Below are 922,746 nucleotides of genomic sequence, written 5' to 3'. Positions count from 1 at the left end.
AATAGGGATGATTAGTAAAATTAACAGTTGGGATAAAATATTGTACAATATAAATAGATATACTTTTAGTATATCTACCATGGCATTTCAAGACATTTGAAATGTGGATTTACAGAAACTGTGGAGTTAAAGGGGAGAGGGCAAAATGAAGCTGACACCACTTGAAGCATGGATAGTGGATAAAACGGGGATAAAGGAAAAAAGTAGAGAAGCTTTAGAAAATTATCAGTTAAATAAAATAAGAAAAGTTATAGATTACGGAAAAAAATATAGTAAGTTTTATAAGGAATATTTGAAAAATATTGAGGAAGATGATATAAAATCCTTTAAATATTTTGAAAAAATTCCTTTTACATTGCCAGAACATATAAAACAAAACTCAAATAATTTTTTATGCGTACCTCAAAGAGATGTTGCCAGGATAGTAACGTTAAGAACTTCGGGAACAAGTGGAGAAGAAAAAAGAATATATTTTACGGAAAAGGACTTAGATCTTACTGTAGAATTTTTTAAATATGGTATGCAGTGTATTGTAAATAAAAATGACAGGGTATTGGTGCTTTTACCAGGAAATAGTCATGGCAGTATAGGAGATTTGCTAAAAAAAGCGTTAAAGGATATAGATATAACATGTTATGTTCAAGGTGTACTTGTAAATCCTAAGGATACTGCAGAATTTATAAAGGAAAAAGGTATAGATTGTATAGTAGGGATTCCACTTCAGGTATTGTATTTTTCCAGAGTGGAATCTGAAACATTTAAAGCCAGTATAAAAAAAATTCTTCTAAGTGCTGATTATGTGCCAGAAACATTAATAAGAGAAATTACACATAAATTTAACTGTAAAGTTTTCACACACTATGGTATGACGGAAATGGGGTATGGAGGAGGAGTAGAATGTGAGGCTTTAAGTGGTTACCATATGAGAGAAAATGATCTGTATTTTGAAGTAATAAATCCTCGTACAGGAAAGGTAGCAAAAGATGGAGAATATGGAGAGATAGTATTTACAACTCTTACAAGAGAAGGAATGCCTTTAATAAGATATAAAACAGGTGATATAGGGTGTTTTAAAGCAGGTTTGTGTGCTTGTGGTACTTTTTTAAAGACTATGGAAAGAGTTCATGGAAGGATGGAAAATAAAATTGTAATAGGTAAAAATAAATTCCTATCTATGAGAGATTTGGATGAAATAATCTTGTCTTTTGAAGAGGTAATAAATTATAATGTTTATATTGAAAAGAAAAATATTTTGTATATAGATATTGCTGTAAAAGATGAAGAAGACTTTTACAAATTAAAAGGGCGTATTAAAAATAGCATAGAAAAAATTCCATCAGTAAGAGAAGCATTAATTGATGGAACTTTGGAAATTGTATTAAAGTATATGAAAAAAAGTATAGAAGTAAAAAATAGTATGGTAAAGCGAAAAATATATGATTATAGATGGAGGGGATAAATGTGGAAGATATATATGAGATGATAAATAATCTTCTGGATAAAAAAGAAGATTTTGTTTTGGCCACTATTCTAGAAAAATCTGGATCTGCGCCTAGAGAAGAAGGTACCAAGATGATTATAAAAAGGGATTTTTCTATTATAGGAACTATAGGTGGAGGCATATTTGAGGCATTGGCCATAAAATTATCTTCAAGGATATTTGAAAATGAGGCTTATATAATTAAAAATTGTTCACTTACAAATGAAGGTGCAGAGGCTTTAGGTGCTGCCTGCGGTGGAGATCTTAAATTGCTTCTGGAGTATGTAGATTATAAAGACAGTGACATGGTGGAAGTGTATAAAAATGTGCAGAAGCTGAAGAGAAAAGGTGATAATTTTGCTATTATAACTAGAATACCTGAAGAAGGAAAAAGCATAAAAGGCATAGATAAGTGGATTTGCAGTGAAGCATCATTTTATGGAAAAGAAGATGAGAAGGTTCAGTGCATAATTAGAAAGATAAAAGAAAACTTTAAAAATGTTACTATGAAGTATACTGACTTAGAAGAGGAACATTATTTAATAGAGCCTGTTTTAAATACTCAAACTATATATGTAATAGGTGCGGGACATGTAGCACAAAAAATTGCAGAAGTAGCCAAAAGCCTGGATTTTGACATTGTTGTTATAGACGATAGACAGGAATTTGCAAATAAGGAAAGGTTTAAAGATGTAAAAGAAGTAAAAGCAATTCCCTCTTTTGAAAATATTCTTAAATATATAAAGGTAGATAGTAATAGTTATATAGTAATAGTTACAAGAGGCCATGCTTATGACAAGGAAGTATTAGGGCAGATGCTTAAGACTAATGCAAAGTATATAGGGATGATAGGAAGCAAGAGCAAAAGAAAGTTTGTTTATGAGAGTCTTTTGGATGAAGGATATGCAGAGGAAGATTTAAAAAGGGTACATAGTCCTATAGGTGTTTCTATATATGCACAAACTCCTGAAGAAATAGCAATAAGCATTGTGGCAGAACTAATAAAGGTAAAAAGGGAGACTTTTAATGGAAAAAGATAAATTAGGGGCCATTATCATTTCGGCAGGATATTCTTCAAGGATGGGAGACTTTAAACCACTTTTGAAATTTGGAGAATGTACTGCAGTGGAAATGATAATAAATACTTTTAAGGCTTCAAAAATTGATGATATTGTAGTAATAGTAGGCCACAGGCAAAATGAAGTAATAGATGTAATTAAAGATTTAGGAGTCAGGTGGATAAAAAATGAAGATTATTCAAAGGGCATGTTTTCTTCCATAGTAAAGGGTATGCAAGTATTGCAAGAGGATGTAAAAGGATTTTTTATGAATCCTGTAGATATACCTCTCATAAAAACACATACTGTAAATATTTTAAAGAATAAATATATGGAGTGCGGTAAGGGCATTATATACCCTAAGTTTAATGAAAAATCAGGGCATCCTCCCTTTATAGATTGTAAGTATAGATCAGAAATAATGAAAAGTGATGGTGAAGGGGGACTAAAGAGAATACTTCAAAAGTTTGACAGTGATTCTATAAGAATTTCGGTTCCAGACCAAGGTATATTGATGGATATGGATATTAAAGAAGACTATAAAAAATTACTAGAATATTTTTATTTAAAAGCACCTAATTTGGAAGAATGTTATTGCATTTTAGACTTATATGGTGTACCTTGTAATATAAGGAGACATAGTAATAAGGTATCAGAAATAGCTCTAAATGTTTTAAATAAGTTAAATAGTAAAGAATATAATTTTAATAAGAATACAATGTTAGCTGCAGGACTTTTGCATGATTTGGCTAGAAAAGAAAAAAATCATGCTAAAGAAGGGGCTAGAATATTAAGTGACCTGGGTTACCCGAATATAGCGAAAATAATAGCAACTCACATGGATATAGAGGTAAATGAAGAAGATAATATTACAGAAGGAGAGCTACTGTACTTGGCAGATAAAGTTGTTCAGGAAGATGAATTAGTAGGATTAGAAAAAAGATTTTCTGAATATTCTTCAAAATTTTCAAATAATCTTGAAGCATTAAATAAAGTGAGAAAAAGGTTTGGGGAAGCTAGAAAAATCGAAAAAAAGATAGAGAATGTATTGGGGAAAAATTTTAGCTATGAGTAGAAAAATATATTTAATAAGACATGGAAAAATAAATGTAGGTAATGAAAAACGTTACATAGGAATTACAGATATACCTTTAAATGAAGAAGGTACTTTACAAGTGCTAAAACTAAAAAGATTTTTTGAAAAAATAGACATAGAGAAAGTATATTTAAGTCCTCTAAAGAGATGTGTTGAAACAGCACATATAATTTTAGAAGATAGAAATATAGATAAGATTATAGTAAATGAGTTAATGGAAATAAACATGGGAGAATGGGAAGGAAAAACTTTTAGTTTTATTAAAAGCTCTTTACCAGAGCAGTTTAAAAGTAGAGGAGAAGATATAGGAGGTTTTGTACCAACAGGGGGAGAAAGTTTTAAAAATCTTGAGAAAAGAGTTATCCCTGTTTTTAAATCTATTATAAATAGCACTAGTGGCAATATAATTATAATTTCCCATGCAGGAGTTAATAGAGTCATACTAAAGAATATTTTATCAATATCTATGCAGGATATATTTAAAATAAATCAACCCTATGGGTGTATAAATGAACTTTCCTTTAGTAATGGGGAGTGGAATTGGAAGTTGTTATTATAATGGGGGGGATTATAGTGAATACAGTTACTTCTAAATTGGATAATGAAGCTGTATATAAAACGGATATAGAACTTTCACATGAAAGATGTAAAAAGTTTGGTATTGATTCACGCCAGGTTTTTAGTAAAAAAATATTATATGATAATGAATTACAGAAAAAATTTGCAGCTAACAGAAATCTAATATTGACCGCGGCACCTTATATGGAGCAGCTAATTAATTTTGTAAAGGGTTTCAACTTCTTTGTATTACTTACTGATGGAGAAGGATGTATATTAAATGCATTGGGAGATGAAAAAATACTTTCGAAAGCTTTTTCTTTAAAGATGGTACCAGGGGCTTTTATGAATGAAGAAAATATTGGAACTAACTCTATGAGTATGGTTATAAGTACTAAAATGCCAGTTCAAGTTTCTGGAGATGATCATTTTATTAGAGCATATCATAAATGGACGTGTTCTGCAGCACCTATAAAAGATAGTAAAGGAAGACTTATAGGCGTATTGAATCTTACTGGGTATGCCGAATTTGTACATTCTCATACACTTGGGATGGTTATAGCGGCGTCAAATGCTATAGAAGAAATGCTTAAAGTAAAAGAATGCAATAAGATTCAAAATATGAATTACAAGCATATAAAAAATATATTTAATTCTAGTCCTGTTTCTATAATAACTTCTGATATAAATGGTAAAATAAAAATTTGCAATAAAAAAGCACAAGATATGTTTGGTATAAGAGGCAATAAGTTAGAAGCAGATAAAATGGAAGATATTATAGAAAACTGGAATGATATAAAGACGTCCATATATTTAGGCCAAGGTACTTCAAAAGAAACAAACATAGTGGCTGTGAGAAATAAAACTAGATATCAACTAACTACCAGTTCTATATATAACTGTGAAGATGATAACATTGAGGTAGTATATGTTTTTGAAGAAATCAAAATGGCAAAGAAAAGAAATGATGGTCAGGCTTACTATACTTTTGATAAAATAATTGGTCAAGATGAAAGCTTTATGAGAATAATAGAGTATGCCAAAAAGATTTCAGATAGTAAATCAACTATACTTATAATGGGAGAAAGCGGTACGGGAAAAGAGGTATTTGCACAATCTATTCATAATTACAGCAGCAGAGTAGATGGACCTTTTATAGCTTTGAATTGTGGTGCTATACCTAAACAACTTATAGAGTCAGAGCTTTTTGGATATGAAGAAGGAGCTTTTACGGGCGCCAAAAAGGGTGGCAACCTTGGAAAATTTGAATTGGCAGATGGCGGAACTATAATGCTGGATGAAATTGGAGAAATGCCTCTTGATATGCAGACAAAGCTTCTAAGAGTTGTTCAGGAAGGCGTAATAACGAAAATTGGGAGTTCAAAATCTATACCTGTGGATGTTAGGATTGTAGCTGTCACAAACAGAGATTTAAAAAAAGAAGTGGAGCGTGGAAGGTTTAGAAAAGACTTATATTATAGATTAAATGTACTGCCTTTATATTTACCACCACTTAGAGAAAGAAAAAAGGATATACCTCTTCTTATTCAATATTTTATCAAGAGTATATCACAAAAATTAAATAAAAAACAACCAGTTATACCAGGACAATATTTACAAAAAATGATTAACTACAGTTGGCCGGGAAACATAAGGGAATTAGAAAATGTAGTGGAGTTAATTATAAATACTGAATCTGTACCTGCAGGTTATTTTTCAGAAGAAAGTTGTAATAATGATGTATTTGTAAATATTAATGAAGACTGCTTAAAATTGGATTACGTGGAAAGGGAACATTTAGTAAAGGTGTTGAAGAAGTTTAAGGGAAATATAACTCATTCAGCAGCAGCATTGGGAATTAGGAGAAATACTTTGTACAGCAAGATTAAAAAATATAAAATAGAAATGTAAAAGAAATATATGGTTATAGAGATTCTAAACAAAAAATCAACTTATACTCAGGATATTTTTACAACCTTCATCATTGTAAAAATGCGCCTGCATATAAGTTGATTTTTAAGTTAGAAAGCCTATAAATTTTACACTTTTACTTAATTTTATAATATATTATTACAAAATTAATATATATTGACAGAAGTATAATTCAGATTTATAATAAAAATGGACGAACTAGTTAGTATAAGCAAAAACAATACTATACAATCACACATTATATGGTATGCTATATTAAATTGACTTATTTGAGTATAGATTATATCATATTTAACTCTTCAGTATTCTAATTTACAATCATTTTTAATAATAATGTATTAATATCTTATTTCTATTTCTAATCTTTTAATGCAAAATTATAATAACTTAAAAGGGGGCAGCTTAATGGAGGGCATATATATAGTTAAGGGTAATATTATCTTTACTAAAACTTTTGGCAAATTTGAAGTATTTGAAAATGGGTATATTGTAGTTGAAGGTAAGTGCGTTAAAGGTGTATATAAAAATCTTCCTGAAAAGTTTAGTAAGATAAGGGTTATAGACTATGGAGATGCAATTATAATACCAGGATTTGTTGATTTGCATCTACATGCATCACAATATGGAAACTTAGGACTAGGACTTGACAAAGAACTTATGCCGTGGCTTCAAGAGTATACTTTTCCTGAGGAAGCAAAATACGCAGACATTAACTATGCAAAAAAGGTGTACTCAGCTTTAATAAGAGATTTGTGGAGATTTGGTACCACGAGGGCATGTGTTTTTGCAACTATTCATAAAGATTCAACAAAACTTTTAATGGATTTATTTGAGGAGTCAGGATTATCAGCATATGTGGGAAAAGTAAACATGAACAGAAATTCACCAGAATATTTGGTAGAAAGTACAGAAAATTCAGTTTATGATACGGAAGAAATATTGCAGGAATATTCTACAAAATATGAACTTGTAAGGCCTATAATTACACCTAGATTTGTTCCAAGCTGCAGTATGAAGTTATTGAAGGGCTTAGGAAATTTAGCTAAAAAGTACAGTGTTCCAGTACAGTCACATTTATGTGAAAATAATGATGAAGTTAGATTTGTTAAGGAGTTACATCCAGAGTGTAAAAACTATGCAAGGGTATATGATAGTGCTGGATTGTTTGGAGATGTGCCCACTATTATGGCTCATTGTATTTTGGTAGATGAAGATGAGATTGAATTAATGAAAAGAAAAAATATATTTATTGCTCACAATCCTAATTCAAATTGCAATTTGTCAAGTGGCATTGCACCTATTAGAAGGTTCATTACAAGAGGTATCCCCGTAGGGCTTGGAAGTGATATATCTGCAGGACATAGTTTGTCAATGACAAATGTAATTGTGAATAGTGCTCAGGTATCAAATTTGAAATGGCTTGAAAGCAGTAAAGTAGATAAGCCTTTTAGTACTGCAGAATTATTTTATCTGGCAACAAAAGGTGGAGGAAAATTTTTTGGTAAAGTAGGAAGCTTTGAAAATGGGTACGAGTTTGATGCTCTCGTTATTGATGACAGCAGTTTAGCTATATTTAGACAATTGTCAATAGAAGAAAGGCTGCAAAAGTTTATTTATACTGGAGATGACAGAAATATTAAGGACAGATATGTAGCTGGCAAAAAAATAAAAGAACCTAAGTGTTATTAAAAATAAAGTTCTTCAGCTTAATAAGTTTCGAGAACTTTAAATAATTTTATAATGGGGGTTAATTTATGGAAAGTGGAGTTAATGGACAGAAAAATTCGTTTCTAGAATCATTTTTCAAGTTGAAAGACAACAACACAAATGTAAAGACAGAAATTCTTGCTGGATTCACTACTTTTATTACTATGGCCTATATAATATTTGTTAATCCAAGTGTTCTTAGAATAGCAGGTATGAATTCAGCAGGTGTAGTTGGAGATGCAGCTTCAAAGTTTAATGTAGGCTCTGACCCTATTGTATCGGCGGTATTTGTTGCTACTTGTCTAGCTGCTGCTGTTGGAACATTTATAATGGGGTTCTATGCAAATTTACCTTTTGCTCAAGCTCCAGGTATGGGTCTTAACGCATTCTTTACTTACACAGTATGTTTGACATTAGGTTTTAATTGGCACCAAGCTCTTACTGCAGTACTCACTTCAGGTATTTTGTTTATAATTATTACAGTTACATCCATACGAGAAAAAATTGTTGATGCTATACCTCAAAATTTAAAATATGCTATGTCTGGTGGTATAGGACTTTTTATTGCACTTATTGGTTTGAAAAGTGGTGGAATAATAGTTTCAAATAAATCAACACTTGTTGGATTTGGAAATTTTGCACAACCAGGAACATTGCTTACTATAATAGGAGTTTTAATAATTGGCGTACTTATGGCAAGAAACGTTACAGGGTCCATCCTTATAGGCATTGTTTTAACTACACTTATAGGTATACCACTTAAAGTTACTTCTCTTGCAAATTTACACATCTTTAGTGCACCACCTTCTCTTGCACCTACTTTTGCAGCTTTTGATTTTTCCGGCCTTTTTTCAAAAGGAGGTACTTCTATAGCAGGAGCAATTTTGAGTTTTGTTATGGTTGTTATAACAATTTGTTTGGTTGATCTTTTTGATACTATTGGAACGCTTGTTGGAACTGCTACAAAGGCAGGGATGGTAGATGAAAACGGTAAAGTTTTAAGACTTAAGAAAGCCCTTATCTGTGATGCAGTAGCAACAACTGCAGGATCATTTTTCGGAACAAGTACTATTAATACCTATGTTGAATCAACCTCTGGTGTTACGGCAGGAGGAAGAACCGGTCTCACAGCAGTAACTGTAGGTATATTATTTATTCTTTCATTATTCTTCTCAGGACTTGTTGGAGTAGTTCCTTCACAGGCTACAGCACCAGCACTTATTATAGTAGGTGCCTTAATGATGGGAGTAATCAAAAATATAGATTTTGGTGATTTTACAGAAGCATTACCATGTTTCTTCGCTATTTCATTAATGGCTTTTAGTTATAGTATAGCAAATGGTATTGCAGTTGCAATGATCATTTATCCTATAGTAAAAATAGCTACTGGTAGAGGTAAAGAACTTAGTCCAATAGTGTACGTTCTTGCTGTATTATTTGTGCTAAGGTATTTACTACTTCCGTTTGAGTAGAGTAATATATATTATATATTTAACTTTTACGCATATGAGATTTTGACTTAATTTAAATATAATGCGAAGCAACTTTTTAGTTAATAGTTAAGAGTGAAGAATTAATAGTTAATGTGGATTTTTTTCGTTACACTGCAAAAAATCTTTAATTAAATTTTCCTTCACTATTAATTTTTCATTATTCATTCTTAACTTGCGAAGCTTTGCTTCGCAATATTTTTAAACTGTGGGAGTAAGATTATAATAGGGCATTTTAATAGATTGGAGAAGTGAGTAGATGAATGAATTGACAAGTAAAATCGATGTTGCTATGGGCAGGATAAAAGCAGAACTTGTGCTGAAAGATGCTTTTATAATAAATGTATTTACTCAAACTGTTGAAAAAAAGGATATTGCAATAAATGATGGGATAATTGTAGGAATGGGTAAATATGAAGGAAACCATGAAATTAATTGCAATGGTTTTTTTGTAGCACCAGGGTTTATAGATTCTCACGTTCATATAGAATCTTCTATGGTAACTCCAGAAATATTTTCTGATTTAGTTATTAAAAAAGGGGTTACTACAATTATTGCAGATCCCCACGAGATAGCAAATGTTTTAGGAGAAAAGGGTATAGAATTTATGCTCCAAAACAGTAAAAAAGGTGATGCAGATATATTTTTTATGCTTCCGTCTTGTGTTCCAGCAGTAGATTTTGAAGATAATGGTGCAGTGCTTGAAGCGGATAATTTAGAAAGATTTATTGAAGATCCTCAAGTCTTAGGACTTGGAGAAGTAATGGATGTTAATGCAGTTACTTCAGGGAATAAAAAGATGATAAGAAAAATTTTAATGGTAAACAAGTATAGAAAAAGTTTAGATGGACACTGCCCTAAAATTAATGATAAAGAACTTAATGCTTATTTATGTGCTAACATTAGAACAGATCATGAATGTACCAATTATGAAGAAGCTTTAGAAAAAGTGAAAAATGGGATGTATGTAATGCTTAGGGAAGGATCTGCGGCTAGAGATCTGAAAAAATTATTACCTGCAGTAAATGACAAAAATTATAGCAGGTTTTTGTTTTGTACTGATGACAGACATATAGAGGATTTAGTAGATGAGGGCAGTATAGATAATTGTATACGAACTGCTATAGATGAAGGATTAGATGCTATAAAAGCATATACAATAGCATCATTTAATGCAGCTAATTGTTATAATTTATGGGATAGAGGTGCTATTTCAGCTGGTATGAAGGCTGATTTGGTAATATTTGAAGATATTAAAAAATTGAAAATTAAAAATGTGATTAAGAATGGTAAAGTATACAAAAATAATCATATGTTTAAAGATATTTTTGCTAAGCCATCAGTAAATGTAGATCATATAAAAGAAGACTTATTTAAGATTAAGGCTAAAGGTAAATTTGTAAATGTAATAAAAGTTCAGCCAGGAGGACTAGTTACTAAAAAGGAAAAGAGACAAGTTAAAATAAATGAAGGATTAGTTGAATGTGTTGAAAGTAAAGAAGAAGTTGTAAATAAAATAGCTGTGATAGAGAGACACAAAAACAGTGGAAAACATTCTGTTGGGTTCATAGAAGGCCTAGGTCTCAAAAAAGCGGCTATAGCTCAGACAATTGCCCATGATTCTCATAATATAATTGTATTAGGTGACAATGATAAAGATATGGAGATAGCAGTAAATAACATTATATCCAATAATGGAGGTATAGTATTTGTATCTGAAGGTAAATTGTTAGAGCATTTAAAATTACCAATAGGTGGACTTATGACATCTGAGAATCCATCTTTTGTAGTAGATAAAATTATAAAATTAAATTCATTAGCAGTAAAGTTTGGAATTAAAAAAGAAGTTGATCCATTTATAACACTTGGGTTTATGGCACTTCCCGTAATTCCAGAGATAAAAATAACTTCAAGGGGATTATTTGATTACTCTAAATTTAGTTTTATAGATTTATTTACAGATATTTAAGTATAAGATATGAAGCTTCTATACAAATTTTGCGTAAAATTTAAACTTAGAGTATAATTTTATAGTAGATTATAATTGTTACGAGAAAGAGGTTATACTATGCCAAAAGATGCAAAAAAAGAGATATTAAATGCTGCTATGAAAGTAATTGCAAGGGAAAAAATAAGCGGTACCCGTATGCATATGATTGCAAAAGAAACTGAGAGAAGTCAGGCTAATTTGCATTATTACTTTCCAACTAAAAATGATATAATGATAGCCCTTTTAGATGATATACAAAAGCAATTTTCAGAGAACCGTAAGAAATATATAGATTTAGAAAATAAAAGTGTTTTAGAAAATATAAGAGGATTTTTTGAACAAAAGGAAGATGACATTTTAAATAATAAAGAATTAGATTATGTACAACTTGATTATTGGGTTCAAGGTACAGTAAATGAGGAAATAAGAAAAAAGTTTCAAAAAACTTTTAATATATGGCGCAGTGGCATTAGCAAAGTTTTAGATAAAGGGAAGTTTAAAGACAGTGTAGATAATGAATATAAAGATATGCTAACATATATAATGCTATCATTAATGTTAGGAGCATCACTACAGTATCTTATTGATGAAGGCAAGTTTGATTTAAAAAAGTATTTTGATGTATCCGAAGGGCTTATTGAACAGTGTTTAAAAGAAGAAAATTAATTGCTTTACAATGTTTTTAAACTGGGAAAGTTGAAGTATTTATATACTAAGCAAGATTATATAGTCTTAAATTGTACATATATGCAAGTTGCAGCTAGATAAGGAGTATGGATATGGAGAAAGAGAAAAAAACAACAGGAGGTATAATTGCTGCTGCAGGAAAAACGTCAGAGAAAGATGAAACATATCCACTGCGCAAAATTGGTTCTATCACTATAGTAAAAAGAATTGTCTTAACTTTTCAAAAGGCTGGGGTTTCACCAATTGTGGTAATTACGGGGTATAAATCTGAGGAAATTGAACGTAATTTAGCTTATTATGGAGTTATATTTTTGTATAATGGAGAATACGAAAATTCACAAATGCTTGATTCTGCAAAAATAGGATTGGATTTTTTAAAGAATAAATGTGATCAAGTAATATTTAATCCAGTAAGTGCCCCGCTATTTACACCGGAAACTATTCAAAAGATGATAGAATGTAACAAACAATTGCTATCACCAGCTTATCATGGAAAGACTGGACACCCCCTTTTGATATCTTCTAAGTTAATCCCTCAAGTTTTAAAATATGATGGTAATGGAGGGATGGAGGGAGCTATCCAAAACATTGGAGTTGAAAGACAGCTGATGGATGTGGAAGATGAAGGAATTTTAAGTGATACAGGAGACCCTTGCCAGTTAGAAAAACTCCTAAAAAAACATAACCAGCGTATTTTACATCCTTTTGTTAAAGTGAGTATTGAAAAGGAGTCTATGTTTTTTAATTCAAGAACAAAGTTGCTTTTGATTTTAATTCAGAATACACATTCTGTACGAAATGCATGTAAACATATGGCACTTTCCTATAGCAAAGCGTGGAACATGCTGAATCAGTTGGAAGAAGAATTAGGATATGCAGTGGTTAAGAGGAAACATGGTGGGCGAAATGGTGGAAAAACCTATTTAACCGAAGAAGGTATGGAATTTTTAAAAAAATATGAGCAATTTGAACACAATGTCCGTCAGTATGCAAAAGATGAATTTGATAGACTATTTTGATGCAAAAAGCAAGTTCTTTTCACAAAGAATTTGATAAAGATTAGCCTCCGTTTTATAATAATTATAACAATAAATTGTTAAATTTTTATAAAATAGGAGGTTATTTATGTTTACATTAAATATTAATGGTAAGGATGTAGCTTCGAATACTGATAAACCCCTATTGCGTTTTTTAAGAGATGATTTGAAGATCACTTCTGCAAAGGACGGTTGCAGCGAAGGTGCATGTGGAACATGCACTATTTTAGTAGATGGAAAAGCAGTAAAAGCTTGCGTACAAAAAGTATCAAAATTTATAGGAAAAAAAATTTTAACCATTGAGGGATTAAGTGACAGGGAAAAGGAAGTTTATGAATATTGTTTTGGAGAAGCAGGTGCAGTACAGTGTGGCTTTTGTATTCCTGGGATGGTGATTTGTGCAAAAGCTCTATTAGATGTCAATTCTAATCCAACAAAGTTAGATGTAAAAAAGGCGATTAGAGGTAATATCTGTCGCTGTACTGGATATAAGAAGATTGAAGAAGCTATTTTAATGGCAGCAAAATATTTTAGAGATAATCTTCAAATACCAGATCCTGTAGGTAAATTGAAGATGAATCAGAAATTTAAGCGAGTGGATGTAGACGAAAAGGTAAATGGAACAGGTATTTTTGTAGATGATATGGAGCTGCCTGGAATGATTTATGCCAAAACGGTTCGATCTAAATACCCAAGGGCTATTGTAAATAAAATTGATATTACAAAGGCAGAAGCTCACCCGGATTGTGTGAAAATTTTACTGGCAAAGGATGTTCCAAATAATATTATTGGACACATAAAACAGGATTGGGATGTAATGATTCCAGAAGGTGGGACAACCAGATATATAGGAGATTCACTAGCACTTGTGGCAACTTACCATAAGGATAAGCTGGATGAAGTGTGTAAACTAGTTGATGTAGAATACACTGAATTGGAACCGATTACTTCTCCTGAAGATGCCCTAAAAGCAGATGCACCTCTAATACATGCAGATGGAAATATTATGAGTCGTTCTATTCTGCAGCGTGGAAATGCAGATGAAGCAATTAAAAATTCTAAATATGTAGTGACAAGAAAATATAAAACTCCATTTCAGGAACACGGATTTATGGAACCAGAGTGCGCAATTGCAGCACCTGAAGGAGAAGATGGTATTTTACTCTATTCTGGCTCACAATCTGTTTACGATGAGCAGCGTGAAATTTCAAATATGCTTAAAATTCCAAAAGAAAAAGTACACTGCCATTCACAGCTTGTTGGAGGAGGATTTGGCGGCAAGGAAGACATGAGTGTCCAGCATCTTGCAGCATTAATGGCATGGTACACAAAAAAACCGGTAAAGGTAAAGTTTTCAAGACAGGAAAGCTTAGATTATCATGTTAAACGTCATGCAATGGAAATGGAATTTACAACAGCTTGTGATGAAAATGGATATTTGACAGCTATGAAAGGTGTAATTATTGCAGACACAGGTGCCTATGCATCCCTTGGTGGACCTGTATTACAAAGAGCATGTACTCATGCCGCAGGACCATATAATTATCAGAATATTGACATTTTAGGTATGTCAGTTTATACAAATAACGTGGTTGCTGGAGCATTTCGTGGTTTTGGTGTAACACAAAGCTGTTTTGCTACTGAAAACAATATCAATTTATTGGCAGAGATGGTGGGCATTTCACCTTGGGAAATGCGTTACCGTAATGCAATTCGTCCAGGGCAGGAACTTCCAAATGGTCAAATAGCAGATGAAAGTGTTGCTATGGTAGAATGTTTGGAGGCTGTTAAAGATGTATATGAATCAAATCCTTATGCAGGAATTGCCATAGCTTTTAAAAACAGTGGAACTGGAGTGGGAAATAAGGATATTGGCCGCTGCATTTTATCTGTAGAAAATGGGAAAGTTCATATTAAAACTTCTGCAGCCTGTATGGGACAGGGAATTGCAACAATGTGTACTACCATATTATGTGAAACAACAGGCTTAAATCCAGCACTTACTGTTCATGAAAGAGCAGATACCTTTCATACACCTGATTCAGGAACTAGTACCGCATCTAGACAGACTGTGGTAACTGGGGAAGCTGTAAGGCGTGTATCTGAAAAATTAAAAGCAGAATTGGACAAAGGATTGACTCTTTTTGATTTAGAAGGAAGAGAATTTTATGGTGAATATTCTGCAAAGACAGATCCAATGGGATCTCCAAAGAAAAATCCAGTAAGCCATGTAAGCTACAGTTATGGGGCTCAGGTTGTTATCTTAAATGAAGAAGGAAAAGTGGAAAAAGTAGTTGCAGCTTATGACGTTGGAACACCTGTCAATATTCAGGCTGTTGAAGGACAAATTGAAGGTGGCATTGTTATGGGGCTTGGATATGCTCTAACAGAAGAATTTAAAGTTGAAGGCGGCTATCCTAAGACAAAGCTGGGTACACTAGGACTTATGAGATCAACAGATGCTCCAGAGCTCGAAGTTATTCTTGTACAAAGTAAAGGAAAGATTCCTGAGGCTTACGGAGCAAAAGGCTGTGGAGAATTATGTTTGATTCCGACAGCGCCAGCTTGTTCTCATGCATATTATAGATTAGATGGTAAATTCCGTAGTCAACTGCCGTTAAAAGGTACATTTTATAAAAAGTTAAAAAAATAGTATATTACTTTTTTATGAATTGAATATAGGGAGGTATTGTATGAAAAATATTAGTAAGTCTGTAAAGAAAAAAGATCATGAATTAAAAATAAGTGGCCATGCCCTTTATGTAGATGATCATGTGATAGATGATATGCTTTACGGCAAACTATTGCATTCCACAAAGGCAAGGGCAAAAATCACTAATATCAGTATTCCTAAATTACCTGATGGTTACTTTGTTGTTGACAAAAATGATGTAACAGGTGTAAATCGTGTTGCAATTGTGGAAAATGATACACCCGTTTATGCTGAAGATACTGTGGAATATGTAGGTGAACCTATTTTGATGGTTGTGGGACCTAGACTTAAAGAAGTCAATAGAATTTTAAGTGAGATTATTGTAGTATATGAAGAACAGGTTCCCGTTTTGGATATGCAAAAATCTAATACAGTCTTCTTCCATTACAAGTGTGAAAAAGGAGACATTTCTAAGACTTTAAAAGAAGCTGATCAGGTTTTTGTTGAAACATTTCAAACTGGTTATCAGGAACAGGCATATCTTGAAACTCAGGGTATAATTGCTTATCCGCATGATGGGCGAATGACAATACGTGGTTCTATGCAGTGTCCTTACTATGTGTATGGTGCAGTTTCCAAAGCTTTAGGATATGATGAAAAAAATATTCAGATTATTCAGGATGTTACTGGCGGAGGCTTTGGAGGTAAGGAAGACTTTCCTTCTATACTTGCATGTCAAACTGCAGTCGCAGCTAAAAAGGCAAATAAACCAGTGAAAGTAATATTTGATAGACGTGAAGACATGGAGTTTACTTCAAAACGTCACCCATCTATCTGTACCTATAAAGTAGCAGTTAAAGATGGTGAAATTACAGGTATGGATATTGACGTACTGTTCAACAGTGGTGCATATACAACCCTCTCTCCTGTTGTTTTACAGCGTGGAGTAATTTGTGCAAACGGCGTATATAGGGTAGAAAACTTGCGTGTCGTAGGACGTGCAGTTAAGACAAATACAGTACCTTGTGGTGCATATCGTGGCTTTGGTGCTCCACAGACTTTCTTTGCAGTAGAGATGATGATGGATCACATTGCAAAGAAAATGGGTGTTGACTCCCTTGAACTGAAAGAAAAATATATGGTTAAACAGGGTGATTCTACTTCTACAAGTGGAAAGTATCATTTCCATGTATCGCTGCCTGAAATGATCAAGCGAGCTGATGAGCTTGCTGACTATCGTAAAAAGCGCCATATGTATAAAAATCAAAAGGGACGATACCGAAAGGGTATAGGAATGTCATTATTTTTCCATGGATGTGGTTTCACAGGAAGTGGAGAACGTGATCTCATAAAAGCTGTTGTAAAAATTAGAAAAAATGCTGATGATACAGTGGAACTTTTAGTAAGTAACTCGGATATAGGTCAGGGTATTAAAACTACTTTTTCTAAAATTGTTGCAGATACCCTTGGCATTTCTTATGATAAGGTGCTTATAAACAATCCGGATACAGACCATGTACCTGACTCAGGGCCTACTGTAGCAAGCCGTTCTTTAATGGTAGTTGGAGAATTGCTTAGGCGTGCAGCAGAGAAACTGAAAGGACAATGGAAAACTGGGGAAGAACAGATTGTAGAAGAACATTTTGTGGAGCCCGACTTTATAATTCCATTTAGTCTTGAAAAATTCAAAGGAGATGCTTATCCAACCTTTTCCTGGTCTGTTAATGTCATTGAAGTAGAGGTGGATACACTTACTGCTATTACAAAGGTAACTGGAGCATGGGGTATTTTTGATGTGGGTGTTCCTATTGATATGAACATTATACAAGGACAGATGCAGGGAGGTTTCCTTCAAGGCATTGGATATGCTTCAATGGAGCAGATGGAATGCAATGATAAAGGCGTAATCCGTAATAATAGCTATAGTGATTATATCATTCCTACAGCAGTAGATGTTCCGAATCTTGTAACTGAAATAGTAGATAATCCATATAACTGTGGCCCATATGGAGCTAAAGGTGCTGGTGAACTTCCTCTTGTTGGTGCAGCTCCAGCATATGTGGAAGCTATGGAAAATGCACTTGACGTAAATTTGAATAAAGCTCCATTTACTCAAGAGGATACTATGAAGGTTTTGCAGGAGGTGCTTAAGTAATGATAAAATTTATTCTTAACGAAAAAGAAGTTACATCTACTGCCAGGGGAAGCGAGCGTTTGCTTGATGTACTTAGAAATGAATTACACATTACTGGTGTAAAGTGCGGCTGTAAGGAAGGTGAATGTGGTGCCTGTTCTGTTATAGTTGATGGCAAGCTAGTTAATTCCTGTATGGTAGCAGTAGGCAGTATAGAAGGCAGTAGGGTTATGACTATTGAAGGATATCGTGAAACCAAACGTTTTGAAGTCCTTGATAAGGCATATGCTTCTGTTAGTGCTGTACAGTGTGGTTTTTGTATTCCAGGTATGATACTTGCATCTGAATGCATACTTTCTAAAAATCCAGATCCTACAGAAGCAGAGATTAGAGAAGGTATTTCTGGAAATCTATGTAGATGCACTGGCTATAATGCTATTGTTAAGGCTATTGGTATTGCAGCAAAGGAGGGGAAAGGTTTATGGTAAATAGTTATAGACCATCATCTTTAAAGGAAGCATTGGATGTTCTTGCAAAAGAGGAGGTTACTCCTTATGCAGGAGGTACGGATTTAATGATTAAGGCAGATGAAAATGCTAGATATTTGTTCTTAAATAAAATATCTGAGATGAAAAATATATTAGAGGATGAAAAGTATATTCACATCGGTGCGGGGTGTACTTTTACGGATATTATTGAAAATGAATTGACTCCTGCTATTTTAAAAGAAGCAGTATCGCAAATTGCAGCACCTGCAATTCGAAATTTAGGTACTGTTGGCGGTAATATATGTAATGGCTCACCTAAAGCAGATAGTGCACTTATCTTTTTTGTTACGGATTCTAAACTGCGTATTGTAAGTAGTAAAGAGGAGAGGATTATTCCTATTAATGAATTTTATCTTGGTAGAAAAAAGACTTCCCTCAAAAAAGATGAACTGCTTGTTGAAGTTCTTATGAATAAAGAAGGATTTGACAATTATTATTATAAGAAGGTAGGGGCAAGAAATGCCTTAGCAATTTCCAGGGTATCTTTTGCTGGTATCCTTAATGTAGAAAATAATAAAATTTGTAATTGCAGTACAGCCTTTGGCGCAGTTAAAGATGTTATTATAAGACTGCCAGTTATTGATAGAATGCTCATTGGCAAGACTATTGAAGAAGCAAAAACTGTTAAGAAAGAGTACCTTGCAGCATATGATAAGGTTATTATCCCTATAAAAGGAAGGGTTTCAGCAGAATATAGAAAGATTGTATGTATGAATTTACTTCGTGATTTCCTTGAAAGCAATGGGATTTAGCTTCTAAGTAAAAAGTTTACTTATACCAGGCATATACTAACAAATTTCATTACACTAAAAACTTTTTATAAGTCTAAAGTTCAGTATTTAGAAAATCTAAAGAAGATTATATAAACTCGTACCTCAGACATATATAATCTTCTAAGATTTTCTAAAATACCTCACTAAGACTTATGAAAAAAGTTTTTAAGTGTAATTTCAATTTTGTTAGTATATTTTATGTATAAGTTAAAATTTCAATTAGAATCACTATAGAATTTTGCACTTATAGAAAAGGTTTTTAAATATGGTTTCAATTGATAAATACATGACTTAAAATCATTGCAAACTTTATTATTATAAGGATCGCTAACGATTTTGTTACTTGTATTTTTATAATCCAATTTTATTTCCATAATGTCCCTCCCATTAAGTTTCTGTAAGTATAATTGTAGTCATTAACTGCATGTTATATATATTATATCGTGTGGTAATAAAATAAATTTATGGAAAATATAATATTAAATTAAAATATCAGTAACTATTAATTTTTAATCCTTAATTCTTAACTTAATATAATTACGTGTGCCTTATAACTCTACCATAATTACCTTTGCATACAACTCCATTTTTTACAGCAAGTTTTCCGTTTAACAATACATATTTTACACCAATAGGCGATTTAGTTGGATTCTTGTAATCTTCATAACCTATGATTTTGTCAAAATCAAATATAGTGATGTCTGCCATATTGTTAGGAGCTAATTTACCTATATCTTTTAAACCCAATGTAACTGCAGGGAATAGCGTTGATTTGTATATGGCATTTTCAAGGCTAATAGCTTTTTTTTCTCGCACAAATTTACCTATAAAAAGAGGATAATTACCATAGAAACGTGGATGTGGAACACCGGCAGGTATACTATCTGAACATACCATCTGTAGGGGATGTTGTATGAGTTTTATAGTGTCTTCTTCTGAAAATATATTTAAGGTAACTATTCCAACTCCTGCATTTTCTTCAATAAGTAGTTTAGATATAAAGTCTACCGGGTGTATTCCCAAGTCCCTTGAAATATCTCCAACGGTTTTTCCAATGTACTTCAAATTTTTATCTTTCTTAAGTGAAGTGATGAGGATACCATCCCAACCAGCTATTGCACTGTAATTATCCCATGCAGGGTAATGGATTTTTGTATTAGAAAGTTCATTTTTAACTCTATTTAATACTTGAACATCCTTTAATTTTTCTAATAAGGTACCTTCTCCTTCTTTTGTAAGCCAGGGCGGTAAAAGTTGAGTCATTAAGGTACTGCCGGAAAGATAGGGATGTTCATCAAAAGTAATGTCTATACCATCATCAATTGCTTTTTGTACAATTTTAATAAGTGAATCAGCATTCAAGCCTAATTCACTTGAATTATAAGATCTCATATGGGAAATCTGAAGCTTTACCTTAGATTCTCTGGCAATTGATATAATTTCTTCTAAAGCATTATTTATAGTGTTATCGTGATTTCTAACATGAACCATAACAATCCCATTATAACTTTTTACAACTTTACACATAGCAATTAATTCATCTCTACAGCTAAAAATACCAGGCATATATTGAAGACCTAGAGACATTCCAAAAGCACCTTTTCTCATAGCATTATCTACTAACCTGCACATGTGGTCAATTTCACATTGCGTAGGTATTCTAGGGTCAAATCCCATTACATTTGTTCTGACAGCACCCTGGGAAATTAATGAAGCGTAATTGTTTTTTAATCCCATTGAATTGATTTTAGCCATATACTCATTCAGGTCAGAAAAGTGCCATTTTAGATCAGCACCTCCAACTATTCCAACAACATAATTTTTCCATGCATTATCCTGACTTTCTATATAGGGAAAAATCCCTAAGCCACATTGACCCACGAGTTCAGTAGTAACCCCTTGAAGTAACTTTGAATTTCTAAGGTTTTCACAAGTAAAAGGCACTAGATCATTATGGCTGTGCACGTCAATAAAGCCTGGACAAACTATTAATCTAGAGGCATCAATAACGTCATTTGCTTCACTTGATAGATTTTTCTCTATACTTATTATTTTGCCATCCTTGATTCCCATATCTGCATGATAAGGAGTAGTATTTGTACCATCTACAATTAAACCATTTTTTATTAAAATGTCTAACAATTGGATTACCTCTTTTTTAAAATTTTAATTAGAATCAACTCAACTTTTGTAATTTAGTTGAAAGTTGACAATTGATAGTGGACAGTGAAGGCTCGTTTTGTTAAAGCAAAACGTCACTGAAACTGTCAATTGTCTACTATCAACTCAAAAACTTTACATGTGTGAAAGTCGAGTAATTACTATATAAAAATAAACTTATACGTAGAAATATTTTTACAATAAACAAGCACATTTAAACATTTTGTATATAAGTCTTAGTGGAAAATTTATATACAAAACTTAGGACTTTTGAATTGTTTGGGGTACGAGTTTTCAAAAGTCCTTAGATTTGTATAAATTTTCTGCTTAGACTTATCAAAATGTTTAACCGGGCTTGTGGTTGTAAAAACATGCGGAGTATAAGTTTATTTTTCATTTGTCAACCCTATATTAAACTCTGATAGTCACCATCCCAAGTAATGTTTCTATATACCTTTGGATCAGTATTTCCTTCTGTACTAATGAGTAAAACGTTAGAATTTTCATCAAGTTTTAATGTTTCACGTAAGTCCTTATATTTATCCTCTGAAGAAATGGATAGGAGTCCTGCTGTTACAGCTCCTGATTCCCCAGAGATTATTCTATTATCACCTTTAAGAGGATTTCCTAAGACACGCATTCCTCTTGCTGTTACCCAATCAGGAACTGACACAAATGCATCAGCACAGTATTTCAAGATATTCCAACCCATAGGATTCGGTTCACCACAGGCAAGTCCAGCCATTATCGTATTCATTTCTCCTGTGACGGCCTCAATTTTACCTGCTTTGCAGGATTTATAAAAACAATCAGCTTTTTCAGGTTCTACGATAATAATTTTTGGTGGATTTTTTTCAAATGCAGAAACAAATACGCTTGCTATAACTGAAGCAAAGGCTCCTACACCTGCTTGTAAAAATACGTGAGTTGGAACAGTTCCATGTAACTGTTCAATAGCTTCTTGCGCTAAAGTAGAATATCCTTTCATGATCCATGTAGGAATTTCAGTATATCCTTCCCAAGATGTATCTTGAATGACTTCCCACCCATTTTTAGAAGCTTGCTTAGCTGTAAAACGTACTGCATCATCATAATTCCAATCAGTTATACTGACATCTGCACCAAATTCAGCTATGTTATTTAATCTGTTTTGAGTGCTTCCTTTAGGCATGTACACAATACACTTGTATCCCAGTTGTTTTGCCATCCAGGCGACTCCACGTCCATGATTGCCATCTGTAGTGGCAACAAAAGTAAGGTTCCCTAAATCACTTTTTACTTTCTCAGATTTTAGTACTGAAAAAGGAAGTTCTGATATATTCTTGTCTAATTTTTGTGCAAGATGTTTTCCGATGGCATAAGAAGCTCCTAGCACTTTAAATGAATTTAATCCAAAACGAAGAGATTCATCTTTTACAAAAACATTAGATAGTCCTAAAAAGTTTGCCAATCCATCTAACTTAACAAGAGGAGTTTTTTTATATTGTTCAAAACTTTCATGAAAAGTTTTAACTTCACATAAATTTTTTTTACTTAATAAAGGTGTATGTGCCTTAACATCTTTTTTATTATTAACAATCCATTTCAACAACAAGTCGCCTCCAAATCGTAAATTTTTACGAGCAAATTGGTTTTAAATAAATATTACTAACTAGTTAATCCACTTTTATTATAATTCTGAATTATCTTCATGTCAATATATTGACATGAATGGTTTTAAATAGTAGATTACGTGCTTTTAACAAGCGCTACTAATATTTTTGTGGAGTATTTTCAGAGGAGACTTCAATATTAGTAACATTTTTTTCACCGTGATTTAAAAATGCATTGAGAATTATTGCAACTACAGATGCAGAAACTATACCACTACTGAAGATTGACTTGAAAAATTGAGGAGTATGATCAAGTATAGTAGGAACAATAGTAACTCCAAGACCTATGCCAATAGAGCAGGCAACAACCAGCATGTTTGAATTCTTGTCGAAGTCTACACTTGAGAGCATTTGTATACCGGCTACGGCTACCATTGCAAACATTATAGTTGTGGCTCCACCTATAACAGGCTGTGGGATGATTGTAGCTAAAGCTGCAAATTTAGGGATCAATCCAAGACATATGAGAATAATACCGGAAACGATTACAACAAAACGACTTTTTACTTTACTTAAAGCTAGGAGTCCCAAATTTTGGTTGAATGTTGTGTAAGGGAAAGAATTGAAGATACCACCTAGAATTGTTGCAAGTCCTTCAGCTCTAAGACCTCGTACAATGTCATTTTCTGTAATCTTTCTTTCACATATTCTACCTATTCCAAGATATGTGCCTGTTGATTCGATCATTACTGTAAGCATGACAAAGGTCATCATAATGATAGAGGCAAGATTAAATTTTGGTATACCGAAATTTAATGGACGAACAAGGCTTATCCATTTTGCACTCGCAACTACTGAGAAATCTACTTTTCCCATAAATGCAGCAACTATTGTGCCTAAAATAATACCATTTAAAACAGAAATTGCTTGAAAAAATCCTTTAAAGAACTTATTGGAAAATATAACAACTATCATTACAAATGTGCCTAGTAGAAGGTTGGAGATACTTCCAAAATCTTTAGCGCCTGAACCACCACCAATGCTATTAATGCCCACGTTAATTAGAGAAAGACCTATCATAGTGACTACTGTACCTGTTACAACTGTCGGAAAAAATCTTAACACTTTTCCGTATATTGGTGCAATTAATACCACAACAAGTGCTGCTACTATTATGGAACCATAGGCTGTTGGCATCCCATAACTTTTGCCGATAATGATAAGTGGACCAACAGCAGCAAAGGTACATCCTAAAATTGCAGGTAGTTTAATGCCTACATAAGGGCCTATGCCAATTGCTTGAATTAAAGTTGCGATACCACAAGTAAATAAATCTGCAGCTACTAAAAGTTCTAATTGTCTGGGTGTCAAACCTACAGAAGCACCAATGAGTAAAGGTACGGCTACAGCACCTGCATACATTGCAAGTACATGTTGGAGTCCTAAGGTAAAAAGTTTTGGAAGAGGAAGCATTTCGTTTACTTTGTCTACATTTTTTACAGATTGTTCTGACATTTGTAAAACCCCCTATTAAATTTATTTAATAATTCAACTTTTGCACATATGAAAGTTTGACTTAATATTAAAAACTTGCGAAGCAAAGTTTTTGAAAATAACAAAGTTCAAATAGCAAAGAACAGATAAAGATGATTTCCATCGTACCTCAGGAAATCTATAATTTTAATATTTTCTGACATTAGGAAGAAAATTATCCTTATTTGATATTTGAACTTTTTACTTTGTTCTTTAAGAAAACTGCAAAAGTTGAATTAATGACTATCTACTCTAATACTCTACCTTATACCATGAAAGAAATTAATAAAAATGATGAGTTTTGGTTTTGTTTTTTAAGGGAGTAAGAGTTGAACCTGATATCTAAGATGCCTGTACCTGACAAGTAATAGGTAAACACATTATAGCAAAGCATTGTAGTGTATTGTAAATATAAGATGGATTTACCAGTTAGTATAATTTATTCTAATAATATTAATGGCATTTTGTCAACATTATAATTAAGAAGAAATTGTACAATATGCAAACTGTAAGTAATATTAGACATTATTTTACTTTAAAAGAAAAATATTTTAATGTTGACAAAGATATTTTATTATTATAAAATCGAATTATACTAACTAGTTAGTCCAACTTTAAAATATACCATATCTAAGATAAAATATATTTATATTAAAATTTTAAAATATACTAATTCAATCATTGCAATTAGGAGGCATATCTTATGGAAAAATTAAAAGAACTTATTCAAAATTTAAAGAAACTAGATTATAAAAATATGTATAGTAATGATTTCTTTTTAACCTGGGAAAAAACAGACGAAGAACTTAAAGCAGTTTTTACAGTTGCTGATATTTTACGTCAGATGAGGGAGAATAATATATCACCGCGTATATTTGATAGTGGACTAGCAATTTCCCTGTTTCGTGATAATTCTACAAGAACAAGATTTAGTTTTGCAAGTGCATGTAATTTACTTGGCCTGGAGGTTCAAGACCTTGATGAAGGAAAATCGCAGATTGCCCATGGAGAAACTGTTCGTGAAACAGCAAATATGATTTCTTTTATGGCAGATGTTATAGGCATTAGGGACGATATGTTTATAGGCAAAGGAAACAAGTATATGCATAAAGTATCAGAATCAGTTCAAGAGGGATATAAAGCTGGGATACTTGGACAGCGTCCTACTCTTGTAAATCTTCAGTGCGATATAGACCATCCAACTCAATGTATGGCTGATTTACTCCATTTAATTCATCATTTTGGTGGAGCTCAAAATCTTAAAGGTAAAAAACTAGCTATGACCTGGGCATATTCTCCTTCCTATGGCAAACCATTATCCGTGCCTCAAGGAATTATTGGTTTAATGACGAGAATGGGTATGGAAGTTACACTTGCACATCCTGAGGGATACGATATATTGCCAGAAGTAGAGAATGTTGCAAGAAGAAATGCTGAGATAAGTGGAGGTAAATTTATTAAAACTAACTCCATGAAAGAAGCTTTTGAGAATGCAGATATAGTTTATCCAAAGAGTTGGGCTCCATTTGCAGCAATGGAAAAGCGTACTAACTTATATGGAGAAGGTAAATTTGATGAAATAGAGGTACTTGAAAAAGAACTCTTAAATCAAAATGCAAATTATAAGGACTGGGAATGCACAGAAGAAATGATGAAGCTCACTAAAGATTCTAAAGCATTATATATGCACTGTTTACCTGCAGATATTACGGGAGTAAGTTGTAAGCAGGGTGAAGTAGCTGCTTCGGTATTTGATCGTTATCGTGAAGAACTTTATAAACAAGCAGGATATAAACCTTACATTGTTGCTTCAATGATTTTCTTAAGTAAGGTGAAAGATCCTGTAAAAACACTTACAGAGATTATTGATTCAAAGCCACCGAGATTTTTAGCAAAATAAAATGTAAAAGTATATCTTAGGGGGAATATAAATGAGTGATAGAATGCACCCTATTTCTTTTGAAAAAATGATTATTTGGGTTATAAAAGAATTAAAAGAAAAGGGATCTATTTTTGGAATTCATAAAGATAAATTTTATAAAAATGAAAGTGAAAAATCAATTGAAGTGTTTGGTGAAAATCTATCTTCACCCCTTGGACCTGCTGCTGGGCCAAACACTCAATTGACTCAGAACATTGTTTCTGCCTATTTAACTGGGAGCCGATTTATTGAATTAAAAACAGTACAGGTTATTGATGGAGAAGATCTAGCAGTAGCTAAACCTTGTATTTGTGCACAAGATGAATGCTACAATGTGGAATGGTCTACGGAACTAAAAGTATCTGAGGCTTTCTGTGAGTATATAAAAGCTTGGTTCCTGCTTCATATTTTAATGAAGGAACTTAATTTAAGTAAGCAAAGAGATTTCATGTTTAACATGAGTGTAGGATATGATTTAGATGGCATTAAATCTCCTAAAATGAATAACTATATTGAAGGCATGAGAAATGCTTCTAATACAAAAGTATGGAATGAGTGTAAAAAAGTAATTATTTCTCATATGAATTTGTTCTCCAATTTTAATGAAAAAGATTTAGAAGAAATATCCCCAATTGTCTGTTCGTCCATTACAGTATCTACGCTGCATGGATGTCCTCCAGAGGAAATAGAAAAGATATCAAATTATTTACTAAAAGAAAAGAATTTAAATGTTTTTATAAAGATGAATCCAACTCTTTTAGGAGAAAAATTTGTTAGAAATACGCTTAACACAATGGGATATGGTTATATAACCTTAAATGGAGATCATTTTAAAAATGACTTACAGTATGGGGACGCTGTGACAATGCTCCAGCGTTTGAAAGATACTGCAAAGACGTTGAATTTAGAAATAGGAGTTAAACTTACTAATACTTTACCAGTAAAAATTGAAAACAAAGAATTACCTGGAGAAGAAATGTATATGTCAGGACGTTCTCTTTTCCCTCTTACAATATCCTTGGCAAGTAGATTAGCTGAAGAATTTGGTGGAGATTTACAGGTATCCTATTCAGGAGGAGCAGATTTCTTTAATGTGGATAAAATTTTAACTACAGGAATTCAGCCGGTGACATTTGCAACCACTATCTTAAAGCCAGGTGGATATGAGAGAATAACGCAAATGGCTCAGAAGGTAGAGAGAAAGCTTAAAGGTAAATTCTCAGGAATAGATACAGATATGCTATCAAAATTGGCAGAAGAAGCTTTAAAAGATGATCATCATCTTAAAAACTCAAGAACTGTAGGAAGTAGAAAACTTTCTGTAGAACTTCCTACTTATGATTGCATGACAGCACCTTGCAGCATAGGATGTCCTATAAATCAGCAAATTCCTGAATATGTGGCCTTAGTAGGTAAAAAGAAATATGATGAAGCCTTTTCTATAATTGCTAAGGACAATGCGTCACCGGCAATTACAGCAACTATTTGTAATCACAATTGCCAGTTTAAGTGTACTAGATTGGACTACGATTCATCTGTTTTAATTAGAGATATGAAAAAAATTGCTGTCTTAAATGCTGAGAAGAAGTACATTAAAAATATCAAACCTCAGAATATAAGAAGTAATAAAAAAGTAGCAGTTATAGGTGCAGGTCCTGCAGGACTTTCAACAGCTCTTTTCTTGAGAAGAAATGGTATGGATGTAACTGTAATGGATAAAAAAGAAAAACCTTATGGTGTAGTGAGGTATGTTATCCCGGATTTTAGAATTCCATCTGAGATGATTGACCAGGATTTTGAGCTTGTAAAGAAACAAGGAGTGAAATTTGAATTTGGAATTAATGGAAATTTTAATATAGATGAATTGAAAGGAAAATATGATTATATTATCTTAGCAATAGGTGCCTGGAAACCAGGAAAGTTATCTTTAAAAGAAGGTAAGGAAAGAGCAGTGAATGCCATTGCGTTTCTTGAAAGATATAAAGCAGAAAAAGAAAACATTAATTTAGGAAAACATGTTTGCATTATTGGAGGCGGAAATGTAGCAATGGATGCAGCAAGGGCAGCTAAGAGAATAGCTGGAGTGGAGACTGTTTCAATTGTATATAGAAGGACCAAGGAATATATGCCTGCAGATTCTGAAGAATTAAAGTTAGCTATTTCTGATGGCATTGTATTTAAAGAACTTCTTGCACCCATAGCTATTAAAGATAATAAATTGCTTTGTGAAGAGATGATATTAGGAGAAAAAGATACTTCAGGTAGAAGAAGTCCTGTTTCAACTGGCAAAGAGGTTGTATTAGATGCAGATACGGTTATTGCTGCCGTAGGAGAAAAAGTGGATAGTGATTTATTAAAAAGAAATGGAATAGAATTAGATTCTAAGGATTTCCCAAAACTGAATGAAGCTTGTGAAACTAATATTTCCAATGTATATATTCCAGGTGATGCTAAATGCGGACCGGCTACTATTGTCAAGGCAATAGCAGATGGAAAAGCAGTTGCCAAGAATATATTGTCAAAAGAAAAATTGAACAATGATTTTGAGAAAAAAGTTATCCATATAGATGAAAAACAAATATATAGCAGAAAGGGTATACTAAAGGATCCTAAAAGCTGTGAAGAAGAATATAAAAGATGCCTTTCCTGCAGCAATATTTGCGAATTGTGCGTTGATGTTTGTCCAAATAGGGCAAATGTAGCTATTAATGTAGGAGGAGGATTTTCGTCTTCTCGTCAGGTTATACATTTAGATGGTATGTGCAACGAATGTGGAAATTGTGGAGTTTTCTGTCCATATAAGGGAAATCCATATAAAGATAAAGTGACAGTCTTCTGGAATGAAAATGACTTTGAAAATAGTACAAATAAGGGATTTTGTGTTATTGATATTAAAAAAGGCATTTGTAAAGTTAGAGAGGAAAGCGGCAAAATTGCTATGTACACTATTGGTGAAGAAAATATTATCTCAAAAGAAATGGAATGTATAATTAAAAGTTGCATAGATAAGTACAGTTATATGCTGTGACCTAATATTAAAACTTAGGAGGGAAAATATATGCTATTAATAGGAAATGGTAAGCTTATTACTAGAGATGATGCTAGACCAATTATTGATAATGGATGTATTGCTGCTTCCGGAAATAAAATTATTGAAATTGGCTTGACAGAAGAATTGAAGAAAAAATATAAAGATGCAAGATTTATTGATGCAAAGGGTAGGCTTGTTATGCCAGGATTTATTAATACCCATATGCATTATTATAGTACTTTTGCTAGGGGGATGGCTAATGACAGTCCTCCAGCAAAAAATCTTATGGACATACTTACAGGATTGTGGTGGAGACTCGATAAGGTATTAACTCCAGAGGATATTTATTATAGTGCTATTGTACCGATGATTGATGAAGTTAGAAATGGTGTTACAACTGCTTTTGATCACCATGCAAGTGCTTATTCAGTTAAAGGTAGTTTATTTAAAATAGCTGAGGCTGCAGAAAAGGTAGGTATCCGAAGCAGCTTATGTTATGAAACTTCAGATAGAGATGGAGAAAAAATTACTGATGAAGGTATTGCTGAAAATGTGGACTTCATTAAGTATTGTAATGATAAAAAAGATGACATGATTAAAGGTATGTTTGGACTTCATGCTTCTATGACAATTTCAGATAAAACTTTGGAAAAATGTATGGATGCCATAGAAAATTTAAATACAGGTTTTCATGTTCATACAGGAGAGGGCATACAGGATCTAGAGATAACTAAACAAAAATATGGTAAGGGCATTGTACAGAGATGGTATGATGCAGGAGCACTTTCTGATAAGACAATTTTAGTCCACTGTATTCATGTTTCGGATGAAGAACTAGATTTGATTAAAGAAAAAAATGCAATAGTTGTTCACAATCCTGAATCTAATATGGGTAATGCTGTAGGTGTATCTCCTGTACTCAAAATGTATGAAAAAGGAATTCTATTAGGCCTTGGTACAGATGGCTATACTTCAGATATGATGGAATCTTATAAAGTTGGAAATATTATTCATAAACATGCTACTGGAGATTCTACTGTAGCTTGGACTGAAATTCCAGAAATGCTTTTCTATAATAATAGAAAAATTGTTGAAAGATTTATTGATGGAAAAATTGGCATTTTAAAAGAAGGTGCTCTTGCAGATATAATTATTGTAGATTACAATGCACCTACACCAATAAATGAAAACAATATTAATTCACACTTATTATTTGGCATTAATGGACGCTGTGTAGATACAACCATTATAAATGGTAAAGTTATTATGGAAGATAGAAAACTTGTAGGCGTTGACGAGGAAAGGATTATGGCAAGAAGCAGGGAACTTGCACAAGATCTCTGGAAGCGTTTCTAAAGATAGATAAAATAGGGGGAATTTTAAATGGCATTAGATTTGAATAAAGAAAAAATATTGGATATGGCAGAAAAGTATAAACCTGAAATATGTAGATTTTTAAGGGACATGGCTCAAATTCCAAGTGAAAGCTGTGGAGAAGAAAAAGTTATACTTAGAATAAAACAGGAAATGGAAAAAGTAGGTTTTGACAAAGTAGAAATAGATCCCATGGGCAATGTACTTGGATATATAGGACATGGAAAACACCTAATTGCCATGGATGCTCATATAGATACAGTAGGGATAGGTGATAGAAATCTATGGAAATACGATCCTTATGAAGGCTATGAAGATGATGAGGTTATTTTAGGAAGAGGTGTCACAGACCAGGAGGGAGGAATGGCCTCCATGGTTTATGCAGGTAAGATAATTAAAGATCTTGGACTTGAAGGAGATTATACATTAGTAGTAACAGGTACTGTTCAAGAAGAAGATTGTGATGGATTATGCTGGCAGTATATAGTCAATGAAGATAAAGTAAAGCCGGAATTTGTAGTTATAACAGAACCAACTTCATTAAATATATATAGAGGACATAGAGGAAGAATGGAGATAAAAGTTACAACCCATGGAATTAGCTGTCATGGTTCTGCACCGGAAAGAGGAGATAATGCAATTTTTAAAATGGCTCCTATATTAAATGAGCTAAAGGATTTAAATGAAAAATTAATCAATGATGAATTTTTAGGAAAGGGTACATTAACCGTATCTGAAATATTCTTTTCATCACCTTCAAGATGTGCTGTAGCAGATGGATGTAGTATTTCTGTTGACAGAAGGCTTACTGCTGGTGAAACCTGGGAGTATGCAATTGATCAGATTAAGAATTTACCTTCAGTTAAGGCTGCAAAGGCTGAAGTTGAAATGTACACTTATGAAAGACCTTCTTATACAGGATTAAAGTATCCAACGGAATGTTTCTTCCCAACCTGGGTACTGCCTGAAGATCATAAAGTATGTCAAAATGTTGTAACTTGCTATAAGGATTTATTTAAGAGTGAACCAAAGGTAGATAAATGGACATTTTCTACAAATGCAGTTTCCATTATGGGAAGATATAAAATACCATGTATAGGTTTTGGACCAGGCCACGAAGATCAAGCACATGCACCTAATGAAAAGACATGGAAAGATGAATTAGTAAAATGTGCAGCAATGTATGCGCTTATTCCAATATCCTATGTGACTAAATAATTATATGGGGGAATTATAATGGGATTTTGTAAATTGGTTATAGCATTAGGTGGAAATGCACTTCAGGAACCTGGTACGAAAGCTACAGCGGAGGCACAATTAGAAGTAATAAAAAAAACTTGTGAATATATTGCAGATATAAGCTGTAAGGGATATGAACTTGTAATAGTTCATGGAAATGGTCCTCAAGTGGGAAGAATTTTGCTTGCATCAGAAGCAGCTAGTAGTGTTACACCATCCATGCCTTTTGATGTATGCAGTGCCATGAGCCAGGGATATATAGGATATCACATTCAGCAGTCACTAAGAAAGGCTTTAGATAAGAGAAACAAGAAAGTGCCAGTGGTAACACTTATAACTCAGGCAGTAGTTGACAAAAATGATCCTGCATTTAAAAATCCAACTAAACCTATAGGTACTTTTTATAGTAAGGAAGAGGCGGAAAAACTTAAAAAAGAAAAAGGTTACGTGATGAAAGAAGACTCTGGAAGAGGGTGGAGAAGAGTAGTGGCTTCACCAGTTCCAAAGAGAATAGTTGAACTTCCGGCAATTAAAGTGTTGTGGGATTCTACTATTTGCGTAGCAGCTGGAGGTGGAAGCATTCCTGTTGCCCAAAAAGAAGATGGATCATTAGAAGGTGTTGCGGCAGTCATAGACAAAGATCTTGCAGCTGAAAGACTTGCGGAAGATGTAAATGCAGATATTCTTATGATACTTACAGAAGTTGAAAAAGTATCACTTAATTTTAAAAAAGCTAATCAAGTTGACCTTAATCACATTACGGTAGCAGAAGCAGAAAAGTATATTGAAGAAGGTCATTTTGCCCCAGGGTCAATGCTTCCAAAAGTAAAAGCAGCAGTGATGTTTGCAAAGTCAAATTCCCGTCACAGGTCAATAATTACTTCGCTTTATAAAGGTGAAGATGCCTTGGAAGGTAAGACGGGAACAGTTATTACTTTAGATAAATAATGAATACTTGATTTTTGCATATGCAGATTTTGACTCAATACAAAAATTTTACGAAGCAATTTTTTAAATAACAAAGTTCAAAGTTCAAATATCAAATAAGGATAATTTTCTTCCTAACGTCAGGAAATATTAAAATTGTAGATTTCCTGAGGTACGATGGAAATCATCTTTATCTGTTCTTTGTTATTTGGGCTTTATTATTTTTAAAAGCTTTGCTTCGCAAAGTTTTTAAATTGTGGAAGTTAATTATCTTTATGACTTTGTGTTAGAATATATAAAAAAGGAGGCTTTGCTTATGGGCGTAGTACTTGAAGGCGGAAAAATTATAACTGCTGTGGATTCTTATTATTCAGATATAAGAATAGAAGATGAAAGAATTGTTTCAATAGGAAATGATATAAAAAAAAGTGGAGATGAAGTCATATCTGTAAAAGGATGCTATATTTTACCGGGTGGTATAGATACTCATACTCACTTTGATTTGGAAAGTGGCTCTACCGTAACTGCAGATAATTTTGAAACTGGAACAAAAGCTGCTTTAGTTGGAGGTACCACTACAATATTAGATTATGCTACACAAAATAGGGGAGAGACGTTAAAAGAAGCCTTAAGAAAGCAGCATAAAAAATCAGATGGAATGTGCTATTGTGATTATGGATTTCACATGGGTATTACGGATTGGAGTGACAAGACATCTTGTGAAATGGAAGATATGGTTAGAGAAGGGGTAACTTCATTTAAATTATATATGGCCTATAAAAAAACACTTCAGGTAGATGACGGTGTAATATTTGAAGTTTTAAAAAGAAGTAAAGAATTAAAGAGCCTGATAACTTTTCACTGCGAAAATGGCGATATTATAGAAGCACTTATAAATGAAGCTAAATCAAAGGGAAACACATCCCCTTATTATCATCCATTGACAAGACCTGCTTTAGTTGAAAAAGAGGCAATTGCAAGGCTGCTTAATATTGCAGAAATTGCAGATTCACCGGTGTATATTGTACATTTAAGTACTAGAGAAGGCTTATTAAGTATTCTAGATGCTAAAAAGAGAGGAATAAAGGTTTATGCTGAGACTTGTCCTCAGTATCTACTGCTGGACGATTCCTGCTATGGAGATAAGAACAGCCATAATTTTGAGGAAGCAAAATATGTAATGTCACCTCCACTTAGAAAAACATATGATAATGATGCGTTGTGGAAAGGGATAAGCTCCAGAGAGATAATGACCATTGGAACAGATCACTGTTCTTTTAATTATAAAGGTCAAAAAGAAATTGGCATTGATGACTTTAGCAAGATTCCAAATGGGGCTCCAGGTGTAGAACATAGAATTGGGCTTATGTATACTTATGGAGTTCTAAAAAACAGGATAAGTATGAATGAAATGGTTGCGCTTACTTCAACTAATGCTGCTAAATTATTTGGCCTTTTTCCACAAAAAGGAACTATTGCAGTGGGCAGCGATGCCGATATTGTAGTATGGGACCCTGCTTTTTCTAAAGCTATTAGTGTTAAAAATCAAATGCAAAATGTAGATTATACTCCTTATGAAGGTTTTGAACAGAAAGGAAGAGTGCTGCATGCTTTTTTGAGGGGAAACAAGGTTATATCTAGTGGAAAATTCATTGAAGATAAACCTCTTGGAAAGTATTTGTATAGAAAAACGCAGCCAGAGGATATAAGTTATGGCAAAAGTTTCTGATAATGATTTTAGCGGGATTCCCTTATTTGAAAAAATAAATAAATCTACGTTGAAATTGATGCAGACAAAGGCTTTTAAGATAAAACTTACTAAAGGTGAAGAGTTGTTTTGTGAAAAAGACAAAGTAGATAAAATTTATATTGTTTTAAGTGGAAAAGTAACTATGTATAAGATATCAGAAGATGGACAAAAAAGGGTCATATATATTTTAGGCAGAGGAGAATTTATAAATGAAGTCATTTTTGACAATTTACCTGCATCCATAAGTTGTGAAGCTTTTGAAGATAGTTATATATTGTATTTTTTTAGAAATGATTTGTTAAAAATAATGGCAGGGGATTTTGAACTTACGCATATTATAATTAATTCCATGGCTAAAAAAATAAGAAGACTCTACAGGCAATTGAAAAACACCGTACCTATAAAAATGGATAAAAAGCTTGCAGCAAAACTCTGGAAATTGTCCAGAGATTACGGAGTGGAAACAAAAGAAGGTACAGTTATTGACTTGAATATAAGCATAACATATTTAGCTGAGATGCTTGGTAGTACAAGAGAGACTATTTCACGCTGCATGAACAATTTTGAAAAAAAAGGTATGATAAAATTTCATCATAAAAAGATAATAGTTATAGATCCCAAGGTGATGTCGATGTATTTTAGGGGAGTTTAGTGGAAAGCTGTATTTGCAGAAAATAATGCAAATGCAGTTTTTTATTTTTTGACCATAACGTGATTTGTATCACGTTAAATTTTCTACATTTATGATATGTTAAATATATAACAACGATGATTACATGCTGTTAGGTTTACAAGAATTCTAAGGAGGGAATTGACGAATGGGATTTGAAATTAGTAATGTGGAATTTGATAATTTTTTAAAAAAGCTGCAAGAAGAGTACAAAATCTATGCTCCAGTGAAATTAAAAGGTAAGGGAAGATTTTCGGATACAGATGTAGTTAGGTATGCAGAGATAAATACTATTGAAGAAATAATATTTGATGAAAAATCAAACTTTTCACCAAAAGAAGTGATGCTTCCAATAACTAAAACCTTGTTTTATTTTACAGAAGATTCTGTAATGGAACCAAAAGTGGATGACAAAAAGATATTGATATTTTTAAGAAGCTGTGACATCAATGCTGTAAGGAGAGTTGATGAAATTTATTTGAGAAATGGTGTAGAAGATCCTTACTATAAAAAAGTAAGAGATAAAGTAAAATTTGCACTTATGGAATGTGAACACAGCTTTGAAAACTGTTTCTGTGTAAGTATGGGCAGTAATAAGATAGAAAACTATGACTTATTTGTAAAACATAAGGATGGGAAAGTTTCAGTAAAGTGTAAAGATGAAAGCTTTAAAAATTACTTTGATGGAATGACAGAATGTAATGTAGAACCTAACTTTGTAACAAAAAACGATGTAAAGGTTAAAATCCCTGAAAATATGGATGTAAGTGTATTTAGTGCTCCACTGTGGGAAGAGTATTCTTCACGATGTATTTCTTGTGGAAGATGTAACCTTGTTTGTGGAACATGTACATGTTTTAATATGCAGGATATTTTCTATAAAGATAATAAAAATGTAGGAGAGAGAAGAAGAGTGTTGACTTCCTGCCAGATTGATGGATATACGGATATAGCTGGAGGACATAGTTTTAGACAGGATAAAGGACAGAGAATGAGATTTAAAGTTATGCATAAAGTTTATGACTTTAAGAAGAGATTTGGATATAACATGTGTGTTGGATGTGGAAGATGTGATGATGCATGTCCAGAATATATATCTTTTTCAAATTGTGTTAACAAGTTAAATGATGCAGTGGGAGAGGTGAAATAAATGGAAAATGTATATTTGCCAAAGGCTAGTAAAATATTAGATATTACAAAACATACGGATATTGATTATACATTTAAAATGGAGTTTAAAGGAACTGTGAAGCCGGGACAATTTTTTGAGGTTTCCATACCTAAATATGGAGAAGCTCCTATATCTGTATGTGAAATAGGAGATGGATATATAGGTTTAACTATAAGACGTGTGGGAGTAGTTACAGATGTCATTCATACTTTCTTTGTAGGAGATACTCTATTTATGAGGGGACCTTATGGAAACGGTTTTGACTTAGAGACGTACAAGGGAAAAGAACTTATTGTAGCTGCAGGAGGAACTGGACTAGCACCGGTAAAAGGTATTATAGATTACTTTGCTGCTAATAGAAGTGAAGTTACAAATTTTAATGTTTTAATGGGATTTAAGTCACCAGAGGATATATTGTTTAAAAAGAATATAGAAGAATGGAGAAAAAATATTGGTGTTACTTTAACGGTGGACAAGGCTGATGAAGGTTATGGTGGGAATGTAGGTTTAATTACTACTTATATTAAAGATTTAAATGTAAATAATGTGGAAGAAGCACAGGTAGTAGTAGTAGGTCCTCCAATAATGCTTAAATTTACTATAGCAGAATTTTTGAAGAGGGGAATTAAAGAGGAAAATATTTGGGTTTCTTATGAAAGAAAGATGTGCTGTGGTTTAGGAAAATGTGGTCATTGTAAAATGGACGATACATATATTTGCCTTGACGGTCCGGTATTTAATTATGTTAAAGCTAAACTTTTAATGGATTAAAAAAGGAGGACGATTATGGATATTAATACAAAAGTTCTAAAAAAGAATGCATTTAGAGTAACTAAGGAAAGAGGAAAGACGGCCATAAGGATTAGAGTACCAGGTGGACATATAGAAGCAAAATATTTTGAAATAATTCAAAAGGTTGCAGAAGAATACGGAAATGGAACAATTAATATTACTACAAGACAGGGATTTGAAGTACCTGGTATTGATATGAAAAACATTCCTGAGATAAATGAGATGATACAACCTGTTATAGAAGGACTTGAAATAAATCAAACTGATTCTAAAAATGGATATTCAGCATCAGGAACAAGGAATGTTACTGCTTGTATAGGAAATAAAGTTTGTCCTTTTGCAAATTATGACACCACTGCTTTTGCAAAGAGAATAGAAAAGGTTATATTTCCAAATGACTACCATGTAAAAGTAGCATTAACTGGATGTCCAAATGATTGTGCAAAAGTAAGAATGCATGATTTTGGAATTATAGGAATGACAGAACCGCAGTATGAAAGTTATAGATGTGTGGGCTGTAAAGCTTGTGTTAAAAATTGTAAGCTAAGATCTGCAGATGCACTTAAATTTGAAAACTTTAAGGTCCTAAGAGATGATAAAAAGTGTATAGGCTGTGGTGAATGTGTAGACAAATGCCCAATGGGGGCATGGACAAGAAGCAATAAGAAGTATTTTAAATTAACTATCCTGGGTAGAACGGGAAAGAAAAATCCAAGATTAGGTCAGGATTTCATTAAATGGGTAGATGAAGATAGCATTGTGAAGATAATTTTAAATACCTATGAATATATAGATAAGTATATAGACAAAAATGCTCCTGGTGGAAAAGAACATATAGGATATATCGTAGATAGAACTGGGTATCAGGAATTTAAAAAGTGGGCTTTAAAAGATGTACATTTGGACCCTAAAGCTGAAGTTGCTGAAACTATAAATTGGTAAAGCATTTAAATTACAAATAGGAGGGGAAATAATGGATATTGTAAGTGTTAAAGGAAATTCCAAACAAGGATTAACAGGAGCAACCTTAGGTTTTTTTGTAGGATTTGCAGCAGTTGCACTTTATGGTGCTACAGCTGCTGTGTTTAAAAAAAGTTTTATAGATTTGAATCCTATTTTACTAGCACTTCTTATTGCAATACCAAATTTATCAGGATCACTACTTAGAATTCCATTTGCAGCTTGGGTTGACGTAGATGGAGGAAGAAAACCCTTTATTACATTACTTATACTTTCAATAATTGGAATGACAGGACTCTATATAGTTATGGCTTTTTTTAAGCAGGATTTAAGTAACTGCTATTCCTTGCTTTTGATATTCGGGGCACTGTCAGGCTGTGGTATAGCTACCTTTTCTGTAGGAGTTAGCCAATCGTCCTATTGGTTTCCACAAAATAAGCAGGGGGTTGCACTTGGCATATATGGTGGAGTGGGAAATCTAGCACCTGGAATATTTACACTTTTGCTTCCAAATGTAGCACTGCCACTTTTAGGATTATCAAGTTCCTATTTAGCCTGGTTGATATTTTTAATAGTAGGAACTATAGCATATTTTATTATAGGAAAAAATGCGTGGTATTTTCAACTAATTCATGCAGGAGTGGGAAGAGAACAAGCAAAGATAACAGCTTCAAAAAAATATGGTCAGGAACTGTTTCCTAATGACAAAGTTAGTGAAAGTCTCATTATTTCTGCAAAGACATGGAAGACCTGGGCTCTTGTTATAGTGTACTTTACTACATTTGGAGGCTTTTTAGCACTAACTAGCTGGCTTCCAACATATTGGACAACATTTTTCAAGTTGAACTTGAAAACTGCAGGTTTATTAACTGCTATCTATTCAATTACTACATCTATTGTAAGAATTTATGGTGGAAAGATAGCAGATAGAGTTGGAGGAGAATCTACATCCATTACAGCACTTTTTATAATGCTTGCAGGTACAATATGCATGTTTATTGCTTCTTCACTGCCTCTAGCTATTATAGGAATTTTACTTTTAGCTGTAGGAATGGGTGTGACAAATGCTGCTGTATTTAAAATACTTCCTAAAGAAGTTCCACATGCTATTGGAGGTGCTTCTGGATGGGTCGGTGGATTAGGAGCTTTTGGAGGTTTTGTTATACCACCTTTAATGGCGTCCTTTATAGATAAGACAGGCAAAAGCTTAAGTGGTTATTCTAGAGGATTTGTAATATTTATAGCACTTGCTTTGATTTCACTTCTTATTATAGGTTTGTTGAAATCTACTTCAAAGGGTAAATGATTTTGAAATTTAAATCATGTATTTTCAGTAAAAAATATTGAGAAGTGGAGATGAATTACGTGGAAGTAAAACAATCAACTTGTAATTATTGTGCACTTGGATGTAATCTGGACTTTTATGTTGAAGATAATAAAATAAAGAAAATACTTCCCACTAAAGGTTATCCGGTAAATGATGGATTTTGCTGTATAAAGGGATTAAATTTAAATAAGCAGTGCAGAAAATTTAAATCCAGTAAGTTACCTCTTTTGAAAGATGAAAGTGGGAAGATGAAAGTAATTTCTTGGGAGGATGCCTTTGAAACTTTTGCTTTCAAAATGAGATCTATTCAAGAAAAATACGGAACTAAAAGTGCAGCATATTTGAGTACCGGTCAGATAACAACAGAAGAAATGGCTCTCTTGGGTTTTATAGGCAGATGCTGCATGCAAATAAATGGGGATGGAAACACAAGACTTTGTATGGCTACGGCAGCTGTAGCACATAAACAGAGCTTTGGATTTGATGCACCTCCTTATACTCTAAAAGATTTTGAAATTTCTGACACTATTATATTAATTGGAGCAAATCCTGTGGTTGCTCACCCTATAATGTGGAGTCATATAAGAAAAAATGAAAAAGCTAAAGTAATAACAATTGACCCGAGAAAATCTGAAACAGCAATTAATTCAAATTTATGGATAGATATCAAGCCAAAATCTGATATTATACTTTTTTATACCCTTGCAAATGTACTTATAGAAAAGAACTGGATTGATAGAGAGTATATAGAGAAATATTCAGAAGGCTTTGAAGGATTTAAAGAACATGTGAAAAAGTATACTTTAGAAAATGTAGAAAAAAGAACGGGAATTTCGAGTAAAAGGGTAATGGAACTTGCGGAAATAATTCACAACGGGAAAAAAGTTTCATTTTGGTGGACTATAGGAATAAATCAAGGGTATGAGGCAGTTAGAACTGCACAATCAATAATAGACCTTGCAGTTATTACCGGAAACATAGGAAAAGAAGGTACTGGAGCAAATTCAATAACAGGTCAGTGTAATGCTATGGGTTCAAGAATATATAGTAATACTACAGCTTTATATGGAGGCAGAGACTTTGATAATCCAAAGCATAGAGAAGAAATTGCTTCTATTTTAGATGTTCCTTGTGAGATGATACCCAAAAAGCCAACCATACCTTACAATAAAATTATAGATAAAATAAACAGCGGAGAAATTAAGGCATTGTGGGTAATTGGAACAAATCCTAGACATTCCTGGGCAAATAACGAGGAATTTGAAAAAGCAATTCAAAAATTAGAATTCTTGGTTGTTCAGGATATATATGATGATACGGATACTTCTAAATTATCTGATTTATTTTTACCTTCTGTTTCAGCTCTCAAAAAAGAAGGATTTTTTATAAACACGGAAAGGCGTTTGTCAGCTGTAACTCCAATATTAAAAAAAGAAAAAGATGAACTTACAGATTATGACATATTGCTTGGAATAGGAAGAGCACTGAAAGTAGGAAAGCCTTTAGAAAAGTGGAAGACTCCAAGACATGCTTTTGAGCTTATAAAACAATTTAGCAGTAAAATGCCTTGTGATATAACTGGCATTGACTATGAGATGCTGGTTTCATCAAAAGGAATACAATGGCCCTTTAAAAAGGAGGATATATTAACTAGTGATGAGAGAAGATTGTTTGAAGATAATAAATATTTTACAGCAGATAAAAAAGTAAAGCTCATTTATGAAGATGCAGCCAAGAAGCCATTTACCCAAACAGAGAAATTTCCATACATATTTAATTCAGGTAGGGGAACTGTAGGACAATGGCATACCCAGACTAGAACTAGGGAAATTGAATTTGTAAAAAATAGCTGCTTTACAGATCCTTATGTTTTCATAAACTATAAATTAGCTGAAAAGCTGCATATAAAGGAAAATGAAAAAGTTGTGATTTTATCGGCAAATGGACATAAAAATGAATTTAGAGTTGTACTGACAAGAAATGTAAAAGAAGATCAATTATATGCTCCAATTCACTATATAGAAACAAATTCATTAACTCCATCTATATTTGATCCTTACTCAAAAGAACCTTCTTATAAATATGTTCCCGTAAATATTGAAAAAGTTTCGGAAGTTAGGAGCTGATAATTTTGAAGAGAATAAAGATAGATAGAAGTAAGTGTATTGGATGTCTTACTTGTACTACAGCCTGTATTGTTTCGCATGACTGTGTTGATAACAGAAGTAGAATCGCGCTGAGTAGTAAAGGAAAATATGCTCCCATATTTTGCAGGCATTGTGACAAGCCAGAATGTGTATATACGTGTATGACTGGTGCTATGAGAAAAAACCCAGATACCGGTATTGTAGAGTACGATAAAAATCAATGTGCAAGCTGTTTTATGTGTATAATGGCATGTCCTTATGGAGTGCTAAAGGCAGATAGTGAAAACAATAGAGAAATTATGAAATGTGATATGTGCCAGCATACGGAAAGTAAAAATCCGCAGTGTGTAGCTAGATGTCCTATGCACGCTATTACTTTAGAGGAGGTGTAGTGTATATGATTTACGTTGTAATAGGGGCTTCTGCATCTGGTATAAATGGTGCAAGAACTCTTAGAAAACTTGAACCTGATGCAGATATAATATTGATTTCAAAAGATGAATATGTCTATTCCAGATGTATATTACACCATTATATTAGTAATAAAAGAAATATAGATGCACTCAATTTTTCAGAAAAGGATTATTTTAAAAAGTACAATATAAAATGGATGAGGGGAATTGCAGTAGATAAGCTAAAAGATAAAGAGCATGAAATAGAGCTTTCAGATGGAAGCAGATTAAGTTATGACAAGCTTCTTATAGCAAGTGGAGCAAGTTCTTTCATACCTCCTGTAGAAAATCTTAGAGGAGCAAATAATGTAGTAGGACTTAGAAATTTGGAAGATGCACAAAAAATAAAGGATGCAGCTAAAAAAGTAAAAAATGTAGTTGTACTTGGAGCAGGTCTTATAGGAATTGATGCAATTACAGGGCTTTTAGGTTATGGATTGAATATTTCAGTTGTAGAAATGAACGACAGGATTTTAGCAGTTCAGCTTGATAAATATGCAGCAGGCAGATATGAAGATTTATTTAGAGAAAATGGAGTGAATTTAAAGCTGGGAGTTAAAGCAGAGAAGCTTTTAGTTGATGAAGCCAATAATCCTAAAGAATTGCTTCTAAATACAGGTGAAATAATTCCTTGTGAGTTTGTAGTTGTATCAGCAGGAGTTAGAGCAAATACTGCTTTTTTGCAGGGGAGTAGTGTGAAATTCGACAAGTTTGGCCTTATCATTGATGAAAGAGGCAAGACAAATATAGGGGATGTGTATGGTGCAGGTGATGTAACTGGAAGAAATCCAATTTGGCCTACAGCTGTTAAGGAAGGAATTGTAGCAGCTAGTAATATGGCAGGAAAAAAACTTTTAATGACAGATTTTTTTGGAAGTAAAAATACCATGAATTTTTTAGGACTAGCAACTATGTCTCTGGGAAATGTGTCAGTTCCAGATGAAAGCTATAAACAAGAAATAGAAACTAAAGATGGTAATTACAAAAAAGTAATACATAAAGATGGCATAATATATGGCGCCATAATTCAAGGGGATTTATCTTATGCAGGTATATTGACTCAACTTATTAGGAGGAAAATAAATATATCAGCTGTTAAGAAATCCATTTTTGAAATAGATTATTCAGACTTTTTTAATATAAAGGAAAATTTAGAGTATACTTTTTAAAAAGTATACTCTAAATTTATGAAAAAGAATTTTATTAAAAATTTATTTCCTTTGGAGGCTGGCCGGAAAAATCTGATATGGTTGCCTTAGCATGTTCAATATAAAATACTTCAAAAATAGGATTGTCTGCAGTTGTATACATTTTCTTCAATCCTTCATTTTCGTTAAGTATTTTTTCTTTATATCGCATATCTTTTGTGAAAACCACCTTGCCAGATAATCTAACTGTTATCATATCCTTTGAAGTAGTAGTAAATTCAGCAAAAGGAGTTGATTGCAATTGTTTATATACGTCTTTATTATTGGCTGTACAAAAATAAAATTTCTGATTTTCTTCAAATTGAAACATCCAAGGTCTTACACGAGGCTTTCCATCTTCTACAGTTGCGAAAGCACCTGTTCTATTTTCATTCAATAGTTGAACAACAGTTTTCATTATAAACCCTCCTAATATTTCATTATCTAAATAATTTACGTTAATTACAATAATAGTATAAATAAACAATTTATTCAAGATATAAATATAATTCATATTATGTATTTTATAGGAATAGTATGAATAAAAAGGTAAAAATAAATAGAATAGTACAATATGATTTAAAGCCACAAAGGGAGTTTGTTTTCGAATCTAGAGTAAATTAATATTAATTATTTAATAAATATTAGAAAGGAATGTGATGTTATGTACCGCTATGTAGGAATTTCCTTAGAAAAACTATTAGAAATTGATACTCTTAAGGATGCAAGAATTTTAGCGGGAGCAAAAGGAATGACAAATAGGATTACAAAAGTAAATGTAATGGAAGTTCCAGATATTATAGAATGGGTTGGGGAAGGTGAGTTTTTAATCACTGCAGCTTATCCAATAAAAGATAACATTAAAGTTCTCCTTGAACTTATTCCTAAATTAAATGAAAAAGGGGTATCTGGTCTTGGAATTAAGTTAGGTAGATATATAAATATATTACCACAAGATATTATAAAAATAGCAGACGATCTCGGATTCCCCATTATTAAAATACCATTTTCTGTTTCACATACAGATGTAATATCAGCAGTACTAACAGAGGTTGTAAATGATCAGATGAACAGTTTTTTTAAAATAGATCATTTCAACAAAGAAGTTATGAATATGATGGCAAATGGTGGAAGCTTAAAGGAAATTACAAAGAAACTTTATGATAATATAGGAAATTCATTGGCTATATATGAAAGCATGAATGACAGATATGAAATTATGTGTGATCAGGAGCTAGATAAAAAAATACTTGATAAGCTGATAAATGAAAATACAAATCAAAAATATATAGAAAGGGGTAATAATACTGATTGCACATATAAGTCATGTACAGATAACATTAAGGGAAGGAATATTAAACGAGTAACCATTCCAATTATTATAGAAAGAGTTGAATATGGATGTATTTTTATATGGCTTGATAAAAAAGAATTAACCCCAGTAGATAATATGCTTATCGATTCATATGTGCATATTATAGCCTTGGACTTTGTTAAAAAAATTTCTTTATACAAAATGGAAGGTCATTACAAATTGGAGTTTTTTGATGACTTGCTTTGTGATGATGTGGAGAGACAAGAAAGGGCAATTGAAAGATCAAAAACTTTTAATTTTCATAAAGAACTAAAACATACTGTGATTATTATTCGTGTAAAAGGTTTATATACAGAAACAAGCTTAGATAAAGTAAATTATTCACAAGGAATAATAAGAAATTTATTATTTATCACAGCAAGAGTGTCAAAAATTTATAACGAAAAAATAGTATGTGTTGAAAAAAGTGATAGAATAATAATTTTATTTGGTAGTGAAAAAGAGAAAAATATTAAATTGATAAAGAAAGACATAATTGATTTTAGCGAAAAATTATTAAAGGAAGCTTTGAAAAAGTTTAAAATTAACCAAATAACAATTGGTGTAGGTCGTTCTTATGAAGACATTGTGCATCTTTGGGAAAGCTATGAACAAGCTAAACTTATTGTTGAAAACCTAAGTAAAATTAATACTGGAAACATAATTAATTATGATGATTTGGGAATATATAGATTGCTTTCCTTTAACGGACTTAGAGGTGAGCTTAAAAATTTTTGCATGGATACAGTAAAACCTCTTGTTGAATATGACAAAGTAAATAACTCTGAATTAGTAAAAACGCTGGAAGCTTATTTCGAGTGTAATGGCAACATGAAAAAAATATCGCAAAAAATGTACATGCATTATAACACTATTATATATAGGCTGCAAAAAATACAAGATATTACAGGGATTGATTTAGATAATTGTGAAAGCAGACTAAATCTTGAGGTTGGGCTAAAAGCTATGAACTTAATTAAATACAGAGAATAAACTTCAAATACGAAATTTTATTTTAACTAGAGATTAGGATCAATAAAGGGATTAAGAAGTATGTATGTTAAAGGTATACAAATACGTGTTTCAATATTTAGAATATTTACATAAAGACATTATCATACAAATAAAGTAATATATACGTAAGATGGAAATAAGGGATTGGTTATATTGAAAGCATCGTTTATATGTGAAAATCTACTAAAAGCTATAGAAGCGGAAGAAATAGTAGAAGGTCGAGTCCATTCTGTTTTCAAAAATGCTTGTAATATTGAGGCATGTGGTAAGTTTATTACGTTATTAAGTAATAAGAAAAATATGGCACCCATGAGTATTTTTATAGATAGCAGTAGAAAATTTGACTTCAAGAAACTTAATATAACTCAAAATTTATATTTTAATTTTAATGTAAATGGTATCTATTGTAGTGAAAGAAATTTATTTATAAGATTGAATGAAGCCCAAAAGTGGTCTCCTCGTGTATCCATAAGATCTTCAAATATAACTGAAAAGGAACTAGCTAACAATATAAAAATATTGGAGATTGGACTAAATACCCATGGCAAACTTTATGGTATAGGTCCATTGGTAAACATAATAAATGATGAATTACCAAATCTGAAATTATTTTCTTTTAAAATTCATTCTATTGATGAAAGCTTTAAATTTATTAAAAGCAGGTTTTTGAAATTAATTCGAGCATTAGCAATATTAGATATTGATGAGATAGCTCAAATAGGAGGAAGTATTATTGGTTTTGGATCAGGACTTACCCCTGCAGTGGATGATTTCATAAGTGGTCTTATGATTTGCTTTATTTATCTCGGATATTACTACAAGTTGGATATTTCCCCAATATATAAATTTAATAGCAAAATGATAAGTGAAGGCGTAAATAAAACAACAAAGGTAAGCTCTGAAATGTTAAAGCACTCATCTATTGGAGAGACAAATGAGGCTGTAAGAGAACTTATGGAATCAATATTATATTATCATGATGAAGAAAAAATTAATAAAGCTATATTAAACATCATTAGTTATGGCGAAACTTCTGGAACAGATACAGCTTTGGGAATTTATGTAGGTTGCAAATTTCTGACCACTATAAAGTATAGGAGGGTTTACGAAAATGAAGTTCTGTGTAGATATCAGAAAAAACACATATTATGATTCTGTTGCTTTAATGGTAATTACTAAAGAAATTAAGAAGCTGCCCTATGTTAAAGAAATAATTGTGGGTATGGGAACAGATCTTAACAAAGAACTATCTGAGAATTTAAATTTAAGTAATGACGAAATAAGAAATCTTACACCAAATGATTTCTTTATTGCAGCTTATGTGTCAGATGAAGAAGAAAATCCAACTGAAAGTATTGTAAGTAAGGTAAATGAGCTTTTAAATTCAAAGGAAGAAGAATCTGAAAATGAAAACGAATACAAACCCAATACTTTTAATGCTGCACTTAAGCATATGAAAGATGCAAATATGGCGATTATTTCACTACCAGGAAAGTATGCAGCAGATGAAGCAAGAAAAGCTCTTAAAAATGGACTTAATGTTATGTTGTTTAGTGACAATGTAACTGTTGAAGATGAAATAGAACTAAAGAAGATGGGCAGAAGTAAAGGACTTCTTGTAATGGGACCGGATTGTGGGACCGCTATAATTAATCATGTTCCACTATGCTTTGCTAATGTTGTTAGAAAAGGTGATATAGGAATTGTTGGAGCATCAGGGACAGGTACTCAAGAAGTTACAGTTCTTATTGACAAATTAGGTGCTGGAATATCTCAGGCAATTGGCACTGGAGGAAGAGATTTAAAAAGCAGTGTTGGCGGAATTATGATGATTGAAGGATTTAAGGCGCTGATTGAAGATCCAGATACAAAAGTAATAGTTTTAGTTTCAAAACCACCAGCTCCTGAGGTAGCTAAAAATATATTAGATATGGTAGCAAGTACAAATAAACCAATAGTTGTAGACTTTATAGGCGGAGATAGAAAAGCAATTGAAGACAGTGGAGCTTATGCTTGTGTAAGTTTGGAAGATGCGGCATATAAGGCAGTAGCACTTTCTAAGGGCAATTCTGTTTGTGATTATACCTCCTTTTCACAGCCTATAGAGGAAATAGACAAATTAGTTAAGCAAGAAGCTGCTAAATTTGACAGTAAACAAAAATATATAAGGGCATTATATACAGGTGGGACTTTAGCTGATGAGGCTATGAAATTACTTGGCAAAGAGGGATTTGATATATATTCAAATATTCCACTTAAGAAAGAACTTAAACTTAAAAATATATTAAAAAGTCAAAAAAATACTTGCATTGATTTAGGAGACGATGATTTTACTGTTGGCAAACCTCATCCAATGATTGATCCAATGGGAAGAGTCGAAAGATTACCTCAGGAAGCAGAAGATGAAGAAGTAGCAATAATTCTGATGGACTTTGTAATAGGTTATGGCTGTCATGCTGATCCAGCAGGAGAGATGTTACCTGGAATTATTGATGCAAAGAATAATATGGAAAATAAAGGCAAATACCTTTGCGTAGTTGGTTATATTTGTGGAACAGAAAATGATCCACAAAATTACAAAGCTCAAAAAGAAAAACTAGAACAAGCTGGGGTTATACTTATGCCATCCAACGCACAAGCCGTTAGATATTGTGCAAGATTGATGAAAAAAATAAATAGTAAATGAAGGGAAGTGATTGGTTTGACTGCAGTAAATGAATTATTTAACAAAAATATTAAGGTCATTAACTTAGGATTAGAATCTTTCTGTAAAGATTTGAAAGATCAACATGTACCATGTATTCATGTTAATTGGAGACCACCAAGTGAAGCAAGCAAAGGACTTTCTCTTTTAGAAGACGAAGGCATAGCATCTAAAATTGAAAAAGCTAATAAAGAAGCAATAGATAGACTTCTAGCTGCAAAACCAATACTTATTGGAGTAGGTCAAGCTGGGAAAGTAATACCTGGCATGACGAAAAAAACAATTCTTCATGCAGGACCACCAATAACATGGGATAAAATGAGTGAACCAGTTAAGGGAGCTATAATTGGTGGACTAATTTACGAAAAGTTGGCATCAAATGAAGAAGAGGCAATTAAATTGGCATCTTCCGGAGAGATAACATATGATTGCTGTCATCATCATTCAACAGTTGGTCCAATGGCAGGTGTGGTTACGTATTCGATGCCAGTTTGGATTTTAAAAAATAAAACTTTTGGTAATTACGCATATTCCACATTTAATGAGGGATTAGGCAAAGTATTAAGATTCGGAGCATATAGTAGTGAAGTTATAGATAGATTAAATTGGATGCAAAACTCACTTGCACCAGTACTAAAAGCAGCTTTAGAGATAAAAGGAAGTGTAGATTTAAAAACAATAATAGCACAGTTCCTTCAGATGGGTGATGAAGGACATAATAGAAATAAAGCTGCAACGTCACTTTTGTTTAGAGAACTTGCACCAGCAATTGTAAAAACTAAATTTTCAGATGAACATAAGGCATCTGTCTTAACATTTATTGATAAAAATGATCATTTCTTTTTAAATATTTCCATGCCGGCTTGTAAATGTAGTTTAGATCCATTAGAAGATATTGAATATTGCACAATACTTACCGCAATGTCCAGAAATGGAACTGATTTTGGAATTAGAGTGGCTGGCACAGGTAAGAAATGGTTTACAGCTCCTTGTGAAATGGTAAAAGGGTTATATTTCCCAGGTTTTAGTGAAAGCGATGCTAATGCTGATCTTGGTGATAGCTGCATAACTGAAACAGCTGGAATTGGCGGTTTTGCCATGGCAACAGCACCAGCAATTGTTAAATTTGTAGGGGGAACGCCAAAAGATGCAATTAATTATACAACCACTATGTATGAGATAACTTATGCAGAAAATAATGCATACAAGATACCAAATATTAACTTCAGAGGTACACCTACTGGAATAGACATGAGGAAAGTCATAGAAACAAGAATACTGCCTGTAATAAATACTGGAATTGCCTGCAATAGAGCGGGAGTGGGACAGATTGGAGCGGGAGTAGTCAATCCGCCAATGAAGTGCTTTGAAGATGCACTTAAATCGTTTATTAAAAAATATAATTTAAAATAAATGGAGGGTATATTATGAATATTATTGATTCTTTCAAAAATGTACAAATGTATGATTTAACTCAAAAAATTAGCCATTTAACGCCACCATGGCCAACTTATGAACCACTGCAAATCAAGTTTTTCAAAAGACTTTCATCAAATGGTGCAAATGGTCAGGTATTAACTCATTCTAATCATGTAGGTACTCATCTTGATGGTTCGCTGCATTTTTGTACTCATGGAAGAGACATTTCATCTATTCCACTTGAAGAATTAGTAGCACCAGGAGTTGTTGTTGATATTTCTGATATAGCAGAAGACTACGGAATATATACCTCAAAAGATATTATGCAAAGAGCGGATGTTAGAAAAGGTGACATACTAATAATCCATACTGGTTATCACAAATATGCATGGGATGAGCCAGAAGCTGATGAAGAAAGAGTAATGATGAGACATCCAGGTCCAACAAAAGAATTCTCAAAATGGTGCAGGAAAATGGAATTCAAATGGTTGGGAGTTGATTGTGGTTCTGCAGATCACCCGATGAATACAAAAATCCGTGAATGGGCTCCAAAAGAAGCTAAGAAGGCAGAAAAATATTTGAGAGCTAAATATGGTAAGGGAATTACAGATTTTTGGCCTGATGAAGACTATCAGTTAATGCATTATGATTTGTTCCCTTATAATATCGTACATGCTGAAAATTTAGGTGGAGATATTGATAAGGTATTGGGAAAGAGATTAGTAATAGGATGCTTCCCATGGAGATTTGTAGGTGGAGAATCCTGCATATGCCGTATAGTTGCATTTGATGCTAAATAATTAAATTAGAGATGAAAAAATTTAAATCAAATAGAAAGGATGTTAAATATGATAGTAGATAAAATGGAACAAAGTTTAAGACCAGTTGAAACACCATTGGCACAATATCCGCCAAAGGTAATAACTATGGCTAGTGGAGATAAATTAGTAATTCGTCAAATTAGAAGGGATGAGGTTCCTCATATATTAGAAGCAGTTAAACCTTTAATGACAGTAGAAAAAGATTTTTATGATATAGTTGCATCTAGAATATATTCAGAATTATTAGGATATTACAGATATAGAGTTAAGGATGAATATTGCTTAATTGGAACTATAGATGGAGTTATAGTAGGAATTGTTAATGGTCGTACTGTTAATGATAAGGTTGGAATGTCTTATCATACTATGACATTAAGACAAGGACTTAGAATAGGAGCACAGTTATTTGCAGCTAAAATGGAATACCATCTTGATATCTTAAAGCAAGAAGAAGTTTGGATAGTGGCAGAAAGTCCAAATGGATTTAAAAGATGGATGATTGAATATGAATTAGAATCAAGACCAGAAACATGGCACGAATTAGGCGGCGTACCAACGTATGTATTAACTAGGGCATTATGGGAAAAACATAAAGCTGATAAATTAGCTGGACGACGTCCGGTAAGTGCTGAACTATTAAAGACTGCTGAAAACCCAATCCTCCCAGAAACTTATGCTCAGATTCCGGGATATAAAAGATGCGCGAAGTAGGAATTGTTGGTGTTGGTCATACTAATTTTGGTAAATTTTCAGGGGGGACTTTTATCGATATGATCAGTATGGCAGCTGTAGAAGCACTTGATGACGCCGGCATTAAATTAGCTGAGGGACAACATGGAATAGATCAAGTTTTTGTAGCTACAATGGGCGCTGGTATATTAAATAAACAAAGTGGTATTGCATCTGCACTTGTAGACACTTTGAATTTAAGACCAGCAATGGCTGAAACTGTAGAAAATGGTCCTGCATCCGGTGCTTCAGCAATAAAACTAGGTTATATGGCAATTGCCAGTGGAATGTGTGATGCTGTTCTCGTCGTTGGTGGTGAAATGATGAGGGTTGTCAGTGGATGGGAAGGCACAGACTTTGTTGCCACCATGCTTCATCCTGAGGCAGAATACAATTATGGTATAACGCTTCCAACGCTTGCAGGAATGTTTACAAGATTATGTATGGAAAAATACGGAATTACAGAAAAGGATTTAGCAATTGTATCAGTCAAAAATCATGAAAATGCACTGCATAATCCGGTAGCTCATCTTCATATAGTACCAAATCTTTATGCAATTACTGAAGATGAAGACGCTGGCATAGTTAATCCTTATGTGGCTTCTCCACTTAGATTATACTCAGTTTGTCCAGTTTCAGATGGTGCAGCAGCAGTTTTGCTGTGTGCTATGGATAAAGCTGATAGATTTGCAAAGAAACCAGTTAAAATTGCTGGAATTGGTCAAGCTACAGATACACATGCAGTAGCAGAAAGAGAAGTATCTACAGATTTACTTGCAGTAAGATTGGCAGCGCAAAATGCATACGAAATGGCAGGATTAAAACCTGAGGATATTGACGTAGCAGAACTCCATGATGCATTTCAGATACTTGAAATTGTGGAATCTGAAGAAGTTGGTTTCTTTAAGAGGGGTGAAGGCCACATAGCAGCTAGAAATGGTGAAACAAAAATTGGAGGTAAGATTCCAATAAACACATCAGGAGGCTTAAAAGCAAAAGGTCATCCACTTGGTGCAACGGGAGTTTCACAAGTCGTAGAAATCGTAAAACAACTGAGAGGGGAAGCAACTGGTCGTCAGGTAAAAGACGCTAAGGCTGGGCTCGCTGTAAATTTCGGTGGATTTGGCAATAATGTTGTAGCAACAATACTCACAAAGGAGGCGGAGTAACTATGGATGAAAAAATGTACGCTTACAAATGTACAATCTGCGGGCAGCTCCACCATCCAAAGCATTTTGTATGTAAAAAATGCGGTAATAGATCATTTGAAGAAGTTCCACTAGAAGGTGAAGTAACACTTTTAACTTACACAAAAGTGTATAATCTTCCTGAAGGATATATGAAACCATATTTATACTTTGGCATAGTTAAATTTGAAAATGGTCTCACAGTAAGCGGCCAATTAGAAGTAGATAACCCCGTCATAGGAATGAAACTTATATCAACAGTAGGAGTTGTCAAAGAAGGCACAAATAATGATTGCTATGGGTTTATTTTTAAAGATATAAGATAAGTAAAGAACATTAGTGGTTTAATTATTAAAACACCCCTGATAATATAGCATGATTATACGTAAATGCATAATATTTTAGGGGTGTTTTGTGAGTATTATTAATTAGGAGGAATAAAATTGCAAGATTTTCAGTATATAAAGCCTAAAAATTTGAAAGAAGCTTTAGAACTGATAGATAAATTTGGCAAAGAAGCCAAAATGTTAGCTGGTGGCACAGATATAATAGTTGGTCTTAAAGGTAATGTAGTACATTGTAAATATCTTGTTGACATAAAAGGTATAAATGAACTAAGCGGTATAGAATATAATGAGGTTGATGGATTATCTATTGGATCCCCAGTTACCCTAAATGAGATAATTGAATCTGATAAAATTGGAGCAAGTTATAAAATATTAATTGATGCTTCTAAATCTCTTGCTAATGCTTTAATAAGAAATAGAGCTACATTAGTTGGAAATATATGCAATTCATCACCTGGAGGAGATATGCTTCCGACTTCACTTGTGTTAGAAGGAAAAGTTTGCATTTCATCAGTAAACGGTAACAGAGAAATACCCCTTAAAGATTTCTTTACTGGAGTTAAGAGAAATGCATTGAAAACAAATGAAATGGTGACAAAAGTTATTTATCCACCAATAAGAGGAGAAGGAAAGTTTATAAAGAAATCAAGAATAAAAGGACATGACCTTTCACAAATAAGTGTTGCTGGATATTTAAAGGAAAATGGAGACTTGAAAATTTCATTAGGTGCAGTTGCTCCTACACCAATTTTAGTTGAAGATTTTGATAACTATAACAATAAAAACCTTATAGTAGATAAAAATAAAATTGCTGATAAAGTTATGAGTAAAATTAATCCGATTGATGATGTAAGAGCAACGAAAGAGTACCGATTAGCAATGGCTAGGTATTTAACCTGTGAAATTCTAAAACAGCTAGGGGAGGGAAAATAAACATGATGGAAAAAATACATTTGTTTGTTAATGGAGAAGAAATTTTTGAAGAGATACCTTCAAATAGCACCCTGCTTTGGTTTTTAAGAGAGAAACTTGGATTAACAGGAACTAAGGAAGGATGCGGCGCAGGGGAATGTGGCGCTTGCACCGTTATTTTAAATGGTAAAGCTGTTAACTCTTGTTGTGTTATGGCATTAGAAGCTGCAGAGGGAGAAGTACAGACAATTGAAGGTGAAGCAAAGAATGGAAAATTGTCAAAACTTCAAAGAGAATTTATTAAGCATAATGGACTCCAATGTGGTTTCTGTACTCCTGGAATGATAATGTCAGCTAGAGCATTATTAATTAGGAAACCTCATCCTAAAAAAGATGAAATTAAAGAAGCTATGCAGGGAAATCTATGTAGGTGTACAGGTTATGAGGCAATTATAGAATCTATTGAAGCAGCATCAAAGGATGGTGAATAATATGGACTATAATTATGTAGGAAAAGGAATCCCTAGGATTGATGGGGTAGAAAAAGTTACTGGGGAAGCACAGTATGTTCAAGATATAAGCTTTAAAGGTATGCTTTATGCAAAAGTCAAAACAAGCCCCTATGCGCATGCATTAATTAAAAGTATTAATACAAGTAAGGCTAAAGAATTACCTGGAGTAAAAGCAGTTTTGACTGGCCATGAGGCTTATCAGAAGCTTGGTATATATATTGTTGATAAACCAATACTTGCTGTAGATAAAGTAAGGTATTTTGGTGAAGCAGTTGCAGCAGTTGCAGCCGTTAATATTGATATAGCTGAAAGAGCAATAGATCTTATTGAAGTTGAATATGAACCTTTACCAGTTTTACTAGATGTTGAAGAAGCAGTAAAACCTAATGCTATTTTAATTCATCCAGACTTAGGAAATTACAAAACTATTCCAGGCGTATTTTTCCCAGAAGCAAACACAAATGTATCAAATCACTTTAAGTTAAAAAAAGGTGATATTAAAAAAGGGTTTGAAGAATCGGACTTAATAATTGAAAATAAATTTTATGTACCTCAAATACTTCATGTTCCAATGGAAACTCATTCAGTAATTGCAAAATGGGGTACAGGTGATAAGATAAAAATTTGGAGCAGTGCACAGTCACCATTTACACTGCGTAATTTGTTTAGTATTGCTTTAAATATACCAATGGAGAATATTGAAGTTATAGTACCATATATAGGTGGTGGTTTCGGAGGAAAAGCAGGAATTCACCTTGAACCATTAATTGCACTTCTTTCTAAAGCTTCAAACGGAAAGACAGTAAAATTTGTAGCAACAAGAGAAGAAGAAATATCAACGCTACCTTGCAGACAGGGTCTAGTTGCTACAATTAAGACAGGAGTTAAAAAATCAGGAAAAATTGTAGCAGAAGAAATTGAATATCTTTGGGATGCAGGAGCTTATGCAGATTACGGTGTTAATATCACAAGAGCTACCGGTTATTCTGGAGCAGGTCCATATGATATAGAAAATGTTAAACTAGATTCCGAAACTGTTTATACAAATCATCTGTTTGGTACAGCATATAGGGGATTTGGACACGCAGAGATTTTCTGGGCTATTGAAAGACAAATGGAACTAGTTGCTAAAAAATTAGGTATAGACTCACTTGAGTTTAGGCTTAAAAATCTATTAAGACCAGGATCTATTACTATAACAGGTGAACCCATTCATGAACAATCTGGAAACGTTATCAAATGTATAAAGACTGTAGCCGATAGAATAGGATGGGGAAAACCTAAATCAGAAGAAGAAAAAGTATTAGAAAAGAAAACGGGTAAATACAGGGGCAAAGGTATAGCTGTTTTGCATAAGGCACCTGCAATGCCGAGTAATGCAGCTACATCAGCTATTGTTCAAATGAATGAGGATGGATCTATCCGATTTAATGTTGCAGGTATAGATATGGGACAGGGGTCATATACAGCAATGGCTCAGATTATTGCAGAGAGACTTCATTTGCCTATTGAAAAAGTTCATGTAGTATTTGAGACAGATACGGATGAAGCACCATATGATTGGCAGACGGTTGCAAGTCGTATGACAATACTTGCAGGTAATGCCGTAATTGAAGCATGTAATGATTTAAAGGAACAAATTTTTGATATGGCAGCAATTGTATTGCGTGCAGCTAAACATGATCTTGCACTTGGTGATGAATGTGTTTATGTAAAACAGTTTCCAGAAGAAAAAATATACTATAGTGAAATTGCAGTGGGGTATACCTATCCAAATGGAAACGGAATCGGCGGCCCGCTAATTGGTAGAGGCAATAGTATAGCTCAAGGGTTAACAATTTTAGATCAAGAAGCAGGACAGGGAAGACCGGCTTTAGATTGGACTTTTGGTGCTCACGCTATGGAGGTTGAAGTAGACACTAATACAGGAGATACAAAAATTATAAAAATTGTAACAGCTATAGATGTAGGCAAGGTTATTAATGAAATGGCAGTTAAAGGACAAATAGTTGGTGGAGTTGTTCAAGGAGTGGGGACGGCTATTTCAGAAGAACTTAAATATAACAAGGAAGGCAAATTATTAACTAAAAGTTTTGTCGATTACAAAATTCCAACAATGCAGGATTTACCAGGCTCTATTGAGGTCTACTGCATTGAAACTCCACAACTTGATGGGCCATACGGGGCAAGAGGATGTGCTGAACATCCAATGATATCTATAACATCTGCTATGGGAAATGCTATTGCAGATGCTACAGGAGTTGAATTGTTTGAAACTCCATTTACAGCTGAAAAAGTATATAAAGCATTAAATAAATGTAAGCACTAAATTTGATTTATTTCAGTGCAATATTATATATCTAATGATACTGCACTGAATTTAAATAAATAATTTATAGGAGTGTTAATTTATGAGACGTATTGTAGGAATTCATGAAAAGCTGCCAGTACTTGAGACTATACCTCTTAGTTTTCAACATTTGACAGCTATGTTTGGTGCAACTATCTTGGTACCATTACTATTAGGCATAAATCCAGCAATTTGCTTACTTATGAATGGTATCGGTACATTGGTTTATTCCTATTTTACTAAAGGTGGAATTCCAGCATATTTAGGTTCAAGTTTTGCATTTATTGCTCCTACTCTTTTAATTATTGGCTCATTTGGTGGAGTTAGTCATGCTCAATCTGGGTTTATCTTTTTTGGTTTATTCTTTATCGTAATGGCCCTCATTGTAAAAAAATTTGGGATAAAATGGATTGATGTGGTAATGCCTCCGGCTGTAATGGGCGCAGTGGTTGCTGTCATAGGACTGGAACTTGCTCCAACAGCAGCAATTCAGGCAGGACTCGCTCCAGCTGCAACAGCAGTTGGTAAAGTAGTTCAGCCATATGTTGCTGACCCTCGTGTTATTGGAGTTGCTATGTTTACATTGGCTATTGGAATATTTGGTTCAGTTTTATTTAGAGGATTTGCGCAAGTTATACCAATTCTTATTGCTGTTATTTGTGGTTATCTTCTTGCATTTGCAATGGGGATGGTTGATACAAAATTAATTACAGCTGCAAGTTGGTTCCAGATTCCTCATTTTTCAGCACCTGTATTTGATATTAATGCTATATTTATAATTGCTCCGGCGTGTCTTGTCGTGCTTGCTGAGCACATAAGTCATTTAATAGTTACTGGTAGAATAACTGGTTCAAATCTATTAGAGGATCCAGGACTCTGGAGATCACTTCTTGGAGATGGTATCAGCAACGTTATTTCAGGCTTTACAGGATCAACACCAAATACAACCTATGGTGAAAATATAGGAGTTATGGCTATCACTCGTGTTTATTCTGTATGGGTTATTAGGGGAGCTGCTATTCTTGCAATTATTTTCTCATGCTGTGGCAAAATAGCTGCTACTATACAAGCAATTCCTGAACCTGTTATGGGTGGAATTACAATGCTTCTTTATGGATTAATAGCTGTCCAAGGTATTAGAATGTTTGTTGAAGAAAAAGTTGACTTTAGTGTAAACTATAACATGGTTTTAGGTGCAATTACATTTGTTGTTGGTGTAAGCGGAGCTAGTGTTACAATTGGAACAGTACAATTTAAAGGCATGGCATTTGCAGCTATAGTTGGTATTTTATTATCAATTTTTTTCTATATTTTAGGAAAATTAGGGATAATGAATGAAGAATACAAAATAAGATTTGATGACAAAGACAAAAATATTCAAGCATAAACACAATAGGAATTAATACGAAGTTTCGGAGGATATAAATATGTTAAAAATTGTTGTCAGTCTTGGAGGAAATGCACTTCAGAAAAACCCAAAAGATAAATCGGCAGAAGCTCAACTTAAGACATGTAAGGATACTGCCAAATCAATAGTAGATCTTATAGAAGATGGGAATGAAATTATTATTACACATGGAAACGGTCCACAGATAGGACAGATTATTTTTGCATATGAGAAAGCACAAAGAGAAGATGAATTAAATCCCGTTATGCCTTTCCCTGAATGTGGTGCTATGAGCCAGGGATACATTGGATATCACTTGCAGCAAGCATTAAAACAGGAGTTAAAGAGGAGAGGAATAAGTAAACAGGTTGCAACAGTTATTACACAAGTTGTAGTCGACAAAGACGATTCAGGATTCAAGAATCCTACAAAACCAATTGGGTCATTTTTCACGAGAAAGCAAGCTGAAAAGCTTATGAAAGATAACGGATACTCAATGAAAGAGGATGCAGGCAGAGGCTGGAGACGTGTCGTAGCATCACCAATGCCAAAATCTATTGTGGAAGATGAAATTATTAAAACACTAGTTAAATCAGGACATGTAGTAATAACTGTAGGTGGCGGTGGAGTTCCAGTAATTGAAAAAGATGGCGATACAATTGAAGGAGTTGCAGCTGTTATTGATAAAGATTTTGCGTCAGAAAAAATTGCAGAAATAATTGATGCAGATATTTTGTTAATATTAACTGCAGTTGAGAAGGTTGCAATAAACTTTAATAAAGACAATCAAAAAGACCTATTACAAATGGACACAGAAGATGCTCATAAATATATTGACGAAGGACAATTTGCACCAGGTTCAATGTTACCTAAAGTAAGGGCTGCTGTCATGTTTGCTGAATCAAAGAAAGGAAGACGAACTATTATAACTTCTCTTGAAAAAGTTAAAGAAGCACTTCATGGTAAAACGGGAACAGTAATAACTAATAAGTAGTAGAAATTAAAAAATAAACCGGTGATTTCAATGCTAAATGAAATTACTGGTTTTACTTAATGAAATAAAAAGCAATTGGTAAGTATTATGTTAAGGAGAGCGGGAATATGAAAATTAAAACTGTATCTGTATTAGGTACTGGAACGATGGGACATGGAATAGCATTATTGTGTGCCCAAGCAGGATTAGATGTATTATTGTATGGAAGGTCGGATAAAAGTTTAAACAAAGGAATGAAAAATATAGAATCAAGTTTAAAACTTTTTAAGGAAAAAGGTAAATTTCATAACAAACAACCAGAAGAAATTCTATGTAAAATAAAAGTTGTTAAAACAATTATAGAGGCAGCTCAAAGTGCTGATTTAGTAATTGAATGTTTAGCAGAAAATTTAGAGCTTAAACAAGATATTTTTAAAGAGTTAGATGAAATTTGCCCTAACAATATAATTTTATCGAGTTGTACGTCAGGATTATTACCAACAGATATAGCTAAGAATACAAAGCATCCGGAAAGAGTAGTAGTTGCTCATTTTTGGAATCCACCACAATTAATTCCTCTTGTAGAGGTGGTGCCTGGTAAAAGAACATCAGATGAAACAATGAAAATAACTATGGAATGGGTTGAATTTATAGGCAAAAAAGCTATTAGAATGGAGAAAGAATGTCAAGGCTTTATTGGAAATCGACTTCAGCATGCACTTTTAAGAGAGGCTTTATATATAGTAGAACAGGAATGGGCAAAACCAGAAGAGGTTGATAAGGCTATTGAATATGGGCTTGGAAGAAGACTACCTATTACAGGACCAATTTGCACTGCAGATTTAGCAGGGCTTGACACAGTTAATTCAATAGCTTCTTATTTATTAAAAGATCTTTGCAATTCAAATGAGCCTTCCAAATTAATTAAAAGCAAAGTTAAAAATGGAGAATTAGGAAGTAAGAGCGGACAAGGATTCTACAATTGGGCACCAGATACTTTAGAAAAGAAACAGAAAGAACGGGCAGAATTGCTATTTTATTTTCTAGAAAGAGATAAAGAAAAATTTATGTTGACAAACAAATAAATATAGTTTACACTATAGTACAATTAAACAAATAAATTTCTTATCAAGAGAGGCAGAGGGACTGGCCCTATGATGCCCGACAACCTGAATTTATATTCAAGGTGTTAATTCCAGCAGGTAAAACCTGACAGATGAGAAACAAGAGGACATAACTTCCTGAAGTTTCTAACAGGAAGTTTTTTTATTTTTAATAAGACATGTTAAATATTTTAATATGACTCATTACTCTTTGAGCACTCATCCGATTTTAAAATAAGAAGTTTTATTTAAAATAATGTATTAAATGTCTATTGGTTGACTAGACAAACTAGAGGTCAAGTTTCATTTATTTACATAGAAAAGTTTTGAGGGCAAGATTTTTCTATGGTGTGAAACCTGGCCTTTTTTTATCCGATGACTACCTGCTCTAATACTACCCTCTTATCCAAGTGGGAGTAAAGAGCAGCTACGTCTCTGGATAACGAGTTCTAAGCATAAGATGGAGTTAAAACTCCATCTTATGCCAAGAACTTTGTTTATTTAAATAATCAATGGACTAAGATGCAGTTAAGTAAAAATTTATTGGAGGATGATAGAAATGGGAAGATTATTTACATCAGAATCAGTGACAGAAGGTCATCCAGATAAGATTTGTGATCAAATAGTGGAATATGAAGGTGAAAAACCTGTAAGAGTGGATACTGTATTAATTTCTTCTCAACATGATGAGAATATAACTCATGATAAAATTGAAAAAGATTTGATAGAATTCGTTATTAAAAGTGTAATACCACATAAATTTATTGATTCAAATACAAGATATCTTGTAAATCCAACAGGAAGATTTGTAAAAGGAGGCCCTGAAACCGACTCAGGTCTTACAGGTAGAAAGATAATAGTTGATACCTATGGAGGATATGGAAGACATGGTGGTGGTGCATTTTCTGGAAAAGATCCAACGAAAGTTGATAGATCAGGAGCCTATGCTGCAAGATGGGTAGCAAAGAATTTAGTAGCAGCAGGAGCTGCAGATAAAATAGAAGTAGAAATTGCTTATGCCATAGGAGTTGCAAGACCGGTATCAATTAGTGTAGATACTTTTAATACAGAAAAGATTAGCAAAGATAAAATATTAGAAATTATAAATAAACTTTTTGATTTAAGACCTGGGGCAATTATAAGAGATCTGGATTTAAGGAGACCTATATATAAAAAAACAGCTGCTTATGGCCATTTCGGGAGAACTGATATAGATCTTCCTTGGGAAAGACTTGATAAAGTTAATGAAATAAAAAAAGAATTGGATAGTAGTTTATCCTTAAAAATTTAGTTGATCAGAAAACTGAAGGCTAAAGTAATTTAAATATTGCTTTGGCCTTTTTTATCCGATCGCTACCATTGCTAACACTCCCATTTTTTCAAAGCGGGGGATAAGCACTGCTACGCGCCTGGATAAGTTCTTCTAAGGTTCAGATGGAGAAAAGGTATTCCTTATAAGCAAACTCCACCTGAATCTAAGAATCACTTGATGTAGAAAAGGAGATAATAAAATATGAGTAAAGAGCTTGCAACAAAATCTATTAGTGAAAAGACACTTACGCATCCTTGTTATAATTGTATTGCCCATAAATATGCAAGAATGCATATACCTGTGGCTCCAAAGTGTAATGTAAGTTGTAATTTTTGTAACAGAAAATATGATTGTGTAAATGAAACCAGACCTGGAGTAACAAGTGAAGTGCTAACACCTGAAGGAGCTAGAGACAAATTTAAAATAGTGAGGGATAAGGTAAGAAATTTGACAGTAGTAGGTATAGCAGGGCCTGGCGATCCTCTTGCAAATTTTGATGAGACTAAAAAATCCATAGAATTAATAAAGAAAGAATCAAAAGATATTACTTTTTGTCTTTCAACTAATGGTTTAATGCTTCCTTTTTATGCAGACAAATTAATAGAATTAGGAGTTACACATTTAACTGTAACTATAAATGCAGTTGATCCTAAAATAGGTGGAAAAGTATATAAATTTGTAAACTATTTAGGAGATACTTTTGTTGGAGAAGAGGCAGGAAGAGTACTTTTAAATAATCAATTGTCAGGACTTAAATATGCTGCACAAAAAGGAATAGTATGCAAAGTAAATATAGTTATGATAAAGGGAATTAATGATCTGCATATCCCTGAAATAGTAAAGAAAGTTAAGGAATGTGGAGCATATATGACGAATATTATGCATCTTATACCTGTTAAGGAAAGTGTATTTGAGAATAATCCTACAGTAACTGAAGTGGAATTGAATGATATGAGAAGAGATTGTGAGTTAACATTAAAACAGATGTATCACTGCAGGCAGTGCAGGGCAGATGCTATAGGAACCTTGGATAATGATGTATCAGGCGAGTTTAGAGAAAGCACAGAAAGCTCACAAAACAGTGAAAACAACTTAGAGGATAAAAATGTAATTCAATTGAAAAGCCATAAGTATAGGTTTGCTGTTGCAAGCAAATCAGGTGTAAGTATAGATGAACATTTTGGACATGCAACAGAATTTTATATATATGATGTGATAAATGATGAAATCAAATTTAAAGAAAAGAGAAAGGTAAATAGATACTGCAGTGGGGGATATGATTGTGGAGAACATGAAGATAGAATAGAAAATATAATAAAAAGTGTAATTGACTGTAACGCAGTACTTGTGGTTAGAGCAGGATTTGAACCTATAGATAGACTACATGAAAAGGGAATAAGATTATTTCAAATGTACCAGGAAATAAATGAAGGTATAAGAAAAGCTGCAAAATTACTTAAAAAAGATGAGTAAAATAATTATTAGTTGACTGGAAAACCAGAGGCTAAATAGAATTTACATTTTATTTAGCCTCTATTTTTTTATTTTTAAATTGGGAGGAATATATAAATGAGACAAATAGCTATTTATGGAAAAGGTGGAATAGGTAAATCTACAACTACACAAAATTTAACTGCAGGTTTATCTGAAATAGGAAAAAAGATTATGGTAGTTGGATGTGATCCAAAGGCAGATTCTACAAGGCTGCTTTTGGGAGGACTTGCACAGAGGACAGTACTTGATACGTTGAGAGAAGAAGGTGAAGATGTAGATTTAAATTATATATTAAAAGAAGGCTTTAATGGTATAAAATGTGTAGAATCAGGAGGACCTGAACCGGGGGTAGGATGTGCAGGAAGAGGTATCATAACTTCCATAAACATGCTTGAAAGACTTGGAGCATATACAGAAGATCTGGATTATGTTTTTTATGATGTTTTAGGTGATGTTGTATGCGGAGGGTTTGCTATGCCAATTCGTGAAGGAAAAGCAAAAGAAATATATATCGTGGCCAGCGGTGAAATGATGGCACTGTATGCAGCAAATAATATATCAAAGGGAATAAAAAAGTATGCAAATAAAGGAGGAGTTAGACTAGGTGGAATCATATGCAACAGCAGAAAGGTAGACAATGAAAAAGAGCTTTTGGAGGCATTTGCAGAGGAACTAGGTACACAGCTTATTTATTTTGTACCAAGGGATAATGTAGTTCAAAGGGCAGAAATCAATAAACAAACAGTAATACAATTTGATCCTGAATCAAACCAGGCAAGAGAATATAGATCCCTGGCAGAGGCAATAGAAAAGAACAAAAATTTTGTAATTCCAAAGCCAATGTCACAAAAAAAGCTGGAAGAAATATTTTTAGCTCATGGACTGGTAGAGCAGGTAGTGTAAAATATCATCATTAGAAATTCAATGAGGAGGTAAAATTAATGAAATTTAATCTTAAAAGTTCAGTAGTAAAGACACGTGAGCAGCGACTTGGAACTATTATTGGATGGAAAACTGGAAAAGCTTCTGAGCTTTCCAGGGATTCTGCCTATACATGTGCAGGCTGCAAGGGAAATGGAGGAAAAAGATTGTGTGAAGCCTCAGGACCATTTACACAAGGTTCAACCTGCAGTGAACAAATGGTAGAATGTCAGGCTGGAAATGTAAGAGACGCAGTATTAATTCAACATGCACCAATAGGTTGTGGAACAGGACAGGTAGCTTATAATTCTATATATAGAAATGGTCTTGCCATTAGAAAGTTACCTATTGAAAATATACAAATAATAAATACTAATATAAAAGAAACTGATATGGTATTTGGTGCACTTGGCAAATTAGAGCAATCTATAAGAGATGCATGGGATAGACATCACCCTAAAGCAATTTTTGTTGGCACTTCATGTGCTTCTGGAATTATAGGCGAGGATGTAGACAGTGTTGCAGTTAAAATGCAAGAAGAACTTAAAATACCTGTTATACCAATGCCATGTGAAGGCTTTATGTCAAAGCACTGGAGTACAGGTTTTGATGCTACACAACACGGTATTTTAAGACAAATAGTAAAGAAAAATCCTAAAAAACAAGAAAATCTTATAAATGTAATTAATCTCTGGGGAAGTGATGTGTTTACTCCTATACTAAAAGAACTTGGTCTAGAAGTAAATTATGTTATTGATTTAGCTAAAGTAGAAGATTTGGAGAAGCTTTCAGAGGCTGCTGCAACTGTTACATTTTGTGATACGTTGTCTTCTTATATGGCAGCTGTTCTGGAAGAACAGTTTGGAGTACCGGAGGTTAAAGCTCCACAGCCTTATGGAATTGCAGGAACTGATGCCTGGATAAGAGAAATTGCGAAGGTTACCCATAGGGAAGAAAAGGCAGAAGCTTATATAGAGAGAGAACATAAGAGAATAGCATCAAGGCTAAAAGAGCTTAGAGAACTTCTAAAAGGGAAAAAAGGTTATGCAGCTACAGGTTCGGCATATTCACATGGACTTATTGCAGTACTTAAAGAACTAGGAATTCAAGTGGATGGTTCTCTTGTATTTCATCATGATCCTGTATATGACAGCAATGATCCAAATAAAGACTCTCTGAAATTTTTAGTAGATAACTATGATGATGTTCCTAAATTTAGTGTGAGCAACAGACAGCAGTATCAATTTTATGGTCTATTAAAAGAAGTTAATCCAGATTTTATTCTTATAAGACATAATGGATTGGCACCTCTTGCATCTCGTATGGGAATTCCAGCAGCACCGCTTGGCGATGAGCATCATGCTGTAGGTTATCAGGGAATTTTAAATTTAGGGGAAACAATTCTTGAAATATTGGCACATAAAAAATTCCATCAAGATTTGAAAGAACATGTAAAATTGCCTTATACAAAATGGTGGCTTGATCAGAAAGATCCATATATACTTGAAAAACAAAATTATGCAGTGGAATAGGAGTGAAAATAGTGACAAATACAAAAAATGTAGAAAAATCAAATTCAATAGAACAGGTCAGATATGGATGTGCCATTGGGGCAATGCACAGTGCCTTCGCAATTCCAAGGGTTATTCCAATTACTCACTGCGGTCCTGGCTGTGCAGATAAGCAAACTTCCAATATATCTTTTTATAATGGATTTCAAGGAGGAGGCTATGGGGGAGCATCTGTTGTACCAAGCACCAATATACATGAAAAAGAAGTTATATTTGGAGGCGAAGATAGACTGAGGAAATTAATTGAATCATCCTTTAAAGTTCTTGATGCAGATTTATTCGTAGTTATGACAGGATGCATACCAGATACCGTAGGAGATGATGTAGGAGCTGTAGTAAGTGAATTTCAAGATAGAAATCTTCCTGTAGTATATGCTGAAACAGGAGGATTCAAAGGAAATAATTTTATTGGACATGAGCTTGTAACAGAAGCTATTATTAATCAGTATGTAGGGGATTATAAGGGACCTTTGAAAAAAGGACTTGTAAATGTCTGGTCTCTTCTTCCATATCATAATACTTTTTGGAGGGGAGACCTTACAGAAATTAAAAGAATTCTGGAAGGTGTAGGTTTTGAAGTTAATATTTTATTTGGACATGAGAGTAGTGGAGTTTCAGAATGGAAAAATATCAAAAAGGCACAATTTAACCTTGTGCTTTCCCCATGGCTTGGACTTAAAACTGCAGAACATTTAAAAAAGAAGTATGGACAGCCATATCTGCATATTCCTACAATCCCTATAGGAGCAAAGGAAACAAGCAGTTTCTTAAGGAAGGTAGTGGATTTTGCAGGTATAGATAAAAATAAGGCAGAAGAATTTATTGAGAAGGAAGAAAGAAAATATTATGAGTATCTGGAGGACTTTTCTGACTTTTATGCAGAATATTGGTGGGGACTACCTGCTAAATTTGCAGTTGTAGGTGACAGTGCCTATAATTTGGCGGTAACAAAATTTTTAATAAATCAGCTTGGACTTATACCTGCAAAACAAATTATTACTGATAATCCACCAGAAAGATATAGAGATCTTATAAAAGAGCAGTATAAAAATATAGCAGAGGATGTTTCAACAGATGTGGAATTTGAAGAAGATAGCTATGCAATACATGATAAGTTGAGAAAAACTGATTTTGGACACAAGCCTCCTATTATTTTTGGTACTACTTGGGAAAGAGATTTGGCTAAAGAATTAAAGGGATTTATAGTGGAAATAGGATTTCCAGCATCCTATGAGGTGGTTATATCAAAATCATATATAGGTTACAGAGGAGCTCTTACTCTGCTTGAAAAAATATATACTACTATAGTTAGTGCCAGTGCTTAAATTTATATAACTGCCCCAAACGTAGTGATAAAAGTTTTGAATTCTCTGCAGCTTTAAAGCTCATCTGCTTGAAAGGTCCTAGTTCCTGCTTCTGGTTGAAGTAACTTGGAGGAAGATGAGAGAGGAAGTCATGTAACTACAGTAGATATAACCCTTTTTTATCAAATTTATTCTGTAAAAAAGGGTTTTTATTTAACTTTATTAATTTATCTGGGATATGATCAAATGCGGTATACTAAACATTATCACAATTCAATCATAAATAAAATGAGAGAAAAATTAGACGTTGATAAATGGATAATAATATTGTATAATTATAATAATTTAATATTATTCTTATCAAGAGTGGCGGAGGGACTGGCCCTATGATGCCCGGCAACCTGGATATAGTGAAATATATTCAAGGTGCTAATTCCAACAGGAATATATACCTGAAAGATGAGAGCTTAGAGGAAATTAATAACTTCTTGCATTTCATCTGCAGGAAGTTTTTTTATTTAGGAAATTTTATATTGGGGAGGGATAATAGTGGATAAAAAAAGACTCTGCCGGGGTATTTCAGAAAAGGATCTAGATAGATTGTTGGATATGTTAAAAGTAGTTAACTATGGATCAATAACTTTAGTTATTCAAGATGGTAAAGTTGTACAAATAGAAAAAAGTGAAAAAGTTAGGTTGGTATGATATATTTTTACTTCATATATAGATAAAGGAAAGTATGGGCTTTTAAATTTACAGATTAGATGTATAATATGATATAGAAATTATTACTATAATATTTTAGTAAAGGTTATGGAGCTGGTACTTGATGCAAAATTATTTTACAAATGCAGTTAATATAGCTAGGGATATATGTAAAATAAAACTTAATAAAGGTGATATAGTAGTGGATGCTACTATGGGAAATGGAAATGATACGGAACTTCTAGCAGAACTTGTAGGAAGCTCTGGGAAAGTTTATTCTTTTGATATACAGGAAACTGCCCTTCAAAATACAAAGGAAAAGTTAATGAAAAGCAATGTATCTGAATGGGTAAAATTAATACATGATGGTCATGAAAACATGGACAAATATGTAAAAGATAAAATAAATCTCGTTATTTTCAATTTGGGATATTTGCCTAAAGGGGAACATTCTGTTACAACAAAATCAGAAACCACACTAGTGGCACTTAAAAAAGCTTTGAATTTAATATGTAAGAATGGAATAATAATTTTAGTTGTATATTACGGACATAAAGAGGGAACGTTTGAAAAAGAAGAACTGGAGAAATATACAGAAAAATTAAATCAGAAGGAATATAACGTAATTAATTTATGTTTTACAAATCAGGTTAATAATCCGCCTATGATCATTGCAATTGAAAAGAGATAATTGTTTGACGCAAAAGGATATAAATGCTAATATACAATTAGTTTTAGGAGGCGATAGGTAATGGAAAAAATTGCAAGTTTTACAGTTAATCATTTAAAATTACAGCCAGGTGTTTATGTATCGAGAAAAGATAAGTTTAAAGATGTAGTCCTGACTACTTTTGATATAAGAATGACAAGACCAAATTTTGAGCCGGTTATGAATACAGCAGAAGTTCATACTATTGAACATTTAGGCGCAACTTTTTTGAGAAATCATAAAGTGTATGGATCTAAAACTGTGTACTTTGGACCTATGGGGTGTAGGACAGGCTTCTATTTAATACTAGAAGGAGATTATAAATCAGCAGATGTAGTGGATTTACTTAAAGAAATGTATAAGTTTATTGGAGATTTTGAAGGAGATGTACCTGGAGCAGCGGCAAAGGATTGTGGAAATTATTTAGATATGAATCTTTCTATGGCAAAATATCTGGCGAATAAATTTCTAAAGGAAGTTTTAACAAATATCACAGATAAAAACCTGAATTACCCAGACTAATGTTTGAAAATATATTTTAAACAAAAAATCAACTTATACTACGTATAAGTTGATTTTTAAGTTAGAATATATAGATAATTAACTCTACATGATCTATATGTAGAGACCCTAATTGAAATTTGAACTTTGTTCTTTAAAAATATTGCATAAGTTAACTTTCAGATTAGAGACCCCACATATGGGTAGTCTGAAGCTATTCACGCTGCTCAACTTGTAAAGAGGTATAATAAATCGTATAATATGAAATAGAAGTTTTTACAATATAGTAAATTTTAAACCAACATTGTTTTGTATTTAATAGATAAGGCATTTTCAAAAAAATAACTAGTCAGTATGCTAGCCTATTTTCTATCATACTGCGTCGGTAGAACCCTTAGATAGGATTTACTATCTGCGGAACCTGCCTCCTTGTTTGATAAAAAATATTCGTCGCATCTTTGACTTGTTATTTTCTTTCAAATGCCTAAAGACAAATATAATGATATTAATAAAGCATGAAAGGAAATAAATATGGGTAAAATACTGGTATTAGCTGAAAAGCCTTCTGTAGGAAGAGAAATTGCGAGGGTCTTAAAATGTCGTAAAAAGGGCAATGGATGGTTAGAAGGGGAAAAGTATATTGTAACTTGGGCTTTGGGCCATTTAGTTACTTTAGCAGATCCAGAAGCTTATGATGATAAATATAAAACTTGGAAGCTAGAAGATCTACCAATGCTTCCTAAGTATTTAAAGCTTGTAGTTATAAAACAAACTGGAAAACAATTTAATGCAGTAAAAGAACAATTAAATAGAAAAGATGTAACAGAAATTGTTATTGCTACAGATGCTGGAAGAGAAGGGGAACTAGTAGCAAGATGGATAATTGAAAAGGCTAGAGTAAATAAGCCTATAAAAAGACTTTGGATTTCTTCTCAAACAGATAAAGCTATTAACGAAGGCTTCAGAAATTTAAAACCTTCATCACAATATGATAACTTATATAGGGCAGCACAGTGTAGAGCAGAAGCAGATTGGATTGTAGGACTTAATGTTACAAGAGCATTAACTTGTAAGCATAATGCTCAGCTTTCAGCAGGAAGAGTTCAGACTCCAACTCTAGCTATGATTGTTCATAGAGAAGAGGAAATTAAAAACTTTAAACCAAAGGATTATTACAGTATAATTGGAAATGCCAATGGATATACTCTTCAATGGCAAAATGGTAATGGACATTTTAATACTTTTGATGAAAACTTTGCAAATAAAGTAGTATCAAAAGTTAATGGTCAAAATGGCAAAATACTTGATGTAATAAAAAGCGATAAGAAAAAATATGCACCAGCACTTTATGATTTAACAGAGCTTCAAAGAGATGCTAATAGACTTTTTGGTTACTCTGCAAAGCAGACACTTTCTATAATGCAAAGATTGTATGAGAATTATAAATTTTTAACTTATCCAAGAACGGATTCAAGATATATTTCAGCGGATATAGTGCCTACTCTGCCAGAGAGATTAAAAGCAATATCAGTAGGAAATTATAGCAAATTTGCCATGGAAATTATGAGAGGGAAAATAAGAGCACATAAGGGCTTTGTAGATGATAGTAAAGTTTCAGACCATCATGCTATAATTCCAACAGAGGAAAAAGTTATTCTTTCAAAGTTAAGTAATGAAGAAAGAAAAGTATATGATTTAGTAGTTAAGAGATTTTTAAGTGTTATGCTTCCTCCTTTTGAATATGTGCAAACAACTGTAAAGGCAGAAATTAATGGAGAAAACTTTGCAGCTAGTGGAAAGGTAATTAAATCAAAGGGATGGAAAGCTGTATATGATAAGAATGAAGACTTTGATGATAATGATGGGCTGCATGAAAATCAATTAAAGGAACAGGTACTTCCGAACTTAAATAGAGGAGATAGTATAAAGCTTACAGCAGTTAAAATGCATAAGGGACAGACTAAACCACCTGCAAGATTTAATGAAGGAACGTTGTTATCTGCCATGGAAAATCCACAAAAATATATTAACATGAATAAGGAATACGCAAAAACTCTTGGAGAAACAGGTGGACTTGGAACAGTTGCTACAAGAGCTGATATAATTGAAAAATTATTCAATACTTTTTATATAGAGAAAAAAGGTAAGGAAATAATCCCAACTTCTAAAGGAAAGCAGGTTGTGGAATTGGTTCCAGAAGATTTAAAATCACCACTTTTAACTGCAAAATGGGAAACTGACTTGAATCTGATAAGTAAGGGAAAACTAAATGATAAAAGCTTCATAGGTAATATGAGGAATTATTCAGTAAAGCTTGTGGAAGATGTAAAAGGAAGCCATGATAAATTTAGACATGACAATTTATCAGGAGCTAAATGTCCTGAATGTGGTAAATATATGCTTGAGGTAAATGGAAAGCATGGAAGAATGCTTGTGTGCCAAGATAGGGCTTGCGGCCATAGAGAAAATTTAGCAAAATTAACTAATGCAAGATGTCCTGAATGTCATAAAAAATTGGAACTTAGAGGACATGGAGACGGCCAAGTTTATGTTTGCATAAATAATAATTGTAATTTTAGAGAGAAGGCATCATCCTTTAATAAAAGATTTGATAATAAGCAAGGCAAGAACAGTAAAAGAGACGTAGCAAACTATATGAAGAAGATGAAAAAAGAAAGTGAAGTTCCAATGAACTCAGCTTTAGCAGATGCATTAGCCAAATTGAAGTTAAAATGATAAAGATTATTTTATTGTTTAGCATAATCAGAAAAATTAGTAAGTGAGGGATGTTATTATGGAAAACTTTATTTTTAAAAATGCTACAGAAATTATTTTTGGTAAGGATACCGAAAATCTTGTAGGAAGTAAAGTAAAGGAGTATTCAAAGTCAGATAAAATACTCTTTTGCTATGGGGGAGGAAGCATAAAAAGATCTGGTCTATATGATAGAGTTATAAAGTCCTTAAAAGAAAATGGAATTGAATTTATAGAACTTCCAGGAATTAAACCTAATCCAAGATTAGGACCTGTTAAAGAAGGTATAAGACTATGTAGAGAAAATAATATAAAATTTGTACTATCTGTAGGAGGAGGAAGTTCAGCAGATACGGCTAAAGCTATTGCTGTAGGAGTACCTTATAAAGGAGACGTATGGGATTTTTATACGGGCAAAGCTGAAGTGAAAGAGGCTCTTCCTGTAGGAGTTGTAATAACATTACCTGCTACAGGTACAGAATCTAGTAATAGTTCTGTTATTATGAATGAAGATGGTTGGTTTAAAAAAGGATTAAATACAGTACTTATAAGACCTGCTTTTTCAATTATGAATCCTGAACTTACTTTTACACTACCAGAGTATCAAACTGCTTGTGGTGCTTGTGACATTATGGCACATATAATGGAAAGATATTTTACAAATGTGAAACATGTAGATATAACTGATAGGCTTTGCGAAGCTGCACTTAGAAATGTTATAAATAATGCCCCAATAGTTTTAAAAGATCCCAAAAACTATGATGCTAGGGCAGAAATTATGTGGACCGGTACTATAGCTCATAATGATGTGCTTAGTGCGGGTAGAATAGGTGATTGGGCTTCTCACAAAATTGAACATGAATTGAGTGGGGAAACAGACATTGCCCATGGAGCAGGACTTGCAATTGTATTTCCTGCATGGATGAAATATGTATATAAACACGATATCAATAGATTTGTACAATTTGCAGTAAGGGTATGGGATGTAGATTTATCTTATAGTTCCTGCGAAGATATTGTACTTGAAGGCATAAGGAGAATGACAGCATTTTTCAAGAGCATGGGGTTACCTGTAACTTTAAAAGAAGGAAGTATAGGAGAAGATAAAATTGAAGAAATGGCTAATAAGTGCACGGATAATGGAACTAAAACTGTAGGACAATTTGTAAAATTAAATAAAGATGATATTGTAAAAATATTAAATTTAGCTAAATAATATTAAATTAAATTGCATTAAAAATGGTATGGTATATTTTATTAAAATATACCATACCATTTTTGATACACATGTTATATTAATAACTTATTAAGCACAATTAATAGCCTTTTCTATAGCATAGTTATTTTCCTTTTCTATATGACGCATACTGCAAAATATATTGCTGCACCTTGAACAGCAGTGGTCATCTCCATTTACAGATATGCTTGCGTCGGCTCCATAAACGTAAGTTAAGGATTTATGAGGATATACACAATTATTTACCATCTTAACATTGTGAAATTCGGCATCTTTCAGTTTGCTTAAAATATTATTTTGATACTCTAATTCTATTTCTCCATCGCCAGGAGCTACTTTATGAGTAATACCTAAATTTATTTTAGAAGCTTTGCTGCATATAATATGATGTAGTTGAGAACTCATGTTGAATAGGTAATTACTAGACATGGAATCTAGTAGCAAGGCTTCATAAAAGTTGCCGTTTTCAAACATTTCATTTATTTTATTAGTGCATTTTTCTCCTAAAGTTATTAGACAATATATTGTAAACTTGCATTTAGATAACATATTTAAATTAATACTTTCATCTTTTTCTTCCATCTTAAAAATTCCCAGTGGATTTGAATGATCTTTTAGTATAGGTAGTAAATTTTTGTACATCTTATCTAGGTCATTATATTGAGGCATTTTACCATAAGATTGCACCATCTTTATAACCCTATCCTTATTTAATTGAAACTTAAAACTAGAAATTATATTCATTTGCCTCACCTCACATTTATATCTAAATTTCATAACTATATTATATTAAAATGTAAGGCTAATTGCAAGCAAAAATATGAATTTATTCATATTTTTTTTGCCAAAAATATCATCCATCCAATTCACGATAGATAATATCATGTAAAATAACACTTTTGACTGATTTTAATCAATGCTAAAAGTCCAATTATAGTTCCAATAAGGAATATGATGGACTTGGACTTGCATATTTAACTTTTACTCAACTTTAGCACATATAAAATTTTGAATTAATATAAAATATTGCGAAGCAACTTTTCAGAGGACAATTGACAGAGGACAATGAAGGTGAGTTTTCCTCTGTACATCAGAAAACTAATTTATTTTTAAGCTTGTTTTGCTAAAGCAAAATATCGCTTAAGTAGGTATGTAAAATGTATGATTTTCAGATAATTACTTACTAAAAGAGCACCAATTAAAAATAAAAGAACATAAGTTTCTTTCAAATTGAAGATTTTTCGTAGTATAGCGGAGAAAAATCATCCTTAACTGTCCACTGTCAATTGTCCTCTGTCCTATAGTTAAAAGATTTTCATGTATAAGTTGAATTAAAATGAGGAATTATATAATAGATACCAGAGAAATTATTGAATAAAGCAAAAAAATTCAATTCAAAAAAATATAAGCATATTTTCTAATAAAGATAAAATAGCAAGGATTATTTTACAATGTTATAAAAATACCTATTATTTTTTACAACAATTTTATTAAATGATATTGAATTATACAAAAAATGATGATATGATTAATAAAATATTCATTTTAAAAATAATTTATTATTCATTTTATTTATAAGGGGGAGATACTGTATGAAAAATATTTTTAGAACCAAGCCTATTGAAAGTCTTTTAGCAGAGACTAAAGGAAAGGATGGCTTGTCCAAAGTATTAGGCTCTTTTGAACTTACTATGCTAGGCATAGGCGCAATTATAGGTACAGGTATATTTGTATTAACAGGAATAGCAGCAGCAAACTATTCTGGACCAGCACTTGTAATTTCATTTATTATAGCAGGACTTGCTTGTGGATTTGCAGCACTTTGTTATGCAGAGATAGCAGCAATGGTTCCTGTAGCAGGAAGTGCATACACTTATGGTTATGCGGCACTTGGAGAATTTTGGGCCTGGATTATAGGATGGGACTTAATTCTTGAATATGCTTTTGCAATTGGCACAGTTGCAATTGGATGGAGCGGCTACTTTACTAGTATTGTAGCTGATTTGGGACTAAAACTTCCAACAGCTATTACAAAAGCACCTTTTGAAGGCGGACTAATAAACTTACCTGCAGTAGCTATACTTGTAGTAATAACAGGCATATTGGTAGCAGGTGTAAAACAAAGTGCAACTACAAATAATATAATAGTTGCTATAAAGTTAGCAGTAGTACTTTTGTTCATAGTATTAGGCGTTAGCCATGTTAATACTGCAAATTGGCATCCATTTATGCCTTATGGATGGAAGGGAGTTTTCTCAGGAGCATCAGTAATATTCTTTGCTTATATAGGATTTGATGCAGTTTCCACTGCAGCAGAAGAAGTAAGAAATCCACAGAAGGATTTACCTAGAGGAATTATAGCATCTTTAATAATATGTACTGTATTATATATTGTAGTATCAGCCATATTAACAGGAATGGTTCCATATCTGAAATTTAAAGAAACAGCAGCTCCAGTAGCTTTTGCACTTCAGCAGGTAGGAATAAATTGGGGATCAGCTTTAGTTTCAGTTGGTGCAATTTGTGGACTGACTTCAGTTTTAATTGTTATGATGTTTGGTCAAACTCGTATATTATTTGCAATGTCAAGGGATGGACTTTTACCTAGAGTATTTGGACACGTTGATCAAAGGTTCCATACACCTGTAAAAAGTACTTTACTTGTTGGTATTATAACTATGATAGTAGCTGGATTTACACCAATAGGCGTTGTTTCCGAATTGACTAACGTAGGTACGCTAGCAGCATTTATAATAGTATCTGCATCAGTTATAGTTTTAAGGAAAAAGGAACCAGATAGACCTAGAACATTCAAAGTTCCGTTTTCACCGGTTACACCTGTTCTTTCTATGGCAGCTTGTGCTTTCTTAATATTCAATCTGCAAAAGATAACTTTGGTAAGATTTGCAGTGTGGCTTGTTATAGGACTCGTATTATACTTTGTATATGGGTATAAACACAGCACTGTAAGTGGAGATAATTCAATTGACGAAAGTGCTATGTAAAGAGATATATAAAATTTAATATTAGTTTAATATTAGGTGGAGTTTAACTCCACCTAAAAAACTAGGTATAGTAAATTTGCTATACCTAGTTTTTTACTGTTGTTATACAAATGATATATAACCAATAAAGAATATAAAAAATTCACAAACTGTACAGAACAGTATAAAATAAATTTATTTTTTAAATATTCAGATAAATATAATTCATAAATAAATTGTATAATCTATGCATTTTGCATAATTGAATAAACTAAAAGTATGCATTTCAATGTATAAGTGCATATTAAATAATTATAAATATACACCTATTAAAATTATTAAACATTAAAAAAATATATGCAAAAATCATAAAATCATATTGAATTGTATAAAAAATGGTGGTATTATTAATAATAAATTCATTTTTAGAAATAATACTGGCATGACATTATAGAATGACAGTGTTGTTTTTCAGTTAAATTTAGGGGGGCAATTGACGTATGAAAAATATTTTTAGAACAAAACCCATCGAAAGTCTTTTGGCAGAGACTAAGGGAAAAAATTCCTTAGAGAAATCATTAGGAGCTTTCGAACTTACTATGTTAGGTATAGGGGCGATAGTAGGTACAGGGATATTTGTACTGACAGGAATAGCGGCAGCAAAATATTCTGGACCAGCACTTGTAATTTCATTTATTATAGCAGGACTTGCTTGTGGATTTGCAGCACTTTGCTATGCAGAGATAGCAGCAATGGTTCCTGTAGCAGGAAGTGCATACACTTATGGTTATGCGGCACTTGGAGAATTTTGGGCCTGGATCATAGGATGGGATTTAATTCTTGAGTATGCTTTTTCAGTTGGCACAGTTGCAATTGGATGGAGTGGATATTTTGTTAGTATTTTAGGCGATTTAGGTATAAAACTTCCGGATATTATTACAAAAGCACCTTTTGAAGGTGGACTAGTAAATTTACCTGCAGTAGCTATACTTGTAGTAATCACAGGTATATTGGTAGCAGGTGTAAAACAAAGCGCAACTACAAATAATATAATAGTTGCTATAAAATTAGCAGTAGTACTTTTATTTATAGTATTAGGTGTTAGACATGTTCATCCTGCAAACTGGCATCCATTTATGCCTTATGGATGGAAAGGAGTTTTTTCAGGAGCATCAGTAATATTCTTTGCTTATATAGGATTTGATGCGGTTTCCACTGCAGCAGAAGAAGTAAAGGATCCAAAGAAGGATTTACCTAGAGGAATTATAGCATCTTTGATAATTTGTACTGTATTATATATTGCAGTATCAGCTATATTAACAGGAATGGTTCCATATCTTAAATTTAATGATACAGCAGCTCCAGTAGCTTTTGCACTTCAGCAAGTAGGAATAAATTGGGGATCAGCTTTAGTTTCAGTTGGTGCAATTTGTGGACTAACTTCAGTTTTAATTGTTATGTTATTTGGCCAAACTCGTGTATTGTTTGCAATGTCAAGGGATGGACTTTTGCCTAGAGTATTTGGACAGGTTAATCAAAGGTTCCATACACCTGTAAAAAGTACTTTACTTGTTGGTATTATAACTATGATAATAGCTGGATTTACACCAATAAGTGTTGTCTCAGAACTAACTAATATAGGTACACTAGCAGCATTTATAATAGTATCTGCATCAGTTATAGTTTTAAGAAAAAGAGAACCGGATAGACCTAGATCATTTAAAGTTCCATTTTCACCGGTTACACCTATTTTTGCTATGATAGCTTGTGCTTTCTTAATAATCAATCTGCAAAAGGTAACTTTGGTAAGATTTGCAGTATGGCTTGTTGTTGGACTTATAATATACTTTGTATATGGAAATAGTCACAGTGTTATGAACGATGAAGATTTGGCAAGTACACAAGATGCAGCAAAATAATTTCTGCTTATTAGGTCATGTTTATATAGCATGGCCTGATTTTTTAGCAGTTTAGGGATTTATGTATATTTTTGAATTTATTTTCTAAAAAATTAAAAAAGTTATTGACATTTAAAAAATAAGATAGTATTATTAAAACATATACTAAATGTGAAAGTGTAATTAAATTGAAAATTATATAGTAAAAATTAGGATAGGGAAGAGTAATTAGTGAAAGATTTCAAAGAGAATGAGGTTAGGTGAAAGCTCATAAATTATTAGCTAGTGAAAATCACCCTGGAGTTGTTTAACTGAAATATAAGTAAGTTATACCGGCAGAGCCGTTAATTGAATTAAGTAAAAAATTGGGTGGTACCGCGGACCAAACTTCTCGCCCCAGAGGGCAGAAGTTTGGTCTTTTATATTATATAAATATAATATAAAAGGTGTAATTCTAACTTAATTAAGTAAATAAGTGTAAAAAAAGAATAAATAAGTATGTGAAAAAAATAACAAGCAATCTATTTTTTAGTCTAACTAAGTATAAATTATTATATTATTTGATAAAATAATTGATTAATATATAAATAAAAGGGGGACTTAGATATGAAAATAAAGGGAGCTGAAGTACTATTAAAATGTATGATGGAGCAAGGTGTAGATACTGTATTCGGATATCCGGGAGGAGCTGTTTTACCTATTTATGATGCACTATATGCTGCTAAGGGAAAGATAACTCACATATCGACTTCACATGAACAAGGGGCTGCTCATGCTGCAGATGGATATGCAAGATCTACAGGAAAGGTAGGAGTTGTAATTGCAACATCAGGGCCGGGAGCTACTAATACGGTTACAGCAATTGCTACAGCTTATATGGATTCCGTACCTATTGTAGTATTTACAGGACAGGTTGCGAGAAGTCTTCTTGGAAAGGATTCTTTTCAAGAAGTAAATATTAAAGATATTACTGCATCCATAACTAAGAAAAGTTGCATTGTAGAAAAGGTAGAGGATTTAGCTGATACTGTAAGAGAGGCATTTCAAATTGCAGTTAGTGGAAGACCAGGACCTGTAGTAGTAGATATACCTAAAGACGTACAATCAGCTGAAGTAGAATATGAGCCTTTTAGAAGTAAGCTTTCTGAAATTAAAGAAAAGAAATATTTTAATTTAAATGAGTATGGAGACAGTTTAAATAAGGCAATAGATATGATAAATAGGAGTGAGAGACCTGTAATTTATTCAGGTGGAGGAACTGTCACATCAGGAGCTCAAAATGAATTGATGGAACTTGTAGAAAAAATAGATTCACCAATTACCTGTTCACTTATGGGAATAGGAGCTTTCCCGGGAAACAATGAATATTATATGGGTATGGTTGGAATGCATGGAAGCCGTTGCTCAAATTATGCAGTAAGTAATTGTGACTTATTAATAGCTATAGGAGCTAGGTTTAGTGATAGGGTTATAAGCAAGGTAAGTGCCTTTGCTCCAAAAGCAAGAATAATACACATAGACATTGACCCTAAGGAGTTTGGCAAAAACGTGGATATAGATGTAGCAATAAAAGGAGATGTAAAAGAGGTACTTCAAAAGATTAATTGCAAGTTAGAAAAGGCCGACCACAGGGATTGGATGGAGAAAATAAAACAGTGGAAAAGTGAACAGTGTGAACCTTTTAAAGAATGTAAATTAAGTCCTAAGTTTATAATGGATACCTTGTATAATCTTACAGGAGGAGAATGCATAGTTACTACAGAAGTTGGCCAAAATCAAATTTGGACTGCACAATATTTTAAATTCTTAAAGCCAAGAACATTTGTATCTTCAGGCGGACTTGGAACTATGGGCTTCGGACTTGGAGCTTCTATAGGAGCATCTATGGGTAATCCAGGGAAAAAGGTAATAAATGTAGCAGGGGATGGGAGCTTTAAAATGAATTCTACAGAGCTTGCTACTGTTGCCAAATATAAGCTCCCTATTGTACAATTGCTTTTAAATAATCGTGCATTAGGCATGGTATATCAATGGCAGGATATGTTCTATGGAAAGAGGTTTTCAAATACAGAACTTGGACCAGATGTTGATTTCATGAAACTTGGAGAAGCGTATGGTATAAAGACTTTTAAGATAGAAGACAATAGCCAGGTAGAGAAATGCTTAAAGGAAGCTCTTGACTTAAATGAACCTGTAATTATAGAATGTGATATAGATAGGAAAGAAAAGGTATTTCCTATTGTACCTCCGGGAGCGGCTATATCGGATTTAGTAGAAGAGTAAACAGAGAAATAAAAAATGGGGACATTTGTTTGACCCCATTTCTTTTACGTTTTAAGCTTTTTTTACTACCCTACCTTGAAATAAGCTATAACAGTACATAATCATACAGGTTATATAGGAATTTACTATAGTCATAAGAAGAGCCTCAATTATTCTAGGTATCCATAAGAACATAAAGCCTTTGGCAATGAGAGCAGGAGTAAATATAAGCAATATATAAGTATTTATAGTGCATATTAAAATTCCAGATATACCAATTGCAATTATTAATTTAAAATAATTGTTATTTACAAAATCATAGGATTTTACCATACTTTTCTTAATAAATACATTTATTATAAATATAATAACGCCTATAGCACCTATTAACATAAGTCCGGTACTAAGGTATTGAGATTTTTTTCCTAAAGATGATAGTAGTTGTCCTAAAGTAGTATGATATGCAAATTTCATTATGATAAAATTAAAAAAACCTACTACTAAGAGCAATCCAAAGAAAGCAATATAACAATTCCTTACTTTATATTCTTTAGCATTTTTAATATATCTCCATATAAGTGCAGGCAAAATACCAGCTGCTATATTAGTTATAGTAAACAAAGGGATGTATCCACCCATAGGTCTTATTATATAGCCAAGTATATCGATTAATCCACCTGAAATTCCCCCATATAATGGTCCAAATAATATACCAGGCATTATATAACATATGGCGTCAAAACTTATTCTCATAGTGAGTATGCCACCTGCAGCTATTGCTATAGAAAACGATCTCAAAACAACTGCGACGGCAACAAAAACAGCGGTAGTAACAAGAAATTTTGTGTTCATTCTACTTTTCATACTTTTTACCCCCAGTGTTATAATATTAAATTAATTTACACAGAGCAAAAAATCTACATAGAAACACCTCTTTTCTCTTTAATGTAGTCACATTAAAGAGAAAAGAGGTAAGTACAAAATCTCTTTAATGTAACAGCGGAAGCAATATCACATCGTAAGCTTTAAATTATAAAGTAAAATTATTTAAGCTTTTCGTTTAGAGACAACCTCCCATTCTCTAACACTTTACGCGTAATATTTACTCTGCTACCTTTGTCTTAATTATACAAAATAATTCCATTATTGTCCACACATTTTGTATAATTTCTAACTTTTCAAAATATTACTTTTATTCAATTAAATCCAATACATCTCTATAGACTAAAACATTTGATATACCAGCATAATATCTTATTATTCCATCGATTACTGTTATAGGTGGTTCAAATCCTTTTTTTATGGTATCCTCTACTTTTATAGATTCTTCATTTATAGGAGTGTTTTTACCTAATTCTATAAAGTGAATATCTACATTTTCCTCCATATGATTTATAGTTAGAAAATTTATTAGATTGTAGTATAAGTCTAAGGTTCTTACCTGTATTGTTTTGCTGCCATTAGTAGATTTACAGCCTTCACATTTTCCAGAACAAGCACTGTGTTTGTTATTACAGCGATCACCAGTTATTATAGCATCCTTATTTCCATATATATTAATTTTAATTTTTGAACCCATAGTTTAAATTCCTTCCTAATATACTTGATAAAAATTATAATATCATAATTTAAGATTTTTATACAATTAACTATAGTTGACAAAAGCAATATTTAAAAATATGATATAGTATATTATAGTATATCACTATGATTTCTACAGAAAAAGTACACTTTGATAGGAGAGGTAATAATGAAAACAGAAATCTATATGGATTATGCAGCCACAACTTTTGTAAAACCAGAAGTAGTAGCAGAAATGCGTCCATATTTTACCGAGTATTTTGGCAATCCATCCTCTATTTATCACATATCTAGAAAAAATAAAATGGCTATAACTGAAGCTAGAGGAAAGATAGCAGATGCCATAAATGCAAATAGAGATGAAATATTTTTTACAAATGGGGGTTCTGAATCTGACAACTGGGCTATAAAGGGAATTGCATCTGCAAATGAAGGTAAAGGAAATCATATAATAACTACAGGTATAGAACATCATGCAGTTATAAATACCTGTAAGTATTTAGAGGAGCATGGTTTTAAAGTAACTTTTCTTCCTGTAAATGAATATGGAATGGTTAATTTAAATGAAATTGAAAAAAGTATAACAGATAATACTATACTTATATCTGTTATGTTTGCAAATAATGAAATAGGTACAATAGAACCTATAAAAGAAATAGGAAGTCTTTGTAGAAAAAAGGGAATATTGTTTCACACGGATGCAGTTCAAGCAGTGGGAAATGTACCGATTGATGTTAAAGCTATGAATATAGATTTATTGTCTATGGCGTCCCATAAATTTTATGGACCTAAAGGTATGGGAGCTCTTTACATAAAAAAGGGAGTTAAGATAGATAGTTTAATTCACGGTGGAGCACAGGAAAGGGGAAGAAGAGCAGGAACGGAAAATATTGCAGGAATAGTTGGAATGGGAAAAGCTATTGAAGTTGCTGTAAAAAATATGGATAGAGAAAGTAATAGATTGATTTATTTAAGAGATAAGTTAATTGAAGGACTTTTAAAAATACCTGGCACTAAACTGAATGGTGATAAAAACAATAGACTTCCAGGTAACATAAATGTAACTTTTAATTCTATAGAGGGTGAGATTTTGGCTATGGCTTTAGATGGAGCTGGAATATGCGTGTCTACTGGAAGTGCTTGTTCAGCAGGGGCAATAGAACCATCTCATGTACTTACAGCTATAGGATTATCAAGAGATGCAGCAAAGGGTTCATTGAGGCTTACTATAGGAGCAAATACTACAGAAGATGAAGTGGACTTTGTTGTAAATGAAATAGGTAATACGGTTTTAAAATTAAGAGAAAATAATAAAAAATGGCAGCAAATAAAAGATTGATTAAAAATACTTTGATTAGAATAGGTGATAAAATGAATAAGAAAGTAGTAGTAGGTATGAGCGGTGGAGTTGATAGTTCCGTTGCAGCATATCTTTTAAAAGAGCAAGGATATGAAGTTATAGGAGTTACAATGCAGGTATGGCAGGATGATAAATATTATGAAGGAATGGAAGGTGGATGCTGTTCTTTAAGTGCTGTAGATGATGCAAGACTTGTAGCGTATAACCTAGGTATTCCATATTATGTTATGAATTTTAGAAATGAGTTTAAAAAATGTGTAATAGATTATTTTATAGATGAATATACAAAGGGAAGAACTCCAAATCCTTGTGTAGCATGTAATAAATACATAAAATTTGATGAACTTTTAAAAAGAGCTATGGATTTAGGGGCAGATTATGTGGCTACAGGACATTATGCTACAGTGGAAAAAGTAAATGATAGATATGTACTTAAAAAGTCAAAGGATAGTAAAAAAGATCAAACCTATGCATTATATAATTTAACCCAGTTTCAACTAGAACATACTTTAATGCCCTGTGGAATTTATAAAAAGGAACAAATAAGAGAAATAGCAAAGAAGATAGGTCTAGCCGTTCACAACAAAAAGGACAGTGAGGAAATATGTTTTATTCCAGATAATGACCATGGTTCCTATATAAAAAGAGTTGCTCCCAATAAGGTAAAAGAAGGAAACTTTGTAGATAAAAGTGGTAAAGTCCTTGGGAAGCATGGGGGAATTACTTACTATACAATAGGACAGAGAAAAGGACTTGGAATAGCATTTGGAATTCCAATGTATGTCATAGACATAAATCCACTTAAAAATGAAGTTGTTCTTGGTGGAGAAAAAGATATTTTTAAAAACAAATTAATTGCAAAGGACTTAAATTTTATGCCTTTTGAAAAATTGGATAAACCTATGAGGATACAGGCAAAGATAAGATATTCAGCTAAGCCTGCTGATGCACTTATAAGTGCTATAGACGAAGACAGGGTTAAGGTTGAGTTTGATGAAAATCAAAGAGCTATTACAAAAGGACAGTCTGTAGTATTTTATGATGGAGATATCCTTGTTGGTGGAGGAGTTATAGACAGCTTATATTAGAGTTTGCAAGTTAAAAATTACTTTATTCTCCGGATATTTTTTACAACCTTCAGCCCGTTAAATATTTTGATAAGTCTAAGCAAAAAATTCTAAAAAAATCTAAGAAGTTTTGAAAACTCGTACCTCAAACAATTCAAAACTTCTAAGATTTTTTACGAATTTTTAACTAAGACTTATGTACAAAATATTTAAATGTGCTTCATTATTGTAAAAATATCTCTGCGAATAAAGTAATTTTTAAGTTTGAAACTATATAGATAAATTAAGAAATGGCAGCTAGAAGAGGATTAGATATTAAATAAGCCAAGCTTTTTTTAATATCTGAATGCCTTCTTTAATTTGTATTTCAGTCAAACCACCAAAACCAAGTAAAATCATAGGAAATTCATCTGATATACATTGATCATAATGAATTGAAGTTGGATAGACTTTTACTTTCATTTTATGAGCAGATTGAATTAATTCACGTTCTGTCATTCACACTTTTAACTTTTAATAAAATATGGAGTCCTGATTCTGATCCAATGATTTCGACTTTTCCTTTCATATACTTGTCAATTGAAGAAAGAAGCATTTCATGTTTTTTTCGATATAATGTCCTCATCTTATTTATATTCCTTGATAAATATCCTTATTTCATAAATATATAGAGTATATTTTGATGAAGCCTAGAGACTGTTTGTTTGTATATTTTAAAATGTTCTTGATATTTTAGAATTAATTTGGGGGGTAAAACTAAATAACTAATTCTAATTGAGGGAATTAAAGATTTTGAAAATGTCCCCAAATAAATAACATTTTCACTTCTGTCTAGTCCTTGTAAAGACGGAACTGGTTTCCCTTTATATCTAAATTCACTATCATAATCATCTTCAATTATATAACCGTTTTTTTCTTCATGCCATTTCAATAACTCTAATCTTCGAGAAATCGGCATAATCATTTCATAGGGAAATTGATGAGAAGGTGTAACATAAACCACTCTAGCAGAACTTTTCTTTAAATCGTTTATGCAAATACCATCTTTATCTATTGAGATACGATGAATATCTATGCCCTGGTCTTTAAAAACGGTTCTTACCCTATTGTATCCAGGGTTTTCAGTTAAATATGGATAATCTTTGCCTAGCAGCATACATAGCAATATAATTAAATATTGAGTACCTGCTCCAATAATAATTTGTTCTGGAGTGCATCTAACACTTCTTGATTGAAAAAGATATTTAGATATCTCTCTACGAAGAGATTTCTCTCCTTGAGGTTCACCTACTAATAAGAGACTGCTTTGCTCTGAATATAAACATTTGTTTGTCAATTTTATCCATGTGAAATAATGAAAGTGTTGATCCACAACTTGAGGAGTTTGGAAAGATGGGAAAACAATACTACAATGATTCCGATTTTGTAAGTAGAATGTCAGAAGAGTTAGCGTCTATGTCAGAGGAACTTACAGCCACAACTGGATAGGTAGGTGAAGCTGTACAAAGTATGTCTGAAACAATACAAAAATCATCAGAAAGTGCGAAACTAGTGAAAACAAAGATAAGTAAAACTACGAAGTCAATAACATAACAGGTGGTTTTAACTGCAAAATGTCAATCAGAACTTACTCAAAATCTTAATGAAATAGTTAATAAATTTAAGTTATAATCTTTTAATTAAAATCCTGCATAGTATGTTATTCTAGTTCCAAGGGCATAGAATGCTAGTCCAATTAGTGTTGTCATAATTACATATGTATATGCATGTAGTTTATACTTTAGTTGGAAAAGTTTAAAATCCTCGTACATAAAGGAAGAAAAGGTAGTATAGGCTCCCAAAAATCCATCACACAAAAGGATATAGAAGTTTCTAGAAATGTGAGAGCTGCTAAGTATTCCAAGCAGCAAGGCTCCTGTTATATTTATGATAAAAGTTCCTAGGGGAAATAGGGACTTAAATTTTTTATTTACCAAGTTTCCAAGACAAAATCTAGCTAGGCTTCCAATTATGCCGCCAATTCCAACTATTAAAAAGTTCATTTTTACGTCCTCCTGTTATAGTATATTTCAAATGGAATTTCCTTTATTTTTACAATCATTATCCTCTAATTCATTTAAATCAACAGAGTAGTTGAGGTTCAATTTTGAAACTAACTTTATGGAAGTAAATTCTCCAAGATAAGCAAAGGCAAGTCCCAAAATTAAAGAAATACAAATATAGCATACAGCTAACATAAGGTGGCTTGAATTTATAAGTGATACAGTTTCTTTGCATAAGGTAGAAAAAGTAGTATAAGCCCCTGCAAATCCCGTACATATTCCTAACTTTATATTTGAAGATACAACTGAAGTATAAACAGCAGCAGTGGTTACGAAGGCTAGAATAAAGGCTCCTGTTATATTTATAAATAAAGTATTTATAGGAATTAAGCTTAAATAGGTACTTACTTTTACATTTTCCAATGCAAATCTTAAAATTGCACCTAAAAAACCACCTATTCCTATGTAAATATATTTTTTCAATTTAATACCTCCTGTGAATTTGACTACAAAAAATGCTCCTACTTTTTAATTAAAGTAGGGGCTATCAGCCATAAGCAATTAAAGGTGAGCTCCATCACCTATAAAATATATTTCTATAATATATTTTTTATTATACTACCTATAATATATTTTTTGCAAATAGAAAATATATAAAAGCGTAACAACGGTTACAGATAATTTATATAGAGTAATGTATCATATTAATTGGGTAAGTTATATTTGTATCTTTTATATAGGGGGGAAAAAGTTTGAAAATACTTATAGTTTGTTCAAAAAAGAGTGGAAAGTTGCCTGAAAATGAATTTTACACAAAAACTGACAGCAGATTTGCAGGTGCAAAATTTATACCACATATAAAAAATTATAAGGAAGCTTGTACTGTATGCGGTAAGAAATGTGTTTGGTGTAGAGGAAAATATGAGTTGAATTTTAAAGAGAGTGTAAGCGAAGTAATTGAACTTCCAGATATATATGAATTATTTGAAGACAATCCATTAAAGTATCTGCCACAAAAATTTAAGAAACATGATGCAGCTGTAATTATAGGAGTACATGAAGATATAATAATTGAATTGCCAAAAATAATAGCCGAAAGTGGTGGAAAAGCTATGATAGTTCCCTGTGAAAGTGGAAGCTGGGTATCAAAATGGACCAGAGAAAAACTTATTGAGGAATGTGAAAAATATAATCTACAGTATGCTTTTCCTAAACCTTTTTGCACATTGAAATATGGAAAATTTCCTCTCATAAATGAATTTATTGATTTCTTTAAAATAGGAAAGCCCAAATTTAGACTTTATGTAAATGATGAAGATGTGATAGAAAAAGCAGAAGTTATAATATCCGCACCTTGTGGAAATGGGTACAATATTGCAAGACATCTTTTAGGAAAAAAGTTAGGAGAGGAAGCAAAGAAATCTGTGGCAAAATTTTGGCACAGTTATCCATGTCTCGGAGATATGCATGTAGATCCAGAACTTGGTGATACTCCTCTTCATATAAGTGGATATACCCACTATGCGGCTCTTGAAAATGCACAAATAATTAGAAATAGCAAAGTTTAAGTAATTACCTCTGATTTTAGAATTAAAACTAAGATCAGAGGTAATTTTATTTAAAATAATTTACCATATATATGATATAATAATACAAAATAGATATTTTTAGTATGAATATATTATTAAGATGTGGTAAATATATAGTTAGTAATTATTTTTAATGGAAAATAATATTTAATATGTATTTTTGTAGATAAAGTGAAATTGAAAAGGAGGTCAGGATATATGTTATCTTATGCTAATAGAGATACTAAAATTGATGAGGGAATTTTATTAAAAAAAGTTAATATTAATGGAAATTTATGTGCAGGGTATGGTGAGATATTTATAAATCAGATTTATCAGAATTGCAGTAATGAAAATATAGAAGGAGTGTACATTTTCCCGCTTCCAGCTGCAGCTATAATATCTGGTTTTGAAGCAGAAATAGGTGGAAGAGCTTTAAAGGCAGTAGTTGAAGAAAAAGATAAGGCACTTCAGATTTATGAAAATGCAAAATTGCGAGGAGACAGCACTTTTTCCCTAGAAGAATTCAGTCCCCACTTATTTAAAATAAGCATAGGAAAAATAATTTCCGGAGAAACTGTTAAAATAAAACTTTCCTACATAGAGGAACTAGATTATAAAGATAGTACATTTAAACTTACAATACCTGCAATTTCACAACCTAAGATAATAAGAAATAGATCTAAAATCGAAGAGCTAAAGGATAACTTGGTAAATAAATTAGGTATAAGAAAAACTAAGGAAGAGAACTTTGAATTTAAAGTAAACATAATAGTGGAATCATTGAGTAAAGTTGATTTTAGGTGTCCCTACCATAATATAAAGGTGGAGAGGGAAGGTGACACAGTAGCTAAAATAAGCTTAGAAGAAAACTATTATTTAACAGATAAAGATTTCATATTGTTTATAAGGGAAAGAGAAACCTTAGAAGCAGATGGAATGATATATGAGTATAAGGAAAATGATGAGGAAAAAGGGATAGTTTATATGAGAATGATTCCTAAACTTGACCCCTATGAAGAAGATATTACAGAACATTATGTATTTTTAATTGATATTTCAGATACGATGAAAGGTGAAAAGTTAGAACAAGCTAAAAATGCACTTCAACTTTGTATAAGAAATCTATCAAAAGGAGATACTTTTGACATGATAGCCCTGGGGAATAAGCTAATTAGTTTTTCTCAAAATGGACCGATAGAGTTTAATGCAGATTCACTAAGAGAAGCATCTAAGTGGATAGATGGTTTAAAAACGGAAAAAGATGCGGATATATTTGGAGGAATAAAATACAGCCTTGAAAATGAAGGATCTGAAAATACTATACTTCTTTTTACAGATGATTCGGTAGAGGATGAGGAAAAAATACTTTCCTATGTGAATGAAAATATTGGAGATAATAGAATATTTACTTTTGGAATAGATTCTTGTGCAAATAATTATTTTTTGAATAAGTTAGCCCATGAAAGTTATGGAAAAGCAGAATTTATAGATATAGGGCAAAGAATTGAAGACGTGATTTTAAGGCAGTTTAATAGAATACAAAGTCCTCAGGTAGATGGTATAGATATAAATTGGGGAAGGTTACAAGTTAACTCTACTTATCCAAGGACTATTGAATATATGTATGATAGGGAACCTTTTTCTATATTTGCAAGTGTTACCGGGGAAGTAGAGGGACGAATAACTTTAAAAGGGTATGTGGATGGAAAAGAATATTTGAGAAGGATAGATATTGATAATTTTAGTACAGAGGAAAATGCCAGCTTACTTAGGAAGGTTTGGGCTAGAAAAAAGATGAAATCTCTAGAAATGAATATGAAAGCACAGAGGGGACAAGAGAAAGAAGAAATGAAAAGAAAGTTAATAGAACTTTCTAAAAAAAGTGGCTTCATAAGTCCTGAAACTACTTTCATATTGATGGAATTAAGAGAAGAACCAGTACTTGGCATTCAGCTTAAAAATATAATTCCAATAAAAGTAAATGAAAGCACTTTAGGTGAAAAAATAGATGAAAATTTAGAAAGTGGTTTTTTGTATAGAAGTTTTACCGGTGATAAAGAAGAGAAAGAATATGACAGTGACAATTCATATTTGGATAAAAAGTATACTAGAGAAAAACTCATACGAATAATAGCTAAAAATCAATTTGCAGACGGGGCTTTTGTGGATTATGAAGATAGTAATCTAGAGGATAAAATAGAAACCACTTCTATGGTAATGCTGGCATTTATAATTGGAAGGGAAAATATAGACATATATACAAATCAACTAAATAAAGCTGCAAATTTCATATGTGACAGTTATGATCAGGTTGATTTTAATGTGAGAGATGATATTTTAGAAATGTCTATTCTGGCACTAAATAATATAAAGAAGAAAAAAATACTAAAGGACAAATATGTTTTAAAAGTTGATCATATAATAGAGAGATTGTGTGAAAGTTTATATCCTAAAGAGGATACAAAGCACATATTAAAGAATTTAATGGACAATTCCTTTAAAAGAAATGTAGCATCTCTTTTTAAATCAAGCGAAGATGGAAAATATATAGAAGAAGAAATAACTATAGTTGAGGAGAGAAATTCCATATTTAATATGGCAAAATTGGCAGTACTTAAGGCACTAAAGAATTAAAAAGAATCATTAGGTGGTATCATATTGATATAATATGCTTTTCATACATTTAAATTTAAGTTGTAGGAGATGGTGTTATTTTGAAAAAAATAAAGTTATTAAAAAGACAACGTATAAATCATATTTTATCAGTAATTTACCACTATCCACTCACTATTGTCGAAGCTCCAATGGGATTTGGCAAAACTACAGCAGTTAGACATTTTCTTGAATCCAAAAAAAGTCCATATTTTTGGATTACATTTTTAAACTCAAATGAAAACACCTCTTTTCTCTGGAGTGATTTTTCAAATGAAATAAGTAAAATTGATGAAGACGCAGGGCAAAAGCTAAAAAGTCTTGGATTTCCTGTTGATGTTCCGCAAATGTCAAAAGTTTTATCAATATTAAATCACATTGACTATGATGAAAAAACAGTTTTTGTTATAGACGACTATCATCTTTCAAAAAAGACTCAGGTAAATAAGCTCCTGAGACAAATTGTTTTAGAAAGATTGGATAACTTTCATATAGTAATTATTACAAGGGATACAACTGAAATAAATTTTACAGAACTTTTTTCAAAAGGACTCTGTCAAGTTATATCACAGCAGCAATTGAAATTTACCTATGAAGAAATTGAAAACTATTGTTTGATGATGAATAAAAATATATCTAGTAGTGATTTAGAAAAAATAGAGGAATATACAGATGGATGGATATCCCTTACATATATGGTTATCTTAGGACTAGAAAAGGGTATTCCTGTAGGTATGAATAATACTATCGAAGACTTAGTTGAAAATACATTATTTGACGCCTATGATGGTTACATTCAGAATTTTTTACTTGAACTTTCCATAATGGATAGTTTTACAGCAAAGCAAGCTTTTTTTGTTACTCATGAGGAAAGAACAGATAAGATACTAAAAAAACTTCGCCAGGAAAATGCTTTTGTTTTTTATGATGAAGTAAATAAAACCTATAAAATTCACAATGTTCTTCTAGATTTCTTAAGAATAAAACAACATTTTAAACCAGCACATATTAAAGAATTGTACAGGCGTCTTGGTTATTGGTATTTAAGTAAAAAGGATTTTATAATTGGTTATGGTTATTTAAATCGTGCAGGAGATGTGGAAAAGATTCTTTCAGATTTTAACAATCCTCATAATGTTCGTAATGAACTTACAGAATTTGAAGGCTCTTTTGAAATGTTTAATAGCTTGCCAGAAGAATTACTGTATAAATACCCTGTTGCATATTTGCAGCATATTTTCCTTTCTATTTTAAAAGGAAATGATGAAATAGTTGAAGACTGTGCGCAAAGGTTGGACAGGCTTCAACAGTTTTATAGTGAAATAGAAGTTATAAATGATAATTACAGAAATCACATTATAGCAGAAATATTAATTGTAAAAAAATTTACTGTATTTAACCATGCGGAAGAAATGATTGTTAACAACCATAAAATTATAGAACTTTTAAATGGGAAACAATCTTATATAATGCTTAGGGAAAATGAATATACTTTTGGGTCCCCTCATTTGATTTACATTTATTTTAGGGAACAAGGTACATTAAAAGAAATTTTATACACCATCACAAAAAAGTTTTCGTTACATGCAAAGATTGCAAATGGATGCGGAACTGGCTGTGAGTATGTGGGACTTGCAGAGTATGCCCTTGAAACAGGTGATTTTAAGTCTGTTGAACTAAATAGTTTTAAGGCTATCTATAAAGCTAAAACAAAAGAACAAACCAGCCTTATAATATGTGCCAATTTTAATCTTATGAGGCTTTATGCATTTCAAGGAAAAATAGATGAAAGTATCAGAATATTGAATAATCTAGAGGAAGAAGTCAATGAACTGAATAATCCTATATATAATACAACAATGGATTTGTGCAGAGGATACATATATGGGTGTATTGGTTACCCTGAAAAAATTCCTTATTGGCTTCAGGTAGGTGATATGACTGATGGTGATTTTTTTTATCAGGGCATGGCCTTTAATTATATAGTTTATGGAAAAGCTGTGATGCTAACTAAAAACTATGTAAAGCTTGAAATGCTTACTGAAAGTTTTGAAGAATATTTTTCTATATTCAGTAACCAACTAGGGTTTATACATAATTCTATTTTTAAGGCCGTGGCAAAATATAATCTCTATGGTATGGAGAAAGGTGTATCCGAACTTCAAGAAGCACTGTCCAAAGCGCGACAGGATTATATCATAGCACCATTTGTAGAAAATGCCCTATATATCATTAGTATGCTTGAAACGATATTAAATAACAATTCAAGAGATGAATACATAAATAAGACGACTGTTTTAAGCAGGAAATATATTGAAAATTTGCAAAACAGCAGCGAAAATAAGATAAACTTATCACAAAGGGAGTTAGAAGTTCTATCACTTACAGCAAAGGGTCTAAAAAGAACTCAAGTTGCATGTAAATTGGGTATATCTGAAAGTACTGCAAAAACTCATCTACAAAATATATATAAAAAACTTCAAGTTAGTGGAAAATTTGAAGCAGTAAAAATTGCACGAATGTATGGAATAATTTGAATACTTATATATTAAAAAAGTAAAATTTACATAAATAGTAATATTAAAAAATACTTCAGAAAATATATCTGGAGTATTTTTCTTAATATTATATTAAATTTGTTTATAAATTATTGATATTTATAAAATATAAATATATAATTGACATTATGTATTCATGTATTTATGAAATATTTAAAGTTTAAAGTGTTTAAATTTTAAACCTTTCTTATATTATGTAGGGTAGTAAAGGAGAATTTTAATGAACTGTGCAAAAGATAAATTATTACTTATTGAAGATGTAAAAAAAGACTTATATGATTTTGTTATTATAAGTAGATCTATAATGAATGAAATAAATTATGAAGAAAAACTTTCTATTTCGCAGTTGTTTCTTTTATATCTACTTGAAGAAAGTGAATCCTACAAAGTTAGTGAACTTGCTGAAAAACTTGGAATAACTCCCTCAGCTGTTACAAACTTAAGCAATAAGTTAGTTGAAAGCCAATTTATAAATAGATTTAGACCAGAAGACAACAGGCGGGTAGTTATGATATCTTTAACAGATAAAGGAAAGCAATTCTTAAAAAAAATGGGTGAAGTAAAATCTAGATTTTTGGCAGAAGCACTTTCGGAGTTGAATAATGATGATTTAAAAAATATGAATTTAAGCTTTTTAAAATTGAATTATGCTCTCCAAAAGTATAAAAATAGAAAATAATAGATTGCTATATTGTTATAAAGGAGGAAAAAAATGAATTTAACTGAACTATCTGTAAAAAAGCCAGCAGCAATAACAATGGTTATATTATTTTTGCTAGGGCTTGGTATATTTGGATATACACATCTTGGTGCAGACCTTATGCCTTCAATGGATATACCAGTAATTTCTATATCCACTACTTATTCTGGTGCCAGTTCCGAAGACATAAGAAAGGATGTTGTAAAACCTATGGAGGATGCAGTTGCAGGTATAAGCGGCATCGATAGAATTAATTCTACAGCTAGAGAAGGAATGGGACAAACTACTATAATATTTAAGTCCAGCGCAAATATGAATACAGCCTTTCTAGATGTACAAAAAGCTGTAGATAATGCACAAGGTAAACTTCCTAAAAATGCAGATAAACCTATTTTATTTAAGTTAGATACAGGTGCAATGTCTGCGTTAATGCTATCCGTATCTGGAAACCTATCTTATGATGAACTTTACAATGAGGCAAATACTATAACTGAGGCTCTAAAAAAAGTTCAAGGGGTAGGAAATGTATCTCTTGAAGGAATACAAAAAAAGCAGTTGATAATAAAATTAAATAAATCCGCTATAGAATTTTATGGTATAAATTTAAATACTTTAACTTCTAAACTGCAGTCAGATAATATAAATATGCCTGCAGGCCAGATAAAGCAGGACAAATTAAATCAATCTGTGAGGGTTATAAGTAAATTTGAAAGTGTAGATGAAGTAAAAAATTTGCTCATACCTACTTCAGGAAACAGTACTGTCCGTCTAGGAGATATAGCAGATGTAAATTTGGAATATCCTGAACAAGATCAACGTATTAGAATGAATGGAAAAAATACTATAGGAATAAGTATACAAAAGCAAAGTGATGCAAATGTAGTTGAAGTTGTAAACAATGTTAAAAAGGAAATTGCTGGGTTAAAAAAAGATATGCCATCTAATATTAGATTGGATACAGCATATGACAGTACTACGTTTATAAATTCTTCTATTTCTCAAATAAAGCATACTTTAATAGAGGGTGTAATAACAACTGCTCTAGTTTTACTAATATTCTTAAAAAGCTGGAGATCTTCACTTGTAATACTTGTAGCTATACCAACATCTCTTATATCAACTTTCTTTATGATGTATGTTATGAAATTTACTATGAATATAATGTCTCTTATGGGATTATCTCTTTGTGTAGGTACCCTTGTAGATGACTCAATTGTTGTACTAGATAATATACAGCGGCATCTGGCTATGAAAAAGGATCCACAATCTGCAGCTATAGATGGACGTAAAGAAATAGGACTTGCATCTATTGCCATAACCCTTTGTGATGTAGTTGTATATCTTCCTGTTTGCTTTATGACAGGTATGGTAGGAACTTACTTTAGGGAGTTCGGACTTACTATAGTTTTTGCCTCGTTATTTTCCTTATTTGTAGCATTTACTATAACTCCTATGCTGTCATCAAGACTTCTTAAAACAGAAGAAAATAGACAAGCAAAATCAGGCATGTTAAAAAGTAAATTTAAACAAAGCATATTTTATAGAATACTTAATGGAATTTCAAGTTCTATGGATAGCATAACAGCTAACTATAAAAGATTTCTCATATGGTGCTTGGATCATAGAAAAAGGGTACTTGCTCTCGGTGCAGTTGTATTAGTAGCGACTATTGCATTGATACCTATAGGTGCTATAGGAACAGAACTTATGCCAACTACAGATGAAAGTAATTTTAGTATAAGTATGAGTTTTGATTCTGGAACTAGTTTAAATGAAATGGATAAGAAAGTTAAACAAGTAGAAAATTATTTACATAGTGTATCTGAAGTTAGTACATATTATTCCATGGTAGGATCTAGCAGTGACAGTGTAATGATGGATAGTTCTTCGAATTCTGCAAGTATGTATGTAACTCTTTATCCTAAAAATGATAGAAAAAGATCTCAAACTGAAGTGGCAAAACAAGTTAGAAAATGGGGAAATGCAAATCTAGCTGGAACAGATTTTTCTGTGAGTGAATCCGAAGCTGGAGGATCAGGTTCAAGTAAGCCTATATCCATTGAAATATTAGGAGATAATACGGATACTGTAACTGAAATATCAAATAAAGTAGAGCAAATAGTAAAAGGTATTTCTGGAATTACAGATGTAGATAACTCTACAAATGCAAGTCAAAGCGAGCTTAGAGTTAAAATAGACAAGTTAGCAGCAGCACAGTATGGTGTATCCATATCAGATATATCATCTACACTTAGGACAGCAATTCAAGGTTCTTCTGCTGGGACATATAGTACTAGTGATGATGATTATGATATAAAAGTGAAATTTCACGATGGTGACATAAAAACTCCTTCGGATATAAGTGGAATAAAAGTGCTAAATCAATCTGGACAATCTATACCAATAAGTGAAGTTGCATCTATAGTAAGAACTAATAGTCCCCAATCTATATCAAGAAAGGATAGGCAGGATGTAGCTACAATTTCTGCAAATATTGAAGGAAGGTCTCTTGGAACTATAAGTCAGCAGATAAATGAAAAATTGAAGTCACTATCTGTACCAGAAGGTTATAAAATTCAATTTGGTGGGGATCAGAAGAGTATGGGAGACAGTTTTACTTCTCTTGGAGAAGCGCTGGGAGTATCATTAATACTTATTTACATGATACTTGTTGTACTTTACGAATCCTTCTTAACACCATTTATAAGAATGTTATCACTGCCTTGTGCACTCGTTGGAGCTTTTGGAATACTTGCTATTACAGGCAAAACTTTAAATATGATGTCCTTAATAGGACTTATAATGCTTGATGGATTAGCTTCTAAAAATGGTACTCTATTGATTGATTATACTAATACTCTCATAAAACGTGGATATAGTTTAAGGGAAGCATTAATTGAATCTGGTGAAAGAAGATTAAGGCCTATAATGATGACTTCTTTAACTATGATTGTGGGTATGCTGCCAGCAGCTTTATCTATAGGTGAAGGTAGTGAATTGAAATCAAGTATGGCTGTCTTAGTTATTGGAGGAATGATTGCATCAACTATTTTTACTCCTATAATATTACCTATAATTTACTTGATGATGGACAATTTGAAAAATCGTATATTTAAAAAAAGAAAAAAACAGCCAGAAATGCAGGAGGTGTAATTTATGAAATTTAACGTTTTAAAATCCAAAAAAAATATTGTGAAGATAGTAGTTGTTTTATTAGTAGTTTTAATGGTAGCTGCTATAGCCCATAACGTAATTAAAAATAAAAAAGTAGAGTCACAAAATAAAATTCAAAATGTAAATGTTGCTGAAGCAAAACTAGATTCTTTGACAACAACTGTAGATTATTCGGGAAAGTTAAATTCAGATAAAGATGTGTCTATATCTCCTAAAACACCAGGCAAAGTTCAGGCTTTAAACGTAAAGGTAGGTAGTACTGTAAAAGCTGGAGATATACTTTTTACTCTTGATTCAACTTCACTGCAGGCACAGCTTCAGCAGCAGCAGGCAAGTATACAATCTGCAGCGGCAAATTTGGATAAAACCAAAAGTTCTGGAGTTGAACAGCAGATTGTACAGCAGCAGCAGGCATTAAATACAGCACAGATAAATTATAATGATGCCGAAAATAATTATAATAGGGAGCAGAGTTTATATTCTGCTGGAGCTGCACCAAAACAGGATTTAGACAATGCTACTACAAAATTAGAAAATGCAGAAGCTTCGCTTTCTGCGGCACAACAAAACTTAGATTTGACCAGGCAAAAAGTTGGACCTGAATCGGTGGAAGTAGCTCAGGCTCAGGTGAATCAGGCACAAGCTGGACTAAAATCAATTCAAAGTCAAATTGATGATAATGTAATAAAATCACCTATTTCTGGTGTTGTATCTGCTGTAAATATACACCAAGGAGAAATTACTTCAGGTTCTCAGGCATCCGTAACCATAGTAGATTCAAGTTCAATTATGGCTGAAGTAAATGTGCCAGATACTATGCTTTCAAAAATTAAAGTTGGACAGTCTATACCTGTAACAATTCCTTCTCTTTCGGATAAAAAATTGACAGGAACTGTAGATACTATAACACCTAATGCAGACAGCAAAACTCAACAATATCTGATTAAAGTAAGAATACCTAATTCAGATGCAAGCTTAACATCAGGAATGTATTCAAAAGTGTCCTTTCCTGACCAGGTTAAAAATAATGTAATGACGGTACCTAATGAAACTATAAAAGTTGAAAATGGAGTTTCATATTTGTTTGTAGTAAGAAGCAATAAAGTAAAGAAAGTAGCTGTAACTACAGGACTTTCAAATGATAAAGTTACTGAAATAACATCTTCTAACATAGAATCTGGAGATAGGATAATAACTTCAGGACAAACATTCTTAAATGACGGAGATAAAGTTAAAGTACTTAATTAATAAAAAAAGGACTAACATGCTAATTTACTAGTATGTTAGTCCTTTAATTACATCTCTATATTTTTAAACATAGAGATTCCCTTTGAACATATAACTTTATACAGTATAAAATTTGCTGCTATTATTACGAAAAGTCCCAGGACAGCTACTTCATTTAGGTAGCTGTAAAAATTAATCATTGAAAATATTAATATACCTGTGACTATAAAGCTAATTATAGTATTTATAAAGGTATTGAAATTTTGTTTTACAGCTTTTACTTCGTTATCCCAGTGCAGTTTTGGAAATTTCAAATCAATTAAAATTCCAGTCATGGAGGTAAGCAGTATTCCTATAAAACTAACTAAAAGTGAAATAACTGAGAAGTATATAGGCAGTTTTACAAGTAAAGTCAATCCTATTAAGACTAAAAATATGCTTGCAATTCCAACAAGAACACCAGAAATCACTTTTACCATAATCTGAGTACTGTAGGAAACTGGTAAGTATTTTTTTACAAATATGTTTTCTCCCTCCCTTGATATGGCTGTGGAAGTTATGGAATTGGAAGCTCCCAAAATTAATCCTGCAGCTAGAGATACTACGATACAAATCATTGTAGTAGTTGAGGTTACCTTAATATTCACTAGAACATTTAATTTGTGAAAAGAGTCCGGTTGAACTAAAAATGGTATAAAAAGTACAATAGGTATTATAATATTTGCTAAAATGCAATTCATAAAATACACAGGTGTTCTGAAAATAGATTTCATTTCCTGAAGTAGTAGAGCTTTAAATTTAGAATTTTTAGAGGAAGTTTTATTTAATTTTGAATAATCCAGTTCTCTTCTCTTTGCAGAAATTTCACTGCCGCCTTGAGCACCTTTAAAATACAAATATTGACCAAGTACTGAAAATAGTGAAATTACAAGAATATTTAGCACTATAAATAAAATTAAGTTTTCAAATCCCTTAAAGCTTGAACTATATACTAGAGAACTTGCAGACAATGTACTCCCTGGAAAAAACTTATTTGAAAGAGATACTAAAGAATTATTTCCTTCATTTATCATCTTAAATATGTTTTCATAATTTTGGGAGGATACAGTCATTTTTTGAAGTACTATATTTAAACCTATTGCAAATAACATTGCAAAAATTCCACCTAAAATTTTTAAAATATCACGATGCTTACCTATATTTGTAAAACTCATTATTACCATATTCAAAATTGAAGCTGCAGCTATAGGTATAATAGGTACTATTAAAAATAGTACTGCACTGTATATAAAATAAAGCGGATTATAACTTCCTTTATATCCATAGATTAGCAAAATGGGAAGTAGTATAAAAATTTCAGTAAGATATTCATATATGAGTATTACAGTGAACTTGGAAAGTAGAATTTCCCAAGGCTTTAAGGGTAGTGGCAGAAGAAGGTCTATATCTTTTGAAAAATATAGTACATTTATAGAATAAAATATGGCAAAAAAGAATATAAATACACTTGTAAAAGATATACCAAGAGATAAAATTAAGCCTTGCTGACCTATTTTGTAGAGGTAGTCATAAGCTGACGATATAAAAAGAGAAAATAGTTTTATAGTAGGTAAGAGGGCTAGTAAAATAATTATCCAGAGGGCTGCTTTTTTAATATTACTATTTTTTTTCATACTTGCAGAATTACTTCCGTTTTTTAACAATACTTTAGTTAAAACTATATAATTATTCATTGCCAGTCATCTCCAAGAAAATATTTTCTAGGCTTTCATTTTCATTGAACTTATTTTTTAACTCTTGAAAAGTTCCGGAAAATGAGAGGGAGCCTTTATTTATAACTGCAAGTCTATCACATAATTTTTCTGCCACTTCTAAAACATGAGTTGAAAAAAATACGGTGTTTCCTGCACTTGCATGTTCTTTCATCATTTCTTTTAATGTATATGAGGATTTAGGATCAAGTCCTGTCATAGGTTCGTCTAATATCCAAACACTTGGATTGTGGATTAGAGCACCTATAATTATTATTTTTTGCCTCATGCCGTGGGAATAGCTTTGAATTTGGTCTCCTAAAGCATTTGATATCTCAAACCTCTTGGATAAATTTTTAATTTTAGCTGTTCTTTCTTCAGATTTCACTCCATATATATCTGCCATGAAATTTAAGTATTCTATACCTTTAAGTCTTAAGAACATATCTGGGCTGTCAGGTACAAAACCAAATTGATATTTGGCCTCTATTGGTTTTTCATTTATATCTATGTTGTTTATTCTTACACTTCCACTATCTGCTTTTATTATTCCTGTCATCATTTTTATAGTGGTAGTTTTTCCAGCACCATTTGGACCTATAAATCCAAATATTTCTCCATCGGGTATACTTAGATTTAGATTGTTTACTGCTTTTGAAGATGAATTGTAGCTTTTGTTTACCCCTAATAATTCGATCATAATTTCCCTCCAATTATATTTTAAATATAGAGTTTTCAACTGAAATTTAAACTTATACTATATTGTAGAAATATGTTTGCACATAAGCCAACTTTCAAAATAGAAAACCTGTAGTATAGTGGTATATTAGTATTATATTTAATAATTTACTTAAAAGCAATTGGAGGACAATCTATATCTGCTTGAAATCAAATAATAGTTGGCTATACTCCAATAATTGGAATCAAAATATTATTGGGAGAAACAGAATAAAATATGCTCCATTTTATGGTACAATGAACATGAAGTGCAGGAGTATGGCATTAGTAAATTGTGTACATATTTAATTAGTTAGAAAGGAAAATGAAAAATCAGATGGAAATGAGCGATAAAAGAAATAAATATACAGCGTTACTTAATGAAAATAGTTTTAAGTTAGAAAGGATACTTGAAAGTATTATTGTTGGAATGTTAACAGGTCTTATAATATCTTTTTTGAGATTTTTAGTGGATAAATCAGGATATCTTTTAGTGAATACTTATAAAACAATCGGTTTAAAGCATTGGCTAATTCCAGTTTGGATTATATTTTTAATTACAATAGGTTATATAATTGGTTTGATTGCAAAAAAGAATGTTGCAATTAGGGGAAGTGGTATTCCACAAGTTGAAGGTGTATTACTTGAAAAGCTTCATATGACATGGTGGAAAGTAATATTGGGGAAATTTGTAGGGAGTTTTCTTGCTATTGGGACAGGTCTTTCACTTGGCATAGAAGGACCTTCTGTTCAATTAGGTGCAGCAGTTGGGCAAGGCTTTTCAAAAATTTTAAAAAGAATAAAAATAGAAGAAAAATATCTTATTGTAAGTGGTACTAGTGCTGGAATCGCTGCTGCCTTCAATGCTCCACTGGCTGGAACGATGTTCGCACTAGAGGAGATTTCAAAAAAACTGTCGCCTACAATTTTGATTTCAGCATTTTCTGCTGCAGTAGCTTCAAATTTTATTTCCTATCAATTTTTTGGTTTTAAGCCTGTTTTTGATTTTAGAAATGTACCCAGGTTGCCATTAAATTGTTATTTATTTATTATTGTACTTGGGATTATTATAGGTGTTTTAGGAGTTGGTTTTAATAGAGCGTTAGTAAAAGCACAAAATATATTTTCTATGCAAAAATGGATTCCTATACAGTTCAGACCAATGTTTTGTTTAGCAATATCAATCTTTATAGGTTTTTTACTGCCTCAGATTTTAGGAGAAGGAAATATGCTTATAATGTCTCTTGCAAAAGGTAATATTGCAATAAAAATGCTTGTGATTTTACTTGTTTGTAAATTTATGTTTTCAATGATATGTTGTGGTTCAGGAACTCCAGGAGGAATATTTCTACCATTATTTACTGTAGGAGCTTTAATAGGAGCTATATATGGAAGTGCTGCTACTTACTTATTTCATATTAATAGTTCTTACATTGGAATCTTTATAATTCTTGCTATGGCAGGATATTTTTCTTCAGTTATAAGGGCGCCTATGAGTGGCAGTATACTTGTTGTAGAAATGACAGGATCTTTTAGCAATCTTTTACCTATTGCTATTATTTCAGTAATTTCTTATTTGACTGCTTATATATTAAAGTCTAAACCAATATATGAAACTTTACTGGAAAAACTTTTAATTAATTAGGTGATGCTTATGGAAAACTATATAAAATTTATAGCTAAGGCCTGGAAAGATTTTATAGAAGAAGGATATTTAAATAGTGCAGTACGGCCTGAAATCGCTGAATCCTGGCAAAGGTGCAAAAATTACGAGGTAGATCCTTTAAATGGTAGAGGAAATAGTATTCTTACAGGCAGCAGTATTGCTTATCGACTGGAACAAAATGAAGATCTAATTTCTATTGCAAAACCTGTAGTAAAAAGCCTATATGATATTGTAGCAGGGTCTGGATTTGTAATTATGCTAGTGGATAAAGAAGGATATGTCATAGAATCATTGGGGGATAGTAAAATACTGAAAAGGGCAGATAAATTGAAATTTGTAGTAGGTTCTCTCTGGACAGAAAGAGAAGTGGGAACTAATGCTATAGGTACTGCACTGTATTTGGACAAGCCAATACAAACTATTGGAGCAGAACACTATGGTGTAAAACAGCATTCATGGACATGTTCTGCAGCACCTATTCACAATGAAGATGGGGATGTAGTAGGGTGTATTAATATGTCAGGAAATTATTATGATGCACATTTGCATACTTTGGGTATTGTTACAGTAGCAGCTCACGCTATAGAAACTCAGTTTGACCTTACTATTTCAAATAAACTTATGAATACCACTTTTGACTCGGTAACAGAAGGTATGATTGTACTTGATAACAAATTAAATATAAAGAAGATAAATGACAAGGCATTAAATATTCTAAATATGAAAAGTGAAAAAGCAATAAAGTTAAATATTACAAGTATTATACATAATGTGGATTTTAAAAATATACTAAATGGCAGGGCAGATAATTGTAATGATATAGAATGTGATTTTTATGTGGAAGGCAGTAGAATCAAATGCCTTATAAGTGTATTGGCAATGAAAGTGAAAAATAAAATAATGGGAATAGTTATAACTTTTAGAGAATGCAAATATTATCACAAACTTGTTAAAAAAGTTATGGGATATACTGCTTCCTATAATTTTGACCATATAGTTACTGCTAATTCTAAAATGAAAGAAATAATAAAATTTGCTAAAAAAGCAGCAAGAAGTGAATGCAATATTTTAATAGAAGGGGAAAGTGGCACTGGAAAAGAACTCTTAGCTCAATCTATTCACAATTATAGTGAAAGATGTGAAGGCCCTTTTGTAGCTATAAATTGTAGTTCTATACCTAGAGAACTTGTAGAAAGTGAGCTTTTTGGTTATGAAAAAGGAGCTTTTACGGGAGCTTTAAAGCAAGGAAAGCCTGGAAAGTTTGAATTAGCAGATGGAGGAACTATTTTTTTGGATGAAGTAGGAGAGCTTCCTCTTGATATACAGTCAAAGCTTTTAAGGGTTCTTGATAATAATAAAATTACAAGAGTTGGAGGAACTTATGAAAAACAGCTAAATGTAAGGATAATAGGAGCTACAAACAGGGTGCTCAAGGATGAAATTAAAAAGAAAAATTTCAGAAGTGACCTTTATTATAGATTGAGTGTGATGAATATAAAAACTGTCCCACTTAGGGAAAGAAAAGAAGATATAGAGCTTTTAATTAAATATTTTATGGAAGAATTGAATTCTAAAAGTTTGTGTAAGAAGAAAGTAGTGGAAAAAGCATACATAGAAAAGATTAAAGCTTATGATTGGCCTGGAAATGTTAGAGAACTTAGAAATGTAATAGAGAGGGATTACTATTTAAGTGAGGATAAGATGGCCCCTTTGGATTATTTAGAAAAAGAAGTTTATGAAAAAAATGTCTCCTCTGATCCAGTAAATATTAGTGTGCTTCCAATGGATGTTTTAGAAAAAGAAAACATTGAAAATGCACTTAAAAAGTGTAAGGGAAATATATTAAAAGCTGCAAAATCTTTAAATATCAGTAGATCTACCATGTATAGAAAAATGAAAAAGTATGGAATAAAAAGTGTGTCAAAATGACCAGAAAAGAGTAAGATTCTCAAAATAGGACACTAAGTATGTGTCATAATGGCACATAGTGATTTTAAATGTCTTTTTAACAGGTTTCTTGTTTTTGGTATGGCTTTTGCTTATAAAATATAGTGAATATATTAACAGGTATATGTAAATTTTAATATTGCCATACTATTATAAAAAAGGAGAGATAATTATGAAAGCTGTATTGTGGTATGATAAAAAAGATGTAAGAGTAGAGGAAATTGAGGAACCTAAGGTAAAAGAAAATGCTGTAAAAATTAAAGTGAAATGGTGTGGTATATGTGGTTCTGACTTGCATGAGTATTTAGGAGGACCTATATTTATTCCAGTAGGTACGCCACATCCTTTAAGCAAGAGTACTGCACCAGTAGTTTTAGGACATGAGTTTTCAGGAGAAGTAGTAGAAATAGGAAGCAAGGTTACAAAATTTAAAGCAGGAGATAGAGTTATTGTAGAACCTATAGTTGCCTGTGGAAAGTGTCCTGCTTGTCTTGAAGGAAAATATAATTTATGTGAAGCTTTGGGATTTCATGGACTTTGTGGAAGCGGCGGCGGATTTGCTGAATACACAGTATTTCCTGAAGATTTTGTCCATAAGATACCAGATACTATGGACTATGAGCAGGCTGCACTTGTTGAGCCTATGGCAGTTGCCCTTCATTCTCTAAGAGTTGGAAACTTTACTACAGGAAATACTGCTTTGGTTTTAGGTGCAGGACCTATAGGACTTGCAACTATTCAGTGTTTAAAGGCATCAGGGGCAAGAATTGTAATTGTATTTCAGAGAAAATCTGTAAGACAGGAATATGCTAAGAAATTTGGAGCAGATGTAGTTTTAGATCCAAATGAGGTAGATGTAATTGAAGAAATTAAAAAACTTACAGGCGGCGTAGGCGTGGATACATCTTTTGAAACAACAGGTGCAAATGTAGGGATTAATACGGCAATTCAAGCTTTAAAATATGAAGGTACTGCGGTAATAACCAGCGTATGGGAGAAAAATGCAGAAATCAATCCAAATGATCTTGTATTTACAGAAAAGAAGGTAGTTGGTACTCTTGCCTACAGACATGAATTTCCTTCTACAATAGCACTTATGAATGATGGAAGAATAAAGACAGACGGATATATTACAAAGAGAATAGCACTTGAGGACATTGTAAAAGAAGGATTTGAAACACTTACAGGACCTGAAAAGAAAAAACATGTAAAAATAATTGTAACTCCTGACAAATCCTTATTGTAAAAAGTACTCATAGAATTGATTAAAAAATGAATTCAGCAAATTATGTGGTTGAATTCATTTTTTTTGTTGTAAATTAACATTTATATAAAAATAATGGTATACTTAGATGTAATTGAAAGTTTTCAGTTATATTGAGGAGGCCAAAAATGAGCTTTAAGAAAAATGTATACGATACAATGAGGGAACTAATATCTGTGCCAAGCATATCTGGTACAAAAGAAGAGTGTGCGGCAGCAGAAAAAATATATGAAAAAATTTTGGAAATACCTTATTTTAAGGACAATCCTGAAAATCTAGGAATAGAGCAAATTGAAGATGATCCTTTAGGAAGAAGCTTTGTATGGGCAGTAGTAAATGGAAATGAAAATTCACCAAATTCGTTTATACTTTCAGGTCATTTGGATGTAGTTGGAGTAGAAGAATTTGGACATTTAAAATCTATGGCTTTTGATGTAGATGAATGTACTAAAAGAATCTCAGAATTGAATTTAGATGAAGATGCTATGGAGGATTTTAAATCAGGAGATTGGATATTTGGAAGGGGGACTGCAGATATGAAGTTTGGAGTGGCCCTCAATATGGAACTTTTAAGAGAATTCAGTAAAGAGAGAAACTTTAAGGGAAACTTATTACTTTTAGTAGTTCCTGGTGAAGAGAGTAATTCCGAAGGAATGATTGCTGCAGCTCCATTTCTTCTTAAATTAAAGGAAGAGAGGAAGTACAATTACTGTGGTATGATAATATCAGAGCCAAGTATACCTGAAAGAGGAGAAAAAGAAGGCAAGAGATTATATATAGGTAGTGTAGGTAAAATTATGCCTTTATTTTTTTGTGTGGGAAAAGAAACTCATGTAGGGGAATCTTTAAGAGGATTGAATCCAAATTTGCTAGTTTCAGAGATAAACAAATTAATGGAATGTAATCCAGATCTCTCAGATAGCGTTTATGATACTGTGACTCCACCGCCTATGTGTTTAAAGCAAATGGATTTAAAGGAGATGTATTCTGTACAGAGCCCATTGTATTCCACCGCATATTATAATATATTGACTCTTCAGGCATCTTATGATGAAATACTATCTAATTTAAAAGAACTGGCTCAGAATGCCTTTGAGAATGTTTTGAAGGATATTTCAAAAAAGAGAGAAAAATTTGCAAAGAAATCCTCACAAAAATTGAAATTTGATAATATAGAAGCTTGTGTTATTACTTATAAAGAGATGTTATGTGAAGTTAAAAGCATACATAAGGATTTTGAAAAGTACATAGATGAAAAGGTAAAAGAATGGAAAAATGAGAAAATGGATAATCAAACTATAGCTATAAATATAGTAAAGGCAACTTATGAACTATATGAGAATAAAAGACCTATGATTATAATTTCATTTATTCCTCCTTATTATCCGCATAAACATTTAAAAGCTGAAAATAGTGAGGATGGCAAATTTATAAATGCTGTAGATAGTACAATTAAGTATGCAGGAGAAAAATTTCAGGAAAGCATTGTAAAAACTAATTATTTTATGGGTATATCTGATGCAAGTTATACAGGAATTAACCCAGATATACCACTTACTGAATTGATTTCGAATATAGTTGGATATGACATAATATATAAACTTCCAGTAAAAGAACTGTCTAAGTTAAATATTCCTGTAGTGATTTTTGGTGGACAGGGAAAAGACCTGCACAAATATACTGAAAGATTAAATGTGCCTTATTCCTTTGAGGTGATACCTGAACTTTACAGGCATATGATTTATTATATGTTAAGATGATAAATATGTATTTCTCGTAAGGTAGGGGAGAGAAAATCTCCCCAAGTGTTTACCTTTTAGGTAAAATAGCAGCACAATACTACCTGTACATATTAATTAAGTATATATACAGTGACAGATCTTCTGCCCCAGTTTTCTGCTTCTGCCTCCGAATTTACAAATAAATCTATTATATTTCCCTTTATAGCTCCACCAGTGTCACAAGCTACGGCATATCCATATCCTTCTACATAAACTTTTGTTCCCAGTGGAATAACTCGAGGATCAACAGCAATAGTGCTGTACCCATTTGGATTTCTTACAGTTGCAGAACCTGATGCTGTGATAGCATCTCCACAATATGCAGTTGCCTCCATAGTAATTGCTTGTGAGTATGAAAGTGAACCTGATCCACCACGAGATAAGGTAGGTGAAGAAGCTTTTATTTCAGGTATTTGAGGAGCCTTCTGAGCAGTCTGAAGAGCTATTAACTGCTGCTCTTTTGCGGTAGCCTGACTTAATAGTTCTTTTTGTTGTTGTATGTCATTATTTAATTTTGACAAAGTAGATTCATTACTTACTTTTAAAGATTCTAATTTAGCATTTTCAGCACTTAAAGCTTTTTGCTGACTTTGTATAGCTTGTTCATTTCCTTTTAGTTTTGTAATAACTTGATTGTCGAATTTCATTACTCTTGAGATTGAGTCAACTCTGGATATAAAATCACTTAAGTTGTTTGAAGATAAAAGTACCTGGAGATAACCGTTTGTACCGGTTGTGTACATAGCTTTTACTCTTTTTTTAAATAAATCATTTTGCGATTTTGAATCATCTTGTGCTTTTGACAATTTGATCTGTGTATTTTTAATGTTCTTAGCAATAGTATTCATATCTTTTTTATTGCTATCAATTTTTCCGATTACTCCATCAATCTGCTTATTTAAAGTATCAACTTTTACCTGGAGTTCCTTTTTGTTATTTTGAGTTTGTGTTAATTCTTCAGACGTACTGGCTGAAGAAGCGAAAACATTGCTGAAAGTAGAACCTACTAACGCAAACGTTATAATAACAGATAAGGCTTTTTTATTCAATGCATTTTCCCCCTTAAAACATTATTAAGTTTAAAGAAAACTTACTAATGTTTTTTATTATACCATTAATGTATACAAAAACTCAAGTTTATATGAATTTTGTATGCAAATGGAGGATAGCTAAGAGTACACTATAAGCGAGATTGTCTATTATAAAAAAATTTATTTTTAGGCTATTGACAGTAACCAAAACTTATAGTAAACTCATCTTTAAAGATAAAAGCTATGATAGGATTAATTAGATATGTTAATATTTTTTTACAGAGAGTGGGGTAAGGTGAAAACCCATAAATATACATGTTGAAACTCACCCTGGAGCTGTGGACTGAATGTTTAGTAGGTCTAATCGGTTGTTTAACCGTTATGTTAATTAAGTAAAAAAATGGGTGGTACCGCGGCAGACTTTTCGCCCCAGCGAAAAGAGCTGTTTTTTTGTACGTTAAAATATATCAGTAAAGATAAGCTGATATATTTTTTTTATCTATTTTGTTTAATTGGGGCGCTGTAAATGTAAAATATTATAAGATTTAATTAATTGACTAAAAGGCAAGATGAAAGAATTTGTCAAATAAAAAGGGGGAAATAATATTGAAAAGTGAAATAATTGAAAGTTTAAAAAGTATTGTGGGAGAAGATTGGATTACATATGACTTGTCTAAGATGCAGAGATATCTTTATGATGAAACAGAACCTCTGCTTCGTCCTGAAGCATGTAAGGACTGTGTAGTAGTTAAACCTGGTTCTGCAGAAGAGATATCGGAGATATTAAAATATTCAAATAAGACTTTGACACCTGTAGTTGCAAGGGGCGGTGGTACAGGTGTAGTTGGAGGAGTTATTCCTACAGAATCCAGCATAATTTTGTCACTTGAAAGATTAAATAAGATTGTTGAATTTGATGAAAAAAATTTGATGATTACAATTGAAGCAGGAGCTACCCTGGCAGATTTACTAGAAGAACTAAATAAGCAGGACAAGCTATTTTTTCCTATACATCCTGGGGATGAAGGAGCTCAAATTGGAGGTATGGTAGCAACAAATGCTGGCGGTACAAAAGCTGTAAAACACGGAATCATGAGAAATCATGTTAAAGCTTTGGAAGTAGTTTTACCTACAGGTGAAATAGTGAATGTAGGAGGAAAACTTATAAAAAACAATATGGGCTATGATCTCTTACATATGTTGATTGGAAGTGAAGGAACTTTAGGTATAATTACAAAAGTAACATTAAAGCTTTATGCACAAAATAAATATAATGGAACACTGTTGGTTTCTTTTGATACAAGGCGTGAAGCTTGTGATGCAGTACCTTGTATACTTCAAGAGGGAATTACACCACTTGCTGTGGAGTATATGGATAAAATCATTGCACAAAATGCTGCACAGCAGCTTGGAACTAAGTGGCCTGCAAATAAAGGATCTGTAGATTTAATTTTCATGATTGATGAGCCTACAGAAGATGCACTTTATGCCAGTAGCGAAAAAATTGTAGAAATATGTGAAGAACACAATGCAGTGGACAGTATAATAGCGGAAACTACAAAGGAACAGAGAAATATTTTGGCAATAAGGAGCAATGCATATGGTCCTTATAAGGACAATATAGCAGATGCACTTGACATAGCAGTTCCACCTTCAACTGTACCGGATTTTTTTGATGATATAACGGCACTTGGAGAGAAATATGGAAATCATATTTTGTCTTTGGGACATATAGCAGATGGAAATATACACAATTTTATTATGGGTGATAACGGTAAATTGCCTTCATATTATGAGGAATTAAAAGAGGAAATGTATAAAACTGCACTAAAATATGGTGGTACAATAACAGCAGAACATGGTACAGGAAAAACAAGAAAGAAACACATGTCGCTGCAGTTTACAAAACGAGAGCTTGAAATTATGAAGGGTATACGAAAAGTATTTGATCCAAATGAGATTTTAAATCCAGGCACTATAATTGATTGAGCGTAAAAAAGTAAGGAGGGTTACCTCCTTACTTTTTTACACCATTTCATTTATTTCATCTATGGTATCTATATTCATAATTGATCTTTTATCAAGTACTGATGTAAGCATAAAGGTTACAAGACATACAAGCCATTCCATAAATATTACATGAGGAAATATTCTAAAGGAAGGTATTAATTGCCATAAAAATAGGGCTACTACTCCTGCTAGGGTAGTGAAAAAAGCAGAACTTTTTTTGCAAAGTTTAGGAGCAAACATGGTAAATAAAAATATAAGTGTAAATGCAGTAGAAAGACTTAAGCCCATGGATATAGTTTTTAATATACCTGACATGGAAAGAGCAAGTATAAAAGTAAATATACCTAAAAGAACTACAGAGGATTTAGTCATTATTAAAAGCTTTTTGTCATTTACTTTAGGATTTATATATTTTTTGTATATGTCATTTGTAAATAGGGTAGATGCACCTAAAAGCAAATTGCAGGCTGTAGAAACATCTGCTGCCCAGAGTGCCGCTAAAGTTATTCCTGCTGCTACAGGGTTTAATGACAAAATCATTTTAGGAAGTGCCATAGTAGCACTTACGTGGGGAAAAGTAGTTCTTGCAGCCATGCCTATAAGAGCACATAAAAAGCCTATTGGAATCATAAGAAGACCGCCAAGTATAAAGCTCTTTTTTGCAGTCCTTGCATCTTTAGCGGCAAAGGCCAATTGTACAGGACCCTGCATAGACAAGACTTGTGTAGTCATAACAAGTATCCAACCTAAAATTACCCATGTACCAACTCCTTTAATAGGGCTGAAATAAGGTACACTTTGAGGAAGATGAAGTTTTATATTTTGAATTCCTCCGCTTTTTGATACAGCTAATATAGTACATAGTATAATTCCTGTATATTTTAAAGGAACGTTAAATGAATTACATAACCCGGCAGACCACATTCCTCCTATAAAGGTTATGCCAACAAATACACAAGCACTTACTATCATACCTGTTTTTATAGTGAATATACCAGGCAAAAGTGAAGATAAAATAGCTCCACCTGCAATGTATTGAAGAGACACAACTACAATGAGAATAATTATCTGGCATGCTACACATACAGCAACACCTTTTTCATCATAAAATTTTGAAAACAATTCAGGAACAGTAGATACATTGAATTCCCTATATTTACTTGCAGCTGCAAGTCCCATAACTATAGCTGCAATTCCCCAGGCTGTGCAGTACCAACCTGCTGAAAGTCCTACATCGTAAGCTTGTTCAGCCACCCCTATGGTTGAAGCACCGCCAATAGCAAGGCCTATAAGTGAACAGGTTACAAGTGGAGTTGTAAGCTGTCTACTGGCTAAAGTATAGCTTTCGCCACCCCCTTGAGCTTTCTTTTTAGCAATAAAACTTATTACAAATAACATGGATATATAGCAGATGATGATTATTAAAGATACGTTCATTTTAAAACCCCCTATTTATTTAATTCACAGTTCACAATGCACAATTCATATTGAATAATGCACACATTGTGTAGTTTACAAGTTTTAGTAGTAAGTTCCAGTAGTAAGTTCCAGCTTCAGGTTGCAAGTGTTTTCTATACAGCGACAATGTACAGAATTACAGTGTACACTGTAAAAGTATTTAGTGCTAAAGTGCTGCGGCAAATATTAATTGAAATTACTTAAAAATTGTACAAAAAAACGCCCCTACACAAGGGACGAAAAAGTCGCGGTACCACCCTACTTGAGCAAAATAAATTTGAAAAATAAAAAAAGCACCTGCGATTAAGGGACGAAATAATCGTGGTACCACCCTATTTGAACAAATAAATCTATTGCTCATCTCTTACTCTTAACGAGAGTTACTCGGATCAGCTTACTTTAAAAAATTTCAGCCTACAGCTCAGGAATGTATTTCATAAAGCACATCAGACAGTTTACACCAACCACTGACTCTCTTTGCAACGTACTTAATTACTTCTTTCCATCATAACTTGTAAGATGTATTATAGATTGAATTTTATATAAATACAAAATTCAAAATAGCCATTTTTGGATAAATAGATTAAGTTTACTAGTAATATCTAGCTGTAGATATTAATTACGGACTATTTGAAAACAAAAATCATTATGGAGTTTCTATAGGAAAAATCAATATATACTCCTATGCAATAAAAAAGAACATAAGTTTGTATAGAATTGTAATTCATGGCAAAACTAATACTAAATTTTATCCGATGGCTACCAGCCGTAATACCTCCATCGCACACAGCGAAAGCGACTGTCACCTGGGATATCTGCTTTTCTTATAAAGTGGGGGATAACGGCTGCTACGCCCCTGGATAACGATTTCTAAGTTTCAGATGGAGAAAAGAACTCCACCTGAAACCAAGAACTCTGTTTATATTTTAATGGAAAGAGATGATTGCTGTGGATTATAATAAAGTTGAGGACGCAGTACTTAAAAAAGAACTTGGTGTATTCGGGTAGATAAGTGAGCATTAGGAAGAGCATAAAGTTTAAATAACAGAGAACAAATGATGAAAACTTTCAGTTTAGCTGAAAATCAACAATATTTGATATTTGAACTTTATTATTTGTAAATAGTAGGGGGTTAAATGATATGAGTATTAAAGAAGTTAATATGGACATTGACTCTAGGTTAAGCAAGCTTGTTTTCTTGGCAATCACATTAATTGCTACACCAATTCATGAATTTGGACATTTTATAGGTTTTGAGTTAAGTGGAATACCTGCGAAATTCGTTTTTAGTTATACAGAGCCTAAAAATGGTTTGGAAAACTTATGGGGATGTCTTGGAGGACCAGCAATTAATTTAATATTGGCGGTAATTGGATGCATTATTGTCTATATCTTTAGAAATAGGGAAAAAGTGTATATAGGTATGTATTTTGCTATAACTATGTGCCTTACAAGGTTAATTGCATATCTATTATTTATAATTATCAATCCTTACAATATGTTCCCAATTAATGACGAAGGTTTAATTGCAAAATTTTTGAATGTACCAATATGGCAGGTATATGGCTTTTTTATAGCTGTATTTATTTTTTTATTATTAATTTTAAGATCAATAAAAAAGGATTATTTTTATAAGTGTTTTAAATATGCTTTCGCATTTTACTTCTTTATAGATATATTATTTGCAATTAGAATTTATTAAAAAAGAGGTGATATATATGAAAGATTATGATAACTTTTTACTTCCTGTTGACTCCCTTGAAAAGGCAAAAGATTATTATGGAAATGTTCTAGGGCTAGATGTTAAATTTGACTTCTCCAATATGGGTATGACAGCCTATAAAGTTGGACAGCAGGAACCGGCCATAATTTTAAAAGACAAATCAAAATTCCCAGATACAAAACCAACTATATGGTTTGTGGTGGATGATGTAAAGGCAGAATATGAAAAATTAAAAGCCAAAGGAGTAAAATTTCTATCGGAACCTTTTGAAATCAAAACGGGAATTACCGTTGAATTTGAAGATCCCTTTGGAAATAGACTGGGCATTACGGATTATACAAAAGTTGCAGACAATAAATGAGTTTAAATAGCCTGAAGTTATGATAAATAGCTTCAGGTTTATTTTTTCAGCATCAATTAGAGCATTAGAAAATAATGCTCATGCCTTTTTCTTTAAACTCATTTAGAGTATTTATATGTTCAGTTTCATCCACGTATCCGAGGCCATTTGCAAGAATAGTCACGTTGAATCCATTTTTCACGAGATCAAGTATCGTTTCTTTAACACAGTACTCGCTGGCAATTCCACATATTATAATGTTTTTGTCAAGTACCTCGTGGAGTCTTTTATTTTTAATATTTAGTGCATTGTAGGCCGAATACTCTTCAACATCATCGTTCATACCTTTTCTAAAGATAATTTCAGGATTTTGTGGAGATTTACTTCTATCCTTTATTCCAAGAGTGAATTTTTCAGAAAGTAAAGCTCCTTCAGTGCCTTCTACGCAGTGAATGGGCCACATTCCACCATTTTTTTGAAATGACTTATTTGTCATTTCGTGAGAGTCACAGGAATAGAATACATTAAGATCAGGATTTTTACTTATAAAATCTATAATATGCAGTATAGCATTTTCTGAATTTTTACATGCAAGGCTGCCAGTTATAAAATCATTTTGACAATCGATGACTAATAAAGATTTTTTACTCATAATATTTACCTCCAATTAACGTTTAATTATAAGTTCATCAAATTTATTTTGCTCAATTTGAAGTTTATTGATCAAAATAAATATGTAAAATGTACAATTTTCTTCAAATTTCATAGCTTTTAGTTTAAAATTAGGCTGTATTTACTTATAATACATTATTATATTTTGGAATACTGCTTTTTTAGTAGTTGTATTTTTATAGGAGTGGGGCTTATTTCCCATAAATTTAATAGAATTTCCTTTTTGCAGTGTAAAACTATTGTCATTTATGATTAACTCCATTGTACCTTCTGTAACAATAATATATTCTTCAACATCATCATTATGTGGGGTAGATGCGTGGTTACATCCTGGTTCTAATTCTATAGTAAATATCTCAAATCCTTTATTATTATCAAATGGAAATATTGAATATAATTTCATTCTATTATTGTCTTCTAATAAGGGAACAATGTCATCCTGATGTATTACTTTTAGATCGTCTTCTTTTTCATTGATAAAGGATGAAAAAGATACTTTTAATCCAGTTGAGATTTTCCACAAAGTAGATACGGTTGGATTTGATAGGCCTCTTTCTATTTGGCCTAACATTCCTTTGCTTACCCCGGTTAGCTTTGATACATCATCTAAACTCAAGTTTCTCCTAAGGCGTATATTTTTTAACTTAGTGCCTATAATTAAATTCAAATTTTTCATGAGTTTAACTCCTTATATAGCGATTTTTACATTACAACATCTACAATTCTATAATAATTTTTGAATTAAGTAAAATATTATCAATAATATGTTGTACAAAATAACATACATATGTATAATATATTGTATAGAAATTATAGATGGGAAGTAATAGTAGTGAAAAAAGCAATTATACTGGGAATAACAGCTTCATTCTTTTTTGCCTTTACTTTTGTGCTTAATCAACAAATGAATTTTCATGGTGGAAGTTGGATATGGAGTTCTTCATTAAGATACATTTTCACCCTTCCAATTTTATTTGTTATCATGATTGTTAAAAATGAGTTATCTGAAGTGGTAAGTGATATAATAAAAAGACCTATGAAGTGGATTGTCTGGAGTACAGTAGGATTTGGATTATTTTATGCACCTTTAAGTTTTGCTTCAATATATGGTCCTTCATGGTTAGTTGCTGGAACATGGCAAATAACAATAATTGCAGGGGGGCTTCTTTCTCCTTTATTTTTTAAAGCTGTAAAAAGGGATAATAAAGTTTTTAAAGTAAGAAATAAAATTCCTAAAAAAGTGTTATCCATTTCGCTGCTAATTTTATTTGGAATATTTTTAATGCAGTTTCAGCAGATACAGGAAATATCCAGTATAAAACCTTTGATAGGAATTATTCCTGTAATTATAGCAGCTTTTTCATATCCTTTAGGCAATCGAAAGATGATAGAAGTCTGTGAAAACAAATTTACCACATTTCAAAGAGTATTTGGTATGACTTTGTGCAGTATGCCTTTTTGGATAATATTGTCCATATGTGGTCTTATGTCTGTAGGGGTACCAAGTAGGGGACAGGCAGTACAGTCTCTTGTAGTTGCCATTTGCTCCGGAATTATTGCTACGATACTGTTCTTTAAAGCAACGGATATAGTTAGCAGTGATACGCGTAAGTTGGCTGCAGTGGAATGTACCCAATCAGGTGAAGTTATATTTACTCTTTTAGGGGGAGTGTTTGTGTTTCATGATAAAATACCAACGGGAGTTGACTTAATTGGAATACTGCTTATTGTTATTGGTATGATTTTAAATAGCTGTATTGTTGACAAGAGAGAAGAAAAGGAAGAAGCCTATGAAGATATAGTGTAATTTAATTCATTTTTCATGCCTTTGTCATGAAGAATTTGGTGTAATTTCTTGACAGTACCAATTTTAGGTGATAAACTGAATATATAAAAAATTTGGAAAACGTTTGTTTCATATTTTAATTAAAAATTAATATTTTTGTCACTCTGAAGCGAAGGTGTCCTGAGATAAAGAGCGGGCAGTAAAAAATTAATATATTATGTGTTGCTTATCTGAACTTAGTGGGAGAAACAAACTTCACTAAGTAAGATTAATTGATATATTATGACCGCATTTAAGCTCTTCCCAAACTCGGGAGGAGTTTTTTTACATAAGAAGATAAAAATGAAATACCATAGGGGGTTATAAAATGCTGAAAATAGCTGTATACGGAAAAGGCGGTATTGGGAAATCTACAATTACCAGTAATTTGTCAGCAGCCTTTGCCAAGCTCGGAAAAAAAGTTATTCAGATAGGATGTGATCCTAAAGCAGATTCCAATAGCAATTTGCTTGGAGGAAAAACATTAATGCCTGTAATGAATTATATGAGAGAATTTGATGCAGATCCAGAAAAAATTGAAGATATTTCAAAAGTAGGTTTTGGCGGCGTTCTGTGTATAGAGACTGGCGGCCCTACACCAGGACTTGGTTGTGCAGGCAGAGGAATTATTACTACATTTAATTTATTAGAGGATTTAAATCTTTTTGAAGAGTACAAGCCAGATGTTGTACTTTATGATGTTTTAGGAGATGTAGTTTGCGGTGGATTTGCAGCACCTATTCGTGAAGGATATGCTGAAAAAGTACTTATTGTTACTTCTGGTGAAAAAATGGCCCTCTATGCAGCAAATAACATAAATAGTGCAGTTAAAAATTTTGCAGATAGGGGTTATGCAAAGGTGTTTGGTATCGTATTCAATCATAGAAATATTGAAAATGAAGAAAAAAAAGTAAAAGATTTTGCCAGCAAGGAACATCTTCCTATTGTAGGTGATATCCCAAGAGACAATAATATCAATCATTTTGAGGAGATGGGGAAAACAGTTATTGAAGGAGACCCTAATCTTCCAATAAGTAAGTGCTTTTTCAATTTAGCCACATTATTGATTAAAAGTGAGGAAATGAAATGAAAAAAGAGTCATATTATATTACAGCAGAAAACTTAGCCGCAGAAGGTAAAGATAATATTCCTGCAGAACTTATTTCGAATACCCATTTGATTTACAGTTCACCAGCAACTCTTTCTTTTAATTCACCTGGTGCGCAAGGATTTGGAGTTAAGCGTGCAGGACTAGCAATACCAGGGTCAGTTATGCTTTTAGTAGCTCCTGGGTGCTGCGGCAGGAATACGACAACATTAAGTGAGCAGGGTGGATACAGTGAGAGAATGTTCTACTTGGTAATGGATGAAACTGATATTGTTACTGGAGCTCATTTGAAGAATATTCCACAGGCAGTTGAAGAGATTTGTAAGTGTACACCAAGTATGCCGTCAGTGGTTATGATTTGTATTACATGTGTTGATGCACTCCTCGGAACAGACATGGAGCGTGTTTGCAGAAAAGCTATGGATAAGGTAAATATTCCTGTTCTTCCCTGTTATATGTATGCATTAACAAGAGAAGGTCGTAAGCCTCCTATGGTACATGTAAGGCAGTCCATTTATTCACTTCTTAAACCAATGGAAAAAAAGCTGGATACAGTTAATATACTGGGATATTTTGCTCCACTTATGGAAAACTCAGAACTATATGATTTGCTGCACCATATTGGCATGAAGAAAATAAATGAGATCTCCCGCTGTAAAGATTTTGATGAATATATGCATATGGGAGAGGCAAATTTTAATCTTGTATTGAATCCAGAAGCAAGATTTGCAGCAGATGATATTATGAAACGACTGAATATTCCATCAGCAGAGCTTGTACGACTGTATCAGATAGATAAAGTACAAAGTCAATACAAAATTTTCACCAGTGCTCTTGGTACAAGCTTTGATGATCAAAAATATTATGATGAAGCAAAAAAGGCCATAGATGAATTAAAAGCTGCTTATCCTGATATAACCTTTGCAGTAGGTGAAGCAATGAATGCTAATTCTTTTGAACTCTCCTTGGCACTTTTAAGATATGGATTTAAAGTAGCTGAAATATATGCTAGTCTTACGGCTGAAGACTTTGTTTATATCAGAAAAGTTGCAAAATTGAGTCCTAAGACTAAGATTTATTCCAATCTTGAACCTACCATGATTTATTATGACTGCAGTGAAGAAAAGATTGATATAACCATTGGCAAGGATGCAGAGTACTACCACCCTGATTGTGTAAATGTACCTTGGAATGAGGACATTCAGCCCTTTGGGTATGCTGGCGTAAAAAAATTATTTGAGGAATTGAAACATTCGTTGGATTGTTTTGGTAAGGAGGCATAGATGAAAGGATTAAGAAAATACATACCACCTTTTGCACCAGATCAGTCTGGTGCAGCATCTGTTCTTTATAAGCTTGGGGGAATTATAGTTATCTGTGATGCAGGGGGATGTGCTGGTAACGTATGTGGATTCGATGAGCCTAGATGGAATGCAGAAAAAAGCGCCATTTTCAGTGCTGGTCTTCGTGATATGGATGCTATACTGGGGCGTGATGACAGGCTTGTGGCAAAACTTGCAGATGCTGCTAAAAAAGTGGAAGCAAAATTTGCAGCAATTATCGGAACTCCGGTACCTTCAGTTATTGCTACTGATTACAAAGCAATAAAGAAAATGTCAGAAAAAAAACTTGATGTACCGGTCATTACCATAGAAACTACTGGTATGGAATTATATGATATAGGGGCTGAAAAGGCTTATCTTAAAATGTTTGAGACCTTTGCAAAAGATGGCGTCACAGTAGATAAAGAAAGCATTGGTGTAATTGGTACAATCCCACTTGATGTAAGTGATTTAAAGGCAGCAGATAAAATAGAAATGACACTAAAATCTGAGGGTTTCAAAAATGTTTACTGCTATGGTATGGAATCGGATTTGTCAAAGGTAGAGGCTGCAGGGAGTGTATTTAAAAATATAGTAGTATCACCTGCTGGATTAAAGGCTGCACAGTATTTAAAAGAGAGATTTGGAACACCTTATGAAATTTATTATCCGCTGGTAGGAGATATGTTACAGGATGAGATGAAAGGACAGTTTAAAAGTTTTGAGGGTAAAAAAGTTTTAGTAATACATCAGCAGGTTATAGCAAATTCTATCAGAGATAAAATAAATGAAAATGTGAATTCAGACATAACAGTTGCTTCATGGTTTATGTTAAAGGACGAGCTTAAAGAAGCAAAAGATATTTCTCTTACAGAAGAGGACCAGTTTGTAGAACTTATAGAACAAGGAAATTACGATGTAATTGTAGGTGATAATATATTGAAACGTGCAATACCTAACTTCAAGGGAAGGTATGTGGGCACACCACATTTTGCAGTTTCAGGAAAGATGTGTATGATATGAAAGATTATAAAACTTTATCTATTAGAGTCTATGGTATTGTGCAGGGAGTTGGATTTAGACCTACAGTAAGCCGGCATGCAGATAAAAATCATATACGGGGAAGTGTATGCAATAAAGGACCTTATGTGGAAATATGGGCTCAAGGTAGTGAAAGTGAATTAGAGGGTTTTTTGTACGATTTAGAACACAATCCTCCAAAGCGTTCATCAATATTAAAAATTGATGTGCATAAAGAGGAAGAGTCAGAAAAATTTCAGGACTTTGAAATTATTGAAAGTGAACATGTACAAGGTGAGATTTTTGTATCTCCTGATATTGCCATCTGTCCAGAGTGTAAAAGAGAACTTTTTGATAAGAATAACAGACGATATCTTCATCCCTTTATAAACTGTACGTGCTGCGGACCAAGACTTACTATTTTAGATTCCATGCCTTATGATCGTGTACGTACCAGCATGGGTGAATTTCCAATGTGTCCGGAGTGTGAATATGAATATACTCATGCAGAAACTCGAAGATATGATGCGCAGCCGGTATGCTGCAATGAATGCGGCCCGGAGGTTTACTTAATTGGAAGAGGCGAGCGGGGCAGGACTGCAATTACTTATACAAGACAAGTAATCCATGATGGAGGGATTGCAGCTATAAAGGGAATTGGAGGTTTCCATCTTTGCTGTGATGCCACAAATCAGGAAGCTGTAGAGAGGCTTAGAAAATTAAAGACAAGACCTGCAAAGCCCTTTGCAGTTATGATGCGGGACATGGAAACTGTAGAACGTGAATGTGAAGTTACAAAAGTTCAAAAAGAAGTACTGGATGGTCATCAGAAACCAATTATACTTCTGAAAAGAAAGCAAAGCAAAATGGTGTGTGATGCTGTGACACCTGATAATCCAAAGATTGGAGTTATGCTTCCCTATGCTCCTGTTCAACTTTTGATATTTACATATGATGATGATATAGTTATGCCGGATTGCCTGGTTATGACAAGTGGTAATACATCAGGTGCACCAATATGTAGAGATGACAATGATGCAATAACAGAATTATCAAAGATGTGTGATGTTATTTTATCACATAACAGAATGATTCGTATTCGTGCAGATGACTCGGTTATGGATTTCTTTGAAGAAAAACCTTATATGATAAGGCGTTCCAGAGGATATGCGCCGCTTCCGTTTATGGTTTCAAACGGATTTAAAGGGGAAGTACTGGCAGTTGGTGGTGAACTCAAGAATACTTTTTGTATAGGTAAAAATGATTTGTTTTATCAGTCTCCATATGTTGGTGACATGGAAGATTTGAGAACAGTAAAAGCATTGAAAGAGTCTATTACAAGATTGGAAACTTTACTTGAGACAACGCCAACAATTGTGGCATGTGACATGCATCCAAAGTATAATACTACTTACATGGCACAGGAAATTGGAATTCCCGTGCTGCAGGTTCAACATCATTATGCACATATTCTATCTTGTATGGCTGAAAATGATTATTCTGATCCAGTTATAGGCGTTTCATTTGATGGAACGGGATATGGAACAGATGCAACCATTTGGGGTGGAGAGCTATTGCAAGTTACTTATGATGGATTTGAAAGGCTTGGCAGCATAAAACCTTTTGTTCAGATTGGTGGTGACATGTCAGCTAAAGAGGGCTGGAGAATTGCGGTATCCATGATTTACAGTATATATAAAGATAAAGAAAAAGCAGCTGAAGTTGTAAGACAGCTTAAATTATGTGATGAGAAGAACTGCGATGTTCAGTTTATGATGGCTGACAACAAAATAAACAGCATAACATCTACAAGTGCAGGGCGTTTGTTTGATGCTGTAAGTGCTATTTTGAATATCAGAAAACAATCATCTTTTGAAGGGGAAGCTTCTACTACCCTTGAATTTGCAGCAGAGGCTTATGAAGAAAAACATGCAGACCATAATAGTGGCAGCAAAATTACTGATGTGGATAGTATTGAACTTTCAAATCTTGTTTATGAGAATTCAAATGGACAGCTAATTTTGGCAACAGATGTTTTAGTAAAGAAAATCATAGAGGAAACTTTAGCTGGGAAAGATGCAGCGATGCTTGCTTACTTTTTCCATGAAAAATTGTCAGATATGATTGCAGCTGGATGTATACAAGCTTCTAGAAACACTGGAATCAAAACCATAGCATTAAGTGGAGGAGTATATCAAAATCAGTTATTATTAAAAATGAGCCTAGACCGTTTGAGAAAACTTGGATTTAAAATTTTAATTCATAGTTTGCTGCCGCCAAATGATGGTGGAATAGCACTAGGTCAGGCAGTAGCAGCAATGGAACATATAAATAAATTGAAAAAAGGGGAGGAGAATAGCTATGTGTGTAGGTTTACCAGCAAGAGTTGTAAAGATTAAAGAAGGAATGGCTCTAATTGATGCCTCAGGAGCAAAAAGAGAGGTATCTGCAGAATTAATCGATGAATTGGAACCAGGCGATTACGTTATGGTTCATGCAGGAATTGCCATTTCAAAAATTACAAACGATGATCAGAGTGAAACAGATAAAATCATGGAGGAATTATAATGGCTGAGAACGTTAAAAAGACCGCAAAGGAAATTATTGAATCCTATGACGGACCAAAGATCCGTATTATGGAGGTTTGTGGAACTCATACCCATGAGATATTCAGACTTGGAATCAGAAATATAATACCAGAAAATATTGAACTCATATCAGGACCGGGATGTCCGGTTTGTGTTACACCCGTTGGCTTTATTGATGAAGCTATTATGCTGGCCCTTGACCATAATGCCACCATATGTACCTTTGGAGATTTAGTAAGAGTGCCTGGTTCAGAAATGAACCTTGCTGGAGCCAGATCAAAAGGCGCCAAAGTTCAAATAGTATATTCACCTATTGATGCTTATGAGTATGCTAGAGACCACCTTGATGAGCAGGTAGTATTCTTATCAGTAGGATTTGAGACAACCACACCTGCCAGCTGTCTGGCTGTAAAAAAGGCAAAAGGTGCAGAACTTAAAAATTTTGCATTACTTACGGCAAACAAAACCATGCCGGGAGTATACAAAACACTAAAAAATAGCGCAGATGCGTTTTTATATCCTGGCCATGTACATGCTATTACAGGTACGGAGTTATGTGAGTCTTTAGTTAACGAAGGTGTTAGTGGAGTAATAACAGGTTTTACTGCAAATGAAATCATGACAGCACTTGCTGTAGTAATCACAAAATTACAAGAAGGAGAAAGCTTTTTTAAAAACTGTTATCCGAGAGTTGTAACATATGAAGGTAGTAAAGCGGCTCAGACTATTGTATCTGAGGTTATGGAGGACTGCGATTCTGAATGGAGAGGTCTTGGCATTATCAAAAATTCAGGTCTTAAATTGAAAGAAGCTTATAAAGAGTTTGATGCCAGAGACAAATTTCATTTAGGAAAAGTAGAGGGAAGAAGTAATCCGGCTTGCCGATGTGGTGATGTTTTGCAAGGAAAATGCAAGCCGTCGGATTGCAAAGTATTTGGCAAAGGATGCACACCACTACATCCTGTTGGAGCCTGTATGGTATCTAATGAAGGAGCATGTTCAGCATATTATCAGTATGGAGGAAAAATAAATGGATAAAACAGTTACACTAGCTCATGGAGCTGGAGGAAGACAAACATCAGAATTAATAGATCAGGTTTTTAGAGCTCATTTTTTGAATCCTGATCTCACAGCAGATGATGCTGCAGTATTGAATATTAAGGGAGGTAAACTAGCTTTTACAACAGATGGATTTATTGTTTCTCCATCGGAATTTCCGGGTGGAAATATTGGTAAATTAAGCATTTGCGGTACAGTAAATGACTTATCCTGTATGGGAGCGAAACCTCTGTATTTGTCCTGTGCCTTTGTCATTGAAGAGGGCTTTCCAATGGATAAGTTAGAAAAAATTGCAGCAGCTATGGAAAAGACTGCAAAGGAAGCAGGGGTAAAAATAGCCGCAGGAGATACAAAGGTTGCTGGAAAAGGACAAGTTGATGGAGTATTTATAACAACAACAGGTATAGGACAGATTATGGATGATGCTAATACCTCTGGTTTTAATGCAAAACCAGGCGATGCGATTATTGTAACCGGTGATATAGGACGTCATGGATGTACTGTTTTACTGGCACGAGATGAGTTTGGAATTGAAGCAGATGTAACCAGCGATTGTGCACCATTATGGGGTACAGTAAAAGCTATGTTTGATACGTCAAAAGATATTCATGTAATCAGAGACGCTACACGTGGAGGTGTCGGTACGGTATTATATGAAATTGCCGAGCAGAGCAAAGTCGGAATTAGATTAGATTCAAAGAGTATACCGGTAGCAGATGGTGTAAAAGGTGTATGTGGCATGCTGGGGCTAGAACCACTATATCTTGCATGTGAAGGAAGACTTGTGGTTTTTGCTCCAAAAGAAATTGCTCCAAAACTTGTGGATACATTACATAAAGGTAAATATTCCAAAGATGCAGCCATCATTGGTGAGGTCACTTGTGATATGCCAGGACGTGTTATTGTAAAAACAGAAATTGGTGCTGAAACATTGTTGCCACCTCCAGGAGGAGAATTGCTTCCAAGAATATGTTAATTAAACACTAGTAAATTATAGTATGGAGGAAACACATTATGATAAAAATTGCAGTGTATGGAAAAGGTGGCATTGGAAAATCTACAACAGTTTCTAACATATCAGCTGCACTTTCTGATAAAGGAATAAGGGTTATGCAGATAGGATGCGACCCTAAAGCTGATTCTACAGTTTCACTTCATGAAAAAAGAAACGTGAATACGGTGCTTGAACTTGTAAGAGAAAAGAAGAATAATTTTGATTTAGAAGATATGGTCACTGTTGGTTATAATGGTGTCATATGTGTGGAAGCAGGTGGACCTAATCCAGGCCTTGGATGTGCAGGCAGGGGAATTATAGCAGCACTTGAAAAATTGAAAGAAAAGGGTGCTTATGAGATATATAAACCAGATGTGGTAATATATGATGTATTGGGAGATGTAGTATGTGGAGGGTTTTCTATGCCAATGCGTAAGGGCTATGCAGATAAAGTATTTATTATAACCTCAGGTGAAAACATGGCTATTCATGCAGCCGCCAATATTGCAATGGCTATAGAAAATTTTAAAAACAGGGGTTATGCTGGTCTTGGAGGTCTTATTCTTAACAGAAAAGATGTGAAAAATGAATATGAAAAAGTGGACGAATTGGCAGAGGATATTCATTCAGAAATAGTTGGCACTCTGGACAGAAGTGAAGCCGTCCAGGAGGCAGAAACCTTGAACAAGACGGTAATAGAAGCATTTCCTGAAAGTGATATGGCAAAACAGTATAGAAAGCTGGCAGAGATTATCATGAGGATATGTGGAAAGGAGATATCATGCTTATAAATGTATCTGGACACGTTGATGAGGCGGGTACCTGTACTTTAATAAAAGATGCTGCATTTCCTGAGCCATTTGTATCTGGCCTGCAATATAACGCTCCTGCTAGGGGAGTATGGAATATAGTTCATGTTGGAATGCTTATTCCAAAGTCACATCAGATATATGTGTGTGCAGCAAACTGTTTAAGAGGAGTTGTTCTTACGGCAGCAGAAATGGGTACGTTGGACAGATTCTCAACTATAGCTGTGCAGGAAAATAATGTACTTGAAGGTGATATGGAGGAACTTATTATTGAGGGTGTATCAGATATACTCAATAAACTTCCACAAAAACCTCCAGCAGTTCTAATATTTACTGCCTGCATACATTATTTTATGGGATGTGATTTGGAGCTAGTTTACACAGAATTACGAAAAAGATATCCGGATGTGACTTTCATGGATTGTTATATGGATCCAATTATGAGAAAAAGTGGCCTGACTCCGGATGAGAAAATGAAACGTCAATTATACAGCATCCTTCAACCAATGGAAATTAACAAAAAAAGCATTAATATCATTGGTAACAATATTCCTACGGATGAAAGCAGTGAACTTATACGGATCATTCGTGAAAATGGATATGAACTGAAAGATATTACTTTTTGCAAAACCTATGATGAATATCTTAATATGGCTGAAAGCTGTGCAAACATATCCTATCTGCCTGTTGCAATACCAGGTGGAGACTATTTGCAAGACAAATTAGGACAAAAGCATTTGCATTTGCCTTTATGTTATGGATTTGATGAAATAACAAAAAATTTGAATACATTGAGAGAGTATTTAGGATTACCAAAAAAAGAATATGCAGATGAAAAGTCAGCAGCTTTAAATGCTTTGAAAGAAGCAAAAAAAGTCATTGGTGGTTCAAAGATCTCCATAGATTATACATCTGTTCCAAGACCTTGTGGACTTGCACGATTGCTTGTAGAAAATGGATTTAATGTGGACAGGCTATATGCAGATTCATTTACAAAATGGGACAAGACAGATTTTGACTGGCTTGTAAAAAACAAACCTGATATTAAAGTGTATGCTACAGTACATGCAAAGATGGGTGTTCTGGATAGAAAATGTAGTGAAAAGAGCCTTGCAATAGGACAAAAGGCTGCTTATTTTACAGGAAGTGAATACTTTGTAAATATAGTAGAAGGCGGCGGCATGTACGGTTTTGATGGAATTGCGAGACTTGCTGGACTTATGAAAGAAGCTTTTACATGTCCTAAAGATGTACGAAAGCTTATACAAATCAAAGGATGGAGGTGTGGTTGCTGCTTATGAAACAGGCATCAGCATTTATTTCAACATATACGGCAGATGTGTCAGGTGTTTGTTCCGCACTATATGAATTAGGTGGGATGACTGTAATGCATGATGCATCAGGGTGCAATTCAACATATACTACTCATGACGAACCACGTTGGTATGATATGGACAGCATGATCTATATTACAGGACTTTCTGAAATGGAAGCTATCATGGGTGATGATGAGAAATTAATACATGATATTGTGGCAGCTGCAAATGAGTTATATCCTAAGTTTATAGCTATTGCAGGTACACCTATTCCAATGATGATAGGCACAGATTTTCCAGCTATTGCAGAAGTGATTGAAAATGAAACTAAAATTCCTACGTTTGCTATCGAAACAAATGGAATGCATTCTTACATATGTGGAGCAGGACAAGCTCTTGCTGAAATAGTAAAACGATTTACAGTGGAGAGTATATCTAAGATAACAAAAAGTGTAAATGTACTTGGTGCTACTCCTTTAGATTATTCTGTAAATAGCAGTGTGGATAGCATTAGAAGACGATTAACTGAAGCAGGTTTTCAGGTTTTATCTGTATGGGCAATGGGAAGTACACTAGAGCAAATGAAACAAGCTGGTGCTGCAGAAGTAAACTTAGTTGTTTCTTCTACTGGACTTTTAGCAGCAAAAGAATTACAGAAGAAGTTTGGAACACCATATGTTGTAGGCGTTCCAATGGGAGATCAGTTTGCAGATGTAGTAATGAAATCACTGGATAGGGCAATTAGTACAGGAAAATCCCAAATTGCATATGATAAACGAGTTGTGCGTGGTGGTGACACAGTTATTATTGGAGAAAGCATTTATTCGGAATCATTAGCTGCAGCACTTGCACTTGAAAAAAATATGAAAGTTAAAGTCTTATGTCCTTTGGAAACAGAAGTTGATTTGTTATTGTCAGAAGATATCTTGGCAGAAGATGAAGATAGTATAATGATGCATCTGCAAAATGCTGCAGTTGTAATTGCAGACCCTATTTATGAAAGAATTATTCAGCCTGGTACTAAATTTATATCACTTCCACATGAAGCTTTTTCAGGAAGAATTTATAGAAAAAATATTCCAGATTTAGTTGATAATATAGATATAATAAAGTGAATTAAAAGAGAATATTGTAACTGAAACCCACGACAGATGTAGTGGGTTTTTACTGTTCTCAACGGTTAATGAGTTGCTTAACAACCTTTATGGATTAATTAGAAAAGTTATTTCTTTAAAAATTGGATAATGTGGGGTACTATGGAAAATGAGAAATAGTGAACAAGATAAGAGGTATAGAAAAAATATGAAGAGAGAAAGGTTATTGAAGAATATCAGTGTACAAATAGAAAAAGGAAACCATATTATTGGTGTAGCAACAGGTACGGGAATGACGGCAAAATATGTAGAAAAAGGTGGAGCTGATTTTATCTTAGTGTTAAATTCTGGTAGGTTTCGGCAGATGGGGAGAAGTTCATTAGCGGGCTTTCTACCATTCTGTAATAGCAATGATATGGTAATGGATTTTGCTTCAAAAGAAATAATACCATTAGTAAAAGATATGCCTATTATTTTTGGATTTAATGCAACTGATCCTACAAAAGATATGGAAGATTACATAGATAAAATAAAAAGTATGGGCTTTTCTGGTATTAATAATTATCCTACAGTCGGATTGATAGACAATCAATTCAGTGAAGCACTTGAAGAAGATGGATGTAATTATTTAACCGAGGTAGAAGCAATAAGAATAGCTCATAGGAAAAACATGTTTACAGTTGCATTTGTATTTAACGAAATACAAGCAGAGCAAATGATTAATGCTGGAGCTGATGTTATTTGTGTACATTTGGGCTTAACAGGAGGGGGATTATTAGGAGCAAAAAAAGTCTTTTCACTAGAAGCTGCAAAGGTTAAGGCAGCTAAGATATTTAATAAATGCAATGAGTTAAAACCAAGTGTAATTAAATTAATATATGGCGGACCTGTAAAAACACCAATTGATGTTCAATATATGTATAGTAATAATGAAGATTTAATGGGATATGTAGGTGGCTCGGCATTTGAGAGAATTCCATCAGAAAAGTCTATTACAAATATAACAAAGGCTTTTAAATCATCAGCTAAACTTAATGAAGATGATTTAATGGTTAATATGCTAGATGGAATTACTAAGCATTATAATTATGTTGAATTTGTTAAAGAATATGTTGTTCAAAATTACATGAATGATATTTCATTTCTAGATTTGGCTAAAGTAGCCCATGTATCTAGAGGTTACTTAAGCAGTTTGTTTAAAAAAGAAGTAGGTTGTAGTTTCCCAGAATATCTAGTTAAATTTCGTATAAATAAAGCAGCGGAGATTATAATCAAAAAGAATATTCAATTATCCCATCTGGCAGCATTGGTTGGTTATAAGGATTACGCGCAGTTTAGTAAAATGTTTAAAAAATATAAAGGTTGTTCTCCTAAAAAATATAAATTTAAAAAATATGACATAAGCACAAAAACATAGTACATAATAACGTTTACGCAGAGACATAAAAAAAGTATGATTATTTTGTAGTTAATCATACTTTTTTTATGAGAACGTTCTCCAAAATATTTCCCTAATAGTGTACATATTAGGGAAGGATAAAGTTGTAGAGGAGGCTAAGTAATTGAAAACTATTGCTATTGCAGGAACATTTGACACAAAAGGTTCTGAATATTCATACGCAAAAGAATTGATTGAAAATTTGGGATTAGGTACTTTTACTATTCATACAGGTGTATTTGAGCCAACTTTTGAACCAGACGTGTCAAATGATGAGGTAGCCAAGGCAGCAGGTGCAGATTTAAAAGATATAGTTGCTAAAAGAGATAGGGCATGGGCAACAGCAGTATTATCAAAGGGTATGGAAAAATTAGTACCTGAATTATATAAGCAGGGTAAATTTGATGGTATTATTTCCTTTGGGGGTTCTGGAGGAACTTCTTTAGCAACACCAGCTATGAGGGCATTACCTATAGGTGTACCAAAGGTTATGGTTTCAACAGTTGCTTCAGGAAATACGGAGCCTTATGTAGGTACTAGTGATATTGTCATGATGCCTTCTGTAGTAGATGTTGCAGGTCTTAACTCGATTTCAACAAAGATTTTTACAAATGCTGTATTTGCAATTGCAGGTATGGTTAAATTTGAAAATACAAAAGTTGTGGATAAAAAACCATTGGTTGCTGCAACTATGTTTGGTGTAACGACACCATGCATAACAGCTGCAAGAGAGTACCTTGAAAAAAGAGGATATGAAGTTCTTGTATTTCATGCAACAGGCATAGGTGGACGTTCAATGGAAGCTCTCATTGATGGAGGTTTTATTGAAGGCGTATTGGATCTTACAACTACTGAGTGGGCAGATGAAATTATCGGAGGGGTCTTAAATGCAGGACCTGATCGTTTAGAGGCAGCAAGCAGGAAGAGTATACCGCAAGTTGTATCTGTAGGTGCACTTGATATGTGTAACTTTGGCCCATATGATACAGTACCAGAGAAATTTAAGAAACGCAATTTGTATAAACATAACCCTACAGTAACACTTATGAGAACAAATATAGAGAAAAATAAAGCAATTGCTGAAAAATTAGTTGAAAAATTAAATTTAGCTAAAGAAAAAACAGCTTTGTTTATACCTCTAAAAGGAGTATCTGGCATTGATGTAGAAGGTCAACCTTTTTATGGTCCAGAAGAGGATAAGGTTTTATTTGATACATTAATAAATAACGTAAACAAAAATGCTGTAGAAATAATAGAGATGGATTGTGATATTAATGATGTGAAGTTTGCACAAGCTGCAGCTCAAAAGTTAATAGATATGATGGAAAAATAGTAAATTTAAATTATAGGAGGAATTATTTATGAATACAAAGACAAGAAGCGAAATTATTGCAGGTTTCAAGAAACAAGTTAAAAGTGGAAAAATATTAGTAGGAGTAGGAGCAGGAACAGGTATTACAGCTAAGAGCAGTGAGGCCGGTGGTGCTGATATGCTTATTATATATAACTCTGGAAGATATAGAATGGCAGGAAGGGGTTCTCTTGCAGGTTTATTATCCTATGGAGATGCTAATAAAATTGTAGTTGAAATGGGAGCAGAAGTACTTCCAGTTGTAAAAGATACTCCAGTGCTTGCTGGTGTTTGTGGAACTGATCCTTTTAGAGTTATGGATATATATTTAAAACAGTTAAAAGACCAAGGATTTAGTGGAGTTCAAAATTTTCCAACAGTAGGTTTAATTGATGGTGTATTTAGACAAAATCTAGAAGAAACAGGCATGGGATACGGACTTGAAGTTGAAATGATTAAAAAAGCACATGAATTGGATATGCTTACAACGCCATATGTCTTTGATCCAGAACAAGCAAAAGCAATGGCAGAAGCAGGAGCTGATATTTTAGTTGCACATATGGGTCTGACTACAAAAGGTACAATTGGTGCTAAAACAGCACTTACATTAGATGATTGTGTTGAGAAAATCGAGGCTATAATTAAAGCAGGCAGATCGGTCAATCCAGATATTATGGTAATTTGCCATGGTGGACCTATTGCAGAACCAGAAGATGCTGAATATGTAATTCAGAGAACAGAAGGAATAGATGGTTTCTTTGGAGCATCTAGTATTGAAAGACTTGCGGCTGAGAGAAGTATTAAAGAGCAGACAGAATCATTTAAATTAATAAAAAAATAATAATTTAAAGTATGGATTTATTTAAAGGCTAATCTTGTTTTTTATAGACTAGCCTTAATTTTTTCTGAGAATGTTTTTTCTGAAATCTATCTAAATATGTCAATATTATGTATACGTGTTAAAAGGGAGATGCACCAAACTAATTAGTATGCCACTTCTACTGTTATATTTATATATTTAACTCTCTTCTAGGTATCCTAAATTTTATACCTCTTTCTATTTCTTCTAAAGTTCTTTTATCCTTTGGATCTACAAATAGACAAGTACAGCCTTCTTCACCGGCCCTTCCTGTTCTACCGATACGATGTATATATGACTCTACATTTTCTGGAATATCATAATTATATATATGAGTAACTCCACTTATATCTAGTCCTCTAGCGGCCACATCTGTAGCTATCAAATACTGAATATCTGCATTCCTAAAAGATTTCATTATTCTTTCACGCTTTGATTGAGGGATATCACTATGAAGTTTTTTACAATTATATCCACGTTGGTATAGTGCAATTTCAAGGTCATCTACCCTTCTTTTAGTTCTGCAAAATATAATAGCCATAAATGGATTATCTTGATCTATAATATTACACAATGCATCTTGCTTTTTTCTATCAGTAGTTTCTATTACATATTGTTTAATATTATTAAGTGTAACTTTTTCTTTTTTAATGGAAACCACTAAAGGGTCAGTCATGTATCTATAAGCTAATTTTTTAACATCAGAATTCATAGTTGCAGAAAAACATAATGTTTGACGTTTTTTAGAGACTTCTTTTATAATATCTTCTACATCATTTTTAAATCCCATAAGAAGCATTTGATCTGCTTCATCTAATACCAATGTTTTTAATTTGCTAAGATCTATAGTCTTTCTATGGAGATGATCTAAAAGTCTACCTGGAGTTGCAATAATTAGATGAATGTTTCTCTTTAGTTTTTTTAATTGAGAACCTATATCTTTCCCGCCATATGCAGCTAAAATATTTATATCTTTAGCTTTTTTTAGTTTTAGAGCTTCTTCAGTTATTTGAATAGCAAGTTCTCTTGTAGGAGTTACAATCAGTGCTTGAGTTGAATTTATATTAGGTGATATATTTTCAAAAATAGGAAGTAAAAAAGCAAGAGTTTTTCCAGTACCCGTTTGTGCTTCAGCTATAACATCTTTTCCTTCTCTAATAAATTTGATGCTCTCTTGTTGAATTGGTGTTGGTTTAGTAATTCCCATGTGTTTTAACTCATTTATTATATTTTCACTAAGTTCTAGTTCCTTAAAATCCATTTTTTCAGACCTTTCATTATTAATATGTATTTTTATTTAGTTAAGTGAATTAATAATAGCATATTACTGCAATTAATACTAATGTTGCCCTTAAGTTTTTACATTATGATAGTACAATGGTATATTTTTATATGGGAACTTATTATTGATGATTATTATTTGATAAATTTATTACAAATAAAGTCAAAGACATAAACTTTGGAGGTATCAACTAAATTGAAGTCACTTATTATAGCTGAAAAACCAAGCCTGGCAATGAGTATTGTCAAGAGTATTGGTAGTATGGAAAGAAATAATGGATATTTTGAAAATAAAAATTATATAGTTACTTTTGCCTATGGTCACTTACTTCAACTTTACGATGTAGATGATTATTTTGGAAGAGAAAAAACAAAGTGGACTTTGAAAGAATTACCCTTTGTACCAAAAGAATTTAAATTTAGATTACGAAAAGACGAAGGAGTAAAAAAGCAATATGAAATAATAAAATCACTAATAAAAAGAAATGATGTCCAGGAGATAGTGAATTGCGGCGATGCAGATAGAGAAGGGGAAGTAATTGTAAATAATATAATATTTAGAGCTTTTGAAGAAGAACATGTTACTAAACCTGTTAAAAGGTTATGGCTGCCGGAACAAACAAGACAAACAATTATACAAAGTTTAAAAGATTTAAGAGATGATATAGAATACAAAAATCTATATGACGAAGGACTGGCAAGAACATATTTAGACTGGAGTTATGGAATAAATTTAACCAGGTATTTAAGTATAAAATCAGGTTCATTTTTACCTGTAGGGCGTGTCTTAATTCCTATTGTGAAATATGTATATGATAGAGATGAAAAAATTGAAAATTTTAAGCCAGAAACTTATTTTGAGATAGGTGCTGTCATAAATAAAGATAATTTACATATAAAAACTAAATTAAAGGATAGAAAGTTTGCAGCAAATGAAAGAGATAAAGCTGAAAAACTATTGAATAATTTGAAAGATAAAAAGGCTATAGTTGATAAAGTTGAAAAGAAAAAAGTTAAAAAGCAGCCTCCTAAGCTTTTTTCATTGGATACTTTACAAAATAAAATGTTTAAGGAAGAAAAAATGTCTTTGGATGATACTTTAAAAAATTTGCAGAAACTATATGAAGCTGGATATACCACATATCCAAGGACTAATACAGAGTACCTGGCTGAAAATGAAAAAGATAGAATAAAAAGTGTAATTGCAGCAGTAAAAGAAAATTTTAATGCAGATATATCTTTTAAAGATAACAAGAAAATTTTTAATAGTAAAAAAGTAGAAAGTCATAGTGCAATCACTCCAACCATAAAAATTCCACGAAAGGAAAAGCTGTCGGAAGGTGAAAAAAAGGTTTATACCGCAATAAAAAATAGATTTATAAGTAATTTTTTAAATGAAGAAACAATAATAGAAGAAACAAGTGTAGTAATAAAAATAGATGATGAAATTATTCAATTAAAGGGAAATGTTATAAAAAGTCCTGGCTTTTTAAAATATGAAAAATCTAAAAGGGAAAATGAATTGCCTCAATTTGTAGAAGGAGAGGAGTTAGACACTAAATTATCAGTAGATCAGAAAGAAACCCAAAAGCCTGGTAGAGTAACAGAATCAGAACTAAACAATTTCCTTAAAAATCCTTTTAAAAAGCAAGAGGTAGAAGATTTAGAGGGTGAAAATGATGATGAAGAATATAAATTGATACTTGAAGGTTGTGAAATAGGCACTGTTGCAACAAGGGCAGGGATAATTAAAAATGCAAAAAAATATGAATATATAAAAGAGCTGAAAGGTCACTTAGAGTGTGAGAATAAAGGTAAAAAACTTATAGAAGCACTTGAAAAATTAAAGATTGATTTAAATAAAGAAAAAACAGTTGAATTTGGTAAGCAGCTTAAAAAGGTTTATAAAGAGGAAATAGGAATAAATGAAATAATAGATAAAGTAAAAGATGAATTAAATAGCATTGTTCAAAATGGTAACAAAATTAAAATAGAAAAGCTGTATCTATATAACAATAAATCAGACAGTAAAATTAAAATAGAAAGCATTGGGAAGTGCCCTGTATGCCATGAAGGAGAAGTTGTTGAAAATAAATCGGGGTATGGTTGTAATAGATGGAAAGAAGGCTGTAAGTTTTTTGTAGGCAATAAAATAGCAGGAAAAGAGATTTTAAAAACCCATGTAAAAAAACTTATTAAAGATTCCAAAACTAATGTCATAAAAGGATTTAAGGGTAAAAGCGGAAAGAAATTTAATGCCTCCTTAGTAATTGATAAAGAAGGAAAAATTGTATTTAATTTTGAAAATGAAGTTTTAGGAAAATGTCCATGCTGCGGACACGATATTGTAGAAGGTAAAAATGCTTTTGGATGCAGCAATTGGAAAGAGGGTTGTAAGTTTACTATATGGAAGAATGATAAATATTTGGCCTGTATGGGCAAAAAACCTACTAAAACTATGGTTTGTGAACTTCTTAAGAATGGCAAAGTTAAAATTAAAGGTTTAAAAGGCAAAGATGGAAATATTTTTGATGCCTATCTTATGTTAATAAAAAATGAAAATGAAAATAAGGATAAATATCCATATAAGTGGAAAATGCAAATAACAAAATAGTAATTTTATATAACAAAAAGAAGGAAAGCATGGTTATTTATAGAATAATAAAAGTAAAATGATAGATTATGTTCCTATATTATTTGAAAATATAGGAACATAGTGAGAAGCAAAAAGGGTATATGAAGGAGGAAAGGTTATGAATATAGGAAGTTTCCATCTAAAGGGCGACATTAAAAATTATTTAGAAAAAATGAAATACGACCAAGAAGAAATAGCTATGTTTTTATTAGGGTATCTTATGGGAGAAATGAGAAATGCACAATGGAAAGATATTCATAAAAATTCTCGAAAAAATTTAATTAATGTAGAAGATAGGGAATCTATATTTAATAAACTCAATTATACCGGCATAAATGAAATAAAAATAATGGGGCTTGCTAAAGAAATTTTTGAAAAGCTAGAACAAGGAAAAGTGAAGGGATATACTAGGGCAATTTTTAATGAACTAAAGAGAATTTTAGATTCAAATATTAAAAAGTGGAAGATGAACAAGCAGGAAAATTTGTTTTATGTATTGTCCGGTTATGTATACAATACTGCAAACATCATGCTAAGTGACAAAAAGGGGAAGAGGGCAGTTTGACATTTAAGTTTTTTGATCTACAGTTCTACAGGTAATGAAATTATAATTTGTCCACCACCCGTATATGCATCATTTTGTATATGAAGACAGCCGTTGTGTGCCCTAATTACTTTATTTGCAAAAGTTAATCCAATACCATAATGACCTGTTTGACTTCGACTTTTATTATCAGTATAAAATAGTTCTGCGGCTTTTTTGAGTGCTTCAGGTGAAAAGCCATTTCCAGAGTCAGTAAATACAAAAGAAGCTAAATTGTTTTTAAAATGGACCTGTAAGCTTAAGGATGTTTCATCTGGAGTATGCTCAAGTGCATTTATAATGATATTCATAAATGCTCGTTTCATTGAGGAAAAGTCAATGTTCCACATTAGTTTTTTTGGAATACTGATGTCAAGTATAAAATGAATATGACGGTTTCCAATAGAGGATAGTGTATCTTTTTCAATTACATGTAGAAATTTATTTACATTGCTTTTTTCTTTGTGCAGGGCAATGGACTGATCATTTTTAGAAACCTCAATTAAAAGCTCGGTATAATGTTCTATCTCACCTGTTGCTTCTATGATTTCATTTGTATAATCTAATGCATTTTCGTCTTTTTGTGTAAGATTTAATAATTCTGCATTTCCTTTAATGACGGTAATGGGTATTTTAATGTCATGAGCCAATGCGCTAATTTGTTCGCCTTTTCTTTTTTCTTGCTCAAATTGGCAAGTTAAGGATTTCTTAAGGTTACGGCGCAAACTATCTAAGGAATCCATAACTTTTTGATGTTCTATAAAGTAAGAATTTTGCACCTCAAAATCTAAATTTTTAGCTTCAATTTTTTGAGTGATGAAGCTAAATTTGTTTAATTCTCCTTTTATCTTATTTGAAAACTGCAGGGAAAGAAAATATAGTGTAATTAACAAAATAATGGTAAAAAGCAAAGCAATAATTAATCCAGGATAAGGCATCAGATTTCGAAGAGTTGGGTTTGCAAATTGCATGATTAATTTGTAATGAATTACGCAGTATTCTTTTGGGCGCTCGATTATAGCATAAGCATTTCCGAAAAAATCAGCTCCTGTAAATTGGTGGTTTTTAATACGTAATTTTGCTTTTTTAATTTGGGACTTATTCATGGTACTTTTTTTTACATCTAAAGTTTGTTTGTCTAAAATTGTATATTCTAAATTTTCAGGTATTAATTCAGAAGTCACTTCTTTAGCACTTTTTATGCTTGGCGTTACTTTTTCCACTAATTGTTCTGAATAGCTAGCTGGCAGTAGCATTTTATTATTAGAGATATAACTAAAAATAAAAAGTAAAGCAAGTAAAAGTATAATAAAAGAAAATCCCACTTTTAGGATAAATTTAATAATATAGATTTGAAAGGACGTTTTTTTTACTTCCACATGTATCCAACTCCCCACACTGTTTCTATAGGAAAACAATTATATTCTTTAAATTTATTGCGGATTAATCTTATATATTCAGTGATTACCGAAAATTGAGTGTCACTGTCCAAATCATAAATTGCCTCAAAAATTGCCTGCTTTGTAAATACTTTGCCTCGATTAAGTGCTAAAAATTCGCAAATATTATATTCATTTTTAGTAAAAGCAATGACATTATTATTGACCAGTATTTCCTTCTTATCAAAATCAATTGTAATATCACCATATACTAATTTTTTTGTTGATTTGCCGCGATTTTCACGTCTAAGGTATGCTTCAACACGAGCATTTAATTCCATTACTCCAAAAGGTTTTGATATATAATCATCCCCGCCAAAGGCTAACCCTTTTACGATGGATGATTCGTCTGTTTTTGCTGTTAAAAAAATAATTGGAGAATCTACTGTACTGCGTATTTTCTGACAAAGTTCAAAGCCATCTATCTCTGGCATCATTACATCCAGCAAAATCAAATCATATCCACAAAATTCTTCTATAGGAATATTTTCTGGATCTTGCAGTGTAATTACTTCATGATGATTTAATTCCAAAGCATTTTTTATCAATTTTAAAATTCGCTTGTCATCATCTACAGCTAAAATTTTTGCCATGTTCTACCCTCCCACTGTTTACATGATACTTTTATTGATTATTTTTGTCTACCTTCCCAAAAGTGAAAGGAAAGTATATAGAAAATAATACAGCAAATTGTCATTATTATCATAGATGTTAGTCCTGCATTTAGCCCATTTTGGGTATATGAGAAAAAAATTTCTTTTGGGAGGATTTTCCCTTGAAGCTTGTATTGAGATATAACTATAAAGTTTATAAATCGTATGGGCCACACCCAGGGCAAGAACATCCAAACACTATCTCCCTGTCCTGTAGAGGCTACAGCACAAATTATGACCCCGGCAAATCCAGTTATATTACAAACAGCTGTATTAAAATGATAAGCTAAAATTAAGTATAAACTATAGAGGAAAATAACACATAAAAATATTAAAGCCCCTGTTTTAAAATATAAAAGATAGTTTATGCTGTTTATATGTAATATAAGTTTCATGGATATGAAAAATAGTAATATAGCAAAAAATATAGCTCCCAAGCACATTGTAAGTAACATGCACAGTTGACTTATAAAAGAAGTTGTTTTATGGGAAAGTTTGCTGAGCATTATTTGACAATGCCCAGCTTGTTTTTCTTGATCAGCAATTAGTGCACAAAGTACTGCAGCAAGTAATGAAAAGGCAAAACCTATCAGTTTAAAAAAGTTACTAAATATCCCCAAATCACTTGATTTACCAAGCCTTGTAAAAGTCATAAGACAAACTAAGAGGAAAGGCAGCACAATATGTGCCCGGAGAAAAATACTGTGCCTATTTTTAAAAAATTCTGCTTTGTAGCTGTGCCAAAATTCAATCATATTAATGTACCTCACTTTTTTTAAATGAATAAGTGGTAAAAGTTATTAGAATTAAAAATAGAAAAATTCCTATTAAAATACCAACTGGAATAACTGATGGATTTAATAAGCTGCTTTCTGGTTCTAGGGGTAGTCCATTTGGATGATGATGCAATATTGGACACTGCAGTCTAAGAGGAAAGGTCCATGGAGATAGCCACCATAAAGAGGATGGGGCATAAGCTGCACCAAGCTCCATATTAGCTGCACAGGTTCCAAGTAATAAGACAAAGAAATTTATCTTTTTACTTAACCATAGGCATAGAGGAATCTGCCAGAGGGATGTAAGCCAGTCTATGATAGCGGCTATAAGACAATAGTAAAATGGTGCACCATTTAATTGTGTCCTAGTAAAGGTCATATTTAATATAGTAAGAATTACACATAAAAAAATAGAGGATATCAATGTAAATGATGATAAAATTGTAATTTTAGATATCCAGCTCTTCTTTAAATCAATGGGAAAAGAAAAAATCGTCTTATAACCTGTGCTGTTTTCTTCAAGTTTGTGAAACATACTTGTAGTTAAAGCAATTAAAGCTGGCATCCATAATAATGACCAATGATTTATAGAAGTAAAAACGGAGTCAGCAGTGAAATATCCAAAGCCTAAAAAATCAAAAGTAAAGCTAAGAATAGTACATAATATAGGCATAAAAATAAGTATTTTACGAAGCATAGTTCTTTTTGTTTTTAAATTCTCAGCAATTAGATATTTATTCATCTGGCAATCCTTCTTCCTCTAGTAGTTTTTTCTGCAACACTCATAAATAGTTCTTCTAAATCTTCACCTGGGTTAACTTTTCCTTGGTAACCTAATATTCCGTGACTCATAATTCCAACATAATCTACGATCTGCTCTACTTCTGCTAAAATGTGGCTGGATAGTATTACAGTCATCCCTTCCTCTGGAAAGGACTTTATGAGTTTCCGTAAGTCTTGAATACCAATAGGATCCAATCCATTAGTTGGTTCATCTAGTATGAGTAACTTAGGATGATTTAAGATTGCAGTGGCAATCCCTAAACGTTGTTTCATTCCCATAGAGAAATTTTTAGCTTCCTTTTTACCTGTATCTGTTAAGTCTACAATTTTTAATACTTCCTTAATACGTTTGTTAGGTAACCCTAAAAGGGTGGTGTGAACTTTTAGATTTTCCTCTGCAGTTAAATTTCCATAAATAGGAGGCTGTTCAATTAAGGCACCAATATTTCTTAAATCCTTACGGGTCCATGTATGACCATCAAAATTGATTTTACCTGAAGTTGGTTTTAACAGTCCTGTTAACATTTTTAATGTAGTGGATTTCCCTGCACCATTAGCACCAAGAAGTCCGTAAATATGATTCCTTGGAATTGAAATGTCAAGTTCATTTACAGCATAATCCTTTTTAAATACTTTCGCTAATTTTTGAGTTTCCAATAAATAATCTTTTTCCATAATAAATACTCCTTCCTTATGTATACAAAGAGAATATCAAATAAAAATCAAGATTTTAACAAAAAAGCAATGCTTAAAAATAAATTGTATTAATAAGCGAATTTAATATTAAAGTGTAATAAGATATAAAATATGAATACAAATGTAAAATATGAGCTCAATTGTAAAGTGTTCCAGAAAAATATCGAATATTAAACTAGATCATTAAATTGTGAAGGGAGACGAATTTTAATGAAACAATGGTTTAGCAATTTAAAAATGGTTCAAAAAATAATGTCAATATCTATTTTAACATCTCTATTTATAATAATAGTAGGCATAATTGGAGGAATCTATATAGGGCAAATAGGTAAAAATGCAGCTGACATGCATAATGACAATTTAGCTGGCATAAATGCTATTAGAGCTTTAAAGGACAATCAAACGGAAATTAGGGCAGACCTACTTTCTCTTGTATACAAAAGGGATAGAAATGAACTTGATAGTATAAAAAAGGAAATGGCTAATTTAAAAGAAGATAATACTAAAATTATGAACAATTATGAAAGTTCTATTACAAAGGATGAAGATAGAAAGCTATTTGAAGAACTAAAAAAGTCAGTAAATGAATATAGAGACATTCGTGAGCAAGTTATAAAGCTTGTTAGTAAAAATAACTATGATGAAGCACTTAAGGTTTTCCGTACAATTACCCCTGTAAGGAAAAAATTCAATAGTCAAATAGATAATATGATTAATCTCAATGTTAAGTGGGCTGATGAGAAGGATGCGGTTAATGACAAGATGACGGCTAGTGCTTTTACTTTTATTGTAATTGTAACTGTTTTAGGGTTGGTTGTTTCTGTGTTACTAGGAATACTAATAGCTAAAATGATATCGAGGAAAGTAAAAAAGATATTACAATTGGGAGAAGCTATTGGAAGAGGGGACTTAACGCAAAAAATAAATGTTAATAGTAAAGACGAAATTGGTAAACTTGCTGAAGCTTTAAATAAGTCAGTAGAGAATATAAGAAATTTAATTTTGCAAATTAGTAATAGTTCTACAGATATAAGTGCTTCTAGTGAAGAACTGTCTGCAACGACAGAAGAAGTTTATGCTAGTATAGAAACTGTAAATGAGTCCACTGAACAAATAGCAAAGGGTAATGAAAAATTAAGTGCTGTAACGGAAGAAGTAGATGCTGCTGTTCAGGAAATAAATTCAACTACAGCTGAACTTGCAAATAAGGCTGATAATGCGTCGTCTTCAGTAAAAGAAATAAAAGCACGGGCAGCTGAAGTGAAAACTAAGGCTAAAGCAGATATAGAAAATGGAGATAAAATTTATAGTGAAAAGCATGACAACATTGTAAAGGCTATAGAAGCAGGAAAAGTTGTTGATAAGGTAAAAGTAATGGCTGATTCTATAGGAGATATAGCAGAACAGACAAATTTATTGGCTTTAAATGCAGCTATAGAAGCAGCTAGTGCTGGAGAACACGGTAAAGGATTTGCAGTAGTGGCAGAAGAAGTAAGGGGACTGTCAGAGGAATCAGCAAAGGCTGTTACACAAATTCAGAGTATGGTAGTGCAAGTTCAAGATGCTTTTAATAATTTATCTAACAGTGCAAAAGATATACTGGAGTACATAAATAATAATGTAAAACCAAGCCAAAAACTGCTTCTGGAAACAGGTATGGCATATGATAGGGATTCTGAATTTATGAATAACATGGCTGCAGGTATAGCATCAGCTGCAAATAAGATGAGCCAAACTGTAGATCAAGTAACGTCAGCTATTGATAATATATCCTCAACTACGCAGGAATCTGCATCAGGGTCTGAAGAAATATTAGGTAGTGTAAATGAAGTTTCCACTGCAATACAGGATATAGCAAAATCTGCACAAACTCAATCGGAACTTGCACAAAATCTTGATGAAATGATTCATAAATTTACTGTATAGATATTTAAAAGTTTATTTATATAGTTTTAAGTATAATAAAAAACATGCGAATATAATCGCATGTTTTTTTATCTGATAAATCACTTGATTTAGGATACTGCGTTTAATTAAAGCTTACCATTTCGAATGAATTCATTTAACCTTTTATTTTTTATAAGTTTTATAAAAAAATACATAATAATTATAAATCCTACTATTTCAGTTATGTAGTAGGAGGGATCTGTAAGAAGTCTTTGAAGTGTTCCTTCTGCCCAATTTCCTTCTGGTCTTTCAGGAAATTTAAATCCTAAAAATGGCCAAAAAAGTATTCCTTTATATAGCTGCATACTATCAAGTATTAGATGGATTGAAGTTGAAATACCAAGTGTGAAAACACGGTTCCCTTTATTTTTTTTAATACGACCTATACCTATTAATAGAAGCAAAAGGGAAAATAAAAGTGTATGTCCAAATATACGACTATTATGGAAGGTGTTCCTAAATAGAAATGCTCCTATGGGCTTATCTATGAGGTCAGGAAGTATTGACCCAACAAGAACAACTCTATAATCAATTGTTTCTTTTTTGCTGATCTTTTCATAGAATTTGAAAACTGCTGTTGTGGGGCCAAGGTGTCCGAAAAAAACCATATATTTATCTCCTAACCTAATTATTTATTTTAATCATTTGTCTTTTGTGGTTCATCGTATTCTTTGCCAAAAGTATCTACAGTTACATTTTTCATCTTTTGGTCTTCATAAGGCTTATCGTTGTAATCTCTTTCTTGTGCTACGATTTCATCTACTGCCTCAATTCCTTCTACAACTTTTCCAAAAGCAGCATACTGACCATCAAGATGAGGCGCATTATCTGTCATTATAAAAAATTGTGAGCCTGCAGAATTAGGAGCCATAGTTCTAGCCATGGAGATTACACCTTTTTCATGTTTCAAATTATTTTCAAAATTATTTGCTGAAAATTCACCCTTAATCGAGTAACCTGGGCCGCCCATTCCTGTACCTTCAGGATCTCCTCCTTGAATCATGAATCCAGGTATAATCCTGTGAAAAATTGTACCATTATAAAATCCCTTTTTAACTAATGATATAAAATTATTTACTGTATTTGGGGCGGTGTCGGGATAAAGTTCTATTTCTATTAATTTACTGTTTTCCATTTCAATTGTAACTATAGGATTTTTCATTTATGTTCCTTCTTTCATTAAATTTGTATGTATTTATACAATAAGTTTTATTACAGCTTCTGTCAAGTAAGTAATATGGTAAATAAGATGAACAATTAATAAATGAAAAGAGGAACGTGCCTAGATTTAATTTACACTAATCTAGGCACGTTCTTTATATATATATTAATTATTTTTATATCTTAAACGTATTTATATCTGAGCCTAATTTTACAGCCATATTAGATAAATTCTCTGATACTTCTGCTACTTCTTTCATAATAGCCATTTGTTCCTCGGAGGAGGCTGCTATACTTTGTATACTTTCTGATGACTCCTTAGAAATATCTGATATTTTGTTTACTGAATTAACCATATCCTGTATGGAAGTTGTAATTTGGTGTACTCCCTTAGCTACATATTGTATTTGATCAGAAACACTACTTATATCTTTTAATATTTCATCAAAAGAAGATCCTGTATTTTTAACTAAATTAATACCCACTTTAACTGATTTACTGCTTTCTTGCATGGAAGTAACTGCTTTTTGAATTTCATTTTGTATTTCTTTAATAAGTACATTAATTTGAGTAGATGAATTAGATGATTGTTCTGCTAATACCCTTACTTCTTCTGCTACAACGGCAAATCCTTTTCCATGTTCTCCGGCTCTGGCAGCTTCTATAGCTGCATTTAAGGCAAGTAAATTAGTTTGTTCCGATACATCTATAATAATAGAACTTATATTTCCGATTTCTCCTGATTTACTATTTAGTATATTTACAACTTTTGATAATACTGTAGTATTATTATCTATGATTTCCATCTGTTCTACAGCATTATTTACCACACTTGTACCTTCTTCGGCTTTTTTATAAGTCTCAACAGAATGATTTGTAACGTCTTGTACCTTTTCGGATATTTTATCTATATCTCCATAAATATTGGTCATATTATTTACTGTTTTATCTGCATCTGCTACCTGGCTGCTGCTGCCTTCAGCTATATGAGAGACAGATGTTGCTATTTGGCTTGCAGTGGTTTCTGTCTGCTCGGAACTAGCAGCTAATTCTTCTGAAATAGAAACTATCTGCTCTATACTTTCAGAAACCCCTGAAATCATATTTTTTAAGCCTGCAGTCATACTATTCAAATTTTTACTCATAATATTTAACTCATCTTTTGTGCTTATTTCTAATGTTTTTGTTAAATCTCCCTTAGAAACAGCATGTACTAATTCATTAACTTTTGATATGTTTTTCCTAATTTGTCTACTAAACCAAATTGCTACAAGTACGCTTAAAACAATAATTACCAAAAATGTAAGTATTGTTTTAAAAAGGAAAGACTTAAGTGGAGCATATAATTCCGATTGAGAAACAGTTATGGCTATTGTCCAACCTGTTTCTGGGACTGTAGTATAATATACTCTATATTTATCATTATTTTGGTAGAAAGTGTTTTCACCACTTTTCTGTTTTACAATGTCATTTCCAATAGCTGCTAAACTACTATTACTGTCATTTGAAATTTTAACTTTCATAATTTTGCTTTTATCTGGGGCTGATATATATGTCCCATCGCTACTTAAAAGGAAGGCTCTACCACTTGTACCAAACTTCATGTCTTGTATAGCTTTTTGTAGACTAGTTAAATCCATGTCTGCTGTGCAAACACCCATAAACTGCTTGTTTTGATCATAGAAAGGTGATGCTGCAGTAACCATGGTAACTTTACTAGTGTCATCATAGTATGGCAGAGACCAAACTAAGCTCTTATTTGTATTTTTGGCGTTTTTATACCAATCATACTTGAAATAATTATAAGTTTCATTACTATACTCATCTGTATATTCTACATTACCGTTATTTTTATATGCATAGGGTCCATAGTATTTTTGGCTTGCATTATATTTATTTGGTTCATACCAGACTCCTGAACCATATGTTTCCTCATTAGTTTTTACGAAGTTCTCCAATAAGGATTTATAAGCGTCTGGGCTTAAAGTACCCCCTGAAGTTTCGGCTACTTTGGCCAAAGTTTCAGCTACTTTACCATTCTTTAATAGAAGTTTTTGCATGTTTTCTACAGACTCACGTAACTTATAGTCCATTTTTTCATCAATTTGAGCATTGATCATATTTTTAGAATTAGTATATCCAATAAAGGATACTATAGATGTTCCTAATAAAACTAATGGCAAGATACATGCTAAAATTTTTCCTTGCATACTTCTTAATTTCAACTAAATTACCCCTTTTCAAATGTTTTTATATGGATTCTTTAATATTAATGTGGATTGCGTATATTATTTATCTGATGGTTACCTAATGTAATACTCCCACTTCTATCAAAGTGGGAGCTAACAGTAGCTACGCCCCTAGATAATTCATCTAAACTTAGAGGGAGAAACAAAACTCCCACTAAGTAAGATTCATTGATGTTTTGTACATATAAAAGTGCAATTAGTTTAGTATTATAAAACCCCCTTCAACCATATCATAGGGGAAATTTTAACTCAATTAAATTTGAAAAGAAGTATATATTTTCAAATATGTTGTAACAATTATTCTATACTTGTTAACAATTTCTTAAATTTAGTCATGAAAATTGTTTATAATGTGGATTTTTTTCCGTCACTATTAAATTTTCATTATTAATTCTTAACTTGCGAAAGTTGAGGTCTATTAGTTATTGAGGGCTTTTCTAAAATATAGAGATGCTATTAAATGTATAAAGTCAAATATTTAGAGCAAAATAAAATTTGTAGAATATAGGTATCAATTTTAAGGAGGGTTTAGATTATGAATTCAACTTTAATGGCTCCAAATGCTCAGTATCAATCATGTATTGATTCTTGCAATAAATGTATGCAATTATGTGAAGAATGTTTCAGAATGTGCCTGTCAGAACCAGATGTAAAGGCAAGAGAACATTGTATAGTTGATTTAGTTGATTGTGCAGAAATTTGTAGAACAGCTGCAACTACTATGGCTAGAAGAGGATATCATGCAAATGATATTTGTAATTTGTGTGCAATAATTTGTGATGAATGTGCATCTGAATGCAGTAAATTCAACGATGAACACTGTAGAATGTGTGCAGATGCATGTCGTCAATGTGCTGATGAGTGTAGAAGAATGAGGGCTATGTAAAAAAAGTATAGTTACAAAAAAGAAACCTCTTTGTGTTCTCACGAAGAGGTTTCTTTTTTGTAGTGTCTTTATTAAATATTGGAACCTTGTATCTATTAACGAGTATTATATAATAGCAAAATAAAAATTTTAAACAATCAAATATCGTTAAATTTGGGGATGAGAATATGGAACATGATTCAAAAGGAAAAATAAAAACTCACTCACAAAGGGAAGTTAGTTCAGCATCTAAAAAAGAAGGAATTATACTAGATTTAAGTGATTTGCACTATACAACAGACATCGATGAAAAAAATGAAGCATACCTTTTAATAAGTGACTTAAAAAAGGTTTACTTTGACAATCCTGAAAGCAGCATAAAGCTAACTGATATTGATTACGTAGTAATTAGTGGAGATTTTGTTGAACGTGGCGATTCAGAATCATCCTTTGAAAAAGCATTCAAGTTTATAGATATATTGAGTAAAGAACTTAAAGTACCTTACCAAAAAATAATTATAGTACCTGGAAATCATGATTTAAGTTGGAATGTTACTATGAGCAGCTATCATTTAACTATCGGTACTCCTGGACCTAACGATAAAGTAGTTACTAATGTTGGAACTGATTTGTTTTATTTAAAAAGAAATGATGCAGAATGGTATAAAAAATTTACAAACTACAGCAGATATTTGTATGAGATGTTATATAAAGTCCCTTTCCCAGATAATCCTAAAGAACAGCTTAAAGTTATACTGGGGGATTTTATAGATAATGAAAAAGTAGCATTCTTCATGTTAAATACTGCTGCCCAAATTGACCAGTTCAATCGTGAAGTGACCTATTTTGATACGGATGGATTAATAAAGGTTTCAAGACAGTTGCCCCAGAGTAATATAATAAAAATAGCAGTAGGACATCATCCTGTAGATCTTACAAATAGCTATGGAAATGATATTCCATTTGCAAATGCACTGCAAAATGAAAATTTTAAAATTTACTTGCATGGCCATGTTCATAGGAGCATAAGTCTAGATTATCTAAACCCTCAAAATATAAATCCTAACATGGTTATGATTGGAGCTGGAGCCTTAAGCGTTGGAAAAAGCGGATTATGGCCGGGTGTTCCTGAAAGGTACAATGTAATAAAGATATCAAAAACAGATAAACCTAATAAAATACTTGTATCAGTAAATACCCGTCAGCGGGAGTATATAGGAAGTTACTGGCAGCCAGCATATATATACTATATAGATGGTGGAAAAAAGCTGATTAATATATGGAGTAATGTTATATAAATTAATAACGCAACTTTGGCACATGATTTGCGAAAGTTGCGTTATTTTTTCATTAAAAACAAGCAATAATTAATGGATGTAACATATATGTTAAAGTTTTTCAAATAAAATTATACTGGGAAACATCCTGATAAATTGAAATCAAATTTATCAGGATGTTTCCCAGTATAAATAAATGCCATATAAAAATTATTTGAAAAATTGAAATACAAAGGATACTTTTATATGAGCATTATTTTTACAAAGTAAAAGTAATCTAGAGTATTTACCATAGTACCTTGAAATTAGAACATTTGTAGTATGGGGATTAACTAAAACTTTTGTATCAGTGACCCAGTTCACTAAATTACCACTAACTTGTACTGCTGCAGCAACTGGATAATTACTTTCATTGGTAATGAAAAAAGTACCTTCATTGATGTCTTCAGTATTCACTACTTCAGAAACTGTACTTTTATACAAATCAAAAGTCCAATGATACTCTTTTACTCCCATAAAATGTTTGATTGCTTTAGGTTGCTTATCACAGCAGGTAATTAATAATTTAGGACTTAATTTATCATCTTCCGTGGAATTTGAGCCAAATATAAAAAGTGATTTTTCTTTTTCATTAGAACTTAACATAAATAATTTATTTTTTATAGTATCAAAATTATTATCATAAAATAGATCCATTATATTTATATCAATAGATCCATGAGAATCTTTATTTACTGTATAGGATATTTGAGTTTGTGGACTACTACATTCATTTAATTCACAAATATTTTTGTCCACTTCTGATATATACAGATTAGGACTCAGAGAGAATGTCTTTAACTTTTTTAAATATAATCTCAAAATTATAGAATTAATATGAAAATCCTTTAACCAATTAGAAATATCAAAAAAGATATAACCTTTATAATCTTTATCAGACTCAAGTCCAGTAAAAAGTGTGTTTAGTATAATATTTTTAGGGCTTAAGTTAGTAGCGGAGAAACATTTTGAAGCAGGTATTTCTATAGAGGTATTTTCCATAACATATCACTTCCTTTTTATTGTAAGTAACAGGTGCATAACATAATAATTTAATAGAAGTAATATAAGTTACTATAAACAATTTCAATGCCCATAGTATCAGTATAGAAAGTTTAATTGAAAAGTTGACTTATATTCTAGATATTTTTGCTATTATAACTGCTTTAATATAGTATATAATGGAAATGTGTAAAAATAAAAAATCTAGTGAATGTAATTTTGGGGGGATATGATGGATTACAATTTTAATGATATAGATGGTTCAAAAAACTAGGTTATAAAATATTATGTTTTAGGATGGTGTTTAGGGTGAAAAATTTAAAAAATCACAAGGGTATAGGATACTTTCTAGTTGCCTTTGGAATAATCAACATATTATATTTTATTAGTTGCTTTATAGTATTTAGCAGGTTTGTGAATTTTTCAGAATTTTTTGTTATGTTAGGAATTGCTTGCGTGATCTTAGGAATTTATAAAATAAGGTTTCATGAAAATAATTTTAATGAAGTGGTGAAAAAATTTTTGACAGTTTTAAAAGTTTTTATATCCATAATTGTTATTTCATTTATTTTTGTTGAAGGATGTATTTTGGTAAGTGCTAATGAAAGTCATAATAAGAAGCCTGATTATATTACGATTTTAGGTGGGGGAATTAGCGGAAGAAATATGCTTCTAGTTCAACTTCAGAGGACTCAAGAAGCACTTAAATATATAAAACAAAATCCAGGTATAAAAGTTATTGCTTCAGGGGGACAGGGACGTGGAGAAGATATATCGGAAGCAGAAGCTATGAGGATATACCTTGTTCAGCATGGAGTAAAGAATGAAGATATAATAAAGGAAGAAAAATCTAAAAATACTTTGGAAAATATGAAATATACTAGAGAGATTTTGAAGAAAATAGATGGTAGGGAAAATATACAGCTGGCTGTTGTTACAAGTAATTTTCATGTTTTTAGAGCTAAGTTTTTGGCTAAAAGATATGGATTTCAAGTTGAAGGTGTTCCTGCACCTGTAAACTATTTGCTTCTGCCTAATTATTGTGTAAGAGAATATTTTGGGGTTGTTAAATCTTTTATTTTTGATAGGTAGAAGATATTAAACAAATTGATCTGAAAAATCATATAATTCTCTTGACAAATTTTATAAGATGTTTTAGTATTATTACATGATATAAATATTACGAAGTAAGGAAGAAAATACACTATGATAAAAGATGAGGATATTAAAATTGTTGATAAAGCTATACATGAACTCGTATATAAAATGATTAACAGCAAATTTTTAAATGATTATTCAGATAAAACAAAAAAAATGTCTATGCTTGATTTTAGAGTTCTAAGAGTAGTATCAGAAAACCCAGGAAAACAGATAAAGGATTTACTTAATATATTGCAAGTTCCTAATAGTACACTTACAAGCGTTATAAATCGTCTTGAAAAGCGTGGAATTGTAAAGAGAGTTATAAGTCCAGAGGATAGACGCTCATTTAATCTTGAAATTACTGATGAAGGCAAAGTTATTCAAGAAGAACATATGAAGTTTGATTATGAAATTGCTAAAAAATATTTGGAAGCAACAGAAAATGATCAGGAAAAAGAATTTCTTATTAAATTTTTAAGGAGATTAGCAAAGTCTTTATAATATAAATTTGTTTGAATTCAAACAAATTTTTTTTGATAAATTATTACGAACTACAAAATATTTATACTTAAAAATTTTTATTAATCGGAGGTATTGAAATGAAAGTAAAAGTATATCGATTTGAACCAACAGTAGAAGAAGGTGAACATTATGACTGTTTTGATGTTCCAGTAATTTTTGAAGAAAAGTGGACTGTAATGAATGTTCTCGATTATATCCAGGAACATTGTGACAGCAGTTTGAGCTATTACAAACACAGTGCCTGTGGCCATGGAATTTGTGGAAGATGCACTCTTATGGTTGATGGTACTCCTTCTCTTGCATGCACACATGTAATAGAGAAGGGCGATGAAATTGTCCTTGAGCCTTTAAAAGGAAGAAAAAAAGTAAAAGATTTGGTTACTATATCAATGAATCTTACTTAGTGGGAGTTTGCCACTAAGTTTAGATGAATTATCTAGGGGCGTAGCTACTGTTATCTCACGCTTTGATAGAAGTGTGAGTGTTACAGTAGGTAGCCATCAGATAAAAAATATAAGAGGGGGTAAATAAAATGAGTAATTTAAAAAGTAGTGAGGAACCAGCAGTTAAATTTGCAAAGCTTATGGCTGAACTATACTATTTTATGGCACAGGAAATGGTTGAAAGAATGGGAGAAGAAAACGGAAAGGATGCAATTTCATCTGCAGTTAAGAAGTTTGGTAAGGCAAGGGTAGATGCGATGAAAATTGAAGCAAAAGAAAAAGGTTTGGATTTAAGCAATCCCAGAACCTATGCTGCTGTTAGAGACATGCCTTCAAATGGCTGGAAATATTCAGATAATGATCAATCAAAAATTACTTATTGCCCTATGGGAGATGTATGGTCACAATATGGGAAAGCTGGTATGGATCTAGGACATCTATATTGTGAAATAGATCATATTTTATTTGAGGCTTTTGGTATGAAGCTGGAAAGACCCTATTGTATTGCAAAAGGTGATAAAATTTGTAAGTTTAATTTAAAAATGTTATAAAAATAGGAGGCTGTTAAAATGCAAATAGATAAGATAATTGATACTGACATATTAGTTGTTGGAGGTTCTGGAGCAGGATCAATGGCAGCTGTAACAGCTGCGAGAAAAGGAGCAAAAGTACTACTTGCAGTAAAAGGGAAGCTTGGAAAAAGCGGAAATGCCATTATGGCAGGGGCAGGATTTTCTATGGATGGAGAAACAGCATATTATAAATATGGACTCAAGGAAGCAGATCCTAAAAATACAAAGGGAAAATTATTTGAACAAATTGTAAAACAGTCTTTTTATTTAAGTGATCAAAATATGGTTGAGCAGTTTGTAAGTGATTGTGATGAGTGCTGCTGGGAACTTAAACAGTGGATTGAAAAAGCAGGACACAAGGTTGTATTTTTTGGAGAAGAAGGATATATAAGCTCGGGTAAAGCTGTGGGAGTTGGCTGCCGATATGGAGTTTCAAAAGCAGGTGGTATTGATGTTATAGAAGATTTTATAGCAGTGGATATTTTAATGGAAGATAAAAAAGCTGTAGGTGCAGTGGGCATAGAAGTATATACAGGAAAAATTATTGAAATCAGATCAAAGTCAGTTATTTTAGCTACTGGCGGATATCAGCCTTATTCCTTTAAATGTACTGTTTCCGATATGACTGGCGATGGAATGGCTATGGCATACCGTGCAGGAGCCAAGCTTGCAGATATGGAATTTTTATTATATATACCAGCAGTTGCCCTTTCACCATCAGTATATAAAGGTTCAATTTATCCCTTCTTACACTCCAGTATGTTAATGCCTATTGTTAAAAATGGTAAGGGAGAATCAATTTTAGATAATATACCTGAAAATTTACTTAAAATGGCCAAGGAAAGTGAAATGGGAAAGCTTATATTTACGTATTATTATGGAGATCAAATTGCAAGAGGAAAAGGAACTCCAAATGGAGGAGTATATTTTGATTATTCCAATGTACCTTTTGATATTTATGAAAAAGCTTTAAAAAAAGCTGAACCATTAATGAACATATGGTATAGAAAAGGATTCTATCAAGGAAACAACTTGGATACTTTTGTTGAAAATATTAGAAAGGGCATTCCATGGGAAGTAGGTATTGGCAGTGAATACAGCATGGGCGGCATTGAAGTAGACGAAAATATGTACACTGGAGTACCAGGACTTTATGCAGCTGGTGAGACTACAAGTGGTGTATTTGGAGCTATGAGGGTTGCAGATGGACTTATTGAAATGCTTGTACAGGGTTATAGAGCAGCATTGTCCGCTTGCAAATATATACAAAATGTAAATGAGCCAAGTATGAAAAATACCAATATTGATAGTATAATTAAAGATATTTTTTCACCTCTTGAAAGAAAAGAAGGAGTTAGTCCTATAAAAATACACAGAAATATAGAAAAAACGGCTGATGTTGGATTCAACTTTAGAAGAAATGAAGAGGGACTTACAAAAGCTTTAGATGAAATTTTAAAAATACACAAATATGACATAAGCGCAATGAGTACTAAAAGTAAAAATAGAGTTTATAACTATGAATGGATAGAATCAGTACAGGCTCGAAATCTTTTAACTTGTACAGAAGCAGGTGTAAGAGCTGCCCTTATGAGAAAGGAAAGTAGGGGTACACACATACGTGATGATTATGAATTTGTAGATAATGATAACTGGCTTTTAAGGATTATGAGTTCGAAAGGTGAAGACGAAACCATGAAATTATCAACCAGAAAGCCTAAAGTAACAACAATGGAACTTCCAGGTGGTAAAAATAAGAATATTCCTGATTATATGCTTTCAATGTTAAAGTAAGATAAGACATACTTTTGAGTGAATTTTTACTCAAAAAGTATGTCTTATTAAAAATGAGTATAAAAACTATATTAGATATAAGGTTTTCCCGTAGTAGATACAGGGTTTTGGCCCATTGATCTGGCAATAGACAATCCTACCTTTCTAGCAGCAATTACCGATTGTCTTACAGCACCTGGATCTCCTGTGACAGTTATGATAACTTCGTTTGAATGAGCAGTTCCTTGGCTTGGACTTAAATAACTAACAAGTTCAACATTTGCAGTTTTAAGTGCAGTATCTGCCATTACTACACCAATTCCCGCTGGAGCACCTACAATTATTCCAAAAGCTTTTCCAACAGGGGCGCCAAAACCTTTGTTTAAAGCAAGACTTGCCCTTGCAGTATAGTGCAATTCAATATGACCTGCATCAAATCCATAAACATCTCCGAAATTTCTTTCTGTTTTACTAAGGGCGATTTCTACGGCCCTTCTTACATCAGATACATCTTCTGCTGCAAGTATGATCAAACAACCATGTCCTGCTCCACCTTTTGTATCTCTTGGAAGTTCAACACTCGCAACTTCTGTATTAGTAGCCTTTACTGCTTCATCAGCAGCCATGATTTGAGAACCTGCTCCTGTCCTGTTGCTTATAATTCCTATTGAATGATGTCTTTTATCTAATCCCATCTTCTCATGCAAAGAACTATCCACATTTGCTATAACAAGACCTAATGTATCTCCATATTTTACTGTTCCCACAAATTCAGTTATTGATGATGGTACACTCATTACATATGTCTCCTTTTGAGGTCGATACTTTCTTGTGCTTTTTTACCTCTGTTAAATTTTTATATGTCGATTTTATAATTTTACTAATTTATTTCTTCAGAGTCAAATTTTTTTAAAATTACTCTATATAAAGTTTAGCTTGTTAAGATAATTTGTATATGAAGTATATAAATAGTATAATTATATTTATTATTAGATGTAATCTAATACAGGAGGTGATCTAATGAACAATTTAAAGCAGTGTCCATGTAAAGGTAGCAATTTGGATAAAATGATTCAGCCTGCTATACTTGCAGCTCTTGTAAAAGAAGAATTACACGGTTATAAGATTATCCAGAGAATTGCACAAACAGCCATGTTCAATGGAAATAAACCTGACCCCACAGGAGTATATCGTCATTTAAAAACTATGGAAAGTAATGGACTCATTATATCAAGTTGGGATACAAATGATTCTGGTCCAGCTAAAAAAATTTTTAAAATTACTGAAGATGGTTATCAATGCTTATGTACCTGGGTTTCAACATTAGAAGACTATAAAAATACAATTGACACATTTCTTAATGAAGTAAAAAGTGTTATTAGTAATGACAAATCAGCCCAATAGAAATATATCATTTCGTATTATTTATTTTAATGATTTGGAGGTATCTATATGACTATAGATAAAATCCTTAATGATGCTAAAAGTGAAAAATTACTTAATAAAGAAGAGGCAATAGCATTGTTAAATGTAAAAAACAATTCCAGTGACTTTTATAAAATTATATCACTTGCAAACGAAATGACACGTTCTGAATTTAATAACAAGGCTTTTATATTTGCCCAAATAGGATTAAACGCAGAACCGTGTCCTGTAAACTGTAAATTTTGTTCCATGGGTAAAAACCATTATACTATGGAAAGTACATGGAGAAAGGATATAAACTCCATACTATCTGAAACTAAAGCTATTGTTAATGAAGGTATTAATGACTTATTCCTAATGACAACTGCTGACTATCCAATAAATGATTTCTTGAATATAGCAAGAAATGTAAGAAGCATTTTGCCAGATAATATAAGGCTGGTAGCTAATATTGGGGACTTTGACTACGTTACAGCACTTAAATTAAAAGAGGTGGGCTTTACTGGAGCATACCACATTAAACGTTTAAGGGAAGGAATAGATACAACTATTAAACCTGAAACTAGAATTGAAACTCTCAATTCAATAAAAAAAGCAGGATTGGAATTATACTATTGTGTAGAACCTATTGGCCCAGAGCACAGTTATGAGGAAATAGTTGATGAAATGTTGAGAGCTAGAGATTATAATGTAGGAGTTATGGCTGCAATGAGAAGAATACCGGTTAAAGGCACTCCTTTGTATGAAAAGGGTCAAATTTCATCGGTTGAGCTTTCTAAAATTGCGGCAGTTACAAGAATAGTTACACGACCTCATAGGGCTATGAATGCACATGAGACCATTCAGATGAGTTTAATTTGTGGAGTAAATCAGTTGTATGCTGAAGCAGGTGCTAATCCCCGAGATAGTATATCCAATACTGAAAAAAGCCGTGGATTATCGGTAAAAAATATAAAAAAATTATTTGAAGATGCAGAATATGAAATATCAAGAGATTATTAGGTTTAAATGTGGGAGTATCCATAGATTTATGTAAATATGGAATAAGCTTTCTATGATAAAATCATAGAAAGCTTATTCTATTTTGCATACTTTTTCTCATAGGTTCTCACTTGGCAAGATTTTCCAAACCATGGCTTACAATTTAAAATACCCTAGGAATCCTAAAATACGAAAAGAAAGGCTAATATGAAATACGACATTGCTGTCTTTTAAATCAATTTCTAAGACATCCTCAATCTTTTGAAGACGGTATTTTATAGTATTATAGTGTACATTCATAAAATACGATGTTTTTTGTATATCAAAGTTATTTTGAATATAAGTATAAAGACTGAGGGCATAAGATGTCCCATTCTCTTTATCATCATTAATCAATTTTAAAATAGAAGGATCACAAAATTCCTCAAGTTTTTCTTTAAAAGAGCAGGCTTCAAGCAAATGATAGACGGCATAGTCATTATAAAAATATAGGTTATTTTTCTTATTTAATTTGTATCCTAGTTTGGCAGCTTTAATTGACTGTATATGAAATTTAAAAATTTCCATTATATTGTGAAAACATCGGCTTACACCTGCAACAACTTGATTATCTGATAATAATTTTATAAAAGCATTATGTAGGTAACTATCTATTATCGGTTCTTTAGGACTTTTTTTAGTAACTAGTGTAACTATATGATCATTATATATAACTGTGTGGTAGTGGTGAAAAATGCTGTTGATTAATCCTTTCATATGGTATAATTTTAAAGTTAAATCGGAAATATCATTTTTTACATAAAAACTCAAAATGTAGTAAGTAGTATACTGATTAGCTATGAATTGATTTTGTATTTCTTCAATAGAAATTTCTGAAATCATATCTTTTTTTAACAAATGTATCATTAATGTTTCAATAGGAGATTCAGGTATAAAAAAACTGTATTTGCTTTTTTCTACTGCTAGTGCTAGAGTGTTACAAATTGTAGGGATAATCATTATATCACTTTTCGTGATTTTTTTGTTATATTCTAATATTTTCAGATAAGCAATTAAAGTGTTATTTAAACGTATTCTTCCAATAATTTGTTTGTGTTTTAAAGTACTAGTATTCCACATAATGTCTGGAGCTATGCTGTTCTGTACTGTCAAGTTTAAATTTTGCTGATTTATGTATTCTAATGGTATATGTCCAGTTGTAATATAATTCTTCCATACGGGCTCATCTATACTATCATCAAAACCTGAATAATTAATTAAATATAAGAATGAATCTGCTAAAAGCACTGGATTTCCAAGAATTTCTGCACAAATATTCAAAATTTGTTGGACATCTTTTTCCTTGTTTAAAGCATCAAACAGTTTTTCAGCACAATTTGTTTTATATTCATTGTGGAAAAATAAGTCCTGGAGTTCGTTAAAGATTTTTGTTTTGCTTATATCTTGATTAATTGCAATGTAATTTACCATAGGATTATCCTTCAAATAGTTAGGTACATCTTTATTGGTAAGAAGTAGTAAATTAACAATTTTGTTAGAAGAAATGTTTCGGGGCAGATTAGAGATACTTGCTAAATATATATCTTTTGAGTCTAATGGTAAATCATTGTTATTGAGAAACTTACAGCATCTCACATAGGAGTTGTGCTTAACTCTAAAAGCAGGGCTGTATTTCAATAAGTTATTAACAATTTCACTCATCAGAACTGACATAATTATCTCCCTTATGTAAATAATTTAATTTAATTATAGTTGATATGTATGATTTTAACAACATTGTAATTGTAAAAGTTTGCAACAATTTGATTATTTTTTCTCAAATTGTAACATTGTAGAAATATCCGGATTTTGGTAGCATTGATGTGAAAGGAAACTGAAGTGAGTTTTATCGAAGAACTTTCAAGTTTTTTAGTTACTAAGTCTATATTTTTACTAATTTATGTGGGGGTGTTATTAGTATGAAAAGTAATAAGGAATTATATAATGAACATTTGGAAAGGATCAAAAAGAACATTGCAATGCAAAAAACGGACAGAACACCTATTATGCTCCACGCAGGAGCATTTTTACTAAGATATGCAGGTGGAAAGCTGTGCGAATTTGTAACAGACAATGAGGCAGCAGAAGACAAAGTAGTGAATTCATTGAAGTCCATAGGGGATATAGATTGTGTCATTACTCCAGTTCGTTTGCCCACAACAAGCGGACTAGCTTACCTTTCAGCTTCAAGGGTACCTGGGCGTGAGCTTAAAGATGATGCACAGTGGCAAATAGATGAAATTGGTAAAATGACTGAAGAAGATTATGATGTCATTATTGATAAAGGTTGGAATTACTTTTTTAAAGACTTCTGCGAAAAAAACCTGAAAAGTTCATGTGATGATATGAAATATTATGGTACTATTGCCGATAAAATTGCAAAAAAATATACAGATGCAGGTTGTGTCATACTAACAACTGCAGTAGCAGGAGGGCCGTTTACTGTTTTTAGTGGAGCACGTACCATACCTAAATTGATGAGGGATATGCATAGAATGCCTGAGAAAGTTGAAGCGGCATTTGATGCATTTATGGTGGATAAGTTAAATGATTTAAGAAAACAAATACGTGAGAAAAAACCGCTTGCTGTATTTGTAGGCGGAGGCCGTGGAGCAGGAGATTTCTTATCTATGAAAGATTTTGACCGCTATATGTGGAAATACATGAAGCAGAATATAGATGTAATTCTTGAGGAAGGATCTAATATTTATTTTCATTTAGATTTGGATTGGAGCCGTTTTCTGGACTATTTCCTTGATGTTCCTAAGGGCAGGGCAATTTTCCATCCTGACAGTTCAACTGATATATTTAAGGCTAAAGAACTTCTTGGCGGACGTATGGCTTTTATGGGAGATGTTGCACCATCACTTCTATCACTAGGAACACCAGATGAAGTATACGATTACAGCAAAAAACTTGTAGATGAATTTTCATCACAGGGATTCTTTATGGCTGCAGGCTGCTGTGTACCTCCTAATTCAAAACCTGAAAACGTTAAAGCAATGATTGCAGCTGCAATGGGTAAGTAAGAATAGAAAGCATTTTATATAACAGGAGTTTGATAATTTTTAAAATTATTATACAGAAAAGGAGCAAAAGAATATGAGTGAAAAAAAATACGGTTTAACAGTAAAAGTTGCTGTGTTAACTTTGGCAGCCATGTTATATACAACAAGTATGACCACACCGGCACTTGGTGAAATAGCAAAGGCGTTTCCTAATGTAAGTGCCACTGAAGTTAAACAGATTTCGACTATACCGTCTTTGATGATGATTATATTTTCCTTGGTACCTGGACAACTCGAGCGATTTATGTCCAAAAAGGCGGTAATATATTTATCGTTTATTCTAATGTTTATTGGAATCTTGCCTGCTTTCTTTGGAGGTATGACTTTAATATTATTTACCAGGGTTTTATTTGGTGCTGGCCATGGAATGCTATTTCCTTATGCTGCATCTATGATAGCTTATTTATTTGAAGGTGAAGAAAGAGATGCACTAATGGGATATAAGACATCTGTGGGGGCTGTTTCTGGTATAATATTTCAAGTAGTTGGCGGTATTTTAGCTGTGTATAGTTGGAGATATGCTTTTCTTGGATTTTTGCTTATGATACCATCATATTTAATGGTAATGTTTATGCTTCCAGAACCAGAAAAAAAATCCACTCAAGCTGAAACATCTGTTTCGAAAGGAAAGGCGACTGTTAATACTTATATAATCGCGCTATTAAATATGATATTAAATATTATGACATTTTCCTTTATGACAAATGTATCTATAGTTATGGTATCAGATAAGATAGGAAATGCTGCTCAAGCTGGCTTTGTGCTTACGCTATTTACTGTTGGTTCTTTTATTGCATCTATGATGTATGGCAGAATTATAACAAAAATATTTAAGAAATTCACTATTGTTTTCGGAGTTGGATTCCTAGGTTTATCATTTCTTTTACTAGTAAATGTAAACACATATTCACTGTTTTGTGTGGCAGGAGTTATTTATGGACTTGGTTTTGGAACCTTTAATCCGGAAATTGTTCTTAAAGTTATTAAAAGTTCATCAGCACCTGCAGCAATTTCAACAGGTATTCTTTTTGCACTACAGGGCTTTGGACAATTTTTATCTCCCTTTGCGCTAACAGCTGTTACCAGAATGTTAGGAATTACTGGCCCAAAGGCAGCGTGGAATGTTGCTGCAGTAGGTGTTTTAGGGATTGCTATAATTCTTTGTGTGGTATTAGCTTTTACAAAAACGGAGGAAAGACCATTTGCTGAAAAAAGATAATGAATAGAACTATTTTAAAATAAATTTATATTTAAATTTGGGGGTGTAATAAAATGACTCCACAAGAAATGACTGAAATATGTAATAAAAGAATGATGGCTGCTCTGAATATGGAAAAACCAGATAGAATTCCAATATTGTTTTCTGGACACTGTTATTATAATTTTATAGATCCAACAATGGTTATGGCTGATTTCTGGAGAAGACCCAGGTTGGTAGATGAAAATCTTATAAAGGCTGCAAAGCTTCCTATACTGAAAGAAATAGATTCACCACCAATGGTTTCCCTTGGAATGCCAGCGGAAACTAAACATCAAAGTTTTGCAGCTAAGTGGTTTGCAAAAATGAAAGTACCTGGTCGTGAATTGCCCGAAAATGCGCTCTGGCAAATTAGTGAACAGGGACCGATGACTGAAGAAGACTATGATATTATCATAAATAAAGGCTGGAATTATTTGAAACAGGAACTATTAAAAAGAATTGGATTTGATCCTGATGTACTGCCAAAACCAGATATGGATTATGGTAAGGAACTGCAAGTAAAAGTAGCAGCTCTTGGTAAACAAAACATTGGCAGGGCAGGGGGAATGTTACCTTTCCCACCTTTTGAAGTGTTAAGTGGTGCACGTAAATTGCCTAAATTTTTTAGAGATTTGTATCGTATTCCAGATAAAGTAAGAGCTGCTTTAGATATCGTAGAGGATGAATGTGTAGAAGAATCAGCTAAATTGATAGATGCCATACCTGGTGCATATGGTTTCATTGGCGGAACTCGTGCTGGTTGTGATTTTATATCATCAAAAGTTTTTGAAAAATTCTACTTTTCGTATTATAGAAAGTTGGTACCTATGATGCATAAAAAAATGTAAAAGCCTGGCTGCATATGGATGGAAACTGGGAATTGTTTCTACACTATTTTGCAGAATTTCCTAAGGCTTCATGTGTATGGGACCCTGATCATATAACTGACATTCGAAAGATTAAAGAAATACTTGGAGATAAAATGTGCATTACAGGCAACGTACCTCCGGCACTTACATCTGTTGGTACACCTGAAGACTGTTACAATTATGCCAGGGATCTTGTAGAATTATTTAAAGATGATGGTGGTTTTATTATGAATTCAGGTTGCAGTGTTCCACCAAATGCAAAACGCGAGAACGTAGAAGCTGTTGTATTAGCAACATTAGGCAAATAGAGAGGTTATATTATGAAAAAAAAGAAATCTGTTTATACTGTCAAATCTTTACGTTATGGTGTAACCAATGGTTTTACAACAATGATGACGATGGTAACTACTACTTACTGGGCAATATTTTTAACTTCTGCAGTTGGGGTTGAAACAGCAATAATGGCAACAATTTTAACTTTTAGCAGTATTGTTGACATGATTTCAATACCTATATGTGGTATAGTACTGCAAAAGGGCAGGTTAAAAGGCGGAAAATTTCGTCCGTGGTTAATTATTGGCGGTGTACTTGCAGCCTTATTCCGCTGGTTAAGCTTCACAGATTTAGGGCTTACTGCATCAGGTAGGGCAATATGGTTTGCTGGTACTTACATTCTTGGATATGTATTTTTCAATTTAGCTTACTCGGCCTTTATGGGTATACTACCTCTTATGGCTAAAACTCCTGATGAGAGAGTTTCATATTCAGCTTGTCGTGTAATGTGCAATTCAGCTGGAAAATTTTTATTTAGTTTAACCAGTGTTGGATTGATAGCGTTTTTTGGGAGAAATAGTGAGTCCACCGGTTATTCCATGTTTGCATTATTACTAAGTGTCATGGCTTTTTTAGGCTTTTTTCAGCTGTTCTTTGCGGCAAAAGAGTATGATGTTATTACCTCATTAGAAGATAAATCTGGAAAAGTTAAAGATCAATATGATGCATCAATATGGGAAATGATAAAATATACAATTTCAAAGCCTTTTCTTCTTTATCTTCTTGGTGCATCATGTAAAGGTACAATTTACTTCATTATTACAGGACTTGCGGCATATTATTATACGTATGTAACGGGTAGTAAATTAATGCTTACCACATTTTTATCTTTAAGCACATTCTTAATGATTTTTGGTTCCTTCATTACACCTTTTATAAGTAGACTAGCAAAAGGTTCGCGTAATATGTACATTTTGGGTATGGCAGTATATGGATTGTGCCTTGGATCCGCATATTTCTTTGGCAAAACAGCTATATCTTTTACAGTTGTTATGTGCCTTGGATATATAGGCTATTCATTTTCACATGCAAGTGAATCAGCTTTATACTCAAATATTGTAGACTATACTAAGTGGAAAACTGGCAAGGATTTAAAGCCTTTCATGATGACATTGTTTTCACTTGTACCAAAGATAGGTACAACTATAGGGAGTGCTGTTCTTGGGTTTGGACTTGTTGCGGTTGGTTTTCAAAAAAGTAATGTAACACCTTATGCAGTTAATGGAATTAGATTATTAATGAGTGGCATACCTGCTGTCTTGTCAGTTGTATGTATTATAGCACTGCTGTTATTTCCTCTTACAGATAAGAAGGTTATAGAGATGCAGGCTGATATGGTAAAGAAATAAGATTTTTAATAACCAGTGTAGTATTGTATGATATATAATTATCAATGAATCTTACTTAGTGGGAGTTCGGTTTCTCCCACTAAGTTTAGATGAATTATCTAGGGGCGTAGATACTGTTAGCTCCCACTTTGATAGAAGTGGGAGTGTTACAGTAGGTAGCCATCAGATAAAAATACTTCAGCACAGTGGATTAGATGTGCTGAAGTATTTTTAATTAGAAATAACATTTAAGGGTTTAAGTGTTTAAGGGTTATTAAAATGTTTTTTCAAACATATATTCACTATCTTAATTTAAGCATTTTTTGTGCCAATTAAGTATGCTTGAAATGTCAATATATTATTTTAGTTTATTATCATAATGATAAAAATGCGGTATCGTAATGATAATAAGTTGCTATTTTTATCATTACGATACCAGACTATTTGATCTGTTATCAAAATGTGATCTATGTAAATAAATTTAATATTTGCATAGATTTTTTACTATTATTTTTATAAAAGCAGGTCATGTAGTTTTATCGGCAAATGCTCTAATTACAATAAAAAAGCTAGCAAATCTCTTTTGAAATTGAATTATATTCTGGAATATGGATATGACAAACTTTTACTACAAATATGGGTTTATATGGAAATTTAACAATTAAACAAATTTATTGTAAAAGTTGGCATAAAAATTGCTTTGCTTAATAACATTATAACTATTAATGGGGGTTTTAAAATGACAAAGAATAAAGATGTAGTACAATTAGTAAGAGCTGCGGTACTCGTAGCAATAGCATTGATATTACCATATTTTTTTCATGGTATAAATAATGTAGGAAGTATTTTTCTTCCAATGCACATTCCAGTATTAATTGCAGGTTTTTTACTTGAACCTAAATATTCAGTTATGGTAGGTATAGTAGCTCCAGTGTTGAGTTCACTGTTTACAGGTATGCCGCCAATACCGTACTTATATGTGATGATAGTGGAATTGGCTGCATATGCATTTTTAATATCTGTTTTATATAATAAATTTAAATTTAAAATATATACATCCTTAATTTTAGGGATGATAGGTGGTAGAATAGTAAGCATGATTGGAACTTTTTTAATACTTCATATTATTATGACTAGGCCCTTTAATTTTATATCTGTAGTTTCAGGATTGTTTATTACAGGAATTCCGGGCATAATAATACAGCTTATATTTATACCAATTATAGTAACTATACTTGAAAAAAATGTTGGTAAGGTGGGAATAAAAAATGCAAGATAAAGAATTTTTTAATGAAGTAGCTGAAAAATGGGATACGATGTGCTGCCATCCAAGGGAAAAGGTGGATCATGTAATTGAAAGCATAGGTCTCACTGAAGGAGAAAAAGTGTTGGATATAGGAAGCGGAACAGGAATAGTAATACCTTATCTGGAGAAAAAAGTAGGAAAGAGTGGCAGCATAACTGCGCTTGATATTGCAGGAAATATGATACAAGTTTCTAAAAGAAAGAATAAGTACCTTAATTTAAATTTCCAGGTAGCTGATTTTTTGGAATATGAGAGCAGCAAAAGCTATGATTGTATAGTGGCTTATTCCTGCTATCCTCACTTTAAAAATAAGGAAAAGTTCTTTGAAAAATCTTATAGCTTATTAAAATCAGGAGGAAAGCTTGTCATAGCTCATATAGAAAGTAAAGACGTAATAAATTTACGTCACAGTAAAATAGAAGACAAGTTAGATTCCAATACACTTGTAGATATAGAAAAATTAGCTGAGTTTGCACAGAAAAGAGGATTTGTTTCTAGTTATACACAAGATGATAGTGAATTTTATATATATGTGGGCAAGAAGTCTTAATTTTTGTGATAAAATTTTGTAAAAATAATTCAGCACAGTGGATTAAATGTGCTGAATTATTTTTAATTAGAAATAGTGTTTAAAGAGTTTTAGTTTTAGGGCTATTAAAATGGTTTTCAAACATATATTCATTGTTTTATTAAAGCATTTTTTATGCCAGTTAATTATTATTGAGATATCAGTAAACTATTTAAAAACAGTATCATTATGATAAAATATTAGTATCAATATAATAATAATGGGATTTTTATATCATAATAATACTAGTTCTTTTAACTTATTATCAAAATTTTAAATACTGGAAGGGGAGTTCATAAATTGGAAGACACAGACTTCTTAGAAGATGTAAATAACATGTGCAGAATTGATATGGACAGTATACTAGAATACGATATATCATATTTTGTGCTTCAGGCTATATTTGACTGCTGTTATGATGGCCTCATAATTACGGATGAAAATCTTTTAATAAAAAAAGTAAACATAACAACCGTTAAGATATTGGGAGTTAAAGAAGAAATATTATATACAACTTATTTAAATGATATACTAAAGGATGACTTATTGAAAACTGTAGTGCTTACAGGCGAAAGTAAACAAGCCCAGGACTGCAGCTTTTATATAAATAGTAATAAGATAAGATGTGTTATAAATTTGGTTCCTGTAAAATTGAGAGGGAGAATTATAGGACTAGTACTTGCGCTTAGAGATACTAAAGATCTACATAAAATGGTAAACAATGTAGTTGGATATAAAGCTTCTTTTACTTTTGATGACGTTATTACTAAAAATGAAAGAGAACAAACTGTTATAAAACTGGCTAAAAAAGCAGCGAAGACAAACTGCAATATACTTATAGAAGGTGAAAGTGGTACGGGAAAAGAAGTATTTGCTCAATCTATTCATAATTACAGTAATAGAAGCAGAGGACCTTTTGTAGCTGTAAACTGTGCTGCAATACCTAGAGAATTAGTGGAAAGTGAACTATTTGGATATGAAAAGGGTGCCTTTACAGGTGCATCAAAAGGAGGAAATCCGGGGAAATTTGAATTAGCAGAAGGAGGTACAATATTTTTAGATGAAATAGGAGAACTTCCACTGGATATTCAGTCCAAGCTTTTGAGAGTACTGGACAATCTTAAAATAGTTAGAGTAGGTGGTAATTATGAAAAATCTATTGATGTAAGGGTGATTGCAGCAACGAATAGAATGCTTAAAGATGAGGTGAAAAGCAAAAATTTTAGAGGGGATCTTTATTATAGGCTTAATGTTATGAACATTCATCTTATTCCTTTAAGAGATAGAAAGGAAGATATAGAACTTTTAGCACAGTATTTTGTAAGCCAGCTTAATGCTAAAAATCCGTGTGATCCCAAGTATATAAATCCATCCTACATAGAAAAGTTGAAAATGTATAATTTTGAGGGAAATACAAGAGAACTTAGAAATGTGGTGGAAAGGTCGTATTATCTCTGCGAGGAAACTATGATAACTTCAAAGTATCTTATGGGCAAGAGCGTTAAGGTTGAAGCGCCAATAAATAATGATTTACCAAAACAAATATTGCCTTTAGAAGTAGTAGAAGAGAAGTGTATACGAAATGCACTTCAATATTGTAAGGGAAATGCTATGAAGGCGTCTAAATTATTACAAATAGGCAAGGCTACTATATATAGAAAAATAAGCAAATATGGCATAGATTTGAATTTGTACAGCAGTAAAGTTGAAAAACAAAATTAAATACTCAACTTCACAGTTTAAAAAATTGCAACATAATTTTTTTAAAGAATAAAGAACAAAGTTCAAATATCAAATAAGGATAATTTTCTTCCTAACGTCAGAAATATTAAAATTATAGATTTCCTGAGGTACGAGGGAAATCATCTTTATCTGTTCTTTGTTATTTGAACTTTGCTATTTTCAAAAGCTTTGCGACGCAAGTTTTTTATATTAAGTCAAAATTTTATATGTGCAAAAGCTGAACTAAATATAACTTAAGTATACTTTATCAGAATGAAACTATAATATCATTATGGAACAAAATAATATCATAATGATATTATAGTTTATTTTTTGGTATTGTTTTAGGGAATATTTCTTGGTATAAATATGAGTTTTGACTAGAAAAGTGTATTATTTGATAATATTTTCACCTATATCAAAAATATTACTGTGTGGTGTTAATCTGGCATAAATATTGCTGAATAATTTAATGTGACAAATTAACCAGTATTACTATAATTTAGGGGGGATAAGGTTGAAAAAATACTTAGGAATAGTAGTTTGTTTTATAATGCTTATAACTACGGTCTTTACAGGCTGTGGAAATTCAACAGCTACTTCAAATCAATCTAATGAAGGAAAAGGTAAGACACTTGTTTATGGAGCTGAATTTGAAGATGAAAAAATAAATTCAGTATTAACAGCATCACATGCTTTTGCTACAGATTTAGTTTTTAGGGGGCTTATGAAATTTGATGAAAATGATGTCCCAAAACCTGAAATTGCTAAATCTTATACAATATCTAAGGATAAGTTAACTTATGATTTTATACTTAAAAGGGGAATTAAATTTCAAGATGGAACAGAAGTTAAGGCAGATGATGTGGTATTTACTATAAAAACCATATTAAATGACAAAGTAAATTCAGAATTGAAGCCTGAATTTGAAGATGTAAAAGACATTCAGAAAGTTAACGATTATGAAGTTAAGATAACTCTTTCAAAAGTTTTTCCGGCATTTTTGGATAAAATGACAGTAGGATTGGTTCCAAAACATTGCTTGGAAGGAAAAGATGTAAATACTGCAAATTTTAATGTACAACCTATAGGAGCAGGTCCTTTTAAAGTCGAGAAATGGAACAAAGGAAGCAACTTAATTTTAACAAAATCTAAATATTATTATGGAAAAACTGGAAATATAGATAAGATAATATTTAAGTTTTTACCTGATGCTAATGTAAGAGCCATGCAGCTTCAAACAGGAGAAGTTAATATAGCTCCAGTTGCACCTGCTGAAGTTGCGAAACTTGAGAAAAACAGTAAAGTAACAATTTGTAAAGCACCTACAGCAGATTATAGAGGAATAATGTTTAATTTTAGGACAAAACCTATGTTTAAAGATGTAAATGTTAGAAAGGCACTTAATTATGCTACAGATAAACAAAGCATAGTAAAAGGGATACTCCTAGGATATGGTGAAGCAGCTTATTCACCAATTCAATTAAATAAATACAACAATCCTAATGTAGAAAAGTATGAGTATAATTTGGATAAAGCAAATCAACTTTTAGAGCAGTCAGGATGGAAAAAAGGAACAGATGGAATAAGAGAAAAAGATGGTCAGAAGCTTCAATTTACTTTATTTGCCAGAAACAATGATGAAGTTAGAGTTAAAGTTGCAGAGTATGCAGCCTCACAAGCTAAAAAAGCTGGATTTGATATAAAGGTTGATGCAAGAGATCCTAAAGCTGAAGCAATAAAAGATACAGAAGCTTTTGTAGTAGGATGGGGAAGTCCTTTTGATGCAGATGATCATACGTATAAAATATTTAGATCAGATCAATTTGAGAAGGGAAGCGGATTTAATTTTGGAGACTATTCAAATCCTCAAGTAGATGATTTGCTTGAAAAGGCAAGAAGTACTTCTGATGATAATCAGAGAAGAGAATATTATGATGAGTTTCAAAAGGTAGTAGCAGAAGATCCAGCATTTAGTATGGATGCGTATTTAACTGCACTTTATGGCATTGATAAAAATATATCTGGATATACACCTAAAAGAGTTTTAGGACATCATGGAGAAGGATTTTTGTGGAATGTTGAGGAGTGGAATATGAAATGATATCTAGGTTTGTAGTTAGAAGGATAATTCAGGGCTTTTTGGTTATATTCTGCCTTAGTATAATAAGCTTTGCTATTATAAATGTTGCGCCGGGAGATCCGGCAGCAGCTTTATATGGCGACTTGGCTGACAGGTTGACTACAGAAGAGAGAAATAGGATAAATGAAAACTATGGAGCAGATAGACCTGTAACTGAAAGATATATTAAATGGGTTAAGGGGGTAGCCAGAGGAAACCTTGGTGTATCCTATGTTGAAGGAAGAGAAGTAACTGCAATATTAAAAGAGAAAATACCAAATACACTTAAATTAGTTTTGTGGACCATAAGTCTTATACTTGTATGCTCTCTTTTGCTAGGGTTAAAGGCAGGATTTAATGAAAATTCCTTTTGGGACAAATTTGTAAGTGGTATGAGTGTGTTTTTTTACTCAATACCTTCCTTCTGGATTGCTCTTTTATTCATAATTTTATTTTCTGTATGTTTGGGATGGCTGCCCTCTGCAGGAAATAAAAATATAAGTGGTAGTGGAGGGGTATTTTCTAATTTAAAGTATTATATTATGCCTGTATCAGTACTTGTAATTGCTCATGCAGGAGCTTATGCCAGGTTTATACAAGAAAAAGTTAAAGAAGAAGTAAACAGCCATTATGTAATAGCAGCAAAAGCAAATGGAATGGATGACAGAAAAATAATGAAAGGTATTATAAAAAATGCATTGGTACCATTTATGAATTATTTGGGCATAACTATACCAAGCTTCTTTGGCGGATCTGTTGTAATAGAAACCGTGTTTTCCTGGCCGGGACTTGGAATGCTTAATGTTAAAGCAGCTAATTCAAAGGATTACCCGCTTCTCATGGGTGCTATATTTATGACAGGTATACTTGTAGTTATATCTATAATGATCACAGATATACTGCAGCTAGTTGTAAATCCTTCCCTCAGAAAGCAGGTGTAATACATGAAGAAAAATAGAAGGTATCTAATATGGGTTATTCTCCTCTGCATCATAGTATTAGCCTCCGTATTTGCTCCATTTATATCAAAGTACAATCCTGTAGAAGTGAAACTTGGCAATGTACTGCAAAGACCGGGAGCTGGCCATATAATGGGAACTGATGCCATGGGAAGAGATGTGTTCTCAAGGGTACTTTATGGCGGAAGAGTATCGCTCAGTGTAGGTTTTATATCAGTAATTATATCCACTATTATAGGAATTATATATGGAGGAATAAGTGGATATTCAGGTGGTAAAATTGATAATTTTATGATGAGAATTTTAGATATATTTTTAGCTGTACCAACTCTTATCATCATGCTGGCATTACAGACAATAATAAGGGGAGGAATTGTGAGTATTATACTTGTAATTGGGTGTACTGCATGGATTCCCACTGCTAGAATAGTGAGATCACAATTTATAGAACTCAGAGATAAAAACTTTATAAAGTCTGCTATAGTAATGTCTACACCACTTTGGAAAATAATAATAAAGCATATGCTTTTAAATAGTATGCCTGCAATTATAGTAATAGCCACTTTAACTTGTGCACAGTCCATATTTATGGAAGTTTCAATGAGCTTCCTTGGAATAGGAGTGCCTCCAGGAACTCCGTCCTGGGGAAATATGTTAAACAATGCTCAAAATGACATAATGACAGGAGCCTGGTGGGTAGCTGTATTTCCGGGCATTACTATAGTAACTTCAATGCTTTGCATTAATTTTATCGGTGAACATTTAAAAAAGAAAGTTACTTATGCATAGAGGGAGATATAGGAACGTAGAAAAGGAAAATGCGAAATAATCTAACTTCATCAGCTAATTAGCTAATGAACTCTGGAGGTATCAAATGGATAATATTTTAGAAGTTAAAAACTTGAAAGTTGCATTTAAAACTAAAAATAGTATAAAAGAAGTCGTAAAAGGAATTAACTTTCAAGTAAAAAAGGGTAAAGTGACTTGTATTGTAGGTGAGAGTGGAAGCGGAAAAACCATGACAGTAATGTCAATTATAAATGTATTACCTAAAAATGCCTTTATAGAAGACGGCAGCATAATATTTAACAATGGGAATATATCCAAATTAAATAATAGTGAAATGAAAAAAATAAGGGGGAAAAAGATTTTTTCAATATTTCAAAATCCAATAAATTGTTTTAACCAATCCATAACTATGGGAAATCAACTATATGATTTAATATCTAGCAATATGGATATTACAAAAGGAAAATTCAATGAAAAGATTTGTACTATAATTGAAAGCTTAAATTTAAAAAACCCAAAGGTTATACTAAATCAGTATCCTTTTCAGTTAAGTGGGGGTATGCTGCAAAGAATGATGATAGCTGCAGCTATTTTTATGGAACCGGATATTATAATAGCAGATGAGCCTACAACAGCTCTTGATGTTACTACTCAAAAGGAAATATTAAAACAGTTTAAATTAATTCAAAAAAAATTCAATACTACTATACTCATTATTACACATGACTTTGGAGTTGTAGCAGAAATTGCAGATTATGTATTTGTAATGCAAAAAGGTGATTTGGTTGAAAAAGGAAATGTATTTGAAATATTTAATAATCCTAAGCATAAATATACAATATCCCTTATAAAGGCTACCTTTGATAGAAAGGAATCAGAAGTATGTTAATAGAGGCAAGAAATCTATCTAAGATATATAAGACCAAGTTATCACTTGTAAAAAGCAAAAATGAAACTATAAAGGCTGTAAATGATGTTTCCTTTTCAATAGATTCAAATCAAATTGTAGGACTTGTGGGAGAAAGTGGATGCGGCAAGAGTACACTTTCCAGACTTCTTATAAGACTTGAAAAGCCTACAGAAGGTGTTATTAAGTTCAATGGAGAGGACATATGGAAGTACAATAGGGGCAGCTTAAAGGAGTTTAGAAAAAAAAGCCAGATAATATTTCAAGATACTCTTACTTCATTAAATCCCAACATGAAAATTTTAGATTCCCTTATGGAACCTTTAGATAATCATTTTAATATATCACGTAGGGAAAAGTTAATTAAAATAGATGATATAATTTCTTTCGTAAATTTGGAAGAGGAATTGTTATATAAATATCCAGGAGCTTTAAGTGGCGGGGAGAGACAGAGAATTAACATATGCAGGGCACTTCTTTTAAATCCTCAGTTTCTAATATGTGATGAGATAATATCCAGCTTAGATGTGTGCACTCAAGCCTGTATACTCAATTTAATAAAAAAATTGAATGATTTAGAAGGTACTGGAATACTTTTTATTTCCCATGATATAAGTGCAGTAAAATATATATGCAGCAAAATTCTTGTCATGTACAGGGGAAGTATAGTTGAAGTGATGGACAATACAAATGAAAATTACAAAATAAAGCATCCTTATACCAAAAGCTTATTGAATTCAGTTCCTATAGATAATCCAAACAAGAGAAATATAATCTAGGTTACAAGTAAGTGCTAGAATAGTTTCATAATGATAAAAAATCTCAAAGTGATACAAAAAGGTATCGCTTTGAGATTTTTTTTGCTTAAATCACGAAAAATATGGCTAATATGTCTGGCATAAAATTTGCTGTATAACTAAATATATACATAAAAATGAAAATTTTCTACACAAGGAGGTAATTTAATGGGAGAAATTGAAAGCTATTGGAACAATCGGGCAAATACATATAGTGAAATGATAAGTGAGGATATAAACAGTTTTAAAAGAGAAGCCTGGAGTAAAATAATTAAAAATAAGGCGGGAGATAATGTAAAAGCATTAGACATAGGTACAGGACCTGGTTTTTTTGCAATAATCATGTCACAAATGGGATATGATGTAACTGCTGTGGATTGTTCCACAAGTATGCTTGAGGAAGCTAAATCCAATACACAGTTGGCCGGAGTAAAGGTTAAATTTATGAAAGGCGATGTGGAAAATTTGGATTTGCCTGTAGAAAGTTTTGATTTAATAGTGAATAGAAATGTTACATGGACTTTAAAGGAACCTGTAAAGGCTTACAAAAATTGGTTTAGCCTTTTAAAAAAAAGCGGGAAATTACTTATATTTGATGCAAATTGGTATTTAAGGCTGGCAAAACCTGAACTTGAAGAAGAATATACAAAGGATATAAAATTGGCTGTTGATATGGGTTATGATTGTAAAACCAATGAGAAACAGAGATCAAAGTGTAAGGATATTGCAAGGAATCTTCCACTGACGTATGAACTGCGTCCTGAATGGGATAAAAGGGCATTGACTCAATGTGGATTTGAAAAAATAATTATTGAAGAAGATATTTCAAACAAAATATATACAGAAGAAGAAAAAGTAGCTTATAGAACAGCACCCATGTTTAGTATATGTGCTTGTAAGTATTAATCAACAAAAGACTGAAAGGAGGTGAATACCTTTATGATTTTTAATGGAGAACATGAATATAAATACCATCATATTGAGAATCGCAGCGGTGATAAATGTGAACACAACCATGATCATGCTGCTGCAGGTGAAGAATTAAAAGACTGCGTATCAGATTTAGATAAAGAAGAAAAAACTTTAAAGATATTGTTAGATCACTGGGTTGAACATAACAGATCTCATGAAGGTGAATTTAAAAACTGGGCTGAAAAGTCAAAAGCAATGGACAAAGTGAAAACAGCTGAGTTAATACAAAAAGCTGTGGAATTTATGGAAAAGTCTAATGAAATGCTTATAGAGGCTAAAAAAAGTATGTAATATGCTAATGACCTGCAAATAATTATTTTGTAGGTCATTGCTGTGAAGCATTTTAAATTACTCTATAAGTACTTTTACAATTTTCAGGAAAGGGTGAAAAAAATAATTTGCGAAAATACATAATGAAAAGGCTATTACATTTAGTACCTGTTTTATTTGGGATTACTTTTTTAACATTTGCACTTACATATTTTTCCCCAGGTGATCCAGCACTCTTGATGCTTAGTGCAACAGGTGTAACCCCTTCTCCAGAACTTGTACAAAAAGTTAGAGAAGAATTAGGACTAAATAATCCTTTTTTATTTCAATACTTACATTGGTTAGGTGGTGTATTTACAGGAAACTTTGGTACTTCCTATAAATACAGCAGACCTGTGTTAGATTTAATATTAGTAGCTCTGCCAGCTACTTTTAAGCTTGCAGGTGCATCACTTGTTATGATGATGTTTATAGCACTGCCTTTGGGTATTACGTCAGCATTACATAAAAACAAGGCATTAGATTATATAATTAGAATTATATCTTTTTTTGGAATATCTATGCCAGGATTTTGGGTTGGATTATTACTTATGTATATATTTTCAATTAAATTTAAACTTTTACCGGTTGTGGGTGACACAGGATGGAAAAGTATTATATTACCTGCAGTTACTTTGACAATTGCAATGGCATCAAAATATACAAGGCAGCTTAGGGCGGCTATACTAGAAGAAATATCCAAGGATTATGTAATTGGAGCTAAAGCTAGAGGAGTTAAAGATAGCGCAATACTATTTGGGCACGTTTTAAAGAGTTCATTATTATCAATTGTAACTTTATTAGGCTTATCTTTAGGATCCTTACTCGGAGGAACAGCTATAGTTGAGACTATTTTTTCCTGGCCTGGAGTTGGAAAGTTAGCTGTAGAAGCTATATTTAACAGAGATTATCCAGTAATACAAGGATATGTTGTATGGATGACGGTTATATATGTATTAATTAATATGATTGTAGACATTTCATATTATTTTCTAGATCCAAGGATTCGTTTGGAAAAGAGGGCTTAACATGGAAAACTTTACGGTGTTTGTAAAAAAAAATAAATTATTTATATTTCTATGCATATTAGCGGTAATTTTAATTTCAATAAGTTTATCTGCGAACTACATAGCTCCTCATGATCCTCTTAAAACAAATATGACCAATGCACTTCAAGGTAGAAGCAGTAAGTTTCCATTAGGTACAGACAACCTTGGAAGATGTCTACTTTCAAGATTGTTATATGGAGCATCCACTTCTCTAAAAATGACTTTTTGTCTAGTTATAATAATATTTATAGTTGGAACAGCATTGGGAACAATAGCCGCATATTTTGGTGGTATAGTTGACACAATTATAATGAGATTTTCTGATATTTTTCTTGCTTTTCCAGGTATTATTTTTGCTATAGCTATTGCAGGAGTGCTTGGACCTAGTTCGATGAATGTTGTTATAGCTTTAGCTGTAGTGAATTGGGTTAAATATGCAAGAGTAAGTCGAAGCTTAGTAATGTCTGTAAGAAAAAAGGAGTACATTAAAGGAGCTAAAATGGGAGGTGCTAAAGAATATCAAATAATTTTAAAATATATATTACCTAATATAATACCATCGCTTATTGTAATAGCTACTATGGACATAGGAACTATGATGCTTGAAATATCATCTCTTTCATTTTTAGGTCTTGGGGCTCAGCCGCCAACTCCTGAATGGGGATATATGCTTAATGAAGGTAGAAATTACATGCAGACTTCACCAGGACTTATGATATATCCAGGTGCTGCAATATTTATAACTGTGATGATATTTAATTTACTGGGAGACAGTATAAGGGATATATTAGATCCTAATCAATGAATATTAAAAGGAGAGAACACAAATGAAATTTAAATTAAAAAGAAAATTAGCATTAATATTTACAACAGTGTTATTATGTACAAGCTTTTCAGCCTGTACAGGTGGGAATTCTGCTGACAAAGGCAGTAGTAACAATCCCAAAAGTATTACCTTTGGTTTTAATCAGTTTCAAACTAATATGGATCCTGCTCTTGAATATAATGGTTGGTATGTTTCAAGATTTGGTGTAGGAGAGACTTTAGTTAAATTAAGCCCAGAAATGAAAATAGAACCACTTCTTGCTGATTCATGGAAAAGAATCGATGCTTTAACGTGGCAATTTCATATTAGAGAGGGGGTTAAGTTTCATAGTGGTAAAACAGTTACTGCTGAAGCGGTAAAAGCATCTCTTGAAAGAGCATTAAAATTAAATAAAAGAACCAGTGAAATATTGCTTGTTGATAGCATAACTGCAAATGGACAGGAACTTACATTGAAAACTAAAAAACCACATGAAGCACTTTTAGGGAATATTGCAGACCCTCTTACTACAATAGTAGATACTACTGCAGCAAAAGATACCTTTGCTAAAGCTCCAGTGTGTACAGGCCCTTTTAAGGTTAAATCATATACTCCAAATTCAACAGTAGTAGTAGAAAGAAATAAAGATTATTGGGGAGATAAAGCTAAGGTAGATGAAGCAACCTTTAAATATATTAAAGATGATAACACCCGTGCAATGGCATTACAATCTGGTGAAATTGATGCAGCAACTAATATTCCAAGTAACAATTTACCTTTATTTAAAGATAAGTCTAAATATAATATAGACAAAATTTCAAGTTTAAGAATAATTATGTCCTTTGAAAATTTTAATAATGAATTTTTAAAAGATCCAGCAGTGCGCAAAGCTATTGCATTAGGTGTTGATAGAGATACTTATGGTAAAACACTTCTTAAGGGTAGTTCTGTACCTGCAGTTGGACCTTTCCCGGGATCACTACCATTTGGGAATAAGAATCTTACAGGTTATAAATATGATAAGGCAGCAGCAGCTAAGCTTTTAAGCGATGCAGGATATAAAGATACAGATGGGGATGGCATACTAGAAAAAAATGGTAAGAAATTAGAACTGAATTTAGCTTTTTACACAACTCGTTCAGAGCTTCCTATAATTGCACAAGCAATGCAGTCGAACCTTAAAGAAATTGGTATAAGTATTAAATTACAATCCTATGAATCCGTTGATCCAGTTTTAAAAAGCAAGAATTTTGATCTTTGCTTATTAAGTGTAAACACAGCAGTAACAGGAGATCCTCAGTCATTCTTACAGATGTATTTTAAAACTGATGGAAGTGAGAATCATGGCGGATATAGTAATCCAGAAGTTGATGCTCTAATTGATAAATTAACAACAGAGAAAAATATTGAAGCAAGATATGATGTCGCTACAAAGGTACAACAGAAATTAATAGATGACAATGCATATATATTCCTTGTTTCACCAATGCTTAATATAGTCAGCAAAAATACTGTCAGTGGATTAAAAATGTATCCTCTTGACTACTATATTTTAGATAATAAGGTAGGCATAAAATGATGAGCGAAGAGATTTTAAGGATAAATAATTTATCAATAAAATACGGTATGCAAGAACCTGTTGTAAAAAATATAAGCATGTCAATTGCAAGTAAGGAGATAGTAGGAATAGTTGGTGAAAGCGGCAGTGGAAAATCAACACTTATACGTGCCATACTAGGTATATTACCTAAAGGAGCTGCTATTTCTTCAGGAAATATAATTTATAAGGATAAAGATATTCTTAAGCATTCTAAGAAAGAATGGCAAGAAATACGTGGTAATAGAATGGCTATTGTTTTTCAGGATGCAGGAGGATCATTAACTCCTATTAAAAAAGTTGGTAATCAATTCATTGAAAGCATAAGAAGTCATTTTAACATGTCAAAAGCTGATGCATATGACAAAGCAGTTGATATGCTTGGAAAAATGAGACTTCCTGATACAAAGCGTATAATGAATTCTTATCCTTTTGAACTTAGTGGAGGTATGAAGCAAAGAGTAGGTATAGCTATAGCCATGACTATGGAACCAGAAATATTATTGGCAGATGAGCCAACCAGTGCTCTTGATGTAACGGTACAAGCACAGGTGGTAAGACAGATGATGGAGCTTAGAGACAATTTTAATACAAGCATAATAATAGTTACACATAATATGGGAGTAGCATCTTATATGTGCGATAAAATAGGAGTAATGCAAAGTGGTGAATTAGTTGAGTGGGAAAATAAGGATGAGGTGATAAACAATCCAAAGTGTGAGTATACTGAAAAACTTTTATCAGCAATACCTGAATTGGAGGAATGTAATCTTGCTTCAAGAGAAAGAACCAATATTGACAATAAAGAATGTTGTAAAGCAATTTGATTTGCAGGATGGAAAAAAGTTAACTGCAGTTGATAATGTAAGTTTAGAACTATATTCAGGAGAATGCTTGGGGATAGTTGGAGAAAGTGGCTGTGGTAAAAGTACTTTAGCAAATGTAATTACCAATTTGGAAACCTTGACTTCAGGAGAGATTATTTATAATAAGAGAGATATTTCAAAGTTGAAGTGGGAAGAACTTAGACAAAATCGAAGAAAACTCCAGATGATATTTCAAGATCCTTCTGAATCCTTCAATCCCCGTATGAGGATTGGACAAATTATAAGTGAGCCACTTTTAAATTTTAAACTTATGAATAAAGCTGATGCGGAATTGAAGACAAAGAAACTCCTTCAAATGGTGGGGATCAGTGATGAATTTATGAACAAATATCCCCATCAGCTAAGTGGAGGACAAAAGCAAAGAGTTGCAATAGCAAGAGCTCTATCTTTGTCACCCGAAATTATAATATGTGATGAAGCTACTTCTGCTTTAGATGTTTCAGTGCAGGAACAGGTGCTTAAACTTCTTATAAATTTGAAAAAAGAAAAGGGACTATCATACATTTTTATATGTCATGACTTAGCAGTGGTTAGAAATATCAGTGATAGAATTATCGTAATGTATCTTGGACGTATTGTTGAAACGATTGACAGTGATAGGCTTACTACTGCTGCAGTTCATCCATATACAAAGGCACTTTTAGCATCAGTATTTTCTGTTAAAAAAAGAGAAAATACTGAAATAGAAATAATAAAAGGTGAGCCGCCAAGCTCTTCTGATATACAGCCAGGCTGCAGTTTTAATTCCAGATGTACAAAATGTAGAGATATATGCTTTAAGGAAAAACCTGAATTAAAAGAAATAGAAAAAGGTCATTTAGTGGCCTGTCATTTATCTGATGAATAGCAGTGATTTAACTGATTATATGAGAAGGTAATAATTGATGCAAACAATAAAAGTAGGAAATATGTGTGCCAAAACTGGAGAAAAAGTATCAGGTTATGTACAAGTAAAGGGAACGGATATAGAACTTCCAGTTACCATTATTTGCGGAGAAAAGGAAGGAAAAACAGTATTCATTTCTGGAGGAGGGCATAGTGCAGATTATTATATTGATCTTCATTGTGGAGATGGGTATGAAGAGCTAACACCCTATGTATATTGTGTAGGAGTAGCTGCTCCAGAAGTCGTTAAAGCAGCAAGAGGTATGGCTGAACTAGTAAATGTCCCTTATTTGGTGCAGTCTCCTTCTGGCAGTGGAGGTTCTTATAATTATGCTGGTTCCTGTGGAATTCCTAGTATTTTGATTGAGAGAGGTTGTATGGGACGGTGGTCGAAAGAAGAAGTGAAACTAGGAAAAGAGGATGTTAGAAATGTGCTGCGATACTTAAAAGTCTTACAGGGGGAGGTTTCTAAAAGAACTTATCATCCTATGGATGTTGGAAAGGTGATTTGTAAAAAGGCTGAATACACAGGCTGCTGGTATCCAACGAAAAGAGTAGGTGATAATTTTAAAAAAGGAGAAATATTAGGTTACATTAAAGATTATTTTGGCAACGTTTTGGAAACCTACGCTGCTGAGATGGACGGAATATTACTCTATCAGGTTAGTAGTTTGTGTGTTATTAAGGATGGCCCTATGGTGGCTTACGGAGAAAAGATAAATAATTGAAAAAAACAGAACCAAGGGAAGCTATTTAAAAGTACGTGATATTGGATTAGGAGGAGATTGCAGATGAAAATAAGAAAAAAATTAGCAATTATGCTTACAATAGCTTTATTATGTACAAGCTTTGTTGCTTGTACAAGCGGGGGAGCTTCTGATAAAAGTGGGAATGAAAAGCCAAAAAGTATTGTGTTTGGATTAAATACTGTTTCAACCAATTTAGATTCTGCTGTTGGGTTTAATGGTTGGTTGGTTTCCAGATACGGCGTAGGTGAAACTTTGGTTAAATTTAATAAGAATATGAAAATAGAACCTCTCCTTGCTGATTCATGGAAAAGAGTAGATGATTTGACATGGAAGTTTCATATTAGAGAAGGTGTTAAGTTCCATAATGGTACACCTGTTACGGCTAAAGCTGTAAAATCATCTCTTGAAAGAGCATTAAAGGTAAATCCAAGAACAGAAAAGATATTACTTATTAAGTCTATAACTGCAGACGGTCAGAATCTTACTATAACCACTAAAACTTCAAATGAAACATTTTTGGGGAATATTGCAGATCCTCTTACTATAATAATGGATACTAATGCTGCTTCAGACACATTTGCTAAATCTCCTGTGTGCACTGGACCTTTCAAAGTTAAATCATATGTTCCAAACTCAAAGGTGGTAGTAGAAAAAAATAAAGACTATTGGGGAGACAAAGCACAGTTAGATGAGGCAACTTTTAAATATATTAAAGATGATAATACTCGTGCAATGGCACTACAATCAGGAGAAATTGATGTTGCAACAGGCATTTCAGGCAACAGTATGTCATTATTTGCGGATAAATCTAAATATAATATAGATAAAGTTACTAGTCTAAGAATAATAATGTCATATGAAAATATGAATAATGAGTTCTTAAAAGATTCAGCAGTACGTAAGGCTATTGCTTTAAGTGTGGATAGAGAGACTTATGCTAAAAAACTTTTAAAGGGTGCTGCTGTAGCTGCAGTTGGGCCTTTTTCAGAATCTTTACCTTATGGAAATAAGAATCTTACAGGATATAAGTATGATAAAGCAGCAGCAGCTAAGCTTTTAAGCGATGCAGGATATAAAGATACAGATGGTGATGGCATATTAGAGAAAAATGGTAAGAAATTAGAACTGAATTTAGCCTTTTACACAAGTCGTTCAGAGCTTCCTATAATTGCGCAAGCAATGCAGGCAAACCTTAAAGAAATTGGTATAGGCACTAAGCTGCAAGCGTATGAATCAGTTCCTAAAGAAATAAAAAGTGGAATTTTTGATCTTTGTTTATATAGTGTAAATACTGCAGTAACAGGAGATCCACAGACATTCTTGGAGCAGTATTTTAGAAGTGATGGAAGTGAAAATTATGGGAAATATAGTAATCCAGAGGTGGATTCCCTTATTGATAAATTCAAAGGTCAAAAAGATATTCAGGCAAGAAATAATATTGCTATACAAGTACAGCAGAAACTATTGGATGACAATGCAGATATATTTATTGCTACATCAATGCTTAATGTAGTTAGTAAAAATACAGTTACTGGAGTAAGAGTGCATCCTGATGAGTATTATTTATTAAATAGTAAGGTAAGCATAAAATGATAAATAACAAAATTTTAAATATAGGTAATTTATTTATAGAATATAAGATAAAAAAACCTGTTTTAAAAAATGTAAATATATCAGATAGGAGGAAATTAACATGTCATTACAGGAAAACATTGAAATGCACTGGACCCAATCTTCTAATAACTATAGCAATATAATAAAGGATGAACTGAAGAGCTATCGTCCGGATAAATGGAGGTCGCTTATTTTAAGTCAGGCGCCTGATAAGCTAGTTCTGGACATACTTGATGCTGGGACAGGCCCTGGTTTTTTTGCCATTATTTTAAGTCAGGCAGGTCATCGTGTCACTGGAATAGACAGCTCTGTAGGAATGTTGGAAAAAGCCCAGAAAAATTCCGCCAGATCAGGTGTTTGCCCTGTATTCACCCGTATGGATTGTCATAAGCTCAACTTTGAAGACAATTCTTTTGATATGATAGTCAGCAGAAATGTTACATGGACGCTGCATGATCCCATGAATGTATATCGACAGTGGCAGAGAATCTTGCGGCCTGGTGGACGTCTTCTGATTTTTGATGCCGACTGGAATCTTCACTATTATGATGAAGAACTAAAAAAAGAAGTAGAACGAAGGGAGAAGGAGTGCATCAGTATTTACGGCTCTACCTACTCTGGCGATGACAAGGGAAAAATGAAACTGGACTATGATGAACTTCCACTTTGCAAAATCATGCGTCCAGATTGGGATGTAAAGGTTCTAAAGGAATTGGACTTCAAGGACATTTCATTTAACCCTGATATTACAAAAGACCTTTGGGATGATAAGGAAAAGCTATTGTATGGAGCATCGCCCATGTTCATGGTGGCTGCGACAAAAAAGTGAAGCAAATGAATAATTTGAAAAAGAGTACTAATTTAACAGAGGGCATTATATGGAAACAAGTGTTGTTTTTTGCACTGCCACTGATTGCAGCAAGCATTATTCAACAATTATATAATACAGTGGATTTGATTTTTGTTGGGAATTATCTTGGCAAAGAAGCTGCAGCAGCAGTTGGAGCTAGTTCCTTGATTATTACCTGTTTAGTAGGATTTTTTACGGGGATGTCAGTAGGAGCAAGTGTTGTTATTGCTAATATTGTTGGATCGGGGAAAAAAGAGAAATTAAAAGATGCAATACATACGGCAATAGGATTGAGTTTCCTTGGAGGAATAGTGCTTTTCATTATTGGCTATATTGGTGTGCCATATTTCTTAAGGTGGATGAATGTTCCAGGAGAAATATTGGAACCGGCTGTTTCCTATATAAGAATCTATTTTTTAAGTCTCATTTCAATTATTACCTATAACATGGGTTCTGGTATTATACGTGCCATGGGTAATTCCAAAACACCAATGTATATACAACTTTTTGGTGGGATTGTTCATGTATTAATGGATGCATTGTTTATAGTTATTTTTGAAAATGGCGTTAATGGGGTTGCATGGGCAACGCTTTTATCCCAGACTGCAACTGCTGTACTGATATTATATTATTTGACACATTTAGAGGGCGAATATAGATTACAATTTAGAAAAATACGAATACATAAAGAAATACTGTTACTTATTTTTAAAATTGGAATACCGTCCGGGCTTCAAAGTATTGTAATAACATTGTCAAATGTTTTTGCACAATATCATATTAATAGCCTTGGTGTAAATGCAATTGTTGCATTTACTGCATATTTTAAAGTAGAATTACCTATTTATCTTCCAATTGTAGCTTTCGGACAAGCAATTACAACATTTTCTGGGCAAAATATGGGTGCAGGAAATATTGAAAGGGTAAAAAAGGGAGCCAAGGTATGTATACTAATGGAAATAGGTGTAACTATAGTGTCAAGTACGCTTTTGTTGATATTTGGACGCCAAGTTTTTGGAATATTTAATCATGATAGTGTGGTAATTGATTACGGAATAAGAATAATTAACACTTCATTTCCATTTTATTGGATTTATGTTATTTTGGAAGTATTGGGAGATACTATAAGAGGTGCAGGAAAAGCAGCTCCACCAATGGTGATTATATTATCTAATATATGCATACTTAGAATTATATTGCTCTTTACTATAATGCATTTCTATCATGATGTTAGGGGAGTAGCAATTACATATCCCATAACCTGGGCAACAACAGCACTTTGTATGACTTTCTATTATTTAAAAGGTAATTGGACAAAGAAAGTAGTCGCTTTTCCCAATAAGTAAGATTCATTGATATAGATAAATATATTAGTATCAAAATAAAACTAAATTAAAGCGTTTTATCAATATGATATGAGAAAAATATTCAAAATGATAAACAGAGTTCTTGGTTTCAGGTGGAGCTTTTTTCTCCATCTGAAACTTATTAACAGGATTCTTAGTGCTTTAGCACTTAGAAGGCGTTATCCTTTAGGAGAAATTGTTATCCAGGGGCGTAACAGCCGTTATCCCCCACTTTAGTAGAAGATGGGGGGATTACGGCTGGTAGCCATCGGATAAAATTTATAATTTTAAGTAGGAATATTGCAAGCTGAAGAATTGGCATGTAAATTGCTTTATAAAATAGTATAGTTTTGAAATAAATTTAATTATTCAAACCCTAAACTCTAAAATAAAAAATACTTAAGAGCAGTCCCTCCTGCACTTAAGTATTTTTTATTTTATTTTGACAATTTTGTTGTACATTTATTTTATTCCATGACTATATGATCTAATACTACCACGCACTTTGTTTATACAAAGCAAAATAATAGGCATAAAATTTGCGGTATTGATATATACCTTATATATTTGTATAATTAAGGTATATGTACAAAGTATATATAAATAATGTTTAAAGGGGAATGTATTATGAAAAAATTAGTTGTTAAAGATAAGTCTTTATGTATGTCTTGTTTAAGCTGTGAAATGGCTTGTTCCGAGGCATTTTACAAAACTTACGGCAATTCTTGTATTAAGATTGATGAGGGAAAAGATGGATGTGTAGATTTAAAAGTGTGCAATCAATGTGGAGTGTGTGCTAAAAAATGTCCTGAAGAGGCCATTAAACAAAATGCTAAGGGAATATATATGATAGATAAAAAAGCTTGTACTGGCTGCGGTACATGTGTAGAAGCCTGTCCAAAAGGTATTATTGTAAAAGTAGAAGACAAGCCTAATCCAAGTAAGTGTATGGCATGTGGTATTTGTGTTAAAGCTTGTCCTATGGGAGTACTTGAAATTCAAGAAGATTAAAATGTTTAATAATGGATTCGTTAAGAAAATAATATTGACTTTTCAAAATTTTTGCTATGAATTTAACATAAAGGTAATAAAATTTAATATTTTTACTATTAGGTGCTGTCAAATTGATAGTTAAAAGGGAAAGTGTAAAAAACACTGCAGCCCACCGTTACTGTATGGAGGATGAAACCCTAGTTATGTCACTGGATTTTTATATCTGGGAAGACGGGGAAGTAAGATGAATCTGAGCCAGGAAACCTGCCTGATATGTCGGTGATTCTTTCGGAGGGGAAGATAATGCTATGTTTATTCAAAAAGTAAACGGTTATATTAACATAAGAGAACAGAGATGTTTTTTAGTTATTAACCATTATTGTAAGTTATGTTATAAAAAGAGACCTTCGAAGGGAGAAGGTTTCTTTTTATTTATAGGAATTTATCTGATGCCAAGAACTTTGTTTATGAACAATCAAGTAAGTCATCAGATTTGTCCTTATTTTAGAATAACCCCTCCGTCATCAATGAAAGAACTAAATGCAGTGGATTAGACAGGCGAGTACAAAAAGGAAGGTGATTAGATAGAGTGAATCGTAAAAATAAGTTGAATAAAAAATATGAAAGGTAAGAATAAATCCTATGGATGAAAATGTAAAATTAGAAGAAGTTAGTAAAATCAATGTATCATAATTAATTCCTGGTTGTAAATTTGTATTGACTTGAAATCAAAAAAATATAAGGAGAAAATAATATGGGTAACTTTAGTAGCTTATTGAAATTAATACCGTTTTTAAAAAAATATCGCATCATTTTTACTATAGGAATTATTGGCATGATTTTTAGTTCAATTATATCAACTCCTATTCCATACATAATAGGACGTATAATGGACAAGATACTTATAACTAAACAAGGATATAGTGACTTTTATAAATTAATTGCTGTAATAGCACTATTGTATATTTTGAGATATATTCTTGCGGTTATTTCAAAATATATGTTTGTTAAAGTTAGTAATTCAATTGTTAATGAAATGAGATATTTGGTGATGGACAAGGTGATAGATTTGCCAATGGACTATATATCCTCTACACAGAAAGGATATATTCAAGCAAGAATATCAGAATGTAGTTCTGTGGGAGGAATTTTTTCACCTCAATTTATAAGTATTTTTCTAAATTTAATTGATACGGTGATGGCGTTAGGTACTATGTTTGTTATAAATTATAAATTATCTATAATAATTTTGTTTTTAACTCCAGTTTTTTTCATTACTTCTAAAAAATCTGCAAGTGGATTTATGAAAAATACACAAAAGATGATGGAATCTAGTGCAATTTTAAATGGAGATACTTTTGAAATAATCAATGGAATTGAAGATATAAAAGTGCTTAATGGTAAAAACAGCAGTCTTTTAAAGTTTAAAAATAAACTTGATGAACTTACAAAGGATAGTACAAAACAAAGCAAGGCTATATTATTATTTACGGAAAATATAACACTTATTAATGATTTTGGTACACTTCTAATACTATTAATTGCAGGAATAATGATTTTAAAAGGACAATTTACCATAGGATTATATACTTCTTTTTCATTATATATAGCTAAAGTTTTTAGCAGTACTCAAGCTTTAGCAACTATAGGGACTATAATAAAACCAGTATGTTTAAGTATTGAAAGAATATATCAGCTTCTTGATATGCAAGGTGAAAACAGTGGGAAGCATGAATATTTAAATAGGAAAATTGAATCTATAGAGTTAAATAATGTAGATTTTAAATATAATACCTCTGAAGAATATGTTTTAAAAAATTTGAGTTTTAAAATAAGTAAAGGGAAAAAAATTCTTATTAAGGGTGAAAATGGATCTGGAAAATCTACTCTTATAAAACTCTTAATAGGACTATATACTCCTACAAGTGGTAAAATATTTTATAATAGATTAGATCTTGAAAGGATTAATAATAAAAGCTTAAGAAATAGGATAGGAATTGTATCACAAAATATATTTTTATTTAGGGGAACAGTATTGGAGAATATATTATATGGGCAGACAAATAGAAACCGTGAGCATGTAGAAAAACTTATTGATCAATTTATGCTAACTGAATATATTCATAGATTACCTAGAGGATTGGATACCGAAATAAGTCAAAATACAGCAGGCGTTTCAGGGGGACAGGCTCAGGTTATAGCTTTTATAAGAGCAATGCTTTCCAATAAGGATGTAATTATCCTAGATGAACCTATATCTAATGTTGATGCCGAAACAAGAGAAATAATGTTGAGAATTTTGAAAAGTAGAAAAACTAGTTCAATATTAATAATAATTTCTCATATTACTAAAGGAATAGATTTTATAGATAAAATTATTGAAATATAAAAATTAAACTTTATATTCTTTATAAATTTTATTGACTGTGAGTGTTTAAGTTAGGTGGTTATAAAAAGTATGGCAATTGAAGAGATTAATAATAAATATGCAATTCAACTTATAGAAATATTAAATACTGATAATGTATTACAAGAAAAATTAGGTTCCAGAAAGTGTATAATATCAAAGGATGAATTTATCAAACATAATAATGAATGGTCTGAAAACACAAACTCAGAAATATTTGCTATCGTTTTGAATAATAATGCAATTGGTATGATATCGTTAAGTTATCAGAGTGTAGAAGAGAAAAAAGCAAAAATTGGTTATTGGATTGGGAGTAGGTACTGGGGAAAAGGATATGCAAGCAAAGCTTTTTCGCAAATATTAGAATATGCTAAAAGGAAAGAAATAAAATATTTAAGTGCTAAAATTGTAAAAGATAATCTGGCTTCTAGAAAAATTTGGGCAAAGTATGGAGCAAAAATGGAATTAATAAGAGATAAGATGTACGTGTCTATAGTATTATAGAAATTTATACTATTGTTGGTTATAATTTGTATGACAAAGCAGCGGGAAATATAATAAGCAATTATAAAGTCAGAAAAATAGGACTTTTATATTTTACTGAAAATTATGGAGAATGATAACTATTTTTAAAATATATATTAAATATGAAATTATATGTTACTCAAAGGAGACAAAAAAGTTGTGAATTTAGGAAAAGAATTTTTATGCAAAAGAGAGTTATATTTGAAGGACAAGGGTTATAAGATACTTCCTAACCAAATAAAATTCCATAAGAATAATATTGTATTTTATCATTATACCCACAGTAAATTTCTTCATATGATATTTTCTAAAAATAGTGGATTATATGCTCGAAGGCAAGTAAGTTGTCCTAATATACCTGAAGAATTTAATGACTGTTATTTAATTGAGGGATTTCTTGATCCATTGCCTAAATGGTTAACAGAGGATTATTATTTTGGAAATTTAGGATTTGAAATGGTACGGCGGTATATTGGGAATGTTTTGTTAAGAGTAGAATTGCCAATGAATTTTAGTGGCTTATATATAGCAGATTATGCCCATATTCTTGATTGTAAACATACTAATCTTCGAGGAACAAGTCCTTTAGATTTAGGATATGATATATCCAATGGACATGAAGCAACGCAAGCATATGTTAATTCCTATATACCTGTAAAAAAATATGAGGGGAAGCATATGGCACCAGTAATACAAATAATTCGTAAGGAAAAAGGAATTGCTGTACCAAATAAATACTTGTCAGTTTGTAAGTTACAGCCGATATTAAGCGAGATTGATTTATAGAAGTTAATCCGTAAGGTGGTTTTCTAAAAATCTTGATAAACTATATGGTGTAAATATAGAAAATCCTAAAATACATATAGATAAACTAGAGAAGGGCACTCCTAGAGTTTAAACTGCCATACCTGCTATTGTGAGTCTTTCCAGGCTTGAAACATTCGTTCCACACGGCCCTTGACTTTTGGAACGCTGTTGGTTTTAATCTCAATGCCTATGCATATTTAGAATATAATCAACTTTGGTATACTAAGACATTATCATCTTTCGTTCAGAAATATCTTTATATTAATGAAAATAATGTTGACTTTTCAAAATTTTTGCTCTAAACTTAACATAAAGGTAATAAAAATTTAATATTTTTACTATTAGGTGCTGTCAAATTGATAGTTAAAAGGGAAAGTGTAAAAAACACTGCAGCCCACCGTTACTGTATGGAGGATGAAACCCTAGTTATGTCACTGGATTTTTATATCTGGGAAGACAGGGAAGTAAGATGAATCTGAGCCAGGAAACCTGCCTGATATGTGGGTGATTCTTTCGGAGGGGAAGATAATGCTATGTTTATTCAAAAAGTAAACGGTTATATTAACATAAGAGAACAGAGATGTTTTTAGTTATTAACCATTATTGTAAGTTATGTTATATATAGAGACCTTCGAAGGGAGAGGGTCTCTTTTTATTTTTGTAGGAATTTATCTGATTACAAGAACTCTGTTTATGGACAATCAAGTAAGTCATCAGATTTGTTCTTATTTTAGAATAACCCCTTCGTCATCAATGAAAGAACTAAATGTAGGGGATTAGACAGGCGAGTACAAAAGGAAGGTGATTAGATAGGGCGAAGTGTAAAAATAAGTTGAGTAAAAAAATATGAAAGGTAAGGGTGAATTCTATGGATGAAAATGTAAAATTAGAAGAAGAAAAGGAATTATATTCAAATAGATTAGAGCTTTCTGGAAGTGTATATGATTTTCAGTTAGATTTTATGAAGGTGTATAAAAAAGATGTAAAAGATAGTGTGAAGATATTTATGAGCCCGCAGCAGGCAAAAAGTGTTTGTATGATGCTTACGAAATCAGTAGAAAAGTATGAGGATACTTTTGGAGAAATTAATATAAATCCCAAAACTAACGCTGAGTTAAATAAGTAATAGACATTTTAACAGTATTTAGGACAAACTTTAGCATTAAAATTTATCTGATGTCAAGAACTCTGTTTATAGAAAATTGTGTTGTATTATTGAAATTTACAATAATTTAATAAAGTTTTTATAAATTATTGACAAATAAGTGGAGTTGGTGTATTGTAAAGGTAATGACAATTGTAAAATAAATGATAATTTTGAATAGGTTTCTTTTTTAGGAATTAATAGGGAAAGTGGTGAAAAACCACTGCAGCCCCCGCTGCTGTAAGGAAGATGAAATTCACAAAATGCCACTGAAGATATAATCTTTGGGAAGGTGTGAAAAGTAAGATGATGCCAAGCCAGTAGACCTGCCTGTTACAAACATATATGGTTCTTTCGGTGGGAAAGGTAAGTATTCAATGCCAGTAACATCTGTTTACATTAAATATTTATAAATTCATGTCGTATACTGGAGACCTTCGAAAGAAAGAGGGTCTCTTTTTATCTTTTATTTACACAAATATATATTTATTTACGTTAATCTAATCTCACCTGAATTACCACCTGGTTTATTTTTCATAAAGGTTAAAAATATGATTGTCATTATATTTAACTTTCCAGGAGGTGATTGATATAAAAGTGTAAAAGTTTTATCATTGTCTTTTAAATTTGGACAAGCAACAATTAAAAAATTAAAAATTTGGAGGAGTGTATAAAATGATTAGAAGATTAAAAAACAAATTATTTGCGACACTATGCATAACAACATTAACTTTGGGAGCTGTAGCTGCGCCGTCTGCTTTTAATAGTGTAAAAGCTGATGCTGCTCCAACAAAAACTGTCTATGTGGATGTTGAGAAAAATGTTTTAGGACAAGCACCTATTTTACAGCCAAAAGCAGTTACACTCAGTGATACGAATACCATTGCTGATGCTACAAAACAGGCTGTAGGTGATGGAAATGTAAACATAGTTTCGAGCAAATATGGCAAGTATGTAACAGGTTTTAAAGATACTACAGATAATCAAGCTGCATTTGAAGATTATTCATTTACGAGCAAGCTTAAAAATTTAACTAAAGGTATTGTCTTCAGAACAGATATACCAAAGCAGCCTATTGTTACCGATGCAAATTATTTAAGTGAAAAAGAATGTGATGGAATTTCAGGCTGGATGTTTACAGTTAATAATGTAGATCATGTTAACTCAACTTATTATGATGGAAGTACAACATTAGATAATGTACCGGATGGTGCTACAATACGTTGGGAATTTTCAGCAGCAGCAGGATGTGATTTAGGATTAGCAGGATATTTACCAGATGGAACAATTTCTGACAAAGGAACTTACAATTGGAGTTATACACAAACTCCTGCATTCTTTAGTGGAAGAGCAGATAAAACAGATCTTATAGCAAAAATGGCAAATCATGCGAATAAAACAGATACAGCTTATACTAATGCATTAACTCAATTGGAGACATTACAAGCTACACAAGGCGCTGTTAATACTGCAGCTGGTGCTTTATAAAAGCGGATTTTCCCTATTGATTAAGTAAATGTTTTAGATTGATACCGGGCTAAGATGTATTTTTAACCCGGTATTTCTTATATAGTTTTATAAAAATTAGAGAGGAGAACAAAGTGAAAAAATTATGGAAAAAGATTAGCCTTGTTATGATGCTTATGTTTACTTTAATGACATTTGCACCTTATACTGCTAGAGCAGGTGCATCACCAACGGCGTCAACGCCATCTTTAAACCAGGGCTCAGATGGAAATTACACTGTAAGTTCAGTAGATGACCTAAACAAACTCAGGGGAGATATCGATAAGGGCATAGACTATTTAGGCAAAAAAGTTGTTTTGACACAGGATATTGATATAAGTAAATCAAATGTTCCTTTAAAATCTCTTACCTCTCACAATAAAAGTTTTGATGGTACTTTTGATGGAAAGTTTCATACTATAAGTGGTTATACGGATGCAGCTTCAGGCTTGTTTGGAATTGTATGGAAAGATGGAATTGTGGAGAATGTTAAAGTTGATGCTAATGTAGACATAAAAGATAGAAGTAAAATAATTTTAGATGACAACGATGATGTATTTTATGGAGTAATTGCAAATGAATGTTGTGGTACAATTACCCACTGCTGCAGCACAGGAAGTATTGAAGTTGATGCTGGCAGATTTTCAACTTTAGCAGGAATAGTTGGTAATAGTGCATGTTCTGATGATAACTGGAATCTAATAAATGGATATACAGATAACTGCTGTAGTAATGTTACTTTTGATACTAAGTCTTCATTTTTACCAAATATTGCAGGAATTTGTGTTACACCTGGCTCAGAAATCAAAAATTGCTATTTTTATGGTAAATTCCTGGAAAATGAAAAAAAAGTATCTCGTCAACCAATCGATACAAGTAGCGAAACTGATGTAACTACCTGTGCATATGATAGTGATATACTGGGATTTTCAAGTACTTCTTTTATGGGAAAACCTGTGGGATATACCACTGCACAAATGAAAGATAAAGACAGCTACACCAAGCTTGGATTTGATTTTGATAAGACCTGGAAGATAGATTCTTCTGTAAATGATGGCTATCCATATCTAAATCCGGATAGTTCAACTAAGATAGCAGCAAAGGTAGTAGTAGATGTGCAGGCAACAGCTAAAGACAGAATCTTTGTACCTGGAACTGAACCTTTTAAGACTACAGATGACTGCCTTAAAGCAGAAGCAACTTTTAAAGTGATTCCAGAATCTGATAAAGATAAAGATTTAATAAGCAAGTATAATGTTAGTGCTACTTGTGATGGAGGTGTATTTTTTAATGCACCAACTATAGGAAATGTACCCCTAACAATTGATTCAAGCAAGATTAAGATAAACTATGATCAAAATGAAGATTACCAGTTTCTACTTGGTAAAGTACTTCCCTCAACTGCAAAACTTCTTGACAATAGTGCGGCAGCACCTACACAGGATGAAGAAAAGCAGCAGGTTGAAGATGCAAAGGAAGTAGAAAATATAATTTACAGCAAATTTGGTGTTGGACAGGAAAAAGCTGTGCCTGTATTTCAGTGGGAGGGAGATAAAGCTGATGCTCCTGGAAAGGAAGGTACTATTTTACTAAATGATGATGATTGGGATGTATTTTCATCAGCCCGATCTGGATACACAGGTATAAGAAGTGGTTACTATGACGATTGGTTTAAGGGCATACAGGATGAACTCCAGAGGATGAAAAATGCAAAAATTGGAGATCAAGATGTAAAAATGACAGAATGGGAAAAACTGGTTCTGGCAATTACATCTATAGGATATGACCCCAGGGATATAAAAGCTTATAATTTAATAGATATAATTTCAAATAAAAATTATTTAAATTCATCAGTTCAGATGTTTGCAGGAACATATGCAGATTATGCATTAACTTCTTATAATTATATTGATCATGTGCTAAATGATGGAAATCATATTGACAGAAATTATATGGAAGAGAGTACACATGATGGTGCTAAGAATGTTTACAAAGAAACAGGTGCTGATGGGTCTCAAGTAGCAGCAAATGCTTCACCTGATATGTGGACTATGATGTTACAAGAAATTGCAGCGTATTATAATGCAAATGCAAAAGAAGGAGACAAGTATTACGATGTAAAACAGGCCATGGATCATGTATTTGATCAATTTTCAAATTCTCAGGCTTATACTGGTTCTTTCTGGGGTGGTCATACAAGTGATGGCGATATTGATTTAAATAACCCGTGGACCAATGCCCAGGTATATATGACACTTGGAATGGCACATGCCAATGTTTTTGACAAGAAATTTATAAAAGATGGCAATACCATATTTAATGCTATACTTGAAGGATTTGATGGCAAAAATAAAACTACCCAATATGACAATTTAAAATATGATCCAGTGCAGATATGCAGGGGCATAGATTCTCTTGTAAGGGATTATGAAGGTAGAAACTCAATATTTGACTGTACAGATGTGAAGAATTCTACAGTGCCTGTAAATAACGACATAGCAGCACTGGATGTAGATAAGCTTACTTCAGCCGATAAAGACAAGGTTGATGCAGTAGAGAAATTGTATGATGCCTTAAGTGATGCACAAAAATCATCCATGAAGCAGGAAACAGTGGACAAGTTAACTGCAGCAGAGAAAAAGGTATCACCATCACAAACGGTAAATGTAACGGGAGTGACATTAGACAAGACGAGTGCAAGTGTGACAGAAGGAGATGCACTGCAGCTTACAGCAGCTGTAGCACCGGATAATGCAGCGAATAAAAAGGTAGACTGGTCAAGCAGTGATAAAACTATAGCATCAGTAGATGAGAACGGGAAGGTAACAGCAGTAAAGTCAGGAACAGCAGTAATAACGGCAGTGTCTGAAGATAATAAAGATGCAAAGGCACAGTGCATAGTTACAGTAACAAACACATCAAAACCAATACAGATAACTAACCTTACAATGGATAGTTCGTTTAAATTAGGTGAGGATGCAAAAGTATCTGTAAAGGCAGAAAATAATTCCGGTAAAGACCAGGATGAATCACTTATAGTAGCACTATATGATGAGGGCGGTAAATTCATCAACTATGTATGCGGAAAGCAGACAATAAAAAATGGAGATTCATCTATTTTAACAGGTATTATGAAACTTCCAGAAGAGGGAATATATAAATTGAAGGCATTTATATGGGACAGCCTTGAAAATATGAATCCACTTTCAGATATTATAGACATACCTGTCCAGTCAAATAAATAAAAAACTTTTAAGATGGGTTTTGCTGGAGATATTGGCAAAACCCATAAATTAAAGATATGAGTTGTTTGATTTTATTAAATTAATGAGCTATTTACAAATAAATAAAATGCTATTATTGGATATAGGAATTTTCAATATGAAAGGAGGGATAAAATTGAAACGTAGATCCATTAAAATAATATTAATATGTATTATTATCATGGTAGGATATATTGGAGTTGATATTTTTACTCATTCCACAATTGAAAGAGCTATAAGAACAGATTTGTTTTTTAGAGGGTATTTTATTAAAGCATTTGAAACAGATGTTTGTAAAAGACCAATTCCTGACCAACAATATGGGACTTTATATTTTTGTAAAAATCCAAGCATTGGTTTAGATTCATATAGTGTTGCTAAGAAACATAAGTATTCAAAAAAGATTGACTATTGGTATATTTATGCTGGGGGCGGTGGATAAATGAAGAAAATAAACTTTATATTCTGTATAAACTTTATTATAAGTTGTAATAAGGAGGAGAAGAATGAAACTTTCGAGAAAAGGTATTGTAATTTTATCTTCTTTTATAATAATTATTGGGGGATTTATTATAAGTCACATAACCCCTTCGATGTCTATTAGAACATATATTTTTGTGAGCGGATATCCAGCGGGAGCATTTAAAGTAACCGTACATGTCAACAAAGGACAGTATAATATGGATAAGAATATTCTTGATAAAGAAAATGCTATGATTTACACTATTGTTGGTTACGATTTGTATGATAAAGCAACAGGAAATGTAATAAGCAATTATAAAGTCAGAAAAATGGGACTTTTATATTTTACTGAAGACTATGGAGAATGCTAACTATTTTTAAAATATGTATTAAATATGAAAATTCATATTTAGTTCTATATTTGGGACATAATCAAATGCGGTATACTAAGACATTATCATCTTTCGTCCAGAAATATCTTTATATTAATGAAAATAATGTTGACTTTTGAAAAATTATGTACTAACCTTAATATAAAGATAATAAAAATTTAATATTTAGTATTAGGTGCTGTCAAACGTGACAGTTAAAAGGAAAAGTGTAAAAAGCACTGCAGCCCACCGTTACTGTATAGAGGATGAAACCCTAATTATGTCACTGGATTTTTATATCCGGGAAGACAGGGAAGTAAGATGAATCTGAGCCAGGAAGCCTGCCTGATATGATGTTAATTCTTTCGGAGGGAAAGATGTTACTATATTTAAGCTGTTTATAATTAAAAGTAAACGGTTATATTGACATGAGAGAACCCTTGTGGTTCTTTTTATTTGTTTTATGCAGTAAAATAATATGAATTTGTATTGGTAAATGGAGACCTTCGAAAGGGGTCTCTTTTGTTATATTAAGCATTATAAAAAGTAGGCAAGCATATTGTAATTTTACCCTTTCAAGGAGGTGATGTGCAGGGTAAAGTCTAAAAATAAATAGCATCAGATTGCTAAAAATGGAGGATAAAATTAGATGATAAAAAAGAAAAATACTCTTGGGAAATTTTTAAGTATTTTGGCTATAATTTGTTTTATGTTTAGTACCTTTTCTTCTTTACCAGTACTGGCGGAAGAAGCAAGTCCATCACTTACTACTGATGGAAATGGTGAATATGTTATTAATTCAGTAGGTGATATTAATAAATTCAGAACAGATCTAAATAAGGGAATAGATTATGGAAATAAAAAAGTTGTTTTAAATTCTGATATAACAATTACGAATGATACACAATTAACTCCTACTACAGGAACTTTTCAAGGCTATTTTAATGGACAAGGTCACAGTATTAAAAACTATAATGATCCATTAACAGGACTTGTTTGTAAATTAGGTAGTTATGGAATTATAACTAATTTACATATGAATATGAATGTATCCAACGCTAATGGGTTATCAGATAGTCCTGGAGAAACACGTTACTATGGGTCTATTGCAAATGAAAGTACAGGAGTAATAAGTCTATGTAGTGTTGATGGAATTGTAACTACCAGTAGCAATATGCCAGCAGATGGATCAGGTTTTTACATTGGAGGAATTGTAACATGCATAACAAAGAATGAGACTTGTGATAATTGTATTGTGGAAAACTGTTACAGTAGACTTGAAATTGAAGGTCAAACAGATGCAAACCAATTACAATTTGTAGCTGGAATAGCCTATTCAGTAATGTCTCCAAATGACAAAGAAGTAATTAAGAATTGTTATGCAGCTGGCAAAATGGCAGCATGTGGAGTAAGAGGAATTGCAAATAAAAAACAAGCATACTTTCCAAGCAGTTATTATGATAAAGATATTGTTAAAGCTACAAAAGATACTTACGGTGGTAATGCAAAATCTACAGATGAAATGAAACAGCAGGCTACATATGCTGGATGGGATTTTGATAAGGTATGGGATATAAAATCAGATACAAATGATGGTTATCCATACTTGAAGCCGAATCAGACGCCTCCAGAACCAATAACAATTGCTACAGATATGCCTGTAGATGTAAATATCAATATAAAGGATAAAACTGTAAATTCAGATGGGACAGCAGATTTAACAGCAGATTATACAACTTCTCTTACCTGTTCAGATCAAGACAGTATTGCTTCAGATAATGTGAAAGTAACTTTAGATGGGAAAATAAACTTTCCGGGTTTTACAGGAAATAATGTAACAATGAATTATGTCCCTGTTAATGGAAATACAGTGGATTTAACTTCAGATGTATTAAAAAATCATCTTCAGATTACCTATGATGACAATAAGAAATATAAATTTAAAATAGGCAATGTTACATTTAATACTCCAAATTTTAATGGTAATGGAGTTACAACAGTTTCTGAAGATAAACAAAAGGAGCAGGTAGAAAATGCAAAAAAAGCAGAAGATATACTTTATAGTAAGCTAGGAGTTGGACAGAGTGCTGTACCAGAATTTACCTGGAGTGGAGATAAAACAAGTACTGATGGAAAAGATGGTGCCACAGAGGGCTCTGTTGAATTGAATGATTATGTATGGGAAGTATTTTCTTCTGCTCGTTCTGGATATAGTGGTGTAAGAGCAGGATTTTATGATGACTGGTTTAAAAGTGTGCAGGATGGTTTAAAGAAAATGAAGGAAGCAGGAGTGACCCCTAGAGATGTAAAGATGACAGAATGGGATAAGCTGGTTTTAGCTATTACTGCCATAGGGTATGATCCAAGAGATATAGAAGCTTATGATTTAATAGATATTATTTCAAACCAGGATTATCTTTCAACATCGAACCAAACTTTTTCTAGTCAATATGCTCTGCTTGGATTAAATTCCTATAATTATGCTATACCAAGCAGTGGTAATAGAATTGATAAAGAAGCATTAATTCATGAATGGGCAAAAAGTGCGTTAGGCAATAAAGGTGCAGATGGTTCTGAGGTACTTTCTAATGCTGTTCCTGATATGTGGCTTATGACTTTTCAACCAATAGCAAGTTATTATGGAAAAGAAGGATATAGTGATGTAACGAAAGCTATGGATCAAGTATTTGCTCAATTTTCAAATGCACAAACTTACAAGGGATCATTTTGGGGAGGTATGTCAGGTGATTACAATAATCCATGGACCAATGCCCAGGTGTATATGACTCTTGGAATGACGAAAAGTAATATATTTGACAGTAAATATATAAAAAATGGCAATAGTATTTTGGACGGTGCATTAGAGTTTTACAATATTAAAGATGGTACTACAACTTTTGATAAATCATCTTATGAGCCAACACAAATGTGCAGAGGGTTAGATTCTCTTGTAAGGGCATATGAAGGAAGAAACTCAATATTTGATTGTACAGATGTGAAGAATTCCACAGTGCCTGTAAATAGCGCCATAGCAGCACTGCCAGATGCAGACAAGCTTACTTCAGCTGATAAAGACAAAGTTGATGCAGCAGAGAAATTGTATGATGCCTTAAGTGATGCACAAAAATCATCCATGAAGCAGGAAACAGTGGACAAGTTAACTGCAGCAGAGAAAAAGGTATCACCATCACAAACAGTAAGTGTAACAGGCGTGAGCCTTGACAAGACAAGTGCAAGTGTGACAGAAGGAGATGCACTGCAGCTTACAGCAGCTGTAGCACCGGATAATGCAGCGAATAAAAAGGTAGACTGGTCAAGCAGTGATAAAACTATAGCATCAGTAGATGAGAACGGGAAGGTAACAGCAGTAAAGTCAGGAACAGCAGTAATAACGGCAGTGTCTGAAGATAATAAAGATGCAAAGGCACAGTGCATAGTTACAGTAACAAACACATCAAAACCAATACAGATAACTAACCTTACAATGGATAGTTCGTTTAAATTAGGTGAGGATGCAAAAGTATCTGTAAAGGCAGAAAATAATTCCGGTAAAGACCAGGATGAATCACTTATAGTAGCACTATATGATGAGGGCGGTAAATTCATCAACTATGTATGCGGAAAGCAGACAATAAAAAATGGAGATTCATCTATTTTAACAGGTATTATGAAACTTCCAGAAGAGGGAATATATAAATTGAAGGCATTTATATGGGACAGCCTTGAAAATATGAATCCACTTTCAGATATTATAGACATACCTGTCCAGTCAAATAAATAAAAGACTTTTAAGATGGGTTTTGCTGGAGATATTGGCAAAACCCATAAATTAAAGATATGAGTTGTTTGATTTTATTAAATTAATGAGCTATTTACAAATAAATAAAATGCTATTATTGGATATAGGAATTTTCAATATGAAAGGAGGGATAAAATTGAAACGTAGATCCATTAAAATAATATTAATATGTATTATTATCATGGTAGGATATATTGGAGTTGATATTTTTACTCATTCCACAATTGAAAGAGCTATAAGAACAGATTTGTTTTTTAGAGGGTATTTTATTAAAGCATTTGAAACAGAAGTTTGTAAAAGACCAATTCCTGACCAACAGTATGGAACTTTATATTTTTGTAAAAACCCAGGCATTGGTCCAGATTCATATAGTGTTGTTAAAAAATATAAATACTCAAAAAAGATACCATATTGGTATATTAATATTGCCGGTACTGGTGGTGGATAAATGAAGAAAATAAACTATACTGTTATGTAATTAGTTTAGCTTTATCGTGTATTAGACGGGGAACTTCTAAAAGAAGTTCCTATTGTTGTAACAGTTTATTATAAAGTGTAATAAGGAGGAGGAAAATGAAATTTTCGAGAAAAGGTATTGTAATTTTATCTTCTTTCATAATAATTATTGGGGGATTTATTATAAGTCACATAACCCCTTCCATATCTATTAGAACATATATTTTTGTGAGTGGATATTCAGTGGGAGCATTTAAAGGAACTGTACATGTCAACAAAGGACAGTATAATATGGATAAGAACATTCTTGATAAAGAAAATGCTGTGATTTACACTATTGTTGGTTATAATTTGTATGACAAAGCAACAGGAAATTTAATAAGCAATTATAAAGTCAGAAAAATAGGACTTTTATATTTTACTGAAGACTATGGAGAATGCTAACTATTTTTAAAATATGTATTAAATATGAAAATTCATATTTAGTTCTATATTTGGGACATAATCAAATGCGGTATACTAAGACATTATCACAATTCAATCATAAAGATAAAATTAGCAAAAGAAAATTATGTTGACTTTGGAAAATATATGTCTTATACTTAACATAAAGGTAATAAAAATTTAATATTTAGTATTAGGTGCTGTTTTTTAAGCAGTTAAAAGGAAAAGTGTAAAAAGCACTGCAGCCCACCGTTACTGTATGGAGGATGAAACCCTAATTATGTCACTGGAATTTATATCCGGGAAGACAGGGGGAGTAAGATGAATCTGAGCCAGGAAGCCTGCCTGATATGATGTTAATTCTTTCGGAGGGAAAGATGTTACTATTTTAAGCTGTTTATAATTAAAAGTAAACGGTTATATTGACATGAGAGAACCCTATTGGTTCTTTTTTAGCTTATAAGCTTATGCTATATATAAGAGACCTTCGCAAGAAGGCCTTTTTTGTTATATTAGACACTATAAACAGAGTTCTTGGTTTCAGGTGGAGTTTTTCTCCATTTGAAACTTATTAACAGGATTCTTAGTGCTTTAGCACTTAGAAGGCGTTATCCTTTAGGGAAAATCGTTATCCAGGGGCGTAGCAGCCGTTATCCCCCACTTTATAAGAAAAGCAGATATCCCAAATATTTGATTTGGTGATAGTCGCTTTCGCTGTGTGCGATGGGGTATTACGGCTGGTAGCCATCGGATAAAAAATAGACAGATATATTGTAATTTTACCCTTTTGAGGAGGTGATATTTAGATCAAATCCTAAAGATAAACAATATTAAATTATTAATTGTGGAGGTGAGATAAGATAAAGTTTTAAGAAAAAATTGTTTACAACTTTATATGTGATGTAGTATTAGCATTGAGAGTTGCAGCGGTCCCATATTATTTTAACAGCGGCCTGCGGCAGTATTTATTTTATTATATAGCCAGTACCTTTATCCGATACCTTTATTTGGCCTGCCTGATGGTGCTGTAAATCCGTTGAAAATTTTCAGCAGTATGTGGATGTGATTTGGGACTAGCAAGATATCTTCCAGATGAAACACTTAAACATTGATATTATAATTGGAACAGTAAACCAACATAGATATCAAAAATCACAAATCATGCAAATAAAACAAATATAGCTTATAATAATTAAACTCAATTAGAAAAATTGGAAGCTATTCAAACTGATGTTAATAATGCAGCTAATGTTCTGGATATTAAGACAGTTGCGTCTATAAAATAAGAGTAAGTTTCTTTATTGATTAATTAAAAGTTTTAGATGAATACCAGGTTAAGTAGAGTTTTTTAACCTGGTGTTTTACATTTACTGCTAATTTAATTTAAAAATAAGAGAGGTGTAATATGAAAAACATCAGAGAAAAATATATATCTATATTCATAACCTTTATGATGATAGTGAGTATGATAGGAATAAATGTAGGAAGTGTTTTTGCAGATGAAAATAGTAATGATATAAATGTTAATGTAGCAGTATTAGGAATGTATAATGAAAATCTTTTCAGTCCGCAGCAAATTAAAGTAAAAGAAAATGCCACTGCTGAAGATGTATTGAAAGCTACAGGATTAAATGTAGAAATTAAAGACACCGGAATGGTAGATAGCATAGCTGGACAAAAAAATGGCACTGATGATGGTAATTATGGATCTCAAAGTGGATGGATGTATAAAGTTAATTATACAACGCCTCAAAATTATCCTAAATCTCAAAGTGTAAAAGATGGAGATTATCTATTATTTTTTTATGCTAAAAATTATGATGATTTATTGCCTAGTTATGACTCAACTCAAAATGATTTTGTAAATGTGACCGTAAAAAGTATACAAAAGGATAATAATTTTAGTGAACAGGTTACTGCATTGAATAATAATTCTATTAATGCTGCAATCATGGAAGGTTTAAAAAAGCATGGACAAGATTTTGATAAATCTTCTTTGTCACAAGGAGCTTTAATGTCAAAAGATGATACGCAGTTTTGGAGTTACATTTTAAATGGTGACAACAGTACTTATAATCAAAAGGATACACAACTAAAGGATGGAGATACAATAACAACACTTAAAGATGACGGTCAGGGCATAAAAGAAGTAGAGTCTATAGCTTTAGATAAAACGGAAGCTAACTTGACAGAAGGAGATATGCTGCAGCTTACAGCAGCTGTAACGCCAGAGGATGCAACTGATACGAAAGTAGATTGGTCAAGCAGTGATTCTACTGTAGCAGCAGTAGATGAAAATGGAAAGGTAACGGCATTAGAGGCAGGAACTGCAGCAATAACGGCAGCTGCAGAAGATGGAAACAAAGTGGCAACCTGCAATGTGACAGTTTCAAAAAAATCAGCCACCAAGGTGTCAATAACTATTAAAGGATATAAAGGAAATAGTATATTAAGTAAAAATATTGAAATAAGTGATAATTTAAAAATCTTGGATGTAGTAAAGAAAGCCTTAGATGATAACAAGATAGCATATGATTCTAATACTATGTTTGTTCAACAATTCCATAGACCTGTGACGTATATTAAAACTATAGATGGTGAGTCAGAAGGAGATAGGGGAGGAACTAGTGCTTGGAAATATAGTATAAATGATGGAAGTTTCTTTAGTATAGATAGCATGTCACAGGATATTGTGAAGGATAAAGATAAAATAAATATTATATTTGCAGGTGATTCTTCAAATCCAACTCCATTCAGAGATATAGATTCGATTAGTTTAGATAAGGCACAATTGAATCTAAATTTAGGCGATACACAAAATCTTACAGCAACTACAGCACCCAAAGAAGCAACAGAACCATTAAATTGGACGAGTAGTGATGAGAGCGTAGCAGTGGTAGATGGAGATGGAAAAGTAACGGCAGTAAAAGCAGGGACAGTAACTATAACAGCATCAGGTAAATATAATAAAGATATTAAAGCTGAATGTACGGTTAATGTTAGTGAAAAATCTCAAATTAATGTAACTGGAGTTACATTAGACAAGACAAGTGCAAGCCTGACAGAAGGAAAAACACTGCAGCTCACAGCAGCTGTAACGCCGGATAATGCAGTAAATAAAAAAGTAGATTGGTCAAGCAGTGACCCTACGGTGGCTAAAGTAGATGAAAATGGAAAGGTAACGGCATTAAAGGCAGGAACTGCAGCAATAACTGCGACTACAGAAGATGGAAATAAAACAGCAGCTTGTGATGTAACAGTTATTGCTAAACCTATACCACAGCCGCCTCAGCCTCAACCGGTAAGAGTAACAGGAATAAGTCTTGATAAGACAAGTGCAAACATGGCAGAAGGAGATACACTGCAGCTCACAGCAGTAATATTACCAAAAGATGCAGCAAATACAAAGGTAGATTGGTCAAGCAGTGACCCGAAAGTAGCAGCAGTAGATGGAAACGGAAAGGTAACAGCAATAAAGGCAGGAACAGCAGTAATAACAGCAGTATCCGAAGACAACAGAAGTGTAGAGGTGCAGTGTATAGTTACAGTAGCCAACATACCAAAACCAATACAGATAACTAACCTTACAAAGGACAGTTCATTTAAATTAGGCGAGGATGCAAAAATATCTGCAAAGGCAGAAAATAATTCAGGTAAAGACCAGGATGAATCGCTTATAGTAGCACTATATGATGAGAGCGGTAAATTCATTAATTATATATGTAGCAAGCAGACAATAAAAAATGGATATTCATCTATTTTGACAGGTATTATGAAACTTCCAGAAGAGGGAATATATAAATTGAAAGCATTTGTATGGGACAGCATTGAAAATATGAATCCACTTTCAGATATTATAGATATACCTGTCCAGTCAAATAAATAAAAGACTTTTATAGAAAGGGTTTTGCTAATATTTTTAGCAAAATCCATAAATTTTTATAATATATACTCACTTTCAACTAAATTGAATCTTATTCCGTGAAATAAAAGCATTTTATATTGTAAATGTAAAAATAAATGTATTTGGAGATTGACATTAAACTCTAATAGGTATAAATTATAATTAAGTTTTATAAAGATAAATATAGGTTTAATCTAATTTGATTAATTAAAAGGGAATCAGGTGAAAATCCTGGACTATCCCGTAGCTGTAATAGAGGAGTTTTAGTACATTATGCCACTTAAATATTGGGAAGGCGTACTAAAATGGTGAATCTTGAGTCAGAAGACCTACCTGTATTTTACACAAATATCTCTACGAGTGATAGGGGGAGTGTTATAATGATAGTTTTGTTAGATTTTCTATGACTAATCAAACTTTTTTATACTATTTCCTTTTAACGCTTTTGTTGAAAGGAATTTTTTTTAGGGAGGATTTTTTATGAATCATTATTTTTATCAGACGCAGTTTTCTGAATATAAACCAGGATTGATTTCTTATTTAAATAAAAGAAATAAAATAAAAGTAAAAATTAATAATGTATATTTTTATAAGTATCTTAAAGAAGTAGTAGGATTTTATAAAGAACTTGAAAATTATTATGATATTTATTCATTAAAAGAAAAAAAAATTGTGGAACAAGATGGAATAAATATTCAAAATGTTAATGAAGTTCTAAAGCTTGATATATATTTGTATAACATTATAAGCATGTATCAAGACGACACTATATTTGAAGAAGATTTTGAATTTAGTGATAGCTTAAAGAAATGGATCCATTGTATTGATGAGAATACTTTACTTGCATACTTTAACAGCGGTTATGACGGAGATACTTTAAATGACAAAAAGATATTCTGTGATTTTTTACCTCAAGAACTTAAATTTGAAAATTCGGGAAAACAAGTTAATATAATTTAAAAATAAATATGCACTTATCTTTACAGCTTAAATAGGCATATAGATATTTTGTTTCATAAAAAATTATATGAGCAAAATAGATCCCTTATAGAAGCTTATGTTGACTTTGAAAAATATATGTCTTATACTTAACATAAACGTAATAAAAATTTAATATTTAGTATTAGGTGCTGTCAAATGTGACAGTTAAAAGGAAAAGTGTAAGAAGCACTGCAGCCCACCGTTACTGTATGGAGGATGAAACCCTAATTATGCCACTGGATTTTTATATCTGGGAAGACAGGGGGAGTAAGATGAATCTGAGCCAGGAAGCCTGCCTGATATGTTGTTAATTCTTTCGGAGGGGAAGATGTTACTTATTTAAGCTTGTTTGCAATTAAAAGTAAACGGTTATATTGACATAAGAGAACCCTAGTGGTTCTTTTTTAGTTTATTAGTCATATATAATATTTATGTAATAAAAGAGACTTTTGAAGGAAGGTCTCTTTTATTATGTTTTAATAGGTATTTTGTAAGGGGCTTTAGCAGGAATATTCACAAAATATACAAATCAAAAGAGGTGAGAAAGTGAACAGATTTAAAGACTTAACAGGAAAGAAATTTGGACGTTTAACAGTTATGTCTGTTGCAAATAAAAGATATAAAGATAGGGGTGTTATTTGGAATTGCTTATGTGACTGTGGAAATAAAGTAAAAGTTAGAGAAAGACATTTAATAGATGGCGGAACCAGAAGTTGTGGATGTTTGATGATAGAACATACTAAAATTATCCAGGTTAAAGCAACTAATGTAGATAGATTTAAAGGAACAAAAATTGGACAATTAACACGTAAAATTTCTTCTAGTAATTCTAGTGGTTACAAAGGCATTAATTGGGATAAAAAAAGAAGAAAATGGAGAGTACGTTTAACTCTTGCAGGAAAAGAAAAACATTTGGGATATTTTGATAAATTGAAAGATGCAATAGACTGTAGAAAAAAGGCTGAGGAAAAATATTTTAAGCCTATAATTGAGGAATACAAAAAGTCCCTTTAAGGAGGTGGTATGTGGCCAAGAGCTTAAAACTAATAATAAAATTATTTTATATATGGAGGTGAAATAAAATAAAATCTTAGAATTTGGAAAGGAGAATGAAATGAAAAAGATATGGAAAAAGGTCAGTTTTGTTATGATGCTTATATTTACCTTAATGATATTTGCACCATACACGGTTATGGCAGATACTCAAGTAGTATCAACTCCAGTAAAGGTAGTTGTTGATGTACAGCTAACAGCTGCTGACAAAATATTTGTACCTAGTTCTGAACCTATTTACGAGACAGATGACTGTCTTAAAACAACGGCAGCTTTTAAAATAGTTCCAGAGTCTGATAAAGATGATGATTTAATAAGTAAGTATAATGTTACTGCCACTTATGATGGAAGTGTATATTTTAGTGCGCCAACTATTGGAGATGTACCTATACATATTGACTCAAGTAAGATTAAGATAAATTATAATTCAAATGAAGATTATCAGTTTGTACTTGGTAAGGTTCTGTCGTCAACTGCTAAACTCCTTGATAATGGTGCAGCGGGACCTACACAAGATGAACAAAAACAGCAGATTGAAGATGCAAAAAAGGCAGAAGATATTCTTTATACCAAATTAGGCACCAGCCTAGGTATTGCAGGAGATGTACCTGAATTTAGCTGGGGTGGAGACAAATCTGCAGATCAAGAAAAAGAAGGAACTGTTACTTTTTCAGATGAGGACTGGGGAATATTTTCATCGGCCCGTTCTGGCTATAAGGGAATAAGAGCAGGATATTATGATGACTGGTTTAAGAGTATACAGACAGGCTTGCAGAAAATGAAAGATGCAGGTATAACTGCCCGGGATGTAAAAATGACGGAATGGGAGAAATTAGTTTTAGCAATTACTGCTATAGGTTATGATCCAAGGGATATAAAAGCTTATGATTTAATAGACATAATTTCAAATAAGGAGAATATGAAAGCATCGAATGAATATTTTACACCGCAGTATGCAATTTATGCATTAACTTCTCGTAATTATATTGATCTTATTCCTAATGATGGAAAGCACATTACTAAAGATGATTTAGACGGATATATACATGAATGGGCCAAGGGTGCACTTGGGTCAAAAGGTGCTGATGGGTCAGCAGTAATAGGAAATACTACTCCCGATATGTGGACTATGCAATTACAACCAATAGCAGCTTATTATAATCCAAATGCAAAAGAAGGAGACGAGTACTACGATGTAAAGCAGGCTATGGATCATGTATTTGCACAGTTTTCAAATGCCCAGACTTATAAGGGATCTTTCTGGGGCGGCAGCGTAGATCTTGATGGCTCAATTGATTTAAATAATGCCTGGACCAATGCTCAGGTGTATATGACACTTGGAATGGCACATGCCAATATTTTTGACAAGATGTATATAAAAGACGGTAAAACTATTTTAGATGGTGTACTTGAAAGATTTGATGTTAAAAATGGTACTACTGATTTTGATAATTCATCTTATGAACCTGCACAAATATGTAGGGGAATAGATTCGCTTGTACGTGCAGCTGAAGGCAGAGTCTCGATTTTTGACTGCACAGATGTCAAAGATTCTACAGTCCCTGTAAACAATGCCATAGCAGCACTGCCGGATGTATATAAAATTACTTCAGCTGATAAGGAAAAAGTTGATGCTGCAAGAGCTGCATATGATAAATTAAGTGATGTTAAAAAAGCTTCAATAAAACAGGAAACAATAAATAAATTGACTGATGCAGAGAAAAAACTGTCACAATCACAGCCAGTAAAAGTAACAGGAATAGGTCTTGATAAAACGAGTGCAGATCTAATGAAAGGAGATACACTGCAGCTTACAGCGGCTATAACGCCTAAATATGCAACTAATACAAAAATAGATTGGTCAAGCAGTGACCCTACAGTAGCATCAGTGGACGAAAATGGAAAGGTAGCAGCATTAAAAAAAGGAACAGCCGTAATAACAGCCGTATCTGAAGACAACAGGGATGCAAAAGCACAATGCACAATAACAATAAAAGAAAATTTAAGTGTAACGGGAATAACTTTCGACAAAACAAGTGTTAAGTTGATACCAAAAGCTGCATTGCAGCTTACGCCAACCATAACACCAAACGATGCAACTAACCAAAAGGTGGATTGGTCAAGCAGTGATCCTACAGTAGCAGCGGTAGATAAAAGTGGAAAAGTAACGGCAATAAAAGTAGGAACAGCAGCTATAACGGCAAATACTGAAGATGGAAATAAAACGGCATCTTGTGCTGTAACAGTTGTTGATGGTCAAGGAGCTATTGTTATTAATAATGTAAAGTTGAAAAACAAACTTGCCCTAGCAGCAGGAAAAGACAGTGACTATGAGGGATATTTCACACCGGATGATCTAGCATCTATAAAAGGAACTATTGACCTTTCAAATTTAGATATTACCGATAGTGATATGGATGTAATGAAATATCTTAAAGGAGTATCAGCTATAAACCTGTCGGATAACAAAGATTTAACAAACAGTAGTTTTAAAAAACTTAAATTTGACTGGATAATACCAAAGGGTTTGGACTTTAGTGGATGTACAGGTATGAAAGACATAAAAAATAATATGTTTGCATTTGCTTCTAGTAAACTGACTTCTATAAAATTACCTGTAGGAATATCAAGTATTCCTACTTCATGTTTTTCAAATAGTAAACTTTTAGCTTCTGTAGAAATTTCAAATACGGTTAAAAGTGTAGGAAACTTAGCTTTCAGTGGCTGCACGTCACTGGCATATATGAAAATACCAGGTAGTGTAACACAATTAGGGAGTGGTTGTTTTTCAGGTTGTACCAATCTTTCTGTATTAGATTTAACAGATACAAGTTTAACTAAGGATAATATTAAAGATACAAAATGTCCTGATTCTACCATGATAATTTGTGGTAAAAATGTTAAACTATCACCTGGTCAAATATCAATAAAAATAGGTGGAGTTCAAAAAATTGCAAATGAAATTCCATCGGGTAAAAGTGTCCTATGGGGAAGCACTGATGCAAATGTGGTTAAAGTTTCAAGTGAAGGTGTAATAACAGGAGTTAATCCAGGAACGGCATATATTTATGCAAAAACAGATGATGATAGTTATGGGGGAGTTTGTACTGTAACAGTAACTAAGGATACACCGCCACAGCCAGTAAGCGTAACAGGTATAAGTCTTGACAGGACAAGTGCAAGTATGGCAGAAGGAGATACACTTCAGCTTACGGCAGCTGTAACGCCACAAGATGCAACAAATAAAAAGGTAGACTGGTCAAGTAGTGATAAAACTATAGCAGCAGTAGATGAAAATGGAAAGGTAACAGCGGTAAAGTCAGGAGCAGCAGCAATAACAGCAGTGTCTGAAGACAACAATGATGCAAAGGCACAGTGTACAGTTACTGTTATGGGAAATAATATGCCAAAACCAATACAGATAACTAATTTGACAAAGGACAGTTCATTTAAATTGGGCAATGATGTAAAAGTATCTGTAAAAGCAGAAAATAATTCCGGTAAAGACCAGGATGCATCTCTATTAGTGGCACTATATGATGAGGGTGGTAAATTCATCAACTATGTATGCGGTAAGCAGACAATAAAAAATGGAGATTCATCTATTTTGACAGGTATAATGAAGCTCCCAGAAGAGGGAATATATAAATTGAAGGCATTTATATGGGACAGCCTTGAAAATATGAATCCCCTTTCAGATATTATAGACATACCTGTTCAGTCAAATAAATAAATTTTATTCATAAGGAGTCAACATTATTTTCATATTTATGAAAATAATGTTGACTTTTCAAAAAATATGTACTACACTTAATATAAAAGTAATAAAAATTTAATATTTAGTATTAGGTGCTGTCAATATGACAGTTAAAAGGAAAAGTGTAAAAAACACTGCAGCCCACCGTTACTGTATGGAGGATGAAACCCTAACTATGTCACTGGAATTATGTTTTCGGGAAGACAGGGAAGTAAGATGAATCTGAGCCAGGAAGCCTGCCTGATATGTTGTTAATTCTTTCGGAGGGGAAGATATATGTTGTATGTAAAAATGTACGTTTACGACGTAAGTAAACAATTACATTTAAAATAAGAGGACCCTCAGTGGTCCTTTTTATTTATTTCGTTGTATTTTCGTCTCCTAAAAAGGGAGGCGTTTTTTAATTACATTAAGATACTATGAAAAGAATATTCTAAATTGCCATAATATAGGCAATTATAGAAATATTATATTAATTTGAAGGAGGGATAATATGCAAAAAGTTATAAGTAAATGTACTACATTTTTATTTATGATAGGTATTGCATTATCTGGTTTTGGAAATCAGGTGAATGCAGATACAAATGTAAGCAAAAATAGGATTTATGGAAATGACAGAATTGAAACTTCATTAAAAATAAGTCAAGATGGCTGGAAAGATGGTTCAAGTACTGTAGTTATAGCTCAGGGTTATGGCTATGCAGATGCCCTTTGTGCAGGACCACTTGCTAAAAAATACAATGCGCCTATAATACTTTCCAAACAAGATGGATTAAGTGATGAAACTGTAAGTGAGTTAAAAAGGCTTAAGGCAAGTAAAGCTTTTGTAATTGGAGGTAAGGCCTCACTATCTGATAATGTGGAATCTGAGCTGAAGAATATTGGTATAAATGATGTGGAAAGGCTTGGAGGTGCAACAAGATATGAGACTTCTGTGAAAATAGCTGAAAGTTTAGGAAGTGTAGATAGTATTGTAGTTGCATCTGGTAGTGGCTATGCGGATAGTCTTTCTATAGCACCTATAGCATCTAAAAAAGGAATGCCAATACTTTTATCAGAAAAGGACAGCCTTCCTGATGTAGACACTGAATACATAAAAAAAGTAAATGCAAACAAAAGTTATGTAATAGGTGGAGAAAGTGTTATATCAGATAATATAAAAAATTCTCTTCCAAATGCACAGAGAATTGGAGGCAGTACCAGGTTTGAGACAAACTTAGCTGTACTTGAAAATTTCAAGTCTGATCTTGACTTTAGCAATGTGTATATAGCTGAAGGAGATGGACCTAATGGAAATGAATTTGCAGATGCTCTTTCAGGGTCAGCTCTTGCAGCACAAAAATCAGCTCCTTTAGTACTTATGTATAACAGCTTAAACTCAAATGTAGAGGATTTTATAAAGTCTAATATCTCTAATAAGACAGTATTTACGGCATTAGGAGGAACTAAAGTAGTTCCAGATGATGCTGTAGATAATATTATAACTGCATACAACCAAGCAAATAGTGGAAAAAACACTAATACTTCAGGGGGTTCTTCAGGAGGATCTAGTGGAGGATATACTCCAGTTCAGCCATCAGGTGATTTAAGTTTAAATTCAGCAAATCAAACTTATGATGGAAATACTTCTGGAAATAAGAACGAGATAACAGGAAATGTAAATATATCAGCAGATAAAGTTTCTCTTCAAAATGTAAAAATTGATGGCACACTTACAATAGATCCAGGTGCAAGTGGAGTTAGCACTATAACGAATGTTACAGCTGGTAATATAGTAGTAAAATCTGGGGCAGATCACAGTATTTATTTGAACAACGTGAAGTCTGATTCACTCCTGGTTAATAGCAGTAACAGCGTAAGGGTTGAGATAAGTAGTGGAACTCAAATAGTAGATACACAAATAGCAGGTAGTTCAACGCTAGTGTCTCCAGATGATGCTAAATCAACTTTTGGACAAGTTGTTGTGGATTCAACTTCAAATCCACAAATAACACTGACGGGTGGATTTGAAAATGTTAATGTAAAAAATAGAGCTGCCATAAATTTAACAGGAGCCAATGTATCAGCAATAAATGCTTCTGAAAGCTTTACTTTAAATATAAATGATGACACATCTACTGTAGCTGCACTAAAGGTGCTAGAAGGTTGTGCTGTTGATGGAAACAAAAAAATAACACAAACAACTGTAAAAAACATCGTAAATGTAAATAAGGCTGGAATTAACTTAAATATAATTGAAAATACTTCAGATGATATAGATATAAGTGCAGCTAGTAAAAATGATAATGATAAAATTGCTTTAACTTTATATGATAGCCAGGGGAACTTGAGTTACATAAATCAATCTGAAAATGGTAACTTACAGGTCAAAACTGCTCTTAAGTCCGGAAAATATCATGGCTTTATCAAATCTTCAAGTACTGAGATAGTTAATATAAATGAATTTGAAATTAAGTAATAGAGTTATTAGCGATTATGATGTATGAAAGGAGAGAGTATATGAAAAATTTTAAAGTTAATCTGATGTCATTTATTATGACATTTGTAATGATGATTGGCTTATTAGGAACTGGTACAGCCCAAGTATTTGCAGATGGAACTGGATATTCATCTCAAATAAATAGTCTTATAAATTCAATGAGTCCATCTATTACACAAAATATGGGTGATTGGCAGACCTTGGATTTAAATAAGGCAGGAAAAGAAGTACCGGGAAGCTATTTAACAAATCTTGAAAGTAATATAAAAAGTGGTTCAGATTCATTATCTTTACCTACAGATTATGAGAGAACTTCTTTGGGAATACTTGCAGCTGGTGGAGATCCAACAAACTTTGCTGGAATGAATTTAATAGAAAAAATATATAACAATGAGGGCATCAAAGAGCAAGGCATAAATGCCTATGTATTTGCACTTATAGCCCTTGATGCGGGAAAATTTAATATACCTGATGGCTCAAAATGGACTAGAGATAGTTTGATTCAGGGAATATTGGATAATAGAACAAGTGATGGTGGCTGGAGTTATAGTGGTGGTTCAGCAGATCCTGATATGACAGGAATGGCACTTTCAGCTTTAGCTCCATATTATGGCACTAACGCAAATGTAAAATCAGCTGTGGATGGAGCAGTTGAAATACTTGCAAATATTGAGAAGAATGATGGTGGGTTTGCATCATGGAGCCCTAAAGATGGTGGGGGCGACGAAAACGCAAACAGTGTAGCTATGGTAATAATAGGATTATGTGATAACAACGTAGATCCAACTACAGATAATAGATTTACAAAGAATGGTAGAAATCCTTTAGATGCGTTATTGAGCTACACAGTAAGTGACAATAGTGGATTTGGATATACAGATAATAAATCAGTTAATGGTATGGCAACAGAACAGGGATTTAGAGCACTAGCTGCATACAACCTTTTTAAAGAAGGCAAAGGATCAGTATATAAGAATTTTGCAGCAAATACTTCAGATACTAAGGTAACTGGAATAAGCTTGGATAAAACAAGTGCAAATCTTACAGAAGGGGATTCATTACAGCTTACACCAACAATAACACCAAAAGATGCTACTAACGCAAAGGTAGATTGGTCAAGCAGTGATAAAACTATAGCAGCAGTAGATGGAAGTGGGAAGGTAACAGCAGTAAAGGCAGGAACAGTAACAATAACAGCAACTACAGAAGACGGACAGAAAACAGCAGTTTGTACTATAACTGTTATTGCAAAAACTGTACCTGACAAAACCATACACGTATCAATGATTATTGATGGATATAAGGGAAATATGTTAACTGATGAAAATATAGAAGCTTCAGAAGGACAAACAGTTTATAGCATGTTTAAAAATGAACTTGCAGCCAAAGGAATAACTTATAAAAATCCTGATGGCGATTTCTCACCATATATATCTGACATAGCAGGTGAAACGGAAAAAGACAGAGGAGCACAAAGCGGCTGGAAATATAGCGTAAATGGAGTATTCCCTAATGTAGGCTGTGGAAGTGTTAACCTTAAAGATGGAGATAAAGTACATTGGATATACGTACAAGGCGCCTGGGATGAAATCCAGTTTAGAGATGTAGATTCAATTATCTTAGATAAACAAAGTTTGAACTTAAATGTAAATGGTACACAGCAGCTTACAGCTACAATTGATCCAGATAATGCTACAGATAAAGGTGTAACCTGGGAAAGCAGTGACCCTACAGTGGCAACAGTAGATAAAAATGGAAATGTAACAGCAGTAAAAGCAGGAACAGCAACAATAACAGCAGCATCAGTAGATAATGATAGAACAGATTTCAATCAAAAAAAATATGTGGCTAAAACAGCTCAATGCACAGTTACAGTAAATTCACAACAAACACAGACAGTAACGGTAACAGGAGTAAGTCTTGACAAAACAAGTGCAAATTTGACAACAGGAGATACATTGCAACTTACACCAACGATAACACCAAAAGATGCCACTAACACAAAGGTAGATTGGTCAAGCAGTGATAAAACTATAGCAGCAGTAGATGAAAATGGAAATGTAACAGCAGTAAAGGCAGGAACAGCAACAATAACAGTAGTATCTGAAGACAATAAAGATGCAAAGGTACAGTGTACAGTTACAGTATCAGATAAAAAGCAAACTGTTCAGGTAGATTTAAGTGTTACAGGCTATAAGGGAAGTATATTAGATGCTAAATCTATTGAAGCAGAAGATGGAAAAACAGTAGAACAAGTTGTAAAGCAGGTATTAGATGATAAAAAAATAGAATATACTGACGATAATGGATACTTTTCTATGATAGGTAATGAGTCAGAGCGTGATAGAGGGGCAATTAGTGGATGGATGTATGATGTTAATAGTATACAACCAACTGTAGGAATGAAAGATTGTAAAGTTAAAAATGGAGATAAAATAAGATTATTTTTTACAAGTGATTTTGGAAAAACTATGTTTAGAGACATAGATAAAATTAGTTTAGACAATACAAAAAAGAGCTTAAATGTAGGTGATATACAAACTATTCGAGCAAATGTATCTCCTATAACAGCTACAGAAACGGTAAATTGGTCAAGTAGTGATCCAACAATAGCGGCGGTAGACAACAATGGAAATGTAACGGCAGTAAAGACAGGAACGGCAACTATAACGGCCTCAGGTAAATATAATAAAAATATAACGGCACAGTGTGCAGTTACAGTAGCTCAGCCATTGGTAATAACTAATTTGACAAAGGATAGTTCATTTAAATTAGGTGATGATGCAAAGATATCTGTAAAAGCTGAAAATAATTCAGGTAAAGACCAGGATGCGTCATTAATAGTAGCTTTATATGATGAAGGTGGTAAATTCATCAATTATGTATGTGGAAAACAAACAATTAAAAATGACGATTCATCTATTTTAACAACTATGATGAAACTTCCAGAAGAAGGAGCATACAAATTGAAAGCATTTATTTGGGACAGCCTTGAAAATATGAATCCTCTTTCAGATGTTATAGATATACCCGTCCAATCAAAATAAATAAAATTTAAAATATGTTTTAGAGGATGGCTTCTCTTACTCAGCCATTCTTTAAGCAGTTTTAAATAATTAAAAGTATAAGTCCTTAGGGGGGGATACTATGAAAAAAATTATAACTAAGATTATTATGTTTTTGTTTATAGTAGGTATTGGAATGTGTGGTTTTAGTGGAAGTACATATGCAGAAGCAAGTGCAAATGCAAAAATTACACAGCAAAGTGTAAATATAAGTAAAGACAGGATTTGTGGAAATGATAGAATTGAAACTTCACTGAAAATAAGCCAAAGTGGTTGGAAAAATGGTTCAAGTACTGTAGTTATAGCCCAGGGTTATGGATATGCAGATGCCCTTTGTGCAGGACCACTTGCTAAAAAATATAATGCACCTATAATACTTTCAAAGCAAGATGGATTAAGTGATGAAATTGTAAGTGAGTTAAAAAGACTTAAGGCAAGTAAGGCCTTTGTAATTGGAGGAAAAGCTTCACTATCTGACAATGTGGAATCTGAACTAAAAAATATTGGTATAAATGATGTAGAGAGGCTCGAAGGTGCAACAAGGTATGAGACTTCTGTGAAAATAGCTGAAAGTTTAGGAAGTAGTGTAAATAGTATTGTAGTTGCATCTGGAAACGGCTATGCAGATAGTCTTTCTATAGCACCTATAGCTTCAAAAAAAGGAATGCCAATACTTTTATCGCAAAAGGATAGTCTTCCTGATGTAGTTAAAAATTATATAAAAAAAGTAAACGTGAACAAAAGTTATGTAATAGGTGGAACAAACTCTATATCTGATAATATAGCAAATGCTCTCTCAAATGTGCAGAGAATTGGAGGAAGCAATAGATTTGAAACAAACTTAGCTGTACTTCAAAATTTTAAATCTGATTTTGATTTTAGTAATGTGTATATAGCTGAGGGAAATGGAACAAATGGAAATGAATTTGCAGACGCACTTTCAGGTTCAGCTCTTGCAGCAGAAAAATCTGCTCCTGTTGTACTTGTTTATAATACAATATCTACCGATACTGCAAATTTTGTAAAGTCTAATATGTCTAAAGATACTGTTCTTACAGCTTTAGGTGGAACATTAGTGGTACCTGATACAATTTTGAATGGAATTGAAGATTTGTTTAATGGCAAAACTCCTGACAGTGGTATAGGGAATCCCACTACAGCAACCACAACTACAACTACAACTATACCGACAAATCCTACTTCAGATCAATTACATGTGTCACTTGCAATTGATGGTTATAAAGGGAATATAATCAATGAGACAAATTTGGAGGTTTCCAAAGGAGAGTCAGTTTATGACTTGCTTAAAAGCACTCTTGATAGTAAGAAAATAAAATTTGTAAATAAGGGAACTGGTGGCAGTACTACGGGTGCAGCTGTATATATATCAAGTATAGATGGAGAAACGGAATTTGATAGGCCAAGAGGAAATGGACAGACAAATCAGAGTGGATGGAAATACAGTGTGGATGGCACTTTCCCAAATCATGGCTGCGGAGTAGAATACATTAACAATGATAATGAGAAAATACACTGGATTTATGTTGTTGGAGCTTGGGATGAGAATCAGTTTAGGGATGTAGATTCAATTACCCTTAACAAAACTGATTTAACTTTAAATGCAAATCAAACTGAAAATCTTACAGCTATAGTTAGCCCTTCTAATGCTACCGATAAAGATGTAACATGGGAAAGCAGTGATAAAACTGTAGCTACAGTAGATAGCAATGGTAAAGTAACAGCCGTAAATTCAGGTACAGCAACAATAACGGCAAGTTCAATAGATAATACAAAGGGATTTGTTCGTAATTATACGCCACAATCTGCTTCCTGTAAGGTTACTGTTAATTCATCAAATCCAGGTGGAAATATTCCATCTTCTATTTCTGTAACAGGAATAACTTTAGATAAAACAGGGACTGTGGCAGTAGGAGATACACTCCAGTTAAAGGCATCAGTACAACCAGATAATGCTACTGATAAAAATGTAAATTGGTCAAGTAGTGATAAGACTATAGCATCGGTAGATGGAAAAGGATTGGTAACAGGAGTAAAAGAAGGAACAGCAACTATAACAGCAGTTACGGAAGATGGAAATAAAACAGCAGCTTGCACTATAACGGTAAAAAACTCCCAGACAAAAGATTATACATCATCTATAAATAATCTTATAAATGGAATAAGCTCAAGCATTACAAGTGATAATTGTGATGATTGGATTGCCCTTGGATTAAATAAAACAGGCAATCAGGTACCAAAAGATTATTTATCAAAATTACAGGACAGAATAACAAGCAATACAAAAGGAGGAGTACTGGATTTAGGACGACCTACGGAGTATGAAAGAACTACACTGGCAGTACTTGCAGCTGGAGGATACCCTACAAATATATCAGGTCAGAACCTTATAGAAAAAATGTGCAACAGTGATATGGACAGCCAGGGGATAAATGCCTATGTGTTTGGACTTATAGCCCTTGACTCAAAAAATTTCAAGGTACCGGATAATGTAAAATGGACTAGAGATGCTTTAATTAAAGCTATATTAAATAATAAAACCAAAGATGGCGGCTGGAGTTATGCTGGTGATTCAGCAGATCCTGATATGACTGCTATGGCAATTTCTGCACTAGCTCCATATTATAACACTAATTCAGATGTAAAATCAGCTGTTGATGTGGCAGTTAATACACTTTCCAAAATACAAAAAGGTGATGGTGGATTTGTATCCTGCGATAGTGAAAATAGTGAGAGTTCAGCTCAAGTTATAATAGGCCTGTGTGCAAACGGTATAGATCCAACTACAGATAGTAGATTTATAAAAAACGGTAAAAATCCAATGGATTCACTATTGAGTTTTGCCACAAGTGACAACAAAGGTTTTGGACATACAGATACTTCATTGAATGGTATGTCTACAGAACAGGGATTGGAAGCTGTGGCAGCATATAATCTTTTTAAGAGTAAAGGAGGATCCCTATACAAATTTTAGTTAACTCATATAAATAACTTAGAGAATGGCTTACTTTTACTAAGTCCATTCTCCAGTTAGTTTTAAGGAAGTGAGAATTAATATAATGAGTGAAGGAATAAAAGCAGCATATTTGTCAAAATCACGGAATAGGGAAAAGGTTAGACATTTTATAGATTTTAAACAGTATCATGTTCTTACTGCATCACTAGTATTTATGTCTATGATGATTATAATATTTTCTAATGACAATCCGGTAGTACTTGGATCTGTGTACATATTTATTATAGGAATGATAATATTTTCAAAGGAAAAGCAAAAGTTTAAGACTGGATTCTATTATTTTATTCCAATTGCTGTTTTGATAATAGTTATAAATATGCTTTTTGTAAGTTCAGGAAGTACTACTCTTTTTTATCTTTTTCACAAGCGTTTTACATTAGAAGCTGTAATTTATGCAGTAGTTATGTGTTTTAAATTTTTAGCTGTCATATACCTTTTTTTAATACTTGAGATCATGATTGATACGGATAAATCAGTTTCTTATTTTTCGTCTATAATGCCAAAGTCAACTCTCATGCTTATGATAAGCTTTAAACTTATTCCAACTATGAAAGACAGATTTAAGAATTTAAAAGAAATATATGAAATAAGGGGAGTTATATTTAACAAGAAAAAAGCAAAGGAAAAAGCACACAGCTATATTCCCGTAATGTCAGTACTTTTAGAGGATTCTATGGAAGGTTCTTTTAGCATAGGTGAATCTGCCTATGTAAGGGGATTTTTAAGTGGCAGCAGGAGTGTTTATGATAGACAAAAATTTAAAAATAAGGACTGGGAAGTTATAGTTTTAAGCGTAGCTCTCATGATATTTTATGGTGTAGCACAGTTTAAAAAATGGGTGGAGTTTAACATATATGACGGTGTGACTGCTGTTAATTTTTTTAATATTGGTATAGCCATAATTATTGCGTCTATAGTAGTAATTACTTTAACCATAATTTTTAATAGTGAGGAGAAGGAATATGTCGTATATAGAGATTAACAATTTAAATTTCACTTACCCACTTGAGAAGCACAGGTCGCTAAAAGACATAAATTTATCTCTGGAGAAAAATGATTTTCTTCTCATAGCAGGCAGATCAGGCTCTGGAAAATCTACGCTTGCAAGGGCTATAGTAGGAACAGTACCTAATTTTTATGGAGGTACTATAGGTGGAGAAATAAAAATAGATGGTGAATTGGTAAACAAAATGAGCCATAAGGAAAGGGCAAAAAAAATAACTATGGTTTTTCAAGATCCAGAAAAGCAGCTTGTTATGAACAAAGTACACAGGGAAATAGCTTTTGGGCTTGAAAATATAGGAGCAGATGAAGGAGTGATAAAAAGGAGAGTTTATGAAGCTCTTCAGTTTTCTGGCATACTTCATTTGGCAGAAAGGGATGTAACTTCTCTCTCAGGAGGAGAAAAGCAAAAAGTGGCAGTAGCCTCTGCTCTTGTATATATGCCAAGATGCATCATATTAGACGAACCTACTTCCCAGCTTGATCCTTCATCTGCGGAGGAAATGTTAAATTTAGTAAAAAAGATAAATCAAGAGCTTGGAATAACGGTTATAGTTATTGAGCAGAGAGTAAACAGATGGTTTGATACTGTTGACTCTATAGCGATTATGAACGATGGAACTTTAGAATTGTTTAAAGATAAAAAGGATTTTTATGATAACTGTAATCAAAGACAGTATATGTTTATGCCGGATTATCTTAAGCTTTTTAAAAAATTGGATTTTAATGCTATGCCTCAGGACTTTAAAGATGCCAGGGTTAAGATTTTAAATAGTTCTTTAAAATTAAAAGAAAAGGATAAAAGCATTTTTCAGGAAAACGATGAAGCAGAGGTACTTTCTGTAAAGAAAATGGGCTGTAAATATGGGTCAAAAAAAGTTTTGAATAATTTAAATTTTAATGTAAAAAAAGGTGAATTTATAAGCATAATGGGAGCTAATGGTGCAGGAAAAAGTACTCTTTTAAAATGTATTATGGGGCTTAAGAATTATGAAGGAACAATAAAGCTTTATGGGAAAGACATAAGTAAGATGGACATACGTCAAATAGCAAAGCATATAGGATATGTATCTCAAAATCCTAATGATTATTTGTCTAAGGAAAGTGTATATGAAGAAGTAAAATTTACTATGGATAACTATGGTATATATGATGAGAAGGTTATAGAAAATATCTTAAAAGAACTTGAAATATATGACTTGAGAGAAAAAAATCCAAGAGATTTAAGTGGCGGACAGCGTCAAAGGGTAGCAATTGCAACTATACTTGTCTTGCAGCCGGATATGATTTTGCTTGATGAACCTACCAGGGGACTGGAAAGTGGACTTAAATATAAGTTAGGCAAATTACTGGAAAAATTAAATAAAAAAGGAACATCTATTGTACTTATAACCCATGATACTGATTTTGCCAGTAATTTTTGCAAGAGATACATGATTATGTTTAATGGTGCCATAGTAGCAGATGGGGATAAAAAACAGGTACTAGGAGATGGAATATTTTATACTACTTCTATAAATAAACTGCTTAGAGATAGGGAAGACAGTATATTTACATTGGAAGAAGCGCTTGGAAGGTGTGAGGTATGAAAAGATTAATAATTGCAATTACAGCTGCCATAATTATAGTATTAATGGCGCTTACAGTAAAGAGTGATTTTCAAACTGGAGTTTCAGTTATGTGTATGGTTGGTGTTTTTGCAATTTTATTTATGAGTTATTTTTATTTTGAAAAGAGTAATGCAGGAACAAAAGAAATAGCAATTATAGCTACGTTGAGTGCTTTTGCCACCGTTGGCAGAATAGCTTTTGCGCCTATTCCAAATGTAAAACCTGTTACATTTTTAGTTGCTTTAACTGGATTTGTGTTTGGACCTTATGAGGGATTTTTAGTTGGAAGTACTACAGCTTTTTTATCCAATATATTCTTTGGACAGGGTCCTTGGACACCATGGCAGATGTTTTGCTGGGGACTTGTGGGAATTATAGCAGGTTTTTGGGGTAAAAAAGGAAAAAAAGTATCAGCTTTTAATTTTTCAGTAGTATGCTTCTTATTTGGCTTTATGTTTGATTGGATTATGGATCTTCAATATATAATTGGATTTGTAAAGCCTTTAAATTTCTGGACGTTTATAGGAGGATATGTATCAGGCCTTACTTTTGATGTTTTACATGGAGGAAGTTCATTTATATTTTCAATTATATTTTATGATAGCTTTTTACCTGTATTCAAACGGTATAAGCGAAAACTCATTATAAGTTATATTCAGCAATAAATAAAGGAGGTAATGTGTATTTATGAATATTAAGAAGAACAAAAAGAAGTATGTTATAGCAATTGCTGCTTTTGTTATATTTGCAATTATGTTTACTTTTGGCTTAAAAGCTGAAAAAATGTATGCTAATACGCTGACAAATAAGCAGATGAGTGCTGAAAATTCTCAAAGCAAATCCAACCATAAAAATGTTGCAGGCAATGCTGCAGAAAATAAAAATAGTTCTACTTCAAAGTCTTCTGAAAACGGTAGTAAATCTTCTGGTTCTGTTGGATCTGATGCATCTTCTTCTGGAAGTAGTAAGTCTTCCCTAGATTATCCATCAGATACTGGATCTAAAAATGGATCAAAATCAAGTAATCCTTCTACTGCTACCTCAAATGGAAGTGTAAAGGTTACTTCTACAGATCCAGAGAGCAAGTGTACTTTTCAGGTTATCGATACAGTCCACGGCAATAAAATGGTTGTTTCAAAAGATGTGGACAAAAGTATGGAGGGTGAAACAGTAGGCTATATAACGGAAAGAATTTTGGATGATGCTAAGATAAATTATAGATGCACAGGTTCTGTTTCTACACTTTATTTTGCAGCTATAGATGGACTTGAAGAGAAAAAAGCTGGGAAACTTTCAGGATGGTGTTATTATATCAGAAAAAATGGAGACAATGTATTTCACAAACCTAATATAGGCAGTGGACAGTGGACATGGCATAGTGGTGATGTAATAGTTTGGAAGTATCTTGCTGATGGAATTCATGATGGTTATGAAGGTGACTGGGGAAAGAGCAGTTTCTAAAATAAAAGAGAAGGGAATGAAAATAATATGAAAAAGAATATTAATAAATTTATTGTATTTTTATGTACACTGGGTATTACAATATCTGGGTTTGAAGCAAATGTAAATGCTGATGCAGGAAGTAAAAATTCTGCTGATAAAACTATAACTAGAGATAGAATTTATGGAAGCGATAGAATTGGAACTTCACTAAAAATAAGTCAAAATGGGTGGAAAGATGGTTCCAGTACTGTAGTTATAGCCCAGGGATATGGTTATGCAGATGCTCTTTGTGCAGCTCCTCTTGCAAAAAAATTCAATGCACCTATAATTCTTTCAAGACAGGATGCGCTAAATGATAATACTATAAGTGAAATTGAAAGACTTAAAGCAAGCAAGGTGTTTTTAATTGGAGGAACAGCTTCATTATCTGATAATATAGTAACTCAACTAAAAGGTCTTGGGATAAGTGACATACAAAGACTTGGAGGTACAAATAGATATGAAACTTCAGTGAAGGTAGCTCAAAATATTGGTAATGTAGATAGTGCCGTAGTTGCATCAGGAAATGGTTATGCAGATAGCCTTTCTATAGCGCCAATAGCTGCAAGTAAAGGTATGCCAATACTTTTATCAGGAAGTGGAAGCTTGCCAGATGTAGTAAGTAACTATATAAAAGGCAGTAATGTAAAAAAGACTTATGTAGTAGGGGGAACTGCTTCTATAGGAGATAACGTAAAAAATGTACTTCCAAATGCTGAAAGGTTAGGAGGATCTACTAGATTTGAAACAAATCTTTCTATACTTCAAAATTTTAAATCAGATCTTAAATTTAACAATGTATATATAGCAGAAGGAGACGGGCCAAGTGGAAATGAATTTGCAGATGCACTTTCAGGTTCAGCTCTTGCAGCACAAAAATCTGCTCCTATGGTACTTGTTTATAAAACTATTTCTGCCAATAATTCAAATTTTATAAAATCTAATATGACAGACAATACTGTACTTACGGCTTTAGGCAGCAATTTAGTTGTACCTGATTCAATTTTAGATGAAATTGAAGGCATATCTAGTGGAGTTTCTTCTTCTGTAGACAATTCACTAAATTCAGCTGTAAGCAAAATATTAAGTAATGCAGAAAAAGAAGGAATAGATGATTGGCAGGCATTGGCAATATCGAGATATGGGGCAGAAGTTCCTGCAAGTTATCTGAGTAATCTTCAAAATAGCATAAGCTCTGTAAATGGAGAACTAACACAACCTACAGATTATGAGAGAACTACTTTGGCACTTATGGCCATAGGACAGGATCCTACAAATTTTCAGGCTAGTGATAAAAGTTATAATTTCATAGAAAAGATATATAATAACAAAGATATATCAGAACAGGGAATAAATGCAGAAGTATTTGCACTTATAGCTCTAGATTCTGGGAATTTTAACATACCTCAGGGTTCTGTATGGACAAGGGATAAGTTAATAAGTGAAGTTTTAAAGAATAGAACAAATGATAAAGGCTGGGATTATGCTGGTGAGAAAGCTGATCCGGATATGACGGGTATGGCACTTACGGCTTTAGCACCTTATAAAGATAAGGCAGATGTGAAGGATGCTGTTAGTACAGCTTTTGCTAAACTTTCTTCTATGCAAGATGCAGATGGTGGTTATTCTTCCTGGGGAGTATCTAATAGCGAGAGTATATCACAGGTCATAATAGCTCTTTGTGCCAATGGAATAGATCCTACAAGTGAAGCTTTTACTAAAAATGGGAAAACCACAATAGATGCCCTTTTAAGCTATGAGGTAGCAGGTGGAGGATTCTGCCATGTAAAAGGAACAGGATACAATGCTATGGCAACGGAACAAGCAACTCAAGCATTTGAGGCATATAAAATGTTTAAGGGAAATGCAGGGAGCGGCATATATAAATTTAAATAGACTATTAATGCATTAGAAAATATTGTGGGGTGCAAGAAAATGAATAAAAAGAAAAAATATATTATAGCTGTAGTAGCATTTGTAGTCTGTGCCATCTTATTTACATTTGCTATAAAAGCTCAGAGAATGTATAGTGACAGCCTTACAAACAAACAGGCAAGTTCCCAAGATACAAATAGTAAATCAAAGGCACTTAGTCAGTCACAGGGTGCTAAAGATAAAGAAAATGGAAAATCAAAAGATGTATCTAAAAGCTCCAGTGGAGCACCTTCTTCTGAAAGTCAAAAAAATGATAAATCCTCATCTATAAGTTCTAAGGGAAGTAGTGCAGGGAGTAATTCCAGCCAGAAAGAAAATAATCCTGCAGTTTCTCAATCTTTAGGTGAAAATATAGTGGTTAAATCGGGTGATCCAGAAGAAAATAATTCTTTTCAGTTTATTGATACAGTTAATGGTAATAGCGTTTTTTTAAGAAAAGATGTAGATAATATGGATGGCGAAACGGTAGGCTATATAACGGAAAGAATTTTGGATGATGCTAAAATAAATTACAAATGTACAGGATCTGCTTCTACAGTATATTTTGCAGCTATAAAAGGACTTGAAGAAAAAAAGGCAGGAAGGCTTTCTGGATGGTGTTATTATGTTAGAAAAAAGGGCCAAAGCAAGTTTGTAAAACCAAATGTTGGAAGTGGACAGTGGATATATCATACTGGGGATATAGTTGTATGGAAATATTTAGCTGATGGCATACACGATGGTTATTCAGATGATTGGAAATAATATGATTCATGGGAGAATGCAGTTGAAAAAATCTATTTTATTTTGTTTAGCTATTGGAATATTTTTTAGTGGATGTAGTTCTACAAATAATACTAAATCTACAAACTTAGCTATATCAAATTCTGATACTACCTTTATAATGGGTGGAAAGATTGCAACAAATGACAGTGTAGATATAACTTCTAATATTTCCGGAAGAGTTTCTGAAATGTCCACAGAATTAGGTAAAAAGGTAAATTTGGGAGATGTTGTTATCAAATTAGATACATCAGATTTACAGAGCAAGGTTGATCAGGCTAAGTCAGCAGTAAATGCAGTACAGACAAACTTATCTAGTGCAGCTACTTCAACTGCATCTAATATTTCTCAATATCAATCTGAGCTGGCTCAGGCCCAAGCTCAATTAAAAACTTCAGAGGCATCTTTAAAAGATGCCTCTATTACAGCACCTATTTCGGGTATAGTAAGTTCGCAAAACATTAATGTAGGAGATATGGTTATTCCAGGTAAACCACTTATTTCAATAGTTAATGCAGATAATCTCTATGTAAATGTATATGTACCAATAAACGTTTTAAATCAAATTCAAGTTGGGCAGAGTGTAGTGATAAAAGTACCAGATATCTCAGATAATAGGTTTTTAGGAAAGATAGCTGTCATAAATTCAAAAGTGAATTCACAGAGCCAGGATGTTCTTGTGAAGGTAACTTTAAATAGTAAAAATGGACTTTTAAAACCAGGTATGTTTGCAGAGGTTGGATTGAAATAATGAAAAAGGTGGGTTAATATGAAATTTGGTACAGTCATTAATATAGTTAAAAATCGTAAAAAAGTGGTTATAGGAATATTAGCAGCAGTTTTAATAATAGCTATTGGTTGGGTTTCCTATTATGTATATGAACACGTGTATTATGTAGCTACTGATGATGCAAAAGTTACGGCAGATGTGATTAAAGTGGGTTCACAAATTCAAGGAAAAGTATTACAATTTAATGTAAATGAAGGAGATTTAGTTAGCAAAGATGAAATATTGGCACGTCAGGATATGGGTAATCTCCCGGATTCTAGCATAGAACAATCTTTAATAAAATCACCTATTAGCGGTATTGTTGTAAAAAAGGAAGTGAATGCAGGGGAAGTTTTATCACCAGGAAAAACTGCGGTACTTTTAGCAGATCCTGAAAACTTTTATGTTACTGCAAAGATAGATGAAACAAAAATAAGAAGATTAAAGGTTGGACAACCTGTTCAAATAACTATAGATGAATATGGCTCACAAAAGTTTCAAGGAAAAATAAAATCTATAAGTGAAATGACAGAAGATGCGTTAAATCCCACAGCATATTCAACTGACAGAAAGCATAACAGAAAAGTTGAAAAAATACCTGTAAAAATTATATTTGATAATTCTAAAAAATTAAAAAATCAACTTACATTGGGCACTAATGCCTCTATAAAAATTTGTGTAGTAAACCAAAATACTAAAAGTAAATAGGAAGTGTGGAAAATTGTTGAAGTTAATGAATTTATCTACATATAATTATGATGTTGAAAGATTTCATTGTAATAAAAATAATATCATAAACTTTTTAAAAAAACATAAAATGGATGGTATTGAGCTTTTGCATCCCATAGGACTAGATGAAAATATTATTCCATGTAACCTTGTTAAAGGTGTCCATTTAAAGTATTATCCTACATGGCTAGATTTTTGGAATAATAATACACAGGAACTTTTAAAACAATTCAAAAGTTTGGATGTTATTGAAAAATATTATGGTGGTACTAACAGAGAAATTATGATAGAGCATTATAAAAAAGAGATCAAAATGGCTGATAAGATTGGTGCAGAATATGCTGTTCTTCATGTAGCTCATGTACAAGAAAAGCATGTTTTCAATTATGATTTTACATATACTGATGAAGAAATTATAGATGCTGCTAGTGATCTAATAAATGAAGTTTTTAAAGGCATGGATACAAACATAAAATTACTATTTGAAAATGAGTGGTGGCCTGGATTCACCATGTTAAGTTATGAAAATGCATATAGGTTATTAGATAAAGTTAATTATTCAAATAAAGGATTTGTATTGGATACATCACATTTAATGAATACAAATTTGCATCTTAAAAGTGAAAAACAGGGAATCGAATATATAATAAATACTGTAAAAAATTTAAGAGAATTAAAAAATTTGATAAAGGTTATACATCTTAATTGTTCTTTATCAGGTGAATATGTAATGAAAAAAATAAATAACACAAGAGGAAAAGAGTTTATATTACCTCCAATGAGTGAAGAAATATTTATGCATGTTTTTAATATAGACAGTCATAAGCCTTTTACAGATACTTGTGTAAAAAAGCTGCTGGATTTTGTAAAACCTGAGTATCTTGTCTATGAGCTTGTTGGAAACTCTATTGGAGAGCTGGAAAAATATATTGACACTCAAGATGAAGCTTGTTTATTATAATAGGTACATTAAAGAGCATACTTGACATAAAAGAGGATTTGTGAGAGAATTAACATAAATAATTACATGGTGTAATTTTACAGTAATTATCATAAAAGAATATAAAAAAGATATAGGTGCATTATTATGCTGAAAAGGGAAGCCAGATGAAAAGTCTGCACGGTCCCGCCGCTGTGAAAAAGGAGTCCTTATTTATATGTCACTGGGAAACTGGGAAGGCTATAAGGATGATGATCTTAAGTCAGAAGACCTGCCTATATTGTTTAGGAACCATTAAGCTCTACGAGTGATAGGGAGGTGACTTAATTTTAGTATATTAATTTGTTATTATACATTTTAACCCTCTTAGTCTAGTCTAAGAGGGTTAAAATCGTTTACTATATAGTAAACGATGCAATTTATTAAAATTGGAGGCTTTATAAAATGCATATTGAAGATGGAATTTTATCACCACAGGCCTGGGGTACATGGTATGTAATAAGTGCCATGTTTATTGTACCGGGCGTTAAAGAGATTAAAAGAAGAGTAAAGGAGAATTTATATTATAAACCTTTTCTTGCTATGATGGGAGTGGCAGTATTTGTTATTTCTTGCATGCACTTTCCTGTACCTGTAACCGGTTCCTGTTCTCATCCTTGCGGCACACCACTGGCAGCTATTGTAGTAGGACCACTAGCTACTGCTGTAATCTCAGCTATTGGATTGTTTTTTCAAGCCATATTTTTGGGACATGGTGGTATTACAACTATAGGTGCCAATGATTTTTCAATGGGTATTGCAGGAGGAATTTCAGGATATTTTTGCTGGAAGGTTTTAAGGCATTTTAAAAGCCCTATATGGCTTGCAGCTGGAGTGGCAGGTTTTGTTGGAGATATAGTTACATATTTGGTAGCAGCTTTGGAACTTGCAATAAGTTTGCATGGACATATTCCTATAGTGAAGCAGTGGATGATATTTTTTGCAGGGTTTGGACCTACTCAAATACCTCTAGCTATAGGCGAAGCAGTATTTACAGCTGTAATTCTGCAGGTTATGGTAAGTAGGCGTCCTGATTTAATGCCAGATGTACTTGGACGGAAATATAAGGAGGCAAGATAGCGATGAAATCAACTACAAATGCAGTAGATATAGAAAATAAGAAAGGTACAAGCATTAAATTTATAGATGGATTTACTAAATCTATTCTAACGGTATTGTTAATTTTGTTGGTTCTTATATTTGGAGCAGGTAAGTATATGAGCAGTCATAACATGGAGGCTGGTGGCACTGATGACAAGGTAAACACCATGGCTTCAAACAAAATTAAAGCAGATCACCATCCATTTATTGAATTGCCTGGTGATGCAGAAGTAGGAGCTTTTTCTGTGGCAAATTTTTGTGCAGGATTGATAGTTGGACATCATTGGGAGAAAATATTTGGCAAATCAAAGTCAAATAAAAAATCTTTAGAGAAAGAGTAGAGTATAAACGAATCATTATTACAGAATTTTTTTATAATTAAAATATTTAATGCATTTTACTTGACAAATGAATGGCGTAAGTATATAATATAAACATAATCAAATAGTAAAGTATGTGGTTTACATAGGTAATTAAAAGGGAAAATGGTGAAATTCCATTACAGCCCCCGCTACTGTATTGGGTGACGATTTTAAATTTCCACTGGAGTATTCCGGGAAGGAATTAAAGAGGATGATCCTATAGTCAGGAGACCTGCCTATACTTTTGAAATAATCTTTCGGAGGGAAAGATTAATGCATTAGTAATTTTTAGGCTATGTTGTTATAAAATTGATATGGCTATGTAATGTGTTAATTAGGGACTTCCAAAAGAAGTCCCTTTTTATATATTGGTGTTAACTTAAACATATCTAATCCCTTTAATACTGCTGTTGCAATGGTGTGCAACAGCAGTTTTTTTATATATCATTAATCAAACTTTAAATTTAGCCACTTAGATAATCTAAATTAATGATGAAATAATCTTAAATTTGAAAATGACATTACCATATTATAGTCGTTACAAGTTTTTATTACAATATCATCTCTTATAGAACCACCTGGCTGAACAATATACTTCACACCGCTTTTAGAAGCTCTATCTATATTATCTCTAAATGGGAAAAATGCATCAGATCCTAAAGATACACCTTGAAGTTTTGAAAGCCAATCTTTTTTTTCATCTAAAGTAAGCTTTTTAGGAATTTCAGTAAATACATCTTTCCATCCTATAGTTTCTTCAGGAGTTACGTCATCACGGAGATACTGATCTATTACATTATCCATTTCAGGCCTTTTAAGTCCTTCTTTAAAAGGAAGGGATAGTACCGTCGGATGTTGTCTTAAAAACCATATATCTGCTTTTGATGCAGCAAGTCGTGTACAGTGAACTCTTGACTGCTGACCTGCTCCAACTCCAATTACCTGACCGTCTACTGCAAAACAAACTGAGTTAGATTGTGTATATTTTAGGGTGATCATTGAAATTAGAAGATCTCTTTTAGCGCTTTCTGGCATATTCTTATTATCTGTTACTATGTTTTTTAAAAGATCATCCGTTATAACTGCATCATCCCTTTTTTGTTCAAAAGTTACTCCAAATATCTCTCTTTTTTCCATTTCTTCTGGTTCATAATTTGGATCAATTTGAATTATACAGTAGTTTCCTTTTTTCTTTGTCTTTAGAAGCTCTAGTGCTTCCTTGCTGTAGGATGGGGCAATTATTCCATCTGAAACCGATGCTTTAAGTATTTTAGCAGCAGATAAGTCAACTTCATCACTTATAGCTGCAAAATCTCCATAGGAGGACATCCTGTCTGCTCCTCTTGCTCTTGAATAGGCAATAGCTGCAGGGGAGAGTTCCATATCTGAAACTGCATATGCCTTTTTTAATACATCATTTAGAGGCACTGCAACTGCAGCACCTGCAGGGCTTACATGCTTAAAAGAAGCAGCACTACAAAGTCCTGTGGCATTTCTAAGTTCCTTTACAAGTTGCCAGGAATTAAAGGCGTCCATAAGATTGATATATCCTGGTCTTCCGTTTAATATCTTAAAGGGAAGAGTACCTTCTTTCATATAAACTCTTGCAGGTTTTTGGTGTGGGTTGCACCCATATTTAAGTACAAATTCATTCATTTCCATTTATAAAATACCTCCATTTTAAATTTAAGCATAAAAAAACCTGGGCAAATTATATAATTTACCCAGGCGGTCGATATCTTTTTTAATCATGCTCCCTATGGTAAACTCCATTTCCGCCAGTTACATGATTATTTTATGCAATTTATTAAATTATATTATATTGAAAATGTCATGTCAAACAAATTGTTGAAGAATTTATTTTAAGCTGTTATAAATCATTTGTAAATTATATTTCATACTTTGTATGTAATTTTTATTATCTTCATTTCCCTCTATTGTATATATTTTTTCTACTTTTGCTCCAACTTCTTTTGCAAGGGTATTTGATACTTTAGGGCTTACCATGTCTTCCACAAAGATAGTTTTTATTTTATTTTGTTTACAATAGTTTACAAGTCCCTCTAATTTTTTAGGGGAGGGTTCTCCTTCTGCAAATACATCTTCTACACTATTTTGTTTTAAACCAAAATCTCTGCAGAGATATGCAAAAGCAGCATGTCCTGTTACAAAACTTTTATTTGAAACTGTCTGAAATTTTTTGTTATATTCGCTGTACAAATCATCAAGTTGTTTTGAAAAATCATTGTAATTTTTTTCGTAAAAGTTTTTGTTTGATGGATCTGCTTTAATTAAGGCATCTTTTATGCTTTTAGATTGATTCTTGGCATTTTTTAGACTTAGCCACATATGAGGGTCGTATTGCCCATGCTCTTTCGTTTCATCATTATCAGTATTTTTAATTGGAACTGAACCTTTTGAAGTATCTACTGCAATTAAATCTTTATTATTTATAGATTTTAAAACCTTGTCTTTCCAGGATTCCATACCCAATCCATTATATATAAACACATTGGCATCACTTAAGTTTTTGAAATCTTTTGCAGTTGGTTCAAAATCGTGAGGCTCTGTGCCAGCAGGTATCATTGTAATAATATCAATTTTATTCTTTCCAATAGCTGAAGTAAATTCTCTCATTGCGTTAAAGGATACAACTACTTTTATTTTGGATTTGGATTCTTTAGTATTATTTGAAGCTGTTCCCGCAGCACAACCTCCCAAAATGAAAATAATGCAGGTAAAAATAAGGGCTAGTATTGTAAACTTAATGGGTGTATTTCTTTTAAGCATAAACTTCCTCCTAAAATATTATATATGCAAATGCAAACAAATTGCATTTGCATATATAATATTACTAGCTGAAAAGGAATTTGTCAATAAATACTAGAAACTTAGAAATCTGTTTATCTTTAGGAATATGATGGTAAAGTTAACATTGACAAGTTATGTTTGAATAGTTTACAGTAAAATTAAGTAATTTGCAAAATGCTATAAAGGGGATAATTAAAAATGATAGTATTTGATATACCCGGCAGCAGGAGTATTACCATAAAAAATGTTATTTTTGATTTTAATGGTACTCTTGGACAAGACGGGATTTTAATTGATTCTGTGGGGGATAAATTAAAGGAGTTGGCAGGCAAAGGCGTTAATATTTATGTGATTACAGCAGATACTTACGGAACTGTAAAAAATCAGTGCCAGGGTCTTCCAGTTAAGGCTAAAGTATTTAATAAAGAAGATTCATCTAAAGATAAAAAGTATATGGTTGAAAAGCTAGGATGTGATGTTACCGCATCTGTTGGCAATGGAAGAAATGATCTAGAAATGTTTAAAAATAGTATTATATCTATTTGTGTTATTGGGAGAGAAGGATGCTTTACTAAATCTTTGCTAGAATCTGATATAGCAGTTACAAATATTTTAGATGCTATAGATTTATTGTTAAACAATGATAGAATTAGAGCTACACTTAGAACTTAAGCAAAAGTAAAAAATAGAAGGAGGAATAAATATGTGGGTTGTACTCGGATACATAGCTGCTATTATATTAGTGAGCATATTAATCTCAGTATTTTCAAACATTAAGTCAAATAATGAAATTAGGAGAAGAATAGAAAATGATTGGGGTGCAGAGTTTGAAGAAAAATATACGGAAGATGACCTAAAGAGTACAGCGGAATACTTTAATAATAGAAAAGAAGTGGAAAAAGGAACAGTTTTTATTGATGAAATTACCTGGAAAGATCTTGATATGGACAGTATTTTTAAAAAAATAAACAATACAGAAAGTAGTCCTGGAGAACAGTATTTATACAATATATTAAGAGAACCTATATATGATGAGGAGAAACTTAAACATAGAGATGAATTGATAAAATTTTTTCAGAATAATGATAAAGAGAGAAAAAGTATACAATATATACTTGCCAAACTAGGCAAAAATAGGGCTTGTTTTATAACTGATTACTTTTACAATAAGGGTAATAAGAGAAAATCATTACTGTTCTACTACAGAATTTTGTCTTTGATCCCCTTTGCAGGTGTAGGATTAATATTTCTAAATCCATATATAGGACTCGCTACTATTATATTGTCCTTTTCCTACAATATATTTGTATATTACAAAGAAAAAAATAAGATAAAGCATAAATTTGAATCCTTTATGTACATACTTAAAATAGTAAAATATGCTGGAGATATTTTGAAAGAAGATGTAAAGGAGTTTAAAGATTACAATAAAAAATTAAAGGAGGCTCTTAAAGAACTAAGATCTATAAAAAGACTTTCTTTTGCTTCAAAAAATAATGGTACAGATGTAGGGATAATAGCTGAGTATACTAGTATGTTTTTACTCACGGATTTAATTAATTATGAAAAAATGTCAAATGCCCTTATGGAAAGAAACAGTGAGTTTAAAGTAATATTTGAAGTAATTGGAGTGATAGACAGCTGTATGTCTATTGCAGCTTACAGGAGAAGAATAAAAAATTATGTTACTCCAGAGCTTACTAAATGCAGAAGAAAGCAGGAAAATGTGAATGTGTTTAAAGATATAAGACATCCTCTTATGGAAAAATCTGTGCCGAACTCCATAGAGATTTCAGATTCCATTTTAATTACAGGGTCCAATGCATCAGGTAAATCAACTTTTTTAAAAACAGTAGCTATAAATATTATTTTAGCGGAGACAATATATACCTGTCTTGCTTCAGAATTTAAATGCTGTTATTTCAAAATATATACATCTATGGCTTTGAAAGACGACATATTTAGCAATGAAAGTTATTATATAGTAGAAACTAAATCTTTAAAGAGAATTATAGATAATTTAAATGAGGATATACCTACTATATGTTTTGTAGATGAAATTTTACGAGGAACCAATACTGTAGAGAGAATTTCAGCTTCTTCTCAAGTGCTAAAATATTTAACTTTAAATAACTGTATATGCATTGCAGCTACCCATGATGTGGAGCTTACTCATATACTTGAAAGGTATTTTGAGAATTATCATTTTCAAGAAAGTATTGAAAATAATGAAATAAAGTTTGATTATAGAATCCATGAAGGAAGGGCTACCACTCAAAATGCAATAAAGCTTTTAGGCATTTTAGGATATAATGATGCTATTGTAAAAAAGGCACAGGATAAGGCAAACAAATTTTTAACTGAAGGTATATGGGAAGCAGAATAATTTCAATATTATATATAATAAGTATATAATCCAACTTTGGTACATATAAAAGTTTGAATTAATATAAAAAATTGCTAAACAATTTTTTAAAGAACAAAGTTCAAATATCAAATAAGGATAATTTTTTTCCTAACGTAAGAAAATATTAAATTATAGATTTACTCAGGTACGACGGAAATCGTCTTTATTTGTTCTTTGTTATTTGAACTTTGCTATTTTCAAAAGCTTTGCAAAGTTTTTGAAAATAACAGAGTTGATTATATAATTATAATAGTGAGCATTCAATTTATAATTGAATGCTTTTATGTTAAGTATTATTATAATGTTTTTATGACAATGTTTACAAACGGGTTGAATAATTGCTTAAGTAGATGATATAATAGATATATCATAATAAAACACTATATTATGGAATAAAATGTTCCTTTGTATAACTCTATATAATGTTATGTTATGATTCACTGAAAAATAATATAAGTTTTAAACGCTGGGGGTGTTTTAATGAAAAAACTAAAAAAAAGTTTAGTACTCATTCTGGTTTTAATTGTCACAACCATGGCAGCAGGTTGCGGCGGTAGTCAGAGTTCAAGTGAAAAAAAGTCAGATTCCTCTACAAAACAAGAAAAAGCAGTGACTTTAACTGTATCTGCTGCTGCAAGTTTAAAGGATTCTATGAATGAAATCAAACAGTTATATGCAAAAGATCATCCGAATGTTACTATTACATATAATTTTGGAGCATCAGGGACTCTTCAACAGCAAATTGAACAAGGAGCACCAGCAGATATATTTATGTCTGCAGCAACAAAACAGATGGATGCATTAAAAGGTAAAAATTTGCTAGTAAACGATACTATAACTAATCTTTTAAAAAATGATGTAGTTCTTATAGTACCTAAAAATTCATCTTCTAATGTTAAGAGTTTTAACGATTTAGCAAGTGATAAGGTTAAAAAAGTAGCTCTTGGAGAAGTTAAAAGTGTACCAGTAGGACAATATTCCCAGGAAATACTTACAAATTTAAAGATAATGGATAAGGTTCAACCAAAAGCTATTTATGGTAAGGATGTAAAAGAAGTTTTGACCTGGGTTGAGACAGGAAATGTAGATGCTGGTATAGTTTATAAAACTGATGCATTAGTATCAAAGAAAGTAAATATTGTAGCTACGGCACCTGAAAACTCTCACAAGGCTGTAGTATATCCAACAGCTGTAGTTAAAGCTAGTAAAAATCCTACTCAAGCTAAAGATTTTCTTAAATTTTTATCAAGTGATAAAGCTAAAGCCGTATTTCAAAAGTATGGATTTAAACTTGGAAAATAATTTATTGTAATGGAGAGGATAAGTTTATGAATTTTGATGCTTCGCCTGTATGGATTTCGTTAAAAACTACATTTACGGCTACATTTATAACTTTTTTTATAGGAATTGCAGTAGCTTATTTAATGGTAAATTATAATGGAAAGTTAAGAAATATTTTGGATACTATACTTACCCTCCCACTTGTTCTGCCACCTACGGTGGCAGGATTCTTTCTACTCCTTATATTTGGAATAAATAGTCCTATAGGTAAATTACTTTCTAAAATTGGAATCAATATAATTTTTTCTTGGCCTGCTACGGTAATAGCGGCAGCTGTTATAGCTTTTCCTCTTATGTATAAAACTACAAAGGCAGCTTTTGAGCAGATAGATAGGAATATTGTAAGTGCAGCAAGAACATTAGGTGTTTCTGAATGGAAAGTTTTTTGGAAAGTTGTACTGCCTCTTGCCTGGCCAGGAATAGGGGCAGCTACAGTTCTTTCTTTTGCAAGGGCTCTTGGAGAATTTGGAGCTACTTTAATGATAGCAGGTAATATACCTAACAAAACTGAAACTATTCCTATAGCTATTTATTTTGCAGCTGAAAATGGAGAGATGGATAAAGCTTTTATGTGGGTGCTGTTAATAGTTGCAATCTCAACTATAGTCATTTTACTTATGAATTATTGGAATGACTATCAACAGAAAAATATATACGGTGTTAGGAGAAATTAAAAATGGGACTGTATGTAGATATTGAAAAGAAGTTACCAGGGTTTAGTTTAAAAGTAAAGTTTAATAATGAAAAAAATATAATAGGACTTTTAGGAGCTTCGGGATCTGGTAAAAGTATGACACTTAAGTTTATTGCTGGGTTAGATACGCCTGATAGGGGAAAAATAGTATTAAATGAAAAAGTACTATATGATTCTGATAAAAAAATAAATATTCCAAGTAGAAAACGAAAAGTGGGTTTCTTATTTCAAAATTATGCCCTATTTCCAAACATGAATGTAGAACAAAACATAGGGTTTGGATTGCAAGATATGGATAAAGATAAGAAAAATAAGATAATTTCTGAAAAGATAAATATGATGAATCTTAAAGGATTGGAGAGGAGATTTCCAAGTCAGCTTTCAGGAGGGCAGCAGCAGAGGGTTGCTATTGCCAGGGCCCTTGCAATAGAGCCTGAAATACTTCTATTAGATGAACCTTTCTCTGCATTAGATACTCATCTGAGAAGTAAAATGGAAGAACAACTTATACATATATTGTCCAATTATAATGGACATACGGTATTTGTGTCTCATAATAGAGATGAGATATATCGTATTTGCAAAAATATAGCGGTAATTAATAGAGGTAAAGTAGAAGCTTTTGGAGATAGAGATTATATATTCAAAAATCCTCCTACTGTTTCAGCAGCACAGCTTACAGGGTGCAAAAATATATCTAAGGTTGAAGTGGTAGATGAACATACTATAGAAGCTGTAGATTGGGGATGTACTCTTAAAGTTAAGGATAAAATTGAAGGTAAGGTATCCTACATGGGAATTAGAGCACATTATGTTGAATTAGCAGATGATAATAAAAATGAAAATATATTTAAATGCTGTGTAAACCATATAAATGAAAGTCCTTTTACAGTTTCAATTTATTTGGACAGTGTAGAGGAGAAAACATATACTAAGACTAAAAGTTTACTGTGGGAAATTCCAAAGGAAAATTGGGTTGCACTGAAAAAAATTAGCCAGCCCTGGAATATATATATAGACAAAGACAATTTATTTTTGATTGAATAAAAACTGCAAGATAGGGGTAAACTACAACTATCTTGTGGTTTTTATTTTATTGAGGTAAAAACACTATAAAATATATTAAAAAGAAGGTAATTTAATATGAAAATCAGTGCAAGAAATCAGTTAAAAGGAAAAGTTTCTGAAATTAAAGAAGGAGCTGTAAATGGTGAGGTTATAGTAGACTTAGGAAATGGAACAACTATATGCTCAATTATTACAATGGAATCCATTAAAAATTTAGGAATTAAAGTTGGTTCTGAAGTTACAGCACTTGTTAAGGCTTCTTCAGTAATTATTATGGCTTAAGGAACTTTCAATTAAATAGCCAGATTATTTACTAAATTAGCAAGTAATGTTTATTACATAACTTGCTAATTTTTTTATGCATTTCTATTTAAGAATGTAACTTTATGCATTGCTATATAAGGTGAATTACATGACAATAATGCAAATTTTAATATATTTATATTTTTTATAATAAAAAAACAAAAAATAAATGAAAATAGACATAGATGTAGAATTTATAAACAAATGGAGATAATATAGAAAAATATAGTTAATAATTAAATTGATTTTAAAATTTGATTATAAGGGGGAAAAATTTATGTCAAAAGTACTTATTGTTGATGATGCATCTTTTATGAGGATATCTCTAAAAACTATGCTGTCTAAAAATGGATTTGAGGTTATTGGAGAAGCTAAAAATGGAGTTTCGGCAATTACTAAATATAAGCAATATAATCCTGATATTGTAACAATGGATATTACGATGCCTGATATGGATGGAATTGAGGCACTTAAAAAAATCAGAGAATATGATAATAAAGCTAAGGTTGTTATGATAACTGCAATGGGACAAGAAGCTATGGTTAAAAGAGCAATAGTTAGTGGTGCTAGGTCATTTATTGTTAAACCTTTTAAGGAGGATCAATTGGTTAAAGCACTTAATAAAGTATTATCAGTTTAAATATTGAAACTAGGGGTGGTAAATTGTGTCAGATAAAAGCTCAGATGATGTCATACTTGAATCCTATATATTTGAGACATCCCAGCTTATTGATCAACTTGAAACATTGATATTGGAAAATGAAAGTGGAAATTGCTATTCGGAAGAAACTATCAATGAGATATTTCGCATTATGCATACAATAAAAGGATCATCCGCTATGATGTCCTATGAGTATATTTCAAAGTTGGCTCATTCTATAGAAGATTTGTTTTATTTTCTCAGAGAAGAGAAACCTAAAGATGTAGATTACGAAAGTTTATCAGACTTGATTTTAAAATGTGTGGATTTTATAAAAGTGGAACTTGAAAAAATAAAAAATGGGAATAAAGTGGATGGCAACTGTGATTCTATAATAGAGTACAATAAAAATTTTCTTATGGAGTTACAAAATCAAAAACCTAAGGAGAACATTAGTACAGAAAATAGAAATGAAGAAATCAAATTGACTAATAGATATGAGGCACTTATATTTTTTGAAGACGACTGTGAAATGGAAAACTTGAGGGCTTATACTGTAGTGGAAACTTTGAGAGAGTTTTCAGAAGAGATTAACTATATACCTAAAGATATAATGGAAAATGATGATACTTGTAAAACAATACATGAAAGCGGTTTTAAAATATTTATAAAATCCTATAAATCTTATGATGAACTTTGTGAAATTTTAAACCAGGCAGTTTTCTTAAAAACCTTTAAACTTGAACAGCTAGAAGATGCTGAACAGCTTCAGCAGTCTACTAAATCCAATCAAGGCATAAACGTATGTGATGAAAATACGAAAGATAAATCAATTATACAAGATTTTATAAATGTAAAAGTGGACAAGCTAGATAAGCTAATGTATCTAGTAGAGGAAATGGTTATTGCCGAAGCTATGGTTACTCAAAATTCTGATTTAAAGGGGATGAAACTGAATAATTTTGAAAAATCTTCAAGACAGCTTCATAAAATTACAAGTGAGCTTCAGGATGTGATAATGTCTGTAAGGATGGTACCTATATCTATAGTATTTCACAAAATGAATCGTATAGTACATGATATGAGTAAAAAGTTAAATAAGCAAGTTCATTTAAAATTAATTGGAGAGGATACTGAGGTAGATAAAAATATAATTGAACACATATCAGATCCCCTTATGCATTTGGTGCGAAATTCCATTGATCACGGAATAGAATCAATAGAAGATAGAAAGTGTCTTGGAAAAAGTGAAAATGGAACTGTTACCTTAGAAGCAAAAAATGAAGGAAATGATGTTGTTGTAATTGTAAAAGACGATGGCAGAGGATTAGATAGGAAGAGCATATTAGAAAAAGCTATTTCAAATGGGATACTTAAGAAAAATCCAGAAGAAATGAGCGACCAGGAAATCTATAATTTAATTTTTATTCCAGGGTTTTCCACTAATGAAAATGTTACAGAATTTAGTGGCAGAGGGGTTGGTATGGATGTAGTAGTTAAAAATATTCAAAATGTATGTGGATCAGTTTCAATAGATAGTTTGGAAAATAGTGGGTCTACCATAACGATGAAAATACCTCGAACCCTTGCAATTATAGATGGTATGAATATAAGGGTAGGAAATTCCTATTATACTATTCCTATTACGTCTATAAAAGAGCTTTTTAGTGTGGAAAAAAACAATGTGATTTCTAATATGGACAGCGGCGAAATGATAATGGTGAGGGGTAAATGTTATCCTCTTATCCGTATACACAAATTATACAATATAAAAACTGACGTTAAAAATTTAGAAGATGGAATAATTGTCATGGTAGAAAAAGACAATATGGGATTGTGCATATTTGCAGATGAATTAGCTGGACAACAGCAGGTTGTAGTAAAGTGTTTGCCTAACTATATAAAAAAAGTAAAAAATATAGATGGACTTTCAGGGTGTACCCTCCTTGGAGATGGGAGTATTAGTTTAATACTTGATATAGGTGAACTTGTAAATATGCTTGGTAAATAAAAGTGCGCAGTGAAAGGAGAATATAAATATGTCAGAAATTGTAGTAGATGATAGCTTAGTTGAAGAAGAAGATACTCAAAAGAATAAATATCTTACTTTTACTCTTGAAAAAGAGTTTTATGGTATAGAAATTAAATACGTTATTGAAATAATAGGAATTCAACCAATAAGTGAAATACCTGAACTACCAGAATATATAAAGGGAATTATAAATTTAAGAGGCAAAATAATACCAGTAATGGATATTAGGTTAAGATTTAAAAAGGAGGCAATAGAATATAATGATAGAACATGCATTATTGTAATTCAGATTGAGGACATTTATGTAGGACTTATTGTAGATGGTGTCTCCGAGGTAATAGATATACCTGATTGCGAAATTGTAGATCCTCCAGAAATTAGCAAAATTAGAAATAAATTTATAAAAGGCATAGGGAAAGTTCAAGATAATGTAAAATTGCTTTTAGATTGCGATAAACTGTTAAACCATGGAGATACAGATAGCTTAAGTAATATTTAATATAAAAGGAGTGGATGGGTGTGAAATTATTTAACAATTTAAAAATAGGTATAAGACTATTTGTAGGATTTGCGTTAATTGTACTTGTAATGTGTATAATTGGGATATTCGGATTAATCAATATGAATAAAATCAATGATTTAGACACTCAATTATATAAAAATATGACAGTGCCACTCGGAGAGTTGACTGGACTTAATTCATCTTATGGAGATATAAGAGCACATTTAAGAGATGCTATTTTAGCAGATAATCAATCGGATATGAATCAATATATAAATAAGGTGAATTCATCTAGCTTGGATTTTGATAGTCAATTAGATGAATTTTCAAAGACACTTTTAACTGATTCCGGGAAACAGGCAACTGGAAATCTTAAATCTTCTAAAGCAAAGTATATGGAAATAGCTAATGAAATTATTGATGCGGTAAAAAAAGGTGATAACAAAGGTGCAGTAAGTCTAATTCACAGCAAGCTTAATGCAGCACAGAGTGATGTGGCAAATAATTTGAAAACGGTTATAAGTTTAAAAGAAAATCTTGCAGAAAGCTTTTCACAGAACAATGATAAAACAGCCAGTGCAACCGGAAAACTAATTATAATTTTTATAGTTATAGGAGTGATTGCTGCTGCATTACTAGGAACAATTATTTCACTATCCATAATAAGACCAATTAGAGAGCTTATGCTTTCTACAGATAAAGTTTCAAATGGAGATCTAAATGTAAATATAGATATTAGTGGAAAAGACGAAATAGGAATACTTGCAAAGGCATCTAAAAAGATGAATGACAATTTAAATGAAGTTGTAACAAATATTCAAGCTGCGGCAAATCAGGTGGCTGTCGGTGCTAAACAAGTATCAGATTCAGGTATAGCTCTTTCAGAAGGATCTACGGAACAAGCAAGTTCTGTGGAGGAATTAACGGCTTCTGTAGAAGAGATTTCTTCACAAATAAGGCTTAATGCAAATAATGCAGTTAAGGCAAATGAATTGACTGAACATGTGAAAGATAATGCAGTTAAGGGAAATTCACATATGGATGAAATGCTTAAAAGTATGGATGATATAAATGCAGCTTCGGGGAATATATCTAAAGTTATAAAGGCCATAGATGATATTGCCTTTCAGACAAATATTCTGGCTTTAAACGCTGCTGTTGAAGCTGCGAGGGCAGGTAGGTATGGAAAAGGATTTGCGGTAGTTGCTGAGGAAGTAAGAAATTTAGCTGCAAAGTCACGGGATGCTGCAAAAGAAACTACTGCACTAATAGAAGATTCTATTAAAAAGGTGGATAAAGGTACTAAGATTGCAAATGAAACAGCTGAAGCTCTTGGTGAGATTGTAGAAGGAGTTACAAAGGTAGCAGATTTTGTGGAAAGCATAGCAGTAGCTTCTAAAGAGCAGGCTACTGGTGCAGAACAGATTAGCAGTGGAATAATGGAAGTATCTCAGGTGATTCAAGAAAATTCTGCTACATCTGAAGAGAGTGCAGCGGCAAGTCAAGAACTTTCAAATCAGGCAGATATTATGCTAGAGCAAGTTAAGAAATTTAAAATAAGAAGAATAAATTCTAGTTATGATAAAGTGGAAAATATAAATCCAGAAGTACTTAATATGTTAAAAGATATGAAGGCAAAAAAGAAATATCATGGAATTGATTTAGGAGACTAGGGATATTAATACAAAAAAACATAAAAAATTGGGAGATTACCATTGACAATAGAAAAAAATAGGTATATATTGAAAACATAATAAAACTTAATAAAGTTAAACTTTCGGGGCAGGGTGAAATTCCCGATCGGCGGTATAGTCCGCGAGCTTTTATAGCATGAACTGGTTTGATTCCAGTACCGACAGTAAAGTCTGGATAAAAGAAAGTAAAGATATAGTTTAGGCTATGTTTTTATATGTTTTGTAATTTTATTCCCTGAAGGTTATTTCAGGGAATTTTTATATGCAAAATTTCAAGAAAATTAGGATTACTATAAGTACATAATGTAATATTTTTATAAAAAAGTAAATAAATATATAATTTAATTATGGAAGTGAATCTTATGGAAAAAGAAAATACAGATGAAAAGTATATGAAAGAAGCTTTAAAACTAGCTTTATTGGGAAAAGGATTTGTGAATCCAAATCCCCTTGTGGGAGCTGTGATAGTTAAAAATGGAAAGATAATAGGGAAAGGTTATCATAGGTTCTTTGGAGGGGCTCATGCAGAAGTATATGCACTTAGAGAAGCAGGAGATAATGCACAAGGTGCAGATCTGTATGTAACGTTAGAACCTTGTTCACATTATGGAAAAACTCCACCTTGTGCAAAAGCTATAGTAGAAGCTGGAATAAAAAAGGTAGTAATAGGAAGTGTAGATCCAAATCCTCTTGTATCAGGGAGAGGTGTAAAAATTTTAAGAGATGAAAACATAGAAGTGGTTACCGGGGTTATGGAAAGAGAAGCTGTAAAAATAAATGAGATATTTATGAGTTATATAAAGTCAAAGTTACCTTTTGTAATTTTAAAATCTGGAGTTACTTTAGATGGAAAAATAGCTACAGTTAGTGGTGAATCTAAGTGGATAACAGGTGAAAAATCAAGGTTAAAAGTTCACAAGATGCGAAATAGAGTTATGGCAATTATGGTTGGAGTAGGTACTGTGATTTTAGATGATCCTCTTTTAACTACAAGGCTTGAAGAAAAGTGTAAAAGTCCTAAGGCTGTAATTGTAGACTCAAAGCTGAGAGTGCCTGTTGAATCTCAAATTTTCAAAACTTCTCGTGAAAGAGAAATAATAATAGCATGTACAGAAAAGTTTGATAAGGTCAAGGCAGAGTCTTTAAAAGCTATGGGAGTAAATATAGTTGTCTGTACAGAAAATAAAGAAGGAAGGGTAGATTTAAAATATTTAACTAAAAAACTTGGAGAAATGGGTATAGATAGTGTACTTGTTGAGGGAGGCTCAGAACTTAATTTTTCTGCACTGAAGTCTGGAATTGTAAATAAAGTTATTTATTTTATTGCACCTAAAATACTTGGAGGTAAGAATGCTAAAACTTCAGTTGAAGGATATGGAATTGGAAACCTCTCAGACAGTATAAAATTAAAAGATATATGTGCAGAAAATGTGGGAGAGGACATTATGATACAAGCCTATGTAATAAATGCTGAAAATTAGAAAGAAGGGATAAACTTGTTTACTGGTCTAGTAGAAGAAATAGGAGAAATATTAAAAATATCAAGGGGAAGAAACTCTTCAAAAGTGTCCATAAAAGTAGGAAATTTACTAGATGGAGTTAAACTGGGAGATAGCATTGCTGTAAATGGAACTTGTGTTACTGTAGTTGATTTAAAAAAGAATTCTTTTACTGTAGATATTATGGCTGAAACTTTGAGAATGAGCAGTTTAAAAGATTTAAAAATAGGAAGCAAAGTTAACCTGGAAAGGGCCCTAAGGCTTGGAGACAGATTAGGTGGACATATAGTAAGTGGACATATAGATGGTACTGGAAAAATTGTAGATGTGAGAGAAGAGGACATCTCAACCTGGATAGACATAGAAGCGTCTTATGATTTACTTAGATATATAGTACGAAAAGGTTCCGTGACTATAGATGGTGTGAGCCTTACTGTAGCAGAATTAAATAAAAATTGTTTCAGTGTGTCTCTTATACCCCATACTAAGATGGAAACTATTTTAGATTATAAAAAAATAGGAGATTTAGTAAATATAGAGTGTGATTTAATAGGAAAATATGTAGAAAAAATGGTTTTGAATCCAAAAAAAGAGCCAGAAAAAAGCGGCAGTATAGATGCTTTAAAACTAAAGGAATATGGCTTTATCTGATGGCTACCTACTGTAACCTCCCACTTCTATCAAAGTGAGAGATATTAGAACTCTTGAGCTTCAGCGATTTAGAGTTCTTATGCTGTGCATAACAGTAGCTACGCCCCTAGATAATTCATCTAAACTTAGTGGGAGAAACAAAACTTTAAAGAGAAAGCGGCTATCAGCAAATCAAAGATTTGGAATATCTGCTTTTCCCACTAAGTAAGATTCATTGATGCAATAAGGCATTTTCTTTTAGATGCCTAAACGTTTATTTTTGAAGGGAGATAAAAATCATGAATTTTAAATTTGATACTATAGAAGATGCAATAAAAGATCTTAAACAAGGGAAAATGATCATAATTGTAGATGATGAAGGAAGAGAAAATGAAGGTGATTTAGTTATACCTGCAGAAAAGGCAACTGGAGAAAATATTAATTTTATGATCAAATATGCAAAAGGTCTCTTGTGTGCACCAATTGAAGAAGGAATAGCAGTAAAGCTTGGATTAAATCCTATGGTTCAGCACAATACAGACAATCATGAAACAGCATTTACTGTAACTGTTGACTATAAAGATACTACAACGGGAATATCAGCTTTTGAAAGGGCACATACCATAAATATGATAGCTGCTTCAAATTCTAAAGATGACTTCAGAAGACCAGGACACATATTTCCGCTTATAGCTAAGGAAAATGGAGTGTTTGACAGAACTGGTCATACGGAAGCTTCAGTTGATCTAGCTAAGCTTGCAGGATTTAAAGGTGCAGCAGCAATATGTGAAATAATAAAAGATGATGGAACTATGGCAAGAAGAGATGACTTGATGGAGTTTGCTAAAGAACATAATTTAAAAATTGTTACCATAGTGGACTTAATAGCCTATAGAAAAAAAACAGAGAAATTAGTTAAAAGAGTGGCTTCTGCTAATCTTCCAACTAGATTTGGAAAATTTAAAATTATAGGTTATAAAAATATATTAAATGGTGATGAGCATGTGTGTCTTGTAAAGGGAGATAATTTTGAAAAAGAACCTGTCCTTGTAAGAGTACATTCAGAGTGCCTTACGGGAGATGTTTTTCACTCACTTAGGTGCGATTGTGGACAGCAGCTTCAATCTGCACTTAAACAGATAGAAAAAGAAGGCAAAGGTGTACTTTTATATATGAGTCAAGAAGGAAGAGGCATAGGAATTTTAAATAAGATAAAAGCTTATAAGCTTCAAGAAAATGGAATGGACACAGTAGAGGCAAATTTAGCATTGGGATTTCCAGCAGACATGCGTGATTATGGGATAGGAGCACAAATACTTGAAGATATAGGTATTAAAAAAATAAAACTTCTTACGAATAATCCAAAGAAAATTGAGGGACTTTCAGATTATGGATTGGAAATAGTAGAGAGAGTACCTATTGAAGTAGATTGTTCACAGGAAAGTAAGAGGTATATGAAAACTAAACGAGAAAAGATGGGACATTTATTAAAATTATATAAATAAAAATAGAAAAGAGGATTATTTATGAAGATGTATGAAGGAAAATTAGTTGCAGAAGGTTTAAAATTTGGAATTGTAATTGCAAGATTTAATGAATTTATAGGCACGAAATTGTTAGAGGGTGCTTTAGATTGTTTAAAAAGACATGGAGCACAAGAAGAAGACATTGAGGTAGCCTGGGTTCCAGGAGCCTTTGAAATACCAATGGTTTCAAAGAAAATGGCTTTTTCTAAAAAGTATGATGCAGTTATTTGTCTGGGAGCAGTAATAAGAGGACAAACACCTCATTTTGATTATGTATCAAATGAAGTGTCAAAGGGAGTAGCAAGTGTTTCCCTTGAAAGCGGTATGCCAGTAATATTTAGTGTTCTTACCACAGATAATATAGAGCAAGCTGTAGAAAGAGCAGGAACTAAAGGTGGAAATAAAGGATATGATGGAGCTATGTCAGCTATAGAAATGGCAAATTTAATGAAACAGTTTTAAATATAATAAACGCTAAATCAATTTACAATGAATGATGTACAATTCACAATTAAGGATGATTTTCTGTTACCACAGAAAATGTACCAAAATTGTGAATTGATTATAGAATATGACAGCAGCTTCTGCTGCTTCTTTTTATTTCTCTTATATTTAAAATTAAAGTGGTAGATGAAGTTATTATTAAACTTATTGCGGTACTATATATATTTATCCATGATATGCCTGCAAGTATGTATATTAATATGACTTCTAAAATGGCAGAAATCAAAGAGTTTTTTAATAGTATATTTTGTTTGCCAATGCCATTTAAAATACCAAAAGTAGAAAAGGAGACAAAGGTAACAGGAGCAGCTAGTGAAGCAAATTTTATATAATTTCCCAGGTCATTTCTGTTATAAAATAATTGTCCTAAGTAATCTCCAGTGAAAAGGCAAATTACCATGGTACAGATACCTAAAAATAAAGATATTTTTATAATTTGATGAATCCTTTTTTCTATAGACCAGTAATTCCTACGGCTCATCTTTTCTGATAAATCTGGAATGAGAACCATTGATATGGAATTTATAATTGTAATTGGGAAAAATATTATATTTAAAGCCATGCCGTCAAATTTACCTATCATAGCTAGGGCTAAGTTGTATTCTATACCAGATGCTACAAGCCTTCTTGGAGTTATAAGTGTAGAGACAGCACCAAGTGCAGTAGATAAAAATCCATTTAAACAAAGGGGAAAAGATAGTACCAGTATATTGAATAAAAGTTGAAGTTTTTCCTCGGGATTTGAAGAACTAGATCTAAATTTTCTCCTTCTAGTTTTATACATTATGTAAAGTAAGATGAAACTTATAAACTCTCCTATGGCAAGGGTTGTATAAGCTGCAGTAACGGTGGAACCAACATCTTTCAAGGAAAATACAGTAATTATACTAATTATTATTACAATTCTAAGAAATTTTTCTGATATATCTATAATTGCAGGTATTTTAACCTGAGATATCCCATAAAAATAACCTTTTAGTATAGAGGATAATCCTATAAAAAACATAGCTGGGCACATAACCTGCAGGGCATGTACCGATCTAGTGTCATCTACTATTTTAGTACCTATGTAAGGAGCATTTATAAAGACGGTACAGACTATAAGTAAAGCAAAGAGTGAATTAAAAGTTAGAGATGCATCTATGGAATTATTTAAGTTATTAAAATCATCTTTGCTAAAATATACGGCAGCTATTTTGGAAATGGCTGCTACCATACCTCCCGATATAAGGCATATGAACAAATCGTATATAGGCATTATTAGTCCATAGAGACCTATTCCTTCAGCCCCGAGTTCTCTAGATAATATTATGGGAAATATAAATGCAAATATAGAAGTAATTAAATTTGAACAAATTAAAATAAGTGAATTTTTTAAAAACCTGTCTCTTTTCATAAAAACTCCCGTAATTAAAATTAGAATTAATATTAATAATTATGATAAGGATTTGAAGTATATTCTTTTTACTCATAAAAGTTTCTATTAGGCATTTTGTGATATACTAAACTTAAATTGTAAAGTTATCGGAAAATTTATGATAGAAAGGATTGTTTTTGATGAACAAATTAATTTGTAGCATCTGTGGTATGGCTATAGATGATAAAAATTATTTTTTCAATAAGGAGGCTTTTCTTAGAAAAAACACTTCAGGAAACATAATGTTCTGCCCTTTTTGTGGAGCTCCTGTAAAATATTTAGTTGAAGATGAACATAAAATCAACACTTTAGGGCACAATTTGGATGAATGGCATTTAAAAATAGTGAATAATGCATTTAAGCTGGAAGTATTTAATGGAGATTTTTATAAAGAAGCTTCAAAATTAGCTGAGGATTCAAAAATAAAAGATATGTTTAAAGCGCTTTCCAGAATAGAGTATATGCATGCTTCAGTGCACAAGAAAATAGGGGGATTTACTTCTGAACCTAATCTCAAAAAATTAGATTACTCTAAATACGCAGGTAATGATAAATTGCTTGAAATGGCATGTAAAAGGGAAAAACATGCAGTGGAATACTATGAAAAGTATGCTAACCGTATGGAAGATAATAAAATTAGAGATGTATTTAATGTGCTAGCATATGTAGAAAAAATACATATACAGCTTACAGATAAAAAATAAGCTAAAAATTCATAAGCCATATATTAAAATTAAAAGAACTCTGCATTTAGTTATTCATATGCAGGGTTCTTTTTTAATATATATATTCTAGGATCTATAATTTTGAGGAGAGTAGTGTATATGAAAAAAATTATAAAAATTTTATTTACAATTACAGTTGTATTTGTATTAACTTTTGTAATTGTAAATTATTTTTCTAAAACTCATTATAAAGTTGAAGTTCAAATGAAGGACAATACTCTAAGTTATGATTTAAAGTATTCCAGATTAAAAGGTGCAGTTGACTTTACAAAAGACGAAAAACAAAATTATTACATAGCATATAGTAATAGGATACAGATTATAAAAGATAACGGGAAAAGTTATGACATATTGAAGAATTCAAATTTGAATATTCACAGCATGGACTATTATAAGGGCAATATATATTATTCTTCAGGAGATAATATATATTGCTATAATATGAATGAAGGTAAAAATACAATTTTAATAAAGGGATTGCCTAATTATGGTGATTATAAGGACAGTTTAGTAAAAGTAAGCAATGCATGCTTATATATTTCCATAGGTTCTGCTACTAATTCAGGTGTAGTAGGAGATGATAATAAGTGGGTAAATGGCAATCTTTATGCCCATGATATGAGCCCAGAGAATATAACTCTTAGGGGAATAAATTTTGGAAAGAGTAAGACAGGTGCTTTTCAAAGCTATAATACTAAAAGCATAAAAGGTCAAATAGTTCCAGCACATTTCCCAGGAAATGCTTGTATTATAATATATAATTTGGAAAGCGGGACAAGTGATACTTTTGCTTGGGGAATAAGGAATGTTACAGGAATGGGTTTTACAGACAGCAGCAAATTAATATGTGCTGTAGGGGGGATGGAAGATAGAGGAAGCAGACCTGTTATTGGGGATACAGATTATATATATGAAGTAAAAAAGGGAAGGTGGTATGGATGGCCAGATTATAGTGGGGGAGATCCAGTTACTTCACCTAAGTTTAAAAGTGTGAAGAATTCTCCACTGCAATTTATACTGGACAATCACCCTACGACAAATCCACAAGCTCCTATATATCAGCATAAAACAGTAAGTAGTATTGGAACTCTTGCAGTGGATTCAAAAGGTGACTTAAACGATAGAAATTGTATATTTTTTTATGATAATATTGATAATATAGTATATAGCTTTCGAGGAACAGGCTTACCGGAGGAAAAAGTTAAATTTAGTGAAAGAACTAAAATTTCAAGTATAAAAATATATGATAAATCTTTATTATTACTTGACGGTAAAGAAGGTTATTTATATAGTATAAAAAGAGGTAAGATTAAGAAAGTTTCAGAAATAAATAAAAATATTTATCCATACATACTTATGACAACAGTACTTGGAATAATATTAATTTTAAAAGTTCAAGGACGTTGATTTAAGTGTATATTTAAATTAAAGAGGAGATTGTAGTTAGATGAAACAAGAAATTGAAAAAACCTATGGAAGTGCTGTAAGAAAAATATTTTTCGCAGTTAACCCACTTAAGAAAAAAATTATGAAAACTAATTGTACTGTTCACAAATTTATAATCATACGTGCTATTGAAATATTAAAAAATGATAATTATATGGAAGAGTATGAGTTTTTTAGAAAACATGTTAAAAGGTTAAATGCAGGAGTTACATGGGCAGATCAGGACTTTAAGAGTTCAAATCATTTTTACCATGTGAGTAAAGGAAAAGGGTTATATGGATTTTCGGATGCACTTACAGAATGTGAGAAATATTATGATAAATCAATACAATTTCTAAAGAATAAAGAAGTGGAAAGAGCTCTATTTTATTTTGGTGCATCCTGCCACCTTATTCAAGATGTAACAGTCCCTCATCACGTAAATAACAAACTTTTGAACAGCCATAGAAGATTTGAGCTATGGATAATAGGAAGGCTTATGACAGATTATTCTTTTGTAGCTGAAGAAGGTGCTATAGTATATGACAAAGTGGAGGATTTTGTAAAAAACAATGCAATAATGGCCAATAGCGTATATATGAAGAATATAAATATACAATCTAGAGATGAAAGATATTCTAAAGTAGCTGCAACCATTATAAAAGAAGCTGAGAGAACCACAGCAGGTTTTATGATTAAATACTATAGGGAGCTAAAAAAACTTTAATATTTTTCCATAAAATGGAGGTTTTTTTCCTACTTTTACAGAACATATATAATAAGGATTTAACTCTGTTTATATATGTTGGTAAAGGATAGTGATTAAATTGAGTAAGGATATATTTATAAATATGGAAAAGGAAATATTCAAAGGAAATCTTTTGGATATAGGCATGGACAATCAAGGTATAATTTATAATATATATAAGGAATTTAATGATAATGTAAATGTGGAATATGTAAGTGGGAAAGAAGAAGGCAAAAATATAAAAGAAGATTATTATGATAATTGTATATTATTATTTTCCTTTAATAAATTATGGGTAAAATTTAAAAAGAAAAATTTTATAAAAGATATATACAACCATTTAGCAAAAAATGGGACTATCCATATATGGGATATTGATAAAGGGTATGGAAAGATTTTTAATGCAGATATAAAGATATTAATACCTGAAGGAAAACTGAGAAAAATAAAAATAAGGGATTTTAACATTTTAAAAGATAATTCTAAGGAAAGTACCCTACGACTACTAGATAATTATTTTAAAATTTTAGAATGTAGAAATTCTGACGGACTTTATTATATAAAGGCTGAAAAGAAGAACTTGGTTTGTAAAAGCTAGGACAACTAAAAAAGGACGGGAGACTCATAATATGAAGGTACTATTAGCAGCACTTAATTCAAAATTTATTCACAGCAATTTAGCAGTGAGGTATTTAAAGGCTTATACACAAAAACTCAATTATAATTGTACTATAAAGGAATTTACTATAAATGATAGAAGGGAAAAAGTATTAGAGGAAATTATAGGGGAGAAACCAGATGTAGTGGCTTTCTCCTGTTACATATGGAATATAGAATACATAAAATCTTTAGCGGTACTCATTAAACTTATAAATCCTAAAGTGGAAATTTTGTATGGGGGACCTGAGGTGTCTTATGATAGTGATAGCTTTTTGAAAAGTGTGCCAGGGGAGTATGTAATAGTAGGTGAAGGAGAAGAAACCTACTATCAATTTGTAAAACTCAGGAAAAAATATTTTGATACTTCAGGAAAAGTTAATAATAAAGAGTTTTTTCTAGAATTGAGAGATATAAAGGGTCTTTGCTTCAAACAAAATGAAAATGTAATTCTAAATGAACAAAGAGAACCAATGGATATGAACAAGATAGTATTTCCCTATACAAAAGAAGATAATTTGAAAAATAAAATTGTGTATTATGAAGCTAGCAGAGGATGTCCCTTTAAATGTAAATACTGCCTTTCTTCTGCGAGTTTTGAAGTAAGGTTTTTGAATATAGAGAGAGTAAAAAAAGAACTTAAATTTTTAATGGACAAGGACATAAAGCTAATAAAATTTGTAGATAGGACTTTTAATTGTAATTATGAATTTGCTATGGAAATTTGGAAATTTGTAATAAATGCAGATACAGATGTTACATTTCACTTTGAGATTTCTGCAGATGTTTTAAAAGATGAAGAAATAAAACTTCTTAATACAGCCCCTAAAGGAAGAATTCAACTTGAAGTAGGGGTACAAACTACAAATGATACTGTGTTAAATAATATAAATAGATATGTTAAATTTAATTATATATATGACAGGGTGAAGAAGGTTCAAAAGTATCACAACATCAATCAGCATCTTGATTTAATAGCAGGACTTCCTGGAGAAGATTTTGAGTCCTTTAAAAAATCTTTTAATGATGTATATTCTATAAAACCAGAGGCTCTTCAACTTGGATTTTTAAAGTTATTGAAAGGCTCATCTATGATAGAAGAAGTCTCAAAATGGGGAATGGTGTATTCACCCTATGCTCCTTATGAGATATTAAAGACAGATAGTATAAGCTATGATGAAATTGTTATATTGAAGAGAATAGAGGAGGTCTTTGATAAATACTATAATTCTGGTAAATTTAAAAATATACTAAATTATTTTGTACCTAAATTTAAAACAGCTTTTGATTTTTACTATGAACTTGGAAAGTTTTTTTATAATAAAGGATATTTAAATAAAAATATATCTTCCTCAGATTACTATAAGGTATTTATAGAATTTGAAAATGAGTGTTTAAATGAAAAAAATATTGAATTAGAAGAGATAATAAAGTATGATTACTTGAAATTTAATAAGAAAAAATGGCTCCCAGATTTTTTAATGAGAGAAAGAAATAAGGAAGAAGAAAAAACTATAAAAGCTAAAATTGAGGATGGATTTATAGAGGTATCAAAAAAATATCATATAGAAAAGTTTTTTATAAATATAGAAAGACTTTTAAATGATTCGGTATTGGAGAAAAAAGAGGGGTATGTAATATTTGATATTGAAAATGATAAAGAGATATATTTATTTCACGAATAAATATATTTAAAAAGGGGTCGGTACTGTGAATATAACTATTGAAGATAAAGCCCTAAGTTATGCAAGGGAAAAAGAAGGGGATTTTGTAGTAAGGACTATTTCTGCACCAGGAGGATGTTTCTCTATGGATGTAAGAGAAATAACTGTAGAATTTATAAAAGATTTTAAAGTAAATGAAAAGATATTTAACAGTTATAGTTATAAAGAAATAAATGTATTTATAGAAAAAGGTCTGGAAATAAAAGATGATGAGGTACTTATATATCAAAAAGCCAAATTACCTTTTATAGGAGAAAGATTTGGAAGTAAAGGGGTTTCTGTAAAATACCTTTAAATATAGAATGCCATGGAGGAATTAAATGGAGAAAATTTTGATTGTGGAAGATGATGAAGATATTCGAGATATATTTAAAAGGTGAATCTTTTGAAGCATGGAAAGCAGAAAATGGTAAAGAAGCTTTTGAAATTCTTGAAAATAGAGAACCAGACTTAGTTATTTTGGATTTAATGCTGCCAGATACAAGTGGGCTTAATATTTGTAAAAATATACGCACAAAATACAAATATCCTATAATAATGCTCATTGCTAAAACAGCAGATCAAGATAAAATAATAGGTCTTACTTATGGTGCAGATGACTATATTACTAAAACTCTTAATCCTCTGGAAGTTATGGCAAGAGTTAAAGCTCAGTTTAGACGATACAAGGAGTATGGAGAAGATGCAAAGGAAGATAGCACTATATATTATAAAGGTTTAATCTTAGATGGAATTATTATATTTTAGCTTTTTTCTGTTTTTTGCAGTGTTTTTGGAGGTGATTTGCATATGCGAAAAGGTGACATCAAAGGGGGGGCAATTATTCAAGCAAAAACCAGCAAAAAACACAGTTGTTAGCTGTGTTTTTTGCTTTCTTCTAATACCTCTTCAATTTGTGACTCCATTTCAACTTCTTTAATAGTATATTGAGGTCCAGCACCATTTACTATATCTGAAGCTCCTAAATTTATCTCTTTTCCATTTTGCATGTTTCCATTTTTATTAATTTCTTGTTTTATATGAGACATGTTTTATCACCTCATAGATTATTTTTACCGAGTAAAAGTGTAATTATTCTTTTATCAAGTAAATACTACAATCATTTGAGCGTTGAAAAAATCGGTATTCTATTAAGGCTCTTCTAATAATTGCATATTCTTCAAATTAAATGGTATGCTTTTTATAACAACACAGAAAAATCTGCGTACTTATGTATTTACTCGATTTAATCTTCAGGAAATTCCTTTAAATAAAAGTTTATTAGATGCAGATTTTTTCTTAGAACAGTTGACTGAAGAAATATATTCTATGCTTCGTGATAAAAACTTAAAATTTGATATAAATCTGCCTCCTAATATGAAGATTTACGTTGGTGTTTAACAACTTGTTAAAGAATGCTATAGCATATAGTCATAAGGATTCTTTATTACCTTAATTAAGGAGGAAAAATATATGAAATTAGTTGTTTATAATGTTTCTAAGGAGTTTAAAGATTTAAATGCTGCCTGTAATATAAATCTCGAATTTACTTCAGGGATTTGGGGACCTTTAGGAGCAAATGGTACGAGTTTCAAAAGAATTTAGATTTTTTGCTGATGTAATTAGTGCAATTAGAACTCATCTACTTTGTATACTTTCTTTGCCTTATCTGTATATAAAACACCATCTAAATGATCTATTTCATGACAAAAAGCCCTGGCAAATAGTCCTTCTGCATTGTATCTAACCTCATTTCCATTTATATCTTCACCTACTACAATTACTTTTTTAGGTCTAACTACAATGCCCTCATGACCATTATAACTTAGGCAGCCTTCTGGGCCTTCATTTCTACCCATTTTTTTTACTATTTTAGGGTTTATTAAGACTACAGGATCGGTATTTTCTTTTCCCAAATCAATAAATATTATTCTCTTAAGAATCCCTATCTGTGGAGCAGATAATCCAACTCCAGAACTAGCATATAAAGTATCCTTCAAATCTTGTACAATACCTAAAGTTTCTTCATCTATGTTTTTGACTTTTCTGCTGACTTTTCTAAGTAATTTATCACCAAACTTCAATATTTCTCTTACGGCCAAATGTATTACCTCCTCTAAGTAAGTATATTTAAATTATACAGTTATTTGCTTAAACAATCAATAAAGGAAGTTTTTGGATGAGACATGAGTAAGGTCTTCTTATCTTGACATATGGTGTTATTAAATATAAAATTTATTTTTGTACTTGTATATTTATTGTAAAAACTATAGACTTCTATAGTATATGGGAGGGAAGAGATATGGCTATAAATGTTATAGATATGAAAAATGAAAAGGAACATTTAGAAGAAACCTTGAATTGGATAGATACTCAGATTAAAAACGTAAATTCGGAAGATGAAAAGTTAAAAATAATTATAGATGGACTTAGAAAACAATCCAGAGGTAAATATAACGAAGAACTGGAAACAAAAGAAAAGTTATATAATATAACTCATAAGAATCTTGAAAAATATATGGAAAGTAAGAATAAACCTTATTTTGGAAGAGTAGATTTTAGAGAATACAAAGGGGAAGAAGAGACTTTCTATATAGGAAAATTTGGACTTGGAGATATGGAAAAAGGGGATGAAAAGGTAATTGACTGGAGGGCTCCTTTAGCAGATCTTTATTATAGTGGGGTTTCAGGAGAAACCTTTTATAGATCTCCTCAAGGCATAATAAATGGAGAACTTAATTTAAAGAGAAAATTCTTGATTGAAGATGGAAAATTAAAGGATGCTTTTGATGAGGGAATAAATGAAATAATACTTCAATCTGCGGATGAAAGTGAAAATGTCTTAGTAGATGAATTTTTAAAAATAAATTTGGAACAAAGTGCAAATAGCAAACTTAAAGATGTAGTTGCTACCATACAAAAGGAGCAAAACAATATAATAAGAACTGAAAAAAATATTTCACTTGTAGTTCAAGGATCTGCAGGTTCTGGAAAAACCACAGTAGCACTTCATAGGCTTGCCTACCTACTTTATAGATATAAAGGTAAAATTCAAGGGGAAGATATTGTAGTTGTAGCCCCTAATAAATTGTTTTTAAATTATATTTCAGATGTACTTCCAAATTTAGGCATAGAAAAAGTCAAGCAGGTAACCTTTGAAAAAATGTGCTGCCAGATGTTGAATTTAAAAAGCAAAGTATATACCAAAGATAAAAAGCTGTCCAGTATAATAGAAAATAAAAAATACAGTGGTGTAGAAAACACACTTGAATCCAGTCGCGTTAGAGGAAGCATTTTATATAAAAATTTAATTGATAGGTATATAGAATATATAGAAGAAAGAGATGTAAATATTGATGATATAAAGATAGATAATTATATCCTGTTTAACAAAGAAGAAATATGTAGATTGTATTCAAGTGATATGAAACATTTGCCTATAAATAATAGGAAGCATGAGATAAAGAGGTATTTTCTGCTGAAGATAGATGATAAGATAAATAAAATAATGGACAAAATAGATTTTTATTATGAATATATGATTGCAAGACTAAAGAAAAGCATGGAGGATGGTCCAGATAGGAGAAGGACACTCACGGGTGTATATAATGAGAGAGATAAAAAGAAGAAAGATACTAAAAATAGGGCAATACAGGCTTTTGAATGTTATTTTAATAGATGGAGTGAGATTGATACAGAAAACCTCTATGAAGAATTTTTAAATGACAAAGAAGTATTTGATAGAATTATAAAGGGAAATATTTCAAACAACATATGGAATAATATAAGACAGGAAGTAAAGGAAAATAGAGAAAAAAAAGTAATAGATAGTGATGATTTGGCTCCTCTTTGCTACTTAAAATTTAAAATAGAAGGAGTTTCTAAAAAATTTAAATATAAGCACATTGTAGTGGATGAGGCGCAGGATTATAGTGCTTTTCAGATGATCATTTTAAAGGAAATTAGCATAAATGATTCCATGACTATAGTTGGAGATTTAGGACAGGGTATATACTATTATAAAGGAATAACTAGTTGGAAAAATTTAATAGAAGATGTATTTGATTCTAATGCAAAATATACTCAACTTGAACACAGTTATCGTTCTACAATGGAAATAATAAAATTTGCAAATAAGGTTCTTAAGCTTCAGAAAAACAATCTAAAACCTGCAGTACCAGTGCTTAGACATGGCAAAGTACCACAAGTAATAGAATTTAAAAACAATAGAGAATTTGGTGATGCTTTAGATAGGATTGTAGAGGAAGTTTACAGTGTGGGCAAAAAAAGCATAGCTGTTATAGGTAAGACCTATGATCAGTGTAAGAAAATCAGAGAGTATTTAAAAAAGTACAGTTCTTATAGTTGGAGTTTGGTAAGGGAAAATGACAATAATTTAAGTTTTGAAAACATAATAATTCCATCTTATATGACAAAAGGATTGGAGTTTGACTGTAGTGTAATTTACAATTGCAGCGAAGAAAATTATGGTGAAAATGAGCTTGATAGAAAGATATTATATGTAGTTCTTACAAGGGCACTTCATATGGAATATATATTTTATTCAGGTAAAAAGTCTAAACTTATTAAGAATGTTTAGTTATAATTTTAATTTCGTCAATACAACAATATATATAAGTTAAAATTATATTAATAATTATTATTACCAAATATTTAGTTTTACATTTTTAAAATTATGTGATAGAATATCAATAGTTAGATAAAATATAAATGTATTCATATTAAAAAAATAGGATGGTGAATGACTATGGAAAATGTAAAATTAAAAGAAAATATTTATTGGATTGGTGTAAAAGATCCTGAACTAAAAATCTTTGACATAATAATGAATACTAAAGAAGGAAGTACTTATAATTCTTATTTAATTGATGATGAAAAAGTAGCAGTAATAGATACTGTAAAGGATAAAGGTGTTTTTTTTGAAAAATATATATCAAATATAAAAGGTATAATAGGCAAAAGAAATATTGACTACATAATAGTACAACATACAGAACTTGATCATAGTGGATCACTTGCAAAACTCATTGACTTATATCCTGAAGCTGTTGTAGTAGGTACTAAAGCAGCATTGATGTATTTAAAGGATATAACAAATAAAGAATTTAAGAGCATGGAAGCTCCAAATGAATTGAGTCTTGGAAAGATTAATTTGCAATTTATAAAGTCACCAAATTTACACTGGCCTGATACGATGTTTACTTATATACAAAATAGAAAAGTATTATTTACTTGTGATTTTCTAGGATGTCACTATTGCCCTAAAGGTTCAATTACTGATAATTCAGCTGATTATGATCATGAGATGAAATATTACTTTGATGTAATAATGGGACCATTTAAAAAATTTGTACTTATGGGACTTGATAAAATTAAAAATTTAGATTTTGATATGGTAGGCCCAAGTCATGGACCTGTTCATATAGATGATATAAAGAAATCTATTGAATCCTATAGAAAGTGGGCTCTTACAGAATCTAAAGAAAAAAATGTTCAAATATTTTATATATCAGCTTATGGAAATACAGAAAAAGTTGCCAGATATATAGAAAATGTAATTAATTCAAGAGGAATAAAGGCAGAAGCACATGAAATAACTTCTATTCCTATGGAAGAGGCTATTTCTCTCATTGAAGGAGCTTCAGGTATATTAGTGGGATCACCTACTATAAATCAGGATGCAGTGAAACCTGCATGGGATATGCTTTCACTTGTATGTGCTATAACAAATAGAGGAAAGGCAGCTGGTGCATTTGGTTCTTATGGATGGAGCGGTGAAGGTGTGCCTATGTTAACAGAAAGATTAAAGTCACTGAAATTTAAGGTAGCCAGTGGTTTTAGGTTCAAATTTGTACCTAATGAGGAAAAGCTAAAAGAAGCAGACAAATTTATAAATGAATTTTTAGATTTACTTTAAAATAAGGAAGGGCAATGTCCCTTTCTTATTTTAAATGCTGAAAAGTCCAGGAAAGCAAATCTATACATAAATCAGAAGTTTTATCATTTTCATCTAACTTAGGATTTAATTCTACTATATCCATGGACTTTACTAGACCAGTTTCCATTAAATATTTCAATATATACTTAACTTCTATAATGTTTATGCCTTTTTTTACTGGAGTGCCTGTTCCAGGAACTAATTGAGGATTTAAAACATCTATGTCGAAACTAAAATGAAGAGATTGTATGCCGTTTCTTTTTAGTTTTGAACCAATCTCCTCCATTACATTTTTTATGCTCATTGAATGTATATCACGAGTTGAGTATATGTTTATATTTTGTTCTTTTAAAAAATCCAGTTCTCCTTTATCTAATGACCTAGCACCTAGTATAAATACATTTTGCGGTTTTACTTTAGGACCTTTATAATAAAGATCAGAAAGCTTATCATATCCAAAGCCCATAGCAGCTGAAAGGGGCATTCCATGCACATTACCTGATGGAGAAGTCTTGTCTGTATTTATATCGCCATGAGCATCTAACCATACAACTCCAATATTTTTGTTATATTTGCTTGTACCTGAAAGACTTCCAAGTCCTATAGAATGATCACCGCCTATAGTTAAAGGAAAACTATGGGCACATAGTGAACTGTAAACCTGATGAGCTAGATTTTTGTTTGCATTTAGTATAGGTTTTAAATATTTCATATGAGAATTATATGTGTATTTTTCGCTCTCAGGTATATCTAAAACGGGGATATCTCCCGTATCATAAATTGTATGACCACTTTTATTTAAAATGTATATTAATTTTTTTTGCCTCAATTTTCCAGGGCCGTATTCTGTACCTTTTCTGTCAGAACCAAAAAAGATAGGGACACCTATTACACTAACGTCCATTTAAGTTACCTCCCTAATTTAACTTTTGGTAAAATGAAAATTTAAGTTCAATGTTATTTTTAGAATTTATTTTAAGCATTATTCTATTTTAATTTTACATATATGGTTTAAATATCTATACCTTAAAATTCAAATGAAATGTAATGATTTTAAGTATATTGAAAAGAATAAATTTGAAAAGAAAAACAAATAGAAAAAAATAAAATTCAGTTAAAATAAATTAACTAAATTTATTTTCCTTTTGGTATTGTAGAATTAGCCTGTCCAACTTTTCACTGCACTTTACAACAATTTCATCCGTAAGACTACTAGTTTTCATTAATAGATATAAAGTTTCCTTTAGATTGTTTATTTCAACATCTAAAATTCTCAAATTATCATTCATTATCATTCCTCCACAAGAAACTTTGTACTCTTATATTTTACCAGATAATAAGAAAATAACCATATCTTTTATTAGTCACCAATTTGCAGTATATTACAAAAATAAACATAATTTCTGTAGATAAGGTGTGGATTATTCTGTGGAGAAAATGTGGAAAAAAGAAAAAAATGTCTTCATATACTGATATAAATAACCATGGATAAATTTTACAAGTCAAAATAATGTCTAAAAGTTTTTATCATATTTATAAACTTACTATATTAACTGTTATAAAAATAGTTGACAATATGGAGTGATTTGTGGAAAATAAAATTGAATAAGTATATAAATTATAAAGTTAGGAGCTGCAGCTATAAAATGGACAAATTAACTGAAAGAATAAATTTTCTTTATAAAAAGAGTAAAACTTCACAACTTACAGAAGATGAAAAAGAGGAACAGAGAAGACTTAGAGAGAAATATATAAACAATATAAAGAAAAATTTAAGAGCTCAACTTGGAGCTATACAGCCAAAATCTAATGAAGATGAACTCAATTAAGAGGTGAGAAAATGCCAGTAACAGTAGTAGATATTATAAATGATTTAAATTTGGAAGTTATAAATAGAGGAGAAAATATAAACGAAATAAAGGAAAGCGATATAAATAGACCTGGACTTCAATTTAGTGGGTTTTATAATTATTATGCTAATGAGAGAGTCCAGATAGTGGGTAAGGCGGAATGGAGTTTTTTAGATGCTATGCAGCCTGAGCTTAGGAAAAAAAGGCTGGGAAAATATTTTGAATTTGACAATCCATGTACCATAATAACTAGGAATTTAGCACCCCATAAGGAGTTTTTAGAGAGTGCTATCTTGAATAAAAGGTGGATACTAAGAACTGATAGTATATCTACAAGGTTTATAAATAAGGTTATGAATTATTTAGATGACAAATTAGCACCTGAAACAAGGATACATGGCGTGCTTGTAGATGTTTATGGTATTGGAATACTTATAACTGGAGAAAGTGGTATAGGAAAAAGTGAAACTGCACTTGAACTTATAAAAAGGGGACATCGTTTAGTAGCAGATGATGCAGTAGATATAAAGCAAATAGACGGGGTGCTTCATGGAACATCGCCGTATATTACTTCAGGGATGATAGAAGTTAGAGGAATGGGGATAATTGATATACCTGCCCTTTATGGATTGAGTTCTGTACTTAAGGCAAAGGATATTAATATGATAATATATCTGGAACAGTGGAAGGAAGATGAAAATTATGATAGACTTGGAATAGACAAGGAGTATTTAAATATATTAAATGTACCTGTAAGAAAATTGAAAATTCCAATTAGACCAGGAAGAAACCTGGCAGTCATAATAGAGGCCGCTGCAGCAAATTACAGATACAGTCTTATATCAAATGTAACTCCTGTAGATGTAATAAGTGAAAGAATAAATGAGGTGGCGAGGAAGAAGAATGGATAAGAATATTATAAGAAAGAAAATGAAAGAAGAGAGAAATAAATTATCTAATTTACAAAAAGGAAAATTGGACAATAGCGTACTTCAAAAGGTTATAAAAAGTGAAGAATATAATAAGGCTAACAGTATATTTATATTTGTAAGTTATGGAAGTGAAGTGGACACTCATAGAATTATAAAAAAGGCACTTGAGCAGGGAAAAAATATTTGTGTTCCTAAAGTTATATCCAAAGAGGATGGAATGATTGCAGTTAGAATACATGATTTTAGTGAATTAAAAAGTGGGGCATATGGTATATTGGAACCAGAAGATACAAAATTTAAAGTAAAGGAATCCTCTATAGATTTGTGTTATATTCCAGGAGTAGCCTTTGATAAAAGAGGTGGGAGAGTTGGATATGGAGGAGGATATTATGATAGGTTCTTTAAAAAGCTTAGGGAGGACTCCAAAAAAATTGCCCTTGCATATAGGTTTCAGGTACTAGATGAAGTCCCAATGGAAGAACATGATATGTTTATAGATGGTATCATTTCTGATTAAAATATTTACAATGTTATTATATTATCTATTTAAAATATTTATAACTAGATATTAAAAGTATTGCGTCCTTTATATTGCTAAGAGGGTTCATGGACAATACTTTTTTTATTTTGTTTAATTCTACTGTTATAGTATTTTTATACTATAGTTTTTTGTCATAAAATTACATCTGTCAAGTAATGAATTATTTCTAATTAAAATTAACACACTAATAAGAATGAACTTATTTTTATGTTTACATTGGTGGTGTTTTTATGAAAATACTTGATATAGATAATGGTTTTCAAGAAGTTACGGAAGAAATTGATTTTACAAGCAGCCATTATTGGATATTACTTCATGCAGATGAAATTGAAAAGTTAAAGGATTTTGTAGACATAGATAGAGATAGTATAGAGGAATGTAAAAGTTTTTCACAAGTATCAAAAATAAATTTTTTCAATGGGTATCTCTTTATAATACTTAATGTACTCAATTATGTAGAAGAAATAGTTATTCCTAGAGAATTGAATGTATTTTTAAGTAGAAAGTATATAATAACTGTATACAAAGATAAGATTGATATATTAGATGATCTAATACAAGATATATATGACTCCAAAAATTGCTTTTTACTAAAGGATAATTCGAGAGCATCTATATTACTTTACTATATTTTAGACAGAATAGTTATAAAGAACTATGATATAATATCTGCACTAGAGGTTAAAGCAGATAAAATTGAAATAGATGTTTTAAAGAACCCAAAACATGATCAGATAGATAGTCTTATAACCCTGAGAAGGCAAGTTTATAAAATAAGAAAATATTTAAATCCACTTATATACATAGGAGATAGCTTGGTTATGAATGACAATCTGGTAATAGAAAAGGACGTCTTAGAATACTTTAGCAATTTAAATAGAAAAATAGAAAAACTTATGTTTTGTATTGAAAGTTTGGTTCAAGATCTAGCTTTAGTGAGGGAAGCTTTTGAATCTGAAACCGCAAATAAAACCAATGAACTCATGAAAGTTTTTACTGTAATAGCTACTATATTTTTACCATTAGATCTCATAAGTAGTATCTATGGTATGAACTTAAAAGGAATACCATTTATGGAGATAGAAAATGGATGTCATTACGTAGTAATAATTATGTTTATTGTGGCAGTCATTCTTATATGTATATTTAAGAGGAAAAAGTGGTTTTAATATAGATATACAAGGTTGGCTGCTTATTAATTAGTTAGTAACTTTCACAGTTTAAAAAAATTGCGAAACAATTGTCCTCTGTCCTCTCAAAAATATAAATATATTGGTGTATTTTGTGATAGAATATAATTGTTAATAAAGTGAAGCGTAACATTTATTTGCTAATACGATAACATTAATATAGAAGAGGAGAGATAAAATGTCAAAAAATTTAACTAAGGAATACAAATATGCATGGGACAAATATTCAAAAAAAGATTTTAAAATACTTTTTAAAATTTCAGATGACTATGAAAAATTTATGTCTAAATGCAAGACAGAGAGAGAGTGCGTAAAAGAATTTATATTGAGAGCTGAAAAAAATGGATATAAAAATATAGAGGATATAATGAATGCGAAATCCCCTTTAAAACCAGGAGATAAGGTTTATGCTAATAACAAGGATAAGAATTTAGCTCTTTTTGTAATTGGTACTGAAGATATGGAAAAAGGGATGAGAATACTTGGAGCTCATATAGATTCTCCAAGGCTTGATTTAAAGCAAAATCCCCTTTATGAGGATACTGACCTTGCATTGTTTGACACCCATTATTATGGAGGTATAAAGAAATATCAGTGGGTTACACTTCCACTTGCTATTCATGGTGTAGTTATAAAAAAAGATGGAACTAAGGTAGAAGTAGTAATAGGAGAAAAGGATGGAGATCCTGTAGTTGGAGTATCTGATTTACTTGTACATCTTGCAGGAGACCAGATGGATAAGAAAGGAAATAAGGTTGTAGAAGGGGAAGATTTAAATGTTCTAATTGGAAGTATTCCAATAGAGGACAAAGAAGATAAAAATAGAGTAAAAAAGAATATATTAAGAATTTTAAATGACAAATATGGAATAGAAGAAGAGGATTTTGTATCTGCAGAATTAGAAGTAGTTCCAGCAGGACCTGCTAGAGATTTTGGACTTGACAGTAGTATGGTTATGGCTTATGGCCATGATGATAAAATATGTGCCTATACTTCTTTTGATGCTATGATGAAAATAGAAAATCCAAACAAGACATGTGTTACTCTTTTAGTAGATAAAGAAGAAATAGGAAGCGTAGGAGCTACAGGAATGCAATCAAGATTCTTTGAGAATACAGCAGCTGAGGTAATGTCACTATGCGAAGAATATAGCGATTTAAAACTTAGAAGGGCTTTAACGAATTCGAAAATGCTGTCTTCTGACGTAAGCGCTGCCTTTGATCCAAATTATCCTTCTGTAATGGACAAAAATAATGCAGCATATTTTGGAAAGGGGGTAGTATTTAACAAATATACTGGTGCAAGAGGAAAATCAGGTTGTAATGATGCAAATCCAGAATATATAGCTGAAATAAGAAATATAATGGATAAAAACGATGTGTCCTGGCAAACTGCAGAACTTGGCAAGGTAGACCAGGGTGGTGGCGGAACTATAGCTTATATACTAGCGGAGTACAATATGCAAGTTATAGATTGTGGGATAGCACTTCATAATATGCATGCACCTTGGGAAGTAGCAAGTAAAGCAGATATATATGAAGCGGTAAAAGGATACGTTGCATTTCTAAAAGAGATATAAGAAATGATCTGTAGAGAAGTTCTGTTACACTAATTAATTAGTATGTCAGCCATTTTAACATGTATACATGCTTTTAAGCACATTTATCTATAAAAGGGGATGTTGTTAAGCAATTTAAGAATTGTTATTACAACATCCCCACTGTAGATTGTTTTAAAAACTATCAATGAATCTTACTTAGTGGAACTTTGTTTCTCCCACTAAGTTTAGATGAATTATATAGGGGCGTAGCTACTGTTAGCTCCCACTTTGATAGAAAAGCAGATATCCCAAATCTTTGATTTGGTGATAGTCGCTTTCACTGTGTGCGTGGGAGTGTTACAGTAGGTAGTCATCAGATAAACTTTTAAGTTTGCTTAAGAAATCATTTATTTGATTTTCATCTAAATAAACTTCACCTATAGTATGACCGTGCTTTAAACTTTTTTTGTTTGCAGAATGGAAATCAGATCCTGCAGTTATGATTTTTTTATACTTTTTAGCATACTTTATGAATTTTTCTGTATCACAAACCTTATTAGCAGGATAAATAGCTTCTATACCATGAAAGGGAAGTTTAATTAAATCTTCTATATTTATATCTTTTATAAGTATAGGGTGGGCAAGTACAACCATAGCATTTAAAGACATAAGCATTTTTATTCCTTCTGTTGTAGAAAGTTTTTTGTTTGGAACATAGGCAGGACTGGAATCCCCTATAAAATTTGAAAATATGTAATCAAAACTGTAATTATAACCTGCATTTATTATGGCTTTTGCTATATGAGGTCTTGCTACAACTCCATTAGCTATCTTTAATATGCTTTCAAAATCAAGTTTTATATTGAAAAATTTATATAAATTATTTACTATTTTTTTTGCTCTATTTATTCTGTATAAGTTCATTTCTTTTAGAAAGTCTTTAAACTTTGGAGATATATGAGAGATATCTTTAAAATACCCTAGTATGTGAACGCTTTTATTTTCATACAAGGTAGATAGTTCTATTCCAGGAATAACTTTAATACCTATTTTTTTCCCTTCCATTAAGGCTTCATCTATACCAGATAAGGTGTCATGGTCTGTTATTGCAATAATATCAACACCTTCTCGTTTTGCCATGCATACTAGTTTTGCCGGAAATAAGTTACCATCCGAGGCATTAGTATGTAAGTGAAAGTCTCCTTTTTTATACAACAAAATCACCTACTTTTAAAATTAGCTTATATTTATTATACTACTTTAATCATGCAAAGTTTCAATAAGCTTTAAATTTATGGCTTTCCATAGTATAGTAGAGAAAAAATTTCGATTATAAAAGTTTCTAAATACCCTATAATATAGTATATTTTCATTTAATTTTATAGAGTAATAATTTTTATATGGAGCAAACTGATAGTGTAATACAAAACAAATAATTTAAAAATGAGGAGGGGAACAATTATGGCAAACAGTAGAGGAAACAGAGTCTTAGTTCCACAAGCTAAAGAGGCTTTAGATAAATTTAAAATGGAATCAGCTAGAGAAGTAGGAGTAGATTTAAAAGAAGGTTATAATGGAGATCTTACCTCTAGAGAAGCAGGTTCCGTAGGTGGAAACATGGTTAAAAAGATGGTTCAGGCCTATGAACAGGGCTTAAAATAAGATATTGAGTATAGGTAAAAGCCAGATGATAGTTTCATCTGGCTTTTGCACTATTTTATTCCGGATATTTTACCTCTAAGTGCCTTTATACGGCCATTTACATAGCTTAAAAGTTCTGACTTATTGTCCTTTATATTCACTGGTGCATTAATAACTATAGTCAAAATGTCCAGTTTACTGTATTTTATCTCATTTGCAATTTCATAAGCCAAATATTTATTTTTTATTTTCCAGTATGTAGTGTTAAATTCATTTGACTGTCTTTGATTATAATATCCTTTTTCTATACCAAATTGAAATAGATCTGCAGCGGATTCCAACTCATCTAAATCTTTGGCTTGTAAAGTTTCATCAATAAGAGTTTGAAATGTTTTCATTGTTACACTCCTTTTTAGTAATTTATAAGTATTTACTATACAGACAATATTACTTATACCTTTTTTCTTAAATTTTGTCAATATTCATTTTAAATTTAGTTTTATCTAAAATAAAATAGTTATAACTTCTATTTAAAAAGTTTTTTATTTTTAAATATTTTTTATGTTTTAGGTAAAAATATAAGGGAATAAATATTTTATTGAAAAAGGAGTGACTTCCATGGGTGATACAAATAAACAACCCGAAAGATCTACAGTGGGAGGTTATATATTAAGATTTGTTTTAACGGTAGTTGTACTGGCAATAACTTCATTTTTAACACCTGGTTTCAAGATATCAGGATTATGGTCATATGTAGCTGCAGCAGTTGTAATAAGTTTAATAGATTATTTAGTGGAAAGATTTATGAATATAGATGCGTCTCCTTTTGGAAAGGGAATAAAAGGTTTTGTAATTGCAGCTGTAATATTATATTTAACTCAATTTTTAGTTCCATATATGAGAGTTACCATAGTAGGAGCCATTTTGGCAGCAATAGTCATTGGAATATTAGATGCAGTAATTCCAGGAAGGGTTATGTAAAAATAGTTCCTACAGATCAAATAAGTGAATAATTTTTTATTTCCTTTACGCCGTCGGTATTATTCCGGCGGCTTTTTAAATTAGTAGTAGTTTAGTAATTTAAATTTTGTTATAATATGTACAGAAGCAGCACAATCAGTAAGTTATAGAAATTAAACTTATTTACAAAATTCTACGATAAAATATTTAGAAAGGAAGTATACTATGTTTGAATGGAAAGATGAATATGCTTGCGGTATTAAGAGAATAGATGATGAGCATCAAAAGTTATTTGAAATAGGACAGTCTATATATGAGCTAGCTGTCAATGAAAATCACGTGGACTATTTTGGTGATATTTTGAATTTAATTGACGATCTAAAAGAGTATACTGTTTATCATTTTGAGGATGAGGAAAAGATTATGCAAATGTATGACTATCCAGGCTATTCGGAACAAAAACGAGTGCATGATAAATTTATAGAAAAAATAGAGAGCTTGGATTTAGATGAAATGGATGAAGATATACAAAAATCAATTTTGAATATTCTAGATTTTGTGTACAATTGGATATCAAGTCATATATTAGGTATGGATTTGAAGATAAAAGATTATTTTGATGAGTTAAAATTAAGTAGGCTGAAAAATAGCAAATAGAAACATAGACGTAGTAAGAAAAGAGGAGAAATATATTTGAAGGAAAGTGAAAAAATCTACTGCAGGAGAAAAAAACATTACGATCATCTTGTGAAAAGTCAAAGTTCTACTGTAGTACGTATAAGTAGGTTACGTTTTTTAATATTTTTGCTAGGAATAATCTTTATAGTAGGTTTCTATATTAAAAACTATCACTATATGAGTTTAAGCATTTTCCTGGTTTCAGCTATATTGTTTGTACTTGCTGTAAGAATCCATGAAAAGTTAAAACAAAATACAGATTTTACAAAAAAGCTAGTAGAAATAAATTGTAATTCGTTAAAAAGAATAGTTGGTGATTGGAAAGAATTTAACGAAAAAGGAGAAAATTTTAAGAATGTAGAACATAATTATTCCTGGGATCTTGATATATTTGGTGAAAACTCATTATTTCAATGTATTAATTGCTGTAATACTTATCTTGGAAAGGAAAATTTAAAAAATGTGTTGTCTTCACCTTTAGGAAATTCTAAAGATATAGAAAAAAGACAAAGTGCAGTTTTGGAATTGTCCTGTAAATTAAAGTGGAGACAGCATTTAGAGGCACAAAGTTCATCCATAGAAGATAATAAGGAGAGTGTTTCAAAGCTTAAAGAAATAGTTTCAACTAAGAATTCAACATACAGAAATAAATACATTATAGTTGTATTTAAAATAATTCCTATTGTAACTATAATGCTTTTGTTTATGAGTTTTGTATTTCACTTTTTTAATAATTCTATAGGGTATGCAGCACTTGTAGTTCAAATAATTTTACTTTTACCAGGGGCTAAAAACAGATTTAGCACTTTAAACACAGTTTTTAATTTAAAAAGTAATATAAGATCTTATGAAAAAACTATATCCTTAATATGCAAAGAAAAATTTCAGTGTGATTACTTAAATGACTTAAAAAGTATGCTATTAAAAAAACAAAATGGAAAATTAAAAAATGCAGCAGAAGAAATATATAAGCTAAAAAAGATATCAGAGAGCATATCTCAGCGCCAGAATCTTGCATATATAATACTTAATATATTTTTCCTTTGGGATTATCAATGTATGTTTGCCTTTGAAAAGTGGAGAGAAGAAAATGGTAGGGAACTCTATGATTGGATTGAAACTGTTGGAAAATTTGAAATGTTGAGTAGTCTTGCAGTTATAGCATTTGACCATTCAAGTTGGACAATGCCTCAGATTTTGGATAAATCCTTGGTTTTAAAAGCAGATTCTATGGCACATCCTCTTTTAGGGGATAAGGCAGTTTGTAATAATCTGGATTTGAATAAAAATTCTAAAGTAGCACTTATCACGGGATCAAATATGTCTGGGAAAAGCACTTTTTTAAGAACAGCAGGTATAAATTTAGTACTTGCTTATTCGGGGGCACCGGTTCGTGCAAAATCATTTTGTTGTTCTATAATGAGTATTTACACTTGTATGCGAATAAGTGACAATTTAGAAAAAAATATATCTTCTTTTTATGGAGAAATTTTGAGAATAAAATCTATTGTAGAAGCTGCTAATAGGGGAGAAAATATTTTTTTCTTATTAGATGAAATATTTAAAGGTACTAATTCCATAGATAGGCACACTGGAGCCAAGATACTTATAAATGAATTGATGGATTCTAATACCTGTGGTATGGTATCAACTCATGATTTGGAATTATGTGATATAGAGAGTGAAAGTAATGAAAGAGTAAAAAATTATCATTTTAGAGAATATTATAAAGATAATAAAATACAGTTTGATTATAAATTACATAGGGGTGCATCGAAAACGAGAAATGCTCTGTATCTTATGAAAATGGCAGGAATTAATGTACCTGACGATTAATCTGATATATTTTTTGCATATTCAATAATATTTTTACAAAATGTACTTTAGAGTACAAAATCTATTGACTAACTTGAAGTTTTAGTTCATAATATATTAATATAAGTGAATAACTGAGGTAGAGGTGCAGAATTTAAGAGTAGAGTTGAGGAGTTAAGCACTATGATACAACTTGAAAGGAAATTTTGCCGAAGTTATTTAGCAGATGCTTTAATGCTAAATAATTGGGTTTACATAAAATATATGTAAAACTGTCACAAGGTTAATTTGTGGAGAGCTATCATTCGTTATAGGATTAATATGTCTTTATATAACCTTGAGTGTACTCTCAAGGTTATTTTTATGATCACCTTATGTCCGTCTTAGTTATATCACTTATCGGAAATTAAAAACCGATAAGGGGGGAAAAAAATGCAGAGTGTTGCAGAACAAAAACAAGAGGGGACCTATGAACTTAAAAGAGGTCTTAAAGCCAGGCATTTAAATATGATTGCTTTGGGCGGAGCTATAGGAACAGGGTTATTTTTAGCTCTAGGAGCTACGATTAAACAGGCGGGTCCCGGAGGAGCACTTGTGGCTTATGGCTGTATAGGAGTTATGGTTTATTTTTTAATGACAAGTTTAGGAGAAATGGCAACGTACATGCCTGATTCAGGTTCCTTTAGTACATATGCTACTAAGTTTGTAGATCCGGCACTTGGGTTTGCACTTGGATGGAACTATTGGTACAATTGGGCTATAACTGTTGCAACAGAAATGGTAGCAGGGGCCTTGATAATGAAATTTTGGTTTCCAGGTGTACCATCTATTATATGGAGTGTATGTTTTTTAGTACTTATAGTTGGACTTAATTTATTGTCTGCAAAAGCTTATGGAGAATCAGAATTTTGGTTTGCAGGTATTAAGGTTTTTACAGTTATAGTATTTTTAATTGTAGGTGTGGCAACTATTTGTGGAATATTTAATGGAAAACCTGTAGGATTTAAAAACTTTACAGTAGGAGATGCACCTTTTGTAGGTGGTTTTAAATCTATATTTTTAGTTTTCTTAATTGCAGGATTTTCTTTTCAAGGCACAGAGCTTATAGGTATAGCAGCAGGAGAAAGTGAAAATCCAGAAAAAACTATACCAAAGGCAATTAATGCTGTATTTTGGAGAATAATATTATTTTATATAGGCACAATATTTGTAGTAGGAGCTCTTATACCTTATATGAATGCAGGAGTTGATACAAGTCCTTTTACGATGGTATTTCAAAAGGCAGGTATAGCAGGGGCAGCTTCTCTTATGAATGCAGTTGTTTTAACCTCAGTTCTATCTGCAGGGAATTCTGGAATGTATGCTTCAACAAGAATGTTATATTCTATGGCTAAAGAAAAAAATGCACCTGTATGTTTTGCAAAAGTTAATTCAAGGGGAGTACCAGTAAATTCACTTATACTTACTACTATAGTGGCATCTGCTTGTTTTTTAACTGGATTTTATGCAGAAACTACAGTGTATGTATGGCTGGTAGCAGCTTCAGGACTAGCAGGATTTGTAGCATGGGTTGGAATAGCACTTTGCCATTACCGTTTTAGAAAGGCTTATAATTTACAAAAACGTGATTTTAGTAAATTAAAATATAAGGCTAAATTATTTCCACTGGGTCCGATTATAGCACTTGTACTTTGTATTGTGGTTATTTTGGGCCAAGGTATTACTTATTTTGGAGAAGCTAAAATAGATTGGGGCGGAGTTATTTCTTCATATATAGGACTGCCTTTATTCTTAGGTCTATGGATATGGTATAAAAAAAGGCATAGTACAAAAGTTATTAAATTAGAGGATGTAGATTTTAATAGTATTGAAAAAGAAGTAGAAGATATGAAGTAATGTTTTGGAAAAAAGTTTCTAGGAAGTTTACCTTTCTGGAAACTTTTTTATGTTTTTAATAAAGATGATATCTTTAATACACAAATTTAATGAGTTTATCTTATTATATATAAAAAATAATATTTGCGTAACAATAGTTATTGATAAGAGTAAAATACTTCTTATTACTAGCTTAGGTAATGTAGTAAAATTATTATATATATTTTTTATAAATTAGACTATTATAGATAATTTATGGTAGAATTAAAAGAGAAATGATGAAAAAAATCATGTTCTTGTCTAGTATGGTATTTTTAAATTAAAGTTAAATCTGCTAAAATATTTAGTTAAGCTTAAAGCTCTATCAATAAGGGGGGTAATAGTATTTATAAAAAGGTATTTACAAATGTTATCCTTATATTGTTTACTGTATTACTTTTAAAAGTTATGGCTGTAACTTTTTATTACAATACCAGTTCTCTTTCTCTTAAATATTCGTCTAATATAAGAATTAACAAATTAAATAATATAAATTATAAAAGAAAGAACAAGATACCAAAAAAAGTCAATAATGCTGTAATGCAAAATGAACCTATAGTAATAGCCCATCGTGGAGCAAATAAATTTGCTCCTGAAAATTCCATTCCTGCTATTGATATTGCAGGTAAAATGGGATATTGGGGAGTAGAATTAGATGTATGCTCTTCCTCCGATGGTGTTTTATATTTACTCCATGATCCTACACTTAATAGAACAACTAATGGAAGGGGACCAATAACAAAAAAGTCGTCAGACGAAATAGATGAGCTTAAGATTGATAAGGGAGCAAATATAGCTCAATATCCTAATTTAAAAGTACCTCGATTTGAGGAAGCATTGACGGAATGCTCTAAATACAATCTTGTGCCAATATTTGAAATTAAATTTTTAAGTAGAAGAAATAGAGATATTAATACATTTTTAGATATTATCCATGAATATGGTTACGAAAAAAAAGTTATTGTTCATTCATTTAATTATCAAGCTTTAGAATATTTAAAAAGTAAGGATAATGAGATTCGTATAATGCCAATTATAAATCCAAATAGCAGACTCCATGGTTATATGTATGCAAAATCTATAGGGGCTGTGGCTTTAGACTCCAGATATGATTTTCTTAATAAGAAAATTGTACAATTGGCTCATAAAGATGGATTAAAGGTATTTTGTTGGACAATTGACAGAAGACAAGATTTTAAAAGAGCTGCTAAAATGGGGGTAGATTATATATATTCTGATACCATTTATCCAAGTAAACAAGAAGTAAAATTAAGAAAAAATCCTGTATAGCTATTAAAGTACAATTAAAAATTAAGAATTAATAGTTATGGATGATTTTCTTTCGTTAACACTACAGAAGATCTAAAATGCAGCGTTATTGCAGCTTTACTTCAATAAGTTTTAAATTTAATATTTTTGAAATTACAATAATCTATTATAGTTTTCTAAACGAAAAATAAACTTATGCTCCAAATATTTTTACAAAAACAAGCACCGTTAAATATGTTTATTTATTGTAAAAATATCTCTGCGCATAAGTTATTTTTTAGTTAGAAAACATATATATAGGGTTTTCAATTTAAAAGTTACTTATACATAAAATATACTAACAAAATGGAAATCACACTTAAAAACTTTTTTTATAAATTTTAGTGAGGTATTTTAGAAAATCTTAGAAGCTTATATATGTCTGAGGTACGAGTTTATATAGGCTTCTTTAGATTTTCAAAATACCGAGCTTTAGACTTATAAAAAGTTTTTGGTGTGATGAAATTTGTTAGTATATGGCTGGTATAAGTTAACTTTCTACTTTGAAACCCTATAGATCATTGAAATTACTTAAATAAAACATGAATTAAATCAATAGCTGTTTTATTACAAACATTGTAATTAACTTCAAGTCCATTTCTAGTTCCTTCTATAATTTTTGCTGTCCTTAATTTTTGTAGGTGTTGTGATAAAGTTGACTGAGGAATTTTAAGGCAATTTTGCATGTGTGTAACATTACAGCAGCCTTTATTTAATAGCCCTCTGACTATACATAGTCTAATAGGATGTGCCAGTACCTTAAGAAGCTCAGCAGTATCGGCATACTCTTTATAATTATTGTCCATAGTTCTACCTCACTATATTTCTATATTTCAATCTTTACATTTACATATTATGATATACAAATATAAACGTCAATATATAATAATTATAAAGGATTTATTAAATTTTAAAATAGTAAAATTTAATTATGTAATATATAATATAGGCAAAACTAATTAGTGTACAAGCAAGTACATTAGATATGTAAAGGAGATTAACTATGAATTATGATAAGATTGATAAAAGTGCTATAAAATCATGGATTATTGGAAGAACAGTAATTAGTGTTATATTTATAGCTTTATATGTGCTATGTATGAATTTGTTTTTAATGCCAAGAATTGAAGATATGAAAGTACTAAAATGTATTTTAAATTTTTTAACTGCAATAATAATATTTGTTTCAATTTTGGATAGTTTTATATGGCCTTTTTTAGAGTATAAGCAGTGGAAATATGGCATATTTGAAGATAAAATTGAACTTATAGAAGGCATAATCATAAGAAAAAGAACAATAATTCCAATTTCTAGAATTCAGAATTTAAAAATAGAACAGGGACCAATTGAAAGAATGTGTAAAATAGCTTCTGTAAATATTATAACGGCAGGGGGTACACATAAAATCCCTGCTATAGCTGTGAAAGATGCTGAAAAAGTCGCAAATAACCTTAAAAATGTTATAGAATTGGGTGATAAAATTGGATAGGATAGAGAGAAATCATTTCTTTAAATTATTTTATAGTTTAGGCACAATATTAAAAGAAATGATAGGAATTATTTTTGCATCAGGATTCTTAATTAAGTGGATTGGATTTAGATTAGGAATTTTAACTGCAGTAATTTTATTAATACTACTTCTAGCATATGAGATTATAGAATGGAGAAAAAACATTTTTATAATAAGAGAAAAGTATATTTATCACAAAGAAGGGGTTTTTAGCGTAAAAAAAATAGAAGTTCCTTTAGAAAAAATCAATACAGTGGACATTTCAACAAATTTTTTTGAACAAATTTTTAATGTAGCAACTATAAAAATTGATACAGGAGATGCAAAGGATCATGGAAATGAATTGAAGTTCACTTTAAATAGAGGTAGGGCTGAGGCGATTAGAAATATACTGCTTAAGGAAAATACGGATACACTTAAAAATAAATATGAACAGGAATCTTATAGTTTAGGTTCAAAAGAATTATTTATATATTCTATTATATCTAATTCGCTGTTTAAGGGACTAGCTATATTGCTTGCTATACAGCAATTTTTTGAGGAACGTGTTAAAAAATTACTTAAACTTAATATTGATACATCTAGATATTTTAGAGGGTTTCATTATGTAACTTTTTATGAAAAAATTTATATAATAGTAATTATAGTTTGTATTATATTATTTGTAAGTTTATGTTTGTCTATTATATATAATTTTATAAAATATTATAATTTTAGGATGTGGGCTGATAATAATAAAATTTCCATAAATTATGGAGCCTTAAATAAGAAAAATTATAGTTTCGATAGAGAAAAGATTAAAGGAATACATCTTAAACAGAGCGTTTTAATGCAGGTTTTTGGCTATTTTACTATAGAAATAGAAAGTATTGGATACGGAGATGAAAAAGGAGAAAAAGCTATATTATATCCCATATGTAATAGCCAATTGAAAGATAGAATATTAAAAGATTTACTTAATGAATTTTTATATGAAGATAATTTTAATAAACCTCTTAGTAATGTATATTTTGGATTTTTTTATAAGAAAATTATATTTTGGATAATTGTCACTTGGATAATTGCGTTTACCAAACCAAGCTTTATTTTATTTAGTATAGTCATGTTTATAATATTATTTATTATAGGACATATGGAATTTAAAAATACCGCACTGGGGATAAATAGAAATTTGGTTTGTATATGCCATAATAGTTTTAATAAGACTCAATCTCTTTTAAAGATGTCGACTATACAATCTGTGACTTTATCATATAATTATTTCCAACACAATAAGGGAGTTTGCAATTACAAATTTATTTTATATAGTTCTAATTATGGTAAAGAATTAAAGGTTAAAAATTTAAAAGATAATATTATTGAGACTTTTTTAAAATAACAATAGTTGGTAATACAATAGTATAAAATAATTGACTAAAATGTTTGAATATGTTATTATAACCATATAATTAAATGTGAGTAAAACAGTAGGAATTGATATTAAAACCTGTATTTACAAATTTTTTATTCTCTACAATACAGTATGGCAAAACAGTATAGCAGAGTGAATAAAGATCGCAGAAGTGGGCTTCTGTCTCTGTAAAGAGTCAGAAGCTTTTTAATACCATAATATGGAGGTGGAAACATTGAAAAGTATTCTGAGACTTATTAATTTAGCAAAAGTTTTTGATGAACAAAGAATAGTAAAAAATATTTCACTTGATATTAGAAGAGGTGAATTCTTAACTATCCTTGGACCAAGTGGCTGTGGAAAGACAACTACACTTAGAATGATTGCAGGTTTTGAAAAACTCACTGCTGGAAGTATTCTCTTAGATGGAGAGCCTATAGAAAATAGGGAACCTTATGAGTTGGATATTAATACGGTATTTCAAAATTATGCTCTTTTTCCCCATATGAATGTATTTGATAATGTAGCCTATGGTTTAAAAATTAAAAAAGTTAAAAAGTTAGAAATAAAAAAACGTGTTAATGATATGCTAGAGCTTGTACAGTTAGGTAATTACGAAAAAAGAATGCCATTTCAGTTAAGCGGGGGCCAAAAACAAAGGGTAGCAATTGCAAGGGCACTTATTAATAAACCTAAAATATTGCTTTTAGATGAACCTTTAGGTGCTCTAGATTTTAAATTAAGAAAACAAATGCAGATAGAATTAAAGATGCTTCAAAAAAAACTGGGGATAACATTTGTATATGTAACTCATGATCAGGAAGAGGCATTAAATATGTCTGACCGTATAGTTATAATGAATGGAGGATCTATAGAACAGGTAGGTGACGCTAGAGATATATATGAAAATCCTAAAACCAGGTTCGTAGCAAGTTTTATAGGTGAATCCAACTTGTTTGAGTCAACTGTGGAAGATATTTTTGAAGATAGGGTTATATTGAAAACTGGAGAGTTTAAACTTGCTGCTTTAAATAAAGCATTCAATTTAGGAGAGAGGGTGTCTGTTTTAGTTAGACCTGAAAATATTAAATATTCTTTAAGTCAAGTTGAAAATTTTAGTATTAAGGCAATAGCCCAAGAAAATGTATATTTAGGTTCTAATATAAGAACCACTTTTATTTTAGAAGATGGAAGAAAAATTGTATCCAATAATTATGATAGAAATTCAAGAATACCAGAAATTAATGAAACTTTATGGATATATTGGAATGTAAAGGACGCTATTATAATAGATAATAAGGAGAATACTGATGAGATTAATCAAACAAGCAAGGTGATGGTAAGTTGAAGATTGAAAAAAAGAGACTATTAAATTTTGAAAAAAGTTTTTTTATAGGGCCTGTATCTCTTTGGATGATAGTTTTAATGGGGGCGCCAATTTGCTATGTTATATTTATAAGCTTTCTACAAAGGGGGACAAATGGTGGAATTGATTTCGTATTTTCTCTGGATAACTATAAAAGAATTATATCACCACTGTATCTTAAGGTATTTATGGATTCTTTATTAATTGCACTTATAACTACTTTATTTACTTTAGTTGTAGGATATCCATTTGCATATCTTGTAGTAAAAATACCAAAAAAGTTTCGTATATTTGTTGTAATGCTTATAATTGTCCCTTTTTGGACTAACTCTCTTATAAGATCCTATGCTTGGATGACACTTTTAAGTACAGAGGGACTTGTGAATAATTTACTTATTAAAGTGGGATTTATAAAAGAACCTATTGAAATGTTGTATACTTATGGAGCTGTACTTATAGGAATGATATATACTCTTTTTCCATTTATGGTACTACCACTTTATACATCTATAGAAAAAGTTAATAAAAATTACATTGAAGCAGCTAAAGATTTAGGTGCAACTTCTCTTAGAGCATTTCTAACAGTAACTTTACCGCTTACCAAGCCTGGAATTGTAGCTGGAAGTATTTTAGTCTTTATACCTTCCCTTGGATTATTTTATATATGTGATCTTATGGGAGGAAGCAAGGTAATGCTCATAGGCAATTTAATTAGAAATCAATTTTTAATATCTCGTGATTGGCCTTTCGGTGCAGCATTATCTGTATTTATGATAATTATTACACTGATACTTTTGCATGTAAGTACTAAGCTAGTAGGTAAAAAAGTGGATTTGGAGGTTTTTTAGCATGATAAATAAAATTCTTAAGAGAACTTCTGTCCTGTATATAGTGCTTGTATTCATTTTTTTATACTTACCTATAGCTGTGGTTGTAGTTTATTCTTTTAACAGTGCAAAAACAGGGGCAGCATGGAATGGAACTACTATTAACTGGTATAAGCAGTTGTTTGATGATTCAAATGTTATAGTTGCATTTAAAAATAGTTTGACCATAGCAGTTATAAGTACGATAGTTTCTTCAATAATAGGTACAATAGGGGCTGTAGGATTGTATAAGTATAAATTTAAGGGAAAAAGTGTAGTGGAAGGATTATTAAATATAACTATTGTTATACCTGAAATTATTATGGGAATTGCATTGCTTGTGTATTTTTCACAAATTGGGCTAACCCTTGGTATAGGTACCTTAGTTCTAGCACATGCAACCTTTAGTATTCCTTTTGTGTTTATAGTAGTTAGATCAAGACTTGCAGGATTCGATTTGTCAATGGAGGATGCAGCTATGGACCTTGGAGCAAATAGGCTTAAGGTTTTTACCAGTATTACACTTCCACTCATATTACCGGGCATATTTTCAGGGGCAATGATTGCATTTGTTCTTTCTTTTGATGATGTAATTATAAATTTTTTTGTATCGGGAGCGGAAAGCACAACTCTTCCAATAAAGATATTTTCTATGCTTAAATTTGGGTTATCTCCAGAGATAAATGCCCTTTGTACCCTTATGCTTTTAGTCACATTTGTAATTTTAGCTTCTGTACAAATTATTAAACTAATAGGAATAAAAAAAGTATAGGTTTAAATTTGTATGAATATTAATTTTAATATAATGAGGGGGGAATATTGAATGAAAAAGAAATTACTAAAACTATTGAGCTTATCAGTAATAGTTGCATGTACGATTGCTACTTTGTCTGGTTGCGGAAGTCAAAAACAGGCTTCTGGAAATGATGAAAAAGTAGTAAATGTGTTTACCTGGGCTAATTATGTACCCGATTCTGTAATAAAGGAATTTCAGAATAAAACAGGTATAAAGGTAAATTACAGTAACTTTTCAACTAACGAGGAAATGCTTACAAAACTTCAGGCAGCAAAGGGAGCTGAATATGATGTAGTAATATGCAGTGATTATATTATTGAAGTTATGGGAAAACAAAAAAATATTTTAATGCAGCCCATAGACAAGTCAAAGATACCAAATTATAAAAATGTAGATCCTCGATTTTTAAATCAACTTTATGATAAAGGCAACAAATATTCTATTCCTTATACATTAGGAAGTCAGATAATAGTATATAATTCAGAAAAAGTTAAAATTCCGATAAAGGGATATAAAGATTTATGGAATTCTACACTTAAGAATTCTCTTGTACTTGTAGATGATCCTAGAATAGTAATAGGCATGACTCTTAAAAAATTAGGATATTCCATGAATGAGACGGATTCTAAGAAATTAGCTCAGGCTAAGGAAGAACTTAAAAAATTAAAGCCAAATGTAAAAGTACTTAATGCAGATACACCTCATAATAGTCTTATTAATGGAGATGCAACAGTAGGATTTATGTATGGTTCTCAAGCATCTACTGCAGTTAAAACAAATTCTAAGTTTAAAATAGTATATCCAGAAGAGGGCATGAATGCAGAAGAAGATAATTTTATTATACCAGTAAAAGCACCTCACAAAGAAAATGCTGAAAAGTTCATAAACTTTATGCTGGATGGTAAAATAAGCAATGAAGCTACGACAATTAATCAATATGTAAATACAAATAAAGCTGCCAAGAAATTTATGTCGAGTAGTTATTTAAACGACAAGGCAGTATTTATTCCAGATTCAGAATTAAATAGGGCTGAAAGATTTAGAGATGTAGGCAATGCTGCAAAGACCTATGATTTAATATGGTCCGAATTCAAACAACAATAGCATTGAAAACTTAAATATAGATTTTAAATGAAACTTTATGGGGGAGGCAGGTTTATGAATATCTATGATTTAGTTATAAAAAATGCTCAAATAGCAGATCCAGAAAATCAAAAAATATTCCATGGTAATCTAGCGGTTGAAAATGGTAAGATAGCTTCAATTACTAGTGAAAATATAAGAGGCAGAAAGGAAATTGATGCTAAAAGTTGTATAGTATGCCCCGGTTTTATAGATATTCATGCCCATATTGACGGAAATATGAGCTATGGAGAATTGTCTTTAGTTCAAGGAATTACTACAACAGTAGGTGGAAATTGTGGTGGTGGTCCTACAAATTTGAACAAGTTTTTTGAAACACAAAATAAAAATGGCTTTCCAATAAATCAACTTCAATTTATAGGCCATTCCTTTAGTTTAAGATATAAAGTTGGAATTGATAATCCCTATATAAATGCGACAAAAACTCAAATAGGGGAAATGAAAAAACTTTTGGAAAAAGAATTTGCAAATGGAGCTGTGGGGTTATCCTTTGGGCTTGAATATGCTCCAGGGTCTTCCTTTGAAGAGGTTATAGCCTTAAGCAAGCTTGCTTCACAGTATAAAAAGTTAATTTCTATTCACACAAGGCTTAAGGCTCCTGATGATTTAGAATCTCTTAAAGAAGCTGTTAAGATCTCAGAAATTACAGGTGCACTAGTTCAGGTATCCCATTTAGTATATCAATATGGAGAAGGAGTCATGACAGAGGCACTTGGTATTTTAGATAAGGCAAGAAAAAATGGAGTAAATATATGGGCAGACAGCGGAATGTATACTTCTTTTGCAACAGGTATAACCACCAGTGTTTTTGATGAAGATCATATTAAAAAATTTGGATGGAAATTCAGTGATCTATATATAGCTTCAGGAAAACTTAAAGGCAAGTGTCTTACAAAAAAATTGTATGACAAAATGAGACAAAATGATGAGGATGCAGTTATAATTTGTTACACTGGAGTAGAAGAAGAGATTTATGAAGCACTATTAAGAGATTATGTAGTACTGTCTTCAGATACAGGTCCTTCTCCTACAGGAGACATAGGAGAAGGTCATCCTCAAAATTGTGGTACATTTCCACGCTTCTTTAAAAAGATGGTAAGGGAGAAAAAGTATCTTTCTCTTATTGATGCTATAAAAAAATGTACTTTGATACCGGCAAATATACTTGGCCTCAAAAATAAGGGAAGGTTGTCTGCAGGATGTGATGGGGATTTAGTAATATTTGATATAGATACTATTGAAGATAAATCTGACTTTTTGGGAAAAGGAAGACCAGATGCTTATCCAAATGGAGTTCATTATGTAATAGTTAATGGACATGTAGTAGCTGAGTATGGTAAAATTAAAAAAGATATTTTGCCTGGAAGGGCAATTAAAATGAATTAAATTAGGTATTTAAAAAAAATAGTCTAGCATACTGATTGGTTATTTTTTTGAAGATGTATTATAAAGAGCATACCGTTTTTTAATTAGGTTATGCTCTTTATAACATTATATAGAGCATAATTACAACTATAGTAGACAAATAGGATGAAATAGATATAAAATATAAAATATAGTATTTAAATAACTATCAATGAATCTTACTTAGTGGGAGTTTATTTCTCCCACTAAGTTTAGATGAATTATCTAGGGGCGTAGCTACTGTTAGCTCCCACTTTGATAGAAGTGGGAGTGTTACAGTAGGTAGTCATCAGATAAAGGTATAATTTATATTGGAGGTTTTATAATGGCAATTTTAGTTTGCGGTGGGGCCGGATACATAGGCAGTCATATGATTGCAGAGTTATTGGAAAATAAGAAAGAAGTTATCGTATTAGATAATTTTGAAAAAGGACATAGATCTGCAATTTTAGGTGGAAAGGTATATGAGGGAGATTTAAGAGATGATAATATACTTGACAGAGTATTTGAAGAAAATCAAATTGAAGCTGTAATAGATTTTGCTGCTTATTCTCTTGTAGGGGAAAGTGTAGATGAACCTCTTAAATACTTTGATAATAATGTAGGTGGAACTTTAAATTTGCTTAAAGCAATGAGAAAGCATAATGTAAAGTATGTTGTATTTTCATCAACTGCAGCTACTTATGGGGAACCAAAAAGTATACCAATTTTAGAAAATGCAGTTACATATCCTACTAATCCCTATGGAGAATCGAAACTTACAGTGGAGAAGATTTTGAAGTGGAGTGATAGGGCATATGGCATAAAGTATGCTGCACTAAGATATTTTAATGCAGCTGGAGCACATGTAAATGGGACTATAGGAGAAGATCACAGACCTGAAACTCATTTAATTCCAATAATACTTCAAGTAGCCTTAAAAAAGAGAGATAAAATATTCATATTTGGGGATGATTACAATACAGAAGACGGTACCTGTGTTAGAGATTACGTTCATGTAACTGATTTAGCTAATGCTCATCTTTTAGCACTAAATAAAATTATGAAAGAAAATGAAAGTAAGATTTATAATTTAGGTAATGGAAAAGGATTTTCTGTAAAAGAAGTAATTGAAGTTTCAAGAAAGGTAACTGGAGAAAAAATAGAGGCTGAAATTGCACCTAGGAGACAAGGAGATCCAGCAGTGCTTGTGGCTTCTTCTAAAAAAGCCCAGGATGAACTTGGATGGAAGCCAAAGTATAATTCTCTGGAGAACATTATTGGGACGGCCTGGAATTGGCATAAAAATCATGCAACTGGATATGAAAAATAATAGAATGTAAACAGGAGAGGAGTTGAATATTGTTAAATAAATATAAATTTATTTAACATAAAGTTATGGATTATAAAGAAATAATAGCAGAAAGAATTAAAGAAAATGTAGATTTAGAATTGGATTTTATAAAAGGTTTGATAGAGATACCTCCAAAGCCTGAGATGGGGGATTATGCCTTTCCATGTTTTCAATTGGCAAAGACGTTAAGAAAAGCTCCAAATATGATTGCAGAAGAATTGAAAAGTAAATTAGACAAAGAATATTTTGAAAAAATTGAAAATCTAGGACCTTATTTAAACTTTTTTGTAGATAAAGCGGCTTTTACAAAAGATACCTTAGAGAAGGTATTAAAAGAAGGAGAGAATTATGGTAAGTCTGAGCTAGGTAAAGGAAAAAATGTAGTTGTAGAGTTTTCGTCACCTAACATTGCAAAGCCATTTCACGTAGGACACCTTTTTAGTACATCTGTTGGAAATGCATTGTATAAAATAATAAGTTCTCAAGGGTATAACTGCACCAGAATAAATCATCTGGGGGATTGGGGCACTCAATTTGGAAAGCTCATATCTGCTTATAAAAGATGGTGTGATGAAGATTCCCTACATAAAGATCCAATAAAAGAGCTTTTAAGAATATATGTTAAATTTCATGAAGAAGCTGAAAAAGATCCTTCACTCGATGAAGAAGGTAGAATGTATTTTAAAAAATTAGAAGATGGATGCGAGGAAGAAGTTGCTCTCTGGAAAAAATTTAAAGATTTAAGCCTTAGAGAATTTAAAAAGATATATGATCTTTTAAATGTAGAATTTGATTCTTATGCAGGAGAAAGTTTTTATTCAGATAAAATGGATGCTGTAGTAGATGAAATAGACAAGACAGGTATTTTAGTTGATAGCAATGGAGCAAAAGTTGTAATGCTTGATGATTATAATTTACCTCCTTGCATTGTAAAAAAATCGGACGGAGCCACTATATATGCAACCCGTGATTTGACTGCAGCTATATATAGAAAGAAAACCTATGATTTTGATAAATGCATATATGTAGTGGGACTTGATCAATCACTTTACTTTAGACAGATATTTGCAACTCTCAAATTAATGGGAAAAGATTGGGTTGATTCATGTGTACATGTAGGTTTTGGTCTTGTAAGGTTTGCAGATAAAAAACTTTCTACGAGAAAGGGAGACGTAATATTCTTAGAGGATTTGTTGAACAGAGCTATAGAGAGAACTCTTGAAATAATAAATGAAAAAAATCCTGAACTTGAAAATAAGGAAGAAGTTGCAAAGAAGATAGGTGTAGGTGCCGTTATATTTACTTATTTAAAAAACAACAGAGAAAGGGATATAGTATTTGACTGGAATGAAATGCTAAGCTTTGAAGGAGAAACTGGTCCTTATGTACAATATAGCTATGCTAGAGGAAAAAGTATATTAAGGAAAGCTCCTGCTGGTATAAGTGAAAATGTAGATTACAGCAAATTAAGTAGTAAAGAGGAATTTGAACTTATAAAAATACTTCATGGTTTTAATAAGGCAGTATTAAGTGCTATAAATAAGTTGGAGCCATTTATAGTAACTAGATATGTAATAGATGCAGCTAAAGCCTTTAATAAGTTTTATAATGCACACAGCATTATAAATGCTGAAGATGAAGGTGTGAAGGCAGCTAGAATTCAGCTTGTAAAGGCTTCCTGCCAGGTAATAAAAAATGGCTTGAATTTACTTGGAATAGATGTAGTAGAAAAGATGTAAAAATAGTATTTGTATTTTGAATTCAACTCTACAGCAGAATGGAGATGGGGAAGTTACTTAGTAACTAGGTTATGGAAATCAAAGAGTATAAACAGCGTATAAATATTTCAGAAGATACATTTTCAAGTTGTAATATGAATGATGTGGCATATTTTGATATAGAAACAACAGGATTTGACAGGGAACATGACAACATAATACTTATATCTTTTGGGAGATTCTTAAGCAGGTATGACTTTGAAATGAAACAGTATTTTTCGGATGTTTTAGAAGACGAAAGAGAAGTTATATATAATTTTGGATTAGATGTAAAAAAATATAGCAGTTGGTGTTCCTATAATGGAATAGCATTTGATGAGCCTTTTATAAAGGAGAGGGCTCATCAAAGCAATATGTGTTTTGAAGCTCCTGGACATCACATAGATTTGTACAGGCTTATAAGACCCTACTATAAACAACTTGGAATGGAAAGATGTAACTTAAAGACTGTAGAAAAACACTTGGGAATAGATCGAAAAGATAAAATAGATGGTGGAATTAGTGTAGATCTGTATAAAGAATTTCTAGAAAGTAAAAATGAAAATATAAAGAAAACTATAATGCTGCATAATTATGAAGATGTTTTAAATTTACCCAAAATACATGAATTTGCTTGCAAAATTAAAAATAATAATTTGCTTGTAAGGGAAGATTGTATTACAGAGAAACAGTTAAAATATTTAAAAATACTTTTGAAAAAGAATAATATACGACTAGATATTCAATTAGAAAAAGTATCTAAAAGAGCTGCTTCTCACGTCATAGACCATCTCCTAAAAGGTGAAAGTGATTGTGATGAATTAGTAAATATAATAAATAATAGTTACTAATACTTTTAATATAAAATTAAATTTTTAAAGTATTTGTACTTTATATCGAAAAAGAATTGTATAATTAAAATAAGGAGGGATAATGGTATGATAGGAGAGATAATGCATTCTGATATTGTAAAATTGAAGAGAGAAGATAGTCTCCATAAGGCTCTAGATGTAATGTATGACCATAATATAAATGGAGCACCCGTAGTTGATGAAAACGGTAAACTAACAGGTATGATAGTAAAAGCGGATATATATAGGTTCTTAATGGAAGAAGGACATTATGATACATGTCCTGTTGACTGGGTTATGGCAAAGGATGTAGTTACAGCTAAAAGTGATGAAGATATTTTAGCTGTTGCAAAAAGGCTGAGGGAAAAGAACATAGTATCTATTCCTGTAATTGATGATGAAAATACGGTTAAGGGAATTATATCTATTGAAGATATAATGGATTATGTTATAAAAAAGTTCTGATATTTATATCAGAACTTTTTTATATTATTACAACCTTTTGTATGATAGGGACATTTTGAACCAGCACATGAGCCACAATCACATTTACCTTTGGCTTTATTTTTAATATTTTTATAAAGTATATATAAAGCTGTTACTGCAATAATTGTTGTTACTATAATTTCTAACAATTAAAACGCCTCCATTACTTAAATATCAGTGAAGCTATATTAAATACAGTAAAAGAAGATATCCATGCTAGTAAAAGTTGGTATGTTACGGAAAATACCGCGATTTTGCTTCCATATTCCTTTTTCATGGTTGCTATTGCAGATATGCAAGGGGTATATAGCAATACAAAAACTAAGAATGCATAAGCGGAAATAGGGGAAAATTGACTTTGAAGAGAGGTGACTAAATTTCCACCATATACAATACTCATAGTACTTAATACAATTTCTTTTGCAGTGATACCTGTGATAAGTGATACTGAACTTTGCCAGGTGCCAAATCCCATTGGTGAAAATATAGGACTTATTAATTTACCGATAGAAGATAGAATACTTTTATCCATGGATACCATACCAGATAAATTGAAGTTAGACAAAAACCAGATTAAAACCGACATGGAAAATATTATGGTACCTGCTTTTTTTAAGAATCCCTTAGCTTTTTCCCAAGTGTGAAATAACAAACTTTTTAATTCAGGAATATTGTATTCAGGAAGTTCTATTATAAAAGGTTCTTCGTCTTTTTTAAATAAGGTATTTTTAAAAATGAGGCCAATTAAAAAGGCTATAAAGATTCCAAGAATGTACAAAGAAAATACTACAGTAGTTTTATTTTTAGTGAAAAAAGCTGATGCAAATAGTGCATATATAGGTAACCTAGCGTTACATGACATTAAAGGTATAAGTAATGCTGTTAATTTTCTATCTTTTTCACTTTCGAGTGTTCTAGAAGTCATAATTGCAGGCACGGAACAACCAAAACCTACTATAAGTGGTATAAAAGCTTTCCCAGATAATCCCATTTTTCTCATAAGTTTGTCCATTATAAAAGCCCCTCTTGCCATGTACCCACTGTCTTCTAGAAAAGATACTCCTAAAAATAAACAGAATATAACGGGGAAAAATACAACTACAGATCCTACACCAGATAGAATGCCATCTACTAAAAGAGAACTAAACCAGTTACTTGTTCCTGCTAAGAGCATCTTTAAATCCGGTTTTAAGAAGCTTTCTAAAAAATTGTCAAAAATATCTGCAGTAGGTTGACCTACCCAGCTAAAAGTAAATTTGAAAATCAATATTAAGCATATTAAAAATATTGGATAAGCTAAAAATCTATTTAAAACTACCTTATCTATTTTTTCAGTAGTTGAAGTAATATTTTTTTTTGTTTCCTTAACACATTTGTTTAAAATATTATTTATATAGGAATAGGCTGCTTTTTCATTTTCAAAGATAAATTTGCTATTATCTGTTTCCTTTAAAAAGTTACCACTTTTAAGAATTTCAAGAAGGTTGTCTATACCTTTTCCTTTAGCTGCTACAATTGGAACCACTGTTACTCCTAGTTCTTTAGAAAGTGCTGAAAAATCTATTTTTAATCCTTTAGATTCTGCTGCATCCATCATATTCAAAACTAATATAATAGGTTTATTAAATTGTTTCAATTGAGTTGTAAGATATAGATTCCTATTTAGATTTGATGAATCTACAATATTTATTATTACGCTTGGATTTCCTGTAAGTAAAAATTCTTTGGATACTTTTTCTTCATTAGAATATGTATCCATGGCATATATTCCGGGCAAATCTACAATTTTTATAAAATTATCTACGTAACCTTCCTTTTTTTCAACGGTTACTCCAGCCCAGTTTCCAACATATTGATTTGAACCAGTTAGATGATTAAATAAAGAAGTTTTACCTACGTTTGGGTTGCCAAGTAAAGCTGCTACGATCATAATACTCCTCCCGTCTATAACTTCATTATTAATAATTTTATGCAGGGACATTTACTGATATATTTTGTGCATCTTTCTTACGTATAGCTAAATTGAAACCCCTTAAGTTTATAACTATAGGATCCCCTAAAGGAGCACAATTTTTTAATAATACTTCAGTCCCTTCTATGCATCCAAGAGCAAGAAGTCTTTTAACTAATTTTTCATTACCACTTATACTTTTTATCATTCCAATTTCACCTAATTTTAAATCGCAAATACTCATATAAAGCCACCTCCCAATTTGTTAAATATAATGAAAATCATTATCATTTCTAATATTATAATATCATATTAGAAATATACTGTCAACCGATTATTTTTTTTCGAATATTGATATTATAAGTATGTATGTTAAAATAATAAGATATATTTATGTTTTTTCAAATAATAGTTAAGGAGAATAAGGAGTATGAGTATAGCAGCTTTTTTTGATATTGATGGTACTTTATATAGAGAGGGTCTTATAACAGAGGTATTTAAAAAATTGGTAAAATATGAAGTAATACCTGGAGAAAGATGGTATAAGGAAGTTAAACCAGAATATGAAAAGTGGGATAAAAGAGAGGGAAATTATGATAATTATCTTTTAAAGATTGCTGGTATATATATTGAAGCTATAAAAGGTCTTCACAGATCTCAAATAGAATTTATAGCCAAAAATGTAGTCTCACAAAAGGGCCATAGGGTGTATTCTTATACTAGGGATATGATAAAATGGCATAAGGAGCAGGGACACAAGGTTATAACTGTATCTGGAAGTCCAGTGGAGCTTGTAAGGGAAATGGCTGTTAGATATGGATTTGACGATTATGTAGGAGCTGTGTATATTATAGATAGTAGGGATATTTATACGGGAGAAGTTGTTCCTATGTGGGATAGTGCTAGCAAGAAAAAAGCCATAGAATTATTAGTTGAAAAATATGGTATAGATTTAGCAAAAAGTTATGCATATGGGGATACTTCAGGAGATTTTGCAATGCTCAATATGGTTGGAAATCCTGTCTGTGTAAATCCAACCCGGGAACTTTTGAAAAAAATAAAAGATAATAGTGTTTTAAGCGAAAAGGCAAAAGTAATAGTAGAAAGAAAAGATATGATATACAAACTAGAAACAAAGTGCATAAATGATATATAAATTGTTTATGTTTTAAAATGAATTGGAGAAGAGTGATAAAGTGATAGAAAGACTTAATGATGTTGGTGTTGAAATGCCTATGACAGAAAGCTCACTAAAAGTAGAAAACAATAACTGTGTTTTTAAAGATTCTGTATTTTTTGATTTAGAACATTATATATATAAGAAACCAATATGTATAGGAGTATTTGGATGCTGCTTTTATGATTACAAAAATCAAATTCTAAAAGTAACTCAGTATATGATAGAAAACAGCAAAGATGTAAGAGATATACTTGATTTAGCAAGAAGTTACTTTGAAACTATGATTGAAATGGGAAAAAAATATATAGTGACTTTTTCGGGCAACAATGATTTTACAGTAATAAACTACCTTTTTGAGAAATATGGTATAGAATTTAATATAAAAGATTATTTTATAAGTATAGATTTGCAAAAAGAATATGAAAAAGAAATGCATAAATCCATAGGACTAAAAGCACTGGAAAAAGAATTTGGAATAAATAGGGAAAACGAAGTAATAAGTGGTTCAAATTTGGCTAAAACTTTTAGTAAAATAGCAAAAGATGATGAATATATAAAGAGAATGCCTGAAATGAAAAAACAAAAAATATTATTGTATAATGAGCAGGATGTGGTAAGCTTATTTGATATATATACAAAGTGGAATGATGTTTTTGTAGGCTCTGCTCAAAATATATAGAAGACTTATGCAAATATAAGATAAAATGAATTGAGGTGGCTCATTTGATGTTTACACCTATAAAGAGTACAAAGGTATATGAACATGTAATAGTGCAAATTGAAAATATGATTATGGATGGTACTTTAAAAAGGGGAGACAAACTTCCTTCTGAAAGAGAGTTAGTTGATAACTTTAAAGTTAGTAGGACTTCTATAAGGGAGGCTTTAAGGGCACTTCAAGTTATAGGACTCATAGACAGCAGGCAGGGAGAAGGAAATTTTATAAAGCAAAGCTTTGAGGATAGTTTGTTTGAACCATTGTCCATAATATTTATGCTCCAAGGTGGGAAACCTGAAGAAATAATGGAAGTTAGAAAGATTATAGAAGTGAAGACAGCAGCTATAGCTGCAGAAAAAATAAATGGCGAGCAGCTAAGTAATCTGGAGAAATTAGCAAATGCTTTCAAGACCTCTAAAGATGAGAAAGATAATGTAGAACTTGATAAACAATTTCACTATCAAATTGCCCAAGTTACTGAAAATTTTTTGATAAAAAATATTTTAAATTCAATGTCTTTTTTAATGGATTCCTTTTTAAAAGAGGCTAGAAGTAAGATATTGGTAGATGAAGGAAATCTATCAGTACTTGCAGCACAGCATATTAAAATATGTGAAGCTATTAAAAATCATGATGCTGCAATGGCTTCAGAAGAAATGAAAAAACATTTAGATTTTACAGATAAGTATATTAGAAATAATATGTAGTGATCTGATGAATGTAAAAAAAGCCTTTTGCTTAAATAAAATAGTTAACTTATTAACGTTAATAAGTTAACGGCTAATACACTATAATATGAAAATTAGGGTACAGATAAAAATTTTTATCTGTACCCTAATTTTCATGAAAACGTTACGACTACAACATAATTTAATTAATTCAATTTATTATAAGTAATGTTAACAATATAACAATTGTAGAAAAATTGAAATGATTATGCTAATATAATGTCAAAAGTGGTATTACCATAATACCAATAAGGCTTTTTCAAGGGGGATTAAAATGAACAATTATTTACTTTTTCTTATTGCACTCATACCAATTGTTTGGCTAATGGTATCGCTTGGGGCTCTAAAAATACCGGGACAAAAGACATGCCCTTTCACATTAGTTGTTACTATGATTTTAGCTATAATTGTATGGAAAATGCCAATTTTTAATGCAATTACAGCGGCACTTGAAGGTATAGCTCTTGCAATATGGCCTATTATGATTGTCATTATAGCTGCTGTTTTCACCTATAATATTACAGTTTACACTAAAAGCATGGATGTAATAAAAAAGATGATGACAGGTATTACTACAGATAAAAGAATATTAGTTCTTATATTGGCTTGGGCTTTTGGTGGATTTATGGAGGCCATAGCAGGATTTGGAACTGCTGTTGCTATACCAGCAAGTATACTTGCTGGACTTGGATTTGATCCTGTGTTTGCAGCTATTATATGTCTTATTGCAAATACAACACCTACTGCTTTTGGCGCAATAGGAATTCCGGTAACAACTCTTGCAAAAGTTGCAAATATTAGTGTAACTCAGTTAAGTTATGCAGTAGGACTGCAGCTTGTAATTCTAATTGTGATTGTTCCAGTTGTGCTTGTAATGCTTACAGGAAAAAGTGTGAAAGCCATAAAGGGATTTTGGGGAATTTCCCTTGCATCAGGAATTTCTTTCGCAGTTCCGCAGCTTCTCGCTGCAAAATATCTTGGAGCTGAGCTTCCAGCTATACTTGGATCTGTTTGCTGTATGATAGTTACAATTGCCGTAGCTAAAATATTTTATAAAGATACTGCTGATAAGCAAGCAGAAAAGGTTTCCACAAAAGAAGGAATACTTGCATGGATGCCTTTTATACTGGTATTTTTATTTGTAATATTAAGTAGTGCACTGTTCCCACCAATAAATAAGGCGTTGTCTTCCGTAAAAACTTCAGTACTTATTTATTCGGGAAAAGGAGGGGCACCTTATACATTTAACTGGCTGTCAAATCCAGGAACTTTAATTATAATCGCCACATTTATTGGTGGACTTATTCAGGGTGCTAAGATTACAGAAATAGTTGGAGTTCTGGGAAGTACCTTTAAACAGATGTACAAGTCAGCTATTACTATAATTGCCATAGTAGCTCTTGCAAAAATAATGGGCTACAGCGGGATGATAAAGTCTATATCGGTTGTTTTAGTAGCTGCAACTGGGAGATTTTATCCACTTATTGCTCCTATAATTGGTGCGCTTGGAACTTTTGTAACTGGAAGTGATACTTCAGCTAATGTACTCTTTGGAGGACTTCAGGTTGAAGTTGCTAAATCGCTTGGATTAAATCCGTACTGGCTTGCAGCGGCTAATACTGGAGGAGCAACAGCAGGAAAGATGATTTCACCTCAAAGTATAGCAGTTGCAACAGCGGCTACTGGACTTGTAGGGCAAGAAGGAAAGATACTAAATTCAACGTTAAAGTTTTGCATAGTTTATGTAATTGTTTTAGGAATTATTGCTTACTTTGCAGGACCTATATTTGGATTTAATTAAATGAATACTTACGAAAGGAGAATTTGATTATGTCTAAAGTATGTTTACCTTATAGTAAAAAGACAATTGAAATTCAAATTGATGATAAAAATTTAGTTGGAGTTTTAAGGTCAAGGGCAGAAGATTACAAACCTCAATTTGGGGAAGCTGAAATAGTTGAAAGGGCATTTGATAATCCCATTGCTTCACCTAAATTGGAGGATTTAGTAAAGGGTAAAAAAGATATGGTTATAATAACCAGCGACCATACAAGACCTGTACCAAGTAAAATAATAACACCAATACTTTTAAAAAGAATAAGAAGGGTAAATCCAGATATTGATATAAAAATTTTAATAGCAACAGGATTTCACAGGGCTACTACTAAAGAAGAACTTATAGATAAATTTGGGAAAGATATAGTTGAAAATGAAAATATAATAATACATGATTCTAGAGACGAAGAGAGCCTTGTTAAAATTGGAACACTTCCTTCTGGTGGAGATCTCATAATAAACAAAATTGCTGCTGAAACTGAACTTTTAATAGCAGAAGGTTTTATAGAATCTCACTTTTTTGCAGGATTTTCAGGAGGAAGAAAGAGCATTTTGCCTGGGATAGCTTCTGCAAAGACCATAATGGCAAACCATTGTTCTGAATTCATAGCAAGCCCTTATGCAAGGACAGGTAAGCTTAACAATAATCCTATACACAGGGACATGTTATATGCTGCAAAAAAAGCGAAGCTTGCATTTATAGTAAATGTAGTTATAGATGAAGATAAGAAAATAATAAATGCTTTTGCAGGAGACAGCAGGATTGCCCATGAAGAGGGATGTAAATTTGTGATGGACTTATCTAAAGTTGACAAAGTCCAAGCTGATATTGCCATTTCGACAAATGGAGGATATCCACTGGATCAAAATATATATCAGTCAGTTAAAGGCATGACTGCAGCTGAAGCTACTTGCAAAGAAGGCGGTGTAATAATAATGGTAGCTGCATGTGATGATGGTCATGGCGGTGAAGGATTCTATAATAATTTGGCAAATGTAAATTCTCCAAAGGAGTTTTTAGAGAAAGTTTCTAAAGTGCCTAGAGGAGAAACAGTACCAGACCAATGGGAATCTCAAATACTTGCAAGAATACTAAGTACACATACTGTAATAATGGTCACAGATATGTGTGATCCTGAAATTATAAAAAATATTCATATGCAGCACGCTTTAACTATTTCTGAAGCTTTAACTAGGGCATATGACATTATGGGAAAAGATGCTAAGGTAGCAGTTATTCCTGATGGAGTTTCAGTTATTGTAAGTTAATTTATAAATTCATATAAAAATTTTGGAGGTAACTTAAATGGATATATTAGTATGTATAAAACAGGTACCAGGAACTTCTAAAGTTGAAGTTGATCCTGTAACTGGTGTTTTAAAAAGAGAAGGTATAGATTCCAAAATGAATCCTTATGATCTGTATGCACTTGAAACTGCACTTAGGATCAAAGAAGAAAAAGGAGGAACAGTAAAAGTTATAAGTATGGGACCTCCCCAGGCTGCTGACGTTATAAAAGAAGCTTATATGATGGGTGCAGATGAAGGTGTGCTGCTTTCAGACAGAAAATTTGCAGGAGCTGATGTACTTGCAACTTCTTATACTATTGCTCAGGGAATAAAAAAAATGGGACATATAGATTTAATATTATGTGGAAAGCAGACTACAGATGGAGATACTGCACAAGTTGGACCTGAAATGGCTGAATACTTGCAAATACCACATATAGCTAATGCACTTAGTATAGAAAAGGTTGAAGAAAAGTCCATGGTAGTGAAAATGGATATGCCAAATACAGTTGAAGTAGCTGAAATAAAATATCCTTGTCTTTTAACAGTGGAAAAAGATATATTTCAGCCTAGACTTCCATCTTATAAAAAGAAACTTGAAACCAAAGATAGAGAAGTAAAAGTATTTGGGTACAAGGATTTTGAAGATAAGGATGAAAATAAATATGGATTAAATGGATCTGCAACCCAGGTAGAAAGAATATTCCCACCAGAAGTGAATAATGATAAAGAAATGTGGAAGGGAAATGGAATTGAACTTGCAGATAGACTTTCAAAAAAGCTTAAAGAACTTAAATTTATCTGATGGCTACCTACTGTAACACTCCCACTTTTATCAAAGAGGGAGCTAACAGTATCTACGCCCCTAGATAATTCAGCTAAACTTAGTGGGAGAAACAAAACTCTAAAGAGAAAGCGACTATCACCAAATCAAAGATTTGGGATATCTGCTTTTTCCACTAAGTAAGATTCATTGATAGATTAAAGTTTCAAGGAGGAATTGATATGGGTAAATTAATAATAAATGAAAATAAGCTTACTCCTTCAATTATAGAAGAATTGATTGGAATATGTCCATTTGGAGCAATGGAAAATAAGGATGGAAAATTGGAAATAAGTGCTGCTTGTAAAATGTGCAAGATGTGTGTGAAAAAAGGACCTTGTGGGGTAGTTGAATTTATAGAAGATGAAATTAAGCAAATAGATAAAAGTTTGTGGAAGGGAATAGCTGTATATGTAGATCATGTAGAAGGAAATATACACCCTGTAACCTATGAACTTATTGGAAAATCAAGGGAGCTTGCAGCTAAAATAAAACATCCTGTTTATGCAGTTTTTGTTGGATGCAATATAAAAGACAAAGCAGAAGAATTGCTGCATTATGGTGTAGATGAAGTATTTGTATATGATTATAATGAGCTTAAAGATTTTAGAATAGAGCCTTATACTGCAGCTCTTGAAGATTTTATAAACAAAGTAAAACCTTCGACATTTTTAGTTGGTGCAACTACAGTTGGAAGGTCACTGGCACCTAGAATAGCAGCTAGATTTAGAACTGGACTTACAGCTGACTGTACTGTACTTGACATGAAGGAAAATACAGATCTGGTTCAAATAAGACCTGCATTTGGAGGAAATATAATGGCTCAAATATTGAACCCAAATAACAGACCACAACTTGCCACTGTTAGATACAAGGTTATGAATGCACCTGATAGGTCAGAAAAAATATCGGGTAAAATAACTGTACAATCTATGGATAAAAATAAACTTAAATCAGATATAGAAGTATTAAAAATAATCAAGAAGAAAATTGAAGAGGAAATATCTGAAGCTGATGTAATAGTTGCGGCAGGAAGAGGAATTAAATCCGAGAAGGATATGGAACTTATAAAAGAACTTGCTAATTTAGTTGGAGGACAAGTTGCTTGCACAAGACCTCTTATAGAATCAGGATGGTTAGATGCAAAGAGACAGATTGGTCTTAGTGGAAGAACAGTTAAACCAAAACTTATAATAACTTGTGGTATATCTGGTGCTATACAGTTTGTAGCAGGAATGAACAATTCAGATCTAATTGTTGCAATAAACAAAGATCCGAAAGCTCCTATATTTAATGTAGCAAACATAGGTATTGTAGGAGACATATATGAAATTGTACCTAAACTTATAGAAAATATAAAGTCTGGTAAAAATTTGTGCAAAGCAATCTAAGGCATATTTTAGTTTGGAGGAAATGATATGGAAAAGTGTATTGAAAAGTATAAAAAATTGGACAATACTGATATAGATTTTTTAATAGATTTACTTGGAAAAGATAGAGTTTTTGTGGGGGAAGACATAAACGCAGATTACAGCCATGATGAGTTAGGAGGTGTAAGTAAATATCCTGATGCAATGGTAGAAGTACTGAATGCACAAGAAGTATCAAAGATAATGGCCTATGCATATAAAAACAACATTCCAGTAGTGGCAAGAGGGTCAGGCACCGGTCTTGTTGGTTCATCTGTTCCAATAGAAGGTGGAATAATGATAAATTTAACAAAGATGAACAATATACTTGAATTGGATGAAGATAATCTTACATTGACACTAGAACCTGGAGTACTTCTAATGGATATAGGCAAATTTGTAGAAAGCCATGATTTATTTTACCCACCAGATCCTGGTGAAAAATCTGCAACAATCGGTGGAAATGTAAGTACTAATGCAGGAGGAATGAGAGCTGTTAAGTATGGAGTTACAAGGGATTATGTAAGAGGACTTGAAGTAGTTCTTCCTAATGGTAAAATATTAGAGTTTGGTGGGAAAATTGTAAAAAATAGCTCCGGTTATAGCATAAAGGATTTGATATGCGGTTCAGAAGGTACTCTTGGAATAATTACAAAGATAATACTAAAACTAGTGCCACTTCCTAAAAAATCAATAAGCCTTCTTATACCATTCCCTGACTTAAATAGGGCTATAAGCACGGTACCTAAAATAATAAAGTCAAAAGCTGTACCTACTGCTATAGAATTTATGCAAAGAGAAGTAATACTTGCAGCAGAAGAATTTTTAGGCAAGAAATTCCCGGATAACTCTTCGGATGCCTATTTACTCCTTACATTTGATGGAAATAGCAAAGAGCAAATAGAAGGAGATTATGAAAAGGTAGCAGATATATGCTTAAAAGAAGGTGCGCTGGACGTATATATTACAGATACTGATGAAAGAAAGGAATCCGTTTGGTCTGCAAGAGGTGCTTTCCTTGAAGCTGTTAAGGCGACTACTACGGAGATGGATGAATGTGACGTTGTAGTACCTAGAAATAGAGTAGCGGAATTTGTTAAGTACACAAATGACGTTCAAGACAAATTTAATATTAGAATAAGAAGTTTTGGACACGCAGGTGATGGGAATTTACACGTTTATATTTTAAAAGATGACTTATCAGAGGGTGAGTGGCATAAAAGATTAAGCGGTGTATTTGATTGTCTGTACAAAAAATCTGAAGAACTGGAAGGTGCAGTTTCAGGAGAACATGGAATAGGATATGCTAAAAAGAAATATATAAAAAGACAATATGGAGAAGATTATATTGAACTTATGAGAAATATAAAACTTGCATTTGATCCTAAAAATATACTAAATCCAGATAAAGTATGTGAATAGTTAGAGGGAATCTCTAAAGAGAATTTGACATATGCAGTGGGATATATGCTGCCAATTTTAACACCGTTAAAACTTATGAAAAAGTTTTTTAAATGTGTTTTCAATTTTGGCAGTATATTTTTGTATAAGTTTAAATTGCATTTCTTACACCTTTTTGTTTTTATATCTAAGGATACTTAATATAAAAAAGGCTAATCCTATAATAGTATAAGTATAACAAGAAAGGTATGAGTTTATGGATGGAATTGATTTAATGATTGAGGAACATAAAAACATAAAAAGGATGTTAGTGGTTATTAGAAAAGCATGTTTAGGTATTATGAACGGAAAAGGAATTGATTACGGAGATTTTGAAAAGATAATTGACTTTGTAAGAAATTATGCAGATAAAAATCATCATGAGAAGGAAGAAAAAATCTTATTCAATAGAATGATAGATGAGATTGGAGGAGCAGCTGAGAAATTAGTTAAGTTTGGAATGCTTGTTGAACATGACTTTGGAAGACTATATATTAAGGAGCTTGAGGAAGGAATTGCTAGGGTTAAGGCCGGTAACAATGAGGCCAAACTTGACATAATTGCTAATGCTATATCTTATACGCATTTATTGACTAGGCATATAGATAGGGAAGACAATGTTGTTTATTCTTTTGCCAAGAGAGAACTTTGTGAAGAAACATTAAATAAAGTCAATATAGAATGCGATAAATTCGAAGAAAAAATGTATAGAGATGGTGTTCAGACTAAGTATATTCGGATATTAGAATTGCTTGAACAAAAGTACAAATAAGATCTAATTACTTATAAAAATTAACTGTAGTTTTATTAACCATGTCTAAAAAGGCAAGAAAATGGTCATTGAGGAGTTTTATGTTGAAATACATGAATACATCTCATCTTTGTTTACGATGCTGAGAAAAATCTATCATAAGAATTAAAATATGTGTGAAAAAGTATGCTAAAATTGCTTAATTAGCGTGCTTTTTTTACTTTCAATCAGTTATAACTTATTTATGATATAATAAAAAGATTGAAAAATTTAAATTTATAGGGAGAAGTTATGTTAACTGAAGATGCATTGTTACAAATATTTAATGAACAAACTACAGGTGAAAATTATTTAAAAGGTCACAGAGTTCTAGACAATGATCTAGTGTCCTCCATAGATATAATAGATGAAGACAAATTAATTTGTATAGAGGGAAATGTGATTTCAGAAAATCTTTTTAACGAATACAATACTAAGATTGAAATGGATACGAGTAATAAAAGCATTTTTTCTACATATTGCAGTTGCCAGGATTATGAAAAAAATGAATTTAAAAAAACAAACTACTGCTGTAAACATCTCACAGCAACTTTTTATAAGGCTCTAGGGGATTTAGTTCAGCATGAAGCTTTAAAAGATGATGATATAAATAGTATATTTAAAAATAAAAGTAATGTTTTATCCTTGCTTTTAGGAGATGAAAAAGATAGGGAAGAATTAAAAATAGAGGTTTATATAAATAAAAACCAATGGAATGGTAATATAACAGCTGAATTTAAAATAGGAGTGAAATCCACAAGTTCAAGTAACCTCTATGTTTTAAAAGATATAAATCATTTTTTTACATGCTATTATAATAATGTTCCTATAAAATATAGTAAAAATTTTACCTTTGATATAAAAAAGCAAAAGTTGTCCACTAAGGATAAGAGACTCATTTCCTTTATAGAAACTTTGAAGGAAATGGAAAAAGATTATAAATATTTTCGTAAAAAAGGTGACGAATGTGTAAGTGGAAAGTACATTATCATTCCTAAGTATTTAGTTAGAGAATTTTTTGAAGTTATAAAAAAACATAGAATATATTTAAATGAAGGATTTTTTTCTAGACCTATAGAAACAGAAATCCTATTTGAAAATCCAGCTGTGGAGTTTGACTTGAAAACTATAAAAGACAATTATGTTCTAAAATCTTTATCGGGTATGCCAGAGTCTCTTAGCTCTAAAAATGATGTCTTCTTATATGGCTCTACTATATATCTGCCAGACTATGAATTCTGCTATAAAATAAATCCTTATTTGAAGGTATTTAATGAAGCTAGAGTAGTAACTATAGATAAAGCTCAGGAAGATACTGTATTAAAAAAACTCATTCCTAATCTCAATTTTTTATCAGATAGAGTTACTTTGTCAAAGACTATAAGAAATAAGGTAGTAATTGATAAGTGTAAGTTTAACTTTTATTTTAACAAGGAAAGTAAGGATATTACACTTGTTCTAAAAGTTAAATATGGACAATTTGAATTTAATATTTTTGAAGATTGTGATGAAAAGATTATATATAGAGAATCTAAAAGGGAATCTCAAGTTATTGGAATTCTCATGTCACTAGGATTTGAAGAGGTAAATGGAAAGTTTTACTTCCTTATGGGTGACGATTATATTTTCAATTTTTTTAAAAATGAAGTATTTAAACTTCAAGAAATAGGAGAAGTTTACTATTCGGAAAATTTTAAAGGCATAAAATCCATAGAGAGTAAGGGTATAAATGGTGATATCAAAACAGGTAAATATAATTATTTTGAAATGGATTTCAAAATAGGAAATATAGATCCAAGGGAAACTACAGGTATATTAAAAGCCTTTAGAGATAACTTGAAATATTACAAGCTGAAAAGCGGAGAATATCTTGACCTTGAAGAATTAGAACTTAAAAGGTTTTTAAAACTTTTAGATGCAGTTTCCTATAATAATATAGAGGATAATAATATAATGATAGATACGAATAAGGCTATCTTTATTGATGGATATTTGGAAGATAACAATATTACATATATAAAGGGAAAAAAAGAACTAAATAGAATAAGAAATAAATTTAAAAATGTAGACAAATTGGAATTTGAAGTCCCAAAAGAATTAAATGCTTCCTTGAGGGAATATCAAAAAGTAGGGTATAAGTGGTTAAAAAATTTAGATTATTTTGGATTCGGTGGAATTCTAGGAGATGAAATGGGACTTGGAAAAACACTGCAAACTATTACTTTTATACTTTCTAGCCAAGGAAGCAAGTCTTTAATTATAGTACCCACATCCTTGGTTTACAATTGGATAGATGAATTTGAAAAGTTTGCGCCTACTTTAAAAGTATTACCTGTTGTAGGGACAAAAGAAGAAAGAGAAACAGATGCTTTTCATATGGAAAACTACGATGTTATTATAACTACATATAACCTTTTAAAAAGGGATTTGAAAATGTACTCTGAAAGAGAATTTGATTACTGTATATTAGATGAAGCACAATATATAAAAAATCCAAATGCTCAGAATACAAAGGCAGCAAAACAAATAAAAGCAAAGACACGGTTTGCTTTATCTGGAACCCCTATGGAAAACTCTCTTATGGAACTTTGGTCTATATTTGATTTTATAATGCCAGGTTATCTATATGATAAAAATAGATTTAGCGTAAGATACTATAAAAAGCTTAAAGAAAGTCCTGAGGTAATTGAAGAGTTAAATAGACTAATAGCTCCTTTTATACTTAGACGTAAGAAAAAGGATGTTATAGTGGAATTACCTGATAAAATAGAAAAGACACTTATGGTTACTTTAGATGATAAGCAGAAAAAGGTTTATAAAACTTACGCAGATCATGCAGTTGACCTCATTGAAAAAAAAGTAAAAGAAGATGAATTTAAGAATAGTAAAATAGAGATACTTTCTTATATAACGAAACTTAGGCAATTATGTTTAGATCCTAGTATATTAATAAATAATTACAGCGGCGGCAATGGAAAAATGGATGCGCTAGTAGAACTTCTTCATAAAAGCATAGCACAAGGACATAGAATACTTGTTTTTTCTCAATTTACATCTGTGCTTAAAAATATAGGGGAAAAAATTTCTGGAGAGAAAATCCCATTTAGTTATTTAGACGGTACTATAAAATTAGAAGAAAGAATAAACATAGTAAAAAAATTTAACAAAGGTAAAAATTCAGTGTTTTTAATAAGCTTAAAAGCTGGAGGAACAGGATTAAATTTAACTTCAGCAGATGTGGTAATTCATTTTGATCCCTGGTGGAATACAGCGGTAGAAGAACAGGCTGCAGACAGGACTCATAGAATAGGGCAAAAAAATGTAGTGGAAGTTATAAAAATTATAGCTAAAGGTACAATTGAAGAGAAGATAGTACTTCTTCAAAATGAGAAGAAAAAGCTTATAGAAAAATTAATGGAAAATAAATTGGTGTCAGGTGAAAATTTAAAGAGTTTTACTGAAGAGGATATACTTGGATTATTTCAAAATAGATAAACAAAGTCATTGGCATAAGATAAATTTCTGTATAGTAACCTTAAAAAATGCATATTTATAATTAAATGAAATTTAGGACAAAGTACTTAATACATTGATAATGTTTGCTTTATATGGAGCTTACTAAAAAAAATATATTTATTTTTATAAAAAATATTGCATATTTATTTATAAAGTCATATAATAACTACATATTTATAAAGTTATATTACTTTTTACATGGAATTAGAAGGGGGCAAATTATATTGGTACAAGTAGGAATTATTGGAGGAACTGGCTATGTAGGTGCAGAGCTATTAAGACTTTTATCAAATCATAATAAAGTGAAAATATCTGCTGTATCTTCTACCAGTTATAGTGGAAAAACTATTTCTAGTATATATCCAAATTTTTATGGAATAAATGAAATTGTATATGGAAATGAAGATGAAGTTATAGAAAAAAGTGACCTTATTTTTTTAGGTCTCCCAAGTGGATTAAGTGAAAGCATTGTGGAAAAGGCAGTGAAAAAAAATAAAATATGTATAGATATGGGAGCGGATTTTAGATTTAAAAGTGAAACTGCATATAAAAAATGGTATAAAAAAGATTTTGAAATAATGGATTTACACAAGAAGTCCGTATATGGGCTTCCTGAGTTAAATAGAAAATATATAAAAGAAGCAAAAATTATAGGTAACCCAGGGTGCTATGCTACATCTGTTGAACTTGCTCTCCTTCCACTTATTTCAGGTGGCTTTATAGAGGAAAAAGGAATAATTGCAGATTGTAAATCAGGGGTAACAGGTTCAGGAAGATCATTAAAGGAAGGAAGCCATTTTGTAAATTGCAATGAAAGTTTTAGTGCTTATAAAGTAGCAAATCACAGGCATACTCCTGAAATAGAAGAAAATTTAAGCAGCGTATCAAAAAAAGATGTTAAATTAACTTTTATTCCTCATTTAATTCCTATAAATAGGGGAATATTGTCTACAGTATATACAACTCCTAAGGATAAAATAGATATGGAAAAATTACATGAAGATTATTGTAAATTTTATAAGGCAGAGCCTTTTGTAAAAGTACTTCCACTAGGAGAAGTAGCAAAAATAAATAATGTTAGACTTTCAAATTATTGTCACATTTCTCTTCACTATGATGAAGAAAACAATAAACTTGTAATAATATCATGTTTGGACAATATGGTAAAGGGTTCTGCAGGTCAAGGAATTCAAAATATGAATATTGTACTGGGGTTTGATGAAAAGGAAGGACTTAATGCTGTTCCAGCTATTTTTTAATCAAAGGCACATTTAAAAAATAACTAGCCACAATGCTAGCCTATTTTGAATCTTTGAATTGTTATTTTCTTTTATATATTTAAATTTTAAGGAGGACATTAGAATGAATTTTGAAATTATAGAAGGAGGGGTTACTTCTCCAAAAGGATTTGTATCTGCAGGGATTAGCTGTGGTATTAAAAAAAGAAATTCAAAGGACTTGGCTCTTATAAAATCAATTAGCCCTTGTAATTCAGCAGGAGTTTATACAAAGAATATAGTTAAAGGAGCTCCACTCATAGTTACTAAAAAGCATCTGGAAAACAAAAAAGCTCAAGCTGTGATTGCAAATAGTGGAAATGCCAATACTTGTACTGGTGAAGAAGGATTAAAAAATGCAGAAGAGATGTGTGAATATGTAGCAAGAGAACTTAAGATTGAAAAAGAAGATGTACTTGTAGCATCTACTGGCATTATAGGAGTTAAATTAAATATTGAAGCTATAAAGAATGCAGTACCTGATTTGGTTAAAAAATTAGATAAGGATGGATATAAAGATGCATCCAAAGCTATAATGACTACAGATACTTTTCAAAAAACTATAGCCATAAAATTAGAACTTGGAGGAAAGACAGTAACTATTGGTGTTATGGCCAAAGGATCGGGAATGATACATCCTAATATGGGAACTATGCTTTCTTTTATAACTACAGATGTAAATATAGATCCAGATCTTTTAGACAAAGCTTTGAAAGAGAGTGTACGAATAAGTTATAACAGGGTTTCAGTAGATGGAGATACTTCAACCAACGATATGGTTGTTATACTGGCAAATGGATTGGCTGAAAATCCACTTATAAATGAAGAAAATGAGGATTACAAATTATTTTTACAGGCACTTAAAAAATTAAATATTGAAGTAGCCAAAATGATTGCAAAAGATGGAGAAGGTGCTACTAAATTAATAGAATGTAAAGCACTAAATGTTTCTAGTGAAGAAAAAGGTGAGATACTTGGCAAATCTGTAATTTGCTCTAATTTAGTAAAAACAGCTTTATTTGGATGCAATGCAAATTGGGGCAGAATACTTGATGCTATAGGATATTCAGGAGTTGAATTTGATATAAACAAGATCCAGGTAACAATGAAAAGTAAAAAAGGAAGTGTCTTAGTATTTGAAAAAGGAGAACCTGTTCCATTTTCAGTGAAAGAGGCAACTGATATATTATCAGAAGATGTAATAGATATAATTATAAACTTTAATTCAGGTAATTATAATGTATGCTGTTGGGGATGCGATCTAACCTATGATTATGTAAAAATTAATGGAGAGTATATGTCTTAAATAGTTGAATTATTATAATGCATAGGGGGCACGGGAGTTGAATTATAATGAAGTGGCTAAAATTTTAGCAGAATCACTGCCATATATTCAGAAATATAGAGGAAAAACAATAGTTGTCAAATATGGCGGTAATGCAATGATAGATGAGGAACTCAAAAAATATGTTATAAATGACTTAGTACTTATGAAATGTGTTGGAATAAATTTAGTAGTTGTCCACGGAGGAGGTCCTTTTATTTCATCTTATTTAAAGAAATTAAATAAGGAGAGTGTATTTATAGACGGACTTAGATATACAGATGATGAAACTATGGATATAGTACAGATGGTTTTAAGTGGTAAAATAAATAAAGACCTTGTTAAATTAATTCAAAGCTATGGTGGAAAAGCTATAGGTCTTTGTGGGCTAGACGGGGCTATGATAAGAGCTAAAAAACTTTGCGAAAAAGTGGATTTAGGAAGAGTTGGAGAAATAACTGAAATAAATACTGAAGTAATTAAAAACTCTATAGACAGCGGCTACATTCCTGTAATAAGCAGTGTGGCACTTGCAAATGATAATGAAGGTGTCTACAACATAAATGCAGATACCTGCAGCTATAGAATAGCTTCTGCACTAAAAGCACAGAATTTAATATTGCTTACGGATGTACCAGGAGTAATGACAGATATAAAGGATCCTTCTACACTTATTTCAGAACTTAAGTTAAAAGATATTTCAAAACTATATGATAATAATATTATAAAAGGTGGAATGCTTCCTAAGATAAACTGTTGTGTTGAAGCTATAAAATCAGGGGTTAAAAGTGCACATATTATTGATGGTAGAGTACCTCACTGTCTTTTAGTAGAATTATTCTCTAAGCAAGGTATAGGAACTATGATTTATTAAGGAGGAAAAAATATGAATTATTTAGATTGTGCAAAGGAATATCTTATGAATACCTATAATCATCTTCCTGTAGTGTTTACTCATGGAAAAGGATGTAAGGTATATGATACTTCAGATAAGGAATACTTGGATTTTACATCAGGTATTGGAGTAATGTCACTAGGTTATGGAAATGAAAATTGGATAAAGGCTGTAGAGAACCAGCTTGAGAAAATACCACATACTTCTAATATATTTTTAAATATTCCAGTACTTGAACTTGCCAAGAAATTTACAGAGCTTTCAAAAATGAGCAAGGTATTTTTCTGTAATTCAGGAGCAGAAGCCAATGAAGGAGCTATAAAACTTGCGAGAAAATATAGCTTTGATAAATATGGGAAAGGTAGATCTACTATAATTACATTAAATAAGAGTTTCCATGGTAGAACTATAACTACACTAGAAGCAACTGGACAAGAAAAATTTCATAATTATTTTTATCCTTTTACAGAAGGATTTAAGTATACTGATGTTGATGTTAAGTCACTAGAAGATACTATTGATTCTACTTGTTGTGCTATTATGATAGAAGCTGTTCAAGGTGAAGGCGGAGTAAATCCTTTAAGTAAAGAGTTTGTAAACAAAGTATTTGAAATAGCTGAAAAGAATGATATTTTAGTTATATGTGATGAAGTACAGTGTGGTATAGGCAGAACTGGAAAGATGTATGGCTTTAATAATTATGATGTACATCCTGATATTATATCTACAGCAAAAGCTCTTGGAGGAGGCCTTCCTATGGGTGCTGTACTCTGCAATGAAAAACTAAAGGATACCTTTAAATATGGAGATCATGGATCTACATTTGGAGGAAATCCAGTTTGTACAGCAGGTGCTATAGAAGTTTTAAATACAATTAGTAAAGAAGGTTTCTTAGATAAAGTAAGTGATAAAGGACAATTTATTAAGGAATACTTTAAAAATAAATCTTCTAAAAATGTAGTAGAAGTACGAGGAATAGGGCTAATGATTGGAGTAGAAATTAAAGGAGAATCTTCAAAGGTACAGAAAAAGGTACTAGAAAAAGGACTTCTTGTTTTAACTGCAGGACCAAATGTAATAAGGCTTCTTCCTCCACTTGTGATTTCAGAAGAAGAATTAGAAAAAGGACTTAACATACTTTATGAAGTTATAGAAAGTATGTAATTTATATTTTTATGCTGCTGTAAAATTATTTTATAGCAGCATATTTTATTGCACATATCAATCATTGTGAACTGTCCATTGCACATTATGAATTCCAGTTAAAAATTCTATAAACGTCTAAAGTAGCATATATAAATATTGAATATTTATTCATTTATAGACGTTTTAAAGATGTATTTAATTTATAATTACAAATATCAAATGAAAATAATCTACAGTAAATTTAAGGAGGCAATTGATATGTCAAAGTTGGTAGAGTGTGTTCCAAATTTTAGTGAGGGAAGAAATAAAGAAATAATAGAAAGCATTGTAGATGAAGTTAGGAAAACTGAAGGTGTTAAACTTTTAGATTATTCATCAGATAAAGACCATAATAGATCTGTAGTAACTTTCTTGGGCGGACCAGAAGAAGTAGAAGAAGCAGCATTTAAACTTATAAAAAAAGCTGCTGAGCTTATTGATATGAGAAATCATCAAGGTGCCCATCCTAGAATGGGAGCTACTGATGTAGTTCCATTTATACCTATTAAAGATGTAACTACAGAAGAATGTGTTGAGATTTCTAAAAAACTTGGAAAAAGAGTAGGGGAAGAATTGAAAATTCCAGTTTACTTATACGAAGATGCAGCTACATCTGAAGAAAGAAGAAATTTAGCTGCTATTAGAAAAGGACAATATGAAGGATTTTTTGAAAAAATAAAACAGCCTGAATGGAAACCAGATTTTGGACCTTGTGAGATGAATGTAAAAAGCGGAGCTACAGTTATAGGAGCTAGATTCCCACTTATAGCATATAATGTAAACTTAGGTACAGATAACATAGAAATAGCTAATGCTATTGCTAAAAAAATAAGATACATAGGTGGAGGATTAAGGTATGTTAAGGCTGTAGGGGTAAAGGTAACTGAAAGAAATATAGTTCAGGTATCTATGAACCTAGTAAACTATGAAAAGACTCCTATATATACTGCACAGGAAATGGTTAGAATGGAAGCTAAAAGATATGGAGTGCCTATTGTAGGAAGCGAAGTTATAGGCTTAGTTCCTATGAAATCTTTGTTAGATTGTGCAGAGTATTACCTTCAAATAGAAAATTTTAGTGTAGATCAAGTACTTGAATCCAGACTAAGTGAATAAACTTTAACTTAAAAGACTGCAGTTGAGTTTTACTTGAAAACAATCAACTGCAGTTATATTTACATAATGTAAATTAAATTTTACCCTTTAATTTCATAAGTACATCAATTTCATAGTTATCTAAAGATTTTTTTAAATAGGTAATACCCATATCACAATAGTTTTTTGCATCTTTAGGGAGATATTCTCTGAATATACTATTTAATTTCTTATTTTCCTTAAGTTGTGTACTTATTTTAGCTTTTACCCGATAAACTAGGCCTATTTCATGAGGGCTCTTTAACATTTGAGAATGAGTATGGGCATCTTTTAGATAGCTTAAAGCCTTAGTGTAATCTTTTTCATTTATTTTTAGTAAAGCCATAAAAGCCTCAGCTATGGAACGTCCCCAAGCTAGATCAAAATGATTATATATATTAAGAGACCTTTTAAAGTACTCATTTGCAGCAGCATAATTTCCCATGTCAAAGGCTGTTTCACCTGCATTTATACTAAATATAGCAGTGCTGGACATAACACCTTTACCTTCACACATTTTAATGGCCTTATCGTAGTAGCAAATAGCTTTAGAAAACTCTAAGGAGTGTCTCCTAATTTCACCTATATAATTGTAACAAGCAGCTATGTTAAGTACATATTTGTCCGATGTTATTGCATCTCTAGTAAATATATGTATTGCTTCGTTTAACAGTTTTTCTGCTTCCTTATAATTTCCACACATATTATTATAAAGAGCTTTTAATTTTAATATTATGGCTTTTTCATCCTCATAGTTTTGTTCTTTAGCAATGGAAAGTGCTAGGTTTATGTACATGATCATGTTTTCTACGTTATAAGTTTGAATACAATAATAAATCATTTGTTTATAACCTTCAATGGCATAACTAAGAGCATCTATATTAAGAGCTTTATCTATCATATTTTTTATTATGGAAGTTCCATTTTCGTAATCTCCTATTTTAATTAAGTATCTTCCCTTCATAAGTAGAAATGTTATTTCTAAATCTACAGTTTCCTTGGATCTACTTTGATTTTCAACTTTATTTAAGAGTTTTTCCACTTTCTCTAAACTTTTCAAAGTTTTTTCATCACTAAAGTATAAATTGTTGTACTTATTTTCACCATAATGAAGTACAGGAAAGAGTTCATGGCTGAAACTAAGATATATATTCAGATTTTTCATCCTGTATGTTAGTTCCTTAATACGATTATTAGAATTTGAAAAATGATATATTAATTTATAGTAGGTATTTAGATCATTCTTATCTTTAAGGAGATTTTTCTCCAAAAATTCACCTATTTTATTATGTAAAATTTTTTTTCTAGCCATAGACTGGTTTGAATATATGAATTCTCTAAATTTTTGGTGGGTAAATTTTAAGCTTATATTATTGTCATTTAGTACTTCTTTAAGTATAAATTTGTTTTCCAGTTCTTCAACCACATCAATTATTTCAAGTTCATCCTTGCCAATAATGCTAGCTAATATATTAAGGGGTACTTCGTCAAAAAACATAGAACATATGTTTAAAATCTTTCTTCCTTCCTCAGAGACATCCAAATATCTGCTCCTTAATATATCTTGCATTTTAGAGGACATTAAGTTTATATTTCCATTGGATTTTATTATATTCATGTATTCAGTTAAAAAGAATAGATTTCCTTCTGTCTCACTGTATATTTTATTTGCCATTTTTTTAGACAAATTGTAGTTAGGTAGTGCTTTTTTTATGAAATCTTCTGTTTCTATATGATTGAGTCTCTCTAATTTAAGTGTATTTAATTTGTTATATCTATTCATGGAAGTTATGAATTTATCCAGTTCTTCATTGTATTCATTTCTACAGGTACAAATTAAAATTATATTTTTAGATTCACTTAGAAGTATACTATTTAAAAGAGATAGACTCATTGAATCCAACCATTGAATATCCTCAAAAACTAACATTATTTTTTTATGAGAACTAACTATCCCTAGTATATCTCCTAGAGCCTTTCCTATTATTTCATATTTTAAATTATTACTTTCAATTAGTTTTAGATTGTCTAAATAATTTTTACTAAACTCAGGAAAAAAACTAGCTATTATGCTTTTGCAAGATAAGGAGATATTTATATTATTCGTTTCTATTATTTTTGACAATTTTAGTGTAATATTATTCCAAGGTTTTAAAATATAGTCTTTTTCAAGGGGATAGCAGGGGGTTTCTAATACAAATATATCATTTTGAGAAATGCCTTCTAAGAACTTTTCTTTAAGTTTTGTTTTACCAATGCCAGCTTCTCCTAGTATCAGAATAGACTTTGCTTGTATTCCATTTTTAAATTTTAGGTAAGCAGCTTCTAAACATTTTAGTTCTTCATACCTTCCAAAAAAGAATTCTTTTGATTTTGAACTGCAATTTGTAAGACTCATTTCATTTAATATTTCATTAAATAATTTTTTTGTAGCTGGCTGTGGCTCTACATCTAATTCTTTGTTTAAAATTTCTGAAAGTTTATGATATACTTCTACAGCTTTATTGCATTTATTGTTATTTTTTAAGCTTTTCATAAGTTCTCTGTATGGTTCTTCATCAAACTCATCCATTTTTATGAGCAATTTACAGTAATTTTCTACTTTATTGTAGTTTTTATTTTCCTTTTCAATAGCTATATTTTCTTTTAGTCTATTTATATATATTTGCTGGAAATGTTCCCTAGTTTCTATTACCCAAGTTTGAAAAGTTTCTGCATTTTTCACATAAAAACCAGTCAAAAAGTGACCCTTATATGTATTTAAATCATCTGTATTACTCAAGAAATTATCTACATCCGTTTTTATTTCTATATTGGGATTTATCATAACTGTTGACTTTCTTGGTGATATTAATACTTCTAGGTCAAAAGCTTTTTTTATTTTATAAATAGCATTTCTTAAATTCTTTTTTGCTATGTTTTCTTCTTCTTCTGGCCATAAAAGACCAGCTAGCTTTTCTCTTGTACATTCTTTATTAATAATTAAGTAACAAAAAAGAGCTTGTACTTTGTTATATGGAAACAAAACTTTTTCGTTGTCTATAGTTACATTAAAATTTCCCAACATTTTTACATATATAATGTTCAATATATCCCTTCTTTCGTAACTCCTTAACCTAGTGATTAATGTGTAATCATTTAGAGTACGTATTATATTATATTATAATACAATATCAGCGTAAATTTCCATTGATAAATCAAATTTTTGTTTATAATGATTAGAAAAGGTCGAAATTAAAAAATGATCTAACGTCTACAATATAAAAACATTTAAAAATATTTTTTTTATATTGTAGACAAATTTGACTTTTTAGAGACGTAAACGTTTTATTATATAAGCAAAGATAAATTTCATTAAATTTTTTATATTACAAATAGTTTAAATATAATGAAATTATTATATTTAACATAGGAGGACATGATATGATTAAGAACATTGATGTTAGTGAAGCTATGACTGTAAAACTAGATGATGAATTACCTGAAATGCCAAAATTTGTAGAAGGCATAAGAAGGGCACCGGATAGAGGATTCAATTTGACACAATCCCAGACGGAAATTGCTTTAAAAAATGCTCTAAGGTATATACCACCTAAATACCATGAACAATTAATACCAGAATTTTTAGAAGAGCTTACCACAAGAGGAAGAATTTATGGATATAGATTCAGACCTGAAGGAAGAATACATGGAAAACCTATAGACGAGTATAAGGGAAAATGTACAGAAGGTAAAGCCTTCCAAGTTATGATAGAAAATAACTTAGATTTTGAAGTAGCTCTATATCCATATGAATTAGTTACTTATGGAGAGACAGGAAGCGTTTGTCAGAACTGGATGCAGTATAGACTTATAAAAAAATACTTGGAAGTTATGACTCAAGATCAAACTTTAGTAGTTGAATCAGGACATCCTCTTGGACTGTTCAAATCAAAACCAGAAGCACCTAGAGTAATAATAACAAATGCCATGATGGTTGGAATGTTTGACAATCAAAAGGATTGGGAAATAGCAGAAGAAATGGGAGTTGCAAACTATGGACAGATGACTGCAGGAGGATGGATGTATATAGGACCACAGGGTATAGTTCATGGTACATTTAATACATTATTGAATGCAGGAAGAATGAAGCTTGGTATTCCGAACGATGGAGACTTGAGAGGACATTTATTTATAACTTCAGGTCTTGGAGGAATGAGTGGAGCTCAGCCAAAGGCTATAGAAATAGCAAATGGAGTAGGCATAATAGCAGAAGTAGACCAGTCTAGAATTGACACAAGACTTAATCAAGGATGGGTAAAAGAATCATCTTCTGACCTTGATAGAATATTTAAGGTTGCAAAGGAATACATGGAGAAAAAAGAACCTATGTCCATTGCATACCATGGAAACATAGTAGATTTGCTGGAATACGTAGTTAAAAATAATATAAAAGTAGAGTTATTGTCAGACCAGACTTCCTGTCATGCCGTATATGAAGGTGGATACTGTCCTCAGGGAATTAGCTTTGAAGAAAGGACAAGACTTCTTGCAGAAGATAGAGAAAAGTTTGATAAATTAGTAGATAAGAGTTTGAGAAGACATTTTGAATTAATAAAAGCTCTTGTAGATAAGGGAACATATTTCTTTGACTATGGAAATTCCTTTATGAAAGCAGTATATGATGCAGGAGTTAAAGAAATATCCAAAAATGGAATAGATGAAAAGGATGGATTTATATTCCCTTCCTATGTAGAGGATATAATGGGACCTCAACTGTTTGACTACGGATATGGACCATTTAGATGGGTATGCTTAAGTGGAAAGAGTGAAGATTTAATAAAAACAGATAAAGCTGCCATGGAATGTATAGATCCAAATAGAAGATACCAGGATAGAGATAACTATAACTGGATAAAGGATGCAGAAAAGAATAAGTTGGTAGTTGGAACCCAGGCAAGGATACTATACCAGGATGCAACTGGTAGAATAAATATTGCACTTAAGTTTAATGAAATGGTAAGAAAAGGTGAAATTGGACCTGTAATGATGGGAAGAGACCACCATGATGTAAGTGGAACAGATTCTCCATTTAGAGAAACTTCAAATATTAAAGACGGAAGTAATGTAATGGCAGATATGGCTGTCCAGTGTTATGCAGGAAATGCAGCAAGGGGAATGAGCTTAGTTGCACTCCACAATGGAGGCGGCGTTGGTATAGGAAAATCTATAAACGGAGGCTTTGGACTTATACTTGATGGAAGCCATAAAGCAGATGAAATAATAAAATCAGCATTAAGCTGGGATGTAATGAGTGGTGTTTCAAGACGTTCTTGGGCAAGAAATGAGCATGCTATTGAAACAGTAGTAGAATTCAATAAAAATAATAAGGGAACAGATCATGTAACTCTTCCATATTTAACAAATGAGGAAGATGTAAAGAAAGCAGTAAGTAAGTATTTTCAAAAGTAAAAGTACTTTTATAAACAGAGTTCTTGGCATGAGATGGAGTTTTGACTCCAACTCATACTTAGAAATCGTTATCCAGGGACGTAGCTGCTATTTACTCCAACTAAGAGAAAAGCAGATATCCCAAATCTTTGATTTGGTGATAGTCGCTTTCGCTGTGTGCGTGGGAGTATTAGAGCAGGTAGTCATCGGATAAAATTTTTGAAGGGAGGGAATTAGTATGATAATTAAAGATATAGATTGTCTTGTAACTTGTGCCGGCAGTTATCCAAAGACAAAAGAAAAGTTAAAAGATGCACAAATAATTAAAAATGGATACATAGTTGCAGACAATGATACAATAGTAGATGTTGGCAGCGGCGATGGATACAAAAAGTATTTAAATGACCGTGAAGTTGTAATAGACGGAAAAGGTAAAACTGTTACGCCAGGTCTTGTAGACAGCCATACCCATGTGGTATATGCAGGGTCAAGGGAATTTGAATTATCTTTGAAGCTGAAAAATGTAAAATATATAGATATATTGAAAGCTGGAGGAGGAATATTAAGCACTGTAAACAGTGTGAGAAATACTTCTCTTGAGAAGATCCAAAGTGAAACTAAAAAGAGATTGGATTTAATGCTTTTACACGGAACTACTACTGTTGAGAGTAAATCAGGTTATGGACTTGATTTTGAAAATGAAATAAAAATGCTGAATGTAAATAAAAATTTAAATGACGAACACCCAATTAGTATAGTTTCTACTTATCTAGGTGCTCATGCAGTTCCAGAAGAATTTAAAGATAACAGGGATGGATACATAGACCTTATAATAAATAAGGTAATTCCATATGTTAAAGAACAAAACTTAGCAGAATTCATTGACTGCTTTTGTGAAAAAGGTGTATTTTCAGTAGAAGAGGCAAGAAAAATTTTAGAAGCAGGCAAGAAAGCTGGATTTAAGGCTAAAATTCATGCAGATGAAGTGGAATCCATATCAGCAGCAGAACTTGCAGGTGAGATTAAAGCAGTATCTGCAGAACATTTAGTGTCAGCTTCTGACGAAGGTATAAAATCACTTGCAAATAATAAAGTAGTTGCAGTACTTTTACCTACGACTTCTTTTTACTTGATGTTAAATAAATTTGCACGGGCAAGGAAAATGATAGAAGAGGGAGTTATAGTTGCACTTGCTACAGACTGCAATCCTGGTACTTCTCCTACAGAATCCCTTCAAAGTACAATGACTTTTGCATGCTTTGGACTTAAAATGCTGCCAGAAGAAATAATAAATGCAATGACTATAAATGCAGCAGTTGCAATTTCAAAAGAGAAAGAAATAGGAAGTATTGAAAAAGGTAAAAAAGCCGATATATCTATATTTAATGCAAAAAACCTAGATTATTTAATTTATCATTTTGGTGTAAATGCAGTAGATACAGTAGTTAAAGATGGTACAGTTGTAGTAAAAAATGGACAGTTAGTATATTAAAAAGTAAAGATAAAAAACAGAAAGTTATAGAAAACAAATTAGCATAATGACATTAGGAGGTAATATAAGATATGAAAACTATTAATTTAAATGGAGAAAATCTTACTATAGAGGATATTATAAATGTTGCATACAACGGATATAAGGTTTCTGCTACAGAAGAAGCTAAGGAAAAAATTAAAAAATCAAGAAAAGTAGTAGATGGCATAGTTGAGAGAAATGATACAAAGTATGGAATTACTACTGGATTTGGAAAATTTTCCGATGTAACTATATCAGGAGAAGAATGCAAAACACTTCAGAAAAACTTAATAATGTCCCATTCATGCGGTGCTGGACGAAAGTTTCCAAAAGAAGTAGTAAGGACAATAATGTTATTGAGGGCAAATAACCTAGTTAAAGGATATTCAGGAATAAGACTTAGTGTTTTTGAAACTCTCTTAGATATGTTAAATAAAGGTGTACATCCATGTATACCGGAAAAGGGTTCTTTAGGAGCCTCTGGTGATTTAGCACCTTTAGCACATATGGTATTACCTATGCTTGGGGAAGGAGAAGCTGAGTTCCAAGGTGAAATTTTACCTGGAAAAGAAGCTATGGAAAAGGCAGGAATAGCTACAGTAGAACTTGTAGCTAAAGAAGGTTTAGCTCTTATAAATGGGACTCAGGTAATGACTGCAGTAGGTTCATTAGCTTTGTATAAAGCTATAAATCTTTTAAAAGTTAGTGATATTACAGCAGCACTTACTATAGAAGCTTTAAGAGGAGTAAGAGATGCTTTTGACTTAAGGACACATATGTTAAGACCGCATGCAGGTCAAATTCAAACAGCTAAAAATATAAACGCACTAACGGAAGGCAGTTCTTTTATGACTAATCAAGGTGACTTAAGAGTACAGGATGCTTATACTTTAAGGTGTGTACCACAAGTTCATGGTGCCAGCAAAGATGCTGTAAATTATGTTAAAAATAAAGTAGAAATAGAGATAAATTCCGTTACAGATAATCCCATTATATTTGACAATGCGGATGTAATATCGGGAGGAAACTTTCATGGACAGCCTATGGCTTTAAGTTTTGATTTCCTTGGAATTGCAATGTCAGAGGTTGCTAACATATCAGAAAGAAGACTGGAAAGATTGGTAAATTACCAATTAAATGATTTGCCTCCTTTCTTAGCAAAGAACGGTGGACTTAACTCAGGATTTATGATTACACAGTATGCAGCAGCAGCATTGGTATCAGAAAACAAAGTGCTTGCACATCCAGCAAGTGTAGATTCTATTTCTTCATCAGCTAACCAAGAAGATCACGTAAGTATGGGCACTATTGCAGCAAGAAAGAGTTTAGCAATTGTAAACAATGCAACAAGAGTAGTTGCAACAGAACTTATGGCTGCTTGTCAGGCTATAGATTTTAGAGATGGACTTAAGCTTGGTAAAGGTACTCAGGAAGCATATAATGTAGTAAGAAATAAAGTAAGCTTTATAGAAAAAGATAAAATTATGTATAAAGAATTGGAAAAATGTGATGAACTTATAACAAGTGGAGAACTTCTAAAAGCAGTTGAAGAAAAAGTAAATTTAGGAATATAAAATAAAGTTCAGGATACTTGAAAATCATAATTCTATTAATAGTAGAAATAGATTGAGGCTAGGTATTTAATAATTTATGGCTGGCATTAAAATGAATATAAAATTCATTTTGTGTCCAGTTATAAATCAAGTACCTTATACAAATCATGCTGTAATATGTTATACTATGGAAAATTAAATTTTTATCAATGTAATCGTTTATCTAATTTTAACATTTTTAACACCAATAAAATATAGCTAGTCCGTTAAATTTGAATAAAGATATTCGATGAACAGGGTTATTATTAAAGTGTTATTTTCATCTACCACTTTTCTAGTACGCGTTTTGGTTATTGAAAATATGTTTTAAATTAACTACTAAACTAATTATATGGGGGGATTAGATGTGAATTTATTTAGGAAAAAAACCGTGGAGGATTTTAGCGTTTCTGTAAAAAAAAGTGGACTTAAAAAGGAACTAAATTATATGGATTTAGCATGCTTAGGAATTGGTTCCGTAGTAGGCAGCGGCGTCTTTGTTTCTGCAGGACAAGGGGCTCAAATAGCAGGACCTGCAGTTATAATGTCATTTATAATAGCTGCTATTACAAGTGGATTCTGCGGACTTACTTATTCAGAACTTGCTACTATGTTTCCTGTTGCTGGAAGTACTTATTCCTATTGCTATGTTGCTTTTGGTGAAATTATAGCCTGGATTATTGGATGGAATTTAATGCTTGAATATCTTGTTTCTGGAGCAGCAGTTGCTTCAGGATGGTCTGGTACTTTTGTTGGGGTTTTAAAATCCTGTGGTATCAATTTACCTGCAGCAATTACCGCTTCTCCACTTAAAGGCGGAATTGTTGACTTACCTTCTGTTTTAATTGTTGCTGCTATAACATGGGTATTATATATTGGTGTAACTCAAAGTACTAAAGTAAACAATATTATAGTTGCTATAAAAGTAGCTGTAATACTTATATTCATATTTATTGGCGTAACTCATATAAATCCTGCAAATTATCATCCTTTTGCACCATACGGAATGAAAGGTGTAATGTCCGGTGCTGCAATTATATTCTTTGCTTTTATAGGTTTTGATTCAGTATCTACTGCTGCAGAAGAAACAGCAAATCCTAAGAGAGATGTTCCTATTGGACTCGCTATTTGTTTAGGTGTAACTATTGTATTATATGTAGCTGTTGCATGTGTACTTACAGGAATGGTGCCATTTAAAGCTATAGATATAACTAATGCACTTCCAGCTGCTTTAGCTAGAGTGGGAATCAATTGGGGTTCTGCATTAGTTGGTGTAGGTGCAGTTGTTGGAATGATTTCTACAATTCTTGTAATATTGTATGGACAGGTTAGAATATTTATGGTTATGGCAAGAGATGGATTACTGCCTAAAGCATTTTCTAGTGTAAACAAGAAACATAGTACGCCAGGTATATGTACTATAATAACAGGAGTTATAACAGCTGTTATATGTGGACTTTTCCCACTTGACGTGATTATTGATTTATGTAATATTGGTACATTATCGGCTTTCTTGTTTGTATCCATAGGAGTAATTGTTCTCAGAAAAACTTTGCCTAATGTTGAAAGAAAATTTAAATGTCCGGGAGTTCCGTTTGTACCAATATTAACAGTACTATGTTGTCTATATCTTATGATAAGTTTGCCAGGTGTTACTTGGATTAGATTTGCTATATGGACTGGAGTAGGTTTGTTATTATACTTTGCTTATGGAATGAAACACAGTATATTAAATGATGAAAAACATAATTGTGTTGGAGATAAAAATTAGGGTATAGATTTTTAATGTATAAACAAAAGATTGTAATATATAATTAAAATAATTTATAAAAGGCACATTTTATAAATAGTGAAAATGTGCCTTTTTATAATAAATAATGAATTGAATTTATTTTAAGCACATTTTACATTGTGTTTGATGGAAGATAAAGTCGACTGCTAGTATATTAAAAAATTTTTTTGCTTAGGAGGAAAAAATATGCTGCAAGATTTAAAATTAAAAGATTTTATAAACGAGTTAGGTTCTAATTCACCAGCACCGGGTGGGGGAAGCATTGCTGCTCTTTCAGCAAGTATGGCTAGTGCTCTAGCAAGTATGGTTTTTAATTTGACTATAGGTAAAAAGGAATATTTAGAATACGATGATTCTATAAAAAAGAATATTGATACTTCCTTAGAGGAAGTTAGCTTGTGCAAAAAAGATTTCTTGAATTTTATGGAAAAAGACACAGATGCTTTTTTATCCTTGATGAAAGCATACAAGATGCCTAAAAAAACAGAAGAGGAAATAAAGTTTAGAAAAGAAGCTATAAAAAAAGGTAATGAAAATGCACAAAATATACCTTTTGAAGTAGCAAAGAGTGCTTATAAATTATATTCCTATATAGCCATAGCAGTAAACTATGGAAATAAAAATGCAATTTCTGATGCTGGTGTTGCAGCTTCATTAACGGAGACGGCAATAGAAGGAGCACTACTTAATGTAAAGATAAATATTCAGGGCATCAAAGATGAAGTTTATAAGAAAAAAATGACGGATGAATGCAGCAAGCTGTTGAAAAAGAGCACTGATAAAAAGAAAGAAATTATGGAAATTATAGAGGAAAAATTAAAATAGAGTTTAATTTAAAACAATTTATGATGTAATGTAGTAATATTTAGCATATGAAAAGGCACTTTTTAAAAATGTGTCTTTTCATATGCTTTAAGTTAGTACATTTTATTGTGATAGCTATAATAATTTAAGAAAAATATAACAAAATAGGAGAATATTTATGAAAAGTATTAAATCAAAAATAGTATTGCTTGCTTCATTAATATGCATTTTTAGCTTATTGATATCGTCTGCAGTTACATATTACATATCTTATCGAGTTGTTACTAGTCAAGCCAAAGATAAGATTTTAGTTTCATCAGACAAATATGCAGAGTCAATTGATAAATGGTTTGATGGCGAGGGAAAAATAGTAAATGAAATTGGAGACTCTGTAGAAAATATAGGTATTGTACAAAAAAGTAGTGAGCTCAGTTATCTTCAGGAAAAATTAAAAGATAATAAATCTGCTACAGACATATATATAGGAGCTGCAGATAAAAGCAATATTGATGCCGGTGGATGGGTTCCTCCAGCTGGATATGATTGTACACAGAGAGACTGGTACAAGAAAGCTGTAGAAAAAAAAGGAATAATCTATTCTTCTCCTTATTTAGATATGGATATAAAAAAAATGGTTATAACTATAGCTAGACCTATATTTCAAAATGGGAATATAGTTGGTGTTTTAGCCTGTGATATTAATTTGGAAACAATTACTAACATCATTCAAAAAGCAAAGGTAATAAATAATAGCTATGGATTTCTAATAGATAATGATAATAATTTTATAATTCACCCCAGCAAGGATTTTCAGCCTAAGGAAAAGAAACTTGAAAATGTGAATAATGTCATGAATGGACAATTTAAAAATATTTTAAGTAATAATTTTGTAAAGTTAAAAGATTATGATGGTGGTGAAAAATATTTTGTAACTTCCCAAATACCATCTACCAGCTGGACAGTTGGATTTTCAGTACCTGTATCCGAACTTACTAAAGCACTTCAAAGTTTAGTAAAATCCTTTATAATAATTATTGCCTTATGTATAATTGCGGCTTTTATGGTTTCTGTATATTTTGGTAAAAAAATAGGGGATCCTATATTGTCTCTATCAAAGATGGCAGATAAAATATCTAAGTTTGATTTGACTTATGATGATAAATATAATTACCTGCTAAATTATAAAGATGAAATAGGAAAACTATCAAATTCTTTTAATATAATGCATAAGGAGCTAGTTCAACTTATAAAAGAAATACTGGGTGATTCGGATGATATAAATAAATCCAGTACGGAATTAACTAAGCTTGCAGAGCAGTTATCTTTAAAGTCTGAAACTATGAATAGTGCAGTGAAAAATATAGTAGACAGCATACAGGAAACAAGCGCAGTATCAGAAGAAATCAGTGCCTCTATAGAAGAAATAGGTGGGAATGTAAACCAATTATCTGAAAGGGCTGTAGAAGGAAATAGTAGTGCAGAACAAATTCAAAATACAGCTGTGGATATACGAAATAAAACAGGTGAATCCATAGAGAAAACAAGAAAAATGTATGAAGAAAAACGAGAAAAAATGCTAAAAGTAATTGAGGACATCAAAGTAGTAGAAAATATAAAAGTTATGGCAGATACCATTGCAAGTATAGCAGAAAACACAGAATTATTGGCATTAAATGCAGCTATAGAAGCAGCTAGAGCAGGGGAAAAGGGCAAAGGATTTGAAGTAGTAGCAGGTGAGGTAAGAAGACTTGCAGAACAGTCCTCACAGGCTGTTGTAGCTATTCAGGGTACTATTTCAAAGGTATATGAAGCTTTTAAGTCTTGCTCGGGTAACGGAAATGATATACTAGATTTTATACACGAAAATGTAGATCCCCAATTAGAAGCTTTCAGAGATACAGGAGACAAGTATTACAAGGATGCTGAATTCTTAAATAAGATGTCTTATGATGTAGCGTCTATGTCAGAGGAATTAAATGCTACTGTAAGCCAAATGAATGATGTAGTACAAAATATGGCACAAAATGCATTTAAATCTTCTGAAAATGCAGAGACAATAAGAGGAAACATTGATGAAACCTCTGCACATATAGAGAAAATAGTATCAACAGCCGAAAGGGAAGAGCAATTAGCAGAAAAGTTAAATAGTATAGTTAAAAAATTTAAAATTTAAAAAATGTGTCCTGTTTTTAAAGCAGGACACATTTTTTAATAACCTACAAATAGATTATTTATTGTAGATAATGTATTTACTACTGAAAATATTATGACAGCAGCTAAATTTGCCGTAGTTTTATCCTGGTCAAACCTAGGAGAAACTTCACATATGTCAAAACTTACTACTTTGTTGGATTTTAATATGTATTTTAAGAATTTTAAAACTTTTTCTGGGTCAAGTCCCAGGGATTGGGTAGCACTTACTCCAGGTGCATAAGATGAAGTAAATACGTCAGAGCATATTGTTATGTAAATGTCCTCATGCTCTTTAATAAAGTCATTCAGCTTATCTAAGGTATTCCACTCAGTATCGTTAGTTACATCTTTAGCTAGTACATATTTTACTCCAAATTTATGTGCTGTTTTAAAAAGATCTACAGTGTTACTGTGATTTTGTATACCCATGCAAAAATAGGAATAGTCAATTCCCTTATCTGCATTGAGATCATGAATTTGTCTGAACATTGTTCCTGAACTGGCACCTTTTTCATAAGGTCTAAGGTCAAAATGAGCATCAAAATTTATAATACCAATGTCAGGAGTTTTAGTATGTTTACTTAAGTTATTTAATACTCCTTTGTAATTTCCAAAAGTAGTTTCATGACCTCCTCCTAGAATTATAGGAAAAAGATTTAAACTTAATATTTTAGATACTGCTTTTGAAAGTAGATCTTGACTTTCTTCTAGAGAATTATCATCACAAATAATATTGCCAAAGTCAAATAAATTAACGTCTTTTGTAAAAAAACAAGGAAGGTTTGCCATTTCTTTTCTAATACTTTCTGGGCCTTTTGAAGCACCTGTTCTTCCATTATTGCGTCTTACACCTTCATCGCAGCAGAATCCAATAAAACCAAATCCCAGCTTACCGGTATAAGGAGAAAGATTATCTTTTCTTAAATCAATGCACTTAATCCATTGATGCCATCTGAAGGCATCAAAATTAGTTTCACTATCAACTCTACCTTTCCATAGTATTTTGTCCATAGGTTTGTAATTAGAATCAAACATTTTAAAAAGTCTCCTTCTAGCTAATTTTGTAGTTTAAATATATAGTAGCATATATATATTTATAGTATATATTTTTTTGATAAAAATGAATGAATTTTTTTAGTAAAATCTTATATTTGTCTTATAAATACAATTAGTTAACAGTATAAATATTATGTAAATTAAAAAAATGTAAACCAAACTAGATATTACAAAAAATAAATGATAAAATATAAAAGAAAACGCACTTAGGAGGGAAAAACTTGAAAGAAAAATATACAGCAGTAATTTTGTGTGGTGGAAAAAGTAGCAGGATGGGATTTGACAAAAGTAAAATAAAAATAGGAGATAAATTTCTAGTAGAAATAACAGCAGAAAAGTTGGAGAATATATTTGATGAAGTAGTTTTTGTAGCTGAAAACAAATATAAATTTGGAAATATAAAATACACTGTACTAGAAGACTTAAAAAAGGAATATGGACCCGCAGGTGGAATATTTACAGGACTCAATTATTCTTCATCTCCATATACATTTTTTATAGCCTGTGATATGCCTTTTGTAAATTTAGAATATATAAAATACATGATGAATTTTACAAAAGAAAAAAAATTTCATGTTATAATGGCTCACAATGGAAAAGATATAGAGCCCTTGTATTCTTTTTATTCTAAAGATCTTGTACCTTATTTCAAACGGGGTATAGATTCTGGAAGATTATCTATTAGAAAAATAATAGAAGGCACTAATATAAAATATATACCAGAAACTATAAAAGAAAAATATGATAATTCACTAAGCATGTTTACCAATTTCAATTACAAAAGCGATCTAGACAACATATATGGTAAATATACACAAGATTAATGCCATATTTCTTTACAAATTAAAAAGACACAGACTAAAATATAAGTAATTAAAGCCTGTATCTTTATATGAGTTTAGATATCTATTATATCTTTTATTACCTCTCCGCCTATTATCATTCCTGCTACAGGAGGTACAAAAGAATTACTAGCCGGTATCTGACGTTTGGCAAGGCATTTTCTAGATCCTCCTGCACATACACATCCTTCTTTGCAAGTTACAACCTCATCTATCTTGGGTTTTCTAGGGACTTCTTCTGAATAAAGTACTTTTACCTTATCTATACCTCTTTTTCTAAGTTCATGCCTCATAACTTTAGCTAAAGGGCATATTTTCGTATCATATATATCAGCTATCTTAAATTTAGTAGGGTCTAATTTATTTCCAGTACCCATGCAGCTTATTATATCAACATTGTGTTTTTTACACCACATTATTAAGGATATTTTCGAAGATACGGTATCCACTGCATCTATTACATAATCCGTTTTATCTGGTATGATTTCATCTATATTGTCTTCCTTTACAAAGGTTTTGTAAGCTTCTATTTTACAATTAGGGTTTATATCTAAAACCCTGTCTCTTAAAACATCTACTTTATATTTACCTATTGTGTGAAAATTAGCTTGTATTTGTCTATTTATATTTGTTAAACAAACAGTATCATCATCTACAATTACAATGTGGCCTATACCTGCTCTGGCTATAGCCTCAAGGCTAAAACTACCTACGCCTCCTAATCCAAATATAACCACTGTACTGTCCTTCAATTTTTCCAAAGCTTCTTTACCAATTAATAATTCAGTCCTTGAAAGTGAATGTTGTTTCATTAAATAATCTCCCTCTTATCTATATTAATATCATAAAAATTATATAATTTTACCTATTTTTAAGCAATAGATTTTTCACAGTAATTCTAAAAGTAATAAATATTATTAAATTATGAAGTTTTTACGAAAACTCAAATAGTTTGGAGTAATAAATTATAGTTAATGTTATAATATAAAGTATACAACTTACGGCTATAATATGTTTTAACGATTAAATAAAACGATTTAATTTTAAGAGGTGTTTTTGTGGTAAAGATAGGTTTATGCCAAATGAAAGTTTTAAGTTGTTCTAAAAAAAGCAATATAGAAAAGGCAAAAAGCATGATAGTACAAGCTACAGATAAAGGGGCAGATATAGTAGTTCTACCTGAGATGTTTAACTGTCCTTATGACATCAAAAATTTTAGGGAATATGCAGAAGCAGAATATTGTTATGGAGATACCTTAAAAATGCTTTCCTCTGTATCAAGAGAAAAAAAGATACTTTTAATAGGAGGTTCTATACCAGAACTTGACCAGAAGGGGAATGTCTATAATACTTCCTTTGTATTCAATAAGGACGGAAATTTAATCGGCAAACATAGAAAAATGCATTTATTCGATATAGATATAAAAAATAAGATAACTTTTAAAGAATCTAAAGTTTTAACTCCAGGTAATAAAATTACAATAATAGATACGAAATGGGGAAAGATAGGTATAGCGATTTGTTATGACATAAGATTTCCTGAACTCATACGATTAATGGCTCTTAATGGTGCTAAAATAGTATTTATTCCAGCAGCCTTTAACATGACTACTGGTCCAGCTCATTGGGAACTTTTGTTTAGAAGCAGGGCAGTGGATAATCAAATTTATATAGCAGGAATATCACCTGCTAGAGATATAAATTATTCTTATGTAGCTTATGGACATTCCCTTGTAGTAAATCCTTGGGGAACAATAACAGATATATTAGATGAAAAAGAGGGAATACTAATATCTGAATTAGACTTAGACTATATAAATGATGTTAGGGAGTCTTTACCCATTATTAAAAACAGAAGAAAAGATATATATGACCTAACTCTTTTGCGCTAAAAGTTAATGAGTTGATTAATTTTTAAGCTGTGTGTTGTAATTCAATCAGATATAATGAAAAGAAATAAGTAACTTTTCGTTATATCTGATGAATAGGTGAATGTAAAATCTTAAATTATAGCTTTATGGTTTTGTCTGAAGAATTCATTTTTTCAACTATATCATACATATTAGTTATTTCACCTACAGATAATTTTTCTTTTAAGCCATAAAAATCAAGGCAAGTTCCGCAGCTGTATATATTTACTCCTTTTTTATCGAGCACTTTTAAATTGTCAATGCAATCGGAACCTTCTACTGTTAGTTTTACACCACCATTTAAAAATATTAAGTTAGTTGGAAGATATTCGCTTTCACTCAGCGCATATAGATAACTTTTCATTAAAGTGGTTCCAAGTTCATCATCGCCGAGTCCAAGTTTATTATTTGATATAACTATAGTCAGTTTTTGTTGATTAGACTCACATAGCTCACAATTACTAGCATCTTTTTTAATAGTTATATAGAATAGATCTTCCTTTTGTTCTACTTTAGCAGTAAAACTATTGTTCTTAGCAAACTTGCATACATTATTTTTTGAGACTTCATTGTCTACAACAACAGTAGCAGTTCCTTCTTCTATGGAATCAAAGTATTTTTTAGTATTTATTACTGGTTGAGGACATTTTAGACCTTTACAATTTATTATATGTTCCATTATTTTATCACCCCTTAAAATATCTATGTTTCACGATAATTATAACATAGTTGAAAATATGCAAATTATATTTTTTAGTAATATAAAGTCACTTGACTATCAAAAAAACTTATAGTATGGATATATATATTAATCAGAATATTACAACAAATACAGTATGACTAAAAATTTGTGGTATCATGATATACGATAATTATGTTTATTCGTTATATAAATAATAGAGTAAATATATTAAGGAAGGATTTTATGATGAAAGGGTTTATTTTTAATTCTACATTTATTTTCCAAATACTAGTTTGTATACTTGCATCTTACTACCTAATACTTTCTCTATTTGGATTATACAAAAAAAAGGATAATGGTGCTGAAAAATGCACACCTAAAAATACTTTTGCACTTTTAGTGGCAGCTCATAATGAAGAAATGGTAATTGCACAAATAATAGAAAGCTTAAAAGATATTGATTATCCTAAAAATATGTATGATATTTTTGTTATTGCAGATAATTGTGATGACAATACTGCATCTATATCAAAAAAGTATGGCGTTAATGTATACGAAAGAAAAGTTCCTGATAAAAAAGGAAAAGGTTATGCTCTTGAGTGGATGTTTAACAAAATATTTAAAATGGATCGTAAATACGATGCTATAGCTATCTTTGATGCAGATAATTTAGTTTCAAAAAATTTTTTAACTGAAATGAATTATAAATTGTGCAAAGGATATAAAGTTGTTCAAGGTTACATAGATAGTAAAAATCCAAATGATTCATGGATAACAGGTTCTTATTCAATTTCTTTCTGGTCTACAAACAGGCTTTTTCAACTTTCTAGATCAAATCTTGGATTGTCAACTCAAATAGGTGGAACTGGATTTTGTATGAAAACAGATATATTGAAGAAGCTAGGCTGGGGTGCTACTTGCTTGACTGAGGATTTGGAGTTTACATGTAAACTAGTATTAAATGGTGAAAAAGTTGGTTGGGCTCACAATGCAATAGTTTATGATGAAAAACCTTTGACCTTAAAACAATCTTGGACACAAAGGAAAAGATGGATGCAGGGGTTTACTGATGTTTCTTCTAGATTTTTCTTTAAGCTTATAAAAAAATCTATTGTAAACAGAAGCTTTACAGCATTTGATTGTGCAATATATACAATACAACCTTTTGTAACTTTATTACTAGGAGTTTCAGCACTGTTAACTGTACTGCAAAACAACAATCCACATGGCTTAAATATATTTGTTATAAATTCGATGTTTTCATCTATTGAATGGAAAATTTTCAGTATATTTCAGTTTTTATTTACTCCTTTAATAATGCTTTTAGAAAGTAAACTTTCTAAAAAAATGTTTTCTGTATTTGCACTGTATTCTTTAAATATAATTGTGCTTTCATATGTATTTACATCTCCAACTTTCTATGAAATGTTGATTGGAAATGTATTATATCTCTTAGTATTTTTAATAGGTGTATCTTTATTATGTGGTAAAAGTTGTTTTAAAGTATTTATATGGTATCTCTTATATGGTATATATACCTTAACTTGGATACCTATAACAATACAGGGTATATTGGACAAGAATAATAAAGAATGGAATCACACGAAACATATAAGACAAATAAGTATACAGGAAATGGAATAGTATAAATAATCCTTAATGACAACGTCATTGAGGATTATTTATATTGTATATAATTGATTTTTCTATTTTAGAAGAAAAATTTTCATTAATTGTGAGCTGTGAATTGTGAATTGAAGAACTTATAGGTAGGTGTTAATTATGGTGGAAAGATTACAAAAATATATGGCTTACTGTGGTATAGCTTCAAGAAGAAAATGTGAAAGCATAATATTACAGGGAAGAGTTAAAGTAAATGGAGAAACTATTAAAAGCTTAGGAACAAAAATTGATGACAAGGTAGACAAAATTACTGTAGATGATGTAAAAATTGAAAAAGAAAATAAAAAAGTATATATACTATTGAATAAACCTACAGGATATGTTTCTACAGTTAAGGATGATCGCGGAAGAAATACTATTTTAGATATTGTCAAAGTAAAAGAAAGAATATATCCAATAGGTAGGCTTGATTATAACACTTCTGGTATCATTATACTTACTAACGATGGAGAAGTGTACAATAAAGTAGCTCATCCTAAAATGGAGAAAAATAAAGTATATGTTGCAGTTATAAAGGGAATCCCTTCAAAGGAAGATATAGATAAATTTAAAAATGGAGTAAATATAGATGGCTATATAACAGCCAAAGCAGATTTTAATATACTTAACATAAATAAGAGCAAGAATAATTCCAAAGTTAGGATAAAAATACATGAAGGGAAAAATAGACAAATAAGAAAGATGTGTGATGCCATTGGCCATCCTGTAATATCTTTGACTAGAATTTCTATAGGTAACATAAATGTAGGAAATTTAGAAGAAGGAAAATGGAGATATTTGAATGAAGATGAGATAAAATATATAAAAAATTAAATTTGTGTATTGCTTTATTCCTAATAAAAGTATCAATTATTAAGGAATATACAAAAAATTAAGGGAAAAATTAGATAAACAAATGAATAATCTATTGAAAATTTGGTCAATAGATGTTAAACTGAAGTAAATATTGCAAGAATTATAGCAATGAAAGAAAGGAATGAAGCAAATGGAGAATGTTGACAACCAGGACCTGATAAGAACAATTCAAGTTAAATTTCCTAGATTGAGTAAAGGCCAAAAATTAATAGCTGAATATATATTAAAACATTATGATAAAGCTGCTTTTATGACAGCTGCTAAATTAGGTGTGAGTGTAGGCGTAAGTGAATCAACAGTAGTTAGATTTGCAAATGAACTTGGATTTTCAGGATATCCTAAATTGCAGAAATCTCTTCAAGAACTAATAAAGAATAAATTAACTACAGTACAGAGAATTGAATTGTCAAATGATTTTGTAAGCCAAGAAAGTCCATTAAAAAGTGTTTTAAAATCAGATATGGAAAACATAAGAGCTACATTAGAAAAGATAAATCATAAAACTTTTGACGATGTAATTGCAAACATATTTAAGGCTAAAAAAATATATATAATAGGTCTTAGAAGTTCCACTGCAATTGCAGATTTTTTAGGATTTTATTTAAATTTGATATTAGATAATGTAAAAGTTGTTGGATATGGAATAAGTGATATTTTTGAACAGATGATAAATTTAACTGGAGATGATTTAGTAATAGGTATAGGATTTCCAAGATATGCAGTAAGAACTATTGAGTCTCTAACATTTGCTAAAAGTAGAGATGCAAAAGTAGTTGCTATTACAGATAGCCTTCTGTCACCACTTGCAGCAAGAGCAGATTACACATTAATAGCCCAGAGTAATATGGCTTCTTTTGTGGATTCACTAGTTGCACCTTTAAGTGTAATCAATGCTTTAATCGTAGCTGTAGGTATGCAAGAAAAGGATAAAATATCTTCTACTTTTTCAGATTTAGAAGACATTTGGAAAGAGTATCAAGTATATTCTTTTAGAGAACAAAATTAAAGATGAATTTTCTACAAGGGACGAATTTATTTTGAATTTGTCCATTTTAGATTAGGCATTTGAAAGAAAATAAGGTGTGTAGATTAATGTCAAAAGTAATAGTAATTGGTGGTGGCCCCTCTGGTATGATGGCAGCCATAAATGCAGCAAAAAATAATGATGTTGTTTTAGTTGAAAAAAACAACAAGTTAGGTAAGAAAATGTTTATATCCGGAAAAGGAAGGTGTAATATAACCAATTCAAAAGATATAAGTGAATTTTTTGATTACATTCCTCGAAATCCGAATTTCTTATACAGTTCTCTTTATTCGTTTACAAACAATGATACTATAAATTTTTTCAATAACTTAAAAGTTAAATTAAAAGTTGAAAGAGGAGATAGAGTTTTCCCTGAATCTGATAAATCTTCAGACTTAATTGGTGCTATGGAAAAAGAATTGCTTAGAAAAAAGGTTGTTATAAAATTAAACTCCCAGGTTATCAAATTTATCTGTAGAGAAAATCGTATAGAATCAGTTCAGCTTCAAGATAACTCCATAATGAAAGGCGACTATTTTATATTGTGTACAGGGGGAATGTCTTATCCCCAAACCGGTTCTACCGGGGATGGTTATAAAATGGCAAAAGATTTAGGTCATACTATAACACCTATAAATCCCGCTTTAGTACCAATAGAAATAAGTGATGATTGGATCAAATCTCTTCAGGGACTTTCTTTAAAGAATGTAGAGTTAAGTATAATAGATCCTAAAAAAAATACATTATATGAGGAATTTGGAGAAATGTTGTTTACCCATTTTGGCATCTCTGGGCCTATAGTATTAAGTGGAAGTAGAGTTGTAGAGAACAAACATAATTTAAAGGCAGTTATAAATCTAAAACCTGCTCTTAACTTTGAAGAATTAGATAAAAGAATACAAAAGGATTTTTTTAAGTATTCAAATAAAAGTTTTAAAAATTCCCTAGATGACCTGCTTCCTAAAAAATTAATAGATGTAATTGTAAATTTGAGTAATATAGATCCAAACAAAAAAGTTAATTCTATAACAAAACTTGAAAGACATACATTAGTAAATTTGCTTCAAAATTTATCAATGAATATAAAAGGACTTCGCCCTATAGCTGAAGCTATAGTAACTTCTGGCGGTATAACTGTTAAAGAAATAGATCCGTCTAATATGAAGTCTAAAATAGTTCCAAACTTATATTTTGGTGGAGAAGTAATAGATGTAGATGCTTATACTGGAGGATTTAACATGCAAATTGCTTTATCTACCGGTTTTTTAGCAGGAAATGACATTGGGAATATTTAAGAAAATAACTAATTTTATATAAGATCATAAAATAAAGGATTTTATAGTTTTATATAGAATTATAATAGAATGTAGATATATAAATTTTTATCCTTATATTGACTATTTTAAGAAAGGCGGAATAATATTTTGAAAATATCTGTAGCAATAGATGGACCTGCAGCTGCAGGTAAAAGCACCATAGCAAATATCGTAGCCCAAAAATTTAATTTTATGTACATAAACACGGGAGCTATGTATAGAGCAGTTACTCTTATGTGTATAAGACAAAATATAAGTTACACAGATGTAAATAGAGTATGTGAAGTCACAAAATCTCTTAAAATGCATTTTGAAGGAGAGAAGTTAATTGTAAATGGGGAAGACTTAACAGAAAGTATAAAGCATCCTACAATAAGCAATACTGTATCTAATTATGCTGCAATTTCTGATGTTCGAAAATTACTTGTAAAGTTGCAACAGCAGATGGCAGGAGAATATAATGTAATTATGGATGGAAGAGATATTGGAAGTGTTGTTTTAAAAAATGCACCTTTGAAATTTTTCTTAACTGCTAGTCCAGAGGAAAGAGCTAAAAGAAGATATAATGAACTGAGTGAAAAAAATATATCTGTAAACTATGACGAAATACTAAATGATATAATTAAAAGAGATCATATAGATTCACATAGATCCTCTTCACCTTTTGTAAAGGCAGAAGATGCTGTAGAGATAGATTCATCTTTTCTCTCTCTTTCTGAAGTTGTACAAATAATTTCATCCTATATAAAAAAATATATTGAAGAACATAGATAAAATAATTAAGGTGATAAAATTGAACATTATTTTAGCAGACAAATCCGGATTTTGCTTTGGAGTAAAAAGAGCTGTAGACGAATCTTTAAAGGTTCAAAAAAAATTTAATAAAAAAATATATACTTTAGGTCCTTTGATTCATAATAGTGATGTAGTGAATAAATTAAAGGAAAAAGGTATATATCCTATAGAAATAGATAATCTGGATAATCTAAGGGAAGATGATGTGGTTATAATACGTTCTCATGGTGTTCCCGAAAAAATATTTTTTACTTTAAAAAATAAAAAAATAAACATAGTAAATGCAACTTGCCCATATGTTTTAAATATACAAAGAAAAGTACAAGAATATTATAAATTAGGGTATTCTATATTAATAGTAGGAGATAAAAATCATCCTGAAGTAATTGGAATAAATGGATGGTGTGAAAATAAGGCTTTAATATCTAAAGATGGCACCAATTTAGAAAAGTTACCATCAAAATTATGTATAGTTTCTCAAACTACAGAAAAACAATCTAACTGGGAAAAAGTGCTTAGTATAGTGACTAAAAATTGCAAAGAATTTATTGCTTTTAATACTATATGCAGTGCCACAGAATTTCGTCAGAAGGCAGCAGCAGATATTTCTAAAGAAGTAGATATGATGGTAGTAATAGGTGGTAAAAATAGCTCTAATACTACTAAACTTTATGAAATATGTAAAGATAACTGCAATAATACTATTTATGTTGAAAATTCAGGAGAAATACCTGATGATATAAGTAATTGTAATAAAATTAAAACTATAGGTGTTACAGCAGGAGCTTCAACACCAGATTGGATAATAAAGGAGGCAATTTTAAAAATGAGTGATGACAAAAATTTAGAACTAAATGAGCAACTATCTTATATGGACAAAAATGATACCCAAATAATATTAGGTGAAAAAATTAAAGGTACAGTAATATCTGTAAATCAAAAAGAGGTTTTTTTAAATATAGGATATAAATCAGAAGGTGTACTTCCAAAACGTGAAATAACCAAAAATGAAAGCGACAACTTAGAAGAATTAATTCATTGTGGAGATGAATTATATGTTAAAGTAATAAGAAGACAAAACGAAGATGGATATGTTGTATTATCTAAGATAGAATTAGAAAGAGAAAATGCTTATAAAGAATTAAAAGAAGCTAATGGAAATAGTCAAGTATTAAAGGTTATTGTAAAAGAAGCTGTAAATGGAGGTCTTGTTGCCAATTACAAAGGTGCTAGGGTATTTATACCTGCTTCTCATGTAGAATTATATCATGTAGATGACCTTTCACAATATGTAGATAAAGAGCTTGATGTAACTATAATTGAATTTAAAGAAGAAAAGAAAGGTACCAGAATAGTAGCTTCAAGAAGAGACCTTTTGAGAATGGAAAGAGAAAAGATGGAGGAACAGACTTGGAATGTGCTTGAAAAAGATACTGTAGTAGATGGCGAAGTCAGAAGATTAACTGATTTTGGCGCATTTGTTGATGTACAAGGAGTTGACGGACTTCTACATGTATCTGAACTTTCTTGGGGAAGAGTTGGAAAGCCAAGTGATGTTTTAAAAATCGGAGATAAGATTAAAGTTTACATCTTAGATATTGATAGAGAAAAGAAAAAATTATCCTTATCCTTAAAAAAGCTCATGGAAGACCCATGGATCAATGTAGACATAAAATATCCTGTTGGAAATGTAGTTCTTGGTAAAGTAGTTAGGTTTGCAAATTTTGGTGCATTTGTTGAATTAGAGCCAGGTGTAGATGCATTAGTTCATATATCACAAATAAGCCATAAGAGAATAGATAAACCAGAAGATGTACTTAAAATAGGTCAGGAAATAAAGGCTAAGATCCTTGAAGTAAATAAAGATAGCGAAAAAATAGCTTTAAGTATAAAAGAAGTAGATGAAATCTAAATTAAATATTTTTAATTTACTACCCTGAAGTAAGGATTAGAAAATAGAAACTTTGTGTAAATTCTGATTTCTTATACAATATACATAGAAAATGGGAGCAATGTTTAATTAAATAGAGCTATTGCAAACTAATATTTTATAACTATATTTATATTGACTTTTATCTCATTTTTGATAAAATTTAATTGTTGTATTTTTTTCTAAGGGGGTAAATTGAAGCATGCATGAATTAGGAAGACATATTTTAGCAGAAATTTATGGATGTGATGCTAAAATATTAAATAATAAAGATTTTATAGAAAAAATTATGATTGATTCTGCGATAAAGGCAGGTGCCGAAGTTAGAGAAGTTGCTTTTCATGAATTTAAACCTCAAGGAATAAGTGGAGTAGTAATAATATCTGAATCCCACTTAACTATTCACACATGGCCTGAACTTGGTTATGCCGCTGTAGATGTGTTTACTTGTGGAAGTAGAATAAATCCTTGGGATGCATGTAATTATATGACTGAAAAGTTTCATGCCAGAAATATGACAGCAACTGAAATAAAGAGAGGTATATTTGAGCAAGTTGTAGAAGTAAAAGCTTCAAATATATAAGAGATCATCACCTGAGATGGTCTCTTTATATATTTGACCAAGATTTATTTTAAATTTATACTTATATTAAATAACAATCCTATGGGGAAAAATAGAGTATGTATAAATGCGTAAAACTAACAAGCAAGAATCTAAAGTATTTTAGGGAGTTAAACAATAAAAGATATTTATTTAATCCTGTAAATGAGGATTTTTTTAAAACCTATGATAGGTATAATTTTGCTAAACAGCTAATTTTAAGAAGAAGGGTAAAACTTATTAAAAAGGATTTACACTATATAGGCTATATTTGGTCTGATATTTCTCATAATAAGATGTGCACTATAAACGCCATGAATGTATTATGTAACTGCATTGCCCCAGATAATTCGCCTTATAAGTATCTAATAAACACTATAAAAGAGCCTTGCACTATAAAATATATATGTCAAAACAATAATTATAATTTCAATTTATTAAAAAGTATTGGATTTAAAAAAGGAGAGGGAACTTTAACCCTTTATAAAAATTTACTTGAAAATATACCGTTAATTTTTGACAAAAAACTTCAATTCAAAATATTTGAAAAGGGAAAAGACGAACAAAAAAGATGTGAAATACAAAATGAAATATTTAAAACTGATACTAGAGTTCCTTTGACTTTAGAGGATATATATTTTGATGAAGCTCAAGATTACTATTTTGAAAAAGGGGCAATTTTTCTAAAGCAAAATGATGAGTATATAGGTTATGGGCAAATTGTAATGGAAAATGATATACCTGTTATAGTGAATTTTGGTATATTAAAAGAATTTAGAGGGAAAAAATATGGTAAGGCACTGTTAATCTATCTTTTAAAAATAATGTATTGTAGTGGATTTAATAGAGTAATAATAAAAGTAAAAAGTTCTAATTATATAGCCTTACAATTATATACTAACATGGGATTTCGTATTGAAAGTGAGAAGTACAACTGGACGTTAGATAAAAAAAGTTTCCATAAATAATTATGGAAACTTTTTTATAATTGTTTATTTTATAACTTTTTGGTACCCTTCTATTGCTGCTTTGAGAAGATCCATAGCATCTTTTAAATCATCACAATTTAAACAATAAGATATTCTTACTTCATCTTTTCCAAGACCAGGAGTAGCATAGAACCCTCCTGCAGGTGCTACCATTACAGTTTTACCGTCTTTATTAAACTCAGTTAACAAGTATTTAGCAAAGTCTTCTGCATCTGGGACAGGTAACTTAGCAACTATGTAGAAAGCCCCTGTTGGCTTTTGACATACAACTCCAGGTATTTTTTTAAGACCATCCACAAGTATGTCTCTTCTTTTTTGGTACTCTTTTCTAGTTTCAATGAAGTAACTTTCTGGAGTATCTTTTAAAGCTGCAGCACCTATCTGTTCTACTGTAGGTACACAAAGTCTAGACTGACATAATTTCATTATATTGTGAATAAGATTCTTATTTTTTGAAGCTACCAGACCAATTCTTGCACCGCAAGCACTATAACGCTTTGATATACTGTCTACGATTATTACTCTGTCTTCAATGTCCTTTAAAGTAAGGGCTGAAGTATATTTTAATCCATCATATACAAATTCCCTATAGACTTCATCTGCAATTAAGAATAAATCATGTTCTTTAGCTATATCTCCAAGCATTCTGAGTTCTTCTGCAGTATACACTGTTCCAGTTGGATTTCCTGGATTTGAAATCATAAGAGCACGTGTTTTATCAGTTATTTTACTTTCTATTACTTCTTTAGGTGGTAAATGAAATCCGTCTTCAGCTTTTGTTAAATAAGGAACCATTTTAGCTGAAGCTACTTGTGCGAATCCATTATAATTTGTATAAAAAGGCTCAGGTGAAAGTATTTCATCACCAGGATCACATAAAGTCATAAAAGTAAGCATTATGGCTTCACTTCCACCATTAGTTATCAAAAGTTCATCTTTTGTAAATTCTGTACCCCATTTTTTATAATATTCTATAAAACTTTCTTGAAGTGCATCCATTCCTTGTGATTCAGTGTATTTAAGTACATTTTCCTTAAAATTTGAAATTGCCTTAAAAAATATGTCAGGAGTAAGTACATCGGGTTGTCCAATATTTAAGTGATAAACTTTTGTCCCTCTCTTTTTAGCTTCAGCTGCATAAGGTGTCAATTTACGAATAGGTGAAAATTGCATATTTAAAATTCTGTTTGATAATTTCATATAATTTATCCTCCGACTATTAATTTTAACCGAGCTAAAGATAATTTAAGTTAAAAATTTCTATTTAATTAAGCTTTCTGTAGGAATGTGCATTGACTTAAATTGAAACATACTTTCATAATAAGTACTTCTAAAATAACCTCTATCCCCAATGCAATCAGCCCTTAGCTTATTTTTTCTCTCTTGCAGTTTTTCAAAATCTTTTATATCATACATATTATCCACTCCCTTAAGAGAAGTTTAACCTAAAGGGAGTGTTTTTATTCATATATTAATAGTATTTAGCAAGAACTTTTCCCAATCTTTTGATTCCTTCAACGATTTTGTCTTCAGACATACATGAGTAGTTTAATCTAAAGTGATTTTTATGCCCACCATTTGGGAAGAAAGGACCTCCAGGAACATAAGCAACATTTTCTTTTAGAGCTTCTTTTAATATTTCAGCAGAATCTAAACCTTCTTTTAAATAAACCCAAGTGAAAAGTCCTCCATAAGGATTTGTGTGTTTAACTTCTTTTGGAAAATACTTGTCCATACTTTCCAGCATAAGCTTTCTGCGTTTTCCATATACTTTTTTAATTTCTTCCACATGTTCATTTAAATCGTACTTTTGCATAAAAAGTGCAGCTGCTCTTTGATCTAAAGTACTACACTGCAAGTCTACACCTTGTTTTATAATAATATATTTTTCAAGTATTTCAGGTGCAGCACATATCCAACCAAGTCTCAAACCTGGGCAAAAAGTTTTAGAAAATGTTCCAAGGTATATTACCCAGCCATCTTTATCAAAACTTTTTATAGATGGATGTGTAGTGCCTTCAAAAATAAGTTCTCCGTATGGATTATCTTCAATTACAGGAACTTGATATTCTTTAGCAAGTTCTGCAATACGCTTTCTTCTATCATCTGACATAGTTATTCCTGTTGGATTTTGAAAATCTGGAATTGTATAAATCATTTTAACTTTTTTATTTTTCTTTAATTCTTCTTCTAATTTTTCTATTATGATACCATGTTCATCCATCTCTATTTCAGTAAAATTAGGTCGATAAGCTTTAAATGCACCAATAGCACCTAAATAACTTGGGCTTTCACATATTATAGTATCTCCCTCATTTACAAATATCTTAGCTGAAAATTCAATTCCTTCTTGAGATCCAGATGTTACAATTATGTCATCTCCAGTTACATCTACACCTTCACGAGACATTCTCTGCTTTGCTATTATATCTCTTAAAGGCTTAAAACCTTCTGTTGTACTATATTGTAATGCAACTTGTCCATCCTTTTCCAAAACCTCTTGAGTAACTTTCTTCATTCCGTCTACAGGGAATAATTCCGGTGCTGGTAATCCTCCGGCAAAAGAAATGACTTCAGGCATCTCTGTTAATTTTAAAAGCTCTCTTATTTCAGATGCTTTTAAACCATTTGCCCTTTCTGAAAAATTTATTTTCATAAAAAAACCCCCTTAAGTAAATATTTTGTCATATAAATATCTATTTATCGCCACCTTATAAATAGATATATTACAATAATATAGTTTTTGAATGATTTTTTCAATAAAAACTTTATTATTATATGATTCTGAATATAAAATCTATTTGGTAAAAGTATATTCTTGATAATTTAGTGTGCCTTTAAGTTTTTAGTTCTTAATCCAGCAGGAAGCGAAATATAAATGGATTCATATAATATATTAAAAAATAAAAATTATGAGGATTAAATAAAATTTCTATATATATGGATATAGCAATATGAAAAGCCTCATCGGAAATTATGCCACTGCTGTATTTAGATTTTATACTAAGCAGAACATGTCAGTGGATAAATAAAAGGAAAAAATATATGATAAAGCATTTGATATATGTTGAAAATAAATTAGAAAAATGAAGGGGATGTTTAAAATGTCAAATGAAGCAGGAAAAGTTTTTCTATATGATTTAGTTCGCACTCTTAATAAAAAATATGACCATGAAACAGAATTAAGGAATAGAATAAATCAAGCTAGTAAGCTTATAATTGAATATTTTGATATTCTTCAACAAAATTTAAAAAATATATGTGAAATTTCTAATGGAGACATTAAGATAGAATTAAATGAATCTAATGACATTATTGCTAGAATTAAAATATTTAGCGATGAACTAATATTTAAAAGAGAAAAAAATATGATAGACGTATTGATGAAAGGAACCGCTATAAATGGTGATTCTAAAGATATTAGAATCACTTATATTGACTGCCAACCTGATGAAGTTAATATTAATTTTAAAGTAATGGATGATATATTAAAACAGGCATTTAAAGATGTGGTTGAAAACATTAAAAAAGAGCTTAAATAAGCTCTTTTTTAATGTTTAAATAAATGAATACCCTAGAGATAGTTCAATGGATTAATAATTTAATAAAGATACTTCAAATGAATTATGTTTATTTTCAGTTGCTTATTATGTTATAATACAGTGTAAAGCTAAGACTATCGGAGGTTATAATACATGATAAATAACGTAGAAAAAGCAACTAAAAATTTCTTTATAGAAACCTGGGGTTGTCAGATGAATGAAGAGGATTCTGAAAAATTATCTGGCATGTTAAAAAGATTAGGATATAAAAGAACAGAAGATAGATCTTCTGCGGATTTAATAATATTCAATACCTGCTGCGTAAGAGAAAATGCAGAATTAAAAGTATATGGAAATCTTGGAATGCTCAAAAAGCTAAAGATTAAAAATCCAAATCTCATAATAGCCATATGTGGTTGTATGATGCAGCAAAAAGACATGGCAAAAAACATAATCAAAAGATTTCCTTTTGTAGATATAATATTTGGAACCCATAATGCCTATAAGTTTCCTGAATACTTAAATAGAGTTCAGCAGGAAAATACATCTGTAATTGAAATACAAGACAAGGAATCCGGAATCGTAGAAGGACTTCCAATAGACAGAGAAAGTAATGTAAAAGCCTTTGTTACAATAACGTATGGATGTAATAATTTTTGTACCTACTGCATAGTTCCCTATGTACGAGGGAGAGAGAGAAGCAGAAAACCTGAAGATATTGAAAAAGAAATAAAAGAATTGATTTCAAAAGGTTATAAAGAAATAACTCTCCTTGGACAAAATGTAAATTCCTATGGTAAAACTTTAGAACCTAAAGTAAGTTTCAGTGATCTCTTGAGGAGAATTAATTCTATAGATGGTGTTGAAAGAATTAGATTCATGACATCCCAGCCTAAAGATTTAACTGAAGATGTAGTAGACGCCGTAGCTGAGTGCAGTAAAGTATGTGAGCAAATACATCTTCCAGTACAATCGGGTTCAACTTCTCTTTTAAAAAAAATGAACAGAAGTTACTCAAAGGAAGGGTATCTAAATCTTGTTAAAATGATAAGAGAAAAAGTGCCAGATGCCGCTATTACTACAGATATAATAGTTGGTTTTCCAGGTGAGACAGAAGAGGATTTTGAAGAAACATTAAATCTTGCAAGAGAAGTACAGTATGATTCTGCATTTACTTTTATATATTCAAAAAGGAAAGGTACTCCTGCTTATGATTTTGAAGATCAGATTCCAGAAGATATAAAACATGAAAGGTTTAATAGACTTGTTGAAGTTATAAATGAATCCTCTGCTAGAAAAAACAAGGACTATGAGGGAAGAACGGAAGAAATATTAGTAGAAGGTACAAGTAAAAATGATAATACAAAACTTACAGGCAGAACAAGATCAGGTAAACTGGTAAACTTTAAAGGTAACAAAAAAGATATAGGTAAATTAGTTAAAGTACAAATAACAAAAGCAACTTCTTTCTCACTTTTAGGTGAGGAAATACAGTAGCAAGGAGGACAATAAAGTGGCATTAACTCCAATGATGCAGCAGTATATGGAAGTAAAAGAAAGTTATAAAGACTGTATACTGTTTTTTAGATTAGGTGATTTTTATGAAATGTTTTTTGAAGATGCAAAAATAGCATCTAGAGAACTTGAGTTAGTACTTACAGGTAGAGACTGCGGCTTAAAAGAAAGGGCTCCTATGTGTGGAATACCCTATCATGCCGCAAATTCATATATAGGAAGGCTTATAAACAAGGGATATAAGATAGCTATATGTGAGCAACTAGAAGATCCCGCTCTAGCAAAAGGTATAGTTAAAAGGGGCATAATTAAAGTTGTAACTCCTGGAACTTACACGGACTCTACTTTTTTAGAAGAAAATAAAAATAATTATATAGCGTGTTTGTACATAGATACCCAGACAAATATTTCTGCACTGTGTTTTGCAGATGTATCCACTGGAGAGTTCAATTGTACGGACACTCCTTTTAATTTATCTACAATTTTAGATGAAATATCAAAATACTCTCCAAGTGAAATACTGATTCAAGATAGTATAAGTATTGATCTATTGAATAAAATGAAGGATATTTTTAGTGGTTCATTCACTAAATTAGATGAAAGCTATTTTGCAGGCGAAACTAAAAATATGTTAGAGGATCAGTTTGAAAATTTTACAGGAGAAAATTATAGTAATGAAATTATAAAATGCTGTGGCTCCCTACTGAAATATATAAGGGAAACTCAAAAGAATGATCTATCTCATATAAATAAATTTTCCTATTATAATATAGTAGATTATCTCACTATAGATGGAAATTCCAGAAGAAATTTAGAAATTACAGAAAGCTTAAGAGAAAATAATAAAAAGGGATCTCTCCTCTGGGTTATAGATAAAACAAATACATCTATGGGAGGGAGACAGCTTAGAAGATGGCTGGAACAGCCCCTTATAAATAAGGTCAAGATAGAAGAAAGACTGGATTCTGTAGAAGAAATTTCAAATAATATATCTTATCATGAAGATTTAAAAGAGGCTTTAAAAAACATATATGATATTGAAAGATTAGTTGGAAAAATATCTTCTAAAAGTGTAAATGCAAAAGAGTTGAATTTTTTAAAAAACTCTATAGAAAAAATACCTGAAGTAAAATCTATACTTTCAAACTTTCACACAAAATTATTGAAATATATGTATGAAAACTTAGATGAACTAAAAGACATTTATGTACTTTTAGATAAATCTATATTAGATAATCCTGCAATATCTTTAAAAGAAGGTAACCTTATAAAAAAAGGATATAACAGTGACATAGATGAACTTAAAGAAATAAAGGCTCACGGTAAGGAATGGATAGCTTCTCTTGAGAATTCAGAAAGGGAAGTTACTAAAATAAAATCTCTTAAAATAGGATATAACAAAGTATTTGGTTATTATATTGAGGTTACTAAAAGCAATTTAAATCTTGTACCAGAAGGTAGATATATAAGAAAACAAACTCTTACAAATGCAGAAAGATACATAACTCCTGAATTAAAAGAAATGGAAGATAAAATATTAGGTGCAGAAGAAAAACTTATAAATCTAGAATATAGTGTTTTTATAGAAGTAAGAGATAAAATAGAAATTGAAGTAGATAGAATGCAAAAATCCGCTAAAATAATTTCAGAAGTAGATTGCTTAAGCTCCCTTGCAAGAGTTGCTATAGAAAATAATTATTGTAAACCTAAAATAACAAATTCAGATAACATAATTATAGAAGAAGGTAGACATCCTGTAGTAGAAAAGATGATTGACTCTGGAGAATTTATATCAAACGACATAAACATAGATACTGGTAAGAATCAACTTCTTTTAATAACAGGACCTAATATGGCAGGCAAATCTACCTACATGAGACAGATAGCTTTGATCGTTATAATGGCCCAAATTGGTAGCTTTGTGCCAGCAAAAAATGCTTCCATATCTGTTTGTGATAAGATATTTACAAGGATAGGTGCATCAGATGATTTGGCATCAGGAAAGAGTACTTTCATGGTGGAAATGTGGGAGGTTTCCAACATACTTAAAAATGCAACTAACAAAAGTTTGATCTTACTGGATGAAGTAGGACGTGGAACAAGTACTTACGACGGTCTTAGCATAGCTTGGTCGGTAATAGAATATATATGTAAAAACAGCAAGCTAAAATGTAAAACCTTATTTGCCACCCATTATCATGAACTGACTAAATTAGAAGGCAAGATAGATGGAGTCAAAAATTACTGTGTATCCGTTAAAGAAATGGAGGATAATATAGTTTTTTTGAGAAAAATTATAAGAGGAGGAGCCGACCAATCCTATGGTATAGAAGTTGCAAAGCTTGCAGGGCTTCCAGAAGAAGTTTTAAAAAGAGCAGGAGAAATACTAAATAGCCTTGAAAGTAAAAAGCTAAAAGAAAATAAATGTGCTGGTTCTGAAATTGCGCTAGATGCAGAGTATTCAATAAATGAGAAAAAAGCTCATCTCAAAAATGAGGAGATGATTAAAGAAAAAGCTCCTATGCTTGAACCAACCAGACAATTAGGATTTTCAGATATAGAAAAGACAAATTTAGTAAAAGATATTACGGATATAGATATACTAAACATGACTCCTATGGACGGATTTAATAAACTTTATGATATAATAAGAAGAGCAAAGTCCATAAGATAAAACTTAGTCATAAGGAATGATGTATTATGATGAAAAGAATAAATTTACTTGATGAAAATACTTCAAATAAAATTGCCGCTGGAGAAGTAGTTGAAGGTCCTTCATCTGTAATAAAAGAACTTCTTGAAAACAGCATAGACTCTGGAGCTAAGAACATAACTATAGAAATAGAAGAAGGTGGAGAAAAGTCCATAAAAATAATAGATGATGGATGGGGAATACACCCTTTGGATATAAAAAAAGCCTTTATGCCTCATGCCACAAGTAAAATAAGCACTGTAGAAGATTTAGATAAAATAAGTACTTTAGGATTTCGTGGAGAGGCTCTATGCAGTATAGCTTCCGTATCAAACACCATACTTAAAAGTAAAGCAGAAGGCTTTGATGTGGGAAATGAAATAATTATAAGTGGTGGAGTCTTAAAGGAAACTCAAGAAATTGGCTGTAACAAAGGGACTACAATTTTAGTAGAGGATTTATTTTTCAATGTACCTGCCAGGAAAAAATTCTTAAAATCCCCAAGTAGGGAAGCAGCAGGTATATCGGACATAGTAACAAGACTTTCTCTTGCCAATCCGAATATATCCTTTAAATTTTTTAAAAATGGCAAAAAGGCTCTTACAACTTATGGTACAGGAAAAGTGATGGATGTTATACGATGCGTATATGGGAAAAATATATATGAAAACATAATTCCTGTGGAAAAGCACAGCGATATTATTTCAATTTGTGGATACATAGGTAACTCCGAAATAAGCAGGGGAAGCAGAAATAACCAAAGTATATTCATAAATAAGAGGTATGTTAAAAATAAATCCATAACTTCCGCTGCAGAGCAGGCTTTTAAATCATTCTTAACCATAAATAAGTTTCCTTTTTTTATATTGTTCATAGACATATTTCCCGAATTTGTAGATGTAAATGTTCATCCAGCCAAATGGGAAGTTAAATTCAGCGATTCCAGAATGGTATTTAAATTTGTATTTGATGCAATTCATGAAGCTTTAAGGGAAAGCTTAAAAGATTCCTTTACCATTGATTTAAAGGAAGATGATTTAAAACCCAAAAAAACTGAAACTGAAATTAAGGAAGTTCAAATACCAATAGATTTGAAATCTCCAAATGAGGGGATTTATATAGAAAAAAATGGATCTAGCTTATTTAAAAAAAGTAAAGAAAACTCAAATAAAAATGAATTTATAAAAGAACCTAAGGTATCTTTTACTGCTAAGGAAAATGCAGTATCTAAAAATAAACAAGAAGAACCTAGAGTTGCTAAATTTCAGCCCCTTAGGATAATAGGACAATTTCATAGTACTTATATAATAGCAGAAGATAGCAGTAATCTTTATATGATAGACCAGCATGCAGCCCATGAAAAAATTCTCTTTGAAAAATATAAAAAGAGTATACAAAAAGGAATGGTATTATCTCAAGTTTTAATAACTCCTGTAATAATGGAACTTACAATTAAAGATTATAATTGTTTTATAGAAAATAGAGATTTATTTAAAAAAACTGGTTTTAATGTAGAATTATTTGGAAATAATACAATAAGTATAAGAGAAGTACCTATGATACTTGGAAAACCCGATATGAAAAACTTATTTATGGATATATTAGATAATTTAAAAAACATGGGATCAGGCGATACCTGGGAAGTTAAATACCTTTCACTTGCAACTCTTGCCTGTAAAGCCGCCATAAAGGCAAATGCTAGCATTTCAGAAATAGAAATGAATCATTTAATTGAAGAGCTGCGCTTTATAGATGACCCATTTAACTGTCCCCACGGAAGGCCCACTATAATAAAACTTACATTAAATGACCTGGAGAAAAAATTCAAAAGAATACAATGAGGAGAGACATGAAAAACTTATTTATACTTTCGGGACCAACTGCAGTTGGGAAAACCAATATATCTATAGAACTTGCTAAAAAATTAAACGGTGAAATAATATCTGCAGATTCCATGCAAATATACAAGTATATGGATATAGGTTCTGCTAAAGTTACAGAAGATGAAATGCAGGGCATTACCCATCACTTAATAGATTTTATTGAACCAGATAAGAATTTCAACGTATCTGAGTACAAAGTCTTAGCTGAAAATGCAATAGATGAAATATGTAAAAAAGATAAACTTCCTATGATAGTAGGTGGTACTGGACTTTATATAAATTCTCTCATTTTAAATTACAATTTTACAGATGCAAAAACAGACAAAAGTTATAGAGAATACTTGGGAAATTTAGCAGAAGAAAAAGGGAAGGAATACGTACATTCCCTTTTGAAAGAGGTAGACATAGATTCTTACAAAAGATTATATCCAAATGACTTAAAAAGAGTTATACGTGCCCTGGAAGTGTATAAACTCACAGGAAAAACTATAAGTGAGTACAATGCAAATACTAATTTATATGACATACCTTATAACATATATTATTTTGTACTCACTATGGATCGGGCTAAATTATATGATAGAATAAATAAGAGGGTAGATTTAATGATGGAAAATGGCCTTATAGATGAAGTTAGAAGATTAAAATCCATGGGATATACTCCTGATATGCAATCCATGAAGGGTATAGGCTATAAGGAAATTTTAGATTATTTAAATGGAAATTCTACCTTAGATGAAGCTATCTACTTAGTAAAAAAGGGAAGCCGGAATTATGCTAAAAGGCAGTTAACCTGGTTTAGAAAAGATAAAAGGGCAATTTGGATAAATAAGGATAATTTTAGTTGTGACGAAGACATTGTAGAACATATAATAAACGTCTTTAATATAATGAAAATTTAAATTCATTATATTGTATGAATATAAATAAAAGTTACGGAGGGTGAGAACTATGAGTAAAACAGCTAATAACTTACAGGACATATTTTTAAATGGGGCAAGGAAAAATAAAATTCCAGTTACTATATACTTAACAAATGGATTTCAAATTAAAGGAAATGTAAAGGGTTTTGACAACTTTACTGTTATAATGGATTGTGATGGTAAACAAATGATGGTATATAAACATGCGATTTCAACTATGACACCTATAAAATGCATTTTATTTAACAACTTTTCAGGAAATGAGCTATAGGGGGAATGGACATTTGTCTATTCCTTTTTTATATGTTAATATGACATTTAGTACACATACATTTAGGAGGTAATATTTTTGCTAAATATAACAAAAAAAGTACTTAAAGATAAATATAAAATAAGCGATAAGGTAATTGATTTATACGAAAGAGCTTTAAATGATGTGAAAGACCAATTTCAATACTATGATGAAATAAGGGAATTCAATCAATTAAAAGTTTTAAATGCACTGCAAGAAGAGGGAATAAGCGAATCCCATTTTACAAATTCATCTGGATATGGATATGGAGATATAGGTAGAGATTCATTGGACAAAGTCTATGCTAGAATATTCAATTCAGAAAGTGCCCTTGTAAGGCCTCATTTTGTAAATGGAACTCATGCTCTTGGCTGTGCACTTTTTGGAAACTTACGCCCTGGAGATACTATGCTTTCAGTATGCGGTGATCCTTATGATACCCTTCATGAAGTAATTGGCATAGAAAACAAGGGTTCGGGTTCTCTTAAAGAATATGGAGTAAATTATGAACAGGTAAATTTAACTGATGATAACAAAATAAATTTTGAAGACATAAAAAAACATCTTGAAAATAATCATACAATAAAATTAGTACATATTCAGAGATCTACAGGTTATGGCTGGAGAAAATCTCTTCTTATATCTGAAATCAAAGAAATTATAGATTTTGTTAAAGGTATAAACCCTAATGTAATATGCTTTGTAGACAATTGTTATGGTGAATTCATAGATACCATAGAACCTACAGATGTAGGAGCTGATTTAGTAGCAGGTTCACTTATAAAAAACATAGGTGGTGGAATAGCACCAACTGGTGGATATATAGCAGGAAAGAAGGACTGCGTTGCAAAAGCATCTTACAGACTAACTGTACCTGGAATAGGTGGCGAATGTGGTTCTACTTTTGGAGTTATGAGGCTTTTATATGAAGGTTTATTTTTTGCACCTCACGTTGCCATAGAAGCACTAAAGGGAGCTATATTCTGTTCTAGAATAATGGAACTTGCAGGATTTGAAGTACTTCCTAAATATACGGATAAAAGAAGCGATATAATACAGTCTATTAAGTTTAACGACAAGGAAAAGCTTATAAATTTCTGTCGCGGAATTCAAAAGGGATCTCCTGTAGATTCTTTTGCCCAGTGTGAACCTTGGGATATGCCCGGATATTCAGATCAGGTCATAATGGCTGCTGGAGCTTTCATACAGGGAGCTTCTATAGAGTTGTCTGCAGATGCACCTATAAGAGAGCCTTATATAGGTTATCTGCAAGGCGGACTTACTTTTGACCATGCTAAGATTGGAATATTGATAGCTCTGTCAAATATATTATAGAAATGCGTATGATATAAGTATTTAACACGTAAAATTCACTATTTTATGTGTTAAATACTTTTTTTAGTGTGCATAGTGTACATTATGGCATATAAAATCTAGTCATAATGTGTCTTTAAACTTAAAATCAATTAGATTATTATTAAAATATAGTTGGTTAAATATTGATACCATGTAAAAACATGAAATACCAAAATTTAAAACAGAAAGGATGAATGAAATGAGATCAAAATTTCAACATGTATTCTCACCTATTAAAATAAGAGGAATAGATTTTAAAAATCGTATTGTTCTTGCACCACCATCTCCCAATCTTGCCAGTACTGATGGCCTAGTTACACCGGAATTTGTAGACTGGTTCCGTATGTTTGCACGTGGTGGGGTATGCACATTGTATGTCGGCAACTGTTCCATTGATATTACAGAATCTAAAGATGAAGCTTTTCAGCTTGACCTTAAGGATGACAGATGCATTTTCCCGTTAACATTATATGCTGATATGGGCAAACAGTATGGTTGTCATGCTTCTTTGGAGATTAATCATAATGGTGAAAATACGGCTTTTGAAACTGTGGGCCACGCTCCTTACAGTTCATCACCGAATATTTCTTCAAGTGAGGCTACGCGTTCTGCAGCACTTGGAAGAGATCCTATACCTGCAATTGAAATGACACATGAAAAAATTGTACAAACTGTTGAAAAATATGCCAATGCTGCTGCGCGTATGAAAAGAGCAGGAATGGATATCTGTCTTGTTCATGGTGGACATGGTAACCTTATTTCACAGTTTACCAGCCCGCTTTACAATCATAGAACAGATGAGTATGGTGGTTCAATTGAGAACAGGGCACGTTTTGCTATTGAAGTATGTGATGCTATCCGCAGAAAAGTCGGTGAGGACTTCGTAATCGAATTTCGTATTTCTGCTGATGAAATTGCAGAAGAAGGTATGCATTTTAAAGAAACACTTGAACTTATCGGATTATTAAAAGATCATATTGATATTCTTCACGTTTCTGCTGGACTTCACAGTGACTTCAATATGAAATATTACCGTAATTGGTGCCAAAACTATATGATGGATCGCTGCTTTAATGTTCATTTTGCACGGGATGTAAAGAAAGCTTATCCTGATCTCCTTGTAACTACAGTAGGTTCTATTACAAGTATTGAAGATGCTGAAAAAATCATTGCTAATGGATGGGCTGATTTCGTTGCTATGTGTCGTCCACTTATGGCAGATCCTGATATGCCTAGAAAGTATGCTGAAAACCGTCCTGAAGACAGGCGGCCATGTTTACGCTGCGATACTTGTACAAAACATCTTTTTATTCCCAAACCAATATATTGCGCTGTTAACCCTATTTCAGGAATGACAAGTGAACTTAGAGATGGTGTTGTTCCAAAGGCACCTGTTAAGAAGAAAGTTGCTGTAATAGGAGGAGGCCCTGGTGGAATCCAGGCAATGCAGACATTACTTGACCGCGGACACGATGTAACTCTTTATGAAAAATCCGGATCAATTGGTGGTAATGTACAAGGAGCTGCACTTCCTCCATTTAAAATTGATTGCCAGGATTATTTGAAATGGCTTAAACACACAGCTGCACAGTGCAAAGCTGCAGGTGCAAAAATTTTATTTAATACAGATGCAACACAGGATATGCTTGATACTCAGAATTACGATGCAATTATAATTGCAGTTGGTTCGGATCCTATCATTCCTTTGAGTATTCCGGGAATTAATAAAAAGCATGTACACTGGGCCATTGATGCTGAATCTGACAAAAGTCTTGTTGGAGATAAAATTGTTATTGTAGGTGCCGGTGCCGTTGGTATTGAAGCTGCAATTGAATTCCATAATGAAGGAAAAGATGTAATCGTTATCGAAATGGAAGATCAAAAAAAGAGCTTTTCCAAGCTGATACAAAGTTCAGGCACAAGTGCTAAGGAATTTCGGACTATACTTAAAGACAAAGGTATTCCTGTAAAATACTTGAATCGCCTTAAAGAAATTTGTGATACTGAGGTTATTTGTGATAATATTGAAACTGGAAAAACTGCTATGTATGAAGCAGATACGGTACTGCTTGCTATGGGAATGCGTTCGAGAACAGATACTGTAGAAAAACTTCGCCACTGTGCTCCTGAAACCAATGTTTATATAGTTGGTGACTGCCAGAAAGTTGGTACAATCGGCACAGCTGTTAACCAGGCATTCCAGGCTGCTCTTCATATCTAATACTTATTCTTATCTCCGGGTAAGAATCTTAAAAAGCACTGAATCTTATTTCATTAGAACCTTTTTAATGAGGAATAATATTCAGTGCCTTTTTATGCCCTCCAATAACTGATACCATAAAAGATGATTATGATACTATAATAAATAAAGGATTTGAGACTTTTAGAGATGATTATTTTGCTTCAAAGATAAACTTAGATTTAGATGTATTAAATGAAGTAATAACTAAATGTCCACAGTATATTTAGGCGTATTCATAGCTATGGGGCGAGGATGTCCTGATTTCTATAATCCTAAACTTTGGGAAAAATTTGTATGGAAAAATCTTAAAAAGATAACTGACGCTATAATAGAGACAGGAGCAGCTGCAAGTTTTCATGCTGATTCCAATTGGAAACGTGGACTTGACTATTTTAAAGAGTTTCCAAAAGGTACTTGTGTATTTGAAACAGATGGTACTACAGATATTTATAAAATTAAAGAAAAACTAGGAGATCGTATGTGTATTAAAGGAGATGTTCAGGCTTCAAAATTTGCTCTTGGAACTCCTGATGAGGTATATGATTACAGCTCTCACCTAATAAAAGATATGGGGCCAGGATTTATTCTATCATCTGGTTGTGATATACCTGCAAATGCAAAGATAGAAAATGTGAAAGCAATGATTTCCGCTGCTGCTGGCAAATAAAATATATTAAAATTTAACACTATTGACTGAAGCAAAAAAATCTCACTTTGATAAAGTAAGTTTTTATCATTTAAATGTAAACAGAGTTCTAAGCATTAGATGGAGTTTTGGCTCCACCTGATGCTTAGAACTCGTTATCCTATGACTACCTAATCTAATTGATGAATACATATAAGTTATATATAATAAACATATAGATGATATAATAAACTTCAGGTAATAGCAGAGGAAGTGATATTTTTGTTAAAAAAGCTTTTTCAATATTTTAAGAGGAATAGTTGGGAAATGGTCTTTTTCGCTACAACAGTAGAAAAATATTGTATGATAAAATATAAGCTTATTAGCAATGGTATTAAAGTAAAGACTAAAATAATAAGACATAATGGAAGAAAAAGTGGACATGAACACTATGAAATATATATCGAATCCAAAGAAATAGAAAAAGCTAATAAAATTATTCATAATGTTGGATGTTGATTCCAGTATGCAGCTTATTTTAAAATGTATGTCCGCTGATTTAATTGCAACTAAATATTAAATAATAGAGAGGTTGTTTATGAAAAAAATTTTTTTATTCATAATAATTTTTATGATGCTGCTATCTGGATGTGGTAAATCCGATAAAAGTACAAATGCTGTTAAGTCAGATCTTACTCCACAAGCATTCTTAAAATTTTATGATTTAAAAGTTCAAAAAAATCCACATAAATTTAAAGTTGATGTTCCTAAAACATGGAATGTGGGTCCAGGTCAATATCCCATAGGACTATTTTGGCAGCTAGCAAATGAGTTTTCAAAAGATGTAGGCCTCGACTTGACACCGTTAAAAGGAACAACTGTTGATGTATGGAGATATTCTTTGGTTGATGGACTTCCGGATGCTTCAGATCTCAGTAAATATAAGAAATATCCTTCTAATCTAGTATTATTGGTTAATAATCAAAAGGTAGTTGGTGCTTGGTTAGCTTTTAATCAATTTGAAATTGGTCCTTCAGTGAAGAAACATTATTTAAAGGATATTACAGGATTAGATTTTGAAGATTGGGTTCAGAAAAAGAGTTTGTTTACTGAACTTGGGAAAAATAAAGACATTGCTTCACTTGATCCAGTGGATGTAGTAAAAACGTATTTTAAAGCTATTAATGATGGTGATAAGACAAGAGCTTATGAATGTTTAGCCCCAACTGTAATGCTTGATTCTCTTACAGATAATCTTGGAATAGATCAAGGAAAGGCTCGGGAAGATCTTCTTTATAATCTAAAATTCGTTAAAATGAACTCTATGGTTGAAGGTATGGCAAACATTAAGCCAATATCCTTTATTCTTAAAGACTCTGAAAATCACTTAGCCATAAAAAATGTTGGTAATAGAACAGAAGTGGAAGTTGATACTGCTTGGCTTAATAGTGATAATAGTAAAGATGGTACGTTTGTCACGTTGAAAAAATATGCAAATGGATGGAAAATTAAAGGCATGGGTAATCCCTAGGTGATAAAATGATTGTCTTGAAAGAAATTGAAGATTATATTTTCATACAATATTTACCTTGTAAAAGAGTAGGTATTTATTTATACTTAATTTTAATAATTATTTTATCCGATCGCTACCATTGTTAACACCCCCATCGCACACAGCGAAAGCGACTATCACCAAATCAAAGATTTGGGATATCTGCTTTTCTATCAAAGTGGGGGATAAGCACTGCTACGCGCCTGGATAACGATTTCTAAGCATCAGGTAGAGTCAAAACTCAACCTGATACCAAGAACTCTATTTATAAATATACATAATTGGGAGTGATTTGATGAGTTTAGAAAGTGTAAAACAGTATTTCAAAGATAACAATTTATCTCTTGAAATAATCCAAATGGGTCAAAGTACTGCTACCGTTGAATTAGCAGCTAACGCTCTTGGAGTTGAGCCTGCTTTAATAGCTAAAACTATGGCCTTTAAATTAAAAGATAGAAATATACTTATATTATCAGAAGGCGATGCAAAAATTGACAATAGAAAATTTAAAGATTATTTTCACACAAAAGCCAAGATGTTAAGTGCTGATGAAGTACTTGAATTTACCGGGCATCCAGTAGGAGGAGTTTGTCCATTTGGATTAAAAACTCAAATGGATACTTATCTTGATGAATCACTAAAAAAATTTGAATATGTATATCCTGCTGCTGGCTCACGTAACTCTGCTGTAAAAATTACTCCAGAAGAACTATCAAACGTAACTTCTGGAACATGGGTTGATGTATGTAAATAATCACTTTCAACATATGGAAACATATTTAAATGTATCCCTATCCACCAGTTAAGCAGAGAAGCCCAAATCATAGATTTGGGCTTCTCTAATAGTAGGAAAAGAGATTTCATAATAAAAGATAGAGTTAAGACACATTTATTTCATCAAGGGATCGACCTTTAGTTTCAATACCAACTAGAGCAACTACTAATGCAACTACTGCGAACACTATAGTTAGCATAAGAAATACATAAGTGAAGCCAGCTTGTTTACCTTTAGTTTCATACACCAATCCAACGATGTAAGGAGCAGCGATGGCACCAATACGGCCAATTGCAGCTGCCCAACCGGCTCCACTGCCTCTAACACGTGTAGGATAAACTTCCGGTGTATAAGCGTACACTGCACCCCAAGCTCCTAGACTGAAGAAGTAAAGTAGGCATCCGAAAACAAGCACAGTAACTGCAGATGTTGCTTGACCAAATAAATATGCTGATAAGGAGGTACCTATTAAGTAGACTACTAGAACTACTTTACGACCAATCTTTTCTATTAGATAGGCTGCACTGTAATATCCGGGCAGTTGGGCAATGCTCATAATTAATGTAAATTGAAATCCCTTTACTAAGCTGAACCCTTTGCCAACAAGCAGAGTCGGAGTCCATAAAACAAACCCATAATATCCAAAATTAATACCTAACCATAGAACCCACAGCACAATGGTGCGCCTAAAATAAGCTTTGGACCATAAATCAGCAAGAGTGATACTATTCATTTTTTTATTTTTGGACAAATCGGTTACAGCTATTTCATTATTAATTATTCCAGCCTGTTGTTCCATTTTACGTACAATTCCATCTGCTTCTTTCAGACGTCCTTTTTGTTCCAAGTATCGAGGAGATTCTGGAATATTTCTTCTCAGATAGGCTGCATACAGTGCTGGTATTCCTCCTAAGAAAAATCCAATGCGCCATCCATATACTGGTATCAAAAGGTAAGCAATTAAAGCTGAAGCAATCCATCCCCAAGCCCAGAAACTTTCTAACAAAACAACCATCCGACCCCGGGATTTAGCAGGTGAAAATTCACTAACCAAAGTAGATGCTGCCGGCAGCTCTCCACCTAGACCTAATCCAGTTAAAAATCGTAACAACAATAATATACTAAAGTTAGGAGAAATACCGGATACGGCACTGGCTAATCCATATAGAACAAGAGTAAATGTAACGACTGTTCTTCTACCATATTTGTCAGCGACCATTCCAGCTACAGCGGCACCAATAGCCATTCCCACTGCCGAAGCACTTCCGAGTAAGCCTAAATCGGCAGGAGTAAGCCTCCATGATTTTCCAATTGAAGCCATTACACCAGCCATCATGCCTTGATCCATGGCATCAAACAACCATCCAATACCTGACAAAAACAACACTGTCCAAAGCATGTGTGTAGCTGGCAATTTTTCAATTCTTCGCGAAATACTACTCATTTAATTCACATCACTTTCTTAAAGAGCTATTTATTTTTTAATCTTTTTAAATAACTAACCTTTTATATTTTTTGTATAATACTGCAGAATATTTACGTCAATAATGACTTCCTACATAAATACTCACCTCTAATAATATAAATTTTATAACTTCAACATTTATATTATAATGTATATACATGTGTAAATTCAATGCTTTTCCACATTTTAGTTTATTAAATATTTCTTACCTTTATGTATATAAGTTATTGCAATAATAAAATAGCTATAAAAATTATTAAAAGAAGGGAAACCATTAAATTGGAAACTAAAGAAGTTTGAAGAATTAGAAGCTGAAGAAATATATAAAATTTTAAAAATAAGAAATGAAGTATTTATTATAGAACAGAAATGCCCTTACCAAGGTTGTGACGATAAAATCTAGAATATAGTATTCCACATATAGATATATTAGCTGATATTACATAAAGATACGTGTAAAAATAAGACCGCATATTGGATAGAAATTCAAATATGTAGCTTGTTCTTACACGTATATATAGGTATACAGAAATTTGATATGTCAAGCAATTTTTCCTTATACTGTACAAACCAATAATATATCACAATTTAAGCATTCTTTTCACTTTGCTCAAGATTAACAAAGTTTTATATATAGATATTTATTTAATTTGTTTAAATCCTCCTATGCTAGAATCGTATTGAATAGTAGCTTCAGTAGTATCTCCACCAAATGTTACATCTAAGGAATTGCTAATAACATTTGTAACAACAGTACCATTAGTAATATCTGCTTCAAGGTAAACTGTTACAATTTCATATGGAGTGAATTTTGCAGATTGATTCAATGGTACTATAGAAGCATTAATTGGGCTTCCAGAAACTAAAACCCCATTACATTCTGCTTCTTGGGTTAGTCCAAAAATTAATGTATCATATCCAGCCATCTTATGCTCAACAGCATATTGTCCTTCTTGTATATCTGAATTTGATTCAGGAGGATCAAATGTTCCCTTATTAAACGTATATAATTGTTTTGAAACTGCACTAACTTCAGATAACTTATCAATCGTAGCTCCCGATTTTAATTCTGAGTTTGAAGCATAAATTGCATAGTTACCATTCCAGCTTACATAATTACTTTCAAATGGTTGAAATGTTATCCATGCAACAGTATTTCCAGTTGAAGCTTTCTTTAATAATACTACATTTTGAGCTGCATCAAAAACAGTTGCAACATCTTTTGAATTAAAGAGAATGTTTAATTTATAATTTGGCATAAGTTAATACCCCCGTTTTTACACATTTTATAACATGTGAAGTAAAATTTATATTCACATGCTACATTGATATATACTAAAAATTTGTTTTAAATAGAACTTCTTATATATAATTTTTTAAAATAGGTTAATAAACATGATAAAGGAAGATTAAAAAATTTATTTGACAATAGCTTAAATTAGTACTACAATTAAGAAAATCAAATTAAAAAACTATGACAGGAATCAAGTAAATATATAATATTCAAAGAGAGTGATGTTTGCTGTAAATTCACAATATTTATATATTGAAAACTCATCCTCGAGTTATTAGCTGAAATATCAGTAGGCTACATCGGTTGAACCCGTTATTTTATAAAGAAAAAATTTGGATGGTACCGCGGTATTGTTTCTCGCTCCAAGAGAAACAATACCGCTTTTTATTTTAACAACTTAATATTATAAAAATAATGATAGGGACAAGTAGATATAACTATACTTTAAAGAGAGTGCGCATGGTGAAAAAACACATTTATATTATATTGAAACTCACCCTTAAATTGCAATCTGAAATCAGTAGGACTTGTGCCGGCATGAAGCCGTTAAACTATTTAAGTGATAAATTTGGGTGGTACCGCGATAGACCTTTCGCCCCATGGGAAGGTCTATTTTTTATACTCAATTTTAGAAAATAATTTTTACTGGCCAGTGAAATTATATATAAAAAAATTAATTTTGCACTTATTGGATGGAGGTATTTTAATGGAATCAGTTAGTTACATTTCTGAAAAGATGGATTATGTTCCAGTATCTAAATTGCATTACAAGATATTATGGCTTATAGGCCTTGGAATATTTTTAGATGGTTTTGATGTATATCTGGCAGGCGGAGTTTTAGGAGTATTATTAAAAAGTGGATGGTCAAATATTGGCTTAAATGCTACCTTTATCTCTGTAACTTTTTTAGGACTTTTAATAGGTTCACTTCTTACTGGATTTTTAGGGGATAGTTTCGGACGTAAATTTTCCTATCAGTTGAATCTTTTAATATTTGGAGGAGCCTCTCTTGTGGCTGCATTTTCTCCTAATATGATTTTTTTAATAGCCTGTAGAGGAATAATGGGGATTGGTCTTGGTGCTGAAATTGTTACAGGATATGCATTGCTTGGAGAATTTGTACCATCAAAGACGAGAGGAAAGTGGGTATCCATGCTTTCTCTTATAACAAACTGTTCTACTCCAGCAGCTGCATTTTTAGGGTATATCATAATACCTAGATTTGGATGGAGATGGATGTTTGTATTTGTAGGAGTATTTTCCATAATTGTATGGTATCTTAGAAAAAGTATGCCTGAATCTCCAAGATGGTATGAATCAAAGGGAATGGAAAAAGATGCACAGGATGTAGTAGACATATTCTACAGTGCAGCAGAAGAGGAATCAAGAAATTCCATATCTCAGCCCAGTGTAATAAAAAAAGAGAAACATAGGGATGAAGGAAAATTTACTGATTTATTTAGTAAAAATATGATCTCGAGAACTATTGTAGGCTGTGTAGTACTAATTGCAATAAACACCTTGATATACACCTTTGTAAGTTGGGCACCTACGTTTTTCTTGAGAAAGGGAATAAATATTTCCAAATCCCTAGGATATACAACTATAATGATGATAGGCGCACCACTTGGAGCTTTAATTGGCAGCTTCATTGTAGATAAATTTGGGCGTAAATGGTGTCTTACTGTATTTATGCTTGCAGCTGGTGCACTTGGATATGCCTACGCTTCACAAAATGCTATGGGAATAATATTAACAATGGGATTTTTCTTAACTGTAATAATATATATTTTACTTACACTTGGACTTGCTATCTACGTTCCGGAATTATTTCCTACAAATATAAGAATGAGAGGCTCTGGATTTTGTAATGCTATTGGAAGACTGGCAACTATATTCAGTCCCTATGGAGTAGCATGGATACTTAAAAGCTATGATACCAAAGTTGTGTTTATAACGCTTGGATTTATACTTATAATAGTAGCATTTATTATTGCCACTTTAGGAGTTGAAACAAAACAGAAGTCCTTAGATGAAATATAGTGATTATAATATAAGTATAAAGTTAAGCTAGTTGTTTCCCATATAAAAACTCCACCTATGAAACTTTTCATTATTTTAAATGGTGGAGTTTTTTATATACAAGATAGGCTACAGCAAATCTGGTTTTACAGGATAAGAACCAAAACTTCTTGCAGTATCCATAAGTGCCTGTATATTTTCAATTGGAGAATTTATAGGAATTTGACATCCAGTACTAAGTACAAATCCCTTTGGATTGTTATAAGCTTTCTTTATACAAAGTTTGCTTTCACGTACAACATCATCATAAGTTCCATACCGTACAGCATCTACTGGTGATACATTGCCAACCAAACAAACCTTATCTCCAACAGCCTTTTTAGCCTTTTCTAGATCCTCAGTATTATCAATACTCAATGTGGTTATTCCTGTTTGTATTAAACTATTCCATATTTCTTTACTTTTACCACACACATGCATGGAGGTTCCCATACCACTTTTTTCTCTCATCCTATCTACACATTTTTTTACATAGGGCATAGAAAACTTCTCATATAACCTTTTGCTTATTATACTTGAAGAAGAAACAGGGTCACACATACCAAAACCAATTCCCATATTTGCTATAATATCTATAATTTTAAAATTAGATTCTGTTACTATGTCTAAAAGTTCATGAACCTTTTTAGGATATTTAAGCACCGCCTTTAAAAAATTTTCAGTTCCTAATAAATCTGAAGCTGTTGTAAAAGGAGCAGGAATCGAAAAACTGACATTTACTTCTTTACCTAAAGCATCATTTACCATTTTTACTGCTTTAAGTCTTACTGGAAGTTTTCCATCCTTATATGGATCAGCAGGGGAAAGCTTGGATACATCATTTATATCCTTTATAGCAGGTTTGTCTACATATGAAATAGAATTTTCAGGATATATAATTTTCGTTCCCATAGCTTCTGCAATTTCTCTAAGAGAAACACCTACACCAACACTATCATGTCTAAATTTTTTAAAAAGAGCTATTTCAAGTTCAGCAGTTACATCTGCATTATGATAGTATTCATAAGTAGTTTTTCCAATAAAAGAAGCTAAAGTAACGCCCATCATAGGAGTACATGGTATCCTATCAACAGGTTCGCCTTTTGATAGAGTTTTCATTCTTTCTTTTGGGGTCATTGAATCCTTTTTAATTTCCATATATAATTAAACACCTTCTTAAATTTATATTAAAATAGTTATATGTTTATCCGATCGCTACCATTGCTAACACCCCCATCTTCTATCAAAGTGGGGGATAAGCACTGCTACGCGCCTGGATAACGATTTCTAAGCATCAGGTGGAGTCAAAACTCAACCTGATGCCAAGAACTCTGTTTATGGTGATGAATAAATTATAGCATTTCTACAAAAGCAGCAACTCTTGTCTTAATCTGACCTACATCTGTTTTTGAATAATCTGTTTCGATAGCCATATATGGTATTTTTTTCTCTTCATTTACAAATTTCTTTATTCCGTAAGACTCTACGCTGTATGGATGACAGGACTGGAGTATTACATCTACTACTCCATCTATTTTATAGTCATCTATAAGCTCTGAAAGTAAATTTGTTCTATTGTTGTTTGGAGTCATACAAGCACAGCCTATTTTTAAATATTTTTCAGCGATTGCATCTATTGGATTTTTAGTTTCATCTACAAGTTTAGAGATTTCCTTAACGCCTGTACAATCTTCATAGCATACTACTACTCCACCATTATCTTCTATAGCATGTACAACTTTCTCTGTAGCCTCACCCATTGGACAGCCTGTAATCAATATTCTCTTTGCATTTTGTGATACTTTACTTTCTCCCTTATCATAAGCATCTTTAATTTTTGCTGTTGTATTATGTAAGTCATTGATTAAAGCTTCCTTGTCCCATTTAAAAGAGGACCCATTTAAAATTTTAAGTAACTCTATGCCTGTTATTGGAGGAGGGCACATTTTTCCTAATTCATAAAATTCCTTTAAAGCTTTTCTCTCTCTATTACGAAGTTTTATAGAATTTTTTAACTTTTCATCAGTTATAGTTGTATTGAATTCTTTTTCAAGCTTTTCCTTTAATTTTATCAATTCATCTTTCCATAATTTATAGCTGTCAACATCATCAGGCATCTGCGGCAGGTGCATTACATGTACATTCTTAAATTCACCTAAGTATTCATACATCTTTTTCTTTCCATCACAAGTAGTTTCTCCTACAATTAAATCTGAGAAATAAAAATAAGGACATTTGTCCGTTATAGCAAAACCGTAACTTGATTTAATAAGCGGGCATAGATTTCTAGGTAAATGCTTTTCCGCATCTTCTATGGTTTCATCACTTTTTGAACACAGTGAAACAGCCAAAGCCCCTGAAGCATTTATAATTTCCCATGGAGTAAAAGTACAAAAAGTTCCTACAACCTTTTTACCCTCATCCTTTAGATTTTTTATAGTTATAAATCCTTGTTTTCTAGAATCACTAAAATCATTAAATATTTGGGGTAAATCATTCATTTATCAATACCTTCTTTACTTTTTATTTTTAATAAATTGCATATTTTAATATTATCATAGATTATATTGGTAATTTTATCTATAAAAAAATCTTATATTATTCAAGTTGATTATTTGTTTTACATATAATTATTGTTAAATTTTCACATATAGGAATATAATTGAACTAGTATTATACGGTTATGCAATGTTACATATCATTTAGTTAGCTAGAGGAGAAAAGTTAAAATGTGCTTAGTAAAATTTATAAATAGAGATGTAGAAATTAAAGTGAAAAGAAAAACTACTTTAATGGAATGTATTAGAACGGCTGGATTTAAAATGGAGACCCCCCGTAATTATAGACATAGGAACCAAAGGTAATATTAAGTACCGGAAGATTTAATAAGGAATTACAAAATAAACTTAAGGATAGGATAAAAGATAAAAAGTTTTATATTACTGATAATATGTATATATCGCAAAAAGATATAAGACAAATACAACTGGCCAAAGCTGCCATTTCATCAGGTATTACTATGCTCTTAAAGCAAATTGACATAAGCATTGAATCTATAGAAGAAATAGTGATTGCAGGTGCTTTTGGCTATCATATAAATCCTGAAAGTATAAAAGAAATAGGCCTTATACCTAAAGGGTTTAATAATAAAATAACTTTTGTAGGTAATTCAGCTATAGAAGGAGCGAAGATAGCCCTTATAAATGAGGACAAGCTAAATGAGATGAGCACTATTAGAAATAATATAAAAATAGTAGAGTTATCAACAAGAGACGATTTTCAAGACCACTTTGTAAAAGCTTTGAATTTCTAATTGTATATACAAATATAAATTTAAGAAAGGATGATTTTATTATGAAGGATGATTTATTAAAAGAACTATCTGATTCTGTAGTAAATATGCAAGAGGAGGAAACTATAGAAATATCAAAAAAGTGTGTAGAAAATAATATCAATGCTTATGAAGCTATAGATAAAGGATTAGCTGATGGCATGAATAGAGCTGGGAAGCTCTATGAAGAAGAAGAATATTATATACCTGAACTACTTTTGTGCTCTGATGCTATGTATTCTGGTTTAGATATATTAAAACCGCATTTGGAAAAAGAAGAAACTGAAAATAAAGCTAAAGTAGTAATTGGTGTAGTAGAAGGAGACACTCACGATATAGGTAAAAACTTAGTTAAAATAATGATGGAAACAGAAGGATTTGAAGTTATAGACTTAGGAAGAGATATACCTCCTATAGATTTTGTAAATAAAGCCAAAGAAGTAGGAGCCTCAATTATTGCACTGTCAACTCTTATGACTACTACTATGGATGGCATGGCTGAGGTAATAAACCTTTTGAAAAAAGAAGGCATAAGAGACAAAATATCAGTCATGGTGGGCGGAGGCCCTATATCTCAAAACTTTGCAGATAAAATAGGGGCAGATGCTTATACCTTAGATGCTTCAAAAGCCGCTAAACGAGCTAAAGCTTTAATTAAAAAACAAACATCAGAAACTATATAAGGGGAGATCAAAATTATGGAAGATCAAATGACACCTATAGAAAGATCTATAGCATTAAATAAAAAGCAAGAAGCAGATAGGTTACCCTGCAATCCTAATATAGCTAACGGCGTAGCAAGAATTTATGGCTGCAAGATTTCAGATTTTAATACTAGCGGACAAGCTATAGCTGAGGCACAAATAGCAGCGTATAAAAAATTTCATATGGATGGATTAAGAGTATTCACAGATTTATATGCTTGGGCAGAAGCTATGGGATGTGAGCTTACATTTCCAGAAGATAATACTGCTGATCTCTTAAAACCGGCCATAAAAAATATTGATGATATAGATAAAATAAAAATAGCAAATCCTTATAAAGATGGCAGGTTGCCCGTATATATTGAGGCGATGAAGTATTTAGTTGATAAAGTTGGGAAAGAAGTTGCTTGTTCTGGAGGTATAGTAGGACCATTTTCAAATGCCTTTTTCCTTGTAGGAATAGAAAACATGACAAGACTATTTTTTAAAAATCCAGAGGCCGTACATAAGCTTTGTGAACTTTCCTTACAGACATGTATAGAATACGCAAAAGTTGTAATGAGTTTAGGACTTTCTATTACTATTTCAGAACCTTTATCCTCTTGCACTGTAGTTAGCCCAAAACATTTTGAAAAATTCTGCATGCCTTATTTAGAAAAGCTTGTACGATTCATACAATCTCAAGGGAAAACATGTGTACTTCATGTATGTGGTAAAACTAAAAAAATATGGCCCTACGTTGGAAAACTTTCTAAAATAGGTGTCAGTGGTTTTAGTATGGACAATGTAGAAAGTTTAAAAGAATGTAAAGAAGAACTAGGCGATAAAGTAAAAATAATGGGTAATGTAGATCCTTCAAATATAATGTATGGAGGCACAAAAAAAGAAATTGTAAATACAGTTGCCAAATGTGTATTAGATGGATATGATAGTTTAAAAGGTTATGTGGTAATGTCCGGGTGTAGTTTACCTGTAGAAACCCCTTCAGAAAATATACAATTAATGATGGATACTGTTAGAAAAATTGGATACCCAATAGATGTTGAAAAGGTAAAATCATTTATTGTATAACACAAATTCAAAATAAAGGTTGGTGGTTTTTTGTTATCTGAAAAAGAGAGGCTTGGATTATCTCTTAAAAGAAAAAAAGTTGATAGACCTCCTTGTATATGTCCTGGAGGAATGATGAATATGATAGTGGAAGAAGTAATGGACTTAACCCATTGTGAATGGCCAGAAGCTCATACAAGTCCAAAAATAATGGCAGATTTGGCTGCAGGTATGTATGAAAATGGAGGCTTTGAAAATTTTGGAGTGCCTTTTTGTATGACTATAGAAGCTGAAAGTATGGGATCAAAAGTATTTTTAGGAACAAAAATAAGCGAACCCAGAATTTCTTCTTATGCTATTAATTCAGTAACTGAATGGAGAAAATTAAAAAAATTAGAGGTCCATAGTGGCAGAGCTCAAGTAGTATTAGATACAATTAAACTTTTAAAAGGAAAAAATAAAAATATACCTATTATAGCTAATTTAACAGGTCCTATTAGTACCGCATCATCTCTTATGGAACCTGTTAAATATTATAAAGAACTCATAGTAAAACCAAAGGAATCCCATGAAATGATGGATTTTGTAACTGATAATCTTATAAACTTTGGAAGGGCACAGTTAAATGCAGGAGCTGATTTAATTACTATTTCAGATCCAAGCGGAACAGGTGAAATATTAGGTCCTAGCACTTTTAGAAAATATGGACTCTTTTATATAAATAAAATAATTGATGGATTAAATAAATATTCAAAATACGGTATTATAGTTCATATATGTGGAAGATTAAAAAGTATTTACAAGGAATTAAATGAACTTCATAGTGATGCTATAAGTTTTGATGCTGTAACTAGCATAAAGCAAATGTGTGAAAATGTAACAAATAAAGCCATAATGGGAAATGTAAGCACTTTTTCTCTTCAAAATAGTTCTTTAGAAGAAGTAACTAGCTTGTCAAAAAATTGTTTAAAAAGCGGTGTCCATATATTGTCTCCAGCTTGTGGTTTGGGAACTACAACTCCACTGAAAAATATACAAGCTATGGTACAGGCAGCTAATAATTTTAAAAAAGAATAGTGTAAATTAAAACTTTTAGGAAATCCAATGAATTTTATACAAAATGTTTTAAAAAATAAGGTTAAATGATATTTTAGCCTTATTTTTTATTTTATTATCTGAAATATATTTAATAATTTTAACTATATACTATAATATATTTAATAAATTAAAAAAGAGGTTTTGCTTAATATGGATGCTATAGATGTTAATATATTAAAATTACTAAAGGAAAATTCCAGAATTTCAGCTTCAGAGATAAGCAGTAAAATCAATTTATCAATACCTGCCGTAAGTGATAGATTGAAAAAACTTGATGCATCAGGAGTAATAGAAAAGTATACTATAATTATTAGCAATAAGAAAATGAATAAAAATATTACAGTGATAATGTTTATAAGTCTTAAAAATCCAAATTTTACAGACAAATTTGTAGAATTTATTCAAAATGAAAATGAAATAATTGAATGTCACTATTTAACTGGTGACTTCGATTACGCATTAAAAATTGTTACTGAAGACACAGAAACTCTTGAAAAGATTTTAAATGAAATAAAACTAATTAAGGGAGTTTTAAGAACTAAAACTATAGTTACACTTTCTACCATTAAGAATAATTATTCAATACCACCTGATGAAATCTAAAAATAGGGGATACAAGTATATGTAAAAAAGCCTTACTTATATTCCCTAAAAAAGAATTAATCTTTATTATTTTTCTTCATCAATACTGCACGATTAATTATTGAATAGCCGTACTTTTTTCGTATACTATCAATGGCATTTTCTATTTTGTCAACTTTATCCGCAGCTTTCATACATCTTTCTTCACACTTAATTTCTTTCATATTAAAAATTGATATCTGCTGTATACTAGTATCTCCACTAAATCCACTAAGACTTATCCCTAATAACCGTATTGGTAATTGTAAATTCCAATTTTTCTCAAGAAGCTTAATTCCTGTAGAATAAATTTCCTTAACTAAATAAGTTGCAGGTACTGTTGTTTGCCGAGTAATAGTTTGAAAATTAGAATATTTGATGCTAATTTGTATTGTATGGCCTTTTTTCCCATATTTACGTGCCATCATTCCAACTTCATCGGAAAGTTTCATCAAAATAATTTTTGCACGTTCCATGTCTGAAATATCTTCGCCTAATGTAGTAGACTTACTAATTGATTTTATATCCTTTTTTAAATGTTGTTTTATAGGAGAGATGTCTATACCATTTGCAAGCTGATGAATCTCAGCACCTATTTTGCCAAGCTTTTTTATAAGATGTTGTCTACTAAAAAGTGCAAGATCGCCAATAGTTTTAATTCCCATTCTTTGAAGCTTTTGTGAAGTTTGCCTACCAACTCCATACATAGATTCAATAGGGAGTGGCCATAGCTTTACTTTAATATCCTGCCTCCAAAGTTCTGTAATGCCGGAAGGTTTTTTCATATCAGAAGCCATTTTTGATAAGAACTTATTTTGAGATATACCTATAGAACATTTTAAATGTAACTCACTGTTAATGTGATTCATAATTCTTTTAGCTGATTCAAACGGTTTTCCAAAAATTCCTTCACAGCCCGTCATATCAAGCCAGGCTTCATCAATACTATTCTGCTCAATAGAAGGAGTATACTGTGAAAGTATACTCATAACTTCTCTGGATTTTTGCTTATAAAATTGATGATCAGGGGGAATAACAACCATATCTGGGCAGAGCTTTAGAGCTTGATGTAAAAGCATAGTTGTTTTAACTCCAAATCTTCGTGCTTCATAATTTGCAGTTAGAATAATACCTGACCGATTTTTAGGATCTCCAGCTACTGCAGCAGGCTTATTTATAATTTCAGGATGACGTGTTGCCTCACAACTTATGAAAAAAGCATTCATATCTACAAGAAAAATAACTTTCTGCATATTTACACCTGTACTTTACCTCTTTGTATATTTACGTAAAAATATCTAGTACCTTCTATATATTCCTACCAGCTTACCAATTATTTTACAATCATCTACTATAATAGGAGACATACTTTCGTTTTCAGGCTGCAATCTTATATGATCCTTCTCTTTAAAAAACCTCTTCAAAGTAGCTTCGTTGTCAATTAAAGCTGCTACTATATCTCCATTTTCAGCAAAATTAGTCTGTTCTATTATAGACATATCTCCATCCAATATACCCGCATCTATCATACTTTCTCCTTGTACTTTGAGTATAAATAACTGATTTTTATTTTTTACATATTCTATTGGAAGGGGAAATACATCTTCTATATTTTCTACTGCTAAAATAGGCATTCCTGCTGTTATAGTTCCTACAATAGGTATATCTATTAGTTCTTTTTTAGTAGTTTTAGGAACAGATCTATTAATAATTTCTATGGTTCTAGATTTTGAAGAATCCCTTTTTATAAAGCCCTTTTTTTCTAATTTTTCTAGATGACTATGAACAGTAGAAGTAGATTTTAAACCTACACCTGCACATATCTCTCTAACAGAAGGGGGATATCCTTTCTCCCTAATTTGAGTCTTGATAAATTCATATATTTGAAACTGTCTATCTCGATTGTGTTCTGTCATTGAAAACACCCCTCTAATTTACTTATGTGAATTATATCATATAAGTTGACAAATATCAAACTTATGTTCTATACTGATTATTATTAATATACATATTTATATAAAATTTAAAGGAGTACTATGTATGAATAGAGAATACTGCATATTTGATGAAAAAAAGTCCTGCAATAATTGCGGTGAATGTGAAGTCTGCGATTTAGATTCAAACAAGAAATGTGACAACTGTGGCAAATGTCTTGAAATGGAAGGGTATGATATGAAGGCCATAAAAATTGACCAAATTATAGATGATAAAGAGGAAGTAAAAGAGTATCAGGAGGAAGATTTAGAAAACAGCACAAAAAATAATAATGACTCTCATTCTCAATTAAATGATGATGAAAATTCACAATCAGATCTAAAAGATGACAAAATCAATGTTCAATTCATTGATGATATAGATGGATTAAAAGAAATTTTAGAAGATAGAGAAAAATATAAAGATATAACTCATGAAGATTATCCTGGCCTTATAAGAATTAAAAAGAAAAAAGAAACCAAGTAAAAAGTACGTCTGTTCTTTGAAAGAGTAGGGAACAGACGTACTTCTTTATTCTTCTTCATTGCTTAAAGGATTTGAATTTACTGCTTCCCTCAATTGTTCATCATCTACATGAGTATAAATTTGAGTAGTAGATACATTTTCGTGACCTAATATTTTTTGAAGGCTTCTAATATCTACATTTCCGTATTTATACATAAGAGTTGCAGCCGTGTGTCTTAATTTATGCGGCGTATATTTGTTGCTGTCAAGTCCTGCATTTTTTAAATATTTCTTAAGCATCATTTCCACAGATCTTTTATTTATCCTGGTATGATTTTTACTTAGAAAAAGGGCATCCTTATCTTTTATTTTGTCATAATCCTTATTTCTAATTTCAAGATAATTATTTAAAGCCGTCAAGCAGGCTCTGTTTAAATATATAGTTCTTTCCTTATTTCCTTTTCCAACTACAGTTAACGTGTCTTCCTTAATCTTTGATATATTTATGCTGCAGAGCTCTGAAAGTCTCATTCCACAGTTTAAGAAAAAGGTTATGATACAATAATCTCTTTCTTTAAATTTACCATCTATAGAATTTAAAAGAATTTTGCTTTCCTTCAAACTTAAATAAATAGGGTTCCTCTTATCTATTTTAGGAGATTCCAGCTCTAAAGCTGGATTTGTATCTATCAATTTAGCTTTGCTAAAAAGGTACTTAAAAAATGATTTTAAGCAAGCTACTTTTCTAGCTCTGGCATAATTGCCATTATTTCTATAGTTTTCAGCAAAGGATATAAACGCATATAAATCGCTTAAAGTTATTTTGCGTATAAAATCTGTATTTATATCACTTATATCTATATTTTCAAATTCATAGTTTTCCTTAACAATTCCTCTATATATTTTTAAGAATCTAAAAAACATGGTTAAATCAACTTGATATCCATCCTGTGTATTTTTTGACTTACCTCGAATAGTTCCAAGGTAATTTAAAAAGTCATTCAGGCATTGTGGAAGTTCAGGATTATAAATATTACTTAAATTATACTGCATATGGCCATTCCCCTCTCTAAAATTAGGTATAACTTCGCTAAATGGTTATTTAGCGAAGTTAATATTCTATAAAACTAAGCTAAAATCCTTCTTATATGCCTTTATATTATATGAATAATTTGTTAATTATTTTTTGTATTGCTATTTTATGCTGATTAATGTCACAGATTTTCTTTAAATTACGTGCTATTTTATGCTACATGCTTTCTATGTATTAATTTGTAAAAATATATCCTATGCATTAAATTTTTATTTCAATTGATAATATTCTCAATTTGTATTTCAAATTTTAAAAAAGAATATTTGAAATTAAAGTAATTCATTTTTAATTTAAAAATATATGTATCTCATTGTATGAAAAATTCAATTTTTATCAAATTGAAATATTTCCACAATATGGGCATAACTTTGTGGATTCATTTTTCTACTTTATTCTTTCCTATTTCTTGTCATTAATCTTTTTGAGTAATATTTGCAGAATTATGATTTATTTTTAGATATTATATACCCTCTTATTTATAAAATTAGAAAATAGAAATACTCCTAACTTGTATTTTATAGTCGAAAACTTTTTTAAAAACATTTTTTTCAGTACAATTCATATATTTATCAAGTGATTCTTAGACTCAGCCGGAAGATGAGAGTGTTGAGGATAGTAGCCATCAGATAGCTCACAAAATAGCCTTTTTATAAGTTCATCTTTTACTTTACATAATATTTATTCTGCAAAGTAAAAAAATAATATTTCATGAAGATTGAATAAATTCAAGGAATTATGGCAAAATATACAAATGTAAATATTTAATCATAAAAGATTGGAGGAATTGCTGCTTAGAAATTTCTATGTACTTCTCCCCTATTAAAAGCAGCAACTTATATATGAAACTAGGTATTCCTAAAGGATTATTGTATTGTAAATATCACATTTTTATAGAAACATTCTTTAAAGAACTTGGAGCTGAGATAGTAACATCCCAAGATACAGATAAATATATACTTAATCTTGGAACAAAATACTGTGTAGATGAAGCATGTCTCCCAATAAAAGTATTTCATGGTCACGCAGCTTCAATAAAGGATAAATGTGACATCATGCTTATTCCTAGAATAATGCAACTACAAAAAAGAGAATTTATATGTCCAAAATTTTGCGGTCTTCCAGAAATGATAACAAATGATATTCCCAATATGCCTCCATTATTAACCTACCCTATATATGCTTTTTCTAAAACTAAATGTAGAAACTGGTTATTAAAAGCCGGTTTGATATTTACTAAAAATATTTTTAGCATAAATAATGCCTATAAAAAAGCATTAAGTACCCAAGAAAATTATAAGTTATCCATAGATACCAATGGTTTTCCTATAAAAACTGCATTAGTAAGTCATCCTTACAACTTATATGACACCTTTACCAATATGAATATAGTAAAAAAATTAAACAAACTCGGTATCGGCATAGTTACAGAAGAAAGTATAAATAAAAGCATAATAAACAGTGAAGTAGAGCATCTGTTTAAAAAACCATTTTGGCATTTTGCTAGAAATTCTTATGGTTTTTCCACTTATGCAGCAGAAAATAAAAAAGTAGATGGTATAATATACATCTCTTCTTTTGCCTGCGGAATAGATTCCGTAGTAATTGAACTTATTAAAAATAGGTTAAAAGATTTTCCTATGCTTATATTAAAAATAGATGAACAAACTGGAGAAGCAGGTTTTAATACTAGATTAGAAGCCTTTTCAGATATGCTTAAAAGGAGGTGTGCAAATTTATGAAAGTAACCTTCCCCCACCTTGGCAATACTTGTTTTGCAGCAAAGGCTGTATTTGATGGACTTGGAGTTGATTATATAATTCCTCCATTGAGCAACAGGGAAGCTCTAGAAATTGGATCATTTTATTCTCCAGAAGAAATGTGCCTTCCTTTTAAAATAATGATAGGAAATTATATACAAAGTATAAAACAAGGTGCAGATACAATATTAATAGTTGGAAGCTGCGGCCCCTGCAGATTTGGAGAATATTGCGAACTTCAAATGAATTTATTGAAAAAATTAGGCTATAACTTAAATTTTATAGTTTTAGATTATCCAAAAGATATAGGATTGAAAGAACTTATGAGAAGACTGCTTTCTATTGGATCAGTTAGCAAGAAAAATGCCATAGAAAAGTTAAAAGTAGTACATCAAGGACTTAAGATAATAAATCTAATGGACAATATAGATAAAAAGGCAAAATTATTATCAGGTTATGAAATAAAAAAAGGACAGTGCAAAGATATATTAAAAGATTGTAAATTAAAAGCTTTTAAAACTGCTTCACCAGAAGAAATGATATTTACTATAAAAAAATATATGGAGCAGTTAAGCAAAGTACCAATTTCTAAAAATAAAAACCCTTTAAAAATTGCTATAATCGGTGAAATATATACTATAATAGAACCTTTTTCAAATCTTTTTATAGAAGAAAAACTTATGAATTATGGAGTATCTACAGCTAGATATCTTTCTCCAAGTTGGTGGATTAAAGATATGGCTTTATCTCCATTAAAGTTGAATTCACTCAATTTAAGAAAAAATTCTAAAAAATATTTACCTTATTATATAGGAGGTCATGCGAGGGAATGTATAGGAGAAGCTGTTTTAGCAGATAAAAGAGGGTTTGATGGTGCTATACAGATTTTTCCTATGGGATGTATGCCTGAAATTGTATCAAAATCCATACTTCCAACTATATCAAAGGATAGAAATTTCCCTATACTTACATTAATAGTAGATGAAATGACTGGTGAAGCTGGATATATAACAAGAATAGAAGCATTTTTAGATTTACTTGAAAGGAGAAAAAAAAATGTATTATATGGGAGTTGACGTAGGCTCAGTTAGCACAGATATTGTAATAGTTGATGAAAATATGAACTTACTTGAATCACTTTATTTGAGGACAAAAGGAAGACCTATAAGTGCAATTCAAGAAGGATTTAAATTATTGAAAAATAAATATAAAGACACAGACATAAGTGCAGTTGGAACCACTGGAAGCGGAAGACAAATTGCTGCTTCTATTATAGGCGCTGATATAATTAAAAACGAAATAACTTCTCATGCCGTTGCTGCCTTAAACCTAGATAAAGATGTTAAAACCATAATAGAAATAGGTGGACAGGATTCTAAAATAATACTTTTGCAAAATGGAATTGTGCTAGATTTTGCAATGAATACAGTATGTGCAGCAGGAACAGGTTCCTTTTTAGACCGTCAAGCTGAAAGATTAGATATACCTATTGAACAATTTGGAGAATATGCTTTAAAGTCTACTTCTCCTGTAAGAATAGCAGGGAGATGTGCCGTATTTGCTGAATCAGATATGATACACAAGCAGCAATTAGGTTATAGTAACTCTGATATAATAAAAGGTCTTTGTAATGCTCTTGTCAGAAATTATTTAACCAATGTGGCCAAAGGCAAAGATATAAAATCCAAAATATTTTTTCAAGGAGGAGTTGCTGCAAATATAGGAATGAAGACTGCTTTTGAAGAAATACTGAATAAGGAAGTAGTAATCCCTCAAAATTTCAAAGTAATGGGTGCCATTGGTGCAGCCATTTTAGCAAAGGAAGCTTTGCAAAAAAGTAATAAGATCACTAACTTTAATGGATTTAATTTAGCAAATGCTAGTTTTACATCTAAAAGTTTTGAATGTGGAGGATGCCCTAATAGATGTGAAGTTGTAAAAATATCAGGCACTAAAAAAACTATGGGCTTCTTTGGTGGAAGATGTGAAAAGTGGAACAAAACTATTTCTGCATAAATGCAGAAGTAGTTTTGTTCCCTAAAATAAGTATAGGAAAATTAATTCCACATATCTTTAGTTATATATTCCATATGTTTTTTCCTATTTTGGGTTTCTTCTAAATCTATAGTTATTTCATCTCCATGTACATCAAGTACATATCCCTCTTTTGCTTCAATGGGTAAATTTATTCGTTTTATATCCATCATAGTTTTATCTTCCTTTTCGCAAACGGCATAAGGTCCCTCAAACCTATCTATTATAACTTTCATAAAAATAATCCCCCATTTCATAGTATTATGTATTCCCATTATATTACTATTATACTACCTATTTTTTAACTTTAAAGTATTTATTTTAAAAATTTTTAGTTACATTTTCCTGTATTCTTCTAACAACAACCGCAGAAATCTTACCTGGCAATAGCTTACAAAATAAAACAGCTATTTTATTAAAAAATCCTGGTATTATAACAGATTTATTTTTCATAAATCCTCTATAAGCTATCTCAGCAGTTTTTTCAGCACTCATAGCAGTTTTTATATCTTTTTTACCTGCATTTTTAGAAAATCCAGTTTTAGTAGCTCCTGGGCACAGAGTACATACTTTTATACCATATGGTTTTAGCTCATTTTCAAGGGCTTGAGAAAAGGATAGCACATATGCTTTAGACGCATAGTATACTGCAATATAAGGTCCTGGTTCATAAGAACCCGTAGATGCCACATTTAATATACTCCCTTTTTTTAACTTTATCATTTCTTTTGAAAATAACTTCGTTAAATAAGTAATAGCTTCAATGTTTAAACCTATCATTTTTTCATCTTTGTCTATATCAATTTCATGAAAAAGTCCACAGTAACCTGCACCTGCATTATTAACAAGAGTAGTTACCCTTATGCCTAGCTGCTGCACTTTTAAAAATAGATCTTTTACAGATTCTCTTTTTGAAAGATCTTCTTTTATTATATGTACATTAATATTATATTTTTTTATTAAATTTTTTGCTATTTCTTCTAATTTGTTTTCACTTCTAGCTACAAGTATTAAATTATATCCATCCTTAGAAAATAATTTTGCAAGTTCAAGTCCTATTCCACTTGAAGCTCCTGTAATTAAAACAGTCTTTTCATTATTTAAAGTCATAATAAATCTCCATTTTGGTTATTGATGCTTTATACTTTTTATTTTAATTAGTTTTCTCTTTATTTACAACTGTTGTTTATTATTACTTTTTTGTTTACTTTATTTTCTATTTACATAATATTTATTATTTTAACATAATACATTTCAGTATATCATTGTTTAAATAAAGGTCATAATTATCATATTAACTGACAATTATGACCTTTAAATTTTTTATTAATTGCACTATATTTTTATTATTAACATTGTTTGTATTGTGGTTCCTCTTGCTGTATAAAGTTTTGCCTTCCTTGAAGTATTTGAAGAGCTTCATCCAAGTTTGTTGCTATTTGGTGAAAATCTTTTTTAGCACTTTTGTCCTGTGTCTCAAGTTCAAATGTTTTCATAGTTGCAGCTGCACTTTGAATTCCTGCTATTGCTTGCTGCATTTGAGTTCCAACTGTCATTTATTATCACCTCCTTTAAATTATCCTTTAGGTTTAAATATTAAGGCTCCTATAAATCCAAAAATAACAGCAGCAGAAATACCAGCACTGGTAATCTCAAAAATTCCTGTTAGCACACCTATTATTCCATATTCATCTGCTTCCATCATAGCCCCTTTAACTAATGAATTTCCAAAACTACTTATTGGTATAGAAGCACCAGCGCCAGCAAACTTTACTAAAGGATCATATAATCCCAATCCTCCAAGAACAGCTCCTACTACTACAAGAGTAGTTGTTGTATGTGCCGGTGTGAGTTTAAATACGTCCATCATTATCTGACCTATTACACATATTCCTCCGCCTACTAAAAATGCCCAAACAAATTTTTCCATATGAATGCACCTCTCTTCTATGCTTCTATAGATACTGCATGAGCCACAGATGGTATACTCTCTTTTTGTTGATATGACATAGGTGACATAAGTGCTCCTGTTGCTACTACCAATATTTTATTTAACTTTTTTTTCTTCATTTCCTTAAAGAAATGTCCATAAGTTACCGTAGCAGAACATGCGCATCCGCTGCCACCTGAAAATACAGGTTGATCTTTGTTATATATCAGCTTTCCGCAGTCTTTAAATACTCCTTCCTGAAACTTAAATCCATCCTTTTTTAAAATTTCTTCTGCTATGTCATGACCTATTTTCCCCAAATCTCCTGTAGCTATTATGTCATAATAAGAAGGATCTCTATTTAAATCTCTAAAATGAGCTTCTATTGTATCTACTGCGGCTGGTGCCATAGCAGCACCCATATTAAATGGATCAGAAATTCCCATATCTACTACTTTACCTATAGTAGCTGATGTAACTTTAGGTCCAGTACCTTTTCCAACTACTGCAGCTCCTGCTCCTGTTACCGTCCATTGAGCTGTAGGCGGCTTCTGCCCCCATACTCTGTAGGGTATCTAAACTGTTTTTCTGCAGCAGCATTATGGCTGGATGTTCCACAAAGAACATATTCTGCTGCACCATTATCTACAAGCAAAGACGATATAGCTAACCCTTCCATAGAAGTTGAGCAGGCTCCAAATATACCTAAATACGGTATGCTTAAAGTTCTAGCAGCAAAACTACTGATAACTATCTGATTTATAAGATCTCCACTTACGAAAAAATTTACACTTTCCTTTTTCACTTTTGCATTTTTTATAGCAATCTGACAGGCTTCCTCCAATAACTTTTTTTCAGATTTCTCGAAACTATCCTGTCCAACCCATATATCTTCATGAAGCAAATCAAAATCTTTAGCCAAAGCACCTTTTGCTTCAAACGGTCCTCCTACTGCCCCACATCCAAGTATAGTCGGTTTAGATTCAAATACCCATGATTGATGACCTTGAATCATTTACATCCCACCTAACCATTTAATAATTACTTTTATAGTAGCAACTACAAAAGCAGAAAAAACTCCAAAAGTTATTACAGGACCTGCAATTTTAAACATATTTCCTCCTACACCAAGAACGAATCCTTCGCTTCTATGTTCTATAGCAGCGGATGCAATGGAATTTGCAAAACCAGTAACAGGAATAGATGTTCCTGCACCAGCCCATTGTGCAATGTGATCAAACACTCCAAACCCTGTAAGTAATACAGCAATTATTATTATGACTGCAGATGTCGGATTACCAGCATTGGCCTCTGTAAACTTAAAATACTTTATAAATATAATTTGAAGTACCTGACCAAAAGCACAAATACTCCCGCCAACCAAAAATGCCTTCAGACTATTTTTAAGAACATTTCTTTTTGTCTCTTTTGTTTTAGCCAAATTTTGATACTCTTGTTGTACAGGAGTCAACTTTTTATTTTTTTTATTGGACATTTCATCACCTTCTATTTCAATAAATAGGGTTTTAACTTTATTAATACATTCTTTAAAATATCAGAATCCTTTTTATACATATCTTTTACCTTTTTATCCTCAGTTTCAAGTGCAAATGACATCAAATTTGCCTGAGCCTTTTCCAGATTGGCATAGAGAATTTTTCTAACATTTGATTGGGGAGTTTGAATTAAATCATCAAATAAATCTATGTAGAGTTCTCCTTTTGAATTAACCTGACCTATAAATACATTATCCAAAGATACACCTTTAGATTCTAACTGTACATCAAGCCATCCTTGATTTAGTCCTAAATTACTCAAGGATTCATTTATTATATTTCCGTCCAATATTACAGTCTGGGGTGCTCCTTCTTGACACACTTCTATTTGAAGATCATTTGGAGTAAGTGGCCTTTTATCTGATTTCATGAGTATATTTATATCTCCTGTAGATTCCATCATGGCAAATTCCACATCTGCTAAATTAAATATATTTTTTGAGCGAAGTTCCCTTAATAAGTCCTCGCCGCTGCATCCAATTTTACTTAAATTTTCTTCCATTACTTTTCCTTCTTTTACAACTACAATTCCTTTACCCTTTAGCAAATTAGATATAAATTTGCTTTTCATAGAAGCATATTCTAAAATTAGCGGAAGAAGCATCCATACAGCTATGGCCAGAATACCAATTACCCAGTTGTATATAACATTTATACACGTTAATGCTATTAAAACCGCTATTACACTATAATTTATAAAATTAAAAGGGGTTATCCTTCTGGGATACTTTTTTCCCATTATTGTTATAAAAAACAAGGTAACAAAAAATAGTACCGTAGATTTTAACAAAATTATAATCCAAATTTTCATATATTATTCCCCCAAATCAATTCTGTTTATATTGAGGCTCTTCATATTCTAAATATTTTAATCTATCATTTAGATTCTTTGTAATACCATCTACAGCATCCAGTGCCTCTTTGTACACATTCTTTACTTTTTTATCCTGTTCTTGAAGAGAATATACTCTCAAAGTACTTTCAGCACCTTTAAGAACAGCTAATGTCTGTTTTACTTGAGATCCTACAGTCAATTTATTAAGCCCTCCCTCACATTTCTTATAAAATTGCTAACCAACTTTCCTATTATAGTTTTACCCTGTTTAAATAGAATTATTACATATAATTTATGTACACTTGTATTTAAATTTTTTAAATATAAAAAGGCCCAAAAACAATAATATTTTAAAGGCCTTTTTTATTTACTACATATAACTATTTCTTTAAAAGTTTTATAAATTCTCTAACCATATGAGGATCAAATTGGGTTTCAGAGCATCTTTCTAACTCTTTAATGGCATAGTTCATGTCATTAGCATTTTTGTATATTCTTTTATGAGTCATTACGTCAAAAGAATCTATTATATTTATTATTCTTGACAAAATAGGTATTTCTCCTTCTTTAAGTCCTTGAGGATAGCCTGTCCCATCAAATTTTTCATGATGACAAAGTATTTCATTTGCTACATGACTTAATCCTGGTGTTGCTTTAGCTATTCTATAACCTATTTCGGTATGTTTTTTCATTATATCCCACTCTTCATCAGTTAACTTACCCGGCTTCATCAATACATTATCAGGTATTCCTATTTTCCCAATATCATGAAGTAAACTCAATAACTCCAATTCTTCCAGTTGCTCTTGAGATAAATTAAGTTTCCTACCCAACTTAACACTAAGCTCTTTAACTCTCTGAGTATGCTCTTCCGTTTCACTATGTTTTTCATATAAAATTTTTTCAAGAGATGCAATAATTGCGTTTCTTGAACTTTTTATCTTAACCAGTTTACTTCTGTACATTCTTTCTTCTGCTAAATTCATAACTTCCTCTAGTTTAAGATGATGGCTTTTTTCTGCAATGCCCCAAGCTATGCTAATTTCAAAATTAAAATTCATTACCTTTTCACATTCGCCTTTAATATTTTGCATTAGACTTGATGAATAAGAATACTCTTTGTCTATAATAAGTACTATAAATTCATCTCCACTCCACCTTGCTGCAATATCATCTTTTGAACATACTTTTTTTAATACATTAGCTATAGTGCATATCAATCTGTCACCTTCTCTGTGCCCAAATTTATCATTTATAAGTTTCATACCATTTATATCACCTATTATCATGCAATAATTAGCCACTGATTTTAAGTTTAGTTCGTCAAATTTTTGTTCTACATATGTTCTATTTCTCAATCCCGTAAGTTTATCAAAATAACTTAATATTAAAATATCTTTGTAAGCAGATTCTAATTGAGACAGCATTCCATTGGTAGAATTAGCAACATTTGCTATTTCATCATTTCCAGAAATATTTAAACGAACACTCATATCTTTATTTTGAGATACCTTATTTATAAATTCATTAATACTTTTAAAACGATTTAATATACATTTATTAAAAATGACTAACAAAATACATGATACTATAAACGCCAACAATAAAAAAATTAAAATAAGAATTATAAAATAAAACTTACCCAACTTATATTCATACCTCATTATAGTAATGGACATGGTTATAGACATATTTCCATTTATATCTCGTATTGTTCTATATCCTGTAATATAATCATTATCCTTTTTTACAACAGTACCTTCCATATTCCTAGAAGATATATCTCTTACAAATTTAGCTTTAGATTTTGTTACAGAACTCATATAACTAAGGAATGAATCGTTTATAAATTTTCCTAATATCAAATTTCCGTTACTTTTCATATTTTTATTAGTTGTTGTTATAGGTGAAATAGTAACAATGAATTCTTTTCCCGAAATATCTATAATGCCAGAACGTATTTCATCATTATTTTTAAATGTAGTTATTTTCTTAAAATTATCTGGTCTTTTAAATAATCTGTCTTCTAGTTCTGATTTTATACTATTTTTTAGTCCATTTGAAATGCTATAGACCATACCACCTTTTGTATCCACAAAAGCCATAAAATTTAAATTCAGCTCTTTTAATGTATTACCTCCAAAATTATTTTTTATATAATATGAGGTATTTTCACCTAACATAAAGTTATAAGTCTCATCCCAGTGAGACCAATCAATAGACGTTGCCTCCATATTCTTCTTTTCCCTACTAATCAATGAATTTACAATTTGAAAACTATCGTCTACACCTTTAGTTTCAATTCTGTCAATATATTTAAAAATGGCAAAATTAAATATAATGAATGCCAAAATCATCAAAAGCAAAAAGCTTGTAAAAATCATCAAGGTTGTTTTAAACCTAACATTCATAAGTTCTCCTCTTTTATTATATTTTTTACATTCACTACCTTGTTATTTAGATATCTTTAACTAGGAAATTTTTAAAAATTAAACTGAAATTATTTATAATAATATCTCTAACCATATACTATAAAAGTATTTTAACAGAAAAGTAATCCATAGACTAGTTCTTATTGAAATTTAGTCTTTTCCTATATATACTTGCACTTCCATATTATAGTTATGAAATAAAAAATGATACTATCAAACTATATTCTGTAAAATACTTTTCCAAAGATGAGCATAAAAAAGCATTTCTGCTTTTTTTATTAATAAACATAAATGCTAAGTTAAAAATATTATTTTAAATTAATATACTATTTCTGTCTTTATACATTTAAGGTCTTTTTCACCTCTATTGCAAAATTTAATATTAAAAGGATCACCATTAACCAAAGTGGTTACAGCTAGTGTATCTTTATTGTTAAGATACACCTTCATACCGCTAATATAAGCCTCCACTTTTTCACCCAAAATATAAAATATATATGTAATTTGTTTTATATCTTTTTCTCTATTAATATACTCACTTGGATTAAGTTTTTCTTCATAAATTTTTTCACCTTCAAAAGTGTATGTCTCTATTTTTCCCTGGCATCCAGGAGCCATCATTAAGTTAAAATCTGTTACCTTTCCAAAACTTTTAGTATTCCAATCACCCATAAAATTATCCTGTTCAAAAGGCTTTAAATCTTTTTCATAGTGTCCCTCATGATGGAGAGTTAAATTCCCATCTATGCTCATTATGATTCTAGCAATTCCAGGTAAATGAGTGAATACAGATTCTTCATCTATAACCTTTGCAGAACTTAATCTCCATTTAAAATTTCTTTCAGCATATTTTGCTTCATAAGGATATATTAAAAGCTCTGTAGTAGTCCCTCCCGACCATCTGCTTGTCTTATATTCATCCGACCTTATAATTTTTACTGTATTCATCATATTACGCATCTCCTCATACATATAGATTTAATTCTAGATAAATTATATCACAACAAATTTTATTTTAATTTCTGTTCCAAAATAAACAGGAAGTAAAGGTGCCTACTATTATTATCCCTAGTATAGTTTCCATAATTACCATAAAACGTACTATAGTAGAATTAGGTAAAATATCACCATATCCCAATGTGGTTATAGTTACAGCACTGAAATATATAAAATTCTCTATTGGATATTTGAAATTTCCACAAACCACTGATTTAAGTACCAGAGGACTATTGTCCAAAAACGATATAGAATTTTCAACAAGCTTTGGAAAATAAAAGCTTAGTGGATAATAAAAGTAATCTTCTTTAAAGAATTTACTTTTAAACATAGTATAGTCATTTACCCACATATATTTAGTATCTACTTTTTTTAACTTATTTGCTTGACTTTTTTTATAGCAATTAAAGCTTTTATACGTTTCATTTTCATTTACTGTATAAAAGCATATTTTTAATTTACAACTGTTAAACTTACTATTAACCCTATCTTCTCCCATATCTTCTAGGCTTATATGGGTTACGCCCTTATCTTTTAACAATGTACTATAATAGTTGGCCCACAATTTTCCTAAAGACTTATCAAAGGAAAATACATTTATAGAAGAACCTGAATCATCTACAATTTCTAAATTTGAAAAAGGTCTTTTGTATTCATCAGAATTTATTAAATCTTCCACAGTGCTTTTCAATTCTCTGCTTTTAATTTTAATGTTTAGATTTTTTTTAAATGCATCTATTTTTGTAGTCATATTTACATCTTTTTGAAATACAAAAAAATCTCCCCTAGAATTATTTGCAATGTTCCAATAAATAAGCCCAAATAAAAGTAATACAGTTACATAGGAAAATGCCAATACAGACAAAATGGTTTTCTTTTTAATTTTATATATACTAATAAACTTCTTCATAAACATACCTCTATCTACTGTATATATATTTATACTTTTTGAAAAAGTTTATTATCACATTTTCCTATTAATTTTTCACCCTAATTTAACTGTTTCTAATCTTCAGCTTAGTCCCTTCTTTTGAGTCTATTATATCTATTCCCATGGATTTAAGCTCATCTCTAATAACATCTGCCTTATGCCAATCCTTGTGGTTTCTTGCATCATTTCTCTCACATATGAGTCTTTTGATATCTTCTGAATCCAACTTTTCTAAATTATGATTGTTGGACTTTAAAAGATCCAGTGAAAAAACAGTATCAAAACTTTCTATAAGTAAGCTTTTTTCCTTATTTGTCAATTCATTATCTTTTATAACTTCAAATAACACGGTAAATGCATTTGGTATATTCAAATCATCACTTATCTTTTCCTGAAACTTATTTTTATACTTATTAACAAGTTCCTTATCTGCCCTCTCATTTTCTTTTACATTTGAAACTATATCTGCAACTTTCTCCTTTAATTTTTTGTAAGCTAATTGTGCCTGCCTTAATGCGTCAAAGCTAAACATAAGCTGTTTCCTATACCTAGATTGAAGACAAAAGTATCTATAATCCATAGGTGAGAAACCTTCCTTTTCAATTTTAGAAAGAGTTAAAAAATCACCTTTTGATTTAGACATTTTGCCATCAGATAACACCAAAAATTCTCCATGCATCCAATAATTTACCCATTTGTGTCCAAGTACTGCTTCTGATTCAGCTATTTCATTTGTATGATGTACTGGAATATGATCTACTCCACCGCAGTGTATATCTATTCTATCTCCTAAGTATTTTATTGACATAGCAGAACATTCTATATGCCATCCAGGAAAGCCTTTTCCCCAAGGGGAATTCCACTGCATTATTTGATCTTTAAATTTAGAATTTGTAAACCAAAGTACAAAATCCAGCGGATTTTTCTTATTCTCATCCACATCTATTCTAGCTCCTGCTTCCAATTCTTCCATACTTAAATTGGCTAGTTTATTATAATCTTTAAACTTATCAATTTCATAATACACATTACCTTTTGATGTATAGGTATATCCCTTTTTCTCCAGTGTCTTAATTATGTCTATCATATCTTGAATATGATCTGTAGCCTTACAAACTATATCAGGTTTTCTTATATTAAGTTTATGACAATCCTCAAAAAAAGCATTCTCATAAAATTTAGCAATTTCCCATACAGTTTTATTTTCACGCTCAGCCCCTATTTGCATTTTGTCTTCACCTGTATCTGCATCAGATTGCAAATGTCCTACATCAGTTATATTCATAACATGCTTAACTTTGTAGTGACCATATTCAAAAGCTTTCTTTAATATATCTTCAAAAATATATGTTCTTAAATTTCCTATATGAGCATAATTATAAACTGTAGGACCGCAGGTATAAATTCCAACTTTTCCTTCATTTACAGGAACAAATTCTTCTTTTTTTCTACTCATTGTATTATAAACGTAAAAATTCATAGTATATCTCCCCTTACTAGGCATAAACTGTTAAAATTGTGTTATAAATAAATATTATCACAATTTTATTATAATTCAATAATCTCACATGTCCTATTTTACATAATCCCTTATATAATTGTTAAAATCCCAAAGATGTAAAAATCTTTCTGAACTACTATATCCTGATTGGAAAAGTTTCATTCTCATTTTACCGGATATATTAAATTCTGTACTTCTAACTCCCAATGTTGGAATAAATACAGTTCTAACTGCATATTTATCCTTCACATACACTTCTTCATTTTTATCTATCATAGTCCCAAATATATCAAATAAGTAAGAAATAAAGTCCATCTTTTTCGATTCTCCATAGTTTATATCCTTTTCCGCTAACTTAAACCCTATTGTAGGGAACTCTGGTACTTCCTCTGTATCAAATATCCATATTGGAAAATTACTGAGTATGCCCCCATCAACTATATAACTGCATTCACCTTTATAATAAAATTTTACCGGTTTAAAATAAAGGGGGATACTTATACTCATTCTAACTGCTTCTGCTATCTCAAACTTCATAGGATCTATGCCGTATTCTTTCAAGTCATCTGGTAATATTATCATTCTCTTTTTAGTTATATCTGATGCTACTATTTTAAGAGGTGACTTTCCATCTACACTTATATCTCCAAAAGTTCTTTTTCCCTTTTTAGATATGAGTTCTCCAATATATTCTTTTACAGCATCTGAAGAATATATTCCCTTATCTTTAAAAAGTGTAAAAGACTTTTTAATTAAGGAAAGCTCTCTTATCCATTTTTTTTTAAAGAATACATCTTTGTCTAGGTTCATAGCTATATTTTTTAATTCTTCTCCCTTATACCCTACTGCTAAAAGTGAGGCTATTACCGCTCCAGCAGAAGTTCCTGCAAACTTATTCCACTTATATCCCATTTTTTCAAAACAACATACTGCTCCTATAAGTCCTATTCCCTTCATACCTCCACCTTCAAATACAGCATTTGCTATCATAAAACCACCTCAATATATAAATATGTAAATTTTCATATATTGGATACTTAAAAATCGATTATAGAATATTATTCAAAATAAGTGGGAAACTATAACTATAATTATTAATGTTATATTAAAGGAAGGGAGATTGTCAAAATGCGAATTGAAATTTACTATAAAGGCATTAAAAACGCCAACGAAGCTGTAAAAGAACTTAAAAATGAAGGATTTAGTAATACCGCTGTGGATTTAAATGACAATTATATAGACCCTTTAAGCGCTAATTCAGATTTTGGTATAAATTTTTCAAACGTAATAAATTCCTCAGGAGTTTCCTATACTTCCTCTGGAAGGACTCTTCCATCTACAAGTCCCATGATAAGTGGTTTTGGTAGTTTTAGAGACCTTGAAAACACATCTTATAAAGTAATTGTAAATTCTAATTCTTTAGATAATGAAAAATTGAAAGAAACCATAAAAAAAACTGGTGGGAAAATCAAAAGTTATATTTCAAATAGTGAAAGTAAAGTTGGGAATAATAGTTTACGTTAATTTTAAGTAAACATAATAATTTTTACGTTAATTAAAAGCCTCACATAGGTGTCTTAAAATTTTATAACTCATTATGTGAGGTTTTCTTTTTAAATTTTCTCACTATCATTCTGTACAATTTTATCTTTGTCCTTATTTATTTCCCCTGCAACGGATTGTCTTAATTGTTCTATTTGAGTAGCAGTCAAATCAGGCAATATTTTTAATATTTCTTCTTCAAATTTTTTTTGTTTGTTAGAAATAGTACTCTTTATGTTTGAATTTATTCTAAAATATTCATCTACAACTCTCCACACTTCTCTGGCAACTTGCAGGCATCCATTATATCTATTAATACGTATTTTTTGTATAACCTCCTCCTTTCTTTTCTCAACTAATACTACAATGGCATCTCCAATAGCTTTAATTACAGCAACTAACACCCCTACTATGACAGTTACAGCTATAGGAACAATTCCATTAATAATACTCTGTAACATTTACAAGTTCCCCCTTAAATTTACTTTAAATGTCTGTTACCAATTAGTTTATTAATGTAATGTACGTAATGTTCCTATTTATTGTATACGTAAACATATATATTGAGAAAAACAAGGCAGCTAGCTGCAGCTAATTTTCATAGCAACCTTCCATAATAGCAAGAGCTGCAGCTCCAATAGCTCCGGAATCTTCTCCTAAAAGTGCAGAAAGTATATTAGTGTTTTCGCTTATAGATTGAAAACATCTTTTTTTTACAACCTGTTTTACTTTATTTAAAACTATACTTCCACCCTTGGAGACTCCTCCTCCTATTACAACTACTTCCGGATCAAAGCAAGTTACTACATTTGCCACACATATTCCAAGATAATTTAAAGCTCTGTCTAATATCTTTTTAGATACTCCATCCCCAAGTTCTGCCTCTTTAAACACTTCTTTTGAAGTTATATTCTTATATTTGGAAAGGGAAGTACTCTCTCCTGTTTTTACTGCTCTTTTTGCTTCTCGTGCTATAGCAGTACCAGATGCAAGTACCTCTGCACATCCATAATTTCCACAATTACATAGAGGACCTTCTTTTTCTAAAGTCATATGCCCTACTTCCAGTGCATTTTTAGTATTACCCCTATATATTCTACCATTTAATACAGCTCCTCCCCCTATTCCTGTAGAAACTGTTATAAATACCATGCTTTTACTGCCCTTGCCTGCACCAAACATATATTCCCCTAGTGCCGCTGCATTTGCATCATTATCCAAATATACGGGAATCTTAAAATTATCCTTTATTGGCTTTACAATATTAAAATTTCTAAAAGGCAAATTGGGTGTACATATTATCTCACCTTTGTCTATATCAAGCGGACCTGGAGATCCGATTCCCACGCCTACTATTTTTTTTCTATCAACTTTACACTCCTCAATTACCTTCTGAGTAATCTCTATCATCCTATTTAATATGAAATTTTCCCCTTTTTCCGCTTCCGTTGGTAAAGTAGCCTTACATATCACTTGTCCCATGAAGTTTACAACAGCAGCACAAACTTTGGTACCACCTAAATCAACTCCAACTACATATTTACCTTTCAAGTTATCTTCTCTCCTCTCCATATAATATTTCCATTAAAATATAATATATCACATATTTATACCATTAACTAATTTTTATAAAAAGGTATATATCTATATAAAGTTACTCAAAATAACTTAAATTAGAGTTATTAAGCTGGATTAATATACACATATTATAGATATGTATTTTTTATATGTTTTGGAGGAAGTATTATGTTAGAAAAATTTGTAGATGTTTTAATTGGTAAACCACTGCCAAATGAACAAACATCACATGAAAAATATAATATTTTATTCGGATTAGCAATTATGGCTAGTGATGCTATTTCGTCAGTTGCATATGCGGCAGAAGAAATTTTAGTCGTATTAATAGGCGTATTAGGTTTAACCGCCTACAACTGGCTTGGATGGGTTTCATTAATGATTATAGGCTTATTGTTTATTCTCACCATATCCTATGTTCAAATTATCAGGGCATACCCTCAAGGTGGAGGTGCTTATATAGTTGCCAAAGAAAATTTAGGGATAAGACCAGGATTAGTTGCTGCATCTGCATTATTAATAGATTATATATTGACGGTTGCAGTAAGTGCTAGTGCTGGAGTTACAGCAATAATCTCAGCTTTTCCTGCTTTAGGAATTCATAAGATTTCATTAGTAGTGGGATTAATTATAATACTTACTATCTTAAATTTAAGAGGTGTTAGTGAATCATCTAAAATATTTAGTATACCTACTTATTTATTTATATTGGGTATGATAACTATGATTATATATGGTTTTATAAAATACTCTATATATGGTGCAGCTACACCTATGATAAATACTTCCATTAAGGCAACTGGAACATTAAGTATATTTTTAATTCTTAGGGCTTTTTCTTCTGGCTGTTCAGCATTAACGGGATTAGAAGCAGTAAGTAATGCAGTACCTAACTTTAAAAAACCTAGCCAAAAAAATGCCAAAATAGTTATGATATTATTATCAAGTTTAATATTGTTTATCTTTGGTGGTACTTCACTACTTGCTAGATTTTATCATGCTATACCAACAAAAAATGTTACAGTTTTATCTCAAATAGCGTTTGGTGTATTTGGCAGAAACTTTATGTACTACTTTATACAGATTACTACATCCATAATATTAATAATGGCATGTAACACAGCTTTTACAGGATTTCCCATGCTAATGTACGTTGTTGCTAGAGATGGATTTGCACCAAGACAATTCACTATGAAAGGTAAGAGACTAAGCTTCTCCATAGGCATTGAAGTATTATCCCTTATTGCAGGAGTATTAGTACTTATATTTAAAGCAGATGTTCACAGCCTAATTCCTCTGTATTCAGTAGGTGTTTTCTTGTCCTTTACTTTAGCACAAACAGGAATGGTGCTACATTGGAAAAGTAGTACTGAACCTGGATGGAAAAAACGTGCTTTAATTAATAGTATAGGTGCCATAGTAACTATAATTACAACACTTATAATTATATATGAAAAAGCATTAGCTGGTGCATGGATAGTTATTGCTTTAATTCCTATACTAGTTATTATTATGGCATCTATAAATAGACATTATAATAAAGTGGCAGAACAGCTGAGGGCATCAAAAGAAGATATATTAAATATAGAGTTAGGTAAAAAATTTACACATATTTGTATAATTCCTATCGCAAGTTTAAATAAAGCAACGTTAAACGCTTTACAATATGCTAGGAGCATAACACCAGATGTAATAGCTTTAAATGTATCCATTGATAAAGCTTCTATAGAAAAACTAAAAACTAAATGGTCTGAATTAAATACAGATATATTACTAGTAACTAAGTATTCTCCTTATAGACAAATAATAACTCCATTGCTCAAGTATATAGAGATCATATCAAATGCAGCTTCTGAGGATGAAAAAGTAACTATAATATTGCCACAATTTATAACACATAAGTGGTGGGGAAATTTTCTTCATAATCATACAGGATTTTTGCTTAGAGAGAACTTACTGAGGAATAAAAATATTGTAGTATCAACTTATCCTTATCATTTAAATGATGAAGAATTGAATCAACTTTAGGTGCCTGGCACCTAATGGGAGTATTTTTATCCCACTTGGTGCCAGGCACCATTATACAGAAAGTGCTTTCACGAAACCGTGAAAGCACTTTTAACAGAGACTACATATAACAACTATGCCTCTACACTTTTTAATTTATCTTTATGATCTTTGTGATCTATAATGGATTGGTAATACTTTTCACCCTTTTCCTTGTCATATACATGTTCCCAGTTGGCAACAAATATACTAGCTAAAGAATTTCCAACAACATTTACTACTGTTCTTCCCATATCTAAAAGACGATCAATTCCAGCTATAAAAGCAAGACCTTCTATTGGGATGCCACAAGTTCCAAGTGTAGCTAGCAATACTACAAAAGAAGCTCCTGGGACACCTGCTATTCCCTTTGAAGTTATCATAAGTACTATTACTAAACTTATTTGAGCTCCAATGGAAAGATGTATACCATATAACTGTGCTATAAATATAGCTGCCATAGATTCATAAAGTGTAGAACCATCAAGATTAAAAGTATAACCTGTAGGAATTACAAAAGATACTGTAGCACTTGGGCACCCGTATTTCTCCATTTTTGACATCAACCTAGGAAGTACTGTTTCTGAACTAGCTGTACTAAAAGCAAGCAAAAGCTCATCTTTTAATATTCTTATTATTTTGATTATGCTATTTCCAACCAATTTTGCTGCTATTCCCATAAATACAAGTATAAAGAAAATCATACCCGCATAAACTAATATCATTAGCTTTCCCAATGGAATGAGAGATTTAAGTCCAAAATTGCATACGGTGCATCCAATTAATGCAAATACACCTATAGGTGCAGTTTTCATAATTTGGTTAGTTACCCAGAACATTGTATCTTCTACACCCTGGAAAAAGTTCAATATAGGCTTTCCTTTCTCTCCAATAGATGCAACTCCAAGTCCAAACATAACAGAGAAGAATATAATTGGAAGCATGTCTCCTTTGCTTAAAGAATCCATTATATTCGTAGGGAAAATATTTATTATAGTATCTACAAATCCCTTATTAGTAGCCTTTTTTGCAGTATCAACATAACTAGCAATGTTTGTCTTAGTCAAGCTGCTCATATCTACACCTGTGCCTGGATGAAATATGTTTGCAAATACAAGACCAACGATTAATGCGATGGTAGTCATTATTTCAAAATATACTATAGTCTTTAAGGCAAGCATTCCTACCTTCTTCATATCACCTACTCCTGCAACACCTACTATAAGACAGGATATTACAATAGGTATAACTATCATTTTAATCAGCCTTAAAAAGATAGTTCCAAAAGGTTGGAGATATTTAGGTAGATTTGGATTACCATAAAAAATAGCACCAACTATAACTCCAAGTATAAGACCAATTAAAATTTGAGTGGCTAGTCCACCTTTAAGTTTTCTTTTCTTCTTTTCCATTCTAATCCCCTTCCCGTATTTTAAATAATTACATCGTTATTTTGTAAACGATTAATGTATGTATATATTTTCAACAACTCAATATTACAACTCAACATAAAAAAAACTATATTATTATACTGAAATATATAAAAAAATTTTATCAATTTTATAAATAAAGAATATATCTGCATATACTAATTTAAATTTCAAACTAATTTAAATATATAATTAATAATATTTTTGTAGAAGTTTGTCAATCCTATTTATTTAATTTATAATATATAGGGTTTTATTTTTATATAATTAAAATGAGGTGTGTTTACTTGAAAAATACTGCATCTGCCTTAAAAGAAGATTTATTTATTTTAATATTAATAGTAGTTTCAATACCAATAGTTGGAGAATTTAAATTTTTTCCACTGAATAGTACTTTTCGTGTTAGCTTCAGTCCTGTACTATTTTTGTTTTTCTTATTTTGGATTAAAAAGCTTCCCATACCTCTATATGGAGTCGTAGCTGGTATATTTACTGTTATATTTAGAGTTGTTCTTGATTGCGTGCTTCAAAGTGGATTTGAATTTCATCAAGCTTTTTTAATAAATTCTCCTGCATTTTTTTACTATTTAGTTTTTTCATGTTTATTTTATTTAACAAAAATAAATAACTTACACAATAATCCTCTTTTGATGGGTACTTTAGCTGCCTGTATAGACATACTTTCCTCAACTTGTGAACTTGTAGTGAGGTTTTTAGTACTTAGAAATTCTATTTCAGTTTATGCCTTTGGGTTGGTTTCCATAGTCGCAATTATACGATCTTTTTTTGTACTCGGGTTTTTCAACATAATAAAGTTAAATGAAGTGAGAACAGCCGCTAACCAACAAAAAGAGCAAAATAGATATATGCTGCTGCTTATTTCAAACTTATATGCAGAATCTGTACAATTAAAAAAATCCCTAACCTTTGCAGAAAATATTACAAGAGACTGTTACACTTTATATGAATCTTTCAAAACCAATTATTCAAAATTGAATAGAGATGAATTGTCACAAAGTTTATTAAAAATTGCAGGTCAAGTGCATGAAATAAAAAAGGACAACCAAAGAATATATTCCGGACTCTCTAAAATGATTTTATCTGAAAATTCTAAGGATTATATGAATATTGAAGAAATCTGCAATATAATAGTAGACACAAATAAAAAATATTCTCTCACTCTTGGGAAAAGCATTGATTTTTCAGTAAATATAGCATATAGTGGTATACCTGATCTTCACATTTATACTGTACTGTCACTTGTGAATAATTTAGTATCAAATTCTATAGAATCCATAGAAAATACAGGTACTATAAAAATTTATATAGGTAAAGTAGAAGATTTTATTAAATTTCAGGTTTCTGATAATGGCATAGGGATACCTGAAAAGAAAAAGGATCTCATTTTTAAACCCGGCTATACAACAAAATATAATAAGCTAGGAAAACCATCAACAGGAATAGGTCTTTCTTATGTAAAACAAATAGTTACAAATTTGAAAGGAAGAGTTATGCTAGAAAGTGCATCTAACTCAGCTGAAACTACTTTTACTATTGAGCTTCCAATTAAAAGTTTGATAAAGGAAGGATGATATAAATATGAAATTTTTTATTGTAGACGATGATGAAGCTATTCGTTCAATGTTATCTGAAATAATTGAAGATTACAATTTGGGAGAAGTTGTTGGTGAAGCAGCAAATGGCGTTCCCATATCAAGTAGCTTTTTATGTACTAAAAAAGTAGATATACTTATAATTGATCTTTTAATGCCAGTTAAAGACGGTCTTCAAACTATAAGTGAACTTGACCCTTCTTTTAAAGGTAAATCAATAATGCTATCCCAAGTAGAAAACAAAGAAATGATAGGAAAAGCTTATTCTTTAGGTGTACAGTACTACATTACAAAACCAATAAACAGACTTGAAGTAATTGGCGTTATAAAAAAAGTAGTTGAGCAAATAAAAATTGAAAAATCCATAAGTTATATTCAAGACACCTTGAACTTTTTAAAAATGGATACACTAGATAATAAGAACAGCTCAAAATCAAGTAAAGGTATTTTAGAATACAGTGAATTTATATTAAACCAATTAGGTATAATTGCTGAAAGCGGCAGTAAAGATCTACTATCCATTGTAGAATATTTATATACCCGTGAGAACACAAAAACTATTGAAAAGGATTTTCCATCTTTAAAAGAAATATTCACTAAAATCTCTGAAAAAAAACTCGGACAAAGTTCTTCTTCAATTGATATAAAAAAAGAGATAAAAGCGTCAGAACAAAGAGTTAGGAGGGCCGTGCTTCAGTCACTAAATTATATAGCCTCCCTTGGGCTTACAGACTATTCCAACCCAAAGTTTGAAGAATACGCTGCTGAGTTTTTCGATTTTACGGAAGTAAGAAAAAAAATGCTAGAACTAAAAAATAATACTCCTCTTAGTCAACCTATACATATAAATGTTAAAAAGTTTATCAAGGTTTTATATATAAAATCAAAAAATTACAAAAGCAATGATATATAAAAAATAGTATCAGAATTTTTACTAAAATTCTGATACTATTGTTCTATTTTTACTAAGTACTCTATTTCTTAGGGGCTAAAATCATAAACATATTATTTCCTTCTAATTTAGGTGCTCTTTCCACTACTGAGCTTTCATCTAATTTACTTAAAAATGTGTCAAAAACTTTCCTACCTAAACTTGTATAATTATTTTGTCTCCCCCTAAACCTTATAGAAACCTTCACTTTATTTCCTTTGGCCAAAAATTTTCTCGCATTATTTGCCTTGATTTCTATATCGTTTTCCTCAATAGTAGCACTTAATCTAACTTCCTTTAATTCTACAATTTTTTGATTCTTTTTAGCTTGTTTTGCTTTTTTAGATTGCTCATAAAGAAATTTACTATAATTCATTATCTTACATACAGGTGGCTTAGCCTGCGGCGAAACTGCTACTAAATCCATACCCTGCTCTCTTGCCATATTTAAAGCATCTTTAGTATTTACAATTTCACTTTCTTTTTCTCCTACCAATCTAATCTTGTCTGCCCTAATTTCTTCATTTAAGTTATTTTTTTTATTAATAGTATACACCTCCACAAATTAAAGTTTACCCATTTACTATTATATATAAGCATTCCGTCTTGTGCAACCACAAAATATGGTTATTCATCTCATTTTCTCAATATTTTTCAATTGCAATAATAAATATGTGTTTTAGTTTTCCTAATCTATATATTTTCTATTATTGCTTTAATCAATTTCGTAAACTTTTCACTAGCATAGAGGGAATTTTTTATAACTTCTTCATGATTTAGGGCTTGTTTCAATATCCCTGCTGCCATATTAGTTATGCAGGATATTCCAATAGTTCTCATACCACTGTGATTTGCCACAATCACCTCAGGAACTGTGGACATTCCCACTGCATCCCCTCCTAATACACTTAGCATCTTTATTTCAGCTGGCGTTTCATAGCTTGGCCCACTCATGTAAGCATATACTCCTTCTTGAATTGGTATGTGCAATTCATATGCCACCTTTTTTACCATTTCTCTAAGATGACTATCATATGCATCAGACATATCTGGAAATCTAGGTCCAAATTTTTCCAAGTTCTGTCCTATTAAAGGATTTTGTCCTGATAGATTTATGTGATCCTTTATAAGCATCAGATCTCCACTTTTATAATTTTTATTTATTCCTCCTGCAGCATTAGTTACTATTAGGTTTTGAATTTCCAACATCTTCATAACTCTAACAGGAAAAGTCACTTCTTTCATTGAATATCCTTCATAATAATGAAATCTGCCCTGCATTGCAGCTACTACCTTACCTTGAAGTTTTCCTACAACAAGACAGCTTTTATGACCTTCCACTGTAGAAATAGGAAAGTTTGGTATTTCACTATAAGGATATATTTTTTTGTCTTCAATTTCATCTGCGATATGCCCAAGACCCGATCCAAGTATAAGTGCTATCTCTGGTTTTACCTTTATTCCAGAGCTTATATAACTTGCAGCTTCCTCTATATTTGAGTTTAAATCTGTACCATTTTGTTTAAACATTAAATGCATTTCACTTCCTCTCTGCTAAATTTTATTATAGCACAAAATTTTCAACTATTTTATAGATTTCATCCCATATATTTCTTTACAGTATTGTACTGTTTCCTGAATTGTTCTAGGAAAAAAGTCTGCCTTTACATATTCACAAACCTGTTTATCCAATACTCCCCCTCCAATTAATATCTTAATTTCTTTTCCAAACTCTGTATTCCTTATAGATTGTATGCATTCCTTTAAATTTTCAAAGCAATTTGTTAAAAGACATGAAATGGCTACAACCTTAGGATGATATTCTTTAATTGCTTTAATAAATTTTTCAGTTGATACATCCGTTCCTAGATCAATTACTTTAAAATCATTACTGCTCATGGCAGTACATACTATGTTTTTACCTACATCATGTATATCTCCATAAATAGTTCCCATAACAAATACTCCATGTTTAGCTGTGCCAGAGGGCATTAAATCTTTAAGTATTTGTGAAACTTCTTTAAATATTTCTCCTGATATAATAAGTTCAGACATAAAGTATCTTTTTTCTTGAAATCTTTTTCCTACAATTTCAATACCCTTTTGCAAATAACCTACAATATCCATTACAGGTACATTTGCTTTTATAAGAGCATTTACTTCTTCAATGACTAAATCTTCATCAAGTTCTGCCATTGCGTCTATAAGTACCTTGCTCATAAAAAATATCCCCCTCATAATTTATACTTATGTATATAAACTACCATAAATACACCCATAAAGCATCATACAATATGAAGAAATTTTAACTTAAAAGTATACAATATGTATAATATGCTCTTCTAATAACAAATTAGCACTTTTATTATGTCAAATAATAGTTTATTATGATATTGAGAGGTGTTTAATATGGGGATGGATCTACGTACTTTCCTAGGCAAAATAAAAAATTATAATCCTAGGTTATATATTTCACAAACAGAAGGAATAACAATTAAATATGTTAAACTCCTTGAAGAAAATCAAACTTTATTTGAACCAGACCATTTATATGTATGCAAAACCTTTAATTTTAAAAAAATCCCACCGCAAAAAGGTGCTATAAATATACTTTGTATTAAAACTGACGATCTTCAATATAAACCAGATAAAAATTCCATAGTAAATTTAATAGTGTTGAATACTAATATGGATATATTTAAAACTTTCAATGAAATACAAAGTATCTTAATAAAGTATCAAGAATTTAGTATAGCTTCAACAAAACTATTAGATGCTTTAATAAGTGGAAAGGGGCTTGAATATATAGTAAATACGGGATGTGAGATTCTTAAAAACCCTATATGTATCCTAGATCTTAGCTTTAAGCTCATTGCATCTTCCAAAGATATTAAAGTAGAGGATCCTGTATGGATTGAACTTTTAACTAAAGGTTACTGTTCCTACAACTTTGTACCTATGTCAAATGTTCGAAATTTTATTGATGTAGTACACAAAAGCAGTTCTCCTATTTTTATAGGAAAAGATAAATTTAGAATTCCACGTATAATATCAAATATTAAAATTAATGATAAAGTAGTTGGATATGTAACTGCGTTGGAGTGTCAAAAACCATTTTCTAGAAATGACATAGAATTTATCTTTCTTTTATGTAAAGTAGTTGCTTCTGAAATGCAGAAAAACAGTTCACTGCAAAACATAAAAGGATTGAAATATGAAAATTTTATCATGGATTTACTCAATGGAAAAGAAACTGATACACGAGTTATTGAAGAAAGGTCAAAATTTTTAGATTTACATTTCAAACCTAATCTCTATATACTTGTAGTAAATGTACCTCAAAATAATTTTGTAAACATCCCTCTTCACAGGGTAAGAGATGCTATTGAATATATGCTAGTAGGAAGTAAGTCTGTCATATATGAAAATTCTGTTGTCATACTAATAAGCCAAAAAAATAAAATATCAGATATTGATCACAGTTTTAGTAAAGTCATAGACTTCTTTAAAAAAAATAATATACATGGCGGTTTAAGTAGATGTTTTCATGATCTAGCTAATACCAGGAAATACTATGAACAAGCTTTAAAGGCTATTACACTTGGTATGGGACTGAAAATAAATAAATTTCTTTTTTTCTACGAAGATTTAGCAATATTCCACTTATTAGAAACATGTTCATCAAAAAGTGATTTAAAAAATTTTTGTCATGATTCAATATTTAACTTAATGAGATATGATAAATCCCATAATACCAAATACTTAAAGTGTCTTCGTTTTTATTTGTCAAATGAAAAAAATCAGTTGAAAACATCAAAAACTTTAAACATTTGCAGGAGTACTTTAGTTCATCGTATAGAAAAAATCCAAGAAATTATGGGCGTTAATTTAAATGATGTAAAAATTACATTTCATCTCAATTTAAGTTTTATTATACTTGAATATATTGATGAATTTAAATAGGTTGTTTATATTTATCAATATAAATTTCATATCATTGGGGGTATCTTAAATGAGCAATTACACAGTTACTTTTAAACCTGAAAACCGCATAATATCTGTCTGTGAAGGAACTACTCTTAAAGAAGCTATTACAGCTGAAGGATTAGATTTTGATTTTCCCTGCGGTGGAATGGGCACTTGTGGTAAATGTAGAATTAAAATATTAGATAAAAACTTAAAGGCTACAGAAAAGGAACTTAAATTTTTAGAAGAAAAAGAACTTAAAGAAGGTATACACCTTGCTTGTGAAACCAAGGTATACAGCGATATAACCGTTCAACTAAATCAGAAGAAAAATGAAGTCTATAATATACTACAATCATCCACAAAAAGGACCTTTACTATTAAACCTCTTATTGAAAAAGTTTACGTAGAAGTAGACTTGCCTTCCTTAGACAAGCAGAAATCTGATTTAAAACGTTTAAAAGAGAAATTAATGCAAAAAAAACCAAATTATAAAGATATTAAAATGAATATTTCTGTTTTAAGGGAACTGCCCGTGAAACTTCGTCAAGCAAACCACCATATAACTGCAGTTATTCACGGCAATGAGATTATTGGTATAGAAATGGGAAATACTGAAAATACCATGCTTGGTGTGGCTTTTGATATTGGTACTACTACTATTGTAGCTTATCTAATGGATCTATATACTGGAGAGAAACTTGCTGTTTCTTCAGCAATGAACCCTCAAATAAAGTTTGGGGCAGACGTAATCTCACGTACAACTTTTGCCAATCAAAATGAAAACGGTGTTAAATTAATGCAATCTACTCTCTTGGATGTATTAAATAAATTAATTGAAGATAGTGTACATAAAGCAAATATATTAAAGGAAAACATATATGCAATTACCATTGTGGGAAATACCTGCATGCACCATCTATTTCTAGGTCTTACTCCAAAATATATTGCATATATACCTTATGTTCCCGTAATAAGCGAAACACTGGAATTAAAATCATCAGATCTTAACCTTCACATAAATCCATCAGGTAAGGTATTTGTGCTTCCAAATATCGCTGGGTTTGTAGGGGCAGATACTGTAGGTGTAATTTTAGCCTCAGAAATGGATAAAAGTAAAGATGTAAAATTAGCTATCGATATAGGTACTAATGGCGAAATAGTCCTAGGATCTTCAAAGAAACTTGTCTCCTGTTCTGCTGCAGCAGGTCCTGCTTTTGAAGGAGCTCAAATAAGCAGCGGTATGAGAGGTGCAAAGGGTGCTATAGATCATGTAAGCTTTGGTGAATCTCTAAACTACACTGTTATAGGAAATGAAAAACCTGAAGGTATTTGCGGATCTGCTCTACTTGATATTGTGGCAGGACTTGTGAGACTTGGAATAATAAATAAAAGAGGAAAGCTTTTATCCCCTGACAACTTTATAAATCCAAATGCACTTCCATTTAAAAATAATATAATAACTTATGAAGGTGCAAATGCCTTCTTAATAGTTCCTCCATCGGAAACAGCACATGGACGTGCTATTATGCTTACTCAAAATGATATAACTTCACTTCAGCTAGCAAAAGGAGCTATATCTGCAGGTATAAGCATACTTGTGAAAAAGTGTAATATAAATACATCCGATATAAAAGAAGTAATCTTAGCTGGTGCTTTTGGTAACTATATGGACCCACATAGTGCCTGTACAATAGGTTTAATTCCACCAGAGCTTGAAAATAAGATACAATTAGTAGGAAATGCTGCTGGTACAGGTTCAATGCTTGCCCTACTGTCAAATGACGAATATGAGCATTCTAATACTATAGCTAGTAAAGTAACTTACATTGAATTAGGAGCACAAAAAGATTTTAACAGAGAATTTGCTCATGGAATGCAATTTCAAGATTATAAGTAGAATAAAAAAATTCACCAGTTAAATTAAACTGGTGAATTTTTTTATTTCTATCTGCCTGTAGCTGCAGAAATCATTGCTTTTACATTTTCAACTTTTGCATTTGGAGGTACACTACATCCACTTGCTAAAATAAATCCATCTCCCATATCTTTAACAAGTTTAGAAGCATAATCATACACTTCATCAGGAGTACCAAGAACAAGCTTCCCAGCAGGTACATCTCCTTTAATGCACATACGATCTCCAAGCTTTTCTTTTATTTTATAAATATCTGTTACACCATCTGTTTCAAATACAATCTTTCCCTTTGGAAAATCTTTAAAGTAGTCAAGATCACGCTCCCAGTTTCCATCAATGTGGATGCTACATATTGTGCCTTCTTCTATAACAGCATCTGCTGTCTCCTTAATATATTTCCATACAAAACGCTCCCATAACTTAGGAGAATAGAATTCACTAGCTCCACGTGCTGGAGAAAGGAAAAGTACATCTGGTTTAGTAGCTCTTATTTGCTTCCTTATGCCTTCAACTACTTCTGCCTGAATAACATCCAAAGTTTCCTCAACTTTATCGGGCATTCTAAATAAATCCCTCATAAATTTTGCCATAGAACGTCCTCCACTCAAATATTCATTTACAGTTATAACTGCAGCAGGACTATATACTACAAATCCAGCATCTTTGACATTCTGATCGGCTTGTGGAGCATAAGCTGCATCTGCCATAATTTCATCAACATTAATTCCCAATCTATCTTTTAAGTAACCAGGCATAAAATTGTTCCAGCCTTTATTTATAATGGTGTCATAATCCTCTGGCTTCATCATTTCTGCTTCATCAATCTGCCAAAGCATGTCATCTGCAAGCTCTCGTCCTGGAAGCTTAACTCTTGACATAAATTCTAATGGAAATAAAGGTCCTACAGAGTAGGATGAATTAACTCCATCCACATCTCCCAAATCTTTTAGAGAATCTATTATAACCTTATTCGATACTTTGACACTATCTTTTCCACAAATATCTGCCAACTTCAATCCCATATGTCTAGCGGCAAAAGAATCATTCATAAGTATAACAGGTGTTCTATCTGTTTTTTCTAATGCCAATGTTTTTCTAAATCTATCTAAACGTTCATTGTATAATTGTTGTGTTGTCTTCATATTACTTTACCCCCATAGCTTTTTTACAGAAATCTACTGTCTGCTGTGCATCTTTACAAACTAAATCTGCACCCATGTATTTTCCTGCTGCCTCGTCTACAGGACCACCTCCAACTAAAATCTTTAAATCCTTTCTAAGTCCTGCATCTTCTATTTCCTTTATGCATTGTTTTACGTTATCAAAGCAAGTAGTCAAAAGGCAAGATATTCCTATTACCTTAGGCTTGTATTGCTTTATAGCTTCAATATATTTTGATGTAGGTACATCAACTCCTAAATCCTTTACATCAAAGCCGTTACTCTTCATTACAGTAGTTACTATATTTTTTCCTATATCATGTATATCATCATAAATAGTTCCCATTACAAATATGCCGTTGCTTGATCCTGAAGCTTCTCCTAATCCTCCAATGATCTCTGATGCTTCATTAAACACTTCTGCTGACATTATAAGTTCAGATAAAAAATATTCCTTTTTTTCAAATCTATTTCCTACAATTCCCATTCCCTCTTGCAAATCTGCTATTATATCTAATACTGGTGTTCCATTTTCCTTTTGTGCTTTCACCTCTGCTAAAACAACATCTTCATCCAAATCTGCCATTGCATCAACTAACTTTTTATTCATTTTCATATCCTCCCTCTTTAATTTAAATTGAATATAATATCTTTCAAGCATTTTACTTAATATTTGCAAATTTATTTACTATAACAATGCTTTGAAAGTTTTTTCTAATCCCTAAAATAAAAACATATCTATTTAAAATAAATCGATTTCACTAGTTGCCCTATTCAATCATTATTAACTATCCTGCATGCCACTACAACAGTTCTTATATTATTCATATAATCCCTCACGGAATGCTTTAATGAACTTTCTTGAAAACCTATCTTGTCCAAGTAATGTTTGTGATGCAAGTAAAGCACCCCTCATTTCCTTATTTGTTGGATCCATAATGTATGAGTCCATTCCACGAGCCATAGTTTGAACCATAAATAATCTATTCAATACTTTTCTTGCTGGCAAGCTATATGATATATTACTTAATCCACAGGTAGTATGTACTCCTGGATAGCTTTCCATTATTTTTTGTATTGCAGCTAGTACTTCTATTCCATTGTTTTGTCCTGCACTTATTGGTTTTATAAGTGGATCTATATATATATCATCAAGAGCTATTCCTTCTCCAGTAAGTTTTGTTATAAGGGAATCTGCTATCCTAAGCCTGTCTTCCTGTGTCTTTGGCATTCCTGTGTTGTCAATACAAAGTGCTATTATTTTAGAATTAAACTCTTTTACTAGTGGAAGTATTGTATTCCACCTTTCATCTTCTCCTGTTATGGAATTGATCATTGGTTTTCCATTTTTTACTTTTTTTAATCCAGCTTCTAGAGCTAGAGGATTAGGACTATCTATACATAATGGAAGGTCTGTTGCCTGAAGAATATTTTCAACCAGCCATTCCATGGTTTCCACTTCAGTTTGCATAAATGTTCCACAGTTTACATCTATATAAGTTGCCCCTGCTTCTTCTTGTTTTTTTGCAATTTCCTGTATGTAGTTTCCATCTTTTTTTTCTACAGCTTCACGTATAAGCTTTCTGCTTGTATTTATTAATTCTCCTATAATTAACATACTTCAACCTCCTTCTATTTTTACCTGATTTTCATAATTTCCTAATAAACAATTTAATTAAAACATTTACAATTTAACTTATAATAATTATTTTTTTTACCTGCCTGTAGCTGCAGAAACCATTGCTTTTACATTTTCAACTTTTGCATTTGGAGGTATTGAGCATCCACTAGCTAGAATAAATCCTGTACCCATATCATCAATAAGCTTTTTACTGTAACTATAAATATCATCAGGAGTGCTAAGTACAAGTTTTGCTGCAGGTACATCTCCTTTAATGCATACAGTGCTTCCAAGTACCTCCTTTATCTTATAAATATCCGTCATACCATCTGTTTCAAATATAACTTTTCCCTTTGGAAAATCCTTGAAGTAACTAAGATCACGTTCCCAGTTTCCATCACAATGAATGGCACATACAGCGCCTTCTTCTATAATGGCATCTGCTGTCTCCTTAATATATTTCCATACAAAGCGCTCCCACAACTTAGGGGAGAAAAATTCACTAGCTCCACGTGCTGGAGAAAGAAACATAACTTCAGGCTTAGTTTCTCTAATTTGTTTTCTTAACTTCTCTAAATTCTCTTTTTGAATAACTTCCAAAGCTGCTTCAACCTTATCTGGCATTCTAAATAAATCCCTCATGAATTTTGCCATAGAACGTCCACCGCTTAAATACTCATTTACAGTTATAGTTACAGCTGGACTGTATACCAAATAACCCGCATCCTCAATATTCTTATCTGCTTGTGGTCCATAAGCTAAATCTCTTAAAATTGAATCCATGTCAATGCCTAATCTATCTTTTAAATAACCAGGCATAAAGTTATTCCAACCTTTATTTATAATTGTGTCATAATCCTCTGGATGCATCATTTCTGCTTCATCTAATTGCCAAAGCATATCATCAGGAAGTTCTCGTCCCGGGAGCTTAACTCTTGACATAAATACTAATGGGAATACACGTCCTCCACTATATGATGCCTCAGTTCCATCAACATCTCCCAAATCTTTTAATGAATCCAATATAATCTTATTTGATACCTTTACACTATCTTCACCACAAATATCTGATAATTTTACTCCCATATGCTTAGCACAAAAAGCATCCATATGCAATATAACAGATGTTCTATCAGTTTTCTCCAATGCAATTGATTTTCTAAATCTACTTAAACGTTCATCATATAACTCTTTTGTAGTTTTCATATTATTTTACCCCCATAGCTTTTTTACAGAAATCTACTGTTTGCTGTGCATCTTTGCAAACTAAGTCTGCACCCATGTATTTTCCTGCTGCCTCGTCTACAGGGCCACCTCCAACTAAAATCTTTAAATCTTTTCTAAGTCCTGCATCTTCTATTTCCTTTATACATTGTTTTACGTTATCAAAGCAAGTAGTCAAAAGGCAAGATATTCCTATTACCTTAGGCTTGTATTGCTTTATAGCTTCAATATATTTTGATGTAGGTACATCAACTCCAAGGTCTTTTACGTCAAAACCATTGCTTTTCATTACAGTAGTTACAATATTTTTTCCTATATCATGTATATCATCGTAAATAGTTCCCATTACAAATATTCCGTTATTTGGTCCTGAAGCTTCTCCTAATCCTCCAATGATCTCTGATGCTTCATTAAACACTTCTGCAGACATAATAAGTTCAGATAAAAAATATTCCTTTTTTTCAAATCTATTTCCTACAATTCCCATACCTTCTTGTAAGTCTGCTATTATATCTAATACTGGTGTTCCATTTTCCTTTTGTGCTTTTACCTCTGCTAAAACAACATCTTCATCCAAATCTGCCATTGCATCAACTAATTTTTTACTCATAATACTTCCCCCTTTAATTTAAATTGAATATAGTATCTTTCAAATAAATCATTCATTAAAAAGTATAAGCCCTACATAAGAAAGTGTATTTAATCCATTATAATATGGAATTCCTGCTCCTTTTTCAAGTGCCATAACATCAATTCCATAAGCCTCAACAGATGAAAGTGCTTTATCTGGATATCTGCACTCTTTTCCATCAAGATAAGTGCATCTTTTACACACTGTACAACACCCTGCATTTAGAGGTAAAATATCCTCAAACTCATATTTGTCTTTTATGCTGCTAACAATATTTCTAAATATTTTTTCATGAACATCTTTAGAAGCAGCCATACCTCTCCAGTCAAAAGAATTAGACAATTTATGAACTGTCTGTATTAAAAGTCCTTTTCTATACTGTTTAACTTTTTCCATTAATTCTGATATAGGACCAATAGCTGGCGGGCCCATCCAGTTGGTGTCATAATTGCCACAAATATTTTTCTCACAGGCTTTTCTGTAATCTTCATGAAATTTAATTTTTGATGTATCTATAACTGCTGCGTAACTTGCATCTAACTCAAGTGCATCTTTGACCAAATCGTCAGAATTAATTTTCATATATTAGATCCTCCTAAACTAGAAAATATTAAAATATATTTAATTCATATAACATAAAAGCTCTTCATCTAATTTTTTTAACACTACAGATTTTAAAGTTTCTTCATCAGTTCCAAAAACAATGGCTGTCATATTCACTGTAATATTTTTTATATCATAATCATTATTTTCAGAAAAGGTTTTAACGTTAATTTTCTTTCCTGTAGTAGCAACCCATAAATTAAAATCCTTTTCATCCTTTACAAAGATTTTAATATGACCTATAAAATGTTTATTTTCTATGGCCCACTTTCTTAAACTTTCAATCCAATGTACAAAAGATTCTTGTAACTTATCTCCTTTAGCTTCTTTTTCAAGTTCAAAAGACTTTGTATATGAAAAAACAGCTGGTACTTCATTTAATTCTCCATATAAATCTTCTTCAGTTTCATCGCAATGATGATGGTGGTGATGTTCCTCACAATGGGAATGGTCATGTTCATGATTATTCATTGCTTTTAGCCACCTCTTTCCATATACTATCATTTATATCTTTATTTGCAGATACCTTATATAAAGTAGCCTTTGGATTAACTTCTTTTACAGACCGTTCTATATTTTTTAATTGCTTATCTGTAACTAGATCTATCTTATTTACAAGAATTGTATTTCCATCTGATATCTGTGATTTTATAAGTACTGGTGCTATTTCAGTAAGTTCTTCAAATCGTTCTGCATCAACTACACTTACAATCCGTATGCTTTCTATTCCTTTACCATATTTATTAAGTGTACTTAAAATCTTGCTAGGATAAGCTAGTCCCGTAGTTTCAATAATTACCCATTCGGGATCAACTTTTTCACGAAGATCATTTAAAGTAATTACGAGGTCAGATGAAAGCTGACAACAAATACACCCAGAAAATAATTCTTTTACACTTAATCCTTTACTTTTAAGCACTTTGTCATCAATACCCGTTTCTCCAACTTCATTTTCAATTATTACAAGATTTTGCTTATTGGGACTTTGTTTTTCAACTAAAAAGTGTGCTAGTGATAATATTAAACTTGTTTTACCAGAGCCAAGAAATCCTCCAAAAATAATTAAATTCATTTAATTACACCATCCTTTTCATTGGAACTAGAGTTCAAATTATTTTTTTAAACTTCAGATCTACCATATATATGTTCCATTGAGACCGTTTCATAGGGGTTAATTACTACAAATTCATCATTATTCCAAGGACCAGTTAAAAGCTTTTTAATATAGCTAATTGTTCCAGGAATTACTTCCTGTTTTAATTTTAAATCTGCTGCAATCTGATGAGTTATTTTTATAAAGTCTTCTGATTCATCAGTTTCTGTTTCAATAACTCCAAGTCTTTCATAATTTCCTAGCATTATTTTATATACCTTATCTGCTTTAGCTTTCCCAAATCTTTTTACTGTATCCTTATATTCAGCCCATATGTTTTTTTCAGAATTCAGCCAGCCTTCAGTGAGAAAATAAGTTTCCTTTTCTTTTGAAATATTTTTTCGCCTTTCACTAGAACCAAGTAATAAAGTAATGCAATCATCTACTCGTGGAAAAATAACTTTATAATCGAGTGATTTTAATCCGATGACGGCATTTCCGCAGTAACCAAAAGCTAAAAGCACCTGATCTACATTTGATATACTATCTAATTTTTTTTGTATACACTCTCTTAATTCTCCTGTATTAAGGTGCAGCCCCGATTCTATCCATAATATAGGATAATCACAATGAATTTCATTAATTACCCTTTCTAATTCCTCTTTAATAGTCCTGCATGCCACCACAACAGTTCTTATATTACTCATATAATCCCTCACGGAATGCTTTAATGAACTTTCTTGAGAACCTATCTTGTCCAAGTAATGTTTGTGATGCAAGTAAGGCACCCCTCATTTCCTTATTTGTTGGATCCATAATGTATGAGTCCATTCCACGAGCCATAGTTTGAACCATAAATAATCTATTCAATACTTTTCTTGCTGGCAAGCTATAGGATATATTACTTAATCCACAGGTAGTATGTACTCCTGGATAGCTTTCCATTATTTTTTGTATTGCAGCTAGTACTTCTATTCCATTGTTTTGTCCTGCACTTATTGGTTTTATAAGTGGATCTATATATATATCATCAAGAGCTATTCCTTCTCCAGTAAGTTTTGTTATAAGGGAATCTGCTATCCTAAGCCTGTCTTCCTGTGTCTTTGGCATTCCTGTGTTGTCAATACAAAGTGCTATTATTTTAGAATTAAACTCTTTTACTAGTGGAAGTATTGTATTCCACCTTTCATCTTCTCCTGTTATGGAATTGATCATTGGTTTTCCATTTTTTACTTTTTTTAATCCAGCTTCTAGAGCTAGAGGATTAGGACTATCTATACATAATGGAAGGTCTGTTGCCTGAAGAATATTTTCAACCAGCCATTCCATGGTTTCCACTTCAGTTTGCATAAATGTTCCACAGTTTACATCTATATAAGTTGCCCCTGCTTCTTCTTGTTTTTTTGCAATTTCCTGTATGTAGTTTCCATCTTTTTTTTCTACAGCTTCACGTATAAGCTTCCTGCTTGTATTTATTAATTCTCCTATTATTAACATATTTTAACCTCCTTCTATTTTTACCTCATTTTCATAATTTCCTAATAAACAATTTAATTAAAACATTTACAATTTAACTTATAATAATTATTTCTCCTTTTTAGTATTAGGTAGTTCTTGTAATTTATCCTATAAAAATTATTGAAAATAAATTGTTCATTAAATATAGAATAGCACATATTTTTTTGAAATTCACCCTACATAATGCAGAATTTGACATTGCTAATTTATACACACTGTGTACATACTTAGTTTTGTAAATAAAAATAATTCATCCATATTAAATTTAGGGGAAGAATTTCTCTATGTGATTGATTTTGAAACATTAATGAATTATTTTGAATGTTTTTGAATTAAAATGATTGTTTTTTAGAAAATTTTATACTATAATGTTTACATAAAATACATTTAATGATTAATAATAAATTTTATCTAGGAAAGAAGGTGATCAATTTTGCTAACAGAACAGCGCCATAAGATAATATTAGAGAAATTAAAGCAAAATGGAATTGTAAAGGTTAACGATTTAGTAAACCTTTTAAATACATCTGAGTCTACTATAAGACGTGATTTAACTTATCTTGAAAATATAAATGTACTAAAGAGAATTCATGGTGGTGCTACAATTCCAAAAGGCCGTCTCATAGAACCAACTTATAATGAAAAACAAATTCAAAATGTAGATCAAAAAAGAAAAATAGCAAAATTCGCAGCATCCTATATAGAAGAAGGAGATTGTATATATTTAGATGCAGGAACTTCTACTTTTGAAATGATTCAATATATAAATAAAAAATCTCTGATAGTAGTAACTAATGGATTAAATCATATAAATGCTATTATTGAAAACAATATAAATGGATATATACTAGGAGGAAAAGTTAAAAATAGTACAAAAGCTGTTATAGGATGCGATGCACTTAAAAGTATTGAAAAATTTAGATTTGACAAATGCTTTTTAGGTATAAACGGCATTCATCTAAAATACGGATTTACTACTCCCGACTCTGAAGAAGCTATACTTAAAGAAAATGCCATTAAACATTCAGGTCAAAGCTACATCCTTGCAGATGAGAGTAAATTTGGAGAAGTAAGTTTTGTAAAGGTAGGAAATTTAGATCAAGCTTCCATAATTACAAACTGTAAAATAGAAAATTATGAAAAATATATACAAAAAACTAAAGTAAAGGTTGTGACAGATTAATGATATATACAGTAACTTTAAATCCTTCAATAGACTATGTTATACAAACTGATAACTTAATTTTAGGTTCCATAAATAGAGTTGTAAATGAAAAAAAATATGCCGGTGGAAAAGGAATAAATGTGTCCAGAGTTCTAAGCAATCTTGGATCATCAAGTAAAGCATTGGGATTCATAGGTGGATTTACTGGCAAGTTTATAGAGGATTCTCTTAAAAATTCAGGTATTCTTACAGATTTTATACAAGTTAATGAAGACACAAGAATAAATATAAAACTTAAATCCAATAAGGAAACTGAAATAAATGCTGCAGGACCACATATAGATAGCTCTAATCTAAATAAACTATTCGAAAAAATAGAAAATTTGAAGCCAGAAGATTTTATAGTACTTGCAGGAAATGTACAAAAATCTATACCATCCAATATATATTCTATAATTCAAGAAAAATGTGAAAACAGCAAAGTTATAGTAGATACTACCGGAGATGCCCTTACTTCTACATTAAAATATAAACCATTTTTAATAAAACCTAATATACATGAACTTGGAGACATATTTGATGTAGAAATTAAAGATATAAAAAATTGTATTTATTATGCCAATAAATTAAAAGATATGGGTGCCCAAAACATAATAATTTCAATGGGAAAGCATGGCGCCCTACTTTTATGCGATGAAGGTATTTACACTGCTTCTGCACCAAAAGGAGAAGTAAAAAATTCCGTAGGTGCTGGTGATTCCGTTGTAGCTGGTTTTCTTGCCCAATATACAAAAAGTTTTAACATAGTTGAAAGTTTCAGATATGGTGCTGCTTCCGGAAGTGCAACTGCTTTTTCTAAAGACTTATGTAAAAAAGATGATGTTGAGAATTTACTTTCTGATGTACACATAGCTAAACTTTAACATAAACGGAGTTCTTGGTTTCAGGTGGAAGGTTTTTTTCCATCTGAAACTTAGAAATCGTTATCCAGGGGCGTAGCAGCCATTATCCCCCACTTTATAAGAAGATGGGGATATTACGGCTGGTAGCCATCGGATAAAGTAATCCAGAGATGCATCCATCGGATAAAAAACTGTAATATGTTTAACTCAACTTTCGCAGTTTAAAAACTTTGCGAATCAAAGCTCGCAAGTTAAGAATTAATAATGAAAAATTAATAGTGAAGGATGATTTTTAGCTGTCGCAAAAAATCTTTAAATTTATATAAGTCAGTGATTAGTAATGTTTTGCTTTAGCAAAACGAGCCTTCAAAAATTTAATTAAAGATTTTTTGTAGTGTAACGGAAAAAAATCCACATTAACTATTAATTCTTCATTCTTAACTATTAACTAAAAAAATTTTATATGTGCAAAAGTTGAAATATTAATTTACAATGGAGGTAAAATTATGAAAATCACTGAACTTTTAGAAGAAAGTACAATAAAGCTTAAATTAGACTCAAACACCAAATTAGAAGTAATAGACGAACTTATAAATATACTTGATTCAGCTGGAAAATTAAACAATAAAGAGGAATATAAAAAACAAATACTTAAAAGAGAATCTGAGTTCTCTACAGGAATAGGAGAAGGTATAGCAATTCCCCATGCAAAAACAGCAGCCGTAAAAATTCCTTCCTTAGCTTTTGGAATAAAAAAAGAAGGATTAGACTACGAATCCTTAGATGGAACTGATGCCCAATTATTTTTTATGATAGCAGCAAGCGAAGGTGCCGATAATGAACATTTAGATACCCTTGCCAGATTATCCAGTATGCTTATGAATAAAGAATTCAAAAACAAACTTATAAATGCAAAATCTAAAGATGAAGTATTAAATCTCATAGATAAACAGGAAGCTGAATATGTAAAATCTAAAAATCATAGCACTACATCTAAAGAAAGCAATATAAGTGAATCCCCTAGTAAATTAGTATTAGCAGTTACAGCTTGTCCTACAGGTATAGCACATACATATATGGCAGCAGATGCGTTAAACAACAAAGCTAAAGATATGGGAATTGAAATTAAGGTAGAAACAAATGGATCTACTGGTGTAAAAAATGAGCTTACTGATGAAGACATACAAAAGGCAGATGGCATAATTGTAGCTGCAGATAAACAAGTTGAAATGACAAGATTTAATGGCAAAAAATTAATCCAGGTATCTGTGTCTGATGCTATTAAAGATCCTGAAGGACTTATAAATAAAGCCTTGATGGATGATGCTCCTACATACCATTCAGATAAAAAAGTTGAAGGATCTAATTCAGATAAAAAGCAGCGAACCGGTTTTTATAAACATTTAATGAATGGTGTTTCAAATATGCTTCCCTTCGTCGTAGGTGGAGGTATACTTATAGCTATATCATTTATGTTTGGCATTAAAAGCTTTGATCCTAAAGATCCGTCTTTTAATGTTGTGGCCAAGCTATTACATGATATAGGCGGTACTTATGCATTTTCTCTTATGGTACCTGTACTTGCTGGTTTTATTGGAATGAGTATAGCAGATAGACCTGGTTTTGCACCTGCTATGGTTGGTGGTTTTATAGCAGCTAATAATGGAGCTGGATTCCTAGGTGGATTAATTGCTGGATTTTTAGGTGGTTATGTTGTTATATTACTAAAGAAAGTCTTTTCTGGACTACCTGCTTCACTTGAAGGTATAAAGCCTGTACTTTTATATCCGTTATTAGGAATATTAATTACCGGAGCTATAATGCTTTTGTTTATCGTAAATCCTGTAAAAGCTATAAATACAGCTCTAGAGCAATGGCTTGGATCAATGGGAACAGCCAATAAAGTTATTTTAGGAATTATATTAGGTGGAATGATGGCTGTAGATATGGGAGGTCCTGTGAATAAGGCAGCTTATACTTTTGGAATAGCCATGATAGCTGCAGGTAAATTCACCCCTCATGCTGCAATAATGGCAGGTGGAATGGTTCCTCCTCTTGGAATTGCTATTGCTACTACATTTTTTAAGCATAAGTTTACAAGAGAAGAAAGAGATGCAGGAAAAACTTGTTATATAATGGGAGCTACTTTTATAACTGAAGGTGCTATACCATTTGCAGCCTCAGATCCTGCAAGAGTAATTCCTGCATCTATAGTGGGAGCTGCTGTTGCTGGAGGACTATCCATGATGTTCAACATAGGACTTCCTGCACCTCACGGTGGTATATTTGTAATACCAATAGTTAGTGGTAATCCACTCTTATACGTATTTGCTATATTAATAGGTTCTTTTATAACCGCAGCCTTGCTTGGCTTAATGAAAAAACCTTTGGATCAAAAATTATAATTATTATTTCTTATAGAAAATGTTCCTGAGAATCCCCCAGGAACACTTTCTATTTTTTAAATTAAATATTCTAATTTAAATTACTTACCAAGAGTTGCTAAAATAACAGCTTCTATATTTTTTTGTTTTGCATTAGGTGGGACACTGCAAGCTGAGTTCATAATAAAACCATCATGATCTTTAAATAATTCCACAAGATCCTTAGCATATTTGTAACAGTCTTCAGGTTTACCAACTGATGTAAGTGCTGGAGGCACGTTGCCGGTAATACACATCTTGTCTCCAAGTATTTCTTTAATTTTTCGAATGTCAGTTACATGATCAGGATCCCATATACACTGAGCTTTAGGGAATTCCCTAAAGTAAGGCAAAAATGCTTCCCAGTTACCGTCCATATGGAACCAAGTTTTTACATTATTTTGCTGCATTACAGGTACTAGCTTTTGATGATATGTGAAATAGAATTTTTCAAAAATCTTTGGGGATATAAAGTCACATCCGCAGCGACTTCCACCTATAAATCCATATACACCAGGCATAGCTTTCATAGCTTTAACTGTATTTTCTAATTCTGCCTCTTCCATAACATCTAATGCCGCCCTAACTTTGTCAGGCACACGATATAAATCCCTAAAAAACTTGGACAATTTACGTGCACCACTTAAAGTTTCAAATGGTGGTATAGGTAATAATCCACCGGACATGCCAACCGTTGTTTTTCCAAGAGATGCTATTCTTTTTTGAAGTTTTCCAGCATACTCCATATCCATTTGAGGAAGTTCTTCTGGATGATATCCAATTCTATTATAGAGTTCTTTCTTCATGTATTCCCAGCCTTTGTCTATAATTGTATCATAGTCTTCTTCCGTCATAGGTCCTTGTTCATCAATCTGCCATAATACATTATCACCTAATTCACGTCCAGGCACTTTCATCTTTGCAAACCACATAGCTGCAAAACTTTGCAGAAAAGTTTCCATAGGTATTCCTGTACATGTAGGAGCTGAATCCATTTCATCAAGTATAGGAAGCTCTGCAGCCTCTATAAGTTTTTCATCCACTAATTCGGGTCTTCTCCAATAATCAGCAATAGTCATTGTAGGATCTATAAAATTGTAATACATCTGTCCAGATAGAAATATTGGAATTCTATCTGTTTTCTCCATATTAAGTGCAGCCATAACCCTTTTATTACGTATTTCAGTCATTTCTTGTGATATCATTTTATTACACCCCCATAATTTTTACATTTCATATACAATTACTTGTTCATTATTTTTCATTTCAATTGCCTCTATTATAATTTTAGTTATTGACATATTTAATTTATTTTGAGTATAATCTACCTGAGTACTTTAACTGATATTATTAATTTAGAATAAGTCTGGCAGGATTTATACCAAATCGTATCAGTATGTACTCTTTTTTAATAACATTTGTATATAAAACACGTCCCTATCTTTTATATTATTTTCCACAAGTTGCAGAAAGCATAGCTTTTACATTTTCTACTTTAGCGTTTGCAGGAAGCATACACCCTGCAGCCATAATAAATCCGTCAGGCCCAATTTCTTTCATAAGGCGCATACAGTAAGCATGTACATCATCTGGTGTACCTAACGTTAAAAGCGATGGAGAAACATCTCCCATAATGCACATATGACCATCTAAAACTTTTTTTGCCTTAAATATATCTGTTGTACTATCTGGCGAAAAAATGCACTTAGCTTTTGGAAGCTCCAAAAAGTAGTCTAGAAAACGATCCCAACACATATCTAAATGGAGATATGCAAATGATCCTTCATCCACTACTACTTCAACTATCTTTTTAAGGTATGGCCACATAAATCTGTCAAATAATTTTAATGATAAAAAATCTCCAGCTGCACGAGCTGCTCCAACAAACACTGTCAGAGGCTTAACCTCACGTATCTGTTGCCTTAAACTCTCCAAAGTATCTTCTAAAATTACATCAAGGGCAGCTTGTACTTTATCAGGCATCCTATATAGATCCCTCATAAATTTGGAGATGGAACGTGCTCCGCTTATAGTTTCAAAAGGAGGTAAGGCTACAGCTTCCGTTAAAATTGGATATCCCTCATCCACAATTTTTTTATTCAGCTTAGGAGCAATCGGCATAAAATATTCAATATCTTTATAAAGGTTTCCCAACCTTTCCTTTATAAATTTTTGTGAAAAATAATTCCATCCTTTATCTATAATCGTGTCATAATCTTCTTCTGTCATAAGACCTTTTTCATCAATTTGCCATAAAGTATCACAAGGAAGTTCTCTACCTGGAAGCTTAGTTGGCGAAAGATACACTGTGCCCATCATAGGTGGAAAGTCTGCTCCACCTTGTATACAATCTACTACCCCAAGAGATTTTACCGCCTTCAAAATTAAGGAGTTTCCATATTCTACATTAGTAACCATATCCGATAACTTTCCACCTGCATACTTAACACAAAAGGCAGATGAATTCATAGAAAAAGGAGGTCTATCATTTTTTTGCAATGTTATGGCTACCTTTATTCTATTTAATCGTTCACTATACAGTTCTTCTGCAGTTTTCATTTTATTACACCCCCATGGCTTTTTTACAGAAATCTACAGTCTGCTGTGCATCTTTACAAACTAAATCTGCACCCATGTATTTTCCCGCAGCTTCATCTACAGGTCCCCCTCCAACAAGAATTTTTAAATCTTTTCTAAGTCCTGCATCTTCTATTTCTTTTATACACTGTTTTACATTATCAAAGCATGTAGTCAAAAGACAGGATATTCCTATTACCTTTGGTTTATATTGTTTTATAGCCTCAATGTATTTTGATGTAGGTACATCAACGCCTAAATCCTTTACATCAAACCCATTGCTCTTCATTACTGTAGTTACTATATTCTTCCCTATATCATGTATGTCATCATAAATAGTTCCCATTACAAATATACCGTTATTTGATCCTGAAGCTTCTCCTAATCCTCCAATAATCTCTGATGCTTCATTAAACACTTCTGCTGACATAATAAGTTCAGATAAAAAATATTCCTTTTTTTCGAATCTACTTCCTACAATTCCCATGCCTTCCTGTAAGTCTGCTATTATATCTAATACTGGTGTTCCATTTTCCTTTTGTGCTTTTACCTCCGCTAAAACAACATCTTCATCCAAATCTGCCATTGCGTTAACTAGTTTTTTACTCATAACATTTCCCCCTTTAATATAAGTAATTACTTGTTTAATAACAGGATAGCATATATATTATGGAAATTCACCCTGCATAATGACTAAATATAGCATACTTATTTATACATTATGAGTATTTTTAGTAATCATCTTTTTTAGTTAATTATCAATGAATCTTACTTAGTTGGAATGTTACAGTAGGTAGTTATCAGATAAAAATATGCTTCCTTGAAATAAACAGTTTTATTATTTTAACTATTCATCACAAAGGAAGCATATAGAAATTTTAATTTTCTACTTTTCTTGCTTTAATTTCTTCTTGCATCTTTTCAAGACTATCAGGTGTAATTTTATAAAGTAATACAATAAAAATCAATCCTACTATCATAATAATTGCTGGAATTAATGCCATTCCATTCTTTATACCTGATACTAATTGGGATGTAGGCTTCATATTTGCAACATATCCTGCCCCCACAAGAACAGCTGTTATAATAACACTTCTTAAAAATATTGCAATTTTAATTGGGAAACTTATTAATGACATAATAAATCCTCGTGCATTTTTTCCAGTTTTCCATTCGCCATATTCCACAGTAGATGAATACATAGCAACACCTAATGCATCAGGAATTCCATATCCTAAATATGCTACAAACATCAATACCATAAATGACATATAATTCATTGGTAAAGCCCATACAATAAGTAATCCAATTATAAATATTACAAGTGATAAAATATAAGTATTTCTTTCTCCAATTTTTTTAGCCAGCGGATTTGTAATAACAGCACCTAAAAGACATATTATACTAAGACCTGTAAAAAATGCAGTAACTACTGCCAAATTATTAACAACATATTTAAAATAGTAAAATGCCATTCCAAAAATAATAAACCTTCCTAAATATCTTCCAAGCTCACCTAATAACAATCCTATAAGAGGTGGATTTACTACTATCTGTTTTATCATCTCACCTATAGACATTTTTTCTTCTGATTTACCTGTTTGAGTTGAAACTCCAGCATTTGCATAGTCTTTAGTCATAAAAAATAATATATAATAGCATCCCATCATAAGAATACCTGCAATTGCAACGGTAAAAGTATACCCACCAGCAGGATTGCCGATAGCCTTTCCTATAATCAATATTAAAGGCATACTTAACAAAGAAAAGCAAATATTACCTAATGAGTTGAACATACCTCTGTTTGATGCCATAGCAATTCTTTCTTCTCTTACTTCTGTCATAGAAGAATTCATTGCTACATGTCCTGCATAAAAAATATTCCAAATTAAATGACTTACTATAAATCCTATTGAAATTATAATTGCATTTACTCCTGCAGAACCTATCTTGGAAAATTGTAAAATATAAAATAGTACTGCAAAAGGAGGTCCTACTAATAGCCATGAACGATATTTCCCCCACTTCAGGTTGGTTTTTTCCAATATAACTCCTGCAGTAGGAACCCATACAAGATCAAATATACTTGTAATCATCAATACAGTGCCTGCTAGAGCTGCCGATATTTTTGCGTAATCAGTTAAGAATGCGGCAAAATAATATATTTCCACATTTACAAATAACTGAAATCCAAAAGATGGCACCCCATAAAAATTAATAATAGATTTTTTCAATTTTCTTTCCATAATACTCTCCTTTCATAATATATTTTAGAAAAGTATAAACCTTAGTTGAATTTATACTTTACTTGCCTTTTGCAGCTGAAATCATAGTATTTTGATGTAGACACATCAACACTTAAATCCTTTACATCAGACCTATTGCTCTTCATTACTGTAGTTACTATATTCTTTCCTATATCATCGTAAATAATTTCCATTACAAATATGCCACTACTTGATTGAGAGTACTCTCCCAATCCTCCAATGATTTCTGAATCTTCATCTAAGTCAGCCATTGTATTAACCAATTTTTCATTCATAACACCTCCTCCTTTAATAAAAGTTAACCATTTATGTTAACTTATACTAATAATAGCATATCGTATATATTTTTACAATTCAACTTACATAATGTTTAAATTTATCATATTTGTTTATACATTATGAATATTTTTACTATATACTATTTTCAGCAAATTGCAAAAATACAATATATAATAAGAGGAACTATTAAAAATAGCCCCTTATTCAATCAATATCAATCCATAACAATTTAATTCATTTTTACTTTCATTTTTTTCACCTTTCAATACCTCTATAGGGAAACCACTTTCCCTTACAGTTGCAAATACATCTATACCACAAGCTTCCATAGAAGGTCTAGCTTCCTGTGGATGTGCACAATGTTCCATATTGCATTTTTCACACAATCTGCAGGGCCCTGCACCAAATCCAAATGCCTTATAATATCCTGAAAGAAAAATTTCGTTTTCTAATTTATTTATAATTTTTGTAGTAGCTGCAAGATCTGATTTAGATTGCACTATCAATCCAGTACTATAACAATCGATTATATTTTGAATTTCCTTATAAGAAGGAGTCTTTGGAGGACAACAATAACTTGTATTATAATTTTTACAACCATACCTACACTTTAATATTGTCCATGCCCCTGTTTTTATAGTATCTGTACTTATTATTTTAGCATTATAGGCCCCAAGTTCCTTTGCTTTTTCTACATATTTTGTCATGTCACTTTTCATTTTAAATTTCCCCTTTTCCACAAATATAATTTTTACATATATAAATTATAACATTTCACAATTAGTGTGGTTAATTTATTCTAATATCTGATGCTACCTTTTTTGCATAAAATGCTTTTAAAAATTCATATTTAAAATTCTCATGTGTATTTCCATGTATAAGCATGTATAAGTTAGTTCCATATTCTTAGCCATATAATTTAAAATTATATAATAATTTTAAATTTACTTAGAATGTGATATTATACTTATATGACATTATACTAATTTAAAAATTCATAAATTAGTTTTAACAAAACTTAAATTATAAGAAGGAGAATTTATATGAAGTACTATTCACTTATGGCTATCGGGCTGTATTTACTTATTTTGCTCTTGATAGGCTATTATTCTTACAGGAAAACCCACGACATTTCAGACTATATGCTTGGGAGTAGAAGTCTAAGTCCTATGGTTACAGCATTATCTGCTGGTGCAAGCGATATGAGCGGTTGGATGCTTATGGGTCTTCCTGGTGCTGTATATACTACAGGTATCTCCAGTATGTGGCTTGGAATTGGTTTAACTATAGGAGCTTATTTCAATTATCTCTTATTAGCACCACGTTTTAGAATTTATACAGAAGTCTCAAATGACTCTTTAACTGTGCCAGATTATTTACAAAACAGATTTAAAGATAATGCTAATATGCTGAGGCTTGTATCCGGAATAATAATTCTCGTTTTCTTCACTTTATACGTTTCTTCAGGTATCGTAGCCGGCGGAAAATTATTTAGGGACATTTTTGGATTTACATATACATCAGGAGTAATAGTTACACTGTCCATAGTTGTAATATATACATATTTTGGTGGCTTTTTAGCAGTAAGTCTCACTGACTTTTTCCAGGGAAGTCTTATGTTTGTAGTTCTCGTCATGGTACCTGTAGTTGCATACATGAATATAGGGGTAGATCCTGGAACTTTTGTAAGTAAAGTAAAACATATCAATCCAGCACTATTTGACATACTTAGAGGAACAAGTTTTTCTACTATTATTGGATTTTTAGCTTGGGGACTTGGTTACTTTGGACAACCTCATATTATTGTACGTTTTATGGCAATAAAATCTGCAAAAGAATTAAAATCTGCAAGAAGAATAGGTATAAGCTGGATGGCTATTGGCCTTTTAGGTGCAATAAGCAGTGGACTTATAGGTCTTGTATATTTTACAATGCACAATCAACCTCTAAAAGATCCTGAAATGGTATTTTTGCGTCTTGGTGATATATTATTCCATCCATTTATTACAGGTATAATACTATCTGCAGTGCTTGCTGCTATTATGAGTACTATTTCTTCCCAACTTTTAGTTTGCTCCAGCTCTATTACAAAAGATTTTTATCTTACATTTTTAAATAAGAAAGCACCTGAGCACACTCAGGTATTTATAGGAAGAATATCTGTACTTGTAGTTGCAGCTGTTGCAGTTTTATTTGCTTATGTTCCAAATAAAACTATCTTAAGTATAGTAGGACAGGCATGGGCAGGTTTTGGTTCCGCTTTTGGTCCAACTCTTTTAATAAGTCTCTACTGGAAGAGAATGACAAAATGGGGAGCTTTGTCTGGAATGGTTGTAGGAGGACTAACAGTTATAATATGGATTGTATCAGGGTTATCTGCTCATTTATATGAGATGATTCCTGGCTTTACCTTATCTCTCATATCCATCGTAGTTGTAAGTCTTTTGACTAAAAAACCTGATGAAGCTGTAAATAAGGAATTTGAATCTATGGAAGAAAAGTTGAACTTGATGTAATTATTTAAATATTAAAAATGCTGTTTTCAAAAAACAGCATTTTTAATTTAACTTTAATTCTTTTTAAATGTTGTAAATTTAATACTCATCCACCCAAAAATCAATCCGATGAAATTTGCTCCTGTAATCCAAATTGCTGCATTAAGCAGAGCAGGCATTCCTTTAATTGTCATATACGCTCCTGCACCATAACCTATGAACATACATGAATAAGCATTAAAAGACATAAGAGAAATATTCAATGCAGATATTTTTAGTGATATCATTAACAAAAATACTGTAATAAAAACTGAAACTATGGTAGCTGCCATAGCTGGCATAAATCCCGTAAATATATTGATAAGGACAAATGCTAAAATTGCAAGTACTGATCCTGTAATCATCGGTGGTATTCCCTTTGCAATAAGGTCTGGAGTTGCCCCTAAAGTAAAGTACCATGCCCAGCCTATAAACAAAGCCCAAACAGGAACTTTTATATACATAAAAAGACATGATACTGCTGCTAGAACTGCTACCGATACATCTAATGCTTCAATTTTTTTCATCTCTACTCCACCTCCTATGTTTGTCCAAAGTATCCATTCAGGTTTGTAACTGTTACACCACTGTTTTCTAATGATTCCCTCACCGCAGTTGCCACCATAGTAGCATTAGGTGAATCACCATGAATACATACTGTGCATCCATTAACATCAATTAGTTTTCCATCAATTGTATCAATTTTTCCTTCTTTTGCAACCTTAACTGCCCTATCAGCTACTTCCTCTGGAGAACGTGCTTTCTTTACTCTTTCAAGCATCCAGTTTCCATTTTCATCATAGCCAAGGTCAATCAATACCTCTGGTGCTGTCTTCAAGCCTCTCTTTTCTGCACGTTTTAAAGCCTCGCATCCTGTATGAAGCATAATATAAAGATCCTTATTATATTCCTCAATAGTATTGAGAAAAGTATCAATATATTTCTCCTGCTCACCAACCATTCGGTATAATATTCCATGAGGCTTTACATGTTGCATTTTAAGGCCCTGCAATTTTAAAAATGCATCCATTGCTCCTAACTGATATAACATATCGGATCTAAGTTCTTCAACTGAAATATCCATCTGTCTTCTTCCAAATCCTTGCCTATCAGGAAGACCTATATGTGCACCTATTGCTACTCCATACTTTTTTGCCCATTTTATGGTACGTTCCAAAACAAGTGGATCGCCGGCATGAAAGCATGTTGCAATATTTGCAGATGTTACATAAGGCATAAGTGCTTCATCGTCTCCAAGAACATAACGTCCGAAGCTTTCACCCATATCAACATTAATATCTATCTTCATACTGATTCACCTCCATTAAACTTCTAAAATAATCATAGGAGATCCTATATCCATTTCATCCCATTCAGCAACAAGAACTTTCTTTACTACACCTGCTTTTTCTGTCTGGCAGCTCATTTCTGTTTTCATACAGTTAATAACTGCAAGCTCCTGTCCTTCTTCAACCTTGTCACCAACATTTACTACTACTCGAGCTACAAGCCCAGGCATATGTGCTTTTAATGTATATTCCATAATCTTATCCTCCATTTTCCTATTTTTGTTTTTATTAACCAATTACTAAATCAACTGATTCAAACATTGCTTCTCTTTCTTTACGTGCTTTTATTGCATCTTCTACAGTAACCAGCTTAAGTTTTACTTTATCTCTTGCAGGTATCCCCTGGCCAATTTTCCACAGATCTACATTAATAACATTTGCAACACATACAAAACCACCTAATGTAGGCCCATCTGCTATAAGCAGAGAAGGGGTATTTCCAGTTACATTAACTGCACCACGCATATTGTAACCATGATCAACAATATTTGAAGGATGGCTTCCGCCTTTTCCACCATCCTCACGTGCCCAAAAATAATCTGGTACTTCCTGCAAACGATAAGCAGCTCTGTTTGCATTATGTGAGATTTTCATTGGCGTACTAAACAAATAATCCATTCCACTTTCCGTTACGTAGTCAGGTACTGAATTAGGTCCTGGAATAGTTCTTAATTCCCATTCATTCACGTATTCAGGTATATACTTAGGATTTAATTTTTTACCAACAATTCCTGAAACATCTTTTTTATTCACCTTTATAACATCATCTTTTGCAAGCTTGCGCCCTTCAAAACCACCATAGCTTCCAAAAAGACAAGTTGATTTGATTCCAAGATATTCTGGCACATCAATTCCTCCTGCTATACACACATAAGCTCTGAAACCAGCTTGTCCAAAGTGTGAAAATTTAAGTATATCACCTGCTTTAACTGCAATTGCCTTCCACATTGGTACAACACTTTCATTAATTGTAGGGCTCATGTCACTTCCTGTTATTGCAATAACTCCGTCTTCTACAATTTCAAGCTGGCAATAACCACCAGCAATTTCTAGAGCTGCGTCACCTTTTTTATTTTCTAAAATTAAGTTTCCAAGCTGTAATGCAAGGTTGTCCATTGCACCTGCGGCAGCCATTCCAAGTCCCATGTATCCAAGTCTTCCTGGCCAATCTTCTACCAAAACTTCAATTCCACCGTTTATAACTTTAATCATATTTTTTACCTCCTTCTTATATTATTTATTAGAGCTTAGGTGCTATTTTGGATCCTTGTTCCTGGCGCTTCGCAAATTCTTTGGCACCTTCAACAACCTCTGGTTTTGCAAGGAATTCCAGATAATCCTTAACAACAATCTCACTTTCCTGGATATCATATACATAATCTGTTTTTTCATGAACATGATCATATATATCTAATATTTCTTTTTCTGAAACTTCTACGAATTTTATGCGATCCCCTGATGGACGATATAAAAATGGTCCGTCTTTAAACTGTGGATGTTTCATTGATAACTGGAATGTAGGAATAGTACGTCCAAATAATTGATATCCACCACCAGTTGCTGTAGTATAAGTAAATAGGCAAGCTCCACCAATACCAACTGCTCCTTCTGGAGTCCATATACGCGGAGGATTGTATTTTGGTACAATCATTTTGCACCTTGGATCCATTGGCCAGAAAAAGCCTCCACCCGGCCAGAAACCGCACCCGCTGTTATACCAATAAGTATCTAATAACATATGTTTAATATCATCTACAGTGCATCCATTGCATAGAGCCATGTATTCAAGATTATATCCATCCTTGCAGTTTGGTGCATCAGGACGAATTTGTTTTAAATACATTTCAACTGCCTTTTTAGTTTGACTGTCCTCGAAAGCAATTGGCAGCGTAATGATTCTTGAATCAATTACCATATCATCAACACCAGCAATAGATTCTTCTGCATCTTTGATTTTGTCAATAAGTTCTTGTGGGAAAATAATGGTAGGATCAAAATGTATCATATTTGCTCTTAAACTTGGTAATGTCTCAATTAATCCCTTGATATTCATTTTCTTAACCTTTGCATCTACTGCCAGAATTCTAAAGGAATCCAGCAGTTCCACCCTCTGTTCATAACCATATTCCACTTGAATAAAGCCATCACCTGCCTGACGGAATAATATTTCAATTCTGTCACCTTTAGCAGGAAGAGTATCAATAATAACATCATACTTGCTCATACTTTTTCCTCCCTTTTTACATTTAATTATTTAATTAAATCGTGTAATTTATAATAGAAAAGTAACTTACTTTTGCATACACTTAGAAATTGCTTTTTCAAAAATATCTAATCCTGCTTCAAGCTGCTTATCTGTAATTACAAGTGGTGCTAAAAAGCGGATAACATTTCCATAAACACCCGAGTTCTCAATCATAAGTCCATTTTGGGCTGCTTCTTGAATAACTGCTGATACAATTTCAGGATTTGGATCTTTCTTTTCTTTGTTTTTTACAAATTCTATTCCAACCATTCCGCCGAGTCCTCTTACATCTCCAACAATCTCATATTTTTCTTTCCATTCCATATAGCGTTTCATTACTTTCTTACCTATTTCCATAGAACGGTCAGCCAAATGATCTCTTTCCATAATTTCTATCACTTTTAATGCTGCTGCACATGCTACTGCATTTCCACAGAAGGTTCCTCCAATTGTTCCGGGTCTTACTGCCTCCATAATCTCTTCCCTTGCTGTTATTGCGCTTAATGGCATACCAGCTGCAATAGATTTTGCAGTTGCTATTATATCTGGAGCTGCTCCTGCTTCCTTCCAATATTCAGAAGCAAACATTTTACCTGTACGGCAGAACCCACATTGTACCTCATCTGCAACAAGCAATATACCATATTTATCACAAATAGTTCTTACTGCTTTAACCCATTCAATGGGAGCTGGAATAAATCCGCCTTCACCCTGAAGTGGTTCTACTACTATAGCTGCTACGTACTCCGGTGGTGAAGCTTGATCAAATACTTTTTTAATACTTTCTATATAATAATTAATGGTTTCACTCTCTGGCATTCCTTCAGGACTTCTATATAAATACGGAAATTCTGCACGGTATACACCATCTGGAAAAGGTCCCATTCCATAGGCATAAGATTTTTTCGATGTCATTGCCATGGTCATAACTGTACGTCCATGAAATGCCCCTGAAAATACAACTATATTGGGTCTATTTGTAAAAGCTTTTGCTATTTTTACTGCATTTTCATCAGCCTCTGCTCCACTATTTGCGAAAAACGTTTTTTTCTTATTTCCCTTTACAGGAACAATGGAGTTCATTTTCTCTGCCAGCTTAACATATCCTTCGTGTGTAACAATATTAAACATACCATGGAAATACTTCTCTGACTGTTCTTTCACAGCTTCAACCACTTCTGGATGGGAAAATCCAACGTTTAGTACGCCTACACCACCAGTCCAGTCAAGAAAATAATTTTCATCAACATCCTCAATCACCGCACCTTCTGCCCTTTTTATTACAACAGGATATACACATTTAATTGCAGAGGGTACTGCATCTTCTCTTCTTCGTATTACTTCTTCTGCTTTCGGTCCAGGGACTTTATCAGTTATTATTTTAGGTAATTGTTCCTTCAACATTTTTAGACCTCCTTAAATCGGTAACTAATTTTTTAAACATGGCATTGTATTTAATTATTTTATTATTAAATTATCAATTTCAAATCATGTAAACTGTTACAATTTTTTACGGCTGTTTTTGCAAGAATCAAAATAATAAATTTCAAAATAAAAATTTAAAGTGTAATATTTACTTTTTTTTCATCAATATTGAATAATTAAATACTACAATATTTCATTTTGTATAACAATAGCATATGAACACAAACTTTATTTGTCTAATTTGTGCTGAGTATACATAAGGCGCATGTATAAAGCCTTCCCATATCTCTTTTTCTTTGATCTCGTATATTTTTTAAATAAAATATCATAAATGGCGTGATAAATTATCAAAAAAACCAAATAACTATTTATGATTTATTAATTTTATAATGATATATTTGCGAATTATTGTTACTTTTAATTATTATATGTCTAGTAAATTACTATTTGGAAAAATTTTTCACTAGAAATGTTCATTTTAACCTAATATTTATCTTATATGACTTTTGCAATAAAATAATAAGAACTATCTCATCTATATTTTAATATTGATAAGATAGTTCTATATTTTATCCGATGACTACCTGCTCTAATACTCTCACGCACACAGCGAAAGCGACTATCACCAAATCAAAGATTTGGGATATCTGCTTTTCTCCAAGTGAGAGTAAAGAGCATCTACGTCCCTGGATAACGATTTCTAAGCATCAGGTCATCTGATGCCAAGAACTCTGTTTATCATGCATTTACAATCTCATATATTCTTTAATATAAAAGGCCATCCTTAAATTAAATTTATCCTCCGTTGAGGTTAAATCTTTTTTTAACAGGTCATGTATTTTCTTCATGCGGTAATTGATGGTATTGCGATGGTTATATAGGAAATTTGCAGTTTCCTGAATGCTGCCATCAAAATCCAAATATACTTTCAAAGTTTTTAGCAGTTGGGTGTTATTCTTCCTGTCATAATCTATTATGGGATCAAGCATCTCAAAATAGATATTTTGTAGTAATTCTTTGTTAGATACGGAACTCAGTATTCGAAATATACCAAGGTCATCAAAATACACACAGTCCTTATTCGAAGCTTTAGCTACTTTCAAAGCATAGGAAGCAGTAGAGTAGCTAAAATAAAGTTTTGATAATGAAGAAACTTTTTCGCCTATTCCTATTTGGGGTCTTAATATTGATGAGTTTGAAGTTATTTCATTATCAACTATTTCAAAATAGTTTTTCATAAGATTATTTAGCAATTTTTTTGGGCATTCCTTCAGAATCAAAATATAATAGTTATTTTTTAAAAATATGTGATATTTTATTGACAAGAGATTAATACAATTTTGTAATTTCAGCGGTGAACTAATATTAGTTATTTTAGCTGCATAATAAGAAGATTCTGTAGGATAACCATTTGAATTTAAAAGAGGAATATAATTTTTAACATTTTGAGAATCGAATATTATATTATAAAACAACTTAGATAAAGTATTTTCCAGGTATTTATCCATAAATATCTTATTACAGTAATCCTGCATAATATCAGAAATATGTATTTCCCAAGGCATTATAAAAAGAGGAAAATTTTCTGAATTACACAGTTCAATAACTTCTCTGGAAATATTCTTAACAAGAATATATTTATCAGTATTTATTAACAAACCACTGCATTTTCGGTAAATTAATTCTCTAATTAATTCATAAAGCCAGCTTATTTTTGTCCCAGCTGATAAACCAGTAGTAATAACTAATTCATTTCCTCTTAGAAAATCTGCATTTTCTATATCTTCAGCAAGGTATACCCATGTTATATCATTTATGAGACCTTTTTCCCCTGCCATTAACCTGATCTTATATATTTCTTTTGAAGATGAATAAAATTCAGATAAAAGATAACTCATATTTTGACTCCCTTTTACAATTTTAAATTGATTTTTTAATAGTATATCATAAATTTTTTTATTTGTTTTGTACTCACAGCATAAAAAAATCAGGAAAATTTGTGTTTGTTTACTGTTGTCATAAAATTTAAAATATGCTATAGTTTAACCTAACAAGGACATGGCAATGTATCTGTTATAGTTATTTTGCCATGTCCTTATTTTTTATCTTCATAATTGTAAACTGTTATAGAACTGAACCAATAAAACAATAATTTATTGAAAAGGGGTGCTAACATGATAAAAAAGATTTTAATTGCAAATCGCGGTGAAATTGTAAACAGAATTATTCATACATGTAATAAACTTAAAATTGAAACTGTTGTTGTATACTCAGATGCTGATAAAAATGCTGATTACATTAACAAAGCTGCAGAAAGCTATAATATTGGTCTCTCTGCACCTGTTAAAAGTTACTTAAATATTGATGCACTTGTAGATGTTATTAAGAAATCAGGGGCAGATGCCGTACATCCCGGATATGGATTTTTATCAGAGGCAGCATCATTTGCTAATGCAGTTGCTGCTGCAGGTGCAAAATGGATCGGACCTGACCCTTCAATTTTAGAAAACATCGAATCCAAATGTTATTGTCGTATTATTGCTAATAAATTAGGGGTTCCGGTTACGCCAGGAACAATTAAGCCGATTTCCAGTGTAAAAGAAATTTATGATACTGCAGAAAAAGTTGGATTACCTATTTTACTTAAACTGGACAAAGGAGGAGGAGGTAAAGGAATAGAAAAAATTACTTATTTTGAATCTGAAAAAGTTACACAGGCTATTTTTGAAAGTATGCAGAGAATAGGAAATATGGCATTTGCAAGTGGAGATATTTACATTGAAAAAGCAGTTCTATCTCCAAGACACATAGAAGTACAGTTTATAGCAGATGACTATGGAAATGTAGTCTGCTTGGGAGAAAGAGAATGTTCTATTCAGAGAAGATATCAGAAAATTATTGAAGAATCACCGTCAGCTGTAGTTACTGAAGAAGACAGAAAGAAACTTTATTCATATACACAAAAGATTATTAAGGAGATGAAATATTCTGGAGCAGGTACCATTGAATATTTGAGAGGTGCTGATGGAAACTATTATTTTATGGAAATAAATGCAAGGCTTCAAGTAGAACATCCAGTATCCGAATATGTTGTAAATATAGATTTAGTAGAAAATCAAATTCGTGTTGCAAACGGAGAAAAATTACCATTTAAGCAGGAAGATATTAGACTAAAAGGCCACAGCATTGAATGCCGTATTTATGCAGAAGATCCCAAAACATTTAAACCTTCGCCGGGTACAATTACAAGTTTATCATTTCCTGATACCTCAGATGGAACTGTTCGTATAGAGCATGCTATTCACGAAGGATACAAAATTTCTCCATTTTACGATCCTATGCTCTGTAAACTTGTGGTTTGGGAAAAAGATAGAAATACCTGCATTGCCAATATGATAAAAGCATTGAAAGACTTTAAGCTAGAAGGAGTTTCTACAACCATAAATACTGATATTGCAATAATGCGAAATAAAAACTTTGTCTCCGGCAACTTTACCACAGCTTTTTTAGAAAATGAAAAGGTAAATATCGGATTAGAGAATTATGTAATAACTATTTCCCGTCAATTCGGGAGTCTGGGACGTCCCATTGCTAAAAAAATGGCTGAATTGTTAGGCGTTGAATATTACGACAGGGATATCGTTGAAGAAGCTGCAAAAAAGATGAATTTGCCTGTATCTACTATTGACAGTGGAGAAGAAATAGATAAAAATGAATACAAAAAAATGAAATTTCCACTAGGAACTAGTTCAGAAAAGACACAAGAAGAAATATTTGAAGCCCAAAAGAAAATCATCTGTGATCTGGCAGATAAATCATCCTGTATATTTGTAGGAAGGTGTTCTGACTATATTTTAAGAAACCATTCAAATCATTTCAGCATATTTATCTATGCTCCCTATGAGATACGAAAGGAAAATTGTATCAATATACTTCATATAAAGCCAGATGAAGCTGATAAGTTGATTAAAGAAGTTGATGAAGCGCGTCAGCTATACAGCCTAAGTTATGCAAAGTCATACAGTGATAATGTACTTTACAAAGACATCTTAATTAACAGCAGCCTGTTCGGCGGAGTTGATGATACAGCAAAAGTATTAGTTAATATGATTAGAAAGAAATTTAATCTTGCTTAGTGGGAATGGGTATAGATTTGTGTAAAAACCAAATCTATACCCATTTCCTTGATTTTTCGTGTGGAAACCTTATACATACTTTATATGCACTCTTGTGATATATCACCTTCTATGCTGCTTATGATTACAACTTGATCCGGCAAATCTTCAATTTCAATTTTAATTTCTGTAGATTCATCTACTATGCCTTTATTAAAATTTTTAAGATACTCATAAAGATTACAAGAATTAATATTGCTGTTTTCATTTACATTCACAGTTAATTTATTTACTCTTGAAAAATTTTTTGATTTACAGCATTCCATTAAGCCCTGGGATATCTTACTCAATAATATTGTATTGTCCATGTCTGTGTCCCTCCTCTAAATTTAATTTTCATACCACCCTTATGGCATTTCATCTATAACTTTAAATAAGTTCTTTACTTCAAATATTAATTTTGTATTCCCATCTTTTAAAATATAATTTGTCTATATTAAGTATATAACTTATATTTGTTAATATTCCTATTTATAAGTAATATTAGCAAATAAAAAAATATCCCTTTGCCTTTAATATTTAAGACAAAAGAGATATTTCTTATTATAAGTTTTCATTTAATCTTCCAGCTTACTTCCTCTTTGAAGTGCAGTAAGTCCAGTACGTATAATTTCCTTTATTCCATAAGGCTTCATTAGTTCAATAAAAGCAGATATCTTCTTTTCATTTCCGGTTATTTCAATTATCATACTTTTTTCATTCATATCTACTATTTTACCTCTAAAAGTATTTACACTTTCCATAATTAGCAATTTATTATTGGATTCTGCAGAAACTTTTATAAGAGATAACTCCCTATAAACAGATGCATCGGGGTTTAATTCTATTACTTTTATAACTTCAATCAATTTATTCAGCTGCTTACTTATCTGCTCAAACATATAGTCGTCTCCAATGGATACAATAGTCATTCGTGATATTTCAGGATCTCCTGTAACTCCTACAGTAAGACTGTGAATATTATATCCCCTTCTACTAAAAAGTCCGGCTACTTTACTTAAAACACCTGAATGATTTTCCACTAATACTGACATCACATACTTTTTTATAGTAATCACCTCTTTCTAAAAAGTTCTCTCATGAGGATCTACAATGCACTCTATTAAAAATGCCTTGCTTGAATCTAATGCTTCTCTAAAAACTCCGTTAAATTCAGAATCATTTTCTACTCTCTTAGCTTTTAATCCATAGGCTTCTGCAAGTTTTACAAAATCTGGATTGGTCCTAAAATTTACTCCAAATTCACCAGAATATTTATTGTCTTGTATCTCCCTAACCATACCCAGTCCTGAGTTGTTAAACAAAACTATAATAATGTTTAGATTATTTTCGGCAATAGTTCCAAGTTCAAAAAGACTCATTTGAAATCCACCATCACCTGCAAAAGCTATAACTTGCTTATCAGGACATGCAATTTTAGCACCAATAGCTGCTGGGAGAGAATATCCCATAGTTCCGAGGCCTCCAGAAGTTAAAAACTTTCTATTCCCTGTCATCCTAAAATTACGGGCACACCACAACTGATTTTGTCCTACATCTGCTGTCAAAATAACCTCTTCTCCTAATGTATCAGAAACAGTTTTTAACACATATTTGGGATTAACTTTATCTGTAGGCTTTCTTTCTATATACAAATCTTTTTTCCAATTTTTAATTTCTTCCATCCATTTTTCTGTCTGTGGAGCTACTATTTCTTTATTTAAATCCGATAAAACACTTCCACAATCACCAACCACTGGAATATAAGTGTTCAGAATTTTACCTATTTCAGCAGGATCGATATCTATATGAATTATATCTGCATCCTTTGCAAAACTTTTTACTCCACTGACAGTTCTATCTGAAGCTCTAGCTCCAATAAGTATTAGTACATCTGCATTTTGTACAACTTTATTGGCATAAGCAAAGCCATGAGTACCTATTAAACCTACATAATAATCACTATTTTCATTTATACATCCTTTTCCCATAAGAGTATGAACAACAGGTATATGTGATTTTTTAACAAATTGCTCCAGTTCTTTTTGTGCATTTGCCAGTATAACTCCGCCACCTGCACAAATAAGAGGTCTCTTGCTAACTTTGATTCTATCTATTATTTTCTTTATTTGCCCAGAGTGTCCTTTAACAGTAGGTTTGTATCCTCTTATATTTACACTTTCAGGATATTCAAAATCAATATCTTCTTCCATTATATCCATAGGTATATCTACAAGCACAGGGCCTTTTCTACCAGTTTCAGCTATATAAAATGCTTCCTTTATAGTCTTAGGTATAGATTTAGCATCTCTTTCAAGAAAATTATATTTTGTAAAAGATTCTGTAGCACCTGTGATATCTAATTCTTGGAATACATCCCTTCCGATTAATGTAGACTTAACCTGACCCGTAATAACAACAAGAGGAATGGAATCCATATATGCAGCAGCAATGGCAGTAATTAGATTAGTTGCGCCAGGTCCTGATGTAACTATACAGACTCCAACTTCTCCAGTTGACCTAGCATATCCACTAGCAGAGTGTCCTGCAGCTTGTTCCTGTCTTACTAATATATGCTTCACATCTGATTTTCTCAAAGCTTCATATATAGGAACCACTGCAGCACCAGGATACCCAAATACCATATTTACATTTTCTTTTTTTAAACATTGGATAACTGCTTCAGCAGCTTTCATAACCATCTCTCCTTGTAAATTCAATTTAATAAGATTTTTGGGTACAAAAAAACAGACTCCTTATGGGGTGAGAAGTCTGTTCACGGTACCACCCAATTTTATTACTCAATTTAATAACGGCAAAGCCGGCCCAGCCTACTAATTTCAGCTTACAGCTCAAGGGTGAGTTTCAATATTATATATCTGTGAGTTTACACCAAATCTCTCACTCTCTTTAAAATATTATAATATCTACTTATCCCTTTCAAAGCTTTCATATATTAATACGTATTTTATACTTTCTAATTTACATTTATAAATAGTTTCTAAAAATTAAATTACTTAAATCAAATTTAAACTTGATACACACTAAATATTTATAATTCAAAGTAATTAATATAGGTAATTTTAGGTTAAAAATTAGCACAAAAAAACAGCCTTTCTCTTGAGGCGAGAAGTCTGTTCGCGGTACCACCCAATTTTATTACTTAATTCAATAACGATTCACACCGGCACAGCTTACTATAATTTCAGCTTACAGCTCAAGGGTGAGTTTCAATATGAAATATTTATGGGTTTACACCAGATCCCACTCGCTTTAAAATATACATCATATTTAATAGTCCCTGTCAAAGCTTTTATTATTTAAATATGAGTATATGTTACTATAAAACAACTTAAATGTCAATAGTTTATTCTGAATTTTTATTAAATAATATATTTACTCAACTTTCACATATATGAAATATTTTTAGTTGAAAGTTGAGTATATTTACAAATTAAAAGTACATTAAGAAACTCCAATTATTTAAGAACTGCACCTGTATTTGCAGAAGTAACCAATTTTGCATATCTTGATAAATATCCTGTTTTTATCTTAGGTTCAGGCTTTACATAGTTCTTTCTTCTCTTTTCAAGTTCTTCCTCACTTACTTTTAGCTCTAATTTTTTATTTGTAATATCTACAAATATAGTATCTCCTTCTTCTACAAGTCCTATTAGTCCACCTTCCATAGCTTCTGGTGACACATGGCCTATAGATGCCCCTCTTGTAGCTCCTGAGAATCTTCCATCTGTTAAAAGTGCTACATCTTTATCTAAACCCATACCTGCTATAGCAGAAGTTGGTGAAAGCATTTCTCTCATTCCAGGTCCGCCTTTTGGTCCTTCATATCTTATTACAATTACATCGCCTTTATTTATTTCATTGCCAAATATAGCCTTAACTGCTGCTTCTTCAGAATTATATACCCTAGCTGGTCCTTCATGTACCATCATTTCTTTTGAAACTGCAGATTCTTTAACTACAGCTCCATCTGGTGCCAGGTTTCCTCTAAGTATTGCTATTCCACCTTCACTGCTGTAAGCATTGTCTACACTTCTTATAACTTCATAATCAAGCACTTTAAAATCCTTTATAGTTTCACCTACAGTTTTTCCAGTAACAGTAAGTGCATCTTCATTTATAAGACCTTTCTTAGAAAGTTCATTCATAAGAGCTGGTATTCCCCCTGCCAGATGAAGATCTTCCATATGATGCTTGCCACTTGGACTTAATTTTGTAAGACAAGGCGTGTGTTTACTTATTTCATGAAATAAATCCAAATTAAGTTCTATACCTGCCTCATGAGCAATTGCTGGAAGATGAAGTACTGTATTTGTAGATCCTGCCATAGCCATATCTACTGTTATAGCATTTTTAAATGCATCTAAAGTTAGTATATCTCTTGGTCGTCTATCGTTCTTTACACAATCCATTACATACATTCCTGCGTATTTTGCCAGCTGATTTCTCTCACCAGTTTGTGCAAGGGCACTTCCATTTAGAGGTAAACCCATTCCAAGTACTTCTGTAAGACTGTTCATACTGTTTGCTGTAAATAATCCTGAGCAGGAACCACATCCAGGACAAGCTCTCTTAGCTTCTTCTTCAAGTTCTTCCTCTGTTACTTTTCCATCGCTGCAAGCTGCCACCTTTTCAATACAAGTGCTAAAATCAAGTGCTTTGTTATTTAGCTTACCTGCCCTCATAGGTCCTCCACTTACTACAACAGCTGGTATATTAAGTCTTGCAGCTGCCATAAGCATTCCAGGTACAATTTTGTCACAGTTAGGTATGAGTACCAATCCGTCAAAACCATGAGCTGTTGCCATAGCTTCAATTGAATCTGCTATTAGTTCTCTTGAAGCAAGAGAATACTTCATTCCAACATGACCCATTGCAATTCCATCGCAAACTGCAATAGCAGGAAACTCTATAGGAGTACCCCCAGACATTGCTACTCCAAGTTTTGCAGCTTTTGCTATTTCATCTAAATGCATGTGACCTGCAACTATTTCGTTTTGTGAATTTACTATTCCTATAAGAGGTCTTTCAATTTCCTCTTTTGTATATCCCATTCCATACATAAGTGCTCTTGCTGGAGCTGCCTTAATCCCCTTTTTTACTGAATCACTTTTCATTTTTAGTATCCTCCTTAAATCTGGAAATTTTTTGTAAAAAAATAACCGCCTGCCTAGGGCAAGAAGCTTTGCGGTACCACCCAACTTTTTTCTAATTCTAATAACGGTAATACCGACACAGCTTACTAATTTCAGCTTGTAACTTAGGAGTGATTTTCAAAAGTTTCGTATTCATGGGTTTTCACCTTATCCCAATTCTCTAAAAATACTCCACTATTTACTCTTCTCCATCATAGTTTTTATAATACCTATATATAATTTCGTAATAATTTTCGCACATTTTATAAAAAAATTTATATTTATAAGCCCTTTTTTATTTACAAGTAATATCTACCTATAATTATTTTGCCCCTAAAAAGATAGATATTTACATTACAGGAATTAGTGGGGAAAAGTACCTCCCCTACTTCTCCTGTAAATTTAAGTCATCCGCTAAATGATAAGCCCCCTTATTCATAAGCGTTATTCATAAGTATTTTCTTATTGATATACTGTTAAAATATTACCCCAATTTAATCAATGAATCTTACTTAGTTGGAACATTCTACTTTTTAATTACTCATTATCAGGATTTTCATTGATCCATGACATCATTGATCTAAGTTCTTTACCAACCTTTTCTATTGGAGCATCTTTTTCCATTCTTCTTCTTGCTGTAAATCCTGGTCTTCCAGTTTGGTTCTCAAGAAGCCATTCTCTTGCAAATGTTCCATCTTGGATCTCTGTAAGAACTTTCTTCATCTCAGCTCTTGTATTGTCATTGATTATTCTCTTACCTATCTTATAATCTCCATATTCAGCAGTATCACTTACAGAATATCTCATTCTAGCTAATCCACCTTCATATATCAAGTCAACTATTAACTTCATCTCATGTAGACATTCAAAATATGCATTTTCAGGAGCATATCCAGCTTCAACTAATGTATCAAAACCAGCTTTGATAAGTTCTGCAACTCCTCCACAAAGTACTACTTGTTCACCGAATAAATCAGTTTCAGTTTCAACTTTAAATGTTGTAGTCATAACTCCTGCTCTAGTTCCACCAATTCCTTTTCCATAAGCTAAAGCAATTTCTTTTCCTTTTCCACTGTAATCTTGATATACTGCATAAAGACATGGAACTCCATTGCCTAATGTATATTCTCTTCTAACTATATGTCCTGGTCCTTTAGGTGCAATCATCAAAACATCTACAAACTTAGGTGGTACTATCTGATTAAAATGAATGTTGAATCCATGTGCAAAGAACAATGCATTTCCTTCTGATAAATTATCTTTTATGCTCTCATCATAAATTTGTTTTTGTTTTTCATCTGGTAGAAGTACTGTTATAATATCTGCTTGTTTAACAGCTTCAGCTATTTCATATACCTTAAATCCATAATCTTCAGCCTTTTTCCATGATTTACTACCTTTATATAAACCGACTATTACATCGAGTCCACTTTCTTTTAAATTCAAAGCATGTGCATGTCCCTGACTTCCAAAGCCAAGTATAGCTATCTTCTTTCCTTTCAAGAGATTCAAATCTGCATCCTCATCATAATAAACTTTTAATTTTTCCATAATACTTTCCTCCTGAATAATTTATTTATACTATTTTTATATATATTGAACTTTTTAATACTTTAAACATTTAACTAATATACTACTTGATGTTTAAAAAACGACTTATAATTCCCATAATTAAGAATTTTATCATTATTACAAGTGTATGTATTTCTATAATTATTTTGCCCCTAAAAAACTAGATTATTTACATTACAGGAATTAGTGGGGAAAAGTACCTCCCCTACTTCTCCTGTAAATTTAAGTCATCCGCTAAATGATAAGCCCCCTTATTCATAAGCGTTATTCATAAGTATTTTCTTATTGATATACTGTTAAAATATTACCCCAATTTAATCAATGAATCTTACTTAGTTGGAACATTCTACTTTTTAATTACTCATTATCAGGATTTTCATTGATCCATGACATCATTGATCTAAGTTCTTTACCAACCTTTTCTATTGGAGCATCTTTTTCCATTCTTCTTCTTGCTGTAAATCCTGGTCTTCCAGTTTGGTTCTCAAGAAGCCATTCTCTTGCAAATGTTCCATCTTGGATCTCTGTAAGAACTTTCTTCATCTCAGCTCTTGTATTGTCATTGATTATTCTCTTACCTATCTTATAATCTCCATATTCAGCAGTATCACTTACAGAATATCTCATTCTAGCTAATCCACCTTCATATATCAAGTCAACTATTAACTTCATCTCATGTAGACATTCAAAATATGCATTTTCAGGAGCATATCCAGCTTCAACTAATGTATCAAAACCAGCTTTGATAAGTTCTGCAACTCCTCCACAAAGTACTACTTGTTCACCGAATAAATCAGTTTCAGTTTCAACTTTAAATGTTGTAGTCATAACTCCTGCTCTAGTTCCACCAATTCCTTTTCCATAAGCTAAAGCAATTTCTTTTCCTTTTCCACTGTAATCTTGATATACTGCATAAAGACATGGAACTCCATTGCCTAATGTATATTCTCTTCTAACTATATGTCCTGGTCCTTTAGGTGCAATCATCAAAACATCTACAAACTTAGGTGGTACTATCTGATTAAAATGAATGTTGAATCCATGTGCAAAGAACAATGCATTTCCTTCTGATAAATTATCTTTTATGCTCTCATCATAAATTTGTTTTTGTTTTTCATCTGGTAGAAGTACTGTTATAATATCTGCTTGTTTAACAGCTTCAGCTATTTCATATACCTTAAATCCATAATCTTCAGCCTTTTTCCATGATTTACTGCCTTTATATAAACCGACTATTACATCGAGTCCGCTTTCTTTTAAATTCAAAGCATGTGCATGTCCCTGACTTCCAAAGCCAAGTATAGCTATCTTCTTTCCTTTCAAGAGATTTAAATCTGCATCCTCATCATAATAAACTTTTAATTTTTCCATAATACTTTCCTCCTGAATAATTTATTTATACTATTTTTATATATATTGAACTTTTTAATACTTTAAATATTTAAATAATATATTACTTGATACTTAGAAAAATGATTTTCAATTCGCATAATTAAGAATTTTATGACTATTGCAAGTGCATATATTCCATATTTTATAAATTATTTAATTGTAAAATAATTTATTTCAATTTTAAGAACCAGCATTTGAGCAATTACCACTAATTTTTTGTATAAAAAAACAACCAACATTCTCTGCTTGGGGCGAGAAGTTTGGTCGCGCGGTACCACCCAATTTTTTACTCAAAGTAATAACGGTTTTACCGGTAAAGCCTACTTAGTTTCAGCTCACGACTCCAAGGCTACCTTCAATAGTCATATTTATGAGTTTTCACCAAAATCTCACTCTCTAAAAAATACTTCCTATTTACTCTTCCCTATCATTGTCTTTGTACTCTACAATTGTACCAATTCAAAATATCAATTAGAAATAACCCCCATGGATATGACTAATAAATATCATTTATTTTATTAAAACTAAAATAAACCTAATTGGTTTTAAATCACTTTGAAAAATTTATTTGTTTTTGAAATTTACTTTATCAATATTTAGTGTATGTGACGATAATAATACCTTATGAGAATAATGTCAATAGTTTTTTTAAAATTTTTTTTATTTTTTTATTGCATTATGTTTTTCTTACATTATATTACCGTAAAAAATATTTTTCATAATTTTATAAAAGCAAATACTCAATTTAAACTTTTAGCTTTTTAGAATTTATTGCTTAGGCTTATCAAAATATTTAACCGAGCTGAAGATTGTAAAAATATTTGAATTGTACCTTGATTTTTTATTTAGGATTTCTTTATAGAGTTAATTATATATTTCAAAAAAATTGTTGACATACATATTTTTTTATAGTATAGTTAGTGCAAATAAAAAAACGATGACGGAGAAGAGTAAACAAAAATATGCTTTCAGAGAATGGGGATTTGGTGGGAACCCATAAGCTACAGTTGTTGAAAATCACTCCTAAGTTGCAGACTGAACTTTATATAAAGTAAGTTATGCCGGCACAGCCGTTATATATACGAGTAATAATTTGGGTGGTACAGCGACAGACCTTCGCCCCATTGGGGTGTATGTCTGTTTTTTTTATACTCTATTTTAAGTTTATTTGTTTTTAAATTTATTTTATCGAAAAATTTAGTGTGTGTATGTAATTTAAATATTAAAATTTAATACTAATGTATTTTCATATTTTATCTTTTTTATTCGATTATCCCATAACTATAAAACTGCAATTGTATTTTAATTTGTTTTTACGTGTTTACTTTATTATTTAGTAGTGTATAATTTTATTAATTTTAGAAATAAGTGTATCATAGTTAAGTGAAAAGTTGAGAGTAAATACTAACTCTCAACTATATTATAGCCATATATATAGGAATAACTAGTAAACTTAAGGCCGTTGTCAATGATGTAACCACTGCTGCATATTCATAGTCAGCACCATATGCCTTTGCCACTATAGAAGTATTTGTCATTACTGGCATAGCAGCTTGTATTATAAACACTTTTTTCATGAGCTCAGGTATAGGGAAGAAACCTGCCAGAAATATTATTAAAACTGGCGATATAATGAACCTTCCTATTAGAACAAAAAATATATCTTTACTCATCTTAATTTTCTTTATATCCACATAGTAAATTGTTATCCCTATAAACAACATAGAAAGTGGAGTCGTCATATCTCCAAAGTATTTACAGGTATCCATAACAAACTTAGGAAGTTTTATTCCACAAAATATAAATATCATTGCTATTATAAATCCCATAAGTGGAGGAGAAAATATTCTATTTAAAGTTTTCTTTGAAAAAATACTTGTTTTTTTATCAGCTTGTCCATCTGAGCTTATTCCATAAGCACCTATTGTCCAAAAAAAAGTAGTATTTGCTATATAGTATAAAAGCACATAAGGAACACTTTTTGAACCAAACAATGCCAAATTTATAGGGAGTCCAATAAATATGGAGTTAGATACAAAAAACATAGACCGAAATGTACCAGTTCTCTCCTTTTTCACCTTTATGATCTTAGAAATCAATATAGCTAGTATATAACCTATAGCCATAGATAAAACTGGTATAATAAGTCCTTTCCCTATATGATCCAATTTATCTCTTGTAAAATTGCCCATTAAATTAGAAATCATAAGGCAAGGAAGGGCTACATTGCACACTAATTTTGAAAATACTTTTGATATGTTCTCATTAAGCCATTTAAATTTTGTAAGCACATATCCTGTACATATCATAATTACTATGCTAAGCACACTTCCAATTGCATTTAATACTACCATCTGTTCATCCCACCATCTTCATCTTTAAATTTACCAAGTGCATCCGCTAATGCAAAAGATGACAGCTTTTGTCCAAAATTGCAGCTGTGGTACACGTAAGTATAGTTATTAATATAAAATTTTTCAGTAATATCATAAACGTCATATTACATAATATATCCTTTTTCAATTAAGGTCAACTCACTTGTCTTATACTTCCTAATTTAGTCAGTAAAAAACTGAGTTATATATGGTATAACTCAGTTTTTACGATGGCTTCAATTAAATTAATGTGACTCACTGTTTATTAACTTTTCAGAGCTAGAAACTATCTCCTGACTCTTAGCACTTATCTCTTGGATAGTTTCCGATATAGTTAATATATCGTTATTTATATTATCCATTTTGTTCTGAAGTAAATCAGATACTTCAATAACCTTTAAAATAGATTGCATCATTTCATTTTCTTCGTTTTTAGTAGATTGTGCGGTAGTTTTAGATTGCTCTGCTAGCTTCTTTACTTCATCTGCTACTACTGCAAAACCTTTTCCATGTTCATTTGCCCGTGCTGCTTCTATTGCGGCATTTAGCGAAAGTAAATTAGTCTGCTCTGAAATAGCCACAATACTATCTGATGAATCCGTGAATTTGTCTAACTTTTCATTTATCTGATGAATGTTTTCCTTTAACTTACTTGATATATCCATTATTGACTTTAATTCTTCTACTATATCTTGAATTGCAGATGCGCTTTCCTCATTCCCTTTACTTACTTCATTTATAGCTGCCAATAGAGTATTTGCAAATTTAATTATTTCATCTGATTTTCGTTGTCTTTCCTCAGCTAGTACAGTTATTTTGTTTATAGACTCTTTGACCTCTTCATTTTTTTCTTCCAGTTCGCTATATTCCATATTGATTTTTTTCTTCACATAATAAATACAATTTTCCTTAGAATTTATGCCGTTAAAAATCATCTTTACCATTTCTTTGCAAGTGCTGTATCCACAAGCGGAACAATTGAATTCTTTTCCCAATGTTGTAGTTTTCATCATCTCATCAAATATGTTGTCATAATCTTTTTGGGTAGGTTCAATTATTTTTTTAACCTTCTGTGCAGTATACTTTCTTACAAAATCGTTTAAATTAAGATTTTTATCAAAGTACTCGTCTATTGATTTGATTTTTTTCTTAAACAAGCCAGTTTTTTCTCTTAACTTTTCCACCTTTATATCATGAAACCTATATTGAATATCATATTCCGTTAAATTGTCTAAGGAAGCTGTACCTATATTACATCCATTTTTGCAATTTAAAATATCAAGTAAACTAGGTATAAGTTTATTAGCTTTAACTCTATCAGAATACTTATTCAAGTACTCAATTGCCTCTTTGTGTCCTTCTATCTGAAGAACATGTAGTTCTTCAGTTCTAGCTTTTACATTTGCTTTTAATCCACCTGGTAAACTATAAACAACCCCCAAAGAAGCAGGAACATTATCAAATTCAACTTCATCGTAATTGTTCAAATTCACATTATTATCTCTCAAATAATCTAAAATCTTTTTGTACGTTACATTATATTTCACATACCCATCTGTATTCTTATCATTGATTTCAATTAGCTTGCCAATACAAGGTGACAGAAAAGCTATATCTTCACATATATGCTTATATTTTTTCAGATAAACAGCAGTACACATCATAGGACTGTGTATAGGCGCTAAATATTCTATTAATTCAGGCTTATATTTTTCAATATAATTAACCACGATAGGACAGGGCTGTGATATTAAAGAAGAAATATTTTTCTCCTTCATTGCTTTTAGATAAGCCCAGGTAGTAATATCTGCACCGAAAGAAACATCATAAATTATAGATACTCCCAAAGATTTAAGATATCCAAAAAATTTCTTGTAATTTTTAATATTAACTATAATAGATGGTGCAGCTATTACTGTTATTTTTTTGCCTTTTTTCAAATCCTTAAAAAAGTCTTGTGTACTATCGTTAAAGTCTCTAGCCCCATGTTCGCAAACCTTTACACATTCACCGCATCCAATACATCTTTCCTCATCTATGTAAACCTTACTTACACCATTTTCAGTTGCTGTAACATTTGCACCAAGAATAGGACAAGTTCTTATACACTTATTACAACCTGTACATTTTTCTTTTAAAACAGTTACAGGACTTTTATTCACACTAAAACCCCCTCAATTTCCCCTAAACTTCAATGAATTTTACTTTAAACTCAATCTTATTCTATTTTACAATAAACTAATTGGTATAACAATGCTATAATGATAATATTTACCCATTTTTTAAAAAAGCGTAAAAAAATATACCCTTAAAAGGGTATAAAATTTACCTATTCAATTATCTTTATTATATTTAGAAGTGTCCTGTTAACAGGAGTGTCTACACCATATTTCTCTCCTAACTTACAAACAGTACCTGCGAATATATCAACTTCAGTTTTTCTGCCATATACAATATCCTGGCACATTGAAGTCCTGCTGTCATGTCCTAAAGTATTTAACACCTTATGCCATTCTTCTATATCATTTTTACTTAGATTAACCCCTACTTTTTGTGATAATTTTACCACTTCCCACATTGCAGATTCCATAAGTTCTTTAGCCTCATTTTTAGTTTGAAATACACCATAAGTTGCCCTAAGAACTGCTGAAGTCTGATTTATACCTACATTTACCATAAATTTATACCACAGAGCACGCATCATGTCTTCTGGAATTTTATAAGGAATTTTTGCATTATCAAAGAGAGTCTTTACTTTTTGTACTTTTTCTGAATAAACTTTATTTACCTTTTCTCCAAAGGTTATGTTTCCAATATTAGAAAAACTGATATTGTTTTCCTTACGATTTCCATCAATGCCAATGCATAAGGCATACAGCATCTTATCCATTCCATATTCTTTTCCTATAATTTCCTCACTAGTAATGCCATTCATGAGAGAAATTATGATAGTATTTTCTCCTACATGGTTTCTCATATCGCAAATAGCCTGAGTTAATTGATTTGACTTTACAGAGACAATAATCAAATCTGCTGGCTGGCATTTTTCCTTTGGATCTATATACGTAAAATTATACTTTTTCCCGTTAATTATAAATCCACTTTTTTTGTACCTTTCAGCTCTTTCTTCTCCAGCTATAAACTTTATTCCTTCTGGATTAAAATCATATAATTTACTGGTGTAGGCACATCCAATAGCTCCTAATCCAATGGCAGATATATTTTTTATGCTTTTCATACTACACACATCTCCTTTTTCAACGTTATACTGGAAATTTAATATTCAAAAAGCCTGTGCTACTCACAGCACATAATGAGCTAACACAGACTCTTATTAGGATTAGAATTTGATATAACCTCTAATCTACTATATTTCCAGGACTTAAAATACTATTTGGGTCAAAAGCTCTTTTGATATTCTCCATAATATTTATTTCAACCTGACTAAATTGAAGGGGCATATGCTTCTTTCTAGTCTTTCCTGTACCATGCTCTGCTGTTATTGTTCCACCATACTTTATTGCAGTCTTGTATATCTCTTCTTTAAGCTGCTCATAATTAGTAGGGAGTTTGCCATTGTCACCCATGATAAAGTTATGAATATTTCCATCTCCTATATGGCCAAGAGATACAATTTCATTGCCATACTCTTTAGTCAATCTTTTTACATCATCAAAGAAATCAGGTACAGAAGATGGTGGTACAGCTACATCCATAATATCTGCTATATTATCTTTATAAGGACCATATGCATTGCTTCTTATCTGTAAAAGATGACTCTGATCCTTTTCAGTTTCCGCTACAATGCTATCTACAGAACCATGTTTTTCACATATTTCTACAACTTTTTCACTATTAGAATACAAATCATCTTCACTGCATTCATCCAATATGAACATCAAATCTACAGAACCTTTAGCTGCAGGCCAGGTAGTTCCAAGCTGCTCTGCTGCTTTTTCAGATATTACTCTATCCATGTATTCAATGGCAAGAGGTGTTATTCCCTCTTGCAGTATTTCAGGCACTGCATCACAGGCCTCTCTCTGGCTGTTAAATGAAACCAGTAATGTTCCATTGCATTTACTTCTTGCATATAACCTGAGTGTTACTTTTGTAATAATACCAAGGGTTCCTTCACTTCCTATCATAAGTTGAAGCAGATCATAACCCATGTTATTTTTTAGCAATTTGCCACCTAAAGTAATTATTTCTCCTGTGGCAAGGACTACTTCCAATGCTTTAACATGATTTCTCATAATTCCATGCTTTACAGCCCTCGTACCACCTGCATTTGCTGCAACCATGCCTCCCACTTGTGCACCTTCATCTCCCGGATGTACAGGAAAAAATAATTTACCGTTCTTATTTAGTTCTTCAAGTAGTTGAGATAATGTTGCTCCAGATTCTAAAGTAATCATAAGATTCTTTTCGTCAAATTCAACAACCTTGTTTAATCTCTCCAAGGATAAAATAATGCTTGGCTGTGTTGGTATTGCTCCAGCAACTACTCCTGTACCGCCGCCCCTAACGATTACAGGCAATACTTCTTTATTTGCATACTTTAACACTTCTGATATTTCCTCAGGTGAAGCTGGTTTAACTACCACACAATCTTTACATGCTTCTGGACGAAGTAATGTTTCAGTCTCATCATAAAGATAACCCTGCATTTGAGATAAATCGTTAGTAACCCAATCATCTCCTACAACTTTTCTTAAACTTTCAACTACTTTTTCTGGTGAATTTTTTATTAAATCAGTATTCATTTTTAATGCCCCCTTTTTTTATTTTAACAGCTTACAGTTTCTAAACTTCCCTGCTTTATTTTACTAATTAAATCAGGTACTACCTTGTACATATCATCTACTATTCCATAGTCAGCTACATTAAATATTGGAGCTGATGGATCCGTATTAATTGCAACAATAAAGTCTGATTCCTTCATTCCTGCCAAATGCTGTGGAGCCCCTGAAATTCCACAAGCTATATATAATTTAGGTTTTACCCTGTTTCCACTGTATCCTACCTGGAAGTCCTTAGATATGAAGCCATCATCAACTATCTCCCTGCTAGCTCCTACTACCCCAGAAAGTAAGTCAGCAAGTTCTTTTATCATAGCCATATCTTCTGCCTTCTTTAATCCTTTGCCTGCTGCAACTACAACACTTGCATCAGAGATGTTTACTTCCTGAGATTTCAATTCTTTTATAACTTTTACAAGTTCATTTTCAAGCTTAACTGCATCTACTTTTACAATTTCACCTTTTCTATTTTCATCTCTCTTGCTTTCATTAAATTCCTTATATCTTACTGTAGACATCTGTGGATATGTGTCTGACTTTATATGTGCCAATATATTCTCACTAAAGGCAGGCCTTATTTGTATAAGTTTTCCATCTTCATCTATTTCAAGGCCTGTACAATCTGCCGTAAGCCCTGTTTCAAGAGAAGCTGCAAGTCTAGGTGCCAGTGATCTCCCAAGACTTGTTGCGCCTATTAAACAAATTTCAGGTTTAACTTTCTTAATCAAACTTTCTAGATTAGTTTTATAAACTGTCTCTTCCGGTGCATTAAATATATCATCTTCAACATAAAATACCTTATCTGCACCCCTGTATATAAGTTCCTCAGCTTTAATACCACAAGGCCCTAAAAGTGCACTGTACACAGGTATATCTAATTTACCCGCAAGTTCCCTAGCTTTTCCAAGAAGTTCATAACTTACTTTATGGATTTCCCCTTTTTTCTGTTCTGCAAATACTAAAACTCCATTATATTCCTTTTCCATATCATTATGCCTCCAAAATTTTCTTTTTTCTAAATATATCTACAAGTTCATCTTCTGCCTTAGCTGCATCCCCTTTTCTATAAATTTTTCCTTGTCTTTTCTGTATTTTTGGTACTTCTATCTTTTTAACCTTTGTAGGTGATCCTTTAAAGCCAACTTTATCAGCATCTGTATATTCCTTTAAATCTTCAAATTTTAAAGTCTGTATTTCTGCCTTTCTAGCTTTCATTTTATTTTTAAAGCTCGGAAGCCTTGGTTCATTTATATCTTTAGTAACTGTAATTAAAGCTGGTAACTTTACACTTTTTAAATAAGTTCCTTCCCATATTTCAGAACAAACTTCAACTTTATCATCACTTGCATCTGTAATCTTACTTACATAACTTGCATGAGGTATATCCAAAAATTCTGCAACTTCAGGTCCAACCTGACCTGTATCTCCATCCACAGTTTTTTCCCCAGCAATCACCAAATCACAGCTGCCTATTTTTTTTATTGCACTTGCAAGTATAGATGATGTAGCCTTAGTATCTGACCCTCCAAATTTTACATCGCTTATAAGAATTCCTTCATTAGCACCTCTTGCAATGCATTCCCTCAATGCCTGATCTGCACTTGGGGGTCCCATGCTGACTACTGTAACCTTAGCATCAATTTTTTCACTTATTTGCACTGCTGCTTCCAGTGCATTTAGATCAAATGGATTAATCTCTACACCTGCAGATTTACGATCCACTACTCCCTTTTCTCTATCAAATTTTACTTTTTCCATATCAGGAACCTGTTTAATTAAAACTACAATATTCATTACCAAGTCTCCATCCCTTCTGTAAATTTTTTTAAATTAACTGGTATGCTGTCACACTCATATCGGGTAAAGCTTCACCGCGTTATCAATGTAAAGGTTACAAATAAAGCAATATCTACTACACCTTTAGCCTATACTTTTGGTGTATAAAAAAAACAGCTCTCTTTCGCTGGGGCGAAAAAGTCTGTCGCGGTACCACCCAATTTTTACTTGATTCATATAACGGCCTATACAAGCCGGATCAGCTTACAATATATTCAGCCTACAGCTCCAGGATGATCTTAGATATGTATATTTATGAGATTTCACCTTACCCCACTCTCTTTAAAATATTTAACATATCTACTAGTCCTGTCATTGCTTTTATCTTTAAACACGAGTTTACTATAAGTTTAAATCAATGTCAATAAAAAATTCCAATGATTTCATAATTAATTTATTTCTATTTTAACTTTACTTCCACCCATTCCTGCCTCTGCAGGAGCAACTATAAGCTTTACAGGCATCCTATCTTTAATTGATTCAAGATGACTTATTATACCTATGGACAGCCTATCATTATGAATTTTCTCCAGTGAATCCATAACCACTTCCAGGAGGTTATCATCAAGAGTTCCAAAACCTTCATCCAGGAAGAATAGTTCTAGCGGCGCACTTCCCTTTAATTGTATTTGAGCGGATAGTGCTAGTGCTAGTGCCAGTGATGTTACAAAAGTCTCTCCCCCAGATAAAGTAGATGCATCTCTTTGTGCTCCACCATTTTTATAATCCCTTATGATGAATCTGCCATCCTTATCAACTTCCAATCCATAATTTCCACAAGTAATCTCCTTTAGCCTCTTGTCTGCTTCTATGGATATATATTTCAACTGATTCTGGGCTACAAATTCCACAAACTTTTTCCCTTTGAACAGTTTATCCAGATCATCTAAAAGACTTAACTCATATTCTAGTTTCTGTTTTTTATTTAAAAGTTTTGTAAGCTGACCTATTTTTTCGTCTATATCCTTGACTTCCCTTTCAAGCTCTATTTTGTCTTTTTTCAACTTTTCTAAAGTTTCAGTATTTTTATCTCTAGTACTTTGTATTTCAATCCATCTGTCTTCACTTAAACTCCTGTCACCTATTTTTGTATTAAGGTTTTCTATAGTACCAATTATTTTAACACTTGCATTTCTATATTGTTCTATTTTAATATTAAGTTCCTCAATTTTATCCTTAGACATATAGTTATTTTTAGCCTCAACTATATTTTCAATTTTTTCTTCTGATAAGGCCTTCCTTAGATTTTCCAGGTCATCTGCACATCTTTCATTTAAGCTAACTAAATTTTTCTGAGCTGCTATTATGCTGCTGCTGCATTCATTGTACTGCTTTTCTATTTTTTTACTGTTTTTTTCTGTTTCCTCATATTCATACTCTATTTTTTTTATGTTACCTAATATCTCTCTTTTTAAATTTTCTAAGTCTTCCCTACCACAGGCTTTATCTTTTATACTATTTTCTTTTTCCACTATGCTTTTATTTTTTTCTACAAAGGTAGCACTGTTTTTGCTTAACTGTGTCCGTAAAGTCATTAATTTTTCATTTAAACTCTCTTTTTTTCTTTGCTCAATTTCTAAATCTTTTCTTAGATTTTTTATAATATTTTCAAGTAATGTTCTACTTTTCTCCTTTTCAAGGATTTCCTCATTCTTTTCTTTAAAATTACAGATACCAAGTTCTTGTTTTAATAATTCATATTCACTATTTACTTTTGCACACTTCTGGTCTATTTTCTGAAAACTTTCCTGTAACTTTTGAAGCTGAGAACTGTTTTCTACCTTTCTCGTAACTGATTTACTGTATTCAATTTCTATGACATTTTTATCTTGATTTAAAATTTTAATCTTATTTTCCAGAGTTATTTTTTTATTATTGAATTCATCCACAGCTTTCTTTAAATTATTAAACTTACTTTCAACATCTTTTAAAGGAAATGCTTTAAAATTCTCACCTAATTCTTTTATCTTTTTCTGTCTGTCTGCTGTGTTTTCTTTTTGTACTTTAATATTCGTATCTATTTTCACTATTTCATTATTTAGTTTATTACTTCTTTGAATTTTTGCATCCAAATCAAGTTTTAGCTCTTTCAAATTACTTGAATCTAAAATTATAACATTTTCTACAACATGATGAACTGATCCACATACAGGACAGGGCTCTCCTTCTACTAAAGATTTCCTCAAAGTATGTGCCAAATTTTCAGTTTCAATCTTTTTTACTTTTTTATCTATTTCTTCAATTTCATTTTCCAAATTACCTTTTTCACTTTTCTTGTCTTGAAGCTCAATTTTAAGCTTTTCTATTAAAGTAGTGCTGCTGCGCAAATCACCTTCATATTCATAATATTTACTCCATTTGTCTCTTGCATCTGTTAAATTTTTCTGCAAAGTTAAAAGTGAGTTTTGATCCCCAGGACAGTTCTCTATTAAATTATTCAATAACTTATTATTATCTTCTAATAAATTAGATTTTTCATTATTTTTTTTAGCTAGTATTTCACTTTTCTTTTCTTCAGTTTCAATATTTGATTTCAAGCTTTCTATATCCCTAACTGCACTTTTTTTCTGTTCACCAATACTTTCAAGGTTGTTCAAAATCACTATGCCTTCATTAATCTTTTTCTTATACTCTTCTGGGATTTTCAAAGCCTGCATTTTATTTTCACTATCTTTTATCTGACAGTTTATCCTACTAATGTCTACCTCACTTTTTTCTATATTCCTACCGTTAGTTTGCAAATCTTGTTTCAAAACTGCAATATTTTTTTCTAATTTTTCTTTATCATGAAGTAATATATTCAAAACTGACTTTTCTTCTATTGCCTCAATAGCCTTTTGTTCCTTTATTTTTAAATTAGGCAATTCATTATTTCTTTTATTTTTGGCATTCTCTAATTTATTTTCTATTTCATCTTTATTATTTTTTATAGATTTCATAGTATCATTTAAAATCAAAAGTTCTTTTTCTATACTTTTAATTTTTGAGATCGTATTTTCATATTCATCAATATAAGGTTTTACTTTTGCTGCACTTTCCCCTAATAAAACTTTTTGCTGAATTTCATTTATGTATACTTCATTTTTCTTAAATTTCTCCTGCTCTATAACTTGACGTTTTAACTCTTCTTGAAGATTCCACAGTTCTTTTCCATCATTAAATTTATTTTGCGAATCAACTAGTTCACTTTGACACTTATCATAATTTTTATTTAATTCGCAAAGTGTATTTTTCTTCTCTTCCAAAACTTTCTCATTTATATTTTCATAACCCTTTAACTCGCCTTCAATTAAATTTGCCTTATTTTTTTCCCTGCCAATCTTCTTTGACAATTTTTCAGAAAGCTCATAACCATATTCTTGAAGGTTAAAAAGTCTTTCAAGCATATTTCTTCTGTCTTTTCCCTCAAGCCTTAAAAATTCATTAAATTTCCCCTGGGGCAAAACTACAGTCCTTGTAAAATCTTCTAACCTAAGCCCAATAATATCCTCACATTTTTCAGTTACATTTCTAGCCCCTTCTTCTAATATCTTTTCCACATCATCTGTAACATCCACTATTTTAGCTAACTTACTTCTAGGGCTGCCTGTTTTATTGTCTCTTTTAAATTCTCTCTCAACTCTATATTTTTTTATATTTCTTCCAGATATCTGGAATTCAAAACTAACACTTAAAGTATTACAATTTATATTAATATAATTTGAACTTTTTCTGGATGTTTCACCATATAAGGCCAGAGTCATGCCATCAAGTATGGTCGATTTTCCACTTCCAGTAGGTCCAAATATTCCAAACAAACCTCTTTGGGTTAATTTTCCAAAATCTATACATTGTGATTCTATAAAACTATTTAATCCTTTTATTTTAAGTCTAATTGGCTTCATTGTTTTCGTCACCTTCCATAACAGACAATAACATATTAACTAATTCTTCCTGAGGTTCTACTTTTCTCTCTTTTAAATAAAACTCTTTAAAAATATCCTTAAAGGATTTCTGTGAAAAACTATTTATATCAAAATTGTCATTGCTTTTTTCAACTATTTTAGGCATAATTTCAATTATATCTTTCTTAGTAGTTTTCATTATTTTTATTTCATCTTCTCTTATATACCTGTCCGTAGTTATCTCCAAATAAACCCAACAATTCCTATCTTTATTTTCTTCACATTTTTCTATTGCATCCTGAATACTTTTACATTTCCACACCTCTATGGGCTTATATTTTTTAAATTCTATATCCTTTACTATACACTTTTCTCCTGCTTTTACATCTATAATAAAGCATTTCTTTTTAAAATTAATTTCCTTTTTATTGTATTCTAAAGGAGATCCCGAATACCTAGCCCTCTTTTCCGTAGCTGGTACTATTTGAGGTTTATGTACGTGACCAAGTGCAATATACTGGGCATTTTCAGGAAAACAGCTTGAATCTACTATAAAGCTTCCTCCAAGCTGGGCATTTCTCTCTGAGCCTGATTCTTCACTACCCATAGTAAATAAATGAGATACTACTATATTTATAGTATCCTCTCTATAATTTTCACTTAATTTACTAAACAATGCCTTTATTCTATCACCATAAGACTTAGCCCTTTCCTCTTCCTCATCCATATCTCCATACAAAACTTCATTTAGCCTCTTTTCACTTGGAAAAGGAACTGTAAGTATGACAGCTTTTTCTTCATTTATATGAATTTCAATAAATCCTTCTCCTGAACTCACAACTGTATGTCTACCATAATTTCCTATAGGCACTACAGATTTTGGTGTACCCACCATTATAATTCCATGATCTCTAGCTAAAGGTCCTGCTGCTACTAATCTGTCAGGATTATCATGATTACCTGCTATAACCAAAGTAACTCTCTCCCCATTTGAAGACAGTTTTTTTAGCGTATCATAAAACATTTTTTCCGCTCTTGCAGGTGGATTAGGACTATCATAAATGTCTCCTGCAATAATTATTAAATCCACATTGTTCTCCGAAACTATATGTACAAAATCTTTGAGGAAAGCCTCCTGTTCATCCATACGACTATGTCCCTCTAGATTTTTTCCCAAATGCCAATCAGAAGTATGTAAAATTCTCATTAATTCTCCTCCACATCTTTCATCAAAAACATCATAAATAATTGGCTACTTATGATGTTTTTTAACCATTTACTTACATTTACTATGAGCTCTAAATTTTACTATATTATAACATAAAATTATTTTACTCACCTAAATAGACCTGTATTTAATCCTTATGTAATTTGCACCATATAAGTTAAATTTAACTTAATACATATATTTCTATAAAAGCAATATAATAAATAGTATTAAAGTATTATTTTTGAAAGAAGTGATATTATTAGAAGCCGTAAATTTATTATATTAACAATTATAATTGCACTTACTGTTTTTACATTATTGGGTGCGATAATTTTTAAAAGCAGTATTTTTAATGTAAAAGGCAGCTCCAGCTATAAAAATTTTTCATTAGACAGCTTCGACTTAAAAAAAGCACCTATAAACTTAGTTTATGAAAACAAAAAAATTAAGATTGACTTACCTATAGGTGTAAAAAGCAACATATATTACATACCTGTAAATGAAATAGTATCTAATTTAGATGGAAAATTTTCAATAAAACATGGGAAAGCTGAATTAAATTTTCTCTCAACACGTTCTCTTATTGATACTAAAAGGGCTACTTATAAAATAAATGGAACAACACATAAGTTAAGACACAAAGTATTTTTAAAACAAAACATTTTATATATATCCCTATTTGATTTTACCAATATGTTTAACTTAAAAACTTATTGGAATGAAAAAAGTTCAGAAATTTGCTTTTACAAAAATAAGGATATAGTTACCTTAAGTACTACCCCTGTAAAGAAGAAAGCAGCTTTACTAAGATTAGAAGACATTTCTGCAGGAGGACTTTACAACTCCCATGAAACCTTAGAAAAATTGCGGATAGTAACTGATTATTTATATGCTAAAGGAACAATATTTTACGTTGCCTGGGTTCCAAGATATGTTGATCCTTCCATGAATATAGACAACAATTTATTGGAAAAAAATAATATGTTTAATGCTGACTTTGTATTTACACTGGATTACATGATAAATAAAAATGGTATTTTAGGACTTCATGGATACACTCATCAATATGGAAATACAAAAAGCATTGACGCAATAGAATTTCACCGAAGTAAAAAAGATAATATTCCAGCAAGTGCTGAATATGCTAAGGATAGAATTAGTAAGGCTATAGGGACAGCAAAGGCATTGGATATAAATTGTGATTTTTTTGAAGCACCCCATTATGCCATACTACCCGAACAAATGACAGCAATAGAAAAGTCCTTCAACTATATGTATGAACCTTATTCAATAAATGGAGGTTTTACAGAATCCAAACATATTGTAAAGTTTGAAAACAGTCATAGAAAAGCTGTTTACATTCCAACTCCCTTAGGATATGTAGATGGTAAAAATGATTGTAGAAATATGTTGAATAAAATAAGGGAAATAAATGACAATACGATTGCAAGTTTATTCTACCACCCCTACATTGAGTTTGACTATATAAATCTTTCAATAGAGAAAAATGGATACCCAACTTATACTTATTCAAGCAATTCACCACTGCACCAGATGGTAGAAGTACTTAATAAAAAGGGATATAACTTTAATAGTATAGATAATTTGTTAAGAAGCAAATAAATCAACTTATTTGCTTCTTATAATTTCAAATTAAAATTCTCGTTCTAACAGTTCTATTTTTTTCTCATCCTTAAAATCATCTATAGAATGTATATCCAAAGCATGTAATACTCCATGCATGCATTCACTATCTACAGCAACTTTTATTTCAGAATCTTGTGCAAATTTATTTACTCGATCCCTACCTTCATCCTTAAGTACAATTGCTTTGGGACCACCTACACATCCGCCAATGCAGCCCATTCCTTCAATAAAATTAGCTTTTATTTCTCCATTTTGCACCTTGGTAAGCATTTCTCTACATTCTCTAATGCCATTTGCCTGAATTGCACTAAATAGTTTATGCTTTTCAGGGAAAATTCTTTCCACAGCTTCGCTTACTGCAATAGAAACTCCCCCTGTACGAGCATATAATCTTCCACCCCTAGACGCATATTTAGAGGAAAAATCTCCTTCAAGTTTAGATGGAACTATATGAAAAGCATCAAATATATCTCTTAATTCTTCAAAAGTAAGTACGAAATCTATTGCTCCTTTTATGTCTTCTTCCTTTGCCTCAGATTTTTTAGCAATACATGGTCCTATAAACACTACCTTGCAGTAAGGGTTTAACTTTTTAAGTACTCTTCCTCCTGCAACCATTGGAGATACAGAGGGGGATACGTGTTTAACCAAATTACTGTATACCTTTTTTACCATAGCTACCCACATAGGGCAGCAGCAGGAGGTTATCATAAAATCTTTTTCATCTTTTACATGATTGTCAAATTCAATAGACTCCTTTAAAGTAAGCATATCTGCAAAAAATGCCACTTCAATCATATCAGTAAATCCCAGTTTTTTAAAAGCAGTCCTAAGTTGATCCATAGTAACATCTTCGCCAAACTGTCCTATTATGGCAGGAGCCACTATAGCCACAACTGGAGATTTGCTTTTTAAAATATCAGCAAGAGGAATGAACTGAACTTTATCCATTATTCCCCCAGTAGGACAAACATCTACACAAAAACCACAATCGGTACATTTTTCTTTATCTATGTAAGCACAATTTTTCTTATTGTCTATAAAAATTGCATCAAAAGGACATGTTTTTTGACAAAGTATCTCACCTTTTTCATCCACACATTCCATGGAACAGTCTCTAACTTTATTGACTACTTTACCTTCTTGTTTATAAGACTTTATTGCTTTTTTCAAATTTTCTATAAAATTGGAACTATAATCTATATTAGTGCCGCACAACGTAGATATAATCTTACACAATTCCTGTTTATCCATTTTAGACTCTAATAAAAATGACATCACTTCTTCTTCAAAATTTCCACTATAATATGCCTTTATTATGAATTTAAATAGATTCCTATAATCATCTCTCAATTTACACTACATCTCCTCTTAACCATTCATCAAAAACTTGCTCATTACAGTTAATTTTCTCTAATTCAATAGCTTCTAATAACTAATATACTTTCCTTATCTAAAGGATAATACTCACAAATTTTTGTTAAACCTAAAGGAGCATTTAAGTACACTATTCAAACAATGGAATATAGTACTGCAACAATAGACATTCATTTAATTTTATTATTTATATTAAAGTATGAAGAATAAATATCTTTAGCTACAGAAGCTGCACCAACTCCTCCGTGGCCACCATCGAATAAAACCACACATACTGCTATTTCCGGTTTATCACTAGGAGCAAATCCTATATACTCTGCATAGTCCGTTCTTCCAACTTGTTCTTGATTACCAAGACTTTGAGCAGTACCTGTTTTACCTGCTGTACTTTTTGGGAATCCGTTAAATACATGAGCTGCTGTACCATTTTCATTAACGGCATTCATTCCTTCTTTGACAGATTCCAAATTTGCAGCACTGACACCAGTTTTTTTCATAACCTCTGGCTTGATTTTTTCAATTACTTTGCCATCTGTATCTAGATATTGATCTACCAAGTGGAGTTTATATCTAGTACCTCCATTTGCAAGAGTTGCAACATAATTCACTATTTGAAGAGGCGTAAATTGATTTAATCCTTGACCTATAGCAGCATCTTCTATATTTGCAGGTACTTTTAGTTGTGCATTGGCATCTGAAATAGTAATACTATATATTTCATTGATTAAACTATTCATTTGGCTGTCACTTATATCCCTTTTATTATTAACATCCTTTGATGTAAGTTCTGAAAATAATTCCTTATATTTTGATTTGTCAAAAGAACTAGTTCCATTTTTTATACAATCTTTTATAAGATTTTTAATATAATTTTTAATTTGTGTTGTTTCTTTTGAATCATTATCGTTATCATATAAATCTATTGTAACAATTTTGTGTCCGTAGTCATCTTGCCCATTTTTAAGTACAGACATAGTTTTCCAAAGATAAGTACTAGCATAAGCAGTTTTATTCGACACAGTATTATATACCTGCCCAAACTTTTCTGGTATTTCTATTCCCGTAGCAGCTTTAACACTGCTGTTTGGATCTATACCCAATCCAAACTTCCATGCATATTTTGCCAGAATATTATCTCCCAACGCATTTCTAAGCTTTTCTGCCACTGTCATGAAATAGGGGTTACTGGATTTCTCTATGGCACTTATAAGATTTACAACTCCTTGAGGGCCATCCGACTTAAACTCTACTATTTTTCCTCCCTGATCAAATTTTCCTTGATCATCTACAGTAAAATCTGGAGTTATGACTCCAGTTTCAAGACCTGCAATAGCAGTTATGGGTTTAAAAGTAGAACCTGGAGGAATAAGAGATTGAGTAGCATAATTATAAAAAGGTTTTGGATATATATCATATACATCTTTTCTTATAGTGCTATTATTCTTTATGCTCTTATCAATTGGGAAAAGTTCATTTAGTACTTCATCCTCACTTTCTCCTGGATAATTAGCTGTAATTCCTCGTGTTTCAATATATTTTCTACCAAACTGTTCTAAATTAGGGTTAAAATATTCATCATACATTTCTGAAGACAATTTTCCTGGTACTGTAAACAAATTTGGATCATATCTGGGTACCTGAGCCATTGCTATTATTGCTCCCGTATTTACATTTACTGCGACAGCTTCTCCTCTTGTGGCATTTGAAGTATTTGATCCTTGCTGCTCATTAGGATTACTCCTAAGATATGCCAAAGTACTTTCAAGGGAATTTTCTGCTGCTTTTTGTACATTTGTATCTATAGTAAGCTGTACTGTCTGTCCAGGACACGATTCCTTTTTTCCAAGTTCTTCAGTTATTTTTCCATTTTTATCTAGCTTTACTATCCTTCCACCCTTTGATCCTTTTAGTCTGTCTTCAAGAGCTCCTTCAATTCCTGCTTGCCCTACGTAATCACTATTTACATTATATCCTTTTTCTGTATATCTTTCATAACTAGAAGATATTTTTGATATATACCCTAAAAAGTTTGATCCTAAATCTCCATTTGGATAAGATCTTATAGGTTCTGTGGTCACATCCATTCCTGGGAGTTCATTTAATATTTGCAAAAATTTAAAGGCAGTTTCTTTTTTTATATTGCTAGCCACAATAACAGGTTTATACCCTGAAAAGCTATTCATTTTTAAGGTGTCTTTCACAATCATGAGCCTTCTCTGTTGTTCTAGAGGATAAGTATTACTTATACCATATCGTTTCATAAGCTTTTTGAAGGTATCCTCTGGAGACATATTCAAAAGTTCTTTATTAACCTGCACTTTAAGTTCATCATCAGGTATATTCTTGCTTTTTTTCTTGATATTTTTTTCTAATTCCTCATTTAATCCCCGATCTCTTTTGAACTTGATTTCAAGATTTTTTCTTGTATCCTCATCATCACTTCTAAATTCAAATCTATAAGGATTCACTTTTAGTTCAAAATCATCCTGCTGACTTTCGCCACTGTCATCCAATATTTTAAATACCTTATTCATAGTACTAAAAAAAACTTTATCCTGATTATCAGTTTGATTATATATCAACATGTATCCCTGGGTACTGGCAGCTAAAATATTGCCCTTAGAATCCAAAATTTGTCCTCTTGGAGCTATGTCTGAAATTTCTTTTATAGATTTATTACTTGCCTTTTCCTTGTACTCAGCGCCTTGCACTACTTGAAGAAAAAAAAGCCTTATGATTATTGTGGAAAAAATAATTATCATAATTGCTATAAGAATAGTATATCTTGTAATACTAAATCTTTTCTTTTCATTCATAAAATATCTCCCCTAAATTTATATTTCCATACTTTAGTTTATATACAAAAATGATATAAAATGGTAAATAATAAAATTATTGTAACATATAAATTATAACATATAATACATATATTTTTTCCATATATGTGATAATTTATTTAGGGGAGAATTATATTATCAATTTGTAAATATATCTTGTTTAATATTTTCATTAAACTTTTTAGCTTTAAGCATAGCGATTTCATATTTATAGGGAGGTCTTTTTTCACCTTCAGTATTTGCTAAATAAGGTGTTTCTAAAATTTTAGGAACATCTTTTAAATCTTCATGATTTGCTACATAAGAAAGTGCATCAAATCCAATGCTGCCAAATCCAATCATTTCATGCCTGTCTTTTCTACTCCCTTTAGGATTTTTACTGTCATTTAAGTGAATTACTTTTAATCTATCTATACCTACTATATGATCAAACTCATTCAATATCCCGTCAAAATCCTCTGCTACATTATATCCGGCATCGTTAATATGGCAGGTGTCAAGGCAAACTGTAATTTTTTCGTTGTATTTTACTCCATCTATTATTTTTGCAATTTCCTCAAAATTTCTTCCACATTCCGATCCCTTTCCTGCCATCGTTTCAAGAGCTATCTGTACAGTTTGATCTCCAGTTATAACTTCATTTAATCCATTTACAATCTGTGCTATTCCAACTTCCGTACCTGCCCCTACATGGGCACCAGGATGCAGCACAAGCTGTTTTACTTTTTTTATAGCAGAAGACCTCTCTATTTCTTGTCTTAAGAAATTCACTCCAAGTTCAAAAGTAGCAGGCTTTATACTATTTCCAATATTTATTATATAAGGAGCATGAACTACTATTTCATCAATACCATTTTCATTCATCTTTTCTATTGCTTCATCAATTCTAAGCTTTTCTAAAGGTTTTCTAGAAGTATTTTGAGGTGCTCCTGTATAAAACATAAAAGTATTTGCACCATAAGAAAGAGCTTCTTTTACAGAACCTAAAAGCATATCTTTTCCATTCATTGAAACATGTGAACCTATCTTAAGCATGTAATCACCTTTTTCCATAAGTATTTTTATTAAAATTTATACCCTAAGCATTTCTAATACATAATTATACTACAAATCTCAATTATTGTACCAAAAGGATATGTAAATCTATCTTCACAAATGTAAACTATTTTATCAATAGTACTAAAGTACCTATTACAATTATTATTAATCCCCAAAATGACCTTTTCGTAAGTTTTTCTTTTAAAATAAAATATGAAAATACAATTGAAATAACAATACTCAATTTATCTATAGGTACAACTACGCTTGCAAGACCTTTTTGCAGCGCTCTGTAATAGCAAAGCCACGAAGCTCCTGTTGTAATTCCTGAAAGACAAATAAACAAGCAGCTCCTTTTATCAATATTTTTAATTTCATTTTGTTTTTTCGAAACAAAAACTACTGCCCACGCCATAATTAATACAACAATGGTTCTGATTGCAGTTCCTAAATTTGATTCAACTCCACTGATTCCCACTTTTCCAAGAATTGAAGTCAAACTTGCAAACACCGCTGACAGCGCAGCATAAAATAACCATCTGCTATCTACAATTTCTTTGTTTTTCACTTCCTTCTTAGTTATCATCATATATGTGCCTATTCCTATAGCACACATACCAATGAATTTTATCCAAGTAATCTTTTCCCCTAATAAGATAAAAGCTAAAATCATAGTTAATACTGTACTTGATTTATCTATTGGTGTTACTTTATTTACATTCCCAAGCTGAAGAGCCTTAAAATAACAAAGCCATGAAGCTCCTGTTGCCAGTCCTGACAATATCAAAAAAAGTAAACTTTGTCCACTTATTTGATAAATCGTATTTTTGGAACCAACAATAAGAACTATGAGCCATGAAAAAATTAATATAGCAATAGTCCTGATTGCAGTTGCCAGATTAGAATCTGTTTTTTTTATTCCGATCTTAGCTAAAATAGCTGTAATTCCAGCAAAAAATGCTGAACCAAATGCAAATAATACCCACATTAGAATTTCCTTCTTTCTACTTATCCTATTGCTTATACAAAATAATCAACATCTATAATTTTTGATATATAGATTATTTCTTATTGGATTCAAACCTTGAATTTTCCCGCAAATCCCAGAACACTTTAAATTCCAGTCTTTCAACTTCTCTCTGCTGTTTATAACTGATACGCAGCGTGGAATTATCAGGAACTTCTATATCTTTGTCAAGTTGTTTCAGAATTGATTTTATTTTATAACCATGCTCCTTCACTGTTTTCAGCATTTCATCAATTTTATCAAAGAGAGCAGTAGACTCACCCGAAATATCCTCTGAAACAATATATCGTTCATTTTGATTGATGTAATCCATAGAATCTCCAGACGCAATCCAATTTATCAATGCTTGTTTGTTGAAGCGCCATTCACGCCCGATTTTTCTGGCAGGAACATGTTCTTCACGCAATAATTTGATTAAAGTTTTTTCGCTGACTCCTAAAAAATCAATAGCCTGTTCAAGGTTTAATATATTGTTGTCCAAAACGTAACACCTCTCCTTTATTACTTACCTTTTAATAACATTATAGTATAGGTGAACAGCTATATCAACGTAAACTGAATTTAGCATGAATATAACTGAATTTAATCATTGTATAGCATTAATATAATTGATTTAATTATTATTTTCGTTTCTTAGCTTGATGACTATGGGGGTATTACCCCTATAATAAATAATCAAATTTTGTACATAATATTATATGAATCAATATTGATTCCTCTTTGATTAATTTGAGCAAGAAATATTAAAAAAATACCCTATAGAGTATATTAAAAACTCTATAGGGTATTTTTTTATATGACAAAATATAAGCTACTAAAACAATTTTTTTAACCAACATTATAAAAAATTTTATACCTTTATATTATACTTTTCAATCTTGCTGTACAAAGTATTTCTTCTTATACCAAGTGCTTCTGCTGAATGGGTTATATTCCCCTTAAATTTCTTCAACACTTTAATTACATGTTCTTTTTCCACATAATCTAATTTTAGACAGTCATCACTAACATCCACAAGTACCTCATTATCACAATCTTCTTCCGTAAAATAATCTGCAGGTATAGATCCTGTATTCACAATTAGTTCAACCAAATTTTCTAATTCCCTTATGTTCCCAGGCCAGTTGTATTTAATCATTTTCTTCAAGTATTCTTTTGATATAACTGGCTCCTTTTTATTTAATTTTTGTGAAATATTCTTAACAAAATATTGAATAAGAAGAGGTATATCCTTTTTTCTTTCTTTAAGTGTAGGTAAGAATAAAGGCAGCACATTTAATCTGTAATATAAATCCTTTCTAAATCTTCCAACTTCTACTTCCTTTTTCAAATCTCTATTGGTGGCAGCTATAATTCTTACATCTACAGGTATAGGCTTTGAACTTCCAATTGTCGTTATTACACCCTCTTGTACAACCCTTAGAAGCTTTGTCTGCATATCAAGAGGCATTTCTCCAATTTCATCCAACATTATAGTTCCACCATCTGCCAATTTAAATTTTCCAAGATTTCCACCTTTTTTAGCCCCTGTAAAAGCTCCTTCTTCATATCCAAAAAGCTCCGACTCTATAAGTTGTTTAGGGATAGCACCACAATTTAAAGCTATAAATGGTCCATCTACTCTGCTGCTGTAATTATGAATGGATTGTGCAAACACTTCTTTTCCTGTACCACTTTCCCCCATTACAAGTATAGTTGATTTGCTATCTGAAATCTTTTTTGCATAATTTATTACTTTTGTAAAGCTTTCATCCTGGCCGATTATATTATCAAAAGTATAATAAGCCTGTCCATTACTTCTTTTCTTTACCTTTTCGATTTTATCAAAAACATATACTATCTCAACATTATCGTCTTCACAGTTATATATACAGCTAGTAGTTAACTGATATCGAGTTCCGTTTTTCACTACTGCTACATTTGTTTCTTTTAAATCATCTTGCCCTAAACATATCAATGTCTTTATATCATTCCAATTTTCTATGATATCTTCTATTTTATATGTTTGTAATTTACTGTTTGTAATACTAAACATATCTTGAGCTTTTTTATTGCAAATTTTAATTTTTCCATTTATATCAGAACTTACTATAGCAATAGGACTAGAATTAAATATGTTCTCCATATATTTGTAGTTCATATTTTTAATCTTATTGTACTCTTTTACTTTAAGCATTTCTTCTATAGCATTTGATGCTGCTATAACCATACCAAGGGTATGGGAATGTACAAACTCAATATATCCAGTAAGACTCAAAACTCCTATAAGTTTTCCTTTATTATCTTTTATAGGTGCTGCAGAGCATGTCCACTTATGATATGCATTAATAAAATGATCATCTCCAGAAATTTGAACTGGCAGCTTACTCCTTATAACCATGCTCATAGCATTTGTCCCAATATTTTCTTCATCCATAAAAGCTCCCGGCACCATTTTCAAAGAAAAGGCTTCTGAAAGTATTTTTTCATCGCCTAAAGCATTTAATATACATCCTTCTTCGTCTGTAAGTAATACAAAAAAATTAAACTTCTTTACAAAATTAACCAAATGTTCCATATAAGGTGCTGCAGTCAATATCAAATTTCTGTTAGCTGCAAATCTTTTTTGTAATTCAACATCATATATTATTTTTTTACTAAATACCTGATGTGGGTCAATAAGGAACTTTTTGCACCTTTTATGTGAAAGTTCTATATCTGATTTGGATACAACTACATTGCCTAATTTGCAAATAGCTGCATTCATTATAATTCCTCCAATCATAACAACAATTCCAATTCCACTTTTCATTATTATAGGAAAATTCATCTAAACTTAGTGGGATAAACAAAACTCTAAATAGAAAGCGACTATCACCAAATCAAAGATTTGGGATATCTGCTTGCACACAGCGAAAGCGACTATCACCAAATCAAAGATTTGGGATATCTGCTTTTCCCACTAAGTAAGATTCATGGATAAATTTTTACCCAAGTGGAACTATTTCATACTCACTAGAGAGAAGATCCATAAAAGCCATCTTTTTTCTTAAAAGTTCTCCTCTTCCTAAAAGAATCTTTATTACTTCACTTACTTCAATTGAGGCTGCTAAAGCTGGTGTAAATGATGGATTACCCATTTCCTTTTCGATTCCTTTGGCTGTTTGTTTATCTACATTATAAATCTTGTTTAAGGTATCATCTCCTGGAAATATAGTAGTAACTTGAGCATACCATCCTGCTATAGCTCCATGAACCATTGGTATATTAAGTTTTTTGCAGCTGCGTTGAAGTAATAATCTCGCTGGTATGCTGTCAAGAGCATCTACTACCACATCGTGATTACTTAAAATACTGCAGGCATTATCTTCTAAAAGCATTTTTCCTAATGCTTTTACCTCTATTAGTGGATTTACTTTTTCCATTCTAAGCTTTGCTTCCAGTGCTTTACTAAAACCTATAGTATCTGTACTTGAAAGTATTTGCCTATTTAAATTAGATTCTTCAAATACGTCTCCATCTACTGCAGTAATACTTCCTATTCCTATTCTTCCAAGCATTTCAATAACATAACCACCAATTCCTCCACAGCCTACAACACAAACTTTAAAGTTCTTTAAGTTATCATTTTCTTCTTTTGACAGGGTTTTCATGTTTCTAACATAGCGTTCCAAATTTAACCGCCTCCTACTGGTGGGAACAATGATAAGACATCATTGTCATTAAGTTCTGTATTTGCTTTACCATCCCTACCATTTATAAGTAAAATAGCTACTTCTTCTTCGTTAATATTTATCTTTTTAAATATATCTGCAGGTGTTACAGGATCGTCAAATTCTAAAAACAATTTTTTATCTCTACCTTCTCTAAAGTAAGCAAATAATCTAACTTCTATTTTCAAGTTTCCACCTCCTTAGGCTAAGAAAATAGACTTCATATACAGAGACAAGATGTCTTTTTTAATACATGAAGTCTAATCTCTAATTAATCAAACTAAAGCTTACCTACGTATTCATCTAATCCTAATTTCTTTAACGTTTCCTCTGTAGGAATACCATTTTTATCCCATCCACGTACTGAATAATATTCAGGTAGTAGTACATCTAACTTATGAACTTCTCCTTTTGATGGTCCTTCTGGAATTTGTTCTTCAAGCAATCTCTTTGGAAGAGTATCCTGTGAACTATCTATGCCTGCCTTTAAGTTAAATATTTTTTCTAAAGTCCATATTCTATCTCCAGCTAACATTAAAGAATTTACATCATGTAATTCTCCACCAACTACTGCATTATACATATCAACATAATCCTGTGCACCAAGACCAAATGTTGTAAAAATACATAATCCAAGTGAATCTATAACAGCTGTTAAATCATGGAATACTCTAGCATATCCTGCTTTTCCTTCCACTGCAAGTCTATCAAGTTTTTCTGGATAGCCAAGTATTTCAGGACTTACCATATATCCCTTAATGTGACATCCTCCCCTATTGTTAACAGCATAAGTAATACCATGTCCCTGTATTCCTCTTGGGTCATATGCTGGAAGTTCCTGTTTTTTTACAGTCATTGAATACTCAGGTACACCGTATGAGTCACAAAGTCTGTATGAACCATCTGCCATCTTGTCTCCAAATCCTTCTCTAAGTCCCATTTTCTTTACCCATTCAACCATGGACTTAGCATCTCCCCAATTAAGTGACAATCCATCTGCTGCTATTTCTTCATCCTTAATATAACCTCTTTGATAAAGTTCCATAGCTGCTGCAATAGTACATCCTGCTGTAATGGTATCTAATCCATATTCATTACACAACATATTTGCTGTATTTACAGCATTTATATCGTATACATCACAATCAGATCCAAATGACCATAATGTTTCATATTCTGGTCCTCCACATTCAGTTCCATCATCAAGTTTTACCCATCTTCCACAGGCAATTGGACACCTATAGCAAGGATTTTTTCTAACTAAGCAATCTTTAGTTAAAGTTTCTCCACTGATCTTATCTGCTTGATCTGTATAAGATTTTTGAAAATTCTTTACTGGATGTACACCATTTTCATTTATAATATTAACAAGTACAGCTGTTCCGTATGTTGGAAGTCCTCCACCAGCTACTGGATCTTTTCTTAAAATATTTGTTTTCTCAAGTGCTACTTCCTTCACTTTTTGTTCATCAAATAATTTTACTTTTCCGCTTCCTTTAACTACAATAGCTTTTAAGTTCTTTGAACCCATAACAGCTCCAACACCACCACGTCCTGCTGTTCTATCAACATCATTCATAACTGCTGCCATAAGTGATAACTTTTCCCCAGCTGGTCCTATGCATAAAACCTTAGCTCTCGAATCTGTTTCCTGTTGAAGCATTTTTGTAGTTTCTTCTGTTAGTTTTCCCCAAACATGAGAAGCATCCCTAAATTCTACTTTATCATCTACTATATTTACATAAACTTCTTTATCAGATTTACCTTCAACGATTATCATATCGTATCCAGCTGCTTTGAATTCTGCTCCCCATTTTCCACCTGAATTTGCAATAGCAATAGTTCCTGTTAAAGGTGATTTAGTAACTACCATGAATCTTCCGCTTGTTGGAACAGGTGCACCTGTAAGTGGTCCCGCTGCTATAATAAATTTGTTATCAGGTGATAATGGATCTACCTTTGGATCTACTTCGTCAAATAAGGTTTTTACGCCTAACCCTCTTGCACCTATAAATTTTTTAGCTTTGTCAATTTTCAATTCTTCCACTATATAAGTTTTACTACTTAGATTAATTCTTAATACCTTACCCTTATATCCGTACATAAAAACCCTCCTAAAAAAATTGATTATTCAAACAATTATATATATAGCATAAACCATGCCAATAATAAAATATTGTGTTTTGAGGGTATTGCGCCAAGCAAACTGTTCCATCTTGGTGCAATTTTGTTCCATTTCAGATCATTGTTCTGTTTCGGAACATTCTATGTGATACTTTTCCATCTTCCTATATAAGGTGTTTCTTCCAATCCCCATTGCCTTAGCTGCTAAACTTATATTTCCTCTGAAGCTTTTAAGAACCTTTATAATATGATTTTTTTCTACATCTTCAAGCTTCATACTTTCAAAATTCATAGAACCTTCAGCAACTTTATTGTTTCCAACTACAAAAGTTTTATGTAGTTTAAGTATATAATCTGGAATCTTTTCTGTATTTACTATAAGTTCAACAACGTTTTCTAATTCTCTTATATTCCCAGGCCAATCATATTCCATAAATTTATTCATTACAGTACTATCAATTTTAAACTTATTCTTGTTTAGCTTCTTACTTACTTTAGTCATATAGTAATCTATCAAAATAGGGATATCTTCTTTTCTATCTCTTAAAGGTGGAAGCCATAGAGGAAGTACATTAAGTCTATAAAATAAATCCTTTCTAAAGCTTCCCTTTTTTACTTCCTCTTGTAAGTCTTTATTTGTAGCTGCTATAATTCTAACATCTACAGGAATCTGCTTAGAACCTCCAACTCTGCTTACAACACCTTCTTCTATAACCCTTAAAAGTCTTACTTGTGTCTCTAATGACATTTCACCTATTTCATCTAAAAAAATAGTTCCACCATGAGCTAATTCAAATTTACCAGCATTACCACCCTTTTTAGCTCCTGTAAAAGCCCCTTCTTCATAGCCAAGCAACTCTGACTCAATAAGATTTGATGGTATAGCGCCACAATTTACTGCAATAAAGATTTTACCTCTTCTACTACTTAAATTATGTATAGCTTGTGCAAAGATTTCTTTACCTGTACCACTCTCACCAGTTATCAATACAGTAGATGTACTATCAGATATTTTTTTTGCATATTCTATTACGCTTACAAAATTTTTACTTTTTCCTATTATCTTATCAAAAGTATATATAGCACAACTTTGAGATATCTTTTTTACTGATTTTCTATATACTTTTTCATTATCACTTTTCATATTATTTCAATTTTATCTCCTCTTTTAATCCATCCAGAACTTAACACTTTAGCAAATACGCATTCTCTAGTCATAACACAGTCATCTGCTAATTTTCTTCTTTCACAGCCTTTATGACACTGTTTTCCAACTTCAGTAATTTCTAAAACAGCTTCACCTATTTTCATTTTTGTACCAACAGACAACTTATATAGATCTAAACCAAAGGTAGTAAGATTTTCAGTAAATTTAACTGTACAAAAGCCATCTATTCCTGATTTTTTTATCTTATCAATGCTTTCCTGTCCCAGTAAACTCACCTGTCTATCTAATTTTCCTGCATGAATATCTCCTACAAGACCATGATTTATTTCAAAATATCCCTTTTCAATATCCTTCTTAACAACTCCTTTCTCCTCACCTATATTTATCAATAAAATACTAGGCATCCAAGTATCTCCCTTCATGCAACTTATCTTTTAAGACTCATATGTAACAGAATACAAATATTTGTCTTCTTTCACATATGAGTCTAATAATCACTTGATATCAACATTTTTCTCAGAATGATCTCTTAAATATATATTATATTACATATATCCGAGTAATCATAGCCTCCAAGTTCATCAAGCTTCTTTAAAAATTCACTGCTTTTCATAACCTTAAGCAGCTCTTTAATTATATCAAGCTCCAAATACTGTACGGGCACTGCAAAATCGTATTCCTCATTGCAAACTGGAATGAAATCAAGGCCCATCATATCTGCTGCGGAATATACTCCAAGGCCACAATCAACATCTCCATTAGCTACTGCTGCTGCCACTGAAAGGTGTGTAAACTCTTCTCTTTCATAACCATTAATTTGTTCTGGTGAAATGTGAAGCTTTTTTAAATAGTAATCTAAAAGTAATCTTGTACCTGCTCCTCTTTGTCTATTTACAAAACGCACATTTTTTTCTGATATATCTGAAATATTTGTAAGTGACAGAGGATTACCCTTTTGAACCATAAGTCCTTGAATTCTTTTTACTACTTTTATCAATGCTATATTTTTATTTTTTAAATACTTATTGATATAAGAAATATTATATTCTCCAGTTTCCATATCCAATAAATGAATAGGAGCAATATGTGTTTCTTCATTCTTAAGAGACATTATTCCACCCATACTTCCTGTATGAGCTGAAGATAAATAGTAATGTTTACTGCTTAAATGAAGCATATCTGACAATATATCCAAAATAGGATCATGGCTGCCTATACACACAATAGTGTTTTTAATTTCCTCCATATCCCTCATAAGACTTATTTCAACTTTTGTTCCTGCTTCAATACCTTCTACATTTTGAGGAACCTCTAATGTTCCATCGGCTCTAACAAGTGACATAGTGGCACCTGCTCCTCTTGATAGTGGTGTTGCAATAATCTTATTTCCCACATATCCAAGCTTCATTCTCACAAATTCTAAATGCTTTAAGGATGACATAATTCTTCTGGATAAAATTGCATCTACCTTTTGAGGTTCTTTTGTTTTCAGTCCTTGATAATTTTCTACTATTTTCTTAAGAACTTTTTCCATTATGATATGAGCAGAAACAGGATATCCAGGTATACCAAGAACAGGTTTATTATTAATCTGTCCCATAATAGTAGGTTTTCCTGGTTTTATAGCAATACCATGTACATAAACTTTTCCTAAATCAGCAATTAAATCACTGGTAAAATCTTCTCTTCCTGCAGAAGAACCAGCATTGATTATAACTATATCACACTCCGAAACAGCTCTTTTTAAAGTTTCCTTTAAAATTTCATAATTATCTTTTACTATGCCATACCTTTTTGGTGTTCCTCCATATTCAATTACTTGTGCACTAAAAACCCTTGAATTAAAATCAATTATATCTCCAACTTTAAGGTCACTACCTGGTTCCACTAGCTCAGTACCTGTTGGTATAATGCCTACTAAAGGTTTTTTGTAAACTTCAATTGTATTTACTCCTCCTGCCAGCATTGCTCCTATATCTACAGGTCTTATAACATGACCTGATGGAACAATAAGTTGATTTTCCACTATATCTTCACCTAAAGGACGTATATTCTGCCAAGGGGCTGCACTTTTATATATTTGAATTTTATTTTCATCTATGTTAACTATATCCTCTACCATTATTACGCAGTCATATTCCTTTGGAACTGGATCTCCTGTGTCTACTACTATATAATCCTTCTCTTCCTCCAGCTCAATAGGATGCTTTTCAGATGCTCCTATAGTTTTAGAACTATGAAGAGCAATACCATCCATGGCAGAACAATTATAAAAAGGGGAAGAAATTTTTGAATAAACCGCCTGTGCAATAACTCTGCCTAAACCTTCTTCTGTGTTTATTACTTCTTTATTAAGAAATACAGAACTTATTTCACTTAAATATTTATTTAATGCTTCTTTAAATTCATAATTTGATAAATATACTTTCTGTGCCATAATATCACCTCTGAAATTTATAAACATATACCTGTTGATCTTTAAAAATTCCCTCTACATTTTTATCTATCTTTACATAACCCCAAGCCTTGGTAAATCCACTGATTGCAGCAGACTTAGTTAAAACAGGTACAGCTATATATTCTCCTTCTATATTTTCAATTGTAACTGGAAGATATTCTTCCCTTCCTTTGGCCTTATGATAGTTAGTACTAAACTTACAAGGAATAGGATATTCAACTTCTTCAAATTTCATCATCCTCTGTAAAAAATATCTAACTATTATTCTATAAACTACTGCACAGGAAAGAGGATGTCCTGGCAACCCAAATATAGGTTTATTTTTAACTTTTCCTAGTATAGTTGGTTTACCTGGTTTTATTGATATTCCATGAAGAAGTATACCTGGCTTACCAAGTTCATCAATAATTTTCGCAGTTTGATCCTTCTTTCCTACTGAACTTCCACCAGATATGAGAACTATATCACATTCTTCATTAGCTTTTTTTGCAGTTTCAAATAATTTTTCATAATCATCTCTTATGACTCCATAGAATATTGCTTCTCCACCATCTTCAATGACAGAAGAATACAAAAGATATGAATTTATGTCTCTGATTTGACCAGGCTTTGGATATTCTTCTGGTGATATAATTTCATCCCCAGTAGAAATTATCCCCACCTTGGGTGTGCAAATTACTGGTACCTTAATAATTCCCAAACTGGACAACATGCTTATACTATAGGGTTTAAGTACTGTTCCTGCTTTAAGCACAGTTTCCCCTAATTCCACATCTTCATCTTCATTAAGCACATTTTCACCAAATGGGACTGGCTTATTCACAAGTATAGTAGTATCATCCATTTTATCAGTATACTCGATCATTACCACACTATCTGCACCCTCAGGAAGCATTCCTCCAGTTGGTATGTACATACATTCTCCTGGAAATTCCAACGATTTAGAAGGCATCTTGCCCATTATAACTTCTCCCTTTAAATCAAGCATAGATGGCATACTTTCACTAGCTCCCTGTACTTCCTTACACTTTACTGCATATCCATCCACAATAGATCTTTTAAAACCTGGAACATTTAACGGTGAAACAATATCCTCATATAATATTCTGTCATTACATTCTTTTAAATCTATTAATTCTTTCCCTAAACTTATAGAAAAATTAGAGTTAATTGTGTCTTTTACCTCCTCAACTGATGACACCTTATAAAAGTCCATACTTTATTGCCTCCTATCTTTCACCATCGAAGTGATGATTTTAGTATTTAATCCTATTTTATGCAATCTGCATTTAACCACATTTTAAGTTTTTCATTTGAAGGATTTGTAAAAAACTGAACCTTATCCCCATATTCGATAATTTTACCTTTATCCATATAAAGAACATAATCAGCTATTCTCTTTGCCTGATATAAATCATGAGTAATCATTATTACAGTTCTATCATTAAAACACATATTTTTTATTAATTTTTCAGCAACTAATGTGCTTTCTAAGTCCATGCTAGCAGTTGGTTCATCTAATAAAGTTATCTTTGTCTCCAGCATAGCTACTCTTAAAAGAGCTGTTTTCGCTTTTTCTCCACCAGATAAAGTTTTTGCATTCTTATCCATTAATTTTTCCATATCAAAATCTTTAATATAGGAACCATACTTTTGTAAAAGCTCTTCCCACCTTTTCTCTTTAAATAGAAGTCCTTTTATTATATTTTCCTTAACAGAAGTATTGAAAATATATGGTTTCTGAAGTAACATTGAAATTTTATCTTTTGTATCTTCAAAATCTTCATCGTCGTATTTTATGCTTCCTGAATTAACTCTATTTACTCCTGCTATACACTCAAGAAATGTGCTTTTCCCACTTCCATTTAAGCCTAAAATTATATATATTCCTGCTTGTTTAAAATTAAATTTATCTATATTTAGCACTACCCTATTTCCATATTGTTTTATAATATTTAAGACCTCAATATTCATCAATTTCACTTCCTCGAAATTTGTGTAAAATGACATTTATAATTAGAGAAATAGAAAGTAGTATTACTCCTATGATGATAGCTCCTTCAAAATTTCCTTTTCCTGTTTCTAATGCTATATATGTGGTCATTACTCTTGTATGATCTTTAATATTTCCTCCTACCATCATTACTGCTCCAACTTCTGAAATAGCTCTTCCAAAGCCAGTAGCAGCTATAGTAAGCAGCTGTTCCTTCATTTCGACAATTATGGTTAATAAAGTTTTAAATCTTGAAGCACCAAGCACTTCACAATTTTTTTTAATCTCCCTACCTTGCTTTTGTGTTGAACTAATTGTAAGGCCAGTTATTATAGGAAATACCAATAGTGTCTGTGCTATAATCATAGCTGTTGGAGTAAATAAAAGCTCCAGACTGCCTAAAACACCTTTTCTTGAAAGTAATAAATACACTAAAAGCCCCATGAGTACTGGCGGAGTACTCATAAGGGTTTCTAATAACCTTACCATAACCTTTTTCAATTTAAAATCTTTTAGTCCTGCTAAAATTCCTATAGTTATTCCTGATACTGCTGCCATAACTGTAGATGACATGGATACTACTAGGGACATACTTATAACAGGAAGTATGTCTTTTATAAGTATTAGCATTTTAAAATTGTCTCCCATTATAAATTATTTTTTAGCATTTGGAATAAAAAGTGCCTGACCATATTTGTCTTTTCCATATTCACCTATATTTTTTTGAATTTTATCAGACAAAATCCAATTGTAAAATTCATCTGCTTCTTTTTCCTTAAGCTTAGGGTTCTTGGCAGGATTTAATTTTATTACTCCATATTGATTATATAACTGAGGACTTTTCTCTGTAACAATTTGAAGCTTTAACTTGTTTTTCATAGATAAATATGTTCCCCTATCAGTTAACGTATAGGCTTTCATTTCATCTGCCATTTGTAATACTGCACCCATTCCTTTACCTGCAGATACATACCAACTTCCACTAGGTGTAATTCCTGCAGACTTCCATAAGCTTTTTTCCTTACTATGAGTACCTGATTCATCTCCTCTTGAAATAAATTTAGCATTACTATCCTTAATTATCTTCAAAGCATCAATTGGATTATTGTAAGCCTTTTCTTTAATCTTAGCAGGATCTTCAGTTGGTCCTACAATAATAAAATCATTATACATTACATCATTTCTTTTAAGACCATAACCATTCTTTATAAATGCCTCTTCCTTTGCCTTGTCGTGTACTAAAAGACAATCAGCGTCACCATTTTGTGCAAGCTTTAAAGCTTCTCCTGTTCCTTTTGCTACTACCTTTACATCTATTCCAGTGTCTTTTTTAAACAATGGAACTAGATAATCTAAAAGTCCCGTATCCTGGGTACTGGTAGTAGTAGCTAGTACCATACTTCTAGCTTCCTTTGGTTTAGAAGCTTCTTGTTGTTTAGTAGTACATCCCACTAAAAAAACAAAAATTAAACTTAATAATAGTGCAAGTTTTTTCTTCATAAAAAAGACCCCCTATTTAAAATTTGCATAAAAAAGAACACAATTAAATTCCTTCTTTTTAGTAGAATGTGTAACCTTTTATGAATCTATTCGTCTTAAATCTGTTAACTTATTTTTTAATTATTACTTAGAACTTTATAACTATTATTTCATGTATAATATCTTGATTACAATATTATAACTTTTTTACTGTTACTGTCAACAATTGTTTAAAAATAGGTAAAGTGTTAAAATATTGTAGTAGATTTACTATCTATATGTATAACCTTTAAGTATTTCATTTTCACAGCATCACTCTTGAACTTTCATACATAAATACTGTAATTCTCCACATAATATTATATGAATGAATATTTACTATTCCTTGATTAAATTTTGGAAGAAATGTTTAAAAAAATATCTTATGTTTAAAAAATATCTTATAAAGTATATAAAAAACTTTATAGGATATTTTTTATATACTACAAAATAAAAGATATTTTTTCTTAAAAGTTCCTATCTTTCTTCTCTGTATAAAAAATTTATATTTCTATTTCATATTTTTTTATTTTGCTGTACAAAGTATTTCTTCTTATACCCAGTGCTGCTGCTGAATGTGTTATATTTCCTTCAAATTTCTTCAATACTTTAATTACATGTTCTTTTTCCACATAATCTAACTTTAAACAATCATCACTAATATTCACAAGTACCTCATTATCACAATCTTCTTCTGTAAAGTAACCCGCTGGTATGGATTCAGTGTTTATAATTAGTTCAACCAAATTTTCTAATTCTCTTATATTTCCAGGCCAATTATAATTAATCATTTTCTTCAAGTATTCTTCTGATATAACTGGCTCTTTTTTATTTAACTTTTGTGCTATATTCTTGACAAAATATTGAATAAGAAGAGGTATATCCTTTTTTCTTTCTCTAAGTGGAGGTAAGAATAAAGGCAGCACATTTAGCCTATAATATAGATCCTTTCTAAATCTTCCAGCTTCCACTTCTTTTTTTAAATCTCTGTTTGTAACAGCTATAATTCTTACATCTACAGGTATAGATTTTGAACTCCCAATTCTCGTTATTACACCTTCCTGTACAACTCTTAGAAGCTTTGTCTGCATATCAAGAGGCATTTCTCCAATTTCATCAAGCATTATAGTTCCGCCATCTGCCAATTCAAATTTTCCAAGATTACCACCCTTTTTTGCTCCTGTAAAAGCTCCTTCTTCATATCCAAAAAGTTCTGACTCTATAAGTTGTTTAGGTATAGCACCACAATTTAAAGCCACAAATGGTCCATCTACTCTGCTGCTGTAATTATGAATGGACTGTGCAAACACTTCTTTTCCCGTACCGCTTTCTCCCATTATAAGTATAGTTGATTTACTATCTGAAATCTTTTTTGCATAATTTATTACTTTTGTAAAGTTTTCATCCTGCCCCATTATTTTACCAAAAGTATAGTAAGCCTGGCCATTATTCTTTTTATTTACCTTTTTAGCTTTTTCAAAAACATAAACTATCTCAATATTATTATCATCATCACAATTGTATATTGAGCTAGTAGTTACTTGATACTGAATCTTATTTCTTAGTGAAACCATAATTGTCTCTTTTGAATCACTTTCTCCTAAATATATAGGTGCTTTTATATTATTCCAATTTTCTATAATATCTTCCATATTGTTCGTTTCTAACTTATTACCTCTTATGCCAAACATATCCTGTGCCTTTTTATTGCAAATTTTTATTTTACCATTTATATCTGAGGTTATTATAGCAACAGGACTGGAATTAAATATATTTTTTATATGCTTGTAATTCATATTTTGAATCTTATTGTACTCTTCTACTTTAAGCATTTCTTCTATAGCATTTGACGCTGCTATAACCATACCAAGGGTATGGGAATGTACAAATTCAATGTACCCAGTAAGATTCAATACACCTATAAGTTTTCCTTTATTATCTTTTATAGGTGCGGCTGAACACGTCCACCTATGATATGCATTAATAAAATGATCATCTCCAGAAATTTGAACTGGCAGCTTACTTTTTATAACTACGCTCATAGCATTTGTTCCAATGTTTTCTTCATTCATAAAAGCTCCCGGTATCATTTTCAAAGAAAAGGCTTCTGAGAGTATTTTTTCATCACCTAATGCATTTAATATACATCCTTCTCCATCTGTAAGTAATACAAAAAAATTAAATCCCTTTACAAAATTAATTAGCTGCTCCATATAAGGTGCTGCAGTCAATATTAAATTTCTGTTAGCTGCAAATCTTTTCTGTAATTCAATATCGTCTATTATTTTTTTACTAAATATCTGATGTGAATCAATATAAAACTTCTTACATCTTCTATGTGAAAGTTTTATATTGGGCTTGGATATAACTACGTTGCCAGATTTGCAAATAGCTACATTCATTATAATTCCTCCAATCACAACAACAGTTTTAAGTTTATTTTTTCCATTGAAAGGTTGCCTTTTAACTTTTATCTGATGACTACCTACTGTAATACTTATTGCTATATCTTCAAGAGTTTATGCAAATATGATAATATCTATTTGGAATGGTACTTCTATATAGATCAGTAAATATTATATTTCTTGATTTTTCTATAAAGAGTGTTCCTTCCTATACCCATAGCCTTAGCAGCTAAAGTAAAATTTCCTTTAAACTTCCTTATTACATTTTCTATATGTGTTTTTTCTAAATTTTCAAGGTTCATATTAAACATAAAATCTCCATCATAATATATACGACTATTTTCCACATTATGTTCTTTAAATAAGCCTTCTGATTGAATAATATTTTCATCTATATGCTCAATATTTATAAAAAATTCAATAACATTTTCTAGTTCTCTTATATTTCCAGGCCATTCATACTGTACTAACTTATCCATTTGATCACTAGTAATTTTTATTTTTCTTTTATTTAATTTCTTACTTATTCTATTCATATAGTAATCAACTAATAAACAAATATCGTCTTTTCTATCCCTTAAAGGTGGAAGTGGAATAGGAAGGACATTTAATCTATAAAATAAATCTCTTCTAAAATTTCTATTTTCAACTTCCTCTTTTAAATTTTTATTTGTAGCTGCAATTATTCTAACATTTACGGGTATTTGCCTGTACCCTCCAACTCTTACAATTAACCCCTCTTCTATAACTCTTAATAACTTTACCTGCATCTCAACAGGCATTTCCCCTATTTCATCTAAAAATACAGTTCCACCATTTGCCATTTCAAACTTCCCTAAATTTCCTCCTTTTTTAGCCCCTGTAAAAGCACCTTCCTCATACCCAAAAAGCTCCGACTCTATAAGTTTTTCCGGAATTGCACCACAGTTAACAGCCATAAAAACATTTTCTTTTCTATCACTGTAATTGTGTATAGCCTGAGCAAAAATTTCCTTTCCTGTGCCACTTTCTCCTGTTATTAATATAGTAGACTTACTATTAGATATCTTTTTTGAATACTCTATTATGTTTAAAAAATTCTTATTTTTTCCTATTATTTTATTAAAAGTATATATGGCCTTTCCTTCTAATCGCCTTTCTTCTAATTTTCTTTTCTTTTTTATTTCTTTAAAAACAACTATGATTATCCTGTCATCCATTTTTTTTGTGTATAATGGATATATATTTAAATTTAATTTAAGCATATTCTTAACAGACTTTATGCTAGTTTCTACATTCTGCTGAATGCTTATATTATGTATATTACTCGTTATATTATTCCAGCTATATACCATATCTTGAATATTCATATTCATTATACACTCTTGACTATATCCTGTAATTTGTAGTAAGGCACTATTTACAAATTTAATTTCTCCATAAATGTTACAAATCATAATGCCTTCAGGTATAGATTCAATAAATGCTTCAAAGCTTTGCTTATTACTATTGAAGTTTATCATAACAACTAAATTTCATCTCCCGAACTTATCCAAGCAGAACTTAACACTTTTGCAAATATATAAGCAACTAATCTAACTTCTATTCTCAAATTCACATCTTTCTATTAAAAACAGACTTCATATATAGAGAGAAGCTATCTTCTTTAACACATAAAGTCTGCTTTCTAGTTTACCGAATCAAACTAGAACTTACCTATATATTCATCTAATCCTAATTTCTTTAATGTTTCTTCTGTAGGTATACCCTCTTTACTCCATCCTCGTACTGAGTAATATTCTGGCAGAAGAACATCTAGCCTATGAACTTCTCCCTTTGATGGGCCATCTGGAATAGGTTCTTCTAACAATCTCTTTGGTAGAGTATCCTGGCTGCTGTCTATTCCAGCTGCAAGATTAAATAATTTCTCAAGAGTCCAGATTCTATCTCCTGCCTCTAATAGTGAATCTGCATCATAAGTAGATTCTCCTACTACTGCATTATACATATCTACATAATCCTGTATTCCAAGCCCAAATGTAGTGAATATGCACAATCCTAAAGAATCAATTACAGCAGTTAAATCATGAAATAATTTGGCATAAGCTGCTTTACCATCTAATGCAAATCTATCAAGTTTTTCAGGATAACCTAATATTTCAGGGTTAATCATATATCCCTTAATATGACAGCCTCCTCTATTATTAACTGCATAGGTAATACCGTGTCCCTGTATTCCCCTTGGATCATATGCTGGAATTTCCTGCTTTTTAACTGTCATAGAATACTCCGGTGCTCCATAACCTTCACAAAGCCTATATGAACCATTTGTCATCTTTGCTCCAAAGCCTTCACTATATACCATTCTCTTTATCCAGCCAATCATAGATTCCGTATCACCCCACTTGAGAGATAGGTTATCTCCAGCTATTTCTTCGTCTTTTATATATCCTCTTTGATAAAGTTCCATAGCTGCAGCAATTGTTGCACCACAAGTAATAGTATCAATACCATATTCATTACATAACATATTAGCTTCATTTATAGCATCTAAATCATATGAACCACAGTCAGATCCAAAACACCACAGTGTTTCATATTCTGGTCCTCCGCACTCTGTGCCATCTTTTAGTCTAACCCATCTTCCACAACCTATAGGACAGCTGTAACAAGGATTTTTCCTTACTAGTTGGTTAGCAGTAAGAGTCTCTCCACTTATTTTATCTGCTTGATTCGTATAAGACTCTTGAAAATTCTTTACAGGATGAACTCCATTTTCATTTATTATATTAACCAGTATAGCTGTACCATAAGTTGGCATTCCCTGACCAGCTACTGGATCATTTTTTAATGTTGTAATTTTTTCTACGGACACTTTTTTTACTTTTTCTTTATCAGCTAAAGCTATTTTTCCAGTTCCTTTAACTGTAATAGCTTTTAAGTTTTTAGATCCCATAACTGCACCAACGCCGCCTCTTGCTGCAGTTCTATCTACATCATTCATAACTGCTGCCATAAGAGACAATCGTTCACCAGCAGGTCCTATACATAATACCTTTGATTTATTCTCAGTTATCTTTTCTAACTCTTTTGTAGTTTCTGATGTAACTTTTCCCCAAAGCTGTGACGCGTCTTTAATTTCTACCTTATCATCTACTATTTCAATGTAAACTGGTGAATCAGCCTTATCCTCTACTATTATCATATCCCAACCAGCTTTTTTTAAGTCTACTCCCCATTTTCCACCCGAATTTGAAATTCCTATAGTTCCTGTAAGCGGTGCTTTAGTAACTACCATAAACCTTCCACTAGTTGGAACCGGAGCTCCAGTTAAAGGACCTGTTACAATTATAAATTTATTTTCTGGTGATAATGCATCTATTTTAGGATCTATTTCATCAAATAAAGTTTTAACACCTAGTCCCCTACAACCTATAAACTTTTTAGCTTTATCTAAATCTAAATTTTCTGATTTGCAAGTTCTTTCTTTTAAATTAATTCTTAATACTTTACCATCATAACCATACATTGAAATTCCTCCTCATATAAATGTATTTATTTCAGAAATATTATAGAGCATAAATTGTGCCAAATATGGTTACAAAAAAAAACACTCAATAATCAACATCACATGCAATGCATTGATTATCAAGTGAATTCATAGCAAATAATTTAATAACGTTTTTTTGTTTTATAATAAAATGCTTAAATAATAAACAATACAGTTCTTTGTATTGCCAAAATGCTCAAAAAAATACAATATTATCATTTTATTTTTAAAAAAGTGATCAAATAACGTACAATACTATTTCTATTTTTTTAAAACGTTCCAATATGGATCACCAAGCATTAAAACCATTTGATTAATAGCACCAATAGTGCATCCAGCTTTAGAGACTTTTTCAGGTATATTTATGGTGTTTCCATCCATATCTATAATCGTTCTTGTGGTAGATTGGGATTTAGAGGTTGATGTTGGTTGTTTTTCCGAATTTGATTTAACACCGCACTCATTAAAAAAAGTAAATATAACTAATATCATAAATAAGACTAATATTTTTTTCATACTTTTCATAATAAGTTAACCCTTCTTCCTTATACTTTTAAATTTTTACTTGGACACATTTTAATTTCAAAACATGTCCAAGTAAAAATTTTATCATACTATTAAAAATTTAAGTTATAAATTATTCATTACTATTTTGCAGGAGATTGTGCTTTCAATATTTTATCTACCTCTTCATTAGTAAGATTATAGTTTAAAAATGTTTTATAGAAATTTTTTGTTTCAGCAGCTATATCTAAATCTTTAAATTTATCTGGATGAATTGTTTTAGCAGCCCATTGAACTTGAAGCGCTTCTTCACAACTGTAACGATCCCATAAAAATGCACCAGTAGGATTTTGATATACTTTCCCATTTTTAACTGCTGATATCTTCTGCCAATTTGGATCATTAATTAATTTATCTATAGAGTTAACTTTTCCACTAGCACCATTAGCCCCAAATATAATAATATCAGGATTCCACTGAATTATTTGTTCTAAGGATACTTCCTTCATATTTCCAGTAACATCCTTTGCAGCGTTTACTCCTCCAGCTGCTTCAATCCATTCATTAATAATAGTTTTGCTTCCATCTACACCAATTGGAGACAGCGACTCTACATGAAGAACTTTAGGTCTTTCACTATCTGGTATTTTTGAAGTAACATCTTTAACCATCTTAACCTTATCATCTAAATATTTGTTATATTTATCTGCACGCTTTGCAGCATCTCCACCTAAAATTTCACCAGTTAAAGATACACATTTTTTCATTGTGTCAAAAGTAGTAAAATTTAATTGAACTACTGGAATTCCTAAACTAGAAATTTTATTAGCATTTGCATCACCAGAAGATACAAATACTATGTCAGGTTTATTTTTCATTAAATCCTCTGTATTAAAATTTGCACCAAAAGTAGTAACTGCTTTTTTCATAGCTGGATTAACTTTATATAACCAAGGCATAGATTTTTCACTAAGCACTGTTTCCACAATTTTATCACCAGCGCCTAATACTGATAAAACTTCATTATGTGCCTTCCAAGAATCAGCAATCTTGTTTATTTTTGTAGGAACTTGAACTTTTGCACCAGAAGTATCTGTAATAGTTTTTGTTTTTGAGCTAGTTTCTTGTGTCGAAGAAGATTTGTTTGATGATTGAGTCGATTGACTTGAATTGCAAGCAGTAAAAAATATCATTAAGAAAATACACAGAATAATTATTGTTATTTTTTTCATTTTTATACATCCTTTCATGATAAAAATTGTACTAAATTATGTATTATTTTTGTTTTACCAGTTTATTTAAAATATTTCTATTAAGTATACTAGCTTATTAGAACTACAATAATTTTTAGTTTCATATTACTGCCTCCTTCCTTTAAATAAAATACTTATAAAGAATGGTGCGCCTATTAATGACGTTAAAATACCTAGTGGTATTTCCATAGAAAATATGGTACGAGAAATGTTATCAATTAAAAGAAGATAAGCGCCTCCAATTAATATAGAACCTGGTAAAAGATCTTTATAATTAGGACCTACAATCATCCTAGTCACATGAGGAATAACCAAACCTACCCATCCAATTATTCCAGCCATAGAAACAGAGGCAGCAGTTAATAAAGTGGAACAAAATATTAAAATAATTCTCATTCTATCTGTATTTATTCCTAGTGATTTTGCTTCTTCCTCACCAAAAGAAATAACATTTAACTTCCATCTCAATAATAAAATTGGAACAACTCCTATAATAAATGCAATTAAAAGAATATGAATTTCTTTAAAGGTTATGGTAGAAAGTCCACCCATAAGCCAGAACGTTATTGCTGGAAGTTTACTGTCTGGATCAGCTACATATTTTGTTAAAGAAATAAGGGATTGAAAAAGGGATGATACCACTATACCCGTAAGTACCAATATTAAAGTTGTATTATTACTACGTCCAATAACCTTACTAACAGCATAAGTAATAAGAACTGCTCCCATACCAAAGGCAAAAGCAAGAAATTGTACTCCTGCCATATTAAAAGATACTAAAAGTCCCATGGCAGCACCAAAACCAGCACCTGCTGAAGCACCTAATATATCAGGAGAAACCATAGGATTTTTAAATAGGCATTGATATGTAGTCCCAGCTACTGAAAGTGAAGAACCAATTAATAACGCAGCTATAATCCTTGGTAATCTTATTTTAAATAATACAGTATCAACATTTTCAGACCAGGTTTGAGGTAATCCAAATATCTTTGCATAAAATATATAAAAAAGATCTTTAAGCGATACTGAATACCTTCCCATAGTAAATGAAATCAAAAATATAAAAAGGACCAGCATGATAAGTATAATTTTTATAGATATTATATTGTTTTTTTTTACACTTTTTTCTTTTGATGCTTGCATGAAACAGCCTCCTACTCCTATCCTATTTGTAAAAACATCTCTTTAATGTAAAATATTTCAGTTAATCATAGGTACGCAGGCTTTGATTTGCTGTCCATTTGAATCAACTGTAGTTACAATTTTTACATCAATGCCATATGCTTTTTTAAGCATATCCTCTGTTACAACCTCATTAACACTGCCTACTGTAAATACATTGTTTTTTTCCATAAGTGCCACTTTTGTGGAACATAGAAAAGCATGATTTGGAAAATGTGAAGTCATAACGACTGCTAATCCTCTTTCAGAAAGCTTATTTATCTGTTCTAGTACTCTAATCTGATTTCCAAAATCCAAATTGGAAGTTGGTTCATCCATTATTAACATTTTGGGCTGCTGAGCAAGAGCCCTAGCAATTAAAACCATTTGCCTTTCCCCACCACTTATTTCCGTATATATCTTGTCTTTTAAATAGGATATTTTCAAAGTATTTATAGCCTCTTCTGCAATGCCAATATCTTCTTTCGTAGGAGAAGAAAACGTCGAAAGGTGAGCAGTCCTCCCCATCAATACCACATCAAAAACTTTAAATGGAAAGGGAGGTGTATGTGCCTGAGGTACATAGCCAATAGTTTTAGCTAATTTCTTTCTAGACCAATTATGTATATTCTCTCCATCCAAAAGTATTTCCCCACCCTTTAACTTTAAGAATCCTAATATAGTCTTAAAGAAAGTTGTTTTTCCTACACCATTAGGTCCTAACAAGCATAATATTTCTCCCGAACTTACATTCATAGATATATTTTTTACTACAATGCTTCTACCATAACCGCAAATAGCGTTTTTAATCTCTAATCTCATATCAGTTCTCTCCTTCCTGCAATAACTGGACATCCTTCCTTTTACCTAGGTGTCATTAATTTTGTCAAGTTTTTGCCAATACAGATATATAAAAAATAGGCATATGCCAAAAGCACATACCTTACTCTATTGATATTTGCAATGACCTTCTTCTCAAACACGGAAAGCACATCATTTTCATGACATACTCATTGGTTTTATCTCCATAGGCTTAGCATTAGGATCAAAAACTTGAAGTCCTGTAATATTATACTTGCTTATATATTTTTTCTAAAGTATAACGCCTTCTAAGTGCTGAATCACCAAAAATCCTGTTTATCACAGCGGAATTATATCATACTCAGTTGAGAGAAGATCTATAAAGACCATTTTTTTTCTTAAAAGTTCTCCTCTCCCTAAAAGAATTTTTATTACTTCACTTACTTCAATTGAGGCTGCTAAAGCTGGCGTAAATGATGGATTACCCATTTCCTTTTCAATTCCTTTAGATGTTTGTTTATTTACATTATAAATCTTGTTTAAGGTATCATCTCCTGGAAATATAGTAGTAATTTGAGCATACCATCCTGCTATAGCTCCATGAACCATTGGTATATTAAGTTTTTTGCAGCTACGTTGAAGTAATAATCTCGCTGGTATGCTGTCAAGAGCATCTACTACCACATCATTATTATTTAAAATATTGCAAGTATTATCTTCTGTAAGCATTTTTTCTAGTGCTTTTACCTCTATTAATGGATTTACTTTTTCCATTCTAAGCTTTGCTTCCAGTGCTTTACTAAAACCTATAGTATCTGTACTTGAAAGTATTTGCCTATTTAAATTAGATTCTTCAAATACGTCTCCATCTACTGCAGTAATACTTCCTATTCCTATTCTTCCAAGCATCTCAATAACATAACCACCAATTCCTCCACAGCCTACAACACAAACTTTAAAGTTCTTTAAAGTATCATTTTCTTCTTTTGATAAGGTTTTCATATTTCTAACATAACGTTCCAAATTTAACCGCCTCCTACTGGTGGAAACAATGATAAGACATCATTGTCATTAAGTTCTGTATTTGCTTTACCGTCTCTACCATTTATAAGTAAAATAGCTACTTCTTCTTCCTTAATATTTATCTTTTTAAATATATCCGCAGGTGTTACAGGCTCGTCAAATTCTAAAAACAATTTTTTATCTCTATCTTTTCTAAAATAAGCAAATAATCTAACTTCTATTTTCAAATTCACACCTCCTTAAAAACAGAATTTATTTAATGTTTCTTCTGTAGGTATATCCTATTTACCCAATTATATATATTTAAAGTAAAGCATAAATTGTGCCAAACATATTTATAAAAAATACTTAATAATCAGAACATATATGATATACTGATTATTAAGTACTGATAGTAAATGTAGCAATACTAGCATTGTTATTTCATTATATTATTCTATATTAACAAAATGCCCAAATAAAGATCAATATATTATTTTATACTAATAAAATGCTCAAATAAAGATCAATATATTATTTTATACTAATAAAATGCTCAAATAAAGATCAATATTACTTTATATCTTTGAAAAGTGTTCGAATATTATAAAAATGCAAGCTTTATGAAACCATTTTCACTTAGATTATTTTGTGATATAATATTCACACAGATAATTTCTACTAAATTTCGAAATAAATTTACTATATTAACCATTAAAAGTTTTTTCAATTGTTTAAATTATATTATTATATGGTAAGTTTAGGAATAAATTAAAAAATTTATAATTTAATTAAAAAGAAGTATACTAAGTTTTGGACATAATGTTAAACTGTGTAAAAGTGGAATTAAAAATACTAAGATACCTAACCTTAAAGAAAGGAGTGTAAGAATATGAAAAGTATACTAACTACTTGTCCTTATTGTGGAACAGGATGCACATTTTTCTTAAATGTAAGAGATGGAAAAATTGTTAGTGTAACCCCAGATGATAATGCAAATTCAGTAAACCAAGGGAAGCTCTGCTCAAAAGGCCGTTTTGGTTTTGACTTTGTACATCATAAAGATCGTTTAACTAGTCCTTTGATAAGAAAAGCAGGAAAGCTGGTTGAGGTTACATGGGAGGAAGCAATTGGCTTTATTGTTTCTAAAATCAAAAAAACTGTAAAAGAATATGGTTCTGACAGTGTTGCAGCTTTTAGTTCAGCACGATGTACTAATGAAGAAAACTATCTTATGCAAAAATTAATGCGCGCAGTGATTGGTACTAATAACGTCGATCATTGTGCCCGTTTGTGACATGCTCCTACAGTGTCTGGTCTAGGCACAGCATTTGGCAGTGGAGCAATGACAAACTCAATACATGAACTTGATGAAATGGGACCTGAAGATGCTATTTTTGCAATTGGTACAAATACCACAGAATGTCATCCTATAATTGGTATTAAAATGCTAAAAGCTAAAGAACGCGGTACTAAACTCGTAGTGGCTGATCCCCGCAAAACAGATGTGGCACTACATGCTGATGTTTGGCTGCGGCATAAACCAGGTACAGATGTAGCACTTCTAAATGGAATGTCATATGTCATATTGACAGAAGGACTAGCTGATAAAGCATTTATTGCTGAAAGAACTGAGAATTTTGAGGATTTCAAAGAAGTTGTAATGAAATTCACGCCAAAGTATACATCAAGTATAACTAAGGTTCCAGCAGACAAGATAATAGAAGCTGCAAGAATTATTGCTAAGGCTGATGCTGCTGCTTTGTATTATACTATGGGTATTACGCAGCATACTACTGGTGTTGATAATGTACTATCTACAGCAAATATTATGATGCTTACTGGTAATATTGGCAAGCCTAAAGGAGGAGTTAACCCTCTGCGTGGTCAGAATAACGTGCAAGGAGCATGTGATATGGGAGCTTTGCCTAATGTCTACACTGGTTACCAATCAGTAACTAATCCTGATGTGAAAGCTAAATTTGAAAAAGCATGGAATGCTCAGTTAAGCGATAAAGTTGGACTTAATATTCCGTCTATCTTGAATGCAATTGAAAAAGATGAGGTCAAAATGCTGTATGTATTTGGTGAAAATCCAATGCGAAGTGACCCTGATATAAATCATGTGGAACACTGCTTGAAACATTTGGATTTTTTGGTTGTTCAAGATATTTTCTTAACTGAAACAGCTGAAGTTGCTGATGTTGTTCTTCCGGGCGTATCCTATGCTGAAAAAGATGGAACTTTTAGTAGTACTGATCGTACAGTGCAGCGTATTCGTAAGGCTGTAGAGCCAATAGGTAATAGTCTTCCAGATTGGCAAATACTCAGGGATATCATGAATGCAATGGATTATCCAGCAGATTATAGTTCTCCTGAAGATATATTTGATGAAATGAGATCTTTAACACCAAGTTATGCTGGTATTAGTTATAAACGGTTGGAGGACGGTGGCATTCCATGGCCATGTCCAAATGAGAATCATCTTGGGACACCTATTTTGCATGTTGGTAAGTTTTCCCGTGGTTTGGGTAAGTTTTCCCCAATTGAGTATAGGGAACCTGCTGAGCTTCCTGATAAAGAATATCCATTAATGCTGACTACTGGACGTATCGTTACTCACTACCATACAGGGACTATGACGAGACGTTGTTGGGGACTAAATGGTGCGGATCCAGAAGGATTTTTGGAAATTAACCCTACAGATGCAAAAAATCTTAATATTGAAGATGGTGATGAAATTAGTGCATCAACACGACGTGGCTCATTAATTACAAAAGCACAAGTAACAACTAGGGTACCGGAGGGATTAACATTTATTACTTTCCATTTTACTGAGAGTCCAGCTAATATTTTGACTAATAGTGCCCCTGATCCTGTTACTGGAACACCTGAATTTAAAGTTTGCTCGGTAAAGATAAAAAAATTAGATTTTTCAGATTTTGGATGTCAAAAGCGCAAGATTTTCCGTAAAAAGAGTATGCGTAAAGACGCTTAAGGAGGTAATTATATTGAATACCTTTGTTGTTGCAAATCCCAATAAGTGCATTGGATGTAAGTCTTGTGAAATTGCCTGTGCAGCTGCACATTTAGATGTTAGTGTAATTACTGCAGGATCTGCAGGTGTTCCTTTTTCACCTCGTATCAATCTAATACGGGCAGAAAAAGTTACCGTGCCGATACAATGTAGGCAGTGTGATGATTCACCTTGTGCAAATGTTTGCCCGGTAGGTGCAATTGTTCATCAAGAAAATAAAGTTGTTGTAAAAACAGAATTATGTATTGGGTGTAAAATATGTATGCTTGCTTGCCCATTTGGCGCCATGGATATGGCCCCACAATACAAAAATAGCCATAAGCAAACACAAATCTTAAATGTAATTACTAAAGAAGAAAGTGAAAATAAGGAAGTTATGGCAGCACATAAATGTGATTTGTGTGCAGGCAGGCCTGAAGGTCCAGCTTGTGTAGAAGTTTGTCCAGCTGATGCTTTCGTCATAGTTAGTCCAGAAGTTATAAATAATAGTATCAAAAATAAACGTCAATCCAATGCTTTAGAGTTATTAGAAAATAAAAGCATATAAAAATTAAATCAGTTTTGGAAAAACGTACCTAGATTTGGGTAAATCAAATCTAGGTACGTTATTGTATAAAGAATAGCATTGAGATTATACTATTAATATTTAAGTAGGTAGTAATCAAACGAATAAGCGCATTGAGAAAGGATGAATAAAATGGGCAAAAATATTACATTGGAAATTATAGAGAGCTACTGCAAAATACATAAGGATAAGAAATGTCTAGCATGTTCTGATGCTTATAAAATATCAGAAAAATTAAAAATAAATATTTCGGATATAGGAAAGTTATGTAATGAAAATTCTATAAAGATCATAGGTTGTCAGCTTGGATGCTTTTAAAGTATTTGAAAGAAAATAAGCTAGCATACTGACTAGTTACTTCTTTTAAAATGCCTAAAATATTAATTGATAAAGAGGTGATCAAAAATAGTGACTAATAAGTATACTATACCCAATATGATTTTAATCGGTTCAACTGCTAGAAACAGTGGAAAAACTACTCTTGCTATTTCAATAATAAATAAATATAAATTAACTAAACCAGTGATAGCACTAAAAGTAACAACTATTCAAGATAAAAACGGAAAATGCATACACGGAGGAGAAGGCTGTGGGGTATGTTCAAATTTAAAAGGAAATTTTGAGATAACAGAGGAATTAAATGCAGGTAATAATAAAGATACTTCCCTATTATTAGCTGCGGGAGCAGAAAAAGTTTACTGGTTAAAAACATTAAAAAATAATATTTCCGAAGGATTTAATACGTTTATTAGCCAAATACCTGAAAATGCTCTTATAGTATGTGAATCAAATAGCTTACGAAAAGTTGTTAAGCCAGGTGTTTTCGTTATGATGAAAAATACCAAAGACAGTCAAATGAGAAAGTCAGCAAGTGAGGTTATAAATCAAGCTGACATAATTATAGAAAATAATTTTAATGATAATTTTGAAAAAGTAATAAAAGAGATAGCTAATATAATTAAATGATACTATAATTTTAAATTTACTAAAGCTGTAAACAATGTTTAAGATAAAGGAGACTATAATAAAAAGTCTGTAAAATATAGCTTTCTATGATAAAATCAAAATATCATAGGAGGCTATTTTATAATGTAAATATATCTTGACAAACGTAAACTATATTATTATAAAGGACTTAAATGAACAAATTATGAAAGGGATGTATTTATGACTGATTATTTTGATTTAATCAAGCAACGTGAAAGCTGCAGAAACTATAAAGAAAAAGAAGTAGAAAAAGAAAAGTTAGTTGCCTGTATAGAAGCAGCTAGAATTGCACCCTCAGCTTGCAATGGTCAACCCTGGAGATTTATTATCGTAAATAATAAAGACCTGTCACCTAAGATTTCTAAATGTCTTCAAGATCTAGGAATGAATAAATTTACAAATAATTGTCCTTCATTTATTATTGTACTTCAAGAAAAAACAGATATTAAAGCTAGAATTGGTGGTAAAATTAAAGATCAGGATTATGCCCCCATAGATATAGGAATTGCAACTGCCCATATATGCCTTGCAGCTACGCAGCAAGGACTGTCTACCTGCATAATGGGCTGGTTTAATGAAAAGAAGCTTAAGGATTTACTACACATACCAAATTCTAAAAGAATTAGGCTTGTCATAAGTGTAGGATATTCTGCAGATACAACTCTCCGCAGTAAGGTACGTAAAAGCATAGATGAAATTGCTCAATTTATCTGATGGCTAACTACTAAGTGACTATCACCAAATCAAAGATTTGGGATATCTGCTTGCACACAGCGAAAGCGACTATCACCAAATCAAAGATTTGGGATATCTGCTTTTCTATCAAAGTGGAAGATATTAGAATTCTTAGTCTTCAGCGATTTAGAGTCCTTATGCTGTTCATAATAGTAGCTACGCACCTAAATAAGTTCTTCTAAGGTTCTTAAATCTAATTCTTCTCATTTAAATAGAGCTGAGATTTTGTTCTCAGCTCTGGGGGTTTACCTGGTTTTTGTTTGAGTTTTGGATTGGTGGAATTCCTACCCAAATAGCAATTTCGCCAAAGTTTAGTGGGAATAATCAATATTTGATGGGAATCGGTAAAGTTTAGCAGGTTAATTCAACCGTTCACTATTTCTCCTCCATTTACATGGATAGTCTGACCTGTAATATAAGATGCATTTTCAGAAGCCAAAAATACATAAGCTCCTGCACATTCCACAGGCTGACCGGCTCTTGCCATTGGCATATCCTCACCAAACTGGGAAGTCTTTGTTTCATCAAAACAAGATGGTATAAGTGGTGTCCAGATTGGCCCTGGTGCAACTGCATTTACCCTTATTCCAGTCTTCCCCTTTGCAAGTGCAGTAGATAATGATCTAGTAAAAGCTACTATTGCACCTTTTGTCATAGAATAATCTATAAGTGTGGCACTTCCTTTAAAAGCCACTATAGAAGCTGTATTTATTATACATGCTCCTGATTTTAAATAATTCATTGCTGCCCTTGTCATATAGAAAGTCCCATATGCATTGGTTTTAAAAGTTCTGTCAAATTGTTCATCTGATAACTGCTTTATATCAGTACATTCATATTGGACAGCAGCATTATTAACTAGTATATCTATTTTCCCATATTCACTTATGGTTTTTTCTACAACGCTATTGCAAAAATTTACATCACTAATATCACCTGCTATAAGTGTGCACTTTGTTCCCTTGGTTTCCACAAGTCTTTTAGCTTCCTCAGCATCTTTTTGTTCATTTAAGTATACAATTACTACATCTGCACCTTGGTTCGCATAAGCTATAGAAACAGCTCTACCTATACCGCTGTCACCACCTGTAATTATGGCAGTTTTTCCTTTTAAAAGTTCTCCTTTTCTATTATACACAGCATCATCACATATAGGCATAGGATTCATTTCATACTGAAATCCCGGATGATGATTCTGATGCTGCTTTGGAAAAGATGTTGGAAAATTCATATTTACTCCTCCTTCGATTTACTATTTATTATTTATCCGATGGCTACCAGCCATAATACCCACATCGCACTCTGTGAAAGCGACTATCACCAAATCAAAAATTTGGGATATCTGCTTTTCTTATAAAGTGGGGGATAACGGCTGCTACGCCCCTGGATAACGATTTCTAAGTTTCAGATGGAGAAAAAACTCCACCTGAAACCAAGAACTCTGTTTATATAAACTAGTATTTTCAATTGAGGAGAAAATATTTATATATTAATTATAGGTGCTATTTATTTTTTCTCCAATACTCATTAATTTATCCTTTACCTCTATCTTATTTTTCCATCTTTCAGGAATACTGTCATATCCATAATAGGTACCTGCAATTCCCCCTGCAACTGCAGCCACAGTATCAGCATCTCCACATAAATTTGCAGCCTCACATATTGTATCTTCTAAATTTGAATTGTTCATAAAACACCAGAGTGCACACCTTAAAGTGTCAACTACATATCCTGAAGGTATAAGTTCTTCTTTTTTCATATTCATTACATATTTATAGTCTTCACTGCTGCCAATTGCCTCTGTAATAGTGCCTTCCTTAGTTTCTTCATTTAAATATTTATAAATAACGGTATTATATAATACACAGGCATCTGCTGCTTTTTCATCATAATGTGTCATTTTAGATTGCAGCCTGCTTATATCTATCATTTTGCTGTAATCTCTGTAATATAATGCAACTGGTATACATCTCATAATGGTCCCATTTCCAGCCGTCCTGCCTTTGGATATATGATGTACATAAAATGAGGCCTCTTTCCAATTGCTAGTTTTAATGTACTTTTTTATAGCTAGCTCACAAGTCATCCCTATATCCTTAGGATCACTATTGTACCATTTTACAAACCTATTACCTATAGATTCAATAGGACATTCAGGATTTTCAAGTATTCCTCCTGCTACACATAAAGTCATCATGGTATCGTCTGTAACCTGACCAGGCTTCAACTTCCAATGGCCTCTGCCTATAATGTCTTTTAGATACCCATACGTTTTGCGTGCTTCTTCTTGAGATAAAAATTCCAAAGTTGCCCCTAATGCATCTCCACAGGCTACTCCAAATAATCCTCCCAAAAGTTTATTTAATCTTTCCATATTAGCACCTCTATACTTTAAATCTTGAAACTATGCCCACTAATGAGTCAGATTTTTCTTTTGCTTTTTCAGTTAATTCTACAACGTGTCCTGCCATTTTAGTTATGTAAGAGGTTTCCCCTGCAATATTTTGAGCCCCACTTGCCTGTTCATTTCCACTATCGGATATCTCTTGCATTAGTTTTGATACATTTTGAACTGATACAAGAAGTTCATGAGAAGTAGTGCTAAACTCTGTTACTATATTATTTACGTCTAAGAAATTCTTACTGGTTTCTTCATGAGATTCTACAATTTCATTGTAATCAGGCAAAATCTTTTTATCTATAAATTCCAATATTTCATAAGCACTAGATGATAAATTATCTACCACTTCTAAAATAGTTTTTGTAACCTGCTGTATTCTATTAACAGTATCTTTAGAATCATCAGAAAGAGTTCTTATTTCATTTGCTACAACTGCAAAACCCCTACCTGCTTCTCCTGCTCTAGCAGCTTCAATAGACGCATTTAGCGCTAATAGATTAGTATCTTCCATAATATCAAGAATTGCTGAGGACAATTCATTAATCTTAGAAACATCTTCTGATTTCTTAATGGCATCTTCCAAACTTTCTTTTGTATTTTTGTATATGCTCATTATACTCTCCCTGGATTTCATTGCTTTTTGTTTCATTTTCTGTGATGCACTGCTTGCATTTGAAACATTTTCTGAACCATATTGTGCCTTTTTCGATATAGATTCTGCATCCTTTTCAATTTCCCTTGATATTGCACTTATTTCCTCAGTAGATGCTGCAGTTTCCTCAGTAGTATCTGACAGCTGTTCTGTAGTTGCAGATATCTCCTCTATGCTTTTATTAAGATTCTCCATTTCCACATTAATTTGTTTCATATTTTCAGTTACATTAGAAGATTCTTCTATTATATTCCTAATTATATTTCCCTGACTTTCCTGCATATTCTTTACTGCAACCGCAAGCACACCTGATTCATCTTTCATTTTTAACAACTTTTCAGGTATCGGCATTGTAAAATCACCAGACGCCACTATTTTTAAATGCTTTGTAATTACATTTATAGGTTTTGATATAAGTGAAGTAATGAAAAATGCTATTAATACACCTATTAATACAAAAATAATAGTTGTAATTGCCTGAAAGATTTCATTTTTTGTGAGGCTTTCCATAACTTCAGATTTGGGTACAGATATTCCCAAGGACCAGTTGGTACCTTTTACAGGTGCGTATCCTATATATTTTTTTGTTCCATCCCTGTAAGTATACCCATCTGCGCCACTCTTTCCCTCCATCATATAGGTTTCAAATTTCATTAGTTCCTGCAAACTTGGATCCTTTTTACTTTTTTCAATTACATTTTCCATTTTACGTACAAGGGATATATCTTTATTTGCTACTGTATGTCCAGTTTTACTTATCATAAAAGTTGTTCCAGTTTTACCATACTTGATATTATTAGTTAATTTACTCAATTCACTTCCATCACGTGTGGCAATTAAAACTCCCTTAACTTTACTACCATCTTTAATAGGAACAGCATAAGACATAACAAGCCTATTATCCGCTTTTCCTAAAATTGGATCTGAAACTGAACTTTTTCCTTGAAGTGCTTCTTTATAATTCTCTCTATCGTATAAATTTGCTTTTACTCCATCTGTAAATGTAACATTACCATTAACATCTCCTATACCCATACTTATATGTCCACTTCTTTGTACCTCATCTTTTAAAATATTTAATTTTTGATCTGTAGATAATACATCACTTTTTATATAATAGTTTCCTGCCAGCCCTTCCATTACATCTAATTGTCCTTCAATTTTAGTTTGAACAAATTTTGCAGATTGCTGAGCCATTTGAAGCAAGGATTCAGTAGCATTTGAAGCTAACGTATCATAAGATTCTATAAAAGATACTGTACCAAGTCCTATGCACATAATTAGAATCAATATTCCAAAGGATATAGCCATTTTTGTCTTAATACTCTTAAAGTACAAATTAATTCCTCCCATTCCTAGTAAAGTAATTTTGCTTAAATTGTATATTAATTAATAGCTATTGTTACTTACATTGTACTACAATTTAATAATTTTTCAACAATATATTTAAAATGGGTAGGAATTCACCTTTATAAAATTCACATTTAAGCACTAAATAATATAGTGTTAATCAACATAAGATGGAGTTTAAAGCCCCACCTTATGTCAAGATTCTATTTAAAATTAATTTAATCTCTCCAATTCCTGTTGTATATTCTGCATCTTAATATCTGTTTTTGATATAACATCTGCGCATTCCTTTAAATCGCTCTTTATATGTACTGGAGCCTTCCCTGCTGTTTTATAATATAATTTATGTTCCAAGCTTGCCCAAAAATCCATAGCAATAGTCCTTATTTGTACTTCTATTCTCACTGGTTCTACATGGTTTGAAAAAAATATAGGAATTTCCAGAACCATATGAAAACTCCTATATCCATTTGGTTTTGGATTTTTAATATAATCTTTTTCTTTAATCAAAGTTATATCATCCTGTCTTTTGAGCATATCTGCGATTTCATATATATCGCTTACAAATGAACAAATAACCCTTATACCTGCTATATCATTCAAATTTTTCTTTGCCGATTCAAGCGTTAGTTCTAAACCCTTTCGCTTAAGTTTTCCTATTATACTTCTAGGTTCCTTAACTCTAGATTTAATATATTCTATGGGATTTCTTTTCCTCTTTACTTTAAATTCTTTATCTAATATTTCAAGTTTAGTTCTAACTTCTTTTATAGCAGAACTATAACTCATCATAAAAGATTGAAATTTTTCTATTCCCTCATCAATATCCACTGATACGTCCAAAGGTAGTTCAATAATTTCTTTGGATTCCATTATAAATATTTCCCCTTTCAAAAACTCACTTTAAGTTCAATTCATTCACATAATACTACAGTTTATGAAATCATAAAAGTATTTTAGTTATTTTTCACTTTATGTTAATATTTATCCGATGACTACCTGCTCTAATCCCCCCTTCTTCAAGGGGAGTAAAGAGCAGCTACGTCCCTAGATAACGATTTCTCCTAAAGGATAACGCCTTCTAAGTGCTGAAGCACTAAGAATCCTGTTAATAATCATCAGGTGGAGTCAAAACTCCATCTGATACCAAGAACTCTGTTTATATATCTAATAGGTGGACCAATTTACAAATTTGTGAGTAAAACGGATGGTTTATTACCATCCGTTTAACTGAAAAATCTTGAAAAAAATCCTTTTTTAGGTTTTTGATTTTCTTTTGAAATAATCTCATCGTTATTTAATTCATCAACACCTTTTTCCAATTGTTCAGCTTCTTTTATTAAATCTCTTTGCTCCCTACTTCGATCCTTAAGCTTTGAAGGAACTCCATGTGTTGTTATTATCTGGCTAAACCATTTTAAACTTTCATCATTATTTCCCAATCTTCTATTCAATTCACCTATAATGTACATAGAAGTGAACTTATCCATGTTATATAAGGGAAACGCTTCATTAAAATAAGCATAGTTAAACCCTTCTAAAGCCTGTCTTAAAAATACAGCTTCATTTTCAGAGTCCTTCAATATTCGATACATCCAGGCTAGTTTTAAGCAATTCATTGCCTTCTTACTAGCTTTTGCATCTATCACATAATAATTTAATAAAGAAAGTTTAAACCTTTCTATAGCTACATTCACATCATATACCTCCGGGTAAGATCTAGGCTGCCACTTTGGTCTGATTTTTTCTTTTACTAGATCAATTTCAGAATCTCTAATTTTATTAAAGTCCCTTTTCATTGCGGCATATCCACATTTATCGCAAACCCATACATCATAAAAATAAGGATTTATAACATCAAATATAATAAATGAATCAGAATCTCTTTTTAAAATTCTTGCAGCTGAAGTTTTAACTGCTCTAGCTTTAAAATCATTATCACAAACCGGACATGTAATTTCACAATCATATAATAATTTTTTTTGTTTTTCTTCATCCGTTAATTGAAGTAATTCCTCTTTTTCTATTTCTTCTTTTTTGCTATGGTACAAATCTATTTCATCTATATCATCAAACCCTAAATCTTCTAAACCAGAAAATATATTTTTTGGCACTAGAACATCACCTTCATCATCTAAAAAATTTTATATAAGTATTATATCAAAAAAAGCAATTAAATTAAATTATATCAACCTGTGCCATAAAGATTAATGTCAAATTTCCTTGTAAGTAATGGTAATCAATTCAAAAGTCTGAAAAATTATCTTAACATCCGTTAGTGTAAAATAACTACATTTTTCTATAAAAAAAATTACAGACAAAACCTGTAATTTTCTTTTTACGAAATATATTTATTTAATTTGGGAAAATGGATTGAAACTTCAGCGCCTCTTTCATATTCAGATTCTATAGCTATATAATGCCCTAACTTTCCTGCAAGTTTTTGACTTATGTAAAGTCCCATCCCAGTTGAATGCCGCTTTACCCTTCCATTATAACCTGTAAAACTTTTTTCAAATACTCTTCCAATGTCTTCTTTCTTTATACCTATTCCATTATCTTTTATATATAAAACTTTTTCCTTTTCTTGTACTTTTGTATATATATTTATAATTCCATCTTTAGGAGTATATTTTATGGCATTATCTAAAATTTGTTTTATTATAAATTCAAGCCATTTATAATCAGTATCAACCTCTACATCTAGATTTTCTATCTCCATCTCTATTCCATACAATGCCTTTTCATTCTCACTGCTTAAGTTATTTTCAATAATTAGTTTAGATGCAGCAATAGGCGTTTTTATTTCATGAACCCAGGTAGTTAAAAATTCAACACTTTCATTGTTATTATTAACAAGTCTTTCTATTTGTATATTAGCACTTTCATACAGATTATTAATTACATCAAGATAAAACTTTTGTTCATAATTCCTTGGGCAGGGTAAACTATGAATCCACTCTAATCCTTCCTTAGGTATATTTCTAATTTTATTCATATTAAATCTAATTAAACTATAATCAATTGCAAGATATATTATGAAAAGTAAAAAAGAAACTGTAATTAAATACTCTGCATTAGATTTTAACATTCTTATAGAACTATCAAATAAAGTCATTCCGCCTATAAATACCATGAGTATGGTAAAAAAAGCAATTAAGTTTCTCCTATCTTTTAAATATTCTCTTAAACTCATGTTTTATCTTTAGTGAGAGAGTGTATAATAAGTACCAAGCCCTCACTAAAGTTCACCTCCATTCTTTTTATACTATTTTTTGTGTATAACATGTTAATAACTCTGTTGATAATTCGTCATATTTTTGATTTACGAACATAAAAACACTGTAGAATTCAACTTTGAATAATACAGTGTTTAGATAAATTGTTCGTTTTTTCAGTTGTTACGCTAAATAAGAATGTTGCGAACTAACTTGTTCTTTATTTTAATCCCTAAATTATTATAAGAAACCAATATCCTTAATCTCATTTTATAATTTCGAATTTAATCATGCTATTTATCGAGGTAATAATAGCTTCTTCGTTATTTGCAATCGGCTTCCAACCTAAAATTTTCTTAGCCTTTGTATTACTCACATTGCGGTTCATCCTCATTAGTAACGCTGTTGCTTCCGCTTGTTTGTTAGAAGAAGCGTTTGAATATATAACTGAATCAGGTAATGTCTCGACGGGAACCTTTTCTGTAATTTTGGGATATTTATTTTTCAACAATGCTGCAATTTCAGGCAAAGATATTTGACCGTCTGCCGATGCTATAAAACGTTGTCCATTTGCGTTAGAATTTGTCATGGCACGAATGTGTAAATCAGCCACGTCCCGAACATCAACAATATTTAAAGGAATATTTGGAATAGCTTTCATGGACCCGTCTAATAAATGTTCTAGAAGCCCAAAACTACCTGAAATGTGAGCACTCAAAGAAGGTCCCAAAATAGCAACAGGGTTGATGGTAGCAAACTCTAAATTGCCAGCGTCTTTCTTAATAAAATCCCAAGCGGCACGTTCTGCTAATAATTTTGATTTTTCATAAGCCGATAAACCTTTTTCATTTTGGTCAGTCCAATCTTCTTCTGTTGTAGTAGTATTCAGATTTTTATTGCTAAATCCAACCGCACCAAAATTAGAAGTCATTACAACACGTTTTACATTTGCATTTCGAGCGGCTTTTAGCACACGAATTATGCCCTCCACGGCAGGGCGCATCATTTCAGTTTCATCTTTTTGGGATATATCAGAAAAGATAGGTGATGCGACGCTTAATACGTAGTCACAACCTTCCATGGCTTTATCCCAGTTATCATCTTTTAACAAATCTGCTTCAACAAATGTAAGGTTGTCAAAGGTTTTAATACCGTTAGCTTTTAGTGTATCAATTACTTTGTTTTTACTGCTAATGGAGCGAAGTGTGGTTATTACACTGTAACCTTTTTCTAATAATTGAAGAATTATTTGCACACCAAGAAATCCTGTGCCTCCTGTTACTAAAACATTTTTTTGCATATCTTATGCCTCCATTAAATATTTATTAAATCCTTGAAAATTAATTTTTTATAATTTATACTTATGTTAACACCTAGAGTTATCTCTAGGTCAAGCTATTTTTAACGTATTATTTAAAGGAGATTTAAAATTGATTTATTCTATCAAAGATGTAGCAAAAATAACGGGTCTTTCCATATTTACACTTCGTTTTTATGATAAAGAAGGACTTCTACCATTTGTCTCAAGAAATAAGTCGGGAATCAGAGTGTTTACCGAATCAGATATAAATCAGATTAAGACTATTTGTTGTCTAAAAAATACTGGAATGAAAATTAAAGATATAAAAAAATATATTGATTTTTGTATGGAAGGTGCCGTTACTATAGATTCGAGGATAAAATTATTCGTGGAACACCGAAAGGAAATTATAAACCAAATAAATGCTCTTAATGAAAATCTCAAGCTCATTGATTCAAAACTTGAAATTTATACTTCTCCCAATGCTGTCGAAATCATTAATAAACAAATAAGTAAAGTAGATGACGAAAAACGTAAAAATTGTTTACTGAGTCCTTTTTCCAAAATTAACCGATAGTCATTTAGAGAATAGTCTAAGCTGTTTACATTAAAATAGAAGGCATATAGCTATGGAACCTCAACTACGCATTATTTTACCATTCTGTATTAACTTACATTAATTATATGATACGCCGTACTATTCAATTTTCAAAGATCAATTTTTCCTAACTAATTCGTAATAATATCATGTTACGACTTACTTAATACTTTTTAATTTTTCTAATTGCTCTCTTAATCTTTTATTTTTATCTTTAAGTTCTTCCATATCTACCAATTGAATAATTAAATTTTGCTTATCTTCTTTTAGCTTTTTAATTTCTTTATATAGTTGCTTTATTTTATCGTCTTTAGCCTTTATCTTTAGGTGCAGCAACTATACTATCATCAGGAACACCTTTCTCAATGGCTCTTAGGCTTAATATACGTTCTTTTAGAATATCATTGTTGTATAGAGTAGCCTTTTGATACTCCTGCTTCCTCGGCTACTGTTTTAAAGTTAATCTACTAATGGTTTTAAATACTTATATTTTACATACTGCCTTTCCCAAGAGCGTTGTTGTCCCAACTCCTTATATCTTATCATTTCTTTTTCCATAAGTTCTAATTCTTGTTTTAAGATAGGATAAAACTTAACCTCTGTAATATAGTTAGGACAGTTATAAAAGAAACAGCCATCGCCATCGGAACAGTTACCTCTTCTAAAATCATATAGGCATACACCTGTCGGTAATGGATTAAAACTCATAGATTTAGATAAATTAGATACTATATTATCAATTTCTTGTTCTGTTTTACCACGAAACTGTTCATTAAGTTTAGCCTTTATTTCTTTTGCTCTAAGTCCAGCAATTTTAGAATCTTTACCAAGTATCATATCTGAATATATTTCTTTAACTTCTTCTTCCTTTAAAGTAAGGTAGTACGAAGTCATCTCAATAGATACATGAGAAAATTGTTTCATGATATGTGCTATAGGTACTTTTTGCTTAATAATTCCTCTAACAAATGTTGCTCTAAATTGATGAGTTTTTAATGGATATAAGTTAATCTTTTTTACAAACAATATTTGTATAAGAATTTACAGTTACTATATTGTAAGGTTGAGAAGACGATAAAAAAAATCCATCCAATCAAAGCTCATATTTTATGAAAATATTGGCTTTAACTAGATGGTGCTTTATTTTAAAAACATTGCATAAAGTAAAATTCATTAATTTTACCAACTTCCTGAAGAACCACCTCCACTAGAGCTGCCTCCTCCAAATCCGCCCTGGTTACTTCCACCAAAGCCTCCGCCGCCTCCTCTTGTGCCTCCCCAAAAAGAATTCCAAAACAACAAATAAAATAAAAACTTAGTTATCCTTGCTTTATTAAGTAAAATATCCAATAGGAAAGCGCCCAGAATATAGTATATTACTACAGGATTTACAGAAACTGATTTTTTCTTCTGTGCAGTTTCATTACTTCCTTGCAAACTAACATTATATTCTTTAGCTATATCTCTTGCAAAAACTGAATAAGCATTTTTTAAACCTTCACCATATCTTTTTTCTTTAAAGAGTGGAATTGCTTCACTATTCATAACTCTAGAAGAATATATATCCGTAATTACGCCTTCCAACTCTCTCCCTACTTCCACTCTCCACTTTTTATCATTTATTGATAATAATATTAAAAGCCCATTATCCTTACCTTTTTGTCCAATTCCCCAGCTTCTGAAAAGTTCATTGGAATAAGATTCTATATCTTTTCCTTCAAGTGAACTAATTATAACCACTGCTGCTTGTGAACCAGTTTTATTTTCTAATTCACTTCCAAGTGATACGATATAGTTTTTAGAACCTTCATCAACAATTCCTACATAATCATTTATATACTTTAATTTAGTTGGTACAGGTATATTTGAAGCACCTTTCACAAAATAAGGCAAAGTCAAAATAAAAATTAACACAGAAAGTAATACACCTAAAGATGATTTGACCATCTTAAATTTACTATTCATTTAAATTTCCCATTTTAAGATTGTATAAAATAGCTTTTTTACAACTTAGTTCTATCAATGAATTATCTATATGATTCTAAGCTGTAACATAAACTATCTTGTAAAATCCACCTTTGGAACTTCCTGTGCTCCCTGGCTAGCCTTATAATATGTTTTTTGAGAAAAACCAAGTATACCTGAAATTACTGAATTTGGAAATCTCCTTATAGATGTATTATAGTTATTCACAGCAGTATTATAATCTTGTCTTGCTATTCCTATTCTATTTTCTGTACCTTCTAAAGCAACAGATAAATCTCTAAAATTTTGATTAGATTTTAAATCCGGATATCTTTCAACAATTACTAAAAGTCTTGAAAGTGCTGATGAAAGTGCTGCATCTGCATTTGCTCTATCAGTAATTGTTTGGGCTCCAGCAAGCTTAGCTCTTGCGTTTGCCACATCTGTAAATATTGTTTTTTCTTGAGCTGCATAACCTTTTACCGTTTGAACTAGGTTTGGTATTAAATCTGACCTTCTCTGCAGTTGAGTATCAATATTAGCCTGTGCTGCATTAACTTTTTGCTCTAATCCTACAATGGAGTTATAACTGCCTATTAAAGGCAAAAATATAATTAACAATACTCCTATAACAATTAAAGATGTTTTTAATCTTTTACTCATTTGATGCACCACCATTTTTTATAATAGTATATTTATTTTGAGGAATTTTTTTAATAAATATACTAGTGCACAAAATTTCTATTTTGTACTAGTGAATTCATATTTAACGCTAAAGTTCTGAAAAATTTAGTCTCAAAAAATAATAGAGTCAAGAATTTTTGAGATTTTAATCATAACCTTTCAAAAATTCCTGACCTTTTATCAATGTGTAATATCATTTCTTATTGTTATTAGTTTAAATAGCAGCAATGTCTGAAATCATAAGATTCTCGATATCCGCTTTTAAAATGTTTACAGCCATTTCAATTTCGTTTCTTTCCAAATAATCAATTAAAACCCTATGCAAACTCGTTCTGCTATAATGTTTTCTCTGTATAAAAAAAATAGTCTGTATATTCATAGCATCTTCCAAAAGCTTATACGCATACTGATTTCCATAAATAGAAAATAGTTTAAGGTGAAACTCACAATTATAATTCCAGCGAACCATAAAATCATCGTCAGGACAATTAGCATGGCTCATACAAATGTTTTTAAGCTCCTCGATAAAAGCTTCATCTATATACATATAATAATTTTCCAAAAAGGAGCTTTCTAAAACAGAACGGAATTTTACGATTTCCAATAATTGCTGTTTACTTGGCTGAATAATTTTATATCCCTGTCTTGGGATACTTGATAGTATATGAGTTCCAATAAGCTGTGTAAGTGCTTCACGTATTGGTGCACGACTAACGCCGTATTTCTCCATTAAAAACTTTTCAGTTAGGATGGTATCTGAAGAATATATACCATTAATAATATCAGAAAACAAAGCATTATAAATTTGATTTTTTAATGTATTATCATTTTTTTCACCCATAAAACTACCCCTTTTATTCCAATATTATTGTCAAGTCATTATACATTTTTAAAAAAAATAAGTCAATATAAAAGAATCTGATTTTTGAACAACATATAAATTATTGTTTGTAATCATATCACAATATAATATATATCATTATATTTTCCATTAAATTTTAAATTTTTCATAATATATTTGATGTAATCAAACATATTATATACATATAGCATATAATATTGATTATTGAAACTTATCGTGATATGATTAGTAGAAATACTAAAGTATAAATTTGCATAACATAGAAATATTGTTTACTGCTGTTATAAATATATTACATATTCTTATAGTCATATTATCTAGTAACAAAGGGGGCTTTTTGATGGATAAAATCCAATATGACAATTACGTTAAAATATTAAAAGAAGAGTTAATTCCAGCTATAGGATGTACAGAACCAATTGCTATTGCATTTACAGCTGCAAAAGCAAGAGAAGTTCTTGGACAAATGCCAGAAAAAATAGTTATTTGCTGTAGTGGCAATATTATTAAAAATGTAAAGGGAGTTATTGTACCTAATTCCGGTGGAGAAAAGGGTGTGGAAGCTGCAGCTATTTTAGGTGTCGTAGCAGGAAAAGCAAATTTGGAACTCCAAGTTATCAGTGAAGTGAAGCAAGAAGACATCGATAAAGCTAAGGCATTACGCAAAAAGGGAATCTGCATCTGTAAACTAGAAGAAGGAGAAGAAAATCTTTTTATCCGTGCAGAATTAACGGCTGGACATAATATGTCAGCTGTAGAAGTCAGAACAAAACATAACCACATTGCCAAGATCCAAAAAAATGGTGAAGTAATATTTGAACAACCTGACATAGTAACTAAACAATCTGGAGATAAATCAAAGCTCAACATCAAAGACATACTTCAGTTTGCCAATGAAGTAAACTTGAATGATGTACGAGATATTATTAGTAGACAAATTAAATATAATTCTGCCATATCAAAAGAAGGCTTGACTCATAATTGGGGTGCTCAAGTTGGACAAACTCTTATAAAATTTGGTAGTAATGATATACGTACCAAGGCAAAAGCAGCTGCCGCAGCAGGTTCTGATGCAAGAATGAATGGATGTGCCCTTCCCGTAGTCATTAACTCGGGAAGTGGTAACCAAGGAATCACCTGTACTATGCCAGTTTTAGTTTATGCTAAAGAAATGGGTGTGGATGAAGATATCCTTTACAGAGCTCTTGTTTTAACTAACCTTATATCCCTACATCAAAAACGTTATATAGGAAATTTATCTGCTTACTGTGGAGCTGTGTCAGCAGGGACAGCTGCAGCTTGCGGTATTGCTTATTTAAATGGTGGTGATTATGATACAATTGGAAAAACCATAATCAATTCTATTGGCACTGTTGGTGGTATTGTATGCGATGGAGCCAAAGCTTCCTGTGCAGCAAAAATTTCTAGTTCAGTAGATGCTGGTTTAATGGGATATGAAATGGCAAAACATGGTTTAGTATTTCCATTTGGTGAAGGACTTGTGGAAAAGGATTATGAAAAAACAATTCAGAATATCGGTCGTGTGGGACATCAAGGCATGAAATCAACTGACGTAGAAATTCTTAATATTATGATAGGTAAATAACCTCTTTTTATCTAAACTTAGCGTAAGAAACCAAACTCCAAAGAGAAAGCGACTATCACCAGATCACAGATTTGATGATAGTCGCTTTTCCTACTAAGTAAAATTCATTAATAATTTTTGAGAATGAGTTACACTGTACGCGATTAAATCATAAATATTACCTATAATAGTATCCGACACTTTGTTAAAAACTCCTTCTCCTCCTTGATTTTCTGAAAATATCTTTAAAATATTATAAGATTTTATGACTTTAGTCCCTACATCAATGTGACTATAGAAATCTATTTATATACAAAAAAAGGCTTTATAATTAGATCATCAAAGGAGAGAAATATTAGATTTGCCAACCTAATTCAATAACAAATTTAAGGAGGGGTACAAATGACAGTTAAAAAAAGCTTTTTGATATTTATTACAGCAATTATTTTCTTAATTTCCAACATACAATTTGCTGCAGCAAAAAACAATGGTTCTCCACCACCAGCTCCAACAGGATTAACTATTTCTAATATTAGTACAAGCTCTCTTACATTGAGTTGGTCTTCAGTATATGGTGCATCCGGATATTATGTTTATATGGCTTCACCAAATGATGCTAACTATACCAAAATTGCCACTGTTACTAGTACAAAATTAATAAAGTCCGGACTAACTTCTAATACTAATTATTGGTTTTATGTCACAGCTTATAATCGCTATGGTACTTCAGCAAGTTCAATTCATGTAACTGCTAATACACTGCAAATTCCTATAATACCAACTACAACTAAAAAGCAAGTTTTAGGTTTTACAACCTATTATTATTCGGGAGATCCATCCTCTTACAATTCAATAGCAGCTAATACTTCAACTATTGATGAAATAGCTACACAAACCTATACTACAGATAGTCTTGGCAATATTTCAGGATTAGTTCCAACTAACCAAATTAGCTATGCAAACAGCAATGGAATTAAAACCTATGCAATGCTTCAAAATAATTTTGATGGCAATATTTCAAAATCAGTACTAGAAAATCAAACAAACAGACAAAATTTAGAAAGCAATCTTTTAAATGCAATAAAAGTAAATGGCTACAAAGGCGTAAATGTAGATCTTGAAGGAGTTTTCTATTATGATAGAAACTACTACACAACTTTTGTACAAGAACTTTACAACTTGTTAACTCCACAAGGTTTTTCAGTAACCCTTTCAGTACCAGCTAAAACAAGTGATAGTACAACAAATACTTGGAGCGGAGCATACGATTATGCTGCACTGGCAAAGTATTCTGATCAAATAGCTATAATGACCTATGATGAACACTATCCTGGTGGAACAGCAGGTCCAATTGCCTCTATATCTTGGGTTGAAAATGTAGTTAAATATGCAATTACCGTAATTCCAAGAGAAAAAATTATGTTAGGTGTTGCAGCTTATGGATACGATTGGTCATCAAATGGTACAAAAGCTTACGGAATAAATGGCATGTACAATATTGCAGCTACAAACAATGCGGCTGTACTGTGGGATGATATATCAAAATCACCATATTTTAATTACACAGATACTTCTGGTATAGCTCACTCAGATTGGTTTGAAAATGGCCAGAGTTTAGGATATAAATTAGATTTAGTTAATTCCTATAATTTAAATGGCATTGCTATTTGGAGATTGGGGCTTGAAAACGCAGACTATTGGACAAGCATAAAAACAAAATTTAACAGATAAAATTATCATATAATGATATTTTCACTACCATAAATTATTTGATTAACTTTTATAGATGACATTTGACAGAGAACAATGAAGGTGAGTTTTCCTCCTTACATCAGAAAACTAATTTATTTTTAAGCCATGTTTTGCTAATGCAAAACATGGCTTAAGCAGGTCCTAAAATCTGTGATTTTCAGATAATTGCTTGCTCAGAAAGTACTTCTTAGAAACAAAAAACGTGAGTTTCTTTTAAATTGAATATTTTTCTTAGCATAGCGGAGAAAAATAATCCTTCACTGTCCTCTCAAAAATATTGCTTCGTAATCTTTTTACACTAAGTCATATCTTTGTATGTGTGAAAATTAAATTATTTACATTCTTCTAATTGCCTTATATAATCAATAGGAAACTGGGTACGCTTAGCTGTTTCTTCAGGTGTCAAACCTTCATTTAAAAATCGCTTTATAACACTTACCATGCTTTCTCCAACTTCAATAATATGTTTATCGGGATCATAAAACCTGATGACTCTCTGCCCCCACGGATATTCTTTAACATCATGAATATACTCTATATTATCGAAATTCTTTAACCTTTCCACAAATTCATTTAAGTCCTCTTCTTCAAAATAGAGTTCAAAATTATTTGACTTACTGGCAACTTTGTTTTTATTTATATCAATAAGCTCTGCAAAACCTTTTTGTATTGCAAAACTATTTTCAAAAGTAACATTTGCTCCAAAGTCCATGGTTACCTTCTGATTAAGTACTTTTTCATAAAATTTTCTTGAAATCTCAATATCACTAACAGCTATAAGTGGACATACAAATTTCATTTCTAACATCTCCTATTTATATACTTTTCTAACATTGTTTATTATATATCAATATTTAAAAAGTTCATTGTAAAAATCAGACATGTTTTTGAAAAATTCTTTAGGAGAAACTCCACATATTTGCTTAAAATCATGTATAAAATGTGATTGATCAAAATAGCCAAAAATTTGAGATGCATTTATGTAACTTTTATTCTCAGCTTTTTTTAACATATTTATTGAATAATTTATCCTAGAAATTCTTAAAAGCATTTTTGGATTTATCCCAATATACTCATTAAACAATCTATTTAAATGACGCTGGCTTACATATTCACTTGATGATAATTCTTTTACTGTTAGCACTCCATTTGCAACTTTAATTTTCTCTAAGCTAGATCTCATAACTGCATGCTGCTTATTATTTTTCTCTACCGCTTCCAAAAAAATCCTATTCACCATTGAAACCATATCATCTGCATTATTTGCAATCTCGGCAGCATGATTTAATGAATCATACAAACACTTGTCAACTTCATCTACTTGTGTTTGAATATCACATAATTCTGATTGTTTTATCCCAGTAATAGCATGCAGTCCTCCAGGTACAAACTCAATGAAAAATCTTATTTTTTTTAAGTTCACATCATTTTTTACTATAACCGTCTTCGTTGTTGCTCCCCAAAGGCTTAATAAAAAATCACTATTTTCATAAGTATATATAATACAACCACTGCAGTCAGGTATTAAAGTTAAATCACCAATATTATCGCTGCACCTTCCCATTTCTTTTGGATTGGGAAATAATATAGTATAGTGTGCAATATATTTTCTAAGTAGAGGATGAGGTTCTATGTATATGTAATTAGGTGTTTCTTTTATTTTTAAATGCTTCTTTACTGAAATATCATTAAAGAACAAATCTATTCCTCCTATGTAAAACTATTCTCCTATTAATTTCACATATGTTGGAACATGTCCTGTATATGGAAGAAACTTATCTATAATATATTTGGTCTCAATCTTAAGACTTGAAGTATTAATACAAGGATGACATCCCACATATTCTTCTCTTATTACATCCTCATCTATCAAAAGTTTTACGTTATGTTCTGCATCATTCATAAGTCCCATAACACTCACAGATCCTGGCGTGATATCAAGATACTTTTCCATATACTCCGCTGGTGCAAATGACAAACGGGAAGATTGAATCTGATTAGACAATTCTTTTGTCTTGAACTTTTTATCACCAGGCATCATAAGCAAATAAAATTGAGTTTTTTGGCTATTACATAAAAATAAATTTTTGCAAATAGTAATGCCCAAAAGCCTTTCTACATCATAACAGTCCTCAATGCTTGCTGTTACATCATGATCTATACGACTATAAGGAATATCTAGCTTCTCCAGTAAATCATAAACTGCCATCTCCTTGGATAATCGAGAACCTGATGGTTTTGTAGTATAAATAGTTGGATCAATATGTATCTTTGTCATTAGTTAAACCTCTCTTTCTTAAACATGGTTTTATAAGTATCAAAAATTCTTATAAAAAATTACCTTTATTGCGGTACCCTCTCCAACCTTACTTTCTATATCAATCCTAGCATTATGAATTTTAGCAATTTCCACACACAAAGAGAGTCCAAGCCCTACACCATTACTAGCCCTTGCCCTGGATTTGTCCACCATAAAAAATGGTTTCATTACCTTTGATATGTCCTCTTCTGGAATACCAATTCCGCTGTCCTTAACTTCCAATATTATATTAGAAGCATCATATTTATATGCCTTTAAGTATATTTTATCACCAATTTGAGATGCTTTAACGGCATTATCAACAAAATTAGTTATCATCACCGTCATTAACTCTTTATCCATCGATAAATTTAAATCTTCAGCTAAAATTTCTAAATGAATATTTTTCTTCTCCAATTTTGGCTGCATGGAATCTTTAATTTCAACTAGAAGCTTAAGAACATTTTCACTTTTCATTTTAAAATCTTTTTTTCTTAAAATAATTAAATCCATTAATTTGAAGGCTAATTTTTCTAATCTCTTGCCTTCGCTGTATATATAACTTAAGGAATTTATAAAGGTTTCCTCATCATACTTAGTAGTTCTAAGAAAATCAGCATAACCTATTATAGAAGTTAATGGCGTTCTAAGCTCATGAGCAAGATTATCAATAAATCTCTGCTTATCCTCTGAAACCATCTCTAGTTCATTTATTTTATCCTCCACAACATCTGCCATATCATTAAAATTTTTTGATAATAATCCAATCTCATCATCTGATATTACCTTTACTCTTTCACTAAAGTTTCCAGCAGCTATTTTTTGAGTGGTTTTAATTAATTTATTTATAGGATTTACTATAAACTTACTTAATGCTATGGTTACTATAATTAAAATTATACAAACAAATATATTTAATTTTAAAAGAAGATTCAACAAATATTTCTTATTTTCATAAATACTTGAAACATCTTTAACATAAGAAATTTTATAGTAATTATTGTCTAAATTTATTTTTTTAGTTATAAATAAATAGTTTTTTTCATCAATATCACGTATTATATACTTCACTTTATTAAGCTGAACATTAAGTTCCTCTCTTTTATCTGATATATTCATGCTTAAATTAGTAAAAATAACTTTATTGTTATTATCTATTACCTCAATATATATATCCTGTTTTCCAAAATTATTTAAATATGTACTAATCATTGAATCTATACTTTGTTTATCAAGTTCAGTCTTGTAAGAATTAGACTCTTTTTGAATTTTAAATAAAAATAAATTTGATTCTACAAAAGAGCAAAATCTTTGCTGCTCATTTATTCCAGAATCAATTTCTGTATTAAGATTTAGTTTAAAATTACTGTTAATTAAATATATTGATGAAGGAACAAAAAATATTTCAAATATAACCAGTGTGCATAAAAATATCTTTTCCCAGAATTTCATTTAACCCTCCAGCCTGTATCCTAATTTAAATACAGTTTTAATTTTATCCTTCCACTGAAGTTTTTTTCGCAACTTTTGTATATGGTTGTCTATAGTCCTGGTTTCCCCAACATAGTCATATCCCCAAATTTTTTCTATTAACTTTTCTCTGGTTAATACAACATTTTTATTTTGTACTAAAAACACTAATAATTCAAATTCCTTTAAAGTAAGCTCTACAGCTTCACCTGCTTTCCTAGCTGTCATTTCCCTTAAATTTATCTCTACATCTTCAAAATTTATTACATTAGTATTTTTATTATAATGTCTAAGCACATTATCAATTCTAGCTAATAATTCAATACCTTCAAAAGGTTTTGTTATATAATCATCAGCCCCAGCTCTAAGACCATATACCTTATCTGTGACAGAGGTTTTAGCAGTTAAAAATATAACTGGAATTCCTAGAGGCTTTATCTTTTCTAATAATGTAAAGCCATCAATTTTTGGAAGCATAACATCTAAAAGTATTAAGTCAAAGCTATCATTTTCAATTTCCTCTAAAGCATCTTCTCCATTAAAAGCTGTTTTACACTCATAATTTGACATATTCAAATTCAGCTTTATTAAGTTCGATATTGGAAGCTCATCCTCAACAACTAATATTTTTATCATTACATGATTGTCCTCCTGATCATTTAGATTTTTCAATATACCCAATTACTTTTTAGTTTCATAGTAATTTAATATTTTACCTAAATGAAAATAATCAGATTGAATAAAATCTATCTGACTATTTCCATTTTAGATTTATACAAAGTTACATTTCTTGGCTCAATAATAACCAGCAATTTTCATGTGCTGTTAAGAATTTTATTTACTAATTAATTTTAATTTGTCTAATTTGGTTATTAAGGTCCTTTTTCATAGAAGGCAAAAGCTTAATACTCTGTAGAGTATAATCTACTACAGAATAATCCTTAAGATTTATTTCAAATTCGGCATCTCTTCCGTCATCTAGCTCACATCTTACTAATAGCCTGCCAAAGTTAATATTTTTATCAACTTTTATAGTATTACCTTTAATTTTCTTTCCTATTTTTTTACAGAAGTTTAAAGTTGTATGTTTAATTCTATTATCAACAATTGCAGGCTTAAAATCCCTGTCCGAGTCATTTTCAGCTCTTACACCTACTATTTCACCTGTTTTTTCATCTATAGAAACAGAATAGTTACACATCTTATTTTCATCATAATTTTTAGGAGTGAAAAGAATATATATCATTCTCTGATCTTTTGCTTTAGCCATATTTTCTGCCTCTACTTTTGCATCTTCTGGATGTTCTTTTGAGTATTTTTCCCTTATTTCTTCAAATTTTTTTTCACCCTCTGAACCTTCTTTTTCGTCTTTCTTATTTAATTGTTGTGTTTCTTTTGCAATATCAGCTGATCTGTCTACTTTAATTTGTGAAAAATAGTTTGCATCTTTTCCCATGTAATTTTTCATTGCTTCTGCAGCTATTTTAATTGCCTCTTCATCATTCATAGTTCCCTGCTTTAAAGCATTACTATTACTCTTATTTTCTGCTGCTGCAACTACATTTTTAGTAGTATCCATTTTTTCACTTGCATAGGTAATTCCTGAAGCACCTCCTACTACTAATAATGTTAAAGCCCAAACTAATATTTTTTTTCTATTCATAATAAATACCTCCAAAATTGTATTTAGCTGTTTAGCATGCCAAAACATCTTTACTACAATATAAAGTATATATTAGAGATATGTAAAAACCATCCTTCACTTGTCTCCAAGTTGTAAAATCTATGAACAATTTACCATTGGATTTAGCACTATTATAACACAAATTAACCTCTAGCTTCTGATATAAATGCCCTCATTGCAGCTGTTACCCATTTATTCTTGTGATATAGTATTTGTGTCATCATATTAAATTTACAACCATCCAAATCAAACCCAATAAGTTCACCATTTTCAAGCTCCTTTTCTACAGTCATAACAGGAAGCAGGGTTATTCCAAGATTGCTTATGGTAAAGCTCTTAATTGCCTCAATACTTCCAACTTCCAAGGCTATATTAGGTTTTAAACCTGATTTTTGAAACATTTTCTCAAAAATATTTCTATAGCTGCACCCTTTTTCCGTTACAATTAAAGGCTCATCTTTAATGTCTTCCATTGTAACTTGTCTTTTACCAGCAAGCCTATTTACTGGAGACGTTAAAAATATCATTGGTTCATTATAAGATACACAGGATATCAAATCTGGGTCAACAATTGGTTTATCCAAAATAAATGCCAAATCAACTATATTGTTTTTAAGCATACTTCGCAAATCTGAACAAACACCTACTTTAATTATCACTTCCACTTCAGGATATTTCATATGATATTTTTTAAGCAGTTCTGGGAGTCTCATAGTGCATAGGGATTCAACAATTCCTATTTTTAGAATTCCACAGGGAACATCTATTTCACTTACTGCCTCTTTAGCTTCCTCTGTAAGGTTTATTATATTTTCTGCATATTTAAGAAGCACTTCACCCTTTGAAGTAAGGTGTATTTTTCTTCCAACCCTTTCAAAAAGTTTTACACCAAGTTGTTCCTCTAAAAGTTGAATTTGGGTCGTAATAGTAGACTGGGCATATCCCAATTCCTCTGCTGCCTTAGTATAACTTTTTAAATGTGCAATTTCAGAAAATGTTCTTAGATTTCTAAATTCCATATCATACCTCCACTTACTTCAATAAAACTGAACTGTACTTTCAAATAATTCAATTTTATTAATAGTTAATCTTATGCTACTATGAATCTATTGGAAATTCAATGAATTTTTTAAGGTAAGCTTTTGCAAAAGTATACTGGTTTTAATTGTTCAATTATGGCGCGTCTTTGAATCTATTATTTAAAATAATATTATACTATTAGGAGAAAACTTATGAGCAAAAATAAAAACATTGGAACAATAACACTTTGTGGTCTTATAGTAGGCCCGGTGCTAGGATCAGGAATAGTTCTGTTACCACCTCTTGCCTACAAGCTAATTGGAAAATGGGCAATACCAGCCTGGATTATAATAATGCTGCTTGGCATTATATTTGCCTATGTTTTTGTATTTCTAAGCTTGAAAAGTCCTGGAAATGAAGGCGTTGCAATCGCTATTGGAAATGTATTTGGGAATTTTTTTCGAGAACTGACTTCAAACTTTCTTACATCTGCAGTTTGTTTTGGCCCCACAGCAGTTTTAATTACAGCTGCAAACTTTTTAAAAAGCTTTAACATATTCTCAAATATTAAAGTTGAAATGATTGCATTTGGAATGGAAATTATATGTGCCCTAATTCTTATATGCGGTGTAAAAACTCTGGCAAAATTCACTTTAATTTTAACAGGACTCACAGCTGCACTATTATTTTGTGGAAGCATATATACCTTGATTTTTGCTTCAAATGTACATGCACCTGAAACATCATTTTCTTTTTCTAAGTTTGGATATACCCTTTTACTTTTATTTTGGGCAATCATAGGATGGGAAATCATAGGGAACTATATAGAAGACATAGAAAATCCAAAAATTACACTTATAAAAGCAATGACAGTAAGCCTTATAGTTATTATAAGCTTATATATTACTGTTGCACTTTCCGTACAAAATGTATCTTCAAGCAGTCATGATATACTGACAATCATGACCCCACTATTTGGTTCATTTTCTCTGCCTATAATTGCTCTTGCTGCATCAGGACTGTGTATGTGTACTTATCTTATGATAGTTGGAGGAGTTTCAAGAATGAGTGCAAAGCGTGCTGCAAACAATAAACTGCCCTTTTATCTCTCATATGTAAACAAAAACGGAAGTCCCATCAATGCCATAATAACACTTGTATGTATACATCTTGTAGTTTTATCTCTAACAGTTGCAAATTTTTTAAGTCTGGACAAGATTATAACCTGTGCTAACGTATTTTTTCTATCCAATGCAATAGTTGGTTTAGCTGCAGGATTTAAATTACTTCACAACATTAAACTCAAAATTGCAATTTCAATACTCATTGTATCATTTACACTATTGTTATTTAAAGCAGCCTTATGGAGTATTTCACTTTTAATTATAGTTGTGCTTTTATCTATATATAACAACAAAAGACTTAACAAGGAGAAAATCCCTAGTTCCTGCGGTTAAAATACAATTAACTCAACTTTCACACATATAAAATTTTGACTTAATATAAAAAACTTGCAAAGCAAAGCTTCGCAAGTTAAGAATTAATAATGGAAAATTAATAGTGAAGGATCATTTTTAGCTATCGCAAAAAATCTTTAAATTTACATAAGTTAGCAATGCCTCGCTTTAACGAAACAAATGGTAAAAAGCTTAATCAAAGATTTTTTATAGTGTAACGGAAAAAAATCCACATTAACTATTAATTCTTCATTCTTAACTATTAATTAGAAATAAACTTATACGTAGATATATTTTTACAATAAACAAGCACATTTAAATATTTTGTACATAAGTCTTAGTGGAAAATTTATAAAAAGGCTTAGATCTTTTGAATTGTTTGAGGTACGAGTTTTCAAAAGATCTTAGACTTTTTTAATTTTTTACTTAGACTTATCAATATATTTAACGTGACTTGTGATTGTAAAAAATATCCGGAGGATAAGTTTATTTTTTGATTAGGAATTTTATACTTTATTTAATCAAACTGCAAACATCATTTGCAAATTCCACAGGATCATCTACAGGCAGTCCTTCAATCATAAGTGCCTGATTATATAATACATTTGAAAGCATTTTAAGTTTATCTTTATCATTTTCAAATGCATCTTTTATTGATTTAAACATTTTATGATTTGTATTTATCTCTAAAATTTTATCTGCTTTTACATTTTGATTGTTTGGCATTGTATTAAGCACTTTTTCCATATCAATTGACAATTCACCACCATTTGCAAGACAAACAGGATGGGTCTTTAATCTGTTTGATGCCCTAACTTCTTTAACTTTTCCATTTAATGTTTCTTTCATGAAATCAAACAGTTCTTTATTTTCCTTTGTTTCCTTTTCACTTTCCTTGTCATCAGATTCAAATCCTAAATCTTTGCTTGAAACAGATTTAAATTCCTTTTCCTTGTATTTCATAAGCATCTTAATTGCAAATTCGTCAACTTCATCTGTAAAGTACAATATTTCATATCCTTTATCCTTAACGACTTCAGTTTGTGGTAATTTTTCAATTTTATCTATGTTTTCACCAGTTGCATAGTATATAAACTTCTGGTCTTCCTTCATACGAGAAACATATTCATCAAGGCTTACAAGCTTTTTCTCTGTAGAAGAATAGAACATGAGTAAATCTTGAAGTACCTCTTTATTACTTCCAAAATCAGCATAAACACCATATTTAAGCTGTTTTCCAAAGTTTTTATAAAACTCATCATACTTTTCTCTATCATTTTTCTGCATTAATAAAAGTTCACTTTTAATTTTTTCCTTTATCTTTTTTGCAATAAATTTAAGCTGTCTATCATGCTGCAAAAGTTCTCTTGAAATATTAAGTGAAAGATCTGCTGAATCAACTAATCCCTGTACAAAGCTAAAGTAATCTGGTAAAAGATCTCCACATTTCTCCATTATGAGAACGCCATTTGAATAAAGTTCCAATCCCTTTTCGAATTCCTTAGTATAGAAATCAAAAGGTGCTCTAGCTGGAATAAAAAGTAAGGTATTATAACTTACAACACCTTCAACACTCGAATGGATTACCTTAAGAGGTTTTTCATATCCAAAATGTTTATCCATGTAGAACTGATTATAATCTTCAGGCTTCAATTCATTTTTATTTTTTCTCCAAATTGGAACCATACTATTTAAAGTTTCATCTTCAAAATAGTCTTCATGTTCATCCTTACTGCCTTCTTTTAGTTTGCTTTTCTTTACCATCATTTTAATTGGATACTTTATAAAATCAGAGTATTTTTTAATTAATGATCTTATTTTATATTCATCTAAAAATTCGTCGTACTTTTCGTCATCAGTACTTTCTTTAATTTTCAATGTAATTTCAGTTCCAACTTCATTTTTTTCACAAGGCTCAATTGTATACCCTTCTACGCCCTTTGATTCCCATTTGTATGCTTCATCTGAATTCAAGGCACGGCTTTTTACAGTAACTAAATCTGACACCATAAAAGCAGAGTAAAAGCCAACTCCAAATTGACCTATGATATCTACTCCTTCTTTTGCTTCATTTTCATTTTTAAATGTAAAGGAACCACTTTTTGCAATAGTACCTAGATTATTTTCAAGTTCATCTTTTGTCATACCTATACCAGTATCAGTAATAGTAAGGGTTTTGTTTTCTTTATCTGCTGCAATTCTAATATAAAAGTCTTCTTTATTAAAGCTAACATTTTCATCAACTAGTGAACGATAATAACTTTTATCAATTGCATCACTGGCATTTGATATAAGTTCCCTCAAAAATATTTCCTTATTTGTGTAAATAGAATTAATCATTAAATTAAGTAATCTTTTGGATTCAGCCTTAAATTGTTTTGTAGCCATTTTATCATTTCCTTTCATCTAAATAAAAACGTTTGTTATATTTAATAAACAGAGTTCTTAGCATCAGATGGAGTTTTAACTCCATCTGATGCTTAAAAATCGTTATCCAGGGACGTAGCTACTCTTTACTCCCACTTGTAGAAGTGGAAGTAAAGAGTAGGTAGTCATCGGATAAAATCAATTTAAGAAAGCCTCGCTTATAAATGTAAGTTAGCGCGGCTATTTAACAGTAATCAAGCCGTCCTTACTACTTCCTTCTGTTTCGAATAAATAAGTATTAATCGGAACATAAAAACGCCTCTTTAAATTATTTTTATTAGCACTCATAATAACTGAGTGCTAATTTTATTTTAGCAATTATTTCTTCTTTGTCAATATGTTTTTATAAATTTCCCTAAAAACAACCTTTCAAATTAATTATATATATCAGAAAACTCTAAATTGATTTTTTCAATATAATTTTTCCTCAAACCATATTCGTTCTTGCTAGAAGTTTTACCATCTACTAATTTACATGGAATATGAATGATAAATTCGCTGCCATAACCTTCCTTACTTTTTACTGATATAGTTCCACCGTGTAATTCTACTAAAGCTTTTACTAGTGAAAGTCCTATTCCACTTCCTTCATTCTCTCTTGCAAGAGATTTATCAACTTGTACAAAGCGTTCAAATATAGAATTTAACTTTTCTTTGGGAATACCCTTGCCTGTATCTTTTACCTTTATAGAAATACTTTTATTGCCATCTTCTACATTAACCATAATATTCCCACCACGTGGAGTAAATTTTATAGCATTTGATAACAAATTCAACAAAATTCTCTCTATTTCTTCCGGATCACAGGCTATAATTTTTTCTTCCACATCCGTATCAAATACTATAGATAATCCTTTACTTTTTATATAATCAGCTATAGAAAGAGTCGTATCTTCTACAAGACTTACTATATTATAATTAACTTCATCTATATTAAAGTACCCCGAATCTATCTTCGTTATGTCAATTAAATTGTTTACCAACCTTAAAAGGCGATAGCAATTTTGTTCCATTATTTTTATATATTTGTATCTATCTGAACATGAATTCTCACAGATACATTCCTTTAACTTAAGTTTGTACACCTGTATGGCTGAAAAAATAAGATTAATAGGAGTCCTGAGTTCATGAGAAATATTGGCAAAAAAGTCCGTTTTCATTCTGTCATACTTTTTGATCTCACTTAGTCTAATTCTCTCTTTTTCTATGTTTTTTTGTAATTGTTCCATACACCTTTTTTCGGTTACATCTACAGCTACTGCTATTAACATATTTCGTTTATCAGTCAACTTTCCAATACATGCTAAGTAAAAATCCCATATCCGTATATTACCATGTTTTGTCTTTACAGAATATTCGCCGCTGTTTTGCTTTTCACTAAAGTTTGATAGCTTGTATATATCTTCTTTAAATACATCTGATATTTCTGCTAATTTAGATGTTGTAGGAATATCGTCAATAGTATATCCTGTAATGTAACTCCACGTTCTATTGATCTTTAATACTTCACCATCTTGTGTATACAACATTACAGGAACTGGAGCTTCTTCTATGGAATAACGAAATTTTCTCTCACTTTCTCTTAAAGCTTCTTCAGTTTTTGTGCGTTCAGTAATTTCTTCTTCCAGCGTAATGTTAAATTCTTTAAGTTCTTCAGTTATATCCTCTAACTGACGCTTTCCTTCATACACTTGTTTTTTCAAATCATCATTGTTTTCTTTCATTTCAAGCTGTATCTCTCTAATCTTTAGCTGATTATCAACTCGTGTAGTAACCTCTTTATAATTAAATGGTACAGTTATATAATCAGAAGCTCCAGCAGCAAATATCTTGTCTTTATTAATAGTTTCATTTTCATCAATGATAAAAATAACAGGAATTTTCTGAAGTTTATAACTAGCCTTTAACCTTCCACATATTTCATATCCATATATATTGCCTATATTAACTTTAAGTAAAATTATGTCCGGTATATTTTCTCTTACAGATTTAAGTCCTAATTCATAACTATAAGCATTCCTAACACAGTATTCTTTCTGTTCAAACATTGCTGTAAGTATTTTAACATTGTAATAGGAATCATCAATAATAAGTACATTAGAATTATTTAAAAGAATTTGCATATTATCCATATCCATGATTTGCTGCCCCATTTCATAAAATTTAATCTGTATATTCTTCTAATTATATAAATAATAATTCTTCTATATATTTGTTTTTGACTTAAAAACCAGCATAGTAGCTGTTTGATTCATGTGCCCTATAAATTCTTCACCATAACAAGAAAATCCAATTGTAGGAATACCTTTAAATATATCTCCATATTGTTCTTCAAGACCTTTTTTCTCCAGTTCACGGGTTCTCTGAACACAGTTAAAATTTATAATTCCATCAATTTTTCCAAATTCACTAATTTTACTTTCAATAGCTTTCTTTGTATCTTCAATAATATTTGTAGACTGAAGTAGTCTAACTTCTGTATCTTCCAATATATTGCAATAAAACAACATACTTGTACCTTTTACTTGCTGAGGACTTCTAACAAACACATCATTTTTCCCTATTACTAATCCAACAGGATTTATCGTAAAATAATTTTGTGCATCTTCAATTGAATGTGCCCCTACAGCATTTGAATAAGCCACAATAGCTGGTTTATTGTTAAATTCAATGACTTCCCTGTTGCTTTCATCCACTTTATTTGCCGTTAATACCGTATCTAAACACTTAAAGCTTTCCGTTTTAATAATGCTAAACTCAGCATTATCACTTATCTTAAGCATTATAATCACTGCTGAATCTGTATATGCCTTTCCATTTGCTAGTATATAGGTTTTTCTAAAATTATAATCATCTCCAGCAGATCCACCAATAAAAAATACATTGGTTCTATTGCCTATCAAATCCATAATATTTTCTTCTTTCTTACTCACACCATCTATTAAAACTATACCAACAAACTTTTTTGTATTCATTGTATATGCACTTTCATTAAAATATTTTTCTAAAGATGTAAAAGCCCTCTCCACATCTAATCCTTGTTTCATATTTTCAATTACTTCAACTTTGGCATCGGAAACAATATTTGAATTAAAAGCCATTGCCACTACAGAATTCTTTAATAACTTTCCACTAACTATTTCACCTGAAGTAGAACATCCCGCTACTAGACAATCTTTAAATGCTTCCTTCATTAAATTACTTAACTTATATTGATCAAATTTAGAAGAAGCAAAAAATATTATAAGTTTGGCATTACAAGGAGCTAGTTTATTTTTAATATCTTCTACTACTTCCTTTTCTAAGGATTTAGTTGAAAAAACTGATTTTATATTTATCCCCTTATATACTGAGTTTTTTACATCCATTTGTTCAACAATTTTAATAAGTTTTTCTATGATAATTGGATCATCATAGGAATTGCTATCAAATTTATTTGGATTGATTCCCTTTAAAATAAATTTAGTTTTAGTCATTTCTGCAATAGCAGGATTCCCTTTAGAACGGTGTTTAATCACATTATCAATAATTTCTTTTATCTTACCAGCCAAGAATAATTCCCCCTTTTATACTTAGTTAATTCTTCGCTAATATTAGATTTTTATGTAGAAATACAAAATTGTTATATAGTATATTAAGACTTAAACATATTTTTTAAATTCAAACTCGAATGGAAATTATGTCTTGCATTGTGAACTATTATACTTAAAACAACTAAAGCTGAAATAAGTAGAAATATAGGTATGAATATGAGGATTGCATTAGTTGAATATTTTATTGAAATCACCCCTCCTAATAAAGGTGCTACTGCAAATCCAGCATTTCCTACAGTTCCCTGGATACCAAACAATAAACCTCTTTTGTCCACAGGAGTATCTTCTGTAGTAATTGACATTATCATAGGTTCCACTCCACCTGTAATAAAAAATACAATACCTAAAACAACTGTAAATAACCATAATTTATTTATATAAACAAGTGGTATTGCAAATACCATACCTAATGTTAGGTATATCATTAATAATTTCATTTTGTCATACTTGTCACCTAGTTTACTTAAAATCAATCCAGACATAGCTGTCATTAAAGCCAAAATCCCATTTATTATACCTGTAATGCCTGATGCTCCTTTTGTTGTAGCTGTAACTTCTTGTACATATATTGGAATATATGGGTTAAACACAGTACGTCCTATTCTTATAAATAAAATAACTAATAGCATTGAGACAGCTGTAACAGTAAAAATAGAAAGTATAGATGTCTTTTCTTTTTTTTCAGTAGAATTAATGCTTTCCTTTACTACCTGCTTTTCTTCCTTTACAACAAATAAAACTAATAGGAAATCAAAAAACATAAGAATACCACCTATTATAAAACTTACACGATATCCAACAAACTCTGCCACTATACCTCCAATTACTGGTCCAATAGATTGTCCAATAAATGTTGATGAAGATAAAAACCCTAATGCATAAGAAATTCTATTTTTAGGTGTATTAGCTGCTACTAAAATTTGAGCTGCAGTAACAGTTCCCGTAAACACACCTTGTAAAAGTCTTAAGATTATAAGTTGATTTACATTAGCAACCATACCTGTTGCCCCAATTATAAACGATGCAAAAAGCATAGCCCTTATAAGCATAAGCTTTCTACCATATTTGTCTGAAATAATCCCCCAAATAGGGCACATAATTGCCATTGTAACAGCTGGTGCTGCATTTAAAATACCAGAATAAAACTTAATGTCATTTGGAGCTGTAATGCCAAGCTGCTGTATATAAAATGGCAAAAAAGGCATACCAAAATTAAAACTCATTATGGACAATATCTGGGAAAACCAAACAGTATAAAGATTTACTTTCCAATGTTTCATTATTATTTATTTCCTGACTTTAAAAAACATAACAAATAGTATAATATATTAATCTAAAAATTATAATGCTTTTTCTATTCGTCAAATATTATCAGGTTTTCACACTTCCTTTCTTTTATGATCATAATTTTTAAGCATATATTGCTTATTATAGCATCAATTATATAGATTTGAAAGTTATGGAATTTAAATTATTTATTTTAGGATTTGTAATATATTTATGCATCACATGTAGATTACCGTAGTAAATCATCTATAACTATTATCTTTTAATTTTTAATTGAAGCCCCCCTAAAACATATTTAACATCCGTATATTTTAGTGAATAGTTAAACGAGATTAATAAAAAAATGTGGTTCAAATTTATATATTTAGGGAGGACTATTAAAATGAAAAAAGTAATGATTTTAGTAACAAGTATAGTGGTAACAATGAGTTTAGGGAGCAGCGTATTTGCTTATGATGCAGCAACTTTAACAGGTCAAGCAGGTATAACACCAGACAGTATTTTATATTCAGCAGATAAAGCTGTAGACAACTTAAAGGTTACATTATCTTCTTCAGAAGAAGATAAAGCTAATACCTTATCTGAAATAGCCGAAGAAAGATTAGGTGAAAGTGAAGTAATGACAAGTGAAGATAAACAAGATCTTGCAAATACAGCCCTTACTGACTACGAAAATACCATGAATGAAGCTCAAACTAAAATTGAAGATGCAGTAGACAAAACTCAAACTTCAGGAGATGAAGATAAACTTAAAGACGTTGAAAACATAGAAAGCAAAATTATTGATAAGCAGAAAAACTCTTTAGCTGTATTATCCAAACTTCAAGATAAACTTCCAGATAAAGCAAAAGCTACAGTGGCAAAAGTTATAGAAATGCAAACAGCAAAAAGAAATGCCTTAATAGCTGTAAAAAAAGAACGTCAAGTTTACAATGATGCTAAAAAACAATATAATGAAGCCAAAGCAGCTCTTGAGACAGCAAAACAATCAGGAGATGAAGCTGCAATTAAAGCTGCAGAAGATTTGCTGCAGCAGAAAAAACTAGCATTAGATACAGAAAAACAAAATCTTGCAAAAGCTGTTGAAGCTAAAAAAGAAACTTCTAAAATAAACGTGGGTAAAGCAACAAAAGAAAATAAAGGCCAGACAAAGAAGGATTCAAAAAATAATAAAACTGCACAAAAAAGTAAAGAACAAACTTCACCGTCACCAACTACCACTACTACAACAAATACTACTACAAACACTGCAGAAACTAGCTCAACTTCCACTGACTCAGCTTCAACTCCAGCAAAATCTACTTCTGTAAATAGTGAAAATACAAAAAAACAAACTTCAACAGCACCAACTATAAAAAACGAGCCTAAAACAGAAGTAACTAACAGTAATAAAGAAAATAAAAAAGATGAAGTAAAGTCAAACAATGGGAATGGTGAAAAAAAGGAAAAATCACAACACTAATTTACTATAAGATTATATAACATGTCAAAAATACCTTAAAAATATTTTTGACATGTTATTTTTTGTTTTTGGTTATTTTTATACATTTTAAAAAATTACTACCATATATTCCTTTTAAATAATTGTTGGAATATTCTAAAAACACTTGTTCATAATATAAAAAGTGTGATATGCTATCGCTATAAAATGTCGAAAAATCACCAATTGATTAAATATTCAATATTTCATGGAGGGCATAAAAATGGATATTTTTCTAGTTATAGGTATTATAATAGGCATCCTTGCTGTTGTTGTAGGAATGATTGTAAAAGGCGCAAATGTAGCGGTACTATTAAATCCTGCTGCAGCAATTATAATTTTGGTGGGCACTACAGCAGCAGTAATGAACTCTTTTCCAAAGGAAGAGTTTCTTAATATTCCTAAAATATTAAAAGTTCTTTTTAAAAATAGAAAAACTGATGATCCCGTTGCAATTATAAATCAACTTGTGGACATGTCTCACCAAACTAGGAAAAATGGATTGTTATCCATTGAAAATACTCTACAATCTTTGGATAATGAATTTATGAAAAAAGGTCTTGAAATGGTTGTAGATGGAGTAGAACCTCAATATATAATTGAAGTTTTAGAGCTTGAAATTGAAAATAGAGAAGAAAGACACCGTGCAGGCGCTTCAACAATGACAACTGCCGGTGGTTCAGCTCCAACACTTGGAGTTCTAGGAGCTGTTATTGGATTGATTGGCGCTCTTGGTAATCTTGATGATACTGAAAAATTAGGACATATGATAGCAGCAGCCTTTGTTGCGACTCTATATGGAATTTTTTTGGGATATGTAATTTGTCATCCCTTTGCTTCCAGACTGAAAAGAAAATCGCAAGAAGAAATACGCACTATGCACATAATAATGAGCGGTGTTCTAGCCATACAATCTGGAAATAACCCAAAGAGTATTGAACAAAAATTAGTGAGTATGTTGCCTCCTAAGCTAAGAAAAAATATGGAAAAAGGCAGTGAAAGTAAAGGAGATTGATTATGGGTAAAAAGAGACAACACCATGAAGAACATGTAGATGAAACGTGGCTCATTCCATATGCAGATATGCTTACTCTCCTATTGGCTCTTTTCATAGTTATGTTTGCCATAAGTAAAGTTGATCAAGAAAAACTTGCCAAAATAAGCCAGCAATTCAATGTCATTTTTTCGGGAGAAAAAAGCATACAAAATAATGGTGGCAGCAGTACCAATCAATTTATTGAGACAGGAGAATCCACTGATAAACCCGATGAAAGTGCGGGCAAAACTGAACAAGATACCATGAATGAAATTAAGAAAACTCTAGATGCAAAAATTAAACAAGATGGATATGATGATAAAGTTAAAGTTGAAATTAGCAAAGACGGCCTGGGTATTTCAATACAGGAAGCAATTTTATTTAATTCTGGAGATGCAGAAGTTCTGACTCATATACATCCACTTCTCATATCTATTTCAGAAATGATTAGAAATTTAGATAATAATATTAGAATTGCAGGACACACAGATAATGTGCCCATACATAATTCAAAATTTCGCTCTAATTGGGATTTAAGCGCTATGAGGGCCATAAACGTAATGAATTTTATGGTAAAAAATGGTGGAATTAATATAACAAAAGTTTCAATACAAGCTTATTCTGAATATCAGCCAAAATCTACTAATCTTACTAAAGAAGGTAGAGCTCAAAATAGAAGAGTAGAAATATTTATAGTACGTAAATACCCATTATCCACAAATATCAAGTGATTCTTAGGTTCAGATGGAGTTTGCTTTATACGGATGACATTCTCCATCTGATACCAAGAACTCTGTTTATTTTAAGAGCTATACTTCTCATATAATTCTGTAAACAACTTTAGATGTAACTCTTCATCCATAATTATTCTTTTAATAAGTTCCTGTATATATCTATCTTTAATTATTGATATATGATACTTGTAATTTTTAATAGCCTTTTTTTCCGATTTAATATCTTCTAAAAGCATATCTTTAATGAAGGTCATAAAGTTAACGTAAGCAGGTGTCCATAACTGTCCAGGTGGACATGCAGAATCAATATAAACTGGCTTTATACCAAGAAGTTTAACTGTTTTTCCTATAAGCTCTAGATGTTTCATTTCAGCCATAGATATACCCCCTATAATCTTGGCATAATCTTCAAATATTCCTTCACTTACCATATGTTGATACACATAGAGGGAGACTGCAGTAAATTCACTTACTTCTCCTGCATAATCTTTAAGAAGAACATTCGCATATCCTATACTTGTTTTTTCCACTCTTGGCTTAGGATAAGGTAAATTAACAATATATTTTGTATGTTTTGATATATCGCCTGGCATACTTCTCTCCTAAAAAATATCATTATAGTTAATTCTATGATAAATTTAAAATTATATTACGTTTCATTATTTTTTTATGTATTATTGGAAACACTAATTAGGAATAGAAAATTCTAATTAGATTAGGAGAAATACAAAATGAAAATCTTAATTACTACCGACACATATTTTCCTATGATAAATGGTGTTGTCACTTCAATATACAATTTGTATAAAGAATTAAAGAATAATAATTACGATGTTAAAATTCTAACCCTATCTCCTACAGGAAATGAGAAAATCATAGGAGATATATGTTACTTAAAGTCCATTGGCGTTGGAATTTACCCTAATGCCAGAATTAAATTTCCCTTTCGTAATAGAATCATAAATAGGCTTATAGATTGGAAACCTGATATGATCCATTCCCAAACAGAATTTTCTACCTTATTTACAGCCAAGTACATCGCCAGCAAAATAAATGCGCCTCAAATTCACACCTATCATACAATGTATGAAGAATATTTAGACTATTTATTTGGTGGAAAACTTATAAAAAAAAGTGCTGTTGGGAAAATAACCCGTCTACTTTTAAATAGCCTTGACGGCGTAGTTGTTCCAACAGAAAAAACAAAGAAGATGCTGCTTCATTATGGAGTAAATAAACCTATTAATGTGATACCAACGGGAATTGATTTAAATAAATTTTGTAGACCTTTGCTTTTAAACGAAAAGAAAGAAATTCTTTCAACACTTAAAATTAAAAATACAGATAAAGTTATAGCTTATATTGGAAGGATAGGAAAAGAAAAAAATATAAGTGAACTCATAGAACTCTTTAATACTGTAGTTAATAAGGTTGGGGATGTTAAACTTTTAATTGTAGGAGATGGCCCTTATTTACAAAATTTAAAAGAGCAGGTACGTACTGAAGGTCTTGGAGATACTGTTGCTTTTACAGGAATGATAGATCCAAAAGAAATTTACAAATATTATAAAATAGCAGATATATTTGTCACTGCTTCTACCAGTGAAACCCAAGGACTAACCTATATAGAAGCCTTAAGCAGCGGGTGTCCTGTAGTTTGCAAATATGATCCGTGTATAGACGGAATCATTGTTCAGGGCAAAAATGGATTTTCTTATAAGGAGTCCTGGGAATTTAGCTATTACATAGATAAAATCTTAAAAAATGAAAATTTAAAAAATAAATTGAGTGAAGAGGCAGTTCATACTTCAAAGAAATATTCCAGCTGCATTTTCACCCATAGAGTAATTGAAACTTATAGTAAAATTTTAAATACAAAATGTCAAAACATTACTGTTCAATAATATCATTTTTTTAAACGTACATTTGGAAATGCTAAAATAAATATGCTTGACACTATAATAGACAGGTAATAAGTAATTATCCTCCATACAAAAAGGGCTATGACGGTTTTAGCTTTAAAAAACAAATTAAAAATTACGTAAAATCCCCCTTCTGCTCCTCCTTCTGCTCCTGGAAGAGGAATTGCAGTCATAAATACTGTTAAAAACACCTGGGCAGCCATAATTGTCCCTAAGTCTGTAGAATTAAACCCAAAACTTCTGTAAATACAATAAGGAATGCTAAAATAAAAAGCCCACTGAAAAAGTGAATAGATTAAAGCATGAAAACACATACCTATGTGTTTTCTTACTAAAAGTGCATTTTTATGAAAACTTTCTATTTCATCTTGAATTTTCCCTTGTTTTGATTCCACATCTTTCATAATATGAACCTTTCCAAGCAATTTCACAATAAAGTTTATTATAGCCTTAGTCATTTTTTTATTTATTACAATTGATATTGCTAGTAACATCACTCCTGCGTTAATCACAATACCAAGAATTGCAAAGTAAATAAAATATTTAATTTTTGAATTAAAATAGTTAAACCTAAAAAGCAGTGCTGCTATTAGATAAAATATGCTTACTATTTCATGTATCATAAACTTTATTATCAATATAGACCCAGAAAGTCCTGCAGGCATTCCTGCTTCTGTCATTGCATATAATTGAGAAGGGTGACTTCCTGCTCCTAAAGGTGTAATTGCTCCAAAAAATTGACCAACCATTTGAAATTTTATTGATTTGGAAAGCAAATGCTCCCCAAAATAGAGTTTTTTCATTACAGTATATAAAATCATTGTTTCAAATGTCCAAAATAAAATAACAGCTATTACAGCTAAAGATATCCAGTGGATATCCAGTGATTTTAACTCTTGAATCATAGAATGGATGCCTTTTGTAAAAATGAAAAATAAGAAAAAAATACAGGCAGAAATAAATACAACAATTATATTAAACATTTTATTTTTCATTTAAGTTTCCCTTAAGCTTTCTTCTTTTATTTTTCTCATAATATATCTTGTCATAAAATTGCTTCCACGTGTTTAAGATGTATTCCTTGGAATAAAACTTGTGACATTTCCATGACCTTTCACACCAAGTTTTATAACTTTCACCTTTATCCTGTAATCTTTCTATACATTTTACAAATTCATCTATATTTTTTCCTTTTAAATAGTCATCAAATAAAATGTTATGGTATATATCTAGATCCCTCAATAATACGGGAATTTTAAGTGCCATGGCTTCCAAAACAGACATTGGAAATAACTCATTATAGGAAGGCAAAAACATTATATCTGCAATATTATAAATATCATTCATATTTTTTCTATCAATGATACCTAAAAATCTTACATTTTCAGGTGGATTTTCTACAACCTTTTTTAATTCCTTATACCCATCTGTTATCACACCAAAGGAAAAACCACCTGCCCATATAAATTGAATTTGTGGAAGTTTTTTGGCAACTTCAATAAAATCTAGTATACCCTTTCTGTTCTGCACCTGACCTACTCCCAGAACAACAAATTTTTTAAGTGGAATACGTAACTCCTGCTTTATTTTTTTTGCTTTTTCCTTTTCATATTCAAAAAAGTTGTTTTCAGATACGAAATTGGGAATGTATACTACTTTTTCCTCTTCTATATTGTATTTTTTTAAGGTATCAATAAAATATGGATTCACAACTATCAAATAATCTACACTTTTGTAGAACAAAATTATGTACTTGTAAAACATTTTTTTTATAATATAAGGTAGTTTTAAACTATTATCTATAGTCTCTGGGACAAAGTGAACATAAGCAACACTTGTGCCCAATAATTTCGCAAAAGGTATACTTAAAAAGAACTTAAAATCAATGGTATGGTAATGCATAATATCACACAATTTAAAAGCATTTACTTTTATTTCATAATTATCTTGAAGTCCGTCTCTAACTAAATTAACTTGTTCAACGTAAGCAGAAAGTACTCCCTGACCTTTTACTTGTTCTGCAGAAGAGAGCATATTAATAACAGGCATATTAAAATTCCCCTTTCAAATAGCCTTTGTAATTTTTTTCTATGCTCTTGTAGTTTCTGCAAATTATTATAAATATATTCTTTAAGGCATTTGAAAAAATAGACTAGCATACTGACTTGTTATTTCTTTGAAAATGCCTAGATATACTCTTCTCTTTTTTCTACTATAATTGTACTTAATCCTAAAAATAATATAGACCATGCAATCATTATTAAGCTTGCAGATAACGTATTTATATAGTATGCCCCTGTATCTTGTACAATTCGCCTTGTTATTATACTTACAGAGCTTCCAAGGGCTATAAAAAATGCTGGCATAATATCTGACTTATCAGATAATGCAGGAATTTTTGAAAGTATCATGTAAGCTACTCCAAATAGTATGGCTGTAGATGTTGCTGCTGCATTGCTTTTAATTAAAGTAGATATTAAAATGCAAAAACTTGTAGCTGCAATTATAAAAATTATTTGTAAGATCATAAATTCAATTAAAAATTTATAAAGAGGCATAATACTTGACGTTCCTGGAATGACAGATATAAATTTATGCAAGTCCATATTTTGTATGCTGCTGTGTTTAAATTCAGGTCCTATAGAAACTGGATATTTGAAGCTGTCAAAACCATATACAATTTCTCCAAACAAAAAAAATATCAAATTGAAAATCACTACAAGTGCAGAGCTTGAAATGGCACAAGCTAAAAATTTGCCAAGTAGAAGTTTTGTCTTTGTAACAGGTCTTAAAAGCAAAAGCTTTAATGTAGGAGGTGCATATTCACTTGAAACACTGTCTACTGTCATAAACACTGCTACTAAAAATATCACTATCATGCCATAATCCAAAATAAGGCTGTAATCATTAAACAATACATATCCTGTAGCTTTAATACTGCTAACTGGCTTTATGTTATTCTCTAATAAATACTTCTTATAAGTAATTTCACTTTTTCTTTGTTCTTTTTTAGCATCATCCAATTTACTGTCATTAACACTTTCCATAAGCTTTACATCCTTTTTTAAAGTATCTTTCCATGCTAGTGGATGTGTTTTTTGAAATTCATAATCCTTTACCATTTTATCAACGTTATCGATATGTGTTTGGATTTCAGCAATTTTTGCTTTATCCTTTACTAATTTTTTTTGATCTTTATAGTATTGTTCTATACTTTTGTCTTTTCGCAGTCCCCTCTCTCCATTTTCGCTATTCACAGCTAATACTGAAAATGCAGCTACAAGTAGCAATATAATAGAACATATTAAAAATTTCTTTCTATAAAATATCTTAATGATCTCGTTTTTAATTATTGGAAAAATCATCTTCTTCTCCTCCTACAATTTCCAAATATCTTTTTTCAAGATTTCCCTTCATGTTATTTACATCCTCTATTCCTTTAATTTCACCTTCATTTAAAAATGCAACTCTATCACACATGGATTCCATTTCTCCAAGTATATGAGACGATATAAATATGGTAACTTTCTTTTCTCTAGAATATTTTTTAAACAAATTTCTAAAATGAATCATTCCGCTTGGATCTAGTCCATTAGTAGGTTCATCCAATATCCATATCTTTTTGTTTCCCATGAGAACCTGTGCAATGCCAAGCCTCTGTTTCATTCCAAGGGAATACTTTTTAAATTTATCATTTATCCTGTCACTTAATCCAGCTAATTTTACAGCTTCATCTATTTGACTTTGACTAATATCTCCATCAAGCCTTGCCAGCTGCCTTAAATTCTGAACTCCAGTTAAATATGGATACATATCCGGTGCTTCAACCATAGCTGCCATATTACTTATAGAGCTTATCCTACTATTTTTAATATTTTTTCCATTTATGTAAATTTTACCGCCAGTGGGTTTTAAAAATCCAACGATCATCTTTATAGTTGTGGTCTTTCCTGCACCATTGGGTCCTAAAAATCCAAAGATTTCACCTTCCTTTACACTCAAATTTAAATTCTTCACAATTTCTCTCTTTCCTATAGTCTTTGATAGATTTTGCAATTTCAATACTTCCAAGAAATTCACATCCTTTTTTATATGATGACTTCATTATAGTGTGCTCATATTACAAACCTGGTATATTTTGTATTACAAAATTGATACAGTTTATTAAGATTTTATTACAGTTGGCCAAAGCAATAAAAAAATGTATATAATAAATATAGGACAATAGGAAGGTGAATTTTTACATGGATAAAAATGTAGTTTTAATTGTAGACGACGATGAAAATATAAGAGAACTTTTAACTATAATGTTAAAAAATCAAAACATAGATTCCCTGTGCGCAAAAGATGGAATTGAAGCTCTGGAGATTTTAAAAAGCAATAAAATAGATTTGATACTTTTAGATGTTATGATGCCAAGGATGGATGGTATGATGGCATGTATGAAAATACGGGAAAGCTTAAATTTACCTATTATAATACTATCTGCTAAAGTTGACGATGCAGATAAAATAATGGGACTTACTATTGGAGCTGATGATTACATCGCAAAACCCTTTAATTCAATGCTCTTAATTGCAAAGATAAGATCTCACCTAAGAAGATATAAAGAATTTAATTCAAACTTTCATGACAATTCAAGCTTGATTAAAATTCAGGACATGCTTATAAATATGGATAAACATACTGTAAAAATAGATAACAGTGAGATAAATTTGACTCCTCATGAATTCAAAATTTTGGCTTTCCTTGCAAAGAACAAGGACAATGTACTGAGCATAAAGCAAATATATGAAAACGTGTGGGAGGAACCTTACATGGAATTTGACAGGACAGTTACAGTACACATAAGGAGATTAAGACAAAAACTTAAAAAAGATTACATAAAAACTGTATGGGGAGTTGGGTATAAAATTGAAAGTTAAAATAGCAGGTATTCAAACTAAATTCTTTATATCATTTATATTTTCACTAATTGCAAGTTTTTGTATATTTACGGCTGTGTATTCAACCTACATAAGTTTTGTATCTCAAAAGTATCCTTATAAGTTTCAAAATTACAACTATAGCCTTGGCAGATTGTCGCGTATTTCCAGTGATGTAAGTTTAAATACAAGTGGTGTAAATTTCAATAATAACTCCAAATATAAATCTGTATTGTCAAAATATGAAGTTAAATATTCAAAATATAAACTAGGTTTTATTGTAACTGATCCCCAAAATAAAATTTTATATAATTCATCTAAACTTGCTGGAAATACAAGCTTGGAAAAAACATACTCTGACTTTTTAAAATACTTTAATCATACGATGAATATAACCATGTATCATGATTATATATACAAAACACCTATAAAAACAGGTAATGATATTTCCATACTTTGGATTACTGCCTCTCCTATAAATACACCTCATGATTCAATAGGAACACTAGTGGGAGACAAAAACATTTTAATTTTGCTTTCCATATGTATGTTGATATTTTTCATAATAACCCATCATAGGATGAAATACATAAATGAAATGTGCTGCGGTATAAAAACTATTGCAAATGAAAACTTAAATTTTAAAATACGTCAAAAAGGTCATGATGAACTATCTGAGATATCTAAAAATATAAACTTTATGGCAGATAAAATAAATGAAAAAATCGAAAACGAGAAAAAAATTGAAGTTTCTAAAAATGCACTTATAACAAATGTAGCCCATGACATAAGAAGCCCACTTACAAGCATAATTGGATTTTTACAAATTATAGATAATAGTGAGTATGAATCTAAAGAAGAGATGCAAAGATTTATAAATATATCATTAAAGAAAGCTGAAACCATGAAGAAACTTACGGATAACTTATTTATGTTCACAAAGCTAAATGGTGGAGACTTAAAATTGCACCTGTCTACAGTATGCTTAAATGAACTCATTTACCAGTTAATTGACGAATTTTCAATTACTTTTGAAAATTCAAAGTTAAATATTGTAGATAACATATGTGCTGAAAACATAATGGTCACAATTGACATCAATTTATTTGTGAGGGCTTTAAATAATCTGATGTACAATGCTCTAAAATACAGTATAAAACCTTCAGATGTGAATGTATCTTTAGTCCAATGTGATAAAAATGTTTTAATCAGTATAAGCAATAAATGTAAAAATTTAAATATAGAAAATGTAAGTATGCTATTTGAAAAGTTTTATAGAGCAGATAAATCCCGTACAAATCCTGATGAAGGTTCAGGATTGGGTCTTTCTATAACAAAAAGTATAATTGAAAAGCATAATGGAATCATACTGGCAAATTATGATAAAGACACAATTACTTTTACGATATCACTACCAAATTAGACATTTTACCTAACATTCTAAAAAGGCACTAAATTAAGTGCCTATAAATTCATACTTGTTTAATTGCTTTTAATTTAACAATATCAGACCAATTGCTAGCTGTGATGAGTTCTACATTACTTAAGCTTTTTCTTATGCCTTTAACTTCTCCTTTAATTTCAGCAACTTCATGCTTCAAATTTTCCTGTTCTGCTGAAATTACATTTGTCTTATGTTCTAAAGCACTTAATAGCTGGGTATGTTCTTTTTGTGTAGATTTTATCGATGCTATATCTTGCTTCATCGAACTTATATCTTGTTCCACCGAATTTATGTCTTGTTTCATTGATTTCATATCCTGCTGCATAGCCTTTAAAATTTCCAGAATTTCTTTATCCATATATATCTCACCACCTATAATATATTATAGCAAAATATTTATCTAATTTCTATTATCAAATACTGGAAAAATCAATTATATTGATAGTTAATATTCTATTCTATAATAACTTTCCATTTTACTAATATTTTTTATTTTGTTATCATTTATATAATGGAATATAGTATATACTACACGAGATATATAAAGAGGTGATTTAAATGTTTGGTATGACTAAATCAAAAAACGAAAATCAATCTGTAAATAATCTATATACTGAAATCAAGGGAGATAATGTGCCTTATACAACAGATGCTAATGAGGAATTTACAGAAAACTCAAACGTAAGGCCTCCTATACTAAAAAAGATGAAGTCAAAAAAAAGTAAAATTGGCATTTTAGGAATAGTAGGAGCTTTTCTTTTAAAATTTAAAGGTGCATTGATATTTCTTGCGAAATTCAAATTCTTATTTGTGCTACTTAAATTAAGCAAGGTATTTTATACACTAGGTTCTATGACATTAGCTATTTTTATATACGCCAGCATATACGGTGTTGTTTTTGGAGTAGGCTTTATACTTTTATTGTTTGCACATGAGATGGGACACTATGCAGCTGCTAAAAAAATTCATCTTCCTATTTCAACTCCAATATTTATACCTTTTGTTGGTGCACTCATATCAATGAAGGAAATGCCTAAAACTGCAAAAGATGAAGCTTTTATGGCTGCAGCAGGACCAGTTGGAGGCAGCATTGCCGCCCTACTTTGTATACCTATTTATCTTTTAACTCACAATAATGTTTTCTTAGCACTAGCATATACAGGATTTTTTATGAATTTATTTAATCTAGTACCTATTCATCCCCTAGATGGTGGTAGAATCGCTACAGCTATAACACCTAAGCTATGGTTTATCGGTATCCCTGTTTTTGCTTTGGCTTGTATAAAATTTTTCAACCCTGTGCTAATCATATTTTTAATTTTAGGAATTGTAGAATTGTACAAGTATTATAAAAATCCTAAAAAAGAATATTATGAAATGAAAACCTCAACAAGAATTGTATTTACTTTAGTTTATTTCGGATTAGTAGCAATTCTTGGTGCAAGTAGTGAATACATTCATGCTTTTATTCCTTTAAACTATCAATAATGAGATTGGATTGGTTTTAAATATAGAAATTGGTAGTTTAAATATAAAAATTTAATGGTATTATATATATAATATTTTTAAATTTTTAGAAAGAGTGATAGAAATGCGCATTTCTATAGACAAAAAAAGCTCCATACCAATTTACGTACAAATTAAAAATGAAATAAGAAATATTATTTACTCTGGTATGCTTCCATCAAATTTCTTACTTCCATCTGAGCGCAAACTTGCAGAAGAACTTAACGTCAGCAGAAGTACAGTAATTAGTGCTTATGAAGAATTAAAATCTTTAGGCTTATTAGAGTCCCACAAAGGAAAAGGAACTATAGTAGCAAATAACACAAAAAATAAGCAGTTAAGTATTAGAAATCATACTGTACCACTTTCATGGTATCAATTTTTCGATTCAAATGTAAGTTCCGCTAATAATCATGACATTGTTGACATAATAAATTCAGTAGGAGGAGAAAAAAATATATCTTTTTCAGCTGGTATTGCAGATCCAATTTTGCATCCTCTTAAGGATATAGTAAAATTGCAAAAAGACTTATGGAAAAATTGTGGAAATGATATGCTGGCTTATATTTCTTCTTATGGATACTACCCCCTTAGAGAAAGCTTAAGTAGATTACTAAAATCAAGAAACATATCTGTTTCTCCTAAAGAAATAATGATACTTTCAGGCTCCATGCAGGGAATAGATTTTATTGGAAGAGCCTTTCTAAGTAAAGGAGATGTGGTTATAGTAGAAGAACCTACATTTATGAGCGCAATTGAACTATTTAAGTTGTCAGGGGCAAAAGTTATAGGAGTTCCTATGGAAAATGATGGTATAAACTTAGATGTGCTTGAAATTTTACTAAATAAATATAAGCCTAAATTTTTATACACAGTACCTACTTTTCAAAATCCAACTTCAATAGTTATGAGTTTAGAAAAAAGATACAAGCTACTAAATTTGGCATATAAATATCAGCTTCCAATTATTGAAGATGACCCTTACAGTGAAATAAACTATGAGAATATATACTTGCCATCTTTAAAAGCTCTGGATACATACGGCTATGTCATATATTTAAGTACATTTTCTAAAACTATGTTTTCAGGTATGCGTGTTGGATGGACTGCTGCACCTGCACAAGTAATAAAAAAATTTGCTTTATTAAAGCAAATGACAGATCTTCACGTTAACACAGCTTCGCAATATATATTAGATAAGTTTTTACGAGAAGGACTGTATGAAAATCACATAAAGCTAATATGCAAAGAATATATGAACAAAAGGGATTTAATGCTCAAAATACTTGAAAAAAATAAATCTCTTGGTATTAGTTTTAATCTTCCTAAAGGTGGTTATTACATTTGGTGCAAGCTTCCTGAAAATATTTCACAAACACAATTATTATTAAAATGTTCTAAGGAAGGTGTTTCCTATGCTCCAGGGAATGTATTTTACCCTGAAGGAAGCGATGGTAAAAGCTATATGAGGTTAAATTACACTTTCGAAAATGCAAAAAATATAAGTATTGGATTAAATAAGCTTATGAAAGCTATAGCAGAACTGCTTCAAAATACAAATTCTTCAACAGTTAACCAGGATAATTATTTTGGAAAACCTATTATATAAGGAGTGTTACTTATGAATTATACTAAATTTTCAAAAAGAAATAATTTTGTTAGGCCTTCGGAAATACGTGAAATTTTAAAAGTTACAGAAAGGCCTGAAATAATATCTTTTGCAGGAGGTCTGCCAGCCCCAGAACTTTTTCCTGTTAATGAATTAAAAAACGTATGTACAGAAGTTTTAACTGAATGCGGAGAAGCATCTCTTCAATACAGTACCACTGAAGGATATATCCCCTTAAGAGAAGCTATCTGTAAGAGAATGGAGAAACTAAGTATAAAAACATCTTTGGATAACATAATAGTTACTACAGGTTCCCAGCAGGCTTTAGACCTTTCAGGAAAGGTCTTTATAGATGAAGGTGACACTATAATTTGTGAAAGTCCAACTTACCTTGCAGCTATCAGTGCTTTTAAAACCTATCTTCCAAACTTTAAAGAAATTCCTATGGACGAAGAAGGAATGATTATGGAAGATCTTGAAAAAGCCCTTAAGGATAATCCTAATGCAAAATTTATCTACACCATACCAGATTTTCAAAATCCAACTGGAAGAACTATGAGTCTTGAAAGGAGAAAAAAGCTGGTAGAAATAGCAAATAAATTTGATATAGTAATAATAGAAGACAACCCCTATGGTGCAATAAGATTTGCTGGAGAAGATCTTCCACCAGTAAAGCATTTTGATACTGAAGGAAGAGTAATTTACTTAAGTACTTTTTCAAAGATATTTGCCCCTGGCTTAAGGCTTGGCTGGATATGTGCAGATAAGAGTATTATTCAAAAATATATTCCTTTTAAGCAAAGTGCAGATTTGCATACTGATATATTCGCACAAATGATTACTGCAAAATATATGGAAATGTATGATATAGAAGAACATATACAAAAAATCAAAGAAGTATACAGACACAGGAGAGAACTTATGATACAGTGTATAGAAAAGTATTTTCCTAAAGATATAAAACATACTCTTCCTGATGGCGGACTTTTCATATGGATTCAACTTCCTTCAAATATGGATGCTTCAGATATTTTTACTAAAGCAATAAAAAACAATGTGGCATTTGTAGCTGGAGAATCTTTTTTCCCAAATGCTAATTTCAAAAATTCCTTTAGATTAAATTATTCAAATATGCCAGATGATAGGATTATAGAAGGAATTAAAAGATTAGGAGAAGTGCTCAAGAAATAAATAAATTTTCGGAAACTAAAAACCCCTCAAATAGAATAACTATTTAAGGGGTAAAATTCATTAACTAGAGAACAGTAATATTTTCTGCTTGAGGTCCTTTTTGTCCTTGACCTTCGTCATAAGAAACTTTTTGACCTTCTTCAAGTGTTTTATATCCATCTGAATTTATTTGAGAAAAATGTGCAAAAATATCTTTTCCATCTTCTCCTGTAATAAATCCAAATCCTTTTTCTCCATTAAACCATTTTACTGTACCATTCATATGATGTGTACCTCCGAAATTTTATTATTCTTAAATTCATCGCAATAACTCACTAATAAAATTCCCATATCAACATACTATATCGTTAAGTACTAATTGAAATATATTTGTGTTTGATTATTAACTATTAATTTAAGTTCTTGTTAAGAATAACACAGTTTATTATATAAATCAAGTTATTTATGTTAAATATACTAAATTACTATTTGCAAATACTGTTACACCACTTTTTAGCTCTTTCTATATTTTCTTTCGTGTCATTTTTAAGAGGATCTTTAAATTCAATTTCTCCTAGGAATTCGTTGCCCTCAAGCTGCTCTTTCATATTTTTAAAAGTTTTTCCATTGCCCCCACCATTGCAGCTAAATAAAGCTATCTTCTTACCTTTTAAATCTGTATTGGCGAAAAAGCTCCTTATGGCAGGTGAAAAAGTCCATGCCCAAACTGGAGTTCCAATAAATAAAACATCATAATCCTCAGGATTTATATCATAAGGTAAAATTTCTGGTTTTTCCTTAGTTATGGCCTGCTTTCCACCTATAAAGTACCTCATTTTGCTGTGTGGATCTATACTTTTTTTAGGCTTTATTTCTAAAATGTCACTGGATATCTCTTTTGAAATAGTTTCAGCTATAAGTCTTGTGTTTCCCTCAAGTGAGTAATACACAACTAAAATCTTACCTTGCATAAAAAATCACTCCCTTTTTAATATTTCCAATTACCATTATTATAGTATAACTTATTATGAAAAGTTTATAAAATTCTAGAAAATATTTACTCCATTTCTGATTTTAATGTTTCATCGATCTTATAACCACTACCAATCAATTCTTTCTATATCAATTAGTGTAATTATTTTTAGCAAGGATTATGCTTAAAATTTTTGAAATAAAGAAGGTTATCTCAAATTTTACTTTAAGACAACCTTCTCCTGTTACATACCTTCTGTTAAATTTAACGCTGTATTCGTCGTTTTCATATCCACTTTAAACTGTTCATCCATATTATATGGATGATAATATCCATTTTTCATCATATAATCAGTAATTGTTTCATAAGTTTGGATAGAATCTTCTAATTGTTTTTTAAGTACCTCTTTCACATCCTCTGATATAGTTTCAGTTATGGCAATGGAATAGTTTCTTATTCCACTTTTAGCTGCTATTAAAAAGTCTGTGGCAATGACCTGATCACTCATCTTATCCATTCCAGTAAGGCTTTCTATTATTGAATTCATAAATTTACCTTCCCTCTATGATCTATTTTACATTACATGATCGTTCCATAATTTCTTTTAACTCCTGAATTTGTCGTTTTGTTGTAGATACATCATTTTGTAAAATTGTCTTAAGCTCACTATCTGATACTAGTTTAGCTGCAGTAGTTGATTTTGTAAGGCAAATATTTTTAAAGGTTAAAAGCTCATGCACTTCAATACTTTCATGTGGTGCTATAGCACTTTGCTTTGACATTTGTATCACCTCCATCATGGTTTAAGAACAACTTTAATGCAACCTTCTGTTTTAGTATCAAAAACTTCATATCCATGTTCTGCCTGATCTAAAGGCAATTTATGTGTAATAATATCACTTGGATCAACCTTTCCTTCTGCAAGCATGCTGTAGAGCTTTGACATATATGGAATGACGGGAGCTTGACCTGTTCTTATATTTATATTACGGCTAAATATATCTCCAAGTGGAAATGCATTGTACCTTCCACCATAAACACCCGTGAGTTGAATAACTCCCCCTTTTCTAACTGATTGTGTTGCTATTACCAAAGCACCCATAGCTCCTCCTTGCAATTTTAAACCAGTTTCCAAATACTCCATAGGTGTCATCTTTCCATCCATTCCTGCACAATCTATAACAATATCTGCTCCCCCATGGGTAATTTCCCTTAGATATTCTCCAGTATTTTCATGTTCCTCAAAATTTACTACTTCAACATTATTGTGAAGTCTTGCATGTTCTAATCTATACTGTATATTATCAACTGCAATTACTCTCTCAGCATTGTTAAGCCATGCAAATTTTTGTACCATAAGTCCAACTGGTCCACAACCTAACACTATTACTGTATCTCCAGCCTTAACTCCAGAATTCTCCACACTCCAATAAGCTGTAGGTACAACATCAGCAAGAAGAACTAGCTTATCGTCCTCTACTTCGCAGTCTTCTGGAATACGAAAAGGCGTAAAATTTCCATAAGGAACTCTCATGTATTCAGCCTGACCTCCGGGGTATCCTCCAAAGGTTTCAGTATATCCAAAATAAGCTCCTGTTTCTCCATGGGGATTTGAATTATTGCACTGGCTTGTAAGACCATGTTTACAATAATAACATTCACCACAGCTTACATTAAATGGTACAATAACCCTATCTCCTTTTTTCACTTTTGTAACATCGGGTCCTACCTCTTCCACAATTCCCATAGGTTCGTGCCCTATTATGTAATCCTGGGGCAAATTAGGAATCATATCATGAATTAAGTGTAAATCCGATCCACATATAGCTGTAGTTGTAAGTTTTACTATTATATCATCATTTTTGTGAACCTCAGGTTCCTTAACATCTTTAACCTTTACATTTTTTATACCTTGAAACGTTACAGCTTTCATTATACCTGCTGCCTCCTAACTATTTTTCTGGTGTTGCAAATGTTCCCAGTCTACTCGTGTTCCCATGGAAAAGCTCCATTTTAGAAATTTGTACTGCTGTGTTAGATGACTCTATATCTGTTTGAAATTGTTTATCTAAATCACAGGGATGAAACCATCCTTTGTTTACCATAAGATTTGATATCTCATCATGCATATTAATTGCATTTTTCAATTGATTATGTAAAACTGTTCTAACTTCTGGAGTAGCAGTTTCGGTTAGCGCAATGGCACAATTTCTAATTCCAGTTTTGGCAGATAGTAAAAAATCCAGTGCTGCAGTTGAATCAACAATTTTAGGCATACCCTCAGCATTTCTTATTTCTAAATAGTCATTATTCATATAATTTCACCTTCTCCTCTTTTATATTAGAAACCTTTTGCAGTAGTCCTTGTAAATCATTTATAGCACCCATTGATTGCTGCACATCCTTTTCCATAAGTTTCTTGAGATCTTGATCAAAAACTAAGCCTTGCATCATCTTGGACTTTACTATAGATACTGTTTTAAAATTTAGCATCTCATGTATTTCCATTGATTCATGTGGTGCTAAAGTTTGGTGCTGCATACTAAATCACCTCCTTATTTATTCCATCTAAGTTATTATTGCACTTTTTATCTTGTATTATGTAATCAATATATAAAAATTTTAGCTTACTAGAAGCATATTTCTTATAGCAACTTAAAAATTTGTTAAAATGAACAAATAATCTCCATATATGTCGAATCAAGTGTTATAATAAAAAATAATTGTTTATTATATAAATAGTATGAAAGGATTTGCCGCACATGAATAATAATTTTAAAATATCATCTGATACCTTAAAAAAAGGTAAAGCTAGCGACTTATGCTGTGTGTTTCATAACCAAAATCTCTTAGTAAAAAAAGAAGGAAATACTTTTGTCATTCCTACCTTTGACGATATTAAATTGCTAAATATTGAGTATCAAACTGAATTCTTTTTAGGCAGCATTGAAAAAAAATCTTGCTTTGCCATTGAATCAACTTCTGAATTGAATTTACCAATTAATTTCAACTTAATGGACTTGTACGACCTTGGTTCTCTACTTGATGAACAATCTTTTTTAATATCAGGACGGGCTAGCCAAATACTGAATTGGGATAAGACTCATAGATTCTGTGGCAAATGTGGCTCTAAAACAGAAAATAAAAAAGATGAAATGGCTAAAATTTGTCCAAACTGTAATCACATAATGTATCCTGTAATTTGTCCGGCAATAATAGTTGCAGTTACTAAGGGTGATAAGATACTTCTTGCACATAACAATGGATTTAAAGACAATATGTACGGATTAATTGCCGGCTTTGTAGAGGCTGGAGAAGACTTAAATAGTGCTGTAAAAAGAGAGGTTTTTGAAGAGGTTGGTATAAAAGTGAAAAATATTGAGTATTACAGAAGCTCCCCATGGCCATTTCCAAATTCCTTAATGATAGGATTTTTTGCAGAATATGAATCTGACCAGATAAAAGTTGATGGAAGTGAAATAAAACAAGCTGATTGGTTTACAAAAGATAATTTTCCTAACATACCTAAAAAATTCACTATTGCAAGAAGCTTAATTAATGAATTTTCTAAAAGAAATCAATAATAAAATTAGGCATCACAAATTTTTAGATAACTAAAAGCCCCTCAAATAAAATGATTATTTAAGGGGTAAATTTCATTAACTAAATAGTAGTAATATTCTCTGCTTGAAGTCCTTTTGGTCCTTCAACTACATCATAAGAAACTTTCTGACCTTCATCGAGTGACTTATAACCATTTGAATTTATTTGAGAAAAATGTGCAAAAACATCTTTTCCATCTTCTCCTGTAATGAATCCAAATCCCTTTTCTCCATTAAACCATTTTACTGTACCATTCATATAACGTGTACCTCCCAAATTTTATTATTCTTAAATTTATCATAATAACTCACTAATAAAATCTCCATATGTAGTTGATTTTATAATAAATTACTATTAGTCTATTTAACCTTTTAATATTGTACTAAAGTTTTGCTAAAAAATTCTTAGACTAATTACAAATTTAGTATGGCAGTAAAAGAATTTATTATGTATAATTGTCAAAAATTTATTGTTTACATTAATTTTAATTTACATAATATTTTAAATGTTAATACATATAAAAAATATTATCTGCAATATAAGTATTGAAAATTTATATTAAATGTGATATTCTAACATTAGATATTAAATAATAACAATTATGATTTAATATCTAATGTTCCCGCAATATTAACTTTTGAGATCTCAAGGGAAATTGTAAAATGTATAATTTTATTTTATATAATTTATACTAAAATGTAACTTAATCTAAACTACGAAAGAAAGGAAGCTTATACTATGTTAAGTGATAAACTTATAAAAGCTATAAACGATCAGATAAACTATGAAATGTACTCAGCAAATATTTACTTTTCTATGAAGGCATACTGTGATTCATTGGATCTAGATGGATTTTCAAATTTCTTTAAAGTGCAAATTGAAGAAGAAAACTACCATATATCAAAATTTTATGATTTTCTAAAAAGGACAAATGCTAGAATACTCATTGGATCTATAGATTCACCTGATAACAATTATGATTCAATAAATGATGTTTTCAACAAAGCACTAACACATGAAAAAAAAGTTACTGCAAGAATTTACAATTTGATGGATCTTGCTACTGAAGAAAAAGAACATGCCACAGCAAGCTTACTCAAGTGGTTTATAGATGAACAAATTGAAGAAGAAGATACTTTTAGTAAGATAGTTAAAAAGTTGGATAAAATAAGTGATAATTCTGCAGCACTTTATATGCTAGATACAGAACTTCAATCAAGAACTTTTGTACCGCCTGTAAATGCAAATGCCAACCAATAATTTTTAATATATAAAGGAGGGGGATTACTTACATGATCTTACATGTAGGTATATAAATTTATGATTGATAATAAAGCTTTTTACAAATTAAGTTATGGACTATACCTTGTAAGTTCTATTTCAGAAGGAAAGAAAAATGCTCAAATTGCAAATACAGTTTTTCAAATAACATCAAATCCTGCTATTCTCGCAGTGAGCATTAACAAAAAAAATCTTACCCATGATTATATACAAAGCAGTAAATTGATAGGTGTATCTGCCCTATCCATAGAAACTCCTATTGAATTCATAGGCAAATTTGGATTTAAATCAGGAAGGGACATTGATAAATTTGAAGGAGTATCATTTAAAACAATAGAAAGTGGTGTCCCTATAATATTAGACAACACATCATCCTATTTTGAATTAAAAGTTGAAAAAGAAATTGATGTTTTTACTCATACAATATTTATCTGTAAAGTACTAAATGCAGAACTGATCAACGATGTAGAACAAATTACCTATAAATATTACCAGGATATGAAACGAGGAATCTCACCTAAGGTTGAAGCAAACATCCCACAAAATAAAAATCAAACTTCAAAAAATATAGGAAAATATGAATGTACAGTATGTGGATACATTTATGATCCAGCTGTTGGAGATCCTGGCTCAGGAATTCCAGCTGGTACCCCATTTGAAAACATACCAGATGATTGGACTTGTCCAATATGTGGAGTTACTAAAGATAATTTTAAACTAATTGTATAGATCCACGATTATAGCCCAATTTTCGCAGTTTAAAAACTTTGCGAAGCAAAGCTTTTAAAAATAACAAAGTTCAAATAACAAAGAACAGATAAAGATGATTTCCATCGTACCTCAGGAAATCTATAATTTTAATATTTCCTGACGTTAGGAAGAAAATTATCCTTATTTGATATTTGAACTTTGAACTTTGTTATTTAAAAAATTGCTTCGCAATTTACTTATATTAAGTGAAAATTTTATATGTGCAAAAGTTAATTTATAAAGAGGTTATTTATCAAAAGTAACTATATAAGTATTTATGTTGTCTTTATTAAACGGATCTGAAGAACTTCCATAAGTAAATGACAGTGCGGTACTTGTACTATCCCAGGAAATATTTGAGATTCCAGGTTCTCTCTTAATCTTCTTTTCTTTAACATTACCATCCTTATCTTTAATCTTAATTGTAGTATAATTGTTCCCTTCATTTTTATCCTTTAAGCTCGATGCCTTTACTATCTCCTTTGTATCACCTGTCTTAGTATCTATGACCTTAATAGCTATATCAGGATCCTTATTATCCGAACCTACCTGATGACTAATTTCATTATTTCTCTCTACATAAGCAGCTTTACTTCCATCAGGTGATAGTATATATTCAGAAGTAGGTACTCCAGAGCTTATTCTACCTTTAGGAAGTTTAATATCTTGAAGTACCTTACCAGATTCATTCATAACAAGTGCTCCAAAAGTTCTGTTTACATAAACTCCATCAACTGCATCACCATTGTTATTGTAGTTGTCCATTATAATGGTCTTTCCCTTTTTATCTGCATGTAAAGAATATTTAGTATCATAAATATCTTTTATCTCTTTAGTCTTCACATCCATGGAACATAATTTTATTCCTTCTAGTCCTTTTTTGCCATTCTCCTCGTATTGAGTATAATAAAATTTGCCTTCTACACTACTTCCTAAATCCTTAATATCATCTACACCGGATATCCATGCATCATCATGTTCTCCACCATTGTAATTTCCATCAGCATATACTTTCCCAGTTGTATCAATTACTGCCCAATGATTAAAATAATTTGCCAAAATTTTATCCTTACTTACCCATATAAACTGGGCATCACTGTTTAACTTTTCCGTATTTACATCCGTAATCTGACCTGTAGACAAATTTAATAACTTTACATTTTTGTGGAGTAAGTCTCCTGAAGCAAGCGCATTTTTCCATTCCTGGGTTTCAACTGGAATATTCCTTGCTTCTGCATAAAGAACGAATTTATTATCTGGGGATATTCCTAAAAATTCATCTATATTTGCATTCTTAAAATCTTTAGAACTTTTTGTATTCAAATTATAAATGCTGCAATATCTTATCATTCTAGTAGAATCGGCATTTTTAAATTCACTTTTTCTAGTTAAAGTCAACACTTCATTTTCGTTAATCCATGCAGTGCTCTCAATATTTTCATATTTATCAATTTGATATCCGTTTTCATTAACTTTAGCAGAAGGTTTATATGCTGTTACTTTTATGCCCTGTGTAGATTTAGCAATTGCATGATGAGTTAATTGAAATGCACTTACACCTCCAATAACTCCTACAGCCAAAATCAAAGATAAAACTTTTTTACTCAACATTGAACTTTCCTCCTTTTTCTTTATAAACAGATTATCAAAACTTGTTCACAAAGTTATAAATAGATGTCACAATCTTGTAAACTTTATGTGGAAAATTCAACATAAAAAGTAGTACCTTCATTTAATTTGGAATTTACCTTTATGTTTCCCTCTTGTTTTTCAACTAATTTTTTAACTAAAGCTAGTCCAAGTCCAGCTCCTCCTGTTTCACGACTCCTGTGTTTATCGGCCCTATAAAATGGTTCAAAAATTTGGGGAAGTACTTCTTCACTCATACCTATACCAGTATCTTTAACACTTATAGTTATTTTGTCTTTATCATTTTTATAACACTCAATATATATACTGCCACCTGGCCTATTGTATTTTATGGCATTATCAATTAAATTAATTAGAATATGCTTTAAACTATCTTCATCCAAAGTAACAACAATATCCTCTGCATCATATTTTAAAATCAAACTATTTTTCTTGACTTTTGCCATCATTGTTTTACATATTTCATTCAATACTTTTTTTAAATTAACTTCATTTTTTTCTATTTCAAAATCATATTTTTCAAGGGCAGATAAGCTCAATATATTATCTACCATACTCGAAAGCCTATCACATTCTTTTGATATACTTAGAGTACCTTCTTCAATTAATTTTAAATCATCCGTGTACATTCCAATTACATCTGCATAGGCTTTTATACTGGTAATTGGAGTCTTGAATTCATGAGTTACATTTCCTATAAATTCTTTCTGTTGCTTGTCCATTTTTTTTAATTTATCCACAGCCCTACTTAAAGAATCTCTTTCAACTTGAAGTTCCTCAATATTTTGTTTTATAGTATTACTCATAAATATAAGACCACTGCTCAATTCTCCTAATTCATCATTTCGATTTACTTTATGTACTTTACTAAATTCACTCTTTTGAATGCTTTCTACTGAATCTTTCATTTCATATATGTCTCTAGTTAATCTGGAAAAATAAAAGATTCCTACAAATATACCAAGAACTAAAGCTAAAAAACCTATACCATAAAACAATTTTTCTATATCACTATAAAATAATTTATTTTCTCTAATTGAATATTCCAATTCTAAAATTGCTGCTGTACTGCCCTTATATTTAATGGGTGAATAAAAATATATCACATCATTAATTTCTCTATAAGATACTTTACCTTTGATTGCATAGTCTATCATAATCTTTTTCTCATCATTTTCATTTAACTTTGCATCTGTCTTAAACCCCGAAAGCAGTTCGCCTTTCGTATTATATATATTTGCAGGTATAGTTCTCAACCATGCTTTATTAAAAATACTACCTCTAGCTAAGCTGTCATCATAATCAGTATTTTTATTCAAACTCATGCGTTCACTAAAATATTCTTCAAATATATCCTTTTGCTTAAATAAAATAGCCTGTGTTTCTTTATTTTGATAACTTTTTATTCCATTAAGTACTAAGAAACTCAAAAATGATATTACAATCAATAAAAGTGAAGCTGTAAAAGATATGAGCTTGAATTTAATTCCCATCTTCAAATAATTCGTCAACCCCTTTATATCCAATACCATAAACGGTTTGTATTAAATCCTGATAGCTATCACCTAACTTTTTCCTTACCCTTTGAATGTGTGTATCTACAGTTCGCGTTCCTCCAACATAATCCATATTCCATATTATATTTAAAAGCTGTTCTCTGGAATATACTATGCCTGGATTTGAAAGGAGTAAATACAGCAGGTCAAATTCCATAGGTGTAAGCTCTACCAAAACATTCTTTATACTTACAGTTCTCTTTTTTTTATTAATATTAAGATCATTTATAGTTATGACACCGATATCCTTTTTTTCATCAATAGTTTTATTAAGTCTCCTTACAAGTGACTTGATTCTTGCAAGAAGTTCTCTTATGTCAAATGGTTTCGTCATATAATCATCTGCTCCAAATTCAAGTCCAAGTATCTTGTCCACAATATCTTCTTTTGCTGTAAGCATGATAATCCCAATATTTTTGTTTTCTAACTTTTTACAAATATCGTATCCGTTCATTACAGGGAGCATTAAATCTAAAATTACTATATGCGGATTAAAAATATCTACTTTATGAAGTGCTTCCTCTCCATCATAAGCTCTTTCTACTAAATATCCTTCTCTTTTTAATGCATAGGTCAGCACATCTAAAATGCTCTTTTCATCATCTACTAAAAGTATTTTTTCATTCACTTTTTATTCCTCCGCTCAAATTATCGTCCTTATACAGTGAAATTATACCATAAAGTAGACGATTATTTAGATTTATATTCACTATTCTCCAGATATTGAAATAAGAGTCTCTATAAAAAAGAAGCTAGAATATAAATATTGTTTTAGTTACAGATGGGATTTTATAGAACCTGATACTTGGAATATATTTCTGAATAATTAAATTAAGGGAGCTTATAGCTCCCTCTTTTTATAATATTACACTTAATATTGTATCAACTCACCTCAATGCAATTATATCATAATCCTATTTTCTATAAAAAGATAGCTGACCATCTCTATATGATTTCATCTTTCTGTCTATAACCTTTTCATCTCCACACAACTCACCTATCAGCAAAGGAGATTTTTTATTATGCTTCAATAAATTCTTTTCAGCAGCATCCCTATTAAAATTAGCATAGCAGTATAAACAAACATGGTTACATGTATTATACGCTCCTATATCAATGCTCTTTACACATCCACAAACCTTTCTTTGATTTGGATCTTTATCTATAGACAGCTTTTCCCCAGATATCTTAGAAATCAACCTGTCATCTATACATTTACCGTGATTAATATTGAACTTTGATAAATCTATTTCTTCAGAACAAGTTTCAATAGTCACATTATACTTAGAAGCTATCTTTGAAAACTTCTCTGCTAACTCAAACATATCATCCTTATCTATTGGTAAAATGTTTATTTCTTTTAAATTGCGCTCAGTTTTCCTGTATAAATCTAAAAAGCTGATAATACACTTATTTGTATATGGGCATAATCTTTTTGAAAGATACTCAAACCACTTATAATGGTAATCTTTTGTAAACTTATCAGTTAATATTATGGGATCATACCTCCATATAACTCTATCCTTACCAATTCGTTTTGATAATTCTATAAATGTATTTATCAAATACTTTTTCTCCGGAACGTTTGTCTCCAATGTCTTATCATACGAATTTAAAGTGAATTGAAAATAATAGTTGTATTCTTTAATTTCGTCCAATCTATTCATCATTTTTTTAGGATTTTTAGTCCAAAATACTATACAATCTATTACTTTAGGATTTAAAATCACTTTACTCACTTGCTTTGAATTAAACGGATTCTTGACTAACACAAATCCTTCCTTTATTCTATTGAAAAACCAATCACTATAAAAAGCTGGTATGTCTGTTCTTCTGCTTACACTTAATATCATAAAACTATCCTTCTAATCCAACATATATTCCTTTGCATCTGATTTTTTTCCCCATAACTCATTGATAAAAGTTGTCCCCAATATGAGAATACCACCTAGTACCTGTATGAACGTCATTCTTTCTCCTAAAAATATACTGGACATAACTATTGCCGATATGGGATCAATATAGCTGAATATTGCTATTGTCTGCCCTTTAAGTTTTAGTATTGCAGAAAAATACAGAAGATAAGCTATTCCCGTATGTATTATTCCCACAGCTAAAAGAAGTACAATGGACTTAAAACCTAACTGTGAAAGTGACACTTTTTCCGTAACAAATACATAAGGCAATAGAACTACTGCCGCTGCAGTAAGTTGTATCATACCGCTTTCCATACCTGATAAATTTTTTATAAACTTATTTATTATAATCACACTGGCATAGAGAGCTGCTGCTGCGAGACCATATATAATACCTAGCAATTGATTGTTTTCTGCCGCACTACTTCCAGCTCCTACTATTAAAAACATTCCCGCCATAGCGACTATGATGCACATAATCTTAACTGTATTCAATTTTTCCTTCAATATAAATGGAGACAAAAACATGACAATTACAGGTGCAAAATAATAACACAAAGTAGCTTTTGATACAGTGGTATACTTGTATGCTTGAAATAAAAAAATCCAATTGACACCTATAGCAGCTCCAGATATTATTAATGGAATTAAATTAGATTTAATGGCTTTCCATGATGTATTTTGTCTTGTTATGTAACTTGCTGTAAATAAAAAGATACTTCCTATTATTCCCCTTACCAATGCAATCATGCTAGAAGACAAGTCTATATTTTTGACAAACAGCCCAACGCTGCCGAATATGAGCATTGCAACTATAAGTTTTATTTTTCCATTTTCCATCATTTAACTCCTCATAACTATATATTAATATTTCCCACCATATATAGTGAAGCTCTTCCACTTATTTTAACCCTATCACCACAAAGTTCACAATATAATGTTCCACCGCGTTTTGACAGCTGTTTTGCTATCATCTTATCTTTATTCAATCTTTTTGACCAAAAGGGTATTAAATTACTGTGTGCAGAACCAGTTACAGGATCTTCATTTACACCAAGCTTCGGATAAAAACAACGGGATACAAAATCCACATCACTGCCCTTTGCAGTTACGATAACTCCTGAGCCAACTTCTAATTTTAACATTTTAGAAAAATCAGGAGCTAAATTTTTAACCTGCTCTTCTGTTTCAACTACTATAACTAAATCCCTTGATAAGTATGTTTCTATAGGTTTCACCCCAATGATATCCAAAATTGTTTCTGGTATTTGAGTTTTTTTAGGTTCTCTTGTAGGAAAATTCATTTCATATAAATCACTTTTACGATTGACTTCAAGTATTCCACTTGCAGTATGAAATATCATTTTATCTGTTCCAACATCTACATAATTGGAAATAACATAGGAAGTCCCCAGTGTAGCGTGTCCGCATAAATCTATTTCTGCCTTTGGCGTAAACCACCTTAGATCATATTCATTTTTATTTTTACCTTTAACTACAAAAGCTGTTTCTGACAAATTGTTCTCTGCTGCAATTTTTTGCATTACATCATCCTGCAGCCACTCATCTAATACACATACTCCTGCCGGATTTCCCTTAAACACTTCATCCGTAAAAGCATCAGCAACATAATATTTCATATACTTAGCCCCCCTCTTTGAATAATATTATATTACTATACTAACTATCTCTTGTAAACTAAACTATTATGCATCTTTACATGCTTCACAAATTCCATAATAAATATTACTCTGGCTGTTGATTTTAAAGTCATATATATTCTCAATAAACTTTTTCTGTTTGTCCAATTCCTTTAAAATTTCACTATCAAAGGCTCCAATTATTTTTCCACATTTTACACAAACTAAATGTGGATGCTCAAATTTTTCATCTGGAATTACCAATTCATATCTTCCATACTTCTCATTAGTTTCAATTTTCCTCAGCACACCAATTTTTTCAAAAGAAAGTATGCACCTATATACAGTGGCAATTCCAATCTTACTACAATAACTTTTTGAAAAATAATGAACCTCTTCAACAGTCATATGTTCATAGTTTTTTTCAAAAAAAGCCTTTAATACTGCACTCCTTTGACTTGTTAATTTACATCCCTTTTCCTGAATTACAGACCTTATTTTTTCTTGAATTTCCTGTGGTATCATATCTAAAACTTTCCTTAAAGATTCCTAAACAAGTGCTTAAGGTTGTCATCTGACTCATGATGATGTTTATGAAATCCATGATGTCTATGATGATCATGAAGTCCACATTGTAAATCACCTGAGTCACCTTCATTAAGTGATTTAGATAATTTTTCAGTAATCATAAGCATTTGTTTTACTTCTTCATCAGAAAGACTTTGAAATAGGGACCCAACTAACTTTTGAGTAGAAATTCTTGATTCCTCCTCAACTTTTCTTCCACTATCTGTAATATAAATATGCATAACTCTCTGATCTTTATCGTCTTGCTTACGTTCAACAAGTCCAAATAGTTCCATCTTTCCTATCATCACAGTCATTGATGCAGGTCTCACATCCATGATTTCAGCAAGCTGTCGTTGAGTAATACCCTCATTTTCTGCAACGATAGTAAGCATTCTCGATTGTCCTCCCATAAAGTGATTTCCTCCATGAGAAATTTTATGTGAAAAACGGTGCATTTGTCTTCCTAAACGGTGTAATTCTATAAATAATTTCATTGATTCTTCATTTGCCATTTAAAATTCCTCCAATATGTTTAGTTACCTAACTAACTTATTTTTAATATATCATTGCTTTTTCATATTGTCAATAACAATTTAGTTAGCTAACTAATAATTGTTAGAAATAAAAATATTATAAGATATATCCTCTATTACTTCATTAATTTACCATATATTATCTACTTGCAATGACAACTTAAATATGTTATTATAATCTCACAAAAGGAAAACGACTACATTCTTAGTTGATGATTTTTCTTTTTATTATGAATTTTATAGTGTACAACTTCTGAAATACACGTTAAGCTTTTATTTTGAACCTACATTTAAACATCGGGAGTTCAAATTTAGATGAGGATATGTACTTTTTTATGAGTCCTTTTAAGGCATTAAAAGCGATAGATACATCTGTGAGAACACCCACCTATCGAGAGATAGGTGTCAAAATTAAAGCACCGATATTTTGGATATAAATATAAAATTCAAAGCCAATGCTTAATTAAGCATTGGCTTTTTAATATTTAATAAAGTTATCCGATGACTACCTGCTCTAATACTTCCACTTCTCCAAGTGGAAGTAAAGAGCAGCTACGTCCCCGGATAACGATTTCTAACCACAGGTAGAGTCAAAACTCCATCTGATGCCAAGAACTCTGTTTATAAATAATTCACTTTTTACTTGATTTTAAAAATTTCATGTGATATATTTATAACATAAGTTACAAATATATCACATGAAGGAGATTATATTATGAAAGATAAAAAGATTAGTTTAAGAATTTGGATTAGTGCTAAAATAATCCCGGCTTTATTATTTCTCATATATTATTGGATGAGTGTAAGCCTCACTTTCAAACCCATTCATATATTAATAGAATATTTATTGCTGGGACTTACGCTTGTATTTTTAGCACTACTAAAAGGAAACTCAGAGATTTTTGATGAATTTGCAAAAGAAACCCTTAATAAAACAGATTCTATTTGTCTAAAACTTTCTTATTTATTTATGGCCGGCATTTTACTTCCATCCGCATTTATAACCCCAAGTGGTGTAATGACAGGCTACTTGATTGCTATAGGTATAGTAGCATTAACTATCCTGCGGGCAATTATTTTCTGTGTAATTGATATGCGAGGTATATAATATGCCAACTCTAAAAACAAAAGTAAAAGAATATAGAGAAAAAATGAATATGAAACAAAGTGAATTAGCAGAATTAATAGGGGTAAGAAGAGAAACCATTGTTCACCTTGAAAATGGTAGATACAATCCATCACTAAAACTAGCAATGGATATCGCAAAAGTATTCAATACTTCTGTGGAAGAATTATTTAAATTTGAAGATTAGATTATCAATTTGGTGGAGGTTATATACTCCACCAATTCATTTAAAAACAAATTATATGATAAATTTAAAGCTCTTTAATACGAAAATCCAGAAAGTTAGAGTAAAAGCTGATAATAAAGTAGTGGCTACAACAACACTTGAAGTCAAAACACCATCATTGTTCATGTTCTTTGCCATTATATAACAGCTCACTGTAGTTGGAGAACCAAGCATGATAATTAGAGCAACAAGTTCTTGATCTCTAAATCCAAAATATACTGCTAGTGGCAAAAATACAGCAGCTTGAGCTACCAGTTTTATAAAAGAAGCTGCCAAAGTTGGTTTTATCTTTGCAAGGGCTTTTGTTCCTTCAAAGCCAGCCCCAATAGTTACAAGTGCCAAAGGAGATGCCATAACTGCAAAATTTTTGAGTGTTTTGTCTATTATTTTAGGGAAATGAATATTTAATAGTGACACTATCATTCCTAGCAAAATTCCAATGATAATGGGGTTTTTTATAATATTGATGCATGCTTTTTTTATACTATCATTTCCTCCTCTGCTATCTTCACTTTCAAAAGTAAGTACAATAACAGAATATATATTGTAAAGTGGAACAGCTCCTATAATCATCATAGGAGCCATCCCCGCATTTCCATAAATATTTTGAACAAAGGCAATTCCCAGTATAGCTGCACTTCCACGAAAAGATGCTTGTACAAAAGCTCCTGTCATAGAAGAATCCTTCATAAATTTTTTAGTAAAAAACCAAATTGACCAGAAACAAATGGATGTAACTACTGCACAAAACAATATGTACTTCCCATCAAAATTTTTAATTATATTAGTTGATCCAATATCAGTTAATAATAATATCGGTAAAGTAACTTTAAAGTTAAATTTATTAGCTACCTCTATGAAATTATCATTCAACATTCCTATTTGTTTTAACACATATCCTACCACAATAACTAAAAACACAGGTACTGTCGCATTTAAACTGTATATTAAACTCTCCATTTTGCAATTTTCACCTTTCTAAAGCATATAGCTAAATTTGAGTACACATATTACATTATAATAGAACCTGTCTAATATACAACTTTTATAAAAAAAAAATGAGATATCTCATTTTTTTAATATACCTTTTTTAAAAGGTCCTCTTTTGTCATATTATTTTCTTTCACCATTTTTACCCATCCGTTATTCCCGTTAAGTATGAATTGTGATCTAGGCACCTTAGGGCTTACAAATACTCCTTTTTCATCGTCCTCTCTGCCGCTTTCTATACTATCTTTAAATTTACAAAGTGCTAGATAGATGTTCCTTTTTATTTCACTCTCAATTGGTATTATATCTTTTGTACCCTTAATGAATTCTCCTCCGCCTATACCTATTGCAAACTTGAAGTCAAAGCCTGTCTTTTTCGAAAAGTTATAAATTATATTTACAGCATTTTTATTTTGAATGCCTTCTACAAATCCACAATTAATAACACCATATAAATCTGGAAGTTTATTTTTATCAATCTTATTTTCTTTTATATAATTTTCAAGTTTCCATAAAAAATCAAGAAAATTAGATGGTATGCTATCAACATAAAGTGGGAAAACAAATATTACGCTATCTGAGTTTACAATTTTCTCAAAACTTTGATCTATCTTACCTGATTTTAAATCTTTAATTGCATAAACACATTGAGTTTCTATATCATTATCTTTAATTAATTTCTGCATTTCTCCTATGAAATAAGCTGAAGTGCTTCCACTTTCTCTAGGGCTTCCATTTACAAAACATGCCTTTTTCACTTTACCTAACCTCTCTTTCTTTTAAATAGACTTCAAAATCACTTATATATTCATCTATATCAGCATCGTTTTTGCACACATAAGCTTTTGCTCCATTTTTTTGAAGATTTATTCCATTAGCTGTAACAAGAGAACTAAAAGTTTCTTCTTCTTCACTAGAAACATCTTCACTATATCCTAAAGCAACTAGTTCTGGATACTTGTCATAACGTGGTGAATGATGCATTTCTCCATTCACTTCTTCAAAAAACGGAAGTATATTAGGTATTTGCCTATCCAGTGATCTTTTTATAACAGGACTGTAACATCCATATTTTATTGGGCCTACATACAATACAACATCACTTTTTATAAAATCCTCACATATTTTTCTTCCCAGGTCATCAAATACACACATACCAGGAGTCTTGAGCCAACAGCTAAAGCATCCAATACAATAATGTAAATCGTCCAAAGCTAAATTGTAACTTTTAAACTCAATTTTTTTAGTTTGAAATGTTTTTATAGTTTTTTCTATTATTTCCCTTCCAAGCTTGTTTTCATTTTGCCTATCATTTATAACCAATATTTTCATAAGTTTAAATTACCTCCTTATCATGTTTACAGCGTCAACTTATGAATATATAATACATTACTAAGTTTACATTGTCAACATAATTTAAATTTTAAGGAGGTGGAAGTTTAGTTTTCCACTAAAACTTTTTATTTACCACTCTCCTTAGACTTTTCCATTAAAAATATGTGAAATATATCTCCTCCAATATTTTTTTAACTTTCAGTTTGTTTAATGTATGAAAGTTTGTCTACTTAGCTCTCGATTATGTCATATTATATTAGCCCAATTCAATGCAAAAATGTATTCTTTCACAACTGCACTTATATTTATATTTAACTTCTTTGAAAATTCTGTACATTCATCCCATCTAGCCCTTTCATAGGAAATTATTAAATCAAGGACTTCCCTATATTTATTACCTTTTCCAATTAAGGCTTCCCTTACATCCTTCTCTAAAAACAGTTCGCTCAATAGACTCTCCATATTCCTTTCAAGTATTACATCGAGCATAGAAAGCATACCTACTATAAAAAAGTTATACTGCTTTTCCAAATCATCAGGGTATAACTTTGATCCAATTCTTTCACAAAATTTAGCTCTTACAATAGATGCCCTTACAATTTCACTTGACCTATAAGATCCCATACTTCCTAAAACTATAACATAAAGCCATTTGCAAGATTCTATTTCTCCAAGATAGGTTATTGCTTGATGCGGTGAAAGAATTTTACTTTTAAGCCCATACATAGATGAATTTATGAGCTTTAAAAATTTATATATTATAGACAAATCTTTTATTATAAGTGATTTCAATTTTACAATATCTACATTTTTTTTGCTTAATTCAGAAAGTATTTCTACATATATTAATTTTTCCTTTGGAATATCTTTAGCTGATACTATAGTTGGCTTACTAAAAAAATATCCCTGAAAAAGATCATATCCTAAATTTTTTGCTTTATTATAGTCTTCTTGCGTTTCAACTTTTTCCGCTAAAAATTTAATATTATTGTTTTTAGTATTATTTAATATGAACTTCTTTTCATATCTCGCCATCTTAAAATCCACTTTAACTATATCTGCCAAATCTAATAATTCTATGTACTTTTTATCAAATATAAAATCATCAAGTGCAAGTGTATAACCACACCCTTTCAAGTATCTGCACGCATTTACTACTCTTGGAGTTGGTTCAACGGTTTCAAGTATTTCAATTACTACATTCTTAGGTAACATCGGAATAACATCATCTGTTATGAGCTTTTTAGGAAAATTGATAAACGCCTTTTTACCCCATGTAATTTTATCTACTCCAACGAGAGAAAAAACGTTTGCTATAACATTACACGTAGCTTTATCTTCATCATTGCCCTTATAGTAATTTTCAAAACTATCCCTATAAAGCAATTCATAAGCTACAACTTTCTCTTTTTTATTAAATATTGGTTGTCTAGCTATAAATGCATCCAAATTATCACTTCCTTAAAACATACTTAACATATATATTAGGGTTTATTGGAATTATCCTATTATAAACTTATCGTACAAATTTGGGTACTTCATTATTGCTTATTTTTTAATAAAAAACTAGAAGAACATTTTTACTACTTAATAAATAAATTATACTATAAAAAACTATTATTGAGAGGATACAAATGCCACATAATCATAATATTTCAAAAAATATCTGTCCATTTGCTAAATGTTTTTTCAGAAATAAGTCCAACAGCGGAATTATCTTAAATACAGCAAAAATATCACCTGAAAAATTTAGCATAAGCTATCCATTCATACCAAATCCAAATAAGGAACAAATAATAAATAAGATAAATACTTCTATCATAAATGAAGTAAGTAAACTTTTTACATCTCAAGTCCTATTTCCAGAAAAAATAGATTTTAATGAAATTTTAGGTACTTATAAAGTAATGTTAAACAAAAGCAGTCTTTTAAGTATACTGTTTAATATGTATACTTATGTAAATAAAGCTGCCCACGGATTTACAGCTTACTCTTCCATAACATTAAACGTTAATACAGGACAAGTATACAACTTCAGCGATTTATTTAACCCTAAAATTTATTATGTAGATTCTTTAAATGAACTTGCTAATCAATATATTAAGGACAATAACATTACTCTGATAAATGAGTATAAGGGTATAACTCCAGATCAAAAGTATTACCTTACTCCTAATTCACTAGTGCTTTATTACCAAGTTTACGAATACACACCTTACTACTATGGAATTTTTGAAATTGAATTGCCTTATAGTAAAATAAAAAATCTTTTAAGTCCAACAAGTCCAATAAATTTACTTATATAATAAAAACCAGGGCCATACACCCTGGTTAACTATTTATTTCTATGAAATTTTGAAAATTAAGATATTATTGCAATTCTTTTTTACTTTTCTTTTCATATGATCCATATATCAATAAAGCAATTATAGTAAAGAATACTGGACCTATAATCATCCATATTGTATCTTTTAAATTTCCATGTACTGCTGGTTCTATTATTGTAAAGAAATTAGCAAAACCTATGGTAAAAGTAACTACTACTGTAGCAATACATGTCCACTTATAACTTTTGAAAACTTCAAAAGGTTTTTTGATTTCTGTTTTCTTTTTAAAAGCAATAAATGCAGCTGATAAAAACATATATGGTACAGTCATTGCTACGTTAGTCATCTTTATTAATATATTAAAAAATTTAGACGCTGCATCTCCTCCAAAAGATACTAGTGCTATAAATGCCACTACAAATATACATTGAACCCACATAGCATTCTTAGGCATTCCATCTTTAATTTCAGCCATTTTTCCTGGCCATAATTCCTTTGGTGTACCTTCCACTAATTGTTTCAATGGCGCATAACACAATGTAAAAAATGCTCCCGATAGTGCTAAAAACATAGATAACCCTGCATACCTAGCTGTCCAAGCTCCTATTGTCAATGAAGTTGCTTGACTGCATCCAAAGCTTTGTCCTATTTGATATCCTAAGTTTTGCATTACCACATAAGCAACATTGCCCATGTGCACACCTTTTACTGCTAACACTTCTTTCCAATTAGTAAATATGCCGCACAAAAATATACCTACAGCATATCCTATTGCAATAATTATTGCTGCTACAGTAACACCTTTTGGAAATGTTACTTCTGCTTTTTCAGTTTGGTCTACCAATCCTCCCACTGCTTCTATTCCGCCATAAGCAAATAATGCAAATACTAAAAATGCCAATACACTAATGCCACTTTGATAGTCAGGATTTGGTGATTGTGTAAAAGCAGCTGATGATACAATTGGCTGAGCTAAATGGCCGCCATTTCCTATTAAAACAGCTACTGCTCCAATTAATAATACAATATTAAGTAATGCTACTGCTGTACCACCTACTGATGTTACTTTTGTTATTTTTTCCAATCCCTTAGATGCTGTTAATGTTACAACTAAAATCCAGCATATCCCTAATATTCCTAAGACTTGAGTGGAATTTAATCCTAATAGTGACCAGGTTGCCGTTTTGTCACTTCCAAATATAGCATTTGAAAACGGTACCCATATTGTTGAAGATATATTAACCATCCAAATTACATAAGAAGCATACCACATGAATGTTCCTATAAAAGCATATTTAGCTCCAACAGACTTTTCCATCCACGAGTAGATTCCACCTCTTTCATTTTTAAATGCTGCTCCATATTCTGCCATCATAAATGCATAAGGAATAAAAAAAGTTATTGCAGATAAAATATACCAAGGAATTGCACCATAACCCATCAAATAAAATGCTCTGGGTATATTAGTGAATCCAAATACTGATGTAAAAATCATTAATACTAGTGCTATTAACGTCATCTTTTTTTGTTTTTGCTCAGTTGATTCCATCTTTCTCTCCTCCTTTATTAATTTATTGATTACATTTTCCCGTATAACTGGACTATTTTAAGTATTACTTCTACAGCTTTTTCCATAGAATACACGGGTATGTACTCAAACTTACCATGGAAATTATGTCCTCCAGTAAATATATTTGGTGTAGGAAGTCCCTTAAAAGATAAGCTAGCTCCATCTGTACCACCTCTTATAGGTTGAACTTTTGGAACTACATCCACCGATTTCATCGCTTCAAAAGCGATATCAACTATATGTTTTACAGGCTCAATTTTTTCCTTCATATTTTTATACTGGTCTTTTATTTCAATTTTAACTATACTTTTGCCATATTTCTTGTTTAAACTTTCTGCAGCACCAGTTATAAATTGTTTTCTTTTTTCAAAATTTTTCTCATCAAAGTCTCTTATTATATATTCAAGCTTTGTTTGCTCTACTCCACCATTAAGTGCAACTATATGATAAAAGCCTTCATAACCTTCTGTAGTTGATGGAGTTTCATTCTGTGGAAGCATACTCATAAATTCTCCAGCAATAAGCATTGAATTTATCATTATTCCTTTTGCGCTTCCTGGATGAACATTTATTCCACTAATAATTACTTCTGCACTTGCAGCATTGAAATTTTCGTATTCCAATTCTCCAAGATCTCCTCCATCTACCGTATAAGCTGCATTTGCATTGAATTTTTCAACATCAAAATGATCTGGTCCTCTTCCAATTTCTTCATCTGGTGTAAATGCAACTTTAACGTTTCCATGCTTAATTTCTGGATTTTCTATTAGAGTTTCTAAAGCAGTGATAATCTCAGCAATTCCTGCTTTGTCATCAGCGCCTAAAAGAGTAGTCCCATCTGTAGTAATAAGTGTTTTTCCAACATAGTCTTTTAATTCTGGAAAATCCTTTGGAGAAAGAACAATATTTTTTTCTCCATTTAAAACTATATCCTTACCATCATAGTTTTCAATAAATTTAGGATTTACGTTCATTCCTGAAACTTCTGGACTTGTGTCCATATGTGCAATAAATTCTATGGTAGGAACTTCTTTATCAACATTAGATGGTAACGATGCCATTACATATCCATTTTCATCTACTGAAACCTCTCTCATTCCTATTTTCTTTAGCTCTTTTGACAATTCTTTTGCCAGCACCATCTGTCCTTGCGTAGTAGGAACCGTATTCATTTCTTCATTTGATCTAGTATCAAATTTTATATATTTAGTAAATTTTTCTACGACCTTAGACATGTTCAGCCTCCTTATAATATCTCCAATTTGTTAAAACTATATATACATATATACTGTATCACTTTTTCAAAGTATGATAATCATCCTAAAGTATTACTAGGTAGGATGAAATTTATCATTTAGCTAATCATACTTTAGGATGATTGTATATTTAAAAAAGTTATGTGAAAAGTTTCTTATATAAAACTTTTCACATAACCTTCTCTTAAATAATCCCTATCTCTTTTGCCTTCGCTACAGCTTCAATTCTATTTCGCACACTCAGTTTGCTAAATATGTTTAATATATGACTTTTAGCAGTACTTTCTGTAATAAATAATCTCTTTGCTATTTCTGAATTTTTGGCTCCTTTTTCTATTAGCATTAACACTTCTCTTTCTCTTTTACTTATTATTTGGCTATCTTCCTTAGTTGAATACAAACTTAGTATTTTATTTAAATAATCCCCCATTTCATAATAATCCTTGTTAAATTTCATAGACTTAATAGTTTTTATCAAGATTTTTCTTGCCTTTGTCTGCTTTATTAAAAATAACCTGACAAAACCACTCTTATATCCAATTATTAAAGCTTGTCTTAAATCCTTTGTGGCATTTTCGTATTGATCCTTTTGTGAAAGAATTTCTGATCTAAAAATATAGGCTCTTATAATTAAATTCTTGTTATCTTTTTCTTTATCAGAAGCTAAAATCTTATTTAATAACATTAATGCATCTTCATTTTTCCCTTTACACATGAGTATTTTAGAAAACACAACAAGTTCTTCTGCAATTTTAAAATCCCTTTTTGCAATATACTTTTCTACACATTTAATTCTGCCATACTCTATAAACCTCTCCATTTCCAGCACTTTGAAATGATCTTTTAATTTATAAAAATAGTATTTATCTGCTAACTTATTGTTCTTATATTTTTTAGATAATTCTTGTACTTTTTCATAAATCTTATTTAATTCACTCTTTTGATTCTTCTTATTATTTTTGAGGGCTACTCCAGAATATACATAATACCCTATAAATGCCGTATAAAAATCCCATTCTTCAACAAGCTCTAATCCCTTAAATACGTACTCCTCTGCTTTTATAATATAATTTTTTTCATAATACACTAGTGCTAGTGCTACATAAAAAATTGACATCAGTGAAGATTTTTCTAAATCATTACTTATAGTGCTATTTAAGCATGTATTACATATATTTTCGCATTCATTTAATTCTCCTTTAAGTAACTTTGCAAAAATAATTATTCTATTAGTCATTAAATACAAAGTATTATCCTTATAGGATTGACTTAAAATTATTGATTCATGAAAAAACTTTTCTTCTAAAACAAAATCCTGTATATAAAAATATACTATACCTGATTTTAGATTTATTATTGTATGCCAAAACATGTCTTTTCCTAAATAATTCAAAGCATTTTCATAATATGAAATACTTTTTTTATAATCTAATTCGATATAACTTTTATCTCCTCTAATAATATACAATATACCTAAGCATTCTTTCTTGTAATCTTCATCAGTACAACTCTGCAGTGCTTTTTCCGCAAACTCTAAATATTTCTTATAATTGATGTCATCATATATATACGTATACATATATATGATACAAAACCTAGCATTTTTTACAATAACATCTTGTGGTATGTTTTTTAACCAATTTTCTACATAAAAATATTCATTGGTAAAAGTCTCCTTAATACATTTATCTTCAATTACTTCTATTGCTTGCTCATAGTTTTCTATGCTTATATACTGATTAACAGCATTATTTATACGTCCATTATTTTCATACCATTTAGCGGCCTTATTGCTAGCTTCACGCATTTCTTCCTTATTTATAACATTTGCTTTACTCATTAAAAATTTCTTAAAAAGTATATCATATTTAAATAATTTTCCATCATAATCCAATTTATTAATAAACAAATTTTTATCATATATTTTTTCTAAAATTTGCTGACTATTTTCCATGCAGCTAACAGCATTGCATAACTCAATATTTAATTCATCTAAAATACACGTTTTTAATAAAAACTCTTTAATTTCTTCTGATTGCCTATTAAAAATTTCTTCACAGAAATAATCCTGAATATACTTATTACTTTCAATAAATTTTTCATTCATTTCCGTTACATTTTTTCTTTCTTTTATAGATAATACCGTCATTTGAATTCCTGCTATCCAGCCCTCTGTATACTTATTTAATATTTGTACACTTTCCTTTGGCATTGTAATTTCCATATTGGTTTTTATAAACTCATCTGTCTCTTCTAATGAAAAACTAAGATCTTCTTTACCTATCTCCGTTACTTCTCCATCCAACCTTAACTTAGAAATATTTATGCTCAGCTTTGTCCTACTTGTTATTATAATATGAATATTATCAGAAATACCGTCAATAAAATGTTTTATTTCCACAAGTATATCCTCATTCTTTACAAAATGTAAATCATCTATTACAAGTATTAAATCCCTATTTACAGATGAAATACTAGCTAATGCCATATTTACTGCCGATTCACTTGATATGTCTTGGTCTTGGATAAGATCTGCTTGTTTGCAATCCATATCATTATTTTTAAACTTTTCAATAGCTGTAATAATTGATCTCCAAAAAATATCTAAATTGTCGTCCCTTTCATCTAAAGAAATCCATACTGTATTATGATTTAGTTTTCTTGAGTATATCCATGAAATAACGGAAGTAGTTTTTCCACTACCTGCTGCTGCAGATATAATTGTAAGCTTAGTTTCCAAAACTTCATCTAGCCTACTTAAAACCTTTTCTCTGTCTATAATCTTACATTTCTTTTTTGGAATTAAAAATTTAGTATTATTGTACTTATAATTTAATAACATTTTTCTCTGCTCCCAAACACTTTTTATGTTTCTGTAAATAATTGAATTATTTTCAATATCACTTCTACAGATTTTTCCATAGAATAAGTTGAGATATATTCATATTTGCTGTGGATATTATGAACACCATTAAATATATCTGGTGTGGGAAGTCCCATATAAGATAACTTAGCTCCATCTGTTCCTCCCCTTAGTGGTGTTACATCTGGAAATACATTTACTTCTTTCATAGCTTGAATAGCTATATCCACAATATATTTTTCCGGTTCAATTTTTTCTTTCATATTTCTATACTGCTCAGTTATTTCAAGCATCACTGTGTCTTTACCATATTTTTTATTTATAGTTTGTACTACATTAGAAATAAAATTTTTTCTTTTTTCAAAATTTTTATTATCAAAATCTCTTATTAAATAATGGATTTCTGTCTTTTCTACCTTGCCATTAATAAATGAAGGATGATAAAAACCTTCAACTCCCTCTGTATTTTCAGGGGTCTCTTTTTCCGGAAACATATTCATAAGCTCTGTTGCAATTCTCAATGAATTTACCATTCTCCCTTTAGCTTCACCGGTATAGGTATTTTTGCCATTTATAGTTATTTTAGCACTTGCTGCGTTAAAGTTTTCATATTTTAAACTTCCAATAGATTCTCCATCTATCGTATAGGCTAAATCAGCCTTGAATTTTTCTACATTAAAATATTCTCCTATTTTTCCTACCTCTTCATCTGTAGTAAATGCTATTCTTATAGGCCCATGCTTAATCTTAGGATTTTGTATTAAAAACTCTACAACAGTAATAATTTCTGCTATACCCGCTTTATCATCTGCTCCAAGAAGAGTAGTTCCATCTGATGTAATTAAGGTTTGTCCTATATAATTTTTTAGCTCTGGAAAATATTTGGGAGAAAGTACTATATTTTTTTCCTCATTTAAAATTATATCTTCACCATTATAGGCTTCTATAAACCTAGGTTTTACATTAGCACCTGAAACTTGAGGATGAGTATCTATATGGGCAATAAACCCTACTACTGGTACATCTTTAGTAATGTTTGCGGGAAGTGTTGCCGTTATGTATCCATGCTCATCCAAGCAGATATCTTCCATGCCAATATTCTTTAATTCCTTTGATAATTCCTTAGCTAACTCTAACTGCCCCCGCGTAGTGGGAACTGTTGTGGAATTTTCATCGGATCTAGTATCATACTTTACATACTTTACAAATCTTTCTACAACTTTAGACACTATCAATTTCCCCTTAAATAATATTGTTATAAATGCAATCCACCTAAAGTATGATTACATTTATAGGATTTCCTTCTAAAAAATTTTTTAAGTTTTCCACAGCAATATTTAGGAGTCTTTCTCTCGTTTCCTTTGCTGCCCAGGAAATATGTGGAGTAATTATACAATTTTCTGCTTTTAAAAGAGGACTTTCTTTTTCTATAGGCTCTCTAGAAGTTACATCCAATGCAGCACCATATACTTTTCCAATATTTAATGCATGAGCTAAGTCCTCTTCTACAATTAAAGGACCTCTAGCATTATTTACTATTATCACTCCATCTTTCATATGTTCTATAGATTTACTATTAATTATACCCTTAGTTTCTTCAGTTAATGGACAGTGGAGGAAAATTACATCTGATTTTTCAAATACATCATTTAGCTCTGCATACTTTACATTTTCACTCTCCAATACCTTATTTTTATGTCTATTATATGCAAGCACTTTCATTCCCATAGCCTGAACTATCTTGCTAGTTGCTTGCCCTATTTTTCCATATCCTATTATTCCTGCTGTCTTACTGCCTAATTCCATAAGCGGTTTTTTCCAGAAACACCATTCTCCAATTTCATTCCACTGTCCCTCCTTTACAGCCTTATTGTGAATTGATACATGATTTGTGAGTTCAAGCAAAAGTGATACTGCCATTTGTGCTACAGCATCTGTGCTGTAACTTGGAATATTTGTCACCACAACGCCAAATTTTTTTGATGCCTTTATATCTACAACATTATATCCTGTTGCAAATACTCCAAGATATTTTAATTTAGGACAACTTTTAAATACATTTTCAGATATTGGAGTTTTATTTGTAAATACTACTTCTGCATCCCTAATTCTTTCAATTATAAGATCATCATTGCTATTATCAAATATAGTTTTGTCATAGACAGTTAAATCTCCAAGCTTCTCTAGAGATGACCAACTTAAATCACCTGGGTTTAGTACATATCCATCTAATATTACAATTTTCAAATATACCACTTCCTCTATGTAAATTATACTTTTTAGTATAATACTTCTTCAAATTAGAATCACCATAATAATTTAATTTTATTTTGAAATACTATATTTGAAGGGAGTGATTTTAATGCCACTTACAACCGTAAAAGCTGTAGTTGAAAAAAAAGATGGAATAGCAGTAGAAGCACATTCTGGTGGATTTAAAGTATTGCTAGATAAAACTAAACAATCCGGCGGCACCAATAAAGGTATGAACCCTGCCCAACTTTTATTATGTACTTTAGGAGGATGTCAGGCAATGTCTATAGCATCCTGTGCAGATAAATATGGAGTAAATATAAAATACTTATCAATAGAACTTGAAGGTGATATGGATTCAAATACCTCTCCAGATTCTTCTACCTCAAGACCTGGATATCAGGACATAAGATTTAACGTTAACATAAGAACTGATTCTCCAGAAAATAAAGTAAAAGAACTAGTTGAATTTGTTGAAAAAACATGCCCTATGGGAGACAGTATAAGAAATGGCGTACCAATAGAACCAGCTAAAATTTCAATAGAAAAACAAATGCACTATATGGTTTGAATTAAGAATGAATGAAATTGGATTATTTTTCAATCCCTCTTGGGAAAATACAAGCACCACAGCCTTAATTAATGTAGCCGAAAATAATATTGGATTTGCTGTACTGCCTTTTCAACTAATCAAAGATCATATTGCCTCAGGTTCTCTAGGAGAACTGAAAATAAAAGATATGGATTTTAATAGGAAACTATCTATTGTATATCACAAGAATAAGTTATTGACGAGTGCTATGAAAGATTTTATAAAGATATGCCATGAACTATAAACAGAGTTCTTGGCATCAGATGGAGTTTTAACTCCACCTGATGCTTAGAAATCGTTATCCAGGGACATAGTCACTCTTTACTCCCACTTGCAGAAGTGGGAGTATTAGAATGAGTAGTTATCTGATAAAATATCATGTCCTTTAGAATTTCTAACACACATTTGTATCTTTGAAATTCTCAAGGACTTTTACTTACTTTTGGAACAACCTTATGTAGCTTGCAAAAATTTTATATAATTTATACAGCCATCATAACAGACGTGGCTTTAATAACAGCTTTTGCTTTGACTCCAGGTGCAAGTCCAAGATCTTTAACTGCAGCCATTGAAATAGTAGAAGTAATTGTATTTCCGTCATCGGCCTTTAAAGTAACAATTGCATTTACTGCACCTTCCTTAACAGATTCAGTTTTCCCTGTTATTTGATTTCTTGCACTAATAATCATTTTTTACCCCCATCTTGCCGCCATAAGCGACATAAAATATTAATATTTACTATGTTTCCATAATATCACATAGTCTATCATAAGTATAATTGTATAATATTATATTTATCATAAATAAATACCTATATATAATTGAATATTTTATCTTCCCTCTAATTATCACTTAACTGACTTTACAGCATTCTTTATCTCTTCATATTAATAGGTAAACCTCTAAAGAAATAACTCCGGTTTAAACCTAAACCGGAGTTATTTCTAAAATTCTCACTTAGACGGCTTGAATGTTGTACAGCAAGTATCATCACTAGTGTCGGGGTCTTTACCTTGCATTGGGTTAACTTCCAAAGACTTAGCATTACAGCAGTTATTTTTCCAATAGTGACAACAATCAACGCCACATTTAACTTCCATTTTTGGTGCATCCATAATTAAATTCCCCTTTCAATATATATATTATATATTTAAGTTATATATATAGTATGACCTAAAACATAAATACTATCCAAGCAATCCATTAAATAAATCAAACAATTGTAGAAAATTTTTCTTATGAATAACACCTTTATATTTCTATGTTCTATATTTAAAACTTCCAATAAATTTTACATATACACTGTTGTCCTGATCTTCTCCTATAGAACCATCATAATTAAAATTATATAATAATATAATTGAGTTATACTTTCTATCCAGTTTATCTGAAAACTTTTTGCTATAATCTGAAATAATATTTTGTGAAAAAGATTGATCTTTCATTATATCAGAAAACAAATCCGAATCTCTTTCAATAAAGTTTATTTCCTTTAGTTCCTCATCAAAACACTCAACGTTAAAATTTTTTTCAAACTTAGAATTTAAATAGTCACCAAAATTAGAATAATTCACTTGAAGATAATGCTGTAAATCTTTAATATCTTCACATTTTGCCAGCCATATAGATACTATTCCTTCATACTCCATTAAGACTTCTCCTTTACATTTCTAAATATACCTCTATTTTATCATAGGAATAAAGGAAAATAACTTATCTTACACACAATTAAGTAGAAGAACCTAATTTATACTTTTATTAGGTTCTTTTACTTTTGAAATAACACTATATTTATTTAAAAAATAATACTACTTATTTATATCAAAGGTAATTCTCTCTTCCCCATCCACATAAATATCTGTCTTTTTAGGTTCAGTTTTTGAGAGTATTTTTCCCTTTCTTATGGAATACAGCACCTCTGATTGTTTTCTTATAACATCATATTCATCTTTTCCATTGAGTATAATGAGATTAGCAGTATTTCCTTCTTTTATTCCATAATCATCTTCAATATGCATTGTCTTTGCACTATTTTTCGTTATGAGATCAATAGAATTTACAATCTGATCGTAACCCATGAGTTGACATACGTGTATACCCATTTGAAGTACCTGAAGCATATTACCTGTTCCCATTGGATACCATGGATCACATATATCATCGTGTCCAAAACATACATTAATGTCTGCATCTATCATCTCTTTAACTCTTGTAATTCCCCTCCTCTTAGGATAAGTATCAAATCTTCCTTGAAGGTGGGTGTTTACTATAGGATTAGATATGAAATTTATATTTGACATCTTTAAAAGCCTAAAGAGTTTATAAGCATATGCATTATTATAAGAATGCATAGCAGTAGTATGACTTGCCGTAACCTTTTCTCCTATTCCGTACTTATATGCCTCTGCTGCAACTACTTCCACAAATCTAGACTGCTCATCATCAATTTCATCACAGTGGACATCAACCAGTTTATCATATTTTACTGCAAGCTCCAATGCTTTTTTTACAGAATCCACGCCATATTCTCTTGTAAATTCAAAATGTGGAATAGCCCCTACTACATCTGCACCAAGCTTTAATGCTTCCTCCAAAAGTTTTAATCCGCAGGGAAAAGAATTTATGCCCTCCTGTGGAAAAGCGACTATCTGTATATCTACAAATTCTTTCATTGCTTCTCTTACTTTAATTAAAGCTTTTAATGCTGTAAGCTCTGGATCTGTAACATCTACATGTGTTCTTACATACTGTATTCCATTTGCTATCTGCCATTTAAGCGCAGTTGTAGCTCTTTTTATAACATCTTCTTCCGTAAGCATTTTCTTTCTAAGTGCCCAGGTTTCTATTCCTTCAAAAAGAGTTCCACTTATATTCCATTTTGGCTCTCCTGCAGTGAGAGTAGTATCAAGGTGAACATGGGGTTCAACAAAAGGTGGAAGTGCTAAATTTCCATTCCCCTCAATTATGTTTTTGTCTTCTTTTGCTATATTTTTAGAAATTTCCTTTATAACTCCATCTTCAATTAAAATATCATATATTCCATCTTTATTTCTAAGTCTTACATTTTTTATTAACATGCTGTGCTTCCTTCCTATATTATTTGTTCTTTAAAAATATTTTGCTACTTATAAAATACAAAATTGCCGAAATTATAATTATAGGATAAATGGCTCCTATGGTTTTGGTAAACATAGGTAAATTCTTCATAAATAAAAATATAATGACAGAAATTATCCACACACTAATGGTAACAAGGTTAAATCCAGATTTATACCAATACTTACCTTTTTCATCATCAAATTGTTCTACAGCATACTGTTTTTTTCTAACCAAATAGTAATCTGTTATCATAATTCCAAAAATAGGTCCAAATACCATGCCTATATAATCAAGGAACATTTCAAAGGAGTCCAAAAAACTAGAAGCATAAATTGGAACAATAGTTAACAAAGCTGCAAGTATCGTTACTCCAAAAAGAGCTGTTTGTGATTTTATTTTTTTATTTAAATTTGTAACAGAAATTCCTGCTCCCATAAGATTTATTGCATTTGCTGTAGTACTCGTCAATATAATAACTAAAAGTGCTATAACTCCAAGGCCAAGCTTGCTTACAATAGTGCTTGGATCAGAATTGTTAGGATCATATACTCCTGTTGTAACTGCTGTACCTATTGCTCCAATTATGCCTACAAAAGCAAACCAAAATAATCCAACATTTGCTCCAATTATAGGAGCTACTGTAGATGCTTTTTTACTCTTACTATATCTTGTAAAATCTGCAATAGCAGGAACCCATCCTAAACTAAAAGCAGCCATAGCATCAAAAGCAGAACCAATGTCCATAACCTTTCCAGAAGGAGGTCTCCAAGCTATAATTTTACTTAAAGGAACCTGTTTTAAAACAACTACCGTTTCCCATACTCCTAAAATTAATATAAATATAACTCCTATTTTTTCTACCATTTTTACAGACTTATGCCCTGTAGCAATAGATATAAGATGAAGTATGCTCATTACAGCAATTCCTATAAGCATCGTCTTTTCACTTCCATTTGAGCCATAAGCAGGAAGCCCAAATATATCTTTTAATATAAAGCTTATAGAAATTGCAGCTATAAAAGTATTTACAGCTGTCCAGCCAATAAATTGAGTTATGTTGAGGACAGATGGTAGAAAGCTTCCTCTAACACCAAAAGATGGTCTTGTAAGTGCCATGGTAGATGTTCCAACTTTGTAGCCTATAAACCCTATTAAAGCCATTATTATATAGGCAATAGGATTTGAAACCAAAGTTACCAGCACAGCTCCACCAAAAGTAGCCCCTGCTACAACTCCTCCAACATACCAGGTTCCGTTGTTTGCATTGGCACCAATCCAGGTTGTGAGCATGTCCAAAAAACTTATTGTTCTTTCACTCTGTGGTACAGTTTCAAGGGCAGCATATTCCTTATGTACTTTTTCATTTGTTTCCTTGTTATCCATCAATTACCTCCTAAATTAATAATTTTTTCTTCATATTATACCACGCTTTTCTAAAAAGCGCATATATTTTTTGATAATTTAGCAAAATAGTTCTGCAATTATCAATGAATCTTACTTAGTGGAAGTTTTATTTCTTCCACTAAGTTTAGATGAATTATCCAGTAGCTAGCCATCGGATAAATTTAATTTTATGAATTTTACATTCTATCATAAAAATTATGATATTATTAAGAGATAAATAATAGGTTAAAAGTACCATATTATAAAGGAGGACATACTTATGTTGGAATATAATATACAAAAAATATTGAATAATTTTATGATAGATTATTATGGAGTTGCAGATATAAGTAAATATGAAAATGAACTTGTAAAATATGGGGGATCTCTTGTAAAAGGTTATCCAAGAGCTATTTCATTAGGTATTGTGTTTCCATCTACTATTGTAGATCATTTAAATGATGACTCCAACGATATTGCAAAATTAGAATATGAAAATTGTTATAAAACTATAAATGCTAGGTTAGATAATATAGCCTCTATAATAAGTTCTTATATAATAAGAAAGGGTTATAGTGCTTTGCCTATATCTGCAGCAGAAAGAGTAAATAGTGATTATATAAATGCAGCCTTTTCACATAAACTTGCAGCAAGATTAGCAGGACTTGGATGGATAGGCAAAAGCTGTTTACTGATTACCCCAAAACATGGTCCGAGAGTAAGATGGGTAAGTATATTAACTGATTTACCATTAAACCCTACAGGTAAAGAAATAGAACAAAAGTGCGGTGAATGTATGGCCTGCGTGAAAATATGTCCGCAGAAAGCATTCTATGGTAAAAATTATATAGAAGGTGAAGATCGTGAAAAAAGATTTGATGTAAAAAAATGTGACAGCTATTTTAATGAAATGGAGCATAACAAACAAGTACCTGTCTGCGGCATGTGTGTGTATATATGCCCTTATGGTAGGAAAAATAATAAATAACTCAATTTTCGCACGCATAGAATTTTAATTAATAGTTAAGAATGAAGAATTAATAGTTAATGTGAATTTTTTCCGTTACACTACAAAAAATCCTTGATTAACTTTTCATTATTAATTCTTAACTTGCGAAGTTTTGCTTTGCAATGTTCTTAAACTGCAAAAATTAAGTAAATAATATATAAGTTTTAAATTTTAATATTAATAAAATACTTAACTTAAGTAAATACTATAAGGAAAGCAATAACCTTTATAGTGAACTGCTCCCTGTCAAGTAGACAGGTAAAAAAACAAAAATTAACAGACTAGGGTCTGATTCCGATATTCTATTGGTGTCAGACCTTTAAGTTTTTCTTGTAGCCTTTCTGTATTATAAAAATTTATATACTTATCGATTGAGTATTGTAATTCATCAAAGTTATGAAACTTTGTTAGATAGTACATCTCTGCTTTTATAATTCCCCAAAATCCTTCCATAGGACCATTATCAATACATTTACTAACACGAGACATGCTTTGAACGGCCCCGATATTATCTAATTTTTTCTTAAAAGATTTACTAGTATATTGAAAGCCTCTATCACTATGAAAGAGTGGACTAGCATTAGGGTTAGCTTCAATAGCTTTATCAAGTGTTTGAAAAACAAGATGGTTATTATTTGAATGTCCAAGAACATAGGAAACAATGCTATTATCGTGCAGGTCAAGTATAGCACTCAAGTAAGCTTTTGTTCCATCAGTTAACTTAAATTCGGTTACATCAGTAAGCCATTTTTTATTTGGCTTATCAGCATGAAATTCTCTATCCAGTATATTCTCGGCAGTGACTTGAGGAGTGCTGGGAACGTAGTTTTTTTTCTTCCTGCGAATTACAGATTTCATGTTAATAGACTTCATTAATCTATAAATTCGCTTATGATTATACTTCTTTTTAAGTATCCTATTTATATTCAAATTCATTCTTCTATACCCATATATACCTTGAACTTCAGAGTAGATTTCAATCATAATTTTAATTATTGTAGCATTTTCTTTATCTGACATACTTTCTATGCGCTTCAACCATTTATAGTATGAACAACGGGCTACGCCTACAATTTCACATAGTTGAGATATCGAAATTTTATTTTCTTCACTATATTCTCTAATAGCTATGTATTTGTCTTCCCATCTCGCCTCCTTTCCACCTCGTCTAATTTTTTTAAGAAGCTATTTTCTATTTCTAATCGTTTGTTTTCAGCCTCAAGCAATTTAATTTGAGCAGCAAGTTTTTCAGTTTCTGTTAGTTGCTCCAGACTTTTTCTTTTTCCACGTCGATCAACAAGGGCTTCTACACCACCTTCTTTATACTTAGATGTCCAAGCATAAACTTGCTGATACGAAACATTAAATTTCTCTGATGCTAGTTGATAATTATCGTTATTTTTAATGCAGAATGATACTATTTCAATTCTTTCTTCATAGTTTGTTTTTCTTCCAATGATCATAGTACTATCTCCTTTTGAGTTATGAGACTTAACTCTATTATGATCATTATACTTTTTTATCCATCGTTGGAGAATACCATGACTAGAAATATTGTATTTGTTGCATAAATTATTTAACGATCCTGCTCCTCTTTCATAATCAGAGACAGCCTGCAATTTAAGGGATTCAGGATAATAGGTATTTTTCTTATAACATTGCAGCCCTAGTTCTCCATTTAATTGATATTTTCTAACCCATTGTCTAAATGAACCTTTAGTAATTTCTAATTCAAAACAAATTTGCATGCAACTTTTTTTACCTATGAGGTAATCCTTAACAGCTGCTATCTTCCTATCAACTGTAACTTTTTCTTTTCTACCCATAAAAATATACCCCCTTTATGGAAACAGTTTTATTATTTTAACTGTCTACCATAAAGGGAGCATATCATAGTATTTGCTTTTTTATTTTTTATATATTTAAGCTTATCATTTATAGGAGGGACTTGTATGGATAACAATAAAAATAGGATGAAAGATAGGCCTAAGTCTAATGCTGAGATGAGAAAAATGCACTCTGAAGCAGGATCTGAAATAGGTATTGAACACGGTAAAAAGATAGGATCTCATTCAAATGGCAAAAAATATACAAAAAGATCAAAATTATCTCATAACAAATAGCACAAATACTTTATTATCTATACTAAAATGTAAAGATAAACAAGTTTATGAGAATCATTTAGCTGACCACAAACTTATTATATGATGGAGGTAATATTATGAGTAAGAAAAATTCTTCTAGTAAAAATTACAGTAATACACAATCTCCTACATCTAAAAATTATACTAAAAATGTAAAAAATAAAGCCATAAAAAACAGCCCTTATGGAAAAAATGAAACTTCTACCCATACAGAGTACAAATAAGCATTAAGTTGTTTTTCCTATGGAGTTTTTAACTTGAAAATAAACTTATGCATAGAAATATTTCACAATAAACAAGTACATTTAAATATTTTGTATATAAGTCTTGACAGAAAATTTGTAGAAAAATTTAGGCCTTTTGAATTATCTGAGGTACGAGTTTTGAAAAAGCCTTAGGTTTTCTTAAATTTTCTATTTATTCTGTTTAGACTTATCAAAATATTTAGCCGTACTTGTGATTGTAAAAATATTCGAAGTATAAGTTTATTTTTCATTTAAAAACTCTATATTTACTTTTGAAAACTCTTATACCAATTTTCATTTGAAGTGATTGAATATTAAAATTATAATATTTATATTATTATCTTCAAGAAAAGATGTAATAAAATGACTAATTATAGAATGAATACAAAATGTGTACAGGCAGGCTACAGACCAGGCATTGGTAAAACCATTACTAATCCTGCTCTTACCGTACTAGATATCGAGAAATTTGCAAATACTGCTCATACACATGGTGTTCCAGCAGAGTTAATCCATATAAGCTACGACATTGAAGACAAGGAAGATTTAATTTCTGATATTTCACAAGCACTAGATTGTATTAAATAATTTTAATCACAAAAGGGATCGGTCAAATGTATTAGCCAATCCCTCTAATCTTTATAAATTTGTTTTAACTATGTGAAACTACATACTTAAAACAAATTGGTACTTATTTTTGAAAATTCTTTCCTGAAACCTCCACACTTTGCATTACTATAAGGGCATCATCATCTATGTCATTTACTATGGACTTCAAGCGTGATATCTCAAGTCGTGACACTATTACAAAAATCACATTAGTAGGGAGATTAGAATAGCCCCCTTCTCCTTTTATAAGAGTTATTCCTCGTCCTGACTCTTTTAAAATCCTATCTTTTATTTCCTCATGTTCGTCTGAAATTATCATAACTGACCTTGACTCATCAATTCCTTGAGAAGTTACATCTATAGCTTTAGATGCTATAAAATAAGCTACTAATGAGTACATTGCTCTGTCCCATCCAAATGCAAAACCTGCACTCCCAAGTATAAATACATTAAAACACATTACTATTTCACCAACAGAAAAACCACTTTTTTTATCTAAAAATATAGCTACAATTTCCGTTCCATCCGATGACCCTCCACTTCTTATCATAAGTCCTACACCTATTCCAAGTATTATACCCCCAAATATAGCTGCAAGAAGTGGGTCATTTGTTACCCCTATTTTAGGATTAAATACTGATGTCATAACTGAAAGTGAAATTACTGAAAAAAATGTGGCAATTGTAAAATCTTTGCCAATATTTTTGTATCCTATAATGATAAAAGGAATATTAAATAATAGTATAAATACTCCAAGAGGTATTGATGTAAAGTGACTTACCATAATGGATATACCACTTATTCCTCCATCAATAACATCATTTGGTATCAAAAAGAACTTCAATCCTACTGCATCCAAGCACGCTCCCACTAACATTAACAATATTCTTATTGCAATAGAAGCTCTTCTATTATGTTTTTTTCTCATAGTACCCCTCCATATGCATTATTTTCTTTTGCCCTATAATAATTTTACCATTAATTTTATTAATTGCGCAAGTATAACTCACTATAATGTTATAATGGATATAGCTTAAATTTAGGAGGACGTCTTTGAATGAACATGATATTTTTTGACACAGAAACAACTGGTTTAAGGCCAGGAAACATATGCCAACTAAGCTACATTCTTGTTGACACCAGTGCAAAGCCAACCAAAACCATAGGTAAAAATATTTTCTTTGCTGTTGATTATATAGAGCCTAGTGCAGAAAAAGTACACGGTTTTACTGTGGAAACCTTGTACAAGCTAAGCAGCGGTATGAACTTTAAAGATCATTTAGATGAATTTTTAAATGACTTTCAAAATGCAGATATTTTAATAGGCCATAATGTAAACTTTGATATTAAATTTCTATCTTCTGAATTTAAAAATTGCAATGAAATATTAAACATCAAACATACCTTTTGCACTATGAATTACTATAAAAATATATGTAACCTTAAAAACAGATACAATAAATGCAAGGCTCCACGACTTGAAGAGGTTGTAAGATTTCTTCATATAGAAAATCCATACATAAATGCTGTAAGTAAAAAATACTTTAATGGTACTGGAAATTTTCATGATGCCAGGTTTGATACTACAGCCACCTACTTGCTTGTAACAGAAGGAATTAAAAAAGGATATATCCCTAAAAGATATTTTTCTCATATAATACAATAAAATTATAGAATTTCTATTTTCAAAATTAGCCCACCCAATAATTAAAGGGGCTATTACATTAACATATAAAAAATAGTTCTCCCAAATTTTTAGTTTGAGAGGACTTATATTTACATTCTAACCAGGGAATATAAGGCATGCAGCAAAAAGTTTTTCATAACCTTCGGATGCACCTAATTCCATATAATCTATTTGATGAGCTAATTGTTCAATTTCTTCTTTTACATTAGCAGACATAAGAGCCATATATGCACCTGTTTTAGATGAATTTCCTACATATACTAGCTTATCTTCAACCTTTTCTGGTAAAATTCCTATTCCTACCAAACTGTCAGCTGATAAGTGAGCTCCAAATTGTCCTGCTACAATAACTTTATCAAGATTATCCATATCAATGTTAGCCTTTCTTAATAAAGCATAAAAACCTGAAAGAATAGCGCCTTTTGCTAATTGCACTTGACGAATATCTCCTTGTGTAATTAGTATTTGATCTGGACTGCTTTCTAAAATAAACTGTCGTTTTCTGCCATCCAATTGAATCATATCATATCGATAATCTGATTCCTCTAACTTTTCTTTCTTTATAAATGCTCCATCCTTTTTTACAAGCTCTGTACGAAGCAGCTCTTTTACAACAGCTAATATACCACTTCCACATATTCCTATTGGCTTTTGATCCCCAATAACCTGAACTTCAACTCCACTTTCAGTAATTTTTACATCCTCAATTGCACCTTCTGCTGCTCTCATGCCAGAACTAATATTCATTCCTTCTAAAGCTGGACCTGCTGCACAAGAACATGATAACAGCTTTCCATGATTGGATAAAACAATTTCTCCATTAGTTCCAATATCTATAAATAGGACATTTTCCTTAGCTTTATGAAGCTGACAAACATATGCCCCCGCCACAATATCTGCACCTATATAAGCTGAAACTGATGGAAGGCAGTATAATCTAGCACCTGGTGCTGCCTTTAACCCAATGTCTTTTGCCAATATATTTTTTGATTTTGTAAATATTGGTGAATACGGAGACATTCCAATAGATGTAGCATCAATTCCTAGCAGAAGATGCATCATTGTACAGTTTGCTGCAATAGAAATCTCATAAATGTTTTTTCTATCTACTTTTGATTTATTGCATATATCTCCAATCATCTCATTAATAGAATTTACAATTGCATATTGCAGTTTTTCTTTTCCATCTTCAGGATGCTCCACTTCATAGGTTATTCTAGTTAAAACATCCAATCCAAAGTTCTTTTGAGCATTAATCATTGAAGCTGCAGCTAATTCTTTACCTGTCTTCATGTCAATTAATGCTGTTACAACAGTTGTAGTTCCAATATCAACTGCAACTCCATAGAGAATATCTGTAGTATCGCCGCACTCAATTGCAATTAATTCTCTTCCATTAAAAACTCCTGTAACTTCTCCAGTTATAAATTCATGCTGCTGAAGTAATCTCCAATCAAATTTTTCAACATCAAAGGTTTTACATATAAGTTCTTCAAAGGAACCTTGATTTTCTAATGTAGGTTTTTCTATTTCAAAAACCTCTTTATGAATTAAAGGATTAAACTCAAAATCAGGCGTATAACCTGTTGTAAGTATGTCATGTTTTCCTTCTTTTTGTAAAATTTCAATTACGATATCTTCTTGCGGTACTACAAAGCAAGAAAGTCTTATACCTGAATCAATTTCTTCCTTTTTTAAAAGTTTCTCTTCTGTTTCTCCGATATCAGGTAAATTTCCTTCTAAAAGTTTGATTTTGCATTTTCCACAGAACCCTTTTCCATTACATGGATTATCCACAAAAACATCATTTTCAAGTAAAATTTGCAACAAATTTTTATCAGGTGTATATTCAAAGCTTTTATTCTGTGACTTAATAGAAATCTTAGTCATTACTATCTCCATCTTCCTTTGATAAATATTTTAACATTGCCTTTACATTTTTTAAAGGAGATTTCATTCCAAGTCCGCAAGCTGGAGATATAATATTAGATCCATCTTTTACGCACTTTTCAGTTAGTTCTGCAATTTTCTTTGCTTCCCCAAATTCAATTGCATAAGTACTTACATTCCCCATTAACACCCTGTCTTTTAAATTTTTTCTTGCATCACTCATGTTAACTATAGAATCAAAACTTAGAGCATTACTTTTTACCTTATTTACTTCTAAATATACCTTCTTCATTTGTCCACATATATGCACAATTGTACCTTTATTCTCTTTTTTTACACTTTCAATAATTTTATTAATATATTTAACAGCAAATTCTTCAAATAATTTTGGTCCTAAAATTTCTCCTGTACCACTAGGATCAGAAATAGCTATTATATCAGCACCTGCTTCCATTTGTTTTTTTGCAAATTTAATTAATTCATCTGTAACAAAATTAAGAAATTCATGTGCTTCCTTATTGCTTTTTTTTAATTCTTTATAAAAGGTAGAAGGTTCCATTATAGAACTTGTTGTACTAATAGGTCCCGTTAAATTACCTATAATAGGAACATCATTTCTCTTTGATTTCAACAACTTAATTGCATCAATAACTACCTTTGCTCTTCCTTCTGTACAGTTAATTTGAGAAATCTTCTTCCATTCCTTAACAGAATCAATTGAATATTCTACAACATGAGGCTCATAAATCTTTGTTCCCATATCAACCTTTGCTCCAAAATTTTCCGCCTCAATGGTCATACAAAATGGAACTCCATAATTCTCAAAGCAGCCTCTTTCATACACTGCTTCTGATAAACCAGCCATCATTTGTGCACTCATATGTGCTTCAGGAAACTTTATTCCTACTTCTTCTATTAACTCTGTTGTGACCATATTCATCATGCCTCCAGGACAAATACATGGTGGTCTATCAACCTTTTCTCCACTAAAAACTTTGTCTAAGCGCTCTTTTGGTGACAACACAGCCTTCACCTCTTTCTATGCTATATTAAGTAATCCTTTTACTAATTTAACAGCCTCAGTTGCATTAGCAGAATACCCATCTGCTCCAATCAAATCAGAAAACTTCTTTGAAATAGGACCTCCTCCTATAACAACTTTAAGATTTTCTCTTATTCCAGCTTCCTTTAATAACTCTATAACAGTTTTCATTCCATTCATTGTTGTTGTCATCAAGGTTGACATACAAACAAATGAAGCATTAACTTCCTTAGCTTTATCTACAAAACTCTGAAGTGGAACATCTCTACCCAAGTCAATCATATCAAATCCAGCTGTTTCTAACATGATTTTTACTAAATTTTTTCCTATATCGTGAGTATCTCCTTCTACAACTCCAATTACTCCCTTTGGTTTTTCTCTATCCACTTCATCTGCTGGAAGGTGAGGTCTTAAAATTGCTAAACCTTCATACATTGCATCTGAACATAATAATAAATCCGTAACAAAATATTCTTCTTCCTCATACAATTTACTTGCATGATTCATACCATCTACAAGACCTTCCATAATACCATCAAGTATATCATATCCTGCTTCTACATATTCCTTAGCTGCTTCAATTGTATCTTCCTCTTCCATTTCAAATACACCATCAGATAATCTTTTTAATAATTCTTCTTTTGATAATGCCATTGTTTTCCCTCCATTTTTTCCTAAATTATCGATTTATCTTCTAAGAGAAATTTTTTGGATCTAGTGGCCACTTTCCATATTTTCTAGCAGAAGCCATAAACTGATCAATATTTTCTAGTGGAACTGCACCTGAAAGGTCGCAGCCTGATGCCAAAATATATCCACAAGGACTGTCATAAGCTTTTTGCATACAATTTTTTACTGCTGAGTCTACATCATTGGTATTTCCTAAAATCAATACTTCTACTGGATCTACGTTTCCAAGTATAGGCACTTTGTCTCCTACTACTTGTTTTGTATATGCTAAATCTACTCTATTATCTATACTCATCATATCACAGCCTGATTTAACCATTTCTCCTACAATTGATGTTGTATCTCCACAAATATGATAACAAACCATTCCCTTTGCCTCATGAATCTCTTTCATTAATTCCTGCGTATATGGTAAAACAAACTCTAAATATTGCTTTTTATTAAGAATAGTTCCTGACGCAATAGGATCACATAATAAAATAAGAACACCTGCTTTTATAAACTCCCTGCAAATCATTTTTAATGCATCATTACAGAATTTAATTAGTTGATGAAGTTTTTCAGGATTTTTTCTAGTTGCTCTAAGCAACTTTTCTATTTTGTAAATACTTGCAGCAGCAGTAAAAGGCCCAGATATTAATACTCCAGTTGGAACTTCATTCCCTATTTCATCCATTATGATACGTGCAGCTTCTAAATGTAATTGGAATGCTTTATCATTTTTTGGTTCCAATTTTGACATATCTAATTTATCTACATCATTCAAATCTTCTAAAGCATATTTCACAATTGCTGGTACTGAGTCTTCTGGGTCACTCATTTCACTGCCTAAAGCTGAACCTACACCATGCAATCCATATTCAACAATAGTTAAGTCGTTGCCAAATCTTTCATAGCAAGCAATCTGTGCTTTTGCTTCATTTAAAGCACTACTTCTTTTTTCCTTATGAGTCATTCCAAGTGCTAATCCAGACATAGAACAAGCAACTGGCATAGCTAAAATTCTGTCCATTGGTTTTCCTGTCATAAATGCAGCTAATCTTTCATTTGGCGTCATTTTATCATTCTTGTGCATGTTTTTTATCCTCCACATTTTTTTAATTTTTTATATTAATAATTAAAGTAAAGCAATTGTTTTGATTATTCCATCTTTTAATTCAAAATCTTTATTTTTAATACACATTTGTCCAACAAATTTTGCTTGCCCCATAACTTTTTCACAAGCTTCAGAATATTTTATAGATCCTCCTAAATTAATATCCTTCCACACAGCTTTATCTGTCCCTAATAATGCAAACGTAGTCTTAGGACAAAGTAATACTATCATTTCATCATCAATCATTTTTTCAATATTTTTTAATAATGGATAAGTAAACATTTCTACAGTCTGCTCAGCATACTTTGGTCCTAAAATATTTAATCCTCCAGAAGAATCAGCATAACTAATCATGTTAACTCCTGCTTTTTTAGCCTCTTCAACAAAGCGTAATGTTTCCTTTTGGAATTTATCAAAAATAGCCTTCATAGTATCTGGTTCTTTTCTAAATAACTTAAAAACATGACGCGGATCAATTAAAACATTCATAATTGTAAATGGTCCTGAAATATATAGAAGAACATTCTCTCCCTTATCCCGCAAATATTTACAAGCTTTTAGAACCTCTGATATACGGCCTTTCGAGTAATCGATTTCAGGTAGATTTAATATCTCTTCTGCTTTTGTGCAAATATAATCTTTTGCTCTTGGACCTGTTTTTTCATTTCCAAGATTAATTATGCCACCCATAGCTTCTCCCTCAACGGTATGACAGAATGGCAAGCCACAAAAATTTGCGTTATCATATTTCTTTAATTCTTCTGCCAACATAGCCATGCTATCCCAATGCTTATAGGCTTCTGGGAAATGTAAGCCTGTTTTTTCTGTAACCTCTTCATTAATTCCTACAGAATTATCATACGTACAATTAAAGTCAATAATTTTACTCATGTTAATCCCTCCTTATTAAGTTAGTAAATGACCAAAACTTAGCATTTTATATCAAGTGATTCTTAAGTTCAGATAGAATTTGCTTATTCGAATAAAAATTATAGATTAAATATACCTGTTTAAAATTTTGGATATCTGCTTAAAACTTTAGATACATGCCTACTTGTAAAACATTGTAATATTTTTTGTTTTTTTAGTTCATTTCCAATGAAAGCCACTTTAGCCTCTTTAAATTCTTCCACATGGTTCCACTGAAAATGATGTGGAGTGAAATCAAAATAAATAAATCTTTTTGTATCAAGCTCTAAAATTCCTTTAGCTCTTAAAATATAACCATAATCCTTACTTTTCAGAGAACTTAATATTTTATCTATATCCTTCTCTAGAAAAGTTTTGGGCCTGTCTATAGATAAAGTACTGAACACTTTATCTGCAGGTGTTGATACAGTTTCTTCTTTTAAATCAATTTCAAAATCTTCAATTGTATCTAATATTTCAATTATTTTTTCACTCTCATAAGAATACCAATTATCCTTAAGGATATATGCTTTTTCATTATTTAATTTTATTTTGGAAATTACTTCTTCCACTTTTTCGTCATCTATACTATCCATATGAGTTAAAAAGATAATATTGGCATTTTGAATTTGATCTAAATAAAATCCACCAAAATTCTCTAAATAATCATCAAATGCACTTATATCTACAATAGTTATAAGATGATTTATTCTTATATCACAATTTGAATTTTCAGAAATTTTCCCACAAACCCTTACGATATCTGATAAATTTCCTACACCAGATGGTTCTATAAATATATGTTCAGGTTTATATTCTAACGCTAATTCCTCTATGCTATCTTTAAAGTTTTTTACTAAACTACAACAAATACAACCGGCATAGATTTCTTTAATAGGTAGTTTGTCATTAATTAAGTCTCCATCAATGCCAATATCACCAAATTCATTCTCAATTAAAGCAATTTTACCTTTCATATTAGGAAGGATTTTTTTTAAAAATGTAGTTTTTCCAGCTCCTAAAAATCCAGAAATAATATTTACATTAATACTCAATGCAAACCTCCTTCGTAAACACTTTTATTTACGTGTTAAACAATTGACAATTTTGTTTAAAAATGGATTTATAATATTTTTAACTTTTATAGTTTAAAAAAATTAACAGCTGTTGAGTAATCTTTTTATATCATGTAACTTTGTAGACAACTCTATACTATTTATTCACATTTACTGAATCATTCTAACATTTAAAATACTATTGGTCTAATCATTATTAATTATTGTTTGTCACACATTTATAAACTATATTTATAGGAAAATTATAGTTTTACACTTTTAAATTTATATGCATATTAAAAATCCCAATATCGCCATCCTCAATTTATGTTACTTGCTGCCTTTAAAAGAGTTCATGACTTGTTAAACTGCAATTCATAATGTACCTTTTATAAAAAATGTAATATTTTTTATTTAATTTCAGATTACGAATTGCATTTGTTAAAATAGATCAAGTACTTATAATATCTTGATTTTATCTAAATAAGTTTCTGTAAAATTCTATTGTATGCCTAAGCATTTTCGCTGAAATCATATTCTAACTAATATTTCATTTATTTCCTCACTCACTTTTATTCTTTCACTGTAAACCCAGTCAACATCAAATTTCAAATTAAATATTTTAGAAAATGAATAATACATATTTATCTTTTGATAATATATTTCCAAGTCATCTAAATTACCCACAAAACATTGTGGTTTAAATAAACTATCTTGTTTATTTATAAATAATTCATCTACGTATTCCAAAAACCCATTCATTAAATCTTCTCTTGAAACATCAAAGGGAACCTTCAATAAATTCCACTGATCTTCTTCTTTTAGCTTATATTTTTTTATCTTATCTAAAATCAATATATATTCGCTGATGTCCATCTTTGTATAATAATCTAGTTTTTCTTCTCTAGTCCCCCACAAAGCTAATTTTTCATTTAAAGGCAAACTTTTAATCTTTAATATTGCATCTGATGGTCCAATAACTGCTCTTTTTATTTTTTCATCTCCAGCTTCTAATTTGGATTTAATAAAATCTTGAGTATCTCCAGCACTAGCTACATAACCTATATCATAAATACCTATTCGTCCCGCACGTCCACTTACCTGTTTTACTTCTTGTGATGTAAGTTCCCGTACTTCTTCGCCATCAAACTTTTTTATATTTATAAAAATAATTCTTCTAATAGGTAAATTGACTCCCATACCTATTGCATCAGTTGTAACTAGCACTTTTGTCTCCTTATTTGTAAATTGTTCATACTGCATTTTTCTAACTTCTGGAGGTAAATCTCCATATATCATACTGGCTTTAATGCCCTTACTTGAATATCTCTGTGCTATCTCCAGCACTCTTTTTTTAGAAAAAACTACAACAGCGTCACCTTCCTTGATGTCATCATAATTAAATTTCTTATTTTCAACTTCTAGAGGAATACTTCTTTTATATTCTTTTATCTCATACTCATCTTCACAATCATTTATAATTGTTTTTATTATGTCTTTAGCATTAAGAGCTCCACATATATGAATTTCATCACATTTTAACCCTAATAAAGCCCTGCTCCATGCCATTCCCCTTTGTTTATCACTAATCATTTGAATTTCATCAATCACAGCTATATCATAGTGCTCCTTTAAATTAAGCTTTTCTATTGTACAGGAGATATGAGTTGAGCCTATCTTTAATACTTCTTCTTCACCAGTTAATAAATCACAAATTATACCTTCCTTATTTAACTTTTCGAAATTTTCCAAAGCAAGAATTCTAAGTGGTGATAAATATATCCCTTTCTTCGCTGTTTTGAGGCGTTCTACAGCATTATAAGTTTTACCTGTATTCGTATCCCCTAGATGAATATAGAATTTTCGCTTCATGTGTCTAGTCTCAATATATTCATCCTTGGGATTATCAGGAAATGTCTTTTCAAACTCTTCAGCAATTAATTTAGGTATATGATTTTTAGTAAGTACTGTCATTATGCCTGAATTCAAAAAAGCATTGTAATTTTCTTTTATAATTTCATAAAAAGCAAAGTGTGTATTGTTCTTCTTATTGTAACTGTCAAGTATTCTCTTTGATACATTTTTCAGTAATTCTTCATAGCTTTCATATACATCTTCAAAGTCCTTTAATCCTTCATTTTTCATTTCCTTAAGTTTAACAAGCTTTTTTCTTATGGAACTTTCATGTTCTATAAGTGCTCCTGGTTTTGAATAATATACAATCTCTTCAATATTATTAATTTGACTTTTTAATTTTTTAAATTCTTTTTGTGATGAATTCTTCTTCATATGTTTTCCTCCGCCTACTATATTCAATTATTCAAATATTATATTCTCCTATCTTATTGAGTTTATAAATTTACTTTATTGCATCTTAATTATATAACTATTTCTCAAATTATTATAAATCAAATACACATTTTACGTTAATCACAAAAAATAAAATAGTAAACATGACATTTATCTATATTTTCTTTTATAAATATAATAAAGAAAACTTTGTTTTAACGCCCCACTCACTAAGGCTTTTTCCTTATCTTTTTCTTTAATATCTCCTCCTCATTTAAAATCAAAATATACATCTTCATAACTTCTACACAACTATTATGTAATATTATATCTATTAAATGTATTTATCAAATGACTACCCGCTGTAATACTCTCCTCTTTTTCAAATCGGAGGTAAAGAGTAACTACGTCACTGGATTCGTTTAACTAAAAATCATGTTGAGTTCTAAACTCCATCTGATTCAAGTTTTCACTTCATACTGTGAGGACTGTACCAATGATCTAAACAAAGTTCCAACTGAAAGTCTAGTTAGCACTGCTATGTAAGAAAATCCTTCAATAATTAATTTTTATAACTTCTGAATTTCTTCATAACTTCTTTATATGTACACTGTATAATTCAATTACGATAAAAATTATTAAAATTACTTTGGAGGGATATACTATGAATTCTCATGGAAATAAGAAAGAAAAACAAGGAACTCATAATCATAGTTCATTAAAGCATACGCTGCATATGGCTATCTGCTGTGGATTACCTATAATTATCATAGGATTATTACCAATTATAACGAAACTAAACCCTAGCGCTGGTAGTGTAATTGAAAGAATAACACCTTTTTTATGTCCAATAATGATGATCTTTATGATACCCATGATGATGGGTATCAATAAAAAAGGAAGTTGCTGCAATACTAAGGAAACTAATTCTAATAGTAAAGAAATCGTATAGATTTAAAGCAATAAAATTATTTTTAAGGAGAGGCTCTCAATATTTAAAGAGTCTCTCCTTAAAAAATAATCGTAGAATATAATAAATTTAGTTATGAAAATAGGTATATATAAATCACATCTAGGTATTTTCTCATTTATTTGTACTTTTTCTTGACATATCATCCGCCTCTTTTTACTTTACACAGTTTCTAACATATCTAATAATTCATCAAATCTCTTTATAGTATCCTCTAACGGCTTAGGTGAAGTCATATCCACTCCTGCTTTTTTCAATACATTTATTGGATAATCACTGGACCCACTTTTCAAAAATTCCTTATAAGATTCTACAGCTTTTTCTCCATTCTCTAGTATTGCATTGGCAAAAGAATGTGCTGCTGCATAGCCTGTAGCATACTGATATACATAAAAGTCCCAATAAAAATGAGGAATTCTCGACCACTCCATATCTATTTCTTCATCCACAACCATATTCTCTCCAAAATATTTTACATTTAATTCTCGCCAAATTTTACATAAATCTTCTCCTGTAAGTGGTGTTTCATTTTCTATTTTTTCATGAGTTACTTTTTCAAATTCGGCAAACATGACCTGTCTAAATACAGTAGTCCTAATTTGCTCTAATTCTTGGTTTATGAGATAAAGTTTTCTTTTTTTATCCGTCTCATTGTCAATTAAATAATGTATTAATAAGCTTTCATTAGTAGTTGAAGCCACTTCTGCACAAAAAAGAGAATAATCTGAATATATATAAGGTTGATCTTTTCTCGAATAATAAGAATGTATGGAATGACCCATTTCATGCGCTAAAGTAGAAACATCTGTAAGCTTATAGTTATAATTTAAAAGTACATAAGGCATAGTATCATAATCCCCTGTGGAATAAGCTCCTCCTCTTTTGCCTTTGTTTGGATATATATCTACCCATCCATTTTTTATTCCTTCATCAAATATATCTAAATACTCTTTTCCCAAAGGCTTTAATCCTTCTTTTACTATTTTTACTGCTTCATCAAATTCTATATGTTCTTCTACAGTATCTATTAGTGGAACATACAAATCGTACATATGCATTTCATGAAGTCCTAAAAGTTTCTTTTTAATGCTTACATATCTGTGCAGAGACTTTAAATTATTATTTACAGTATCAATCGTATTATTATAAACATCTAAAGAAATATCATTAGGTTTTAATGAACATTCCATTGAACTTTTATACTTTCTAGTTTTTGATATAAAAATAAAATTTTTAATATTTGAGGTAAGTGATGCAGCTAAAGTATTTTTATACTTTTTATAAGTGTTAAATAGTGATTTAAAGGCTTCTTTTCTAACAGATCTTTTTTTAGACCTTATAAAACCTGAATAATTTACATCAGTAAGTTCAACTCTTTTTCCCCTCTCATCCTTTATTTTTGGGAAAGTCATATCTGCATTAGATAACATACTGTACACTTTCTCTGGGGCATTTAAGCAATCTGATACTGAAGCTATAAGTTCCTCCTGTTCCACACTTAAAATATGAGGTTTCTTTTTCAAAATTCTTTCTAATAAAAACTTATACATATTTAATTCGGGAACAGCCTTCATAAATTTATCTATAGTTCCTTCTGGCAAACTCAATATTTCAGGAATAAAAAATGCTTCCATGCTTTTTATTTCAGCACTATATGCATATATTTTATCTCTTAAAACTTGAAAAGTAGGATTAGCAGTATCTTCATCATTTTTCATGTGTGCAAAAATAGCTAGTTTTCCTGCCAATCTTGAAACTTCTTCATCCAGTTTAAAATATTCTAAAAGCTTCTTGCCTTCAAATAATTTACCAGCGTATTCACTTAATTTTGGTGCCATGGATTTTAACTTTTCAAAATCCTTTTTCCAGCTTTCTATATCTTTATATATTTTCTCTACCTTCCATTTATCTTCTTTTAATATTTCATCTCTTCTTTTTGTCTGTACCATATAAAATTCTACTCCTTTTCTATAAAAATAATATTTAGGAATTTTCAAAATTAGTTTTCCTACATTTTACTTTAATTATAAAGATTTTCACTTCATATTGCTACACTATTGCTTTTACAATACTGTTGAATAAAATTATGAATTATACGATAAAATAATAATTATATTAGAGGAGTTAATGCCAAAGAAATTAATTTTTATATGCTTGTTAAAATCAAATAAAAATGCCCTCCTTTCCAGTAACAGATTTTTAATTTTTTAATCTGCCTGACTCAAGGAGAGCATGCCAATTTTGAATAATACGGTGTTCTTCAAAATTGTTCGTTTTTTAGTTCAGTCAATTTAATTCTATGAAAAATCCCCCTATATACCGATTAGTATAGAATACTCCCTCACTTACATCGTTAACTGTAAAATTTATTTTCTTAGATAACCTACTGCAATCACAACAGGAACAGTAATAGCAACTGCTGCGCCTGCTGAAATTAACCCATTTAATGCCAGGACTAAAAGACTTTTTACTGCAATACTATAACTTACATGAAGAGCCTTCATATAAGCATCTATATATATTATGTAAATAAGTCCTAAGACACCTAAGGTATTAGTGAAGGAGCCAATTACTGCACCTATAGCAATATTCATGCTTCTAGATCTTGTCCTAATTAATTTATATCCGTAATATGCAGTAATTCCAATCATCATCCTCGGAAGCACCGCTATAATCGGGTTCATAAATATAAACGAAACTGGTGAAGGAGTATTAATTGCTTGAAAAATACTAAAAACACCAAAAAAAAGCCCAATCATAGCACCAACTACAGGACCCTCGACTATCCCTCCAATAATTACTGGGATATGCATAATAGTTGTTTTAAAAGGTGGTATAGGAATAAATCCTAAGCCTGTTACACCAAGCACAATTGTAATTCCAAATAGAGCTCCAATTACAGTAATCTGTGCTGTAGAAAATTTTCTCTTTACTAATGTTATTTCTTTCATAATAGTAACCTCCATTCTTATTCCTTTATGGATATAAGTCGGAAGACTTCTATAAATTGATAAAGGATTAAACATAGATTAGAGTTTGGTTTCCTTATGAAATACCAACTCTTTAAAATTATAGCATATCTTATTAATATAATAAATATAATTTTACCATGAATATATAGTTCCATCAGTCCTCCAATCAGTTCCTCCTGATAAAACTCCATTTTCATCTCTCCAAATTATCTGACCTCTTCCAAAATCAGTCTCATCAATAGCATAACTTATTTTGTGCCCTTTATCGTACAAAGCTTTTGCCAAATACTGAGGGAAAGCATGCTCAATACTAATATTTTTTTCCTCATTCCACATCCACCTTGGAGCATCCAGTGCTGCTTGTGGATTTAAATTAAAATCAATACAGTTCATCAATACTTGTACATGGGCTTGAGGCTGCATAAAGGCTCCCATAATTCCAAAAGGTCCTACAGCTTTGCCATTTTTCATTAAAAATCCAGGAATTATTGTGTGATATGGCTTTTTTTCAGGTTCCAGTGCATTGGCATGATTTGGATCAAAGGAGAAATTTTTTCCTCTGTTATGCAGAGCAATACCTGTTCCAGGTATCACTAGTCCTGAACCAAAGTCCATATAATTACTCTGTATGTATGATACCATATTCCCATATCCATCAGCAGTAGCAAGATAAACAGTTCCACCTTTCGGATTTTTACTAAATTCAGGCTTAAAAGCAGTTTCTTTTATTCTCTTCCTTTTTTCATCAGCATAAGCATCAGACAGCAAGTCCTCTATTTTAATTGTCATTTTATTTCTATCTGTTACATACCTTAAAGTATCTTCAAAAGCCAATTTCACTGCTTCCATTTGCTTGTGATAAGTATCTACAGAATTTTTTTCATTGAATTCAAAACCCTTTAATATATTAAGAGCTATGAGTGCGGTGATACCCTGTCCATTTGGAGGAATCTCACACACATCATAACCTCTGTAATTAATACTTATAGGTTTTACCCATTCAGCATGGTATTTTTCTAAATCCTCTTTTCTTATATATCCACCAGTTTTCTTTGAAAAATCATCTATTTTTTCAGCCAGTTCTCCTCTATAAAATGCTTCACTTTTAGTCTCAGCTATAATTTTTAATGTTTTTGCATGATCCTTTAAGGTAAACATTTCCCCTATTCTTGGAGCCCTTCCCTCTGGTGCAAAAGTATCAAACCAGTATTTAAATTTTTCATCAGTTAAGTTTCTTTTGTATAACTCATAAGCTCTTCTCCAAAATTTTCCTACTGTTGGGGTTACAGGGAAACCTTCCTCTGCATACCTTACAGCAGGCTCTAACAGCTTTTCAAAAGGCAGTTTTCCAAATTTTTCCGAAAGTGATGCCCATGCTGCAGGAATCCCTGGAACATTAACAGGTTCCCATCCAAACTGTGGTATTTGATTATATCCTGCTTTTTTCAAAATCGGTATAGAAATTCCTTTTGGCGATGGTCCACTTGAATTTAATCCATGCAATTTACCATTAAACCATACTGTAGCAAAAGCATCACCACCAATTCCATTTGATGTTGGCTCACATACAGTCAAGCAGGCAGCTGTTGCAATAGCAGCATCTACTGCATTGCCACCCTTTTTTAGAATTTCAAATCCAGCTTCTGCTGCAAAAGGTTGAGATGTAGCCACCATTCCTCTTCTCCCATAGGCTGTGCTTCTTGCTGAGCTAAAAGGATTGTATAAGGCATTAAAATTCATAATATCCACCCTCTATAATACTAATATGAAATGAAAGTAACATATTACACATATTATTAAAGTCATAATACAGCAGTATAAAACTTATGTCAATATATTCCTCTATCCCTTATCCGATGACTACCTTCTCTAATACTCCCCATCAACCTTACATCTTATTTAATTGCTTCGCAATACATTGATATTCTTTATCCAATGCTTCTTTATCACAATCTTTTAAGGACATTCTAGAAACAATTTCAGTAAGCTTCATCTGCAAAATTGATTTTTCTATATATATATTTTCTTGATTTTTTGGTACGTTTTTACTTTTTTCAAATTGTTCCAAATTTCCTTCAAATTCCGTTATTTTTTCATTTTCAAGTATAAACAGTCTATCTGCTACAGAATTTATAAAAGCTCTATCATGAGATACAAAAAGTACAGTTCCTTCATAAACTTTTAGGAAATCTTCCAGTGCCACAATAGACTGCATATCAAGATAGTTTGTAGGCTCATCAAGAAGCAATACATTAGCCTTTGATGCAAAAAGCTTTGCAAAAGAAACCTTTATTTTCTCTCCGCCGCTTAAAACTCCAACTTTTTTACTCACTGCATCACCAAAAATCAATAATCTTGCCAAAATTGTTCGAACACAGCTTTCACTTTGAATGCTACTAACCATAACATTTTGGAGTACAGTTTTATCAAAATCAAGATCTTCAAAGTTCTGATGAAAATATCCAATAACCGCTTTTGGAACAGTATAAATTTGCTCATCCTGCATATTTATAAGATTTAATAGTGTAGTTTTTCCAGAGCCATTATCTCCTACAACTGCTGTCTTCATTCCATTGTAAACCTTAAATTTAGCATTACGAAAAATCTCATTTTTATTATATTTAAAACAAAAATTAGAACTAACCATAATAATTTTATTTTGTGGAGGATTGGTCAAAGAAAAATCAATTTTTACTTTTAAAATTTTATCGGGTTTTTCCTTAACTTGCAGCTTTTCAATACGTGACTTTATGCCCTTTACTGCACTATCCAATTTTTTCTTTCTTTCATTGACTGCACGTTTGTGAAGTCTTGCTTCAGAATTCCCCATTCTCTTTGGAGTTTTTTTCATGGATTTTGATTTACTCTGTACATCTCTTGTTGTTTTTTCAAGCCTTACTTTCTCCTCTATATATTCTTCATATTCCATCTTCTGTTTTTTTATTTTTAAATCTTTTTGCTTTTTGTAAAAAGAATAGTTTCCTTCGTAAAAGAAAAGTTTGCCATTTCTTATTTCAATAATTTTATTACATAGGGTATCCATAAAATCTCTATCATGGCTTATTAACACAATAGTTTCTACCTTACTGAACTTTTCTTTCAGTACTTTAATGCTTTTATAATCTAAATTGGATGTAGGTTCATCTGCTAAAAGCAAGGAACTGTTTTTACTTAACTCAGCTGCAATACTAAGCTTAGCTCGTTCACCTCCACTTGCCTTCTGACAATCAATCTTATCATTGACTCCAAATTCTTTAAAAAGCTTACCTTGCGTATTCACATTTTCATCTGAAAATTGTTTTATATACGCTGTAGAACAATACCTTCTAATAACACCTGTATCTGCATCTGTCTCTCCTGATAAGATATTCAAAAGTGTAGTTTTACCTGCACCGTTTTCTCCTACAATACCAATTTTATCTCCTCTTCGTATTTTTAAATCATTAGTAGATATGATTAATCTATCTCCATAATATTTTTTCAAATTCACAGCTTCTAAAATAAGCATAAAAAAAATCTCTCCTTTGCAAACGCTGGAAAGATAAATGAATCCATAAGTATATAGCTATGCCAAAAAAGCATAAACGTCTATAGTAATTATTATTTCATTTAAACTAACCCAGCAAAAATAAAGACATAAAAAGCCTTAAAAATAAATCTCAATTGATTTTAAAAAACGCTGAATTAGTTAATCTTCATTAATTACATACCTTGCCCTTTCTATAATATATCTTATATATTACTATATTTAGAATAATATATCAACCTGTCTCATTTCACATAACAATCACTGTTTATCTCATCTCTTGAAACCTCTTTTCCATCTTCATAAGTAACTTTATAAGCTTTTGCCTCACATACCGCCTTGCCAGATCTATTTACTGTTTTCACACTATTTACAAGCTTATAGGTCTTTTTAGTCAACTTAGAATTTGAATAAATATTAAATGTAAGTTTCTTATCATCAGTTGTACATTCTATATATATGGGATACCCCAGTGTATTTTTAAATTTATAATCTATGTTTCCATAATCCACAGTAGCATCCATTCCAATACCTACATAACTCACGGTCATATTGTGGTGATCTCTTTCTGTAGGCACTATACCTGCTCCTACTACAGCATTATGAGGGGTACTTGATACCTGACACACTCCTCCTCCTAATCCAGATTCCACTTTATCACCTACAATAACATGTACAGCTTCATATCCTCTTTCTGAAGTTCTCTCTCCTACTACTTTGTTAAAGCTAAAGGTTTCATTTGGCATAACAACATATCTATTAACTAAAAAATGTACCCAAATTCTTTAAAAAGCTTACCTTGCGTATTCACATTTTCATCTGAAAATTGTTTTATATACGCTGTAGAACAATACCTTCTAATAACACCTGTATCTGCATCTGTCTCTCCTGATAAGATATTCAAAAGTGTAGTTTTACCTGCACCGTTTTCTCCTACAATGCCAATTTTATCTCCTCTTCGTATTTTTAAATCAGCACCACCCGTAAAACGGGTGCTGATTAATGACATAAAGCTTGTATCATCTTTTTTTTGTTTTCATATTATATAGCGTACTAAATTTTGAGGAAGTGATTATATGATAACTGTAAGTTTATGTATGATAGTAAAAAATGAGGAAGATACTATAGGAAGATGTCTGGATTCTGTAAAAGAGGTAGTAGATGAATTCGTAATAGTAGATACAGGATCTTCTGATAATACTAAAAATATGATAAAAAAATATACTAATAATATTTATGATTTTAAATGGATTGATGATTTTTCAGCTGCAAGAAATTTTGCATTTAGTAAAGCAACTAAAGATTATATTTTCTGGTTAGATGCCGATGATATACTACTTCCTGAAGATATAAAAAAGTTTAAATTCTTAAAGAAAAATTTAGATACCTCCATAGACTCTGTAACAATGAAATACAATATAGGCTTTGATGAATATGGGAATATAACTACAAGCTATCGACGTAATAGATTAGTCAAAAGGGAAAAAAATTTTAAATGGATTGGATTTGTCCATGAATATTTAGAAGTGTATGGAAATATAATTAATAGCGAAATTAGCATAACTCATAAGAAAATAAACTATTCTCCTAACCGTAATCTTGAGATTTTTCGAAATAAATTAAAAGAAGGTGTAGAGTTTACTCCTAGAGATATATTATACTATGGAAATGAATTATACGAACATGAAATATTTGAAGAAGCTTTAAAATATTATAATAGTTTTTTAGATTCAAAAAAAGGATGGTATGAGGATAACATTTATGTTTGTGGAAATATATGTGATTATTATCAATCAATTAATAATGGTGAGGAAGCTCGTAAATATGCATTTAAAAGCTTTGAATATGATGCTCCAAGAGCCGAAATATGTTGTAGACTTGGATTTTCATTTTTACAAGAAAACAAGATTAATCAAGCAATATTTTGGTATGAAACAGCTGCAAACCTAAAAAAACCAAAAGATAGTTTAGGGTTTTTTAATGATGCCTGTTGGACATGGATTCCGCATTTACAATTATGTGTTTGCTATGACAGAATAGGTAATCATAAATTGGCTTATGATCACAATGAAATGGCTAGTAAATTTATACCTAATAATAAAAAAATACTTTATAATAGAAAGTATTTTAAAAGTATAGGATTAAAATGATAATTTACTTTTTTCTCTAAATTGGTATATTTAAAAAATAAACCACGGTGAAAAAAGTCTGTAAGTATAGTTTTCTATGATAAATCAAAATACCATAGAAAACTGCTTTATTATTGTATAAACAAAACTATAGAAGCTATTCCCACTTTATTAATCTTGGATTTTCATCTAGGATAGATTTATATTGTTCTAAAATTCCATACTTGCCTTCAGGATCTGCTTTTAGATATCTAATATATTTAGATTGCCTTAATTCTTTGGTTGACCAACCCAAATGCTTTAATTTTACATAACATATACATCCAGGCAAGCTAAATATATTTTCAGGAATCCTTCCACAATGAAGAGGTTTTTCCTGCCAATTATAATTAAAATTAGGCTGATATCTTATTAAAAACGGTCTATAATACTTATGTGATTTCCAATAAAAATCTTCTCTATAATGATTCTCATCCCACATATCGTATAGCCTAAAAGCATAATAATCAAAATTTGGTTGATTAATTAATTCTCTAATAACTTTACATATTCTATCTTCAAAAATTTCATCAGCATCTAAAAATAATATCCAGTCTGGATTTGTACTTGCTGTTATTTCCCACAATTGTTTTCTTAAAATGACTTCATTATTAAATCCATGTTTTTTATTTTGCACCAACGTTAGAGCCATATTTTCAAATACTTTTTTACATATTTCAACCGAATTGTCTTCACTAGCATCATCTAAAATTACAACATTATCTACATATTTAGCTGCATGTGTTAAAACTCTTTCTAAAAATTTTCCACTTTCATTTCTTATAAGCATGGCAAGTGTTATCTTATTTTTTTTATCTTTATTTATTCTTATCCGTTCCTCTAATAAATCTAAAATATTGTATCCAAAGAGAGGTTTGTTATCGTTATTTGTAAAATTTATATTTTCTATTAGCATAGTTTGATTATTTAATTGTAAATTGCAAATAAAAATTTTTGTAGAATCTTCTGTGATACTTTTATTTTCTAATTGAAATTTACATATTATATTTATTTTGTTTTCGTTAATATTGATTTTATCAGTATTAATATCGAGTATATTTATATTACAAATAAGCTTTTTCTCTAATATATACTTTATAATATTATTTTTGTCCTTATTAAATTTATCTGCATAGGCAGAACATAAATATTTATTTACATCAAATTTATTAATATTGTTATAATCATATGAATAAAAATTTTTTAAAAAATTTCTTGTAAAATTATCTATATACAAAGATTTGTTAATATCACATATACATTTATTTTTAAATTCTTCGATTTTTTCTAAATTATCTTTTCTATATATATGATAGGCTGGATAAGTGGTGTCAACATATAATTTTAGACCTAAAGCTGCTGCTCTTATGCAAAAATGTCTATCTTCTCCCCAAAATGATAAATTATAGATTTTGTTAAAGTTAACTCCCTTCTCAATAGCTTCTTTGCTTATCAAAGTACAGGCGCCTAAACCACCTACTTCGTATACACCTGGCTTTTTTAGTTTTTCTATAAAGTCTGTATATTTTTTATTAAATTCATCTTGAGATAATATTTCATTTCGTTCTTTATTAACAAAAGAGTATTCGTCACACACCCAAACTTGTGGTAATTCACCGGAATCTTTTTGCCACCTAGTCCAAAATATTTCAGATATTATATCTTTATTACTATTGATTAAACTTAATAATGTTTTGGGATGCACCATTATATCTGAATCTATTAAAAATAAATAATCATAATGATTTTTTTTAGTATAATCTATAATTCTATTTTTATATTCTGCAATTTTCCAAATTAAATTTTCTTTCCAATAGTGCATATTGTCAGTACGAATATAATTGTCTATTTTATCTCCTTTTTCAATTATAACTTTGTCATTTGATTCCAAAGAGAAATTTTTTAGCAAATTACTTGAATTAACATCATCATTATCATCTATAAAAAAGTAGTTTATTGAAAGGTTTTTCTTTACTATATTTTTTAAAAAGCTTATAAAATTAACTAATATATCACATGATTGTCTTATAGGACTTCCAATTAGAATCTGTCTATTTTTATCCATTAAATTTCCTCCTATATAATTTCACTATAAATTTATAGGGTCATTACTTACTAAATTATTTTCATTTATATATTATTCATAAACTTCAATTTTGCCTATAAATAAAAGTCGATATGATTCAATACTATAGATTTATTGATAAATAATTTATGATTAAAAGTTAATTGTATATAAAACTTAACTAAAATTATTACAACTTCATATAATGTAGTTAGAATTTATATAGATAAGGGGTCGATTGTAATGAATATTTATATGCTACCGTTTTTAATAAATAAAGAAAATTATGGTGAAGAAATAACTATGGCATCCCAATGTTTGAAAAGTTTATCCTATTCTAAAGATGTTAATATGTTGATTTTTAATCAGGGATGCTTGTCCAATAAAGAGCTGGAAGAAATTTTGAAGAAATTCAATTTTAACTATAAAATAATTGGTATTGGTGAAAATGTAGGAATTACATTATCCAGATATATAGGACTTAGATATATTATAGAAAATTATTCTAATATTAATTATGTTATAGAAGCTCATATTGATATGATTTTTCCTCCTAATTGGCAAGAACCATTAATACAATATTTGAATTCATCTGAAGAACCAATGATATCTCCTGCAATAATAACTAATTTTTCAGATAGCGCTTTTCCAAATAAAAATACTACTCTAGAAGATAAAATTAAATATTTGTCTACAATGGGAGAAAATAAAATTACTAATGGATTTGTGCATCCTGTTATTCATAAATTAAGCGTATTAAAAGAAATATGTCCATATGACGTTGGTTTTTTAACAGGTACCCAAGGTTATGAAGATGATAGTATTTTATTAGGATATAATTATTATATGGGTACCAATAAAAAATGGGCGCCTAAAATTTGTCATAAATCCTATGTTTACCACAAGACATTATTTCAAAGATTTAAACTCCAAAATGTATCCGAATCCTTTAATAAAAATTATTTAGGATTAAAATCACAGTATGGAGCATATGGATTAAAAGAATTAAGTAGAATTTATCCAAACAATGATTTTTTCATAGATGAATATCGTAAATCTATAATAAATCCAGATATATATAAGAAGTATAATATGTATATTGAAAAAAACAGCTCTAAAACAAAAATTCCTATAGACAAAAAATCTTCAAGATTTATAGTTACTACAGATGAGAAAAAGACAAAATGCTTATTAAAAATTCCTAGTGACTGGTGGAGCAGATGTTATGAATATGCCTGGGCATCAAACTTTTTAGAAAAAAATGATACCTGTTTAGATGCAGCTTGTGGTGCTCCTCACCCTTTCAAATTTTATTTAGCCAGCATATGTAAAAATGTATATGCATGTGATATTGATACTGACATTTTAGATAAAAATAGAACTTTATCAAGGGTTAGTCAATATTTTGATGAAGAAGATGTTAAAGAGGCTTCAAAATATATAGATAAAATAAACTTTTCAAATAGCAGTTTGACAAGTCTTCCCTATGAGGATAATAAATTTGATAAAGTTTATTGTATTTCAGTACTTGAGCATCTTTCAAATGTAGATAAAGGAGAAGCTATTAAGGAGTTTTACAGAGTATTAAAAAAAGATGGCTTACTTGTATTAACTGTTGATTATCCAACTGCGGATTTAAATTTATTAGTTAACAATTTAAAAACTGCAGGATTTGAATTTGTAGATTCAGTTGATTATAAAATATATCCTAATGCTGTATATTCTAAATTATTAGGCGGCTTATATTGTTTCAGATTATTATTAAGAAAATAATGTAATAACTTTAATCGGGATGAAGATATAGCTAATATTATGATTTGGATACAGTAGAACTAGCAATTTACCCTATATATAAATGCAAATATCATGAATGTGCTGTAAACTTGTACTAATGGTGCATAAGGAATTCAAGGAGTTGTTGAACTTATTGGCAATAGCTCCATTATTCCATTTGCATCAGGAAATGAAAAAAACATCTTTTAAATCTCAATTGAGAAAGTTTATTTTAAATTTGCATATATTAGTATAGCGAATGCAATAGCTTTTTTCCGCATATTTTTAAAGAATGAATTCTATAGTCGTTAAGGATACGATTATTTATATGTTCTGAACAAGTTCTAGTTTTATAAATTTTTTTCCACTGTTTTGAGACGCGCGGTATTTTTGTAAATAATCGTAACTCCAATACAGGTTTAGTGTGGATTACCTTATCATATGGTAAAGGCGAACAATGTTTAGAGCAAGAGCAACTTTCAATTTTCACACAAGCTATAGGGCAAAGCCATTTAAGGCGCTAACGGCTTTTTCAAAATCATCATAAACCATTTCATGGTTACCTATGCATATGGAACACCCTTTCTATTTTTTATGACCATAGTAAGAAGAATAATAGTGAACACAGGTACCATCACCAGCAACTGTAAGATTTTTTTGTTGGATTAAGTTTAAGTTAAATGAGGGTTTAACAGCAACAAGAGAGAAAATTTTTTGAAGTAATTTTTTAGCTCTAAGAGAGAATGAATGATTATTTTCAAAAAAGTTGCATATTCTTTTTACAGAACCAAGCTTTTTATTAGGAAATTTGTTATTCTTGCCAGGAGTTTTTATTTTGGATGGCTTTTTCTTATAAGAGCGTACAAATTTGAGTTTATTTCTATCAGATGATAAATCAGATAGCCCCAATCTGGAAATAAAATCGTAATGGGCACCAATGGAAAGTATTTTATCGTTAGTGCAACTGGTACATACTGCAAGCAGTTCATCAGCATGAGAAGACCAATTTTTAAGTATAAGACATACATCTTCTACTATGTTTGAGAGAGTTCTTACAGGGGTTTCTTTCTTTTTGTTTTTTATCCGATAACTAACCACACTAATACTCAAACTTCTTCAAGTGGGGTAAAGAGTGGGTACGTCCCTGGATAACGATTTCTATAATTCTTTTTCATATAAACTATTCATTGTAGAAAGTTTCAAATTTGTTTATTTGTTTTTAGGCAATATAAGCATACCAAATTTGAGACTTTTTGCATATAATTTTTTAGGTAATAATTATAAATCTTATAAACTTAATGCTTTTTTGTATCCTATTTTAGTACAGAAACATATATTGTAATAGCATAATTATAAAACAGCATAATGACAAAAGAGAATAAGAGGAGGAGACGAATTTATGACATTTATACAAGTTAATCCTAGTGATGATGCATATATATCTATGCTGAATCCTAATACAAATTTTGGAACGTCAAGTCTTTTATTTACAGGGAGATTTGTTCAACCAAATGATATATTTAGAAGTTTATTAAAATTTGACTTATCTGCTATTCCTTTAGTAAGTAATGTATTACAAGCTTCGTTAGAATTATTTGTTTTCAGAAAAGATTTACCAGATGCAGTATTGTCACCACAAACTGTTAGTGTATTTACGAACGCAAGTGACTTTTCTGAAAATACGGTTACGTGGAATAATGCACCCGCAATAAATCCAACATCATACTTTGTAAATATAACAGATGCTGATGTTGGTAATTTTGTAAGCATTGATATAACTCAAATAGTAGCTGGGTGGGTTAATGGTTTAATCCCGAATAATGGAATTACTTTAACTGGAATAGAAAATGTTATTGATTCTATAATAGGCTATTTTTCAAAAGAGTGGGTTGTTTTAAATCAAATTCCATTCTTAAATATAGAATATACTGAAGTAGTTCCTACAGGAGCAACTGGAGTAACAGGCCCAACCGGTCCAACAGGTGAGACAGGCCCTACCGGAGTAACGGGACCAACTGGCGCAACGGGTCCAACTGGAGTAACAGGTGCAACAGGAGTAACCGGTCCAACTGGAGAGACTGGTCCAACCGGAGTAACGGGTCCAACCGGAGAGACTGGCCCAACTGGAGTAACGGGTCCAACTGGAGTAACCGGCCCAACTGGAGTAACCGGTCCAACCGGAGAGACTGGCCCAACTGGAGTAACAGGTGCAACCGGAGTAACGGGTCCAACTGGAGAGACTGGCCCAACCGGAGTAACGGGTCCAACCGGAGAGACTGGCCCAACTGGAGTAACCGGTCCAACTGGAGTAACCGGCCCAACTGGAGTAACCGGTCCAACTGGAGTAACCGGTGCAACCGGAGTAACGGGTCCAACTGGAGAGACTGGTCCAACTGGAGTAACGGGTCCAACCGGAGAGACTGGCCCAACTGGAGTAACGGGTCCAACTGGAGTAACGGGTCCAACTGGAGTAACCGGAGAAACTGGCCCAACTGGAGTAACAGGCCCAATCGGTCCAACAGGTGAGACAGGTCCAACCGGAGTAACGGGTCCAACTGGAGTAACCGGTCCAACTGGAGTAACTGGCGCAACCGGAGTAACGGGTCCAACCGGAGAGACTGGCGCAACTGGAGTAACCGGTCCAACCGGAGAGACTGGCGCAACTGGAGTAACCGGTCCAACTGGAGTAACCGGCCCAGCTGGAGTAACCGGTCCAACTGGAGTAACCGGTGCAACCGGAGTAACGGGTCCAACTGGAGAGACTGGTCCAACCGGAGTAACCGGTCCAACCGGAGAGACTGGCGCAACTGGAGTAACCGGTCCAACTGGAGTAACGGGTCCAACCGGAGAGACTGGCGCAACTGGAGTAACCGGTCCAACCGGAGAGACTGGCGCAACTGGAGTAACCGGTCCAACTGGAGTAACCGGCCCAACTGGAGTAACCGGTCCAACTGGAGTAACCGGTGCAACCGGAGTAACGGGTCCAACTGGAGAGACTGGTCCAACCGGAGTAACCGGTCCAACCGGAGAGACTGGCGCAACTGGAGTAACCGGTCCAACTGGAGTAACGGGTCCAACCGGAGAGACTGGCGCAACTGGAGTAACGGGTCCAACTGGAGTAACCGGTCCAACTGGAGTAACAGGTGCAACCGGAGTAACCGGTCCAACTGGAGAGACTGGCGCAACTGGAGTAACGGGTCCAACTGGAGTAACCGGTCCAACCGGAGAGACTGGCGCAACTGGAGTAACCGGTCCAACTGGAGTAACCGGCCCAACTGGAGTAACAGGTGCAACCGGACCAACTGGAGTAACGGGTCCAACTGGAGAGACTGGTCCAACTGGCCCAACTGGACCAACTGGAGTAACAGGTGCAACTGGAGTAACGGGACCAACAGGCCCAACCGGAGCAACTATATTGTCTTCTTTAGAAAATAGTGCAGCTAACGCAGTCACTGCTGCCCCAACCGTACTTCTTTCTCAGACAATATCTACGACTGGACAGGAATTAAAATTGGATTCTATGGTAGAATTGAATATAATAGTAACTACAATGGGTGCTTTTTATAATTATTCAATTTTATATGAATTACGTGAGGATGGAGCTACTATCGCTTCAGAAATAATTAGTAATGCAGGTGTTGGTAATTCAAATTTAGAATCACACACAGAAATTCCTAATTTGACATGGACTCAAACTCCTACAGCAGGTTCCCACACTTATGATATTCGGCTTACACTTACTAGTGCTACTAATATCACAAGTGTTACTGCAAATACTAAAGCTTTGAATATTATAGGATAGAGTAAAATATAATTAATACTGGCTATTTTTTTAAATGGCCAGTATTCTAGATACAAAAAAATCTCTCCTTTGCAAACGCCGGAAAGATAAATGAATCCATAAGTATATAGCTATGCCAAAAAAGCATAAACGTCTATAGTAATTATTATTTCATTTAAACTAACCCAGCAAAAATAAAGACATAAAAAGCCTTAAAAATAAATCTCAATTGATTTTAAAAAACGCTGAATTAGTTAATCTTCATTAATTACATACCTTGCCCTTTCTATAATATATCTTATATATTACTATATTTAGAATAATATATCAACCTGTCTCATTTCACATAACAATCACTGTTTATCTCATCTCTTGAAACCTCTTTTCCATCTTCATAAGTAACTTTATAAGCTTTTGCCTCACATACCGCCTTGCCAGATCTATTTACTGTTTTCACACTATTTACAAGCTTATAGGTCTTTTTAGTCAACTTAGAATTTGAATAAATATTAAATGTAAGTTTCTTATCATCAGTTGTACATTCTATATATATAGGATATCCCAGTGTATTTTTAAATTTATAATCTATGTTTCCATAATCCACAGTAGCATCCATTCCAATACCTACATAACTCACAGGCATATTGTGGTGATCTCTTTCTGTAGGCACTATGCCTGCTCCTACTACAGCATTATGAAGAGTACTCGATACCTGACATACTCCTCCTCCTAATCCAGATTCTACTTTATCGCCCACAATAACATGTGCAGATTCATATCCTCTTTCTGAAGTTCTCTCTCCTACTACTTTGTTAAAGCTAAAGGTTTCATTTGGCATAACAACAGTTCCATTCAGTGCTTTAGAAGCTACCTGTATGTTATTAGCTCTGTTTGCTGTAGAAGAAGAAAAATCCGTAGCAAAACTGGATATTTTCGTATCTATTTTCTGCAAATCTACTTTTTTTATAGCAGGCTCAACTTTTTTTATTTTAACATCAACTATAATATCCTTAATATCCCTATTTCCTATTTCCCTATCAATATCCCTAAGAAGCTTGTCCTTATTAACTTCATATCCTACTTTTTCTTTAGTAATTTGAAATTTATCGTTTTTATCTTTAGTCATACTTGCATTTACTGGTTTTTTATCACATTCACCTTGAATTTTTGATATAGTTTTTTGAATTTCTTTTTTATCATAACTGTATTCTAGAGAAAAATTTTTTTCTTTGCCACTGCTTATGATCTTATATTTGTAAGACATATCTCCACTTTTACCATAGTCAAAAGCATTTTTTATTGTATCTTCTAGGTTATAACTTATATTTAACTTTGAATAATTTATTGTATACATCTTATTGTCAATTTTAATCACTATATTCTTCTTTAATATCTCATTTATGTACTTATTCCTTAAAGTACTTACCGCTTCTTCTTGTGTTTTTCCGCTTAATTTTATACCTTCAACTTTAACTCCTGGATATATGAGCTTATTATATCTATTAACTAAAAAATGTACCCAAATTACATGTAAAGCATATATAAATAAAACTAATATACAAATAGACCTTACTGCTTTCTTTTTATTAATTTTTAATTTTTGTTTTTTTATTAATCTTTCTTCTCTGTCTATACTTTCTACCATTTACTACTATGAATCCTCCTAAAGCTCAAACTTACTTTTAATAAAAGTTAATATATACTCGAAAATGTACCCTCTTATTCCCGAATATATATTAACTTTTCACTTAGTATCTATTTAGAAGCTTTTTCTTTAAGCTTGTTAAATTCTTCTTGGGACGGATAACCTGTATTTAAATTCAAACCTTCTTCTATGGATTTTAGTGCTGATTTTTTATCTCCTGCTTTTATTTGTGAATCTGCTAGATCATACCAGTAAAATCCTACCTTTGGCATTTCTTTTACTTTCTGCTCATAATAAGGAACCACTGTCTGCTTAAAGTAATTAGGATAGAGTTCTTCTGCTGATTTAAAAGCTTTTCCATTCCACTTTAATACATCAACCATATAGGCATTGCCAGTATCATGGTTCCATGTAGCTATTGCCTTCATATTTTTTCCTGGGATATCTACTATGTCTAGTTTAGAATAATATATATCTTCATTTGATATTTTACCTAATGCCTTATTATTCCACTTATAAACGGAAAGTTGTCCTGTAGTTCCACCAATTCTTCTGCCCAGAAGCACTTCATCTTCTCCATCACCATCTATATCTGCTGTCTGTACAAAATCTATTTTAAAACCTTCTACAGGTTCATCCAAAACTTTAGTCCAATTTCCCCCTACTTTTTTTAAGGCCATTACATTTATTTTTTCATTTTCTTCATTTAACTTATATGAAGTAATAATTTCATTCGTGCCATCCCCATCCAGATCCTTTAAAAAAACATTATCCTCTTCTTTGGTATTACCCCAAGTTACAATTTGTGCATTTTTAGGCAAAAAACTTTTTACTATATTTACATAATTTGTTTTACTTTGATCTGTTTCTAATGATCCACTTTTAGTTTCTTTTTTATTACTGGATGTCGTAGTTTGTGAACTTCCAGTTGAAACTTCCTTAGCTATATTGGGATAATTTATTTTACTCTCTTTTGGTTTTAATACTTCATCATTAGTTTTTAGTCCCATAGCTTGGGCAGGTATATTAGTTATACCAATCATGCACACAGCAGCTAAAATTGAAACAGGTACTCCTATCCATTTAAACGGATGTTTCTTAAAATTTTTTATCATAATTACCCTCCTCTTTATATTTGACCCTCTTTTAATTATTCCACTAGTTCCAGGAATCCACTTAATACCTGAAATAAATTGGGCAAGTTTTATAATAGTTTCACCGTATTTGTTTTGCTCTTCTTCCTCTAAATAGGACAATACATGAGCATCACAGGCTAATTCGGAATCTTCTCTCATCTTGCTAAAAGCAAACCATATTACAGGATTAAACCAATTAATTGTTTCTAAAAGCAATATTATCCAGTTTACAAAAATATCTTTTCTCTTAAAATGAGAAAGTTCATGCAAAAAGATACACTTTTTTTCCTCAAGAGAAAGTTTCTGCACTAAATCCGAATCAATTAAAATCTTAGGATTAATAACTCCAAAAAGTGAAGGAGTCTTTACATATTTATCATAAATAATAGGTATAGATCTAGAAATATTCATAATAGCTTTGGATTTTTTTAAAATTGTAATTGTATCTGTATCTTCGCAATGAGACTGCTTTCTTACCTTTAAAAAGAATATTCCATTCATAGATAATATAATAGATAAAATTAGGATAACACCTAATGCCCATATTACACTTGCTACGTTAAAATAGTAATTAAAATCCTTAACTTTTGTTTCTTTGAAGTCATTGTTTTTTTCTAAACCAGCTTTTGGAATTTGGCTGTCACTCTTAATATTATTTTCTTCATAGTTAGTATTTCTAACTATACTTTGAGATGTCTGAATTCTCTGAGTGGCATTTGCAAATACATTAAACTTACTTAGCGGGGTATCGAATTCAGTAGGTATAATCAACCTAATGATAAGCAAAAACCATATAAAATATTGCCAAGAGGCATTAAGTTTATTTTTTAATAAATTTTTTAATACAAGAATTATAATTGTAACTATACTACCTACAACTGACGATAACACAACCATTTTAAATATATAAGAAAGCTGCATAAAAATTGCCCCCTACTTCTTTTTTTCATCTAATATTTGTTTTAATTCTTCTATTTCCTTCTTCGATAATTTTTCATCTTTTATAAAATTGGAAATCAACAAATTGATTGAGCCGTCATAAACCTTTTTAATAAAAGATTTTGTCTCCACTTTTTTACATTCTTTCTCGGATATATTAGGGGAATATAAATAAAAAGGTTCATCTTTTTTTACATTGATAGCATCTTTAGTTACCAGTCTGCTAATAAGAGTATGAATAGTTTTGGGATTCCAAGAACTATGCTCCTTTAAAATCTCAATAATTTCGCTGGAAGTAAGGGGCGATTTTTTCCATAAAACTTTCATCACTTCCCATTCTGAATCCGATATTTTAGGTATTTTGTTCAATTTTTTCACCTCCTTCTGTACTACATTTGTAGTCTTTAATATCATACTACATTTGTAGTCTCTATTTGTCAAGCAAATTTTATACTTTCATAAAAAAATATAGGATAAATAGTATTTAACTATCTATCCTATAACAAACTTACTCTGTTTATTCAGCAGCCAGAGAATCTTCAAACTGACTATTATAAAGGTTAGCGTAAAATCCTTTCTTTTTCAAAAGTTCTTCATGATTTCCCTGTTCTACAATATCACCATTATTCATTACAAGAATTAAATCTGCATCACGCACTGTAGACAACCTGTGTGCAATAATGAAACTAGTACGATCTCTCATAAGATTATCCATTGCCTTTTTTATTCTAACTTCTGTACGAGTATCTACAGAACTGGTTGCCTCATCCAAAATAAGAACTTTAGGATCTGCAAGTATAGCCCTTGCAATTGTTAAAAGCTGCTTTTGTCCTTGAGATACATTGGAGGCTTCTTCATTTAAAATCATATCGTATCCACCTGGCAAGGTTCTCACAAAGCTATCCACATGAGCTGCCTTTGCTGCAATTTTGACCTCTTCATCAGAAGCATTAAGTCTCCCATATCTTATATTTTCCATTATACTTCCATTATAAAGCCACGTATCTTGGAGCACCATACCAAATATAGATCTCAAGTCATTTCGCCTAAAATCTCTTATATCATGTCCGTCTACTAAAATAGATCCACTATTTATATCATAAAATCTCATTAAAAGTTTCACCATAGTAGTTTTTCCTGCACCTGTTGGTCCTACAATTGCAACTTTTTCACCTGGCTTTATTTTAGCTGAAAAATCATTTATAACAACTTTATCAGGATTATATCCAAAACGAACATTTTTAAATTCTACATATCCTTCAACCTTTTCAAGTTTTACAGGATTGCAAGTCTCAGGTACTGCCTCTTCCTCTTCTAAAAATTCAAATACACGCTCTGCTGAAGCAGCAGTCTGCTGAAGTATGTTTGATATATTTGCTATTTGAGTAATTGGTTGGGTAAAGAATCTTACGTACTGTATGAAAGCTTGAATATCTCCAACTTCAATAGTCTTTTTTATGGCAAGCCATCCTCCAAGCACGCATACACCTACATAACCAAGATTGCTGACAAAATTCATGATTGGCATTATCATGCCTGATAAAAACTGTGATTTCCATGCAGATTTATACAGTGTATTATTTAGTCCATCAAACTTTTCAATGCTATCTTCTTCACCATTAAAAGCTCTCATAACTATATGACCACCATACATTTCCTCTACGTGCCCATTTACGTGTCCCAAGTAGTCCTGCTGCTCTTTAAAATATTTCTGGGATTGTTTGATTATGAACATCATAATTCCCATAGATAGTGGAATTATGCAAAGTGCTACTAAAGTCATAGTAAAGCTTATGCTCAGCATCATCACAAGTACCCCTACTACAGTAGTAATGGAAGTAATTATCTGAGTCAAACTCTGATTTAGAGTCTGACTTACCGTATCCACATCATTGGTAACACGAGATAGTACCTCCCCTTGATTTGTTCCATCAAAATATTTAAGAGGTAATTTGTTTATTTTTTTTGAAATTTCCTTTCGCATCTTGTAGCTTACTTTCATGGAAACCCCAGACATAAGCCATCCTTGAATATAACTAAAAAGTGTACTTAATGCATATAATCCTGCAAGTATTATTAATATCCTAGCTATATAATCAAAGTCTATTCCAGAGCCTGATCCTGAAATTTTACCCATAATTCCCTCAAAGAGCTTAGTTGTAGCCTTGCCCAATATCTTAGGTCCTACTATGGAAAACACAGAACTTGCAGCTGCAAATATAAATACTATAATAACAGCTAATTTATATTCATTCATATATGACATGAGTTTTTTCATAGTACCTTTAAAGTTATTTGCCTTTTCACCACCATGTATCATACCGCCAGGTCCATGCTGATGTACTTTTTGTCTTTTTATTTTATATTTATCACTCATGCCAATTCCTCCTTTGAAAGCTGTGAAAGAGCAATCTCCCTATAAGTTTCACAATTTTTCATAAGCTCCTCATGAGTACCTATTCCTACTACATTACCATCATCAAGAACTATTATTTGATCTGCATCCATAATTGTAGAAATACGCTGTGCCACAATAAGGAATGTACTTGAAGTAGTCTCTTTTCTAAGTGCCTTTCTAAGAGCAGCATCCGTTTTAAAATCAAGAGCAGAAAAACTATCATCAAATACATAAATTTCAGGTTTCTTTACAAGGGCACGGGCAATAGAAAGTCTCTGTTTCTGACCTCCAGATACATTTGAGCCTCCCTCAGAAATTTCACTTTTAATTCCCTTAGTTTTTTCATTTATAAATCCTTCGGACTGAGAAACTTCTATAGCATGATTTATACCATCATAACCTACTTTTTTATCTCCATATTTAAGGTTGGATTCAATTGTGCCACTAAATAAGTACCCTTTCTGTGGTACATATCCAATTTTATCCCGAAGTTCATGTTGAGTTATTTTCTTTACATTCACTCCATCTACAAGCACTTCACCACTTGTTGCATCATAAAAACGCATAATCAAATTTACAAGAGTTGTCTTTCCAGAACCTGTAGAACCTATAAATGCCGTTGTTTTTCCAGGAAGGGCTTTAAAACTTACATTTTTTAAGGCATCTTCACCTGCTCCAGGATATCTGAAAGATACATTATTAAATTCAACAAGTCCCTGTATATTGTCTTGAAAATGTGCCCTATCTTCTGGATCTACGATTGAAATATCTGTTTCTAAAACTTCTTCAATACGCCCTGCAGAAACCGATGCTCTTGGTATTAAAATAAACATCATAGCAAGCATTAAAAATGCCATAATTATCTGCATTGCATATTGCATAAATGCCATCATGTCTCCTACCTGCATATTTGAATTTGCAACTTCATGGGAACCAACCCATATTATGAGCAGTGTAATTCCATTCATTACAAACATCATTACAGGCATCATGGACACCATCACACGATTTACAAACAAATTTGTCTTTGTCACATCTTTATTTGCCTTGTCAAAACGCTCTTCTTCAAATTTTTGTGTATTAAAAGCCCTTATTACCATCATTCCAGAAAGATTTTCACGAGTTACAAGGTTTAGTTTATCTATTAGCTTTTGTATAATTTTAAACTTTGGAAAAGCTACTGCAAATACTACAAGTATCAACCCTAAAAGCACTATAACTGCAAGTGCAATAATCCATGACATGGATTTACTTTTTCCCATAGCTCTTATTACACCACCAATTCCCATAATTGGTGCATAAAATACCATTCTTATCATAATAACCATGAGCATTTGTATTTGCGTAATGTCATTTGTACTCCTTGTTATAAGAGATGCAGTTGAAAATTTATCAAATTCCGCATTTGAAAAGTTCTCAACCTTTTCAAATACATTTTTACGTAAATTTCTGGCAAGTCCTGCTGCAGTTCTTGCTGCTAAAAATCCAACTGCAACGGTACACACACCTCCAAGAAGTGATATAAAAAGCATAGTTACTCCAACATTTATTATATATTTGCTTTGGATTTTATCCGTATTCATTCCAAGTGCCTTGTATTCTGCTTTAATTTTAGAGGCAGTCAATTGGATAACCATATTATCATCCAAACTAGATGCTTTCTTGTTTATGTCTTCAATTATTCTTAAACGCTGCTTATCTGGCATTTTAGAAATCATATCAAATAAATCTGCACTAGCCGGTATTTTCATGCCATTAAATGAAATTATCCCATTTTTCGCACTGGACTTAATCTGTTCAACACCTGAAGCATCTATTATGGATCTTCCCATTATAGAACTTAATTTGTTCATTTCATTTTTATCAACATCCTTAAGTACAAAAATAGGTTCATTTTTGAGATTTGGATACTTCTTTAAATACCTAGTATAGTCTGCATTTGATTTATCAACAGGAACATAACTTTTAGAAACTTCCTCTAAATCGCTTTTATTCATAAATATTTTTATCTTTTTCATTTGACTTTCTCTTATTGCCTGAGGTACAGAACTTACAATACCACCTTGCTGTATACCTTTATTTACAATATTAGATGTATAATCAGGAAGTGCAAGATCACACATGGCCTGTACGAACAAAAGCATTACAGCTGCAATAATCAGTCCTACAAAAGGCTTTAAATGCTTTATTAATTTAATCATATTATTGTATATTCTCCTTATATAAACACCATAATTTTACTTCAGATTATTTCTTCTTACTAACTAAATTTTTTAATATATGAAGTCCATTAAGTATACTATCAATTTCCCCTGGGGAAGCTTTATTCATCATATTCTCAAATTCTTGCTCAATTTTTTTAAAATTCCCCTGGAATCCATTTTTAAACTTATCAGTTACATCTACATAAACTACTCTTCTATCCTCATCACTTCTAGTCCTTTTTACTAGTCCTTGTTTTTCTAACCTATCTACAATCCCGGAAACAGTGCTACTTGATAGTCCCATCTTGTTACTCAAATCACTTATTTTCATCTCACCATATCTGCACAATATTTCAATAAGCATTCCTTGAGGTGCAGTAAGATTAAAATTATTAAAACTATTTTTCATGTTCTTTTTTAAAAAACATAGTATTGTTTTTATTTCCCTCATTATTACAATACTTTTATTATCATCCATGTACTCACCTCTTTTACATTTTTAATTAAGTATTCCATAATATTTTGTATTGAAATCTTTCGTATGCGAACCTTTATGTGTAAAATATTTTACTACTAATGCTTTTTTTTATCAATATCTTTTTTATTACATTATTGTTAACAAAAAAATAAAGACATAGCCTCTCTAATATCTCCCCTTTAAAAAGTAGAACTATTAGAAGGGCTAGTCCTTGGATTAACATGTTTTGCTTACTTCCATTTTAAAAATTTAAATCTTAAATTTTTTAATTGTACTATTTAAAGTCTCAGCTAATTCTGCTTGACTTTGCATATTTTTACCAAATTGAGCCATTTTCTCTGTTGCATCATTTATAGCATTTCGAATTTCATTGGTACTTTCCGAAGACTTTTGTACAACTTCAGACATGCCGCCAATAGCCTTTGTAATCTCATTTACTGTAGCTGCTATTTCTTCAGCCATAGAAGCCACTTGTTCTATATTATTAGCTGTAAGTTTAGAGTTTTCATAATATTGTTGTCCTGTACTCAAATAGTTATCCAATTGCATATTTACGCTTTTATCAATAAATTGCAGCAAATTATGACTAGTTTTTGAAAGATTATCAAAAACTTGCTGAACCTTTAATACCGTACTTTGAATTGTAGAAACTGTTTCAGAAGACTGTTCTGCTAGACTTCTCACTTCTTCAGCAACTACAGCAAATCCTTTTCCCTGCTCACCAGCCCTTTGTGCTTCAATAGCTGCATTTAATGCTAATAAGTTAGTTTGATCTGCAATACTTTCTATTACATCCGCCATTTCTTTTATTTGTAAAACTACTTTTCCATCATCTATAGCTTTTAATATCTTTTCCTCCTCATCCTTATAGATATTTTTACATTGGTTTATGGCACTTTGAGCATTTTGTTGAACAGAGAGAGCATTTTGTTGAGATTTACTTGCGGTTTTATTTTCATTTTCAGTCCTATTTGTAAGCTGTACTGTACTGGAATCTATCTCTTCTATAGATGCAGTAATTTCTTCTACAGAAGCAGTTGTTTCCTGAGATCCATCTGCTATACGATTTATGGAATTATTTATATTTTCAAATTTTGACGTCATTTCCTGAACCGTTGCAGAAAGCTGCTGACTTGAAGCATTAATATTTTTAAAATTTGCAACTATTACTTTAACTAGTGACCTTACATTTTCTTGAGCTTTGTTTAAGGAATTAGCAGTATCTGCAAATTCATCATGTCTGTTCATTTTTATAGGAGTAGTAAAATCACATAAAGATAACCTTTTGGCAAATACCTGTATCTTTAAAAGCGGTTTACATATGTATTTTGCAATGAATATTCCACAAATCACTGCAGCTGCTAACATAATTATAAGAACTATAAGGCTTATGCATTCACTCTTATTTAAATCCTGTGCATAATCACTTTGTGGAAGAATGGTCACAACTATCCATCCTGTTGCTTTGGATTGGCTAAATCCAATTACTTGAGATTTTTTCCCTAAACCACACTTAAAGTTACCATTTTTCTCATCTATAATTTTTTGTCCACCCTCAACTTCATTTTTTATACTGTGCATTATGTTACTATTATTGGAGTCTGCAATTATTGTTCCATCACTTAAAGTAAGTATGGCATATCCAGTTTCTCCGACTTTAGTTTCCGTTAACTTTTTCTGCAAAGCAGATAAATCCACATCTGCTCCCACAGCACCTTGTTTTCCATTACTAAAAGTTACTTTTTTTGCAATAGTTATAATAATCTTACCAGTAAATGCATCTTTATAAGGTTTAGTTACAAATACTTGTCCATCTGCAGCCATGGTATCTTTATACCACTGTCTACTAGTTGGATCATAACCTTCTGGCAGCTTAACACTTTCAGGATATATTAACATCTGTTTTGTTTCATCTGCTACATAGCACTGCATTATATCTTTATTGCTCTCATTTACGCTCCCAAGAGCATTCATTACATCAGCTTTATTTTCACTTATTATATTATTATTAATTGATAAAGACTGTATATTCTGTTTTAAGGAATTGTTATGTAAATCAATAAATGAAGCTTTTTCTCTTGCTATTTGACTAGTTAGTTGATAAGCCTTGTTACTTACAAGTTTTGTTTCCATGTAAAAAGATAAAAATGATATTACTAATAATGGTACTATAACAAAAAGTATCAATATTCCCACCAATTTATGCTGTAATGAAATTTTCCTTACCATAAATGTCACTCTCCCTTATTTGTAGTCATAATTATTAACAATAATGCATATATTTACACATAATTGTTGACATTATTACTAATATTATTGTTAATAATAACATTATTCGTAAAAAAAATCTATAAGCATCTTAAGCTATGAAATTTTTCATTGTACATCACTTCATTTATACTTAACAACCATATTTTTAATCACCTGATTGTTATGTCATTTATTCTCTATATTATTTAAATTACATGTTAATTTTTGTCGTATTTTACGGTACAATAAATTTATGCTATAAAATTTATAGAAATGGAACATATTATGTTGAATATGCATCTAGTTAAGGATAAAATAATAAGGTATGAATAAAATATTTTCATTAGACTAAATTTTAAATACTATATTGAAAGTGAGAAACTATATGTTAATAAATTTATTTAAAGGAATACTTATAGGATTGATAACAGGTATGCCCTTAGGCCCCATTGGTGCAATGTGCCTTAGAAACACTATCACATTTGGACGTAAATGTGGTTTAGTCTCCGGACTCGGTTCAGCACTTACAGACACTATTTATGCAACAATTGCAGCATTAGGTTTTATATTAATAGAAAAATTCATTCTTATTCATAAATTGTATTTTCATATAATAGGAGGGATTATATTAATTTGTTTTGGTGTCTACTCTTTTATTAAAAAAAGTCCGAGCAAAGATATAGATAAAACAGGAAATATAAAATCTTATTCACCTAACGGTTCTATGTTTAAAGCTTTTATATCAACATTTTTTATTGCTCTAGCAAACCCGGCAACAATTTTTTCTTTTATAGCTGTATTTACAGGGCTGCGCTTGGCACATATCGGACAAGAACCAGATCATAAATTACTTTTGATAATAGGAGTATTTATAGGAAGCATGTTGTGGTGGATTCTATTAGTATTTACCATGGGTAAATTTAATAATAAGCTTAATGTAAAAAATGTAAAATTTATAGATAAAATTTTAAGCTCGATAATAATTTTTTCAGGAGTTGTAATAATTTTAGCAGGCTTCAAATATTTTGGTCCAATGAAACCTCATTTTATATTACATTCCAAAATATTTAAAATATTTTTAAATATTAAATATAATATGTCAATACATCATTAAAAGTGGAGAATATACCTTATCCTCCACTTTTCATATATCTAAATAATAATTTTTCAAAACATTTACATTAAATTCTTAATCTTAAATAAACAGTCCTTTACTTACATTTCTCTATTGCAACATTTACTCGAAATGAAAGACCATCTATAATCATTTCCACACATATAGTCTTATCTGCATTTGATGAAGCTTTAAAATTTCCATACATCAATGTAGGGGTTGATATATCTATCCTAATACCTTCATTTGAAAATGATGTGGATGCATTGGCTGTAAGCATATTTGTAAGCTCTTCAATTGCACTTTGTGCCATTTCATCTAATTCTTTAACTGGAGCTCCCATCATCATCTTAGAAGCTATAGCTTTTGCATTTTCTATAGTAGTTTCATATATAATGTTACCTTTCAAATCGCCTACAATTCCAATAATAATTAAAACTCCCATACTTTCTATAGTCTTTCCCCTAAGACTAATCTTTCCTCTTTTTATATCATTTATTCCAAGTTCAGGCATAACATTTAAAAACGCATCAAAAAATGGATTTATATATTTGACATCCATTCTCCAGACCCCCTTTGAAATCCTACGTTTACATAGATCTCACCAAATTCAGTATTAGCTACAGAAGATGTAGTTGTATCTAATTCTGCTTTAGATATATTTATGGAATTTCCATAAAATATACTTGGAGGTGCTACACGCAGTCCTAACAATTTATCTTTTCTATTGAGTACAGAGGATGCATTTCCTGCTACCATGTTGCAAATTTCTCCCATAATGTTTAACATTTCCTCTGCATCTTTAGGCTTTCTCCTTAATGCAAATTCAGAAAGTTTCTCTGCAGTATCATAAGACATGTCTAGCAACATTCTTCCTGAATACTTACCTATAATGCCCATAACAACTGATATCCCCCTGGATACTAGCTCTACATCCGAGTTACTCTCTTCGCCAAACTTTGGTACTGTTTTCATTAATTTATTAAAAACATCCATAAAGGACTCTTTATAAACCTTGTAATAAACTTCATCAAGATCCTTAAATAATTCATCATCTGCCATTATTCTATTTATCAATAAAGTAAGTTCTTCAGGGTCAACCGGTTTTTGAATATATCCACAAGCATGATTTTTTTTAGCTTTTTTCACTATTTCATCATCCATCATTGAACTTACTATTATGACATTTATGTTTGGATCTATAGAATGAATTGCTTTAGTACATTCAATACCATCTGTACCTGGTATAGTCATATCCATTGTTACAATATTTGGTCTTAATTTACCTACCACTTCAATAGTCTCTTCAAGGGAAGTAGCTTCACCAACAACATCAAGTCCATTATCAGTAAGCATATCCCTGAGTAATGCAATTGAAAAAGGTGAATCATCCACAACTACTACTTTAATATCTTTCATAATTCCACCAACTTTCTTAATTTAAATGTTATTCCTTTATTTTCTACACTTTAGATAATCGACTTACTTATAATTATATTAACATATTTTTTGTAGTGTTTCCAAAAAACTTTTCATTTATGTTGAATTTACTTATATTAACTTATTGACATTTAATGTTATATAAAATTTCATAAAAATTCATATAAATAAATTTTAAATAATACTTTTTTTGCAAATTTATTTATATTCTCCAATAGAAAAATAGAGCTTTTATCCCAAATATCTTTAAAGCATAGAAGCTTGTACATTTAATGTGAAAATTCATTAAATTCTGAATTTTAATTTTACAATATAAAAATCTTTTAATTTTAGTGATAATTTTAATTGACATTTTCTTTTTATGAGTATATAATAATAAAGGGGTTGGTAACTTTGAATAAACTAAAAGATAAGGAATCGATATTAATAACTTCTGATGTTATTGAAGAATGTTTATCTGAATCTCTAGATATTATTGAAAAAGAAACTGCATCACATAATAAAAGTAAAAAACAAGTGAAATAACTTTGTATACCCTATTCTATTTTTATTTTAAAAATAGAATAGACTATACAAGGTTTATCCTTACTACATATAATTATCAAATGGATATCTTTATATAATAAATTTTCAATTCAACTTTGACCTTTCTTTTCTCATTTTATTTACCATGCAAATAATTAACTCAACTTTGTTAGTTAATAGTTAAAAATTAGGAATTAATAGTTAATGTGGATTTTTTGTAATAGCTAAAAATCATTTCTCACTGTCAATTGTCCACTTTCAACTAATCAAAATTTTATATGTACAAAAGTTGAGTAATTAATATAAACTGTCATAATATTATCTAGGACGCTATATAAAATAAAATCAAATTCTCGCTAAAAATAATAGAAGAAAAAAATATGCTATCTAGCCTATATCGATTAATATATAACATAATACAACAGTTATAGACATAAATAGCATTAAAAAATGCAAATGCACTTTTGATATTAACTAAATGAATAAATTTAAAGAAGTGATCTCATTTTAGACAAGCATTAATTATAAGAATAAAGATTATCCCAAATAATTTCTTCTGAAATATTTTTGATATACCCTTTTTAATTTAAAGTAAATACTAAAAAGTAGGTGTAATTTTGCCCGTAACCTCGTATATATTTATTTTAGGGTATGAAGATCGTGTAGTTCCTAAATTTTGATAACTTAAATCACTGACTAGAAATTTTATAGCATTTGGATCTATAGTTCCGTAACAAACTACATCCGAATTACAGAAACATACAACATCCGTACAGCATAGAAAAGCACAATTTCCACTTGGATCTTTAAATCCTAAACTTGCAAATACCTTAACACTTCCAGTTACTTTTGCACTATTCAATGCTATAGTACATCCATTGGAAAGTGTCGCCGTACATTTACCACTTACCTGAGTAACAGTAAAATTAGTGTGCTGAGAAACACCAGCATGTAAATCCCCAGGTACAAATGTAAAATCAGTAGGAACACTAATTAAGCAGCTAAAAGTTCCCGGAGTACAGGATGGCGGTATAGCCGAATCACAATTACAGCAAGTATAAGGAACGCTTTGTTGTAAGGTTTCCCCAGAACCAGATTCAATTAACCCCTCTAGTTCCTTTTTTTCATCTTCACTTAAATCCACAGCTAATTGATTTTTAGTTATATTATCTACTTCCATCACTATTTTCTGAATGTCTTTCAATTATTATCTCTCCTTTTAAAAGTACTTTTTTCTACACTAACATTTTACATATCAAATTTTTAATCATTACAATTTCAAATATTTTTTGTTATAATACTACAACCTTCAAGCATATTTTATATATATAAAATAATTCTCCACAAGAATTATTTTCATGAAATTTAGCGGTAAAAAATCTGCATATATATAGTTAACTTTAAAATTAAGCTTATAAAAATTCAAATTGTAATTTTACTAAAAAAACTTCTAGCACATAATTTATGTTTAACATCATCTGGGTGAGCTAATGTGTTCCTTTAGAAATCAATAACCATATCTAAATTCATTATTATTGCTCACAATTAATACGACTTGCTACATAAACATTTTGATTTTGAGTTAGTCTTATAGTTAATATCATAGCCATTTTTTGGCTGATTGTTTTAAAAAACGTTTTTCCGTTAAAATTATTGTAAGTACTTTGAATATCTTTTATGTTTATTTCCTCGAAACTAGCATGAATAAGATCGCATGATATTTTAGACGGTTCATTATAACTTTCATAAAAAATTTGCTCACAGTTTTGAGCATTAGCTAATGCAGATTTATTTTTATAATTTTTTTCAAACATCAACGGGTTGACAATATATTTAATTTTAGTAACACAATCAAAGGGAACTTTTATTACAATATTCTTAATTTGTCCATTCAAATCAGTATTATCTACCATTGATTCTGAGTACTCAATACTCTTTTTTACAATTCCACTTAAGAAAAGTTTCCCCATATCAGGAATTAAACTACATTGAGTAATAAAAGCTGTTCTCCTAATAGACTTTATATAGGCAACTGGTTTTGAAAAACTCACAGTATTTTCAATATTAATTCTAATAGCAGATTCTGATATTATAACAGGCAATCTTACAGGAAAAAGCCCATTATTGACAAAGGGTTTTACTATATTGCTATTACATTCTACAATCATTTTAGATTTGCACATATTTGATTTTAAATCAGTAGATTTCGTTTCATCAGTTTTCATCTTAACATTAACTTTTAATTTCTCCTTATGGAGTTCACTATTTTTTCTAACCTTAATTTTATTTTTAGAAGTATCCTTCTGTTTTGTTTTAACACAGTATTTATTATGTTGATTTTTTTCTGCATTTGAAGAAGTTAAATATTTCTTGTTTTTAAATTTACTTTTTCGCATATTCTTGCTCCAATTTTGCTTTCCATCTATAATATGCATTTTAATATATTTTGTTGACTTAAAGGACTGGTTATAAATAACCAGCCCCTTTATAAATAATTACTATTTTCTTTGAATAAAATCATTAATGGAAAAATTCCAATTAGATTTTAATGGCATATCATCACTTCTAGTTGATTTTTTAATATCATTTCTACCACAGCACTTGCCAGTTTTATCATCTAAAGACCAAACTTGCTGCTTTTGCAATAATTTTAAGCATAGATATACTACTGACTTATCAGTAAACTCTTGAAATTCTTCTTCATTCCTAAATCCTTCAATTGGCATGCCCTTATCGTCAATATCTGCATCAAAAATTGCAGACCATTCAAGTTCACAAAAAACAGGCTCATTAAAAATTTCAATATTTCCCCTGTCTGCTTCTCTTATATTTTTTCCTTTTCTTTTTGCATCAAAATATCTAGCTACTACTGGAGGAAGATTTGGAAAAACTCTTGGTAAATTAGTGAAATTTACTTGAGTGTATGCTTTAATTGGAATATGAACGGTAGTATCCCTAATAGCTCCACTTATCCCAGAACGAGTTATGCATTCTTTTGCAGCATATTCTATATTTTTTCTTATATAGCCTTGAATAAAAACTTTATCTGTTGGAGCGATATATCTGCATTCAGTTAAAAATATTTGTTTTTCTATTCTTTTTATTTCATAAGCAGGCTCATTGAGTCTGATTTTTGATTCTGAATCCAATTGAACTACAAATTCTGCAAGAACCTTTGGAACCTTGTATGCTCCTCTTGGTAAAGGATAATTATTAGCACCTGATAGTGTATCTGCACTTATAACTCTAGCACTACAAGTAGGTTCAGGACAAAAATTAGCATTATCCATTTTATTATCTCCTTCTTAAAAGTTTAGGATATTACTACAATAATTTATATCCTGATATTATACTATTCTAAAATTTCTAAAAGTTACACTTATTAAATAAAAATATAAATTCTTTTACTGTAAATATATGTTATGAAATTTTCTTAACTATAGTATAATATAAAAAATCACAACTATAATTTTCAAGCATAATATATAATGTAAATATTGTATACTTTTTAAAAGGAGGAAGGTTATGTCAATAAGCTTTAATAAATTCGTACCACGTCCCGGACGTGTAAATAAGCAAGGATGCCTACCAGATCCATCAGAATTAGTCTGTGTCGAGGTACCTAAGGTTTTTGACCAATGTTTGATTAAAAAATGTCTATCCTACTGTGAAGGACCTGACACAAATACTACAGATTGTGAATTAAGGAGTAATCCTTTAGAAAATCCTAAAATATTTTTAGGATGTAGAGATTTCAAAATTTCATTAAAATCTGTAGAAAAAATACCTATACCAAGAAAGAAAGATTATAAAAAACTAGTAATATGTTATGTGATATCATTTTATGCTGATTATGTTGATTGCAATGCAGTAAACAAAAGTGAATTTTTTGAAATTAACAGGGAAGATGTAATTTGGAATTTTTATTGTCCTGATTCTGTTGCTAAAATGTCAAGCAGTAGAATGCATTCTAAAGGATTAGAAGATTGTGATACAAGTATGATAAAACTTGAAATGGTAGCAGATGCACTTCATGGAGAGATAACTAAATGTGATGATAACAAATTTTTAGATATCACTTTAGGTTATTATATAGTAGTCAAATGCCAAATAATAGTTCAACTTTTAATACCCGCTTATGATTATTGCCCAATACCTAAAGAACCTTGTCAGCCTGAACCAGAAGAAAATATCTGTAATAGATTTAATAAATCTCCTGTACCTAAATTTTATCCAAATCAAAACTTAGAGCCTCTATTCCCAGAATCTGATGAAGGTGAAGACGAAGCAAATGACGATGAAATGAATGGATGTGATTATGGAGAGAATGACCCTATGGAATGATTGAAAATCTAGTGTACAAGTAAACTTATGGATAAAAGCTTACTTCAAAATAACGTTAAATTTTAACTTTACTTATTATAATATTCATAATAGAGTAAAAACAATCATTATGGATCATGTGTAAATTATTTTTAAAATTAAACTTACCATGTAATTTTCCAAGAGAGCATTTTTTATCCTTATGATTAGATACACTCAAACTAATATAAAAAATCATATTTATCACCACAGTGTCAAACGGCATTTAAATAAAGATGGGATTACAGATATTATGCCTTACTAAAAAATCCACCTAGGACCTTAAACTCTAGGTGGATTATTTTATTATTTCTTTTTAAATAACTTATCTACAATAGATTTATTTTTTTCAAATTTCAATTCCTGTTTTACTTTTAAATTTTCTTTCATTAAATAAGTAATTTCTTGTTTCAATCTATTATTGTTCCTTTCTTTCTTGTCCAAATTACCTTGTAACTTATTAATAAATAGTTTATAATTTTCCAATTGATTTTTTGTATTTTCAAGTTCTTTTTGTATATTTTCTTTTACCTGTATAAAAAAATCATAATTTTCTTTCAGTACCTTTTTTTCTCCACCAATTTTAATAAGCCTATTTTCATATTCATTTATATTAAGTTTTTTTTGTTTTATTTCCTTATTTAAAAAATTTATTTTTTCTTTAAGAATATTGTTTTCATAATATATGGTTTTTGATTTTTGTTTTAGTCTCTCAACATATTCATCATAATTAGACATATCAGATTTTTCTTTGCTTAATGCTTTAACTGTATTTTTTGAAATTTGTTCAAAGGAAATAATTTTTAAACTGGTATTTTCTATCCCATATACTATATAAGCATCATTTAACTTTTTGTTGTCTAAAAAAACATATGCATTAATTGATTCCTTTAAATCTTTATTAATTTCAATAGGCGTTTCCCACTTATCTAGATTATATTTTGAACAAAATACATTATCTTCTTTAAGCCAAGAAGTAAATAAAGTATCCTCTACCGAAAATATAATTGGTTCAACAGGTTCCTCTTTTCCTGCATAGATTTTATAATTTTTCATATTCATAGTATCTTCTTCAATACATACATGCTCCAATGAATATGTAAAATTCTCTTTCATCTTATTGATTATATTTATAGTATAGTGAGTTTTTAAAACTTTAAATGTTACATTACTGCCATGAATTCCATAAAGTCTCTTTGAATCTGTCCATAGTCCTTCCTTATATTCAGAATAACCAAGAGAAAGTTCATCTTTGTTATTTGAAACAAAAAAAATTTTGATTAAATTTTTTTTTTCAGCATAAACTTGATAATATGTCTTAATTCTATCTGACAAAACAATATATTGTATATTATACTGCTTTACTTTTTTTCCATCCCATATGCAATGTTTTAAAATTCCACGGTTACTACTGCCCTTTGATTTAAGCAAATAGAATATATGCATTTTATCCTGTGAAATCAAAGCTTTTAAAGTCTGAATTTCAAAATCATTTTTTTGTATATCACAAATTTTTTCTCCAAACCACTTTTCATCTTTTCTAGTACAATATCTCAATTCACATTTTTTATTTGCATATACTATATGGATAGTTTGGTCTTGTATGCATATAGAAAACTCAACTACATTAGTATCAATAAGTTTTTCCTCTGTCCATTTTCCATTCTCATATATTATTTTATACATCAACTCACTTGAACTATTTAAATAAACTTTCCACATATTATTATTACTGCCAATAAATACCCACGGATAACTATTTCCCATATTATTTCACCTCTTTTATTTCCATAAAAAAATTTATTAAATCACAATTATGTCAATAAAACATAATATATAAGTGATAATTATATATTTTTCTATTATATTAATATTTAAAAGGAGGATAATTTATGTCCATTAATTTTAATAAATTTGAGCCACGACCTGGTCTTGTAAACAAACAAGGACAATTACCTGATCCTTCCGAACTTGTTTGTATCGAAGTTCCAAAAATATTTGATCAATGCTTAATCAAAAAATGTCTTGTATACAGTGAAGGACCAGATACAGATAAAACAGATTGTGAATTAAGGAGCAATATCATTGTGAATCCAAAAAGATATATAGACTCCAGAGATTTTAATATAAAATTAATTTCTATAGATAAAATTCCTCTAAAAAAGAAAGAAGGTTTTAAAAAAATAATTCTTTCTTATATAATTTCATTTTACGCCGATTACGTAGATATTAATGGTGTGAATAAGAGTGAATTTTATGAAATTAATAGAACAGATTATATAGAAAGCTTATATTGTCCTGATCCAGTTTCTGAAGCTTATAGCAGCATAAAAACCAAAGATCAGGATTCCAATATTATTAATTTGGAAATGGTTGCAAATGCATTAGACGGTGAACTTATCAAAGATAACGATGGTAATTACGTACTTGATATAACCTTAGGATATTATATTGTTGTAAAAAGTGAATTTGTTGTACAGCTTCTTATACCAGCTTACAGTTACACCGTGATTCCAAAAGAAGCTTCTGGAGAAAATGCTAAAGAAAACCCACGTGAAATATTCGAAAAATCTCCTGTTCCAAAATTCTATCCTGAGCAAAATTTAGAACCGCTATTTTCCTATTATAACAAAGAAGTTTCAAATGATGATTTCGACAAAAATCATATGGAATAATAAAAATGATAGAATAACACTATCATAAAACAAATAAATTGCAAAAACTATCATCACCATTTTTTAATGAAATCATATATTATAGTAGAAGATAATAGCAAGATTGCCAATATATTTTGATGTTATTTTTAATCAACTTATTTCATTTTTTAATATAAAAAGGAGGATTTTATCCATGAATTCTATGTCAAGATATTATTATAAAGACGATTGCAACCCTTGCAAAGAGGATTTTGATCCTTGTAAGCATCACTTTGATCCTTGTAAAAGCAAAAAAATAGGTGCTACCATTATAAAATGCAGCTGCCCTAATTCAATTACAATACCAGCTGCCACAGTTTTAGGAACAGCCTTTACTCTTACTTCCTTAACAATAAATGGTTGCAAATTCGATAATCCATGTATTAAGCTTGAATTTGCCAGTAACCTTGTTGCAGCCGTGGCATTTACTGGTACTATAAATTTCCAAGTGTTTAAACAATGCAGGAATCAAATTACACCTACTCCTGTTGGACCAGCTTACACTTTTAACTTAGTAGCATTACTTTCTAGTCAAACATTTTCCTTCTTCGTTTGCGATTGCGACTGCAGCTGCTTTAACGATTGCTGTACGTATACCGTAGTGGCAACTGTTACTAGTGCAGTTACCGTTGGAACGCTTTCTATAAACAATGCTATGCTAGGAGCAATAGTTACATCTGGATCAGAGTCATGCTGCTAATAAAATTACTATATAACTCAAGGGCAACCTTGAGTTTTTTCATATAAACAAATTTAATATACACATACTGTACTGTTCAGTGTTACAGGTATCCCTAATAATCAATTTACAATATTTAAAAACAATACTCTTGTGCCCAGCACAATTATGGTACACTGCCTTCATTTTTGCCCTCAAATCATGTAAATAGACGATTATTTTAACAAATAGAAAGTTTACTTAGTATCTGTTAAATTTGTTACTAATAGTTTCCCAGTAATCAGAGTTTTCCAATCCTAATCTCCATATAGAAACTCCACCTAAATCATAATTATTTACAATGTCTAGCTTATATGAAATGCTTGTACTATTTTCAAAATATACAGTATGATATACACCTAAACTATCAGTATAATTGAAGTATGGACTTTTAGCTGCAGAATCCCATTTAACTTGAGCACCTTTTTGTGAAGCTATATTATATGCTTGACTTATGCCATAAGATTTTGCTTTTGCTCCATTTGATGGCCAATCATAAGCATAGGCTGCTAATCCCAATAGTATTTTATCTCTAGGAATAACTGTAATTGCATAATTTATTACATTTTGCACCCATCCTATAGATGCTATGGCACCAGGTGCTCCGCCAGACCAATGTTCATCATAAGTCATCAATATAATCTTATCTGAAACCTTTGCAAGTGCAGCATAATCATAAGCTCCAATCCAGCTCTGCCACATACTATCACTTGTTTTAGCAGGAAGCGCTATTGTCACTTCAAATCCTTGTGGATTCAGCGTATTATATAGTTCGGTCATAAATGTGGTAAAATAATTTCTATCATAATAGTAAACATTCTCTATATCAATATTTACACCTTTATAATTGTTTGCTTTTAAACTTTGTAATATATTATTTATAAGTTTTTGCCTATTTGTTGAATTTTCCAGTACACCTTTTGCTGTATCTGCATTAAAACTATTTGATACCATGGCATATGTCTTAATTTTGTTATCATTTGCATAGTTTACCTGATTATATGGTACTAAACCTTTTATATTACCTGTACTATCCATAATATAAGTATCTGTAGCAATTGAATCAATTGCCTGTGAATGATTTATTATAGAATTATAGGAAGAACTATCTCCTACATAATAGTAAGTAGTATATCCTAGTACAGTTTTATTTGGATACAAAATAGATTGTACTAAAGTATCTGGTATAGCAAATGTACCACCTAATATCTTTAATGAAGCTATTGAATCTATCTTTGATCTGATTAAGGACTGTGCCTTAGTATAACTTTTACTAACTAAAACAATAGGTGCAAAATCTTTTGCTGCTGCAGCTGAAGCACATAAAGCATCTGGAAAATCTCCCCCATATGCTAAATATAGATTGTTAAAATTAAAATCTTCCAAAAATTCATTTATTACATTTAAATTTGTTTCATATCTATCTATTCCACTAAGTCTTTTCATATTAGGTAAATCTTTAACAACATTAGCATTAATTACATCAGTACCACCAACTACATAACTTTTAGAAATACTATTATTACTTATATAATATTTAACACTATCAGGCAATATCTTACTTTGTGTAAGAAGTATTGGCATTTGTTTTGCCGCTGCTATAGAAGCTATAGATAAAGCATCTGGGAAATTTTCTCCTGAAGCTAGTACTACTCCATTACTTGTACCTATATTTTCTGCCACCTTAGTGCTCGTTTCATATCTGTCCTGTCCACTTATACGTGTAACTTGAATATTTAGGGCAGTTAATTGTTCTTCAATATTTTGGGATACTGCGCCATTACCGCCTACTATAAAAACATTTTTAGCTCCTAATCTTTTAATTTCTTCATCTACATTAGAATTTAAATTAGTACCTTCTGTTATTAAAATAGGTGCATTATATTTTTTTGCAAGAGGTGCTGCAGAAATAGCATCTGGAAAATTTTCTCCTGAAACTAAAACCACATACTCTGATTTTTCAAAATTACTTTTCGAAACATTTACCGAAGTTTCATATCTGTTCATTCCACCAAATCTGATATTGGACGGAGCTGCTGCTGAATCTTGCGCTGCCATAAAAAATGTTATAAATAAAAAACAAAATAAAATACATATTTTTTTCAATTTATCTCCCCCCAATATCAATTAAATATCAATTAAATTATCGAACACAATATGCATAATTTGAAGAAGTATGTTCATTCCTGCATATCATATTAATGGGATTTTATAATGTGTATTCCACTTAATAAACAGAATTCTTAGCATCAGATGGAGTTTTGACTCTATCTGATGCTTATTAACAGGCTTCTTAGTGCTTCAGCACTTAGAAGGCGTTATCCTTTAGGAAAAATCGTTATCCAGGGGCATAGCTGCTCGCAACGTAAACTTGGAAAAGGGGAGTATTAGAGCCGCTAGTCATCGGATAAATGGGGGGATTATAGATTATCATTCCTTTAGTTAGATTTGTTTCAAAAGCTAAAAAGTCATTTTGAGAAGTGCTTTTAATCGCGTAAGAAGGTTGTCCAATCCATCTAATGCCGCTATATTTTTCTATATCATTACGTAAACTGCATGTACTGCATAAAGTTTCTACAACGTCACCTCTATTACAATTTTTATTAAATAATGTAAAATTATACTGCAATTTTTATATATTTGCATAACATTGTGAATATTTTTATGCTTAATTTCTACATGAAATAAATTTGATGTTCTCACTCCCCCTGGGAAATCATATATAATAATATTTTGTTTTTGTAATATCATATAATTTACAGATTTCTTTTTTGAAATGATCATAATATTTTAAATATGCATAGTATATATAAACAGAGTTCTTGGCATCGGATAATGGGATAAACAGATTTTTTAAATAGGAGTGAAGAAATATACAATGAAAAAATTTCAACCTTTCCATGGTGTGATTACCATGATTAATGACTTTTTCATAAGTAAGCGTGAAGAAAGCGCAGGATGTTATAAATTAATATCTGTAGAAAACAGACTAGGTGATTTGGTAAATTTTATTGTAGGACCATCAACTTATTTTGTAGATCATGTAACAGTGTCAGTTGGAGATACAATAACTGGTTTTTATAATGCGAATGCAGCTGTTCCTCTTATTTTTCCACCACAATTTAGGGCAATTGTTATAGCACGAGATGTTGAATACCAAAATGTAAATGTAGACTATTTTAATAGTAACTTAGTGAGCAGTGACAATAAGTTAAAATTAAACATTGAGCCAGATACTGAAATAGTTCTGGAAAATGATCAAGACTTTACTAAAAATCCTGCAAATCGTAATCTAATCGTATCTATGGAGCTTCTACGAAGAGTATACCAGCTCAAACAACGCCTTATAAAGTTGTTGTTATTTGTCAAATATAATATTTAACCAAAAATACTGCAGTTACTTAAAACTACAGTATTTTTGATTTATTAACAATATTTAATATATTTCTATTATTAATTGCAACTCTTGGAATCTTAATTTGATTTTTTGATACTCCTTTATTAAACAAGGATTCCTTTACTAAGTTAAAAGTGTTTGGTGCCAAAAGCATTACTTTTACCCTACCTAATCTCTTATTATTCCTTGCTCTATCATAGGCCAAGTTTGATTTTCTTATTTCATAATCCAATGTCTCTTCTAATAGCTTGACTTTATAATTAGGTATATTATTTTTAAATTCAAAATAAAAACTGTACCTTCCAGGTGTAATTGAGTTATCTGGTATCGTAGTATAATCTACTAGGTTTAAGTCTAATTTTTTCATTGTATTTCTTATTGCATTAGTCAATTGTTCTTCATTAGTCTTTTCTGCTGCCATATTAAGTACTTGATTTTTCCTATATAAAAATTCAATTTCTGGACAATTATTATAAAAATCCACCACCTTAATAACATCACCCATTCTGTATCTATAAAGGCCTGCATAATTAGTAATAACTATTTCATATTTTTCTCCTATTTCTAATTCATCTAAGCAAAAGGTATCCTCGCTTTTTTTATTTTTCTCTTTAATAGGAATAAACTCATAAAAAACAGTGTCAGGAATAATTACATATCTTATCTTATTTACATAAGGATTAATTCCAATCATAGCTTCCGTAGCAGCATAACCTGGAGAATAGATTGGGAGTGAATTAGTATAATAGTTAACTTTATCATCATATATTGAAAAGTTTGCTCCAGTTACTGTAGCAATATAGGCCATATTAGGCCATATTCTAACGCTTATCCCCTTAAATCCTTTCTTAAATTCTCTCTCTAATTGATCAGCCCTACTGGCATTAGGTGAAAGATGCTTATTTAAATTTATTCTAGTATTTTCATCAATATTTAAGCTGCTCCTTATGCATCCTCTTCTTATATCCCTTACTAAACTTTCATATTTACTCTCCAAGACTCTAAATAAATCTAAAATATTGGAGATAAAAACCCCACTTATATATAAAAGTTTAACTTCTTCTAACGCAAATAATAAGTGAAGGTAAAGAGCATCTTCCCTATCTTTTATTGTCATAACTTCTAGTGGCGAAGTATATAAATATGGCAATATATACTTTATACCATTCATTCCTCCAGAAGTAGCAGAGCATATTGGAATCCCACCTTTAGTGTAAGTTGTCATAACTATATCAGCTATCATTAATCCTTTTCCATAATTCCAATTTTCCTTAAAGTTATCATAAGAATATTTATTAATAAGAAGTGCCATATACTTTGAAGCAATTTTTCTACCTCTTTTAGTACAAGGAATTAATTTTTGTTTACCTGTAGTTCCTGATGTATGGCCAAAGTATTCCACATTGTCACTTGTTAAAATATTCTTTTGACCATTTGCCATTCGCTCTATATAGCTTTCATAATATCCATATTGTGTTAGTGGAACTTGTTTTTTAAAATCATCTATGGACTTAATATCTTTAAAATTAAACTTAATCCCTATTTCACTTTTAGCATTTGATTTTAATATTTTAAATAGTACTTTTTCATTCACCTTTCTACAATTTTGTGTTTGTCTATTAAACCTTTTTTTTACTATTCCTCCACCTTCTATAGAAATTCTATAAAGTACCTTGCTTATTATACTCGTAATAATGCACTTCCTAATTATTTTATCTTGGTTCTGGCACTAACATAACTTCTAAAGCTGGAGATTTTCCAACCAGACCAACTGCATACAAGGTATAGTAATTATTAGGATCCAATTTAACATTTGGAACAGTTAATACTATATTCTCCCTGCCAGTAGGACTAACTGTGAAAGTATACGTTCCTGTAGGAACACAGGCATAATCTGTAATACCTTTATAACCAACATCAGTAAATACCTTTGTGCCATCAGACAACTTTATATCAACAGCTGGTGCATTTGGAGAAAGATGAACAAATCTTACACAAGGTCTGCCAAAGTTCTGAGCAGTAGTTGGTTCCTGTATAGGGTATAAGCTAATATTAGGAAGAGTTCCTATTACAGCTGCATTAAATACAGTATTTCCAGGAATATTTAAATTAGTATTTATAACAGGGTTTGTCATTTGTCCTGAGGGATAAACCATAATATTGTAGCTGCCAGAAGCAACAGAAATATACTGTGAGAGTTCCTTATAGGAAAGATTTTTTACGATAAGCTCTCCATTGGCATAAACATCTACAGCTGGTGCATTAGGTGCAGCATGAAATACCCTAATAGAAGAATTCATTTGATTAGCCCTATAATAATTATTTATTCTACGAGCATATGGACAATAAAACATAAACCTTCTCCTTATATTTTTAACCACTATTATAATACTAAATAAATATTGAAATGTTCACTTAATCTTTCTTACTTGATATTTAGCAAAAATAATTTACCTACTGTTCCTTACTATACCAACTTCTGATAACTGATGTACTTTCTTCACTAGGATAATAGCTTTTTTCTCCCTCTTGGCTACCTATTGCAAATACAGAGAACCCTAGAACCCACGGTTCATTCTCAAACTCTATCTTGTAAGCCTCAAAGCACCTAGCTTGCTCACTGTTATTTACAATCTTATTTTTTCCTGAATCCCATGGATGAATAGAAGCCCCGTTAGTCTTAGGGAATCCAAGTTCTCCAAAGAAAATAGGTTTATTCCATTTATCATAAAAGTTTTTTATTTCTCGTTTTATATTTTGATTTCTGACTTGTCCTTTATTAGGTTCTGCCTGAGAACATTCTATTGCGCTTACAAGATTTTCAACGGTATTTGTATCATTATTTGTAAGCTCAAAATAAGCTGCAATAGATATAAAATCTAATTTTGAAAACAGCTTATTATTTAGCTTATTTTTATAGTCAGTAATACTTTTAGGATCAAAAGATGCTGTATCCCACCTATTAGTTCTATAAGTTACTAATCCTTTATAATATGTTCTAACATAATCTATAGTATCACACCAATTCTTTTCTTCGGGTTCTATATTTACAAAGTTACTTCCTATGTTTAGTGCATCTACATTATATGGATTTGCAATATCGTCTATTAATGGTTTGAGTACATTTACCTTCCAATTTGAAAAGAAAGTGCTTATATTATCAGGATTCCACTTTGTCTCATTTTGTGTGCCTTCAGCGATCCAAGGATAGGGCTCTAATATTATGTTTATATCCTTACCTTTAAGGCTTGTTTAATGTTATAATCTGTAGATAAATTACCTGATTTAATCTTTTTTCCGCTCAACATCCTATTTTCATTACTCTTAATGTTAAAGTTCAATTTGTATTCTTTATTCAAAACCTTACCTTTTGTAGAATGTACCTTATTTCCAATGTTCAATATATAACTTTTCCCTGCTGTATATCCACCTTTTGGAGCTGTCACTGTAATTGTTCTGCCATCTTGTCCCAGCTGTAATCCTACATTTACTTTAGTGCCTTTACTGTCTGTTACTGTTATACCTTGTTTAGTCAAATCGTCAAATCCAATATCACTTGTAAATTTAATTGTCCATGTTTTATTAGAATCTACTGTTTGATTATCTGTAAAGCTTGCTGCCTGTACATTAAAGGATATTAGAAAAAAAAGACTAAAAATAGCTGTCATTAAAATTACATTTTTGAATTTGCTAACCATATTATAGTTATTTACATATTTAATAATTTTCATTTTTCCTCCTTAACCTTCTTTAAATATAGGGACAGCTAATTAGCCATCCCTATATATAATGCAATAGTCTAATAAGCTAATACTCGGCAATTCTTTCGGATCCAATTACCTTTTCTATCATCTATATAATATGGTAATTCCAATTTGTCTAATAATAGACTTAAAACATTTACATTAAGTATTTTCTTTCCCTGATCCAATGAATTAATATTAGGTTTGAAATTTGGACAACATTTTTGATTATCAACTTTAGTATAAAAACAATAAGCACCATCATTTCGTCTGTCCATGCCTAATACAGCTTCTGCTACTGTGTTTAGTTGTCTTTCACTAAAAACTGGTTTTACAACAATTTCCCTTTTTAAAAAATCATGCTGTTGGCCATCTTTAGCAAACCACTCAATCCATTTATTAATAATTCTAACAATATACCTTCTAGCATAAAATGGAGAACTTAAGTCATAATTTGATTGCTCCTCAAATAATTCTTTTGCATAGGCTAATGATAAAGGATACTTTTTGCCTAAACTTTCTTCAATGGTATTAATATGTTCATAATAGTTATTAATGAATTCATATATAGTATTTATTATATTAAAATTTTCACTTGCTATGCTTGACTCATTGTATGACATATCCATTAAATTAGTAAGCTTAGATTTAAAAAATTCTTTTTCACCCAATATATTTCTACGCCTTTGCTCATTCATTATCCACTTATGCTGAGTTATACCATTTAACAATAATACCAAAGACTTACTTGTCTCATCAGCATTTTTATCAAAAGAAGTTAATATAGGTAAGGTGCCATTAGCTGCAATATAAACATGTAATAATTCATGAGAGAAGATATAATCTGAATATAATTCTGGAGTAATATATATTTCAAAATTGCCTTTATCATTATGAATATATTGAGCTTCACTGTTACCAATAGGAGGTCTTTGCATTACTACTTGCAGCGTTCTCCCTTCTAAACTCTTTGTTACTTCTTCGTATAACTTCAAGATTTCACTACTTAAATTTTCTTTCTGCAATTTCATGATAAACATCCCCATTTATATATATTTTTTATATCTAAGGAAATTATAGCATATTTTTACGTGGTAATGCCTAAACTAAAAAGCATATTTAAACATAAAAAAAGCTCTCAAGTGCATCACTAATACTCAAAAACTCTCCCTATCTATATTTTCTCTTCTAAAAAATCAACTCTCCTGGTTTATAGCCCTCAGGCAATTCTTCTTCACTTAAAAATTTAAAATTGTCATCACGCAGTATTGGTAAAAATATCTTGTATGGTATCCTAGGAAACTCACAGGCATAGTCACTAGCTCCAAACCACTTGCCCTCTTTGCTGCTCAAGTTTAAGCCTCTGGCAAACTTTGTATGATTTGAGCAGTCATGAACTGCTAAATCCCAGTTTTCTTCATCGGCTATTTTCATAAATTTCAAAGTTAATTCCCTACTCCAAATTGGAGATATATAGCCCTGCCTTGCAATATACATGTTTTCCCCATAATAATTGTCTATGTTATTCTCATTTAAATGTAATTCTGCACAATTTATAAAATCAAGTTTTGTATCTAAGATTGCTTGCTTTTTCTCAAAAAAAGCTTTGAAAAACTCAGGAGTCATTGGAGTTTCAATACCCACATTTTTAATATATTTTTTTGCTATTGCAATATTTTCAATAACTTTGTCTGAGCAATTAGTGGCACCCAGGTTAAAACGTATCTCATCAAGACCAGCTTCACCTAATGCTTTCAATGTCTCTTCCGAAGCTAAAGTACCATTTGTATATAGATGTTGATAAATCCCTGCATCACTAAATTTCTTTATTATAAAATAGTATTTTTCAATTTCCATAAATGGCTCTAAATAAACGTAAGAAATGCCTGTAGGTTTCTGGTGGATGGAAAGAAGTAAATCTATATCCTTCTCATAAAATTTTGTTCCTCCAATTTCCCACATACCTTCACCAATTGGAGGCATATCTTCTATCTCTCCATAATCATAACAGAACTTACACTTTAAATTACATTTGTTCGTTTTCCTAATTGCACTCAAACCAGTTCCAAGCAAACAAGAACGACATCCTTTGGGAAATTTGCTTTCACTTCCCACAAAAAAAGTTCTATTCTTTAAAGTTTTCAAACCTCTAATTTCCGACATTAACGTATCATTTCTATGATCAATTGCTGCTTCAATTTGTGCAAAGGTAGCGTAAATGATTTCTTGTTGTTTTGTCATAACTTCTTCATCCTCTGGTAATATCGAAAAAAATTCAAACCATTTTAGTGCATCTTTCTTTGAAATTTTCATAATGTATCCCCCTCTAATTAATCTTCTTAAAGATTCAATTCAAATCCTCTTGCTGTCCTCTTTCACATACGAAGGCCCTCGAATGTATATACATTCAAGGGCTTCAAACCATTCGTATTACTAACTTTTGTCTATAATATGTTCTTATACAATAAAAAAATCTATTGATTTTTTCAAGCTCTTTGCTTAAGATTTTCTTCTATATCTTCTTCACTTTTTTTATTTCAGTTTTTGTCTACTTTTATCCGATGACTATTTGATAATACATTATTTCAAGTTTTATTTCAAGTTTTTTCCTCATTTTGGATATAACCACAAGAACGTATCATTTATACATATTAGTGCACATATTTTACTCACTTAACATAAGATGATAAAAAGTCTTTGAAAGGAATTTATAATATGCATAAGACACATTCTTACTACTTTAATACTCCATCGTATAGTTCTTCCACCATGTGTAATAGTTGCAAAACGTATTCATGCCCTTACTGCGTTAATACCCCAATGTATAACCGAAACTTCTCGAGACAATTCTCTAATTATACAAATGCTGAGGATACAAAGATAACAGGTTTTATCTCTACATTAGAAGACAGAGGTTTTATTGTTCAGGAGGGTAAACTGAAGTATTTTGATATACTAAAGCTAGTCAGTGAAGGTATAATTGACACCGCATTTGCAAACAATGCAGGTGCTCCATATGCAACCTATCTCCTTCCACCGGCACCAAACCAAGATCCATCTCCGGCTCAGAAACCTCCAAAAGGCTATAATCCTAATAATCCTAATAATTATCCAGCTAATATAGAATACGCAGCACCTGGTTTAGACTATAAGCTGCGTGCTGATGAAGCTATTGTATTAATTGGAAAGACCCCTCCAACCGCATATAACTTTAGTTACAAAAGCTACCTTGGATTTATAGAAAACGAACCGTCAAAAGATTACAGTAATACTATTACGGTAGGCAATGACTATACTGGTTTTTATCACAACATCGGTGCCAGCATGGGTGATCAAATCAATAACCATAATATCTGGACTGATAATACACCTTATGGTTCCCCTGGAGATCCGTTTAACAGCTCTACTATCATCATTACAACTGCAGACAAAGGCATTAACGAGCAAATGCGTGATGCTCTAATTAAATCAGGATTTAATCCCGGTATTATGAATGACGACAACATTCCTATGGGACTTACGAACATTGGGCTTGAAAAGGGAAAAGATACTTTCTCGTTTATAATGAGAGCTGCAATTTGGTTAGATCATGATGCTGGCTGGAATTATATCAATAACCTTAAAAACTATGTGAAGGTATTACGTATTACTCCAAAAACTCCTTATTCCTATACAAATCTCTGGCCAATACCGAACCTTAAAATGCATGAAACTGGTACCACTGAATTCCAGGTAGTTCCTTATGCAAGAAATGAACTTAATTACCTGCGAAATGAGATAATTGAGAAATATCAAAATGAAGAATATAAACCTGTGGATCTGGATTCAAAACTCTGGATACTTGATGGTTATGAGGGAATATTACAGGATGTTCCTGTGTATTATGACAACAGAGATGGGCTCTATATAAGAACAGACAATTTCCAATTAGAAACCGATGAAGATTTTGTGATACTATATGGCGTTGATCACGTACAAGCTGAATTTGCAACATTTTTCAACATAAGTTTTTACGGCGAAGAATACTGGAACGGCGTTGCAGGAGCCAATATTACAGATGAGTTAAAGTATCCTGCTACCGAGTATTTTCCTAAAGATTATAAAAACTCGAAATGCTATTATGCAGTAAAGATGGCAAGAAAAGTTGAGGAAGGTAACGAAGTTATAATACCCTACAGTACCGGTAACCCCTCTGGATCAGCATATGGTGTTGATAACAATGAGGACGCTTATGTAGGCTTCAGGATTTATGCAAACCCGGAAACAAATGTTGCCCCAGCTATCTTTGATGTTATCTGGAGCCGGGCAATTTTATTTAGAAAAAAGAAAAAATAATAATAGAAATATGTTATAGAAAATGATAACAGAATTCAATGCTGTGGCAATGTTAAATATGGGATTCTGTTACCTAATCCTTTAATCATATACTATATCAAATATCGTATTTTCTCAACGCATTCTCTCAATTCATCTAAATTATAATAAATATCACTAATTGATGGCTGTATGTCATTATTTTTTCGTTCGGAAAAGACGCCTTCAAAAATAATTCCTCCAACAAATAATACTTTTATTATATTATAGACTAATACATCACTTATATAAACAATTTTTTACTTATCAGCCAAAGTAACAAATTTTCAATGTTCTTTTTATGTTGCGTAATTACTGTTATTAACATATTTACAAAGGAAGGAACTGTGTTGCTGTTTTATCATAATTTTCTTACTTAACATTCTAGTAAATTTATTATCAGTTGGTTTCTCAATTACTTATATATAGTACTATTTGTCAAAAATATAACTTAATGCACAAAAGGGAAGTTATATTTTCCAACTTTCATCCCCCTTTGTGCATTAAATTTAAAAAATTTGATTTAAATATAATTGGTATAGAGTTTTTTTCTAGACCTTAAATCTGTCTACTAACACTCTTAATTCTTCTGAAATTGTAGCTAAGCTCTCTCCTGCTTTGGCAATTTCTTCAATTGTAGTGACTTGTTCTTGCACAGATGATGATGCTTGTTCTGTTCCAGCAGCATTCTCTTCAGAAATTGCAGATAAATTTTGAGTTACCTCAATGATTTTGTCTTTATTTTCTGTCATCTTATTGGCAGAAGTATTAAGTTTATTAACTACAGTTTTTATAGAATCTATCGCCTCTGCTATTCCTTCAAATTTTCCTTCAGTTTCTCCAACACTAGAAGCTTGTTCCTCAATTATCTGCTTAGTTTGTTGCATCAAATCAACTGCATTTTGTGATTTTACCTTTAATTCAGTTATTACTGTTTTAATGTCATTTGTAAAATTATTTGATTGTTCTGCAAGATTTCTTATTTCATCAGCAACAACTGCAAAGCCTTTACCTGCTTCTCCTGCTCTTGCAGCTTCTATTGCAGCATTTAAAGCTAAAAGATTTGTCTGGTCTGCAATACTTTGAATCATAGTGCTAGCATTTTGAATTTTTTCTGCACTTTCATTATTACTCATTATAATATGATAAACACTATTTGCAGAATCATTATTTTTCTGAGTTTTTTCAACAAGCTCTTTCAAAATTGAAAAACCTTCTGATTTTTGCCTTTCTATTTCAACTGCTGCAACATTCAATTCCTCAATATAATTTAAATCTTTTTCTAATAAATTACCTAAATCCTCTACATTATGAGCTGCCATTTGAGTATCTTTAGCTTGATCAGTAGCTCCTTTCGCAATTTCCTCAATAGCCTTACTTACTTCATTTGATGCAGTAGCTGCTTGTTCAGAAGTAGCAGTTAACTCTTCCGATGAAGCTGCAACTTTTTCTGTTGAATCCGCAGTTTTCATGATGAATTCTGATACATTCTTTCTCATACTTACAAAGGCTCTCACCATATCTCCTGCTTCATCTTTTCTGTTTAAGTATTTTAGTTCATCTGACTCTTCACATACTGAAAAATCCAAATTAGCAAAATCTTGTACTTTTTTTGTCACTGCTAAGATAGGCTTTGTTATACTGCTCGAAAGAAAATTAAATAAAATAATTGCCAATATTAACATGACCACTGCAGAAACTATCACTATATTTACTATTGCTTTTGCACTGGCTCCTAACTCTTTTTCTGTCATAAATGATGCTAATATCCAATCAGTTCCTTCAACTTTATAGGGATTAACAATATACTTTTCACCATTAACAACAACATCAAATGATTTTGGGTCTTTAGCTAAAAGCTTATCTAATCCATTAATACCAACTTCTCCAACCTTTTTAAAATTGTTTTTAGAATTTTTTCCATCTGCCATTATAAGTCCGTTACTATGCACAATCATTGAATACCCTGTTTTACCAATTTTCATTTTATTTAACATATCGCTAATATTAGTTTGCTGTACATCCACTCCTATGGCACCTATAATTTTGCCATTTTTATCAGTAAATGTACGAGCATTACTTGTAAGCAGTTGAGACTTATAACTGTATGGAGCTGTTCTAATAACACTTTCCTTTTTATTCATTGCATCATTAAACCAAGGTCTTTTTGAAGGATCGAATCCTGCTGGTATATTCTCTTCTGGCCATTGTATATATCCTCCATCTTCTGTTCCTAAATATACATAGCTTGTACCTTTGTGGCTATTTGCATATTGCTCGAATACTTTATAAATTTCCTGTTCAATTCCTGCCTTAGCTGAAGGTTTCATTGGAGTATCTTGAGTTGTATTTTTATAAGTCGTAACACTATTATCAACTGTCATTATCACAGGATTTTTTGCTAACATATCAATATTTTTGTCAATTTGATCATAAAAAATGTTAATTGCTTGAGAAACGATTTTCATTTGCTCGTTAGAATTAGTAAAATAATCTTCATAAGCCTTTTTATTAATTTGATAAATTATAATACTACTAATACTTACTAAAGTTATCAAGAGAACTACCATTGAAGATACTAAAATCCTTGCCTTTATTCCAATAACCTTTTTATTCATAATACCAGCTTCCTTCTTTCTCTAAGTTTTTACATTTCATCTTTTTGTTGTATTTCTTATATTCAATAAATTCAGACAATTAAAATTTTAAAATGCATGAGCCTAAAGAAATGCTTAAGAATACTCAATATATTTTAACCAAAGTAAGTGGATACTTATGTTGTTATTTAAAATTATAATGTTGATATTTGTCTTTGTCAACGCAAATATGTCATTTTCCTGAATTTTCTTTCATTTTTTGTAAAATGCAAGATTTGAAAAATTCATATTCTTTTTATTGTCAAATACTATTCAATTTTTAAGATTCATAAGTTATTTTGTAAGCTAATAAATATATCTTTAATTACCATAAAAAATAAGATATAAACCGTGTCATTTTAGGTAAAAACTATTATTAAAGGCAGAAGTTAACTATGTATCTTCTTCCCTACAATAATAACTCTATTGTATTTCAATTGCTTGTTCTCTTGTAATCCTAGTTCTGGTTATCTCTATACTTGAAATCATTCCAATCCATACCACTAGTTGCGTCATCTACTAACCAACATCCATTTTCATAAATTAAAGTAAAAGTACAATCAGAAGGACTTTCCTCTTCAGTATTATCGTCCTCATGATAACAATTTAAAGTTACATTTATTTTATTATTATCTACGGTTTTATTTTCTATTTTAGATTGTAAAAATAAAGGTCTTGTTCCAGGATTACAACCAAGAATATAAAAAATATTATTTGACTTTATAAATAAATCTGTATTTATAAAGTAATTTGATTTTTTTTCTGAAAAATATTTATTATAATAATTAAATAGCTTATCATAGGTATTTACATTGTCTTTTAGTTTATAATAAGTTTCTCCTTCTCGTTCAGTAGGTATACTGTCATTCTCATCATATGATCCAAGTGAATGAATCTGAATATATGCTTGATCTGCATTATATATTAAATTTTTTATTTCATCATCGCTTATGCCTGGTATAAAAACCCCACTGACAATACTATTTATTACTGAATCTGTGACTACTCCAGTACCTCCTAAAGCTACTACATTATTATATTTTTCGTGTTGAGCTTTTATTGAAGATTCTACTGAAGGATCAACGTAAGATCCTACTAAAATTAAAGGTGAGTTACTTGAAGCTGCTAATACACTGCCAGATAATGCATCTGGATAATTTTCTCCTGACGCAATATAAACTTTATCATAACTAAAATCATTAGTAAAATGATTTAATATAGCTGAATTTGTGTCATATCTACTATTTCCTCCAAGCCTTGTAACATTGTTCAACTGTGAGGATATTTTGTCACTTATAACTCCAGTTCCACCAACTATATAACTTTCATTATAAGAACTATTATGCAAAAACTCCTTAATTGGTGTTGATAAATCATCCTTGTCAGTAAGTAATATTGGCATTCCCTTTTTTGCTGCTATAGGTGCTATAGATAAAGCATCTGCAAATCCAAATCCATTTGTTACTACCACACCATTAATGTTTCCTAAAGCCTTAGCTACCGCTAATGATGTCTCAAATCTGTTTTGTCCATATATTCTAGTAGTTTCAATATTCATATTTGTTATTTCAGATTTTACATTATCAGATACGGATGCTGTTCCACCAACAATAAATACTCTTTTTACTTTAAGTCTTGTTAATTGTTCTTTAGCCTCTGAACTTAAAGCATCCCTGCTAGTTAAAAGTATAGGTGCTTTATTTTTCTCAGCTAAAGGTGCCGCACATAGTGCATCTGCAAAGCCTTCTCCACTTGCTATTACAACATATTCTGATGATGTCCAACCTGAGTCTACAATTTTAGAATTAGTTTCATATCTATTATTACCACATAATCTATCTTGTAGTGTTGCTGCACTTACAACATTTGATGTGAGAAACATCCCACAAAATATAGCTGCAGTAAAAATAATTCCTGATAATTTTTTTTTCATGTTGATTCCCCCTACTATAACCAGTATAACCATTTTATATCAATAATGCCACTTATCTTATGTCATAAAATTTAAGTAAATTAAATCATTTTATTAAGTATTGTATTTGCAGTTATAATATCACTATCTGCTGTATATATGGTTATTAAATCTCCTACTAAAGATTTCTCCAAAGATGTTTTCACACTGCAGTTTTCTGCTTTCATGCTTTCTATAAAATAATAAGAAAGGTCATAGAAGATATGCTTTGCCCATACCTTAATCACATTTTTATCATCGCTGCTTTTCTCTACCTTAAAAGATACCACACTTACCATAAACAATTTTACCTAAAAAACAATTTCATCTCAAAATCCTTTACCAGCTCTAATTTCAATATTTTTCATAAACTGCTTTACCTTATTTTTAAATATTAAACCACTCAAAACATACTTTTATTTGAATAATTTTCTCCCCAAAAGATAAATCTATAATAAGAATAAATTTTAGGAGGTGATTCTATGAACCTAACAAGTACACCCAATAGATTAATAAATGAAAAATCTCCGTATCTCTTACAACACGCACACAATCCAGTAAATTGGTATCCTTGGGGAGATGAAGCATTTAAGAAGGCAAAATCAGAAGATAAACCTATATTTTTATCCATAGGATACAGTACATGTCACTGGTGCCATGTTATGGAAAAGGGGAGTTTTGAAGACACAGAAGTAGCTGAAATGCTAAACGACAGCTTCATCTCCATAAAAGTGGACAGAGAAGAAAGGCCTGATATAGACAGTATATATATGAATGTATGTCAGTCCATCACTGGAAGCGGCGGATGGCCCCTTACAATTATCATGACACCTGATCAAAAACCTTTTTTTGCAGGTACCTATTTCCCCAAAAATAATAGAGATGGGCTCATGGGGTTGATGTCTATTTTAGACTACATTAAAAAGGCATGGAAAAATAATAGAAGTGAACTTTTAAATGCCAGCACACAAATATTAGATTCCCTAAAAAATTCAAATGAAACCTCTAATGAAACCATTAATGAAGATATCTTTCAAAAAACTTTTTTAAATTTCAAATATGATTTTGACCCTACATATGGAGGCTTTGGAGACTTTCCCAAATTTCCTTCAGCACATAACTTGCTTTTTCTGCTCAGATATTTTTACAAAACCAAAGATTCCTCTGCTTTAGAAATGGTTGAAAAAACATTGGACTGCATGAGAAAAGGTGGAATATATGACCATATAGGTTTTGGCTTCAGCCGCTATTCTGTAGATAGAAAATGGCTTGTTCCACATTTTGAAAAAATGCTATATGACAATGCGCTCTTAATTATAGCCTATATTGAAACCTTTCAAGCTACAGGTAATAAAAAATACTGTAAAACAGCAGAAGAAATACTGAGTTATGTACTAAGGGACATGACTTCAAATGAAGGTGGTTTTTACTCTGCAGAAGATGCTGATTCTGAAGGCGAAGAAGGTAAATTTTATGTCTGGTCAGAGGAAGAAATAAAAGATATACTTCAAGAAGAAGATAGTGGCAAATTTTGTTCTTATTTTAATGTAACAAAAGGCGGAAATTTCGAAGGCAAAAATATTTTGAATCTAATAAATAGTTCTATTCCAGAAGATGATATGCAATTTATAGAAAACTGCAGAGAAAAATTATTTGCTGAAAGGGAAAAAAGAATACATCCTTATAAAGATGATAAAATTTTAACCTCCTGGAATGGTCTTATGATTGGTGCTATGTCAATAGCTGCCAGAGTTTTAAACAACTCCAAATACACTAAAGCTGCCAAAAAAGCTGTAGACTTCATTTATAAAAACTTAGTTAAATCAGACGGCCGTCTCCTTGCAAGATATCGTGATGGAGAAGCTTCTTTTTTAGGCTACCTAGATGATTACTCCTTTTTAATATGGGGACTTATAGAATTATATGAAACAACCTACAGCACAGATTACCTAAAAAAAGCACTGGAACTCAATGAAGATTTATTAAAACTTTTCTGGGATAAAGAAAATGGAGGCTTCTTCCTATATGGAAATGACGGTGAGAAGTTAATTACAAGGCCAAAGGAAATATATGATAGTGCCATTCCCTCTGGTAATTCCGTAGCCACATTAAATTTGCTGCGATTGTCCCATTTAACAAGCAGTTATGATTTTGAAGATAAAGCTAAACAGCTATTTGACGCTTTTTCAAGAGAAATAAATAGCTTTCCAAGAGCATGCTCATTTTCTCTTATATCACTTTTATTTTCAAAATCACCTATAAGGCAAATTATTGTATCTGCAGGAAGCAACATTGAGGAAGGTAAGCAAGTAGTTCATATGATAAATGAGAAATTTAATCCTTTTACAATTTCAATTTTGTACTGCAATTTAAATAAAGATTTGAGCACTATTTCCCCTATTATAAAAAACTATATAGACATCAATAACAAAACTACCACATACATTTGTGAAAACTTTACCTGCAAAAAACCTATAACAGACATTAATTTATTGAGGAAAATATTATAATCAGATTTCTAAGTATCAGGTTGAGTTTTGACTCCACCTGATGCTTAAAAAAACTTAATGTGCCTGTTTAAAAATAATTTTATTACAGTAACCTTTTTGTAATAACCTGCATATTATATTATTATGTATAATTTTATCAGGAGGTAGCTCATGTATTGTTACACTTACATGAATCAATTTACTTGCGTTTTCAACGAACTTCAACTGTGGTCTCATATTTCAAGTGACCATCCAATTTTTCTCAAAACTGTGGCTTCCCTTTCTAATATTAAACTACCAAAGCCTATAGTAGATGGATTAAATAATATTCACAATGCATTTTTAAAATTATATAACAATGCAGTTCAGCTGAAAAAATCTACAAGCACCAATCCTGCTCAATATACTATGCATATAAAAAAATTAATTGATGAATTTATATATTACGATACCCGTGCCCTATCTTTTTATCCTCAATTGCTTACTTTCGCAAAAGCAAATAAAGCTTGGCAGGAACTAGTTAGACACATAATTAATGAACAAGCCTTTATGCTTGAGCTATTTAAAAATTTAAGACAGCAAATAAGATAAACTTTTAAATACAATTCCTAACATATTAATTAAAAATGCCAATAACGTTTTTATTCAATCTTCTCCTTTAGTTTTTTATATATTGAAATTACATCAACTATGAGATGTATTATATCTGTTCATTTTGTAAAAACTAAATTAGATTTATGAATATAAATTACAAAATGAAGGAGAGGTTGATATACTAATGTTTAAACATGAGAAACCACTTTTAAAAGAAGTTAAGGTAGAAAAACCTAATCCACAGTATGCAGTACTAATGCAAGAACAATTAGGTGGTGGAAATGGCGAACTCAAGGCTGCCATGCAGTACTTATCACAGAGTTTTAGAGTAAATGATCCTGCAATAAAAGATTTATTTTTAGATATTGGTTCAGAAGAACTCAGCCATATGGAAATGGTTGCTCAGACTGTAAATTTGTTGAACGGTCATTCAGTTGATTTCAATTCAGTAGGTAGTGGAGAAATTGAAACTCATGTATTAGGTGGATTAGCACCAGTATTAATGAACTCTTCTGGCGAACCATGGACTGCAAATTATGTAACCGTTACAGGAGATCTTGTTGCAGACTTGCTTTCAAATATAGCATCCGAGCAAAGAGCAAAAGTAGTATATGAATACCTATATCGCCAAATCAACGATAAATATGTACGTGAGACAATAGATTTCTTACTAAATCGTGAAGAAGCTCACAATGCATTATTTAGAGAGGCCTTAAATAACGTTAAGTCTACAGGTTCAAATAAGGATTTTGGTGTAACCCAAGATTCTAAATTGTATTTTGACCTTTCAACACCAGGTAGATACTATGGAGACCCTAATCCTACAGAACCTAGCTTTGCAAATCCTAAAAGAGAACAGGAATTGACAGGGAAACATTAATAAATTTATTAAAAAAAGGGTTGTTACACTAAGAAATTTACATACAACATATTATTTTGTAATTTGCTTGCTAATACCATATGTTGTAAAATTTATTCTCAGTGTGACAGTCCTTATTTTTGTATAACAATATAATGTATTTAAATACAATCATATTCAACTTATACCAACATATTATTAAACTTACCTATTGAATAAACCACACTTTCAATATTTTCTACAGGCATAGGCTTACTAAACAGGTATCCTTCAACTTTATTGCAGTTCATAGATCGAAGTATTTGAAATTGTTTTACAAACTCCACTCCTTCAGCAACTACACTTATATTCATCTTGTGAGATAGATTTATTATGCCATCTACCACAGAACAATCTCTGGAATTAAGATGAATTCGATTAATGAAAAACTTATCAATTTTCAGAGTATTTATAGGAAGTAATCTTAAATAATTTAATGAAGAATAGCCTGTCCCAAAATCATCTAGAGCAATGCTTATTCCAAGTCTTCTTAATTTTTCTAAGGCAGCTATATTAGACTGTAAAGATTGCATAACTTCACTTTCTGTAATTTCAATTTCCAAAAGCTCTGGTGGAAGATTACTTTCATGTAAAACTGTTTTTACCATTTTAAAAAAACTGGGATGCTGTAATTGAACCTTTGAGACATTTATTGATATAATACCAAAATCATACCCTTTATCTAACCATTGTTTATGCTGCTTACAAGCAGTTTCCAGTACCCACTTACCAATAGGAACTATTAATGATGTGTCTTTAGCTACGGGAATAAATTCAATTGGAGAAACGAATTCATTTTCCCCAACTTTCCACCTTAATAGAGCTTCCATAGCCTTGATTTTTCCAGTTTTACAGTCAATTTCAGGCTGATAATATAACTGAAATTGATTATTTTCTAAAGCAGTTCTAAGCCCCTCTTCTAGTTCCGCTTTTCTCGAAACCTCATAAGACATCCTTCTATTATAAAATTTATATATGCCTTTACATGAATCTTTTGCTTTATACATAGCTATATCTGAATTTTTCAGTAAAGAATCAGCTGTAGTCCCATCCTGAGGATACATGGAGATGCCTATACTAGCACTAATATGAATTAAATTTTCGTTTATTTTAAATGGTGCTTTAAATGCAAATATTATTTTATTACAAACTTTTACAATATCATTCTTATCCTTTATATCATGCTGTATTATCAAGAATTCATCTCCGCCTAATCTAAATACAGTATTATCTTCTTCCATAATATTTTTTAATGTATTTGCCACATATTGAAGAAGCTTGTCTCCACATTGATGACCTAAAGTATCATTTACCCTTTTAAAATTATCTACATCTATAAAAAGTAATGCCCCTTTTTTATCATTTTCACTAGAGCTTTTCAATACCTTATTTAGCTTATCTTGAAACATTTTTCTATTAGGAAGATCTGTTAAGCTATCATAATAGCCTAGATATTTATTTTTATCCTGTATAAGCTTTTGTTCTGTAATATCAGTAACATAGCCTGCTATTTTTAAAGCTTTTCCTTTTGCATTCCTAAGTGCCTTTGCTCTAATAAAAATCCATTTTTTCTTTCCACCTTTAGTTGTTAATTTAAACTCGCATTCATAAAAAGGAGTTATCCCTGCTAGGTGATTCTCCAAATAATTTAGCATTATCTTTTTATTTTCATCTGGTAACAATTTTTCTAATATGATCTTAAGATTATCATTTTTACTAACTTTGTACCCAGTAATTTCTTTCCACTTATCTGAAGCAAAAAAATTATTTTTCTCTATGTCATATTCCCAAATAGCAATGTTAGAACTTTCTGCAGCTAATTTATATCTTTGCTCCATTAAATTTCTTTTTTTTATATTTATATAAAATATAATTACAAATGATAATAGTACTGCAACTATGGTTACTGCAATAAAAAATACTGTTTTATATCTACTATAAAAAGAAACATATCCTGCAATTTTCAAATTTTCAATTATGGAAAATAGCTCTTTTTCTAAAGTACTCACCATAAATATAGCACCTTCCGTCCCAAACTGCCTATAGTTGCTATTATAGTATTCTCTATATCAAAAATCAATACAGGTACCATAATATAAATATAACAGCTCTAGTATGCCCTATTATACCTAGTCTTCAACATGATATTGACCGAAATATAAAAGTAAAATAGTATAAATAAACATCTTTTTCATCTTATTCAAGAGATTATTTTGTCTAAAGTTTGTAATAAAAAGAAGATTATAAATTTAAAAAATTCATAGTCTTCTTTTATTGCAAGGTAAATTACTCTACTCCCCAGTTATCAAACTTATCTATGAGCCACCTATTTCCATCGTAAACTAAAGTGGCATTGGCATAGGATAACTCTCCATAATAATAACCCTTTAATGTAATATCCGCTTTATTACCATCATATTTCTTAGAAACTACTTCAGAATTTTCAACAGTAAGTTCAGGTTCAGGATTTCCATATCTCATATAAACTTTACCATCAATATCCTTAAATACAAAACTTATTAGAGCACTTACAAAATCCTTCGTATAATAATTGTTCAATCCATAGTTTTCATTTAAATATTCACTTATAGAACTGTATTCCCCTATGTTATCTGTTACGGGAGCATAGCTTATGCCTGATACATCCATATAGGAGTTTCCATCCACATTAATTTTTAATACTTTCTTAAAAGCATCGTCACCCTGAAGCAGCAATTTTTTAGCATCCCCATTTGAAATAACAGCTTTGCCCTCTAAAGCATCTTGTACATCTTCACTTACAGCTACAGTGCCACCTACTAAAATAACCTTTTCACAGTTGGATCCATCCAAATATTGTTTTTGATCTGATATATTAGCTCCATCTGTTAATATTATTGGTGCATTGTTTTTTGCAGCCAGTGCACCTGCAGATAACGCATCAGGAAAATTCTCACCACTTGCAATGACAGCTTCATTTGAAGTTTGATTAAAGTATTTACATACATTTAAGGATGTATCATATCTGTTCATGCCCCCTATCCTTATTATGTCATTACTATTGAGTGATGGGACAGTTTCCTTTAACTGACTTACTATATTACCTGCTACTGATGATTCTCCACCAATAATAAATACTTTAGATGGCTCTATATTTTTCAGTGTTTCTTTTGTTTCATCAGGTAAGTTAAATGAATTAGTCATGATAATAGGATATCCTTTTGACGCAGCAATACTTGAAACACTTAAAGCATCTGCAAATCCAAAAGCATTTACTATAACTACTGGAGTAGCTTTTGCTGTCATTAAGTATCTGTCAATTATAAAATTTGTGCCAAATCTATCTCCTCCCCCTAATCTTTTAATGCTGCTGTATCCTAATGAATTAAAATAACTCTCAAAATTTTCACTTACAGCCGATTCTCCTCCTAATATGTAGATAGTTCCCTCTCTACTTAACTTATTTTTTATAAAGTTAATAGCATCTCCACTGGAATTTACGTCTTTTCCTACTAACAATATAGGAGCATTCTCTTTTTTTGAAAGCACAGAGCCTCCTAATGCATCTGGAAAATTACTTCCACTTACAATAATTACATTTTTCAATTTATCACTGCTAAAATTATTTGCTATATTTACAGATGTTTCATATCTATTTGCCCCACTTATTCTACTTACACCATAAGCAGTTTTAGCATATACAAATTCTCCTCCACATGTTGATATAACTATTGAAATTATGAAAGCTATGGTTTTCTTCACTAATATCCCCCCTATTTTTAATATATTACTATTTATAGTATTTACATATTAAAAAAATTACAGCAGAATATTTAATTATTAGTTATATCGTAGTCATATTTTAGGCTATATAACTATATACTATATATTGTTCCAGTAAAAGGATGTGTTTTTAAATAATTTAGTTGACATATTCCGTTTACTAGAATATAATTAAGTCTATTAAGTAAAAGGAGGCGGTAATTTGAAAAAGGAAAATATATTAATAACACCTGATGTTATTGAAGAATGTCTAAGTGAATCCCTAGATACTATCGAAAAGAAAGCTTGTTCTTACAGCAAAAAGCAAAAATCTTTAAAGTAATTTTCATATCTAAATATTCTCTTCCATTAATATACTTTGTCTATTAATGCATGAATCTCAATTTTCAGTCTGAAATAGTTATCATAGTCACCTAATATGACTGTGATAACTAGATAAAACTCAATCCATTTTTTTTATACTATAAATAGCATAAATAACAAGTGCTGCTCCAAAAACTTGAAGTAGTGATAAAGGTTCCTTTAAAATAAGAAATGAAAGAAACATAGCTGTTGGTATTTCTAAATTACCTATTATTGAAACTTTTAAAGATCCAATATGTTTAATTGCCGCGTAAAGCAAAGTTAAAGGTATTATCTCACAAAACACTCCTAATATTATAATGCAAACAATTAATTTTCCATTCAAATCCTGTCTAAACACGTCCACTGGAAACTTAAAAATTATTAATGATAAAAATGAAAATATAATGGAGTAAAAGTTAACTGCAAGTGGATTTAATTTGTCCATTTTTTTCTCCGTATATATATTCATAAAGGCATAAAATACTGCTGCCAGAATTCCATACATAAAACCTTTTGTTGAAAATGTCTTTATGCTCTGGTTAAGACCCAAAGCTAAAAAACAGCCTATAAAAGTTGCAATAAGAGCAAAAATCTTATTAAAACTTACCTGCATTTTTTGAAATACTACTGAATAAATAAAAACCATAGCGGGATATGTATAAAGCAGTATGGTAACCATTGAAACATCAAGATAATTAAAAGCCATATAATAGAAAATAGTCATGAAAGTATTACCCACTATACCAAGAACTGCTGTGTGGTATAAATCCTTTTTCCCTATTTTTAAAGCCTTACTATCTATTATAAGTATGCCTAGAAACATAATTGGAATTGACATCATATATTGAAGTGTCAATATATTTATAGAATTTGCCCCTTCCGAGAAAGCAATTTTTATTATGATTCCGCAAGTTCCAAATAATATAGCAGACAATGCGGAATATATGTATCCTTTTTTCAACAAAACACCCCTATCTAAGTAATTAAATTTAGCAGTCAATGTTTTTATTCTAACATAGTTTTTCATTTTAAAGTAACAAAAATCATTCTGAAAAATAATCTAATATTGTACATAGTTTTATAATAATATCAACGGAGGTTATTTACATGTATTGTATTGATGCAGGAAGTGACTATTGTCCATGCCACCTGGCAGAGACTCTTGACTGTATATTATGCTCTCAACTTTCCGGTGAAGAGTTTTGCCAATGCAAAGACTGGTGTGGAGTTTGTATATATGAACAATATATTTCCAATGGTAAAAAAGCAAAAAATTTAAGAAAAACTTATGATTGTCCTATATTAGACAAAAAAGTAGCTGAAGATTCTCTTTGCATGTTTACTTTAGAAGCACCAGAAAACCTAGTAAGAGAATTATCCAATGCTGGAAGCTTCGTATTTTTAAGAAATAAAGAAAGTGTAAATTATTACGACGTACCAATTTCTATTATAAATGCAGATAATACGAATAATACCCTAGATGTTGCAATAAAATCAAGCGGCACAAAAACTAAAGCTCTTTTTAAATTAAATAAAGGCGATAAAATACTTCTTAGAGGACCGTTTTCAAATGGAATAATGGGACTTTCAAATATTTCTAATGCTAAAGATGGTACATCATTAATTATAGCCCGAGGTATAGGAATTGCTCCTTCTATTCCAGTTATGAAAAAATTATATTCCAATAAGAACAAGGTTATATCTATTATTGACACACAATTTAAAGAAAATTTTTATGAGGATTATTTTAAAGAATGCAAATCAAAAGTGTTAGATTGCACTATATTAGACGAGGGAAATCTCTCTGAGAAATTCAAATTAATGCTTAAAAAAATTCTGCGGGAAAATTCCATAAATTTAGTTCACTGTGGGGGCCCGGATATAATGAGTTATGAAATTATAGATTTTATAGATAAAATGAACAATTCAAAAAACAAATCCATAAATTTTTCCTGCTGCAATAATTCCAAAATGAGCTGCGGTGAAGGAATATGTGCAAGCTGCACCAAACACTATGATGGTGACATAGTTAGAAGACTATGTAAGGTGCAAATGGATCCAAGAGATTTATTTAAAGGTAGAAGATTATTATAGGGGGTATTTTTTATGAAAATAATAGTAATTGGTTCAGGATGGTCTGGATGTGCCGCAGCTTTATCTGCTAAAAAAGCAGGTGCTGATGTAGTTATATATGAAAAAACCGACATGGTACTTGGCCTAGGAAATGTAGGAGGAATAATGAGAAATAACGGCAGATACACTGCTGCAGAAGAAATCACTGCACTTGGAGCAGGAGATCTAATAAGCATCACAGACAGCCTTACTAGACACAAAAATTTAGATTTTCCCGGTCATAAGCATGCTCCACTTACAGTATTGCGATCTTATTAAAATTCAAATAAAAGCAACATGTCAAAAGGTCATCTTTCTAGGATGTTTTGACATGTCTATAATAAGTATCCATATGGTTTCAAGAACTCTGTTTATTTTGCCGTACTTAAAATTCGGGCACCTTTGATATTTACCTGACAATTCATACATAACATTTTTCCAAATTTTTTATTGCTATAATCTGCTACTTTTTCCGATATGATGTTTCCACACTTTTCACAGTGAAGTTCATTTTTATTTATTACGTCTTTGTTGTCTATAGTAACTGTTTTACTCTGGTCACCAGCAGCTTTTCCTAAAGAATATCTTAATCTATAATAATTATCTTGAATTTCCAACTGATTAATTTCCCTATTCTTATTGTATCCTATTGACTTAACTTGAAAATGTACCCTTGGCGACAGAGTAACTTTACCATCTTTTTCAGCAAATTCTCCCTGCTGTAAACCGATCCATATAAAAGGAGCTGTATAAAGTTCTCTTCCTATTCCAATATTAAATCCTGCCCTTTTAAAACTATCACTAGCTTGACCTTTTTCTTTTTCCGTATAACTTTCCACTCCCACATCTTGCTTTCTAATCCACTGTTTCTTTTCATCATCCCAAATATCTATATTACAAAATAGTCTTCCATTTATAAGTTCATGGGTTCTTTTCCACCCTGTCATTCCAAAGGTTTCATCAAGTATTTTCATATCAACTCTTGCATCTTTATATAAGAGCAAAACACACCCTACACCATTTGGAGTTTTCTTTAAGCTCTGTACCCTTATTTCAATTTCATCTGCTTTTAAAAGCCGTACCTCCTTATTCATATTGCTTCACCTCCTCTATCTAATACTTAAACTTGTGGATTGTTTAATTTCCACACCATCTATCTTTATTTCTTGTTTTGAGTCTTCTAATATAGCCGTTTTATCCAGTTTATATGGTTGAGGAATCTTATACCTTTGTGGAATAGCATCTTCATCTATTACATTAACAGAAGGTGGATTTTTTCTTATTGAAAGAGTAAATAGTTTACCATTTATTTTTTCTTTCTTTAATATCTTCATATGGTCAAATAAATAACTTTTTAAATTTAAGACTTTATTTTCTGTTACTTTTTTTCTATCTTGAAGTCTTTTAATTTCCTCCTCCAAACCTTTAATGTCCGTACCTTTCGATTTAATTATTTTAGCAATATTTTCAGCTTTTACATTAAATTCCTCGTTAATTGAATCTAAGGATCTTTCTATATCACTTTTGGCATTTTCTAACTCCGGATTGTCCAATAAATCTTCCAAATTTCTGTATCTCTCTGAAATCTCATATAGTTTACTCAAACTCATTCCTCCCCTACTACTTTTTAAATATATATCCATACTATTAAAGGATTTTTCTTATCTATAATATATTTTATAGTTCTAAACTCTTTTAACTGCTTATCTCTCTGTTCTATATTTTCAAATCTCATTTTAGTTTTGTTTTCCATCTTATACCTCCTCTGAAGGTACACTCACTTTTTTCATATTCTTAATTTTAGTTTGAATGGTTTTCAATATGTCTATACTTATTTATTTCTTCCATGTTTGTCTTTCTTTTAATGTTTTTATGAGTTCATCTATTTGTTCAACACGTAATTCGCTTATAAGTGCTCTTGCAAAAACTCTTGCCATTCTTGTTTCCAGTTCATCCATTATTTTAGGGTCTTTTGAATAATGCATTCTTACTTTTATTAGCTTGGCCATAAAATAACATCTCCCAGCTATTTTTTAAGCATATTTACCTACAATATTATATGCACCTCAACTTATTGTGTGATGAAAATTTTTAATTTAAAAAGGAATAAAAAGTTAATTAAGGCCATGTAATTTAATATAGGACTATATTAATTTTTGAGGATGTGATTTTAAAAAATGATAGCAGCTGTATACAGCAGAAAATCCAAGTTTACATGCAAAGGTGAGTCTATAGAAAGTCAGGTACAAATATGTAAAGAATATGCAAAGAATAATTTGAAAATAAGCAGTTTTATAATATATGAAGATGAAGGTTTTTCTGGCGGCAATACAAATAGACCTAGATTTCAAGAACTTTTAAAAGATGCTAGAAAAGAAAAATTTAATTTTTTAATATGCTACAGGTTAGACAGGATTAGTAGAAATGTTGCTGATTTTTCTACTACATTAGAATTATTACAGAAACATAATATATCTTTTGTAAGTGTAAAAGAACAATTTGATACAAGTACCCCTATGGGTAAAGCCATGGTATATATAGCTTCTGTATTTGCACAGTTAGAGCGCGAAACTATTGCAGAACGTGTTCGAGATAATATGTTAGAACTTGCAAAATCCGGACGCTGGCTGGGAGGTCAAACTCCCCTTGGTTTCAACTCTAAGAAAGTAACTTATTATAACTCTGAAATGAAACAAAAATTTATGCATAAACTTTCTCCTATACAAAAGGAATTGGATAAAGTTAAATTGATATATGGTAAATACATGGAATTTGGTTCTATATCCCTAGTTCTTAAATATCTACTTACTAATAACATAAAAGGCAAAAATGGTGGAGACTTCTCATCTATGTCAATAAATGATACTCTTAGAAATCCTGTTTATGTAAAGTCAAACGATTTAGTTTTTAAATATTTAAAAGACTTAGGTATAACTACCTGCGGCATACCTAATGGCAATGGAATCATTACATATAATAAACGCAATTCAAAATATATAACTAGAAGTACAAGTGAGTGGATTGCTGCTGTTGCCAAGCATAAAGGAATTATTGAAAGTACTACCTGGCTAGAAGTGCAATTTCAATTAGATAAAAATAAAAGGAAATCTAGTCCAAGACAGGGAACATCTAAAAAATCTTTATTATCTGGAATATTAAAATGTGCTTTGTGCGGTTCACCCATGCGTGTCTCTTATGGAAGATCTAAAAAAAGTGAAAATAAAAGAACTTACTATTATGTGTGTACAATGAAAGCCCATTCTGGAAAAACCAGATGTGTTAACCCTAATGCCAACGGTCCAAAAATTGAAAAAGCTATTGCTGAAAATATTAAAAAACTAAATATAAATAAGCTTTTAAAAGAACTACAATATCGTAAAAATGAATCAACTTCTTCTATTAAAAATAATTTTGTTGAAATGCTAAAAAGAGAAATTGAAGATAAAAGTACCCAAATGAACACATTGTTGCAACAATTATCAAATATAAATGCAGATGACTCCCCTGCTTCTGAATTTATCCTAAATAAAATAGAAAACTTAGCAAAAACAATAAAGGATTTAAATTTGAAATTAGACAAGTCTAAAAATATTGAAGAAGAAAATGTAGATCTAGATATAATAGAAAAAGCCTTAGAAAATTTCAATTCATCCTTTGCCCTAATAAAAAATGTGTCAATCAAAAGGCATATCTTAGAAAACATAATTGACAAAATCTACTGGAATGGTAATACAGGTGATATTGATGTTTACTTATGGGGAAGTGAAAAAGTACACAAGTTTCATCCTAGTATTCCCTAAATCTGCTGCAATACCATAAATCATGTTCATGCTTGGCTCTATGATGTAAATAAAATCGAACCAGCTGTTAGAAAATATATTTTAAGTAAAGGCATAAAACTAAAGCTAATATCAAGAGTAGTGGATGTAAAAATGGAAGGGACTAAAATAAAAGGCATATATACCTCAAATGGAGATTATGAAGAAGCAGATGCCTTTGTTGAGACTACAGGTTCCACAGGTCCTATGGGAAACTGTATAAAATATGGTAACGGCTGTTCCATGTGCATACTTAGATGTCCTTCCTTCGGACCTAGAATAAGCATAAGCAAATGTGCTGGAGTAGAAGATCTTCACGGCGAGAGATTAGATGGAACTTACGGAGCTTTCAGCGGTTCCTGTAAACTTGCTAAAGATACTATAGATAAAAATCTCTTACATGAAATTGAAGAAAAAGGTGCAGTAGTACTTAAAGTTCCAGAAGAAGATGTAAATATGGATAAGTTAAAGGCTAAAGTATGCCAGCAGTATGCTTTAAAAGAATTTGCACAAAATGTAATACTTTTAGATACAGGCCATGTAAAGTTAATGACATCTTATTATCCTTTAGAAAAGTTGCGTAAAATACAAGGTCTAGAAAATGTCAAATTCATAGATCCGTATTCTGGAGGTAAGGGAAATTCCATAAGATATCTTTCCATCGCACCCGTTTCTGTGGACTTAAAAGTAAATGGCATAGATAACTTATTTTGCGGTGGAGAAAAAAGTGGTCTCTTTGTAGGTCACACAGAAGCTATATGTACAGGATCTCTTGCCGGTCATAATGCCGTAAAATGTGCACTCAATATTCCTACTCTAACACTTCCAACTAATACAGCTATTGGAGATATCATAAGCTATGCAACTTCCAAAATACACACTAAAGAAGGAAGAAAAAATAGATATACTTTTGCTGGTGCAGAATTTTTTAACAGAATGAAAGAAAAAGGTCTATATTCCATAGACAGAGAAGAAATACAAAATAGAATTAAAAATACTGGTCTTTCAAATATATTTAATAAAAAATTAGTTTAATAGCTCTAAGTAGGCTTCTGAACAAAAAATAAACTTATGCTTCAAATACTTTACAACCACAAGTACGGTTAAATATACTTGTTTATTGTAAAACATTTCTACGCATAAGTTTATTTTTTTATAAGCATACAAATATTTTTCAAACATAAAATATTATATTTAAAAATGTATCCATTACATCTTTAGATCGTCTTAAAATTATATTCAATGACAAGATAATAAAAAGGGCTATAGTAAAAACTACTGTCCACCCTTTAATATCAATACTTTTATTTAAAATTCTATATTATAGTTTAAGTGAAATTTCATTTAATTTTTCTGACATAGAAGTAACTTCTTCTATACTAGCTGTGATTTCCTGTGCAGCAGCTGCCTGTTCTTGACTTGACGTTAATGAATCTTGACTCATCTTGCTAGAAGACTCAACCTTTTCCTTAATATTATCCGTTAACTTTGCAATTTTAGGCACTGTGCTTCTTGACTGTTCCGATAATTTTCTAATTTCCTGAGCAACTACTCCAAAACCTTTTCCAGCATCTCCGGCCCTAGCTGCTTCAATTGAGGCATTTAATCCAAGCATCTTAGTTTGATCTGCTATGCCCTTTATAAGTGAAGCTACACCATTTATTTCTTGTGATAAATCTGTTATTTCATTAATACTATTATTAAGATTCTGCTCATTTTCATGTATAGTAGATGCCGATGCTGCTAATTCTTCAATAGTAGAAGTTATTTGGGCAAGACTATCTTCTAAACTCCTGGACATTTCTTTCAAATTATTTGCTTCAACTTTAGGAATCATAAGACCAAAAGTTCCAATTAATTCACCTGTATCATCACTAAATAAAGGATAGCAAACTGATAAAACTGGTACACCATACATTGAATCATCATGCTCTACAGACACTGGTTTTCTAGTTTTCACAGCTTCAGCAACTGTAGTATCTTTCTTAAAATTATCTCCAACCTTTAATTGAGACAGCTTAAAATCTTTTGAATCTTGTATGCTTATAAATTTATTTAAGTCTGTAGTAAAAATAATAGCACCATCAGAAAACATTTCAGATAATATTGGTGCAAAATCATCAAATGCCTTCATTAATGGATGCTGCACTGGAAATACAGTAGAAAACACTCCTACAGTTTGTCCTTCATCATTCACTATTGGTTCCGACACAATCTTCAGTCTCATTCCATATAAAGAACGTGGGACATTTTCTATAATCATTTTATTTTGACTCATAGCTTTACCAGTTATACTATTTGAATTCAACTTTTCACCAACTTGAAATATATTTAAATCAAATTCCTTAGACGCTTTTCTCCAAGTATAAGTAGTTCCATCACTGGTTAAATATATAACACCACCTGGTATCATATCTGCTTGCGTTTGGCACATATCTTTTACATATTTTACTCCATTTATAGAAATCATATTACATTCTCCTTTTCAAAATTTAATATCATTATATATCATAATATTACATTTTTATATACTTTATTCGATACTTGTCCAATTTGTATAAAATTTTGCCTAACTCCATCCTAAATTTAATACAAAGTTACTTATATGTATTATACAGTTAAATATTTCTACTCATAAGTTTATTTTTTAGTTAAAAACTTCATAAACATATACATAATTGTAAAATTAGCTTGATACCAAATGTAAAGTGTACTATACTATAATTGTAAAGTGTACTATACATTTAGGAGATGAATCTTCAAAATATGAAAAATAAAATTAGGGAACTTCGGAAAGAAAGAAAAATCACACAAGAAGAATTAGCAGATTTCTGCAATGTAACAAGACAAACAATAATATCACTGGAAAATGGTAAATATAATCCATCCATTTTTCTTGCTTATAAGATAGCAAAGATATTTAACATGACGATTGAACAAGTATTTATTTTTGAAGAGGAGGAATAGTTTTATGTATCATGCTAAAAGAAATCTTATATATTTTATATTTCAAACTATTTTCGGTATTATTGCACTGTTATTTTTTATATTTGGAGATTTTGCAAACAATCACAGTAAAGATATACTTTCAGGAATTGGCATCTCTTTTACAATCGCTGGAGTTATTGGCATTGCCACCAGCCTAAAGTTGTTAAAGGATCCTAAAAAAGCAGCAAAAATTGAAATGGCACAAACAGAAGAGCGTACACAATTCATAAAAGCAAAGACAAAATCTTTTGTTTACACTATAATGATTTACCTTGAATCAGCAGTTATTATTGTAACTGGACTTTTAGGATTTAGAACAATTTGTATTACACTTTCAGCTATTGTGCTTTTAAAAGTTATATTGAATCTCATCTTTTCCAACTACTATATGAAAAAATACTAATCTAAAGATATACCGTTTTACTTCATAATACGGTATATTTTTATTTTCTACTTCACATAATAGAAATATACTTATCAATAGTTTAATATTTACAAAGATATACGTTCTAAAACATAACAAAATATTACCAAAACTGATTTGCATAATCCATATAAGTATAGTATAATCAGTTAGATAATATTTTAACAATCTTTTTAAAAAATACTTTATGTATTTACAAGGAGGATAAAAATGGCAAGATTTACTTTACCAAGAGACATTTATTTTGGAGAAAATTCATTAGAAACCTTGAAAGACCTAGATGGAAAAAAAGCTGTTATTGTCGTAGGTGGTGGATCCATGAAACGATTTGGATTCCTTGATAAGGTAGTAAACTACTTAAAAGAAGCAGGTATTGAATCAAAATTAATAGAAGGAGTTGAACCAGATCCATCTGTAGAAACTGTTATGAATGGCGCTAAACTAATGAGAGAATATGAACCAGATTTAATAGTATCAATAGGTGGAGGTTCACCAATTGACGCAGCAAAAGCTATGTGGATATTCTATGAATACCCTGAGTTTACTTTTAAAGAGGCTGTGGTTCCTTTTGGTCTTCCTAAATTAAGACAAAAAGCAACATTTATAGCTATACCTTCTACAAGTGGTACTGCAACAGAAGTAACGGCATTTTCTGTAATAACAGACTATAAAGCTAAAATTAAATATCCTTTAGCTGACTTCAATTTAACACCAGATATAGCTATAATTGATCCAGCATTAGCTCAAACAATGCCACCTAAATTAACTGCACATACTGGAATGGATGCACTTACCCATGCTATTGAAGCATATGTTGCAGGACTTCATTCAGTTTTCTCAGATCCTCTTGCTATTCAAGCTATAGTTATGGTAAATCAGTATTTAATTAAATCTTACAATGAAGATAAAGAAGCTAGAAACCAAATGCATTTAGCTCAATGTTTAGCTGGAATGGCATTTTCAAATGCACTTCTTGGAATAACTCACAGTTTAGCACATAAAACAGGTGCAGTATTCCATATCCCTCATGGATGTGCCAATGCAATATATCTTCCTTATGTTATAGATTTCAATAAAAAAGCTTGTGCACCAAGATATGCTGAAATAGCTAGGAGTCTTAAACTTCCAGGAAATACTGATGATGAATTAGTAGATTCATTAACCAACATGATTAAAGATATGAATAAGAGTATGGATATTCCTTTAACATTAAAAGATTACGGAGTAGATGAAAAAGAATTTAAAGATAGTGAAGATTTTATAGCTCACAATGCCGTATTAGATGCCTGCACTGGATCAAATCCTAGAAGTATAAATGATACTGAAATGAAAAAGTTATTAGAATACATCTATTATGGTAAAAAGGTTGATTTTTAATCTATTTTATTCTATAAAAACCAGAAGTTTAAAAGCTTCTGGTTTTTTGTACAATAACTATTAACTTTTCATTCTTAACTATTAATTAAATTATTCATAGGGGTATCCTCCCGAGTAATCATGGGATAAATATAAAAAAAAAGAGCATACTAACTATATTATTAATGGGGAGGTGAATAAACATGCAAAACACAGAAACCGCAATTGATTCTAACATTGATAATATAAAAAATTTGGTTGGTAACAAATCCGAATTAGTAATAAAATATATATTTATTGGAGATAAAAATAGTTTAATAGCTGCTGTTATATATTTGAATGCTCAAACAGATAAGAATATTATAGATAGAGATATACTAAATCCTCTAATGCTTCACGTACATGAAGATATATCAACTATTAAAAATGTGGATGACTATTTATGCAAAAAGTATATTGCTGCAAGTAATACAAGTATAGAAACTGATATAAATACAATCCCAGATAGTATAAATAGTGGTAAAACTGTAATAGTACTTAATGGTATTTCAAATTTTATTGTAATAGATACTTCAGGTGGTACTTACAGGCAAATTTCCGAACCAGTTAGCGACGTGTCATTAAGAGGCCCAAGAGAAGGATTTGTAGAAAATATTGAAACAAATATAAGCATACTACGAAGAAGAATAAAAGATAAAAAGCTAACTTTACATAAATTTAAATTAGGGAGAAGAAGCCAAAGTAATTTTGTTATTATGTACATTGAAGACATAGTTGACAAAGACTTTTTAAGCAGTATAGAGGAGAAAATAAGTCAAATAGATAAGGATTTTGTAGCCGCAAATAGTACAATTGAACAGCTCATAGAAGAACATACCTACAGCGTTTTTCCCCAAACTATAGGATCTGAAAGACCAGATATAATAGAAGCTGCACTGATGGAAGGCAGGATAGCCTTCTTATTAGAAGGAACCCCCTACGTTACAACTTATCCAACTACATTTATAGAATTTTTTCAAACACCTGAAGATTATTATGGAAGAACGATTCAAGCATTTTTTATAAGAATAATAAGATTTATAGCTGCTTTCATAGTAATAACTTTTCCAGCAATTTATATAACTTTTATTAAATTCAACGCCGAACTCATACCTGTTGAGTTTATAGAGTCACTTGTGGAATCTAGAAAGGGAATAGCTCTAACCCCTTTTATGTCACTTTTAGCTATGAATTTAACTATAGAGTTTTTAAGAGAAGGTGGTCTAAGACTTCCTGGTAAAATTGGCCAAACTCTTAGTGTAGTTGGTGGTATTATTATCGGAGACGCTGCTATTAAAGCTAAAATAGTAAGTTCCACTACACTATTTGTTGCTGGTATTTCTACTGTTTCCTCTTTTGTAATATCAAATTATCAAATGTCTATTGCAATAAGGTTTCTTGCGTATCCCATGCTTATACTTTCAAATTGGCTTGGTGTACTTGGGATAATTATAGGATGGTTTTTTATATTATCCTATCTCTGCTCCCTTGAAAACTTTGGAGTACCTTATTTTGAATTCAATAAAAGTGATATGAAAGATACTTTTATAAGAGCACCCATTAAAGATATGATTAAACGACCTAAAATTATACCTAATATAAATCCTATAAGGCAGCATTTTAGGGGGAAAAATAAATGAATAAAACTCAAAATACATTTATAACATCAAGTGAATTTACACTTTTTTTACTTTCATCTTTTATTGGTATTGGAATTTTGTATTTACCTAACTCTGTTATAAAAGATGCCAGACAAGACGGATGGATAGGTTGCATAATAGGTGCAGTATATCCCCTATATATACTAATATTATCAAATTATACCTGTAATAAATTTCCAAATGATGACGTATTCGGCCTCAGTAAAAAATCTCTTGGTAAAATCTTAGGTAGTATTTTGAATTTTATATTTATAACATTTTTTATATTTGTAACCTCTACAGAACTTGCCGGCCTAGCTAATGCATTTAAAGTATATGCCACACCATTTTTAAAAAATTACCAAATATTTTTATCCATATTAACTGTTACAGCCTACACAGCTTATAAAGGTATAAAACCCTTAGGCAGATTATGTAAAATAACCTTTTATTTAACCCTAATACTACTTTTGCTACCCGTTGCAACTTTAAAATACGGAAGTTATTTGAATTTAATGCCTGTATTGGGTTCAGGTTTTAAAAATATATTAATATCTTCAAAAGAAACAACTTTTTTTTATTGCGGTGCTGAAATTACTTTTTTTATTTACCCCTTCCTTGAAAATAAGAAAAAGTTACTAAAATATGGATTAATAAGCACTGTAATTACTATGTCTGTTTATACGTGGTTTGTTTTTTTAGCTATATATTATTTGGGTATTGAAATTTCACCTAAGTATTTATGGCCAATATTAACATTAGCTGATAGTATAAATATACCTATTATCAATAGTTTTAGGTACATATTTGTATCATTATGGGCATTGGTAGTATTGAGGTGTATATCTATTTATTATTTTTCATCTTGCTATGGCATGAATAGACTTATAAATGAAATATCCCCCCAAACATTTACCTTAATTTTATACCCTATAGTTTTATTTTTATCAAGCTTATATGGACCTCCTACTAAAAGAAGAAATTATACAGACATGGTAATGTCATTTTATTTGATATACAACTTAATTTATATTTCACTAATAGTAATTTTAATAACTTTTAAAAAAGGTGGTAGTTTTGAAAAAAAATAAATTTTTTATACTGATTTTAATCATATTAATTTTTGTAATATCCTTTATGGGCACAAAAGGAGAACTTGTTGAAAACCTACAAATACCTGTGGGAGTTGGATGTGATATAAAAAAAACTTCTTCATATACTACTTATATTGTACCAATTCTTATGCACTCATTTGAATCTGGTAATAAAGTAGTAAGCAATGTACTTACAGGAGAGGGCTCAACTGTAGGAAAAACTAGAGAAAATAGACAACTAAAATCCAGTAAAAAATTTTTACTAGGTATTAATAGAATATATATTTTCAGTGAAGAAGCTTCTAAAAATGGCATAAAAAATTTTATAGATATTATTCTTAATAATGCAAATACAAATGACAGAGCATTTTCTGTAGTATGTAAAGGGAAAGTTGAAGATATATTTAACTATAATGTAAAAGGTTATGCTAGTTCTGCGGAATATATTTATGAAATGGTAAAGAATTTAAATCAATTTAATTTTTTTCCTTCACAATATACTATAATGGATATTATGGTAAGGATAGATGCAGAAGGTAGAAATACATTGCTCCCCTATGTAGAAATTGCAGGTGATGAAAATGGTGGAGAAGGTACCCTAATTAAAACTACAGGTGTTGCTATATTTAACAAAGATAAAATGATTGCAAAAACAAATGTTAAAGAAGCTAAAATCATAAATCTTCTAAAAGAAAATAATGTAAAAGGTATTTTAACATTACAACAAAATTCAAAAAAATATATAGACTTTTACGCAACATCTAAGAGAAAAGTCAAATGCTATAGGGAAAATGGCAATTACAAATTTATAATAAATTTGGATTTAAAAGGTGATATAATAAGTAATGAATTATATAAAAATATGTACAAAAGCCCAAAAGATATACAAGAATTTGAACAAAATACTGAAAAATTAGTAGTAGAAATGTGCAACAGAACCATAAGCCAAATAAAAAACAAATATAAAGTTGATATTTTGGATCTTGGAAGAGTTGCTGCTGCTAAATACGGCAGGGAAACAGGCACAGATTGGAATGAAGTAATAAGCAAGTCTGATATACAGGTTAATGTAAAAGTTAAAGTGGATACCCAAGGAAGAGGAGAATATTAAGCTCTATACACTTTATGTTGAATATTTAAAAAGGAGCACATTTTACTCCTTTTTAATCATCAAAATCCTTTATATCACTTTTGTTAATCAAAATTTCATATTCATACTTTGTATTGACTTTACCACTCCAGTTTTTATATGAAGCCGCAAAAACAGAAACCGTATCATTTTTTCCTAAGTTATTCTTAAAGACATCCATGGATTTTTTTGCAATTGATTTATTTGCAATTTTTAATATTGATTCTTTTTCTCCCTCAGTATAACTTTCCTTTATAGTTACTCCTTCTGTAACATCTACATTGTCAGATAAGGTTTTAGATTCATCTATAGGTTCTACTTGAAATACATATTCCATCTTGTCATCATCATTAGTTCCTTTACCCAGATAATATCCATCAACTTCATGCAGCTGATAAGTTCCAACATAAGATTTACTTACAAGTTTTTCATAATTTTTCACATGTATAACGATAAAAAGAACTAACATTATGAGAGAAATATAAATTATAACTCTTTTTTTTCTACATTTTTTATTTTTACTTTCTTCATCTATATATTTTCTATTTTTATTTTCGCTATTTATTCTTTTCTTATTCTTTTTTTTCTTATTCATCTTCATACCACTCCATCAATATATATAGGCATATATATGCAGTTTTCTCTAGTAATTAAATCTCCTAGCCTGCAGTACATTCCAATAAATTCACTTTTGCTATAAAAACATCCAAGTATAGGAAATAAATTTTTTCTTTCTTCACCAAATGTTGATCTACATATATAGTTTAAAGTTTTTATATTAATTCTCTCTTGAAAAATATAGTTATCCAGATTGTTTATATCCTGACAAGATAGCTGTCCCCTAGTGTATATCCCCTCTCCTTCCCTTTCTAATATGGGTTTACAGATATAATCTATGGTTTTCATAGATTTATTACTAAAATCAGTATAGGGAATATATTTTAGTATTATACCTTTTTCACGCTGTGTAAAAAAATCTGTTCCAAGCATTTCATATACCACAGCAAAAATGGACTTACTTTGCCCTATCATAGTTACAGGTTGATTTATACAATTTCTATTATTTATCCACTTTCCAACATCCTGCATATTGAATTTTTCAAACCAATTTAGTGGAAAATACCTATAAATCATATCAATCCTGTCATCAAAATAATACAACTTACCATTTTCGACTCTTAGATTATACACATTACCTCTTATCACTCTAATTCCATATTTGTCACTTATTTTTTTTATTATGTTATATACAATATTTATATTATAGTAATCTTCATAATAACATGTACTAAATATTCCTATAGTCTTTGGGGAATATTTTATTATATATTCTTCAATATTTTCACTTAAAATGTTTTTGAAATTATTATTTGGATTTTGTACATTACGTTTATATCTATTTACAAGATAGTCATTTACAATAGTACTTTCATATAATCCAGCAGGAGTTTCATTATTTAGCTCCATAAGTTTCAAATTGTTATCCGTATCCAGAGCCCAGTCCATTCTTCCCAAAATACTCAAGTACTTAAAATCTTTTGATGAATATATATTTTCACTTACATTTGATGTTCCTAAAATTTCATCAAACCATCCCTTATTTTTATATACAAATTCAGAAACCTTCCTAAATATGTCCAAGACTTCGCAGGAAGCATTTTTTAACTCTTCAAATTTATCACTACTTAAGATGACTTCATCTAAAGATATGTACTCCCTTGCATTATTATAAGCACCTGTAAATCCTAATTTTACGAGATCTAAATTTACCTTTTTAAATTCATCATGTCTATCTTTTATATTTTTATTATATTTTAGATTTAGTTTAGGATTTCTTATTCCTATTGGAGTTATAAATGTAGTTTCATTATTTGTAAGATAGTCATAGTTCCATCTGGAGCATATTCCCCTTATTTCATTACATGTGAGATAAACTCCCAAATTGCAAAAAGCATCAACAGTATGAGGATATCCCCTTCTTAATTCAACTATATTGTCTTTTCTTATTTCCTTAAACTCTTGAAGAACGTAATAATTCCTATACTCTTTAATGTCATCTAAAATACTTTTCCATTCTTCTTTTGAATACAGCTTTCCTATAAATACATCTTCGCTATAACGTCCAAGTATAGGCTTTATTACATATTTATCCTTATTATATCTAGCCTCATCAAAATTCGTATCACTTAATAACTCTGTATATGGGATACATTCTCTTACGACACTTGCAGTACCTTCATCTAACCTATTTTCTCTCAATAATTTGTGAAAATAGGCAAATATACTTTTACTTTGAAGAATTATTACTCTAGGATCATTTAATATAAGCACCTTATTTTTTTCATATAAATTTAAAAGAAGTTTAATGTCATTAACCTCATATAAATTTTCACATGGAAATTGCCTCAAAATAACATCTATGTGCCTATTAAAACAATATACTTCTTCATCTTTAATGTATATATTATTACTTCCGCCAAAAATTACATTTATCCTATCATCTTCAAGCCATTTTCTATAGAGCATTGATAAATGGACTTCTTCATAATGACATGGATCCGCCAGAACTAATACATTGATTTTTTTGCTGCCATAATACTTTTGAATTATTGAATTAAATTTTTCTCTAAAATTTTCAGAAAAGCCTCTATTTACATTATTATTGCAATTAAAGTATTCACCTACTGCGAGCTCCCTTTGGGCACAGGGCTTGTCATAGTTGCCTTCACTAAAAAATATTTTGCCATCATACTGGAGAAAGCAATCATATCTTGTCCAAAAAATATCTGGAATTTCTCTATTCAAATGCATTATTTCATCTTTAAGAGGGAAATCAGGAATCATGCTGCCATAATCATTGTATTTAATTTTGAAGTTATTTAACACATCTAAAGACAGTCTATTAATTACATTAGTGTAATTCTTTATTTTATTGTATTCAATTTCTGTTAAATAAAAAGGATATGGAGAATAGACATCTCCTTTTCTTCTGCAGTGTATTGAGTAATATTCAAAAAGTAATTCATCTACCACATTGTTATATTTCATCCTACTAAACTCCTTATTATAAGTCTCATACTTGCTGTCCTGTTTTTAGCCAATTTTTACTACAGTATATAGTCTATCCAGCCACACTACCAGCATGTACACCACTATAACCAGAAGTACTTATATGATCTGAAGAAGATGTAACTCCTCCATTGCTAGTTTTAATGCTGCTTATATTAGAGCTTGTATATGGACTTACCACTCCACTGGTAGAATTTGTCCAACTGTGCCACCCATAAAAATCCACATTTGATTTACCTCCATTTGATACCTTATATCCTTTAAAAAAACTATTAGGATAGTATACAAAAGGTGAAGTGCAGCCAGACTGCTGCTGTGCTGCATTCTCCTGATCCTGCTCAGTTATATAATTTTGATTGTATGTATATATTGAGCTTCCAACCAAAGCTGATATAATTAATCCTAATGCTGCTTTTTTCTTATTCATCTAACTTCAATTCCTCTTTTCCTTTAACTTACTCACATTAATTCCAATATTGTTAGCCTTTAAGTAATTCAAATACTCCTTTACATCTTCTTTTATATTTTCATCGCATACATATAGTACGTTATGGATTTTTAAAAAATTCAACATTTCAACTTCCGGCAAATCCTCTTCTGTTATTTCATATTGATTATTATATTGATTTACACTGTTTATTTCAATATCCACATATCGATTATTATCAAGTATAATCATGTATTTATCATAATTTTTTAAACGTGTGCTTGAAAATAAAGCAAGCTTTTTTAATATAGGCTTGCTTTTAACTACTCCAAAATCGTGGCACACCATATTAAAATCTGGTACTATAGTATATTTATCTCTATACTTATAGCCGTATTCAAGTCCCCTGCCTCCTGGTATATCCAGTATAACTAAACTTTCTTCATTTCCAACAGATTTAATTTTAGTCATATCTAATTGTATGTTACTTTCAATATCTACATTCTCTAAATTTACAACAGATGTAAAAACAAGAGATTTTATAAAGCAGGACATTTCTCCTGCATTTAAATAAAAATTTTTATATATGTTGTAATAATATTCCTTAATAGCTTCATCTATCAATACCCAAGGCTCCCTTCCCTTTCAACTACAACAGAAAAACATTTTTTTAAATTTATACAATGAGAAAGTCCTCTTTCGTCTTCTATTTCTATAAAATCATCTGTTACTCCCATAACAGTTACATCCTTTAATGACGTATCTTCCTGTTCATTATTATAAGATTCTATACTAGCATAGATATATATATTAACCTTAGCTCCCAAATATTTTTGTAACCCAACCATTTATGTATCCTCCTATTTTATTTATAACTTAATGATACAATTATATTATTATTTTCCTATAATGTTAACTACTTTTTTAAAATATACAAATTTGTTTCATTTACTATATTTTAATTAGCATAAACAAATATACCCTATAAGCAAACCTTTAAAAGTCTACTTTATAGGGCATAAATCATATATCAAATTTATTTTAATCAAGCTTTACTAGGTTTTTCTGAACCTTGTAATTGATTATGTTTTTTTTCATTATCACTGCTTTCCTTATCATCAGTATGAATACTATGGTCACCAGATTCAACATCATTACTAGCAGCATTAATGTCATCACTTATATTTTCCTGACAAACTTCAGCTGGAGTTAATAATTCTAAGCATTTTGAAACTTTTTTATTTATCATATTAATAGCTAATAAAACAATTGAAATACCTCCATATAGTGCAATTGGTTCAAATATCCCTGGAAGCAATTGTGATGAAAGCAGCTGTTTAGCAACAGTAGCAGCAGAATATCCTTGAGCCACATATTGATTAGTAGCTTGCCTAAACAAATAAATGTTATTAGCTAATGATGCAATTCCAAGAACTGCCACAACTAAAGCAGCAGCATTCAAAATTTTTGAAACATAAATCTTGTTTGATTTCTTTAATCCAGTTTTATCTTTAACTTTCATAATAATTTATCTCCACTTCTGTCTTTAACGGTTATATTATAAATTTACCGTTATTTAATTATTTAGTAACATATTATTTCATTGACTTATGTTACTAAATAATTGTTTCATTTAGGTGGCAATATTGTTAACAATTTATAACTATTTATAATTTTTCAATGCTTCAAACATTCTTTTTGAAATGGCCTCATAACCTATAGAATTAGGATGAAAATTATCTGCAGCAAAATAATTTCCTGAATTATATTTAAAAAGGTCATATGTAGGAATATATATGGCATTATCATCTGACGATACAAGTTGGTCTGTTTTATAGTTCCACTCATTTAAAAGTTCCAATTTATCTTCAGTTAACTCGCTTCCAAAAGGATTATACAATCCAATAAACACAATTATACTATTTTGATTTCTACTTCTTATTAATTTAAAAACATCTGATAGATTTTTCATGTATTTATTTTCAACTGTCTTCAAACTATCTGTCTGAACAGCAGAGGGAACTGTACTTGAATTTTTAAAATTTTTTATTTCATTTCCACCAATAGAAATAAAAATCATATTTGAATCCTGTACATACTGTAAGGTCTGTTTACTTTTTACTATATTTAAAAGTCCAGAAGATACATCACCATTAACAGCAATGTTGGTAACGTCTATAGATTTTTTAGTTTTACTTTTCCAAAGTTTAGAAAAATCATTTGCAAATCCACTATTAGTTTCATCCCCGGTTCCTCTTGCCAGTGAATCACCCATAACTAAAATATTATAGGAATTACTGTTTAATTTCTTTATTTTAGTATCCACAGCCTTATTCTCACTTCCCTTATTTGTAACTTTACTACTGGTGATGCCCGATGCATTAGTAATACTAATAGAATATGCAAATCCTGCTGCAAATACTATTGTAAATATACATGCAGCAATAGATAAAATTGTAAATCTTGATTTTTTATTCATTACACTTTTCCCCCTCTGCCTCTAAACCAACACATCTTGTCTTTGAAATACGCTGAAACTTATAACTAAAGCTGCAATCGACCATAAACACAGCACTGATGCAGAAAAAGAAAGGCTCATTCCAGAAACAGGTTGATAAGATGCCGTTAAATATTGTGTTAAATCCAAATTTACAGCAAAGAAATATTTAATCATCGGCCAATCCTGCAAAAACATCTGGAGGAATCCCCCTCCTATTAAAGTTGCCAGCATTATACCCACAGATGTGACAGTATTTCTCACTATTACAGAAACCATAAAAGATAAAGTTGCAATATTTACAGAAACAAACCATCCAAGTGAATATACTAAGATAGCATACTGCCATTGGTAAATTCTTATTACATTTGAGGAATCCAGCTTATTTCCTATAACTTTAAATCCCGTTGCCATAGGTTCATTCCATCCACCGCTGTGAAATGCAAAGCTTGATATTATTACACACATAAGTGCTGACTCTAAAATTACTATACATGATAAAATCAAAACCCCAATGTACTTGCTAAGTAATATCTTCCACCTTGGAACAGCCCTAGTTAACAATACCTTTATTGTTTTGGAGGAAAATTCTCCAGAAACAGCATCTCCTGCTAATATAATTATGAGCAGCGGTAAAAACAAATAGATTGCCTCATCCATAAAATCAATAGTAAATTTTGCACTAGTTGGAGTTATTGGATTTATGTTGTGATTTATATAATACTGCAGCTGTTCAATCTGAATGTTTATTGAATTTTTTCTGTCCTCTTTTATATATTGGCTATTCATAGTATTTTTCAAATATAATATCTGCTGATTCACTATTGACTTCCAATTATAATTTTGAGTTTGTCCCGGTGTACCTGAAAATCTCATTATCGTATGTTTATATGATGCATTTTCTCCATAACAAAAAAGGGATACAAGTACAAGTAAAATTACAGAAATAAGAACTAATTTCTTCTTTGAAAGCATCTTAAGTACTTCATTTTCAATTAATCTTATCAAATTTTATGCCCCCCAATTAAATAATTTGATTTCCCTCTGTCAGATTCAAAAACAAATCCTCTAGTGTCTTGTTTTTGTTGTCAACATACTTTATCATAAGTCCTCGTTCTACAAAGCAGGAATTTATCTCTTGAAGTTTTTCTAACGAGACATTTGCTTCAAGCCTTTCTTCAACCACATTGCCTTTAACCTTCCAATTTTTTTCTAAAATTTTTCTTCCCTTTTCATTGTCACTTAAAACCCAGAATACCCCTTGATTACTTAATAATTTATCTACATCTGCACTTTCCAAAACTGTTTGCCCGTTTTTAATTATGGTTACTTTGTCACACATAAGTTCAATTTCAGAAATAATATGACTTGATACAAGTACGGAAATATTTTTTTCACTTGCCAATAGCTTTACTAAGTTTCTAAGTTCACTTATTCCAGATGGATCAAGTCCATTAGTTGGTTCATCTAAAATGAGAAGTTTGGGATTATGCATTAAAGCCTGTGCAATTCCAAGCCTCTGTTTCATTCCAAGAGAATAGGTACTTACCTTGTCTTTAATTCTATTTTTCAAGCCTACCAAATCTACTACATTTATTATATCCTTTTCTGTAACATCTCTACTCATGGATGCCAACATCTTTAAATTATCTATTCCACTAATATAGTTATATAAATCAGGTCCTTCTATGATACAACCCACATTTGACATAGCTTTTACATAATTTTTAGTTATAGAGTATCTACATATATCTATTTTCCCGGAAGTAGGCTTTGAAAGTCCTACAATCATACGAAGTGTCGTTGATTTTCCTGCTCCATTAGGGCCTAAAAATCCCATTACTTCTCCTTGCTTCATTGAAAAACTTATTCCTTTAATTATCTGCCTGCCCTTTATTGTTTTTGTAACATTATCCAGTAACAATACTTCATCTCTCATCTTTATACCTTCTTTTTAGGAATTGTATGATATATACTTTATTATGAGTAAATTTATAGTATATATCAATATCAATTGATGGAATTTAATATTTTATTAATTTTAATAAGCTGCTTAAAAAACAAATATACATTTAGAACATATAATAAAAAGGAATTGCTGAACTTTTACTGTGCTCGGCAATTCCTTATAAAAATTTTAGATAATATTAAACATTATATTTTAATCTAGCTTATTTTCTTTTTTCAATTCATCGTAAGTTATAACACAAAAGTTCGAATCACTTCCTTCATATTCTTCAGTTTGATCTACAATCGTTTCTTTTTTGCGTCCTGGACCGGCAGCCCCTGGTACCCTAAATTGATTTTTATCAAGCTTTTCTATCGGTTTCTCTAAAGGTTTATCAAGTTGAGGTATCCAACTATAGGGTACTCTATATGATCTATAGACCATATTCATCTTAGTAGAACTTTTTCCATCATATGGGCTTATATATTCCCATACTATTTCATGATCCTCTGTAACTTCTATACTACGTCCATCTGAACCTTCTGTTATAAGTGTATTTCCATTTGGCAAACGTTGAGCATTACTTATAAATGGGCTATAAAATCTTGCAGCGTCCAGTGGATTTATAAAACCAGCTTCTTCTGGAGTATACTGCCATATTATTTTCAAAGTTATGGGATCAAATTCGATAACTCTGGAATAATCTCTTAAAGCATTCCTATTTCCACTTACAGAACCTGGATTTGGAATACCATAACCTCCCCATCCACCATTATCAAATACAAGTATATTTCCTTCTCCTGGAAGGCCCCTAGGTATCATATGTACATTATGTTGTCCTATTATCCAACCTAGATTAATGAGCTCCTCACTTGTATCATAACGAGGTCCTATCTTCCAGACAATTTTTCCTGTTTTCTTATCTATAATAGCTAAAATATTGGCTTCTCTGCTGTCTAAAATAATATTATCTGAATTAAATCTTTCATCTCCACCATCAAACCATTTGTTAGGTCCTATTAACGATATAGAATTTATGTGAAGCCAATCTCCTATGCCGCCGCCTGCTGTCCTCAGGTTTGGATTACGATATAATATATTTTTAGCTGCTTCATCAAAGCCAAATTCATCAAAATGATCACTGGCATTCCACTTCCATATTATATTTCCATCCCAGTTAACTTCAATAATTTTGTCATCCAGTAATATTTTATCAGATATTCTATCATTTTTTATATTTTCATGACATAAAATGAGAGTATTCCCTTTATCAACTTTTGGTTTCATACCAGGAACATAGTATCCTACTGGATTTCCCTCTCTTTGATAATCATGATGCTGCCTTGCCATCCACTTTGGCTTTTGTCCGGGATCTTCTATATATTCATGCCTATTAAATTTCCAAACTATGTTTCCATTCCAATCCACCTGTACAAGGTCAGTCATATCCTGAAATCCATACCTTGAATCCCTTTCTCCTGTACTTCCTATAACATATCCACCTGGTAGTATTTTATTAGGAAATCCATGAAGATTTTTCCAAAGTTGAACCTCCTGGCCATTCATATCGATTAATAATGCTCCTATATCTTTTGCTTGAAAAATAGTATAACCATTCCAACATTTTTCAGGATTGTATATTGTAACTCCTGTTGGATAAACACTTGGGTATCCCATAATTATCCTCTCCATTCATATTTATAATTATTTTATAGCTTCTTGGTAATATGACTTATCTGCCCAACTAGCAGTATTAAACTTGTTTGTTATTAAGTTATGATCTAACAAGAACTTTTGCGTTTCATCTAATCTTTTTATTGTATCTTGATTTATCTCCGTTTGTAATACATTAAAATTAGGTGATTCACCACTGTATTGTTGTTTTACAGCCTCCAAACTTAAGCCAGCTTTAGTTAACAATTTATAACTCTCCTCTGGATTTGATTTAAAGTAGTTTCTTGCTTCAATCAACGCTTTGTCTATAGCAACAGGTACTTTGGAATTTTGCTTAATATAACTATCTCTAGCAACTACAATACTCTGAGCACTTATTTCTGGATACTGTCTTGAACTTACAATATTCCTTGCTACTTTTTTAACAGCAGTTAATTGAAGTGCTGAATCGTCTGTTAATACAAGTGCATCTAAATTTCCTGAAATAAGTGAAGATTCTGCATCTGTAGTAACATTTACAAGCTGTACGTCTTTATCTGAAAGTCCACTTTTACTTAATATTTCTAATAAAAATTTCTGAGCATATGTTCCCTTTGCAAATCCTATTTTTTTACCTTTAAGATCTTCTACTGTCTTTATTTTAGAATTATTTTGTACAACAATAGTAGAATAAATTTTATTTTGACTTATTCCAATTAAATCTGTTTGCACTCCTTTTGACTTTAACACAACTCCAGGAAAATCTGCATATACTGCAATATCTATTTTATTACTAGTAAGTGCTTCATTTACTGCAGGGCCTTGTCCTGAAAAAGGATTATATTCTACTGTATAACCTATTTTTTTTAATTGTTCCTTAAAAAACTTTTTTTGCTGTGCTATAGCAGCTGCTCCACCTAAAGAATATTGACTTCCAGGATATCCTATTCTAACAACTTTCTTTTCACTATCATTTGTTGAATTACTTGAACTGACTCCACCTTTAGAACATGCTGTAAGTGTAAATATAAAGATCCCTGCAAAAATTACTGATAATAGTTTTTTTTTCATTTATTTATCCTCCAATTTATATAAATTTTAACTATACTAAATTACATAATCCGATACAACGTTATTTTCTACAAAAAATTCACTAAATACATGTTTCCTAAGTACAGAAAAATTATGACTATTTCTATCTCTAGGTCTCGCAATTTCAACAGGTAAGACTTTTTTTATTTTTCCAGGTCTTGAAGACATTATCACAATCCTATCACCTAAATATATAGCTTCATCAATGTCGTGAGTAACCAATATCATAGTAGTTTTTTCTTTTTCCCAAATCTTTAAGATTTCTCTTTGCATTTGTATCCTTGTAAGTGCATCTAATGCACCAAAGGGTTCATCTAAAAGTAAAACTTCAGGTTTATGAACCAACGCCCTTGCAATAGCGGCTCTCTGTGCCATTCCTCCAGATAGTTGATGAGGATATGCATTTTCAAATCCCTTTAATCCAACTAGTTCAATATGGTCCAGCACAAGCTTTTCTTTCTCATCATTAGAAACATCATATAGTCCAAAAGATATATTGTCTTTAATCGTAAGCCATGGCAGAAGCCTGTGATCCTGAAAGACCATTCCAACTTTTGTACCAGGTTCACTTATTTCTCCGCCATTTAAAGTTACAGACCCAATATTATGCTCAACAAGTCCTGCTATAATTTTAAGCAATGTACTCTTCCCACACCCACTATGCCCAACAATACTTATAAATTCTCCTTTTCCAATATGTATATTTATATTTTTAAGAATTTCTATTTCTTTATAATTAACCGTATAACTCTTATCTAAATTTTTTATAATTAAATCTCTATCATTTTCTTCCAAAGTGTACACCTCCTATTAATTATTAGAGTCTTTCCCATCTAGATGCAAAATGTGCTATTTTTCTAAGAATAGTATCCATCAAAACTCCAACTACACCTATTACTATAATTCCAACTATTACAACATCAGACTGCATTAAGCTTCTTGCATCATTTATTCTATAACCTATACCTGAACTTGAAGCTATCATCTCAGCTGCCACTACTGACATCCATGAAGCTCCTGCTCCAAGTCTCAACCCAACAAATATAGATGGAATCGCAGATGGAAGATATACCTTTTTAAACAAATCTACTTTCTTTATCTTATATAATCTTGCTACTTCAAGATACTGCTTTGGGGTATTTTGAATACCATTTATAGTATTTAGTAATATAGAGAAAAAAGCTCCCATTGCTATCATAATAACTTTTGAAGTTTCACCTATTCCAAACCAAAGTATAAACAATGGTATCCATGCCAATGGTGGTATTTGCCTTATTCCATTAAAAACTATAGTAAAAAATTTATTTGTTTTCTCTGAAATTCCCATACTTATTCCCATACTTATACCCAATGTAACTGCAATAAAATATCCTTTAAATACTCTAAACAAGCTTGTAGCCAAATCATTTATTAATTGTCCACTTTTTATCTGTGAAATAAATGATTTTATTACATCTTCAATAGATGGAAGTAATATAGATGAAACTATTTGTAATCTACTAATCAATTCCCATGTAACTAAAATTAAAATAGGAAATAATAGATAATTAATAATTTCTTTTGTCAATTTAGTATGTCCATTCTTTTTATACTTGATTGTTTTAGTATCATCTCTATTAATATCAGTTTCCATATTCAAATCCTCCTTATTTAAACTTTATGGTTATTAATTCAACTATACTTATTACTAATTTGGTAATAAGTAATAACAAAAAAGCCAAGCTTCAACAAACTTAGAAAATCCACTAAAAACGAAAAAGTGTTTTCCAGTTCAAATGAAACTTGACCTCTAGTTTTTCTAGTCAGCCAACTAAAATATTAAATTTACCTATTAAAAAACTTCCTATGGAGAAACCACAGGAAGTTACATTCTCATGTTTCTCATCTTTCAGGTTATCCCTGCTGGAATTAGCACCATTGAATATAAAATATTCAGGTTGCCGGACATCATAGGGCCAGTCCCTCCGTCTCTCTCGATAAGAAGTTATTCAATTAATTTATACATATGATATAACTTTTAAAATACTTTGTCAACATGAAATTTAAATTTTTTACTTTATAGTCTGTTTAACTCTTGTAAATAATCTTTTAAATCATGTAACTTTATATATATTCCACTACAATCAAGACTACGGAAATCAACCATGGAATAAGAATTATACTTTGAACTATAATAAGGATATCTTAGATTATTATGCAACTGTTGAAATTTAATATCTTGAAGGACATATTTATTCAATTGTTCTTTTATTTGTTGTTGAATATTTTTATCAGGACTTATAATATCTATTAAGAATTCAATAGCACTTTCAATTGAATGAGTTTGATTTCTCTTTCTAAAGTAATCAAGTTTTGGATCAACTAATCTGAAGATTTTGGCACGAATATATTTTTCCATTGCTTGTATAAAAAAATAAATGGCATGTCTATATTCGCATCTTTCCATTAAAATATTTCCAACTTCCTCATCTTTTTTGGCTAGCATATAATATTCATTTGAAACATCAATATTATGACGAATATTTCCTAGATACATATATTTTCCTCCATAAAATATTTATTTTTACGAAAATTATATCATCTTATCTGCTTTACATAAATACTTAATAATTCTTAAGCAAACTTAATAAGTAAAAAAAGAAACACAAATTATAAAATGTGTCTCTTTAATATATCATAATACATTGTCATTTAGGAAAAATATATTTTCCATAGGCAAAAGTGCTGCCCCATATACAGCTGCATTTTCCCCAAGATTTGAAAACATCACATTACACTGACTCTCATCATAAAAACTGTTATCCGTAAATATCTTTTTAATTAGTTCTTTTTCTATGAAATCCTTATAGGGAAATATTTCACCACCTATAAGTATATTTTTAGGATCTAATGTCAATATTATATTTTTAATACCTTCAGCTAAAAAATCAACATATGTATTCAATACTGCTTTTGCTTTTAAATCCATTTCACTTTTCTTTAAAAAATCGTCCAAGTTTCCATTTACATCATTAAATGCTTCCCTGTATGCACCAAGTAGTGCCTTTTTAGAAGCATATAGCTCCCAACATCCTTTTCTTCCACAATTGCACCTTTTTCCATCTTTTACGATAGCCATATGTCCAAATTCACCTGCACGTTTATTAAATCCCTTATATACGTTATTTGCTATAACTACACCTGTTCCAATACCTTCTGTAATAGATATAAAAACAAGACTATTTTTTGCATCATTAAAATTAATAAATGTCTCTGCATAAGCTGATGCATTTGCTTCGTTTTCTATAAAAATGGGAAATTTGAAATACCTCTCAAATTTTTTAAAAGATACATTTTTAAAGCCCAAATTAGGTACATTTTTTAATAGGAGTTCTTTTTCATTTACCGTACCAGGTAGGGAAAATCCTATTCCCAGTATTTTATCCGGTGAAATATTAAAATTATTCACCAAATATTCAATAGCCTCTGCCGTTTTAGAAATCACATCAGTAAAATCATATAATTTTTCTGGCATACTAAAGTCTATTTCATGTATTATTTTAAAATTCAAATTTGTAAGTATAATTTTCACCTTATCTTTTGTAATCCACACTCCAAAAGAATATCTGCTGTCTGGCAGGAATTTGAGAATCGTAGGCTTCCTGCCGCCAGTTGACTCTGCAACTCCAGCTTCCTCCAAAAAACCCTGTTCTATAAGCTCATTGCTGTTACTTATAACTGTTGGAATGCTTATATTAAGTTTTTGGGATATTTCCTGCTTTGTAAGTTTATTATTTCTATATAACAAGTTTAATATTTTTTTCTGATTTAATATTCTTATTGTTTCTTGATCTACTGATTTTAATCTACTCATCTTAGTACCACCAATCAAATTTGAAATTATATCTATAATAATTTAATTATATCATTACTGTATGTAATTTTTAAGTAAACATTGTAAACAAGTATAAATTCGTGGATTTTTCTTTATATAAAATGGGTGTTGATGATTTTACACATCAACACCTAAAATTGTAGTTAATAAACATTTTAAATAATCTTTTTAACTAACTTTCTTTCCTTGTTCACCAGCACGTACTCTAAGAGTAGTTTCAATTTCTTCAAGTGATCGATTACGTGTTTCAAACACTTTGTAATGAACAAACCAAATTGCCGCAAAACAAATAACACCATAACCTATGAACAAATTACCAGTGCCAAAGAAACTTAATAATGTTGGAAATGTTAATGACACTACAGCATTAGAAGCCCAGTTAACTACACTGCCAAATGAATTACCTAATCCACGAATGTTTAATGGGAATACTTCACCAATCATAACCCACATTACAGGTCCCCAGGTAGCTGAGAAGAAAGCAATGTAAACGGTTAATGCAATAACACAAATAATTGAACCAATAAATGAGCCATTAGACAATTTCATTGAGAAGCTCATAATTAATAAAGAGACACCCATTCCAAGGCCACCGTAAATCAACATCTTTTTACGATCAATTTTATCCATAATAGCAACAGCTACAGCTGTAACGATAACATTAAAAATTCCAATTCCGATGTGAGCAAGTAAAGCTGCTTGAACACCAAAACCAACAGCAGTAAAAATAGTTGGTGCATAATAGAGAACTGTATTACAACCCATAACTTGTTGAAAAATAGCTAAGCCAACAGCAATAACCAATGCTGGATGAACAAATTTACTGAATAACTCGCTAAGTCCACCACTTTTAATTTCAGCTTGTTTCTTAATCTCAACAAGTTCATCATCAACAGCTTTTTGATTATGTTCATTCATCTGATCCAAAACTTCTTTAGCTTTATCAAGCTTTCCATCTTTAACTAAATAACGTGGACTTTCTGGTAATACAAGAGCACCTAAGAAAAGTATTGCAGATGGAATAGCGGCAAAACCAAGCATCCAACGCCAACCAGTATATAAACCTGAGAAACTGTAGTTAGTAATATAAGCTAATAATATTCCACTCATAACCATTAATTGAAATAAACTTGACATAGATCCACGTTTTTCAGCAGGTGATAATTCTGCTAAGTATGTTGGAATTAATGCTGATGCAGAACCAACTGCCATTCCAAGAATAATACGTGATATAATAAGTGTACTAAATCCTGTTGAAAATGCTGACCCAATTGCTCCAATAAAGAAAATAACTGCTGATAACAAAATCAACTTTCTACGTCCATACCTATCTGACATTGGTCCAATAATTGCAGCTCCAAGAACGGCTCCTACTAATACAGCACTAACAACCCACCCTTGCTGCCATGAATCAAGACTCATTTGTTTTTGGATAAATAAGATTGCTCCTGAAATAACTCCAGTATCATAACCAAATAAAAGACCGCCAAGTGCACCAAAAACATATACCATCGCACTATTAATTTTTACATTCATTAAACCCATCTCCTCTTTTAATTTATATAGTCAAAAATTTATATATTGTCGTATGCCTATAATTTTCTCCTACCTTTAATACAGGTGATGGAAAATTATTATGATTTAACGCATCAGGAAAATATTGAGTTTCAAGACACAATCCACTATTTTTAGTGTAGCAAGTATCTCCCTTACAATTTTCAAATTCATTTAAATAATTTCCCGTATAAAATTGTACTCCTGGTTTAGTCGTATACACTTTCATAACTCTTCCACTACGAGGATCAAGAACTTCTGCTGCCATTTCTAAATTTTTTCCTTTTCTATTTAATATCCAATTATGGTCATATCCATTTCCATAAATTATTTGGTCATATTTACTTGATATACTTTTACCTACCGTAGTTAACTTTCTAAAATCCATAGGTGTATTCTCTACAAACCTTATTTCACCTGTAGGAACACTTTCCCTATCATTAGCTGTAAATCTATCTGAATTTATCATTACTTGATGATCCAATATGCTTTTAGACAGATGCCCTGACAAATTAAAGTATGAATGGTTTGTAAGATTAACCACCGTATCCTTATCTGAAACTGCAAAATAATCAATTCTGAGTTCATTATCTCTTTTAATCGTATACACAACTTTAACATTAAGGTTACCTGGATATCCTTCTTCTCCATCTTTACTCGTGTATAATAATTCAAGGCATTCATTTCCATCATCATCTACATATGTCCTTGGTGTCCATAAAACTTTATCAAATCCTACTATTCCCCCGTGCAGCTGATTTTCTCCTTCATTTTTAGTCAAACTATATACTTTATCATCTATCTTAATTTCTGCACCTTTTATTCTATTTGCATTACGTCCTATAATTGCTCCAAAGAAAAACTTTCCTTTTATATATCCCTCTAAATTCTTATATCCTAGTACAATATCATCAAGCTTGCCTTCTTTATCCGGCACCGTAAGAGAAATCAATCTTCCACCATAGTTTGAAATTTTAACACTCATACTATTCTCATTACACAATGTAAATATATATACTTCTTTATCTTTAGATACTTTTCCAAAAACTTCTTTCATAATCCCCATAATAGTAAGATCTCCTTATATGGATAAGTTATCTATTTCTTTAAACTTATCTTTTAAACAGCTATATAAAGATGAATAAACTTTATATAGTTTATCATACTTTTCAACATTTTCTCTTATAGGCTGTATTTTATCCGTTGTCTTTATCAAAGCTTTACATGCTTCATCTACTGAATTAAAAAGTTTGCATCCAACTGCCGCAAGTATTGATGCACCATAAGCTGGACCTTCCTTTGAATTTATAATACTTACATTTAAGTTGAAAACATCTGCAATTATCTGTCTCCAAAGCTTACTCTTAGAACCTCCACCACTTATTCTTACTTCCTTCATATCAACATTTAAGTTTTTAAGTATTTCAAGTGAATCTCTAAGAGCAAAAGATACTCCTTCCAAAATGGATCTTGTCATATCTCCTCTTTTATGTGTTACATTTAATCCAATAAAACTTCCCTTTGCACAAGGATCGTTATAAGGCGTTCTCTCTCCTATTAAATAGGGTGAAAAAAATAACTTATTACTTCCTACAGGAGAACTTTCTGCTTCTGAAAGTAATTTTTCAAATACATCTCCACCTATATCTGAGTTAACATTGTCAACCCACCATTTAAGGCTTGATGCTGCAGATAGTATTACCCCCATTTGATGCCACTTTCCATTAGCATGACAAAATGAATGAAGTCTATTTTCCTTATCTACATAAAACTTTTCACTTGATGCAAAGACAACACCAGATGTTCCAAGTGCTACAGATAACACTCCAGAATCAACTGTTCCAGTACCTATAGCTCCAGCTGCCTGGTCACCTGCCCCAGCTATTACTTTTGTAGATGTTGACAGCCCAGTTTCACTTGATACTTCTTTTGAGACATTACCTACAACTTCATAGGATTCATAAACTTTAGGTAAAACATCTTCTTTTATCTCAAGTAAATCTAATACTTCATTAGACCATTTTCTATTTTTTACATCAAACATTACTGTTCCAGAAGCATCAGACACATCAGATGCAAATTTCCCGGTAAGTTTAAAACTTATATAGTCTTTAGGAAGCATCATATGTGCTATTTTAGCATATATATCTGGTTTATTTTCTTTAACCCAAAGTACTTTGGGAAGTGTAAAACCAGTTAAGGCCATGTTACCAGTATACTTTGAAAGTTTATCTTGGCCAAATTCTTTATTTAAGTAATCACACTGTTTTTGTGTCCTTTGATCACACCACAATATGGCCGGCATTAAAACCTTATTTTTATTGTCAAGAATTACAAGTCCATGCATTTGTCCACTAAAACTTATGCCTCTAATAGTTTCTGGTTTTATATTATGATTATTTATAAGTTCTCTAATTCCATCTTTAGTACTATTCCACCAATCATCAGGATTTTGTTCTGCCCATCCGACCTGAGGATAACTTATACCATAGTCTTTAGATACACTGGTTAAAAGTTCGCCTTTTTCATTCATTATGATAAGCTTTACAGAAGAAGTTCCTAAATCAATTCCTAAAAAATTCACAGTAATCTCTTCTTTCATGAAATTATTGGTATTTCAGTAGAGGCAGTTTAAAACCACCCCTACATGTTTTAATTCTATTTATCCTCAAGTATATATTGATTTACTACTGATTCTAAATATTCTTGTCTTCCTGATTTATTATTTATAACATTATTTTCTAAAGCATATTTTTCTAATTCATCAAATCCTACTTTGCCATCTACTATGTCTTTACCTATTCCTGTAGAAAAGCTTGAATATCTTTCTTTAATAAAGTTTTCAATAGGAGCATCTTGTAATAATTTATATGCAACTCTAAGTCCTTTAGCGAAACTATCCATTCCTGCTATATATGCTAAGAATAAATCTTCTGGTTCAAAAGATGCTCTTCTTACCTTTGCATCAAAGTTCAATCCTCCTGGTGCTATACCGCCATTTTTAAGTACTTCGTACATTGATAATGTTGTATCGTATACATTTGTAGGAAATTGATCTGTATCCCATCCAAGATGTGGATCTCCCTGGTTTGCATCTAAGCTTCCAAGTGCATTATTATTTCTTGCTAGGCATATTTCATGCTGGAAAGTATGTCCTGCTAAAGTAGCATGATTTGCTTCAATATTTATCTTGAAGTAATCTTCTAGCTTGTACTTTCTTAAAAATCCTAAAACAGTTGCTACATCAAAATCATACTGATGTTTTGTAGGCTCCTTTGGCTTTGGTTCTATAAGAAATTGTCCTTTAAATCCTATTTTCTTTGCATAATCTACTGCCATCTGTAGTATTCTAGCAAAGTTGTCCATTTCAAATCCCATGTCAGTATTTAGAAGTGTTTCATATCCTTCTCTTCCACCCCAAAATACATAGTTTTCTCCACCTAATTCATTTGTAACTTCTATTGCTTTTTTTAGCTGTGCTGCTGAATAAGCATAAACATTCGCATTACATGTAGTTCCAGCACCATGTACAAATCTTGGATTATTAAATAAGTTAGCCGTACCCCATAATAACTTTTTATTGTTCTTTTTCATTAAGTCCTTACACATTGCTACTATTTCATCTAAATTTTTATTTGTTTCTGCAAGGTCTTTTCCTTCAGGTGCTATATCTCTATCATGAAAGCAAAAATAATCTATATCTAGCTTGTTCATAAATTCAAATGCTGCTTCCATTCTTGCTTTAGCAAGCTCCATTTTATCGTTTACATTATCCCATGGCCTAACCATTGTTCCTGATCCAAACTGATCAGTTCCATTAGCAGTTAACGTATGCCAGTAAGACATTGAAAATCTTAAATGATCTCTCATCTTTTTTCCGCCAATTACTTCATCAGGATTATAATATTTAAACGAGTAAGGATTTTTCGAATCCGGTCCTTCATAATTTATTTTAGATACATTATTAAAGTACTCTTTCATCACAATCACTCCTTATTTTATTGTTGAATCTAGTATAACACCTTATCAAAACTTTTTCAAGTGACTTTATAAAGTTATTTTATTAACATACTTCCCTTATGTTTTATATATGTGCTATATTATTAGTCTTAAATACAGTAAAAAGGTAGCTTTATACTCAATAAAGCTACCTTTTTAAGGTCTAATATTACTAATTAAATTTTATATTATCTATTTTCTTATTAGGAAATTTTATCTTCATCCTATCTAAAAATGCAGTATTTTTGAAAATCTTTTTAAATACAAAATACCCCAAAACCATTACTATAAGTTCTCCTAATGCCTGAGTAAAAAATGTGTAGAAAAAAGGTACTTTATAAAGTACATGAAGTTCCTCTGCTATAATTGCACTTCCTAAAACAGGCCATATAACTGAAACAAGCATATTTTTCGTTTTCCACATTGCATAAGTTGCCAAAAGAGTAGCAAAGCTTCCAACAAACACATCCACTATACTAAAGCTATAAAAATTTGCAACGGCACATCCTACAGTCAGTGAAATTATATAAAATGGATCTATAAAAGCAAGGAAATTAAGCATTTCACTAACTCTAAGTCCTATTGGACCCCAATAAGAAAGCTGCCCTAGTGCAATAGTTGAAACTATGTATATTGCAGCTACTATAGCTATTTTTACTAATTTATTAGTTCTACTCATTCATTTTACCTCCAACTCCATCTAAATCCGCACCACATCTAGCATCTATATCGTCTAATATCTCCACTCTATCATAATAGTTAGTCTTAAGGGATTGGAACAAATGGCTATGATAAAACTCCTCTATGAGCTCATTGTCTCTCTTTACTTTTGTAGTATTTTCACAAAATATATTTATTGTAACTCTTTCAAAATATTTTAGTGCCAATTCTACATCTCTTTGTAATTCCTTAATATTTTGTCCAACCATACCAAAAAGTAAGTTAACCCAATCAAAATTCTTAAATTCAAATGCTTTTCTATCCCCTATTCCTTTATTTAATACATTTTCTCTGTAACTTATATCAAAGCTCTCTGCTCCTACTATAAACTTTAATTCTGTAGGTCTAAATTGTTCTCTAAATAGTTTTATATCATTTTCATATTTAACATGACTTTCCATAATCAACTGTCTTATATTTTTGTCCCTGCATAATTTAATAAGCTCAAATACAGTGGAAGTATCTAGTTCACTGGCACTTCCAGAGTTCATTATCTGAAGTACACCATATTTTCCCGTAACTTTTTCAAGTACTTTATGATTCAATTTATGATTTCTAAAAGCATTGTAATCCTCATCCAGATGGTAATCACAAAATATACAGTTTCCCCAAAAGCATCCGCTTCCCCTTAGAAGCACTACTTCCCTAGGCAGCCTTTTAGTAACCTGTCCATATCTTTTTAACTTTGGTAAACAATTCATTTAACTTGTCCTCCTTGAATTTGAAAACATGCATATAAGAAATGGAACTATCCTGGACGCGAAAAAAAGGCAGAGATATTTTCCACCTTTTAATTACAAAATAAACTATCTAAATAGCTAATCCCTAGTTTTATTTATAGACAGGATGGTTCCGAACTGTCTTATGCGATTTTTCTCAATTTATTATACGCTATAAAGTATTTAAAATCAAGGGGTCTGAGGGAATATATATTTTCTATTTTTTAACAAATAATAAGAGATGTTATTAAATGTTAGATTTTACGTTTGCAAAATATGTTTGCAAACAATACTTTAGATTATTATAATATATAACATATTTTCATATTACTTATTGGAGTTATTAATTTATATTGAATTTGTTGACAACTTTTGATATAATTCATATATCGTTTATTAATTAAATGTAAAAAATGTGCTACACAATTTAATGTATTAGCGGAAAGATAAGCCCGGAAAGTAATCTATTTCCGGGTTTCTGTATTTTTAACAAAATTTATAAGTAAAGGCAAGGTTAAAATTATGTTTATGTATGTATTTTCAGTTGTACTTATAATTGCAGCAAATATCTTTTATAACATATGTCAAAAAGCAACACCACAAAAAGCAAACCCATTTATAGCGTTGTTTGCCACCTATGCAATAGCATCAATAGTAACTTTAATTTTATTTCACTTTTCTAAAACAGATAAAGGATTTTTGGGATCAATTAAAGATTTAAATTGGACTAGCATAGTCCTCGCTTTTTGTATAGTAGGACTTGAATTTGGATATATCATGGCCTACAGATCTGGCTGGAGCATAAGTGTATGCCCTCTAGTAGCAAACAGCATTCTTGCAGTTCTGCTCATTCCCATTGGGATATTCATTTTTAAAGAGAATTTTGAATTAAATAAGCTATTTGGAATAATATTCTGTATTATAGGTTTAGTACTGATAAACAGAAATTAAAATGACAAATATTGGCCCGCGTGATATAATTAACCTACTACTTAGTCATTATAGTACTCACTTAGATTTTCTATATACTGAGATATATGGAGGTTAAAATAAGTGGTCTTTTTACAATTAGCTATTTTATCCCATTGCTTAGCAGATTTTATATTTCAAAGTAATGATATTGTACAATTAAGAAAAAGTTCTAATTTAAAGAAGTGTTTAAAAGGTAATATCATCCATGCCATAATCGTATTTAGTATATTATTTACCTTTCTAATTGTTGGATATAAATTTAAAACAACATTAGCTTATTCACTTCTAATAGGGCTTTTTCATTTTACTGTTGACTTAATTAAAAATTTACTTTCTCTAAAGATAAAATCTATCCATGATAGACCTATTTGTCATCAAAAAACATCTTTCCTTTATATTATTTTAAGTCCCCTATTCCGATGGATTAATTCCTTAATTTTTATTATAGATCAAATCCTACATGTAGCAGTTATCGCTTTTATTTGGGGACAAACTAGCATACAGAGTAGCGAAAACATTATCAACTGTGTCTACCTCAATAGAACTTCTACTATAGATATTCTAAGTTATTTAATTATATACCTGTATGTATGTTTTGGTGGAAGATTCTTTATAAATGTTGTTATATCTGAACTTTATCTTCAACCATATAAAAACAAAGCAATGAATCTTCAAATCATATCCCCCTTAAAAAAGACCTCCGACAGTGACTATATAGGAATATTTGAAAGATTTATTATAATCACTTTAGTTATCAATGGAGCATATCAGGCAATAGCATTTATATTCACAGCAAAGTCAATAGCAAGGTTCCGTGAATTAGAAGAAAAATTTTTTGCTCAATATTACCTAGTAGGTACTCTATTTAGTACGTCTCTTGGCATCTTAGGTGGAATTTTACTGAAATATATAATCAATAAATAGTTAAATATTTTTTCTCACCAATTTTACTTACAAATCATAAAATATCACAAAAGATAATTTGTGTAAATATCACTTGAAAACGTGTTTTGATTTTTAACTAAACATTGTATGTGTTTTGATTAAAACCTAAACGCGTATAATTTTATTTCACAAGATAACTATGTAACAAAAATAATGCAATGTAAGTATGGTTGCATTCTAGGAGTGATATATTGAACTATTTAACTATGATTTGTGATTTAAGGAAGTCAAGAAAGCTTGTAAATCGAGAAAAAGTTCAGTATCAGTTAATTGACATGTTAAAAGAAACTAATGAAATATTTCAATCAATAATAGTTGTTCCTTTTATTATTACTATAGGTGATGAATGGGAAGGGTTGTTAAATTACGATTGTAATTACATGAAAATCTTAGATTTTTTTCATAAGGAATTAAAATCAATTGACTTTTATTGTGGTATCGGCATAGGACCTGTTTCTATTAAGAATTTTCAATTAACTGTAAATCAATTAGATGGTCCATCATTTTACCTAGCTAGAGATGCTCTTATAGATGCCAAGAAGCAAAACCTGCCTATTGTAGTAAATGCATATTCATAATCTATTCCATTTTATTACTTATTAAATAGAAGTCAATAAATTTATTAATAGCTTTACCATTCCATGGTTTCGTTGAATAGTAAAATATTCAGCACTATTTAACTTTTGACTTATTCCTCCTATAGTCTCATTTAATTTATCTGCATTTTTTTCTATTATTTTTCTATAAGATTTATGCTTCATATATTCAATATATATTATCTTTTGCTTCCGTGTCAGCCTACTTTTTAGAATTTCATTATTTTCTATAACAACGTTTATTATATCATCTAAAGAAATTAATTCATTACAATCTACTACATCCACTGCAACTTCTTCATTAAATGGAATGTTCCCTTTTGTTTTAAGAAAATGATTTTGTACTGATACGTAACTCATTATAGATTTAAAAAAAACCTTATTCGTTTTACTATAAATATATTTTGTCCTTTTTTTAGACGATTGTTTGGCTATATTTATAGCCTCCCGGGCCATTATAAAGCATGAGCCATCCATCCTGCGGGTATCTTCATAAATATCTGTTTTCAGTTCACCTATTCCAATTCCTGAATAAAACTTTACATTATCTTGCCAAAGCAATCTTTGAAAATCATGAATAATATCGTAGCAGTTTTCAGGCTTACTTGTAATAAGCTGCCACTCGTCCCCAAGGGTAAAATTTATTTGAGAAACTAAGCTATCATAGTACTTTTGATGTATCACGCCAAAATACTTTTTTAACTTTTGCTGCAACATCTCACGATTTGGTATATTTCTAGAATCAACAATATCCATTGTTACTACACCATACAACTTCAACTTAGTTTTCTCCCTTCAACCTAAAAACAATTTTAACCATATTATACCACATAAATTCTCCAAATAGTAGAAAATAAAAAAACTATATAGAGTTTATAAACGAAAAATCAACTTATACTCCGGATATTTTCTACAACCTTCAGCTCGATTAAATACTTTGATAAGGCTAAGGAAAAAATTTAAAAAATACTGAGAACTTTTGAAAACTCGTACCTCAAACAATTCAAAAGTTCTAAATTTTTAAAAGATTTTTTTCTAAGCCTTATATACAAAATATTTAAAAGAGCTTCATTATTGTAAAAATATGCCTGCGTATAAGTTGATTTTTTAGTTAGAATGTTCATATATAGATCGTAAAGTTTAATTGTGAAGTAACTATCTATACGAGCTATACGAGGGTTTCTGCTTGAAATTTGAACTTATGCATAAAATATACTGACAAAATTGAAATCACATTTAAAAACTTTTCCATAAGTCTTAGTGAGGTATTTTAGAAAATCTTAGGGGCTTATATATGTCTGAGGTACGAGTTTATATAAGCTCCTTTAGATTTTTAAAATACTGAACTTTAGACTTATTAAAAGTTTTTAGTGTGATGAAATTTGTCAGTATGTGGCTAGCATAAGTCAACTTTCAAACTAGAAACTCTATTATTATTCTGTTATAATCTTGTGGATCAGAACTGGTTTTTCTGCATGAGCACTGATAGTGATATTCTCGTAAATCTTAGCTTTTACATCTTCTACATCTTCACGGTCTGAATAAATAGTCATAAGTGATTCACCTTTTTCTACCTTATCTCCAACTTTTTTATTAAGAACTATTCCTACAGCTAAATCAATTTTATCTTCTTTTGTAGCTCTTCCCGCACCTAAAAGCATTGCTGCTATACCAATTTGGTCAGCTACCATATTTGAAACATATCCTCCTTCCTTTGCAGGAACAGGTATTTTATATTTTGCTTGAGGTAATTTTTCAGGATTGTCCACAACTGATGGATCTCCACCTTGATTTTTAAGGAATTCCTTGAATTTTTCTAGTGCTTTACCACTCTTTATTGCTTCGAGTAATTTCTCTCTTGCTTCTTCTAACGTCTTTGCCTTTTTACCAAGTACAACCATCTGGCTTCCAAGAGTTAAAACAAGCTCTGTTAAATCTTCTGGTCCTTCTCCTTTTAATGTATCAATAGCTTCTTTTACTTCAAGAGCATTTCCAATTGCAAATCCCAAAGGTTGAGACATATCAGAAATTATTGCCATAGTCTTTCTACCTACATTATTGCCTATTTTAACCATAGCATGTGCAAGTTTTTCTGAATCTTCTTCCGTCTTCATGAAAGCTCCTGCACCAGTTTTAACATCAAGTACTATTGCATCTGCTCCTGCTGCAATCTTCTTGCTCATTATTGAACTTGCAATTAGTGGAATTGAATTTACAGTTCCAGTTACATCACGAAGAGCATATAACTTTTTATCTGCTGGAGTTAAATTACCAGTTTGGCCCATAACTGCAACTTTACTGTTGTTAACAAAATCAATAAATTGTTCTTTTGTAAGTTCAACATGGAATCCTTTTACTGATTCAAGTTTATCAATAGTTCCACCTGTATGTCCAAGTCCACGTCCTGACATCTTTGCAACAGGTACGCCTAGAGATGCAACCATAGGTGCAAGAACAAGTGTTGTTGTATCTCCTACTCCACCTGTTGAATGTTTATCAACTTTTACACCCTCAATTGCTGAAAGATCAATAGTTTCTCCAGAATGAACCATTGCCATAGTAAGATCTGCTCTCTCACGATCAGTCATATCCTGAAAGTAAATTGCCATTGCAAGTGCACTTGCCTGGTAATCAGGAATTGAGCCTTTAGTATAACCTTCTATAAAAAATTTAATCTCTTCTGTAGTTAATTCTCCTCCTTCACGTTTCTTTTCAATTACGTCTACCATTCTCATTTTTACATACCACCTTTATATTAATTTTTGTAAAAAGCTTTCGCCATATTTAGGCATCTTAACTTTAAAGTTATCTGCAATTGTTGCACCTATATCTGAAAAAGTTCTACGTATTCCTAGATCTTTACCTTCTTCAAATCTCTTTGAATAAACAAGTAAAGGTACAAATTCCCGAGTATGATCTGTTCCAGTATATGTTGGATCATTACCATGATCTGCTGTAACTATAAGTAAATCATCTTCCCTTAACTTTTCAAATACTTCAGTGAGTCTTTTATCAAATGCTTCTATAGCATCTCCATATCCTATTGGATTACGTCTATGTCCATAAACTGCATCAAAATCAACTAAATTAGTAAAGCTGAGGCCATGAAAATCTTCATCAAGTACAGAAATAAACTTATCCATACCATCCATGTTTGATTTAGTTCTAATTGCTTTTGTGACTCCTTCACCATCAAATATATCTCGAATTTTTCCAATAGCAATTGAATCCAAACCTGCATTCTTTATATAATCCATTACTGTTTCACCAAAAGGTTTTAATGCATAATCATGTCTATTTGAAGTTCTCTTAAATGTATCCGCTGTTTTTCCAACATACGGTCTAGCAATTATTCTTCCTAATTTATATGGTTCATCTAGTGTTATATCACGGCAATATTGACATATTTTATATAACTCATCCAGTGGTATAACTTCTTCATGTGCTGCAATTTGAAGTACAGAATCTGCAGATGTATATACTATAAGCTCTCCGGTCTTAAGCTGTCTTTCTCCAAGTTCTTTTATAATTTCCGTTCCACTAGCTGGCTTATTTGCTATAACTTTTCTTCCAGAGAAATCCTCAATCTTCTTAATTAATTCATCTGGAAAACCATTAGGGAAAACTCTAAATGGCTTATCAATATACAGCCCCATCATTTCCCAATGCCCTGTCATAGTATCTTTTCCACGTGAAGATTCCTGCATTTTTGTAAAATAAGCTTTTGGATGAGCAGCCCTTTTTACTCCCTTGATTTCATATATATTAGATAATCCCATAGCTTCCATGTTAGGTATATTTAATCCGTTCTTTTTTTCCGCAATGTGCGCTAATGTATTAACGCCAACATCACCAAATTTTTCTGAATCTGGTGCCTCGCCAATGCCAACAGAGTCCATAACTATTACATGTATTCTCTTAAATTCATTCATCAAAATCACTCCTTACATATATATTATACAATTAATCCAACAATAGTTGCTGTAAGTACACTTACTAGTGTTGCTCCATATAATAATTTTAATCCAAAACGTGCAGCTACATTGCCTTGTTTTTCATTCAATCCTTTAACTGCACCTGCTATAATTCCAATTGATGAGAAATTTGCAAATGAAACTAGAAATACAGATACTATAGCTGTTGCTCTATAGGATAAGCCAAGATTTCCCTGTGCAAGTGTAGTCATTGCAACAAACTCATTTGATACAAGTTTTATTGCCATTATACCCCCTGCTTTTACTGCTTCATTAAATGGTACACCCATAAAAAATGCAAATGGAGAGAAAATGTATCCAAGAATATCCTGGAATGAAATACCACATATTCCTTTAAATATTGCATTAATTAATGCAATTATTGAGACAAATCCAATTAACATTGCTCCAACTGTAATAGCAACTTTAAATCCATCCATGATGTATTCACCGAGCATTTCAAAGAATGACTGTTTTTCCTTCTCTTCAACCTCTAAAATGTCATCTTCCGGTTTTACAGTATATGGATTTATAATTGAAGCTATAATGAATCCACCAAATAAATTTAATATAAGTGCTGTTACTACATACCTAGGTTTTATAAGAAGCATATAAGAACCAACAACAGAAGCCGATACTGTTGACATAGCTGATGCACAAAGAGTATATAGACGATTTTTAGGCAATAAACCAAGCTGCTTCTTTACTGAAATAAATACCTCTGATTGTCCAAGAATTGCTGATGCTATTCCATTATAAGATTCCAATTGGCCCATACCGTTTACTTTACTCAATGCTAATCCAACATACTTAATTATAAAAGGTAGTATCTTACAATATTGTAGTATACCAATTAAAGCTGAAATAAACACGATTGGCATAAGAACATTTATAAAAAATACTGAGGTTACTCCTTTATTTACCATGCCACCAAATACAAAGTTTACACCTTCTGACGCACATTTAAGAAGTGCTCCAAAACCATTTGCTACTCCACCTACTAAAATATTACCTATTTCAGTATTTAACAAAATAAATCCAAAAATAAATTGTAAGACAACCATTATAATTATAGGCTTTATCTTTACACTTTTCCTATCATTGCTGCCAAGTAGTGCAAGTCCAGCTACAATGGCTAGTCCAATAATTCCAATAATAAATTTCATTTTGTGTATCCCTCCTTAAATACTTTTAACTAAAATGTCCAAATCTTCAAATAACGATTACATTTATAAATATAATTTTTTAAATTGATAGTAATTTAGTAACTTACGCAATTTAAAAAAATTGCGAAACAATTTTCTTAAAGAACAAAGTTCAAAGTTCAAATATCAAATAAGGATAATTTTCTTCCTAACGTCAGAAAATATTAGAATTATAGATTTCCTGAGGTATGAGGGAAATCATCTTTATCTGTTCTTTGTTATTTGAACTTTGTATTTTGCTTATATTAAGTCTACATTTTGTATATGTGAAAGTTGAGTTATTAATATATAAGCATAGCTTCTACTAATAGAGTCCATACAAATATTTATTCAGATACAATAGTAATACCTGCACTTGCACCTATACGACTTGCTCCTGCTTCAATCATATCTAAAGCCTCTTGTTTAGTATGGATACCACCAGATGCCTTAACTCCCATATCTTTTCCTACTGTTTCACGCATGAGTTTAACATCTTCTACTTTAGCTCCATACTTTGAGAACCCCGTTGATGTTTTTACAAAATCTGCTCCTGCTTTTTTAGCTATCTTACAAGCTCTAACTTTCTCTTCTTGTGTTAAAAGGCAAGTTTCTATAATAACTTTTACTAATGCCTTTCCTTTTGCAGCTTCTACAACAGACTTTATATCATTTTCTATATACACATCATTTTTATCCTTTAATTCTCCAATATTAATGACCATATCAACTTCCTGCGCACCATTTTTGATTGCATCTTTTGCTTCAAACACTTTTGTTTCAGTTGTATTAGCCCCAAGAGGAAATCCAATAACCGTACATACCTTAACTTCACTACCATGTAACTTCTCACTTGCTAGTTTAACCCATGTCGGATTTACACAAACTGAAGCAAAGTCATACTTCTTTGCTTCTTCCGTCAATTTAATTATCTGACTTTTCGTTGTTTCCGGTTTTAACAATGTATGGTCAATCATTTTAGCAATATTCATAATAAATCTTCCTTTCATACAGTAATTCATAATAAATTTTAGCATTTGTAAAGCTTATTATGAAATTTTGTTCATACGTTTTCAAATTAAAAGTATTCTTTTTAGCTTGATTTCAAAATAAAAGAACACCTTTATAGTTTATACTATTTATTTAAATCTTCTTTGGTAAAGGCTCCTGGTAATAATTCATCTAATGTCTTAACTATATATTCACTTTCACCTTTTCCAAGTATTATCTCTGCATCCTTTGAAGCAAACTCTGCTATAACCTGTCTGCAAACTCCACAAGGATATGTATAATCGTTTTCTACTCCTACAATGGCAATCGCTTTTATAGCTCTATTTCCTTCCGATATAGCTTTAAATATTGCAGTTCTTTCTGCACAATTTGTTGCACCATATGAAGCATTTTCTATATTACAACCTGTATAAACCTTTCCATCTTCGGCAAGTACAGCTGCTCCAACTTTAAAGTTGGAATAAGGAGCATAAGCATTTTTTCTTCCCTCAAAAGCCTTAGAAACTAAATTTTTATAATCCATCAAATTTGTATCCTCCCCTCAATTTCTATTACACATACATAATAAATCTTTTTTGAACATTTGTAAATAGGTATATGAAATTTAGTTCATATACCTATTTTAAAAGTTTTCTGGCAGTATATTTATCTGTAATCAATATATTAGCATTTTTTCCTTTTAAAGCTCCTTTAATTGCCTCAACTTTATGTGATCCCCCTGCAACTAAGATTGCCTTTTCCTTTTTCTTTAAATTTTCTAGTGATATCCCTATAGTACGATTATTTATGTCTTCATCACAAATCTTACCGTTTTCGTCAAAGAATCTCGAACAAATATCTCCTACACCTTCTTGTTTTAACTTCTTTTTCTCTGAATCATTTAGATATCCTAGTTGAAATAGTAATGCCTCATCCCTTACAGTACCAACTGTAAAAATTGCTATATTGGCATTTGCTCCCATTTCTATAATACTGTTAATATTCCTATCATGCTCAACCATTTCCTTTATAGTTGAATTGTCAAAAATCACAGGCAAAGGCAAATACCTTGGTATCGTATGAAATGCTTCTGCAAATAGTTCAATAGTTTCAAAAGCATATGTATTTACTTCTGAATAACTAATACCCCCTTTTAGCTGAATCACTTCTATTCCCTTAAGATTTTTAGGCTCAAGATTCTTTGCAACTTCATACATAGTAGTTCCCCAACTTACTCCAAGCATATCACCATTTTTTAAAATTTCACTTAAATATTCTGCTGCCTCTTTGCCAATATACTCTCTTATAAGTTCATAATCATCCTTTGGCGAAAAAGCAACGCGAACATCTCTTAATCTATATTTTTCCTTTAATTGATGTGACATATTATCTAAATCATCAAAAGGATCTACAATGTCGATTTTTACAAATCCCTTTTCTTTAGCATATTGCAAAAGCCTAGATACAGTAGGCCTTGATATTCCAAGTTGGGATGCAATTTGCTGTTGACTATAATCTGACTTATAATATAACCTTGCTGCTTCAATACTCAATTGCTGCTTTTCGCTGTCCATAAATTCACTCCCTGTACTTTAACTTTCTTCTAATCATATTATATAGCCTTTTTAAAACAAATCAAAAAATTTTTATTCATATCTTAAAGCTTCAATAGGATCTAATTTTGCTGCCTTGCTTGCCGGGTACAGCCCAAAGAATATACCTATTGCTGATGAAAATGAAAATGCTATAAATATTATTTTAAATGACACTGGTACGGGCATCTTTAAGAAAGATCCTGCAATTTTACCTATTGTTATACCTAATATAGTTCCAATAGTTCCACCTATAAGGCACAGTATTATAGACTCCATTAAAAATTGTACTTTTATGTCTCTAGTTTTTGCTCCAATAGCTTTTCTTATGCCTATTTCTCTAGTTCTCTCTGTCACAGATACAAGCATTATATTCATAACACCTATACCACCAACTAAAAGTGATATAGCTGCAATAGCACCCAATACACCTGTTATAACAGATAATGATTTATTTAGATTTTCAAGCTCTTTAAATCCAGTTTGAGCTGTGTACTTGTTTTTGTTTTGATGTTTATTTTCAAGAATTTTTACCATTTTGGAACTTATTTCTTCAGCCTTACTCATGTCAGACAACATCACTGACATATAACCAATATCGGTATTTGTAAGTATTCTATCTGCAATAGTTATAGGTATAAATATTGAACCGGGAGCATTATCTGACATGGACCCGAGATTACCATTTGGATCTTTACATACTCCAACTATATTTAAATCTATATCTTGGTCATCTGAACTTAATTCAATACTTTCTCCAAGAGCATCATTTGTATTGTGAAATAATTTTGCAGCTGTTTTTTCATCTATAACTGCTGCAGTTGACCTTATATCTACATCATGTTCTTTTAAAAACCTTCCATTAACCATTTTTATATTTGAAAGTTTATCGTAACCTTCTGTTGATGCCACAATTTGGACACGCTTGGATTTATTTTCAAGCTTCAAATTTCCATCTCCTCCGAGCGTAGGAACAACTGATGTAACTTCAGGTATTTTCTCCTTTATAAGGTCTATATCATCCATAGTAAAATAATCTCTTTTTTCTATAGCACTATCTGAAGACTGATTAAGCTGGAGATTGATTACGTTACTACCCATGCCCTGAAATTGTCCTGTAATATATTGTTTTGCTCCAGCACCCATAGACACTATAGTAATTACAGAGGATATTCCAATTATTATTCCCAGCATAGTTAAAAAGGATCTTAATTTATTTGATTTTATACTTTGTAGTGCAGATTGAAAGCTTTCTTCAACATTCATATTACTTCTTCCCCCCAACTATAGTTCTTCTTTCTACTGGATTATCTGAAATTATAGCTCCATCCTTAAAAACTATGGTTCTTTTTGTATGCATGGCTATGTCAAGTTCATGTGTAACCATAACAATAGTTACTCCTTCATCATTTAATTGCTGAAAAATCTCCATTATTTCTTCACTAGAAATACTATCCAAGTTTCCTGTAGGTTCATCTGCAAGTATTATAGATGGATCATTTACTAAAGCTCTTGCAATAGCTACCCTCTGTTTTTGTCCACCAGACATTTCATTAGGTTTATGATGAAGTCTATGAGATAATCCAACCCTATCTAGAGCCCATTTAGCTTTTTTCTCTCTCTCTCTTTTAGATACTCCTGCATACATCATGGGCAATTCCACATTAGCTATAGCTGTAAGTTTGGGAAGTAAGTTAAATGCTTGAAATACAAAACCTATTTTCTTGTTTCTTATATCAGCTAAACTGTTATCATCTAATGATGATATATCTACACCATCTAAATAATATTTTCCATCTGTAAGTTTATCTAAACAACCAAGTACATTCATAAGAGTAGACTTACCTGATCCTGATGCCCCCATTATAGCTACATATTCTGTCTTTTCAATTTCTAAATTAATTTCCTTTAAAGCCTTAAGTTTTACAGCACCAGTATCATATATCTTAACTAAATTCTCCAATTTAATTATCACTTATTGTTCCCTCCTGCTTGAGTCTCTACAATATCTCCATCTTTAAGAGTATCCGGAGGATTTGATACATATTTTTCTCCTTCATTAAGACCATCTATAACTTCCATATAATCATCTGTCTCTATGCCTGTGCTTATATATCTTTTTGAAATCTTATTTTTGCTATTCACTATGTAAACATATTTCTTCTTTGTACCTTTTTCTTCTTTCACACTATCAAAGCCCATACAAACTACATTTCTTTTTTCATTAAATACAATTTCTGCATCTGCTTCATAACCTACTTTTATACTATCATCTGCATTATCTAGAGTTACTATCACATTTACTTTAGCTTCCTGATTGGTGGCTTTAGCATCAGCCTTAACTTGAGCTATTTGTCCTACATCTGTAACGGAACCAGTATACTTTTTTTGATCATTACCTTTTATTTTAACAATAGCCTTTTGTCCTTTTGCAACTTTCATAGCATCATATTGACTCATATCTATAGAAACTTTGTATTGTGAAATATCATCTACAATAATCATATCTCCTGCTTTAGGGACTTGATTTTCCTTAGCGTCAACTCTCATTACTCTTCCATCTACATTAGATCTTATATTACTTTGTTCTATCTTTGCATTTAAATTGTCTATTTCAGCTTTAATAGAATCTGTTTGATTTCCTGCATTATCTTTGCTAGTCCCTGGTACCGCTTGTGCTTGTGACTGTGATACTGCATTTTGAGCATTCTTTAAATCAATCTTTAGCTTTTTTAGTTCACTGTCATAGTCAGATGTATCCATTTGAACTAAAATATCTCCCTTTGTAACCTGTTGCCCTTCAGTTACTAAAACCTTTGATACCTTCTGGGTATTATTTAAAGTTATATCATTGCTATATTTCGGTTCTATGCTTCCTGAAACCGTAGTACTTTGAACTATATTTCTTTTAATTACCTTAGATATAGTTACTTTCTTACCTTGTGATTTCCTCGACTTTACATAAGAAGATATTCCTATAGCTGTAATTATAAATATAACGGCTACTATAATTGCTAATTTTTTTTTGTTTTTTGCAAAATTCAATTTAAGTTTCATTTATTTTCCTCCCCATTTTTTCTACAATCTTACTAAAAATTATAAACCTTTTTCCAAACTATTGATATAAAGATAAAACTGACACTGTACAAAAACAATGCCAGCTTGTCTAGCTCACAAAGTACTATTCAATTTCAACAATGTTTTTAAATTAAAACTTTAAAAACATATACTGCAGCAGCGTAAATCACAAAAACTATAATTGCTGCTTTTTTTGTCTTCATTTTAAACACAATAGAAGTACCAATTGTTGATATCACTGCACTCCATATATAGAAAAAATCTATACATGAGAACAACTTATAAATTGTACTTTTCATATCTGTTGATGAACTTAAAACCAATGTAAGGCTAGTTGAAATGTTTTTTATATTTTGTGGCTCTGTAAAAAGCATTATTATTGCAGTTAAGATTCCACCTATTAAAACTGGAACATAAGCTAATATGTTTATACAATATAAATTTTTAAAATTTCCTGTTTCTTTTGAAATAGAAGCTATAAGTTTAATAACAGCACTAATTATTAATGCAAATAATGCCGGCGTAATTAATGCACTAATTACCGTAAAAATTATAGCTCCAGTTTTTATAATTGGAATTGCAGCTTGAGAAAAGTTTGGCACTTGCTGAGCTTGTAAAACAGCAAAACTTGTAAGTTTGGGTATTTCTATTATATAAATAATTAACTGGATTAATGTTACAGGTATTAAATATCTCCATATTTTAGGATTTTTATTGACTCTTTCCATTGTTTCTCTTGGCGAAACTATAGCACCAATAATATTTTTTAAAATTCCATCTTTTCTTTCTTCTGAATTTTCTTCTGACATTTAACTTCCCCTCCTACTTTTAAATAATTTTCTTTTACGTTTTACTTGCCAAAATATATCTATACTGTATATATACATTATATACAGTATAAACATAAAAATCAATGTATTCATTTAAACAGTAAGCATTATTTCTAGCCATTTTTACCTCACATATATCATTTAATGACATATCATTAAATAGACTATATCATTAAATGATATGAGTGTCAACAGGTATAATAATAGCTTTAACCTATTATTTTTTTGTGTATATATAAAAATCAACTTTCCTATTAAAAAAAGTCAGATTACATTATCTGACTTTTTCATTCTAATATTTTGATTAATTTATTTTTATTTAACTGATTTAAACTTTCTTTTTTCTTTCCTCAAAAGCCTTAAAAACTAAATTTTTTTAATATTACTAATTATTATCTCCATAAAGAAATTTTTTGATTTTATGGTACACATCTTCTTCGCCTATTGCTAAAAAAATATCTTCCTCTTTAAATACAGCATAAGGTCCTGGAGAAAGTATTAAATTTCCTTCTCTACGTATACCTATTATAGTAGCATTTGTATTTTGCCAGAACTTACTCTCACATATAGTTTTCCCTACAATGCTGAGTCCCTTATATATTTTAAATTCAAAAGGCATGAATGGATTAATGTTTACAAATCTATTTGAGTAATCTAGGAGTTCATTTATTCTTTCTCCAATTTTTTTTTCAATTTCATTTCTCTCATTTAATAAGCCCAAAATTTGATTTTTAGATTTATTCATGGAACCTATGTCCTTAAATTTATTTATAAATTTCAAACAATTATCCACGGATTTAACAATAATCCCACTGCCCTTTATCACTTCTACAATATCCACTTCATTTAAAAGCATAATAGCTCTTCTTACAGTTTCAGGAGAAACATTATAATGACTTGAAAGAGATGATCTTCCATGAAGTTTATCCCCTATGGAAAAATCACCGTCTAATATTCTATTAGCTATATCAATTGCTATCTTCTGGTATACAGGTTTTGTAACATTTTGCGATGACATTTTAAATTTTACTTTAAGTTATTCTGATAACTTGAAGTAAAGCCTCCTTCCAATAAAATCCTTATAAACAGAGTTCTTGGTTTCAGATGGAGTTTTTTCTCCATCTAAAACTTAGAAATCGTTATCCAAGCGCGTAGCATTGCTTATCCCCCCACTTTGATAGAAAAGAAGATATCTCAAATCTTCGATTTGATGATAGTCGCTTTCGCAGAGTGCGATGGGGGGTTAGAAATGGTAGCGATTGGATAAATCAATATTAAGTATAAATTATTATTTATACTATGTAAATAATAATTTAACAATTTGTTGGAATTACTAATTAAAATTTCATATAAGCCCTTGATCTATATTAAAATAGAATTAATTGAATTTATGTATAAATTATAAATATACATTAACTATTAATGACAAGTAGCAACTTATATGATAGAATTAAGTTGTCACTAATTTTAAAATAGGGATAAATAACAAAAAATGATGTCAATACTTGAAATTTTTCTTGTAAGCGTCAAAAAGGAGGTAATTGATTTGATCAAAGTAGGTCTAATAGGTTTAGGTAAGACAGGAAAATATATTGCAGAAGGTATTTTACAACAAGATAACATGGAAATGGTAGCTGCAATCTGCAGCCCTAATAGTAAAAAAAAGGGAATGAATTTAGGAGAGTTACTTGGTAATTTTAAAACAAAAGTAAAAATAACTACTTCTGATGAACTCCAAGCTACTATTTTTAAAACCAAACCAGATGTTGTGGTAGACTTCTCAAATCCACAAGCAACCATAAAAAATGCCGTCATACTATCAAAAATGAAAGTAAATATGGTAATAGGCACAACAGGTTTCTCCAAAGAAGATATTGACAAGCTTCAAACTATATCCTATAAGTTTAAAAACGGCATAGTTTACGCCCCAAACATCACTTTAGGAGTAAACGTAATAATGCTGCTAAGCAATATTGCAGCTACTATATTAAATAATTATGATTTTCAAATTATAGAAATGCACTATAAAAACAAAAAAGACTCCCCTTCAGGGACTGCATTAAAACTATCAGATGAAATAGAACATGGTCTTCAAATATCTGGTGTACAAAATAAACCTATTCCTATAAGCTCTGTACGTGCTGGAGGGGTAGTAGGAAAACATAAAGTTCTTATAATTGGTGATGAGGATAGAATAGAAATAAGCCATGAATCTTTTTCAAAAAAAGCTTTTTCACTAGGAGCTCTTAATGCAGTAAACTACATTTATAAAAAATCTGGATACTACGAAATGAAAGACGTATTAAATCTAAAAAAAATACTTCATGAATACATTGACAATCTAGACAATGAAGTACTTAGTTCTCAAATTTAAAAATTAAACCATTTTACTGAGTCATATCTTTAATCCTAATTTATGACCACCCTTAAAATGGGTGGCCCGTTAAAAATCTCTATTTAAAAGATTATTTAATTTTAAATTATTCACAAGCATCTCATGCACAACAATTTCTCAAATTAACTATATCGTCCATAGAAATACTTGCCTGTACAATTCCCTTTTTATCTCTACGTGAAATTCCAGCAAACTTATAGTATTTACCATCCAAATCTCTTTTCACAAAATCTTGTACCACTACTAAGTCCCTATTAGACAATATTTTTCTAAACTGAAATGTCTGAGATGAAGGATTATCCTCAAATCTAAATCCCATGGTTTCAGAATCATTTGTCATTACAATCACTCCATCCCCGTCTGTTATATAAAAACTAGATATGTTAGTTTTACCAACATATTCGCAAAGTTTTTCAATAGTAAAATTATCTTTGCATATTTTTTCTGCAATATCGTTGCAGTACTCTATAAGTTTAGATTCTATTATTTTTTCAAATTCTTTTGTAAAATCAGTGAGTTTTTCCATAGAAAAATGCATTTTTTGAGAACACTCTATATTCTCATCCTCCAAAGCAGATTGATTTTCTGTCTCAACCACAATTACAGAAACATCCCTTTTAAAATCAGCAAAGAAAGCTGCTAAATTTTGGTTAAAAGCCGCAACATACTGTGTGTGTTCAGTTTGTTCTACAATTTTTTGTGAAAGAAAGGCTAAATTATTATTTATATTATGAATTTCACTGCTAAACTCACTAAAATAATTTTTAATAGATTTTATAGAGTCTTTTCCTTGTGAGCTTTTCTCTATCAAGTCTTCAATAGACTTTACAGTATCAACAGTATGTCCCTTTATTTCATCTACTTGTGATTTTATATTTTTAGAATAGACTGCACTTTCATCAGCCAATTTTCCTATTTCTAAAGCTACAATTGCAAATCCTTTTCCATTTTCGCCAGCTCTTGCAGCTTCAATAGAAGCATTTAATGACAATAGGTTTATATTTGCAGTTAATTTATTTATCAATTCTGCCATATTCTCAATTTTATCTGTTATATTAGAGAGATTACTTATATTATTTGACAGAAGCTCCATACTGGAATTCATATTCTCAAGAATAGTTACAGATTTCTCTACGGATTCACTGCTGCGTGTAATATATTCATCTGCTTTTTTGCCACTGCCTGTAACACTATCTGAAAATTTGCGCATTTCTACTTCTGAATTTGCCATATTCGCAGATAAATTTGAACATTCAGATATTTTATCACATATAGCATTTGCATTTTTATTAAATTCATTTATATATCCTTTAATTTTTAAAAGTCCCTTTTTAGACATACTGCAGGAATTTGATATATATTCCAAATCATCGCCCATAGTTATAGATGAATTCAAAGTTTTATATATCCATACTAACATATCTTTACATAGCCTATCAATTTTATTCGATATGGAATCTTTTCTTTGAAAATTATATGTAAAGTTACCGGACAGTATTTTATCAAGTACATCATCATAGTATTTGACAATTTTATTATATTTTATTTTCTCATATAAAAATAGATTAAAAAATAGATCGGCAAATAAGATCATTAAAATAAAAAAAACAATTTTCCCCATAATCAATCCTCCTATAATTACAGATTTAATATAACTAAGCGAATATTTTTGCCTTAATTTTAAAAATATATATTAAAATTTATCATTATAATAATAAGTATATTATAACAATTTCTACAATTAAATCAACTATTTATACATTTATATAATATTAACTATTGCAATTTCTTTATTAAGACAACACAATTTGAAGATTAATATGAGGAAAGTCGTTTTAAAATAAGATATTTTCCTTATTTAGAATATTTACTAATCCAGCTTACTATATCATCTATAACATACTTTGGTACATTCCCCTTTCCATACTCCTCAGGAGTCATCTTTCCTTCCCCTTCTATAAAAAAGTGATTTAACTTATCATAAGAATTATACTCAACATTTTGTTTATCCTTCAATATATTCTTCCACTTTTCTAAATTAGAAGCAGCTACTTGATAATCCCTCTTTCCTTGAAGAATAAGAAGGGGATTTTTTATGTCTACTGCATCCTGTGCTTGAGTTGAATTTTTAACACTCAACCAATAATAAGGATATGCATGAAAGATTATAGTATTTTCAGATATATTTTTAGGAAAATCTTTATTGTTTTTTACTAAGTCATATAAGTTTTGTATATACTTTAGATTATCTTCATCCATATATCCTATTGAATTCAAATATTTACTTTGCTCTAAAAGAGTGTCTAAAAAATCTACCGGTCCTGCCATCATTATTCCACCAGCTGCACCGCTATTGCCACAATCTTTTAATATAGTTGGTGTAAGCATTGCCCCCTGACTGTGTCCTAAAACAAAGACCTTGCTGGAATCAATTTCTTTAGTTTTCTTTAATAACTTCACTGCATCTACTGCATCATTTACTGTTTCCTTATTCAAATCAAGTTTTGTATCTATTGCAGTTAAGGATGGATATTCATTTGACCTCTTATTATAGCGAAGCACTGCAATTCCCTTTGAAGCAAGTCCTGCAGATATATCCTTAAATACCTTCGTGTCCCCATAGGTCTCGTCCATATCATTAGCGCCGCTTCCGTGGACAAGCACTACTGCCGGGAATGGTCCCTTCCCTTTAGGTATGCTCAATACTCCTGGAAGTTTATACTTTTCATCTCCTATAGCCACATTTTTTTCAGTAAAATTATCTATATTTACATAAGTTGGAAGTTTGTAATTACTTTCCACTGGGGCAGCTTCAGATGTGAAATCATATACTTTTCCATCATTGTCATATTTTATTTTTATATCTAAATTTGTAGGAAGCCCTTCTACTTTATAGGTTAATGTAACCATATTGCCAAGAGGCAGCTTTTCCTGCTTTATATCTAGAGGTTTTGTATCCATTCCTTTAAAGCTCATACTGGAAAAAGAACTTTTCATTATGCTTTCTCCATATCCTGATTTTAAATCAGTGCTTAATCCTTCCATAGCCTCATCTATTTTTTTATTTAGTAAACATGTCATAAAATCCTCAGCTTTAGATTTTAAGCTCAGGGGATTCAAAATATCCTCTACATTTTTAGAAATCATATTTTCTCCTCCAAGTATTACAATCTTATTCACCTTTTGATTCTGTACATAAGATTTAAGCTCCTCTACATTACCTTCATCAGTTATTACTATAGGTGCCTTAAATTTAGCTGAAAGAGCAATACCAGAAAGTGCATCTGGAAAGTTTTTTCCACTTGCAACTACTAAGTTTTTCAAATCCTTATTGAAATATTTGCATATATTTATAGAAGTTTCATATCTATCTTTACCTTCTATTCTCACTACATTTTGTGATACTTCTTTCAATTTACTCTCTATATTGCTGCTTACAGAGCTGATTCCTCCTATCACATACATATTAGAAGGTTTTATTTCCTTAATTTTTTCTTCTATCTCATTTGGCAGGTTTCCAGAAGGAGTTATAAAAACAGGATATCCTTTATAGGAAGCTATGCTTGCTATACTTAAAGCATCGGGAAAATTGTCACCATTTGCTACAATTACTGGAGTTCCTTCCTTTACATCTGCTTTGCTTACTGCTTTTACATTGGTTTCATATCTGTCTTTTCCACCTAATCTTATTATTTTATTAAATCCTTTTTCTTTAAAATACCTTTCAAATTCACTATTTACAGAAGCTTCCCCTCCTAAAATATATATAGTTCCTTCTTTTTTTAAATGATTTTCAATATAACCTAATGTTTTATCACTACTTTTTATATTTTTACCTACAAGCATTATAGGAGAATTTCCTAATTCCTGTAGACATCCAGCTGAAAGTGCATCTGCAAATTGTTCTCCACTTGCAACTATTACACTGTCCAATTGTCCTTGCTGAAAATAGTTAGCTATATTGCTACAAGTCTCATATCTGTCACTACCATATAATCTTTGTACACTAAAGTTGTCGTCTGCATAAGCAGGATAAGATAAAAAAGTACAAGTTGCTAAAGCTAGCACAACACTCAATTTAGTATTTCTATTTAGCATAATGCTCCCCCTCTTTTATATACTATATTTGTTATAATTCTTATATTTGTTATATATGTATTATAACAAATACAGATTAAAAAAACAACGGGTATAGTGTCTGGGCTTTGGTATATTACACCTTAAATACATTTTGGTATTAGATCATTCCAACTTTTGATGATTGATAACATAGGATTGTATTATTATAATTTAATTAGGTTCTAATATTGAACGTTTTCAAAATATTCTTGAAAGGATGGAAAAAATGAAAAAAAGCTTAGCTAAAATTTTGGTTCCATTGATTGCATTTACCTCAGTAATGAGTGTGCCTTTTTACAAAGTAAGTGCAGCTGCACAAACTCCAATATCAAGAACTCAAGTTGAGCAAAGGGCAGCAAGTCTAATGGATTTAACTTGGACATACTCTGCAAATAAAAATAGCAATATATCTTCTCAATATGCATCAAGTGTTACACTCCCAAGCCAGTTTAAAGGTATAACAACAGCTACTTTTAAAGGTATACCTTATGATTGGGGCGGTATTGACGGAATTAATACCAATTCCTACAACGCTCCGTGGACAAGCTTCCTTGATGCAGTTAACAAAGGTGCCTTCACAGGAAACGTAAATACAGATGGTGGACTAGGATATATACCTGGAACTGCAGGAATAGATTGCTCTGGTTTTGTACAAGCTTCTTTTAATATTGCAGACTACAAACAATCAACAAGCACCTTATTAAACAACTATTTTAAAAAAATTGATTTAAACAGTCTACAACACATGGATATCCTAGACAAGCCAGGTGATCATGTAGTTATCTTTGATAAATGGGGAACTTTAAATGGAGTACAAGGTGCTTTTACCTATGAATCAACACCTGATCAAACTTATGGTGGAATACAGGGTACTAAAAGATATTTTATAAGCATGAACACAATTAACCAAGGATATATACCTGCTCGTTATATAAATATAGTTGAAGATACAACACCATCCACTCCTAAATTTAAAGTTGGAGGATATGCACAGGTTGCCAATGTAACAAGTTACGCAAATTTAAGAGCAAATCCATCAACAGATGATACTATTTTAACCAATGTTCCAAAAGGTACTATTTTAAACTTAATGAATTACTCAAATGGATGGTATCAAGTTACCTACAACGGACAGACAGGATGGATCTGGGGAAACACCCTTGGTACAGTACCAGCAAATCAGTACGTAACTATTAGTGGTGTATACCAGTTAAATATAAGAGCAACTTCATCGTCTACAGCACAAATAGTTGGGGTGCTCTCTCAAGGACAATATGCACAGAAAATTGGTCAAACTTCAGATGGCAGCTGGTACAAGATCCGTATAAATGGAATTGAAGGATGGTCTTCTTCAAAATATTTAACCTATATTCAATAATAAACAGAGTTCTTGGCATCAGATGGAGTTTTGACTCCACCTATGCTTAGAAATCGTTATCCAGGGACGTAGCTGCTCTTTACTCCCGCTTGGAAAAGTGGGAGTATTAGAGTAGGTAGTCATCGGACAAAAAAGATTGCACAAGTTTTACTTTATGTAACTTGATTGCAATCTTTTTCGTTCATAGAAAAATTTTCTGTGTGGCAAATTATTTCTCTATCTGATTACTTCCCCAAGTAGATAATTCATAAAGTAAAGGTAATAAACTTTTCCCCCTGTCAGTCAATGAATATTCTACTCTTAAAGGCATCTCATTATATTGTTTTCTAGTAATTAAGCCATCATCTTCCAGTTCATGTAAAGAATTTGACAACATGGTATTTGTTATCCCTGATATTGCATGTTTTAATTCATTAAAACGCACTACTTCCATTTTTATCAACTGCACTAATATGCGCAATTTCCACTTCCCACCTATAATATCCAGAGTATATTTCACAGGACATTCTTTTGTATTGTACGATTCCTTAATTAATTTTAAGTACTGTTTTAATTCCTGCTCTGTAGCCATATAAAATCCTCCATAGTATAAAAAAGAATACCTAGTCATAAAATTCTTAGTACTTGTTTGCTTAGCTAATAGTAAGTATAATAATTATACCAGGTTTACTAACCTGAGTAAATATCATATAAAGGAGATTTTAACCATGGAAATGATGAAAGCAATAGCAGTGCGTAAATCTACTCGTAATTACAAAAGCGAGCAAATTAGTGATGATTCCTTAAATATTGTACTTAATGCAGGTTGTGCTGCACCTGTAGGAATGGGTGCTTATGATTCAGTTCATTTAACAGTAATTCAAAATTCTAGCTTACTAGATAAAATTACAAAAGCAACGGCAAATGCATTTGGCAGCCCAAATATGAAACCTTTTTATGGTGCTCCTACTTTAATTGTTGTTTCTGGTAAAGCAAATGATAAAGCACCTCACGTTGAAATAGCTAATGCTGCTTGTGTTATCGAAAATATGGCTCTTGCTGCTACTGATATTGGTTTAGGTAGTGTGTATTTATGGGCATTTTTGGCTTCATTTTCGAAAGAGAAAGAATTATTAAAAGAACTTAATTTACCAGAAGGCTTTGTACCCGTTTCTGGCATTGCATTAGGCTATCCCACAGAGCCACTGACCAAAGAAAAAGAATTAAAACAAACTATAAAAATCAATACTATAAAATAATACTTCAAATAAACAAAGTTCTAAGCATCAGGTAGAGTCAAAACTCCATCTGATGCCAAGAACCCTATTTATCTTAACCTCTATATTTTACTTACATAGATAAATTAGGTATAGTCCATACCTATAACTTGAAAATGCCCAAAGTTTAAACTGTTGATTTTCTTAAGGTAATTGATTTTTATACTCTTGGTTACTTATTCTCTCTATAGGATCAACATATGTTTCATCCTCATCCACATATTCTTCAACTATATTTTTTCTTCTATTAAATTTGTTAACTGATTGGTAACTGTCTTCCATATCAAATCCAACCTGATCATCATCCCCACGGTATCCTCTATTCCAAGTGTCCTTAAGAACATCCTCTTCTGGAGGTCTGTTATTCATTTCATCAGGTTTTGAATTATCCATACTTTGCTGGCAGTCAATACAGCGCTCTGCATATGGAAGAAATTCTAATCTATTTATATCTATTTCCTTACCACAGACTTCACATATGCCATAAGTACCTTCTTCTATTTTTTTTAGAGCATTGTCTACTTTTTCTATAACAATTTGTTCGTTTTTTTGAAAAGCCAGCCCTCTTTCCTTATCAAATATGTTGCTAGCGTTGTCTGCTGGGTGGTTATCATAAAAAGACAATTCCCTAGATAGTTCTGCATTGGATTTTATAGTTTCATTCTTTTCCATTTGTTCCAACAAATCAGAAGCTGCATCTCTTTCTGATTTCAATTTATCTTTAAACCTTTGTAATAACTTCTCATCCATAATTATTTACACCTCTCAATTATATTTCAGCATACATATATTTTAACTAAAAAAACGCCATTTATTCCATTACACCTATTTAGCTTTTTAATGCTTTTATAAATGCCAAATATATAATTTTTATGGATATCAATTAATCTATTTCAACAAGTTCATATTCTTTACTACCTAAACCTATTTTTTCCCCATAATCAAGAGTATATCTTCCCCTTTTAAATACAACTCTGCCACTATTTTTATCAAGAATATCAAGACAAGCCTTATCAATAGCTACAGGATCTGTTGAAGCAAAAACTCCAATATCCTTTGCTATTGGTTTCATATCATGCCCTTCGCAGTCACAATTTTTAGTTATATTAAAAGCAAAGGTTATGTAAATATGATTCTTACCTTTTGCTGCAGCATAAGCATATTCTGCAAGCCTTTCATTAAAAGATTTGGTCATAGATCCAAGCCAGCTGTGATAAATAGCTCCCTGTGGGCATATTGCCATACAAGAAGCACAACCAACACATTTGTCTTTATTGATCCTTGCCTTTCTGTTTACGATTATGGCATTTTGAGGACACTTTTTTGCACAAGCGCTACATCCCTTACATTTAAAGAAATTAATTTTAGGTACAGAATTTGCATGTTGGGCAAGTTTTCCTCCTCTTGATGCACATCCCATTCCAAGTTGTTTTATAGCACCTCCAAAACCAGCAAGTATATGACCTTTAAAGTGACTTAGGACAATAAGCTGTTTTTTGTTTGCGACTTCTTTTCCTACCTTACATTTGCTAAAATTCTTTTTATTAATTTCAACCTCCTCAAAATCTTCTCCGTGTTCACCATCAGCTATTATTATAGGGAGCTCAGTAAACCCATGATCTTTTGCAAGTTTCAAATGCTTTTCCCTTGTAGTTCTTTCACCTCTATAGAGAACATTCGTCTCTATAAATGCACTATCTATGTTATTTTCCTTTAAATAATTTATTATACCAGTAAAATTTTTCGATTGTATGAAAGTATTATTACCCTTTTCTCCAAAATGAACCTTAAGAGGTATGAATTTTTCAAGACTTATATGCTCCTCTTCCACTACTTTTTTTAAGAGTTTACCAGCAGCATCACTTATCTCTTCCGTTTTAGAGTATGAATTAATAGCCTTAAAATAAACTTTTTTCATAGAATAAACCTCCAGCAATAAATTAAATTTTTTATTCTACTAGAAATTATAGCATAACTTACCCAGTAAATGCCATAATTCAATTTTTGACTCTATAACTATTGACTTTGACATTATGGTAAAGTTTAAAATATAATTAATCACTTCGAAGGAAATAAATATTAGGAGGTTTTTATGTACACTATAGGACAATTTTCGAAAATTGGAAATGTTTCAACCAAAATGCTCAGACATTATGACAAAATTGGATTGATAAAACCAACTTTTGTTAATCCAGAAAATCAGTATAGATATTATGAAAAGCATCAAGTACAAGACATTCTAAAAATAAATAGACTTAAAAAATATAAATTTTCATTGGATGAAATAAAACAAATTATTAAGGATAAAAGTAACAGTACTTTAGAAAAATTCTTATCAAAGCAGATAAGTTTATTCGAAACTGAAATACAACAAAGCAACAATATTTTACTTCATCTTAAACATTCAATGGATCAATTACAGAAAGGTGAGGATATAATGAATTCTAAAAGAAGTTTCCATATTTTAATTGATACTTTAAAAGATACAACAGTTTTAAGCATAAGAGACACAATTTCAATGGACAATATAGGCAACTTAATAGGTAAAGTTTTTGAAAATATTTACAAAAGTGGTCTTTCACCCTTGGGAAACATAAGAACTATTTACTACGACCAGGATTTTGATCAAAATTCTGACAGTGACTTTGATCACAATAATGCAGATATAGAAGTTTGCATTCCAGTAAACAGACAGCTAAAAACAGATACTGTATCAACTAAAGTTTTAAAAGGCGGTCTATATGTACACACAACTTTTATAGGTCCTTATAGTGAAATCGGTGAAGCTTATGCTGAACTCCTTGACTGGATAAATAAAAATTCCTATAAAATAGCTGGACCTCCTCATGATGAATACATCAAAGGCCCTGATTCTAAATGCAGTCACAATGAATTTGTAACAGAAGTGTATTTCCCAATAAATAAAAAATAATACCTAAAAATATGATGTATAACTTAAATTATACATCATATTTTTCTTCTATCCTTCATTTTCTTCTTTTTTTCATACATTCTTTTGTCAGCTATTTTTAAAAGTTCATTAACATCATCTGAATCGTCTTTAAACTGAGAAAGCCCATAAGCAAAACTAATCTCTTTCTTGTCTCCATTTAAATTAAAAGGATAATCTTTAAATATCTTTGAAACCCTACTTATAATATTAATAACGCTATTCTTATCCTTATTTACAAATACTACTGCGAACTCATCTCCGCCAATTCTCGCAAAAATATCCTCTTCGCAAATTTCTTTTTTTAATATATTTGCAAATTTCACCAGAACTTCATCACCTACAATGTGACCATAGGTATCATTAATAACTTTAAGATTATTTAGGTCTATTATACATATAACAAAAATACTGCCTGAAAGTCTTGCTTTATTCAAAGTTTCATCCAACAACTTATTAAAATAGCTCCTGTTATACACTTTAGTTAAGCTATCGTATCTAGACATATATAAAATATTTTCTAACAATTGAGCATTTTTAAAAGCTATGGCAATATCATAGGACAAATACTTCAGCAGCTTTTTATCATCCTCATTGAAACTTTCTTTCTCATCTGTATTAAATATATCAATAAATCCCTTAACACATCCATCAATACATATACCACAAGTTAAAAGCTGATAAGGATCTTTTATAAATAATTTTTTCCATGAGTTATATTTATCTTTTTCATTAAACAGATTTTTTTCTAGGTTACTTATTACTATAGGATTACGTAATTCTTTAATATTCATATCGTGAACTTTATATTGGTACAAATTCTTCAATTTATATCCTATTTCTTTTATTTTATCAGGAAAATATCCTTTCGTAGCCTTATAAACTAATTCATCATCTTTCATAAATAAAATGCTTCCCATAGTGCCACTTGGAATTACGTCTAATGCCTTACAAAGTATCATTTCAAATAAACTATCAATTTCACAGGAAGACAACATGTGGCTGTTTATTTCCATAATAGCTTTTGTAGCATTATTCATCTGCTCCACTTTATATTTTTGTTTTTCTAACACATTATTAGCCTCCTGTAATTCCTTTGTGACTTGATTTACAAGATTAGTAAACACTTTAATTACACCAACGTCTTTTCCCTCAAAAAAGCTTTTTGAAGAGTTTTCATTTTCACTATTAGGCGTAGGTTCATTTTTATAAAAAGTTTGGTTGCCTTCAGATATTCCCAGTATTGTCATTGTTGTATTTAAAAGTTCATTTGAACGGTTAAAAGTAAAAAATTCACCATAAGTAAAAAATCCAAAAGTTGGGGCAATACTATTTACAGCAGATGTTTCAATGCCAATTTTATTTTGCATAAAATTTCTTCTCACTGAGCAAGAATAAATAAAAATTGCTTCAATATTTTTATTTTTTAACCTATGCGTCATTTCTAAGGCTTGAGATGTTATCATATTTACATTTCCATAACCAAACTGAACCTTATCATTAACTTTAACATCTCCAAGAAAACTCAAAGATCCATCATTATGGCATCCAAAAGCCACTCTTGCTACGTAGGTACCATTTCTCTTAATTATTAATGGAAATTCAGTTGCAGACATAGGCAAATCTTTGGCCACTTCATCTCCAAGATATTTTCTGTAAACATCAATTGCCTTAATATTATCTATTGTAAAAATTCTATTATTTAATGCTTTAGTAATAGTCATTAATTTTCCAATAGGTGACCACGAAAAACTACGTTCTGTTGTAACATTTAAACTTTTTCCAGTAAGTGAAGCTGCAGCCACACCATTTTCTGTAATGCCTTCCTTTGTAAATACAAAGGTTTTCTTTAAATATCCATTGTCACCAGCTTTGCCACCACAAACAATAAGCTTATTATTTGCTGATTCTATACCTTTAATAATCTCATACCCATTTGTGATCAATCCGTCACAAAATAATATAATGACTTTTGTATCATCTTCACTTAATTCTTTAACAATATTTACTCCTATCTTATACTCATTCTTATCACTTAAAAGCTTTGCTTTAATTCTTACTTTTTCAAAAATAGAAAACGATATTATTGTAGTTTTACTAAGCACGTTTCCTTCATATATTTCTCCAGCAGTTGTTGCACCTATAATTTCTGCTCTAGGCAACATGGATGTTATTTTATCTGTGAGGTCCTTAATAAATTTCATTTCTACTACTGCTGTAAAAATCTGAATCAAAATATTATCACTATTATTGATATTATTGCCGTAAATAAAATGCTGCATTTTTTCAAAATTCTCATATTTTAATTGATATTGTTTCACAGCACTACCCTCCTTATGGAAAAGGGCCAACTAACTTATTATCGCCTACTTTAAATCCATATAAAATATATACTATATATTTTTATTATACTAAATAATATATATAAATTATATATTCTCTTTAAAATATTTCTACATAATATTTTTCCATACAGCACTTACTGTGATATTATTTCCATTATATAATAATTTAACTTAACTTTCGCACATACGAAAGCTGAGTAATTTAATTTACTGTCTATAACATCTATTTTCCAAATCCACAATTAGGGAATGAACAAACATCACATGAAAGGCATAAGCCACCATGTCCGAGGCTTGCAAGGTCTTCTAGAGTTATCTTATCATCTGCCATAACTCTTGGAAGAACTAGATCAAAAATGGTACGTTTAGCATACATTACACAACCTGGCAATCCTAAAATTGGAATTGTGTTTTTATAATATGCTAGCAAGAACATTGCACCAGGAAGCACAGGAGCACCATAAGAAACAATTTTTGCACCTGTATCTTTTATTGCACTTGGTGTTGTATCATCAGGATCAACACTCATTCCACCTGTGCATATTATTAATTCTGCTCCCTCATTAATAAAGTCCTTGATAGCTTGAGTAATTTCATTTGGGTTATCATTTAAAATCTTTTGTCCTAAAACCTCCGTATCATATTCCGCAAGTTTTTCTCTGATAACTGGGCCAAAGGTATCCTTTATTCTTCCATAAAAGACTTCACTGCCTGTAGTTACAATACCTACTTTTTTATTTTTAAATGGCATAATTTTTATAAGTGGCTTATCCCCTGCAACTTCAACAGCCTTATCCATTTTCTCTTGTTCAATTACAAGAGGGATAATACGTGTACCCGCTAATTTATCCCCTTTTTTCACAGGAAAATTATTATGACGGGTAGCAATCATCATTTCTCCAAGTGAATTGACTTTACAAAGCCTTTCAATGTCAACTTTAAGTACACCATCTTCTTCAGCAATTAACTCAATTTTTCCTTCCTTAATTTCAGAAGGACACATATAGTCATTTTTACAAATATTATAAAGAATTTTTGCTGCTTCATTTTCGTGAAGCATGCCTTCTCGTTTTTCCCATATATAGAGGTTCTCTTTTCCTATTGATAATAGAACAGGAATATCTTCTTCAGTAACAATATGTCCCTTTTTAAATGCAACACCCTTTTTTACTCCTTTAATAATTTGTGTAATATCATGACAAAGTACATGACCTACAGCTTCTTTAGTTTTAATCTTTTTCATTGTAATTCAACTCCTCTCTAAATTACCTCTATTAATACCTCCATAGTTCCCCCACAAACCATTCCTTCAGATTCAGCAACATCTCCGGTCATATCTACATGCTCTATGAAAGAACTCCTTTCTCCTGCAGTTTTCCTCATCATTTCTCTTGCCTTTTGCAGCACAGAGGATTCACTGCATCCTCCACCTATAGTTCCAATGCTCATACCATCAGGATAAGTGATCATTTTGGCTCCTGCTTTTCTAGGAACTGATCCTTTAGAGGAGAGTATAGTTATACATGCTTTAGGTTTTGGTGATTTTTCAGATGCATTTTTTAGTACTTCTTTGTCAAATTCAGGAATAGCAAAATTTTTACCAAATTTGCTCATAGTTTCTTTATTTTTAAAATTTATAAGCTGTGCTATTATAGAAATAGCTATTTCATCTGGAGTAATAGCGTTTATATCTATGCCAATTGGAGCATTAACTAATTCCAACTTTTCTTTAGGGAATCCCTCTTCCAATAGCTCCTTTTTCATAGCAGTTACTCTACGCCTTGAGCCTATCATTCCAACGTAACTAAGATCATACTTTAAGACTTTACGTAAAACAACTCCATCATATCTATGACCTCTTGTTACAATAACTATATAATCAGATTTTTCCAAATTAATTAAATCGAAGGATTTCTCGAAGCTTTCACAAATGACTTTTTCTGCTTCAGGAAATCTTGGTTTATTTGCAAAGAAAGGCCTATCATCTATAACTGTAACAGAAAATCCCACTCTTGATGCAAATTCTGTCACGGGCTTTGCTATGTGTCCACCACCAAAAACAACTAGACGTGGTTTGGGAACAAATGGTTCAATTAAAACATTCTTATTTTCCCCTATCTCAACCATTTCAAGTTTGCCACTTTCTAAAGAACTGCATATTTTTTCATAAATATTATCATCAACTGGAAAGGATTTTTTTTCTATATCTTCTTTAGTTAGAATAACTTTCTTTATAATAGAACCTTCTTCTGTACTAAGTAAATCAATATAAGTTAATGTTACACATTGATGTCCCTTGTCTACTTCATTTACTAATTGTTTATATATGTCTTCAAACATTTTTTCACCTTCTATCTAAAAAAATTTTTAATAGCAAAATACGTTTACATCCCTTTGTAACTACATCTGCAATTCCCAATTTCAATTATATTCATACTGAGAATTACAGATGTCTTAATAATGGTGAAATATTTAATGTTATTGTTTATTACAAGCAATATGTATGCCACTGCCCAAAGTATCCAAATTAGGTAGTTTTTTTATGTCACTTATTATATTGTGTTCATTTTTAGATCAAAATAGTCAAAAAATAGTGTTCGTTTTTTGACTATTGATCGTTTTTTGAACGTACTTTAATTTTTTATATTTCTATAAATTTATCAAATATTTAACTTTCACAGTTTAAAAACATTGGGAAGAAAAGCTTCACAAGTTAAGAATTAATAATGAAAAGTTAATAGTGAAGATTGATTTTTAACTATCGCAAAAATCCACATTAACTATTAATTCTTCATTATTAACTATTAATTAAAATATACTTTCTCCCGCTGTAATGCATATGCCATGTATAGCCTAAAAATGCCTGGTTGACAATTGTACATCAATGCTTTATTATTAAAATGTTATATCAAAATAGGTCGAATTTAGTAGCAAAATACGTCGAAAAGGAGGTTATTACATGGATTTACAAAATATGATAGAGCATGAAGGTAAAATGAGAATTATACAAGAAACTGTTCCAGGTAAACAAATTACTCTTGCACATATAATTGCTGGTCCTGACAATATTATATATAAAAAGTTGGGGCTAAATCCTAATATTGATTATGGAAAAGCCGCTATTGGAATCATGACTATGACTCCTAGTGAAACTGCAATTATTGCGGCAGATATAGCTACTAAAACTGGCAACCTAGATTTAGGATTTGTAGACAGATTTAGTGGCACCTTAATTATAACAGGCGGAATTTCTGAAGTTGAGTCTGCTGTAAAATCAATTATTGACTATTGTAAGGAATTTCTTGGCTTTACAACATGTGAAATGACAAGAACGTAGGTGATCATACATGAAAAAATTAATTTTGTTTGGCAGAAGCGAATGCGGAAAAACTACTTTAACCCAAACTTTAAGAGGGCAAGAAATCTCTTACCACAAAACCCAATATATTAATAATTTTGATGTAATTATTGACACCCCAGGGGAATATGCAGAAAATAGATCGTTAGCAAGTGCTCTTGCTATATATTCTTATGAAGCAGATGTAGTAGGTCTGTTGCTTAGTGCTATAGAACCTTATTCCATATATCCCCCTAATATTAGACCTCTTGTAAACCGTGAAGTTATAGGTATAGTAACGCAAATAGACCGACCTAATGCTAATCCAGATCGAGCAGAGGAATGGTTAAAACTTGCTGGATGTAAAACAATTTTCCGCATAAGTTCTTATACAAAAAAAGGAGTATGGAAAATTTTAGATTATCTTCGGGAAGATGGAGACGTTTTACCCTGGGATAATGAGGATGATTTTATAGCTCAATTTACAGCTCAATAAAAAGTCATTTTCATAAATTTAAATGAACTCCCTTTCTATTTAATACATACACACACAAACATATTTTTGTTTTTTAAGTTCCTGAAGCTAAGATTTAGGGTTAAAAATGGACGGCTATTATTTTTAGCCGTCCATTTAATAAGGCATTTAAAAGAAAATAACAAGTCAAAGATGCGACGAATATTTTTTATCCGATGACTACCCACTCTAATGCTTACACTTTTCCAAGTGTGAGCAAAGAGTGGCTACGCCCCTGGATAACAATTTCTAAGCATCAGATGAAGTTTAAAACCTCATCTGATGCCAAGAACTTTGTTTATCAGACAAGGAGGCAGGTTCCGCAAATAGTGAATCCTATCTAAGGTTTCTACCGACGCAGTATGATAAAAAATAGGCTAGCATACTGACTAATTATTTCTTTGAAAATGCCTTATATCTTATAACCCCAAACCCTCTCTTTTACTTAATATATGTGCTTCAATATTATCAGCTGCCTCTTTGGGATTGTCTCCTAATGCAACTTTACCTCCTGTTAAATTCTCTACATCCTCAGTAAGAAGCTTTACAAGCTGTTCTGCACCTGTTAGAAATGGGGTCGGAGATAAATGTGTATATGCCCCATAGGCTACTGCAAATAAACCATCTATAGTAGCTTTTTGTTCCATCCACTCGGGGGCCGTTACTGCAATAGGAAGATCTGGTATATCTACATCAAGGTGATTAGCAAGTTCTGTAACAAGCATGGATATTCTTCCCGTATCTGTACAAGTTCCAAAGCTTAGAACTGGAGGAATCTTTAGCATATTGCATACTTCTTCTAATCCTTGGCCAGCCATGTTTATTGCATCTAGGTTGCACAGCCCTGCTACTTCAAGAGCATGATTGCCGCACCCACCAGCCACAACTAAAATATCCTTTTTAATCAATTCCTTTACCAGATTAACTGTATTCCAATCTTGAGGACCATTTCTTAGAGTTGAACAATTTGCCAAAGCCACAATTCCTTTAATCTTTCCTGCCTTAATAACATCAACAAGTGGATCAAGCTTATTTCCTAAAGCTTTTAAAACTGCTTCAGTAGAAAAACCTGCTATTGCTTTCTGTGTTATTTTAGGAACCTTTGGTGTAATGTTATCCTTTCTCTTTTTAAAATTTTCAATGGCCAAATCAATCAATTTGTCAGCCATTTCACCCACTTTTTCAGGATTATATGGAATCATATGATTTAATCCCGGAATACCTATAATAGTACTTACCCCTACTAAAGTTACCTGATACTTTTCAGCATAATGATCTATTGCAGGTGGAGAACAGTTTTCTTCCATTGCAAGAACATCAACTGTACCTGTAGCAAGAAGTGGTTCTATAGATAGCCAATCTCCCATTAAACCTACAAATACATCATCTACTTCAAATCTTTGTAATAGCTCCTGCCCTGTTTCAATTGACCCAACTATTCTAAGCCCTTTTGCACCAACTGCCTTTGCTCTTTCCTGTATCTGCTGCATCTTTGCCTTTTGAATGGTAGCAACACCAGCCCAAGGTTGATGTCCATTAAATACAATATTTATATACTCTGGATCCATAATTCCTAAGTCCACATTTACCTCATGGGGTGTAGGCGTGCCAAAAAGTATATCCTGTACCATTTCAAGTCCTATTTGTGCTGTATAAATAGTTGATAGGCCTAACCGCAGCGCTTTTTTAGCTAATGATACATAATCTCCATCAACATTTGTTAAGCAACTTGCTACTGCATTTTGCTCTTCGTGAACTACTCCTGAAGGATAAATTCCAAGATCTTTCCAAACTTTTTTTCTCTTCCTTGGTGAAAACACATCTACCATAACACTGGGTTCCTCTACATCTTTACCCATTTCAGCTTCCAAAAAGTTTGCCAGATCCACTGCCATTTTATTAGTATCTCCACTTGTATCAATTCCAACTTTCTGGCACATCCATTTGAGTTTATCCAAGTCTTTAATTGTAAATGGAGTCTTGCCTTCCCCAGTTTCTCTTAATGTTCTAAAGGCTTCATATGCATGATGGCTATATGTACCAGCTCCCATTATGTTTTTAAGTAACATATTTCGCATTGCCATAGCATCTGGGCCAATTCCACAAACACCTTTTTTCTGTTCTCCTTTAAGATTAATTCTGCAGGGGCCTTGAGAACACAATTGACAGCTCAATCCTTCTAGGCAAAACTTACATCTAATTTTTTCTTGAGAGGACCATCTGTCAAATACATTTGACATACCATCTTCTCTGATTCTTTTAAGCATTTCCTCTACAGAATCGTGATAGCTAACTCGCCCTTCTGTTCTTTCTCGTATAGTTTCATTTTTTTCTAGTGTAGTTTGACTCATATAAAGCTCCTCCTATTTTAATATTTTGTACTTTTTTAGATTATGCTGATGGATATTATACAATATTCCATATCTTATCTTTTATAGTTTTTCTAGTAAAAAGATATTTATACATAACAAAAACACCATCATGGGTAATAAGACTCATAATGGTGCTTGCATTATTTTATTTATTTACTTTCTAATTTTTCATCTTCAAATTCTTCTGCTTTCAGAGCACCCCGCTTGTTAATGCCAAAAGCAAAATAGCCGATAGTAACGATGACACAGAACACCGCACCAACAAGTAAAGACATCTGAGTATCAGAGTTAAAGCACATGCCAATTAGAACTAAGAAAAGATACCCTACTACAATATAGTTGGCGTATGGGAAAAGCTTTGATTTAAAAGGATGCCCTGCCATTTCGGATGCATGTTCTTTTCGAAATTTTATTTGACTAATGCATAAAACAATCCATGGAACCATGCCCGGAAGAACACTGGCACTATAGATATAAACAAATAATTTAGAATTTGGACAGATATAATTTAAAGCCACACAAGCAAGCAAACAAGCTAAAGTTACTTTAATAGCATTGGCTGGTACACCATCTTTGGTTACTTTACCAAGAAATTTAGGAGCCTGTCCGTTTTTTGACAAGGTATAAAGCATACGACCACAGCTATAAATTCCACTGTTGCAGCCAGACATTGCGGCTGTCAGTACTACAAAATTGACGATTCCAGCAGCAGCGGAAATCCCAATTTTAGCAAAAGTTAAAACGAATGGGCTGCCAAGAGCACTGATTTTATTCCATGGATAAATAGTTACAATTACAAATATAGCACCGATATAAAAAATCAATATACGCCAAATGATATTTTTCGTTGCTTTTCTTAATGTGTTTTTTGGGTCCTGCGCTTCTCCTGCTGTAATGCCGATAAGTTCTACGCCCTGATAAGATGCTGTTACCAAGCATAAGGCAAATAACCAACCTTTCCAACCGCCGGCAAAGAAGCCTCCATTTGCTGTAAGATTTGCTAAACCAATAGCTTGACCGTGGTTACCAAAACCAAAGAAAATCAATCCAAATCCGATTATAAGCATAGCTATAATCGTGACAATCTTAATTAAGGAAAACCAAAACTCAAATTCACCATAAAACTTAACTGAAGTCAGATTAGCAGCAGCAAGAATAGCCACACCGATTAAAGCTGGAATCCAGGCTGGTAAAGCTGGGAACCAATAATGCATATAAATACCTAAAGCAGTAACTTCCGACATACCAACAGCTATCCACATAAACCAATAACACCATGCTGTCATATATCCAGCCCAAGGACATATATATTTATTTGCATAATTTGCAAAAGAACCTGTCAATGGTTCAAGGTAAAGCATTTCTCCCATAATTCTCATAACTATATACATAGCAATGCCGGCTACTCCATAAGCCAACAGTACCGATGGCCCGGCCCATTTAATCGTACTAGCTGATCCCATGAATAAGCCTACGCCAATTGTGCCACCTAAAGCAATCAATTCAATATGACGAGCTTTTAGACCACGTGTTAATTCTTTTTCTTCCACTTGAAATATCCCCCTTCAAAAATGTCTACTAATAGATTAGTCCTTTTTTAATAACACTTGTTTATTATTCTACAAACAATATTTTATCATAGTTTTATGCTTTTTTTTAATTTGTCACAATTTTTTTTAATTTGTCAAAATTCTATAATTTCTATATTCTACCACTTACTATGCTATTACAATATGTATATTTCCATCTCCAAGGCTTACAGAAATGTGACACATATATATGGCTTTAGATGCCTAAAGTTGCCTTATCAAGTCATGGCGTTTCTGTTATAAGAGCAGTTTACTTCGTTAATAATTTATTGCCTGAGTATGTAAAAGCACGGATATTGTGCAAAAAGATCACAATGTAAAAGTTCACTACGATGAATGTATCAGATGTATAAAATGTCAAACAATTTATTCAGTGAAAGTATTTGGTATAAAATATGAAAAAGCTGTTGTAATAAATGAGCAAAATATATTATTTCTGTTATAACAGTTTCAAATTTATGCTATAATATGTATGGCTTTTTTAGGCTTTTTATTGACATCCAAAAGGAGGACAAGTTTTGAATAATTACAAAGGAATAGCTTATGCACTTTTATCATCAACAGCATTTGGGATTATGCCTATTTTGGCTAGAATTGCATATTTCAATGGTTCTAATCCAACCACCGTATTACTATTTAGATTTTTGATTTCAACATTAATATTATTTTTGTACTTAAACTTTAGCCACATTAATATTAACTTAAAAAAGGAACAGGTGCTGTTACTTATATCCATTGGTATTACTGGATATACTATAACAACTCAAGCTTTATTTATATCTTATAATTATTTAGGTGGGGGCCTTGCAACTACTTTGCATTTTATATATCCAGTTGTAGTTTGCATAGCAGGTTTTATATTTTATAAAGATAAAATGAGTACTAAAAAAATTATATCCCTATTACTTGCTGCAGCTGGTATTTACACATTAGTTGGTTTTAAAAATAATACTATAGATATTTTAGGAATTTCCTTAGCTCTATTTTCAGGTTTTTCCTATGGACTCACACTAATCGCCCTTAATTTAAAATCCATCCGGTCTTTAGATAATAGGGTTACTACTATGTATCTTTGTCTAGGTTCAACAATAGGTACAGCTCTATGTGGGCTGTTTAACAAAACCGTAGCTTTAAACTTTAATTTTAAAATTGTAGTTTGCTATTTAGGAATTTCTGTAGTTTCAACTATATTATCAATAATTTTACTTCTAAAAGCTATAGAACTAATAGGAGTATCATCTTCATCCATACTAGGAACTTTCGAACCTATAGTTAGTGTATTTTTAGGTGTACTGTTTCTCAATGAGCAAATGTCTCTTGCAATATTGGTTGGAAGTGCTCTTATACTAATTTGTACAATTGTATTAGCAAAAGATAAATGTGTAAGCTCTAGTTAAAAATTTGAATCCTATATGAAAAAGACACCTATTAACAAAAATTGGTGTCTTTTTATTTCATTTACGTTTCATGCTTCGAATAATCACTTTTGCATCTTCTCCAACTCTCAAGGACTCAACTATTTTTTGCAGTGCCTTATTATATGTAAAATTATCTAATGTATTATTTTTCAGATATTCCATTGTTTTTTCTGGAAATTTAATATAACAAGTTGAAACGGCCCAGGCAACAGCCATTTTAACATAATAACCTTTGTGCTTTATTTTATCTAATGATTTTAGCACCTTATCAACATAATTCTCCTTTATATAAAAATCAAGAAGCATTACAACAAAGAAACGGACTTCAAATTCTTTTTCAGAAAATGCATAAGACTGTAAATACTCCCATACACGCTGCATGTTGGACTTTGTAAACTTTAATCCACTACAAAAGCTGTCACAAACACCCCAATTATCAATTTTAGGAACAAAATTTGTAATATACCTTAACCTTTCTTCAACATCAGTTCTCACACATCCAATTACCATTCCCTGAAGCATAATTTCTTCATAATATTCATCCTGTGCGGTTTTTATATAAGTACGCCAATCTCCTTTAGCTATTTCTCTGGCAAGATCTCTTAAAAGCGGAAGTCTTACTCCTACAATATTATCATTGTCGGGACACAAATTTTCTTGAAATTTTTTATATTCATCATCCGCCAATTCAAAAATTTTTTCTCTTATCATTCTTTTATACAAATCATTTTCACTCATACTAATTTCCCCCATTACTAGAAAAATAACTTGCAGAAGTTCATACAATTTCACAGTTAAAGAACTTCAACCTTAACTATCTGCATTTTGCTTCTCTATTTCTAAAAGTTTTTCTTTTATATGTAAACCACCTGCATAGCCAACTAATTTGCCATTTGAACCTATAACACGATGGCATGGAATACATATAGGAATAGGGTTCTTGTTGTTTGCCATGCCAACAGCACGACAAGCCTTTATATTTCCTATATTTTGGGCCACATCTTTATAACTAAATGTTTTGCCATAGGGAATATCCTGCAGTGCATCCCATACTTTTTTTTGAAATTCCGTACCCTGCGGTTCCAGAGGCAAATCAAACTTTTTTCTTTTTCCCTCCAAATATTCTTGGAGCTGATTGCCTGCATTTTTCAATAAAGATGTTTCATTTATACATATATCTTGAAAATTCATTTTTCCAAAAGTTATATGAGTAATGGCCTTTCCATTTTCAACAATACCTATTTTACCAATTTTCGTTTCATAATAAAATCCATTATTCATGCCGCTTCCTCCCTATTTTTTTTTCTCTTTAATAATATAACTTTATTATAAGTATTTTTAAAAACTATGTAAAACATATTAATTATTTCCTATATATCTACGATAATATATCTAATAACGTAATTATCAATGAATCTTACTTAGTGGGAAAAGCATATATCCCAAATCTTTGATTTGGTGATAGTCGCTTTCGTTGTGTGCAAGCCGAGAACTTAAATCTTTGATTTAAAGTGAATTGCTTTCACAACGTACATGGGAGTGTTCTAGTAGGTAGACATCAGATAAATATTCTCCAAGGGGTGAAGTATATGCATACTGTTTTACATATTGAAGAAAGTGAATTTTTTTGTAACATTGTAAAAAATACCTTAGTACAAGGTAACTATTCCTATATATCCGCTGATAATTTCAATGAAGCTTATAAAATACTACAGGATTCCGATATAGATATCATTATAACATCTCTTTATGCAAAAGGAGGTTCTATAGAAAATTTTCTTAAGGATATAAATTACAGCAGTAAAAAAGATATCCCTATATTTGTTGTAACTAGTAATGCAATTGATGAAACAAAAAAAAAGCTTCTGAACTTAGGTGTAACCGATTATATTTTAAAAAAGGATTTAAATGAACAAATTATTCAACGTATAGATTCTATATTTCAATCAGATAAATATATGGAAGATTTAAGGGAAGCAAAAATTGCAATTATAGACGACAGTAGTTTCGACTCTTTAATCGAAAAAGATCTATTTAAAAAGTATAATATAAATAATGTGGATTCCTATAAATCTAGTAAGGACTTACTGAACAGCAATAAAAAATATGATATATATTTAGTTGATATTATATTAGAAAATGAGTTTGGCCAAAATTTAATCAGGGATATAAGGAAAGCCAATCTAAAAGCTTCTATAATAGCTGTTACATCCCTAGATAATCCTAAAACCCTTGCATCTATTTTAAATTCTGGGGCTGATGATTTTATAACTAAACCTATAAATGAACAGTTGTTTATATCAAAATTAAAATCCAATATTAAAACTTATGCTCTTAATAAGCAAGTCAAAAACATATTTAAAGAAATGAAAAAATAATTAAGTCGTTTCTATATGAAAAATGAAGTACAATTGATATAAAAATAAGCTGTAGATGATAAATGTAAAATCATTTATAGCTTATCTTTTATTACAATTTTTATTCAATACTCCATCCAATTTCGTTCTACCAGAGAAGTATTTTCCACGCCATATGTTTATCTTTTCACTAAGGTAGGCAGTATAATTGATGCCCAGTTTTGTAAATTTAAAACCAGGCTTTTTTCAAAAGTTTTATTCCATTTTCCATATCATCAAAGCTTAAATGTCCATATCCCATGAAAACCATATTACCTTCTTTATAATTACCTTGATCAAAATAATAAAATGATATGGGATAGACTTTAATTCCATTTTCTAAAGCCCTATTTATCAATTCCAATTCATTTAGATTATTTTTTACCTGAAGTGCAATATTAACTCCTGCTCTCTCCCCATAAATCACAACATCTTCTCCAAGTTGCTGTTTTATACAGTCTATAAGAAATTGCTGCTTTTTAGCATATATATTTCTCATTTTTCTAAGATGTGCTTCAAATAAATCTTCTTTCATAAATTCTGCAATTGTCAGCTGATGAATTTTTGATGCAGTTTGATTTATAAAGTTTCCCTTTTCAATAAAAAGATTCATTATATTTTCAGGTAAAATCATATAGCCAACATGCATTCCTGGAAAAAGAGTTTTTGAAAAAGTTCCAAGGTAAATCACTCTATCTTCACTATCCAAACTTTGAAGTGAAGGTATAGGATTTACGTTATATCTAAATTCACTGTCGTAGTCGTCTTCAATAATATATCCCCTACCCTTACTAATAAAATTAAGAAGTTTTATACGATTTGAAACAGGCATGGACATTCCCAAAGGATGCTGGTTGGATGGGGTTACATATATAAACTCAGGAGCCACTTTAAGGCTTTCAAGCTTTTCTATATTCATTCCCACTTGTGTCAATTCAATTGGCTCTATGTTATATCCATACCATTCAAAAACCTTTCTTACAGCAGAAAATCCAGGTTCCTCAAAAGCAATATTTTTATTACAAGATTCACTAAACAAGTCACATAATACAGCCATCAAAGTCTGCGTTCCTGCACCTATAATTATCTGGTCAGGAGAACAAATTACTCCTCTTGAACTTTTAACATAACTTGCAATTTGACTTCTTAATTCAAATTCACCTCTAGGATCTGAATAGGTTAATATATCTATATTTTCTTTTTTCATAAGGCTTTGCTCAATTTTCCTCCAATTTTCAAATGGAAAACTTTTACGATCCACTGAACCAGGTTTGAAATTATAAGGATATACTTTATCATCTATATGAATGCTTTTTAAGGGTTTAAGTTTTAAGGGTATATTTTCTTTTTGGGCGGTTTTTATTTGATCTTCTATATATTCCACATAATAGCCACTTCCATTTTTGCTATATATATAACCTTCACATAGTAGTTGATCATATGCCCCTTGAACCGTATTTCTGCTAACACAAAGTCTATTTTTAAGCTGCATTATAGACTCTAGCCTATCCCCTCTTTTAAGTGTACCTTCTAATATTGCTTTTTTGTAACATTCATATATCTGAATATACAGTGGTTTTTCACTGTGCCTCTTAATAAATATTGGTATCTCCATAAAATCATCCCCTTAATTTTTATAAAAATCATACCTTTTTATAGTTACAATTATATAGTACTATTTTATCAAATGTACAACAAGGAGGCTATTTTATGATAAAAGAAATACTATTACTTGGAAATGATGCTTTATACAAAAAAAGTTTACCTGTAGAAAAAGAAGACATGGATTCAATAAAGGAAACTGTTTTAGATTTACATGATACCTTAATTGACTTTCGTAAAAAATACAATGCAGGCAGAGCAATTGCCGCTCCACAAATTGGGGTATTTAAAAGATTGATATATATGTATATTGACAAGCCTATAGTTTTTATTAATCCAGTACTTAAATTTGATAACAAAGAAATGATGGACGTAATGGATGACTGTATGTCCTTTCCAAATCTTTTAGTAAAAGTTAAACGCTATAAAGAATGCTCTATAATATACAAAGATATAAATTTTGCAGATAAAACACTGAAGTTCAAAGGAGATCTATCAGAATTAATACAACATGAATACGATCATCTTGATGGCATACTGGCTACAATGAGGGCTATAGACAATAAATCTTTCTATATAAAAAGCAAATGATCAAACTTTACTGTAAAGCAGCATTGGCATATTCTTTAGAAAAATAATCATTATATAAGCAATATTGTTTAAGGTTCATTTCACATCCATAGATTTGTAAAAACCTATGGATGCAAAGTGAACTTAAATTATAGAACTAATCTTTTTCATTTTAACTATTATTCTTTTAATATCAGTTTTTTCCCTAAAAACTATTTCTTTTAAATACATAGCTTGTCTTTTAAGTGCTTTTCTCAATGCCGATATTTCTGCATCTACATCTGGATTCTTTTCGTTGAACTTACTTCTTAAAGATTGTGCCACTTCATATAAATCTTCATTTGGTTTTTCTACTAAATTATAACCCCAAGTATTACTATTTCCATGTGTTACACGCCTTGAAAAAAACTCATAGGTTATTCTATCAAAATCATAGACATATTTATTAAAATCGATAGACTTTATATATTTGTTAACAATTTCTTCTAGGCTCTCTCTTCTATTTTTTAACGCTTTAATTGACTTTTTTAATAAATCAACATTTTTTTCATAGTTTTCATGAGGAAATACAACATTTACTTCCCAATTTAATCTTATAAAACTGTTCTGCATCATTTTGTACAATTGAAAAAGTTTTAAATTAAGCTTAATACAATCAGTATTTTCACCTGTCATGCTAGCATTTCTAAAATTTAATTTTTCTATTTTTGAAGATAATTCTTGTGCATAATGGGAAGCCTTTTTAATAGTTTTTACCAAAGATTTTTCTACAATATTAGAATCTATAGTTTCTTTCATTTTAAAGAAACGCTCATAAAAATCCATTGGTCTAATAGGCACAGCATCTAAATCAAACAATATTTTTGCATATAATATATGATTTAACTTATAGGTTTTAGTGTCAAATCCAAAAGCTTTATTATCCATGGAACTATGATAAATATTAGTATAATATATACTAGATGTCATAGAATCCCTTGCTGTAATACAAGGAATACCTGTCTTAGTATAACAAAACTCTTCACTGCCAGTAGAAGTTGGTGATATAAATTCAAATTTATAGGCTGTATGATGCAAAATGGGTTTTACACTCTTTTTAGTATATTTTAGTAATTCATCGGATACCATTATCTGAAAATTTCTTTCATTAGGCACAGGAAAATTTCCATCAATATTAATAACAGCAAATGCTTTTTTTGACCATTCTGGATGAATATGAGTAATTTCCTCATAGGCTCCCATTGCCCAGTCATAATCTGAATTTTCTTTTCCCCATTCCTCAGCACCATGAGTAATAATTCGTATAGTTTTGTTAGGTTTATATCCACTATCTATTATTGCCTTTGCTATACCTAATATCGTGGAAACTCCAGAGGCATCATCAAAGTAAGAATGATAATATCCATCATAATGAGCCATTAAATATATAACTTCATCAGTTTTTCCAGGTATTTCTCCCCATATATTGTAAGAAGCTTTTTCTAACTCAACATAGGAATGTGCATCTAATTTAACTGTTATTTCCCTATCCGCAGATTTATTTATAAGGTTTTTTAATATATCAGAATCTCTTTTACTAATAGCAAGAACATGAGCATAAGATGGTCCTTCTACTGGCTGAGATATAAGGTAATCTTTATGCTGTACTTTATATTTTGTAACAACAAGAACAGCCTTTGCTCTTTTTAAATAAGCCTGATATGCTGGTTGCGATATCCAAAAGTCATTGAATGGATCAATACTAATTAACACTAATTTATTTGTAACATCTCCCAAAGATTTATAGTCACTTATTGTTCCACTTCCACCATCTACAACTTTAAAAAAGTCATCCTTTGCTTCTATACTTGTAGCATAACCTCCTAAAACAATCTTCTGTTCTTGTCCATCTTCATCTTTATATGAAATATTAGCACCTTTATAAGTCCAACCCCAACTGTAAAACTTGTCCCTATTTAGGTTTTTCAACCCAATCCTTTCAAACTCTCTATAAAGATAATTTGCAGCTTCAGTACTTGCTTTCGACCCTGCAGAACGATTTCCAGTAGCTTTATCATCTCCAAAACTCGATAGGATATCTATAATTTTTTGAGAATTAACTATATCAACATGCTTGCAAAATTCTCTAAATCCTGCTTTCATAAATAATCCTCCCATTTAGTCTACTTTAATAGTTTCTTTGCACTACATATTATTCTATATACTTCTAATTGTGTTAGATATACTATATAAAATAAAGGCATACTTTGACATAATAAATAAAATATGTTGATTTTCTAAAAGTATATTGGTAATATATAAATGCTATTTTGTATTTACTATAATTGGGAGGATGATTAAAATGCAAGATATAAAGAGCTGCACAATTTTAAATAATGGAGTAAAAATGCCCTGGATAGGCTTCGGTACTTATAAAGCTGATGGTCCTTCTGTTATTAACTCAGTAAAAGAAGCTCTCAAAGTTGGTTATGGTCATATAGATACTGCTGCTTTCTATAAAAACGAAGATGGAGTTGGTACTGGGATAAAGGAAAGTAAAGTACCTAGAGAAAAAATCTTTTTAACAAGTAAAGTTTGGATTTCCGATGAAGGTTATGAAAAAACTTTAAAAGCTTTTGAAACTTCTATTAAAAAACTAAAAACAGATTACCTTGATCTATATTTAATTCATTGGCCTAATCCACTGCATAATGAAACATGGAGAGCTTTAGAAAAGCTTTATAAAGAAGGATATGTACGAGCAATAGGTGTTAGCAATTTTACCGCTGGTCATTTGAAAGACTTAATGTCAAATGCTGAAATTATGCCAATGGTGAATCAAGTAGAATTTCACCCTCTGCTAGTTCAAAACGATCTAAGAGAGTTCTGCCAAAAAAATAGTATACAATTAGAAGCATGGTCTCCCTTAATGAGGGGTAAAGTATTTGAAATTCCCCTTCTAAAAGAGCTTGCAAAAAAATATAAAAAAACAGTATCTCAAATCGTGCTTAGATGGGATTTACAAATGGGAGTTGTAACTATTCCAAAATCAACTACTCCATCAAGAATAAAAGAAAATACAGACATATTTGATTTTGAAATAAGTAAAGATGACATGGCTAAAATTCAGCAGCTTGATAAAGGAATAAGGACAGGTTCCGAACCGGATGAAGTTTATGCTAATCCAGATGCATTAAAAAAATAGTACTACTTAAAAAAGTATGTCTTTGGCATACTTTTTTAAGCGTTCCTTGAATTGCCACCTATATGTTAAAACTATCTCTCATTATTGTCTTGTATTTATTCCTATTGTATAATTTAATAGTACTTCATCTGATGCCAAAAACTCTGTTTATATAAAGTAAAATCTAAAATTACAAATGTATTATTAGTTCATAGAATATTAGAGGAGGTAATATTTTAATGTATAAAATTGTTTTTATAGATATGGATGGAACTTTACTTAAAGACGACAAGTCAATATCCAATGAAAATAAACGAGCTATTAAAGCAGCTACAGAAAAAGATGTTAAAATTGTTCTTTGTACTGGAAGACCAATAGATGGAATTAAACATAATCTTTCTGATCTGAATTTAATAGCAAATAATCAATACAGCGTAACTTGTACTGGCGCTAATGTACAAAACAATACTGAGGATAAAATTATTTTTCAGTCACCTTTTAACAGCAAGGATCTAGAATATTTATATAACATGGCAGAAGACTTAAACCTAGACTTATGTTTTTATAATGATGGTACGTACTCAGTTTATAAGAACAACTTATATGGTAAATTAGAATCTGTTGCAAACAATACAAAATATGAGATAACTGAATTCAAAAACTTAATAAAACGTAACAACATACTAAAGGTAAACCTAATAAATGAAAACTCAGATGTTTTAAAGCACTATGTACATCATTTTGGATTTGACATGTCCCCTTACAGTGATTTTAAATTTAGAAGTACCTATGATAAAAATTTGCTGCTAGGCGATAGTTTACCGCAACATTTTTATGAAAATTTTTCAGTACTTAAAACATGTACTTATACCTTTGAAGTATTGAGCAAAAATACTAATAAAGGTACTGGTGTAAAAAAACTGTGCCAATACTTGGACATACCTACTAAGGAAGTCATTTGTATTGGAGACTCTCCAAATGATTTGGACATGCTTAAATGCGCAGGACTCCCTGTAGCCATGGGAAATGCTTCAGATGAAATAAAGCATACTGCTGACTATGTCACTTTAACAAATGAAGAAAATGGAGTAGCTAACGTTTTAGAAAAGTTCGTGCTGTAACCACTAACTATACGTAAAGAGCTATATCATTTTTTACTACTACAGCCTACGCATCCTTCATCTATGACCTTAAGAAGGAATGCCGTAGCCTGCATAAAGTTTAATGTTACCTTATCTTAGACTTAGAGTTAAACTTTAGATTTTCTACTTTAATAAACATCTGTAACCTTCGCAACATAGTCATCATATCCTGATTTAGCTAGTACCATAATAGGATGCTCCTGATTCAGTATTTGAACTCGATATGCCTGTGCTTCATCCTTATCAAAATATTCATCTCTATTAACATTTATTTTGCTTCTATCTGCAACCCCATAGTCTTCTAGTATTTCTGTAACTCTATTTTCTAAGTCTCCCGTTGGGCATTCAAGCGTCCTAATTCTATCAATTGCCTCATCAATTTTTTTCATTTTATTACCCTCCCATAAGGCATTTTCAAAAAATAACTAGTCAGTATGCTAGCCCATTTTTTCAAATGCCTAAAATAGATTAGTTGCATTTTTATTATGTCCCCATATTTTTTCTTAATTCTAGTCATGTCTTACCATTTTAAATTTTTCTATTACTTATAATATTAAAAAATATATATTGGCAACAAGACAAGTAGCAAGTATAATATAATCAATGAGTTAGGCAATCCTAAACTTATGTAAGAAGGAGATGACTAAAAATTAATAGTTTAAATTATTTTAATAACAGAGAAGATTGCAAAAAATTCTTGGATAGTTTTGATTTTAAATATTTTATACCTTATTTTTGTGATTGGGATGGCTATAATAGGTATACTGTCCAGCTTAATAAAGAATGTACAAAGATCTTATATTGTTCTTTGGATTCTGTAAAAGATGGATTAGTTAAGGATTCTTTTTATTTTTTTAATGCTGAAAAACTCAAGGTTAAAAATAAAGAGGGAATATTAGTTGATGCTTTTCAACTTGCTGAAGCAGGGGAATCCATAAGAAGATATGTAAGAGGGAGAAAATATTTACCGAAATAAATTTGCAGTATTAATCCTATTTCTTAAATGTAAAAAATTAAAAAATAAGCATAAATTTGCTTAAAAAACAAATTTATGCTTATTTTCAATTTAATTTCTCTCAAATTCTATTTTAATTTGGTAAAGTCACCTATAGTGTTATCTGTATGCTTCTTAATATCACTTTCATTCCATATATTCTGCACTTCCTCTTCCTACATTAAGAATATTTTTCCCTTCTAGCACAAATTCAACAATTCTTTTATTTCATTAATAGCTAAATAGTAATTTTCAACACTACCAAAACCGTACTTTGCAAATATAAAAGGAATTTCAGCAAGTATCGTTGCCTCATAATCTCCCTGGGTATCTCCAACATATGCTACATCATTCAAATTGTTTCTTTTTATAACAAGCTTTATATTTTCTCCTTTGCCCTTACCTGTATTTCCAAAGCATTCAAAGTCTGTAATGTACTTTTCAATTCCTGCCTTCTTCATAAATAATTCAATATAGCCGCACTGACAATTACTCACAATAAACAAATGACATTTTTCTGATAATTTCCTAATGGTTTCTTTTACATCGGGAAACAGCAGGTTATTTGTATTTTCTCTCAAGGCATCCTGCTCATATTTACAACATCTATTAATTATCAACTTTCTTTTACTCTCACTAGCATCATAGAACAAATCATCTGCTATTACATCCATAGTTTTTCCAAACTCTTTTTTTAACACAGAGGATGTTATAAGTGGAGCTGCTTTCCCTACTTCTGAAATTGCCCTGTTCCAGGCTTTTGCTACAATTTCTGTTGTATCCCATAATGTACCGTCAACATCAAATATTATATTCTTTATGATAAAGACCTTCTTTCTAATTCTCATTCATGAGAATATAATATTAAACAATGCTCATATAGTCAATACCTGGCGCTAATTGTTAAAATTAGTCATAAATAAGTATAATCTAAAAATATAGATTTTTTCTTTAATCATTTAATAATAATTCAGTTTTAAATGTTATTACAGCGTCTCCAGAAATTTTAACTTCTACCGGCTCTTTATCTTCTATATTTACCTCAACTTCAATAATTCCTGGCCTTCTTATAGCTTCGCCCTGCACAGCCTTAAATTTAAATAAAGAATTATTGTGGTGAATAAGGTTATGATGGACAAGATATGCACCCAAAGGGCCATTTGCATTGCCTGTAACAGGATCCTCATTAATACCTATTGCAGGTGCAAACATTCTACCATGTATTAAAATATCACTATTTTGTAAATCAGTTGTAAAAACATAATATCCATTACATTTAATAACCTTGCTTAGCTTAGAAAGTGCATCATAATTCGGCTCCAGTGCATTTAAAATTTCAATACTCTTTATACCAATCATAACTTTAGAATGACCTGTAGACACAATTTGAATTTTATAGTTTTCCAGTAGATCACTATTTTTTATATTAAGTGCTGCTAAAAGTTCTTTTCTACTCATACCGTCAATAATGGTACCAAATTCAATTTTGCCCTGCGTCATAACAATTTTATAATCCTCATTTTTCTTTACTATATCAACAGGTAAAATTCCGGCACCCGTCTTATGATAAACTCTTGACGTATCAAGTCCATTTTCTACAGCACGGGCATAATGAGCAGCAATAGTAGCATGGCCACAAATTGGCACTTCATTTGTTGGAGTGAAAAAACGTATATGAGCATCATATTCTCTGCTATTTGAAGAAAAGATAAAAGCTGTCTCAGAATTATTGAGTTCTCTAGCAATTTTTTGCATCTCATAATCAGTTAATCCATCTGCATTTGTTATTACTCCTGCTGGATTTCCTGTGAACTTTTCTTTTGTAAATGAATCAATTTGGTATAAATTATACTTTCTTGTCATGATTTTTATCTCCTAAATATATTATACATTAATGTATTAAACACTATTTTATTAATCCATAGCAATTAATATCTATGTATACTATAATAGTTTTGTTGGAGTACACATACAAGTACGCACTTTTTAATCAGATACTTACCATTTGGAAAGAAGGATAGGGTATGAATAGAGACATAATTGAAAAATTTCCAAATCAAAGAAAAAGACAAAAGGATTTTAAATGTTCCATAGGATTTGCCATGACTGTAATTGGAAGTAAGTGGAGAGCAATAATATTATGGCATATATTGAAAAATGATCCTATAAGATATGGGGAGCTTAAAAAATCTATTCCTAATATAAGTCATAAAGTACTATCTCAAGAATTAAAGTCCTTGGAGATGGATGGTCTTATTGAAAGAATTGCTTATACAACAATACCACCTAAGGTAGAGTATATACCTACAGATAGAGGAAAATCCTTAGAAAACATCTTAACTGAACTATGCCTTTGGGGTAAAAAATATATGAATTCATAATTTTTTAACATATTTTGCTTAAACTTCTGATACAAAGAATTTTGTTTATCAACTCAGCTCCCATCAAAAGCAAACACTTTTTATCTGAATTTTGGGGCTAATTATAATTAATTTTTAAGTTTGACACTTATATATATCTACCTTATAATTTAATTACGTAATTTGGAAAGGATAAGGAAGCGAAGATTAATATGATAAATATTATTAAAACTGCAATTGTAACTATAGTGATATCTTTTATATCAGGGTTACTATTAGATTATTACAAAAATTTAGCACCTAGGCTATTATGTAATATAAGAAGTGCTATGCCTATAAAAGATAATAAAAGAATTCGTGCATACATTATTACCGTTAGTAATATATCTAGTAAAACAATTAATAAGTTAACCCTAAATATACAAAGTCAACAAACTCACTTAAATATTACAGATGCAAAAATAACAAGAGGATTAAAATTTGATTCTTCACTAAAAGATAACATTTTGGATGTCTACATTCCTTTTTTAAGTAAGAATGATAAATTTTCAGTTACAGTATATGGAGATGATCAATATGCAATGCGCAATAAGCCTGCCATTGTACTCAGATCACCTGAAAATTTTAAGCAGATAGATTCTTTAAGACAAAATGGAATTTTAGCTTTATTGTTTAATATACCCAAAAGTATAAGTGAGACAATCTCAAATACAGTTAAAAAACCTGAAGCAATAGTTTCTGATGAAAAGGATGACTTTACAAAAGTTATGAGGAAGCCGTTAGGCACTGAAGAAACAACAAATAGAAGAAATAGGAAAGTACGTTATGGAAATAAGAACCCTGGTAATACTAAAAAGGCACTGATAATTGTTGTATCAATTATTTTGCTTGTATTTGCTGGAGTCTTAGGAAAATCTTATTTGAAAGGGGCATCTGCTAATACGCAAACCCCCGATGTAGAAACTGTCGTTCCAAATCAATCCACTGATGTTACAAATTCATCAAAAGGAACAACTAAAAATTCAAATTCAAAAGCTTCATCTGGACAAACAACTAGAAATTCAGGTTCAAAAGCTTCATCTGGACAAACAACCGAAAATCCAGGCCCAAAAGCTTCATCTGGACAAACAACCGAAAATCCAGGTTCAAAAGCTTCATCTGGACAAACAACCGAAAATCCAAGCTCAAAAGTTTCATCTGGACAAACAACTCAAAATCCAGGCTCAAAAACATCGCCTGGACAAACAACTGGAGGTTCAGATTCAAAAGCCTCATCTGGACAAACGACTGGAAATTCGGATTCAAAGCCTTCATCTGTACAAACAACTGGAGGTTCAAATTCAGGAACATCATCTGGACAAACAACTCAGAGTTCAGGTAACTAACACAGTAAAATAATATACACTTTATGAAAAATAAGCAGCTATCGCCAATTGATAGCTGCTATTCTTATGCTTTCTTTAATTTAAGCGTCTGAAAGTATCCAAAACTTTTTCTTTTTATACTATATATTTTAAGTTATTTATTTTAGCATACTCTAATTACCAGCTAAAATGTAATATATTGCATTTATATTCTAATTATGCTATCATTCTCGTGTGCATTACGCTGCTTACATATATTTAGAAATCAATTACATATGTATTGCTTCTAATTGAATAAGGTATTATTTAAACATTTGAGGAGGGCTATTTATGAAAGAAAAGCTACGTTTTAATCAAAATTTATTAATAGGTTCATTACTATTTGGACTATTTTTTGGTGCAGGTAACTTAATCTTTCCGGTGCAAATGGGACAAGAAGCCGGAAATCATACTTTAACAGCAACTATTGGGTTTTTAATTACAGGTGTAGGATTGCCTATTTTAGGAATTGTTGCATCAGCACTTTCAAAAAGTGAAAGTTTGCTTGATATGGCAGGTCCAATTAGTTCACGTTATTCAAAAATATTTACCTGCTTATTATATTTAACAATTGGTCCACTGTTTGCAATTCCTCGTACTGCCACAGTTGCATTTGAGGTAGGAATTCATCCTTTTATTTCTAGTGGAGATTTGAAACTTGGATTATTTATTTTCTCACTAATATTTTTTGTCTTTACCATTTATTTTTCATTAAGGCCAGGACAAATTTTAGATTGGATAGGTAAATATCTTACTCCTATTTTTTTAGTACTTCTATCTGTTCTATTAATTGCTACCTTTGTAAAGCCAATGGGACAAGTTAGTCAATATGCAGCTCAAGGGAAGTATGTTACTCAGCCATTATTTACTGGCTTATTAGATGGATATAATACTATGGATGCCTTAGCATCCTTAGCTTTTGCAATTATCATTATTTCTAATATACGAAAGTTAGGTATTAAAAATCCAAATTTAATTGCTGTTGAAACATGTAAATCGGGTTTAGTTAGTGTTGTTGGTATGGCTGTTATCTATGGATCATTAGCTTATATGGGAGCTACAAGCTTAGGCAGTATAAAGCGTGCTGATAATGGCGGAAGTATTTTATCTATGGTAAGTAATCATTATTTTGGCTTTGTTGGCAAAGTGTTATTAGCAGCTATCGTAGCAATTGCATGTGTAAAAACAGCTATTGGATTAATTACCTCTTGTTCTGAAATGTTTAGTGAAATGTTTCCAAAATCCATTCCTTATAAAAAATATGCAGTTTTATTTACAGTTTGTTCCTTTGCAATTGCCAATTTTGGATTAAATAGCATAATTAAGTTATCCTTACCAGTACTTATGTTTTTATATCCATTAGCAATTACTTTAATTGTATTGTCACTATTAACTCCATTTATACATAAACAAAATGATATTTATAGATGGACAACTGTGCTAACAGGTATTGCAGCATTTTTTGACTTTTGTAAGGCGCTGCCTGATCCATTTGTAAAAAGTTATATAGTAACACAACTTGTTAACTTTGCTCATTTGTATTTACCTGGTTTTGATTATGGGTTTGGATGGTTATTACCAGCATTCTGTGGCTTTTTTATAGGATTAATTATTTGGATTATTCGTGGGAAAAAAGCTAGTAACTAACTTATAGTTAAGTTTTTGTTCCTGTCATATTTAATATATTTTTAATATTATACATGTATTTTTGTAGTTTTATAAGTTTTACTACTTTTTTAATAACTTCTACAATCTCAAGTTCATTAATTGGTTTAGTAATATAATATTCAACTCCTAATAAGTAAGCTTGGGCAATAATTGTTTTATCACTTATGTCAGAAACTACTATAATTTTTCCATCAAATTTAGAAATTAATTTATTAACAATAGCTATTGGTAAACTTACAATAAGGATATCAATAGCTTTTATATTTAACAGATAACTTTCTGAAATAAATTGAGAACAGCTATATTCAATTGTTTCTCCAAGATTGTGGTCTTGAATAATTTTAGATAAAATAGAACTAATAGATTGGTCTTCACTAACAATAAGAAATTTTATGATAATCACCTCTTAACATATCATTTATAGCTAATATTGCACTCACATTTAATTTTAGTTCCACTGGAATATTTAAGATGTATGAAAATATAATAGGTAATACATAAAGATAAAATGTATAAGACAGTACTACCCCTATCGTGCTTAAATTCATAGTTGATGTAGATACTAATGTATCTATATTCTATGGGATAAATATAATAATTAAAATTCCTGAATTTCCTAGATCTAAAGCAAATTTTTTATACCTCACTTGACTTTATTTATTATTTCACTTACTATTATAACAAATAAACATATATACTAAAAATACGTATAAACTATTATACTTATACAAAAATACGTATAAATCTAATACATGGAGTGACTACTTTTATGGATATTAAGCAGCTTACTTATTTTCTTACAATTGCTGAAGAAAAAAGCATAACTAAAGCATCTGAAAAATTACATATAGCTCAACCACATCTCAGTCAGCAATTGAAACTTCTAGAAGAAGAATTAAATGTTAAATTGATAGAAAGAACTACTCGAAAATTTCAGGTAACTGACGCAGGTAAAAGATTATGGCATAGATCTAAGCAAATAATAGAATTAATGGAATCAACAGTTAAAGAGCTAAAGGACTTTAATGAAGGAATGGAAGGAACTCTATCCATCGGTACCATATCTTCTGCAGGAGATATCCTTTTACCTCAGCGAATATATAGTTTTAATAAAAAATATCCAAAAATAAATTTTGAGATACAAGAATGCAGCACAAATGAAATCTTAGAATTGTTAAAAAGCGGCGTAATTGAAATTGGAATTATACGTACTCCTTTGAACTCAGAAATTTACGAATCAATAAACTTACCTATTGAACCAATGGTGGCTGCAAGCAGTAACAGTTTCTATTGGAACAATAAAGGAAAGATATGTCTAAACGAACTTGCAGGTAAGCCTCTGTTAGTACATCGCAGATATGAAAAAATGATAATAGAATTATGCAAACAAACAGGATTTAATCCAAGAATACTTTGTAAAATTGAGGATACTAGATCAATATTATTACTAGCAGATACAGGAATGGGAATTGGCATTGTACCAAAAGATTGGATTGAGCTTATTCCAAATACAAATTTAAATTATAAGGAAATTAATGAACCATCATTGGATACGAATACTACTATAGTATGGATGAAAGATCAATATCTATCTTCTGCAGCTAAGCACTTTTTGCAAACTTTTAAAGCATAGACAAACCACTTTTTAATATACCATAAATAAAAAATATTCTTTTTCTCATATGCTGCCCTATGAGGAAGTACACAGTAATAATTGCAACACCTAATAAAGCAAGTATGTCCCCTATTTGGAGTTGAACTTTTAACAATTATATGATATATTAGTTGAAAGTTCAACTAAGTAAAAAGATGATTTATTATTTTACACGCTATGCGTACAAAACAAGCTAAATCTCATAATAAAAATACTCTTACCTATATTTTTAAGGTAAGAGTATTTTCTTAATTATTTACCACTAGCACCATAATTTGATAATACTCTAGCACTAGGGTCGTTTACGTTACAGCCTTCCCATTCTTTGTTTGGCATCCAAAAGTCTACTATCATATCTGCTTGTCCTGGATAATATTTTTCAAAAATTTCTCTATATAGCAATGATTCTTTTGTAAATGGTTCAACATGATATTCATATTTTTTACATAGCTTTTCAAATTCTTCATCAGAATAATATGTTTCTGCATATTCCTTTAAATAATCTACCATAGAATGCCCTACAGCATCACTAAATGCTGCTTTTTCACGATACAAAATATCATGTGGCAAGTAATCGCCTTCAAATGAATGTCTCAAAAGGTACTTACCCATGTTGTATTTGTTTAATTTCTTTTCTGGGTCAATGGACATAACATATTTTACAAAATCCAAATCACCAAATGGTACTCTTGCTTCTAAAGAATTTGAGCTTATACAACGGTCTGCACGAAGTACATCGTACATATAAAGCTCTCGAATTCTCTTCTGTGATTCCTTTTGAAATTCTTCTGCATTTGGAGCAAAATCAGTATATTTATAGCCAAATAATTCATCAGAAATTTCACCAGTGAGAAGCACTCTGACATCAGAAATCTCATGTATTTTCTTGCAAATCAAATACATTCCCATACTTGCTCTTATTGTGGTAATATCGTATGTTCCAAGAATTTTAATAACCTCATCAAGTGATTCAATTACTTCTTCTTTTGTCATATAAACAACAGTATGATCACTATGAATGTAATCTGCAACTTCTTTTGCATATTTTAAATCAATTGCATCTTCAGTCATACCTATAGCAAATGTTTTAATTGGTTTTTCAGGATTCATTTTCTGAGCAATTGCACATACGAGTGAACTATCTAAACCACCGCTTAACAAGAATCCTACAGGAGCATCAGCATCCATACGTTTTTCTACACCTGCTACCAATTTATCATGAATATTGCTGCAAATAGTTTCTAAATCATCCTTGCAGTAATCACTTTCTGTTGCTGCTATATCACAATAACACGTAAATTTACCATCAGCATAGTAATGTCCTGGTGGAAATGACATAATTTTATATGTAAGACCAACCAAGTTTTTAGCTTCACTTGCAAACATGATCTTACCTGATGAAGAATAGCCATAAAATAAAGGACGAATTCCAATTGGATCTCGTGCTGCAATATATCTGTCCTTTTTTCCATCATATATAATAGTTGCAAATTCTGCATCTAGCTTTGAAAACATATCTAGTCCATATTCATAGTACATAGGAAGTAATATTTCACAATCACTGTCAGAAATAAACTTATGCCCTTTTTTTATTAGTTCTTCTTTAATTTTGCGAAAGCCATAAATTTCACCATTACAGATAGCTGCATCTGTTTTTCTTGTGAATGGCTGCATTCCGCTAAAACTTAAATCCATAATAGAAAGTCTTTGAAAACCCAAAATACCAGATGGCAAAGTAAGAATTTCCGTCATATCCGGTCCTCTGGACTCAGTTCTCTGCAATGCCTCTGCAAATTTTTCATGTTTCATATCCGTTCCTGTATAGCACATAATTGTACACATATTAATATTCCTCCTTGGTTATAAAAACAGCATCAATTTATCCTAAATAAAACAATAGGACGAATTGATGCTTATCCGCGGTGCCACCTAATTTACCATATAATAATGGTCTCCTTCCAGCTACTACTGGTATCCAAATAACGCATGGAATACGACGCTCCTACTTTAATTTGAACCTATCTCAAACATTTAGTTTAAGGTACAGTTTACAAATATTTCAGTTTGCAACTCCGGAGTGTTATTCAAAAAAACTCTGCCACTGGATTCACACTATCTCCAGTTCACTGTTGGTGAAATATTTTTTTTACTTATCTCCATCATCACTTTTCTTTGATGAATTTAATTTTAAACTGTGTACATGCCTTTGTCAACACTTTTTTAATTTTTTCCTACTTTTATTAAATAAATCATAATATTCAGATATAAATTATGCTATTTGTTTATAAAAGAGTACTACTTTTAAACTTTTTAACTTTCATCTCCCACTTGCTGAAATCATGCTATATATTAACTTTTCTTTGAAATCTTTTAATGCTAAACTATTCTTTCTGAACCCATTTTTGTATAAATGCCACAAAAGCTTTTGTACTAGGGCTTATATATTTTCTGTTCGGGAGGCAAAGGCAAATGGTTCTACTCACCTCAGGTTCCAATCTTCTCCTAACTAGTCCCTCACAAGAATAAGAATTTAACACCAGTTCCGGCAGAATACTGATACCACATTCACTCCGAACTAAAGCAATAGTTGATTGATCGCTTAAAAATCTAGTATGTTCTAGTAACCTGCCCTTTGCTTGCCGTAAAATTTTCCCAATAGAATAGTTAGTTCCTTCACTTGGAATAACAAAAGTTTCCCCTGCCAGTAGTTCTTTCGTAATCTTCTCATATCTACAAAGGGGATGGTGCTTAGACATTATTACATAATAAGGGTCAGATATTAGTGGAATATCATTACCATTACTCATTCCATTTTCTGCAGTAAAAGCACAATCAATTTCATCTTTAGAAAACCAGTCTTTAATCCATTCATAATTAATGGCATCATTTATCTGCAGCTCTACCAGTGGATATTCTTTGCGAAATTTTCTAATTATTTTAGGCATCCATTGTACCGCCACACTAGTAATGACTCCAATTCGTACATTCCCTCTGTATACTCCTTCCTGACCAATAATTTGATGTATCCTCTCATCATTTATCACAATTTCTTTTGCCAAACTTAAAATCTGTTCCCCCTCTTCTGTTACAGAAACTCCATTTCTTCCACGATACAAAAGTTTAACCCCTAGCTCATCTTCTAAAGAAGAAATCATATGACTGGCCGCAGTCTGGCTATAGCTTAATTGCATGGCAGCTCTTGTCAAATTTCCAATTTCAGCTGCTTTTACAAAAAGTGCATATTTATTTATGTCCACAAATACTCTCCCCTTTTCATCATAACTTAATATATTACATGAAATTTCATCATGATTCCATTGAATAATCTGCATTTTATTTTACTATTTCGATATGCTAAAGTGTAATTTGAAATTTAAATTACATTTTTATGTTACAGGAGGTAAGACTATGAAAATTGCAATCTTAGGAGCTGGCGCTATGGGGAGTCTATATGCTACCTATCTTTCCTGTATCCATGAAGTAACACTGCTGGATAGTTATAAGCCCCAAGTAGATGCCATCAATACAAATGGTCTAACCAAGGTTGAAAAAGACAATACTGAATCAAATTATACCATTAAAGCTTCAATAAGTGGAACTGATATCGGAATTCAGGATTTATTGATTGTATTTGTAAAAAGTATCAACACTTTTGATGCAGTCAAAGAAAATCAAGCTATAATCGGCCCAAAAACCATTGTCATGACGTTACAAAATGGTGCTGGTAACAATCACGACATTGCAAACTTTGTTAAAAAGGAACATATTATCGTTGGTACTAGTAGCCATAACAGTGTTAGCCTTGGGCTAGGCAAATTTTTTCACTCAGGCTGTGGCCCTACCAATATTGGTCCTGACTTTCCCTGCGATGAATCACAAAAGGCAGTGAAAATCGTAGCACAAGCCATGTGCCAGTGCAATCTAACCGTCAACATCATCGATAATATTCAAAAAGTGCTATGGGGAAAATTATTTGTAAACTGCGGTGTAAATGCCCTATCCGCAATAATGGAGTGTAATCTAGGCAAAATTCATTCCAATCCTTATCTCTGGGAAATCTGTACAAAAGTAGTTCACGAATGTGTCCTTGTAGCTAAAGCTGATGGCACATGCTTTAACCAAGCAGAAGCTCTTGAAACTGTGCAACATGTATGCATAAGCGATGCTGCCGGTTATGCCAGTATGTATCAAGACCGTCAGCATAAACGCCGTACAGAAATTGATAAAATTAATGGTGTAGTTGCCAATCTCGGACAAACCTACTGTATTGATACTCCTTATAATGAAATGCTTGTAGATCAGATACATGCATTAGAACAATCCTATTTATTATCTTAATAAATATTAAGTACTTTTTCATATCTATATTATAAAATAAATTTACTATTTATCAAATATAACCATATAAGTATTTATGTCATTTTTATTAAAGATATTAATTTTATTTGAGAAAGGATATAGAGAGGGGAACTACTAAATAAGCAGTTCCCTTTGCTTTGGTTTTTTTAAGTTTTAGTAGTTTATATTTTGTATTGTGTTAGCTTTGATGTATTCATTTTATCGTAGACTTTATTCTTTAATTAAGTTTTCTTCAAAACAATCCAAGTTTTTTCTCTAACTATTCAAAGTTTTTTCTGGGATATTACTTATCATACCCGATAATACCCCATCCATAGTTGTTACCAAATAGAATTTTTATACAACTTATATTAACTGGATCTTTTATATAATGATAATAACTTACTGTTATATTTAAACTCGATTTTTAATTATAAAAACTATTCTAATGTTTTTTCTGATAATGAAAATCACAGCAGGTTCCACCTTTCGCTAAAGTATACTGCCGCGTAAGCACTGAACCTCCTCGCTTGGCCATATCATAATCATAGGAACACATTGCAGGTGTTATTTCTGATATGCCAAGCTTTTGAAACAGATAACATATTCCACAAGTATCAAAATACATATAAAAACTATTTATATCAGATCCAGCTTCATAACGAAATTTCCACGTACAAGGATTAGTTTTACTTTGACTTACTTTTGCCTGTTGTGCTAATTTTGTTTGTGCTTCATTGGAATATTTGTTTTGATTTTTCATGAAATGTTTCATTATCACACTTTCATTCATCGCCTTATGATAATACGTTGTAATATCATCAAGCTTTGTTTTTTCTTTAAGACTCATATATACAGCGGCTAACATAGCTGCGTTTAAAATATTTGCAATGAATTTATCATTTTTATCAAACTCAGGAATCTCTTCTAAAATTCTTTGATAAACAATTTTTGCTTTCTTCATCACTATCTTTGGATCATCACCTGTCATAATATGTAACTGTTTCTCAAATGAACCGTGAAAAGCAAACCACATCATCCTTGGAAAAAATCCATACTTCATTTTATTACCTTCCTTTTTTATATAAAATAATAACTATAAATTTATTTAATATTGATATGTTCAACAAATAATTAATTTTATTCCCATATACACAAGAAGCAACATTAATATTTTCATAGATAACTTATTTACTTTGTTGGCAAATTTAACACCTACCCACTCTAAAGGGCCTAAAAATATTCCTATACCACAAACAATAAATCCTAAACCTATGAATGAAGGCAATATTTTTGAACCAATCATTGATATTCCTGATATACTAATCCATATACCCATGCATAAGAATCCCATTGTTTCACCAATTGAATTTCCACAATACACATGAAAAGATTGAAAAATTATTTCAATTGTTTCTTTCATATTGGTATTATCAACTTCATTTATATACTTACTTGATAAATTATCTGCTAAAAATGTCCATCTCATAAGTCCTAAAACATAAAAAACTCCAGATACCATCCCAAATGCTGCTCCAATTATTAAATAAGGAGTATCATTTCTATTTAAAACTTTATAAAATATTGCAGACATTGGAATTAGCATTAATGAGCTCAATGCAAAACAGGTCCAAAAAAATTTTAATTTTGCTCCTCCCTTATAATATTTTGACAAAATAACATCAACAGGAGATCTTAGTATTTGAGGATAATTAAATAACTTAGTTATACCTGTTTGACTAATAGTAAATCCTAATGCAACTAAAATAATAAATACTCCTGAAGTTCTATAAAATGTAACCATATCCATAATAAATTCATCCTCCAAATTTTAATATTTGTCCTAAAAATATTAATCAAATCCTTTTACTCTTCTAAATTATTAATCATCTTCCTAAATAATTTAAATAATTCTTGTTTTTCTTCATCAGTATCAAGGGCATCCAATAGTCTTCCATATACCGTATGTTCAAAATCCAAATGTTCTTTTTGAGCAAGATGACCTTCTTCAGTAAGTTTTAGTCCATAAGATCTTCTATCTCTTTTGCTAATAATTCTATTTATATAATTTCGCTTTTCAAGTCTATTAATAGCATTTGTCAGCGTACTTTTTGGTATATCTAAGGCTAGAACTATTTCACCCAAAATTACATCAGGATTTTTTGAAACAATATTAATTATACTAATCTCAATAGTTGTTAATCCATTTAACCGCTGAAATTGATCTTCTATCTTTCTAAAATTAGATTTTTTAATAATTTGGTGCCAAAGTTCACTAAATTCTTCGATTTGCTTTTTATTTGACTTGCTCATTTCTTCCTTCTCCCTTAATTTAAATTATTTATTATTTGTATTTTCCTTCTCTAGCATAGTACCATCATAGTACTATACCTTACATGAATAATACATCTTGCAAAGTAACTTGTCAATCATTTTTTACCATAAAAAGAACAACCATAATAATTACTATGATTGTTTTTCACAAATAAACTATTTCTAAATATTTTAATGTACTAACATTATTTTGATTTTATTCATTAGCCCATTTTCTACATTGTTGAATTTTGGGTTCTGGATCAAAACCCTCTGCAGCCCCCATAGTAGAAAGCATCTCACATGGAAATTCTGAACATTCTCCACAGTGATTTAAGCCCTTACCTTCACAACATTTTTTTACACCACATTCTCCACCCCAGAATGGCTTTTCCATATTAATACACCCTGTACAATTTACTTTTTCTTTTCTCTCACATTCATTACAACACACTCCACATCTTGATTGAAACATAACATTTCCTCCAATTACTTTTTATATTGTTTGATGACATCCATATTGATTTTTACTATCAAAAAATAATTGTATTAAACTTTTATAATATGAAATAAATTCTCCACTATCTATCATAGAAAAAATCTCTTCTTTTGAAGCCCATTTTACACATTTAACTTCTTCATATTGTAAAGTTAAATCAACAATATCTATATCCTTCTGAATTAAATATACATCATCAAATCCATTATCAAAATTAATTGTAAGATGTGGTCTTATATCCTGCAGATTAATTTTGATTCCTAATTCCTCCATCAGTTCTCTTTTTGCAGCCATTTGACTTGTCTCACCTTCAATTGCACTTCCCCCAACTGTAATATCCCACATATTGGACCAACCTTCTTTAAATGGCTGTCTTTGTTGAATTAACATCTCACCCTTCGAATTAAATATGCAAATGTGAACAACCATATGGTAATCGCCTTCATTAAAATCCCTTCCCCGAACCATTGTCCTATTTGTTTTATTTCTTTCACTATCATATACATCCCATAATTCCATTGCAGCTTCTCCTTTTCAAATTTAGAATTTAAGTTTATTTCACAAAAATAGTTACCTTATTTCTACTTTTTTTGCTTATATAAAGAGCCTTATCCGCAAAATCTATCAACTTATCTATAGAATAAGTATCTTTGGGAAATTTAGCTGCACCAATACTAACAGTACAACCATTTAAAGTTTCTTCACATTTTAATCGAATTGCTTCTGCAATGGATAACAATCTTTCATCTGAAATATTGCGAATTACAACAGCAAATTCATCTCCACCAAAACGAAATACAGACCTATCTCCAGCAGAGGATTTCATTATTTCAGCAAGGTTTTTAAGTACATTATCTCCAGCTAAATGCCCTGATGTATCATTCAATTTTTTAAAATTGTCAATATCTAGTAAAAGGGCTCCTACTCTCCCCAAACCACAATTACTCATTTCCTGTTTCAAAGTACTTAAAAATTTATTAAAGGCACGTCTATTATAAGCACCTGTCAAAGAATCAATGTCAGCAGCTTCTTCAAGGTCATTATACTCTTTTTTCAATCTTTCAATTGTATTGTTATAAACTATAACCATTTCCTGAAACTCTTCGCCATAATTATGCGGTTCAATCTTTTTATATTTTCCATCTTTCAAAGCGTTAAATGAAAAGATTAGATTATTCAATGGCTTACTGTATCGTTTTATTGTATATATACCAAGTAAAATAATCAAAATACCAACTACAACTGACCCCAGGAATGTTTCATAAACTACAATATTCCTACTTGTCATTATGTCGGCAGTAGGGGTAATGACAAGTACATACCAGTTCAAATTTGGAACTTTACTAAACCCAACAAACTGCTCCTTCCCCGAATAGTCTTTCATTATCTTTGACCTTGATTTTCCCTGCAATTTATCAAAAGTTACAGATTTCTTACCTATTAGTTCTTTATTAGGATGATAAACAACATAACCTTTGCTGTCTAAAATAGAAATATAACCATTTCTTCCAAATTTCTTATTATCAAACATGGATGCTAAATAAGTTCCTTGTAATTTAACAGCCCCAACAACTACACCATCAATGCTGCCATCTTTCACAATTGGAACTGATATTACAACTACCTTAACTCCACTGGTGCTTGTAAAAACATTACTAATATAAGTTTTACCATGAACTGCTTGCTGAAAATAATCTCTATATGCCAAGTTTGAAACATTTGGTATATGCGCGTTACCAGATATGTGTAAAATATCTCCTCTAGAATTAAAAATTGTTACTACGTCTACTTCAGGTATGATTGCATTAAATTTATTAAGAAGTTCCTGATTTTCTCTAATTTCCTCATTTGCAGCAACTGTCTTTACAAAATTCTGTATTTTGTTAAAATTTTCTACAAGCTGCATACTAACATTTTCTGAGGCTTTTTCATTAGTACTCAATAATAAAGAATTAGTATTAGCAATAAAAAATTTATTAAACACTACAAATTGAACAAAACAACTTAAAGCAATTAAAATTCCAAGCACTAATATAACTTTATATAAAAATTTCATTTAATCAATCCAATCCATAATTTCCCCATTCAACCTAAATTTAAAATGTATTTTCATTATATCATAATGCTCATTATCACTGATAGATTAATTTTTTCTGTTTCTCAAAACTTACAAATTCACCATTATTTATCACTTTTCAAAATTTAATCACAAAGTATAAATAATTCATCTACTGTAGTATTTAATAATTTAGCTAACCTCATTGCTAACTCTAACGTAGGATTATATTTACTATTTTCAATTGCATTTATAGTTTGTCTTGTTACATTTAAAGCATTTGCCACATCTTCCTGTCTAAGTCCAAGCTGTTTTCGTAAAACCTTTATATTATTTTTCATCTTTACCAAGCTTCCATTTCAAAAAATATTCAACTAATATCATAACAAGATTTTGTGTTATCAAAAGGAACCCAGCTAATCCAATTTCTTTAGTATGAATAAAATTGTATATAACCCAAATCGTTAAAAATATAATTGTATAACTCCAAGCACACTTTATCGCTTTCAAACTAATACTCATTTCCATTTCATCCATTTTTCTCACAATAATTGCACCTCACTTAAATTTAATACAAAAGTCAAAAATGTAAAAAACTATTGACATTTACATTTTAACAATTAGAAAAAGTAAATGTCAATAGTTTTTTACATTCTTATATACATCATCAATATAATGTAGTTTTATTTAACAAATAAGTCCTGAGCAAATTCTTTTGCATTTTGAAAATCTTCATTATTTGGCCTGCCTTTTGCAATTCCTCCAAATATCTTAAATGGTCCAAAGGTATCGTAGCCTTTACACGCAAAGTTTCCAACAACCTCAAAACCTTTTTCTTTCAATTTTTGTTCAATAATGTTATTGTATTTATTCTTGCCTTGTCCACTCGTAGAAAAAGTAAATGCTTTTTTACCAGACAAAGTTGGCAACTTATCAATTAGTTCAACAATATTTTTATGAAACTTCCCATAATATATTCCAGAACCAAAACCAATTAAATCATAGTCATTTATAATATTTATATTTACATCATCAGCTTTTACCAAATCAGCATTTAAGCACTCTGCTACCACTTTACCTATTTTTTCAGTGTTACCATGATGTATAGATTCATAAACTACTAACTTTTTCAACTTTCACTCCTCCTAAAATTGGTTACATTAAATCTTAAATTTTTCTTCACCGGGATAAAAACTCAATTAATGTTTTACAATAATAGCATACTAACACTTGCTTTGCAACTTTACAAACTGAAAATTTATCCTGCAAATATATCATTTGTACAATCATCATTCCATATATATTCAATATCATTAGCAATTTTTATAGCTTTATCTTTACCAAATCTATCCGAAATGAAACCCAATGTCATATCAATTCCAGCTGAAATACCTGATGATGTATAATACTTTCCGTCAGCAACCCAACGCGCTTTTTTCACCCAGTTTACTTGGTCACTTACTGATTTTACCCATTTTAAAGCTTGTTTATTAGATGTAGCTTTTTTATTCTTTAAAACTCCACACCTTGCTAATACTGCTGAACCGGTGCATATAGATAAACAATATGTAGATTTCTCTGCAATTGACTTTAATTTATTTAAAAAAAGTGTATTATTAATTAATTCTCTTGTACCCATTCCTCCTGGAATAACTAATATACCACTTTCATCTGCTGAACTAATAGGATCAGTTACAACTTTAAGATTTTGTGCATTAGTAATAACACCTCCAGCTTCTGAATAATAGTGTATCTGATAGTCTTTTATTTGTCCTAGTATTTCTATTGGTCCAAATATATCTAGAGTCTCAAAATTATTAAATAGTATAATATTAATATTCATTTATTCAACACTCCCTTGTCACAAGTATTCATAGTTCACAAACTCTATTTGAATAAGATAACATTATTTTCTATCTTATTCAAACCGCATTGCCCCATACAATTAAGGTACTACACCTACTAAAACTGAAACTAGTAGTATAACATTTGTAGATACACGCCTTGATATCGCCAAGATAGAACTTATAGATGCAATGGCAATCGTCTCTACATCAATACCATTACTTACAAATATTTTAAATACAACTATTACACTAAAGCTAGCTATAACAATTACTACTCCATCAAGTAGTCCTTGTGTTGCTGGGTACTTTGCAATACGAGTATAGCAACGCTGAACGATTAGAATCAATAATGGCGGCAGAAGTAATGCAATACATGCTAATAGTGCTCCACGTAATCCAGCAACCAAATAGCACAAACTGACAACCCAAAGTCCATTAGGTCCAGGAGTAATTTGTCCAATTGCCAAAGATTCAGTAAATTGTTTCTGTCCTGCCCATCCATAATTTATAAAATCAGAGTGCAAACTAGGTAAGGGGCCGTAACCTCCTGAAGAAAATAAAACCGATTTAAGTAAAGTCCAAAAAAATATAACCCAGCTCATTTATTAACCCTCACCTCTTTTTTAGAAATATACCAATAAGCAGCAGCACCACATAATCCACCTAAAACATATAATAAAATTACAGATGGATTCAAAAATATATAAATAGCACCACTGCCTATCATTATTGCAATTGTTACCCCAAAAATCATAGATCCCCTTTTATAATTTTTTATAATAATAGGTTGTACATTTCTCCAATTTGTAGCTAAAGCTATACCAAAAATAGCAGCAAATACAGCATGAAGTGCAGAATGTACTTTTGATGACTTGCTAATGGAAGTATAAATCGTAGTTAATACAATTGTAACTGCTGCACTAGGCAAAATAAGTCCCACCAGGGATATAAATATTCCTATCCCTCCAGCCAACTTTTTTCCTATAAGTATCGTATATGCAATAATATTCATACCAGGTGTTATTTGACACATTCCAATAATATTAGCATATTCCTCATCTGTTATCCATTTATGCTTATAAATAAATTGTTCTTGAATAAGATATTGGGTAGTTGCGCCACCACCAAATGATGTAAAACCAATTTGTAACCATGTAAAAAATAGTTTGGTAATTGTAAAAGTATCTGATTTAAATTTATTTGTACTAATCATTTTATCTCCTTTTAATCTAAAAATTTTTCTTTAATCTTTTAATTTCAGTATATATGTTATAATGTACAATGTATAATGATACTATTTTATAAATAGTCATAACTAAAAGTAATGGATAAAGGATTAATAACTATGGATGAAAAAGATTACAAACTAATTTTGACATTATATAAATTAAAAAATATTACAAAGACCTCTGAAAAATTATTTATTACTCAACCTGCCCTGACAAAGAGAATTAAAAAAATAGAAAAAGATTTAGGTACCGATTTACTTATTCGTTCAAAAAAAGGAGTATTGTTTACCCCTTTAGGCGAAAGCATCATCCCCTATATTAAAACTGTAGTAAATACTCTAAAGCAAATGCGTGAACATGTATCCTCCAACCATAACTTTATAGGTGGAAATTTAACTGTTGGAGTTTCATTAAATTATGCACGATATCGCCTTCCTAAAGTTTTAAAAAGTTATACAGAAGCATTTCCAAATGTTGATGTCAATATAGCTACTGATCATAGCAAAAATTTATATAATAGACTTAAAAACGATGAATTTTCTATAGTTATCATACGCGGAGAATACAAGTGGGATGAAGTTACCATACTATTAGGTACTGAACCGATGTGCCTCGTATGCAGTAAGGAAAATGCAAATCTCTCTCTTAATTCTTATTCATACATTGGCAGAACTACCGATCCCATTTCACAAGGGAAAATTCAGACTTGGCTTTTTGAAAATAACATATCTATTAACAATACCAAACTTTGGGTTGACAATATTGATACTTGTTTAGAAATGGCTAAACACGGGCTAGGATGGGGTATTCTTCCAAAAATTTGCTTAGAAAACTTTGACGGTTATATTAAAGATTTATATTTTTCAGATGGAGTTCCATTTTCTCGCAGCACCTATATTTTATGTAAAAATTTTTATTGCATGCTGCCTCAAGTTAAACTATTCATACAATATTTAAAACGTAAATAACAAAAAATATAAATGAAATTTTTTAGTTTACCTCCAATACACCCACCCTTTTCAATATAATAATTTCAAACTGTTATCGACAAAAAAACTGTATTTTTAGTTTTCTATGATAAGTTAATTTATAAAAAGTATGATAAAATAAAGTGTAACTTAACAAATATAAAAAATAGTTCAATGTAGAGACCAGCTATGAGAAGTCAATAGATTTTATAAAAAAATTTGTAATATGTTTAAAATATATAAATACTTTAATTCGCAAGAGTAAGATTTTGCGAATTAAAAATATTAACTTGATTTAAACCCACTACTATGCTAAATTAGATTTATAAGTTGTAACTTATAAATTATAAAAAAGTTTATATATTTGAGTTTTCTAGGGTTCCGCAGTTTGTAACTGGCTGGTCCGAGAGGAAGCGCACATTTAATTGTGTACACGGAAGGATAAAAGCCTGGGAGATATTTTTGTAATATTTCCTTAGGCTTTTTGTTTTATTTTCTTTTAAATAAGCCATGAAATATTACTATACTAATCTTAATTAATAAAATTTAGGGAGGTAAAGTTTATGGAATGGATTTATTTAGTTATAGCAGGTTTTTTCGAAATAAGCTGGGCAATAGGGCTGAAGTACTCGCAGGGATTTACAAAAATATTACCTAGCATCCTAACTGTTATAGGAATGATTGCAAGCTTCTATTTTTTATCATTGTCTTTAAAAAGATTACCATTAGGCAATGCATATGCAATTTGGACAGGGATAGGAACTGTTGGCACTGTAGTGTTAGGTGTTATTTTATTTAAAGAACCAATTAATGTAATGCGTATGAGTTGTATTGTATTTATAGTTCTTGGAATCGTTGGTTTAAAATTAATATCAATAGACTAATAATTGTATATAGCTTATAAATAACAAAAATAAATATAATTTTAATTAAAGAAAAGTGATAAGAAGAAAATATGCAGTTATTTAGCTTTAATATGAAGGAGGAATTTTAATGAAAAAGTTTGTTATTGAAGATGATTTTTGGAGTCTGTTTCCAGGTGCAAGGATAGGAATTATAGTTTGTCATGGCATAGATAACTTTATAAAAGATGAAGATCAATACAAGAATATGATTAGTAAGTCAGAAAAGGAAGCATTAAAATATTTGGAGAATGTAGAATTCAGCAGCAATGAAGTCATAAAAGTATGGAGAGAAGCCTTCCAAAAGTTTAAAACAAAGAAAGGTGCAAGATCATCTATTGAAGCATTGTTAAAACGAGTTGATAAAGGAACTCATATAGGAACTATTAATCCGCTAGTTGATATTTACAATTCTATTTCTTTAACATATGCATTGCCTTGTGGTGGAGAGGATATGGATAAATTTGCTGGTGATATAAGATTGACTAAGGCAGTTGGAGATGAAAGCTTTATTACATTAGGAACAGATGAGAGTGCACTACCATATGAAGGTGAAATAGTATATAAAGATAACGAAGGAGCAATTTGCAGATGTTTTAATTGGCGTGAATCAGTAAGAACAATGCTCACTGAAAATACAAGGAATGCTTTTTTGTGCATTGAATTAGTTGATGAGAGAAGAGTTAAAGATTTTGAGAATGCTTTAAAAGATTTAGCAAAAATAGTACAGGATAATTTAGGTGGAACGTGCAAGATTTCAATTCTTGATATTAACAATAAAGAAGTATTAATAGATTAATTTGAGGTTAAAGGTCTAAATGACCTTTAACGAGTAACTCGTGAGCGAAAGCGGTCAGGATTGCTTGTCCCATGGTTATACGAAAGGAGAAAAAAAGGTAATGAGTGGTTTTAGTTATAAAGATATTTATATGGAAGATGGAAGAAGGGTACTGGAGATTAATGTACTTCCAGAAAAGTATTGTAATTTTGATTGCATATTTTGTCCTATTGGAAGGTCGAAAAATAAGGTAGATACAAAAATGTCATTTGATGAAATAGACAGCTCATTGATTGAACTTGGAAACAGGATAGAAAGTACAAAAGCAGAATTAGTTTTTATTAACTCAAAAGGAGAAGCCTTAGTAAATGATAAAATTGGTGATATTATTGACTTTATCAAAGACAAAGGTTTGCCTGTAAGACTACTTTCTAATGGATATTTACTAGGTAGAGATGAATATATGAAAATTGCTAATAAATGTGATGAGGTTGTTGGAGAAATAAAAATAATAACAGAAGAAGGCTTTCAAAAAGTTCAAAGACCTATTGAAGGATATACATTAGCAGAATATATTTCAAACATGGTTTCTTTTAATAAACAATACAAAGGAAAATTTATATTTGAAATTACTATCATTAAAGGCTATAACGATGATGAAGAATCAATTGAGAAGATAAAAAATATTATTAAAGCAATATCTCCTGACAAAATAATTGTAGCAAGAATGGAAGATGAAAAATTTAAGAAAAAACTTGGTATAAATGATGAACGATTTGAGGAAATTTCAAGTACATTATTAAATATTTAGTAATGCTAATATATTATATTTTTATAAAACGTCGTAAGTGTAAATTGTAATATTTAATCAAGAATTGCAGTAAATGATAAGAAATAAAATAGCGAAAGAATTAGAGGTGTAATTATGTTTAGAGATATGAGAAGAAAAAAACAATTATTATCCAAAGAAGAGACAATTGAAATTCTAAAGTTATGTACATCTGGCGTCTTAGGTGTAATTGGTGACGATGATTATCCATATACCGTTCCAATAAGTTATGTTTTTAAAGACGGCAAACTATTTATGCATGGTGCAAAACAAGGGCATAAGATTGACAGCATTAAAAGGAATGATAAAGTGACATTTTGTGTTATAGAAAAAGACGAAGTAATACAAAAAACTTTTACTACCCATTTTCGGAGTGTTTCCATATTTGGCAGAGCAAGGATTCTTACAAACGATTCCGATAGGAGATATGCCATTGAAAGTTTAGTTGAAAAATATTCACCTGACTATATTAAAGAAGGGCAGCAAGAAATTGAAAGAGAATGGAATAGAGTATGTTTAATTGAAGTCAAAATCGAACATATGACAGGTAAGGCAGCTATAGAAATTGTTAATAGTAATAAATAAACCAGTTCGTATTATTCTTATTTTGTTTACTAATAAAAAGGCAGAGTTATGCCTTTTTTATTTTATATGAAGATTAAAAACGAATAATAAGAAAGTATTTTGAGCAAAGCAAATAAACTATTAAAATAATTAATAGTTAAAATTTTACATAAAACTATTAGTCTAGTTATAATATTGCTTAGTTAATAGGGACATAATCCTTGTTATCTCTCATAACAGCAAAAACAATGCGTGTTAATTTATTAGCTGTAGCTCCTATTGCAACTAAGTGATGTTTACCCTCACTTCGTTTTTTATTATAATATTCATTAAGAGGACTGTCATGTAAGACACATGTTGAAGCAGATAAAAATAAGGCACGTCTAAGATACGGTGAACCTCTTTTGGACATTTTATTGTTATTAGATAGAAATTGTCCTGATTGCTTAACAGTAGGATCAATGCCAGCATAAGCTACAAGACTAGAAGAGTTTTTAAAACGTTTAATATCACCAATTTCACTAAGAATAATAGCAGCAGTTACGGAACCAATTCCAGGAATAGTTGTTAGATGGCAGTCAAATTTACTATAATAAAACTCAATTTCTGAATCTAGAGATTTCATTTGTTTTTCAAGGAATAGTATTTGACTAATAAGTTGTTTTATTTGAAATTTAAAAGCTTTTTTAGCTATCTTAATGCCAAAGGTATTTTTAGCTGCATTTTGAATCTCATCAGCCTTATTAAAACCAAGTCTTCCCTTACTTTTTGTTTTCAATAGTTTAGTTAAATCATTTATATCCAATTCTAATATTCCTTCTGGAGTTTGGCATTTTTCGAGAACAGCTTTAGAACTTGCACCCCAAATATCAGAAAATAGTTTATCATATTCAGGGAAAATTTGGTCAAGTACTGTAATTATTCTGCATTTAAGTTCAGAAATTTCAGTAGTTAAAGAAAGTTTATATCTGCAAAGCTGTCTTAGAGCAAGAAGTTTATCATCACAAAGTTTTGTATTAGTAAATTTACCAAATCTAATAACTTCAGCAATTATAAAAGAATCTTTCGTATCGTTTTTAGTTTTACGAATATACAAATTTCTAAAACTATCTGATTGAATAGGATTAATAACGTTTATCTCATATCCCTTTGTTAGTAAAAATGAATATAATGACAGCCAATAATGCCCCGTAGCTTCAAGTCCAAATATAACTTTAGAATTGCCAGTATATTTTTTTATATGTTCAATTAATTTATTTCCACCGCTATGGGAATTAGCAAACTTTATAGATTTGCCGATTATGGAGCCAGTATCATCAATAATAGTAGCTTCATGATTATTCTTACCAATATCAACACCAACAATATACATAAAAAGTCACCTTCATTTAAAAGATTATTTAGATAGAATCCTCTCATCTATGCAAGTTACAGCCTAGTTCGATATACGAAAAATTGTAAAAATACAATTGACATCCAGCTCATACGCAACATCTCGCAAAGAAGAGGCAGCAGTCTCTGCTCCGAGGTCAAAAAGCCTCATGGGGGTGAGCGTAAACCTCTATCTATACGAGAATATTGTCTCAAAAGATGAGTTATTAAACAATAGTTATATAAATGAACTTTAGAACTATAAAGATGTTATATAGATTAAAGTTTTAGGCAGGAAAACTATTATTTAATGTTTACATGTTTATCATACTAGGGGGGTATTACAATGAAAAAGGATATTTTAGAAGCATTTTTACAAGTCATGCCTGTACTTAAAGATGTGTTACAAGAAGATATAGGGGTAACAGTTGTAGATAAAACAACGTATTTATATTATAGACCTAGTGATACACTAGATTTAAGAATTAATAAAGGCGACAATATACCAATTGGTGATCCATTACATAAGACAATGAAGGATGGTAGGATATACAGTACAATAATTTCTAAAGAAATACATGGAGTTCCATTTAAAGCAGTTACATATCCAATTAAAGATTCTGAAGGAAATGTTGTAGGTGGTGTTGGTATAGGAAAAAGTTTAGACCAACAATTTAAAGTTGAAGAATCAGCAGACAGCTTATTTTCTTCCCTTGAAGAAACCAGCGCAAGTATTGAAGAAATTAGTGCTGAATCAGAAAAATTAAACAATGTTATAGAAGATATAGTAAAAACTGCAAAACAAACAGAAAATAATATAAAAGAAAGTAATGAAATTATTAACATGATACAAAATATAGCTTCGCAATCTAACTTGTTGGGACTTAATGCAGCTATAGAAGCAGCCAGGTCAGGTGACCAAGGCAAAGGTTTTACAGTTGTTGCAAGTGAAATGAGGAAGTTAGCACAATTAAGTAGTGAATCTTCACAAAAAGTTTCTAGGGTATTGTCAAAAATAAGTAAAAACATAGAACAAACTTTTAAAACAATAAATGAAGCTCAGTCTATTTCAGAAGGACAAGCAGCCACCACTGAAGAAATAACCTCCACATTAGAAGAAATTACTGCAAGTGCCCAAACTATGGCAGACATTGCAAAGGTAAAATAAGTTTTCTATTTTGGGAATGGGTATAGATTTATGTAAAAGCCAAATCTATACCCAAAACAATCATATAGATTCACGAACAATTTTATATCATATATACTTTTCACTTACATACCATCTTTTATAAATTAATCACCATAACAGTTGAGTAGACTTATACCTCACAATGTAATTCCCTCACAGAAATTGTATAAATAATTTTTAATTTACAACATTCTCTACAATACGAATATCTGCCAAAGCATCAAAAAATAAATTGGGTTCATCTACCATTGTCATATGTCCAGCACCAGGTATTAAATATAATTTTTTATATGGGGCATTAATTTTTTTAAAGTATTCTTCAGCAATAATATAAGGGGTTTGCCAATCATTTTTACCTAAAATATAATAAATTGGCACTTTATATTCTGATGATTCTGATCTTATATCAAATTTACTCCAAAATTCCACTATTTCTTTATTTACTTTATCCATTTTCATCAATGCAGAAATATCTGACAATCTAAAAATAGGACTTCTAATTAGGCCCATAATTGCAGAAAAGTTGCTGTTAACAGCTAAACCATATTTGGCTTGAACTTTACGTAGTTTTTCAGATTCTTTCTTAAAATTAATACCATAATTGTTTCCTGGATAATCACCTAAAGCTTCAAGCTCTTTTAGAGATTTTTTATCATTGGACTGCAAAGCTAATTCTTTAACTTTTTCATAGCCAACACGCTCATTTTGAAACATACTAATAACTTGCCCAACTGCAATATAATAAGCTACTTCATCTGGATATTTTTTTATAAATATACTTCCTAAAATAGTTCCCCAGGAATGCCCAAATAAAATTATTTTTTGTTTATTATATTTTATTTTTAAGTATTGAACAATTTCAAATAAATCCTTTAGCATTAAATCAATTGTAGGGCATTTATCCGGATTTTTAGTAAATGTTTTTCCAGCACCACGTTGATCCCAGTGGACTATTGTAAAAATTCTCTCCCATTTTTCCTGAAAAATATAAGAAAGTGTTGATTCTGCAAAACCTGGCCCACCATGTAAAAACAACATTACTGGGTTATCATATTTTGTACCAGCATGAAACAAATATTGATCTATACCATTTATATGTACATATTCTTCAAAATAAATTAATCTGTTAGATTTATTTTTCATAATTTTAAATCTCCCTTTATTATTTAAGAAAATTATTAATCTCTATTCAGTCTTGTTTCTTAATCTTTCAAATTCATTTAATGTTCTTATTTTGGAATCATTTCTAAATTCACCAATTTTATAGTCAACTTCTTCTTCAAAACCATTCTGTTCTTCCCCATCAAAACTATATAATTTCTTTAATAAAGCCCATAACATTTCCATTTCTTCGATTGAAAGGTTTTGGGAAATATCAGCAAGAAATCTTATTGAATTTTCACCACAGTTTTTGAGAATCTGTTTTCCGGATCTTGTAATTTTAAGATTAACTGCACGCTTATCCAGCTGACTAGGCACAGAAATAATATAACCTTTGTTCTCTATAATAGATAGCACTCGCTTCATACTCTGTTTGGTTGTTCCTAATATTCTAGCAATATTATTAATGGTTGTTTCATTTTCTGGCAAATGGAGAATTGCTACTAAAGCCATAACCTGTCTACTTGTTAAATGTTCATAATATCCATCACCTTTTACTTGAAGTTTATTAGTGAGCGAAAAAATTGTTATATAAATTTGTTGCATTAAGAATAATGCATTGTGATTGTTCATAGATATCTCCTTTCATTTAGACATAATGCTGTCTAAATATTAACATAACACTAAAGTCTAGTCAATATTCTGTCTTTTGTTAATTTAAGTAGCTTTATCTGGTGATTACCTAATATAACACTCCCACTTAAATTACAAACCAATGTAACACATTCATATATCAATGCATTAAAGCCATATTCTTCTTATACTTAAAATTATAGGTGGACAATCCCACCTATAATTTTTTTAGGCTATATTTCAACATCATATTAAAACATAGCCTAAAAATAAAATTAAACTGTTTAATATAACACCATAACAATTTTCAAATATCACTTTGTTGCTTACCTACTTTGTCCACTTTATTTTCAACGCATCACATTTACATTGATTTAAACATTCCCCACATTTGATACACTCATTAGTATTCCATTTATTATTTTTAACCATATTAGCTACATCAAGACCCATCAAACAGTGCTCAGTACATTTTCTGCATTGAGTACATTTATCACTTTCACTTACTATTTTCAAGGTAGGTAACTTAAAAAATCTTCCTATCTTAATTCCAACATAATTAAATATATACATTGGACAGATGTATCGGCACCATGTCCTTTTGCCTGCTGCTATTGTTATCAAAATAATAGATATGGTTATTATATAGTATCGAATCAAGTCATGTACGCTGCTTATAGACATTTTAGTGTTTTGCATATGGTAAGGCAATATTATTTTTTGAAAACCACCCATTACTATGGGTGCTACTATTAAAACTAGGAAAACGCCTCCTGTTAATAATTTCAAATTAGGCAACTTACCTTTGGAACTAGTATTAGGCAACAAATCTTGTAACGCACCAAAAGGGCATATATAACTACACCATGCTCCTCCAAAGAAAACTGCAAGTAAAATCATTAATCCAAATATAATGTGCATACTTGTAAATGTTTTTTCAAAACTTCCTTGTACTATAAGAACTGGTGAAAAATAATTTAACGTAATTGGTAACAAAAAAAAGGATAAAAAACTGATTTTCTTTCTTAATTTCATATGTATACCTCACTTATAATTTTTTTAATCATACAAAAGCTTATTTAGAATAGCACGTGCTTTCATAAATCATTAAAACATCAAAAATAAGCAAGTAACAATAGGCAAAAAACCCTTTATTGCATAAAAAATAAGGATAGGGAATACTCCCTATTCCTAAATTTACACAGTTTTTACACTCTTGACTAATAATCATTATGTCTAAATCCCTTGAATTCTAAAATCATCTGTTCTATACTATATATTGCATTTGAGAAAAGATTTACTCCATTAAATCTTTTCTCAAAGTAAAATGTAACGAAAGGACATCTTTTTTATGAAAGATATTCATTTACTATTTTGTATTATTTCATTATTCACAGGTGTATCATCTATTTCAATTTCCTATTTTATCTACAATAGTAATAAAAAAAAGTCTCTAAAATTTTTCATAGTCTTGAATTTTTCTTTTTTTGCTGTTCAAAATTCAATAACATTAGGACTATACTCAAAATATGTAATTCAAGTAAGTTCATTTATTCCATGCTTATCTAAGTTTTTAGATATTGTTGGCACATCATTTAGTTCTTTATCAGGATTGTTCTTAATAAATTATCTTTTTGGCATAGAAATAACAAATTTTAAAAAAACATTATTCATTTCTATTTTTGTATTTCAATTTGTAGGAATAACAATATACTACTTATTTAGCGCCTACTATATTTTTAAGTTTGTAGTACGAGCTTCTATTATTGCTGTAATTGTATACGAATTATTTATTGGACTAACAACTTATAAACAGGTTGTGAATAAAGATTTAAGACAAGCAATAAAATCTTTTATTTTATTAACTATAGTATTTCTGCCTTTAATAATATTCGAATCATATAGTTCTTACATTCATTTCATTAAAAATATGGATATTTTAAAAATAGCAGCACTTCCTTCTTATTTCCTTGCAATTAATATTTTTAATCTTAAACTGGTTTTAAAATATTTTAACGCTCCAGCATTTATTGCTAATAATAAACTTACAGATTACTTTAAGCAAAAATATGACATTACAGAAAAGCAAGGTGAGATTATAGAACTTATCATGGAAGGAGTAACATATAAACAAATTGCTGAAAAACTTTTTATATCCCCTAAGACCGTTGATAATCATATACAAAATATTTATAAAAAATTAAATGTTAATAGTAAAATGCAGTTATCAAATTTTATACGTTCAAATGAAAAATAAAATTATTAATTCGTTTTGACACATTTTCCAAAAATCCTAATTCATTTTCTCTTCTAAATACTGCCATGTTACTCCATTATCTTTTGATTGGTACAAAGCTTTACAGCCTCCATTATAATCCCCATCAGATCCTTGTCCAACCAAAACATTGAGATTTCCACCTTTCTCATAAGGCATTCCAGGTAAATCAAAAGGATTATACGTTTTGCCACCATCTAATGCTACTTTCGTTTCTGGGAAATTTACCTTTTTATAAGATTTTCCTCCATCTTCTGTGCGGTATAATTGACCCTTGCTTCCACCACTATAAGATAAACATAAAAATCCAAGCTTATTATTCAAAAATGTTATTCCTACTGCTGATCCAAGGGACCCGGAAAACGGATCTTCATTTATCGTCTTCCATGTTTGCCCACCATCGGTAGTACCAGTTAATGAATAAGATCTACTACCCGCCGCAGCTGCCGTTACTTCTAAACGATACCCAACTTGCTTTGATAAATAAAATTGATCTTCAGCATTATTTGATTGATTATAACTCTCTTTATTGTCCTTTGAAGGTCCTGATGTTTTAATATTATTTAAATAATCTGTTAAATTGTATCTAACAGGAGTATATTTACTTTCTTTGCCCGGTACAAATACAGAAACAATATATCCTACTATTTCAGAATAGGCATTAACAGCTGAATTTGTATTACCTTTTGAATCAATATAAACAATACCATCTGTATTATATCCAAAACTTCGTTTACCAGAATAAAGAATACCATACTGCTTTTCAGGCCAGTTTCTCACTGTTTTCTTAAGTGGAATTACTTTCATTGTCTTAATTAATGGTTCTAATAGTTTGTCATCATTATAATTTGCATTTACATAACCATTTAAATATATAGTTATATTCCCTGAATTTTTGCTGTTGTAACTAATTAAATAGCTTTCTAACTCACCTTTAGCATTTTTTCCATAAAGAAATGTATCAAAAGATGTAATTTGTCCATTAGAATCAAATTTTAGACTAAAGTTATTTACAACATATAATTTTTGTGGCATATGAACTTTTTTGTTAACATCTGCAAATATCCCTTCTATACCGCTTTCATATATATTATTATGTTCAAGCTTTACAGTTCTTTTATTTTTTAAATCTCTTAAGAACCATGACAGTTTTCCATTGTAATTTATTGCACTATGGTATATTTTCACTCCATAAAAACATGTTATAAGAACTATAACTATTATAATTGTACAAGTCCATATAGTTTTGCAACGCGAATAGAACTTATATCTATCTACATTCTGGTCAGCCGCAACTGCTGGTTTTTTCGTAATTCTAATTATTAGAATTATAAACCAAGCCAAAAAGAATACCATACATCCCAATAATACAGTTATATTATTTTTAAATCGTCCAAATTTACATAAAGTATATAACTCGTAAAATGCAATCCAATATACTAGTGTAAATATTGAGTAGCCTACTATTGATGAAATTAATCCTCTCTTTGTAATTTGCTTGTACTTTCCCATTTTTCTCTACACTCCATTTTATTTTTATAGGATTTATATTTTCTATATATTATACTGCAAATTTAAAGCTGCATTAAGGGTCATGCAGCTAAATTAGAATCTGTTTTAACATTTTCTATAATATTGGTGTGCAAATTTCGCAATAATGCTTATTTATCATCTGCATAGCATAACGTTCAAGAATAGGTCTTCTGTAATCAAATTTATAATTTCTTTTTGATAACTCTGAAAATATCTCCGTCCATGCTTTTTTCACAGCATCTACTGTATGATTTATTTTAAATACGCAATATTTACCACCAATAGTTTTTCCAAATTTAATATACTTATTATCTACTTTAAATTCATCCGAAACAACTAAACATGTATCATAACGGCAATCTTTAGGTTCTGTGAATTGAGGGTTATCTTGGGCTATTCCTAATATGATTGAACTTTCATTAAATAAATTTTTTTCTCTAGCCCAACTTTTTAATTGTTCCATTATTTGAATGTTTTCTGAACCATAAGGACCCGTTCTTCGTATATAAGCAATTTTATATGATGGTATCATTTCAACATTAACATTCATAAATTTACCTTCCTTTTTAATAGATTACATCGATGTCTGAATCCATCATATAATGATTTAAAATGTATTTCAACTTATTTTTTAATTATGAAAATTTTATAGTGTAACAACCTCATAAATACTATAAATTTAGAATATATAAGGAATTAACGCCCATGATCTTTTTATATATTTCTCATATTCGTCACCAAATTCTATTATTAAAAATCTTTGTTCTCTATTTATTTTTATAATATAAGTAATTAGAATGATACAAAATCCTATAAAAGAAGTTAAACTTCCAAATGTAATAAAAGTTCCAAAAAATCCACATACCATTGCTGTATAAATAGGATTTCTTATATATTTATACGGTCCACTACAAACTAATCTTTGCCCCTCTACTTTTTGAATCGCTCCACTCCAATTTCTTCCTAATACTATTCTCGCCCATATTGCAAATAAAAGAGACAAGACTAAAATTGTAATTCCTATATATTGAGCATATCCATAATTAGGTATTATTCTATTCCATAAGAATGTATTTTTAAATTGAAAAAAGGTAATGACATAAGCAATTATTACTAATATTACATGTACTGATCTTTCTATTTTCATTTGACCACTTGATTCTTTTTTTACATTGGATCTAGTTTTTATCGCTGCTAATATCCAATAAATCCAAAATATACTCCAAATATAACTAACTATATTAATATTACTCATAAAATCCTCCCCATATTCTATTAGATTTAATCATCACTTCTAGTATAATTTTCTATAACTTCTGAAAATGTATCTTTTATTATTGAATTCATGTCATTTAAAAACCTTAATATAGCAACTTTCTCCTCATTATTATATTGAGCTATAATGTCTTTTTTCTTATTATATGATTTTTCATGAACTTTTTTATGAACCCTGGATACATCTAACCCCAATTCAGTTAAATCATAATATATTTCTTTATTATTTCCTTCTTTTTGATATTTCGAAACATAGCCTTCGTTTAATAGCTTTCTGCACATTTTAGTTATAGCACCTGTTGTCATTCCTAGTTCTTGTGCTAACTTAGTTATATTTGCATCTTCGATATATTCTATAGCCGCAATGCAATGAATTTGTGAAAAAGTAAGTTTATTTTTAATATTAGGAATAGTTACCTCATTATTCTCTTGCAATTTTTTTAGTAAAAATATGATCTCATCAACAATATCCATATTAATTTCCCCCCTCAATATTTCTTCCTTGGAAGTAATATTATAATATAATATTATTTCTTCCATGTCAATATTCTTTACATTAAATTTTATTTAATCTCCTAATGCTTATATAAATACTATAATTATTTGCTTTTTATATTCTGTATAATTGATATCCATATATAAATTTTTAAAGGATTTATTCTCAGATTTCTTAATTAAAACAAAATAAAAAGGAGATTCTCCTCCATATCAATCTGGGCTTGTTTCTCCTCCATTACTTAGTTATATTATTAAATTATCATTTATATTAAACTATACTAATTATACATCACTAACTATTCAAATTTAACCATACTATTATCTTATTTACATCATTAACATTAGAATGACCAGCTTATGAAATGTTACAAATGGCAGTCATCAGATAACTTTGAAATCCAACTCTCAGCATCTCGAATGTTATTAAATGTTCTAAAATCATTTCCTTTATTAGCTTCCATAATCATTTCTTTATACTATACAAATAATTCTTAATTTACAATATAAGAATCTTAGGAATAGTATAGTATTAGTGCCTTTTTATTTTAGTTTTGATCATTACATAATTTTCCCACATATACATAGCAATAATATAAATATAAGAGAATTCTCTTGGATAGTCAGACTTCTCCATTTGATATGTAATATTGAATTTTGATAAAAAATAGTTAGAACGTCTTAAATGCCAGGGAGAAGTTACTATCATTGCTGATGACCATTTTTTATCTTCCATTATCTTTATTGAATTTTGTATATTTTGATATGTGTTTCTTGATTTATCCTCTCTAATCAAACAACTATTGGGAATACCTAATGATTCTGCGAAATTAGCCATAATATCTGCTTCAATATATTTATTATAAACTCCTCCACCCGAACATATAATGTTATTAGCGTATCCCTTATTAAATAATTCAACTGCTTTTATAACTCTCTCTCTCATTATAGGGGAAGGTTTCCCGTCCTGTAATGCAGGAAATCCTAAAATAATTATCACATCATATCTATCCCTTTTCAATTTTGTTTCAGGAGACTTATAAAATAAAAGTGGATATAAATTGATTACTACAAGGACTATGATAATAAAAAACAAAACACTTATTGCCATATACTTTAATAAAATAATAAAAACATTAGCATCCATTTCCTTTTGTACTCCATTAATTGCGTATAATTTATAGTATTCTATAAAATTAATTATAATCCTCTTCTAAAATCTACCCTATAGTAATAATTATTTTAATTATATTTTGTATATGTACTCTCTTAACCCGCTTATATCAGCATTTTCCACAAAAAATCTAGGTCATTTGTGGTAAGGTTCACCTTTCATTATCTTAAATCCCCTGTATATCTGCTCCAAAAGCATTACCCTAAAGAGCTGATGTGGAAAAGTCATCTTGGAAAAACACAGCTTGTAATCAGCTCTTTGTAAAATTTCCCTGGAAATACCTAGAGAACCACCTATTATAAAAGCAATATTGCTCCTGCCCTGAAGTCCTAAATTTCCAATAAAATCAGAAAACTGCTCAGAAGTCATAGTATTTCCCTTTAGATCCATTGCCACTACATACATACTATCATTTATATACTTTGATATTCTTGCTCCTTCTTTTTCCCTTATAATATCTTCATCCTTTTTAGAAGCATTTTCTGGAGTCTTTTCATCCTGAACTTCCACTATATTGATTTTGCAATACCTAGACAGTCTTTTCGAATACTCCTCTACTGCATCTTTTAGGTACTTTTCTTTCAATTTTCCTACAGTAATTATTGTTAGATTCATACTTTTCTCCACTTCTAAATATTAACATGTATTATATCATAAAAATAGCACGAATTACTCGTGCTATTTCATCTTATAAATTGTAAAATTATTTTGCAAGTTCATATATTGCATGGGCATATATTTTAGCATTCATTACTAGATCCCCAATTTCAATATATTCATTAGCCTGATGATCAAGGTCTGGTTTTCCAGGGAATATTGGTCCAAATCCAATTATATTCGGAAGCTCCTTAGCATAAGTTCCTCCGCCTATTCCATAAGCTTTTCCCTCCTGGCCAGTCTCATCATTATAAACTTTAAGAAGAGTTTTAACTAACTCACTATCTTCTGCGAAATAAAGAGGTTCATCAGCTTCTACTCTTTCTATTTTGGCACCACACTCTGCAAATTTCTTAGAAAGGGTATCCATGATTTCTTCACCTTTCTTTGTAACAGGATATCTCATATCTAACCACAAATCAGCCGTCTCTTCATTGATTTCAGCAACCCCTACATTTAATGATAATTTTCCTGATGGTTTATCCTCACAGGCTATTCCAAGTGAAGTACCTTCTGTTTCAAATCCAACATATTTATTAAAGAAATTTATATAGTCTGCAAGAGGACAAGATCCTTTTGCAATAGTTCCTAAAAAGTCAAAAGTCTGCATTACAGCATTTTTACCCAATTCAGGCATACTTCCATGAGCTCCTACTCCAAATGTGTGTAAAACTACATCTCCATTTACAATTTCAGTTTTCATATTATATCCCTTTTTATCTGCAAATTCCTTTACTGCTTTAACCATATCTTCTGTATTTTTTATAGATATTACAGTTTCACATTTATCAGGAACCATGTTAGGTCTTATTCCACCTTTTAATGATTTAATTGCAATTCCACAATTGCAAGAAGTCAATTTTTTAGCAACATGAAATCTTCTTATACCCTTTTCAGCATTTATAAGTGGATACATGGCATCTGGTGTAAATCCAGATACTGGAGCCTTTTCTTTCTTATTATAAACATGCATTTCAGAGCTTCCCGTCTCTTCATTTGTTCCAAAAATAACCCTTACTTTTTTTGAAAGCGGCATTTTAAGATCCTTTATAGCCTTTAATCCAAAGAGTGCTGCCATTGTTGCTCCTTTATCATCCAATGTACCTCTGCCAAAAATCTTATCTTCATGTATTTCTGCTCCATAAGGTGGATAAATCCAATTATCTCCTTCTGGCACTACATCCATATGTCCCAGAACTGCTACATAATCTTCCCCTTCACCGTATTCTGCATATCCGTAATATCCTTCTTCTTCTTTATATGTATGAAATCCAAGTTCAGCTGCAATTTCAAGAGCCTTTTCAAGTGCTTTTGCTGGGCCTTCACCAAAAGGCATACCTGGCTTTTCTTCATCTAGAGTACTTTTAATTCTAACTACCTCTTGAGTTGCCTTAATCAACTCTTTTTTCATTTCATCAACTTTTTTGTTAAGTTCCATCTGTATTCCTCCTCGTATAATAAATTTATAGTCAGTTAAATGACTGCTATCTTTAATAACCCCCTTTATAGAGAGTAATCTAAATTTCTCAATTTCAATATTTTAAATATACAAATATTATATTATACTATTTATTTTTTTAACACAACCTATCTAATATGATTATTGTATACCGTTTTCCATCCTTTTTCAATACATGTGAATTATTTATTGGATGTTCTTATTTCAAGTGCCCAATTTTATTCAATTGTCGGGCAAAACTTTTATTTTTACAAGTTATTTAAATACACCAAATCATATAATGGCAAATTTCAATTAGAATCATCTCATAGGCTTTCTAACATAAAAATAAACTTATACTTCAAATATTTTTACAATAATGAAAAATTTAAAGAGTGCTATTGAAGTTTTGCTTCAATAGCACTCTGCACTAGATTTTCTTAAGTGTTAACGGGAAAAAATTCATCATAACTATTAATTCTTAACTCTTAATTTTCAATTATTAAAATTATCCTCTGAGAGATGTTTCTCCCATTAAATATTTATCAACATTCTTTGCCACTCTTCTACCATCATTTAGTGACCAAACTACAAGAGATTGTCCACGTCTCATATCTCCTGCTGCAAATACCCCTTCTTTTGCAGTCATATAATTCACATCCGTTACCACATTACCTCTAGCATCATATTCTACACCTAGGCTGTCAAGCAATCCTTCATGCTGAGGATGCAAAAATCCCATAGCTAAAAGTATCAAATCAACTGGTTGTTCAAATTCTGTACCTGGTACTTCTACCATTTGTCTCTTACCATTGTTATCTTCCCACTTAACCTTTACACCTTTAAGTGATTTCAATACACCTTTTTCTCCTACAAGCTTTTTGGTGTTTATACACCATTCACGTATACATCCCTCTTCATGGGAAGTAGTAGTTTTCAAAGTTTTTGGGAAAACAGGCCACGGCATTGTTTTATCACGATTTTCAGGTGGCTTTGGCATAACCTCATATTGATAAACCTTTTTAGCTCCCTGCCTTATAGAAGTACCAATACAATCGGAACCTGTATCTCCTCCACCGATAACAACGACTATCTTTCCTTTGGCATTTATCTCTTCTTCTGTAATTTTCTTACCAGAAACTCTTTTATTTTGCTGCCTTAGAAAATCTACTGCAAAATAAGTGCCTTTAAGTTCTCTTCCTTCCACTTTAAGGTCTCTTGGAATAGTAGAACCTCCTGTTAAAACAACAGCATCAAAATTACCTAAAAGTTCATTTACATCGTAATTTACTCCTACATTTATGTTTGTTTTAAATATTATTCCTTCTTCTTTCATAATATTTACTCTTCTGTCAACTACATGTTTTTCAAGTTTAAAATCAGGAATACCATATCTTAAAAGTCCACCAACTTCATCTGCTCTTTCAAAAACAGTAACAGTATGACCTACAGAATTGAGCTCTGCAGCAGTTGAAAGTCCAGATGGTCCTGAACCTACTATAGCTACCCTTTTTCCAGTTCTAACTTTTGGTGGATTAGGTTTTATCCATCCTTCTTCAAAAGCCTTTTCGATTATATTAAGTTCTAGCTGCCTTACAGAAACAGGTTCTCTATTTACTCCAAGTGTACAAGAGCCTTCACAGAGAGCAGGACATATTCTTCCTGTAAATTCAGGGAAAGTGTTAGTTAATGAAAGTCTTTCAAACGCCTTGTGCCATTCATTCTTATATACAAAATCATTCCAATCCGGAATTAGATTTTCAAGAGGACATCCCCAATTACAAAAAGGAGTTCCACAATTCATGCATCTTGCTGCCTGTACATTCAATTTATCCTTAGGAAGTTTATAGTATACTTCCTTATAATCTTTGATTCTTTCCTCTACCGGACGTTCTTTTGGATTTTCTCTTTTATATTCTTTAAAACCAGTTATTTTTCCCATAGTGATACCTCCTACATATTAGAAGCAGCAGCTGCTTCTAATTTGGTTTGTTCCAGTATAAGTTTATACGCAGTAGGTATTACCCTCTTAAACTTGGTTTTATATACATCCCATTTTTCAAGAATTTTTTTAGCTTTTGCACTATCTGTATATTTATAATGTTCCTGTATTAAACTATATACTGTATTTACATCATCCTCATCTGCCATTTGTGCAATTTCAACCATTTCCATGTTGCATTTTCTATCAAAAGAATCATCTTCATCAAGTACATAAGCTATACCGCCGCTCATACCAGCTGCAAAGTTTCTTCCTGTTTGTCCTATAATAACTACTCTTCCGCCAGTCATATATTCACAGCAGTGGTCTCCTACACCTTCAGCTACAGCTATAGCACCACTGTTTCTTACTGCAAATCTTTCTCCTACAGTACCATTTACAAATACCTTTCCTGATGTAGCTCCATATAAAATAGTATTACCTGCTATGATATTCTTTTCTGCAACAAAGGTTGCCTTCTCAGGAGTTTTTATAACTATTTTAGCACCAGAGAGACCTTTTCCAACATAATCATTGGCATCTCCTTCAAGAAGTAGAGTAAGTCCATTTATTCCAAAGGCTCCAAAACTCTGTCCTGCTGATCCCTTAAAATTTAACACTATAGTATCTTCTGGAAGTCCCTTGGCACCATATTTCTTTGCAATTGTTCCACTTAGCATTGTTCCCACAGAACGATTTACATTTTTTATCTCTAAATTTGCAGTAACTTTGATCTTATCCTGTACTGCCTTTTGTGTCATTTGGATGAGTTTATAATCTATTGCCTTATCAAGTCCATGATCCTGCGGTATTACACAGTAGGATTTGATTCTCTTTGGCATATATGGTTTATAAAGTATAGCAGACAAATCCAAACCTTTAGCTTTCCAATGAGTAATAGCCTTTTTTGTCTCAAGCATATCTACTCTTCCAACCATTTCATTCATTGTTTTAAAACCAAGTTTTGCCATATATTCTCTAACTTCCTGCGCGATAAAAGTAAGGAAATTTATTATATGCTCTGGTTTTCCTTTAAAATTCTTTCTTAATTCAGGATCCTGGGTAGCTATTCCCATATCACAAGTATTTAAATGACATTTTCTAAGCATAGTACATCCCATTACTACAAGAGCAGTAGTTGCAAAACCAAATTCTTCAGCTCCAAGAAGTGCTGCAATTGCAACATCTCTACCTGTCTTTAGCTGTCCATCTGTTTGAATTCTAACTCTGCTTCGCAGGTCATTTAACAGTAGTACTTGTTGTGTCTCAGACAATCCAAGTTCCCAAGGTATTCCTGCATTTTTTACAGATGACATAGGTGATGCCCCTGTACCTCCATCATGACCACTTATAAGTATTAAATCTGCATGAGCCTTTGCAACTCCAGCAGCAATTGTTCCTACTCCTACTTCAGACACAAGTTTTACACTTATAGCTGCACTAGGATTTACATTTTTTAAATCATATATTAATTGAGCTAAATCCTCTATTGAATATATATCATGGTGAGGTGGTGGTGAGATAAGGTCTATGCCTGGTGTTGAATACCTTATTTTAGCAATATACTTATTAACCTTCCTACCTGGAAGTTGTCCACCTTCTCCTGGTTTTGCACCTTGTGCTATCTTTATCTGAATTTCATCTGCATTTGCCAAATATTCTGTAGTTACACCAAAACGTGCTGATGCCACCTGTTTTATGGCACTTCTTCTGGAGTCACCATTTGGATCTAGTACATATCTATCAGGATCTTCTCCACCTTCTCCAGTATTACTCCTTCCACCTATTCTATTCATAGCTATAGCTATAGTTTCATGAGCTTCTTTGCTTATAGAACCAAAGGACATAGCTCCTGTACAGAATCTTTTAAGAATTTCACTTACTGGTTCAACTTCTTCTATAGGTATTTCATTTCCCTTTTTAAATTGAAACAAGCCTCTTATTGTACATAAATTTTTATCTTGTTCATTTATTACTTTAGCATACTGCTTATACATACCATAGTCATTAGTTCTTGCTGCAACTTGAAGTTTGTATATAGTTTCAGGATTAAAGAGATGAAACTCTCCTCCTTTTCTCCAGGAATAGTTACCACCTACATTGAGCTCAGAAATAGGTTTTCTTATTTTATTAAAAGCATTTTTATGTCTTGCAAGTACTTCCTTTGCAACTACATCAATACCTATACCGCCTATTCTAGATGACGTACCCTCAAAATATTTATTCACAAATTCTGAATCAAGACCTATTGCTTCAAATATTTGCGCACCATGATAACTTTGCAGCGTGGATATACCCATTTTAGAAAGTATTTTAAGTATTCCTTGATTTATAGCTTTAATATAATTTTTCTTTGCTTCTTCTGGTTTAATCCCAACTATATCCTTTTCCTTTATCATTTCATCTATAGTTTGATATACAAGATAAGGGTTAACTGCAGAAGCACCATAGCTTATTAAAAGTGCAAAATGTGTAGTTTCTCTTGCTTCTCCAGTCTCTACAATAATTGAAACCTTTGTACGTGTTTTTTCTCTAATTAAATGGTGCTGAACTGCTGAAACAGCAAGTAAACTTGGTATTGCAGCCTCATAAGAATCAACATTTTTATCACTTAAAACTAATATATTATATCCTTCTTTTATTCTCTTTGAAGCCCTCTCACAAATTTTTTCAAGAGCTTCCTTAAAACCTTCTACTCCCGTATCACATTTAAATGTAATAGGAATAGTAGTAGTTTTAAAATTTTTATCTCTCAAGCTTTTGATTTTTGATATTTCTTCATTAGTCAATGTAGGACTCTTTATCTCTATAAAAGGATCATTTGAGATTTCCCCATCTTTACCATTTAATATATTAGCCTGAGTAGAACCTATATAATTTGCAAGAGACATTACTAATCTTTCTCTTATAGAATCTATAGGTGGATTGGTTACCTGGGCAAAAAGTTGTTTGAAATACGCAAAAAGTAATTGATTTTTATTTGAAAGCACTGCAAGAGGGGTATCATTTCCCATAGACCCCACAGGCTCTTTACCATCCCTTGCCATAGGTCCTATTATTTTGCTCAAATCTTCAAGAGAGTAACCAAAAGCCTGTTGTTTTTCTTTTAATACTACAGGTGGTATTTCTTCTCTCGTCCTAACTGCATTAAACATATCAAGAGTAAATTTTAATTTAGGAAGCATTTCTTCATAAGGCTTACTCTTGCATATATCTCTTTTTAATTCTTCATCATCTATTATTCTTCCCTGGGCAGTATCAACCAAGAACATTTTGCCTGGTTTTAGTTTTCCCTTTTCCTCTATATCTTCATCTTTAAATTCTAACACTCCTGTTTCTGATGCAAGTACTACAAGACCATTTTTAGTTATCATATATCTTAAAGGCCTTAATCCATTTCTATCAAGGGTAGCACCAACTTGTACACCATCAGAAAATGCAACCGCAGCAGGTCCATCCCAAGGTTCTACAAGAGAACCGTGGTACTCATAAAAAGCCCTTTTGTATTCTTCCATATATTTATTTCCTTCCCACGCTTCTGGTATGAGAAGCATAAGTGCATGTGGTAGGGATTTTCCATCTTCATATAATAGCTCCAATACATTATCAAGAGATGCAGAGTCACTTCCACCTTCACTTATTATTGGGAAGAGCTTCTTAATATCCTTTCCGAAAGCCTCAGATTTCAGTACACCTTCACGTGATCTCATCCAGTTTCTATTTCCTCTTATAGTATTTATCTCACCATTATGTCCAAGAAACCTAAAAGGTTGTGCTAAATCCCAAGTTGGGAAAGTATTTGTGCTGTATCTTTGATGTACTAGTGCAATGGCACTTTTAAAGTTTATATCATTTAAATCAATATAAAATTTCTTTATTTGATCTGCCAATAATAATCCTTTATAAACTATAGTTTTACTTGAAAGGCTGCATACATAAAAAGACTTTGCTGCACTTTCAAGAGTTTTTTTAACTTCATTTTCAACTTTTTTTCTGATTATATAAAGTTTTCTTTCAAAATCAGTTTGATTTTGTGCATTTTTACCTATAAATATCTGTCTTATAATAGGTTCAGTACCCTTAGCTGTTTCACCAATACTTCTATTATCTGTAGGTACATCTCTCCAGCCTAAAATTTTCTGTCCTTCTTCTTCTGCTGCCCTTTCGAGTATTCCCTCACACTGCAGCCTTATTGCAGTTTCTTTTGGAAAAAACACCATACCTACAGCATATTCACCTGGTTCAGGTAATTCTATTCCTAAATTGTCACAATTTATTCTAAAAAATTCATCTGGAATTTGGACAAGTATACCTGCACCATCTCCTGTTTTAGTATCAGCTCCTACTGCTCCTCTGTGAGTTAAGTTAACTAAAATTTTAACACCTTTTTTTACAATATCATGAGTTTTTTCACCTTTTATACTGGCTATAAATCCTACCCCACAAGAATCCTTTTCATAATCAGGATCATATAATCCTTGTTTTGAAGGGAATCCTAAATTATATTTCATGTTTTCAGCCCCCGTCTAAATTTTTTTGAATAAAAATGCATTTCCCTGACCCCCAGAAATGCATTTTAAAATTTCCTTGAATTATAGTTATTTAATTATCAAACTTGATATATTGCTGTAAAATACTAATCATGTTATAAGTTATTAGCATTTTAATAAGACTAATTTTATCATATTTTATTTTGTAATGCAAGTTTTTTAAAAAAATATTTCAATTTTCTATTTATACTATCTTATTTTACTTTTCTCAATATAAAGCCTGGTATTAATTTTCGTACTGTACCAGGCAGCAATTCCATATCCCTTTTTCTTATGCCGCCAATTAGTGCCATAGTAAAAACATATGTAATTATTCCTACTAAAACAGATACTATTGTAGAAATAGCATTTGGGATATACGCAATCTTTATAAATCCAAATATAAAATCCATGGCAAACGAAGAAGCGAATACAACTATTCCCATCATTACAGAAGCAATTGCTGGTTTAACAGCATGTCTTATAAGACTAACTTTTGCATTTAAAGATTTCCTAATAATTATATGGTTTAATATTATAGGTATGACAAATCCCACTATACTTCCTACTATTGCCCCTAATATATTTATATTAGGGATTGCAATAAGAACATAATTTATACATATTTTGACTACTATACCTATTACAGAATAAAATGTAGCAGTAAACAGCTTTCCAACACTTTGCAAAATGGTTGTTTGTATTTGCATTATTGACATAAGTACAAGCACTATAGAACCACATTCCATAATATAATATGCTTTTCCAAACTTTAAAAGCTCGTATATATGGCCACTTAAAACAGAAAATCCAACTGCACAAGGTATCGCAATTAAGAAACAAAGTCTGAAAGAGTAGTTTATCTTATCTTTTACCCTTTTTCTATCCTTAACTGCAAAAGCTGCTGATATTGCTGGAAGTATTGCTGCGGAAAGCGAAGATATTATAGCAATAGGAACATTCAAAAGCTGCTGATATTTGTTTAAATATCCATAAAGTATAGTAGCATTGGTATCACTTATTCCTCCAACCATAAGCCTTGTTTTAGTATTGGTTAAATCCACTATACTTCCAGCATAGGTCATTCCTACACATAAAGTTATAGGAACTCCATATTTTATAATTTTTTTCACAAGCTGTGATGTGGTGAGTCTTGTCCTACTTACTTCCACATAATTTTGAGGAAGCTTTATTTTTTTATTTTTTTCATAACAGTATATCAAAAATGTAGCAGAAGCGAGAGCTCCAAAAGAAGTTCCAATAGGTCCTCCAGTACAACCTACTTCTACTCCATATCTCATTAAATAGGCTGCAAATACAAGTGCAAATATGGTATTTACTATTTGTTCTATAACCTGTGATACTGCTGTAGGTGTCATGTTTGCCCTTCCTTGAAAATATCCCCTATAGGCAGAAGCAATGGAAGTGAAAAATATAGCTGGTGCCAAAGTTAAAAGCGATAAATACGCCTTGTTATATTTTGTTATACTAGCTAAAGGCCCTGAAAATATAATTAGAAAAGATGCCATTACTATTCCCAAAATGACCAGAATAAATCTAGCTATTTTAAATCCCCTTACTGCATCTCTATAATTACCTACTGCATTCAATTCAGATATAAGCTTTGATATAGCTACAGGTATACCTGCATTCGTAAGTACGAAAACAAAGGCATATACCTGATAAGATGCACCATACAATCCATAACCCTCTTCACCTATTATTTTCATCATAAGTGGTATATATATAACAGATAATATTTTTACGGCCATCCCTGCCATAGAAAGTATGGCAAAACCTTTAGTTGTTGACTGCTCTTTCATAATTTAAAACTCCCTATCAAAAACTATTAATATCCTAAAATATTAGAATTTATTAAATATATCCTTTTTTATCTTCTTTAATATAGGTGGAAGTCCCTCTGTTATGGTCTTGTTTTCCATATAATTAAGTTCTTCAGGACAGCTCCTAAAGTTTAACTTATATGCATATAAGTATTGATAATCCAAACCATATTTATTATAGAAAAAACTATTTATATTTGAAACACCATATTTACTGTCTCCTACTATTGCATTTCCTAAATATGCTAGGTGAGCCCTCAACTGATGACTTCTACCCGTAATTAGCTCAAGTTGTATCAGTGAATATATGCCGCAGGTGTTAACATTTTTTACTCTCATAGATATCTTTTTTGAATCTTTTTCCGGTGTATTGCTTACACTGGATTTGTTATTTGTTCTATCTTTTTTTATGTAACCTTCATAAACTCCATCTTTTATTTTTCCAATTACAAGAGCTATATAATACTTCTTTATGCTTCTTTCCCTTATCATCTCATTCAATAACTTCAATGATTCATAATTTTTTCCATAAATAACTATACCAGAAGTATTCCTGTCTAATCTATTACAAGGTGATGGAGTAAAAGTAACCTCTTCTTCTGGATTAAACTCTCCCCTATCATACAAATGTGAAAGTACATAATCAGTTAAAGTAGCATCCTTGGAATTTTTATCTGAATGCACCAAAACCCCAGGCCATTTTTCTACCAAAAGCATATTTTTGTCTTCATAAATTATCTTTAAGAAAGCGTTGTCTATTCTTTCAAATTTAGATTTCGTTTCCTTAGAAGTTATGTATTCTGCATTTACTATATCTCCTTCCAAAAGGAAATATTTTTCTTTAGCCTTTTTTCCATTTACTTTAATATCACCTTTTCTTATAGCTCTATATATACCACTAAGTGGCACATCCCGAAGCCATTTTCTTGAAAATTTATCTAATCTTTGACCAGCTTCGTTCTTTCCTATCTCCAATTTCATATCAATCTCTCCTAAGTCTTAAAATTAACAACTCTCTTATATATCTGCAATTAGTAATTTAAAATTTCTATATTGCAAAGTTTTTAAAAAGTTTAAAGTTCTTTGCTATTTATCAAATTGTATTATTTACAATTTAATCTGGACAACACCTAATTATATACTACTATTATTAACTAAATCAATAAATAGAAATATAATTTTTAACTTAGGTATTTGAAAGAAAATACCTTACATACTTATACTTGTTTTTCTACATAAAAAATATACTTAAAGTTTATACCCATTACAATAAAAACTCTAAGTACATTTAAATACTGTACTATCTTAAAAAATCATAAGCTGCCTTGCACTGTATGGCAACTCCGATAGGAAGACAATCTTCATCTACGTCAAATAAATTTCCATGGGCAGGATGTATTATTTGTTTTTCTTCATTTCTGCATCCTAAATAATAAAAGGCAGAAGGTCTTTCCATAGAAAAATAAGCAAAACTTTCTACGCCCATGCTTGGCTTCTCAAGTATCTTTACTTTATCTTTACCTATAACATCATATGCTGCATTTAAAATATCCTGTGCTGCCCTATTGTCATTATAAAGGCAAGGATAACTCTCCTGTATGTCTATTTCACATTTTCCCCTAAAAGAATTAACTACTCCATTTGTTATTTCACAAAGCCTTTTCTTTACGTATTCCCTATGCTCTGTCTTCATAGTTCTTATAATACCTGATATTGTGACTTCATCTGGTATTATATTTTGGGCCGTACCTCCATGAATTGATCCTATAGTTATTACTCCTGCATCTGTAGGAGGAAGTTCCCTACTTACAATTTCCTGAAGTGCTATTACTACATGGCTTGCTATTACAACGGGATCAATTCCCATATGAGGTCTTGCTCCATGAGATCCAACTCCTTTAATTTTTATGTCAAAAGGATTAGAAGCCGCATTCACTACTCCAAGTTTAAGTCCTATATTCCCCACTTCTATATTTTCCTCTACATGGAGTCCTATTACTCTATCAACCTTTGGATCTTCAAGTACTCCATCTTCTATCATCAACTTAGCTCCACCTGTAGTTTCTTCTGCAGGTTCAAAAAACAATTTTACATTTCCCCTTAATTCATCTTTTATAGAGTTTAGGATTTTAGCAGCTCCAAGAAGTATAGTTGTGTGTGCGTCATGGCCACAGGCATGCATTTTTCCCTTAACCTCTGAAGAATAGTCACAAACTTTTTTATCTTCTAAAGGAAGTGCATCCATATCAGCTCTTATTCCTATAGTTTTAGTACCTTTTCCTCTTATTATTGCACATATTCCTGTACGGGCCGTGTCCTTATGCTCTATGCCCCATTTATTTAAAAATTGTTTTACTTTGCCAGAAGTTCTTTCTAAATCATATCCAAGTTCTGGATGCCTATGAAAATCCCTTCTCGTTTCAATCAATTCTTGTTTCATAGATTCTGCCATTTTCAAAAAGTTTCTCTGCATATTTGTTCCTCCAATATTAGTATCAATACTTATTCCCACCCTAATTCTATTATGTCTCCTTCAGACAACTTATCATAATAACCTGCATTGTTTCCATTTAAATGCAAATACAGCTTTCCTTTAATTTTTGTTAGATCAAATTCTATGTGATTAAATATGTCCACAAATATATAATCCTTTTTCCCCGTAAGTACTACAGTTTTTCCATTTGCAACTACAGTTATTTCATTTGTATCCTTACTTTTTTCATCCAAAGTAGATTTGTGTAATTCATCCTCTTTATCTTTTCTTATATCTTCTTCCTTTGGCGCCGTTTCCAAAGCCACTTCTTCTGAACTTAAATTTTCCTGTCTTTCTTCTTTAGAATTCTTTTCTTTTCCATCTTCTACTTTAGTTATTCTATAAATTCTGTCCCCTTCATTTATAATATATTTTTTGTCTAATTTGTTTCCATCTAAATAATATACAAATTCCTCTCCACTGTCAGTCGAAAAATATTTTTCATAGTCAGAAATGGTTTCTGGTAAGATTATATTTACATTATCTCCTTCATTTATGGTACTATCCAATTTTACTCTATTTCCATTTATATATGCTGCAGGTTCTAAATTTTCTATTAAATCATTTATAAAAAAGCTCACAGAATAGGATTTTTGTATGTAGTCTATTACTTTAGGTACAGCATTTTTTCCATTAATTGCATACTTTATTTCTATGTCGTCTCCCTCTTTAATTTCCTCATCCATGCTTTTTTCAATTCCATTTACAGTTATTTTGGTATTGGAAGCTAAAGTACCAAAAGCTACTCTTTTTATACCATTTACTGTAAATCTTATATTTTTACCGTTTTTGCCTATTAATGATTTAGGATTTATTCCTGCTTGCAGCATTACATCCATTACAGTATGTCCATGAGAATTAAAAAGACTTATTACATTTCCATTTAACATTACATCAATAAATCCATGTCCTAGTCTTCTTATGGAAATAAGTGCAATACCTAAAACAGTAACCCCTGTACTTCCAAGAGAATTGTCAAGACATACACAATCCGTAACCGCTTCTCTTCCCTTTATGGCAATTCTTTGGAGAGGCATGTTCAACTTTTTAGCTAAGAATTCCTTCAGTTCCGGAGTATGAGCTCCTCCACCCACAAGAAAAATTGCATTAGGCGGTTTATCTCCATTTAACTCAACTATTTTATTTCCAATTTCATCTGCTATCTTATTAACAACAGGATTTATGAGCTTTATAACTTCTTCAGAGGATATTTTACTTTCTATGCCTAAAACATCTGTATACTTTATAGTTTCATTTTCATTACACTGTTTTTTTATCTTTTCTGCAGTGTTAAAATCGACTAAATAATTTTGTGCTATAACTTCGGTAACTTCATCCCCTGCCTGGGATACCATACCATAAGCACTTATAGTATCCTTACTACTTATTGCTATATCCGAAGTTCCTGCTCCTACATCAACTAGTGCTAAATTTAAGAGCCTTAGATTTTGTGGGACTGCAGCTTCCATAGCTGCAATAGGCTCTAAAGTCAAGCTTACTACCTGAAGGCCTACTTTTTCCATAACAGAATACAAACTGTCTACTACAGACCTTGGAAGAAAGGTTGCTATAGCTTCTACCGATATATTTTCTCCTTTATGTGCCAATAGATTACTTATAAGATAACCATTTAGATAATAGCTTTTCACACTATACCCTACACAATACAATCTTCCCTTTGTATTTTTAGTTACCTGCTTTTCCGCAGACTTCACCGCAGTTAACTCAAGACTCCTTATGGTATCCCTATCTATTTCCTTATCATAATCAATGTTCATATCCTCTTTTACAGATACAGTTCTTAAAAATCTTCCTGCTGCTGCTATTGCTGCATTTTCCAATTTCATGTTTAGGTCTTCTTCTATTTTTTTCTTTATAGCATTTACTGCATTTGCCACAAGACCTACATCATGTATCTGCCCATCAATCATTGCTCTTTCCTCATGCTCCACGCAATGTTCTGATACTATATTAAATTTTTTATCCTTCACTATTCCAGCAGTACCTATTACGGTTCTTGTACCTATATCTAGTGCAAATATTACATCCTGCGGATTAAAGTTAGTAATCTCCATAATATTTACCTCTTTTTCTGTAATCTAAAGGCCCATATTCCCAAAATATGAGCCTAATAAAATTATATAACAATACGACAAAACATTCAATTTATATTGGCAAAGTGATTTTTACTATAGTACCTATGTTTATTTCACTCCAAACATGAATTTTGCCATTATGTTTATCTATTATCCACTTTGAAATTGAAAGACCTAAGCCTGTACCTCCACTACTTTTAGTTCTAGATTTATCAGCTCTATAAAATCTATCAAATATATGAGGCAAGTCTTCCTTTGAAATTCCTGTACCATTATCTGCAATGGTTATTATAGCTTCCTTTTCTCTTTTATAAGAATCAATTTTTATGCCTTCACCTTTCTCGGTATATTTGATACTGTTGTCTATGAAAATTCTTATAGCTTCCTTTATGAGCTTTTTGTCAGCATTGATGCTAAATTCATCATTATGCTCATTTTCTATTTTATGGACATCATCAATTAATTTTGTCTCTTTTACTATTTCATCTATCAGCTCATTCATCATGAAATTTTCTTTCTCAACTTTTTGAGTATTTTTATCTCCTCTTGCAAGAAATAAAAGTTTCTCTATCAAGTCTTTCATGCTTTTAGATTCACTTTTTATAGCATCAATGGATTCTTCAAGTACATCTTTATCATCTTTTCCCCAGCGGTCTAACATATTAGCATATCCTTGGATTACTGAAATAGGTGTTCTCAGTTCATGTGATGCGTCAGAAACAAATTGATTTTGTTTCTCTATAGAACTTTGAATTCTGTCCATCATATCATTAAAAGTTTTTGCTAAATCCTTAAGTTCATTTTTTGATCCCTTAATATCAAGTCTTTTATCCAGGGCGTTAATTGATATCTTTTTCACTGTATCTGCCATAGTATACACAGGAGATAAAAATTTTTTACTGGCCTTTGAACCAATTATTATGATTATAATTAATCCTATAATATTCCATACTGCTAAAATTTCTAAAAGAACTACTATATAATTATCCTTTCTACTATTTTGCATATAGTAGTTAAAGCTTCCAATTATACCTAAAGTAATGAAGAAAAAAATTATCACAAAGGTGAATACATAGGTTACTGTTATCTTAAAGCTAATGGAAAATCTAAGTTTGTTTTCTATACTTTCAACTGCCCTGCTTAAATATTTAGGTAAAATCTTCAAAGCACGCTCTAATAGTAAAAACAAAATCTTTATAATTTTAACTATTATTCTAAATATAAGCTTAATCTTACTCATCCTTTAATTGATACCCCACTCCTCGAACGGTATAAATAAATTTGTGATTAAATCTATCATCTATTTTACTTCTCAAATAACGAATATAGACGTCTACTACATTAGTATCCCCTGTATAATCATATCCCCATACTTTTTCAAGAATGTTTTCCCTTGAAAGTACTATATTTTTGTTTACCATTAAATATTTTAATAGATCAAATTCTGTTTTTGTCAGTTCTACTACTTCATCATCATATGTAGTAAGATATTTACTCACATTAAGTTTCAATTTACCTATTTCTATAATACCAGATTTATCTGGTGTAACCCTTTTATGCTTAAATGTAACACGAATACGTGCAAGAAGTTCTTCTATAGCAAATGGTTTTGTAATGTAATCATCTGCACCAATATCAAGTCCCATTACTTTATCCATTATTTCATCTTTTGCAGTAAGCATGATGACAGGAACTTCAGAGTTCTGCCTTAACCTCCTTAGTACTTCCATTCCATTTAATGAAGGAAGCATTACATCAAGTATTATAAGATCAAAGTTTTCATTTAAAGCTTTTTCCAGTCCATCTCTTCCATCTACAGCTTTATCTACAATATATCCTTCATGTTGAAGTTCCAACTCAACAAACCTTGCAATTTTCACTTCATCTTCTACAATAAGAATTTTTTCACCAGCCATATTATCCTCCTGTACTTTTTTAATTTTATTATACCTTTTTTATTACTCACAATCCTTATAATAAGCTAAATTCTAGGCAAAAATAGAACCTGCTTTATGAAAAATCATAAGCAGGTTTCATTTTATGCATTCTTAATCTCTTCTGTTATTTTATATTTGGCATTGTTCATAGCTTCAGTAACTTTATCTATTTTACTATTAATACTGCATTCTTCTCCACTTTCTTTATGAAATCTTATCTTACAACTTGTAATTAAAGCAATTACTACAACAGCTATTGCAACAGGAAATGCAAATATACAAAGTAAAACTGCCAGAGTAGAAGGCAAATTTAAAATTGTTTTATCATCTTTAGATATTACAAATCTTACCTTGTTAGCCTTTAAAATAATATTTTTAATTTTTTTAATAAAAGGTGATCCCTTTATGCTTTCATGCTCCGGTTTGATTTTATTCTGTTCCTCTAAATACAAAAGTGCTTCCAGCAAATCACCATTACATTTTTCAAGTGCCTCTTTGGCCTCCTTATAGCTTACATTTGCTCTTTTTCTTAATGAATCAATTTGTTCAATTGAAATTGTCATCTTAATTCCTCCCTATAACTATTTTTTAATAATGAATTTTCTCTATGCCTATATACTACTGGGGAATAATTAGAAGACAATTAGTTAAAGATTAGAATTTCATTAGAAATCAGTTACATAGAATTTTTTATGTAATTAAATTTAATCAATTAATTATATTCTCTATTTCTTTTATTACTTTTTCAAAATCATTATTAAAACTATTTTCTATAGTTATGTCAGCTTGATCTATAACTTCACTTGCTGACTTTTTCATTTGACTATCTTTTGAATTTTTTATCATAATAAAGACGCCTGGATTAACAACTTTTCGTAAGCTATTTGATTCACATATTATAAGAGCATTTTCAGGCATTTTAGTAATAAATACATTAAACCCTTCGTATATATTATTCTTTAATGCTTTTAGCCAGTAAACATTCTCTGCACCAGCAGCTAATAGTAAAGATGTATCCTTATTATTGTCTGAATTTAACTCTTTCGTTATCTCAAAGTTTCCTTTTAAGCTTGAACATGCCCCACAACCTTCTCCTCCGCGTATGCATTTCCCATTTTTGTCCTGGATAGTTGTCACTTTTAGTGCTACCACCGGTCTACTTAATTTATATTTATTTATTATTGAAACAGCAAGAGTAGTTTTTCCACTGTTTCTAGCAGTTGAACCAATTAAAATCATATTGGGGACATTATATTTTTTAGTTTCCATTTTACTTCTCCTCTTCTGATATAGCTATTTACTCAATTTACGCACATATAAAATTTTGACTTAATATAAAAATATTGCGAAGCAATTTTCTTAAAGAACAAAGTTCAAAGTTCAAATATCAAATAAGGATAACTTTCTTCCTAATGTCAGAAAATATTAAAATTATAGATTTCCTGAGTTACGAAGAAAATCATCTTTATCTATTCTTTGTTATTTGAACTTTGTTATTTTCAAAAGCTTTGCTTCGCAAGTTTTTTAACTGCGAAAATTGAGTTACTTATTAATAGTATAATCTTAATTATGTTTTGTAACAAACTAAAAAATTCCCCATACAATAAGGTATTTAATATACTTACCTCCTTGGCGTATACGTAGTATGAAGCAAATGATGAATATTATCTTCTACCAAGAATTCTTTATAAATTTTCTGTATTTCAGGATTATCATGTGATTTTCTATATTCCATATTTTCATCATGTACATACGTACTGCATGTACGATTAGTATACGCATCAGCTTTTTCATCAGGTATCAATACCTTAGGTTGTCCGCCCCCGCTAACACATCCAACTGGACAGGTCATCACTTCAATGAAATGGAAATCTGCTTTCCCAGTTTTAATTGCTTCCAAAACTGGTACAACATTTTTCAGACCAGCAACTACTGCTACTTTTAGTGTCAAATCTCCTACTTTAATTTCTGAACTTCTTACGCCTTCGCCGCCTCTTATGAATTTGAGATCGACATCTGGAATCTCTTCTTTAGTAATCAATTTATATGCCGTACGCAGGGCAGCTTCCATAACACCACCAGTAGCACAGAAAATAGTGCCTGCACCAGAATAAGTTCCAAGTGGCTTGTCAAATTCTTTTTCAGGTAAACCATTAAAATCAATGCCAGCATCTTTTATTAATTGTGCAAGTTCCCGTGTGGTAATTACAGCATCTACATCCTGATATCCACTGTCTTTCATTTCAGGACGTTCACATTCAAATTTTTTGCAAATACAAGGCATAACTGAAACACTATAAATCTTGCCAGCATCTACACCATCAACCTGTGCACCATATGTTTTAAGCAGAGCACCTTCCATTTGTTGCGGAGATTTACAAGAAGACAGATGTGGAATAAGTTCCGGATAATCCTGCTCAATAAATTTTACCCAAGCAGGACAACATGAAGTGAACATTGGCAGTACTCCACCTTCAGTAACCCTTTTAATAAGTTCACTGACTTCCTCCATAATAGTTAGATCAGCAGCAAAATTAGTATCATAAATTCGATCAAAACCTAACTCTCTTAGCGCAGCTGCCATTTTCCCTGGTGTTAAACTTCCAAGTGGCATACCAAATTCTTCGGCAATAGCCACACGTACTGCTGGTGCGCATTGAACCATAGTAAAAAGTTTAGAATTTGCTAAGGCCTCTTTTACTGCTGGAGCGTCTCCTCTATAGTAGGATGCAAATAAGGGCTCTTTAACAGATGGAAGCATATTACGCTCTTTTATCTTTTCCTTATGAGGAGTAATATCTTCATCAAATGCAGATGCATAAGCACTGCAAATTTGTACACACTGACCACACAAAACACAGCGTTCAGTATTAATTGTTTGAGGTTGTCCCTTCTCACCTTCTATAGCATCTACAGGACAAATATCTGCACATCGTCTACATCCTGTACACAACTCTTTATCAATTTTGACAATACCTTCACTTTTAACTGTCAAAACAATCGCCTCCTAGCTTATTTTAGATTAAATTTCTAATCAAAAACACCTTTTACTGCATCCCAAAGATTATCAACTGCCTCTATATTTCGTTTCTTTTTTACTTGTTTTGGTACAATAAGTTCCAACGCTTTCTCTGGACATGCCCTAACACAAGCTGGACCATCAGGCTGATCAATACACAAATCACATTTATGTGCCACAATTACTTCTTTTTTTACTAAACCATTATCCGTTTCAGACATAAGCACATTCTGAGTAACTAGTTGACCATCTTTATACTTAGGTACAAGATCCATTGCACCAAACGGACAAGCCATTATACAAGTTTTACATCCTATACAAGCTTCGGTATCAACCACAATCTTATTGTCAAGCTGACTAATAGCCCTTACCGGACAAACATTGGCACAAGGAGCATCTTCACACTGTCGACATTGAATAGGCACAGTTACTTCAGCTGTTTTAACAAGAAAAAGCCGCGGCATAATTGGAGTTTCTACTGTTCCCACTGTCTTCCCGTCATTATCAGAATGTGAAGCAGCACAGGCAAGTTCGCAAGCTTTACACCCTATACATTTATGGGCATCAGCTATTACAAAAGAGTTAAGTTTCATATTCAATTACCCCCTTATAAGTTATTTTAGACTTTAACATAATTCTAAGGATTTTATTTTTCTAGTCCCATAAGGACTAAAATTTATATGATAGGACTTCCTCACTTTTTATCTGATAACTGCCTACTGTAACACTCCCACTAAGTAAGATCCATTGATAAACAAAATTTTTGGCACCAAATAAAATTATCAAAGTATATATCAATAAAAATGAGAAAATCTCTATGTACCAACATTAAAAAATCAATTTTTAAATATAATTACTCTCTAATATAAAATATTGTAGTTAAGTAAAAAATATCCTTAAAATATTATATTATAGAGCAATTAAATAAAATAACCTTACAGAGTTTTCCCTAGTCAAGAACTTTATTTATATTAATGATTTTATATAAAAATCGTCTTGATAATATTTCCAATTAATTGTATAATATTGTAAAAGGAGTGATAACTATGGAAAACAAATCAATAAACATAAGCGATTTCAAAATAAATACTTACAAGACAAAAGATGTTGCAAAATTATTAAACACCAGCACTCAAACAATTAGAAATTACTGTCTTACTTTCAAAGACTATTTAAACTCCAATCATCACTGCAAATATAGAAATTTTACTGAAGATGATATTAACAAATTAAAGATGATTCAATACTTATCCAAGGAAAAGCATTATACAACACAACAAATTAAACAATATTTCTTAGATAATGATTCTTCCCTATTTAGTAATCAAAAAGATTTAGAATTTGCAGCACAAGCAATATCCAATTTGATAAAACCTGAAATAGAAACTATTATTAGACAATCTGTTTCAGATATTATGCAAAACAATACAAATATCATTAAAAGTGATATTGAAAAAAGCAGTTCTCTAATCAATGATAATTTATCTAAGATATTAAATGATAAAAATTCCCTATTTGATTCTATTACAAATACTAAAGAATTAGTTGAACAAATTCAAAATAATCAATCTGAATATATTAGCCGAAAGGAGAGAAAGAAACAAAAGAAACAAAAGTGGTTTAAATTATTTAGATTTTGTGAGGAGTAGATTTATCTTCTGCTCCTCGCCAACTTAATGATTCAAATGATTTTATCCATTTATCCAGCGTCTAATAAAATAATATATTAATTAATCAGGATTTTTATCATTTATAATTTTGCTTGCCTCTTCCTCTGTAAGATCATAATTCAGAAATGTCTTATAAAAGTTTCTAGTTTCTTTAACTATATCCAAATTTTTAAATTTATCAGGGTGAAGTGTCTTTGCTGCCCATTGTATCTGTAATGCTTCTTCTGCACCATACCTGTCCCACAAAAATGCTCCTGTTGGATTTATATAAACCTTCCTATTCTTAACAGCATTTATCTGGCTCCAAGTTGAATTTTGAGTTAACTGGTCTATATTCTTTATAGCACTTTTGGCATCAGTTAAAGTATTACTTCCAAGTATTATAACATCTGGATTCCATTTGAGTATTTGCTCTGTAGAAGTTACTTTCATATTACCAGTTATTTCAGATGCTGCATTTATTCCACCCGCTGCTTTTATCCATGAATCAATTATAGTATTCTTTCCATCTACCGTAAGTGGTGAAAAAGATATTATATGTAGTACTTTTGGTTTTTGTGAATCAGGTATCTTGGATGTTACATCTGTTACCATTTTCAATTTGCTATCTAAATAAGAAACATATTTGTCTGCTCTCTTTACTGAATCCCCTCCAAGAATTTCTCCTGTTAATTTAACAGTCTTTTTCATGCTGTCAAAGTCAGTAAAATTTAATTGTACTGTAGGAATTCCAAGTTCCTTTACCTTTCCTGCTGTCTTAGAATTTATCGGCATAAACAATATATCAGGTTTTGTCTTTAAAACTTCTTCTGTATTTACACTTTCATTTGTAAAATCAGTAACTGCACTTTTCATCTGTGGATTTACTTTATAAAGCCACGGAACAGATTGCGGAGTAGAAATTGTTGAAACTATCTTATTTCCAGCTCCAAGCATAGTTACCATTTCATTATGTGCCGGCCATGCATCGGCTATTTTATCAATTTTGGCAGGAACTTTCACTTTCTGCCCTGCAGCATCAGTTATAACTTTTTGCTGCGATTTTTCACTACTCTTTGTAGAATCTGTGCTACTTTGTCCACATCCTGCTAGCAAAAACACAGCTGCAAAAATAATTGCAATTAAATTTCTAACTCTTCTTATTTTTTTCATTATACTTTCACATCCTATCTTAATTTTTTATATCAATTAAACAGCTTTGCCTGTTTCAAATAACTTAATTTGATTATCTTTTAAATATCTTTCCTACTTAATCGAACTTCATCTCTCCATTGTACATTTTTATAATCTTCAAAACTTATGTTAACTCTTCTGGCACCACGTTTAAAAAACTTTGTTGGGTTGCCTTCTTGTATAACATCCCAGGCTCTTTCCTTTTCAAGAATAACTGTACCAGCTAATACATCAACCCCATAACTAAACAACATTTCAGTTATAGGAACACTTGGTCCAATTAATATTACATTTGCATTTTTACTCAATTCAAGAAGCCTTGGAAGAGTTTTATTTATAATAGTCGTTCCTGTTATAAAAACATAATCCTGATAAGGTAAAATATACTCACAGGCTGGATCAGGGTAATCTCCCCCATCAGGTTTTCTCTCTAATATTGACAGTTTACATATTCTTCTAAGTGCTTCTACTCTCGGGAAATGCCCTATTACTGTGACATTCTTTCCTATTATTTCTTCCTTTAACGATATAAATGAAGATTCATTAGGTTGTCCATTTAAATCACCGGGATAAATTTTAGAAACATTACTTTCAGTATTTATTACCGAATTTATTGCTGCCAATCCAAGTGCAGCCTCGTAATTATTCCAGGACTTTACATACCTAGCTATTTCACAAACCTTCATTCCTGCTATATGCTCAGGAATACTTACCTTACCATACACTTCTAAAGGTCTCATTGCCATGCCAATTCCCTCGGACTCCACTAAAAACCAATTTACTCCCATTAAACATCTTTTTATTTCTATATTTTCTGGTATTCTTGAAATAAGGTTATTATATATCTCCCACATAATTGCTCCCCCATTTTTACTGTCAACTTCCTTGTTTTATTTTATTTTACTTTGTCTTTAGGTATTTTAACCATGAGCGCCCCATTATTAAAAAATTCATGTCTACCGCCTTCTCTGATTAAATTCCATACTTTATTACGTTCTGTAACTACAGTCCCTGCAAGCATATTAATACCATACTTATATAAGCACTTAGTCATAGGTGTACTAGGTCCTACAACAGTAACGTAAGCATTTTTACTAAGCTGAAGAAGTCTCGGTAAGGTTTTATTTATTAAAGTAGTTCCTGTTATAAACACAAATTCCTGCTGGGGTAATAAATATTCACAGGATGGATCTGGGAAATCTCCCTTTTGTGGAATTCTTTCAAGTATAGAAAGTTCACATATCTCAGCTAAAGGTTCAAGATCTGGAAAATGTCCTATAACGGCTACCTTTTTTCCCTTTATTTTATCTTTCATGTATTCAAAGTCATTAATATTAGGCTGTTCACTTATCTTAATGCCACTAAATGTTTCTACATTGTAAGGAGTATTAATTACAGAATTAATTGCTGCTAACCCTAAAGCCGCTTCATAATTACTCCAAGATTTTATAAATTTTGCTACCTCACAGACTTTCATTCCAACCACATTACCCGCTATCTGCAAATAAGAATTTCCCTCTTTAGGTGTCATTGCCATACCTGTTCCAATAGATTCCACTAAAAACCAGTTTAATCCTGCTACAAAATCTTTTATAACTAAATCCTTAGGTATTAATTCTATTAACTCATCATATATCTCCCACATAATTGCTCCCCCATTTTTAATTTATAAATCACATAAATATTCATTTACATCAAAATCAATAACCTCTCCGCTGCGTATTGTATTTCTAAGTTTTGTCATTTTTATATCAAATTTTTTAAGCAACTGAAGATTTTTTCGTTCAGCATAATTAGTTTCAATTATTTTATTTATTCCTCCATTTTTTATAACAATTCTCTTATTGCCCATAAGAGCTAATATAGGATCATGAGTAGACATAAAAACTATTTTTTCCTTTTTCACTAGTAATTCTATTGCTTTTCCCCTATCAATACCTGCGTTTTCTATTTCGTCAATTAAAACTATAGGAGATATACTTAATAGTGCTGTATCCGCAACCATCAGTGACCTTGATTGACCTCCGCTCAATTGTGTAACAGGTACATCATAAGAAAACTTTTCACCGGCAAGTTCATTGGCACATTCAATTATTGCTTTAACCGTATCTTCTACTTTATGTATCATCCTGCTTTCTGCATGCATTGTAATGAATTCCTTAACCGTTAAATCCATTACAAAATTCATATTTTGAGAAAGCTGTACCACTAGCTTATTGTCCATAGAAAATCTTTTATCTATTTCAGGTACTTTCCCATTTATAAGTACCTGCCTACCCGTTTGAGTATCCTTCTGTGCAATACATTCAATATCCGCTAACAGTCTGCTTTTACCAGCTCCTGTAGGTCCAACTAAAGATATGATTTCGCCAGGCTTTACTGTGATATTTATATTTTCATTTTTTCCTGACTTGTCATGTCCTCCTATAATAGTTATATATTCAATGTGACTTTCTGATTTTAATTTTAACTCTTCCATTTTCTCAACAAACAATTGAAAATGGTTTAATATCTCTTCTCTATCAAGTCCGCAGTCATCAATAAATTCATCTGTAAGTGTTTCTACTATTTGTTCTAATGTGCACTCATTGTTATAATTTTTAATTCCAATTGATGTAAAAAAGTCTTCTATATATGAGTCTTCTTTTATTAAGTGTTTTATAGGAATTGATATAACTTTATCCTTCATTATATGGCATCCCCCAAATTCATTTTTTTTACATTTCCCTTTTCATAATCCTTGCCTATCTTCCTTTCACCTACACAATAAGGACAAAGTGCGGAGGGCATAGTGAACCTTAACATTTCTCCTTCTAAGTTATTTACTTCTGAAGCATTTTTTAAACTTTCACTTAAGTCATAAGCTCCCTGTCCCGTTATACCATTCACACAAAAAATTGAAGCTTTTGGATTAGATTGCTTTACCTTAAAATAAAACACCTCTCTTTCTGCTTGAGATACAATATCTCCTTTAGTTATAACTATAATGTCAGCTAATTTTAGCATAGGGCCCACTTTTTTAGGTGTATTTATTCCAGAGAGATTATCTATTACACATATGGCAAGGACACCTTTTATATGAGGCGAACATCTGTTACATAATCCTGCACTTTCGCTAATTAATAAATCCAAATTGTTTTTACATCCCCAACTTACACAATCATTAATATTACTTATATAGAAGTGATCAGGACATAAATTTCCAGAGAGTCCTACTTTCACTGGAATATCTGCTTTTTTATATAAAATATCATCAAATGTAGAAAGACAATCAAATTTTATTACACCTACATTTAGCTTTTTTAACTTCAAATACTGTATAGTTTTTAAAATTACGGATGTCTTTCCAGATGAAGGTGGACCTGAAACGGTAATTAATCTCATTTTTTTCACCTACTCCATAAATATACTTTTTAATACTTGTTTAAATTGGATTTTCACAATTTAGTATTTCTTTAACCTCATTATCCTTTAATTCATATTCAAAGAAATTTTTATAAAAATATTTTGTTTCTTTTCCAATATCAATATCTTGAAATTTTTGGGGATATATGTTCTTAGCCATCCATAATAATTGCAGTGCTGATTCTGTTCCAAGTCTTGCCCATGAAAAGACACCACTAGGACTTACAAATACTTTATTGTCTTTTACTGCCTTTAATTGGCTCCATGAAGGATTTTTTGCTACTTTACTTTTTTTAAGATTCCCATCTACTATTATCTCATCTGGATCCCACTTAAGCATTTGCTCCATGGAAACTTCTTTATATCCATCTACTTCATTCGCTGCTTCATTTATTGCTCCTACCATATTTATAGTTTCATTTTGAGGCATGTTTCTCCCCCATACTGAAATACTTTGATTTTGCACAGATAGATAAATTACCTTAGGTCTTTCATTTTCAGGTATTTTAGACGTTATAGAAGATACTCTACTTATATTTTTGTTAAAATAATCTTTATACTGTTCTGCTTTCTTATATTCATTTTCTCCTAGCACTTTACCTGTTATAACGACACTATTTATTATGTCTTCTATGCTATTATGTTTATAATCAATCATAACTACAGGTATACCTGCTTCTTTAACTTTTTGTACACTGTCGCCTTTACGTAAAAATGCTATATCTGGTTTAGACTTTACCAATTGTTCAATATTAGTTGTTTCTCCATTAAATGGGTAAGATATATTCTTAAGTTGTGGATACAATTTAATGGCCCAAGGATAGCTTTTCTTAATAGCAGGAGATGTTGCAACTATTTTATTATTTCTGCCACTAACTGTAAAAAGTGCATTACAAAATCCAGGCCAAGAAGTTGCCACTTTAGTAACCTTCACAGGAACCTTAACTGAATTTCCATCCATGTCTACAATAGTTTTAGTGCTTTGTGATTGTTTATTTGAGTTTACACTTGAAGACGAACTCTTATTTTCACAACCCGTAATACCTGTAACTAAAATCATGCATAAAACAACTAATAATATAATTAAATTGTTTGTTTTTAATTTTTTAAACATATTTATATCCTTCTCTCCTAATAGTCAAATACTTACTTTTCATTTCTTAAAGGGTATTTGAATTTATGCTGTTAATAAAAATAGAATTTAAATAATTCTTTAGTTTACACATATCATTGGATTTAATATAATTCCAACCAATCCACTTGAATTTTGCATTTTTAGGGAGTTCGTTATCTACACAAGGATTTAGTGACAGACAGCAGCCTTCTGCACATTCGCCTCCAAATTCTTTTCCTGTAATCAATATGACTTTATGTTTAATTTTCTAACTTTTAAGACTGTCTGGAGCATAGTCCTTTCTCCAAACTTATTTAGCAAATCATCTTGATTATTTAAATTAAATCCACATATTCTAAAAGTTACAAGTGTTCCTCCTGCCATTTCCACATACCATTCTGTATAGGAATTACGTCCATGACTTGTAAGTGCATCAGGTCCTCTCACATAATAAACCTTGGGTTTTTCTGATTCGGACAATTTCTAAAACACCTACCTCCATAAATTTATTGTTGATTATTAAGCAAAACATTAATATCACTATCAGTAAGGTTCACATGATAAAATTCTGAATAAAATTCTTTGGTAAGTTTATTTAAATCCATATCCTTGAATTTATCAGGATACAACATTTTAGCTGTCCATGGTATTCCTATTATTGTATTAATTCCTGGTGGTCTGTCAACCCAATTAAAAGGTTTTGTAGGTGTTAAATATATTCTATGTTCCTTTACAGCTTTTACATTTTGCCAGGAACTGTCAGAGTAAACACTTTTATAAAATTGAGGATTATTTGTTATAATAACGTCTGGATTCCACTGGAGTACCTTTTCTATTGAAACTTCTGAGGTGTTATTAATTCCAGTGCCCCTTGCAATATTTAGTCCTCCACAAAGATATATAAGTTGAGTGTGTTGATTGTTTTTTAAACTAGCATAATTGGTTTTAAAAGCTGATGGTCCTGAATCATAATCAGTTTGTAAGCCTTTAGGTCCTTCAGCATAATAGACCTTTACTTTCTGTTCATCTGGTATATTTGAAACTTTACTCTCTACTTCTTTCTTTACATTGTTATAAAAAGATATCAATTTGTCTGCCTTTTGCTTTGCTCCTAAAACCTTTCCCATAAATGTAATGTATGGGACAAAATTTTGAGTATCCAAATCATGTACAACTACCACAGGTATGTTTCCAAGTTTTTGCTGCCTCACCTTAGTTATAGAATTATTTTCAGAGTTATCCATAACTATATCTGGCTTCATGGATATATATGTCTCATAATTGATATCATTTTTCCCAGACCAAGAACCTACCATAGGAAGTTTTTGATATTTTTTGAGTATGTATTTTGCATTATCTGGTGAAAATTTCATATTCCAGCCTACCAACTTTTCAGGAGCAAGCATGTATACTGCTGTTGTAGTAGCAGGAGATACTGACAGTACCTTGTTTATATTAGCTGGAATTTTAACGTTTCTTTCTGCCATATCTGTAATACTTACTTTTTCTGTTTCACTGACTGCAGAACTTTTTTTATTTCCACATCCAAAAAACATAATTAGGACAAATACTATAGCCATAACAACTACTATAGCTCTTTTACTTATCCTACGTTTCATTTTTAAATCCCCCCTCAACCCTATTTTTTAATTTGTAGTACTGCATAATTTTATCTCTTACATGTTCTTTTACCTCATAAATGTCATTGCGCTTAATATACTCCCACCCTAACCACTTAAAAGACGCATTCTGGGGTAAATTATTATCTATTGCAGCATTTGCCGAAGGAAAATAATATGAAGCGCATTTTTGCCCATATTCACTCCCTGTAATAAAATTTATTATTTCCTTCAGTTCATTAATTTTTGACTTTTTTACAAGCATATATATAGGCTCTGCAATTGCTCCATCTTCAGGCCAAACTACAGAAACATACTCCTTTCTTGGACACACTTTAGCAAAAAACCATGAAAGCACATATATTGCAGCCCCTTCATTATTTAAAGTTCCTGCTACTTTAGACATTTTTGAAGCATGCCACCCTTCCTTTATGTTAGCTGCCAACATTTGAAGTCCTTTTTCAGCATAATCTTTATATATGTACAGAGGAAGGAGCTCTCCTATACCTTTTTGTGATCCTGAAACAATTATGTTATTTTTATATATAGGCTTTAAAAGATCACTCCATTTTTTCGGCATTGGAAGGTTACCCAATTTGTTCTTGTCTACAAGCATTACAAGCGGAAATACAGAATAAACTGAATAATTACCATCAGGGTCTTCTAGTCCTGCTCTTACAAAGTCCTCATTTGCATTTTTTTCTATTACTGATTTAAAATATCCCTTGTAAACAAATTTCTCTATGAAATCCTTTCTAAAAAAGTTTCCAAATGTAACAGAAGCTACAATGTCAGGAAAGTCTTCTATACTTTTTACCTTCCAGATATCATCATACTTATCACTTCCACCACATCCAACAGCTATATGGCACTTGAATGTTTTGCCTGTTAATCTTTTATATTCGTTAAGTTTCATTTGAAAGTTTCTTCTGAAGATTTGCTGCATAGGACATACAATATGAGCTAAAAAATTAGTTTTTCTTATGGATACGTCTTCTTCCAACATGTGTACTTCCTCCTTTCTGCATTCAAAAAATTTAATTTTGAATATTTTAGAGATTTAAACATTCTCGCAGCGATGTATCAACCTATTTTTATCATAATTTATATAAGCATTTTGATATAACAAAAGCACCTAGACGTTATATGGTCCAGGCGCTCTTGTTTGTTTCAAATTACTATCACATTATTTCTGGTCAATTCTATTATCGCCAGTTGTGTAATAAATACTATTACATATATAACATGTTTATATTATATTATATTTTTGTTAAATTTGCAACAAAACATAACATAACATATTAAAAAAATATAAAATATATTGTTTTAGTTATTTTATATTTACTTATATCTTGTTAACTTTCATTTAATTATTCTATCATACGTCTTAATTGATCACGGGTACACAAGCTTTAATCTCTTCTCCATTTGAATTAGGTACGCTAATAATCTTTACATCAATACCATATGCTTCTTTAAGCATATCTTCTGTAACAACTTCATCTACATTACCTACTGTAAATACATTGTTTCTTTGCATAAACGCTACTTTCGTAGAGCATATAAATGCATGATTAGGATAATGTGACGTCATAACAACTGCTAGTCCTCTTTTAGAAAGCTTTTTTATTTGATTCAATACTCTAATTTGATTTCCGAAGTCCAAATTAGAAGTTGGTTCATCCATTATAAGCATTTTAGGAGATTGTGCAAGTGCCCTGGCAATTAAGACCATTTGTCTTTCCCCACCGCTTATTTCCGTATATATCTTGTCTTTTAAATAGGATATATTTAAGATATCTATAGCCTCCTCAGCAATATCTTTGTCCTCTTTTGTAGGAGAAGAAAACATTGAAAGATGGGCAGTTCTGCCCATCAATACTACATCAAAAACTTTGTAGGGAAAAGGAGGTGTATGAGCCTGTGGTACATACCCAATATTTTTAGCCAGCTGTTTTCTAGACCAGTTATGTATATTTTCTCCATCCAAGAGTATTTCTCCACCTTTAAGCTTTAAAAAACCCAATATAGTCTTAAAAAAAGTAGTTTTACCTACACCGTTTGGTCCCAATAGGCACAATATTTCTCCTGAACTCACACTCATGGATATATCTTTTACAACCACTTTTGTACTATAACCACAACTAACATTTTTTATTTCTAACTTCATATCCGCCCTCTCCTCCTTTTATCAGATTATGACATTTAGGACGTTTCTATTTTAATCTAAAGTACCACCAAGCTTTGTATAAGTAGTTCCATAAAATTTTTGATAAAAATCATCTACTTCTTTTGTTATGTTTGTATCTTTAAATACTTCAGGATTTGTTTTTGTATTTAACCACATTATTCCTAAAATCGTCTGCGGGCAAGGCATATCCCATGAACTCATTTTTGAAGGTATCAAATAAACTTTTTTATTTTTCACAGCATTTACATCTTTTAAACCATCATTATTAAGTACATCCTGAGGTTTTACTGCAGAATATTGTGTAAGAATTATTATATCAGGGTTCCAGCTAATTAACTGCTCTGCAGATATTTCACTCCACTTAGCACTTTTACTTAAAGGACCTGCCACATTTATTCCACCGCCTAATTCAATAAATGAGTTTTGAAACATATTCTTTCCTGGAGTTAAATACATACTTCCTCCTGCCATATATACTTTAGGCTTATTTTTTTGATCTATACCTTTAAGTTTATTATTAATAGAATCTAACTTTTTTGTATAATAATCTATAAATTCATCTGCCTTTTTTTCTTTACCAGTAACTATTCCTAAATTTTTCACAGTAGCTTTTAATTCATCAAGACCCTCTGCATTCACAACAAAAACTTTAATATTAGCTTTTTCAAGGCTTGGTACAACCTGTTTGTTCTTTTTTTGTATAATAACAAGATCTGGTTTAGCAGCTGCTACTTGTTCCACATTTAACTCATTAGCATCTTTAGTAGCAGACGATTTACTTGCACCTGCTTTTGGTGAAGAACCTAATGGATTTTTCATAACCTTTCCATCTATACCTAAAATATTATTTTGTTCCCCTAAGGCACACAATATCTGTGTTGCTACAGCATAATTAGTTAGCACCTTTTTAGCTGGCTTGGATAACTCTATTTTTCTTCCTAATCCATCAGTAACAGTAATTTTTTTATTGCTATCTGCAGTAGTTGTACTTGTAGAAGTCGTGCTTTTTCCACAAGCTCCAAAGATACACACTATTAATAATAGAATTAAAATTTTAGATATTTTTTTCATTTTTTCTTCCCCCATTGATTTTTTTAACTTATATTTTTCTTCAACCTTACATTATTTTCTTGTAAAGTTCGAAGAATTTTACCTTCCATAAAATTTCTATTATTTTCATCAATTCTAATTACCTGTACATCTTCTCTCTTTGCTATTTTCTGTACGAAATCCCCATCACATTCTCTTAACACTCCTATAACAGGCTTATCACTATTAAGTATTTTAAAAATGGTATCTTTGAATAATGATACATTTTCCTCCATAAATCCTAATTCATCAAGTACTACTAAATCTCTGTTATATAGGCTTTTTAAAAGTACATCATTAGCTATAACATTGAATATATCCATATCTATATACATTTTTTCTTTTTTTATATCATATCTTCCAATAATATAATTATCATCCGAGTTATAAAGTGAAATAACTTTAAAAATTTTCACTCCTTCTGTAAACTCTTTTTCTTGAATAAATCCGCCTATAGAGCAATCTATATTTTTAATAACTTTTTCTAATAATTTAGATTTACCAATCCCCTTCTCACCAGTAAAAAAAATTTTTTTCATATCCATCCTCTTCTTCCTTTAATCAAAAGATAAATAAAAAATGGTGCTCCAATTAATGACGTGAGAATTCCTAATGGAATCTCCACAGAAAAAGCACATCTAGCTATGTCATCAACTAACAAAAGGAATGTACCTCCAATCAATAAGGAAGCAGGCAATAAAACTTTAAAATTAGGTCCCACAAACATTCTTGCTATATGAGGTATTACAAGCCCTATCCAGCCAATAATACCACTGATTGATACGGCTCCAGCAGTAATTAAAGTTGAACAAAGTATTATAACTATTCTTAACTTTGAAGTATCTACGCCTAAAGACTTTGATTCCTCATCACCAAAAGAAAGTACATTAAGTTTCCACCTCAATAAAATTAGCGGTACAATTCCTATTATAAATGGTAACGATAATATTTTGATATCTTTCATAGTGACAGAAGATAATCCTCCCATCAAATAGAAGGTTATAGCCGGGAGTTTGTCATAGGGATCAGCCACATATTTTGTTATAGAAATAAAAGAAGAGAATAAAGCCGAAACAACCATACCTGTAAGCACAAGTACTAATGTAGCATTATTACCTCTTCCTATGATTAAACTTATTAAATAGGTTATACTAACTGCTGCAAGTCCAAATAGAAATGCTGAAATCTGCACACCAAAGCTGTTAAATGATAAAAGTATTCCAAACGCTGCACCAAATCCCGCACCAGAAGAAGCTCCAAGTATATCTGGAGATACCATTGGATTTTTAAATAAGCCCTGATATGCAGAACCAGCTATAGCTAAACCTGCCCCAACTAGTAATGCAGACAAAATTCTAGGAATCCTGACATTAAATAAAACTGTGCTAATAGTTGCATATTTTGAATTATCCATCCCTGAAACATTTGATAATATAACATTAAAAAATTGTGATACTGATATAGGATATCTACCTAAAGCTAAGGAAATGAAAAAAGAAAGTATTGGTAACAAGGCAATAAGTATCATAATATAAGTTGTTTTTGATTTTGACATAGATTTTTCAGACGAATTAGCCAGTTTCATTTCTTCTAGCATATACTTGTCCTCCTTTTAAACTCTAATTAATCACCTTACAAAAGTTGTCTTTTATTGTTTGGTGTTTAATAATTTATTAACATCACTGTCTGTAAGATTATAATGATAAAAATCAGTATAAAATTCCTTGATAAGGCTATTTAAATCCATATTCTGAAATTTATCTGGATACAGTATTTTAGCAGTCCATGGCACCCCAAGGATTATGTTTACACTAGGAGACCTGTCGTACCAATTAAAAGGATCGCTTGGCACAAGATATACCTTATGATTTTTAACAGCTTTAATCCCTTTCCATACAGGATTGGAATAAATTCCTTTATAAAAATTAGCATCAGTAGCTATAATCACATCTGGGTTCCAGTTTAGTACCTGTTCTGGAGATACATCAACCATACCCATTTTATCTAATGCTACCTGTGCTACATTGATTCCACCACAAATATCTATAGGCTGTGTGTGTATAGATTTAGCCGGGGCAGTCTGAAGACCATTTGAGCCTTCTGCATAATATACCTTTACTTTTTGATTATCTGGAATAGTAGCTGCTACGCTTTTAGCTTGATTTATTACTTTATTATAGAAGGCCACTAGTTTTTCGGCCTGCTGGCTCTCATTGAGCATCTTACCCACAAATCTTATATAATTCGGAAAATTTGCCAGAGTAACAGTATCTGTTACACCTACAACCGGGATATTTCCCAGGTTCTTCTGGTCTTCTTCTGTGTCCTTTTTTACTGCATCAGCTTGGACAGCATTATGTCCTTCATCAATTATCAAATCAGGTTTCAGCGACATATATTTTTCATAATTACCTTTGGTTGTACCATACCATCCTCCCACAACAGGTAATTTCTTGTATTTATCAGGTATGTACTTACCTGTCATTTTCAAATTCCATCCCATAAGTTTGTCTGGCGCAAGCATATATGTTAGCATTGTAGCTGGAGGACTGATTGATAAAACACTCTTAATATCGGCAGGTACCTTAACATTTCTATGAGTCATGTCAACTATTTTAATTGTATTTTTTTTAGTCGATTCACTACTGCTTTTACCATCACATCCAATAAATGTAGAAGCAACAAATACCATAGCAATAATAGCTGTTATACTTTTTTTACTAAGCGCTTTACATTTCACTCTGTTTCCCCTCCATTTCTTGTTATAAGCTCGATAGGACAGCGCAGTTCAACTTCAACCTTAGCTCCTGCTTCATATCCATCAACACTTCCTGGTATGCATAAATGAGCATTTGCATAAATCAAGCCTTCAATAACAGGCCTGTCACGACCAATTACTGGCGTACCTTTATACTGACCATCCTCATATTTTACAATAATACGTACATAAAAATCGAATGGGCGCTTTGATACAATTGGCTTTGTAAGAACTACTTGTAACCTTTGCGGCTTTATGGTTGGTTGAAAAAGATATTTATTGATAAGAGGCATAATATACCAATCTACCGTATATTCAGCTCCAATTGGTGGGCCTACGATTCCAATTACAGGCTTTCCATAAGCCACGGTAAATGACGTATGTTTACCTGGTCCATGTTCTACTTCATGAGCTAGTACTTCTCCTACTTCTCCTAACATTTTTATATTATAGTCTTCAGTACCTTTTGATGATCCTCCATTGATTATTACAATATCCGCCTTTTTTAAAGCATCAAGAAGTGTATTTATAATTTTTTTAGGATCATCTGGAACGATATCATAAACTAGCGGCTGTCCTCCCCAAAGAACAACTTTTGTTCTCATCATTATACTATTAGACTCAACATTTTTTCCCAAGGGTAAGGGTGTTCCTACAGGAACCAATTCATTACCTGTAGGTATAATAGCTACTACAGGTTTTTGCAGCACGTCAATCTTATCAATTCCCCCCATAGCAAGTATTTCAAGATGAGATGGTGTAAGTAACGTATGGGACTTTACAAGTACATCACCTTTTTTCATTTTTTGTCCTACAGGCTGAGTGAGTTCTCCTTTTGCTGAAGGTGCCTTTAGTATTTTTATGTTATCTAATTTGTCTACTTCAACTTCTTCTATTTTGATAACGGTATCATAATCCTTTTTAATAGCAATTCCAGTATTTGCAAAGTCATATTGTACTCCTCTTTTCCAACTAGAAGTATCAGGTGTTCCATTCTCAAAATCATGGTAATATACAGCTATACCGTCTAACCTACTAGTAAGACTATTAGGAAGCGTATTCATAGATACAATGTCGTAAGCGCACACTCTTCCTAGTCCATGAATTAGAGGTATTGTTTCTATTCGTGATTTTAAATCACATCTTTCCATTATTCTCTTTAGAGCCTCATTTCTAGGCAGCGATATGTGTTCCTCATTTTCTCTTTTCATTACTTGCCATTCCCCCATTACTATCATAATTTATGTAAGTATTTTATAAACAAAAGTACCCAGACATTCTATAGCCCAAGCACTCGGCTCTGTCTTAACTTAATGCTACACTCCCTGTGGTGAATTTCTATTTTACCAATTACGTAATAACATTTATTACAATTTTAAGATATTTATATTATATTCTATCCTTGTTATGTTTTCAATAAAACATAACAAAATATAATATAAAGTATATTTTATATTTTGTTTTAAGCATATTATGTCACTTTTTATACTGTTTAGGTTTAAAATCAATTGTGTAATATAAATTATTATATTATAATAAATGTAGCAGATTATTGTACCATTAAGTTCATATTTTACCCCAAAATCAACTATATTATGTCAATAAATACATATTATGATGGATTTTTATAGCATTTAGCTATAGTTAAATAAACCTAAAAGGATGTGTTAAATCATGAAAAAACTAAAATTTATACTCATCACTGTTTTTGCAATTATTTTTTTAATAACTGGATGTAATAATGGTGATACATCAAAAAAAACAAGTGAAAAAAGCACGCAGACGAAAACGATTACCGATACTGCTGGACGAAAAGTGGACGTGCCTTTAAATATTAAAAAGATAGGAGATTCCTGGCAAGCTCATAATGAGGTTCTGTGTATTTTAGGCCAAGGAAATAAAATTGTTGCCACTATTCTCACAGAAAAAGGAAGGCCCTGGCTCTACAAAGTAAATCCTCAAATGAAAAATGCAGTGACAGCATTTACTTCAGACGGTGTGAATACAGAAGAACTTATAAAAGCAAAACCTGACATTGTATTTACACCACTAAATGATAAAAGCGTAAATAAAATATCAGATTCAGGAATTCCAACTGTAGAATTAAATTTTACTGATTTTAATAGTTTAAAAAAATGTGTTAAACTTACAGGTGATATTTTAGGACAAGGCTCAAAGAAAAAGGCAGATGAATATGTATCCTATTTAGATGGAAAACTCAACACTATAACTAGTATAACGTCTAAAATACCTAAGGAACAAAGGCCTAAAGTTCTCCATGTAACTTCACTTTCACCAATAACTGTAGATGGAAACAATACAATAATTAATTCCTGGATAGAAGCAGCTGGTGGAGTAAATGCAGCTTCAGAAGTAAAAGGAAATAATAAACAAGTATCCATGGAACAAATATTAAAATGGAATCCGGATATTGTAATATTAAGCAGCAATACATTAATGAAAGTAAGCAATGGCAAAAAAAATATAAACAATTTATTAAATGATCCTTCCTGGCAAAAAGTAAATGCTGTTAAGAATTCAAAAGTATACTTTAATCCAGATGGAGCTTTTTACTGGGATAGGTACAGTGCAGAAGAAGCATTACAAATACAATGGGCAGCAAAAATCATACACCCTGATAAATTTTCTAACATAGATATAGTTAAAGAAACTAGAAATTTTTATAAAACGTTTTTAAATTATGACCTTTCGGAGGAAGAGGCAAATAGAATCATCAATGATGATCCTCCTATTAAATAAATATATTTTAAAATGCATTGGGTGAAGTTTTCTAAACAACACCTGATGCATTATGTTTATCCGATAACTACCTGCTTAGTGGAAGTGAGTATTACCATAGGCATCCATAAGATAAGGAAATATATTTTATATATAAATTTTATTTTAGCATTTTTTCAAGAGTTGAAATATGGCTAGCCTCATTATTAATAATATGGGACAATATTGTATATGTTTTTGTACTTACATCACTTGTATTTTTCACAAATCTACCTTGTACATCAACAAGTAAAGAATACACATCTTTCTCTAAGTCAAGAAAAGACTTCAAATAGTCTCTAACATTATTTATCTCAGGTTTATATACTTTCCTGTTAAACTCATCTATTAAAAAAGACATTTTATCATATATTACAAAATCAATTTCTTCAAATTCCATACCACTTATTACTTTTTTTAGCTTCTCGTAATATTGAATACTTTTATCTAATTGTTTCACTAAAACAACTGACATTATTTTTATAGATTGTTTATTGCACCTTTTTCCTATGTCCTCATATTCAGCTTTTCTTCTAACTGCAATATTTATTGACTTATTAATTATATCTATAATATTGTATCCCATACCATCACTACCTCCAATTCAGACTCTCTACTTCTTATTTCGTGAACTTTTATAAAAGTTTATACTTGTCTATATTATTGACATCACTTTTAAAGTTAATCACTAATTAGCTTTTATATTTTAAGGATATTATGAAAAATGCCAACTTATACGATTTGTTTGTCCTAATTAGTTCTATATAAGGCATTTTCAAAGAAATAGCCAGTCAGTATGCTAGTTATATTTTTTAGTTTACAGTAAATTTATATTTTATTAATACTATTGTAATTATTTCATCACATACCCATCACATACAAATGAGAAATTAGTATATTATAGAATAAATTTCTATAATATCAAAAAACATAAATGTATCTTTAAGATGTTATGGAAGGAGGAAAGAAAAGTGAAAACTATATTTAAAAAAATTCCACTTATATTATTAACACTATTAGTTGGATTCGGAACCGGCTCCACTATAATTGGAAATGGCCCTCAAAATGCCACCAATAATAAATATGTTCTATCTAATTATTTTTCCAGACGGAATTTAGTCCATTCTCTGCCAACTCAGCAGCAACTACCAATTCAGCAGCTGAAAAATAGTGTATCTACAATAAATCTTCCTGCTAATACTGAAAAGTCTAGTAATTGGGCAGGATACATAGATACACCTACTTCTAAAAGTAGCAGCTATACTAGTATTTCTGGTAGTTGGACAATCCCTAATATTCCAACAAATAAGCAAAATGCAGTAGCTGCACAGTGGATTGGTTTAGGTGGAGCAAGTTCTTCAGATCTTCTCCAAATGGGAACCTTAGAAGAAGTAGAAAACGGACAAGCTGTGGCAGAAATTTTTTGGGAAAAGCTGCCTGATGTTTCTCAGAACATAATTAGTGTTCCAATTAATTCAACTATTAATGTTAGTATATCTAAATCATCCAATTCAACATGGAATTTGACATTTGCTGTAACTGAACCTAACGGCCGGACACAAACTAAAACTATATCCACAACGCTAGATTCTTCCTATGAACAAGGAATTGGAACATCAGCAGAATGGATCAGTGAGGATCCTTCTAATGATAACAATCAGCTATATCCTTTAGCAGATATGGGTACGGTAAAATACCAGTCAGCTATGGTAAACGGTGATTTATTGAATGCTTCAAGTAACAAGGTTAATCCTGTTGCAATGGAATCAAGTAATGAAAATGTTGTAATTTATCCTTCTACAATTGGAACAGATGGCGGGTCATTTACAACAACAACAAATTTAAGCTTAACTTCTAGACAAAGGTTGGATAATTTTCCAAGATCTATTTTAAGAGATAATAGCAGCCGCATTCACCCAAGACAATATAGACAATAATTTTATTAGCTGTATACCATCTATAACACTCCCACCACACAATGAAAGCGACTACCACTTGATAAAAAATAAAAGGCCAATTAATTCACTATATAGTGAAAATTGACCTTTTGTTTTCTAATATGGCACCGAGATGTATATTAACCAACTTTTCTAATAAAAAAAGAAGTCAATATTGGGGAATACTAACTTCAAATAATTAAATGGGTTTATCGCCATTAAAAAATAATATGGTACTTTAATATATACTTCTATAATATAAATGTATACCATATAAATCATTCCGTCTAGTGCTTGTCGTTGGATAAATATGAAGCCTATGGAAACTATCTTTATCCAATGACTACCATTTTAATAAGACGTTAAATAATAATTTGAGTTGACATTAAATTTAGCAAAGTATACTATTAATGTCAGAAACCTAATTGTTAGATTTCTAATCATTATATTGCTAATATCTTCCTCATGAAGAAGATTAAAATATGAAATTAAACATATACTAGGAGGTTTTGTATATGGAATATACAAATTTAGCAGGGACAGGTTTAAATGTATCAAGAGTTTGTCTTGGAACAATGACATTTAGTGGGCAGTTAAACGAGCAGGATAGCATTAAAGTTATTAAGTATGCATTGGATAATGGAATCAACTTTATAGACACTGCAGACATTTATAATGGTGGACAAAGTGAAATAATTACAGGTAAAGGTATTAAAGGCTGCAGGGAAAATGTAATTCTAGCAAGTAAGGTTGGAGGACCATCGGGTTCAGGGCCAAACGACAAAGGTCTCAGCAGAAAACATATTATTTCGTCTGTGGAAAATAGCTTAAAACGATTAAATACAGACTACCTAGATATTTATTATATGCATGCACCTGATCCTCTAACGCCATTTGAAGAAACAATGGAAGCAATGACTTCTCTTGTTAAATCAGGGAAGGTTCGTTATATTGGAATCAGCAACTTTGCTGCATGGCAACTAATGGATGCCTTATGGACTTGCGACAAGCGTAACTTGATAACGCCAAGTGTAACAGAAAACGTTTATAACTCAATTACAAGGGGCATAGAGTCCGAGCTAGTACCTTGTATTAAGCAAAACAAGGTAGGCCTGGTTATATATAATCCAATAGCAGGCGGATTACTTTCGGGCAAGCACAGCAAAGATCATCCTGTTGAAAATTCACGTTTTTCCGATTTAGGTGGATATTATCAAAGATATTGGAATGATGACAGTTTTCAAGCAATGGAAAAGCTAACTCAGATTGCACAAAGCCATGGCATGAAGCTGCTTGAACTTGCATTGCGCTGGTGTATTTCTTATAGCTACGTGAACAGTGTAATTATTGGAGTAAGCCGCCTGGAGCACTTGAAACAAAATTTAGCATATTTAGAAAAGGGGCCGCTCTCTAATGAAATCCTTTCGCAATGTGATGAAGTCTGGAAAGAACTGCACGGCAGCAGGTTTTCATATCATCATAATCTATAAGTACTTCTAAATGTAAATTGTAAATCAATGTTTAACACATTTATTTAACGTATCTATAATATATTACAAAGAGCTTACTCAAGATGCGAATTGTTAGTCACCTGAATAAGCTCTCAAGTAAATTTTTTCATATCATTTAATCCTTGAAATATTTCCTCTCTCGAAAAATTTGCTTTGGTAAGATCTTCATCACTTTTTAAAAGTAACATATTATAAAAATCTTTTCCTATTTTAATTAAATCATCTGAAGGATTCTTTTTCAGTTCTTCAAATAGCAAATTTTCTGCTTCATTATATTTACCTTGAAAAATAAGTTTTTTTAGTAATATTGGTAACACATCTTGTATAGTCATTGATTGTACGTCTATATTTTTAAATTCCTTACTCTGTTTATTGAACAATACTTTTCCAGCAAACTCCCCTATAGATTCTATTATTCTCAATATATAATCATCATTCATATTAAACTCCTTCACATTTTATAATTCGATTAGTATCAAAAAAACTATCACCATAATTAATTATCGTCTTATTTTTCAGAAATGTAATCAATATCTATTTTTAATATATAACTTATCCTTTTATACACTATTTTCCTTTCTCTAATATGAATAAGCCAGATATATTGGGAAAATATAAAATTGATATTATATTTTTCATTGATTATATAAGCTCTCTACTTTTATATAGAGTTAGTGTTAAGGAGGTACCGCCGATGACTCTTGGAATTATAAATGTATTTCAATTACTACTTAAAACAACAGTAACGTTCATAGTGCTATTAACCCTAGCAAGAATACTAGGAAATAAACAAATGAGTCATTTAACGTTTTTTAACTATATTACTGGTATTACAATAGGTTCTATTGCCGCAAATATCATTAGTATAGGCAATAAACCATTCATAAACGATCTTATTGGTCTAACTTGGTGGTGTATACTAACTGCCTTAACTGGATATATAAACCTAAAGTCAGGAAATATAAGAAGTATCATTGACGGCCAGCCAACTATTCTAATAAAAAGAGGAGAAATCATGAAACAATCTCTATCCTCAAGTCGTCTTAATATGGATGATTTATCAATGCTGCTTAGAAAACAAAATATATTCTCTATTACAGAAGTTGAATACGCAATATTGGAGCCAGATGGAAACTTAAGCGTAATGAAAAAACAATCACAACAACAAGTAACAAAATCAGATATGAAAATTCCTTATTCTACTAGTAAATATATTCCTTCTGAGATAATTGTTGATGGTAAAATAATAAACCATAACTTAGAAGAACTGAATTTAAATAAAAACTGGTTAAAGAAACAACTTAAACAACAAAATATTGCCTCTATAGAGGATGTTTTCTATGCTGAAATTCAAAGTGATGGGACTTTATTTATAGATAAAAATTAAACCCTAGTTACATCCACCATATTAATCTCCGTTAATTCATAAAATTTTGCAATTCTAAATTATTCAATAGTAATTATATCATATTTTTAAAATCAATTTATTAAAATAGTTGTCTTTTCAAGAGTTTTTAACTGATTGTTACTTTTTCCTATAGCTAAACCAATTATTGTTTGTATTTTTTTCTGTTGCATACTATAAATCTTATTACCTAAATTCTTACCAAATTGATTTATTAAAAATTCATGCATAAAATTTATCCTTTACAGCCTATAAATAACCATTTTTTTTCATATCTTTTAGTGTGTCTAGTTGCTGAAGGTTATTTACGACATCGTATTTTTTTCCTATACTTAATAACTTATTTAAAATATACTTATGCTTATTCCTACATAACAAAACTGAATAAATACCAAGTTTATTTGCACCAATACAGTTTTTTAAATTATCATCAACAAATATTGCATTTTGAGGCAGCACACCTAATTCATCCAACGCAGTTTGATACATAATACTATCAGGTTTAGTAACTCCTAGCACTGACGAAATAATAAATGTAGAAAAATACTTTCGCAATTTTACTGCTTCAAATACACTATTTAAAGATGGCCATGCATCAGATACTACTCCTAATTTATATTTTTTTCTCAGCATACTAATTACACCTGCTACTTCCTCAAAGAATACATACTTTTTGGGGTTGTATACTAAATCTTTAGCAACATTTTCCACATTATCCGTGCTTAAACTTAATTCAGGAAATCCTTTAAAAAATATATTATAATATTCAACAAAATGCCTATATTCTTCTTCTTGCGTTTTAATTAACTTGCACGAATTTATATAATCATATGCTTTTTTAAACGAGAGTTTCTTTCTATCCTTTGAAATGCTGTTAAATACGTTTTTATCAACATATTTGAAAAAATTAGGTGTGATAAACCAATTGCCAGATCGAGGATAATTTAACACACGACCAGAATCAAATAAAATTGCCTCAATATTTGTACTCATAATAATCTCTCCTATTCATAGTACAACTTATGCACTAATTATAACGCCAATTATCTACTAAAGCACATTATGTTTTTATCTGATGGATACCTACTACGCACACAGCGAAAGCAACTATCACCAAATCAAAGATTTGGTATATCTGCTTTTTCCACTAAATAAGATCCACTGATAACTATCTCTCCATAAACACAGATAGCGGCTAAAAAATGTGTCCATAATAAAAGCCAATGGAAATATCAAAATGCATATCCCTATTTTACTAAATGTTCAAAGCTTTTCCTTCATTAAAATATAATGATTATTACATCTTATTTTAACAATTATATGTTAGAATAATATTGTTTTTGTTGAAAATTTATGTAATACTTTACGGGTGATAAAATGTACAAGCTTTTAATAAATAAAAAAATATATAGAAATTTAGATGTAACTACGCTGCTAGTTGCAATCGCAATATCCTTTTTTGGCATAATGAACATTTATAGTGCTACACATAATCAGTCTAATTATTATTATGCCAAACTACAGTTATTATGGGTTATATTAAGTACAATAATAATCTTCCTAATTTTGCTTATTGATTATAGAATTATAGTTCAATATGCCAATTTAATATACTGGAGTGGTGTGGGAGTCCTATTATTTAATGATGTAACCAGTAAAGCAATAAAAGGTGCTTCTTCATGGATAAGGATCGGAAATAGAGCACTAGAACCGGCTGAATTTGTAAAAATAGGATTAATATTAATTATTGCTAAAAAATTAGAAGAAATGGATTGCAATATAAATAACTTAAAAAATTTTTTAATACTGTGTTTTTACGCTTTTATACCAATTTTCTTAATAATAATACAACCTAACTTAGGTATGGCACTAATATACTTATTTATAGTTTTTTGTATCTTTTTCATTGCTGGTCTAAACTTAAAGTCTATAATAATAGGAATTGCTTCTTCAATACCCTTATGCCTTATTATTTGGTTTAGCGGAATTCTAAAAGAATATCAAAAGCAGAGAATAACCTCTTTTATCAACCCTGGAGCATACCAACAGGATGTTAGTTTCCAGCTTACACAATCCTTAATAGCAGTAGGTTCTGGAGGATTACATGGAGCAGGATTTTTAAAAGGTGCTCAAGTATCTGGTGGATACATTCCCGAAGTACACACAGATTTTATATTCTCTGTCATTGGAGAGGAATGGGGACTCATTGGATCTACAATACTTTTAGCAGCATACGGCATATTAATATATAGAATCATAAAGTCAGCAAAAGATTCAAAAGATTCTCTAGGAAGATTTATATGTATAGGTATAGCAGCTTCCCTCATTTTCTCTGTATTTCAAAATATCAGTATGACTATTGGAATTATGCCTATTGCAGGAATAACTCTTCCCTTTGTAAGTTATGGAGGAAGTTCTAGTTTAGCTAATTTTATCTCATTAGCCCTAGTTTTAAATATAAGTATGAGAAAATATTTTAATATTTAAATCGTTTTACAAATATAAAAACACCGTAAAATTCAGTTGAATAATACGATGTTTTTTAATACTATACTACTACCAATTTTTGCTTTCTAGTTCAAAATACGATTTAGGATGTGAGCATACAGGACATTTTTCAGGTGCATTTTCGCCAATGTAAACATATCCACAGTTACGACATATCCAAACCTTTTTTGCATTTTTACTAAAAACCTTGTTTTCTTCTATATTCTTTAAAAGTTCATTATATCTTTCTTCATGATGTTTCTCAATTTCTGCTACCATACTAAATAATCTAGAGATATCATCAAAGCCCTCTTGCTTAGCTTCTTCTGCAAATTTTTTATACATTTCAGTCCATTCATAATTCTCTCCACCAGCTGCAGATTTCAGATTTTCTGAAGTATTACCTATACCATTTAAAAGTTTAAACCAAATTTTTGCATGCTCTTTTTCATTATCAGCTGTAAGTTGAAATATTTCACCAATCTGTTCATATCCCTCTTTTTTAGCAGCTGAAGAAAAATATGTATACTTGTTTCTTGCTTGAGATTCACCTGCAAATGCAGATAACAAATTTTTTTCTGTTTTGCTTCCCTTTAATTCCATTTTACACACCTCTAATTTAAATATTTTGATTTAATTGATTAAATTTATTTTCTTAGGGACTCTACATATAAGCAAGTCCAATTATTATACTTTATTTAATTTATTTTTGTTTTGGGAATACAATTACATGTTAATTTGCTTTTCATAATCCACGAATATTACATCATACTTTTTATACATATTTTTACATAAATTACACTTATAGATTTGATTTAATTGTGCCATTTCCATTCTCTTCAATAAAAATACTTTACTATTAGTATACCATTTATTAGCTAAAATTCATATAAAAATTTTCAAGTAATTACATAATTTAACGTGAATTTGATAAATTAAACAGAAAAGTTTAAAGCATAAAAAATGACAAGAGAGTTATTCAAAAACCTTTAAGTATTGTAAAAATTATTAACTATAATCAGGGTTACCACTTAAACAAGTGTTTTCGGTACCATCAATTCTTACCTTAAAGGATACGCTTTCATTGCCATAATATATCCAACCATTTTCTATTTTAGTTATATTATATTGTATACCAACAGGAAGACAACCTTGCTTATATTTTGTTGTATCTACTAAGACAGTATACCCGGTCAAGTCCTTTTTTATTTTGCATAAAAATGATTCTTTTGTGTCCCATTCATCTCCAACACTCATGCTATATGTTTTATAGTAATATAACCAATCTCCATCTACAACAACACTAGTTACATTATCTGCGTAACCAGTAGTGTTATTATCCTTTTCAAATCGACTAATTTCAAGGCTGCCTATAATAGTATCATTTATAGAACCAGTACCACCTAATACACTAAAAGACTTACTTAAGCATAAAAAGTCAAGAGTAGGTACAATATTATCGTAATTCTCAATATCTAAAATATCACCATTATAAATAGTAAGTGCTTCCAAAGAACCATTTACCAATGCAATAGCAGAAGAATTTTTAGCAGCCAAAGCTGAACCTGCCAAAGCATCAGGAAAATTTTCACCACTTGCTAAGTAAATATTACTAAGGTTTAGATCATTTCTAAACTTATTTAATACTGCAATATTAGTATCATATCTGCTACTGCCATTATAAAATTTATTGCTATTCCATATTCTCTCGCTGTTAGGAAAACTATTTGCAATACTGCCGCTTACTACATCCTTTTCTCCTATAACATATGTTTTTGTTATTTTGTTATTCTTTATATAATTAGCTACAGACTCAGGCAAAGTATTTGGCAGCGTAAGTATAACTGGCATAGATTTTTCAGCCGCAATAGGTGCTATAGATAAAGCATCAGCAAAATTTTCACCATTTACTACTACAACTTGTCCATTAAAATTTAATTGTTCTGCAATTTTAATTGACGTTTCATATCTATTTTGTCCCCAAAGTCGTGTAGTTTTAATATTAAGTCTTTCAAGTTTATTTTTAATGGTATCAGATATTACTGATGGACCTCCAATAATAAATACTTGTTTTACCCCTAATCTTTGTAACTCATTTTCAACTCTACTATCTAAATCTGAGTCTGGATTTAGTAGAATAGGTGCATTATATTTTTTAGCAAGGGGAGCTGCACTGAGAGCATCTGGAAAGTTTTGCCCGTTAGCTAATACAGCATATTCTGAACCATTAGCCCAACCATTTTTAGAAACTTCGATAGCAGTAGCATATCTATCATCTCCACAGATACGCTGAACATATGAAGCATAATCTGCAGCCATTACTTTAGATGACATAAAAAAAGATATACCTATAGCACACAATACAAATATTAATTTGTTTTTAAACATTTTACTCCCTCCATTATTAATACTTTTATATAATAAATGTAAAAGTATATTACAATTGTACCATAAAATAACTTAATCTTATGTGCTAGACATTAGCTGGGTTAGTTCCGCAATCCTATCTATCTCAATTTCATCAATTCTTACCATTACAATTTATTCAGCAAAAGCAGAAAAAAGTCGCTATTCATATAAATTTTTTAGCAGCGACTTTATTTCTCTAACAATCACTATTAGTATTCTAAATTATTTTAAGCTTTCTATTATTTTTTCAAGTCTTTCATCTTCATCATAATCTATAGATAATCCATCACTTTTATTGCTTGTACTTCATTCATATAATTAGTATCTTTGTCAGTAATCGCTTTATTGATATAATCATAATTATTATTTAAATTATTTATATTTAACAATATAAATAACCTCCCTATGTTATTTAATATTAAATTATAATCCGCACTGTATAAGTTTCTGTTTATATGCATCACAAAAATCTGAAAAATTCGATGGAAATACACCAGGTTTTTCTATATCTACTTTCTTCTCAAATTCTTTTACTGCATCAACAAAAGAAGAACTTCCTAAAGAAAAAGAAGATGTATCAATTCCTTGTCTTTTCATCATATCAAGAATCATACAATAATAACTACTCATATCAGAGCCTTTACTATCAACGCTATCAAAATCCTCCCCACAATCAAAAGCATAATAATATTATTATCGTGAAAAATTCAACAATCTTTACATAAAAAGTATATATTTTACTAACCTATAAAAAATTACTATAGTATAAATCAATGGATGTAATCGTATCATACATCCTTTCTCTTATTTTAATCCATACATAAACTTAAGGAAACGTGATAAACAAAAATGTTGATCACGTTTCCTTAAGTTTATGATATTGGCCTAAAGTGTTAGTTTTAGCTTATAGAAGATATCAAAAATCTAAAATAACTAATCTTCAAAATTACCTTATTTAATATTGTATCGTGCCTTCATAACATCCTCAATCTTCTTTTCTATTTTCCATTTTATTTTCTCTCTTAATGGAATTTTGTTCAAACTTTGAATTAAAGTCTCTACATCGACTCCATGAACTGCTGCAGCATCTTCTATACTCTCATTTTGAGATGATGGACATTCAATGCAGCCCATACCAAAATTCTTTAATATTTCTATTGCCCTAGGACCCATATTAACAATATCCTTTATTAATGTTCTTCGATTAACTTCCATAATACACATCTCCTTATTAAACATTGGGTCTTGTCCATTTAATCCTTTTATGAGTATTATTCTTAACGCTTATTTTTTCATCTTTACATCAAAAATACTTTTGAATTAAAAAACGGGATATTTAAAATTAAATTCTTAAAATACAAGCAAAAAGTTCATTTTTCAATTCACCCCTACTTTTAATTATAGTAATTTAAAATATGATTACAATATTTTAATTTAACATTTTTCACTTTAGTTAAATGTAATCGAATTTATAATAAATAACTCTACTAGATAAGTACATATGACTTTTTAAATTTTTGATAATTTATACTAAAGATTTTATATATTAACACGATAATTGTTTAAATAATTTTATCCGATGACTACCTGTTCTAATACTTCCACTTCTCCAAGTGGGAGTAAAGAGCAGTTACGTCCCTGGATAACGATTTTCCCTAAAGGATAACGCCTTCTAAGTGCTAAAGACACTAAGAAGCCTGTTAATAAGCATCAGGTGGAGTCAAAACTCCATCTGATGCCAAAAACTTTGTTTATGGAGATGAATTCTAATGGATGTAAATAGTGTTATGAATACTTATTATATGAATTCCCTATATAATACCCTAGATTTTACCTCAACAAGTTCTTCTGTTCCATTAGTAAATAACATTGACTCAACTGTACAAGGAAATTATACTGCATCCAACTATTTTGGAAATACTACTAGCAATGAACTTCAAGATATTTATAAACAAGTCGAACCAACTTATGGTACACCATTAACTTATAGTTCATCAGGTGATTTATCTATACCTACAAATATTACTCCCCCTAGTGATGGTTTATCTCCTTCTGAATCAAATATTGTATCTCTTCTTCAAAGTAACAATACTACAACAGACAATATGGATGAGGATGTTCTATACCAATACAATGCAATAGAAAATGGAACTTATCAGGATGCTTGTTCAAGTATCTTTTCCTCAAACCCAGGCAATATTTATAATACTATTAATTCTTTATCACAATCTTCAAATAATACTTTAGATACTCTTGTGTAAATAATCCGTTTGATGTGATTCCATAAAAAAGCATATAAAACACGGCGTTCTATGATAAGATCAAAATATCATAGAACATTATATTTTTTGTTCATTTATTGAATATTTTGAAATGCTACAAATAATCCATATAAGAAAGCACAGAATAAATCCACTTAAAAAATATCCTCCAATTATATCAGTCATGAAATGTTTTCCCAAATATACACGACTTAAGCCAATTAAGATTGTCATAAAAATAGATAAAAAACATATAATAAATTTAATTGATTTTGACTGAATATACTGGCAAAGTATGTAAGCTATAGTAATAAAAAATGCAAAGGCCATCATAGAATGATCACTTGGAAATGAATATTTGTCCACTTTTGAAATAACTTTTACTGAAGGCCTTGCTCTTTTAAATAAATTTTTTAGAACATCATTTGAGAAATAGGCTATTAAGATCGTAAATAGTAGCAATTTTAAATTATCTGAAATATTATTTATTTTATTCCATTTATTAAAAATTAATAATATAATAGATATGAAACTTATTAATATAAGTGAAATAAGTAAAATTTTTTTAGGAGATGCAATAACCGCTAGTATATTTGCTGATTTTTTCAATAAATGATTTTTATATATTTTCATAAAATTTGCGAATGCATTATCAAATTTTTTTGTATAATTGCACATCACTAATATGGATGTGATTACAAATCCTAAAAAATTTAGTATGGTTAACTTTTTTACTTTAACCATAAAATAGACCTCCAACCCAATATTTAAAACATATATTTTACTATTTGTGTGTCAGCATTTCTTAAATCTATTTTTCGTATTTGAGTAAACTAGGATAAATATAACTGTTCCCAACAATAAGATTAATCCAATGACAAATAAAATATGCTGTTTAATTAAACTACTAAGTTCCCATAAAAAAACACTAAAAGCAATTGCAAACATTGATTTTCCCATAAACTTACATAATGCCTTTTCATCATATTCTGCTTTCTCTTCTTTACTCAACATATTGTAACCTGATATTAAGAAAGCACCTTTACCTAAAGAAAAAACCACTCCCAAGATAATAAACAACATAAGTACCAATAATAATATAATCGTACCACCCATAATCTTTCACTCCTTCACCAAAATTTACTATTATTTATCTTCTTTATAATGACTCATGCTTAAAAAAATATAAGACACTCCTAAAAGTTCAAAGATAATTCCTATGGAATATTTTTTATCAATCAAATTCATTATTCCTACAAATAAAAAACAAATACTTGAAAATAACCATAATTTCCATGATTTTATATTCAAAATCACATCCTCCTCTAGAACGTAACTATTGTTTGTTGACTAATTATACCACAACTAATAACATCTTAAAATTAAGGATAATTAAATAGATCTATAATTATATTAAACATATAGAAAACTATTAAGTAATCAATTTAAAAACACCACATAATTCAATTATTTTGAATTATGTGGTATTCTAATAAATTATTCGCTTTTTTAACTATCTTAAATATAATCATAGCCAAAATTACATTCTTTTATTTCCATATTTGTCAAATGTTTTTCTTAAATGAATTTCTGTGCTAGGAACGGAGCATACAATTATTGTTACAGATATTATTGTTGAAATCTTGCTTGCAATATCAATATTGTTTTTGTAAATTATATTACACAGTGCTGATATTATTAAGCATATAATACCAACATATATTAACATATTACTACAAAAATAATTTGCTTCATCCCATACATCTTTATTCAGCATAGCAAATGGCGTTCTATATCCATAAACATTACTTATATTCTCTGGTGGGCAAATTTTAAGTCCAACTCCAACAGCCAATACAACTAATCCAATTAAATAACTGGTAAATAACATAATAAAACACCTCTTTATTATTATAAATATTCTTATTTTATTTGGTTAATTATATCATATTTTTCACACCAATTCATCAAGGGTAATTGGATTACCCAACTAACCTGTTGATTTATAATAACTTGAATTTATTTTTTTATTTTAGAAGTGAAATGAGGTCAGTATTTTCATACTGACCTCATTTGATTAAATGGGTTGCTGTTATTAAAACAGCATATATCTGATGTATATTTCTTACATAACAAATATATAATATTTAAATTATTTCATCCAGTATTTATTACTGGTTATACATCAAGTTAATGGAACCTCACTTGTAAATCGGTATACATTTACCTTTAATCACAAACATTTTCTAGCAGCATCCTTCATCAGCTGTCCATTATAAAGAACCGATAAATCAAATCCTATCTCTCTATTACCTGAAAATAATACTTTTAAGCAATTATCTCTCTTATCTATTATTTTTCCACTTCCAAATACTTTGTGAACTACATAATCCCCTATTTCTAAATCGCAATTTTTCATAAGCTCTCCCGAATTTAACAAGTCACATTCTTCTATAAACCTGGATACATTTACTGCCTTTTTCCTAATAGTACTTGAATAACATAAAGTCAAATTATCTATGGCTCTTGTAACCCCTACATAAAAAAGCCGCCTTTCTTCTTCCAGATTATTTTGTATGCTATTTGCATGGGGAATTAACCCTTCGCTGCAGTTTATTATAAACACATTCTCAAACTCCATACCTTTCACGCCGTGAGGGTTTAGTAAACTTTGATATGAGCTTACTGTTTTAAGTGGTTCCAACCTTATTATTCAAATTAATTCCATACATCTATGTACTTAAGTATATATCCTAATATTGTAATATTCAATACTATATTAAAAATTTTTTTGTTTACAACAAATTTAATTTACATAATATTTTAAATGTAAATATATCTGGTCAATATTAAAAAGTACACTATTAATGATGTATATAAATAGCTATAAAATTAAAATTGAACTGTTACACTAAGAAAATTAGTACAACAGTTCAATTCTATAAACTACCACTTAACATCAATTTTTTTAAGTTCAACTATATTGTCAACGGAAACATTTATATAATCCTTTAATCTAATTATTGGATTATTACCTTCATCCCATCTATTACAAAATTTTAAACATAGATATAAAATGACATATTTATATATTCTATAGACCTTACTTTCATAATTTAACTCATTACTATAATCAAAAATTATATTAGAAACCTTCTGTTTAAAGGTAATAACATAATTTTTAGAATTATCTTGTATATATTTAATCATATCTTTTCTGCCTAATACATTACAAATATTTTTAATTATTTCTGGACATCCTGCTAATATGGTTTTTACATAGTTATTTCTATATAAATCCTCGCCAAATAAAAAACCATTAATACATTTATCATTCTTATTTTTTTCTTCTCTTATTAATCTAGATTTTATAAGACAAGCATCATACCCTACTAATTCTTCTTCATAAAAATCTTCCCAGCTAACTTTTTCACCTTTATAAAAGGTTATAATACTGTTTTTTTCTTTTTTAAACTGAAAGCCATTTTCCTTCATATAAAAACTTAAATCAGTATCATTAATTAAAGCATCAAATAAATTATATAATGGTTTCTTTTCTATATTTTTATCATCTAAACGGGATGAAAAATGAGATACCGTTACCCAATCAAATTTTATTCTAGCATATAGATCATCTTTTTTAATCTGTTCATCAAAAATTTTTTCAAAAAAATCATCTAATGAAACATCTTCAAGCTGCCTATAAAATATACTTTTTCTTGCTATAAACCATTTTATTGTAGTTTCATTTGTACACAGTATATCTGATAAAGATTTATATATTGAGTCCACATCTTTAAGTACCAATATTTTATCTATTAAAAGCATTTCCTTTACTTAATTCAAGAATATAATCATTAAAATCTTTATCATTATCAACTCTTCTGAACCCAAATTTTTTACATAGTTTGTCCATTATTATATTATCTTTCTTTACAATTCTAATAAATATCTTTTTAATATTGTTATTTTTACAGAAACTAACAAACCATTCTATAATTAACGAACCTGTTCCTCTTCCCTTATGCTTTAAAAATAAATTAGAAATTATCAATTCCTCATTATGAAACCTAAATACAATATCCACAGTACCTTCTGCTTCTAAGATATTATTAGTTCTATCTGCTTGTGAAATTCTAACATCATTTCCAGTAACTTTTGGTTGATACAACCTAACTTCCTGAGAATCTGAAATTATATTACATAATTCAATAAAATCATTTTCTGAAAACACAATTCATAACACTCCATTCTACATTGAAATTTATATTTATTTCTATTTTATATAAAATTTATACCAATATCAATAAACATCTCAAAATGTATTTTTCGGGAAATTACGAAAAAGTAGTTTACCATCTACCTGCTAATCTAATTTTAATACTTCCACTTACTGTAGCATTAGTTGCACTTGTAACAGTTATAGTTAAATATTCAGTTCCATCACCCTTTAAATTAGTAATACTAAAGTTATTATTATCTATTACAGTCAAACTATAATAACTAGGATCACAACCACTTTCAGTAAGGGTAAATGTATCATTTACGATATTTTCATTACTTGTTTCAGTAATAGTATAATTTTGAGTATTATTTACTTTTATCTTATTAGGGTTTGTTGCTGTACTTGTAATTGCTATAGTTTTTGCCACTACTGCATTAATAACTATAGGTATTGTTTTAGAATATGTATTTCCATCTTCTCCTACATAAGAAACTGTAATATTAGCAGTTCCAACGCTTATACCAGTAACAAGTCCTGTATTATTTACCGTTGCAACTGCTGTATTATCACTTGAATATGTAAGAGTTGGTGAACTTATTGCTGTTCCCTTGTCAGTAACACTTGATATAATTTGTTGAATCTTTCCAATATCCAATAATATATTATCAGGACTTACACTTATTACATAATTATGCTCTGCTACTGCTGCCACTTCTATATTAATACTTGTACTTGATGTATCATAATCACCATGATAAGTTATATCTATGTTACAAGATCCTTCATTGATTCCAGTAACCAATCCATTTGAATCTACTGTAATTATCGAAGTATCAGAACTTGTATATATTAATGTAGGATTTTTTACCTTTATACCATTCTGATTTAAAACTACAGTTAATTGTTGTGTTTGTCCCTTTTTTATAGAAATAGGATTAGGACTTATTATAAATGAATAAGAAGGTTTTTGAGCATTATTAGGTATTTCATTTACTAAATCATCAATTGATGCTGTTTCATCCATATTTGCGTTTACTTTGATTATTCCGTCTAATGATTTATCAAGTCCAGAAGTTTTCCATGCACTTCCCATAGTTATAAATCTGTCATTCATTGCTATCTTATCAGTTGTATTATTCCTACTTATAGTAACAATAACCTTACCAATAGGTAATATAATACTTTGACCTGTCTGTACATCTATAGTTTTAGTTTCAATAATACTGGGTATTCTTTGAAGTACACCACCTGATATAAAATTAATAAAATAAGGTTCTTTCTGTATCGTATATTTATAATAAACTCCATTTACTTTTTCATTACGTGTCATAACCAAATAATTTATATTACCACATGATATTTCTGTTCCTTGAGGTAAATCTTCCATAGTAAAAAGATATTTACTATCTATGGACTGTAATTTATCATCTATCTCCTTTATTAATCCTTTAAAAAAGATAGTTTTTTTATAATTATTAAGTTCTGAACCACTTCTTTTTATACAATAATTATAAAAGTTTAATGCTGTATCCATTTAATCACCTACCTATCTGATGTAAATAGCATAAAAACATTAGAGTCTTCACCTGTATCATCTGGATCAGGTAAAGTTGCTATTTTATCTTTGATTCTTTCAATTCTTTGTTCAAGATACTTTGCACATTCAGATATACTCATATTTGCAGTAGTATCTTCAACTTTACGCATCATGTCAACATCATTTGACAATGCTCCCAATATATCAATTACCGTAAGTAATAGATTACGCTGCATAGTGGCTTTATCATATATATCTGTAGCATTTAAACTATTTTCTGTTAAGTACATAGTATATTCATCATCCGTAAAATAATCTTTATGACTGAGTTCAACTTTTAATCTTTCTAAAACATTCATTCATATTACTTCCTTTCTTTATTTTGGGCATAAAAAAAAGACGTTTCAAAAGTAGAAACATCTTAAATTTCTTTAATTATTTGCTGAATTACCTGTTCTATTGATTGACTTGAAAAAAGGAGATTATCATAACTTTTTTCTTTATAAACATCCATAAGAAATTTAATGTTATTCTTTATTTTATCATTATATTCAACAACTTCCTTAATTTCATTTAATGCACTATTTAAAGCACTTGTAGTTTGATTATCCAATTTATCTAAAGTAAATCCTGTACATCTTATTGTTCTTCCCCAATAATTTTTGGTTTTATCTGCTTTGAATGATTGTGATGGTTTTTTAAAATCACTTCTTATTTCTATCGTATAACTTTCATTAAATTTTTTATCATTATTGTCAATATTAAATTCTAAAAAAATTAATTCTATACCCTGAAATATTATATTTATATTATTTTTATTGTTTACCCTAGCAACTATTTCGTTATCTTTATTTTGTATTTTAAAATTAGGAATATTATGTTCAAAAAATTTTTTAAAATCAAGTTTTATTTTATTTATATATGTAGTGCGTTGCATATAATATTTCTTAATTTGTGAATTATTATTAATACCACCACCAGATACCTCAACTAAAGGTTCGCCATAGAATTCTTTGCAATATTCCTTAATTTGCTTAATTATATTTTCTTTATTTAATCCATCATTCTTAATATTTTTTAATTCATTGATATCCATATCAATACACCTCCTAATATTAATGTAATATTCTACAAAATAGCTCAATATCCTTCTATTTACATAAATAATACTGTAAACTGCCTGTTGCAGTTCCTGGTATATCTGCTAATTCAAATTTAACATGATTTATAGCAAAGTCTTTTAATATTAATTCTTCTAATCCATTGTCTCCACCGACTAATATAAAATCTGAAGAATTATTTATATATACTTTAATTCCACCCATAGCCATATATACTCTTAAATATTCATAGTTGTCACAATCAAATTCTTGTATTTTTGTTGAATCTGAAGCATTAAATTTAATTACTCCATTTGAAGATTTTATTTCACTATATTTTACAGTTCCCATTTATATCAAATCCTTTCTATCTTTTTAAATTTATTTTTGAGTATAAAAAAGGTACTTCCATTAGAGGAAATACCTTGAATTTATATTTATTTATCATTATTAAACGTACTCTCCAATATTTCATGCATAGAATTAGCATACTTATTTTCATTATGATATTTATATCGAAACTTAATTTCATCTACATTGCCTTTCATATATTGATAGCTCCTATTTTCATATTTCAAAAATTTTACAAGTTCTTCTAACTTTTCTATTGAGTAAATATCTTTAGGACTTTCTTTGTATTTTTGATATAAACCCCAAGATTCCAATTTTTTGCCATCAAGTTGATCTTCTATTTGCTCTAGCTCATAGCAATCATAAATTTCTTCTTCCTTACAATTAATCTGAAAAGACTCTTCATTTATTTCTAATTCTATTTTTAAACCTTTATACTCTGCATAAGTATTTGAATACTCGATATGATTATTTTGCTTTATAGTAAATCCTTCCTTCTGAAAATACCTTATAAAATCCTGCTTTATATTTTCCTTTAGTATATTCATTTTGTCTTTAACTCTTGATTTGTAATCATTTAATTCATTTTCAAAATCATTAGACAATTCTCTTATAGTATTTTTCAACTCAATAACTTTTTTCTTTTTGTCATATTCTACATCTGCCTGCTTTTTTAATTTTTCTAAATTCATATAATTACCTCCCAAAATAATATGTAAATTTAATATGCTTTATTTAAAAATCATTTAATTCATTTCCTACACCAGCTAGTTGTTATTAGGCACAACTGTTTTTAATTTATCTACTAAGCTATTAAAATCATTTTCCTTATTTGATGTTTCAGTATTATATGACATCAATGTTCCAGTAGGATTAGTTGCTTCCTGATATAAGCTATTATAATCATCATATAAACTACTTAATGTCTTATAACTTTCTTCATAACCTTTTGTAGGATTTTTTAATTTTGACATATTTTTGTCTATATCCTCTTTAGCTTTTTTTCTTTCATCTAAAGATCCATCATTCTGCCACCCTGTGTTTAGATTACTAATTGCCGTATTAAAATCTGTTTCAGAATTAAAAATAGCACCATGCCATGTACTAGAAATTTGTGAACACATACTTTCAACTAAATCACCTTCAACTTTAATACTCAAATAAGTTTCATTAAATGTTCGTACATAATCATCATGTTGTTCTTGGGTATTTAAGTATTTACCATAGCAAACTCCTGCTATAATAAATATAGCAATGATTATAAAAAATATCTTTCTCTTTTTAAATCTTTTAGGTTTAATTTCACCATTATTTACTTCTTCTAAACTAGCACCACATTTACTACAAAATAAATCACTTTTTCTATTTTTTTCTCCACATTTTGGACAAATCATAATAGCATCCCCTTATGTTCTATAATACTTCTTAAATAATGTAGTCATTCACAATTTATTCACATAATATCAATATTCTACAGAATATAATAAATTCCTGCTAAAATATTCTATTATATTAATTTATTTCCCCAAATATCTATAATAGGTAATAATATTTAGAATATAAAATACTCTCAAACGTACCCCATTAACCCGTTTGAAGGTATTTTATATTTATAATCTACACTTATAAAAGTCAAATTTTTCTGTGGGTAAAAATTGTACTAACTGCAACGATTTTTTTAAATTTAGAGTCATTGGGTGATTTTCAATGCAATTTTCCTTCAAAAAACAATAAAAAGCATATCTCTATGCTCTTCTATCAAAATATTTTATACAATATTCTATGAAATTTTATACATTTTCTAAATGATAATATAATTCAATTGATACATCAACTTCGCTAAATAGATATTTAGTAGTAGTTAGCGAAGTATCTTAAAATACCTTCTAACCGTTGATATTACTATTATAACGCTAACTTCGCTTTTTTGTTTCGTAAATTATGTATTATCATTTACATTTATTCAGTATATTTATACAGGAAACTATGTATATCAGTGCATATATACATTTTATGTTAATATTTGTTATTGCATATAATTGCATTATTATTGCATATGTATTCAGTATTGTATAACTAATAATTATTGTTAATTAATATATAATGAAATTTACTCACTTGATTTCTATATATTGTCTGAAATTTTTAAATTTTAAAATTTTTTTGATAGATTTTTCACTTCAAAAATTGTAATCTTGCCATAACAGCGAGTGCATAAAAAAGTTGACTGACTAGTCAGTTTAATTTCATATTATGTTAACCACTTTTATACCATTACTAAATTACAATACCTTTACTTATATCATAAGGAATTACTGCACACTTAGTAGTAATATTCTACATAGAAATATCCTTGTTAGTAGTGTCCTCATTAACAATATCCTTACTATTTATATTATCACTTTCCCCTTCTTCTTTCAATCTGTCTAATTCTTGCGTAACGTCAGTTGTTATAGGAGATTTCTCAATAATAGTTTTCTTTGATATAGCACCCATATCATATTGCTTATTTAATTGATCTAGTAAGTCACTAGCATTAACAGGTCTACTATAATTAAATTCTACATCAATATATTCATCATCACTGAATGTTACTCCTTTTAATGATAGTAACTTATCTATCATATCAAACCTTTGGATTAATCCTGCCCTTATACATTGTTCATTCACCATTGCATATACGTCAGCCAATTGATATAGTATCTGTAAACTAACTTCCGATACATTAGATATATTACCATTACCACCAGTTGCAATGCTTGGCATATGTGCTACAAAATTGAGTTTCTGCTCTAACTTATCTAAATACATTTTAATGGTATTATAATCCATAGTAGCATTTACATATTTCATGTCACTACCATTTTCAAGTGAAATAGAATAACCTACTGCGTCCTTATCAATTGTACCTTCTATTTGTTGTCCTGTAATTACTGGTATAGGACTTAATGACAATGTATATATACTATCACCTAACTTAGATAATAAGTCCTCTATTTCATCAAGAATAGGCAATATATCATATAATAGAGATTCTCCATAGTTAATATTCCAATCATTTTTATTATGATAATGTATAGGTAGTCCAGATAGATTAGGACTACTTGATATTAGATTAATGCCTTCATTTTCATTAGTATATGAATCAACTCTATCTGGATAATATATATTATAGTAATCAATAGCATTTACAGTCCAGTTCTCTATAAAAGCAACATAGTTATTTGTCTCAGTAATTACTGGATAACCGTCAGCACTATCAATAATCTTAGATACTATATTCTTATTACCATCAAGATACACGTATTCGTAAGCATCTCCATACTTGCCTATATTATCTATAATATTATAATCTATTTGATTATAATTACCTTTCCTATATATGTTTTGATATTCACTTACTTTATTTTCTGATCCAGTCAAACTTAGTGGTTTTCCTAATAAATATGTACTATGAAAGTTTAATATTGTTTTTGCTTCCTGTATAATTAATTTCTTTGTCTTATATTCCTTGCCTTTATACTGCATATCCTTTTTCTGTAGTATTCTATGTACTCCATGAAGATATTCTTTATTGCTTATTACTCTACTAATTCTATTTAAATGAAATCCTTGATTCACTTCTTGAACAAACCATTCAGGATCACCACTATATACTTTATTAATATATTCATTTATATCCATTTAATCAATCCTTTCTACCATTTATAATTTATTCCATGCTTTATGATATATAATGCAAGTGCTGTAGCCATTACACTATCATCATGCTGGCCACTAACTGCACCCATAGAACCACTATCACTTATTTCAAAAACCTGCATTTCTTGAAGTAATCTTACTGAATTAATTTGTATTGCTCCAGTATCAAAATTTTCAACAAAATCATTTATAATAATTCCCTTACTTTTAGCGTTTGTATCAAATCCCAATCTGGTTATCATCTTATTATTTTCATCAAATAATTTTTGTTTGTATATTCTTTGATATTTGAAAGTATATCTCAATCTTTCAATAACACTATTACCACCACTGGCTCTTTCAACATTTAATATTGCTTTATTATAGTAATGACCTAATGTATCAATTATTTCTGCCATTTGATAAGGTTTAATCTTATTATTATAAAACTCTGCTACCTGTTCGCCATCTTGGGAGAATACTTCACATACGCTAAAATCTTGTCCAACACCTTCAGACATATCTACTCCAATAAAATAACGTTCTCCTACTTTTTTTGTCTTATAAATAAAAAATGACTTACCATAATATTTTTTCAATAATACTGGCAAGTCAATCAAATTATCTTTCTTTATGTAATTATTCTTTGGAATACTTCTTTGCACATCTGTAATTCTTTTATTGTTGAATATGTTTGCTCCTGTGTTTATGAATGCTTCTATATCTGTAGAAGGATATTCCTGATGAAAAGCATCTAATCCACTACTAGCAACTTTTAATCTTCTCCACATTAATTGTTCCATACTAGCACCTAATCTAGTTAATTCCAATTCTTCATCATCTAATTCTTCTTTAGTAAGTATTTTATTATTATGTTTTGCTTTATATATTTCGACACTATTTACATAATCTTTTTTGAATAATGTACTACCATCAATCCAATTAAAGAAGAATGATTTATAAGAATTTTCATTGTTTTTTGCTTGGAAATATAGATCATGGAAATAGTTTAAACCATTTGCGGTGGACTCAATTATTAATTTTCCATCGGGTGCAAGTGCTTGAGTAATACTATTTAATTGTTTCTTAGACATTTTCCAAAATGCAAATTCTGATAAATGTACTAAATGCAATGTATCACCTCTTGCTACATCTTTATTACCTGCACATACACAAGTAATCTTACTACCATTTGTCATTTTAATTTCCTGTCTATTGTTAGCAATTGTTCGAGGTCTGAGCCAATCAGGTAGTGAATTAAACTGCTGCTTTAATTTATCAAAAATAGTATTGCAACTCTTCTGGTCATGACTAACCAATAAGCAACAACTATTAGGATATACAATACATTGTCTTATAGATAAAGCAACTGTACATACAGATAGTCCTAATTGCCTACTTTTAAGTACAATATTAAATTTATTTAATCCTTCAACAAATTCTTTTTGCTCTGGTGTAAATATAAAAGGTACTAATTTTGTATCTTTATTAACTATTTTAATAAATGCTCCTATCCATTTAATTTCGTGTCCATCCTGCCACAAATATTTTAATTTCTTAGCATTTTCTATACTTAATGACATTAGTTATCACCCTGCAATCCAGGTATATTAATTCCACTAAGATATTCATTAACCTCATCTTCCCCATTTTTAAAGAAATCAGATTTAAAAAATTGTTCACACCATTTAGCAGAATTTACATCGCCCTTTTTTACTGCCTTATTATACATTGCATTATATATATCAAACATTTTCAAATTTTTAACTTGATTTAAATATGCTTTAATTGCTTCCTGTACATCTTCTCTCTCAAGCCAATCATTCATAGCAGTATCATATTCAACTTGTGTCATACCTTTTATCTCATCATTATAACTTTTTTCACTTCTATCTGAGTCCACATACCATTTAACAAAATAACATATTTTATTTACATTAGATTTTATTATTTTTTTTATATCATTATTTACAGTCTTTTTCATATGTATTAATTACTCCTTTCTTAAAAATCCAAATAATAATAAGGAGAGTATATTTCAACTCTCCTTATTGATTAATAACCATTTACATAACTACTAGTAAATTGCCTTACTCCAAAATTACCTAATTCTTTTACAAAACTTTCAACGTCTGTAACATTCGGCAACTCTACTTTATCAAATTTAAAAGTATTAGATACTTGTGTAGGTTGCTGATTACAATTATTCTTTATTAAATTATTCATAGGTATAGATTTCATTAAATTCGGCATTAAATCTGGAATATATTGATATGCATTAAGTGATTTATCTAAATCAACATCTCTTATTAATTTTGAAGCTTCTAAATATTTAGATGTATCATCTGAATTTAATACCATTTCTGGTTTACTTGGAGTTCCATCTACTATTGCAAGTCCAGTATAATCAATCTTTCCTCCATCTGCATATTTATATAAATCACCTGCATCATGAATAGGTAGATATCCTTTTCTTGCTAAATCTTCTTGATATAATCTATTAGTATCATATCTCGTTGAGCCAGGTCTTCGGCTAAATCCAGTACCAGGTAAAATTCTAATAGTTTCACCATATTGGACTTCCAAAATCTTAGCATCTGCACCTGTGGCATACTCAACTGGTCTTGTATCAACATCCCCAATTTTTGTTGGAGTATATGAACTAACTTGAATTCCTGCTGCTGCCTCTGCCTCCAATAATTTATTAAATGATTCTATTGCCTCTTGTACATGGTCATTTACAGTTACAACCACTCTACCCATGCCATCGTTAGTTACATCATAAATATTACCCATGCTTGCAATAACTGTATCTAAATTAGTATTTGCTCCAACTTCAATTGAATAACTTTCCTTAGTTTGAGCATCCTGTATTAACACTGTTTGTTTCTGAGTGCTTTGTTTTATATTTTTAGTGACATTTTGATTATATTTTTGAACATTTGCCAAATCATCATCTCTAGCTTTTTCTAATGCCTTTTTAGTATCATCTGCGGTCTGTCCATAAATTCTTCTTGCTCTTGACTGAGATATTTGATTGTTAAGTGAACTAGTTACTGCTTCTCCTCCTAATACCCAATCATCACCAGTTAAATTCACTTTAGAAGCATCAAAATCCTTAGAAGATATATCTATAAGATTATAATATGTACTATCAAGTAGTTGTTTAGCACTTTCATAATCTTTTCCACCAGCATAAACATTTCTTTTATCAATAATACCTTTATCTAAAGCATTATTTTCAATTTTATTTGCTGTATCATTTCTATCTTGTCCATATATACGAGTAGCACCATTTAGTACTAATCCAGGTGTACGATCTTGTGAACCTATTACTTTATCTCCTGCTTTTGTATGTAATTCAGACCATTCTTTTTCTGTCCATCTATCTGTAGGTATATATGTATAGGCATCACCGTAAATTGCCTTTGCATTTATTAGATCTTCTCCTGCCGCAAATACAAAATGCTTAGTTTCTTGATTTTCTTCTGACCAATTTGCCATCTTTTCATTTGTAGCATATCTATCTTGTCCCCATAATCTAGTTCCAGAACCGCCATTTTGATTTTCTGTAATTCCATAAGTAACACCTGCACCACCAAGAAGTAAATCATTATCTCCTAATTTAATTTTTTTACGTTGTTCATCTGTCATATGATCTTTGTCTATGTTCACATATGTAATTCCATCAGTACCAAACATTTGCTTTGCATTATCGATGTCAATTCCACTTCCATACACTACATGTTGTGTAACTGCTGGTGTTTGAGGATTAGTAATTCCTGTAATAGCATTTTGGACATTAGCAAAATTAGGATTCAATTTATTCATTTCGGCTATTTGTGCTTCAACATTTTCTGTTATAATATTTGTGATTTCAGGGAATGTACTACTGTATAAATTAGATATTTGTGATAAACTATTTTCTACGATTGTAGCAATATCTGTTTGACCTGTAGTGAATAGATTTCTTTGGTCATTAAAATTATTTTCAATATTAGTTTTTATACGTTCCATAGCTTCTTGTCGCATTGATACTTCTTCTTCTAGTTGTTCTTTTTCATCATTCAACGCATCTTGGTCATGTTTTTGTTTATTTTGTCTTTCCCAATCATTATTAGATTGCATTTTATCACGCATATCTTTTTCATCTTGATCAACAGTATCCTGATTAGCTACATATGTAAATTGCCAGTTACCATTTTTATCCTTAGTAAGTTCCTGTACATTTTTATTAGATTGGTCTTCCTGTAATTTAACTCTAGCTTCTTCTAAATCAAGTAAATTTTTATTCCTAGTTTCTTGTTCTTGAAGATTCTGTTCTTGTTTATCCATTAATTTAAGTTGTTCATCAATGGCATTTTCTCTAGCTTTAGCATTATCTTCAAATTCTTGTTGAGTCTTACCACCATATATAGCATTTTCAGCTATATCAAGAACTTGATTTTCAGTTAATTCTTCCGTTTTCTTAGCATTATCAATTTTATTTTTTTCTAACTCTGTTAATTTTCCTTGGGCATCATTAACTTTATCATTATATTCCGTCCATAATTCAGAACCTTTTTCAAATTCACTACGTAAATCTTGCCATAATTTAATTTGTTGTGTATAAAGATCAATCTGTTTCTGTAAATCATCATTAATCTGATTATAATAACCTATTTTTTTATCAAAATCTTCAATAGTTTCTCCATTTGCTTTTGAAGAATCAGTTTTATCATTTAATACATCAAGTTCATCATTAACAGATTTTATATCATCTACATATGATTTTAATTTATTTTCAAGATTTAATTCATCAATGCTATTATTTATAGAAGCTATTTCTTTTGAAGTAGCTAATAATTCATTATTTATTTTATTATATTCATCAATCAATACTTGTTTTGTAGTATCATTTTTTTCAGCATCAATTAATTCTTTTATTGCTTGTAATCTTTCTTCAGTTCTTGCTTTAATTTCTTCTTGCTGTTCTAATTCTTGTTTATTCAATTCTAGCTCATCTTGATAATTATTTTTATCTTTAGTATCTATTAAATCTAATTGTGCTTGAATTTCAGTTAATTGATCTTTATAGTGTTTAGTAGCATCAGTAAGAGCATTATCCTGCCATTCTGTGAATTCATCATGTAATTTATTAATGGTTTCTACTTCTTGTTCTTGAGTATCTAATAAATCTTGTTTCATTTTAGCAAGAGTAGCTTCGTCATAAACATTTTGTTTCTGTTGGTCTTTAATAAATGTTTCTTTTTTTGTTAACACACCATAAATATCATTTTCATCCTGCCATTCAGCTTTTGCATATTTATCAGCAGAAGTAAAATCAGTTTCCCTTAATAAATCGTATTGATTCTTATTATATTCCTGTAATTTAGTATAATTATCTATCTGTAATTTAAATTCATCTAATTGAGAATTATAAATTCTTGTATATGTATCAAAAACTTTACTTTGAGCATCTATTAACTGTTTTTGATAATCTGCTGTTTTAGAATTTAAATCATCCATTTCAGATAGTACATCAGTATCTCCACTAACATCTGCACTACTATTTGGAATGGATTTACTACCACTAGCATATGCAGATTTTTTACTTTCTACTGAATTAGCATATCCATAATTTCCTCCACCATATTCACCAGTGTTATAAAGAGCTACACCTTTTTCTTCACCATACTTATTAATTAATCCAGCGAGATATTGAGTTCCTGCCATTACATTCTTTAACGGATCTGTTCTTTGATCTCTTGGTAATCCCATAGATTCTGCTGTTTCTGGTTCAAGTTGCATTAATCCTACAGCACCACCAGTTTTCTGGTCAGCTTCCCATGAACTTTCTTGTTCTATTACTGCTGCTATAAGGTTAGGATCTACACCATATTTGCTACCTGCTGCATCTACAATTTCTTTATATGTCATTTCACTTGGTACAGAAGATTCACTACTAGAACCTCCTGAAACAATTCGTCTAGCACCACTATATCCATCTGCATTAGCTACATCATCTAAAGATTCTACTTTTACGTCACTTCCAGAATGTGTTGCCGCTACAATATCTCCGCCTCCAGTATAAATTGCGACATGTCCAGGAGAACTACCTTCAAAAAATACTAAATCTCCAGGTTGTAAATTATCTTTATCTACTGGTGTTCCTACTGTAAATTGTTCTTCTGATGTTCTAGGAAGTGATATACCAAGTTGTGAGTATACATATTGAACTAATCCTGAACAATCAAAACCTGAAGGATCTGCACCACCTCGAACATAAGGTACGCCTTGATATTGTTCTGCTAATTGTGCTACCTCTTCGCCTAATTGAGAACCTGCTCCACTAGCATATCCTCCTAATGCTCCCATACTAGAATTATTTAAATTTATTCCTTTTTGTAAAAAACCTTCTTTTTGCTTTAATATATCTATTTCTTCTCTTAATCCTTGACGATATTTTTCCGATGTTTCATCCATATGTTTCAAATTATCTTCTAATTTATATTCAATATTGTCAAGATTTTTTAATTCTGTTTCATATTCTTTAGTTGCTTCTTTTACTTTATCTATTATTGCTTTCTGTGCTTTCTGTGCTTCTGTATTTTTCTTAGTAGATGAAGTTGCTCCGTCTTCGCTAGGAGTATATCCATTATTGTTTTCATCTGTTAATGCTTGTGTTGATGAAGTAGTATCACTCATGGCTTTATTATAAGTATTATCAATATTATTTATATAAGCTTGTATATCATTAGCTTTCTGTTTACTATTTTTAGCAAAACCCTGAGCCATCTTTCTTGTAGAATCTGGTAATTCAGACATATTAGCAACACCAGTCCAAGCATTAGCTTCATCATTTAATATTTGAACTCTTGCTTTAGCTTGTTCGTATGTAACAGTAGTTTCTCCAATTTGCACTTGTTCATTAGATTTCGCAGCATCTAATTTAATTTGCTTTAATTTATCTACGGAGACTCCTTCATCACCTAATATAGATATTTCTGCATTTAATAAACCATTATTTTTTATAGTTACATTACCATCTTTATCTTTTACTGTTGTTAATCCAGAAACATTATTACTTAAAGTTTGTGCTAAATCACTCATTTGTTGTTGTTGATCTATGCTAGGTTTCTGTATTTGAGCTAAATTGTTATATTCATTTCCTAATTTTATAATTTCATCTTTGTGGTCTATTTCAGCTTGAGTAGTATCTTTAATTTTATCTACCACACCATTTGTTTCTATTCTACTTTCTGCAACAGTTAAAGCCATTACCTCTCCAGTGGTTTTATTAAAAGCTACTCCTGCATCAGATAATACTTGTTCCTGCTCTTTTATTTTTTTATTTACATCATCTAACTTACTAGCATTCATATTTTTTATTGGAGCATCTACCCTTGGATCTCCTATATTAGGAGAACTATTCATTTGTTTTTGTAATTCATTTCTTTGTTTAATTAAATTTTGTAACTGTTCCTGTGAAGATTTTAAATTTTTAGAAGATGAACTTATACTAGCACTATCATTATCCTTCATCGCTTGAGTTAACGTAACATAAGAATCTCTTAAACCATCCGTTTGTTCTTTTAATTCTTTTTGATGTTCTACATGCTTTATTATTACTGCTGTGGCTACTCCTAAAGCTGCAATTGTCAATGTTAATGGATTAGTAAGTAATGCTACTGTTACGCCTTTTATAGAAGTTGCCAATATATTGAATGTATCTGCTAATCCAGCTACTACTCCTGCTTTACTAGCTACAATCATAAAATTACTTAATACTATTCCTATTTGTGTAAATAATCCTGTAATAGCTTTTCCTTTAGTTATTATTAATACCATACTTGCTGCTAATCCTGCTAATGCAACACCAGAACCTTTACTCGTAGTTGCTAATGTATCCAATGTTTTTATAAAACCTGTTAAAGCATTTAAACCCTTATTTATAGATTCACTAGAAATCATTGATTGATATAAACCAGTTAAACTATTTTTAAAATCATTAATTCTTGCTTGTGTACTTTTAGCAAATACTTTTTCATATTGTTTTTCTGCATAACCTGAAGCATTACCTAAATCTTTCATCATTCCATTAACTTTGTCCATATTATTCATTAACACTTGGAAATCTTCAGCATGTGTCGTTCCCGCCATGGCTTTTGATATGGCAGCCCTAGACACCTCATCGAGTTTTCCCCACTTCTTAGTTAGATCATCTATAACCGTTTCATATGATTTAAAAGTTTTAGAATCAGACCTTAAATTTATATCAGCATATTTATGTAAATCCCTCTCAACGTTTGATAAATCTTGATTTTCAGCATCAAATTTTTGTCCACCTTTTACATTTTGATATCGTGCAAATTGTGCAACAAAAGATTGACCTATACTACTTGCATTTCTTCTACTAACACTAGATACTGTACTTATATAGCTTAACAGATGATTAAAATCTACTTTTACAGATTGTGCCATATTACTTGATCCCTGCATTGCTGTTGCTATTTCCTTAAAACTGGTAGCACTTTCATTATCTGCAACGGTGAGTTTTGAAACTACATCATTTAATTCTTTTGCATTAGACGTATTCATCCTAAATCCATTAGAAATAGCTATTAATTGATCTGCTACATCCTTTGCGTCTTGACCACTTAATGCTGCCCCTATATTGGTAGCTTTTATTAGTCCCATAGATTCTTGTACACTATGACCTGCTCTAAGGAAATTCTCAGCACTTGATAACACTTGACTTTGGGTAACATGAAGCTGATTTGCTAAATCTGTATATTGCTTAGTAAGTCCTTTAACTTGATCTTGATTCATTCCAGTTACCATCTGCAAATTTGCCTGTGATTTATTTACACTATTAACGTTGTCGATAGCATCTTTGATTTTGTTAATTGCTTCATAAGCAAGCCCTGCTCCCGTTGCGTAGAGTGCAAGATTCTTAACCGCATTACCTATACTAGAACTAAAAGAACTATTTTTTGAACTTGCATTTTGTAGTCCAGTAGCAATATTATACAAAGAGCTTGTGTCCTCATCTATCGTCATTTTATGTTTACTAATTACACCATTACCTTCATTAACGCTATAAGTAACCGTCTTAACCTTATTTCCTAAAGAATCCATACTTTCTTTTATATTATCTATACTAGCTTTAGCACTTACTGTCTTTTGAATAAATTCTTCTATGTCTTGTAAACTAGAACCCATATTTATTCCTGTACCACTAAAAGTACCTGCATTAGAGCCAAATCCTTTTACTCTTTGAACTTCATTTGCTAATTGTTTTAATTTTTCTATTTCTTGGGAAATAGCATTGCTATCTCCTTTTAAATCGTTTGACTTATATAAACTTTGTAATGCTTCTTTTATTTGATTTATTTTGCTAGTAGGTATAATATTACCAAATTTATTTTTTAATCCATCTACAGCATTTTCTTGTTGTTTTATAGTATTTGTAACTTCTAATATAGAATTCTTTTCTCTGCCAAAATTGTTTATTCTCTCTTTAATATCATTGGTTTCCTCTGTAGTAAGTGCTTTTCCTTCCTTTTTATATGTATTTAATTCCTCTATTAATTTTCCATATGTAACTTCTAGTTCAAGATACTGTGTACTGCCAGTATCTAATTTACCATTATATCCACTTCTTGTATTATTTAATTTATTTTTCTGAACAGTAACAAAATTACTTAATTGTTCCTGTTGTTTTAATTCAGTAGTATATTGTTTCTGTTGATTTAATAAATCGTTATATGTATTTTTTATTTCATTAGCTTTTTCCTTAAAATTAGTTGTATTTAAAGAATCTAATTGCTTTTGGAATTCACCTATAGAACTTTCTTTAACATTGCCATTGCCTTGTAAATCTCTAATAGCATCATTATATTTATTTTTAAAGTTTTCTACCTTATCTATTACTTTATCAATATCATTAATTTGTTTAATATTATCCACCTTAAATGATATTGGAGTCATATTATTCTGTCCATCCACAAAGTCTTTAGCATTATATTTTACTTTATCTATAAGTCCATTGACCTGCTCCAATTGAATAGTAAAGTCTTTCAACATACCATTACCATCAAAATTAATAGAACTAAAGCTTGCATTACCTAAATTCTTATATGCATTTGCTATATCTTCAAAACTACCCTTGATATTAGCCAATTCTTCTTGACTTTTGGTTGTATTTATTTGTATATCTATTGGAGTTGAAGCTTTTTCTTGCATATTCTTAATCCCTGAGATCATAGAATCCAATTGACTAAGTACACTATCTTTATTTATAGAAATATTTACGCTATTCTCTGTAACTTTATTTTTCATTTCTTCAATTTGTCGAATCATTTGGTTTAAATTTTCTTGATTCCAACCTATTTTTAATCCATCTGCCATATATTATTTACTCCTTTCTAATTTTTTGTATAAAAAAAAGAACCTATATTTCTATAAGTTCTTTAACTAACTTCTTATAAACTTAATTTACTGACCACTCACTACTAATATCGCCAATGTCGTATTTGTCTTTATCCATCTGATCTTTCCAACCTTTTACTTTCTTAATATAACTTAACATTTTTATTCTTGCACTGTTTTCATTCATATAAAAAACATACATATGTTTCTTTAAAAAATTATTTAACTCAATATTAGTATATTGTTCTGTATTCTTGTTTTGTAATTCCATCACTTGTTTATTATATAATTCATTATTAATATAAAATTTATATTGACTGTGCTTTAATAAACCATTCAATATACCTATAAAATTATATACACTATCATAATCATTACATACATTTAATTCTGAAAACAAATTATATTCATCATATTGTACATTACCATAAAAGATAGAATAAAATTGTCTAGTAAAATTCTTTAATGACACCTCTAAAAATACTGCTGCAAATTGTTTATATTCATATGAAAATATAACGTAATTATTATTAATCCCTTTTAATATTATTTTATATTGTAGAAATACTTTTTCTATATCTTTTTTAAATCTTTTAATAAAATCAATATGATATACGTACGGAGCAACTTCCTTCTTTATTTCACCAGTTCTTTGTATGTACTCTAAAGTTGTATTCAATTTACTTTTTAATAAAAAATCAGCAATTTTTCTAGTACAAACATACTTATCATCTTTATGCGTATTATAGAACTGCTCACATTTCTTATAGAAATAATTAAATTCATTAACCCATTTTTTAAAAGTATTTACTTGTTTTTGAGGAATTTTACCATTTATATAAGAATTATAAATTCGCTTACTTAGTTTTAATATATTTGAAAACTCAATATCATAATTTTTAGGAAATAATATATCAAATTTCTCATATTTATGTTTCCAAATTAGGAATATAGATTTTCCATCAGGACATATACTATTAAAATATATAATTCTCTTCAATTTTTGAGGACTTGTTTTAGCATATTTAGCATATTGATCTACTGGAATGCCACTTAGTTTATCTTCTAAATTATCAAATCTATGAATACATCTTGTCCCAACTAATAACTCATTATGATTCGACTTGTTTCTTATAGTGAATTTTTCTTCTGATTTTCGATTTCCACATAACTGACAAGGCTCTTTTATTATTCCGTTATACCTTGTAGGTTTCCATTCAGTAGACATATTATTTTCTATTTCCTCTATAGCATCTCTAGTTTTAATTAATTGAAAAACTTCAAAATCTATATCTTTTATCTTTTGTAGATCTTTTTCTCTTATACTTTTGTCAAAACATTTTAATACTCTTTTTAAATTCCCTTTTTCATCACAAATGCTACTGTTCATAATTAAAATTCTCTCTTGCATAGTCATAACTACTTTATTATTCGCAATAGAATGCAACAAACACCATCTCCTCTAAACTTATATATTATTATACCACAAAATATAGTATATTAGGTACATACTTCTACCACATATAGTGATGATGTTCATTGATTTAAAAATACAATGCCATCAAATTCCATAACAAATATTATTTAATTCAAAACATATTGAACTTGGTCTTTATCTAATGTTGCAGTTGTACCATCCATATATGTTATATCAATTTGATTTATTTGAGCTTTAACAATTGTACTATTATACCATGCATTTTCCCATAATTTTTCATATCCCCATGTTTGACCTGGATTAATCGGCCCTGTAGCTTGCCCTTTAAAACTTGGTTCATGTCTTATAGTACATTCTTGTGGATCTCCAACTGCATTATATGGTACAACTTCAAATTTTGCATATTTTACAACTTTATTTGAGGTATTTGTCCAAACTATGTGTAAATCAACACCACTAGCAGTATTAGGTTCACTTGTATATATACTTGTTACATGAATTATACTTCTTGCATTATTTATAGCATCCTGTTTATCTTTTTGCTGCAATTGTGATTCATATTGACTTTTTAACTGTTTGGCTTGTGATTCCAATTCATTAACCTTTTTATTATCTGAGTTAATTTCCATAACTTGAGCCATACAATTAATTGCATCTTGGTATTCTGCTTTATTTGCTGAATCTTTTGCTTTGACTATTTGATCATTAATATATAAAGTTGCACTTTCATCAGCTTTAGTTTTAGCTTTATCATATCTTTTTTTATCTTCTGATATTACTTCTTTGAAACTATTATAAGCATTTAAATAATCTTTTTTATTAAAAAGACTCACTCCATTATTAAAGTTATCATATGAAGATTTCATATCATCACACAATTTTATCTTCTTTTTAATATCATTGCTATCCTTATATTTTAAAGCAGCTTGATAATATCCTTTAGCTTTAATAAATTGATCTGATTTATAATAGCTTTCAGCTTGTGTAATATTATTATCGAAGTTTCTATTATCAGCATATACTTTATATTGATAACCTCCAAATACTGCAATAAAAATTATAATAACTACTGCAAAAATTAAAATCTTATGCCTTTTTAAAAGCATATTAATTTTCTCCATATTAATAAAATCCCCCTTCTGGTTCTATATATTATTTAAAAACTTCATAAGGTGCATACCAATCTTGTCCGTTAGAATCCTCTATTTCTACCACAATACCCAATTTAACTATTGTTATATTAGATCCTTTAGGAATAACCTTTGCTTCTCCTTTATTCTCCATATTTTCAATCGCTTGCTCATTTTTATTTTGTAAATAATTAATCATTTTATCTACATTATCTTTTGACGAACATACTGAAGCATCCTCTGATAATGTGATTTCTTCACCTTCTTTAAAATCTGTGGACTTATTAGTTGTTGCACTATTGTCAGGTTTAGAAGTACTATCATTATCTTGTTGTGTACTGTTATTATCAGTTTGTGTACCTATTTGAGAGGTACTATCATTATCTTGATTAGTACTTGTACTACTATTATCATTTTGAGTATCCACTTGAGATGTAGATATAGTGTCTTTACTAGATTGTAATTTATGAGCAATTACTGGTGCAAATGCTGTACCTATAATAATTAATATTATTACGATATAAGCTTTATTAGTTCTTTTCATAAAATATAATCCCCCTCATATATTTATGTCTATTCACAATTTATTCATATATTATTAGTATTCTACAAATTTACGACTAAATCCTTCTAAAACATATGATTACATACAATTTTTACTTAAAATGTTTTTGAATTATCTTTTTGGTATTTATGATATTAATAAATTTATCCTTTTTAAAAATCCAACTCTCAATTTATTAACTCTTTATGAAAGTGGAACGCCTTACTTGGCGTGGAAACTTGAATAAAGATTAATAAATTGAAAAAGGTCTTTGACTATAAACTTAATATGTAAGAGGTTCGGGACTTTTGCAAGTCCCTCATAAATTTGATATGGGTTTGCTTAGTCGCAACCCAATCAAATTTAGTGTTTATTAGATTTTTTGATTTATTAGAATATCAAAAGTTGGCACTTTTTTAAAACTCTATATAATATATTATTTTTATTTATATAAGGTTTTGAAAAAGTGCCAACTTTTTTATAATTTTAAGTAATCTCTTATATCTTTCGTCTTTAGATCCAATAACATATTACATATATAATTAGCATACTGCATATAATTTTCATTTAATCTTTCTAGCACAAACTCTTCCCAAAATGGACTAGGTTGTCCAATATAAGGATTACCTTCTACATATTTATCTTTTCTTTTTTGCATTTTCATAAGAGTTCTTTCTTTAAATAATTTATTTAATTCTTCTCTTAACTGTTGAATATCATGTTTTTCATCTGGTATATTATCTTTATTTATAGTTATCTTATATCCAATATAAAGCACATCTAAATTATCTATTTTATCCATTGCTAAATTATTTATTTTATCATAATATCTTTTCCTTAATTTATCATTATACTGTAGTTTGTTTTTGTTATCTATTTGCATATCTTTTAATACTTGCTGTTCTATATTTTCGATAATTTGAATTTCTTCCTCTGTTGCTCTTCTAACTTCATATTGATAAGAAAGTAAATAAGTTTCTTCAAAAATAATATATTTTAAAGAATATAATCTTTGTAAAGATTTTCTAATAATATCTTTTAATGAACCTTTGCAAAAACTAAAAAAATCAAAACCTGCTGTTGAATTTAATTCTGTATCTTTAGTAGAATATTTAAAAAAATTATGTTTATTACTAAATGCAGAACTATAATTTCTATTAATCAATCCTGCTTGTACTGCTAATTGATTTGTAGTTTTATATATTATTGCATTACTTGTATTTTTAAAATAATCAGATAATATTATATCTACAGAACCACCATAAATACAATTATTTCTACTGTTTTTATTTTTACCACTATGCCCTTTTCTATTATCAATTTTTTCTTTTGGAGTATCATATATTTCATCAATAATAAATTTATTACCAATTTTATGATATTTAAAATATCTACTCCAATCTTGCAATTGTAATTTTTTTGATTTACCATTTTTAATTTTTTCTTCTAATATTATACATAATACTTTATAATTCTTATATTCTTTATTTAATTCTAATTTGCTTGTATTCATATTTTTTATCCTTTCTAATTTGCTTTAAATTCTTTTTTTAACATCAATAATTTATGTAATGCCAAATCAAATTTATCATTTTTTTCAAAACTATATACCAATCTCCCTGTATCATCTGTAAATTTATAAAATCTCAATCCTAAAAAACTCAATGCCATTGCTAAATATTTATTGTCTATATTTGTATATTTTTTACTTTCTTTCATTATAATTCCTCCTACTATACTCATTTAATTAAAAAAGATACACAATTTTCATGTGTATCTTCTAATCTAAATTTAATAACTAATTTTTACATAAGTTCTTTGTGTCCATGCTTTAGTAAAGATTTGTTTTCCTTCTGCTTCTAGTTGTTTTTTAATTCTCTTATATCCATCGTAATGTAATCCTATGTTTTCATATGTATGTACCAATTCAAACTTATTTTTTGGTAAAATAAAAGGCATGTTAAATATTTCTTCTAAAGACTTTAAATCAATCTTAGTTTCTAACACACCATTTTCTATGTATATTTTTTCATGTAAGTTATATTTTTTTATTAGATCATAAAATTCTTCTTGACTATGTTCTTCACATAATGCATAGAGTTCTGGTAACTCTAGTATGTCCACTAAATAATATTTGCAATTATTTTTATTAAATGAATACATTTTAAAAGTTGTATCTACTGCCAAAAGTATCATCATTGCTTCCTCACTTAACATACTAATATCTAAGTTATAATAGCTAATTATTTGCAGCAAAGTCGAACCTGCATATTTTGCAGTATAGTTATTTAGATTTATTTTTTCTATATTATTGATATTAGATGCATTAAGATTATTCTTACTACAAGTACAATGATTTCCCCATACTCTATATCCAGGTTTAACTATATCCATATCAACTCCTACCAGTATAGTTCCATCATAAATATAATTATCACCTTGATATAGTCCATCAAAATCATAATAGTGTGTAACTTTATAACCTAATATTTTTTCCAGTAAAAGACAACTAAAAAATGAGTCCAAATCATCACTCATTGTCATATAATATTTCTTTCCATCTCGTGTCCACTCAGGGTATTTTTGTTTGTATTCTTTATCCATATATTTGTTGGGAATTTAAAACTTAATTCTCCAACTCTTCTACTACATTTACTTATTTTATATCACTACTTTAATCTTTTATTCAATAATATACCCATTGTATTAATAGGTTTTTAACACTCTAATTCTCTCCATAATAAGAAGAATTAGAGTTTATGGTTTGTTGTTTCCCATTATTTCACACCTTTCTATTTTTTAGCATTTTTAAGTTTTCTGTTAGTATTAATTTTTATTTTTAATTTATGCTCTTCAGATTTTGTATGTTTTTTATGCTGAGAGTCTTTTATTATTTCATTACTTTTTTTCTTAAATTCTTTCATCATCAAATTAAATTTTTCTTCCTTACTTATTGGCTTTTTTACTTGAGTTTTTATCTGTTTCATGTCCCTGAATTTCTTCAATCTTTTCAACCTTCTCTTTATCCTTATTATCTTGTTCAACTTCTTTGACATCATCTAATATTGCAGTAGTATCTTCTTTTTGCTTTTTCTTTGCTGTAGATACCGCATAAATAGCATTTATATATTTTTCATACTGTTCATGTGAAAAAGTATGTTTCCTATTTTCAATCTGAGATATATAATTTTTTGAAACTCCCATATAATCTCCAATATCCTTCTGTGACAAATTATGTAATTGGCGTAAAAATTTCATTCTTTCTGGTGATAACATTTATTTTATTCCTCACTTTCTATTACTTTACTTATTCTATATAATATTTGATTATTTTTTTGAAACTGTATGTTGTCTTGATTTATTTGCTTGTATAATTTTTGTATCATGTCTTCTTGTTTTTGTATTAAATTTACATAGCCATCTACAATTTGTTGTACTTCTTCTCTTGTAAATAAATCTTTTTTCATACAAAACGCTCCTTAATTAATTGATTTATGTTAACAAAATCACTAAAAAAAGTAAGAACCTACACTAAATAAGAGTAAATAATAAAAATAAGGTAAAAATATATAATATACTTTACCCTGTTCCTGTTATTTATTCTTATTTAACATAAATTCTTACTTCTTAAATATGTATAAATTAATTATGCTATGGTCTTTTTAAGCATAATTATTCCATCTGTAAGCATTTTAACTGCGTACATATACGAACCCACAATATCAGAACAATGAAGTTTTTCTTCACGTTCTTCTACTATGTTTATTGCCTTCTTTTCCTTATAACCAAGTGCATCTTTCTTTATAATGAATGATTTACACTCATTTGTAGTAGAATCAAAAGTACCATGATTACTATGAAAAACTGGTATTCCCCTAAAATAACCAATCATACCATTTCTAACTATACCATTTCCTGTCTGTGTAAATGTTTTATTCACATCAACAAATTCATCCATTGAATAGAAAGAACTATCTATTCTACTATTTACAACAATTCCTGCCATATCATCCACATCAGCATCATCACCATAATTAGCTAATGCAGTATCTAATTCTGCTGCTGTTATAGCTGTCGCACTTGCTGTAGCAGTTTTAAGATCTGTAGTTGAAGCTTCTGTGCATAAATCTGTATCTAATGCCCTCGCAAATACTACAGCTTGTTGGCTTGAAGCTTCTTCTAACTGATTACCAATTTCGGTAACACTATCATAGTCATAGCATCTAACAATTTTATCAATGAATTTAATTTTTGCAGTAGAATCATCCTGATCTAATGTTTCTATTGCAGATTGAGTACCTTTAACAACTTCTGTTGCATCTCCTATTATTTTCCATTTAGGAAAATGTATTGTATCTCCCTGTTGTGCAAATTCTGGTAAATCACCTATAGGTGTTGCAAGTAAAGCAACCCTTATTTTACCTAAAAATTTTTCTCTTACTATTTGGCTATATACTTGAGGTATTATAAGTGTCATAAAATATCATTTCCTTTCTTATTTAAAATTTTGATTATAATAAAAAAGCCACCTATCTTTTATAGATAAGTAACTTTTTATTTGCTTAATTTTTCGTATAATTCCTGATTTGTTTTGAATAAATTCATTCTGTCCATTAGTCCCATCTTTTGGAACTGTTCTTTAGTAATACTATCTTCTTTAGATTTATGGCTATCTGGTTTGAAGCCATTTTGAATTTGAGCATTATTGAATAATTCTTTTATTTCTGCCATAGAAGTTTCTAAATCCTCTGCACCTACTAAATATTTGCTTAGTTGTTTTGGTAGCCCCCTCTCTTCTAATTTATTGGAAATATTCATAACCTTCTCTTTCTGAGCAACTTCTTTTTCCTTGTCTTCCAACACTTTAAGACGTTTTTCCATTTCAATTTCACCATCAGATTTCTCTACTGGCTTGTACTTATTCAATTCGTCTGTAGCATCCTTTAATTTCTTACTATACTCAGTTCTTACTTTATCAGTTTCAGATTGAATACTTTTATTTAAGTCTTCTTGAGATACATAGTCCTTAAATCCTTCTTTAGCTTTTGAAACCTCTCCTGTAACATATTCTGTTATTTTTGCAGATTGTTCATCTGATAAACCTAATTCTTTAAAATCCATATTATTATCCATCCTTTCAAGTTCTTTGATATAAACCCTTATACAAGTTTTTATATCAAGCCCTTATTTATTTTAAATTTTTATTATTTACAATATCTGATTCTTGCTATATTAACCTTTTCTAGTAAATCGTATCCTTTTAAATTGCCATTCTTTATAGCCCACCTTGCTAATTTTTCAGCTTCATTCAAAGAAATTAAATCTTCTCCATTTATATGCTTAGTTTTAATCTCTAACTCATTATCATTGTTATCAATAAAAATTGCTTTATCTCCTTCAAAACTATATACACCATTATATTTTGCCATATTACATTTCTCCTTCATTATTCTTTTTTCTATCTAGGATTGATTGTAATTTAGCTAATTCTAATAATAAGTCATGTTTCTTTTTGGTGTCCTTTTCTTCAGAATATAATTGTTCTATTTTTGCTAATTTTTCTTCATCTGTAAGTTTTGCTTCCTCAACCTTATCTTTTAATTCTTTTGGAAGACTCTCGATACTTTTATTAATTTCATCATTTACCTTACTTATATCTTGCTTAAATTTATTTACCCTCTGGACTAAATTTATAAATTCATTATTAATCTGGTCAATAAAATTTATAAATAAATTATTTGGTGGCAAACTTAATAATGCTTTAAAATCCTGAAGTGATATATCCATTTCTACATTTGTAATTATGGGAATTACCTTATAAGTCAACTCATCATATTCAATTGCTTTTCTATTAATTGCAGCACTTACTTTATTCAGTATCTCCTTATTTAAAGCATGAAATTTAATTTTACCTTCTAGTGCTGTTGGTTCTACTATTTTGGATTGTTCCTTGCCTGATTCATCAACATAAAATTGTAGTTCCCTATCCTTGTTAAAATCACTTATTTTCAAAATTATTCCTCTCCTTCTCTGTTATTCATTTCATCTGAAATCTCTTGCAATTTTGATTGAATATTTTCGGCTTTTGCTGCGGCTTCAAGTATATTGTCTTGACAATGTTTAGCATCAAAAATATCTCTTATCATCTTATTTTGTTCATTACAAACATTATTTAGTTCATTAATAAAGTATTTTTGATTTTCAATTATGTCAAAATATAAATCCAGTTGGCTTTCAGTATACTTTTTCTTAAAAATATAATCATATAATTCATCTGTCGGCTTCTTTTTTAATTCTTCTTCTCTTGCTTTTCTTTTTTCTTCTAACTTCAAAATGTTCACTCTCCTTTTAATAATTTAATATAAATTTTGCTAATTTTTTAAATTTGCTTTTACCTATTTTCCTATTATCAGTAACTAAATGTGCGATATCAAATCTAGTTACCCCTTCTCCAGATTTATCAGCCATAAACTGATATGTAACACCTTTTTCTTTTTTCAAGTAAATTATTTTTTGTCTTATCATATCAATTATCTCATCATTCATCCTTCCTCTCTCCCTTGTGCTTAATTTTATTTATTAATATAGTAATATCAACCGTTCTAGCATTTTATTTAATTAATTTTAGCTTATTTTGTGCTAAAAAGAAAAAAGGAGAGTAAGTAATAAATGCTTACCCTCACTTCTTGTAATCAAAATTAAAGTATCATCATTTAATTATCATGATACTTACAACGTATAAATTCCCGTTGCCCAGTTAATTTCTCATTTGTTTTCGAGGAAGGGGGACTTGAACCCCTTGAAATTAACAAAGTTACCAATAAAATATGTCAATCATATAACACAATAAATTTAAAAATTGTTTTATAAACACTTGACATTATACATTAATAAAATGTATAATGTCGGTGAGATAGGGTGTACCTATCTTTTTCCTATAGTAAAATTTACAAGTGTATCATAAAATCATTATTATTAAATGACTTTATATGTTTTTACACATCAATTTATTTTAGGGTTCTTATTTAAATCTACTTCTGCATTCATTAATGTCTGTATATTTTTTGCTATTTCCATTTTTACTGAACTTATCTTTTTTAAATTCACAAATAATTTTTGAATAATCCTTACTAGGTTCTATAGTAACAATGTCTTCATGTTTTGTTATAACTTTTTTCAATATATTAGGGTATTTTCTAGCATCAATATCTGCTAACTTACACATATGTGTTTTAGTAATTGCATCTTTTTTATTTTTCTCGATTTCAAATTTAAAATTTCCTTTAAAAACCTTATTAAATTTACTTATAATATATAATGCTTTAAGAAGGTTTCTTTCATCTTTATTCCCTATATTTTTGAAAACATCTAATTCACTATCAAAAATTTCTACTTGTTTATCTTTTTCTTCATTCTTAAATATACTAATATAAATTTTATTCTTTTTATTATTGATCTTCTTAAGTTTTGATATTTTCTCTCTTCTATCTTCGTAAGTTAATTTAGATTTTTTTACTATAAGAGATTTTCCTTTTATCCTGCAAGATAGTTCACTACCAAAACAATTCCATAATAAAGACTTATCTAATTTATTAAAATCTTTATCTCTGTAAAAAGCAAATACAATAAAATCAAGTAACTTTTCTTTAATCAATTTTAATTCTTTATGTTCTAAAATATTCATCAGTTCCATCTTTGCATAAGTATAAAATATTTTATATCTATCATCATGTTCTTGTTTTATATCACTACTACAAAATATATTATTATTTTCCTGACTGTTATACTTAGATATTTCATCATATTCTTTCTTTAAATCTTTTAGCAAAGGTTTTATATATTTTGTGTATGACACGCTATTATCATATTTCTTATCTTTAAATTGCTCTGTATTTTTCTCACTATAGAAACAAGTAATATCTTCTGCTTTTTCTTCAAGCTGTTCTTCTTTATTCTTTTTTAATTCATCATCTATATTAGCTATTTCCTTTTCCATATAGTGACATAATCTATTCATTACACAATTGGTATCAGAAAATATAAACTTCTTATCTTCACCATACAGCTCTCTATTTTCATTCATTATTTTTTCTCTACTAACTTCATGGTTGTATATATATCTTTGAAAATATGGCTTTTGAATATCTTTTAAATATTCTTCAATTTCACAAGGGATAGTTGCAGCTTTACCAGTTTTCGCAAAATCTATTATTTTACTGCATACGACACTCATAATTTTAATATATCTTCTTACTTTAATTTTTTCATCATCATCTTTAGGAACTACACTCCATAACTTAGTTATTTTATTTACGGCTTTTCCTATATTATTGCTCATGCCCCTAATATCTGTATCTATTATTTCATCCATATCAGTTATTTTATGCATCTTATTGTCATCATTTTCTTGATCTTTTAATGATATTGGGACTATAGTATTTGTTTTTTGCTCTACTGAACATCTTACAAGAGTCTGGTCATTTGTACTAAGTACATGGTCGTTATCATAGTCAGCTCCCCCAATATGTAAAGCTAAACTATCATACATAGAAGTAACTATTCCTTCAGTCATATATTTATAATAATCATTAGGTTGATTTACAACGGTAACTGGAAAATGTTCATTGCTAACATGAGGAAACCTTATAACATCAATCTTCATATTTAATTCTTTAATTTTTCCATCTCTTAATTTTCTAAGTTTTTCTTTCATTGATAAATACTTATTGTAATCATATCCACATTTCATATTTTCTTTTTTACTATTTAATTTTTTAGCAAAGAAATTTATATATTCATCAACCCAATATTCCGAATATACTGTATTAGCTTTTAATCCACCTGTAACTTTTAATCCAAAAGCATATTGTGCTAGTGCAAATACATCTGGTATTAAAGTTTGATAATTACCTGGTACAAAAATACATCCTTTAAGTGTTCTTTTTTTAAAACCTTTTATATCATCCTTAATTTTTTGTTGGATATAATCATCATAAAATAAATCTTTGTTTTCATTTAATGCCTTATAATATGGAGGTATCCTTTTCTGACATATAAGTTCCCCTATTTCATTTTCTTGAGAATTAATTACACCTCTATACTTTAAAAATTCATTTACATCCGTACTTATTTTTTTAATCTTTTTAACTGTTCTACTGCACAAATTTTTAATATCATTATCTGATAATTCTAATGATTGAATTGGTTGATAACTCAATAAAGCTTCATGCTTTAAATTTTTTTCTGAATATTTAGATATATTAAATGTCCTTTTATATCCATGTAATTCCTTGTAAAAATTATCTTCCCATGTTTTAAAAGCTTTTTCTTCACCAAAATTTGCTTTATATTGCTTATAAAATTTAAATTGGCTTTTAGTCAGAATCATATTAATGTTATCTTTGAATAAATCCCATGTTTGTCCAAATACATCTTTAATTTCGCTTTTAAATTCCTTTGCAAACTTCTTTAAGTCAAAGGTATATACATCTCCTTTAATCCCTGGGATGGCTCTAAATTGCCAACTAGAAGGCAAGTAATCAAGTCCTATATCTTTCTTCCATTGTTCAGCTAAACTTACATCAACCAGTCCTGCACCATCAAAAGGAGTTATTTCAATCTTACTTTTTTCAGTACCTTCTTCAATTTCATAATTATCCTTATCCTTTTTACTTACTTTTTCTTTTTCCTTAACATAATCAAAAACTTCTTCTATTTTTCTTGTATAATCATCTATGACAACAAAATTGGGAGTTGTAACTGGTATACTATCCGTAGAAGCCATAGCATAGTAAGAATTATATTTACTAAATGCAGGATGTTCCATATCTTCTGGAAGACCACACAATAGAATTTCATTCGTCTTATCAAATAATTTTTCTCTTATAAATACTACTTTCTTATTCCTAACATTGCCCGAACTAGCCATTAATCTTTTAAATAATTCATTTTTATATTCTATATTTATATTATATTTGTATTTTTCTAAAGATTTATTGCTTATATGATTAAAGTCTTTGCTGCTAATTTTGCTATTAAATTTTTTATAATTTAGCTTTGGCTTTCGTGTAAATATTATATTAACCAATCCATAATTAGATTTTATAATATCTCTATATTTATCAATATTAACTGACATAGTAATTAGATCTTTAACATAAGTAAATCCATTCAAATCTTCACTATTTCTATCAGGTGCTAAAGTTTTAATAATTCTAATTGTTTCAGGTTCTTTTACCAAAGTCATTGATTTTCTTAACTTGTTTTCATTAATTCTGATTTCTACACCTATTTGCTTTCCTTCTTTGTTAACCATTCTCTTACAATTCTTTAGTTTCAATCTTAAAATTTTATACATTTTATCTTCTGCCATTCATTATCCCCCTTTAAATTTTTTAACCCATTTTTATAATAAGATTCAGGAAGGACAAGATAGTTTGTCCTCCTATAGCCACTATTTATTCATAAAACTATCTTGTGATTTCCATATAGCCATTAAATCAAATTCATTTTCATTTGCATCTTTATTTTCAACTTTTTCTTCGGTTATAAAATCATCAGCATTAAACTTATCACCAGTTTGAGTAGATTTAGTTTCTTTTTGTGTATTATCGGTAACTATATTTTCACTAATCGGTGTACCTTTAGTAACATTATTGTGTGATTCTTGTGTCTTTTTCGTAACGTCTTTGTGTTTTTTACGTGAATTATTAGTAACTGCATTTACACTTTTATGTGTAGTATTAGTGCTATTTTCATGTACTTTTTTTGTAGTTTCCGTAACGAAATTTTGATATGCAGCATTTTTACTTTTAACATACTCATATAAAACCATCTTCATAACGTCCTGCTTATTGGACATATCTTTAAAATACTGATATATAGCATCATCAATAAATTTCCTTTCAGAAAAATACATATTAACTCTTCTATCATCAGCCATTATTATTCACCTGCTGCTATTTTATATTTAGTATCTAAAAACTTCTTAGAACCTCTTACGTTTGTAAATACTGGATCTTCCATTACTTTAATATTACCTTTTTCAAAATTAAGCCCTTGTGATTTAAATAATTCCATAGCACCACCTGTAAAATTAACATTGACACAAGTATCAAATTTTACAACCTTATTTGTTTCACTTAATACTTTTTTTAGATATTCCTTTAATAAACTTTTATCATGACTGCAAATCCCATCTTCTATTAATTGCTGTATATTAGATATGTTTACCGTTCTGTTATCAATCTTGTTTATAAGCTTGTCATAATATTCAAAAGTACCTAAATCATCAATTGTATCTACAGTAAGAATACGATTTTTTCTTGCTTTTATGACATTTATCGTTTTTGAGCCCACGTCACAGATACTTTGCATCCCAACATGATTTTCAATTAACGGTAAACTTGCAACCCCTTCCAAAAACATTTCTACATTCTTTATATTTATAATTACAGTATTTTCATTATTGTTAATTCTATAGCTACACATATAGCTATCTTTTTCCTTTATTTTGTTAATATATTCTTGCGTTTCATTAGCTTGGTTAATTGGTGTAAGCATAGATAAATTTACATCAACTTCGTCTGCATCTATTTCATCTAAAAATAAAGCTCTGCAAATCAAATAGTAAAGAGTTGGTATGAAATTTTTATCCTTCTTAGATTGGCTTTCTTCAAACTTATCATCATCATTAGCTATAACATAATATCCTTGTTCATCACTTAATTGAATGTAATCATTATCTGCTAATTTATTAACTTGTCTTTCTTTTCTTACTTTATTTACAAAACTAAGAACCTTATCATCTATACTTCCCTTTGCATAGTTATTTCCAATATCTGCACTTATATTTTTAATTATTTTTTTATTTTCCATATTTACTCCACCTTCCTTTAATCTTGAATAAATTTTGCTTGATATTTCTTCATCACTTAAACCTTCATCTATCATTTGTTTTGCTATATGGATAATTTTATCATCTACATTCATCCATACTGGTTCTGTGGTTGTATTAATATTTACTTGACTCAAATCAATTTGCAAGTTCCCTTTTTCATTTTTATCTTTGTCAAGCTTTTTAAATCTCCAACTTATATTGCTATCAATTCCATATTCTTTAGTTATACTTATTGCAGTTTTTCCCATATTTTCAGTTTTTTCTAAAACCGTTGAAAATCTGACACCTGAAATGAAATAACGATTCTGAAAATAAAAATTCTTATTTCGCCCCATATAAAATCCTCCTCTATACTCTCTAATAATTTTTAATTTTATTGCAGTAAGGAACTGAAGTTACCTTACAATCCCTACTGCATCTTGAATAACATTTTCTTTTTTATTTGTCACATTTTCCCTTTACTTTTTTATATAAGTTATAGCATTTTTCAAGTATTTGTATTAGCTCAGTTTTTTTTAATTTCATACCTTGAGTTTTATTTTCGAAAATAATATCTCCAAAAATATTTCCTTCATCATCTGAAATTACTTGGGTATCAAGAATAGTTAAAACTATATTTTCTTTTGTAAGTGGCATTTCATAAGGAAATAAGTTAACATGATTTATTTTATTTTTATCAAAAGTAAAATAATAAGGTTCATCATTTAATCCACTATACTGTCTATATATTTTTATTTCTTCTTTCTCTGTATCAAAATTTTTTAAACTTTCCATAATAAAAATCTCCTATTTTTTATATTAATCATTGATATATATAGCATCTAATAAGATACTTTCTTTTTGGTATAAAGTATCTTTAATTTTTTCTAATGTATCATTTGTTATTTTTTTATTCAAAGAATAATTAACTGTATTTATTGCATCATACCATGCAGTATAAGAATCCCAATATTCATTATCACAATCCACTAAGTCATATACTATTTTAGTTACTGCATTATCGAAATCCATTTCTTCCCATTCTTCGAGGTTGTGTTCCTCATTCCATTCTTTTCTTTCAGAATCTCTAATTTTAAGTATTAATGTATTTTTCATACTCTTTCTCCTTCTCTTCCTCCTTAAATTTCCTTAATATTTTTTAAAATTTTGTGGTTTAAATTTAATCAATTGTGTATAATATAAATAGATTTAAAACTTTTATATAGTAGAAGTTAGGTCTGCCAACTTAACATCTACATTAATAATTACATATTTTTATTGAGGGTATGGTATTTTTCCATGCCTTTTCGTTTTTATCTTCATAACCTTTCACCACCTTCTTCATCACTCCATGTTTTACTTTCCTTATTATATTCTTTTATATCTTTAGCAATTTTTCTAACAAATTTCTCGGAATCAAAAATTTTTCCATAAGCAAGTTGTACACCCATTAATACTCTTTTTATAGTGTTATTATCTATATCTGCATTATTCACTAATTTTAAAAACCTTTCATATAATTCCAATATTTCATTAGCGTTACCTAATCCATAATCCCTATATTCATCATTATTTTCTTCAAATTGCCTATCCATTGAATCTTTTATGGCTATTAAAAGTTTTTTTTGATTCAAATTGTAACTATTTAAGCTAAAATCAAATAATGCACCTTCATCTATACTAGTTTGTGTTACAGTTATTTCTTCTCCTGTGTCTGGATCTGTAATTGTGTCCTCATATTGATATTCATAATTTTTAAGTTCACTATTCAATTTTATATTTTGAATTTCCATTCTATCTATTTCATCCAGTTCCTTTTGAAAATATTTTTGTGGAATATTAAATATTTTTGAAAGTTGATTTAATCTTTTATCTGATATAGGGATCTTTCGTTTTTCCCATTTAGATACTGTTTGCTTTGTTATATTTAGATTATGTGCTAATTCATCCATAGACATATTATATAATTTTCTAATGAAGTAAAGTCCTATCATAATATACTCACATCATTTCTCTTATAATTATAGGTTACTTTTGTCAACCTGTAATTATATATTACATCGTTGAGTTACTTTTGTCAACTAAATTTTTGCTTTCAATAATTAAATTATTCTATTTTCCTATCTTTTCCTCTCTCTATTCAATTTTAAGTAAAAAAAGTGCTATTATATAGAGATAATATAAATAGTTTAACTAATAGAATTAACATCAAATTAATTCTAATCACGAAACTATTCTATTTTTCTCTATGTAATAGCACTTACGACTATAAAAACGCCACATGGCAATAATTTCTTTATTTACTTAACGGTTATTATTATATTACCTAATCATATCCATGTCAACACATTTTTTCTAATTTCTATCTTATTTTCATAAAATGCTACTACTTTAGCTTAATAACTATTATTTTGTCATATTGTTAGGTTTATTTATTTACAGTTATATCCATTTCAGTTCCACTTCTAAAAAATATGCTTACTCCACCAAGTAACGGGTTTTCATATATACAGTAAACGTCCTCTACATCTATAAAAGTATAAGGTTTTTCATCTATAGATGATAATTCCATTCTATAGTTACCTTTTATATCCTTAAATTCTCCTATCTCTAATCCATCCATAAATAATGGAATTGAAACCTCTCCAATTAGATCAATCATTACATCTTTACCTTCAAATTTTTTCAGTTGTTTTTTTAATTCTTTTCTATTAATCTCTGCTTGTACTTTCTGTGTTGCCTCATATACCTTTATATCCTTAAATTCATTTTTTTCATTTTCAGCATACTCTCTAACTTTATTCATCACTACATTCATTTAAATAATTCCTCCCCTTATAATTTAATTAACAGATTTTACAAAATTCTTCATAGGTTAGCGTATTACTACATACTCTTATAGGTATATTTCCCATTATAAAAGCTGTAAATACATGTTCACCTGGTAATGGCTTATAGTTCCAAGGTACAATTTCACCTAACTTGTCCTTCAGCTGCTCTCTTTTAACTTCAAGAATGTTACTCATATTATTTTCTCCTCTCCTAATATAATATTGTATTTTTTTATCTCCATAATTCTTTGAAACTATATAATCCATTTACTGTAGCTTGTTTATGCTTTATTTTACATTGTTGCATATATTCTAATAAAACATATATACTCATTTGGTTTTTGTGTACCTCCTTCAATTGATTTCCTATACCCAAATGTGATATAATCTAATTGCGACTTAGTATCTCACCTTCAGGTTAGGTACTTTTTTATTTATATAATTTTCTTACCTTTAATTTAATTATATTACTCCTACCGTAATAAGTCAAGAATTTTATTACTTTAAGCGTAACTTATTTACGAAATCTATTGATTTATTACTTATATATGGTATAATATATAGTATTATATAACTTATAAAATAGTTATTATTAGTACTTTATGGGAGGTAAGTATACTATGATTAAAATATACATAAGTGATCTGTTAGGAAAATATAAAAAGAATCAAGCATGGTTAGCACAGGAAACAGGCATAAGACCTGCTAGTATAAGCAATTTCTATTATGAGAAAGTTAAAAGAATAGAGTTAGATCAATTAGAAGCTATTTATAAAGCTTTCAAACAATTAGATAAGAATATCAAATTTACTGATATAATAAATATAGTTGATAATGAAGAAAAGGCAAAGGATTAAATCAATCCTGTTGCCTTTTTATTTTTCGATAAAGTTCTACTAAATAATATCCCATGGCTTTAGAAGTTCTAACTCTCTCTTTAAGTATATTCATAACTTTTCTTATTATATCATTATCTTTATTATAATAGTAATATTGAGTAAATACTTCTGCTATAAATTCATATATATTTTTATTAGCATATATAGATACATTTGAAGTCACTTCATAATTTTTAAGATTTATATATATATCTTGCATATTCTCATTTTTGTTTAAATCATATTGATATGCTATAGCATGTCCAAATTCGTGTATAGTATTCTCTTTCCAATCGCCTAACGATGCTTGATTAAAAATTATCTTTTGTTCTTTTGCATAATATATAGCACAATATCCTAAATCGTAATACCTATTTCCATTTTGATCAAACTCTTTCGTTATTTTAATATTATTATATTTATTGAGTTCATTTAATAGAAATTTTTTAGTTTCTATTTTAGCATTTTCATCATTACCATACACATCTGATAATTTATCACTGGCAAGAGTGTTTTTAAGATTGTTTATACAAACTTTATTACTAATTTTATCATAAGAATAACAATCTCCAATTTCTTTGATTACAACATCTGGATATAAATTATGCAAATCATTAAATATTAAAGTTATTTCTTTTACAATATCAAATCTTAATGATTCTTCTAGCCAATAAGACTGTATATTTTGACTTTTATAATATTCGTTTATATCATCTAAACTACTAAGTTTCATTACCTATCACTCTCCCTTCTTTTGTAAGCATTCTACAAATTAAGGTAAATTCCTCTATTTAATACTAATTAATACTAAATAATTTTATTTATTATTTATATTAAAATATCAATTTTATTAATCGACTATTTGTACTTATATTTAAGTAATTTCAGTACATAATAAATATAGAGGTGGATTTTATGATAGATAAATATCTAGTATCTAATTGCCTATTTATAATTGATGAATTCAATTATAGATTTAAAGGGAAAGACAATACTATTAACAAAGCTGATTTAAAAATTTTAGCTGATAAAGAATTTAATGAGTCTGATATAGCTATAAGATTAGGATACCCGTTTAAACATATGGCTCATTTTAACTTTCAAGGTAAAGCTTGTGATATTGTTGTAAAATCAAGAGATTTTATAATTGAAGTTAAATATTTAAGAAATTTTAAAGCAAAAACTAAAGGACAGTCTTTTTCCAATAAATTAATATGGCAAGATGCTTTTCAAAAAAATTATGATTGGTTATGTGATGAAATAAAAAATGGAAAAAAAGGACACAGAGCTTTTGTTTTAGGTTGGTTCAATGCAGTAGAAAGGTTTAGTGAAATTATGCAATTAGGCACAGGTGCTGGACAATTTCCTGATATAAATAATGAAAGATTAAGACTTTTCCCATTTTTAAATCATAAAGCAAATAGTTCTAAAACAAAAGATATATTTTATATGTATAAAAAAGCTTATGAACCATTACCTATACAAATAATAGGTTATGACAAAGATGTTGTAAATTGTATGTTTCTCGGAAACCAAGATGATACTTTTCATTTTGCTATGTACTGGTAAATATTTATTTTTTATAGTTCTAATTGGTTCAATATATTATTAGTTTTTAATTCTTTTATTGTATTTATTTTTAGATAATTCATGTCATTTAAGATTTGTTATTAATTACATATTAGAAATTTGATATTTGGCATATTGAACTGAGTAGTATAAATAATTATATATAAATTAGAATTGTATAAGAAAAAATAGGTTATTTTTGGAAAATAATCTCTCTGAAAATTACTTTACAAAAATAACCATATAAAAAAGGGCAATTTTAATAAACCAAAATTTTGATATTTTTAATTTTTGGGTATATAATATAAGTAACATGATAAATATTTGATTTTCGTCTTTTTAGTATAAGTCCTTTTTAATATCCTGCCAAGATATTTAAGGGACTTTTACTTTTATTCTATTAATTTTTCTGAATCATAATTTCCAGACAATAGTTGTTGTTCTAATTCTTTAAAATCATATTTACGTTGTGGAAAGCTATTAAATGCAGATTTTTTCTTGCTGCTATAAAAGCTCTTTTTAGTATTTTTAACTTTTTTAGCTACCTCTTCTACTTTCTTAGTTATCTTCTTTCCTATTATTTTATATAGATTTGAAATAGAACCACGTCTTTTTATAACAATCAAACCTTGTTCTTTTAATTCATAAAGTCCTCTCTGTATTGTGCGTATGCTTTTATGGAGCATATTAGCCAAATAACACTCTGATGGGTAACAGTAGTCCTTTTCCCCATAAGCCATGGATAAAAGAGCAGAATACACTCTATATGCATTATTTGAAATGTTAGAGGTAATAATATTATTAGATATAATTGTATAACCTTGCATTACCTATTACCTCCTTTATTCAATGTCAACCTTTTATGACTCAACACATCTAAAGGATTATATTTATTAATATCTTCTTTCATCTCAAGGGGTAATAAGTTAATATATCTCTCAGTCATTCTAATATCAGCATGTCCTAATAATTTTTGAAGTAAATATATATTATTATTTCCATTTTTAATAAACAATGTAGCAAAAGTATTACGGAATGTGTTTATGCCTTTCATAGCTACATTCCTACGCTTACAGAAGCCATTAATAGTTTCGTGAAGTGTGTCATACTTCATTTTCTTTTTATCTAATTTAGGAAATAATAAATTGTCTGGTTCTAAATCCAATAATTCTACATATTCTCTTAATACATATTCTAGTGTAGGACTTAGGGGTACTGTTATTTGCTTATGTGCTTTCATGTGTCTAAATAAGATACTTTTTTCTTGAAAATTCACATCCTTAACTAACACATTTAATAAAGTTTCACTTCTTGCTCCAGTAGCTAATAAAAAATTTATAGTTACCCATGATTTATACTCTCCCACAAGGCAGGTTTTCAGATTTGGTTTCTTCAGTAATTTAATTAATTCTTCTTCTGTATAAATATCCTTTTTCTTTTGAGTTATTGTTGGAATTTTAACTTCAAATTTTTTAAGATAATGATGATTAAAGCAATACGTTAAAAATGCTTTTGATTTAATAACAAAGGTTTGATAATAATTACCTGCATAACCCGCTTTTCTCATAGATATTATATGTTCTTCTAATTTATGTTTTGTAAAAGTAGTTATACTATCATCTACATTTACTATTTTAGGAAGTGAATACCTAAAGAATTGCTTTTTTGACTCTATAGTTCCATGTGCCTGGCCTATAGAAATACAATGTTTTAAATATTTTTCATAAATTTCTCTAATGCTTCTATCCTGCTTTTTAACCACGTTTATCAGTTTTTTAACACCCATTTTTACTCCATCCCTTATACACAAATTTTAATATTTAGATGTATGGAGTAATTAAATTTTATTAATTTTAAAAATTAATGGAAACTCACTTATGAATTAGGATACATTTACCTCTTATTACAAACATTTTCTGGCAGCATCCTTCATCAGCTGTCCATTATAAAGAACCGATAAATCAAATCCTATCTCTCTATTACCTGAAAATAATACTTTTAAGCAATTATCTCTCTTATCTATTATTTTTCCACTTCCAAATACTTTGTGAACTACATAATCCCCTATTTCTAAATCGCAATTTTTCATAAGCTCTCCCGAATTTAACAAGTCACATTCTTCTATAAACCTGGATACATTTACTGCCTTTTTCCTAATAGTACTTGAATAACATAAAGTCAAATTATCTATGGCTCTTGTAACCCCTACATAAAAAAGCCGCCTTTCTTCTTCCAGATTATTTTGTATGCTATTTGCATGGGGAATTAACCCTTCGCTGCAGTTTATTATAAACACATTCTCAAACTCCATACCTTTCACGCCGTGAATAGTACTTAAAGTAACTGTATTACCTTCTTTCTTACCTTTCTCTAAAGTCTGCTCCACTTTTCCAACATTATCCAAAAATGATTCTATACTATCGAATTCTCCGCAAGCTTCCCTAAACTCTCCTATAATATCTTGAAGTTCATCCATATCCCTATTTAATTTCATGCAGTAATTTTTTAAATAATCCATATAATCTAATTTATCCAATATATAATTTATTCTATCCTGCTTCTTCATTCTATTTAATTTTCTAATATTTTTTTCAAGCACAGTTATGTTTTTAAGCTGAAAAATAGGTAAATCACCTACTTGCCTTAAAATATCAAAGCAATTTTCCCTTATTCTATTATCTATAACTTTTTTTATATTTACTTTTCCAATATACCTAAAAGGCTTATTTATTATTCTCATAAAACTATTCTTATCGCACATATTTACAGCCAATTTAAGATATGCTATTAAATCCTTGCATATAAAATGTTCATAAAAATTATACTGACCGTCCAAAAGTTTAAACTTTATATTGTATTTTAAAAAAGCATCTATTATACTTCTTGATTCCAGGTTTGTTCTATAAAATACAGCTATGTGACTATATTTGTATTTTCCCTTATTTATAATTTCTTTGATTGAATTTGATACAAAAAAGGCCTGCTCTTTTTCTCTTTCAAATACCTTGAAGTATATATTTCCATCATTTTTTCTGTTATTTTCAATAAGTTTTACATTTCTATTTTTATTATTACATATAATCTTTTTGGACAATTCAACTACATTTTTAACACTTCTGTAATTTATTTTTAAATAAATTTTTCTTCCATCTTTAAAATAGTTATCAAAATTCACCATGCACTCTGGCTTAGATCCCCTAAAAGAATATATGCATTGATCCTCATCTCCTACTGCAAATATAACCCCCTTACTTCCTATTAGTTGTAAAAGCTCTATTTGGAGGTTATCTGAATCCTGAAACTCATCAACTAAAATATACTTGAACAAATTCTGATAACTATCTAGAATAGATTTCTGATTTAGAAACATATCTTTAACTTTTAATTGTAAATCATCAAAATCCATAAGCTTATTTCTAGCTTTATAATTTTCATATTCATTAAAACATTTTAAAAATACACTTTTGTCAATTTTACTTTTAAATAAATCTATGTTAGTTTCACTATTTTTTAAAAGAGATATGTCATTTAGAACTTCCTTTACTCTCTCTTCTCCTATAAAGTCCAGATAATACATAAGTGTATTTTTAACTATCTCATGTGCCTTATAAGGATCTATAATATTTATTTCTTTATTATGCTTTTTCAATATATTATAAAATAGGGAGTGGAATGTTCCAAAAAAAGGTGACTTTTCTTTATTTCCTATAGATATGTATCTGTTTTTCATATTGAGAGCAGCTGCTCTAGTAAAAGTTATAACAACTATGTTCTGTGGATTTATTTTATTGCTATTTAACAAATGCTCAATTTTATTTACTGCAGTCACATCTTTAAAAGAATTATCATTTAAATATTTCTTCATTATCTGTAAATCATCGGTCTTTAGACAATTAGGTACATAATCTGTATTGTATATAGGACCGAATCTACATAAGTAGTCCACTCTATTAATAATAGTCTGGGTCTTTCCTGCTCCAGGACAAGCAATAACAATACAGTTATTTTCACCATTTAAAACTGCTTTTCTTTGCATAGGATCAAGATGTTCATATTGCTTTTCAATTATTTTATCTCTTAAATACTTAAACTCTGTTTTTAACACTTCCAGATTCATAATTTAACCACCTAAACAATATTAAACTGCGAAGCAAAGCTTCGCAAATTTTTTTATATTAAGTTAATTTCTTATGTGCAAAAATTGAGTATTAAACTAAAAAGAACATATTATAAATATGTCCCTTTTTGTTTACTATATTCAATTTATTATATATTTATTTTTTCTTTCTTGTTTTCTTCTCCACAGTTGCCTTTGGTGTATCAAATGCATTTATATACATTTGTTTTATTTCTCCTATTAATGGATATCTTGGATTAGCTCCTGTACATTGATCATCAAAAGCCAGTTCTGACATTGTATCTAAAGTAGCATAGAATTTATCTTCTGAAACTCCCGCTTCTTTAATAGTCTTTGGAATATTTAACTTGGTTTTCAAGTCATCTATAGCATTTATTAAAAATTGTACTTTTTCATCATCTGTACTTCCACCTAAATTTAAGTAATCAGCTATTCTAGCATATCTTCTTTTAACATTTGGATATTTATATTGTGGAAATGCCGCTTGTTTCCTTGGAGCCTCTACAGCATTGAACTTTATAACTTCATCTATCATAAGTGCATTGGCAATTCCATGTGGTATGTGGTGCTGTGCTCCCAATTTATGTGCCATGGAGTGGCATACCCCTAAAAATGCATTGGCAAAGGCCATACCTGCAATACATGAAGCATGAGCCATTTTTTCTCTTGCCTTTACATTAGTTGTACCTTCTGTATAAGCTATTGGCAAATATTTAAATACTAATCTTGTTGCTTCAAGAGCCAATCCATTGGTATATTCTGAAGCCATTATTGATACATAGGCCTCCAGCGCATGGGTTAATGCATCTATACCTGAAGCTGCTGTTAGTCCCTTTGGCATTCCCATCATAAGTTCTGCATCAACTATAGCCATGTTTGGAGTCAATTCATAATCAGCCAGAGGATATTTAGCTCCTGTTCTTTCATCCGTAATTACTGCAAATGGCGTAACTTCCGACCCTGTTCCTGCGGATGTTGCTACTGAAATCATCATTGCCTTTTCTCCCATTTTAGGGAAAACATACACTCTCTTTCTTATATCCATAAATCTCATAGCTAAATCTTCAAATCTTACTTCTGGATGCTCATACATTACCCACATGATCTTGGCTGCATCCATTGCTGAACCACCACCGACTGCTATAATTGTATCTGGTTCATAAGCTAACAGTTCTGCTGCACCTTTTTTAGCTGTAGCAAGGGTTGGATCTGGTTCTACATCTGTAAATATTTTATATGAAACTCTTAATTCATCCAGATTTTTTGTAATTTTATCTACATAACCTAATTGATAAAGAACTTTATCCGTTACTATAAATGCCTTTTTCTTCTCCATAATTCTCAGTTCTTTTAGTGCAACTCCAAGACTACCATATTTGAAATAAACCTTTTCAGGTACTCTAAACCAAAGCATATTTTCTCTCCTCTCAGCAACACTCTTTATGTTTAATAAATGTTTAGGACCAACATTTTCTGATACAGAGTTTCCTCCCCAGGAACCACAACCTAGTGTCAAAGAAGGAGCTAGCTTAAAGTTATATATATCTCCTATAGCACCTTGTGCTGAAGGCATATTTATCAATGTTCTACCAGTCTTCATAGTTTCTCTGAACTTTTCTACCTTTACTTTTTCCGTCATTGCATTTACATATAATACAGATGTATGCCCAATTCCACCTCGTTCAACTAATCTTCCAGCCTTTAGGAGTGCTTCGTCAAAATCTTTTGCTTTGTACATAGCTAAAACTGGAGATAGCTTTTCATGCGCAAAGGGCTCTTCTTCCGGTTCTACTGATTTAACTTCTCCTATAAGTACTTTAGCATCTTCTGGTACACTCACTCCTGCCATCTGTGCTATTTTAAAAGCACTTTGCCCTACAATGCCAGCATTTAAGGCTCCATTAATTATAATTGTTTTTCCAACCTTCTCTGTTTCATCCTTACTTAATATATATGCTCCTCTATCTGCAAACTCTTTCTTGACTTCATCGTATATTGAGCTTGCAACTACTACTGACTGCTCTGAAGCACAAATCATACCATTATCAAAAGTTTTTGATAATAGTATTGAATTTACTGCCATTTTAATGTCAGCACTTTCATCAATTACAGCAGGCGTGTTACCTGGACCAACTCCTATAGCAGGCTTTCCTGAAGAATAGGCAGCCTTAACCATACCTGGTCCACCAGTTGCAAGAATTAGATCTGCTTCTTTCATTACCACCTGTGAAAGTTCAATAGAAGGTTCATCTATCCATCCTATAATTCCTTCAGGAGCACCAGCTTTAACTGCAGCATCAAGTACTATCTTAGCTGCTGCAATAGTTGATTTTTTTGCCCTTGGATGTGGCGAAAAAACTATACCATTTCTAGTTTTTAAAGCTATTAGTGATTTAAATATTGCTGTAGATGTTGGATTAGTTGTTGGGACTACTGCTGCAATAACTCCTACAGGTTCTGCAATTCTAACCATACCAAAGCCTTCATCTTGTTCCAGAACTCCACAGGTTTTTTCACCCTTATATTTGTTATATATATACTCTGCAACAAAATGATTTTTAATGACCTTGTCTTCTACAATTCCCATTCCGCTTTCTTCCACTGCCATTTTAGCTAAGTCTATTCTAGCACTATTGGCTGCCATAGCTGCCTGCCTGAAAATTTCATCCACTTGTTCTTGAGTATAGCTAGAAAATTTCTTTTGAGCAGCCGTTACTTCATCTAACTTTTTCATTAATTCTTCAACGTTAGTTACCTTAGTTACCTTCATTAATGACACCTCTTTCTTATTTTTTATGCTGTTAAATATAAACAAATTTCTCATTTTTATTGTTTGTTTCTATGTTATTATTATTCATATTTACTCCTTAAAAATAAAAATGGTGTTCAAATTTTATTTGAACACCATTTTTATTTAATAATTACTTTTCTTCATCTTCTACAATTGGTTCGGTTTTATCAAAAACATTTATATACATTTGTTTTATTTCACTTATCAGTGGATATCTTGGATTAGCTCCTGTACACTGATCATCAAAAGCTAATTCTGACATTTTATCTAAAGTAGCATAGAATTTATCTTCTGAAACTCCTGCTTCTTTTATAGTTTCTGGAATATTTAACTTAGCTTTTAAATCATCTATAGCATTTATTAATAGTTGTACCTTTTCCTCTTCTGTATTTCCTCCCAAGTTCAGACAATCAGCTATCTGAGCATATCTATACCTAGCATTTGGATACTCGTATTGGGGAAATGCAGCTTGTTTTATTGGATCATCTACAGCATTGAATTTTATAACTTCATCTATCATAAGTGCATTGGCAATTCCATGTGGTATGTGATGCTGTGCTCCCAATTTATGTGCCATAGAGTGGCATACCCCTAAAAATGCATTTGCAAAGGCCATACCTGCAATACATGAAGCATGAACCATCTTTTCTCTTGCCTTTACATTAGTTGTACCTTCTGTATAAGCTTTTGGTAAATATTCAAATATCAACTTTACTGCTTCAAGGGCTAATCCATTGGTAAATTCTGTAGCCATTATTGACACATATGCCTCCAGTGCATGGGTTAATGCATCTATACCCGAAGCTGCTGTAAGTCCTCTTGGCATTCCCATCATAAGTTCTGCATCAACTATAGCCATGTCTGGAGTTAGTTCATAATCAGCTAATGGATATTTAGCTCCTGTTTTTTCATCAGTGATTACTGCAAATGGAGTAACTTCCGACCCTGTTCCTGCGGATGTTGCTACTGAAATCATCATTGCCTTTTCTCCCATCTTAGGGAAAACATATACTCTCTTTCTTATATCCATAAATCTCATAGCTAAATCTTCAAATTTTACTTCTGGATGCTCATACATTACCCACATGATCTTAGCTGCATCCATTGCTGAGCCACCACCAACTGATATAATTGTATCCGGTTCATAGGAAAGCAGTTCTGCTGCACCTTTTTTAGCTGTAGCAAGGGTTGGATCTGGTTCTACATCTGTAAATACCTTATAGGAAATTTTTAGTTCCTCAAGAACTTTTGTAACTTTGTCCACATAACCTAATTGATAAAGAACTTTATCTGTTACTATAAATACTTTCTTCTTATTCATAACTTTTAATTCTTTTAATGCAACTCCAAGACTACCATATTTGAAATAAACCTTTTCAGGTACTCTAAACCAAAGCATATTTTCTCTCCTCTCAGCAACACTTTTTATGTTTAATAAATGTTTAGGCCCAACATTTTCGGATACAGAATTTCCTCCCCAGGAACCGCAGCCTAATGTCAAAGAAGGAGCTAGTTTAAAGTTATATATATCACCTATACCACCTTGGGATGAAGGTGTGTTAATTATAGTTCTTGATGTTTTCATCATAGTACTAAATTTTTCTACTTTTGCTTTCTCTGTCATTGGATTTACATATAATGAAGATGTATGTCCAAATCCACCTGACCTAACCAGTTTATCAGTTTTTGCAATGGCATCCTCAAAATTTCTTGCCCTGTACATAGCTAAAACTGGAGATAACTTTTCATGAGAAAATGGTTCTTCAAGTTCTACCGATTCTACCTCTCCTATAAGTACTTTAGCTTTTTCTGGTACATCCACTCCTGCCAGCTGTGCTATTTTAAAAGCAGGTTGTCCTACAATACCTGCATTTAAGGCTCCATTTTTTAAAATTATTTTTCCAACCTTATCTGTTTCATCCTTACTTAATATATAAGCACCCCTATAAGCAAATTCTTTTTTAACTTCCTCATATATTGAGTCTAAAACTATTACTGACTGCTCTGAGGCACAAATCATACCATTATCAAAAGTCTTTGATAGTAATATTGAATTTACTGCCATTTTAATGTCGGCACTTTCATCAATTACAGCAGGTGTGTTACCTGGACCAACTCCCACAGCAGGTTTGCCTGAAGAATAGGCAGCCTTAACCATACCCGGGCCACCAGTTGCAAGAATTAAATTTGCTTCTCCCATTACCACCTGTGAAAGTTCAATGGAAGGTTCATCTATCCATCCTATAATTCCTTCAGGAGCACCAGCTTTAACTGCAGCGTCAAGTACTATTTTAGCTGCTGCAATAGTTGATTTCTTTGCCCTTGGATGGGGTGAAAAAATTATACCATTTCTAGTTTTTAAAGCTATTAGTGATTTAAATATTGCTGTAGATGTTGGATTAGTTGTTGGAACTACTGCTGCGATAACTCCTACAGGTTCCGCAATTCTAACTATACCAAATCCTGCATCTCTCTCTAAAACTCCACAGGTTTTTTCATCCTTATATTTGTTATATATATATTCTGAGGCAAAGTGATTTTTAATGACCTTGTCTTCTACAATTCCCATTCCGCTTTCTTCTACTGCCATTTTAGCTAGTTCTATTCTAGCACTATTAGCTGCCATAGCTGCTTGTCTAAAAATTTCATCCACTTGTTCTTGAGTATATGTAGCAAATTTCTTTTGAGCATCCTTTATTTCTTCTAGTCTTTTCATTAGTTCTTCTACGTTTGTAACTTTCATTAATTAACGACACCTCTTTCCTAATTTTTAGCAGTTCTAAGTAGTAATTATCATTCTTCCAATCTTATGAAAGCTAATTTATTATGTTTACAAAATTTATATCATAGGACTTTCTTACATCTTTGTTTTATTTTTACATAATTTGTGACAAATAAACCCCTTGATGTTAGATAAAATGCAAAGAGTGAAATTCTCTATGTATCAATAAATAATAGCAGGCACTTATTCAAGCTATTTTTATCATGCCTAGTATGCTAAATTGGGGAACTTTTTGAAATTATAAAAAACATTACACTATTTATTTTAAATAAATCATTTTCTTCTAAAGGAAATTATATTATTACTAACGAAAGATATGCTTCTAAGATGTCATATTATGTTCATATATATGTAATTATGCTTAACTAATTGTTATCATGATATAATTATGCATAATTATTTATATATTGTCAATTATTTTTTTGTATTTTTTATTATAATTTTATTTTTTTAGTGGATATTTTACAATTTAATACATAGGAACTCTACTTTTGTTCATATTTTTTGCATTTTTTATACTAAAAAAATAGGTAAAATATACCCTTTATTGAAATCTTGCACAAATGGTACACTTCTACATATATATTTACATAAAATAATACTAAATACTAGGAGGTCATATTTATGGAAAATCAAAACATTTTAAATTCCGATACCGTAAGTCATCATGATAAACCAACTAAAGTAGTAAACCTACCCTATCGTGTATATGAATCTTTTAAAGGAAAATATTTTATGGGTCATACCCCCTTTCTAATTCTAGAACGTAATTTAAATGCTTGGGGAGGCTTGATAAACCCAGAGGATTCAGGAGTTAAGTTATATATAAATACCTTTACAGTATCAAATACGTCTAGTACAGCTTTTAGATCAGAACTATGGCTAAATTCTGAACCTATTGGTAGAACTTCTATATCTCCCTATGTATCCCCTGCAAATACTACCATATATCCTTTACCAACTTCCAATATTTTATTGAGTTTTGCGCAGCATGTAAAACACTCACCTTCCAGCGGTATAAGTTTATTTAACAGAATTGCAGAAGCAAATTCCACAGTAGTGGGAAATTATTATGGTAAAATCATTATCCCTCCAGGAGGCTCTCTTATCGTATATCTACACTCTCCTGGCAACCAGCACATTAAAACTGATGTTGCTTTAGGCTGGTGGGAGAAACCTCTATAATTTAACTATCACATTGCTTTTAAAAAGGACCTGTATCAAATTTTAAAATACAGATCCTTTTTAATATTCATATTTGAAGTGAGAAGTACTACACTCTTTTTTCTAGATATCAATAACGCGAAACAAGATGCATACTCTGAAGAAAAAAATAACAATGCATAATAAGCTAAGAGAGGATAAATACTAATATCACAAAATAGAAATAGAGGTAACTAAAGTGTTTAATTATATATATAAAAAGTTTAAATTCACGCAGCTTAAAAATACTAATGTAATCAGTGAAAATTCAAAAGGGAAAATTCCACAACCAAAACTTTCTACTAGCCTTGAAGATAACCTAAATGTTTTAAAAAATATTTTAGGTTCAAGTAGTGATATAATCTACCGCGAATTTTCCTTTGGTTCTAAACTGCAAATAAATGCTGCAATTATATTTTTAGATGGTATGACAGAAAAAGCAACTATAAACGAACTTATAATTAAACCTTTTATGTATGACAGCAAGTTATGCAATTTAGAAAATGAATTAGAGTTAAATAGTATAGACGTTATAAAAAATTGTATGCTTTCTGTTGGAAATGTTAAACAAGTTGCATTAGTAAATCAAATAATAGATGCATGTTTATCTGGTGATACCATATTTCTTGTAGATGGCTGCCAAGAAGCTTTGATTGTTCATTCAAAGGGATGGGAAACCCGCGGTGTAGAAGAACCTAAAACTGAAGCTGTGGTAAGGGGACCTAGAGAAGGCTTTTGTGAAACTATGGTCACAAACATGACACTTTTAAGACGTAAAATTCAAAATCCAAATTTAACCTTTGAAACTATGAAAATTGGCACTCAAACAAACACCAATATATGCGTTGTTTATTTAAAAGGAGTCGTTAATCCTAAACTCATAAAAGAAATAAAACATAGGCTAAATAAAATTAATACAGACTCTATTCTGGAATCAGGCTATATTGAACAGTTTATAGAAGATGCCCCCTATTCTATTTTTCCTACTATAGGTAATTCAGAAAAGCCAGATACAGCAGCTGCTAAAATATTAGAAGGAAGAGCTGCTATTTTAGTTGATGGTACTCCTTTTGTACTTACTATGCCAATGCTCTTTATTGAAGGCTTTCAAAGTTCAGAAGACTATTATTCTAGACCTTACTTTGCAAGTATTTTAAGATTTTTAAGGTTTCTATGCTTTTTTATAAGTGTATTCTCTCCAGCTACTTACGTCATGCTATCTACTTTTCATCAAGAATTAATACCTACTACTCTATTATTTACCATGGCGGCAGGTCGAGAAGGTGTCCCATTTCCTGCAGTTATAGAAGCTGGTCTCATGATAATAACCTTTGAAATCCTACGAGAAGCAGGTGTTAGATTGCCTCGCCCAGTAGGTCAGGCGGTAAGCATTGTAGGAGCTTTAGTAATAGGTGAAGCTGCCGTAACAGCAGGATTGGTATCAGGACTTATGGTTATTGTAATAGCACTGACAGCTGTTTCCAGTTTTGTAATTCCTGTATATACAGATGTAATTTCCATTTTACGAATGGTGTTTCTTATATTAGCTGGAATATTAGGTATATTTGGAATTGGAATTGGATTATTAATTGTACTTGTTCATATTGTATCCTTAAGATCTTTTGGTACTCCATATTTTGCTCCATTTTCTCCTTTAAGCACAGAAGATTTAAAAGATAGTTTTGTAAGAATTCATTTGTGGAGTATGTTTACTAGACCTAGCACTATAGGATGGCACAATTTAAAAAGACAGGATTCCTCTGCAAAACCGGAGCCACCATTAAAAGAAAATAACAATTAAAATACCAGTGCATTTTTACGAGGTGAATCTAATGAAAAAATACATAAATTTAGCAATAAAAATAGTTGTATGTATTTTAGTAGCTTTAAATTTAACTTCCTGTTTTGGTTCCCATGAATTAAATAAGTTAGCCATAGTAGTAGGAGTTGGATTAGACAAAGGAAAACAAGATGATTATCCCATAGAAATGACTGTCCAAGTGGCTAATGCATCTGGTATCAAAGATATGTCAAAAAGTAAAGACAATGAATCAAGAAACACTGGTTACTTAAATTTAAGAGAAAAAGGGAAAAGCATTTCTGATGCAACAAAAGCTTTTAACCGTAAACTAAATCGTCATTTATTTTTTTCACATAATCAGGTAGTTATATTTGGGAAAGATATGGCAGGAGAAGGAATCGAAAAGTATATGGATTTTTTCTTGCGATATCGTGAAACTCGTATCTTAACATGGATTTTAATATCCAAACAACCTGCTAGTGAAATATTAAATGCAAAACCAGAACTTGAAGCCACTCCTGGAAGAAATATAGGAGAATTGATTAAAAACCAACAAGAGGTATCTCAGGTACCAGCTGTAAATTTAAAAGATTTTTCATCTAAATTGATAAGTAAGACCACGTCACCTATTGCACCTATAGTTGAAATTTCAAATGACAATAATAAAAAAATAGTATACCTTTCAAAAACAGCAGTATTTAAGAAAGGAAAGATGGTTGGAAGCCTTAATGAAAAGGAAAGTCGCGGACTTCTATGGTGTACTAATAAAATGAAGGATGGAATTGTAAGTGTAGATACATCAAATAAAGACAGCAATAGTAAAGTAAGCATAGCAACAACCCATACATCAAGTAAAATAATTCCACAAATAAAAGATGGCAAAGTAAGTATACAAATAAAAATTAAGCAAGAAGGAGATTTACAGGAACAACTTTCTTCTGAGGATTTATCAAATTCAAAATCTTTTTCAATTCTTGAAAAACGTGAGGAGGATACTATAAAAAAGGAAATAATGCTTGCATTAAAAAAGTCCAAAAAATTAAATGCAGATATATTTGGTTTTGGAGATGCCATATATCAGCATTACCCTAAGCAGTGGTCTAAGATTGAAAAAAACTGGGAAGAAACTTTTCAAAATATTCCTGTAAATATAAATGTAAATGCAAAAATAAGGAGAACAGGTAGAATTACTAAATCCATTATGTCCAGAGATAACTAATGCCAACTATACTGAGGTATGAAGAATGATATTTATATTGATAGTAACTTTTATAGGTATAATATTGTATGAAACTCCAGATATGATTAAAAATAAACATTTACATGAATTAAAAATATTTTCTATATTTTTAATTATAGCTTTTATACTAAGCTTATTTTATATCCTAGACATACCTATACCTAATCCCGTAAAAGGCATAGAATTTGTAGTAAACAATTTATTACATTTAAATTACAATTAAAATAAACTTATGTGCAGAGGTAAAAGTATTTATGAAAATTGAAAAAGGTATAATATCAAATACACAATTGACATTCCTAATTATTGGTTTACTTCAATCAGCATCAATTACTGTAGCTTTCGTAAGTGGAATAACAAAATCAAATACCTGGATTTCTCTGTTAACAAGCTTTATTATAATTTCATTTATGATGCTAGTTTATACATCATTAAACAAAAGATACCCTGACAAAAACCTAATAGAAATAAATACTATTGTATATGGACGTTATTTAGGGAAAATAATATCTATATTATACATTTTTTTCTTTTGGTTCTTAATTCCATCAAATGTAAGAGGTATATCAGATATTTATTCCACATATCTTTTTCCTCAAACAGATCTTACTATATTTGTAGTTGTGATTATATTAACTTGTATGTACACAATAAAAAAGGGTATAGAAGTTATAGCTAGAATTGGCTCTATTTTAACCATATTGATAATTATTGTAACTGTGATTATTACAGTTCTTATTTTAAATGATATGCATTTGTCAAATTTTTTGCCTCTTTTTCAAATAAATTTCAAAAAATTTATTCAAGGTACTAATATTATGGTATCTATTCCCTTTGGTGAGTTAATCACATTTTTAATGATTTTTCCATATGTTAACGACAAAGGTAAAGTAAAAAGATTTTCATTTTGGGGTTTGATCATAGGAACTATTCAATTTCTAATTATTATTTTAAGAAACACAGCTGTACTTGGAAATATAGGTTATATTCATGTTCTTCCATCATATCAGGTAGCAAGACTTATAAATATAGGAGAAGTTATTACGCGAATGGAAATATTGTTCGGAGTAATGCTACTATTTAATGTATTTCTAAAAATTTGTATTTTTTATTATGCCACAGTACTGTCTATAGCACAATTTTTTAAATTGCAATCCTATAATTCTCTGGTAATTCCACTTGGAATCATAAGTATCATATTTTCAATTACCATGTATAGTTCACCTGCAGAAGAATCAAATTTTGCAAGTACATACTCTATTTATGCTATTATTTTTGTAATTTTGTTTCCTTCTATTTCACTCATTATAGCCTGGATTAGAAATTTAAGTACTTAAAAACTACTATCTCACAATAATAAACTATTAAGTATAATGAGGTATAAAAAATGATATTTCTATTGATAATAATCTTTATATGTATATTATCATTTGAAGTTCCTGAAATAATTAAAAATAAATACTGGCATGAATTAAAAGTATATTTTATATTTATAATTATATCCTTTATTCTAAGCTTATTCTATGTTCTAAATATACATATACCTAATCCTGTAAAAGGAATAGAATTTGTGGTAAAAAATTTATTGCATTTAAATTACAATTAAAATTAATTTTTACATATAAAGGTAGTGACTGTCCATGAAGATTGAAAAAGGTGTAATATCAGGCCCTCAATTAATATTTTTAATTATTGGTTTACTTCAAGCTTCTACACTTACAGCAGCTTTCATAACTGGAATAACAAAAACAAATACCTGGATAGTATTATTGGCAGGTTTTATCATCATTTTACCCCTATTATTAATTTATACATCTCTAAGTAAAAAATTCCCTAATAAAAATTTGATAGAAATAATTGAAACAACATATGGCCGCTATTTAGGTAAAATAATATCTATATTGTATATTTATTTTTTTTGGTATATAGTTTCTGCTAATTTGAGATTTACTGCAGACTTCTTTTCTACATACCTTTTTGCAGAAGTAGATATTAGCGTATTTATAATAATATTTACAATAGCTTGTATATATACACTAAAAAAAGGATTGGAAGTCATCGCTAGGGCTTCTTTTATTTTAAGTGTATTATCAATTTTTGTATTTATATTAATTTCAATACTCATTATTAAAGACATACATTTATCAAATTTTTTACCACTTTTTCAAATAAATTCAAAAGAATTTATTCAAGGAACTAACCTTATGATATCCATTCCTTTCGGTGAAATAGTCGTATTTTTAATGATTTTTCCTTATATTAATAATACAAATAAAGTAAAAAAATACGCTTTTGGAGGTTTAATTGTAGGAGGTATATTTTTTTTAAGTTCTATTTTAGAAAATATAGCAGTCCTTGGAAATTTAATTCCCATTAATTTTTTTCCATCATATCAAGTAGCAAAATTAATAAATGTAGGTGAAGTCATTACAAGAATGGAAATATTAATTGCACTAGTATTATTATTTAATGAATTTGTAAAAATATGTATTTTTTATTATGCTGTAATATTGTCCATTGCTCAATTTTTCAAATTGCGCTCCTATAAACCACTAGTTGTTCCTATTGGAATTATAAGCGTTATATTTTCAATTACTATGTTCGATTCACCAGTAGAGCATGCATATATAGCATCTTCTATATATCCTATATATGTTATTCCATTTATAGTTTTATTTCCTTCTATATCTTTGATTATATCCTGGATTAGGAAATTAGGTACTTAATCTAAAATACCATAATTATAAACGTGTCTTACTTAGTTGGAATGTTACAGTAATCAACCATAAATTAAAAGTTAATTATCTTAAAATTCAAATAGACTGCCTTCACCAGGCAGCCCATCTGAATTTGATATTTATTATAAAGATATGAAATAATCATAAGCTATTTTAGAAATCTTTCCAATTGTTTCTCTGGCAAAATTATTTGTAACAGCATCCCAGGTAAGTCCACAAAAAATGTAATCAACATTAGGAAGATATACTATACCTGCATCATGGCTTATTCCATTCAAATCCCCCGTCTTATGTGCAATACGTATATCATCGGGAATGTTTAGTCTCATAACACTATTATCCAGCTGGCTAGTCAATATGTTCTTCATAATAACACTGTAGAATTCCTTAGCCTTTTCACCTTTATAGATAATTTCAAAGAATTTTGCCATATCAGCAGCAGTAGTTTTATTTTCCCTGCCTTCTTTTCTTGCCTTTGAATCCAGCATCTTTCTCTGAAGTACTGTATTTTTTATTTCTAAATCTTTAATATAATTATTTACATTGTCCATCCCTGCAAGATCCATCAGTATGTTTGCAGCCGTATTATCACTTTGAATTATCATCAAGGTTATTACATCTTTTAGAGTATAGCTGTTTCCACTTTCCAAAAGATTAAGTATGCTAAAAGGTACTTTTACATCGTCCTCTACTGTTATTCTCTGTTTAAGTGAAAGTTTTCCTTCTTTAACTTGATTCAATATCTCCATCATTATAGGTATCTTTATAAGACTTGCAGAAGACACCACCACATTTTCATTATAAGCGATTTTTTCTCCTGTCTTAAGATTTTCTATGACAAATGCACAATTCAATTTTTTTAAATCTATTGCATTTAATATTTTTTCATACAGCATGTCTTATATCTCCTAACTTTTTAAGATTCTACTTTTTGTTTTGAAAATTTATTCTTTTTTTCATAATTGGAGTACAGTATAAATGCTACAATTGAGAAAAATATAGGACCTACAACCATCCATATGGTGCTTTGCATATCACCTTGAAATGCTGGAGCAATTATTGTAAATAAATTTGCAAAACCTATAGTAAATACAACAACTATTTCCCAGATCAATGAAGATTTATATCCTTTAAAAATTATAAATGGTTTATTAATTTCCTTTTTCTTCTTAAATGGAACAAAGGCTCCTGCAATAAACATATATGGAATTGTCAATGCTACGTTTGTCATACTTACAACTATATTAAAGAACTTGGATGCTCCTTCTCCACCAATTGTAAGTAGTACTAAAAACAAAACGATAATAATACACTGTGCCCACATTGCATTTTTAGGCATATCATCTTTTATTGCTGTAAGTTTTTCAGGAAATAATCCTTTTGGAGTGCCTTCTATTATCTGTTTGAGCGGTCCATACAGTACGGTTATGATACTTCCTGTCAGTGCAAGAAACATTGATAGTCCAACAAATCTTGCTATCCAGGCACCTAATGTAAGTGCTGCAGATTGACTTAAATTAAAACTAACTCCTAGCTGATACCCCAGATTTTGCATTATAACATATGCAACATTAGCTAAATGAACATCTGGGTTTGAAAGTACCTGTTTCCAATTAGTAAATATACCGCACATAAATATACCTATAGAATATCCTAACGTTATAACTATTGCAGATATAGCCATTCCTTTTGCAAAATTTTTTTCAGGTTTTTCAGTCTGATCTACAAGTCCCGCTACAACTTCAATTCCACCATAAGCAAATATAGCAAATACTATAAATGATAAAATTGAAAGAGAACTGCCGTATTTAGGATTAGGAGATACTGTAAAGCTAAGAGGCTGTGCAAGATGTCCATGGCTTGCTATGAGCACAATTACAGCTCCTATAATCAAAAAGACATTCAACAACATAACTGCAGTACCACCAATTGAGGTAACTTTTGAAATGTCTTTCAATCCCTTAGTAGCTATAAATGTTATGGCTACTATAAAAATAATACTAAAAATTCCTATAACTTGGGTAGATTTAAGTCCCCAAAATCCCCAACTAGCTGTTACATCTTTTCCAAATATTAGATTTGAAAGTGGAATCCATATAAGAGAGCACATATCAACTATTAAAACAACATATGAAGCATACCACATAAATGTTGCTTCAAAAGCATATTTAGGTCCTACAGATCTATTCATCCATGAATAAATTCCACCTTTTTCATCCTTAAATGCAGAACCAAATTCAGCCATCATAAATGCATATGGAATAAAGAATGCTATTCCTGATATTATATACCATGGAATAGATGAATATCCCATAAGGAGAAATGCTCTTGGCATGTTAGCAAAGCCAAACACTTCGGTAAAAATCATTAAAATTAGTGCTACAAGCGACAGTTTTTTTAAATTATTTGTACCCATTTTTCCCCTCCTAAATTTATTAAAATATAATATTAATATAGAAGTTCCTAGAAATTTAATCTAAGGGCTTCATTTTAACTTATTAATAATTGATAGACTCTATTCCAAGTCCAGGTTTATCTGTAAGTGTTATTTTGCTCTCATTAAATACTGCTCCTCCATTAATTGGGTCTTCACTGCATAAAACAGGACCATCCAAATCGATTTTAGTTATGATACTCTTTGCACAAGCTAGGTGAACTGCAGCTGTTACACTTACTTTTGCCTCCAACATGCACCCTATCATACACTCAACTCCATGTATTTCTGCTAAAGAACATATTTTTAATGCATTGTATATTCCGCCTGTTTTCATGAGTTTTATATTTATTAAATCTGCTGCCCTTCTCTCTAGAACATTTAAGGCATCCATTGGTGAAAATATACTCTCATCTGCTAAAACTGGTATGGCTACGTTGTCTGTAACAAACTTTAATCCATCTATATCATGTGCTATAACAGGCTGTTCCACAAAATCAATGTCAAGTCCTGCATCTTCCATTTCTCTTAGCACTTTTACTGCTTCTTTAGGCTTCCATCCTTGATTTGCATCTATTCTAAGGTCAACATCATACCCTATAGCCTGTCTTATAGCTTTCATTCTTTCCAGATCTTTTTTAGAATCTTTACCTACCTTTATTTTTAAAGTTTTATATCCTCTTTTTATAGCATCTATACTGTCTTTTACCATTTCTTCAGTTTCATTTACACTTATAGTTATATCTGTTGTTATTTCTTTTCTAAAACCACCCAAAAGCTTGTACAGTGGTGCTTTATATAACTGACCATATAAATCATAAAGTGCTATGTCCACTGCAGCTTTTGCACTAGTGTTTTTTACAATACACTTATTCAATTTTTGTATTATGGACTCAAAATTCTCCATATTCATGCCTATAATAGACTTTTTTATGTGGTCTTCTATGGCCCCTATTATAGATCCAGTTGTATCTCCTGTTATGACTCCAGTAGGTGGGGCTTCTCCAAAGCCAATATTTCCTGTATCTGTGTATATTTCAACTATAATATCCTCTACCCTTTCCACAGTACGAAGTGCTGTTTTAAATGGTGTCTTCAGCGGAACGGATATTCTTTTTATTTTTATATCTCTTATTTTCATTTAGAACCTCCTTGAAATTAATACAAAAAAAGCCCGCAAAAGCATATTAACATTGCTTTTACTGGCTTTCATTCACTTTAAAATAAGGGTAACTTATTTACCATAAACAAAACAGTAATTTAAAAATATTTTCTTTTCACTTCATTATATTTCTTAACTCCATCTCTGTAAGCTACAATAATGGCTTTTTGAGATGAACCGTGGTATCTTTTTATAACTTCTTCTTTTAGTTTATCATCAAATATCCTAAGGTTTCTACCTATTAAAAGAGATCTTATAAATTCATCCGTAGTTCTTAAAGTAGAAGATGAATTTAAATCAATTATTTTATCTGTACTTAAATCCACTACAAAACCTATGTAAAAAGAATTAAATCTAATGGTAATGGCATTATCCTCATTAGTTTTAGCATTACCCACTACATATACTGTATTTTCCATATACATAAAATCATCTCATTAACTGAAAATTAAGTTTAATTATTAATTATTAGCTATTATGTATATAATATGATAAATATTGAAAAAAGTCAACTAATAAACAATTAATCTAATAATTAGGGGCACAACTATATCTAAAATACAATAAATCTTTTTCCACAGAAACAGAATAAAATTCAACTTATATCGGATAATAACTACTGTATAAAGAATAGTAACACAGGAGGAAAATAACATTGAATGAAGGATTAGTTGTTTTAGTACGTTCTATTATTGCTTTTTTTACTTTACTTATCTTTGCAAAGATATTAGGTAAACAGCAAATAAGTCAGTTAACGTTTTTTGATTATGTAGTAGGTATTACAATAGGATCTATTGCTGCAAGCCTCACTACAGATCTATCAAGCAGAGCTTGGCCTCATTGGGTAGGTTTATTTTGCTGGGCAGCTTTAAGTTATTTAATGGAGTATATAACAATAAAATGGCGATATGCGGCAAAATATATAGGCGGTGAACCCACTATAGTTATAATGAATGGCAAAATAATGGAAGATACTTTGAGGCAAATGAAATATACAGTATCTGATCTTATGGAGCTTTTAAGAAATAAAGATGTATTTGATTTATCAGATGTGGATTTTGCCATTCTTGAACCTAACGGACAACTTTCTGTACTTAAAAAACCTGAATGTGAACCTGTAACAGCCAAAGACATGAATATTTCTAAAAAAGCATCAGGTATAAGCACAGAACTCATTTATGATGGAATACTTATTGAACAAAATCTTAAACAACTAAATAAAACCAAGCAATGGCTTATGCACCAATTAAAATTACAAAAAATCAATAATATTTCCGATGTTTTTCTAGCCACTTTAAATCCTGCTGGATCTCTTTATGTAGATAAATATGATGACCATATGGTCAAGATAACCGATATTGGCGATTATAAAGGACCTTATTAAGGAAGGAGCTATTATATGAGAAATTTTTTAGTTAAAACCATTCCTATAGTAACATTAATTTTATTTGTATTAGTGATGATTAGCGATAATTTTTTAAAAAAGCCTTTAACCAAAAATGATAACGTACCTAAGTGTATTCAGCTAGTTATGGAAGATGTAAAAAATAATAAATGGGATGATGCATACAGAAAAAGTGATCAGTTGTCAAATGCATGGAAGAAAGTGGTCACTAGAGTGCAATTTAGTGCAGAAAAAGATGAGATTGATTCATTTACCATGAATGTAGCACGACTGCAGGGTGCAATTGCCACAAGAAACAAAGCAAATGCATTTATGGAGCTCAATGAAGCCTATGAGCACTGGGATAACATTGGTGGGTAGTAACTTTTCACTTCATCAAGAATTTCATTACAAAAAAACGTTCATTTGTTACATCTTGTTAAAGTATATATTTTTTGCTTCGATAGTTCACTAGAGGAGTGCATGAAAAACAATGTTAAATATAGCAATTTGTGATGATGAAAAAAGCACAAGAGATTACATAAAATCATTAATACTATCACAGAAAATTTCCTGTGATGTTAGAGAATATATTTCAGGTAAAGATCTATTTAAATCAAAAATAAGACATGACATAATATTTCTAGATATTGAAATGGACAATTTAGATGGTATAACTACTGCAAAAAAAATTAGAAACAGTGAAAATGAATTGTGCAGATCTATATTAATATTTGTAACTGGATTTGATAGGTATGTATATGATGCTTTTGATGTACATGCATTTCATTATCTTCTAAAGCCAATAGACAACAGCAAATTTATTGAAGTATTTAAAAATGCAGTATTAGAGTATAAAAAATTAAATGAAAAATCTAATAAATACATACTTATAAAAATTGGAACCACCTATAAAAAAGTTTTTCTCAAGGAAATTTACTATGTAGAAAGTAATAGACGAAAAGTGATTTTGTATACCCAAAGTGGCACTCAAGAATATTATGCTAAAATGGATGACGTAGAATCTCAACTTGGCAGTACCTTCTTTCGATGCCATCGTGGATATATTGTAAATATGGCTTATATTACAGAATATGATACTTCAACCATTACACTTGAAAATGGAATTAAACTTATAATAGCAAAACATAAATATAACGATTTTGTAAAAAACTATCTTCGTTATTTAAAAACAGAGGTGATATACCTTTGAACCAATTTTCATTAAAAATAATACTTGAATTTTTAAGTAATGTAAAATATTTAATTAGTGCAATTTTTCTATATTATTTTCTACACAACTTTTTAAAAGATAAAATTAGAAGGCAAACTGATATTATTATTCCTATTGTTTACTTTATATACTGTATTATATTTTTTTGGATGTATCCTAGCACAGACAATATACTTATGGATTTACTTGGTATAATCCTAGCATTTGCCATCATCTCAATAGTATATGATACTAATGTTCCAATAAAAGTATTTTTAATTGCTACATTTTATGCAATTAAAGAATTGTGTCTTTTAACCTCCTACAGTATATTTTATTTTTTACAGAAAAACTCTTTTAAGCTTATTAGTGTAGATTACTTACAAAACCATCCTTTACTAATTAAACACTACCCTGTCTTAATGGAGTACATTCAGATTATAATAGGAATTATATTTTTACTAATATTTTTTATATTAATGTATACTTCAATAGTTTACATAACTAAAAAATTTATATATAAAAACTATGATTTTAATACAAAAGAAACTTTGTTTTTGATTATGCCTGCTTTATCAGCACAGCTCATAAGTTTTATGATATTGAAAATAATACTTACTACATTTAATAATAATTCAAAAGATTTTCTTTATGATAAATATCCTTCTTTTATTTTTTTAATTCCTGCTATAGGTATAGTATCTCTTATGGGAATTGCTGGTACAACGATACTATTTCAAAATATGATAAGTTTGAATGAAGAAAAGAGAAATAAAATAATTTTAGAGCATCAGGTATATGACCTCCAAAATTATACTAATCAGATACAACAAATGTACAATGGTATTCGCGGCATAAAACATGACATGAGAAATCATATAAACAATTTAAAATGGTTAGTTACAGAAGGTAAATATAATGAAATGGAAAAATACTTTAATGATATTTCAAATACTGTAAATAAGCTTGATTTTAAATTTGGGACTGGTAACTCCGTAACAGATGTAATAATAAATGATTTCTACAGAAAAGCTTTGAAAAATAATATTTTATTTGAATCAGATTTTACCTTTCCCTCAAGCTTTAGATTGGATGTATTTGATATAAGCATTATCTTAAGCAATATACTGGAAAATGCCTTAGATGCTTGTAAAAAACAGTCATTGGAATCAAAACCTTTTATTATTATAACCTCAAGTAAAAAGAAAAACTTATTTTTTATAGATGTAAAAAATAGCTTTGAATCACAAATTAAATTTGACAATACTACAAAGCTTCCAGTTTCAAGTAAATCAGATAAATCGATTCACGGTATTGGTCTAAAAAATGTACAAACAGTAGCCCGAAAATACTTTGGTGACATCGATATTCAAATAGAAAATAAAGCATTTAACCTGACAGTAATGTTAAAAAAACTTTAAAGATATATTTTAGAAAGGTGGAATTTTTATGTCTTTAGGACTATATACTAATTATGCTTTAAATAATTACAATCAATCAAATATTAATACAAAAACTGATGCTTCAAAATCGGTCACTGAGTCTAACTCAACATCTAAAACTACAAGTAATTCTGTAGACGAATATTATAAAGGGCTTTGTGCTAAATTTCCAAACTTAAACATCATAGTTGGTCATTTTTCAAAGGGAGCAATGATACCAACAAGTGCCAACATAGATCATGCACCCATTACAATTGATCCAGCTTATCTAAAAAAAGCAGCAAACGATCCAAAAGTTGCAGCAGAACTTGAGAAAAACCTTGGGGATGAACCTATGGCTTTAAATTGGCTGAAAAATGCAGCCAAAATGGATGGTAACAAAGTAACAAGTCTTGGCAGCTATTATGATGCAAATGGTGATATGTGCAGTGCTGGCGGCATTGCAACTGATAATTCATCTTCAAAAAGCAGCACATCACTTATGACTCAGTTTGATGAATTATTAGAAAAAAGGTTAAAGAGGCTGAAGGAACAGAGAAAAGCAGAAAATAGAATGCTCTCACAAGTAGCTGAAGAGGATATTAAGAAAGCAAGTTTACAAAAACAAGCTGCTAAAAGCTACAATAGTAACTTGTTTAATAAACTTAATGTAAATTTGCTTGACTTAAATAGTTAAAAAAGAGTGTACCCGTATTTTTTCCAAATGCAGGTACACTTTTTTTACTTAATACTTTGTTTATGTAAAGTATGTTTTAAAAGGTCATCAGTATCATTTTACTTTGATACTTTTTGTAATTTAATCCTTATTAGAAGTAGCAAATTTAGATATTGATTCATTGTCCATAGCAGTACTAACATATAAATCACGTGATGCACTCAGCCCAGCAAACAAGCATAAAACGGCAAGTCCAATTAGGATAATGAGCGGCAATGCCCAGTTATTAGACGCATCATGTAGAAACCCAAAAAGCATCGGTCCAAAAGCAGCAAGTAGGTATCCGATTGATTGTGCCATGCCGGACAGCCTTGCCGCTTCATCTACATTTCTCGTACGAAAACTGAAAAATATAATAGCTAAGCAAAAAGTAAGTGCTCCGCCACTGCCAATCATAATCACCCATAGGAATGTAAGCCCTGTCCCTCCGAAGAATATCCCTAAAAGTCCAACCAAAACACATAGAGAAGCAATGATAACTAATGGACGTTGATTGGATTTACGCCCAGCAAGGACAGAACCCACAAACGCTATGGGGAGCGATGCTAGTTGATAAAGAGAGAGCATAAATCCTGCTCTGCCTGAATCCATACCCTGCTGGATCAAAATAGTCGGCAACCATGCAACCATGCAATAGAGCACCATCGACTGTAATCCCATATATACCGTTACCTGCCATGCCAAAGGAGATTTCCATAGATTAGATTTATTAATGACTTCTCCCTTAACACTCTCTATTTCATTTTTTTCTTCGTGTAAGTCTTTGGATTTTGCTTTAATGTTACTACCGACCGTTCTCGTAGCAATAGACGTTTCTTGCCTTCTCCGTGTTATTTGAGGTATCCAGAAGATAATGGATAAGAAACTAAGTACAGTCCAAATACTTAGCGCTCCACCCCACCCCAATCCTGATTCTGCCGCAACGGGGACACTGATACCGGATGCTATCGCCCCAAAAAGGCCCATAGAAACATTATAGATGCCCGTCATCACACCGATTCGTTCGGGGAATTTCTGTTTGAATAGGCTGGGTATCAGCACATTGCCAACAGAAATGGACAATCCAAGTATTGCTGTCCCAATAAATAGTCCAACCCCCCCAAACAATGAGCGTAATATAATTCCAAACGTCAGAAAGATAAGTGACCAAAGCAGCACCAATTCAGTGCCAAATTTTCGCGCCAATCTTGGAGCGAAAGGTGAAAATCCTGCAAAAGCGAATAACGGAAGGGTTGTAATCATCCCCGCCAATGTATTTGAAATATGCAAGCTGCCACGAATTTGATCGACCAATGGGCCAACCGCTGTTAAAGGTGCCCGCAAATTCGCTGCAATAAATGTAATTCCGATTATCAGCATTATTGATGTAGCTCTTTTTGAATATAAATCTAGGCTCTTTTCATGTTTGTTGCTTAATTGATTCATTCGTATAGTCCCTCCTTACATTAATCATAAGCAAAAGTGTATGGTTACCATACTCTTGGATACAATTGTTTATTCATCTTGTTTTTTTAATAGCTTATCAATTTTATTTCTTTCCAACTTATTATTGGAAGGATTGACTTGCTCAAATATTTGGAATTCATATGGATAAAAGCCAAAGGGAACGTATGAGGCTAAAGAATTATAAATAGCCAACAAAGTCCTTTTATTAGCTTCAAGTGCTTGTTTATACCCCCTCTCATTCACTTCACTATTATCAGAAACCATATATAACTTTGATGATTTTTTCTTTTTCATGTTAGCACCTCCTAACTTAATTATAGATAAAAAGTGTATGGTTGCCATACTCTTGCTTAAAAATTTTATCCGATCGCTACCATTGCTAATACTCCCATCTTTTTATATGAAACTCCTTCTCCTATTGTCCAAGGAATAAGTGATTCGCACAAAATCATAGATTTTGGCTCTCTACTTAACTGGAAGATAAGCACTGCTACGCGCCTGGATAAGTTCTTCTAAGACTCAGATAGAGAGAGATATTCCTCACAAGCAAACTCCACCTGAGTCTAAGAATCACTTGATTCATCAAAATTTTCGCTGAAAAATTTAACCTTGTTCATCAAAGACGACAAAAAGTTTGACAAAAATTCTAATTCATGTTCGGAGGCGTTTTGTAGCTCATCTTCAACCATACTGTTTACAACAGCATGGTAATGCATATGGTTGTTATGAGCTTTTTTACCTTTTTCAGTAAGACTCAATGAATATCTAGATAGATTAAGATCATCTACTTCCTTTATAACCAGACCCTTTCTCTCTAGCTTTTTGAGAACTTCGGAAACAGACCCTTTTGTTACTCCTAGAATATCAGCTAGACCACCCACATGAATGCCAGGATGCTCGGCAATAGTCATTATTACATGTATTTCAGAGTAAAAAATCGGCACATCCGTTTTGTAGTTGCGAGTCTTTTTATCCAGATCAACCAAGGCAAGTGCTAACTTCAAAGAATTATCCGCAATTTGATGTTTGTTATTTACAAATTTATTCATGACAATAGTATATGGCTGCCATACGCTTTTGTCAAGTTACTATTAAATTAACAGCAATTAAAGGTAGAACAATAACACGTATTAAAGCTGATGATATTGCTGAAATTGTTAATAGTAAAATTAAAGAAAATCAAGCTAAATATATACAGCGTCAAATGATAGTAGAACCTGCCAGGGATGGTTGCGAAACCTGAAAGATTAAGCTTGCTTGAAACTTAAATCAAATTTCATTTTAACCTCCAGTGTAATTATTTAATTTTCCCAGAAGCAATATCATAATATTACAATATTATTTCCTTGTAAACTATTTTTTAAAAAATATATTGAATAAGCTAGTGATATAAGGTATAATATAATTGTTTCCATAGAAATTAATTTAAAAAGAGGATTGTAATCATGAAAACAGAAAATACAAAATTTGAGATAGATTTAATAATAAATAAGTTTATGGCAGCCTTTGAACATATAAATAATTCATTGAATAGTCATGATGATGAAATAAAGGACTTGCTAATCAAATACAAACACAAAGAGCTTTATGATATGGGATTAATGTTTTCAGAAATTCATGTAATTGATTGTATTGGAAAGACTCAATTGATTAATGCAACATCTATAGCAAAGGAATTAAACATGACGAAAGGTGCCATATCTAAAATTACTAATAAGCTGTTAAGGAAAGAGTTAATAAAAGGAAATCATTTGGAAAATAATAAAAAAGAAATTTATTATGCACTGACAGCACAAGGAAAAGAAGTATTTAAAATACACGAAATGCTCCATAAAGTTAAACATGAAAAATTTATTAAAATATTAAGTAAATATGATAAAGAAGGATTAAACATTATAAATAGTTTTATAGATGATTTAATAAGTGAAATTTAAGGAGGGGAATACGATGATTCAAGAGAATAACAGCACAATAAATAATGGAGAAACACAGGTTAAAGAATGTATTGAAACTATATCTAATTTATTAAATGAAATAAAAGGAAATATAAGTTTTTCAGAGGAGGTAACTAGCAGAAGAAATGAAATGACCAGTTTTATTGCAACTTTTGAAGGGCTTTTAACTCATACAAAATACATAGAAAATATCTCATCGGAAATAAATGATGTTGCATCTAGAACTAATTTGTTGGCACTTAATGCATCAATAGAAGCTGCAAGAGCAGGCGATGCCGGCAGAGGTTTTTCAGTAGTTGCAGATGAAGTTAAAAAACTTTCTATTGGAACAAAAGAATTAGTCTTGAGCATGAATGATACACTGAAAAAGATATATTCTTTGACAGAGGAAGCAAGTATTGAAATGGAAAAATTAAAGAATAGATTAAATAATGTGCAACAAGCTAGAAGTAACTTTTCTAAAGTAAGTAATGAAATGGATATTGTACTTACCAAGTTTGGTGAATTAAAACAAATGACTGATTAAGGAGAATTAAATGCAAGGAAGATTTATAATGGATTCATGAAATCATATAGGAGATGATGTTGTGAATGATTATTTAGATAGCATATATGAACAATTAAAAGCAGCAGATATTACTCTTACTTATCAACGTAAGATTATACTACAAGTTTTATTTGAGAATAAAGATAATCACTTAAGTGTTGAAGAGCTTTATCATTATGTTAGAATAAAAAATCCGGATACTGGTGTGGCTACAGTTTATAGGACTTTAGAATTACTATATCAATTTGGAATAGTGAGAAAATTAACCTTTGGTGATAATGTAACTCGCTATGAGATGGTTTTAAACAAAAGCGAACATAAGCATCATTTTATATGTAAAGAGTGTGGAGCTATTATAGATATAAACGATGATTTTATAAGTATTTTCAATGATAGAATAAGCAATAACTATGGATTTTATATTACAGAGCAAAGCATAACTTTTGAAGGTTTATGCTCACAGTGCTTAAAAAAGAAATCTACATTTATTGCATATAGCCAGCAAAAGTAAAGGCAGTAACTGAAGTTAATCCAGTTGCTGCTTTTTTGAGAGGAGGGTGCGGACTTTTTCTGTAAATTAGCTTTCTATGATATTTTGGAAAGACAGCTATGTAAAAAATTATTTCTGTCCTAATTGTTATTGTCAATAAAAATTCCTCAAAAAAGGGAAACTTTTTTCCCCACCGAAAAAGTGTAAAAAATATTAGTTATTTAGATGAAATAGAAATAGCAAAGAAGATATATTGTGTAACCGGTAATAACTTTATGGTAGCGAAAATAAATTTAAGACTTGAAATGATGCGAAATCAAAAGAAATAATAGGAGTAACAATAAAAATTGAAAATATATAGTTGAGGTGTAAATATGATAAAACCAATTGTAAAAGATGTATTGTTTTTAGGACAAAAATCAGAAGAGGCAACTAAAAAGGATATGGCAGTAGCTGATGATTTAATGGATACATTAAGAGCAAACTTACAGAATTGTGTTGGATTGGCTGGTAATATGATTGGAGTAAGAAAGCGTATATTGGTATTTACTGTAGGTAACCTTATTGTGCCTATGATAAATCCAGTTATATTAAAGAAGGAAAAGCCTTATGAAACAGAAGAGAGTTGTTTATCTTTAATTGGCGTTAGAAAAACAAAAAGATATGAAATGATAGAGGTAGAGTATCTTGATAGAAATTTTAAGAACCAAAAGCAAGTGTTTACTGGATTTACAGCACAAATAATTCAACATGAAATGGATCATTTTGAAGGTATAATAATCTAATTACATATTATTTAACTTTAATCAAAAAACAAAGAGTGGATTACAAACCAATATATGGTGTAATCCACTCCTTTTTTAGATATTTATTTTCAAATAACTTTGAGTATATTTCCAGTGTAAAAAAACTTATTTCTCAACAACAACTCCATCAAAGGTACTGCTTTGGAGCTGTTCATTCTCTTTCTCTTTTATATGTTTCATTTCAAAAAACACAACGCTTGCAGTTATAAGAGCAGCCAAAATATCTGCTATAGGTGGAGTTCTCCAAACACCTTCAATACCCCAAAAGCGTGGTAATATCAATAATAGTGGAACCAATAAGAACAATTGTCTGGATAACCCCAGAATTGTGGATTGAATTGGTTTGCCAACTGCCTGAAAGTACTGGGAAGAGACAATTTGAAAACCAGCCACAGGAAACATAAAAAAGAAGATACACATTGCGTGAGCAGTTAATTGAGTCAGCTTAGGATTATTATTAATGAACATATTAGCAATTTGAGTAGGCCATAAATGAACTACTGCAGTACTGAATACTGCTATAATTGTACCAACAATAACTGCTTTTTTCAGTGCTTCTTTTACTCTAGTAAATTCCTTGGCACCATAATTAAAGCCAATGATTGGCTGAGCACCTTGGCTAATACCAAGAATAGGCATAAACATTAATGTGGATATACTTCCAACAATACCCATAGCGGATAATGCCATATCTCCACCACAATTCATTAATGCTTTATTCAAGATAGTATTTTGAAGACTGTTAGCTAATTGCATTGCAAAAGGAGCGAAACCAATAGACATAATGCTAATAACTAAGTTTTTCTGCAACTTGAGATTTTTTAACTTTATTTTTAGAACACTAGGGCCAAATAGAAAATAAGTTAACACCCAAATAGATGAAAATATCTGACCACAGACAGTTGCAAGAGCAGATCCTCTAATTCCAAAACCTAATTTCATAACGAAAATGTAATTTAAGATTATATTGATAACAGTTCCGATTACTTGAGTATACATGGACATCCTAGGATTACCTTCAGCTCTAATAAAATTAACCATTCCCATGCTTATAGAGCCTAAAGATGATGCCATCATTATAATATTGGTAAAAGCTTTAGCATAAGGCAAAACCTCAGCGCTTGCACCAAAAAAAGTTAAAATAGGAGTGCTAAAGAGAAAATAAATAATGCTAATACAAAGAGGTAGTAAAACCAACAATACTACAGCATTTCCAGCTATTTTATCAGCTTCTTCTGGCTTTTTTTCACCTAATCGAATGGAAATAAGTGATGTAGCACCAACTCCAATTAATGCGGATACTGCCAGAAGAGTAAGCATAATTGGAAAGGCTACAGTTGCGGCTGCAATGGCAAGTGAGCCAACGCCACGACCTACAAATATACGATCAATAATGTTATACATAGAGTTTACCAACATAGCTATAACAGCTGGCCATGAAAACTTCCATAATAGAGTACCAATTTTCCCATTTCTAAGTTCATTTGTGTTATCCATTTTTAATTCACCTTCTTAAAATTTTTGCATAAATTCTACAGCATATTTGAGACTGTCAGTAAATTTTGCTAGTTCATTAGGATTTGCAGTACTTAGAATTTCGCTCATACGGTAAATGGAGATATTCATGATACTTTCCATTTCCTTTATCCCAGTATCTGTAAGGGATATAAGTACTTTTCGTCGGTCATTAGCATCATTGCAGCGAATAACAAGACCTAATCTTTCTAATTGATCAATCAATGTAGTTAAGCTACCTTTTTCCATATTAAGCATCTTTGAAATTTCTGTTGCAGTAAGAACCTTATATTGATAAAGGAACCCAATGATTGCAGTATGATTTTTTTTTAGTTCTGGATGATTTGGGCTTTCCGTGCAAAATTTACGGATAAATTTTGCATGGAATAAGCCCATAATTTTAAATAATAAGTCGTGCAGTTCTCGAAATTCATCTTTTGCCATAAACATCACCCCTCATATAGTTAGAATACTTAAAGTAAGAATTCTAACTATATTTTATGTTATTAGTTTATATTTGTCAAGATACTAAAAAAGATGACTCCGGTACAATACAGAAATCATCTTTCTAATTTAATATAGCTCTTTTTTTATTGTTCTTAATAAAAGGTACACTTTTTTTACTTAATACTTTGTCTATCTAAAATATAATTTAAAAAGTCATCCTTACCATTAAAATAAGACGATGCTTTTAAAATAATATTTACGTCAGGATAAATGGAATCCGTATCTTTACTTGTTGTTTTAAAATACTTACTAGAATACTGTATATCTACATTGGTATTTGATAAATGTATTACCTTAACCTCACCAAAATGATTTGGCTTGCCTCCGGTTGGTTCCCCAATAAGCAAGGCATTTGTATTGTTTTTTAAATCCATAGTATTCAATATTGCAGAGGAAAATGTCTTTCTGCCTATGATGACAAATAAATTTCCTTTTTTATTTATATTACTTCTCTTTTTTATTTCATCTAGAAAAGAATCAAACATCTTAGAATTTCCACCACCATTGTCACGTAAATCTATAACCAACGTTTTAGCTTTTTTGCTGTCAAGAGTTTTAAATACATCCTTTGTAAAACTTGAGAAAGAATAATTCTTCATATTCGAACAACTATTGTATTTCACATAGATGGTACTGCTTTTTTCAATGTACTTAAACCAATAATTTTTATCTGAGTTTTGCTTTGAAAGTGGAATATTATTTATATACTTAGGATCGTCAGATAAAAATTTAGTTTTATCAAATTCTTCTTTATTTAAAGGCTTTACAGTAACACTAGTATTTGGTGATCCCTCAAAAGTAAAAACTACGTCATCATTTTTCACTATTCCTGCAAATTTAAGCACATCCGGAAACCTAAGCAAACTGTAAAATTCATTTTTCAAAATAGCTTTATTATCTTTAGATATAATAGGATCCAGTTTTGAGTGTAATTGTTCTATGGAGTACCCATTTACCGCTACTAATTTCTTACCCCAGAAATCTTTATATGCTAAAGATGAATTTATCAGGTAAATTCCATCTTCAAATTGGAAAAAGCTTACTGGATACGCTGATTTGGATTGTATAACAACAGATGTGTGGCTGTCATTTATAGAACTTATTATTTTTGTGAGTTCCCATTTAATTTGCATATCATTGTATTTGTCAACTTTATTTATAAGTGAATCCATATCCCTGTCAAATTCGACCTTACTTTTTGAAAAGAACAGATTTTTATGTTTTTTAGGCAATTCATTTTTTACAAACTTTAAATCCGCCGTCCATTTTTCATTTCTACTTGCATTATTGAGTACAGGTGAACTTATTTTTCTATTAAATAAGTTGTAAGCAAATATTCCTGCTGCAGCAATTATAATAGCTGCTATTACTAGTATAACCACTAATTTTCTTTTCTTTAATTTCATAAATATCCCCCTATATATCAAAGAATTTGAACATTTTTTAGTTTTTTGTTTTTATAACTGTATTCATATACTTATATTAGTTCATTTTTATATATTTTGCCATGAAGTTAGCTTACATTTTACCATTTAAAGTTACATTTTTTTAATATTGAAATATTCCATTAAAAAAGATACAGCTAATAAAAGTCTGTATCTTTCTATTTGTAAAATTTTTGCAATGGCTATCTCCTATTTAAATCTATATTGGTTTTATATTGATTTTCAATATTTGAGGAAAGTTTTTTCATGCCAAAATATATTATCAAAAGTCCAATGATAGTTAGTAGGACTATAATAAGAGTATTTGAACTAATTAGCAATAAAAACTGTGGATAGTATTGAAGCAAAATGCTTGTAGTTGCACTATAAAGTATATCTCCAATTATGCACAAATATAATGAATGAGTTTTTATATAAAGGTAACCTAATAAGATTCCAAGTAAAAAAGCGCATATAAATCCTGCAGGATTAAAGGTAGATATTCCAAACAACAATGAGGATACCAGTATTGTTTTTAGGCTAGAATATTTTTTTGAAAGTCCACCGATAATAATCCCTCTAAATACAAACTCTGTTAATAAAGGTCCAATGATACACAAATATCCAATAAAAAATATAGAATTCTTATTAATAAGCTGTATGCTTTCTGTAACTGAAATAAATCCTGGAAGAATTTTATCTATTGGCATCAGAAGTGAATCAAAGAACATAAGATAACCTAAAACAATCAGTACTAAAAGTAATGCATTAATTAAAGTAAATTTTTTTACCAGTCTTATTTTGATTTTATCTTTACCAAGATTAGTAATGTAATATGCATAGAATACTGCAGTGACTGCAAAAAAAGTAACTCCTACTGCAAAAATAGATAGTAACAATTGTAATATACTATTACTGAATGAACGAATCACACTGAAGCCGATTCCTAAAGTAAACCATGATATCAGAATATACGAAATTGCAGCAACTACTGCATCTGTAATACTCAGCTTTTTAGCCTCTGATTTTTGATTTTCAAGATTTGATAAAATTTTAAAAGGATTTAAGTTAGACATAATTAAACCTCCCCATAAAAATTAAATTTTATTATTTTAGCATACTTTTAATTTAGATTTTGAAGTTTATTCTTAATGAAATATAGCTTCATAACTAAAACTGTAATTAATACAATACCGAATATAATGATTAAGGTTTCTTTTATGTGATTTGGAAAAAGTATACAACAAACAAAGAATCCGCTAAAAATGATATCGCATAAGACTATTAAAATTAAAAATCCGCTTTTGTTCTCAATATTAATATATTGGTAAAAAGCAATGCACCCAACAATCCAAGAAATGCTAAAAAGCAAAGAAATAAAGTTTTGAAAATTCAAACTGCCATTATTAAAAATGATGTGAATGGCAAGAAAAACACAGCCAATAATAAAAATAGCAATTGCTGTTTTTATTATCTTCAAAGTAACCTCACTTTTTCTTGTCCATATGCTGTTCATTTCTAAAATAACATTGTTTTCTTCACCAAAATTTTTTAAAGCAATTTGTATACTTTCTTCTTCACTAAAACCTTGATTTTGGAGCTCTGACACCTCATCATTCAGATTTGACGTCAGCTCCTCCTTAAGTATTTGGATATCCTTGTCAGATCCATTGAATTTGCTGCAAATACGTTTTACATACAAATCAATTTTATTCATTAATATTCACCCCCAAAAAATGATCTAATAATTCCCTAAGAGCCATCCACTCCTGAACTTTTTCTCTGAAAAAATTCAAGCCTTCTTGTGTAATCCTGTAATAACGTCTTCTTCCACCGCCAGTATTTTCATCGTCATTCCAGTATCCTTCCAGGTAATTCCTTTTTTCCATTCTTTTTAAGGATACATATAAAGTTGCTTCCTTTATTTGAAAGTTTTTATTTGCCTGTTTTATTGTTTTTCCAATTTCATAACCATACATATTTTTATGTTTTAAAACTGATAAAACGATTATATCAATATATCCTTTTAGTAATTCCTTTTCAAATTCCATTAGAACAGCACTCCTAACTAAACTAGTACATCATACAAAGTACGTAATATTATAATATAGTTCTTAACTATATTATAAGACATACTACTAAATATTATCAAGTACTTTTTCAAAAAAATACAGCCAATAAAAGCCTGTATCTTTTTATTTGTAAAAATTTTATCAGATAGCTACCTACTGTAACACTCCAACTAAGTAAGATTCATTGATAATGCTTATTGCTTATCTAAATCAATGTTGATTTTATATTGATTTTCAATTTTAGGTTCATCAATAATAGGAAGTGCAATCTTATATTTTTTTGATTTATCTATAGGTGGCAGCTTAATTGATACAATCCTTTCTTCTACATTCTCAAGTATGGCAATAGGTCCATCCTCAGCACGCTCTATGTCTTTATAATTTTCATCTACAATCACTGTATCATTTATATTTTTGTAAGGATATACACCATTACCTTGAAGTTTAAATGTAACTTTAGTATATTTAGCTGTCGTTTCAATCTTAGTGATAACAGCACTACTATTTTGTCCTACTTTTATTACCTGATTAACCAATTTGTCTATGGTAGAAAATTGTCTATCTTTATCTATGTTAAATACGTGAATAACATTGTCAAAAGCATATCCATCAGACTTTTCCTTTGCTGTTACAGGTCTGCTTTTAGTTATGATTTCCTGAGGAATATTGAAATTAGTACTATTTATCGTAGTTTGTAATATAGAATAAGGAAATTTGTTAATCTCTTTTGTTTTGACTCCCCACCTTTTCAATATCGGAACCACAGTTAAGCTTTTTACATTAGATAGATCATTAAGTACTTCTATCGTCCCATTATAATCTTTCTTACCATGAGTTCCTGATCCCAAATCAGTTTCCAGTACTCTTCCTTTGTCATCCATAACAACAAAATCAAAGATTGAACTTATCATATTTTCATTTAACTTATCATATACACCAGAATAATTTATTGAATTTCCAAGAGGACTTATTACCAAGTTTTTAATTTTAAGAGTGCTATCCGGCAGTTTAATTGTATTGTTTAAAGAAATATACCTTGAATTTGTTGGTTTACCTGATTTAGAAACTTTAAATTTGAAATTCCAAGGTCCTTTTACATTGCCAATCCAAAACATATTCCAATCTACATTCACATCATTTGACAGTTTCATATCTGAAATATTACTACTGGTTACCCTAACAATCCTATTGTCATCTATTTTTTTATCTGTACTACCATAGGTGGATAAGGATTTCCCATTTAATTTTATATGTACCATATCTCCTTGATTTGCCTTAATATTCTTGCCTTGAATTATTGAAGTAACTGCAAAAGTATTGTCATCAATAACAATTTTATCTATAGTTACTGTTATGCCATCTTTTGTCACTGCTTTATTAACACTAGTTGAAAATGCTTCAAATTTATCAAAACTCTCACCTACGTTATTATAATTAATCAATTTAAAGATTGATTTTATACCAGGAAGTGCCTTTACTATGCCAGGATTAAAAATTCCCACAGTAATTGCAATAGCTATTACTGCAGCTAAAGCGGCAAATTTTTTATACCTTTTTCGAGAACTTTTCACTTTACATTCCTTTCTACCTCTTTCAATGCCCTTTTTTATTGCTAAGTCTATATCTTTTGGAATTTTTATCTTGTCTTTCAAATTATCTAAATTAAACATATTAACATATATCCTTTCCCATAAATATTCTTAAGCTACTTAAGGCTTTATTAAGATGAGTTTTTACAGTACCTATTGGGCAATCCATGACTTGAGAAATCTCAGCTATTGTAAGATCTTGAAAGTATTTTAGGAATATAATATTTTTATATTTATCTTCCAATTTATCTATGTAATTCAAAATATCAAGTTTTTCTTCAATATGATTTTCTTTATAATAATGTGATTCATCAGATAAGCTATCTGGTAAATAGTTAATTTTCTTTTTTTTATTAATAAAATCTATTGCATTATTTATTAAGATCTTACTTATCCATGTCTTAAAATACTTAGGTTCCTTCAACTTATATATAGAAATATAAGCTTTGTATACTGTTTCTTGTAGTATGTCCAGTGCATCTTGTTCATTTTTTGCATAGGCAAATGCTATTCTATAAAGTCCTTCTTTACTTATGTTCATAAGATATTCAAAGGCTTTTTCATCTTGGTTAATTGCTAACTTAACCTTCTCTTCCAAAATCATATTCTATCTCCTTCAATATTTAAATTACGCGCAATTTGTATTATACATTTATTAGACAGCAAAAATCCCTAAACGGTTTTACTATTTGTAAAAATTATATCCTCGAAATTCTTAAAATTAAAGTATCCTATTATATTATCTGCACATATATTGTACTAGGCTAGTTATAAATATTGTCATAAAAGCAAAAGAGAACAAAAAGAAAGAAGGGATAAAATTATGCCGTTTGTACAAGTTAATCCTAGTGATGATGCATATATATCTCTGCTAAATCCTAATACAAATTTTAGTGTTTCAAGCCTTTTATTTACAGGAAGATTTGTTTTAGCTAATGATATATTTAGAAGTCTACTAAAATTTGATTTATCTAATGTTATTCCAACAGGGAGTAGTATACTGCAAGCTTCACTAGAATTATTTATTAATAGAAAAGATACACCCGATGTGTTATTATCTCCACAAACTGTCACTGTGTTTACAAATGCAAGTAACTTTTCGGAGAATACAGTTACGTGGAATAATGCACCTCCATTGAATCCAACAATCTATTCTACAATTGTAACAGATAGCGATGTTGGTAAGTTTATTAGTATTGATATAACAGGTTTAGTAATTGACTGGCTAAATGGATCTATGATGAATAATGGAATTACACTGGTTGGAATAGAAAATGCTATTGATACTATACTAGGATATTTCTCCAAGGAATGGCCATTTCCTAGTCAGAGACCATTTTTGAATATAGAATATGGTACGCTAGTACCTACTGGAGTTACAGGACCTACTGGCTCAACTGGAGCAACTGGACCTACTGGAGTTACTGGTTCTACTGGAGCAACTGGTCCTACTGGTGAAACTGGAGCTACCGGGGCTACTGGTTCTACCGGAGCTACCGGCCCAACAGGAGTTACTGGTTCTACTGGAGTAACTGGTCCTACTGGAGTTACTGGTTCTACTGGAGCAACTGGTCCTACTGGTGAAACTGGAGCTACCGGGGCTACTGGTGAAACTGGCCCTACTGGAGCAACCGGAGTCACTGGTTCTACAGGAGTAACTGGATCTACAGGTGAAACTGGAGCAACAGGTACTACCGGTGAAACTGGCCCTACTGGAGCAACCGGAGTCACTGGTTCTACAGGAGTAACTGGCCCAATCGGAGTTACAGGTCCTACTGGTGAAACTGGTCCTACTGGAATAACCGGTCCTAATGGTGTTACAGGTCCTACTGGTGCAACCGGATCTACAGGCGATACCGGACCTACCGGAACAACTGGAATTACAGGAACAACAGGTTCTACTGGTACAACTGGGGCTACTGGCCCTACTGGAGTTACAGGTCCTACAGGTGAAACTGGACCTACTGGAGTTACTGGACCAATCGGAACTACCGGAGTAACTGGACCTACTGGAGATACAGGTCCTACAGGAGTTACAGGACCGACAGGTTCTACTGGAGCAACTGGTCCTACTGGTGAAACTGGAGCTACCGGCCCAACAGGAGTTACAGGTCCTACTGGTGCAACTGGATCTACAGGTGAAACTGGAGCAACAGGTACTACCGGTGAAACTGGCCCTACTGGAGCAACCGGAGTCACTGGTTCTACAGGAGTAACTGGCCCAATCGGAATTACAGGTGCAACTGGTGCAACTGGTCCTACTGGAATAACCGGTCCTAATGGTGTTACAGGTCCAACAGGAGTTACAGGTCCTACTGGTGCAACCGGATCTACAGGCGATACCGGACCTACCGGAATAACTGGAATTACAGGAACAACAGGTTCTACTGGTACAACTGGGCCTACTGGTGTTACTGGTCCTACAGGAACGACAGGTTCTACTGGTGCAACTGGAGCAACCGGGGCTACTGGTTCTACCGGAGCTACCGGCCCAACAGGAGTTACTGGTTCTACTGGAGTAACTGGTCCTACTGGAGTTACTGGTTCTACTGGAGCAACTGGTCCTACTGGTGAAACTGGAGCTACCGGGGCTACTGGTTCTACCGGAGCTACCGGCCCAACAGGAGTTACAGGTCCTACTGGTGCAACTGGATCTACAGGTGAAACTGGAGCAACAGGTACTACCGGTGAAACTGGCCCTACTGGAGCAACCGGAGTCACTGGTTCTACAGGAGTCACTGGCCCAATCGGAGTTACAGGTCCTACTGGTGAAACTGGTCCTACTGGAATAACCGGTCCTAATGGTGTTACAGGTCCAACAGGAGTTACAGGTCCTACTGGTGCAACTGGATCTACAGGTGAAACTGGAGCAACAGGTACTACCGGTGAAACTGGACCTACTGGAGTTACTGGACCAATCGGAACTACCGGAGTAACTGGACCTACTGGAGATACAGGTCCTACAGGAGTTACAGGACCGACAGGTTCTACTGGAGCAACTGGTCCTACTGGTGAAACTGGAGCTACCGGCCCAACAGGAGTTACAGGTCCTACTGGTGCAACCGGATCTACAGGCGATACCGGACCTACCGGAACAACTGGAATTACAGGAACAACAGGTTCTACTGGTACAACTGGGCCTACTGGTGTTACTGGTCCTACAGGAACGACAGGTTCTACTGGAGTAACTGGTCCTACTGGAGTTACTGGTTCTACTGGAGCTACAGGCTCAACTGGTTCTACCGGCGCAACAGGTTCTACTGGAGCTACCGGAGCACCCAACCTATTCTTTAATGAAATTGCTGGTGGTATCGCTGTATATCCTCCTCTAAATACTGAAGTTTCAGTAGTATCTGTATCTGTATCTGACACAATTGGCGAAAATATAAAAATTGACTATGCTCTTTCAGTAGAATTTGTCACTACTGCGAACTCAAGTATTACTTTCGAAGCAAGATTATACAGAGATTCTACCTTAATCACCACTAGAGTATTAGAAAGATCAATAGCATCAGCCGGAACTCAACGATTTCCTATTGCCAACACTTACGTGGATACTGCAGTAGTTACAGGTGCATCAACTTATAGTGTTAGAGTTATTGTCACCCTAGCTAATAACGTCACTTCCGGTACAGCATTCAACCAAAATATAAATTGTATTGCTTTTTAGTGGTTTTTACTCCTTATGAGGATGCTCGAAAGAGCATCCTGTTTAGATTATGAGGTACTACTCATAATCTAAATGTATATAACTGTTCAGCAATTTCGTATAATTCTGGAACTGCAAAAACACTATCTCCTCTTATAACTCTTGTGGTGCAAGGATATTTAAAAGGTTGAGCTTGCTATTCATTAAGATCATGGAAAGCTATTGTACTCTGACGATTGTTGAGTTTAGGAAGTTGTTGCTTTATATATCGATAAAATGCCAACATATTTTCAGTTAGCACTTTGTTTTTTTTCTTTACGAAATATACGTCCCAGCTAAAGTTATCATCCGGAAATTTATAATATCTGAGCTTGGAATCATCCGAACGTATGGTATGTTCCGGAACAACAAATAGAAGGTTGTTATGTTGTGCAATTTCTCTTAAGGAGTTGAAATCACCAGAAGATATATCAATAATTGGGTTAAATCCTGCATTTCGACAAGTCGCAACGAAATTGTGGCGTATGTGAAATTGTGTGTTGAACATGGCATATCGTTGACAGTTCAAATCATCTACTTTGATATGTTTTTTGCGGTATAATTGATGTGTCCAAGGAATACACAAATATATATGTTCTTGAATTAGACATTCAGCAGAAAAGCGATCTGTGTCTATAACGCCAGTTGTAATACAGAAATCATATTCGTCTTTTTTTAAAAGTTCTTCCAGATAAAAGTCTGCATGATCCGAATATTCAATATTCACATGTGGATGTGTATTCTCGAAATCTGTAATCAGTTTATAAGGCATTACAGAAATTACGCCAAAGGCCATACCAAGAAAAATGGTTTCCTGAGGCACATCTTTTATCTGAGAAATATGGGAATACATATATCTTTTTCGCTCTAGAATAATACGACATTCATCCAGAAAATACGCACCATATTTTGTGGGAGATACTCCATTGCTATTTCTGTAAAGTAGTTGGCATCCCAGCTCTTTTTCCAGTTCTCGGACTATTTTGGATATGCCTTGCTGAGACACATGATATACCGCAGATGCCTTATTGATACTTTTGCACTCGCATACTTCTATAAAGACTTCCATTTGTCTGAATGTCATAACTCATCCCCCTTTATAACTTTTTAAATATAGTAAATTATCACACATTGTATAATAAATTTCTTATAGAAAATAGCACAACTATAATTAAAAATTGAAAATGTTCATGAAACAGTCTTCTGCATGCAACCTTTTGGTTGTAGATATACAATAATTTTTCTTCTTTTTTGTCTTAATTTTATCATATATACTTAAGGTGTCAAGAAATTATCAAACTTAGATAAAAAAGGAGTAAAAGGATATGAAGAACAAATATTATCCACATCTTGCCAGTCCTATTAAGATTAATGGAGTTACTTTTAAAAACAGAATTTTTGGTGCGCCTATGTCCAACCCGGAATTAGACGCAGACTGTAATATGAGGAAAGAAGAAATCGCATTCCATGAAAATCGTGCACGTGGTGGTCTTGCCAGTGTAGCCATTGGTCTTGGTATTGTAGATGCTATTGGTCGTACACACACAAAGGAAATAAAGCTCTATGACATAATGTCTCTCCCTTCACTTAAGGAAGCTGCAAACGCCATGCATCGTCACAATTGTAATGCAGTAATGGAGCTTGCCCATGGTGGAAAATACGGCAATGCCCGTAGTCATGGCAATGCTGATGGTACATTAATTGGGCCCAATGATGAAATAAATCCAGAAGGACTTCAGGTTCGCAGCATGACAGATGAGGATATCCATAGAGTTGCGGATTGTTTTGCTAAAGGTGCAAAGCTAGTGAAAGAGGCTGGCTTTGACATGGTACTTATCCATGGTGGTCATGGATGGCTGCTTGGTCAGTTCAGCTCTCCAACCATGAATCACAGAACAGATAAATGGGGAGGCAGTCTGGAGAATCGTATGCGTTTTCCACTGCTGGTAATAGAAAAAGTACGTGAAGCTGTTGGAGCCAATTATCCAATTGAATTCCGTATGAGTGGAGCAGAGTATACGAAAGATGGATACACAATCGAAGAAGGCATCAAGATGGCCAAAATGCTGGATGGAAAGGTTGATATTATCCATGTTTCTGCCGGTATTCATGAGGACCCAGAGGTATTTACACTTACTCACCCATCTATGTTTATTGAACATGGATATAATGTATATCTTGCATCTGAGATTAAAAAGCACGTGAAGACACCGGTTGCTACATTAGGTGGACTAAATGATCCGGACATGATGGAAGAAATTATTGCTTCAGGAAAAGCAGATATCATACAGATTGCACGTCAATCACTGGCTGATCCATATTTCCCAGAGAAAGCATTTTCAGGAAATGCAGATGACATTAATCGCTGCTGCCGCTGCTATACCTGTTTCTTCAATTATTTAACAAATAGAACATTCTGTTGTGCATTTAATCCGGTTATTGGCAATGAACTGGAAAACAAGCATGCATTCCCAGTCACAAAGCCAAAGAAAGTTATCGTAGTTGGTGGTGGCCCAGGAGGTATGGAAGCAGCTATTACAGCAGCTGATCGTGGTCATTCTGTTACTCTTTATGAAAAAAGCAGTGAACTTGGCGGACAGCTTCTTTTTGAACAATATATTCCTTTTAAGAAGGATATGTTCAATTTTGTAAACGTATTAAAAAGACGTTTGGAGAAATCAGGCGTTGAAGTTTGTTTGAATACAGAGCTTACTGCTGAGCAGGCTGCAGCAGAGAATGCTGATGTCATAATTACAGCTATTGGAGCTAAACCGATTGTTCCACCAATCCCTGGAATCGATAATGAGAAAGTTGTTGGTCTTGAAGTTCTTCATCAAAAAGCTCCTGCACTTGGACACAAGGTTGTTATTCTTGGTGGAGGTCTTGTTGGATGCGAATCTGCAATTTATCTGGATAGCCTTGGAAAGGATGTTACAATCGTTGAGATGAAAAACGACTGGGCAGCAGATTCTTATTTTATGCACAAAAATGCAATGGTAAGGGCAATGCGGGGCAGCAATATCAAGATTAATGTAAATACAAAGGCAAAGGCTGTTACAGCTGAAGGACTTGTCTGCGAAACAACCGATGGTGAAGTTACTTTTGAGGCTGACAGCATTTTGTTAACAGCAGGTATGAAAGCTGACCGTGCAGTTGCAGAAAGCTTCTATAACGCAGCACCACGTGTATTTGAAACAGGCGACTGTATTAAGCCAGGTCGTGTTGTTGAGGCAGTTACAAACGGATACTATCGTGCACTAGATATTTAAAGAAAGGGGATTATTATGAAAATAAAAGCGGCAGTAGTTCATGAAAAAGGACAAGATTTTAAAATTGAAGAGGTAGAATTAGCACCACCAAAGGCAGATGAAATACTTGTAAAAATAGTATCAAGTGGGGTTTGTCATACTGATGAAGTTGCAAAACTACAAGCGATTCCGGTACCTTTACCAGCAGTATTTGGACATGAAGGTTGTGGTATTGTAGAAGAGGTTGGTAGTAGTGTTACTGAGTTTAAAAAGGGTGACCGTGTTGGATTTTCCTTTGGATTTTGTGGACATTGTGAAAACTGTCTAAGTGCACATCAACATGCATGTGAAAATTTTAATGCAATTAATTTTGGTGGGGTTATGAGTGATGGTACAAAGAGACTTTCACAAAATGGAAAAGAAATATCTTCATTCTTTGGACAATCCTCCTTTGCAACTTATGCAGTGGTAAATCAAAACAGTGCAATAAAAGTTGATGATGATATGGATCTTGCATTGGTAGGTCCTCTAGGTTGTGGCATCCAAACAGGTGCAGGTGCTGTATTAAATAGATTAAATCCAAAGTTTGGTTCTACTATTGCGGTATTTGGATGTGGAACTGTAGGAATGAGTGCTATTATGGCAGCTAAAATTACAGGATGTTCAAAAATTATTGCAGTAGGAGGGAATCCAAGTAGTTTAGAACTTGCAAAAGAGCTTGGAGCAACTCATACTATAAACAGAAAAGAAACTGATGATATAGTTTGTGAAATCAAGCAGATCACAAATGGAGGATGCCACTATGCAATCGATACCACTGGAGTTGGTGATTTTGTAAAAAAAGCTCTTGCTTGTGTTCGTTTCTTAGGTACTGCAGTAGTTTTGGGAGCGACTGGAGATTTGACCATTAATGTACAAGAAGAATTAATGGGTGAAGCAAAATCTTTAATTGGGATTGTGGAAGGTGATTCTATTCCAAAGTTATTTATTCCTCAATTAATTCAATACTATAAAGAAGGTAAATTTCCATTTGATAAATTAATTAAATTCTATGATTTTGAAGATATTAACAAGGCTTTTGAAGACTCTCACAATGGTAAAGTTATTAAAGCTGTATTAAAAATAAATTAAATGGGTGAAAAAATGAAGCTTATATTCGAAGAAAGATACAAGGAAATTTTAGGATACCCATATTATAATTTAAATGAGGCTTACTTTCATTTTAATAAGCATAAGATGGAGTCAAAACTCCATCTTATGCCAAGAACTCTGTTTATTTTACTTCACTGCCTCCATTTTGTGCCATTTACTTAAATCATATAATTTCATAGAATTGTTTTCTCTGCCAAATGCAGTAAGGCCATTAATTCTCTGATTTTTAGTATTGCTCCTCGAAGTATTAGAATTATTCCATTTACTATCTGGAACAACCTTTCCATTTTTCCTAATCCAATTATCAATATCATTATTCGAGTTACTCCCATGACCCCCGAACCCCATAAAGCCTCTGCCATTACCTGCATTTACCAAAGCATACCTTACAGCTCCATCACTAACTAATTTTTTGAACTGGTTTACTGTAAGTATAGGATCTGATCCACTAAATCCTCCAAGTGCCATTACAGGTTGGCCAGTTTTAAGTATTAAATCCGAACCATAAGAATTAGCTGAAGGCACTACAACAAGGTACTTTTCATTTGTTTTATTATTTTCTAAGAATTTTATGAGTTTTGAGTTACTGGTGTTACCCATATCTCTTTGCTGATTACTCCTTGCAAGCTCCAATCCAGCTGACGGACTGCTTCCATTCATTTTGTAAATCATTGGAGTAAATGACCACACTGTAGGAGCAACTAAAATTCCTATAAAAGCAATACTAGCCAGTGTTTTACTTAATGCTGTATTATTACTAAAACCTGAACTTTTCTCTTTACTTCTAATTAAATTAATTATACATAATATTAGTGAAGATATAATACATAAAATCCCTGTTATTATAATTATAATCTTGTACCCACTTGATCTATTATAATTATAAGATAAAATGAGTATCTCAACACAACCATTTGCAATAAGTCCTATTGGTAAAACCCAGGATTTTAAGCCACCTTCCTTATAAAATGTCCACATAGCTGATAATCCAATTCCAGTCAAAGCTGCAATAGACGGTGCCATTGTTGTTAAATAGTATGTGTGCGTTACATTTTTTGAAAAACTAAAATATATAAATTCAGGCAATAACCACATAACCCATAATATTAATGATAATTTTCTTTTACTATCAAAGGGAGCCTTTAACTTTTCCTTTATGGCTGCAGCGATAAACCCAATCACAGCAAATAATAAAAACCAGGATATTTGATCTGACATATTGCCATTACCAAATAATCTAAAAATACCGGACTTTGAGTTAGATCTCATACCACCTTGTGCATTATTAACATATGACTTGTTTTTGTTTGATCCATTAGACCTATTTCCAAAATCACCCCAACCTGTTGTTCTTTTAATATTGTTTTTATTAAATTCATTTTTTAATGTTCTTTGCTGTTTTTGACCTTTACCAGCATTCCTTCCGTTTATTCCAATTCTTTCCAATCCATTATGACCTATTATCAGCTGCATAACTGTATTATTGGTACTGCTTCCTATGTAAGGCCTATTACTTGCTGGCACCAAGTCTACAACTATAGCCCAGGATAGTGATACTACTAAAAGTACAACTGTACCTAAGATAAGATCCTTTATTTTCTTCTTAAAACTCATAGTAGAAGCAAGAAGATATGTTATATATACAGCAGGTGCTACCATATAGGCTTCAACCATTTTTATGTTGAATCCTATGCCTATAAGAACCAAACTCAATATAAGATAACCAATTTTACCTCTTTCAGCAGCTATTTGTGCAGCTAAACATGCTAGCAATAAAAACATAACAAGCAAATTATCAATAGTATTGTTTCTAGCCGCTGCTACAGATATTGGTGTTACTGCAAGACACAGTGCTGCAATAAGTCCTGCCGAAGCTCCAAAAGATCTTTTAACAAGAAAATATATAATTGCAACAGAAATTACTCCTGCAAGAGCCTGTGGAAGAATTATGCTCCATCCACTAAATCCAAATATTTTTGCAGATATAGTTTGAATCCAAAAGCCTAACGGTGGTTTATCAATGGTTACAAAACCTACTGGATCAAAAGATGCAAAAAAGAAATTTTTAAAATTCATCATCATACTTTTTACACCTGCAGCATAAAAAGTATTTGCATTTCCTTCTATACCCAAATTAGCAAAATTCAACACTGCAGATAATATTAAAATTAATGATAACAAAATGCTTTCTCTTGTAAATTTAATTTTTTTATTCACTATACCAACCTTCTTTCAAGTAAATATGAATAATCTAATTCTAATTAAATTTACATTACAAATATGTTATTTGAGTGTCAAATTTATTAACAATGTGAAAATAGCATCTTTTTCATTCTAAGCTAATTTTAATTCTTTAATAAACTTTTTTACATTTTTAATTATATCATCTTTACTTTTTCCAGCTTCTATCTTTTTAATTACTGCACTTCCCACAATTATCCCTTCACAATAAGGCTTGAATTTTGCAGCCATTTCTGCTGAGGATATTCCAAATCCAAGTGCCTTTGGAACATTCGTATAACTTGAAATTATATTCATATATTCCTCAATATCAGTATTTATGCTGCTTCTTGTACCTGTAACACCATTTACAGAGACACAATATATAAATCCCCCCGCATCTTTTACTATCTTTTCTATTCTCTCCTTTGAAGTAGGTGCTACTAGTGGAATAAGGTGTACATTATATTCTTTTCCAATGGCTGCAATGTCCTTTCTCTCTTCTATAGGAAGATCTGGTATTATAATTCCGTCTACGCCGCACTGGCTGCACTCTCTTATAAACTTTTCCATACCATACTTGAATATGGAGTTATAGTAGACAAGATACACAAGAGGTACTTCTGTTTTTTCCCTTATCTTTTTCACCGTATCCATTATACCTGCTATTTTCGTTCCGCCTTTAAGGGATCTATTTGAAGATGCCTGTATAGTAGGTCCATCTGCCAGAGGATCTGAATAGGGTATTCCAAGTTCTATTATATCTGCTCCTGCTTCTTCCATTGCAATTACTAATTCGAAAGTAGTGTCTAAATCTGGATCTCCGGAAGTTATAAACGGTATTAGAGCTTTTTCTCCTCTTTCTTTTAGCTTTGAAAACTTTAAATCTATTCTATTCATTATAGTTCCACCCCCATTATATTAGCTATAGTATTTATATCTTTGTCCCCTCTTCCAGATAAATTTACAATGATTATTTTATCCTTACTGAGTTTTGGAGCAAGCTTCATTGCATAAGCTAGGGCATGAGAGCTTTCAAGTGCTGGAATTATTCCCTCAACCTGTGACAAGTAAGTAAATGCATTGACTGCTTCCTTATCTGTAGCTGATTCATAAGTTGCTCTCTTTATATCATGATAATATGCGTGTTCAGGTCCTATTCCCGGATAATCAAGTCCTGCTGATATAGAATACGCAGGAAGTATTTGACCATCCTCATCTTGAAGCACATAAGTCATCATACCATGAATTACTCCTACAGACCCCTTTGATATAGTAGCTGCATGTTCATCCGTATCAAGTCCTTTTCCTGCGGCCTCTACTCCTACCAAATTTACAGAAGTATCTTCTACAAAGGGATAAAAAATTCCCATGGAATTGCTTCCACCGCCTACACAAGCTATGACATAATCAGGAAGTCTCCCTTCCTTTTCCAGAATTTGCTTTCTAGCTTCATCTCCAATTACTCTTTGAAAATCTCTAACCATAGTTGGATAAGGATGCGGTCCCATTACAGAGCCTATTACATAAAAGGTATCTTCTATATTCGATACCCAATTTCTCATAGCTTCATTTACAGCATCTTTAAGTGTTCCCGTCCCCGAAGTTACAGAAGTAACTTTAGAACCTAATATTTTCATCTTAAATACATTAAGAGCTTGTCTTCTTATGTCTTCTTCACCCATAAATACTTCACATTCCATTCCAAAGATAGCAGCTGCCGTAGCTGTAGCTACCCCATGCTGTCCAGCTCCTGTTTCAGCTATAACCCTTTTTTTACCCATTCTCCTTGCAAGGAGCACCTGTCCTAGTGCGTTGTTTATTTTATGTGCTCCCGTATGGTTTAAGTCTTCTCTTTTAAGATATATTTTTGCTCCACCTAATTTTTCAGTAAAATTCTTTGCAAAATACAGTGGATTTTCTCTTCCCACATAATCTTTAAGATAGTACTTATATTCCTCTATAAATTTTTCATCTTTTATTGCTTTATTAAACTCCTTTTCAAGCTGCATAACTGCATTCATTATTGTTTCTGGTACATACTGTCCTCCAAATTTTCCAAATCTTCCATCCATTAAAAATTCCTCACTTTCTCCATAAATTCATTTATTTTTTTCAAACTCTTTACACCATTTTCTTCGACTCCGCTGGATACATCTACTGCATAGGGCTTTACAGCTTCTAAAGCAGTATTTATGTTATCCGAATTAAGACCTCCTGCCAGTACCAATTTCTTATTTACATTTAAGTTTTTCAATACATTCCAATTAAAGTTTATGCCCGTTCCTCCAGTCTTTCCTCCTACACTGCTATCTACAAGCACTGCTTCCACATTATAATTTGATATTTTATCTATCTTGTGTTTTACATTATCTAATATATCTTTTCCATCAATGCTTACACTTTTCCATATTTTAAATGGATACAGGTTTTTTATATAACTCTCATCTTCCCTTCCATGAAGCTGGATTACATCTAACTTCAACATTTCTGCTGTATTTTTCACTTCTTCCAAACTATTGTTTTGAAAAACTCCCACTGGCCTTATTTTTTTATCTAAATTTTTAATAAGCTCTTCTGCTAATTTTAAAGTAACCTGCCTTTTGCTTTCACAAAACACAAATCCGGCATAATCTGGGAGGATCTTGTTTAAAATTTCTACATCTTCAATTCGCCTTATACCACATATCTTTACTAAAGTCATAAATTCACCCTTTTCAAAACTTAGACTGTTTTATAAAATCTCTTAATTTGTACTCATCTTTAATATTTCTCATAAAAGTTTCTCCTATAAGCACTGCATTTACACCTAATTCCTTTAAATATCTTATATCTTCTGGAGCTTTTATAGCACTTTCAGAAACTACTAAAACTTTCTCTGGTATTTTCTTTATAATTCTTTCTGTATTTTTCAAGTCTTCTGTAAAATCTTTTAAGTTTCTATTGTTAATTCCTACAATGGAACATCCAGCTTCAAGTGCAATTTCAAGTTCCTCTTCATCATGGACTTCCACCAGACATTGAAGTCCAATACTTTGTGCTAAGTTGTAATAATCTTTTAATTTATCTTTTAAGATGGCTGTTATAAGCAAAATAGCATCTGCACCTATAAATTTGGATTGGTATATTTGATAGGTATCAATTATAAAATCCTTTCTCAAAATGGGCTTTGAATTTACCCCTTTTACTTTGCTTATGTATTTATCACTTCCCTTAAAAAAATTTTTTTCTGTAAGTACAGACACTGCATCTATATCTATGCTTTCATATATTTTGGCTATGCCGACAGGATCAAAATCTTCTACAATAATACCTTTTGAAGGTGATGCTTTCTTTATCTCTGCAATGATAGATATTTCTTCTTTGCCAAGTACTTTTTTAAAATCTCTTGTAACCTTTCCACTGCATTCTTCTATTATCTTAGTAAGAGGCATATTTTGTTTTTCAAGTTCCAATTGAGGTCTTTTAGCTTTCACTATTTCATCAAGTATCATTTTTCCATGCCTCCTAAAAATTATTACTGCACTTTATGAGTTCATTCATCTTTTCATAAGCTTTTTTAGAATCTATAATATCTTCTGCCATCTTCACTCCTTCTTCCATGCTTTCACATGCTTTTCCAACATATAAAGCTGCTGCACTGTTTAAAACTACAATATCTCTTCTAGCACCTTTTTCTCCTTGAAAAATTTCCCGTATAAGTGCTGCATTTTCTTCAGCAGTATATCCTTTTATGGCATCCATACTGCATACATTAATTTCAAAATCTTCTGGATTTATTTTATAATCTGATATTTTTCCATCTTTTAATTCACTCACATAGGTATTACAAGTAGTAGTTATTTCATCAAGTCCATCTTCTCCACAAACTACCATAGCCCTTTCACAGCCTAAATTTGAAAGTACTTTTGCCGCTGTGTGAGTTAAATTCTTATCATATACTCCAAGTACCTGGCCTTTTACAAAAGCTGGATTCGTAAGTGGGCCTAGTAAATTAAATACTGTTCTTATACCCAATTGCTTTCTTGGACCGGCTACATTTTTCATTGCACGGTGGTACTTTTGAGCAAACAAGAATGCCATACCACTTTTATCAATACAATTGGAAGCATATTTTGGTTCTAAATTTATATTAAAGCCTAACTTTTCAAGTACATCTGCACTTCCACTTTTACTTGATACTGCTCTGTTGCCGTGTTTTGCCACTTTCACTCCTGCAGCTGCAGCTACAAAGGATACTGCTGTGGATATATTGAATGTTCTTCCTCCATCCCCTCCTGTTCCACAAGTATCAATAACATACTCTGACTCTAGTTTTAAATTCTCCGCATTATCCCTCATTGCCCTTGCAAATCCTGTTATTTCCTCTGCAGTTTCACCTTTCATTCTCAAGGCTGCTAGAAAAGCTCCTATTTGGGAATCTTCTGCATTTCCCTGCATTATTTCATTCATAGCTTCATAGGCTTCACTTTCCTCCAAATTACTTTTACATATGATTCTCTCTATTGTCTGCTGCAACATTACAAATCCCCCCCAAAAAATTTTTTATTATTTGCTTTCCCTTCTCTGTAAGAATTGATTCCGGATGAAATTGAAGTCCATAAACTTCATATTCTCTGTGCTTCACAGCCATTATCTCTTTGTCATCCAAACTTTCTGCCGTTACCTCAAGTTCTTCTGGTAAAGTGCTTTTTTCTATTATGAGAGAGTGGTATCTCATGACATTTATAGAATTTTCCAAATTTTTAAATAATTTATTTGAGACTATGCTTACTTCCGATGTCTTTCCATGCATTATATTGTTTGCTCTCACTACTTTTCCACCGTAAGCACATCCAATAGCCTGATGTCCAAGACATATTCCCAAAATAGGAATTTTACCTCCGAATTTTTTTACAACCTCTATACATATACCTGCATTTTCAGGAATACCAGGTCCCGGGGAAAGTATTATTCCTTCAAGATTTAACCTCTCTATCTCATCCAGTGATATTTTGTCATTTCTAAAAACTTTTATATTCTCATATATTTCACCAATATACTGGTAAAGATTATAAGTAAATGAATCATAATTATCTATTAAAAGTATCATCTTATATCACCTCTATCATAGCCATAGCTTTATTTAATGTTTCCTGATATTCTCTTTCTGGAACAGAGTCATACACAATACCTGCACCAGCTTGAACATATGCATGACCATCTTTAAAGAGTATGGTCCTTATTGCAATGCAGGTATCCATGTTTCCATTAAGTGAAAAGTATCCAACTGCACCAGCATATATACCTCTTTTAGTATCTTCAAGCTCATCAATTATCTCCATAGCCCTTATTTTAGGTGCTCCAGATACAGTTCCTACAGGCAAACAAGATATTAATCCATCTAAATATCCCAAATCTTTTCTCAAATCTCCTGAAACCTTTGAAACTATATGCATAACATGAGAGTAAAAATCTACATCCATAAATCTATCTAGTTTTACACTTCCAAACTCACTTATTTTCCCTATGTCATTTCTCCCAAGATCAACTAACATCACGTGTTCCGCTCTTTCCTTTTCATCTTCTAACAATTCTTTTTTTAATTTTAAATCCTCTTCCAAAGTTTTTCCCCTAGGTCTTGCACCCGCTATAGGGTTAGTCATAACCCGTCCATTCTTTACACTTACTAAACTTTCTGGAGAGGAACCTGCTACTTTAAATTCTTCAAAATCTATATAAAAAAGATAAGGTGAAGGATTTTTAGCTCTTAATCTTCTGTACACTTCAAAGGGATCTGAAGTACTTTCAAATTTCAGCCTTTGTGACAAAACTACCTGAAATATATCCCCAGCTTTTATGTATTCTTTTGCTTCTTCTACCATGCTGCAGTATTTTTCCTTTGAAACATTTGATGTAAACTTTTTACATTCTTTAACTTCTGAAAGTTTATGAATCACATTACTTGTACATATCATGTCTTTCAAACTTTCCAGAGAATTTACAATACTTTCATAAGAACACTCATCATCTTCTGCCACATTGTAAATAAAATAAACTTCATGTTTAAAATGGTCATAACACACAAAAGATCTATAAAACATGAGATATGCTTCTGGTGTTTTTAAAACATCTTCATTTTCATCTGGCAGCTTCTCATACTGCCTTATCACATCATATCCTGCATAACCTATAGCTCCTCCTGTAAATGGTATGGAAACTCCAAGAGAATCATAAGGTACATTCAAATATTTTTTTATATAATCCAACACTTTTCCCTGAACACTTCTTATTCCACTTTCATCTTTTACACATATTTTACTGCCATAACTTTTTATCTTCCTATAGGGATTCATTCCTACAAAAGAATATCTTCCTATTTCATTTTCAGAATATATACTTTCAAATAAGAATTTATTTTTTCCTTCCAAACTGTAGTAAATACCTATAGGGGTAATCTCATCTCCATTTATCTTTATAAATAAGGGGAACGTCTTTTTCAAATTTTTATAATAATAAAATTCTTCTTTTTTAAGATTGATCACAAAATACCACCTCTTTGATTTAAAATTATACAAAAAAGACCATTTCATCCTTAAACTGGGACGAAATGACCGCGTTGCCACCCAAATTAGCCTCTATTTATGGTGAATTTTTTGAAAATAAAAAACACCTCATCCTTAAAGGACGAAATGTTGAATTTCGTTATGCCACCTAAATATAAACTATCTTTTCCAGGTACAGATTTACTCGATACCCTGTCCTTTTAACGGTAGACTACCGGTTTTTGCTACTATAATTTTGCATTACACCTCCAAGACCCATTCAATACAGACTACAGTACTTGGCTTACACTACCCCAAATTCGCTTAAACTAAATTTCCATATTTACTATTTCTTTTCACAGGTTTTATATTACTAACTTGTTTTATATATTAAAGCTTTTTTTCCCCGTTGTCAATACTAATTTTTAATCTTTTGGCTTTTCTTTTTGAAATATATTTTTGGGAATGTGATGGAAAATGCCAGGAGCAAAATACTTAAAATATTTCCATATATATTAATTACAGCATAGTATAAACTCATGGATGCAACTTTAAGAAGTACAACACCTAAAATCACTTGACTTAAATTTCCAAATCCCCATATTGCGCTGAGAAATCTCCAAACAAATTTATGATCTTTATCATTTTTCATCTTTTCTGGAGCATTTTTTAAATAGCTTTGTTCCACTATTACTTCAATCAAAGATTTCCTAGACAATAAAGACAAAAAGAAGAGTAAAGAAACTAAGGCGTTTCCAACCAGAGGAGATACAAAATAAAAGGTAGCATTTTTAGAAATAACACTTCCCACCAAACCAATTCCTGAGAAAGCTGCAGCCATTACTGCCAAAGCATTAATTTCTCTTGTTTTAATAAAATTTGCTATAACAACACCTATGCTCCACAAACCAGAAAATATGATTCCACTAAGAGTCATTTTAAATTTATCAAAAACATAAAATATCACAACAGGTATTATAGCACTTACAACAAAATCCTTATTTAATATGTTTCTCAATATTGAACTTTTATTTTTCACACCATTGGCATATGACTTTTCCATAGCTAACCTCCAATTTATTCATTCCAATTTTTATTTGCATTCTTTAAATACGTTTCCGTATCAATAACATCCCTGTCAAGTATAGCTTGTGTATCATCTTTTACATATCCACACTTTATAACTTCTTCTCCAGCTTTTTCTACTGCCTTAAAGAAAGGTTCATACAATTTTTTCAGCATATCGTTATCTTTAGAAGCAGCAAGTACCCCACCTTTATCACTTAAAATTGCCGCTGCAAGATTTCCCTTAGTCATAACTTTAAAAGTTTCAAGTAAACCGGAAAAATTATATCTACCGGGGAAACCACAATTTGAGATTAAAACAGTCTTTACTGGTTCCTTTTTAAATCGACGGATATGAGAATATTTTTCACCCTTTTTAACTATTTCACCCTTATTCATAGGCAGCATACGATCCATAAAATCTTTCATTATTCCAGTTACAGTAAAATAATATAGAGGAGTTGCATATACCATTACATCTGCTCCTTTTATTTTGTCTAGCAATTCACTCATATCATCCTTATAAACACATTTTCCAGGAGTCTTTGTCCAACATGTAAAGCAGCCTCTACAGTGATTTATCTTTTTATCCTTAAGATATATAGTTTCTACGTCTGCTCCTGCTTTCGAGCATCCTTTAAGGAAATTTTCTAAAATAACCTCTGTATTTCCCTTTTCTCCCCTTGGACTTCCATTTAAAGCTAACACTTTCATTTTATACATCTCCTTAATCTATAAATCTTTTATATTTTCTAAACTTTTCAGTGTTTCATCACACCACTTTAATTTTGCCTCTTCAATATATTTTCCAAACCTAACAGTCGACTTCCACAAAGCTAAATTTTTTTCATCCATTTTTATCTTTCCTGTGTTAAATGCATCTTCAATTTTCGAATATTCCTCAAATTCTTTTTCGCACTCTTCTTTTACACTCTCAATTTTTTGAATAACATTTTGTGTAGGTACATTTCCTGAAAGAGATATCTTCAACAAAAGCTCTGACCTGTTAGGAATACTTTCCACAGGAAGCATAATCCACTCTTTTAGTTCTTTTCTGCCCTTTTCTGTAATGGAATAAACATTTTTACTTGGTCTTCCTTCTGTCTGCTCAACCTGTTTTGTTATAAGTTTTTCTTCTTCCATTTTCTTTAGTACAGGATATATATGTCCATAATTCTCATTCCAAAAATAGTTTATAGAAGAATCACAAAATTTTTTAATATCATATCCAGATCCTGATATATGGCTAAGTACTCCCAAAATAGCATATTTTGTTTTATTTACTTTTGACAATTCAATCTCACCTCTGCTTTATATATCACTATGATATATTATGTTATTTATTATATCATAGTGATATAATAAATCAATATTTAAATTAAATTTTTTATGAAAAAAGTTGGTTATATATATTAAAACATTATAATAGAGCCACATCTCTATTAACTATAGGGATGTGGCTCTATTATAATTCAGTCTATGTTATAAAAATGATATATTGGTTGCAAGTAGGCAAAAATATACTTGAATATACCATAGCACAATATTATCTGTGAATTCGTCAAATATTTTAGTTATATCTTCAGAATTTAAATTTGAATTCACAGTCTTAACCATAGCAGCATAAAGCTAATGGCATCTTTTTACTGCTCAAAATGGTCAATTATTTTTCCATCCAAATTATAGACTGTAACTTCGACTTTACTTTCATTTACATCCACTATTGCAAATTGATATTCCTTAACAGGTGGTATGTCTACGTTCTTTTTATCGATATAATCTTTGTATAATGGTGCTCCAAAAGTACCTGTGGTAACTTGATAGACAAGTTTGTTGAATTTAAAAGTCTGGCCATTAATGCTTTCATTGAAGTCTGAATTTATATGGCGTCGGGTATAGTTATGTTCGTGTCCACAAAAAACCATTGGATTTTCCGCATGGTTAATGATTTTCCAGAGCTTATCCCGCTGCAGCTTATTTACATCCAGCGAGCTGCCCACGTGAGAGCCTGTTGGGTACGCAGGTTCATGAAAAAAATAAAAGTTATGTTTTTTCAAATTTGTATTTGCTTTTATCCAATTTAACTGTGTATCCGATATACTGTGATCTTCACCGGGATGGTTAGAATTCAGCATATAAAATCCAATATTATTTTTATCAAAATAATAGACTGTTTTATGATATCCTCTTAAAAAATTTGCTTTAAACTCATGGAAAGTTTCCTCAAATGCCTGTTCACTTTTAGCTCCAGATGTTGCTTCATGATTTCCAAAACCAGGATAAAAGAAATCAATGGGATAATATTTGGTAACTGTATTCTTAAAATACTGCAGTTGAATCTTTATACCCAAATAGCCAAATCCACCTTGCACTAAGTCACCGGGCATAACTGCAAATGAAGGCTGAGGTATTATCTTTTTTATGCTTTGGAGAGTTTCTGTAATAGCTCTTTTATTAATTCCTCCACCTATCCCCCGACAATCAGCCATAACTACAAAACGCAAGGATCCATTTTTTCCTTGTTCAGTACTGGTACTTGGGTATGGTGAAATCTTTTCTTTCTTATCCATTAGATTTCTAGTTCCACATGAAGTGATTGCAGTAATAATAACAAATATCATTAGAATGGTTAACATCCTTGCTTTAATTTTTAATCTCTCCTCTCAATTGCAAATGTGCATTCAAGTTCTCATATTTATAAATAACATTAACTATTGTCTAATTGAAAATAATTGTATTGTTAATATATTAATAAAAAAATACTAAAGTATAATAACAACAAGACACCTATTATCCTTATTTCTTATATTACTTACTTTTTTTGTTTAAACTAAATAAATAATAGCAAACTATTAAAATAGTAAACCAAATAGGTGCTATAATAATGGCTATTAAGGTATCCTTATTAAAAAACATGGTTACCACCACAAATACTAAAAATGATAGACTAATCCAATTAATGTAGGGATATCCCACCATCGGGAATTTTAGTTCTCTAACTTGTTGCAGTGTAAGTTTCTTTCTGAAGTTCATTTGAGCTATTAAAATTATGCTCCAAACCCAAATTGCACCAAATGTTGCAACACTGGTTACATAAGTAAATACTTTTGAAGGAACCATATAGTTAAGAAAAACTCCAATTAGCATAAAAGCTGAAGAAAATATAATTCCATAAGTTGGAACATGAGTTTTTCCAAGTTTATTGAATACTTTCGGGGCTGTACCTTGAAGGGAAAGATTATAAAGCATACGACCAGTACTAAAAATTCCACTGTTACAAGAGGATAACGCTGCAGTTAGTACTACGAAATTTATAATTCCTGCAGCTACTACAATTCCAAGTTTGCTAAAAGTTAAAACAAAAGGACTTCCTATCGTACCTAGACTGTTCCATGGATAAAGAGACATAATTATAAAAAGTGCACCTACATAAAAGACCAATATTCTCCAAAGAACTTTATTAATAGCTGATGGTATAGTTTTTTGTGGATCTTTTGCCTCTCCTGCTGTAATACCTATAAGTTCCATTCCTAGGTATGAAAACATAACCATTACTACTGACATAATAACTCCCCATATTCCTTTGGGAAAAAAGCCTCCATGAGTCCATAAATTTGAAAACCCAATTGGCTTACCATCATTGCCTAGACCAAATATGATCATAAGTAATCCAAATATAATCAATGAAATAATTGTAACAACCTTAATCAGTGCAAACCAAAATTCAAATTCCCCATAGGCTTTTACAGCAATTAGATTTATACAAGTCATTATAACAACCGCTATAAGAGCTGGTATCCATTGAGGTATGCTGGGAAGCCAAAATTTAACATATATACCTACTGCAGTAATCTCAGCCATACAAGTTACAATCCACATAAACCAATAAGTCCAACCCGTTAAATAACCTGTAAGGGGCCCTATAAATTCGCTAGCATAAGTACTGAATGAACCAGAAACTGGATATGAGATTGCTAGTTCACCTAAAGCTCTCATAATAAAAAACATTACGATTCCTGCAAGTGCATATACTAACAAAATAGCTGGACCAGCTGTTTGAATAGCAGTGGCAGAGCCTAAAAATAATCCCACTCCTATGGCGCCACCAATTGCAATCAATTGAATATGACGTTCTTGCAAACCTCGTTCTAGATTTTCATTTAGTGGATTTTGCTTATCCATTGCTATCCTCCTACACAATTAATATTCTAATATAACTATTAAATCTCATATATAATTAGCAATATACAATTTACGCATTTAATATTCATAGATTTTATATAAATAATACCGCTGCCAAAAATATAATTACAACAAAAAATAGTATACTTAAAATGTATTTTGGATGGCATAGACAAAGATATTGTAATTCCCAAAAATGCTGTACTTCCCATCAGTTATAGACAGCAAAGAAATATTGAAAAACTTAAATTTAAAATTTTTTGGGATTTACGTGAGGATTATAAGTTAGAACCAACTCAGAAGGAAATACCTTCATATTAATTTTTAGGAGGAATGAATTTTGAAGAACATTTCAAATGGACTTCGCATGATTCTTATGATTGGATGCTGCGGAGCTTTGGCAATATTTAGTTCTACCATATCAAAATCTCCTATTTTGCCCATATTCGCAAAAAGTTTAGGAGCAACTGGTATACAAATTGGCTGGATTGCATCAACATCGACTATACCCGGAATTTTGATAAGGTGCATTATCGCACTTATTAACCGGCACAAAACGAAACAAATGACATAAATTAAAAAATAGAGTAAAAAAATAAAAGCCATTCCCCAATACTGACTTTTATTTTTTTTACTCTATTTTTTTAAAGCAGTTACGATAGGTTCAAAAGTTAAAATAGCTGTTAATATAACTAACACTATAATAGTTATCCATCCTATTACATTTTTAGTCCTACCATTTACATATTCCCCCATAATATCTTTATTATTTACCATAAGCATCATACAAATTAAAACTACTGGAAGTAACACACCATTTATAATTTGTGACCATAATGTTATCTGAATTAAAGGTGCTCCTGGAATCAATATAATACCAATCCCAATAATAATTATTATAGTAAACAGTGTAAAAAATTGTGGTGCTTCTTTTAATGTTTTATTTATACCAGCTTCAAAGCCAAAAGCTTCACAAATATAAAATGCTGTAGCTAAAGGTAGTATTGTGGCCGAAAAAATAGAAGCTATAAATAATCCAAAAGCAAAAATTTGAGAAGCAAAAGCTCCGGCAAGTGGCTTCAACGCTAATGCAGCATCTTTAGCCTCATTTATTTGAATTCCATTTTTATGAAGGGTTGCCCCACAAGCTACGATTATAAAAAAAGCAACTACTACTGTAATAATACTGCCAACAACAACATCCCAAAATTCGTATTTAAATTCTTCCATCTTAAGTCCTTTTTCTATAACTGCTGACTGCATATAAAACTGCATCCAGGGAGCAATAGTAGTTCCCACCATGCCAATAACTGTACTTATATAGTCATAATTAGTTTCAATAGAAGGATGAATTAACGCATGTCCTATTTCATGCCAGTCTGGTCTAGCAAAAAGTGCAGAACCAACATAGGATAACAAAAATATGCTAAAAACCAAAAACAACTTTTCAGTAGTCTTATAAGTACCCTTTACCACTAGAATCCATACTGCAATAGCAGCTAGTGGCACAGATATATATTTGCTTACTCCAAAAATCTGCATACTACCTGCAACACCTGCAAACTCAGTAGCTGTATTTCCTATATCTGCAATGATTAATCCAATAAATATAAAAAAAGTTATCTTAACACCAAAATTTTCTCTAATTAAATCTGCCAATCCTTTACCTGTAACTATACCCATTCTAGCATTCATTTCCTGCACTACAAGAAGCACAATAAAGCATGGTATTAATGACCAAAGTAATTTGTAACCATATGCAGCACCTGCTACAGAATATGTTGTAATACCACCTGCATCATTATCTACACTACCTGTTATAATTCCAGGACCTAAAACACTTAAAAATATCAATAGATTTGCCATCCATGTTTTTCTCTTTGCATTCATCATTAACACCCCCACTATCTATACCTCTTATTTGACTTAGTAATTTCATAGAAAATATCATTTATATTAACAATCCCTATGATATGCATTTGTTCATCAATTACGGGTATAGAAAATAGGTTATATTTTGATACAGCTTTAACTAAATCCCTTATTTCATCTGTATCCTTCATATATATAACTTCTTTAATCATAATATCTTCTAATTTTTTATCCTGTTTGGAAATAATTAAATCTCTTAAAGATACTATTCCTACAAGCTTATTTTCATCACTTACAACATAAACATAATAAATTTCATCGATTTCCTCTTTTGATTGACAAATATCATTTACTACATCAGCTACTGTGTAATAAATTGGACATGCTATAAAATCAGTATTCATAATACTTCCCACTAAGTATTCCTCATATTCCATAAGTTCTCTTACTTCATCTGAAATTTCTTTCTCCATATTATTAAGCAATTCTTCTGCTTTATTTTCATTTAATCCATCTAAAACATCTGCAGCCTCATCAGCTGGCATTTCTTCCAAAATATCAGCTGCCTTATCTGTAGATAATGTTCTGATCAAGCTTACCTGTACATCTTCTTCTAGCTCTTCTAATACATCTGCAGCTTTTGCGTTATCTAAGCTAGAGAAAATAATTGCCCCCGTATTTACATCAAAATCCTCAATTATATCTGCAAGATCTGAAGGATGAAGTGTGGATAGTTTATTATAGCTTTTTGAAAGTAAAATGTCTTTTGAGGTAAAAGCCGTTTGAATATCATCCCATAACATTAGTTTACTTGATATTTTAAATCCTAATCTCTTTAATGGTTTTGCAATTCCAATCCTTCTTAATAGCCCATCCATACCAATATCTACTGCTGCAATAAACATACCTGATGGTAATATAACTAATCTAACATCGTTAGCTCTAACTACCTTTCTTCCATTAACATCAACAATCTGTTTGTCTAAAACATACTTTTTCAGTAACATACAGTCACCTAAATCTTTATCTTGAACTTCACTACATATTAAAACATACTGTCCTTTTTCTTTAGAAACATTGATATTATCAAAGCCAATAAATCTTGTTCCTTCTTTTGTCCTAACAACAGCTATGGTAACTTTAGGATTTTGAAAGTTCACATCAACAGCTGCATCCTTTAAAGTTCCTATTACTTCTTTACTAGTCGTATAAATTTTATTGCCCAATATTCTACTTAAATAAACACTTGTAAATTGCATTGTATACACTCCTTTGCTTTCAGGGTGCACAATGCAAATTTTTTAATGCAAGTACATCCCTATAATATTTTTACCAATAAATCTTTAAGTTTTATATAATTACATTTATGACACGGGTCACTGTCCATTAAATTCATCACCCTCCTTAGCTTGATAATTTATCCAATAAAAAATCTCTTCACAACAAAATGAAGAGATTGGATCCTTAATAAATTCCAAGACAAAAATAGTACATCTTCACTCGTTGAGTTTTGACTCTGTAAAGCTTAGATCATAAGCATTCATATTTCTATGAATGTTGTCAGCTACATTAAGTAAAACCTTAATCCGGTAGTACCTGCTCACCCATTGGCGTCTCTCGACATTTCTGGGCAGTAGCGTATGTCTTGTACAGTAATCTCACCTAACAATGTTATTAAATTATATTTTCAATTAATAATAATCTATTACTCATTATATACATATATTCCTCAGTTGTAAATATTTTTTAAGCAATCATAATGTTAAAAATATGTTACTTAGAAGCTTTATATCCTGCACACTCTGCAGCCCATGTTGTCGTAAAATAAACGCTATTTTTAGTATTCTTCATTTCATTATTGTAAGAAGAATTTCCTGGAATATAATATGTGTTGTTACTGGTATCTCCTATAATAGTTCCTTTGCCATTTGCATCTACATACAATTTATCTTTACTGTCAGTGCTATAAGTATAAATTGGATTAGTACTGCTTTGTCCAAAATTGCTTTGTAAAGTATTAAAATCATTCTGTACTGAAATAAGATCATTCTGCAAGTTAATAAGTCCATTTTGAAAATTTACAGAACTGCTTATAGTTCCAAAAGAATATAAACTAGTTTGTTGACTACTGCTAGGGTTACTTGGAGTAACAGTACCGCTAACAGCTACCTGTGTTTTCCCTGACATTGGATATTGATTTTTAATATCTATCTGACTAAGAGCATATTCTGAATTAACCATTAGAACAAACAGTAAAAAATATAAAATTGCCGGCAATCCATATCCTAATCCAGCTTGCCACTTCTCTCTAAAAAATATAGGTTTAATCAATATGGATTTCAAAAAAAGCATCATAAATATGATTCCTATACAGTAAAATATCCACTCAATCATAATAACACTTCCAAATTTAAATATTTTTATGCATTATACATCTAAATCATTAAAATCAGATTAAACTGCTGAAAAACAAAATGAAATAATTACTGACCCACTGCAAGATACTTTAAGCTTAGGAATAAGCAGAGATGCAGATATTTCCCACATATATGCAGAAATATCCAAGGAAAATAATTTTCACATTTTTTTACAAATAGATTTGAATATTGACAAATTCACTGATTATAACATCAATATGCTACTGTTCAACAAAGGTAAAATTTCTAAATTTAATATTCAATTTAAAGACAAAAAATTAATATTAAAACACAATTCCATCATTCCAATAACAACTACATATGGAGGAATAAAATATTCTGTGTACAGTGGATTTATCCACATTACTATTCCTTATAAAGATACAGGAAATTTCGACCACATGTTTATAAATGCCTCAACCTCTATAGAAAATCATACACTTGATAAAACTGCATGGAAAATGGTAAATACAATTTAAAAACAGCACCTAATTTATTCCATAGCAATAACTATTCGGAATAAATTAGGTGCTTAAAGTTATTGATTTTTGAATGTTGTTTTTGTGTTGCGTAAGTTCTGTTTATTGTATAATCTACTAAATCCACCCAATGTTATCAATTTCTTTTCAAGTATTTCATACAAATTTTCAATTTTGCTCCTCAATTTCAGATTATAAATGTAACTTGTTCCACAAACAATCATATACGCACCTATAACATCCATAGGATAGTGCTGTCCAACATATACTCTTGAAAATCCTACAATTACCGACAATATAGTTAACATTAAACTAAGTACCTTATTATACTTTCCAAGTCCTAACGCTATACTCATTGTCCCCATTGCATGGTCACTTGGAAAAGATGCGTCTTTCACATGAGTAAATAATAGATTTACCTTATTATGAACAAATGGCCTGTCCTTATAGTAAATGCCTCCAATAATAAAACTTAAAATCAGGTTGATTACTGTAATAACAAAAGTGCTAAACGCAATCTTTCTATAATCAGAATTTGTTTTTACAATTCCTAAAATAAATACTGTTGCAAGAGCTGCCATAAATATATAAGGTACATCCTTTGAAAAGAAAATCATTATACTATCTAAAATACTATTTTTATTTGCTAAATTATTTATTAATCTAAAAAGTTCCATATTCATTTTTAACTATCCTTTCTATCAATAATCAAGGCTCTATATTAATCATATCTCCACTGTTATTATTTTCATTTCTCTTTTCTCCTATAAATGTAACTACTCCTGGGATAAGAGAAATTATTATAATGGCAATTAGAACATATGAAAAATGTTGTTTTATAAAAGGTAAGTTTCCAAAGAAATACCCTCCCCCTAAAAATAATGTAACCCACAAAAATCCACCTAGCATATTATAAGTAATAAATTTTGAATAACCCATCTTCCCTATTCCAGCCACAAAAGGTACAAAAGTCCTTATTATAGGTATGAACCTCCCTACTACTATAGTCATAGAGCCATGCTTTTTATAAAATCTGTGTGCCTTGTTAAGATATTCTTTATTTATATACTTAATATCTTCTTTTTCTAAAATTTTAGTTCCAATCTTTTTCCCTATGTGATAGTTAACTGTATCACCAATAACTGCAGCTAAGTAAAATGCAATAAATAGTATTAATATTTCAAGTGATCCAGTAGATGCCAGTGCCCCCGCTGCAAATAAAATAGAATCTCCTGGTAAAAATGGAGTAACAACTAATCCAGTCTCACAAAATATAATTAGAAATATAACAGCATATGTCCATATTCCGTAATTTTGTATCATTACATTTAAATATTTATCAAGATGCAATATTACACTAATTAAAGCTCCTATAACACTCATATTTTTCTCCCTTCGTAATTAAAATATAATTCATCTTTGCTCTGTTATACATTATCAACATATGAGATTAAAATTAGATTAAAAAGCTCTTAGATTTATCTTAAAAATGATTTTTTATCAAACAAATGTCTACCAGCTTTTTAATTATATGGCTTTTAGTATATAAAAAGATGCTGCCTCAAAATGTATTTTGAGACAGCATCTTTTTCTTCTAATTTACTTTTACATCACAATTGACAAAATAACTAAAAAAATATCAATTAAAGAATTCAATTATACCAAGTGCTATTAATAATATGCCCGAAATTAATGGTGCATATTTACCAAATAATTTACCCAATATATGATTACCTACAGCTTCACCAGTTATAATTGTAAGAATACTTAATATAAATGTAAATATAACTGTAAATTGAATATTAACTCCTGTTATACTAGCTGCTATACCGGTACCTAAGTTATTAAAGGTTAAGCCAAACGCTACAAGAAGAGCTTCTTTTATATTTATATCACCGGAGTTGTCCAAATCTGACTTTTCGGCATATTCAATCATATCAGTAATGTCTTTTAAAGCAAGTCCATTTGATTTTTTATTATTTATAAGTTTTATTATACTTTGTGTTATAAAATATACCCCCAATATAGCAATGGCTATAGAACCTAATGCATTTGCTATAGAGTGAGGTAAAAATTTTGATATATACACCCCAAGTGACATTGATAGAAATGTTCCTGTACAAGTTATAATTGCTATTGCAAGGTTAGGAATTATTCCTATCCTTATTTTCTTTATTCCGTAAGCAATACCCACAACTACATTATCTAGGTTAGAGGATAAACTAAACAATAATGCAGATAAAATTAATATCATGTATAGTCCCCTTTTTTATTCTTTCCGTTTTAGTATATGGTTTCAAATTTTTAGTGTGATTAAAAGTTCAAAAAAGGAGCTTATTCAAGATACTCATTATTATGGGTCATCTAAACAAGCTCTAAAAGAAATATTGAAATATATTATAATACTAACAGAACGCATTACTATTTTTCATCCAGATTTAATACTATTTTATAATTAATCGCATTCTCATATTCCGTATCAGTTATATAGTTATTTTCTTTCATATTTTTTAATATTAAATTTTTTCGCTGCAAGGCATTATCTAAATGCTTTATTGGATCATAATATTGGGGATCATTAGGTATACCAACTAATAAACATATTTCTGAAAGATTCAGTTCTCTACAATCTTTATTAAAAAATTTTTTGGAAGCAGAATTAATACCATAAGCATTGTTACTAAAATAAATATTGTTAATATAAAACTCTAATACTTGATCTTTTGTAAATTTTTGCTCTAGCTTTGTAGCAATAAACATCTCTTCTAATTTTCTTTGATAATTTTTATCAAAATTCAAGAACACATTTCTCGCTAATTGTTGAGCAATAGTACTTCCTCCTTGCGTTATTTTCCCATTGTTAACGAATAAAGAATATACTGCTCTAAAAACAGCCTCTGTACTAATTCCTCCATGTTTATAAAAATTCTTATCTTCAATAACAATAAAAGCATTTTTCACATTATTAGGAATTTGTGTAGATTCTAAATATAGAGATTTTCCGTTATTTAAATACTTTTCTCTATTTTTAAAAGTATACTCTGAACAATTATTTACTTTTATAACTGCATCGTCATATAGAGACTTAACCGTATGTCCATATTTAAGATAAATGAATCCACTAAAAATAATAACTAATACCAAAATACTTAAAAATAAATGTTTTAATAAACTACTTCCTCTGTTTTTTTTCTTTGGCATTTAAAATCTCCTTTTCTTAGAAATTCTATTTTTACATCATTGTACCACACTACTTTATCCGATGACTACTCGCTCTAATACTCCCACGCACACAGCGAAAGCGACTATCACCAAATCAAAGATTTGGGATATCTGCTTTTCTGCAAGTGGGAGTAAAGAGCGACTACGTCCCTGGATAACGATTTCTAAGCATCAGATGGAGTTAAAACTCCATCTGATGCCAAGAACTCTGTTTATACAAGAAATTTCTATAATAAAAAAGAGCTCTCAAAAATAAAATATTTTATAGCTATTTTCTTAAAAGGTAAATAGCTATAAAAGTAAAGCCTACTACAATTCTATAAACTACAAATATACCAAATCCCTTATTTTTTAGATAATTTAATAAGAATTTAATACTTAAAAATCCAACCACAGCAGACACTAAAACACCTATAGCAAATGATGGCATACTGCTAATTGGAGTATGTATTAAATCTTTTAATTTAAGTAATCCAGCTCCTAAAATAATTGGAGTGGAAAGAAGAAATGAAAATCTGGCTGCACCTTCTTTTGAAAGGCCAGAAAATAATCCAGTTGTCATAGTGATTCCAGAGCGAGATACACCAGGTATAATAGCTAAAGCTTGTGATAATCCAATAAAAAAACTTCTTTTAAACCCTATATTCTCAACTGCTACCTCACCATCATATCTCTTATCTGCAATATATAATATTATACCTATTATAATAAGCATAGTACCTATAAGGGCGAGGTTTCTAAAGGCAGATTCAGCTTGTTTTTCAAATAGTTTTCCTACTACAGCTCCAGGTATAGAAGCAATTACTATAAACCAAAATAATTTACCATCCTTAGATTTTGGATTCATAATACCAGAATAAATTAACTTAGTCCAATCCTTCCAAAAAAATGCGATTACTGCAGCAAGAGTTCCAAGATGTAGTGCTACATCAAAGGCAAGGCCAGGATCCTGCCATCCAAATATTTGTGGAATAGCTATAAGGTGAGCGGAACTAGATATCGGCAAAAATTCTCCTATACCTTGAACAATACCATATATAATCGCTTGTATTATTGACATTTATATTCCTCCCTAAAATGAATTTATTTATACCTCTTTCTTATCAAATATATAATAGCCAACTGTAAAGAAAATTACTCCATATGATAACACCATAAATTAATAATATTATTACATCATTAAAATCAGATTAAATAATCCTTAAATTTTCTATAAATTGATTAAAACAAGAAGATGTTTTAAATACATTGCAGTTTCAAGATAAAGTATATATAAAAAATTTACTGGGGATATTATTATAAGTACACAATTAAAAATGGAAGTGACTCAATTGCCAAAAAAGCAAAAAAGCAAAAAAACTCATAAAGTGAAAAAACATATACTACTCAAGGTTTTTTTTGTATTTCTAATAGTTATATTAGTCTTTTGTATTAAGTATTTATCTATAGCAGTATCACTCTATAATGATGCGTCAGCTAAAGTAAATTCTATATCATACAATACTTTTCATGGGAATCAAACAACTTATTTGTATGATTCAAAGAATTCTGTAATAAATAAACTATATGCTTCAAAGAATTCTCTATATTTAACATCTTTTTATATACCTCAAGCTGTAAAAAATGCCTTTATATCTATAGAGGACAAAGATTATTTTAGTCATGGTGCTCTTAGTATAAAAGCAAATCTTAGAGTTTTATATTCTATTATAAAAAACAATGGAAAAATTACACAGGGTGGAAGTACAATTACACAGCAGTTAGCAAGGACTGTGTTTTTAAATTTTGATAAAACTTACAAAAGGAAATTAGAAGAAATAATAATTGCTATAAAATTAGATCAAAAATATACTAAACAACAAATTCTAGAATTTTATATTAATAATATTAATTTTGCCAATAATGCTTATGGAATTGAGGCGGCTTCAAGGAGATATTTTAGCAAAAGTTGTAATGAACTTAATTTATCAGAAATATGCTTTTTAGCTGCAATACCCAATAATCCTACTTATTATAACCCTATAAAGAATATAAACAATACATTAAAACGTAGAGATTTTATTCTATCATCAATGAAGAAAAATAATTATATTACAGATTATCAATACACTACAGCAGTTAACTATAAGATTGTATTAAACCCAGAAAAATATGATGGAAACGTATGGATTGAATCCTATGCTCTTAATTGTGCTGCAAGGGTGCTTATGAAGCTAAATGGATTCCAATTTAAAAATACATTTGATACACAGCAAGATATAGCTAGCTATGATAAAGATTATTCTAATGTATATAACAAATGTATAAATGATATCCGCACTAATGGATATAAAATTTATACTTCTATAGATATGGATAAGCAAAAACTTTTGCAAGATTCCTTAGATAATGGGCTCCTAGATTTTACAGAGCAAAATAAAGGAATATATTCTCTGCAGGGTTCATCCGTTTCAATAGATAATAAAACTGGATATGTTATAGCAATAGTGGGTGGTAGAACTAGTCCCGAAAAAGATTATTTAAATAGGGCATTTCAGTGCTTTAGACAGCCTGGTTCATCTTTTAAACCTTTGGCAGTTTATACCCCTGCCTTTGAAAAAGGATATGATGACACAACTATTATAAATGATCATTATATAGATGGAGGTCCTCATAATGACGGTGATGTTTATATGGGAGATATATCTATACGAACAGCTGTGCAAATGTCATTAAATAGTGTTGCATACCAAGTATTTAATGACATAACGCCTACTTATGGGTTATCCTTCGTAAGGGATATGGATTTCAATAAAATTGTAAAAAAAGATTACACTCTATCTGCTGCATTAGGCGGTTTAACTTATGGAGTAACTCCCATAGAAATGGCATCTGCTTATTCAACACTTGCAAGAGGAGGAGAATTTATTGCTCCTACATGCATACGTAGTATTGTAAATAGCCAGGGAGAAACTATTTATGAAAATAACTTAGGAAAAAGAAGAGTATATACTTATGATGCAAGTTATTTAATGTCGGATATTTTAAAAGGTACTTTAGAAAATACCTGGGGTACTGCATATAATGTAAGGCTTGATGGAATTACCAGTGCTGCCAAGACTGGTACAACAAGTAACCAAAAGGATGGCTGGTTATGCGGATATTCTGCTTATTATACTACGGTAGTATGGGTTGGATATGATATACCACGGTATGTTAATAACCTATATGGGGGAACATACCCGGGACAAATTTGGCACAATTATATGCAGCAGGTACATTCAGGATTACAAGACAAAGATTTTTATACGTCTTAGGTAAATAATTATTATAAAATAACTATGATATTCCAAA

810 protein-coding genes, 6 pseudogenes, 21 riboswitches and 13 other annotated features (1 of these 850 cut by a window edge) are annotated in these 922,746 nt (G+C 31.0%); of the genes and pseudogenes, 375 read left to right on the top strand and 441 right to left on the bottom strand.

The features are described from left to right. From CLJU_RS11815 to CLJU_RS11745, 15 genes are all read left to right on the top strand, one after another. Nucleotides 1-15: the final stretch of a DVU_1555 family C-GCAxxG-C-C protein gene (locus tag CLJU_RS11815; RefSeq protein ID WP_341349912.1), read on the top strand. 450 nt of this gene lie to the left of the window's left edge; 15 of the gene's 465 nt are visible here — the last part of the coding sequence; its start codon lies off the left edge, out of view; the stop codon is at nt 13-15. Between the two features lie 130 nt (nt 16-145). Next, on the top strand, nt 146-1,459 hold the full coding sequence (locus CLJU_RS11810; RefSeq protein WP_013239049.1) for a DVU_1553 family AMP-dependent CoA ligase: 1,314 nt from the start codon (nt 146-148) through the stop codon (nt 1,457-1,459). 2 nt (nt 1,460-1,461) lie between these two features. Further along, nucleotides 1,462-2,520, top strand: a complete 1,059-nt coding sequence (locus CLJU_RS11805; protein WP_013239048.1) for an XdhC family aldehyde oxidoreductase maturation factor — start codon at nt 1,462-1,464, stop codon at nt 2,518-2,520. Then, nucleotides 2,507-3,613 carry a DVU_1551 family NTP transferase gene (locus CLJU_RS11800; protein ID WP_013239047.1) on the top strand — a complete coding sequence of 369 codons (1,107 nt, stop codon included), beginning with the start codon at nt 2,507-2,509 and terminating at the stop codon, nt 3,611-3,613. The genes CLJU_RS11805 and CLJU_RS11800 overlap by 14 nt, the downstream gene beginning before the upstream one ends. Beyond that, the gene (gene cobC, locus CLJU_RS11795) at nt 3,606-4,193 is read left to right on the top strand and encodes an alpha-ribazole phosphatase (protein WP_013239046.1); all 588 of its coding nucleotides are present in this window, start codon (nt 3,606-3,608) and stop codon (nt 4,191-4,193) included. Before CLJU_RS11800 ends, cobC begins: the two co-directional genes overlap by 8 nt. Next, nucleotides 4,193-6,103, top strand: a complete 1,911-nt coding sequence (locus tag CLJU_RS11790) for a sigma-54-dependent Fis family transcriptional regulator (protein ID WP_049781920.1) — start codon at nt 4,193-4,195, stop codon at nt 6,101-6,103. Before cobC ends, CLJU_RS11790 begins: the two co-directional genes overlap by 1 nt. A 426-nt stretch (nt 6,104-6,529) precedes the next feature. Further along, on the top strand, nt 6,530-7,813 hold the full coding sequence (gene guaD / locus CLJU_RS11785) for a guanine deaminase (protein WP_013239044.1): 1,284 nt from the start codon (nt 6,530-6,532) through the stop codon (nt 7,811-7,813). 65 nt (nt 7,814-7,878) lie between these two features. Then, entirely contained in the window at nt 7,879-9,303 is a 1,425-nt protein-coding gene (locus CLJU_RS11780) for an NCS2 family permease (protein WP_013239043.1), read from the top strand. 277 nt (nt 9,304-9,580) lie between these two features. Next, nucleotides 9,581-11,290, top strand: coding sequence for an adenine deaminase (gene ade, locus CLJU_RS11775; protein ID WP_013239042.1), 1,710 nt, complete (start codon nt 9,581-9,583; stop codon nt 11,288-11,290). 99 nt (nt 11,291-11,389) lie between these two features. Then, complete coding sequence (locus CLJU_RS11770; protein WP_013239041.1) at nt 11,390-11,977, top strand: TetR/AcrR family transcriptional regulator; 588 nt, start codon at nt 11,390-11,392, stop codon at nt 11,975-11,977. A 113-nt stretch (nt 11,978-12,090) separates the two neighbouring features. Then, nucleotides 12,091-13,017 (top strand): NTP transferase domain-containing protein, encoded by a 927-nt coding sequence (locus CLJU_RS11765; protein WP_013239040.1) that lies wholly within the window; start codon nt 12,091-12,093, stop codon nt 13,015-13,017. A 106-nt stretch (nt 13,018-13,123) separates the two neighbouring features. Then, complete coding sequence (xdh, locus tag CLJU_RS11760) at nt 13,124-15,688, top strand: selenium-dependent xanthine dehydrogenase (RefSeq protein WP_013239039.1); 2,565 nt, start codon at nt 13,124-13,126, stop codon at nt 15,686-15,688. A 40-nt stretch (nt 15,689-15,728) separates the two neighbouring features. After that, nucleotides 15,729-17,843, top strand: coding sequence for a xanthine dehydrogenase family protein molybdopterin-binding subunit (locus tag CLJU_RS11755; protein ID WP_013239038.1), 2,115 nt, complete (start codon nt 15,729-15,731; stop codon nt 17,841-17,843). Next, nucleotides 17,843-18,310, top strand: a complete 468-nt coding sequence (locus CLJU_RS11750; protein WP_013239037.1) for a (2Fe-2S)-binding protein — start codon at nt 17,843-17,845, stop codon at nt 18,308-18,310. The genes CLJU_RS11755 and CLJU_RS11750 overlap by 1 nt, the downstream gene beginning before the upstream one ends. Further along, entirely contained in the window at nt 18,304-19,122 is an 819-nt protein-coding gene (locus tag CLJU_RS11745; protein ID WP_013239036.1) for an FAD binding domain-containing protein, read from the top strand. The genes CLJU_RS11750 and CLJU_RS11745 overlap by 7 nt, the downstream gene beginning before the upstream one ends. A 236-nt stretch (nt 19,123-19,358) precedes the next feature. Here CLJU_RS11745 and CLJU_RS22605 read toward each other — a convergent pair whose 3' ends face one another. The 4 genes from CLJU_RS22605 to CLJU_RS11730 form a co-directional block, all read right to left on the bottom strand. Then, a complete protein-coding gene (locus CLJU_RS22605; RefSeq protein ID WP_023161845.1) occupies nt 19,359-19,517 on the bottom strand; it encodes a hypothetical protein in 159 nt (52 codons plus the stop codon). Nucleotides 19,518-19,680: 163 nt separating this feature from the next. After that, complete coding sequence (locus CLJU_RS11740; protein WP_013239035.1) at nt 19,681-21,285, bottom strand: N-acyl-D-amino-acid deacylase family protein; 1,605 nt, start codon at nt 21,283-21,285, stop codon at nt 19,681-19,683. Nucleotides 21,286-21,709: 424 nt separating this feature from the next. Continuing rightward, nucleotides 21,710-22,891 carry a diaminopropionate ammonia-lyase gene (gene dpaL, locus CLJU_RS11735; protein WP_049781919.1) on the bottom strand — a complete coding sequence of 394 codons (1,182 nt, stop codon included), beginning with the start codon at nt 22,889-22,891 and terminating at the stop codon, nt 21,710-21,712. A gap of 163 nt (nt 22,892-23,054) precedes the next feature. Further along, a complete protein-coding gene (locus CLJU_RS11730; protein ID WP_013239033.1) occupies nt 23,055-24,410 on the bottom strand; it encodes a nucleobase:cation symporter-2 family protein in 1,356 nt (451 codons plus the stop codon). 721 nt (nt 24,411-25,131) lie between these two features. On the opposite strand from CLJU_RS11730, the gene ygeW reads away from it, so the two are divergent. The 14 genes from ygeW (at nt 25,132) to CLJU_RS11660 (ending at nt 43,358) form a co-directional block, all read left to right on the top strand. Next, nucleotides 25,132-26,328: a knotted carbamoyltransferase YgeW gene (ygeW, locus tag CLJU_RS11725; RefSeq protein WP_013239032.1), complete on the top strand. Its 1,197-nt coding sequence runs from the start codon at nt 25,132-25,134 to the stop codon at nt 26,326-26,328. A 31-nt stretch (nt 26,329-26,359) separates the two neighbouring features. Beyond that, nucleotides 26,360-29,377, top strand: coding sequence for a putative selenate reductase subunit YgfK (gene ygfK, locus CLJU_RS11720; RefSeq protein ID WP_013239031.1), 3,018 nt, complete (start codon nt 26,360-26,362; stop codon nt 29,375-29,377). Nucleotides 29,378-29,407: 30 nt separating this feature from the next. Continuing rightward, complete coding sequence (gene ssnA / locus CLJU_RS11715) at nt 29,408-30,736, top strand: putative aminohydrolase SsnA (RefSeq protein ID WP_013239030.1); 1,329 nt, start codon at nt 29,408-29,410, stop codon at nt 30,734-30,736. A 27-nt stretch (nt 30,737-30,763) separates the two neighbouring features. After that, entirely contained in the window at nt 30,764-31,972 is a 1,209-nt protein-coding gene (locus CLJU_RS11710; protein ID WP_013239029.1) for a YgeY family selenium metabolism-linked hydrolase, read from the top strand. Between the two features lie 18 nt (nt 31,973-31,990). Then, entirely contained in the window at nt 31,991-32,941 is a 951-nt protein-coding gene (gene arcC, locus CLJU_RS11705) for a carbamate kinase (RefSeq protein WP_013239028.1), read from the top strand. Between the two features lie 295 nt (nt 32,942-33,236). Next, on the top strand, nt 33,237-34,649 hold the full coding sequence (gene hydA, locus CLJU_RS11700) for a dihydropyrimidinase (RefSeq protein WP_013239027.1): 1,413 nt from the start codon (nt 33,237-33,239) through the stop codon (nt 34,647-34,649). Then, nucleotides 34,633-35,322 carry a Crp/Fnr family transcriptional regulator gene (locus CLJU_RS11695; protein ID WP_013239026.1) on the top strand — a complete coding sequence of 230 codons (690 nt, stop codon included), beginning with the start codon at nt 34,633-34,635 and terminating at the stop codon, nt 35,320-35,322. Before hydA ends, CLJU_RS11695 begins: the two co-directional genes overlap by 17 nt. A 166-nt stretch (nt 35,323-35,488) precedes the next feature. Continuing rightward, entirely contained in the window at nt 35,489-36,490 is a 1,002-nt protein-coding gene (gene asrA, locus CLJU_RS11690; RefSeq protein ID WP_013239025.1) for an anaerobic sulfite reductase subunit AsrA, read from the top strand. Next, nucleotides 36,491-37,282, top strand: coding sequence for an anaerobic sulfite reductase subunit AsrB (gene asrB / locus CLJU_RS11685; protein ID WP_013239024.1), 792 nt, complete (start codon nt 36,491-36,493; stop codon nt 37,280-37,282). Nucleotides 37,283-37,297: 15 nt separating this feature from the next. Then, the gene (gene asrC, locus CLJU_RS11680) at nt 37,298-38,245 is read left to right on the top strand and encodes a sulfite reductase subunit C (RefSeq protein WP_013239023.1); all 948 of its coding nucleotides are present in this window, start codon (nt 37,298-37,300) and stop codon (nt 38,243-38,245) included. A 31-nt stretch (nt 38,246-38,276) separates the two neighbouring features. Then, a complete protein-coding gene (locus CLJU_RS11675) occupies nt 38,277-39,569 on the top strand; it encodes an MFS transporter (protein WP_013239022.1) in 1,293 nt (430 codons plus the stop codon). Between the two features lie 50 nt (nt 39,570-39,619). Then, nucleotides 39,620-41,716: a molybdopterin oxidoreductase family protein gene (locus tag CLJU_RS11670; RefSeq protein ID WP_013239021.1), complete on the top strand. Its 2,097-nt coding sequence runs from the start codon at nt 39,620-39,622 to the stop codon at nt 41,714-41,716. Between the two features lie 5 nt (nt 41,717-41,721). After that, nucleotides 41,722-42,129 (top strand): 4Fe-4S dicluster domain-containing protein, encoded by a 408-nt coding sequence (locus CLJU_RS11665; protein ID WP_013239020.1) that lies wholly within the window; start codon nt 41,722-41,724, stop codon nt 42,127-42,129. 5 nt (nt 42,130-42,134) lie between these two features. Next, entirely contained in the window at nt 42,135-43,358 is a 1,224-nt protein-coding gene (locus tag CLJU_RS11660) for an NAD(P)/FAD-dependent oxidoreductase (RefSeq protein WP_013239019.1), read from the top strand. 34 nt (nt 43,359-43,392) lie between these two features. On the opposite strand, the gene CLJU_RS11655 is transcribed toward CLJU_RS11660, so the two are convergent. Continuing rightward, on the bottom strand, nt 43,393-43,794 hold the full coding sequence (locus tag CLJU_RS11655) for a pyridoxamine 5'-phosphate oxidase family protein (RefSeq protein ID WP_013239018.1): 402 nt from the start codon (nt 43,792-43,794) through the stop codon (nt 43,393-43,395). A 246-nt stretch (nt 43,795-44,040) separates the two neighbouring features. Between CLJU_RS11655 and CLJU_RS11650 the strand changes: the two genes are divergently transcribed. From CLJU_RS11650 to CLJU_RS11535, 24 genes are all read left to right on the top strand, one after another. Next, nucleotides 44,041-45,723 (top strand): PucR family transcriptional regulator, encoded by a 1,683-nt coding sequence (locus tag CLJU_RS11650; protein ID WP_013239017.1) that lies wholly within the window; start codon nt 44,041-44,043, stop codon nt 45,721-45,723. A gap of 174 nt (nt 45,724-45,897) precedes the next feature. After that, on the top strand, nt 45,898-46,896 hold the full coding sequence (locus CLJU_RS11645; protein ID WP_013239016.1) for an oxamate carbamoyltransferase subunit AllH family protein: 999 nt from the start codon (nt 45,898-45,900) through the stop codon (nt 46,894-46,896). After that, on the top strand, nt 46,856-48,430 hold the full coding sequence (gene fdrA, locus CLJU_RS11640) for an acyl-CoA synthetase FdrA (protein ID WP_013239015.1): 1,575 nt from the start codon (nt 46,856-46,858) through the stop codon (nt 48,428-48,430). Before CLJU_RS11645 ends, fdrA begins: the two co-directional genes overlap by 41 nt. A gap of 15 nt (nt 48,431-48,445) precedes the next feature. Continuing rightward, nucleotides 48,446-49,861 (top strand): YlbE family protein, encoded by a 1,416-nt coding sequence (locus CLJU_RS11635; RefSeq protein WP_013239014.1) that lies wholly within the window; start codon nt 48,446-48,448, stop codon nt 49,859-49,861. Nucleotides 49,862-49,875: 14 nt separating this feature from the next. Continuing rightward, nucleotides 49,876-50,667 carry a cyclase family protein gene (locus tag CLJU_RS11630; protein WP_013239013.1) on the top strand — a complete coding sequence of 264 codons (792 nt, stop codon included), beginning with the start codon at nt 49,876-49,878 and terminating at the stop codon, nt 50,665-50,667. A gap of 48 nt (nt 50,668-50,715) precedes the next feature. After that, the gene (locus CLJU_RS11625; protein ID WP_013239012.1) at nt 50,716-51,399 is read left to right on the top strand and encodes a hypothetical protein; all 684 of its coding nucleotides are present in this window, start codon (nt 50,716-50,718) and stop codon (nt 51,397-51,399) included. After that, a complete protein-coding gene (locus CLJU_RS11620) occupies nt 51,387-52,586 on the top strand; it encodes a thiolase C-terminal domain-containing protein (RefSeq protein WP_013239011.1) in 1,200 nt (399 codons plus the stop codon). The genes CLJU_RS11625 and CLJU_RS11620 overlap by 13 nt, the downstream gene beginning before the upstream one ends. 2 nt (nt 52,587-52,588) lie before the next feature. Next, the gene (locus CLJU_RS11615) at nt 52,589-52,930 is read left to right on the top strand and encodes a Zn-ribbon domain-containing OB-fold protein (protein ID WP_013239010.1); all 342 of its coding nucleotides are present in this window, start codon (nt 52,589-52,591) and stop codon (nt 52,928-52,930) included. 117 nt (nt 52,931-53,047) lie between these two features. Further along, nucleotides 53,048-53,884, top strand: a complete 837-nt coding sequence (locus CLJU_RS11610; RefSeq protein ID WP_013239009.1) for an FAD binding domain-containing protein — start codon at nt 53,048-53,050, stop codon at nt 53,882-53,884. 2 nt (nt 53,885-53,886) lie between these two features. Next, nucleotides 53,887-54,354, top strand: a complete 468-nt coding sequence (locus tag CLJU_RS11605; RefSeq protein WP_013239008.1) for a (2Fe-2S)-binding protein — start codon at nt 53,887-53,889, stop codon at nt 54,352-54,354. Nucleotide 54,355: 1 nt separating this feature from the next. Continuing rightward, on the top strand, nt 54,356-56,704 hold the full coding sequence (locus tag CLJU_RS11600) for a xanthine dehydrogenase family protein molybdopterin-binding subunit (protein ID WP_013239007.1): 2,349 nt from the start codon (nt 54,356-54,358) through the stop codon (nt 56,702-56,704). A gap of 82 nt (nt 56,705-56,786) precedes the next feature. Continuing rightward, nucleotides 56,787-58,112: a uracil permease gene (gene uraA, locus CLJU_RS11595; RefSeq protein ID WP_013239006.1), complete on the top strand. Its 1,326-nt coding sequence runs from the start codon at nt 56,787-56,789 to the stop codon at nt 58,110-58,112. A 40-nt stretch (nt 58,113-58,152) separates the two neighbouring features. After that, nucleotides 58,153-59,106 (top strand): carbamate kinase, encoded by a 954-nt coding sequence (gene arcC / locus CLJU_RS11590; RefSeq protein ID WP_013239005.1) that lies wholly within the window; start codon nt 58,153-58,155, stop codon nt 59,104-59,106. A 107-nt stretch (nt 59,107-59,213) separates the two neighbouring features. Beyond that, nucleotides 59,214-60,170, top strand: a complete 957-nt coding sequence (locus tag CLJU_RS11585; RefSeq protein ID WP_013239004.1) for a 3-hydroxyacyl-CoA dehydrogenase family protein — start codon at nt 59,214-59,216, stop codon at nt 60,168-60,170. A gap of 37 nt (nt 60,171-60,207) precedes the next feature. Further along, nucleotides 60,208-60,308, top strand: a riboswitch (SAM riboswitch). Nucleotides 60,309-60,738: 430 nt separating this feature from the next. Continuing rightward, nucleotides 60,739-61,479: a methionine adenosyltransferase gene (metK, locus tag CLJU_RS11580; RefSeq protein ID WP_148222376.1), complete on the top strand. Its 741-nt coding sequence runs from the start codon at nt 60,739-60,741 to the stop codon at nt 61,477-61,479. Between the two features lie 222 nt (nt 61,480-61,701). Beyond that, the gene (gene nifB / locus CLJU_RS11575; RefSeq protein ID WP_013239002.1) at nt 61,702-62,973 is read left to right on the top strand and encodes a nitrogenase cofactor biosynthesis protein NifB; all 1,272 of its coding nucleotides are present in this window, start codon (nt 61,702-61,704) and stop codon (nt 62,971-62,973) included. Between the two features lie 96 nt (nt 62,974-63,069). Then, on the top strand, nt 63,070-63,897 hold the full coding sequence (gene nifH / locus CLJU_RS11570) for a nitrogenase iron protein (RefSeq protein ID WP_013239001.1): 828 nt from the start codon (nt 63,070-63,072) through the stop codon (nt 63,895-63,897). 38 nt (nt 63,898-63,935) lie between these two features. Continuing rightward, nucleotides 63,936-65,447 carry a nitrogenase component 1 gene (locus CLJU_RS11565; protein ID WP_013239000.1) on the top strand — a complete coding sequence of 504 codons (1,512 nt, stop codon included), beginning with the start codon at nt 63,936-63,938 and terminating at the stop codon, nt 65,445-65,447. Nucleotides 65,448-65,458: 11 nt separating this feature from the next. Next, entirely contained in the window at nt 65,459-66,811 is a 1,353-nt protein-coding gene (locus CLJU_RS11560; RefSeq protein WP_013238999.1) for a nitrogenase component 1, read from the top strand. A gap of 333 nt (nt 66,812-67,144) precedes the next feature. Continuing rightward, nucleotides 67,145-67,256, top strand: a riboswitch (SAM riboswitch). An 80-nt stretch (nt 67,257-67,336) separates the two neighbouring features. Continuing rightward, nucleotides 67,337-67,495, top strand: a complete 159-nt coding sequence (locus CLJU_RS21650; RefSeq protein WP_081442060.1) for a YezD family protein — start codon at nt 67,337-67,339, stop codon at nt 67,493-67,495. 124 nt (nt 67,496-67,619) lie between these two features. Beyond that, nucleotides 67,620-68,186: a tRNA 5-(aminomethyl)-2-thiouridylate-methyltransferase MnmM gene (gene mnmM / locus CLJU_RS11550; RefSeq protein ID WP_013238997.1), complete on the top strand. Its 567-nt coding sequence runs from the start codon at nt 67,620-67,622 to the stop codon at nt 68,184-68,186. A 60-nt stretch (nt 68,187-68,246) separates the two neighbouring features. Continuing rightward, entirely contained in the window at nt 68,247-68,726 is a 480-nt protein-coding gene (locus tag CLJU_RS11545) for an S-ribosylhomocysteine lyase (protein WP_013238996.1), read from the top strand. Between the two features lie 510 nt (nt 68,727-69,236). Then, nucleotides 69,237-71,441 carry a DNA topoisomerase III gene (locus CLJU_RS11540; protein ID WP_013238995.1) on the top strand — a complete coding sequence of 735 codons (2,205 nt, stop codon included), beginning with the start codon at nt 69,237-69,239 and terminating at the stop codon, nt 71,439-71,441. Between the two features lie 58 nt (nt 71,442-71,499). Further along, the gene (locus tag CLJU_RS11535) at nt 71,500-72,675 is read left to right on the top strand and encodes an iron-containing alcohol dehydrogenase (RefSeq protein WP_013238994.1); all 1,176 of its coding nucleotides are present in this window, start codon (nt 71,500-71,502) and stop codon (nt 72,673-72,675) included. A 90-nt stretch (nt 72,676-72,765) separates the two neighbouring features. Here CLJU_RS11535 and CLJU_RS11530 read toward each other — a convergent pair whose 3' ends face one another. Next, complete coding sequence (locus tag CLJU_RS11530) at nt 72,766-73,440, bottom strand: hypothetical protein (protein WP_013238993.1); 675 nt, start codon at nt 73,438-73,440, stop codon at nt 72,766-72,768. A gap of 848 nt (nt 73,441-74,288) precedes the next feature. Between CLJU_RS11530 and bcaP (CLJU_RS11525) the strand changes: the two genes are divergently transcribed. The 3 genes from bcaP (CLJU_RS11525) to ilvB (CLJU_RS11515) all read left to right on the top strand — a co-directional run bounded on the left by bcaP (CLJU_RS11525) (nt 74,289) and on the right by ilvB (CLJU_RS11515) (nt 79,861). Beyond that, entirely contained in the window at nt 74,289-75,701 is a 1,413-nt protein-coding gene (gene bcaP, locus CLJU_RS11525) for a branched-chain amino acid transporter BcaP (RefSeq protein WP_013238992.1), read from the top strand. A 479-nt stretch (nt 75,702-76,180) separates the two neighbouring features. Then, nucleotides 76,181-77,599, top strand: coding sequence for a branched-chain amino acid transporter BcaP (bcaP, locus tag CLJU_RS11520; RefSeq protein ID WP_013238991.1), 1,419 nt, complete (start codon nt 76,181-76,183; stop codon nt 77,597-77,599). Nucleotides 77,600-77,780: 181 nt separating this feature from the next. Beyond that, nucleotides 77,781-77,980: a binding site (T-box leader), on the top strand. A 204-nt stretch (nt 77,981-78,184) separates the two neighbouring features. Further along, complete coding sequence (ilvB, locus tag CLJU_RS11515; RefSeq protein WP_013238990.1) at nt 78,185-79,861, top strand: biosynthetic-type acetolactate synthase large subunit; 1,677 nt, start codon at nt 78,185-78,187, stop codon at nt 79,859-79,861. Between the two features lie 51 nt (nt 79,862-79,912). Here the strand turns inward: ilvB (CLJU_RS11515) and CLJU_RS11510 are convergent, their stop codons facing one another. Together CLJU_RS11510 and CLJU_RS11505 are read right to left on the bottom strand one after the other, a co-directional pair. Continuing rightward, nucleotides 79,913-80,704, bottom strand: a complete 792-nt coding sequence (locus CLJU_RS11510) for an ECF transporter S component (protein ID WP_013238989.1) — start codon at nt 80,702-80,704, stop codon at nt 79,913-79,915. 131 nt (nt 80,705-80,835) lie between these two features. Further along, nucleotides 80,836-80,952: riboswitch (THF riboswitch) on the bottom strand. Between the two features lie 80 nt (nt 80,953-81,032). Next, complete coding sequence (locus CLJU_RS11505; protein ID WP_013238988.1) at nt 81,033-81,419, bottom strand: hypothetical protein; 387 nt, start codon at nt 81,417-81,419, stop codon at nt 81,033-81,035. A gap of 171 nt (nt 81,420-81,590) precedes the next feature. Between CLJU_RS11505 and nifS the strand changes: the two genes are divergently transcribed. Together nifS and mnmA are read left to right on the top strand one after the other, a co-directional pair. After that, entirely contained in the window at nt 81,591-82,760 is a 1,170-nt protein-coding gene (gene nifS, locus CLJU_RS11500; RefSeq protein ID WP_013238987.1) for a cysteine desulfurase NifS, read from the top strand. Nucleotides 82,761-82,792: 32 nt separating this feature from the next. Next, complete coding sequence (gene mnmA, locus CLJU_RS11495) at nt 82,793-83,869, top strand: tRNA 2-thiouridine(34) synthase MnmA (RefSeq protein ID WP_013238986.1); 1,077 nt, start codon at nt 82,793-82,795, stop codon at nt 83,867-83,869. A 294-nt stretch (nt 83,870-84,163) separates the two neighbouring features. On the opposite strand, the gene CLJU_RS22930 is transcribed toward mnmA, so the two are convergent. The 4 genes from CLJU_RS22930 to crcB (CLJU_RS11480) form a co-directional block, all read right to left on the bottom strand. Beyond that, nucleotides 84,164-84,346 (bottom strand): hypothetical protein, encoded by a 183-nt coding sequence (locus CLJU_RS22930; protein ID WP_013238985.1) that lies wholly within the window; start codon nt 84,344-84,346, stop codon nt 84,164-84,166. A 154-nt stretch (nt 84,347-84,500) separates the two neighbouring features. After that, a complete protein-coding gene (locus CLJU_RS22925; RefSeq protein ID WP_013238984.1) occupies nt 84,501-85,184 on the bottom strand; it encodes an aminotransferase-like domain-containing protein in 684 nt (227 codons plus the stop codon). Between the two features lie 343 nt (nt 85,185-85,527). Further along, the gene (crcB, locus tag CLJU_RS11485) at nt 85,528-85,890 is read right to left on the bottom strand and encodes a fluoride efflux transporter CrcB (RefSeq protein ID WP_013238982.1); all 363 of its coding nucleotides are present in this window, start codon (nt 85,888-85,890) and stop codon (nt 85,528-85,530) included. Nucleotides 85,891-85,917: 27 nt separating this feature from the next. Further along, entirely contained in the window at nt 85,918-86,373 is a 456-nt protein-coding gene (gene crcB, locus CLJU_RS11480) for a fluoride efflux transporter CrcB (RefSeq protein ID WP_013238981.1), read from the bottom strand. Nucleotides 86,374-86,421: 48 nt separating this feature from the next. Beyond that, nucleotides 86,422-86,481, bottom strand: a riboswitch (Fluoride riboswitch). 161 nt (nt 86,482-86,642) lie between these two features. Between crcB (CLJU_RS11480) and CLJU_RS11475 the strand changes: the two genes are divergently transcribed. The 6 genes from CLJU_RS11475 (at nt 86,643) to CLJU_RS11450 (ending at nt 97,793) form a co-directional block, all read left to right on the top strand. Next, nucleotides 86,643-87,458 carry a DUF166 domain-containing protein gene (locus CLJU_RS11475; RefSeq protein WP_013238980.1) on the top strand — a complete coding sequence of 272 codons (816 nt, stop codon included), beginning with the start codon at nt 86,643-86,645 and terminating at the stop codon, nt 87,456-87,458. Between the two features lie 219 nt (nt 87,459-87,677). Beyond that, complete coding sequence (locus tag CLJU_RS11470; RefSeq protein ID WP_013238979.1) at nt 87,678-90,095, top strand: VIT and vWA domain-containing protein; 2,418 nt, start codon at nt 87,678-87,680, stop codon at nt 90,093-90,095. Between the two features lie 80 nt (nt 90,096-90,175). Beyond that, complete coding sequence (locus CLJU_RS11465) at nt 90,176-92,650, top strand: LuxR C-terminal-related transcriptional regulator (RefSeq protein WP_013238978.1); 2,475 nt, start codon at nt 90,176-90,178, stop codon at nt 92,648-92,650. Nucleotides 92,651-92,891: 241 nt separating this feature from the next. After that, nucleotides 92,892-93,350: a MarR family transcriptional regulator gene (locus CLJU_RS11460; protein WP_013238977.1), complete on the top strand. Its 459-nt coding sequence runs from the start codon at nt 92,892-92,894 to the stop codon at nt 93,348-93,350. Between the two features lie 33 nt (nt 93,351-93,383). After that, complete coding sequence (locus CLJU_RS11455; RefSeq protein ID WP_013238976.1) at nt 93,384-96,524, top strand: efflux RND transporter permease subunit; 3,141 nt, start codon at nt 93,384-93,386, stop codon at nt 96,522-96,524. Between the two features lie 3 nt (nt 96,525-96,527). Next, complete coding sequence (locus tag CLJU_RS11450) at nt 96,528-97,793, top strand: efflux RND transporter periplasmic adaptor subunit (RefSeq protein ID WP_013238975.1); 1,266 nt, start codon at nt 96,528-96,530, stop codon at nt 97,791-97,793. A gap of 47 nt (nt 97,794-97,840) precedes the next feature. Here the strand turns inward: CLJU_RS11450 and CLJU_RS11445 are convergent, their stop codons facing one another. Together CLJU_RS11445 and CLJU_RS11440 are read right to left on the bottom strand one after the other, a co-directional pair. Further along, the gene (locus tag CLJU_RS11445; RefSeq protein WP_013238974.1) at nt 97,841-99,505 is read right to left on the bottom strand and encodes a putative ABC transporter permease subunit; all 1,665 of its coding nucleotides are present in this window, start codon (nt 99,503-99,505) and stop codon (nt 97,841-97,843) included. Further along, nucleotides 99,498-100,223: an ABC transporter ATP-binding protein gene (locus tag CLJU_RS11440; protein ID WP_013238973.1), complete on the bottom strand. Its 726-nt coding sequence runs from the start codon at nt 100,221-100,223 to the stop codon at nt 99,498-99,500. Before CLJU_RS11440 ends, CLJU_RS11445 begins: the two co-directional genes overlap by 8 nt. Before the next feature lie 342 nt (nt 100,224-100,565). On the opposite strand from CLJU_RS11440, the gene CLJU_RS11435 reads away from it, so the two are divergent. From CLJU_RS11435 to CLJU_RS11420, 4 genes are all read left to right on the top strand, one after another. Further along, nucleotides 100,566-101,885 (top strand): ClC family H(+)/Cl(-) exchange transporter, encoded by a 1,320-nt coding sequence (locus CLJU_RS11435; protein WP_242825674.1) that lies wholly within the window; start codon nt 100,566-100,568, stop codon nt 101,883-101,885. Between the two features lie 9 nt (nt 101,886-101,894). Further along, nucleotides 101,895-103,835, top strand: coding sequence for a sigma-54-dependent Fis family transcriptional regulator (locus tag CLJU_RS11430; protein WP_013238971.1), 1,941 nt, complete (start codon nt 101,895-101,897; stop codon nt 103,833-103,835). A gap of 190 nt (nt 103,836-104,025) precedes the next feature. Beyond that, nucleotides 104,026-105,099: a 2,3-butanediol dehydrogenase gene (locus tag CLJU_RS11425; RefSeq protein ID WP_013238970.1), complete on the top strand. Its 1,074-nt coding sequence runs from the start codon at nt 104,026-104,028 to the stop codon at nt 105,097-105,099. A 146-nt stretch (nt 105,100-105,245) separates the two neighbouring features. Next, a complete protein-coding gene (locus tag CLJU_RS11420; protein ID WP_013238969.1) occupies nt 105,246-106,877 on the top strand; it encodes a M20/M25/M40 family metallo-hydrolase in 1,632 nt (543 codons plus the stop codon). A 92-nt stretch (nt 106,878-106,969) separates the two neighbouring features. Here the strand turns inward: CLJU_RS11420 and CLJU_RS11415 are convergent, their stop codons facing one another. Beyond that, on the bottom strand, nt 106,970-107,947 hold the full coding sequence (locus tag CLJU_RS11415; RefSeq protein ID WP_013238968.1) for a 3D domain-containing protein: 978 nt from the start codon (nt 107,945-107,947) through the stop codon (nt 106,970-106,972). Between the two features lie 216 nt (nt 107,948-108,163). Next, nucleotides 108,164-108,364, top strand: a binding site (T-box leader). Between the two features lie 171 nt (nt 108,365-108,535). Here CLJU_RS11415 and CLJU_RS11410 point away from each other — a divergent pair. Next, on the top strand, nt 108,536-109,918 hold the full coding sequence (locus tag CLJU_RS11410) for an FAD-binding oxidoreductase (protein ID WP_013238967.1): 1,383 nt from the start codon (nt 108,536-108,538) through the stop codon (nt 109,916-109,918). A 36-nt stretch (nt 109,919-109,954) separates the two neighbouring features. On the opposite strand, the gene CLJU_RS11405 is transcribed toward CLJU_RS11410, so the two are convergent. Continuing rightward, nucleotides 109,955-111,376 (bottom strand): sodium:solute symporter family protein, encoded by a 1,422-nt coding sequence (locus CLJU_RS11405; protein WP_013238966.1) that lies wholly within the window; start codon nt 111,374-111,376, stop codon nt 109,955-109,957. 324 nt (nt 111,377-111,700) lie between these two features. Beyond that, nucleotides 111,701-111,915, bottom strand: a binding site (T-box leader). A gap of 623 nt (nt 111,916-112,538) precedes the next feature. Between CLJU_RS11405 and CLJU_RS11400 the strand changes: the two genes are divergently transcribed. Together CLJU_RS11400 and CLJU_RS11395 are read left to right on the top strand one after the other, a co-directional pair. Beyond that, nucleotides 112,539-113,099 (top strand): hypothetical protein, encoded by a 561-nt coding sequence (locus CLJU_RS11400; RefSeq protein WP_013238965.1) that lies wholly within the window; start codon nt 112,539-112,541, stop codon nt 113,097-113,099. Nucleotides 113,100-113,115: 16 nt separating this feature from the next. Next, nucleotides 113,116-113,481: a VOC family protein gene (locus tag CLJU_RS11395; protein WP_013238964.1), complete on the top strand. Its 366-nt coding sequence runs from the start codon at nt 113,116-113,118 to the stop codon at nt 113,479-113,481. Between the two features lie 64 nt (nt 113,482-113,545). Here the strand turns inward: CLJU_RS11395 and CLJU_RS11390 are convergent, their stop codons facing one another. After that, on the bottom strand, nt 113,546-114,112 hold the full coding sequence (locus tag CLJU_RS11390) for an isochorismatase family protein (RefSeq protein WP_013238963.1): 567 nt from the start codon (nt 114,110-114,112) through the stop codon (nt 113,546-113,548). Nucleotides 114,113-114,253: 141 nt separating this feature from the next. Beyond that, on the bottom strand, nt 114,254-114,808 hold the full coding sequence (locus CLJU_RS11385; RefSeq protein ID WP_013238962.1) for a helix-turn-helix domain-containing protein: 555 nt from the start codon (nt 114,806-114,808) through the stop codon (nt 114,254-114,256). A gap of 156 nt (nt 114,809-114,964) precedes the next feature. Here CLJU_RS11385 and CLJU_RS11380 point away from each other — a divergent pair, with 156 nt between their 5' ends. The 14 genes from CLJU_RS11380 to CLJU_RS11315 all read left to right on the top strand — a co-directional run bounded on the left by CLJU_RS11380 (nt 114,965) and on the right by CLJU_RS11315 (nt 130,897). Then, on the top strand, nt 114,965-115,939 hold the full coding sequence (locus CLJU_RS11380; RefSeq protein WP_013238961.1) for a DMT family transporter: 975 nt from the start codon (nt 114,965-114,967) through the stop codon (nt 115,937-115,939). Nucleotides 115,940-116,285: 346 nt separating this feature from the next. Next, nucleotides 116,286-117,047 (top strand): nucleotide-binding protein, encoded by a 762-nt coding sequence (locus CLJU_RS11375; RefSeq protein ID WP_013238960.1) that lies wholly within the window; start codon nt 116,286-116,288, stop codon nt 117,045-117,047. Continuing rightward, nucleotides 117,044-118,348 carry a nitrogenase component 1 gene (locus tag CLJU_RS11370; RefSeq protein WP_013238959.1) on the top strand — a complete coding sequence of 435 codons (1,305 nt, stop codon included), beginning with the start codon at nt 117,044-117,046 and terminating at the stop codon, nt 118,346-118,348. The genes CLJU_RS11375 and CLJU_RS11370 overlap by 4 nt, the downstream gene beginning before the upstream one ends. Beyond that, nucleotides 118,349-119,410: a nitrogenase component 1 gene (locus tag CLJU_RS11365; RefSeq protein ID WP_013238958.1), complete on the top strand. Its 1,062-nt coding sequence runs from the start codon at nt 118,349-118,351 to the stop codon at nt 119,408-119,410. It abuts the gene before it with no gap. Beyond that, the gene (gene hypF / locus CLJU_RS11360) at nt 119,407-121,806 is read left to right on the top strand and encodes a carbamoyltransferase HypF (protein WP_049781888.1); all 2,400 of its coding nucleotides are present in this window, start codon (nt 119,407-119,409) and stop codon (nt 121,804-121,806) included. The genes CLJU_RS11365 and hypF overlap by 4 nt, the downstream gene beginning before the upstream one ends. Then, nucleotides 121,769-121,975: a HypC/HybG/HupF family hydrogenase formation chaperone gene (locus CLJU_RS11355; protein ID WP_013238956.1), complete on the top strand. Its 207-nt coding sequence runs from the start codon at nt 121,769-121,771 to the stop codon at nt 121,973-121,975. The genes hypF and CLJU_RS11355 overlap by 38 nt, the downstream gene beginning before the upstream one ends. Then, the gene (gene hypD, locus CLJU_RS11350) at nt 121,975-123,033 is read left to right on the top strand and encodes a hydrogenase formation protein HypD (protein WP_013238955.1); all 1,059 of its coding nucleotides are present in this window, start codon (nt 121,975-121,977) and stop codon (nt 123,031-123,033) included. Before CLJU_RS11355 ends, hypD begins: the two co-directional genes overlap by 1 nt. Next, nucleotides 123,026-124,030, top strand: a complete 1,005-nt coding sequence (gene hypE / locus CLJU_RS11345; protein WP_013238954.1) for a hydrogenase expression/formation protein HypE — start codon at nt 123,026-123,028, stop codon at nt 124,028-124,030. The genes hypD and hypE overlap by 8 nt, the downstream gene beginning before the upstream one ends. Before the next feature lie 38 nt (nt 124,031-124,068). Continuing rightward, nucleotides 124,069-124,839, top strand: a complete 771-nt coding sequence (locus CLJU_RS11340) for a nucleotide-binding protein (protein ID WP_013238953.1) — start codon at nt 124,069-124,071, stop codon at nt 124,837-124,839. Further along, nucleotides 124,830-126,158: a nitrogenase component 1 gene (locus CLJU_RS11335; protein WP_013238952.1), complete on the top strand. Its 1,329-nt coding sequence runs from the start codon at nt 124,830-124,832 to the stop codon at nt 126,156-126,158. Before CLJU_RS11340 ends, CLJU_RS11335 begins: the two co-directional genes overlap by 10 nt. Next, on the top strand, nt 126,155-127,288 hold the full coding sequence (locus CLJU_RS11330) for a nitrogenase component 1 (protein WP_013238951.1): 1,134 nt from the start codon (nt 126,155-126,157) through the stop codon (nt 127,286-127,288). Before CLJU_RS11335 ends, CLJU_RS11330 begins: the two co-directional genes overlap by 4 nt. Nucleotides 127,289-127,475: 187 nt before the next feature. Beyond that, on the top strand, nt 127,476-128,684 hold the full coding sequence (locus tag CLJU_RS11325) for a phosphoenolpyruvate hydrolase family protein (RefSeq protein WP_041705444.1): 1,209 nt from the start codon (nt 127,476-127,478) through the stop codon (nt 128,682-128,684). 145 nt (nt 128,685-128,829) lie between these two features. Then, a complete protein-coding gene (locus CLJU_RS11320; protein WP_013238949.1) occupies nt 128,830-130,038 on the top strand; it encodes a Tm-1-like ATP-binding domain-containing protein in 1,209 nt (402 codons plus the stop codon). 28 nt (nt 130,039-130,066) lie between these two features. Next, the gene (locus tag CLJU_RS11315) at nt 130,067-130,897 is read left to right on the top strand and encodes a phosphoenolpyruvate hydrolase family protein (RefSeq protein WP_013238948.1); all 831 of its coding nucleotides are present in this window, start codon (nt 130,067-130,069) and stop codon (nt 130,895-130,897) included. Between the two features lie 169 nt (nt 130,898-131,066). Here CLJU_RS11315 and CLJU_RS11310 read toward each other — a convergent pair whose 3' ends face one another. Continuing rightward, on the bottom strand, nt 131,067-132,176 hold the full coding sequence (locus CLJU_RS11310) for a DEAD/DEAH box helicase (protein ID WP_013238947.1): 1,110 nt from the start codon (nt 132,174-132,176) through the stop codon (nt 131,067-131,069). 216 nt (nt 132,177-132,392) lie between these two features. Between CLJU_RS11310 and CLJU_RS11305 the strand changes: the two genes are divergently transcribed. Next, entirely contained in the window at nt 132,393-134,810 is a 2,418-nt protein-coding gene (locus CLJU_RS11305) for a type IA DNA topoisomerase (protein WP_013238946.1), read from the top strand. Nucleotides 134,811-134,949: 139 nt separating this feature from the next. Beyond that, nucleotides 134,950-135,396, top strand: a complete 447-nt coding sequence (locus tag CLJU_RS11300; RefSeq protein ID WP_013238945.1) for a TM1802 family CRISPR-associated protein — start codon at nt 134,950-134,952, stop codon at nt 135,394-135,396. A gap of 17 nt (nt 135,397-135,413) precedes the next feature. Here CLJU_RS11300 and CLJU_RS11295 read toward each other — a convergent pair whose 3' ends face one another. From CLJU_RS11295 to CLJU_RS11275, 5 genes are read right to left on the bottom strand one after another with little or no spacing between them, the layout of a single operon-like run. After that, on the bottom strand, nt 135,414-136,793 hold the full coding sequence (locus tag CLJU_RS11295; protein ID WP_013238944.1) for a sensor histidine kinase: 1,380 nt from the start codon (nt 136,791-136,793) through the stop codon (nt 135,414-135,416). Then, on the bottom strand, nt 136,784-137,446 hold the full coding sequence (locus tag CLJU_RS11290; protein ID WP_013238943.1) for a response regulator transcription factor: 663 nt from the start codon (nt 137,444-137,446) through the stop codon (nt 136,784-136,786). The genes CLJU_RS11295 and CLJU_RS11290 overlap by 10 nt, the downstream gene beginning before the upstream one ends. A gap of 38 nt (nt 137,447-137,484) precedes the next feature. Then, nucleotides 137,485-138,261, bottom strand: a complete 777-nt coding sequence (locus CLJU_RS11285; RefSeq protein ID WP_013238942.1) for a lantibiotic immunity ABC transporter MutG family permease subunit — start codon at nt 138,259-138,261, stop codon at nt 137,485-137,487. 1 nt (nt 138,262) lies between these two features. Next, the gene (locus CLJU_RS11280) at nt 138,263-139,024 is read right to left on the bottom strand and encodes a lantibiotic immunity ABC transporter MutE/EpiE family permease subunit (RefSeq protein WP_013238941.1); all 762 of its coding nucleotides are present in this window, start codon (nt 139,022-139,024) and stop codon (nt 138,263-138,265) included. Continuing rightward, nucleotides 139,021-139,740, bottom strand: coding sequence for a lantibiotic protection ABC transporter ATP-binding protein (locus CLJU_RS11275; protein WP_013238940.1), 720 nt, complete (start codon nt 139,738-139,740; stop codon nt 139,021-139,023). The genes CLJU_RS11280 and CLJU_RS11275 overlap by 4 nt, the downstream gene beginning before the upstream one ends. A gap of 231 nt (nt 139,741-139,971) precedes the next feature. On the opposite strand from CLJU_RS11275, the gene CLJU_RS11270 reads away from it, so the two are divergent. Continuing rightward, nucleotides 139,972-141,687 carry a methyl-accepting chemotaxis protein gene (locus CLJU_RS11270; protein WP_013238939.1) on the top strand — a complete coding sequence of 572 codons (1,716 nt, stop codon included), beginning with the start codon at nt 139,972-139,974 and terminating at the stop codon, nt 141,685-141,687. Between the two features lie 107 nt (nt 141,688-141,794). Here the strand turns inward: CLJU_RS11270 and CLJU_RS11265 are convergent, their stop codons facing one another. The 3 genes from CLJU_RS11265 to CLJU_RS11255 form a co-directional block, all read right to left on the bottom strand. Continuing rightward, complete coding sequence (locus tag CLJU_RS11265) at nt 141,795-142,316, bottom strand: metal-dependent hydrolase (RefSeq protein ID WP_013238938.1); 522 nt, start codon at nt 142,314-142,316, stop codon at nt 141,795-141,797. A 29-nt stretch (nt 142,317-142,345) separates the two neighbouring features. Then, the gene (locus tag CLJU_RS11260) at nt 142,346-142,870 is read right to left on the bottom strand and encodes a peptidylprolyl isomerase (protein ID WP_013238937.1); all 525 of its coding nucleotides are present in this window, start codon (nt 142,868-142,870) and stop codon (nt 142,346-142,348) included. Nucleotides 142,871-143,045: 175 nt separating this feature from the next. Then, a complete protein-coding gene (locus tag CLJU_RS11255; protein ID WP_013238936.1) occupies nt 143,046-145,094 on the bottom strand; it encodes a methyl-accepting chemotaxis protein in 2,049 nt (682 codons plus the stop codon). 559 nt (nt 145,095-145,653) lie between these two features. Here CLJU_RS11255 and CLJU_RS11250 point away from each other — a divergent pair. After that, nucleotides 145,654-146,004, top strand: a complete 351-nt coding sequence (locus CLJU_RS11250) for a four-helix bundle copper-binding protein (RefSeq protein WP_013238935.1) — start codon at nt 145,654-145,656, stop codon at nt 146,002-146,004. Nucleotides 146,005-146,171: 167 nt separating this feature from the next. After that, nucleotides 146,172-147,281 (top strand): metallophosphoesterase family protein, encoded by a 1,110-nt coding sequence (locus CLJU_RS11245; RefSeq protein ID WP_013238934.1) that lies wholly within the window; start codon nt 146,172-146,174, stop codon nt 147,279-147,281. A gap of 189 nt (nt 147,282-147,470) precedes the next feature. Here the strand turns inward: CLJU_RS11245 and CLJU_RS11240 are convergent, their stop codons facing one another. Continuing rightward, the gene (locus tag CLJU_RS11240) at nt 147,471-148,301 is read right to left on the bottom strand and encodes a DUF6385 domain-containing protein (RefSeq protein ID WP_013238933.1); all 831 of its coding nucleotides are present in this window, start codon (nt 148,299-148,301) and stop codon (nt 147,471-147,473) included. Nucleotides 148,302-148,610: 309 nt separating this feature from the next. On the opposite strand from CLJU_RS11240, the gene CLJU_RS11235 reads away from it, so the two are divergent. The 5 genes from CLJU_RS11235 to CLJU_RS11215 all read left to right on the top strand — a co-directional run bounded on the left by CLJU_RS11235 (nt 148,611) and on the right by CLJU_RS11215 (nt 152,775). Continuing rightward, a complete protein-coding gene (locus tag CLJU_RS11235; RefSeq protein ID WP_013238932.1) occupies nt 148,611-149,393 on the top strand; it encodes a YdcF family protein in 783 nt (260 codons plus the stop codon). 114 nt (nt 149,394-149,507) lie between these two features. After that, nucleotides 149,508-149,945: a MarR family winged helix-turn-helix transcriptional regulator gene (locus CLJU_RS11230; protein ID WP_013238931.1), complete on the top strand. Its 438-nt coding sequence runs from the start codon at nt 149,508-149,510 to the stop codon at nt 149,943-149,945. Nucleotides 149,946-150,043: 98 nt separating this feature from the next. Then, complete coding sequence (locus CLJU_RS11225) at nt 150,044-150,370, top strand: 2Fe-2S iron-sulfur cluster-binding protein (RefSeq protein ID WP_013238930.1); 327 nt, start codon at nt 150,044-150,046, stop codon at nt 150,368-150,370. A 128-nt stretch (nt 150,371-150,498) separates the two neighbouring features. Then, the gene (locus tag CLJU_RS11220; protein WP_013238929.1) at nt 150,499-150,960 is read left to right on the top strand and encodes an L-2-amino-thiazoline-4-carboxylic acid hydrolase; all 462 of its coding nucleotides are present in this window, start codon (nt 150,499-150,501) and stop codon (nt 150,958-150,960) included. Nucleotides 150,961-150,978: 18 nt separating this feature from the next. After that, on the top strand, nt 150,979-152,775 hold the full coding sequence (locus CLJU_RS11215; RefSeq protein ID WP_013238928.1) for an FAD-binding protein: 1,797 nt from the start codon (nt 150,979-150,981) through the stop codon (nt 152,773-152,775). 71 nt (nt 152,776-152,846) lie between these two features. On the opposite strand, the gene pduB is transcribed toward CLJU_RS11215, so the two are convergent. After that, a complete protein-coding gene (gene pduB, locus CLJU_RS11210; RefSeq protein WP_013238927.1) occupies nt 152,847-153,551 on the bottom strand; it encodes a propanediol utilization microcompartment protein PduB in 705 nt (234 codons plus the stop codon). Between the two features lie 223 nt (nt 153,552-153,774). On the opposite strand from pduB, the gene CLJU_RS11205 reads away from it, so the two are divergent. After that, a complete protein-coding gene (locus tag CLJU_RS11205) occupies nt 153,775-154,158 on the top strand; it encodes a helix-turn-helix transcriptional regulator (RefSeq protein WP_013238926.1) in 384 nt (127 codons plus the stop codon). 48 nt (nt 154,159-154,206) lie between these two features. Beyond that, complete coding sequence (locus CLJU_RS11200) at nt 154,207-155,181, top strand: biotin synthase BioB (RefSeq protein ID WP_013238925.1); 975 nt, start codon at nt 154,207-154,209, stop codon at nt 155,179-155,181. 135 nt (nt 155,182-155,316) lie between these two features. On the opposite strand, the gene CLJU_RS11195 is transcribed toward CLJU_RS11200, so the two are convergent. Beyond that, nucleotides 155,317-156,873, bottom strand: a complete 1,557-nt coding sequence (locus CLJU_RS11195) for a PucR family transcriptional regulator (protein WP_013238924.1) — start codon at nt 156,871-156,873, stop codon at nt 155,317-155,319. Nucleotides 156,874-157,118: 245 nt separating this feature from the next. Between CLJU_RS11195 and CLJU_RS11190 the strand changes: the two genes are divergently transcribed. The 55 genes from CLJU_RS11190 to CLJU_RS10905 all read left to right on the top strand — a co-directional run bounded on the left by CLJU_RS11190 (nt 157,119) and on the right by CLJU_RS10905 (nt 227,430). Beyond that, nucleotides 157,119-158,228, top strand: a complete 1,110-nt coding sequence (locus CLJU_RS11190) for a uroporphyrinogen decarboxylase family protein (RefSeq protein WP_013238923.1) — start codon at nt 157,119-157,121, stop codon at nt 158,226-158,228. Nucleotides 158,229-158,301: 73 nt separating this feature from the next. Beyond that, nucleotides 158,302-159,486: an MFS transporter gene (locus CLJU_RS11185; RefSeq protein ID WP_013238922.1), complete on the top strand. Its 1,185-nt coding sequence runs from the start codon at nt 158,302-158,304 to the stop codon at nt 159,484-159,486. 53 nt (nt 159,487-159,539) lie between these two features. Next, nucleotides 159,540-160,355 (top strand): uroporphyrinogen decarboxylase/cobalamine-independent methonine synthase family protein, encoded by an 816-nt coding sequence (locus CLJU_RS21345; protein WP_049781887.1) that lies wholly within the window; start codon nt 159,540-159,542, stop codon nt 160,353-160,355. 14 nt (nt 160,356-160,369) lie between these two features. Continuing rightward, complete coding sequence (locus CLJU_RS21340; RefSeq protein WP_049781886.1) at nt 160,370-160,684, top strand: uroporphyrinogen decarboxylase family protein; 315 nt, start codon at nt 160,370-160,372, stop codon at nt 160,682-160,684. 12 nt (nt 160,685-160,696) lie between these two features. Beyond that, complete coding sequence (locus CLJU_RS11175) at nt 160,697-162,058, top strand: MFS transporter (protein ID WP_013238921.1); 1,362 nt, start codon at nt 160,697-160,699, stop codon at nt 162,056-162,058. Nucleotides 162,059-162,776: 718 nt separating this feature from the next. Beyond that, the gene (locus CLJU_RS11170) at nt 162,777-163,316 is read left to right on the top strand and encodes an ECF transporter S component (RefSeq protein ID WP_013238920.1); all 540 of its coding nucleotides are present in this window, start codon (nt 162,777-162,779) and stop codon (nt 163,314-163,316) included. Beyond that, nucleotides 163,306-163,893 (top strand): class I SAM-dependent methyltransferase, encoded by a 588-nt coding sequence (locus tag CLJU_RS11165; protein ID WP_013238919.1) that lies wholly within the window; start codon nt 163,306-163,308, stop codon nt 163,891-163,893. Before CLJU_RS11170 ends, CLJU_RS11165 begins: the two co-directional genes overlap by 11 nt. A 354-nt stretch (nt 163,894-164,247) precedes the next feature. Then, entirely contained in the window at nt 164,248-165,633 is a 1,386-nt protein-coding gene (locus CLJU_RS11160; protein ID WP_041705441.1) for a sigma-54 interaction domain-containing protein, read from the top strand. A 553-nt stretch (nt 165,634-166,186) separates the two neighbouring features. Continuing rightward, nucleotides 166,187-167,737, top strand: a complete 1,551-nt coding sequence (locus tag CLJU_RS11155) for an ABC transporter substrate-binding protein (protein WP_049781916.1) — start codon at nt 166,187-166,189, stop codon at nt 167,735-167,737. Beyond that, nucleotides 167,734-168,696, top strand: coding sequence for an ABC transporter permease (locus tag CLJU_RS11150; RefSeq protein ID WP_013238916.1), 963 nt, complete (start codon nt 167,734-167,736; stop codon nt 168,694-168,696). The genes CLJU_RS11155 and CLJU_RS11150 overlap by 4 nt, the downstream gene beginning before the upstream one ends. 3 nt (nt 168,697-168,699) lie before the next feature. Next, nucleotides 168,700-169,503 carry an ABC transporter permease gene (locus CLJU_RS11145; RefSeq protein WP_013238915.1) on the top strand — a complete coding sequence of 268 codons (804 nt, stop codon included), beginning with the start codon at nt 168,700-168,702 and terminating at the stop codon, nt 169,501-169,503. Nucleotides 169,504-169,588: 85 nt separating this feature from the next. Beyond that, a complete protein-coding gene (locus tag CLJU_RS11140) occupies nt 169,589-170,392 on the top strand; it encodes an ABC transporter ATP-binding protein (protein WP_013238914.1) in 804 nt (267 codons plus the stop codon). Next, nucleotides 170,386-171,189: an ABC transporter ATP-binding protein gene (locus CLJU_RS11135; protein WP_013238913.1), complete on the top strand. Its 804-nt coding sequence runs from the start codon at nt 170,386-170,388 to the stop codon at nt 171,187-171,189. The genes CLJU_RS11140 and CLJU_RS11135 overlap by 7 nt, the downstream gene beginning before the upstream one ends. A gap of 186 nt (nt 171,190-171,375) precedes the next feature. Next, on the top strand, nt 171,376-172,113 hold the full coding sequence (locus CLJU_RS11130; protein WP_013238912.1) for a class I SAM-dependent methyltransferase: 738 nt from the start codon (nt 171,376-171,378) through the stop codon (nt 172,111-172,113). Nucleotides 172,114-172,146: 33 nt separating this feature from the next. Next, a complete protein-coding gene (locus CLJU_RS11125; RefSeq protein WP_013238911.1) occupies nt 172,147-172,470 on the top strand; it encodes a DUF8180 domain-containing protein in 324 nt (107 codons plus the stop codon). A 107-nt stretch (nt 172,471-172,577) separates the two neighbouring features. Next, on the top strand, nt 172,578-173,516 hold the full coding sequence (nikB, locus tag CLJU_RS11120; protein WP_013238910.1) for a nickel ABC transporter permease: 939 nt from the start codon (nt 172,578-172,580) through the stop codon (nt 173,514-173,516). A 1-nt stretch (nt 173,517) separates the two neighbouring features. Further along, complete coding sequence (nikC, locus tag CLJU_RS11115) at nt 173,518-174,342, top strand: nickel transporter permease (RefSeq protein WP_013238909.1); 825 nt, start codon at nt 173,518-173,520, stop codon at nt 174,340-174,342. A 22-nt stretch (nt 174,343-174,364) separates the two neighbouring features. Then, the gene (locus CLJU_RS11110) at nt 174,365-175,921 is read left to right on the top strand and encodes an ABC transporter substrate-binding protein (protein WP_013238908.1); all 1,557 of its coding nucleotides are present in this window, start codon (nt 174,365-174,367) and stop codon (nt 175,919-175,921) included. Beyond that, nucleotides 175,918-176,766, top strand: coding sequence for an ABC transporter ATP-binding protein (locus CLJU_RS11105; RefSeq protein WP_013238907.1), 849 nt, complete (start codon nt 175,918-175,920; stop codon nt 176,764-176,766). The genes CLJU_RS11110 and CLJU_RS11105 overlap by 4 nt, the downstream gene beginning before the upstream one ends. Further along, complete coding sequence (locus tag CLJU_RS11100) at nt 176,711-177,673, top strand: ABC transporter ATP-binding protein (protein WP_013238906.1); 963 nt, start codon at nt 176,711-176,713, stop codon at nt 177,671-177,673. The genes CLJU_RS11105 and CLJU_RS11100 overlap by 56 nt, the downstream gene beginning before the upstream one ends. A gap of 37 nt (nt 177,674-177,710) precedes the next feature. Next, complete coding sequence (locus CLJU_RS11095; RefSeq protein ID WP_013238905.1) at nt 177,711-178,439, top strand: succinylglutamate desuccinylase/aspartoacylase family protein; 729 nt, start codon at nt 177,711-177,713, stop codon at nt 178,437-178,439. 63 nt (nt 178,440-178,502) lie between these two features. Next, nucleotides 178,503-180,053 (top strand): ABC transporter substrate-binding protein, encoded by a 1,551-nt coding sequence (locus tag CLJU_RS11090; RefSeq protein WP_013238904.1) that lies wholly within the window; start codon nt 178,503-178,505, stop codon nt 180,051-180,053. Nucleotides 180,054-180,153: 100 nt separating this feature from the next. Beyond that, entirely contained in the window at nt 180,154-180,903 is a 750-nt protein-coding gene (locus CLJU_RS11085) for a class I SAM-dependent methyltransferase (RefSeq protein WP_013238903.1), read from the top strand. A 5-nt stretch (nt 180,904-180,908) separates the two neighbouring features. Beyond that, nucleotides 180,909-182,270: an MATE family efflux transporter gene (locus CLJU_RS11080; RefSeq protein ID WP_013238902.1), complete on the top strand. Its 1,362-nt coding sequence runs from the start codon at nt 180,909-180,911 to the stop codon at nt 182,268-182,270. A gap of 627 nt (nt 182,271-182,897) precedes the next feature. Next, nucleotides 182,898-183,281: a 4Fe-4S binding protein gene (locus CLJU_RS11075; protein ID WP_013238901.1), complete on the top strand. Its 384-nt coding sequence runs from the start codon at nt 182,898-182,900 to the stop codon at nt 183,279-183,281. 83 nt (nt 183,282-183,364) lie between these two features. Further along, nucleotides 183,365-183,549, top strand: a riboswitch (cobalamin riboswitch). Nucleotides 183,550-183,571: 22 nt separating this feature from the next. Further along, a complete protein-coding gene (locus tag CLJU_RS22250) occupies nt 183,572-183,817 on the top strand; it encodes a hypothetical protein (protein ID WP_041705115.1) in 246 nt (81 codons plus the stop codon). Nucleotides 183,818-184,017: 200 nt separating this feature from the next. Then, entirely contained in the window at nt 184,018-185,652 is a 1,635-nt protein-coding gene (locus CLJU_RS11065; protein WP_013238900.1) for an ABC transporter ATP-binding protein, read from the top strand. Nucleotides 185,653-185,721: 69 nt separating this feature from the next. Further along, nucleotides 185,722-186,174 (top strand): GNAT family N-acetyltransferase, encoded by a 453-nt coding sequence (locus tag CLJU_RS11060; RefSeq protein ID WP_013238899.1) that lies wholly within the window; start codon nt 185,722-185,724, stop codon nt 186,172-186,174. 180 nt (nt 186,175-186,354) lie between these two features. Next, entirely contained in the window at nt 186,355-186,981 is a 627-nt protein-coding gene (locus tag CLJU_RS11055) for a hypothetical protein (protein WP_013238898.1), read from the top strand. A gap of 347 nt (nt 186,982-187,328) precedes the next feature. Continuing rightward, nucleotides 187,329-187,513, top strand: a riboswitch (cobalamin riboswitch). A gap of 357 nt (nt 187,514-187,870) precedes the next feature. Next, nucleotides 187,871-188,128 (top strand): DUF3467 domain-containing protein, encoded by a 258-nt coding sequence (locus tag CLJU_RS11050; protein WP_013238897.1) that lies wholly within the window; start codon nt 187,871-187,873, stop codon nt 188,126-188,128. Nucleotides 188,129-188,308: 180 nt separating this feature from the next. Beyond that, a riboswitch (cobalamin riboswitch) is annotated at nt 188,309-188,494 on the top strand. Nucleotides 188,495-188,821: 327 nt separating this feature from the next. After that, nucleotides 188,822-189,634 carry a hypothetical protein gene (locus tag CLJU_RS11045; RefSeq protein ID WP_013238896.1) on the top strand — a complete coding sequence of 271 codons (813 nt, stop codon included), beginning with the start codon at nt 188,822-188,824 and terminating at the stop codon, nt 189,632-189,634. Nucleotides 189,635-189,747: 113 nt separating this feature from the next. Continuing rightward, nucleotides 189,748-192,897 (top strand): Ig-like domain-containing protein, encoded by a 3,150-nt coding sequence (locus CLJU_RS21335; protein ID WP_013238895.1) that lies wholly within the window; start codon nt 189,748-189,750, stop codon nt 192,895-192,897. 154 nt (nt 192,898-193,051) lie between these two features. Further along, entirely contained in the window at nt 193,052-193,357 is a 306-nt protein-coding gene (locus CLJU_RS11035; protein ID WP_041705114.1) for a hypothetical protein, read from the top strand. 64 nt (nt 193,358-193,421) lie between these two features. After that, nucleotides 193,422-193,748, top strand: coding sequence for a hypothetical protein (locus CLJU_RS11030; protein ID WP_013238893.1), 327 nt, complete (start codon nt 193,422-193,424; stop codon nt 193,746-193,748). A gap of 177 nt (nt 193,749-193,925) precedes the next feature. Then, a riboswitch (cobalamin riboswitch) is annotated at nt 193,926-194,111 on the top strand. Nucleotides 194,112-194,397: 286 nt separating this feature from the next. Further along, entirely contained in the window at nt 194,398-197,529 is a 3,132-nt protein-coding gene (locus CLJU_RS21330) for an Ig-like domain-containing protein (RefSeq protein ID WP_013238892.1), read from the top strand. Nucleotides 197,530-197,683: 154 nt separating this feature from the next. Continuing rightward, complete coding sequence (locus CLJU_RS11020) at nt 197,684-197,995, top strand: hypothetical protein (protein WP_041705113.1); 312 nt, start codon at nt 197,684-197,686, stop codon at nt 197,993-197,995. Nucleotides 197,996-198,120: 125 nt separating this feature from the next. Then, nucleotides 198,121-198,447, top strand: coding sequence for a hypothetical protein (locus CLJU_RS11015; protein ID WP_013238890.1), 327 nt, complete (start codon nt 198,121-198,123; stop codon nt 198,445-198,447). 178 nt (nt 198,448-198,625) lie between these two features. After that, nucleotides 198,626-198,810: riboswitch (cobalamin riboswitch) on the top strand. A gap of 1,042 nt (nt 198,811-199,852) precedes the next feature. After that, nucleotides 199,853-202,333, top strand: coding sequence for an Ig-like domain-containing protein (locus tag CLJU_RS21325; RefSeq protein ID WP_013238889.1), 2,481 nt, complete (start codon nt 199,853-199,855; stop codon nt 202,331-202,333). 186 nt (nt 202,334-202,519) lie between these two features. After that, a riboswitch (cobalamin riboswitch) is annotated at nt 202,520-202,702 on the top strand. Between the two features lie 129 nt (nt 202,703-202,831). Continuing rightward, nucleotides 202,832-203,311, top strand: coding sequence for a hypothetical protein (locus CLJU_RS11000; RefSeq protein WP_013238888.1), 480 nt, complete (start codon nt 202,832-202,834; stop codon nt 203,309-203,311). A gap of 148 nt (nt 203,312-203,459) precedes the next feature. Beyond that, a riboswitch (cobalamin riboswitch) is annotated at nt 203,460-203,646 on the top strand. Between the two features lie 232 nt (nt 203,647-203,878). Next, complete coding sequence (locus CLJU_RS10995; RefSeq protein WP_013238887.1) at nt 203,879-204,346, top strand: AP2 domain-containing protein; 468 nt, start codon at nt 203,879-203,881, stop codon at nt 204,344-204,346. Nucleotides 204,347-204,446: 100 nt separating this feature from the next. Next, nucleotides 204,447-208,118: an Ig-like domain-containing protein gene (locus CLJU_RS22920; protein WP_013238886.1), complete on the top strand. Its 3,672-nt coding sequence runs from the start codon at nt 204,447-204,449 to the stop codon at nt 208,116-208,118. Nucleotides 208,119-208,215: 97 nt separating this feature from the next. Then, nucleotides 208,216-208,400, top strand: a riboswitch (cobalamin riboswitch). A 235-nt stretch (nt 208,401-208,635) separates the two neighbouring features. After that, nucleotides 208,636-210,600 (top strand): cell wall-binding repeat-containing protein, encoded by a 1,965-nt coding sequence (locus CLJU_RS21315; RefSeq protein ID WP_013238885.1) that lies wholly within the window; start codon nt 208,636-208,638, stop codon nt 210,598-210,600. 41 nt (nt 210,601-210,641) lie between these two features. Next, the gene (locus CLJU_RS21310) at nt 210,642-213,668 is read left to right on the top strand and encodes an Ig-like domain-containing protein (protein ID WP_013238884.1); all 3,027 of its coding nucleotides are present in this window, start codon (nt 210,642-210,644) and stop codon (nt 213,666-213,668) included. A gap of 100 nt (nt 213,669-213,768) precedes the next feature. Continuing rightward, complete coding sequence (locus CLJU_RS21305; protein ID WP_013238883.1) at nt 213,769-216,678, top strand: cell wall-binding repeat-containing protein; 2,910 nt, start codon at nt 213,769-213,771, stop codon at nt 216,676-216,678. Between the two features lie 85 nt (nt 216,679-216,763). Next, nucleotides 216,764-217,702 (top strand): energy-coupling factor transporter transmembrane component T, encoded by a 939-nt coding sequence (locus tag CLJU_RS10960; protein WP_013238882.1) that lies wholly within the window; start codon nt 216,764-216,766, stop codon nt 217,700-217,702. Continuing rightward, nucleotides 217,683-219,311 (top strand): ABC transporter ATP-binding protein, encoded by a 1,629-nt coding sequence (locus CLJU_RS10955; protein ID WP_013238881.1) that lies wholly within the window; start codon nt 217,683-217,685, stop codon nt 219,309-219,311. Before CLJU_RS10960 ends, CLJU_RS10955 begins: the two co-directional genes overlap by 20 nt. Beyond that, nucleotides 219,308-219,997, top strand: a complete 690-nt coding sequence (locus tag CLJU_RS10950; protein WP_013238880.1) for an ECF transporter S component — start codon at nt 219,308-219,310, stop codon at nt 219,995-219,997. The genes CLJU_RS10955 and CLJU_RS10950 overlap by 4 nt, the downstream gene beginning before the upstream one ends. A 22-nt stretch (nt 219,998-220,019) precedes the next feature. Next, nucleotides 220,020-220,793 carry a DUF4430 domain-containing protein gene (locus CLJU_RS10945; RefSeq protein ID WP_013238879.1) on the top strand — a complete coding sequence of 258 codons (774 nt, stop codon included), beginning with the start codon at nt 220,020-220,022 and terminating at the stop codon, nt 220,791-220,793. A 27-nt stretch (nt 220,794-220,820) separates the two neighbouring features. Next, nucleotides 220,821-222,710: a cell wall-binding repeat-containing protein gene (locus CLJU_RS21300; protein ID WP_013238878.1), complete on the top strand. Its 1,890-nt coding sequence runs from the start codon at nt 220,821-220,823 to the stop codon at nt 222,708-222,710. 39 nt (nt 222,711-222,749) lie between these two features. Continuing rightward, a complete protein-coding gene (locus CLJU_RS10930) occupies nt 222,750-223,493 on the top strand; it encodes a hypothetical protein (protein ID WP_013238877.1) in 744 nt (247 codons plus the stop codon). A 16-nt stretch (nt 223,494-223,509) separates the two neighbouring features. Continuing rightward, a complete protein-coding gene (locus CLJU_RS10925) occupies nt 223,510-224,262 on the top strand; it encodes an efflux RND transporter periplasmic adaptor subunit (RefSeq protein WP_242825728.1) in 753 nt (250 codons plus the stop codon). Nucleotides 224,263-224,280: 18 nt separating this feature from the next. Then, nucleotides 224,281-224,988 (top strand): HlyD family secretion protein, encoded by a 708-nt coding sequence (locus CLJU_RS10920; RefSeq protein ID WP_013238875.1) that lies wholly within the window; start codon nt 224,281-224,283, stop codon nt 224,986-224,988. 13 nt (nt 224,989-225,001) lie between these two features. Next, on the top strand, nt 225,002-225,970 hold the full coding sequence (locus tag CLJU_RS10915) for a sugar phosphate isomerase/epimerase family protein (RefSeq protein ID WP_013238874.1): 969 nt from the start codon (nt 225,002-225,004) through the stop codon (nt 225,968-225,970). Nucleotides 225,971-226,067: 97 nt separating this feature from the next. After that, nucleotides 226,068-226,242, top strand: a riboswitch (cobalamin riboswitch). 151 nt (nt 226,243-226,393) lie between these two features. Further along, entirely contained in the window at nt 226,394-227,068 is a 675-nt protein-coding gene (locus CLJU_RS10910; protein WP_013238873.1) for an energy-coupling factor ABC transporter permease, read from the top strand. 2 nt (nt 227,069-227,070) lie between these two features. Then, complete coding sequence (locus tag CLJU_RS10905) at nt 227,071-227,430, top strand: hypothetical protein (protein WP_013238872.1); 360 nt, start codon at nt 227,071-227,073, stop codon at nt 227,428-227,430. A gap of 98 nt (nt 227,431-227,528) precedes the next feature. Then, a riboswitch (cobalamin riboswitch) is annotated at nt 227,529-227,705 on the top strand. A gap of 232 nt (nt 227,706-227,937) precedes the next feature. Here the strand turns inward: CLJU_RS10905 and CLJU_RS10900 are convergent. After that, complete coding sequence (locus CLJU_RS10900) at nt 227,938-229,107, bottom strand: phosphoribosylaminoimidazolecarboxamide formyltransferase (protein WP_406541122.1); 1,170 nt, start codon at nt 229,105-229,107, stop codon at nt 227,938-227,940. Between the two features lie 59 nt (nt 229,108-229,166). Next, nucleotides 229,167-229,247: riboswitch (ZMP/ZTP riboswitch) on the bottom strand. Nucleotides 229,248-229,308: 61 nt separating this feature from the next. Next, complete coding sequence (locus CLJU_RS10895) at nt 229,309-230,241, bottom strand: metal ABC transporter substrate-binding protein (RefSeq protein ID WP_013238870.1); 933 nt, start codon at nt 230,239-230,241, stop codon at nt 229,309-229,311. A gap of 219 nt (nt 230,242-230,460) precedes the next feature. Between CLJU_RS10895 and CLJU_RS10890 the strand changes: the two genes are divergently transcribed. The 14 genes from CLJU_RS10890 (at nt 230,461) to ribH (ending at nt 245,060) form a co-directional block, all read left to right on the top strand. Further along, nucleotides 230,461-230,934 (top strand): HAD family hydrolase, encoded by a 474-nt coding sequence (locus tag CLJU_RS10890; RefSeq protein ID WP_013238869.1) that lies wholly within the window; start codon nt 230,461-230,463, stop codon nt 230,932-230,934. Between the two features lie 31 nt (nt 230,935-230,965). Continuing rightward, nucleotides 230,966-232,648 (top strand): MutS-related protein, encoded by a 1,683-nt coding sequence (locus CLJU_RS10885; RefSeq protein ID WP_013238868.1) that lies wholly within the window; start codon nt 230,966-230,968, stop codon nt 232,646-232,648. Between the two features lie 501 nt (nt 232,649-233,149). Further along, nucleotides 233,150-233,971 carry a molybdate ABC transporter substrate-binding protein gene (gene modA / locus CLJU_RS10880; protein WP_013238867.1) on the top strand — a complete coding sequence of 274 codons (822 nt, stop codon included), beginning with the start codon at nt 233,150-233,152 and terminating at the stop codon, nt 233,969-233,971. Nucleotides 233,972-233,997: 26 nt separating this feature from the next. After that, nucleotides 233,998-234,684 carry a molybdate ABC transporter permease subunit gene (gene modB / locus CLJU_RS10875; protein ID WP_013238866.1) on the top strand — a complete coding sequence of 229 codons (687 nt, stop codon included), beginning with the start codon at nt 233,998-234,000 and terminating at the stop codon, nt 234,682-234,684. A gap of 2 nt (nt 234,685-234,686) precedes the next feature. Continuing rightward, on the top strand, nt 234,687-235,751 hold the full coding sequence (locus CLJU_RS10870) for a sulfate/molybdate ABC transporter ATP-binding protein (RefSeq protein ID WP_013238865.1): 1,065 nt from the start codon (nt 234,687-234,689) through the stop codon (nt 235,749-235,751). A gap of 96 nt (nt 235,752-235,847) precedes the next feature. Further along, the gene (locus tag CLJU_RS10865; protein WP_013238864.1) at nt 235,848-236,054 is read left to right on the top strand and encodes a TOBE domain-containing protein; all 207 of its coding nucleotides are present in this window, start codon (nt 235,848-235,850) and stop codon (nt 236,052-236,054) included. Between the two features lie 298 nt (nt 236,055-236,352). After that, complete coding sequence (locus tag CLJU_RS10860) at nt 236,353-236,715, top strand: response regulator (RefSeq protein WP_013238863.1); 363 nt, start codon at nt 236,353-236,355, stop codon at nt 236,713-236,715. Between the two features lie 25 nt (nt 236,716-236,740). Next, nucleotides 236,741-238,726 carry a chemotaxis protein CheA gene (locus CLJU_RS10855; RefSeq protein WP_013238862.1) on the top strand — a complete coding sequence of 662 codons (1,986 nt, stop codon included), beginning with the start codon at nt 236,741-236,743 and terminating at the stop codon, nt 238,724-238,726. A 28-nt stretch (nt 238,727-238,754) separates the two neighbouring features. After that, nucleotides 238,755-239,246 (top strand): chemotaxis protein CheW, encoded by a 492-nt coding sequence (locus CLJU_RS10850; protein WP_013238861.1) that lies wholly within the window; start codon nt 238,755-238,757, stop codon nt 239,244-239,246. A 20-nt stretch (nt 239,247-239,266) separates the two neighbouring features. Further along, nucleotides 239,267-240,922 carry a methyl-accepting chemotaxis protein gene (locus tag CLJU_RS10845; RefSeq protein ID WP_013238860.1) on the top strand — a complete coding sequence of 552 codons (1,656 nt, stop codon included), beginning with the start codon at nt 239,267-239,269 and terminating at the stop codon, nt 240,920-240,922. Nucleotides 240,923-241,018: 96 nt separating this feature from the next. Further along, nucleotides 241,019-241,134, top strand: a riboswitch (FMN riboswitch). 171 nt (nt 241,135-241,305) lie between these two features. Beyond that, nucleotides 241,306-242,424, top strand: a complete 1,119-nt coding sequence (ribD, locus tag CLJU_RS10840) for a bifunctional diaminohydroxyphosphoribosylaminopyrimidine deaminase/5-amino-6-(5-phosphoribosylamino)uracil reductase RibD (protein ID WP_013238859.1) — start codon at nt 241,306-241,308, stop codon at nt 242,422-242,424. A gap of 15 nt (nt 242,425-242,439) precedes the next feature. After that, nucleotides 242,440-243,093, top strand: a complete 654-nt coding sequence (locus tag CLJU_RS10835; RefSeq protein WP_013238858.1) for a riboflavin synthase — start codon at nt 242,440-242,442, stop codon at nt 243,091-243,093. Between the two features lie 278 nt (nt 243,094-243,371). Further along, nucleotides 243,372-244,577 carry a bifunctional 3,4-dihydroxy-2-butanone-4-phosphate synthase/GTP cyclohydrolase II gene (locus tag CLJU_RS10830; RefSeq protein ID WP_013238857.1) on the top strand — a complete coding sequence of 402 codons (1,206 nt, stop codon included), beginning with the start codon at nt 243,372-243,374 and terminating at the stop codon, nt 244,575-244,577. A gap of 21 nt (nt 244,578-244,598) precedes the next feature. After that, nucleotides 244,599-245,060: a 6,7-dimethyl-8-ribityllumazine synthase gene (gene ribH, locus CLJU_RS10825; RefSeq protein WP_013238856.1), complete on the top strand. Its 462-nt coding sequence runs from the start codon at nt 244,599-244,601 to the stop codon at nt 245,058-245,060. A 100-nt stretch (nt 245,061-245,160) separates the two neighbouring features. Here ribH and spoVB read toward each other — a convergent pair whose 3' ends face one another. Further along, the gene (gene spoVB, locus CLJU_RS10820; protein WP_013238855.1) at nt 245,161-246,498 is read right to left on the bottom strand and encodes a stage V sporulation protein B; all 1,338 of its coding nucleotides are present in this window, start codon (nt 246,496-246,498) and stop codon (nt 245,161-245,163) included. A 161-nt stretch (nt 246,499-246,659) separates the two neighbouring features. Here spoVB and CLJU_RS10815 point away from each other — a divergent pair, with 161 nt between their 5' ends. The 7 genes from CLJU_RS10815 to CLJU_RS10785 all read left to right on the top strand — a co-directional run bounded on the left by CLJU_RS10815 (nt 246,660) and on the right by CLJU_RS10785 (nt 252,545). Further along, nucleotides 246,660-247,223, top strand: coding sequence for a ferritin family protein (locus CLJU_RS10815; RefSeq protein ID WP_013238854.1), 564 nt, complete (start codon nt 246,660-246,662; stop codon nt 247,221-247,223). A gap of 120 nt (nt 247,224-247,343) precedes the next feature. Further along, nucleotides 247,344-248,651, top strand: a complete 1,308-nt coding sequence (locus tag CLJU_RS10810; protein ID WP_013238853.1) for a PQQ-dependent sugar dehydrogenase family protein — start codon at nt 247,344-247,346, stop codon at nt 248,649-248,651. Between the two features lie 40 nt (nt 248,652-248,691). Next, nucleotides 248,692-249,396, top strand: a complete 705-nt coding sequence (locus tag CLJU_RS10805; RefSeq protein WP_013238852.1) for a zinc dependent phospholipase C family protein — start codon at nt 248,692-248,694, stop codon at nt 249,394-249,396. A gap of 91 nt (nt 249,397-249,487) precedes the next feature. Next, on the top strand, nt 249,488-250,015 hold the full coding sequence (locus CLJU_RS10800) for a hypothetical protein (protein ID WP_013238851.1): 528 nt from the start codon (nt 249,488-249,490) through the stop codon (nt 250,013-250,015). 31 nt (nt 250,016-250,046) lie between these two features. Beyond that, nucleotides 250,047-251,759, top strand: coding sequence for a B12-binding domain-containing radical SAM protein (locus CLJU_RS10795; RefSeq protein ID WP_013238850.1), 1,713 nt, complete (start codon nt 250,047-250,049; stop codon nt 251,757-251,759). Nucleotides 251,760-251,784: 25 nt separating this feature from the next. Further along, a complete protein-coding gene (locus tag CLJU_RS10790) occupies nt 251,785-252,093 on the top strand; it encodes a hypothetical protein (RefSeq protein WP_013238849.1) in 309 nt (102 codons plus the stop codon). Nucleotides 252,094-252,143: 50 nt separating this feature from the next. After that, the gene (locus CLJU_RS10785; RefSeq protein ID WP_242825727.1) at nt 252,144-252,545 is read left to right on the top strand and encodes a response regulator; all 402 of its coding nucleotides are present in this window, start codon (nt 252,144-252,146) and stop codon (nt 252,543-252,545) included. A gap of 107 nt (nt 252,546-252,652) precedes the next feature. Here the strand turns inward: CLJU_RS10785 and CLJU_RS22600 are convergent, their stop codons facing one another. Together CLJU_RS22600 and CLJU_RS22230 are read right to left on the bottom strand one after the other, a co-directional pair. Next, complete coding sequence (locus tag CLJU_RS22600; RefSeq protein WP_013238847.1) at nt 252,653-252,826, bottom strand: hypothetical protein; 174 nt, start codon at nt 252,824-252,826, stop codon at nt 252,653-252,655. Between the two features lie 43 nt (nt 252,827-252,869). Continuing rightward, a pseudogene (locus CLJU_RS22230) lies at nt 252,870-252,950 on the bottom strand (DUF2087 domain-containing protein); the annotation flags it as partial. A 300-nt stretch (nt 252,951-253,250) separates the two neighbouring features. Between CLJU_RS22230 and CLJU_RS23160 the strand changes: the two are divergent. Further along, a complete protein-coding gene (locus CLJU_RS23160) occupies nt 253,251-253,382 on the top strand; it encodes a hypothetical protein (protein ID WP_278244724.1) in 132 nt (43 codons plus the stop codon). 26 nt (nt 253,383-253,408) lie between these two features. Here the strand turns inward: CLJU_RS23160 and def are convergent, their stop codons facing one another. Continuing rightward, nucleotides 253,409-253,879, bottom strand: coding sequence for a peptide deformylase (gene def, locus CLJU_RS10780; RefSeq protein WP_013238846.1), 471 nt, complete (start codon nt 253,877-253,879; stop codon nt 253,409-253,411). 200 nt (nt 253,880-254,079) lie between these two features. On the opposite strand from def, the gene helD reads away from it, so the two are divergent. Both helD and CLJU_RS10770 read left to right on the top strand, forming a co-directional pair. Further along, nucleotides 254,080-256,377, top strand: a complete 2,298-nt coding sequence (helD, locus tag CLJU_RS10775; protein WP_013238845.1) for an RNA polymerase recycling motor HelD — start codon at nt 254,080-254,082, stop codon at nt 256,375-256,377. 168 nt (nt 256,378-256,545) lie between these two features. Continuing rightward, a complete protein-coding gene (locus CLJU_RS10770; RefSeq protein ID WP_041705109.1) occupies nt 256,546-257,715 on the top strand; it encodes an FprA family A-type flavoprotein in 1,170 nt (389 codons plus the stop codon). Between the two features lie 25 nt (nt 257,716-257,740). Here the strand turns inward: CLJU_RS10770 and rocF are convergent, their stop codons facing one another. Next, complete coding sequence (gene rocF, locus CLJU_RS10765; RefSeq protein ID WP_013238843.1) at nt 257,741-258,640, bottom strand: arginase; 900 nt, start codon at nt 258,638-258,640, stop codon at nt 257,741-257,743. A 220-nt stretch (nt 258,641-258,860) separates the two neighbouring features. Then, entirely contained in the window at nt 258,861-259,025 is a 165-nt protein-coding gene (locus CLJU_RS21640) for an aspartyl-phosphate phosphatase Spo0E family protein (RefSeq protein WP_023161755.1), read from the bottom strand. 357 nt (nt 259,026-259,382) lie between these two features. Here CLJU_RS21640 and CLJU_RS10760 point away from each other — a divergent pair, with 357 nt between their 5' ends. The 5 genes from CLJU_RS10760 to CLJU_RS10740 all read left to right on the top strand — a co-directional run bounded on the left by CLJU_RS10760 (nt 259,383) and on the right by CLJU_RS10740 (nt 263,828). Beyond that, nucleotides 259,383-259,565 carry a DUF896 domain-containing protein gene (locus CLJU_RS10760; RefSeq protein ID WP_013238842.1) on the top strand — a complete coding sequence of 61 codons (183 nt, stop codon included), beginning with the start codon at nt 259,383-259,385 and terminating at the stop codon, nt 259,563-259,565. 11 nt (nt 259,566-259,576) lie between these two features. Further along, nucleotides 259,577-260,497 carry an HPr(Ser) kinase/phosphatase gene (gene hprK, locus CLJU_RS10755; protein WP_013238841.1) on the top strand — a complete coding sequence of 307 codons (921 nt, stop codon included), beginning with the start codon at nt 259,577-259,579 and terminating at the stop codon, nt 260,495-260,497. Next, nucleotides 260,490-261,035, top strand: coding sequence for a 5-formyltetrahydrofolate cyclo-ligase (locus CLJU_RS10750; protein WP_013238840.1), 546 nt, complete (start codon nt 260,490-260,492; stop codon nt 261,033-261,035). The genes hprK and CLJU_RS10750 overlap by 8 nt, the downstream gene beginning before the upstream one ends. Nucleotides 261,036-261,289: 254 nt before the next feature. Continuing rightward, nucleotides 261,290-262,228, top strand: a complete 939-nt coding sequence (locus CLJU_RS10745; RefSeq protein WP_013238839.1) for a magnesium transporter CorA family protein — start codon at nt 261,290-261,292, stop codon at nt 262,226-262,228. Nucleotides 262,229-262,427: 199 nt separating this feature from the next. After that, nucleotides 262,428-263,828, top strand: coding sequence for an aminopeptidase (locus CLJU_RS10740; protein WP_013238838.1), 1,401 nt, complete (start codon nt 262,428-262,430; stop codon nt 263,826-263,828). A 318-nt stretch (nt 263,829-264,146) separates the two neighbouring features. On the opposite strand, the gene CLJU_RS10735 is transcribed toward CLJU_RS10740, so the two are convergent. Further along, nucleotides 264,147-265,004: a PHP domain-containing protein gene (locus CLJU_RS10735; protein WP_013238837.1), complete on the bottom strand. Its 858-nt coding sequence runs from the start codon at nt 265,002-265,004 to the stop codon at nt 264,147-264,149. Nucleotides 265,005-265,250: 246 nt separating this feature from the next. On the opposite strand from CLJU_RS10735, the gene CLJU_RS10730 reads away from it, so the two are divergent. Further along, complete coding sequence (locus CLJU_RS10730) at nt 265,251-265,451, top strand: alpha/beta-type small acid-soluble spore protein (RefSeq protein WP_013238836.1); 201 nt, start codon at nt 265,251-265,253, stop codon at nt 265,449-265,451. A gap of 50 nt (nt 265,452-265,501) precedes the next feature. On the opposite strand, the gene CLJU_RS10725 is transcribed toward CLJU_RS10730, so the two are convergent. Beyond that, entirely contained in the window at nt 265,502-265,828 is a 327-nt protein-coding gene (locus CLJU_RS10725; protein WP_013238835.1) for a hypothetical protein, read from the bottom strand. A gap of 220 nt (nt 265,829-266,048) precedes the next feature. Between CLJU_RS10725 and CLJU_RS10720 the strand changes: the two genes are divergently transcribed. From CLJU_RS10720 to CLJU_RS10700, 5 genes are all read left to right on the top strand, one after another. After that, a complete protein-coding gene (locus CLJU_RS10720; protein ID WP_013238834.1) occupies nt 266,049-266,411 on the top strand; it encodes a phage holin family protein in 363 nt (120 codons plus the stop codon). 204 nt (nt 266,412-266,615) lie between these two features. Further along, the gene (locus tag CLJU_RS10715; RefSeq protein WP_013238833.1) at nt 266,616-267,047 is read left to right on the top strand and encodes a bacteriohemerythrin; all 432 of its coding nucleotides are present in this window, start codon (nt 266,616-266,618) and stop codon (nt 267,045-267,047) included. 36 nt (nt 267,048-267,083) lie between these two features. Then, on the top strand, nt 267,084-268,904 hold the full coding sequence (locus CLJU_RS10710) for a MutS-related protein (protein WP_013238832.1): 1,821 nt from the start codon (nt 267,084-267,086) through the stop codon (nt 268,902-268,904). 111 nt (nt 268,905-269,015) lie between these two features. Beyond that, nucleotides 269,016-269,192: riboswitch (Lysine riboswitch) on the top strand. Nucleotides 269,193-269,315: 123 nt separating this feature from the next. Further along, nucleotides 269,316-270,779: an amino acid permease gene (locus CLJU_RS10705; RefSeq protein ID WP_013238831.1), complete on the top strand. Its 1,464-nt coding sequence runs from the start codon at nt 269,316-269,318 to the stop codon at nt 270,777-270,779. A gap of 399 nt (nt 270,780-271,178) precedes the next feature. Next, nucleotides 271,179-272,087: a glycerophosphodiester phosphodiesterase gene (locus CLJU_RS10700; protein ID WP_029170036.1), complete on the top strand. Its 909-nt coding sequence runs from the start codon at nt 271,179-271,181 to the stop codon at nt 272,085-272,087. A gap of 545 nt (nt 272,088-272,632) precedes the next feature. Here CLJU_RS10700 and CLJU_RS10695 read toward each other — a convergent pair. Next, on the bottom strand, nt 272,633-272,911 hold the full coding sequence (locus tag CLJU_RS10695; protein ID WP_013238829.1) for an ArsR/SmtB family transcription factor: 279 nt from the start codon (nt 272,909-272,911) through the stop codon (nt 272,633-272,635). A 197-nt stretch (nt 272,912-273,108) separates the two neighbouring features. Between CLJU_RS10695 and CLJU_RS10690 the strand changes: the two genes are divergently transcribed. The 11 genes from CLJU_RS10690 (at nt 273,109) to CLJU_RS10640 (ending at nt 284,986) form a co-directional block, all read left to right on the top strand. Further along, complete coding sequence (locus CLJU_RS10690) at nt 273,109-273,594, top strand: PH domain-containing protein (RefSeq protein ID WP_013238828.1); 486 nt, start codon at nt 273,109-273,111, stop codon at nt 273,592-273,594. Continuing rightward, nucleotides 273,578-274,993, top strand: coding sequence for a PH domain-containing protein (locus CLJU_RS10685; RefSeq protein WP_023161733.1), 1,416 nt, complete (start codon nt 273,578-273,580; stop codon nt 274,991-274,993). The genes CLJU_RS10690 and CLJU_RS10685 overlap by 17 nt, the downstream gene beginning before the upstream one ends. Before the next feature lie 247 nt (nt 274,994-275,240). Beyond that, a complete protein-coding gene (locus CLJU_RS10680) occupies nt 275,241-276,353 on the top strand; it encodes an ABC transporter ATP-binding protein (protein ID WP_013238826.1) in 1,113 nt (370 codons plus the stop codon). Further along, complete coding sequence (locus CLJU_RS10675; protein WP_013238825.1) at nt 276,350-277,219, top strand: ABC transporter permease; 870 nt, start codon at nt 276,350-276,352, stop codon at nt 277,217-277,219. The genes CLJU_RS10680 and CLJU_RS10675 overlap by 4 nt, the downstream gene beginning before the upstream one ends. Before the next feature lies 1 nt (nt 277,220). Continuing rightward, a complete protein-coding gene (locus CLJU_RS10670) occupies nt 277,221-278,009 on the top strand; it encodes an ABC transporter permease (RefSeq protein ID WP_013238824.1) in 789 nt (262 codons plus the stop codon). Nucleotides 278,010-278,060: 51 nt separating this feature from the next. Next, nucleotides 278,061-279,137, top strand: a complete 1,077-nt coding sequence (locus CLJU_RS10665; RefSeq protein ID WP_013238823.1) for a polyamine ABC transporter substrate-binding protein — start codon at nt 278,061-278,063, stop codon at nt 279,135-279,137. Between the two features lie 54 nt (nt 279,138-279,191). Continuing rightward, nucleotides 279,192-280,562, top strand: coding sequence for an N-acyl-D-amino-acid deacylase family protein (locus CLJU_RS10660; protein WP_013238822.1), 1,371 nt, complete (start codon nt 279,192-279,194; stop codon nt 280,560-280,562). Nucleotides 280,563-280,905: 343 nt separating this feature from the next. Then, complete coding sequence (galE, locus tag CLJU_RS10655; protein ID WP_013238821.1) at nt 280,906-281,892, top strand: UDP-glucose 4-epimerase GalE; 987 nt, start codon at nt 280,906-280,908, stop codon at nt 281,890-281,892. A 65-nt stretch (nt 281,893-281,957) separates the two neighbouring features. Next, the gene (argS, locus tag CLJU_RS10650) at nt 281,958-283,652 is read left to right on the top strand and encodes an arginine--tRNA ligase (RefSeq protein ID WP_013238820.1); all 1,695 of its coding nucleotides are present in this window, start codon (nt 281,958-281,960) and stop codon (nt 283,650-283,652) included. A gap of 71 nt (nt 283,653-283,723) precedes the next feature. After that, nucleotides 283,724-284,521 (top strand): ribonuclease H-like domain-containing protein, encoded by a 798-nt coding sequence (locus tag CLJU_RS10645; RefSeq protein WP_013238819.1) that lies wholly within the window; start codon nt 283,724-283,726, stop codon nt 284,519-284,521. 87 nt (nt 284,522-284,608) lie between these two features. Beyond that, nucleotides 284,609-284,986 (top strand): CBS domain-containing protein, encoded by a 378-nt coding sequence (locus CLJU_RS10640; RefSeq protein ID WP_013238818.1) that lies wholly within the window; start codon nt 284,609-284,611, stop codon nt 284,984-284,986. A gap of 8 nt (nt 284,987-284,994) precedes the next feature. Here the strand turns inward: CLJU_RS10640 and CLJU_RS21635 are convergent, their stop codons facing one another. Genes CLJU_RS21635 through CLJU_RS10630 form a run of 3 tightly spaced genes read right to left on the bottom strand, consistent with a single transcriptional unit; the run spans nt 284,995 to nt 287,202 of the window. Continuing rightward, entirely contained in the window at nt 284,995-285,156 is a 162-nt protein-coding gene (locus tag CLJU_RS21635) for a FeoB-associated Cys-rich membrane protein (protein ID WP_013238817.1), read from the bottom strand. Nucleotides 285,157-285,170: 14 nt separating this feature from the next. Continuing rightward, nucleotides 285,171-286,937: a ferrous iron transport protein B gene (gene feoB / locus CLJU_RS10635; protein WP_013238816.1), complete on the bottom strand. Its 1,767-nt coding sequence runs from the start codon at nt 286,935-286,937 to the stop codon at nt 285,171-285,173. Nucleotides 286,938-286,974: 37 nt separating this feature from the next. Beyond that, nucleotides 286,975-287,202 carry a FeoA family protein gene (locus CLJU_RS10630; protein ID WP_013238815.1) on the bottom strand — a complete coding sequence of 76 codons (228 nt, stop codon included), beginning with the start codon at nt 287,200-287,202 and terminating at the stop codon, nt 286,975-286,977. Nucleotides 287,203-287,388: 186 nt separating this feature from the next. Between CLJU_RS10630 and CLJU_RS10625 the strand changes: the two genes are divergently transcribed. The 15 genes from CLJU_RS10625 to ftcD all read left to right on the top strand — a co-directional run bounded on the left by CLJU_RS10625 (nt 287,389) and on the right by ftcD (nt 306,485). Next, the gene (locus CLJU_RS10625; RefSeq protein WP_013238814.1) at nt 287,389-288,114 is read left to right on the top strand and encodes an HAD-IB family hydrolase; all 726 of its coding nucleotides are present in this window, start codon (nt 287,389-287,391) and stop codon (nt 288,112-288,114) included. A gap of 73 nt (nt 288,115-288,187) precedes the next feature. Beyond that, on the top strand, nt 288,188-288,817 hold the full coding sequence (locus CLJU_RS10620; RefSeq protein WP_029702392.1) for a ribonuclease H-like domain-containing protein: 630 nt from the start codon (nt 288,188-288,190) through the stop codon (nt 288,815-288,817). Between the two features lie 47 nt (nt 288,818-288,864). After that, on the top strand, nt 288,865-289,563 hold the full coding sequence (locus CLJU_RS10615) for a FadR/GntR family transcriptional regulator (protein WP_023161730.1): 699 nt from the start codon (nt 288,865-288,867) through the stop codon (nt 289,561-289,563). 295 nt (nt 289,564-289,858) lie between these two features. Beyond that, nucleotides 289,859-291,385, top strand: coding sequence for an L-lactate permease (locus tag CLJU_RS10610; protein WP_013238811.1), 1,527 nt, complete (start codon nt 289,859-289,861; stop codon nt 291,383-291,385). A gap of 29 nt (nt 291,386-291,414) precedes the next feature. Further along, nucleotides 291,415-292,689 carry a nickel-dependent lactate racemase gene (gene larA, locus CLJU_RS10605; protein ID WP_013238810.1) on the top strand — a complete coding sequence of 425 codons (1,275 nt, stop codon included), beginning with the start codon at nt 291,415-291,417 and terminating at the stop codon, nt 292,687-292,689. A gap of 37 nt (nt 292,690-292,726) precedes the next feature. Continuing rightward, a complete protein-coding gene (locus CLJU_RS10600; protein ID WP_013238809.1) occupies nt 292,727-293,515 on the top strand; it encodes an electron transfer flavoprotein subunit beta/FixA family protein in 789 nt (262 codons plus the stop codon). 200 nt (nt 293,516-293,715) lie between these two features. Beyond that, entirely contained in the window at nt 293,716-294,924 is a 1,209-nt protein-coding gene (locus tag CLJU_RS10595; RefSeq protein WP_013238808.1) for an electron transfer flavoprotein subunit alpha/FixB family protein, read from the top strand. 27 nt (nt 294,925-294,951) lie between these two features. Then, nucleotides 294,952-296,364, top strand: a complete 1,413-nt coding sequence (locus tag CLJU_RS10590) for an FAD-binding oxidoreductase (protein ID WP_013238807.1) — start codon at nt 294,952-294,954, stop codon at nt 296,362-296,364. Between the two features lie 235 nt (nt 296,365-296,599). Beyond that, nucleotides 296,600-297,154, top strand: coding sequence for a hemerythrin domain-containing protein (locus tag CLJU_RS10585; protein ID WP_013238806.1), 555 nt, complete (start codon nt 296,600-296,602; stop codon nt 297,152-297,154). Between the two features lie 270 nt (nt 297,155-297,424). Continuing rightward, nucleotides 297,425-300,667, top strand: coding sequence for a DEAD/DEAH box helicase (locus CLJU_RS10580; protein ID WP_013238805.1), 3,243 nt, complete (start codon nt 297,425-297,427; stop codon nt 300,665-300,667). A 245-nt stretch (nt 300,668-300,912) separates the two neighbouring features. Next, nucleotides 300,913-301,947, top strand: a complete 1,035-nt coding sequence (gene argC / locus CLJU_RS10575; protein WP_013238804.1) for an N-acetyl-gamma-glutamyl-phosphate reductase — start codon at nt 300,913-300,915, stop codon at nt 301,945-301,947. A gap of 103 nt (nt 301,948-302,050) precedes the next feature. Next, a complete protein-coding gene (gene argJ, locus CLJU_RS10570; RefSeq protein ID WP_013238803.1) occupies nt 302,051-303,271 on the top strand; it encodes a bifunctional glutamate N-acetyltransferase/amino-acid acetyltransferase ArgJ in 1,221 nt (406 codons plus the stop codon). 37 nt (nt 303,272-303,308) lie between these two features. After that, a complete protein-coding gene (gene argB, locus CLJU_RS10565; RefSeq protein WP_013238802.1) occupies nt 303,309-304,163 on the top strand; it encodes an acetylglutamate kinase in 855 nt (284 codons plus the stop codon). Between the two features lie 12 nt (nt 304,164-304,175). Then, nucleotides 304,176-305,348 (top strand): aspartate aminotransferase family protein, encoded by a 1,173-nt coding sequence (locus CLJU_RS10560; RefSeq protein ID WP_013238801.1) that lies wholly within the window; start codon nt 304,176-304,178, stop codon nt 305,346-305,348. Nucleotides 305,349-305,588: 240 nt separating this feature from the next. Next, on the top strand, nt 305,589-306,485 hold the full coding sequence (gene ftcD / locus CLJU_RS10555) for a glutamate formimidoyltransferase (protein ID WP_013238800.1): 897 nt from the start codon (nt 305,589-305,591) through the stop codon (nt 306,483-306,485). A gap of 73 nt (nt 306,486-306,558) precedes the next feature. Here ftcD and CLJU_RS10550 read toward each other — a convergent pair whose 3' ends face one another. After that, entirely contained in the window at nt 306,559-309,591 is a 3,033-nt protein-coding gene (locus CLJU_RS10550) for an ATP-binding protein (RefSeq protein ID WP_013238799.1), read from the bottom strand. Nucleotides 309,592-309,926: 335 nt separating this feature from the next. Between CLJU_RS10550 and CLJU_RS10545 the strand changes: the two genes are divergently transcribed. The 6 genes from CLJU_RS10545 to CLJU_RS10520 all read left to right on the top strand — a co-directional run bounded on the left by CLJU_RS10545 (nt 309,927) and on the right by CLJU_RS10520 (nt 319,807). Next, a complete protein-coding gene (locus tag CLJU_RS10545) occupies nt 309,927-311,954 on the top strand; it encodes a urocanate hydratase (protein WP_013238798.1) in 2,028 nt (675 codons plus the stop codon). 217 nt (nt 311,955-312,171) lie between these two features. Next, nucleotides 312,172-313,425 carry an imidazolonepropionase gene (gene hutI, locus CLJU_RS10540; protein ID WP_013238797.1) on the top strand — a complete coding sequence of 418 codons (1,254 nt, stop codon included), beginning with the start codon at nt 312,172-312,174 and terminating at the stop codon, nt 313,423-313,425. A 71-nt stretch (nt 313,426-313,496) separates the two neighbouring features. Then, nucleotides 313,497-315,020, top strand: a complete 1,524-nt coding sequence (gene hutH, locus CLJU_RS10535; protein WP_013238796.1) for a histidine ammonia-lyase — start codon at nt 313,497-313,499, stop codon at nt 315,018-315,020. A 385-nt stretch (nt 315,021-315,405) separates the two neighbouring features. Beyond that, nucleotides 315,406-316,809, top strand: coding sequence for an APC family permease (locus CLJU_RS10530; RefSeq protein ID WP_013238795.1), 1,404 nt, complete (start codon nt 315,406-315,408; stop codon nt 316,807-316,809). A gap of 207 nt (nt 316,810-317,016) precedes the next feature. Then, a complete protein-coding gene (locus tag CLJU_RS10525; protein WP_013238794.1) occupies nt 317,017-317,655 on the top strand; it encodes a cyclodeaminase/cyclohydrolase family protein in 639 nt (212 codons plus the stop codon). Nucleotides 317,656-317,812: 157 nt separating this feature from the next. Continuing rightward, nucleotides 317,813-319,807: a methyl-accepting chemotaxis protein gene (locus CLJU_RS10520; protein WP_013238793.1), complete on the top strand. Its 1,995-nt coding sequence runs from the start codon at nt 317,813-317,815 to the stop codon at nt 319,805-319,807. 35 nt (nt 319,808-319,842) lie between these two features. Here the strand turns inward: CLJU_RS10520 and hutG are convergent, their stop codons facing one another. Beyond that, nucleotides 319,843-320,862 carry a formimidoylglutamase gene (gene hutG / locus CLJU_RS10515; RefSeq protein ID WP_013238792.1) on the bottom strand — a complete coding sequence of 340 codons (1,020 nt, stop codon included), beginning with the start codon at nt 320,860-320,862 and terminating at the stop codon, nt 319,843-319,845. Nucleotides 320,863-321,104: 242 nt separating this feature from the next. Here hutG and CLJU_RS10510 point away from each other — a divergent pair, with 242 nt between their 5' ends. Beyond that, on the top strand, nt 321,105-321,707 hold the full coding sequence (locus CLJU_RS10510; protein ID WP_013238791.1) for a molybdenum cofactor guanylyltransferase: 603 nt from the start codon (nt 321,105-321,107) through the stop codon (nt 321,705-321,707). Between the two features lie 74 nt (nt 321,708-321,781). Here the strand turns inward: CLJU_RS10510 and CLJU_RS10505 are convergent, their stop codons facing one another. After that, a complete protein-coding gene (locus CLJU_RS10505) occupies nt 321,782-322,537 on the bottom strand; it encodes a tRNA threonylcarbamoyladenosine dehydratase (protein ID WP_013238790.1) in 756 nt (251 codons plus the stop codon). A gap of 246 nt (nt 322,538-322,783) precedes the next feature. Here CLJU_RS10505 and CLJU_RS10500 point away from each other — a divergent pair, with 246 nt between their 5' ends. Beyond that, entirely contained in the window at nt 322,784-323,617 is an 834-nt protein-coding gene (locus CLJU_RS10500; protein ID WP_013238789.1) for a carbon-nitrogen hydrolase family protein, read from the top strand. A 115-nt stretch (nt 323,618-323,732) separates the two neighbouring features. Here CLJU_RS10500 and yedF read toward each other — a convergent pair whose 3' ends face one another. Then, entirely contained in the window at nt 323,733-324,314 is a 582-nt protein-coding gene (yedF, locus tag CLJU_RS10495) for a sulfurtransferase-like selenium metabolism protein YedF (protein WP_013238788.1), read from the bottom strand. A 249-nt stretch (nt 324,315-324,563) separates the two neighbouring features. On the opposite strand from yedF, the gene CLJU_RS10490 reads away from it, so the two are divergent. From CLJU_RS10490 to CLJU_RS10455, 8 genes are all read left to right on the top strand, one after another. Beyond that, nucleotides 324,564-325,961, top strand: coding sequence for a glycosyltransferase family 2 protein (locus tag CLJU_RS10490; RefSeq protein ID WP_029170034.1), 1,398 nt, complete (start codon nt 324,564-324,566; stop codon nt 325,959-325,961). Between the two features lie 138 nt (nt 325,962-326,099). Next, the gene (locus CLJU_RS10485) at nt 326,100-326,813 is read left to right on the top strand and encodes a pseudouridine synthase (RefSeq protein WP_023161723.1); all 714 of its coding nucleotides are present in this window, start codon (nt 326,100-326,102) and stop codon (nt 326,811-326,813) included. 172 nt (nt 326,814-326,985) lie between these two features. After that, nucleotides 326,986-327,861, top strand: a complete 876-nt coding sequence (locus CLJU_RS10480) for a MurR/RpiR family transcriptional regulator (RefSeq protein ID WP_013238785.1) — start codon at nt 326,986-326,988, stop codon at nt 327,859-327,861. 86 nt (nt 327,862-327,947) lie between these two features. Further along, a complete protein-coding gene (locus CLJU_RS10475) occupies nt 327,948-329,174 on the top strand; it encodes a BaiN/RdsA family NAD(P)/FAD-dependent oxidoreductase (RefSeq protein WP_013238784.1) in 1,227 nt (408 codons plus the stop codon). Nucleotides 329,175-329,303: 129 nt separating this feature from the next. Beyond that, nucleotides 329,304-329,969, top strand: a complete 666-nt coding sequence (cmk, locus tag CLJU_RS10470) for a (d)CMP kinase (RefSeq protein WP_013238783.1) — start codon at nt 329,304-329,306, stop codon at nt 329,967-329,969. Between the two features lie 19 nt (nt 329,970-329,988). Then, complete coding sequence (locus CLJU_RS10465) at nt 329,989-331,902, top strand: bifunctional 4-hydroxy-3-methylbut-2-enyl diphosphate reductase/30S ribosomal protein S1 (protein ID WP_013238782.1); 1,914 nt, start codon at nt 329,989-329,991, stop codon at nt 331,900-331,902. Nucleotides 331,903-332,122: 220 nt separating this feature from the next. Then, nucleotides 332,123-332,503, top strand: coding sequence for an adenosylmethionine decarboxylase (gene speD, locus CLJU_RS10460; RefSeq protein ID WP_013238781.1), 381 nt, complete (start codon nt 332,123-332,125; stop codon nt 332,501-332,503). A gap of 98 nt (nt 332,504-332,601) precedes the next feature. After that, nucleotides 332,602-333,489, top strand: coding sequence for a GNAT family N-acetyltransferase (locus CLJU_RS10455; protein ID WP_013238780.1), 888 nt, complete (start codon nt 332,602-332,604; stop codon nt 333,487-333,489). Nucleotides 333,490-333,513: 24 nt separating this feature from the next. On the opposite strand, the gene CLJU_RS10450 is transcribed toward CLJU_RS10455, so the two are convergent. The 3 genes from CLJU_RS10450 to CLJU_RS10445 are packed head-to-tail and all read right to left on the bottom strand — an operon-like array spanning nt 333,514 to nt 336,166. Continuing rightward, nucleotides 333,514-334,710 (bottom strand): pyridoxal phosphate-dependent aminotransferase, encoded by a 1,197-nt coding sequence (locus CLJU_RS10450; protein ID WP_013238779.1) that lies wholly within the window; start codon nt 334,708-334,710, stop codon nt 333,514-333,516. 60 nt (nt 334,711-334,770) lie between these two features. Next, entirely contained in the window at nt 334,771-334,926 is a 156-nt protein-coding gene (locus tag CLJU_RS22595; protein ID WP_013238778.1) for a hypothetical protein, read from the bottom strand. A gap of 55 nt (nt 334,927-334,981) precedes the next feature. After that, entirely contained in the window at nt 334,982-336,166 is a 1,185-nt protein-coding gene (locus CLJU_RS10445; RefSeq protein WP_013238777.1) for an aminotransferase-like domain-containing protein, read from the bottom strand. Nucleotides 336,167-336,614: 448 nt separating this feature from the next. On the opposite strand from CLJU_RS10445, the gene CLJU_RS10440 reads away from it, so the two are divergent. From CLJU_RS10440 to CLJU_RS10385, 12 genes are all read left to right on the top strand, one after another. Beyond that, complete coding sequence (locus tag CLJU_RS10440; RefSeq protein WP_013238776.1) at nt 336,615-337,052, top strand: hypothetical protein; 438 nt, start codon at nt 336,615-336,617, stop codon at nt 337,050-337,052. Between the two features lie 153 nt (nt 337,053-337,205). Further along, nucleotides 337,206-338,549, top strand: coding sequence for a tRNA (N6-isopentenyl adenosine(37)-C2)-methylthiotransferase MiaB (gene miaB, locus CLJU_RS10435; RefSeq protein WP_013238775.1), 1,344 nt, complete (start codon nt 337,206-337,208; stop codon nt 338,547-338,549). A gap of 16 nt (nt 338,550-338,565) precedes the next feature. Then, a complete protein-coding gene (gene mutS / locus CLJU_RS10430) occupies nt 338,566-341,241 on the top strand; it encodes a DNA mismatch repair protein MutS (RefSeq protein WP_013238774.1) in 2,676 nt (891 codons plus the stop codon). Between the two features lie 29 nt (nt 341,242-341,270). Next, nucleotides 341,271-343,100 (top strand): DNA mismatch repair endonuclease MutL, encoded by a 1,830-nt coding sequence (gene mutL / locus CLJU_RS10425; RefSeq protein WP_041705412.1) that lies wholly within the window; start codon nt 341,271-341,273, stop codon nt 343,098-343,100. A gap of 8 nt (nt 343,101-343,108) precedes the next feature. Continuing rightward, nucleotides 343,109-344,044 (top strand): tRNA (adenosine(37)-N6)-dimethylallyltransferase MiaA, encoded by a 936-nt coding sequence (gene miaA, locus CLJU_RS10420; protein WP_013238772.1) that lies wholly within the window; start codon nt 343,109-343,111, stop codon nt 344,042-344,044. Nucleotides 344,045-344,093: 49 nt separating this feature from the next. Further along, on the top strand, nt 344,094-344,336 hold the full coding sequence (hfq, locus tag CLJU_RS10415) for an RNA chaperone Hfq (RefSeq protein ID WP_013238771.1): 243 nt from the start codon (nt 344,094-344,096) through the stop codon (nt 344,334-344,336). Between the two features lie 78 nt (nt 344,337-344,414). After that, the gene (locus tag CLJU_RS10410) at nt 344,415-345,692 is read left to right on the top strand and encodes a methionine gamma-lyase family protein (RefSeq protein WP_013238770.1); all 1,278 of its coding nucleotides are present in this window, start codon (nt 344,415-344,417) and stop codon (nt 345,690-345,692) included. Nucleotides 345,693-345,912: 220 nt separating this feature from the next. Then, nucleotides 345,913-347,934 (top strand): oxidoreductase, encoded by a 2,022-nt coding sequence (locus tag CLJU_RS10405; protein ID WP_013238769.1) that lies wholly within the window; start codon nt 345,913-345,915, stop codon nt 347,932-347,934. Nucleotides 347,935-348,163: 229 nt separating this feature from the next. Further along, nucleotides 348,164-348,622, top strand: coding sequence for a uroporphyrinogen decarboxylase family protein (locus tag CLJU_RS10400; RefSeq protein WP_013238768.1), 459 nt, complete (start codon nt 348,164-348,166; stop codon nt 348,620-348,622). A gap of 240 nt (nt 348,623-348,862) precedes the next feature. Next, complete coding sequence (locus CLJU_RS10395; RefSeq protein WP_013238767.1) at nt 348,863-349,099, top strand: hypothetical protein; 237 nt, start codon at nt 348,863-348,865, stop codon at nt 349,097-349,099. A gap of 79 nt (nt 349,100-349,178) precedes the next feature. Then, entirely contained in the window at nt 349,179-350,111 is a 933-nt protein-coding gene (locus CLJU_RS10390) for a DUF4830 domain-containing protein (protein WP_013238766.1), read from the top strand. Nucleotides 350,112-350,427: 316 nt separating this feature from the next. After that, nucleotides 350,428-350,886 (top strand): YbaK/EbsC family protein, encoded by a 459-nt coding sequence (locus CLJU_RS10385; protein ID WP_013238765.1) that lies wholly within the window; start codon nt 350,428-350,430, stop codon nt 350,884-350,886. 124 nt (nt 350,887-351,010) lie between these two features. Here the strand turns inward: CLJU_RS10385 and CLJU_RS10380 are convergent, their stop codons facing one another. Then, the gene (locus CLJU_RS10380; RefSeq protein ID WP_013238764.1) at nt 351,011-352,351 is read right to left on the bottom strand and encodes an MFS transporter; all 1,341 of its coding nucleotides are present in this window, start codon (nt 352,349-352,351) and stop codon (nt 351,011-351,013) included. A gap of 662 nt (nt 352,352-353,013) precedes the next feature. Then, entirely contained in the window at nt 353,014-353,631 is a 618-nt protein-coding gene (locus CLJU_RS10375) for a hypothetical protein (RefSeq protein ID WP_013238763.1), read from the bottom strand. A gap of 206 nt (nt 353,632-353,837) precedes the next feature. Further along, nucleotides 353,838-354,034 (top strand) — a binding site (T-box leader). A gap of 37 nt (nt 354,035-354,071) precedes the next feature. Further along, nucleotides 354,072-354,269, top strand: a binding site (T-box leader). Nucleotides 354,270-354,372: 103 nt separating this feature from the next. Between CLJU_RS10375 and CLJU_RS10370 the strand changes: the two genes are divergently transcribed. Then, nucleotides 354,373-355,710 (top strand): MFS transporter, encoded by a 1,338-nt coding sequence (locus CLJU_RS10370; protein ID WP_013238762.1) that lies wholly within the window; start codon nt 354,373-354,375, stop codon nt 355,708-355,710. A 108-nt stretch (nt 355,711-355,818) separates the two neighbouring features. Here CLJU_RS10370 and CLJU_RS10365 read toward each other — a convergent pair whose 3' ends face one another. Both CLJU_RS10365 and CLJU_RS10360 read right to left on the bottom strand, forming a co-directional pair. Further along, entirely contained in the window at nt 355,819-356,886 is a 1,068-nt protein-coding gene (locus CLJU_RS10365; protein ID WP_013238761.1) for a uroporphyrinogen decarboxylase family protein, read from the bottom strand. A gap of 194 nt (nt 356,887-357,080) precedes the next feature. Then, a complete protein-coding gene (locus CLJU_RS10360) occupies nt 357,081-358,229 on the bottom strand; it encodes a double-cubane-cluster-containing anaerobic reductase (protein ID WP_013238760.1) in 1,149 nt (382 codons plus the stop codon). Between the two features lie 228 nt (nt 358,230-358,457). On the opposite strand from CLJU_RS10360, the gene CLJU_RS23155 reads away from it, so the two are divergent. The 6 genes from CLJU_RS23155 (at nt 358,458) to CLJU_RS10335 (ending at nt 362,514) form a co-directional block, all read left to right on the top strand. Next, complete coding sequence (locus tag CLJU_RS23155; protein ID WP_278244770.1) at nt 358,458-358,592, top strand: hypothetical protein; 135 nt, start codon at nt 358,458-358,460, stop codon at nt 358,590-358,592. Then, nucleotides 358,592-359,041 (top strand): ASKHA domain-containing protein, encoded by a 450-nt coding sequence (locus CLJU_RS10355; RefSeq protein ID WP_081442058.1) that lies wholly within the window; start codon nt 358,592-358,594, stop codon nt 359,039-359,041. The genes CLJU_RS23155 and CLJU_RS10355 overlap by 1 nt, the downstream gene beginning before the upstream one ends. 41 nt (nt 359,042-359,082) lie before the next feature. After that, nucleotides 359,083-359,742, top strand: a complete 660-nt coding sequence (locus CLJU_RS10350) for a corrinoid protein (protein WP_013238758.1) — start codon at nt 359,083-359,085, stop codon at nt 359,740-359,742. 15 nt (nt 359,743-359,757) lie between these two features. Beyond that, nucleotides 359,758-360,834, top strand: a complete 1,077-nt coding sequence (locus tag CLJU_RS10345; protein WP_013238757.1) for a uroporphyrinogen decarboxylase family protein — start codon at nt 359,758-359,760, stop codon at nt 360,832-360,834. A gap of 30 nt (nt 360,835-360,864) precedes the next feature. Further along, nucleotides 360,865-361,890 (top strand): methylcobamide:CoM methyltransferase MtbA, encoded by a 1,026-nt coding sequence (locus tag CLJU_RS10340; RefSeq protein WP_013238756.1) that lies wholly within the window; start codon nt 360,865-360,867, stop codon nt 361,888-361,890. 171 nt (nt 361,891-362,061) lie between these two features. Continuing rightward, the gene (locus CLJU_RS10335; RefSeq protein WP_013238755.1) at nt 362,062-362,514 is read left to right on the top strand and encodes an Lrp/AsnC family transcriptional regulator; all 453 of its coding nucleotides are present in this window, start codon (nt 362,062-362,064) and stop codon (nt 362,512-362,514) included. Nucleotides 362,515-362,570: 56 nt separating this feature from the next. Here CLJU_RS10335 and dinB read toward each other — a convergent pair whose 3' ends face one another. Further along, nucleotides 362,571-363,785 (bottom strand): DNA polymerase IV, encoded by a 1,215-nt coding sequence (gene dinB / locus CLJU_RS10330; RefSeq protein ID WP_013238754.1) that lies wholly within the window; start codon nt 363,783-363,785, stop codon nt 362,571-362,573. 45 nt (nt 363,786-363,830) lie between these two features. Beyond that, nucleotides 363,831-364,448, bottom strand: coding sequence for a transcriptional repressor LexA (gene lexA, locus CLJU_RS10325; RefSeq protein WP_013238753.1), 618 nt, complete (start codon nt 364,446-364,448; stop codon nt 363,831-363,833). A gap of 124 nt (nt 364,449-364,572) precedes the next feature. Here lexA and CLJU_RS10320 point away from each other — a divergent pair, with 124 nt between their 5' ends. After that, entirely contained in the window at nt 364,573-364,992 is a 420-nt protein-coding gene (locus CLJU_RS10320) for a hypothetical protein (RefSeq protein ID WP_013238752.1), read from the top strand. Nucleotides 364,993-365,037: 45 nt separating this feature from the next. Here CLJU_RS10320 and CLJU_RS10315 read toward each other — a convergent pair whose 3' ends face one another. Next, nucleotides 365,038-366,024 (bottom strand): tyrosine recombinase XerC, encoded by a 987-nt coding sequence (locus tag CLJU_RS10315; RefSeq protein WP_013238751.1) that lies wholly within the window; start codon nt 366,022-366,024, stop codon nt 365,038-365,040. An 879-nt stretch (nt 366,025-366,903) separates the two neighbouring features. On the opposite strand from CLJU_RS10315, the gene CLJU_RS10310 reads away from it, so the two are divergent. The 3 genes from CLJU_RS10310 to CLJU_RS10300 are packed head-to-tail and all read left to right on the top strand — an operon-like array spanning nt 366,904 to nt 369,837. Next, a complete protein-coding gene (locus CLJU_RS10310; protein ID WP_029170033.1) occupies nt 366,904-367,803 on the top strand; it encodes an acyl-CoA dehydratase activase-related protein in 900 nt (299 codons plus the stop codon). Further along, nucleotides 367,800-368,897 carry a 2-hydroxyglutaryl-CoA dehydratase gene (locus CLJU_RS10305; protein ID WP_013238749.1) on the top strand — a complete coding sequence of 366 codons (1,098 nt, stop codon included), beginning with the start codon at nt 367,800-367,802 and terminating at the stop codon, nt 368,895-368,897. Before CLJU_RS10310 ends, CLJU_RS10305 begins: the two co-directional genes overlap by 4 nt. After that, nucleotides 368,878-369,837: an acyl-CoA dehydratase activase gene (locus tag CLJU_RS10300; protein ID WP_013238748.1), complete on the top strand. Its 960-nt coding sequence runs from the start codon at nt 368,878-368,880 to the stop codon at nt 369,835-369,837. Before CLJU_RS10305 ends, CLJU_RS10300 begins: the two co-directional genes overlap by 20 nt. Nucleotides 369,838-369,878: 41 nt before the next feature. Here CLJU_RS10300 and CLJU_RS10295 read toward each other — a convergent pair whose 3' ends face one another. The 13 genes and pseudogenes from CLJU_RS10295 to CLJU_RS10235 form a co-directional block, all read right to left on the bottom strand. Continuing rightward, the gene (locus CLJU_RS10295; RefSeq protein ID WP_013238747.1) at nt 369,879-370,091 is read right to left on the bottom strand and encodes a DUF3006 domain-containing protein; all 213 of its coding nucleotides are present in this window, start codon (nt 370,089-370,091) and stop codon (nt 369,879-369,881) included. A gap of 85 nt (nt 370,092-370,176) precedes the next feature. Continuing rightward, nucleotides 370,177-370,965 carry an SDR family NAD(P)-dependent oxidoreductase gene (locus tag CLJU_RS10290; protein ID WP_013238746.1) on the bottom strand — a complete coding sequence of 263 codons (789 nt, stop codon included), beginning with the start codon at nt 370,963-370,965 and terminating at the stop codon, nt 370,177-370,179. Between the two features lie 239 nt (nt 370,966-371,204). Continuing rightward, nucleotides 371,205-371,411 (bottom strand): DUF1657 domain-containing protein, encoded by a 207-nt coding sequence (locus tag CLJU_RS10285; RefSeq protein WP_013238745.1) that lies wholly within the window; start codon nt 371,409-371,411, stop codon nt 371,205-371,207. Nucleotides 371,412-371,431: 20 nt separating this feature from the next. Next, nucleotides 371,432-371,785: a stage V sporulation protein AE gene (spoVAE, locus tag CLJU_RS10280; RefSeq protein WP_013238744.1), complete on the bottom strand. Its 354-nt coding sequence runs from the start codon at nt 371,783-371,785 to the stop codon at nt 371,432-371,434. Between the two features lie 17 nt (nt 371,786-371,802). Next, a pseudogene (gene spoVAD / locus CLJU_RS10275) lies at nt 371,803-372,800 on the bottom strand (stage V sporulation protein AD). Then, nucleotides 372,801-373,280 carry a stage V sporulation protein AC gene (gene spoVAC, locus CLJU_RS10270; protein WP_013238743.1) on the bottom strand — a complete coding sequence of 160 codons (480 nt, stop codon included), beginning with the start codon at nt 373,278-373,280 and terminating at the stop codon, nt 372,801-372,803. It lies immediately after the preceding pseudogene. An 11-nt stretch (nt 373,281-373,291) separates the two neighbouring features. Further along, nucleotides 373,292-374,152, bottom strand: a complete 861-nt coding sequence (locus CLJU_RS10265) for a DUF421 domain-containing protein (RefSeq protein ID WP_013238742.1) — start codon at nt 374,150-374,152, stop codon at nt 373,292-373,294. A 16-nt stretch (nt 374,153-374,168) separates the two neighbouring features. Further along, on the bottom strand, nt 374,169-374,375 hold the full coding sequence (locus tag CLJU_RS10260; RefSeq protein WP_013238741.1) for a DUF1657 domain-containing protein: 207 nt from the start codon (nt 374,373-374,375) through the stop codon (nt 374,169-374,171). A 181-nt stretch (nt 374,376-374,556) separates the two neighbouring features. Beyond that, nucleotides 374,557-376,587, bottom strand: coding sequence for an HD domain-containing phosphohydrolase (locus CLJU_RS10255; protein WP_013238740.1), 2,031 nt, complete (start codon nt 376,585-376,587; stop codon nt 374,557-374,559). Between the two features lie 339 nt (nt 376,588-376,926). After that, nucleotides 376,927-377,559, bottom strand: a complete 633-nt coding sequence (locus CLJU_RS10250) for a HutD family protein (protein ID WP_023161705.1) — start codon at nt 377,557-377,559, stop codon at nt 376,927-376,929. Nucleotides 377,560-377,623: 64 nt separating this feature from the next. Then, the gene (locus CLJU_RS10245; protein WP_023161704.1) at nt 377,624-378,514 is read right to left on the bottom strand and encodes a potassium channel family protein; all 891 of its coding nucleotides are present in this window, start codon (nt 378,512-378,514) and stop codon (nt 377,624-377,626) included. An 85-nt stretch (nt 378,515-378,599) separates the two neighbouring features. Continuing rightward, complete coding sequence (cysS, locus tag CLJU_RS10240; RefSeq protein ID WP_013238737.1) at nt 378,600-380,015, bottom strand: cysteine--tRNA ligase; 1,416 nt, start codon at nt 380,013-380,015, stop codon at nt 378,600-378,602. A gap of 93 nt (nt 380,016-380,108) precedes the next feature. Next, nucleotides 380,109-381,026 (bottom strand): patatin-like phospholipase family protein, encoded by a 918-nt coding sequence (locus CLJU_RS10235; RefSeq protein ID WP_013238736.1) that lies wholly within the window; start codon nt 381,024-381,026, stop codon nt 380,109-380,111. A 138-nt stretch (nt 381,027-381,164) separates the two neighbouring features. Between CLJU_RS10235 and CLJU_RS10230 the strand changes: the two genes are divergently transcribed. Then, on the top strand, nt 381,165-381,560 hold the full coding sequence (locus CLJU_RS10230) for a hypothetical protein (protein ID WP_013238735.1): 396 nt from the start codon (nt 381,165-381,167) through the stop codon (nt 381,558-381,560). An 89-nt stretch (nt 381,561-381,649) separates the two neighbouring features. Here CLJU_RS10230 and CLJU_RS10225 read toward each other — a convergent pair whose 3' ends face one another. Both CLJU_RS10225 and CLJU_RS10220 read right to left on the bottom strand, forming a co-directional pair. Next, nucleotides 381,650-382,039, bottom strand: coding sequence for a hypothetical protein (locus tag CLJU_RS10225; RefSeq protein WP_013238734.1), 390 nt, complete (start codon nt 382,037-382,039; stop codon nt 381,650-381,652). A 130-nt stretch (nt 382,040-382,169) separates the two neighbouring features. Beyond that, complete coding sequence (locus CLJU_RS10220) at nt 382,170-383,129, bottom strand: ROK family protein (RefSeq protein ID WP_013238733.1); 960 nt, start codon at nt 383,127-383,129, stop codon at nt 382,170-382,172. A gap of 195 nt (nt 383,130-383,324) precedes the next feature. Between CLJU_RS10220 and CLJU_RS10215 the strand changes: the two genes are divergently transcribed. Continuing rightward, nucleotides 383,325-385,181 (top strand): APC family permease, encoded by a 1,857-nt coding sequence (locus CLJU_RS10215; protein WP_013238732.1) that lies wholly within the window; start codon nt 383,325-383,327, stop codon nt 385,179-385,181. A 113-nt stretch (nt 385,182-385,294) separates the two neighbouring features. Here CLJU_RS10215 and CLJU_RS10210 read toward each other — a convergent pair whose 3' ends face one another. Then, nucleotides 385,295-386,611, bottom strand: coding sequence for a cation:dicarboxylate symporter family transporter (locus CLJU_RS10210; protein ID WP_013238731.1), 1,317 nt, complete (start codon nt 386,609-386,611; stop codon nt 385,295-385,297). A gap of 305 nt (nt 386,612-386,916) precedes the next feature. Between CLJU_RS10210 and CLJU_RS10205 the strand changes: the two genes are divergently transcribed. Then, nucleotides 386,917-388,221, top strand: a complete 1,305-nt coding sequence (locus tag CLJU_RS10205; RefSeq protein ID WP_013238730.1) for an ATP-binding protein — start codon at nt 386,917-386,919, stop codon at nt 388,219-388,221. A 7-nt stretch (nt 388,222-388,228) separates the two neighbouring features. Next, nucleotides 388,229-389,155: a response regulator gene (locus tag CLJU_RS10200; protein WP_013238729.1), complete on the top strand. Its 927-nt coding sequence runs from the start codon at nt 388,229-388,231 to the stop codon at nt 389,153-389,155. Nucleotides 389,156-389,216: 61 nt separating this feature from the next. On the opposite strand, the gene infC is transcribed toward CLJU_RS10200, so the two are convergent. From infC to CLJU_RS10185, 3 genes are all read right to left on the bottom strand, one after another. Then, nucleotides 389,217-389,735, bottom strand: a complete 519-nt coding sequence (infC, locus tag CLJU_RS10195) for a translation initiation factor IF-3 (RefSeq protein WP_023161700.1) — start codon at nt 389,733-389,735, stop codon at nt 389,217-389,219. 131 nt (nt 389,736-389,866) lie between these two features. Further along, nucleotides 389,867-390,712, bottom strand: coding sequence for a purine-nucleoside phosphorylase (locus CLJU_RS10190; protein ID WP_013238727.1), 846 nt, complete (start codon nt 390,710-390,712; stop codon nt 389,867-389,869). 45 nt (nt 390,713-390,757) lie between these two features. After that, nucleotides 390,758-391,393, bottom strand: coding sequence for a cobalamin B12-binding domain-containing protein (locus tag CLJU_RS10185; RefSeq protein ID WP_013238726.1), 636 nt, complete (start codon nt 391,391-391,393; stop codon nt 390,758-390,760). Between the two features lie 189 nt (nt 391,394-391,582). Between CLJU_RS10185 and CLJU_RS10180 the strand changes: the two genes are divergently transcribed. Continuing rightward, on the top strand, nt 391,583-393,136 hold the full coding sequence (locus CLJU_RS10180) for a PucR family transcriptional regulator (RefSeq protein WP_013238725.1): 1,554 nt from the start codon (nt 391,583-391,585) through the stop codon (nt 393,134-393,136). 49 nt (nt 393,137-393,185) lie between these two features. Continuing rightward, complete coding sequence (locus CLJU_RS10175) at nt 393,186-395,039, top strand: ASKHA domain-containing protein (RefSeq protein ID WP_013238724.1); 1,854 nt, start codon at nt 393,186-393,188, stop codon at nt 395,037-395,039. A 47-nt stretch (nt 395,040-395,086) separates the two neighbouring features. Here the strand turns inward: CLJU_RS10175 and CLJU_RS10170 are convergent, their stop codons facing one another. The 10 genes from CLJU_RS10170 to CLJU_RS10125 all read right to left on the bottom strand — a co-directional run bounded on the left by CLJU_RS10170 (nt 395,087) and on the right by CLJU_RS10125 (nt 402,886). Beyond that, a complete protein-coding gene (locus tag CLJU_RS10170; RefSeq protein WP_013238723.1) occupies nt 395,087-396,199 on the bottom strand; it encodes a uroporphyrinogen decarboxylase family protein in 1,113 nt (370 codons plus the stop codon). A 1-nt stretch (nt 396,200) separates the two neighbouring features. Continuing rightward, complete coding sequence (locus CLJU_RS10165) at nt 396,201-396,827, bottom strand: cobalamin B12-binding domain-containing protein (protein WP_013238722.1); 627 nt, start codon at nt 396,825-396,827, stop codon at nt 396,201-396,203. A 210-nt stretch (nt 396,828-397,037) separates the two neighbouring features. After that, a complete protein-coding gene (locus CLJU_RS10160) occupies nt 397,038-397,835 on the bottom strand; it encodes a methyltetrahydrofolate cobalamin methyltransferase (protein WP_013238715.1) in 798 nt (265 codons plus the stop codon). A 96-nt stretch (nt 397,836-397,931) separates the two neighbouring features. Beyond that, nucleotides 397,932-399,044, bottom strand: coding sequence for a uroporphyrinogen decarboxylase family protein (locus CLJU_RS10155; RefSeq protein WP_013238721.1), 1,113 nt, complete (start codon nt 399,042-399,044; stop codon nt 397,932-397,934). Nucleotide 399,045: 1 nt separating this feature from the next. After that, nucleotides 399,046-399,672 (bottom strand): cobalamin B12-binding domain-containing protein, encoded by a 627-nt coding sequence (locus tag CLJU_RS10150; RefSeq protein ID WP_013238720.1) that lies wholly within the window; start codon nt 399,670-399,672, stop codon nt 399,046-399,048. Nucleotides 399,673-399,720: 48 nt separating this feature from the next. Next, nucleotides 399,721-400,275, bottom strand: coding sequence for a DUF2284 domain-containing protein (locus CLJU_RS10145; protein WP_013238719.1), 555 nt, complete (start codon nt 400,273-400,275; stop codon nt 399,721-399,723). A gap of 39 nt (nt 400,276-400,314) precedes the next feature. Beyond that, nucleotides 400,315-400,767 carry a hypothetical protein gene (locus CLJU_RS10140; RefSeq protein ID WP_013238718.1) on the bottom strand — a complete coding sequence of 151 codons (453 nt, stop codon included), beginning with the start codon at nt 400,765-400,767 and terminating at the stop codon, nt 400,315-400,317. After that, the gene (locus CLJU_RS10135; protein ID WP_013238717.1) at nt 400,760-401,368 is read right to left on the bottom strand and encodes a GTP-binding protein; all 609 of its coding nucleotides are present in this window, start codon (nt 401,366-401,368) and stop codon (nt 400,760-400,762) included. Before CLJU_RS10135 ends, CLJU_RS10140 begins: the two co-directional genes overlap by 8 nt. Nucleotides 401,369-401,415: 47 nt before the next feature. Further along, nucleotides 401,416-402,096 (bottom strand): DUF1638 domain-containing protein, encoded by a 681-nt coding sequence (locus CLJU_RS10130; RefSeq protein ID WP_013238716.1) that lies wholly within the window; start codon nt 402,094-402,096, stop codon nt 401,416-401,418. Next, nucleotides 402,089-402,886 carry a methyltetrahydrofolate cobalamin methyltransferase gene (locus CLJU_RS10125; protein WP_013238715.1) on the bottom strand — a complete coding sequence of 266 codons (798 nt, stop codon included), beginning with the start codon at nt 402,884-402,886 and terminating at the stop codon, nt 402,089-402,091. The genes CLJU_RS10130 and CLJU_RS10125 overlap by 8 nt, the downstream gene beginning before the upstream one ends. 454 nt (nt 402,887-403,340) lie before the next feature. Between CLJU_RS10125 and CLJU_RS10120 the strand changes: the two genes are divergently transcribed. The 3 genes from CLJU_RS10120 (at nt 403,341) to CLJU_RS10110 (ending at nt 407,379) form a co-directional block, all read left to right on the top strand. After that, nucleotides 403,341-404,090: a DeoR/GlpR family DNA-binding transcription regulator gene (locus CLJU_RS10120; protein WP_013238714.1), complete on the top strand. Its 750-nt coding sequence runs from the start codon at nt 403,341-403,343 to the stop codon at nt 404,088-404,090. Continuing rightward, nucleotides 404,090-404,995, top strand: coding sequence for a 1-phosphofructokinase (gene pfkB / locus CLJU_RS10115; RefSeq protein WP_013238713.1), 906 nt, complete (start codon nt 404,090-404,092; stop codon nt 404,993-404,995). The genes CLJU_RS10120 and pfkB overlap by 1 nt, the downstream gene beginning before the upstream one ends. Before the next feature lie 485 nt (nt 404,996-405,480). Then, a complete protein-coding gene (locus CLJU_RS10110) occupies nt 405,481-407,379 on the top strand; it encodes a PTS fructose transporter subunit IIABC (protein WP_013238712.1) in 1,899 nt (632 codons plus the stop codon). An 80-nt stretch (nt 407,380-407,459) separates the two neighbouring features. Here CLJU_RS10110 and CLJU_RS10105 read toward each other — a convergent pair whose 3' ends face one another. The 6 genes from CLJU_RS10105 to CLJU_RS10080 all read right to left on the bottom strand — a co-directional run bounded on the left by CLJU_RS10105 (nt 407,460) and on the right by CLJU_RS10080 (nt 413,239). After that, entirely contained in the window at nt 407,460-408,602 is a 1,143-nt protein-coding gene (locus CLJU_RS10105; protein WP_013238711.1) for a uroporphyrinogen decarboxylase family protein, read from the bottom strand. A gap of 244 nt (nt 408,603-408,846) precedes the next feature. Further along, nucleotides 408,847-409,956 carry a uroporphyrinogen decarboxylase family protein gene (locus tag CLJU_RS10100; RefSeq protein WP_013238710.1) on the bottom strand — a complete coding sequence of 370 codons (1,110 nt, stop codon included), beginning with the start codon at nt 409,954-409,956 and terminating at the stop codon, nt 408,847-408,849. A 4-nt stretch (nt 409,957-409,960) separates the two neighbouring features. After that, entirely contained in the window at nt 409,961-410,584 is a 624-nt protein-coding gene (locus tag CLJU_RS10095; RefSeq protein WP_013238709.1) for a cobalamin B12-binding domain-containing protein, read from the bottom strand. Nucleotides 410,585-410,852: 268 nt separating this feature from the next. Further along, nucleotides 410,853-412,220, bottom strand: coding sequence for an MFS transporter (locus CLJU_RS10090; protein ID WP_013238708.1), 1,368 nt, complete (start codon nt 412,218-412,220; stop codon nt 410,853-410,855). 41 nt (nt 412,221-412,261) lie between these two features. Further along, nucleotides 412,262-412,516 carry a hypothetical protein gene (locus CLJU_RS10085; RefSeq protein WP_023161691.1) on the bottom strand — a complete coding sequence of 85 codons (255 nt, stop codon included), beginning with the start codon at nt 412,514-412,516 and terminating at the stop codon, nt 412,262-412,264. Nucleotides 412,517-412,720: 204 nt separating this feature from the next. Beyond that, nucleotides 412,721-413,239, bottom strand: coding sequence for a DUF2284 domain-containing protein (locus tag CLJU_RS10080; protein ID WP_023161690.1), 519 nt, complete (start codon nt 413,237-413,239; stop codon nt 412,721-412,723). A 324-nt stretch (nt 413,240-413,563) separates the two neighbouring features. Between CLJU_RS10080 and putP the strand changes: the two genes are divergently transcribed. Then, on the top strand, nt 413,564-415,036 hold the full coding sequence (gene putP, locus CLJU_RS10075) for a sodium/proline symporter PutP (protein WP_013238706.1): 1,473 nt from the start codon (nt 413,564-413,566) through the stop codon (nt 415,034-415,036). A 53-nt stretch (nt 415,037-415,089) separates the two neighbouring features. Here putP and CLJU_RS10070 read toward each other — a convergent pair whose 3' ends face one another. From CLJU_RS10070 to CLJU_RS10040, 7 genes are all read right to left on the bottom strand, one after another. After that, on the bottom strand, nt 415,090-415,581 hold the full coding sequence (locus CLJU_RS10070; RefSeq protein WP_013238705.1) for a DUF1097 domain-containing protein: 492 nt from the start codon (nt 415,579-415,581) through the stop codon (nt 415,090-415,092). A 14-nt stretch (nt 415,582-415,595) separates the two neighbouring features. Then, entirely contained in the window at nt 415,596-416,363 is a 768-nt protein-coding gene (locus tag CLJU_RS10065) for a 5-oxoprolinase subunit PxpA (protein WP_013238704.1), read from the bottom strand. A gap of 15 nt (nt 416,364-416,378) precedes the next feature. Next, nucleotides 416,379-416,597 (bottom strand): acyl-CoA carboxylase biotin carboxyl carrier protein subunit, encoded by a 219-nt coding sequence (locus CLJU_RS10060; protein WP_013238703.1) that lies wholly within the window; start codon nt 416,595-416,597, stop codon nt 416,379-416,381. 34 nt (nt 416,598-416,631) lie between these two features. Further along, nucleotides 416,632-417,615, bottom strand: a complete 984-nt coding sequence (locus CLJU_RS10055) for a 5-oxoprolinase subunit C family protein (RefSeq protein WP_013238702.1) — start codon at nt 417,613-417,615, stop codon at nt 416,632-416,634. A gap of 28 nt (nt 417,616-417,643) precedes the next feature. After that, complete coding sequence (locus CLJU_RS10050; protein ID WP_013238701.1) at nt 417,644-418,627, bottom strand: 5-oxoprolinase subunit B family protein; 984 nt, start codon at nt 418,625-418,627, stop codon at nt 417,644-417,646. A 66-nt stretch (nt 418,628-418,693) separates the two neighbouring features. Further along, nucleotides 418,694-420,052, bottom strand: coding sequence for an aspartate aminotransferase family protein (locus tag CLJU_RS10045; protein WP_013238700.1), 1,359 nt, complete (start codon nt 420,050-420,052; stop codon nt 418,694-418,696). Nucleotides 420,053-420,819: 767 nt separating this feature from the next. After that, a complete protein-coding gene (locus CLJU_RS10040) occupies nt 420,820-421,971 on the bottom strand; it encodes a PucR family transcriptional regulator (RefSeq protein ID WP_013238699.1) in 1,152 nt (383 codons plus the stop codon). A 276-nt stretch (nt 421,972-422,247) separates the two neighbouring features. Between CLJU_RS10040 and CLJU_RS10035 the strand changes: the two genes are divergently transcribed. Further along, complete coding sequence (locus CLJU_RS10035; protein WP_013238698.1) at nt 422,248-424,209, top strand: ATP-binding protein; 1,962 nt, start codon at nt 422,248-422,250, stop codon at nt 424,207-424,209. A gap of 80 nt (nt 424,210-424,289) precedes the next feature. Here CLJU_RS10035 and CLJU_RS10030 read toward each other — a convergent pair whose 3' ends face one another. The 14 genes from CLJU_RS10030 to CLJU_RS09965 form a co-directional block, all read right to left on the bottom strand. Further along, nucleotides 424,290-424,556, bottom strand: coding sequence for a hypothetical protein (locus CLJU_RS10030; RefSeq protein WP_013238697.1), 267 nt, complete (start codon nt 424,554-424,556; stop codon nt 424,290-424,292). A gap of 249 nt (nt 424,557-424,805) precedes the next feature. Beyond that, entirely contained in the window at nt 424,806-425,282 is a 477-nt protein-coding gene (gene ilvN / locus CLJU_RS10025) for an acetolactate synthase small subunit (protein WP_023161688.1), read from the bottom strand. Nucleotides 425,283-425,312: 30 nt separating this feature from the next. Continuing rightward, nucleotides 425,313-426,923 (bottom strand): biosynthetic-type acetolactate synthase large subunit, encoded by a 1,611-nt coding sequence (gene ilvB / locus CLJU_RS10020; protein ID WP_013238695.1) that lies wholly within the window; start codon nt 426,921-426,923, stop codon nt 425,313-425,315. A 60-nt stretch (nt 426,924-426,983) separates the two neighbouring features. After that, nucleotides 426,984-427,180, bottom strand: a binding site (T-box leader). Between the two features lie 165 nt (nt 427,181-427,345). Next, nucleotides 427,346-427,544 (bottom strand) — a binding site (T-box leader). 162 nt (nt 427,545-427,706) lie between these two features. Next, nucleotides 427,707-429,365: a dihydroxy-acid dehydratase gene (gene ilvD / locus CLJU_RS10015; protein ID WP_013238694.1), complete on the bottom strand. Its 1,659-nt coding sequence runs from the start codon at nt 429,363-429,365 to the stop codon at nt 427,707-427,709. A gap of 51 nt (nt 429,366-429,416) precedes the next feature. Continuing rightward, nucleotides 429,417-429,608, bottom strand: a binding site (T-box leader). A gap of 312 nt (nt 429,609-429,920) precedes the next feature. Next, nucleotides 429,921-430,934: a ketol-acid reductoisomerase gene (gene ilvC, locus CLJU_RS10010; protein ID WP_013238693.1), complete on the bottom strand. Its 1,014-nt coding sequence runs from the start codon at nt 430,932-430,934 to the stop codon at nt 429,921-429,923. A gap of 378 nt (nt 430,935-431,312) precedes the next feature. Beyond that, entirely contained in the window at nt 431,313-432,326 is a 1,014-nt protein-coding gene (gene ilvC, locus CLJU_RS10005; RefSeq protein ID WP_013238693.1) for a ketol-acid reductoisomerase, read from the bottom strand. A gap of 265 nt (nt 432,327-432,591) precedes the next feature. Then, nucleotides 432,592-432,787, bottom strand: a binding site (T-box leader). 488 nt (nt 432,788-433,275) lie between these two features. After that, nucleotides 433,276-433,474 (top strand) — a binding site (T-box leader). A gap of 288 nt (nt 433,475-433,762) precedes the next feature. After that, complete coding sequence (locus CLJU_RS10000) at nt 433,763-434,701, bottom strand: AEC family transporter (RefSeq protein ID WP_013238692.1); 939 nt, start codon at nt 434,699-434,701, stop codon at nt 433,763-433,765. A 266-nt stretch (nt 434,702-434,967) separates the two neighbouring features. Then, complete coding sequence (locus tag CLJU_RS09995) at nt 434,968-436,884, bottom strand: [Fe-Fe] hydrogenase large subunit C-terminal domain-containing protein (protein ID WP_013238691.1); 1,917 nt, start codon at nt 436,882-436,884, stop codon at nt 434,968-434,970. Nucleotides 436,885-437,051: 167 nt separating this feature from the next. Then, on the bottom strand, nt 437,052-437,960 hold the full coding sequence (locus CLJU_RS09990) for a ketopantoate reductase family protein (protein ID WP_023161684.1): 909 nt from the start codon (nt 437,958-437,960) through the stop codon (nt 437,052-437,054). A 121-nt stretch (nt 437,961-438,081) separates the two neighbouring features. Then, nucleotides 438,082-439,488: an FAD-binding oxidoreductase gene (locus CLJU_RS09985; protein WP_013238689.1), complete on the bottom strand. Its 1,407-nt coding sequence runs from the start codon at nt 439,486-439,488 to the stop codon at nt 438,082-438,084. Between the two features lie 23 nt (nt 439,489-439,511). Next, entirely contained in the window at nt 439,512-440,510 is a 999-nt protein-coding gene (locus CLJU_RS09980) for an electron transfer flavoprotein subunit alpha/FixB family protein (protein WP_013238688.1), read from the bottom strand. A gap of 4 nt (nt 440,511-440,514) precedes the next feature. Continuing rightward, nucleotides 440,515-441,318, bottom strand: a complete 804-nt coding sequence (locus CLJU_RS09975) for an electron transfer flavoprotein subunit beta/FixA family protein (RefSeq protein ID WP_013238687.1) — start codon at nt 441,316-441,318, stop codon at nt 440,515-440,517. A 167-nt stretch (nt 441,319-441,485) separates the two neighbouring features. Further along, nucleotides 441,486-441,685, bottom strand: a binding site (T-box leader). A gap of 64 nt (nt 441,686-441,749) precedes the next feature. Then, a complete protein-coding gene (locus CLJU_RS09970) occupies nt 441,750-445,244 on the bottom strand; it encodes an AAA family ATPase (RefSeq protein ID WP_013238686.1) in 3,495 nt (1,164 codons plus the stop codon). Next, nucleotides 445,231-446,451, bottom strand: coding sequence for an exonuclease SbcCD subunit D (locus tag CLJU_RS09965; protein WP_013238685.1), 1,221 nt, complete (start codon nt 446,449-446,451; stop codon nt 445,231-445,233). The genes CLJU_RS09970 and CLJU_RS09965 overlap by 14 nt, the downstream gene beginning before the upstream one ends. A 321-nt stretch (nt 446,452-446,772) precedes the next feature. On the opposite strand from CLJU_RS09965, the gene CLJU_RS09960 reads away from it, so the two are divergent. Further along, complete coding sequence (locus CLJU_RS09960) at nt 446,773-448,077, top strand: DUF2334 domain-containing protein (RefSeq protein ID WP_013238684.1); 1,305 nt, start codon at nt 446,773-446,775, stop codon at nt 448,075-448,077. Between the two features lie 30 nt (nt 448,078-448,107). Here CLJU_RS09960 and CLJU_RS09955 read toward each other — a convergent pair whose 3' ends face one another. The 25 genes and pseudogenes from CLJU_RS09955 to CLJU_RS09835 all read right to left on the bottom strand — a co-directional run bounded on the left by CLJU_RS09955 (nt 448,108) and on the right by CLJU_RS09835 (nt 478,236). Next, nucleotides 448,108-449,454, bottom strand: a complete 1,347-nt coding sequence (locus CLJU_RS09955; RefSeq protein ID WP_013238683.1) for a [Fe-Fe] hydrogenase large subunit C-terminal domain-containing protein — start codon at nt 449,452-449,454, stop codon at nt 448,108-448,110. Between the two features lie 194 nt (nt 449,455-449,648). Continuing rightward, nucleotides 449,649-452,294: a penicillin-binding transpeptidase domain-containing protein gene (locus tag CLJU_RS09950; RefSeq protein ID WP_013238682.1), complete on the bottom strand. Its 2,646-nt coding sequence runs from the start codon at nt 452,292-452,294 to the stop codon at nt 449,649-449,651. Between the two features lie 159 nt (nt 452,295-452,453). Next, complete coding sequence (locus CLJU_RS09945) at nt 452,454-453,350, bottom strand: deoxyribonuclease IV (protein WP_013238681.1); 897 nt, start codon at nt 453,348-453,350, stop codon at nt 452,454-452,456. A gap of 127 nt (nt 453,351-453,477) precedes the next feature. Then, nucleotides 453,478-454,341, bottom strand: coding sequence for an EamA family transporter (locus tag CLJU_RS09940; protein ID WP_013238680.1), 864 nt, complete (start codon nt 454,339-454,341; stop codon nt 453,478-453,480). Between the two features lie 73 nt (nt 454,342-454,414). Next, nucleotides 454,415-454,861, bottom strand: a complete 447-nt coding sequence (locus CLJU_RS09935) for a helix-turn-helix domain-containing protein (RefSeq protein WP_013238679.1) — start codon at nt 454,859-454,861, stop codon at nt 454,415-454,417. Nucleotides 454,862-455,230: 369 nt separating this feature from the next. Next, nucleotides 455,231-457,126: a sigma-54-dependent Fis family transcriptional regulator gene (locus CLJU_RS09930; protein ID WP_049781884.1), complete on the bottom strand. Its 1,896-nt coding sequence runs from the start codon at nt 457,124-457,126 to the stop codon at nt 455,231-455,233. 220 nt (nt 457,127-457,346) lie between these two features. Then, complete coding sequence (locus tag CLJU_RS09925; RefSeq protein WP_013238677.1) at nt 457,347-458,033, bottom strand: HesA/MoeB/ThiF family protein; 687 nt, start codon at nt 458,031-458,033, stop codon at nt 457,347-457,349. A gap of 2 nt (nt 458,034-458,035) precedes the next feature. Next, nucleotides 458,036-458,260 (bottom strand): MoaD/ThiS family protein, encoded by a 225-nt coding sequence (locus CLJU_RS09920; protein ID WP_013238676.1) that lies wholly within the window; start codon nt 458,258-458,260, stop codon nt 458,036-458,038. A gap of 92 nt (nt 458,261-458,352) precedes the next feature. Further along, complete coding sequence (locus tag CLJU_RS09915) at nt 458,353-460,176, bottom strand: aldehyde ferredoxin oxidoreductase family protein (protein WP_013238675.1); 1,824 nt, start codon at nt 460,174-460,176, stop codon at nt 458,353-458,355. A 138-nt stretch (nt 460,177-460,314) separates the two neighbouring features. Then, nucleotides 460,315-461,334 (bottom strand): annotated as a pseudogene (locus CLJU_RS09910) (sigma-54 interaction domain-containing protein); the annotation flags it as partial. A gap of 2 nt (nt 461,335-461,336) precedes the next feature. Continuing rightward, complete coding sequence (locus tag CLJU_RS09905) at nt 461,337-461,768, bottom strand: MOSC domain-containing protein (RefSeq protein WP_013238673.1); 432 nt, start codon at nt 461,766-461,768, stop codon at nt 461,337-461,339. A gap of 125 nt (nt 461,769-461,893) precedes the next feature. Next, complete coding sequence (locus CLJU_RS09900) at nt 461,894-463,801, bottom strand: molybdopterin biosynthesis protein (protein WP_013238672.1); 1,908 nt, start codon at nt 463,799-463,801, stop codon at nt 461,894-461,896. Nucleotides 463,802-463,805: 4 nt separating this feature from the next. After that, nucleotides 463,806-465,038 (bottom strand): molybdopterin molybdotransferase MoeA, encoded by a 1,233-nt coding sequence (locus CLJU_RS09895; protein ID WP_013238671.1) that lies wholly within the window; start codon nt 465,036-465,038, stop codon nt 463,806-463,808. Nucleotides 465,039-465,091: 53 nt separating this feature from the next. Then, nucleotides 465,092-465,796 (bottom strand): ATP-binding cassette domain-containing protein, encoded by a 705-nt coding sequence (locus CLJU_RS09890; protein WP_013238670.1) that lies wholly within the window; start codon nt 465,794-465,796, stop codon nt 465,092-465,094. Beyond that, nucleotides 465,786-466,445: an ABC transporter permease gene (locus tag CLJU_RS09885; protein ID WP_013238669.1), complete on the bottom strand. Its 660-nt coding sequence runs from the start codon at nt 466,443-466,445 to the stop codon at nt 465,786-465,788. Before CLJU_RS09885 ends, CLJU_RS09890 begins: the two co-directional genes overlap by 11 nt. Nucleotides 466,446-466,469: 24 nt before the next feature. Further along, the gene (locus tag CLJU_RS09880) at nt 466,470-467,315 is read right to left on the bottom strand and encodes an ABC transporter substrate-binding protein (protein WP_013238668.1); all 846 of its coding nucleotides are present in this window, start codon (nt 467,313-467,315) and stop codon (nt 466,470-466,472) included. Nucleotides 467,316-467,836: 521 nt separating this feature from the next. Continuing rightward, nucleotides 467,837-469,735 (bottom strand): sigma-54-dependent Fis family transcriptional regulator, encoded by a 1,899-nt coding sequence (locus CLJU_RS09875; protein WP_013238667.1) that lies wholly within the window; start codon nt 469,733-469,735, stop codon nt 467,837-467,839. Between the two features lie 164 nt (nt 469,736-469,899). After that, a complete protein-coding gene (locus CLJU_RS09870) occupies nt 469,900-471,240 on the bottom strand; it encodes a sigma-54 interaction domain-containing protein (protein WP_013238666.1) in 1,341 nt (446 codons plus the stop codon). Between the two features lie 182 nt (nt 471,241-471,422). After that, entirely contained in the window at nt 471,423-473,246 is a 1,824-nt protein-coding gene (locus CLJU_RS09865) for an aldehyde ferredoxin oxidoreductase family protein (protein ID WP_013238665.1), read from the bottom strand. Nucleotides 473,247-473,528: 282 nt separating this feature from the next. Beyond that, nucleotides 473,529-473,792: a hypothetical protein gene (locus CLJU_RS09860; protein ID WP_013238664.1), complete on the bottom strand. Its 264-nt coding sequence runs from the start codon at nt 473,790-473,792 to the stop codon at nt 473,529-473,531. 122 nt (nt 473,793-473,914) lie between these two features. After that, entirely contained in the window at nt 473,915-475,003 is a 1,089-nt protein-coding gene (locus CLJU_RS09855) for an ABC transporter substrate-binding protein (protein ID WP_013238663.1), read from the bottom strand. Nucleotides 475,004-475,129: 126 nt separating this feature from the next. Next, nucleotides 475,130-476,167, bottom strand: a complete 1,038-nt coding sequence (locus CLJU_RS09850) for a FecCD family ABC transporter permease (protein WP_013238662.1) — start codon at nt 476,165-476,167, stop codon at nt 475,130-475,132. 57 nt (nt 476,168-476,224) lie between these two features. Further along, nucleotides 476,225-477,007: an ABC transporter ATP-binding protein gene (locus CLJU_RS09845; RefSeq protein ID WP_023161669.1), complete on the bottom strand. Its 783-nt coding sequence runs from the start codon at nt 477,005-477,007 to the stop codon at nt 476,225-476,227. Between the two features lie 130 nt (nt 477,008-477,137). Beyond that, nucleotides 477,138-477,256, bottom strand: a riboswitch (molybdenum cofactor riboswitch). Between the two features lie 69 nt (nt 477,257-477,325). Then, a complete protein-coding gene (locus CLJU_RS09840; protein ID WP_013238660.1) occupies nt 477,326-478,009 on the bottom strand; it encodes a HesA/MoeB/ThiF family protein in 684 nt (227 codons plus the stop codon). Between the two features lie 2 nt (nt 478,010-478,011). After that, the gene (locus CLJU_RS09835) at nt 478,012-478,236 is read right to left on the bottom strand and encodes a MoaD/ThiS family protein (protein ID WP_023161668.1); all 225 of its coding nucleotides are present in this window, start codon (nt 478,234-478,236) and stop codon (nt 478,012-478,014) included. Nucleotides 478,237-478,880: 644 nt separating this feature from the next. Between CLJU_RS09835 and CLJU_RS09825 the strand changes: the two genes are divergently transcribed. The 5 genes from CLJU_RS09825 to CLJU_RS09805 all read left to right on the top strand — a co-directional run bounded on the left by CLJU_RS09825 (nt 478,881) and on the right by CLJU_RS09805 (nt 483,291). Continuing rightward, on the top strand, nt 478,881-480,986 hold the full coding sequence (locus tag CLJU_RS09825; protein ID WP_013238658.1) for a formate dehydrogenase H subunit alpha, selenocysteine-containing: 2,106 nt from the start codon (nt 478,881-478,883) through the stop codon (nt 480,984-480,986). A 13-nt stretch (nt 480,987-480,999) separates the two neighbouring features. Next, nucleotides 481,000-481,572 carry a 4Fe-4S dicluster domain-containing protein gene (locus tag CLJU_RS09820; RefSeq protein ID WP_013238657.1) on the top strand — a complete coding sequence of 191 codons (573 nt, stop codon included), beginning with the start codon at nt 481,000-481,002 and terminating at the stop codon, nt 481,570-481,572. 150 nt (nt 481,573-481,722) lie between these two features. After that, a complete protein-coding gene (locus CLJU_RS09815) occupies nt 481,723-481,908 on the top strand; it encodes a hypothetical protein (protein WP_023161665.1) in 186 nt (61 codons plus the stop codon). A 90-nt stretch (nt 481,909-481,998) separates the two neighbouring features. Next, nucleotides 481,999-482,556 carry a hypothetical protein gene (locus CLJU_RS09810; RefSeq protein ID WP_013238655.1) on the top strand — a complete coding sequence of 186 codons (558 nt, stop codon included), beginning with the start codon at nt 481,999-482,001 and terminating at the stop codon, nt 482,554-482,556. Nucleotides 482,557-482,757: 201 nt separating this feature from the next. After that, nucleotides 482,758-483,291: a nitroreductase family protein gene (locus CLJU_RS09805; RefSeq protein WP_013238654.1), complete on the top strand. Its 534-nt coding sequence runs from the start codon at nt 482,758-482,760 to the stop codon at nt 483,289-483,291. 385 nt (nt 483,292-483,676) lie between these two features. Here the strand turns inward: CLJU_RS09805 and CLJU_RS09800 are convergent, their stop codons facing one another. The 7 genes from CLJU_RS09800 to CLJU_RS09770 form a co-directional block, all read right to left on the bottom strand. Further along, nucleotides 483,677-484,543 (bottom strand): SDR family oxidoreductase, encoded by an 867-nt coding sequence (locus CLJU_RS09800; RefSeq protein ID WP_013238653.1) that lies wholly within the window; start codon nt 484,541-484,543, stop codon nt 483,677-483,679. Nucleotides 484,544-484,801: 258 nt separating this feature from the next. Next, nucleotides 484,802-485,686, bottom strand: a complete 885-nt coding sequence (locus CLJU_RS09795; RefSeq protein ID WP_013238652.1) for an ADP-ribosylglycohydrolase family protein — start codon at nt 485,684-485,686, stop codon at nt 484,802-484,804. A gap of 10 nt (nt 485,687-485,696) precedes the next feature. Beyond that, entirely contained in the window at nt 485,697-487,703 is a 2,007-nt protein-coding gene (locus tag CLJU_RS09790; protein ID WP_013238651.1) for a methyl-accepting chemotaxis protein, read from the bottom strand. Between the two features lie 225 nt (nt 487,704-487,928). Further along, the gene (locus CLJU_RS09785; RefSeq protein WP_013238650.1) at nt 487,929-488,588 is read right to left on the bottom strand and encodes a GTP pyrophosphokinase; all 660 of its coding nucleotides are present in this window, start codon (nt 488,586-488,588) and stop codon (nt 487,929-487,931) included. A gap of 353 nt (nt 488,589-488,941) precedes the next feature. Next, nucleotides 488,942-489,829, bottom strand: coding sequence for a DUF2225 domain-containing protein (locus CLJU_RS09780; RefSeq protein WP_013238649.1), 888 nt, complete (start codon nt 489,827-489,829; stop codon nt 488,942-488,944). Between the two features lie 224 nt (nt 489,830-490,053). Continuing rightward, complete coding sequence (locus tag CLJU_RS09775) at nt 490,054-490,911, bottom strand: sensor histidine kinase (RefSeq protein WP_013238648.1); 858 nt, start codon at nt 490,909-490,911, stop codon at nt 490,054-490,056. Nucleotides 490,912-491,198: 287 nt separating this feature from the next. Next, on the bottom strand, nt 491,199-492,233 hold the full coding sequence (locus CLJU_RS09770) for an SDR family oxidoreductase (RefSeq protein WP_013238647.1): 1,035 nt from the start codon (nt 492,231-492,233) through the stop codon (nt 491,199-491,201). 130 nt (nt 492,234-492,363) lie between these two features. Between CLJU_RS09770 and CLJU_RS09765 the strand changes: the two genes are divergently transcribed. After that, nucleotides 492,364-492,810 carry a MerR family transcriptional regulator gene (locus CLJU_RS09765; RefSeq protein WP_013238646.1) on the top strand — a complete coding sequence of 149 codons (447 nt, stop codon included), beginning with the start codon at nt 492,364-492,366 and terminating at the stop codon, nt 492,808-492,810. A gap of 180 nt (nt 492,811-492,990) precedes the next feature. On the opposite strand, the gene CLJU_RS22590 is transcribed toward CLJU_RS09765, so the two are convergent. The 5 genes from CLJU_RS22590 to CLJU_RS09745 all read right to left on the bottom strand — a co-directional run bounded on the left by CLJU_RS22590 (nt 492,991) and on the right by CLJU_RS09745 (nt 496,321). Next, on the bottom strand, nt 492,991-493,167 hold the full coding sequence (locus CLJU_RS22590) for a hypothetical protein (protein WP_156496162.1): 177 nt from the start codon (nt 493,165-493,167) through the stop codon (nt 492,991-492,993). A 123-nt stretch (nt 493,168-493,290) separates the two neighbouring features. Beyond that, nucleotides 493,291-493,755, bottom strand: a complete 465-nt coding sequence (locus CLJU_RS09760; RefSeq protein WP_029170107.1) for a hypothetical protein — start codon at nt 493,753-493,755, stop codon at nt 493,291-493,293. Nucleotides 493,756-494,010: 255 nt separating this feature from the next. Continuing rightward, nucleotides 494,011-494,796 carry a TPM domain-containing protein gene (locus CLJU_RS09755; RefSeq protein ID WP_013238644.1) on the bottom strand — a complete coding sequence of 262 codons (786 nt, stop codon included), beginning with the start codon at nt 494,794-494,796 and terminating at the stop codon, nt 494,011-494,013. A 93-nt stretch (nt 494,797-494,889) separates the two neighbouring features. Then, on the bottom strand, nt 494,890-495,459 hold the full coding sequence (locus CLJU_RS09750; RefSeq protein ID WP_013238643.1) for a LemA family protein: 570 nt from the start codon (nt 495,457-495,459) through the stop codon (nt 494,890-494,892). Between the two features lie 235 nt (nt 495,460-495,694). Next, nucleotides 495,695-496,321 carry a GntR family transcriptional regulator gene (locus tag CLJU_RS09745; protein WP_013238642.1) on the bottom strand — a complete coding sequence of 209 codons (627 nt, stop codon included), beginning with the start codon at nt 496,319-496,321 and terminating at the stop codon, nt 495,695-495,697. 361 nt (nt 496,322-496,682) lie between these two features. Between CLJU_RS09745 and CLJU_RS09740 the strand changes: the two genes are divergently transcribed. After that, nucleotides 496,683-497,948 carry an L-cysteine desulfidase family protein gene (locus tag CLJU_RS09740; protein ID WP_023161661.1) on the top strand — a complete coding sequence of 422 codons (1,266 nt, stop codon included), beginning with the start codon at nt 496,683-496,685 and terminating at the stop codon, nt 497,946-497,948. A 381-nt stretch (nt 497,949-498,329) separates the two neighbouring features. Beyond that, nucleotides 498,330-499,658 (top strand): glycosyl hydrolase family 18 protein, encoded by a 1,329-nt coding sequence (locus tag CLJU_RS09735; protein ID WP_013238640.1) that lies wholly within the window; start codon nt 498,330-498,332, stop codon nt 499,656-499,658. Between the two features lie 352 nt (nt 499,659-500,010). Here the strand turns inward: CLJU_RS09735 and CLJU_RS09730 are convergent, their stop codons facing one another. From CLJU_RS09730 to CLJU_RS09700, 7 genes are all read right to left on the bottom strand, one after another. Continuing rightward, a complete protein-coding gene (locus tag CLJU_RS09730; protein ID WP_013238639.1) occupies nt 500,011-500,478 on the bottom strand; it encodes a VOC family protein in 468 nt (155 codons plus the stop codon). 48 nt (nt 500,479-500,526) lie between these two features. Continuing rightward, nucleotides 500,527-501,378, bottom strand: coding sequence for a helix-turn-helix domain-containing protein (locus tag CLJU_RS09725; RefSeq protein ID WP_013238638.1), 852 nt, complete (start codon nt 501,376-501,378; stop codon nt 500,527-500,529). Nucleotides 501,379-501,399: 21 nt separating this feature from the next. Further along, nucleotides 501,400-501,957, bottom strand: a complete 558-nt coding sequence (locus CLJU_RS09720) for a prolyl-tRNA synthetase associated domain-containing protein (protein WP_013238637.1) — start codon at nt 501,955-501,957, stop codon at nt 501,400-501,402. A gap of 39 nt (nt 501,958-501,996) precedes the next feature. Next, complete coding sequence (locus CLJU_RS09715) at nt 501,997-503,430, bottom strand: sensor histidine kinase (RefSeq protein ID WP_013238636.1); 1,434 nt, start codon at nt 503,428-503,430, stop codon at nt 501,997-501,999. Continuing rightward, entirely contained in the window at nt 503,431-504,084 is a 654-nt protein-coding gene (locus CLJU_RS09710; RefSeq protein WP_013238635.1) for a response regulator transcription factor, read from the bottom strand. 205 nt (nt 504,085-504,289) lie between these two features. Continuing rightward, nucleotides 504,290-505,111, bottom strand: a complete 822-nt coding sequence (locus CLJU_RS09705) for a hypothetical protein (protein WP_023161658.1) — start codon at nt 505,109-505,111, stop codon at nt 504,290-504,292. A 164-nt stretch (nt 505,112-505,275) separates the two neighbouring features. Further along, entirely contained in the window at nt 505,276-506,151 is an 876-nt protein-coding gene (locus CLJU_RS09700; protein ID WP_013238633.1) for a LysR family transcriptional regulator, read from the bottom strand. 213 nt (nt 506,152-506,364) lie between these two features. Here CLJU_RS09700 and CLJU_RS09695 point away from each other — a divergent pair, with 213 nt between their 5' ends. Then, nucleotides 506,365-507,609 (top strand): APC family permease, encoded by a 1,245-nt coding sequence (locus CLJU_RS09695; RefSeq protein ID WP_013238632.1) that lies wholly within the window; start codon nt 506,365-506,367, stop codon nt 507,607-507,609. A 513-nt stretch (nt 507,610-508,122) separates the two neighbouring features. Here the strand turns inward: CLJU_RS09695 and htpG are convergent. From htpG to CLJU_RS09675, 4 genes are all read right to left on the bottom strand, one after another. After that, a complete protein-coding gene (gene htpG, locus CLJU_RS09690) occupies nt 508,123-509,997 on the bottom strand; it encodes a molecular chaperone HtpG (protein WP_013238631.1) in 1,875 nt (624 codons plus the stop codon). Between the two features lie 413 nt (nt 509,998-510,410). After that, complete coding sequence (locus CLJU_RS09685) at nt 510,411-512,168, bottom strand: hybrid sensor histidine kinase/response regulator (protein WP_041705400.1); 1,758 nt, start codon at nt 512,166-512,168, stop codon at nt 510,411-510,413. A 72-nt stretch (nt 512,169-512,240) separates the two neighbouring features. Further along, a complete protein-coding gene (locus CLJU_RS09680) occupies nt 512,241-513,587 on the bottom strand; it encodes an FIST signal transduction protein (protein WP_013238629.1) in 1,347 nt (448 codons plus the stop codon). 83 nt (nt 513,588-513,670) lie between these two features. Next, the gene (locus CLJU_RS09675; protein ID WP_013238628.1) at nt 513,671-514,909 is read right to left on the bottom strand and encodes an MFS transporter; all 1,239 of its coding nucleotides are present in this window, start codon (nt 514,907-514,909) and stop codon (nt 513,671-513,673) included. A gap of 389 nt (nt 514,910-515,298) precedes the next feature. Between CLJU_RS09675 and CLJU_RS09670 the strand changes: the two genes are divergently transcribed. The 3 genes from CLJU_RS09670 (at nt 515,299) to CLJU_RS09660 (ending at nt 518,163) form a co-directional block, all read left to right on the top strand. Next, a complete protein-coding gene (locus CLJU_RS09670) occupies nt 515,299-516,378 on the top strand; it encodes a DUF5667 domain-containing protein (RefSeq protein WP_013238627.1) in 1,080 nt (359 codons plus the stop codon). Nucleotides 516,379-516,619: 241 nt separating this feature from the next. Continuing rightward, nucleotides 516,620-517,411 (top strand): flagellar motor stator protein MotA, encoded by a 792-nt coding sequence (gene motA, locus CLJU_RS09665; protein WP_013238626.1) that lies wholly within the window; start codon nt 516,620-516,622, stop codon nt 517,409-517,411. A gap of 2 nt (nt 517,412-517,413) precedes the next feature. After that, nucleotides 517,414-518,163, top strand: coding sequence for a flagellar motor protein MotB (locus tag CLJU_RS09660; RefSeq protein ID WP_013238625.1), 750 nt, complete (start codon nt 517,414-517,416; stop codon nt 518,161-518,163). Nucleotides 518,164-518,234: 71 nt separating this feature from the next. On the opposite strand, the gene CLJU_RS09655 is transcribed toward CLJU_RS09660, so the two are convergent. Further along, complete coding sequence (locus CLJU_RS09655; protein ID WP_013238624.1) at nt 518,235-518,759, bottom strand: ferritin-like domain-containing protein; 525 nt, start codon at nt 518,757-518,759, stop codon at nt 518,235-518,237. Between the two features lie 138 nt (nt 518,760-518,897). Here CLJU_RS09655 and CLJU_RS09650 point away from each other — a divergent pair, with 138 nt between their 5' ends. Next, nucleotides 518,898-520,070, top strand: coding sequence for a glycosyltransferase family 4 protein (locus tag CLJU_RS09650; protein WP_013238623.1), 1,173 nt, complete (start codon nt 518,898-518,900; stop codon nt 520,068-520,070). A gap of 2 nt (nt 520,071-520,072) precedes the next feature. On the opposite strand, the gene CLJU_RS09645 is transcribed toward CLJU_RS09650, so the two are convergent. From CLJU_RS09645 to CLJU_RS09630, 4 genes are all read right to left on the bottom strand, one after another. Then, nucleotides 520,073-521,083 carry a lysylphosphatidylglycerol synthase transmembrane domain-containing protein gene (locus CLJU_RS09645; RefSeq protein WP_013238622.1) on the bottom strand — a complete coding sequence of 337 codons (1,011 nt, stop codon included), beginning with the start codon at nt 521,081-521,083 and terminating at the stop codon, nt 520,073-520,075. Then, nucleotides 521,073-522,137 carry a glycosyltransferase family 4 protein gene (locus CLJU_RS09640; RefSeq protein WP_013238621.1) on the bottom strand — a complete coding sequence of 355 codons (1,065 nt, stop codon included), beginning with the start codon at nt 522,135-522,137 and terminating at the stop codon, nt 521,073-521,075. The genes CLJU_RS09645 and CLJU_RS09640 overlap by 11 nt, the downstream gene beginning before the upstream one ends. Before the next feature lie 137 nt (nt 522,138-522,274). Further along, complete coding sequence (locus tag CLJU_RS09635) at nt 522,275-523,453, bottom strand: ABC transporter permease subunit (protein WP_013238620.1); 1,179 nt, start codon at nt 523,451-523,453, stop codon at nt 522,275-522,277. Continuing rightward, entirely contained in the window at nt 523,434-524,168 is a 735-nt protein-coding gene (locus CLJU_RS09630) for an ABC transporter ATP-binding protein (protein WP_029702491.1), read from the bottom strand. Before CLJU_RS09630 ends, CLJU_RS09635 begins: the two co-directional genes overlap by 20 nt. A 164-nt stretch (nt 524,169-524,332) precedes the next feature. On the opposite strand from CLJU_RS09630, the gene CLJU_RS09625 reads away from it, so the two are divergent. Together CLJU_RS09625 and CLJU_RS09620 are read left to right on the top strand one after the other, a co-directional pair. After that, nucleotides 524,333-525,013 carry a response regulator transcription factor gene (locus CLJU_RS09625; RefSeq protein WP_013238618.1) on the top strand — a complete coding sequence of 227 codons (681 nt, stop codon included), beginning with the start codon at nt 524,333-524,335 and terminating at the stop codon, nt 525,011-525,013. Beyond that, complete coding sequence (locus CLJU_RS09620) at nt 525,003-526,436, top strand: HAMP domain-containing sensor histidine kinase (protein ID WP_013238617.1); 1,434 nt, start codon at nt 525,003-525,005, stop codon at nt 526,434-526,436. Before CLJU_RS09625 ends, CLJU_RS09620 begins: the two co-directional genes overlap by 11 nt. A 49-nt stretch (nt 526,437-526,485) precedes the next feature. Here the strand turns inward: CLJU_RS09620 and CLJU_RS09615 are convergent, their stop codons facing one another. Beyond that, entirely contained in the window at nt 526,486-526,815 is a 330-nt protein-coding gene (locus tag CLJU_RS09615; RefSeq protein WP_013238616.1) for a hypothetical protein, read from the bottom strand. A gap of 200 nt (nt 526,816-527,015) precedes the next feature. On the opposite strand from CLJU_RS09615, the gene CLJU_RS09610 reads away from it, so the two are divergent. The 3 genes from CLJU_RS09610 to CLJU_RS09600 all read left to right on the top strand — a co-directional run bounded on the left by CLJU_RS09610 (nt 527,016) and on the right by CLJU_RS09600 (nt 530,763). Then, nucleotides 527,016-527,945: a site-2 protease family protein gene (locus CLJU_RS09610; protein WP_013238615.1), complete on the top strand. Its 930-nt coding sequence runs from the start codon at nt 527,016-527,018 to the stop codon at nt 527,943-527,945. A gap of 103 nt (nt 527,946-528,048) precedes the next feature. Beyond that, entirely contained in the window at nt 528,049-529,572 is a 1,524-nt protein-coding gene (pdxR, locus tag CLJU_RS09605; protein ID WP_013238614.1) for a MocR-like pyridoxine biosynthesis transcription factor PdxR, read from the top strand. Between the two features lie 12 nt (nt 529,573-529,584). Next, nucleotides 529,585-530,763 (top strand): aminotransferase-like domain-containing protein, encoded by a 1,179-nt coding sequence (locus tag CLJU_RS09600; RefSeq protein ID WP_013238613.1) that lies wholly within the window; start codon nt 529,585-529,587, stop codon nt 530,761-530,763. A gap of 64 nt (nt 530,764-530,827) precedes the next feature. Here the strand turns inward: CLJU_RS09600 and CLJU_RS09595 are convergent, their stop codons facing one another. The 7 genes from CLJU_RS09595 to CLJU_RS09565 all read right to left on the bottom strand — a co-directional run bounded on the left by CLJU_RS09595 (nt 530,828) and on the right by CLJU_RS09565 (nt 534,256). Then, nucleotides 530,828-531,025: a cold-shock protein gene (locus tag CLJU_RS09595; RefSeq protein WP_013238612.1), complete on the bottom strand. Its 198-nt coding sequence runs from the start codon at nt 531,023-531,025 to the stop codon at nt 530,828-530,830. Between the two features lie 202 nt (nt 531,026-531,227). Beyond that, nucleotides 531,228-531,713: a flavodoxin family protein gene (locus CLJU_RS09590; protein WP_013238611.1), complete on the bottom strand. Its 486-nt coding sequence runs from the start codon at nt 531,711-531,713 to the stop codon at nt 531,228-531,230. Nucleotides 531,714-531,959: 246 nt separating this feature from the next. After that, nucleotides 531,960-532,262: a spore coat protein gene (locus CLJU_RS09585; RefSeq protein ID WP_013238610.1), complete on the bottom strand. Its 303-nt coding sequence runs from the start codon at nt 532,260-532,262 to the stop codon at nt 531,960-531,962. 22 nt (nt 532,263-532,284) lie between these two features. After that, nucleotides 532,285-532,497 (bottom strand): spore coat protein, encoded by a 213-nt coding sequence (locus tag CLJU_RS09580; protein WP_013238609.1) that lies wholly within the window; start codon nt 532,495-532,497, stop codon nt 532,285-532,287. Nucleotides 532,498-532,511: 14 nt separating this feature from the next. Beyond that, nucleotides 532,512-533,648: a zinc-dependent alcohol dehydrogenase gene (locus CLJU_RS09575; protein ID WP_013238608.1), complete on the bottom strand. Its 1,137-nt coding sequence runs from the start codon at nt 533,646-533,648 to the stop codon at nt 532,512-532,514. A 19-nt stretch (nt 533,649-533,667) separates the two neighbouring features. Continuing rightward, complete coding sequence (locus CLJU_RS09570) at nt 533,668-534,030, bottom strand: spore coat protein (RefSeq protein ID WP_013238607.1); 363 nt, start codon at nt 534,028-534,030, stop codon at nt 533,668-533,670. Further along, complete coding sequence (locus CLJU_RS09565; protein WP_013238606.1) at nt 534,023-534,256, bottom strand: hypothetical protein; 234 nt, start codon at nt 534,254-534,256, stop codon at nt 534,023-534,025. Before CLJU_RS09565 ends, CLJU_RS09570 begins: the two co-directional genes overlap by 8 nt. Nucleotides 534,257-534,477: 221 nt before the next feature. Between CLJU_RS09565 and nudC the strand changes: the two genes are divergently transcribed. After that, the gene (nudC, locus tag CLJU_RS09560) at nt 534,478-535,299 is read left to right on the top strand and encodes an NAD(+) diphosphatase (RefSeq protein WP_013238605.1); all 822 of its coding nucleotides are present in this window, start codon (nt 534,478-534,480) and stop codon (nt 535,297-535,299) included. A gap of 79 nt (nt 535,300-535,378) precedes the next feature. Here the strand turns inward: nudC and CLJU_RS09555 are convergent, their stop codons facing one another. Continuing rightward, nucleotides 535,379-535,576 carry a cold-shock protein gene (locus CLJU_RS09555; protein ID WP_013238604.1) on the bottom strand — a complete coding sequence of 66 codons (198 nt, stop codon included), beginning with the start codon at nt 535,574-535,576 and terminating at the stop codon, nt 535,379-535,381. Nucleotides 535,577-536,056: 480 nt separating this feature from the next. Here CLJU_RS09555 and CLJU_RS09550 point away from each other — a divergent pair, with 480 nt between their 5' ends. After that, complete coding sequence (locus CLJU_RS09550) at nt 536,057-536,578, top strand: ferritin (protein WP_013238603.1); 522 nt, start codon at nt 536,057-536,059, stop codon at nt 536,576-536,578. A 60-nt stretch (nt 536,579-536,638) separates the two neighbouring features. Further along, nucleotides 536,639-537,328, top strand: a complete 690-nt coding sequence (locus CLJU_RS09545; protein WP_013238602.1) for a flavin reductase — start codon at nt 536,639-536,641, stop codon at nt 537,326-537,328. Nucleotides 537,329-537,595: 267 nt separating this feature from the next. Here CLJU_RS09545 and CLJU_RS09540 read toward each other — a convergent pair whose 3' ends face one another. The 8 genes from CLJU_RS09540 to CLJU_RS09505 all read right to left on the bottom strand — a co-directional run bounded on the left by CLJU_RS09540 (nt 537,596) and on the right by CLJU_RS09505 (nt 545,193). Beyond that, nucleotides 537,596-538,960, bottom strand: coding sequence for a hypothetical protein (locus CLJU_RS09540; protein WP_013238601.1), 1,365 nt, complete (start codon nt 538,958-538,960; stop codon nt 537,596-537,598). A gap of 83 nt (nt 538,961-539,043) precedes the next feature. Continuing rightward, nucleotides 539,044-540,492, bottom strand: a complete 1,449-nt coding sequence (locus tag CLJU_RS09535; protein ID WP_242825724.1) for a HAMP domain-containing sensor histidine kinase — start codon at nt 540,490-540,492, stop codon at nt 539,044-539,046. Then, the gene (locus CLJU_RS09530) at nt 540,482-541,183 is read right to left on the bottom strand and encodes a response regulator transcription factor (protein WP_013238599.1); all 702 of its coding nucleotides are present in this window, start codon (nt 541,181-541,183) and stop codon (nt 540,482-540,484) included. The genes CLJU_RS09535 and CLJU_RS09530 overlap by 11 nt, the downstream gene beginning before the upstream one ends. A gap of 286 nt (nt 541,184-541,469) precedes the next feature. After that, nucleotides 541,470-542,408: a DUF1848 domain-containing protein gene (locus tag CLJU_RS09525; RefSeq protein ID WP_013238598.1), complete on the bottom strand. Its 939-nt coding sequence runs from the start codon at nt 542,406-542,408 to the stop codon at nt 541,470-541,472. Between the two features lie 12 nt (nt 542,409-542,420). Further along, a complete protein-coding gene (locus CLJU_RS09520; RefSeq protein WP_023161648.1) occupies nt 542,421-543,311 on the bottom strand; it encodes a DMT family transporter in 891 nt (296 codons plus the stop codon). A 17-nt stretch (nt 543,312-543,328) separates the two neighbouring features. Beyond that, nucleotides 543,329-544,111, bottom strand: a complete 783-nt coding sequence (locus tag CLJU_RS09515; RefSeq protein WP_013238596.1) for a PhzF family phenazine biosynthesis protein — start codon at nt 544,109-544,111, stop codon at nt 543,329-543,331. A gap of 66 nt (nt 544,112-544,177) precedes the next feature. Further along, nucleotides 544,178-544,636, bottom strand: coding sequence for a Fur family transcriptional regulator (locus CLJU_RS09510; RefSeq protein ID WP_013238595.1), 459 nt, complete (start codon nt 544,634-544,636; stop codon nt 544,178-544,180). 14 nt (nt 544,637-544,650) lie between these two features. Further along, entirely contained in the window at nt 544,651-545,193 is a 543-nt protein-coding gene (locus CLJU_RS09505) for a MarR family winged helix-turn-helix transcriptional regulator (protein ID WP_013238594.1), read from the bottom strand. 736 nt (nt 545,194-545,929) lie between these two features. Here CLJU_RS09505 and CLJU_RS09500 point away from each other — a divergent pair. Together CLJU_RS09500 and CLJU_RS09495 are read left to right on the top strand one after the other, a co-directional pair. Then, the gene (locus tag CLJU_RS09500) at nt 545,930-546,322 is read left to right on the top strand and encodes a hypothetical protein (protein WP_013238593.1); all 393 of its coding nucleotides are present in this window, start codon (nt 545,930-545,932) and stop codon (nt 546,320-546,322) included. A 1-nt stretch (nt 546,323) separates the two neighbouring features. Next, nucleotides 546,324-546,527: a helix-turn-helix transcriptional regulator gene (locus CLJU_RS09495; RefSeq protein WP_013238592.1), complete on the top strand. Its 204-nt coding sequence runs from the start codon at nt 546,324-546,326 to the stop codon at nt 546,525-546,527. Between the two features lie 51 nt (nt 546,528-546,578). On the opposite strand, the gene CLJU_RS09490 is transcribed toward CLJU_RS09495, so the two are convergent. The 4 genes from CLJU_RS09490 to CLJU_RS09475 all read right to left on the bottom strand — a co-directional run bounded on the left by CLJU_RS09490 (nt 546,579) and on the right by CLJU_RS09475 (nt 550,340). Beyond that, a complete protein-coding gene (locus CLJU_RS09490; protein WP_013238591.1) occupies nt 546,579-547,526 on the bottom strand; it encodes an AEC family transporter in 948 nt (315 codons plus the stop codon). 116 nt (nt 547,527-547,642) lie between these two features. Continuing rightward, entirely contained in the window at nt 547,643-548,314 is a 672-nt protein-coding gene (locus CLJU_RS09485) for a flavodoxin family protein (RefSeq protein WP_013238590.1), read from the bottom strand. A 1-nt stretch (nt 548,315) separates the two neighbouring features. Continuing rightward, on the bottom strand, nt 548,316-548,888 hold the full coding sequence (locus CLJU_RS09480; protein ID WP_013238589.1) for an NAD(P)H-dependent oxidoreductase: 573 nt from the start codon (nt 548,886-548,888) through the stop codon (nt 548,316-548,318). Nucleotides 548,889-549,137: 249 nt separating this feature from the next. Beyond that, nucleotides 549,138-550,340 carry an EAL and HDOD domain-containing protein gene (locus CLJU_RS09475; RefSeq protein WP_013238588.1) on the bottom strand — a complete coding sequence of 401 codons (1,203 nt, stop codon included), beginning with the start codon at nt 550,338-550,340 and terminating at the stop codon, nt 549,138-549,140. A 185-nt stretch (nt 550,341-550,525) separates the two neighbouring features. Here CLJU_RS09475 and CLJU_RS09470 point away from each other — a divergent pair, with 185 nt between their 5' ends. Then, nucleotides 550,526-551,197: a DUF3298 and DUF4163 domain-containing protein gene (locus CLJU_RS09470; RefSeq protein ID WP_013238587.1), complete on the top strand. Its 672-nt coding sequence runs from the start codon at nt 550,526-550,528 to the stop codon at nt 551,195-551,197. Nucleotides 551,198-551,261: 64 nt separating this feature from the next. Here the strand turns inward: CLJU_RS09470 and yjeM (CLJU_RS09465) are convergent, their stop codons facing one another. The 5 genes from yjeM (CLJU_RS09465) to CLJU_RS09445 form a co-directional block, all read right to left on the bottom strand. Continuing rightward, nucleotides 551,262-552,767, bottom strand: coding sequence for a glutamate/gamma-aminobutyrate family transporter YjeM (gene yjeM / locus CLJU_RS09465; RefSeq protein WP_013238586.1), 1,506 nt, complete (start codon nt 552,765-552,767; stop codon nt 551,262-551,264). 29 nt (nt 552,768-552,796) lie between these two features. Further along, nucleotides 552,797-554,023 carry a peptidase T gene (gene pepT, locus CLJU_RS09460; protein WP_013238585.1) on the bottom strand — a complete coding sequence of 409 codons (1,227 nt, stop codon included), beginning with the start codon at nt 554,021-554,023 and terminating at the stop codon, nt 552,797-552,799. 205 nt (nt 554,024-554,228) lie between these two features. Next, nucleotides 554,229-556,886: a winged helix-turn-helix domain-containing protein gene (locus CLJU_RS09455; protein WP_013238584.1), complete on the bottom strand. Its 2,658-nt coding sequence runs from the start codon at nt 556,884-556,886 to the stop codon at nt 554,229-554,231. A 23-nt stretch (nt 556,887-556,909) separates the two neighbouring features. Beyond that, nucleotides 556,910-558,136 (bottom strand): peptidase T, encoded by a 1,227-nt coding sequence (gene pepT, locus CLJU_RS09450; protein WP_013238583.1) that lies wholly within the window; start codon nt 558,134-558,136, stop codon nt 556,910-556,912. Between the two features lie 43 nt (nt 558,137-558,179). After that, nucleotides 558,180-559,154 (bottom strand): D-2-hydroxyacid dehydrogenase, encoded by a 975-nt coding sequence (locus CLJU_RS09445; protein WP_023161643.1) that lies wholly within the window; start codon nt 559,152-559,154, stop codon nt 558,180-558,182. A 115-nt stretch (nt 559,155-559,269) separates the two neighbouring features. Here CLJU_RS09445 and CLJU_RS09440 point away from each other — a divergent pair, with 115 nt between their 5' ends. Then, nucleotides 559,270-559,731, top strand: coding sequence for an OsmC family protein (locus CLJU_RS09440; protein ID WP_013238581.1), 462 nt, complete (start codon nt 559,270-559,272; stop codon nt 559,729-559,731). 7 nt (nt 559,732-559,738) lie between these two features. Then, nucleotides 559,739-559,996: a LysR substrate-binding domain-containing protein gene (locus CLJU_RS09435; protein ID WP_013238580.1), complete on the top strand. Its 258-nt coding sequence runs from the start codon at nt 559,739-559,741 to the stop codon at nt 559,994-559,996. A 238-nt stretch (nt 559,997-560,234) separates the two neighbouring features. Here the strand turns inward: CLJU_RS09435 and CLJU_RS09430 are convergent, their stop codons facing one another. The 5 genes from CLJU_RS09430 to CLJU_RS09415 all read right to left on the bottom strand — a co-directional run bounded on the left by CLJU_RS09430 (nt 560,235) and on the right by CLJU_RS09415 (nt 564,234). Then, a complete protein-coding gene (locus CLJU_RS09430) occupies nt 560,235-560,441 on the bottom strand; it encodes a TOBE domain-containing protein (protein ID WP_013238579.1) in 207 nt (68 codons plus the stop codon). A gap of 264 nt (nt 560,442-560,705) precedes the next feature. After that, the gene (locus CLJU_RS21620; protein WP_338032507.1) at nt 560,706-560,852 is read right to left on the bottom strand and encodes a DUF1540 domain-containing protein; all 147 of its coding nucleotides are present in this window, start codon (nt 560,850-560,852) and stop codon (nt 560,706-560,708) included. 159 nt (nt 560,853-561,011) lie between these two features. Next, nucleotides 561,012-561,401, bottom strand: a complete 390-nt coding sequence (locus CLJU_RS09425) for an immunity 22 family protein (RefSeq protein ID WP_013238578.1) — start codon at nt 561,399-561,401, stop codon at nt 561,012-561,014. Nucleotides 561,402-561,560: 159 nt separating this feature from the next. Further along, a complete protein-coding gene (gene codA, locus CLJU_RS09420) occupies nt 561,561-562,829 on the bottom strand; it encodes a cytosine deaminase (RefSeq protein WP_013238577.1) in 1,269 nt (422 codons plus the stop codon). Nucleotides 562,830-562,848: 19 nt separating this feature from the next. Further along, on the bottom strand, nt 562,849-564,234 hold the full coding sequence (locus tag CLJU_RS09415) for a cytosine permease (protein WP_013238576.1): 1,386 nt from the start codon (nt 564,232-564,234) through the stop codon (nt 562,849-562,851). Between the two features lie 280 nt (nt 564,235-564,514). Here CLJU_RS09415 and CLJU_RS09410 point away from each other — a divergent pair, with 280 nt between their 5' ends. Further along, complete coding sequence (locus CLJU_RS09410) at nt 564,515-565,222, top strand: 4Fe-4S double cluster binding domain-containing protein (protein ID WP_013238575.1); 708 nt, start codon at nt 564,515-564,517, stop codon at nt 565,220-565,222. Nucleotides 565,223-565,516: 294 nt separating this feature from the next. Here the strand turns inward: CLJU_RS09410 and CLJU_RS09405 are convergent, their stop codons facing one another. Continuing rightward, complete coding sequence (locus CLJU_RS09405; protein WP_242825723.1) at nt 565,517-566,368, bottom strand: IS3 family transposase; 852 nt, start codon at nt 566,366-566,368, stop codon at nt 565,517-565,519. A gap of 2 nt (nt 566,369-566,370) precedes the next feature. Further along, entirely contained in the window at nt 566,371-567,069 is a 699-nt protein-coding gene (locus CLJU_RS09400) for a helix-turn-helix domain-containing protein (protein WP_013238573.1), read from the bottom strand. 126 nt (nt 567,070-567,195) lie between these two features. Here CLJU_RS09400 and CLJU_RS22030 point away from each other — a divergent pair, with 126 nt between their 5' ends. The 3 genes from CLJU_RS22030 (at nt 567,196) to CLJU_RS09395 (ending at nt 568,220) form a co-directional block, all read left to right on the top strand. Next, complete coding sequence (locus CLJU_RS22030) at nt 567,196-567,366, top strand: hypothetical protein (RefSeq protein WP_013238572.1); 171 nt, start codon at nt 567,196-567,198, stop codon at nt 567,364-567,366. 98 nt (nt 567,367-567,464) lie between these two features. Continuing rightward, entirely contained in the window at nt 567,465-567,611 is a 147-nt protein-coding gene (locus CLJU_RS22585) for a hypothetical protein (RefSeq protein ID WP_013238571.1), read from the top strand. Between the two features lie 384 nt (nt 567,612-567,995). Further along, a complete protein-coding gene (locus CLJU_RS09395) occupies nt 567,996-568,220 on the top strand; it encodes a hypothetical protein (protein ID WP_013238570.1) in 225 nt (74 codons plus the stop codon). Between the two features lie 103 nt (nt 568,221-568,323). Here the strand turns inward: CLJU_RS09395 and CLJU_RS09390 are convergent, their stop codons facing one another. Continuing rightward, a complete protein-coding gene (locus tag CLJU_RS09390; protein WP_013238569.1) occupies nt 568,324-569,169 on the bottom strand; it encodes a YitT family protein in 846 nt (281 codons plus the stop codon). A gap of 129 nt (nt 569,170-569,298) precedes the next feature. Here CLJU_RS09390 and CLJU_RS09385 point away from each other — a divergent pair, with 129 nt between their 5' ends. Next, the gene (locus CLJU_RS09385; protein WP_013238568.1) at nt 569,299-569,907 is read left to right on the top strand and encodes a 3'-5' exonuclease; all 609 of its coding nucleotides are present in this window, start codon (nt 569,299-569,301) and stop codon (nt 569,905-569,907) included. A gap of 117 nt (nt 569,908-570,024) precedes the next feature. On the opposite strand, the gene CLJU_RS09380 is transcribed toward CLJU_RS09385, so the two are convergent. The 7 genes from CLJU_RS09380 to CLJU_RS09350 form a co-directional block, all read right to left on the bottom strand. Beyond that, the gene (locus tag CLJU_RS09380) at nt 570,025-571,818 is read right to left on the bottom strand and encodes an ASKHA domain-containing protein (RefSeq protein ID WP_013238567.1); all 1,794 of its coding nucleotides are present in this window, start codon (nt 571,816-571,818) and stop codon (nt 570,025-570,027) included. Next, nucleotides 571,811-572,842, bottom strand: coding sequence for a methylcobamide:CoM methyltransferase MtbA (locus CLJU_RS09375; RefSeq protein ID WP_013238566.1), 1,032 nt, complete (start codon nt 572,840-572,842; stop codon nt 571,811-571,813). The genes CLJU_RS09380 and CLJU_RS09375 overlap by 8 nt, the downstream gene beginning before the upstream one ends. 15 nt (nt 572,843-572,857) lie before the next feature. Beyond that, nucleotides 572,858-573,514, bottom strand: coding sequence for a corrinoid protein (locus CLJU_RS09370; protein ID WP_013238565.1), 657 nt, complete (start codon nt 573,512-573,514; stop codon nt 572,858-572,860). A gap of 40 nt (nt 573,515-573,554) precedes the next feature. Then, complete coding sequence (locus tag CLJU_RS09365) at nt 573,555-574,625, bottom strand: uroporphyrinogen decarboxylase family protein (RefSeq protein ID WP_013238564.1); 1,071 nt, start codon at nt 574,623-574,625, stop codon at nt 573,555-573,557. Between the two features lie 42 nt (nt 574,626-574,667). After that, nucleotides 574,668-575,537, bottom strand: coding sequence for a methylcobalamin--coenzyme M methyltransferase (locus CLJU_RS09360; RefSeq protein WP_013238563.1), 870 nt, complete (start codon nt 575,535-575,537; stop codon nt 574,668-574,670). A gap of 119 nt (nt 575,538-575,656) precedes the next feature. Continuing rightward, a complete protein-coding gene (locus CLJU_RS09355) occupies nt 575,657-576,610 on the bottom strand; it encodes a GTP-binding protein (protein ID WP_013238562.1) in 954 nt (317 codons plus the stop codon). 531 nt (nt 576,611-577,141) lie between these two features. Beyond that, nucleotides 577,142-578,899, bottom strand: coding sequence for a helicase-related protein (locus CLJU_RS09350; protein ID WP_013238561.1), 1,758 nt, complete (start codon nt 578,897-578,899; stop codon nt 577,142-577,144). Nucleotides 578,900-579,563: 664 nt separating this feature from the next. Here CLJU_RS09350 and CLJU_RS09345 point away from each other — a divergent pair. After that, nucleotides 579,564-579,851 carry a hypothetical protein gene (locus CLJU_RS09345; RefSeq protein ID WP_013238560.1) on the top strand — a complete coding sequence of 96 codons (288 nt, stop codon included), beginning with the start codon at nt 579,564-579,566 and terminating at the stop codon, nt 579,849-579,851. A gap of 179 nt (nt 579,852-580,030) precedes the next feature. Here the strand turns inward: CLJU_RS09345 and pepF are convergent, their stop codons facing one another. The 6 genes from pepF to CLJU_RS23275 form a co-directional block, all read right to left on the bottom strand. Beyond that, the gene (pepF, locus tag CLJU_RS09340; protein WP_013238559.1) at nt 580,031-581,818 is read right to left on the bottom strand and encodes an oligoendopeptidase F; all 1,788 of its coding nucleotides are present in this window, start codon (nt 581,816-581,818) and stop codon (nt 580,031-580,033) included. A 417-nt stretch (nt 581,819-582,235) separates the two neighbouring features. Further along, nucleotides 582,236-582,820, bottom strand: a complete 585-nt coding sequence (locus CLJU_RS09335) for an ECF transporter S component (RefSeq protein WP_023163534.1) — start codon at nt 582,818-582,820, stop codon at nt 582,236-582,238. 153 nt (nt 582,821-582,973) lie between these two features. Beyond that, on the bottom strand, nt 582,974-584,581 hold the full coding sequence (ggt, locus tag CLJU_RS09330) for a gamma-glutamyltransferase (RefSeq protein ID WP_013238557.1): 1,608 nt from the start codon (nt 584,579-584,581) through the stop codon (nt 582,974-582,976). Nucleotides 584,582-584,729: 148 nt separating this feature from the next. Next, a complete protein-coding gene (abc-f, locus tag CLJU_RS09325; protein WP_013238556.1) occupies nt 584,730-586,349 on the bottom strand; it encodes a ribosomal protection-like ABC-F family protein in 1,620 nt (539 codons plus the stop codon). A gap of 263 nt (nt 586,350-586,612) precedes the next feature. Continuing rightward, complete coding sequence (locus CLJU_RS09320) at nt 586,613-587,149, bottom strand: VanW family protein (protein ID WP_275935562.1); 537 nt, start codon at nt 587,147-587,149, stop codon at nt 586,613-586,615. Continuing rightward, the gene (locus tag CLJU_RS23275) at nt 587,131-587,376 is read right to left on the bottom strand and encodes an ATP-binding cassette domain-containing protein (protein ID WP_013238554.1); all 246 of its coding nucleotides are present in this window, start codon (nt 587,374-587,376) and stop codon (nt 587,131-587,133) included. The genes CLJU_RS09320 and CLJU_RS23275 overlap by 19 nt, the downstream gene beginning before the upstream one ends. 67 nt (nt 587,377-587,443) lie before the next feature. Between CLJU_RS23275 and CLJU_RS09310 the strand changes: the two genes are divergently transcribed. Beyond that, entirely contained in the window at nt 587,444-588,517 is a 1,074-nt protein-coding gene (locus tag CLJU_RS09310) for a glycosyltransferase family 2 protein (protein WP_013238553.1), read from the top strand. 136 nt (nt 588,518-588,653) lie between these two features. Here the strand turns inward: CLJU_RS09310 and CLJU_RS22910 are convergent, their stop codons facing one another. After that, nucleotides 588,654-590,600, bottom strand: coding sequence for a glycosyltransferase family 2 protein (locus CLJU_RS22910; RefSeq protein WP_013238552.1), 1,947 nt, complete (start codon nt 590,598-590,600; stop codon nt 588,654-588,656). Nucleotides 590,601-590,843: 243 nt separating this feature from the next. On the opposite strand from CLJU_RS22910, the gene CLJU_RS09300 reads away from it, so the two are divergent. Beyond that, nucleotides 590,844-592,373 (top strand): class I SAM-dependent methyltransferase, encoded by a 1,530-nt coding sequence (locus CLJU_RS09300; RefSeq protein WP_023163533.1) that lies wholly within the window; start codon nt 590,844-590,846, stop codon nt 592,371-592,373. 585 nt (nt 592,374-592,958) lie between these two features. Here CLJU_RS09300 and CLJU_RS09295 read toward each other — a convergent pair. After that, nucleotides 592,959-593,471, bottom strand: coding sequence for a hypothetical protein (locus CLJU_RS09295; RefSeq protein WP_023163532.1), 513 nt, complete (start codon nt 593,469-593,471; stop codon nt 592,959-592,961). Between the two features lie 301 nt (nt 593,472-593,772). Between CLJU_RS09295 and CLJU_RS09290 the strand changes: the two genes are divergently transcribed. Continuing rightward, nucleotides 593,773-596,175 carry a DNRLRE domain-containing protein gene (locus tag CLJU_RS09290; protein ID WP_013238549.1) on the top strand — a complete coding sequence of 801 codons (2,403 nt, stop codon included), beginning with the start codon at nt 593,773-593,775 and terminating at the stop codon, nt 596,173-596,175. Nucleotides 596,176-596,491: 316 nt separating this feature from the next. Here CLJU_RS09290 and CLJU_RS09285 read toward each other — a convergent pair whose 3' ends face one another. The 7 genes from CLJU_RS09285 to CLJU_RS09255 form a co-directional block, all read right to left on the bottom strand. After that, nucleotides 596,492-597,799 carry a VanW family protein gene (locus CLJU_RS09285; protein ID WP_013238548.1) on the bottom strand — a complete coding sequence of 436 codons (1,308 nt, stop codon included), beginning with the start codon at nt 597,797-597,799 and terminating at the stop codon, nt 596,492-596,494. A 110-nt stretch (nt 597,800-597,909) separates the two neighbouring features. Next, complete coding sequence (locus tag CLJU_RS21615) at nt 597,910-599,856, bottom strand: M56 family metallopeptidase (RefSeq protein ID WP_013238547.1); 1,947 nt, start codon at nt 599,854-599,856, stop codon at nt 597,910-597,912. A 12-nt stretch (nt 599,857-599,868) separates the two neighbouring features. After that, the gene (locus CLJU_RS09275; RefSeq protein ID WP_029169919.1) at nt 599,869-600,243 is read right to left on the bottom strand and encodes a BlaI/MecI/CopY family transcriptional regulator; all 375 of its coding nucleotides are present in this window, start codon (nt 600,241-600,243) and stop codon (nt 599,869-599,871) included. A 148-nt stretch (nt 600,244-600,391) separates the two neighbouring features. After that, nucleotides 600,392-602,251: an ABC transporter ATP-binding protein gene (locus CLJU_RS09270; RefSeq protein WP_013238545.1), complete on the bottom strand. Its 1,860-nt coding sequence runs from the start codon at nt 602,249-602,251 to the stop codon at nt 600,392-600,394. After that, on the bottom strand, nt 602,248-604,473 hold the full coding sequence (locus CLJU_RS09265; protein WP_013238544.1) for an ABC transporter ATP-binding protein: 2,226 nt from the start codon (nt 604,471-604,473) through the stop codon (nt 602,248-602,250). The genes CLJU_RS09270 and CLJU_RS09265 overlap by 4 nt, the downstream gene beginning before the upstream one ends. A 46-nt stretch (nt 604,474-604,519) precedes the next feature. Beyond that, the gene (locus CLJU_RS09260) at nt 604,520-604,954 is read right to left on the bottom strand and encodes a MarR family winged helix-turn-helix transcriptional regulator (protein ID WP_013238543.1); all 435 of its coding nucleotides are present in this window, start codon (nt 604,952-604,954) and stop codon (nt 604,520-604,522) included. A gap of 249 nt (nt 604,955-605,203) precedes the next feature. Beyond that, nucleotides 605,204-607,183, bottom strand: coding sequence for a methyl-accepting chemotaxis protein (locus tag CLJU_RS09255; protein WP_013238542.1), 1,980 nt, complete (start codon nt 607,181-607,183; stop codon nt 605,204-605,206). Between the two features lie 406 nt (nt 607,184-607,589). On the opposite strand from CLJU_RS09255, the gene CLJU_RS09250 reads away from it, so the two are divergent. Then, nucleotides 607,590-608,318, top strand: a complete 729-nt coding sequence (locus CLJU_RS09250; protein WP_013238541.1) for a LysE family translocator — start codon at nt 607,590-607,592, stop codon at nt 608,316-608,318. Between the two features lie 97 nt (nt 608,319-608,415). On the opposite strand, the gene CLJU_RS09245 is transcribed toward CLJU_RS09250, so the two are convergent. Then, nucleotides 608,416-608,880 (bottom strand): chemotaxis protein CheX, encoded by a 465-nt coding sequence (locus tag CLJU_RS09245; RefSeq protein ID WP_013238540.1) that lies wholly within the window; start codon nt 608,878-608,880, stop codon nt 608,416-608,418. Then, nucleotides 608,862-609,737, bottom strand: coding sequence for a response regulator (locus tag CLJU_RS09240; RefSeq protein ID WP_013238539.1), 876 nt, complete (start codon nt 609,735-609,737; stop codon nt 608,862-608,864). Before CLJU_RS09240 ends, CLJU_RS09245 begins: the two co-directional genes overlap by 19 nt. 414 nt (nt 609,738-610,151) lie before the next feature. On the opposite strand from CLJU_RS09240, the gene CLJU_RS23150 reads away from it, so the two are divergent. Continuing rightward, nucleotides 610,152-610,283 carry a hypothetical protein gene (locus tag CLJU_RS23150; protein ID WP_013238538.1) on the top strand — a complete coding sequence of 44 codons (132 nt, stop codon included), beginning with the start codon at nt 610,152-610,154 and terminating at the stop codon, nt 610,281-610,283. 598 nt (nt 610,284-610,881) lie between these two features. Here CLJU_RS23150 and CLJU_RS09235 read toward each other — a convergent pair. The 3 genes from CLJU_RS09235 to CLJU_RS09225 form a co-directional block, all read right to left on the bottom strand. Further along, nucleotides 610,882-611,487 (bottom strand): hypothetical protein, encoded by a 606-nt coding sequence (locus tag CLJU_RS09235; protein WP_013238537.1) that lies wholly within the window; start codon nt 611,485-611,487, stop codon nt 610,882-610,884. 328 nt (nt 611,488-611,815) lie between these two features. After that, nucleotides 611,816-612,679, bottom strand: a complete 864-nt coding sequence (locus CLJU_RS09230) for a hypothetical protein (RefSeq protein ID WP_013238536.1) — start codon at nt 612,677-612,679, stop codon at nt 611,816-611,818. A 102-nt stretch (nt 612,680-612,781) separates the two neighbouring features. Continuing rightward, nucleotides 612,782-613,573 (bottom strand): CsxC family protein, encoded by a 792-nt coding sequence (locus CLJU_RS09225; protein WP_013238535.1) that lies wholly within the window; start codon nt 613,571-613,573, stop codon nt 612,782-612,784. 235 nt (nt 613,574-613,808) lie between these two features. Between CLJU_RS09225 and CLJU_RS09220 the strand changes: the two genes are divergently transcribed. Then, a complete protein-coding gene (locus CLJU_RS09220; RefSeq protein ID WP_013238534.1) occupies nt 613,809-614,627 on the top strand; it encodes a hypothetical protein in 819 nt (272 codons plus the stop codon). Between the two features lie 324 nt (nt 614,628-614,951). Here CLJU_RS09220 and CLJU_RS09215 read toward each other — a convergent pair whose 3' ends face one another. Further along, nucleotides 614,952-616,412: a coiled-coil domain-containing protein gene (locus tag CLJU_RS09215; RefSeq protein ID WP_013238533.1), complete on the bottom strand. Its 1,461-nt coding sequence runs from the start codon at nt 616,410-616,412 to the stop codon at nt 614,952-614,954. 125 nt (nt 616,413-616,537) lie between these two features. On the opposite strand from CLJU_RS09215, the gene CLJU_RS09210 reads away from it, so the two are divergent. Together CLJU_RS09210 and CLJU_RS09205 are read left to right on the top strand one after the other, a co-directional pair. Continuing rightward, on the top strand, nt 616,538-617,320 hold the full coding sequence (locus CLJU_RS09210) for a hypothetical protein (RefSeq protein WP_013238532.1): 783 nt from the start codon (nt 616,538-616,540) through the stop codon (nt 617,318-617,320). Nucleotides 617,321-617,495: 175 nt separating this feature from the next. After that, a complete protein-coding gene (locus CLJU_RS09205; protein WP_013238531.1) occupies nt 617,496-618,041 on the top strand; it encodes a DUF4489 domain-containing protein in 546 nt (181 codons plus the stop codon). A gap of 219 nt (nt 618,042-618,260) precedes the next feature. Here CLJU_RS09205 and CLJU_RS09200 read toward each other — a convergent pair whose 3' ends face one another. Beyond that, entirely contained in the window at nt 618,261-620,165 is a 1,905-nt protein-coding gene (locus tag CLJU_RS09200; RefSeq protein WP_013238530.1) for a cell wall-binding repeat-containing protein, read from the bottom strand. Between the two features lie 808 nt (nt 620,166-620,973). On the opposite strand from CLJU_RS09200, the gene CLJU_RS09195 reads away from it, so the two are divergent. Then, entirely contained in the window at nt 620,974-621,441 is a 468-nt protein-coding gene (locus CLJU_RS09195) for a hypothetical protein (RefSeq protein ID WP_341349911.1), read from the top strand. A gap of 25 nt (nt 621,442-621,466) precedes the next feature. On the opposite strand, the gene CLJU_RS09190 is transcribed toward CLJU_RS09195, so the two are convergent. From CLJU_RS09190 to CLJU_RS09170, 5 genes and pseudogenes are all read right to left on the bottom strand, one after another. Further along, nucleotides 621,467-623,140 (bottom strand): GH3 auxin-responsive promoter family protein, encoded by a 1,674-nt coding sequence (locus tag CLJU_RS09190; protein WP_479723106.1) that lies wholly within the window; start codon nt 623,138-623,140, stop codon nt 621,467-621,469. A gap of 28 nt (nt 623,141-623,168) precedes the next feature. After that, entirely contained in the window at nt 623,169-623,810 is a 642-nt protein-coding gene (locus tag CLJU_RS09185) for a DUF4397 domain-containing protein (protein ID WP_013238527.1), read from the bottom strand. A gap of 100 nt (nt 623,811-623,910) precedes the next feature. Beyond that, a pseudogene (locus CLJU_RS22905) lies at nt 623,911-625,124 on the bottom strand (glycoside hydrolase family 113). A gap of 131 nt (nt 625,125-625,255) precedes the next feature. Further along, nucleotides 625,256-626,230: a hypothetical protein gene (locus tag CLJU_RS09175; RefSeq protein WP_013238524.1), complete on the bottom strand. Its 975-nt coding sequence runs from the start codon at nt 626,228-626,230 to the stop codon at nt 625,256-625,258. 157 nt (nt 626,231-626,387) lie between these two features. Further along, entirely contained in the window at nt 626,388-627,512 is a 1,125-nt protein-coding gene (locus CLJU_RS09170; protein WP_013238523.1) for a radical SAM protein, read from the bottom strand. A gap of 507 nt (nt 627,513-628,019) precedes the next feature. On the opposite strand from CLJU_RS09170, the gene CLJU_RS21290 reads away from it, so the two are divergent. After that, nucleotides 628,020-629,534: a hypothetical protein gene (locus CLJU_RS21290; protein ID WP_148222373.1), complete on the top strand. Its 1,515-nt coding sequence runs from the start codon at nt 628,020-628,022 to the stop codon at nt 629,532-629,534. A 569-nt stretch (nt 629,535-630,103) separates the two neighbouring features. Here CLJU_RS21290 and CLJU_RS09160 read toward each other — a convergent pair. From CLJU_RS09160 to CLJU_RS09150, 3 genes are all read right to left on the bottom strand, one after another. After that, complete coding sequence (locus tag CLJU_RS09160) at nt 630,104-632,170, bottom strand: methyl-accepting chemotaxis protein (protein WP_013238521.1); 2,067 nt, start codon at nt 632,168-632,170, stop codon at nt 630,104-630,106. A gap of 475 nt (nt 632,171-632,645) precedes the next feature. Continuing rightward, nucleotides 632,646-634,121: a cell wall-binding repeat-containing protein gene (locus CLJU_RS09155; RefSeq protein WP_013238520.1), complete on the bottom strand. Its 1,476-nt coding sequence runs from the start codon at nt 634,119-634,121 to the stop codon at nt 632,646-632,648. A gap of 80 nt (nt 634,122-634,201) precedes the next feature. Continuing rightward, a complete protein-coding gene (locus CLJU_RS09150) occupies nt 634,202-634,438 on the bottom strand; it encodes a hypothetical protein (protein ID WP_041705093.1) in 237 nt (78 codons plus the stop codon). 183 nt (nt 634,439-634,621) lie between these two features. Between CLJU_RS09150 and CLJU_RS09145 the strand changes: the two genes are divergently transcribed. The 3 genes from CLJU_RS09145 (at nt 634,622) to CLJU_RS09135 (ending at nt 638,102) form a co-directional block, all read left to right on the top strand. Continuing rightward, nucleotides 634,622-636,649: a thioredoxin domain-containing protein gene (locus CLJU_RS09145; protein WP_013238518.1), complete on the top strand. Its 2,028-nt coding sequence runs from the start codon at nt 634,622-634,624 to the stop codon at nt 636,647-636,649. A gap of 150 nt (nt 636,650-636,799) precedes the next feature. After that, nucleotides 636,800-637,219, top strand: a complete 420-nt coding sequence (locus CLJU_RS09140; protein ID WP_023163477.1) for a DUF2935 domain-containing protein — start codon at nt 636,800-636,802, stop codon at nt 637,217-637,219. Between the two features lie 187 nt (nt 637,220-637,406). Next, a complete protein-coding gene (locus CLJU_RS09135; protein ID WP_013238516.1) occupies nt 637,407-638,102 on the top strand; it encodes a manganese catalase family protein in 696 nt (231 codons plus the stop codon). A 161-nt stretch (nt 638,103-638,263) separates the two neighbouring features. On the opposite strand, the gene CLJU_RS09130 is transcribed toward CLJU_RS09135, so the two are convergent. The 3 genes from CLJU_RS09130 to CLJU_RS09120 form a co-directional block, all read right to left on the bottom strand. Beyond that, entirely contained in the window at nt 638,264-640,132 is a 1,869-nt protein-coding gene (locus CLJU_RS09130) for a sensor domain-containing protein (protein ID WP_013238515.1), read from the bottom strand. 274 nt (nt 640,133-640,406) lie between these two features. Next, nucleotides 640,407-641,861 carry a cell wall-binding repeat-containing protein gene (locus CLJU_RS09125; protein WP_013238514.1) on the bottom strand — a complete coding sequence of 485 codons (1,455 nt, stop codon included), beginning with the start codon at nt 641,859-641,861 and terminating at the stop codon, nt 640,407-640,409. A 463-nt stretch (nt 641,862-642,324) separates the two neighbouring features. Continuing rightward, complete coding sequence (locus CLJU_RS09120) at nt 642,325-643,188, bottom strand: DMT family transporter (protein ID WP_167317021.1); 864 nt, start codon at nt 643,186-643,188, stop codon at nt 642,325-642,327. A 146-nt stretch (nt 643,189-643,334) separates the two neighbouring features. Here CLJU_RS09120 and CLJU_RS09115 point away from each other — a divergent pair, with 146 nt between their 5' ends. Beyond that, nucleotides 643,335-644,321 carry a sulfide/dihydroorotate dehydrogenase-like FAD/NAD-binding protein gene (locus tag CLJU_RS09115; protein ID WP_013238512.1) on the top strand — a complete coding sequence of 329 codons (987 nt, stop codon included), beginning with the start codon at nt 643,335-643,337 and terminating at the stop codon, nt 644,319-644,321. Nucleotides 644,322-644,333: 12 nt separating this feature from the next. Beyond that, nucleotides 644,334-644,591: pseudogene (locus CLJU_RS09110) on the top strand (FAD-dependent oxidoreductase); the annotation flags it as partial. A 119-nt stretch (nt 644,592-644,710) separates the two neighbouring features. On the opposite strand, the gene CLJU_RS09105 reads toward CLJU_RS09110, so the two are convergent. The 4 genes from CLJU_RS09105 to CLJU_RS22575 form a co-directional block, all read right to left on the bottom strand. Beyond that, nucleotides 644,711-645,433, bottom strand: a complete 723-nt coding sequence (locus CLJU_RS09105; protein WP_013238510.1) for a hypothetical protein — start codon at nt 645,431-645,433, stop codon at nt 644,711-644,713. 15 nt (nt 645,434-645,448) lie between these two features. Further along, nucleotides 645,449-645,949, bottom strand: coding sequence for a siphovirus Gp157 family protein (locus CLJU_RS09100; RefSeq protein ID WP_013238509.1), 501 nt, complete (start codon nt 645,947-645,949; stop codon nt 645,449-645,451). Nucleotides 645,950-645,966: 17 nt separating this feature from the next. Continuing rightward, nucleotides 645,967-646,092, bottom strand: coding sequence for a hypothetical protein (locus tag CLJU_RS23145; protein ID WP_013238508.1), 126 nt, complete (start codon nt 646,090-646,092; stop codon nt 645,967-645,969). A gap of 82 nt (nt 646,093-646,174) precedes the next feature. Continuing rightward, nucleotides 646,175-646,348, bottom strand: coding sequence for a hypothetical protein (locus CLJU_RS22575; RefSeq protein ID WP_013238507.1), 174 nt, complete (start codon nt 646,346-646,348; stop codon nt 646,175-646,177). A 168-nt stretch (nt 646,349-646,516) separates the two neighbouring features. Between CLJU_RS22575 and CLJU_RS09095 the strand changes: the two genes are divergently transcribed. Continuing rightward, on the top strand, nt 646,517-648,139 hold the full coding sequence (locus tag CLJU_RS09095) for a recombinase family protein (protein ID WP_013238506.1): 1,623 nt from the start codon (nt 646,517-646,519) through the stop codon (nt 648,137-648,139). 21 nt (nt 648,140-648,160) lie between these two features. Beyond that, a pseudogene (locus CLJU_RS09090) lies at nt 648,161-649,192 on the top strand (FAD-dependent oxidoreductase); the annotation flags it as partial. Nucleotides 649,193-649,478: 286 nt separating this feature from the next. On the opposite strand, the gene CLJU_RS09085 reads toward CLJU_RS09090, so the two are convergent. Further along, nucleotides 649,479-650,627 (bottom strand): methyl-accepting chemotaxis protein, encoded by a 1,149-nt coding sequence (locus CLJU_RS09085; protein ID WP_013238504.1) that lies wholly within the window; start codon nt 650,625-650,627, stop codon nt 649,479-649,481. A 296-nt stretch (nt 650,628-650,923) separates the two neighbouring features. Here CLJU_RS09085 and CLJU_RS09080 point away from each other — a divergent pair, with 296 nt between their 5' ends. The 6 genes from CLJU_RS09080 (at nt 650,924) to CLJU_RS09055 (ending at nt 656,809) form a co-directional block, all read left to right on the top strand. Continuing rightward, the gene (locus CLJU_RS09080) at nt 650,924-651,124 is read left to right on the top strand and encodes a helix-turn-helix transcriptional regulator (RefSeq protein ID WP_023163472.1); all 201 of its coding nucleotides are present in this window, start codon (nt 650,924-650,926) and stop codon (nt 651,122-651,124) included. 4 nt (nt 651,125-651,128) lie between these two features. After that, the gene (locus CLJU_RS09075) at nt 651,129-651,548 is read left to right on the top strand and encodes a hypothetical protein (protein ID WP_013238502.1); all 420 of its coding nucleotides are present in this window, start codon (nt 651,129-651,131) and stop codon (nt 651,546-651,548) included. 231 nt (nt 651,549-651,779) lie between these two features. Then, on the top strand, nt 651,780-652,946 hold the full coding sequence (locus CLJU_RS09070; protein ID WP_013238501.1) for an iron-containing alcohol dehydrogenase: 1,167 nt from the start codon (nt 651,780-651,782) through the stop codon (nt 652,944-652,946). 182 nt (nt 652,947-653,128) lie between these two features. Next, complete coding sequence (locus CLJU_RS09065) at nt 653,129-654,604, top strand: spore germination protein (protein ID WP_013238500.1); 1,476 nt, start codon at nt 653,129-653,131, stop codon at nt 654,602-654,604. Further along, nucleotides 654,601-655,695: a GerAB/ArcD/ProY family transporter gene (locus tag CLJU_RS09060; RefSeq protein WP_013238499.1), complete on the top strand. Its 1,095-nt coding sequence runs from the start codon at nt 654,601-654,603 to the stop codon at nt 655,693-655,695. Before CLJU_RS09065 ends, CLJU_RS09060 begins: the two co-directional genes overlap by 4 nt. Continuing rightward, nucleotides 655,673-656,809, top strand: a complete 1,137-nt coding sequence (locus CLJU_RS09055) for a Ger(x)C family spore germination protein (RefSeq protein WP_242825705.1) — start codon at nt 655,673-655,675, stop codon at nt 656,807-656,809. The genes CLJU_RS09060 and CLJU_RS09055 overlap by 23 nt, the downstream gene beginning before the upstream one ends. Nucleotides 656,810-656,861: 52 nt before the next feature. Here the strand turns inward: CLJU_RS09055 and CLJU_RS09050 are convergent, their stop codons facing one another. The 21 genes from CLJU_RS09050 to CLJU_RS08950 form a co-directional block, all read right to left on the bottom strand. Beyond that, nucleotides 656,862-657,422, bottom strand: coding sequence for a hypothetical protein (locus tag CLJU_RS09050; RefSeq protein ID WP_242825704.1), 561 nt, complete (start codon nt 657,420-657,422; stop codon nt 656,862-656,864). Nucleotides 657,423-657,424: 2 nt separating this feature from the next. Beyond that, nucleotides 657,425-659,875, bottom strand: coding sequence for a glutathionylspermidine synthase family protein (locus CLJU_RS09045; RefSeq protein WP_013238496.1), 2,451 nt, complete (start codon nt 659,873-659,875; stop codon nt 657,425-657,427). Between the two features lie 73 nt (nt 659,876-659,948). After that, entirely contained in the window at nt 659,949-660,323 is a 375-nt protein-coding gene (locus CLJU_RS09040) for a hypothetical protein (protein WP_013238495.1), read from the bottom strand. A gap of 6 nt (nt 660,324-660,329) precedes the next feature. Then, a complete protein-coding gene (locus tag CLJU_RS09035) occupies nt 660,330-660,947 on the bottom strand; it encodes a hypothetical protein (RefSeq protein WP_013238494.1) in 618 nt (205 codons plus the stop codon). Continuing rightward, nucleotides 660,944-661,171, bottom strand: a complete 228-nt coding sequence (locus tag CLJU_RS09030; RefSeq protein WP_013238493.1) for a hypothetical protein — start codon at nt 661,169-661,171, stop codon at nt 660,944-660,946. Before CLJU_RS09030 ends, CLJU_RS09035 begins: the two co-directional genes overlap by 4 nt. A gap of 197 nt (nt 661,172-661,368) precedes the next feature. Continuing rightward, complete coding sequence (locus CLJU_RS22730; protein ID WP_013238492.1) at nt 661,369-661,845, bottom strand: hypothetical protein; 477 nt, start codon at nt 661,843-661,845, stop codon at nt 661,369-661,371. A 141-nt stretch (nt 661,846-661,986) separates the two neighbouring features. Next, a complete protein-coding gene (locus CLJU_RS09020; RefSeq protein WP_013238491.1) occupies nt 661,987-662,802 on the bottom strand; it encodes an SGNH/GDSL hydrolase family protein in 816 nt (271 codons plus the stop codon). 21 nt (nt 662,803-662,823) lie between these two features. Continuing rightward, a complete protein-coding gene (locus CLJU_RS09015; protein ID WP_013238490.1) occupies nt 662,824-663,828 on the bottom strand; it encodes an ABC transporter permease subunit in 1,005 nt (334 codons plus the stop codon). A gap of 16 nt (nt 663,829-663,844) precedes the next feature. Then, complete coding sequence (locus CLJU_RS09010) at nt 663,845-664,759, bottom strand: ABC transporter ATP-binding protein (RefSeq protein ID WP_013238489.1); 915 nt, start codon at nt 664,757-664,759, stop codon at nt 663,845-663,847. A gap of 222 nt (nt 664,760-664,981) precedes the next feature. Continuing rightward, nucleotides 664,982-666,445, bottom strand: a complete 1,464-nt coding sequence (locus CLJU_RS09005) for an aryl-sulfate sulfotransferase (RefSeq protein ID WP_013238488.1) — start codon at nt 666,443-666,445, stop codon at nt 664,982-664,984. Between the two features lie 27 nt (nt 666,446-666,472). After that, nucleotides 666,473-667,492 (bottom strand): ABC transporter substrate-binding protein, encoded by a 1,020-nt coding sequence (locus CLJU_RS09000; protein ID WP_013238487.1) that lies wholly within the window; start codon nt 667,490-667,492, stop codon nt 666,473-666,475. Between the two features lie 36 nt (nt 667,493-667,528). Next, nucleotides 667,529-668,308, bottom strand: coding sequence for an ABC transporter ATP-binding protein (locus CLJU_RS08995; protein WP_013238486.1), 780 nt, complete (start codon nt 668,306-668,308; stop codon nt 667,529-667,531). 22 nt (nt 668,309-668,330) lie between these two features. Then, the gene (locus CLJU_RS08990) at nt 668,331-669,146 is read right to left on the bottom strand and encodes an ABC transporter permease (RefSeq protein ID WP_013238485.1); all 816 of its coding nucleotides are present in this window, start codon (nt 669,144-669,146) and stop codon (nt 668,331-668,333) included. A gap of 245 nt (nt 669,147-669,391) precedes the next feature. Next, a riboswitch (SAM riboswitch) is annotated at nt 669,392-669,496 on the bottom strand. 73 nt (nt 669,497-669,569) lie between these two features. Next, nucleotides 669,570-670,049, bottom strand: coding sequence for a HEPN domain-containing protein (locus tag CLJU_RS08985; protein WP_013238484.1), 480 nt, complete (start codon nt 670,047-670,049; stop codon nt 669,570-669,572). A 138-nt stretch (nt 670,050-670,187) separates the two neighbouring features. After that, nucleotides 670,188-671,366 carry an ROK family transcriptional regulator gene (locus CLJU_RS08980; RefSeq protein ID WP_013238483.1) on the bottom strand — a complete coding sequence of 393 codons (1,179 nt, stop codon included), beginning with the start codon at nt 671,364-671,366 and terminating at the stop codon, nt 670,188-670,190. Nucleotides 671,367-671,555: 189 nt separating this feature from the next. Further along, a complete protein-coding gene (locus CLJU_RS08975) occupies nt 671,556-672,923 on the bottom strand; it encodes a sugar porter family MFS transporter (protein WP_013238482.1) in 1,368 nt (455 codons plus the stop codon). 22 nt (nt 672,924-672,945) lie between these two features. Next, nucleotides 672,946-674,007, bottom strand: coding sequence for an aldose epimerase family protein (locus CLJU_RS08970; RefSeq protein WP_013238481.1), 1,062 nt, complete (start codon nt 674,005-674,007; stop codon nt 672,946-672,948). Between the two features lie 15 nt (nt 674,008-674,022). After that, nucleotides 674,023-675,525, bottom strand: coding sequence for a xylulokinase (gene xylB / locus CLJU_RS08965; protein ID WP_041705090.1), 1,503 nt, complete (start codon nt 675,523-675,525; stop codon nt 674,023-674,025). A 74-nt stretch (nt 675,526-675,599) separates the two neighbouring features. Continuing rightward, nucleotides 675,600-676,922 (bottom strand): xylose isomerase, encoded by a 1,323-nt coding sequence (xylA, locus tag CLJU_RS08960; RefSeq protein WP_013238479.1) that lies wholly within the window; start codon nt 676,920-676,922, stop codon nt 675,600-675,602. Nucleotides 676,923-677,112: 190 nt separating this feature from the next. Further along, nucleotides 677,113-677,619 (bottom strand): QueT transporter family protein, encoded by a 507-nt coding sequence (locus CLJU_RS08955; protein ID WP_013238478.1) that lies wholly within the window; start codon nt 677,617-677,619, stop codon nt 677,113-677,115. Then, entirely contained in the window at nt 677,612-678,361 is a 750-nt protein-coding gene (locus CLJU_RS08950) for a hypothetical protein (protein ID WP_013238477.1), read from the bottom strand. The genes CLJU_RS08955 and CLJU_RS08950 overlap by 8 nt, the downstream gene beginning before the upstream one ends. Nucleotides 678,362-678,901: 540 nt before the next feature. Here CLJU_RS08950 and CLJU_RS08945 point away from each other — a divergent pair. The 3 genes from CLJU_RS08945 to CLJU_RS08935 all read left to right on the top strand — a co-directional run bounded on the left by CLJU_RS08945 (nt 678,902) and on the right by CLJU_RS08935 (nt 680,874). Next, on the top strand, nt 678,902-679,330 hold the full coding sequence (locus CLJU_RS08945) for an EamA family transporter (protein ID WP_013238476.1): 429 nt from the start codon (nt 678,902-678,904) through the stop codon (nt 679,328-679,330). 102 nt (nt 679,331-679,432) lie between these two features. Further along, nucleotides 679,433-680,275 (top strand): DUF3307 domain-containing protein, encoded by an 843-nt coding sequence (locus CLJU_RS08940; RefSeq protein WP_013238475.1) that lies wholly within the window; start codon nt 679,433-679,435, stop codon nt 680,273-680,275. 212 nt (nt 680,276-680,487) lie between these two features. Next, the gene (locus CLJU_RS08935) at nt 680,488-680,874 is read left to right on the top strand and encodes a SatD family protein (RefSeq protein ID WP_013238474.1); all 387 of its coding nucleotides are present in this window, start codon (nt 680,488-680,490) and stop codon (nt 680,872-680,874) included. A 21-nt stretch (nt 680,875-680,895) separates the two neighbouring features. Here the strand turns inward: CLJU_RS08935 and CLJU_RS08930 are convergent, their stop codons facing one another. The 12 genes from CLJU_RS08930 to CLJU_RS08875 all read right to left on the bottom strand — a co-directional run bounded on the left by CLJU_RS08930 (nt 680,896) and on the right by CLJU_RS08875 (nt 693,558). Next, on the bottom strand, nt 680,896-681,672 hold the full coding sequence (locus tag CLJU_RS08930) for a SatD family protein (protein ID WP_013238473.1): 777 nt from the start codon (nt 681,670-681,672) through the stop codon (nt 680,896-680,898). A 653-nt stretch (nt 681,673-682,325) separates the two neighbouring features. Then, entirely contained in the window at nt 682,326-683,627 is a 1,302-nt protein-coding gene (locus CLJU_RS08925; protein WP_013238471.1) for a pyrimidine-nucleoside phosphorylase, read from the bottom strand. Between the two features lie 15 nt (nt 683,628-683,642). Continuing rightward, nucleotides 683,643-684,824 carry a phosphopentomutase gene (gene deoB, locus CLJU_RS08920; RefSeq protein ID WP_013238470.1) on the bottom strand — a complete coding sequence of 394 codons (1,182 nt, stop codon included), beginning with the start codon at nt 684,822-684,824 and terminating at the stop codon, nt 683,643-683,645. A gap of 23 nt (nt 684,825-684,847) precedes the next feature. Next, nucleotides 684,848-686,032 carry a NupC/NupG family nucleoside CNT transporter gene (locus CLJU_RS08915; RefSeq protein ID WP_013238469.1) on the bottom strand — a complete coding sequence of 395 codons (1,185 nt, stop codon included), beginning with the start codon at nt 686,030-686,032 and terminating at the stop codon, nt 684,848-684,850. 365 nt (nt 686,033-686,397) lie between these two features. Beyond that, complete coding sequence (gene deoC / locus CLJU_RS08910; RefSeq protein WP_013238468.1) at nt 686,398-687,042, bottom strand: deoxyribose-phosphate aldolase; 645 nt, start codon at nt 687,040-687,042, stop codon at nt 686,398-686,400. A 143-nt stretch (nt 687,043-687,185) separates the two neighbouring features. Next, nucleotides 687,186-687,584 (bottom strand): cytidine deaminase, encoded by a 399-nt coding sequence (locus tag CLJU_RS08905; protein ID WP_013238467.1) that lies wholly within the window; start codon nt 687,582-687,584, stop codon nt 687,186-687,188. A 94-nt stretch (nt 687,585-687,678) separates the two neighbouring features. Then, nucleotides 687,679-688,614 carry a sugar-binding transcriptional regulator gene (locus tag CLJU_RS08900; RefSeq protein WP_013238466.1) on the bottom strand — a complete coding sequence of 312 codons (936 nt, stop codon included), beginning with the start codon at nt 688,612-688,614 and terminating at the stop codon, nt 687,679-687,681. A gap of 72 nt (nt 688,615-688,686) precedes the next feature. Beyond that, entirely contained in the window at nt 688,687-689,898 is a 1,212-nt protein-coding gene (locus CLJU_RS08895; protein WP_013238465.1) for an ABC transporter permease, read from the bottom strand. A 1-nt stretch (nt 689,899) separates the two neighbouring features. Continuing rightward, nucleotides 689,900-690,607 (bottom strand): ABC transporter ATP-binding protein, encoded by a 708-nt coding sequence (locus CLJU_RS08890; protein WP_013238464.1) that lies wholly within the window; start codon nt 690,605-690,607, stop codon nt 689,900-689,902. Further along, nucleotides 690,604-691,689: an efflux RND transporter periplasmic adaptor subunit gene (locus CLJU_RS08885; RefSeq protein ID WP_013238463.1), complete on the bottom strand. Its 1,086-nt coding sequence runs from the start codon at nt 691,687-691,689 to the stop codon at nt 690,604-690,606. The genes CLJU_RS08890 and CLJU_RS08885 overlap by 4 nt, the downstream gene beginning before the upstream one ends. A 146-nt stretch (nt 691,690-691,835) precedes the next feature. Next, nucleotides 691,836-692,519: a Yip1 family protein gene (locus CLJU_RS08880; protein WP_013238462.1), complete on the bottom strand. Its 684-nt coding sequence runs from the start codon at nt 692,517-692,519 to the stop codon at nt 691,836-691,838. Between the two features lie 406 nt (nt 692,520-692,925). Then, nucleotides 692,926-693,558 (bottom strand): GntR family transcriptional regulator, encoded by a 633-nt coding sequence (locus tag CLJU_RS08875; protein WP_013238461.1) that lies wholly within the window; start codon nt 693,556-693,558, stop codon nt 692,926-692,928. Between the two features lie 528 nt (nt 693,559-694,086). Between CLJU_RS08875 and dapB the strand changes: the two genes are divergently transcribed. Further along, nucleotides 694,087-694,914 carry a 4-hydroxy-tetrahydrodipicolinate reductase gene (gene dapB / locus CLJU_RS08870; protein WP_029169931.1) on the top strand — a complete coding sequence of 276 codons (828 nt, stop codon included), beginning with the start codon at nt 694,087-694,089 and terminating at the stop codon, nt 694,912-694,914. A gap of 121 nt (nt 694,915-695,035) precedes the next feature. On the opposite strand, the gene CLJU_RS08865 is transcribed toward dapB, so the two are convergent. Continuing rightward, nucleotides 695,036-696,556, bottom strand: coding sequence for a methyl-accepting chemotaxis protein (locus tag CLJU_RS08865; RefSeq protein WP_013238459.1), 1,521 nt, complete (start codon nt 696,554-696,556; stop codon nt 695,036-695,038). A 233-nt stretch (nt 696,557-696,789) separates the two neighbouring features. Continuing rightward, nucleotides 696,790-699,033: a cell wall-binding repeat-containing protein gene (locus CLJU_RS08860; protein ID WP_013238458.1), complete on the bottom strand. Its 2,244-nt coding sequence runs from the start codon at nt 699,031-699,033 to the stop codon at nt 696,790-696,792. 247 nt (nt 699,034-699,280) lie between these two features. On the opposite strand from CLJU_RS08860, the gene CLJU_RS08855 reads away from it, so the two are divergent. Beyond that, entirely contained in the window at nt 699,281-700,432 is a 1,152-nt protein-coding gene (locus CLJU_RS08855) for an SH3 domain-containing protein (RefSeq protein WP_013238457.1), read from the top strand. A gap of 208 nt (nt 700,433-700,640) precedes the next feature. Here the strand turns inward: CLJU_RS08855 and CLJU_RS08850 are convergent, their stop codons facing one another. Further along, nucleotides 700,641-701,003, bottom strand: coding sequence for a winged helix-turn-helix transcriptional regulator (locus tag CLJU_RS08850; protein WP_013238456.1), 363 nt, complete (start codon nt 701,001-701,003; stop codon nt 700,641-700,643). Between the two features lie 136 nt (nt 701,004-701,139). Here CLJU_RS08850 and CLJU_RS08845 point away from each other — a divergent pair, with 136 nt between their 5' ends. Then, nucleotides 701,140-701,670: a nitroreductase family protein gene (locus tag CLJU_RS08845; protein WP_013238455.1), complete on the top strand. Its 531-nt coding sequence runs from the start codon at nt 701,140-701,142 to the stop codon at nt 701,668-701,670. 162 nt (nt 701,671-701,832) lie between these two features. Here CLJU_RS08845 and CLJU_RS08840 read toward each other — a convergent pair whose 3' ends face one another. Beyond that, the gene (locus tag CLJU_RS08840) at nt 701,833-702,438 is read right to left on the bottom strand and encodes a TraR/DksA C4-type zinc finger protein (protein ID WP_013238454.1); all 606 of its coding nucleotides are present in this window, start codon (nt 702,436-702,438) and stop codon (nt 701,833-701,835) included. Nucleotides 702,439-702,571: 133 nt separating this feature from the next. After that, the gene (locus CLJU_RS08835; RefSeq protein WP_013238453.1) at nt 702,572-703,606 is read right to left on the bottom strand and encodes a DUF362 domain-containing protein; all 1,035 of its coding nucleotides are present in this window, start codon (nt 703,604-703,606) and stop codon (nt 702,572-702,574) included. 174 nt (nt 703,607-703,780) lie between these two features. Here CLJU_RS08835 and CLJU_RS08830 point away from each other — a divergent pair, with 174 nt between their 5' ends. Next, nucleotides 703,781-704,620 (top strand): MerR family transcriptional regulator, encoded by an 840-nt coding sequence (locus CLJU_RS08830; protein WP_013238452.1) that lies wholly within the window; start codon nt 703,781-703,783, stop codon nt 704,618-704,620. Nucleotides 704,621-704,655: 35 nt separating this feature from the next. Here the strand turns inward: CLJU_RS08830 and CLJU_RS08825 are convergent, their stop codons facing one another. The 3 genes from CLJU_RS08825 to CLJU_RS08815 form a co-directional block, all read right to left on the bottom strand. Continuing rightward, nucleotides 704,656-706,959: a sensor domain-containing diguanylate cyclase gene (locus tag CLJU_RS08825; RefSeq protein ID WP_013238451.1), complete on the bottom strand. Its 2,304-nt coding sequence runs from the start codon at nt 706,957-706,959 to the stop codon at nt 704,656-704,658. Between the two features lie 247 nt (nt 706,960-707,206). Beyond that, complete coding sequence (locus CLJU_RS08820) at nt 707,207-708,226, bottom strand: molybdopterin-binding protein (protein ID WP_013238450.1); 1,020 nt, start codon at nt 708,224-708,226, stop codon at nt 707,207-707,209. 17 nt (nt 708,227-708,243) lie between these two features. After that, nucleotides 708,244-709,323, bottom strand: a complete 1,080-nt coding sequence (locus CLJU_RS08815; RefSeq protein WP_013238449.1) for an XdhC family protein — start codon at nt 709,321-709,323, stop codon at nt 708,244-708,246. A 619-nt stretch (nt 709,324-709,942) separates the two neighbouring features. Here CLJU_RS08815 and CLJU_RS08810 point away from each other — a divergent pair. Both CLJU_RS08810 and CLJU_RS08805 read left to right on the top strand, forming a co-directional pair. Then, nucleotides 709,943-710,320 carry a BMC domain-containing protein gene (locus CLJU_RS08810; protein WP_013238448.1) on the top strand — a complete coding sequence of 126 codons (378 nt, stop codon included), beginning with the start codon at nt 709,943-709,945 and terminating at the stop codon, nt 710,318-710,320. A 10-nt stretch (nt 710,321-710,330) separates the two neighbouring features. After that, nucleotides 710,331-710,816: a EutP/PduV family microcompartment system protein gene (locus tag CLJU_RS08805; protein ID WP_013238447.1), complete on the top strand. Its 486-nt coding sequence runs from the start codon at nt 710,331-710,333 to the stop codon at nt 710,814-710,816. Nucleotides 710,817-711,253: 437 nt separating this feature from the next. Here the strand turns inward: CLJU_RS08805 and cooS are convergent, their stop codons facing one another. Continuing rightward, nucleotides 711,254-713,185 (bottom strand): anaerobic carbon-monoxide dehydrogenase catalytic subunit, encoded by a 1,932-nt coding sequence (cooS, locus tag CLJU_RS08800; protein WP_013238446.1) that lies wholly within the window; start codon nt 713,183-713,185, stop codon nt 711,254-711,256. 170 nt (nt 713,186-713,355) lie between these two features. Then, on the bottom strand, nt 713,356-714,756 hold the full coding sequence (locus CLJU_RS08795) for an amino acid permease (RefSeq protein WP_013238445.1): 1,401 nt from the start codon (nt 714,754-714,756) through the stop codon (nt 713,356-713,358). Between the two features lie 557 nt (nt 714,757-715,313). Between CLJU_RS08795 and CLJU_RS08790 the strand changes: the two genes are divergently transcribed. Next, nucleotides 715,314-716,192 (top strand): DMT family transporter, encoded by an 879-nt coding sequence (locus tag CLJU_RS08790; protein ID WP_013238444.1) that lies wholly within the window; start codon nt 715,314-715,316, stop codon nt 716,190-716,192. A gap of 57 nt (nt 716,193-716,249) precedes the next feature. On the opposite strand, the gene CLJU_RS08785 is transcribed toward CLJU_RS08790, so the two are convergent. Together CLJU_RS08785 and CLJU_RS08780 are read right to left on the bottom strand one after the other, a co-directional pair. After that, entirely contained in the window at nt 716,250-716,951 is a 702-nt protein-coding gene (locus CLJU_RS08785) for a DNA alkylation repair protein (protein WP_013238443.1), read from the bottom strand. Between the two features lie 72 nt (nt 716,952-717,023). Beyond that, entirely contained in the window at nt 717,024-717,494 is a 471-nt protein-coding gene (locus CLJU_RS08780) for a methylated-DNA--[protein]-cysteine S-methyltransferase (RefSeq protein WP_013238442.1), read from the bottom strand. A gap of 308 nt (nt 717,495-717,802) precedes the next feature. On the opposite strand from CLJU_RS08780, the gene CLJU_RS08775 reads away from it, so the two are divergent. Continuing rightward, on the top strand, nt 717,803-718,591 hold the full coding sequence (locus tag CLJU_RS08775; protein WP_013238441.1) for a response regulator: 789 nt from the start codon (nt 717,803-717,805) through the stop codon (nt 718,589-718,591). Between the two features lie 208 nt (nt 718,592-718,799). Here the strand turns inward: CLJU_RS08775 and pdxR (CLJU_RS08770) are convergent, their stop codons facing one another. Further along, nucleotides 718,800-720,224 carry a MocR-like pyridoxine biosynthesis transcription factor PdxR gene (pdxR, locus tag CLJU_RS08770; RefSeq protein WP_013238440.1) on the bottom strand — a complete coding sequence of 475 codons (1,425 nt, stop codon included), beginning with the start codon at nt 720,222-720,224 and terminating at the stop codon, nt 718,800-718,802. A 95-nt stretch (nt 720,225-720,319) separates the two neighbouring features. Here pdxR (CLJU_RS08770) and CLJU_RS08765 point away from each other — a divergent pair, with 95 nt between their 5' ends. Then, on the top strand, nt 720,320-720,802 hold the full coding sequence (locus CLJU_RS08765) for a peptide deformylase (RefSeq protein ID WP_013238439.1): 483 nt from the start codon (nt 720,320-720,322) through the stop codon (nt 720,800-720,802). 123 nt (nt 720,803-720,925) lie between these two features. Here the strand turns inward: CLJU_RS08765 and CLJU_RS08760 are convergent, their stop codons facing one another. Then, nucleotides 720,926-722,923, bottom strand: coding sequence for a M28 family peptidase (locus CLJU_RS08760; protein ID WP_013238438.1), 1,998 nt, complete (start codon nt 722,921-722,923; stop codon nt 720,926-720,928). A 199-nt stretch (nt 722,924-723,122) separates the two neighbouring features. Here CLJU_RS08760 and CLJU_RS08755 point away from each other — a divergent pair, with 199 nt between their 5' ends. Further along, the gene (locus tag CLJU_RS08755; protein ID WP_013238437.1) at nt 723,123-723,965 is read left to right on the top strand and encodes an aldo/keto reductase; all 843 of its coding nucleotides are present in this window, start codon (nt 723,123-723,125) and stop codon (nt 723,963-723,965) included. Between the two features lie 218 nt (nt 723,966-724,183). Beyond that, nucleotides 724,184-725,065 carry a Cof-type HAD-IIB family hydrolase gene (locus CLJU_RS08750; RefSeq protein ID WP_013238436.1) on the top strand — a complete coding sequence of 294 codons (882 nt, stop codon included), beginning with the start codon at nt 724,184-724,186 and terminating at the stop codon, nt 725,063-725,065. Between the two features lie 149 nt (nt 725,066-725,214). Here CLJU_RS08750 and CLJU_RS08745 read toward each other — a convergent pair whose 3' ends face one another. Beyond that, nucleotides 725,215-725,475 (bottom strand): hypothetical protein, encoded by a 261-nt coding sequence (locus CLJU_RS08745; RefSeq protein ID WP_013238435.1) that lies wholly within the window; start codon nt 725,473-725,475, stop codon nt 725,215-725,217. A gap of 308 nt (nt 725,476-725,783) precedes the next feature. Here CLJU_RS08745 and CLJU_RS08740 point away from each other — a divergent pair, with 308 nt between their 5' ends. Then, nucleotides 725,784-726,062 carry a hypothetical protein gene (locus CLJU_RS08740; RefSeq protein ID WP_013238434.1) on the top strand — a complete coding sequence of 93 codons (279 nt, stop codon included), beginning with the start codon at nt 725,784-725,786 and terminating at the stop codon, nt 726,060-726,062. 218 nt (nt 726,063-726,280) lie between these two features. Here the strand turns inward: CLJU_RS08740 and CLJU_RS08735 are convergent, their stop codons facing one another. Both CLJU_RS08735 and CLJU_RS08730 read right to left on the bottom strand, forming a co-directional pair. Further along, entirely contained in the window at nt 726,281-726,928 is a 648-nt protein-coding gene (locus CLJU_RS08735; RefSeq protein ID WP_013238433.1) for an HAD family hydrolase, read from the bottom strand. A gap of 103 nt (nt 726,929-727,031) precedes the next feature. Continuing rightward, nucleotides 727,032-727,943 carry a PhzF family isomerase gene (locus tag CLJU_RS08730; protein WP_013238432.1) on the bottom strand — a complete coding sequence of 304 codons (912 nt, stop codon included), beginning with the start codon at nt 727,941-727,943 and terminating at the stop codon, nt 727,032-727,034. Between the two features lie 161 nt (nt 727,944-728,104). On the opposite strand from CLJU_RS08730, the gene CLJU_RS08725 reads away from it, so the two are divergent. The 3 genes from CLJU_RS08725 (at nt 728,105) to brnQ (ending at nt 731,490) form a co-directional block, all read left to right on the top strand. After that, nucleotides 728,105-728,461, top strand: a complete 357-nt coding sequence (locus CLJU_RS08725) for a winged helix-turn-helix transcriptional regulator (protein WP_013238431.1) — start codon at nt 728,105-728,107, stop codon at nt 728,459-728,461. A 191-nt stretch (nt 728,462-728,652) separates the two neighbouring features. Continuing rightward, entirely contained in the window at nt 728,653-729,825 is a 1,173-nt protein-coding gene (locus CLJU_RS22900) for a hypothetical protein (protein WP_013238430.1), read from the top strand. A 309-nt stretch (nt 729,826-730,134) separates the two neighbouring features. Continuing rightward, nucleotides 730,135-731,490 (top strand): branched-chain amino acid transport system II carrier protein, encoded by a 1,356-nt coding sequence (gene brnQ, locus CLJU_RS08715; RefSeq protein ID WP_013238429.1) that lies wholly within the window; start codon nt 730,135-730,137, stop codon nt 731,488-731,490. Nucleotides 731,491-731,497: 7 nt separating this feature from the next. On the opposite strand, the gene CLJU_RS08710 is transcribed toward brnQ, so the two are convergent. Next, complete coding sequence (locus CLJU_RS08710) at nt 731,498-731,914, bottom strand: response regulator (protein WP_013238428.1); 417 nt, start codon at nt 731,912-731,914, stop codon at nt 731,498-731,500. A gap of 366 nt (nt 731,915-732,280) precedes the next feature. On the opposite strand from CLJU_RS08710, the gene CLJU_RS08705 reads away from it, so the two are divergent. Then, nucleotides 732,281-733,144, top strand: coding sequence for a LysR family transcriptional regulator (locus tag CLJU_RS08705; protein ID WP_013238427.1), 864 nt, complete (start codon nt 732,281-732,283; stop codon nt 733,142-733,144). Between the two features lie 273 nt (nt 733,145-733,417). On the opposite strand, the gene asnB is transcribed toward CLJU_RS08705, so the two are convergent. Both asnB and CLJU_RS08695 read right to left on the bottom strand, forming a co-directional pair. Then, the gene (gene asnB, locus CLJU_RS08700) at nt 733,418-735,007 is read right to left on the bottom strand and encodes an asparagine synthase B (protein ID WP_013238426.1); all 1,590 of its coding nucleotides are present in this window, start codon (nt 735,005-735,007) and stop codon (nt 733,418-733,420) included. Nucleotides 735,008-735,059: 52 nt separating this feature from the next. After that, nucleotides 735,060-735,337 (bottom strand) — a binding site (T-box leader). Nucleotides 735,338-735,546: 209 nt separating this feature from the next. Next, a complete protein-coding gene (locus CLJU_RS08695) occupies nt 735,547-736,422 on the bottom strand; it encodes a LysR family transcriptional regulator (protein WP_013238425.1) in 876 nt (291 codons plus the stop codon). Between the two features lie 151 nt (nt 736,423-736,573). On the opposite strand from CLJU_RS08695, the gene CLJU_RS08690 reads away from it, so the two are divergent. Next, a complete protein-coding gene (locus CLJU_RS08690) occupies nt 736,574-737,503 on the top strand; it encodes a ketopantoate reductase family protein (RefSeq protein WP_013238424.1) in 930 nt (309 codons plus the stop codon). Between the two features lie 445 nt (nt 737,504-737,948). On the opposite strand, the gene CLJU_RS08685 is transcribed toward CLJU_RS08690, so the two are convergent. From CLJU_RS08685 to CLJU_RS08630, 12 genes are all read right to left on the bottom strand, one after another. Then, nucleotides 737,949-738,566, bottom strand: a complete 618-nt coding sequence (locus CLJU_RS08685; protein ID WP_013238423.1) for an L-2-amino-thiazoline-4-carboxylic acid hydrolase — start codon at nt 738,564-738,566, stop codon at nt 737,949-737,951. Between the two features lie 60 nt (nt 738,567-738,626). Beyond that, the gene (locus tag CLJU_RS08680; protein WP_013238422.1) at nt 738,627-739,313 is read right to left on the bottom strand and encodes a DUF4386 family protein; all 687 of its coding nucleotides are present in this window, start codon (nt 739,311-739,313) and stop codon (nt 738,627-738,629) included. A gap of 56 nt (nt 739,314-739,369) precedes the next feature. Next, nucleotides 739,370-739,816 carry a MarR family winged helix-turn-helix transcriptional regulator gene (locus tag CLJU_RS08675; protein ID WP_013238421.1) on the bottom strand — a complete coding sequence of 149 codons (447 nt, stop codon included), beginning with the start codon at nt 739,814-739,816 and terminating at the stop codon, nt 739,370-739,372. 217 nt (nt 739,817-740,033) lie between these two features. Continuing rightward, a complete protein-coding gene (locus CLJU_RS08670) occupies nt 740,034-740,291 on the bottom strand; it encodes a DUF3795 domain-containing protein (RefSeq protein WP_013238420.1) in 258 nt (85 codons plus the stop codon). Between the two features lie 21 nt (nt 740,292-740,312). Continuing rightward, nucleotides 740,313-740,834: an NUDIX hydrolase gene (locus CLJU_RS08665; protein WP_013238419.1), complete on the bottom strand. Its 522-nt coding sequence runs from the start codon at nt 740,832-740,834 to the stop codon at nt 740,313-740,315. A 34-nt stretch (nt 740,835-740,868) separates the two neighbouring features. Next, complete coding sequence (locus CLJU_RS08660; protein WP_013238418.1) at nt 740,869-742,371, bottom strand: sensor domain-containing diguanylate cyclase; 1,503 nt, start codon at nt 742,369-742,371, stop codon at nt 740,869-740,871. A gap of 146 nt (nt 742,372-742,517) precedes the next feature. Then, a complete protein-coding gene (locus CLJU_RS08655; protein ID WP_013238417.1) occupies nt 742,518-742,712 on the bottom strand; it encodes a helix-turn-helix transcriptional regulator in 195 nt (64 codons plus the stop codon). Next, nucleotides 742,702-742,908: a hypothetical protein gene (locus CLJU_RS08650; RefSeq protein WP_242825721.1), complete on the bottom strand. Its 207-nt coding sequence runs from the start codon at nt 742,906-742,908 to the stop codon at nt 742,702-742,704. The genes CLJU_RS08655 and CLJU_RS08650 overlap by 11 nt, the downstream gene beginning before the upstream one ends. Before the next feature lie 146 nt (nt 742,909-743,054). Continuing rightward, entirely contained in the window at nt 743,055-743,504 is a 450-nt protein-coding gene (locus CLJU_RS08645; protein WP_013238415.1) for a flavodoxin family protein, read from the bottom strand. 125 nt (nt 743,505-743,629) lie between these two features. After that, nucleotides 743,630-744,214, bottom strand: coding sequence for a DJ-1/PfpI family protein (locus CLJU_RS08640; protein WP_013238414.1), 585 nt, complete (start codon nt 744,212-744,214; stop codon nt 743,630-743,632). A gap of 102 nt (nt 744,215-744,316) precedes the next feature. Continuing rightward, a complete protein-coding gene (locus CLJU_RS08635) occupies nt 744,317-744,820 on the bottom strand; it encodes a chromate transporter (RefSeq protein WP_013238413.1) in 504 nt (167 codons plus the stop codon). Continuing rightward, nucleotides 744,817-745,431, bottom strand: a complete 615-nt coding sequence (locus CLJU_RS08630) for a chromate transporter (protein WP_013238412.1) — start codon at nt 745,429-745,431, stop codon at nt 744,817-744,819. The genes CLJU_RS08635 and CLJU_RS08630 overlap by 4 nt, the downstream gene beginning before the upstream one ends. 132 nt (nt 745,432-745,563) lie before the next feature. Here CLJU_RS08630 and CLJU_RS08625 point away from each other — a divergent pair, with 132 nt between their 5' ends. From CLJU_RS08625 to CLJU_RS08605, 5 genes are all read left to right on the top strand, one after another. After that, nucleotides 745,564-746,415 (top strand): LysR family transcriptional regulator, encoded by an 852-nt coding sequence (locus CLJU_RS08625; RefSeq protein ID WP_013238411.1) that lies wholly within the window; start codon nt 745,564-745,566, stop codon nt 746,413-746,415. 362 nt (nt 746,416-746,777) lie between these two features. Next, nucleotides 746,778-746,873, top strand: a riboswitch (guanidine-I (ykkC/yxkD leader). A 105-nt stretch (nt 746,874-746,978) separates the two neighbouring features. Further along, nucleotides 746,979-747,299, top strand: coding sequence for a DMT family transporter (locus tag CLJU_RS08620; protein WP_013236852.1), 321 nt, complete (start codon nt 746,979-746,981; stop codon nt 747,297-747,299). A gap of 109 nt (nt 747,300-747,408) precedes the next feature. Continuing rightward, nucleotides 747,409-748,116 (top strand): B3/B4 domain-containing protein, encoded by a 708-nt coding sequence (locus CLJU_RS08615; RefSeq protein ID WP_013236853.1) that lies wholly within the window; start codon nt 747,409-747,411, stop codon nt 748,114-748,116. A gap of 100 nt (nt 748,117-748,216) precedes the next feature. Next, nucleotides 748,217-748,906, top strand: a complete 690-nt coding sequence (locus CLJU_RS08610) for a radical SAM protein (RefSeq protein ID WP_041704986.1) — start codon at nt 748,217-748,219, stop codon at nt 748,904-748,906. 114 nt (nt 748,907-749,020) lie between these two features. Beyond that, on the top strand, nt 749,021-749,509 hold the full coding sequence (locus CLJU_RS08605; protein ID WP_013236855.1) for a pyridoxamine 5'-phosphate oxidase family protein: 489 nt from the start codon (nt 749,021-749,023) through the stop codon (nt 749,507-749,509). A 178-nt stretch (nt 749,510-749,687) separates the two neighbouring features. Here the strand turns inward: CLJU_RS08605 and CLJU_RS08600 are convergent, their stop codons facing one another. After that, complete coding sequence (locus CLJU_RS08600; protein ID WP_013236856.1) at nt 749,688-750,860, bottom strand: IS110 family RNA-guided transposase; 1,173 nt, start codon at nt 750,858-750,860, stop codon at nt 749,688-749,690. Nucleotides 750,861-751,205: 345 nt separating this feature from the next. Here CLJU_RS08600 and CLJU_RS08595 point away from each other — a divergent pair, with 345 nt between their 5' ends. After that, nucleotides 751,206-752,027: a methyl-accepting chemotaxis protein gene (locus CLJU_RS08595; RefSeq protein WP_013238410.1), complete on the top strand. Its 822-nt coding sequence runs from the start codon at nt 751,206-751,208 to the stop codon at nt 752,025-752,027. A gap of 198 nt (nt 752,028-752,225) precedes the next feature. On the opposite strand, the gene CLJU_RS08590 is transcribed toward CLJU_RS08595, so the two are convergent. The 3 genes from CLJU_RS08590 to CLJU_RS08580 form a co-directional block, all read right to left on the bottom strand. Beyond that, a complete protein-coding gene (locus tag CLJU_RS08590; RefSeq protein WP_013238409.1) occupies nt 752,226-753,191 on the bottom strand; it encodes an alpha/beta fold hydrolase in 966 nt (321 codons plus the stop codon). Between the two features lie 42 nt (nt 753,192-753,233). After that, on the bottom strand, nt 753,234-753,782 hold the full coding sequence (locus CLJU_RS08585) for a MarR family winged helix-turn-helix transcriptional regulator (protein ID WP_013238408.1): 549 nt from the start codon (nt 753,780-753,782) through the stop codon (nt 753,234-753,236). A gap of 330 nt (nt 753,783-754,112) precedes the next feature. Then, nucleotides 754,113-754,817 carry a 4Fe-4S binding protein gene (locus CLJU_RS08580; RefSeq protein WP_013238407.1) on the bottom strand — a complete coding sequence of 235 codons (705 nt, stop codon included), beginning with the start codon at nt 754,815-754,817 and terminating at the stop codon, nt 754,113-754,115. Nucleotides 754,818-755,133: 316 nt separating this feature from the next. Here CLJU_RS08580 and CLJU_RS08575 point away from each other — a divergent pair, with 316 nt between their 5' ends. Next, a complete protein-coding gene (locus CLJU_RS08575) occupies nt 755,134-756,039 on the top strand; it encodes a helix-turn-helix domain-containing protein (protein ID WP_013238406.1) in 906 nt (301 codons plus the stop codon). A gap of 36 nt (nt 756,040-756,075) precedes the next feature. Here the strand turns inward: CLJU_RS08575 and CLJU_RS08570 are convergent, their stop codons facing one another. The 19 genes from CLJU_RS08570 to CLJU_RS08480 all read right to left on the bottom strand — a co-directional run bounded on the left by CLJU_RS08570 (nt 756,076) and on the right by CLJU_RS08480 (nt 781,161). Beyond that, on the bottom strand, nt 756,076-757,569 hold the full coding sequence (locus CLJU_RS08570) for a WD40/YVTN/BNR-like repeat-containing protein (protein ID WP_013238405.1): 1,494 nt from the start codon (nt 757,567-757,569) through the stop codon (nt 756,076-756,078). A gap of 115 nt (nt 757,570-757,684) precedes the next feature. Next, the gene (locus tag CLJU_RS08565; protein ID WP_013238404.1) at nt 757,685-758,140 is read right to left on the bottom strand and encodes an AraC family transcriptional regulator; all 456 of its coding nucleotides are present in this window, start codon (nt 758,138-758,140) and stop codon (nt 757,685-757,687) included. A gap of 129 nt (nt 758,141-758,269) precedes the next feature. Beyond that, the gene (locus tag CLJU_RS08560) at nt 758,270-758,845 is read right to left on the bottom strand and encodes a methyltransferase family protein (RefSeq protein WP_013238403.1); all 576 of its coding nucleotides are present in this window, start codon (nt 758,843-758,845) and stop codon (nt 758,270-758,272) included. A gap of 26 nt (nt 758,846-758,871) precedes the next feature. Continuing rightward, a complete protein-coding gene (locus CLJU_RS08555; RefSeq protein ID WP_242825703.1) occupies nt 758,872-759,405 on the bottom strand; it encodes a MarR family transcriptional regulator in 534 nt (177 codons plus the stop codon). A 487-nt stretch (nt 759,406-759,892) separates the two neighbouring features. After that, complete coding sequence (locus tag CLJU_RS08550) at nt 759,893-760,507, bottom strand: YdcF family protein (protein WP_013238401.1); 615 nt, start codon at nt 760,505-760,507, stop codon at nt 759,893-759,895. A gap of 162 nt (nt 760,508-760,669) precedes the next feature. Continuing rightward, entirely contained in the window at nt 760,670-761,149 is a 480-nt protein-coding gene (rlmH, locus tag CLJU_RS08545) for a 23S rRNA (pseudouridine(1915)-N(3))-methyltransferase RlmH (RefSeq protein ID WP_013238400.1), read from the bottom strand. Between the two features lie 88 nt (nt 761,150-761,237). After that, the gene (gene pepV, locus CLJU_RS08540; RefSeq protein WP_013238399.1) at nt 761,238-762,629 is read right to left on the bottom strand and encodes a dipeptidase PepV; all 1,392 of its coding nucleotides are present in this window, start codon (nt 762,627-762,629) and stop codon (nt 761,238-761,240) included. A gap of 508 nt (nt 762,630-763,137) precedes the next feature. Further along, nucleotides 763,138-764,571 carry a glutamate synthase subunit beta gene (locus tag CLJU_RS08535; protein ID WP_013238398.1) on the bottom strand — a complete coding sequence of 478 codons (1,434 nt, stop codon included), beginning with the start codon at nt 764,569-764,571 and terminating at the stop codon, nt 763,138-763,140. 11 nt (nt 764,572-764,582) lie between these two features. After that, the gene (gene gltB / locus CLJU_RS08530) at nt 764,583-769,121 is read right to left on the bottom strand and encodes a glutamate synthase large subunit (protein WP_013238397.1); all 4,539 of its coding nucleotides are present in this window, start codon (nt 769,119-769,121) and stop codon (nt 764,583-764,585) included. A gap of 233 nt (nt 769,122-769,354) precedes the next feature. Beyond that, on the bottom strand, nt 769,355-770,962 hold the full coding sequence (locus tag CLJU_RS08525) for a putative polysaccharide biosynthesis protein (RefSeq protein WP_013238396.1): 1,608 nt from the start codon (nt 770,960-770,962) through the stop codon (nt 769,355-769,357). 42 nt (nt 770,963-771,004) lie between these two features. After that, nucleotides 771,005-771,964, bottom strand: a complete 960-nt coding sequence (locus tag CLJU_RS08520; protein WP_013238395.1) for an RluA family pseudouridine synthase — start codon at nt 771,962-771,964, stop codon at nt 771,005-771,007. 319 nt (nt 771,965-772,283) lie between these two features. Then, nucleotides 772,284-773,456 (bottom strand): M20 metallopeptidase family protein, encoded by a 1,173-nt coding sequence (locus CLJU_RS08515; RefSeq protein WP_013238394.1) that lies wholly within the window; start codon nt 773,454-773,456, stop codon nt 772,284-772,286. Between the two features lie 29 nt (nt 773,457-773,485). Then, entirely contained in the window at nt 773,486-775,591 is a 2,106-nt protein-coding gene (locus tag CLJU_RS08510) for a cell division protein FtsA (RefSeq protein WP_013238393.1), read from the bottom strand. Nucleotides 775,592-775,682: 91 nt separating this feature from the next. Next, on the bottom strand, nt 775,683-776,852 hold the full coding sequence (locus CLJU_RS08505) for a sensor histidine kinase (RefSeq protein ID WP_013238392.1): 1,170 nt from the start codon (nt 776,850-776,852) through the stop codon (nt 775,683-775,685). Then, nucleotides 776,845-777,528: a response regulator transcription factor gene (locus CLJU_RS08500; protein ID WP_013238391.1), complete on the bottom strand. Its 684-nt coding sequence runs from the start codon at nt 777,526-777,528 to the stop codon at nt 776,845-776,847. The genes CLJU_RS08505 and CLJU_RS08500 overlap by 8 nt, the downstream gene beginning before the upstream one ends. Nucleotides 777,529-777,650: 122 nt before the next feature. Next, nucleotides 777,651-778,112 carry a DUF4342 domain-containing protein gene (locus CLJU_RS08495; protein WP_013238390.1) on the bottom strand — a complete coding sequence of 154 codons (462 nt, stop codon included), beginning with the start codon at nt 778,110-778,112 and terminating at the stop codon, nt 777,651-777,653. Nucleotides 778,113-778,257: 145 nt separating this feature from the next. Then, nucleotides 778,258-778,818, bottom strand: a complete 561-nt coding sequence (locus CLJU_RS08490) for a hypothetical protein (RefSeq protein WP_013238389.1) — start codon at nt 778,816-778,818, stop codon at nt 778,258-778,260. Nucleotides 778,819-779,170: 352 nt separating this feature from the next. After that, nucleotides 779,171-780,544, bottom strand: coding sequence for a [FeFe] hydrogenase, group A (locus CLJU_RS08485; protein ID WP_013238388.1), 1,374 nt, complete (start codon nt 780,542-780,544; stop codon nt 779,171-779,173). Between the two features lie 35 nt (nt 780,545-780,579). Next, nucleotides 780,580-781,161, bottom strand: a complete 582-nt coding sequence (locus tag CLJU_RS08480) for a 4Fe-4S dicluster domain-containing protein (protein WP_013238387.1) — start codon at nt 781,159-781,161, stop codon at nt 780,580-780,582. Nucleotides 781,162-781,614: 453 nt separating this feature from the next. Here CLJU_RS08480 and CLJU_RS08475 point away from each other — a divergent pair, with 453 nt between their 5' ends. Further along, on the top strand, nt 781,615-782,217 hold the full coding sequence (locus tag CLJU_RS08475; RefSeq protein ID WP_013238386.1) for a MerR family transcriptional regulator: 603 nt from the start codon (nt 781,615-781,617) through the stop codon (nt 782,215-782,217). Between the two features lie 81 nt (nt 782,218-782,298). Here the strand turns inward: CLJU_RS08475 and CLJU_RS08470 are convergent, their stop codons facing one another. The 16 genes from CLJU_RS08470 to CLJU_RS08395 form a co-directional block, all read right to left on the bottom strand. Then, on the bottom strand, nt 782,299-783,390 hold the full coding sequence (locus tag CLJU_RS08470) for an ABC transporter substrate-binding protein (protein ID WP_013238385.1): 1,092 nt from the start codon (nt 783,388-783,390) through the stop codon (nt 782,299-782,301). 80 nt (nt 783,391-783,470) lie between these two features. Continuing rightward, nucleotides 783,471-784,265: a DUF364 domain-containing protein gene (locus tag CLJU_RS08465; protein WP_013238384.1), complete on the bottom strand. Its 795-nt coding sequence runs from the start codon at nt 784,263-784,265 to the stop codon at nt 783,471-783,473. Nucleotides 784,266-784,306: 41 nt separating this feature from the next. Further along, complete coding sequence (locus tag CLJU_RS08460; protein WP_013238383.1) at nt 784,307-785,056, bottom strand: DUF364 domain-containing protein; 750 nt, start codon at nt 785,054-785,056, stop codon at nt 784,307-784,309. Between the two features lie 21 nt (nt 785,057-785,077). Then, complete coding sequence (locus tag CLJU_RS08455) at nt 785,078-786,100, bottom strand: ATP-binding cassette domain-containing protein (RefSeq protein ID WP_013238382.1); 1,023 nt, start codon at nt 786,098-786,100, stop codon at nt 785,078-785,080. Beyond that, nucleotides 786,100-786,795 (bottom strand): GTP-binding protein, encoded by a 696-nt coding sequence (locus CLJU_RS08450; RefSeq protein WP_013238381.1) that lies wholly within the window; start codon nt 786,793-786,795, stop codon nt 786,100-786,102. The genes CLJU_RS08455 and CLJU_RS08450 overlap by 1 nt, the downstream gene beginning before the upstream one ends. Nucleotides 786,796-786,835: 40 nt before the next feature. Then, nucleotides 786,836-787,930 carry an ABC transporter substrate-binding protein gene (locus tag CLJU_RS08445; protein ID WP_013238380.1) on the bottom strand — a complete coding sequence of 365 codons (1,095 nt, stop codon included), beginning with the start codon at nt 787,928-787,930 and terminating at the stop codon, nt 786,836-786,838. 46 nt (nt 787,931-787,976) lie between these two features. Further along, nucleotides 787,977-788,177 carry an ABC transporter substrate-binding protein gene (locus CLJU_RS23335; protein WP_023163433.1) on the bottom strand — a complete coding sequence of 67 codons (201 nt, stop codon included), beginning with the start codon at nt 788,175-788,177 and terminating at the stop codon, nt 787,977-787,979. Next, nucleotides 788,174-788,410, bottom strand: coding sequence for a hypothetical protein (locus tag CLJU_RS08435; protein WP_013238379.1), 237 nt, complete (start codon nt 788,408-788,410; stop codon nt 788,174-788,176). Before CLJU_RS08435 ends, CLJU_RS23335 begins: the two co-directional genes overlap by 4 nt. 26 nt (nt 788,411-788,436) lie before the next feature. After that, a complete protein-coding gene (locus tag CLJU_RS08430; protein ID WP_013238378.1) occupies nt 788,437-789,549 on the bottom strand; it encodes an ABC transporter substrate-binding protein in 1,113 nt (370 codons plus the stop codon). Continuing rightward, entirely contained in the window at nt 789,539-790,555 is a 1,017-nt protein-coding gene (locus tag CLJU_RS08425; protein ID WP_013238377.1) for an ABC transporter substrate-binding protein, read from the bottom strand. Before CLJU_RS08425 ends, CLJU_RS08430 begins: the two co-directional genes overlap by 11 nt. Nucleotides 790,556-790,936: 381 nt before the next feature. After that, on the bottom strand, nt 790,937-791,719 hold the full coding sequence (locus CLJU_RS08420) for an ABC transporter ATP-binding protein (protein WP_013238376.1): 783 nt from the start codon (nt 791,717-791,719) through the stop codon (nt 790,937-790,939). A gap of 51 nt (nt 791,720-791,770) precedes the next feature. Continuing rightward, on the bottom strand, nt 791,771-792,811 hold the full coding sequence (locus CLJU_RS08415) for an ABC transporter substrate-binding protein (protein WP_013238375.1): 1,041 nt from the start codon (nt 792,809-792,811) through the stop codon (nt 791,771-791,773). Between the two features lie 23 nt (nt 792,812-792,834). Further along, nucleotides 792,835-793,368 (bottom strand): nucleoside-triphosphatase, encoded by a 534-nt coding sequence (locus CLJU_RS08410; RefSeq protein WP_023163432.1) that lies wholly within the window; start codon nt 793,366-793,368, stop codon nt 792,835-792,837. After that, nucleotides 793,365-794,426, bottom strand: coding sequence for a FecCD family ABC transporter permease (locus CLJU_RS08405; protein WP_013238373.1), 1,062 nt, complete (start codon nt 794,424-794,426; stop codon nt 793,365-793,367). Before CLJU_RS08405 ends, CLJU_RS08410 begins: the two co-directional genes overlap by 4 nt. 51 nt (nt 794,427-794,477) lie before the next feature. Further along, a complete protein-coding gene (locus CLJU_RS08400) occupies nt 794,478-795,569 on the bottom strand; it encodes an iron ABC transporter substrate-binding protein (protein ID WP_013238372.1) in 1,092 nt (363 codons plus the stop codon). Beyond that, nucleotides 795,566-796,798: a molybdopterin molybdotransferase MoeA gene (locus tag CLJU_RS08395; protein ID WP_013238371.1), complete on the bottom strand. Its 1,233-nt coding sequence runs from the start codon at nt 796,796-796,798 to the stop codon at nt 795,566-795,568. Before CLJU_RS08395 ends, CLJU_RS08400 begins: the two co-directional genes overlap by 4 nt. A gap of 463 nt (nt 796,799-797,261) precedes the next feature. On the opposite strand from CLJU_RS08395, the gene CLJU_RS08390 reads away from it, so the two are divergent. Continuing rightward, nucleotides 797,262-798,347, top strand: coding sequence for an ABC transporter substrate-binding protein (locus tag CLJU_RS08390; protein ID WP_013238370.1), 1,086 nt, complete (start codon nt 797,262-797,264; stop codon nt 798,345-798,347). A 139-nt stretch (nt 798,348-798,486) separates the two neighbouring features. Here the strand turns inward: CLJU_RS08390 and CLJU_RS08385 are convergent, their stop codons facing one another. Further along, nucleotides 798,487-798,951 carry a hypothetical protein gene (locus tag CLJU_RS08385; RefSeq protein WP_013238369.1) on the bottom strand — a complete coding sequence of 155 codons (465 nt, stop codon included), beginning with the start codon at nt 798,949-798,951 and terminating at the stop codon, nt 798,487-798,489. 385 nt (nt 798,952-799,336) lie between these two features. On the opposite strand from CLJU_RS08385, the gene CLJU_RS08380 reads away from it, so the two are divergent. Next, on the top strand, nt 799,337-800,302 hold the full coding sequence (locus CLJU_RS08380) for a G1 family glutamic endopeptidase (RefSeq protein ID WP_013238368.1): 966 nt from the start codon (nt 799,337-799,339) through the stop codon (nt 800,300-800,302). Nucleotides 800,303-800,817: 515 nt separating this feature from the next. Continuing rightward, entirely contained in the window at nt 800,818-801,792 is a 975-nt protein-coding gene (locus CLJU_RS08375; RefSeq protein ID WP_013238367.1) for an aldo/keto reductase, read from the top strand. A gap of 113 nt (nt 801,793-801,905) precedes the next feature. Here the strand turns inward: CLJU_RS08375 and CLJU_RS08370 are convergent, their stop codons facing one another. Next, nucleotides 801,906-802,253, bottom strand: coding sequence for a DUF6483 family protein (locus tag CLJU_RS08370; RefSeq protein ID WP_013238366.1), 348 nt, complete (start codon nt 802,251-802,253; stop codon nt 801,906-801,908). A 254-nt stretch (nt 802,254-802,507) separates the two neighbouring features. Here CLJU_RS08370 and CLJU_RS08365 point away from each other — a divergent pair, with 254 nt between their 5' ends. Then, nucleotides 802,508-803,200 (top strand): YetF domain-containing protein, encoded by a 693-nt coding sequence (locus tag CLJU_RS08365; RefSeq protein ID WP_013238365.1) that lies wholly within the window; start codon nt 802,508-802,510, stop codon nt 803,198-803,200. 92 nt (nt 803,201-803,292) lie between these two features. Here the strand turns inward: CLJU_RS08365 and CLJU_RS22570 are convergent, their stop codons facing one another. Together CLJU_RS22570 and CLJU_RS08360 are read right to left on the bottom strand one after the other, a co-directional pair. After that, nucleotides 803,293-803,448: a hypothetical protein gene (locus CLJU_RS22570; RefSeq protein WP_013238364.1), complete on the bottom strand. Its 156-nt coding sequence runs from the start codon at nt 803,446-803,448 to the stop codon at nt 803,293-803,295. Nucleotides 803,449-803,467: 19 nt separating this feature from the next. Then, nucleotides 803,468-804,211 (bottom strand): HAD-IA family hydrolase, encoded by a 744-nt coding sequence (locus CLJU_RS08360; RefSeq protein WP_013238363.1) that lies wholly within the window; start codon nt 804,209-804,211, stop codon nt 803,468-803,470. Nucleotides 804,212-804,595: 384 nt separating this feature from the next. Here CLJU_RS08360 and rodA point away from each other — a divergent pair, with 384 nt between their 5' ends. After that, nucleotides 804,596-805,705, top strand: coding sequence for a rod shape-determining protein RodA (rodA, locus tag CLJU_RS08355; protein WP_013238362.1), 1,110 nt, complete (start codon nt 804,596-804,598; stop codon nt 805,703-805,705). 69 nt (nt 805,706-805,774) lie between these two features. Here rodA and rbr read toward each other — a convergent pair whose 3' ends face one another. From rbr to CLJU_RS08335, 4 genes are all read right to left on the bottom strand, one after another. Then, complete coding sequence (gene rbr, locus CLJU_RS08350; RefSeq protein WP_013238361.1) at nt 805,775-806,308, bottom strand: rubrerythrin; 534 nt, start codon at nt 806,306-806,308, stop codon at nt 805,775-805,777. Nucleotides 806,309-806,713: 405 nt separating this feature from the next. Then, nucleotides 806,714-808,093 (bottom strand): cell wall-binding repeat-containing protein, encoded by a 1,380-nt coding sequence (locus CLJU_RS08345; protein ID WP_013238360.1) that lies wholly within the window; start codon nt 808,091-808,093, stop codon nt 806,714-806,716. 444 nt (nt 808,094-808,537) lie between these two features. Beyond that, nucleotides 808,538-808,744 (bottom strand): hypothetical protein, encoded by a 207-nt coding sequence (locus CLJU_RS08340; protein ID WP_023163429.1) that lies wholly within the window; start codon nt 808,742-808,744, stop codon nt 808,538-808,540. Between the two features lie 321 nt (nt 808,745-809,065). Further along, nucleotides 809,066-809,329 (bottom strand): DUF1858 domain-containing protein, encoded by a 264-nt coding sequence (locus tag CLJU_RS08335; RefSeq protein WP_013238359.1) that lies wholly within the window; start codon nt 809,327-809,329, stop codon nt 809,066-809,068. 554 nt (nt 809,330-809,883) lie between these two features. Between CLJU_RS08335 and CLJU_RS08330 the strand changes: the two genes are divergently transcribed. After that, nucleotides 809,884-810,375 carry a hypothetical protein gene (locus tag CLJU_RS08330; RefSeq protein WP_013238358.1) on the top strand — a complete coding sequence of 164 codons (492 nt, stop codon included), beginning with the start codon at nt 809,884-809,886 and terminating at the stop codon, nt 810,373-810,375. A gap of 78 nt (nt 810,376-810,453) precedes the next feature. Here CLJU_RS08330 and CLJU_RS08325 read toward each other — a convergent pair whose 3' ends face one another. From CLJU_RS08325 to CLJU_RS08135, 40 genes are all read right to left on the bottom strand, one after another. After that, nucleotides 810,454-811,119, bottom strand: a complete 666-nt coding sequence (locus tag CLJU_RS08325) for a phosphatase PAP2 family protein (protein ID WP_013238357.1) — start codon at nt 811,117-811,119, stop codon at nt 810,454-810,456. Between the two features lie 51 nt (nt 811,120-811,170). Continuing rightward, entirely contained in the window at nt 811,171-811,491 is a 321-nt protein-coding gene (locus CLJU_RS08320) for a DUF3784 domain-containing protein (RefSeq protein ID WP_013238356.1), read from the bottom strand. Between the two features lie 30 nt (nt 811,492-811,521). Beyond that, a complete protein-coding gene (locus tag CLJU_RS22565; RefSeq protein WP_013238355.1) occupies nt 811,522-811,686 on the bottom strand; it encodes a hypothetical protein in 165 nt (54 codons plus the stop codon). A 229-nt stretch (nt 811,687-811,915) separates the two neighbouring features. Then, complete coding sequence (locus CLJU_RS08315; RefSeq protein WP_013238354.1) at nt 811,916-812,266, bottom strand: SdpI family protein; 351 nt, start codon at nt 812,264-812,266, stop codon at nt 811,916-811,918. Between the two features lie 342 nt (nt 812,267-812,608). Continuing rightward, nucleotides 812,609-813,025, bottom strand: coding sequence for a 3'-5' exonuclease (locus CLJU_RS08310; RefSeq protein ID WP_275935554.1), 417 nt, complete (start codon nt 813,023-813,025; stop codon nt 812,609-812,611). Between the two features lie 296 nt (nt 813,026-813,321). Then, nucleotides 813,322-814,203 carry a hypothetical protein gene (locus CLJU_RS08305; RefSeq protein ID WP_013238353.1) on the bottom strand — a complete coding sequence of 294 codons (882 nt, stop codon included), beginning with the start codon at nt 814,201-814,203 and terminating at the stop codon, nt 813,322-813,324. Then, a complete protein-coding gene (locus tag CLJU_RS08300) occupies nt 814,187-814,609 on the bottom strand; it encodes an N-acetyltransferase (RefSeq protein WP_013238352.1) in 423 nt (140 codons plus the stop codon). Before CLJU_RS08300 ends, CLJU_RS08305 begins: the two co-directional genes overlap by 17 nt. Before the next feature lie 118 nt (nt 814,610-814,727). Next, on the bottom strand, nt 814,728-816,134 hold the full coding sequence (locus CLJU_RS08295; RefSeq protein ID WP_013238351.1) for an Ig-like domain-containing protein: 1,407 nt from the start codon (nt 816,132-816,134) through the stop codon (nt 814,728-814,730). Between the two features lie 8 nt (nt 816,135-816,142). After that, on the bottom strand, nt 816,143-816,496 hold the full coding sequence (locus CLJU_RS08290) for a hypothetical protein (RefSeq protein ID WP_013238350.1): 354 nt from the start codon (nt 816,494-816,496) through the stop codon (nt 816,143-816,145). Nucleotides 816,497-816,558: 62 nt separating this feature from the next. Further along, complete coding sequence (locus CLJU_RS08285; protein WP_013238349.1) at nt 816,559-817,233, bottom strand: hypothetical protein; 675 nt, start codon at nt 817,231-817,233, stop codon at nt 816,559-816,561. 55 nt (nt 817,234-817,288) lie between these two features. Continuing rightward, nucleotides 817,289-817,588, bottom strand: a complete 300-nt coding sequence (locus tag CLJU_RS08280) for a hypothetical protein (RefSeq protein ID WP_013238348.1) — start codon at nt 817,586-817,588, stop codon at nt 817,289-817,291. Between the two features lie 86 nt (nt 817,589-817,674). Further along, entirely contained in the window at nt 817,675-818,280 is a 606-nt protein-coding gene (locus CLJU_RS08275; protein ID WP_013238347.1) for a hypothetical protein, read from the bottom strand. A 75-nt stretch (nt 818,281-818,355) separates the two neighbouring features. Beyond that, on the bottom strand, nt 818,356-818,982 hold the full coding sequence (locus tag CLJU_RS08270; RefSeq protein ID WP_013238346.1) for a zinc ribbon domain-containing protein: 627 nt from the start codon (nt 818,980-818,982) through the stop codon (nt 818,356-818,358). A 943-nt stretch (nt 818,983-819,925) separates the two neighbouring features. Beyond that, nucleotides 819,926-821,272, bottom strand: coding sequence for a phage portal protein (locus tag CLJU_RS08265; RefSeq protein ID WP_013238345.1), 1,347 nt, complete (start codon nt 821,270-821,272; stop codon nt 819,926-819,928). Nucleotides 821,273-821,286: 14 nt separating this feature from the next. Further along, nucleotides 821,287-822,852 carry a terminase large subunit domain-containing protein gene (locus CLJU_RS08260; protein ID WP_013238344.1) on the bottom strand — a complete coding sequence of 522 codons (1,566 nt, stop codon included), beginning with the start codon at nt 822,850-822,852 and terminating at the stop codon, nt 821,287-821,289. Further along, entirely contained in the window at nt 822,852-823,253 is a 402-nt protein-coding gene (locus CLJU_RS08255) for a hypothetical protein (RefSeq protein ID WP_013238343.1), read from the bottom strand. Before CLJU_RS08255 ends, CLJU_RS08260 begins: the two co-directional genes overlap by 1 nt. A gap of 71 nt (nt 823,254-823,324) precedes the next feature. Then, nucleotides 823,325-831,661 carry a phage tail tape measure protein gene (locus tag CLJU_RS21285; RefSeq protein ID WP_013238342.1) on the bottom strand — a complete coding sequence of 2,779 codons (8,337 nt, stop codon included), beginning with the start codon at nt 831,659-831,661 and terminating at the stop codon, nt 823,325-823,327. 82 nt (nt 831,662-831,743) lie between these two features. Then, nucleotides 831,744-833,132, bottom strand: a complete 1,389-nt coding sequence (locus CLJU_RS08245; protein WP_013238341.1) for a hypothetical protein — start codon at nt 833,130-833,132, stop codon at nt 831,744-831,746. Between the two features lie 134 nt (nt 833,133-833,266). Next, nucleotides 833,267-834,241 carry a hypothetical protein gene (locus tag CLJU_RS08240; RefSeq protein WP_013238340.1) on the bottom strand — a complete coding sequence of 325 codons (975 nt, stop codon included), beginning with the start codon at nt 834,239-834,241 and terminating at the stop codon, nt 833,267-833,269. Nucleotides 834,242-834,272: 31 nt separating this feature from the next. After that, entirely contained in the window at nt 834,273-834,794 is a 522-nt protein-coding gene (locus CLJU_RS08235; protein ID WP_013238339.1) for a hypothetical protein, read from the bottom strand. A gap of 478 nt (nt 834,795-835,272) precedes the next feature. Beyond that, nucleotides 835,273-836,307, bottom strand: coding sequence for a hypothetical protein (locus CLJU_RS08230; protein WP_013238338.1), 1,035 nt, complete (start codon nt 836,305-836,307; stop codon nt 835,273-835,275). 14 nt (nt 836,308-836,321) lie between these two features. Beyond that, nucleotides 836,322-836,513, bottom strand: a complete 192-nt coding sequence (locus CLJU_RS08225; RefSeq protein ID WP_013238337.1) for a hypothetical protein — start codon at nt 836,511-836,513, stop codon at nt 836,322-836,324. A gap of 72 nt (nt 836,514-836,585) precedes the next feature. After that, nucleotides 836,586-837,338: a hypothetical protein gene (locus CLJU_RS08220; protein ID WP_156496175.1), complete on the bottom strand. Its 753-nt coding sequence runs from the start codon at nt 837,336-837,338 to the stop codon at nt 836,586-836,588. Between the two features lie 248 nt (nt 837,339-837,586). Further along, nucleotides 837,587-837,724: a hypothetical protein gene (locus tag CLJU_RS08215; protein WP_156496174.1), complete on the bottom strand. Its 138-nt coding sequence runs from the start codon at nt 837,722-837,724 to the stop codon at nt 837,587-837,589. A 16-nt stretch (nt 837,725-837,740) separates the two neighbouring features. After that, the gene (locus CLJU_RS08210; protein ID WP_013238335.1) at nt 837,741-838,070 is read right to left on the bottom strand and encodes a helix-turn-helix domain-containing protein; all 330 of its coding nucleotides are present in this window, start codon (nt 838,068-838,070) and stop codon (nt 837,741-837,743) included. 5 nt (nt 838,071-838,075) lie between these two features. Next, a complete protein-coding gene (locus tag CLJU_RS08205; protein WP_013238334.1) occupies nt 838,076-838,261 on the bottom strand; it encodes a hypothetical protein in 186 nt (61 codons plus the stop codon). A 179-nt stretch (nt 838,262-838,440) separates the two neighbouring features. Beyond that, the gene (locus CLJU_RS08200; RefSeq protein ID WP_013238333.1) at nt 838,441-839,271 is read right to left on the bottom strand and encodes a hypothetical protein; all 831 of its coding nucleotides are present in this window, start codon (nt 839,269-839,271) and stop codon (nt 838,441-838,443) included. Nucleotides 839,272-839,348: 77 nt separating this feature from the next. Continuing rightward, nucleotides 839,349-839,915, bottom strand: coding sequence for a capsid assembly scaffolding protein Gp46 family protein (locus tag CLJU_RS08195; RefSeq protein ID WP_013238332.1), 567 nt, complete (start codon nt 839,913-839,915; stop codon nt 839,349-839,351). Nucleotides 839,916-839,998: 83 nt separating this feature from the next. Beyond that, the gene (locus tag CLJU_RS08190; RefSeq protein ID WP_013238331.1) at nt 839,999-840,223 is read right to left on the bottom strand and encodes a hypothetical protein; all 225 of its coding nucleotides are present in this window, start codon (nt 840,221-840,223) and stop codon (nt 839,999-840,001) included. Nucleotide 840,224: 1 nt separating this feature from the next. Then, the gene (locus CLJU_RS08185; RefSeq protein WP_013238330.1) at nt 840,225-840,806 is read right to left on the bottom strand and encodes a hypothetical protein; all 582 of its coding nucleotides are present in this window, start codon (nt 840,804-840,806) and stop codon (nt 840,225-840,227) included. A gap of 2 nt (nt 840,807-840,808) precedes the next feature. After that, nucleotides 840,809-841,126: a hypothetical protein gene (locus CLJU_RS08180; RefSeq protein ID WP_013238329.1), complete on the bottom strand. Its 318-nt coding sequence runs from the start codon at nt 841,124-841,126 to the stop codon at nt 840,809-840,811. 16 nt (nt 841,127-841,142) lie between these two features. Beyond that, nucleotides 841,143-841,340, bottom strand: coding sequence for a hypothetical protein (locus CLJU_RS08175; RefSeq protein ID WP_013238328.1), 198 nt, complete (start codon nt 841,338-841,340; stop codon nt 841,143-841,145). Nucleotides 841,341-841,815: 475 nt separating this feature from the next. Beyond that, complete coding sequence (locus CLJU_RS08170) at nt 841,816-845,166, bottom strand: hypothetical protein (RefSeq protein ID WP_013238327.1); 3,351 nt, start codon at nt 845,164-845,166, stop codon at nt 841,816-841,818. An 81-nt stretch (nt 845,167-845,247) separates the two neighbouring features. Beyond that, nucleotides 845,248-845,736, bottom strand: a complete 489-nt coding sequence (locus CLJU_RS08165; protein ID WP_013238326.1) for a hypothetical protein — start codon at nt 845,734-845,736, stop codon at nt 845,248-845,250. Between the two features lie 2 nt (nt 845,737-845,738). Beyond that, nucleotides 845,739-847,028 (bottom strand): ParM/StbA family protein, encoded by a 1,290-nt coding sequence (locus CLJU_RS08160; RefSeq protein ID WP_013238325.1) that lies wholly within the window; start codon nt 847,026-847,028, stop codon nt 845,739-845,741. Nucleotides 847,029-847,131: 103 nt separating this feature from the next. Then, nucleotides 847,132-847,467 carry a hypothetical protein gene (locus CLJU_RS08155; RefSeq protein WP_013238324.1) on the bottom strand — a complete coding sequence of 112 codons (336 nt, stop codon included), beginning with the start codon at nt 847,465-847,467 and terminating at the stop codon, nt 847,132-847,134. A gap of 24 nt (nt 847,468-847,491) precedes the next feature. Next, nucleotides 847,492-847,788, bottom strand: a complete 297-nt coding sequence (locus CLJU_RS08150; RefSeq protein WP_013238323.1) for a hypothetical protein — start codon at nt 847,786-847,788, stop codon at nt 847,492-847,494. A gap of 203 nt (nt 847,789-847,991) precedes the next feature. Beyond that, nucleotides 847,992-848,666: a helix-turn-helix domain-containing protein gene (locus CLJU_RS08145; RefSeq protein ID WP_013238322.1), complete on the bottom strand. Its 675-nt coding sequence runs from the start codon at nt 848,664-848,666 to the stop codon at nt 847,992-847,994. Nucleotides 848,667-849,100: 434 nt separating this feature from the next. Further along, entirely contained in the window at nt 849,101-849,490 is a 390-nt protein-coding gene (locus CLJU_RS08140; protein ID WP_013238321.1) for a hypothetical protein, read from the bottom strand. Nucleotides 849,491-849,518: 28 nt separating this feature from the next. After that, complete coding sequence (locus CLJU_RS08135) at nt 849,519-849,698, bottom strand: hypothetical protein (RefSeq protein ID WP_013238320.1); 180 nt, start codon at nt 849,696-849,698, stop codon at nt 849,519-849,521. 425 nt (nt 849,699-850,123) lie between these two features. On the opposite strand from CLJU_RS08135, the gene CLJU_RS08130 reads away from it, so the two are divergent. Then, entirely contained in the window at nt 850,124-850,360 is a 237-nt protein-coding gene (locus CLJU_RS08130) for a helix-turn-helix domain-containing protein (protein WP_013238319.1), read from the top strand. A 1-nt stretch (nt 850,361) separates the two neighbouring features. Here the strand turns inward: CLJU_RS08130 and CLJU_RS08125 are convergent, their stop codons facing one another. Continuing rightward, entirely contained in the window at nt 850,362-851,114 is a 753-nt protein-coding gene (locus tag CLJU_RS08125; protein WP_013238318.1) for a hypothetical protein, read from the bottom strand. 182 nt (nt 851,115-851,296) lie between these two features. On the opposite strand from CLJU_RS08125, the gene CLJU_RS08120 reads away from it, so the two are divergent. Beyond that, on the top strand, nt 851,297-851,950 hold the full coding sequence (locus CLJU_RS08120; protein WP_013238317.1) for a hypothetical protein: 654 nt from the start codon (nt 851,297-851,299) through the stop codon (nt 851,948-851,950). Nucleotides 851,951-852,342: 392 nt separating this feature from the next. Here the strand turns inward: CLJU_RS08120 and CLJU_RS08115 are convergent, their stop codons facing one another. The 5 genes from CLJU_RS08115 to adhE (CLJU_RS08095) all read right to left on the bottom strand — a co-directional run bounded on the left by CLJU_RS08115 (nt 852,343) and on the right by adhE (CLJU_RS08095) (nt 861,622). Next, the gene (locus CLJU_RS08115) at nt 852,343-852,777 is read right to left on the bottom strand and encodes a helix-turn-helix domain-containing protein (protein ID WP_013238316.1); all 435 of its coding nucleotides are present in this window, start codon (nt 852,775-852,777) and stop codon (nt 852,343-852,345) included. Further along, nucleotides 852,777-853,736, bottom strand: a complete 960-nt coding sequence (locus CLJU_RS08110; protein ID WP_013238315.1) for a tyrosine-type recombinase/integrase — start codon at nt 853,734-853,736, stop codon at nt 852,777-852,779. The genes CLJU_RS08115 and CLJU_RS08110 overlap by 1 nt, the downstream gene beginning before the upstream one ends. Before the next feature lie 117 nt (nt 853,737-853,853). Continuing rightward, on the bottom strand, nt 853,854-856,067 hold the full coding sequence (locus CLJU_RS08105) for an ATP-dependent helicase (protein ID WP_013238314.1): 2,214 nt from the start codon (nt 856,065-856,067) through the stop codon (nt 853,854-853,856). A 157-nt stretch (nt 856,068-856,224) separates the two neighbouring features. Further along, the gene (adhE, locus tag CLJU_RS08100; RefSeq protein ID WP_013238313.1) at nt 856,225-858,858 is read right to left on the bottom strand and encodes a bifunctional acetaldehyde-CoA/alcohol dehydrogenase; all 2,634 of its coding nucleotides are present in this window, start codon (nt 858,856-858,858) and stop codon (nt 856,225-856,227) included. A gap of 151 nt (nt 858,859-859,009) precedes the next feature. Then, nucleotides 859,010-861,622, bottom strand: a complete 2,613-nt coding sequence (gene adhE / locus CLJU_RS08095) for a bifunctional acetaldehyde-CoA/alcohol dehydrogenase (RefSeq protein ID WP_013238312.1) — start codon at nt 861,620-861,622, stop codon at nt 859,010-859,012. Nucleotides 861,623-862,285: 663 nt separating this feature from the next. Between adhE (CLJU_RS08095) and CLJU_RS08090 the strand changes: the two genes are divergently transcribed. From CLJU_RS08090 to CLJU_RS08060, 6 genes are all read left to right on the top strand, one after another. Further along, nucleotides 862,286-862,846: a DUF6143 family protein gene (locus CLJU_RS08090; RefSeq protein ID WP_013238311.1), complete on the top strand. Its 561-nt coding sequence runs from the start codon at nt 862,286-862,288 to the stop codon at nt 862,844-862,846. A 217-nt stretch (nt 862,847-863,063) separates the two neighbouring features. After that, nucleotides 863,064-864,665 (top strand): spore germination protein, encoded by a 1,602-nt coding sequence (locus tag CLJU_RS08085; RefSeq protein ID WP_013238310.1) that lies wholly within the window; start codon nt 863,064-863,066, stop codon nt 864,663-864,665. Between the two features lie 31 nt (nt 864,666-864,696). Continuing rightward, nucleotides 864,697-865,884: a Ger(x)C family spore germination protein gene (locus CLJU_RS08080; RefSeq protein WP_013238309.1), complete on the top strand. Its 1,188-nt coding sequence runs from the start codon at nt 864,697-864,699 to the stop codon at nt 865,882-865,884. 25 nt (nt 865,885-865,909) lie between these two features. After that, nucleotides 865,910-866,128 (top strand): hypothetical protein, encoded by a 219-nt coding sequence (locus CLJU_RS08075; protein ID WP_013238308.1) that lies wholly within the window; start codon nt 865,910-865,912, stop codon nt 866,126-866,128. A 31-nt stretch (nt 866,129-866,159) separates the two neighbouring features. Next, the gene (locus CLJU_RS08070) at nt 866,160-867,242 is read left to right on the top strand and encodes a GerAB/ArcD/ProY family transporter (RefSeq protein ID WP_013238307.1); all 1,083 of its coding nucleotides are present in this window, start codon (nt 866,160-866,162) and stop codon (nt 867,240-867,242) included. A gap of 303 nt (nt 867,243-867,545) precedes the next feature. Beyond that, nucleotides 867,546-868,631 (top strand): GerAB/ArcD/ProY family transporter, encoded by a 1,086-nt coding sequence (locus tag CLJU_RS08060; protein ID WP_013238305.1) that lies wholly within the window; start codon nt 867,546-867,548, stop codon nt 868,629-868,631. 134 nt (nt 868,632-868,765) lie between these two features. On the opposite strand, the gene CLJU_RS08055 is transcribed toward CLJU_RS08060, so the two are convergent. The 4 genes from CLJU_RS08055 to CLJU_RS08040 form a co-directional block, all read right to left on the bottom strand. Continuing rightward, nucleotides 868,766-869,539 (bottom strand): serine hydrolase, encoded by a 774-nt coding sequence (locus tag CLJU_RS08055; RefSeq protein ID WP_013238304.1) that lies wholly within the window; start codon nt 869,537-869,539, stop codon nt 868,766-868,768. 20 nt (nt 869,540-869,559) lie between these two features. Further along, the gene (gene yjeM, locus CLJU_RS08050) at nt 869,560-871,059 is read right to left on the bottom strand and encodes a glutamate/gamma-aminobutyrate family transporter YjeM (protein ID WP_013238303.1); all 1,500 of its coding nucleotides are present in this window, start codon (nt 871,057-871,059) and stop codon (nt 869,560-869,562) included. 82 nt (nt 871,060-871,141) lie between these two features. Next, complete coding sequence (locus CLJU_RS08045) at nt 871,142-872,218, bottom strand: dipeptide epimerase (RefSeq protein ID WP_013238302.1); 1,077 nt, start codon at nt 872,216-872,218, stop codon at nt 871,142-871,144. Nucleotides 872,219-872,337: 119 nt separating this feature from the next. Continuing rightward, entirely contained in the window at nt 872,338-872,664 is a 327-nt protein-coding gene (locus CLJU_RS08040; protein ID WP_013238301.1) for a DUF3870 domain-containing protein, read from the bottom strand. A 230-nt stretch (nt 872,665-872,894) separates the two neighbouring features. On the opposite strand from CLJU_RS08040, the gene CLJU_RS08035 reads away from it, so the two are divergent. From CLJU_RS08035 to CLJU_RS08015, 5 genes are all read left to right on the top strand, one after another. Further along, nucleotides 872,895-873,623, top strand: coding sequence for a DUF421 domain-containing protein (locus tag CLJU_RS08035; protein ID WP_013238300.1), 729 nt, complete (start codon nt 872,895-872,897; stop codon nt 873,621-873,623). A gap of 15 nt (nt 873,624-873,638) precedes the next feature. After that, nucleotides 873,639-874,004 carry a DUF4363 family protein gene (locus tag CLJU_RS08030; protein ID WP_013238299.1) on the top strand — a complete coding sequence of 122 codons (366 nt, stop codon included), beginning with the start codon at nt 873,639-873,641 and terminating at the stop codon, nt 874,002-874,004. Between the two features lie 112 nt (nt 874,005-874,116). After that, nucleotides 874,117-874,836: a LytR/AlgR family response regulator transcription factor gene (locus tag CLJU_RS08025; RefSeq protein ID WP_013238298.1), complete on the top strand. Its 720-nt coding sequence runs from the start codon at nt 874,117-874,119 to the stop codon at nt 874,834-874,836. Continuing rightward, nucleotides 874,833-876,257, top strand: coding sequence for a sensor histidine kinase (locus tag CLJU_RS08020; protein ID WP_013238297.1), 1,425 nt, complete (start codon nt 874,833-874,835; stop codon nt 876,255-876,257). Before CLJU_RS08025 ends, CLJU_RS08020 begins: the two co-directional genes overlap by 4 nt. 28 nt (nt 876,258-876,285) lie before the next feature. Beyond that, a complete protein-coding gene (locus CLJU_RS08015; protein WP_013238296.1) occupies nt 876,286-876,954 on the top strand; it encodes a DUF6033 family protein in 669 nt (222 codons plus the stop codon). Between the two features lie 120 nt (nt 876,955-877,074). On the opposite strand, the gene CLJU_RS08010 is transcribed toward CLJU_RS08015, so the two are convergent. The 3 genes from CLJU_RS08010 to CLJU_RS08000 all read right to left on the bottom strand — a co-directional run bounded on the left by CLJU_RS08010 (nt 877,075) and on the right by CLJU_RS08000 (nt 879,488). Next, nucleotides 877,075-878,418 (bottom strand): CynX/NimT family MFS transporter, encoded by a 1,344-nt coding sequence (locus CLJU_RS08010; protein ID WP_013238295.1) that lies wholly within the window; start codon nt 878,416-878,418, stop codon nt 877,075-877,077. A 69-nt stretch (nt 878,419-878,487) separates the two neighbouring features. After that, on the bottom strand, nt 878,488-878,733 hold the full coding sequence (locus tag CLJU_RS08005) for a hypothetical protein (protein ID WP_013238294.1): 246 nt from the start codon (nt 878,731-878,733) through the stop codon (nt 878,488-878,490). Nucleotides 878,734-879,002: 269 nt separating this feature from the next. Then, nucleotides 879,003-879,488, bottom strand: a complete 486-nt coding sequence (locus tag CLJU_RS08000; RefSeq protein ID WP_013238293.1) for a MarR family winged helix-turn-helix transcriptional regulator — start codon at nt 879,486-879,488, stop codon at nt 879,003-879,005. A gap of 396 nt (nt 879,489-879,884) precedes the next feature. Between CLJU_RS08000 and CLJU_RS07990 the strand changes: the two genes are divergently transcribed. The 4 genes from CLJU_RS07990 to CLJU_RS07975 all read left to right on the top strand — a co-directional run bounded on the left by CLJU_RS07990 (nt 879,885) and on the right by CLJU_RS07975 (nt 882,216). After that, the gene (locus CLJU_RS07990; RefSeq protein ID WP_013238291.1) at nt 879,885-880,373 is read left to right on the top strand and encodes a MarR family transcriptional regulator; all 489 of its coding nucleotides are present in this window, start codon (nt 879,885-879,887) and stop codon (nt 880,371-880,373) included. Between the two features lie 13 nt (nt 880,374-880,386). After that, nucleotides 880,387-880,920 carry a methyl-accepting chemotaxis protein gene (locus CLJU_RS07985; protein WP_013238290.1) on the top strand — a complete coding sequence of 178 codons (534 nt, stop codon included), beginning with the start codon at nt 880,387-880,389 and terminating at the stop codon, nt 880,918-880,920. Between the two features lie 61 nt (nt 880,921-880,981). Beyond that, nucleotides 880,982-881,452 (top strand): Fur family transcriptional regulator, encoded by a 471-nt coding sequence (locus CLJU_RS07980; protein ID WP_013238289.1) that lies wholly within the window; start codon nt 880,982-880,984, stop codon nt 881,450-881,452. Between the two features lie 353 nt (nt 881,453-881,805). Continuing rightward, entirely contained in the window at nt 881,806-882,216 is a 411-nt protein-coding gene (locus tag CLJU_RS07975) for a peptide deformylase (RefSeq protein WP_013238288.1), read from the top strand. A gap of 126 nt (nt 882,217-882,342) precedes the next feature. Here the strand turns inward: CLJU_RS07975 and CLJU_RS07970 are convergent, their stop codons facing one another. The 8 genes from CLJU_RS07970 to CLJU_RS07935 form a co-directional block, all read right to left on the bottom strand. Continuing rightward, on the bottom strand, nt 882,343-883,734 hold the full coding sequence (locus CLJU_RS07970) for an MATE family efflux transporter (protein WP_013238287.1): 1,392 nt from the start codon (nt 883,732-883,734) through the stop codon (nt 882,343-882,345). 15 nt (nt 883,735-883,749) lie between these two features. Further along, nucleotides 883,750-884,196 carry a MarR family winged helix-turn-helix transcriptional regulator gene (locus CLJU_RS07965; protein ID WP_041705080.1) on the bottom strand — a complete coding sequence of 149 codons (447 nt, stop codon included), beginning with the start codon at nt 884,194-884,196 and terminating at the stop codon, nt 883,750-883,752. Between the two features lie 176 nt (nt 884,197-884,372). After that, nucleotides 884,373-885,665 (bottom strand): S41 family peptidase, encoded by a 1,293-nt coding sequence (locus CLJU_RS07960; protein ID WP_013238285.1) that lies wholly within the window; start codon nt 885,663-885,665, stop codon nt 884,373-884,375. A gap of 221 nt (nt 885,666-885,886) precedes the next feature. Further along, the gene (locus tag CLJU_RS21280) at nt 885,887-886,759 is read right to left on the bottom strand and encodes a CPBP family intramembrane glutamic endopeptidase (protein ID WP_013238284.1); all 873 of its coding nucleotides are present in this window, start codon (nt 886,757-886,759) and stop codon (nt 885,887-885,889) included. 47 nt (nt 886,760-886,806) lie between these two features. Continuing rightward, nucleotides 886,807-887,400: a permease prefix domain 1-containing protein gene (locus CLJU_RS07950; RefSeq protein ID WP_013238283.1), complete on the bottom strand. Its 594-nt coding sequence runs from the start codon at nt 887,398-887,400 to the stop codon at nt 886,807-886,809. After that, the gene (locus CLJU_RS07945; protein WP_013238282.1) at nt 887,393-887,734 is read right to left on the bottom strand and encodes a PadR family transcriptional regulator; all 342 of its coding nucleotides are present in this window, start codon (nt 887,732-887,734) and stop codon (nt 887,393-887,395) included. Before CLJU_RS07945 ends, CLJU_RS07950 begins: the two co-directional genes overlap by 8 nt. A 215-nt stretch (nt 887,735-887,949) precedes the next feature. Then, nucleotides 887,950-889,425, bottom strand: coding sequence for a DUF4179 domain-containing protein (locus tag CLJU_RS07940; protein ID WP_013238281.1), 1,476 nt, complete (start codon nt 889,423-889,425; stop codon nt 887,950-887,952). Nucleotide 889,426: 1 nt separating this feature from the next. Beyond that, the gene (locus CLJU_RS07935) at nt 889,427-889,948 is read right to left on the bottom strand and encodes a sigma-70 family RNA polymerase sigma factor (RefSeq protein ID WP_013238280.1); all 522 of its coding nucleotides are present in this window, start codon (nt 889,946-889,948) and stop codon (nt 889,427-889,429) included. Between the two features lie 219 nt (nt 889,949-890,167). Here CLJU_RS07935 and CLJU_RS23140 point away from each other — a divergent pair, with 219 nt between their 5' ends. After that, a complete protein-coding gene (locus tag CLJU_RS23140; RefSeq protein ID WP_013238279.1) occupies nt 890,168-893,014 on the top strand; it encodes a DNRLRE domain-containing protein in 2,847 nt (948 codons plus the stop codon). 175 nt (nt 893,015-893,189) lie between these two features. Here the strand turns inward: CLJU_RS23140 and CLJU_RS07925 are convergent, their stop codons facing one another. Next, nucleotides 893,190-894,116 (bottom strand): LysR family transcriptional regulator, encoded by a 927-nt coding sequence (locus CLJU_RS07925; protein WP_013238278.1) that lies wholly within the window; start codon nt 894,114-894,116, stop codon nt 893,190-893,192. 241 nt (nt 894,117-894,357) lie between these two features. Here CLJU_RS07925 and CLJU_RS07920 point away from each other — a divergent pair, with 241 nt between their 5' ends. Both CLJU_RS07920 and CLJU_RS07915 read left to right on the top strand, forming a co-directional pair. Then, complete coding sequence (locus CLJU_RS07920) at nt 894,358-896,301, top strand: oxidoreductase (RefSeq protein ID WP_013238277.1); 1,944 nt, start codon at nt 894,358-894,360, stop codon at nt 896,299-896,301. Nucleotides 896,302-896,316: 15 nt separating this feature from the next. Beyond that, nucleotides 896,317-897,411, top strand: coding sequence for an NAD(P)-dependent alcohol dehydrogenase (locus CLJU_RS07915; RefSeq protein ID WP_013238276.1), 1,095 nt, complete (start codon nt 896,317-896,319; stop codon nt 897,409-897,411). A gap of 147 nt (nt 897,412-897,558) precedes the next feature. On the opposite strand, the gene CLJU_RS07910 is transcribed toward CLJU_RS07915, so the two are convergent. The 13 genes from CLJU_RS07910 to CLJU_RS07850 form a co-directional block, all read right to left on the bottom strand. Then, nucleotides 897,559-899,649, bottom strand: coding sequence for an ArnT family glycosyltransferase (locus tag CLJU_RS07910; RefSeq protein WP_013238275.1), 2,091 nt, complete (start codon nt 899,647-899,649; stop codon nt 897,559-897,561). A gap of 117 nt (nt 899,650-899,766) precedes the next feature. Further along, nucleotides 899,767-900,552: a tryptophan synthase subunit alpha gene (gene trpA, locus CLJU_RS07905; protein ID WP_013238274.1), complete on the bottom strand. Its 786-nt coding sequence runs from the start codon at nt 900,550-900,552 to the stop codon at nt 899,767-899,769. Further along, nucleotides 900,552-901,727 (bottom strand): tryptophan synthase subunit beta, encoded by a 1,176-nt coding sequence (gene trpB / locus CLJU_RS07900; RefSeq protein ID WP_013238273.1) that lies wholly within the window; start codon nt 901,725-901,727, stop codon nt 900,552-900,554. The genes trpA and trpB overlap by 1 nt, the downstream gene beginning before the upstream one ends. Then, nucleotides 901,727-902,356 (bottom strand): phosphoribosylanthranilate isomerase, encoded by a 630-nt coding sequence (locus tag CLJU_RS07895; RefSeq protein WP_013238272.1) that lies wholly within the window; start codon nt 902,354-902,356, stop codon nt 901,727-901,729. The genes trpB and CLJU_RS07895 overlap by 1 nt, the downstream gene beginning before the upstream one ends. A 13-nt stretch (nt 902,357-902,369) precedes the next feature. After that, entirely contained in the window at nt 902,370-903,146 is a 777-nt protein-coding gene (gene trpC, locus CLJU_RS07890) for an indole-3-glycerol phosphate synthase TrpC (RefSeq protein ID WP_013238271.1), read from the bottom strand. 13 nt (nt 903,147-903,159) lie between these two features. Next, a complete protein-coding gene (trpD, locus tag CLJU_RS07885) occupies nt 903,160-904,173 on the bottom strand; it encodes an anthranilate phosphoribosyltransferase (RefSeq protein ID WP_013238270.1) in 1,014 nt (337 codons plus the stop codon). Next, nucleotides 904,139-904,744 (bottom strand): anthranilate synthase component II, encoded by a 606-nt coding sequence (locus CLJU_RS07880; protein WP_013238269.1) that lies wholly within the window; start codon nt 904,742-904,744, stop codon nt 904,139-904,141. Before CLJU_RS07880 ends, trpD begins: the two co-directional genes overlap by 35 nt. A 1-nt stretch (nt 904,745) precedes the next feature. After that, nucleotides 904,746-906,176, bottom strand: coding sequence for an anthranilate synthase component I (trpE, locus tag CLJU_RS07875; RefSeq protein WP_041705078.1), 1,431 nt, complete (start codon nt 906,174-906,176; stop codon nt 904,746-904,748). Between the two features lie 135 nt (nt 906,177-906,311). Next, nucleotides 906,312-906,545 (bottom strand) — a binding site (T-box leader). 49 nt (nt 906,546-906,594) lie between these two features. Continuing rightward, nucleotides 906,595-907,239 carry a VC0807 family protein gene (locus tag CLJU_RS07870; protein WP_013238267.1) on the bottom strand — a complete coding sequence of 215 codons (645 nt, stop codon included), beginning with the start codon at nt 907,237-907,239 and terminating at the stop codon, nt 906,595-906,597. Nucleotides 907,240-907,253: 14 nt separating this feature from the next. Further along, nucleotides 907,254-907,955, bottom strand: a complete 702-nt coding sequence (locus CLJU_RS07865) for a flavodoxin family protein (protein ID WP_013238266.1) — start codon at nt 907,953-907,955, stop codon at nt 907,254-907,256. Between the two features lie 18 nt (nt 907,956-907,973). Next, nucleotides 907,974-908,534, bottom strand: a complete 561-nt coding sequence (locus CLJU_RS07860; RefSeq protein WP_013238265.1) for a PadR family transcriptional regulator — start codon at nt 908,532-908,534, stop codon at nt 907,974-907,976. Nucleotides 908,535-908,884: 350 nt separating this feature from the next. Next, on the bottom strand, nt 908,885-909,862 hold the full coding sequence (locus CLJU_RS07855; RefSeq protein ID WP_063562604.1) for a metallophosphoesterase family protein: 978 nt from the start codon (nt 909,860-909,862) through the stop codon (nt 908,885-908,887). Between the two features lie 187 nt (nt 909,863-910,049). Then, a complete protein-coding gene (locus CLJU_RS07850) occupies nt 910,050-911,423 on the bottom strand; it encodes an amino acid permease (protein ID WP_013238263.1) in 1,374 nt (457 codons plus the stop codon). 340 nt (nt 911,424-911,763) lie between these two features. Between CLJU_RS07850 and CLJU_RS07845 the strand changes: the two genes are divergently transcribed. Further along, entirely contained in the window at nt 911,764-911,997 is a 234-nt protein-coding gene (locus tag CLJU_RS07845) for a hypothetical protein (protein ID WP_041705077.1), read from the top strand. 62 nt (nt 911,998-912,059) lie between these two features. Here CLJU_RS07845 and CLJU_RS07840 read toward each other — a convergent pair whose 3' ends face one another. The 8 genes from CLJU_RS07840 to uppP all read right to left on the bottom strand — a co-directional run bounded on the left by CLJU_RS07840 (nt 912,060) and on the right by uppP (nt 920,473). Then, nucleotides 912,060-913,313 carry an Nramp family divalent metal transporter gene (locus tag CLJU_RS07840; protein ID WP_013238261.1) on the bottom strand — a complete coding sequence of 418 codons (1,254 nt, stop codon included), beginning with the start codon at nt 913,311-913,313 and terminating at the stop codon, nt 912,060-912,062. A gap of 14 nt (nt 913,314-913,327) precedes the next feature. Next, nucleotides 913,328-914,554, bottom strand: a complete 1,227-nt coding sequence (locus CLJU_RS07835) for a magnesium transporter (RefSeq protein ID WP_013238260.1) — start codon at nt 914,552-914,554, stop codon at nt 913,328-913,330. Nucleotides 914,555-914,783: 229 nt separating this feature from the next. Next, nucleotides 914,784-914,972, bottom strand: a riboswitch (M-box (ykoK) riboswitch). A gap of 96 nt (nt 914,973-915,068) precedes the next feature. Beyond that, complete coding sequence (locus CLJU_RS07830; protein ID WP_041705074.1) at nt 915,069-915,689, bottom strand: hypothetical protein; 621 nt, start codon at nt 915,687-915,689, stop codon at nt 915,069-915,071. A 561-nt stretch (nt 915,690-916,250) separates the two neighbouring features. Then, the gene (locus CLJU_RS07825; protein WP_013238257.1) at nt 916,251-916,874 is read right to left on the bottom strand and encodes an undecaprenyl-diphosphatase; all 624 of its coding nucleotides are present in this window, start codon (nt 916,872-916,874) and stop codon (nt 916,251-916,253) included. 25 nt (nt 916,875-916,899) lie between these two features. Further along, nucleotides 916,900-917,574, bottom strand: coding sequence for a DedA family protein (locus CLJU_RS07820; protein WP_013238256.1), 675 nt, complete (start codon nt 917,572-917,574; stop codon nt 916,900-916,902). 256 nt (nt 917,575-917,830) lie between these two features. Beyond that, a complete protein-coding gene (locus CLJU_RS07815; protein WP_013238255.1) occupies nt 917,831-918,445 on the bottom strand; it encodes a manganese efflux pump in 615 nt (204 codons plus the stop codon). A 167-nt stretch (nt 918,446-918,612) separates the two neighbouring features. Then, nucleotides 918,613-919,392, bottom strand: coding sequence for a transglycosylase domain-containing protein (locus tag CLJU_RS07810; protein ID WP_013238254.1), 780 nt, complete (start codon nt 919,390-919,392; stop codon nt 918,613-918,615). Between the two features lie 289 nt (nt 919,393-919,681). After that, entirely contained in the window at nt 919,682-920,473 is a 792-nt protein-coding gene (gene uppP, locus CLJU_RS07805; RefSeq protein WP_013238253.1) for an undecaprenyl-diphosphatase UppP, read from the bottom strand. A 271-nt stretch (nt 920,474-920,744) separates the two neighbouring features. On the opposite strand from uppP, the gene CLJU_RS07800 reads away from it, so the two are divergent. Beyond that, the gene (locus tag CLJU_RS07800; protein WP_013238252.1) at nt 920,745-922,709 is read left to right on the top strand and encodes a transglycosylase domain-containing protein; all 1,965 of its coding nucleotides are present in this window, start codon (nt 920,745-920,747) and stop codon (nt 922,707-922,709) included. The last annotated feature ends 37 nt before the right edge of the window (nt 922,710-922,746 follow it).

The sequence above is a fragment of the Clostridium ljungdahlii DSM 13528 genome (assembly GCF_000143685.1).
In the GTDB taxonomy this organism is placed as follows: Bacteria; Bacillota; Clostridia; order Clostridiales; family Clostridiaceae; genus Clostridium_B; species Clostridium_B ljungdahlii.
The sequence above is the reverse complement of the archived record's forward strand: the minus strand, read 5'-3'. Positions and strand labels throughout refer to the sequence as shown.

What these genes read in the sequence shown, in the direction of transcription:
- CLJU_RS11810 (WP_013239049.1), top strand. Translation starts at nt 146, where the DNA reads ATGAAGCTGACACCACTTGAAGCATGGATAGTGGATAAAACGGGGATA.
- CLJU_RS11800 (WP_013239047.1), top strand. Translation starts at nt 2,507, where the DNA reads ATGGAAAAAGATAAATTAGGGGCCATTATCATTTCGGCAGGATATTCT.
- cobC (WP_013239046.1), top strand. Translation starts at nt 3,606, where the DNA reads ATGAGTAGAAAAATATATTTAATAAGACATGGAAAAATAAATGTAGGT.
- CLJU_RS11790 (WP_049781920.1), top strand. Translation starts at nt 4,193, where the DNA reads ATGGGGGGGATTATAGTGAATACAGTTACTTCTAAATTGGATAATGAA.
- guaD (WP_013239044.1), top strand. Translation starts at nt 6,530, where the DNA reads ATGGAGGGCATATATATAGTTAAGGGTAATATTATCTTTACTAAAACT.
- CLJU_RS11780 (WP_013239043.1), top strand. Translation starts at nt 7,879, where the DNA reads ATGGAAAGTGGAGTTAATGGACAGAAAAATTCGTTTCTAGAATCATTT.
- ade (WP_013239042.1), top strand. Translation starts at nt 9,581, where the DNA reads ATGAATGAATTGACAAGTAAAATCGATGTTGCTATGGGCAGGATAAAA.
- CLJU_RS11770 (WP_013239041.1), top strand. Translation starts at nt 11,390, where the DNA reads ATGCCAAAAGATGCAAAAAAAGAGATATTAAATGCTGCTATGAAAGTA.
- CLJU_RS11765 (WP_013239040.1), top strand. Translation starts at nt 12,091, where the DNA reads ATGGAGAAAGAGAAAAAAACAACAGGAGGTATAATTGCTGCTGCAGGA.
- xdh (WP_013239039.1), top strand. Translation starts at nt 13,124, where the DNA reads ATGTTTACATTAAATATTAATGGTAAGGATGTAGCTTCGAATACTGAT.
- CLJU_RS11755 (WP_013239038.1), top strand. Translation starts at nt 15,729, where the DNA reads ATGAAAAATATTAGTAAGTCTGTAAAGAAAAAAGATCATGAATTAAAA.
- CLJU_RS11750 (WP_013239037.1), top strand. Translation starts at nt 17,843, where the DNA reads ATGATAAAATTTATTCTTAACGAAAAAGAAGTTACATCTACTGCCAGG.
- CLJU_RS11745 (WP_013239036.1), top strand. Translation starts at nt 18,304, where the DNA reads ATGGTAAATAGTTATAGACCATCATCTTTAAAGGAAGCATTGGATGTT.
- CLJU_RS22605 (WP_023161845.1), bottom strand. Translation starts at nt 19,517, where the DNA reads ATGGAAATAAAATTGGATTATAAAAATACAAGTAACAAAATCGTTAGC.
- CLJU_RS11730 (WP_013239033.1), bottom strand. Translation starts at nt 24,410, where the DNA reads ATGTCAGAACAATCTGTAAAAAATGTAGACAAAGTAAACGAAATGCTT.
- ygeW (WP_013239032.1), top strand. Translation starts at nt 25,132, where the DNA reads ATGGAAAAATTAAAAGAACTTATTCAAAATTTAAAGAAACTAGATTAT.
- ygfK (WP_013239031.1), top strand. Translation starts at nt 26,360, where the DNA reads ATGAGTGATAGAATGCACCCTATTTCTTTTGAAAAAATGATTATTTGG.
- ssnA (WP_013239030.1), top strand. Translation starts at nt 29,408, where the DNA reads ATGCTATTAATAGGAAATGGTAAGCTTATTACTAGAGATGATGCTAGA.
- CLJU_RS11710 (WP_013239029.1), top strand. Translation starts at nt 30,764, where the DNA reads ATGGCATTAGATTTGAATAAAGAAAAAATATTGGATATGGCAGAAAAG.
- arcC (WP_013239028.1), top strand. Translation starts at nt 31,991, where the DNA reads ATGGGATTTTGTAAATTGGTTATAGCATTAGGTGGAAATGCACTTCAG.
- hydA (WP_013239027.1), top strand. Translation starts at nt 33,237, where the DNA reads ATGGGCGTAGTACTTGAAGGCGGAAAAATTATAACTGCTGTGGATTCT.
- CLJU_RS11695 (WP_013239026.1), top strand. Translation starts at nt 34,633, where the DNA reads ATGGCAAAAGTTTCTGATAATGATTTTAGCGGGATTCCCTTATTTGAA.
- asrA (WP_013239025.1), top strand. Translation starts at nt 35,489, where the DNA reads ATGGGATTTGAAATTAGTAATGTGGAATTTGATAATTTTTTAAAAAAG.
- asrB (WP_013239024.1), top strand. Translation starts at nt 36,491, where the DNA reads ATGGAAAATGTATATTTGCCAAAGGCTAGTAAAATATTAGATATTACA.
- asrC (WP_013239023.1), top strand. Translation starts at nt 37,298, where the DNA reads ATGGATATTAATACAAAAGTTCTAAAAAAGAATGCATTTAGAGTAACT.
- CLJU_RS11675 (WP_013239022.1), top strand. Translation starts at nt 38,277, where the DNA reads ATGGATATTGTAAGTGTTAAAGGAAATTCCAAACAAGGATTAACAGGA.
- CLJU_RS11670 (WP_013239021.1), top strand. Translation starts at nt 39,620, where the DNA reads ATGAATTACGTGGAAGTAAAACAATCAACTTGTAATTATTGTGCACTT.
- CLJU_RS11660 (WP_013239019.1), top strand. Translation starts at nt 42,135, where the DNA reads ATGATTTACGTTGTAATAGGGGCTTCTGCATCTGGTATAAATGGTGCA.
- CLJU_RS11655 (WP_013239018.1), bottom strand. Translation starts at nt 43,794, where the DNA reads ATGAAAACTGTTGTTCAACTATTGAATGAAAATAGAACAGGTGCTTTC.
- CLJU_RS11650 (WP_013239017.1), top strand. Translation starts at nt 44,041, where the DNA reads ATGTACCGCTATGTAGGAATTTCCTTAGAAAAACTATTAGAAATTGAT.
- fdrA (WP_013239015.1), top strand. Translation starts at nt 46,856, where the DNA reads ATGAAGTTCTGTGTAGATATCAGAAAAAACACATATTATGATTCTGTT.
- CLJU_RS11630 (WP_013239013.1), top strand. Translation starts at nt 49,876, where the DNA reads ATGAATATTATTGATTCTTTCAAAAATGTACAAATGTATGATTTAACT.
- CLJU_RS11625 (WP_013239012.1), top strand. Translation starts at nt 50,716, where the DNA reads ATGATAGTAGATAAAATGGAACAAAGTTTAAGACCAGTTGAAACACCA.
- CLJU_RS11620 (WP_013239011.1), top strand. Translation starts at nt 51,387, where the DNA reads ATGCGCGAAGTAGGAATTGTTGGTGTTGGTCATACTAATTTTGGTAAA.
- CLJU_RS11615 (WP_013239010.1), top strand. Translation starts at nt 52,589, where the DNA reads ATGGATGAAAAAATGTACGCTTACAAATGTACAATCTGCGGGCAGCTC.
- CLJU_RS11605 (WP_013239008.1), top strand. Translation starts at nt 53,887, where the DNA reads ATGATGGAAAAAATACATTTGTTTGTTAATGGAGAAGAAATTTTTGAA.
- CLJU_RS11600 (WP_013239007.1), top strand. Translation starts at nt 54,356, where the DNA reads ATGGACTATAATTATGTAGGAAAAGGAATCCCTAGGATTGATGGGGTA.
- uraA (WP_013239006.1), top strand. Translation starts at nt 56,787, where the DNA reads ATGAGACGTATTGTAGGAATTCATGAAAAGCTGCCAGTACTTGAGACT.
- arcC (WP_013239005.1), top strand. Translation starts at nt 58,153, where the DNA reads ATGTTAAAAATTGTTGTCAGTCTTGGAGGAAATGCACTTCAGAAAAAC.
- CLJU_RS11585 (WP_013239004.1), top strand. Translation starts at nt 59,214, where the DNA reads ATGAAAATTAAAACTGTATCTGTATTAGGTACTGGAACGATGGGACAT.
- metK (WP_148222376.1), top strand. Translation starts at nt 60,739, where the DNA reads ATGATAGAAATGGGAAGATTATTTACATCAGAATCAGTGACAGAAGGT.
- nifB (WP_013239002.1), top strand. Translation starts at nt 61,702, where the DNA reads ATGAGTAAAGAGCTTGCAACAAAATCTATTAGTGAAAAGACACTTACG.
- nifH (WP_013239001.1), top strand. Translation starts at nt 63,070, where the DNA reads ATGAGACAAATAGCTATTTATGGAAAAGGTGGAATAGGTAAATCTACA.
- CLJU_RS11565 (WP_013239000.1), top strand. Translation starts at nt 63,936, where the DNA reads ATGAAATTTAATCTTAAAAGTTCAGTAGTAAAGACACGTGAGCAGCGA.
- mnmM (WP_013238997.1), top strand. Translation starts at nt 67,620, where the DNA reads ATGCAAAATTATTTTACAAATGCAGTTAATATAGCTAGGGATATATGT.
- CLJU_RS11545 (WP_013238996.1), top strand. Translation starts at nt 68,247, where the DNA reads ATGGAAAAAATTGCAAGTTTTACAGTTAATCATTTAAAATTACAGCCA.
- CLJU_RS11540 (WP_013238995.1), top strand. Translation starts at nt 69,237, where the DNA reads ATGGGTAAAATACTGGTATTAGCTGAAAAGCCTTCTGTAGGAAGAGAA.
- CLJU_RS11535 (WP_013238994.1), top strand. Translation starts at nt 71,500, where the DNA reads ATGGAAAACTTTATTTTTAAAAATGCTACAGAAATTATTTTTGGTAAG.
- CLJU_RS11530 (WP_013238993.1), bottom strand. Translation starts at nt 73,440, where the DNA reads ATGAATATAATTTCTAGTTTTAAGTTTCAATTAAATAAGGATAGGGTT.
- bcaP (WP_013238992.1), top strand. Translation starts at nt 74,289, where the DNA reads ATGAAAAATATTTTTAGAACCAAGCCTATTGAAAGTCTTTTAGCAGAG.
- bcaP (WP_013238991.1), top strand. Translation starts at nt 76,181, where the DNA reads ATGAAAAATATTTTTAGAACAAAACCCATCGAAAGTCTTTTGGCAGAG.
- ilvB (WP_013238990.1), top strand. Translation starts at nt 78,185, where the DNA reads ATGAAAATAAAGGGAGCTGAAGTACTATTAAAATGTATGATGGAGCAA.
- CLJU_RS11510 (WP_013238989.1), bottom strand. Translation starts at nt 80,704, where the DNA reads ATGAAAAGTAGAATGAACACAAAATTTCTTGTTACTACCGCTGTTTTT.
- CLJU_RS11505 (WP_013238988.1), bottom strand. Translation starts at nt 81,419, where the DNA reads ATGGGTTCAAAAATTAAAATTAATATATATGGAAATAAGGATGCTATA.
- nifS (WP_013238987.1), top strand. Translation starts at nt 81,591, where the DNA reads ATGAAAACAGAAATCTATATGGATTATGCAGCCACAACTTTTGTAAAA.
- mnmA (WP_013238986.1), top strand. Translation starts at nt 82,793, where the DNA reads ATGAATAAGAAAGTAGTAGTAGGTATGAGCGGTGGAGTTGATAGTTCC.
- CLJU_RS22930 (WP_013238985.1), bottom strand. Translation starts at nt 84,346, where the DNA reads ATGACAGAACGTGAATTAATTCAATCTGCTCATAAAATGAAAGTAAAA.
- crcB (WP_013238982.1), bottom strand. Translation starts at nt 85,890, where the DNA reads ATGAACTTTTTAATAGTTGGAATTGGCGGCATAATTGGAAGCCTAGCT.
- CLJU_RS11470 (WP_013238979.1), top strand. Translation starts at nt 87,678, where the DNA reads ATGTTATCTTATGCTAATAGAGATACTAAAATTGATGAGGGAATTTTA.
- CLJU_RS11460 (WP_013238977.1), top strand. Translation starts at nt 92,892, where the DNA reads ATGAACTGTGCAAAAGATAAATTATTACTTATTGAAGATGTAAAAAAA.
- CLJU_RS11455 (WP_013238976.1), top strand. Translation starts at nt 93,384, where the DNA reads ATGAATTTAACTGAACTATCTGTAAAAAAGCCAGCAGCAATAACAATG.
- CLJU_RS11450 (WP_013238975.1), top strand. Translation starts at nt 96,528, where the DNA reads ATGAAATTTAACGTTTTAAAATCCAAAAAAAATATTGTGAAGATAGTA.
- CLJU_RS11445 (WP_013238974.1), bottom strand. Translation starts at nt 99,505, where the DNA reads ATGAATAATTATATAGTTTTAACTAAAGTATTGTTAAAAAACGGAAGT.
- CLJU_RS11440 (WP_013238973.1), bottom strand. Translation starts at nt 100,223, where the DNA reads ATGATCGAATTATTAGGGGTAAACAAAAGCTACAATTCATCTTCAAAA.
- CLJU_RS11435 (WP_242825674.1), top strand. Translation starts at nt 100,566, where the DNA reads ATGAAAAATCAGATGGAAATGAGCGATAAAAGAAATAAATATACAGCG.
- CLJU_RS11430 (WP_013238971.1), top strand. Translation starts at nt 101,895, where the DNA reads ATGGAAAACTATATAAAATTTATAGCTAAGGCCTGGAAAGATTTTATA.
- CLJU_RS11425 (WP_013238970.1), top strand. Translation starts at nt 104,026, where the DNA reads ATGAAAGCTGTATTGTGGTATGATAAAAAAGATGTAAGAGTAGAGGAA.
- CLJU_RS11420 (WP_013238969.1), top strand. Translation starts at nt 105,246, where the DNA reads ATGAGCTTTAAGAAAAATGTATACGATACAATGAGGGAACTAATATCT.
- CLJU_RS11405 (WP_013238966.1), bottom strand. Translation starts at nt 111,376, where the DNA reads ATGAACGTATCTTTAATAATCATCATCTGCTATATATCCATGTTATTT.
- CLJU_RS11400 (WP_013238965.1), top strand. Translation starts at nt 112,539, where the DNA reads ATGAGTATTAAAGAAGTTAATATGGACATTGACTCTAGGTTAAGCAAG.
- CLJU_RS11395 (WP_013238964.1), top strand. Translation starts at nt 113,116, where the DNA reads ATGAAAGATTATGATAACTTTTTACTTCCTGTTGACTCCCTTGAAAAG.
- CLJU_RS11390 (WP_013238963.1), bottom strand. Translation starts at nt 114,112, where the DNA reads ATGAGTAAAAAATCTTTATTAGTCATCGATTGTCAAAATGATTTTATA.
- CLJU_RS11385 (WP_013238962.1), bottom strand. Translation starts at nt 114,808, where the DNA reads ATGAAAAATTTGAATTTAATTATAGGCACTAAGTTAAAAAATATACGC.
- CLJU_RS11375 (WP_013238960.1), top strand. Translation starts at nt 116,286, where the DNA reads ATGCTGAAAATAGCTGTATACGGAAAAGGCGGTATTGGGAAATCTACA.
- CLJU_RS11370 (WP_013238959.1), top strand. Translation starts at nt 117,044, where the DNA reads ATGAAAAAAGAGTCATATTATATTACAGCAGAAAACTTAGCCGCAGAA.
- CLJU_RS11365 (WP_013238958.1), top strand. Translation starts at nt 118,349, where the DNA reads ATGAAAGGATTAAGAAAATACATACCACCTTTTGCACCAGATCAGTCT.
- hypF (WP_049781888.1), top strand. Translation starts at nt 119,407, where the DNA reads ATGAAAGATTATAAAACTTTATCTATTAGAGTCTATGGTATTGTGCAG.
- CLJU_RS11355 (WP_013238956.1), top strand. Translation starts at nt 121,769, where the DNA reads ATGTGTGTAGGTTTACCAGCAAGAGTTGTAAAGATTAAAGAAGGAATG.
- hypD (WP_013238955.1), top strand. Translation starts at nt 121,975, where the DNA reads ATGGCTGAGAACGTTAAAAAGACCGCAAAGGAAATTATTGAATCCTAT.
- hypE (WP_013238954.1), top strand. Translation starts at nt 123,026, where the DNA reads ATGGATAAAACAGTTACACTAGCTCATGGAGCTGGAGGAAGACAAACA.
- CLJU_RS11340 (WP_013238953.1), top strand. Translation starts at nt 124,069, where the DNA reads ATGATAAAAATTGCAGTGTATGGAAAAGGTGGCATTGGAAAATCTACA.
- CLJU_RS11335 (WP_013238952.1), top strand. Translation starts at nt 124,830, where the DNA reads ATGCTTATAAATGTATCTGGACACGTTGATGAGGCGGGTACCTGTACT.
- CLJU_RS11330 (WP_013238951.1), top strand. Translation starts at nt 126,155, where the DNA reads ATGAAACAGGCATCAGCATTTATTTCAACATATACGGCAGATGTGTCA.
- CLJU_RS11325 (WP_041705444.1), top strand. Translation starts at nt 127,476, where the DNA reads ATGAAGAGAGAAAGGTTATTGAAGAATATCAGTGTACAAATAGAAAAA.
- CLJU_RS11315 (WP_013238948.1), top strand. Translation starts at nt 130,067, where the DNA reads ATGAATACAAAGACAAGAAGCGAAATTATTGCAGGTTTCAAGAAACAA.
- CLJU_RS11310 (WP_013238947.1), bottom strand. Translation starts at nt 132,176, where the DNA reads ATGGATTTTAAGGAACTAGAACTTAGTGAAAATATAATAAATGAGTTA.
- CLJU_RS11300 (WP_013238945.1), top strand. Translation starts at nt 134,950, where the DNA reads ATGAATATAGGAAGTTTCCATCTAAAGGGCGACATTAAAAATTATTTA.
- CLJU_RS11290 (WP_013238943.1), bottom strand. Translation starts at nt 137,446, where the DNA reads ATGGCAAAAATTTTAGCTGTAGATGATGACAAGCGAATTTTAAAATTG.
- CLJU_RS11285 (WP_013238942.1), bottom strand. Translation starts at nt 138,261, where the DNA reads ATGATTGAATTTTGGCACAGCTACAAAGCAGAATTTTTTAAAAATAGG.
- CLJU_RS11280 (WP_013238941.1), bottom strand. Translation starts at nt 139,024, where the DNA reads ATGAATAAATATCTAATTGCTGAGAATTTAAAAACAAAAAGAACTATG.
- CLJU_RS11275 (WP_013238940.1), bottom strand. Translation starts at nt 139,740, where the DNA reads ATGGAAAAAGATTATTTATTGGAAACTCAAAAATTAGCGAAAGTATTT.
- CLJU_RS11270 (WP_013238939.1), top strand. Translation starts at nt 139,972, where the DNA reads ATGAAACAATGGTTTAGCAATTTAAAAATGGTTCAAAAAATAATGTCA.
- CLJU_RS11265 (WP_013238938.1), bottom strand. Translation starts at nt 142,316, where the DNA reads ATGGTTTTTTTCGGACACCTTGGCCCCACAACAGCAGTTTTCAAATTC.
- CLJU_RS11260 (WP_013238937.1), bottom strand. Translation starts at nt 142,870, where the DNA reads ATGAAAAATCCTATAGTTACAATTGAAATGGAAAACAGTAAATTAATA.
- CLJU_RS11250 (WP_013238935.1), top strand. Translation starts at nt 145,654, where the DNA reads ATGAATTCAACTTTAATGGCTCCAAATGCTCAGTATCAATCATGTATT.
- CLJU_RS11245 (WP_013238934.1), top strand. Translation starts at nt 146,172, where the DNA reads ATGGAACATGATTCAAAAGGAAAAATAAAAACTCACTCACAAAGGGAA.
- CLJU_RS11240 (WP_013238933.1), bottom strand. Translation starts at nt 148,301, where the DNA reads ATGGAAAATACCTCTATAGAAATACCTGCTTCAAAATGTTTCTCCGCT.
- CLJU_RS11230 (WP_013238931.1), top strand. Translation starts at nt 149,508, where the DNA reads ATGATAAAAGATGAGGATATTAAAATTGTTGATAAAGCTATACATGAA.
- CLJU_RS11225 (WP_013238930.1), top strand. Translation starts at nt 150,044, where the DNA reads ATGAAAGTAAAAGTATATCGATTTGAACCAACAGTAGAAGAAGGTGAA.
- CLJU_RS11220 (WP_013238929.1), top strand. Translation starts at nt 150,499, where the DNA reads ATGAGTAATTTAAAAAGTAGTGAGGAACCAGCAGTTAAATTTGCAAAG.
- CLJU_RS11215 (WP_013238928.1), top strand. Translation starts at nt 150,979, where the DNA reads ATGCAAATAGATAAGATAATTGATACTGACATATTAGTTGTTGGAGGT.
- pduB (WP_013238927.1), bottom strand. Translation starts at nt 153,551, where the DNA reads ATGAGTGTACCATCATCAATAACTGAATTTGTGGGAACAGTAAAATAT.
- CLJU_RS11205 (WP_013238926.1), top strand. Translation starts at nt 153,775, where the DNA reads ATGAACAATTTAAAGCAGTGTCCATGTAAAGGTAGCAATTTGGATAAA.
- CLJU_RS11200 (WP_013238925.1), top strand. Translation starts at nt 154,207, where the DNA reads ATGACTATAGATAAAATCCTTAATGATGCTAAAAGTGAAAAATTACTT.
- CLJU_RS11195 (WP_013238924.1), bottom strand. Translation starts at nt 156,873, where the DNA reads ATGTCAGTTCTGATGAGTGAAATTGTTAATAACTTATTGAAATACAGC.
- CLJU_RS11190 (WP_013238923.1), top strand. Translation starts at nt 157,119, where the DNA reads ATGAAAAGTAATAAGGAATTATATAATGAACATTTGGAAAGGATCAAA.
- CLJU_RS11185 (WP_013238922.1), top strand. Translation starts at nt 158,302, where the DNA reads ATGAGTGAAAAAAAATACGGTTTAACAGTAAAAGTTGCTGTGTTAACT.
- CLJU_RS21345 (WP_049781887.1), top strand. Translation starts at nt 159,540, where the DNA reads ATGACTCCACAAGAAATGACTGAAATATGTAATAAAAGAATGATGGCT.
- CLJU_RS21340 (WP_049781886.1), top strand. Translation starts at nt 160,370, where the DNA reads ATGGATGGAAACTGGGAATTGTTTCTACACTATTTTGCAGAATTTCCT.
- CLJU_RS11175 (WP_013238921.1), top strand. Translation starts at nt 160,697, where the DNA reads ATGAAAAAAAAGAAATCTGTTTATACTGTCAAATCTTTACGTTATGGT.
- CLJU_RS11170 (WP_013238920.1), top strand. Translation starts at nt 162,777, where the DNA reads ATGACAAAGAATAAAGATGTAGTACAATTAGTAAGAGCTGCGGTACTC.
- CLJU_RS11165 (WP_013238919.1), top strand. Translation starts at nt 163,306, where the DNA reads ATGCAAGATAAAGAATTTTTTAATGAAGTAGCTGAAAAATGGGATACG.
- CLJU_RS11160 (WP_041705441.1), top strand. Translation starts at nt 164,248, where the DNA reads ATGTGCAGAATTGATATGGACAGTATACTAGAATACGATATATCATAT.
- CLJU_RS11155 (WP_049781916.1), top strand. Translation starts at nt 166,187, where the DNA reads ATGCTTATAACTACGGTCTTTACAGGCTGTGGAAATTCAACAGCTACT.
- CLJU_RS11150 (WP_013238916.1), top strand. Translation starts at nt 167,734, where the DNA reads ATGATATCTAGGTTTGTAGTTAGAAGGATAATTCAGGGCTTTTTGGTT.
- CLJU_RS11145 (WP_013238915.1), top strand. Translation starts at nt 168,700, where the DNA reads ATGAAGAAAAATAGAAGGTATCTAATATGGGTTATTCTCCTCTGCATC.
- CLJU_RS11140 (WP_013238914.1), top strand. Translation starts at nt 169,589, where the DNA reads ATGGATAATATTTTAGAAGTTAAAAACTTGAAAGTTGCATTTAAAACT.
- CLJU_RS11135 (WP_013238913.1), top strand. Translation starts at nt 170,386, where the DNA reads ATGTTAATAGAGGCAAGAAATCTATCTAAGATATATAAGACCAAGTTA.
- CLJU_RS11130 (WP_013238912.1), top strand. Translation starts at nt 171,376, where the DNA reads ATGGGAGAAATTGAAAGCTATTGGAACAATCGGGCAAATACATATAGT.
- CLJU_RS11125 (WP_013238911.1), top strand. Translation starts at nt 172,147, where the DNA reads ATGATTTTTAATGGAGAACATGAATATAAATACCATCATATTGAGAAT.
- nikC (WP_013238909.1), top strand. Translation starts at nt 173,518, where the DNA reads ATGGAAAACTTTACGGTGTTTGTAAAAAAAAATAAATTATTTATATTT.
- CLJU_RS11110 (WP_013238908.1), top strand. Translation starts at nt 174,365, where the DNA reads ATGAAATTTAAATTAAAAAGAAAATTAGCATTAATATTTACAACAGTG.
- CLJU_RS11105 (WP_013238907.1), top strand. Translation starts at nt 175,918, where the DNA reads ATGATGAGCGAAGAGATTTTAAGGATAAATAATTTATCAATAAAATAC.
- CLJU_RS11095 (WP_013238905.1), top strand. Translation starts at nt 177,711, where the DNA reads ATGCAAACAATAAAAGTAGGAAATATGTGTGCCAAAACTGGAGAAAAA.
- CLJU_RS11090 (WP_013238904.1), top strand. Translation starts at nt 178,503, where the DNA reads ATGAAAATAAGAAAAAAATTAGCAATTATGCTTACAATAGCTTTATTA.
- CLJU_RS11085 (WP_013238903.1), top strand. Translation starts at nt 180,154, where the DNA reads ATGTCATTACAGGAAAACATTGAAATGCACTGGACCCAATCTTCTAAT.
- CLJU_RS11080 (WP_013238902.1), top strand. Translation starts at nt 180,909, where the DNA reads ATGAATAATTTGAAAAAGAGTACTAATTTAACAGAGGGCATTATATGG.
- CLJU_RS11075 (WP_013238901.1), top strand. Translation starts at nt 182,898, where the DNA reads ATGAAAAAATTAGTTGTTAAAGATAAGTCTTTATGTATGTCTTGTTTA.
- CLJU_RS22250 (WP_041705115.1), top strand. Translation starts at nt 183,572, where the DNA reads ATGTTTATTCAAAAAGTAAACGGTTATATTAACATAAGAGAACAGAGA.
- CLJU_RS11065 (WP_013238900.1), top strand. Translation starts at nt 184,018, where the DNA reads ATGGGTAACTTTAGTAGCTTATTGAAATTAATACCGTTTTTAAAAAAA.
- CLJU_RS11060 (WP_013238899.1), top strand. Translation starts at nt 185,722, where the DNA reads ATGGCAATTGAAGAGATTAATAATAAATATGCAATTCAACTTATAGAA.
- CLJU_RS11050 (WP_013238897.1), top strand. Translation starts at nt 187,871, where the DNA reads ATGGATGAAAATGTAAAATTAGAAGAAGAAAAGGAATTATATTCAAAT.
- CLJU_RS11045 (WP_013238896.1), top strand. Translation starts at nt 188,822, where the DNA reads ATGATTAGAAGATTAAAAAACAAATTATTTGCGACACTATGCATAACA.
- CLJU_RS11030 (WP_013238893.1), top strand. Translation starts at nt 193,422, where the DNA reads ATGAAACTTTCGAGAAAAGGTATTGTAATTTTATCTTCTTTTATAATA.
- CLJU_RS21330 (WP_013238892.1), top strand. Translation starts at nt 194,398, where the DNA reads ATGATAAAAAAGAAAAATACTCTTGGGAAATTTTTAAGTATTTTGGCT.
- CLJU_RS11015 (WP_013238890.1), top strand. Translation starts at nt 198,121, where the DNA reads ATGAAATTTTCGAGAAAAGGTATTGTAATTTTATCTTCTTTCATAATA.
- CLJU_RS21325 (WP_013238889.1), top strand. Translation starts at nt 199,853, where the DNA reads ATGAAAAACATCAGAGAAAAATATATATCTATATTCATAACCTTTATG.
- CLJU_RS11000 (WP_013238888.1), top strand. Translation starts at nt 202,832, where the DNA reads ATGAATCATTATTTTTATCAGACGCAGTTTTCTGAATATAAACCAGGA.
- CLJU_RS22920 (WP_013238886.1), top strand. Translation starts at nt 204,447, where the DNA reads ATGAAAAAGATATGGAAAAAGGTCAGTTTTGTTATGATGCTTATATTT.
- CLJU_RS21315 (WP_013238885.1), top strand. Translation starts at nt 208,636, where the DNA reads ATGCAAAAAGTTATAAGTAAATGTACTACATTTTTATTTATGATAGGT.
- CLJU_RS21310 (WP_013238884.1), top strand. Translation starts at nt 210,642, where the DNA reads ATGAAAAATTTTAAAGTTAATCTGATGTCATTTATTATGACATTTGTA.
- CLJU_RS21305 (WP_013238883.1), top strand. Translation starts at nt 213,769, where the DNA reads ATGAAAAAAATTATAACTAAGATTATTATGTTTTTGTTTATAGTAGGT.
- CLJU_RS10960 (WP_013238882.1), top strand. Translation starts at nt 216,764, where the DNA reads ATGAGTGAAGGAATAAAAGCAGCATATTTGTCAAAATCACGGAATAGG.
- CLJU_RS10955 (WP_013238881.1), top strand. Translation starts at nt 217,683, where the DNA reads ATGTCGTATATAGAGATTAACAATTTAAATTTCACTTACCCACTTGAG.
- CLJU_RS10950 (WP_013238880.1), top strand. Translation starts at nt 219,308, where the DNA reads ATGAAAAGATTAATAATTGCAATTACAGCTGCCATAATTATAGTATTA.
- CLJU_RS10945 (WP_013238879.1), top strand. Translation starts at nt 220,020, where the DNA reads ATGAATATTAAGAAGAACAAAAAGAAGTATGTTATAGCAATTGCTGCT.
- CLJU_RS21300 (WP_013238878.1), top strand. Translation starts at nt 220,821, where the DNA reads ATGAAAAAGAATATTAATAAATTTATTGTATTTTTATGTACACTGGGT.
- CLJU_RS10930 (WP_013238877.1), top strand. Translation starts at nt 222,750, where the DNA reads ATGAATAAAAAGAAAAAATATATTATAGCTGTAGTAGCATTTGTAGTC.
- CLJU_RS10925 (WP_242825728.1), top strand. Translation starts at nt 223,510, where the DNA reads ATGCAGTTGAAAAAATCTATTTTATTTTGTTTAGCTATTGGAATATTT.
- CLJU_RS10920 (WP_013238875.1), top strand. Translation starts at nt 224,281, where the DNA reads ATGAAATTTGGTACAGTCATTAATATAGTTAAAAATCGTAAAAAAGTG.
- CLJU_RS10910 (WP_013238873.1), top strand. Translation starts at nt 226,394, where the DNA reads ATGCATATTGAAGATGGAATTTTATCACCACAGGCCTGGGGTACATGG.
- CLJU_RS10905 (WP_013238872.1), top strand. Translation starts at nt 227,071, where the DNA reads ATGAAATCAACTACAAATGCAGTAGATATAGAAAATAAGAAAGGTACA.
- CLJU_RS10900 (WP_406541122.1), bottom strand. Translation starts at nt 229,107, where the DNA reads ATGAATGAATTTGTACTTAAATATGGGTGCAACCCACACCAAAAACCT.
- CLJU_RS10895 (WP_013238870.1), bottom strand. Translation starts at nt 230,241, where the DNA reads ATGCTTAAAAGAAATACACCCATTAAGTTTACAATACTAGCCCTTATT.
- CLJU_RS10890 (WP_013238869.1), top strand. Translation starts at nt 230,461, where the DNA reads ATGATAGTATTTGATATACCCGGCAGCAGGAGTATTACCATAAAAAAT.
- CLJU_RS10885 (WP_013238868.1), top strand. Translation starts at nt 230,966, where the DNA reads ATGTGGGTTGTACTCGGATACATAGCTGCTATTATATTAGTGAGCATA.
- modA (WP_013238867.1), top strand. Translation starts at nt 233,150, where the DNA reads ATGAAAAAACTAAAAAAAAGTTTAGTACTCATTCTGGTTTTAATTGTC.
- modB (WP_013238866.1), top strand. Translation starts at nt 233,998, where the DNA reads ATGAATTTTGATGCTTCGCCTGTATGGATTTCGTTAAAAACTACATTT.
- CLJU_RS10870 (WP_013238865.1), top strand. Translation starts at nt 234,687, where the DNA reads ATGGGACTGTATGTAGATATTGAAAAGAAGTTACCAGGGTTTAGTTTA.
- CLJU_RS10865 (WP_013238864.1), top strand. Translation starts at nt 235,848, where the DNA reads ATGAAAATCAGTGCAAGAAATCAGTTAAAAGGAAAAGTTTCTGAAATT.
- CLJU_RS10860 (WP_013238863.1), top strand. Translation starts at nt 236,353, where the DNA reads ATGTCAAAAGTACTTATTGTTGATGATGCATCTTTTATGAGGATATCT.
- CLJU_RS10850 (WP_013238861.1), top strand. Translation starts at nt 238,755, where the DNA reads ATGTCAGAAATTGTAGTAGATGATAGCTTAGTTGAAGAAGAAGATACT.
- ribD (WP_013238859.1), top strand. Translation starts at nt 241,306, where the DNA reads ATGGAAAAAGAAAATACAGATGAAAAGTATATGAAAGAAGCTTTAAAA.
- CLJU_RS10830 (WP_013238857.1), top strand. Translation starts at nt 243,372, where the DNA reads ATGAATTTTAAATTTGATACTATAGAAGATGCAATAAAAGATCTTAAA.
- ribH (WP_013238856.1), top strand. Translation starts at nt 244,599, where the DNA reads ATGAAGATGTATGAAGGAAAATTAGTTGCAGAAGGTTTAAAATTTGGA.
- spoVB (WP_013238855.1), bottom strand. Translation starts at nt 246,498, where the DNA reads ATGAAAAGAGACAGGTTTTTAAAAAATTCACTTATTTTAATTTGTTCA.
- CLJU_RS10815 (WP_013238854.1), top strand. Translation starts at nt 246,660, where the DNA reads ATGAACAAATTAATTTGTAGCATCTGTGGTATGGCTATAGATGATAAA.
- CLJU_RS10810 (WP_013238853.1), top strand. Translation starts at nt 247,344, where the DNA reads ATGAAAAAAATTATAAAAATTTTATTTACAATTACAGTTGTATTTGTA.
- CLJU_RS10805 (WP_013238852.1), top strand. Translation starts at nt 248,692, where the DNA reads ATGAAACAAGAAATTGAAAAAACCTATGGAAGTGCTGTAAGAAAAATA.
- CLJU_RS10795 (WP_013238850.1), top strand. Translation starts at nt 250,047, where the DNA reads ATGAAGGTACTATTAGCAGCACTTAATTCAAAATTTATTCACAGCAAT.
- CLJU_RS10785 (WP_242825727.1), top strand. Translation starts at nt 252,144, where the DNA reads ATGATGAAGATATTCGAGATATATTTAAAAGGTGAATCTTTTGAAGCA.
- CLJU_RS22600 (WP_013238847.1), bottom strand. Translation starts at nt 252,826, where the DNA reads ATGTCTCATATAAAACAAGAAATTAATAAAAATGGAAACATGCAAAAT.
- CLJU_RS23160 (WP_278244724.1), top strand. Translation starts at nt 253,251, where the DNA reads ATGAAATTAGTTGTTTATAATGTTTCTAAGGAGTTTAAAGATTTAAAT.
- helD (WP_013238845.1), top strand. Translation starts at nt 254,080, where the DNA reads ATGGCTATAAATGTTATAGATATGAAAAATGAAAAGGAACATTTAGAA.
- CLJU_RS10770 (WP_041705109.1), top strand. Translation starts at nt 256,546, where the DNA reads ATGGAAAATGTAAAATTAAAAGAAAATATTTATTGGATTGGTGTAAAA.
- rocF (WP_013238843.1), bottom strand. Translation starts at nt 258,640, where the DNA reads ATGGACGTTAGTGTAATAGGTGTCCCTATCTTTTTTGGTTCTGACAGA.
- CLJU_RS21640 (WP_023161755.1), bottom strand. Translation starts at nt 259,025, where the DNA reads ATGAATGATAATTTGAGAATTTTAGATGTTGAAATAAACAATCTAAAG.
- CLJU_RS10760 (WP_013238842.1), top strand. Translation starts at nt 259,383, where the DNA reads ATGGACAAATTAACTGAAAGAATAAATTTTCTTTATAAAAAGAGTAAA.
- hprK (WP_013238841.1), top strand. Translation starts at nt 259,577, where the DNA reads ATGCCAGTAACAGTAGTAGATATTATAAATGATTTAAATTTGGAAGTT.
- CLJU_RS10750 (WP_013238840.1), top strand. Translation starts at nt 260,490, where the DNA reads ATGGATAAGAATATTATAAGAAAGAAAATGAAAGAAGAGAGAAATAAA.
- CLJU_RS10745 (WP_013238839.1), top strand. Translation starts at nt 261,290, where the DNA reads ATGAAAATACTTGATATAGATAATGGTTTTCAAGAAGTTACGGAAGAA.
- CLJU_RS10740 (WP_013238838.1), top strand. Translation starts at nt 262,428, where the DNA reads ATGTCAAAAAATTTAACTAAGGAATACAAATATGCATGGGACAAATAT.
- CLJU_RS10730 (WP_013238836.1), top strand. Translation starts at nt 265,251, where the DNA reads ATGGCAAACAGTAGAGGAAACAGAGTCTTAGTTCCACAAGCTAAAGAG.
- CLJU_RS10725 (WP_013238835.1), bottom strand. Translation starts at nt 265,828, where the DNA reads ATGAAAACATTTCAAACTCTTATTGATGAAACTTTACAAGCCAAAGAT.
- CLJU_RS10720 (WP_013238834.1), top strand. Translation starts at nt 266,049, where the DNA reads ATGGGTGATACAAATAAACAACCCGAAAGATCTACAGTGGGAGGTTAT.
- CLJU_RS10715 (WP_013238833.1), top strand. Translation starts at nt 266,616, where the DNA reads ATGTTTGAATGGAAAGATGAATATGCTTGCGGTATTAAGAGAATAGAT.
- CLJU_RS10705 (WP_013238831.1), top strand. Translation starts at nt 269,316, where the DNA reads ATGCAGAGTGTTGCAGAACAAAAACAAGAGGGGACCTATGAACTTAAA.
- CLJU_RS10695 (WP_013238829.1), bottom strand. Translation starts at nt 272,911, where the DNA reads ATGGACAATAATTATAAAGAGTATGCCGATACTGCTGAGCTTCTTAAG.
- CLJU_RS10690 (WP_013238828.1), top strand. Translation starts at nt 273,109, where the DNA reads ATGAATTATGATAAGATTGATAAAAGTGCTATAAAATCATGGATTATT.
- CLJU_RS10670 (WP_013238824.1), top strand. Translation starts at nt 277,221, where the DNA reads ATGATAAATAAAATTCTTAAGAGAACTTCTGTCCTGTATATAGTGCTT.
- CLJU_RS10665 (WP_013238823.1), top strand. Translation starts at nt 278,061, where the DNA reads ATGAAAAAGAAATTACTAAAACTATTGAGCTTATCAGTAATAGTTGCA.
- CLJU_RS10660 (WP_013238822.1), top strand. Translation starts at nt 279,192, where the DNA reads ATGAATATCTATGATTTAGTTATAAAAAATGCTCAAATAGCAGATCCA.
- galE (WP_013238821.1), top strand. Translation starts at nt 280,906, where the DNA reads ATGGCAATTTTAGTTTGCGGTGGGGCCGGATACATAGGCAGTCATATG.
- argS (WP_013238820.1), top strand. Translation starts at nt 281,958, where the DNA reads ATGGATTATAAAGAAATAATAGCAGAAAGAATTAAAGAAAATGTAGAT.
- CLJU_RS10645 (WP_013238819.1), top strand. Translation starts at nt 283,724, where the DNA reads ATGGAAATCAAAGAGTATAAACAGCGTATAAATATTTCAGAAGATACA.
- CLJU_RS10640 (WP_013238818.1), top strand. Translation starts at nt 284,609, where the DNA reads ATGATAGGAGAGATAATGCATTCTGATATTGTAAAATTGAAGAGAGAA.
- feoB (WP_013238816.1), bottom strand. Translation starts at nt 286,937, where the DNA reads ATGATCGTAGCAGCTTTACTTGGCAACCCAAACGTAGGTAAAACTTCT.
- CLJU_RS10630 (WP_013238815.1), bottom strand. Translation starts at nt 287,202, where the DNA reads ATGAGTATTTGCGATTTAAAATTAGGTGAAATTGGAATGATAAAAAGT.
- CLJU_RS10625 (WP_013238814.1), top strand. Translation starts at nt 287,389, where the DNA reads ATGAGTATAGCAGCTTTTTTTGATATTGATGGTACTTTATATAGAGAG.
- CLJU_RS10620 (WP_029702392.1), top strand. Translation starts at nt 288,188, where the DNA reads ATGCCTATGACAGAAAGCTCACTAAAAGTAGAAAACAATAACTGTGTT.
- CLJU_RS10615 (WP_023161730.1), top strand. Translation starts at nt 288,865, where the DNA reads ATGTTTACACCTATAAAGAGTACAAAGGTATATGAACATGTAATAGTG.
- CLJU_RS10610 (WP_013238811.1), top strand. Translation starts at nt 289,859, where the DNA reads ATGAACAATTATTTACTTTTTCTTATTGCACTCATACCAATTGTTTGG.
- larA (WP_013238810.1), top strand. Translation starts at nt 291,415, where the DNA reads ATGTCTAAAGTATGTTTACCTTATAGTAAAAAGACAATTGAAATTCAA.
- CLJU_RS10600 (WP_013238809.1), top strand. Translation starts at nt 292,727, where the DNA reads ATGGATATATTAGTATGTATAAAACAGGTACCAGGAACTTCTAAAGTT.
- CLJU_RS10595 (WP_013238808.1), top strand. Translation starts at nt 293,716, where the DNA reads ATGGGTAAATTAATAATAAATGAAAATAAGCTTACTCCTTCAATTATA.
- CLJU_RS10590 (WP_013238807.1), top strand. Translation starts at nt 294,952, where the DNA reads ATGGAAAAGTGTATTGAAAAGTATAAAAAATTGGACAATACTGATATA.
- CLJU_RS10585 (WP_013238806.1), top strand. Translation starts at nt 296,600, where the DNA reads ATGGATGGAATTGATTTAATGATTGAGGAACATAAAAACATAAAAAGG.
- CLJU_RS10580 (WP_013238805.1), top strand. Translation starts at nt 297,425, where the DNA reads ATGTTAACTGAAGATGCATTGTTACAAATATTTAATGAACAAACTACA.
- argJ (WP_013238803.1), top strand. Translation starts at nt 302,051, where the DNA reads ATGAATTTTGAAATTATAGAAGGAGGGGTTACTTCTCCAAAAGGATTT.
- CLJU_RS10560 (WP_013238801.1), top strand. Translation starts at nt 304,176, where the DNA reads ATGAATTATTTAGATTGTGCAAAGGAATATCTTATGAATACCTATAAT.
- ftcD (WP_013238800.1), top strand. Translation starts at nt 305,589, where the DNA reads ATGTCAAAGTTGGTAGAGTGTGTTCCAAATTTTAGTGAGGGAAGAAAT.
- CLJU_RS10545 (WP_013238798.1), top strand. Translation starts at nt 309,927, where the DNA reads ATGATTAAGAACATTGATGTTAGTGAAGCTATGACTGTAAAACTAGAT.
- hutI (WP_013238797.1), top strand. Translation starts at nt 312,172, where the DNA reads ATGATAATTAAAGATATAGATTGTCTTGTAACTTGTGCCGGCAGTTAT.
- hutH (WP_013238796.1), top strand. Translation starts at nt 313,497, where the DNA reads ATGAAAACTATTAATTTAAATGGAGAAAATCTTACTATAGAGGATATT.
- CLJU_RS10525 (WP_013238794.1), top strand. Translation starts at nt 317,017, where the DNA reads ATGCTGCAAGATTTAAAATTAAAAGATTTTATAAACGAGTTAGGTTCT.
- CLJU_RS10520 (WP_013238793.1), top strand. Translation starts at nt 317,813, where the DNA reads ATGAAAAGTATTAAATCAAAAATAGTATTGCTTGCTTCATTAATATGC.
- hutG (WP_013238792.1), bottom strand. Translation starts at nt 320,862, where the DNA reads ATGTTTGATTCTAATTACAAACCTATGGACAAAATACTATGGAAAGGT.
- CLJU_RS10505 (WP_013238790.1), bottom strand. Translation starts at nt 322,537, where the DNA reads ATGAAACAACATTCACTTTCAAGGACTGAATTATTAATTGGTAAAGAA.
- yedF (WP_013238788.1), bottom strand. Translation starts at nt 324,314, where the DNA reads ATGGAACATATAATAAATTGTAAAGGTCTAAAATGTCCTCAACCAGTA.
- CLJU_RS10490 (WP_029170034.1), top strand. Translation starts at nt 324,564, where the DNA reads ATGAAAGGGTTTATTTTTAATTCTACATTTATTTTCCAAATACTAGTT.
- CLJU_RS10485 (WP_023161723.1), top strand. Translation starts at nt 326,100, where the DNA reads ATGGTGGAAAGATTACAAAAATATATGGCTTACTGTGGTATAGCTTCA.
- CLJU_RS10480 (WP_013238785.1), top strand. Translation starts at nt 326,986, where the DNA reads ATGGAGAATGTTGACAACCAGGACCTGATAAGAACAATTCAAGTTAAA.
- CLJU_RS10475 (WP_013238784.1), top strand. Translation starts at nt 327,948, where the DNA reads ATGTCAAAAGTAATAGTAATTGGTGGTGGCCCCTCTGGTATGATGGCA.
- speD (WP_013238781.1), top strand. Translation starts at nt 332,123, where the DNA reads ATGCATGAATTAGGAAGACATATTTTAGCAGAAATTTATGGATGTGAT.
- CLJU_RS10455 (WP_013238780.1), top strand. Translation starts at nt 332,602, where the DNA reads ATGTATAAATGCGTAAAACTAACAAGCAAGAATCTAAAGTATTTTAGG.
- CLJU_RS10450 (WP_013238779.1), bottom strand. Translation starts at nt 334,710, where the DNA reads ATGAAATTATCAAACAGAATTTTAAATATGCAATTTTCACCTATTCGT.
- CLJU_RS22595 (WP_013238778.1), bottom strand. Translation starts at nt 334,926, where the DNA reads ATGTATGATATAAAAGATTTTGAAAAACTGCAAGAGAGAAAAAATAAG.
- CLJU_RS10445 (WP_013238777.1), bottom strand. Translation starts at nt 336,166, where the DNA reads ATGAAAATAAATTTTTCAGAAAGGGCAAATGGTTTAAAAGCATCTGAA.
- CLJU_RS10440 (WP_013238776.1), top strand. Translation starts at nt 336,615, where the DNA reads ATGTCAAATGAAGCAGGAAAAGTTTTTCTATATGATTTAGTTCGCACT.
- miaB (WP_013238775.1), top strand. Translation starts at nt 337,206, where the DNA reads ATGATAAATAACGTAGAAAAAGCAACTAAAAATTTCTTTATAGAAACC.
- mutL (WP_041705412.1), top strand. Translation starts at nt 341,271, where the DNA reads ATGAAAAGAATAAATTTACTTGATGAAAATACTTCAAATAAAATTGCC.
- miaA (WP_013238772.1), top strand. Translation starts at nt 343,109, where the DNA reads ATGAAAAACTTATTTATACTTTCGGGACCAACTGCAGTTGGGAAAACC.
- hfq (WP_013238771.1), top strand. Translation starts at nt 344,094, where the DNA reads ATGAGTAAAACAGCTAATAACTTACAGGACATATTTTTAAATGGGGCA.
- CLJU_RS10405 (WP_013238769.1), top strand. Translation starts at nt 345,913, where the DNA reads ATGAGATCAAAATTTCAACATGTATTCTCACCTATTAAAATAAGAGGA.
- CLJU_RS10400 (WP_013238768.1), top strand. Translation starts at nt 348,164, where the DNA reads ATGTCCACAGTATATTTAGGCGTATTCATAGCTATGGGGCGAGGATGT.
- CLJU_RS10390 (WP_013238766.1), top strand. Translation starts at nt 349,179, where the DNA reads ATGAAAAAAATTTTTTTATTCATAATAATTTTTATGATGCTGCTATCT.
- CLJU_RS10385 (WP_013238765.1), top strand. Translation starts at nt 350,428, where the DNA reads ATGAGTTTAGAAAGTGTAAAACAGTATTTCAAAGATAACAATTTATCT.
- CLJU_RS10380 (WP_013238764.1), bottom strand. Translation starts at nt 352,351, where the DNA reads ATGAGTAGTATTTCGCGAAGAATTGAAAAATTGCCAGCTACACACATG.
- CLJU_RS10375 (WP_013238763.1), bottom strand. Translation starts at nt 353,631, where the DNA reads ATGCCAAATTATAAATTAAACATTCTCTTTAATTCAAAAGATGTTGCA.
- CLJU_RS10370 (WP_013238762.1), top strand. Translation starts at nt 354,373, where the DNA reads ATGGAATCAGTTAGTTACATTTCTGAAAAGATGGATTATGTTCCAGTA.
- CLJU_RS10365 (WP_013238761.1), bottom strand. Translation starts at nt 356,886, where the DNA reads ATGGAAATTAAAAAGGATTCAATGACCCCAAAAGAAAGAATGAAAACT.
- CLJU_RS10360 (WP_013238760.1), bottom strand. Translation starts at nt 358,229, where the DNA reads ATGAATGATTTACCCCAAATATTTAATGATTTTAGTGATTCTAGAAAA.
- CLJU_RS23155 (WP_278244770.1), top strand. Translation starts at nt 358,458, where the DNA reads ATGTGCTTAGTAAAATTTATAAATAGAGATGTAGAAATTAAAGTGAAA.
- CLJU_RS10350 (WP_013238758.1), top strand. Translation starts at nt 359,083, where the DNA reads ATGAAGGATGATTTATTAAAAGAACTATCTGATTCTGTAGTAAATATG.
- CLJU_RS10345 (WP_013238757.1), top strand. Translation starts at nt 359,758, where the DNA reads ATGGAAGATCAAATGACACCTATAGAAAGATCTATAGCATTAAATAAA.
- CLJU_RS10335 (WP_013238755.1), top strand. Translation starts at nt 362,062, where the DNA reads ATGGATGCTATAGATGTTAATATATTAAAATTACTAAAGGAAAATTCC.
- dinB (WP_013238754.1), bottom strand. Translation starts at nt 363,785, where the DNA reads ATGCAGAAAGTTATTTTTCTTGTAGATATGAATGCTTTTTTCATAAGT.
- lexA (WP_013238753.1), bottom strand. Translation starts at nt 364,448, where the DNA reads ATGACAGAACACAATCGAGATAGACAGTTTCAAATATATGAATTTATC.
- CLJU_RS10320 (WP_013238752.1), top strand. Translation starts at nt 364,573, where the DNA reads ATGAATAGAGAATACTGCATATTTGATGAAAAAAAGTCCTGCAATAAT.
- CLJU_RS10315 (WP_013238751.1), bottom strand. Translation starts at nt 366,024, where the DNA reads ATGCAGTATAATTTAAGTAATATTTATAATCCTGAACTTCCACAATGC.
- CLJU_RS10310 (WP_029170033.1), top strand. Translation starts at nt 366,904, where the DNA reads ATGAAACTAGGTATTCCTAAAGGATTATTGTATTGTAAATATCACATT.
- CLJU_RS10305 (WP_013238749.1), top strand. Translation starts at nt 367,800, where the DNA reads ATGAAAGTAACCTTCCCCCACCTTGGCAATACTTGTTTTGCAGCAAAG.
- CLJU_RS10300 (WP_013238748.1), top strand. Translation starts at nt 368,878, where the DNA reads ATGTATTATATGGGAGTTGACGTAGGCTCAGTTAGCACAGATATTGTA.
- CLJU_RS10295 (WP_013238747.1), bottom strand. Translation starts at nt 370,091, where the DNA reads ATGAAAGTTATAATAGATAGGTTTGAGGGACCTTATGCCGTTTGCGAA.
- CLJU_RS10290 (WP_013238746.1), bottom strand. Translation starts at nt 370,965, where the DNA reads ATGACTTTAAATAATGAAAAGACTGTTTTAATTACAGGAGCTTCAAGT.
- CLJU_RS10285 (WP_013238745.1), bottom strand. Translation starts at nt 371,411, where the DNA reads ATGACAGTTGGAACTCAAATGCAGCAAGCAATAGCAGGAATTCAAAGT.
- spoVAE (WP_013238744.1), bottom strand. Translation starts at nt 371,785, where the DNA reads ATGGAAAAATTTGTTTGGGCATTTTTAGTAGGCGGAGGAATATGTGTA.
- spoVAC (WP_013238743.1), bottom strand. Translation starts at nt 373,280, where the DNA reads ATGTCCAATAAAAAAAATAAAAAGTTGACTCCTGTACAACAAGAGTAT.
- CLJU_RS10265 (WP_013238742.1), bottom strand. Translation starts at nt 374,152, where the DNA reads ATGAAAATTTGGATTATAATTTTGTTAAAATCTACGGTACTATTTTTT.
- CLJU_RS10255 (WP_013238740.1), bottom strand. Translation starts at nt 376,587, where the DNA reads ATGAATGTTAGGTTTAAAACAACCTTGATGATTTTTACAAGCTTTTTG.
- CLJU_RS10250 (WP_023161705.1), bottom strand. Translation starts at nt 377,559, where the DNA reads ATGATGAATACAGTAAAAATTATAAGGTCGGATGAATATAAGACAAGC.
- CLJU_RS10245 (WP_023161704.1), bottom strand. Translation starts at nt 378,514, where the DNA reads ATGAAGAAGTTTATTAGTATATATAAAATTAAAAAGAAAACCATTTTG.
- cysS (WP_013238737.1), bottom strand. Translation starts at nt 380,015, where the DNA reads ATGAATTTTTACGTTTATAATACAATGAGTAGAAAAAAAGAAGAATTT.
- CLJU_RS10235 (WP_013238736.1), bottom strand. Translation starts at nt 381,026, where the DNA reads ATGATAGCAAATGCTGTATTTGAAGGTGGAGGTATGAAGGGAATAGGA.
- CLJU_RS10230 (WP_013238735.1), top strand. Translation starts at nt 381,165, where the DNA reads ATGCGAATTGAAATTTACTATAAAGGCATTAAAAACGCCAACGAAGCT.
- CLJU_RS10225 (WP_013238734.1), bottom strand. Translation starts at nt 382,039, where the DNA reads ATGTTACAGAGTATTATTAATGGAATTGTTCCTATAGCTGTAACTGTC.
- CLJU_RS10215 (WP_013238732.1), top strand. Translation starts at nt 383,325, where the DNA reads ATGTTAGAAAAATTTGTAGATGTTTTAATTGGTAAACCACTGCCAAAT.
- CLJU_RS10210 (WP_013238731.1), bottom strand. Translation starts at nt 386,611, where the DNA reads ATGGAAAAGAAGAAAAGAAAACTTAAAGGTGGACTAGCCACTCAAATT.
- CLJU_RS10200 (WP_013238729.1), top strand. Translation starts at nt 388,229, where the DNA reads ATGAAATTTTTTATTGTAGACGATGATGAAGCTATTCGTTCAATGTTA.
- CLJU_RS10190 (WP_013238727.1), bottom strand. Translation starts at nt 390,712, where the DNA reads ATGCATTTAATGTTTAAACAAAATGGTACAGATTTAAACTCAAATATA.
- CLJU_RS10185 (WP_013238726.1), bottom strand. Translation starts at nt 391,393, where the DNA reads ATGAGCAAGGTACTTATAGACGCAATGGCAGAACTTGATGAAGATTTA.
- CLJU_RS10180 (WP_013238725.1), top strand. Translation starts at nt 391,583, where the DNA reads ATGGGGATGGATCTACGTACTTTCCTAGGCAAAATAAAAAATTATAAT.
- CLJU_RS10175 (WP_013238724.1), top strand. Translation starts at nt 393,186, where the DNA reads ATGAGCAATTACACAGTTACTTTTAAACCTGAAAACCGCATAATATCT.
- CLJU_RS10170 (WP_013238723.1), bottom strand. Translation starts at nt 396,199, where the DNA reads ATGAAGACAACACAACAATTATACAATGAACGTTTAGATAGATTTAGA.
- CLJU_RS10165 (WP_013238722.1), bottom strand. Translation starts at nt 396,827, where the DNA reads ATGAATAAAAAGTTAGTTGATGCAATGGCAGATTTGGATGAAGATGTT.
- CLJU_RS10160 (WP_013238715.1), bottom strand. Translation starts at nt 397,835, where the DNA reads ATGTTAATTATAGGAGAATTAATAAATACAAGCAGAAAGCTTATACGT.
- CLJU_RS10155 (WP_013238721.1), bottom strand. Translation starts at nt 399,044, where the DNA reads ATGAAAACTACAAAAGAGTTATATGATGAACGTTTAAGTAGATTTAGA.
- CLJU_RS10150 (WP_013238720.1), bottom strand. Translation starts at nt 399,672, where the DNA reads ATGAGTAAAAAATTAGTTGATGCAATGGCAGATTTGGATGAAGATGTT.
- CLJU_RS10145 (WP_013238719.1), bottom strand. Translation starts at nt 400,275, where the DNA reads ATGAAAATTAATTCTGACGATTTGGTCAAAGATGCACTTGAGTTAGAT.
- CLJU_RS10140 (WP_013238718.1), bottom strand. Translation starts at nt 400,767, where the DNA reads ATGAATAATCATGAACATGACCATTCCCATTGTGAGGAACATCACCAC.
- CLJU_RS10135 (WP_013238717.1), bottom strand. Translation starts at nt 401,368, where the DNA reads ATGAATTTAATTATTTTTGGAGGATTTCTTGGCTCTGGTAAAACAAGT.
- CLJU_RS10130 (WP_013238716.1), bottom strand. Translation starts at nt 402,096, where the DNA reads ATGAGTAATATAAGAACTGTTGTGGTGGCATGCAGGACTATTAAAGAG.
- CLJU_RS10125 (WP_013238715.1), bottom strand. Translation starts at nt 402,886, where the DNA reads ATGTTAATAATAGGAGAATTAATAAATACAAGCAGGAAGCTTATACGT.
- pfkB (WP_013238713.1), top strand. Translation starts at nt 404,090, where the DNA reads ATGATATATACAGTAACTTTAAATCCTTCAATAGACTATGTTATACAA.
- CLJU_RS10110 (WP_013238712.1), top strand. Translation starts at nt 405,481, where the DNA reads ATGAAAATCACTGAACTTTTAGAAGAAAGTACAATAAAGCTTAAATTA.
- CLJU_RS10105 (WP_013238711.1), bottom strand. Translation starts at nt 408,602, where the DNA reads ATGATATCACAAGAAATGACTGAAATACGTAATAAAAGGGTTATGGCT.
- CLJU_RS10100 (WP_013238710.1), bottom strand. Translation starts at nt 409,956, where the DNA reads ATGAAAACTGCAGAAGAACTGTATAGTGAACGATTAAATAGAATAAAG.
- CLJU_RS10095 (WP_013238709.1), bottom strand. Translation starts at nt 410,584, where the DNA reads ATGAGTAAAAAACTAGTTAACGCAATGGCAGATTTGGATGAAGATGTT.
- CLJU_RS10090 (WP_013238708.1), bottom strand. Translation starts at nt 412,220, where the DNA reads ATGGAAAGAAAATTGAAAAAATCTATTATTAATTTTTATGGGGTGCCA.
- CLJU_RS10085 (WP_023161691.1), bottom strand. Translation starts at nt 412,516, where the DNA reads ATGAATGAAAAATTGGTTAATACAATGGCTGACTTAGATGAAGATTCA.
- CLJU_RS10080 (WP_023161690.1), bottom strand. Translation starts at nt 413,239, where the DNA reads ATGAAAAGTGACATGACAAAATATGTAGAAAAAGCAAAGGAACTTGGG.
- putP (WP_013238706.1), top strand. Translation starts at nt 413,564, where the DNA reads ATGAAGTACTATTCACTTATGGCTATCGGGCTGTATTTACTTATTTTG.
- CLJU_RS10070 (WP_013238705.1), bottom strand. Translation starts at nt 415,581, where the DNA reads ATGAAAAAAATTGAAGCATTAGATGTATCGGTAGCAGTTCTAGCAGCA.
- CLJU_RS10065 (WP_013238704.1), bottom strand. Translation starts at nt 416,363, where the DNA reads ATGAAGATAGATATTAATGTTGATATGGGTGAAAGCTTCGGACGTTAT.
- CLJU_RS10060 (WP_013238703.1), bottom strand. Translation starts at nt 416,597, where the DNA reads ATGGAATATACATTAAAAGCACATATGCCTGGGCTTGTAGCTCGAGTA.
- CLJU_RS10055 (WP_013238702.1), bottom strand. Translation starts at nt 417,615, where the DNA reads ATGATTAAAGTTATAAACGGTGGAATTGAAGTTTTGGTAGAAGATTGG.
- CLJU_RS10050 (WP_013238701.1), bottom strand. Translation starts at nt 418,627, where the DNA reads ATGAGCAAGTATGATGTTATTATTGATACTCTTCCTGCTAAAGGTGAC.
- CLJU_RS10045 (WP_013238700.1), bottom strand. Translation starts at nt 420,052, where the DNA reads ATGTTGAAGGAACAATTACCTAAAATAATAACTGATAAAGTCCCTGGA.
- CLJU_RS10040 (WP_013238699.1), bottom strand. Translation starts at nt 421,971, where the DNA reads ATGAGTTATCTTTTATCTGAATTTTATTCATCTTCAAAAGAAATATAT.
- CLJU_RS10035 (WP_013238698.1), top strand. Translation starts at nt 422,248, where the DNA reads ATGATAAAAAAGATTTTAATTGCAAATCGCGGTGAAATTGTAAACAGA.
- CLJU_RS10030 (WP_013238697.1), bottom strand. Translation starts at nt 424,556, where the DNA reads ATGGACAATACAATATTATTGAGTAAGATATCCCAGGGCTTAATGGAA.
- ilvN (WP_023161688.1), bottom strand. Translation starts at nt 425,282, where the DNA reads ATGTCAGTATTAGTGGAAAATCATTCAGGTGTTTTAAGTAAAGTAGCC.
- ilvB (WP_013238695.1), bottom strand. Translation starts at nt 426,923, where the DNA reads ATGAAAGCTGCTGAAGCAGTTATCCAATGTTTAAAAAAAGAAAATGTA.
- ilvD (WP_013238694.1), bottom strand. Translation starts at nt 429,365, where the DNA reads ATGAAAAGTGATTCAGTAAAAAAGGGGATTAAGGCAGCTCCAGCAAGA.
- ilvC (WP_013238693.1), bottom strand. Translation starts at nt 430,934, where the DNA reads ATGGAAAAATTAAAAGTTTATTATGATGAGGATGCAGATTTGAATCTC.
- ilvC (WP_013238693.1), bottom strand. Translation starts at nt 432,326, where the DNA reads ATGGAAAAATTAAAAGTTTATTATGATGAGGATGCAGATTTAAATCTC.
- CLJU_RS10000 (WP_013238692.1), bottom strand. Translation starts at nt 434,701, where the DNA reads ATGGTAGTATTAAATGCAATTGGAAGTGTGCTTAGCATAGTAATTATG.
- CLJU_RS09990 (WP_023161684.1), bottom strand. Translation starts at nt 437,960, where the DNA reads ATGAAAAGCATAAAAAATATATCTGCCATTGGATTAGGAGCTATTGGA.
- CLJU_RS09985 (WP_013238689.1), bottom strand. Translation starts at nt 439,488, where the DNA reads ATGAATACTGATTTAATAAAAAATTCACCAGAAAAAGTAGTTGAAAGT.
- CLJU_RS09980 (WP_013238688.1), bottom strand. Translation starts at nt 440,510, where the DNA reads ATGGAAAAGGAATATAATGGAGTTTTAGTATTTGCAGAACAGAAAAAA.
- CLJU_RS09975 (WP_013238687.1), bottom strand. Translation starts at nt 441,318, where the DNA reads ATGAATATTGTAGTTTTAATTAAACAGGTTCCTGATATGGAAAAAGTA.
- CLJU_RS09970 (WP_013238686.1), bottom strand. Translation starts at nt 445,244, where the DNA reads ATGAAGCCAATTAGACTTAAAATAAAAGGATTAAATAGTTTTATAGAA.
- CLJU_RS09965 (WP_013238685.1), bottom strand. Translation starts at nt 446,451, where the DNA reads ATGAGAATTTTACATACTTCTGATTGGCATTTGGGAAAAAATCTAGAG.
- CLJU_RS09950 (WP_013238682.1), bottom strand. Translation starts at nt 452,294, where the DNA reads ATGAATGAAAAGAAAAGATTTAGTATTACAAGATATACTATTCTTATA.
- CLJU_RS09945 (WP_013238681.1), bottom strand. Translation starts at nt 453,350, where the DNA reads ATGCTTAAGATAGGTTCACATGTTTCAATGAATGGAAAAGATATGCTT.
- CLJU_RS09940 (WP_013238680.1), bottom strand. Translation starts at nt 454,341, where the DNA reads ATGTGGGTATTATTTGCATTTGGTTCAGCATTTTTTGCTGGAATTACA.
- CLJU_RS09930 (WP_049781884.1), bottom strand. Translation starts at nt 457,126, where the DNA reads ATGAATGCAGCTATTTGCAAATTAGGCAATGTAGTTGTATCCAAATCA.
- CLJU_RS09915 (WP_013238675.1), bottom strand. Translation starts at nt 460,176, where the DNA reads ATGTACGGATATAAGGGTAAGGTATTAAGAATTAATCTAAGTAGTAAA.
- CLJU_RS09905 (WP_013238673.1), bottom strand. Translation starts at nt 461,768, where the DNA reads ATGCCTAGTATTTTATTGATAAATATAGGTGAGGAGAAAGGAGTTGTT.
- CLJU_RS09900 (WP_013238672.1), bottom strand. Translation starts at nt 463,801, where the DNA reads ATGGCACAGAAAGTATATTTATCAAATTATGAATTTAAAGAAGCATTA.
- CLJU_RS09895 (WP_013238671.1), bottom strand. Translation starts at nt 465,038, where the DNA reads ATGGACTTTTATAAGGTGTCATCAGTTGAGGAGGTAAAAGACACAATT.
- CLJU_RS09890 (WP_013238670.1), bottom strand. Translation starts at nt 465,796, where the DNA reads ATGAATATTGAGGTCTTAAATATTATAAAACAATATGGAAATAGGGTA.
- CLJU_RS09885 (WP_013238669.1), bottom strand. Translation starts at nt 466,445, where the DNA reads ATGCTAATACTTATAAAAGACATACTTCCTGTTATAAGTATGTCCCTA.
- CLJU_RS09880 (WP_013238668.1), bottom strand. Translation starts at nt 467,315, where the DNA reads ATGAAGAAAAAACTTGCACTATTATTAAGTTTAATTTTTGTTTTTTTA.
- CLJU_RS09875 (WP_013238667.1), bottom strand. Translation starts at nt 469,735, where the DNA reads ATGAATGTAGCTATTTGCAAATCTGGCAACGTAGTTATATCCAAGCCC.
- CLJU_RS09870 (WP_013238666.1), bottom strand. Translation starts at nt 471,240, where the DNA reads ATGATAAACTTCAATAGTAATAAGCAAAGCTTTGAAGCATTTATTGAA.
- CLJU_RS09865 (WP_013238665.1), bottom strand. Translation starts at nt 473,246, where the DNA reads ATGTATGGTTATGATGGTAAAGTATTAAGAATTAATTTAAAAGAAAGA.
- CLJU_RS09860 (WP_013238664.1), bottom strand. Translation starts at nt 473,792, where the DNA reads ATGAAAAGTATGAAAAAAATATTAGTCTTATTTATGATATTAGTTATA.
- CLJU_RS09855 (WP_013238663.1), bottom strand. Translation starts at nt 475,003, where the DNA reads ATGAAAAAAATAACAATAATTATTCTGTGTATTTTCTTAATGATATTT.
- CLJU_RS09850 (WP_013238662.1), bottom strand. Translation starts at nt 476,167, where the DNA reads ATGCAAGCATCAAAAGAAAAAAGTGTAAAAAAAAACAATATAATATCT.
- CLJU_RS09845 (WP_023161669.1), bottom strand. Translation starts at nt 477,007, where the DNA reads ATGAGATTAGAGATTAAAAACGCTATTTGCGGTTATGGTAGAAGCATT.
- CLJU_RS09815 (WP_023161665.1), top strand. Translation starts at nt 481,723, where the DNA reads ATGGGCAAAAATATTACATTGGAAATTATAGAGAGCTACTGCAAAATA.
- CLJU_RS09805 (WP_013238654.1), top strand. Translation starts at nt 482,758, where the DNA reads ATGACTGATTATTTTGATTTAATCAAGCAACGTGAAAGCTGCAGAAAC.
- CLJU_RS09800 (WP_013238653.1), bottom strand. Translation starts at nt 484,543, where the DNA reads ATGAATTTTCCAACATCTTTTCCAAAGCAGCATCAGAATCATCATCCG.
- CLJU_RS09795 (WP_013238652.1), bottom strand. Translation starts at nt 485,686, where the DNA reads ATGGAAAGATTAAATAAACTTTTGGGAGGATTATTTGGAGTAGCCTGT.
- CLJU_RS09785 (WP_013238650.1), bottom strand. Translation starts at nt 488,588, where the DNA reads ATGGAATCCAAAGAAATTATTGAACTACCTTTGGACGTATCAGTGGAT.
- CLJU_RS09775 (WP_013238648.1), bottom strand. Translation starts at nt 490,911, where the DNA reads ATGAGTTTAAGAGAATATTTAAAAGATAGGAGAAACTTAATTGCTTTT.
- CLJU_RS09770 (WP_013238647.1), bottom strand. Translation starts at nt 492,233, where the DNA reads ATGCAAAAAAATGTTTTAGTAACAGGAGGCACAGGATTTCTTGGTGTG.
- CLJU_RS09760 (WP_029170107.1), bottom strand. Translation starts at nt 493,755, where the DNA reads ATGAAACAATTTTCTCATGTATCTATTGAGATGACTTCGTACTACCTT.
- CLJU_RS09755 (WP_013238644.1), bottom strand. Translation starts at nt 494,796, where the DNA reads ATGAATAGTAAATTTAAGATGGTCAAATCATCTTTAGGTGTATTACTT.
- CLJU_RS09750 (WP_013238643.1), bottom strand. Translation starts at nt 495,459, where the DNA reads ATGAGTAAAAGATTAAAAACATCTTTAATTGTTATAGGAGTATTGTTA.
- CLJU_RS09745 (WP_013238642.1), bottom strand. Translation starts at nt 496,321, where the DNA reads ATGGGTGAAAAAAATGATAATACATTAAAAAATCAAATTTATAATGCT.
- CLJU_RS09740 (WP_023161661.1), top strand. Translation starts at nt 496,683, where the DNA reads ATGGATAAAATCCAATATGACAATTACGTTAAAATATTAAAAGAAGAG.
- CLJU_RS09735 (WP_013238640.1), top strand. Translation starts at nt 498,330, where the DNA reads ATGACAGTTAAAAAAAGCTTTTTGATATTTATTACAGCAATTATTTTC.
- CLJU_RS09730 (WP_013238639.1), bottom strand. Translation starts at nt 500,478, where the DNA reads ATGAAATTTGTATGTCCACTTATAGCTGTTAGTGATATTGAGATTTCA.
- CLJU_RS09720 (WP_013238637.1), bottom strand. Translation starts at nt 501,957, where the DNA reads ATGACAAAGATACATATTGATCCAACTATTTATACTACAAAACCATCA.
- CLJU_RS09715 (WP_013238636.1), bottom strand. Translation starts at nt 503,430, where the DNA reads ATGAAATTCTGGGAAAAGATATTTTTATGCACACTGGTTATATTTGAA.
- CLJU_RS09710 (WP_013238635.1), bottom strand. Translation starts at nt 504,084, where the DNA reads ATGATAAAAATATTAGTTGTTGAGGATGAGCTTCCAATATCGAACTTA.
- CLJU_RS09705 (WP_023161658.1), bottom strand. Translation starts at nt 505,111, where the DNA reads ATGAATAGAAAAAAAATATTAGTTTGGGCTTTAACATTATTAGTAGTA.
- CLJU_RS09700 (WP_013238633.1), bottom strand. Translation starts at nt 506,151, where the DNA reads ATGGAATTTAGAAATCTAAGAACATTTTCTGAAATTGCACATTTAAAA.
- CLJU_RS09695 (WP_013238632.1), top strand. Translation starts at nt 506,365, where the DNA reads ATGAGCAAAAATAAAAACATTGGAACAATAACACTTTGTGGTCTTATA.
- htpG (WP_013238631.1), bottom strand. Translation starts at nt 509,997, where the DNA reads ATGGCTACAAAACAATTTAAGGCTGAATCCAAAAGATTACTTAATTTA.
- CLJU_RS09685 (WP_041705400.1), bottom strand. Translation starts at nt 512,168, where the DNA reads ATGGATAATATGCAAATTCTTTTAAATAATTCTAATGTACTTATTATT.
- CLJU_RS09675 (WP_013238628.1), bottom strand. Translation starts at nt 514,909, where the DNA reads ATGAAACATTGGAAAGTAAATCTTTATACTGTTTGGTTTTCCCAGATA.
- CLJU_RS09670 (WP_013238627.1), top strand. Translation starts at nt 515,299, where the DNA reads ATGAAAAAAGTAATGATTTTAGTAACAAGTATAGTGGTAACAATGAGT.
- motA (WP_013238626.1), top strand. Translation starts at nt 516,620, where the DNA reads ATGGATATTTTTCTAGTTATAGGTATTATAATAGGCATCCTTGCTGTT.
- CLJU_RS09660 (WP_013238625.1), top strand. Translation starts at nt 517,414, where the DNA reads ATGGGTAAAAAGAGACAACACCATGAAGAACATGTAGATGAAACGTGG.
- CLJU_RS09655 (WP_013238624.1), bottom strand. Translation starts at nt 518,759, where the DNA reads ATGCCAGGCGATATATCAAAACATACAAAATATATTGTTAATTTACCT.
- CLJU_RS09650 (WP_013238623.1), top strand. Translation starts at nt 518,898, where the DNA reads ATGAAAATCTTAATTACTACCGACACATATTTTCCTATGATAAATGGT.
- CLJU_RS09645 (WP_013238622.1), bottom strand. Translation starts at nt 521,083, where the DNA reads ATGAAAAATAAAATGTTTAATATAATTGTTGTATTTATTTCTGCCTGT.
- CLJU_RS09640 (WP_013238621.1), bottom strand. Translation starts at nt 522,137, where the DNA reads ATGCCTGTTATTAATATGCTCTCTTCTGCAGAACAAGTAAAAGGTCAG.
- CLJU_RS09635 (WP_013238620.1), bottom strand. Translation starts at nt 523,453, where the DNA reads ATGATTTTTCCAATAATTAAAAACGAGATCATTAAGATATTTTATAGA.
- CLJU_RS09625 (WP_013238618.1), top strand. Translation starts at nt 524,333, where the DNA reads ATGGATAAAAATGTAGTTTTAATTGTAGACGACGATGAAAATATAAGA.
- CLJU_RS09615 (WP_013238616.1), bottom strand. Translation starts at nt 526,815, where the DNA reads ATGGATAAAGAAATTCTGGAAATTTTAAAGGCTATGCAGCAGGATATG.
- CLJU_RS09610 (WP_013238615.1), top strand. Translation starts at nt 527,016, where the DNA reads ATGTTTGGTATGACTAAATCAAAAAACGAAAATCAATCTGTAAATAAT.
- pdxR (WP_013238614.1), top strand. Translation starts at nt 528,049, where the DNA reads ATGCGCATTTCTATAGACAAAAAAAGCTCCATACCAATTTACGTACAA.
- CLJU_RS09600 (WP_013238613.1), top strand. Translation starts at nt 529,585, where the DNA reads ATGAATTATACTAAATTTTCAAAAAGAAATAATTTTGTTAGGCCTTCG.
- CLJU_RS09595 (WP_013238612.1), bottom strand. Translation starts at nt 531,025, where the DNA reads ATGAATGGTACAGTAAAATGGTTTAATGGAGAAAAAGGATTTGGATTT.
- CLJU_RS09590 (WP_013238611.1), bottom strand. Translation starts at nt 531,713, where the DNA reads ATGCAAGGTAAGATTTTAGTTGTGTATTACTCACTTGAGGGAAACACA.
- CLJU_RS09585 (WP_013238610.1), bottom strand. Translation starts at nt 532,262, where the DNA reads ATGAATTCAATAATAGAAAGCCTTACTGGAATGGATAAGATGAGTGAT.
- CLJU_RS09580 (WP_013238609.1), bottom strand. Translation starts at nt 532,497, where the DNA reads ATGTCAAAGCAAAGTGCTATAGCACCACATGAAAGTATTGAAGTGCAT.
- CLJU_RS09575 (WP_013238608.1), bottom strand. Translation starts at nt 533,648, where the DNA reads ATGAAAGCTGTAACGTTTCAAGGTATAAAAAATGTAAAGGTTAAAGAT.
- CLJU_RS09570 (WP_013238607.1), bottom strand. Translation starts at nt 534,030, where the DNA reads ATGAATAATGACTATTTAGAAATAAGAAATGCTGAGGGTATGCCTAAA.
- CLJU_RS09565 (WP_013238606.1), bottom strand. Translation starts at nt 534,256, where the DNA reads ATGCAGCACCAAACTTTAGCACCACATGAATCAATGGAAATACATGAG.
- nudC (WP_013238605.1), top strand. Translation starts at nt 534,478, where the DNA reads ATGAATAATAATTTTAAAATATCATCTGATACCTTAAAAAAAGGTAAA.
- CLJU_RS09555 (WP_013238604.1), bottom strand. Translation starts at nt 535,576, where the DNA reads ATGAATGGTACAGTAAAATGGTTTAATGGAGAAAAGGGATTTGGATTC.
- CLJU_RS09550 (WP_013238603.1), top strand. Translation starts at nt 536,057, where the DNA reads ATGTTAAGTGATAAACTTATAAAAGCTATAAACGATCAGATAAACTAT.
- CLJU_RS09545 (WP_013238602.1), top strand. Translation starts at nt 536,639, where the DNA reads ATGATTGATAATAAAGCTTTTTACAAATTAAGTTATGGACTATACCTT.
- CLJU_RS09540 (WP_013238601.1), bottom strand. Translation starts at nt 538,960, where the DNA reads ATGTTGAGTAAAAAAGTTTTATCTTTGATTTTGGCTGTAGGAGTTATT.
- CLJU_RS09535 (WP_242825724.1), bottom strand. Translation starts at nt 540,492, where the DNA reads ATGGGAATTAAATTCAAGCTCATATCTTTTACAGCTTCACTTTTATTG.
- CLJU_RS09525 (WP_013238598.1), bottom strand. Translation starts at nt 542,408, where the DNA reads ATGATATTAAGTGTAAGCAGAAGAACAGACATACCAGCTTTTTATAGT.
- CLJU_RS09520 (WP_023161648.1), bottom strand. Translation starts at nt 543,311, where the DNA reads ATGGAAAATGGAAAAATAAAACTTATAGTTGCAATGCTCATATTCGGC.
- CLJU_RS09515 (WP_013238596.1), bottom strand. Translation starts at nt 544,111, where the DNA reads ATGAAATATTATGTTGCTGATGCTTTTACGGATGAAGTGTTTAAGGGA.
- CLJU_RS09510 (WP_013238595.1), bottom strand. Translation starts at nt 544,636, where the DNA reads ATGATACCACAGGAAATTCAAGAAAAAATAAGGTCTGTAATTCAGGAA.
- CLJU_RS09505 (WP_013238594.1), bottom strand. Translation starts at nt 545,193, where the DNA reads ATGGCAAATGAAGAATCAATGAAATTATTTATAGAATTACACCGTTTA.
- CLJU_RS09500 (WP_013238593.1), top strand. Translation starts at nt 545,930, where the DNA reads ATGAAAGATAAAAAGATTAGTTTAAGAATTTGGATTAGTGCTAAAATA.
- CLJU_RS09495 (WP_013238592.1), top strand. Translation starts at nt 546,324, where the DNA reads ATGCCAACTCTAAAAACAAAAGTAAAAGAATATAGAGAAAAAATGAAT.
- CLJU_RS09490 (WP_013238591.1), bottom strand. Translation starts at nt 547,526, where the DNA reads ATGGAGAGTTTAATATACAGTTTAAATGCGACAGTACCTGTGTTTTTA.
- CLJU_RS09480 (WP_013238589.1), bottom strand. Translation starts at nt 548,888, where the DNA reads ATGAAAATATTGGTTATAAATGATAGGCAAAATGAAAACAAGCTTGGA.
- CLJU_RS09470 (WP_013238587.1), top strand. Translation starts at nt 550,526, where the DNA reads ATGCCACATAATCATAATATTTCAAAAAATATCTGTCCATTTGCTAAA.
- yjeM (WP_013238586.1), bottom strand. Translation starts at nt 552,767, where the DNA reads ATGGAATCAACTGAGCAAAAACAAAAAAAGATGACGTTAATAGCACTA.
- pepT (WP_013238585.1), bottom strand. Translation starts at nt 554,023, where the DNA reads ATGTCTAAGGTCGTAGAAAAATTTACTAAATATATAAAATTTGATACT.
- CLJU_RS09455 (WP_013238584.1), bottom strand. Translation starts at nt 556,886, where the DNA reads ATGTTATTAAATTATAAGTACAATAATACTAAATTTTTAATTCCAAAA.
- CLJU_RS09440 (WP_013238581.1), top strand. Translation starts at nt 559,270, where the DNA reads ATGCCACTTACAACCGTAAAAGCTGTAGTTGAAAAAAAAGATGGAATA.
- CLJU_RS09435 (WP_013238580.1), top strand. Translation starts at nt 559,739, where the DNA reads ATGAATGAAATTGGATTATTTTTCAATCCCTCTTGGGAAAATACAAGC.
- CLJU_RS09430 (WP_013238579.1), bottom strand. Translation starts at nt 560,441, where the DNA reads ATGATTATTAGTGCAAGAAATCAAATAACAGGGAAAACTGAATCTGTT.
- CLJU_RS21620 (WP_338032507.1), bottom strand. Translation starts at nt 560,852, where the DNA reads ATGGAAGTTAAATGTGGCGTTGATTGTTGTCACTATTGGAAAAATAAC.
- CLJU_RS09425 (WP_013238578.1), bottom strand. Translation starts at nt 561,401, where the DNA reads ATGGAGTATGAAGGAATAGTATCTATATGGCTGGCAAAATGTGAAGAT.
- codA (WP_013238577.1), bottom strand. Translation starts at nt 562,829, where the DNA reads ATGTTAATAAAAAATGTAAGACTTAGAAATAAAGATGGAATATATGAT.
- CLJU_RS09415 (WP_013238576.1), bottom strand. Translation starts at nt 564,234, where the DNA reads ATGGATAACAAGGAAACAAATGAAAAAGTACATAAGGAATATGCTGCC.
- CLJU_RS09410 (WP_013238575.1), top strand. Translation starts at nt 564,515, where the DNA reads ATGTTGGAATATAATATACAAAAAATATTGAATAATTTTATGATAGAT.
- CLJU_RS09400 (WP_013238573.1), bottom strand. Translation starts at nt 567,069, where the DNA reads ATGGGTAGAAAAGAAAAAGTTACAGTTGATAGGAAGATAGCAGCTGTT.
- CLJU_RS22030 (WP_013238572.1), top strand. Translation starts at nt 567,196, where the DNA reads ATGGATAACAATAAAAATAGGATGAAAGATAGGCCTAAGTCTAATGCT.
- CLJU_RS22585 (WP_013238571.1), top strand. Translation starts at nt 567,465, where the DNA reads ATGAGTAAGAAAAATTCTTCTAGTAAAAATTACAGTAATACACAATCT.
- CLJU_RS09395 (WP_013238570.1), top strand. Translation starts at nt 567,996, where the DNA reads ATGACTAATTATAGAATGAATACAAAATGTGTACAGGCAGGCTACAGA.
- CLJU_RS09390 (WP_013238569.1), bottom strand. Translation starts at nt 569,169, where the DNA reads ATGAGAAAAAAACATAATAGAAGAGCTTCTATTGCAATAAGAATATTG.
- CLJU_RS09385 (WP_013238568.1), top strand. Translation starts at nt 569,299, where the DNA reads ATGAACATGATATTTTTTGACACAGAAACAACTGGTTTAAGGCCAGGA.
- CLJU_RS09380 (WP_013238567.1), bottom strand. Translation starts at nt 571,818, where the DNA reads ATGACTAAGATTTCTATTAAGTCACAGAATAAAAGCTTTGAATATACA.
- CLJU_RS09370 (WP_013238565.1), bottom strand. Translation starts at nt 573,514, where the DNA reads ATGGCATTATCAAAAGAAGAATTATTAAAAAGATTATCTGATGGTGTA.
- CLJU_RS09365 (WP_013238564.1), bottom strand. Translation starts at nt 574,625, where the DNA reads ATGCACAAGAATGATAAAATGACGCCAAATGAAAGATTAGCTGCATTT.
- CLJU_RS09360 (WP_013238563.1), bottom strand. Translation starts at nt 575,537, where the DNA reads ATGAGTAAAATTATTGACTTTAATTGTACGTATGATAATTCTGTAGGA.
- CLJU_RS09350 (WP_013238561.1), bottom strand. Translation starts at nt 578,899, where the DNA reads ATGAAGAAGAATTCATCACAAAAAGAATTTAAAAAATTAAAAAGTCAA.
- CLJU_RS09345 (WP_013238560.1), top strand. Translation starts at nt 579,564, where the DNA reads ATGAATTCTCATGGAAATAAGAAAGAAAAACAAGGAACTCATAATCAT.
- pepF (WP_013238559.1), bottom strand. Translation starts at nt 581,818, where the DNA reads ATGGTACAGACAAAAAGAAGAGATGAAATATTAAAAGAAGATAAATGG.
- CLJU_RS09335 (WP_023163534.1), bottom strand. Translation starts at nt 582,820, where the DNA reads ATGAAAGAAATAACATTAGTAAAGAGAAAATTTTCTACAGCACAGATT.
- ggt (WP_013238557.1), bottom strand. Translation starts at nt 584,581, where the DNA reads ATGAATTTTAATGCCTTATACAATCCTTTTAGCTCAGCAAGAAGCACA.
- abc-f (WP_013238556.1), bottom strand. Translation starts at nt 586,349, where the DNA reads ATGCTTATTTTAGAAGCTGTGAATTTGAAAAAATATTATGGAGATAGA.
- CLJU_RS23275 (WP_013238554.1), bottom strand. Translation starts at nt 587,376, where the DNA reads ATGTCATTAATCAGCACCCGTTTTACGGGTGGTGCTGATTTAAAAATA.
- CLJU_RS09310 (WP_013238553.1), top strand. Translation starts at nt 587,444, where the DNA reads ATGATAACTGTAAGTTTATGTATGATAGTAAAAAATGAGGAAGATACT.
- CLJU_RS22910 (WP_013238552.1), bottom strand. Translation starts at nt 590,600, where the DNA reads ATGGATAAAAATAGACAGATTCTAATTGGAAGTCCTATAAGACAATCA.
- CLJU_RS09300 (WP_023163533.1), top strand. Translation starts at nt 590,844, where the DNA reads ATGAATATTTATATGCTACCGTTTTTAATAAATAAAGAAAATTATGGT.
- CLJU_RS09290 (WP_013238549.1), top strand. Translation starts at nt 593,773, where the DNA reads ATGACATTTATACAAGTTAATCCTAGTGATGATGCATATATATCTATG.
- CLJU_RS09285 (WP_013238548.1), bottom strand. Translation starts at nt 597,799, where the DNA reads ATGGTAGAAAGTATAGACAGAGAAGAAAGATTAATAAAAAAACAAAAA.
- CLJU_RS21615 (WP_013238547.1), bottom strand. Translation starts at nt 599,856, where the DNA reads ATGCAGCTTTCTTATATATTTAAAATGGTTGTGTTATCGTCAGTTGTA.
- CLJU_RS09270 (WP_013238545.1), bottom strand. Translation starts at nt 602,251, where the DNA reads ATGAGTGATAAATATAAAATAAAAAGACAAAAAGTACATCAGCATGGA.
- CLJU_RS09265 (WP_013238544.1), bottom strand. Translation starts at nt 604,473, where the DNA reads ATGATTAAATTAATAAAGCATTTAAAGCCTTTTGTAGGACTGATTATT.
- CLJU_RS09260 (WP_013238543.1), bottom strand. Translation starts at nt 604,954, where the DNA reads ATGGATGATAATAAAAGTATTGTAATAATGAGGGAAATAAAAACAATA.
- CLJU_RS09255 (WP_013238542.1), bottom strand. Translation starts at nt 607,183, where the DNA reads ATGGTAAGGAAAATTTCATTACAGCATAAATTGGTGGGAATATTGATA.
- CLJU_RS09250 (WP_013238541.1), top strand. Translation starts at nt 607,590, where the DNA reads ATGTTAATAAATTTATTTAAAGGAATACTTATAGGATTGATAACAGGT.
- CLJU_RS09245 (WP_013238540.1), bottom strand. Translation starts at nt 608,880, where the DNA reads ATGGATGTCAAATATATAAATCCATTTTTTGATGCGTTTTTAAATGTT.
- CLJU_RS09240 (WP_013238539.1), bottom strand. Translation starts at nt 609,737, where the DNA reads ATGAAAGATATTAAAGTAGTAGTTGTGGATGATTCACCTTTTTCAATT.
- CLJU_RS09230 (WP_013238536.1), bottom strand. Translation starts at nt 612,679, where the DNA reads ATGCGAAAAAGTAAATTTAAAAACAAGAAATATTTAACTTCTTCAAAT.
- CLJU_RS09225 (WP_013238535.1), bottom strand. Translation starts at nt 613,573, where the DNA reads ATGGATAATGCTAATTTTTGTCCTGAACCTACTTGTAGTGCTAGAGTT.
- CLJU_RS09220 (WP_013238534.1), top strand. Translation starts at nt 613,809, where the DNA reads ATGTCAATAAGCTTTAATAAATTCGTACCACGTCCCGGACGTGTAAAT.
- CLJU_RS09215 (WP_013238533.1), bottom strand. Translation starts at nt 616,412, where the DNA reads ATGGGAAATAGTTATCCGTGGGTATTTATTGGCAGTAATAATAATATG.
- CLJU_RS09210 (WP_013238532.1), top strand. Translation starts at nt 616,538, where the DNA reads ATGTCCATTAATTTTAATAAATTTGAGCCACGACCTGGTCTTGTAAAC.
- CLJU_RS09205 (WP_013238531.1), top strand. Translation starts at nt 617,496, where the DNA reads ATGAATTCTATGTCAAGATATTATTATAAAGACGATTGCAACCCTTGC.
- CLJU_RS09195 (WP_341349911.1), top strand. Translation starts at nt 620,974, where the DNA reads ATGATTAATGACTTTTTCATAAGTAAGCGTGAAGAAAGCGCAGGATGT.
- CLJU_RS09185 (WP_013238527.1), bottom strand. Translation starts at nt 623,810, where the DNA reads ATGTTTTATTGTCCATATGCTCGTAGAATAAATAATTATTATAGGGCT.
- CLJU_RS09175 (WP_013238524.1), bottom strand. Translation starts at nt 626,230, where the DNA reads ATGAAATTGCAGAAAGAAAATTTAAGTAGTGAAATCTTGAAGTTATAC.
- CLJU_RS09170 (WP_013238523.1), bottom strand. Translation starts at nt 627,512, where the DNA reads ATGAAAATTTCAAAGAAAGATGCACTAAAATGGTTTGAATTTTTTTCG.
- CLJU_RS21290 (WP_148222373.1), top strand. Translation starts at nt 628,020, where the DNA reads ATGTATAACCGAAACTTCTCGAGACAATTCTCTAATTATACAAATGCT.
- CLJU_RS09160 (WP_013238521.1), bottom strand. Translation starts at nt 632,170, where the DNA reads ATGAATAAAAAGGTTATTGGAATAAAGGCAAGGATTTTAGTATCTTCA.
- CLJU_RS09155 (WP_013238520.1), bottom strand. Translation starts at nt 634,121, where the DNA reads ATGAAAAAAAAATTATCAGGAATTATTTTTACTGCAGCTATATTTTGT.
- CLJU_RS09150 (WP_041705093.1), bottom strand. Translation starts at nt 634,438, where the DNA reads ATGGTAAGTGTGGTATCTTTTAAGGTAGAGAAAAGCAGCGATGATAAA.
- CLJU_RS09145 (WP_013238518.1), top strand. Translation starts at nt 634,622, where the DNA reads ATGAACCTAACAAGTACACCCAATAGATTAATAAATGAAAAATCTCCG.
- CLJU_RS09140 (WP_023163477.1), top strand. Translation starts at nt 636,800, where the DNA reads ATGTATTGTTACACTTACATGAATCAATTTACTTGCGTTTTCAACGAA.
- CLJU_RS09135 (WP_013238516.1), top strand. Translation starts at nt 637,407, where the DNA reads ATGTTTAAACATGAGAAACCACTTTTAAAAGAAGTTAAGGTAGAAAAA.
- CLJU_RS09130 (WP_013238515.1), bottom strand. Translation starts at nt 640,132, where the DNA reads ATGGTGAGTACTTTAGAAAAAGAGCTATTTTCCATAATTGAAAATTTG.
- CLJU_RS09115 (WP_013238512.1), top strand. Translation starts at nt 643,335, where the DNA reads ATGTATTGTATTGATGCAGGAAGTGACTATTGTCCATGCCACCTGGCA.
- CLJU_RS09105 (WP_013238510.1), bottom strand. Translation starts at nt 645,433, where the DNA reads ATGAATAAGGAGGTACGGCTTTTAAAAGCAGATGAAATTGAAATAAGG.
- CLJU_RS09100 (WP_013238509.1), bottom strand. Translation starts at nt 645,949, where the DNA reads ATGAGTTTGAGTAAACTATATGAGATTTCAGAGAGATACAGAAATTTG.
- CLJU_RS23145 (WP_013238508.1), bottom strand. Translation starts at nt 646,092, where the DNA reads ATGGAAAACAAAACTAAAATGAGATTTGAAAATATAGAACAGAGAGAT.
- CLJU_RS22575 (WP_013238507.1), bottom strand. Translation starts at nt 646,348, where the DNA reads ATGGCCAAGCTAATAAAAGTAAGAATGCATTATTCAAAAGACCCTAAA.
- CLJU_RS09095 (WP_013238506.1), top strand. Translation starts at nt 646,517, where the DNA reads ATGATAGCAGCTGTATACAGCAGAAAATCCAAGTTTACATGCAAAGGT.
- CLJU_RS09085 (WP_013238504.1), bottom strand. Translation starts at nt 650,627, where the DNA reads ATGATTTCTATAAATGGAGTAAAATATGTAAAAGATATGTGCCAAACG.
- CLJU_RS09080 (WP_023163472.1), top strand. Translation starts at nt 650,924, where the DNA reads ATGAAAAATAAAATTAGGGAACTTCGGAAAGAAAGAAAAATCACACAA.
- CLJU_RS09075 (WP_013238502.1), top strand. Translation starts at nt 651,129, where the DNA reads ATGTATCATGCTAAAAGAAATCTTATATATTTTATATTTCAAACTATT.
- CLJU_RS09070 (WP_013238501.1), top strand. Translation starts at nt 651,780, where the DNA reads ATGGCAAGATTTACTTTACCAAGAGACATTTATTTTGGAGAAAATTCA.
- CLJU_RS09065 (WP_013238500.1), top strand. Translation starts at nt 653,129, where the DNA reads ATGCAAAACACAGAAACCGCAATTGATTCTAACATTGATAATATAAAA.
- CLJU_RS09060 (WP_013238499.1), top strand. Translation starts at nt 654,601, where the DNA reads ATGAATAAAACTCAAAATACATTTATAACATCAAGTGAATTTACACTT.
- CLJU_RS09050 (WP_242825704.1), bottom strand. Translation starts at nt 657,422, where the DNA reads ATGAATAAGAAAAAAAAGAATAAGAAAAGAATAAATAGCGAAAATAAA.
- CLJU_RS09045 (WP_013238496.1), bottom strand. Translation starts at nt 659,875, where the DNA reads ATGAAATATAACAATGTGGTAGATGAATTACTTTTTGAATATTACTCA.
- CLJU_RS09040 (WP_013238495.1), bottom strand. Translation starts at nt 660,323, where the DNA reads ATGAATAAGAAAAAAGCAGCATTAGGATTAATTATATCAGCTTTGGTT.
- CLJU_RS09030 (WP_013238493.1), bottom strand. Translation starts at nt 661,171, where the DNA reads ATGGTTGGGTTACAAAAATATTTGGGAGCTAAGGTTAATATATATATC.
- CLJU_RS22730 (WP_013238492.1), bottom strand. Translation starts at nt 661,845, where the DNA reads ATGAAAGTTAAAGATAAAACTGGATTAAAGAAATCAAACAAGATTTAT.
- CLJU_RS09020 (WP_013238491.1), bottom strand. Translation starts at nt 662,802, where the DNA reads ATGAATAAAAAATCAAGATTTACAATTTTATCTATTGCTGCATGTATA.
- CLJU_RS09010 (WP_013238489.1), bottom strand. Translation starts at nt 664,759, where the DNA reads ATGAGAGATGAAGTATTGTTACTGGATAATGTTACAAAAACAATAAAG.
- CLJU_RS09005 (WP_013238488.1), bottom strand. Translation starts at nt 666,445, where the DNA reads ATGGGATACCCAAGTGTTTATCCAACAGGAGTTACAATATACAATCCT.
- CLJU_RS09000 (WP_013238487.1), bottom strand. Translation starts at nt 667,492, where the DNA reads ATGAAAAAAAAACTATTATCAGTAATTTTTGCAGGGATCTTTATATTT.
- CLJU_RS08990 (WP_013238485.1), bottom strand. Translation starts at nt 669,146, where the DNA reads ATGGAAACTGATATTAATAGAGATGATACTAAAACAATCAAGTATAAA.
- CLJU_RS08985 (WP_013238484.1), bottom strand. Translation starts at nt 670,049, where the DNA reads ATGTATCTAGGAAATATTCGTCATAATATTGATGTTTCAAATGAATAT.
- CLJU_RS08980 (WP_013238483.1), bottom strand. Translation starts at nt 671,366, where the DNA reads ATGAGTAGATTAAAATCAGTAGATCAAGAAACAATAAGAATATTAAAT.
- CLJU_RS08975 (WP_013238482.1), bottom strand. Translation starts at nt 672,923, where the DNA reads ATGAATGTAAAAATTAATAGTGCGATGGTATATGTTTTTGGTGCACTT.
- CLJU_RS08970 (WP_013238481.1), bottom strand. Translation starts at nt 674,007, where the DNA reads ATGGGGATTATGAAAGAAGTTTTTGGAAAAGTATCTAAAGATAAAGAA.
- xylA (WP_013238479.1), bottom strand. Translation starts at nt 676,922, where the DNA reads ATGAAAGAGTACTTTAATAATGTATCTAAAATAAATTATGAAGGACCG.
- CLJU_RS08955 (WP_013238478.1), bottom strand. Translation starts at nt 677,619, where the DNA reads ATGAGTAGAACTAATAAATTAGTAAAAATAGCTATAGTAGCTGCAATA.
- CLJU_RS08950 (WP_013238477.1), bottom strand. Translation starts at nt 678,361, where the DNA reads ATGAATTGTTTACCAAAGTTAAAAAGATATGGACAGGTTACTAAAAGG.
- CLJU_RS08945 (WP_013238476.1), top strand. Translation starts at nt 678,902, where the DNA reads ATGTTTATGTATGTATTTTCAGTTGTACTTATAATTGCAGCAAATATC.
- CLJU_RS08925 (WP_013238471.1), bottom strand. Translation starts at nt 683,627, where the DNA reads ATGAGAATGGTAGACGTAATTGAAAAGAAACGTGAAGGAGGAGAATTA.
- deoB (WP_013238470.1), bottom strand. Translation starts at nt 684,824, where the DNA reads ATGAATGAATTTAAGAGAATACATGTAATAGTTATGGACTCTGTTGGC.
- CLJU_RS08915 (WP_013238469.1), bottom strand. Translation starts at nt 686,032, where the DNA reads ATGAAATTTATTATTGGAATTATTGGACTAGCCATTGTAGCTGGACTT.
- deoC (WP_013238468.1), bottom strand. Translation starts at nt 687,042, where the DNA reads ATGAATATTGCTAAAATGATTGACCATACATTGTTAAAACCGGAAACA.
- CLJU_RS08905 (WP_013238467.1), bottom strand. Translation starts at nt 687,584, where the DNA reads ATGGATTATAAAAATTTAGTTTCTAAGGCTTTTGAGGGAAGAAAAAAT.
- CLJU_RS08900 (WP_013238466.1), bottom strand. Translation starts at nt 688,614, where the DNA reads ATGGACAGCGAAAAGCAGCAATTGAGTATTGAAGCAGCAAGGTTATAT.
- CLJU_RS08895 (WP_013238465.1), bottom strand. Translation starts at nt 689,898, where the DNA reads ATGAATGTTGAAGAAAGCTTTCAATCTGCACTACAAAGTATAAAATCA.
- CLJU_RS08885 (WP_013238463.1), bottom strand. Translation starts at nt 691,689, where the DNA reads ATGAAACTTAAATTGAATTTTGCAAAAAACAAAAAAAAATTAGCAATT.
- CLJU_RS08880 (WP_013238462.1), bottom strand. Translation starts at nt 692,519, where the DNA reads ATGTCAGAAGAAAATTCAGAAGAAAGAAAAGATGGAATTTTAAAAAAT.
- CLJU_RS08875 (WP_013238461.1), bottom strand. Translation starts at nt 693,558, where the DNA reads ATGTCATCGCAAAATGTTACAAAACCTGTATACCAGAAGATAGCAATT.
- CLJU_RS08865 (WP_013238459.1), bottom strand. Translation starts at nt 696,556, where the DNA reads ATGGGGAAAATTGTTTTTTTTATTTTAATGATCTTATTTGCCGATCTA.
- CLJU_RS08860 (WP_013238458.1), bottom strand. Translation starts at nt 699,033, where the DNA reads ATGCTAAATAGAAATACTAAATTGAGTGTTGTGCTAGCTTTAGCAACT.
- CLJU_RS08855 (WP_013238457.1), top strand. Translation starts at nt 699,281, where the DNA reads ATGAAAAAAAGCTTAGCTAAAATTTTGGTTCCATTGATTGCATTTACC.
- CLJU_RS08850 (WP_013238456.1), bottom strand. Translation starts at nt 701,003, where the DNA reads ATGGCTACAGAGCAGGAATTAAAACAGTACTTAAAATTAATTAAGGAA.
- CLJU_RS08845 (WP_013238455.1), top strand. Translation starts at nt 701,140, where the DNA reads ATGGAAATGATGAAAGCAATAGCAGTGCGTAAATCTACTCGTAATTAC.
- CLJU_RS08840 (WP_013238454.1), bottom strand. Translation starts at nt 702,438, where the DNA reads ATGGATGAGAAGTTATTACAAAGGTTTAAAGATAAATTGAAATCAGAA.
- CLJU_RS08835 (WP_013238453.1), bottom strand. Translation starts at nt 703,606, where the DNA reads ATGAAAAAAGTTTATTTTAAGGCTATTAATTCATACTCTAAAACGGAA.
- CLJU_RS08830 (WP_013238452.1), top strand. Translation starts at nt 703,781, where the DNA reads ATGTACACTATAGGACAATTTTCGAAAATTGGAAATGTTTCAACCAAA.
- CLJU_RS08820 (WP_013238450.1), bottom strand. Translation starts at nt 708,226, where the DNA reads ATGAAAAAGATTAAAACTAAAGAAGCTGTAGGTCATGTACTTTGTCAT.
- CLJU_RS08815 (WP_013238449.1), bottom strand. Translation starts at nt 709,323, where the DNA reads ATGTTTGAAGACATATATAAACAATTAGTAAATGAAGTAGACAAGGGA.
- CLJU_RS08810 (WP_013238448.1), top strand. Translation starts at nt 709,943, where the DNA reads ATGGATTTACAAAATATGATAGAGCATGAAGGTAAAATGAGAATTATA.
- CLJU_RS08805 (WP_013238447.1), top strand. Translation starts at nt 710,331, where the DNA reads ATGAAAAAATTAATTTTGTTTGGCAGAAGCGAATGCGGAAAAACTACT.
- cooS (WP_013238446.1), bottom strand. Translation starts at nt 713,185, where the DNA reads ATGAGTCAAACTACACTAGAAAAAAATGAAACTATACGAGAAAGAACA.
- CLJU_RS08785 (WP_013238443.1), bottom strand. Translation starts at nt 716,951, where the DNA reads ATGAGTGAAAATGATTTGTATAAAAGAATGATAAGAGAAAAAATTTTT.
- CLJU_RS08780 (WP_013238442.1), bottom strand. Translation starts at nt 717,494, where the DNA reads ATGAATAATGGATTTTATTATGAAACGAAAATTGGTAAAATAGGTATT.
- CLJU_RS08775 (WP_013238441.1), top strand. Translation starts at nt 717,803, where the DNA reads ATGCATACTGTTTTACATATTGAAGAAAGTGAATTTTTTTGTAACATT.
- pdxR (WP_013238440.1), bottom strand. Translation starts at nt 720,224, where the DNA reads ATGGAGATACCAATATTTATTAAGAGGCACAGTGAAAAACCACTGTAT.
- CLJU_RS08765 (WP_013238439.1), top strand. Translation starts at nt 720,320, where the DNA reads ATGATAAAAGAAATACTATTACTTGGAAATGATGCTTTATACAAAAAA.
- CLJU_RS08760 (WP_013238438.1), bottom strand. Translation starts at nt 722,923, where the DNA reads ATGAAAGCAGGATTTAGAGAATTTTGCAAGCATGTTGATATAGTTAAT.
- CLJU_RS08755 (WP_013238437.1), top strand. Translation starts at nt 723,123, where the DNA reads ATGCAAGATATAAAGAGCTGCACAATTTTAAATAATGGAGTAAAAATG.
- CLJU_RS08750 (WP_013238436.1), top strand. Translation starts at nt 724,184, where the DNA reads ATGTATAAAATTGTTTTTATAGATATGGATGGAACTTTACTTAAAGAC.
- CLJU_RS08745 (WP_013238435.1), bottom strand. Translation starts at nt 725,475, where the DNA reads ATGAAAAAAATTGATGAGGCAATTGATAGAATTAGGACGCTTGAATGC.
- CLJU_RS08735 (WP_013238433.1), bottom strand. Translation starts at nt 726,928, where the DNA reads ATGAGAATTAGAAAGAAGGTCTTTATCATAAAGAATATAATATTTGAT.
- CLJU_RS08730 (WP_013238432.1), bottom strand. Translation starts at nt 727,943, where the DNA reads ATGACAAGAAAGTATAATTTATACCAAATTGATTCATTTACAAAAGAA.
- CLJU_RS08725 (WP_013238431.1), top strand. Translation starts at nt 728,105, where the DNA reads ATGAATAGAGACATAATTGAAAAATTTCCAAATCAAAGAAAAAGACAA.
- CLJU_RS22900 (WP_013238430.1), top strand. Translation starts at nt 728,653, where the DNA reads ATGATAAATATTATTAAAACTGCAATTGTAACTATAGTGATATCTTTT.
- brnQ (WP_013238429.1), top strand. Translation starts at nt 730,135, where the DNA reads ATGAAAGAAAAGCTACGTTTTAATCAAAATTTATTAATAGGTTCATTA.
- CLJU_RS08705 (WP_013238427.1), top strand. Translation starts at nt 732,281, where the DNA reads ATGGATATTAAGCAGCTTACTTATTTTCTTACAATTGCTGAAGAAAAA.
- asnB (WP_013238426.1), bottom strand. Translation starts at nt 735,007, where the DNA reads ATGTGTACAATTATGTGCTATACAGGAACGGATATGAAACATGAAAAA.
- CLJU_RS08690 (WP_013238424.1), top strand. Translation starts at nt 736,574, where the DNA reads ATGAAAATTGCAATCTTAGGAGCTGGCGCTATGGGGAGTCTATATGCT.
- CLJU_RS08685 (WP_013238423.1), bottom strand. Translation starts at nt 738,566, where the DNA reads ATGAAGTATGGATTTTTTCCAAGGATGATGTGGTTTGCTTTTCACGGT.
- CLJU_RS08680 (WP_013238422.1), bottom strand. Translation starts at nt 739,313, where the DNA reads ATGGATATGGTTACATTTTATAGAACTTCAGGAGTATTTATTATTTTA.
- CLJU_RS08675 (WP_013238421.1), bottom strand. Translation starts at nt 739,816, where the DNA reads ATGAGCAAGTCAAATAAAAAGCAAATCGAAGAATTTAGTGAACTTTGG.
- CLJU_RS08670 (WP_013238420.1), bottom strand. Translation starts at nt 740,291, where the DNA reads ATGTTTCAATCAAGATGTGGAGTGTGTTGTAATGAATGTGAGAGAAAA.
- CLJU_RS08665 (WP_013238419.1), bottom strand. Translation starts at nt 740,834, where the DNA reads ATGGAATTATGGGATGTATATGATAGTGAAAGAAATAAAACAAATAGG.
- CLJU_RS08660 (WP_013238418.1), bottom strand. Translation starts at nt 742,371, where the DNA reads ATGAAATTTTTATATAAAGTTATATTAGTGCTTGGAATTTTAATTGCT.
- CLJU_RS08655 (WP_013238417.1), bottom strand. Translation starts at nt 742,712, where the DNA reads ATGAAAAATAATATAAAGGTTTTACGAAAACAGCTTGGACTTAGACAG.
- CLJU_RS08650 (WP_242825721.1), bottom strand. Translation starts at nt 742,908, where the DNA reads ATGGATGAAATGGAAATGAGTATTAGTTTGAAAGCGATAAAGTGTGCT.
- CLJU_RS08640 (WP_013238414.1), bottom strand. Translation starts at nt 744,214, where the DNA reads ATGAATATTAATATTATACTATTTAATAATTTTGAGACTCTAGATATA.
- CLJU_RS08635 (WP_013238413.1), bottom strand. Translation starts at nt 744,820, where the DNA reads ATGAGCTGGGTTATATTTTTTTGGACTTTACTTAAATCGGTTTTATTT.
- CLJU_RS08630 (WP_013238412.1), bottom strand. Translation starts at nt 745,431, where the DNA reads ATGATTAGTACAAATAAATTTAAATCAGATACTTTTACAATTACCAAA.
- CLJU_RS08625 (WP_013238411.1), top strand. Translation starts at nt 745,564, where the DNA reads ATGGATGAAAAAGATTACAAACTAATTTTGACATTATATAAATTAAAA.
- CLJU_RS08620 (WP_013236852.1), top strand. Translation starts at nt 746,979, where the DNA reads ATGGAATGGATTTATTTAGTTATAGCAGGTTTTTTCGAAATAAGCTGG.
- CLJU_RS08615 (WP_013236853.1), top strand. Translation starts at nt 747,409, where the DNA reads ATGAAAAAGTTTGTTATTGAAGATGATTTTTGGAGTCTGTTTCCAGGT.
- CLJU_RS08610 (WP_041704986.1), top strand. Translation starts at nt 748,217, where the DNA reads ATGAGTGGTTTTAGTTATAAAGATATTTATATGGAAGATGGAAGAAGG.
- CLJU_RS08605 (WP_013236855.1), top strand. Translation starts at nt 749,021, where the DNA reads ATGTTTAGAGATATGAGAAGAAAAAAACAATTATTATCCAAAGAAGAG.
- CLJU_RS08600 (WP_013236856.1), bottom strand. Translation starts at nt 750,860, where the DNA reads ATGTATATTGTTGGTGTTGATATTGGTAAGAATAATCATGAAGCTACT.
- CLJU_RS08595 (WP_013238410.1), top strand. Translation starts at nt 751,206, where the DNA reads ATGAAAAAGGATATTTTAGAAGCATTTTTACAAGTCATGCCTGTACTT.
- CLJU_RS08590 (WP_013238409.1), bottom strand. Translation starts at nt 753,191, where the DNA reads ATGAAAAATAAATCTAACAGATTAATTTATTTTGAAGAATATGTACAT.
- CLJU_RS08585 (WP_013238408.1), bottom strand. Translation starts at nt 753,782, where the DNA reads ATGAACAATCACAATGCATTATTCTTAATGCAACAAATTTATATAACA.
- CLJU_RS08580 (WP_013238407.1), bottom strand. Translation starts at nt 754,817, where the DNA reads ATGAAATTAAGAAAGAAAATCAGTTTTTTATCCTTTTTTTTGTTACCA.
- CLJU_RS08575 (WP_013238406.1), top strand. Translation starts at nt 755,134, where the DNA reads ATGAAAGATATTCATTTACTATTTTGTATTATTTCATTATTCACAGGT.
- CLJU_RS08570 (WP_013238405.1), bottom strand. Translation starts at nt 757,569, where the DNA reads ATGGGAAAGTACAAGCAAATTACAAAGAGAGGATTAATTTCATCAATA.
- CLJU_RS08565 (WP_013238404.1), bottom strand. Translation starts at nt 758,140, where the DNA reads ATGAATGTTAATGTTGAAATGATACCATCATATAAAATTGCTTATATA.
- CLJU_RS08560 (WP_013238403.1), bottom strand. Translation starts at nt 758,845, where the DNA reads ATGAGTAATATTAATATAGTTAGTTATATTTGGAGTATATTTTGGATT.
- CLJU_RS08555 (WP_242825703.1), bottom strand. Translation starts at nt 759,405, where the DNA reads ATGGAAGAAATAATATTATATTATAATATTACTTCCAAGGAAGAAATA.
- CLJU_RS08550 (WP_013238401.1), bottom strand. Translation starts at nt 760,507, where the DNA reads ATGGATGCTAATGTTTTTATTATTTTATTAAAGTATATGGCAATAAGT.
- rlmH (WP_013238400.1), bottom strand. Translation starts at nt 761,149, where the DNA reads ATGAATCTAACAATAATTACTGTAGGAAAATTGAAAGAAAAGTACCTA.
- pepV (WP_013238399.1), bottom strand. Translation starts at nt 762,629, where the DNA reads ATGGAACTTAACAAAAAAGTTGATGAAATGAAAAAAGAGTTGATTAAG.
- CLJU_RS08535 (WP_013238398.1), bottom strand. Translation starts at nt 764,571, where the DNA reads ATGGGAAAAATAACTGGTTTTAAAGAATATAAAAGAGAAAATCCAAAA.
- gltB (WP_013238397.1), bottom strand. Translation starts at nt 769,121, where the DNA reads ATGAAATATAATTTAGGATTCCCTTCAAAACAAGGATTATATGATCCT.
- CLJU_RS08525 (WP_013238396.1), bottom strand. Translation starts at nt 770,962, where the DNA reads ATGAAAGAGCAGTCAACAACTAAAGGTTTTGCCATACTTTCTATGGCA.
- CLJU_RS08520 (WP_013238395.1), bottom strand. Translation starts at nt 771,964, where the DNA reads ATGAAATTGGAGATAGGAAAGAACGAAGCTGGTCAAAGATTAGATAAA.
- CLJU_RS08515 (WP_013238394.1), bottom strand. Translation starts at nt 773,456, where the DNA reads ATGCAGAGAAACTTTTTGAAAATGGCAGAATCTATGAAACAAGAATTG.
- CLJU_RS08510 (WP_013238393.1), bottom strand. Translation starts at nt 775,591, where the DNA reads ATGGAGATTACTAACTTTAATCCGCAGGATGTAATATTTGCACTAGAT.
- CLJU_RS08505 (WP_013238392.1), bottom strand. Translation starts at nt 776,852, where the DNA reads ATGAGTAAGATTAAGCTTATATTTAGAATAATAGTTAAAATTATAAAG.
- CLJU_RS08500 (WP_013238391.1), bottom strand. Translation starts at nt 777,528, where the DNA reads ATGGCTGGTGAAAAAATTCTTATTGTAGAAGATGAAGTGAAAATTGCA.
- CLJU_RS08495 (WP_013238390.1), bottom strand. Translation starts at nt 778,112, where the DNA reads ATGACAATTTCAATTGAACAAATTGATTCATTAAGAAAAAGAGCAAAT.
- CLJU_RS08490 (WP_013238389.1), bottom strand. Translation starts at nt 778,818, where the DNA reads ATGGAAACTAAAAAATATAATGTCCCCAATATGATTTTAATTGGTTCA.
- CLJU_RS08480 (WP_013238387.1), bottom strand. Translation starts at nt 781,161, where the DNA reads ATGAAACTTAACTCTTTTGTAATAGCTGATGCCCATAAATGTATAGGG.
- CLJU_RS08475 (WP_013238386.1), top strand. Translation starts at nt 781,615, where the DNA reads ATGGAAAACAAATCAATAAACATAAGCGATTTCAAAATAAATACTTAC.
- CLJU_RS08470 (WP_013238385.1), bottom strand. Translation starts at nt 783,390, where the DNA reads ATGAAAAAAATAAGAAGAGTTAGAAATTTAATTGCAATTATTTTTGCA.
- CLJU_RS08465 (WP_013238384.1), bottom strand. Translation starts at nt 784,265, where the DNA reads ATGTGGGAGATATATAATAACCTTATTTCAAGAATACCAGAAAATATA.
- CLJU_RS08460 (WP_013238383.1), bottom strand. Translation starts at nt 785,056, where the DNA reads ATGTGGGAGATATATGATGAGTTAATAGAATTAATACCTAAGGATTTA.
- CLJU_RS08455 (WP_013238382.1), bottom strand. Translation starts at nt 786,100, where the DNA reads ATGAAGGATAAAGTTATATCAATTCCTATAAAACACTTAATAAAAGAA.
- CLJU_RS08450 (WP_013238381.1), bottom strand. Translation starts at nt 786,795, where the DNA reads ATGAGATTAATTACCGTTTCAGGTCCACCTTCATCTGGAAAGACATCC.
- CLJU_RS08445 (WP_013238380.1), bottom strand. Translation starts at nt 787,930, where the DNA reads ATGTTTAAAAAATTAAAAACAAACAATTTAATTATATTATTAGTTGTT.
- CLJU_RS08430 (WP_013238378.1), bottom strand. Translation starts at nt 789,549, where the DNA reads ATGAAACGTAGGATAAGTAAAAGAGCTATAGTAGTTGTTATGGCTATA.
- CLJU_RS08425 (WP_013238377.1), bottom strand. Translation starts at nt 790,555, where the DNA reads ATGTTGGAAGAAGACGTATCCATAAGAAAAACTAATTTTTTAGCTCAT.
- CLJU_RS08420 (WP_013238376.1), bottom strand. Translation starts at nt 791,719, where the DNA reads ATGAAGTTAGAAATAAAAAATGTTAGTTGTGGTTATAGTACAAAAGTG.
- CLJU_RS08415 (WP_013238375.1), bottom strand. Translation starts at nt 792,811, where the DNA reads ATGAAAAAAATATCTAAAATTTTAATTCTATTATTAATAGTGTGTATC.
- CLJU_RS08410 (WP_023163432.1), bottom strand. Translation starts at nt 793,368, where the DNA reads ATGAAAAAAATTTTTTTTACTGGTGAGAAGGGGATTGGTAAATCTAAA.
- CLJU_RS08405 (WP_013238373.1), bottom strand. Translation starts at nt 794,426, where the DNA reads ATGCTAGAAGAAATGAAACTGGCTAATTCGTCTGAAAAATCTATGTCA.
- CLJU_RS08395 (WP_013238371.1), bottom strand. Translation starts at nt 796,798, where the DNA reads ATGAAAAGAGAAAATGAGGAACACATATCGCTGCCTAGAAATGAGGCT.
- CLJU_RS08390 (WP_013238370.1), top strand. Translation starts at nt 797,262, where the DNA reads ATGAAAAAACTAAAATTTATACTCATCACTGTTTTTGCAATTATTTTT.
- CLJU_RS08385 (WP_013238369.1), bottom strand. Translation starts at nt 798,951, where the DNA reads ATGGGATACAATATTATAGATATAATTAATAAGTCAATAAATATTGCA.
- CLJU_RS08375 (WP_013238367.1), top strand. Translation starts at nt 800,818, where the DNA reads ATGGAATATACAAATTTAGCAGGGACAGGTTTAAATGTATCAAGAGTT.
- CLJU_RS08370 (WP_013238366.1), bottom strand. Translation starts at nt 802,253, where the DNA reads ATGAATGATGATTATATATTGAGAATAATAGAATCTATAGGGGAGTTT.
- CLJU_RS08365 (WP_013238365.1), top strand. Translation starts at nt 802,508, where the DNA reads ATGACTCTTGGAATTATAAATGTATTTCAATTACTACTTAAAACAACA.
- CLJU_RS22570 (WP_013238364.1), bottom strand. Translation starts at nt 803,448, where the DNA reads ATGCATGAATTTTTAATAAATCAATTTGGTAAGAATTTAGGTAATAAG.
- CLJU_RS08360 (WP_013238363.1), bottom strand. Translation starts at nt 804,211, where the DNA reads ATGAGTACAAATATTGAGGCAATTTTATTTGATTCTGGTCGTGTGTTA.
- rodA (WP_013238362.1), top strand. Translation starts at nt 804,596, where the DNA reads ATGTACAAGCTTTTAATAAATAAAAAAATATATAGAAATTTAGATGTA.
- rbr (WP_013238361.1), bottom strand. Translation starts at nt 806,308, where the DNA reads ATGGAATTAAAGGGAAGCAAAACAGAAAAAAATTTGTTATCTGCATTT.
- CLJU_RS08345 (WP_013238360.1), bottom strand. Translation starts at nt 808,093, where the DNA reads ATGTTTAAAAACAAATTAATATTTGTATTGTGTGCTATAGGTATATCT.
- CLJU_RS08340 (WP_023163429.1), bottom strand. Translation starts at nt 808,744, where the DNA reads ATGAGTAGTTATTATTGTATGATTCTTGATATGATGAAAAGACAAGGA.
- CLJU_RS08335 (WP_013238359.1), bottom strand. Translation starts at nt 809,329, where the DNA reads ATGGAAGTTAATCGAAGAACATTAATAAAGGATATTGTTAATATGGGT.
- CLJU_RS08330 (WP_013238358.1), top strand. Translation starts at nt 809,884, where the DNA reads ATGGATGTAAATAGTGTTATGAATACTTATTATATGAATTCCCTATAT.
- CLJU_RS08325 (WP_013238357.1), bottom strand. Translation starts at nt 811,119, where the DNA reads ATGGTTAAAGTAAAAAAGTTAACCATACTAAATTTTTTAGGATTTGTA.
- CLJU_RS08320 (WP_013238356.1), bottom strand. Translation starts at nt 811,491, where the DNA reads ATGGGTGGTACGATTATATTATTATTGGTACTTATGTTGTTTATTATC.
- CLJU_RS08315 (WP_013238354.1), bottom strand. Translation starts at nt 812,266, where the DNA reads ATGTTATTTACCAGTTATTTAATTGGATTAGTTGTATTGGCTGTTGGA.
- CLJU_RS08305 (WP_013238353.1), bottom strand. Translation starts at nt 814,203, where the DNA reads ATGCTTTTAATAGATAAAATATTGGTACTTAAAGATGTGGACTCAATA.
- CLJU_RS08295 (WP_013238351.1), bottom strand. Translation starts at nt 816,134, where the DNA reads ATGGATACAGCATTAAACTTTTATAATTATTGTATAAAAAGAAGTGGT.
- CLJU_RS08290 (WP_013238350.1), bottom strand. Translation starts at nt 816,496, where the DNA reads ATGAATGTTTTAGAAAGATTAAAAGTTGAACTCAGTCATAAAGATTAT.
- CLJU_RS08285 (WP_013238349.1), bottom strand. Translation starts at nt 817,233, where the DNA reads ATGGATATCAATGAATTAAAAAATATTAAGAATGATGGATTAAATAAA.
- CLJU_RS08280 (WP_013238348.1), bottom strand. Translation starts at nt 817,588, where the DNA reads ATGGGAACTGTAAAATATAGTGAAATAAAATCTTCAAATGGAGTAATT.
- CLJU_RS08275 (WP_013238347.1), bottom strand. Translation starts at nt 818,280, where the DNA reads ATGAATTTAGAAAAATTAAAAAAGCAGGCAGATGTAGAATATGACAAA.
- CLJU_RS08270 (WP_013238346.1), bottom strand. Translation starts at nt 818,982, where the DNA reads ATGATTTGTCCAAAATGTGGAGAAAAAAATAGAAAAAGTGATTTATTT.
- CLJU_RS08265 (WP_013238345.1), bottom strand. Translation starts at nt 821,272, where the DNA reads ATGGATATAAATGAATATATTAATAAAGTATATAGTGGTGATCCTGAA.
- CLJU_RS08260 (WP_013238344.1), bottom strand. Translation starts at nt 822,852, where the DNA reads ATGTCATTAAGTATAGAAAATGCTAAGAAATTAAAATATTTGTGGCAG.
- CLJU_RS08255 (WP_013238343.1), bottom strand. Translation starts at nt 823,253, where the DNA reads ATGAAAAAGACTGTAAATAATGATATAAAAAAAATAATAAAATCTAAT.
- CLJU_RS21285 (WP_013238342.1), bottom strand. Translation starts at nt 831,661, where the DNA reads ATGGCAGATGGATTAAAAATAGGTTGGAATCAAGAAAATTTAAACCAA.
- CLJU_RS08240 (WP_013238340.1), bottom strand. Translation starts at nt 834,241, where the DNA reads ATGGAGAAAATTAATATGCTTTTAAAAAGGCATAAGATTTTAATTTTT.
- CLJU_RS08235 (WP_013238339.1), bottom strand. Translation starts at nt 834,794, where the DNA reads ATGAAAAGAACTAATAAAGCTTATATCGTAATAATATTAATTATTATA.
- CLJU_RS08230 (WP_013238338.1), bottom strand. Translation starts at nt 836,307, where the DNA reads ATGAATACAAGCAAATTAGAATTAAATAAAGAATATAAGAATTATAAA.
- CLJU_RS08225 (WP_013238337.1), bottom strand. Translation starts at nt 836,513, where the DNA reads ATGAAAGAAAGTAAAAAATATACAAATATAGACAATAAATATTTAGCA.
- CLJU_RS08220 (WP_156496175.1), bottom strand. Translation starts at nt 837,338, where the DNA reads ATGACAATGAGTGATGATTTGGACTCATTTTTTAGTTGTCTTTTACTG.
- CLJU_RS08210 (WP_013238335.1), bottom strand. Translation starts at nt 838,070, where the DNA reads ATGTTATCACCAGAAAGAATGAAATTTTTACGCCAATTACATAATTTG.
- CLJU_RS08205 (WP_013238334.1), bottom strand. Translation starts at nt 838,261, where the DNA reads ATGAAAAAAGATTTATTTACAAGAGAAGAAGTACAACAAATTGTAGAT.
- CLJU_RS08200 (WP_013238333.1), bottom strand. Translation starts at nt 839,271, where the DNA reads ATGACACTTATAATACCTCAAGTATATAGCCAAATAGTAAGAGAAAAA.
- CLJU_RS08195 (WP_013238332.1), bottom strand. Translation starts at nt 839,915, where the DNA reads ATGGATTTTAAAGAATTAGGTTTATCAGATGAACAATCTGCAAAAATA.
- CLJU_RS08190 (WP_013238331.1), bottom strand. Translation starts at nt 840,223, where the DNA reads ATGGCAAAATATAATGGTGTATATAGTTTTGAAGGAGATAAAGCAATT.
- CLJU_RS08175 (WP_013238328.1), bottom strand. Translation starts at nt 841,340, where the DNA reads ATGAATGATGAGATAATTGATATGATAAGACAAAAAATAATTTACTTG.
- CLJU_RS08170 (WP_013238327.1), bottom strand. Translation starts at nt 845,166, where the DNA reads ATGGCAGAAGATAAAATGTATAAAATTTTAAGATTGAAACTAAAGAAT.
- CLJU_RS08165 (WP_013238326.1), bottom strand. Translation starts at nt 845,736, where the DNA reads ATGGCTGATGATAGAAGAGTTAATATGTATTTTTCTGAAAGGAAATTT.
- CLJU_RS08160 (WP_013238325.1), bottom strand. Translation starts at nt 847,028, where the DNA reads ATGGGGCGAAATAAGAATTTTTATTTTCAGAATCGTTATTTCATTTCA.
- CLJU_RS08155 (WP_013238324.1), bottom strand. Translation starts at nt 847,467, where the DNA reads ATGGAAAGTTTAAAAAATTTTGATACAGAGAAAGAAGAAATAAAAATA.
- CLJU_RS08150 (WP_013238323.1), bottom strand. Translation starts at nt 847,788, where the DNA reads ATGAAAAATACATTAATACTTAAAATTAGAGATTCTGAAAGAAAAGAA.
- CLJU_RS08145 (WP_013238322.1), bottom strand. Translation starts at nt 848,666, where the DNA reads ATGATAGGACTTTACTTCATTAGAAAATTATATAATATGTCTATGGAT.
- CLJU_RS08140 (WP_013238321.1), bottom strand. Translation starts at nt 849,490, where the DNA reads ATGAATGTAGTGATGAATAAAGTTAGAGAGTATGCTGAAAATGAAAAA.
- CLJU_RS08135 (WP_013238320.1), bottom strand. Translation starts at nt 849,698, where the DNA reads ATGAGTAACATTCTTGAAGTTAAAAGAGAGCAGCTGAAGGACAAGTTA.
- CLJU_RS08130 (WP_013238319.1), top strand. Translation starts at nt 850,124, where the DNA reads ATGATTAAAATATACATAAGTGATCTGTTAGGAAAATATAAAAAGAAT.
- CLJU_RS08125 (WP_013238318.1), bottom strand. Translation starts at nt 851,114, where the DNA reads ATGAAACTTAGTAGTTTAGATGATATAAACGAATATTATAAAAGTCAA.
- CLJU_RS08120 (WP_013238317.1), top strand. Translation starts at nt 851,297, where the DNA reads ATGATAGATAAATATCTAGTATCTAATTGCCTATTTATAATTGATGAA.
- CLJU_RS08115 (WP_013238316.1), bottom strand. Translation starts at nt 852,777, where the DNA reads ATGCAAGGTTATACAATTATATCTAATAATATTATTACCTCTAACATT.
- CLJU_RS08110 (WP_013238315.1), bottom strand. Translation starts at nt 853,736, where the DNA reads ATGGGTGTTAAAAAACTGATAAACGTGGTTAAAAAGCAGGATAGAAGC.
- CLJU_RS08105 (WP_013238314.1), bottom strand. Translation starts at nt 856,067, where the DNA reads ATGAATCTGGAAGTGTTAAAAACAGAGTTTAAGTATTTAAGAGATAAA.
- adhE (WP_013238313.1), bottom strand. Translation starts at nt 858,858, where the DNA reads ATGAAGGTAACTAAGGTAACTAACGTTGAAGAATTAATGAAAAAGTTA.
- adhE (WP_013238312.1), bottom strand. Translation starts at nt 861,622, where the DNA reads ATGAAAGTTACAAACGTAGAAGAACTAATGAAAAGACTAGAAGAAATA.
- CLJU_RS08090 (WP_013238311.1), top strand. Translation starts at nt 862,286, where the DNA reads ATGGAAAATCAAAACATTTTAAATTCCGATACCGTAAGTCATCATGAT.
- CLJU_RS08080 (WP_013238309.1), top strand. Translation starts at nt 864,697, where the DNA reads ATGAAAAAATACATAAATTTAGCAATAAAAATAGTTGTATGTATTTTA.
- CLJU_RS08075 (WP_013238308.1), top strand. Translation starts at nt 865,910, where the DNA reads ATGATATTTATATTGATAGTAACTTTTATAGGTATAATATTGTATGAA.
- CLJU_RS08070 (WP_013238307.1), top strand. Translation starts at nt 866,160, where the DNA reads ATGAAAATTGAAAAAGGTATAATATCAAATACACAATTGACATTCCTA.
- CLJU_RS08060 (WP_013238305.1), top strand. Translation starts at nt 867,546, where the DNA reads ATGAAGATTGAAAAAGGTGTAATATCAGGCCCTCAATTAATATTTTTA.
- CLJU_RS08055 (WP_013238304.1), bottom strand. Translation starts at nt 869,539, where the DNA reads ATGCTGTATGAAAAAATATTAAATGCAATAGATTTAAAAAAATTGAAT.
- yjeM (WP_013238303.1), bottom strand. Translation starts at nt 871,059, where the DNA reads ATGGGTACAAATAATTTAAAAAAACTGTCGCTTGTAGCACTAATTTTA.
- CLJU_RS08045 (WP_013238302.1), bottom strand. Translation starts at nt 872,218, where the DNA reads ATGAAAATAAGAGATATAAAAATAAAAAGAATATCCGTTCCGCTGAAG.
- CLJU_RS08040 (WP_013238301.1), bottom strand. Translation starts at nt 872,664, where the DNA reads ATGTATATGGAAAATACAGTATATGTAGTGGGTAATGCTAAAACTAAT.
- CLJU_RS08030 (WP_013238299.1), top strand. Translation starts at nt 873,639, where the DNA reads ATGAGAAATTTTTTAGTTAAAACCATTCCTATAGTAACATTAATTTTA.
- CLJU_RS08025 (WP_013238298.1), top strand. Translation starts at nt 874,117, where the DNA reads ATGTTAAATATAGCAATTTGTGATGATGAAAAAAGCACAAGAGATTAC.
- CLJU_RS08015 (WP_013238296.1), top strand. Translation starts at nt 876,286, where the DNA reads ATGTCTTTAGGACTATATACTAATTATGCTTTAAATAATTACAATCAA.
- CLJU_RS08010 (WP_013238295.1), bottom strand. Translation starts at nt 878,418, where the DNA reads ATGAATCAATTAAGCAACAAACATGAAAAGAGCCTAGATTTATATTCA.
- CLJU_RS08005 (WP_013238294.1), bottom strand. Translation starts at nt 878,733, where the DNA reads ATGAAAAAGAAAAAATCATCAAAGTTATATATGGTTTCTGATAATAGT.
- CLJU_RS08000 (WP_013238293.1), bottom strand. Translation starts at nt 879,488, where the DNA reads ATGAATAAATTTGTAAATAACAAACATCAAATTGCGGATAATTCTTTG.
- CLJU_RS07990 (WP_013238291.1), top strand. Translation starts at nt 879,885, where the DNA reads ATGAAAACAGAAAATACAAAATTTGAGATAGATTTAATAATAAATAAG.
- CLJU_RS07985 (WP_013238290.1), top strand. Translation starts at nt 880,387, where the DNA reads ATGATTCAAGAGAATAACAGCACAATAAATAATGGAGAAACACAGGTT.
- CLJU_RS07975 (WP_013238288.1), top strand. Translation starts at nt 881,806, where the DNA reads ATGATAAAACCAATTGTAAAAGATGTATTGTTTTTAGGACAAAAATCA.
- CLJU_RS07970 (WP_013238287.1), bottom strand. Translation starts at nt 883,734, where the DNA reads ATGGATAACACAAATGAACTTAGAAATGGGAAAATTGGTACTCTATTA.
- CLJU_RS07965 (WP_041705080.1), bottom strand. Translation starts at nt 884,196, where the DNA reads ATGGCAAAAGATGAATTTCGAGAACTGCACGACTTATTATTTAAAATT.
- CLJU_RS07960 (WP_013238285.1), bottom strand. Translation starts at nt 885,665, where the DNA reads ATGAAATTAAAGAAAAGAAAATTAGTGGTTATACTAGTAATAGCAGCT.
- CLJU_RS21280 (WP_013238284.1), bottom strand. Translation starts at nt 886,759, where the DNA reads ATGTCTAACTTAAATCCTTTTAAAATTTTATCAAATCTTGAAAATCAA.
- CLJU_RS07950 (WP_013238283.1), bottom strand. Translation starts at nt 887,400, where the DNA reads ATGAATAAAATTGATTTGTATGTAAAACGTATTTGCAGCAAATTCAAT.
- CLJU_RS07945 (WP_013238282.1), bottom strand. Translation starts at nt 887,734, where the DNA reads ATGGAATTTGAAAAGGAATTACTAAAAGGATATATTGATATAATCGTT.
- CLJU_RS07940 (WP_013238281.1), bottom strand. Translation starts at nt 889,425, where the DNA reads ATGTTTAATTTAGATAATTTGAAAGACAAGATAAAAATTCCAAAAGAT.
- CLJU_RS07935 (WP_013238280.1), bottom strand. Translation starts at nt 889,948, where the DNA reads ATGATTTTGGAAGAGAAGGTTAAGTTAGCAATTAACCAAGATGAAAAA.
- CLJU_RS23140 (WP_013238279.1), top strand. Translation starts at nt 890,168, where the DNA reads ATGCCGTTTGTACAAGTTAATCCTAGTGATGATGCATATATATCTCTG.
- CLJU_RS07925 (WP_013238278.1), bottom strand. Translation starts at nt 894,116, where the DNA reads ATGACATTCAGACAAATGGAAGTCTTTATAGAAGTATGCGAGTGCAAA.
- CLJU_RS07920 (WP_013238277.1), top strand. Translation starts at nt 894,358, where the DNA reads ATGAAGAACAAATATTATCCACATCTTGCCAGTCCTATTAAGATTAAT.
- CLJU_RS07915 (WP_013238276.1), top strand. Translation starts at nt 896,317, where the DNA reads ATGAAAATAAAAGCGGCAGTAGTTCATGAAAAAGGACAAGATTTTAAA.
- trpA (WP_013238274.1), bottom strand. Translation starts at nt 900,552, where the DNA reads ATGAATAGAATAGATTTAAAGTTTTCAAAGCTAAAAGAAAGAGGAGAA.
- trpB (WP_013238273.1), bottom strand. Translation starts at nt 901,727, where the DNA reads ATGGATGGAAGATTTGGAAAATTTGGAGGACAGTATGTACCAGAAACA.
- CLJU_RS07895 (WP_013238272.1), bottom strand. Translation starts at nt 902,356, where the DNA reads ATGACTTTAGTAAAGATATGTGGTATAAGGCGAATTGAAGATGTAGAA.
- trpC (WP_013238271.1), bottom strand. Translation starts at nt 903,146, where the DNA reads ATGATACTTGATGAAATAGTGAAAGCTAAAAGACCTCAATTGGAACTT.
- trpD (WP_013238270.1), bottom strand. Translation starts at nt 904,173, where the DNA reads ATGTTGCAGCAGACAATAGAGAGAATCATATGTAAAAGTAATTTGGAG.
- CLJU_RS07880 (WP_013238269.1), bottom strand. Translation starts at nt 904,744, where the DNA reads ATGATACTTTTAATAGATAATTATGATTCATTTACTTATAATCTTTAC.
- CLJU_RS07870 (WP_013238267.1), bottom strand. Translation starts at nt 907,239, where the DNA reads ATGGAAAAGTCATATGCCAATGGTGTGAAAAATAAAAGTTCAATATTG.
- CLJU_RS07865 (WP_013238266.1), bottom strand. Translation starts at nt 907,955, where the DNA reads ATGAAAGTGTTAGCTTTAAATGGAAGTCCAAGGGGAGAAAAGGGAAAT.
- CLJU_RS07855 (WP_063562604.1), bottom strand. Translation starts at nt 909,862, where the DNA reads ATGATATTTGTTATTATTACTGCAATCACTTCATGTGGAACTAGAAAT.
- CLJU_RS07850 (WP_013238263.1), bottom strand. Translation starts at nt 911,423, where the DNA reads ATGGATAAGCAAAATCCACTAAATGAAAATCTAGAACGAGGTTTGCAA.
- CLJU_RS07840 (WP_013238261.1), bottom strand. Translation starts at nt 913,313, where the DNA reads ATGAATGCAAAGAGAAAAACATGGATGGCAAATCTATTGATATTTTTA.
- CLJU_RS07835 (WP_013238260.1), bottom strand. Translation starts at nt 914,554, where the DNA reads ATGCAATTTACAAGTGTTTATTTAAGTAGAATATTGGGCAATAAAATT.
- CLJU_RS07830 (WP_041705074.1), bottom strand. Translation starts at nt 915,689, where the DNA reads ATGATTGAGTGGATATTTTACTGTATAGGAATCATATTTATGATGCTT.
- CLJU_RS07825 (WP_013238257.1), bottom strand. Translation starts at nt 916,874, where the DNA reads ATGAATATGGAACTTTTTAGATTAATAAATAATTTAGCAAATAAAAAT.
- CLJU_RS07820 (WP_013238256.1), bottom strand. Translation starts at nt 917,574, where the DNA reads ATGAGTGTTATAGGAGCTTTAATTAGTGTAATATTGCATCTTGATAAA.
- CLJU_RS07815 (WP_013238255.1), bottom strand. Translation starts at nt 918,445, where the DNA reads ATGATATTAATTTTATCTGCATTATTGTTTAGTTTATCCTCTAACCTA.
- CLJU_RS07810 (WP_013238254.1), bottom strand. Translation starts at nt 919,392, where the DNA reads ATGCCAAAGAAAAAAAACAGAGGAAGTAGTTTATTAAAACATTTATTT.
- uppP (WP_013238253.1), bottom strand. Translation starts at nt 920,473, where the DNA reads ATGTCAATAATACAAGCGATTATATATGGTATTGTTCAAGGTATAGGA.